The following is a 922,746-nucleotide window of genomic DNA, read 5'->3' on the forward strand; positions in this document are numbered from 1 at the left end:
GCGTCGCCTGTGGCCGGGGATCAAATACAGCAATATGGCGCTGTATAAATCCCGCAAGCTCAGCGTCAGAACGCCTGAAGGGCTGCACCATCACCGCGCCCTGTATGACTGCTATATCACCGCTGCGCTGCTGATCGATATTATGAATACTTCCGGCTGGACACCGGATGATATGGCGACGATTACCGGCCGTCCTGCGCTGCTGACGACGTTCACCTTCGGAAAATACCGCGGGAGAGCAGTATCGGATATTGCGGATAAAGATCCGGGCTATCTGCGCTGGCTGTATAACAACCTCGACAAGATGAGCCCGGAGCTACGCTTAACCCTGAAGCATTATCTGGGTGAAGCTTAACGTTCAGCCTGGCCTGGAAGCGTATCCTGCGCCAGGCCGATCAAAAAGGCGTATTCCAGCGCCACCCCTTCATAAGATTTAAACCGCCCCGACTTCCCTCCGTGCCCGGAGTCCATATCGGTACAGAGCAACAGCAGGTTGTCGTCGGTTTTCAGTTCCCGCAGCTTCGCCACCCATTTCGCCGGTTCCCAGTACTGCACCTGTGAATCGTGCAAACCGGTGGTCACCAGCATGTGCGGGTAGGCTTTCGCTTCCACGTTATCGTACGGGCTGTACGCTTTCATATAGCGATAATAGGTTTCATCCTGTGGATTCCCCCACTCTTCAAACTCCCCGGTCGTGAGCGGGATAGATTCGTCGAGCATGGTGGTGACCACATCGACAAACGGTACCTGCGCAACGATGCCCTTAAAACGCTCGGGACGCTGATTGATCACAGCGCCCATCAGCATGCCGCCCGCGCTGCCGCCCATGCCAAAGCAGAGCTGCGGATCGCCATAGCCTTGTTCAATTAAGGCGTCGCAAACGTCGAGATAATCATTGAACGTGTTTTGCTTTTTCAGGAATTTCCCGTCTTCATACCAGTGCTGGCCCAGCTCACCGCCGCCGCGAATATGAGCGATGGCAAAAACAAAGCCGCGATCGAGCAGACTTAATCTGCTGCTGCTGAAGTCGGCATCCATGCTGGAACCATAGGAGCCGTAGCCGTAAACCAGGATAGGGTTTTTACCTTTCTGAAAATGCGCCTTGTGATACACGAGCGAAACCGGCACCTCGACACCATCGCGCGCGGTAACCCACAGGTGTTCGCTACGATAATTGTCGGATTCAAATCCATTCACTTCTGTTTGCTTCAATACCTGGCGCTGGCCGGTATCCATATCCAGTTCGAACAGCGTATCCGGCGTGGTCATCGACGAGTAGCCATAGCGCAGCCGGGACGATTCAGGCTCAGGATTAAAACCAATCCAGGTGACGTAGGCCGGGTCGTCAAACGCGATCCCTATCACCTCGCGCGTTTTGCGGTTGATTTGCCGGATACTGGTCAACCCCCGCTGACGCTCTTCCACCACCAGCCAGTCGGTAAACAGCGTGAACCCTTCGAGCATCACCTGTTCCCGCGCGGGAATAAGCACCTCCCACTTACGCTCGTCGCGCACCTTGGTCTTATACAGGCCAAAGTTTTTTCCCTCGCGGTTTGAGCGCAGATAAAAGCTGTGCTGGAAGTGATCCAGACTGTACTCATGGTCTTTTCGGCGCGGCAGAAAGCAGAGCGGCTGGGCATCAGGCAGCTCGGCATCCAGCAGCAGCACTTCTGAGGTGGTAGCGCTGGCAAGGAAAATAATCACATAGTGGCGTGAGGACGTTTTATGCAGGCTGACATAAAACGTTTCGTCTTTCTCTTCATAGACCAGTTCGTCATCGGCAGAGTCCGTGCCTACACTGTGGCGCCACACCTGATAAGGCAGCAGCGTGGCGGCGTGCTTTTTAACGTAGTAGACCGTCTCGGAATCGTTCGCCCAGACAAAATCCGGGGAGACGTTTTCCAGCATTTCCGGATACCAGTTACCGGTTTCCAGATTGCGGAATCGCAGGCCATACTGACGACGGGAGAGATAATCCTCCGCCAGCGCCATAATGGTGTTATCCGGGGAGATGGACATACCGCCCAGCGTATAAAACTCGCTGTGGGCGGCACGCTGGTTGGCATCCAGCAGAATATCCCATTCATCCCACTCGGCGCTTAATACCGACTGTCGCTGATAGATGGGATATTCACTGCCGGGCTCGTAGATATGCCGATAACGATAGCCGTTTTTGGTCCAGGGCGCGGAGATATCGCGCTGAGGAATGCGCTGCACCATTTCGTTCAGCAGCTGGTCCTGAAGCGCCTGCTGGCTGGACATGACCTTGCGACCGTAATCGTTTTCTTCATGCAGGTAGTCGAGTACCTCTGGGCGGGAACGTGAATCGTCCCGTAGCCAGTAATAGTTATCTATACGCGTATCGCCATGGGTGGTGATCGCATACGGAGTACGTCGGGCTTTCGGTGGCATGACATCATTCTTTTAAGTTTTACACCCTATAAGGTTGGCAAAACCCGCGCATGATGCAAGCGAAACATGGCTACATCAGCGATAGCTAGCCCTGTAGCGTCTGTTTTTGCTCCCGGATATCCTGCTCAATCCCCTCGCGAACATCCTGAGGGATTTTCAACGCATCGCCCAGGGCGTTGAGATAGCTGCGTTCCATAAAGTGGTCAATATCAATGGCGGCACAGCTCAGGAAATAGAGTTCCAGCGCCTCTTCCTCATTCTGCACGCTTTGCGCCAGACGCTGCGGATCGAGCGGCTGCTCAATGGCCTGCGCCACCAGCGTTCTGCCCTGCTCTTCCACGCCGGCTTCTCGCATCTGCTGCTCGATAGCCGCTCGTTCTTTATCATCAATATGCCCGTCGCTTTTTGCGGCAAACACCAGCGCAAGAATGAGCCGCTCCGTACGCAGATCCAGCGGCGAAGTCTCCACCCCAAAGTGGGGTTCATCCTGGTGCGCCGCGCGTACCCTGTCCTTGTACTTGTTCCACAGCACGGTACCGGCGATAGCGCCGCCACCGGCCAGCAACGCGCCGGTACCGTACTTTGCCAGCAGCTTACGTGAGGATTTATTGGCGACCAGCAGCCCTGCCAGCCCTCCGAGCGCCCCCGGTACCAGCAGTTTGCTGAGCCCCTGGTCGCCGGAACCTGATGTTTTCTGCCCTAACATGGATTGCAGTTGATTTAACCAGCCTGACATGGTTTCCCTCACTTAACGGTTAACATTTCCACAGCGTAAGCGAGCAGGCGTCAGGAAATGTCCGTCGAGGCTAAAGAAGCGCAAATTTCTCGTCGGCCCTTTTGCCCTGCGCAAGACAGACGCAAACGTTTTCGTTTATACTGCGCGCATCTTTTTCAGGGGGAATGTTATGACTCGTTTAGGAACCGCGCTGCGACCTGCGGCGACGCGTGTGATGCTGTTAGGATCGGGCGAGCTGGGGAAAGAAGTCGCCATTGAGTGCCAGCGTTTAGGGGTAGAAGTGATTGCCGTAGACCGCTACGCCGACGCGCCCGCCATGCATGTTGCCCATCGTTCTTATGTGATTAACATGCTGGACGGAGAAGCTCTGCGGACACTCATCACGCAGGAGAAACCGGATTTTGTGGTGCCGGAGATTGAAGCTATCGCGACCGATATGCTGATCGCGCTTGAGCAGGAAGGTCAGCGCGTGGTGCCTTGCGCCAACGCAGCGAAACTGACCATGAACCGCGAAGGCATTCGCCGCCTGGCGGCAGAGGAGCTGGGGCTGCCCACTTCAAGCTACCGTTTTGCGGGCGATAAAACCGCATTCCTGCAGGCCGTCGATGAGATGGGTTACCCGTGCATCATTAAGCCGGTGATGAGCTCCTCCGGAAAAGGGCAGAGTTTTATCCGCGACAGCAGCACGCTGGACAAAGCCTGGGATTATGCGCAACAGGGTGGCCGTGCCGGAGCTGGCCGCGTGATCGTCGAGGGGGTGGTGAAGTTTGATTTCGAAATCACCCTGCTTACCGTCAGCGCCGTGGATGGCGTCCATTTCTGCGATCCGATTGGTCACCGCCAGGAGGATGGCGATTACCGCGAATCCTGGCAGCCACAGCAGATGAGCGCCCTGGCGTTGGAACGTGCCCAGGATATCGCCCGTAAAACCGTTCTGGCGTTAGGTGGTTACGGTCTGTTCGGCGTGGAGCTGTTTGTCTGCGGCGACGAGGTGATTTTCAGCGAAGTCTCCCCTCGCCCGCATGACACCGGTATGGTGACGTTGATATCGCAGGATCTCTCCGAGTTCGCCCTGCATGTTCGCGCCTTCCTTGGCCTGCCGGTTGGCGGTATTCGTCAGTACGGCCCGGCGGCCTCGGCGGTGATCCTGCCGCAGCTGACCAGTCAGAACGTGACGTTTGATAACGTCGAGGGCGCAACGGGCGCCGGGTTACAGGTACGTTTGTTCGGTAAGCCGGAGATCGACGGCACCCGTCGTCTGGGCGTGGCGTTAGCAACCGGGAATAACGTCGACGAGGCCATCGCACGCGCAAAAGCGGCGGCAGCGAACGTTAAGGTAGCAGGATAAAAAAAAACGGGCCGAAAGGCCCGTTTTTCATACGATAAAAAACTTATTGCTTCGCGCCTTCAACCGCTTCGCGAGCCAGTTTCGTGATGCGATCCCAGTCGCCCGCTTCCAGCGCATCCGCTGGCACCAGCCATGAACCCCCAATGCACAGTACGCTTTTCAGCGCCAGGTAGTCACGGTAGTTCGCCGGAGAGATACCGCCCGTCGGGCAGAAACGCACCTGAGAGAATGGACCTGCAATCGCCTGCAGCGCTTTGGTGCCGCCGTTGGCTTCTGCCGGGAAGAATTTGAACTCTTTCAGGCCGTAGTCCATACCCAGCATCAGTTCAGACACGGTGCTGATACCCGGGATCAAAGGAATAGTGCCTTCGGTCGCTGCTTTCAGCAGCGGCTCGGTCAGGCCAGGGCTGATAGCGAACTGAGCTCCGGCCTCCGTGACTTCTGCCAGCTGTTGCGCGTTGAGAACAGTGCCCGCACCGATGATGGCGTCCGGCACTTCTTTGGCGATAGCGCGAATCGCATCCATCGCGCAGGCGGTACGCAGGGTCACTTCCAGAACACGAACGCCACCCGCAACCAGCGCTTTCGCCATTGGCACAGCGTGCTCCAGCTTGTTTACCACGATAACCGGCACGACAGGGCCAGTGGTCAGGATTGCTTCTGCACTTGTTTTCCAGTTTTTCATCAGAGTTCTCTCTCGCCAGATCGTTAAAATCAAGTCGTCTTAAAACGTAATACAGGTCGCGCCCTGCTCCGCACCGGAGAGTTTCTCACGCAGCGCGCTGAACATTTCGCGTCCGGTCCCCACGCGCGATGCGCTCAGGTCAGGAATATGTGGCTGACGTGCCGCCAGCTCTGCTTCATCCACTAGCAGGGTTAACTCACCTGTCTGACCGTTCACGCGGATCATGTCACCGTCGCGCACTTTCGCCAGCAAACCGCCGTCATAAGCTTCCGGCGTGACGTGGATGGCTGAAGGCACTTTGCCGGATGCACCGGAGAGGCGTCCATCGGTCACTAACGCAATTTTGAAACGGCGGTCCAATAATACACCAAGTGGTGGCATAAGTTTATGTAATTCTGGCATGCCGTTCGCTTTTGGCCCCTGATGACGCACCACCACCACACAGTCTTTATCAAGCAGACCCGCGTCAAAAGCGGGTAATACGTCGTGCTGGCTTTCAAACACCACAGCCGGCGCTTCAATAACCTGGTTCTCTTCCGGTACAGCAGACGTTTTCATCACCGCACGACCGAGGTTGCCGCTCAGCACTTTGGTGCCACCATGAGGAGAAAACGGTTTGTCGATGGTGGCAATCACCTGCGCATCGAGAGATGCGGTCGCCCCGTCGCGCCAGTCCAGCTCGCCATTGTTCAGCCACGGCTCCTGGGTATAGCGCTGCAGGCCAAAGCCTGCCACGGTGTTGACGTCTTCATGCAGCAAACCGCCTTTCAGCAGCTCGCGCATCAGCAGCGGTACGCCACCCGCAGCCTGGAAGTGGTTGATGTCCGCCGGACCGTTCGGGTAAAGACGTGCCATCAGCGGCACCACGGAAGAGATCTCAGAGAAATCATCCCAGTTGATCAGAATGCCCGCCGCGCGCGCCATGGCTACCAGGTGCATGGTGTGGTTGGTCGAACCGCCGGTGGCCAGCAGAGCCACGATACCGTTGACGATCACTTTTTCGTCGACCATTTTGCCCATAGGCATCCATTCATTGCCGTTTCCGGTCAGACGCGTCACCTGACGGGCTGCGGCCTCAGTCAAGGCCTGACGCAGTGGTGCATCCGGCTGGATAAAGGACGAGCCCGGCAGCTGCATGCCCATAAATTCCACCACCATCTGGTTGGTGTTGGCCGTGCCGTAGAATGTACAGGTACCCGGCGCATGGTAGGACGCGGCTTCCGCCTCCAGCAGCGCCTGACGGTCTGCTTTTCCTTCCGCATACAGCTGGCGAATACGCACTTTTTCTTTATTCGGCAGGCCACTTGCCATCGGGCCAGACGGCACAAAAATCGCGGGCAGATGGCCAAACGACAGCGCTGCCATCACCAGTCCCGGAACGATCTTGTCGCACACGCCCAGGTACAGTGCGCCATCAAACATGTTGTGTGACAGGCCTACTGCAGCAGACATCGCAATCACTTCGCGGCTGAGCAGCGACAGCTCCATACCATCCTGCCCCTGGGTCACACCGTCGCACATTGCCGGCACGCCACCCGCGACCTGACCTACCGCATTCACGCTGTGCAGCGCGTTACGAATGATATTGGGATAGACCTCATACGGCTGGTGGGCGGAGAGCATGTCGTTATAGGAGGTAATAATGGCGATATTGTTACGCAACATGCTTTTCAGGGAGGCTTTATCATCGGGCTGGCAGGCCGCGAAGCCGTGCGCCAGGTTACCACAGGCCAGCTGAGAGCGATGGACGGTATTGCTCTTTGCCTGTTCAATCCGGGCGAGGTAGGCCGAACGGGTCTCCTTCGAGCGCTCAATAATGCGTTGTGTTACGCGTAACAATGTCGGATTCATAAAAGCTCCTCTAATTTATCTGTCCGGGCTCAGGAGTTTACAACGTCGCTGGCAGTTGTTAACACCGCTGAAACGCTTGCTGTCCGGAGCTCTGGGGCAAAATCACTTCCGGCAGTGTAATAAAAAAAGCGCCGCGGGGAAATCCACGCGGCGCTTAAAAGAATAAAAATTGTGCCACTAACTGTGTTAGATAATGTTACCGGTAAAATAACACTTTCGGGCTAGTGGATTATCCTACTCAAACTCGTTCCAGGAGCGGCCATCACGGGTGATCATGGCCACCGATGCAACCGGCCCCCAGGTGCCCGCCTGATACGGTTTTGGCGCATCCTGATCGGCTGCCCAGGCTTCGGTAATGGAATCGACCCATTTCCACGCCTCTTCCACTTCATCGCGACGCACGAACAGCGCCTGGATACCACGCATGGTTTCCAGCAGCAGACGCTCATAAGCATCCGCGAGGTGCGTCTGGTTGAAGGTTTCGGAGTAGCTCAGATCCAGTTTGGTGGTCTGCAGGTTATGCTTGTGATCCAGGCCCGGCACTTTGTTGAGGATCTGGATATCAACCCCTTCGTCCGGCTGCAAACGAATGGTCAGTTTGTTCTGCGGCAGCTCCTGCCAGGACTCTTTAAACAGGTTCAGTTCCGGGTTTTTGAAGTAGACGACGACTTCGGAACATTTGGTTGGCAGACGTTTACCGGTACGCAGGTAGAACGGCACGCCCGCCCAGCGCCAGTCATCGATGTCCACGCGGATCGCTACAAAAGTCTCGGTGTTGCTGGATTTGTTCGCGCCCTCTTCTTCCAGGTAGCCCGGCACTTTTTTGCCTTGCGCAAACCCGGCGGTGTACTGGCCGCGAACGGTCTTCTCACGCACGTTGGAGCGGTCAATGCGGCGCAGCGACTTGAGCACTTTGACTTTGGCGTCGCGAATGCTGTCTGCCGTCAGGTCAGACGGCGGTGACATGGCGATCATGCACAGAATTTGCAGGAGGTGGTTCTGGATCATGTCGCGCATTTGGCCTGCCTGGTCAAAGTAACCCCAGCGGCCTTCGATACCTACCTCTTCCGCCACGGTGATTTCCACGTGGTCGATAGTGCGGTTGTCCCAGTTATTCACAAACAGGGAGTTAGCAAAACGCAGCGCCAGCAGGTTCAGTACCGTCTCTTTACCGAGATAGTGGTCGATACGGTAAACCTGGCACTCTTCGAAGAACTCGCCCACCTGGTCGTTGATTTCACGCGAGGTTGCCAGAGAGGTACCCAGCGGCTTCTCCATCACCACGCGCGCCGGTTTGGCGTTCAGTTTAGCTTCGCCGAGACCTTTGCAGATGGCGCCGAAAGTGCTTGGCGGCATGGCGAAATAGTTAATGGTGACACGGTTTTTCTGATCCAGCATGGCGCCCAGGCGGTTAAACGCGCTGACGTCATTGACGTCCAGGTTGCAGAAATCAAGACGACCGCTCAGGGTATCCCACAAACTTTCATCAATTTTTTCCTTCATGAAAGTTTCGAGCGCCTCGCGGACGACTTTGGTATAAGCGTCCTTATCCCAGTCGGCGCGCCCTACCCCCAGGATACGGGTATCCGGATGAATTTGGCCCGCTTTCTCCAGTTGATACAGGGAAGGCAGCAATTTTCGGCGTGCAAGATCGCCTTTCGCGCCGAAAATGACCAGGTCACATGCCTGGGCTGTTTGCGTTACCGCCATGTCATTCTCCTCAGTTGGATCACCTGGTACTTCTGCCAGGTATCGTTGTAATTTTATTACAATGCACTGTACTGCTTTTACGTCATTCCCGAAACCATTAGCACTTATCGTCTCGTGCGATACGGCAATTTTTCGCCTTGCAGCCGATTACGGGGGCATTATGACGCAACAAGCGTCGATAATTTGCGCAACAGGGTCATAGCAAAACCCGACATCGATCAAGTAATGAAAAAAAACAACAACATTATCTTGTCGACTGTTACCCTTTATGGAAGCCACAGGGGTAATATCGGCTAATCGAATGAAGATTTCATCCATTTATGAAATCGTTTCCACCCCCACGAGCGCCCTGTTAACAATGAATATGCTTGAAAAAATCCAGTATCAACTGGAACACCTTAGCAAATCCGAGCGAAAAGTGGCTGAAGTCATTCTTGCCTCTCCCGCTCAGGCGATTCATTCAAGCATCGCCGCGCTGGCTCAGGAAGCAGGCGTCAGCGAACCGACCGTTAACCGCTTCTGCCGTAGCCTGGAAACGCGCGGCTTTCCTGATTTTAAACTGCATCTGGCACAAAGTCTGGCAAACGGCACCCCTTATGTTAATCGTAATGTGGATGAAGACGACAGCGTAGATGCCTACACGGCGAAAATTTTTGAGTCAGCTATGGCCACGCTTGACCACGTTCGTCAGTCTCTGGATATGAGTTCGGTGAACCGTGCGGTGGATTTACTTACCCAGGCCAAGCGGATCGCGTTCTTCGGACTTGGGTCGTCGGCCGCCGTGGCGCACGATGCCATGAATAAATTCTTCCGCTTCAACGTGCCGGTGATTTATTCCGATGACATTGTGCTGCAACGCATGAGCTGTATGAATTGCAGTGAAGATGACGTCGTGGTACTCATTTCGCATACTGGCCGCACCAAAAGTCAGGTGGAACTGGCGCAGCTGGCCCGTGAAAACGATGCCATGGTGATCGCCCTCACCACCGCCGGTACGCCGCTGGCACGAGAGGCGACGCTCGCCATTACGCTGGACGTCCCGGAGGATACCGATATGTATATGCCTATGGTTTCCCGTCTGGCACAGCTCACGGTTATAGACGTGCTGGCGACCGGTTTTACCTTGCGCCGGGGCGCAAAATTCAGAGATAACTTGAAGCGAGTCAAGGAAGCGCTGAAGGAATCGCGTTTTGATAAAGAATTGCTCATAAAGAGCGATGTTTCCTTAAAGTAGATAACGAAGACGTAACCAATAATTACGATGTAATGATTTACGGCATTCGGTCCTCTCTTTGCTGCCTTGCGGCAGATGAAGGCCGATTCAATGTTCACGCAACACCAAAGTTGTTTCAGTCAACGGAGTATTACATGTCCAGAAGGCTTCGCAGAACCAAGATCGTTACCACCTTAGGCCCGGCCACCGACCGCGATAATAACCTTGAAAAGATTATCGCCGCGGGTGCCAACGTGGTGCGCATGAACTTCTCTCACGGTACGCCAGAAGACCATAAATTACGTGCCGACAAAGTGCGTGAGATCGCCGCTAAACTGGGCCGCCATGTGGCTATCCTCGGCGATCTGCAGGGTCCTAAAATTCGTGTCTCCACCTTCAAAGAAGGTAAAGTTTTCCTCAATATCGGCGATAAATTCCTGCTGGATGCCAACCTGGGCAAAGGCGAAGGCGATAAAGAAAAAGTCGGGATTGACTATAAAGGCCTGCCAGCTGACGTGGTGCCTGGCGATATCCTGCTGCTCGACGACGGACGCGTACAGCTGAAGGTGCTCGAAGTTCAGGGGATGAAAGTGTTCACCGAAGTCACCGTCGGTGGCCCGCTCTCCAACAATAAAGGTATCAACAAACTGGGCGGCGGCCTCTCTGCGGAAGCGCTGACCGATAAAGACAAAGCGGACATCGTTACTGCGGCTCTGATCGGCGTTGACTACCTGGCAGTCTCCTTCCCACGCTGTGGCGAAGATCTGAACTATGCACGCCGTCTGGCCCGTGATGCAGGCTGTGATGCCAAAATTGTTGCCAAGGTTGAACGCGCGGAAGCCGTTTGCGATCAGGACGCCATGGACGATGTGATCCTGGCTTCTGACGTGGTGATGGTGGCCCGCGGCGATTTGGGTGTGGAAATCGGCGATCCTGAGCTGGTTGGTATCCAGAAAGCGCTGATTCGTCGCGCACGTCAGCTGAACCGCGCGGTGATCACCGCGACCCAGATGATGGAATCCATGATCACCAACCCAATGCCAACCCGTGCGGAAGTGATGGACGTCGCTAACGCCGTGCTGGATGGTACCGATGCGGTGATGCTGTCTGCGGAAACCGCTGCGGGCCAATATCCTGCTGAAACCGTGGCCGCGATGGCGCGTGTCTGCCTGGGCGCAGAGAAGATCCCAAGCATCAACGTCTCAAAACACCGTCTGGACGTGCAGTTCGACAACGTGGAAGAAGCGATTGCGATGTCTGCCATGTACGCGGCAAACCATCTGAAAGGGGTTACCGCGATCATCACCATGACCGAATCAGGCCGTACCGCGCTGATGACTTCCCGTATCAGCTCCGGTCTGCCGATCTTCGCCATGTCCCGTCATGAACGTACGCTGAACCTGACGGCGCTGTACCGCGGTGTGACGCCGGTGCACTTCGACAGCACCAATGACGGCGTGGCAGCCGCGCACGATGCCGTCAATCTGCTGCGCGACAAAGGTTACCTGGTGTCCGGTGATATCGTTATCGTGACGCAGGGTGATGTGATGAGCACCATCGGCTCAACCAACACCACCCGCGTTATGACCGTCGAGTAACAACATCTGTGTTAAAAAGCCCTCTCCATCTGGAGAGGGCTTTTTTTATTTCCTCGGATAAAGCTCTTTGCGTTTATAAGGTTCCGTTTCACCCGGCTTTCGCGTTTTAAGCAGCTTCAATATCCACGTGTACTGTTCGGTATGCGGCCCCACCAGGATTTCAACCTCTTCGTTCATGCGACGCGCAATGGTGTGATCGTCTGCGGTCAGCAAGTCATCCATCGGCGGGCGGACTTCAATGCTCAGACGGTGCGTTTTACCATTATAAACCGGGAAGAGTGGGATCACGCGGGCGCGACACACCTTCATCAGGCGGCCAATCGCCGGAAGTGTGGCTTTGTAGGTCGCAAAGAAGTCGACAAACTCACTGTGCTCCGGTCCGTGGTCCTGATCCGGCAGATAGTAGCCCCAGTATCCCTGACGTACGGACTGAATAAACGGCTTGATACCATCGTTACGCGCATGCAAACGACCGCCAAAACGACGACGTACGGTATTCCAGACAAAGTCGTAGATTTTGTTGCCCTGGTTATGGAACATGGCCGCCATCTTCTGACCCTGAGAAGCCATCAGCATCGCCGGAATGTCGACACCCCAACCGTGAGGAACGAGGAAAATCACCTTCTCGTCATTGCGACGCATTTCGTCAATGATTTCCAGCCCTTTCCAGTCAACACGGTCAACGATTTTTTTCGGCCCTTTCAGCGCCAGCTCTGCCATCATTGCCATTGCCTGCGGCGCGGTGGTATACATCGCATCGATGATAGCCTCACGCTCGGCATCGCTTTTTTCGGGAAAACAGTAATAGAGGTTGATCTGCGCACGGCGACGCGCGCTTTTGCCTAAACGCCCGGCCAGACGGCCAATTTTCCCCAGCAGGGGATCGCGCAGCGCAGCAGGCAGCATAGCGATGCCTGCAAAGGTGTAGACCCCGAGCCAGGCGCCCCAGTTGCGCGGATGGCGAAAGGATTTTTCAAACTCAGGAATGTATTCAATATTGTTTTTTTTTGTTTCCATGCTGGTTCCAGGGTCTGGTGACGCAAAATTTTATTGATAGTGTAGCGAGGCAGTCGTCCACGCACAAAAGAAAAAGCCGGCGCATACTGACACCGGCTTTTTTCACAAAAACAGAAGGCTTAGTTTAAGCTCAGCTGCGGTATCACCTCTTTCACCTGCGCCAGGTAATCAGAACGATCTTTACCCGTCAGGCCTTCGGTGCGTGGCAGTTTCGCCGTCAGCGGGTTTACGGCCTGTTGGTTAATCCACACTTCATAGTGCAGGTGCGGGCCGGTCGAGCGTCCGGTGTTGCCGGAGAGCGCGATACGGTCGCCACGTTTCACTTTCTGTCCAGGTTTAACCAGCAGTTTACGCAGGTGCATATAGCGGGTGGTGTAGGTACGACCGTGACGCACCGCGACATAGTAGCCTGCGGCACCGCTACGTTTAGCCACGACCACTTCACCATCACCCACAGCCAGCACCGGCGTGCCCTGCGGCATGGCAAAGTCAACGCCACGGTGTGGTGCGACGCGCCCGGTAACCGGGTTCAGACGACGCGGGTTAAAGTTAGAGGAAACGCGGAACTGTTTAGCCGTCGGGAAGCGCATAAAGCCTTTCGCCAGTCCCGTACCGCTGCGGTCGTAGAACTTACCGTCTTCGGCACGGATGGCGTAGTAATCTTTGCCATCAGAGCGCAGACGTACGCCCACCAGTTGGCTCTGCTCACGCTTGCCGTCGAGCATTTCGCGAGACATCAGAACGGAAAACTCATCGCCCTTCTTCAGCTTGCGGAAATCCATCTGCCACTGCATGGCTTTGATCACCGCACTGATTTCAGAGCTGGTCAGACCGGCATCACGGGCACTGGAAACGAAGCTTCCGCCTACTGTGCCTTTCATCACGCTGTTCACCCAGTCGCCCTTCTGCATTTCACTGGTCATTTTGAAACCGTTTGCAGTGCGATCGTAGGTGCGGGTTTCACGGCGGGACATCTCCCAGGTTAACCGCTGGAGATCGCCATCCGCCGTTAAGGTCCAGGAGAGCTGTTGCCCTATTTTCAGGTTACGCAGGTCTTTATCTGCAGCAGCGAGCTGACTGATATTCCCCATGTCGATACCGTACTGGTTGAGCACGCTGCTCAGCGTGTCACCGGTAGAGACAACATACTCGTGGATCCCGGCCTCGTTCTCGATTTTATCGTCCAGTTCATCCTGGGGAATCGCTTCATCTTCCTGAGCAGCCTGGTCGATAGGCTCACTGGCTTCAGGCAGTAAAGAACGGATCTCGCTCTTTTCAAGCTCGATGGTTTTGATGATAGGGGCAGAACTCGGGTGGTAAACATAGGGCCGCCAGACGGCGACCGCTAAGGTGAGTACTGTAAGCGACCCCAGCATAACGCGGTGGGGTCGAGGCAGATTGTTAAATGCCAGGGCGACAGAGCGGGCTATCTGTTGCACGTATTCACTTCCTCGTTAATCTCCTTTCAGGCAGCTCGCATACTGGTCCGCCAGTTGGCTGAGGAACTGCGAATAGCTCGCTTTGCTCAACTGGATATTCGTTCCTAGCGGGTCAAGGGTCCCCATGCGCACGGATGTCCCCCTGGCCACGGCTTCTACGACCGCTGGCCTGAACTGTGGCTCAGCAAAAACGCATGTCGCTTTTTGCTCAACCAACTGTGTTCTGATTTCATGTAAACGCTGCGCACCAGGTTGAATTTCAGGGTTGACGGTAAAGTGCCCAATCGGGGTCAAACCATAGTGTTTTTCATAGTAGCCATAGGCGTCATGAAAAACGAAATACCCTTTTCCTTTCAACGGTGCGAGCTCATTACCTACCTGCTTATCGGTTGCGGCTAATTGTGCCTCAAAATCCTTCAGGTTGGCGTCTAGTTTGGCTCGACTTTGCGGCATAAGTTCCACTAATTTGTCGTGGATTGCAACCGCTGAAAGCCGCGCTATCTCTGGGGAAAGCCAGAGATGCATGTTGTACTCACCATGATGGTGATCTCCATCACCTTTTTCACCCTCTGCCGCGTGATGGTCATGTTCATCACCGTCGTCATCCGTACCTTTCATGAGCAACGGTTTCACGCCGGAAAGCCCGGCAATCGCCACCTGTTTATCGCCTGGAATCTGTTTGGCCGACTTCTGCATAAACGCTTCCATCTCTGGTCCAATCCAGACGACTAAGTCCGCGTTTTGTAAGCGTTTTACATCTGAAGGGCGAAGAGAATAGTCATGCTCAGAGGCCCCGTCAGGCAGCAAAACCTGGGTTTCCGTCACCCCATCGGCAATGGCCGACGCGATGAATCCAAGCGGTTTAAGCGAAGCGACAACTGCCGCGTTAACATCTTGTGCGGTTGTACCCCAAAGGGCAGCGGATAATGCTGCGAAAAGAAGCGTATTTTTATGTAACATAATGCGACTAATCATCGTAGTGAATGCGTGGAATGTGATATTATAACATTCGTTGACTTCTTCAAGCTTAAATTGACATGACGACACTGGTTTCTCTCGATAATATTTCGGTCTCTTTCGGCCAGCGCCGCGTCCTCTCTGACGTGTCGCTGGATCTGAAGCCCGGCAAAATTCTGACGCTGCTTGGTCCTAATGGCGCAGGTAAATCCACGCTGGTACGGGTTGTACTGGGTCTGGTGACGCCCGATGAAGGTGTTATCACCCGCGAGGAAAAATTGCGTATCGGCTATGTGCCTCAGAAATTACATCTGGACGCCACGCTGCCTTTAACGGTGAGTCGCTTTCTGCGTCTGCGCCCCGGCACGCGGAAAGCCGATATTCTCCCGGCGCTGAAACGCGTACAGGCGGGCCACCTGATTGACGCGCCGCTGCAAAAACTTTCCGGGGGTGAGACGCAGCGCGTTTTGCTGGCGCGCGCGCTGTTGAGCAGCCCGCAACTGCTGGTGCTTGATGAGCCTACCCAGGGGGTGGACGTTAATGGTCAGGTCGCGCTTTATGATTTGATCGATCAGCTTCGCCGTGAACTGAATTGCGCCGTGCTGATGGTCTCCCACGATCTCCATCTTGTCATGGCGAAAACGGACGAAGTGCTGTGCCTTAACCATCATATTTGCTGTTCCGGCACGCCTGAAGTGGTCTCGATGCACCCGGAGTTTATCTCCATGTTTGGCCCTCGTGGCGCTGAACAGCTGGGTATTTACCGTCATCATCATAATCACCGCCATGATTTACAGGGACGAATTGTCCTGCGCCGGGGAAATGGACACTCATGATTGAACTGTTACTGCCCGGCTGGCTGGCCGGGATTATGCTTGCCTGCGCCGCGGGTCCACTCGGCTCGTTTGTGGTCTGGCGCAGAATGTCCTATTTCGGTGATACCCTCGCGCACGCCTCTTTGCTGGGCGTGGCTTTTGGTTTACTGCTGGATGTAAATCCCTTCTACGCGGTGATTGTCGTCACCCTGCTGCTTGCAGCCGGGCTGGTCTGGCTGGAGAAACGTCCGCACCTCGCCATTGATACGCTGCTTGGCATTATGGCCCACAGCGCGCTCTCGCTGGGTCTGGTGGTGGTGAGTCTGATGTCGAATATCCGCGTCGACCTGATGGCCTATCTGTTTGGCGATCTGCTTGCCGTGACGCCGGAAGATTTAATTTCCATCGCCTTCGGTGTGGCGGTGGTACTCGGTATTCTGCTCTGGCAGTGGCGTAACCTGCTGGCGATGACCGTCAGCCCTGACCTGGCCTTCGTCGACGGCGTGAAGCTGCAGCGGGTTAAGCTACTGCTGATGCTGGTGACGGCATTAACCATCGGCGTAGCGATGAAGTTCGTCGGGGCGCTGATTATTACCTCGCTGCTGATCATCCCTGCCGCCACGGCGCGCCGTTTTGCCCGCACGCCGGAGCAGATGGCCGGTGTGGCCGTGATTATCGGGATGATTGCGGTAACGGGTGGGTTAACCTTCTCGGCGTTCTATGACACGCCTGCGGGGCCGTCAGTGGTCTTGTGTGCGGCGGTGTTGTTTATTTTTAGTATGATGAAAAAACAACCGAATGCCTGAATGAACGATTGGCGCTTCCACAGAGGGTGGCGCTTCGCTTCATGTGCTGTGATCAACGCATGGCGGGACTTAAACCTCTGGAGTGCGCCCATGTTGGGTGCCAGCGTAAATAAGCACCGATAAAATTATCGGTGCTTATTTTATTACCTGGTACACGTTGCTAAATGCAATTTGGCACCTGGGACGTTTATACCGCCTTCCATATCAAGACACTTGACAATACCATCGGTATCAACTTTTTTCAGCTGTCCGTTAACATAGTCCCAATGACTCGCAATAGGTTCATATTCGCGTATATAAACTTTGCCGCTTGCTGGTGCGAAGGCATATTCTGGATATGTTTCCAGCATCAGCATCCCATTCATAGCGAAATTGAGCTCACGAATATTCTGCAATTCTGGATTAGAACCACATGGCTCCATCACCGCCTGCTGGTAAGCAATGCCAGTCATACATAATTTTCGTCCGTTACTGGTATTTTCAAGTTTATTATCCACCATTTTCCATGTTTGGGTTCCGGAAATAGCGGCATTCGCGGCGCCAGACAAAGCCGCGATAGTCAGAGCGGCAATAGTCAGAGCCGTCATTGTTTTCATTTTGTTATTCCTGATGTGATGATGAAATTTATTCATAGCATGGATATCGCTATAAATTCATCATAGAGGGAATAAGCGAATTATCTAAAATGATAGGTAGGATAAATTTATCCAAAATAATATGGATGATAAATCAGATGAGGTAACTAATCGGTGAGCGTCGCAGGCGAAATTTAACATCCCGCCTGCTCATCATTACGGCATTGACGGTGGCGTAATGCCGAAATGATTCCACGCCCGCACCGTCGCCATACGACCACGCGGCGTACGCTGTAAGAATCCCTGCTGGATCAGATACGGCTCCAGAACATCCTCGATAGTTTCACGCTCTTCACCGATCGCCGCCGCCAGGTTATCCAGCCCGACCGGGCCGCCAAAGAATTTATCCAGCACCGCCAGCAGCAGCTTGCGGTCCATATAGTCAAAGCCTTCGGCATCGACGTTAAGCATATCCAGCGCCTGGGCGGCAATCTCTGCCGAAATGGTGCCATCGTGCTTCACTTCGGCAAAGTCGCGCACGCGACGCAGCAGGCGGTTGGCAATACGCGGCGTACCGCGCGAACGCTTCGCCACTTCAAAAGCGCCCTCTTCGCTCATCTCCAGCCCCATATAGCGCGCGCTACGACCGACAATATGCTGCAGGTCCGGCACCTGATAAAACTCCAGACGCTGCACGATACCGAAGCGGTCGCGCAGTGGAGAGGTCAACGATCCGGCACGGGTCGTTGCGCCAATCAGGGTAAACGGCGGCAGATCGATCTTGATGGAGCGAGCAGCCGGGCCTTCACCAATCATGATATCCAGCTGGTAATCTTCCATTGCCGGATAGAGGACTTCCTCTACCACCGGAGACAGACGGTGGATTTCATCGATAAACAGTACGTCATGCGGTTCAAGGTTGGTCAGCATTGCCGCCAGATCGCCGGCTTTCTCCAGCACCGGGCCGGAGGTCGTGCGCAAGTTGACGCCCATTTCATTGGCAACGATATTCGCCAGCGTGGTTTTCCCCAACCCTGGCGGGCCAAAAATTAGCAGGTGATCGAGCGCATCGCCGCGCAGCTTTGCCGCCTGGATGAAAATCTCCATCTGGGAACGTACCTGCGGCTGGCCGATATACTCATCAAGCAGCTTCGGGCGGATCGCACGATCCACCACGTCTTCTGCCTGAAGGGTGCCTGCCGATACCATGCGGTCTGCTTCAATCATCCTTTACCTCACAATGCAGCGCGCAGCGCTTCACGAATCAGGGTTTCACTGCTGGCATCCGGTTTGGCAATTTTACTTACCATCCGACTGGCCTCCTGAGGTTTATAGCCCAGCGCCACCAGCGCGGCAACCGCTTCCTGCTCAGCGTCATCATCAGTTGACGGCGCCCCCGGTGACGTCAGAACCAGATCGGTTGCCGGGGTGAACAGATCGCCATGCAGACCTTTAAAGCGGTCTTTCATCTCAACAATCAGACGCTCGGCGGTTTTCTTACCAATCCCCGGGAGTTTAATCAGCGCCGCAGGATCTTCGCGCTCAACGGCATTCACGAACTGCGGAGCAGACATACCGGACAAAATGGCCAGCGCCAGCTTCGGCCCCACGCCGTTGGTTTTAATCAGCTCGCGGAACAGGGTACGTTCCTGCTTGTTGTTGAAGCCGTAAAGCAACTGAGCATCTTCTCGCACCACGAACTGAGTAAAGACAATCGCCTCTTTACCCGCGTCCGGCAGCTCGTAGAAGCAGGTCATTGGCATGTGGACTTCATAGCCCACGCCACCCACTTCCAGCAGCACTAACGGGGGTTGTTTTTCAATAATGATGCCTCTGAGTCTGCCTATCACGTGACGCTCCTGCGTTCTGGAAAATGTTTGACTGGCGACATAATAAAAAAAGGCTGGATGTTTATCCAGCCTGATTTCTCTTTATCGTAACCTGCCTCGCGCCAGATTGAGCCGCGATTCACTCATTTGCATCGCGTTCTGGCTGACGTGACAGTGGGTGATCGCAATGGCCAGCGCATCGGCGGCATCGGCCTGCGGGTTCGCGGGAAGCTTCAGCAAGGTACGCACCATATGCTGCACCTGGCTTTTCTCCGCGCTACCTATCCCCACCACCGTCTGCTTTACCTGACGTGCGGCATATTCGAACACCGGAAGATCCTGGTTCACGGCGGCAACAATCGCCACGCCGCGCGCCTGCCCCAGCTTTAGCGCCGAATCGGCGTTTTTTGCCATAAAGACCTGCTCAATGGCAAAAAAATCAGGCTGAAACTGGGTGATGATTTCCGACACGCCCGCATAAATCAGCTTCAGGCGCGACGGCAGATCGTCCACTTTGGTGCGAATACAGCCGCTGCCGAGGTAGGTTAGCTGGCGTCCCACCTGGCGGATAACGCCATAACCGGTGACGCGCGAGCCGGGGTCAATCCCAAGGATAATCGACATCACGCGTCTCCCGTAAACGGCTTATACGCTCTCATCAGAGAGTCGCTGCAACCTCATCAGAGATTTCACCGTTGTGATACACTTCCTGCACGTCGTCGCAGTCTTCGAGCATGTCGATCAGACGCAGCAGTTTTGGCGCAGTTTCCGCATCCATGTCCGCTTTGGTGGACGGGATCATGGAGACTTCAGCGTTGTCCGCTTTCAGACCCGCGGCTTCGAGTGCATCGCGCACGGCGCCCATCTCTTCCCACGCGGTGTAAACGTCAATTGCGCCATCATCGTAGGTCACCACGTCTTCCGCACCGGCTTCCAGGGCGGCTTCCATGATCACATCTTCGTCGCCTTTCTCGAAGGAGATGACGCCTTTTTTGCTGAACAGGTAAGAAACGGAACCGTCGGTACCCAGGTTGCCGCCGGTTTTAGTGAATGCATGGCGCACTTCCGCAACGGTACGGTTACGGTTGTCGGACAGACACTCAACCATTACGGCAGTACCGCCAGGGCCGTAACCTTCATAAATGATGGTTTCCATGTTCGCGTCTTCATCACCGCCTACACCACGTGCGATGGCACGGTTCAGGGTGTCACGCGTCATGTTGTTAGACAGCGCTTTATCCACCGCCGCGCGCAGACGCGGGTTAGAGGCCGGATCGCCGCCGCCCAGACGTGCCGCTGTCACCAGCTCACGAATGATTTTGGTAAAGATCTTACCGCGTTTGGCATCCTGTGCCGCTTTACGGTGTTTGGTGTTGGCCCACTTACTATGACCTGCCATAAAAAGTTCTCCAAAAATCGCGCCTTCTCAGGCAGCGTTAATTACAAATTCTTCAATCGCCTGCCGGTTGCTCCACGACTTGGTCAGTGCGGCGGCATCCGTCGCATCCACCCAGCGGTAGTTCAGGTGTTCGGTAAACACGATCTCCCGCTCATGGGGGAGCGCGAGACAGAACCACGATTCCGTATTGCGCTCAATGCCCGGCGCGTAGCGATGACGTAAATGGCTAAAAATTTCAAACTCCACCGTGCGCTGACAGTCCTTCAGGGTCAGTTGCTCGCGAGCAACATCAATGGTGACCTCTTCCTTTACTTCACGCGCGGCGGCCTGCGGCGCGGTTTCCCCCTCTTCCAGGCTGCCGGTAACCGACTGCCAGAAATCAGGATCGTCGCGCCGCTGCAACATTAGCACCCGCTTCGTGTCCTGGGCATAAATGACAACTAAGACAGAAACGGGAAGCTTGTATGTCATATCAGTTTTTCTCTTCCTTCTTCACCACCTCAATGCCCAGCTCAGCCAGTGCAGTCGGGTTAGCAAAGCTTGGCGCTTCGGTCATCAGACACGCTGCGGCAGTGGTTTTCGGGAAGGCAATAACATCACGAATGTTATCGGTGCCGGTCAGCAGCATGGTCAGACGGTCAAGACCGAAAGCCAGACCTGCGTGTGGCGGTGTACCGTATTTCAGGGCGTCCAGCAGGAAGCCAAATTTCTCGCGCTGCTCCTGTTCGTTAATGCCCAGGATGCCGAACACGGTCTGCTGCATTTCGCCGCTGTGAATACGCACGGAACCCCCGCCCACTTCGTAGCCGTTGATCACCATGTCGTAGGCGTTTGCCACCGCATCTTCCGGAGACGCTTTCAGCTCTGCCGCCGTCATGTCTTTTGGCGAGGTGAACGGGTGGTGCATCGCGGTCAAGCCGCCTTCACCGTCGTCTTCAAACATCGGGAAGTCGATAACCCACAGCGGTGCCCATTTGGTTTCGTCGGTCAGGCTGAGGTCTTTGCCCAGCTTCAGACGCAACGCGCCCATCGCATCGGCAACCACTTTCTTGTTGTCAGCGCCGAAGAAGATCATGTCGCCATCCTGCGCGCCGGTGCGCTCAAGAATCGCTTCCACGATGTCCGCATTCAGGAACTTCGCAACCGGGCTGGTGATCCCTTCCAGACCTTTCGCACGCTCGGTTACTTTAATATAGGCCAGACCTTTCGCGCCGTAGATCTTAATGAAGTTGCCGTAGTCGTCGATCTGCTTACGGCTCAGTGCCGCACCGCCCGGTACGCGCAGGGCTGCAACACGGCCTTTCGGATCGTTAGCCGGGCCGGCAAATACCGCGAACTCAACGGATTTCACCAGGTCTGCAACATCCACCAGCTCCATCGGGTTACGCAGGTCTGGTTTGTCGGAACCGAAACGACGCTCGGCTTCGGCGAAGGTCATGATCGGGAAATCGCCCAGCTCGACGCCTTTCACGTCATTCCACAGGCTACGCACCAGCGCTTCCATCACTTCACGCACCTGCTCGGCGGTCATGAAGGAGGTTTCCACATCGATCTGGGTGAATTCTGGCTGACGGTCAGCACGCAGGTCTTCGTCGCGGAAACATTTGACGATCTGATAGTAGCGATCGAAACCGGACATCATCAGCAGCTGTTTGAACAGCTGTGGAGACTGTGGCAGCGCGTAGAATTTGCCTTTATGTACGCGGGATGGGACCAGATAATCGCGCGCACCTTCCGGTGTGGCTTTGGTCAGCATCGGGGTTTCGATATCGAGGAAACCGTGGTCATCCATGAAACGGCGCACCAGGCTGGTGATTTTCGCACGGGTTTTCAGGCGCTGGGCCATCTCCGGACGACGCAGATCCAGGTAGCGGTATTTCAGACGCGCTTCTTCCGTGTTGACATGGTTGGAGTCCAGCGGCAGCGCTTCAGCACGGTTAATGATAACCAGATCGGACGCCAGCACTTCAATGGCACCCGTCGCCATGTCTGCGTTGACGTTTTTCTCGTCACGCGCACGCACGGTACCGGTGACCTGAATGCAGAACTCATTACGCAGCTCAGAAGCCAGCTTCAACGCATCCGCACGATCCGGGTCGAAGAACACCTGAACGATACCTTCACGGTCGCGCATATCGATGAAAATAAGGCTACCAAGATCACGACGACGGTTGACCCAACCACACAGGGTGACCTGCTGTCCGACGTGGGACTGACGCAGCTGCCCGCAATATTCTGTACGCATGAGATATCCCTTAATTAGCCGCAGGCTAAATGTCGCCTGGAATGCAGGCTACTATGTCGCAGCTTTCTGTATGTCACAACTGGATGAAAAAAGGCGGCTATTATACTGGAAATTCCGCCGGACGATAAGAGCGAACCACGGCCTGACGGTCGTTTGCTGCACTCTTATTGCGCATTCTCACAAAAATTAACAAAATTATCCGACCCATTACAGGTCATCACGTCGTATGGTGTTACGGAAGTGATTCATTTAACGGGAGTAACGATGTTAACACTGGATGCCAGCAAAACCGCGCTTGTGGTGATTGATTTACAGGAAGGGATCCTGCCCTTTGCCGGTGGCCCGCACGCTGCGGATGATGTGGTTAGCCGCGCCGCTCGTCTGGCGGAAAAATGCCGTGCCAGCGGTGCCCCTGTAGTCATGGTGCGCGTCGGCTGGTCCGCTGATTTCGCCGAGGCGTTAAAACAGCCCGTTGATGCACAGGCGCCCGCCCATGCCCTGCCGGAAAACTGGTGGACGTATCCGGTGTCGCTGGGCAAACGCGACAGCGATATCGAAGTGACCAAACGTCAATGGGGCGCATTCTACGGAACCGATCTGGAACTGCAGCTCCGCCGTCGTGGTATCGACACCCTTATTCTGTGCGGCATTTCCACCAACATCGGCGTGGAGTCTACCGCCCGTAACGCCTGGGAGCTGGGCTTTAACCTGGTCATTGCGGAAGATGCCTGCAGCGCGGCTTCCGCGGAACAGCATCAGGGCAGCATGACCCATATCTTCCCGCGTATCGGACGCGTGCGCAGCACGGACGAGATCCTCAGCGCACTATGATGTATGTGGGGTTACCCCAGTGGTCGCACCCGAAATGGGTGCGCCTGGGCATCACCGGCCTGGAAGAATATGCCCGACACTTCAACTGTGTCGAGGGCAACACGACCCTCTACGCGCTGCCTAAAGCGGAGATTGTTGAACGCTGGCGGGAGCAAACGACCGACGATTTCAGGTTCTGTTTTAAGTTTCCGGCGACCATCTCCCACAACGCCGCGCTGCGCAACTGCGGGGATTTAACCGAAGAGTTCTTTACGCGCATGTCGCCACTGGCGAACCGGATTGGGCAATACTGGCTCCAGCTTCCCGCCACGTTCGGCCCGCGCGATCTGCCTGCCCTGTGGCAGTTTCTGGATAGCCTGCCCCGCGAGTTTACCTACGGCGTGGAGGTCAGGCATGCTGAATTTTTTGCCAAAGGTGAAGCAGAAATAGCGCTCAACCGCGGCCTGCTGGAACGTGCGGTCAACCGTGTCATTCTTGACAGTCGCCCCGTCCACAGTGCAATCCCGCACAGTGAAGCGATTGTGGATGCGCAACGTAAAAAACCGAAAGTGCCGGTCCACGCCATCGTCACCGCGCAAAATCCGATGGTCAGGTTCATCGGTAGCGACAACATGCAGCAAAATCAGGCGATGTTCGCCGTCTGGCTGCAAAAATTAGCAAAGTGGGAGCAAACCACTACGCCCTATCTCTTTTTGCACACACCGGATATTGCGCAGGCACCCGAACTGGTCGATGCTCTCTGGCAGGCCTTGCAGACCGCGGTTCCCACCGTGGGCAACGCCCCCTCCATTCCACAACAATCTTCTCTTTTCTGATATCACCCCCTATCATAGTGAAGTGCCATCTGCCAAAAACAGGGAGTTTGTATGGTCAGCGCGCTGTATGCGGTGTTAGGTGCATTACTGCTGATTAAGTTTTCATTTGATGTTGTGCGTCTGAGAATGCAGTACCGCGTTTCTTATGGTGACGGCGGTTTTTCGGAACTGCAAAGCGCTATCCGCATTCACGGTAATGCGGTCGAATACATCCCCGTCGCCTTGATTTTACTGCTGTTTATGGAGATGAATGGCGCAGAAACCTGGATGGTTCACGTCTGTGGCCTGCTTCTGATTGCTGGCCGACTCATGCATTATTATGGCTTTCACCACCGCTTATTCCGCTGGCGTCGTTCCGGCATGAGCGCGACCTGGTGTTCGCTTTTGCTGATGGTTCTGGCTAACCTTTGGTATATGCCGTGGGAGTTGGTTTTCTCCCTCCATTAGCGCACAATACGCCACTTTATTTTTCCCGGATTTTTACGTTATGTCAGATCGCGACACGCTTTTTTCCGCGCCTATCGCCAGCCTGGGCGACTGGACCTTCGATGAACGGGTAGCCGAAGTCTTCCCGGATATGATCCAGCGCTCTGTTCCCGGTTATTCCAATATTATCTCTATGATCGGTATGCTGGCTGAGCGCTTCGTTCAACCCGGCACGCAGGTCTATGACCTGGGCTGCTCGCTCGGCGCGGCAACGCTGTCGGTACGTCGTAACGTTCATCATGAAGATTGCCGAATCATTGCCGTCGACAACTCCCCGGCGATGGTAGAACGCTGCCGTCGCCATATTGATGCGTATAAAGCCCCTGTACCGGTGGACGTCGTCGAAGGCGATATTCGTGAGATTGAAATTCACAACGCGTCGATGGTCATCCTGAATTTTACCCTGCAGTTCCTGGTGCCTGAAGACCGTCAGCTGCTGCTGGACAAAATTTACCAGGGGCTAAATCCCGGCGGCGCGCTGGTGCTTTCCGAGAAATTCAGCTTTGAGGATGCCGACGTTGGCGAACTGCTGTTCAATATGCACCTCGATTTTAAACGTGCGAACGGTTACAGCGAGCTGGAGATCAGCCAGAAGCGCAGCATGCTGGAAAACGTGATGCTGACAGACTCCGTAGAAACCCACAAAGCACGCCTGCGCAAAGCCAAATTTGAGCATAGCGAACTGTGGTTCCAGTGCTTTAACTTTGGCTCACTGGTGGCGCTAAAAGCCGGAGATGCAGCATGATTGAGTTCAGTAATTTCTATCAGCTGATAGCTAAAAACCATCTGTCTCACTGGCTGGAAACTCTGCCCGCGCAGATTGCCGCCTGGCAGCGCGATCAGCAGCACGGCCTGTTAAAGCAGTGGTCAAATGCGGTGGAGTATCTGCCAGAGCTGACCCCGCATCGTCTGGACCTGCTTCACAGCGTCACCGCAGAAAGCGAAGCACCGCTCCCGGCCGGGCAGATCAACCGCATCGAAACGCTGATGCGTAACCTGATGCCGTGGCGCAAAGGGCCTTTCTCGCTCTACGGGGTGAACATCAACACCGAATGGCGCTCCGACTGGAAATGGGATCGCGTTCTGCCTCATCTGTCTGACCTGACCGGGCGCACTATTCTGGACGTGGGCTGCGGCAGCGGTTACCACATGTGGCGCATGATTGGCGCAGGCGCGCATCTGGCAGTCGGTATCGACCCAATGCAGCTGTTCCTGTGCCAGTTTGAAGCAGTGCGTAAACTACTGGGCAACGACCAGCGCGCGCACCTGCTGCCGCTGGGTATTGAACAACTCCCGGCCCTGAAAGCGTTTGATACCGTTTTCTCCATGGGCGTGCTCTATCATCGTCGGTCCCCACTTGAACATCTGTGGCAGCTTAAAGACCAGCTGGTCAGCGGCGGTGAACTGGTACTGGAAACGCTGGTGATCGAAGGTGACGAACATGCCGTTCTGGTCCCGGGCGATCGCTACGCCCAGATGCGTAACGTCTACTTTATCCCGTCCGCGCTGGCATTGAAGAACTGGCTGGAAAAGTGCGGTTTTGTGGATGTGCGGATTGCCGATGTCAGCGTGACGTCACTCGAGGAGCAGCGCCGCACCGACTGGATGATCACCGAGTCGCTGGAGCAGTTCCTTGACCCGGCCGACCACAGCAAAACCATCGAAGGCTATCCGGCACCGATGCGTGCGGTATTGATCGCGACGAAGCCGTAGCCCTTTAGCCGGGTGGCGGCTACGCCTTACCCGGCCTACGCGTCGCACGTTTTCTCCAGAATAGTTCAAGTTGCAGCAAGGCGGCAACGCAGCGAATCCCCGGGAGCTTACATCAGTAAGTGACCGGGGTGAGCGAGGCGGCCAACGCGGCTGCGGCTTGAAATATGAAGGAGAAAAAAAGGCCCCTGTTGAAATTGCAGGGGCCTGGTACAAGCAAGCATCATATTGGGCGACATGATGCGCGGTAAAAATCGGTACGTTGCTACACGTGATAGCGCTCAATCAGCGACTTCATTTCCGCAACCGACTCTCCATCTACACCGTAGCGTGAATACTCATCCGCTTCAGCATCCGTCGACATTGACAGCCCTGTATTGCGATAACGCATGGGTGAAGGTATCCATTTCACCGCAGAGCTGTGAAGCTCTTCCACCCCGGCGTTTAAAAACCGTTCCAGATTGCCGGCACGGACTCCCGCACCCGCCATTATTATTGGAACACCGGAATGGGCTTTTAGTTCCGTAATTAATTGCAGACCTTTTTCAGCAGATGACTGTTGCCCTGATGTCAGAACGCGCGCCACACCCAGTTCGGCAAGGGTATCAAACGCTTGCAGTGGGTTTTTGCACATATCAAACGCACGATGAAACGTCACGGCCATTCCTTTTGCGGCGTCCATCACCTGACGCATACGCGGCAGATCGACCTCACCGTCTTCATCCAGCAGGCCGGTCACCAGCCCGGGGAACCCGAGGTCACGAACAAGGGCGATATCTTGAAGCATGGCACTGAACTCACCCGACGTATAACAAAAATCACCGCCGCGAGGACGAATAATGGGGTGTACCGGAAGGGTGACGGCCTTACGGGCCGACGTCAGCACGCCGTATGAGGGCGTTAACCCTCCTTCTTTCGGGGCGGCGCACAGTTCAATGCGATCGGCCCCTTTCCGTTGCGCGGTGACGGCACACTCCACGCTATAACAACAAATCTCCAGCAGCGCCATCGACTCCTCCTTAAAATCGGCTTAACGCGCCATCATGGCACGCCTCTTGTTTTGGGTCTCAGCGACGAGTCACAACTCTCAGGCTTCGCTGGCAACGATCTGCTCAATGGTCCACGGATGAAATTTCACCGTCACCTGCCCGTCAGTCACGGCCAGCGTCGGATTAGGCAGACGCTCACGCTCGCCTTTGGGCGAACTTGTCTTCACAAAAATGCCCGGCTGGCTTAATCCCTCGTCTGAGAGCAGGGCCAGCGCGCGCGCGTTCAACGTTTCCGGCTCACCCGGCAGGACGATTTCGATATGCTCCCAGCCTTCGTGCGGGTAACGTTTTTCACCCGGCCATGGCAGTTCTACAACGGTGAATTGCCAGTGCGCCACGCAGACCGGTTCATGCAGTTTGAACAGACAAATGGGACGACCATTAATCATGTTCTCAGAAAGCAACTCACCACACTGTTCAAACCCGCGACGCCAGCGCTCGGCAGTCGCGTTTTGATGGCAGCGCAAAGAGATGTGATCGGCCTCAAGCGGCGCGATATCCAGACCAAGACGGGTGGCAAGTTCTGTGAACGCCTGGGTGAAGCGCGGTAAATCTGCGGAAATATCATGCAGTTCGTCAATGGATTGCCAGTTCGCCATACGTCAGTCTCTTTTCATGTCGCAAAGCCGCTAATTTACTCTGTTGCCCTGTTTCGACCAACCTCTGAATCGCGGTTTTTACGACTGCATGTTTATGCACCTCTTCTCTGGCTGGATTCTGAGCAATCTTCGGGCCCCGCAATGCTGACGGCAGAAGGCATTTGCAGTATACTCCCGCCCTAAATTCTTTAACTGGCGCGGGCGGTTGTAGGCCCGCATCAAAAACGTAAGGTATCCAGGTGAATATTCAGGCTCTTCTCTCCGAAAAAGTCAGTCAGGCACTGATTGCCGCAGGTGCGCCTGCGGATTGCGAACCACAGGTTCGTCAGTCAGCAAAAGTACAGTTTGGCGACTATCAGGCTAATGGCGTGATGGCAGTGGCTAAAAAACTGGGCATGCCGCCGCGACAGCTCGCTGAGCAGGTATTGACGCATCTGGATCTCACCGGTATCGCCAGCAAAACCGAAATCGCTGGCCCGGGCTTTATCAACATTTTCCTGGAGCCTGCATTCCTGGCAAGCCACGTTGACGCGGCGCTGAAATCAGACCGTCTGGGTGTCTCCCGACCACAAGCGCAGACGGTGGTGATCGACTACTCTGCCCCGAACGTGGCGAAAGAGATGCACGTTGGTCACCTGCGTTCCACCATCATTGGTGATGCCGCGGTGCGCACGCTTGAGTTTCTCGGTCACAAGGTAATCCGCGCAAACCACGTTGGCGACTGGGGTACCCAGTTCGGCATGCTGATTGCTTACCTGGAAAAACAGCAGCAGGAAAACGCGGGTGAAATGGCGCTGGCGGACCTGGAAGGGTTCTACCGCGAAGCGAAAAAGCATTACGACGAAGACGAAGCCTTTGCCGAGCGCGCGCGCAGCTACGTCGTCAAGCTGCAGGGCGGGGATCAATACTTCCTCGAGATGTGGCGCAAGCTGGTGGACATCACCATGTCCCAGAACCAGCTTACCTATAACCGTCTGAACGTGACCCTGACCCGTGATGATGTGATGGGTGAGAGCCTTTATAACCCAATGCTGCCGGGCATTGTGGCGGACCTGAAAGCGAAAAACCTGGCGGTTGAGAGCGAAGGTGCAACGGTCGTGTTCCTTGATGAGTACAAAAACAAGGAAGGTGAACCGATGGGCGTGATCATCCAGAAAAAGGATGGCGGCTATCTCTACACCACCACCGATATCGCCTGCGCGAAGTACCGTTACGAAACCCTGCATGCTGACCGTGTGCTGTACTACATCGACTCCCGTCAGCACCAGCACCTGATGCAGGCATGGACTATCGTGCGTAAAGCCGGTTACGTACCGGATTGCGTTCCGCTGGAACACCACATGTTCGGCATGATGCTCGGTAAAGACGGCAAGCCGTTCAAAACCCGTGCGGGTGGTACCGTGAAGCTGTCTGACCTGCTGGATGAAGCGCTGGAGCGCGCCCGTCGTCTGGTGGCAGAGAAGAACCCGGACATGCCTGCCGACGAGCTGGAAAAACTGGCTAACGCCGTCGGTATCGGCGCGGTGAAATACGCGGATCTCTCTAAAAACCGAACCACCGACTATATCTTCGACTGGGATAACATGCTGGCGTTTGAAGGCAACACGGCGCCTTACATGCAATATGCTTACACCCGCGTGCTCTCGGTGTTCCGTAAAGCGAACATTGATGAAAACGTGCTGGCGAATGCGACCGTGACCATCACGGAAGATCGTGAAGCCCAGCTGGCGGCGCGTCTGCTGCAGTTTGAAGAGACGCTGACGGTTGTCGCCCGTGACGGTACGCCGCACGTTATGTGCGCTTACCTGTACGATCTGGCGGGTCTGTTCTCCGGCTTCTACGAGCACTGCCCTATTCTGTCTGCGGAAAATGAATCGGTCCGCAACAGCCGCCTGAAGCTGGCGCAGCTGACGGCGAAGACCCTGAAGCTGGGTCTGGATACCCTGGGTATCGAAACCGTAGAGCGTATGTAATACAAAAAACCCGGCAGCCGCCGGGTTTTTTATTATCAGAAATACTTCCGCAAATACTCCGTCAGACACAGAATCGCCATGGCCTGTCCGTAGGGCATCGACGTCAGCGGGATTTGGCGATAAAACGCCAGGTCGCTGCCCATCCCCGTGCCGAACGACGTTTGCAATAACTCCCCTTCCGGCGAGATATTTTTCACGATGCCGCGAATCGCTTTTTCAGCAACGTCAGCATACGCAGGCGCAACATAGCGCTTACGCACCGCTTTCAGGATCCCGTAGGCAACCCCGGCCGTCGCGGACGCCTCCAGGTACGAGCCCGGATCGTCCAGCAGGGTATGCCACAAGCCGCTCTCGTCCTGACACTTTGCCAGCGCGGCAATTTGCGCATTCAATACCTGCACCAGATAACGGCGCACGGCGTTGTTTTCCGGCAAATCAATCAGTTCGAGGAAATCCGGAATCACGATGGTGAGCCAGCTGTTGCCCCTCGCCCAGCGGGCACGGGCAAAGTTATGGTTGCCGTCGTAACTCCAGCCGTGGAACCACAGGCCCGTCTCCCGGTCCATCAGGTTCTGCACGTGCAGCAGGAACTGATACACCGCCTCTTCAACGTACTCCGGTTTGTTGAGCAGTTTGCCGATTTTCGCCAGCGGCAACACCGTCATCATCAGCGTGTCATCCCACATCTGCTGATGATTCTCTTCCGCCAGGGTGATGTGCTGCATGCCACCGTGATCGGTGCGCGGCATCTCGGTCATCGCCCATTCCGCCCAGCTTTCCAGCCACGGCAGCCAGGCCGGGTTTTTGGTCTCTTCATAACGACAGGCCAGCGTCAGGAACGGCGACATCGTATTGACGTTTTTGGTAGTGGCACCTTCAGCAAAACGGTCAGCAAACCAGCTGTCGATAATGTCGCGCATGCCTGTGTCACCGGTCTGGCAGTAATACTGCCAGATACCGTACAAACCGACGCCGTGCGTCCATTCCCATCCGGCCCAGCCTTTGGTGTCGATCACGCGCCCGTCGTCCAGCCGCAGCAAAAACTCACCCGTCTTGTCGTGGATATTGACCAGGTTATGCGTCACCTTTTGAATCAGTGCTTTCAGCTCATCTCTGGCAATAAAGCGTTCAGGTTGACGCAATAACGGGCTATGTTTGACAGGCCAAACTTTCATCATCTTAACCTCTGTTGTATGTCGAATTCAGTACTGCACGATCCTTCAGCGAAGGTGCGGCTGGCTTATTGCGATTCAGATAACCGATGTTGTTATTACCCCACAGTGACGCATACGGCATACCGGCCAGCATCTCGACAGTGGCGCGGGCGTGCGGCGTCGCTGATTCCGGTATCGCATGACCCCACGCACGCATTTTCGCGGTCTCCTCGCGCAGCGTGCTGTGGGTCTGTAAATTCAGTCTGAAACGCAGGGAAACGAGGAATCCGCAGAACAGCACCAGGAGGGTGCCCACACTCAGGATCATCAAAATGGTATGGCTCACTTCCGCAGGCTGCACTTTCTGACCGCTGACAAAGCCGGACATCTGCATCACGATGCCCACCAGCATCACCGCACCGGCCTGAGACGCTTTACGGGTGAGGGTCATGATGCCGGCGAAGATCCCTTCGCGGCGCTGACCGGTGATCACTTCGTCCACATCAGCGATGTAGGTATAGGTATTCCACGGCACGTAGTTGATACCGCCGCGGCCAAGACCGGCAATGGCAGAAACCAGCAACAGCAGAGAATAGATGTCGCTCAGCCCGGCATAATAGAGGACGGCGTAAGAAAGAGAGGCCAGGCCAAACAGTACCACCACCATGCGGTAGGACGGCGCAGGACCAAAGCGAATGCACAGCGGGATCATCCCGAGCACGGCGAGAAACTGGAAGATGGCCATCGTACCGAGCAGGTTAGAGGCCATTGAGGCTTCCTGCATCAGCACAAACACCACGTAGTAGGTGAAGACCGCGTTAAATACATCCTGCGCAATGTAGCCGCCGAGATACATGCCCAGATGCTGGCGGAAAATTTTAATTCGCAGCGTAGAACTCAATTCCACGAACAGACGATTCAGGCTCTGGCCCAGCGTCAGCTTCTTCTTCTCTTCTTCAGCCCGCAGCGCCGCTTCGGACCATTCCTCACGCGGACGTTCCCAGGTAAAGCACCAGACGAAAATGAGCATCAGGGCGCACAGAACGGAGAAAACCAGGCTTGCATAGAAGAAGGAGACCGCATTGTCTTTACCGAAATGCGTGAGCAATATCCCGGGCAGAAAGGAGGCCAGAATGGCGGACATCTGCGCCATGGAAATACGCGCCCCGGAGAACTTGGTTTTCTGTTTGAAGTCATCGGTCATTTCCGGCACCAGCGTCTCGTACGGCACCAGAATCATGGTGTAGACAATATCAAACACCAGATAAGTCAGCAGGTAATACCAGAAATTCATGTCCCCCACCCACATCAGCGAGTAGCTGAACACGCACGGGATCCCCAGCAGAATAAAGAATTTACGGCGACCAAAGCGCTTTCCGAGCCAGGTCGTACCGAAGTTGTCCGTCAAAAACCCCATTAACGGACTGACAACGGCATCCAGCACCCGTGCCGCGGCAAAAATGAACGTTGCTTCAATCGGTGTGAGTCCACAGAAGGTGGTGTAAAAATACAAAAGCCAGGCCGCCGTCAGGGCGGTGGTACCCGCCCCGAGGAAATCACCTGACCCGTATGCAAGATAATTTGCGAGTCCAATTTTACGTGTTTTCATTGCCGTCAACCCTAATCAATGTTGGGAGACTCCCTGTAAGCAAACCTCGTCCGGGAGCTTTTACACGGCTACAGTAAAGGCATCGACTTCCTGATACCTTTCTGTTTCTGCCATCACGCAGGGGGTGAATGGCAAAAATGCAAAGAGTATCGTCACGCGTGTCACTGATTTATAAAACAGCGTTTCTTTTTCATCAAAAGGTGAGGTCAGTTTTGCGAGCCAGCCATCAGTATTCCCTGATGGCTGGTGAAAAAGCGGGCAGTTAGCGGTAGTTTACAATGACAGAATTGCTCTGCACTTTTAGCGCCGGGATCAAACGTCCCCCGCCCGGCACTTCCCAGATAAAACGCAAAGGTTCAATGGCGGGCACGCCGTTGAACGCCTGCGTCGTGCCATTCTCTCCGTCGATTTCCGTACAGCGACTCTGGGAGCAGAGCCGCACCCGCAGTCCGGCTGGCGTTGGGCCAATCAGTCTGTAATTCCAGACCACCATCCCCATCAGACCGGAAACCGCTTCAGAGGGCGACAGCGGAGTAGAAGACATGGCGACACCCCGGTTGCTCAGGGTCACGCCCATGCTGCTTGCCTGCCAGGCGCCTTCCCCGGCCGCCTGTGCCGCCAGCGGGAAGAGCATAATCCAAAGCCATTTAGCCATTATTTTCCTCCAATCGTCGCCGTCATGCGGATATGACGGTTATCCGACAACTCCATATTCGACAGCACCACCAGCTGGTTCAGGCTGCGACGCAGGAAGCGCGACAGCAGCGGACGCAGCGCATGGTTGACCAGCAGCACGGGTGGCGCCCCCAGCATCTCCTGACGTGCCAGTGCCTCCTGGGTCTGCTCCAGCAGGCGATCCGCCAGACCTGGCTCCAGGCCGCCCCCGCCCTGCAGAGCCTGCAGCAGCAGACGTTCAAGCGGCGTGTCGAGGCCAATCACCTGCACTTCTCCGGTCCCCGGGAACCACTGCTGCGTGATTGCGCGCCCCAGCGCCACGCGCACCACCGCCGTCAGCTCGTGCGGATCGCTTTGCAGCGGCGCATGCTCGGCAAGGGTTTCCAGAATGGTTCGCATATCGCGGATCGGCACTTTTTCCTCGAGCAGGTTTTGCAGCACCTTGTGCAGCGTGGTTAACGTCAGCACGCCCGGGACCAGATCTTCCGTCAGCTTCGGCATCTCCTGCGTCACGCGGTCGAGAAGCTGCTGCGCTTCCTGACGACCAAACAGCTCTGCCGAGAATTGCCCAATCAGATGATTAAGATGGGTTGCCACCACGGTACTGGCTTCGACCACCGTATACCCCTGGATTTGCGCCTGCTCTTTCAGCGCACTTTCAATCCAGATGGCCGCCAGACCAAAGGCCGGATCGACGGTTTGCTCGCCCGGCAGCGTGCCTGCCGCGGTGCCAGGGTTAATGGCCAGCCAGCGACCCGGGTAGGCATCGCCGCTGCCAATTTCGACCCCTTTCATCAGAATACGGTAGCGCGCAGGCGGCAGATCCATATTGTCACGGATGTGAACCACCGGCGGCAGGAAGCCCATATCCTGAGCGAATTTTTTACGGATACTGCGGATACGGCCAAGCAGCTCGCCATCCTGCTGAAAATCCACCATCGGGATCAGGCGATACCCCACTTCCATTCCCAGGGAATCTTCCAGCTGCACGTCGTTCCACGTCGCCTCGACGGCCTGAGTATTCTCTGGCATTTTCACCGGAACCGGATCCGCCGCCGGTTGGGTTTCACGGCCACGCATCCACCAGGCAAGGCCCAGCAGACCCGCCGTAAACAGCAGGAAGACGAGGTTTGGCATGCCCGGTACCAGACCAAGCAGACCCAGAACGGCAGCGGCCAGCAGCATTACGCGCGGGTTACTGAAGAGCTGGCCAACCATCTGCTCGCCAACGTCCTGATCGGTACTCACGCGGGTGACAATCACGCCCGCCGCCGTGGAGATGACCAGCGCCGGGATCTGCGCGACCAGACCATCACCAATAGTCAGCAGCGTGTAGCTTTCCGCCGCGTGGCCCATGTCCATGCCGTGCTGCAATACCCCCACCAGCAGGCCGCCCACCACGTTAATCACCATGATCAGAATGCCCGCGATGGCATCACCGCGCACAAACTTACTCGCACCGTCCATGGATCCGTAGAAGTCCGCTTCCTGAGTGACTTCCGCACGGCGTTTTTTGGCTTCATCTTCCGCGATTAACCCGGCATTCAGATCGGCGTCGATCGCCATCTGCTTGCCCGGCATCCCGTCCAGCACAAAACGGGCGCCCACTTCCGCAATACGTCCGGCACCTTTGGTGATAACCATAAAGTTGATGATCACGAGGATAACGAACACCACGATACCGATAGCGAAATTACCGCCGACCAGGAAGTGGCCGAAGGCCTCCACCACTTTACCTGCTGCTGCCGCGCCGGTGTGTCCTTCCATCAGAATGATACGCGTGGACGCCACGTTCAGTGCCAGTCGCAGCAGAGTGGTAAACAGCAGAATGGTCGGGAACGCGGCAAACTCGAGGGTCCGCTGAGTGAACATCGCCACCAGCAGCACCATAATGGAGAGCGCAATATTAAACGTGAACAGCAGATCGAGGATGAATGCCGGGAGCGGCAGAACCATCATCGACAAAATTAACAGGATGAGAATCGGCCCGGCGAGGATCTGCCATTGGGTCGATTTCAGGTTGCCGGGCAGGCGCAACATTGCCACCAGATTAGCCATCAGTGTCCTTCTCGTTCATAAAATCCAGCGCGGCAGGCACCGGAAGGTTCTCAGGTTTCACAGGCCGTTGACCCCCGGCCAGACGCCAGCGTTTCAACTGCCATACCCAGGCCAGCACTTCCGCCACCGCGGCGTAGAGTTGTCCCGGGATCTGTTGTCCGATTTCCGCATGGCGGTATAAGGCACGCGCCAGCGGTGGAGCTTCCAGGATCGGCACGCGGTTTTCGGTGCCAATTTCCCGGATACGAAGTGCGATCAGCCCCGCCCCTTTCGCCACCACTTTCGGCGCGCTCATCTTATTTTCGTCGTAGCGCAAGGCAACGGAATAGTGTGTCGGGTTGGTGACGATGACATCCGCCTTCGGCACATCCTCCATCATGCGCCGACGAGCGGCAGCACGCTGCATCTGACGGATACGCCCTTTAACGTGCGGGTCACCTTCCATCTGCTTATATTCGTCACGGATATCCTGACGTGACATCCGCAGTTTCTTGAAATGGCTATAAAGCTGGAAGATAACGTCAAAACCGACCATCGGGATAATGCTGAGCACCACCAGCAGCGCGCAGAGTCCAACCAGATTCAGGGCATTACTCATGGCAGTAAGGGGCGACTCGCTGATGAGGCGCATCATTTCGGGCCAGTGATACCAGAGGAAGAACCCGGCAGAACTGCCCATCAGCACCGATTTGAGAATAGCCTTGAGCAGCTCGGCGCCGGTCTGCGCCGAAAACATTTTCGCAATGCCCGGCAGTGGGTTCAGCTTCGAAAATTTGGGCTGCAGTGATTTTCCGCTAAACACCAGACCGCCCAGCATGACTGGAGAGACCAGCGCCACCAGCACCACGCCGGTAATTAAGGGCAGCAGCGCAACCATGGCCCCTTTTATTAACTGAATAATCTGGCTGAGGATCAGATTCGGGTCATTGACCATACTGTGGTCAAAACGTAAGCCAGTTGAGAGCATTCCCGCCAGCTTGCGGGCGAGCGACTCCCCACCCCACCAGATAATGCACACCCCTACGACAAGGATCAGCAGGGAGGTCAATTCTCGGGATCGGGGGATCTGCCCTTCCTCACGCGCTTTTTCAAGTCGGTGGGGTGTGGGGGCTTCCGTTTTGTCGTCGTTCTCTTCTGCCACAGTGCATGCTCAGCCCATTACGTCACGGTTATCTTGCCACGGGAGGTTATCGCCAATGGGTAGATAAACCCCTATAATCATGCCCTGTTAACCACTTTAACGATTAAACGCTGTAGCGAGGCTGCTTGCCGTTCAAAAAACGTACAGATCAGGTTTGGCAATCACTTTTTAATACTGATTATTTTTTAAAAGTGTTTTTAATAAAAATAAATATAAAATTTTTAAAAACTGAGTTGGCTGGTTTCATCAACAAAATACGTCTATTTTTTGATCAAAATATACTTATGGATGATATGGAATAGAAAAAATTATAATTGATTTATATCAATAATGGTTTTTCTCCAGTATTAAAATATTTTTCATGACGGTTATAATAATTAATATTAATCTTGACCCACAATTACTTGAAGGAAATTACCCGCTATACTTCTGCACGGTGTCAATTGAGCCAAAATATTAAATTGAATACCTAACGTGTTTTTAAACTCAGGAGTTTTTGCAGATGGATTTCAAAAATAACTTTATGGCTGGCGCAGTACTTGCGGCCATTTCGATGGGCAGTTTTGCTGCCGAAATGAATGCGGGGACGGTCCACTTTACGGGAGAAATTATTGAACCGAGCTGCACCATTCAGGGTGATAGCGGCACGGACAGTACGGTCCCTCTGGGGACGTACCCTAAATCTCTTTTTAAGGCGGTCGGAACTGAATCTTCCCTGACCCCGTTCTCGATTACGCTCGCAAACTGCCCGGTAAAGAGCGATGGGCTGCCGGCAGTACAGCTCACCTTTAACGGCACGACGACCCTGACCAATACCTCTACGCTGCTGGATGTCAGCAAAATCACCACCACCGGTGAGACCGCCGCCACCGGTATCGGCGTCGCCGTTAGCCCGGCGGGCAAAGACACTCAACTTATCACCATGGATGGGGCAGAAGGACAGGTTTATATTCAACTGGCCACCCGTACTACCGATACCATTAAAGCCGACTTTAACGCCCGCTATAAGTCATTTGCCGCAACGGTGACCGCTGGCCCTGCCGATGCGGATATGACGGTGAATATTTTATATCGTTAATACCTGTTTATCTAATATTCAGCATGCCACTGATTAGATAATGACACGTAATGCGTCATGCTCCGATAATAGTCCGAAAGCGGACTATTATCATTATTTCAACCTGCTCCAATAAGGGTTTCCCGTGCGCACATCCCTGCTGTTTTTATTATGCCTTCCCGTCATAACAAGTTCGTTTTGTCACGCTGCGGGAATACAAATCGGCCGCACCCGCATAATTTACGATGCTGCAAAAAAGGAAGTTGCCCTGCCGCTTACGAACAGTGAAAAAGAATTGCCCTGGCTGATCCAGACCTGGACCGACACTGGCGATGGCAAAACGCGTGGGCCCTTTATTGTCACGCCCCCCCTCTTTCGACTCGATCCTCAAAAAGAGCAAAGCCTGCGAATCACCTGGAACGGCAGCCCGTTACCGAAAGACAAAGAGACGCTGTTTTATTTGAATGTCCGCACGGTGCCCGCAACCGCCGCAGAGGATGCCGATAAAAACGTGCTACGACTCATCTACAAAACGCGACTGAAGCTGTTCTGGCGTCCCGTGGGGCTCAACGGGACGCCAGGCGAGTCCTGCAAGAATCTGCGCTTCGTTCGCCAGGGCCAGCAGCTGACGGTGATAAACGACAGTGCGTTTTACACCGTTTTTGACTCTCTCTCGCTAGGCTCGCAGAAGCTCGAAAGCGCCGATATGGTGGGGCCAGCATCACGCGTTGATATCCCTCTTCCCGACGCTGCACCGGCGAATGACGTCAGTTGGCGGTGCATTACCGATTACGGCAATGCCTCCGAAAAATACACGTTCCATCTGACCAGGGGATAAACGACAGAATGATTGCAGGACGTAATTTCTTGCCTGTTGGGGGAACCTTTCGGCTGAATTCGGTTACACGCTGTCTGGCGAGTACCCTGATGTTAATGATTTTTTCCGCAGATGCCCGGGAGTATCTCTTTTCTCCTTCCTCACTCGAAGGGGACATGCTGACGCAGCAGGATATCGACCTCTCGCTTTTTACAAAATCGAACGCCCAGTTGCCCGGCACCTACTCTTCCATCATCACAATCAACGATCGCAGGCTGAAGGATGCCAACATTCGCTACGTCAGCAGATCTGACGGGCGCCTGATCCCCCAATTGAGCCCCGCGATGCTGCGCGCCTGGGGCATTAATATCGACCGTTATCCTCCGTTGCTGAAGCGTCCGGCGGAGGAAACGCTCCCAGAGTCGCTGGATAACTATATTCCACAGGCGTCTGCAGAGCTTGATTTCTCAACAATGACGCTTAGGTTGAGCATCCCCCAGGCCGCGCTGGCTGATAACGGTCGCGATTTTATCGATCCCTCGCGCTGGGACGATGGTGTTCCCGTCCTGTTCAGCGATTATTCGCTGTCGGGCTCGCAAAGCAAAGAAGATCGCGAGGACAGCACAGAAAGCCGCTATCTGAATTTGCGTACCGGGGCGAACCTGGGCGGCTGGCGTCTTCGAAACTACTCAACGTGGACCAAATCGGACGGCGATTCACAGTGGGATAACATCAACACGTTCCTGCAGCACGACATCGACGCGCTGAGAGCGCAGTTCACCGCGGGCGAGAGCAGCACGCGCGGCGAAGTGTTCGACAGCCTGCAGTATCGGGGCGTCAATCTCGCCACGGACGAAGAAATGTTGCCCTATAGCCAACGCGGCTATGCACCGGTCATTCGCGGCGTCGCCAGCTCGAATGCGGTCGTCTCGGTGCGCCAGAACGGATATCTCATCTACCAGCAGAACGTAGCCCCCGGAGCGTTTGAGATCAACGACCTTTACTCCACTACCAACAGCGGCGACCTGGAAGTGACGGTGAAAGAGGCCGACGGCACCGAACATCACTTTACTCAACCCTACTCAAGCATCGCCATTATGCAGCGCCCGGGACACATGAAGTATGAATTGACGGCGGGCCGTTATCGCGCAGACAGCGGGAGTGACCAAAAGGAGCCCGACTTCCTTCAGGGGAGCGTCATCTTCGGCGTCAACAATCTGCTGACCTGGTTTGGCGGGCTAACCCTTTCGCAAGACTATAATGCCCTCAATACGGGCGCTGGCATCGCGCTGGGGCCGATGGGTTCGCTCTCTACAGACGTCACCGCCGCCGATACCACGCTTGACGACGGCAGCAAGCATGTCGGCCAGTCCTGGCGCGTACTCTATTCGGGGAAAATTGACGCCACCGATACCAATTTCACGCTTGGCAGTTATCGCTACTCGAGTCGCGGGTATTACAGCTTTGCTGACGCTAATCAGAAGCAGGACGGACACGATAACGATTTGCTCTTCCGCTATAACAAACGCAACCGCGTTCAGGCCAGTATCAGCCAGAACCTTGCTGGCGTCAGTCTCTATCTTAACGGCTACCAGCAGGACTACTGGGGGACGTCGAAAAAAGAACGCAGCCTGTCGTTAGGTTTTAACACCGTTCTGTCTGGGGTGAGTTATCACCTGGCATATACCTACAGTAAAACGAACGACGAGGAGGCCGACCGGATGGTCTCCTTCGGCTTTAGCGTGCCGCTAACTCGCTGGCTCCCCCGCGCGTGGAGTAGCTATAACATCAGCAACACCAAAAATGGCTACACCCGACACAATATCGGCGTCAACGGAACGCTGCTGGACGACGAACGTTTAAGCTATTCGCTGCAGCAAAGCCATTCTAATCACGATGGGGAGGATACCAGCAGCGTATATGGTACCTATCGTTCTCAATACGCCAACCTGAATGCCGGTTATTACGCCTCTTCCGGCAGCGCGGAGCAGATGAACTACGGGATCAGCGGGGCCATTGTTGCACACCCCCGCGGCGTTACGCTGGCGCAGCCGTTAGGGAGCCAGTTTGCCATTGTCAATGCCAACGGCGCCTCCGGTGTACGCTTCCAGAACCAGCAGGGTATTCAGACAGACTGGCTGGGTAACGCCGTTATCCCGTCCCTGACGCCGTATCAGGAAAATGCGATTCGTATCGACACCGCAAGCCTGCCCGAAAACGTGGAGAGCAGCGATACGTCAATCCGGGTGATCCCTTCACGTAATGCCGCCGTTGAAAGCCGGTTCGATGCGCACGTGGGTTATCGAATGCTGATCGCGTTAACCCGCCCCGGCAATCAACGCGTCCCCTTTGGCGCAATCGTCACCAGCGCGAACGCGGACCTGAGCGGCATCGTGGACGATACCAGCACGGTATACCTGGCCGGCGTCGGCGAGCCCACACAGCTCACAGTGAAATGGGGAAAAGCGCCAGACCAACAGTGTGTCGCCCATATTTTACAGCAGGCAGAGGGATACACGGAGAGCCCTAACGGTATCCGTTCAACCCGCGCGCTTTGTCAGCAGGAAACAGCTTATGCTCACTAAAATGAAAAGACGAACCCTTACGGTTTCTCTGACCAGCACGCTGATGCTGGTATCGACGGGGTCTTTCGGCGCCGTCACGGTACTCAAAAATTGTTTCGGAGCCCCACAGACGTATTCCATTGATTACCATCATGAATTTACATCGACAGAAAACGTTGCAAACAACGATTATGATATTCCGGGTCACCTGGTCGGCGCAGGTGCCGACCTGGAAGCAAACTGCACGTGCCCGGGAAACATGTTTTCGTCAAGCACCGTCTACGAAAAAACCCTGGCTGGCAGCCCCCTTAACCCCGGCACCAGCGGTACTGGCTATCTTACGGATAAAATTGATGCCCACATTACTGGCTATGCGGATGCGATTAACTCCCCGGACGGCAGCTCGCTCACCCCAATCCCGATCAATGAGTACCCGACCCCGCGGGGAAATATGCTTACCGTGCTCGAATCGAGCCTGTCCAAAACAGAAGAAGAAAGCGACGTATGCAGCAATGACTCCCGGCCTGACGGTGGTGCCGCATCGAAACGCAAGTTTCGCTGGAACGTCGTGGCCGTGCTGCTGCACATAAAAAAACCGATACTGGGTGAAGAGGTGATCCCGGCGACGCTCATCGCCCAAAACTACGCCTGCCTTTATATTGGCACCGGTGGAAGCTGCGACGCCACTCAGGCAGAACACGTCTCTGATATCTGGTTTGGCGGTACCCTTTCTGCACCGCTGAGCTGCACCATCAATGCAGGCAGCACGATTGAAGTCCAGTTTGGCAGCATCGTCAGTAAACAGTTTACCCGCAAAGGGCAGCCGCCTCAGGGCTATGCCCTAAAAAGCGTCGATATTAACTACCACTGTGACGATAACGCCGTTGGTAATAATGACAGGATAAAGCTCACCCTGACGGCCGACCAGGGCATAGTGGATAGCAGTACGCCCTACATTGCTAAGCTGCTTGAAAGGGACGATCTGGGTGTGCGGGTGTACGACGAAAATAGCCAGAACGTGGCGCTGGATGGGACTTATGCATTTCCAGTAAATCTGGACGAGCAGGGAAACGGCAGCGTTAAAATACAGGCGGTTCCCGTCAGCACTACGGATGCCACGCCCGCACCGGGGAGCTTCGAAGGAAACGTCACGGTGAAGATGGATCTGCGCTAGAACAGACCCTCAGGTTACGCAGGCAACCTGAGGGTAACGGCACCAATCAGAAGCCGAGGCTGTCCAGCAGATCGTCAACCTGATCCTGGCTTGCCACCACGCCCGCTTTGCTGGCGTCGAGCTGTGGGCCATTGAGCAGGCTTTCGTTCTCGCGTTTTGGACGGGCTGCCGGTTCCGGAATGTTCTCCAGCAGAACCATCAGCAGCTGGCGTTCAATCTCCTGAATCACATCCATCATGCGCTTGATCACCTGACCCGTCAGGTCCTGGAAATCTTGCGCCATCATGATATCCAGCAGTTGGGCGTTGGTGAAGCTGGTGTGGCCCGGCACATCCCCCAGGAACTGACGGGTATCGGTCACCAGCTCGCGGGCATTCGCCAGCTCAATCGGGTTCTCGAACCACTCGTCCCAGCGTTGGGTCAGCGCTTTCGCGCCTTTTTCCATCGCATCCTGATGGGGCTGCGACGCTTCAACGCTGTTCAGCGCACGTTCTGCCGCCTGGGCGGTCATCTGCACAACGTAGTCCAGACGATCTCGCGCGTCAGGAATCGCTTCCGCCGCTTCCGCAATCGCCTGATCCAGACCCAGCTCACGCAGGCTGTCACGCAGCATGCGCGTCAGGCTGCCAATACGGACGATGATATCGCTCGGCGAGTGTTCTTCAACGGGTTTCATAGCAGGTTGCAACATTTCCATCACCTCACATGCCGAGTTTCTCGAAGATCTTACCGAGCTTCTCTTCCAGGGTTGCCGCGGTGAATGGCTTCACCACATAGCCGCTTGCGCCCGCCTGTGCAGCAGCAATGATGTTCTCTTTTTTCGCTTCTGCGGTGACCATCAGAACCGGCAAGGACGCCATTCCCGCATCGGCACGAATGGTTTTCAGCAGCTCCAGACCGTCCATGTTTGGCATGTTCCAGTCGGAGATAACAAAACCAAACCCACCCGCCTGCAGTTTGTTCAGCGCATCAACGCCGTCTTCTGCTTCTTCAACGTTGTTGAAGCCCAGCTCTTTCAGCAGGTTGCGCACAATGCGACGCATGGTGGAAAAGTCATCCACAACCAAAAACTTAAGCTCTTTATCCGCCATAAAATAATACTCCTGAGTCAAATACGTATTGCCTGTCCGGCACTGATTTTCGCCAGCATCTGCTGGCTTACCTGGCTAAGATCGACCACTTCGCTCACGCCACCCATATTGATGGCCTCGCGCGGCATGCCGAACACCACACAACTTGCTTCATTCTGCGCAATCGTCCAGGCGCCAGCCTGGTGCATTGCAAGCATTCCGGCGGCACCATCGTTGCCCATCCCCGTCAGGATCACCCCAACGGCGTTGCGCCCCGCATGTTTCGCCACCGAATGAAACAGCACATCCACCGAGGGACGGTGCCGGTTGACCGGCGGTCCGTCATGAATTTTGATTTGATAGTTTGCACCGCTGCAAGCCAGCTCCATATGCTTATCACCCGGGGCGATATAGGCATGTCCCGGGAGCACGCGCTCGCCGTCTTCCGCCTCTTTCACGCTGATCTGACACAGCTTATTCAGGCGTTCGGCGAACGAGCGGGTAAAGCCTGGCGGCATATGCTGGGTAATCAGAATACCCGGACTTGAAAGCGGCAATGGCTGGAGTACATGACGAATTGCCTCTGTTCCTCCGGTTGACGCCCCAATCACCAGCAGTTTTTCCGAGCTGAGTAACGGGCCGGCCTTCAGGGTTGCCGGGGCGGCCATTGGCTTATGGGCCGCCAGTTTTGCCCGCGATGCGGTACGAATTTTCTCCGCGATCATCTCGCTATACGCCAGCATCCCCTCGCGAATACCGAGCTGCGGTTTGGTGACAAAATCTACCGCCCCCAGCTCCAGCGCGCGCAGGGTGATTTCCGATCCTTTCCCGGTCAGGGAGGAGACCATCACCACCGGCATCGGCCGCAGCCGCATCAATTTCTCCAGGAAATCGATGCCATCCATGCGCGGCATCTCGACATCCAGCGTGAGCACGTCGGGGTTATATTTTTTAATTAAATCCCGCGCGACCAGCGGATCGGGCGCCGTTGCTACCATCTCCATGTCGCTGTGGCTATTGATGATTTCAGTCATGATCTGACGCATCAGCGCTGAATCGTCGACAGACAATACCCTGATTTTACTCATGCTTTTTCCTTACTCAGCGCATATACCGTTTGCCCACGCAGGCTAAACTCTCGCGCGAGGTTGCTGAAGTTTTCCGAGTGCCCGGCAAACAGTAAACCGTCAGGCTTGAGCAACGGAACAAACCGACGCAGAATGTCCTGTTGCGTCGTTTTATCAAAATAGATCATGACGTTACGGCAAAAAATGGCGTCGAATGGCCCCGGCACGTTGTACTGCTTGTCCAGCAGGTTAACGGGCGCGAATTCGACGCAATTCGCCAGCTCCTGGCGTACGCGTACCAGGCCTTCATGCGGGCCTGTCCCACGCATGAAATATCGCTGCAACTGCTGCGGCGACAGCGTTTTCAGTTCGTCCTGGCGATACACGCCGTTGCGCGCCTTCTCCAGCACCTCGGTGTCGATATCGCTGGCGTAAACCTTCCAGCGCCCGGGCGCCATCCCAAGCGTGTCGGCAAGTGTGATTGCCAGCGAGTACGGCTCTTCACCGGTCGAGGCGGCCGCACTCCAGACGCGATACTCCCCGGTACGACGCCGCGCGTGCTCGGCCAGTACCGGGAAGTGGTGGGCTTCGCGGAAAAAGGCCGTCAGGTTAGTGGTTAACGAGTTGATAAAAGCCTGCCACTCTGCGCTGTTCTGGTTGGCTTCGAGCATGCTCAGATAGCGACCAAAATCATCCAGCCCCAGCGTACGCAAGCGCCGCACCAGACGGTTGTAGACCATGTCCCGCTTATGATCCGCAAGCACGATCCCTGCACGCTGGTAGATTAACTGACATATCCGACGAAAATGCGCGTCGGACAGCGCGAGGCGCTGTGTCATCTGCAACAATAATGACGTTTGCCCAGGGGGCATTGGTGATGTCATAGCGCCTTCTTAATTACATTCAGGATACAACTGGCACGGCCTGCGACCGCCCGACTTCTGTTACTGCTTCAACGTGCTCTTTCACATTAAATACCGCGACCAGCCCGGTGAGACGATCCGCCTGGCTGGCCAGCTGATCGGTTGCCGCTGCCGCTTCCTCAACTAACGAGGCATTCTGTTGCGTCACCTGATCCATCTGGCTGACGGCCTGAGCAACCTGCTCAATGCCGCGACGCTGTTCGTCCGACGCAGACGCAATCTCGCCCATGATGTCGTTAACCCGCGTGACGGAGGTGACGATCTCATGCATGGTATGCGCCGCCGTATCCACCAGGGCTGAGCCTTGCTGGACGCGTGATACCGACTCTTCAATCAGGACCTTAATCTCTTTCGCCGCGTTGGCGCTGCGGCTGGCCAGGTTACGCACTTCCCCCGCCACGACCGCAAACCCACGCCCCTGTTCACCGGCGCGCGCCGCTTCAACCGCGGCATTCAGCGCCAGAATGTTGGTCTGGAACGCGATACCGTCGATCACGCTGATGATGTCACCAATCTTTTGCGAGCTGGTGGCAATCTCCTGCATGGTGCTGGCAACGTGAGAGGCCTGATCGCCCCCTTTTTTCGCCGTCATTGCCGCCTGTTTTGACAGGTCAGACGCCTGACGCGCGTTATCGGCGTTCTGGCTGACCGTTGCGGTCAGCTGCTCCATGCTGGCCGCCGTCTGCGCCAGCGAGGCCGCCTGCTGCTCGGTGCGGGAAGAGAGATCGTTGTTGCCTGCCGCAATCTCTGAGATCCCGGTGTGCATGGCATAACTGCCCTGACGCACATCGGAGACGGTTTCCCGCAGGGCACCCTGCATCGCCTTCAGGCTGGCAAAGATCGCCGAAATTTCGTTCTTACCGAACACCGCCACCGGACGCGCCAGATCGCCCTTCGCAATACTGTCGAAGTGGCTGCTGATAATCGCCAGCGGCTGCACAATCATTTTGCGTGACCAGAGCAGTGCCCCACCGGTCAGTAGCCCCGCCAGAATCACGACGACGCCAAAGATCACACCCGACATGTGATAGCTGATACGGCTGTCTTCCTCTGCACGTTGAACAGACTGGTTAATATCCTGCTGCCACGCGTTAAAGCTGCCGTCGAACGCATCCTGTGAGGCCTGCACCGGCGCGGTCATAAAGTCCGAGAGCTGGTTGTTCTCAAGCCAGGTCGCCTGGTGGTCCAGATCGCTGTACCACTGTTCAAAGTTCTTCTTCATGGCGGCTTTCAGCGCGTGCTCTTTCTCGCTGCCCGCCGCCTGCGCCGTGAAAGCGTTAAACTGTGCGCCAGCCTGTTTCAGGCTGCTTCGCGCGGTGGCCATCAGCGCTTTAATGTCATCCGGCGGATAGCTCAGCGCGGTTAAGGTGCCCGCCTTGTTCAGCGCAGTGCTTGCCTGCAACAGCACGGCACGCGTTTGTGCCAGTGCGGAGCGCTGCTGATTACTCGCCTCAACATCCTGCAAATTCTGATAGCCATCGCGAAACGCCCAAAAAGACAACCCGTTACTGCCAACCTGCAACACACCGCAAAGGATCAGAATCAAAAACAGTGTGGTCGAGATACGAATACGATTTAACATCCACGCTCCCATCAAGCGGCAAGCAGCCGCGGTTTAATTGTCAGTCAAAATGTTTCCCAGTTTTCATCTTGTCCGGCCGTTGCAGCACGCAGGCGAGTTGCCGTCGATTCGGCGGCAGGCGCTTTATACGTGGCTTGCGCAGTGACCGTATTTCCAGCGAGTGAAGCGAGACGAAACGCCGAGACGGCCATCTTCAGACGACTCGCCTGGTCTTCAAGGGCAGCGGCCGCGGCCGCGGACTCCTGCACCAGCGCGGCGTTTTGTTGTGTCACGCGATCCATTTCCGATACCGCCAGGGCAACCTGATCGATACCACGACTCTGCTCATCAGATGCAGAGGCGATTTCACCCATGATGTCCGTTACGCGGGTAACAGCATTCACGATGTCATTCATGGTCTCCCCGGCGCTTTCCACCAGTACCGAGCCGGTATCCACGCGGGAGACGGAGTCTTCAATCAGGGCCTTAATCTCTTTCGCCGCGTTGGCGCTGCGGCTGGCCAGGTTGCGCACTTCCCCGGCAACCACCGCAAACCCGCGCCCCTGCTCACCCGCCCTCGCCGCTTCCACGGCGGCGTTCAGCGCCAGAATATTGGTCTGGAAGGCGATGCCGTCGATGACGCTGATGATGTCGGCAATTTTCTTCGAGCTGTCGGCAATTTCGTGCATGGTTTTCACCACGCCATCCACCACGCGGCCGCCGCGCTGCGCCGTCTCGGAGGCGCTTTCAGCCAGCTGAGAGGCCTGACGGGCGTTATCGGCGTTCTGCTTCACGGTTGCGGTGAGCTGCTCCATGCTGGCAGCGGTCTCTTCCAGCGCGGACGCCTGCTGCTCGGTACGGGATGAGAGATCGTTATTCCCCATCGCAATTTCGCTGGTGCCGGTATAGATGGCATCCGTGCCGCTACGCACGTTGGCGACGGTATCGATGAGCGAACGCTGCATATGGTCAACGCTGTTAGCCAGTTCGGTAATCTCATTGCGCCCGGAAATGGCCAGCGTTTTGGTTAGATCGCCACTGGCAATTTCACGAATGTGGGCAATGACGCGACCGAGAGGATTCAGCAGGATGTGGCGAATGCCGTACCACACCGCGACCAGGACAATAACCAGCGCCAGCGCCATCGCCGCCATCTGCCATTTCGCAAAGCGGTAGTCATTCTGGCTTTCCGTAAAGGCCGAGTGATACAGATCGCCACTGGCCTTCGCATATTCCCCGAGCGCGGCGCCGAGTGCGTTTTGCATCCCCTGCGTGGGCTGTGCGAAATAGGCGTCCATGTTGCCGCTCTCCAGGAACTGGATCAGCTCCGTCAGGCCAGCAAAGTAGGCAGTGTATTTTTCATCAATATTCTGGCTAACCTGCGCCATAGCAGGCTGCGGCGCGATCTGTTTGAAGGCGGCGTAGTGTTTTGCGGCGTCAGCCAGGGTGGCGCGGGCATTTTTCAACAGATCGGTCTTCGCGCTGCTCTGCTGATTGTTAGGGTCCATCATCATGCGCGCGGACGAGCGGCTCAGGTTGATACGCGTTTGCAGCATCAGATCCCACGTCGAGGTGAGTTCACTCTGCTGCAGGCGAAGATCGTTCGAGGCGGCGAAACTGTCCTGCTTCTGTTTTAATGACGAGAAAAAAAGCCCGCCGGAGATAAGCTGAAGTAGTGCGAAAATGACCAGCACCATCATAAGCATTGTGACAACGCGGATACGGTTCAACATACAACACCTTCTCATAGATTTATTAACGGTGTTATCGGCACAGGCCACAGGAACTTTACATTTGCGAAAGGGAAAAGCGTGGACTAAAACGCGACGTCAACAATCAGCGTATCGGTGTAGGTGCCAGCGGGCGGCGTAGTCTGACTGGTCAGGACCTTCGCGGTGTAGTTGTAGGTGCGCAGTAAACCGTCGGTGCTGACCTGGGACGCGGTCGCGCTGGTCCAGCGTTCGGCACCGCTGCCGCCCCAGCGGTTGGTGGTGGCTTCTTTATAAATGTCATAACTGAGGAAGTTGCTGCCGCTCACCATACGCCGTACGTTGTTCAGGGCGTTGGCACCATTATTAATGCCAATGGTGTAGGTGCTGCCTTTAGTACAGGTCACGGCAATGGCCTGCGAGACGGTGGGGAAACTTTGCACCAGCGGCGCGCTGTTAAAGTTCACGTCCGGCGTGGTCATGGCGCTGCAGTCACTGGTGACGGTCATGTTCAGCAGAATACTGGTTGTTGCGGTTCCCGGCTGGGGAGACGTACAAAGGCTTCCAAGACCGACGGCACAGACGTTGTAATTGATGCTGAAGGTCAACAGCACCTGGTAAGGCCCGGCCGTCACGTTTTGCCCGGCGACGGTGCGAAAATAGAGCGGTATGTTGTACCGCTTTGAGCCAAGCAACCCCAGCAGGGTGTTACCGCTCCAGGTATACGATTTACTTATCTGCACTTCGCTACTGCTCGCACAACCCGATAATCCACACAGCCGGGTGGGGATCACATCCGTAATACTCGTGTCGTCGGTGCGTTTAAGGTTGGCGCGGCTGTTGCCCGAAACCGACGCCGCGGTGTAATTCAACGTCACCGAATCGTTGGTCAGAACATTCAGTACCGCATCGCATGCCACCACCAGCGTACCGGTGGTTTCCACCTCCCCGGTGCCGCTAAGCGCAAACGACGTGACGCTGCCAAACGAGGCATTGACCGTACTGACGGTACACGCCGCCCAGCCCCCGCAGGAGAATAGCAGCAGCATCAACAGCAGCCAGCGTTTCACGGGCCCTCCCGACACACCAGCGGACCGTAGGTTTGCAGCTTATGCTGCGGATTAGGCCCCACGTTCAGGGTCGCCGTGCAGCGCTTCCCGGCAGGCGTGATCACCTCAAGCGGATTGACGTCGCTGAGATTCTCCAGCCAGGCGATCCCGTCATAGCCCACCACCGCATTACTGCGCGAGGCTCGCCGCACCTGGCTTCCAACCGGAATCGCTTGCCCTCGCGCATCATGCAGAATGACGCTTGCCACTCTCTCCTGCTCCATCGGGAAATCCACCAGATAACCGCTGTGACGACGGATGGCAATCCGCCGCTCTGTCTCTTTCAGCCGGGTATCCGCAGGCAGATTCAGCGTATCAATCCGGTAGCTTGCCGGGTAATACGCCGACACCCCGCTGACCAGCAGGTAACCGTTGTTATTCGTTTTACCCACGGGCTGGTTCTCATAGCTGACGGGCACGTCCGGATGACCGTCGGTGCTGATCACCACAAACGCATCGTTGATTTTGTTCGCCGCAAACAGCTCTCCGTCCATCAGGACAATCGCGCCCATTGCCTCGCCCCACCAGGTCATGGTGTCTCTTTCGCCGTAGCCGCCGCCCTGCAGTTCGATGTTGTTATTGCGCCAGCCCAGCGTACCCTGCTGATAATCACTGGATTTTGACTGATTTGCCCAGGCCATGTTCCAGCTAAAACCACCGTCAGAAGGCATGGAGTGGTTATAGTTAATCCGCTGCGTGCTGCCCGCATCCGGGGTGTTCTCAACGGTGACGGCAGCGCTGTCGCGTGCGCCCAGCGGCACCTGCAGCGAGAGCGCAACCGTCCAGTCCCCCCGCTGCTGGTCCCGGCTGCCGGCCAGGTAAATACTGCTTGCGCCCCACAGATTTCGGCTCCATGAGAGATTCAGCAGCTCCGTTTTTTGGCCGTCAAAGCTCTCTACGCCGATCCAGGCCGCGCCAATATTGCCGTACTGCCCCATGTTAAACGTCAGGGAATACTGGTCCGTATTGCGGCTAAAGCTGGCGATGGGTTTGTCGTTTTCGTCATACACCGTCGGCTGGTCATAAAGGGCAAGATTGCCCAAACCGCGATCGCGACGCGTGTGCTGGGTGGCCACGCTGAACTCGCTGGTATTGTACTGGTAACCCCAGTTGATTTGCCCGCCGTTGTCTCCGCGCATGCGGCTTTGTGAGTAAGAGGTGTTCACTACGCCAAACTGGCCGAGTTTGATCACCGTCCCTGCCCCGCCCAGCGCCAGCTCCTGCGCCCCTTCCGCATGGCCCTCCAGCGTCAGCCAGTCGGTCACCCCGTAGCGATACGAGCCGCTACCGGCAGCAGGACCGTAGTCAAAGTTCCTGATGCCATAGTTACGGCGCAGGCTGCCGAGCGTCACGGCGCCGTCACTCAGCCCTTGTTTGAGCAAATCGCTGGTGACATAAAACGGTAGCGTGGTACTCACCTGACGGCCCAGCGCATCGGTGGTGACCAGCACCGCATCCCCGGCACCGTTGATATAGGGCAGATTGGTCAGGGTGAAGGGGCCAGGCTGAAGCTGGGTTGAGCCAGAGCGATAGCCGTTGATAAACAGATCCACCGAGGTAGGCACCGCGGCTTCACCCGAAAACTCCGGCAGCGGCCATGTCACCAGGTCCGGGCGCAGGGAGAAATCACGTCCGTAGCTAATACCGCCCATCCGCACGCTGGAGGTCCAGCTCAGGGCATCGCTGATCACGTCCCCCGCGCTCAAGGTGGTCGCGTCATCCTCACGGGTTATCAGCAGCGTCGTGTCATAGCGAACATACCCTTCCTGTTGACCGTCGTTTCCGGTGAAATTTTTCCGGGCGTAGCCGGTGGAGGAGAACGAGCCGTTCTCGTTGAAGTAGCGGAATTCATGCCAGAGCGACGCCTGACCGCCGATATGTTCCGTGTGGTTGGTATACAGATCGTAATTCAGCAGCGCCCCGCGCCCATAGTGCGGTTTGGTCTGCGCCGTTTGGGCACTGAAAGGCGTCACCCGGGCACTGATCCAGTCGCGGGGAACGGTCAGCAACAGGCGCTGTGCGGCACTGTCATACGCCACACGAACCTGACTCAGTGAGGCGAGATTCACCTCGCCGGCGGGCACATGCTCCGGGGGGAGCCCCGCGCGCAGCAAATCGGCGCTGGAGATAAAGAAAGCGCCGTTACGTTGCGTCACGGGTACCACCAGACCGGTGTCGTAGTGGTTGAGCACGAGGGCAAGCTGGAAAACCGCCTCATCATTTACCGCCTGCGCCTGAGGAGGCGGCGGTAAACTGTCGTCACCGGGATCGGCCCAGGTTGTGGTGCTGACGCAAAGCAGTAGCATCATTGCCGGCTTCAGTTGACGGGCGTCGACTGCCATTGTTCATCCCTGGCATTAATCTGCGCGCTCATCCGGTCCGGCTGACGAACGCCAGCGGGTATTGGCCAGCTGCGGGTGCTGCCCGGGAGGACGTAACCCAGTAATCCCTCCGCTACGGTGCGTTTCTGTCCGCCCTGCTCCAGTGACACCTGGCTTAATCTGACATGCACATCCCCCTGATTACGTACCTGTAATGCAGGCTGTCCTCCCTCGTGGGTCACGCGCCAGCTCAGATTTCGGGTCTCGGCCAGGGCATGATGCGCCCCCTCTTTAAGGGTCGGGATACCCTGTCCGTAGACAAACAGCGGAATGGAATAGCGCATCTGTAATTTAAGGCCGATGGAGGGTTCGGCTTTCGCGTCGGGCTGGGGAATTTCATCAACAATAATGCGGTAGGCTTGTTCGACCCCGACAGGGACTGCGCTCTGTTTGATAAGGCGAATCAGCTGTTTATTGCCTTTGTGAATGGTGACAATGGGCGGGCTGGCGACCACGTCCTGCTGCGCGCTGTAGCGTTCGTATCCCCCCTCCTGCTTCCAGCGCACAATACGCACCTGCATCGTCGTTGCGCTGTTTCCCTGGTTCTGGATCCACAGCTCCGTGGCGTTGGCATCTGCGGCAAGCCAGGGATCGATGGGCCAGTGCAGAATGGTGGCCGCCGCCTGCGCCTCGCCTGTGGCCGCGACGCCTGATAAAACACCCGCCAGACACAACTGCCGGAACAATGGCTTCATCGACTCTCTCCCTTTATTACCATGACAAGGTCACGGTGAGCTGATCGGTATAGGTTCCTGCCGGGCTAAAGCCGGTCAGTAGCGCCACGCCAAACAGCGGCAGCGCGATGTTATTGCTGTTGGTATAGGTCACCGGTATTGCCTGGTTAACGCCAATTTCGCTGTTGGCGGCCAGCGAGCTGCTGCTGTAGAGCCGGTACGGCACCAGTTCTGTTCCTCCGGACCGCTTCATCCGACGGACGGATGAATAATTTTGACCGCCATTAATGCTCATGCTCAGCGCCACGCCAGGCGTACAGGCGATAGACAACGCCCCGTTTGGCACAAAGCTGGTACTGACTGGCGCGCTTTCCACCCCATTATGGGTGCCAAAATCCAGCGTACCGAGAAGCCCCCCGCTACCGGTGGCCACCGCGCAACCCGGTACAATGGTCGCGCTGACCTTAAAGGACTGCGATGTCACCGCCCCCGCAGCAGGTATCAGCAACAGCCCGACGATCAGCGCGAAAAAAGGCTGCACGCTTCCCTCTGCGCGTTTGCGCAGACCTGTAAAAGGGGCCTTCATGGCAGTGCAGATCTAATAGGTCACGCTGACGTTAATCGTGTCGGTATAGGTGCCGGGTACCACCGTTACGCTGTTCCCGCCTCCGGTAATGCGGCCGTACAGGGTATAACTGTCGACCCCACCTGCCGTAGACGCGATCGGCAACGCGGTGTTATTGGCAATCACAGAGTTGAACCCGCTGTCGCTGTACAGGCTATAAGCCACACCCTGTGCCGCGTTGGCCGTATTGACCAGGTAGCGCTCAGGCGTGCTGGCGACCCCACCACGGAGCCAGGGGCGGTGGAATGGGTATTGCCGGTTATCGCGACCGTATAGCTGGCGGTCGTACACTGGACGGTAAAGGTGTTTCCGCCGCTGGCGCCGCTCAACTGCGTCGTAAGGGTGGAAAACGTTGCGGGATGGGTACCAAAATCGAGCGTCCCGAAGTTAATACCACTTTGCGTGGGCGATCCGTTTATCAGGCAGCCGTTTGTCAGCGTCAGCGTCGCCCCGATGGTGCCGCTGCTGGTAACGGCCAGTGCCTGATGAACTACGGTCGTAGTCAGTAATGTGCCTGCACAGATCAAAAGGAGTTTTCTTTTCATTTACCACCCTCCAGAAGACGTCTCCGTTCCCTTGCAACATTTTATTTTTAACGTTCAAGATGTTAGCCCCGCTTAACGTTCCTCTGAGGGGGTTATTGAGAATTTAGTTTACGGATATCGCTTCGACCACCCGACGCAGGGTAGTCACAACCTATGTCTTATTGACAGCATTTATATTTTAAAAACAGAAAGTTAAACCGAATTAAAAGAATATTCGGGCGCGCAGGCTGAGGATATATCCGCAAAAGTGTGATAAGCGTCACAATATATCGTCTGCACATTAACAACAAAATTAATAAAACTTAAAAACTTGTTGTATCCCCCTACACTTTGCGTCAATTTATGTGCCGAATAATTCCCCGCGCAGCAATAAAAAATCTATATGTATCGGCGCGGGCGACATCTAAAGCGCATAGAGGGTCTTTTTTCGTGGCAAGTGCAAACAAACTCACACTCTTCATCGTGATATTCATGCTGGCGGGTATTCTTTCAGGGGCAGCAATTCATGAATACGCATCTGCGGATGCCATTAAAGCCTGGTCGGATAATATTACCCTGCTGACCGACATTTTCCTTCGTCTGATCAAAATGGTTATTGCACCCTTGGTCTTCAGTACGCTGACCGTCGGCATTATGAAACTGGGCGAAACCTCCACCATTGGCCGCGTTGGCGGTAAAGCGATGGTGTGGTTTATCAGCTCATCGGTGCTCTCCATTCTGGTCGGACTGTTTATCGTCACGCTGGAGCATCCGGGAAGTGGTCTGAACCTGACGATCCCAACCGAAGCGGTAGATACCGGTCTGGCCGTTGGAGGCATGACGCTGAAAGCGTTTCTGTCTCACACTATTCCAACCAGTATCGCAGGCGCGATGTCGAACAATGAGATCCTGCAGATTGTGGTGTTCTCAATGTTCTTCGGTATCGGCGGTGCGTCGCTGGGGCAGAAATTCAACGCGCCGCTGGTTGCCGCGCTGGATGTGGTTTCCCATATCATGCTGAAGGTAACCGGTTACGTGATGTACGTTGCGCCGCTGGCCATCTTTGCGGCGATCTCCTCCGTCATTGCCACTCAGGGCTTAGGCATTCTGTTGAACTATGCCTCCTTTATTGGCGGTTACTATGTTGCCATCCTTCTCACCTGCCTGGTATTGCTCGCCGTGGGCTATATGGTTTTGAAAAAAGAGGTGTTTCGCCTGGTCAGCATGTTGAAAGACCCGGTACTGGTGGCGTTCACCACCAGCAGTTCTGAAGCCGCCTACCCTAAAACGCTGGAGCAACTGGAGCGTTTTGGCTGCTCACGCAATATCGCCTCTTTTGTTCTGCCAATTGGCTACTCCTTCAACCTGGTGGGGTCGATGGTGTACTGCTCGTTCGCGTCGATGTTTATCGCCCAGGCGTATAACATTCACCTGAGTTTCTCAGAGGTAACGGTACTGATGTTAACCCTGATGCTGGCGTCAAAGGGGATTGCGGGCGTACCGCGTTCGTCCCTGGTGGTGCTGGCTGCGACCATTCCAAGTTTTAATATCCCGGTAGCGGGCATTCTGCTGCTGATGGGGATCGACCACTTCCTGGATATGGGGCGTTCAGCCATTAACGTGCTGGGGAACGGGATTGCGACCGCGATGCTGTCGCAGAATGAAGGGGCGCGGGAAGCGGAAGCTGAGCTGGTAAAGCAGGAAGCGTAAGGATATGAAAGGGGTGAGGCCTGATGCCCTCACCCCGACCCTCTCCCACAGGGAGAGGGAGCAAACATAAAAAACGGCAACCGGGTTGCCGTTTTGCATTTACCTACGCTACATGATTCGCCGCGATATCCAGCAGCGCCATCTCTTCGCTGTTCAGCAGCTTCTCAATGTTCACCAGAATCAGCATACGCTCGCCGAGCGCACCCAGACCGGTCAGGTATTCGGTCGACAGGGTGACCGCAAACTCCGGCGCAGGGCGAATCTGGTCAGAGGTCAGAGAGAGCACGTCAGATACGCCATCCACCACGCGCTGCCCCAGGTTCAGGACGATCACCACGGTGTTGTCATTGTAGTCAACGTCGCCCTGGCTGAACTTCACGCGCAGATCGACGATGGGCACAATGACGCCGCGCAGGTTGGTGACACCTTTAATAAAAGCAGGTGTGTTAGCGATGCGGGTAACCTGATCGTAACCACGAATTTCCTGCACTTTAAGGATATCGATGCCGTACTCCTCATCGCCTAAAGTGAATACCAGGAATTCCTGTCCTGATGGCTCGCCCGCCAGTTTCGTTACATTACTCATACCGGTCATGTTTTTACCTTCTACTTAATCAGGCGGCTGTGTACGCCACACGTTGTTCACGATTTAATCCCTGAAGCGCCGACACATCGACGATCAGCGCCACGCTACCATCACCCAGAATGGTCGCGGCAGAAATACCAGGCACTTTGCGGTAGTTGCTTTCGAGGTTCTTCACCACCACCTGATGCTGACCAATCAGCTGATCAACCAGCAGCGCATAGCGACGGCCCGCACTTTGCAGGATCACAACGATGCCCTGCGTGGCCTCTGTCTTCGCGCCGTCCACTTCGAACACTTTCCACAGTTCCACCAGCGGCAGATATTCCCCGCGCACTTCGAGCACGCGCTCACCGCCCGCCAGCGGATGCAGATCTTCTTCACGCGGCTGCAGGGATTCCATCACCGCGTTCAGCGGAAGAATGAACACTTCGTCTGCCACTTTCACGGACATCCCGTCGAGGATCGCCAGCGTCAGCGGAAGCAGGATGCGAATGGTGGTGCCGGAACCCTGCTTAGACTGGATCTCAACGTGACCGCCCATCTCCTGGATGTTACGTTTCACCACGTCCATGCCGACGCCGCGCCCGGAAACGTCAGTCACCTGCTCTGCGGTAGAGAAGCCGGGCGCGAAGATCAGCATCCCCACTTCTTCATCGGTCATGTTTTCGTTGACCGCCATGCCCTGCGAAATCGCCTTCGCCAGAATACGCTCGCGGTTAAGACCCGCGCCGTCATCGGTCACTTCGATGCAAATATTCCCGCCCTGATGTTCCGCAGAGAGAATCAAATTGCCCACCGGCGATTTTCCGGCAGCAATGCGGTTTTCCGGCAGTTCAATACCGTGGTCGAGGCTGTTACGCACGAGGTGCGTTAACGGGTCGATGATGCGCTCGATCAGGCTCTTATCCAGCTCGGTGGAGCTACCCATCAGCGTCAGTTCAATCTGTTTATTCAGTTTGCTCGCGAGATCGCGTACCAGGCGCGGGAAGCGGCTGAAGACATATTCCATCGGCATCATACGGATGGACATGACCGATTCCTGCAGATCGCGGGCGTTACGTTGTAACTGACCCATGCTGGTGATCAGATCGCCATGGGTAACCGGGTCCAGTTCATTAGAACGTTGTGCCAGCATCGACTGGGTGATCACCAGTTCGCCCACCAGGTTGATCAGCTGGTCAACCTTCTCAACGGCAACGCGAATGCTGGTGGATTCGCTGGAGCGCGCGGCCGGTTTTTCACCACGTGCAGGTGCAGCAGCGTCTTTTGGCACCGCTTTCAGCGCCGGGGCCGCAGGCGCGACAGCCGGGGTCGGAGCCTGAGCGATGACGGCCACCTCTTCCTGCGCTACTGGAGCTTCCGCTTCGGCGGTTTCGGTTTCGGTTTCGGTTTCGAAGGCAATCTGGTCGGCTTCAATCACAAAGCACAGCACCGCCACGATATCGTCCTGACCAATCCCGTCATCAAGCGTAGCGGCGAGGCTGTCTTTGCCTTTCACGACATTGCTTAACGTCGCCAGGTTACCCAGCTCTTCTTCCAGCAGGTTAACCTCATTCTCTTTCAGGCGTGAAAGCACAACACGCAATTTGCCCGCTTGCGCAGCGGCTGGCGCGGTTTCACCGGCACCAACCGCATCGACAACGCTCAGTTTTGCAGCAGGGACAACGGCTGCTGCGACCTCACCTTTTGCTTCCAGAGCGAGCTGGCGAAGCGCATTGCAGATATATTCAAAGCTGGCGGCATCAGGCTCTGCCGAACTTTTATAGGCGTCGAGCTGTTCCTGCATAATATCTTTGGTTTCCAAAAACAGGTTGATAATGTCGGTATTGAGCTGCATCTCACCGCGTCGTGCTTCATCCAGCAGGTTTTCCATTAAATGGGTTGTTTCCTGCAGGATGGTAAATCCAAACGTTCCGGCTCCGCCCTTAATGGAATGCGCCGCACGGAAGATGGCATTGAGCTGCTCGGAGTCCGGTGCTTCGGGCACCAGGTCGAGCAAATGTTGCTCCATATCGGCCAACAATTCGTCGGCTTCATCAAAGAATGTCTGGTAAAAATCGCTAATATCCATGCTCACGCTATCACCTCGGATTGGCTGGTGGCGATGTTGGAACGGCAGCCGAAGGAACGGCCCCAGGCTGTTTTAAATCGTCCAGTGACTCATTCTGACTTTCGGCGTTTTCATGCAGGATGGCCTGCTCCGCCTGCTGGTTCAGCACTAAAAGACTGATACGACGGTTGATGGCGTCATCCGGCCCGCGGTCGGAGACGCGCATGGTTGCTGCCATGCCGACCACGCGCAGTACCTTGCCATCATCAAGCCCACCGGCCACCAGCTCGCGACGCGAGGCGTTGGCACGATCGGCAGAAAGCTCCCAGTTGCTGTATCCCTTCTCCCCACTGGCGTACGGGAAATCATCCGTGTGGCCTGACAGGCTGATTCGGTTAGGAATGCCGTTCAGCACCGGTGCAATAGCGCGCAGAATATCGCGCATGTACGGCTCAACCTCAGCGCTGCCGGTTTTAAACATCGGACGGTTCTGGCTATCAATGATCTGAATACGCAACCCTTCCTGCACCAGATCGATTTTCAGGTGCGGTCGCAACGCACGCAGTTTGGGGTCAGCCTCAATCAGCTGATCGAGATCGCCACGCAGTTTTTTCAGACGCGCCTGTTCCATCTTCCTCTTCAGCTCGTCGATGTTCGGCTCTTTTTTCACCTCACCCTTCTGCTGGGTGTAATCATCACCGCCGCCAGGAATGGGGCTGTCGCTGTTAGAGATACGCGGCCCACCGGTCACTGCCGTCGCCAGCGGCGTACGGAAATATTCGGCAATCTGGATCAGTTCTTTCGGGCTGGAGATGGAGATCAGCCACATCACCAGAAAGAACGCCATCATTGCAGTCATAAAGTCGGCGTACGCGATTTTCCACGAGCCGTGCGCGCCATGCCCACCGCCCTTGTGCTTGCGTTTTTTTACGATGACGATCGGATGGGACTGGTTTTTCATGCGTCCTCAGTTGTCGTCTGTTGGTTTGGGTTTTTCACCGCGCGCACGTGTTCTTCAAGTTCGATAAACGACGGACGCTCGCTGGAGTAAAGCGTTTTACGGCCAAATTCAACCGCGATCGGCGGCGCATAACCGTTGAGGTTTGAGAGCAGCGTGATCTTCACGCACTGCATCATTTTGGTGGTTTCCGCGCTCTTCTGGCGCAGGACGCTGGCCAGCGGAGAGATAAAACCATAAGCCAGCAAAATACCGAGGAAGGTCCCTACCATCGCATGGGCAATCAGCGCGCCCAGTTCGGCCGCCGGACGATCCGCCGACGCCAGGGCATGTACCACCCCCATCACCGCCGCAACGATACCGAAAGCCGGAAGCGAGTCACCCACCAGCGCCAGGCTGTTGGCCGGCACTTCAGATTCGCTTTCGTGGGTTTCGATCTCTTCATCCATCAGCGCTTCGATTTCGAAGGTATTCATATTGCCGCTAATGATGAGTCGCAGATAATCGACGATGAAATCCAGCATCATGGCATCAGCCAGAATGCGCGGATAGCTGGCAAAAATTTCGCTCTCTTTCGGGTTTTCAATATCCCGCTCAAGAGAGAACATCCCCTGCTGACGTGACTTCGCCATCAGGCGATAGAGCAGCGCCAGCAGATCCATATACATGCTTTTGGTATATTTCGAGCGACGGAACAGCAATGGAATGGCTTTCAACGTGCCCTTGATGGATTTGCCGTTGTTACCAACGATAAAAGCCCCTACCCCTGCGCCGCCGATGATAATAAGTTCAGCCGGTTGATAGAGTGCTCCAAGGTGCCCGCCGGTCATCATGTAACCGCCGAAAACTGTACCGAGAACTACCAGGTAACCTAATAAGATAAGCACGACATCATCCTTCCGCTAGTGACTATGGCAAGGACGTTCAGTTCGTAGCGTTTACCGTTTGAGGGGTAAAAAAAAGCAGCGGTAATGACTTACCGCTGCTGGAATCTTGCCCACACGTTCGGGTTAAACAGCTTGTTCGATCTGTTCATCCAGCAGTTGTGGAATAATATCGGCAGCATCCCGGGAAAGTTTACGTCTTTTTACTGCGCGGGATGGAGGCTGGCATAAACTACAGGCGAAGCTGCCAACAGGCTGATGAGCATGGGTAATAAAATTGCCATCGCAGCAATTGCAGCGCGACAATTCAAGCATTCCGCTCTCAACAAAACGTACCAGCGTCCATGCTCGGGTCAGTGCCAGCAGGGGGCCTTCGTCCTGCTGCGGGCATTGTTCAAGGTAAAGTTTATACGCTTTGATCACGGCGTCGACGCCGCTACACAAACCGGTTTTCAGAAGGTATTGCCAGGCGTTACAGAACATCGATGCGTGGATATTTTGCTCCCACGTCATAAACCAGTCTGTCGAAAACGGCAACATGCCTTTCGGCGGGGGACTACCACGTAACTCTTTATACAGTTTAATGAGGCGACCACGGCTCAGCTGAGTCTCGCTTTCCAGCATTTGTAAACGAGCACCCAGCGTAATCAGCTCCATGGCAAGCTGTATGTCACGCGCTTCCTGAACAATGCTTTTCTCGCTCATTGCTAGGCCCTTTTCTTACGGGCTGCGTCATCAGGCTGGCTGATTTCGTTAAGCAAGCGAGTGGAGAGAAGAATACCGGTATGGATCTGTTGCAGATCGTCAACACGGGATTCCTGCGTCAGACGCGTGATCGTCTGCGGATTGTCAAAACGGAACTGGCAAACCAGTTGATTCGTTTCGGCCAGTTTTACCATCTGCGGGAGGGTTAAACCACCCAGCATGGTTGCCATTTCTTCGTTAATACCCAGACGAAACATCGCGGACGCTTTGTCCTGACTAATTAAACGCTGCGCGAGCAGTAAATATGACAAATTGATGTCATAGATATGTTTTAGCAACTCGGATGTATGCATTGTTCCCATCCCGAATAACCAACTATTATTTTTATGCGGAAAGACCGCACCCCGTGATGTCGCCGGGAAATCACCCGGTATAAAAAGAAAAGGCTAAATGCATAGTTGAATCTAGGTTTGTATTCATCGAAACGCGCAAGAGTCGAAACGCAGTAACGTCTCTTACGTGGTTTATCATTTCTTACAAATAACTAAGATTTTTCCTAATTCGACGCAAACTCTACTCGTCAGATTTGCCACATACAATGCAGCCACCCTCAAATTTAAAAAAAATGTGATCTACGTCACACAATTTAAGTGAATATCCTCCATAAATCCATCAGTATGACTTGTAGTTTGTTCATTTTTTGCCCATTTGGCACAGTTTTGTATTCTTAATCGACGAATAGTCATGCAGAAGGGTGAAGCGAACTGGCATGTATCGTGCTTTTCCTGCCGTGAGCGCGCCCCGGAAACCTTCACAAGATGCTCATCTTAAGGAAACATTTTTCTTACCGTGAAAAAACATAGAGTTATGCAAGCCGCCCACAAAAATTGTTTCAGAGCGTGATCATTCGAAATATGTTTATAACGGGTTAAAACGATTTAACGGCAAAAGAGGGAAATTGTGTGATTTACGTTAAGTTGTTAATTTTTTTCATTTAGACGCGTTTTTCAGTTATTCTTCTTATAAGAATAATTAATGAATAATTATGATAAGCTTCACACTAATGTCGTAATCCCCTCTTGCAGATCCTGGTCATTCGCGGTAATGGTGATCACACGCTGTCTTTCAGACATCTAAGGAGTGCGCCATGAGTTACTCCCATCTGCTTGTATCTGTTGCTGTTTCCCCCGAAAGCCATCTGCTTGTTTCCCGGGCCGTGTCCATCGCCAGGCCCAGCAATGCGCGCATTAGCCTCATCACGCTTGCAGCCGAACCCGAGATGTATAATCAGCTGGCAGCCCCCATGCTGGAAGATATTCGTGAGGTATTGCAGGAAGAAACACAGCAATTTCTGCGAGAGTTGGTAGAAAAGGCACAATATCCTGTTTACGAGACCGTAATTGCGACCGGTGAACTTAATGCTCATATTCTCGACATGTGTCGCAAACAGAATATTGATTTAGTAATTTGCGGGAACCATAACCACAGCTTTTTATCTCGCGCAGCTTGCGCGGCAAAATCGATTGTCGCGTCAAGCCAGGTTGATGTGCTGTTAGTGCCGCTTGGGGGGTCGTAAACCTCCCGGAGGAATATCAGGCGAGTTTAGGGAATGTTGCGATCTTTTTTTGCAGATCGCCTTCATGGCTTTGCGGCGTTATTTCGCGGAGATCCTGAATAAAACGCGCCTGCCAGTGATTAATATCGTTCTTACGGATCGTTTCCATCATCTCAGCATGGCGTGAAATGCGCTCCGTCAGCGGCATGGTCAACGCGCGGTTGAGGGCATTAGCCACGTCATCCCTATCGTAAGGGTTCACGATAAGCGCTGACGTGAGCTCATTCGCCGCCCCGGCAAACTGGGAAAGCACCAGTACCCCAGGGTCCGCCGGGTCCTGAGCCGCCACATACTCTTTTGCCACCAGGTTCATCCCATCACGTAACGGGGTGACCAGCCCCACGTCTGCATAGCGGAAGACTTTCATCAGGATTTTGCGGTCAAAATGCTGATTCAGGTAAAAGAGCGGCGTCCAGCCAAGCTGACCATAACGACCATTGATGCGCCCCGCTTCCGTTTCCAGCTGGTGACGAATATCCTGGTAGGCCTGAACTTCACCGCGCGACGTTGGCGCTATCTGGGTATAACGAATTTTACCGTGGTGCTGAGGGTATTTATCCAGCAGCGTTTCATAGGCCAGGAAGCGTTCCGGTAGCCCTTTGGAATAATCCAGACGCTCTACCGAGAAGATATTCTTCACATGCTTGAGTTCATTCTTAAGCTGCGCCAGCTTCGGCGGCAGCGGGCCGGAAGCCTGATCCGCAATCTCGTCGGGTTCAATCCCAATCGGATACACTTCGGTGTGGAAGGTTTTCCCCCACGCCGTATGGGTCTTGCCGCCTTTTGTCATCAGTCGCGTTTTACCTGACACCGAATCCAGGAACGCGAGGCGGTCATTTTCGGTCTGGAAGCCCAATAAATCGTAATCACACAGCCCCTCCAGCAGCGCTTCATGCGGCGGCAGTGCGGTAAAGATCTCCGGCGTCGGGAACGGTATGTGCAGGAAGAAGCCAATCCGGTTGTTTACTCCCCTTTTACGCAGCTCTCGGGCGAAGGGCAGCAGGTGGTAATCGTGGATCCATAAAATATCGTCTTCCTCTATAAGAGGCAGCAGTTTATCCGCCAGCAGCGCGTTGACGCGCGAGTAGCCTTCGAAGGATTCACGCTGGAATTTGACCAGGTCAAGACGATAATGAAACGCAGGCCACAGCACGGCGTTGGAGAATTGCGAGTAATACTCGTCATAGTCTTTCTCTTTCAGCGCAAAGGATGCCCACGTGATATTCCCACGCGTCACTTTGTTAAGCGGTTTCTCTTCTTCACTGATTTCACCACTCCAGCCAAACCACAGCCCACCAGCAGCTTTCAAGGCACCTAACACCCCTACCGCCAGGCCACCTGCACTGGATTTTTTATCATCAGGCGGTGCAATTCGGTTAGAGACGACGACTAAGCGACCCATAATGGTTTCCCCCTTTGTTTTGCGCTATTTGTTGTTGTTGCTGGTTAGCGATATCAGATATCCACTGCCAGACGGCGTCGACATTTGCCAGACGCCATTCTGCGACAGTGTTACCAGGCCCCACCTTAACGGCGATCCCTCCGGCCTGATTCACCACGCGAAATCCGGCCTCGTCGGTCAGATCATCGCCTAAAAATACCGGTATACGTCCCTTAAATGGCGGTTCCGCCATAAACGCCGCAATAGCAGCACCTTTATTAATCCCCTCAGGTTTTATCTCAACGACACACTTCCCCGGCTGCAGCGCGAGCTGCGGGTGTGCATCGACCACGCTACGGGCAATCGCAAATATCGCTGCTTCGTGATGCGGTGCCTGCCGATAGTGCAAGGCGAATGCCATGCCTTTCGCTTCCAGTTCCGTACCCGGGAGTGACGCCAGCGCCGTGGAGAGTTCAGTGTGTAACGCCTGAATTAAGGTATCGGGGAGTGATACAACATGCAGTTGATCATGGATATCGCGGCGCTCCGCTCCGTGTACACCGGCTAGCGGAAAGTGGTAAGGACTGGCGAGCACATCCAGCTCGGCCATTGAGCGCCCTGAAATCAATGCCAATGCGCCCTCGTTCAGTCGAGAGAGCTGCTGCAAATTCTCTAGCACCGTATCCGGTACGACCACGTCGTCAGGATGCGGCTGGATCCCGGCGAGCGTCCCGTCGAGGTCAAAAAAGAAAGCATATTTTCCGGGCAGTACAGGCGGTGCGGTTAACGAGTCAGCCACCCTTTTCCTCCTTACAGTTGATGAGAGGTAAACGCCTTTACCTCTTTCATAGCCATGTAAGTATAGACAGTGTGATGGGGCTCGCCATTTGACAACCGCCCCGCCAGCAAAACTGGCGAGGCGGTTCAGGGGTCAACTATGGTTATAAGTTGAGCAATAAAAAGTCAGCGTCGGGGTTACACGGTACGCTTTGCTTTTTGCTTGTAACGGTCGAATATCACCGCCGCCAGCAGGATCAGACCACGCACCACGTACTGAGAGAACGGCGAAATATTCAGCAGGTTCATGGCGTTCTCTACCGTCCCTAAAATCAGGATACCGGCCACCACATATGAGATTTTTCCGATGCCACCCTTGAGGGAAACACCCCCTAAAACGCAGGCAGAAATGACGATCAGCTCATAACCAATCGAGGTCATTGGCTGGCCGCTGGTCATACGCGAGGCCAGAATAATCCCGGCGGCGGCAGAAACCAGTCCCGAGAGGACAAAGATAATAATCTTGGTGCGCACCACCGGCACACCGGCCAGACGTGCGGCTTCTTCATTGCCCCCGATCGCCAGAGTATTGCGGCCAAACGTGGTCCGGTTGAGCAGGAAGCCGAACAGGATCAGGCAGGCCACGGTGAGCCAGATTGGCGCAGGCAGGCCCAGCCAGTTGGCGTAACCCAGCGTAAAGAAGCGCTCGTCCTCAATCCCGACCGCTTTACCGTCGGAGATGATATAGGCCAGACCTCGCACAATTTGCATCGTCGCAAGCGTGGTGATCAGGGCGTTAATCTTCAGACGAGCAATGACAAAACCGTTCACCAGGCCGCTAAGCACGCCGAGTAACAGACCCGCCAGCACGCCAATCCACAAGCTTTCTGTCATGTTGATCACCACGGCGGTGGTCACGCCCGCACAGGCGATAACAGAGGCCACCGACAGATCGAAATCACCGGAGGCCAGACAGAACAGCATACCGCAGGCCACCATGCCGGACATGGAAATGGCCAGGCCCAATCCTTTCATATTAATGAAAGTGGCAAAGTTAGGGACGAAGATCGCACAGGCGACGAAAAGTGCGGCAAAGACCACCAGCATGCCGTACTGATCCCAGATACGACCAAAACTAAAAGCCGACTTCGGCGCTCCGGATGTAGTAACAGAGGACATCATTAACTCCTTACTCAGGCGACTGCCTGGCTGACTTTAGGCATGGCGAGGTTCAACGCCTGTTGTTCATTCGCCTGTTCATGAAGTAATTCACCGGCGATTTCGCCTTCACGCATCACCACAATGCGGTCGGCAACGCCAAGCACCTCCGGCAGATCGCTGGAGGCGAAAAGTACCGCCACGCCGCGTTTTGCCAGTTCATAGATCACGTTATAAATCTCGTGTTTTGCGCCCACATCGATACCGCGCGTCGGCTCATCCAGCAAAATGACCTTCATGTCTTCCGACAACCAGCGGCCTAAAATGGCCTTCTGCTGGTTCCCCCCTGACAAATTCATAATCAGCTGTTCCGGGCCGGGCGTTTTAATATTCAGCGAGCGAATATGGTGGTCGGCATTGCTCGACTCCCAGCTGTCGTTTATCAGGCAACCCGCGCGAATAAACTTACGGCGGGCGGAAATATTGATGTTGTCACGCACCGAATGCACCGGAATGATCCCTTCCGCTTTGCGGTCTTCCGGACAGAGCATCATTCCTGCCCTGATCGCGTGGGCGGGTTTCTGGATATCAACCTGCTCACCGTCGATGGAGACCCGCCCTGCGGAAATGCGGGTACCCCCGAACAAGCCTTTCATTAATTCGCTGCGCCCCGCCCCTACCAGGCCAAACAGCCCGACGATCTCGCCGCTGCGGACGGATAATGAAACCGGTGTTCTCACGCCTGGCGCTTTCACGTTTTCCAGCCGCAGGCGTTCAGGGCCATACTCGCGCGGCTTCCAGTGATAGATATCGCCCAGATCGCGCCCGACCATCGCCTGAACAAGCTGGTCATGGTTAACCTGCTGCATATCGCTAAAGGTGCGCACATAGCGCCCATCTTTAAAAACGGTAATGGCATCGCTCAGGGCAAATATCTCTTCCATGCGGTGCGAGACATACAAAATGGTGCGTCCTTCCTGTCGCAACTCGCGGATCACGCGGAACAGGTTTTCGATTTCACGCTTGGAGAGCGAGCTGGTGGGTTCATCGAAAGCAATAATTTTGGCGTTGCGCGCCAGCGCCTTGGCAATTTCAACCATCTGCCACTGGCCGATGGAGAGATATTTCAGCGGCGTCTGGGGATCGACATCCAGACCAAGATGTTTAAGCTGCAGCCCCGCTTCATAATTAAGTAGCGAACGGTTCACCACGCCGCCTTTGTGCGGAAGCTGGCCTAAATAGATATTTTCCGCCACGGTCATCTCGGGAATAAGGTGCAATTCCTGATAGATAATGGCCACCCCGGCATTAAGCGCCGCCGTGGTATCGGCAAAGGCCATCTCTTCGCCGCGAATAGCCAGCGTGCCGGTTGTTGGCGCGTAGTTGCCGCTGAGGATTTTTAACAGCGTGGATTTCCCCGCTCCGTTTTCCCCCATCAGGGCGTGAACCTGTCCGGCATAGCAGTCAAAGCTGATATCGGTCAGCGCATTAACACCGGGGAACGTTTTCCCGATGCCGCGAAAAGAGAGATAGGGATGAGACTGTTGCATAACGACTCCGTGATTCCTGTAGTCTGTACGTCTGGCCCCTTACGGCGAGTAAGGGGCACAATCACAGCGTATTACTTACCGCCCAGTCCTTTTTTCGCCAGTTCCTCTTTGAAGTTGTCGCGGGTGATCAGCACCACGTCGGTCACTTCGGTAAATTTCGGCGGTTCAGCGCCTTTGGTTACCCAGTTGTAGAGCATTTCGCTGGATTTGTAGCCGTGGACATCCGGGCTTGGCAGCAGAGAACCGTAGAAGCCGGTGGCCTGCGCTTTGGAAAGCTCACTGACGGCGTCAACGCCGTTGATGCCAATTCCGATCACATCGGGCGCTTTAAAGCCCTGGCCTTCTGTCGCACGGACCCCACCCAGCACGGTGTTATCGTTCATACCGACCACCAGCCAGTGCTTCACTTCCGGGTGCTGAACCAGCATGGAGTTCGCGGCGTCAAATGCCCCCGGGATATCGTTGGATTTGGTCGGGACTTTATAGATCTGTTTCTCCGGGAATCCGGCCGCTTTCAGCGCGTCCATTGAGCCCGTCGTGCGACGACGTGCCGTGTCCAGCTCATCAGCGGTAATGGCCATGACGGCGGTCTCTTTCACATCCCATCCGCGTTTCTGCATCTCTTTATAGAGTTCCTGACCCTGACGTTCGCCGATTTTGGTCGCCGCCATCATGACCAGCGGCACGCTGTCCATCGGTTTGCCTTTGGCATTCACGAACTGATCGTCAACGGCAATGACTTTCATGTCGTAACCGCGGGCTTTCGCCGCAATGGCGGACCCCAGTTTCGGATCCGGTGTACAGATAACAAAACCTTTTGCACCGCTGGCCGCCAGGCTGTCGATGGCGTTCAGCGTTTTCTCACCGTCGGGCACGGCGATTTTAATCACTTCAAAACCTAAATCTTTCCCGGCTTTATCTGCGAATTTCCACTCGGTCTGGAACCAGGGTTCTTCGGGCTGTTTTACCAGAAAACCGAGTTTTAAATTCTCAGCGATAGCGGATTGTGACATAACGGCAGCCAGACCGATGGCCGCCAGCGCTTTAGTAAATTTGTGCATGGTTAACTCCAGCTTTAGCATTCTTTTCTGTAGGGAATATTTGCGTGCTTCTTATTTAATCGGACTTAAAACAAGGCATTAGCGCTTACCTCGTCATAAGCGTTATTGCTGGTGATAGTTTTAGCGGGAAATTAATCATCCATAAGAGAGCCCCATCACACCGCAGAATTACAGTAATTGCGTACATAAATTCAGCGAAAAATGACATAAAAAAGGCAGGATTTGTCAGACAAATAAAAGAAGTGTGAGCAGAATTATCCATAAGATTAGCTAAGAAGTCCCTGATGCCAGTAGACCTGTCACGCCGGGGCTAAGGGTTGAAAGGAACATCCTGCTTTCCATCAAAAAAACACACTCGCGCTGAAAATATATTTCCCGGCAAAAATTGATTTAGCGCAATTTTAATGAAACATCATATATGCGAAATGAATTATCTGTATTTCTTGCTTTCCCAGATAATTATTCCGACGCAATCCCCCCGAAAGACAAACCGCAACATTAAAAACACACTCCCCCTTAACTATCAGTAAGATAGAATGATTTCATTTCATGGGAAACTATTTGCATATTTGTACTATATTAAATTTTGTAATGTATGGTAAAAACAGCGGGATTAAGACTTTTCTTAAATTAAAGACAACGGTATGCTTATTTATATCGAACACAGGAAGTGAATTTCGGTCAGCTTTGGCACTGCAGAATCTCTTTTTCTGCTCTATTTCTTCGTATTTGCCTGGCGCTCAGGTTAAGCAACGGACATCACGTCCCACAGTCTATAAGGATATGAGTATGGCTACCCAAACGATGATGCAAAAACTTAACGCGCAGATGAACCTTGAGTTTTACGCCTCAAATCTGCACCTTTACCTCAGTGCGTGGTGTTCCGAGAAAAGCCTTACGGGCTCTGCCACGTTCTTTCGTTCACAGGCCCAAAGCAACGTCACCCACATGATGCGCGTCTTTAATTTCCTGAAAGCGGCGGGGGCAAACCCGGTTGTTAAAGCCCTGGAGGGGATCAACGATAATTACTCTTCTCTGGAAGAATTGTTTGAAAAGACGCTGGAAGAGTATGAACAGCGTTGCACGACGCTCAACAAGCTGGCCGATGAAGCCAGAGCGCAGCATGACATGACCACGCTGAAATTCCTGCGCGATATGGATAAAGAGCAGCAGCAGGACGGAATGCTGCTGAAAACCCTTGCGGACGAGATCCATAATGCGCAACAGGCAGGTTTGTGCCCGGAACAAACCGATCGCCACCTGCTCGACATTGTCACAGTGCAGCATCACTGACACTTTTGACCTGCTCCCGTTCGGAGCAGGTTACCTTCCCTGCGCCAACCTTCTGCTTTTGCTGAGATTTAACAAATCAGATCTCGCTCCCAATGATTAACCACACAACATGTAATGATTTATTTAATTACATAATCATTGATGAGGGAGCAGCATGATCACCATTGAGTTTATTGTCATTCTCCTCTGCCTGCTGACGGGTACACGTTTCGGCGGCATGGGGCTTGGGTTAATCAGCGGGATTGGCCTTTTTATTTTGTGTTTTGTCTTTGGTCTCCAGCCCGGCAAGCCGCCGGTTGACGTGATGTTGACCATTCTCGCCGTGACTGGTTGTGCAGCCACCCTGCAAACTGCCGGCGGGCTCAATGTCATGATGCAATTTGCCGAACGCCTCCTGCGCAAACATCCGCAGCACATCACGCTTCTCGCCCCGTTTACCACCTGGATGCTGACCTTTCTCTGCGGTACCGGCCATGTGGTCTACACCATGTTCCCCATCATTGCGGATATCGCCCTGAAAAAAGGGATCCGACCCGAGCGCCCAATGGCCGTGGCATCGGTAGCATCGCAGATGGCAATCACGGCATCACCGGTTTCCGTCGCCGTCGTCTCGCTGGTCTCCATCCTGGCCGCCCAGCATGGGATCGGTCACGCGTGGGGGATCCTGGAAATACTCGCCGTGTCGGTTCCCGCTTCACTTTTTGGTGTCGCCATTGCTGCCCTGTGGAGTTTACGCCGCGGGAAAGATTTGTCTGACGACAGGGAGTTTCAGGAAAAACTAAAAGATCCAAAGCAGCGCGAGTTTATCTATGGCGGTACGGAGACGTTAATGAATCAACGTTTTCCGAAGCAGGCTTACTGGTCGACCTGGATTTTCTTTGCCGGTATTGCCGTGGTTGTCCTGCTCGGGGCCTTCCCCGAACTGCGCCCCGCCTTCGAGCTGAAAGGCAAAATGACGGCGCTGTCGATGAACCTGGTCATTCAGATGATGATGCTCATTGCCGGTGCCGTGATGCTGATGGCCTGCAAGGTCAATGCCTCAGCCATTTCTAACGGCGCGGTATTTAAGGCCGGTATGGTGGCGATTTTCTCGGTGTTCGGGGTGGCGTGGATGAGCGATACCTTTTTCCAGGCGCATCTCGACGAGTTAAAACTGGCGCTGGAAGGCGTGGTGAAAAGCCATCCGTGGACGTATGCCATCGTGCTTTTCCTGGTGTCGAAGCTGGTGAACAGCCAGGCGGCTGCCCTGACGGCCGTGGCGCCAATGGGGCTGATGCTGGGGATCGATCCAAAAATGCTGATCGCCTTTTTCCCGGCGTCATACGGCTATTTTGTTCTGCCGACCTATCCCAGTGATTTAGCCTGCATCGGCTTCGATCGCTCAGGAACCACCCGCATCGGCAAATTCATCATTAACCACAGCTTCATTCTGCCCGGATTAATCGGTGTGAGCTGCGCGTGTGCGGCGAGCTACCTGCTGGTACAGACTTTCTTTTAAAGGCATCAACGGGCGACTTACGCGGTCGCCCGTTTGCAGATATTAATGCGACTCGCCCTGCGGGGTGAAGCGCAGCTCAATCAGCGCGATCGCTTTCTGGATCGCACGAAGCGTCACCGGGTCAGCGGCGGCAGGATGGCTGGTGAAATCAATGTTTCTCAGCTGTGTGGACATCTTCTCGCGGACTTCAACCGGGGCAATAACATCCAGAACATCAAGGATTTGCTTAATAACCAGCTGACAGGCAACAACGTCAGAGACCAGTTCCTGATCGGCGCTCAGGTTTTGTGACATGGGGCTTCTCCTTATTTAAAGGCCGCCATAGTATCAAAACGCAGCCCCTGACATCTCCCCTTCGTCACCAGCAGGGACAAAAAAACCCGCCGAAGCAGGTTTTTTTTATCAGAACATGGCGCCCGGCGGCACGTCTTTAAAGGTGCGGCAGTAATTGGCCCACATACTTTTGAGGATTTTGCGCAGTTTCATTGTGATGCTCCATTAACTTGTCATACAGCTTTATCGTCAATGCGCCTATAATATGACCACCATCACAAAAATCAATGTTTTTGTGATGTACATCACAATTCAATTTACTGCAACACCTGTTAGCCAGCAAAACCGCGAACAAAATCAAAGAGAGAAGGCAGATCGTCCGGCTATTCCTGGCATTGGGCTACGTCTCTGCGGGTACGATAACGTATCTCCATCCACTCAGAGCGAACCATGAAAAGAGTCATCGTAGCCGGTACGATCCTGCTGCTCGCGGGATGCAGCGTTAACCGTCAGGCGGAAATCAGTAGCCTCGACGCACCAAACGGCATTGTCCGCCTCGATTACGGTCAGGCCGTGCTGCAAAATGCCTGGTCTGACGAATATGTAAATAACGGCACCGCAGTGAAAGCCTGCCAGGGTATGGGGTATGCCACAGCGTCTGCCTACGGGCAACCCGTCAAAACCTGTACGCTGATAAGCGGCTCTTTGTGCCTTAACGAAAGCGTGACCATTCAGTATAAATGTATGGGTTATGCCGTTAACCCTAAGTCAAATAATCCCTGGTATTAATCCAAGCTGCCAGCGTTTGCTGGCACTTTATTTAACTAAGAACAAAAACAATTCGCATTAATATAAAACCGACAATGCGTTTTATTCCCATTCGTATTTTGAAGTAATGAATATTTATTTTACGTTTTGCAAATAATTAAATAACAAATTATAGTGTCGCTCATTGTGAACCAGTAATAATAACCCGGAGCGTCACCATGCTGAAAACTGAAATGATCGACAAGCTCAATGCGCAAATGAACCTTGAGCTCTTTTCATCCCTTCTCTACCAGCAGATGAGCGCCTGGTGCAGCTACCACAGCTTTGAAGGTGCGGCCGCGTTTCTGCGTCGCCATGCGCAGGAAGAGATGACCCACATGCAGCGCCTGTTTGATTATCTGACCGACACCGGCAGCCTGCCGCGCATTGAGACCGTGGCCTCGCCTTTTGCCGAGTATAATTCTCTCGATGAACTGTTCCGCGCCACCTACGAGCACGAACAGCTGATCACGCAGAAAATTAACGAACTGGTTCATGCGGCAATGACCAGCCAGGATTATCCAACCTTTAATTTCCTGCAATGGTACGTGGCAGAACAGCATGAAGAAGAGAAGCTGTTTAAATCCGTGCTGGATAAATTATCCCTGGTGGGTAAATCAGGTGAAGGTCTTTACTTTATTGATAAAGAACTTTCCACTCTCGATACACAGAATTAATTTCAACGCGGTGCGGGTTTCCTGCACCGCGTTAATTTACATACATCCTGCGCAGCTGGTACAGCGCCAGTCATGGGGATTGACGGCCTGATAAAAATAGCGGTAGCTGGCCGTCTCAAGCGGAATACCCACCTCGAAAAACAGGTCTGTCAGCCAGTCAACGTTTTCGATAATCCACTCATCTTCCTGTAAGCCTTGTGCAAAGGTTTCATCTTCAGGATCAATAACCGAATAGATTGCCCAGGTGCCCATATCCTTTTCGCGGCGGGACTCAGGCAGCGTCAGAGGCTGGTTCTGCCAGCTCATTATCCAGTGTCCATGGCACAACAGATTGCCTCCCCGGCTCCATGCCGCTGTAAATGGATTCTCCCCCGCCATAAAAAACCCTCACATTATTTTATTATTTGCACGAGTTGTTTACGTTACGCCTGAAATTTGCGCCGTGACATTGCTCTTATGAAGTAGGCATCGCCCCATTAAGGATCACAGTACGCCTAACCTGTAAATATTTCATTACACACCTTGTAACGGTGATTTGACGAATAACGGCTTTTACCTTACTCTGCGCCGCAGAAATTGTCGCGATTCACCATCGTTGTAGAGGAAAGCGTGAAAAACAGAACCCTGGGAAGTATTTTTATCGTCGCCGGAACGACGATTGGCGCAGGAATGCTGGCAATGCCCCTGGCTGCTGCAGGTGTGGGATTCGGGATGACGCTGCTGCTTCTTGGCACACTCTGGGCGCTGATGTGTTACACCGCGCTGTTGTTGCTTGAGGTTTACCAGCATGTGCCCGCCGACACCGGGCTGGGTTCACTGGCGGCGCGCTACCTGGGACGCTACGGTCAGTGGATAACCGGCTTTAGTATGATGTTCCTGATGTACGCCCTGACTGCCGCGTATATTAGCGGGGCCGGGGAGCTCATTGCCTCCAGCGTCAATGACTGGTTTGGCTCTGACATTACCCCGGCGACGGGAGCAATCTTCTTTGCGCTCATCGGCGGCGGCGTGGTCTGCGTGGGGACCTCGCTGGTCGATCTGTTCAACCGTTTTCTCTTCAGCGCCAAAATTCTGTTTCTGATTGTCATGCTGGTCCTGCTGGCACCGCATGTGCACAAGGTTAATCTGCTGACGCTGCCGCTGGAAAAAGGGCTCGCGCTTTCCGCTATCCCGGTGATTTTCACCTCGTTTGGCTTCCACGGCAGCGTACCGAGTATTGTCAGCTATATGAACGGCGATATTCGCAAGCTGCGCCGCGTGTTTGTTATCGGCAGCGCGATCCCCCTCATCGCCTATATTTTCTGGCAACTGGTGACGCTGGGCAGCATTGACTCTTCAACCTTTATTGGACTCATGGCGCAGCACGCTGGCCTGAATGGTTTTCTGCTGGCACTGCGCGAGGTCGTCACGTCTCCTCACGTGGAGCTGGCGGTCCACCTGTTTGCCGACCTGGCGCTGGCGACCTCGTTCCTGGGCGTGGCGCTCGGCCTGTTTGATTACCTGGCCGACCTGTTCCAGCGTCGCAATACGGTTAGCGGACGGTTACAGACGGGGGTAATTACTTTCCTGCCGCCGCTCGCGTTTGCGCTGTTTTACCCACGCGGGTTTGTGATGGCGCTGGGTTACGCCGGCGTGGCGCTGTCGATCCTGGCACTGTTACTCCCTTCCCTGCTGGCATGGAAGAGCCGCCAGCAGCATCCTCAGCAGGGGTACCGCGTGGCGGGAGGAAAACCGCTGCTGGGCATTGTGTTTAGCTGTGGGGTGGTGATTATTCTGGTGCAGGTATTGATTGCCGCCGGCATGTTGCCGGAAGTGGGTTAAATAAAAAAGGGGCTATCTTTAGCCCCTTTTTTATCAATGCAAACAGCAGCTCTTAAACTTCTTCCCGCTGCCGCAAGGACACGGATCGTTACGCCCGACCTTCGTGCCGTTCACAATCGGCTTCTTTGCTTCCGGCTGCTGCGGGTTATCTACCCAGTATTGATATAAACGCAGTGCCGCTGGCTGGATGCGCTCAATGCTGGCGATATAGTCTGCTTCGCTCAGTTCATCCAGCTTCTCGCTGTTCTCTTCCGTACCGTGCAGGGCAATCACTTCGAGATCGGCCTTCAGAGACTCCGGCAAGGCTGACCAGTCCGTCAACGCCACGCCGCGCATATAGCCATAGCACCACTCTTCCACCACGGTGTAGCTCTCACCGTCGACGTCGTTATATCCAAACATCGGCTCAAACTGGTCCGGGTATTCGCTCAGCCGCTCAGCAATGTCGTTCATATGCTTAAAGCAGAGATCGATAAAACGGTTCATTTCACGATCGTTTTTCCAGCGCGGAATGTATTTCTCCCCGCCCCACACGGCCACCAGCCAGGTATCTGGCTCAACGACAACAGGGCCGGAAAGCACTGCGGTAAGCATGCCGTCCAGTTCGGATACATCAATCACGGACGCATCGTCATGGCCGTAAGACATGAGAGTCTCTTCCAGCCATGCCATTTCGCTTTCATTTAATGGACCTTCCGTCATCGCGGACACTCCTGATAAAAAGGAAAAGATCCTAACACAGTTCTCACGCCGTTCCCGGCTGAAGTTTAGGTCTTTATTGCTGCAAAAGTGTGCAAATCGTGACCCTTGCACAACTTATGGGCTTTAATGTTAACGATATGTGATCTCCGCTGTAATTTCTTCTCCTGCCGCAGGGCGGCAGAACGCGGCGCTCTATACTCAAAGATGTCATAACCCCGTCAAGGGGTTAACCATTCTGGCAACGTTTTTGCTTGCTGTTCTTCGCGCGACGCTGCGCATGGAAACCTCGCCGTATCATGCAGGATGCCGTTCGTTTAGTGCATTTTGTTCTTGCCTGTGTTTTGGATTGGCTGCGCCCTGGGCGTTCAGGTTTACGCCGTGGTGCAAAAACCTCTTTGCTAAGGAACATAATAATGTCGCTGAAATTAATCAGAACTCCCCTGTCTCTTGTGTTAGCTGGTTGTCTGGTGACGGCGTTTTCCGCCCGGGCAGATATCGTGATTGGTGTCGCCGGGCCGTTTACGGGACCCAATGCCACCTATGGCGATCAGTACTGGCACGGCGCAACGCAGGCCGCTGAAGATATTAACGCTGCCGGCGGGATTAACGGTGAGAAAATCAAGCTGGTTCAGGGTGATGATGCGTGCGAGCCTAAACAGGCCGTGGCTGTCGCCAACCGCTTAGTCGACCAGGATAAAGTCAACGCCGTTGTCGGCCATTTCTGCTCCTCATCGACTATGCCCGCCTCTGAGGTGTATAGCGATGCGGGGATCCTTTCCATTACCCCCGGCTCGACGAACCCGCTGATCACCGAACGCGGTATGAGCGATATGTTCCGCATGTGCGGCCGCGATGACCAGCAGGGCCAGGTTGCCAGCGACTTCATCATTGATAAGCTGAAAGCCAAACGCGTGGCGATCATTCACGATAAAGACACCTATGGGCAGGGGCTGGCAGACGCCACCAAAGCGGCACTGGCGAAACGCGGGGTCAAGGATGTGATGTACGAGGGGTTATCGCGCGGTGAAAAAGACTTTAACGCGCTGGTGACGAAGATTGGCGCGCAAAAACCGGACGTGGTGTTCTTCGGTGGCTGTCACCCGGAAGCCGGTCCGCTGGTTCGCCAGATGCGTGAACAGGGCGTGCAGGCGAAATTCTTCTCCGGCGACTGCATTGTCAATGAAGAGATGGTGACGGCGGCGGGCGGCCCACAGTATACCAACGGCATTTATATGACTTTCGGTAAAGATCCGCGCCTGATCCCGGACGGTAAAGCAGTGATTGAGAAATTCCGCGCCGCTAAATTCGAACCGGAAGGTTACACCCTCTACTCCTATGCTTCCGTGCAGGCCATTGCTGCTGCGTTTAAAGCCACGGGCGGCAAGGACTCCGCCAAAGCCAGCGAGTGGCTGAAAGCGAATACGGTCGACACGGTGATGGGTAAAAAAGCCTGGGACAGCAAGGGCGATCTGAAAGTCTCCGACTACGTGGTTTACCAGTGGGACGACAAAGGAAAATATAAGGAAGTGCAGTAACGGGACGGAATCACGCTCAACGTCGGCGGGCCTGCCTGCCGGCGCGTAATAAACATCAGGCTGCACACCACGTGCAGCCTATAAAACGAGCGCGCTAAGATGAGTACATTCTTCCTGCAGCAGTTAATCAATGGCTTAACGCTGGGCTCCGTCTACGGCCTCATCGCCATCGGCTACACCATGGTGTATGGCATTATCGGGATGATCAATTTCGCCCACGGCGAAGTGTATATGATTTCCGCTTACCTCTGCGCCATTGGCCTGGCGCTACTCTCTTTCTTCGGCCTGCAGTCATTCCCCCTGCTGATACTGGGAACGCTGGTATTTACCATTGTCGTTACGGGGGTGTACGGCTGGACCATCGAGCGTATTGCTTATAAGCCGTTGCGGAACTCTACGCGCCTGGCGCCGCTTATCTCTGCCATCGGGATGTCGCTTATCCTGCAAAACTACGCGCAGCTGAGCCAGGGGCCGCGCCAGCAAGGAGTGCCAACCATGCTCGACGGCGTACTTCGTCTGCATCTGGGCGAAGGTTTTGTGCAGATAACGTATACCAAAGTATTTATCCTGGTCGCCTCGTTTGCCGGCATGCTGGTGCTGACCTGGATAATCAACCATACCCGGCTGGGGCGGATGTGCCGCGCGGTACAGCAGGACCGTAAAATGGCCTCCATTCTGGGGATCAACACCGACCGGATTATCTCCCTGGTCTTTGTCATTGGTGCAGCCATGGCGGGCCTGGCAGGTGTGCTCATCACCATGAATTACGGCACCTTTGATTTCTACGTCGGGTTTGTGATTGGCATTAAGGCGTTTACCGCAGCGGTGCTCGGCGGGATTGGCTCCCTGCCGGGCGCGATGCTCGGTGGGTTGATTCTGGGCGTCGCCGAGGCACAATTTTCCGGCATGGTGAACTCCGATTATAAAGATGTGTTCTCGTTTGGCTTGCTGGTCTTGATCCTGATTTTTCGCCCTCAGGGTCTGCTTGGCCGCCCGATTGTCGCCAAAGTGTGAAGGAGAATACGATGACCTCTCACGGTTTTTCGCTTAAGCGCTGTATTCTGGACGCCATTTTTTCCGGCCTGATTGCGTTAATCATTTTTGGCCCGATTGCCGGCGTGGTGCTGGACGGATACAGCTTTAACTTCGCCGGACAGCGACTCGCATGGATAGTCGGCATCGTTATGCTGGGTCGTTTTCTGCTGAGCGCTTTTTTAGGTACCGCCCCAGGCGCACGTTTCCAGGCACGTTTTGAAGCCGACAGCGCAGGTGTTTATGTCCGGCCACCGGAATACAAAAGCCGCATGCGCTGGATTATTCCCCTGGTGATTGCCGTTGCCATTTGCTTCCCGTTTGTCGCCACCAAATATGTGCTGACCGTCGCCATTCTCGGGCTGATCTACGTGCTTCTCGGGCTGGGGCTGAACATCGTCGTGGGTCTGGCGGGTTTGCTGGATCTGGGGTATGTCGCTTTCTATGCGATTGGTGCGTACGGCCTGGCGCTGGGGTATCAGTATCTCGGCTTAGGCTTCTGGAGCATGCTGCCGCTGGCGGCCATTATGGCCGCTGCCGCGGGCGCCCTGCTCGGTTTTCCGGTACTGCGCATGCACGGTGACTATCTGGCCATTGTCACCCTCGGGTTCGGGGAGATCATTCGCCTGATCCTGAACAACTGGCTGACGTTCACCGGCGGGCCTAATGGCGTGTCGGCCCCTCCTCCTACCTTTTTCGGCCTTGAGTTTGGACGACGCGCAAAAGAAGGCGGCGTGCCTTTTCACGAGTTTTTCCACCTCACCTATAACCCGAACATGAAGTTTATCTTTATCTATACGGTGCTGTTTCTGGTGGTAATGCTTGTGCTCTATATCAAGCACCGCCTGACGCGGATGCCGATCGGCCGGGCGTGGGAAGCCCTGCGGGAAGACGAAATTGCCTGTCGCTCCATGGGGCTCAATCATGTGCTGGTCAAGCTTTCGGCCTTTACGCTGGGCGCATCGACTGCGGGCATCGCCGGGGTATTCTTCGCCACCTATCAGGGGTTCGTGAACCCGACATCGTTTACCTTCTTTGAATCCGCGCTGATCCTCGCCATTGTGGTACTGGGCGGCATGGGGTCTACGCTTGGCGTGGTGCTGGCCGCCTTTGTGCTGACGGTAACGCCGGAACTGCTGCGCAGTTTTGCCGAGTACCGGGTCCTGCTGTTTGGCATGCTGATGGTGGTAATGATGATCTGGCGTCCACGCGGTTTGATCCGCATTAACCGCAGCGGATTTGCCGTGCGTAAGGGCGTCGCGCCATGAACGAAACGATATTGCGCGTTGAACATCTGATGATGCACTTCGGCGGGATTAAGGCGCTAAACGACGTCAACCTGGACGTGCAGCGCGGTTCCATTACTGCCCTGATTGGGCCAAACGGGGCGGGAAAAACCACCGTATTTAACTGCCTGACAGGCTTCTACAGAGCCTCCGGCGGCAATATTTTATTTACCAGCCGCAATAAGACGACCAACGTCATTCAGGTACTCGGGCAAAAATTTCAGCCGGGTGACTGGATTAACCCCGCGCAGTTCGGGCAGCGTCTGTTCTATAAAATGTTTGGCGGAACCCACCTGGTCAACCGCGCCGGGCTGGCACGCACCTTCCAGAACATCCGTCTGTTTCGCGAGATGTCGGTCGTGGAAAATCTGCTGGTCGCACAGCATATGCGCGTTAACCGTAATCTGCTCGCCGGGATCGTTAATTCCCCGGCCTACCGTCGGGCGGAAAGCGACGCCCTCGACAGAGCTTTCTACTGGCTGGAAGTGGTCGATCTGGTGGACTGTGCCAATCGCCTGGCGGGAGAGATGTCGTACGGTCAGCAGCGGCGCCTGGAGATCGCCCGGGCAATGTGTACCGGACCGGAGATGATCTGTCTCGACGAACCTGCCGCCGGGCTAAACCCGGTTGAAACGCATAAGCTGAGCAGCATCATTCGTTTTCTGCGGGATCATCATGACATCACGGTATTACTGATTGAGCATGACATGGGGATGGTGATGGAGATTTCGGACGATATTATCGTGCTCGACCACGGTGACGTGATTGCCAGGGGGAAACCCGCGCAGATCCAGCATGATGAAAAGGTCATTGCCGCCTATCTTGGCACGGATGAAAGCGAGGTCACCCTATGAGCGAACCGCTGCTGGCCTTCCGCGAGGTGGATGTATTTTACGGCGTGATTCAGGCGCTGAAACAGGTCTCACTTGAGGTGAATACAGGAGAAACCGTGGCGCTAATTGGCGCAAACGGCGCGGGTAAATCGACATTACTGATGTCCATCTTTGGCCAGCCGCGTATCCGCAACGGACAGATCCTTTATCACGGCGAAGACATCAGCCATAAATCCACCCACTACGTCGCCTCCGGCGGCATTGCGCAGGCACCTGAAGGCAGACGTATCTTTCCGGATATGACCGTCGAAGAGAACCTGCTGATGGGGACCATCCCGATTGGCAACCAGTTTGCGGCCGAAGATATGCAAACGATGTTCGATCTGTTCCCTCGCCTGAAAGAACGGCGTAAACAGCGCGCGATGACCCTGTCCGGCGGAGAACAGCAAATGCTGGCTATTGCCCGGGCGCTGATGAGCCGTCCGACGCTGCTGTTGCTGGATGAGCCCAGCCTGGGCTTAGCCCCGATTGTGGTGAAACAGATTTTCCAGACGCTGCGCGAGCTGGCCCGCAACGGGATGACGATCTTCCTGGTGGAGCAGAATGCGCACCACGCGCTGAAGCTTTCCGATCGCGGGTATGTGATGGTTAACGGGCAGATCCGCCTGAGCGGCAGCGGCGAGGAGCTGCTGGGCAATCAGGAGGTGAGGAAGGCGTATTTGGGTGGGGTGTGACGTCGGCTTAAGCGGGTCCCAAAGGGCAAAAATAAAATTTGCTTATTAGCCCATCCCATGCCTTAATGATCGCGTTGGTTCGATACAATATTTTATATGCGGTATTTTTCCAGTCAGTCCTCTTAACCAGGCGCTATCTCTGATATCCCCTCCTTTTGAGTTCATACGTATACGTTTATACGTTCCCTATCATAACGTTGTTATTCTGAACGTCTTCAAATGGAGTATTTTATGTCATCCAGGATCTTAGGTCTGGTCAAGTGGTATAACGAAGATAAGCGCTTTGGATTTATCTCCCCTCTCGATGGAAGTAAAGATGTATTTGTTCACTTTTCTGCCTTACAGGAAGAAAGTGTCAATACGCTTTTCGAAGGCCAAAAGGTCGAATTCGCTATTATTGCCGGTAATAAAGGCCCAGCGGCAGCCAACGTAATGCTCTGCGATAAGTAATATTATCATTGCGCTACGACGACGATGAGACCTTTAGCAAGCAAACGTCCCTTTGTGGAAAAATATAAATAGAACCCCATTGGAAATTTGCGGCTTGAAAAACAACGACAAAATACAAGGTGATATATGAAAAAAGTGATCGTTTTTTTTAATGGAAAACCTTGCAAAACTATCTCGGTACTTAAAGGGGTTACATCAATACGTGAAGCGTATCCCAACGGAGAAGAAGTCAATCTACAGATCATGTCGGCAGGTTTCCCGTCCTTAACAGGTGACCATGAGGTTATCTATGTTGCATCTGATCGGGAACTGGCCTCACAGGAAATCTTTGATGCAGCCTCTAAATATTTGTAACTATCGGATTTTACGGTTCTAATTTTAGAAAACTGTTACGCTTTACCATCATTATAATAACTATGCATCATTCTTATCGCCTGCTTTATGTAGGCTTTTTTTTATGAAGCCTACCGATACACCAGTGTTACCTCGACTCCTGCCGTTTTTCATCATTTCACCAGCAGTAACATAATCACATTTACGTAATGGCATAAGTAAAAAGACATTGTCCAGAAAGCACTTCATGATTGAAGAGTAAAAATGGTGCGGTAGGCAGGCGGGGAAAAATGACAATTACTAATAAGTAACATAGATTTCAAACACAAAAAAACCACCTTTCGGTGGTTTCACGACACTGCTTATTGCTTTGATTATTCTTTGTTTCCCATGGTAGCCGGAGTGGGACTTGAACCCACACAGCGCGAACGCCGAGGGATTTTAAATCCCTTGTGTCTACCGATTCCACCATCCGGCCAGGGAAGAAAGTGGAGGCGCGTTCCGGAGTCGAACCGGACTAGACGGATTTGCAATCCGCTACATAACCGCTTTGCTAACGCGCCGTAAAACTTTTCTAACTGACACCCGCTACTGCGCATGTCTTTAATCTGGAGCGGGAAACGAGACTCGAACTCGCGACCCCGACCTTGGCAAGGTCGTGCTCTACCAACTGAGCTATTCCCGCATGTCATCAAGTCAACTTCTAAACACTTGATTTCATTATCGTCCGGCTTGCTGTGCCGCCGTTCGATGCGTTGCATTCTACTGATATGACGTTATGAGTCAACGTTATTTTTTGCTTCCCTGGATCGTTTGCTGAAAATTACGGCGAAACGATCACTGATCAAGCAAATCCCCGCGCGCAGCGTTCAAATATTGCAGCATTGACCACAGCGTCAGCACTGCCGCTACCCACAGCAGACCAATTCCCGCCCACTCAACCCAGGCGTTTGGACGCCAGAGCATCCAGACCAGCGCCGCCATCTGTGCGGTCGTTTTCACTTTCCCGATCCAGGAGACCGCCACGCTGCTGCGTTTACCCAACTCCGCCATCCACTCACGCAGCGCAGAAATGATGATTTCACGGCCGATCATGGTTGCCGCAGGCAGCGTCACCCACCAGGTATGATAGTGTTCAGCCACCAGCACCATCGCGATAGCAACCATGACCTTATCCGCTACCGGATCGAGAAACGCGCCGAAGCGAGTGCTTTGATTCCAGCGACGCGCCAGATAGCCATCAAACCAGTCCGTTACCGCTGCGATAAGGAAGATCAATGCGCAGGCAAAAGGTGCCCACACAACCGGCAGATAAAACGCCAGCACAAAGAACGGAATGAGTACAACACGAAAGAGAGTGAGCAACGTAGGGATATTATATTGCATAGTGACGGTAACTATTTGTTGTCAGTAAAATTTAGCTCTATGTTGCTACAGAGCCCTCAATGTTTCAACGAGTAGTAGATCTTTTCTGCCAGCCCTTGCGAAATACCCGGCACTTTTGCAATTTCCTCCATGCTGGCGTTGAGTAATCCTTGCAATCCGCCCATATACTTCAGCAGCATCTGGCGACGTTTCGGCCCGACGCCCTCAATAGTTTCCAGAGTACTGGTATTTTTCACCTTCGCCCGTTTTTTACGGTGCCCGCTGATAGCATGGTCGTGCGATTCATCGCGAATATGCTGGATGACATGCAGCGCCGGGGAGTCTGGCGGCAGACTAAAGCCCTCACCTTCCGGTTCGAAGAACAACGTCTCCAGACCCGCCTTACGATCGGCCCCTTTCGCCACACCTAACAGCAGCGGATGGTTTTTGTCCCACTCAACGTCGAGTGATTCAAATACCGCTTTCGCCTGGCCAAGCTGGCCTTTACCACCGTCAATCAGGATTACATCCGGGATCTTGCTCTCTTCAATCGCTTTACCGTAACGACGGCGCAGCAGCTGATTCATGGCGGCATAGTCGTCTCCCGGCGTAATGCCGGTGATGTTATAGCGTCGATACTCGGCGCGCAGCGGGCCATTAGCATCAAACACGACGCAGGATGCTACCGTCTGCTCACCCATCGTATGGCTGATATCGAAACACTCCATACGTTTCACTTCCGGCAACTTCAGGAGCGTTGCCAGCGCGGTTAACCGCTGGCTGACCGTCGATTGCTGAGACAATTTTGTGGTCAGCGCCGTCGCCGCATTGGTCCGCGCGAGCTTCAGATAACGCGCTCTGTCGCCGCGGGGTTTGGTTTGTACGTTGACCCGACGGCCCGCCAGCTCGGAAAGCGAATCGGCCAGCAGGGTTTTATCGTCAAGGTTGAAATCGAGCAGGATCTCCGAGGGGAGCGTGCGCATCTGGCTTCCCTGTAGATAGAACTGGCCGACAAAGGTTTCCACCACTTCCCCCAGCTCGGTGCCACCAGGCACTTTGGGGAAATAGCTGCGGCTGCCGAGTACTTTGCCCTGGCGGATAAACAGCACGTGAACACAGGCCATTCCGGCGTCAAAGGAGACGCCGATAACGTCGAGATCGTCACCGGTATTCGAGACAAACTGTTTCTCGGTGACCCGGCGCACCGCCTGAATTTGGTCACGGATCCGTGCGGCCTCTTCAAACTCAAGTGCGGCGCTGGCTTTTTCCATCCGCGCGATCAGCTGGGTTAACACCTGATCGTCTTTTCCGGCTAAGAACAGGCGTACATACTCCACCTGCTGGGCATACTCATCTTCACTGACCAGCCCGGCGACACAGGGGCCCAGGCAGCGACCAATCTGGTACTGCAGACACGGACGCGAGCGGTTACGGTAGACACTGTTTTCGCACTGACGAACCGGGAAGATTTTTTGCAGCAGTGCGAGCGTCTCCCGCACGGCATAGCCATTCGGGAAAGGACCAAAATATTCCCCCTTCGCGTGTTTTGCACCACGGTGCATCGCCAGACGCGGATGGGTATCGCCACTCAGGAAGATAAAGGGATAGGATTTATCGTCCCGCAACAGCACGTTATAGCGCGGCTGATAGAGCTTTATATAATTGTGCTCAAGCAGCAGGGCTTCGGTTTCGGTATGCGTGACGGTGACATCAATATTATGAATGAGAGAGACCAGCGCTTCAGTCTTACGGGAGGCAAGGTTGCTGCGAAAATAGCTGGAAAGGCGTTTTTTAAGGTCTTTCGCCTTCCCCACATAGATAACCGTACCGCCAGCGTCATACATCCGATAGACGCCAGGCTGGCTGGTTACCGTTTTCAGAAATGCTTTTGAATCGAACACATCACTCACTGACTTAACAACGTCTCCGCATTACATAAACCATGTCGGATGGCCAGATGAGTCAGTTCAACATCACCATGAATGTTCAGTTTACTGAACATTCGATAACGATAGCTGTTCACCGTTTTCGGGCTGAGGTTCAGCTGTTCCGAGATCTCATTTACCTTCTGACCTTTCGTGATCATCAGCATAATCTGCAATTCGCGCTCAGACAAACTGGCAAACGGGGACTCGTTTTTCTCGGGTTCGATCTGGCTCAAAGCCATCTGTTGCGCAATGTCAGAGGCGATGTAACGCTGCCCGGCAAACACGGAGCGGATGGCATTGACGACCTCCTGCGGAGCGGCACCTTTGCTCAGGTAACCGGCCGCACCCGCCTGCATCACTTTCGCAGGCAGTGGATTTTCAGTATGCACGGTCAGCATGATGACTTTGGTATCTACGAAGGTACGCGCAATTTTGCGCGTTGCCTCAAGGCCACCGATGCCGGGCATGTTCATATCCATCAGCACCACATCGGCGGAGTTTGTGCGGCACCATTTTACGGCATCTTCCCCACAGCACACCTCTCCGGCAACTTTAATCCCTTTTATATCTTCAAGAATGCGTCGTATCCCTGCGCGCACCAGTTCGTGGTCATCAACAAGAAGGACGTTGATCAAAGGAAATGTCTCCAGAATAGGGATAACGCTACTGAGTGATAATTTGGTTTATATTAACGGTTTTCCTCACAAGATTAAAACGTTAAAAAATCGGCTATTCGATTTTGCTCTCGTTTTTGGAAATTAGCCTGTACAGTCCGTGGAAAGAGAGTCCTTGCCATCAGGGCTTTTGCGCTTTTTTTTAAGCATCCGTATTCAAAAAGTTACAAAAACCTTGCTCCTTTTCCTCGGGGAAAACAGTTTTCAGATTTTTGTAACAATAATTAACGGTAAGCAAACCACTCATAAACAATTAATAGTCATACCAGGGCATCAGTCTACCGCCTGGCGGAGTTTACGCAAATAAACAGCGCAGTAAAAGTACGAAAAACAACCGCTGCATTTTTTGCTACAGCTTGTGGTATACTCCGCCGCCTTGACTTTCGTCGTCGCGCTTTAGCGCCGTTTAATAATGAGGAAAATAAATGAGCACACCTGAATTTGCCACTGCGGAGAATAACCAGGAACTGGCACAGGAAGTAAACTGCCTGAAAGCACTGCTGACGCTGATGCTGCAGGCGATGGGCCAGGCTGATGCTGGTCGTGTGATCATTAAAATGGAAAAGCAAATCGCGCAGATGGAAGACCAGGCGGAATCGGCTGTATTTGCAAACACCGTTAAGCAAATTAAACAAGCGTACCGCCAGTAACAAAAAACGGCTGGATGCACTGCATTCAGCCGTCCGCTCGTCTGTCACGCAGAACGTACTCTCTAATCAGATCAGTCCCGTTGCCGCCGCGTAACAAGCAATCTGGGTTTTGTTGGGTGCATTGAATTTTTTCTGCATATTCTTCTGATGGAAGTTAACCGTATTCTCTGAAATGGAGAGAATGATCGCTATTTCCGCTGACGTCTTCCCTTCCGCAGTCCATTTCAGAATTTCCCGCTCACGCTTGCTGAATTTCATCTCTGGCGGCATCACCATCCCATCTTCAAAACGCAACAGCGTGGTTAATGCCATTTGCACCAGCATTTGCAACCGTAGTTCTATTTCTTCCTGCCTGTACGGCACATCCTGCACACTCGTACGGGAAACCGAGAGGAAACCGAGCGCGTGATTAGGCAGCATCAGACACTGCGTTATTCCCGTGCGTAAACCGTGATCCTGTGCGTTATGCCATAACTCCTGCGCATCCGCGAATAATGCGTCCGTCCAGGGAAGATGACCCTGAATGAAATTCTCCGGCTTTAAAACCGGATCAATCGCGAAATAGTTCGCGGATTGATATTGCGCCATCCACTGCTTTGGATAAGTGGTTTGCAACGAGACCTTGGGTCGCGTAAATGGCACGGGATGGCGCACGCAGAGCGCGTAATAATCGAATTCAAGCGCCTGCGTTTGTCGCTGAAGTTCCTGATATACCTCGTCGGCACAGGTCAATTCCTGAAACCGGAGGAAGCAATCCCGTCGCCAGGTGAAAAAGTCTGAATCCTTCATACTTACTAAAAGAAGCCTCTGAAAAGATAATCATTATTATGGTGAATATAACCTAACACATAAAACTTATTTCTAACCACAAAATATCGGCAATAACACAATTAACTTTACTATTGATAAGGCTTATCTGCGTCGGGTGGAATAAAAAAGCAGACGCCCGGGGCAACAGGGAGAATAATTTGCTCCAGAAAAGATTTCCGGAGCAAATAAGGACAAAAATGCTACTGCATGAGGAATTTTTCAAGGAACTGACGGGTTCGCGGCTGTTGAGGATCCGCAAATAAACTTTTCGCCGGCCCCTGCTCCACAATCCGCCCCTGGTCCATGAAAATGGCCCTGTCCGCCACGTCACGAGCAAAGCTCATTTCATGGGTCACGATGACCATCGTGCGCTTTTCCTGCGCCAGCTGGCGAATGGTGTTCAGCACTTCGCCCACCAGCTCGGGGTCGAGCGCGGAGGTCGGTTCATCAAACAGGATCACGTCAGGGCGCATCGCCAGCGCACGCGCTATCGCCACGCGCTGCTGCTGGCCTCCTGACAGGCGGCGCGGATAGCTGGTCTCTTTGCCTGCCAGCCCAACTTTAGCGAGCAGCTCGCGGGCACGCGCCGTCGCGTCCTCTTTTGGCTCACCTTTTACGATGACCGGCCCTTCAATAATGTTTTCCAGTACCGTGCGGTGCGGAAAAAGATTGAAGTTCTGGAACACAAAGCCAACATGCTGACGCAGACGGCGAATTAATCCTTTCTGCTGGCTGATGGATTTACCGGTATCAATCGTAATCTCCCCGACCCGGATGGTGCCCCCTTCCGGTTGTTCAAGCAGGTTAATACTGCGCAGCAGCGTCGTTTTTCCCGACCCGCTCGGCCCGATAATAGCCACCACTTCGCCCTGCTCCACTTCCAGATCGATCCCGTGGAGCACCGTTTGACCATGGAATTTTTTCACCAGGTTTTTAACGTCGATAGCACTCATTTTGGATCACGCTCCTGGCGGTTAAGCTGGTTTTCAAAATAGTTTTGCAGAGCAGACAACACCGTTGCCATCACCCAGTAAATCAGCGAGGCAGCCAGATACATGGTGAAGACTTCAAGGGTGCGCGAGGTAATAAGCTGCGCCTGACGGAACAATTCAGGCACCTGAATCGTTGCGGCCAGGGAGGTATCTTTGACCAGGCTGATGAAGCTGTTGCTCAGCGGCGGAAGCGCCACACGCGCAGCCTGTGGCAAAATAGCGCGACGCAATGTTTGCCACGGCGTCATCCCGATACTGGCCGCCGCTTCCCACTGACCTTTATCAATGGACGAGATTGCCGCGCGCAGGGTTTCAGAGGTATAGGCCGCCGTATTGAGCGACAGGCCAATCATCGCCGCCGGGATCGGATCCAGCTCGATACCGAATTGCGGTAAACCGTAGTAGATCATAAAGAGCTGAGCAATGAGTGGCGTACCGCGAAACACGGAGATATAGAAGCGCGCCAGCCAGCGTACCGGCAGAATGGGCGACATACGCATTAAAGCCAGCACGAAGCCCAGCACGAGGCCGAAGAACATCCCGCCAATACTCAGCTGGAGCGTAAATACCGCACCTTTCAGCAGATACGGCAGTGAATCAATAACCAGTTGTATACTTTCTTGCATTATTATTTTTCGACCTGATTTTTAGACATGAGGATGATAAGCAAACAGCGCGGGCGCCCCGCCGGTGTGCACAAATAAAATCGGCCCTTCATCCTTAAAGCGTTTCTGCGTAATGCCATCTATAAGCCCGGCCATCGCTTTACCCGTATAGACCGGATCAAGCAGTATACCCTCAAGGCGCGCCAGCAGTTTAACCGCCTCCATCCCCTCTTCATTAGGCGTGCCGTAGCCCGGCGCAAAATAGTCATCCCAGAGCAGAATATCGGCTTTTGCCTTAAGCGCCAGTTGCTCTGCCACCGCCTGCTGTAACGTGAATACTTTCGGCTTCTGATCCGCAACGCTGCGGGACACCGTTACGCCTATCAGTTCCACCTCGGGCATCAGCTGCTCCAGCCCCACCGCCAGCCCGGCGTGCGTGCCTGCACTGCCAGACGCGACAACCACGGAGGAGAGGCTCACCGCCCCCTCACACTGCTGCGCGATCTCCAGCGCACTTTCCACATAACCCAGCGCGCCCAGCGCATTCGAACCGCCGACAGGGATAACATAAGGACGAAAACCCTGCGCTTCGAGGCGCGTAGCCAGTTCGTCGAGCTGGGCAGTCGGGTCGGTCAACGCATCGACCATCTCCACCTGCACATTAAACAGATCCAGCAGCAGACGATTACCGTTGGTGAGATAATTTTCTGCCCGCGTGCCAATCGGGTTTTCCAGCAGTGCCACGCAATGGAGACCAAGCTTCGCCGCGACTGCCGCCGTCTGACGAACGTGGTTGGACTGGATTGCCCCGGCGGTGATGAGCGTGTCCGCCCCTTCACGCAGAGCATCCGCGGCCAGAAACTCCAGCTTACGCAGCTTGTTGCCCCCCATCGCCATCGGCGTCACGTCATCGCGCTTAATGAAAATATCGCGTCCTACGTAATCAGAAAATCGCGGCAGATACTCCAGCGGAGTCGGCGCGCCGATAAACTCCAGGCGGGGAAAGCGCGTTAAATTCTGTAGTGACATGGGTTCTCCGGTAACTCAGACAAAATGTGATATTTTTCATTATGCACGCAGACGCGTAAGAAATAAAAAAGGCGCTTTTAAAAGCGCCTTTTTTCACGTCAAAGACTTATTTGGTGACGTCTGCGCCGAACCACTTCTCAGAGAGCGCCTTCAGGCTGCCGTCTTTTTGCATATCAGCAATCGCAGCGTCGATCGCTTTCACCAGGTCTTCGTTACCTTTACGGACCGCAACACCGGATTCCTGACGAGAGAACGCATCACCGGCAACCGCCAGGGTGTTGTTGGTTTTCTTCACCAGATCCAGCGCGGCCAGGCGGTCAACCAGAATGGCGTCAATACGACCTACGCGCAGATCCTGGTATTTCGTCGGGTCATCATCATAGGTACGGATGTCCACGCCCTGAACGTTCTGGCGCAGCCACTCTTCGTAGTTAGTGCCCAGGCCGACACCCACTTTTTTACCTTTCAGGTCGGCCGCGGTTTTGATGGTGCCTTCGTTACCTTTCTTCACCAGCGCCTGAATACCGGACACGGTGTACGGCGTGGAGAAGTCATACTTCTTCTTACGCTCGTCAGAAATGGTCACCTGGTTAATCACCACGTCAATGCGTTTGGAATCCAGCGATGCCAGCATACCGTCCCATTTGGTCGGTTTCAGGGAGGCTTTCACGCCGAGGTGTTTTGCCAGTTCTTCGGCAAATTCCACTTCAAAACCGGTCAGTTTGCCGTCGTCGCCCTGGAAGCTGAACGGAGGATAGGTTCCTTCCAGCCCAACCAGCAGCGTTCCGCGCTCTTTTACTTTGTTCAGCAGATTTTCTGCAGCGAACGTTTTCACGCTCATACCCGCAACCAGCGCCACGGCCATAACGCCCATCAACGCCTGACGACCCAGAAGTGCTAATTTCATAAATACCCCGATAGCGTAGAATTTTTACGTAGTGTAGAGAAATCGCCTGCGACGTCAAAGGCGACTGCGCTACATCTTATTCTTTTTTAATATATATCAGAAGTTGTTCCGGCGTGGCCTTTCTGCTTCATCGCGCCCGGCATTTGTACCTTATATTGCGCATACTTGCGCAGCGCAATACGGTAGTTGTTGGTGCTGGTGGCAGGCAGCCACGGCTCCAGATTCTCATCCAGATAACCGGTTTTTAGCAGATCGCGAGAGATGTTGTTAACGGTCAGATGCTGTCCAAGGCGGCGCAGGCGAACCACATATTCGCGCACGGTGCCGTGGCTCATCTCCGTTTGTTCAAACAGGAATTGTTTGAAGCCGATAATGTCGAAGAAGTCGCTTTGCTCTTTGCAGTGGAGATCGCCACAGAAACGGCAAAGCGCCACCCACTCTTTCTGCTCTTCGAGCCACGCCGCTTCGTCCATCAACGTGTCGAGGCGAGAGATCGCGATTTTATTCACGATCTCGCCACGGCGAACCAGCGTGATACGATCGAGTAGTTTCTTACAGTGGGCGCAATGCGTCTGGCTGTGTTTAAAGTCTTTCAGGTAGCGGCTTAAAGGCCGTCTTTTTGATTGCTGCACCGTCATGATAACTCCTGGTTGTCAATACGTTGTGCGGCATTTTTCGGGTGAAAAAATCACCTATAACTTACCCAGCTTGGTTCGTAAGCGTTTAATGGCCTGGCTGTGCAACTGGCTCACCCGCGACTCCCCCACCTCCAGAACAGCGCCAATCTCTTTGAGATTAAGCTCTTCCTGGTAATAAAGGGTCAACACCAGCTGTTCGCGTTCAGGCAGCGCTTCAATCGCTTCCATTACGCGCTGGCGTAAATTCCCTTCCATTAAATGGTGTAACGGGTTTTCCTGCTGGTGTTCATCCGTCACCAGCTCGATGCTATCGCCATGCTCTTCGCGCCACTCGTCATAAGAGAAGAGTTGGCTATTATTGGTATCGAGCAACATCTGACGATACTCTTCAACAGCAATGCCAAGACGTTCCGCCACTTCGGTTTCCGTTGCGTTGCGTCCCAGTTCCTGTTCCAGCTGCCCCATCGCATGCGCCACTTCGCGCGCGTTGCGGCGAACACTTCGCGGCACCCAGTCACGGCTGCGCAGTTCGTCCAGCATCGCACCACGAATACGCTGAACTGCGTAAGTCGTAAATGCCGTTCCTTGCAGAGCGTCGTATCGGTCAACTGCATTCAATAACCCGATACCGCCCGCCTGTAGCAGATCGTCAAGTTCCACGCTCGCCGGCAAGCGCACCTGGAGGCGCAATGCTTCGTGACGCACCAGCGGGACATAACGCTGCCACAGCGAGTGTTTATCCATTACACCTTCAGCGGTATAGAGTGAATTCACGATAAACAGCCCTGCGTTAATTGAGTTATCGGCATGATTATCCGATTCTGCAGGGGTTTCAATTGGGTGAATAGTGGGTGAAATGAGGGGTTATTTGGGGGGTTATGCGAATAGCGCTAAATAAAAAACCCCGCCGAAGCGGGGTTTAAGCATTATCAGGCGATTAGCCCTGCAGCAGAGACAGAACCTGCTGAGGAACCTGGTTAGCTTTGGACAGCACGGAGTTACCGGCCTGCTGGATGATCTGCGCTTTAGACATATTGGACACTTCGGTCGCATAGTCGGCGTCCTGAATACGGGACTGCGCTTCAGACAGGTTGGTGGTGGTGTTGTTCAAGTTGGTTACCGCAGAGCTCAGACGGTTCTGTACCGCACCCAGAGAAGAACGGAATTTATCAACAGACGCGATAGCTTTGTCCAGCAGTGCCAGTGGATCAACTGTAGCGGAGCCTGAGAAAGTATCTGTGGCAGTAACAGTTGCAGCACCTCGGGTGCCAGAGCTCAGTTCAATGGCAGTAGTATCAACTCCAGTAGTCGGCGCTGTCGCATCGTTAGAGTTAGCCAGAACATCAGCACCTGTGGCGCCAGCCTGGTAATTTTTACCCTGAATAGTGACATAACCAACAACTGCAGTGGTACCATCAGTGTTAGTTTTCGTACCGACTTTAATTAATTGCGCGGTTTGAGAAGCGCCATCAGCCACAATACCATTTGCCGCATCACCATAAGTAACATCCGTGGTGTTAAGGGCAACTTTACCAGCATCTGCGCCCGCGTTATCTACTGAAACAGAGTAAGAATCATTCCCGGACTGAACAACATACTGGTTAGTGCCTTTAATATTGTGCAGAGTCAGTGAATCTTTAGAAACACCAAGTTTGTCAGCAACAGCAGACAAGTCAACATCTTTCATTACACCAGTATCATTAGCAACCTGAGTTACTGCTGCGCCAACATCAAGTGCACCTTTAGAAACAGAGAAGCCGTTCAGACCCAGAGTAGAAGAATCGATCTGCTGCAGGTCGATGGAGATAGTCTGGCCGTCGTTCGCACCAACCTGAATCTTCATGGAACCGTCTTTAGCCAGTACGTTCACGCCGTTGAACTGAGTCTGACCCGATACGCGGTCGATTTCAGACAGACGGGATTTGATTTCGTCCTGGATTGAAGACAGGTCAGAATCAGAGTTAGTACCGGTGGTCGCCTGAACGGTCAGTTCACGAACACGCTGCAGGTTGTTGTTGATTTCAGACAGCGCGCCTTCAGTGGTCTGCGCCAGAGAGATACCGTCGTTTGCGTTACGTGCAGCCTGAGTCAGACCTTTGATGTTAGAGGTGAAGCGGTTAGCGATAGCCTGGCCCGCAGCGTCATCTTTTGCGCTGTTGATACGCAGACCGGAAGACAGACGCTCGATAGAAGAAGACAGAGCAGACTGGTTCTTGTTGATGTTGTTCTGAGTGATCAGCGAGAGGCTGTTGGTATTAATGACTTGTGCCATGATTTCGATTCCTGTTGTTCATCAAATCTGTTTGGTTAGATTTGGGTTTCCACCCTTCGGCTTCATCGCCGTCAAAGGTGTTATCGTCTGGTCCAAAACAACCTTTAGATTTTTTTTCAGGATCTCGATAATTTTTTTAGCCACGGAAATACTCTTCTCTATTACCGTTATTCCCGCCATTAAAAAAAAGAAATTAACCGTAAACTTTCCCCCATTAAGGCCGATAACCCCACTATTCGTTCTACGTGTCGATAGATTAAGGAATAAATATGGCAAGTATTTCATCATTGGGGATTGGTTCGGGTCTTCAGTTAGCAGACATTCTGGATAGTCTGACCAAGGCCGAAAAAGAGCAGCTGACACCGATTTCCAAACAACAGTCATCTTATACCGCCAAGCTGAGCGCTTACGGCACGTTGAAGAGTTCACTGGAAGCGTTTCAGACCGCCAACACCGCGCTGAATAAAGCCGACTTGTTTACGGCCACCAGCACGGCGAGCAGCACCACGGCATTCAGCGCCACCACCTCCGGCAGCGCGATTGCGGGTAAATACACCGTTAGCGTGTCGCAGCTGGCGCAGGCGCAAACGCTGACCACCAAAAATACCCAGGCGGATACTAAAACCGCTATCGCCACGACAGATAGCAAAATTACCTTTACCGCAGGCAACGGTAAAAAACCGGTGACGGTAGATATCAGCGCGGCCAACTCCTCGCTGAACGGCATTCGTGATGCCATTAACAAAGCGGATGCCGGTGTCACCGCCAGTATTATTAACGTCGGTAATGGTCAGTATCGTCTGTCCATCACCTCTACCGAAACCGGGGCGGACAACGCGGTCAGCATCAGCGTGAGCGGCGACAGCGCTCTGCAATCCTTTATGGGTTATAACGGCACCAGCACCGACGCCAGCAACGGGATGACGGAAAGCGTCACCGCGCAGAACACGAAGCTGAAGGTGAACAACGTAGATATCGAAAACAGCAGCAACACCATCAGCGATGCGCTGGAAGATATCACCCTGAACCTGAACGATGTCACCACCGGCAACCAGACGCTGACGATCACCAAAGATACGTCGAAAGCGGAAACGGCAATGAAAGCCTGGGTGGATGCCTACAACACCCTTCAGGACAGCTTTGCAACATTAACCAAATATACGGCGGTGGATGCAGGTACAGATGCACAGGATGCCAGCAACGGTGCCCTGCTCGGTGACAGCACGCTGCGTACGATCCAGACCCAGCTGAAAACCATGCTGAGCAACACCGTAGGCGGCACCACCTATAAGACGCTGTCGTCACTGGGCATTACCTCAGACCCAAGCTCAGGCAAACTGGAGCTGGACAGCACGAAGCTGAAAAAAGCGCTAACTGATAACCCGACCGCCGTAAAAGATCTGGTTGTGGGCGACGGTAAAGCCACCGGTATCACCACCACCATGGCCACCAATCTGACTGACTGGCTCTCCAGCAAAGGGATTATCCAGGCGGCAAAAGATGGGGTCAGCAAAACGCTGAACAAGCTGACGGATCAATACAACTCAGTCAGCGATCGTATTGATGCTCGTGTGGCACAGTATAAAGCTCAGTTTACCCAGCTGGACGTACTGATGACCTCATTGAACAACACCAGTAGCTACCTGACGCAGCAGTTTGAAAATACGTCCAGCAACAAGTAGTAAACGCTAATCAGACCCGAGGGGGATAACATGTACGGCGCAAAAGGTACACAAGCCTACGCAAAAATAGAGGTTGAAAGCGCGGTAATGAGCGCCAGCCAGCAACAGCTGGTTATCATGCTATTTGATGGAGCCCTCAGCGCGCTGGTTCGCGCGCGTCTGTTCCTGCAAGACGGCAATATCCCGGCAAAGGGACTCGCGATTTCGAAAGCGATCAACATTATCGAGAACGGTCTGAAGGTCGGCCTGGTGGAAAGTAATGGTGATGAGCTCACACAAAACCTGATCGCCCTTTATGCCTATATGGTTCGTCGCCTCCTGCACGCCAATGTGAATAACGACGCCAGCGCCATCGAAGAGGTGGAAACATTGCTGCGCAATATCGCTGACGGGTGGAAGGAGGTTGCCGGTACCCCACAACTGATGCAGGACGCCGTCTAATGAGTAATGCACCGCAGCTCTATACCCTTTATCAGCAACTCCTTGAGCAGAGCCAGTTGATGTTGCGACTGGCCCGGCAGGGGCTATGGGATGATCTGATCATCTGTGAAACCGACTATGTTAATGCGGTGCACTCACTGGCTCGTCTCACTCAGGAAAGTGAACCTTCGATGCAGATTCAGGAGCAGCTTCGCCCGACGCTGCGGGTGATCCTGGACAACGAAGGCCAGGTAAAAACATTGCTGCAAGCCAGAATGGATGAGCTGGCGAAGCTGGTTGGGCAATCCTCCATCCAGAAAACCGTTCTCTCCACCTACGGTAATCAAGGCGGCCATGTCCTGGTTCCGCAAAGTAATAGCGATATCAGTTAGCCATTTTACTGGCGTACGAGCATTAACCGTTTCGTACGCCAGCATTTCTGCCAAACCTGCGCCATACTTGAGTCTCGCGACCTCATGGAGATGGTGCATGCGCAACCCAACACTTTTACAATGTTTTCACTGGTATTACCCTGCTGGCGGTGAATTGTGGCGCGAAGTCACGGCGTTAGCCCCTAATCTTAATGAAATCGGCATCAATATGATCTGGCTTCCCCCCGCGTATAAAGGTGCGTCCGGCGGGTATTCGGTTGGCTATGACTCATACGATCTGTTCGATCTCGGCGAATTTGACCAGAAAGGCAGTATTGCCACGAAATACGGTGACAAAGCGCAGTTGCTGGAGGCCATTGAGGCGCTGAAAAGCAATGATATCGCCGTGCTGCTGGACGTCGTGGTGAACCACAAGATGGGGGCAGACGAGAAAGAACCTGTCCGCGTTCAGCGCGTGAACGAGCAGGACCGCACGCAAATTGATGATGAAATCATTGAGTGTGAAGCCTGGACCCGCTATACCTTCCCTGCCCGGGCCGGGCAATATTCCCAATTCGTCTGGGATTACAAATGCTTCAGCGGCGTGGACCATATTGAAAACCCGGATGAAGACGGCATTTTTAAAATCGTCAACGACTACACCGGCGAAGGCTGGAACGATCAGGTTGATGATGAGATGGGTAACTTCGATTATCTGATGGGCGAGAATATTGATTTTCGCAATCACGCGGTCACCGAAGAGATCAAATACTGGGCCCGCTGGGTCATGGAACAGACGGGCTGCAACGGTTTTCGTCTGGATGCCGTCAAGCATATTCCCGCCTGGTTTTATAAAGAGTGGATTGAGCACGTCCAGGATGTCGCTGACCAGCCGCTGTTTATTGTGGCGGAATACTGGTCCCATGAGGTGGATAAGCTGCAGGCCTATATTGACCAGGTCGACGGTAAAACCATGCTCTTTGATGCTCCCCTGCAGATGAAATTCCACGAAGCTTCTCGTCAGGGACGGGATTATGACATGAGCCAGATCTTCACCGGTACGCTGGTGGAGGCGGATCCGTTCCATGCGGTCACTCTCGTCGCTAACCACGACACCCAACCTTTGCAGGCGCTGGAAGCACCGGTAGAAGCCTGGTTTAAACCGCTGGCGTATGCGTTGATCCTGCTGCGGGAAAACGGCGTGCCGAGCGTGTTTTATCCGGATCTCTTCGGGGCGAGCTATGACGATACGGGTGGAGATGGCGAGACCTACCACATCGACATGCCGGTCATTGAGCAGCTTCATGAACTGATCCTCGCCCGGCAGCGTTTTGCCCACGGCGTGCAGACCCTGTTTTTTGACCATCCTAACTGCATCGCCTTCAGCCGCAGCGGTACGGAAGACGATCCCGGCTGTGTGGTAGTGATGTCGAACGGCGACGACGGCGAGAAAGTGATTTGTCTTGGGGAAAATTACGGCGACAAAACGTGGCGTGATTTCCTCGGCAATCGCGAAGAAACGGTCACCACCGCGGCAGATGGCGAAGGCACCTTTACCTGTAATGGAGGGAGTGTCAGCGTTTGGGTAATAGAAGATGCGCTGTAGAAACAATGCCGGGTGGCGCTGACGCTTACCCGGCTTACGGGACGGTACTTTTGTAGGCCGGGCCAGGCGAAGCCGCCACCCGGCAACAAACGGCTACGGTAGTTTACTCTCCAGCGGGTTTTTGCTCAGGTAATCAGTACATTCCACCGTTGGGCGGTCAACCTTCTGCAACTCCATCCCGTCATACTCAAGCGTCGCGCCATCACGCTCCAGCGGATAGATATCCAGCTTGCGGGTAACGTTGTAGTAGCTGTCTGAACGCAGCATGATTTTACCCGGCACGGCAATCACGCGCTGCCACTGTCGGCAGTCCAGCGTATCGCCCTCTTCGGTCACCACCAGCGTGGCAATCGCTTCAGGACTGACCAGGCTACTCTGCGGTCCTTTTGACTGCCAGTATCCCGCCAGATGCGCCGGGACAGGATGCTTGATCACATCCTGATAGTTATCGACCTGTACGCACCCGGTCAGTGCCAGCAGCGCGCCAGCAATTGCTATTTTTTTCATCATCTTTCCTGCTTTCGAAGAAAAAAATATTGTGGCATTAAAGCGCTGCGGCTGCCAGCGAAGATAAAGGGCTTAAACCTGCATCCCCATCACATGAGCATACATTTTTCATAATCGACAAAGATCGTCCAAGAGCGCACCAAATAACAGATGGTTATAGTCGTCGAAAACATCAGTCGTCTAAGTTCATCTTAGAGCGAGTGCTGTTTTGTGTCCCATCCATGCCCCATTACACCACCGGATAGTCATCTTCCCTTACTCGGTTGATGAAGAACGTCGCCACTCCTAACACCTCCACATCTGCAAGCGCAGCACCTTCTATTGCCTCGCCATCATCTGTAATGAGCGCCTTGCCCATCAGCCTGGCAAACTGCGTGCGCCCATCGCTAAGAATCAGGAGGACATCCCCTTCGCAGGTTTTCACGCACGGCTCGATAACCGCAAAGCCAATATCTGTCTCAAGCACTCTGCTATCCGCTCCAATGTTACACAGCACAACAGGTGAGAGCTGTTGCTCAACGTAATCTGACGCCGGTGAAGGAAAGCCCATTATTGTACCCTCCCCATGTTACGCAGGATCCAGTATCGGTTATCGCTGTGGTCTGTTGTCTTATCCACAAAGTCTTGCTGGTAACGTTCTATCCATGCATTGGCATCTGACCGGGTAAAGTGCCAGTTGTACTCACGCAGCTTCTCGATGAAGCTCTCGGTCCGAAGGTACTGGTAGCCCTTTGGGTTTAACTGTATGGCCGCAATAAAGGCGGTCTTTATGTCTGCTGTGCGTGGCATATTTACCCCTACATCAGTGTCGCGGTAGGGATACCCGTTACCGGATACCCCCCGCACAGATCCCGGCGTGCGCGATTTACGCACCGGGCTCCTGCCTCGGGTGTCTGGCGGTGAACCGCTCCACAGGCCATGGATGAAGAACCCGAACCCTTGGTAGCCATGCGGCTGCCAGTTTGTTTGCTTTCGTCCAGGTCGTATCATCCTTCTGGCTCCTGCGCCTGAGCGCCCGGCGCCAGAGGTTTGTTACGTGTGTCCTGAACTTCTGCATGGTGGGGAAGTTGCCCGGTACCGAGTGATAGTTCAGGTATCCCTGAACCACTCTCCTGAGCCATTTTCCCTGTTCGGGGATTGAGTAATGCCAGCGCCTTCGCAGACCGTCTTTGATGGCTTTCAGAGTTGCCGTCATCCGATCCCGGCGGGTCTTTCGTATCAGCATGAACCTGCCGTTGCGATCTTTCCCGCTGATGTGCGTGAACCCGAGGAAGTTGAACGTTTCTGGTTTGCCTTTTCCCCTGATGGCACGGTTTTCGGCAGCGAAGCGGCCGAACTCCATCAGACGGGTTTTCTCCGGGTGAACCGTGAGTCCGAACTCCCTCAGTCTGCGCTGCATGGCTATACGGAAGCGCCGGGCATCGTATCGTTTGTCGAACCCGATGACGATGTCATCGGCGTATCTGACCATTACCACATTGCCTGTGGCATAGCGACGTCGCCACTGATGCGCCCACAGATCGAAGATGTAGTGGAGGTATATGTTTGCCAGCAGCGGTGAGATGACCGCACCCTGTGGGGTGCCTTCCTCCGTTGCTCGCCATTGACCCTCCTCCGACGTCCCGGCTGTGAGCCACTTACGTATGAGCCTGATTACCCTCCGGTCGCCGATCCGATGCTCTGTGAACCTGATCAGCCATTCGTGGCTCACCCTGTCGAAGAACTGACTGATGTCGGCATCCAGTACCCAGTTTACGTTAGTGCGTACCAGCCCTGTGGCCAGTGCGTCCAGTGCATCGTGCTGGTTTCGCCCGGGTCTGAACCCGTATGAGAACCCCATAAAGTCGTTTTCATAGACTGCGTTCAGGATTTTCACCAGCGCATACTGGACGATCTTGTCCTCCAGCGAGGCGATGCCGAGCGGGCGTTGTTTTCCATCCGCTTTTGGGATGTAGTGACGCCTGCCGGGCTGCGCCCTGTAGCTGCCCTGATGTAGCCTCCGGTGCAGATCTGTTATGTTGTTCTTCATGTTTCCGGCGTAGTCCATCCACCTGATGCCATCCACTCCGGCGGCCGCTTTCCTGCTCAGGGAGAGGAATGCGGCTTCCAGTGCTTCGACTGTCAGCAGGTGGAACAATGCTGTAAACCGTTCTTTCTTCCGCTGCTTCGCAGCTTCCCGCACGCGTGACAGCCTCTGTGACATGCTTTCCCGGCTCTGTGTCCGGCGCATGTGTGGCTGTTCCGCGTTCCCCTTGGCCCCGCTCCTTCGCTCCACTGACTCCGCTCCTTTCGGGTTGTTCGCCTGCTTCGCCGCTACTATGAGCGAGTCCGACTTCTCCTCTCCGTACATCACCGGCTATGACTCCTCGTCTTCCCGGTGCGGGCCATCTCCGACACTGGCAGATGGTCAGAGGGGAGATCTCCCGGTTCCCGCGTAGAGATCGTATTGACATGCCAGGGTCTCAGACCCCGCCGGGTCCATGTGGCACTCGCAGTATCGCACCCTATGATGTTGCCTTCCGTTAACAGTACAACGTCGGCACCCGGTAATTTAATATACATTTCGTGGCTCAATGGCTGGCCTGTCAACACCCCTGTCAACGCTTCGCCCCATACCTCGCGGTATGCAACGCATGACTCGGGGACCTTGTGGATTGCTGGTCCTTCAATGGTCGGGGACTTTCACCCCTTGATCTCTACCGGTCTCCCGGCGCACACTGTTTATATATACAGTATCGTCAAACATGAGGGTCGATCAAGTCGCTGGCTGGTGCTAAACTTCAGACCTTTCCGAATTCACTGATTTCTATAATGTTAAAGTTATTCGCCAGGTACACATCGATAGGTGTTATCAACACACTCATTCATTGGGTGGTGTTCGCCATATGCATCTACGCATTTCATACAGGTCAGGCGCTTGGCAACTTTGCCGGGTTCGTTGTCGCTGTATCGTTCAGCTTCTTCGCCAATGCCAGATTCACATTTAAGTCATCAACCACGACCATGCGCTACATGCTGTATGTCGGGTTTATGGGCACGCTGAGCGCTGCGGTGGGCTGGGCGGCAGATAAATCAGGCATGGCACCTGTTATCACGTTAATCGTATTCTCCGCAATCAGCCTTGTTTGCGGTTTCATCTATTCAAAGTTCATTGTCTTTAGGGATGCGAAATGAAAATTTCTCTGGTCGTTCCGGTGTTTAATGAAGAGGAAGCAATACCAATCTTCTATAAAACCGTGCGCGAGTTTGAAGGGCTAAAGCAGCATGAAGTCGAAATTGTCTTCATCAACGACGGCAGCAAAGACGCTACAGAATCCATCATTAACGCACTTGCTATCGCTGACCAGCTCGTGGTTCCTCTGTCATTCACCCGAAACTTTGGTAAAGAGCCTGCGCTATTCGCTGGCCTTGACCATGCCTCCGGTGAAGCGATTATCCCGATTGATGTAGATTTGCAGGACCCTATCGAAGTCATTCCGCACCTCATAGAGAAGTGGCAGTCTGGCGCAGATATGGTTCTGGCTAAGCGCTCTGATAGGTCAACCGACAGCCGACTAAAACGTAAATCTGCCGAGTGGTTCTATAAGCTACACAATAAAATCAGTAATCCAAAGATTGAAGAAAACGTAGGTGATTTTCGCCTGATGTCTCGTGAGGTCGTGGAGAACATAAAGCTCATGCCGGAACGCAACCTGTTCATGAAAGGCATATTAAGCTGGGTTGGTGGCAGGACCGATGTTGTCGAGTATGCACGCGCAGAACGAGTGGCAGGTAGCACGAAATTCAATGGCTGGAAACTTTGGAACCTTGCGCTTGAAGGGATTACCAGCTTCTCTACTTTCCCGCTGCGCATGTGGACTTATATTGGCTTGTTCGTTGCCGGCGTGGCCTTCTTGTACGGCGCGTGGATGATTATTGACACCCTTGCTTTCGGTAATGCTGTGCGCGGTTATCCATCGCTGTTGGTTTCGATACTTTTCCTTGGCGGGATACAGCTTATAGGGGTTGGCGTGCTAGGAGAGTACATTGGCAGGATATATGTGGAAGTTAAATCAAGACCGAGATACATATTGAAAGGGAATAGAAATGTTGGTGGCAGAAAATGAGTAATATTACCGTACGGGCATCAAAAATAGCTTTAATTACGCTATCTATATGTGTGATTGTTTTCCTGACTTCACGATATTTCTCACCAAATGCAGACTATGCCAACAGCTCATTGGTTTGGCGCATGATTATGCAGAACGGATACCAGGCGCTGTTTGACTGGAGGCCGACTCCAGATAGCTGGTTTTTCACCGTGTATCCGCTGCATTTCCTGCTGTTCTATATCTTAGGCAATGACGGCATTATGCCATTGACCATAGCAACGGCAATGTATACTGTGGTATTAACTTTCACTACAGCCAATATAGTCAAAAAATGCACAGATTCAGATGTGTACTGGGCCATTACAGTGATAGTTCTGACTGCCATGCCAGAGATAATGTACCTTGCTGGGTTTGTTGGGCACCCTTTCGCTCACAACTCCACCAATGCTTTTGGTATGTGTATGCTTGCACTAATGGCTTACAACATTAGCAAAAGAAGCTTACTGATAACGGGTTTTGTTGGCCTGACGCTAATATTTACAAATGCTTCTGATATGTGGATTTCTCCTACATATTTCTTGCCTATTATACTAAGCGAATTGTATATGGCATTGAAAAGCAGAAGTGGTTATGCTCATGTTGCAATACTAACTGTATCTTTGGTTTTATCAGTAACACATGTTGTTTCCATACTCATGGGTTTCCCTATACAGAAGTTCAATATAGTTCCTGTTGAGAAGATGATTGAAAATGTAATAATTGCAATCAATCTTGTTGGAGAGACTCTTAACATTCTGATAGTTCCAAACAGTTATGCGTTTTATGCTTCGTTTTTCATAACAGCGTCTATAGCTACGTGGGCTTTTGTAGTCACATTCAAGAAGGGCGGAATTCAGCGATACATTGGCATTGCTACCTACATGTCACTAATGGGCATAGTGTCATCATTCATTATCAGCAATGTTTCCTTGCCACCCGGTCCGCCTAGATTTTTTGTTAACGTCATTCCTGCCTTTGCTGTGCTTGTTTTATTAGCGGCGTTTCTGGCAGTTAGATCTGCCTGGGTGTTTAAGTTGACTATTGCTCTACTTGTAATAACAAGCATTAACTCATACAAAGGGCCCATTGACTACAAGAATAGATACGTTGTCGAGATTCTTAACCATATTGATTTCCTGAAATCTCATGATTTACGTTACGGATATGGTGACTTCTGGAAGATGTCTCAGACTGTAAACCTGCTGTCTGAGGGAGACATAACTGTTATCCCACTCCACATGGAGAATAACACGGTTTTCCATGATAAATATGTAAGGGTTCAGACATTTAAGTCGTGGTATACGGACGAGTTTCGATCAAAGACACCTACAAGGCAGTTCATAGCTATCACCAAAGGCCATGAGTGTACAGATGTTGGTGAGTGTGTGACAAACGCACAGAATCAGGTCGGGAAAGCTGATGAGATACTGAATTACAATGGGTACACGTTCCTTGTGTATAACAGAAGAATAACGTTCTGAGTGCAAATTAACGGGCGGTAAATAACCGCCCATTTTTATCAGGAGAACACAACTGTTCCCCAATCTGTCCCGTTAACGTTACCGCTACCTGTAGTTATCCTGTAGAAGCCATAAAATTTATTGGTGGTGGATGGGTTTGCATAGTATACAAAATCTCCTTGCTTCCATGTACCATTCGATGGAACACCATTTGCTGTGGTCAGGAACGGCATCTTGCCTTCCTTGGTAAGGTATTGCCCTGCAGCACCTAGTATTACGTCAAATGTCGGCCAGTCAGTGAAGATGGAGTCATAAAGCACATTATCTCCACTAAATGTAATTGCCGACGTTCCTGGAGTATATTGTATCGCTCTTGATATATTGGTTGTTTTTGGGCATCTCAACTTAATGCGGTTACCGTTTTGAACTAAAGAACCAACATTATTAAGATCTCTAAACCACAGGCCTATCATGTTACCGCCTGCAATCCAATCATCAAAGTCTAGATCCATGTCGCATCTATACTGACCGCCGGTAATAACTCCAGCGTTTGATATTTTTCTTCCGTAAAATGTGAATTTACAGTCATAGTTAGTACTTTGCGTACCTAGCAAGGCCACTGTAACGCAGTTTATTACCCTAACCGTCATGGAGCCGTTTGTGTTGCCTTCTGCTGCAACCGAGCTATCTATACCGCTAGAAATACATTCTCCGTTTATAGAGGATTGATCAGTACCGTACATCCTTATTTTCTGCCCGTTTCGCACTAATGCTTTCAAGACATGGCAGTTTTGGATTTTTTTGGGATTGGCTGTCCAATCAGTAACCAAGTAAACACCACCAGCCCCGACCGAAGATGCATATTCAATAACGAAATCTCTAACCAAGCATCCAGGAAGATTGTTAGGTTCAACATCCAACCCACCAGGCTGTTGAAAACCACCAACAACACCACCAATGTTTTCTGAAATGAAAGATTTTATATTTCCCCTATTACATGAAACAATTGAAATTAGATTTCTTCCATCAATTGATGAATTCCTACCTAAAACTGTACCAATATTTATATTCGTTGCGTTTTGTGCAGAAGAGCTTGTCTGATCTTCTGAGTTTATATATAGTCCATCCCCCCTTATTTCATCGCATTTAAAATATGGGATTGATAAATTAGTAGAACCATATATAGCAACGTTAAAGATATGTTCCCTATTGTACTGAAGTGTTCTATTACCGTCACCACGATAGTAAAGAGTAAGATCATTTACCGTCTTGGTGAGAATTAAACCTATAAATCCACCATATCCGGGCGTGTTAGTGCCGGTGGTGTCTGGCTTCAGCAGGTGCTTGCCTTTGAAGTAAATGGTTGTTCCTTCCCATCCAGTACCAGAAAGCACGACACCGGCGAACATGTAGGTTCCTGAGTCAAAGACAATGAACTTGCCTTTGTTGGCGTTCAGGAAGGTTGAAACCTGAGTGGATACGTCAGATCCGTCGTTGTGAATTCCGGCGTCCGCTGTCGCAAACACCATATTTTTTCTGCGATTGTTTAATTCGGCACCAACAGTATTGGCAGGATATGAAACTGTCGCATCATACCCAGATAATCCCGCACCAGATGGTTTTGCCAGGTCTTTCCTCAGCACATCTGCTACATCGACAGGCTGCCACTTTCCGGGGCCAGTGCCACCAGCAGATGATGGCGTTGAACCTGCTGGAACAGTTTTTGGAAGCGACGAAAGGTCATCCCATCGATACCAAATCCCGGTTGATGTGTCCTGTAAAAGGTCACCGGCAGCCGTCACCGTTCCGCCCCCCTGGAATGTACCTTTAAGGTTCCATCCAAGGTTATAGATCTGCTGCAGAACAAGCTGTTTCAGCCCTTCAATCGTATAATGCTGTACACCAAAGCGATCGACATACCACTGTGAAAATGACGTAACGAACTCGTCAATTTTACCAGCGTTAAACTTCAGATCGCGCGGTGATTCGCTTGGGACAGGCAAATTGGTAGGTTGCGTAGCCATATTGATTCCATAAAAAAACCCGGCGCAGTGGCCGGGTTGGGATTGTCGGGAAAAGTCTTATTGGTAGATGGCGTCGCTGTATTCCGCGACGGTCAGAGATACCGTGTTATCAGCGTTCGGTTTGATGCTGTTGAACAACGTTTGTCCGGATATTGATGCTGTGGATCTCTTCGACTTTCAACAGAGACGCGTCGCTGGAGTTATCCGTGCGCTGGAAGCTGACCGCGTATTTACCAAAGCCGCCGGACGGTGTGATTTTGTCTGTGCGGTAGAACACCTCACTTGTTGAGTCATGCGGTGTCGTCTGCCGGTATGTGAAAGTCTGCTGGGTGCCTGGCACCTGGTTATAATCGTCGTCGATTTTCCAGATGACTACCTTCCAGTTCGTTTCCTTATTTCCTCCAAGGCTAGACTGGGTATGCAGCCACAACTGCGTTGACTCGACAGGAGAGAAGAACGGTCCGACGATCAGAGCCTCGTTGTCATTGAGGATGAACTTCGTGGTGTTTATCGTCGCGTTAGACGGGATATCCTGTGGACCATCAAGCTGGTTCATCGTGAAGGTGTACCAGCGAACCGGGTTAACCACCGCGCCGTCGTTTGTTTCGACAGCGGAGATCAGCGTGCCGGAGAATGTTGCATCCTTCGTTACACTGCCAGATGCGGTGTTGTACGTCACGTTTATCGTGAAGGTAACTGCATGCGGAAGTACGAGCCCCATGAAGTAATCGAACTCGGCCTGTTTAATGATTTTCATCGCAATCTGGCCGCCGGAATACGTTCCGCTGACCACTGTTGTTGCGGTGGCTGTTTCGATAGGGAAGTCGCTGGCTTCGTTCTGCCCCGGAACCTCCTGACCGTCAACGTCATCAAACCCGTAGCCTTCGACGATCTGCGGGATTACTTCGCCAGGCTGGAAGAACTGGAATTCGGCACCAGCAAGAGAGCCCAGGCTTGATTCTGAGTAGCGCACAGACTCGTAATCGTATTTGCCGATCCCGATGCACATCCATTCCGTTACGTACTTCAGGCCGCCGTCGGTAGACGTCTGGTGAACGTATTCGAATACATCCGCAACGGTCGCACCTGCATCGCCAGCATAGGCCGCTTTCAGCATGAATTCGAGCCGCTGACCAAAGCACAGGCTGAGCGGATCGCCGAAGAAATCGAAACAGCAGAGCACATTAAATCGCTGCGCGCCCGGCGTGCGGCGTAAGGAGAACTATGAGCACCATTCATGACATCCGAAACCAGCTATCAACTCTGGTCACCGAGGCGCACAAGGTTGCATGCGCCCTCGATATAGGTGACGAGCGAACCGAGGCTTTCGAGCTATACGAAGCGCTTCGTCGACTTCAGCGGCAGGGCGCCGCCGGAGAGATTCTCTCAGCAACCAACCCACTTCTCGCCTCGCCATATTACGACGAGGACTGGGACGAAGATGAAGACGATTGACGCAACTGATAGCCAGTTATGAGCTGGCTATTGGGTGCGAAAGCACTGCCACGTAATCCATTTTGCCCGGCCCCGCGTCGGGCTTCTTTTTACAGGTGACAAAATGAAAAAAGGTTTACTGCTACTGGCTGTTCTGGCGTTGTCTGCGTGTGATGTGAATGACGCGGATGTGGCCAGTCGTAACGTCAGCAAAGCCGCGGACAATTTCGAAGCTCAGCGTCGCTTTGTTTTTTATAACGGCATCACCGGCGAATTCATGCTGGAGATCACAGGACTTTGCTCCAAAGACAACACCAGCACCGATCGTACCCTGGGCGTCATCTGCAAGACCGGACCAGGCGTCTACAAAAAGCACATGCTCGGCCTGTCGGATAACGTGACCTGGTTCATGGAAGATCTTAGCGGCACGAACGCCAGCGTGAACCACTATCGCGTCACCTTCAAACCTTCCGTAATCATCCCTGACATCGACATCCGCTAACCACGTTACAGCAGGAGCGCCCTATGCAATCAAACCCCATGACCTGGCTCATCGCCGCACTTATGGCGCTGGGCGCTCTCATCTCATTTCTTCACGAACCGGAAGGTGTGCAATGGCTGCTTTTAATGTGGGTGCATTAGTCCAGAAGAAGACCGGCGGGATCAGAGGAAGAATAGAAAGCCTGCTGGAGCCGGAAAACGATAAGGCCCGGGTTTATGTCGCTTGGGATGGCGGCACTTATCAGATTCATTACGAATACGAACTTCGCGCGGCCACACCAGACCAGCCGCAATTTTATAAAACGATGTCATAGGAGCGATCATGAGCGAAATTATTCAAATCGTGCCAAGTGAGTGGGTGACAGAAGACCTGCTTGTGAAAATGACAGGGCTCCGCCCGGGAACGATAGCGCGGGCCCGTAAAAAAAGCTGGCTCTGCGGCAGGGAGTACGTCCATATGTCTCCTGACAGCGTCCCAAAGGAAAACAGCGAGTGCTTATATAACCACAAGGCGATCGACCAATGGGTTGAGAGTCTCAAAAAGAAACAGCCAGGTGCGCGCCAATGAGGATCCGTTTATGCTTAGCGGGCTCTTGGACGTCAGGAGGGAATAATGGCTAAGTCAGCATACCCAACAGGCGTGGAGAACCACGGCGGAACGCTCCGCATATGGTTCATCTATAAAGGCAGCCGGGTGCGTGAAAGCCTTGGCGTGCCAGATACACCAAAAAATAGAAAAGTCGCTGGCGAGCTGCGCGCGTCGGTGTGCTTTTCGATTAAGACCGGAAACTTCAACTATGCAGCGCAATTCCCGGACTCGCCGAACCTGAGAAGGTTTGGGGTGGAGAGCAAGGAAATCACCGTGGTGGAGCTGGCGAACAAGTGGCTTGAGCTGAAGCGTATGGAGATCAGCACCAATGCGATGTCACGCTATACATCTATAGTGCGCAACATGGTGCCCAGGATTGGTGGGGACAGGCTGGTATCTGCGGTGACGCAAGAAGACCTGCTGTTTATAAGAAAGGAATTGCTGACCGGTTATCACACCCTGAAGGCAGGACAGAAAACGCCGGTTAAAGGCCGCTCTGTCAGAACGGTCAACAACTACATGAAGATCATGGGCGGGATGTTTAAGTTTGCCGCCGACAGCGGGTATGTCCGGGTGAATCCGTTTACCGGGATCGCCATGCTTAAGCGTTCTCGATGCGAGCCAGACCCGCTGACGCGTGAGGAGTTCGTCAGGATGATTAATGCCTGCGCCCACCAGCAGCTGAAAAACATGTGGTCGCTGGCCGTGTACACCGGCGTGCGCCACGGAGAGCTTGTGTCGCTGGCCTGGGAAGATATCGACCTGAAAGCGGGTACAATGATGATCCGCCGGAACCACACGTTAACGAAGGAGTTCACCCTCCCGAAGACGGAGGCCGGAACGGACCGCATCATCAACCTTATTCAGCCAGCTATCGACGTGCTGAAGAGCCAGGCAGAACTAACACGCCTGGGTAAGCAGTATCAGGTTGAAGTGAAACTGCGCGAGTATGGCCGTACTGATGTGCATCCGTGCACGTTCGTGTTCAACCCGCAGATCGCATCACGTAATGGCCGTGCCGGGCATCATTACGCAGTGGGGTCGATCAACCAGTCGTGGGAAGCGGCAATGCGACGCGCCGGGATTCGCTATCGCAGAGCATACCAGTCCCGACACACGTATGCATGCTGGTCGTTAGCTGCCGGTGCAAACCCGAACTTCATCGCGAAGCAAATGGGCCACACCGACGCGCAAATGGTTTACCGGGTGTACGGGTCCTGGATGGCTGAAAATAACCATGACCAGGTACTCATCCTCAACCAGAAATTGAGTGAGTTTGCCCCATCCATGCCCCACGCAGTGGGATCGGATGGTTATTAATTATAAATATCATTAGGTTAGATAACCTAAACTTGCATGCCCATGACTTCCTGATACGCCGACACCAGTTTATTCCGCACCTGAATCCCCATCTGGAGGGAAACCGTGGCTTTCTGCAAATCGGCCATCACATCATTCAGCGCCACGCCCGGCTCACCGAGGGTGAATTTCTCCGCCTGGGTACGCGCCGCGGTCTGGGTATCGCTGATACGGTCAAGAGCGGCATGCAGTTGCCCCGCAAAGCTGATGGTCGGCTGTTGTTCTGCCACATTCTGATTACGGGCCGTCATCGCCGTTGCCTGCAACTGACTGATTACCCCTTCAATGCCCTGTATAGCCATGACTCTCCCCTGGATGGTTTTTTACGCGGTCAAGACTAACAGCTTGTCAATAAGATAATGGCGGTAAATAGCGTGAAAAAACCAGGTTATTTGACGCATAGAAAATCCGGAATCATCAAATAATGGCAGGGCCATCAATATGGAACTTTTGTCGTGTTTGCCGACCCGGGAGTCAGTTTTGTTTCTCTACACGAATAACGTAAACCACCAGGATTTAAGAGGTGCGCAATGAGTGCAACAGCATCGACAGCGCCGCAAAATAAATCACTCGAGTGGATGAACCGCCTTCGCGCGAATCCTAAAATCCCGTTGATCGTGGCAGGCGCTGCCGCTATTGCCATCCTTGTAGCGATGGTTTTATGGGCAAAAAGCCCTGATTACCGCACGCTCTATAGCAACCTTTCCGATCAGGATGGCGGTGCCATCGTCACCCAGCTTACCCAGATGAACATCCCTTATCGCTTTGCCGATAACGGCGGTGCCCTTGAGGTGCCTGCTGATAAGGTCCACGAGCTGCGTCTGCGTCTGGCTCAGCAGGGCCTGCCGAAGGGCGGTGCGGTCGGTTTTGAACTGCTGGATCAGGAAAAGTTCGGTATCAGCCAGTTCAGCGAGCAGGTGAACTACCAGCGTGCGCTGGAAGGTGAGCTTGCCCGCACCATTGAAACGTTAGGCCCGGTGAAGAGTGCCCGTGTGCATCTGGCGATGCCTAAGCCTTCTTTATTTGTTCGTGAACAGAAATCCCCTTCAGCTTCCGTGACCGTGAACCTCGAACCTGGTCGCGCGCTGGACGAAGGGCAAATCAGCGCGGTGACGCATCTCGTCTCCAGCGCCGTCGCCGGTCTGCCACCGGGTAACGTGACGGTGGTCGATCAAAGCGGACACCTGCTGACCCAATCCAATACCGCCGGGCGTGACCTGAACGACGCGCAGCTGAAATATGCCGCAGACGTAGAAAACCGTCTCCAGCGTCGCATTGAAGCGATCCTCGGCCCGGTTGTCGGTAACAGCAACGTGCATGCGCAGGTGACCGCGCAGATTGACTTCTCTAATAAAGAACAAACCGAAGAGCAATACAGCCCGAACGGCGATCCGGCTCAGGCGGTGATGCGCTCGCGTCAGATCAACTCCAGCGAACAGGTGGGCGGCGCCTACCCTGGCGGCGTGCCGGGTGCGCTCTCTAACCAGCCTGCTCCGGCAAACGCGGCACCGATTTCCACGCCGCCGGCCAATCAGCAGAACGGTCAGCAAAATAATCAGCAGACCACCTCAACAACCAGTAACGCCGGTCCACGCACCAGTAGCCGTAACGAAACCACGAACTACGAAGTGGATCGGACGATCCGCCACACTAAACTCAACGTGGGCGATATTCAGCGTCTCTCTGTTGCGGTGGTGGTGAACTACAAAACGCTGGCGGATGGCAAACCGTTGCCGTTAACCGCCGAGCAGATGAAGCAGATTGAAAACCTGACCCGCGAAGCGATGGGCTACTCCGAGAAGCGTGGCGACACCCTTAACGTGGTGAACTCGCCGTTTAACGCGGTTGAAGAGACCGGCGGTGAACTGCCGTTCTGGCAACAGCAGGCGTTTATCGACCAGCTGATGTCCGCAGGACGCTGGCTGCTGGTGCTGATTGTCGCGTGGCTGCTGTGGCGTAAGGGCGTTCGTCCACAGCTCCAGCGTCGTGCTGAAGCAGAAAAAGCCGCTCGCGAACAGATGTCTACGCGTCAGGAAACGGAAGAAGCGGTTGAAGTTCGCCTCAGCAAAGATGAGCAGATGCAGCAGCGTCGGGCTAACCAGCGCATGGGCGCCGAAGTGATGAGCCAGCGCATTCGCGAAATGTCAGATAACGATCCGCGCGTCGTGGCGCTGGTCATCCGCCAGTGGATGGGTAACGAACATGAGTAATACGCTTACAGGCACCGATAAAAGCGTCATCCTGCTGATGACCATTGGCGAAGACCGCGCGGCAGAGGTGTTTAAGCACCTCTCCCAGCGGGAAGTGCAAATCCTCAGTGCGGCCATGGCCAACGTGCGTCAGATCTCCAATAAACAGCTGACCGAAGTGCTGTCGGAATTTGAGCAGGAAGCCGAACAGTTTGCCGCGCTCAACGTCAACGCCAACGACTACCTGCGCTCCGTCCTGGTCAAGGCGCTGGGCGAAGAGCGTGCCGCCAGCCTGCTGGAAGACATTCTGGAAACGCGCGATACCGCCAGCGGGATCGAAACGCTTAACTTTATGGAGCCGCAGAGTGCCGCCGACCTTATTCGCGACGAGCACCCGCAGATTATCGCCACCATCCTTGTCCACCTCAAACGGGGTCAGGCAGCCGATATTCTGGCCCTGTTCGAAGAGCGTCTGCGTCACGATGTGATGCTGCGTATCGCAACCTTCGGTGGCGTTCAGCCGGCCGCGCTGGCGGAGCTGACCGAAGTACTGAACAACCTGCTCGACGGTCAGAACCTCAAGCGCAGCAAAATGGGCGGCGTGAGAACGGCGGCGGAAATCATCAACCTGATGAAAACGCAGCAGGAAGAAGCGGTTATTACCGCGGTTCGCGAATTCGACGGCGAGCTGGCACAGAAAATTATCGACGAGATGTTCCTGTTCGAAAACCTGGTCGAAGTGGACGATCGCAGCATCCAGCGCCTGCTCCAGGAAGTGGACTCCGAATCGCTGCTTATCGCCCTCAAAGGTGCCGAACAGCCGCTGCGCGAGAAGTTCCTGCGCAACATGTCTCAGCGTGCGGCGGATATCCTGCGCGACGACCTTGCCAACCGCGGTCCGGTTCGTCTGTCTCAGGTGGAGAACGAACAGAAAGCCATCCTGCTTATTGTTCGTCGTCTGGCGGAAACCGGCGAGATGGTGATTGGCAGCGGAGACGACACCTATGTCTAATGAGCTGTCGTGGAAGCGCTGGACGCCAGACGATCTGGCCCCTCTCCTTTCTGAATTCACGCCCGCGAAGGTCTCACCCGCAGAGCCTGACGTCGACGTCGAACAGCCCGAGCTGAGCGAGGAGGAGCAGCAAGCGCAGATGCTGGCGCAGCTGCAAATGCAGGCGCATGAGCAGGGTTACACTGCCGGTCTGAATGAAGGCCGCCAGAAAGGTCACGATCTGGGCTATCAGGAAGGTCTGGCGAAAGGATTAGAGCACGGTATCGACCAGGCGCGTCAGCAGCAGGCGCCGATCCACGCCCGCATGCAGCAGCTGGTCAGCGAGTTCCAGCACACGCTGGACGCGCTGGACAGCGTGATTGCGTCCCGTCTGATGCAGATGGCGCTGGAAGCTGCGCGTCAGGTCATTGGCCAGACGCCTGTGGTGGATAACACGGCGCTGATCAAACAGATTCAGGGGCTTCTGCAGCAGGAGCCGCTGTTCAGCGGCAAACCGCAGCTGCGCGTTCACCCGGACGATCTGCAGCGCATTGAAGAGAGTCTGGGGGCAACCCTCAGCCTGCACGGCTGGCGTTTGCGCGGCGATCCGTCGTTACACCACGGCGGCTGCAAAGTCTCTGCCGACGAAGGTGACCTGGATGCCAGCGTCGCCACACGCTGGCAGGAACTGTGCCGCCTGGCGGCACCGGGAGTCGTCTGATGACCGCACGCCTCACCCGCTGGCTCAACACGCTCGACAACTTTGAGACGAAGATGGCGCAACTGCCATCCGTTCGTCGTTATGGACGACTGACGCGCGCGACCGGTCTGGTACTGGAAGCCACCGGCCTGCAGCTTCCGCTGGGCGCAACCTGTGTGATTGAGCGTCAGGATGGTCAGGAAACGCGTGAAGTCGAAAGCGAAGTGGTTGGATTTAACGGTCAGCGACTGTTCCTGATGCCGCTTGAAGAGGTGGAAGGTATTCTCCCCGGCGCCCGCGTCTACGCGAAAAACATCAGCGGCGACGGCCTGCAAAGCGGGAAACAGTTGCCGCTTGGTCCGGCCCTGCTCGGCCGCGTGCTCGACGGCAGCGGGAAACCGCTGGATGGCCTGCCCGCGCCGGACACCACAGAAACCGGGGCGTTGATCACCCAACCGTTTAACCCCCTGCAGCGTACCCCTATCGAGCATGTGCTGGACACCGGCGTACGGCCGATTAACGCCCTGCTCACGGTAGGACGCGGACAACGTATGGGTCTGTTCGCCGGCTCCGGCGTGGGTAAATCGGTCCTGCTCGGCATGATGGCGCGTTATACCCAGGCCGACGTGATCGTCGTTGGGCTGATTGGTGAGCGTGGCCGTGAAGTCAAAGATTTCATCGAAAACATTCTGGGTGCGGAAGGCCGGGCCCGTTCAGTGGTAATCGCCGCCCCGGCGGATGTGTCACCCCTGCTGCGTATGCAGGGTGCCGCCTACGCCACCCGTATTGCCGAAGATTTCCGCGACCGCGGCAAGCACGTGCTGCTGATCATGGACTCCCTCACCCGCTACGCGATGGCGCAGCGTGAAATTGCGCTGGCTATCGGTGAGCCACCGGCCACCAAAGGCTACCCGCCTTCGGTCTTTGCCAAACTTCCTGCGCTGGTTGAACGCGCAGGGAACGGCATCAGCGGCGGTGGCTCCATCACTGCATTTTATACAGTACTGACCGAAGGCGATGACCAGCAGGACCCGATTGCCGACTCCGCGCGCGCCATTCTCGACGGTCATATTGTGTTATCGCGTCGTCTGGCTGAAGCCGGACACTACCCGGCGATTGATATTGAAGCATCCATCAGCCGCGCAATGACGGCGCTGATCACCGAGAAGCATTACGCCCGCGTGCGTAACTTTAAACAACTCCTCTCCAGCTTCCAGCGCAACCGCGATCTGGTCAGCGTGGGGGCGTATGCCAAAGGCAGCGATCCTATGCTCGACAAAGCGATTAGCCTGTGGCCGCAGCTGGAGGCGTTTTTACAACAGGGCATTTTTGAACGTGCCGACTGGGAAGATTCAATCCAGGCTCTGGAGCTGATTTTCCCGCAGGTGTAACACAGGTGGAGGGCGAAGGTCATGGCGCAAAACAGCGCGTTATCAACGCTGAAAGATCTGGCTGAAAAAGAAGTTGATGATGCCGCATTGCAGCTTGGCGCAATGCGACGCGGGTGCCAGCAGGCTGAAGAACAGTTGAAGATGTTAATCGACTATCAGCATGAGTATCGCACCAACCTCAATACCGATATGACCCAGGGCATTGGAAGCCAGCGGTGGATTAACTATCAGCAGTTTATCCAGACGCTGGAGAAGGCGATAGAGCAGCACCGCCAGCAGCTTAACCAGTGGACCCAAAAAGTCGATACCGCGCTGAATTTCTGGCGTGAGAAAAAACAGCGGCTGCAGGCCTGGCAAACCTTACAGGACCGGCAGATCGCAGCCGCGACCCTGGCGGAAAACCGTCTGGATCAGAAAAAAATGGATGAGTTTGCCCAGCGCGCATCAATGAGGAAACCGGAATGATCACACTGCAACAACTGCTGATGAGCGACAGCGACCTGTCGGGCGGGATGCAAACAGGGAAAGGCACCGACGGTGCGCAAGACTTTCTCTCCCTGCTGACGGGTGCCCTGACGGACGCGACGGGCAAGGGCAAAGATGCGCCGCTGACCCTGGCTGACCTGAAAGCCGCTGGCAGTAAGCTGTCAAAAGTCGCTCAGGACGCCAAAGGCGATACCGCGCTGCAGGCCAAAATTGCCGACCTGCTCGCGCGTCAGCCAGCCCTGAGTGGCGATGAAACGGCGCAGCTTGCCACGCCTGAAACCCTGATTTCCGGGCTGGTGCCGCTGTCAAAGGGCGATGCCCTGAAAACGCTCAATGCGGCCAACAGCAAGGATGACAGCAAAAGCGAACTGAGCGAAGAAGAGCTGGCCGGATTAAGCGCGCTGATGGCAATGCTGCCGCACCAGCAGACCAGCACGCCTCACGCGGCGGGCAGTAACGGCGTTTCCGCAACCTCAACGTTGAGTTCAGCGACGCTTTCGCCAAACGCAGCGGGCCACTCCCCCCTGAACGCGGCAGCGGGAGACCACGATAAAGCGCAGCTTTCCGCACCTTATCAGAGTCAGGCGAAAAACAACGGCCCGGATCTCCCCGCCAATGCGCCAGTCACTCCGGTCGTGGCCGCTGCGGCAGAGAAGCAGGAATTCGCCAGTTCTTCTTCATCATCCTCACCCACGGCTACCCTGGCGCCGATCATGTCCAGTCATGCCACCAACCAGCCTGCCGCCACCGTTGCCACCGCGCCGGTGTTAAGCCAGCCGCTGGGTACTCACGAATGGCAGCAGTCCCTGAGCCAGCACATCACGCTGTTCACTAAGCAGGGGCAACAGACTGCGGAGCTGCGCCTGCACCCGGAAGATCTGGGCCAGGTGCAAATCTCGCTTAAACTGGATGATAACCAGGCGCAGCTGCAGATGGTCTCGGCACACAGCCACGTGCGCGCGGCGCTGGAAGCGGCACTGCCTGTCCTGCGGACGTCACTGGCAGAGAACGGTATTCAGCTCTCTCAGAGCAGCGTCAGCAGCGAAAGCTTTGCCGGGCAACAGCAATCCTCATCGCAGCAGCATCAGGCTTCACGTTCCGGTCACAACGGCGGATTTAATGAAGAGAGCGAGGAGCTACTGCCCACCCCTGCCGCCCTGCAATCCGCGGCGCGCGGTAACAGCGCCGTAGACATCTTCGCCTAAACGCCAGAGGTAGCGTGATTATCCCCGTCTTTTCCACGCTTTGACGACGGCAGGACACGGGATAATCACCTTATTAAGCTGTACCGAAACAGGAAGCTCGTATCAGATGACAGACTCCGCTATCACCAAAAAAAGTAAGCGTTCCATCTGGATCCCGCTGCTGGTGTTGATCACGCTCGCCGCCTGCGCTACCGCGGGCTATAGTTACTGGCGTATGCAGCAGGAACCTTCAACCGCTGCCGCCAAAGCCGAACCCGCACCGCCGCCGGCGCCGGTCTTTTTCCCTCTGGACACCTTCACCGTTAACCTCGGTGATGCGGATCGTGTGCTGTATGTCGGTATTACGCTGCGCCTGAAGGATGAAGCCACCCGCGCGCGCCTGAATGATTATCTTCCGGAAGTGCGTAGCCGTCTTCTTCTGCTGTTCTCTCGTCAGGACGCCTCCGCGCTGGCCACCGACGTGGGTAAGCAAAAGCTGGTCGACGCCATCAAAGAGACGCTGGCCACCCCGCTGGTAAACGGCCAACCTAAACAGGAAGTCACTGACGTTCTGTATACAGCCTTCATTCTGCGGTAACGACATGGGCGACAGTATTCTTTCTCAGGCAGAAATCGATGCGCTGCTCAACGGCGACAGCGATAAAAACGATGATCCGCAACCGGGCCTAACGGGTGACGACAATATTCGTCCCTATGATCCGAATACCCAGCGCCGCGTAGTTCGTGAACGTCTGCAGGCGCTGGAGATCATTAACGAACGTTTTGCACGTCAGTTCCGTATGGGGCTGTTCAACCTGTTGCGTCGTAGCCCGGATATCACGGTCGGTGCGATCCGCATTCAGCCGTATCACGAGTTTGCCCGCAACCTGCCGGTGCCAACCAACCTTAACCTGATTCATCTGAAGCCGCTGCGCGGCACCGGTCTGGTCGTGTTTTCGCCAAGCCTGGTGTTCATTGCGGTGGATAACCTGTTCGGCGGCGACGGGCGTTTCCCGACCAAAGTAGAAGGTCGTGAATTCACCCACACCGAACAGCGCGTCATCAACCGCATGCTGAAGCTGGCGCTGGAGTCCTACAGCGACGCGTGGAAAGCGATTAACCCGCTGGAAGTGGAATACGTTCGTTCCGAGATGCAGGTGAAGTTTACCAATATCACCACCTCCCCGAACGATATCGTCGTCAACACGCCGTTCCACGTGGAGATCGGTAACCTGACCGGCGAGTTCAATATCTGTCTGCCGTTCAGCATGATTGAACCGCTGCGCGAGCTGCTGGTTAACCCGCCGCTGGAAAACTCACGCAACGAAGATCAGAACTGGCGTGAAAACCTGGTTCGCCAGGTCCAGCACTCACAGCTTGAGCTGGTGGCTAACTTTGCCGACATCTCAATGCGGTTATCCCAGATCCTGAAATTACAACCCGGCGACGTTTTGCCGATAGACAAACCCGACCGCATTATTGCCCATGTGGATGGTGTCCCCGTGCTGACAAGCCAGTACGGCACGATTAACGGTCAGTATGCGTTACGCGTTGAGCACTTGATCAACCCGATTTTGAATTCGCTGAATGAGGAACAGCCCAAATGAGTGACATGAACAATCCATCCGATGAAAACAGCGGAGCACTGGACGATCTGTGGGCTGACGCGTTAAACGAACAAAAAGCGACCCCAACGAAAAGCGCAGCGGATGCGGTATTCCAGCAACTCGGCGGCGGTGACGTCAGCGGCACGCTGCAGGATATCGACCTGATTATGGACATCCCGGTCAAGCTGACCGTTGAACTGGGACGCACCCGGATGACCATTAAAGAGCTGCTGCGCCTGACGCAGGGTTCCGTCGTGGCCCTTGACGGTCTGGCCGGTGAGCCGCTGGATATTCTGATCAACGGTTATCTGATTGCCCAGGGTGAAGTAGTGGTGGTTGCCGATAAATACGGCGTGCGTATCACGGACATCATCACCCCGTCTGAACGTATGCGTCGTCTGAGCCGATAAGTATGAAAACCCAGGCAACACTATCGCAACCGTCTGCGGTTCCCGGTTCCCCGCTGCTCCAGGTGAGCGGGGCGTTGTTCGGTATTATTGCCTTTATTCTTATCGCCGCCTGGCTGGCGAAGCGTTTTGGTCTGGCGGGTAAAACCGCCGGCACCCGCGGCCTGAAGGTGAGCGCCAGCACCACGCTGGGGCCGCGTGAACGCGTGGTTATCGTCGAGGTGGACGATGCGCGTCTGGTTTTGGGTGTCACCGCCTCGAACATCAACGTATTACATAAACTGCCGCCCGCCCCTGTCACGGTGGAGGAGCGCGCACAAGCCCCTGCGGATTTTCAGTCCGTCATGAAGAGTTTGCTTAAGCGTTCCGGGAGATCCTGATGCGCCGTTTGTTATCCCTTACGCTTGCGGGCATTGGCCTGTTTGCTCCCGCGGTTTATGCGCAACTGCCCGGTCTGGTCTCAACGCCCATTGCCGGTGGCGGTCAGAGCTGGTCGCTCCCGGTGCAGACGCTGGTATTCATCACCTCGCTGACCTTTATCCCGGCCATCCTGCTGATGATGACCAGCTTCACCCGCATCATTATCGTCTTTGGTCTGCTGCGAAACGCGCTCGGTACCCCTTCCGCGCCGCCAAACCAGGTGCTGCTGGGGCTGGCGCTGTTTTTGACCTTTTTCATTATGTCGCCGGTCATGGATAAGATTTATACCGACGCGTACCAGCCGTTCAGCGAAGATAAAATCTCCATGCAGGAGGCGCTGGATAAAGGCGCACAGCCGCTGCGGGAATTTATGCTGCGCCAGACGCGCGAAGCGGATCTGGCACTCTTTGTTCGCTTGTCCAATACCGGCGAATTGCAGGGGCCGGAAGCGGTACCCATGCGCGTTTTGCTGCCAGCCTACGTCACCAGCGAGCTGAAAACGGCGTTTCAGATTGGCTTTACCATCTTTATTCCGTTCCTGATTATCGACCTGGTGATCGCCAGCGTCCTGATGGCGCTTGGGATGATGATGGTGCCGCCCGCAACCATTGCCCTGCCCTTTAAGATCATGCTCTTTGTACTGGTCGATGGCTGGCAGCTGCTGGTCAGTTCGCTGGCGCAGAGTTTCTACAGTTAAGGAACGGCAATGACACCCGAATCGGTCATGATGATGGGCACGGAAGCGATGAAAATCGCCATTGCCGTTGCCGCTCCCCTGCTGCTTGTCGCGCTGGTTACCGGTCTGATTATCAGTATTCTGCAGGCCGCCACGCAGATTAACGAAATGACGCTGTCCTTCATTCCGAAAATCATCGCCGTATTTGTGGCGATTATCGTGGCCGGACCGTGGATGCTGAACCTGTTGCTGGACTATATGCGCAACCTGTTTACCAATCTGCCGTATATCATCGGCTGACCTGACGATGCTTCACTTCACCAGCGACCAGTGGGTTCAGTGGCTCGGCGTCTATTTCTGGCCGATGCTGCGCATTCTGGCGCTGATCACCACCGCCCCGATTCTCAGCGAGAAATCGATCCCCAAGCGTGTCAAAGTGGGGCTGGGCATTATCATCACCATCATCGTCGCCCCTTCCCTTCCCCCGGTGGATATTCCGATCTTCTCGGCGAATGCGGTGTGGGTGGCATTACAGCAGGTGATGATTGGCGTTGCCGTAGGCTTTACCATGCAGCTCGCCTTTGCCGCCGTTCGCACGGCCGGGGAGCTGATTGGCCTGCAGATGGGCTTATCGTTCGCCACGTTTGTTGACCCCGGCAGCCACCTCAATATGCCGGTGCTGGCGCGCATTATCGATCTGCTCGCCATGCTGCTGTTCCTGTCGTTTAACGGTCATCTGTGGCTTATCTCCATGCTGGTGGATACTTTTCATACGCTGCCGATTGGTGAAAACCCGGTCAACAGCAATGCCTTTCTCGCGCTCACCCGCGCGGCGGGGCTGATCTTCCTCAATGGCCTGATGCTGGCGTTGCCGATTATCACCCTGCTCCTGACCGTCAACCTGGCATTAGGTCTGTTGAACCGCATGGCACCGCAGCTCTCCATCTTTGTGATCGGTTTTCCGCTGACGTTGACGGTCGGAATTTTATTAATGTCATTACTGATGCCCCTTATCGCCCCCTTCTGTGAACACTTATTCGGCGAGATATTCAATCTGTTAGCAGATATTGTCAGCGAGCTGCCACGTAAATAATAGTCCTCACGATTGATATTGTCTTTCTGAGGATATTCCTAAAATAAAACATGAAAAACATCTTCCAGGATATATCTGACGGGGTTTAATTGTTTCTAACCACCTCACAATACTTAATATTTACTTTACTTTAAGAAGATTCCTGGCAAATTATACGTAACTTTACGGGATAGTGAGTCCGCCTGAAAGTCTTTGTCATGCTCACAGGTTTATTATTTTTTTCCATCCCGTATGGCTGTTTTGAGCTCTCAGGCAGATGGTGAATTATCGTTACGCATTGAGTGAGGGTATGCCATGTCAACGATCATTATGGATTTATGCAGCTACACCCGGCTAGGGTTAACCGGGTACCTGGCAAGCAGAGGGGTAAGAAAGAGAGACATCAACGATGCACACACCGTTGACGAACTCGCAGCCGCTTGTGACGAACTAAAACCAGGCGTGGTGTTTATTAATGAGGACTGTTTCATTCACGATCCAGCCAACAGTCAGCACATTAAGCAAATCATTAATCAGCATCCAAAAACTCTGTTTATTGTTTTTATGGCGATCGCGAATATCCATTTCGATGAGTATTTGTTGGTCCGTAAAAATTTATTGATCAGTTCTAAGTCGATTAAGCCCGAGTCGCTGGATGACATTCTGGGTGATTATTTGAATAAAGAAGTTAAAAATGTAGGAGCGGTTAACTTACCCACCCTATCATTAAGCAGGACTGAATCAAGTATGCTGCGAATGTGGATGGCAGGACAAGGAACTATTCAGATCTCTGACCAGATGAATATTAAAGCAAAAACCGTTTCATCACATAAAGGAAATATTAAAAGGAAAATTAAAACGCATAATAAGCAAGTGATCTATCACGTGGTACGTTTGACCGATAATGTGACGAACGGGATTTTCGTCAACATGCGTTAGTGGCTTAAACCCCTTTGCACCCTACCTTTGATCTCTGGCCAGGCCAGAGATTTTTGCTTATGTGGGCGTTGTCGGGCAACCGTAATGCCACCCGACGCTGTGTTACTCCGCTTTTTCGACAAAAATGCCGTCCGGATGCCCCAGTTCATTAAAAAACCAGATGCCGAGCGGGTAGTCTTCCAGTGATACCAGGTACATTGTCCCCTCACTGAACTCTTCAATTGCCAGTACCACCCCCGGGCGGCGCGGCCCACCGTCCGTTTTAACGGTAACCCGATCGTTGACCTTCATACATTCCTCCTCTGGTTTTGAGCCAGTGTAGAACAAAACGCATGCGCTGACATCGCTGACGGAAGCGAATGCCGTTTTTGTGTGCGGTCTATACTTAACCGTGGACACGTTTATATGAGGTACCCCGTAATGAAGACCAACAAAGCGTATAGCGACACCATCAAGCGCGAAGTCGAAGTGGATGTCGATGCCCTGCTGGCCGCCATCAATGAGATCAGTGAATCCGAAGTACGTCGTGCAGAGGATGATTCCGAGAGGGTGATGGTGAACGGGAGGGATTACCATACCTACCGCGAACTGGCGGAGGCCTTCGAGCTTGATATACACGACTTTAGCGTGTCTGAAGCCAATCGATAGCGCGAAAAAAATCCCGGTCATGGGGATGGCCGGGATCAAAACTTGCTTATGCAAGAAGCACTTGAAAATTCGTTACACCAGGAAATCTGATGTACAAACCACACTATCCCCAACGATTTTGTCTGACAAGCATATATTCTTACGGCGAATATAATATTTTTAACATAATCATTTTTGTTATGAGCAATAACGCACGGTGAATGCGGCTTTGGCTGAATCGCGTCTTATAAAGACGGTTTTCCCTTCAGTATTTTTTTAAGAATATTCTTAGGTAGAGGCGCGTGCGCTTTCAGGAGTCATCATGCTTTCACTTCAGGGTCCCCTGCTGGTTTTTTCCGATCTGGATGGATCGCTTCTGGACATTCATACCTACGAGTGGCAACCCGCGATGCCATGGCTGGACAAACTGCAGGATTATCAGGTGCCGGTGATTCTGTGCAGCAGCAAGAGTGCCGCAGAGATGCTGGATATCCAACAGGATCTGGGCCTGGAGGGGTTACCTTTTATTGCTGAGAACGGCGCGGTCATTCAGCCTGATGTGCGCTGGGAGAGGGGGCAGCGCCAGATCACAGGGATGACGCATCGGGAAATTCATCCGCTTATTGAGCAAATCCGCCAGCAGGCAGGCTTTAAATTCGTCACGTTTGATGACGTGAACGAACGCGTCATCAGCGAATGGACCGGGCTGACGCGCTACCGTGCGGCGCTCGCACGCAAACACGACGCCTCTGTCACGCTCATCTGGCGTGATACCGACGACGCAATGGTCCGCTTTGAAGAGGCGCTGACGCATAGGGGTCTGAAATGTTTACAGGGGGCCCGTTTCTGGCACATTCTGGATGCACGCTGCGGTAAAGACGTGGCGGTTAACTGGCTGATTGCGCAGTACCGCGAGCAGGAAGATTGTGTCCCCACCACCCTGGGGCTGGGGGATGGCCCAAACGATGCGCCGCTGCTGGACAGCGTCGACTTCGCCGTGGTGATTAAAAGCATAAACCGCCAGGGCATTACGCTACAGAATGATAGCCCTGAACGGGCTTATCACACGCAGCTGAGCGGTCCCTTAGGCTGGCGGGAAGGGATGGATCACTTTTTCTCCTGATCGCTCCAGCACACCCGGTTACGCCCGCTCTGCTTGGCCTGATACAGCCTGTCGTCCGCGGCAGACTGCAGCTGTTCAAAAACATAGTTCTCTTTTTCCTGCGCGCTGGCGACGCCCAGCGAGGCGCTGATGCGAACAGTCGTGCTCTTTTTCACCAGGATCTCCCTGCTGTTGATGCGTGACCGGATGCGCTCCGCGACCCTCCTCCCCTCTTCCAGGCTGCTCCCCGGCAGGACGACGCAAAACTCTTCCCCGCCCACGCGCCCGGCAACGTCATTTTTGCGCAGCACGCTGGCAATCAACCCTGCGGCATGGGACAGCACTTTGTCACCCGCCTGATGCCCGTACTGGTCATTAATGCATTTGAAATGGTCAAGATCGATCTGTATCACCGTAAACGGCTGCCCCTGCTGTCGACAGTTCTCCGCAATCATTTTTGCGCGCTCAAACAGCGCGCCGCGGTTATTCAGACGCGTGAGGGGATCGTGCCAGGCCTGCCACTGCAGGGAGTGCTGGAGGGTGTACATATTGCTGACCATCCTGCGGATGACCAGCCATGAAACAAGCAGCATGGCGGTAAAGAGCGCCCACAGCAGGGCCAGCACAATACTGATACTGCCAAAGTCACCCTGTACGCCTTCGTGCAGCGTATGGACGCGTAAGATCACCCCGTCAAAATGATCGAGTCGCTCCCAGCTAATAAAACGGCTTCCAAGGCGAATTCCGCCTCGGGTGTCGTGTTCAATCGCGTGCGCAATTTGCGCCGTTTCAACCTCATCAAAGCGGTTCACCTGACTGCCGTCCACTTCTGACGTGGCAATCATGTTCAGACGCGTGTCATACAGTTGATACTCGCCCTCCGTCCGGTCCTGCGTCGCCTCAGTCAGCAGGCGTTTCATGGTGTGTATGGAGAAATCCATCGCTACCACGCCATACCAGTAATGCTCAAAATAGATGGGCACGCTCGCCGTTATCGTGCGCTCCCCATTGCTCCAGGGCGACGGCGCCGAAATAAACCAGCGCACCGCGCGCGCGCGATTGTGGCGTTCTGAGTGTAAGGTAAACCAGGGTTGAGTCACCAGAAAGTAATAGCGGGCGCTGATATCGTCAGCCATATCAGGCGTGTCTGTCGAAAGATAAAACCCCGCGCGGGAAACGTAGATAATCCGCTCTTCACTTTGCACACCCGACGAGGCCAGGCGCAGTAAATACCCCACTTCCAGCGCGGCAGAAATCTCATTACTGATACGCTCACTATCACGGTTAAGGAGCGTGGATTTTGCAACGAAGGCATCTGACACGCCGTTCAGGGGAAGGGTGCGTTTTTTATCAACGGCCAGCTGCCAGGTTTCATCCGTCCGCACGGCGCTAAAACGAGACACCGCATCGCGCAGGACATCAAACCCCAGGGGGGTCTGTAAGGCATCATGCATGCTGGTGCGGAAAAACAGCATTTTGTCCACGCTGTACTGCAGCTGACGGTCCAGCGACGTGGCGACCGTTTCGAGATGGTTACGCTGGCTGGAGATATACGCCTCCTCCAGGACCACCACCTCACGCCAGGTCAGGAGGGTGGAAAAGACAAGGACGACAAGAAAACAGAGATTAACGATTAACCCCGGATTGCTACGCTTATGCAGCCATTGCAGAAAATATTGTTTTACAACAAAGGTATCGCGCTGCACACACACTCCCTGATTACTGCCTTACACCCGGTACATGAGATAAAAACGCCCGGCAAAGCCGGGCGTTATGTGATTAAGCCTTGTCCCGCTTGTGCTGCCCGTCGCCCGGCTGAAGCTCATCTTCACGAAATGCTTCCCGCTTGATGCTATAGCCATCGTGCCACCGACACTCCACCATTCCGCTGGAATAGCCTGTGACAATCATACGTGGGCCACCTTTCTTAGGCTTAACTTCATCACTGACCAAAAAGACCATACCTGCCTCCTGTATCAGGGTGAAACTGTTTCAATTTAGACGAGGAATAGTCTTTTTGCATACCACAACAGGTAACAATTAGTGCGCCGAACCGCGCATTTTCTCGACCAGTTTCACCGCCGCCACCACGATAGCGCCAACGATAAAGCCCAGAACAAGATTAAGCAGCGTCGGCAGAATAGCGGCCACCACGCTCCCCTGCGCCGAGGAGAACTGTTCGATCGCATGGTGCAGCGGAGCAATGCCGTGGACCACAATACCGCCCCCCACCAGGAACATCGCCAGGGTGCCAACCACCGACAAGCTCTTCATCAACCACGGTGCCAGCGTCAGTAAGCTTTTACCGATGCCTTTTGCCACCGCGCTTGATTTCTCCTCCAGCCAGTAGCCGATATCATCCAGCTTCACGATCAATCCGACCAGACCGTACACGCCGACGGTGACCAGAATGGCGATGCCGGAGAGGATCAACACCTGATTGAGCAGCGGCGCATCGGAGACAATGCCCAACGTAATGGCGACGATCTCTGCCGAGAGAATAAAGTCGGTCCGAATGGCGCCTTTGACTTTATCGCGCTCGAAGGTTTTCGGATCCTGCGCGGCCAGCGCGTCCAGACGCTGCTGGCGCATCTCCGGCGTGTCGTTCTGCTTGCGTGCGCTGAAGGAGTGCAGGACTTTCTCCACGCCTTCAAAGCATAAAAATGCCCCGCCAATCATCAGCAACGGCGTGATGGCCCAGGGAATAAATGCACTGATCAGCAGCGCCAGCGGCACCAGGATCACTTTATTCAGAAACGAGCCTTTTGCCACGCCCCACACCACCGGCAGTTCGCGGTTAGCCCGTACACCGCTAACCTGTTGAGCGTTAAGCGATAAATCATCGCCCAGCACACCCGCGGTTTTCTTCGCCGCCAGTTTCCCCATCACGGAAATATCATCCAGTAAGGTGGCAATATCATCCAGCAATGTTAATAAGCTACTTCCTGCCAAAATCGTGATCCTTCTTTTTTTGGTAATTAAGTGAATAGTATGGAGCAAAAGCGCAAACGCGGAAACAGGCACCTCACGTCAACAAAAAATTCACATCAACTACACAATTAAAGGGCTCGCCAGCACGATAGTTTTCGCGTTTACTATCAGCGACCTTTTTATTTCGTCGTGAGGGATTATGCGTTTCCGGCAACTGCTACCGCTCATCGGGGCACTTTTTTCGCTTTATATCATCTGGGGTTCGACCTACTTTGTCATTCGCATCGGCGTGGAAAGCTGGCCGCCGCTGATGATGGCGGGCATTCGTTTCCTCTCGGCGGGCGTGTTGCTGCTGGCCTTTCTGCTGCTGCGCGGTCATAAGCTACCGCCGCTGCGCCCGATGCTCAACGCCGCCCTGATTGGCCTGCTGCTATTGGCGGTAGGGAATGGGTTTGTGACCATTGCCGAGCACCAGAACGTACCGTCGGGGATCGCCGCCGTGGTCGTTGCCACCGTACCGCTGTTTACCCTCTGCTTCAGCCGTCTTTTTGGCATCCGTACCCGCAAGCTGGAATGGCTGGGGATTGGCATCGGCCTGGCGGGCATTATTCTGCTCAACAGCGGCGGTAACCTGAGCGGCAATCCGTGGGGCGCGATCATTATTCTTATCGGCTCAATGAGCTGGGCGTTTGGTTCGGTATACGGTTCGCGTATCGAACTGCCAACCGGCATGATGGCGGGGGCGATTGAGATGCTTGCCGCGGGGATCGTGCTTCTGATTGCCTCCATGTTGACGGGGGAAAGGCTGACGACCATGCCGGATCTGTCGGGCTTCCTGGCGGTCGGGTATCTGGCGCTGTTTGGTTCGCTCATTGCAATCAATGCCTACATGTTCCTGATCCGCAATGTGTCTCCGGCGGTTGCCACCAGCTATGCCTACGTCAACCCGGTCGTGGCCGTGCTGCTCGGTACCGGGCTCGGCGGGGAAACGCTCTCTCCGGTTGAGTGGTTAGCATTAGGGGTGATTGTTTTTGCCGTCGTGCTGGTGACGCTGGGCAAATATTTACTGCCGGCGAAGCCCGTGATTACGCCTTGCGGGGCGGAGAAACCGTAAGCGCGTGGATCCCCTGTGTGTCGATCTGCGCGGTGTGTCCGCCGCCGCAGATCCACTCTTCCAGCCGTTCGCGCAGATCGGCATCGTTCAGTTTTAGCCGCCCTCTCAGCGCACACTCCCAGACGATCAGCACGCGCCAGCCCTGCGCGATAAGCGTGGTGAGATCCCGCGCGTCGCGCGCAACGTTCTTGCCAATCTTCTCCAGCCAGAAATCAGTGCGCGTTGCCGGAACTTTAAACAGATAACAGTCGTGATGATGCCAGAAACAGCCGTGGGTAAAGATAATGCACTGATACGCGTCGATGACGAAATCCGGTCGCCCCGCCAGCGCGGCATCCTGCACGCGGAAATCAAACCCCGCCTGCGTCAACAACCCGGCCAGACGCTTTTCAATGGCGGTATCACGCGTGCCGATGGCACGCATGTTTTTGCTGCGCGTTGCCTTATCGTGAACGTCCGTCATTGACGGCCTCACTCTGGCGGAGTGCCACCGCCTGCCGGATACGTGAGGCCAGCAGTTTTGCCACCGCCGCAAACGCGGGCACCACCACCGAGTTACCAAACTGACGGTATGCCTGAGTGTCCGACACCGGAATACGGAAACTGTAGCCCTGCGGCGTTTCAAAGCCCATCAGCCGGGCACATTCCCGTGGCGTGAGGCGTCGTGGACGGTGGAGCTGGTTTTGCGGATCGTCGAAATCCCTCTCGCCCAGCGCTTTATCCCAGCCTCTGTCGATCAGGATTTCCGCGCCGTCTTTATAATAACGAGCGGACAAGGTGCGGGTCACGCTGTGCGGATCGTGAGGATTAACCATGCCAAATCCGAAGCCGTTGCCTTTTGCCTGATGCTTTTTGGCATAGCGGTAGAGGTATTTCCACAGAACGGGCGTAAGGATAAATTTCGCGTCGACCACAGGCTCCAGCAGGTCGGCGACGGTTGGACGACGCTCGGGATACAAAGACGGAATATCCCGCAGGGTAAAATCTCCCTTCAGATTGAGATCGCGGCGGAAGCCGACCAGCACAATGCGCTCGCGATGCTGGGGCAGGAAATGTTTCCCGTCAATGATTTTTGGGTCATCCGCGCCCATATCCTCAGAATCGGCCACGTCGTAACCCAGCTCATCCAGAGTCTGCATGATAATGCGGAAGGTTTTTCCGCCGTCATGGCTCTTTAAGTTTTTGACGTTTTCCAGCACAAAGATGGCCGGGCGGCGGGCGTCAATGATGCGGGCCACATCAAAAAACAGCGTTCCCTGCGTATCGCAGGCGAAACCGTGGGCGCGACCGAGGGCATTCTTTTTCGATACGCCGGCCAGCGAGAAAGGCTGGCAGGGGAAGCCAGCCAGCAGCACGTCGTGCGCCGGGATCGTCTGACGAATATGCCCGGCGGCCTGTTCATCCGTGACGCCGCTTTTATGGCTCAGGGTGACATCACGGATATCGGCGTTGAAGTGATGTTCGTGCGGATCGCAGTACCAGTTCGCTTTATAGGTGCGTACCGCATGTTTGTTCCACTCGCTGGTAAACACGCACTGACCGCCGATGGCTTCAAAACCGTGCCGGATCCCACCGATACCGGCAAACAGATCGATAAAGCGGAATGCATAGTCCGGGTGCGCGGCAGACGGACGCGGAAGCAGGTTTTGCAGATAACGAAACTCACCGTCGCTCAGGCGGCGCCCTGCCCGCTCGCTGGTCAGCAGTCGCTTAAGGATGGCCGGGCTCCAGTGGCTATCACCGTGCGCTATCAGCTGGTTCGCCAGCGTTTTGACATCATAAATATCCAGCAGCTGGCGCAGTAATGCCTGCACCGTTGCCGTTGATTTCTCAGCCTGCTCTGGCGCGGGCCCTGTCACTGATCGATTTTCCTGCATTCTTTTAACCGGAGAATAAAGACTGGGAACAGATTACCACAGTTCAGTTGGGCAAACTGCGACAGAAGCGGTGCTGAATCTGGCTATCCAGCCCGATGCAGTCGCCCTGTAATTCGGCACTGAGTTTCGCCATAAAGTGAACGAGAAAATCGGCGTTATGTTGCGCGAGGTCGCGCCCGACGTCGGTTTGCATTGTATCAGGCAAGCGCAGCAGCTTAGTCTGAAAATGATCGAGGGCAAATGCCCGGTCATCCAGCGGGCGCGCATCGGCAAAGGGATCTTCCGCGTCAAACAGTGCCACGCCCAGCCCCCCCGAGACGGCAAACACGCGCGCCAGGCCAATCGCGCCCAGCGCTTCGAGACGATCGGCATCCTGGACAATTTTGGCCTCGATACTTTGCGGCGCAATACCCGCGCTGAAACTGTGCGCCTCGATGGCATGCTCCACGGCGGCAAAGCGATCCGGCGGAAAGTCCGGGAAATCGCGGTGCAGAATGTCCCGCGTTTTGCGCGCCGCCAGACGCGATGACTGACTGCGTTCAGGATGATTTTTCGGCAGGCTAACGATGTCGTGAAAATAGCAGGCGGTCAGGACCACCAGCGGATCGGCCTGATGATGAATCATTATTTTGCGGGCCGTCATCCAGACGCGTCGGAAGTGCGAAATATCATGCGCACTGTCTTCGCTGGCGTGATGTTCATCAAGCCAGGATTCAAAACGCTGCTGCCACTGTATGGGTTCCATCATTCTATCCTGTGACGAAAACAGGCTGTGGATTATAACACAGCCGAATTAAATGATTTAAAAAATAGAAATGAGAAATACTTAATAATAATTATGCGCAATGTATTCAGTTCATTAATTCACATGAAAAATAATGAGAGCCTTAGAAATATTTTGCAATATTTTTACCGATTTAATTACATTTATTTTTGAACCAAAATAACAATCCATAGAATAGTATCAAAATCGTAATTACGGAGGGTGATTACATATATTCATATAAATTATCTTTAAAGGGAATATATAATGAAAAGAAAAGTTCTGGCAATCCTGGTACCCGCATTATTAATGGCTGGCGCAGCAAATGCGGCTGAAATCTATAATAAAAACGGCAACAAAGTTGACCTGTATGGCAAAGTTGATGCGCGTCATACCTTCTCTGACAACCCTGGTGACGACGGCGATGAAACCTATGTACAGGTGGGTTTCAAAGGCGAAACTCAGATTACTAATGAGCTGACGGGTTACGGCCAGTGGGAATATAAAACCTACGCCAACGATACTGAAAACGCAGGTGGTAACTCTTTCAACCGTCTGGCGTACGCTGGCCTGAAATATGGCGAATACGGTTCATTTGATTATGGCCGTAATTATGGCGTGGTGTATGACGTTGAAGCCTGGACCGATATGCTGCCAGTATTCGGCGGTGATTCTTACACCTGGACCGATAACTTCATGAACGGCCGTGCTAACGGTCTGGCAACCTACCGTAATAGTGATTTCTTCGGTCTGGTTGAAGGTCTGAATTTCGCGCTGCAGTATCAGGGGGCGAATGAAGATCAGTTTGCTCAAGAAGACCAGGAAGGCACCAAAAACGGTCATAAAGACGTACGCTTCCAGAACGGTGACGGCTTCGGCATGTCTACCTCCTATGACTTCTCGGGCGATCTGTCCGGCCTGAGCCTGGGTGCGGCGTACTCTTCTTCTGACCGTACTAACAAACAGGAAGCAGCAGGCCAATACAGCGCGCGTTTTGCGAGCGGTAAAACAGCTGAAGCGTGGACCCTTGGCGCGAAATACGACGCCAACAACGTCTATCTGGCGATGATGTACGCTGAAACTCGCAACATGACACCATATGGTGATTATGGTATCGCGGATCAGACTCAGAACTTCGAAGCGGTAGCACAGTACCAGTTCGACTTCGGCCTGCGTCCATCCCTGGCATGGGTTTACTCAAAGGGCAAGGACATGGCTTATCCTGGCAATGCCAGCAACCCGCAGGGTCAGCATGGTGACATGGACCTGGTTAACTACATCGACCTGGGCATGACTTACAGCTTCAATAAAAACTTCTCTACCTATGTTGATTACAAAATCAATATGCTGGACAACGATGAAAGCTTCTACGAAGCAAATGGTATCTCTACCGACGACATCGTTGGCGTAGGCATGACCTACCAGTTCTAATTCCCCAAAAATACTAAAGCCCGCACTCGCGGGCTTTTTTTCATTTATAAGAGCCGAATTTACGGCGCTTCCTGCAACGCCACGCGAATAAACCCGTTATTCTGCGCCAGCAGTTCGTGGGCTTTCCATGCATCCAGCCCGGTCAGTACCATCAGGACTGCCGTTTTACAGTTATGGTTACAGCTCTCCAGCGCGGCTTTTGCCTGCGCCCGGGTGCAGCCCCCCGCCTCCATCACAATGGCAATTTGTCGTTCGGCCCATTTGGTATTGCGTGCCTCCAGATCCACCCGCAGGTTGCTGTAAACGCGCCCGGTCCGCACGGCCAGCCCGGTGGTGACCATCGAGAGGATCATTTTTTGCGCAATACCCGCTTTGGTATTGCTAAAGCCTGCCACCACATCAGCTCCCAGCGCCGGGGCAATTACCATGCTTGCCAGCTGCGCCGCTTCACTTTGTGCATCACCGGTTATGATGGCGACCATAGAGCCCAGCGACCATGCATGGCGCATTGCCCCCCAGACCCACGGCGTTTTTCCGCTAACGGTAACCGCCAGCATCATATCGTGTTCACCAAACTTAATGGCCTGCAGATCGGCAACGCCACGCTCGTAGCTCCCTTCCCCTTCCTGTGCCGTCACGGCAATCACAGGGGTTTTGCCCGGCGCATATTCATCGGCAGCCTGTTGTGCGACACGGCCAGACGGCCCCGCCCCAACAATAACCAGACGGCCCCCGTGACTAAGAGTTGCCGCGGCGTTATCCACCACGCGGGCGATCGTCGTTAAACAGGGGGATATTGCAGCGGAAATGAGTGCATCTTCCTGGTGAATGACCTTCAGCATGTCCAGCGTGGACAATCTATCAATATTCATCGTGCTGGCGTGCCGTCTTTCCTTGACCGAACCGGTAAGCATAATGCTCATAAACAGCCTCCTTATTATGAGTACCCACACACTATAAAGTGTTTTATATGGATGACCTGCGAGGAGGGTCACGAAAAGAGGACCAAATCCACGCCTTTACATGGCTTTAAGAAACGCTCGTCATCAGCGATAATTACCCCTTTGTTAATCATCGCGGAGTATTGATGAGCGATTTGCAGCCTTTCCTTCTGACGCGCAAGCGCCCCATGAAACTGAACACGCTGGTCACGTTGATGGTATGCGCGATTATTGCCTCTGTGCTGCTTCTGGTCTTTGCGCTCTACTCCGTTCAGATCACCCGGGCCACCCGCGATGATGTCAAAGACACCGCACTGGGTATCGCCCGCACGCTGGCCGACAGCCCGGAGATCCAGCGAGGCCTGATGCAGTCCCCGCAGGCCGACATCATTCAGCCCATCGCCAAAGCGGTCACCCAACGTAACGATCTGCTGCTCACCGTGGTGACCGACATGCGCGGTATTCGTTACTCACACCCGAACGAAGCACTGATTGGTCTGCATTTTATTGGCAACGATCTGGAACCCGCCCTGGAAGGTAAAGAGAATGTCTCGGTTAACCGGGGCGCCCTCGCCGAAGCGCTTCGCGTCTTTACCCCGGTTTATGACAGCCAGCACGATCAGATCGGGGTGGTGGTGGTCGGTATCTCCCTCAAAAAGGTGGAAGACCAGATTGCCCGCGGGCGGCTGAATGCGCTCTGGACGATATTATTCAGTATCTTTATGAGTTCGATGGCGATTTGGGGCCTGGTGCGGGTGCTGAAGCGCATTCTGTTCGGCCTCGAACCCTACGAGATATCCGCCCTTTTCGAACAACGTCAGGCGATGCTGCAGTCGCTTCGCGAAGGCGTACTGGCCGTCGATATTCACGGGCGCGTGACGATGATCAACCACACCGCCAGAGAAATTTTACTCCTGCCCTCCGGCAAGCAAACGGAAAACGCCAGCGCACCACTTTTAGCCAGCCTGCGTGAGATTTCAAAAACCGGCGTCGCGCGCCAGGATCAGGAGATCAGCTGTAACGGTCGGCTGTTGCTGTGCAACATGGTGCCGGTCAAAAGCCAGGAGCAGGTCATCGGGGCGATCGCCACCTTCCGCGATAAAACGGAAATCAGCCAGCTGATGCAGCGCATTGATGGCATGGTCAACTACGTCGACGCCCTGCGCAGCCACACGCACGAGTTTATGAATAAACTGCATGTGATCCTTGGCCTGCTGCATATGAAGCGCTACGACAAGCTGGAGGAGTACATCATCCAGACGGCGCATAATTACCAGACGGATATCGGTACGATCCAGAGCAAGGTAAAATCGCCGGTCATTGCCGGGTTCCTGCTGGGTAAAATCAACCGGGCAAAAGAGGCGGGCGTCACCCTGACGCTGGCAGACGAAAGCCAGATACCGGATACCGCCAGCGAAGAGCAGGTCGCGGTGTTGATCACCGCGCTGGGTAACCTAATTGAAAACGCGCTCGACGCGATGGAAGGACAGCAGGAAGGCGAGATCGGCCTGCTGCTGCATTATCAGAATGGCTGGCTCAGTTGCGAAGTCAGCGACGATGGCCCCGGCATTGATCCCACTCAGCTGGAGGCTATTTTTACTAAGGGCTTCTCAACGAAAGGTGAAAACCGCGGCGTTGGGCTGTTCCTTGCTCGCCAGCAGATTCAGAACCTGGGCGGAGAGATCTCCGTGGAGTCTGAGCCTGGCGTCTTTACCCAATTTTTTGTTCACATCCCCTGGGATAGCGAGAGGAATATCGCGTGATAAATGTATTAATTGTCGATGATGACGCCATGGTGGCCGACCTCAACCGTCTGTATGTCAACCGTGTTGAAGGCTTTAGCTGCTGCGGTGTCGCCTCCACGCTCAACCAGGCGAAGGCCATGATTAACGACCCCGGTCAGCCGGTCGATCTGGTGCTATTGGATGTCTATATGCAGCAGGATAACGGGCTGGATCTGCTGCCCGTGATTCGCGCGTCCGGCCGCCCGATCGATGTCATTATGATCTCCTCGGCCGCCGATGCCGCCACGATCCAGACCTCTATCCACTACGGCGTGGTGGATTACCTGATCAAACCCTTCCAGTTCCCGCGCTTTGAAGAGGCGCTCAACGGCTGGAAAGCGAAGCATAACCTGATGGAATCGCATCCGTATTATGAACAGGCCGACGTTGACCGCCTGATCCACGGCGGAGCGCCGGAGCTGGCGGACAGCAAAAAGCTGCCGAAAGGGTTAACGCCGCAGACGCTGCGCACGATCTGCCAGTGGATTGACGCCCACCCGGAGATGGAGTTTTCCACCGATGACCTGGCGAGCGCGGTGAATATCTCCCGCGTGTCGTGCCGCAAATACCTGATCTGGCTGGCGCAAATCAACATTCTGTTCACCAGCATTCACTACGGTGCCACCGGGCGGCCAGTGTATCGTTACCGTCTCCAGCCGGAACAGACGGGGCTGCTTAAGCAGTACTGTCAGTAACGCGGTAGGTATTATCCAGCAACGTAAAGCGGAAGTGGTGCATCGATGAGATCACCACTTCTTTTGTTTTGGTCACAAAAATGGCTTCAATATCCGGGCGAGAGCGCAGCACCGCGCAGCCCTTCTCTATGCCCATGCCGTACATCAGCGTGGTCCAGATATCGCCGTCGATAGACTCTTTTGACACGATGGTGACGCTGTCCAGCGCGTTGTCCAGCGGGTATCCGGTGCGCGGATCGAGAATATGGTGATAGCGCTTGCCGTTTTGCTCAAAGAAGCGCTCGTAGGTTCCTGACGTCACCACGGAGCGGTTTTCCACCGTCATCGCGCCAATCAGCGCGTCGCTGACGAACGGTTTTTTCAGCCCGACGCTCCAGCCCCCTTCCGGTGAGCCCAACGTCTGGATATTTCCCCCCAGGTTGATGAGTCCCCGCTCGGTCCCCTCTTTGTGCAGGTAATCCCGCACCCGGTCAGCGATATAGCCTTTGGCGATGGCGCCCAGGTCGATCTCCATGCCTGCTCTGGCCAGAAACACGCTGCTCTGCGCCTCATCAAGGATGACGTCCTCAGGACGGGTAATCGCCAGCAGCGCCGCAATGTCATCAGCAGGCGGAACGCTGTCACCCCGGAAACCAATTTTCCAGCGCTTCACCAGCGGGCCTATCGCCAGGTTAAAAGCGCTGTCCTTGAGCAGGCTTGCCGCTTTTGCACAGCGGATCAGCTCGAACACCGGTCGGCTGACGATGACCGGATGCTGCCCAGCCGCGTGGTTGATGTCCATCACCTGCGAGTGGGCACGGTTGACGGTAAGCAGATCTTCATACTGTTTGATGAGTCGAAACACGCGGGAGGCGAGGGCTTCGTCATGGGTGAAGAGTTTCAGGAGGATGGGGGAACCCATCAGGACGGCGGAGTAACTGTAAACACGGTTATCTGACATGCATGTTTCCTCAGATGTAGCCCCGGCAGGCACCGCGCCGCCGGGGAAATCGCCGGATAACGTTGCGTTTATCCGGCCTACAACACAGGTGCTTTATGCCATTTTTGCGCGCATCGCCGCCTGATGTCCGGCAAGGGTACCAAAAATAATGATGTCTGCCACCGCGTTACCGCCGATACGGTTACCGCCGTGGATCCCGCCGACCACTTCACCCGCAGCAAATGCCCCTGGCAGCACGTTGTGGTTGCTGTCCAGCACGCAGGTTTCAGTGTTGATGGTCACACCGCCCATGGTGTGGTGCACGCCCGGCGCAATCTGAATGGCGTAGAACGGCCCTTCATTGATTGGCGCACGCAGCGCGGTGGTACGGCCAAAATCATCGTCGTGCTGTTTCTCGACAAAGCCGTTGTAGCGTTCCAGCGTTGCCAGGAAGGCGTGATGATCCATGCCCAGCGCTTCGGCCAGGGCTTTTGGTGAGCTGGCGCTGGTCACGAACCCTTTGGCGATGTACTCATCCGCAGCTTTGTTTTTGGCGCGTACGTGTTCATCAAAGACGATGTAAGCGTATTTCTCTGGCAGCGCGATGATCTGCGCGGAGACTTTGTCGCGGGTCGACATTTCGTTGTAGAAGCGCTCCCCTTTCTGATTGACCAGAATCGCCCCGCCGCCGCGGATGGATTCGGAAATCAGGTACGAGGTTTTCTGCTCCACGGTGGGGTGAATCTGAATTTCGCCCATATCCACGGTGCCCGCCCCGATGCGCTCCAGCAGTGCGATACCGCCGCCGGTGGCCCCTTTATGGTTGGTGGTGACGAATCCTTCCAGGTCCGGACGGTATTTCACCACCATCTGGCTGTTGGCGCTGAAGCCGCCGGTCGCCACAATCACGCTTTTGGTTGCCACGATGACGGTTTCATTCTCTTCGGTCGTCAGGCGCACGCCGGTCACTTCGCCGTTTTCGAAAATAATGTCACTGACGGAGGTATCCAGCATCACCTCGATGTTGCGTTTGTTGACGTTACGCACCAGGCCGCTGATCAGATAGCCGCCTACTGCAGAACCGTCTTTTGGACGGTGAGTACGGTCGATGCTCATCCCGCCGGTGGTGGTGATGTCGTTGAGCATAATGCCGCGGGTTGCCAGCCACTCAATTGCTTCCGGTGCGTTCTCGACAAAGCGACGCAGCAGTTCCGGGTTGTTCTTGTTACCGCCGCCTTTCAGGCTTTCCTGGTAGAACAGCTCTTTGCTGTCCTGAATACCCTTCACGCGCTGGAAGCGAGTTTCAGCGGCGTTCATCCCGGCAGAAGCTTTGATGGTGTTACCGCCGATGGTTGGCATTTTCTCGACAATCAGCACGCTTGCGCCTTCGTCGTGCGCCTGAATCGCCGCCGCCAGACCGGCACCGCCGCTGCCCACGACAACCACGTCAACGCTGCGGGTTTCGTTCGGGTCAACGCCCTCCTCTGCCGCCAGCGCTTTACTGGATTTCAGCATCGCTTTAGAAACCGCTTTTTTCACCGCTTCACTCTGGCTGGTTGCGCCGGTGATGGCATCCACGTGCGGGGTGTTGGCATCCAGAATGCGGGTACGGATCTCTTCGAAGCTGGTCACAAACTCAACGTCTTCGCTTGGGCCGTAGGCCAGCGCGATGTCCGCAATGCGGTCGGTTTCCAGGCTGACGTTAATCACCAGCTCGTTAGCGTCGTCCTGCACTTTCTCGATGAAGGTACCCGGTTTGAATTTAGACTCGCCCATGCTCATGTCGCGGATCATCGCTTCCACCAGCGAGAAACGCCACAGCGGTTCCGGAATGCTCAGCTCCTCGCGTTTGGTGCTGTCCATAAACAGTTCAAGGCTTTCGCCAGCCGCAATGCGGTCTGTCCAGTCCGGATAAGCGATGGTGGCGCGGCCAACGGCAATCAGGTCGTAACCGTGGTCCAGCGCGTCATTCACGTCTGAAGCATTCACCACGCCGCCCACGCCCATGACCGGAACCTGCGCCAGCGTTTCTGAACGCATCGCGCAGTATTTTTCGATGAGCGGGGTCGGGTCCTGGGTGTCAACAATCGAAGGACGCAGAGTTGCACCGACGGAGAAGTGCAGGTAATCCACGCCGCGCGCGGCCAGTTTCTCCAGCAGGTACATGGTGTCTTCAAAACGGATGCCCGGGACTTCCAGCTCTTCAGGGGAGAAGCGGTAACCAATGATGAAGGCATCATCCGCGTACTGGCGCACCATTTTGTGCGTAATGTCCAGCACTGCCAGCGGGAACTTCGCGCGGTTGTCGCGGCTGCCGCCCCACTCGTCATCGCGCTGGTTAGAGTTCGGTGAGTAGAACTGCTGAATCAGGTAGGTGTTGGCCCCGTGGATTTCCACGCCGTCGAAACCGGCCTGAATGGCGCGACGCACAGCTTCCCCAAACTTGCCGATCATTCCTTCTACTTCTTCGGCGGTCAGTGCAACCGGCGTTGCGGCACCGTCACGCGGTGCGGCCACCGCGCTTGGGCCAACCGGGGTACGGCCACCAATCAGTTTTGGGTCAACCATACGGCCGCCGTGGTAGATCTGCAGCAGCGCTTTCGAACCTTTGGATTTAATCGCCTCTGCGATTTTCGCCAGCCCGGCAATTTTCTCGTCGTTATCAATACCGATGGCGCCCGGGAAGGCGAGACCGAGATCGTCAACGAAGCAGCACTCCACGATGATGGTACCGATGCTACCGGAGCGAGCCCGGTAGTACTCCACCAGCTCACTGGTGACAGTACCGTCATAGTAGCCGGTACAGGTGGTCATCGGGGCCATTAACAAACGGTTTTTCAGTTCAGTGCCATTCGGTAATGTGAAGGGGCTAAGAATGCGTTCGTTAGTGCTCATAATAGAAACTCCAAACTTTTAAAATTAAGAATTCGTTATCGGGTTTAATTTTTAAATTGGTTGTTATTTGCCGATGTCATGATACTAATATAATGATTTTTTTAGTTTCTAAAGCCATTACGTTAGTTAAAAAACTATTTAATCCCTGAGATAACAGAAATAACACAATGGTGTTAGTGATAATAATTCACCCGTTTACAATAATTTAAAATACGTTAAATAAATATTGGTCATACCAATTTCACTTAACCATAAAAACATCAATAAAATCAAATAATAAAAAGAATACCAAATTTTGTATTGTTACAAGAATGATAAAGAAATCGATAAAAATAAATAATAACCCCTACGCCAGAGTGGTTATTAATAAAAGCACAAAAATAACGCTGCACTTCTGTTTTTTTGATCCTGATCAATAGTTGCAGCATCCAAAAGCGCAATATAAAAACATCATCAATTTTTAATTTAACGCACACAGAAAGGCGTTAAATCGTTATTAATGAAAAAACCAAATCGCAACTTTAATAACTAAAAAAAGCAAAGAAACTTAAAAAAACACATTTGGTTTTTTCTGCACCACCGAATTTTTGACAACTTAAGACGTGAAACTATGAATACAAAAACCGCTGTAACGCCCCCAGTGGCGAACCAGGCATCAAATGGAAAAGCGAAACGACTGCTGATGATGGCGTTGCCCGTCATCGTCGCCGTACTGCTGCTGTTTGTTCCGGTACCGGAAGGTTTACCGCCTTACGCGTGGCACTACTTCGCTATCTTCGTTGGCGTGATCGTCGGGCTGATCTTCGAACCACTGCCTGGCGCGGTGATTGGCCTGACCGGCGTGGTCGCCATTGCGCTGTGTAGCCAGTGGGTGCTCTTCAGCCCGGAGCAGCTGGCAGATCCAAAATTCAAGCTGGCAGGCGCCTCCTTCAAATGGGCGGTGAGCGGGTTCGGTAACTCAACGGTCTGGTTGATTTTCGGTGCCTTTATGTTTGCCGCAGGCTATGACAAAACCCGCTTCGGCCGCCGTCTGGCGCTGATTCTGGTAAAATATCTCGGCCGTCGCAGCCTGACGCTCGGGTATGCTATTACCTTTGCAGACCTGCTGCTGGCACCGTTTACCCCGTCCAATACGGCGCGCAGCGGCGGGACCATCTACCCGATTATCGCTAACCTGCCGCCGCTGTACGGCTCAAAACCCAACGACCCAAGCGCGCGCAAAATTGGTTCTTATCTGATGTGGGTGGCTATCACCGCGGCCTGTATCACCAGTTCTATGTTCCTCTCCGCTCTGGCGCCGAACCTGCTGGCGCTGGCGCTGGTGAAAAGCACCGTTGGGATTGATATCTCCTGGGGCACCTGGTTCCTCGCGTTCCTGCCGCTGGGCATCCTGTTGATTCTGACCATGCCGCTGCTGGCCTACTGGTTCTACCCGCCTGAAGTGAAAGTGAATAACGAAGTACCGCTGTGGGCGACCCGCGAGCTGGAAAAACTTGGCAAACTGTCGCGCAATGAGATCCTGCTGCTGGTCTTCGTGTGCTGTGCGTTGCTGATGTGGATCTTCGCCGCGGCGTGGATTGAACCGGCCATGGCTGCCCTGTTAATTGTCGGTCTGATGCTGTGGACCGGTGTGCTGGAGTGGAACGATATCACCGGTAACAAAGCCGCGTGGAACACCTTCGTCTGGTTCGCCACCCTGGTGGCGCTGGCGGATGGCCTCTCCTCTACCGGCTTTATCAGCTGGTTAGGTAAAGAAGGCGGTCTGCTGATGAGCGGTATCTCTCCGGGCGTGGCGACTATCGTCCTGCTGCTGGCGTTCTACCTGCTGCACTACCTGTTTGCCAGCACCACCGCACACACCACCGCGCTGCTGCCCGCGATGCTGACCATCGCCTCTACCATTCTGGGCATGAATATGGAAGTGTTCGTCCTGCTGATGGTGACCTCGCTGGGTGTAATGGGGATCATCACCCCATACGGTACCGGCCCAAGCCCGATTTACTACGGTAGCGGCTACCTGCCAACCAAAGACTACTGGCGCCTGGGCACTATCTTCGGTGCCATCTTCCTGGCGGCCCTGCTGCTGATTGGTTATCCGTGGATGTCGATGATGTTCTGATTTCTGACCGCCGGGGTCTTCCTCCGGCGGTTTTATTTTTGTGGAGCAAGCTATGTCAAACAAACCGTTTATCTACCAGAACCCCTTCCCTCTTTCCCATGACGACACAGAATATTATCTGCTCACCAAAGAGCACGTCTCCGTTGCCGAGTTCGAGGGGCAGGAAATCCTGAAAGTCGAACCGGAAGCCCTGACTCTGCTGGCGCAGCAGGCCTTCCACGATGCCGCCTTTATGCTGCGTCCTTCTCATCAGAAGCAGGTTGCCGCCATTCTTAACGACCCGGAAGCCAGCCAGAACGATAAGTACGTCGCCCTGCAGTTCCTGCGCAACTCTGAAATTGCCGCAAAAGGCGTCCTGCCGACCTGTCAGGATACCGGCACCGCGATCATCATGGGCAAGAAAGGCCAGCGCGTCTGGACAGGCGGCGGTGACGAAGCCGCCCTGAGCCAGGGCGTGTATAACACCTACATTGAAGACAACCTGCGTTATTCCCAGAACGCCGCGCTGGATATGTATAAAGAGGTGAATACCGGCACCAACCTGCCCGCGCAGATTGACCTCTACAGCGTGGACGGAGACGAGTACAAATTCCTGTGCATGGCAAAAGGCGGCGGTTCCGCGAATAAAACCTATCTCTATCAGGAAACCAAAGCGCTGATTACCCCTGCGAAGCTGAAAAACTACCTGGTGGAGAAAATGCGTACCCTGGGTACCGCGGCCTGCCCGCCTTACCATATCGCGTTTGTGATTGGGGGAACGTCGGCTGAAGCCACGCTGAAAACCGTGAAGCTGGCCTCTACCCGCTACTATGACGCGCTGCCAACCGAAGGCAACGAACATGGCCAGGCGTTCCGCGACGTTAAGCTGGAACAGGAACTGCTCGAGGAAGCGCAGAACCTCGGCCTGGGCGCACAGTTTGGCGGTAAATATTTTGCCCACGACATCCGCGTGATTCGCCTGCCGCGCCACGGCGCGTCCTGCCCGATCGGCATGGGGGTTTCCTGCTCCGCAGACCGCAACATCAAAGCGAAAATCAACCGCGACGGGATCTGGATTGAAAAACTGGAACACAACCCGGGCCAGTATATTCCTGAATCAATGCGTCAGCAGGGTGAAGGCGACGTGGTCAGCATCAACCTGAACAAGCCGATGAATGAAATCCTGGCCCAGCTCTCCGCGCACCCGGTCTCTACCCGTCTGTCGCTGAACGGGACCATCATCGTGGCGCGCGATATTGCCCATGCGAAGCTGAAAGAGCTGCTGGATAACGGCGAGGAACTGCCGCAGTACGTTAAAGATCATCCGATTTACTACGCAGGTCCGGCAAAAACGCCGGAAGGTTACGCCTCTGGCTCACTCGGCCCGACCACCGCGGGACGTATGGACTCGTACGTAGACTTACTGCAATCCCACGGTGCGAGCATGATCATGCTGGCGAAGGGCAACCGCAGCCAGCAGGTAACCGACGCCTGCCATAAGCACGGCGGCTTCTACCTCGGCAGCATTGGCGGTCCGGCGGCGGTGCTGGCGCAAAACAGCATTAAGAGCCTGGAGTGCGTGGCGTATCCTGAACTGGGTATGGAAGCCATCTGGAAAATTGAAGTGGAAAATTTCCCGGCGTTTATCCTGGTGGATGACAAAGGCAACGATTTCTTCCAGCAGATCCAGAATCAACAGTGCAAAGGCTGCTCACAGCGCTGAGGCCTTCCACAACGCCGGTAACAGCGACAGCGTTTCGTTGATAAGCCCGCGCTTGTCGCTACCCGGTTTCCAGATGGTCACCATCGTCTGAGCTATTCCCTGGCTGCCCACCTCGGTGGGCAGCCTTTTTACATCCTTCCACTGCGCCGCATGAAGATGCGTCGGCAAAAATCCCCAGCCGCCCCCCTTTTCCAGCAGACCGCGCAGCATCTCAAGTTCGTTGGTAAAAAGGGTATGTCCGGAGATTTGCAGACGGCGCGCGACCGGCTCGTCAGACGCCGCATGCATAATGACCTGCGGCACCAGAGAGAGATCGAGTAGCGAAACCGGAGAGGCGTTATCCCGGAACAGCGCTTTCGAGGCGTAAAAATCCATCTCAATGGACCCTAACGCCCGCCATTCCATCTCATTGCCTACGCTGCGATTACGTGCCTGACAGATCCCCACATCGGCCTCACCGCTGGCGAGCATCGCTTCCGCTTGATCACGCGAGGTGCTGGTCAGGCTCAGCCGAATATTCTGGCTCGCCATTTTTGCTATCAGCGCCTGCAAAAAAGCGCGCGGGGTGAACGGATCGTAGACGAGCGCAATATCCTGCGTCGCGCTTTGCGGAACGGCTCTGGCGAACGCCTCAAAGGCTTTTACCTGACGCATCAACAGATGCGCCTGCCGCTGTAACTGCTCCCCCTCCAGCGTTAACCGCAGGGTTCGCCCCTCGCGTAGGAATAACGCGTAACCCAGACCATCTTCCAGAAAATCAATCAGATCGCGCAGGGTCGTGCGGTCTTTACCCAGTTTAGTGGCCGCCTTCACCAGGCTGCCATGTTCAGCCACGGCGGTGAACGCCTCAAGCTGGGCAAACGAATAGATCAATGACGCCACGCGATCCTCCACAGTTCCTTTTCGGGGGATTTTCCCCCATAACGCGTTTTTTATTATAGGCCGCGGGTTCGTAAACTGAAGTCCTTCCTGAGCCATACGAGAAAAACATGAAAAACAAAATAAACCGCACTCTGCTCGCGGCGCTGATTGTCAGCAGCCTGCTCTCTCCTGCCGCCATGGCTGCCTGCAACGGTACCGTTCTCGACACCTGTCCTGCCCCTTTTGATACAAAACTGCCGGACGCACATACGATGCTCACCTGGAGCCAGGCCGACCGCGTCGTGGGTTTCCGCAACGACTACCGCAACTATGCGGGCGACGTGTTCCATCACGGCAACGCCTCGCCGTTGCTGGCCGCAGAAAAACCGCTGACCGATGCCCGCTATCAGGTGAATGGCAAGACCTACGATCTCCATGATTACCTGAAACGCCAGAACGTCAGCGGCATGCTGGTATTAAAAAACGGCCACGTTGCCTATAAGTATCTGGGTGAAGGGAATACCGACAGCACGCTCTGGACCTCACGCTCTGTCGGTAAATCGGTGGTCTCTGCGCTGGTTGGGGTAGCGATTAAAGAGGGAAAAATCCACTCCCTCGACGATCTTATTACCCAATATGAACCTGATTTGAAAGGCACCGCCTGGGACGGTGTGACGCTGAGACAGCTTATTACCCACACCTCCGGCGTGGCGTGGAATGAGGACTACACGAATCCGGGATCCGATTTCGCAAAGCTGACAGAGTGCGAAGCCAAACCGGGCACCTATGACTGCGTGCGGACATTAGTAAAAGGGTTACACCGCGCGCACCCTGCGGGCGAAAACTGGTCCTATTCCTCAGGCGGCGCGTGGCTGCTGGGTGACGTGCTTGAACGCGCAACCGGCATGACGCTCGCGGCGTATCTGGAGAAAAGCATCTGGCAACCCTACGGCATGGCCAGCGACGGCGTGTGGCATGCCTACAGCAAAGGCCAGCATGATGTCGGCGCCCACGGCTTTAACGCCACGCTGGAAGACTGGGGCCGCTTCGGTCAGTTCATCCTTCATAACGGCACATTGCCTGACGGGAAGCAGATCCTGCCCGAAGGCTGGGTAAAACAGTCCTCAGACTGGACGCAGGCAAAAGGTTCGGTGTCCGCCGCACATCCGAACGGGTTGTATGGCTATCAGTGGTGGAACAACGAAGTGCCGGTTAATGCCACCCACGTCGCGCCAAAGGTCGACAACTCACTTAAAGGGTCGCTCTGGGCGCTGGGGATCTTTGGACAGATGATTATGGTGAATCAGAAAGAGAACCTGGTTATCGTCCAGTGGTCCACCTGGCCGCAGGCGGAACCGTCCTTCAGCGCTCAGCCGCTGGAAGCATCGTTAATGTTTAGCGCAATCGCGAACGCGCTGCGCTGATTTTTAGAGCCAGGCGCTGCCTGGCGTCTCCTCTGCGCGATGTCACAAAACAGCGATATCAGCAACTTAGCTAATTAGCGTGAATAAAAAATCACACGATTGTTAAGTTATTGTTAGGTATGTAAATCCTGGTCAACATCCTGTCATTGATGCACAACGCGCATCAGTTCATTCACTCTTTGCGCTTATTAATTTCCGTTTCCTGATCCAGTTTTCAAAAACAGACGAGCATAACGTCACGATAAAAACTGGAGATAATCATGGTTTCCTCAACCTCACCTGCAACGGTCCGTGCGAAAGCGGGCGCGATTTTTCGCGTCACCTCGGGCAACTTTCTTGAGCAATTCGACTTCTTTCTGTTCGGCTTTTATGCCACCTACATCGCGCATACGTTCTTCCCGGCGAGCAGTGAATTTGCCTCGCTGATGATGACCTTTGCCGTCTTTGGTGCGGGCTTTTTGATGCGCCCGATCGGCGCTATTGTGCTCGGCGCTTACATCGATAAAGTGGGTCGTCGTAAAGGGCTGATTGTCACCTTGTCGATCATGGCTGCCGGAACATTCCTGATTGTGCTTATTCCGTCGTATCAGAGCATTGGGCTGTGGGCACCGCTGCTGGTACTGACGGGCCGTTTGCTGCAGGGCTTTTCCGCCGGTGCGGAGCTTGGCGGCGTCTCGGTCTATCTGGCAGAAATCGCCACGCCGGGCCGCAAAGGTTTTTACACCAGCTGGCAGTCCGGCAGCCAGCAGGTTGCCATTATGGTCGCCGCGGCGATGGGCTTTGCCCTGAATGCCCTGATGGAGGAGAGCGCCATTCGCGAGTGGGGCTGGCGCATCCCGTTCCTGTTTGGCTGTTTAATCGTGCCGTTCATCTTTTTCCTGCGTCGTAAGCTGGAGGAGACCGAAGCGTTCAGCGCACGGCGCAATCATCTCGCGATGCGCCAGGTTTTCAAAACGCTGCTGACAAACTGGCAGGTGGTGGTCGCAGGTATGTTGATGGTAGCGATGACCACCACCGCGTTCTACCTGATCACCGTTTACGCGCCAACCTTCGGCAAAAAAGTGCTGATGCTGAGCGCGTCGGACAGCCTGCTGGTCACGCTGCTGGTGGCCGTCTCTAACTTCATCTGGCTGCCGATAGGTGGAGCCCTCTCGGACCGCTTCGGTCGTAAACCGGTGCTGGTTGTCATGACGCTGCTGGCGCTCGCCACCAGCTACCCGGCACTGACGATGCTGGCGGCGGCCCCCAGCTTCTCCATGATGCTGAGCGTCCTACTGTGGCTCTCTTTCCTCTACGGCCTGTATAACGGCGCGATGATCCCGGCGCTGACGGAAATCATGCCTGCTGAAGTCCGCGTGGCGGGGTTCTCGCTGGCTTATAGCCTGGCTACCGCCGTCTTTGGCGGTTTCACCCCGGTAATGTCCACCGCGCTGATTGAATACACGGGTGACAAAGCCTCGCCGGGATACTGGATGAGCTTTGCGGCGGTCTGCGCGTTGCTGGCAACGCTCTACCTCTACCGTCGCCGTGCGGCATCACTGCAAAACACCGTTAAGTCACAGGGGGCCGCATGAAACGTACGTCTCGCTCTACCGCCATCGCGCTAATGGTGATGTTCCTGAGCGTCAATGCCTGCGCAGAGGACGTGAAGGTCATGATTTCGGGCGGATTCAAAGCCGCCCTGGAAAAGCTGGCCCCGGAGTATGAACGCCGGACCGGGGATAACATTGTGATCATCCCCGGACCCTCAATGGGCACTACGCCGCAGGCAATCCCAAACCGGCTCGCGCGCGGAGAGAAAGCCGACGTGGTGATTATGGTGGGCAATGCACTGGCGAAGCTTGAACAGGCCCGTCTGACCCGGCCGGGTACGCGGACTGAACTCGCGGACTCTCCCATCGGCATGGTCGTGAAAAAAGGTGCGGATATCCCTGATATCAGCAGCGAGACGACGCTGCGTAATACCCTGCTGCAGGCTCACTCCATCGCCTACTCAGACAGCGCCAGCGGCAGGTATGTCAGTGAAGAATTGTTCAAAAAGCTGGGGATTGAAAAGGAGGTGACGGGCAAAGCGACAAAAGTCGAGCGCATTCCGGTCGCATCAGAAGTGGCGAAAGGAAAATACGCCGTCGGGTTCCAGCAGGTCAGCGAGCTGCTGCCGATTCAGGGCGTCACCTTTATCGGTAAAATTCCGGATAATTTGCAATACATCACGCGCTTCGCTGGCGCGGTCACCCGTGACGCGGAACATCCCGCGGAGGGAAAAGCGCTGCTGAACTATCTCGCCTCACCGCCCTCAAGGGAAGTCATCCGCCTAACGGGGATGATCCCCGTTACGTCCGGCGATACTGCTCGGTGATCTGTTTTTCAAGCTCAGCCGCAATATAGGACTGGATGCGCCCCCGGCGCCGGATAAGCCCCACGGTACGCTTCACCTCCGGCGCCACCAGCGGCAAAGGGGTCAGCAGCGTGTGCTCTGACGTCGGCATCGACATGGCGGGAACGGCAGCAATGCCGATCCCCGCCTCTACCATACCGAGCATCGTGGTGACATGACGCGTTTCGCAGACGCTGGGACGCTCGGGAATGATATCCCCCAGCAGGCGATCGAGCAGGTTGCGATTGCCGGACGTTTTATCGAGAGAGATGTAATCCTGCTGGAAAAATGCCTGCCACGTCAGCTGGCTCTTCTGCGCCAGCGGGTGATCCTTTCTGCATGCTGCAACATACACATCCTCCACCAGCGGGAAGAATTCGATTTCAGACGACAAGTTTCCTGCGAAGCAAATACCAAAATCCGCCTGGCTTCGGGCCACGGCGTCCATCACGTTGCCCGCGCTACTGTCGATGAGCTTAATGCGAACGCGCGGATAGCGCGACTGAAAGCGACGGATCACATCGGGCATAAAGTAACAGGCTGCGGAAGGTACCGTAGCCACCGTGATCAGCCCCGTCCGCTCTTCGCTGGCTTTATCGACATCCGCCAGCATTGACTCTACGTTATCGAGCAGCTGCGTGGAGCGTTCAGCAAAGTTTTGCCCGTATAACGTCAGGGAGACGCGGCGGGTGGTTCGGTCAAAGAGTCGGTTCCCCAGCGCGGCTTCCAGCTTTTCAATCCTGCGGCTCAGCGCCGACTGGGACAGACAGATAGATTCAGCGGCGACACGGAAGTTACCGTATTCCACTAACGCTCTGAAGGCATAGAGATCGTTGAGGTCAAAATTCACGGGCATAGTATCTGGCGGTCCTGTCAGGGAATACGTTACAAAGTCCAAAATAATAACGGCTTATTAACCTGCCGCAACCGGCGCGGTGTCGGAATGCCGTTCAAAGGTCGTTGAGATTGAGACGAATGTGTCCGGCGCGCTCAGCAATAGCGTGCCGTTCCTCTTCCGTCATATCCGCGAGTTGTTTAAAGACAATGCCCAGCCGGGGATTGTGACCGAGACGTGCCTGGTTACGCTCAAAGAAATCCCAGTAAAGCGCATTGAAGGGACACGCCAGCTCGCCGGTGCGTTGATTGTGTTGATACCGACATCCCTGACAGTAGTTACTCATCTTATGGATGTAAGACGCGCTTGAAACATAAGGCTTACTGGCCAGTAAACCGCCATCGCCAAACTGGCTCATGCCGAGAGTATTGGGCAACTCCACCCACTCAAACGCATCAATATACACGCCCAGATACCATTCATGTACCGCCTGCGGCGAGAGACCACCGAGCAGGCTAAAATTCCCGATAATCATCAGGCGCTGGATATGGTGAGCGTAAGCCTCAGTGAGCGACTGTCCAATGGCGTGCGCCAGGCAGCGCATTTGCGTCTTGCCCGTCCAGAACCACTCCGGCAGTGGGGTGTGCTGCTCTAACGCATTCAGCTCCCGATAGCCCGGCATTTGCGACCAGTAGATCCCGCGCACATACTCCCGCCAGCCAAGAATTTGCCGGATGAACCCTTCGACAGCAGGCAACGGCGCATCACCCGAGCGCCATGCCTGCTCGGCGGCGGCAACCACTTCACGGGGATTGAGCATTTTGGTGTTCAGCGCAAATGAAATTAAGGAGTGGAAAAGAAAAGGTTCTTCCGTGTGCATTGCATCCTGCCAGTTACCAAACTGGGGCAGGACGTGCGAAATAAACGCATCCAGCCGGGCTTTAGCTTCAGCACGGTCGACTGGCCAGCGAAAAGTGTTGGCCTGCGGTTCGCCAAAGGTGCGTACGCCGCAGCGTTGGATCTCTTCCCATAATGCTGAGCGATCGTGGCAGATGCGAGAGTCATCCGGAGCCGGCGGTTCACCGGACCAGCGCTTGCGGTTTTCAGCATCGAAATTCCATTTCCCCCCTTCGGGCTCGCCTTCCGGGGTCAACAGCACGCCATGCTGACGACGCATTTCCCGATAAAAATATTCCATTCGCCAGCTTTTACGCGATGCAAAGAACGCGCTCACCTGCTCCCGGGAGGTGAAAAAATGCTCGCTGCTGACGCAGGTCGTCTCGACGGTCGCCGTTTTCGCCCACGCCTGCAACTGCGCATCAAGGCGCCATTCATCGGGCTCCTGCCACATCACCCTGCCAGCATGGTAATGTGCGATAAGCGCGTTGAGATTATCTTCCAGCGCGCCACGATTTGAACCCTCAGAGAGCCGGACATACCTTACCCGATGCCCCTTCTCTTTTAACTCAGCGGCAAACGCGCGCATGGCTGCGAAGATAGCGATGATTTTCTGAGCATGATGAAGGACATACGCGGTTTCCGCCCGCAGTTCCAGCATCACGTAAATGACATTCGGGCTGCAGGTATCAAACCAGCTGTGATGCGGATTGAGCTGATCGCCCAGAATCAGGCGTAGTTCGGTCAACGGTGGCTCCTGCGACAGCGCTCAGAACAGTATTTGACCTCATCCCAGCATTTCGCCCACTTCTTGCGCCACGTCATGGGCCGCTGGCAGTGCACACACGCTCGACTGGGCAGGTTCTGCTTGTTACCTTTGAAATCACTCATCTTTTCAATACCGGACTGATTTATTCACTCGGGCTGCGGATAAAGGCTACGACAGACATCACAAAATGAAGGTGATGCCTGCAAAGCGCTACCCACTGCTCTGTACGAAATGATAGTTTATTCAGGCTGGAAGTGTAGAAATAAGCCATTTTCTGGCATCTTAACTGAACCTGACTTTCCCATTTTTGTTCAAGTGACGAGTTTGCGAGCAAAGCGATGATTAAGTGGCCCTGGAAAACGAATGAGGCTGGCCGGGATATGGCGCTGCCGTGGGATGACGCGCTGGCGATCCCTGTTCTGGCGAATCTCCAGCCGGACGAACAGTCAAAACTGGTTCAGCTGGCGGATCGTTTTTTGCAGCAAAAACGCCTGGTTCCTCTGCAGGGGTTCGAGCTGGATCCCCTGAAAAACGCGCGTATCGCCCTGCTTTTCTGCCTGCCGGTGCTTGAACTGGGTATCGAGTGGCTGGACGGCTTCCATGAAGTGCTGATCTACCCGGCGCCCTTCATCGTCGACGATGAGTGGGAGGATGACATCGGCCTGGTACACAACCAGCGGGTGGTACAGTCCGGACAAAGCTGGCAGCAAGGGCCGATTATCCTGAACTGGCTCGACATTCAGGACTCGTTCGACGCGTCAGGCTTTAATCTGATTATTCATGAAGTCGCGCATAAGCTGGATACCCGCAACGGCGACCGCGCCAGCGGCGTTCCGCTGATCCCGCTGCGTGAAGTCGCAGGATGGGAGCACGATCTGCATGCGGCGATGGATAACATCCAGGACGAGATCGATCTCGTGGGCGAAAGTGCCGCCAGCATTGATGCCTACGCGGCGACCGACCCCGCAGAGTGCTTCGCGGTGCTTTCAGAGTACTTCTTCAGCGCCCCCGAACTCTTCGCCCCGCGTTTCCCGGCGCTATGGCAGCGTTTTACCCAGTTTTATCAGCAGGATCCGCTTAAGCGTCTGCGTCAAAATGAGGCGGTCGGCCCTTCCCCTCACCAGGTACATTAATTTTTTTCGACAGGGGTGCGCCCGGTTAACCGTACCCCGATGCTCAGTACGAAAAACAGCACCGCCATTCCACCTGCCGCCATCGTTAAATACTGCTCGCCGAAAAAGCGCGTGACGACGGGCACCAGCAGCGCGCTGACGCCGTAGCCTAACGTATGGCTGGTGGCGATCGCGCCCGCGCCTTTCCCCGTGGTCAGCCGATCGTTCAACAGTAACTGATAGCCCGGTGTTGCCATCGCCGCGCCGAGCGAGGTGACAGCAATTCCCACGTAGAACAGCACCAGCCCGGCAATACACATCAACCCAAGCCCGACCACCATTAACACCGCCGCCATACAGAGCAACGTCAGCGGGCTGAAGTGCTGCGGGCGAACAATCAAAAATTGCGCCGCGAGCGTGGCCAGCGCGGCCAGGCTCAGCAGGAGCGCAACATGGTGGCTGATCTCACGGGCGTTGCCCTCCAGCAAGGGGCTGAGATGCGGCGTGAGGCCAAGCTGCATCAGGCTCACCAGCGCCGCCAGCAGCATCGCCAGCAGCAGGAACGGCAGCATAGAGACCTGCAGACGGGTCGCCTGATGCGCCACCGGCGGCAGTGGGGGGTCAGCCACTTCTCGCAGCACCAGCAGCAGAGCGATAAACGGCGCAATCGCCATGAGCCAGAGCGGTGCCACCGGGTTAATGCTGAGCATCATTGCTGCCAGCGGTGGCCCCAGCAGACGGCCGCAGCTCAGGCCGGAGCTGATGGTGGCCAGCGCCGCCATGCGTTTGTCCAGCCCCGCACGCTGAATAGCCCAGGTCTGGGCGGCAGGCACCATCCCCGACACGGTTAAACCGTAGAGCAGGCGCGAAAAGATCAGCCCCGCCAGCCCCCAGGTGCTCTGGAGCAATCCGGCCGCCATTGCCCAGACCACCACGGCCATCACGGCGAAGCTGGCAAGATAGCCGCTGAGCGAGGCCACCATCACGACCTTACAGCCGCGTCGCTCGCTCTGACGCCCCCACCAGGGCGATGCCGGTAAAAAAAGCATGGAGCCGAACATTAACAGCCCGGCCCAGACCGAGAGCGACAGCCCGGTCAGGTTCACCAGCTGCGGGAGCATGACCAGCAAACCGTTCTGCCCGATGCCCAATAAACCTGCACAGAGTGCCAGCGGCCAGTTGGCTTTAGAGGTGACGTTTTCAGTCAGCGTTTCTGAATTAGCGCGCATGAGAATGTGAACATAGTGTCAATAAATGTGTGGAAATTATGAAGTTTATGAAAACAAATATTGCAAAAATGGTTGCGAGTGTAAATAGAATGAATATCATAACGAGAATTATTATCAATCATGGAATGAGGTACATCTATGCGTACTCTGCCCCGCTCCGCCGGTACAGACGTTGCGGCCCAGTGTTTTTTAAATGCCCTGCTGCGCGAAACGACGGACTGGCGCTATCTCCCCGCAGCCGCTGCGGATGAGCTGGCGCATATTCATATCCCGCTTTCTCCCGCTCAGGCCCTGCGGGTTCGGGTACGCTATTTCTCCCCCACCCAGCATCATCAGTACTGTTTCCCGGCAACGCTTATCCAGAGCGATAGCGACTGCGGTGATGCCATCACATATACCCAACTGGTTGATTTACTTCTTGAAAAACCATCAGTAAAAGGCGTTCTTGATGCCGATACGCTGGCGCGTTTTAAGCAACGCGTGCTGGAAAGTCATGCGCATACCTGGCAGGCGATCGACCTGCGCCACAGCTGGTCCACGCTGCGTGATAAACCGCTGACGTTTGCTGAAGCGGAACAGGCGCTGCTGGTCGGCCACGCATTTCACCCGGCACCGAAGTCGCACGAGCCATTCAACGAAACCGAAGCGCGTCGCTATCTACCTGATTTTGCCTCCCGTTTCCCGCTGCGCTGGTTTGCCGTTGAGAGCACGCGCATTGCTGGTGACAGCCTGAACGTCTCCCTGCGCGAACGTCTGCTGCGCTTCGCCGCCCAGAGCGCGCCTGAGCTGCTCGGCCACTTCACCGACACGCGCTGGCTGCTGCCCATGCACCCGTGGCAGGCAGAGCATCTGCTGGATCAGGCCTGGTGCCAGCGTCTGGTGGAAAACGGTTCATTGCAGGATCTGGGCGAAGCGGGCGCACAGTGGCTGCCCACCAGCTCGTCCCGCTCGCTGTACAGCGAAACCAACAGCGACATGATTAAATTCTCCCTCAGCGTGCGCCTGACCAATTCCGTGCGCACGCTGTCGGTGAAAGAAATTAAGCGCGGGATGCGCCTGGCGCGCCTGGCGAAAACAGAACGCTGGCAAACGCTTCAGGCACGCTACCCGACGATGCGCGTGATGCAGGAAGACGGCTGGACGGGGCTGCGTGACGAAAACGGCGTGGTGCAGGAAGAGAGCCTGATGGCCCTGCGCGTCAATCTGCTGTTTGACACGCCGGACACGCAGACCAACGTGCTGGTCAGCCTGACCCAGGCCGCCCCGGATGGCGGTGACAGCCTGCTGGCTGCGGCAGTGCGTCGTCTGAGCCAGCGTCTGGATTTACCCCTCGCTCAGGCCGCACGCTGCTGGCTGGACGCCTATTGCGACCGCGTGTTACTCCCCCTGTTCAGCGCCGAGGCGGACTACGGCCTGGTGCTGCTCGCCCACCAGCAAAATATCCTCGTTGAGATGCAGCAGGATTTCCCCGTCGGGCTTATCTACCGTGACTGCCAGGGCAGCGCCTGGACCGAAGGAGCCGACGGGTGGCTGAAAGAGGCGGGTGAAACTGACGTGGAAAACCGCTTCGGTGAGAGCCAGCTGCTGCGCTACTTCCCTTACTACCTGCTGCTGAACTCCACCCTTGCGGTGACTGCCGCCCTTGCCGCCGCCGGTTTCGACAGTGAAGAGCGCCTGATGGCGCGCGTACGTGACGCGCTGGTCGCGCTGCGCCGTACGGCGAAGCAGACCCGCTGCCTTGACTACGTGCTGGACAGTCCGACCTGGAACTGCAAAGGCAACTTCTTCTGTTATCTGCACGATCGCAACGAAAACACCATCGCCGATCCGGCGGTGATCTATTTCGACTTTAGCAACCCGTTCTACAAGGAGAAGGCGTAATGGCCATCGCGAATATCGTCCATTCTGGCTTCGGCTTTCGCTGCACCGCAACGGATACCGCGCTGCCGCTGGCGTTAGGTCTCGACGGCAGCGCGGTGCTGGAGCGTCTCGGGGCTATCCCGGCGGGCTGGCTGGTGGAAGCGCTGGATCAGCTGTTTGTCGCCGCCCCCGCGCTGACCGGCATTACGCTGCCGTGGGCAACCTGGCAGGATGAACCTCAGGCAAAGGCGCTGTTTAGCCTGGCCCACGGGGATTACCTGGCGCGTGAAACCTTCTGGCAATTGCCGCTCTGGCTGAAAGGCGAACGACCGCAGGCGAGCAACGGTATGCAGTTTGATGAGAGCCGTCAGCTGTACTTCCCGCAGCGCCCTCGCCGTCCGCAGGGTGAGGTGTATCGCCGTTACGATCCGCAAATTAAACGCACGCTGAGCTTCCGCGTGGCCGACGTGGCGCTGGATGGCGAACGATTCACGCAATGGATGAACAACCCGCGCGTGAACGCCTTCTGGGAGATGGCCGGCCCGCAGGCCGAACAGGAAAACTACCTGCGCCGTCAGCTTGACTCGACGTACTGCTACCCGGTTATCGGCTGCTTCGACGACCAGCCGTTCGGCTACTTTGAACTCTACTGGGCACCTGAAGACCGCATTGGCCGCCACTACCGCTGGCAGCCGTTCGACCGCGGGCTGCATATGCTGGTGGGCGAAGAGCGCTGGCGCGGCGCGCAGTACATCCGCAGCTGGCTGCGCGGTCTGAGCCACTACCTGTATCTGGATGAACCGCGCACGACGCGCATTGTGGCCGAGCCGCGCTTCGACAACCAACGCCTGTTCCGCCACCTGGCGTCCGCCGGTTTCGACACCGCAAAAGAGTTCGACTTCCCGCACAAGCGCTCGCGCCTGATCGTGAGCGAGCGTCACCGCTTCTTCCATGAGGTGGAACTGTGAACGCGCTCTGGCAGAAAGTAAACCGCGAGATGGTGGCGAAGATCCTCGCCGAGCTGGAATACGAACGTACCCTGCGCGCTGAGCCGGTTTCATCGGACGGCTGGCGCATCACCATGGGCATAGAGTCCTGGCAGTTTCGCGCCACGCGCGGGATCTGGGGCTGGCTGCATATCGATCCTGATACCCTGACCACCGCCAGCGGCGCCGCCGTGGAAGCGGAAAGCGCACTGCTGCAGCTGGCGACCGTGCTGGAGATGAGCGACGCGCAAACGGCGGAGCATATGGAAGATCTTTACGCCACGCTGCGCGGTGATATTCAGCTGCTCCAGGCGCGTGAAGCGCTGGATGCCGACGCGCTGATCCACCTCGACCCGGATGAATTACAGTGTCTGATGAGCGGTCATCCTAAGTTTATTTTCAACAAAGGCCGCCGCGGATGGGGGCTGGATGCCCTGCATCAGTACGCGCCTGAGTATCGCGGACGTTTTCGTCTGCACTGGGTTGCCGTTCAGCGTGAACACCTGGTCTGGAGCAGCGACGCCGATTGCGACATTCAGAATCTGCTTGCCAGTACCATGGACAACGCCGAGCACGTCCGGTTTGAGCATCGCTGGCAGGCGCTGGGGCTCGACGAAAGCTGGCTGCCCGTGCCGCTACACCCGTGGCAGTGGCAGCAGAAAATTGCCATTCACTTCCTGGCGCAGCTGGCGCGCGGTGAGATGGTGGAACTGGGCGAATTTGGCGATGAGTATCTGGCGCAGCAGTCCCTGCGCACGCTCACCAACGCCAGCCGTCGCGCGCCCTTTGACATCAAGCTGCCGCTGACCATCTACAACACCTCCTGCTATCGCGGCATTCCGGGCAAATACATTGCCGCCGGGCCGCTGGCCTCACGCTGGCTGCAGCAGCAGTTCGCCTCTGACGCCACGCTGATTCGCTGCGGCGCGCAGGTACTGGGTGAACCCGCCGCCGGATATCTGTCGCATCCGGGCTATGCCGCATTACCGAAAGCGCCCTACCGCTATCAGGAGATGCTGGGGGTGATCTGGCGCGAGAATCCGTCCTGTTATTTAGAAGACGGTGAACAGGCGGTGCTGATGGCGGCGCTGATGGAAGCCGATAACGCCGGGCGTCCGCTGATCGACGCGTGGATTAAGCGCTCGGGGCTAAGCGCCGAAACCTGGCTTGAAAAGCTGTTCGACGCGACGGTGATCCCGTTCTATCACCTGCTCTGCCGCTACGGCGTGGCGCTGATCGCCCACGGTCAGAACGTGACGCTGGTGATGAAAAACTACGTGCCGCAGCGCATCCTGCTGAAGGATTTCCAGGGTGATATGCGTCTGGTGGACGAAGATTTCCCGCAGGCGCAGAGCCTGCCGGCGCAGGTGAAGGACGTTACGGCACGTCTGAGCGCGGATTACATCATCCACGACCTGCAAACCGGCAACTTTGTGACGGTGCTGCGCTTTATCTCGCGTCTCACCCTGCAATGCGGCGTGAGCGAAATCCGTTTCTATCAAATCCTGGCGGGGGTATTGCGCCGGTATATGGCTGCGCACCCCGAGCTTGCGGAACGTTTCGCGATGTTCGACCTGTTTAAGCCGCAAATTATTCGCGTGATCCTCAACCCGGTCAAACTGACCTTCTCCGAGCATGACGGCGGCAGCCGCATGCTGCCGAACTACGTTACCGACCTTGATAACCCTCTTTTTCTGGCCTCCCGGGAGTCAGCGCAATGAAAACCTATGATTTCATCGGCATTGGTATTGGCCCGTTTAACCTCAGCATCGCCGCCCTGGCCGAAGGGCTGGACGGTTTTAGCTCGCTGTTCCTTGAGCGCAAGCCGCACTTCTCCTGGCACCCGGGGATGATGGTGCCGGACTGCCACATGCAGACCAGCTTCCTGAAAGATCTGGTCAGCGCCGTAGAGCCCACCAACCGCCACAGCTTTCTGAACTACCTGGTGCAGCGTAAAAAGTTCTACCGCTTCCTGACCACCGAACAGCGCACGGTGTCTCGCGAAGAGTTTGCCGATTACCTGTGCTGGGCGGCAGAAAACCTCACCAACCTCGCCTTCAGCCAGCAGGTGCAGCAGGTGAGCTTTGATGAGACAAGCGGTCTGTTTGAGGTCGTGACCCAGCGGGATCGGTTCTTTGCCCGCCACGTCTGCGTGGGGATTGGCAAACAGATTAACCTCCCGGATTGCGTGACGGTGCAGGACGATACCTGTTTCCACGCCAGCGAGATGATGCTGCGCACGCCAAATTTAGCGGGCAAGCGCGTGACCGTCGTCGGTGGCGGCCAGAGCGGTGCCGACCTGTTCTTAAATATCTTCCGCGGGGAATGGGGCCAGCCGCTAAGCCTGAACTGGGTGTCGCGCCGTAACAATTATAACGCGCTGGATGAAGCCGCCTTCGCCAACGAGTACTTCACGCCGGAGTATGTGGACAGCTTCTCCACGCTCGGCGAAGAGGCCCGTCGTCAGATGCTGCACGAGCAGAAGATGACCTCTGACGGCATTACCACCGAGTCCCTGCTGGCAATTTACCGCGCCATGTATCACCGCTTTGAGGTGCTGCGTGAAAAACCGTGGGCGCACCTTTTGCCGTCCCGCTCGGTGACGTCACTGGCGCGTCAGGAAAACGGTCAGCGTCTGAGCATACAGCATCATCTCGACGGCGGTCGCGAACAGCTGGATACCGACGTGGTGATCTTTGCCACCGGTTACCGCGCCGTGCAGCCTGCGTTCCTTGCCCCGCTGTCTCACCGCCTGCATCTGGATGCGGATGAAGCCTTCTGCATCAACAACGATTTTACCCTCGAATGGGACGGCCCGCAGAGCAACCGCCTGTTTGCCGTCAATGCCGGGATGCACCGTCTCGGCATTGCTGAACCCCAGCTCAGCCTGATGGCCTGGCGTGCCGCACGCATTCTTAACCGCGCGCATCCTGACGAGCCATTTGAGCTGGCTACCACACCCGGCGTTATCCACTGGCGCACCACCGCCAGCCAGGACAGCAGCCCGGTTTTTAACGCGTTAGAGAAAACGACCGAGTACTGACACACACAATCAGGATCAACATAACAATGAAACGTTCTCATCTTTGGGTTTTAAATCCTTGCTTGCTTGCAATGCTTTCTACCTCTGCGTGGGCGGAAGAACAAAAGGAAGAAAATATCGTGGTCTCCGCCAGCCGTGCACACCGCAGCGTGGCCGAGATGGCGCAGACCACGTGGGTTATTGAACGGTCTGAAATTGAGCAGCAGGTTCAGGGCGGAAAGGAGATTAAAGAAGTCCTGGCGCAGCTGATCCCGGGCATGGACGTCAGCAGCCAGGGGCGTACCAACTACGGTATGAACCTGCGCGGCCGCTCGATGATGGTGATGGTGGACGGCGTGCGCCTGAACTCCTCCCGCAGCGACAGCCGCCAGCTCGACTCCATCGATCCGTTCAACATTGACCGTATCGAAGTGATCTCCGGCGCCACGTCCCTCTACGGCGGCGGCAGCACCGGCGGCCTGGTGAACATCGTCACCAAAAAAGGCCAGCCTGAGACCGAAGTTGAGTTCCAGACCGGAGCAAAAAGCGGCTTTAACAGCCACAACGACCACGATGAGAACGTGTCGGCGGCGGTCAGCGGCGGCAACGACAACGCCTCGGGTCGTCTGTCGGTGTCGTATCAGCGTTACGGCGGCTGGTATGACGGCAACGGCGACGAGGTGATCATTGATAACACCCAGACCGGCTTACAGTATTCCGACCGTATTGATGTGATGGGGACCGGCACCCTCAACATTGACGAACACCAGCAGCTTCAGCTCACGACGCAGTACTATAAGAGCGAGTCCGACGGCAAGCATGGCCTGTACCTCGGGAAAAACTTCTCGGCGGTCACGGGCGATGCGACTGCCTATAACAAAGGTAATCTCGATTCTGACCGTATACCGGGTACCGAGCGTCATCTGATTAACCTGCAATACTCCAATACCGACTTCTGGGGCCAGGATCTGGTTGCGCAGATTTACTATCGTGACGAAAGCCTGACCTACTACCCCTTCCCGACCCTGACCAAAGGCGTCGTGAGCAGCATCGGTGCGTCGCAGCAGAAAACCGATTTTTACGGCGGCAAGCTGACGCTGAACAGCAAACCGATGGATGATTTAACCCTGACCTGGGGTGTGGATGCCGACCATGAAACCTTCGATGCCAATCAGCAGTTCTTTGATCTGAGCAAAGCAGCGGCGAGCGGCGGCATGGAGCTTGATAACGCCTATAACGTGGGCCGCTACCCGGGTTACAGCATTACCAACCTCGCCCCGTTCCTGCAGGCCAGCTACGACATTGACGCCATCACCCTGAGCGGCGGCGTGCGCTACCAGTACACCGAAAACAAGGTGGACGATTTTGTGGGTTACGCCCAGCAGCAGGCCATTGCAACCGGGAAAGCCACCTCCGCAGACGCGGTGCCGGGCGGGAAAACCGATTACAACAACTTCCTGTTTAACGCCGGGATCCTCGGTCGTCTGACCGAACAGCAGCAGCTGTGGTTTAACTTCTCCCAGGGCTTTGAAATTCCGGATCTGGCGAAGTACTACGGTTCCGGGACTTATCAGCTCAGCAACGGTCACTATCGCCTGCTGAACAGCGTGAACGTGAACGACTCGACGCTTGACGGCATCAAGGTCAACGCATACGAGCTGGGCTGGCGCTACACCGGCGATAACCTGCGTACCCAGGTCGCGGCGTATTACTCGCTCTCGGACAAAACGATCACCATCAACAAGACGGACATGACCATAAACCTCGAAGACGACAAGCGTCGTATCTACGGGATTGAAGGCCAGGTGGACTATTTCTTCACCGACAGCGACTGGAGCACGGGCGCGAACTTTAACGCCATTAAGTCTGAAACCCGCGAAAACGGTAAATGGGAGAAGCTGACGGTAGACAGCGCCAGCCCGTCAAAAGCCAGCGCATGGGTCAACTGGGCACCGGGCGACTGGACCCTGCGCGTGCAGAGCACGCAGACCTTTGACGTGTCAGATGCGGACGGCAAGAAGATCGATGGCTATAACACGGTCGACTTCCTGGGCAGCTACGCCCTGCCGGTGGGTAAAGTGAGCTTCAGCGTGGAGAACGTGCTGGACAAAGACTACACCACCGCCTGGGGCCAGCGCGCGCCGGGGCTGTATAGCCCAACCTACGGTGCACCAGGTCTGTATACTTATAAAGGCCGTGGCCGTACGTTTGGTCTGAACTACTCCGTACTGTTCTAATCCTGTGCGCCGCCTGCGGGCGGCGCAATTTGCTGCGTAATTTCAGCGCGAATTTGCTATAAAATCAGCGATTTGCTGAAATTGTCGGCAAACGAACGAAAAGTACGTTTTCCCCCTTTGACAAGACGAACTGAGGTCGCTACTATGCGCCTCGTTCACACGATTCCTCTGTAGTTCAGTCGGTAGAACGGCGGACTGTTAATCCGTATGTCACTGGTTCGAGTCCAGTCAGAGGAGCCAAATTTAAAAAGCCTGCTTTTAGAGCAGGCTTTTTGCTTTTCTGTTAGCCGTTACTTTCCACCGCCCCTGTCAACTGACGCCAGGCCGCCACTTCCTCATCCAGCCACTCACTAAAGAGAGCCACCTCCGGTTTCGCTTCCGTTAACTGCGATGTCACCAGCCAGTAAGGCCAGGGATAAGGTGCAGTGAAAGGGGTAAGCTGGACCAGTTCGCCCCGGGTGATGGCATCCTGTACCAGAGAGCGACGTTCCAGCGCGATACCTTTACCGAGTCTGACAGCCTCAAGGACTAAATTTGAGTCGTTAATGCATAACCCGCCGGGCACAATATCTTTTTCCAGTCCCGCATTGAAACACCAGGTTTTCCACGACTCCATGGAGAATATGATTTTACTCTTTGCCACCTCTGCTGGCGTTGCCGGGAGGATGCCGCCGTTATAACCGGGTGCTGCAACCACAATCAGTTCATCTGAAAACAGATAATGGCAGTCGCTTCCTTCCCAGTTACCTTTCCCCATGCGTATCGCCACATCTATCCCTTCCTGCTGCATGCTGGTTATCGTCAGACTGGCCTGGATCCGCAGCGTGATGTGTGGATATTTTTCCCGAAACCGCTCCAGACGCGGCAACAACCAGTGACAACCAAAAGACGGCACCATCGCCAGCGTCAGTTCCAGTATTCTCGGTTTCACCTGCACTAACCGGGTGGCATCTGCGATATGATTCAGCGCTTCGCGCACCTGTAACGCGTAGAGACGCCCCTCTTCGTTGATCTGCACCCCTCGCCCATGACGGATAAACAGCTTCACCCCCACCATTTCCTCCAGCACTTTAATCTGCTGGCTGATGGCGGAATGGGTAACGTGAAGCTCTTTCGCCGCAAGCGTTACGCTGCCAAGGCGAGCCACAGCTTCAAAACTACGCAAACTTGCGATAGGTGGAAAATCCGACATGAAACCACTCCCTCATAGACTGAATCTGATAAACGCTAACCGGCCAATCTGTCAGTAATACTAACTCAGGCCGTAAGATACTGATGATATTCGCCATAACGAATTTATTGTAATGTCTGTTTATCATCTTCAATGAAGCGTTTTTTCACACAGACAGGAAAACTGGAATCATGATAAAGCTGATTGGCATGATGGATTCTCCTTATGTACGCCGCGTGGCGGTCTCCCTGGAACTTTATGGCGTTGCGTTTGAAAGCCAGCCGTTGTCCGTATTCAGCACATTTGAGGAATTTTCCCGGATTAACCCTGCGGTAAAAGCGCCAACGCTGGTTCTGGAGAATGGAACACGTCTGATGGACTCGTCTCTCATACTGAATTATTTTGAGGCTCAGGCCGCGCCTGAACGGAGACTCCTGCCCGTGACGCCGGATGCACTGGCGAACGATCTCCAGACGCTGGGCTTTATCCTCGCCGCCGCGGAGAAAGCTGTGCAAAATGTGTACGAACACAACCTGCGCCCGGCGGAGAAACAACATAATCCGTGGATAGAACGTATTACCGTCCAGCTGCTGGCTGCCTGTCGGGAATGGAACGCGCTGCTGGAAGCCCGTCCGGAAAATGCGGTGGCCGATCAGGTTGCTGTCACCAGTACGGTTATCTGGACATTTATTCAGTCAATGATCCCTCACGTCGTTAACGCCGGGGATTTTAAAAAGATTCAGGCGGTTGCCGACGTTTTCGAAAACCAGGCGGCATTTAAAAAATACCCTTTTAGTTAACGCTTCGCTCGGCGTGTTATGGGGCTTTTCAGCCCCTTTTTTTTAGGCAGGAATCGACAGACCCGCGGTGGTGGCATAGCGACCGTTGAAAAAGATGAGCGGTTCACCTTCAGTATGTAACGAATCCACCACCTCACCGATGAATATCCAGTGATCGCCACCGTCTACCTGACGCCACATTTTGCATTCAAGATGCGCGAGTGCCCCGTCAATCAAAGGCAGTTTAAAGCCGCTGACCCGGTGGTCTACGCGATGAAATTTGTCGCTCCCCGCGCTGGCAAAAATATCGCTAACCTGATGCTGATGGCCCGACAGGACATTTATCGCAAAGGCGTCCGCCTCCAGAAAATGCTGAGCGTACCAGGATTGCTTGCGCAGGCTCCAGAGCACCAGCGGAGGTTCCAGGGAGACGGTGTTAAAGCTGCTGATGGTTAGCCCATGGAAATTGTTATCTTTATCCATCATGGTCACGACACACACGCCAGTTGCGAATTGACCAAATACGTTCCGTAATGTTCGGCTATCAAACTGCGCCATATTATTTCACCTCTGCTAAGCCTGAAGACGCGACCTGCTGCTGCAGCGCGCCGGCAAAAATTGTCAGCCCTTCATCCAGAACGCTATCTTCAATCGTTAGCGGCATTAAAAAGCGGATAGCATTTGCCTGTTTGCCGCATTTAAGAAGAATAAGCCCCTCACGGGCACAGCTTTTGACTAACCGATCGATAAGCCCGGTCGCCGGCGTTCGCTCTCCATGCTCCAGAGAAAAAAGCTCCAGCGCAATCATGGCGCCAGTCCCGCGTATCTCATAGCCAATCGACAGAGGGCTGACAATGGACACTAAGGCGGAGCGCAGACGTTGACCCAGACGCCGGGCTGCGCCCAGCAGGTCCGTCTCTTCAAAGAGCTTAAGTACCGCCAGCGCCGCCGCGCAGGAAAGCGGGTTGCCTGCCCAGGTTCCACCAAGACCGCCCGGTGCCACCTGGTTGATAAGCGACTCACGACCCACCACGCCAGATAGCGGAAGCCCGCCGGCAACGGATTTACCGAACACAATTAAATCGGCGTCAACACCGGTTTGTTCCATAGCAAAGAACGTCCCCGTGCGCCCCGCGCCAGACTGAACTTCATCCGCGATTAACACGATGCCTTCCCGGTCACAGAGTTCACGCAGAGCACGCATAAACGCAAGCGGCACGACGTAAAACCCGCCCTCTCCCTGAACGGGCTCAATGACGATGGCTGCCACATCCTGGGGGGCAATGTCGCTCGTTAATATCGTCTTGAGGCCCGCCAGCGCCTGAGCAATATCACGCTCCGTCTCTCCCTGCGGGAAGGGTGCCCGGAAGACCGGGCCGGGCATGATCCCCATCCCCTGGCTGTAGGGCGCAATTTTGCCGTTCATCGCGAGGGTCATAAACGTACGCCCGTGATAGGCACCGCTGAAAACAATCACACCGCTTCGCCGCGTGGCCACGCGGGCAACCTTAAGCGCGCTTTCCACCGCTTCGGACCCCGTCGTCAGGAGAAAACTCCGTCGGTCAAAATCTCCCGGCATTAAGGCGTTAATACGTTCACACACCGCGATATACGATTCATAAGGGGTGGCGGCAAAACAGCTGTGGGTAAACTGGTGCAGCTGGCGCTCAACGGCCGCGATGACGTTGGGATGAAGATGGCCGGTATTGAGCGCGGCAATGCCGCCGGAAAAATCAATGTAGCGACGGTTGTTGACGTCATACATCACCGCATTTTCCGCTCGTTGAATATAAACCGGATGCATCTGGTTAATACCACGGGCGACGGCACCCTCCCGTCGCTGCAAAAGCTGCTCGACTACAGTATCCATAACGCTCTCCTCAGGGGGCGGTCGGAACAACCGCCCGTCAGGTTATTGATGACGCGCCTGTTGCAACATGGCATCTGCATGCTGGTTTAACTGCTGACGATCGCCATAGCGGTAAGGATCGAGGAAATCGAAACGGACCGGTTTATCTCCGCGGTCGAACAAGTGCCCGATTCCGCCAGGCGCGTTATGAGCCCAGTAGAACAGAGAATCGGCAAATTCCTCCGTTGCCCGGGACAGGTAACGATTGGTGAAATCAGAGAAATCGATGGGGAAATGCTCGCGGTTGTCAGCAAAAAGCGAATGAAGCGTAGCAATCACCTCTTTTTCTGGAAGATTACCGGCGCGATAGGCTTCCATTGTTTCGCAGGCCTTATCGAAAATAGCCTCATAGTAAGGGCTCTCAATGGAAAGATGTCCCGGATAGGTTGCGCTTTCAAATTCCTTCTCAAGCCGCTCGTCATCACCGTGCTGCTGATAGTCGCTGAGGATTTTACGCAGACGCAACACGCCGATGTAACTGCCGCTAATCCAGATACGGAACCACGCATTCCACAGTGGGAAGCTATCAAATGCGGTGAATGAATTTGCCACCAGCCTGTCGTTTACCTTCACCACTTCCAGGCTGTAATCCTGATAGCTGGCGAAATTCGCTGCTGACCAGTCATCCTGTCTGACGGCACGAACAATTTTAGGCGCGACGCGCAGAATCGATTCGAACGTATTCACCAACCCGCGCGAGAACAGCGGATCGACAAAGCCCACTGCATGGCCTAAAAGGCAATAACGCTCCCCTACGCTTTCGCGGCTGGTGTAATTCAGACGAGGTGCAACGGTCCATTCGCGTACCCGTGCCGCGCTCTCAAAGTGACGGGCAACGGAGGGGTGCTCATCGAGAAAACGGGTAAACTCTTCTTCCGGGTCGCCTGCGGGACCATGTTTATCAATATCGAACTGCAGGCCGACGCTGCATAAGGTATTGGTCGAATAGGGGTGGTTGTTGAACGGAATAATCCACAGCCATCCGCCTTCAAACATGTGGTGCAGCGTGCTCTGTGAGAGCGGGGTCGGCGAACCGGTCACGTCCGTTGAGGCGATGACGTCTTCATACAGTTTGACCCCTGTCATATGGGTGAACAACGAACGCGTACGGCTCTGCATCTCACGAGCACCTTCGCGCAGGCCAAACTTATCGGCAACCGGTGAACGATAGCCTGCTGCATCCACGACGTACCTGGCTTTTATCTGCTCTTTTCCCAGCTCCAGCAGCATCCCGTCGCCGGTTTCTTCAATCGACTGGATGCGGGTTTGCTGGCGAATATCGGCCCCCAGACGTGCGGCCAGCGCCAGATAATAGGCATCAATATCCTGACGGAACAGATGCGCTTCCGGCGACAATACCGGTGTCGACACAACGTCCTGGGGATTATGCGCTTTATTCTTACCGTTCCATGCAAAGCTGAACGCCAGTTTAATACCGGCGCTCGACGTACCAATATTTTCCATCAGCGCGTGAATTTCCCCCGGCCACGCCAGCTCAGGAATATTGTACTGACGCGCCAGAATTTTCAACAGTACAGCACTTTCCGGCACCATCGATTCCCCGACGGCAAAGCGAGGATGGGTACCGGCATCAATAATCACCACGTTTAATTTCTGTTTTGCCAGAATAGCGCCGAGCATGGTTCCTGCAATACCGCTCCCGATGATGGCCACATCATAATGACTTTGTTTCATTGCTTTACCCTTAATAATATTACTGAGTGACTAACTGAGTTGTTATTTCGATTTCATGTTCACGCGTGTGATCTGCCTGAATCAGGAAAAGATATGTTGCCTGTTGTGTTAACCATTCTCTCGCCAGAGACAGGGCAATTTCTTTGCCAGTGCGCTGCGGCATTGTCAGCACCATGGTGGGTCCCTGAAAGCGATAGCGCGTACAGCAAATGGAAATAGGTGCCCCAACATTGGCATTAATAAAATCGACCGGAGAGACGCGCGATTTTATTGCCATGTCATGAATAATTTTCTCACTGGTATTCACCGGGAATGCCGTGCCAAACTGAATAATCCCGACGCTTTCAAGATGATTATCCAGCAATGCCTGGTGCTGTTGATAAAGTTCATCGACAGTAAACAGCACATTTAAAGACAATGGGTCGGCTGTTTTTAGCCCCCGGCGCAAGGTCTCATCTAAATCAGACCAGATTAATGAGCGTGCGGTACTCGTAGAAACGATCTTCATTAGCTGCCCCACCTTTTACATTACGGTAAATATCAGGCAGGTGTTAAAACCACCAAACCCAATCGTCATGCTTAACCCGGTCTTTCCCGTTAAGGGCTGAGGCTGCGCGGCAGGTAAATTAAAACGCAGGCCATCAATCGGCTTTTTCAGTTCATACACCGGGGGGATCGTGCCCGCATTGAGGCTATGAATGAGCGCGATGGCTTCCAGCGCCCCTGTCGCCCCCAGCGTATGGCCAAAATTGCCCTTCGTCGCGAAGACCCAGGGACGATGTGTGAAAAACTGGTTATAGGCATTGCTTTCAACCCGATCGTTGGTCAGGGTACCCGAACCGTGCGCATTAATAAGCGCAATATCGCCAGGTTCAAGTCCCGCCTGCGTCAGGGCACGCTGCAATGCCAGGCGGATGCCATTGCCTTGCTCATCCGGCGCGGTCAAGCCTGCCGCATCGTTAGACGCCCCAGCACCGACAAGCCTTGCCAGCACGCGTGGTGCAGAGCCGCCTTCTCGTTGCAGCACCAGAAAACCGGCCCCTTCTCCGAGAATGGTTCCTTCGTGTGTAGCATCGAACGATTTCAGGGTAGAAAGTGAGAGCGTGCCTAATGCGCTATGGGCCAGACGTTTTGAATCAGTAAGAATATCGGCGCCGCCGCACACGCACAGATCGGCTTGCCCCGTTGCAATTAAATGCGCCCCCAGAAGAAGAGCATCCGAGCCCGAGGAGCAGGCGGTAGAAAGGGCTATCCCTTCCATTCCCAGCGACTCCGCCACCTCGTTGACCCAGCCGTCGAGCGGCTCCCGGCAAAACGCCTCGCTGTCGAGGCGGAATCCCAGACTGGTTCCGACAATCAAAAAGCGTCGCTCCTCCGGCACAGGTTCTGCTGCACCCGAATCCTCTAGCGCCTGGCGGGCCGTGCGTTTCGTCAGAGCGATCAATTTTTCGCGCATTTCGGAAGGCCATTCACCCGGCAGCATGGCGGCCAGATCGGTACGCAAGCTTCGATCCGATGGCGCAGGCGCAATACCGGTTTGTTTTTCCAGTAAAGTCTGGAAAACATCCTCGATACGATCGCCAGACGCAGTTGTCCATCCCATGCCGACAACATTGGCGACATACGTTGTAGTAGTCATCATTTTTTCCTTTACCGCAAAATAGTACGGTAAGCTGGTTAAAGTGAATTAACGATATATCAGTGGAACGCGCGCAAAAATTCGTTTGAAGGTTTATCTTCAAGCGGAGAAGGAGAAAAATTATCTTTAATCTCGCCTGCCGTTAATTCTATCTTTCGTTGATAAGGTTCTTTTTGTAGCCAGCGTGGACTTTCAATAAAATCAAATGCGATGTCTGTCGCATCAAATCCTTCGAGCTCGGCAGGCTTAACCACTTTCCTTCTTTTACGGTCCAGAACCTGTGCATAAGCAGAAATATCAAAATATCGAATGCGATCATCTTCCACCACTGCATTAATACAATGCCAGGGGCGGGGCAAATAAAGATAATTCACAAAAATATTCCGAAGAGAATACACTGGCTTGTTAATTATCTGGCTATACAGTATTGCCGAGACATCGGCCATTTCCGAACAGAAGCAGGGCAAGCGCTGTGTTTGACCCAGCATTTCACGAAGATAATCCTGAGGTGTCAGGTTACGTATGACCTCGTCGCGAAAATGCTCGTAACGTGAAATATAATAATCCCAATGCTCCTCAGGAAATTTGAGGCGAACGATGTCTGCCGGCCATGTTTCAAACACATCTGATTCCTGAAGGACATGGCACATTGTTTTTGGAACTTCACGTAGAATATCATCAAGGCTCGCCAGGTGATATTTTTCAATGACTGCCCGTGCCAGTTCCCGAAGTTCATCATTCATAACATCACCTTACTTATATTGTGTTAAAGAGGCCGCGCCACAATAAACAAAGTTTATATTACGTGGCCGTTCGTGGCGTTTGAGTTTTTTCAGCAGGCTGGCACTGTGCTGCTGGCAATTGGTTTCATTGATCACTGATTCATCGCAGGTCAAAACAATATCGAATCCCGCAATTTGATCCCCTTCATTGACAATTTGGGCCTTGCAGGTCATCACCCCTTTAATTTCCCGGCACAGCTGCTTAACGGCGCCGATATTGACTTTCTCATCCCTGATAACAATAAAATCACTGATTCTGCCTTTGAAAAACAGGAACCCATCAGCGTCCTGGAAGAAGATGTCTCCGGTGCGAAGCCAGCGTTTGCCATCAAGCTCAATGAACGTTTGTCGGTTACCGCGCCCAATGCGCTTGACGAGCAACGTATCAGAACTAATTAGCAACTCCCCCTGCCCGTCCTGGCCGTCTGCACCGGGCAGGATACGGACGTCCGTCTGGTCAATAGGACGTCCGGCTGACGCATAATATCCTCTCCCCAGCAGATGAACCGGGCATGTCGACACCCGCGGTCCGGCCTCACTGATGCCATAAGTCAGATATAACTCAAGCCATGGCTGTCGGAGTAAAAAGGCTTCCACCTCATTCGGCGCAGCCAAATCGCCCCCAATCGTCAGTTTGTTTAACCCCGGCGGAAGCGTTGTTTCCCAGGCGTTCAACTGTCGCAGCAATACGGGCGTGAGCGAACTGAGGGTCACGCCGTATCGCTGTAAATCATCCAGATAATGGGGTACAGAAAACGGAGGTCCACTGATAACAATTTCGCAGCCCGTCTCCAGGGCAGCAATCATCTGGGCAACCAGCGCGGTGGAATAGCACATCGGCAAACTGATCAATACCCTGTCACTGGCGCTCATGCCGATACTTTTGGCATGACGCAGCGCGTTACGCCGCAGCGAATCAAAATGATGGACACAGCCGCTGCTGAACGACGACGACGTGCCGGACGTGGCTATCACGACCTGCCCCGGCTGTGTCTGTACGGGTCCGCCATCACGGCATTTTCCCACCTGCCAGCGCCCGAGGGGTTCAGCTGCGCTTACGCCCAGCTCCTGCCATCGTCCTGGCTGAACCGGCGTACGCACCAGCGCCCCCGCCGCAAAGTCCTCAAGCATCTGCAGGATGCGTTCTGCTGGCGTGAGCGGCGGGATCAGCGCAGGCACAAAGCCACTGTTGAGGACAGCAAAGAACATATACATCAAGTCCGGGCAGTTCGGCATCGCTATCAGCACCACCCGACCGGGTTCCAGACTCTGCCGCTGCCAGTAATCGACATAGTATTGATAACTCTCTCCTTCAGTGCCGCTGGTCCCCACCGCAGACGTTGCCTGCACCGGAGAAAATAAACCGGCAGGCTCATAGGGAACAAATGCGGCACATTCTTCTGCTCGCGTTAACATTCTCAGGCTCCAAGCTTATTCATAATGAAACGCGAAAGGGTTTGGCACGAATAAAAATTCGCGGGCGAAAACTCTTTATCTTCAACTTTAATATTAAACTCTTCCTCACACTGGAAGCGTAATTCTACAAATCCAATAGAATCCATTCCTACCATTGAGGCGAGACCGGTCTCGTCAGCAATATCTTCGCGCTCGACATCCAGACCAATACGTTCAGCGATGATTTCTTTAATACGATCGACAATCACAGGCATATCCAGTTTCATAATTTTACCCTTTAATGTTTTCAAGTGTTTTATTTACTACAGCGGAAGATGATTCTTTATTTAACCAACGTAATATTGGCGGTGTGGTTGCCGTTACCACGAGCGCCACGATAACCATAATGGAGTAGACGCGTTGTGAAATAAGATGCAATTCGAGCCCGATAGACAGCACAACCAGCTCCATCAGACCACGCGTATTCATGAGCGCGCCAATCATGGAGGCTTCACGAAGGGAATATCCTGAAATACGCGCCCCGAGCAGAGCACCACTGAATTTGGTTATAAATGCCAGTAAGGTGAACCCAATTATCCAGGCAATGTCCTGCGTTGCCATACTGAAGTCGAAATGCGTTTTCAGACCGGCGCTGACAAACAATACGGGAAGTAAAAGATAGTGCATGAAACCGTTCATACTCGCATGCCATTGCTTCGCTAACCCGGGGATCCGCGCGAACATGCTGCCCGCCAGCAAGGCACCGAAACCACTGTGCAGGTGAAGATACTCCGCTCCCCACGCGCTGACCAAAATCCAAAAAATGATCGCCGGAAATCTCATCTCCGGCCTGTGCGCATACCGTATAAGCAGGGGGACCACGACTTTGCCGGTCACCAACCCATAAAGTACCAGGGCTGCCGTCACGACCGCTAAATACGACCACAGCGAATCAGATTTTCCTTCAACCGCGGCAAATACGCTGTCCAAAGCCAAAATCCCCCAGCCTGCCACATCGGTAAGAATGGCTGCGGTAATGACGGGAGGAATGATGGCCAGGTGAAGCATTTTTAAATCTTCAATGATTCGCACAATGACCGGCAGAGCGGATACCGCCAGCGCCGTTCCCATAAAGATATTAAATAAAAGACGATCGGTTTGTGGCGCCAGTTCGGCATGTACCGAATTTCCCGCTAACATGCCACCGATAAACGGCAGCAGCATGCCCAGGAACGCTATTTTCAATGCAGCGATAGTCTGCTTACGACGGCCATGATTATGACCATGAAAATGCGACAACCCAATATCGAACATGAGCAGAATCATGCCCAGATTCGCCAGCTTATCTATGGTGGTCAGCGACTCCTGGCTAAATAAAGACGTTTGAAATGAGAACAGAGACATTATCCCGGGAAAGAAAGTCGGTCCCAATAAAACGCCTGCAGCAATATGGCCAATAACCTGTGTTTGACCTATTTGCTCCATAAGTTTGCCGACGACATAGCAGGCAAAAACAATGACCGAAAGCTGAATAATAAACATGGGTATCCCCGCCAATGCTAGCGTTGAGTTTATTGATACTAAAAGTGTTTAGTTCGAAACGTGGGTGACGCTGTTCTCGTTAAAATACCCCATCGCGGTGGTTATCATCGCTATCATCACCATAACGAGACTCAGCAAACAGATGCCCTGCCAGTCCCACCTTTCATAAACCCACGGACCGGTAACGGATCCGGCTGCGCCCAATGCATAATAAAAGAACATATAAAGCGCATAGAGGCTGCTTCTTTTATCCGGATGTAATCCGAGAACACGCGTCTGGTTAGCCACCTGCGCGGCAAAACACCCTAAATCGAATAATATAATGCCCAGCGTAATTCCCGGTAAGGACGCAGGAAAGAGAAACAGTATGGCTATTCCCGCAACCACAAATACCATTCCGCCAAAAATCACGCTGCGACACCCGAAGCGGTCAGCCAGTTTCCCCGCATAGTTCGCCAGTACAAGACCGACGATACCCGCCAGGCCAAATAATCCGGCTGTTCCCGCTGGCAGATGGAGTGGCGGTCTTTGCAGATGAAGCATGATGGTCACCCATAACAGGCTAAAGACGAAAAACCATGCCCCTCCGGTGACGGCAGATTCAATAAGCCGCACGTTACGCAGCAAGCCCGGCAATTGCACCATGACGCTCAGATACCCCGTCTCCCTTGCGGGTTTAACATCAGGCAGGCATCTGATGGCCAGTAGCGCCATGGAGGCCATAACGGCTGCGACGATGGCCAGCATCCCTCGCCAGCCAAGCGCATCGGCCAGACTGCCGCCCACGAGCCTCGCGAGCAATATTCCTGCCGAAATGCCCATGGTGATCAGTCCGACCGTAGCGCCTTTTGGCGTAATGTGAAATCCAAGCGCATTCAGTTGCACTGCGCTTGTCGCCATGGCGCCTGTCACTATTCCCGCGCTAAAAAGGAGCAACGGCTGACGGGTCAGGGAAGCGGCGAAGAGCGCAAGTGAGAGGAGAATAAACTGAGAAATAATCAGTTTCTTACGGTTAACGCTGTCTCCAAGCGGAACAAGAAACAGTATTCCCAGCATATAACCTATTTGCATGCTCGCCGCAATGAAGCCGGTATAAAACAGAGGCAACTGCAAAGATGCCGCGATAGCGGGCAATACGGGCTGAAGAATATAGTTATTTGCCATAGCCGTACCCGCCGCGATGCTGGCGAACCAGATAAATAACGGCGAAACCGGATTTTCTTGCGCGATATCACTCATTAATCGCCCCCTGTCTTTTTTTTGCCACAATATCAATTGCTACTTTCATTTTTTTCTCGGGAAACGGTAAGACATGCAATAACGTAAATGCAGGTCGGGAATCACGGAAATAGTGCCCATGGATACGCGCTACCTGCTGCCATTCTTCAATTTCAGTCAGATACAGCCTGCTTTGTATTACATCGTCTATTTCATAACCACTGGATTCAAGTATCCCCTTGATCTTATTCAGAATGCATTCCGTTTGCAGTGAGATGTCATCAGATTCAATCTCACCACAAGAATTAAGAGGTCCCGTTTTCGAAATATATAGCCAACCGTCTGTTTCTACCGCTCGCGAGAAACCGAAAGCCTCCTCCCAGCTGCTGCCAGAAGTAATAAGTCTTTTTGATTCCACAATGTCATGCCTTTCATCACAGGGTGAAACAAACATATTACAACCCAATCAAATTTGTCCAGAAAAAATAACAAAAAATTGACCTGAAATTTATCAGGTAATTAAGTAAGCATTTCCTGGATAAGCTGTAAGCACAGCTAACCAATCAATATCTAAATTAATAAAATTAAATGATAAATAAGGCAAAAAATTTCCCGCAGATAACGGCAATTAAATGAGCTGAGAATTAAAATAATGACTCTTTTATTTAACCGCGAGTTTTTACCGCACGCAAATATCACCCTCACCTAAAAGAATCATATTTCGTTATTTATTTTTATATGTAACTCAATGGAAAATATGAGAAATATTTAAATATAAGACAACCTTATGACGTCACAGAGTATGATTGTTAATCAGGGTATTCTTAAGAATAAGCGGTCAGGAAATTAAACGGTTTCAATAAAAAAGCCTGCTTTAATTGCAGGCCTTTGCTTCTTGTCGACGGAGACGGGTGCTATAAAGGGCTTAAATCTGATAATCAATCGCCACTTCTTCTGGCTCCATCACCTGACGTTTAATCTCATCAACGGACAGCCCGGCGTTGCAAAGTTCGATAAAACGCCACACATAGTTGCGCTGCAGCTGTCCACGCTTCAGGCCGAGCCATACGGTATTGGCATCAAACAGATGACGTGTATCAAGACGCACCAGATCTCCCCCCTCGCGTTCGCCACTGGACTGTTCTGCCACCAGACCTATGCCCAGCCCGAGCTCTACGTAGGTTTTGATTACATCAGAGTCCTGTGCGCTCAGCACCACGTCCGGCGTGAGCCCTTTGCGGTTGAAGGCTTCATCAATGCGCGAGCGTCCGGTAATGCCCTGGCGATAGGTAATCAGCGGCCATTTGGCAATGTCTTCCAGCGTCAGGGGCGAAACCTGATTCAACGGATGATCGGCGGGGAGCAACAAACTGTGATACCAGCGGAACCAGGGAAAAGCCACCAGCAGCGGGTCGTTGCTCAGGCGTTCACTGGCAATGCCGATATCTGCCCCACCGTTTTGCAGCAGCACTTCAATTTCCTGCGGCGTCCCCTGGATAAGCTCCAGGCGGACGTCAGGAAAAAGTTCACGGAAGGCTTTAATCACTGGCGGCAGGCTGTAACGCGCCTGGGTGTGGGTGGTGGCGATAGTGAGGACGCCCGTGGCGTCATTCGTGAAGAGATCCGCCAGGCGGCGCACATTGCTGGCTTCGTTGAGGATCCGCTCCGCAATGGTCAGCAAGGCTTTGCCTGGCTCCGTCATGCCAAGCAGACGCTTGCCGCGACGGATAAAAATCTCTATCCCCAGTTCTTCTTCCAGCTCGCGGATATGGCGACTGACGCCGGACTGAGAGGTATAAAGCATATTGGCGACCTCGGTCAGGTTGTAATCCCGCCTGGCCGCCTCACGGATAATTTTAAGTTGCTGGAAATTCACGATTCACTCCGGCGCATCTGACATAACGCTATTGTTAGAGTCAGCCGCACTGCAGAACAAATAATAAAAACCCGCAACTTATGCTTTTATGGAATATCAGCTCACGAGCTGGAGTTCACGGTTCTCAAGCGATGGCTTGCTGACCAGCGACATCAAAATCTCTTTTACCGCCTGCGCCTGTGGCGTCAGCGAGCCGCGTGCGGACATGTTGAGCGACAGCGGCAGGCTCATCGAAGGCGTGGTGATCCGTGCCATCCAGCCATTTGCCGCACTGCAGAGCGAGCGCGCTGCGGATTCTGGCAACACGGTTACGCCCATTCCGCTGGCAATGGCCGCGGTCAGCGTGGAGAGTGAGTCGATCTCGCCGATGATTTTGGCCGTCAGGCGACGCAGGGAGAATGCTTCATCCACGCGCACACGCACGGCGCTGTAATCACGCGGCAGATAGAGGTTCATTTCTGCCACGGCGGTAAGATCGACGCTCTGCCCAGGACAGTCGCGGGTGCCCACGAGGTAGAGATCTTCTTTCAGCAGCGGCTGGCTGGTGATCCCGGCGACCGGAGAACGATCGTAAAGGACCGCCATATCCAGCTGGCCATTGAGCAGTTTGTCATTGAGTACCGAACCGCTGTTCTCGTGCAGATAGACCAGTACTTCCGGTAGCTCAGCACGAACGGCCTGCAGCAGCGGCATGGTGATAGAAGACGCCGCAGTGCCCGGCGCAAGACCAATGGAAACGTGCCCGCTGAGGGTCTGGCCGACGTTGTTGACCGCCAGTTGCGCCTGTTCGCACTGGCGCAGAATAGTGCGGGCATGGGTATAAAGAATTTTTCCGGCTTCCGTTGGCGTGACGCCGCGTTTGGTACGAATCAATAATTGCTGATCCATCTCGCCTTCCAGAGTAGCCACCTGCTGGCTCAGCGCAGGCTGCGCGATATGCAGCACTTCTGCCGCTTGAGTCAGGCTGCCGATATCGACGATTTTTACGAAGTATTTCAGTCGTCTTAAGTTCATTTTGCCCCCTGTTCGAAATGCTTTGCCGGTACTGGCTATCGTTGTTGAACAGGTTTTGCAATATGAATGCCACTTTTACCGGGCGGTCTGAATTCCTCGCTAAGCGCCTGAAAATAAGGAAACCTAATCATGGAGGGGGGTTTTATTACTGAAACAGCAGTTTATGATCTGCCCCATTAGAGGTATATACGCACCAAAGCGGTGCATTACGCTGTCAAAAACATCACATTGCCGATTTTGTCAGCAAACGATCAAAAGGCGTTGATCCACCCTTTGACAAGCGCGGCTGACGTCGATAATATGCGCCCCGTTCACACGATTCCTCTGTAGTTCAGTCGGTAGAACGGCGGACTGTTAATCCGTATGTCACTGGTTCGAGTCCAGTCAGAGGAGCCAAATTTAAAAAGCCTGCTTTTAAAGCAGGCTTTTTGCTTTTCTGTGCCTGATAAAATTGTCGGGTGGCGGCTTCGCCTTACCCGACCTACAAAAACCTCGAATCGTAGGCCGGGTAAGGCGAAGCCGCCACCCGGCGAAAATCACCTCACATACCGATCTTAACCGGCAACCCCGACCGACGTTCCAGCTCCGCTCCCGCGCCCTCGTTAATCAACTGTGTCCGCTGCGCGGCCGAAATGGGAAGAGGCACTTTCCGGGTTGACTCGAATTCCGCCCGATTGCGTGATAGCGGTTCGTGAACCTCCACCCACCGGCTACCGTCCGGCTCTGTCGTCACTTTAACGGGGCGATCGATAATCTGCACACGGGTGCCCACGGGAACATTATCGAAAAGATATTTGATATCGGCGTTACGCAGACGAATACATCCCTGGCTAACCCGTAGCCCGATACCGAAATTCGAGTTGGTGCCGTGAATCGCATACAGCCTGCCGATATATATCGCATACAGGCCCATCGGGTTATCCGGCCCGGCGGGCACGAAGGCCGGAAGCGTTTTCCCCTCTGCCGCATAGGCGCGCCGCGTATTCGGCGTCGGAGACCAGGTGGGCCCCTCCTGCTTACGCTCAACGGCCGTTACCCAGTTTCGCGGAGTTTCACGCCCGGCCTGACCGATGCCGATGGGCAATACGTCAACGGTATGACTGCCCGGTGGATAATAGTAGAGACGCATTTCCGCCACGTTAACGACAATCCCCTCGCGGACGGTGTCGGGCAAAATCAGTTGCTGGGGGATCACCAGCCGGGTGCCGGACTTAGGCAGAAAAGGATCCACGCCCGGGTTTGCTTCCAGCATATTGCTTAGGCCCTGCCCGTAGCGCGCGGCAAACGCCTCAAGCGGTAGCGTATTGCGATCCGGCACGGTGATGACCTGCGAGCTGCCCACCAGACGACTGCCCGTCGGTGGTAAGGGATAGCTCACCGCCTGCACGCTGTGGCCGATCAGTAATGCAGCAAGACAACCCAACACCTCTGTACGACGCATCTTCCCTTCCTCAGTCGCTTCGCTATTTGTTAAGCATAGCGTAGCCGTTTTGCATTACCCATCAGGAGATAAAATCAGTTTGCACAGGCTGCCTGTCGCGGTAGTCTCATAGGTTCCGTTTATATGACGGCTGCTATGTGAGTGACCTTTTCTTATACCAATAATTAAAATCAGTATGGACAGGACAACTATGGACTCCACCCTCATCTCCGAACGTCCCGGCGAGGAGACCCCTTCGCTCAATCGTGCCCGTCGCGCCGCCCTCGGCAGCTTCGCGGGCGCCGTCGTCGACTGGTATGATTTTCTGCTCTACGGTATCACCGCCGCGCTGGTGTTTAACCGTGAATTCTTCCCCCAGGTCAGCCCCGCGATGGGCACCCTCGCCGCATTTGCCACCTTCGGCGTCGGGTTCCTGTTTCGTCCGCTTGGTGGGGTGATCTTCGGCCACTTCGGCGACCGGCTGGGCCGCAAACGCATGCTAATGCTTACCGTCTGGATGATGGGGATTGCCACTGCGCTGATTGGCATTCTCCCTTCGTTTTCCGCCATTGGCTGGTGGGCACCGGTATTGCTGGTGACACTGCGCGCCATCCAGGGCTTCGCCGTAGGCGGCGAATGGGGCGGTGCGGCGCTGTTATCCGTTGAGAGCGCACCGAAAAACCGGAAAGCGTTCTACAGCAGCGGCGTACAGGTGGGATATGGCGTGGGGCTGCTGCTGTCGACCGGGCTGGTGTCACTCATCAGCCATTACACCACCGACGAGCAGTTCCTGAGCTGGGGCTGGCGCATTCCGTTTATCTTCAGCATCGTGCTGGTCATTGCCGCGCTGTGGATCCGTAACGGGATGGAGGAGTCGGCAGAATTCGAAAAGCAGCAGGAAAAGCCTTCCGTCAAAAAACGCCTTCCGGTTATGGAAGCCCTCGTCCGGCACCCTGGCGCTTTTCTGAAAATTATCGCCCTGCGCCTGTGTGAGCTGCTGACGATGTACATCGTCACCGCGTTTGCCCTGAACTACTCGACGCAAAATCTCGGTCTGCCGCGTGAACTGTTCCTGAATATTGGTCTGGTGGTCGGCGGGATCAGCTGCCTGACTATCCCCTGTTTCGCCTGGCTGGCGGACAAATTTGGCCGCCGTCGCGTCTATATCACCGGCGCGCTGATTGGTACCCTCAGCGCCTGGCCGTTCTTTATGGCGCTGGAGGCGCAGTCTGTCTTCTGGATTGTTTTCTTCGCCATTATGCTCGCGAACATCGCTCACGATATGGTGGTCTGCGTACAGCAGCCGATGTTTACCGAACTGTTTGGCGCGAGCTATCGCTACAGCGGCGCGGGCGTGGGCTACCAGGTTGCCAGCGTGGTCGGCGGCGGTTTCACGCCGTTTATTGCCGCCGCGCTGGTGACCTTCTCCGGGGGAAACTGGCACAGCGTGGCGATTTATCTGCTGGCTGGATGCCTGCTGTCAGCGGCGACGGCGCTACTGATGAAAGAGACGCGCCACAGCTGATCTCCCTTTTGTTTCACAGGCGTGTGACATACTATCGGGTAGAGTCGCACACCTGTGGAACAAGGAGACAGAGATGAATAATAAGGGCTCCAGCCTGACCCCGGCTCAGGCGCTGGAAAAACTCGACGCACTGTATGAACAGTCCGTCAACGCGCTGCGCAGCGCCATCAGCGAATATATCGAAACAGGGAAACTTCCCGACGAAAAGGCCAGAAGTGAGGGCCTTTTTGTTTATCCATCGCTCTCTGTGACCTGGGACGGCAGCGCCAGCACGACGCCAAAAACCCGCGCCTATGCCCGTTTTACCCACTCCGGCTGCTACAGCACCACCGTCACCCGCCCTGCACTGTTCCGCCCTTATCTTGAAGAGCAACTCACGCTGTTATACCAGGATTACGGCGCACACATTGCCGTAGAACCTTCACAGCATGAGATCCCGTATCCTTACGTGATTGACGGTTCGGCGCTAACCCTTGATCGTTCCATGAGCGCGGGACTGACCCGCCATTTCCCAACCACCGAGCTTTCACAGATTGGCGATGAAACGGCAGACGGGATTTATCACCCGGCAGAATTTTCTCCCCTCTCGCACTTTGATGCCCGCCGGGTGGATTTCTCGCTGGCACGCCTGCGCCACTACACCGGCACGCCCGCCGAGCATTTCCAGCCGTTCGTGCTGTTTACCAACTACACCCGTTACGTCGATGAGTTTGTCCGCTGGGGCTGCAGCCAGATCCTTGACCCGGAAAGCCCGTACATCGCGCTCTCCTGTGCGGGCGGGATCTGGATCACCGCAGAGACTGAAGCGCCCGAGCAGGCCATTTCCGACCTGGCATGGAAAAAGCACCAGATGCCTGCCTGGCACCTGATCACCGCCGACGGCCAGGGCATCACGCTGATCAACATCGGCGTGGGGCCGTCGAACGCCAAAACCATCTGCGACCATCTGGCGGTACTGCGACCGGACGTCTGGCTGATGATCGGCCATTGCGGCGGCCTGCGCGAAAGCCAGCTGATTGGTGATTACGTGCTGGCCCACGCCTACTTACGCGACGACCACGTTCTCGACGCCGTGCTGCCGCCAGACATTCCGATTCCGAGCATCGCTGAAGTGCAGCGCGCGCTGTATGACGCCACCAAAGAGGTGAGCGGCATGCCCGGTGAAGAGGTTAAGCAGCGCCTGCGCACCGGTACGGTGGTCACTACCGATGACCGTAACTGGGAGCTGCGTTACTCCGCCTCCGCGCTGCGGTTCAACCTGAGCCGTGCGGTGGCGATTGATATGGAAAGCGCCACCATTGCCGCGCAGGGGTATCGCTTCCGCGTGCCTTACGGCACCTTGCTCTGCGTGTCCGATAAGCCGCTGCATGGCGAAATCAAGCTGCCGGGTCAGGCCAACCGCTTCTATGAAGGGGCGATATCCGAACACCTGCAAATTGGCATTCGTGCCATTGATTTGCTGCGGGCGGAAGGTGACAAACTGCATTCCCGCAAGTTGCGTACCTTCAACGAGCCACCGTTCCGCTGATAACTATTAAGGAAAATGCATGTCCACCTCATCACCCTTAGCGGCCCTGCGCCGGTGGCTTCAGGAAAACCATCTCGACGGGATGATCGTCCCGCGCGCGGATGCCTGGCAGAGTGAATACTGCGCGCCGTATGATGAAAAACTGGCCTGGCTGACGGGCTTTGACGGCTCGGCTGGCCTGGCGCTGGTTCTGAAAGACAAGGCGTTGCTGTTCGTCGACGGGCGCTATCAGGTGCAGGCCCGTGTTCAGGTCAACCTGGATGAGATTGAAATTCATCATCTGCACAATGAACCGCTGGCAGCATGGCTGGCGGCAAACGTTGAGCCCGCCACGCGCATCGGTTTTGATCCACTGCTGATGACAAATACCGAGTTTACGCAACTTTCTGCCACGCCGTGTGAGCTCGTCCCGCTGAATGCCTCACCGTTTGACACGCTCTGGAGCGATCGTCCTGCCGCGCCGGCGGGGCCGATCCGTGAAATGCCGGTTGCGGTAAGCGGTGAAAGCAGCGAAGACAAACGTCAGCGCGTTGCCGCCGTGCTGGCCGCGAACAATGCTGATTATCTGGCGGTTACGCTACCGGATAACATTGCCTGGCTGCTCAACGTACGCGGGTCAGATATCCCCACCAGCCCGGTACCGCTCTCTTTTGCCCTGTTGCGTCGCGACGGTCACGTGGAGTGGTTTGTTAACGACACTAAGCTCAGCGCCCTGCCCGAAGCCGTGCGTAACACGTTCGCCACTGCGCCACAGGACGCCTTTATAGAACGCTGCCGAGAAATTGCGGAAGGTAAACGAGTGATGGTCGATGCCGATTCCGCACCGGTAGCCCTGCGCTTCGCCATTGAACCACAGGGGGAGATCGTCTGGCAGACCGATCCGATCACCCTGCTGAAAGCCACCAAAAACCCGGTCGAGCTGGCAGGATATCGTGAATGTCATCACCAGGATGGCGCCGCGTGGGTCAACTTCCTGGCCTGGCTGAGCCGTGAAGTGCCGCGACGTGAAGCGGCTGGGAATCCGTTAACCGAGCTCGAAGTACAGGCGCAACAGCTCGCGTTCCGTAAACAGCAGCCCGGCTTTATCGAGCAGAGCTTTGCGACCATTTCCGCCTCTTCGAGCAACGCGGCGATGTGCCACTATCACTCCAGCGAGGCCAGCAACAAACCCATCGGCCACGATCATTTTTACCTGAATGATTCTGGCGGTCAGTACACTAACGGCACCACTGACGCCACGCGCACGCTTGCCTGGGGTCATGTTCCCCAGCAGCAGCGTATGCATTATACCGCCGTACTGAGAGGCTTCCTGTCGCTGATAACCCTCCAGTTCCCATCCGGCACACACGGGCATCAGCTGGACGCTTTCGCGCGACGTCCGCTGTGGGAAATGGGGCTGGATTACGATCACGGCACGGGACATGGCGTGGGGCATCAGCTTCTTATCCATGAAAACCCACACCGCATCGCCAAAAAGGTTAACCCCTGGCCACTGGTGGCGGGCAATATCATGACCATTGAACCGGGGTATTATCTGGGCGGCAGCCACGGTATCCGCATTGAAAACCAGGTGGAAATTGTTGAAAGCCGCCCGGGGTTCTGCACGTTTTCTTCGCTAACGCTGATCCCGATTGATTTAAGCCAGGTGGAATTGCAGCTGTTGACCGGGCAGGAAAAGCAGTGGCTGGATGAATATCATCAGCAGGTTCGCGAGGCGCTGTCACCGCTGGTGAATAGCGAGGCGCGTCCGTGGCTGGTTGAGGCGACGGCGCCGATTAGCATGTAACATCGTGCGGGCTGGTGCCCTCACCCCATCCCTCTCCCACGGGAGAGGGTGCAAACACTAAAAACGGCAACAAGGTTGCCGTTTTGCATTTACCTTACGCAGAAAAGCAAAAAGCCTGCTTTAAAAGCAGGCTTTTTAAATTTGGCTCCTCTGACTGGACTCGAACCAGTGACATACGGATTAACAGTCCGCCGTTCTACCGACTGAACTACAGAGGAATCGTGTGAACGGGGCGCATATTATCGATGCTCCCCCGGGATGTCAAAGGCAGAATGCAGATTTCCGATCGTTTGCCGATTTATTCTCCATTTCGCGCATTTGTCAGGCATTTTGTCGCGGATATTTCCATAGCCAGCGCCCGCTGACCATACGCCAGTAGAACAGCGCCCCGCGCACGGCCCAGTCAAGGAACATTCCCAGCCAGACACCCACCACGCCCCAGCCAAGCACCACACCTAACGTATAACCCGCCACAACCCGACATCCCCACATGCCGAGCATCGACACCCACATCGCAAAACGAGCATCACGCGCCCCTTTCAGACCCGCGGGTAGCACCCATGAGGCCGCCCAGATGGGCATAAACGCGGCATTGAGCCAGATAAGGATCTTAACAACCTCTTTCACATCCTGTTCATGGGTATAAAACGCGGCCATCAGCCCGGCAAAGGGGGCGGTTCCCCAAGCGATCGCCGTCAGGCCAATCGTTGACAGCCAGAACACGTGGCGCAGCTGACGTTCCGCCTGGCCTATCTGCCCTTTCCCGAGCCGTTTGCCCGTGATGATGGTCGAGGCTGAACCCAGCGCGTTACCCGGCAGGTTAATCAGCGAGGCGATGGAGAAGGCGATAAAGTTACCAGCGATAACGTCGGTCCCCATACCGGCGACAAACATCTGCGTCAGCAGCTTACCGCCGTTAAACAGCACTGATTCAATACTGGCGGGAATACCAATCCCCATCACTTCCCAGATAATGGCGAAGTTAAAGGGTCGGAAGTAGCTTTTCAGCGTAAGCCGCAGCGAAGGCGTGATGCCCGTCATCAGCACCCCGATAATCGCCGCAGCACCAATGTAGCGAGAAATGGTTAGCCCCAGACCAGCACCGACGAACCCCAACCCTTCCCATGAAAACACGCCGTAGATCAGCACGCTGCTGATGATGATATTCAGGATATTCATCCCGCCGTTGATCAGCAGCGGGATTTTGGTGTTACCTGCCCCGCGCAGCGCACCACTGCCAATCAGCGCGATAGCCGCGGCCGGATAGCTTATGACGGTCATTTCGAGGTAGGTTAGCGCCAGGTCCTTCACCTCGTTCGTGGCTTCCCCGGCGACAACGTCGATAATCTCTTTACCGAAATAGTGGATCACCGCCGCCAGAACGATCGAAAAAATGGTCATGATCATCAGCGACTGGCGAGCCGCCTCGCGGGCCCGTTTGGGGTCAAGCTTGCCGAGGCTGAAGGCCACCACGACGGTTGTCCCAAGGTCGATAGCCGCGAAGAAGGACATCACCACCATGTTGAAGCTGTCCGCCAGCCCAACCCCCGCCATCGCCTCTTTCCCCAGCCAGCTGACAAGGAAGGTGCTCAACACCCCCATCAGCAGTACGCAGGTATTCTCCAGAAAGATAGGCACCGCAAGGGGGGTGATTTCACGCCAGAAGAGGACACGATAGCTTTTACGTTTTGCGTACCAGGGCGTGCGCATGATCGCCTGGCGCAGAGGAGCAGTGACGTTCAAAATGGACCTTAGCGAGAAAAGTTGAAACTCCATTTCAAATGATGGGGGAGAAATGCTCATCCTGCAAAGTATTTTCCTGAAAAAGATGTGTGGATTTACAACAAACTGACGACAGATTCAGCAGTCAGTCGATTTTCTCTAAGATCAGGTTTGACAAAAGTTTTTTCGCCGCTAAGATAAGCCTCCACAACGATTCCTCTGTAGTTCAGTCGGTAGAACGGCGGACTGTTAATCCGTATGTCACTGGTTCGAGTCCAGTCAGAGGAGCCAAATTTAAAAAGCCTGCTTTTAAAGCAGGCTTTTTGCTTTTCTGTGCCTGATAAAATTGTCAGGTGGCGGCTTGCGCCTTACCCGACCTACTAAAATAAAAAAGGCTCTCTGTCACCAGAGAGCCTTTTTCACCATTCACTGCGATTACTCGCTTTTTGCTTCGCCGTTTTTGATTTCGCCCATCACTTTCAGCTTTTTAGAGATATCGCGACGCTCTTTGGACAGCTCAGCATTTTTGATGATGTAGTCATCCACGCGGTCTTCATAGTCGCTCTTCATGCTGGCGATGATGCCCTGAATAGCTTCAACGCTCATGCCTGGCTTGATGTAGTCGCTCAGGTTGTCGAGCAGCAGGACACGTTTCTGGTTGTCACGGATCTTCTTCTCAACGTCCTGGATTTCACGCTGCAGTTTGTTTTTGCGACGGAACAGGCGGACGAATTCCAGAACATCCTGGAACGAAGGCTTGGTAGTTTCCATTTTTACACCCCTGATAATGTGAGATTCGGATTCGTTAAAGCAACCGTTGTATCAATAACCTTACTGACAGCGGCTGCGAATGACAATGACTATATCGTTTAACGCTATCATAACCCCAATTGCTGCTGAATCGAAGCAGCAGGCGTCACATCCGCGTTTTATTTGCGCAGCGCCCGGCAAATGAGGTGCGATAACAGTTCAAGCTGCCGGGCCAGTTCCAGGCTCAACCAGACATAGCCATGAATGGGCGTTTCCGCCACGTTATCACCCTGCCGCTCGCTAATAAGCGTTTTCAGCTCCGCCACAATGTCATTCAGACGCTCGCTGTTCGCCAGTATCGGCTGCGGGTTGCCTTCATAGAGCGCATGAGCGATGGTCAACAGGGTTTGCTGCGTCATCTGCTGTGTCTCTTTCAGCGTATGTGCGTTGAGCATCAGCAGATGGCTTGGGCGAGAAGCCCAGTGCGCGTTAATCTGCAGCTCAAGCATGCAGACCAGATTGCGGCTTACGGTCTGAATAGCCTCGAAAATCGCTTTCTGAATATGGGTCTCTTTGCTCGCGGGGGTAATCAGGCCGCGCATTTTGACCACGTCATTAAGGATGGTTTGCAGATGCTTTTCCAGCCGGGGGCGCTCAACCAGATTGGGGGAGAAACCGGCCTGGTAAACGCGGTTAAACGCGGTGACATAGCTGGCCATCTGGATACGCCAGTGCAAAAAAGCACGCTGCGGCCAGATGCCGGTAAACAGCATGGCAAGCAGCGAGCCCAGGATGACATCCCCGCTTCGCCAGAGCGCCGTGGTCATATCCCCGGCCGGTGCGCCAACCACCACCGCAAGGGTGATACCAATCAGCAGCGCCTGATAGGGGCGTTTGCCCAACGCCAGCCAACCGCAGAGGAACATGGCCGCACCGCACCATGCCAGCATGACCGGAAATGAGATAAGCTCCAGCTTCAGGGCAATAAGCCCCAGCGCAGAGCCAAGAACGGTACCGCCGATCCGCTCGAAGGCGCGAGGAACAACGTTCCCCCAAAATGAGATAGGCCCCATCACCACCACCAGCGTGATCAGCGGCCACGTCCCCTCCGGAACATCCAGCAGTCGGACCAGTATAAAGGTCAATATGAACGCCAGCGCAATGCGGCACCCATGCACCACGCGGTAATGTTTGTATAGACGAATTTCAAACGGCGTTAATGATTTGTCGGGACGCACACCCGCTCTCCAGCTACACGGCAAATCACAATTGTACTGTGTTTTCAGCCGGGCGGATCACACCCGGCTGAAAAACCCTTCATTTAGCAGGCTTAAGCCGTTTTGTGCTCTACCGCGATAAACATTTCGATATCCCAGTAACCGTCCGCGTTGCCATCATTGAGATAGCGTTCGAAGCAGGGTTTGAGCGCCATCTGGTATTTATTGTCCTGCAACAGGGAATTGAAGAACTGATACCACGGTGTTGCAAAGTCGTAGTTTTCCACACGCGCCGTGGCCACAGCATAATCACCCGCCGCGATTTCCGTCATCATGACGCCTTCGCTGTTATCCGGGATAACAAAATCCTCCGGTACCGTAACGGCCGTATCACAGCGCAGTTTTTCCGCCGGGACCTCATCAGGATTATCGTAGTAGACCGCCACCCACTCCAGCGGCTCAATGTGACGTCCGTCCACCCACATGACCAGCTGTTCAAATCCCTGCTTAACCGTTTTTTCCCACGGCCCAACAAGATGAAAACCCGCAATCTTACGCTTCTGTTGCTGCTTGATGCTGTAGTCCATACTGCCTCCGCTTATTACTGTATATTTATACACTATAAAACAGGAACAATATTATCGGCAAACGAGGAGTGTTTATTATGTGAGCAGACTCGCAACCCTGCCAGTCTGCTCAGAAAGGTTAGATTTTTTGGTGCAGGTAATCACTGAGGCGAGAGAAAATCCCACCCTTATCAACACGTTCCAGGGTGACCAGCGGCCAGTGTGCCACCACTTTGTCGCGGTCATAGAGCTGGATCTCCCCAACCCGCTGATGTGCGGCAATCGGCGCTTCCAGCTCTTTTTTATCCAGAACGTATTTCGCCTTAATGTTCGCCACTTCCGCTTTCGGTAAAGCCAGCCAGAAGTCCTGATCCGTACCCAGATTTACCTGTTCTTTATCACCGTACCAGATACGCTCTGCCCCTATTTTTTTACCGCTGTGCAGAATCTGCACCGTATCGAAATTCTGCTGACCCCAGTGCAGCAGTTTCCGGGCCTGGTCTTCGCGCCCTTTCGGGCTGTCCGCCCCCATCACCACCGCGATTAAACGGCGCTGACCGTCAACGGCGGAAGCAATCAGGTTAAAGCCCGCGCCAGAAGTGTGCCCCGTTTTGAGGCCATCCACGTTCATGGTTTTATCCCACAGCAGGCCGTTACGGTTTTGCTGGGTGATCCCGTTACAGGTGAGACTCTTTTCGCTGTACATATGGTAAAACTCAGGCTCACCGTGAATGATAGCCCGGGAGAGAACGGCCAGGTCATAGGCCGAGCTGTGTTGACCCGGCGCATCAAGCCCATGGACGGTTTCAAAGTGCGTATCGCGCAGGTTCAGCTTCTGCACATAGTCGTTCATCATCTTCACAAACTGCGGCTGCCCACCCGCTACGTGATCGGCCAGCGCCACGCAGGCGTCGTTGCCGGAATCCACAATCAGCCCGCGGCTTAAGTCCCGCACGGAAACGCGATCGCCCTCTTTCAGGAACATCAGGGATGATCCGTCAAAAACCGGGTTCCCTTTGGCCCATGCGTCACGGCCTACGGTGACAATGTCATCCGGCGTAATGCGATGGCTATCAATGGCCCGATCAACCACATAACCCGTCATCAGCTTAGTAAGGCTCGCCGGATTACGTTGTTGATGTTCGTTGCCCGCCGTTAAGATCTGACCAGTCGTGTAATCCATCAGCACCCACGAGCCCGCCTGAATGGCCGGAGGCTGCGGGGAAAAATCCAGCGGTTCGGCCGCAAAAGCAGATGAGATACTCGAAGCGAGTAAAGAAACAGCAATAAACAGACGGCGTTTCAACGGTATATCCTCAGGTCATTAAAAATCGATGACCTTTTTACGGGAGTTCTGATGTCGTTACCTGGCTTAATTGCAAAAAAATGTGACAGAACGCAGGTTTCACGCTGAATCTGTCTCGCAAATTTGCACCACGGCGGCGCTTTTTATTCGGTCTGACCCGCACGATCGTTTACCATAGTGGCGTCATTTTTTAACAGGATGGTATTACTGGTGTCTGACTCTGCCGCACGCCCCACTTTTTTATTCCACGACTATGAAACCTTTGGCACGCACCCGGCGCTGGACCGACCGGCGCAGTTTGCCGCCATCCGTACCGACGACGAATTCAACATCATTGGCGAGCCTGAGGTCTTTTACTGCAAACCTGCTGATGATTACCTGCCGCAGCCAGGCGCGGTCATGGTCACCGGGATCACCCCTCAGGAAGCGCGGGAGAAAGGGGTGAACGAGGCGGAATTCGCCCGCCGCATCCACGATCTGTTTACCGTCCCCAATACCTGCGTGGTCGGTTACAACAACATCCGTTTCGATGACGAAGTGACCCGCAACGTTTTCTATCGCAACTTCTACGATCCGTACGCCTGGAGCTGGCAGAACCGCAACTCGCGCTGGGATCTGCTGGATATCATGCGCGCCTGTTATGCCCTGCGTCCTGAAGGCATCAACTGGCCGGAAAATGAGGAAGGTCTGACGAGCTTCCGCCTGGAACACCTGACGCGCGCTAATGGCATTGAGCACAGCAATGCCCACGACGCAATGGCGGACGTCTATGCCACTATTGCCATGGCGAAGCTGGTGAAAGCCGCGCAGCCCCGGCTGTTTGAGTATTTGCTGAGCCATCGCAGCAAGCAGAAGCTCATGACCCTTATCGACGTGCCGCAGATGAAACCCCTGGTGCATATCTCCGGTATGTTCGGTGCCTGGCGCGGCAATACAAGCTGGGTGGCACCGCTGGCGTGGCATCCGGACAACCGTAACGCCGTTATCATGGTGGATTTAGCGGGCGATATTTCGCCGCTGCTGGAACTTGACAGCGATACCCTGCGCGAACGGCTCTACACTCCGAAAAATGAGCTTGGTGACCTGCCCGCGGTGCCGGTCAAACTGGTGCATATCAATAAATGTCCGGTACTGGCGCAGGCGAATACGCTGCGCCCGGAGGATGCTGACAGGCTGGGCATTAACCGTCAGCACTGCCTGGATAACCTGAAAGTGCTGCGCGAAAATCCGCAGGTACGCGAGAAAGTGGTCGCGATCTTCGCCGAAGCGGAGCCGTTTGTGCCGTCGGAAAACGTCGATGCACAGCTCTACAATGGCTTCTTCAGCGATGCCGACCGTGCAGCGATGAATATTGTCCTGCAAACCGAGCCGCGGAACCTGCCGGCGCTGGACATCACTTTCGCCGATAAACGCATCGAAAAGCTGATGTTTAATTACCGCGCACGTAACTACCCCGGCACGCTGGATGAAACAGAGCAGGAGCGCTGGCTGCAGCATCGTCGTAACGTGTTTACGCCAGAGTATCTGCACAACTACGCCCAGGAGCTGGAGATGCTTTACGGTCAGTACGAAGGGAATGCAGAGAAACAGGCGCTGCTGAAAGCGCTGTTCCAGTACGCGCAAGAGATAGTCTGAAAATCAGACATAAAAAAGCGGAGACGATGGTCTCCGCTTTTTTTTGCCCGGTGGCGCTTCGCTTACGCGGGCCTACAGGAGTGTTGTTTTGTAGGCCGGGTAAGCGCTAGCGCCACCCGGCGAGTCATCACGCAACGTCTTCGTACTGAGGAACCGGGTTACGGAAGCTCTTCGTTACGCAGGCCAGGTAAACCAGGCCGATACCGCCCCAGATCAGCCCCAGAATCATAGAGCTCTCTTCCAGGTTAATCCACAGCGCACCCACCGTCAGCGCACCACACACTGGCAGCACCAGATAGTTGAAGTGGTCTTTCAGCGTTTTGTTGCGCTTCTCACGGATCCAGAACTGCGAAATCACGGAGAGGTTAACGAAGGTGAACGCCACCAGCGCACCGAAGTTAATCAGCGCAGTTGCAGTTACCAGGTCGAATTTAATCGCCATCAGCGCAATCGCGCCAACCAACAGCACGTTCCACGCCGGAGTACGCCATTTTGGATGCACATAACCGAAGAAGCGAGTCGGGAACACGCCGTCACGGCCCATAACATACATCAGACGAGAAACGCCTGCGTGTGCCGCCATACCGGATGCCAGTACGGTCACGCTGGAGAAAATCAGCACGCCCCACTGGAACGTTTTACCCGCTACATAAAGCATGATTTCAGGCTGCGACGCATCCGGATCTTTAAAGCGAGAGATATCCGGGAAGTACAGCTGCAGGAAGTAGGAGGCACCGATGAAGATCAGGCCGCCAATTAGCGCCGTCAGGAAAATCGCTTTCGGGATCACGCGCTCAGCATCTTTGGTCTCTTCTGAAAGAGAAGAGATACCGTCAAAGCCCAGGAACGAGAAGCACAGAATCGTCGCACCGGTAATCATCGGCACAACATGTGCGCCTTCAGACCAGAATGGACGCGTGCTGGTCAGCGTGCCCGCACCTTCACCGTGAGAAACACCGTAGATGATCAGGCCGACGATAACTGCCACGATGCCCATCTGCAGAATAACAATCAGGGTGTTGAAGTTTGCCACGGTCTTGATGCTGCGCAGGTTAGAAATGGTCATAAAGGCCACCAGCGCGACAACAAAGATCCACGACGGCACGGAAGGCACCAGCGCTTCAAAGTAAATTTTTGCCAGCAGAATGTTGATCATCGGCATGAACAGGTAGTCCAGCAGAGATGACCAGCCCACCATAAAGCCAACTGCCGGGCTAATGGATTTCTGAGCATAGGTGTACGCAGAGCCTGCTGACGGGAAACGGCGGACCAGTTTTCCGTAGCTCAGCGCGGTAAAGAGGATCGCGACCAGTGCGAAGGCGTACGCCGTCGCAACGTGACCGTTGGTGAGGCCCGATACGATACCGAATGTATCGAACAGCGTCATCGGTTGCATATAGGCAAGGCCCATCATAACAACCGGAATCAACGTAAGCGTTTTACGTAATTCCACGCGAGAGGTGTTTGGAGTTGCGTTATGCGACATAGTTATTCTCCTTTACGGTGATAACCGCCACGTAAGCGAAAAATTGCCCCATTTCTTTCTTCCTCAGCGACAACAACTGTCGGATTTTAGTAAATATCTATCCGGTACGAAGCCCGGCCTCTTGGTTTTTAGTTTCGTTTCGTACATGCAAAAAAAAATAACCGACGCCTTTTATATCGTCGATTATTCATTTGGTTGCAGCGGCGGCATTTTGCCCCACATCGGATACAAAAGGCAATACTTTGCAACGCACCGGGCCGTTTTCTTTCTGCTAACTGGCTGATTTCTGGACGCCGGGCTGAGAGTAAATTGCCGCGATAGCACTATTTGCTAAAATTTCATCCCGCCACCAGGCGCTCGCAAGCCCGGCGGTTTGTTCATTCCAGCCCATCCATACCGATTCGTTACTGCTTTGAGCAAGTACCTGTTTTTCAACAAGCGCACCGCTATCAATAAACCGCTGCGCCAGATAGCGCGGTAAGTAGCCGCAGCCGAGTCCACTAATTTGCAGTTCCAGCTTAGTTTTAAAGTCAAAAACCGTGATGGCTTCCTGCTCATCAAGCAGTTGCGAGGAAACCGAACATTCCGGGCGAGCGTTATCCCCCACCACGATGGCGCGATAGCCTTTAATCACGCGACGGTTAAGGGGCTCTGGCTCCTGAGCCAGCGGATGATGAGGCGCCACGGCGAACACCTGCTCCAGCACGCCAAGTCGGGCAAAGCCAAATTCACTCAGCTGGGGAGGCTCATGCAATGCCCCGACAAAAATATCTGCCCTGCCCTGCGTTAAGGCATCCCAGGAGCCGCCAAGCACACCGTTGATGAAGATAAGCCGGGTGACGCTGTGATGTTGATAAAACGCTTCGATCAGTGGGGTCAGGAGAGAAAACGGAAAGGTATCATCCACGCCAATGACCAGCTCGTTCTCCCATCCCTGGTGGAGCTTGACGGCCTGTTTTTCCAGTTCACGAACGGTGTGCAGGACTTCGCGGCCTTTTTCCAGCAGCATCTGTCCGGTACGGGTAAAACGCGCGCGATGTCCGGTGCGATCGAGGATTTGGATATTAAGATCGCTTTCCAGTTTTTGAACGGTGTAACTCAATGCCGAAGGGGTTTTATAGAGCTTTGCTGAAGCAGCCGCAAAGCTCCCCTCTTTTTCCAGTGCATCCAGAATAATAAGAACATCCAGCAGCGGTTTCATGCTCGCCCCCTTCCGGTGTGCGATCGTTTCCGCTGCGGGACTTATTCCATGGGCATCACCAGCGGATCGGGATATTGATACTCAAACCCCAGCTCATGACAAATGCGATTGCCATCAACAATTTTGCCTTTGCTTTCGTCCTTTGCCTCAGCAAAAACCGGCGGAGCCAGGCCAAGCTGACGCGCCATCAGCGGGTAAAACGTGCTGCGCGAAGGATGAGAAGGTGCACATATATTATAGATGTGTCCACCTTTTGGAGCTTTTAAGAGTAGCTCAATCGCGCCAATAACATCCTCAAGATGAACAAGATTGACGACATGTTGCCCGTCCGGCGCCGATTTCCCGGCAAAAAAGCGTCCCGGATGCCGCCCGGGGCCGACCAGCCCCGCCAGACGGACGATATCCACCTGCGTGCCGGGCAAATTATGCAGCCAGTCTTCCAGCTCTTTAAGGACCTTGCCACTCGCGGTCACCGGACGGCGCTCAGTTCCTTCTTTCATTACGCCCGGAGCATCGCCATAGACCGACGTCGAACTGGTAAAAATGATACGCGGAACATGGTGCGCAAGGGCACTGTCGACAATCTCCTGCATCGCCTGCAGATAGAATGATTCACCCGGGCCGCTGCGCCGCGCGGGTAGCGTAATCACCAGCGCATCGACGTTCATTAGCGTGTCCAGATCGTCCGCATCACACACCAGCTCCGGTTCCAGACGCAGTTCAACGCCATCAATACCGCACATGCGTGCCGCTTCGACCCCATCCCTCGTCGTTTTGCTCCCGGTCACCTGCCAGCCTTTCGCGGCTAATGACATCGCCAGCGGCATTCCCAGCCAGCCCAAACCGACAATCGCGACCTTTTTCATGCGAATTCTCCTGACTCTCACTCGTCTTTCATAAGGCTACGCCAGCCTGGCAGAACACACAATTCATAGCATCAATATGAAATGAATTAATGATCAAAAAAAGCCCTTGCAATCTGTCACACAACTGGTTTAGGTTAAAAGACATCAAATGAATAAGCATTCATCGAGAATTTATATGACACGCGTTCAATTTAAACACCACCATCATCACCATCATCCTGACTAGTCTTTCAGGCGATGTGTGCTGGAAGACGTTTGGATCTTCCAGTGGTGCATGAACGCATGATAAAGCCCCCGGAAGATCTTCTTCCGGGGGCTTTTTTTTGGACCAAATTCAGACAGGTTAAAACAGGTTAACGAGGAATAAAGAATGTTAGATAACTCACGCTTACGCATAGCTATTCAAAAATCAGGTCGTTTGAGTGATGATTCACGCGAACTGCTGGCCCGCTGCGGGATTAAAATCAACCTGCACACCCAGCGCCTGATTGCTCTGGCTGAAAACATGCCGATCGACATTCTGCGCGTGCGTGATGACGATATTCCAGGCCTGGTCATGGATGGCGTCGTTGATCTCGGGATTATCGGTGAAAACGTGCTGGAAGAAGAATTGCTGACCCGCCGTGCACAGGGCGAAGACCCGCGTTACTTCACCCTGCGTCGTCTGGATTTTGGCGGCTGCCGCCTGTCGCTGGCAACGCCGGTTGATGAACCCTGGGACGGTCCGGCCGCGCTGAATGGCAAACGTATCGCCACCTCCTACCCTCACCTCTTAAAGCGTTATCTGGATCAGAAAGGCGTGCAGTTTAAATCCTGCCTGCTGAACGGCTCGGTTGAAGTGGCACCGCGTGCGGGTCTGGCGGACGCTATCTGTGACCTCGTCTCTACCGGCGCGACGCTGGAAGCGAACGGCCTGCGCGAGGTCGAAGTGATTTACCGCTCCAAAGCGTGTCTGATCCAGCGTGATGGCGATATGGCCGATGCCAAGCAGCAGCTCATCGACAAACTGCTGACCCGTATTCAGGGCGTGATTCAGGCACGTGAATCCAAATACATCATGATGCATGCGCCGACCGAGCGTCTGGATGAAGTGATTGCCCTGCTGCCGGGCGCAGAACGTCCAACCATTCTGCCGCTGGCGGGCGATCAGCAGCGCGTGGCAATGCACATGGTCAGTAGCGAAACCCTCTTCTGGGAAACCATGGAAAAACTGAAGGCACTGGGCGCAAGCTCCATTCTGGTGCTGCCAATTGAGAAGATGATGGAGTAACGGCCATGCGTTTTAACACAATCATCGACTGGAATACCTGTAGCGACGCACAGCAGCGCGAGCTGCTGATGCGCCCGGCGATTTCCGCCTCCGAAAGCATCTCCCGCACCGTGGCGGAGATCCTTGATAGCGTCAAAACGCGTGGCGATGACGCGCTGCGTGAATACAGTGCAAAGTTTGATAAAACCGAAGTGGACGCGCTACAGGTCACCGGGCAGGAAATCGCGGAGGCGGAAAGCCGCCTCGGTGACGACATCAAACAGGCGATGGCCGTCGCGGTGAAAAACATTGAGACCTTTCACGTCGCGCAGAAACTGCCGACCGTGGACGTGGAAACCCTGCCCGGCGTGCGTTGTCAGCAGGTGACTCGCCCGGTGGCGTCAGTCGGGCTTTATATCCCTGGCGGTTCAGCGCCGCTGTTTTCAACCGTATTAATGCTCGCAACCCCGGCGCGTATCGCCGGATGCCAGAAAGTGGTGCTGTGCTCTCCGCCACCGATTGCCGATGAGATCCTTTATGCGGCAAAGCTGTGCGGCGTACAGGCAGTCTATAAAGTGGGCGGTGCTCAGGCCATTTCGGCCCTGGCGTTCGGGACTGAGTCCATTCCGAAGGTCGACAAAATCTTTGGACCGGGCAACGCGTATGTAACCGAAGCCAAGCGCCAGGTCAGCCAGCGTCTGGACGGTGCGGCAATTGATATGCCAGCCGGCCCTTCTGAGGTACTGGTGATTGCCGACAGCGGCGCAACGCCGGATTTCGTGGCGTCCGACCTGCTTTCACAGGCTGAACACGGCCCGGACTCACAGGTCATTTTGCTGACACCGGACGCCGATATGGCTAAACGTGTGGGTGAGGCCGTTGAGCGTCAGCTTGCCGACCTGCCCCGTGCCGACACGGCACGCCAGGCGTTATCCGCCAGCCGCCTGATTGTGGCGCGTGACCTGGAGCAGTGCATTGCTATTTCCAACCAGTACGGCCCGGAGCATCTGATTATTCAGACCCGCAACGCCCGCGATCTGGTCGACAGCATTACCAGCGCTGGCTCGGTGTTCCTCGGCGACTGGTCACCGGAATCCGCGGGCGACTACGCTTCTGGTACCAACCACGTTCTGCCGACGTATGGCTATACCTCAACCTGTTCCAGCCTGGGCCTGGCAGATTTCCAGAAACGGATGACCGTGCAGGAACTTTCCCGAGAAGGGTTTGCCTCGCTGGCTTCAACTATTGAGACGCTGGCCGCCGCCGAACGTCTGACTGCCCACAAAAATGCCGTTACGCTGCGCGTTGCTGCGCTGAAGGAGCAAGCATGAACATTGAAGAATTAGCCCGCGAAAATGTCCGTCGCCTGACGCCTTATCAGTCCGCGCGCCGCCTGGGTGGCAAAGGCGATGTCTGGCTGAACGCCAACGAATTCCCGACGGCGGTGCAGTTTGAGCTGTCGCAGCAAACGTTGAACCGTTATCCGGAGTGTCAGCCGAAAGCGGTAATCGAAAACTATGCCCAGTACGCAGGCGTGAAACCGGAGCAGGTGCTGGTCAGCCGTGGGGCAGACGAAGGCATTGAACTGCTGATCCGCGCGTTCTGCGAGCCGGGAAAAGACGCAGTAATGTACTGCCAGCCGACCTACGGCATGTACAGCGTCAGCGCCGAAACCTTCGGCGTGGCGTGCCGCAACGTGCAGGCGCTGGAGAACTGGCAGCTGGATCTGCAGGGGATTGCCGACAATCTTGACGGCGTAAAAGTCGTGTTTGTCTGCAGCCCGAACAATCCAACCGGGCAGATTATCACGCCACAGGATATCCGTACCCTGCTGGAAATGACGCGCGGTAAAGCGCTGGTGGTCGCGGACGAAGCCTATATTGAGTTCTGCCCACAGGCGACGCTGACAGGCTGGCTTGAGGAGTATCCGCATCTTGTTGTCCTGCGCACACTGTCGAAGGCTTTCGCCCTCGCGGGCTTGCGCTGCGGATTCACCCTGGCGAATAAAGCAGTCATCGACCTGCTTTTGAAAGTCATCGCCCCGTATCCACTCTCCACGCCGGTTGCGGATATTGCGGCACAGGCGTTGACGCCTCAGGGCATTAATGCGATGCGCGAACGCGTGGCGCAGATCCTGGAAGAACGCCAGTACCTGGTCACCGCCCTGAAGGATATTGCGTGCGTGGAGCAGGTGTTTGACTCGGAAACCAATTACATCCTGGTGCGTTTTACCGCCTCGTGTGCCGTATTTAAATCTTTGTGGGATCAGGGCATTATCTTACGAGACCAGAATAAACAACCTTCCCTGAGCGGCTGCCTGCGCATTACCGTAGGCACCCGCGCAGAGAGCCAGCGCGTGATTGACGCCCTGAAAGCGGAGAAAGTATGACCCAGAAGATCCTTTTCATCGATCGTGACGGCACCCTTATTTCGGAGCCACCAGCCGATTTTCAGGTCGATCGTTTCGACAAACTGGCTTTTGAACCAGACGTGATACCGGTGCTGCTTACGCTGCAAAAAGCCGGTTATAAGCTGGTGATGATTACCAACCAGGACGGTCTGGGTACCGACAGCTTCCCGCAGGCAGACTTTGACGGCCCCCATAATTTAATGATGCAGGTGTTGACCTCTCAGGGCGTAGTGTTCGATGAGGTACTGATTTGCCCGCACATGCCAGCCGATGAGTGCGACTGCCGTAAGCCAAAAGTGAAGCTGGTTGAGCGCTATCTGGCTGAGGATATGCTGGATAAAACCAACAGCTATGTCATCGGGGATCGCATCACTGATATTACGCTGGCGGAAAATATGGGCATTGCGGGGCTTCGCTACGACCGCAACAATCTTGGCTGGGCAAAGATTGGCGAACAGCTGACAAAACGTGACCGCTACTCGCACGTTGAACGCAACACCAAAGAGACACAGATTGATGTGAAGGTCTGGCTGGACCGTGAAGGCGGCAGCAAGATCCACACCGGTGTCGGTTTCTTTGACCATATGCTGGACCAGATTGCCACCCACGGCGGTTTCCGCATGGAAATCTCGGTGAAGGGTGACCTTTACATTGACGATCACCACACCGTAGAAGATACCGGTCTGGCGCTGGGTGAAGCCCTGAAGCTGGCGCTCGGCGACAAACGCGGCATCAACCGTTTTGGTTTTGTTCTGCCGATGGACGAATGTCTGGCGCGCTGCGCGATGGACATCTCCGGTCGTCCGCACCTGGAATACAAAGCCGACTTCACCTACCAGCGCGTGGGCGATCTCAGCACCGAAATGGTGGAGCATTTCTTCCGTTCCTTGTCCTACACCATGGGCCTGACGTTGCATCTGAAAACGAAAGGCAAAAACGATCACCACCGCGTGGAAAGTCTGTTTAAAGCCTTTGGCCGTACGCTGCGTCAGGCGATCCGCGTGGAAGGTGACGCCCTTCCCTCGTCGAAAGGAGTGCTGTGATGAACGTGGTGATTCTGGATACCGGATGCGCCAACCTGAACTCCGTCAAATCGGCCATTGCGCGCCACGGCTACGAGCCGGTGGTGAGCCGTGATCCGGACGTGGTATTGCGCGCCGACAAGCTTTTCCTGCCCGGCGTAGGCACCGCCCAGGCGGCGATGGATCAGATCCACGAGCGCGAGCTGGTCGATTTGATCAAAGCCTGTACCCAACCGGTACTGGGGATTTGCTTAGGCATGCAGCTTCTGGGTCGCCGCAGCGAAGAGAGCAACGGCGTTGACCTGCTGGGTATTATTGACGAAGACGTACCGAAAATGACCGACCACGGCCTGCCGCTACCGCATATGGGGTGGAACCGCGTTTACGCGAAAGCAGGTGACCGTCTGTTTCGCGGCATCGAAGACGGTGCGTATTTTTACTTCGTGCACAGCTACGCCATGCCGGTGAACGCCCATACCATCGCCCAGTGCAACTACGGCGAGGCATTTACTGCCGCGGTGCAGAAAGACAATTTCTTCGGCGTGCAGTTTCATCCGGAACGTTCGGGCGCCGCGGGCGCGCAGTTGCTGAAAAACTTCCTGGAGATGTGATGATCATTCCCGCTTTAGATTTAATTGACGGCACGGTTGTCCGTCTGCATCAGGGCGATTACGGCCAGCAGCGTGACTACGGGAACGACCCGCTGCCGCGTCTGCAGGATTATGCGGCTCAGGGCGCGCAGGTATTGCATCTGGTGGATTTGACGGGCGCGAAAGATCCGGCGAAACGACAGATCCCGCTGCTGAAAAACCTGGTTGCTGGCGTTAATGTGCCCGTACAGGTCGGCGGCGGCGTGCGTACGGAAGAGGACGTTGCGGCACTGCTGGATGCAGGCGTGGCGCGCGTGGTGGTAGGCTCAACCGCGGTCAACGATCCTGAGACCGTGAAAGGCTGGTTCCGCCGCTTCGGCGCCGATGCGCTGGTGCTGGCGCTGGACGTTCGCATTGACGAACAAGGTAATAAGCAGGTGGCGATCAGCGGCTGGCAGGAAAACTCCGGGGTAACGCTGGAAGAACTGGTCGAGATGTATCTGCCCGTTGGCCTGAAGCACGTGCTGTGCACCGATATCTCTCGCGACGGTACGCTGGCAGGCTCTAATGTCTCGCTGTATGAAGAGGTTTGTGCACGTTATCCGCAGGTGGCGTTCCAGTCTTCAGGCGGCATCGGCGATATAGACGACGTGGCTGCGCTGCGCGGTACCGGTGTAAAGGGTGTGATTGTAGGCCGTGCCCTGCTGGAAGGTAAATTTACTGTAACGGAGGCGATTCAATGCTGGCAAAACGGATAATCCCTTGTCTTGACGTACGCGACGGTCAGGTTGTGAAAGGCGTGCAGTTCCGCAACCACGAGATTATTGGCGACATCGTTCCGCTGGCAAAACGTTATGCCGATGAAGGCGCAGACGAACTGGTCTTTTACGATATCACCGCCTCAAGCGATGGTCGCGTGGTCGACAAAAGCTGGGTCGCGCGCGTGGCGGAAGTGATTGATATTCCGTTCTGTGTCGCGGGCGGGATTAAGTCCGCTGACGACGCGGCCAAAATTCTCTCTTTTGGTGCCGACAAGATTTCCATCAACTCCCCTGCCCTGGCCGACCCGGAGTTGATTACTCGTCTGGCCGATCGCTTTGGCGTGCAGTGCATTGTGGTTGGGATCGACACCTGGTATGACGCTGCAACCGGTAAATATCACGTCAACCAGTATACCGGTGATGAGAGCCGGACGCGTGTCACCCAATGGGAAACGCTGGACTGGGTGCAGGAAGTGCAGAAGCGCGGCGCGGGTGAGATTGTGCTGAACATGATGAACCAGGACGGCGTGCGTAACGGGTATGACCTCGAGCAGCTGAAAAAAGTCCGCGCGGTCTGCCACGTGCCGCTGATTGCCTCCGGCGGTGCGGGCACCATGGAGCACTTCCTGGAAGCTTTCCGTGATGCGAACGTAGACGGTGCGCTGGCGGCGTCCGTGTTCCACAAACAGATTATTAATATTGGTGAGTTAAAGACGTACCTGGCCGACCAGGGCGTGGAGATCAGGGTATGTTAACAGAGCAACAACAGGCGCAGCTGGACTGGGAAAAAACTGACGGATTACTGCCGGTGGTTGTACAGCATGCCGTCTCAGGCGAAGTGCTGATGCTGGGGTATATGAACCAGGACGCGCTGGCGAAAACGATCGACAGCGGCAAGGTGACGTTTTTCTCACGCACGAAACAGCGTCTGTGGACCAAAGGTGAAACCTCAGGTCATTTCCTGAATGTGGTCAGCATGGCGCCAGACTGCGATAACGACACCCTGCTGGTGCTGGCCAATCCGATCGGGCCGACCTGCCACAAGGGCACCAGCAGCTGCTTCGGTGAGGCGAGCCACCAGTGGCTGTTCCTGTATCAACTGGAACAGCTGCTGGCAGAGCGTAAAACGGCGGATCCTGAAAGCTCTTACACTGCGAAGTTGTACGCCAGCGGAACCAAGCGTATTGCGCAAAAGGTAGGGGAAGAAGGCGTTGAGACCGCGCTGGCTGCGACGGTGCATGACCGCGAGGAGCTGACCAACGAGGCGTCGGATTTGATGTATCACCTTCTGGTACTGCTGCAGGATCAGGAGCTGGATTTGACGGCGGTGATCGAGAATCTTCGTAAGCGCCACAAATAAAAAAACCGGGGAATTTCCCCGGTTTTTTTATATCCAATGTGGTTCAGGATTTGGGTTTGTAGTTACGCAGTGCATTGCGGCCCAGTACCACACCAGAACCAATAATCCCGCCCAGCAGAACCGCCAGAATTAAGGTGATCGCCTTTTTCGGGCTATCACGACGGACAGGGAGATCCGGCTTCATGACGTAACGATAGACGTGAATCGTGTCTGGATTCACATTCAACTTCTCGATATCCAGTAAGTTTTGTTTCGTCTGATAGTAAGCAGGAGAGAACACTAACGGGCGAGACGCTTCGTTATCAATCATAGATTTCAGCGCTTCACTACCCAGCAGAAACATAGTTTCCTGGGTCACATCCTGAGTTTGCTGGATCTGTGGGGTCGCGATTTTTGCAGCTTCCGCATTTTTAAGCGCCTCAGTGATCTGTTTGATTCGCAGATCTTTCTGCTCCTGAGCAACCTTTTCCTGGTTTTCCAGAGAGTCATTTAGCGTGGTAATTTGCTGCTTGATATTATCTTTGAGGTCGAGAGAAAGTTCTTTCGCTGTTTGCTGATCAACCTGCTGTATGTATTGCGCCAGCTGTTTTTGAGCCGCTTCTGCAGACTCCCCCTGATAGGAGACGCTTAACGGCAGCGGTTGCCCCTTAACGGTGGTGTCGATAGTCAGCTTTTCTGGAATGTCCTGGTTTTCGAGAGCCTGAGCTAAAGCAGAAAACGAGGAATTGAAACGATTAATAGCACGGTTCTGGATATCCAGCATTGAAGGTGCAGCGCTACCGTAAAGGATATTCAGTGCATTGGCGTAAGTGGCGATCTGCGCCGCATCTGGCTGAGCAATAATGGCGGAGGAGGTCCATTTCTCTTTCGCGACTGTAATGTATACGCCCGCTAATACGATAAAAACCGCAATAAATGCCCCAATTACCCACTTTCCGCGCCAAAGTTGCAGCACTAAATCAAGTAAATCAATTTGCTCCGGGTCAGTACTGCGCGTGACCAGGCTATTGTTGTTTTGCGTCATACAATCCCTAACAGATGAAAAAGGGCAAAAAAAAATTATGTTTACGTAGTTTATCTGTTGCTGAGGATTTTTCTATAGGAATTCGATGAGTTATATCGGAAAGATGGGTTATGTATCGGGTGTGCTACGCGCTATCATAGACAAATTCGGATGCCTTATGCATCACAAGAACGAAGCGTTAACGAGGAAAGATATGAAATTTTTGGTAACGGGCGCAGCAGGTTTTATCGGTTCACATGTCAGCAAACGACTGCTGGACGCAGGCCATCAGGTTGTCGGTATTGATAATCTGAATGACTACTATGACGTCAATCTTAAGCTGGCACGTCTGGACTTGCTGAAATCGGGGAATTTCAACTTCCACAAAATGGAGTTAGCCGATCGTGAAGCAATGGCAGCGCTGTTCGCCTCTGAGAAGTTTGATCGGGTGATTCATCTGGCCGCGCAGGCAGGTGTGCGCTACTCGCTGGAAAATCCGCACGCCTATGCAGATGCCAACCTGGTTGGTCACCTTAACGTGCTGGAAGGTTGTCGCCATAACAACGTTCAGCATCTGCTGTATGCGTCATCCAGTTCCGTTTATGGCCTCAATCGTAAGATGCCCTTCTCTACGGGGGACTCGGTAGATCATCCAGTTTCGCTTTATGCGGCAACTAAAAAAGCTAATGAGCTGATGTCACATACTTACTCGCATCTCTACAACCTGCCGACAACAGGCCTGCGCTTCTTTACGGTTTACGGCCCCTGGGGACGCCCGGACATGGCATTGTTTAAATTCACCAAAGCAATGATTGAAGGCAAAAGCATCGACGTTTACAACTACGGCAAGATGAAGCGCGACTTCACTTACATCGACGATATCGCCGAAGCCATTATTCGTCTGCAGGATGTCATTCCTCAAGCCGATGCAGACTGGACCGTCGAGACCGGTTCCCCGGCGACCAGCTCCGCGCCTTATCGCGTTTACAACATTGGTAATAGCTCTCCGGTCGAGCTTATGGATTACATCACGGCGCTGGAAGAAGCTCTCGGCAAAGAAGCAGAGAAAAACATGATGCCGATTCAACCGGGTGACGTGCTGGAGACCAGCGCGGATACGAAAGCGTTGTATGACGTTATTGGCTTTAAACCGCAGACGTCGGTCAAAGACGGAGTGAAGAACTTTGTCGACTGGTATCGCGCTTTCTACAAGGTCTGAAAATAAAAAACCCGGCTACATGGCCGGGTTTTTTACGTGCGTTAAGAGTAATCAATCGCTTCCGAACAGATCGCGGGTATAGACTTTATCCGCCACGTCCGCCAGCTCTTCCGCCATGCGGTTAGAGATGATCACGTCCGCTTCCTGCTTGAACGCATCCAGATCGCGAATCACGCGGGAGTGGAAGAACTCATCTTCTTGCATCGCGGGTTCATAAATAATAACCTGCACCCCTTTAGCCTTAATGCGCTTCATGATGCCCTGAATGGAAGAGGCACGGAAGTTATCTGAACCGCTCTTCATGATCAGACGATACACACCCACAACTTTAGGCTGACGCGCAAGGATGGAGTCAGAGATGAAATCTTTACGCGTGCGGTTGGCATCTACAATGGCTGAAATCAGGTTATTCGGTACAGCCTGATAGTTGGCCAGCAACTGTTTGGTATCTTTTGGCAGGCAGTAGCCGCCGTAACCGAATGACGGGTTGTTATAGTGGTTGCCGATTCGAGGGTCGAGGCACACGCCTTCTATGATCTGACGGGTATTCAGGCCCAAACTCTCTGCGTAGCTGTCCAGCTCGTTGAAGTACGCTACACGCATCGCCAGATAAGTATTGGCGAACAGCTTGATGGCTTCGGCTTCCGTGGAGTCGGTAAACAGAACCGGAATGTCTTTCTTGATTGCGCCTTCCTGGAGCAGCGCGGCAAAACGCTCCGCCCGCTCAGAGCGCTCACCGATCACGATACGCGAGGGGTGCAGGTTATCGTATAGCGCCCTGCCCTCGCGCAGAAACTCTGGCGAGAAGAAGACATTATCAATACCCAACTCTTCTTTAATCGATTTGGTGAAGCCTACCGGAATGGTCGATTTGATGATCATTACCGCTTTTGGATTAATTGCGATAACGTCTTTGATCACGGCTTCAACAGTAGAGGTGTTGAAGTAGTTGGTTTTGGGATCGTAATCTGTTGGTGTCGCGATGATGACGAAATCCGCACCACGATAGGCATCTTCTTTGTCCGTCGTCGCACGAAAATTCAGAGGTTTGTTGGCAAGATATTCCTGGATCTCTTTATCGACAATCGGAGACTGCTTCTGATTGAGCATATCTACTTTGGACTGAACGATATCCAGCGCCACCACTTCATGGTTTTGTGCAATCAGGATGCCGTTTGAAAGCCCAACATAGCCCGTTCCGGAGATAGTTATTTTCATTCGTTCAACTTCTTCAAGTTTTGAGTTTCAGGAGGCATAAACACCCCACCGCAATAAACAACTGTTGAGGTTTTTACCTCTTATGTTGAGCGGCTGTCAAGGTGAATGCCTGGCTACAGAAATGAGAAAATGCAGTGGTTTATATGGTGTTAAACGATGCTCGTTGAGCAAAGCAAGTCCACATGGGCGTAAGCGCGATAAAAAAAGCCCGATGAGGTTCATCAGGCTTTGTTATCAGACGGCGTTAAATCAGATTAATCCAGCCATTCGGTATGGAACACACCTTCTTTATCGGTGCGTTTGTAGGTATGCGCACCGAAGTAGTCACGCTGTGCCTGAATCAGGTTCGCTGGCAGTACGGCAGCACGGTAGCTGTCATAATATGCCACGGCAGCGGAGAAGGTCGGAACCGGAATACCGTTCTGTACAGCGTAAGCAACAACATCACGCAGCGCCTGCTGATATTCATCCGCAATTTTCTTGAAATACGGTGCCAGCAGCAGGTTCGCGATACCCGCGTTTTCTGCATAGGCATCGGTGATTTTCTGCAGGAATTGCGCACGAATGATGCAGCCCGCACGGAAGATCTTCGCGATTTCGCCGTAGTTCAGATCCCAGTTGTTCTCGTCAGACGCTGCACGCAGCTGTGAGAAGCCCTGCGCGTAGGAAACGATTTTACCCAGGTACAGAGCGCGACGAACTTTCTCAACGAATTCCGCTTTGTCACCCGCTGGCTTAGCCTGCGGACCAGAGAGCACTTTAGATGCCGCAACGCGCTGCTCTTTCAGAGAGGAAATGTAACGTGCAAACACAGATTCGGTGATCAGGGACAGAGGTTCGCCCAGATCCAGAGAGCTCTGGCTGGTCCATTTACCGGTACCCTTGTTCGCTGCTTCATCCAGAATCACATCAACCAGGTATTTACCCTCTTCATCTTTTTTAGTGAAGATATCTTTGGTGATGTCGATCAGGTAGCTGTTCAGCTCACCTTTGTTCCACTCGGTGAAGGTTTCAGCCAGCTCTTCGTTAGAAAGGTTCAGACCGCCTTTCAACAGGGAGTAGGCTTCTGCAATCAGCTGCATATCACCGTATTCGATACCGTTGTGAACCATCTTAACGTAGTGGCCCGCACCGTCCGGACCGATATAGGTCACGCACGGTTCGCCATCTTCGGCAACCGCTGCGATTTTGGTCAGGATAGGTGCAACCAGTTCGTAGGCTTCTTTCTGACCGCCAGGCATGATTGATGGGCCTTTCAGGGCGCCCTCTTCACCACCGGATACACCGGTACCGATGAAGTTAAAGCCTTCAGCAGACAGTTCACGGTTACGACGGATGGTGTCGTGGAAGAAGGTGTTGCCGCCATCAATGATGATGTCGCCTTTATCCAGATACGGTTTCAGGGAATCGATAGCAGCATCGGTACCTGCGCCCGCTTTCACCATTAACAGGATACGACGAGGCGTTTCCAGAGACTCAACGAACTCTTTAACCGTATAGAAAGGAACCAGTTTCTTGCCTGGATTCTCAGCGATGACTTCTTCAGTCTTATCACGGGAGCGGTTGAAAACGGAGACGGTATAACCACGGCTTTCGATGTTGAGCGCCAGGTTGCGCCCCATCACTGCCATACCGACAACGCCGATCTGTTGCTTGGACATTACATACTCCTGTCAGGTGTGGTCACCGCTGCTTGTGCGCGGCTTGAATATGTCGATAATGTTAACTCAGGTTAAGGTCATGGAGGTAGCTAAAATTGCTTTTAAAACTTTCACCCACTATAAGTGTGGGGTACTCCAAAATGTGATTAAAAAAATTTTTAGCGCAATTAGTACATTACAAAAATATTTAAACCAGATCCATAAAGAAATTTAAAAAACAATTTAGTACTTTTGGATTAAAAATCGATGTTATGTTACGTAATAAGTCGATTGTAGATACTCATGTGTTTATCAACTACCGAGTTGACATCGAATTCTTGTTCAGCAAAATCTCTAGCAGCAATTCCCATTTTGCGTCTTAGTTCAGGTTGCTCGATTAAACTTATAATAGCGCCAGCCAGAGCCTGTGAATTTTTTATAGGGACACAGAGACCTGTTTGGCCATCAATAATCGCATCTTTGCAACCAGGGTTATTTGTAGTGACAATAGCTCTACCGCATGCTGCCGCTTCAATAAGAACCTTTGGAACCCCTTCACCATAAAAAGAAGGGAGGCAGACAATATTAGATTGACTAAAAATCTCAGCAATATCTGTTCTGTGGCCTAAATATTTTACGATTCCATCATTTGCCCATTTTTCGATTTCATGAAGCATGACTGAGTTTGGATTTTCGATATCAGGGGTACCGATAAGTAAAAAATCAACGCTAGGGTATTTTTCCTTAACTAGTTTGGCAGCTTCGATATATTCATAAACACCTTTATCTTTTAATAAGCGACATGCCATTGAAACCTTAACTGAGCAATCATCCATTTCTGGCTTATAATTATACACGTTCAGGTCAGCGCCAGAACCTTTAATCAAAACTTTATCATCGTGAGTCAAACCAACTATGTTACTAAGAATATTTTCATCAGATGTATTTTGGAAAATAACAATTTTCCTTTCCCCGCTCAGCGAAATTTTATAAAGCAATGAAACAGTCAATTTGATTAATCTTGCACGTAAGGTTGGGGACGTAAAAACATATCCCAGTCCAGATATTGCTGATACCATTGCACTCTTTCTAAAAAGCGTTTTCCGCATTAAACCTGAATATATAACTGGTTTAATAGTAATTGAATGGATGATATCAGGACGTGTCAAACTAATAACTTGTCGCACTTTGAGAAGAGTTTTCATTTCTGAACACAGCCCAACACCGCTTCGACTGAAAGGGATTTCATAAGTTTCGAATCCCATAGACTCCAGTCGCTCACGGTGAGTAGTAAAACGACATGCTATTACAACGTGGAAACCCTGCTGAAGTGCTTTCAACGCTATTGGCAAACGATGTGAAATAAAAAACCAATCAACGTTTACAAAATACAACAACGTTCTTCGCTTATTATTACTCATTATTAACACTCGTCATTTCAATCAAATTCCAAACATATACTAAAAATCTATATTCACCTGAATTATTATTTTTTTAAAAAATATCAATAACAAGCGAAACACGAAAAGTTCAAACAACTATTGCATACCAAAAATTGGCTCGAGGTAGATATTCCTGACCGCAAAATATACACTCACCAAAGTCAGAAGGAACAATGCGATTAACTTATTCCATTTACCGGAAACCCCTGGCACCCAAAAATAAAAGCAAGTCCATCCTAACTCGAAAATTCTACTTGCAATCGTAGGGATTAGCGATGCAGGTATTGAAATCGCGTATGCCGCCATAGAAATTATAAAACATCTTTTTTGAAAAACTGTTAGATTGTTAAACGAAAAAACCCCAATTATTAGAGGTAATAACAGCCCCATAAATCTTATAGACGCAAAGTTAAAACTCTCATTATCAGCCCGACTGGCATATAATCTTATCATGCTAAAATTAGAAATTAGAACACCCTGTATGAAATACAACACAGCAGCTGCTATCACGGCATAAAGAAAAATTACAGGTATTTTTAGTTTGTTTTTAGCCAACCATGCATTAGGTATTATCAGGCCCATAATAAAAAAAGCCATAGAGTAATGGAACAACATAGAAAGCATGAAAAATAAAAATGACAATTTTGTTCTTTCGTTGGATTTAAAATAAAGACTTAAAAGAACAAAGCTTATAGCTATAGCGACACGAATCTGTGTCATTTCGTGAAGCAACCCCATTCCCATCAAGTAAACAATAGTAATGAGGAATGTATTACTTCCTTTGAAAAAAAGATATTCTTTAATTGTTAGTGAGATAAAAGCGATCACTACCAACAGTACATGAATATCAGCATTAAGCACTTCTTTAAAAAAATAACTAACCAGAACAAAACCAAGTTCAAATCTTGTGTCAGAAAAAGCAAAATTATTATTAATGCTATCGTAAAATATTTCGTAAGATATAAAATCGCTATCCTGCCCTAACATACGCAAGCCAAAGAATAAAGAAATCGCTGCCATGCAAAGAAAAAGCATGTACATTCTAAAATGTTTAATAGCCAATTTAACCTCATAAGTTTTACTTAACTGGTAACAATCTTAACGATAAGGTCCACTCACGCCCTTTAAACCATCTCGAATCCCTTGAAGCATATACTTTACCCGTGATAGACCATTATCACTAAATGCATATATAAAAAATTTACAAGGCATAACATACAGTTTTTTTAATTTATATTTCAGTGGAAATGAAACTTCTCTGGTGGCCAATAGCCAATTCCTATAGACATAATATAGCCTAAAAGGACTACATTTCGCGAAACTGCGTCCCCCCATAACATTAATATCCTGCATACCGATATTATGATGTAGCGCTACATTTTTTGTAGAAAGAATTTTCCAACCAAGATACCGAGCTCGATAACACCATTCAATATCGACCAAATCAATAAACCACTCTGATTTGTTTAGCCCAATATAAGTTAGAGCATTTAGAGGTATCAATGTGCCCGAGGAAATAATGCTCTCAACCGAATAAACGCCCGTATCTATTTCTGTACCAAGTTTTATTTCTCGATCATATTGCAAGCTATTTCTATCGTTGATTATTAAAGGACCTAATGCCGCAATTTTAGTGCTGACCTTGGCTAATTTTTCGTATTCATTTACCATATCGAATATAAATGAATTACTAATGGATGAGTCTTGGTCAAAAGTAAAGAATATTTTACATCCGAATTCTATCGCCTTAATAAAACCATGATTCTGTGCATAGGCTATTCCCATATTACATCCAAGATGTTCATACAAGACATTCTTGGCCATTTCATCTTTATCTATAACTCTTGGATGATTCTCGGGCGTATTATCAACCAGAATAACTAAATCACATTGTTCTTTTAGGTCATTTATTAATTGCAAGACATGACTTTTTGTTGGATTAAACAGAACAACAATAGCTGCAGTTTTACTTTTCATTTTCATCCCATTTATAAGAACTATGTTTATTCCTTAAGACACTTTTTGATCTTGCAAAATAAAAAGTCATCATTCGATACAGCAGAAAATATACACTTAAAAGAACCAATCTAAATACAATCTCATTTTCATAAAAAACGATAGAGATTAAGAGAAGAAAAGTAATACCTGCATACCATTTGACACGAAAATTATCTGGGTTGCTAACTAAAAGCTTGATTCGACGTAATTCATATTTTTCTTTACAGGCATGTTCAATTGTCCTTACTAACGGGAAAGCTATGATGATAAATGGTATCAAATATCCATAGAATTCACTTTTAACCGCTGCAACAACAGGAATTAAATATCGACAAAGAACCACGATGAAATATGTTAAAACATTCCATCTAGACCGAAGTGTATTATGAAAATAGAAACCAACAGCAAGAAGACATAGTAAAAATATAAATATAGATTTTTGAATAAAATCAATAGATGGAATTATATAAAAAAGAACTAACAAAGCAATTAATAACCTTATTCCAATCAGATATTGGAGGTTATATTCTATCCATGATCGCCGCTCATCAGCCCTAAGCGTTGGATTTTTCTCCTTTTTAATAGTTCTAAAATCATTATCTAAATACCCAATTTCATACAGCGACATAGTCATGCAAAAAGTAAGCATGAAATTTAAAAGATCACCATTAAAAAGTAAAGTCGCAGTGATGAGAAATGCAGGGTAAATAATAAACCAGCTTATTCTCTCATGCTTTGTTTTAATTCTTGTTAAAAGAAGATAAGAGAATGGAATGTATAACCTCATATAAAAATCACCTTACCTAGATCTACTTTATGTTGTAACAAGAATCCTTCCCATTTTTGTTTATTGTTATTATTCACAATTATATAAGCGATTTTACTAAGCTTTATAATATCAATATCTGTCATATTGTCTGTAGCAACAAGATCTACATTACTCGTATCAATTTTTTCAGATTTGACCCCTTTTAGATCATAAGAAAGTCTACCGGTACATTTGTTATGAGCATCAAATTCCAATAAAGAAGAATAAGCTCTTACGTTAAGATGTTCGGCGATTGCACTTATCACTGGATCTATTGATGCTGAAATTAAAAGCGAACTATCTTTATCAGAACTTAGCAATTGCATCGGTATTTTTTTTTCTTTACTTGACAAAACATCTGTCACAAACTTTTCAGAATAATTCGCCAAATGTTTTTTTTCTTCACCGTTTAATGTTGCTATCATTCTTTTTCTAATTGAAAACAATTTTAGCTTATTGAGGACTTTGCAAGGAAATGATAATAGAATCATCAGGTAAAAAGATCGGACTTTATTATTTCGATATCTGTGATATCCAACAATAAAATCAAAAGTTGTATTTGAATTATAAAGTGTACCACAAACATCAAACACGCGCATATAAAAACCTTTATTTAATAATTCATTACTTCGTAAGAAGTTATCTATTTAGATAACTATATCGAAAAGAGGTTGGTTCTTATCCTTCTCCGATAAGATAATATTTTCAACCTTTGGCCATTCAATACCAACATTCCTATCATTCCAGGCAAAACCACTTTCTAATGACGGATTATAATAATCTGTTGTTTTGTACATAAATTCAGCAGAGTCAGTTAACACCAAAAAACCGTGAGCAAAGCCTTCGGGGATCCAAAACTGTTTGTTATTTTCCGCAGACAAAATCACGCCTTCCCACTCACCATATGTATCTGACTGTGGTCGAATATCGACAGCAACATCAAAGACGGCGCCACTTGTACAGCGAACAAGTTTGCCCTGTGCTGCAGGTTCAAGTTGATAATGCATACCACGCAAAACACCTTTTGAGGATTTTGAATGATTGTCTTGAACGAAAACTACTTCTTTACCCACAGCTTCATTAAAAGAAGCCTGATTAAAACTTTCCATGAAAAAACCTCTCTCATCCTGAAAGACTTTAGGCTCTAAAATTAGCAATCCAGATATTTTAGTTGGGATGACGTTCATCATTATGAGTCTCGTATGATTTTATTTCTAGCAAAGTTCTATTAAACTTATCACCAACTTTATCCCATGAATAAAGTGATTTGATGATATTACCTATTTCAAGCTCATTATCTATTTGCGATTTAGTTAAGCTAAAGAATAAATTTAATTTTTCAAGTATGTTATCTCGACTAAAACTGTCTATTTTTAGCAGACTATTTGAATTAGCTAATGGAGCATAATTCGAAATCACCAGACAACCGCATGCCATTGCTTCAGCACAAGGGTAGTGAAATGCTCCATCTTCAACTAATCCAACAGCTAATACAAGATCGTTTAAACGATAAAAATTAGCAAGTTCAATATCATTATTGATAGGTATTTGAATAAAATTAATATTGGCTTTTTGAAGTTTATACGCATCACTTTCAGCTAAATAGACGCCAACATTCAACGTAATGTCTTTCCCTGCGGCCCAATCGATTATAATATCAATCAATTGAGATGTTCCTTTATGCTTTTCTTTACGACCAATAAACCCAATATGTTTTTTACTATATGAAAATTTTCTAGGAAAGAAGTTCTCTGTGTCCACTCCAGCAGGAACAACTGCAATGTAGTTGTTTAACCTCTCTGGTAAAAGAGATTCACTGTTTACGACTTTCCTTAGGGGTAATAAATATGTTAAATAAGCAATTAGCTTTCGAAGCTTATTATCACTAAATATGACTTCATAAGCTTGTATATAGTATACTTTCAGTATCTCATTCGGTAATAAAAAAGCAATATATGCAGTTAAGTGAAAATTAGCTACGACGATATCGGGTTCTAATGACTTACATTTTTTAAATAAATTTCTCATTGTACAGAAATAATTCATGTACTTATTATATCTTTTTTCTTTAATACTTCTACAGACTAAGGCTGATGTTGGATAATAGGGTTCAATACCATCATCTGGTGCCACTAAGTAAACTTCATGGCCAAACTTTATTAATTCCGTTGCGATTCTGGCCAGTACTCTCTCACCGCCAGATCGACTGAACCCTACGACGGGGATTACTATCTTCATATCTTGCTCACGACATCAATTTAATTTTCGGATTTATAAAATTTGTGAAAACAAAAGTAAAACAAAAATAAACAAAATAATTAATCATATAGGCAATATTTGCCCCCTGAATTCCAATTTTTGTTACGAAGTAATCGACGAGAATAATAAACGACACCGCAAAGAATACTTCTGAAAAAATAAAAGTTTTTATTCTACCTTGAGCGAGCATTGGATATGCATATACAAAACTCGCAATCTTAACAACATCACCAATTAACTGATAGAAGAATAAATTTCGTGCTTCATAAAACTCATTGGTGAAAAGTAGTGTGATTCCAACATCTCTAAATAAATATATAAATAATGCCATCACAGCTGTAAAAGGCACTATTACCAGAATCAGACGATTAACTTCTTTCTTAATTGCTAAACTTTCATTAATTGAAGAAAGCTTAGGCATGAAGTAGGTGCTCAATGCTATTGTCATCACTGCAAGGTACGCTTCTGATATCTTCCAAACAGCTTGCCATTGCCCTGCATCCTGCCATCCTGTTTCACTAATCATTATTTTTCTCGCGATCAGTAGCGCTACAGGAAAAGATAAAGCAGAAGTAAATGCCATTAAAGAATAATTTAATATTCCTCTTGTTTCCTCTCTGGATACCTTCCCGAAGAAGTTTTTATAGATAAACCAATCTTTCCGTTTGCAATAAATCATCAAAACAAAACCCGCAATTGATGTATTTAAAGATACGGAAATGAGCGCACCTTCAAGGGAGTAGCAAACAGTCATTAAAATTAAGAACAACGTCGAAACAATAACGGATATCATACCTGATACAATATATTGTCTATATTTTTGTTGTCCATTAAGAATTGACGCCAATAAAGTATTCGCAACTGAAAGAGGAAGAGCTGAGCAAGCAAGGATTATAAGCCAAGAATATTCTTCATGGGAAAAAAAATAAAAAGAGAGATATTTTGAAAAAACAATAGTTGAACCAGCGATAAAAAGATACAGAGTGATCGATAACTTTATCGATGCGCGCCACCAAGGCGCGCAATGAACAGTACCATTTTCATAATTTTTTGCTGTATACCGTACTACTCCATTCCCTACTGGAGCGTTGACAACACCGCTAAGTATGCTAATTACACTTTGCAATTGCCCAATCATTGCAATTCCAGATGGGCCAGTATATATTGCGACCACTTTACCGATGACAAAGCCACTTAGCATTTTAAGTAAAGTAAATAGGCCTGAAAAAATGGTAACTGTAAGGAATTTTTTCATATTAATAATTATTTAAAGCCTGAATCACATATTCAACTTGCTCAGATGTCATAACAGGGCTAATTGGTATTGACAAAACTTCCTCATGTATTTTCTCAGTTAAAGGCAGCTTCAGGTGACTATATTGCTTATATGCATCTTGTTTATGAGGTGGGATTGGATAGTGTATCAGGGTCTGAATACCGCGTTCAGTCAAATAATTCTGTAAATCATCACGAGTCTCGCATCTTATTACAAATAAGTGCCATACATGCATGTCTTCTGACCCAATATGTGGCAAAGTTATCTTTTTATTTTTTATTTCACTTAGGTATTTCTTCGCAATTTTTCTTCGGATATGAGTATCTGCATCCAAATTAAGCAATTTAACTTTCAACAATGCTGCCTGGAGTTCATCAAGACGACTATTTACACCACATGTAATATTATGATATTTTTTGTGCGAACCATAATTCCTTATAGCACGCAACATTTTATCTAATTCAGGATCATTAGTTGTAATTGCGCCTGCGTCACCAATAGCGCCAAGGTTTTTACCTGGATAAAAGCTAAAGCCTGAAGCATCCCCCCAGGCCCCAGACTTAACGCCTGAAATTGTTGCGCCATGAGATTGAGCTGAATCTTCCAAAATAAGCAAATTGTATTTCTCTGCGATATTTCTTATCGCTGGCATATTACAAATTTGACCATATAAATGAACAGGTAGTATAGCTTTTGTTTTATTAGTTACAGCTTTTTCAATTTTTAAAGGATCTAAGTTATATGTATTAATATCAGGTTCTACGAAAACTGGCTTTAAATTATTTTCAGTTATAGCTAAAACAGATGCAATGTAAGTATTCGCAGGGACAATGATCTCATCACCATCTTTTAATTTCCCCATTTCTTTCCATGCTCGGATAACTAAAATAAGTGCATCTAAACCATTAGCAACTCCAACGCAATATTTAACGCCGCAGTACTGAGCAAATTTTGATTCAAAATCGGATAACTCTTTACCCATAATATACCAACCAGAATGTAAGACCCGAGTGAATGCTTCCACTAACTCGCCTTCATATTTAAGGTTGATATTCTTCAGATCCAAAAAATCTACTTTATTCATCTTGTTCAATCCATTCGACAATTTTAGCGGGGTTCCCAACGACAACTGCGTAAGGAGGTACACTTTTTGTAACAACGCTTCCAGCACCTACAATTGCTTTTTCACCAATTTCAATACCGGGTAAGATAGTTGCGTTTGCACCGATGGAGGCGCCTTTCCTAACGATTGTTTTCAAGAAAGATTCGGGGTACTCTTTTGAACGGGGTCTTTTATCGTTTGTAAATGCAACACAAGGCCCTATAAAAACATTGTCTTCTAACTCAACTCCGTCCCATATGTAGACACCACTTTTGACTGTAACGTTATCACCAATAATTACATCATTCTCAATAAGAGAGTTTGCACAGATATTGCAATTTTTTCCTATCACGGCATTTTCCATGATAACAACAAATTGCCAAATGGATGTGCCTTCACCGATGTTATTACTTTTGACATCACTAAATTTGTGAATTTTCATTATTCATATATCCAATAAACTCCTCATAATCTCTGATATAATCAGTTTCATCGTATACATCATCAGCCAAAACCATTAAAATACAATCATTACTGAAGTTATACATTTCATGCCACATTCTAGGTTCAATCATCAAACCTTGAACTGGGTTATCTAAAACAATCTCTTTTGTATTTTTCCCATCGTCAAAGTGAAATGTGCAAGAACCTTTAACAGCGATAGCTAGCTGTCTTGTTTTCTTGTGCGCATGATAACCACGGCGAATACCTTGTAATGTGTCATATAAGTAATAAACGCGTTTAATAGCGAAGGGGATATTTCGTTGTTCCTCCAAAGCCACAAGCAGACCACGGTTATCCCCATGTTGCTGTAAAGGAATTAATTCTATTTTCATTTATTGTGTTCCAACGTTTCGAAATCTGAAATTTAGGAATAAATCATTTTTATAAGATATTGCCCATAGGCATTTTTCTTCAACGGCTCAGCCAGCTTCTTCACCTGCTCCGCATCAATAAACCCTTTGCGATAAGCAATCTCTTCCGGACAGGAAACCTTTAGCCCCTGGCGCTCTTCAATTGTCGCAATAAAGTTACTCGCTTCAATCAGGCTCTGATGTGTACCCGTATCCAGCCAGGCATAGCCACGCCCCATCATGGCCACTGAAAGACGTCCCTGCTCCAGATAAATACGGTTGATATCCGTGATTTCGAGTTCACCGCGCGCAGACGGTTTCAGGTTTTTAGCCATTTCTACAACATCATTATCATAGAAATAGAGACCCGTTACGGCATAGTTGCTTTTAGGCTCCAGCGGCTTCTCTTCCAGGCTGATGGCCGTACCGTTTTTATCAAACTCCACAACGCCATAACGTTCAGGGTCGTTAACGTGATAGGCAAATACCGTTGCACCATCATCTTTATTCAGGGCTGCTTCGAGCTGTTTAGGCAAATCATGACCATAGAAAATGTTATCGCCCAAAACCAGCGCGCAGCTATCGTCACCAATGAACTCTTCACCAATGATAAAGGCCTGCGCCAGTCCATCCGGGCTTGGCTGCACTTTATATTGAAGGTTTAACCCCCACTGACTGCCGTCACCCAGAAGCTGTTCAAAGCGTGGGGTATCCTGTGGCGTACTGATGATCAGAATGTCTTTAATCCCCGCCAGCATCAGTGTAGACAGCGGATAGTAAATCATTGGTTTGTCGTAAATGGGCAGCAGTTGTTTACTCACCGCCATGGTCACAGGGTAGAGACGAGTGCCGGATCCACCAGCAAGAATAATACCTTTACGCGTAGCCATTGTAATTTCTCTATGAATGCAAATTGCCCGAATCCGGGCAATTATTTAATGATTAGATTGATTCAGCGGTAAAAAGCTCGGAGAGCATTCGCTTAACGCCCACATCCCATGCCGGTAATACCAGGCCAAAGTTGCGCTGGAATTTCTCTGTATTTAAACGCGAATTATGTGGCCGACGTGCAGGCGTAGGATATGCGGTGGTTGGAACGGCATTGAGTTTTTCAATTTCCAGTTCAATCCCCGCCTTTCTGGCTTCATCGAATACTAGCGCAGCATAGTCATACCAGGTGGTCGTGTCTGATGCAACAAGATGATACAGGCCAGCCACTTCCGGTTTTACCATCGCTACACGGATAGCATGCGCAGTACAGTCAGCCAGTAACTCAGCGCCTGTCGGTGCGCCAACCTGATCGTTGATGACGGAGAGCTCTTTACGCGCTTTCGCCAGGCGAAGCATTGTTTTTGCAAAGTTATTGCCTTTGCCGGCGTAAACCCAACTTGTGCGGAAAATCAGGTGCTTAGCACAATGAGACTGGAGCGCTTTTTCACCCTCGAGCTTGGTCTGCCCATATACATTAAGAGGTGCGGTAGCATCCGTTTCGCACCATGGCGTTTCGCCATCCCCTGGAAACACGTAATCAGTAGAATAGTGTACAACCCAGGCACCTATTTTCGCCGCTTCTTTCGCAATTGCCTCGACGCTGGTTGCGTTGAGCAGCTGAGCGAATTCCTGCTCTGATTCAGCTTTATCGACTGCGGTATGCGCCGCAGCATTGACGATGACGTCGGGCTTAATTGTACGAACGGTTTCAGCGATACCTTCAGGGTTGCTAAAATCACCACAATATTCTTTCGACTGCACATCGAGTGCAATCACGTTCCCTAACGGTGCGAGTGCACGCTGGAGTTCCCAACCTACCTGACCTGTCTTGCCGAACAGAAGAATGTTCATTATTGACGTTCTCCGTAATTCTGTTCGATCCAGGTCTTGTAGGCACCGCTTTTAACATTGTTAACCCAGCCCTGGTTGCTCAAATACCATTCCACAGTCTTGCGGATACCGCTTTCGAATGTCTCTTCGGGTTTCCAGCCCAGCTCAACGCCAATTTTATGTGCGTCAATTGCGTAGCGCCGATCATGCCCTGGACGGTCAGCGACGTAAGTAATCTGATCGCGATAGGAGCCTTCTTTCGGCACGATTTCATCCAGCAGATCGCAGATGGTGTGTACCACATCCAGATTCTGCTTTTCGTTATGCCCACCAATGTTATATGTTTCACCCGGCTTACCTTGGGTTACAACGGTATACAGCGCACGCGCATGGTCTTCAACATACAGCCAGTCACGTATCTGGTCACCTTTGCCGTAAATTGGCAGCGCTTTACCGTCCAGAGCATTCAAAATCACCAACGGAATCAGCTTTTCAGGGAAATGATACGGGCCGTAGTTATTGGAGCAGTTAGTCACAATCGTAGGGAAACCGTAGGTACGCAGCCACGCGCGTACAAGATGATCGCTGGAGGCTTTAGAGGCGGAATACGGGCTGCTTGGCGCATAGGCTGTGGTTTCGGTAAACAGCGGCAACTCAGCAGACGCAGGATGTTCATCAGGGTGAGGCAAATCACCGTAAACTTCATCAGTTGAGATGTGGTGGAAACGAAACGCCGCTTTAGCCGCATCATCTAACGTCAACCAGTAGGCACGGGCGGCCTCCAGAAGGACATAGGTACCCACAATGTTAGTTTCAATAAACGCAGCGGGGCCGGTAATAGAACGGTCAACGTGACTCTCTGCCGCAAGGTGCATCACCGCATCCGGTTTGTGCTCGGCAAAAATGCGATCCATAGCGACTTTATCGCAAATGTCTGCATGTTCAAAGACATAACGATCGCTATCATTGACGTCGGTCAGTGACTCCAGGTTACCGGCATACGTCAGTTTATCCACATTGACGACCGCATCCTGAGTATTTTTAATAATATGCCGCACAACCGCTGAGCCGATAAAACCGGCTCCGCCCGTAACAAGGATTTTCACGTTAGCTATTCCATCTATTGGTTATATCGAGATATCGATGCTCTGGAACCCGGTTAATAATAACGGTTTCAGAAATTTTGCACGCTACCGCCCCTGGCTTAACAGCTACCAGTGCACTGAGCGAAAGTTAGATAAAGGATTTTGGGTCTGATTACAGACAAAAACTGGCGTTAATTGTCGTCCTAAATGGCCCTGGAAACAAGCACAAATCGTTACAAATCAGCCCACAATTGAATCAGATAACTGCATGTTATTGCTAAAATTAATAATAAAAAACGGCAGTTACCATTTTGGTTATGTTCGACATAGCCAAATGATAACTGCCGCTTATTCAAAAAGACAAAAAGGAATATCAGTCGTTGGCCAGCAGCTTCTCAATCCGGCTTCTGAACTTCGCCCCTTCCTTCAGGTTACGCAGCCCATAGTTCACAAACGCCTGCATATACCCCATTTTCTTACCGCAGTCATAGCTGTCACCCGTCATCAGCATGGCATCCACAGACTGCTTCTTCGCCAGCTCAGCAATCGCGTCAGTCAGCTGAATACGGTCCCAGGCACCTGGCTCGGTTTTTTCCAGTTCCGCCCAGATATCGGCATTCAGAACATAACGACCCACCGCCATCAGGTCGGAGTCCAGCGTCTGCGGCTGATCCGGCTTTTCGATGAACTCAACGATGCGGCTCACCTGCCCTTCCGTCTCCAGCGCTTCTTTCGTCTGAATCACAGAGTACTCAGAGAGATCGCCCTTCATGCGTTTTGCCAGTACCTGGCTGCGACCGGTTTCGTTGAAACGCGCCACCATGGCCGCCAGGTTGTAGCGCAGCGGATCGGCAGACGCGGTATCAATGATGATGTCCGGAAGAACAACGATGAACGGGCTATCACCGACAACCGGACGGGCACACAGGATGGAGTGGCCCAGCCCCAGCGGCTGCGCCTGGCGCACGTTCATGATGGTCACGCCAGGTGGACAAATAGATTGCACTTCCGCCAGCAGCTGGCGTTTGACGCGCTGCTCAAGCAACGCTTCGAGTTCGTAAGAGGTGTCGAAGTGGTTTTCAACCGCATTCTTGGACGAGTGCGTAACCAGGACGATTTCTTTGATCCCTGCAGCAACAATCTCGTCGACGATGTATTGAATCATCGGTTTGTCGACGATCGGCAGCATTTCTTTAGGAATGGCTTTTGTGGCTGGCAACATATGCATGCCCAGGCCTGCTACCGGAATGACTGCTTTCAAATTAATCATTATTTCTTCCACCTTAAAATGGTTGACGAATTATAGCTCTTAAACCTGTTTTCGCCAGCATGATTTGCCGTAATCCTGAGGTAATGTTACGCCTCAGCATCACAAATTTCTGTAGTTGTAATCTGATTCGATCGCGCTTTTGTGCCAGGAATAGTCTCAAAACAGACGATCGTCGATTATTTGCGCGGAAGTGGAAAGTTCAGCCTTTCCACATTCACCACCTGCTGGTCCACCCGGTCAATATCCACCGAGCTCTGCCCCTTCTCATTCACCGCTTTTATGTTCGCCAGTGACAGCAGGGTCTCATCTTTGGCCATAAATTTGCCCCGCACATCCTTACGTAAGTCAAAGTTTATCTTCAGCGCAGGACCGATAGCAGCCTCCTGCATCACGTTGATATTACGTAAGAACAGATGCTGCGGCTTATTGTGCAGCTCAAGCGTAGCGCGCTTCATCTCGACGTTGGTGATCGCCACAAAGGAGGTGGCATTGCCGGATGATATTTGGATTCCGCGCAGCTTATACGCAAGCTGGCGATTATCCAGATGAATATTGTTTAGCTTGAAGTTCTGCGGAATGGACAAATAATCGCCTTTAATGACCCCATAGCCAATTAGCATTCCGGCACTATTGACCATATCGACATTATCAATAATGAAATTATCACAGCCATAAATAGCTACCGTGGCGTTATCTATTCCCGCCTTTTTACTGAAGTCGGGGGTAATATTTTCGGCCTTTATATTGCGGATAACAAAGTGTTTACCGTTTTCAACATGTACCAGCTGGCGACAGTTGCTGCCGGTGATGTTGGCCACCACGAAGTTCTTAACGGTCTGTTTTTCAGGATAGTCGTTGTCGTAGGTGCTCCCGGCGAGGCCAATACCGATACCCCAGTTGATCTTGCCGTTGGTGCAGTTGATGTTGTCGATGACGTGATCGGAGATCAGGATATTGCGGTCATTGATCGCCACATTCCACTCAATCGCATCGCCCTGCAGGTGGCTGAATTTGCTGTTGGTAATACGGGCCCCATCGATCTGGTTATGAAACCCCTGACGCAGGATAGCGTAGTTAGCCTGGCTTACGCTGATATTATCAATCAGCAAATTGCGCATCACTTTGGGTTTCTTACCGCCAATGTAGATCTGCGTTACCGGGCCAAATCCACTCATTGCCAGCCCTTTGATCACACAATCTGAGCCACGAACGTCGAGCGTAATATTCTCCGTGCGCCCTGCCCCTTCGCCAATGACCTTGCAGCCTTCCTGCAGAACAAAGCGGCCGCGCCCGTTGCCGGTTAACGCCCCGCGGATCAGCAGCGTTTTACCGTCAGGAATGAAAATGCCCGTATTGATGTTTTCGCAGGTGAGTCCCGCCGGGACAACGACGATGTCACCCTCTTTAAACGCCTGCTTAAAGGCAGCGATCCAGTCGTTGTTATTGTACTGATTAACAGAGACCGTCTTTCCGCCTGCCGCCCGCGCGAGGCGGGACGACAGCAGCGGCGTGGCCGCCAGAACGGACAGAGAAGAGACAAAAGTGCGTCGGGTAATCTTTTTCAGCATACAACCTCGGCGTTACAGCGTTTGCAGCAGGCTCGCTAACTGGCGATTAATCACCTGCTGGTTAAAATCGGTTTCTACTTTTTGTCTGGCATTGTGAAGCACGGGCTCCAGCGCCTGCTGGTCGATGTCGCTGAAGGCCGCTAACCGGTCAGCAAGGGCCATCGCGTTATTCTCCGGCACCAGCCAGCCGGAATGGTCAGATTTAATCAGCTCCGGGATCCCGCTGTGCAGGGTCGATACCACCGGAATACCCACGGCCATCGCCTCCATCAGCGCCACCGGAATGCCTTCCATGTCACCATCGGCGCCCGTCACGGAGGGCAGCAGGAACACGTCCGCCTCATCGAGCATGGCCTTAACTTCATGGCTCGGCTTAAAGCCCGGCATCTCCACGACATCGTCCAGTTGATACTGTTCGATAAGCGTGCGCAGACGACGTTCCCACGGCCCAATGCCGAGAATGCGATAGTGGAACGCCACCCCGCGCGCTTTTAGCTGACGGCAGGCCCCAATGGCCACATGCAGACCTTTCTTTTCGGTCAGACGCGCCACAGAGATGATCTGTAGCGGTTTTCCCGGCACCTTCACCGGACGACGCGTAAAGCGCGTTAAATCGACGCCCATGCGCGAAACGGCAATCTTCTCACCCGGGCAGCCCATACTTTTCAGGCGTCCGGCCCACAGGTCGCTGATGGGCAGCATCATGTCACCGCGGCGGAAAAGCTGCTGATACTCTGGCGTATAGTGGTTCAACACTTCACGGCTTGAGATGTCGATTCCGTGGAAAATAGTCGCAATCTTGCCGTCTATTACCCCCAGTTCGCGCAGCTTCGCGGCAGTGACACCCGCCGGGCCGAAGTGGGCGATAAACACATCGGCACGATACGGCTGCGCCGTTTGCCCGCAGATGGCCGACAGGATCAGATTGCGAGATTCGGACCCATAGCGGGAAACATTCAGCGCCCGCCAGGTCTGCGGCCGATGGATCCCGCGTAAGGTCTGGCTGGCCCGGTGGCGCAGCTTGCTCAACTTCCCGGAAGGCTCATCCTGCAGCCAGCGGGTTTTCGCCTCCAGCCCATACTGGGTATAGGCCGCATGGGTGTTTTGGGTATCGCCCTTTTGCAGGGCGATAATCTCCACGTCATATCCCATATCGATAAACGCGGTAATTTGGTTCAGCACAAAGGTCTCGGACGACAGCGGAAATTTCAGTAAGAAGAAACCAACCTTCATTTCCCCTCCCGTACGCGGTCGAGTACCGATTTCACCATGCTAATGCCCTTCTCGCGCTCGGCTTTCACCGCCACGGCCAGCCGTTCGTTGATGGCGGGCAGTTGACCCAGCGTGTCCCCCACCATCGCACCAAGCGAACCATCCAGCAGGTGACGAATATCCACGGCCATTTCCGGCATGCCAAGCTGCTGCATAATCCCGGCGGATTTGTGTTCGTAGTTAATGGCGATGGCCGGCGTACCGAAGTTCATGGAGATAATGGCCGAATGCAGGCGGGTGCCGACGGTCAGGTCACAGGCGCCGAGCAGCTTGCCCATTTCAAGGTCGTTCAGCTCATCCATCACAACGTGATAACGGGACGGATCGTTAACCAGGTTGCGCAGATTCAGCGCCACCATGCGGTCATCTTTGTTGTAGCTGTCGATGCCGGTACAGGTGGAAAGCGCCAGTACCTGATAACCGCTGTCCAGCACGCGGTTCACCACGTCGGCAAAGGCTTTCTCATACGCCGCCTGGGTGGTGCCTAGCCGTTTATCAAAGGGAGCCAGTTCACGCAGCGTGATGGCGACCGTTTTTTGTTTTGCCGCCACGTCCAACCAGTGCTGTACCGCGTAGCTTGCCTGGAAGCTGTCATCCTGATGATCCACCAGCCAGGCGGTGTCCACGCCGTGTTCTACTTTAGACGTGTCAATTTCGCTGCGCTTCATCATATCCAGACTCACCGACTCACGCAGGATCAGCGCGTCGCAGTGCCCAAAGACATAGTTCGCCAGCTGGTTAAACTGCGGATCCTGGAAAGGTCCGACGCTGTGGCCAATCATAAACAACGGCTTTTTGGCCATAAACGTGCAGAGCGCATGTTCAAACTGCGGTACGCCGTAGAGATCGACGAAGAACGAACCGCCAACCTGAATAATCGCGTCGTAGCCGGACAGCAGCCGCACGAAATCGGTAAAGCCCTGCGCAATTGCAATGTTGCGCAGCTTGCCGGTATCCGTCACGCGGGAAAGCAGCACCTGGTGCTGGTAACGACGACGCAGGACTTTCTTCACCCGCCCCATCACGCCTGCGGCGTTGTTATGCTGTTTCATCTGGCTGTAGAGCGGGTCGCCCATTACCGGGCGGTTCAGTAACCAGGATGAGCTGACCGGATAACGGCTCATCACGTCCACTTCGGTCTCAGGCTTAAGGGTGTTAATTGCATCCAGTAAACCGCGCAGGATGGCGCTGTCGCCACGGTTGCCGCAGGTATGGTTGCCAAGAATTAATAATTTCATAATGGCCTCTTAAATAACTAGCCTGCGCGAAGCAGCGTTTTCATTTTTTCGTTACGGCAAAACTGGCGCTTCATTTCGACCACCAGCGCATTGCGTGACAGCACAATCATCACGCCAAATGCCAGCGCGCCTGCGGCCACCTGCACCGCCAGCAGTGCGGCCAGCGGCAGATGGCCGCGAAGGATAATGCCCAGACCGTAGCTCACAGCAAGGGTTGGCAGTGAGAGGTAAAACGGCAGCCACAGACTCAAAATGTACTGACGGTAGCTGGAGCCCAGCACCGGCTTAATCATGATGAAGTAGCTCAGAACGGTATTGACTACCTGCACCAGCAGGAAGCCCAGCGTGACGCCGATGGCGCCCGCCATATGGCCACCGACGATAATTGCCGGAATAAACAGGAAGGTTTTGAACACGTTGAACTTGAAGCTGATATCCACCCGCGCCTTCGCCATCAGCAGCGAACCAATCGGATTCCCCACGGAGCGCAGCAGCCCCACCACGCAGAGCAATTGCAGGATCGGGATAATGCCGTTCCACTTCTCGCCAAACACCAGCGGTACGAAGTTGCTCGAAACCACCATCAGCCCCAGCAGCACCGGGAAGTTGATGATCCCTACCACGGACAGCAGCTTGTAAAAATTAACGCGCAGCTTTTCGGTATCGTCCTGAATCTTGGCAAACGCCGGGAACAGGACGCGGGTGATAATCGGGTTCAGCTTCATCGGCGGCACCACCGCGACGTTGTAGGCCAGGTTGTAGCCCCCCGCGACGCTCGCCCCAAGAATGCGTGCCAGCACCAGCGTTGAGAGGTTGGTATTCACGTAGTTAATAATGCTGTCCGCCGTCAGCCACGCGCCAAAGCGGAGGTTAGACGAGACGGACGCGAGAGAGAAATGCAGCCCCGGGCGATAAATTTTGCGGCCAAAATAGCCAAACAGCAGCGTACGCACGGCGGAGTTGACCAGGTAACCGAGGATGGCCGTCATCGCCAGCGGCCAGAAATGGGCGCTGACCACGGTGAAGGTAAAGCCCGCCAGCACGGCGCTGGTTTCGATCATGCCGATTTTGTTGAACTCCAGCTCTTTCTGCATCAGCGCGCGGAACTGCTGCCCGTGTGGGATCACCACGAAGGCAAAGGACAATGTGCGCATCAGCGGGGCGAGATCCGGGTTGTGCAGCACGCTGGCGATAGTACCGCTCAGTAGAAAGACCAGCACAAACACGAAAATACCCAGCCCCACATTCAGCCAGTAGAGCGTGGTCAGCTCCAGATGGCTGATCTCTTTACGCTGGATAATCGAGTTGGCGATACCAAAGTCCGACAGCGTGTCGGCCAGCGCAATAATCACCAGCGAGACGGTCAGCAGGCCGAACTGGTGATTATCAATAATGCGCGCCAGCACCGTCATCTGCACCAGACCGAGGCCAATGATGACGATGGTCGCCATCGCTGACCACTTGGCGCCGCTGATGGTTTTTTCACGTAAGCTCATCTTAGTACGCCGCTTTGTTCACGAAGCCTTTGAAAATGGTCAGAAAAACAATCTTGATATCGAACCAGAGGCTCCACTCGCGGATGTACTCCAGATCGAACTCGATGCGTTTTTCCATTTTTTCCAGCGTGTCGGTTTCACCGCGCCAGCCGTTGATCTGTGCCCAGCCGGTGATGCCCGGCTTCACCTTATGGCGCAGCATGTAGCCTTCAATCAGCGAGCGGTACTGCTCGTTGTGCGCCACGGCGTGCGGACGGGGGCCAACAATCGACATGCCGCCGGTAAAGACATTGATAAACTGCGGCAGCTCGTCCAGCGAGGTGCGACGCAGGAAGTTACCTACGCGGGTGACGCGCGGATCGTTCTGCGTCGCCTGGGTGACCACCTTGTCGTTCTCCATCACCTTCATAGAGCGGAATTTCCAGACCATGATCGGCTTACCGTCCATGCCGTAGCGGGTCTGACGGAAAATGACCGGGCCGGGGGAGCTCAGCTTCACCGCCAGAGCGATGCAGCACAGTACCGGGGAGATGAGGAGTAAAATCAGCGAAGAGAGCACGATATCTTCCACGCGCTTGAGCACGCGGTTAATGCCCGACAACGGCGTATCGTACAGCGGTACCACCGGCACGCCGTTCACCTCTTCAATACGGGAATGCAGAATGTTGAAGGTAAACACATCCGGGATGAGGATCACCGAGCAGGTGGTATCCGCCAGCTCGCGCATCAGCTGCTTAATGCGGGATTCGTCTTTCATCTGCATGGCGATATAAACGTTGTGAATTTTTCCAGCTTTCGCGTCTTCAATCAGCTGGACGTAATTCCCCGCCCAGTCCGACGGCACGCCGCCCGGTTTCGCGTCGTGATAAATGCCCACCACTTCAAACCCTAACCACGGCTCTTTGCGGAAGCTCTCGAGCAGAACCCTTCCAACCGGCAAATCCCCTGCCACCGCCACAAAGCGACGGTTATAGCCGCGGTTACGCAGCCAGCCCGCGCCAAAGCGGATCAGGGAGCGGCACACCACCATGCCGACGCTGGTCAGCAGATACCAGCTGAGATAGGTCACGAGGCGATTATCGAAATCATGGCTGAACGCCACCAGGCCCGCGCTGAAGATCAGACTCAGGGTCCAGTTCTGCAGCAACAGCATCAGTTCGGTAGTCATTTTCACGCCGCGCCACGAGCGGTAGAAATCGGTCATCCCGCCGATCATCTGAAACACGACCAACGCAATCAGCGCCATCAGCAGATGCATATATAAAAACGGCAGCCCGCCGATCCGACACACCGCCCACAGTCCGCCGACCATGATGGTGATATCAGAAAAACGCTGCACCATAGAGATTAACGATGCATTCGTTCTCGCTCGTTCGCGTTTTTTTAGATTCGTCATCGTTGTTCCTGTATTCGGTTTCCCCTCCTCCCGGAGGGGCAATTGTTACTGATTCAACAGCGCCAGAATGTCCTTCGTTCGGGCTTCCATCAGCGCCGTATCCGCGCGGGATTCCACGTTCAGGCGCACCACCGGCTCGGTATTAGAAGAGCGCAGGTTAAAGCGCCACTGTGGAAACGCCATGCTGATGCCGTCGGTGCGGTCAACTTCCAGCGCGTGAATGGCAAAGTGTTGCTCCACGCGGGCAATCGCCTCGGCGGGCTGCGCCAGCTTGCTGTTGATCTCCCCGCTCGCCGGGAACGCCGCCATACGGTCGCGCACCAGCTCAGCCAGCGTTTTCCCTTTCAGACACAGGAGTTCAGTCACCAGCAGCCACGGGATCATCCCGCTGTCGCAGTAGGCAAAATCACGGAAGTAGTGGTGGGCGCTCATCTCGCCGCCGTAGATAGCGTCTTCTTCACGCATGCGCTCTTTGATAAAGGCGTGACCGGTTTTGGACATCACCGGCGTGCCGCCTGCCGCTGACACCACATCGACGGTGTTCCAGGAAAGACGCGGGTCATGAATGATTTTCGCACCCGGGTTTTTCTCAAGGAACGCTTCCGCCAGCAGGCCGACAATGTAGTAGCCCTCGATGAACTGCCCTTTCTCGTCGAACAGGAAGCAGCGGTCGAAATCGCCGTCAAAGGCAATGCCCATATCCGCGCCGTGCTCAATCACCGCGTTACGGGTGTCGTCGCGGCACTCCGGCAGCAGCGGGTTAGGAATACCGTTCGGGAAGTTGCCGTCCGGGGTGTTGTGCACTTTGACGAAGGTCACCGGCACGTTCAGCGCTTTAAAGCGGGCTTCCAGGGCATCCACCACCGGGCCGGCCGCGCCGTTACCGGAGTTGATGACCAGCTTCAGCGGCTTGAGGTTCGCCACGTTGATGTAGCCCAGCAGGTGATCGATATACTCTTTTTGCAGGTTGATTTGCTTATAGCTGCCGCGTTTCGCGTCGTTCACCGGCGGGAAATCGTTGGCTTCCGCCAGACGCTGCACGTCGCGCAGGCCGGTGTCGCCGCTGATAGGACGCGCACCTTTGCGCACCAGCTTCATGCCGTTGTAGTCCATCGGGTTGTGGCTGGCGGTCACTTCAATACCGCCGTCCACGCCCAGGTGGAAGGTGGCAAAGTAAATCTCTTCGGTCCCGGAAAGTCCGATATCCAGCACGTCCACGCCCGCGTCCTGCAACCCTTTCGCCAGCGCCAGCTTCAGGGATTCACTGGTCAGACGCACGTCGCCGCCCAGCACGATGGTCTGCGGCTTCAGGTATTCGCCATAGGCGCGGCCAATGCGCCACGCGATATCTTCATTCAGCTCTTCGCCCAGCTTGCCGCGAATATCGTAGGCTTTAAAACAGGTTAATTTTTCCATGATGACCCCTTTTTCAGGCAACAGTCGGCCCTGACCACTAAATGGCCAAATTGATTTTTTTGTCATTCGTAGGCCCGGTAAGCTCAGCGCCACCGGGCATATTGCAGAGTGCTACACCCGGCCGTAGCGATCCTGGAAGCGCACGATATCGTCCTCTTCCAGATACGAGCCGGAGCGTACCTCAATTAAATCGAGAGGAATTTTCCCCGGGTTCTCCAGACAGTGCGTGGCCCCCAGCGGAATATAGATGGACTCGTTTTCACCCAGCAGTTTGACTTCGCCGTCGATGGTGACTTTAGCCGTGCCCGCCACCACGACCCAGTGCTCGGCGCGGTGATGATGCATCTGCACAGACAGCCCTTCGCCCGGCTTCACGGTGATGCGTTTCACCTGATAACGCTCACCTGCATCGATGGAGTCATATTTGCCCCACGGACGGTACACTTCGCGGTGAATGTGGTGTTCGTGTCGGCCATCGGCCTTGATTTGCTCGACCACTTTTTTAACGTCCTGCACGGCGTTACGGTCGGCAATCAGCACGGCGTCTTTGGTCTGGACAACCACCAGATCTTTCACCCCGACCGTGGTCACCAGGCCGGACTCGGCATAGACGTAGCTGTTTTCCGTTTTGTGGCTAATGACATCGCCGTGATGGACGTTACCCTCCGGGGTATGGGCGCTGATCTCCCACAGTGAGGACCAGGAGCCCACATCACTCCAGCCCGCATCCATCGGAACCACAACGGCGTCGGCCGTGCGTTCCATCACCGCATAGTCAATGGACTCTTCCGGGCAGGCGAGGAACGCCTCCTCATCCACGCGGATGAAGTCGAGATCCGGGTCCACCACTGCCATCGCCTTCTCACAGGCATTCAGAATATCCGGACGGTATTTGCGCAGCTCTTCCAGATAGCGCCCGGCACGGAACAGGAACATCCCACTGTTCCAGTAGTACTCACCGCTGGCGACGTAGGCCTGAGCGGTTTCCAGATTCGGTTTTTCGACAAACTGCGCCACATCAAACGCCACGCTGTCGCCTTCGCCAGGCGTCACATTACCGCGGCGAATATAGCCATAGCCGGTTTCTGGCAGATCCGGCACGATGCCGAAGGTCACCAGTTTGCCGCTTTCGGCGTAAGGGATCGCTGCACGCACCGCCTCGCGGAACGCCTCTTCCTGCTGGATAACGTGGTCTGCCGCCAGCACCAGCATCAGCGGGTCACAGTCAGGACTGCTGCGTTTTGCCGCCAGCGCCGCGAGGGCGATAGCAGGCGCGGTATTACGTCCGGCAGGCTCCAGAATGATGTTTTCTGTGAGTTTATTCAGCTGGCGCAGCTGCTCGGCAACAATAAAGCGGTGCTGTTCGTTACAAATCACCACCGGGCTTTCACACTCAACACCGTGCAGACGGTTTACCGTCGTCTGCAGCATGGTGAGGTCACCCTTCAGGCACAGAAATTGTTTTGGATAAAGCACGCGGGACAGTGGCCACAACCGGCTCCCGGATCCACCCGCCATTACGACCGGATACAAAGTGGTTTGACTCATGATTTATCCCCGTATATCTGCAATAAATTGACTCAGCACGTTCTCTTTCTCGAGCGTGCGTTCGGCATATTCACGTGCCACCGTGTTCACTTTTGGCATGGCAAGTGCCTGTTCAATGCCGGAGACCAGTGCCGGGACCGATTCCGGTTCGACGCACACGGCAATCCCCGGATAGCTGTCACACAGCTGGCCTAATTCAGTTTCGGCTTCTGCCGTGATCACCGCGTTGCCGCCCACCGCCAGAATGTTTGTCAGCTTGGAAGGCAATACCGCATCCGCCGCGCCACGTTTTTGTACCACCAGATGGCAGTCGCCCATCTTCAGCAGCGCAGGTAACGCCTCGTAAGACTGAAGCGGGAAGAATTTCACGTTGCTCAGGCCGCGTTCGCTGACCATCTTTTCCAGCCGCGCTTTCCCGCCGCCCTGCCCGACAATCACAAACATCCGCGGATGCTCGTTAAGCTGCTGAGCCGCTTCAATCACGCTTTCCAGCCCTTGCTTTTCGCCGATGTTGCCTGAGTAAAGAATGATTTTTTGGTCTTCAGGCAAACCGAGTTGTGCGCGTAGCGTCTGAGCGTCCTGCTCCGTCACGTCGCGAAAACGCGCCACTTCGGACCAGTTCGGGAAGAAGATCACCTTCCGGGCAGGTACGCCCTTCTCCTGCGCCTTGTTCATCATCGAGCGTGAGATGGTCGAAACGTAATCCACGTTATGCAGACCGCTACGCTCAAAGGCGCTGGCGAGCTTCGCCACTTTTCCACCCTTGCCTTTGCCTGCCATCCCCAGGCCCAGCATGGCGTCCACTTCATAATCCTGTATGTGCAGCAGGGTGCGTGCGCCGGAGAGTTTGCCCAGCAGGCGCATTCCCGGCGTGCAAAACAGCGTCGGCACCACACCAATGATGCGATCCGGCTTCCAGCGACGCTGCGCCATCAGCGGGAAAAAACTGCTCAGGGCAAAGCTGCCGAGATGCAGTAGCCGTTTCAGCGTCGAGGGCTGCTTAGGTACATAAAGCGGGCAGCGCCAGACGGTTGCCGCCCCCTCTTCACGACGGTAGCGCCAGCTTGAGTAGCGCTCACCGACTTTCCATTCCGGGTAGTACGGCGGCGCGGTAATGACCCGCACGTCATGTCCCTGGCTCGCCATCCACTCGACCATCTCGCCGGTATATTTTCCGATACCGGTTAATTCCGGCGAGTAGTTGATTCCGTATACGAGGATTTTCATATGCCTGGCACCTCGGCCTGACGATCCGCCAGGAAATACGCCCGACTGTTGTCATGGACGTTCTCGCTTGCCAGAAGCGGCTCCGGTGCCAGCCAGCGGTAGTCGTCATGCTGAGCATCAGGCAGACGCAGATCTGCCTGAGTCACCTTCAGGCGGAACCCCAGCACGATGTAGTGCGTGGTGAACCCGGTGCCTGAAAAGTTATCGTCATAGAAGTGCTGCCAGACCCCGTAAAACTGGCCCGCCGCCATCGGCAGCTGGAGGCCCAGTTCCGCCAGAGTGAGACGCTCAAACGCATCATGAAGCGTCTCATCCTTCTGCACGCGCCCGCCGGGCACGAACCAGAAGCCCTGTGCAGGACGGTTGGTTCGTTTCCCCAGCAAGAACTCGCCGCGTTCGTTCTCCACGATCAAATCAATCGAGATGAGCGGAGTGGAACGCACCACCGTGGCAAAATCTTCCTGACTTAAAAACATCGTTACCCCCGGAAGCGGTGCTGGTTTTCCAGGAACCACTGGTAGGTGCTGGCCAGCCCCTGCTCCAGTGATACCTCGTGATACCAGCCCAGCTGATGCAGACGGGTCACGTCCAGCAGTTTGCGCGGCGTGCCGTCCGGTTTCGTCGCGTCAAACACCACGCGGCCTTTGTAGCCCACCACCTGCGCGATGGTTTGCGCCAGCTCGCGAATGGTGCAGTCCACGCCGGTTCCCACGTTGATGTGCGACAGCATCGGCTCTGTGTTCTCCTGCCACACTTCGCGATCCAGCTCCATCACGTGAATGCTGGCGGCAGCCATGTCGTCCACGTGCAGGAATTCGCGCATCGGCGTGCCGCTGCCCCACACCACCACATCCGGTGCGTTCTCGGCGGTCGCCTCGTGGAAGCGACGCAGCAGCGCCGGGATCACGTGCGAATTGCTCGGGTGGAAGTTGTCGTGCGGTCCGTACAGGTTGGTCGGCATCACCGAGCGATAGTCGCGGTTGTACTGACGGTTGTAAGATTCGCAGAGCTTAATCCCGGCAATCTTGGCAATCGCGTAAGGCTCGTTGGTTGCCTCCAGCGTGCCCTGCAGCAGTTCGCTTTCCGCGATCGGCTGTTTTGCCATTTTCGGGTAGATGCAGGATGAACCGAGGAACAGCAGCTTATTCACGTTGTGCAGGTGCGCCGCGTGAATGATGTTGCTCTCAATCATCATGTTCTCGTAGATGAAATCCGCCGGGTAAGTGTTGTTGGCGACAATGCCGCCCACTTTCGCCGCCGCCAGATACACCTGGTCAATGTGTTCGTTAGCAAAGAAGTCCTGCACCGCACGGCTATCGAGCAGGTTCAGCTCGTCGCGCGTGCGGACAACCACTTCTACGTCACCGCGCTGTTCCAGTTGGCGAACAATCGCGGAACCCACCATTCCGCGATGACCGGCGACAAAAATACGTTGTTTTGTCATTCTCAGGACTCCAGCGCGATGGCAACCTCGTAGCCATGAGACTTGAGCAGGGAGTGTTTTTTCGCTGCTTCAAGATCTTTGGCGACCATCTCGGAAACCATCTCCTGCAGAGTGATTTCTGGTTTCCAGCCCAGTTTCTCGTGCGCTTTGGTTGGGTCACCCAGCAGGGTTTCCACTTCAGCAGGACGGAAGTAACGTGGGTCAACCTGAACAATGACGTCGCCTGGTTTCACGCCTGGCGCATCATGGCCGGTTACGGAAACAACGATACCTTTCTCTTCCACGCCGGTACCTTCGAAGCGCAGCTTGATGCCCAGCTGTGCAGCGGCCATCTCAACGAACTGACGTACGGAGTATTGAACGCCGGTTGCGATCACGAAGTCTTCTGGCTGTTCCTGCTGCAGCATCATCCACTGCATTTTCACGTAGTCTTTCGCATGGCCCCAGTCACGCAGGGAGTCCATGTTGCCGAGGTGCAGGCACGATTCCAGACCCTGGGCGATGTTCGCAATAGCGCGGGTGATTTTACGGGTAACGAACGTTTCACCGCGACGAGGGGATTCGTGGTTGAACAGAATACCGTTACAGGCATACATGCCGTAGGATTCACGGTAGTTCACGGTGATCCAGTAGGCGTACAGTTTTGCGACCGCATACGGAGAACGTGGGTAGAACGGCGTGGTCTCTTTCTGTGGGATTTCCTGCACCAGACCGTACAGCTCAGAGGTAGAGGCCTGATAGAAACGGGTTTTCTTCTCCAGACCCAGGAAGCGAATCGCTTCCAGCAGACGCAGAGTACCCATGGCGTCAACGTCAGCGGTGTATTCCGGGGATTCGAAGGAGACCGCCACGTGGCTCATCGCGCCCAGGTTGTACACTTCATCCGGCTGCACTTCCTGCAGGATACGGGTCAGGTTGGAGGTATCGGTCAGGTCGCCGTAGTGCAGGTGGAATTTCGGGTTTGCCGCGTGAGGATCCTGATAAATATGATCGACACGTTCGGTGTTGAACGAAGAGGCACGACGTTTAATACCGTGTACTTCATATCCTTTTTCCAGCAGGAACTCTGCCAGATAAGAACCATCCTGCCCGGTAACGCCGGTGATGAGAGCGACTTTAGACATGTTTATATTCCTCTACTTATGAATTTAATCAGTTTCAACGCGTTCGCGTATCACCACTGCGGGGTTGCCACGGCAAACTTTATTTGCCGGTAGCGATTTAAAAACGCTGCTGCGGGCACCCACTACCGTGCCATCGCCAACAGAAACACCTGGTGCAACAAAAACATCCGTTGCCAGCCAGCATTTTTCACCAATCACAATAGGCGAAGCGGTAATATCAAAATGCTGACTCATAAAATCGTGGCTGCCGGTGCACAAATAACACTTCTGTGACACCACCGAATTTGCGCCAATCGTAATTTCGCCAAGGGTATATAACACCGCGTCATCCCCTACCCAGGCGTAATCCCCAAGCGTTAATTTCCAGGGGTAGGTAATTTTTACCGAAGGTCGAATGACTACGTTTTTTCCGATTTTTGCGCCAAACAGACGCAATAAGAATGCTCGCCAGCGGTACAATATTTGTGGTGACCAGGCAAATAACGTTGCCTGAACGGCCCACCACAGCTGCACTTTAATACCGTTGCCGCCCCGAAAGCCTTTCGGCACGGAGAAACCCTTCAAATCCTGCATTGCGTTTCCTTATATTCAGGCTTTGTTATATAAGGTTTTCGTTTTACCTGTCGTCCGCAGGCGTAATAAATAAGACAATTCCGCCCAGAACCCCGGCACGCGTAATATTTTGCGCTGCACGTTTTTGGCATCCTGGCACAATTCCAGATTATTCGATGTTGACACGCCACCCATTGAGAATTCAGAGACCAGCCCTTTAATTCGGCGGAACGGATAGCCCGATTTATACAGGCTGGCGGCCAGGGCATAATCCGATGACACTTTATACTGCAAATCGTATGGCTGTTTTTTCAGACCGTTTACCGGGAAGAAAATGGCCTGATGGCTGGCGGGCAAACTGTGGTAGATATACCAGCCTGGCTTTGCGCTGCGGCACACTTTATGCCCATCACCAAAATCAAGCAGTGCATCGCCGATATACATGGCCTCCTCTTTCTGACGCGCCAGCTGGCGGGCAAACAGCGCCACGTCATCATGGAAAACATCGCCAGAATTGAGGAAGATGGCATAACGACCCTGGGCCATGTTAATGCCCTTGTTCATCGCATCGTAAATGCCTTTATCTTTCTCGCTGATGTAACGTAAGTTGAACTCACCGTTGAGTTTTTCCAGAAACTCCGCCGTGCCATCGTTCGAGCCGCCGTCGACCACAATCCACTCAAAAGTGAGGCTTGGATCGCGCGCCAGGTTGCGCAGCGAGCGCCAGGTTTTTACCACCCCTTCGTAATTACGAAAAGCGACAGTAATGACGCTAAGAAACATAAATCACCTCATTTCGTCATACGTTCGTAATATTAAGCGCTTTGCGCAATATAAACGGACAGACAATCAAGAAAGCATATTCCGGGCTAAATATTGACCCGGTAAAAAACAGCGACACCGGTGTAAACAGATAAAGTTGCACGCGAAAGTTCTGGTTATCACCAAACGCGTTAATCATCATTTTGAAAACTTTAAACAGATACCACAGCGTCAACAGTACGGCGAACCACGAAAAATAAATAATTAACAGATACAGACCATTGTCTATGGTTTTACCGACATCCGCACCGTTAAAGATTCCGAATGATGCAACATATTCGTAAAGTGAGCCGAATCTTACTACACCATCAATATGGGTTAAGGAATAACCCACCATCACCAGCGGACCAATGATGCGATAATAGGACGATGAGCCTTCTGTTCCCAAATCTCCCAGACGTTCTGAGATGTACGGGAACGCAAATATCACGCCGACCAAAAATACCGTCAGGGAGATAATCGCCAGCGGCAGTTTTTTCTTAATCGCATCTTTGTTCAGGTACTGGAACGCCCACTCCAGCAGGTAAAACAGGATAAATGTCATTACCCCTGAGAACGATCCAGACAGAACAATTCCTGCAAGAATCATAGCATCGGTCTTAGGTGTTTTGATACCAAACTGTTTGATGCTGAGCCAAATTGAGATTAACGCCAGAGCGAAGAACGCCGGTTCAAAATAGAGGGCCGTGGTACGTTTTCCTCCAAACTTAATGAAGTTCAATACATAGCTGTTGCTGTAAATGAGATATTTCGAAATTATCTCCATCAGGCTGCTGCCACCGGTGAGAATAATTTGCGCCATTTCCAGTGCAGCAAGCATAACAATTAACGCAACGGCAATATAAAAGAACCTGAGGATTTTCCGATAATTGTGCGGAGAAATCGTTTTAAACCGAATACTCCAGACCATGCCGATAATAATGACAATATAGACAAACAGCATGGTGGAGGTGACGTATTTACTGGCATCCAGTGACTGGCCAAAGATGTAGTTAAACAGCGTCAGGCCCGTGCCCAACCCCAGGGCAATCATCAGCTTCTTCAGGTTGATTTTATCGACATACAGCAGAAGCAGAACGGGCAAGAAAGTGACGATGGTTATCGGGAAGCTTTCGCCAAGCTGGGCAATTTTGACGTTGACCAGCAGGTAGATCAGCGGCAGCAGCAGATAACTACAGATTCTGATAGAACGAGACATACTCCTCCAGCATCTGTTGTCCACTGTAGGCCTTGCGGCTGCGGTTGCGGAACGATTCCAGGTCAGTGCCAAAAACAGTCTCAGCGATCTGCGCTTTCGGCATCTGCACCAGCGGCAGCACTTCCCCTTCCGAGAACGTTTTACCGCCCGACTTTTCCAGCACTTCACGCGCGGCATCGCTGTGGGTGGCAATCACCGGCACGCCGATGGAAAGCGCTTCGCAGAGGATCAGCGGGTAGTTATCCACGCGGGAGCTGAACACCAGCGCATCCATGCCGTTCAGCGCGCTCATCAGTTTGCGCTTGTCGGTTTCAAACCCGTGGTTCACGACGTTCGCCCCTTCGAACGGGGAAAACTTGCCGAAGGTATGCAGTTCAATCTTGTCACCGAGCGCCATCATGTCGCGCACCAGCTGCTGGTTGGTTTTGCCGTCGTAACGCAGGTCATGCGCAACGATGGCGATTTTCGGTTTACCCGCGGTGTCCGCCACCGGCGTCAGCTCCGCCAGAATGGCTTCCGTCGCCACGTCGATACCGTTGTTGATAATCTGGCAGCGCCCTGCCCCGTAAAGGCTGTTGAAGGCATCGGCCACGTGCTGGCTCGGGGAGATAAACGTGCAGCCGAGCGAGAGCATGTCGCGGAACAGTTTGCGCTTGCCGGTTACCAGCTGGTGAGCACGATCCACTTTCACCGGCGGGTAGTTGCTTAACGTCGGGCATTTCTGGCAGTTATCCTTCCAGCCTTCGCAGCCGTCGGTAAATGCGCAGCGTCCGGTCACGCTCCAGTGATCGTGCAGCGTCCAGACGAAGCGTGTATCAGGCTTGTGCGCCTGCACCTTCTGACAAAACGCCACCACCTCTTCCAGATTCAGCCAGTAGCTGTGCAGGACGTGGAAATGCAGCACAACCGGGCCCGTGGTTCGGGTCACAGTGCGATAAAGATTATTCAGGTTGCCAAACAAATCGCGGTTAAACAGGCGGAACAAGGCAATGTTGGCCATCGAGGTCAGACGCGGCGTGTGCTTTTGCACCTGCGGGAAGTTATCGTGACTGACGCTTTTCTTGCCGCCTTTGCCGTAGCCATAAATAAAACGAGACTGAAGTCCTTTTTGCAGTGCGCGCTGGTGCAGATCCAGGGCCACGCCTGCCGCTCCGCCTTCAGCGAGGCGGACGTTAAATTGCAGAATGTTCATTTAATCACCTTCACGCGGGCCTTTTCTCCCACCACCAGCGCGTTGTCCGGAATGCTGTCCAGCACCACGCTGCCCGCACCAATCGTCACGTTGTTACCGATGGTAATGTCACCAATGATCACCACGTTCGCGCCCAGCTCGACGTTATTGCCGATAACCGGGCAGGCCAGGCTGTCTGGCCCTCGGTTGCCAATGGTGACCGCATGACGAATGGTGAAATCATCCCCGGCGACCACGAACTTATTGATCACCACCGCATAGCCGTGGTGAATGGTAAAGCGGCGGCCAATGGTGGCAGCGGCCTGAATTTCATAACCAAAAAAGCATTCAGTAATAATGCGGTACAGCACCAGAACCGGCGCTGCCCAGAGGTTGTTCAGCACGTTTTTCTTGCGCCACACCGAACAAAAATGCGCGATACGGTACGCCAGGACCATGCAGCATGGGCGCAGGCTCCAGCTGTTTGCGCGGCAATCTTCAAGAAACATTATTTCCCCCGAAGTCCATCAGCCAGACGTTTGCCGTTACGGACGGACAGCAGCGTCAGCAGCGTGCGCCAGTTCATGCGCTTATTGCGGATCTGATAGAGGGTAAAGAGCTGATACTTCCGGCTGGCACGGTCGAACTTGTCCTTATGCTTGCGGTAAAAATGGAAGTAGCCCGAGAACTTCTTCGGCGAGGAGGTAATTTGCATCTCCCCGTGATTGATGTGCAGGATCTGCGTGGCCTCTTCCACTTTCCACGGTTCGCCATACTCAACCACCATCCGCAAGAAGATGTCGTAATCCTGCGCGGCTTTCAGTTCGGTATCGAACAGGCACTCCTTAAAGCGCCATGCCCAGGTGAAAACCTGATTGCCGATAATGTTGCGCTTGTAGAACAGGCGGCGAGAATAGGGTGATTTCGGGTACAGCGGCAGGCTGGCAGGCTGCGAATAAACTTCACCCTGACAGACATAGTCGTTGGCATAAAGGAACGCATGCGTCACCAGCTGTGCTTTATGTGAAAGGAAGACAGACAGTCGGTTCGGGGTCCATTCGTCATCGTCGTCGATGCCGGTCAGATACTGCCCTTTGGCCTGCATAATCGCCTGGTTACGCACCGCGCACGCCCCGGAGTTAATCGGGTTATGGGTGTACATCACGCGCGGGTCATTGAGATCGGTGACAAATTTTTGCAGCTGTTCATACGAAGAAGAACAGTCATCCACGATGATCAGTTCCCAGTTGTCATAATCCTGACGTAACACCGACTTGATTGCGCGGATCGCCAGCTGCTGACGATTCCATGTCGGCATATAGATAGAAATCAAAGGGCGTTGTGTGGTCATTTCTTTCTCCTACCCCTCACCCCGGCCCTCTCCCCTGAGGGGATAGGGTGAAAGCGGCACCGAACAGTCCCCTCTCCCCTCAGGGGAGAGGGTTAGGGTGATGGGTGTAAGGGTATGTTTTGGCTGTTATTTACTGTCAGACTTATATTCGTACTCGTAATAACCGTAATCCTGATACCCGGTCGCGCGGCGGAAGATGGAGTTCAGGATCACCCCTTTCACCTCAATCCCGTTCTGCTCGAAGCGGCTCAGGCTGGTTTCCACTTCTTTCAGGGTGTTCACCGCGTAACGTGCCACCATCAGGGTGGTACCCGCATGGCGACCTACCACGGCGGCATCGGTCACGGCCAGAATCGGCGGCGTATCGATCAGCACCAGGTCATAGTGTTTGCTCGCCCACTCAATCAACTGGGTGAAGCGTTCGCTCATCAGCAGTTCCGACGGGTTAGGCGGTATCTGACCACGTGGGATCAGATCGAATCTCGGAATCGAGGTCGGCTTGGCGCTCTGGCTAATCTCCCCCTGCCCCAGCAGGATTTCCGACAGACCGTTAACGTTATTGGTGCCCAGCAGCTCGTGGGTATAACCCTTGCGCATATCGCAGTCGATCAGCAGCACGCGTTTGTTGGTCTGGCTGACGACGGCCGCCAGGTTGGCGCAGACAAAGGTCTTACCGATTGACGGACTGACACCGGTTAACATCAGGACGTTGTTTTTGGCCTGCATCATGGCGAAGTGCAGGCTGGTACGCAGGCTACGTATCGCTTCAATCGCCAGGTCCGTCGGGTTACCCACGGCCAGCAACTGGCTCTGTTTGTATCGCTTAACGCCTTTAATGGTTTTGACGCTGTCACGGGATTTTTGCCACTCGGAAAGCGGGATGCTGGCATAGACGTTGATACCACTCTCTTCCAGCGCCTGCGGGCTTTCGATTCCGCGGTTGAACAGCGAGCGCAGCAGCACACCGACAATGGAGAGCATCAGGCCGAGAATAATGCTGCCGAGAACGATCAGCGCTTTCTTCGGCTTCAGCACGCCCGGCTGGGTAATCGCCGGGTCGACGATGCGCACATCACCCACGGTACTGGCTTCGGTGATTTTCAGCTCCTGCTGTTTGTTCAGCAGCTGCATGTACACCTGCTGACCAGATTCCACGTCGCGGGTCAGACGCACAATTTCCTGCTGCGTTTTCGGCATCGCGGTTACGCGGTCGTTCAGCTTCGCCTTCTCTTCTTCCAGCGTGCGACGTTTTTCCAGCAGCGTCCGGTAGGCCGGGTGGCGTTTGGTGTACAGCTTGGAAATCTCCGCCTCTTTGAAGGTCAGCTCGTTGAGCTGGGCGTCGATGTTAACCATTGAATCAAGAACAGACTTCGCCTCCAGCGGCAGGTCGACAGAGTCTTTATCCTGACGGTAAGCGTTCAGTTTATTCTCGGCATCATCCAGACGGGCCCGCACTTCCGGAAGCTGTTTAGCAAGGAAAGCCAGGCTTTTCGCCGCTTCCGCCGACTTACGCTCAACGTTCTGCTCAAGATAGTTGCGGGTGATGCTGTTCAGGATGTCGCGGATTTGATCTTTATCTTCACCGGTAAAGGTCATGCTCAGCACGCCGGTGTCCTTACCGTTTTCAGTCACGGTGAGGTTGTTTTGCAGATTGTTGATCATTCCCAGCGTGGAGAATTTGGTCACGGTGAACTCGCCGCCCTCCTGGGCATGAATGGCGCTCACCATCATGCTGACGCCATCTTTCGTCAGCATCTGGCCCACTTCGCCGCGCGCGCTGAATCCCGCATCGCTGGTCAACTGGTACTGTTTCGGACCCAGCACCGTCAGGGTAAAGGTTTGATCGCCCGCCCCTTTCGGCAGCACAAAGTCAGTCACCTTTACCGTATCGTTGCTTCGTCCCATAAGGCGATCCCAGCCGGCACCAAAGATCGGGAAAGTATTTTTGGTGACGGAGATATCGAGACCGAGGTCGTGAACCGTTTTCCCCAGTACCAGACGTGACTGAATCAGCTGAATTTCAGCGTCGGATGCCGGTGGTTTGTTCGCCAGCGCAGAGCCAATATCCTGCACCAGCGAGTTGCCGGTATTTTGCTCAATCTGCACCAGCGCGTCGGCGCTGTAGATAGGCGTGGCGAACAGCGTGTAGACGACGGCTGCCGCGGCAAACACAGCGGTAATGCCAAGCACCCACCACTTTGCCTCGATAACCGTGCCGACCAGGCGACCAATATCAATTTCATCACTGCCCGAAGTCGGGGCGGCAGAAGGTCTTGTTTTTTCTGTCATTGTTATCCCTGCTGAGCTTTCAGTGCCTGCGCCCACTGTTGGGCAGACTGGTCAAGTAAGGTGTAAACCGCCTCGAAGGCCTCATGGCTTTTGCGATACGGATCGGGGATTTCGCGTTCATTGTCCCAGTGACCAAACAGCATCACCTTGCCGCGCATCTCCGGTGCGATATCGCATAGCGCATGAATATGGCGTTTTTCCATTGCCAGGATCAGGTCATATTCCCGGCACATGCGGCCGGTGACCTGGCGGGCAATATGCCCGTCAAGGGAGAGGTTATGATCGCGGGCCACGCTCGTTGCGCGCTCATCGGCCGCTTTACCGACCAGCGCGCCAAGGCCTGCGGACTCGACGGTCAGTTCAGGCTGGTAGTGTTTCAACAACCGCTCTGCCGTCGGGGAACGGCAAATGTTCCCCACGCATACCACCAGAATTTTGTTAAACATCGCGGATTACCAGGTATGAATGTCGCGCGCCGTATCCGTCATGTAGCGAACGCCACTGATGGTTGGCAGCAACTGGTTGATCAGACGGTTCCAGCGGGCAACCGGCGCGGTAGTGACATACACCACATCGTATGGCTGGAGGCGGAACGACGTTGCCATCACCAGCGAGGTGGCGTCGGACATATCGAGCTGGTAAATGTTGGCAATCTTGCCTTTGTTGCTGGCGTCGTCCTTAAGTGGGCGAATCACGAAGATGCCGCTGGCGTTGGAGGAGGTCAGATCGATGCCTTCCGCATTGCCCAGCGCTTCGGTCAGCGTCATGCCGCTGAAGTCCATTTTGAGGGTGCTCTGTTTCTTCACTTCACCCATCACGAAGACTTTTAGATCGTCATTGCGCGGTACGTAGAGAATATCGCCCGGATAGAGCAGGCGGTTCTGGGTCAGATCGCCGTTTTGCATCAGCGCCTGCAGTGAGATGCGCTGCTCTTTGCCGTTGTGGGTCAGGACCACGTTGCGCCAGTCGGCACCGTCGGTTAACCCGCCTGCGGCGTTAATGGCATCCAGAACGGTTAACGGTACGTTGGTGATGGCCTGCTGGCCGGATTTATTGACCTGGCCGGAAATGTAGGCTTTTTGCGAGCGGAATGCGGCAATATTAACGTCCACCTGCGGATCGGCGATGTACTGCGCTAAGCGGCCGGTAATATCACTCCGGATCTCGGCAAGGGTTTTCCCGGCAACATGGACTTTACCAATGTAGGGGTAGAACATCGTGCCATCTGACTGTACCCAGTTCCCGGTGTCGCTTGAGCTACGGTACTGGCCCGCAGGCGTGGTCAGTTCAGGGTGGTCCCAGACGGTCACGTTGATCACGTCACCCGGCCCCACGCGATACTGATAAGCGGCGATTTCCTGGTCCAGAGACATATTCGGCTGAGCAACATTCGGACGTGGACGTAATTGTTCGACCAGACGTGGCGTAAGTGGATAAACATTCACCATTTTGTCGAGATCAAAATCGGCATCCTGTTGCTTGATCACATCCTTACCCATTGTTGACATATTGCTGCCGGGAAAGACCGTGCAACCACTCATCAAGGTCACAGACACCAATAATGGCATCAATTTCATTTTGGATTTCATCATTGATTATTTATCACTTTGGCAGAGTAATTATCCTGTGCAATTTAAATAAGCTCGGGTCGTATTGGGTTTCAGCATGCAGTTAATCAAATAGAAATATAACTGGCATCAGTCCTAAAAAAAGCTTATTCATCCATTGGCTATTGACAGAATAACCGAGGCTGATTCACACGCTTTCAGGCACGCTACCGCCCTTGGCTTTCAGTTACCAATCCACTGACTAAACAATGTGTTATGGATAGACACCCTCTTGAGCAAGGCCTTCTGGAAATATATCAGCCGTGTGAGACACCCAACGGATAATGAATAACCATCCCGGAAGACCAAAACAAAAATAGCAACAACAAGATTTAACATTTGATGCTGGGAGAATTGTTGCAGCTAACCTAATAGCAGGCAAGGAGACAACTGTCCTAATATCTGTTTTTAAGATTAATATTAAGAGCAAAGTTTTGACCTTTTAGGATTTTCTTTATATTGACAAAGCGGGAGCGAAAACCATTATCTGCGATATATCCTAAAATGTTCTCTTTATAATTAAACATACGTATTTTGCTTATTTACACCCCGATGAGTTTGCTCTCTTTTAAGCGTTTCGTATTAAGAGAAATCTCAGCCCGGCATTGCAATTTTCCCCGGCTTTATCCATGATCGAAGTGTGACATTCGTCATATAACAGAAGGTATTGCTATTACTATGGAATGGATTGCCGATCCATCAATCTGGGCCGGGCTGGTGACGCTGGTCGTCATCGAATTAGTGCTCGGGATTGATAATCTGGTCTTTATTGCCATCCTCGCTGAAAAACTGCCCCCTTCCCAGCGCGATCGCGCGCGCGTAACGGGCCTGCTGCTGGCGATGGTGATGCGTTTACTGTTGCTGGCCTCTATCTCCTGGATGGTCACACTCACGCAACCGCTGTTCTCCGTTCACGGCCTCAGCTTTAGCGCCCGCGATCTGATCATGCTCTTCGGCGGGTTGTTCCTGCTGTTCAAAGCCACGGTAGAGCTCAATGAACGGCTCGAAGGTAAAGACAGCGAGAACCCGACCCAGCGACGTGGCGCGAGATTCTGGCCGGTGGTAGCGCAAATCGTGGTGCTGGATGCCGTCTTCTCCCTGGATTCGGTGATCACCGCCGTCGGGATGGTGGACCATCTGGCCGTTATGATGGCAGCGGTGATTATCGCCATCACGCTGATGGTGATGGCGAGCAAGGCACTCACCCGCTTTGTGAACAGCCACCCGACCATCGTGATCCTCTGCCTGAGCTTCCTGCTGATGATTGGCTTTAGCCTGGTGGCCGACGGTTTTGGCTTCCACATTCCGAAAGGCTATTTGTACGCCGCCATTGGTTTCTCCGTCATGATTGAAGCGCTTAACCAGCTGGCGATATTTAACCGCCGCCGCTTCCTTTCCGCTAATCAGACCCTGCGTCAGCGCACGGCCGACACCGTTATGCGCCTGCTGAGCGGTAAAAAAGAGGATGCAGAGCTGGACGCCGAATCTGCTGCCATGCTGGCCGATCACAGCGACGGACAGATCTTTAACCCGCAGGAGCGCCTGATGATTGAGCGAGTGCTTAACCTTAATGAGCGCACGGTCAGCAGCATCATGACTTCCCGGCATGATATTGAGCATATCGATCTCACCGCCCCCGAAGAGCACATCCGCGCCCTGCTGGATAAAAACCAGCACACGCGCGTGGTGGTGACCGGCGGTGAAGAGGAAGAAGAATTACTGGGCGTCGTGCACGTTATCGACCTGCTCCAGCAGCAACTGCACGGGGAGGCGCTCAATCTGCGCGCCCTGGTACGCCAGCCCCTGGTCTTCCCGGAAGGATTGCAATTGCTCTCTGCCCTTGAGCAATTCCGAAATGCGCGAACGCACTTTGCCTTTGTGGTGGATGAGTTTGGTTCGGTTGAAGGGCTGGTCACGCTCAGCGACGTGATGGAAACTATTGCCGGCAATTTGCCAAACGAAGTGGATGAGATTGATGCCCGCCATGATATTCAGAAAAACGCCGACGGCTCGTGGACGGCCAACGGCCATATGCCGCAGGAAGACCTGGTGCAGTATGTGCCGCTGCCGCTGGATGAAAAGCGGGAGTACCACACCATTGCGGGCCTGCTGATGGAATACTTACAGCGTATCCCGCAGCCAGGTGAAGAGGTTCAGGTGGGTGACTATCGGCTTAAAACGCTGCAGATTGAAAACCATCGCGTGCAGAAAGTGCAGCTCATTCCACTGCGGGATGAGGAAGAACTGGATTTTGAGGTGTAAAAAAGCCGGGTGGCGCTGCGCTTACCCGGCCTACGACGTCAGGCTTTTGTAGGCCGGGTAAGGCGAAGCCGCCACCCGGCACAACTGGCATCAAAGCTTATCCAGCAGTTTCTTCACATCCTTGCCGTTCTGGGAATCTTTATTACGATCTGCCCAGCTATTAAGCCGACGTTTCGCTTCATCCTGCAGATGCTTACGCAGGATCTGATCCACCTGAAGGCTGTAATTCAGCGCCTGCCATTTACCATAGACGCTAAGCGGCACTGGCGTCTCTTTCAGGAAATCAATCAGCTTACTTTCGCCCTGCCAGCCGGAAAGTACCCGGACGTTAAAGCGCGTGTCCGCCGTCTCTTTGACCAGATCCAGCGAGCCTTCTCCGGTCAACGACAGCATAGAAGAGGTTCCCTGCATAGCTGCCAGCGTCAGTTGCCCGTTATCCAGCGTCAGATCCGTGGAGAAACTGTCGAGGCGCGTGACGCTATCGTAGTTTTCCTGCGCTTTGACGTCACTGCTGCGCTCCACTGCCTGCTGTACCAGCTGCTGGAAGTTAAGACCTTCCATACGGGAGTCTTTCAGGTCCACGTGCGCCTCGCCCTGCCATTCACGGCGGAAAGCTTCGGCATCAATTTTTGTGCCTGAGAAATCCCCCGCCAGCGTCAACTGCCCTGTCAGGGATATCGGATAGTTAAAGGCTTTAAGGATGGTACCAATCTCAACGTTGTCGAGACGCGGCTGGAATTGCGCGCGGGTTTCGTCCTTACGCACGTCCAGCGTGCCAGGCAGTGAAAGATGCCCTGCCCCCATTTTGCCGCTCAGCTCGGAGATCACCAGCAACCCGTTGTGGTTAAACATCTGGCCACTCACGTCGGTGAAGTCCATACCGCGCCAGCGCAGGCTGTTGGCTTTCAACAGGATATCGGCCGTGAATCCGCGCAGGGCGTTATAGTCAGGTTGATCAAGATTCGACGAGATAACCGGACGCGACACCGGCGGCTGGCTTTGTCCTGTCTGCACAGCGTCGCTGTCCGTTGTGCCAGCCGGTAGCGGCGGCAGGATGTTTTCCAGGTTGAGCTTGTCAAACTGCAGGTTCAGCACCCACTTCGGCTTCTCTTCGAGCGTGACGCTCGCCTGCCCCTTCAGGCTGCTGTCATTGGCCTGCAGGTTGAGGTTATCCAGCTCCAGCTGTTTTTGTTCTTCGCGCCAGACGGCCTGCATCGTCCCCTGCCCGGTGATCCCCTGGGTCGGAAGATCTGCGCCCGTGAGCTGCCAGTTGAGCTGCTGAATATCGGCCGTCAGCTGATGGGGATAATCTGACGCATTGACCCTGGCATTTAGCGAGAGGATCAGATCGCGCTGGTCGCGATTCATTCGCCCGCTGAATTCCAGCGACGCAAGATGGTGCGCATCCTGTTCCATCTGCAGATTAATATTACGAACCGTAACCTGCTCTTGATCCTCATGCTGAAATACCAGCACGCTATCGGCAACTTTCAGTTTGGCAATATCAAAGGACCAGCCCGTATCGGACGGCTCATCCGGTAAGGTATTCTCACGCGGTGCAACCGGCGCATTCGCGTTGCGCACGGCTTCAGTCTGCTGGGTAAGCTGAATGACCGCCCCTTTGAGCATCACCTGGTTTACCTGCAACTGGTGAGAAATGAGGGGGATGAGCGCCACATCGAGACGCATATTGTCCGCAGACACGATCGGCTGGGCAGCGCCCGGTGCCGTTAACGACATGCGGCCAGAGAGAATGCTGAGCTGTGGCCAGACGTGCCAGCGTAGCGGCCCGTCGAGCTTCAGTTGGTAACCACTGCGCGCCTCGACCTGCCGCACCATGTAAGCGCGGAAATCGTTAGGGTTAACCAGCAGAACCAACGCCGAAAGGCCAGCAACCAGCACGACCAGCAAAATCATCAGCGTTGTCAGAACTCTTCTCATGGCATCCTCAATGGACTAACGATCAGTCTTTATCAATACGGCTGGCAACCGCACCCTGCTGGTCGCGGTATTTTGCGTCCTGCCGGCGGTTATAAGGCCTGTCTGCCGGGCCGGTTAGCGGCTCAAAGCTTAACGCACCAATCATCATGCCGGGGCGCAGCGCCAGCGGCAGTTTGCCGGCGTTGAAGAACTCCAGCACGATACGGCCCGACCAGCCGGGATCGATACGGTGCGCGGTCACGTGCACCATCAGCCCCAGACGGGCCAGAGAAGAACGGCCGTCCAGCCAGCCGACGAGGTCAGCAGGCAGGGTCACGGATTCGAACGTCACCGCCAGCGCCAGTTCACCTGGATGCAAATAAAAAGCGTCACCTTCGTCAATGACGATTTCGTCACTCATCACGCGATCGAGCGCCGCGCTGACTTCATCCTTCGGCCCGCTGAGGTCGATGAACGGTGCAGTATGGCCACTAAAGGTGCGGAATTTATTCCCCAACCGTACATCAACGGTCACCCCATTGATACGCTCTACAGGAGGACGCGGGGTAATAGACAAACGGCCTTCATCCAGCCAGGCTTCAATATCGCGATCACAAAGACGCATGGCACTTTCTCCTTTCATGCATCGACCCCTGAGACCTTAACATCTCAGGGTAAAACCAGGTTATCTCTGAACGGTACACAATTCGCGCGGCTTATTCAAAAAACTGGCTGATTTTCGCTTTTAAGATATCAATGGCAATGCGGTTTTTGCCTCCGCGCGGCACGATGATATCGGCGTATTGTTTGGAGGGCTCAATAAACTGCAGGAACATCGGACGGACCGTTTTCTGGTATTGCGCCATAACGGAATCCATTGAACGGCCGCGCTCGTTAACGTCTCGCTTGATGCGGCGCATCAGGCAGATATCCAGCGGGGTATCGACGAAAATCGAGAAGTTCATCGATTCACGCAGGCGAGCATCGGTCAGGAGCAGGATACCTTCAAGGATAATCACCTTTTTCGGCTCGATGCGGATCGTCTCCTGGGTGCGGGTGTGTTCTACGTAACTGTAAACGGGCAGCTCAATTGCCTGGCCGCTTTTTAGGGCTTCTAAATGCTGGAACAGTAAACTGTGATCCATTGCATTCGGGTGGTCATAGTTGGTTTTTACGCGCTCTTCCATCGACAGATGGGATTGATCTTTGTAATAGCTGTCTTCGGGAATGACGCCGATGTGCTCATCACCTACTTGTTCACGCAGTTCGCGATAAAGCGTACTGGCAATTAGACTTTTACCTGAAGCCGATGCGCCGGCGATGCCTATAATGACGCACTGATGAGACTTATCAGTCATAAATTTAGCGACCTGATTAACCTGGATGTTAAGGAAGGACGACGCCGGAGCGTCAAACGCGGCAATTATAGGGATTTCGCGGGCGTGATACCAGTCGAAAGCGCAGGTAATGCGAGACAGCCTGTAAAGTTGCGAATTGTTCCCTGAGTGAAATTTTAATGCGCGTTTTTTCAGCGTTTCACAGCGATTTTTTAACCTGTAACTATTTAATAAGTCTATGATGTCAAATTATGAGCAGTCGCCATATGAATTGTAAATTGTTTGTACTAGCATAAACCAAATTATCAAATTCACTCGTACGGACTTCTCTCCTGACGGCACGGCGTCTCTGGATAAAGCGGTAATGAATAAACAATACCAGCGGGTTTTGGTTACCACCCCACATCCTTTATTACGACTTGTCTGTCTGGGCCTGGTCACCTTTATCTTTACCTTATTTTCGCTGGAGCTTACCCGCTTCGGCACCCTGCTGGCGCCGCTCTGGTTCCCCACCGCCATCATGATGGTGGCGTTTTACCGCCACGCGGGAAAAATGTGGCCGGGCATTGCCCTGGCCTGTTCGTTCGGCAATATTCTGGCCTCGTGGATGTTGTTCTCGTGGGGGGCGATTAACCTCACCTACACCGCCATAAATGTGATTGAGGCCGTCGTCGGTGCATTACTACTGCGCAAACTGCTCCCGTGGTATAACCCGCTGCAAAATTTAAGTGACTGGATCCGTCTGGCGATGGGCAGCGCGCTGGTGCCGCCGCTGGTAGGCGGTATTCTGGTGATTTTTCTGGTTCCCGGTCCTGAGCCACTGCGCGATTTCATTGTCTGGGTGTTATCTGAATCCATTGGCGCGCTGGCACTGGTGCCGCTGGGATTACTGTTTAAACCCCACTACCTGCTGCGCCACCGTGATCCGCGACTGCTGCTGGAAACGCTGCTCACAATGGCCGTGACGTTGGCCCTGAGTTGGGCAGCCATCACCTGGCTACCATGGCCATTTACCTGCGTGATCGTCCTGCTTATGTGGAGCGCCGTGCGCTTACCGCGAATGGAAGCGTTCCTGGTGTTTCTGGTCACCGTGATGGTCGTGTCCCTGATGATTGCCCATAACCCTGAGGCGCTGACCACCCAACACGAAGGGCCGATGATCAACGCGCCCTGGCTGCCGTTCCTGATGCTGCTTCTCCCGGCGAACGTGATGACCATGGTGATGTATGCCTTCCGTGCCGAACGCAAACACATCACTGAAAGCGAAGCGCGTTTTCGTAATGCGATGGAGTATTCCGCAATCGGGATGGCGTTAGTCAGCATTGAGGGGCAGTGGCTACAGGCCAACAAAGCGCTGTGCAATTTCCTCGGTTACAGCCAGTCCGAACTACAGTCACTGACCTTCCAGCAGCTCACCTGGCCGGAAGATTTGCACACCGACCTCGAACAGCTGGAGCAGCTGGTCAACGGCGACATCAACACCTATACCCTTGAAAAGCGCTATTACACGCGCAACGGTGAAGTGGTCTGGGCGCTGCTTGCCGTCTCCGTTGTGCGCCATACCGACGGCTCGCCGCTCTATTTTATCGCCCAGATTGAAGACATTAACGACCTGAAGCAGACCGAGTGGGTCAACAAACGCCTGATGGAGCGCATTACGCTGGCCAACGAAGCGGGCGGCATCGGCATCTGGGAGTGGGATCTGGAGCCTGACATCATCAGCTGGGATAAGCGGATGTTCGAACTGTATGAAATCCCACCGCACATCAAGCCCACCTGGCAGCTCTGGCACGACACGATGCTGCCGGAAGACCGCGCCCATGCAGAACAGGTGCTGCGGGATTCACTGATCTCACGTCTGCCGTTTAAGCTGGAATTCCGTATCCGCGTGAAGGAAGGCGTGCGCCATATTCGCTCCCTGGCAAACCGGGTGTTGAATAAAGAGGGTGAAGTCGAGCGTTTGCTTGGCATCAACATGGACATGACCGAGGTTAAGCAGCTTAACGAGGCGCTGTTCCAGGAAAAAGAGCGTCTGCATATCACGCTCGACTCCATCGGCGAAGCCGTGCTCTGTACCGATATCGACATGAACGTCACCTTTATGAACCCGGTCGCCGAGAAGATGAGCGGCTGGCTACAAACCGAGGCTATCGGCCAGCCGGTTCTCAAGGTATTACACATCACGTTTGGGGAGCGAGGGCCGCTGATGGAGAACATCCACAGCGGGGATATGTCACGCTCAGATATCGACCAGGACGTGGTGCTGAACTGCCGCACGGGTGGAGCGTTTGACATCCATTACAGCATTACGCCACTCAGCACGCTGGATGGACAAAGTATCGGCTCGGTTATCGTTATTCAGGATGTCACCGAGTCGCGCAAAATGCTGCGTCAGCTGAGTTACAGCGCGTCGCACGATGCCCTGACCCACCTGGCAAACCGGGTCAGCTTTGAAAACCACCTCAAACGACTCCTGCAAACGGTTCGTGAGACGCGGCAGCGTCATGCGCTGGTCTTTATCGATCTGGACCGCTTCAAAGCCGTCAATGATACCGCAGGCCATGCGGCGGGCGATGCCCTGCTGCGGGAACTCTCTTCCATGATGTTAACCATGCTGCGCTCCAGCGATGTGCTGGCGCGTCTGGGGGGTGATGAGTTTGGGCTGTTGCTCCCGGACTGCAATATTGAGAGCGCACGCTATATCACCGGTCGTCTGGTCCATAGCATCAACGACTATCACTTTATGTGGGAAGGCCGCCTGCATCGAATTGGCGCCAGCGCCGGGATCACGCTGATCGATGAACATAACCACCAGGCGTCAGAAGTGATGTCACAGGCAGATATTGCCTGTTATGCCTCGAAAAACAGCGGGCGCGGCATCGTGACGGTTTACGAACCGCAGCAGGAGCGGGATCACAGCACGCGCAGCATGATGTCGCTGGACGAACAATGGCACATGATCAAAGACAATCACCTGATGATGATAGCCCGTAGCGTCGCCTCCCCTCGCATACCGGAGAGCTGTAATTTCTGGCTAATTTCGCTGCGCCTGTGGACCAGCCAGGGCGAAGTCCTGGAGGAACACGCCTTCCGTTCTGGCCTGGCAGAGCCGGAACTGCTGCACGCCCTCGACAGACGCATCTTTAGCGACTTCTTCCGGACATCTGCCGCCAGGATCGCCAGTAAAGGCATGGGGATCGCATTGCCGCTTTCGGCAGCCGGTTTAGCCAGCGTGACGCTGGTCGACGAACTTCTCGATCTTCTTGATAAAAGCCCAATGCCGGGCCGTCTGCTGCATCTGGTGATCCCTGCCGGCGTGGTGTGTGATTCGGATGAGAATCTGCAGCGGGGTTTACAAAAGCTTCGCCAGGCGGGCTGCCGCGTGATCCTCAGCCAGATAGGCCGCGACATGGACATTTTCACCCACCTGAGTCCGAACATGGCCGATTACCTGATGCTGGATGCCGAAGTCGTGAGCAACGTCTATGGCAACCTGATGGATGAGATGATGGTGACCATCGTTCAGGGCCATGCCCAGCGTCTGGGGATGAGAACCATCGCAGGCCCCTGCAACCAGCCCATCATGATGGATACGCTTTCCGGCATTGGCATTGATTTTATCTATGGTGACACCATCGCCGAGCCGCAGCCGCTGGATCTACTGCTCAACACCAGTTATTTCGCCATCAACTGACGGCGCCCAGCCGTCGGTATACCAGATGTGCAGCAGCGCGTAGGAACGCCACGGCTGCCAGCGCTCGGCATAGCGACGAATTTGCGCAGGCGTCATCCCGGCGAAACGTTGCTTAATCAGATAATCATCCGGAAGAAACACATCTTTCGCCTGCCAGCCGCGAAGGGCGAGGTAATTTGCCGTCCAGCGGCCAATACCCGGCCGTTGTTGTAACGCCTTCATGCCTGCCTCAACGTCCTCAGGGGGCGTGAGCGGAAACGTCCCGTCGACGACCGACTGTGCCAGATGAATCAGCGATTCCGCGCGTTTGACCGGCATCCCGAGCGCTTTGAGCGCCAGCGGGTCGGCAGCCGCCAGGGCTTGTGGGGAGGGAAAGCAGACATAGCCCGGCGCATCCTTGACCGGCTCACCGCACAGGGCGACAACGCGTGAAGCCAGTTTAGCCGCCATCGCCACGCTGACCAGTTGACCCAGAATGGCCCGCACGCCCTGTTCGTAGGCATCCATCGCCCCGGGCAAACGCAGGCCTGGCCGCGCGGCGCCGAGATCGCCCAAAGTCCGGTGGACGTCCTGCGGATCGCAGGCAAGATCGAACAGACGCCCGATACGCTCAAGGCAAAGTCCGGCCTCCGGCGTTAACCCCGGGCTGAGCGTGACCTGTAGCGTATGGGTTTGCGTGTCCGGCGTAACGCGGAAGATCCCCTGATGCCCTTCACAGGCAAAACTGCGCTCGTAATAGCTTTCCGTGACCGTCTCAACCCCCGCCACCGCACGGGCGCCAAGAAAGCCAAACATCCATTGCCAGTCGTAAGGGGGGTGCCAGGTCAGGGTATGCATTGTCGCTCCTTTTTTGTTCCCCTCAGGATAAACTGAAAAAGCGTGTTACGCCTTGCTTTCATATTCCTGTTGTCGCCGGACAGGCATTCCGCTAAAGTCTCGCCCCTTCTCACTGGCATGGGGATTTATTGTGTTTATCGGATTCGACTACGGTACGGCAAACTGCTCGGTTGCAATTATGCAAAACGGGCAACCACAGCTCCTGAAAATGGAAAAAGAGAGCACGCTGCTGCCGTCAATGCTCTGCGCGCCGACGCGTGAAGCGGTGAGCGAGTGGCTGTTCCGCCACCATCAGGTTCCGGCGACTGCGGCAGAAACTCAGGCGCTGCTGCGCCGGGCAGTGAGCTTTAACCGCGAGGAAGATATCGACGTTACGCCTTCCAGCGTGCAGTTCGGCCTCGCTTCACTCGGGCATTACATTGAAGACCCGGAAGAGGTCTACTTTGTTAAATCGCCAAAATCTTTCCTCGGGGCCAGCGGCCTCAAGCCGCAGCAGGTGGCGGTGTTTGAAGACCTGGTATGCGCCATGATGCTGCATATCCGTCATCAGGCGCAGACGCAGGTCCCCGAGACGATTACCCAGGCCGTGATTGGCCGCCCGATCAACTTCCAGGGGCTGGGCGGCGATGAGGCCAACCAGCAGGCGCAGGGGATCCTTGAGCGCGCGGCGCACCGGGCAGGCTTTCGCGACGTGGTGTTCCAGTATGAGCCGGTTGCGGCGGGGCTGGACTTTGAGGCCACGTTGACGGAAGAAAAACGGGTGCTGGTCGTGGATATCGGCGGGGGTACAACGGACTGCTCGCTGCTGCTGATGGGGCCGCAGTGGCATCACCGCCGCGACCGTGAAAATAGCCTGCTGGGGCACAGCGGCTGCCGCGTGGGCGGTAACGATCTGGATATCGCCCTGGCATTCAAGAGCCTGATGCCGCTGCTCGGCATGGGCGGGCAAACGGAAAAAGGCATCGCCCTGCCGATCCTGCCGTGGTGGAACGCGATTGCCATCAACGACGTCCCGGCGCAGAGTGATTTTTACAGTACCGCCAACGGCCGCTTCCTGAATGACCTGATGCGTGATGCGCAGGACGCCGATAAAGTCGCCCTGCTGTATAAAGTGTGGCGTCAGCGCCTGAGCTACCGCGTGGTACGCACCGCCGAAGAGAGCAAAATTGCCCTTTCAAACCGCGCTGAACATGCGGTGTCCTTGCCATTTATCAGCGACGATCTGGCCACGGCGATTTCACAGGAGGGGCTGGAGACCGCGCTCGCGCAGCCGCTACAGCGCATACTGGAACAGGTGCAACTCGCGCTGGAGAACGGCAAGGAGAAGCCGGACGTCATCTACCTCACCGGGGGAAGCGCCCGTTCACCGCTGATCAAAAAAGCGCTGGCGGAACAGTTGCCGGGTATTCCAATTGCCGGTGGAGATGACTTTGGCTCCGTTACCGCCGGACTGGCGCGCTGGGCGCAGGTGATGTTTAGCTAGTGCCGCTGTGCCGGGTGGCGGCTTCGCCTTACCCGGCCCACAAAACCCTCGAACCGTAGGCCGGGTAAGCGAAGCGCCACCCGGCGAAAAAAAGCACCACACTCAGACAATTCCAGACAGTCTTCCATATTTCCTCCATTTTTCCGCTGTGTTGCCTGACTAAACTAGTATCATTCCCCGAAGTATTCAGGATGAGAACGTATAACGATGAAAGGCCGTAATAAATCCCGCTGGGCAATCGCCGCTGGCATCATTGTGGTGGCACTTGCCGCCGCCTGGTACTGGCACAGCCAATCCGCAAACTCTGGCGCCCCCGCCGGTGCCAACAGCGCATCACAGCGCCCGGCAGGTGGCGGCCGTCACGGTATGCGAGGCGGTGCGCTGGCGCCGGTTCAGGCAGCTACGGCGGTGAGTAAAGCCGTTCCGCGTTATCTGACGGGGCTCGGAACCATTACCGCCGCTAACACCGCCACGGTGCGTAGCCGCGTCGATGGTCAGCTCATTGCGATCCACTTCCAGGAAGGTCAGCAGGTTAAGGCCGGTGACTTACTGGCGGAGATCGACCCAAGCCAGTTTAAAGTGGCCCTCGCCCAGGCGCAGGGACAGCTCGCGAAAGACAAAGCCACCCTTGCCAACGCCCGGCGTGATTTAGCGCGCTATCAGCAGCTGGTAAAAACCAATCTGGTCTCCCGCCAGGAGCTGGACACACAGCAGTCGCTGGTCAGCGAAACGCAGGGCACCATCAAAGCCGACGAAGCCGCCGTGGCCAGCGCCCAGTTACAGCTCGACTGGAGCCGCATCACCGCACCGATTGACGGGCGGGTTGGTCTGAAGCAGGTCGATATCGGCAACCAAATCTCCAGCGGAGATACCACGGGCATCGTGGTGATCACCCAGACTCACCCGATTGATTTAGTCTTTACCCTGCCGGAAAGCGACATTGCGACGGTCATTCAGGCGCAAAAAGCCGGGAAAGGCCTGGTGGTGGAAGCCTGGGACCGCACCAATAAACAGAAGCTCAGCGAAGGTAGCCTGCTCAGCCTGGATAACCAGATCGACACCACGACCGGCACCATTAAGCTGAAGGCGCGCTTTAACAACCAGGACGATGCCCTCTTCCCGAACCAGTTCGTCAACGCGCGAATGCTGGTCGCGACCGAAGAGAACGCGGTGGTGATCCCCACCGCCGCGCTGCAGATGGGTAACGAAGGCAACTTTGTCTGGGTACTGAACAGTGAAAACAAAGTCAGTAAGCATCTGGTGAAAACCGGGATTCAGGACAGTCAGACGGTGGTAATCAGCGCCGGGCTTTCCGCTGGCGACCGCGTGGTCACCGACGGTATCGACCGTCTGACCGAAGGGGCGAAAGTGGAAGTGGTTGAACCTGCGAAACAGGGAGCGGCCTCCTGATGCAGGTTATGCCTCCCGTCGCTACAGGTGGGCCGTCACGCCTGTTTATCCTCCGTCCTGTCGCCACCACGCTGCTGATGGTGGCGATCCTGCTGGCCGGGATTATCGGCTACCGCTTCCTGCCCGTCTCGGCGCTGCCGGAAGTGGATTACCCCACCATTCAAGTGGTGACGCTTTATCCCGGCGCCAGCCCGGACGTGGTGACGTCCGCCATCACCGCCCCGCTGGAGCGCCAGTTTGGGCAGATGTCGGGCCTGAAGCAGATGTCCTCCCAAAGCTCCGGCGGGGCCTCTGTCGTGACGCTACAGTTCCAGCTGACGCTGTCGCTGGATGTCGCCGAGCAGGAAGTTCAGGCCGCCATCAATGCGGCCACCAACCTGCTGCCGTCGGACCTGCCTAACCCGCCGGTCTACAGCAAAGTAAACCCGGCGGATCCGCCGATCATGACGCTTGCCGTCACCTCCTCCGCCATGCCAATGACGCAGGTGGAAGACATGGTCGAGACCCGCGTGGCGCAAAAGATTTCTCAGGTCTCCGGCGTCGGTCTCGTCACGCTGGCGGGCGGGCAGCGCCCGGCGGTGCGCGTTAAGCTTAATGCGCAGGCGATTGCCGCACTGGGGCTGACCAGTGAAACCATCCGCACCGCCATCAGCAGCGCCAACGTTAATTCGGCAAAAGGCTCGCTGGACGGCCCAACCCGCGCCGTCACGCTCTCTGCCAACGATCAGATGCAGTCCGCGGATGAATACCGTCAGCTGATTATTGCTTACCAGAACGGCGCCCCGGTGCGTCTGGGCGATGTGGCGACGGTGGAGCAAGGGGCGGAGAATAGCTGGCTTGGCGCATGGGCGAACAAGCAGCAGGCGATCGTAATGAACGTCCAGCGCCAGCCGGGCGCCAACATCATTGAAACCGCCGACAGCATTCGCACCATGCTGCCGCAGCTGATCGAAAGCCTGCCGAAGTCGGTCAGCGTGAAGGTGCTTTCCGACCGCACCACGAACATTCGCGCTTCGGTCACCGACACTCAGTTCGAACTGATGCTGGCGATTGCCCTGGTCGTGATGATTATCTACCTGTTCCTGCGCAACGTCCCGGCAACCATTATTCCCGCCGTCGCCGTGCCGCTCTCGCTGGTTGGCACGTTTGCGGTGATGGTGTTCCTCGATTTTTCAATCAACAACCTGACGCTAATGGCGCTCACCATCGCCACCGGCTTCGTGGTGGACGACGCCATCGTGGTTATCGAGAACATCTCGCGCTATATCGAGAAAGGCGAAAAACCGCTGGCGGCGGCGCTGAAAGGGGCGGGTGAGATCGGCTTTACCATTATCTCGCTGACCTTCTCCCTGATTGCCGTGCTGATCCCGCTGCTGTTTATGGGCGATATCGTCGGGCGACTGTTCCGCGAGTTTGCCGTCACGCTGGCGGTGGCCATTTTGATCTCCGCCGTGGTGTCATTGACCCTGACGCCGATGATGTGCGCCCGCATGCTGAGCCACGCGTCCCTGCGCAAGCAAAACCGCTTCTCGCGCGCCTCCGAGCGGATGTTCGAACGGATCATTGCGGCGTATGGTCGCGTGCTGGCCAACGTGCTGAACCATCCCTGGGCCACGCTCGGCGTGGCGCTTGGCACGCTGGCGCTCAGCGTGCTGCTGTGGATTTTTATCCCGAAAGGCTTCTTCCCGATTCAGGACAACGGCATTATTCAGGGAACCCTGCAGGCGCCGCAGTCGGTCTCCTTCGCCAATATGGCGCAGCGTCAGCAGCAGGTGTCTGAGATCGTCATGAAAGACCCGGCGGTAGAGAGCCTGACGTCCTACGTTGGCGTCGACGGCACCAACCCGTCGCTGAACAGCGCCCGTCTGCAGATCAACCTCAAACCGCTGGATGAGCGTGACGATCGCGTCAATGCCGTTATTGAACGGCTGCAAAGCGCCGTCGCTCGCGTCCCGGGCGTGGAGCTTTATCTGCAACCGATACAGGATTTGACCATTGATACCCAGGTCAGCCGCACGCAGTACCAGTTTACGCTGCAGGCCACCACGCTGGATGCCCTCAGCACCTGGGTGCCGCAGCTGGTCGATAAGCTAAAAACCCTGCCGCAACTTAACGATGTAAGCAGCGACTGGCAGGACAAAGGGCTGGCCGCGTATGTGAACGTCAACCGCGACACGGCAAGCCGTCTCGGCATTACCATGGCGGACGTGGATAACGCCCTGTATAACGCGTTTGGGCAGCGACTGATCTCCACCATCTACACCCAGGCGAATCAATACCGCGTGGTACTGGAGCACAACACGGAAAATACACCCGGTCTGGCCGGGCTGGATTCGGTGCGCCTGACCAGCAAAGACGGGGGGATTGTGCCGTTAAGCGCTATCGCCACGGTGGAAGAGCGCTATACCCCGCTGTCGATTAACCACCTGGATCAGTTCCCGTCCACCACGATTTCCTTCAACGTGTCGGACAATTATTCGCTCGGCGAAGCGGTGGAGGCGATCCAGGCGGCTGAAAAAGCGCTCAGCTTCCCGTCCGATATTCAGACCCAGTTCCAGGGCAGCACGCTGGCGTTCCAGGCCGCACTGGGCAACACCATCTGGCTGATTGTCGCCGCCGTCGTGGCAATGTACATCGTGCTCGGCGTGCTGTACGAAAGCTTTATCCACCCGATCACCATCCTCTCTACCCTGCCGACGGCAGGCGTGGGGGCGCTGCTGGCATTAATGCTGGCGGGAAGCGAGCTGGACGTGATTGCCATTATCGGCATCATCCTGTTAATTGGGATCGTGAAGAAAAACGCCATCATGATGATCGACTTTGCGCTGGCCGCCGAACGTGAGCAGGGCATGTCGCCGCGTGAGGCTATCTTCCAGGCTTGTCTGCTGCGTTTTCGTCCGATCCTGATGACCACGCTGGCGGCCCTGCTTGGCGCACTGCCGCTGATGCTCAGCACAGGTGTCGGCGCGGAGCTGCGCCGCCCGCTGGGAATAGGCATGGTCGGCGGTCTGCTGGTGAGCCAGGTATTGACCCTGTTCACCACACCGGTGATTTATCTGCTGTTTGACCGTCTGGCGCTGTGGACGAAAAGCCGCTTCCCGAAACGTGAAGAGGAGGCGTAAGTGAAGTTTTTCGCCCTCTTCATTTATCGCCCGGTGGCGACGATATTAATCTCGCTCGCCATCACCCTCTGCGGCGTGCTCGGTTTCCGGCTACTGCCGGTGGCCCCCCTGCCGCAGGTGGATTTCCCGGTGATCATGGTCAGCGCCTCGCTGCCGGGCGCCTCACCGGAAACCATGGCGTCATCCGTCGCCACGCCGCTGGAGCGCTCGCTCGGGCGGATTGCCGGGGTCAACGAGATGACCTCCAGCAGTTCGCTCGGCAGTACGCGCATCATTCTCGAGTTCAGCTTCGACCGGGATATTAACGGCGCAGCGCGCGACGTGCAGGCCGCCATCAACGCCGCGCAAAGCCTGCTGCCGAGCGGGATGCCGAGCCGCCCGACCTACCGCAAGGCCAACCCGTCCGATGCGCCGATCATGATCCTGACGCTGACCTCCGATACCTATTCTCAGGGGCAGCTTTACGACTTTGCGTCCACCCAACTGGCGCAGACGATCTCACAGATTAACGGCGTCGGTGACGTGAGCGTCGGCGGGAGCTCCCTGCCCGCCGTGCGCGTGGGATTAAACCCGCAGGCGCTGTTCAATCAGGGCGTGTCGCTGGACGATGTGCGATCCGCCATCAGCAACGCCAACGTGCGCAAACCGCAAGGGGCGGTTGAGGACAGCAGCCACCGCTGGCAGATCCACACCAACGACGAGCTGAAAACTGCAGCTGAATATCAGCCGTTGATTATTCACTACAACAACGGCGCGGCGGTACGCTTAAGCGATGTCGCCAGCGTGACGGACTCCGTGCAGGACGTGCGCAACGCCGGAATGACCAACGCCAAACCGGCTATCCTACTGATGATTCGCAAGCTGCCGGAAGCGAACATTATTGAGACGGTGAACAGCATTCGCGCCCGCCTCCCGGAGCTCCAGGAAACCATCCCGGCCGCGATCGATCTGCAAATTGCCCAGGATCGTTCCCCGACCATTCGCGCCTCGCTTGAGGAGGTGGAGCAGACGCTGGTGATCTCCGTCGCACTGGTGATCCTGGTGGTATTCCTGTTCCTGCGCTCCGGTCGGGCGACGCTGATCCCGGCGGTGGCCGTGCCGGTGTCGCTTATTGGCACCTTTGCCGCCATGTACCTGTGCGGGTTTAGCCTCAATAACCTGTCGCTGATGGCCCTGACCATTGCGACGGGTTTTGTGGTGGATGACGCTATCGTGGTGCTGGAGAACATTTCCCGCCATCTGGAAGCGGGCGTGAAGCCGCTTCAGGCCGCGCTGCAGGGGACGCGCGAGGTGGGCTTTACGGTGCTCTCCATGAGCCTGTCCCTGCTGGCGGTGTTCCTGCCGCTGCTGCTGATGGGCGGCCTGCCGGGTCGGCTGTTGCGGGAGTTTGCCGTCACGCTTTCGGTCGCCATCGGCATCTCGCTGCTGATTTCGCTGACGCTCACGCCGATGATGTGCGGGTGGATGCTCAAGCGCAGCAAGCCGCACTCCCAGCCGCGTCGCAATGGCTTTGGCCGTTTCCTGATGGCGATGCAGGAAGGCTATGGCAAATCGCTGAAGTGGGTGCTCAACCATACCCGGCTTGTCGGCCTGGTGCTCATCGGCACCATTGTGCTCAACGTCTGGATGTATATCACCATCCCGAAAACCTTCTTCCCGGAGCAAGATACCGGCGTGCTGATGGGCGGCATTCAGGCGGACCAGAGCATTTCGTTCCAGGCGATGCGCGGCAAGCTGCAGGACTTTATGAAGATCATTCGTGAAGACAACGCCGTGGATAACGTCACCGGCTTTACCGGCGGATCGCGCGTCAACAGCGGGATGATGTTTATCACCCTCAAACCGCGCAGCGAGCGCAATGAAACCGCCCAGCAGGTGATCGACCGCCTGCGGGTCAAGCTCGCCAAAGAGCCGGGGGCCAACCTGTTTTTGATGGCCGTTCAGGATATCCGCGTCGGCGGGCGTCAGGCTAACGCCAGCTATCAGTACACGCTGCTCTCGGATGATTTGGCGGCCCTGCGCGAGTGGGAACCGAAGATCCGCAAGGCGCTGGCCGCCCTGCCGGAGCTGGCGGACGTGAACTCCGATCAGCAGGACAACGGCGCCGAGATGGCCCTGACCTACGACCGCGAAACCATGTCGCGGCTGGGCATCAACGTTGAGGCCGCCAACAGCCTGCTAAACAACGCCTTCGGCCAGCGCGAGATCTCGACCATCTACCAGCCGATGAACCAGTACAAGGTGGTGATGGAGGTGGATCCGCGTTATACCCAGGACATCAGCGCCCTGGACAAAATGTTTGTGATTAACAACGACGGCAAGGCGATACCGCTCTCCTACTTTGCCAGCTGGCAGCCAGCCAACGCGCCGCTGTCGGTAAACCACCAGGGGCTGTCAGCGGCGTCGACCATCTCCTTCAACCTGCCCGCCGGTTCGTCGCTTTCCGAAGCCAGCGATGCGATCAACCGTGCGATGACGCAGCTCGGCGTGCCGTCCACCGTGCGCGGCAGTTTTGCCGGCACCGCGCAGGTGTTCCAGGAGACGATGAACTCGCAGGTGATTTTGATTCTGGCCGCCATCGCCACGGTCTACATTGTGCTGGGTATCCTGTATGAGAGCTACGTTCACCCGCTGACTATTCTCTCGACGCTACCCTCCGCAGGCGTGGGGGCACTGCTGGCGCTTGAGCTGTTTGGTGCGCCATTCAGCCTTATCGCGCTCATCGGGATCATGCTATTGATCGGTATTGTGAAGAAAAACGCGATTATGATGGTCGACTTCGCGCTGGACGCCCAGCGTAATGGCAATCTCTCCCCGGAAGAGGCGATCTTCCAGGCGTGCCTGCTGCGTTTTCGTCCGATCATGATGACCACCCTGGCGGCACTGTTTGGTGCGTTGCCGCTGGTTGTCTCGGGCGGCGACGGGTCTGAACTGCGCCAACCGCTGGGGATCACCATTGTCGGCGGCCTGGTGATGAGCCAGCTGTTGACGCTGTACACCACGCCGGTGGTCTATCTGTTCTTCGACCGCCTGCGGCTGCGTTTTTCGCGTAAAAACAGATCCACGGTGACCGAGTAAATGACCGACCTCCCCGCTAACGTTCGCTGGCAGTTATGGATAGTCGCCTTCGGCTTCTTTATGCAGTCGCTGGACACGACCATCGTCAATACTGCCCTCCCCTCCATGGCGAAAAGCCTGGGGGAGAGCCCGCTGCATATGCATATGGTGATTGTCGCCTACGTGCTGACGGTTGCCGTCATGCTGCCTGCCAGCGGCTGGCTGGCGGACAAAGTGGGCGTGCGAAATATCTTCTTTACCGCCATCGTGCTGTTCACCACCGGCTCGCTGTTTTGCGCTCAGGCCAGTACCCTCGACCAGCTGGTCATGGCGCGCGTGCTGCAGGGCGTTGGCGGGGCGATGATGGTGCCCGTCGGGCGATTAACGGTGATGAAGATTGTCCCGCGCGAGCAGTACATGGCGGCGATGACCTTTGTCACCCTCCCCGGCCAGGTGGGGCCGCTGCTGGGCCCGGCGCTGGGCGGGATGCTGGTGGAGTACGCCTCCTGGCACTGGATTTTCTTAATCAACCTGCCGGTGGGCATCATCGGCGCGATTGCCACTCTGGCGCTGATGCCGAACTACACAATGCAGACGCGTCGCTTCGATTTCTTCGGTTTCATTCTGCTGGCAGCGGGCATGGCCACGCTCACCCTGGCGCTCGACGGACAAAAGGGGCTGGGGATCTCTTCCCTCATGCTCGGTGTTCTGGTCACCCTCGGCATCACCGCGATTCTGTGGTACCTGTGGCATGCCAGAGGAAACGATCGGGCCTTGTTCAGCCTGAATTTGTTTAAAAACCCGACCTACCGTCTGGGACTGCTGGGAAGTTTTGCCGGACGTATTGGCAGCGGCATGTTGCCGTTCATGACCCCCGTTTTTCTGCAAATCGGGATGGGATTTTCACCGTTTCACGCGGGCCTGATGATGATCCCGATGGTGCTCGGCAGCATGGGCATGAAGCGCATCGTAGTGCAGGTGGTGAACCGTTTTGGCTATCGTCACGTGCTGGTGGCCGCCACGCTGGGGCTGGCGCTGGTGAGCCTGCTGTTCATGGCTGTGGCGTTAATGGGCTGGTTCTACGTTCTGCCGCTGGTCCTGTTCTGCCAGGGAATCATCAACTCCATGCGTTTCTCGTCGATGAATACCCTGACGCTGAAAGATTTGCCGGACGAACTGGCGAGCAGCGGCAACAGCCTGCTGTCGATGATCATGCAGTTCTCCATGAGCGTGGGGGTGACGATCGCCGGACTGCTGCTCGGCATGTACGGCCAGCACCATCTCAGCGTCGATACGCCGGTGGCGCATCAGATCTTTTTATATACGTATCTCAGCATGGCGGTCATCATCGCCCTGCCCGCATTCATCTTCGCCAGAGTGCCGGATGATACCAGCAAGAACGTCGTGATTAGGCGCGGCAAAAGGAGTGGCTCATGAAATTCTGGCGACCGGGGATCACCGGCAAGCTCTTTGTGGCGATCTTCGCCACCTGTATCGTCCTGCTGATCACCATGCACTGGGCCGTGCGGGTCAGCTTTGAGCGGGGTTTTATTGATTACATTAAGCACGGCAACGAGCAGCGTCTGCAGGGCTTAAGCGATGCGCTGGGCGAACAGTACGCCCAGCACGGCAACTGGCGTTTTCTGCGCAACAATGACCGATTTATTTTCCAGATCCTGCGCTCGCTGGAGCACGATACCGGGGACGATCGTCCCGGCCCGGGCATGCCGCCGCACGGCTGGCGCACCCAGTTTTGGGTCATTGACCAGGAGATGCGCACGCTGGTTGGCCCGCGCGCACCGATTCCGCCGGACGGCACCCGGCGGGCGATTAAGGTCAATAACGCCACCGTCGGCTGGGTTATCGCCTCCCCGGTGGAGCGCCTGACGCGAAATACCGACATCAACTTTGACCGCCAGCAGCGCCGGACCAGTTGGCTGATTGTCGCCCTCTCCACCCTGCTCGCCGCGCTCGCCACCTTCCCGCTGGCGCGCGGTCTGCTCGCCCCGGTAAAGCGGCTGGTGGAAGGGACGCACAAGCTGGCCGCCGGGGATTTCACCACCCGCGTCGATACCCGTAGCCAGGACGAACTCGGCCGGCTGGCGCAGGACTTTAACCAGCTCGCCAGCACGCTGGAGAAAAACCAGCAGATGCGACGCGACTTTATGGCCGATATTTCTCACGAACTGCGTACGCCGCTGGCGGTCCTGCGCGGCGAGCTGGAAGCCATTCAGGACGGCGTACGTCAGTTTACGCCTGAATCGGTGGCCTCTCTGCAGGCGGAAGTGGGCACACTCACCAAACTGGTGGATGACCTCCATCAGCTCTCTATGTCCGACGAAGGTGCACTGGCCTACCAGAAGGCGCCGGTTGATGTGATTAACGTGCTTGAAGTTGCCAGCGGCGCCTTCCGGGAACGGTTTGCCAGCCGCAACCTGAAGATAGATCTCTCCCTGCCGGACAGCGCGGTGGTGTTTGGCGACAAAGACCGTCTGATGCAGCTCTTCAATAATCTGCTGGAAAACAGCCTGCGCTATACCGACAGCGGCGGCGGGCTGCATATCTCTGGCAGACAGGAAAACGGGTGCTTTGCCCTCACCTTCGCCGATTCCGCCCCAGGGGTGCAGGATGCGCAGCTGGACAAACTATTCGAACGTTTTTACCGGACCGAAGGCTCCCGCAACCGCGCCAGCGGCGGATCCGGCCTGGGGCTGGCGATTTGCGTTAACATCGTCGAGGCGCATAATGGAACGATCCGCGCCGCCCATTCGCCTTTTGGCGGGGTTAGCATTACAGTAGAGTTACCTCTGGAACGGGATTTATCGAGAGAAGCATGACCGAGTTACCGATTGACGAAAACACGCCACGTATTTTGATTGTCGAAGACGAACCCAAGCTGGGGCAACTGCTGATCGACTATTTACGCGCGGCCAGCTATGCCCCGTCACTGATAAGCCACGGCGACCAGGTGCTGCCATACGTGCGCCAGACCCCGCCGGATCTGATCCTGCTGGATTTAATGCTGCCGGGCGTTGACGGACTGACCCTGTGCCGGGAAATTCGTCGTTTCTCCGACGTGCCGATCGTCATGGTCACCGCCAAAATTGAAGAGATTGACCGCCTGCTGGGCCTCGAAATCGGCGCGGACGATTACATCTGTAAACCCTACAGCCCGCGTGAAGTGGTCGCCCGGGTGAAAACCATTCTGCGCCGCTGCAAACCGCAGCGCGAACTGCAGGTGCTGGATGCACAAAGCCCGCTGATTGTCGACGAAAGCCGTTTCCAGGCAAGCTGGCGCAGTAAGCTGCTGGACCTGACGCCTGCCGAATTCCGCCTGCTGAAAACCCTCTCTCATGAGCCCGGGAAGGTATTTTCCAGAGAACAGTTGCTGAACCATCTGTACGATGATTACCGCGTGGTGACTGACCGCACCATCGACAGCCACATCAAAAACCTGCGCCGCAAGCTGGAGGCGCTGGACGCCGAGCAGTCGTTTATCCGCGCGGTGTACGGCGTGGGGTACCGCTGGGAAGCGGATGCGTGCAGGATAGCCTAGTCCGCCGCTGGTCAACGTAAGCCGGGTAAGGTGAAGCCACCACCCGGCACAATCACTTTACCTCCCTGCCCCTCAGCGCTACAATGCCCGCCCTTAAAGTGGGGGATCTCCCCTTACCGCTGCACCTGGTGCATGCGGATCTGACCTGTCATCAGAACGAGAACAAACATGTTTAAACCGGAACTCCTTTCCCCGGCGGGAACGCTGCAAAATATGCGTTACGCTTTCGCCTATGGTGCCGACGCCGTTTACGCGGGCCAGCCTCGCTACTCGCTGCGCGTGCGTAACAACGAATTCAACCACGAGAACCTGCAGCTCGGTATCAACGAAGCGCATGCCCTTGGCAAAAAATTCTACGTGGTGGTCAACATCGCGCCGCACAACGCCAAGCTGAAGACGTTCATCCGTGACCTGAAGCCGGTGGTGGATATGGGACCGGACGCGCTGATCATGTCGGACCCGGGTTTAATCATGCTGGTTCGGGAGAATTTCCCGGAGATGGATATTCACCTCTCGGTACAGGCTAACGCCGTCAACTGGGCGACGGTGAAGTTCTGGAAGCAGATGGGGCTGACCCGCGTTATCCTGTCTCGCGAATTGTCCCTTGAAGAGATCGAAGAGATCCGCACTCAGGTGCCGGATATGGAGATCGAAATCTTCGTTCACGGCGCGCTGTGCATGGCCTACTCCGGCCGCTGCCTGCTTTCCGGCTATATCAACAAGCGCGACCCGAATCAGGGTACCTGCACCAACGCCTGCCGCTGGGAATACAACGTCCAGGAAGGCAAAGAGGACGACATCGGCAACATTGTCCACAAACATGAGCCGATCCCGGTGACCAACGTTGAGCCGACGCTGGGCATCGGCGCACCAACCGACAGCGTGTTTATGATTGAAGAAGCCAAACGTCCGGGCGAGTACATGACCGCCTTTGAAGACGAACACGGCACCTACATCATGAACTCGAAAGATCTGCGCGCTATCGCCCACGTTGAACGCCTGACCCAGATGGGTGTGCACTCCCTGAAGATCGAAGGCCGCACCAAATCCTACTACTACTGCGCGCGTACCGCGCAGGTCTACCGCAAAGCCATCGACGATGCGGCAGCCGGTAAACCGTTCGATACCAGCCTGCTGGAAACCCTGGAGGGTCTGGCGCACCGCGGCTATACCGAAGGCTTCCTGCGTCGTCACACTCACGATGACTACCAGAACTATGAGCACGGCTACTCCGTTTCCGAGCGTCAGCAGTTTGTCGGTGACTTCACCGGCGAGCGTAAGGGCGCACTGGCGGCCGTGGCGGTGAAAAATAAGTTCACCAAAGGCGACAGCCTGGAGCTGATGACCCCGCAGGGCAATATGAACTTCACGCTGGAGCATCTTGAAAACGGTAAAGGCGAAGCAATTGAGGTTGCCCCGGGTGACGGTCATACCGTCTGGCTGCCGGTTCCGGAAGAGGTGGAGCTGAAATTCGCGCTGCTGATGCGTAATTTCAACGGTGAAAGCACCCGAAACCCACACGGTAAATAGTTAATCAGGGGAATTTTTTCACGGTGGGATAATTCTTAGAATCGGATCACATACCGCTTCGTTCAATACGGGTATTATCCCCCCGCTGAAAAACATAACCCATAAATGCTAGCTGTACCAGGAACCACCTCCTTAGCCTGCGTAATCTCCCTTACGCGGGCTTATTTTTTGCCTTTCATCCTGTTCTTACCCGCTTTTTGCCGCTCTGCTATACACTCTTACTAACGCTAAAAAAGGGAGCAGCGCGGATGGCAACCTATCCAGACAGTTTATTGATTCTCAATGGCAAAAGTGTAGGCAACGATCTGTTGCGTCAGGCAATTCAGGGGTTGCGTGACGATGGCGCACGTATCCACGTGCGGGTAACCTGGGAAAAGGGCGACGCGGCACGCTATATCCATGAAGGCTTAACGTTAGGCGTCAGCACTATTATTTCCGGCGGCGGCGATGGCACCATCAATGAGATCGCCTCTGCGCTTATCGACCTTCCCCCGGCTGACCGCCCGGTGATGGGCATCTTACCGCTCGGCACTGCCAATGATTTCGCCACCAGCGCCGGGATCCCGGAAGATTTAGAGAAAGCACTCCAGCTGGCCATCCTTGGCAAAGCCACCGCGGTGGATATTGCCCAGGTGAATGACAAAACCTGCTTTATTAATATGGCGACGGGCGGATTTGGCACGCGCATCACCAGCGAAACGCCGGAAAAGCTGAAGGCGGCGCTGGGCGGCGTGTCTTATCTGATCCACGGTCTGATGCGCATGGATACCCTTAAGCCAGACCGCTGCGAAATTCATGGCGAGGATTTTCACTGGCAGGGAGATGCGCTGGTGATTGGGATTGGCAATGGCCGTCAGGCAGGCGGCGGACAGCAGCTCTGCCCGGAGGCGCTGATCAATGACGGTCAGCTCCAGCTACGTATTTTCACAGGTGACGGCCTGCTGCCCGCGCTGTTTACCACACTGACGCAGCCCGAAGAGAGCCCGAATATTATTGCCGGGAAATCGGCATGGTTTGAGGTGAATGCCCCGCACGGGATGACCTTTAATCTCGACGGCGAACCGCTGAGCGGGACGCAGTTCCGCATTGAGGTATTGCCCGGCGCGCTGCAGTGCAGATTGCCGCCGGACTGTGTGCTTTTGCGCTGATTGTATTGCCGGGTGGCGGCTACGCCTTACCCGGCCTACGTTTCGTCCTCAGGTCAGGCAATCGTTACTTTGCTGTCCAGATAGACGTCCTGAACCGCATTGATCAGCTTCACGCCGTCGGCCATCGATTTCTTAAACGCCTTACGGCCCAGGATCAGCCCCATGCCGCCCGCGCGTTTGTTAATAACCGCTGTACGCACCGCATCTGACAGGTCAGTGTCGCCCCCTGCAGCCCCGCCGGAGTTGATCAGCCCCGCGCGGCCCATATAGCAGTTCGCCAGCTGGTAGCGCACGAGGTCGATTGGGTTTTCGCTGGTCAGCTTGCTGTAGACGCGATCGTCGGTATAGCCGAAGTTGACCGCTTTATAGCCACCGTTATTCTCGGCCATTTTCTGCTTCACAATATCCGCGCCGATGGTCGCGGCCAGATGGTTCGCCTGCCCGGTCAGGTCAGCGGAGACGTGGTAATCTACCCCGTCTTTTTTGAACGCTGAGTTACGCAGGTACGCCCACAGCACGGTGACCATACCCAGCTCGTGCGCACGCTCAAACGCCGCAGAGATCTCTTCAATCTGACGGCGGGACTGTTCAGAGCCAAAGTAAATCGTCGCGCCAACGGCCACCGCCCCCATATTGAACGCCTGCTCGACGCTGGCGTAGAGGGTCTGGTCATATTCGGTTGGGTAGCTGAGGGTTTCGTTGTGGTTCAACTTCACGAGGAACGGAATGCGGTGGGCATAGCGACGCGAGACGGAGGCCAGCACGCCGTAGGTGGACGCCACACAGTTACAGCCCGCTTCTATCGCCAGTTCAACGATGTTCTTCGGATCGAAATAGAGCGGATTCGCGGCAAAGGAGGCACCCGCCGAGTGTTCAACGCCCTGGTCTACCGGCAGAATAGAGAGATAGCCGGTGCCACCCAGTCGTCCGGAGTTATAGAGCGTTTGCATATTTCGCAGAACCGCTGGCGGACGGTTGTTATCCACCATCACCCGGTCAACATAGTCATGACCAGGCAGGTAAAGCTGGTCGGCTGGAATGGTCATACAACGATGCTGTAAAAGGCTGTCGGCGTCTTTGCCAAGCAACTGCGCAATATCAGTCATGTGATACTCCCGTAAATCCGACATCGTGTCGGTGTGTGTTTATCCCGTCCCATTTTTTATGGGCAGACTAAGCCTGGTACCGACTTAACCGATTTTCCACCCTTTGCATTTTTTTTCAGCACAATCTGCTGGCTCGATTCGTGTACAACAAAACTGTTACATTGATCAAACAATCGCCACAAAGGTATTTAAAAGGTATTATTGAGTGGTATGTTAAAGGCGTACCCTCACTGACATGCAGGATTAAAAAATGAAAACGAAAGTCCAACTGTCATTCATGATGTTCGTTGAATGGTTTATCTGGGGCGCCTGGTTTGTGCCATTGTGGCTGTGGCTGAGTAAAAGCGGGTTTACCGCCGGGGAAATCGGCTGGTCTTATGCCTGTACCGCCATTGCCGCTATTCTCTCGCCTATTCTGGTCGGCTCGCTGACGGACCGCTTCTTCGCCGCCCAGAAAGTGCTGGCGGTACTGATGTTTGCCGGTGCCATTCTGATGTACTTCGCCGCGCAGCAAACCCAGTTCAGCACCTTCTTCCCGCTGCTGCTGGCTTACTCCCTGACCTATATGCCCACCATCGCACTGACCAACAGTATCGCCTTCGCCAACGTGGGCGATGTCGAGGCCGATTTCCCGCGCATCCGCGTGATGGGAACGATCGGCTGGATCGCCTCCGGGCTGGCGTGCGGGTTCCTGCCGCAAATGCTGGGCTATAGCGACATCTCGGATACCAATATTCCGCTGCTGATGACGGCAGCCAGCTCCGCCCTGCTCGGTGTCTTTGCCCTGTTCCTGCCAGACACGCCGCCGAAGAGTACCGGCAAGCTGGATTTCAAAGTCATGCTGGGGCTGGATGCCCTTATCCTGCTGCGTGATAAAAACTTTCTGGTGTTCTTCTTCTGCTCATTTTTATTCGCCATGCCGCTGGCCTTCTATTACATCTTCGCCAACGGCTATCTCACCGAAGTGGGAATGAAAAACGCCACCGGCTGGATGACGCTCGGTCAGTTCTCCGAAATCTTCTTTATGCTGGCCCTGCCGTTCTTCACCAAACGCTTTGGTATTAAGAAGGTCTTACTGCTGGGTCTGATTACGGCCGCCATTCGCTATGGATTCTTCGTTTACGGCGGCGCGGAACAGTACTTCACCTATGCCCTGCTGTTCCTCGGTATTCTGCTGCACGGTGTGAGCTACGACTTCTACTACGTCACCGCGTATGTCTACGTGGATAAAAAAGCGCCGGCGCATATGCGCACCGCCGCGCAAGGCCTGATTACGCTGTGCTGTCAGGGTTTTGGTAGCCTGCTGGGTTACCGCCTGGGCGGCGTGATGATGGAAAAAATGTTCGCCTACAAAGAGCCGGTGAATGGGCTGACCTTCAACTGGGCCGGAATGTGGACATTTGGTGGGATCATGATTGCCGTGATCGCCGTGCTGTTTATGCTGTTTTTCCGCGAATCGGACAAAGAGATCACTGCAATTGAGGTGGTTAATGGCGATGCCGCGCTGACACAAGGGGAAGTTAAATGAAGCAAAACCGTATTCTCGGTGCCCTTTACGGGCAGGCATTAGGCGATGCGATGGGAATGCCGTCAGAGCTGTGGCCGAGAAAGCGCGTTAAGGCGCACTTCGGCTGGATCGACCGCTTTTTACCCGGCCCGGCAGAGAATAATGCGGCCTGTTATTTCAGGCAGGCCGAGTTCACCGATGATACCTCGATGGCGCTGTGTCTGGCGGATGCGATTATCGAATGCGACGGACACATTGATGCGGATGTTATCGGCAAACATATCCTGAACTGGGCGCTCGATTTCGACGCGTTTAATAAGAACGTACTCGGCCCGACATCGAAAATCGCGCTAAACGCGATCCGTGACGGGAAACCGGTCAGTGAACTGGAAAACAACGGCGTGACCAACGGGGCGGCGATGCGAGCCTCCCCGCTGGGCTGCCTGCTCCCGGCCACGCGTCTGGAACATTTTGTGGAGCAGGTGGCGCTGGCCTCCAGTCCGACCCATAAATCGGATCTTGCCATCGCCGGTGCGGTGGTGATTGCCTGGGCGGTTTCCCGCGCCATCGACGGGGAACGCTGGCAGAACATCGTCGATGCCCTGCCGGGTATCGCCCGCTATGCGCAGGAGGCGAAAACAACCACCTTCAGTGCATCGCTGGCAGCGCGTATTGAGCTGGCGCTTAAGACAGTGCGGGAAGCTAACGGCATCGACTCCGCCAGCGAGCAGATTTATCAGCTCACGGGCGCGGGAACTAGCACCATTGAATCCGTTCCGGCGGCCATTGCGATGGTCGAACTGGCGGGAACCGACCCGAACCGCTGCGCGGTCCTGTGCGCCAACCTGGGCGGCGACACCGACACCATTGGCGCGATGGCAACGGCCATCTGCGGGGCGTTGCATGGTGTGCAGGCGATTGATCCGGCGCTCAAGGCCGAGCTCGACGCCGTCAACCAGCTCGATTTCGGCCACTATTGCGAAAAACTGCTGCACTACCGGGAGCAAAGGGAGGGCGTATGAACTCGTTTGCCCGACGTCTCGAAACCTTGTATGCCACACGCCCGGTGACGGTGCTGGGCGCGGCGGTGATTGACGTCATCGCCGACGCCTACGCCCTGCCCTGGCGCGGGTGCGATATCGAGCTTAAACAGCAGGGTGTGAATATCGGCGGCTGCGCGCTGAACATTGCCATCGCCCTGAAACGACTCGGCATTGTGGCACAAAACGCCCTTCCCGTCGGCCACGGCGTGTGGGCGGATATTATCCGCAACGCGATGGCAAAACAGGATCTGCACAGCGCCGTGGAGGCCGAAACCGGCGACAACGGCTGGTGCCTGGCGCTGGTTGAGCCTGACGGCGAGCGCACCTTTATGTCGTTTAGCGGGGTGGAGAACCAGTGGCAGCCGGGCTGGCTTGATACGCTGTCTGTACCATCACACAGCCTGGTTTATTTGTCCGGATATCAGCTGGCCTCACCGTGCGGTGAGCTGCTGACGAGCTGGCTGGAAGGGTTACAGGAGGTGACGGCATTGATCGATTTCGGCCCGCGCATCGGGGATATTCCCCCCCCCCCTTATGGCGCGGATTATGGCCTGCAGGCCGATCGTGTCGCTTAATCGTCAGGAAGCAGAAATTGCGGCGGAAAGACTGGGGGTGAAGCCTGAAAACCTCGGCGCGGAATGGCAGCGGCGTTTCGGCGCCGCGCTGATTGTCCGTCATGATAAAGACGGGGCGGCCTGGTATGACGGTGACGCTTCAGGCGTTGTTCCGGCGTTTCCGGCCACGGTCGTGGATACCATTGGCGCAGGCGACAGCCATGCGGGCGGCACGCTCGCCGGGCTGGCGGCAGGGTGGTCACTGGCAGATGCCATTCTGTTGGGGAATGCCGTGGCGTCCTGGGTGGTCAGCCACCGCGGCGGTGATTGCGCTCCCACTCGCGAGGAACTACTCCTCGCACACAAAGACGTATAGATCGCTACGACAGTAGCTGATGCTGTACTCAATCGGCCGGTGTTGCTGGTCAAGCGCAACCTGCTTGATCACCAGCACCGGTATTTTTTCGTCCATCTTGATGTGCGCCTGAAACTCGCTGTCCGGCATACGGGCGCTCACCCGTGAACGGGTACGCTGCGGGAAAATATTCTGACTGCGGAAGTAGTCGTACAGCGAAATACCAATCGCATCCGGATCGGGAATTAACCCGACCGGCACCCAGGACTCTTCAATCGACACCGCGTCGTCGTCAACATAGCGAATGCGTTTCAGCATGAACACCTCGCTTTCAGGCTCGAGCGACAGCTGGCTGGCCACCTCTTCCGGGCATTTTACCACCCGTTTATTGACCCACAGCGTGTTGGGCGTTTTACCGCGCAGCACCACCTGCTGAGAAAAACCGCGCGCCTCTTTCAGCGAATATTCGAAGATGTTGTGGATTTGCGTTCCGTAACCCCGGGCACGCGTTACAACGCCCTCGGCTTCCAGCGCCTGCATCGCTTTGCGCACGGTGATGCGCGACACGCCGGTTAACTGGCTGAGATCGCGTTCGCCGGGCAGAATATTCCCGTGCTCCAGCACCCCGCTGCGCACCGCGTTTTTTACCGTTTCGGCAAATTTCAGGTACAGCGGTGTGTTATCGGCCGCGGCGATCCGTTCATTCAGTTGAGCGATTAATCGGGTATGCGCTTGTTCCATCTCTGTTTTCTCAGACGTGGTGTTTCCTGCCAGTATACTGGCTTACCACCATGCATGAAAATGATGAACCGGCCCAATACCGTGACCGACTTCCAGAGTATCGGCTTTTGCCAGCGCCGCCGAGAGCCAGGTCTTCGCTTCGCGTACCGTATCTGCCCAATTGTCATGCCGTGGACGCAGCGCCGCCAGCGCGGCAGAGAGCGTACAGCCAGTGCCGTGGGTATTTTTGGTCTGTACGCGCGGGGCGGTAAAACGCACTTCCCCCTCGCGGGTAAAGAGCCAGTCAGGGCTTTCAGCATCATCCAGGTGCCCACCTTTCATCAGCACTGCGCCACATCCCATCGCCAGCAGCGCGTTTCCCTGCGCTTTCATTTCACGTTCAGTTTGCGCATGCGATGTGCCTAACAGCGCGGCGGCCTCCGGCAGATTAGGGGTAATGAGCGCCACCTGCGGCAGCAATTTCCGGCGCAACGTCTCAACCGCGGAAGCGGAAAGCAGCGGATCGCCACTTTTTGCCAGCATCACGGTGTCCAGCACCACGTTTTGCACCTGATAACGCTTCAGTCGTTCTGCCACCGCTTCAACAATGTCCGTTTCGGCCAGCATGCCGATTTTGGTGGTATCAATACGCACGTCGCTGAACACCGAATCAAGCTGCGCGGCAACAAAATCCGGTTCGATTCGGTAAACCGACTGCACGCCGCGCGTATTTTGCGCCACCAGCGCGGTAATCACTGAACAGCCGTACGCGCCGAGGGCCGAGAAGGTTTTCAGGTCAGCCTGGATACCCGCGCCGCCGCTGGGGTCGGTACCGGCAATGGTCAGGGCGTTAATCCGTTTCATGCCTGCTCCTCCAGCGTATAGAGCGCATCAAGGAACCCGCTGGCAAAACTGCCTGGCCCGCGAGCGTGCGCAACGGCAACCGTTCCGGCACGCTTCATCCATCCGCAGGCGGCGGCAACGTTATCCAGCCTGTCGCCCGGCAGCGAACAGCAGGCCGCGACGACGGCGGAGAGCGCACAGCCCGTACCCACTACGCGGGTCATCAGCGGGTCGCCGCCCGCAACCGTTCGGGTGCGCTGTCCGTCAGTGATGTAATCTATTTCCCCCGTCACCGCCACAATGGCATTGGTCTGACGGGCCAGCGCCTGTGCAGCTGGCACCGCGCTGACCGCGGTATCGGTGGTATCAACGCCGCGCCCACCGGCGCTCATTCCGGCAAGAGCAAGGATTTCGGAGGCATTGCCGCGAATGGCGGCCGGTTTAAGGGCAAGAATTTGGTGGCAAAAGCGGGTGCGGAACGCCAGCGCGCCCACGGCCACCGGGTCCAGCGTCCAGGGCTTTCCTGCCGCCACCGCGCTTTCAATCACCCGACGCATCGACTGGGCGCGCGGCGAGGTCAACGTGCCGACGTTAATCAGCAGGGCATCGGCAATCCCGGCAAACTGCTCAGCTTCTTCGGCCTCAATCACCATCGCAGGGGATGCGCCAAGCGCCAGCAACACGTTAGCCGTGAAGGTCTGTACGACATCGTTGGTCATGCAATGGGTAAGCGGAGAACGGGTACGGAAATGATGTAAAACGTGTAAATCGAGCAGGTCAGGCTGCATGGGTTCGCTCCTGCCTTGCGTGAAGAAGCGATGACCGGGGAGGCATCTGACTTCCCTACGCTGGCATTATCCAGATCAGGTAATACGGGTATTTCTCAGCCTTCACAAAGAAGGGCACCCCGAGTCAAAATACTTTTGAAACAATGAGTTAATTAACGCTTATTGCTGTTGTTTAGTGTAACCGCGGCGGCGTGCCAGGCGCAAGGGGTTTCGATTTATCGCGGTACTCATCACAACAGAGACCGGGAAAGGAATCACCTGTTCATCTTCGTTTATTACTCTGTCAGAGCAGATCGGCGGTGAGTAAAGAAGCAACGTAAAACAAAGGCGTCGCCTGTCGCCTTTTTATTTGCAGACCATAACGGATTATGACGTCAGGACGTTATTCCTGACGTCATTCGTTTACCCTAATTGCCATGCTCCGGCATCGATAAGCGAAGCGGCCCCGGTCCACGCGAACAACGCAAGTTCGCGACACTCTGCATCAGGGTAAATACGGCTGCTCAGGCACGCCTCCCCTTCATTGACAAACACTTCCACTGACGAGCTGTCAACGAACAGGCGCAGGCTTAGCGTGTCGTTCAGGTTCAGCGCGACGCTTCGGGTACCGCACAGGCCATACTGCGGATAATAACGCTCCAGCACCAGGCGCTGCATCTGCGCATCAACATAGACGCGTAAGCCATCTCCAAAACGAATGCCGTATTGCTCTGCACCGCTGTTGGCGCAATCCCACTTCAGCATGACCTCCATCGCGTCGCAGTGTTCCACCAGAGTAATCTGCTGGTTTTTAAGAGTACTTACTGGCCAGGGGAACCACTCTCCCCGGAGGCCTTCGACCTCTCTGGCCGGTCGCATTTGCAGGCGGTTATCCGCACTCAGCGTCAGTTCACGCGGTAAAGAGAGCATGCCAGCCCATCCATCTTCCTGCTCCGGCAGTGGGGATTCCCACATGTCCAGCCAGCCGATAACGATACGGCGGCCATCAGGGGTCAGGAAACTTTGTGGCGCATAGAAATCATGTCCGCGATCCATCTCCACAAACTCACCTTCTCGCACAAAAGGCTGACCAGGCTGCCACTCGCCCAACAGATAGCCACTCTGAAATAGATTACGATTTTTGTATCCTTCAGCCACCACTCCCTGAGGTGAAAACATCAGTACGCGCTTGCCATTGAGAGTGAAAAAGTCAGGGCATTCCCACATATACCCCATCTCTTTTTCTGCCACCGCAAGCACGCCCATATCCTGCCACGCGTGCAGATCTTCAGAGCGATACACGCGCACCTGACCCGTTTCGCCGTCCCGCGCACCGACGACCATGTACCAGCTCTCCCCCTCACGCCACACTTTCGGGTCACGGAAGTGATGCAGGCCAGGCGGCGTGTCAACAACCATGCCTTCCCGGCTAAAATGAATACCATCACGGCTGGTCGCCAGACACTGCACCTGGTAGAGATTTGCCTCATCATCAGGATCGCCGTGGAATTTATGTCCGGTGTAAATCAGCGCAAGCGTATCGCCATCCACCACTGCCGATCCGGAAAAACAGCCATCCTTGTCTTCTGCTCCTTCTGGCGCCAGTGCAACCGGGAGATGTTCCCAGTGAACTAAATCCTTGCTGCGCGCATGGCCCCAGTGCATCGGGCCCCACTGGGTCGAATACGGATGATGTTGATAAAAGGCGTGATACCAGCCATCAAACCAGACCAGGCCATTAGGGTCGTTCATCCAGCCAGCGCGTGCAGCGAGGTGGTAACGCGGATACCAGCGCAGGTTAAGCCCCTCGCGTCTGGACTGAAGTTCCTGCTCTGCTTTCGTAATGGAATACGTCATTGCTCTACTCTTTCGATCAGATAGAGGAAGGTTGCGGCATGAGCGGGTCAGAAGAGGACTTACCCGAGCGCAAAAGGAAGATGGAGATAAACGTGGTGCTGAACACTAACAGCCCCATAATCAGATAAGACTGGGCAAAACCGTATTTCTCATAGCTGTAACCTGCCAGCGGCGACAGGACTGAGGCAATTACCGAGCTTGTACAGGCGAAGCCCACCAGATAAAGGGTGGAAGAGAGCCGCTTATCAAAATGTAAACTGTTGTATTTAAAGATTGAGACCAGCAAAACAGGCAGTTCTACTGCGTGCAATAGTTTGGTTATGGAGATCAATACCGGCCCCTCAACCAGTCCCGATGCCACCATACGCATCGCCATCACCATTCCCGCGAAAATCAGGCCATTCTTCGCGCCGAGGCGATTCACCAGCCAGGGAGCGCAGAACATCCCCGCCGCTTCAAGGAAAACCTGGAAGGAGTTGAGGTAGCCGTACATGGCGTTCCCTTCCTGCAACGTCGGGAACTGGGAGGAGAAATAGACCGGAAACTGCTGGTCGTAAACGCCGTAAATACAGGTCCCGATTACGAAAAACACCAGCGCCCAGAAGCGTGGCAGCGTCAGCAGGCGCAGCGCGTCTTCCAGCGTGACCTTGCCGCCGGAGACCGCTTCCTGCATGGCGTGCGGTGCCGAAGAGACCCTGAGACGCGCCAGCAAAATAAAAAACACCAGTCCTGCGCAGCTCGCGACAGCGAAATTCAGCTTCGGATCGATGTTAAACAAGAGTCCCGCAAAAAAGGTCGCCACTGCCCAGCCAAGCGATCCCCACATCCTCGCTTTGCCGAATTCAAACTGGCTTTGGCGTGCCACGCGCTCGGTATAGGATTCCAGTACCCCTATCCCGCCGTTAAACGTCAAACCGATAAAAACCCCGCCGAAAATACTGCCGAGTAAAACGTTAATCTGCAGCAGATAACCAAACAGCAAAAACGCCGGACCCGATAGAATGAGCAGACTGGTCAGAAACCAGAGCAGGTTTTTTCTCAGACCGAGCTTGTCCTGAATGAATCCATAGCAGATTTGAGCAAACAGCGCAGAGACTGAAAGCACGGCATAGATAATGCCGGTATCCCCTGCCTTTAAGCCCACTTCCTGGTGGAGCCAGATAGAAAGCAACGAGCCGGAAGACGACCAGGTCACAAAAAAGAAAAACAGTAATGCGCTCAATAAAGGGTAGCTGTGAGAGTGATGCGTTTTCATCATGACATTCTCATGTTGGAGTAATGACGCGATGGTAACGTTAACATAATTTTATTCTCATGCTGTTTGACTAAGATTTATGATGTTAATCACGAAAGTTAACGTTAACATTGAAGGAGTGCGATCGCGATCAAATATTCATCTGTGATCGCTGCACGACACAACCCTTGAACAGGCTTTCCTTTTACATCAGTTACTTAGTTGTATATTCTCTCTTACAGATCATTGACGGAGTAAGAAAATGGCTTCCCTGAAGGACGTCGCAAAGCTGGCGAACGTGTCTCTGATGACCGTATCACGTGCGCTTAACAGCCCGGAGCGCCTAAAACCGGAAACGCTGGCGCGCGTACATCGGGCCATCGAGCAGACCAACTATGTGCCCGATCTGTCCGCCAAGAAGATACGTGGTGCACATGCCTCACCTAAAACCATCGGCGTGCTGGCCCTTGATACGGTGACGACACCTTTCTCGGTGGAGATTACGCTGTCCATTGAAGAGACCGCCAGGATGCACGGCTGGAACAGCTTCGTGATGAATATGTTTAGCGATGATAATCCGGACGCCATTGTCGACCTTCTCCTGTCTCATCGGCCTGACGGGATTATTTACACCACCATGGGGCTACGTCAGGTTCCTCTCCCGGCTAAGTTGCTCACCCTACCCTGTGTGTTGGCCAACTGCGAAAGTGACGGTGAACGGGTAGCCAGCTATATTCCAGATGACGAACTGGGGCAGTACACCGCCGTGCGCGCGTTGCTTGCGGAGGGCTATCAACAACCACTCTGCCTGCATTTGCCTGCGAGCCACCTGGCCACAACCCGACGCCGTCAGGGGCTGGAACGCGCATGCCTTGAAGCGGGAATCGACCCGGATAGCCTGGAGCACAACTATATGGCGCCCGGCGATGAGCACTATCGTGACATTCCCTCAGTGTTGCTGGCGCGCATCCAGAATGGTGTCCCACGGTTCGACGCCGTGATCTGCGGCAACGACCGCATCGCGTTGATGGTCTATCAGACGCTACTAGCGCAAGGGCTTCGCATTCCCGAGGATGTCGCGGTTATCGGCTACGACAATATGGTCGGCATTGGGGAACTCTTCCTCCCTCCGCTCTCTACGGTTCAGTTGCCGCATTATGAAATTGGTCGCCTGAGCGCCCTGCATATTATTAACGGTGAGCAACACCTGGAAACCACACGTGTTGAAAGTCCATATTTAAAGCGTGATTCCGTTGCGCATGCATCCTGACCGCAGCTTTTTGCACAGGTCGCAGAAATAAGCGTGCAAAGGAGGCGGCTTACCTCCTTTTCATCAAGCGAATCGCACAATTTGCCACACTCTTTTTTATGATTTTACAATCAGGGCGTAAAGTACGTAACAGGCTGTTTTTATTTACCATAAAGTGTAATTTCCTCTCCTTAAACGGGGATAAACCCGCCCCTGTAACCCATGTCACAAAACAGTAAACAAATTAACCATTGAGCCCCGTGGCAAAAGGCTCTATATTGGCGGCGTTTTTTTCAGGCCCCATCTGTTTTTTAACTTTTTATTCAATCGTGGCTCATAACGAAGCGGCGGTTGTAGGAGTGATATGATGACGGATAAAGTCCGTATTGACACTGTAGATGCCCACAAAAGCAACGAAACCTATCTGGCCCGTCAGGCCGAGTTTGAATCTAACGTCAGGAGTTATCCGCGCAAACTGCCTTTAGCGATCACTAAAGCAGAAGGCGTGTGGATCACCGATGCAGATAATAAAGAATACCTTGACTGTTTAGCAGGTGCAGGGACCCTTGCGCTTGGACATAACCATCCTGATGTGCTGAAAAGCATCCAAAATGTCATTACCAGCGGCTTGCCGTTACATACACTGGATCTGACGACGCCTCTGAAAGACGCGTTTTCTGAATACCTGCTCTCTCTGCTGCCGGGTCAGGGCAAAGAATACTGCCTGCAGTTCACCGGTCCATCCGGTGCTGACGCCGTTGAAGCGGCGCTGAAGCTGGCGAAAAAAGTGACCGGCCGTAGCGGTATCATCAGCTTCTCAGGTGGTTACCACGGGATGACCCACGGCGCACTGTCCGTGACGGGTAACCTGTCTCCGAAAGAAGCGGTTGACGGTATGATGCCAGAAGTGCAGTTCATGCCTTATCCGCACGAATACCGCTGCCCACTGGGTATCGGTGGTGAAGCGGGTGTTAAAGCGCTGACCTACTACTTCGACAACCTGATTAACGACGTTGAAAGCGGCGTGCGTAAACCTGCTGCGGTGATCCTCGAAGCCGTTCAGGGTGAAGGCGGCGTGAACCCGGCTCCGGCTGAGTGGCTGCAGCGCATCCGTAAAGTGACGCAGGAACATGGCATTCTGCTGATCCTCGACGAAGTTCAGGCAGGCTTTGCCCGTACCGGTAAATTCTTCGCCTTCGAACACGCGGGCATTGAGCCAGACATTATCGTGATGTCTAAAGCCGTTGGCGGCGGTCTGCCGCTGGCCGTGCTCGGTATCAAAAAGCAGTTCGACGCATGGGCACCGGGTCACCACACCGGCACCTTCCGCGGCAACCAGCTGGCGATGGCAACCGGTCTGACGACGCTGAAAATCCTGAAAGACCAGAACATCGCAGGCAAAGTGGCTGCACAGGGCGAATGGCTGAAAGGCCAGCTGAAAGAGATGGCGAAACGTTATCCGGTCATCGGCCACGTTCGCGGTCTGGGCATGATGATCGGTATTGAGATCGTTAAGCCACACGAAGCGGCTGACCACATGGGTTGCTTCCCGGGCGACGGCGAGCTGTCTGCACTGATTCAGAAGAAATGCTTCGAAGCCGGTCTGATTCTGGAACGTGGTGGTCGCAACGGTATCGTTCTGCGTCTGCTGCCTTCTCTGCTGATCAGCGATGAAGAGCTGAAAATCTTCCTGGATAAATTCGAGCAGGCACTGCTTGCTGCGGGCGTTCGCCCGGCGTAACCGGAGTAGTTGATTACGATGTCAGATTCAAACCCAATTTTGTTCTCCTCTGCGCAGAGTATTGACGCTTATCAGCAGGCGATTGAACAAAGCACTCAGGCTGTGATGCAGTGGCTGAAACAGCCTGAGATGTACCAGGGCAAAACGGTCGCGGAACTGCGCGACCGTATTAAGCTGGATTTCAACCCGAAAGGGCTGGGCAACGAAGCGGCGATTGAACGCGCCGTGGAGTTCTTCCTGAAAGACAGCTTGTCCGTTCATCACCCACAGTGTGTGGCGCACCTGCACTGCCCAAGTCTGGTCGTAAGCCAGGCGGCAGAAGTGCTGATTAACGCCACTAACCAGAGTATGGACTCCTGGGATCAAAGCCCGTCCGCAACCATCATTGAGATCAAACTGATCGAATGGCTGCGTACCCGCGTGGGTTATCAGGCTGGCGACGCAGGTGTTTTCACCAGCGGCGGCACTCAGAGCAACCTGATGGGTCTGATGCTGGCCCGTGATGCATTCTTCGCGCGTCAGGGTCACTCCGTTCAGCAGGACGGTCTAGTGGGCGATCTGCGTAAGATCCGCGTACTGTGCTCCGAAAACGCGCACTTCTCCGTGCAGAAAAACATGGCGCTGATGGGTCTGGGCTACCAGTCCGTGGTGCAGGTGAAAACGGATGAATTCTCCCGTATGGATCTGTCCGATCTGGCGGCGAAAATTGCGCAGTGCAACGCGAACGGCGAGCAGATTCTGGCGATCGTCGCGACAGCCGGTACCACCGATGCCGGTGCTATCGACCCGCTGCGTGCGATTGCTGAACTGGCGGCAAAGCAGAACATTTGGGTACACGTTGATGCGGCCTGGGGCGGCGCGCTGCTGATGTCTGAGCAGTATCGTCATTACCTGGACGGTATTGAGCTGGTGGATTCCGTCACGCTGGACTTCCACAAGCAGTTCTTCCAGACCATCAGCTGCGGCGCGTTCCTGCTGAAAGAAGCACGTCACTATGAACTGATGCGCTATCAGGCTGCCTACCTGAACTCTGAGTTCGACGAAGAGGCGGGCGTGCCAAACCTGGTGTCCAAATCTCTGCAGACGACCCGTCGTTTCGACGCGCTGAAGCTGTGGATGAGCCTGGAAGCACTGGGTCAGGAGCAATACGCCGCGATCATCGATCACGGCGTATTGCTGGCGCAGCAGGTTGCCGCCTACGTGAAAGAGCAGCCTGCTCTGGAACTGGTTATGCAGCCACAGCTGGCAAGCGTGCTGTTCCGCTTCCGTGGCCAGGTGCAGATGGACGATGCGGGTATCGCCCTGCTGAACCAGAAAATTGGTGATGCGCTGCTGGAGTCTGGTCGCGCGAACGTCGGTGTGACCGAGCATAACGGCGTTACCTGCCTGAAGCTTACGCTGCTGAACCCAACCGTGACGCTGGAGGATATTAAAACCCTGCTGTCTTTGGTTGAGCGCACCGCGCAGGAAGTTCTGGCTAAGTAATCCAAAACCCCTCTCCCGCCGGGAGAGGGGTTATTTTTACAGACCTGCCCACCACATCCTGACTTTTAATCCCCAGTAACTCGTCCAGCCCGTTGTGGTACTGACCACATTCCCCTTCGATACAATCACCAGCGTCGGCGTTACGCTCACCTGCCACTGTTGTGACACCGCACCGTTTGCATCGTTAATCACCGGCATACTCAGGCTTTTCTTCTCGACCCAGCGAGCCAGCTTCGCATCATCACCAGAACGCATGGCAATACTGATGACGTTACCGCCCTCTTCTGCCAGCTTATCCACCGCCGGTGTCGTATAACGGCAGATGCTACACCAGGTGGCCCAGACGTAGATCAACAGTGGCCGCTCCTGGCTGAGCGCTTCGATATCGTGGCGCTTTCCGTCAATGCTTTGCATTGGGGTGGCGCTAAAACTGGCGGGGAGTGTGGGCTTGCGGAATTGATCCACGCCCCACATCACGGCCAGCGCGAGCAGGAAGAAAATGATCCCTTCCCGCGCCCAACGGCGCAGTCGACTCAATTTACGGTTATCCATTATGACCTCTCGTTGTAACGGAGGTCATCTTAACGGGCTGTTCGGCGCGGTGCTGTAAAGAAGTGTCGCGCCACGCTTATTCCTGGGTGTAGCCATAGTCGTAGTGGCTATAGCCCGAGTTGTAATAGAGCGCAGCGGATTTCACGATATCGTTGAGGATAGCGCCATTCACCTGCACGCCCGTTTGCCGCAGACGCTTCAGTGAGTGCTCGACCTCTTTACCGCTGGTTTTTCCAAAACGGGCAACCAGTAGCGTGGTGGCCGCGGCTCTGGTGATCAGCAATGCATCCGTCACGGCAAGTACGGGTGGGGTGTCGATAATGACGATGTCATAAAGTGTGTCGATCCGTGACATTACCGCCTGGAAGCGTTCACTCATGAGCAAATCAACGGGATGTGAAGGCCGGGGTCCGCAGGTCAGGACATCAAAACCGCCTTTCTCAAAGCGTTGAACCGCGTCCTGCCATTCTACGTTTCCTCCGAGCACGCTGGACAATCCAAGATGATTGTTCAGTTTGAAAATATTGTGGACATACCCCTTGCGCATATCCGCATCAATAAACAAGACTCGCTGTCCCGCCTGAGCCGCAATCGACGCCAGTGAGGTACTGACCAGGGTCTTTCCGCAGTCCTGCGTAGGGCCTGACACCACTACGATCCGGTTTGTTGCATCCATCATTGTAAAATGCAGACTGGTACGGAGCCCGCGCACCGCTTCGATAAACATATCGGTCGGCCGGTCAACAGGCAGGAAAGGTACGTTTGATGTTCTGTGTTTCCAGTGGGAAGCAAACAGGTTCCGCCTGCGCAGATGCGTCTTTTTCCAGAGCCAGACTGAACGCGGGAGCGTCGCCAGAAGCGGTATTCCCTGCATTTCAAGTTGCTCAGATGACGTAATGCCCCGCTTAAAGGCCGAACGCACGAAAACCGTTCCGGTCGAGAGCATTAACCCCATCAACATGCCCAGCACAATAATAAGCGCTTTACGCGGTTTAATCGGAATGGGCTGCGTCACGGCCGGGTCAATGATCCGCACGTTTCCAATCGCGCTGGAGCGGGAGATATTCAGCTCCTGCTGCCGCGTCAGAAGTTGCAGGTAGATGGTACGCCCGGATTCCACGTCACGACTCAGGCGTAATATTTCCTGCTGCGTGGAGGGCATGGCTGAAACGCGTTTGTTGAGGCGCGTACGTTCCTGCTCAAGCGTTTGTTTCTTTTCCCGTAACGCGCGGTAAGTGGGGTGATCCTTCTTGAAAAGCTGAGAAACCTCTGCTTCACGGAATGTCAGCTCGTTAAGCTGGTTTTCCACATTAACAACCTGATCAAGAACCGACTTTGCCTCCAGAGACAAGTCGACAGAATCACGCTTCTCTCTGTAGGCATTCAGTCGTGCTTCGGCTTCATCCAGCTCCCGACTGATCTTCGGTAATTGAGTCTGTAAAAACGTCAGGCTCCGGGTATCTTGAGCTTCCTGACGCGCGATATTCTGGCTGAGATAATTTTCAGCGATTGTATTTAGCACTCTGGCGATCTTACCGGGGTCTTCACCCGCTATGGTTAACGCGATCATACCGCTCTGTTTCGCCGATTCAGCAACCGTAAGCCTCTTTTGAATGGCGTTGATCGCTTCAAGTTTCGTGACGGTTTTGAGGATAAATTGGGTACCCGGAACCGCATCGAGGGATGTCACCAGCAGAGATACCCCATCTTTAACCAGCGCTTTTCCCACAACGCCGTCTACAGCCAGCGTCTTACCCTCAAGATGAAATCGCCCCTGGTCCTGTGCGGTGAGTAAAAGCGTTTGTGGCTCACCTTCCAGAAGCGGAATAGTCAGTGCGCCAATCGTTATTTCATCAGATTTTCGTCCCCGAATCTGTTCCCACACAGGACCGATAACAGGGAGTACGCGCCGCTTAACGTGGTATGTTAGCCCGAGTTGATCAACGGTCTCTCCCAGAATCATCCTTGATTTAAGGAGCAGAAGTTCTGGGGCGACATCGGGGGAGAGATCGGACCCGAACTGGCTTAAGCTTTTAAGTAGCGAGTTATCCTGCTTCGCCTCGACCTGCACCAGGGCATCAGCCTGATAAACTGGCGTGGCGCTAAATGCATAAATCCCCGCACATACCGTGAACAGGAGTGTGATACACGCAATCATGATCCGGTGATCAAACATCTCAGCAAGCAACTGAATGAGATCGATTTCATTATTCTGCGGTGTCGCGGCACCAAATTTGTCTGATTTAGAAGACGACATTACTGCTTCATTCCTTGTTGACTCAAACGACGAGCCCATTCCTGACTGGCTTTTCCCAATTGGTTGAAAACATATTCGAAGGCTTCACGACTTTTGTGATACGGGTCGGGAATGTCCTTGGTTTCCAGCCATTGTCCAAATAGCAGCGATTTTCCCCGGTTCTCCGGGGCCATAGTGGCGATAAAACGAAGGTGTTTCGGCTCCATCACCAGAATCAAATCGGATTTTTGTAACAGGCTACGCGTCACCTTGCGGGCAACATGCCCCTCCAGCGAAATACCATGACGCCAGGCCACGGCCTGCGCAGCGGCATCCGCCGGGCATCCTTCGAGACCGAAAATACCTGCCGAGGTCACCTGCCTGCCGGGTAACTGCTGGCGCAACAGCCGTTCACCCATTGGCGAACGGCAAATATTGCCTGTGCAAACCACTAAGATTGAATTGAACATTATTGCGGCCACGATCTGATATAACGGACGGTTTCGGTCAGATCGTGAACACCTGTGATAGTCGGCACCAGTTGGGTAATGACGCGATTCCAGCGTGAAAGCGGTGCGGTGGTCACATAGACAATGTCATACGGCTCCAGCTGAAATTCCGTGCTTAGTACCATGGCTGACGCATCTTCTGCATTCAGTTGATAGATGTTGGCAATTTTGTCCGCGTCGCCTTTTTTCGCTACCTGTCGAATAACAAAAATGCCGGTGGCATCGGCCATGTTCTGGTTTAAGCCGCCAGCATTTCCCAGCGCTTCGGCCAGCGTCATGCCGCTACGATCCATTTTAAGGGTGCTCTGTTTAACCACCTCCCCCATCACGAACACTTTCAGCGCGTCGTTTCGGGGAACAAACAAGATATCGCCAGGATAAAGCAGCTTGTTTTGCGTTAAATCGCCGTGCTGCATCAGGGCATAGAGGGAAAGACGTGAGTCCTGACCATTATGCGTGAGTACCACATTCCGCCAGTCGGCATCCGCAGATAGCCCACCAGCAGCGTTGACTGCATCCATCACCGTCAGTGGAATATTGGTAATGGGCTGCTGGCCCGATTTCTCTACCTCACCAGTGATATAGGCTTTTTGCGAACGGAAGGAGGCTATGCTGACATCCACCTGAGGGCTCTCAATGACCTTATCCAGCCGCGCGGTAATCTCTTCACGTATCTGTGAAACTGTTTTGCCCGCTACGTGCAGCTTACCGACATAGGGGTAAAAAAGCGTACCGTCGGCGTTGACCCAGTTGCCCGCATCGCTCGCGCTACGATACTGCCCGGCAGGCGTCGTTAATTCAGGGTGATCCCAGACGGTGACCGTCAGGATGTCGCCTGTGCCAATACGGTATTCCCAGTTTTTGAGCTGCTCATCCAGATTAGGATTCGCCTGAGATTTCGACACGGGCGGACGCAGTTTTTCAATCAACCCAGGGGTCACTGGAAAAATTTCTACACGTTTATCCAGTTGATGATTAATTCCTTCACTCGGCGTAACTTTTTTTCCAGACAGACTTAAGTGCTGACCCGGTGAAAATACACACCCTGTTAACTGGCTAAGAAAAAGAAAGAGTAGTGGGAATGCAGTTGTGTTTTTCATTTATATAAAATGTTGGTTTATCGTTGCGCCAGGCGTTACATCTGCAAAAAGAATGCAACTAACACCATGAAATATAATTAGTTATTATTTTAATGGCATTACCATGAAATTCTAAAAAACGAATACATCCGCTTTAAAAAACTGAGCCGATGCACAATCGTCTAATAAAATCAAAAGTAATATCACTTCATCCGAAGGCGATACTAAAGGGTATTCCTCAGTAAAGCATTCGCTTAACCGCGCAATTTTGATGCTAAAAGTTATTTTCAGAATAGATTAATAAAAATAACAAATACTAGTAATGGTAAATATCGACCACACAAATAAGACCCACACGGTTCGACTACACAAAACTGTCCATTTTTGTTACATTTTTTTCATACACGGCTTGCGTTGATCCTTAAAATGGACTGTCTGCCTTGCTTCATACGCGCGCCCGCAGACAAAACATCTGTAACGATATCACTGGAGAAAAAATGGCTAAGCGTAAATTGCTGCTTCTGGGTGTATTACTGTCTCTGGCGGGACCCGCATTTTCTGCCCCGCAAACCGCCGCTGCGCCATCAGGCATCAAAGCCTATGAGGAACAAGAGTTCATCGCTGATTTCACTAAGTTCAAAATCGGCGATACCGCACCGGCGCAGTATCAAACGCCCGAATACACCATCAAACAGTATCAGTTGCGTAACCTGCCGGCACCGGATGCAGGGACCCACTGGACCTACATGGGCGAAAACTACGTCCTGATTGGCGATGCAGATGGCAAAATCTACAAAGCCTATAATGGGGATATCTTCTATCATCGCTGATACGATCGTCATCCGTCCGTGGCAGGAGAGCGATCGGCCTTTCCTGCGCACGCTCTATCTCCACGCCCGACGCGATGCCTGGCCCTGGCTTGATGACTCTGGCTGGCATCTGGAAGATTTCGACGCCGCTACCCGGGACGAAGCCATCTGGGTTGCGGAGCAGGACGGCCATCGCCTGGGGTTTGCTTCCGTCTGGACCAACGATAATTTTCTGCACAACCTGTTTGTTGATCCGCAGTCTCAGAGCCTGGGTGTCGGACATCTGTTACTTGAGCACGTACAGAAAACGTTTACCAGCACGGGTGCACTGAAGTGTCTGGTGAAGAACAGGCGGGCTATTGCGTTTTACCAGCGACATGGCTGGCACATTGAGGCAACGGGTGATTCTCCGGACGGAGAGTACTATCTGATGCATTATCGGCTGCGTTAACGTCGGGTGGCGGCTTCGCCTTACCCGACCTACGTGATGGTGCCATTTGTAGGCCGGGTAAGCGAAGCGCCACCCGGCATTAAAGCGCAGAGGAGTTACACCGCGCGGAAGGCGATTTCACCCGGGATCACTTCGCCCTGCCAGTAAAGCTGCGCCGCAACGCGCCCCGCCAGCTGACGATACATATCCGCAAATTCGCTGTCCGGACGGCTAACAACCGTCGGTTTTCCACTGTCCAGATCTTCGCGCAGGGTGATATGCAGCGGCATCTGACCCAGCAGTTGGGTATGATACTGTTCGGCCAGCTTTTCTGCGCCACCGGTACCAAAGATTGGCTCGTGGTGCCCACAGTTGCTGCAGATGTGCATGCTCATGTTCTCAACGATACCAAGTACCGGCACCTCCACTTTTTCGAACATGACGATGCCTTTTTTGGCGTCGATCAGCGCGATGTCCTGCGGTGTGGTCACCACCACAGAGCCCGTTACCGGAATGTTCTGCGCCAGCGTCAGCTGGATATCACCGGTACCCGGCGGCATATCCAGCACCAGATAATCGAGATCCGGCCACATGGTTTCCTGCAGCATCTGCATCAGCGCTTTGCTGGCCATCGGGCCGCGCCAGACCATGGCGTTATCGTCAGTCACCAGGTAACCGATTGAGTTGGTCGCCAGCCCATGCGCCACGATCGGCGCCATATGCGTACCGTCCGGCGAGGTTGGACGCTGGTTTTCCGCACCCAGCATGTTTGGAATGGACGGACCATAGATATCGGCATCGAGAATACCCACCTTCGCCCCTTCCGCCGCCAGCGCAAGCGCCAGGTTTACTGCGGTAGACGATTTGCCCACCCCGCCTTTACCTGAGCTCACGGCGATGATGTTTTTCACACCGTTCACGCCAGGCTGATTCTTCACACGCTTCAGCGTGGCGATGCTGTGGCTCAGCTTCCAGTCGATCGCTTTCGCTCCGGTAATGCGCAGCAGCTCAGAGCTGGTCTGCTCTTTCAGCGCATCAAAGGCGGTGCTCCAGACGAAGGGCATCTGCAGCTCAATGTGCAGCGTATCGTCCAGCCACGCAACGTGGTGTAACGCTTTCAGCGTCGTGAGATTATGTTTCAGGGTTGGATGCTGAAAGTTAGCCAGCGTCCCGGCGACCATTGCTCGTAAGGCTTCCGGTGATTTGGCCTGGGATTGAGAACTCATCCCGACTCCTTTGTTCTTGTGAATAAGACCTTAGACAACAAGTTTACCTGAAAGGCCGCGGTTTGTGCTTACTTAATAATGCCCCTTTTGGTAATATCGAAAACCCTTTTCACAGTTAAAAGAAGTAATGCCTACTATGACTCAAGTCGCGAAAAAAATTCTGGTAACGTGCGCCCTGCCGTACGCCAACGGCTCAATCCACCTCGGCCACATGCTGGAGCATATCCAGGCTGATGTCTGGGTCCGTTACCAGCGAATGCGCGGCCACGAGGTAAACTTCATCTGTGCAGACGATGCTCACGGCACGCCGATCATGCTGAAAGCGCAGCAGCTGGGTATCTCCCCGGAGCAGATGATTGCCGAAATGAGTCAGGAGCATCAGACCGATTTTGCTGGCTTTGACATCAGCTATGACAACTATCACTCCACCCACAGCGACGAGAACCGTGAGCTGTCGAAGCTAATCTACACGCGTCTGAAAGAGAACGGTTTTATCAAAAACCGCACCATCTCTCAGCTGTACGATCCGGAAAAAGGCATGTTCCTGCCGGACCGTTTCGTCAAAGGCACCTGCCCGAAATGCAAATCACCGGATCAGTACGGCGATAACTGCGAAGTGTGTGGCGCAACTTACAGCCCGACTGAGCTTATCGAGCCGAAATCCGTGGTATCCGGCGCTACGCCTGTGATGCGTGATTCCGAGCACTTCTTCTTTGACCTGCCATCCTTCAGCGAAATGCTGCAGGCGTGGACCCGCAGCGGCGCGCTGCAGGAGCAGGTGGCGAACAAGATGCAGGAGTGGTTCGAATCCGGTCTGCAACAGTGGGATATCTCCCGCGATGCGCCGTACTTCGGCTTCGAAATCCCGAACGCACCGGGCAAATACTTCTACGTCTGGCTGGACGCACCCATCGGCTACATGGGCTCCTTCAAGAACCTGTGCGACAAGCGTGGCGACACCATCAGCTTCGACGAATACTGGAAGAAAGATTCCACTGCCGAGCTGTATCACTTCATCGGTAAAGACATCGTTTACTTCCACAGTCTGTTCTGGCCGGCAATGCTGGAAGGCAGCAACTTCCGCAAGCCGACCAACCTGTTCGTGCACGGCTACGTGACGGTTAACGGCGCGAAGATGTCTAAATCTCGCGGGACGTTCATTAAAGCCAGCACCTGGCTGAACCACTTCGACGCGGACAGCCTGCGCTACTACTACACGGCGAAGCTCTCCTCTCGCATTGACGACATTGACCTGAACCTGGAAGATTTCGTCCAGCGCGTGAACGCGGACATCGTCAACAAGGTGGTGAACCTGGCGTCCCGTAACGCAGGCTTTATCGCCAAACGCTTTGACGGCGTGCTCTCCGCAGAGCTGGCCGATCCTGAGCTGTATAAAACCTTCACTGACGCCGCCGCTGCGGTTGGCGAAGCGTGGGAAAGCCGTGAATTCGGTAAAGCCATTCGTGAAATCATGGCGCTGGCTGATGTTGCCAACCGCTATGTAGACGAGCAGGCGCCATGGGTGGTTGCCAAACAGGAAGGCCGCGACGCCGACCTGCAGGCGATCTGCACCATGGGTCTGAACATGTTCCGCGTGCTGATGACCTGGCTGAAACCGGTTCTGCCGCAGCTGGCCGCGCGTGCTGAAGCCTTCCTGAACACCGAACTGACCTGGGATGCTATCCAGCAGCCGCTGCTCAGCCACAAGGTGAACACCTTCAAAGCGCTGTATAACCGCATTGAGATGAAGCAGGTTGAAGCCCTGGTCGAAGCCTCTAAAGAAGAGGTGAAGGCCGCTACAGCACCGGTGACCGGCCCGCTGGCGGACGATCCGATTCAGGAAACCATCACCTTTGACGATTTCGCCAAAGTTGACCTGCGCGTAGCGCTGATTGAAAACGCGGAATTCGTGGAAGGCTCTGACAAGCTGCTGCGCCTGACGCTGGATCTGGGCGGCGAGAAGCGCAACGTCTTCTCCGGAATCCGTTCAGCCTACCCGGATCCACAGGTGCTGATTGGCCGTCAGACCGTGATGGTGGCGAACCTGGCACCGCGTAAAATGCGCTTCGGCATCTCTGAGGGGATGGTGATGGCCGCAGGCCCCGGCGGGAAAGACATTTTCCTGTTAAGCCCTGACGAAGGCGCGAAGCCGGGTCAGCATGTGAAATAACAAAAAAGCCGGATTCTTATCCGGCTTTTTTTTGCCGGGTGGCGGCTTCGCCTTACCCGGCCTACAAAACCCGTAGGCCCTGCAAGCGCAGCGCCGCTGGGCAAATCACACTTTAGGGTGATGCACCCGGTGGGTCAGCCCGCGCAGAAAATTACGCAGAAACTGATCACCGCACTCGCGGTAGTTTTTGTGGTCCGGCGCGCGCATCATGGCAGTCACTTCCGGCACGGATACGCGGTATTTTTGCTCCGTCATGATCGCCACAATATCGTCCGTTTTCAGCGAGAACGCGATGCGCAGCTTTTTCAGCACCGTGTTGTTGTTCACGCGACGCTCCAGCGCCAGCTCCGGGGCGGACTCATCTTTGCCACGCTTGTCATAAATCAGACCGTTCAGGAAACCCGACAGAATGATGTCGGGGCAGCGCACGAAGCCCTCTTCATCCTCTTTGGTCATCCAGGTGTCAAAACCTGCAGACGTGGATTCCATGTCGGACAGTGCAAGAATGCGCACCATGTCGTTGTTGTTTGCTTTCAGGGTGTAGCGCAGGCTACGGAGAATATCGTTACTGAGCATAGAGCCTTCGAATGTCGATGATGCAATGGCGCGCAGTGTACCAGCTTTACAGGCCAATCGCCTCTTTCAAACTTTTCAGATAGCGGCGGCTGACGGGAACAGTCTGCCCGGCGCGCAGGACCAGCTCGGCCTGGCCGTTGTCTTCCAGGCGGATCTCTTTCAGATGCGCCATGTTCACCAGATACTGGCGATGACAGCGGATCAGCGGCGTGCGGCTCTCCAGCGTGCGCAGAGTCAGTTCGGTAAATCCTTCATTTCCCTCTGCACTGGTGACAAACACGCCGCTCAGTCGGCTACTCACGAAGGCCACATCATCCATCTGCAAAAGATAGATTCTGCTATGCCCGGTGCACGGGATAAATTTCAGCGGCTGCTGGTTCTCTGGCAGCAGCGTGACATCCTGGACGGTTCGCTCCTGGCGTAACCGGTTCAGGGTCTTTTCCAGCCGCTTCTCTTCAATCGGCTTGAGTAAATAATCAAACGCGTGCTCCTCAAAAGCCTTAACGGCATACTCGTCGAAGGCCGTCAGAAACACGATGTAGGGACGATGCGCCGGGTCGAGCATACCCACCATCTCCAGCCCGCTAATACGCGGCATTTGAATGTCGAGGAACAGCACGTCAGGGCGCAACTTATGCACGGCACCAATGGCCTCAATGGCGTTCGCACACTCTCCCACAACCTCAATATCTGGCTGCTCCTGCAGCAGAACGCGCAGGTTTTCCCGTGCCAGCGGCTCATCATCCACAATCAGCACTCTTAACATGCGTTTTCCTCCAGCGGCAGTCGAACGGTAATACGGGTAAATCGGTCCGGCTCACAGGCCACGGTAATACCGCAGTCGTCGCCAAAGTGGGCACGCAGACGTTTATCCACCAGGCTCATCCCTAGCCCGCCCGACGTGGAAGGCTGATAAAGCCCGGCATTATCTTCAATATCCAGCACCAGATGATGGTTAAAACGGCTGGCAGCAATCGTGATCTCTCCGATCCCCAGCAGCTGCGAAGTTCCATGTTTGATGGCATTTTCCACGATAGGCTGCAGGGTAAAGGCCGGAAGATGCTGATACGCCAGGTCATCCGGGACGGAAAGCGACACCTGCAGGCGAGACTGGAAACGCGCCTGCTCAATCTGCAGATAGGCGTTCACGTGCTCAATCTCATCGGACAGGGTCACTATCTCTGACGGACGTTTCAGGTTCTTGCGGAAAAAGGTCGACAGAAACTGCACCAGCTGCGCGGCCTGATCGCTGTCGCGGCGGATCACCGCTTTAAGCGTATTCAGGGCATTAAACAGGAAATGCGGATTAACCTGAGCATGCAGGAGCTTAATCTCCGACTGCGTTAACAGGGCTTTCTGCCGTTCATACTGCCCGGCGAGGATTTGCGCTGACAGCAGCTGAGCGATCCCCTCCCCCAGCGTGCGGTTGATGGAGCTGAACAGGCGGTTTTTCGCCTCATACAGCTTGATGGTGCCCATCACCCGCTGATTTTCACCGCGCAGCGGAATGACCAGCGTGGAGCCCAGCTTACACTGCGGATGCAGCGAGCAGCGATAAGGCACTTCGTTACCATCGGCATACACTACTTCGCCGGTTTCAATGGCCCGCAGCGTATAGGTTGAGGAGATAGGTTTGCCCGGCAGATGGTGATCGTCTCCGGTGCCGGTAAACGCCAGCAGCTTTTCGCGATCGGTGATGGCGACCGCGCCGATATCGAGCTCTTTGTAGAGCACCTGCGCCACCTTCATGCTGTTCTCCTCGTTGAACCCCTGGCGAAGGATCCCTTCGGTCGAGGCGGCAACCTTCAACGCCGTGGCAGAAAAGGCCGAGGTGTACTTCTCAAACATGGCGCGTTTATCAAGCAGAATGCGCATAAACAGCGCCGCGCCGACGGTGTTAGTCACCATCATCGGGGCCGCAATACTGCTGACCAGGTGCAGCGCATCGTCAAAGGGACGGGCAATCAGCAGGATGATCGCCATCTGCGCCATTTCGGCCACAAAGGTAATCGCCCCGGCAGTGAGCGGGCTAAAGACTTTATCCGGGCGACCACGCTTGATCATGTAGCTGTGTACCAGGCCGCCAAGCAGCCCTTCCACGATCGTAGAGATCATACAGCTGAGCGCCGTCATCCCGCCCATGGAATAACGATGCAGCCCGCCGGTTAACCCCACAAGGCCACCGACGACGGGGCCGCCCAGCAGCCCGCCCATCACCGCGCCGATCGCGCGCGTATTGGCGATAGAGTCTTCGATATGAAGACCAAAATAAGTCCCCATTATGCAAAAAATAGAGAAGGTGACGTAGCAGAGCAGCTTATGCGGCAGACGTACGGTGACCTGCATCAGCGGGATAAAAAGACGCGTTTTGCTCATCAGCCAGGCGATGACCAGAAACACGCACATCTGCTGAAGCAACAGCAGCACCAGATTAAACTCGTACATACTCAAAACCGCACACGCTAAAAACGCGTAACATACACTGTTGCAGGTTTGCTTTCTTTGAAGCATCCCAAAAAAGCGCAAAATCGTGTCCGTTATCACACCTTTTTCCGATCATCGCGCATCCTTCGCATTATTTGTTCAAAAATCAATCAATCCTTCCTGGTTCGGCAAAGTGGGTCTACAGTTAAGCTGGGAACGCGTAAGCCAGGGGGCAAATATGGCGCTTTACACGATAGGTGAAGTGGCACTCCTTTGTGATATCAATCCCGTTACCCTACGGGCGTGGCAGCGACGGTATGGATTGCTTAAACCGCAGAGAACGGACGGCGGACATCGCCTGTTCAACGATGCCGATATCGACCGGATCCGCGAAATCAAAAGCTGGATAGACAACGGCGTGCAGGTCGGTAAAGTGAAGTCCTTGCTGAGCCACGACGACCCGGACACGCAGCACCTCTGGCGCGAACAGCAGGAAACCCTGCTGCGGCTCCTGCAGGCGGGTAATGTGCAGCGCCTGCGCGCATGGATCAAAGAGCAGGGCCGCGATTATCCGGCACAGACACTCATCGCCCATCTTTTCATTCCGCTCCGTCGACGCCTGCAATGCCAGCAGTCCACCCTGCAGGCGCTGCTCAGCATGCTCGACGGCGTGCTGATTAACTACATTGCCGTCTGCCTCGCCTCGGCGAAGAACAAGGCCGGAAAAGATGCGCTGGTGGTCGGCTGGAACGTGCACGACACCACCCGCCTGTGGCTGGAAGCGTGGATTGCCACCCAACAGGGCTGGCGCGTGGATGTCCTTGCGCACTCGCTGGCGCAGCTTAAGCCTGAGTTTTTCGACGGCCAGACTCTGCTGGTCTGGTGTGGCGAAGTGCCGTCCGCCACGCAGCAACAGCTGCTGACGGAATGGCGTGAGAATGGGTATCCGGTTTATTCCCTTGGCCCGGATGAGCCATAACGGCATTTAATGGTTCATTAACAGCTGCGCTTCACCGTATAATTGTTCCGTTAACAACAGGAGCACATGATGAAGGCAACCAAACTGGCCGTGATTACCCTTTTTGTCCTGATGGCCGTAAGCGGTATCGGCGGCGTAATGCTGGCAGGGTACTCGTTTATTGTTCGTGGCGGTGTCGGCTGAGGTACAGCGCCAGCCGCTCAAAAAGGCGATCGACGACGATAGCCGCCAGCGCGACCAGCACCGCCCCCTGCACAATATAAGCCGTGTTAAATCCGCTTAAGCCGATAATGATCGGCGTTCCCAGCGTATTGGCCCCCACCGTAGACGCAATGGTCGCCGTCCCGATGTTAATAATCACCGACGTGCGGATCCCGGCAATGATAACCGGTGCTGCAAGCGGCAGTTCCACCTTGCGCAGCCGCTGCCAGCGACTCATCCCCATCCCTTCTGCCACGCTTAACACCGACGCCGGGACGGCCGCAATACCCGCCAGCGTGCCCTGCAGAATGGGCAACACCCCGTATAAAATCAGCGCGATAAGCGCAGGCTGCTGACCAAATCCCATGACCGGCACCGCAATGGCCAGCACCGCCACCGGCGGAAAGGTCTGTCCAATAGCCGCGATGGTTTCCACCAGGGGACGAAACTCCCGCCCGGCAGGCCGGGTCACCGCGATACCCGCGCCGGTGCCCAGCACAATCGCGACAGAACTGGAGATCGCCACCAGCCAGAGATGCGCCACGGCGAGATTAATAAAGCTCTCCTGCTGGTACACCGGGCGCGGCAGCCCAGGGAAAAGTGCGCTGAACAGTACCGCGCTGTGAGGCATCAAAAACAGTAAGGCGACAAACAGCGCTACCAGCCAGAGGAGCGGATCACGCAGAGCCTTCACGCGTCACCTCCCCGGCCAGCAGATCGCGAAAATGTAAGCTTCCGCACGGTGCCCCCCGGGCATCCGAAACGGGTAGCACTTCACACTGGCGCGCCACAAACGCGGAGAGAGCATCCCGCAGGGTCATTTGCGCCTGTAGCGGTTCACCGGCGAGCGACGTATCCTGTCGACGCATATAGTCACCGACCGTGCGCAGGGAGAGCAACCTGACGCCCAGCTCGCTGCGGCCAAAAAACTCACGCACAAAGTCGTTCTTCGGGCTGGTCAGCAGCGCGAGCGGCGCGCCCTGCTGCACCACTTCGCCGTGATCCATCAGGACCAGATGGTCGGCCAGGCGCAGAGCTTCATCAATATCGTGCGTCACGAGGACAATCGTCCTTCCGAGAATGTGGTGAATACGGGTCATTTCCGTCTGCAGCGCCCCGCGCGTCACTGGATCCAGCGCACCAAAGGGTTCGTCCATCAGCAACACCTGCGGATTGGCCGCCAGCGCGCGCGCCACGCCCACGCGCTGCTGCTGCCCACCGGAAAGCTGGTGCGGATAGCGGTCGCGCAAGGCAGGCTCTAACCCCAGCAGAGACATCAGTTCCTCCACCCGGTCAGCCGTTTTAGCCCGCGACCATTTCTCCAGCTGCAGCACAGTGGCAATGTTTTGCGCCACCGTCCAGTGGGGAAACAGTCCGATGGACTGAATGGCATAGCCCATCCGACGGCGCAACTCCAGCACCGGCAGACTGCGGATCTCTTCCCCGGCAAAGCGGATCAGCCCACTGTCATGCTCGACCAGACGGTTGATCATCTTCAGCGTGGTGGATTTTCCCGACCCTGACGTACCAATCAGCACGGAAAACGCGCCTTCGGCAAAGTTCAGGTTGAGATGGCTCGCCGCCGGGCGACCCGCAAAGGTTTTACTGACATCATGAAATTCAATCATTGGCGCTTCTCCTGAGCAGCGCGAGCCATAAGGCAAACAGCGCGTCGACAACCACCGCCAGCGCAATCGTGGGCACCACGCCCAGCAACACCAAATCGAGAGCACTGCTCAGCAGCCCCTGGAACACCAGCGCACCAAAGCCACCCGCGCCAATCAGCGCGGCGATCACCGCCATGCCCACGGTCTGAACGGCAACTACCCGCAGGCTGCGCAGCAGCAGGGGTAGCGCCAGCGGGAGCTGTATCTTCCAGAAACACTGCCGCGCGCTCATCCCCATGGCATGGGCGCTTTCCAGCACATCCGGCGCGACCTGGCTTAACCCCGCGACCACGCCGCGCACCAGCGGCAACAGTGCATAGAGCACCAGCGCGATAAGCGCCGGGGTTAATCCCGTTCCGGCGATGCCTGCCGCGCCCAGCACCGGAAACGACTTCACCAGCCCGGCCAGCGGGGCAATCAGCAGGCCAAACAGCGCAACGGAAGGAATCGTCTGGATGACGTTGAGCACGGCAAAAATGCTGCCCTGGCGGGAAGGATGGCGGTAACACCACATGCCCAGCGAAATCCCGAGCAGAAGCGCCGGAAGGAGCGTGCCGAAGAGGATCGTCAGGTGTTGCGCCAGGGCATCATCAAATACCTCCTGGCGGTTGGCGTACTCTTTTAACAGCGAGAGATTGTTCAGCTCCCCACTGAACAGCAGGAACAATGGTATACACCATATCTGCGCATTCAGTACCCAGCGCCAGACGGCACTGGAGATGAGTCGACGAATCGCATCGCTGCAGGCCAGCAAACAGAGCGCCAGCCACAGCCAGAGGCCGCTGCCTATAGAGGTCCTCGCCAGTGGACTTTCCGCCGACGCCATATGCGTCGCCGCCAGTCCGGCGCTCCAGAACAGGAGAATAAACAGCCCTTCGGAGAGGAGCAGCGTCAGCCACTGCGCCGGGCGTCCCTGCCAGAGCGACAGGATCACCCACGCGCCCAGCGACGCCGCCAGCCACCCCGGCGTAAACGACCAGACCTGCCAGAGCGCTTTGCCCTCCCCCGACATCAGGCGGTTAGGGGCGACATTCACAAACGGTAACGCGACCGCCGCGATGGCCGTGCAGGCCAACAGCAGCAGTACGCGGTTATGACATTTTATTGGCACAGCCCTTTCCCGTTACTTCACAAGCCCTTGTTGTTTCAGGAAGTCGGCGGCCACTTTTTTGGCATCCAGTCCCTCGACGGCAATGCTGGCATTCAGCTGCTGCAGCGTTTTTTCATCCAGCTTTTCGAAGACCGGCTTGAGCCAGTCGGCAATCTCCGGATGGGCTTTCAGCACCGCCTCACGCACGACCGGGGTCGGGGCGTAAATCGGCTGAACGCCTTTAGGATCGGTCAGGGTCTGCAGGCCGAGCGCCGCCACCGGGCCATCGGTACCGTAGGCCATGGCCGCATTAACACCCGAGGTTTGCTGCGCTGCGGCTTTGATGGTCACCGCAGTATCCCCGCCCGCCAGAGAGAGCAGCTGCGCCTGGTCGAGTTTGAAACCGTAGGCTTTTTCGAACGCGGGCAGCGCGTCAGGACGCTCGATAAACTCTGCGGACGCCGCAAGCTTAAAATCACCCTTCTCTTTCAGGTAGCGGCTAAGATCCGTCAGTGAGGTCAGCTTACCTTTCTCCGCCACATCTTTGCGCACAGCGATGGTCCAGGTATTGTTGGCAGGAGCCGGGGTCAGCCAGACCAGTTTGTTCTGTTCCGCGTCGAGTTTTTTGACTTTCTCATACCCGGCTTTGGCGTTTTTCCATGCTGGATCGTTTTCATCTTTAAAGAAGAATGCCCCGTTGCCGGTGTATTCCGGGTAGATATCCAGTTCGCCGGAGGTAATCGCCCCGCGCACCACGGGCGTGGTGCCGAGCTGGACTTTATTGACGGTTTTCAGACCGTGGCTTTCCAGCACCTGCAAAATAATATTCCCGAGCAGCGCGCCTTCGGTATCGATCTTGGAACCCACTTTTACCGGCTCCGCCGCCTGTAACGGCACACTCAGCGCCGCCAGTAATGCCGCCGATCCCAACATCCCCTTAATAATCGTCATTCCGCTATCCTCATTTTTTTGCTGCCTTTTTCAGAGGCTTGAGAGAAAAGCGTAGCTTAAAACGGCAGAATTAACCGTCAAAATGCCTTTTTAGCATAAGGTAAGATGCATCCCCCGCAGGACGGGGGGATGCAAAGGCAGGAAAGGTTACAGCAGTTCGAACTCGCCTTTATTCACGCGAGCGGAGTCCACCCCGATAAAGACGTTAAATTTGCCGGGTTCCGCATCGTATTTCATCTGCTGGTTCCAGAACTTCAGCGCATCCACGTCAATCGGGAAGCTGATGGTTTTGGTTTCACCCGGTTTCAGGTCAACCCTTTCGAAACCACGCAGCTGCTTCACGGGACGACTCATCGACGCAGTGACATCCTGCACGTACATCTGAATCACCGTTGCCCCTTCGCGCTTGCCGGTGTTGGTCACCTCGACGCTGGCGGTCACTTTGCCATCACGCTTCAGGGTCGGGGCCGACATTTTCACCCCGGAGACCTTGAAGGTGGTGTAGCTCAGACCATAACCAAACGGATACAGCGGGCCGTTGGCTTCATCGAAGTAACGTGACGTGTACTTGTTCGGCTTGTCGGCGTTGTACGGGCGACCGGTGTTCAGGTGGCTGTAATAAACCGGGATCTGCCCGACGGAGCGCGGGAAGGACATCGGCAGCTTGCCGGACGGGTTGTAATCGCCAAACAGCACGTCGGCGATAGCGTTACCGCCTTCGGTACCGGCGAACCAGGTTTCCAGAATGGCATCTGCCTGCTGGTCTTCTTTCACCAGCGCCAGCGGACGACCGTTCATCAGCACCAGCACCAGCGGCTTGCCGGTGGCTTTCAGGGCGGCAATCAGATCGCGCTGACTCTGCGGAATAGTGATATCGGTACGGCTGGAAGCTTCATGCGCCATCCCCTGCGCTTCGCCCACGACCGCGACAACAACGTCCGACTGCTTCGCCGCGTTTACCGCTTCGTCGATCATCTCTTTCGGCGTGCGCGGATCGACCTTCACCGCTTCCTCGTACTGGTTGAGGAAGGTGACGATGTCTTTATCATTGGTGACGTTTGCCCCTTTGGCGTACACCACTTTGGCGTTTTCACCGACGGCGCTCTTGATACCGGTCAGCACGGTCACGGACTGATCGGCGACGCCTGCCGCAGACCAGCTGCCCATCACGTCGCGTTTGCTGTCAGCCAGTGGGCCCACCACGGCAATGGTGCCGGATTTTTTCAGCGGCAGCGTGTCGAGGCGGTTCTTCAGCAGCACCAGGCTTTCGCGCGCCACATCACGCGCTTCTTTGCGGTGCAGGCGGCTTTCAGCATTGGTGTCCGCCGGGTCTGAATCTTTTGGCCCCAGGTGGCTGTACGGATCGTTAAACAACCCCATGTCATATTTCACGTTCAGCACGTGGCGCGTGGCATCGTCCAGCTCCGCCATCGTCACCTTGCCGCTCTTCACCAGCCCCGGCAGGTATTTGCTGTAGTATTCATCGCTCATGCTCATGTTAATGCCAGACTTCAGCGCCACGCGCACGGCGTCTTCCGGGTCGGATGCAGTGCCGTGTTTGATCAGCTCTTTAATCGCGCCGTGGTCAGACACGGTGATGCCCTTAAAGCCCCACTGGTCACGCAGCACGTCTTTCAGCAGCCACGAATCGGAGGTCGCCGGCGTGCCGTTCAGCGAGTTAAGCGCCACCATCACCGCGCCGCTGCCTGCATCCAGCCCTGCCTTGTACGGCGGCATATAGTCGTTGAACAGGCGCTGCGGGCTCATGTCGACAGTGTTGTACTCTTTACCGCCCTCCACTGCGCCATAGGCCGCGAAGTGTTTGACGCTGGTCATCACCGAATATCGGTCTGCCGGGCTTTTGCCCTGCATCGCTTCCACCATGGTTTTGCCCATCGTGGCGGTTAAATACGTATCTTCACCGAAGCCTTCCGACGCGCGGCCCCAGCGCGGATCGCGCGAGACATCGACCATCGGGGCCCAGGTCATGTTCAGGCCGTCATCCGCCGCTTCATAAGCCGACACGCGACCGACGGTTTTCACCGCATCGAGGTTAAAGGAAGAGGCCAGGCCGAGACTGATAGGGAAGACGGTGCGCTGGCCGTGTACCACGTCATAGGCGAAGAAGAGAGGGATCTTCAGGCGGCTAAGCGCCATCACCTGATCCTGCATTTTGCGGATATCCTGGCGGGTGACGGTGTTAAAGATGGCGCCCACCTGGCTTTCTTTGATCATCTCCCGGATGGCCTCTTTCGGGTTATCCGGGCCGACGCTTATCAGACGCAGCTGGCCGATCTTCTCATCAACCGTCATCTTTTTAAGCAGTTCCGTGACAAATGCGTCCCGGGCATCAGGCGTAAGCGGGTGATTGCCAAACAACTCATCTGCCAGCGCAGGCTGCAGCGCCAGGCTGACGGCGACACCTAAAGAACATATCCATCTCATGTCGTTACTCTCTCATCATTAACCGCCGGAAGAAGGCCACCGGTCCGGGCGAAAAGCGCAGTGTGCCATAAACCCTCTTTTGCTTGCAGGGTTATTCTCTGATTTTTCTCATGAATAGTAGACCGCGAAACTGTTAATCGCGCTATGCTTTACAGCGAGAAATTTGCCCCACCACAAGGAGTGGAAGATGTCTTCTGTTCGAACTGACGATAACAAAACATTCATTAACGAACTGTCGCGCCTGGTTGGCTCCTCTCACCTGCTTACCGACCCGGCTAAAACCGCCCGCTACCGTAAGGGTTTCCGCTCCGGTCAGGGCGAGGCGCTGGCGGTGGTCTTTCCGGGCACGCTGCTGGAACTGTGGCGCGTGCTGAGCGCCTGCGTTGCCGCCGACAAGATTATATTAATGCAGGCGGCCAACACCGGCCTGACCGAAGGTTCTACGCCGAACGGCAACGATTACGATCGTGACATCGTGATTATCAGCACTCTGCGCCTCGACAAGCTGCATCTGCTGGATAAAGGCGAGCAGGTACTCGCCTTCCCTGGTACCACTCTTTACTCGCTGGAAAAAGCGCTTAAGCCGCTGGGACGCGAACCGCATTCGGTGATCGGCTCCTCCTGCATTGGCGCCTCGGTCGTCGGTGGGATCTGCAATAACTCCGGCGGCTCGCTGGTGCAGCGCGGCCCGGCCTACACCGAGATGTCGCTGTTTGCCCGTATCGATGAAAACGGCAAGCTGACGCTGGTGAACCACCTGGGAATCGATCTCGGCGTAACGCCAGAGCAGATCCTCAGCAAGCTCGACGACGATCGCGTGAAGGACGAAGACGTGCAGCACGACGGCCGCCACGCGCACGATCACGACTACGTGACCCGCGTGCGGGATATCGACGCCGATACGCCGGCGCGCTATAACGCCGACCCGGACCGTCTGTTTGAGTCCTCCGGCTGTGCGGGCAAGCTTGCCGTTTTCGCGGTGCGTCTCGACACCTTCCCGGCAGAGAAAAAGCAGCAGGTGTTTTATATCGGCACCAACCAGCCTGAAGTGTTAACCGAAATCCGTCGTCATATTTTGGGCGAATTCACCCACCTGCCGGTGGCGGGCGAATATATGCATCGGGACATTTACGACATTGCCGAGCGTTACGGCAAAGATACGTTCCTGATGATCGACAAGCTCGGCACCGACAAAATGCCGTTCTTCTTCACCATGAAGGGCCGCACCGATGCGATGCTGGAGAAAGTGTCGCTGTTCAAACCTCACTTCACCGACCGCTTTATGCAGAAACTGGGCAACGTTTTCCCGGCGCATTTGCCGGAGCGAATGAAAACCTGGCGTGATAAGTACGAACATCATCTGCTGCTGAAAATGGCCGGGGACGGGATTGCCGAAGCGCAGGCCTGGCTGACCGACTTCTTCAAAACCGCCGAAGGGGATTTCTTCGCCTGTACCCCTGAAGAGGGCAGCAAAGCCTTCCTGCACCGTTTTGCCGCGGCGGGAGCCGCTATCCGTTACCAGGCAGTACACTCCGACGAGGTGGAAGATATCCTGGCGCTGGATATTGCCCTGCGCCGTAACGACACCGAGTGGTTTGAGCATTTGCCGCCGGAAATCGACAGCAAGCTGGTGCATAAGCTCTATTACGGCCATTTTATGTGCTATGTCTTCCATCAGGATTACATTGTCAAAAAAGGAGTTGATGCCCACGAACTGAAAGAGCAGATGCTCGCCCTTCTTCACGAGCGTGGCGCACAATATCCTGCGGAACACAACGTCGGGCATCTTTATAAAGCTCCTGACGCACTTAAGCAGTTTTATCGCGAGAATGACCCTACAAACAGCATGAACCCCGGCATTGGTAAAACAACGCGGAAGAAATACTGGAAAGAGAGCCCAGACGCGGAGCAGCACTTAACGCAAGCGTCTGATTAATTCCTACAGCCAAATTTGAGAGATTGTTTAGCACTTGTTAATCGTAATAGAGTAACGGTCTGTCGCCGGAGAAACGTTTCTCCGGCATGCCATCACGAGGAGCAGGCACATCATGTCGGCTGTTGACGTTTTATCCGAAACCGAACTGGAAGTGCGCGACGCCCTTCCCGATGATGTGCATGCCATCACCGCAATTTATGCCTGGCATGTGCTTCACGGACGCGCGTCATTTGAAGAAGTCCCCCCGACTATCGACGAAATGCGCCAGCGTATGAAAAGCGTGGCTGAGAACGGTTTACCGTGGCTCATCGCGCTGTATCGCGGCATCGTGGTGGGTTACTGCTATGCCAGTCCTTACCGACCGCGACACGCCTACCGCTATACCCTGGAAGAGTCGATTTACGTGGACGCCAGCACCACCGGCCGCGGTTTTGGCACAGCATTAATGGATGCGCTTATCGCACGCTGCGAACAAGGCCCGTGGCGGCAGATGATTGCCGTAGTGGGAGATGGCAATAACAACGCCGGTTCGTTGCGGCTGCATAAAAAGCATGGCTTCGAGATTGTCGGTCAGCTGCGCAGCGTGGGATACAAGAAAGGCGACTGGCGGGATACGGTGATTATGCAGCGCCCGCTCAACGACGGGGACTGGACGCTGCCGGAATAAAAGCAAAACGGTAACCTGGGTTACCGTTTTTAGTGTGTTCTCCCTCTCCCTGTGGGAGAGGGTTGGGGTGAGGGCATCAGCGCGCAGAGGTACCTAATCGTTCTGCGCCGTCGCCATCTGCTCCGCTTTCTGCTTTTTATACGTCAAAGCTGCGGCCGGTACAGGCTGCACTTTCCCGGTCTCAATCCAGGTCCGCAGGCGGCTCGCATCCGCAAAGTGAGTATATTTCCCGAAGGCATCCATCACCACCAGCGCCACCGGCTTACCGTTAAACACGGTACGCATCACCAGACAGTGTCCTGCCGCGTTGGTGAATCCGGTTTTCGTTAGCTGAATGTTCCAGTTATCCCGGTAAACCAGATGGTTAGTGTTGCGGAACGGCAGCGTATAGGCCGGGTTGGCAAAGGTCGCCATCTCTTCACGGGTCGTGCTGAGCTGGCCAATCAGCGGATACTGCTTGCTGGCAATCAGCAGTTTCGTCAGATCGCGGGCCGTCGAGACGTTGTTAATCGACAGACCCGTCGGTTCAACATAGTGCGTATTGTTCATCCCCAGCGCTTTGGCTTTGGCGTTCATCGCGCGAATAAACGCGTCGTAACCGCCAGGATAGTGGTGTGCCAGGCTCGCGGCCGCACGGTTTTCGGATGACATCAGCGCCAGCAGCAGCATGTTTTTACGGCTGATTTCGCTGTTCAGGCGCACGCGAGAGTAGATCCCTTTCATCTCTGGCGTGTGGCTGATATCCACTTTCAGTTTTTCGTCCAGCGGCAGATGGGCATCAAGCACCACCATCGCGGTCATTAATTTGGTTATTGAAGCGATCGGGCGCACCAGGTCCGGATGGCTGGCGTAAATCACCTTATTGGTGTTGAGGTCGACAATCATCGCGCTGCCGGATGCAATTTGCGGCTGGGCAGCAGCAGTGGTCACCGCGGGCGTTTTAGCGACGGCTGGCACAGCAGCGGACGCCCCCAGCAACAGCGCCAGGCTAAGTAAAGAGACTCGGAATTTCAGCATGGTGAGACTTCTGATAATTATTCACGCACGTAATGACGTACACCGCCTGCGTCGACGGATAAACGCAGGCTGGCTTCGGCATCATAGCCGTCACAGTGCTTTGTCGCCAGCGGATAATCGTGAACAGATGCTGCATTGCTGGCATTTACGCCAGCAATGCAGTGAGCTTAGAAGAGACGGTATCCATAACCCCAAAGAATAACCGTCAGTGCCAGTAACGCCTCCAGCACCAGCACACCGATAGCCAGTGTTGAGCTGGAGAAGCTCAGCCCCTCTTCTTTGTTGATATTCAGGAAGGTTGGAACCCCCAGATACAGCAGATAACCTGTGTAACAGAGAGCAATCGTACCGATCAGTGCGCACAACCAGACCAGTGGATACAGTGCAACAATACCGCTTAAGAACAGCGGGGTCGCGACGTATCCAGCGAAGACCATACAGCGCGCCAGCGATGGACGTTGCGGATAGTTACGTGCCATCCAGTGAATGACACGCCCCATGACCGCCACGCCCGCCAGCATCAGGCCATAAAAGAGAATGGCAAGATAAAGCCCGGTAAACCAGGAAAGCTGAACCACGGTGCCGTCACCGAAATTCCAGCCGATTTGTGTTGTGCCAATAAACGCGCATATTACCGGCACCGCGGCCATCAGCAGCACATGGTGGGTGTAATGATGCGAGACCGTTTCGTTCTCACTTTTGATGACATGCATTTCACGATCGGGATGGGAGAAAAGTCCCCAGACATGGTTCATAGCGCCCCCTTGTTGTCGGCCCGTCAGCGATACCTTAAGTATAATGCAGGCTTTAGATTATTTTATGTACAGTGGGAAATTTCCGTTGATTTCCCCGCTGTTGATTCATGGGGTATATGATTAAACGAGGTACGCTGAGGGAGATAACATTTACGTAATGGATATTAACGCACTCATTGAACAATATGGTTATGCCGCGCTGGTCATTGGTAGCGTGGCAGAAGGTGAAACCATCACGCTGTTAGGCGGCGTCGCCGCGCATCAGGGCTTACTGAAATTTCCGCTGGTCGTCGCTGCGGTCGCGCTGGGCGGCATGATTGGCGATCAGCTACTCTACTTTCTGGGTCTGCGCTTTGGTCCGACGCTTCTCAAGCGTTTCGCTAAACACAAAAAGAAAATTAACCGCGCGCAGCGCCTGATCCAGCGCCACCCTTACCTGTTCGTTATAGGCACCCGTTTTATGTACGGCTTCAGGATAATCGGGCCGATACTGATTGGCGCCAGCCGTCTGCCCCCGAAAATTTTCCTGCCGCTGAATATTCTTGGCGCCGTTGCCTGGGCGCTGATCTTTACGACGCTCGGTTACGTGGGAGGCGAGGTGATAGGTCCGTGGCTGCATAATCTCGACCAGCATCTGAAGCACTGGGCATGGTTGCTTGTCGTGGTTGTGGCGGTGATTGGCGTCAGGCTGTGGCTGAAACATCGGGAAAAGGCGCGGGATGAGGCGTAGCCGGATGCGGCCTGATGCCCTGCCCCTCACCCTCTCCCACAGGGAGAGGGCAAAAATTAGCTATCCCTCCGGCTTAAACTGCGGATTCGCCAGCATAAAACCCCCGTCAACGATAAACGATTGCCCGGTGGTATAGCTGGCGTCGCTGTCGCACAGCCACGCCACCAGGCTGGCGATTTCTCTCGTATGCCCGGGGCGCGCCAGTGGGATTTCCGGCATTGAGCCTTCTTTCACTTCGCAGTCGTCCATATCGTTCATGGGTGTGGCAATGGCACCCGGCGCAACGGCGTTCACCAGAATGTTGTGCTTAACCAGTTCTATCGCCATGGATTTGGTCAGGCCGCCGAGCGCATGTTTCGCAGCGGTGTAGGCGCTGGCCTCCGGCAGCGGCGTGTGCTCATGTACCGAGGAAATGTTGACAATTCGCCCCCCTTCCCCCTGCTTCACCATCTGCCGTGCCGCAATCTGCGAACAGAGAAACGCACCGTCCACGTCGACGGTGAAGATGTTCCGCCAGTCGTCAAACGGCATCTCCAGGAAGGGCGCTTTGGTCATCGCCCCGGCATTGTTAACCAGCACGTCCAGCCGACCGAAACGCGCAATCAGCACGTCAATGGCTTCAGCACCTTCCGGGAGCGTGCTTAAATCGAGATGGACAGCCTCTGCTCGCTGCCCCTTCGCTTCCACTTCACGGCAGGTTTCCAGCGCACCTTTTTCATCAGAATGCCAGGTAATGCCAATATCAAACCCACGCTCTGCCAGCATCAGGGCCGTGGTTTTACCAATCCCGGAATCCGATGCGGTAACAATCGCTACTCTGGTCATACTCACCTCCTGAAAAACAGCAAAGAGATAAGTATAGATAACGCATCTTTTTAGCCGTGATGATAGCCGCCCCCCAGCGCCGACGTTAGTTGCAGCGTGGCGTCGATATACTGTCCTTTCAGCATGACCGTCTCAAGGTGTTCTTTAAGCGCCGGGATTCTGGCTTCGCTGACCCGCGACCCCGCAAGGATACCTGCCCTAAAACGAGCCTGCGCCAGCGCCACTACACGTGCCGCGTCTTTTTCGACCTGCTGCTGGTGACGGTTTTTTGCCGTCAGGGTTTCGACTTCGCTGGCCGTACGCGCCACCTGATTCACCGCCTCCACCACCGCTTTGTTGTAGTTCGCGACAGAGAGGTTATTCTGCGCCTGGGCACTATCCAGATTGGCGTTCAGCCTGCCGCTGTCGAAAATCGGCAGGGTCAAACCGGCGGTCACGCCCATCTGCTGAGCGGAAGAGCGGAACAGATCGCTGAGGTGCAGGGCATCCTGCTGTAAGAAGGCCATCAGATTCACGTCAGGATAGAATGCTGCTCTGGCGGCCTCCACCTCGCTCAGGGAGGCTTCTATATACCAGTGCGCCTCCTGAAGATCCGGGCGGCGCGCCAGCAGTTCATATCCCAGCGTTGAAGGGAGCGAGGCTTCTGTCGCAGGCAACGCATGGCGCGTAAGCGCTATGGGCGATGTACCGGTCAACGCAGTCAGTCGCGCCTCAATGGCCTTCATTTTGCCCTTCACGTCCGCTAACTGTTCATCCGTTTTGCTGGCATAAATATCGGTTTCGACGCCCTCCACCGAGGAGGTAATACCGTGCTGATACAGTTCACGATCGGCATCGATAATATTTTTCTGCTCCTGCTTAATTTGGGAAAGGACATCCCCGGCAGCGGCCTGGGTCTGCCACGCCCAGTAAAGGCGCGCAACGCTGCTGGCAAGCAGCTGGCGAGTCTGCTCCAGCTCCGCTTTTTGCGCATTCACTTTACCGATACGCGCGGCAATCCGGGCGCGATTTTTCCCCCAGAGATCCAGATCCCACCCCGCCGTCAGGCCAAAAGTGCCATTGGTGTACCATGGGCCGGTCGTTCCCGCTGCCGGATCGGTTAGCGCGAACGGGCCCATCAGGCCTTCTGCCGACATTTTCTGCCGTTCAACATCCGCAGAAAAATCCAGTTGTGGGCCATCGGCAGCAATAGCGGCCTTCGCCTGTGCTTCCGCGAGCGTAATACGTTGCCGGGCAATTTGCATATCCGGGGCATCCGCTATCGCTTTCGCAATAAGCGCATTTAGCTGCGGGTCGTTATACTCTTTCCACCATTCGTTTTTCGGCCAGTCCGCATGGTTAAGTCGGGTATTTACAGATGCAGCTGTCGCCTGCGTTTTTATTGGCGCTACCGTGGAATGTTCCGGTGCGCACGCAGCCAGCATAAAAACAAGGGGAGCACTCAGAGATAAAATAAGAAAACGTTTCATTACGCCATGCACTCAAAAAATAAAGGCGCAACTTACGCTTGATGACTTTCCGTTTTTTAGTAACGCGTGGCAATCCGCAAATTGTTATACATTTACATAATCAGCAAAATATTCACCTAGCGAATTATTTAAATTTAAATATTACTGCTAGTTATTTTGACTGAATGACCCGCGCAATTTCAGCCGACGTCTGGAGCGTGCGGATCGCCTGAAATAACCCCAGCGCTTCGCTGTATTCTTTACGTAAATAGCTCAGCCACTGCTTGATGCGCGCGACGTGATACAAACCGGTATCACCCTGCTTTTCCAGACGGCTGTATTTTTGCAGCAGCGTCACCACGTCAGCCCATGGCATACGCGGTTCGTTATATTTCACGACGCGACTGAGGTTGGGCACGTTCAGCGCACCGCGGCCAATCATCACCGCATTGCAGCCCGTCTCTTTCAGGCATGCCTGCGCGCTTTCGTAATCCCAGATTTCGCCGTTAGCTATCACCGGAATAGTGAGCCGCTTGCGGATCTCGCCAATCGCCTGCCAGTTAATACGCTCAGCTTTATAACCATCTTCCTTGGTGCGGCCATGCACCACCAGCTCGGTGGCCCCAGCCTGCTGCACCGCATCGGCAATTTCAAACTGCTTATCTCCGCTGTCCCAGCCCAGACGGACTTTCACGGTGACCGGCAGATGCGAGGGTACCGCCTCGCGCATGGCTTTTGCGCCGCGATAAATCAGCTCAGGATCCTTGAGTAGCGTTGCCCCGCCGCCGCTGCCGTTGACCAGCTTTGACGGACAGCCGCAGTTGAGATCGACGCCATACGAACCCAGCGCCACGGCCCTGGCGGCGTTTTCCGCCAGCCATTCAGGATACTGGCCTAACAGCTGGATCCGCACCAGCGTACCGGAAGGCGTCCGGCTCTGGCGGTGCAGTTCAGGACAGAGACGGTAGAATGACTTTTCTGGCAGCAACATATCGACCACGCGCAAAAACTCCGTCACGCAGAGATCGTAATCGTTCACCTCGGTAAGCAGCTCGCGCACAAGAGAGTCGAGCACGCCTTCCATCGGGGCCAGTAAAACACGCATTCTGAGTACCTGTGAAAAAAGACGCGCTATAGTAGCTGCTCTGTATGTATGTGGAAAGCCCGGCGTTCCATTCCGGAATGTCTGGTATGCTCAAAATTCATGATGTGATCCGTGGCACATTTTCAGGTTTAATTGTATGATGAATGCGTTTCATCAAGGACTATCACCATGAGCAAATCATTGAACATTATCTGGCAATATCTGCGCGCATTCGTCCTGATTTACGCCTGCCTGTATGCCGGGATTTTTATCGCGTCGCTGCTGCCTATCACCATTCCTGGCAGCATTATCGGCATGCTGATCCTCTTTGTTTTACTGGCGCTGCAAATTCTGCCCGCAAAGTGGGTTAACCCTGGCTGTTTCGTCCTCATCCGCTATATGGCGCTGCTTTTCGTGCCCATCGGCGTCGGGGTCATGCAGTATTTTGATTTGCTCAAAGCCCAGTTCGGCCCGATTGTGGTCTCCTGCGCGGTTAGCACGCTGGTGGTTTTCCTTGTTGTGAGCTGGAGTTCACATCTGGTACATGGCGAACGTAATGTCATCGGGGAGAAAACAAAAAAATGATGGCTAATATCTGGTGGTCTCTGCCGTTAACCCTGCTGGTCTTCTTCGCCGCGCGTAAACTTGCCGCACGCTTCAAAATGCCGCTGCTCAACCCCCTGCTGGTGGCGATGGTGGTAATTATTCCTTTCCTGCTGCTCACCGGCATCCCTTACGAACGTTACTTTGCCGGCAGCAAAATTTTAAACGACCTGTTGCAGCCCGCCGTTGTGGCCCTCGCCTTTCCTTTATATGAGCAGCTGCACCAGATCCGCGCCCGCTGGAAATCCATCATTACTATCTGTTTTGTGGGCAGCCTGGTGGCGATGATCACCGGCACGTCGGTAGCGCTATTGATGGGCGCTTCGCCACAAATTGCGGCCTCTATTCTGCCTAAATCGGTGACCACACCTATCGCAATGGCGGTAGGCGGCAGCCTCGGCGGGATCCCGGCCATCAGCGCGATGTGCGTCATTTTCGTCGGTATTCTCGGCGCGGTGTTTGGTCACACCCTCCTGAACGCGATGCGGATCCATACTAAAGCGGCGCGGGGATTGTCGATGGGCACCGCCTCGCACGCCCTGGGTACCGCCCGCTGCGCGGAGCTGGACTATCAGGAAGGGGCTTTTAGCTCCCTGGCGCTGGTGATCTGCGGGATTATCACCTCCCTGCTTGCCCCGTTCATTTTCCCGGTGATTCTGGCGGTGATGGGCTAAAATTTGCGATGCGTCGCGCAAATTTCATTTTGATTTCATAAGTTGCATACATAATGAGAAGTGGATCACATATAAAGCCCCGGAGGCTCCGTAAACTACCGATCCATTAACCTTTATGAGGCAAACGCCATGCACCCACGTTTTCAAGCTGCCTTCGCTCAGCTTGCAGAGAATTTGCAATCAGCCCTTGCTCCCGTCCTGGCAGATGCACATTTCCCCGCCCTGCTGACGGCAGAGCAGGTCACCATGCTGAAACAAGCAGCGGGACTGGATGAAGACGCGCTGGCTTTCGCACTGCTGCCCCTGGCTGCCGCCTGCGCGCGTGCCGATCTCTCCCACTTCAACGTCGGCGCTATTGCGCGCGGCGTCAGCGGAACCTGGTACTTCGGTGGAAACATGGAGTTCCTGGGCGCAACCATGCAGCAAACCGTTCATGCGGAGCAAAGCGCTATCAGTCACGCCTGGTTGCGCGGTGAAAAGGCCCTGAGCGCCATCACCGTGAACTACACGCCGTGCGGCCACTGCCGTCAGTTTATGAACGAGCTGAACAGCGGGCTGCAACTGCGCATCAACCTGCCGGGACGTGCGCCACACACGCTGGGCTATTACCTGCCGGATGCCTTCGGCCCGAAAGATCTGGACATTAAAACGCTGCTGATGGACGAGCAGGATCATGGTTTCGCCCTGTCCGGCGATGACCTTAGCGAAGCGGCCATTCGTGCGGCTAACAAGAGCCACACTCCGTACAGTAACGCCCCAAGCGGCGTGGCGCTGCAGTGCCGCGATGGCCGTATCTTCACCGGCAGCTATGCGGAAAACGCCGCGTTTAATCCAACGCTGCCGCCGCTGCAGGGTGCGCTCAACCTGCTGAGCCTGAACGGCTACGACTACCCCGACATTCAGCGCGCAATTCTGGCCGAAAAGGCCGATGCGCCACTGATTCAGTGGGATGCCACCGCTGCGACGCTCAAGGCGTTAGGCTGCACGACGATTGACCGCGTACTGCTGGCATAAATCCTTCCGGCGGACAGAAATGTCCGCCACATTGCTGAAAAACCCCTCAGTTGAGTCGCTGTTTCTTGCGCTAACCAGACGGGTAAAGTAGCCTGAGTGAACTTTCATCCACGAACGAGCCATCTCCATGTTAAAGCGCGTTTTTTACAGCCTGTCTGTCCTGGTCGGCATACTGCTGTTGATCGTGCTGGGTCTCGACCGCTGGATGAGCTGGAAAACCGCCCCTTACATCTTTGATGACCTGCAGGACCTGCCCTATCGCCAGGTGGGCGTGGTGCTCGGCACCGCCAAGTATTACCGCACCGGGGTGATCAACCAGTATTATCGTTACCGAATTCAGGGCGCGCTGAACGCTTACAACAGCGGCAAGGTGAACTATCTGCTGTTAAGCGGTGATAACGCGCTGCAAAGCTATAACGAACCGGTGACGATGCGTAAGGACCTGATTGCCGCAGGCGTGGATCCTGCCGACATCGTGCTCGACTACGCAGGCTTCCGCACCCTCGACTCCATCGTGCGCACCCGCAAAGTGTTCGACACCAACGACTTCATCATCATCACCCAGCGTTTCCACTGCGAGCGCGCGCTGTTTATTGCGCTGCATATGGGTATTCAGGCGCAGTGCTACGCGGTGCCGTCGCCTAAAGATATGCTGAGCGTGCGCGTGCGCGAATTTGGCGCGCGCTTTGGCGCATTGGCGGACCTCTACATTTTCAAACGTGAACCGCGCTTTTTAGGCCCGCTGGTGCCGATTCCGGCGATGCATGAAGTACCGGAAGACGCGCAGGGTTACCCGGCTGTGACACCGGAGCAACTGCTTGATCTGCAGAAGAAAAAATAAATTTGCACAATGAGTAATATATTACTCATTAACCTCTCAAAAAATGGATAATGTGAGATATAAGTGGCATTACTTGCCTTAATCACCCCGTATCACTTTTTTTAATGACCACGGAAATCCAGGCTGGCTGCGATTCATCGACGATATCATTCCCGCCGGCGCCAGTCGTCGCTACTGGATAAATGCGCTTGGTATCAGTGAATTACCACTCAGCCAGCAAAATTTTTTATTGCTAAAATTTGGCACAATGTCCCCTGTTGGGAATTTACGCATTCAAGAATCCGTACCGGAATGGAATGAATTCGCAAGCGCTAAAACGTTTACGGTTACGGACGTCATCGAGCGGGCAGCCGACTTTCTGGATTATGCCCAGGAAAGAGGCGCCGCGGCAGGTGGCGCAACCGGAGCTGGCGGAGTGGATTCCCCCTTCGACGTTGCTTAACGCCCTGCATGAGACAGCCGTTCAACTCGTCGACCTACCGGAAAGATTGGCGGCGCGCGGTGTTCCAAAACAGATACTGGAAATGCCTGCAATCGGTTTTCGCTTTATTCCAGACAAACTTTCCCGCTGGGGCTTATTATGAAAACACCCGATAAGACAGAGTCAGAGTTTCTGCAAACATTAGCCCGTATACGCAGCGCAAATGGAAGGAGACATCATGACGACGCAGAGGATCCTGACAAGTTAACGCAGGTAAACAGGCAACGCGTTTCACCAGGCTTAACACGCGTCGATACACGCGATCGTCAGGATCTCTTGCACGCAGCCATTCGGGACATATTGTTGGGTAAAATCACGCAAGGAGAAGCACTGAGGAAACTCAGGGTCGAGGTGTTGGGGCTAAAACAGGATGAATATGCAAAATTAGTCAGCGTATCCCGAAAAACATTGTCAGATGTAGAAAATAACAGAGGCAACTATTCCGCTGACATCATTAACAAAATCTTTAAACCCTTCGGGCTTCAAACCGGGCTGGTGCCCATTTCAAAATCGCTGATAGCCACACTTTTCTCATAAAAAAACCCGCATCGCTGCGGGTTTTTCATTGTTGAGCTTACTTCTTACGTGCGTACTTCAGTGAATCCAGCGCAACAGCGAAGATAATAATCGCGCCTTTAATGATGTACTGCCAGTACGGGTTCACGCCGATGTAGGTCAGGCCGTAGTTGATCACGGTGAAGATGATCACACCGGTGACCACACCGAGTACGGTACCCACGCCGCCGCTGAAGGAGACGCCGCCGACCACACAGGCTGCAATCGCATCCAGTTCGTACATAAAGCCGAGGTTGTTGGTTGCAGAACCGATACGACCCGCTTCCAGCATCCCACCGAAGGCGTAGAACACCCCGGACAGGGCATAGATCATCAGCAGGTTCAGGGCCACGTTGACGCCGGAAACTTTCGCCGCTTCCGGGTTACCGCCGATAGCAAAGATGTTTTTACCAAAGCGCGTTTTGTTCCACAGGATCCAGACGAACGCCACCGCGATCAGCGCATAGAAGGTGATATACGACAGGCGGAAACTGCCCAGCGCGATAAACCCTTGCGTGAAGGTTGAGAAGCCGCTGTCAAAGCCCGAGATAGGAGACGCGCCCACGAAGTCGTAGTAGAGGGAGTTGATACCGTAAACGATGATCATCGTACCCAGCGTGGTGATAAATGGCGTCACGTTCAGGTAAGCGATGATGATACCGTTGATCAGACCAATCACCGCGCCGATGGCGCAGACAATCAGGATCACCACGAAAATCGGCATGGTCGCCATTTCCGGGAAGACCTTGTTGGCGTTTTCCATCGACTGCAGCAGGGTTGCCGCAATAACCGCCGCCAGGCCGACCTGACGACCGGCAGAAAGGTCAGTACCCTGGGTGACGATAAGGCCCGCCACGCCCAGCGCAATGATAATACGCACGGAAGACTGGGTCAGAATGTTACTCAGGTTCAGCAGACTTAAGAACGTAGGGTCCTGGAAAATGATAATGGCCAGCAGGACTAAAAGAACAACGTAAATTCCGCCTTCTTTCAGGTAAGTGAGAAAACTTTTTTTATTTAACGCACTCATGAGGAGCCCCTGATCTTAAAGGTGCAAAGACGCAAGACGCAAAATTTCGTTTTGCGTTGTCGTTTTGGTGTCAACAATACCGGCAACGAGACCATTGCTCATAACCAGAATACGGTCTGTGATCCCTAACAGTTCCGGCATTTCGGAAGAAATAATAATGATCCCTTTATTCTTTTTCGCCAGCTCGGCAATCAGCTGATAAATTTCAAACTTCGCGCCGACGTCAATGCCACGGGTAGGTTCATCCAGCATCAGAATTTCTGGCTGGGTTAATAACCAACGTCCGATAATGACTTTTTGCTGGTTACCCCCCGAAAGCGAACCAATTTGCGTGCGGTGGCCAGGCGTTTTCACGCGCATGGAGTCAATCACCCACTGGGTATCGCTCTTCATGCGGGAGTTATCCAGCAGTCCGACTTTATTTTTGTAATTACGAATATTAGAAATTAACGAGTTAAAGTTAATATCCAGATAAGCATAAATACCCGTCGAACGACGTTCTTCCGTTACCAGCGCAAAACCGTTATTAATGGCTTCGTTGGCATTGTGGTTGTTAATTTTCTTTCCGTGCAGCGTAATGGTGCCCTGGGCCTTCTCACGGATACCAAACAAGGTTTCCACAATGTCGGTACGCTTTGCCCCCACCAGACCGGCAATCCCCAGGATTTCGCCTTTGTGCAGGTCGAAGGAGACATCGCGGATGGACGGCTGACGCAGCGAGGTGAGATTGCGCACTTCAAGAATCACTTCACCCGGCTTGTTCTCTTTGTCCGGGAAGCGCTGGTTAAGGGAGCGGCCAACCATCATGGCGATGATCTTGTCCATATCCAGCCCTTCCAGCGGCTGCGTGGCAATCCACTGGCCGTCGCGCAGGATGGTAATCTCATCGCACAGCTGGAAGATCTCTTCCATTTTGTGAGAGATGTAGACAATGCCGCAGCCGCGTTCTTTCAGCTTACGAATAATGGTAAAAAGGTGATTAACCTCTTTTTCCGTTAATGACGATGTCGGTTCGTCCATGATGACGATTTTCGCATCATAGGAGAACGCTTTGGCAATTTCGATCATCTGCATTTGTGAGACGGATAAGGTTCCCACGCGAGCGCGCGGATCGATATCAATATCCAGTTCATCAAAAATCGCTTTGGTGTCACGATACATTTTGTCCTGATCGACAAAGACACCTTTGGTTGGATAACGCCCCAACCACATGTTATCCATAACGGAACGTTGCAGTACCAGGTTTAATTCCTGGTGAACCATCGAGATACCGTTTTCCAGTGCTTCTTTCGCTGAATGGAAATCGATCTCTTTCCCCTGAAAAAGAATGCTGCCAGAATCTTTTTGATAGATCCCAAAAAGACATTTTAATAATGTTGATTTACCCGCACCGTTCTCCCCCATTAATGCATGAATAGAGTGAGGACGGACTTTTAAATTAACATTATCGAGTGCCTTAACACCGGGAAATGACTTGTTAATACCGTTCATTTCCAACAAGTATTCACCGGTTGACTGAGTAGTTGTGCTGACCATAATTATACCTTGTTGGCCTCGCATATCGCGTTATAAAAGGGCGCAACGAATTGCGCCCAGTGGAGACAGGTTAACTCACTTATTTACCGATAAACTCAGCCAGGTTGGACTGGTCTACGCCCACGTAAGGTACGCGAACGATTTTGTTGTCAATTTTCCAGCTGGTGCCATCTGCCGCGCCTTTACCGTCAGCGAGGTTTTTCGCCAGATCGAAGGTGGCTTTCGCCTGGTTATTGGCATCGTTCAGAACGGTACCGGCCATCGCGCCAGATTTAACCAGCGCCAGCGCTTCTGGCAGGGCATCCACACCGAATACCGGAATGGACGATTTATTGTGGGCTTTCAGCGCTTCTACCGCACCCATTGCCATCGCATCGTTGTTGGCGATAACCACTTCGATTTTGTTCGCGTTAGGGCCGGACAGCCAGGCATCCATCTTATCTTTCGCCTGGGCGGTATCCCACATCGCGGTATCTAATGCCAGCTGCTGGGTTTTCAGGCCCTTATCATTCAGCTCTTTGATAACGTAAGTCGTACGCGCTTCAGCATCCGGGTGACCAGGTTCGCCTTTCAGCAGAACGAACTGGATCTGACCGTCTTTGTTCAGGTCCCAGTTCGGGTTCGCTGCCCAGTGTTTCGCGATCAGATCGCCCTGAATAATGCCGGACTCTTTGGAGTCAGTACCGACGTAATACGCTTTGTCATAGCTATCCAGCGCTTTACGGGAAGGTTCTTTGTTGAAGAAGACGATTGGCACATTCTGGCCGCGCGCTTTTTCAATTACCGTGCCTGCTGCAGCCGGGTCAACCAGGTTGATCGCCAGGGCTTTCACGCCTTTCGCCAGCAGAACGTCGATCTGGTCGTTCTGTTTGGACTGGTCATTCTGGGAGTCATTCATCAGCAGCTGTACGTCTGGCGCTGCTTTCGCATCTTTCTCGATAGCTTTACGTACAACAGACATGAAGTTGTCGTCGTATTTATAAATCGTCACACCAATACGGGTATCTGCAGCGTGCGCTGCTGCACCAAAAAGCATGCTTGCCATTACAGCAGACAGGGTCAACACCTTCTTATTCATGGTATCTCCGGTTTTTTTTTATGCAGGGTAGTTCTGGTGAATAACGAGCGGCAGGCAGATGTTAATAAAACGTTACTGACAGCCGACGTTCACTTATAAAATTTCTCTCTTCCGTGGTCGGTAACGCTCCAGAAATGCGTTTTATTCGTTGTTTGCGGCACATTGGCTACTGTTAAAGTGAATAATCACCGTTACATAGCGTTTCAGCTGCTAAAACGCTGACATCATAGTCAGCGCCTTGTTAAGATACTGTGAATTTACTCACAGATTGAAAACGGTTACATCACCTCATGTAATCAGTTAGTGATCGGAGCCACAATTTGCCGCGACGCGACGGAATGTCGACGCACCAGGGTTGGCATGAAGCAATGGGTCGCCCCAGGATCCAGCAGCCCTGCGGCTCCCTGTAACGCCAGTTCAGTAGCCAGTTTTGCCATAGAAGCAATGGGATAGCGCACCGTGGTCAGCTGCGGGTCGGTGTAACGAGCGATCGGAATGTCGTCAAAGCCAATCAACGACAAATGCTGCGGCACCGCAATGCCGTTATCTTTCAGTGCCGTCAGCGCGCCCGCTGCCATGCTGTCGTTATACGCAAACACCGCAGAAAGCTGCAGATTGCGGCCCAGTAGCTCCACCATTGCCGCCTCACCGCCCTGCATGTCAGGCGTACCGGTGCCGATCCAGCTCTCTGATGCGGTAATGCCGTGTTCTTTCAGGGCGTTTTGCCAGCCCTCACGCCGGTACGCGTCATCTTCAATTTGATGGCTGGAGGCAAGATAACCGATCCGCTGATGGCCGTTATTGATAAGCATTTTAGTGGCCATCATGGCGCCGCTGACGTTATCCAGCCCAACACAGCGGTGGGCATAGCCCGGCACAATCCGGTTAATCAGCACCATGCCCGGTATCTGTTCCATAAACCCGGCAAGCTCTTCATCACTTAAGGCTTTGGAGTGAACAATCAGGGCGTTACAGCGCTGGCGAATCAGTACTTCGATGGCATGACGCTCTTTCTCCGCCTCATGATAGCTGTTGCCAATCAGCACATATTTTTGATGCTGCTGGGCAACCACATCGACCGCTTTCACCAGCGCACCGAAAAAGGCGTCTGAGACATCCATCACCACCACGCCGATGGTATCGCTGACCTGCGTGGCAAGCGCCTGCGCGTTGGCATTTGGCCGGTACCCGAGCTGGGTCACGGCTTTCATTACGGTTTCACGGGTTTCAGGGCTCACCAGCGCACTGTTGTTCAGCACGCGGGAGACGGTAGCCACAGAAACGCCCGCCAGACGGGCGACATCACGAATGGTGATCATATTCACCATCCTTCAAAGGATTGCAGCAACTCACAGACACCCCCTGTGTTTAGCAAGGTGGCTATTTTGGCAGCGAGAGAAAAGGGACTACGTGAAGAAGCTCACAGTCATGAAAACGCTTACATCCGTTTTGTTAATGATTGTGATCCAGATCGTTATCTGGATGTATTACTCAATGATACCCCTGAAGCATGTGCGGTTAACTGACGCCACACCCACTCCAGCGGCCCCTGACGGAAATAACGCAGCCAGATAACGGAAAACGCCAGATTAACCGCCCAGATCGGAATAACAAACGCCAACAGCCCGAGGCGGTCGAATTTCATAAACAGGCCAAAGCGATAGAAAATCGTGGTGCATATCAACGTTTGCAGGAGGTAATTGCTTAACGCCATGCGCCCGACGCAGGCGACTGCGCTGACAAGCCACAGGCGAGAAAGCTGCGGCCAGAAGCCATATATTAGCGCCGCGTAGCCGATGGTCTGGAATGGCGCGCTCAGTTCACGCGGTACCTGGAGCAGGAAAGCGCACCAGCGATAATCCCAGTGAATGTGCCACTGTATCATCACCGACGGGAGGTTTATCAGCACGCCGAGCAGAACCAGCCCCGCCCCGGTGCGACGATAATGACGCAGGCTGAACTCCCCTTTCAGCCACCCGGTGCGCATCAATGACGCCCCCATCAGCATCATCCCTGCCAGCTGCCAGCCGTATTGCGCCCCCAGCGCAAGAAGGTTATCCCCCAGCATATCCGCCCGGTTGCTAATGGCTTCCGTACCGCCTTTTAGCTTCCAGAACTGCTCGTACTGGAGGTTTGCAGCATCCGGGATCCAGGAACGGTTGGTCGCTTCGCCAGAGATCATCCCCAGCAGCAGCAGCACCCCAAGCCCCATGAGGTAGAGCATCACGCCGGTGTTAAACAGGCTTTTCACGCTGTGCGCATCACGAATGAGACGCCAGCAGATAAGCCCGACTAACCCATACGCGAGAAGAATATCGCCGTCCCAGAAGAACAGACCGTGGATAAAACCGAGGATCACCAGCAGGGTTAAGCGCGACTGGATCCAGCGGGTGCCGCGTTTAAGCAGAAGCTGTAGTCCTGCGCCAAACAGCAGGGCAAAGAGCGTGAGGAATTTAACCTGGGCAAACAGGTCAAGGATTGCCCAGGTCCAGGCATCGCTTCGGGTGATGTCGCCGTACCAGGCGGGATTGAGATAAGCGGCCTTCGGCAGACCGAAGGCGCTAATATTCAGCAGCAGGATACCCAGTATGGCGACGCCGCGAACAAAATCGAGCGTGACGTTTCGCTCCATGGTCCCTGCCCTGTGAGATTAGTTGTGGTGACGCACGGCGCGCAGGAACTCCTGGCGGGTGTTCTGGCTCGATTTAAACAGACCGCCCAGCGAAGTGGTGGTGGTTGCACTGGTCGCATCACGAACGCCGCGGGCTTTCACGCAGTAGTGAACGGCATCGATGCAGACCGCCACGTTATTGGTGCCCAGCAGCGTTTGCAGGGCAATCAGGATCTGCTGCGTCAGACGCTCCTGAACCTGAGGACGCTGCGCGAAGAACTGCACAATACGGTTGATCTTCGACAGACCAATCACCGTATCTTTCGGAATGTAAGCCACGGTCGCTTTACCGTCGATAGTGACGAAGTGATGTTCGCAGGTGCTGGTCAGCGTGATATCACGTACCGTGACCATCTCGTCCACCTTCATCTTATTCTCGATAACGGTAATTTTCGGGAAGTTGGCATAATCCAGGCCAGAGAAAATTTCGTCGACGTACATTTTCGCGATGCGCTTAGGCGTCTCCATCAGACTGTCATCGCTCAGATCGAGATTCAGCAGTTGCATGATCTCGGTCATATGCCCGGAAATCAGACTTTTACGGGTTTCATTGTCCATATCCTCAACGGGCGGACGCAATGGCGTTTCGAGACCGCGCGCAAGCAGGGCTTCATGGACCAGGGCAGCTTCTTTACTGAGTGATGACATTTTCTTCTCCTGCAGGTGTGGCGTCTTTCGCCCTCGTTGTGGCAAAAGTATGCGCTCATTGTGCGTGAGGCGACGCACATAATCCAGTATTCACGACGATAATTATTGCAATTGCTGTTGCCTTTCAGCGTGACGATTCCAGACCAGGGCGCCGCCGATGAACAACGCGACGCCCGCCAGCCCCAGCGCAGGCTCCAGCCGGTGGGTTAGCCAGGTCGATAACGCCGACGTCACCGGGCCAATCAACTGCCCGATGGCATACCCGGTGGTGAGCAGTCCCGCCATATAACGCGTGTGGTTCGGTGCCAGCTCTCGGCCGTATAAAAGAGAGAGCTGCACGGCGCAAAGGAACCCACCACCTACCAGCAGCCCGCCCGTCAGCAAACCACCGATGCCCGGCAGCAGCCAGGCCGCCAGGACACCCGCGCCCTGAAGCCACAGTACGATAGCCAGCCTGCGGTTAGCCGTGGAGATATGTCGCAAGGCAATGCTGAGCGCAATCCCCACCACAGCGGCGAGACCAAAAATCGGCCAGACAAACTGGGCAAACAGGCTGCCGGGAAAGCGTACGGCGGCCATTTGCGATAAAAAGGTCGCCGGAAGGATATAGCCAAATCCCGCCAGGCTGTAGCTCCAGACCAGGCGCTTTAAATCCGCGGTCAGCCGCAGCGGCTCAGGCGCTGTCCCCGGGCGATGAAGCTGGCCCGCACGCGGCAGATAGCGTGCCACCAGCGTAATCAACACGAGCGCCAGCACGCCGTAGATCTGCCACGCCGCACCGGCCGAAAGGGATTTCGCCTGAATATAGACCGCGAGCAGGCCGCTCAGGGCGATACCCGCGCCGGGGCCGGCAAACACCGCAGCACTGAGCCCCGGTTTACCCAGTTGCCCCAGCCGCTCGTTGGTCCAGGCGGCAATGAGTACCATTGACCAGCCACTCATGCAGCCGATCGCAAAGCGCAGCAGGCCGTGTACGACGGCGTTATCCGCCGCCGCGGAGAGCAGCGTCAATGCAACCGCACCCGTAATGCCGAGCCAGAGCCGCGTTTCAACAAAGCGGTGCGCGCGCATGGCATCCCATGCTCCCACCAGATAGCCAAGATAATTCATCGCCGCCACCAGGCCTGCGCTGGTGAGCGTGAGTTGCCCGGCGGCAATCATCAGCGGTACCTGAGGCGTAAAGGCAAAGCGCCCTATCCCCATCGCCACCACCAGAACGACAAACCCACTAAGCGCGATACGCAGCGCCATGACCGCTCCAATTGTTAAAGAAAAGTAAATTTATGATGCAACATCTTGCCGTTCCGCGAAAGTGAAAGTTGCTCACAGGTAAATGAAAACGCTGTATTATGATGCTAATGAATAGCTATTCTCATTAAGGAGCCTTGCATGGAACTGCTCGAAGAGCACCGTTGTTTTGAAGGTCGACAGCAGCGCTGGCGGCACGACTCCACCACGCTGAACTGCGCCATGACGTTCAGTATTTTCCTGCCTCCGGCAGACAATCCGCCTGTTCTGTTCTGCCTTTCTGGCCTGACCTGCAACGACGAAAACTTCACAACCAAAGCCGGTGCGCAGCGTATTGCGGCCGAGCTGGGTATCGCGCTGGTGATGCCCGATACCAGCCCCCGTGGGGACGATGTGGCGGATGATGCAGGATACGACCTGGGTAAAGGCGCCGGGTTTTACCTGAATGCGACCGAGCAGCCGTGGGCGAGTCATTATCGTATGTATGACTACATCCGTGACGAGCTGCCTGCGCTGATTCAGGCCGAATTCGCGGTAAACGATCGCTGCGCCATCAGCGGACATTCGATGGGCGGACACGGGGCGCTAATCATGGCGCTGAAAAACCCCGGGAAATATACCAGCGTCTCTGCGTTCGCGCCGATTGTTAACCCAACGCAGGTACCGTGGGGACAAAAAGCCTTCACCCACTATCTGGGCAAAGATGAAACGAAATGGCAGGAATGGGACAGCTGTGCGCTGATGCTGGCGAGCGACTCAGCGAATGCGATCCCGATGCTTATCGATCAGGGCGATGCGGATCAGTTCCTCGCCGGGCAACTCCAGCCCGCCGTTTTAGCTGAAGCGGCACGCCAGAAGGACTGGCCGCTCACGCTGCGCATTCAGCCAGGATATGACCACAGCTATTACTTTATGGCCTCCTTTATTGAGGATCATCTCCGCTTCCACGCGGCGCATTTGTTCGCGTAATTTTCGCTATTTGCCCGATAGCCTCTCGCCTGTCGGGCTTTTCCCCTTATTGACATAATCCTATCCGCTTGAATCCAGGCTATTTTCTTGCCACAAACATCAAACACAAATGATTTCAATTATCATTTGTGTTTACAATTATACATTCTTTTGTACAATTCCAGACTCTTCTCCATCACAAAGAGTTCTTACAAGACAAATACATACAGTTCTCAGGGTTATCCCGATGGAGTTTTTTTCTTTTTATATGGAATGTACAAATGACAATACCACGCGTTAAATTGCTGGCCGCCGCCATTGGCGCCGCCACACTTTCCTCCTTCGTTCACGCAGCCGATCAGGACACCGTTGTCGTCACTGCGACGGGTTTTGAACAAAAAATCCAGAATGCCCCCGCCTCCATCTCGGTGATTTCAAAACAGCAGATTGAAGATAAAGCCTACCGTGATGTCACCGATGCCCTGAAAGACGTCCCGGGCGTCGTCGTTACTGGCGGCGGGAGCAGCAGTGATATCAGTATTCGCGGCATGGCGTCGCAGTACACGCTGTTCCTGGTGAACGGCAAACGCGTGAGTACGCGCAGTACCCGCCCAAACAGCGACAACTCGGGCATTGAACAAGGCTGGCTGCCGCCGCTGGAGTCCATTGAGCGTATCGAGGTTATCCGTGGCCCGATGTCCTCACTTTACGGCTCTGATGCTATGGGTGGAGTCATCAACGTCATTACCAAAAAAGTGTCGAACACCAAGGCCTGGACAGGTTCGTTGCATGGCGATGCAACCTTCCAGGAAAACAATGATTCCGGTGATATCTTTCAGACCAACGCCTACGCTTCAGGTCCCCTGATTGACGGGCTGCTTGGCGCAAAAGTGACGGGGCTTTTGTCACGCCGCGCAGAAGATAAGATTGTGAACGGGTATAACGAGCAGAAAATGCGTAACGGCGGTATTACGTTGAATTTCACGCCGGACGAGCAAAATGATTTCGACCTCGACTTTGCCCGTGAACTTCAGGACAGAAACAGCACGCCGGGGATGTCGAAAGCGACGGAAACCTGCCGTGGAACGACCTGTACGCCAAATACCAAAAGCGAAACCCGCTATGAACATACCACCTACTCATTAACCCACAGCGGTTATTACGACGACTTCAATACCACCAGCTATATCCAACAGGAAGAGACGAATAACCCGGATCGTGAAATGCGCTCGTACAACACCACCTTCAACAACCAGAACCAGATCTTCCTCGCCGATCATACCCTGACTCTCGGCGGGCAATATCGCTATGAGAAACTGCGCGACAACGGCAATCAGCTGGAGGCTGCCGATGGCCTGAACAAACTGACACGCTGGAGTTGGGCACTGTTTGCCGAAGATGAATGGGCAATGACGGAAAGCTTTACGTTAACCGGCGGCCTGCGCATGGACAAAGATCAAAACTATGGTACTAACTGGACGCCACGTGGTTACGGTGTATGGCACCTCGCCGACCAGTGGACATTAAAAGGCGGGGTTTCTGCGGGCTACCGTGCACCGGACCTGCGTCAGTCGTCTGCCAGCTGGGGGCAGGTAACGGGTGGTGGCCGTCTTGACGGTATCATCGTTGGCAACCCGGACCTGAAACCAGAGAAGAGTCTGAGTGAAGAGATCGCCCTGCTCTGGGATAATAACGACAATCTTAATGCCGGTGTGACGCTGTTCAATACCGACTTCAAAGACAAAATTACTGAAGTTCGCCGCTGTAACAGCAGTTCCGATCCCGCCTGTACGATTGGCGATCATAGCTATGATTTCGTGAGCGACCGCGTCAACGTGGACAAAGCCAACATGCGCGGCGTGGAGTCTTCCTTCGGCTGGAAAATCACGCGCGATGTGAACTGGACTGCCAACTACACTTATACGGAATCCGAGCAGAAGAGCGGCCAGTTCTCCGGTAAGCCGTTGAACAAAATGCCAAAACATATGTTCAATACCACCCTGGACTGGCAGGCGACACCAGACGTCGGCTTCTGGAGTCGTCTGAACCTGCGCGGTAAAACGTCTGAGTATCTGAGCCGTACATCAATGTCCCAGGGTACACCGTCCTATACCCAGGTGGATGTGGGTCTGCGCTACAACGCGAACAAAAACCTGCTTGTGACTGCCGGTGTGTATAACGTGCTCGATAAGCAAATTGATTACGATACGTATGACACCGTGCTTGATGGACGTCGTTATACCGTGGGCATGACTTACAGCTTCTAACCGCCCCATAAAAAAGCCCGCTCAGTTGAGCGGGCTGAAAGAGAGGAATTGCGGTTATTGTTTAAATCGTTCCGGGAATTCCATTTCACTGTAGCGAACGAAGTGTGTTCCTTTCGTCAGTTTGTAACCAAACCAGATGATCAGGAACAGCGGAATACCAATGTAGGTTGCCGTGACGGCGCCCCAGTCGATAGTATCCGCGAGGAACGCTTCATAGTTCTGGCCCAGCGTAATAATCAGACACAGAATGAAGGCGAAAATTGGCCCCAGCGGGAAGAACCCTGAGCGATACGGCAGGTCGTTCAGATCATGACCTTGCATTACGTAACCGCGACGGAAGCGATAGTGGCTGATGGCAATGCCCAGCCAGGCGATAAAGCCCGTCATCCCGGAGGTGTTAAGCAGCCACAGGTAAACCGTCTGGTTGCCGAACATGGAGGTCAGGAAGCACAGACCGGCAATCACCGTGGTGGCGTACAGAGCGTTACGTGGCACACCACCGCGAGACAGTTTAGCGAAGATGCGCGGCGCTTTACCGTCGCAGGCCAGGGTGTAAAGCATACGGGTGGACGCGTACATACCGGAGTTACCCGCAGACAGCACTGCCGTCAGGATCACCGCATTCATTACCGCCGCCGCAGAGAGCAGTCCCGCGTGCTGGAAGACCAGAGTGAACGGGCTGACGCTGATGTCTTTCACATCGTTACGCAGCAGGCTTGGATCGGTATACGGAATGATCATGCTGATAATCAGGATCGCGAACACGTAGAACAGCAGGATACGCCAGAAGACCTGACGCACCGCGCGCGGAATGTTCTTCTCCGGGTTTTCAGATTCACCGGCCGCAATACCAATCAGCTCAGTGCCCTGGAAAGAGAAGCCGACAATCATCGCAACGCCAATCATGGCCGAGAACCCACCGGCAAACGGCGCATCGCCTATTGTCCAGTTGCTCCAGCCCGCAGGCTCTGCCCCTTTGAAAATACCAACGATCATCGCCACACCGACGACGATAAAGATGATGACGGTTGCCACTTTGATCAAAGAGAACCAGTATTCTGCTTCACCAAACCCGCGTACGGAGATGTAGTTCAGCAGGAAAATGACGACCAGGAACAACGCGCTCCAGATCCAGCCCGGCGTGTCCGGGAACCACCAGGTCATCACCAGCTGTGCGGCGACGAGGTCAACGGCGATGGTAACAGCCCAGTTGTACCAGTAGTTCCAGCCCAGCGCGAAGCCGAAGCCTTCTTCCACGTATTTTTGTCCGTAGGTCGAAAACGAACCGGATACCGGCATGTATGCCGCCAGTTCACCCAGGCTGGTCATCAGGAAATAGACCATCAGGCCAATCAGGATATAAGAGAATAATGCCCCACCCGGGCCGGCTGCCGAAATCGTTGCGCCAGAGGCAACGAAAAGACCTGTACCGATGGAGCCGCCAATGGCGATCATCGTCAGGTGACGCGCCTTGAGTTCACGACGTAGCGTGGGCGCTTCTGTGGTTTTAGTTTCTGAAACCATGGGAAAATGCTGTCCATTCAATAAATGAGGCGCGATTGTAGCAGACGATCGGCGTTCCTTCCGGCAGAAATACTCAGTTATAAGAGAGCTTCATGACGCGGCCAGGATTATAAGTAAAGCATCATTTTTCCCTCCCCCTTTTGGGGAGAGGGCCAGGATGAGGGGCAATTTCACATCTCGCAATAGCGCAGAAAACGCTGCAGCGAACTGGAAAGGTGTTTCTGACGATGATGGATGCACCACAGCGTGCGCACCAGTTTCGGCAATGGAACAGGAATTTCCACCAGCGATCCCGTCTCAAGCTGTTCGGCAATCACGCGTCGGGAAAGGCAGCTGATACCCAGTCCATGACGCACCGCATGCTTAATCGCCTCCGAGTTCCCCAGCTCCATTCCCAGCTGGAAATGCGGCAAATGAGACAGCAGCAGGTAATCGACAATTTCACGCGTGCCGGAACCCTGCTCGCGCAGGATCCACTGAGCCTGCGCCAGGCGCTCCAGCGTCACCTCGCCCTGTAATAAAGAAGAGGCCGGGGAGGCAAACACCACCAGCTCATCTTCCAGCCAGGGCTCGGCGATGATATCGACGTTGTGGCACGGACCTTCAATGAGACCGATATCCACGCGAAAATCGATCACCGCGTTGATGACGTCCTGGCTGTTACCCACGCTCATCTCCAGCGGCAACGAGGGAAAATCCCGGCGATAGCGGGCAATCACTTCCGGCAGGATGTAGTTACCGATGGTACTGCTGGCAAAAACGCGGATCGCGCCGTTGTCTTCGCGGAACAGCTGTTCAATTTCGATAGCCTGCTCCAGCAGAGCCAGCGCGCGCGGGTAAAGCAGGCGGCCATGCTCATTGACCACCAGACGCTTCCCTACCCTGTCGAAAAGCTGAACGCCTAACTGTCCTTCGAGATCGGTCAACGCCGCGCTAACGGCAGACTGAGAGAGCGCCAGCATTTGTGACGCCTGAGTCGTAGAGCCGCTCTTCAGCACTTCGGCAAACACTTCCAGCTGACGCAATGTAATGTGCATGGTTACTTACCACTTATATAGATTGATTATAAGTATATAATCAATTTTATTTTTAAGCCAGATCGCCGTAACCTTTAGCCAGACAAAGGAGAAGGTTATGTCAGAACTCACCTTACAACATCATCGTACAGTGTGGCACTTCGTGCCGGGTCTCGCGCTCAGCGCCGTCATCACCGGTGTGGCCTTATGGGGCGGCAGTATACCGGCAGTGGCCGGTGCCGGGTTTAGCGCATTAACGCTGGCTATTTTGCTCGGCATGGTGGTCGGGAATACCGTCTACCCGCACATCTGGAAATCCTGCGACGGGGGCGTCATTTTCGCCAAACAACATTTATTACGTCTGGGCATTATTCTTTACGGCTTCCGCCTGACCTTTTCGCAGATTGCGGATGTCGGAGTGAGCGGGATTGCCATTGATGTCCTGACCCTTTCGAGCACCTTTATGCTGGCGTGCTTTATCGGCCAGAAGGTGTTTGGCCTGGACAAGCAGACCAGCTGGTTAATTGGCGCAGGCAGCAGCATTTGCGGTGCGGCAGCGGTACTGGCAACGGAACCGGTCGTTAAAGCTGAAGCCAGTAAAGTGACGGTGGCCGTCGCGACGGTGGTCATCTTCGGTACGCTGGCAATCTTCCTTTATCCGGCTATGTATCCGCTGGTGGCGCACTGGTTTAGCCCGGAAACCTACGGCATCTATATCGGTTCGACGATGCACGAGGTGGCGCAGGTGGTCGCGGCAGGTCACGCCATCAATCCGGAAGCGGAAAATGCCGCGGTCATCGCCAAAATGCTGCGCGTCATGATGCTGGCCCCGTTCCTGATTTTCCTGGCCGCGCGGGTTAAGCAACTGGCTCCGGCAGGTGGCAGCGAGAAAAGCAAAATCACCATTCCGTGGTTTGCGATCCTGTTCATCGTGGTCGCTATCTTTAACTCGTTCCACCTGCTGCCAAAAGCAGTCGTGGATATGCTGGTGACGCTGGATACGGTGCTGCTGGCCATGGCGATGGCGGCTCTGGGTGTGACCACGCACGTCAGCGCCCTGAAAAAAGCCGGCGCAAAACCGCTGCTGATGGCGCTGGTGCTCTTTATCTGGCTGATTGTGGGCGGCGGCGCGATTAACCTCGCCGTACACAGCCTGATGGCATAAACCCTCTCGTCGTTCTCCTGTTAACCCGTTATGATAAGCGTTTCGGGTTAACAGGAGTCTTTTTATGAAATATGTTGGAGCGCACGTCAGCGCTGCAGGTGGCCTTGCAAACGCCGCCATTCGCGCCGCCGAAATCGAGGCAACCGCTTTCGCCCTGTTCACCAAAAATCAGCGCCAGTGGCGCGCCGCACCGCTCACCACCGACGTGATTGATGATTTCAAAGCCGCCTGTGAAAAATACCACTACGGGCCGGGCCAGATCCTTCCCCACGACAGCTATCTGATTAACCTCGGTCATCCGGTTCAGGAAGCGCTGGATAAATCCCGCGAGGCGTTCCTTGATGAAGTGCAGCGCTGTGAACAGCTGGGGCTGACGCTGCTGAACTTCCATCCGGGTAGCCATCTGATGCAGATCGACGAAGACGCCTGTCTGGCGCGTATTGCTGAGTCCATCAACATCACCCTGGAGAAAACCAACGGCGTGACCGCGGTGATCGAAAACACCGCCGGTCAGGGCAGCAATCTCGGTTTTAAGTTCGAACATCTGGCGGCGATCATCGACAGCGTGGAAGATAAATCCCGCGTGGGCGTCTGCATTGATACCTGTCACGCGTTTGCGGCTGGTTACGATCTGCGTACAACCGAGGCAACGAAAAACACGTTCGATGAGTTTGAGCGCATCGTGGGCTTCAAGTACCTGCGCGGTATGCACCTCAACGATGCGAAAAGCGCCTTTGGTAGCCGGGTTGACCGCCACCACAGCCTTGGCGAAGGCAATATTGGTCACGATGCATTTCGCTTTATTATGCAGGATGCCCGTTTCGACGGTATCCCCATGGTGCTGGAAACCATCAATCCGGATATCTGGGCGGAAGAGATCGCCTGGCTCAAGGCACAGCAGACCGCTGAACAGGCGGCATAAAAAAAGCCGGGTTGCTTAGCACCCGGCTTTTTTGTTGCTTATCGCTTACGCTGCTTTTGCAACCACTTCCGCTTCCGGACGTTTCAGCACCGCGTAAGAGAGACCCGCCACCAGCGTACCGGCAATGATTGCCAGCAGGTAACCCAGTACCGGGGTGATTGCGCCTGGGATCAGCAGGACGAACAGACCACCATGTGGTGCCATCAGCTTCGCGCCAATCGCCATGGAGATGGCCCCCGTCACCGCACCGCCCACGATACAGCATGGCAGCACACGCATTGGATCACGCGCCGCGAACGGGATTGCACCTTCGGTGATGAAGCACAGACCCAGCACCAGCGCCGCTTTACCGCCTTCCTGCTGCGCTTTGTCGAACTTACGACGGGCGATAATGGTCGCCAGGCCGAGCGCCAGAGGTGGCACCATACCGGCCGCCATGATCGCCGCCATCGGCGCGTAGGTCTGGGTACTCAGCAGGCCAACGCCAAACGCGTATGCCGCTTTGTTCACCGGACCGCCCATATCGGTACACATCATACCGCCGAGGATTGCGCCCAGCAGAACCGCGTTCGCCGTACCCATGGTTTGCAGCCAGTGGGTCAGACCCGTCAGGATGCCCGCTACCGGTTTACCAATGAGGTAAATCATCGCCAGACCCACCACCAGGCTGGAAATCAGCGGGATGATGAGAATCGGTTTCAGCGCTTCCATACTCTGCGGCAGCTTCAGCTTCGAGCTGATCAGCTTCGCGACGTAACCGGCCAGGAAACCGGCAATGATACCGCCGATAAAGCCGGAACCGGTGCTGACGGCCAGCATACCGCCGATAAGACCCGGCGTCAGACCAGGACGATCAGCGATGGAGAAAGCGATAAAGCCTGCCAGAACCGGCACCATCAGCGCGAACGCTGACCCCCCGCCGATCTGCATCAGCGCAGCCGCAAGCGTACCTTCTTCTTTAAATGCTGTAATACCAAACGCAAACGAGAGCGCGATACACAGACCACCCGCCACCACCATCGGCAGCATGTAAGACACACCCGTCAGCAGGTGACGGTAGGCCCCCGCAGACTCTTTCTTCCCTTCGGTGGCGGTTTTAGCCGCACCGGTAGCCTGGTAAGGTTTGGCTTCCACCAGCGCTTTATCAAATTCCTGAGCGGTCTTTTTCAGCGCCAGGCCGGTTGAGGTGCGGTACATCGGCTTACCGGCAAACTTCGCCAGATCGACTTCGATATCGGCCGCCACAATCACCAGATCGGCTTCCGCCACTTCTTCCGGGGTGATGGCGTTACCGGCACCCACGGATCCACGGGTTTCGACTTTTACCCACCAGCCGCGTTTTTTCGCTTCGGTTTCAATGGCTTCAGCCGCCATAAAGGTATGCGCTACCCCGGTTGGACACGCCGTTACCGCCACAATGCGTTTCGGCCCGGTGGCCACAGCCGCGGTCGGTGCCGTCGCGACAGGTGCGCTGTAAACCGACGCGTGGCCTTTCGCTTCACTCAGGAACAGTTCTGGATGTGCCACCGCGCGATTAATATCGCCCAGCCACACTTTTTTGCCGTTCAGCGCACTGTCCGCAGGGATTTTATCACCCAGAACAATCGCCAGTTCAGCATCACCCGGGTTATCAATGATGTCCAGGTGTGCTTTTTGTGCCGCCGCGCCCAGCAGGGTCTTCGCCATATAGGCGCGAGCCTGTCCGAGACCGGAGTCAATGATCAGCAGCGTTTTCATTATTCCTCTCCTGCTGTTAGTTAAAAGGTTTTAAGTCAACGCGCGCCATCATCGCGGCTAACTGGGTACGATCGGTAATACCGACATTGCTCTGGCTCACGGCCAGGGCTGCAACGGCGGTGGCAAGACGTAACGTATGTTCACTGGATTCACGCATCAGCAGGCCGTAAATCAGGCCGCCAACCATCGAATCCCCAGCGCCAACGGTACTCACAACTTCCATTGACGGCGGTTTGGCAATCCATTCGCCAGAAGCGTTAACCCACAACGCGCCTTCTGCACCCAGCGAGATCACGACGTGAGCGATACCCTGCTCACGCAGCGCATGGGCTGCATCAATCACATCTTTTAATTCTGGCAGCTTACGGCCAGCCCAAATCTCCAGTTCGCGGCGATTCGGCTTCACCAGCCATGGAGACGCTTTCAGACCCGCAACCAGTGCGTCACGGCTGCTGTCGAAAATAATGCATGGGCACTGGCTACGCAGGCGCGTCATCCAGTCAGTAAACGCTTCCGGGCTCACGCCGGACGGCAGGCTGCCGCTGACGCACACCATGTCGAACTGACCGAGCCAGGTGAGAGAGTCGTTAACAAAGCGCTCCCAGTCTGACGGGGTGACTTCGAAGCCAGAGAAGTTCAGGTCAGTCACTTCACCGTCTTTCTCCGTCAGCTTGACGTTAATACGGGTACGGCCCTGAACGACCTGGAAGCGGTTGGCAATGCCCAGCTCGCTGAACAGCTGCTGGAAACCGTCCTGGTTATCTTTACCGAGGAATCCACCCACGGTGACATCGATACCGAGATCCTTGAGCACTTTCGCGACGTTAATCCCTTTGCCCGCAGCATGCAGGCCAGTGGTACGCACGAGGTTTACTTCACCGCGCTCAATCTCCGGGCAAAACCCCACCAGGTCATATGCCGGGTTCAGCGTAATAGTCGCAACACGTCTGCTCATTATGCGCCCTCCCCCAGACCTGCCGCGATGGCGTCGCCAATCGCTTTCAGCGCCTGTTCAGCATCAGCACCCTGCGCGGTGAAACGCAGACGGTGACCTTTCTTCACGCCCAGCGCGACCACTTTCATCAGACTACGGCCGTTAGCCGGTTTGCCCGTGCCATCAAGGTTAGCCACGGTGATCTCACTTTCGAATTGTTTAATGGTATTCACCAGCATGGTGCCTGGACGGGCGTGCAGGCCGTGTTCGTTACGTACCACGAACTCAGCGGTCAGCAGGTCATCCGTCAGCGCATCATCACTGGTCAGCAGAGCCAGCACGGTGGCAGCATCCGCATTCAGCAATTTTTCAGCTTTATTATTCAGCAGCAGATCGCCCAGACGCTTCAGCACCGACACTGGCTGCTCATCGTTCATCGCCACGGTGACCAGCATGGCGGCAGGCTCACCCTCAACGTCAAACGCTGTGGCTGCGCGGCTCACCGCGATAGCACTGCGCAGGTTGCCTTCAGCACTGTCGTTCAGCCAGATACCCTGGCCAAGATTCAACGGTTTGTCGTTAATCACGCGCGTCACAAAGGTGGCATCAGCCGCCCCGGCTTCTTTAAGACGACCCGCGTTCAGCGCCTGCAGCGTGACCAGATCCGAAGCCACAACATCCAGCGTCAGCGTGTCATTATCCAGTTTCAGCGCTTCACTCTGTTTTTCACCCATCAGCAAGGCACGCAGCTCTTCAGCGGTTGTCGCTGACTTCAGCTGTTCTGCCACGGCGTCATCACTCAGGACATGCGTCAGCTGACGCAGCAGACCCAAATGTTCGTCGCTGCTGGCCGCAATGCCGATAGCCACATACGCTACCTGACCTTCGCCCCAGAGCACGCCCTGCGGGAACTGATAAACCTTCACGCCGGTTTTCAGCACCTGGTCGCGGGTGTCTGTTGTACCGTGCGGAATGGCAATCCCATTACCGAGGAAGGTGGAGGTCTGCTGCTCGCGCGCCAGCATACCGTTTACGTAGCCGTCCGCGACGTTGCCTGCCTGCACAAGGGCAGCGGCAACCTGACGAATAGCCTCTTCTTTATCCCCGGCCTGAGCGCCCGGGTGAATATCCTGAACAGATAACTGGAACATGGTTCTCCTCTCCTGCTGAAAGTGAATCGTTTCAGCTTACATGAGAAAAAATACGCTAGCCTGCTCCGTTTGCTAAAACAAGATAGCGCTGAAACGTTTCAAAAAGTCTTGCGCTTTCTGCAATGTCTTGCAAGAAAAGTCGTATTTCCGATCTCAGAATTTAGAGATGCAGCACATTTCTTCCGCATTCAGCTGAATTTTGCTGAAGTTCAGCAAATCAGTTTCAGCTAAGTTTAGCCAGCAGGGTGAGAAGTTGAAATGCCATTTTGATTTTTCGTGGCATCATTGACCTCGTCCACTGTTTATTTTTTAGCTAACGGCGTAAACTCCGCCCCTCTCTGTTACTCGCTAATTATAAAACATGCATAACACCCCTGCGGCCACCTCGCCGAAGCCCTTCGATTTGACGTCAACGGCGTTCCTGATTGTTGCCTTCTTCACGGGCATTGCTGGCGCGTTGCAAACCCCAACGCTGAGCTTATTCCTGACCAACGAGGTTCACGCCCGTCCCGCGATGGTTGGCTTCTTTTTTACCGGGAGCGCCATTATCGGCATCCTGGTAAGCCAGTTCCTGGCGGGCCGTTCCGACCAAAAAGGCGATCGTAAAAGCCTGATCGTTTTCTGCTGCCTGATGGGCGTCCTGGCCTGCGTTTTGTTTGCCTGGAACCGTAGCTACTTCATTTTATTGTTCGTGGGGGTTTTTCTGAGCAGCTTTGGCTCAACCGCCAACCCGCAGCTGTTTGCTCTCGCCCGCGAGCATGCCGACCATACCGGGCGTGAAGCGGTGATGTTCAGCTCGGTCCTACGTGCTCAGGTGTCGCTGGCGTGGGTGATTGGCCCGCCGCTGGCTTACGCGCTGGCGATGGGGTTTGGCTTTACGGTGATGTACCTGAGCGCGGCGGTCGCGTTTGTGGCGTGCGGTGCGATGGTGTGGTGCTTCCTGCCGTCAATGCGCAAAGAGCCCAAAGTGGCGACAGGCGTCCTGGAGGCCCCGCGCCGTAATCGTCGCGATGCCCTGCTGCTGTTTATTATCTGCACGCTGATGTGGGGCACCAACAGCCTGTATATCATTAACATGCCGCTGTTTATTATTGATGAACTGCATCTGCCGGAGAAACTGGCCGGCATAATGATGGGCACCGCTGCTGGTCTGGAGATCCCAACCATGCTGATAGCGGGCTATTACGCGAAGCGTTTCGGAAAACGTTTTTTGATGCGCATCGCGGCCGTCGCCGGGCTGCTGTTCTACGTCGGTATGCTGACGGTCCATACGCCGGGGCTGCTGCTGGCTTTACAGCTGCTGAACGCCATCTATATCGGGATTCTGGCGGGGATTGGCATGCTCTACTTCCAGGATCTGATGCCGGGCCAGGCAGGCTCAGCGACCACCCTTTATACTAATACCACGCGCGTGGGCTGGATTATTGCAGGCTCCATGGCCGGGGTCGTTGCTGAGATCTGGAACTACCACACGGTGTTCTGGATTGCGCTGGTGATGTGTACGCTGACCATTGGCTGTCTGGCGAGAATCAAAGACGTTTAAGGCGCGGTGAGCGCTTCCAGCTCAAGCAGATAGAGCATCGCCTGCGCGCGCGAACTGCCGCACATCTCGACCCCAGGCTGTAGCCCGGAGCAGACCTTCGGGCGCAGGGGCGAACCAAAGATCATACACAGGTTGGATTCAGAGAGCTGAACACAGCGGGTATTGGCGGGCTTGCCCTCCGGCATTCCGGGTATCGGGCTTGAAATGGACGGAGCGGTACAGCACGCGCCGCAATCTGGACGACAATCCATACATGCTCTCTCAGTGACGAAGCCCGTGCAGTCGGGCATCGGGCGCACAGTAACACCTTTTGTGCGTTGATAGCAAAAGCCACGAATTCCGCTTGCCTGAAAGGCCGCGCACGAGTAATTTGGCGCGATATTTTTTACCTCCCGTAAACAGGATTATTGCAATGCCAAGAGCGAACGAAATTAAGAAAGGTATGGTACTGAATTACAACGGCAAACTGCTGATTGTGAAAGACATCGACATTCAGGCTCCCAGCGCCCGTGGTGCTGCCACGCTGTACAAAATGCGTTTTGCCGATGTGCGTACCGGCCTGAAAGTGGAAGAGCGCTTTAAAGGTGACGATATTGTCGATACCGTGACCCTTACCCGTCGCTATGTTGATTTCTCTTACGTCGACGGCAACGAGTACGTGTTCATGGATAAAGAAGATTACACCCCGTATATCTTCACCAAAGATCAGATTGAAGAAGAGCTGCTGTTCATCCCTGAAGGCGGTATGCCTGACATGCAGGTTCTGACCTGGGATGGCGTGCTGCTGGCGCTGGAACTGCCTCAGACCGTCGATCTGGAAATCGTTGAGACGGCACCTGGCATCAAGGGCGCATCCGCAAGTGCCCGCAACAAACCTGCCACTCTGACCACCGGTCTGGTTGTGCAGGTGCCGGAATACCTCTCCGCAGGCGAGAAAATCCGCATCCATATCGAAGAAAAACGCTATATGGGTCGCGCTGACTGATAGCGGCGTTTGTCGTGTGGCGGCTTCGCCTTACCCGACCTACAAAAACACAAAAACCGGCTCTCAGGCCGGTTTTTTTGTAGGCCCGGTAAGCGTAGCGCCACCGGGCAACAGAACTTAAAGAAGCTCCGGGTATTTCGTCATCTTCAGCGCCAGCTCAACGCCGCGCACTTCCGCCATCCCTTTCAGTCGGCCTATCGCCGAATAGCCAGGGTTGGTTTTCTTGCGCAGATCGTCCAGCATCTGGTGCCCGTGGTCCGGGCGGAACGGAATAGGACGGACATCGCCAGCCTGCTTACGACGCGCCTCTTCTGCCAGGATGGCATCGACCACCGCGACCATATTGACGTCTCCGCCCAGGTGCGCGGCTTCGTGGAAGGTCTTAGGATTATCCTCCCGGCAGGTCGCGCGCAAATGCGTGAAGTGAATGCGATCGCCAAAGGCTTCAATCATCTGCACCAGGTCGTTATCCGCGCGAACACCGTAGGAGCCCGTACACATGGTAAAGCCGTTATAGATGCTGTTGACCGTCTCTTTCAGCCATTGCATATCTTCGATAGTGGAAACGATGCGCGGCAGACCGAGGATAGGACGCGGTGGATCGTCCGGATGCACGGCCAGACGCACGCCGACTTCTTCCGCGACCGGTACAATAGCGCGCAGGAAATAAGCCATGTTTTCACGCAGCTGGTTCTTATCAATATCGCCGTATTCCGCCAGACGCGCGCGGAACTGGTCCAGCGTGTATCCCTCTTCTGCGCCCGGCAGGCCCGCAATGATGTTGCGGGTCAGCTTTTCAATATCCGCTGCACTCGCGTCATTAAACCATTGAAGCGCCTGCTGCTGCTCTTCAGCGGTGTAATCCGCGTCGGCGCCAGGGCGTTTCAGGATGTGCAGCTCAAATGCCGCAAAGGCAATCTGGTCGAAACGCAGCGCTTTTGAGCCGTCCGGCATCGGGTATTCCAGATCGGTCCGCGTCCAGTCCAGAATAGGCATGAAGTTATAGCAAACCGTATCAATGCCGCAGGCCGCCAGGTTGCGAATGCTCTGCTGGTAGTTCGCAATCCAGGTCTGGTAATCCCCGGAATGGGTTTTGATATCTTCGTGGACCGGAATGCTCTCCACGACAGACCAGGTTAATCCCTTCTCCGCCAGCAGCGCCTGGCGCTGTTGAATTTCCTCAACCGGCCAGACCTGGCCGTTAGGAATGTGATGCAGCGCCGTCACGACACCCGTTGCGCCAGCCTGACGCACATCATCAAGAGAAACCGGATCGTTCGGCCCGTACCAACGCCAGGTTTGTTCCATTGCCTCACCCTCTAAAGTTGTTATACCAATATGTGTTACTGCAATGACGACTACCATACATGTTTAGCGTACAGGGTCAACATACCGCCACACGTTGATTGATCTAACTCACAGAACGGGGATATTTACGGCTCACCAATTTTATTTGCTGTCATATAACTTTACACTGGCATTGTTAATTAATGGTTAATCAGGTGTGTATTTCATGAAGACAATTGCCTCCACCTCGCTTCCTGCCCATGTTCAGCAACCTCGCTACGATCGCAAGCAATTACGCTCCCGGATCGTCCATTTTGGCTTTGGCGCATTTCACCGCGCGCACCAGGCCCTGTTAACAAACCGGGTGCTGAATGAAAAAGGCGGCGACTGGGGGATTTGTGAGATTAGCCTCTTTAGCGGTGATGTGCTGATGGGCCAGCTGCGCGCGCAGGATCATCTGTTTACCGTGCTGGAGAAAGGTGCTGAAGGAAATCAGCCAATCATTGTCGGCGCCGTTCATGAATGCCTGAATGCAAAGCTTGATTCCCTGTCCGCCATTATTGAGAAATTTTGTGAGCCCCAGGTGGCGATTGTATCGCTCACCATCACCGAGAAAGGCTACTGCATCGATCCCGCGACCGGTAAGCTGGATCGACAAAACGCGCGGATTCAGCACGACCTGGACAACCCCGCCGAACCGCATTCTGCGCCTGGGATCCTGGTCGAGGCGCTACATCGCCGCCGCGAGCGAGGTTTGCCAGCGTTTACCGTGCTTTCCTGTGACAATATTCCTGACAATGGCCACGTGGTGAAAAATGCCGTGCTTGGCATGGCGCAGAAACGTTCCCCGGCGCTGGCGGAGTGGATCGAAGGCCACGTGAGTTTTCCGGGCACGATGGTCGACAGAATTGTTCCCGCGGCGACGGAGGCCTCGCTTGCAGAAATCGCCGATGCGCTCGGCGTCGACGATCCGTGTGCCATCAGCTGCGAGCCGTTTATTCAGTGGGTGGTGGAAGATAATTTTGTTGCCGGGCGTCCGGAGTGGGAAGTGGCAGGTGTCCAGATGGTGCAGGACGTTCTGCCGTGGGAACAGATGAAATTACGCATGCTCAACGGCAGCCACTCTTTCCTGGCGTATCTGGGATACCTCGCCGGGTACGCGCATATTAATGAATGTATGGAGGATGCCGCCTTCCGTGAAGCCGCCCGGCGGTTAATGCTGGAGGAGCAGGCGCCTACGCTGCGTATAAAGGATGTGGACCTGACCCCCTATGCCGACAGCCTGATTGCGCGCTTCGCCAACCCGGCGCTGCAACACCGGACCTGGCAGATTGCGATGGACGGTAGCCAGAAACTGCCGCAACGGATGCTGGATGGCATCCGCATCCACCTTGAGCGAAATACCGACTGGCCTCTTCTGGCACTGGGCGTTGCCGGCTGGATACGGTACGTCAGCGGTACCGACGAACGCGGCAACGCGATTGATGTTCGCGATCCCCTCAGCGATAAAATTCGCGCGATTGTCGGGGCCAGCCGCGACGCTGACCGCGTTAACGCGCTGCTGGGGCTGAGCGAGGTCTTTGGCCACGATCTCCCCCAGAATAGCGTATTTGTTGAGGCGGTAAGCGAGGCATACGCGCGCATCACCCGCCGCGGCGCCCGTCAGGCTGTTATAGAAACGTTAAATATTTAACGATTATTGCGCTTAACGCGAACGGACGTCGCCGCCGTTCGCCCTTCCCCTTCTCATTGGGTACGTTTTTCGCCAGGATAAGAGAATAGTGTTATAGCATCACAATTCTCGACTGGAGTGCATGTGACCAAAACGAACCTCATCACCGGTTTTCTCGGCAGCGGTAAAACCACCTCAATTCTCCATCTGCTGGCGAATAAAGATCCTGCAGAAAAATGGGCCGTACTGGTCAATGAATTTGGCGAAGTGGGCATTGATGGTGCGCTGCTGTCAGAGAGTGGCGCAATGATTAAAGAGATCCCCGGCGGGTGCATGTGCTGCGTCAATGGCCTGCCGATGCAGGTCGGGCTCAATACGCTGCTGCGTCAGGGTAAACCGGACCGCCTGCTGATTGAGCCTACCGGTCTGGGCCATCCGAAGCAGATCCTCGATTTGCTGACCGCACCGGTCTACGAGCCGTGGATCGATCTGCGCGCCACCCTATGCCTGCTCGACCCGCGTCTGCTGCTTGATGAAAAAGCGGTGGCCAATGAGAACTTCCGCGATCAGCTCGCCTCGGCGGACGTTATTGTCGCTAATAAAGAAGATCGCGCCACGGCGGAAAGCCAGGCCGCGCTTGAGGCGTGGTGGCAACATTTCGGCGGCAATCGTACCCGCGTGCAGACCACCCAGGGAAAAATCGATAGCGCCCTGCTCGACCTGCCTCGCCAGAATCTGGCGAAACTCCCGGCCAGCGCAGAGCATGCTCATCACCATCCCGTTAAACAGGGACTGGCGGCGCTTAGCCTGCCAGAGCACCAGCGCTGGCGGCGTAATCTGAACAGCGGCCAGGGATATCAGGCCTGCGGATGGATTTTCGATGCCGATACGGTTTTCGACACCATAGGCACCCTTGAGTGGGCCAGGCTTGCGCCGGTTGATCGCGTAAAAGGCATTATGCGCACGCCAGACGGGCTGGTGCGGATCAACCGCCAGGGCGAGGATTTCTTTATCGAAACGCAAAACGTCGCGCCGCCGGATAGCCGAATAGAGTTAATTAGTGCGGTTAACGCCGACTGGAATGCCCTGCAGTCCAGCCTGTTGAAGCTTCGTTTAAGTTCAGGCGGCTAACGTTGCCCCAGTTTTCACTCTATGCTGAACATTATGACAACTCGATTTCCCCTGATATTACTGCTTAATGTCGCCGGTCTGGCGCTCTTTTTCTCCTGGTATATCCCGGCGAATCACGGTTTCTGGTTCCCGCTGGATTCAGGCCTGTTTCATTTCTTCAACCAGGCGCTGGTGAAGAGCGATGCGTTCTTGTGGCTGGTGGCAATCACCAACAACCGCGCCTTCGACGGCATTTCCTTGCTGGCGATGGGCGGTCTGATGCTCTCTTTCTGGCTCAAAGAGGATGGCACAGGGCGTCGCCGTATCCTGATTATCGGTCTGGTGATGCTTCTGGCTGCGGTGGTTATTAATCAGCTGGCGCAACATCTGATGCCGGTAAAACGCGCCAGCCCGTCGCTCTCTTTCCCGAATATTTACCGCGTCAGCGAATTGCTGCATATTCCAACGAAAGATGCGTCGAAAGACAGTTTTCCGGGCGATCACGGCATGATGCTGCTTATTTTTTCGGGTTTCATGCTGCGCTATTTCGGCAAGAAGGCATTCACTATTGCCCTGCTTATTGTGGTGATATTTGCCTTCCCGCGCGTGATGATTGGCGCTCACTGGCTGACGGATATTGTCGTGGGTTCTCTTTCAGCAGTGCTGATTGGTCTGCCGTGGGTGCTGATGACCCCCTTGAGCGATCGCCTGATTGCCGTTTTTGATCGCTATCTCCCGCGCAGAAAGCAACAAGTATTAAACAAATAACTACCGTTTTTTAACGTTAACCGTCAGGGATCATTGCGATCCTGATAGATCACGTCCCCCGATCCTTTCACGCTGTCATATTCTCGTCATCGTATTCATGATAAAAATGAAGCAATTGCGCGATAACGCTGCGGATCTGCCGCTATTTTGAGCAATTGCCCATTTTTACTTTCTGTATCACAATTTCTTATAAAAAAAACGGTTTTTTTACTCGCAATACCCCAGGCAATCGGTTAATCTCGAACTCGTTTTGCCCCATAGGGATAATTATTTCGATGGTGAATAATTTTGTGCGCTGTGCCACAAATGTCATCAGAAACAATTGTCTCATTGTGTACAGATAATTAGTCTCGTCACGTTTGGCATTTTTATAACGATATTTGTCGTTAAGGACTTCAAGGGAAAATAAACAAAATGGTCAAATCTCAACCGTTTCTGAGATATATCTTACGGGGGATCCCGGCGATAGCAGTCGCGGTACTGTTATCTGCATGTAGTACATCGAACACCGCAAAGAATATGCATCCTGAGACGCGTGTTGTGGGAACGGAAGATTCCTCTTCACTGCAAGCTTCTCAGGATGAATTTGAAAATATGGTACGTAATCTGGACGTGAAGTCTCGTATTATGGACCAGTATGCTGACTGGAAAGGCGTGCGTTATCGTCTTGGCGGCAATACTAAAAAAGGTATTGACTGTTCCAGTTTTGTACAACGTACGTTCCGTGAGCAATTTGGATTAGATCTTCCGCGTTCGACCTACGAACAGCAGGAGATGGGCAAGTCAATTTCCCGCACCAAACTGCGCACCGGTGACTTAGTTCTGTTCCGTGCTGGTTCAACAGGTCGACACGTTGGCATCTACATTGGTAATGACCAGTTTGTACATGCCTCCACCAGCAGCGGCGTCACCATCTCCAGCATGAACGAACCGTACTGGAAGAAGCGCTACAACGAAGCGCGCCGCGTACTGACACGCAGTTAATATCATGATTGTATCGCTGGTTATCCCTTGGCTGGCGATATAATAAAAAAAAGCACTGCTTAGGCGGTGCTTTTTTTTGCCCGTTACACTGAATATAATCAGCGGCAATTCAGGAATCACGACGTTTATGCTCACCCGCTACTTCGCCAGTCATCGCAAGATACTGTTTTTCAGCATTATTACCGGCCTGATCGCGGCTATCCTACTGGGCTCATTGCAATTTTTCTGGAGCTACCATAAGCGGGAAATCCGATTCGATACGCTAATTAAGGATGTGAGCATCTACATGGAGAACTATTTCGAGGAGCTGAAAACCTCGATCGACGTACTCCAGCCGCTCACGCTGAATAATTGCCAGGACGTTAACGCGGAGCTTACCTCGCGCGCGGCCTTCAGCATCAACGTGCGCGCCTTTCTGCTGGTCAGAAACAAAATGGCGTTCTGCTCGTCAGCCACAGGGCCGATGAATACGCCGATGGAGGAGCTGATACCCGAACTGCACATCAACAAGCAGATTGATATCGCGCTACTGCCCGGCACGCCCATGCTGCCCAACAGACCCGCCATTGCCATCTGGTATCGTAATCCGTTAGTGAAGGACGGCGGCGTATTCACCTCGGTGAATCTCAACCTGACGCCGTACCTGCTTTATACCGCGCGCCAGGAAGAGTTTGCCGGCATCGCGATTATCATCGGCGACAATGCATTATCCACCGCCTCAAGCACCCTCGTCAGGGCGCGTGATTTACATCAAACGCCTGCGCGCACCGCGACGCTCACAGAGGTCCCTCTGACCATCAAACTGTACGCCAGGGAGTGGACGAGCGACGAGATCCTCTTCGCCCTGTTCTTCGGACTGTTATGCGGGATAGCGGCAGGGTCGCTTAACTTCTACATCCTCACCCTGCGTCTCAACCCGGGCAAAGAAATTCTGAGCGCCATCAAGCGCGGTCAGTTTTATGTGGTTTATCAGCCAGTGGTGGATACGGATGCACTTCAGATGCGGGGCGTTGAAGTGCTGATGCGCTGGAAACACCCGACCATGGGTGAGATCCCACCGGACGCCTTTATCAATTTTGCCGAAGCGCAAAAACTGATTGTCCCGCTGACGCTGCATCTGTTTGACCTCATCATTCGCGATGCGCCGGTGTTACAAACCGTGCTGCCGCCGGGCGCAAAACTGGGGATCAATATCGCGCCGGGGCATCTGCATGCGGAAAGCTTCAAAGATGATATGCGCACCTTCAAAAGCTTACTGCCGCCAGATTACTTCCAGATCGTGCTGGAGATCACCGAGCGCGACATGCTTAACCATCGGGAAGCCAGCAGCCTCTTCGAATGGCTACATAACGAAGGATTCGAAATCGCCATTGATGATTTCGGTACCGGCCACAGTGCGCTGATCTATCTTGAACATTTCACCATGGACTACCTGAAAATCGACCGTGGGTTTGTCAACGCAATTGGCACCGAAACCGTCACCTCTCCGGTGCTGGATGCTGTGCTGACGCTGGCAAGAAAGCTGAATATGTTAACCGTTGCGGAAGGGGTGGAAACGCCGGAACAGGCAGCCTGGCTGCGTGAGCATGGCGTCCACTTCCTGCAGGGATACTGGATTAGCCGTCCTATGCCGCTGGAACAGTTCCGCACCTGGCAAAATAAGGTGTCGTCTCAGGCCGAATAATTTCACATTGCCTGTGACGTCACTTATTATTCAGCTTAACTGAGCCGGTCTGTAAAAAAGGGAGCCGCCGCGAGATGTTTATGCGCTTCATGTTGCTTTTGTTGGTATTAGCAAGCCTGTCGAGCCAGGCGCAAACCATCAAAGAAAACATCGCGTTCGCCGTGATTGGCGAGCCAAAGTACGCGGTCAATTTTACGCACTTCGATTACGTCAATCCTGCCGCCCCCAAAGGCGGAAAGGTCACGCTCTCCGCCACGGGAACATTTGACAACTTTAACCGCTTCGCCCTGCGTGGCGTCGCGGCGGCGCGAACGGAATCCCTTTACGATACGCTTTTTGTGACCTCCGATGATGAACCCGGCAGCTACTATCCGCTGATTGCTGATAATGTCCGCTATGCGGATAACTTCGCCTGGGCCGAAATTTCGCTCAACCCTCGGGCCCGTTTTCACGATGGCTCGCCGGTTAAGGCCAGCGACGTGGCCTTTACGTTTCATAAATTTATGACCGAAGGCGTACCCCAGTTCCGCATTGTGTATAAAGGCGCAACGGTGCGCGCCATTGCCCCCCTGACCGTGCGCATCGAGCTGAGCGAGCCGAATAAAGAGAATATGCTCAGCCTGTTTTCGCTGCCGGTTATGCCTGAATCGTTCTGGAAAAAGCATAAGCTCAGCGACCCGCTCTCCACGCCGCCGCTGGCCGGCGGCCCCTACCGCATCACCGACTGGCGCATGGGGCAGTACGTGGTCTATTCCCGGGTGAAAGATTACTGGGCGGCAAACCTGCCGGTAAACCGTGGGCGCTGGAATTTCGACATCCTTCGCTATGATTACTACCTTGACGATAATGTCGCATTTGAAGCGTTCAAAGCGGGCGCCTTCGATTTACGCGTGGAGAGCAGCGCGAAAAACTGGGCGACCCGTTATATCGGCAAGAATTTCGCGAAAGGCTATATCGTCAAAGACGAGCATAAAAACGAATCCGCCCAGGACACGCGCTGGCTGGCGTTTAATATTCAGCGTCCGGTATTCGCTGACCGCCGCGTTCGGGAAGCGATTTCCCTGGCCTTTGATTTTGAATGGATGAACAAAGCGCTGTTTTACGGGGCTTACAGCCGTGCGAACAGCTATTTCCAGAATACGGAATATGCCGCGCGTGATTATCCGAAAGCCGACGAACTGGTTCTGCTGGCCCCGCTGAAGGCGGAAGTGCCGCCGGAGGTGTTTACCACGGTCTTTCAGCCCCCGGCCTCAAACGGTGACGGCTACGACCGCGACAACCTGCTTAAGGCCAGCAAGCTGCTGGATGAGGCGGGCTGGCACCTTAAAAATCAAAAGCGCGTGGATGCCAAAACGGGTAAGCCTCTCAGCTTTGAGCTGCTGCTCTCATCCGGGGGCAACGATCAGTGGGTACTGCCGTTTAAGCACAACCTGGAGCGACTGGGGATTACCATGAACATTCGCCAGGTCGATAACGCGCAGATCACCAACCGCATGCGCAACCGTGATTACGACATGATGCAGCGTCTGTGGCCGGCTCAGCCGTGGCCGAGCTCGGACCTGCAAATTTCCTGGGCTTCCAGCTACATCGACTCCTCATACAATGCGCCAGGCGTAAAAAGCCCGGCGATTGATGCGCTGATTGCGAAAATTGTGGCGGCGCAGGGCGATAAAGAAAAACTCCTGCCGCTCGGCCGTGCCCTCGACAGGGTCTTAACCTGGAACTACTACATGCTGCCCATGTGGTATATGGGCGAAGACCGTCTGGCTCGCTGGGATAAATTCTCCGTACCTGCCGTGCGCCCTGTCTACTCGCTGGGCTTTGACACCTGGTGGTATGACGTCAATAAAGCCGCCAGACTGCCCGCTGAGCGGCGATAAGGAATCATCATGGGTGCCTATCTGATTCGCCGTCTGCTGCTGGTCATTCCCACGCTGTGGGCCATCATCACCATTAACTTTTTTATCGTGCAAATCGCCCCCGGCGGCCCGGTCGATCAGGCGATTGCTGCTATTGAGTTTGGTAACAACGGCGGTATGCCCGGCGGCGGCGGCGAAGGCATGGGCGCGAGCCATGCGCGTACCGGCGTGTGGAATATCAGTGAAAGCCACTATCGCGGCGGGCGCGGGCTTGATCCTGAGGTGATCGCCGAGATCACCCACCGCTACGGCTTCGATAAGCCCATTCACGAGCGCTATTTCAAGATGCTCTGGGATTATATCCGCTTTGATTTTGGCGATAGCCTGTTTCGCAGTGCGTCAGTGTTAACGTTGATCAAGCAAAGCCTGCCGGTTTCGGTCACGCTGGGGCTGTGGGGAACGCTGATTATCTACCTGGTCTCTATCCCGCTCGGGATCCGTAAAGCGGTTTACAACGGCAGCCGCTTCGATATCTGGAGCAGCACCTTCATCATCATCGGCTATGCCATCCCGGCGTTCCTGTTTGCCGTCCTGCTGATCGTCTTCTTTGCCGGGGGCAGCTATTTCGACATCTTCCCGCTACGAGGTTTAGTCTCCGCCGATTTCAGCACGCTGCCGTGGTATCAGAAAATCACCGACTATCTCTGGCATATCACGCTGCCGGTTCTGGCAACGGTGATCGGTGGGTTTGCCGCTCTGACCATGCTGACCAAAAACGCGTTTCTCGATGAAATCCGCAAGCAGTATGTTGTCACGGCCCGCGCCAAAGGGGTCAGCGAGAAGCAGATTATGTGGAAACACGTCTTCCGCAACGCCATGCTGCTGGTGATTGCCGGATTTCCCGCCACGTTCATCAGTATGTTTTTTACCGGCTCACTGTTGATAGAGGTGATGTTCTCGCTCAACGGTCTGGGGCTGCTGGGCTATGAGGCCACCGTGTCGCGTGACTATCCGGTGATGTTTGGCACACTCTATATTTTCACCCTGATTGGCCTGCTGCTGAATATCGTCAGCGATATCAGCTATACGCTGGTCGATCCCCGAATTGATTTTGAGGGCCGCTGATGCCGCGTTTAAGCCCCGTCAACCAGGCCCGCTGGGCCCGTTTTCGCCACAACCGTCGCGGCTACTGGTCGCTGTGGATTTTTGCCGTCCTGTTTGTCCTGAGCATGTGTTCGGAGCTTATCGCCAACGACAAACCGCTGCTGGTGCATTTTAACGACCGCTGGTATGTGCCGGTGCTGGCTAACTACAGCGAAAGCGACTTTGGTGGCCCGTTTGCAACACCGGCGGAGTATCAGGATCCGTGGCTGCGCCAGCAGATTGAGCAGCACGGCTGGGCCCTCTGGGCGCCGGTGCGTTTTGGTGCGAACAGCATAAACTTTGCCACCACGACCCCCTTCCCTTCCCCGCCCTCGACGCAAAACTGGCTGGGGACGGACGCTAACGGTGGCGATGTGCTGGCACGCATTCTCTATGGCACACGGATTTCAATTCTCTTTGGGCTGATGCTGACACTCTTCTCCAGCGTGATGGGCGTGGTGGCGGGTGCCGTTCAGGGCTACTACGGCGGGAAAATTGACCTGTGGGGCCAGCGTATCATCGAAGTCTGGTCCGGTATGCCAACGCTATTTTTGATCATCCTGCTGTCCAGCGTGGTACAGCCGAACTTCTGGTGGCTGCTCGGCATCACCGTTCTGTTCGGCTGGATGGCGCTGGTAGGTGTCGTGCGGGCGGAGTTCCTGCGCACCCGTAATTTCGACTATATTCGCGCCGCGCAGGCGCTTGGGGTGAGCGACCGGGGGATCATCTTCCGCCATATGCTGCCTAATGCCGTCGTGGCCACGCTCACCTTCCTGCCGTTTATTCTGTGCAGCTCCATTACCACCCTCACCTCGCTGGATTTTCTGGGCTTTGGCCTGCCGTTGGGCTCACCGTCGCTCGGCGAACTGCTGCTGCAGGGCAAGAATAACCTTCAGGCACCGTGGTTAGGCATCACCGCCTTTCTTTCCGTGGCCGTGCTGCTTTCGCTGCTGATTTTTATTGGCGAAGCCGTGCGCGATGCCTTTGACCCCAATAAGGCGGTATAAGATGACCCAGCCTCTTCTCAGTATTGATAACCTGTCGATTGCTTTCTCGAAACAGGGTGAGACGCGCACCGTGGTCACCGATTTGTCGCTGCAGATCCAGCGCGGTGAAACGCTGGCCCTGGTGGGGGAATCCGGTTCAGGTAAGAGTGTTTCAGCGCTCTCTATCCTGCGGCTGCTGCCTTCACCACCGGCGAGCTATCCGCAGGGGGATATTCTTTTTCACGGCAGTTCACTGCTTCATGCCGACGAACATACCCTGCGCGGTATTCGCGGCAATAAAATTGCCATGATCTTCCAGGAGCCCATGGTCTCTCTCAACCCCCTGCATACCCTGGAGAAACAGCTCTATGAAGTCTTGTCTCTGCACCGGGGCATGCGCAAAGAGGCTGCGCGAGGGGAAATACTGGATTGTCTTGAACGGACGGGCATACGCAATGCGGCCAAACGGCTGAATGATTTTCCGCATCAGCTCTCCGGCGGTGAACGCCAGCGAGTGATGATTGCCATGGCTCTGCTCACCCGGCCCGAACTGTTAATTGCCGACGAGCCGACGACGGCGCTGGACGTGACGGTGCAGGCGCAAATATTGACGCTGCTGCGGGAGCTGCGCGACGAGCTGAACATGAGCCTGCTTTTTATCACGCACAACCTGAGTATTGTGAAAAAGCTGGCGGACAGCGTCGCGGTCATGCAAAACGGCCGATGCGTTGAACAGAATAGCGCATCCACGCTGCTAAACGCGCCACAGCACCCTTATACGCAACGTCTGCTCAACAGCGAACCTTCCGGCGACCCGGTTCCGCTCACGGCGGACAGCACTCCGCTGCTGCGCGTTGAGGATTTGTCCGTCTCCTTCCCGATCCGCAAAGGCATTCTGCGGCGTATCGTCGACCCAAACCCGGTCCTGAAAAATATCCGCTTCTCGCTGCGTCCCGGTGAATCCCTGGGGCTGGTGGGCGAATCCGGTTCGGGTAAAAGCACCACCGGTCTGGCACTGCTGCGCTTAATTGCCTCTCAGGGCGAGATCCTTTTTGACGACATGCCGCTGCACCGCTGGAACCGCCGCCAGATGCTGCCGGTGCGCCCGCGTATGCAGGTGGTGTTTCAGGATCCCAACTCCTCACTTAACCCGCGGCTCAGCGTATTGCAGATTGTCGAAGAGGGTTTGCGCGTTCACCAGCCCGGCCTGAACGCGCAGCAGCGTGAGCAGGAGGTCATACAGGCGATGGCCGAAGTGGGCTTAGATCCCGATACCCGTCACCGTTATCCTGCGGAATTTTCCGGCGGGCAGCGCCAGCGTATCGCCATCGCCCGTGCGCTGATCCTGAAACCGGAGCTGATTATTCTGGATGAACCCACCTCCTCTTTGGACAGAACCGTCCAGGCGCAGATTCTGGCATTGCTGAAAGGACTACAGGAAAAGCATCGGCTGGCCTATATCTTCATCAGCCACGATCTGCAGGTGGTGCGGGCGCTATGCCATCAGGTGATTGTTTTGCGACAGGGTGAGGTGGTCGAACAGGGGGAATGCCAGCGCGTATTTACTGCGCCAACGCAGAGCTACACGCGCCAGCTGCTGGCAGCAGACTAGCGCTCAGAACGGGTACTGGCCGGAAAAAGGCTCAGCAATCGCAACACCAAAGTTTTTCAGACGGCAGGTGGCGGCAAATTCATCCTGGCTTTTAACAAACAGGCACGGCTCGCCTTCGCACTCCAGTACGGAGCTGTCCACTTCGATATCCGTCAGGGCCTGACTGAGACGCTCCATCACCCGCCACGCATTTTCGTCGCTTGGGCTCAACAGTTTGAGCGCCACGAGGCAATTGTCACTGCCCGCGCCGTTTTGCGGAATCGGTTCAACTTTCGAACCTGCAAAACCCGCCGACCAGCGATAGCTCTGGGGCAAGCGATGGACAATGGAGAGTTGTAATGTATTCACGTTCGTTCCCCGGAAGCAAAATTTACTTCACAATTTATTTACATTTATAGTAACACATCATCGCTAACCTGCACTATTCAGCGCTTTTTTATCGGTATAGAGGTTCGCGTCGGCGCTATATGTACCCGTTTCTGCGATCTAACTCAACCTTTTTGAATACAATGATGTGACTTTTTACATAAATAGATTTTACATAAAATAAACAAACACGGGATAAACGAACGCGGGTTTGGTTGATATGTATCAACAAAAAAGGCCCTGTCGGGCCTTATCTGCTCATCAATGAGCCGCTTTCCGTGGCCGGCTGGCATAAAGACAGAAGAGGACGGAGCTGGTTGCGCAAAACGCCATCGCCCATAGCATAGGCCAGGCCGTGGTGAAGGTCGCCATAGACAGTAATGCCCCGACGATGGCGCCAATGCCGAAGCGGAACGTCCCCGCCAGTGACGATGCGGTTCCCGCCATATGCGGGAATTCATCGAGGATCACCGCCATCGCATTTGAGGATATCATCGACACGCAGCCCACAAAGGCCGCCACGCCAATCACCAGCGCCCAGAAGCCCACGCCCAGGAATGCACTGACCACCAGCCAGACAGCTATCACAAACTGTATCCACAGCCCGGCGCGGAACATGTTCAGCGCGCCGACCCGCCGGACAAAGCGGCTGTTAATAATAGTCAGTACAAACAGGAAGACGATATTGAGCGCAAAATAATAGCCGAAGTGCTGCGGAGAAACATGGTTCAGCTCGATATAAACAAACGGCCCGGCGCTCAGGAAGGAGAACATCCCGGCGAAGCTGAACCCGCTTGCCAGCATATAGCTCAGCACGCGCTTGTGGCGAAACAGCGAGGCAAAGTTACCTATTGTGGTGCGAATGTGGAATTTCTGGCGGTGCTCGGCAGGAAGCGTTTCATCAATAAAGAAGAAAATCATTGCAGAGGCCAGCAGTGCAGCCAGCGCCAGGATCCAGAAAATCGCATGCCAGCTAAACCACACCAGAACCGCCCCACCGGCCATCGGAGCCATCAGCGGCGCAATCGTCGTCACCAGCATGACAAACGACATCATGCGGGAGAACTCTTCTTTCGGGTAGATATCACGCATCAGGGCGTTGATCACCACACTCGCTGCAGCAGCGGCCAGACCGTGCAAAAATCGCATGAAAATCAGATGATCGATGGTTTGCGCCAGCGCGCAGGCCACCGCCGCCCCGGCAAAGACCAGCGTTCCGCCCAGAATAACCGGTTTGCGCCCCAGGCTGTCGGCCATCGGGCCGTACAATAACTGGCCGAGAGCAAAGCCGAGAATATAGGTGCTGAGCGTCATCTGTGCGCTGCCTGCCGGTACCCCAAACTGCGCGGAAATGACCGGCAGCGCGGGCAGGTACATATCTATAGACAGCGGCATCAACATGGCCAGCAGGCCAAGAATGAAGACAATTTTGAACGACGAGTGTGGCCTGGTGGTCACAGAAATCTCCTGAAATTAGTGCGAAGGCAGACCGACGCTGGCGATCTCTTCTTCCGTCAGCGGGCGATATTCGCCAGGCGCCAGGTCGGGATCGAGCGCGATTGCGCCAATACGTTCGCGATGCAGACCGACAACGCGGTTACCCACTGCGGCAAACATGCGTTTAACCTGATGGTAACGCCCTTCGCTGATGGTAAGACGGACTTCCGTCGGCGTGATCACGTCCAGCACCGCCGGTTTAGTCAGGTCTTTTTCATTATGCAGCTGAACGCCTTTCGCGAATTGCTCTGCCGTGTCATCCGCAACCGGCGACTCCAGCGTGACCAGATAGGTTTTCTCGCAGTGGTGACGTGGGGAAGTAATACGGTGTGACCACTGCCCGTCGTCGGTCATCAGCACCAGCCCGGTGGTGTCGATGTCGAGGCGGCCCGCGGCATGCAGCTTATGTGCCACCGGTTCGTCGAGGAAATAGAGTACCGTCGGGTGATCGGGATCGTCCGTTGAGCAGACGTAGCCTTCCGGCTTGTGGAGCATGAAGTAGCGCGGGCCGTTCTGCTGGGTCAGCGGATTGCCGTCGTATTCAACCTGATGCTCAGGTTGAAGTTTGAAAGCGCTGTCTCTCACAATGTCGCCATCCACGGTAACGCCGCTGGCGCGAATTTCGCGCCCGGCAATAGCGCGGCTTACGCCGAGTTGCTGAGCGATAAACTTATCAAGTCGCATGAAATCTTTTTAGCCTTAATGGTGCTGGAAGTCGGACCGTGCGTCCGAAAAAGAAGCAGTCAGGAACGGTTCAGTATAATGGTCTGGTTGCGCCACTCAAGGGAAAAAGTTTCGTGGCATACTATATGCGGATTAACGAAACTGAGACACCATGACTTTTACACTTCGTCCCTATCAGCAGGAAGCCGTTGACGCCACCCTCGCCTGGTTTCGCAAACACCGGGAACCGGCGGCGATTGTCCTCCCGACCGGCGCAGGCAAAAGCCTGGTCATTGCCGAGCTGGCCCGCCTGGCGCGTGGCCGCGTGCTGGTGCTGGCGCACGTCAAAGAGCTGGTCGCGCAAAACCACGCCAAGTATTGCGCGCTGGGGCTGGAGGCCGATATTTTCGCCGCCGGGCTCAAGCGTAAAGAGAGCCACGGTAAGGTTGTCTTTGGCAGCGTGCAGTCGGTCGCCCGCAACCTGGATCTGTTTCGCAGCGAATTTTCGCTGCTGATTGTCGACGAGTGTCACCGCATCAGCGATGACGACGACAGCCAGTATCAGCAAATCCTCACGCACCTGAAAGAGGTGAACCCTCACTTACGCCTGCTGGGCCTGACGGCAACCCCGTTTCGCCTGGGCAAAGGCTGGATTTACCGCTTTCATTATCACGGCATGGTGCGTGGCGATGAAAAAGCGCTGTTCAGCGACTGTATCTACGAACTTCCGCTGCGCTACATGATTAAACACGGCTACCTGACGCCCCCCGAGCGGCTGGATATGCCGGTGGTACAGTACGACTTCAGCCGGTTACAGGCGCAGAGCAACGGCTTATTCAGCGAAGCGGATCTCAACCAGGAGTTGAATAAGCAAAAGCGCATAACGCCGCATATCATCAGCCAGATTGAGGAGTTTGCCGCGACGCGCAAAGGGGTGATGATCTTTGCCGCGACAGTCGAGCACGCGCGAGAAATTACCGGACTGCTCCCCGCTGACGACGCTGCGTTAATTACCGGCGAAACGCCCGGCCCTGAGCGTGACAGACTGATTGAGGCGTTTAAAGCCCAGCAGTTCCGCTATCTGGTGAATGTTTCCGTGCTAACCACCGGTTTTGACGCCCCGCACGTCGACCTGATTGCGATTTTGCGCCCGACGGAATCCGTCAGCCTGTATCAGCAGATTGTCGGTCGTGGTCTGCGCCTGGCACCGGGCAAAACTGACTGTCTGATCCTCGATTACGCCGGTAACCCGCACGATCTTTACTCTCCCGAAGTGGGCACGCCAAAAGGCAAAAGTGACAACGTGCCGGTACAGGTGTTTTGTCCAGCCTGCGGGTTTGCCAACACCTTCTGGGGGAAAACCACCGCCGACGGCACGCTGATCGAACACTTTGGCCGCCGCTGTCAGGGCTGGTTTGAAGATGATGACGGGCATCGCGAGCAGTGCGATTTCCGTTTTCGTTTCAAAAACTGTCCACAGTGCAACGCCGAAAATGACATTGCCGCCCGCCGCTGCCGTGAGTGCGACACGGTGCTGGTCGACCCGGACGACATGCTGAAAGCGGCGCTGAAGCTGAAAGATGCGCTGGTGCTGCGCTGTTCCGGCATGGCCTTACAGCCGGGCGCGGATGAAAAAGGCGAGTGGCTAAAAATTACCTATTACGACGAGGACGGCGCTGACGTCAGCGAGCGGTTACGGGTACAGACGCCAGCCCAGCGCACGGCATTTGAGCAACTGTTTATCCGCCCGCATACCCGCACGCCCGGCGTGCCGCTGCGCTGGATCACCGTGGCAGATATCGTGCATCAGCAGGCGCTGCTGCGCCATCCGGATTTTGTTGTCGCCCGCAAGAAAGGCCAGTTCTGGCAGGTACGTGAGAAGGTCTTTGACTATGAAGGTCGCTATCGTCGGGCAAACGAATTGCGTGGTTAGCAGGACTTTTCATTGATGTGAGCGGCGTTTGAGTATAAAATGCCGCCCGCTTCACATCCGTGGGGCAGAACACTCACCTGCTGCTGGGTCGCCTGTAGTAGGGTTTTAAATACAGAGAGAAATCAATGTTCACTATCGAAGCAGAAGTACGTAACGTGCAGGGTAAGGGTGCGAGCCGCCGCCTGCGTACCGCTAACAAGTTCCCGGCTATCGTTTACGGTGGCGAAGCTGCTCCAGTTGCAATCGAACTGGATCACGACAAAGTATGGAACCTGCAGACCAAAGCTGAATTCTACAGCGAAGTTCTGACCATCGTTGTTGGCGGTAAAGAAGAAAAAGTGAAAGTTCAGGCTGTTCAGCGTCACGCGTTCAAGCCAAAACTGACTCACATCGACTTCGTTCGCGCGTAATCGCAAACCTGTCGAGAAAAACCCCGCTTCGGCGGGGTTTTTTTATGGCGATTATTTACCGCCCGAGGTGCGACGCTGAAGCTGATCGCGCAGGTTTGGCGGCGTGCCTTTGATGGTCAGCGTATCGGTGGCAGGATCCCAGAAGATACGTTCCCCCAGCAGCATGGCATCGAAGTTGATGGTTAACCCACCGCCGCTCCCGGCAAATTTGGTTAACTGACGCAGCGTACTGCGATCCGCCGGGAAGCTCTCTTCAAGCTCATAGCCTTTCTCTGCGGTGAACGCCTGGAAGCTGACTTCGCTGACGCCCGCCAGCTCTTTTGACAGCGACTCCAGCTCAATCTCTTCCCCCGCCTGCAGCTGTTCGTTGCAGTAGCTGTAAACCTGCTGACGCACGTTCTGGCGTTCAGATTTATCGAGCTGCGCCTCAGCCGTAAAGTCATCTACCGCCTGCAACAGCCCTTTGTTCTGCGCTTTGGCGTTAAGTCCTTCGCTGGCGCCGAGGAAATCCATAAAGAAATCGGCCACTTTACGGCCCACACGCCCTTTCAGGAAGGTCAGGTAGCGGGTCGATTCCGGGTTGGTTTCCCACTCGGTCAAATCAATCCGCGCCACAATATCCGCATGGTTGATATCCAGATAATGCGTCGAGCTGATATCCAGTTGCTCATTCACGCGCATGCTGCTCAAGTTATTCAGCACGGTAACCAGCAGATACTCTACCGCCAGGTAGCGATAGTGGCAGAACAGGACGATGCCGCCGTCGGCGAAGGGATATTTTGCCAGTTCGTCGCGCAGACGCCCGGTGGCCGCGCGGCTAAACGCCAGGAAATCCTCTTCCCCCTGACGCTGCAGGCGCAGGCTATCAGCCAGTTCACTCTCTTCGCTGAACAGACCATAGGCTTTATTTTTGGCGCTGTAGACGCGATGCAACTCAGCCATCATTTCCACAACGGTCGCCGTGGGTTCCAGTAACGAATCGCGTAGCACCACTTCAAGGGTTTGCTCATCACGCTTGATAAGCTGGTGCAAGGCAATCTGGTTGATTTCCAGACTCATGATAAACTCTCCTTTTAGACCGGGCGGTATTCAACCACCACCAGGACATGTGTGCAACAACAGATAAAAAAGGGGAAAAAAAGCTGTTGCTACGGTAATATGTTGCCCTTTCATCAACAAACTGATTTTGATTTATGCCACAACATTCCCGCTACAGTGATGAACACGTTGAACAACTGCTCAGTGAGCTGGTCAACGTACTGGAAAAACATAAAACGCCGACCGATCTCTCCCTGATGGTTTTGGGAAATATGGTCACCAACCTTATCAACACCAGCGTTGCTCCGGCTCAGCGTCAGGCGATCGCAAAATCTTTCGCCCAGGCGTTACAGTCATCCGTCAGCAACGACCAGGCCCATTAAGGGAAACGAACAACAGTTTATGGTGACGAATCGTCAGCGCTACCGTGAAAAAGTCTCCCAGATGGTCAGCTGGGGACACTGGTTTGCCCTGTTTAACATTCTGTTAGCGGCGGTGATTGGCTGTCGTTATCTGTTTGTCGCAGACTGGCCAACCACGCTAACCGGGCGTATCTACTCCTGGATAAGCGTTGTCGGTCACTTTAGCTTTTTGGTATTCGCCACCTATCTGCTGATCCTGTTTCCTCTGACGTTTATCGTCATGTCGCAGCGTCTGATGCGGTTCTTATCCGCGATCCTTGCCACAGCAGGGATGACGCTGCTGCTTATCGACAGTGAAGTGTTCACCCGTTTCCACCTGCATCTTAACCCTATCGTCTGGGAACTGGTGATCAACCCTGACCAGAACGAAACGGCTCGTGACTGGCAGCTGATGTTTATCAGCGTCCCGGTGATCCTGCTGATTGAGATGTTGTTCGCCACCTGGAGCTGGCAAAAGCTCCGCAGCCTGACCCGACGCCGCCACTACGCGAAGCCCGTCGCCGCACTCTTTTTCATCTCATTTATCAGTTCGCACATCATGTACATCTGGGCGGATGCGAACTTCTATCGCCCCATTACGATGCAGCGTGCCAACCTGCCGCTCTCGTACCCCATGACGGCCCGTCGTTTCCTTGAGAAACACGGCCTGTTAGATGCCCAGGAGTATCAGCGTCGTCTGGTCGAACAGGGTAATCCGGAAGCGGTCAGCGTTCAGTATCCGCTGAGTGAACTGCGCTATCGCGATATGGGCCGCGGACAAAACGTCCTGCTGATTACCGTCGATGGTCTGAACTATTCCCGTTACGAGAAGCAGATGCCTGCGCTGGCCGATTTCGCGAGTCAAAACGTCTCGTTCACCCAGCATATGAGTTCCGGGAACACTACCGATGCGGGTATCTTTGGCCTGTTCTATGGCATTTCTGCCGGATACATGGATGGCGTTCTGGCTGCACGCATTCCTGCGGCGCTAATTACCGGACTGAATCAGCAAGGCTATCAGTTAGGGTTGTTCTCATCCGATGGCTTTAACAGCCCACTCTACCGCCAGGCGCTGTTGTCTGATTTCTCGCTGCCTGCTGCGCAGAGCCAGTCTGATACCCAGACCGCAAACCAGTGGATAAACTGGCTGCAGCGCTACGCCCAGGAAGATAACCGCTGGTTCTCGTGGGTGGCCTTTAACGGCACCACGCTTGACGACAGCAACCAGACTGGCTTTGCCCGCCGATACAGCCGTGCGGCCAGCAATGTTGACGCGCAGATCGGCCGCGTTCTTGACGCGCTACGCGAATCAGGCAAGCTCGATAACACTGTCGTGATTGTGACCGCAGGCCATGGTGTACCGCTCGGCGACGAAACGAAGAGCATGAGCTGGTCACGCCCGAACCTGCATGTACCGCTGGTGATCCACTGGCCGGGAACGCCGGCGCAGCGCATCAATATGCTCACTGAACATAAAGATGTTATGACGACCCTGATGCAACGCCTGCTGCACGTCAGTACGCCAGCAAACGAGTATTCGCAGGGGCAGGATCTTTTCAGCGCCGCGCGCCGCCATAATTGGGTGACATCAGCAGACGGTAACACGCTGGCGGTGACCACACCGACGCTGACGCTGGTGCTGAACAGTAACGGAAATTACCAGACGTATAATCTACAGGGTGAACGGTTGAAGGACCAGAAACCGCAGCTGAGCCTGTTGCTGCAGGTCCTGACGGATGAGAAGCGCTTTATCGCTAACTGATTAATTATAAACCAGTTAGCGACAGATTCTCTTGCATTCGAAACGGAATCGAGTAGTATCTTTTTATGCGTCGGCACGTAGCGCAGCCTGGTAGCGCACCGTCATGGGGTGTCGGGGGTCGGAGGTTCAAATCCTCTCGTGCCGACCAAAAACACATTGAAAACCAGCCTCTTATGGCTGGTTTTTTTTATGCATAAAAAAGCCACCCCGCAGGATGGCTTCCTTATCGCACGTCGGCGCTTAGTGCTTCTCACGTCCACCCAGGAAGAAAATGCCCAGCGGGATAGCAAGCAGAACGGTGAAGACAAGGCTGTAAACGAAGATCATCGCCGATTGCAGAACATACATGCTGGTGGTCCAGGCGGAGAGAGGAATGTTGTACTGTTCGATAACGCCAACAATGGTTGCCCGCCCCACGCACGCGGCCGCAATCATAAACACAACCAGTAGCGCCAGGAGGAACTTGCGGCCTTCAGGTGTTTTCAGTTTTGCACGAACCATCTCTCTTCCCTTTACAGATGAATAACATTATGTGGCGTTCAAAATAACACGATCTGCCGCCAGATACCATTTCAGCACAAAAAACTGGATTTATAGTGCAAGTCAGGTTCATTACACCACTTATATTGAAAATGTAAGTAAATGACGCTAATCATTCATAAGTGTTATGCTAATCTGATTCGGCTCGTTTTGACATAAAGGAATGACAATGAAAAACGCACCTAAATTTGCCATCGCCCTGATTGCCGCGTGCATCAGCACCGGCGCTTTCGCCAGCGAAACCCAAAAAGAGCAGCCGCTGGAAAAAGTTGCCCCCTATCCGAAAGCGGACAAAGGGATGAAACGTCAGGTGATTCAGCTACCGGTTCTGCAGGACGAAGCGAACTACAAAGTGGAGCTGTTGATTGGTAAAACGCTGGAAGTGGACTGTAACCAGCACCGACTGGGCGGCCAACTGGAGAGCAAAACGCTGGAAGGTTGGGGCTACGATTACTACGTCTTCGACAAAGTGACCTCCCCCGTCTCCACCATGATGGCGTGCCCGGACGGCAAGAAAGAGAAGAAATTTGTAACGGCATATCTGGGTGATAACAGTCTGCTGCGCTATAACAGCAAGTTGCCTGTCGTGGTGTATACGCCTGAAAACGTAGAAGTGAAATACCGCGTATGGAAAGCGGATGAGAATGTCGGACAAGCGGTAGTACGTTGAAATTAAGTCGGGTGGCGGCTTCGCCTTACCCGACCTACAACACTAAAAACGGTAACGAATGTTACCGTTTTGCTTTTACCTTACAGGGCGATATCCGCAACCGGTTTGTTTTCCGCCTGAGGCTTCAGTTCCGCCTTTGGCGCAGCATCCGCTGCCTGCGGCTTCACATATTGCAACTGCAATACGCGGCTGGTGTATTCCAGCTCCTGCTCCGTCGCGTCGACATTCCCGTTCAGCTTCGTACCGTAGGATGGAATAATCGTTTTCAGCTTCGCCTGCCATTCCGGGCTGGCAACTTTATCTTTAAACACTTTTTCCATCAGGTGCAGCATGATTGGCGCAGCAGTAGATGCACCCGGTGACGCGCCCAGCAGCGCGGCAATCGTGCCATCCTTATCGCTCACCACTTCCGTACCCAGACGCAGCACGCCGCCCTCTTTCGGGTCACGCTTGATGATCTGAACGCGCTGTCCCGCCTGCCACAGACGCCAGTCTTCTTTCTTCGCCTGCGGATAGTACTCTTTCAGCGCCTCGAAGCGTTCCTCGTCAGAGAGCATCACCTGGCTGATGAGATATTTCACCAGATCGAAGTTATCCAGACCCACGTCCATCATCGGCTTGACGTTAGAGGTGGTCGTGGCGCTGAGCAGATCCCACAGGGAGCCATTTTTCAGGAACTTGGTGGAGAAAGTCGCGAACGGTCCGAACAGCACCACGCGCTTACCGTCAAGCATACGGGTGTCGATGTGTGGAACAGACATCGGCGGTGCACCGACGGAAGCCTGACCGTACACTTTTGCCAGATGACGATTCACCACTTCCGGGTTCTCGGATACCAGGAACTGACCGCCAACCGGGAATCCCGCATAGTCGTCAGCTTCAGGAATACCGGACTCCTGCAGCAGTTTCAGCGCCGCCCCACCGGCACCAATAAAGACAAACTTCGCCTTGATGACGTGCTCGGCTTCGTTGTTTTTCAGATCGGCAACGGTCACACTCCAGCTGTTATCCGCGTTGCGCTTAAAACCACGCACTTCGGTGCTGAGCTGCAGGTTGAAGTTCTCTTTCTTCTTCAGAGACGTCACCAGCTGACGGGTAATTTCGCCATAATTAACGTCGGTACCAATTTCGGTCCGGGTCGCGGCCACTTTCTGGTTCGGGTCACGACCTTCCATCACCAGCGGCGCCCACTCTTTGATCTGAGCGTGGTCTTCAGAGTATTTCATCCCACGGAAGAGCGTGCTCTGCTGCAGCGCAGCGTAACGCGCGCGCAGGAAGTTGACGTTCTGCTCGCCCCACACAAAGCTCATGTGCGGTACGGTGTTAATGAAGGAGTGCGGGTCATGCATCACGCCGCTGTTGACCTGGTGAGACCAGAACTGGCGTGAGATCTGAAACGCTTCGTTGATCTCTACCGCCTTCTCGATACTAATGGAACCGTCCTTTTTCTGCGGCGTATAGTTCAGTTCCATGAGTGCCGAATGTCCGGTACCGGCGTTGTTCCAGCCGTTCGAACTTTCCTGCGCCACGCCATCAAGGCGCTCGACCATGGTCATGGACCAGTCCGGCTGAAGTTCTTGCAGATAGGTTCCCAGCGTGGCGCTCATGATACCGCCACCAATTAAAAGGACGTCCGTTTCCTGCTCTTTAGGGGTGTCAGCTTTCGCCGCCATAGAGACGGTGTTAAGCCCCACGGCCAGAGAAAAGAGCATGGCAGTCATTTTTTTCATAATTTATGCCTTAGTGTAAAAGTGCTTGATGCGTGGAAATTGCAGGTGAAAAAAGCTGCGGAGGCACGGTAACAACTTTTAAATATTGTTTAAAGGTTACGAAATTATTGTAATTGTGAAATTTAATGGTGGGTTGTTTGTAAGGAATTATCGATGTGGCTGGTAAATCGTGGGTTTACTGGCTAGTATGTGGCGTTTTGTGATCGCGCGCACGGAAGCCTGCCCTAATCTGCGAAGAGTTATGTCCTTACCCCATTCTGCTGTACCCGGCGAAGACCGCGTCACCACGGTCCTTAGCTCGCCAAAACTTCTGTTGCGTGAAACGCTGGCGGGCGTCATTACCGCCCTGGCCCTGGTCCCTGAAGTGATCTCATTTTCGGTGGTTGCAGGCGTTGATCCCAAAGTCAGCCTGATCGCCTCCGTGGTGTTGTGTTTTGCTTTGTCTGTGCTGGGCGGTCGTCCGGCGATGGTCACGGCGGCGGCCGGTTCCGTGGCGCTGGTTATTGGCCCGATGGTGCACCAGCACGGCGTGCAGTACATTCTTCCGGCGGTTCTCATGGCGGGGGTGATCCAAATACTGTTTGGCGCACTGGGCATGGCAAGGCTGATGCGCTTTATCCCTCAGTCGGTGATGACCGGGTTTGTTAACGCCCTCGGCATCTTAATTTTCTTTGCTCAGGTTCCGCACTTCTGGAGCCGAAGCCCGTTAATCGTCGGCCTGTTCGTGCTCACGCTGCTTATCGTGCTGTGGGTGCCGCGCTATATCAAAAGCATCCCTTCCCCGCTGATTGCGATAGTGGTGCTCACGTTGTTCACCGTTACCAGCGGGCAAATTCTGCCGACGGTGGGTGATGAAGGCTCGATGAGTGGCGGGTTACCGGGACTGACGCAACTGCTGGTCCCCCTGAACATAGAAACGTTAAGCATTATCTGGCCGTGCGCGTTAAGCATTGCGTTCGTCGGGCTGCTGGAGTCACTGCTAACGGCGAAGCTGGTGGATGAACTGACCGTCACCCCGTCCAGTAAACGCCGTGAAAGCATCGGGTTGGGCGTGGGCAATATCCTGGCCGGGCTCTATGGCGGGATCGCAGGCTGCGCGATGATTGGACAAACCATCGTCAACGTGGAGATGGGGAAAGGCCGAAGCCGTATTTCAACATTAGCGGCTGGTATCGTTTTACTGGTGCTGGTGACGGCGCTGAGCGACGTGATGGCTAAAATTCCGATGGCGGTGCTGGCAGGCATTATGGCGATAGTCGCCATCAGAACCTTCAGCTGGCACAGCATTCAGCCCGCAACGGTAAAAAATGCACCGGTTGCGGAAACCGTCGTGATGCTGGTGACGGTCGCCGCAACGGTATCAACCGGTAACCTGGCGATTGGCGTGCTGGGGGGGATTATCCTCATGGCACTGCTTCCCGCCCGCATTAAACGTCGTCTTAAAGCAGAAAAAGCGTTGCAAGCCCAAGAAAAATAAAGAAACCACCGGTATCGGTGATGGCAGTGATCATCACGCTCGACCCCACCGCGGGGTCGCGCCCCAGCTTGGTCATGGTCAGTGGAATAATGACCCCCATCATCGATGCCACCAGTAAATTCAGCACCATCGCCAGCATCATCACCCCGCCTAAGGCCATATCGTCATACAGCCACCAGGTGATGCCCCCCATAATGCCGCCCCACACCAGGCCGTTGATCAGCGCCACCCCCATCTCCCTGAAGATCAGAAAGGCGAAATTGCCGGGCTGAATATTTTCCAGCGCCAGCGCGCGGACGATCATCGTAATGGTCTGGTTTCCTGTATTGCCGCCAATCCCGGCCACAATCGGCATCAATGACGCAAGAGCCACCAGCTGTGAAATGGTGTGTTCAAAGCCATCGATTACGCGGGAGGCGATAAAGGCGGTACACAAATTAATGGCAAGCCACGCCCAGCGCGTTTTCACCGCCTTACCGACGGAGGCGTGGACGTCATCTTCGGCACTGATCCCCCCGAGCGCGCGCAGGTCGTTATCGGTCTCTTCGTAGACCACGTCAACGATCTCATCAACCGTCAGACGGCCCATCAGCTTGCCGACGGAATCCACGACGGCCGCACTCACGAGGTCGTCACGTTCGAAGGTACGTGCCGCTTTTTCAGCATCGTCTTCAGGAGAGAAGACCATCGGCTCGTTTTCCATCACCTCACTGACTCGCCGCTGGGTGCTGTTAAGCAGGATCGTTTTCAGCTCCAGCTCGCCCAGCAGGGTTTTATCCCGCGAGGTAACGAACAGTTTATCGGTGTTATCCGGCATCTTGCCCAGGCGACGCAGGTAGCGCTGCACGGTACCGAGCGTGACGTCCGGACGCACCGTGATAACGCCAAACTCCATGATCGCGCCGACGCTATTTTTCTCGTAGTGCATCACCTGACGGACACGCGCGCGCTCATCGGCAGGCAGGGAGGCCAGCAGGCGACCGGTCAGGTTACGCGGCAGGTGTTGTACAAGGTAAATCTGTTCGTCGATATCCAGCGTTTGCAGCGCATCGAGAATGTCCCGGTCGCTCATCTCGTCGATCAGGTCATCCCAGACGTTTTCCGAAGCTTCAAGCAGTACCTGCCCGCGCTCGTGATCCTGCACCAGACGCCACAGGGCGTGACGCTCTTCGGAGGGAAGTGCTTCGAGCGTATCCGCCAGATCCGGCGGGGGTAAATGAGCAACCAGCGCACCTACCTCAGCAATATCGTCGGCTAAAGTGCCGACATCATATTGCTCAGCCAGGGTCAGTTTGCCTAATAACGTAGAAGTGACCGCTTTATCGGTCGTGAGAAGCCAGATGAGTCGCGCACGCTCCTGATCGCGCTGCCTGGCGCTGTTTTTCTTTAATACCGACATCAATCATAAATCCATTAAATGAGTTGGCGTTAAGCATAGCGCGAGGATATGTAAATAAGAATAAACAACGGGACGGGATGAAGAAAAAAACGGCATTAAGGCCACGATCTATCCCCTCTCCCTGTGGGAGAGGGTTAAGGTGAGGGCATCAGGCCGTGCGCGCCACCGCATCACGCGAGGCCGCCGCACGCTCGTCACCGGTCAATTCGCTCAGCTTGCCATCGCGCATCTCCAGCAGACGGTCGGCGTGAATGAAGTAGTGATCGTCGTGGCTAATGGCGAAAATGGTTTTGCCCATCTCCTGCATCAGCGGCAGCAGCACCTGATAGAACTCACGGCGGAAGTGGGGATCCTGATCCGCCGCCCATTCGTCCAGCAGAATGATGTCGCGCTCTTCCGCCAGCGCCAGCAGCAGCGCCACGCGCTTCTTCTGCCCTTTAGAGAGCTTCAGGTTGAGAATTTTACCATCCTGAAGCTCCAGCTTGTGCGACATCTGCAGCTGTGCCAGCCATTTTTCCACCAGCACAGGATTGGCCTGCTGCCCTTCAGGGCCGAGCAGCCGATCGAACAGCCAGACGTCGGTAAATACCGCCGAAAAGAGCTTGCGGTAGTCCTCAGGTTTCCCGGCACTCAGCGCCTTACCGTCCAGCAAAATCTCGCCCGACTGCGGCTGGTAGAGTCCGGTGAGCAGCATCGCCAGCGTGGATTTACCGCTGCCGTTACCGCCGATGAGGAACAGCAGTTCGCCGCGGTGAATCGTCAGGTTGACCGGCCCCACGGAGAAGGCGTTGTCCTGATAGCGGAACGTCACGTCGCGCAGCTCCAGCGTCTGCCAGTCCGGGAAGGCTTGCGGGCGCGGGAATTCCGCCTTAAATGGCGCGAGGTCGAATTTTTTGAGCTTGTTAAACGCCACCTGTGCGCTCAGCAAGGTGGGCAATGCGCCGACCGCCGAGAGCAGCGGCGTGCGTAAAAACAGCAGCGTCAGTGAGTAGGTTGCCGCCACGTTGGTGTCCGCCCAGCCCAGGCTGTTCGCCATCCAGAATACCAGGCCAATGGCACCCAGCATCATGATATTTGACCAGTTCACCGCGCTCAGGTGGTAAGTATCGGCGCGGATGATGTGATGCCGATATTCGCGCGCGTCCGGGATATAGAGGTGATTGAAGATATACTCGGCGCGCTCGCGGTTCAGGGTCAGCTCCTTGCGCCCTTCCAGCACCGTCTGGTAATCGTTATACAGTTTATCTTCCGTTTCGCGCAGCACCGCCATGTGTTTATAGACGCGTGACACCAGCACAAAGCCGCCCCAGATGGTAATGGCAATCCACAGAGCGGTCACCGCCAGCATTTTACTGGAGAGCCAGGCAAGATAAGCCGCCGAGCCAAAGGTCAGAATGATCCCCTGCACCAGCTCCGGCAGACGAACAAACGCGATGGTGATAGCCCGCACGTCGCTGGTCAGCCCCGCCAGCAGGGAGGCGCTGCCAAGTTGCTCCACCCGTTCAACCTGAGTGTCCAGGATCCGCTTGATAAATTCGCTGCGCAAACGGAAAACGAAATGGTGGCCGAGCGCGGTTAGCGCCAGCTGAGAGCCAAGCGTAACCGCCATCAACAGCAGCAGCAGGCCGAGAAACTCTGGCAAAACAGAGAGTGAGGTATCGACCATTTCAATCAACCGCACGTTAATAAACGCGATCAGGCCAATACCCAATGCGGCGCTGGCAAGGCTTAACGCCATGACGGCAATGAAGGGCCAGCGATACTGACGCCAGACAAGGAGAAGTAGTTGCATGCAGGCAATCCGGACAATAAAAATCAGCCAGCAGTGTAAACTGCCCGGCGTGTACATCAAGAATAATTCTTATTTTTGTTTACTAAACCCTGCCTGGCGAAACGTCAGGTTAAAACGGTACTCGCCAGTGAGGGGATGCACCCCGGGTTTCAGAGGCTGAATGCCGTGATAATACAGCCGCGATTCCCTGCCCCACACCACCACGTCGCCATGCTCCAGCATAATGCGTTTGAGCGGATCGTTACGGCGTAATCCGCCAAACTGGAAGACGGCAGGAAGCCCTAACGATACCGAGACGATGGGCGCGCGGAGATCGGGTTCATCTTTATCCTGATGCAGGGAGAGTTTCGCGCCGACGGCGTAGCGGTTAATCAGGCAGGCATCCGGTCGGAAGTCAGGATAATCAGCGGCAACGGCAGCCTCGTGGCAGAGAGCCTGAAAAACCGCAGGCATCGGGGGCCACGGCTGGCCGGTCGCGGGATCGTTAGGCGCATACAGGTAGCCTCGTTCATTCGTCGCCCACCCTAATTCGCCGCAGTTCGCCATGGCCACCGACATCGTGTAACCGCCCGGCGTGACCATATGGCGAAACGGGGAAACCGCCGTCACCTCTTCTATACCCGCAAGCAGCGCCGCCGCACGGGAGAGCGCGAAGCGACGCAAAATAACCGCCCCCGGTGCCAGTGGTTCCTGCCAGGGTTCCGCATCCGCAAAAAGATCGAGCATTATCCCTCCTGGCGTTTCGCCTCACGTTTTAGCAATAGCGCTTTTCGCGCCGTCCCCCATCGGTAACCCGACAGTGCGCCATCGTTACGGACAACGCGGTGACAGGGGATCACAATCGCCAGCCTGTTTGCCGCACAGGCTCCCGCGACGGCACGTACCGCGTTGGGTTGTCCAATCGCCTGCGCCACCTGCTGATAACTTGCCGTTTCACCGCAGGGAATTTCACGAAGGGCCTGCCAGACTCGCTGCTGGAACGCGGTTCCGCGTATATCCAGCGGCAGTTCAAGCGGCGCTGCGCGGTTATCAATACTGGCAATCACCTGGTGGATACGCTGCGCGAAGGCATCTTCCTGCGGCGCGGGCTCTGCTTTTGGAAACAGCGTCGCCAGCTCCCCGGCTAATTCGGCATCGTCGTCACCGAGCAATATTGCGCAAATCCCCCGCTCGCTTTCAGCAACCAGACAGCGTCCTAATGAGCAGTCATCGATGGCGTACTGCACCGCCACGTCGCCTTTGCGGTACTGCTTCGCCGTCATACCCAGCGCATCTGTCGCTTTACGATAATAGCTGCTGCTGTCGGGAAAGCCTGCGGCCAGCACGGCATCGGTAACGGTATCCCCCTGGGCAAGCGCCGTGCGCAGACGTTGACCGCGCGCCGCCTGCTGCCAGGCTTTTGGCGTCATTCCGGTAACGGACTTAAACAGCCGGTGGAAGTGAAAAGGACTCATGGCCACCTGCTGCGCCAGACCGTCCAGCGTTAACGCAGGATCCTGCTCCAGAAGGCGACAGGCGTGCTCCACTTTCGCCAGCTTCTGCTGCTGCGGATCGCGTTTATCCGGCATACAGCGCTTGCACGGGCGAAACCCTGCCTCAATGGCATGGTGAACATCAGGATAGAAGTGGACGTTTTTACGCAGGGCGTGACGTGCCCGGCAGGACGGACGACAGACAATCCCCGTCGTTTGCACGGCAAAGACAAACTGATCGTCAGCACGCGGATCGCGAGCCAGTACAGCCTGCCAGCGTTCCTCATCGGTCATATAGGTTGGATTTTTCATCATCAGCTCCTCTTACAAGCATACCTGTAGCGTGCCTGAGTGCCACTGATAAAAAACCCGCAACCTTGCTTTTTAATTTTTGTCGCTCACCAGGAAACTGTTGAACTGCGGCGAGCTCCAGGTTTTAAACTCGTCGCCCTCTTTGGTGATCATATACACCGCCAGCCCTTCCTGACGAACCACCTCTTTCGCTTTTTCCGGGCCGAGGACCATTAAGCCGGTATCCCAGGCATCGGCTTCCAGCGCCGTCGGCGCAATCACCGTCACAGAGACCAGATTATGCGCGATCGGCCGCCCGGTCTGCGGATCAATAACATGCGAGATGCGCTTCCCGTCAAGCTCGTAATAGTTACGGTAACTCCCGGAGGTGCTGATGCCATGTCCGTTGATATCGACTATCGCCTGCACGGCATTTTGCCGATCGGTCGGTTTTTGAATCGCTACGCGCCACGGTTTATCGCTGGCGTTCATGCCCCGGCTGACTAACGCGCCGCCCACGGAGACCAGATAGCGCGAAATGCCTTCCTGCGTCATCAGCGCGGCAAGGTGATCCGCCGCGTAGCCTTCCCCTACCGTCGACAGATCGACAAACAGATCGGGGATATCTTTTTGCAGGTACTGTTGGCCGTACTGATTGATCACCGTCAGATGCTGCAGCCCTGTCCGGGCACGGGCATCATCAATAGCCGCCTGATCGGGCGTCGCCACCGGCTGTTTATTCGGGCCAAATCCCCAGAGATTCACCAGCGGCCCGACGGTCACGTCCATCGCACCGTTGGTTTTATATCCCACGCGAATGGACTCGGTGACGATATCAGCCATCGCTTCACTCACCGGCCACAGAGACGTACTGGTGGAGAGGTTAAAGCGCATCAGCGCCGAGTCATTTTTGTAGGTCGACAGCAGCTGATCGTCGGCGTCCAGCTGAGACTGGATTTTGCCGCGAAGTTCTTCCGTGCGCGTTTTATCGAGATTCATCACGCTGACGCGCCAGAAGGTGCCCATCGTTTTGCCTTCGAGCACCGTGGCAGCGGGTGCGTCGGTTTTCGCCACGGGGGCGGGATCGTTACATGCGGTCAGGAAAAAAAGCATAGCCAGAAAGCTGGCGCGTAAAAAAGTCATATCCATTCATTATTATCCTCATGCCAGGGCGGCAAGAGTACACCAAAACGGGTCAATTGTGAGATCCAAAAACACGCACAAAAAAGGGGCCACCAGGCCCCTAAGTCATACTACGACGCGATTAGAACTGGTAAACCAGACCCAGCGCGACGATATCATCAGTACCGATACCGGCCTGACGGGTGAACTCATTTTCATCAACCAGGTTGATTTTGTAATCCACGTAGGTAGACATGTTTTTGTTGAAGTAGTAAGTCGCACCCACATCAACATATTTCAGCAGATCCTGGTCGCCATACCCTTCGATGTCCTTACCTTTAGACTGCAGGTAAGCCACGGATGGACGCAGGCCGAAGTCGAACTGGTACTGAGCAACCACTTCGAAGTTCTGCGCTTTGTTAGCGAAACCGTAGATATCGCTGCTGCTCTGAGAGTTGCCGAAACGTGTTGCGTTATAAGTCTGAGAGTACTGCGCGGCCAGATAGATGTTGTTGGCATCATATTTCAGGCCACCCGTATAGACTTCGGCGTGATCGCCTTCGCCTTTCAGGGCTGGGTTAGCCGTGTTGTTCTGATCGGCGGTACGTTTGGAAGAAGACATTGCACCACCGATGCTGAAGCCTTCGCCCAGGTTATAGGTCAGGGACGCACCGTAACCGTCGCCGTTCTGTTTCAGGGTGCTACGACCGGTGTCGTTTTCACCGCTTACGCTACCGTTTTTACCCTGATACTGCAGAGCAAAGTTCAGGCCATCCACCAGACCAAAGAAGTCCTGGTTACGGTAGGTTGCCACGCCGTTAGCACGAGATTGCAGGAAGTTGTCTGCACCGTAGGTATCACCACCAAATTCTGGCAGCACGTCAGTCCAGGATGTTACGTCGTAGATCACACCGTAGTTACGACCGTAATCGAAAGAACCCGCTTCAGCGAATTTCAGACCAGCAAACGCCACACGGGTCCAGGCCTGGTTGTCGCTTTCTGTTGTGTTGCCCTGGATCTGGTATTCCCACTGGCCGTAACCGGTCAGCTGATCGTTAACCTGAGTTTCACCTTTGAAGCCAAGACGCATGTAGGTCTGGTCACCGTCGGCACTCTTGTCGTCAGAGAAATAGTGCAGACCATCAACTTTGCCGTACAGATCTAATTTGTTGCCATCTTTGTTATAAATTTCAGCCGCATTTGCTGCGCCTGCTACCAGCAGTGCTGGTACCAGGAGGGACAGTACTTTAACTTTCATTTTATTAACCCTCTGTTATATGCCTTATAATTGCCACTGCTTACTGGCTAACCCTCATTAACCAGTCGGCAATTTCATTCTCCGCAAAATTACAGAATAATCCAATGCGAATATGATACGAAAACTTTGAAGATGTTTCATTCATCTATCAACATGTTTCAAAATGTTAATATCAAGGAACTTTTACAAAGCACAAATAGCTTAGAAAATTAGCATTTATTATCAAAATTAATATTATTCCATTAAATTTCAATGACTTGAGATATAAATCGTTACAGCACTGAATGACAAAACAAGATCGCACCTAATCTCTAAAATAACTCTCGCTATCATCATTAACTTTATTTATTACCGTCATTCAGTTTTGAATGTCTGTTTATCCCTAATTGAGCCGAATGCATCGCATTCGTTTTTTTTTACCCTTCTTTACGTAACTTTTCTTTTTATGTGCTACCAGCACGAAATTGTAACGACTATTAACTAATCCCGTTACGAGGGTCAACCAACGTGCAAAAATTCAGCAGAAACTTAATTTCTTGTTAATTCGTGCTATTTACTGGCGAGAAGTTTCTTTTATTTATACACGCATCGTGAACTTGTACACTTTTAACGCACATCGCCTCTTCCTCAGTGTTCCCTGAAAAAGTCGCCTGTTCCAGGCCAGTGGCGCTGGAAATTCAGGTATTACCCTTTATACTGCCCTATCGCCACAGAGCACGACCATTACGGGTTAAAGATATCAATGAGTCAGACTGAAACTACCGCCCCGAGCAAATTCTCCCTTCTTCCCGGGAGCATCACCCGTTTCTTTCTTCTTTTGATCGTTGTGTTATTAGTCACCCTGGGCGTGATGGTGCAGAGCGCGGTAAACGCCTGGCTGAAGGACAAGAGCTACCAGGTGGTTGATATCACTCATGCCGTCCACAAGCGCATTGATACCTGGCGCTACGCCACCTGGCAGATTTACGACAATATTGCCGCAGCGCCTGCAAGCGCATCGGGGGATGGGCTTCAGGAGACCCGGCTTAAGCAGGATGTCTACTATCTCGAAAAACCGCAGCGTAAGACTGAGGCGCTTATCTTTGGCTCTCACGACAGCGCAACGCTTGAGATGACGCAGCGTATTTCAACCTATCTGGATACCCTCTGGGGTGCCGAGACGGTGCCGTGGTCGATGTACTATCTGAACGGTCAGGACAACAGCATGATCCTGATCTCGACGCTGCCATTGAAAGATCTCTCTTCTGGTTTTAAAGAGACGACCGTTGGCGGCATTGTCGATTCCCGCCGTGCAGAAATGCTGCAGCAGGCGAATGCCCTTGATGAGCGTGAAAGTTTCTCATCGCTGCGCCGCCTGGCCTGGCAAAATGGTCACTATTTTACCCTGCGTACCACGTTCAACCAGCCGGGACATCTGGCGACGGTCGTGGCGTTTGATTTGCCTATTAATGATTTGATCCCGCCGGATATGCCGCTCGACAGCTTCCGTATGGAGCCAGACAGCAGTACCCAGAACATGCGCGCGGCGTCCGACAAAGAGGCCGCAGAGAGCGTCACCATCTCCTTTAACGGCTCGAAAATTGAAATTGCCTCGTCACTGAACTCAACCGGCATGCGCCTGGTGTGGCAGGTACCGTTTGGCACCCTGCTGCTCGATACCCTGCAAAATATTTTGCTGCCGTTGCTGCTGAATATCGGCCTGCTGGCGCTGGCCCTGTTTGGCTACAGCACCTTTCGCTTCCAGCCGGGACGTCAGAGCGACGCCTCTGCGGTCACCGCGGGCAACACGAATGAACTTCGCGTGTTACGCGCGCTCAATGAAGAGATTGTTTCCGTGCTGCCGCTGGGCGTATTAGTCCACGATCAGGAAGCGAACCGCACGGTGATGAGCAATAAAATTGCAGACCATCTGCTGCCGCATCTTAACCTGCAGAACATCACCACCATGGCGGATCAGCACCAGGGGGTTATTCAGGCCACCATCAATAATGAACTGTACGAGATCCGTCAGTTCCGCAGTCAGGTAGCCCCACGCACGCAAATCTTCATTATCCGCGACCAGGATCGCGAAGTGCTGGTGAATAAGAAACTCAAGCAGGCGCAAAGGCTGTATGAGAAGAACCAGCAGGGGCGCGCCGCCTTTATGCAGAATATTGGCGACGCCTTCAAACAGCCATTAAAAACGCTGGCAACCCAGGCGGCGGCGTTAAACACCTCTGAAAGCCACCAGCTTGCCTGCCAGGCCGACTCGCTGGTTCGTATGGTGGATGAGATCCAGTTAGCGAACATGCTGGAGAATGATTTCTGGAAAGGTACGCCTTCCCTCTTCTCCATTCAGGATCTGATCGATGAAGTGGTTCCGGAAGTCCTGCCGGTGATCAAGCGTAAAGGTCTGCAGCTGCTGATCAACAACCATTTACCGGCAAATGACGAACGCCATGGCGATCGCGAAGCGCTACGTCGCATTCTGCTGATGATTATTCAGTATGCCGTGACCACCACGCAGATCGGCAAGATCACCCTCGAAGTGAGCACCGACGAGTCGGCAGAAGATCGCCTGACGTTCCGCATTCTGGACACCGGGGAAGGCGTCACGACGAGTGAAATTGATAATCTGCACTTCCCGTTCCTGAATGACACACAAAGCGATCATTACGGTAAGGCTAACGCCCTGACCTTCTGGCTGTGCGATCAGCTGGCGCGTAAACTCGGCGGCCACCTGAATATCAAAGCACGTGAATCGCTCGGCACCCGCTACTCTCTGCACGTGAAAATGGCCGTCAATCCGCAGGAAGAAGATGAAGAGCGCCTGCTGGATGACGTGGTGGCGATGGTGGATGTGACCTCAAACGAGATCCGCAACATCGTGGTGCGTCAGTTAGAAAACTGGGGCGCGGCCTGCATCACGCCGGATGAACGACTGGCAAGTCAAGAATTTGATCTGTTTTTAACGGATAATCCGTCTAATCTTACTGCCTCGGGCTTGCTTTTAAGCGATGATGAGTCAGGCGTGCGGAAAATCGGCCCTGGCCAGCTGCGCGTCAACTTTAATATAAGCAATGCGATGCAGGAAGCTGTACTACAACTAATAGAAGAGCAGCTGGCGCAGGATGAGATAACGGAATCCCCGTTAGGCGGCAATGAAAACGCCGAGCTTCACGCCAGCGGATACTATTCACTCTTTGTTGATACAGTACCAGATGATGTTAAGCGGTTGTATACTGAGTCCGCTGCGAATGATTTTGCAGCGCTGGCGCAGACAGCACACCGGCTTAAAGGGGTGTTTGCCATGCTTAATCTGGTTCCCGGCAAGCAGTTATGTGAAACGCTGGAACATCTAATTCGTGAGAAAGATGCCTCTGGCATTGAAAAATACATCAGCGACATTGACGACTACGTCAAAAGCTTGCTGTAGCAAGGTAGCCTTATACATGAACAATATGAACGTAATTATTGCCGATGACCATCCGATTGTACTGTTCGGTATTCGCAAATCGCTTGAACAGATCGAGTGGGTGAATGTAGTCGGTGAATTTGAAGACTCTACAGCACTGATCAATAACCTCCCAAAGCTTGATGCGCACGTGCTCATTACCGATCTCTCCATGCCTGGAGATAAGTACGGTGATGGGATTACGCTCATCAAATATATCAAACGTCACTTCCCGGACATCTCGATCATTGTTCTGACCATGAACAACAACCCGGCGATCCTGAGCGCCGTGCTGGATCTGGACATCGAAGGGATTGTGCTGAAACAAGGCGCACCGACCGATCTGCCAAAAGCGCTCGCTGCGCTGCAGAAAGGCAAGAAGTTCACGCCTGAGAGCGTCTCTCGTCTGCTGGAAAAAATCAGCGCGGGTGGCTACGGTGACAAACGTCTGTCACCGAAAGAGAGCGAAGTTCTGCGCCTGTTCGCTGAAGGTTTCCTGGTGACCGAGATTGCCAAGAAGCTGAACCGCAGTATTAAAACCATCAGCAGCCAGAAGAAATCCGCAATGATGAAGCTGGGTGTGGACAACGATATTGCCCTGCTGAACTATCTCTCCTCCGTGACGCTGAGCGCGACGGACAAGGATTGATCACCGCAGTAAATGCCGGGTGATGTTCGCGCAAGCGAAGCGCCGCCGGGCAAATAAAAAAGGCCCGAAAGGGCCTTTTTTATATCCTCGTTTTCCTGACGCGTTCCGCATAGACCGACAAGGTCTGCTTCAGCACGTCCAGCGTGACCGGTTTCGACAGACAGCTGTCCATGCCTGACTCCAGGCATCGCTGTTTCTCTTCCGCCAGCGCGTTCGCCGTGACGCCCACCACCGGCAACGTCAGGCCAAGCTGGCGGATACGTTGCGTCAGACGGTAGCCGTCCATGTTAGGCATGTTGACGTCACTGAGAACGATATCAATATGATTTTTACTCAGCACATTCAGCGCATCCACACCGTCATTGGCCGTTTTGCACTGGTAGCCAAGCGACCCGAGCTGGTCTGCCAGCAGTCGGCGGTTAATTGGATGGTCATCCACGACCAGAATCATCATATCGTCATTCACTGACGCCAGACCTTCCGGTGACGGCAATTCACCGGCTCCGTCGTTCTCTTCCAGCTGCACTTTGTAGATGCGTGCCAGCAGGCTCAACAGCTCATGCGGCGTGGCGACACTGTGTACCCACTCTCCCGGCGCACGTTCAACCGGTATGCCAATGTGGCGACGACAGAAGAGTACCGTTCCTCTCCCCTGCCACGCCTGTTCCGGCATCTCGTCGGCGATCAGCACGTCATCCGCGTCCGGCGTCTGGTCTTCATAGCGGCACACCCTCATGCCGCTATGGGTAAGCAGCGCCGTCAGGTAATCATTCAGCGAAGCGTTATTCACCGCCAGCCAGCAGCGCTTATCGCTCAGTCCGTCAACCGTCGCTTTTGCCGGATACTGCGCCGAATAGAGCGGAATACGGATGGTAAACTGGCTGCCCATGCCGGGCTCGGTATCCACCGAGATATCACCGTCCATCATGCTGACGAGCTTCTCACAAATCGCCAGCCCCAGACCGGTGCCCTGGAAGTTACGCTGCACGCCGGTGCCGACCTGGAAGAACGGGTCGAACAGGCGAACCACTTCTTTCGCCGGGATGCCCACCCCCGTGTCACGGACGCGAATGCTCAGATAATCCCCCGCCCGGCAGACGTGTAACACGATACAGCCAATATCGGTGAATTTGATGGCATTGCTGAGCAGGTTAGAGATGACCTGCTGCAGGCGCATCGGATCGCCGTGCAGCGTCAGCGGCACATCCGGTTCAATAAAGCAGTAGAGACCCAGCTGTTTACGCACCACCAGCGGCAGATAGTTGGCGCTGATGTGGTTCATCACCTCACGCGGCGAAAACTCCCGCGGTTCGATTTTCAACTGCTCAGACTCAATTTTAGAGAAATCGAGAATATCGCTGATGATTTTCAGCAGCAGACTGGAGGAGTTGTTCATCGCCGTCACCAGCCTGTCGACCCCTTTCGGCAGCTCTTTCGTCTGCAACAGGTCGAGGTTACCGATAATCCCGTACAGTGGCGTACGCAGCTCGTGGCTGACGGTGGCAAGGAACATAGATTTCGACTGGCTGGCCTGCTCCGCCGCCTGCGCCATCTCCTGCAATGACTCCTCCATCTTCACGCGTGCGGAGACATCCACCAGCACGCAAATCGCCACGTTTTCATTACGATAGCGGGAGTGAACAAAGCTGATCTGCAGGTTGGTATGGGTGCTGGTGAGCACGTCGACAAAGTTTACCTGCTGACCGCAGATGATTTGCGTCAGCCTTTGACGATCCTCATGCGTCAGCATGTTCAGATAGTTGTGCGCCAGCTCGTTACTCAGGATGTTGGTCCCGTCCTGAGTACGCAGAATACAGATCCCCACCGGTGCGGAGGCGACTATCTTACGGTTAAACTGCTCGTGCTCTTCCAGACGCTGGGCGTCGCTTTCGGCGGGAATAAAGATTCTTCGCTCATACATGCGCGCCAGCGTAAACAGCGCCCCTCCCACCAGCAGGTTGAGCAGAATCGCATTCATAATCAGAATGCGTATCCGCTCCAGCACCATATCGACCGGCAGCGAGTAGACGATACTCAGCGACGACGGTGGCAGGCTTTTTTTCAGCACCAGCTCACGAAAGCCGGAGGTGTAACCAAACCACGAGCGTTCCTGCATCCAGTGCGGATCGACGTTCAAACGGTTATCCGGCCCGGCAAGCGAGATCAGCTGATGTCCGTTTTCATCCAGAATGGTCACACCCATCGGCAGGCTGCCTGGGGTGAAGAAGTTTTCCATGCGGATGGTCTGCTCAATGCCCAGCAGAGCCTGCAGGCGGTTACCGAGGTAAACCGGCGTCAGCGCGTAGAAATAGCCCACGCCCATGCGCGGCCCCTGGCTAATCCAGAAGATGTTATTCCCGCGCTCGTCCTGCGGCGCATTGCGATATTTCACAATACGCTCATGCAGGCTTTTCAGCGCATCATCACGCTCGACGGGCACATCGCGCAGGCCGAAGTCAGCCATGCAGAGATTTTCGCTGCCAATCAGGAAGACGCGATTGAGATCGTAGGCGGCGGAGAAATTGTCGCGCCAGTAGCGCATAAACCAGGCGAGGGATTCCAGCGACCCGCGCCAGGTGTTGCTCATGGTGGAGCAGTCGGAGTCCGGGAACAGCGGCTGGAAGTCCGGCACTTCGGTTTTGTCATTACGCCCGCGAAGCGCCAGGATGCCGTTTTCCGCCGTCAGTCGGTTTTCGGCAATATACTTCAGCTCCTTCATTACATCAGATGTTCGCTGAATGTAACGCTGGGCCTGATCGGAGCTTAAATTAAACTCCTGGCGGATCTCCGCTTCTTTCTTGTGCAGCGCGTTGACGATGTAGAACACCGACAGCAGGACCACCAGCAACCAAAGCAGGAGCGCCAGCGCCCGGAACAGATAGCGAGAAACTTTCAGCGTGGTACGAAAGGAGACGAGGTATTTCAAAGGGGCGAGGCTCCGCCGTCGGGGTCAAAAGAATGTGGTTAAGGTAGCGGTAAACGCGGCTTGCCGCAACGTTCACTTGTCTGCTTACGTAAAAGAAAAGGGCCGGAATCCGGCCCTTTTTGCGTCAGGAGACATTACTCGTCAGCGTCATCCGCTGCATCATCGTCGGTGTCCGCTTCCGGCGCGATTTCATCGTCACCTTCCGCAACGCTACCGTCGATGGAATCGAGCTCTTCGTCATCCACCGGCTCAGCCACGCGCTGCAGACCCACCACGTTTTCATCTTCCGCAGTACGGATGAGGATAACGCCCTGGGTGTTACGACCCACCACGCTGATCTCAGATACGCGTGTACGCACCAGCGTACCGGCATCAGTGATCATCATGATCTGGTCGGCATCATCGACCTGTACCGCACCCACAACGGAACCGTTGCGCTCGGTAACCTTAATAGAGATAACGCCCTGCGTGCCACGTGATTTGGTCGGGTATTCGCTTTCCGCGGTACGTTTACCGTAACCGTTCTGGGTGACGGTCAGGATTGCACCTTCGCCGCGAGGAACGATCAGGGAAACAACGGAATCTTCACCCGCCAGTTTGATACCGCGTACACCGGTCGCTGTACGACCCATTGCGCGCACGGCGTTCTCTTTGAAGCGCACCACTTTACCGGCCGCAGAGAACAGCATGACTTCATCAGAACCGGAGGTCAGATCCACACCGATCAGCTCGTCGCCTTCGTTCAGGTTCACCGCGATGATCCCGGCGGAACGTGGACGGCTGAACTCGGTCAGCGCGGTTTTCTTCACGGTACCGCTGGCGGTCGCCATAAAGACGTTCACGCCCTCTTCGTACTCGCGTACCGGCAGAATGGCGGTGATACGTTCATTCGCTTCCAGCGGCAGCAGGTTGACGATTGGACGACCACGCGCGCCACGGCTCGCTTCAGGCAGCTGATAGACTTTCATCCAGTACAGACGGCCACGGCTGGAGAAGCAGAGGATCGTGTCGTGGGTGTTGGCCACCAGCAGACGGTCAATAAAGTCTTCTTCTTTAATACGTGCCGCAGACTTGCCCTTGCCGCCACGACGCTGTGCTTCGTAGTCGGTCAACGGCTGATACTTCACATAGCCCTGGTGAGACAGGGTGACCACCACATCTTCGCGGTTGATCAGATCTTCAATGTTGATATCTGAGCTGTTCGCGGTGATTTCGGTGCGGCGCTCGTCGCCAAACTGGTCGCGGACCAGCTCCAGCTCTTCACGGATCACTTCCATCAGGCGCTCTGCGCTGCCCAGAATGTGCAGCAGCTCGGCAATCTGCTCCAGCAGCTCTTTGTATTCGTCGAGCAGTTTTTCATGCTCAAGGCCGGTCAGTTTCTGCAGACGCAGATCCAGAATCGCCTGGGCCTGTTGTTCAGTCAGGTAGTACTGACCGTCACGTACGCCGAACTCAGGTTCCAGCCACTCAGGACGCGCCGCGTCATCACCCGCACGCTCCAGCATCGCCGCCACGTTACCCAGATCCCACGGACGGGATACCAGTCCGGCTTTTGCTTCTGCCGGGGTTGGCGCGCGACGGATCAGTTCAATGATCGGGTCGATGTTGGCCAGCGCAACCGCCAGCGCTTCAAGGATGTGCGCACGGTCGCGCGCTTTGCGCAGTTCAAAGATGGTACGGCGGGTCACCACTTCGCGGCGGTGACGCACGAACGCGCTCAGGATCTCTTTCAGGTTCATGATCTTCGGCTGACCATGGTGCAGTGCCACCATGTTGATACCGAAGGAGACCTGAAGCTGAGTCTGGGAGTAAAGATTGTTCAGTACAACCTCACCCACCGCGTCGCGTTTGATCTCAATCACGATGCGCATACCGTCTTTGTCAGACTCGTCACGCAGCGCGCTGATGCCTTCAACACGTTTTTCTTTTACCAGCTCGGCGATTTTTTCAATCAGACGGGCTTTGTTCACCTGATACGGGATCTCGTGAACAATAATGGTTTCACGGCCGGTTTTAGCGTCCGCTTCCACTTCGGCGCGGGCACGGATGTAAATCTTGCCGCGACCGGTGCGGTACGCTTCTTCAATACCGCGACGACCGTTGATGATCGCCGCCGTCGGGAAGTCCGGGCCCGGGATGTGCTCCATCAGCCCTTCAATGCTGATGTCTTCATCTTCGATATAGGCCAGGCAGCCGTTGATCACTTCCGTGATGTTGTGCGGCGGAATGTTAGTTGCCATACCCACGGCGATACCGGACGAGCCGTTCACCAGCAGGTTAGGGATTTTCGTCGGCATGACGTCAGGGATTTTTTCCGTGCCGTCGTAGTTATCAACGAAATCAACCGTCTCTTTTTCCAGGTCGGCCATCAGCTCATGGGCAATCTTCGCCAGACGGATTTCCGTATAACGCATTGCCGCGGCGGAGTCGCCGTCGATAGAACCAAAGTTACCCTGACCATCTACCAGCATGTAACGCAGCGAGAATGGCTGCGCCATACGGACGATAGTGTCGTACACCGCGGAATCACCATGGGGATGGTATTTACCGATTACGTCACCAACGACACGGGCAGATTTTTTGTAGGCTTTATTCCAGTCATTGCCCAATACGTTCATGGCGTATAGTACGCGACGGTGTACCGGCTTCAGGCCATCGCGGACGTCCGGCAGCGCACGGCCAACAATGACCGACATCGCATAGTCCAGATAGGAGCTCTTCAGCTCTTCCTCGATGTTAACCGGTGTAATTTCTCTCGCAAGGTCGCTCATCTAACCGCTATCCCTCTACTGTATCCCGGATTCAAAGGTCGCAAATTATAACACAGCCGCGGTGATTGAGGTAAACCTATACGCTTTATTCATGGGGATTGCCTGATATACTCCTTTGTCTTGCTAAATAAGGAGTAAAAGCGCCCATGAATGCCGAAAAATCCCCGGTGGCTCACAACGTTGACCACGAAGAGATTGCCAAATTTGAAGCGGTGGCGTCCCGCTGGTGGGATCTCGAAGGTGAGTTCAAACCGCTGCATCGCATTAACCCGCTGCGTCTGGGCTATATCGCGGAGCGTTCCGGCGGCCTGTTCGGTAAGAAGGTGCTTGATGTCGGCTGCGGCGGCGGCATCCTGGCGGAGAGCATGGCGCGCGAAGGCGCGACGGTCACCGGTCTGGATATGGGCTTTGAACCCTTGCAGGTGGCCCGTCTCCATGCGCTGGAGTCAGGGATCCAGGTTGAATACGTGCAGGAAACCGTGGAAGAACACGCGGCAAAACATGCCCACCAGTATGATGTGGTGACCTGCATGGAGATGCTGGAACACGTTCCCGATCCGCAATCCGTGGTGAACGCCTGCGCAAAACTGGTGAAACCGGGCGGTCAGGTCTTCTTCTCAACCATCAACCGTAACGGTAAAGCCTGGCTGATGGCCGTCGTCGGCGCGGAATATGTGCTGCGCATGGTGCCAAAAGGCACGCACGACGTGAAGAAATTCATTAAGCCTGCTGAATTACTGAGCTGGGTTGATCGGACGTGGCTTAAAGAGCAGCACATTACCGGCCTGCACTACAATCCGCTGACCGATAAATTCAAACTCGCCCCGGGCGTGGATGTTAACTATATGTTGCATACAACCGCCAAAAACGACTAACGTCATTCGTTATTCTTATAAAGATTGCGCGACATCATGTTGCGCAATTCTGCCCTCCCGTTGAAGAAATCAGCACTCGATCAAATTTTGAATTTTTTTTCTTAATTATTGACATGTCGTCCAGGCCTTACGGTACGAGGACTTAGCCTTTTTTACCCTTTCACAACCTCAATTTAACGTCAAAATCAACCCTTGTGCTGAAAAGATTCGATACTAGAATACTCACCATATAGCGCTTTTCTTATCGCAAACCCCCTATATGTAGTATTTATCCACAGAGTTAGTCACAAGACGGTTCTGTGGATAAGCGGGGGATATTTTTTATTTCACGGACAGGTAAAACCCACATGAATCAGAGTCTGCTGGTGACAAAGCGCGACGGGACGACCGAGCGTATCAATCTGGACAAAATCCATCGAGTTCTCGACTGGGCAGCAGAAGGACTGAACAACGTATCTATCTCCCAGGTTGAACTGCGTTCCCACATTCAGTTCTACGACGGCATCAAAACGTCTGATATCCACGAAACGATTATCAAAGCAGCGGCAGATCTGATCTCCCGCGACGCACCGGATTATCAGTACCTTGCTGCACGTCTGGCGATTTTCCACCTGCGTAAAAAAGCCTACGGCCAGTTTGAGCCGCCTGCGCTTTACGATCACGTGGTGAAAATGGTTGAGCTGGGCAAATACGACACGCATCTGCTGGAAGACTATACGGAAGAAGAGTTCGAGCAGATGAACGGGTTTATCGATCACTGGCGCGATATGAATTTCTCCTATGCGGCGGTGAAGCAGCTCGAAGGCAAATACCTGGTTCAGAACCGCGTTACCGGTGAGATCTACGAAAGCGCCCAGTTCCTCTATATTCTGGTGGCCGCCTGCCTGTTCTCAAACTACCCGCGTGACACCCGTCTGGATTACGTGAAGCGTTTCTACGATGCGGTATCGACGTTCAAGATTTCTCTGCCAACGCCAATCATGTCTGGCGTGCGTACCCCTACCCGTCAGTTCAGCTCCTGCGTACTGATCGAGTGTGGCGACAGCCTGGATTCCATCAATGCGACCTCCAGCGCCATTGTGAAATACGTCTCCCAGCGCGCCGGTATCGGCATCAACGCCGGTCGCATCCGTGCACTGGGCAGCCCGATTCGCGGCGGTGAAGCGTTCCACACCGGCTGTATCCCGTTCTACAAACACTTCCAGACGGCAGTGAAATCCTGCTCTCAGGGCGGCGTGCGCGGCGGTGCTGCGACCCTGTTCTACCCAATGTGGCACCTGGAAGTGGAAAGCCTGCTGGTGCTGAAAAACAACCGTGGCGTGGAAGGCAACCGCGTGCGTCACATGGACTACGGCGTACAGATCAACAAACTGATGTACACCCGTCTGCTGAAAGGGGAAGACATTACCCTGTTCAGCCCGTCCGACGTCCCGGGCCTGTACGACGCGTTCTTCGCCGATCAGGACGAGTTCGAGCGTCTGTACACCAAATATGAAAAAGACGACAGCATCCGCAAGCAGCGCGTGAAGGCGGTCGATCTGTTCTCCCTGATGATGCAGGAGCGTGCCTCTACCGGCCGTATCTACATCCAGAACGTTGACCACTGCAACACCCATAGCCCGTTTGATCCGGTGGTTGCGCCAGTACGCCAGTCTAACCTGTGCCTTGAGATCGCCCTGCCGACCAAGCCGCTGGAAGACGTGAACGACGAAAATGGCGAAATTGCGCTGTGTACGCTGTCTGCGTTCAACCTGGGTGCAATTAAAAGCCTGGACGAGCTGGAAGAGCTGGCCGTGCTGGCGGTTCGTGCGCTCGACGCCCTGCTGGACTACCAGGATTACCCAATTCCGGCCGCTAAACGTGGCGCGATGGGTCGTCGTACCCTGGGTATCGGCGTGATTAACTTCGCCTACTGGCTGGCGAAAAACGGTAAGCGTTACTCCGACGGCAGCGCCAATAACCTGACGCACCAGACGTTCGAAGCCATTCAGTATTACCTGATGAAAGCGTCTAACGAACTGGCGAAAGAGCAAGGCGCATGCCCGTGGTTCAACGAAACCACCTATGCAAAAGGCATTCTGCCGATCGACACCTACAAGAAAGACCTGGATGCGATCGTCAGCGAGCCGCTGCACCTTGACTGGGAAGGCCTGCGCGAGTCCATCAAGACTCACGGTCTGCGCAACTCCACGCTCTCTGCCCTGATGCCGTCTGAGACCTCTTCGCAGATCTCCAACGCCACTAACGGTATTGAGCCGCCGCGCGGCCACGTCAGCATTAAAGCGTCGAAAGACGGCGTGCTGCGTCAGGTGGTACCGGACTATGAAACACTCGGGAACAACTACGAGCTGCTGTGGGAAATGCCAAACAACGACGGCTACCTGCAGCTGGTGGGTATCATGCAGAAGTTTATCGACCAGTCGATCTCTGCCAATACCAACTATGACCCGACGCGTTTCCCGTCTGGCAAGGTACCGATGCAGCAGCTGTTGAAAGACCTGCTGACCGCCTACAAATTTGGCGTGAAAACGCTGTACTATCACAACACCCGTGACGGTGCAGAAGACGCGCAGGACGACATGGTACCGTCAATTCAGGACGATGGCTGCGAAAGCGGCGCATGTAAGATCTAAGCACTTCGCCGGGTGGCACTACGCTTACCCGGCCTACGGTTTTGTAGGCCCGGCAAACGCAGTGTTGCCGGGCAATAAAATCTCAACAGGACTCACCGCAATGGCATACACCACATTTTCACAGACGAAAAACGACCAGCTCAAAGAGCCGATGTTCTTTGGCCAGCCGGTCAACGTGGCACGCTACGATCAGCAAAAATATGACATCTTCGAAAAGCTGATTGAAAAGCAACTCTCCTTCTTCTGGCGTCCGGAAGAAGTAGACGTCTCCCGCGATCGCATTGATTACCAGTCGCTGCCGGATCACGAAAAGCATATCTTCATCAGCAACCTGAAGTACCAGACGCTGCTGGATTCCATTCAGGGCCGTAGCCCGAACGTGGCACTGCTGCCGCTGATTTCCATTCCCGAGCTGGAAACCTGGGTGGAAACCTGGGCGTTCTCCGAGACGATCCACTCCCGCTCTTATACGCATATCATCCGCAACATCGTGAACGATCCGGCGGTGGTGTTTGACGATATCGTCACCAACGAGCAGATCCAGAAGCGTGCGGAAGGCATTGCGCACTATTACGACGAACTGATCGAGATGACCAGCTACTGGCACCTGCTGGGCGAGGGTACGCATAACGTGAACGGTAAAACCGTTACCGTGAACCTGCGCGCGCTGAAAAAACAGCTGTACCTGTGCCTGATGAGCGTCAACGCGCTGGAAGCGATCCGCTTCTACGTGAGCTTCGCCTGCTCCTTCGCCTTTGCCGAGCGCAAGCTGATGGAAGGCAACGCCAAAATCATCCGTCTGATCGCCCGTGACGAAGCCCTGCACCTGACCGGCACCCAGCACATGCTGAACCTGCTGCGCAGCGGTACGGATGACCCTGAAATGGCGGAAATCGCCGAAGAGTGCAAGCAGGAGTGCTATGACCTGTTCGTGCTGGCGGCTCAGCAGGAGAAAGAGTGGGCAGATTACCTGTTCCGCGACGGTTCCATGATTGGCCTGAACAAAGACATTCTCTGCCAGTACGTTGAGTACATCACCAACATCCGTATGCAGGCTGTCGGTCTCGACCTGCCGTTCCAGACGCGTTCTAACCCAATCCCGTGGATCAACACCTGGCTGGTGTCCGATAACGTGCAGGTTGCGCCTCAGGAAGTGGAGGTGAGTTCTTACCTGGTCGGTCAGATTGATTCTGAAGTCAACACTGACGATCTGAGCGACTTCCAGCTCTGATGTCACGCGTCACGTTAAGTCTTTCCGGCACTGAGGTGCTGTGTCGGGAGGAGCACCCTTCTCTGCTGGTGGCGCTTGAGGCGCATCAGGTAGAAGTAGAGTACCAGTGTCGTTCCGGCTATTGCGGCTCCTGCCGCTGCCGTCTGGTCGCCGGCCAGGTGGACTGGCTGACCGAACCGCTGGCCTTTATCAACGAAGGGGAAATTTTGCCCTGCTGCTGCCGGGCAAAAGGCGATATTGAGATCGAGATGTGATTGCCCTGGTTCCCTCTCCCTGTGGGAGAGGGTTAGTTCGTAGGCCGGGTAAGGCGCAGCCGCCACCCGGCAATTCCAGTGTTAATCCTTCAAAAAACTCACTGCTTTATCCGGGAAATCCGTAAACAACCCGTCCACGCCCGCCTGGTTATACAACACCTCATAAAGCTGATTCACGTCCGTGGCATACGGCGGCAGCTGGTCTGCGCGCACGGTATACGGATGAACCTGCATCTTGCTGGCATGCGCCTCTTTCACCATCGCCGTCAGCTTCACGTGACCCGGCGTGGAGCCTTCTGCCACCAGCATGTGGTAATCCGGTCCGATGCCGTCAGCGTACTGCGCAATCTGCTTCATCGCGCCCGGCTTAAACATCCAGTCGTAGTTGTAGTTCACCCACTTCCCGTCTGGCTGTTTCTCCTGGGTTTCATTCCAGTCGGTGTAGGCAATCAGCTGCACCAGATTGAGATCCATCCCCATCTTCGGCTCCAGCTCGGTTTTAATGCGCTTCAGCTCGGCGGCGTCAAAACACTGCAGGTAAACTTTGTCCTTCTTGCTGGTGTAGCCGTACTGCTTCAGGACCTCCAGGGTTTTCGCGGCAATATCCTTCCCTTCCTGATGATGGAACCACGGCGCTTTGATTTCCGGGTAGATACCGATATTTTTACCGGTCGAGTGGTTCAGCCCCTGAACAAACTCTATCTCCTCCTGGAAGGTGTGAATACGGAAGTCAGATTTGCCCATCGGGAAACGTCCCGGATAGACCTGTACCTTCTTGCCGTTTTCAATCTCGAACCCTTCGGTAAACTTCAGGGAACGGATCTCCGCCAGGGTGAAATCAATGGCGTAGAAACGGCCATCTTTACGCGCGCGGTCCGGGAAACGCTCCGCCACGTCAGTTACGCGGTCAAGATAGTGGTCATGCAGGACGACCAGCTGGTCGTCCTTCGTCATCACCAGATCCTGCTCCAGATAATCCGCGCCCTGCGCATAGGCCATCGCTTTCGCCGGCAACGTATGCTCCGGCAGATAGCCGCTCGCGCCGCGGTGGGCAATCACGATTTTATCCGCCGCCAGCGCGGAGCCTGTCATCAGGCCCGCCAGCAGCAGACCGGTGGTTAAATGAGATAATTTCATGGTCATGTTCCTTATTGACGACGCGCCAGCACTTCCGCGTGGTGACGTTTCTCACCGATCATTACGACAATCAACAGCAGTACCGCCAGCACGCTACCGCCAATCATCACCATAAAGCCGCCGTCCCAACCGAAGAAGTCCACGGTGTAGCCCACGATGGCGCTCGCCGCGACCGAACCGCCCAGGTAGCCGAACAGACCGGTAAAGCCTGCCGCCGTGCCCGCCGCTTTTTTCGGTGCCAGTTCCAGGGCATGCAGGCCAATCAGCATGACCGGGCCATAAATCAGGAAGCCGATGACGATCATACAGGCCATGTCTACGCCCGGGTTGCCCGGCGGGTTGAGCCAGTACACCACGGTGGCGATGGTCACCAGGGTCATGAAGAACACGCCTGTTGCACCACGGTTACCTTTAAACACTTTGTCCGACATCCAGCCGCAGATCAGCGTGCCCGGGATCCCCGCGTATTCATACAGGAAGTAGGCCCAGGAGGATTTATCCAGCGCGAAGTGTTTCACCTCTTTCAGGTAGGTCGGTGACCAGTCCAGAATGCCGTACCGCAGCAGATAAACGAACACGTTGGCCACCGCGATGTACCACAGCAGTTTGTTAGGCAGCACGTACTTCATGAAGATCTGCTTCGCGGTCAGCTCTTCTTCGTGCTTCTCGCTGTAATCATCCGGATAGTCGTCTTTATACTCTTCAATCGGCGGCAGGCCGCAGGATTGCGGCGTATCGCGCATCAGCGCGAAGGCAATAATCGCCACCAGAATGGCGCCAAACGCAGGCATGTAGAGCGCAGCGTGCCAGTCGTTGAACCAGGCCATCCCCAGCAGGAACAGCAGCGGCGGAATACCGCCACCCACGTTATGCGCGCAGTTCCACACCGACACAATGCCGCCGCGCTCTTTCTGCGACCACCAGTGCACCATGGTACGTCCGCATGGCGGCCATCCCATCCCCTGGAACCAGCCACAGAGGAACAGCAGCACGAACATAACGGCAATGCTGGAGGTTGCCCACGGCACAAAACCCATGAACAACATCACCGCAGCCGCCAGAATCAGACCGGCGGGCAGAAACACGCGCGGATTCGAGCGATCTGACACGGACCCCATAATGAACTTGGAAAAACCATACGCGATAGAGATCCCCGACAGCGCGAACCCCAGATCGCCGCGTGAAAAGCCCTGCTCCACCAGATACGGCATGGCGAGCGCAAAGTTTTTACGCACAAGATAGTACGCCGCGTACCCGAAGAAGATCCCCAGGAAAATTTGCCAACGCAGACGACGGTATAGCGGATCAATCTCTGCCTCTGGCAGACGCGCCCGATGCGGCGCGGGTTTGAAAATACTGAGCATGACAGCCTCCGTGGCCTTGAATTGAATGAGCAGGTGGCTCGCACCTGAATTCCAGAGCCGGGGATGTTAAGAAATCATGGTGATTGTTACTGTGAATCAACGCACAGATTGTTACAGAAATATGACAGAATGCGCAAAAAAGCGCATGAAATCACGTTTCACTTTCGAATTTCGCGCGTTTATGTTCGAAATCAAACAAACCACAGTTTTCATGTGGCTAAATGATAAAAAAACGAACATTGAGGGAAGACAATGACAATTCACGATCCTCGCTACAGCGATGTGATTATCATTGGCGGTGGTGCCACCGGCGCCGGTATCGCTCGCGATTGCGCCCTTCGCGGATTAAGCGTCACGCTTCTGGAACGCCACGATATTGCCACGGGCGCGACCGGGCGTAACCACGGTCTGCTTCACAGCGGCGCACGATACGCCGTCACTGACGGTGAGTCGGCACGGGAATGTATTGCGGAAAACCAGACCCTCAAGCGTATCGCCCGCCACTGCATTGAACCGACCGATGGCCTCTTTATCACCCTTCCCGAAGATGACCTCGCCTTTCAGGAAACCTTTATCACCGCCTGTAACGCAGCAGCTATTCAGGCGGAGGCCATGGATCCGGCGCGGGCACGGCAGCTGGAACCATCGGTCAACCCGGCGCTTATTGGCGCAGTGAAAGTCCCGGATGGCACCGTCGATCCGTTCCGCCTGACCGCCGCCAATATGCTGGATGCCCGGGAACATGGGGCGCGCATTCTGACCGGACATGAAGTGACCGGACTTATCCGCGAAGGCCAGCGCGTCTGCGGCGTGCGGGTGTTTGATACGCAATACCACGAACACAGCGAACTGTTTGCCTCCGTCGTCATTAATGCCGCGGGGATCTGGGGGCAGCGCATTGCAGAATACGCTGACCTGTCGGTGCGCATGTTCCCGGCGAAAGGCTCGCTGCTGATCCTCGACCATCGCATCAATAACCATGTGATCAACCGCTGCCGCAAACCGTCTGATGCCGATATCCTCGTGCCGGGCGATACCATTTCGCTGATTGGTACGACCTCAACCCACGTCGACTACAGCGAAATTGACTACAACCGCGTGACCGCCGAAGAGGTGGATATCCTGCTGCGTGAAGGTGAGAAACTGGCCCCGGTGATGGCCCAGACGCGTATTCTGCGTGCCTACGCGGGCGTGCGTCCTCTTGTCGCCAGCGATAATGATCCGAGCGGACGTAACGTTAGCCGGGGCATCGTGCTGCTCGACCACGCCGAACGCGACGGCATGGACGGATTTATCACCATTACAGGCGGCAAACTAATGACCTACCGCCTGATGGCCGAATGGGCCACCGATGCAGTCTGCCGCAAGCTGGGGAATACCGAGCCGTGCGTGACGGCAGAACAACCGCTGCCGGGATCGCGTCAGTCCACCGAAAAAACGTTGCAAAAAATCATCTCCCTGCCCGCCCCGCTGCGCGGTTCTGCGATTTACCGCCACGGGGACAGAACGCCGGTCTGGCTCGGCGAAGGTCGGCTGAGCCGCAGCCTGGTGTGCGAGTGCGAAGCCGTCACCGCGGGCGAGGTGCAATACGCGGTGGAGAACCTGACGGTCAAGAGCCTGCTCGATCTCCGCCGTCGCACCCGCGTCGGCATGGGGACCTGCCAGGGTGAACTGTGCGCCTGCCGTGCGGCGGGTCTGCTGCAGCGTTTTCATACCACGACTGCCACCCAGTCGCTCGATCAGCTCAGCGCCTTTTTAAACGAGCGCTGGAAAGGCATTCAGCCTGTCGCCTGGGGCGATGCCCTGCGTGAGAGCGAGTTTACCCGCTGGGTCTACCAGGGGCTTTGCGGTCTTGAGAAGGAGCAACACGATGAAATTTGATACCGTGATTGTCGGCGGCGGGCTGGCGGGCTTGCTCTGTGGCATCAAGCTCACGAAGCAGGGGCTGCGCTGCGCCATTATCACCCGGGGCCAGAGTGCCCTGCACTTCTCGTCGGGATCGCTGGATCTGGTGGACGACACGTACCGCGACAAACTGCCGCCGGAGCACCCGTATCATCGGGTTGGCGCGCAGCATATTGACCGCTTTGCGCTGGAAACCGAAGCGCTGCTGGCTGACTGCGGTGCGCGTCTGAAGGGGAGCGCCAGGCAAAATCATCAACGCATCACGCCGCTTGGCACCCTGCGTTCCGCATGGCTCAGCCCGGAGGAGGTCCCCGTTGCCCCTGTGAGCACAGGACGGGTACGGGTCGTGGGTATTAGCGGCTTTCTGGATTTTCAGCCCCATCTTGCGGCGGCGTCACTGTGTCGCCAGGGCGTGAACGCCGAGACGGCAGAGATAGAACTGCCTGAACTGGATGTCCTGCGCGAAAACCCGAGCGAGTTTCGCGCGGTGAATATCGCCCGCTTTCTGGATAACGAAGACAGATGGCCGCTGCTGTATGAGGCGCTCAGACCGCTCGGTGAAACCTGCGATACGCTGTTGATGCCTGCCTGCTTTGGACTCAGCGATAACCGCCTGTGGCGCTGGCTGTCGGACCGTCTGCCCTGCTCGCTCGGCCTGCTGCCAACGCTTCCCCCTTCCGTGCCCGGCATTCGCCTGCATACCCAGCTCCAGCGCCAGTTTGTGGCGCAGGGCGGCGTGTGGATGGCGGGTGACGAGGTGAAAAAAATCACCCTGACGGACGGCGCGGTGAGTGAAATCTGGACCCGCAACCACGGTGATATTCCGCTTCGCGCCCGCTATACGGTGCTGGCAAGCGGCAGTTTCTTCAGCAACGGGCTGCTGAGCAGCCGGGAGGGCATCCGGGAAGCCATTATGGGGCTTGATGTCCGGCAAGGCGCGTCCCGCGCGGACTGGTATCAGAGTGATTTCTTCTCGCCGCAGCCCTGGCAACAGTTCGGCGTGATGGTTGATAACCAACTGCACCCGCAACTGTCCGGTAACCCCGTCAGGAATCTCTTTGCCATTGGCTCGCTGTTGGGCGGGTACGATCCCATAACTCAGGGGTGCGGTGGCGGGGTCTGCGCCGTCACGGCGCTGTATGTGGCAGAGCAGATTAGCCAGCGCGCGGAGGCGGAACAATGAACGATACCCGTTTTGAAAGCTGCATTAAATGCACGGTCTGCACGACCGTCTGCCCGGTCAGCGGCGTGAACCCGCGCTATCCCGGACCGAAGCAGGCCGGGCCTGACGGCGAGCGTCTGCGTCTGAAGGACGGTAAGCTGTACGACGAGGCGCTGAAATACTGTATCAACTGCAAACGCTGTGAAGTCGCCTGCCCGTCGGATGTGAAAATCGGCGATATCATCCAGCGCGCCCGGGCGCGCTACAGCACGCAAAAGCCGTCCCTGCGCGATGCCATCCTCAGCCATACCGACCTGATGGGCAGCGTCTCAACGCCGTTTGCCCCGCTGGTGAATGCCGCGACCGCCCTCAAACCGGTGCGTCAGCTGCTGGATGCGACGCTGAAGATAGACCATCACCGCAGCCTGCCGAAATATTCTCACGGCACCTTCCGCCGCTGGTACAAATCCGTCGCGGCGGAGCAGGCGCAGTACGCCGACCAGGTGGCCTTTTTCCACGGCTGCTATGTGAATTACAACCACCCGCAGCTGGGCAAAGATCTGCTGAAGGTGCTAAACGCCATGGGAACGGGCGTTCAGCTACTGAACAAAGAGAAGTGCTGCGGCGTACCGCTGATCGCCAACGGGTTTACCGATAAAGCGCGCAGGCAGGCTCAGAGCAATGTCACGTCACTGCGCGGAGCGATTGTCGATAAAGGTATTCCGGTGCTGGCGACCTCGTCCACCTGTACCTTCACCCTGCGCGATGAGTACCCGCATCTGCTGGACGTGGATAATACCGGCCTGCGCGAGCACATCGAGCTGGCGACACGCTTCCTGTGGCGCAAGCTCGATAGCGGGCAGACGTTGCCGCTGGGGAAATTGCCCCTGAAAGTGGTGTATCACACCCCGTGTCATATGGAGAAAATGGGCTGGTCGCTCTATACGCTTGAGCTGCTGCGGTTAATTCCCGGACTTGAGCTGACGGTGCTGGATTCGCGCTGCTGCGGGATTGCGGGAACCTACGGCTTTAAGCGCGAAAACTACGCAACCTCCCAGGCGATTGGCGCCCCGCTGTTCCGACAGATCGAAGAGAGCGGCGCAGATATCGTGGTGACCGACTGCGAAACCTGTAAATGGCAGATTGAGATGTCCACCAGCAAGCGCTGTGAGCATCCGATTACCCTGTTGGCGAACGCGCTGGGCTGAACATGGCCGGGGCGAACGCCCCGGCACAAACATTACTCGACGAATAGCGACTCAACAACGTTAATCCAGCCGTGCTCGCTGGCGACCTCTTTGCCATTGAGCCAGCGGCGCAGCATATTCAGCGCCATCATGGCGCAGACTTCCTGACGCACCGCCAGACTGTGGCGAGTGATGCTCATTTTGACCCTAAGAGCCCAGGTCCCCTCCGGCGTCGCCAGCGCGACGTTAAGGTGTTCCTCATCCAGCCCACCCACGAACAGTGCCAGACCGGCAAAATGTTTAACCCGTCGCTCCGAGGCCCAGCGGGCGGTTTGCGCCAGGGTCTCCTGCTGGAACGGCACCACTTCGCTGGCCAGCAGCGGCGCGCTGGCGCGCGACAATTGCAGCGCCAGCAGGCCACCGGTGAACTGCTCGCTTAAGGTCACGCTCAGCTGACGATCCTGCAGGTGCTTCGCAATCTGCGCAGGCAACCCCTCCGTCCCTTCAAAGATCAGGCTCTCGCCCGCCACGCGCTGCACTTCGGGCCACAGGGCCAGCATCGCCGCTTTCTGCGTCGCCGGTCCTGTCAGCTTGAGCTCAATGATCGGCATAGAGGAGCGATAGCCCATGGACACGCCCGGCGGCAATTGCAGGTGGTCAAGACTCTGGGCCAGATCGCTTTCAGAACGGCCAAACGTGGTCAGTCGCAGGCACAGCGGAGGTTCAGGCAGGGTAAAACGGTCGCGAAGGCGCGGCAGGATCTGCTGCTCAACCATCACTTTAAATTCGGAAGGTACGCCGGGCGTGAAGAACATCAGGCAACGGTTCAGCTGCAGGGCAAACCCGCACGCGGTTCCGACCGGGTTATCAACCAGCTCAGCACTGGCGGGGATTTCAGCCTGCTTGCGGTTGCTGGGGGCCATCACGCGGCCACGTTCGGAGAAAAAGCGTTCCATCTGTGAAAGCCATGCCTCATGCAGCACCAGCCCTTCACCTTTTGCGGTTGCGGCGGCCAGCGCGCTGAGATCGTCACTGGTAGGACCGAGTCCGCCATTCACGATCAGCACATCGCAGTGTTCGCTCCGCTCACGCAGAATGCTGACCAGCGACTCAAGATTGTCGCCTACCGTATTGCGACGCGTTAACGGTAATCCTTGCTCAAAGAAAAGATCGGCAAGCCAGGCAGCATTGGTATCAATAATTTGTCCATGCAGCACTTCGTCGCCGGTGGATAACATCTCCACGTTAATCATTATGTTCTCCCGCTTATTTGGTGAAAACACTATAGCGCAAACGCGGGAGGGAGAAGAGAGAAACTGGCGCGACGGAACGCCGCGCCGACAGGATTAGAAGCCTGCGCTTACGCCCACGTAGGGACCGTCGGCCAGCGCGTTGTCGCGGTTGCCGTCTTTGCCCGCCAGGTTCAGGTAGCGATAGCCCGCTTCGATGGTAATCGGACGCATGATGGTCCAGCGCGCGCCGGCGTTGGCTTCTTCATAGCTGTCGATACCGCTGGAGAGCGAGTCCGGAGAGTAGTAATACTCGCCAAACAGACCGAAGCTGTCGCCAATTTTCCACTGCAGGCCGCCACCCACCGCTGCCGCATACCCTTCGTCACCGTCGTTCGGGTTGGTATAGATACCTTTACCGCCGACGGTCGCCAGGAATGGACCAAGAGGAATGTTCAGACCCAGACCGAGACTTGCCGCATCGCCGTCGTCATCGTTATGCGTCCAGCCACCGGTCATCGCCAGACCGGAAGTCTCTGTTCCCAGGCCAAAGCCCAGGTGGGTATAGTCCTGACCCGCCGAGCCGTTGAAGCTGATGGCGTTAGCCGCCGCAGATACAACCATCAGGCCTAAGCCCAGTAATGCCACTTTTTTCATTGTCATGATCCCGCGCAATTTTATAGAGAAGTCCCAAAACCGCGAGATTTTAACCTGAGTCTCCCGGGGATCAAGCACTCTGCGTGCGGCGGGGGGGAAGATTGTAACGATTTGAAACTTGCGGCTTTTTTATGCAAGCAACAGAAAGCGCATTTTGACACACAGGCCACCCAGGGATTCACTGCGGTTGAGTTGCAAATGGCTGCGGTGCAGCCGGGCAATGTCACCCGCCAGTGCCAGCCCGATCCCGGAACCGGCAGCGTCCCCGACGTTGTCCAGGCGGTGGAAAGGGAGCATTGCCTGGTGGATCTGATCCTCTTCAATGCCGGGGCCGCTGTCTTCAACGCGCAGCTCAACGGCACCGGCCTCCGCGCGCAGGAAAACGGTCACGGTCCCGCCTGCTGGGGTATATTTAATCGCGTTCTCCAGCAGGTTAGCGCACAGTTCGCCCAGCAGGACGTCATCGCCTTCGATCATGACCGGCTGCTCCACACCGTCATAACCCAGATCGATCCCTTTGCTCCGCGCCTGCGCCAGTCGGGAGAAGCAGCAGTTCTGCACCACCTGAACCAAATCCACAGGCGAGAACTGACGATCGCCCTGCTCTCTCCCCTTCACCGCCGAAAGCTGCAACAGCCGCTCGGTGAGTACGATAGTCTCATCCAGCGTGGCGTTCATTGCCCGCAGACTCTCCTGCCACAAAGCGGGATCCTGGCGAGTAAGCGCGACAGACACCTGTGTTTTAAGTACCGCCAGCGGCGTTTTGAGCTGGTGCGATGCATCCGCGTTGAAACGTTCCTGACGCGAAAGCACGCCGCGCAGACGGTCGATATAGCGGTTAAAAGCCACAATCAGCAGCCGGGTCTCGGACCAGGGCAGCAGCTCCGGCAGCGGTGCCAGCAGGCCCGGCTCGCGCCGCACCATCAGCGAGGAGAGCTGGCGCATCGGGCGCAACACGCGGCGCAGCATCCAGGCGGTTAGCACCAGCGTCAGCAGCACCAGCAGCCCCTGCGAAACCCAGGATGAAAAGAGCAACTGGCTGGCGAGATAGCGGCGGGACTGGAGCGTCTCCGCAACGTAAATTTCCGCCATGCCAAAAATAGAATCTTGATTCACGGGCTGCAGCAGACGCGCCACCCGAATCGCCTGCCCGCGATATTCGGTATGGTAAAACCACGCCAGCGCGGGGTAGAGCGTGGTACGCGATGTTGCAGGCGGCATCTTCGGCAGATCGTCATAGCCGGAGATCACCCGCCCGTCGGGGTCGACCACCTTGTAATAGAGCCGGTCGTTCATGTTGAGCTCAAAGCTATCAAGCACCACCCAGGGCACGTCCACCGCCAGCTTGCCGTCGCGCACCTCCAGCCGTTCCGAGATGGTGCGGGCAGAGGATAACAGCGTGCGGTCGTAAGCCTGCGTGGCCGCCTGCAACGCGCTGACGTAGCTGTTAAAGGCTGACAATCCCCACAGCAACAGTAGCGGCAGGCCAAGAAAAAGCAGCAGTTGCAGGTAGAGCGACTGCGGCTTAAACCCTCTCATCGCCGCACTCCAGTACGTATCCCAGCCCCCGCAACGTGGTGATCCGCACGCCGCTGCCGGTGAGCTTCTTTCGCAGGCGGTGAATATAAAGATCGATACTTTCAGGGCTGACGTCGTCGTTCAGGCTGAACACCTGGTCAAAAAGCTGCTGCCGCGAAACCGGACGGGTGCGGCGGTGCATCAGCACTTTCAGCAGAGAGAGCTCGCGCGGCGTCAGGGAAAGCGGTTCATCGCGGAGCAGGAAAAAGCCCTCGTCGTCATACTCCAGCTCCCCAAGACGCTGGCGTTCCTGCGTGCGCCCCTCGCTTCTGCGCAACAGGGCACGCAGCCGGGCGTCAAGCTCCTCCAGCTCAAACGGTTTTGGCAGATAATCATCCGCCCCGGCGTTCAGGCCCTTTACCCGGTCCGCCACGTTGCTGCGCGCAGTCAGGAACAGGACGGGCAGCGTCTGCCCCCGTTTTCTGAGGCGATGGACCACTTCCAGGCCGTCAAAACCGGGCATGCCGATGTCCAGAATAGCAACCGCGTAATGTTCTCCCTGCAGCAGATGGTCGGCGGCACGCCCGTCAGACACGCAATCCACGGCAAAGCCCTCCTGCACCAGCGCTTTCTCCAGCCAGTGAGCCAGCTCACGATTATCTTCTGCGAGTAAGAGACGCATGTCACATCCTGTAAAGTTGGTTCCCCATTGAAAGGGAAATGAAAGGTTATTGTTTTAACAATCACGCAACGGAACCGCTACAAGGCGGTTCACATAATCAGAAAAAAGACCCATACCCGTACCCCGGCGTGAGGATAAACGATGAAAAAACACTTACTTTCTACCCTTGCTGCAAGCGCATTCCTGTTGAGTACCTCTGTCGTTCAGGCGCAGGACGCCCCGTCCCGTACCGAATGTATCGCCCCGGCCAAACCGGGTGGCGGTTTCGATCTCACCTGCAAATTGATTCAGGTCAGCATGCTGGAGACGAAGGCCATCGAGAAACCGATGCGCGTGACCTACATGCCCGGCGGCGTGGGCGCGGTGGCCTATAACGCCATCGTCGCACAACGACCTGCGGAAGCGGGGACGGTGGTGGCCTTCTCCGGTGGTTCACTGCTGAACCTGTCTCAGGGCAAGTTTGGCCGTTATGGCGTGGATGACGTGCGCTGGCTGGCGACCGTCGGTACCGACTACGGGATGATTGCCGTGCGTGCCGACTCACCGTGGAAGTCCCTGAAAGACCTGCTCACCGCCATGGAAAAAGATCCGAACAGCGTGGTGATTGGCGCAGGCGCGTCGATCGGTAGCCAGGACTGGATGAAAGCCGCCCTTCTCGCGCAACAGGCGAAGGTTGACCCACACAAAATGCGCTACGTGGCCTTTGAAGGCGGCGGCGAGCCGGTTACGGCACTGATGGGCAACCATGTTCAGGCCGTTTCCGGCGATCTCAGCGAGATGGTGCCCTACCTGAACGGGGACAAAATCCGCGTGCTGGCGGTCTTCTCGGAAAACCGTCTGCCGGGACAGCTGGCTAACGTGCCGACCGCCAAAGAGCAGGGTTACAACCTGGTCTGGCCGATCATCCGCGGGTTCTTCGTCGGGCCAAAAGTGACCGATGCCGAGTACCAGTGGTGGGTCGACGCGTTCAACACACTCCAGCAGACCGAAGCGTTTAAGAAACAGCGCGATCTGCGCGGGCTGTTTGAATTTAACCTGACCGGTAAGCCACTGGATGAGTACGTCAAAAAACAGGTGAATGACTACCGCGAGCAGGCGAAAGCCTTTGGCCTGGCGAAATAACCGGAGGCGCTATGAGCGATCGTATTTTTGCCGGGATATGGCTGCTGCTCTGCGTTGGCGGGATGTTTGTCGCCTGGCAGATCCACAGCGAATACAGCTATGAACCCGTAGGGCCACGCCCCTTCCCGATGGGCATCGTCGGCCTGATGCTGCTCTGCTCGGTGGCGCTGCTGTTGCGCCACCCGGACACCGTCGAGTGGCCACCGCGTCGCATTCTTCAGCGCCTGCTGGTGATGGTCATTGTCCTGCTGATGTACGCCTGGGGCTTTGAATGGCTCGGCTTCCCGGTGGCGACCGCCATCCTGACGATGGTGATCGGCATGCTGTTTAACGCCACCCTTCCCGCGGCAGGGATCTCAGGCGTGGTGATGGGGATTTTACTGTGGTACGCCTTTGACCGCCTGCTGGACGTGACGTTACCGCTCGGCGCCTGGCTTAATTAACGGAGCACGCTATGGATACCTGGATTTACCTCTCACAGGGGTTCGCCGTGGCGATGACCCCGGAAAACCTGGTGATCGCCCTGATCGGCTGTTTCGTGGGCACGATTGTCGGCCTGCTGCCGGGTCTTGGGCCGATCAACGGGGTAGCAATTTTACTTCCGCTGGCCTTTGCCCTGCATCTGCCTGCGGAATCGGCGCTGATCCTGCTGGCAACGGTCTATATCGGCTGTGAATATGGCGGGCGCATCTCGTCGATCCTGCTTAACGTGCCGGGAGATGCGGCGGCGATCATGACCGCGCTGGATGGCTATCCGATGGCGCGACAGGGTCGTGGGGGCGTGGCGCTCTCCATTTCAGCGGTCAGTTCGTTCTTTGGCTCGCTGGTTGCCATTGGCGGCATCATTCTGTTTGCGCCTGCGCTGGCCCAGTGGTCGCTGGCGTTTGGTCCGGCAGAATATTTTGCCCTGATGGTGTTTGCCATTGCCTGTCTCGGCAGCATGATGGCGCAAAATCCGCTCAAGTCGTTTTTGTCCGCGCTGATTGGCTTAGGGTTAGCCACCGTCGGCGTGGATGCCAACACCGGGGTCTATCGCTTTACCTTCGACAGCGTTCACCTGTCCGACGGCGTGCAGTTTATCGTGGTCGTGATTGGTCTGTTCTCTGTCTCTGAAATCTTACTGATGCTGGAACATACCAGCAGCGGGCAGACGCTGGTGCGCAAAACCGGCCGGATGCTCTTTAGCGCTAAAGAGGGCGCGCAGTGCATCGGCACCACGCTGCGCTCATCGGTAATTGGCTTCTTTGTCGGCATCCTGCCGGGCGCCGGGGCCACCATCGCCAGTGCCATTACCTACATGACCGAGAAAAAGCTCAGCGGCAACAGCGACAGCTTTGGTAAAGGCGATATTCGCGGCGTGGCGGCGCCTGAGGCGGCCAATAACGCCTCGGCCTGTGGCTCGTTTATCCCGATGCTGACCCTTGGCGTACCGGGCTCCGGCACCACGGCGGTGATGATGGGCGCCCTGACGCTCTACAACATCACGCCGGGACCGGCAATGTTTACCGAGCAGCCGGATATTGTCTGGGGGCTGATTGCCGCCCTGCTGATCGCTAACGTGATGCTGCTGGTGATGAATATCCCGCTGATTGGGCTGTTCACCCGCATGTTGACCATTCCCCTGTGGTTCCTGGTCCCTGCGATTGCCGCCGTCTCTGCTGTAGGGGTGTACGCGGTGCACAGCACCACGTTTGACCTGGTGCTGATGGTGGTCCTGGGCGTGCTGGGATACATACTCCGTAAGATGCACTTCCCGATGTCACCGCTGATTCTGGGGTTCGTGCTTGGCGAGATGCTGGAGCAGAACCTGCGCCGCGCGCTGTCCATCAGTAACGGCAATATGTCGATCCTGTGGGACAGCAGCGTCGCGAAGGTCCTGTTAGCGCTGGCAATCATGGTGATTGTGGTGCCGCCGGTATTACGCCTGCTGCGCCGTCGCCAGCGCAAACCGGAGCCGGATATCGGATAATTACGCCGACAGCTGGGCATTCACCCACTGTTTTAACGCCTGGCGGGAGATCTTAATCCCGCCATTTTTTAGCTCAGCCGGCAGTACCAGCCAGTGGACCGGCTGCTCAAAGCGCGCCAGTCTGCCCTGGATCCAGTCAGGAAATTGCGCGATATCCGTTCCCGGCTCGCACTCCACCACCGCCACCGGACGTTGTCCAAACTCGGCATCGTCCAGCGGGACGATAAACACCTGGTTAATCTGCGGGTGTGCGGCGATAACACGTTCCAGCGATTCCGGCTGGATCCCCTCTCCTCCGCTGAAAAAGAGATTGTCTATGCGGCCTAAAATCGTCAGTCGCCCGTTATGCCATTCTCCACGGTCGCGGGTGGCGAACCATCCCTGCGCATTGGTCAACGGCATCAGCGCACCGTCCCGCCAGTAGCCGGAAGCCATACTTTCAGCCCTGATCCAGACTTCACCGTCAACGACCTGCACCTCTCTGCCCGGCAGCGCATACCCTACGTCCGGCTCGCCGTCTGCCTCTTTCGCACAGACGGTAGAGGCAAACTCGGTGAGGCCGTAACCGCAGAAGGAGTGAATACCCTGTTCGCGCGCCTGCTGTGTTAAATCAACGGGGATTGCAGCCCCGCCCAACAGCACCGCTTTCAGTGCAACAGGCTTGTGACGATTAAGCAGACGCCAGAGCTGGGTCGGCACCAGCGAGGCGTGGGTGCAGCCGCGTAACGCCTGTTCCAGAGGTTGTTTCTCGCGCACCGTTAAGCGTGCCCCGGCCACCAGCCAGCGCCATAAAATTCCCTGACCGGAAACGTGAAACAGCGGCAGCGAAAGGAGCCAGTCGTCGTTGTCCCCATAGGGCATCAGCGACAACACGCCGCGTGCGCTGGCAAGATGGGCGGCACAGGTATGCACCGCCGCCTTCGGTAGCCCGGTCGAGCCGGAGGTGAGCGTCATCGAGGCCAGCCGCGCCGGTTGCCATGCAACGCGGTATGCATCGGCTGGCTCACGCATGCTCAGGGCAGGAAGAGCGTCGTAGCTGCCGTCCAGCACCAGCGCAAAGCGCAGGGTCATCTGGGGGAGCAGCACGTCCAGCAGCGGACGCGGCAGCTGTGGATTCACTGGAAGAATACGCGCGCCGCACTGGAGCAGCGCCAGCCATGCCATCAGCGTTTGCGGGTGGTTATAGGCCAGCAGCAGAACACCGTCACCCTCCTCCACCCCCTGCTGATGAAAGCCCGCTGCAAGGCGATCGATACGCGTGCACAGCTGTTGCCAGCTCAGCGCGTCGTCGTTCAGCCTGAGAGCAGGTTTGTCGGCAAACTGCGCACACCAGTGCCGCCATGGCCAGTCGATAAAACTCATAGCAGCGGCTCCAGCGCCTCAACGCTGAGGCACGGCAGCGCGCTGTCCGGCCACTGGCGGAGAAGCTGAGCCTGCATCAGGTTCAGCGTATCGAGGCCGGGGACAGCGTCAGGCGTTAACCAGGCGGCAATACGTGCCAGCTGGGTCAGCCCAAGGCTGGACTCAATCGACGAACTGATCACCGCCGTCAGACCCAGCGCATGCGCCGCGGCAACCTGCTCGCGGACCTTCGCCAGGCTGCCGGTTAACGTCGGTTTAATCACGACTGCGCTGACGCCCGGCTCGGCAATAAATTCAAAATCGTCTTCGCGCAGGCTTTCATCCCAGGCGATAGCAATCCCCGTTTCACGAGCAAACGCGCGCGAATCGTCGCGGGTTTTGCACGGCTCTTCCAGGAAGGCGATGCGGTTGCGGTACGCCGGGTTGACGTATTTCGCAAACTGCTGCGCCTTAAGCGGCGTCCAGGCGCGGTTTGCGTCAAGACGCAGGTGCAAATCGGGAATCGCTTCCAGCAGCAGGTTGGCGACCATTCCGTCGCGCACCGCTTCGTAGAGACCGACCTTAATTTTCGCCACTTTCTCGCCCGGCATGGTGGAGAGCAACGCAAAGAGCTCGTCCGGGTCGCCCGTGCACAGCGGTGCCGCGCGATAATTGCCCTCTTCCGGCAGGCTGCCCTCCAGTTCTGCCAGCGCACAGCTGATACCAAAGGCCGCAGAAGGCACGTCCGGCAACGCCGGGTTCGCGCCCTCGCGCCACGCACCTGCCCACGCCAGCAGCGCAGCCTGTGCATCATCGAGCGATTCCAGGCTAAAGCCCGGCAGCGGCGAAATCTCGCCCCAGCCTTCTCGCTCACCCTGCTGAAGATACACAAAGAAGCCATCACGGGTTTTTAACCGCCGTTCACGCAGCACCACGCCCGCGTCCATCGGTATCTGCCAGCGGTAAACCTGCGCGCGACGCATTACGGGTTCCGTTTGTATTTGCTGAAATCAGGCTGGCGTTTTTCGTTAAACGCGTTGCGTCCTTCCTGACCCTCTTCGGTCATGTAGAACAGCATGGTGGCGTTGCCCGCCAGCTCCTGCAGGCCCGCCTGACCGTCACAGTCAGCGTTGAGTGCCGCCTTCAGGCAGCGCAGCGCCATTGGGCTGTTTTGCAGCATTTCACGGCACCAGCGGACGGTCTCTTTTTCGAGATCGGCAATCGGTACCACGGTATTCACCAGGCCCATATCCAGCGCTTCCTGGGCGTTGTACTGACGGCACAGGAACCAGATTTCACGCGCTTTTTTCTGCCCGACGATGCGCGCCATGTAGGAAGCGCCCCAGCCGCCGTCGAAAGAGCCCACTTTCGGACCGGTCTGGCCGAAGATGGCGTTCTCGGCGGCAATGGTCAGGTCACACATCATGTGCAGCACATGACCGCCGCCGATGGAGTAACCCGCCACCATCGCCACCACCGGTTTCGGGCAGGTGCGGATCTGGCGCTGGAAATCGAGCACGTTCAGGTGATGCGTACCCGCATCGTCCTGGTATCCGCCGTAGTCACCGCGCACTTTCTGATCGCCACCGGAGCAGAAGGCTTTCTCACCTTCGCCGGTCAGGACAATCACGCCGATGTTATCGTCATAGCGAGCATCCGCCAGGGCCTGGATCATCTCCTTGACGGTCAGCGGACGGAAGGCGTTACGCACCTGCGGACGGTTGATGGTGATTTTGGCGATGCCGTCAGCGGATTTGTGGTAACGAATGTCGGTGTAGCCTTCGGAGCAGTCTTGCCATTCGACCGGCGCGTAAAGCATGTTTTCATCAGGATAGATCATAGAGTGTCCTTTGTTCGAAGACGCAGTATCTGAGCCAGACTCGCGGCGACCGCAGCGGGGTTTTCCCGGTGGGCGTTGTGTCCGGCGTTTGGAATTTCATGGCGAACGGCGTGCAGTTCAGCGGCAAGGGCCGCGAACTTTTTATCACGTTCGCCATAGAGGTAATCAAAAGAGAAATGGCGGGTGCTGAGCGCGGGACGTAAATCCGGCTGCCCGGCCAGCGAGGTCGCTTCAAGCATTTTCGCCAGCGTTATGCCGTTGTTTTGGCTGCGCAGGGTAATAAGCGCCTTCCGCTCAGCGTCCGGGAGAGAGGCAAACACCGGCTGCTGGTACCAGTCAGCAAAGACCTTATCCAGCGGTTCGGTGCGAAAACGTGTCGCCCAGCGGTGGTCGGATACCCGCCGCGCATGGCGATCGTCGGCGTTCTGCAGGCCCGGATGTCCGCCCTCAACCATCACGCCCAACAGCCCCTTCGGCTGCTGGCAGGCGTGAAACATCGCAATGCGTCCGCCGAGGGAGTACCCCACCAGCCAGAAATTCAGTATGTTGTAACTAAGCAGAGTCCGGGTCAACAAATCGCTCATCTCCTCGAACCCCGTCACGGTAATATTCCGGGATTCACCGTGCCCCGGCAGGTCAAGATAGAGCCGGGGATACTCGCTCAGCGTCTCCCCGACAACCTGCCACTCGCGGCAGTCTCCGGAAAAACCGTGCAAAAAGACCAGCCAGGGATAGCCGGGTTCTCCGGTCTGCTGCACGCCTGCGAGGATCACAGCTGGCTCACCTGTGCCAGCAGGCTTTGCAGGCTCTGCGCACCGTCGGCATCATTCACGACCAGCTCAATCAGCGCCGCGCCCGGTTGCTTCCAGGCGCTGCTTAGCGCGGCTTCCAGCTGTTCCCAGCTCTCCGGGCGGTGATATTTCAGGCTGAACATTGCCGCAGCATGTTCAAACTGCACGTTCTGCGGCATCAGATAGAAACGCTCACGCACGCTCTGGGGCGTTGGCAACAGAGAGAAAATCTGCCCGCCGTTGTTGTTCACGACGATCAGCACAAACGGTGCGGAAGCCTGACGCAGCAGCGCCAGCGCGTTGAGATCGTAAAGCGCGGAGAGATCGCCCACGATCGCCAGCGTCGATTTCGCGCTGGCGCGCTGCACGCCCGCCGCCGTCGAGATCAGCCCGTCGATGCCGCTGGCACCGCGGTTGCTGTAAACCGGGTAGCCCGCAGGCAGCTTCGAAAAGGCATCAATCAGACGCACCACCAGGCTGTTACCGACAAACAGCTGGCCCTGTTCAGGCAGATACTGACGAATACGGTGAGCCAGACCGGCTTCGCTGAATGTCTCACAGTGCGCTTTGGTGATTTCCCACGCCTGACGAGACAATTCGGGGATTGCCACCGCCCAGGGTTGACGTTTTTCCGCCGGATGCAGTTCCAGCCAGCTCTCAATGTTGCTCACCAGACGGCGGCCGCGATGGTGCGCCGGGTCAAGCCGCCCTTCCAGCGGGTCGACCAGCCAGTACTCTTCCGGCGTGCAGGTCGCCTGCCACTGCAGCAGGCGTTTCCCGGTCAGGCTGGCGCCGATCTGGACCACAATCTGCGCCTGTGAAAGCTCAGTGACCGCCTTTGCATTCCCGAGCCAGAGATCGGCGCACGGCAGCGGCTGACCGGTCTGGGAAAGCACATCGCCAATCAGCGGCCAGCCGAGGGTTTGCGCCCATTCGGCGACCCGCCGGCCTTCGGCGGCGCTCATGCGCCCGGCAATAACCACGCCGCGTTTTTGGCGCCAGAAGAACCAGTCGCGCTGTTTCGCGCTCTCAAGATGCGTTTGCCCGCGCAGCCACGGTTTTTCACTCTGCCACCAGTTACCGAGGGAGCGCTGCCAGTCAATGCCGGTATCGTCCAGTTCGCCATACAGCGGCTCGGCAAATGGACAGTTAATGTGCAACGCCCCGCTGCGCAATGTCTCCATGGCGTGATCGACGGTGGAGACCAGCCAGCTTGCCGGAATATCCTGGGTAGGACGCGGCAGCGAAACCGTCTGCGAAGGATGCGAAGAAAAGAGTCCCGGCTGACGAATGGCCTGATTCGCTCCGCAGTCGATAAGCTCAGGAGGACGGTCGGCCGTCAGCAGGATCAGTTTTTCACCGGTTAGCCCGGCTTCAATCAGGGCCGGGTAGAGGTTCGCCACGGCGGTACCGGAGGTGACAATCACCGCCACAGGTTCTTTGCTGACCTTTGCCAGCCCAAGCGCCAGATGCCCAAGGCCACGCTCATCAAAATGGGTATGGTGAATCAACGCCCGGTTTTCGGCGGCCGCCAGCGTCAGCGGCGTTGAGCGAGAACCCGGTGCAATACACACGTGCCTGACGCCATGGCGCGTCAGGGCTTCAAGGATCACCGCCGCCCAGCGTCGGTTAAAAGAACTTACTGACATGAGATTGTCCGGTATCAAGAATGCGACACAGTATAAATAATAGAAAAAATTGGAATTTTGATATGAATCGGGATTGCGCGAATCAGTATTAATCCCTAAGGAGCAGAGAGCGCAAGCCAGCGGCTTTGTTTTCGATCTCCTGCCACTCCTGCTCCGGGTCAGATCCGCTGACGATGCCCGCCCCGGCGTAGAGCCGCAGGGCGTCATCCTGGACGCGCGCCGAGCGCAACGCCACACAGAACTCGCTTTGATCGGGCGATAAATACCCGGCCGAACCGGCGTACCATTCGCGGTTGAAAGGCTCAACGTTGTGGATAAACGCACGCGCGGGCTGTCGCGGAAGCCCGGCAACGGCGGCTGTCGGCTGGAGCACATGCAGACACAGCTCGTCATCGGCCTGTTTTAGCTCCGTCCAGATACAGCGTCGTAAATGCTGGACTTTACGCAGCCGGACGACCTGAGCAGGCAATACCTCAAGCGTCTGCGTATGGTGCTGAAGACGCTGGCAGATATCTTCCACGACCAGCATATTTTCACGCTGGTTTTTATCATCATTCAGCAACCACTCGCCCAGGCGCTGCGCCTGTTTATCATCCGTATGGCTGGCGACGGTACCCGCCAGCGCTTCGGTGCGCAGCAGCTTGCCACGTCGCCGCCAGAGGCGCTCGGGCGTGGAGCCGAGGAACGCGTTGCGGGCGTCGAATACCATGCAGAAATGATAGCAGTTGAGATTCAGGGCGCGGCTGGCGGCCATCAGAGCGACAGGATTAACCCGCTGTTTACACTGCAGATCGGTGGCCCGGGCAAGCACGACCTTTTCGAAATCGCCGCGCGCGATAGTCTCCGTCGCCTTGCCGATCAGGGTCAACCATTCCGGTTTTTGCGGCAGATGCGTTTCGCGCTCAACCTGGACAGACAGCGGACGAATGGCTCTGGCTGGACGGAGTTGCTGGAGTAATTCCAGGGCAGTGCGCGCGTCGTCCTGAAGCGAGCGATCACTCCACAGCTGCAGGCGCAAGGTGGCGTTGCCAGCGGTACGTCGCCAGAGCAGGCGCGGCAGAAAAAGACTGCCCTGCTCCGGGCTGAATGCGTTGAGGCCGCAGATGCGAGTCTCTTTTGGCGCATGTTCTGCACGCAAGAACTGTGAGGCCAGCGCCAGAGAGGAAAATTGGGTGACCGCCCCCAGCGCAGCCAGCTCTTCATCACCGTTACGCTGCTGCCAGTAAAATTGCGGATAGCACTGCTGCTCGCCAAGCCAGGCGAGAGGATCGAAGGCGTCGTTTAACGGGAAAGAGACGTCGAAATGACGCAGGCCGGGTGTGGCGGGTAACGCTTGCGAAAGCTGGGTTTGCAGTTGCTCCAACGCAAGGAAAATCGAATTCACGCGAACCTCTCCCTGTTAAAACCGCATATTATACGGGGTACTGAACATAAATAGCAGTACCCACGTATAGGGAGTGGTTAAGCGGCTTAACGACGGGCCAGCAGCAGACCCAGCACCAGCCCTACGGCAGCCCCCACCCCAATGCCCTGCCACGGTTTTTCATGGACATAGTCATCGGCACGATAAACCGCTTTTTTGGCACGGTAGTAGTAAGTATCAGACGCATGGCTAACGCGGTTTTTCACTTCATGCAGCGCCTGTTCAGCACGGGCTTTTAACTCAATATATTTCTGATCGGCAGGGTCGCCCGAGGAACGTAACACCTCTTCCAGCGTTTCGCTCAGCAAAGCCAGGTCGTCGTCGATACGGGTATCCCAGGATTGAAATGACATATTTTTCTCCATGTTAGTACACCAGTCCGCTAACTATAGACAACGACGTGCCATTACGCCTGTTTCACTTCTCGTGCCATGCCGATGTGCGGGATACCATCTTCGTCATAAACGTCGGTAACCGGCGTAAAACCAAAATGGCCGTAGAAGGGTTGCAGGTGCGCCTGCGCGCCCAGGTATAACGCCTTGTCCGGCCACTGTTTCCGGCACGCATCCAGAGTTTTTTCCATCAGCTGATAGCCGAGTTTTTCGCCCCGTGCTTTGTTGCTGACAATGACGCGACCTATCACGACGGGCTCAAAATCGTCCTCGCTTTTCAGAATCCTCGCATACGCCACCAGCTCGTTATCCTTCCAGCCGAGGATATGACGGTTTTCCCCTGTGAGATCATCACCGTCGATATCCTGATACGGACAGGTTTGTTCAACCACAAACACTTCGCAGCGCAGTTTGAGCAACGCGTAGAGCGACTGAACGGTGAGCTCACTATGGTGTAAATCTTGCCACTGGATCATCTCTTTCTCCTTCCTGGGGTTCATCACGTTATACTAAACCCCTCCCCGTTCGGCAAAGGGCTGATTGCATTATGGAACTGATTTTTCTGGGGACGTCTGCTGGCGTGCCAACCCGATCACGAAATGTGACCGCGATACTGCTGGATCTTAAACATCCCACCCGTGGCGGACTATGGCTGTTTGACTGTGGTGAAGGGACACAACATCAGCTTTTACATACCGCTTATCACCCCGGCAAGCTGGATAAAATTTTCATCACTCACCTGCATGGCGACCATCTTTTTGGCCTTCCCGGTTTGCTTTGCAGCCGCTCAATGGCCGGTAATGCCAACCCGCTGACGATTTATGGGCCTGTGGGGATCCGGGAATTTGTTGAAACCGCGCTACGCCTCAGCGGCTCCTGGACCGACTATCCGCTTGAGGTCGTTGAGATTACCGAAGGCCTGGTTTTCGACGATGGGGATTATCAGGTCACCGCCCGACCGCTTAATCATCCGGTGGAGTGCTATGGCTACCGCATTGAGGAACACGACAAACCCGGCGCACTGGATGCCGCCGCGCTCATCGCCGATGGCGTAAAGCCTGGACCGCTGTTCCAGCGCCTGAAGCACGGAAAGCACGTTACGCTGGAGGACGGGCGCATCATCAACGGCCAGGATTATCTCGCCGCACCGCAGCCGGGCAAAAAACTGGCCATTTTTGGTGACACGGCACCGTGCCCTGCCGCCGTTCAGCTTGCTCAGGGCGTGGACGTGATGGTGCATGAAGCCACGCTGGAGACGGCGATGGAAGAGAAAGCCAACAGTCGGGGCCATAGCTCAACGCGTCAGGCGGCGCTGCTTGCCCGTGACGCGGCTGTCGGCAGGCTCATTATCACCCATGTCAGCTCGCGTTACGACGCGCGGGGGGGCGAAAGCCTGCTGGCAGAGTGTCGGGCGCTGTTCCCGGAATGTGAGCTGGCCGAAGATTTCGCTAAGGTCAGCGTTTAGCCCTTCATTTTTCCCTCAGGATGCCGATAACGATTAAAAGGCCAGCATTTCTCTCGAGGGTAGAATGGATAATTTCCAGAAAGATATTGATGACAGGGCGAATCTGACCCTGTCGAACCGTTTTGAACTGTTGCTGTTCCGTCTTGGCACCTCTCTGAACGACAACAAATCCGAGCTGTTTGGTATTAACGTTTTCAAGCTGCGCGAAATTGTACCGATGCCGGAGTTCACGAAACCTGCCGGCATGAAGTCTCCGCTGATGGGGATGGTGAATATTCGCGATCAGGTGATCCCGGTGATCGATCTGGCCGCCGTGGCGGGCTGTAAACCCACCACCGGGCTGAACATCCTGCTGATTACCGAATATGCCCGCAGCGTGCAGGCGTTTGCCGTGGAGTCGGTTGAGAACATCATGCGTCTGGACTGGAAGCAGGTGCACGCGGCGGAAACTGCCGTCAGCGGGCGCTACATCACCAGTATTGCCTGCCTGGACGAGAAGGCCGATACCAACGAACTGGCGATGGTGCTGGACGTTGAGCAGATCCTGTATGACATCACCCCGGCGAACCACGACCTGCACGCCACGAATCTGAAGACCACTAAATTCAACATCAAGCCGGGTTCTGTGGCGATTGTGGCGGAAGATTCCAAAGTGGCGCGCTCGATGCTGGAGAAAGGTTTGCAGGCGATGGAGATCCCGGCGCAGCTGCATATCACCGGTAAAGATGCGTGGGAAAAAATTAGCCTGCTGGCCGCTCAGGCGCAGGCCGAAGGTGTGCCGATCACCGATAAGATTGCCCTGGTGTTGACCGACCTCGAAATGCCGGAGATGGACGGTTTTACGCTGACGCGCAAAATCAAAACCGACCCGGTACTGAAGGATATTCCGGTGGTGATCCACTCTTCCCTTTCCGGCAACGCCAACGAAGACCATATTCGCAAGGTGAAGGCGGACGGGTACGTGGCGAAGTTTGAGCTGAACGAGCTGTCGTCGGTGATTGAAGAGGTGCTGGATCGCTCGATGAAGAAGATTGATGGGCCGTTGATTAGCCGGAAGCAGCTGGCTTAGGTCTGGTGCGGGCTGGTGCCCTCACCCCGTCCCTCTCCCACAGGGAGAGGGAGAAAACCATAAAAAAACCCGCCGAGGCGGGTTTTACTTTTACATTAATGGCATCGCTCGCTGCACGATATCAATCAGCGGCTGCGGATAGATACCGAAGATCAGCACCAGCAGGGCTGAGATAAGCACTACGATACCACCGGCGCTGTACTGCCAGTTAGATGGCGCATCGCGGTTGAGCTGCTGAGGTGCGCTCAGGTAGAGGCTCACGGCAACGCGCAGGTAGTAGTAGAGACCAATCGCGGAACCGATAACCACACCGGCAGTCAGCCACCACAGGTGTGCCTGCACACCGACGGCCAGCACGTAGAATTTACCGATAAAGCCCAGCGTCATCGGGATACCCGCCAGAGAGAGCATCATCACGGTCATCACCGCGGACAGGATCGGACGGTGCCAGAACAGACCACGGTAAGAGAACAGCGAGTCGGCATCCGGGCCACGGTATGGGCTGGACATCAGGCTCACCACGCCGAAGGCGCCGAGGCTGCTGAACAGGTAACCGGCCAGATACACGCCCACGGCTTCCATCGACATTTCACCGCTCTGCAGCGCAATCAGCGCCACCATCAGGTAGCCCAGATGAGAGATGGACGAGTAGCCCAGCAGACGCTTGATGTTGGTCTGGCTCAGCGCCATCAGGTTACCGAAGATGATGGAGACGAACGCGATGATGCCCAGCACCACGCGAACCGCTTCACTGTCACCCACCGGCGCGTACAGGAACAGACGCATGACCACACCGAAGATAGCGATTTTGCTCGCTGTCGCCAGGAAGGTCGACACCGGCGCAGGCGCGCCCTGGTATACGTCTGGTGTCCACAGGTGGAACGGAACCAGTGAGAGTTTAAAGCCAAGGCCTACAATCATCATGCCCAGACCCGCCAGCAGCAGCGGCTCGTGGAGCATGCCGTCGCCGAGGCTCTTGCCGAGCGCCATGAAAGAGAGGTTACCGGACTGTGCGTACAGCAGCGCAATACCAAACAGCAGGAACGAGGACGCAGCAGCAGACAGGATGGTGTACTTGATGCTTGCTTCCAGAGAGCGCTTTTGACGGAAGGCGTAACCAATCAGACCGAACAGCGGCAGAGAGATCAGCTCAATACCGAGGAACAGCGCGGCCAGATGGTTAGCATTCGCCAGCAGAATGCCGCCCAGTGCGGCAATCAGAACCAGCAGATAAAACTCTTCTTTGTTGTCGTTGTAGCCTTCGAGCCATGGGTACGCAAAGGTACAGGTCGCCAGGCTCGCCAGCAGCACCAGACCGGTGTAGAGCATGGCATAGCCGTCAACGCGCATCAGCGGCGTGACGTCCATCGCACCGCCCTGGCCAACAAACCAGAGAGAGACTAACGCGGCGTTCAGGCCGATGACCGACAGCGTGGCATTCAGGAAGTGATTGCGTCGCCACGCAATGGAGAGCATCACAACCACCACCGTCAATCCGACGATCAGCAGCGGTAGCAGCGCAATCAGTTGTTGTGGAGTTATTGTCATGGCGATTTACGGCCTTGTAGTAGAAGCAGAATTAACAAACCACTGCTGGATGTTGCCCATCGCACTGTGCGAGGTATCCAGAATCGGCTGCGGGAAGAAGCCCAGCAGCACCAGCAGTACGACCAGCAGCAGGATGATGAACAGCTCACGCAGCGACATCCCCGGCAGTTCTTGTGCAGCAATTTCGCTCTTCGCTTTACCGAAGTAAGCGCGGTGCAGCATCGCCAGCGAGTAGACGGAAGCGAACACCAGACCAAAGGTGGAGATCACGGTGATCACCGGCACCACTTTGAAGCTGCCGAACAGAATCATAAATTCGCCGACGAAGTTACCGGTGCCTGGCATCCCCAGGGTGGCAACCGCGAAGAACATGGAGAGCGCTGGCAGCCATTTAATTTTGCTCCACAGACCGCCCATCATGCGCATGTCACGCGTGTGCAGACGTTCGTACAGCTGACCACACAGGATGAAGAGGCCGGCAGCGGACAGACCGTGCGCAATCATCTGGATCACCGCGCCCTGGTACGCCAGCTGGCTGCCGGTGTAGATGGCAATCAGCACGAAGCCCATGTGGGAAACGGAGGTGTAGGCAATCAGACGCTTGATGTCGTACTGCGTGAAGGCCATCCAGGCACCGTAGAAGATACCGATCACACCGAGCCACATGGCAATCGGGGCAAACTCAGCGGACGCATTCGGGAACAGCGGCAGCGCGAAGCGCAGCAGACCGTAGGCCGCGGTTTTCAGCAAGATGCCCGCCAGGTCAACGGAACCCGCAGTGGGTGCCTGAGAGTGCGCGTCTGGCAGCCAGCCGTGCAGCGGAACCACCGGCATTTTCACCGCGAATGCGATGAAGAAGCCCAGCATCAGCAGGTATTCAACGCCGTGCGACATCGGGGTTTTCAGCAGATCTTCGTAGTTGAAGGTCCAGATGCCCGTCGCGTTATGGTGAACAAACACCAGCGCCAGAATGGCAATCAACATCACCAGACCGCTCGCCTGGGTGTAGATGAAGAACTTGGTCGCCGCCGTGATACGCGTTTTACCGTCGGATGCCTTGTGGCCCCAAAGCGCGATCAGGAAGTACATCGGCACCAGCATCATCTCCCAGAAGAAGAAGAACAGGAACATGTCGATGGCAAGGAACACGCCGATCACGCCGCCCAGGATCCACATCAGGTTCAGGTGGAAGAAGCCCTGGTATTTTTCGATTTCTCGCCAGGAGCAGAGTACCGCCAGAACACCGAGCAGACCGGTCAGCACCACCATCAGCAGCGACAGACCGTCAATCGCCAGGTGGATGGTGATACCGAAACGTGGGATCCAGGGCAGGATGAACTCAGACTGCCACTGCGGGATGCCCGCAGACTGGGTCAGTGAGTAACCGCCCTGCAACCACAGTTGCAGGCCAAGCGCGAGCGTCAATCCCATGGTGATCAGCGCGATCCAGCGCGGCATCTTCACGCCAAAGCGTTCAGTCTGCCAGCACAGGAAGCCGCCGATGAAGGGAATTAATATTAGCCAGGGTAGTAACATGGCGATTTACATTCCTTTTTAAGGCCCCCAGCAGGGGCCTGATTTTCAACGAATTCGAATAAAATTCACTTAACGATCAACGCAACACCATCAGCAGCGCCAGCACGACAACCGCACCGATGCTCATGGACGCCACATACCAGCGCAGGTAACCGTTCTCGCTGTACAGCAGGCCTTTACCTGCAAAGCGGGAGAGGATCGCCGGGATATTCATCAGGCTGTTCAGTGGGTCGCGCTTCAGCAGCCACGCAATGCCCAGGAACGGCTTAACGAAGATCATGTCGTACAGCCAGTCGAAGCCCCACGCGTTGTACCACCAGGTGCCCAGCAGACGGCCAGGCGCGCTGTTGGCAACGGCGGTCACCAGCGTGCGTTTGCCCAGCCACAGCCATGCCGCAATCAGGATGCCCGCAATAGCGACGACACCGGAGGTGATTTCAAGCGTCAGAACGCGACCGTGCTCAAGCTCGGTGGTGTCTGGCAGTACGCCCTGCAGCGGCGGCACAATCATTGCGCCAACGAAGGTGGACAGTACCAGCAGCACAATCAGCGGCAGGTGGTGGGTAATCCCCTTCCCTGCGTGAGCGTGAATTTGTTCTTTACCGTGGAATACGATGAAAATCATACGGAAGGTATACAGGGAGGTCATGAATGCACCGACCAGACCCGCAACCATCAGATTGATATGACCATTCGCCATGGCACCCGCAAGGATTTCGTCCTTACTGAAGAAGCCCGCGGTGATCAGCGGCAGTGCCGCAAGCGCCGCGCCGCCCACCAGGAAGCAGACATACACCAGCGGAATGGACTTACGCAGTCCGCCCATCTTGAAGATGTTCTGCTCGTGGTGGCAGGCCAGAATCACCGAACCGGATGAGAGGAACAGCAGCGCTTTAAAGAACGCGTGCGTCATCAGGTGGAAAATGGCCGCGTCCCACGCCTGTACGCCCAGCGCCAGGAACATATAACCAATCTGGCTCATGGTGGAGTATGCGAGAACGCGTTTGATGTCGGTCTGTACCAGCGCAGCAAAGCCTGCCAGCACCAGCGTGACCGCACCGACGATACCCACCAGATGCAGAATTTCCGGGGTCATCAGGAACAGGCCATGGGTACGCGCAATCAGGTAGACACCGGCGGTGACCATGGTCGCGGCGTGGATCAGCGCGGAGACAGGGGTTGGACCCGCCATCGCGTCGGCCAGCCATGTCTGCAACGGCAGCTGTGCGGATTTACCCACAGCGCCACCCAGCAGCATCAGCGTTGCCCACCACAGCATGTTGTTGCCTGCAGCGAAGTGCGCTGGCGCCAGTTCCACCATTTCGCGGAAGTTCAGCGTGCCCAGTTCGTTGTAAAGAATGAACAGCGCGAAAGCGAGGAAGACGTCACCCACGCGGGTCACGACGAACGCTTTCATGGCCGCTGCACCATTCTTCGGATCGGTGTAGTAGAAGCCAATCAGCAGGTAAGAACACAGACCCACGCCTTCCCAGCCCAGATACATCAGCAGCAGGTTATCGGCCAGCACCAGAACCACCATGCTGGCGATAAACAGGTTGGTGTAGGCGAAGAAGCGGGAGTAACCCTCTTCACCGCGCATATACCAGGAGGCGAACATGTGGATCAGGAAGCCAACGCCGGTGACCACGGAGAGCATGGTCAGCGAGAGGCCGTCCAGTACCAGGTTGAAGCCGATGTTGAAATCACCGACCGACATCCAGGTCCACAGCGGCACGCTGAACGGCTGACGTCCGTTGTTAAAGAAGTCGATCCCCGCATACGCTGTGACCAGCGCAGCCAGACCGATTGAGCCAATGCCCACGGTCGCAGACAGATTCTCAGACCAGCGGCCACGAGAAAACGCCAGCAGCAGGAAGCCAATCAGCGGAAAAATAATGGTTAAGGCAAGCATGTTCATCCACGCAACTCACTTACTGAATCGATGTTCAGATTCTGGCGGCGACGATGGAGCTGCAGCAACAGCGCCAGGCCAATACTCGCTTCGGCAGCCGCGAGGCTGATGGCGAGAATGTACATCACCTGACCATCGGTCTGGCCCCAGTAGCTTCCGGCGACCACGAAGGCCAGCGCGGAGGCGTTAATCATGATTTCCAGACCGATCAGCATAAACAGCAGATTGCGGCGGATAACCAGACCGGTCAGCCCGAGAACGAATAAAATCGCAGCGAGGATCAGTCCATGTGTTAAGGGGATCATGCGCGCTCCTCCGTTTTTCTTTTCGCGCGGTCGTCAGTGCGGTTGCTCAGCACCTCGCCAGCGCGCTCTTCGCGACCAACGTGGAAAGCAACCACCAGGCCTGCCAGCAGCAGCATAGAGGCCAGTTCTACCGCCAGAACGTATGGGCCAAAGAGCGTGATACCCACCTCTTTAGCGCCGATCGGCGTGCCGTCGATGCCCTGATCGTTCACGCCCAGAATGGCGTAAACAATCACCACCAGCATGATGGCCGACAAAATTGCCGGACCAATCCACACCTGCGGTTTTAACCACTGACGTTCCTGCTCAATTTCAGAGCCGCCCAGGTTCAGCATCATCACCACGAACACGAACAGCACCATAATGGCCCCGGCGTAGACGATGATTTCCAGCGCACCGGCGAAGTGCGCGCCCAGTGCGAAGAACACCCCGGAGATAGCCAGCAGGGAGATGATTAAATACAGCAGCGCATGCACCGGATTGGTGTGCGTAATCACTCGCAGCGTAGCCAGGATGGCGATAAGGCCACAGATATAAAAAGCGAATTCCATTGCCCTCTCCTTACGGTAACAGGCTCTTGACGTCGATAGGCTTAGCTTCGTTCTCTGCTTCGCCCTTATCTTTGCCGTCGATTGCCATACCCGCCATCCGGTAGAAGTTATATTCCGGGTATTTGCCCGGACCGGAAATCAGCAGATCCTCTTTCTCGTACACCAGGTCCTGACGCTTGTACTCACCCAGCTCGAAGTCTGGAGTCAGCTGAATCGCCGTGGTTGGGCACGCTTCTTCACACAGACCGCAGAAAATGCAGCGTGAGAAGTTGATGCGGAAGAACTCAGGGTACCAGCGGCCATCTACCGTCTCTGCTTTCTGCAGAGAGATACAGCCGACCGGACACGCTACCGCACACAGGTTACAGGCAACGCAGCGCTCGGAACCGTCCGGGTCGCGCGTCAGCACGATACGGCCACGGTAGCGCGGCGGCAGATATACCGGCTCTTCCGGGTACATCCGGGTTTCGCGTTTGGCAAACGCGTGCAGGCCGATCATCCAGATACTGCGTACCTGGGTACCGAAGCCTACCAGTAATTCTTTTAAGGTCATGGTCTATAGCCCCTTATGGCTGCTGCCAGAGAATGACAGCTGCCGTTACCAACAAGTTGACGAGCGTCAGCGGCAGGCACACTTTCCAGCCGAAGGACATTACCTGGTCATAACGTGGACGCGGTAACGCTGCGCGAATCAAAATGAACATCATCATGAAGAACGCGGTTTTCAGCGCGAACCAGATGAACGGCGGTAAGAACGGGCCATGCCAGCCACCAAAGAACAGCGTTACCATCAACGCGGAAATGGTGACGATACCGATGTACTCGCCCACGAAGAACAGACCGAACTTCATACCGGAATATTCGATGTGGTAACCGTCGGCCAGTTCCTGTTCGGCTTCTGGCTGGTCAAACGGGTGACGGTGACACACTGCCACGCCCGCGATAGCAAAGGTAATAAAACCAAAGAACTGCGGGATAACGTTCCAGATGTCAGCCTGGTTGTTGACGATGTCGGTCATGTTGAATGAACCGGCCTGCGCCACCACGCCCATCAGGGAGAGTCCCAGGAACACTTCGTAGCTCAGCGTCTGCGCGGAAGCACGCATCGCACCCAGCAGCGAGTATTTGTTGTTACTGGACCAGCCTGCGAACAGGACCGCGTAAACCGCGAGGCCTGCCATCATCAGGAAGAACAGAATGCCGATGTTCAGGTCAGCGACCACCCAGGTCGGGCTAACGGGAACGATAGCAAATGCCAGCAGCAGCGAAGTGAAGGCGATCATCGGCGCCAGCGTAAAGATCACGCGGTCCGAGAAGCGCGGGATCCAGTCCTCTTTAAAGAACATCTTGATCATGTCCGCGACCAGCTGGAGTGAACCACCCCAGCCCACGCGGTTCGGTCCGTAACGGTTCTGGAACAGACCGAGCAGACGACGTTCACCGAAGCTCATGAACGCGCCGCAGGTGACCACTACCAGCAGGATAACAATCGCTTTCAGAATGCTCAGCAGGATGTCGATAAGATCCGGCGTTAACCAACTCATGCTTTTGCCTCCTGCAGATTATCAAGACGCGCACCCGCCAGAACCGGCGCGATGCCTGGCATACCCATCGGCAGACCCACCTGCCCTGCTGTCAGACTTTCAGAGATAATCAGCGGCAGGCTGATGGTCTGGCCGTCATAGCTAAAGGCAATGTTCGCACCCGCGTTAACGCCAAGCTTTGCGGCATCCGCCGGGTTGAGCTTGATGTACGGCTGCGGCATACGGGTCTGGAAGACAGGTGAACGCTGGGACAGCTCGTCGCTACCGAACAGATGGTAGTACGGCGCAATACGCCAGCTACCGTCCTGGGCCTGGAAGCTTGCTGGCACGGTCGTGAAGAAATCCAGACCGGTTTCAGACGCTTCAATCAGACGCACGCCCGGATCGCCGTGGCGCAGGGAACCGCCCACTTCAGCCTGGAACTTGTTCCACGCCTGCGGGGAGTTCCAGCCCGGAGCCCATGCGAACGGGATTTGCGAACGCGGCGCAGACGGCTGGTTGTTCCCTTCCATTGAGAAGGCGAACATGGTGTCTTTATCCTGCGGCTGACGCGGTTCGTGTACGCTGATGTTGGCACGCATTGCGGTACGGCCACTGTAGCGGTGCGGTTCACGTGCCAGTTTCTGGCCGCGAATACGGAAGCTTGCTTCAGGGGCTGCATCTTTAATGCCCGCCAGCTGAGGCAGTTTTTCCACCACCGCGTCGATAACGTGGTCAAGCTGCGTCCAGTCCACTTCACGGCTCTGTACGGTGCTGTGCAGGGAGTGCAGCCAGCGCCAGCTTTCCAGCATCACGGTGTTGCTGTCGTAGTACGCCGGATCATAGACCTGGAAGAAACGCTGTGCGCGACCTTCGTTGTTGATAACGGTACCGTCACTTTCTGCGAAGCTTGCCGCAGAGAGCACCAGGTGTGCTTTGTCCATGATCGCGGTGCGCTGATGGTCGATGACCATGACCAGCGGTGCTTTGGAGAGCGCGGCGTCAACGCGAGCGGCAGAAGCATGGCGATGCAGGTCATTTTCCAGCACCACAACGGCATCCGCAGAACCAGACTCCAGTTCGCTTAACGCCGCTTCCAGCGAGCCGCCGCCTATCATACCCAGACCGATGCTGTTCACCGCACGGGCAATCATGGTCACACCAACATCTGCACCACGGCCTTTCAGCGCTTTAGCCACGTTAGCTGCCGCCTGAATGATCTCCGCGCTACCGGCGTTGGTACCGGAAATAATCAGCGGTTTCTTCGCACCTGCCAGGGCCTGAACAATCACGTCAACCTTGTTTTGCAGATCGCGATCCAGTTCAACGGCAGGAGAGTTGTTGTCCAGCGCGTGGGCGATGGCAAAGCCAAGGCGTGCCTGATCTTCAACCGGCGCGCAGTAGGTCCACGCAGCGATATCGTCCAGACGGGTGTTGTCGACGTTGGTCACAAACAGAGGATGCTTCGCACGCTGACCGATGTTCAGGATCGCCGCAATCTGCCAGTCAGCCACTTTCTGCGCCGCAGCCATTTCACGTGCTTTCCCTTTCACCGCCTGACGAACCGCCAGAGCCGCGCGTGCGCCGGTCTGAGTCAAGTCTTCACCCAGCACCAGAACCGCATCGTAGGATTCAATTTCGCGCAGCGCAGGGGTATGAATACCGCCTTCACGCAGCACTTTCAGAACCAGCTGGAGACGTTCCTGCTCGCCCTCGGCGATGCCGGTATAGAAGTTCTCAGCCCCAACCAGCTCACGCAGCGCGAAGTTGCTTTCGATGCTGGCGCGCGGGGAACCGATACCGATCACTTTCTTCGACTGACGCAGAATATCTGCCGCGCCCTGCATCGCCTGCTCAGCGTTCAGGGTAATGAAGTCGTCACCACGGCGCTGAACCGGCTGACGCGGACGGTCTTTCAGGTTCACATAGCCATAGCCGAAACGACCGCGGTCGCACAGGAAGTAGTGGTTAACGGTACCGTTGTAACGGTTTTCGATACGACGCAGTTCGCCGTAACGCTCACCCGGGCTGGTGTTACAGCCGAGGGAACACTGCTGGCAGATGCTAGGCGCAAACTGCATGTCCCATTTACGGTTGTAACGCTCGGAGTGGGTTTTATCCGTGAATACGCCGGTCGGGCAGATTTCTACCAGGTTACCGGAGAACTCGCTTTCCAGCGTTCCGTCTTCCGGGCGACCGAAGTAGACGTTGTCATGCGCGCCATACACGCCCAGATCCTGACCGTCTGCGTAGTCTTTGTAGTAACGCACGCAGCGGTAGCAGGCGATGCAGCGGTTCATTTCGTGAGAGATGAACGGCCCCAGATCCTGGTTACGGTGGGTACGTTTAGTAAAGCGATAGCGACGGAAGCTGTGACCGGTCATTACGGTCATATCCTGAAGGTGGCAGTTACCGCCCTCTTCACAGACCGGACAGTCGTGCGGGTGGTTGGTCATCAACCACTCCACCACGCTTTCGCGGAACTGTTTGGCTTCTTCGTCATCAATCGAAATAAAGGTGCCTTCGGTGGCTGGCGTCATACAGGACATCACCAGGCGACCACGCGTGTCTTCCGCGTTTTGATATTGCTTCACCGCACACTGGCGGCAAGCACCGACGCTGCCCAGCGCCGGATGCCAGCAAAAGTACGGAATATCGAGGCCAAGAGACAGACAAGCTTCCAGAAGGTTGTCCGCCCCGTTGACTTCGTATTCTTTGCCGTCTACATGAATCGTAGCCATTAGCATGCTTCCAGTTGGCTCGGTCGTAACCGAGCGTTAATCAAAATTCTGTCTTTACCAGCGTGCTTTCAGCAGGTTCGGCTGAATCCCATTGATAGAATGGGTATTGCTGAACGGCTGCTTGATGCCTGCTTCGAATTCGTCGCGGAAATATTTAATCGCGCTCTGCAGCGGCTCGACGGCACCCGGTGCGTGGGCACAGAAGGTTTTACCAGGGCCAAGGAATCGACACAGTTGCTCAAGTGTCTCGATATCGCCCGGCTGACCTTCGCCGCGTTCGATAGCACGCAGGATCTTCACGCTCCACGGCAGTCCGTCACGGCAAGGTGTACACCAGCCGCAGGACTCGCGGGCAAAGAACTCTTCCAGGTTACGCACCAGCGAAACCATGCCGATCTCGTGGTCGACGGCCATCGCCAGCGCCGTACCCAGACGGCTGCCTGCTTTACCAATGCTTTCGAATTCCATCGGCAGGTCAAGGTGGGCTTCGGTCAGGAAGTCTGTCCCTGCCCCACCTGGCTGCCAGGCTTTGAATTTCAGGCCATCACGCATGCCGCCCGCGTAGTCTTCAAGAATTTCGCGTGCGGTGGTACCGAACGGCAGTTCCCAGACACCCGGGTTTTTCACGCGACCGGAGAAGCCCATCAGCTTGGTACCGGCATCCTTACTTGAAGAGATGCCCTGATACCACTCCACGCCGTTGGCGAGGATAGCCGGAACGTTACACAGGGTTTCAACGTTATTGACGCAGGTCGGTTTACCCCATACGCCGGAGCTTGCCGGGAACGGTGGCTTGGAACGCGGGTTCGCGCGGCGGCCTTCCAGGGAGTTAATCAGCGCGGTTTCTTCACCGCAGATATAACGCCCTGCACCGGTGTGCACGAACAGTTCAAAGTCAAAGCCAGTGCCCAGGATGTTTTTACCCAGCAGGCCGGCTTCGGTGGCTTCGGCAATCGCGCGACGCAGGTTTTCCGCCGCTTCGATGTACTCACCGCGCAGGAAGATGTAGCCACGGTAGGCTTTCAGTGCAAACGCGGAGATCAGCATGCCTTCCACCAGCAGGTGCGGCAGCTGTTCCATCAGCAGGCGGTCTTTATAGGTGCCCGGCTCCATTTCATCAGCGTTACACAGCAGGTAACGGATGTTCATGGATTCGTCTTTCGGCATCAGGCTCCACTTCAGACCGGTGGAGAAACCTGCGCCGCCGCGGCCTTTCAGGCCCGACTCTTTCACCGCGTTAACGATGTCGTCCGGCGCCATGCCGCCAAGGGCTTTACGCGCACCGGCATAGCCGTTTTTGCTCTGGTATTCGTCAAGCCATACCGGCTGTTTGTCATCACGCAGACGCCAGGTCAGCGGATGCGTCTCAGCAGTACGAATTACAGTTTTCATTTGTACTGCTCCAGCAGGTCAGGAATCGCTTCCGGCGTCAGATGGCTGTGAGTATCCTCATCAATCATCATGGTCGGCCCCTTGTCGCAGTTACCCAGGCAGCAGGTTGGCAGCAGAGTAAAGCGACCATCGAACGTGGTCTGGCCCGGCTTGATATTGAGTTTCTTCTCAATGGCAGCCTGAATGCCCTGATAACCGGTAATGTGGCAGACCACGCTGTCACAGTAGCGGATCACATGGCGGCCCACCGGCTGACGGAAGATCTGGCTGTAGAACGTGGCTACGCCTTCTACGTCACTGGCCGGAATACCCAGCACTTTTGCGATCGCGTAGATCGCCCCATCCGGCACCCAACCACGCTGTTTCTGTACGATTTTCAGCGCTTCAATGGACGCCGCACGCGGGTCTTCGTAGTGGTGCATCTCGTGCTCAATGGCGGCACGCTCTGCGTCACTCAGCTCAAAAGCCTCGGTTTGTGGTTGTTGATTCTCGTGCATAATTAGCGGTCCACATCTGACATAACAAAATCGATACTACCCAGATACACAATCAGGTCGGAGACCAGACTGCCGCGAATGGCGGACGGGATCTGCTGCAGGTGCGCAAAGCTCGGCGTACGCACGCGGGTACGGTAGCTCATGGTGCTGCCGTCACTGGTCAGGTAGTAACTGTTAATACCCTTGGTCGCTTCAATCATCTGGAAGGATTCTTGCGCCGGCATGACCGGGCCCCAGGAAACCTGCAGGAAGTGAGTGATCAGGGTTTCGATATGTTGCAGCGTGCGCTCTTTCGGTGGCGGCGTGGTCAGCGGGTGATCCGCTTTGAACGGGCCTTCCGGCATATTGTTGAGGCACTGCTCAAGGATGCGCAGACTCTGGCGCAGTTCTTCCACTTTCAGCATCACGCGGGTGTAGCAGTCGGAAACACCGCCGCCCACCGGGACTTCAAAGTCAAAGTTCTCATAGCCAGAGTAAGGACGGGCTTTACGCACGTCGAAATCAATACCGGTCGCACGCAGACCTGCACCTGTCGTCCCCCACTCCAGCGCTTCTTTTGCGCCGTAGGCAGCAACGCCCTGGGAACGGCCTTTCAGGATGGTGTTGCGCAGTGCGGCTTTCTCGTAAGAGGCCAGACGTTTCGGCATCCAGTCGAGGAATTCACGCAGCAGACGATCCCAGCCGCGCGGCAGATCGTGTGCCACACCGCCGATACGGAACCAGGCCGGGTGCATACGGAAACCGGTAATCGCTTCCACCAGATCGTAGATTTTCTGACGATCGGTAAAGGCGAAGAAGACCGGGGTCATCGCGCCGACGTCCTGAATGAACGTGGAGATGTACAGCAGGTGGCTGTTAATACGGAACAGTTCTGACAGCATTACGCGAATCACGTTAACGCGATCCGGCGTAACGATACCCGCCAGTTTCTCAACGGCCAGCACGTAAGGCATTTCGTTGACGCAACCGCCGAGGTACTCGATACGGTCGGTATACGGAATGTAGCTGTGCCAGGACTGACGCTCGCCCATCTTCTCAGCACCACGGTGGTGGTAACCGATGTCAGGAACGCAGTCGACAATCTCTTCGCCATCAAGCTGAAGAATAATACGGAATGCACCGTGCGCAGACGGGTGGTTCGGACCGAGGTTGAGGAACATGAAGTCCTCGTTTTCGGTACCGCGCTTCATGCCCCAGTCTTCCGGCTTGAAGGTCAGTGCTTCCATCTCCAGATCCTGCTTGGCTTTGGTCAGCTCAAACGGGTCGAATTCGGTTGCACGTGCCGGGTAGTCTTTACGCAGCGGGTGGCCGGTCCAGGTCTGCGGCATCATGATGCGCGTCAGATGTGGGTGGCCGTCGAAGGTCATGCCGAACATTTCCCAGGTTTCACGCTCATACCAGTTCGCGTTCGGGAAAAGTTTGGTGATCGTCGGCAGATGCATGTCGTTTTCAGACAATGCCACCTTGAGCATGATATCCGTGTTGCGGTCTATTGAGATCAGGTGGTAGAAAACGGAAAAATCCGCAGCAGGGAGACCCTGGCGGTGAGTACGCAGACGCTCATCCATGCCGTGTAAGTCAAACAGCATGACGTAAGGTTTTGGCAATTTCTTGAGGAAATCGACCACTTCCAGTAATTGTTCACGCTTCACCCAAACAACGGGTACCCCGGTGCGGGTCGCCTGAACGGTAAAGGCATCCGGCCCAAAACGGTTGCGCAGTTCGCCAATGACGGGGTCATCCAGATGATCCCGTGTCTGCCATGCGGCTTCTTGCGCGGTTAAGTCGGTCATATTGTTCACCATTGCAAATGGTCCGTGGTGACTGTTAAGCCTGGCTTCGCGCTATTTGAGTAGTGATATGCGAAGGTGTTCTCCAGGCCCACAGGCGCAAATTAAATTTCGTCAGGCGTACGCAGGTTGGTGACGGCAATACGTTCACCACGTTTACGCTCGCGCTCAGATTGCATGTTCGCGCGGTAGACACCCTGATCGCCAACAACCCATGAAAGCGGACGACGCTCTTTACCGATAGACTCCTGCAGCAGCATCAGCGCCTGCATATAGGCTTCTGGACGCGGCGGGCAGCCCGGGATGTAAACATCCACCGGAATGAACTTATCAACGCCCTGCACAACGGAATAAATGTCGTACATGCCGCCAGAGTTTGCACATGCGCCCATGGAAATAACCCATTTTGGCTCCAGCATCTGGTCATAAAGACGCTGAATAACAGGTGCCATCTTGGTAAAGCAGGTACCGGCTACCACCATCAGGTCAGCCTGACGCGGGGATGCACGCAGTACCTCGGCGCCAAAACGCGCAACGTCATGCACCGCAGTGAATGACGTCACCATTTCAACGTAGCAGCAAGAAAGGCCAAAGTTGTAGGGCCAGATAGAGTTCTTACGACCCCAGTTGACCATATCGTGCATGGCATGTTCGAGTTTGCCCATGTACACGCTTTTGTTGACTTCTTGCTCCAGGGGGTCGGTTACGATCTCCTGTTTTTGCAGGGGGTAACGGTCATTCTCACCGTTAGGATCTATGCGGGTGAGCGTATAATCCATCTTATTGCCTCGCTGTTACTGCTGACGATTAGAGATACTGTTTTCCGGGTTGATGTGTTCACGACGTGAACGCACAGGCGTCCAGTCAAGCGCGCCAATACGCACCAGATAAACCAGACCGGCCAGTAACACTAAAATGAAAATTGCGGCCTCGACAAAGCCCACCCAACCACTTTCGCGGATGGAGGTCGACCATGCGAACAGGTAGAGCGCTTCCACGTCGAAGATGACGAAGAACATCGCTACCAGATAGAACTTGGCAGACAGGCGTAAGCGAGCGGAACCTACTGAATCAATACCTGATTCGAAAGGTGTGTTTTTGTGCCTTGCACGGGCGCGACCGCCCAGGAACCAGCCGCCGACTAACATCAGGCAGCACAGGCCAATGGCTACAATAAGAAAGATTGCGAATGCCCAGTGATGAGCGATGACTTCTGTGGATGTTGACATACTCATTGCTTACTCATCAAAAGTGATACCGACGACACTGCTCTTGCTGGCAGATAGGCATCACATCGATTCATGGGGAGGAACAAATAACCTTACACTAACTGTCTGAAATGAGACGTAGACAGCAAAATGATGGGGTTTTTTACTCCTTTCTATAACCTTTTGTCAACTTTAACAAAGGTTTCTTCACATTAAATTACATCGAGCGATTCTCATTAACATTTGGTGCCCTTTAACCCTGGTGGGTACATGACTTTCCGTCAAATGCAGGTTGTTGAATCGTGTCCGTTTTGGAAGTAAAAAAAATAACCCTCCTATTTTGACAGGATTTGCCAACGATTCCTCCCCCCAAATAGGAGTATTTTCTTGATCTGAGACACGCTTTTGTTAATTCAACCAAAAAACCAGCAACATATTTGCTGTTTTTTTAACATCGTTAGGTTATGGATGAAGTTAGAACTGAAAACGAACAGAATTTAAGCAAAAGCATTTATGACATTGATAAATAGACCCTATTTATGAAGCCCCTTCTTCAAACAGGGATAATATTGACAAAAAAAAGCCACTGCGTGCGAAAACGACACGAGTGGCTTTTTTTTACACTTACATTTTGTTACCAGAATTTTGAGCGTTTGATCACTCAAAGTCACCTTCAACGATAAGGGAATCATCCCCTCCTTCGGAGGTAACATGCTCGTACTGCCACGGGTTATGGTAGTTTTCCATCGCCTCGAACACCACTTTCGCCAGCTCGTTATGACTGGACGCATTATGGCAAAGCAGATACTCAGTATCTGGCAGCGCAGGAAGACCATCAGATTTACCGAGAACGCGCAGGTCAGGGCTCATCATCTCCACCGGACGGGCCGTTACGCCAAGTCCTGCTTTGACGGCGGCACGCACCGCAGGCAGCGTGGACGCTACATACGCCAGACGCCATGGAATATTGGCTTCATTTAATGCCGTCAGCACCATATCGCGGAAAGGGCTCGGATCGTCCAGTAAAACCAGTGGAACGGGCTCCCCTTTTTGCAACACATATTCAGCCGCGCAATACCAGTGCGTTGGCGATCTGCGCAACGTCAGGCAATCAAACTGCCCGGGACGATGCGTGGTGACCACCAGATCGACCTTATTCTCATTTAACATCTCAACCATAAAAGCATTGCGCTTGACGCTCACATCCAGCGCAAGTTTCGGATAAACCGAACTAATTCGGTTGAGAAGAAACGGTAATATTGTATCCGCTGACTCATCAGATGCCCCTAAGGTTAACACCCCCTGAAGGTTGCTAAACATAAGTGACATACATGCTTCATCATTAAAGCGAAGAATTTTCCTGGCATAACCCAGTAGCTGAATACCGTGTTCCGTTAAGAGCTTATTGCGTCCGTGACGGGCAAAAAGCTCTTTACCGACCAGTTGCTCCAGCCGCTGCATTTGCTGGCTAACGGCGGACTGAGTTCGGCAGACGGCGGCAGCAGCTGCTGCAAAAGTGTTGAGATCGGCGACCGCAACAAACGTTCTCAGCAGATCGAGGTCGAGATTCATTATCGGACGATTTGCATTTATCATATCTATTCACTTTCAGGTTGCTCGTGCGGAGCTGCCCGGGTTGAAGCTGTGTGTGTAACAGTTAAGCAATTCCCTCTGAAGATTTTCCCTCGCATCCCGGCCCGGCAGACTGCCTGACAGATAGTTATTGTGCTGCTTTATATCAACAGTCAGAAAGCACGTTTCATGACGATATTTTTATTCTCTTAAACGTTCAGGATATTTAGATGTTCGCAGGTTTATGTAAATTACATTAAAGGCGTGACACCTTTTCTGCCATCTTTATCGCAGCGCTGTCAACGTAGCAGGAGATGTTTTACACATTCCAGCCAGAGATAACTCTAACAATAACAATCAATTAAATCGGAAAACCAGTTTCAGATATACAACATTTGGGTATCTTTCATCTGCTTTACCTAAAGACATCTTAACCCAAATCCACTTTATTTATAAGTCTTATTGCAATATTAAGGAGTAAAGCGCTTTGTTAAGCTTCTCAACTAATTTTATTAAAATTAACTAAAGTTGCATTTTGTTGGTTAATAATAAATAAATTTTAATTTCGATTAAGGTCATTCATTAATAACACTTAACATTATTTTCACATGAGTAACTTTTAGCCGCTGCAGGCTATTACTGCAAGATTTTTTCAACACTCAGGTTTTACGAAAAGTCACGCAGAGTGACTTCTGTCTCTCCTCTACGGGTCATTTATTTTACACCGGGATAATATCCATTTTTTACAATGATTTTCAGCACAATCACCCTTAACCAGCGCATTTGACCTTACGTTACGACAGTAAAATCGTCAACAAACAGCAAAAAAGATTCACCAGAATTTCACAACATGCACAAAATCTTCTACTGCACACCCTTCAAAACGAAGCGTGGGGGGAGTACATTATTCCGTGCTGACTTCCACGGCAGGGAGTGGCAATAATAGCGAAAAGGTTAAAGGTTCATGTCCCCTATCGAAAAATCCAGCAAGCTAGATAACGTCTGTTATGACATCCGTGGCCCGGTTCTGAAAGAGGCAAAACGCCTTGAGGAAGAAGGCAATAAGGTTCTGAAGCTCAACATTGGTAACCCTGCGCCATTTGGTTTTGAAGCGCCGGATGAGATTCTGGTTGATGTGATCCGCAACCTGCCCACAGCGCAAGGCTATTGCGACTCAAAAGGACTTTATTCCGCACGTAAAGCCATTATGCAGCACTACCAGGCTCGCGGCATGCGTGACGTTACCGTAGAAGATATCTACATTGGCAACGGTGTATCTGAACTGATCGTCCAGGCCATGCAGGCGCTGCTGAACAGTGGTGACGAAATGCTGGTTCCCGCGCCAGACTATCCGCTGTGGACGGCTGCCGTATCACTGTCCAGCGGTAAAGCTGTCCATTATCTTTGCGACGAATCCTCTGACTGGTTCCCGGATCTGGATGATATTCGCGCGAAGATTACCCCTCGCACGCGCGGCATCGTAATTATCAACCCGAACAACCCGACGGGCGCGGTCTACTCAAAAGAGCTGTTGATGGAGATCGTTGAGATCGCCCGCCAGCACAACCTGATCATTTTTGCCGACGAAATTTACGACAAGATCCTCTATGACGCGGCGCAACACCACTCCATTGCCGCGCTGGCCCCAGACCTGTTGACCGTTACCTTTAACGGCCTGTCTAAAACCTACCGTGTGGCCGGTTTCCGCCAGGGCTGGATGGTACTCAACGGCCCGAAAAAGCACGCCAAAGGCTATATTGAAGGGCTGGAAATGCTGGCGTCTATGCGTCTTTGCGCCAACGTGCCGGCACAACATGCAATCCAGACCGCGCTCGGTGGCTATCAGAGCATCAGCGAGTTTATCGTCCCTGGAGGCCGCCTGTACGAACAGCGTAACCGCGCGTGGGAGCTGATCAACGATATCCCGGGCGTCTCCTGCGTGAAGCCAAATGGGGCGCTCTATATGTTCCCGAAAATCGACGCGAAGCGCTTCAATATTCACGACGATCAGAAGATGGTGCTCGATTTCCTGTTGCAGGAAAAAGTGCTGCTGGTTCAGGGGACGGCATTTAACTGGCCGTGGCCGGACCATGTGCGTATCGTGACGCTGCCGCGCGAGGACGATCTCGAAATGGCTATCAGCCGCTTCGGGCGATTCCTCTCAGGTTATCATCAGTAACGTAGCCATTCTGCCGGGTAGCGCTGCGCTTACCCGGCCTACAAAATCCGCAAATTTGCATCTTGCCTCCCCTCCCCGCACAATGAAGTCCTGTCGCAGTGAAGACAAAAGGTAACCTATGAGTCAGAGTCATTTCTTTGCCCACCTCTCCCGCCTGAAACTCATCAACCGCTGGCCGCTGATGCGCAACGTGCGAACAGAGAACGTATCAGAGCACAGTCTTCAGGTTGCCATGGTCGCGCACGCGCTGGCCGCCATTAAAAACCGCAAATTTAACGGGCAGGTGAATGCCGAGCGCATCGCATTGCTGGCGATGTACCACGACGCGTCAGAAGTGTTAACCGGTGATCTGCCGACGCCGGTGAAATATTTCAACTCACAGATTGCGCAGGAATATAAGGCCATTGAGAAAATCGCCCAGCAGAAGTTGATCGACATGGTGCCGGAGGAGCTGCGCGATATCTTTGAACCGCTCATCGACGAGCATCAGTATACGGAAGATGAAAAGTCGCTGGTCAAACAGGCCGACGCGCTGTGCGCCTATCTGAAGTGTCTTGAAGAGTTGTCTGCGGGCAATAACGAGTTTTTACTGGCGAAAACGCGTCTGGAAAAAACGCTGGCATCCCGCCGCAGCGAAGAGATGGACTACTTCATGCAGGTGTTTGTGCCGAGCTTCCATTTATCGCTGGATGAGATTAGCCAGGATTCACCGTTGTAATTTTAGCCGGGTGGCGGCTTCGCCTTACCCGGCCTACGTTTCTGCGCTCACGCTAAAACGGGAATAAAACCGGAATTAACACCACGCACACCACCATCACCAGCACGGTGAATGGCACGCCAATCTTTACAAAATCACTGAATTTATAATTTCCTGGCCCCAGCACCAGCGTATTGACCGGGGATGAAACCGGCGTCATAAATGCCGCGGAAGCCGCCATCGCCACCATCATCGCAAACGGGTAGGGTGACACGCCCATGGATTTCGCCATCGCCAGCGCAATGGGTGCCATCAGCACCGCCGTGGCGGTATTGGAGATAAACAACCCGATCGTGGCGCACATAATGAACAGGCACACCATCATCAAATACGGTCCGTACCCGCCGCCCATGTCCATGAGCCCTTTAACGATTAAATCTACCCCGCCGGTTTTTTGCAGCGCGAGGGCAAAAGGCATCATCCCCACGATAAGAATGATGCTCGGCCAGTGAATGGCTTTATAAGCGCTCTCGGCGTCGATACAGCGGAATTTCCCCATCAGCAGACAGGCAATGATGGCGGCTATGGGGTTTGGAATTTCATCGGTCAGCATCAGCGCGACCATCAGCACCAGACAAAAAATCGCGTGCGGCGCCTGGCTGTGCGCCGGAGACGCATCGCTCTCCTCAACCGGCATGTTGAGCACCACAAAATCACGCCCTTTTTGCCCGAGTTGGCTAATCAACTTCCAGTTTCCCACCACAAGGAAGATATCCCCCAGTAGGATCGGTTCATCCACGACGGCCCCTTCCATCGCCACGCCGTCGCGCTTCAGCCCCACGACGTTCAGGCCATACCGGGTGCGGAACCCCATTTCGCGCACGGTTTTACCCAACAGTTCGGACTCGGGGATCAGCGAGACTTCAGCCATACCGACATCCAGCGCCTGATCGGAGAAATACTCCCCACGCAGCACCATTGGCTCCAGCAGTTGTTCGCTGCAGAACTCGCGCAAATCCACATCCGCACTGGACATATCGATCAGCAGGACGTCACGCGCCCGAAATTCCGATACGCCATTGACGTTGACGATCACCCGGCGAAAACGGCGCCAGCGTTCCACGCCGATCACGTTCGCCCCATAGCGCTCGCGCAGTTTCAGGTCGTCAAGACGCTGGCCGACCATCGGCGAGCCGGGGCGAATGGCCAGACGCCGTGCCCGCCCGGTGAGGCGGTACTCTTTGATGAGATCGCGAAAAGTGCGCCGCTTCCACCCGTCTTTGTTTCTGTCCTGGTTCTCGCCTTTCAGGGCAAAACGGGTCAGCAGCATATAGACCACGCCCATCGCCAGAATCACCAGACCCAACGGGGTGACGCTGAAAAAGCTGAAGCCCTGAAAACCTTCCCGCAGCAGCTCACTGTTGACGACCAGGTTTGGCGGCGTCGCCACCAGCGTCATCATACCGCTTATCAAACCGGCAAAACTCAGAGGCATCATCAGTCGCGACGGCGAGCTTTGCATCCGCATGGAGACGCTCAGTACCACCGGGATAAAAATAGCGACCACGCCCGTTGAGCTCATAAACGCCCCCAGCCCGGCAACCGTCAGCATCAGATAGATCAGCATTTTGGTTTCACTGCTGCCGGCCACTTTAACCAGCCACGCGCCCATGATGGTCGCCACACCGGTGCGCACCAGGCCGTCGCCAATAATAAACAAGGCGGCAATCAGGATAACGTTAGGATCGCTGAACCCGGAGAAAGCTTCCGGTAGCGTAAGCGTGCCGCTCAGCACAAACGCGACGATGACAAACAGGGCAACGGCATCCATGCGCACCTTGCCTGTGGCGAAGAGAATAATGGCGATTAAAAGCAGGCTCAGGACCCAAATCAGTTCACCGTTCACAACCTATCCTTGTCAGTGGAAGATGAGGAATTTTGCCATAAAAAAGCCCCAGCAACGTGGGGCTAAATCATGGGATTACATTTTTAGCGAGACGGTTACAACGCCATCGGGCGCCTTAGACACCGCCAGTGCCGTCAGGGAATCCAGCACAAAGTCCGCCTCACTCAGCCGGGGAGACCCCGCCGGAACGTTAACGGCAATGACGTGACTCCCGGCGTTCAGCCCGGCCAGCACGCCGGCCGCCGCGTCTTCCACTACCACGCACTCAGCGGGAACGAGGCCCAACAGTTCAGCGCCAAGCAGAAACGCGTCCGGCTCTGGCTTGCCGCGCTTAACGCGCTCAGCGGTAATGAACACCTCGGGCTTCGGTAAACCGGCCGCTTTGTGACGGGCATGCGCGACCGGAACAGAGCCGGAGGTGACGATAGCCCACGGGATCTGCGCTTCGTTAAGATGTTCAAGCAGTTCGCGTGCGCCAGGCAGTGCAGTGATACCCTCCGTATCGGTGGCCTCAATCTGCTCCAGGTATGTGAACTCCGCCTGAATCTCCTCCTCAGAACGCCCCGCTAAGAAGTGCCGCAATGAGGTTATGGCCTGCTTGCCATGGATGAAATTCAGTACGTCCTGATGGTCGATACCCTGTCTGTCAGCCCAATGGCACCATGAACGCTCCACAACCGGCAGCGAATCCACCAGCGTACCGTCCAGATCAAACAGAAAACCTCTACACTGCACACGCACCTCCGTCAGGCATTAATGATTTGTTGAATTTCGTTGCTGCTTAAATGGTACTGACGCGAGCAGGCGTGCCACGCGCTCAGCATGCGCTGGTATTTATCCCACATTGGGGTCTGCGCGTTAAAGCCGTGGGTACCCGCATCGAAGTGGGTATAACGCCCTTCGGTATTCACCATAAAGCGGACATAGCTCAGATAACGCGCTTCCGTCGCTGCATCAAAGCCTAAGAAGGTGACACGGCGCTCGTCAATGGACTGCTGATCTTTGAGATTAGTCCAGGAAACATGCAGGGCGTGGTACATCTCCATAATGTCGATCACGATGCGGCAGGTTTCTTCTTTCAGCTCACCAAACTCGCGGTCCAGTTCGCGCATTTGCAAACCAAACCCCCGTTCGACGATAGTCTGCAGGCGGCTGTAGCGCGCAGCGTTATCGGGATCAAGCATTGTCATCATTTTGTACTGGTTAGACAAAATCAGACGTTGAGCATGGGTCATTTCCATCTTTCGACTCCTGTAGCGCATTGCACTGTAAAAAAAAGACACGGTAACGGTTTGTTACTGTGCCTTTTTTTGTTAGTCGTTTCGATGATCAATCACAAGTCATCGAGGAATGTTTTATCCAACTGCTTAAAAGCGCGCTTTAACGTATCCGCCAGCGCCTGGTAATCCGGCTTGCCTTCAACCGGAGCAAGCGCCTGCCCGGCCTCCTCCAGTTTTCCACGGACTTCATAAAACCAGTGTAAAATAGAAGGTGGCAGTGGCGTGATGGACCGTTTTCCTAACCACCACAGCCCCTGCATCGGCAGGCTTAACGCAAAGAGTGCTGTCGCCACGGCCGGGCCAAGCTGTCCGCCTAACGCTATTTGCCAGCACAGGGTAAAAATGGCGACAGGGGGCATAAAGCGAATCGCGTAGCGCGTGGCGCGGATGGTGCGATTCTCAATAAACATTGGCGCAAGGCGCTTTTCCATCGGCCACGTCTTTGCGTAATGCTGTCCCCGACGAAACAGACTGAAGAAATTCACGGTAGGGGTTTCGGGTGTCGACATGGCTGTACCTCAACTTCACGTATAAAAATTAAAATTTTTGTGCAAAACCACAACAGGCTATGACAACGTTCAAAATATTTTGTCATCGCTACCCCGTATCGGGTATCCTGTGCCAGCCTGATTGGGCCATAGACGAGAATCATTCACTCGTCAAATTATCGCACATTATGCCATTGGCTGAAAATTGTGCAAAATGGCATAAAATCATAGTTATTTCTTCCATCATGCCACAATGTTCGTTTGGCATGATGTTAATCATAAATGTCCGAGTCATCATGCGTTACGCTGTTAGACTCACTGACGTTTTTTTAGCCACGTATCAATAATAGGTACTTCCATGTCGAGTAAGTTAGTACTGGTTCTGAACTGCGGTAGCTCCTCACTGAAATTCGCCATCATCGATGCGCTCAACGGTGACGAGTACCTCTCTGGTTTGGCCGAATGTTTCCATCTGCCTGAAGCACGTATCAAGTGGAAGATGGACGGCAGCAAACAAGAAGCGGCTTTAGGTGCAGGCGCCGCTCACAGTGAAGCGCTGAACTTTATCGTTAACACTATTCTGGCACAAAAACCAGAACTGTCTGCTCAGCTGACTGCGATTGGTCACCGTATCGTCCACGGCGGCGAAAAATACACCAGTTCCGTCGTGATCGACGAATCTGTTATCCAGGGCATCAAAGATTCTGCTTCTTTTGCTCCGCTGCACAACCCGGCGCACCTGATCGGTATCGCTGAAGCGCTGAAATCCTTCCCGAATCTGAAAGACAAAAACGTGGCCGTGTTCGACACCGCGTTCCATCAGACCATGCCGGAAGAGTCTTACCTCTATGCCCTGCCATACAGCCTGTACAAAGAGCACGGCGTACGTCGTTACGGCGCGCACGGCACCAGCCACTTCTTTGTGACTCAGGAAGCCGCAAAAATCCTGAACAAACCTGTTGAAGAAGTGAACATCATCACCTGCCATCTGGGCAACGGTGGTTCTGTTTCTGCTATCCGCAACGGTAAATGTGTTGATACCTCCATGGGTCTGACCCCTCTGGAAGGTCTGGTGATGGGTACCCGTTCCGGTGACATCGACCCGGCGATCATCTTCCACCTGCACGACACTCTGGGCATGAGCGTTGACGACATCAACAAAATGCTGACTAAAGAGTCTGGCCTGCTGGGTCTGACCGAAGTCACCAGCGACTGCCGCTATGTTGAAGACAACTACGCAGAGAAAGCAGACGCTAAACGTGCAATGGACGTTTACTGCCACCGTCTGGCGAAATACATCGGTTCTTACACTGCGCTGATGGACGGTCGTCTGGACGCGGTTATCTTCACCGGTGGTATCGGTGAGAACGCGGCTATGGTTCGTGAACTGTCTCTGGGCAAACTCGGCGTTCTGGGCTTCGACGTTGATCACGAGCGTAACCTGGCTGCGCGTTTCGGCAAGTCTGGCTTCATCAACAAAGAAGGCACCCGTCCGGCTATCGTTATCCCAACTAACGAAGAGCTGGTCATCGCGCAAGACGCACACCGCCTGACTGCCTGATTCCACACCGCCAGCAATGCTGGCGGTGCTGTTTTGTAACCCGCCCCGTGTCGGCGGTAACGAAAGAGGATAAACCGTGTCCCGTACTATTATGCTGATCCCTACCGGAACCAGCGTCGGCCTGACCAGCGTCAGCCTTGGCGTAATCCGTGCTATGGAACGCAAAGGCGTTCGTTTGAGCGTCTTTAAGCCAATCGCCCAGCCTCGTGCCGGTGGCGATGCGCCTGACCAGACCACCACCATCGTTCGCAAAAACTCCAATCTGCCTGCGGCTGAACCGCTGAAGATGAGTCACGTTGAGTCGCTGCTCTCCAGCAACCAAAAAGACGTTTTGATGGAAGAGATCATCGCCAACTACCATGCAAATGCGCAGGACGCAGAAGTGGTGCTGGTTGAAGGTCTGGTCCCGACGCGCAAACACCAGTTTGCTCAGTCTCTGAACTTTGAAATCGCGAAAACCCTGAACGCAGAGATCGTTTTCGTCATGTCCCAGGGCACTGATACCCCGGAACAGCTGAACGAGCGTATCGAACTGACACGCAGCAGCTTCGGCGGCACGAAAAACACCAACATCACCGGCGTGATCGTGAACAAACTGAACGCCCCGGTTGACGATCAGGGCCGTACTCGCCCAGACCTGTCTGAGATCTTCGACGACTCTTCCAAAGCGAAGGTCGTCAAAGTTGATCCGGCTAAACTGCAGGATTCCAGCCCGCTGCCTGTTCTCGGCGCGGTACCCTGGAGCTTCGATCTGATTGCCACCCGTGCAATCGATATGGCGCGTCACCTGAACGCGACCATCGTCAACGAAGGCGATATCAATACCCGCCGCGTGAAGTCCGTGACCTTCTGTGCGCGTAGCATTCCGCACATGCTGGAACACTTCCGCGCAGGTTCCCTGCTGGTAACGTCTGCCGATCGTCCTGACGTGCTGGTTGCAGCGTGTCTGGCGGCGATGAACGGCGTAGAGATCGGTGCCATCCTGCTGACCGGCGCTTACGAGATGGACCCACGCGTGAGCAAGCTGTGCGAACGCGCGTTTGCCACTGGCCTGCCGGTCTTCATGGTGAATACCAACACCTGGCAGACCTCCCTGAGCCTGCAGAGCTTCAACCTGGAAGTGCCGGTTGATGACCACGAGCGTATCGAGAAAGTTCAGGAATACGTTGCAGGTTACATCAACGCAGACTGGATCGAATCCCTGACCGCGACCTCCGAGCGCAGCCGCCGTCTGTCTCCTCCTGCATTCCGTTACCAGCTGACCGAGCTGGCGCGTAAAGCGGGCAAACGCGTTGTTCTGCCAGAAGGTGACGAGCCACGTACCGTTAAAGCGGCGGCTATCTGTGCAGAGCGCGGCATCGCGACCTGTGTGCTGCTGGGTAACCCGGATGAGATCAACCGCGTTGCGGCGTCTCAGGGCGTTGAGCTGGGTGCGGGCATCGAAATCGTTGACCCTGAAGTGGTTCGTGAAAGCTACGTTGCCCGTCTGGTTGAACTGCGTAAGAGCAAGGGCATGACCGAAGCCGTTGCGCGCGAGCAGCTGGAAGACAACGTGGTGCTGGGTACGCTGATGCTGGAGCAGGACGAAGTTGACGGTCTGGTTTCCGGTGCAGTTCACACCACCGCAAACACCATCCGTCCACCGCTGCAGCTGATCAAAACCGCACCGGGCAGTTCTCTGGTCTCCTCCGTGTTCTTCATGCTGCTGCCTGAACAGGTTTATGTTTACGGCGACTGCGCGATCAACCCGGATCCAACCGCAGAGCAGCTGGCTGAGATCGCTATTCAGTCCGCAGATTCCGCGACTGCCTTCGGCATCGAGCCGCGCGTTGCGATGCTCTCCTACTCCACCGGTACTTCTGGTGCAGGTAGCGACGTAGAGAAAGTGCGTGAAGCGACCCGTATTGCTCAGGAAAAACGTCCGGATCTGATGATCGACGGCCCGCTGCAGTACGACGCCGCCGTGATGGCTGACGTGGCAAAATCCAAAGCGCCGAACTCTCCGGTTGCAGGTCGCGCTACCGTGTTCATCTTCCCGGATCTGAACACCGGTAACACCACCTATAAAGCGGTACAGCGTTCAGCAGACCTGATCTCCATCGGGCCAATGCTGCAGGGTATGCGCAAACCTGTGAACGACCTGTCCCGTGGTGCGCTGGTTGACGATATCGTCTATACCATCGCGCTGACGGCGATCCAGTCTTCGCAGCAGCAGTAATTGTAAGGTCTTGCCGGATGGCGCTTCGCTTATCCGGCCTACAGGACCGTAGGCCCGGTAAGCGCTAGCGCCACCGGGCAACAAAAAGGCGACCACAAAGGGTCGCCTTTTTTATTACAGCAGCTCTCGCGCCGCCGACACGATGTCATGTGCCGTCAGGCCGTACTCCTTCTGCAGGAAGTCCTGCGTCCCCACCTGACCGTAACGCTCTTTCACCCCCACGCGTCGCATTGGCACCGGGCAGGTTTCCACCAGCACTTCCGCCACCGCCGAGCCAAGACCGTTGTGAATGCTGTGGTTTTCACAGGTCACGATGCGCCCGGTTTTCTCAGCGTAGTTTTTCACCAGCATTCGGTCGATGGGCTTCAGGGTGAACAAATCAATAACCGCTGCACTGACCCCCTCCTGCTCCAGCTGACGCGCCGCCTCCAGCGCTTCCGCTACCATAATGCCATTGGCGATAAGCGTAATATCGCTTCCCTCACGCAGCACGTTGCCTTTGCCGATGGTGAAGGTTGAGCCCGGCGCATACACGCTCGGCGCCTGCTTACGGATGGTGCGTACCCAGTAGAAGCCTTCCAGATCGATAAGCTGGCGCAGCACATCGTCAAACATCACCGCGTCGGTCACCTCCAGCACCACCGAGTGCGCCAGACCGCGCACGATGCCCATATCCTCGAACGACATATGCGTCCCGCCGTTGTGACAGGCCGTCACGCCAGCATCCGAGGCTATCACCTTCACGTTGTTACGCTGATAGTCCAGGGACATAAACAGCTGGTCGAAGCAGCGTCGGCTGGCAAACGCGGTGAACGTATGCACGAACGGTTTGCGACCGGTGAGCGACAGCCCGGCAGCTGTACCGATCACGTTGGCCTCCATGATGCCGCAGTTAATCACGTGCTGCGGATAATCGCGCGCCACGCCGTCCATCGCCATCGAACTCATCAGGTCCGCTTCCAGGGCGATAATCTCGCTTTCGGCCTCAATCTGCTGTGCCACGAAGCCCGCGTAGACCTTACGCATCTCAACGGCGTCTTTCTGTCCTGCCGGTGCAACCTTAATCATGTGAAGCCTCCAGTTGGCGAATCGTCTCGTTGAGGGCCGCTTTGCTCTCCGCGGTCAATCGCAGGTGGTGCGAATTGCTGAGCTGTTCGAGATACGGCACCCCCTGCCCTTTAATGCTGTCGAGGATCACCACCTGCGGGCGGGCGTCTTTCGCCGGCACGCGCGACGTCACGTCCAGCAGCGCCGGAATGTCATCTCCCTTCACGGTCACCACGTCAAAACCAAAGGCACGGAATTTCCCTTCGAGGTCAAACGCGCAAATGATTTCATCCAGTTCGCCATCCAGCTGCTGTTTGTTCCAGTCGACGAATACCGTCAGATTGTTCAGACGATGGTGGGCAATAAACTGGAAGGCTTCCCAGCACTGTCCCTCGTTCAGCTCACCATCACCGACAATGCAGAAAACCCGATTCGGTCGCCCCGCGAGCTTGTGCGATAGCGCCATCCCGCCGGCAATAGAAATCCCCTGCCCCAGCGAACCGGTGGTCGCATCCACGCCGCGTGTTTTCAGGCGATCCGGATGGCTCGGCAGGCGCGTACCGTTCTGGTTCAGGGTGCTCAGTTCCTCCACCGGGAAGTAGCCCTTGATCGCCAGCGTGCTGTACAGCGCCGGGCCCGCATGGCCCTTTGACAGGACAAAATAATCTCGCTCTGGCCAGTCCGGATCTGCCGGGTCGATTTTCATCACCGCGCCGTACAGCACGGCCAACGTTTCGACCACCGACATGCTGCCGCCGTAGTGTCCAAATCCGAGCTGCGTCAGCGATTTCAGCGTCTCAAGGCGAATCTGGCGCGCCAGCTCGGTTATCTCATTCTCATTCATGATTTGGCTCCGGTATTTTCCTGCGCGTTACCGCCCGCAGGTTTGTTTTTCGCAAACAGGTTGTAGGCCACCAGCAGCGCGAACAGCGCCACGACCAGCCCGGTGATGGCAAGCGGTGACAGGAAGCGCGCCAGGTTACCGAGCACAATCCCCACCGCGCCGAAATCGGCGTCCGAGAAGGTGGTGTTAGCAAAGCCAATCGCGCCCAGCACCGGCAGCAGCAGAACCGGCAGGAAGGTAATCAGCAGACCATTGGCGAAGGCGCCTATCATTGCCCCGCGACGTCCGCCGGTGGCATTACCGAACACGCCCGCCGTTGCACCGGTAAAGAAGTGCGGCACGACGCCCGGGAGGATCAGCACCCAGCTGAACTGCCCGCAGATGAACAACCCGACAATTCCCCCGAGGAAGCTGAACAGGAAGCCAATCAGCACGGCATTTGGCGCATAGGGGTAGACCACCGGGCAGTCCAGCGCGGGGCGTGCGTTCGGCACCAGTTTTTCAGAGAAGCCGGTAAAGGCCGGGACGATTTCCGCCAGAATCAGGCGCACGCCCTGCAGGATGATGAAAACGCCCGCCGCGAAGGTGATCGCCATGATAATGGCGTAAACCAGGTAGTTCTGACCGCCGCTGAAGGTGGCTTCGACGTACTCCCGCCCGGCGCTCACCGCCATGATCAGGTAGATAATCATCATCGTCAGGGAGATAGAGATCGAACTGTCGCGCAGGAAGCTCAGGTTCTTCGGCAGGTTCATCTCTTCGGTTGAACGAGAGCCTTTGCCGACCTTGCTGCCAATCCAGCCGGACAGCACGTAGCCCAGGGTGCCGAAGTGGCCGAAGGCGATCTCATCGTTACCGGTGATGCGCTTCATGTAACGCTGCGCAATGGCCGGGAAGAAAGCCATAATCAGGCCGAGGATCAGCGATCCGGTAAAGACCAGCCCTACCCCCTCAAAGCCCGCCACGGTGAGAATTACGCCAATCATGCACGCCATGTAAAACGTGTGGTGCCCGGTCAGGAAGATGTACTTCAGACGGGTAAAGCGCGCGACGATAATATTCGCCACCATCCCAAACGCCATTATCAGCGCGGTAGAGGCACCGTATTTTTCCAGCGCAATCGAAACAATCGCTTCATTATTGGGAATGATGCCCTGAATATTAAAGGCGTGCTCGAACATACCCCCCAATGGATTTAATGACCCCACCAGCACCGTGGCGCCACCGCCCAGCACAATAAAACCAAGAATCGTTTTAATGGTTCCCTTCACCACATCTGAAAACGCTTTTTTCTGCGCAACCAGACCGATCAAGGCAATTAATCCGACCAACACCGAAGGGACTTTTAAAATATCAACAACGAAATTCAGCGTTTCAAGGATAAACATATCCACCTCGCCTTATCAGGATTATTGTCTTTCGAACCAGGCGCGCAGTTGCGCTTCAAGTTCGTTGATATCAATGATGTTATTGATCACCACCAGTTGGCTTTCCGGTACGCTGGCGCTGGCGGCAATATCTTTTGCCATCACGAACAGGTCAGCCGCGCCCGGCGTGGCGGAGGAGAGATCGGAGTGTTCAACCTCGGCGTCAATTTCCAGCTTTTTGAGCACCTTTTTAATGTTCATTTCGACCATAAAACTGCTGCCCAGGCCAGACCCACAAATAGCCATGATTTTCATTGTTGTCCCCTTTTATGAGTAGAGCACGCCCCATCACGCTGGCGCGTAATGTTGTGAATAATCGGATTAAAGAATTAAATCAGAAGCGGTCAATAATGGTTTTAATGTCCTCTAGGGTATTAGCCTGATGTAATTTTTCCATATCTTCGTCGCTGGAAAATAACTCTGCCAGCGATGAGATCATCTCGATATGGCTATGTTTGTCCGGTGCCGCGAGCATAATAATGACATCGACAGGGTCAAACTCCCCGGCACCAAAAGAGACACCCTGTTTTAGTTTTAGTAATGACAACCCCAGTCCTTTGGCGCCTTCTTCCGGCCGCGCATGCGGCATGGCCAGCCCTGGTGCCAGCACATAATACGGTCCTAAAGCATGGTGCTGCTGAATGATTGCCGTCACGTATTCCGGTTCAATCACCTGCAGCTCCAGTAACGGTTTCGCGCATATCTCCAGCGCCTGAGGCCAGCTTTCAACGCTCTCCTGAAGCGTGATGGTTGTATCATATATCCACTTTTTGAGCACTTTTCACTCCGTCGTCACGCCAAAGATGAGCAAACTTTATTCAACCCATCAATCCTTGACTGCGATCCCGGTCACAAAGATAGCGCTACCAACGATTAACATGCAGAAGTGTGATAGCGCTATCAAAATGCCATCATCGTGTGAAATCACAGCAAAAAAAGGGATTTAAGGCGTATACTGCCTGTCACCTGGAGTGAAGGAAATAAGAACGCGTCTGGTCAGCAGGAAGGTGTATGTCTTTAACCCGAAAACGGCGCAGTACCGGAAAAGTCACGCTCGCGGATGTCGCACAGCTTGCCGGAGTTGGCACGATGACCGTCTCCCGTGCGCTCCGCACGCCGGAACAGGTTTCCGATAAACTGCGTGAAAAAATTGAAGCTGCGGTGCAGGAACTGGGTTATATGCCCAATCTCGCCGCCAGCGCACTGGCATCGGCGTCGTCATGGACGATCGCAATGGTTGTTCCTAATCTTTCCGAAGCTGGGTGTTCAGAGATGTTTGCCGGGCTACAGCAGGTGCTTCAGCCTGCCGGATACCAGATCATGCTGGCCGAGTCTCAGCATCGTCTTGAACAGGAGGAAAAGCTGCTGGAAACGCTGCTGGCGTCAAATATTGCCGCCGCGATCCTGCTCAGCGTGGAGCATACCGACACCGTTCGCCACTGGCTGAAAAATGCCTCCATCCCGGTGATGGAGATGGGTGCTATGCGCGCCGACCCGATTGATATGAATATCGGGATTGATAACGTGGCGGCCATGTATGAGCTAACAGAAATGGTTATTAAGCGCGGCTACCAGAATATCGGCCTGCTGTGCGCCAACCAGGAACAGTGGATTTTTCAACAGCATTTACAGGGCTGGTACAAAGCGATGCTGCGCCATCATCTGTCGCCGAACCGGGTAATTAACGCCGCCATGCCGCCGAGCTTCTCGACCGGTGCGGCGCAGCTGCCTGAGTTTCTGCTGGCGTGGCCGGAGCTGGATGCGCTGGTATGCGTTTCAGACGAACTGGCCTGCGGTGCGCTGTATGAGTGTCAGCGTCGGCGAATCAAAGTGCCGGACGATCTTGCCGTCGTAGGCTTTGGGGATAGCGACGTCAGCCGCGTCTGTCAGCCGCCGCTGACGACCATGGCGGTACCGCATCGAAAGATTGGAATTGAGGCCGGGAAAGCGTTACTGGAACGTCTGAATGATGGAGACTGGCGCGACCATAAACCTATCGCGTCCAGCCTGTGTCTGCGGGAAAGCTGTTAAGGCTTATTCAGCCTCTTCCTCTTTTTCCGCTTTATTTTCCGGCTTAGCGGATTCGTTTTTGGCGTTGCGGGTCATCCACAGCGCCAGTGCTTTTAACGAATCCGGCGTGAACTCGTCGCAACGCGCGGTAATCTCTTCCGGCGTCATCCAGCAGACTTCGCTCACTTCTTCTTCCTGCAGGGCGAAAGGCCCGTGGGAAACGCAGCTAAACAGTCCGCCCCAGACGCGGCAATGCTCGTCTTCGAAATAGAACTGCCCGTGTTCAGCAAATGGCACACCGGCAATCCCTAACTCTTCTTCCGCTTCACGACGCGCGGAATCCAGCAGCACTTCATCGGCCTGCACGACACCACCCGCTGTGGCATCCAGCATACCTGGCAGAAAATCTTTCGTGTCCGTGCGACGCTGAACCAGAATCTTGCCCATGCCGTCATGCACAACAATGTAAGTTGCACGGTGACGCAGACGCTCTGCACGCATTTGTTCGCGGCTGGCCTGCGCGATCACTTCATTTTCTTCGCTGACAATGTCAACCCATTCAGTACTTGCCAAATGATTCTGCTCCACCATCGGGAAACCTTCTCGTCTAAGCGCTCTTTCGGCGCGTTTGCAGTTGAGGTGTAACTTACGGATTAATCGCTACCTGCGCAATAACTTGCTGATCATTAAGTGCGATTACGCTCAGGGTATTTCCATCCAGCATGCCATAGCTCGCAGGATATCCGCCTTTCGGTATGCTGACCGACCCCGGGTTAACGTGATAAATTTCACCGCGTTTTTCAGCCACCGGAATATGAGTATGACCGTAAACCAGGACATCGCCAGCCGCGAGTGCCGGGAGATTATCCGGGCCGAAAAGGTGCCCGTGGGTCAGGAACAGGCGGCTATTTTCCAGCAGTACCTGTTGCCACGGAGCGGTAAGGGGAAAGTGCAGTAGCATCTGGTCGACTTCGCTGTCGCAGTTACCGCGCACGGCAATGATGCGCGAGGCAAACGGATTGAGCTTCTCTGCGACCTGCGCAGGGGCATAGCCTTCCGGCAGCGCATTGCGCGGGCCATGGTTTAACACATCCCCCAGAATCACCAGCCATTGCGCGCCGCTTTGCGCAAACAGAGAAAGCACGCGCTCGGTCGCGGGCAGCGATCCATGGATATCCGACGCAAACATCAATTTCATTCGTCTCTCTCTCGGAAAACTCACTGCCCTTATCATACCTGAAGCGTCAGGGCTTATCAGCCCGCGCGCTTAGCGGAGAGTGCCACATAGCGCTGCACAGAGGCGCGCTGCCACTGGAACTCTGCATAATCCACCAGCAGCTGAGGGACTTCATCGCCGTTGAGGATCAGGCGGTTCAGCATCAGCGCCAGGTCGGTATCGGCAATGCACCATTCACCAAACAGGTTCGGATTGCCGTGCGCGAGTAGCGACGTGGCCGTTTCAATCAGTTTTTGGGCGCTGTTCGTGCCTTCCGCGCTCAGAGCTGGCTTTTTCACCCCGGCAAACACGACATCCGTCGAGCGCTCTACACGAATCGGCACCAGGTCGCTACGTAGCCACGCCTGGATCTGCCGCGCACGGGCGCGTTTTTGCAGATCGTGAGGATAGATCCGTTCCCACTCGGGCGGCGCAAAACGATCTTCCAGATATTCATCGATCGCTGATGATTCGCTCAGCGCAAAGCCGTCAACCTCCAGCACCGGCACGCGTCGGGTGAGATCGTAACCCTGCCACTGCGGTTTGAGATGTTCCCCGCCGTCGAGATCAACGGTCTTCAGCGTAAAAGTAAGCCCTTTTTCAGCCAGCGCAACGTACACGCTCATGACATAGGGGGAAAAGAAATTCGCATCGGACCACAACGTGATTAGGGGCTGGTTCATAACATCCTCATCGGCTGATCGGTTTTTTACTCAACATATAATCTCTTTGCCCCGCTGTCACTTGATGAAAACTCACGATTTACAACAATTACCTATACTCAGTTGTCGTGGCACTACTATTCGCATGGACAGGAGTTGAGAATGATTGACCTTTATTACGCCCCTACCCCAAACGGCCATAAGATCACCCTCTTTCTCGAAGAAGCCGAACTGGATTACAGAATCATTCGCGTGGATATCAGCAAAGGTGAACAGTTCAGTCCTCTCTTTCTGGCTATCTCGCCGAACAATAAAATTCCGGCCATTATTGATAATCAGCCGGCCGACGGAGGAAGACCGTTGAGCCTGTTTGAATCCGGCGAAATTTTGCTCTATCTGGCGGAGAAAACCGGCAAACTCCTGAGCGGGGAGCTGCGTGAACGTCACCATACCTTGCAATGGCTCTTCTGGCAGGCGAGCGGACTTGGGCCCATGCTGGGACAGAATCACCATTTTACCGCTTACGCCCCGCAGCCCATCCCTTATGCGATAGAACGCTATCAGGTGGAGACGCAACGTTTGTATGGCGTGCTAAACCAGCGGCTGGAAAAAACGCCGTGGCTTGGGGGAGATCATTACAGCATTGCCGATATCGCCTGCTGGCCGTGGGTGAATACCCATGAAAAACACCGGATTGATCTCGCGTCCTACCCGGCGGTGAACAACTGGTTTGAACGTATCCGTACCCGCCCGGCCACCGAACGCGCACTGCAAAAAATCCAGCAGATTTAACCTTATAGGAGGCTGTGTGCCTGCAAGCCTCTCATGTATTATGGGCGGCAATTACTGACACGGAGAAGACCTGCAATGTCACAGCCAGACGCTATTATTCGTATAAAAAATTTACGCTTGCGTACCTTCATCGGTATCAAAGAGGAAGAGATTGCCAACCGTCAGGATATTGTCATTAATGTGGTTATTCACTATCCCGCCGACAAAGCGCGGGCCAGCGAAGACATCAATGACGCGCTGAACTATCGCACGATAACCAAAAACATCATTCAGTACGTGGAGAATAACCGCTTCTCTCTGCTGGAGAAATTAACTCAGGATGTGCTCGATATCGCACGCGATCATCACTGGGTCACTTATGCTGAAGTAGAGATCGATAAACTTCACGCCCTGCGCTACGCCGACTCCGTCTCTATGACGTTAAGCTGGCGACGCCAGGGATAAACCTGGAGGTTGTATGAAGATTTTGCTGACCGGCGGTACGGGTCTGATTGGTCGCCATCTCATTGCGCGTCTTCAGGCGCTGCATCATGACATCACTGTGGTGACGCGCAGCCCGGAAAAAGCGCGTCAGGTGCTGGGCGCAGGCGTCGACATCTGGAAAGGGCTGGCTGAGCAGCAGAATCTGGACGGTTTTGATGCCGTCATCAACCTCGCGGGTGAACCCATTGCCGATAAGCGCTGGACCGAAGAGCAGAAACAGCGGCTCTGCAGCAGCCGCTGGAACATCACCGAGAAGCTGGTTGAGCTGATTCGCAACAGCCACACGCCGCCGTCGGTGCTGATTTCGGGCTCAGCGACGGGCTATTACGGCGATCTTGGCGAAGTGGTGGTGACCGAGGAAGAGCCGCCCCACAACGAATTTACCCATAAACTCTGTGCCCAGTGGGAACGCATCGCCTGTGCGGCGCAAAGCGATCGTACCCGCGTCTGCCTGCTGCGTACCGGTGTGGTACTGGCGCCGAACGGCGGTATTTTGGGCAAAATGCTCCCGCCTTTTAAGCTGGGACTTGGTGGACCGATTGGCAACGGCCGTCAGTATCTGGCGTGGATCCATATCGACGATATGGTCAACGGCATTCTCTGGCTGCTGGATAACGACCTGCGCGGACCGTTTAATATGGTCGCGCCATATCCCGTGCGTAATGAACAGTTTGCTCACGCTCTGGGGCACGCCCTGCATCGCCCGGCGATATTGCGCGTACCTGCCACGGTGATCCGCCTGATGATGGGTGAAGCGTCCGTGCTGGTATTAGGCGGACAACGGGCGCTACCCAAACGGCTGGAAGCGGCGGGGTTCGCGTTCCGCTGGTATGACTTAGAAGAGGCGCTGGGGGATGTGGTGCGGTGAATATGTTACAGTTGTACGCCATGTTCCGATGAAATGGCGTAACAATGGCAACCATCACCACTCCCCGGCTTCATCTCACCCCTTTCGAACCCACCGACTGGGCCTTCTTCCGCTCGCTGCGTGAAAACCGCGACATCATGCGCTATATGTCCGCCATCGCGCCGGAAAAAGAGACCCGACGCGTGTTTGCCGCGCGCCTGATGGCCGAGCATGTTTTCGTGATCCGTTTTCGGGATGAGGAGACCCCGCTTGGCGATATTGGCCTACAAATTAGCCCGGCGAATCATGAAGAGGCAGATATCGGCTATACGGTTGTGCCTGCTGCGCAGGGGAAAGGTATTGCCAGCGAGGCGCTGCGCGCGGTGTGTGATTACGCCTTTAACCAGACCGGCGTGAAGGCCATTAACGCGTTTGTGCTGGCGGATAACGGCGGGTCGGTGCGCGTGCTGGAGAAAGCCGGGTTTGTGCGTACGCAGGTACTGGAAAAGGCATATGAAATTAATGGGGTGCGGTATGACGACTGGGTCTATCGGCTGGAGTGTGGTGCGGTCTGAATGCCGGGCGGCACTGCGGTTTTTGTAGGCCCGGTAAGCGAAACGCCACCGGGCGATTGGGCTGTACTGCGGTCTGATGCCCTCACCCCCGCTCCTCTCCCACAGGGCTGAGGGATCCCCAGTAATTTTTTTCCTGAAGCGATGAACGTTTCTTATGAGAAATGAATAACTTACAGCGACGCCCTGGTCCGGCTGTAAATCGCTGAGGCGTTTCCTGTAGGCCGGGGCGAGGCGCATGGATGCGCCGAGAGGGCGGGCTTTACAGGGACGTTGCCTCCGCCCGTACCCGATAAGCCGGAAGGAATAAGCCGAGGGCACCGCGAAGCGGCGATTTACCGCCGGGAGCCCGGGTCGCCAGGGTGGTGGCGACTGAGCCACCCTGGCACGTTCACCGGTCATGTCGTTACAGAGTAGCATGGTACATAAAGTGAACGGAATGACCACTATAGCCGTATGTTCCCCCTCATCCCAGCCCTCTCCCTCAAGGGAGAGGGAAAACCCCCGTTATTTCAGGGAGCCTTTCAGGAACTGCTGCAGACGCGGGCTTTGCGGATTCGCTAAGACGTCGTCCGGATGGCCCTGCTCTTCAATTTTGCCCTGATGCAGGAAGATGACGTGGTTAGAAACGTTACGGGCAAAACCCATCTCGTGCGTCACCACCACCATCGTTTTGCCCTCTTCGGCCAGCTTCTGCATGATGCGCAGCACTTCGCCAACGAGTTCAGGATCCAGCGCTGAGGTCGGTTCATCGAACAGCAGCACTTCGGGTTCCATCGCCAGCGCGCGGGCGATGGAGACACGTTGCTGCTGACCGCCGGAGAGGTGCACCGGGTATTTCATCTGCTGACGCTCGTCGATACCCACTTTCGCCAGGTATTTCACCGCGCGCTCGCGGGCTTCCTGTTTGCTCAGGCCCAGCACCTGAATCGGCGCTTCCATCACGTTCTCCAGCACCGTCATATGGCTCCAGAGGTTGAAGTGCTGGAACACCATGGTCAGACGCGTGCGCAGCAGGCGCAGCTGATTCTTATCCGCCACCTTCAGTTGGCCGTCTTTATCGCGTATCAGATTAATATTCTGCCCGCTCACCACAATCGAGCCTTCACTCGGTTTTTCGAGGAAGTTAATGCAGCGCAGGAAGGTACTTTTACCCGAGCCGGATGAGCCGATGATACTGATTACGTCGCCTGCATTCGCCTGCAGCGACACCCCTTTCAGCACTTCATGTTCGCCGTAGCGTTTGTGCAAATCAATAACGTTTAATTTGTTCTCAGCCATCATCTTTCTCAGTGCGTCGAAGAAGGTTTTATATGCTGCAACCAGCGTTTTTCAGCCTTGCGGAACAGGCTAATCAAGACATAAGAGATAATTAAATAGAGCACCGCCGCAATGCCAAACGCGGTAAACGGCTGATAGGTCGCGGAGTTAATATCGCGCGCGATTTTGAGCAGATCCGGCACCGTCGCGGTAAAGGCAAGCGCAGTGGAGTGCAGCATAAGAATCACTTCGTTGCTGTACGCAGGCAACGCAATACGCAGCGCCGATGGCAGAATAATGCAGCGATAAAGTTTTACCGACGAAAAACCATACGCCCGCGCCGCTTCAATCTCACCATAAGGCACGGAACGAATAGCCCCGGCGAAGATCTCGGTGGTATAGGCACAGGTGTTGAGCGTCAACGCCAGCACCGTACAGTTCAGGCCGCTACGGAAGAACGCATTCAGCATTTCCGTGCCTTTTACGATTTCCAGCGTGTACATGCCTGAATAGAAGACCAGCAGCTGCACGTACAGCGGCGTACCGCGAAAGACGTAGGTAAACAGCCAGATGGGGAACTGAATAAATTTATTGTTCGACACGCGGCCAATGGCGAGAAACACCGCCAGAATGCCGCCCATCACCACGGACGAAATCAGCAGCCACAGCGTGATCGCCACGCCGGTAAAGCGATAGCCATCCGTCCACAACAGGGATTTCCAGTATTCCTGAATAATCTCAATCACAGGTCAGCCCTCTTCACACCCACGGAGTAGCGACGCTCAAGCAGAAGCAGCACACCATTGGAGACGGTCGTAAAGACCAGATAGATCACGCCACAGACCACCGCAAAGTAGAAGGGCTCCCAGGTGCTTTTACCCGCCAGCTGAGTGGCTTTGACCACATCTTCCAGACCGAGCAAAGAGACCAGCGCCGTCGCTTTGAGGATAACCTGCCAGTTGTTACCAATGCCCGGCAGCGCATAGCGCATCATGGCCGGGAACATGATCCGGCGAAACGTTTGTGAAGAGGTAAAACCAAATGCGGTTGCCGCCTCAATGTGACCTTTCGGCACGGCCATATAAGCACCGCGGAAGGTTTCGGTGAAGTAGGCACCGTAGATAAAACCGAGGGTAATAATACCGGCCACCATCGGGTCGATATCAATTTGTCCCAGTCCCATCGCATCCGTTACGCTGTTTAACGCAATCTGCAGACCATAAAAGATGAGCAGCATCAGCACCAGATCGGGTACGCCGCGAATGAGCGTGGTATAGCCTTCAAAAATGAGCGCCAGCGGTTTGTTAGCCGAAAGCTTCGCCCCTGCGCCCGCCAGACCTATCAGCACCGCCAGCACCACGGAGCTGATAGCCAGCTCAAGGGTGACAAGCGCGCCCTGTAAAATGACGCCAGAAAATCCGTACAGCATACCGCGAGCCCTGTCGTATCGTGAGTGGTGAAACCGTGTCTTTTCCCCTCCCGCATCGGGAGGGGCCGCACGTTATTTGACGGAGCGATTAGCCGCCGTACACATTGAAATCAAAGTACTTTTTCGCCAGCTTGTCATAGGTACCGTCAGCGCGCATTTCCGCAAACGCTTTGTTCAGCGCTTCGCGCAGTTCGTTGTCTTCTTTGCGCAGGCCCATACCGGTACCCACACCGAACAACTTCACATCCTTAATGGACGGACCGCCGAACTTGTAATCTTTGCCCACCGGCGTTTTCAGGAAGCCTTCGCTTGCCGCGACTTCATCCTGAAATGCCGCATCAATACGGCCGGCCGTCAGGTCTGCGTAAATATTTTCCTGGCCCTGATAGGAGACAATTTCGATCCCCTTCGGCGCCCAGTGTTCGTTACCGTAGGTTTCCTGGGTGGTGCCCTGCAGCACGCCCACGCGTTTGCCCTTCAGCGACTCAAGCGTTGGCTGAATATCAGAAGACTTCGCCACCACCAGACGTGAATCGGCCGCGTAGAGTTTGTCGGAGAAGGCAATCTCCTGCTGGCGTTTTTCAGTGATGGAGAGCGAGGACATAATTACGTCGATTTTTTTTGCTTTCAGGGATGGGATCAGCGCGTCCAGCGGGTTCTCAACGTAGGTACATTGCGCTTTGATGCGTTTGCACAGCTCATTGGCCAGATCGATGTCAAAACCCACCAGCTCACCCTTTGAATTCTTCGATTCAAACGGCGCATAGGTTGGATCGGTACCAATACGGATTTTCTGCGGAATGGCTGCGAATGCCGCGGTGGCGCTGGAAAAGGCCAGCACCAGAGATAGTGACAACACGAGTTTTTTCATATTTGTCCTCAACAAACTGTCTTCATACGGGATTTTTACGACGAGGGGGTGGTGCTAATGTGCCATTAATCCCCACCTACAGGCAAAGATTAATGCCTTCATGCCGGGATATTTTGCATTATAAATGCGTAAGTATGCACAAAGCGATCCAATATAGTGCATTTAACGCACCATACTGGATCACCCCTTCGCCTGATGCCTCTTTTCAGTGCATCACCGTCAGGTCTCAGTCACCGTAGACGTTGAAGTCGAAGTATTTCTTCGCCAGTTTGTCGTAAGTACCGTCTTTACGCAGCTCTGTAAACGCTTTGTCAAAGGCGGCTTTCAGCTCGGTATCATCCTTACGCAGGCCAATACCGGTGCCGTCACCAAAGTATTTTTTGTCTTTCACGGACGGGCCTGCAAAAGCGTAGTCTTTCCCGGCTGGCTGCTTCAGGAAGCCTTCGCTCGCGGCGACTTCATCCTGGAATGCGGCATCCAGACGGCCCGCCGACAGGTCAGAGTAAATCAGATCCTGATTCTGATAGGCAACCACGTCGACACCCTTCTCGCGCCAGTTGGCATTGGCATAACCTTCCTGCGTTGACCCCTGGAGCACGCCAACATGCTTGCCTTTCAGGGAGTCGATGGTCGGCTGGATCGGGGAGCCTTTAGCGGCAATCAGACGTGAATCAGCGGCGTAGAGCTTGTCAGAGAAGGCAATCTCCTGCTGACGCTTTTCGGTGATAGAGAGAGAAGAGATAATGGCATCGATTTTCTTGGCTTTAAGCGACGGAATTAATGCGTCAAAGTCGCTGCCCACCCATGTGCATTTCACCTGCATGCGTTTGCACATTTCATTTCCCAGATCGATATCAAACCCCACGAAATCGCCTTTCGCATCCTTGGAAGAGAATGGCGCGTAGGTTGCGTCTGTACCGATACGAACCGTCTGTGGAAGCGCTGCATAGCTACCTGCCGCCGCACTTAACCCCACCAGCAAAGACAGAGCCAGAACCGTCTTCTTCATACATTTACCCTCAAGTACCGTGATTTTATTATGTATTGTGTTGTGTGTTGTGTTGCAGGCTTCTCTTGCAGGTCTTATGCCACATTGCCGTCTGGTCAAAACTTCGACGTTAAATATGTTAATAAAACGTTGCGATATTGCCTTAATGGTGAAAGATAGCAGGTCTGCCGAACGAACCGGAGAGAGAAAAAGGGAAAAAACGAATTAAATGTCGAGGATATGATCGCCGTTGCATAATTGCCCTGAAACAGGGCAACGTCTCTTTTCATGCACAGCATGTGTGCACAGAATCAGGCTCCCTGCCAGCGGGTGAAGAGATCTTCCGGCAGGTCGATATCAAACTGATCCAGCACGCGGTTGACGGTCTGGTTGATCACATCATCCAGCGACTGCGGGCGATGATAAAACGCCGGTACCGGCGGCATGATCACGGCGCCCAGCTCGGCGGCCTGGGTCATCAGGCGCAAATGCCCCAGATGTAGCGGCGTTTCCCGCACGCAAAGCACCAGCGGGCGACGTTCCTTCAGCACGACATCCGCCGCGCGCGTTACCAGCGTGTCGGTATAGCTGTTCACAATGCCGGAGAGCGTTTTAATTGAACAGGGCAGGATCACCATGCCAGCGGTTTTAAACGAGCCTGAGGAGATGCTGGCGGCGATATCGCGCGCGTCGTGAACGACGTCGGCCAGTGCCTGAACATCACGCAGGGAGAGATCGGTTTCAAGGGAGAGGGTTTGTCGCGCCGCCTGGCTCATCACCAGATGGGTTTCGACTTCCGCTACGTCGCGCAAAACCTGCAGCAGACGTACGCCGTAAATGGCGCCACTGGCACCGCTGAGCCCAACAATGAGTCGTTTCATGATTTTCGCCCTTACTGATTTCAGGGCAGACTGTGCAGGATTTCGCGGGGAGTTGCAAGTGAGGGCGAACGCCCTCACCTGCAGAGAGATCAACCTTCGTTGTGCATCTCTAAACTTTCGAGATCGTTTTGCAGCTGAACGGCTTTCGCATCGTCGTTGCGCAGCGAATCAAGATAGTCAAGGTACTGCTGGTCGACGTCTTTCGTCACATAGACGCCGTTAAACACGGAGCATTCGAACTGCTGAATCTCCGGGTTCTCGGCGCGCACCGCGTCGATAAGATCGTTCAGATCCTGGAAAATCAGGCCATCGGCGCCGATAATCTGACGAATTTCGTCCACTTCGCGACCGTGCGCAATCAGCTCATTGGCGGTTGGCATATCGATGCCGTACACGTTCGGGAAGCGAATTTCCGGTGCGGCAGACGCCAGATACACTTTCTTCGCCCCCGCTTCGCGCGCCATCTCGATAATCTGCTCAGAGGTGGTACCACGCACGATGGAGTCATCCACCAGCAGAACGTTCTTATCACGGAATTCGGCGCGGTTGGCGTTCAGTTTACGACGTACAGATTTACGGCGCAGGTGCTGGCCCGGCATGATGAAGGTGCGGCCAACGTAGCGGTTCTTCACGAAGCCCTGACGGTAAGGTTTATCCAGAATACGGGCAATTTCCAGAGCGATATCGCAGGAGGTTTCCGGGATAGGAATAACCACGTCGATGTCGAGATCGTCCCATTCGCGAGCAATCTTCTCGCCGAGCTTCGTGCCCATATTTACGCGCGCGCTGTAGACGGAAATCTTGTCGATGAAGGAGTCCGGGCGGGCGAAATAGACGTATTCAAACAGGCACGGGTTGCTGACCGGGTTGTCGGCACACTGACGGGTAAACAGCTGGCCCTTCTCGGTGATATACACCGCTTCGCCCGGCGCAACGTCACGCAGGAATTCGAAGCCCAGGGTATCCAGCGCCACGCTCTCAGAGGCAACCATATATTCGGTACGGCCATCGCCAAGGTCGCGCTTGCCCAGCACCAGCGGACGAATGCCGTTTGGATCGCGGAAGGCAACCATACCGTGACCGATAATCATCGCCACGCAGGCGTATGCACCGCGGATCTGGCGGTTGGTCGCAGCAATGGCAGCAAAGATATTGTCTGCTTCCAGCGGGTAGTGACGGAAGTTATCCAACTCGCTGGCGAACACGTTGAGCAGGATTTCAGAATCAGAGGTGGTGTTAATGTGGCGACGTTTCTCTTCGAACAGCTTTTTACGCAGCTCATGGGCGTTGGTCAGGTTGCCGTTATGGGCAAGGGTGATGCCATACGGTGAGTTGACGTAGAAAGGCTGTGCCTCAGAGGCGCTGGAACTGCCAGCAGTAGGATAACGAACGTGACCGATCCCCATATTACCTTGCAGACGCTGCATATGGCGGGCTTCAAACACATCGTTTACCAGGCCATTCGCCTTACGTAAACGGAAGCAGTTGTTTGCATCAATGGTGATGATACCCGCAGCATCCTGCCCACGGTGCTGAAGCACCGTTAACGCGTCATAAATCGACTGGTTTACCGGCATGAAACCGGCGATACCGACAATACCGCACATTCGTCTTTTCCTCGTTAAGCCACATCTCAGGGTTTATGCCCTGGGCAAAAAACTCGACGAGCTTTGCAGATAGTCAAAGAACCATCTGATGATGAAGCTGAACTCAGGAATGAGCTGCGATTTCTGCCAGTCTTCACTTTTGGAGAACCCGGTGAAGGTATCCAGGAAGAACAGGATGGCGGCCACAATCAGCACACCTCGCAACGCCCCGAAACAGATCCCGAGTACCCTGTCCGTTCCTGACAGACCGGTTTTCTCGACCAGCTGACCTATCACGTAATTGACGATAGCACCAACAATCAGCGTCGCGATAAACAGCACCGCGATGGCGATTCCATTTCGGACCAGTTCATCTTCAAAGCCCGTGAACCAGACAGACAGGTAAGTGTAGTAATGACTGGCAACAAAGAAAGCACAACCCCAAGTCACCAGCGATAACGCTTCACGAACAAAGCCACGGATCAGGCTAACCAGACAGGAAAAACCAATCACCGCAATGATGGCGTAATCAATCCAGACCATATGTGTCCCACGATTTAACGCCCTGTCATCCAGTTCGGGGCGAATTCTAACAGAAAAAGAAAACGTTTGCGTAGGGATTTCCTTCCCGCGCGTAAATAAAAAAGGCGCTGAAAAAATAATCAACGCCACGGTCCTTTTGACATCTCTGTGGACGTCTTCTCCCCCTCACCCCGGCCCTCTCCCTTGAGGGGCGAGGGTTAGGGTGAGGGGGAGATCTTATCAGTTCGCGCTATAGTTCATCACCACACCGCTCAGACCGGAGATCTGCTTCAGCTCACCCAGCGAGCCTTTCAGCTTATCTTTAGACGCTTCCGGCCCCACAAGGATACGGGTAATTTTACCCTGCACCGGCGTGGAAGGTGAAGTGTAAACACGATAGCCCGCGCTGCGCAGTTTACCCACGACCTCGTTAACTTTATCGGCGTTTTTCAACGCGCCCAGTTGCACAACATAGGCTTTGCCGGTCGGGGCTGCGTCTTGCTTCGCTGGCGGAGGGGTTTCTGACGCTGCAGCCAGTTGCTCTGCCGCTTTATCACGCGGTGGCTTCGGCTGCGGTTTCTCTACCGGCTTCGGTTTTTCAACAGGCTTAGGCTTCTCTACCGGTATCGGATCAATCTCGATGTTGTTATTCGCCGCCAGACGCGACGGGTCGAGCGACGGCGCAGCGGCATCGCCCGCGCGAACTTCTTCAGCCGCCCCTTCCGGCGGCTGGGCAGGCAGCGCCTGTGTCGCCGCAGGCAGCATATCCGGTTCATCACGGTCGCCCGGTTTCGGCACCAGCGGAATGGCTGCAAACTCGTCCTGATAATGCTTTTTCTGCCCGTCGAGCAGCCCGGGAAGAATAATCACCCCGAGCGCGACCAGCACAATGGTTCCTGTTAAACGGTTCTGAAACTTACTCGCCACCGGTTCTCCCCGCGTCCATCACTTCCATGACATGTGCCACCGTGTGGAAAGAGCCACACACCAGCACGGTATCTTCTGGTTTAGCATCCGCCATCGCGGCATGCCAGGCCTGAGCCACGCTACTATAGATTGCGCCTTTGCCGAGATGTTCCATCAACTGCTCGGCCGTCGCACCACGCGGCCCCTCAAGAGGAGCACAATACCAGCTATCGACCACACTCTCCATGCAGGCCAGCGTGCCACCGATATCTTTATCATGAAGCATACCGATAACCGCCAGCACGCGCCCGGTTTTTGGTAACGATTTGAGACGTCCTGCGAGGTACGCCGCTGCGTGTGGGTTGTGCGCCACGTCCAGGATCAGGCGCGGTGACTCACTCACTATCTGAAAACGTCCCGGCAGCAGCGCATTCTGAATGCCGTCGCGGATAGCCTGATCGCTGACCGCTAATCCGCTGGCGCGCAATGCCGCCAGCGCGGTTGCCGCGTTAGGCTGTGGCACCTGCGGCAGCGGCAGGTTGTCCAGCATTCCCTGCGCATCGCTAAAACGCCAGCCGTTATCCTGAACCTCATATTGCCAGTCAACGCCACGGCGCAGCAACAGAGCGCCCTTCTCCTGGGCCACGTCAGCAATAGTGTGCGGCATATCCGGCTCACCGACCACGGCGGGTTTATTCGCCCGGAAAATTCCGGCCTTCTCGCGACCAATGCTTTCACGATCCGGCCCCAGCCAGTCGATATGGTCCAGCGCGATACTGGTGACCACCGCCACGTCCGCATCCACCATATTGGTGGCATCAAGCCGCCCGCCAAGACCCACTTCCAGAATCACCACATCCAGCTGCGCCTGTTTGAACAGCCACAATGCCGAAAGCGTGCCGTACTCGAAATAGGTTAACGAGATATCGCCTCGCGCGGCTTCGATTTCCGCGAACGACGCCGTATGCGCCGATTCCGGCAGCTCGCTGTTCTGCACGCGAACCCGCTCAGTGTAACGTACCAGGTGTGGTGAGCTGTAAACGCCTACCTTGTAACCCGCCGCCATCAGGACGGATTCCAGCGTACGGCAGGTAGTACCTTTACCGTTGGTGCCTGCGACGGTGAAAACGAAAGGCGCAGGTTTCAGCACGCCCAGACGCGCGGCAACCTGGCTTACGCGCTCAAGCCCCATATCAATGGTTTTACTGTGCAGGTTTTCCAGATAAGAAAGCCACGCGGCCAGGGGCGACGTGGCTTGAGGAATGCTTTTATTTTCCATGATGCCCGGTTGTCATTAGCAGGTTATAAAGCAAAAGGGCAGCGCCATCTGGCCCTGCCCTTTTCAGTTATCAGGCCTCGGGTTCCTGATCCGGTACCACCACGCCTTCGCGCGGCTCATCCGGGTTTGGCGCGGGCAAATTCATCAGCTTCGCCAGAACGCTTGCCAGTTTCAGGCGCATTTCCGGGCGGCGGACAATCATATCGATGGCGCCTTTCTCAATGAGGAACTCACTGCGCTGGAAGCCCGGCGGCAGTTTTTCACGAACGGTTTGCTCAATGACGCGAGGACCAGCGAAACCGATCAGTGCTTTTGGCTCAGCAATGTTCAGATCGCCCAGCATCGCGAAGCTTGCAGAGACGCCACCCATGGTTGGGTCGGTCAGCACGGAAATGTAAGGCAGACCGCGTTCCTGCATTTTCGCCAGCGCCGCAGAGGTTTTCGCCATCTGCATCAGAGACATCAGCGCTTCCTGCATACGTGCTCCGCCAGAGGCAGAGAAGCAGATCAGCGGGCAGTTATCTTCCAGCGCTTGCTCAACGGCACGCACAAAACGTGCGCCAACGACAGAGCCCATTGAGCCCCCCATAAAGGAGAACTCAAACGCCGCGGCGACAACCGGCATTTCATGCAGGGTGCCTTTCATGACGATCAGCGCGTCTTTCTCGCCAGTCTCTTTCTGTGCAGAGGCCAAACGATCTTTGTATTTTTTGGAATCGCGGAACTTCAGCACATCTTTTGGCTCAAGCTCGCTGCCCAGTTCTACCAGTGAACCTTCGTCCAGCAGGCTATGCAGGCGGTTACGCGCCGACATACGCATATGGTGGTCACACTTCGGACACACTTCAAGATTGCGTTCCAGCTCTGCACGGTACAGAACCTGACCGCAGCTATCACACTTAGTCCATACCCCTTCAGGAATGCTCGCTTTGCGCGTTGGGGTAATGTTGCTTTTAATTCGTTCAATCCAGCTCATTGATAACCTTTCTGCCTGAACCTGGTCGTATGCCAGTTTTGCTATAAGAGGCGAATAATGCCATTTTTGCCTCCAACAGACCATGAATGTTGCACATTAAAACATAACAGCCCGAAACTTTGGATAAAAAAGTGGTCGAACCGCCAGCGTGCATTTACTTCGCTTGCTTTGCCGCCGCGCGTTTGTGACGAATAATCTCGATAACGCCAGGCAGTACGGAAAGCACAATAATCGCTACAATCAGTAACTTAAGGTTTTCCTGAACCACCGGCAAGTCGCCAAACAGGTAGCCTGCATAGGTAAACAACAGCACCCACAGCAGCGCGCCCACGACGTTATACATCGCAAAATGACGATAGGACATATGCCCCATTCCCGCCACAAACGGTGCAAATGTGCGCACAATAGGCACAAAACGCGCAAGGATAATGGTTTTTCCGCCATGACGTTCATAAAACGCATGGGTTTTATCTAAATAGCTGCGACGGAAAATTTTAGAATCAGGATTGCTGAACAAGCGCTCACCGAACACCCGGCCAATGGTATAGTTGACGGCATCCCCGATAATTGCGGCAATCACCATCAACACCACCATCAGATGCACGTTCAAATCATTGGTCGGTAGGGCCGATAACGCACCCGCAACAAACAGCAGGGAGTCCCCCGGCAGGAAGGGGGTAACGACCAGACCGGTTTCACAGAACAGAATGAGGAACAGGATGGCATAAACCCAGACGCCATACTGCGCGACCAGTTCCGCCAGGTGAACATCAATATGCAGAATGAAATCAATCAGAAAACGTATTACGTCCATATTGTCTAAGCCTTAATTGCACCTTTGTTTAGTCCGCTAAAAACAGCGGGCCCATTGGCGGTTTTGGCAGGTCAAACCGATCCGGATAGTCTACCGCAACCAGATACAGTCCTTCTGCTTTCGCCGTGGCTGCCGCAAGCGTTCTGTCCTTCGCTGCCAGCAGGTCTGCAATCCAGCTCTCCGGCTGGTGTCCGGCACCCACTTCCATCAGGCTGCCTACAATATTCCGCACCATATGATGTACAAAGGCATTGGCTTTGATATCCACCACCACATACGCGCCAAAACGGCTGACGTTTATGTGCATAACGTTACGCCACGGCGTACGGGACTGACATTGCACCGCACGAAACGACGTAAAGTCATTTTCACCAATCAGACACTGCGCCGCACGATGCATGCGTTCAGCATCGAGCGGTTCATAAAAATGCGTTACGCCCTGGCTTAGCACCGCCGGACGCAGACGCTGGTTGTAGATGACATAGCGGTAGCGACGCGCCGTCGCGCTGAAGCGCGCGTGAAAATCATCCGGCACAGCTTTCACCCAACGCACCGCAATGTCACCAGGTAAATTCGCATTTACACCCAGCGTCCAGGCGGCATCTTTGCGCACGGCAGTGGTTTCAAAGTGGACCACCTGCCCGGTACCGTGAACACCCGCATCCGTACGGCCTGCGCACAGAACGTTAATCGGCTCGTTTGCCACCTGAGAGAGCGCTTTCTCCAGCTTTTCCTGGACGCTACGCACCTCATTCTGACGCTGCCAGCCATAATATTTACTGCCATCGTACTCGATACCGAGGGCAATTTTATGAACCGGCTTTTGTTCCACTTCTGACATCAGTACAGGTACTCCTGCACCAGTTTCTCAGCAATTTTGACCGCCATCAGCGCGCCGCCAAAACGAACGTTGTCCGCAACGGACCAGAACTGAACCTGCTCCGGCATACCGTAATCGTTCCGCACGCAACCGACTGAAAGATGGGCGCTACCGGTGGCGTCACCGACCTGCGTCGGAAACTCGCTCTCTTCGGAAAGTACGATATCTTCACCGCGGCCAAACGCATCGCGCGCTTCTTCCGCCGCCAGCGGGCGCAGGGCTTCAAAACCTACCATCTGCGCGTGACCGTAGAATACCGGCGACTGCACGACGTTTGCGGAGATCATCAGCCCCTCATCCTGCAGAATTTTGCGCGCTTCGTCGACGATACGGCGCTCTTCGCGCACGGAACCTTCACGATCCGGCAGCAGTGGCAGCATGTTGAACGCCAGCTGGCGACCGAAGAAATCATCCTCATCAATCGGGATACCGTTCAGCAGCTTCGCGCTCTGCCCGGCCAGCGCATCGACGGCCTTTTTGCCATTTGCGGAGGCAGACAGCAGGCTGGTGACGGTGATACGCGACAGGCCACCGTCGTCAATCAGCGGTTTCAGCGCGGTCAGCAGCTGGCTGGTCAGACTGTTCGGTACCGCGATGATATTACGGTTACGGTAGTCAGCCAGGACATACGGGTTGACGTCCGGCACCACCAGCGGCACGTCCGGCTCCATGGCGAACAGACCGCTCAGGTCGATCACCAGGCAACCTGAATTGGTCGCCTCTTCGATGTAAGACGCCGTGGCTTCAGCACCCGCGGCGAAAAATGCCAGCTGCGCCTGGGTCCAGTCAAACGCAGCCGCATCCTGGACCATGACGGATTTACCGTTAAAGCGCAGATGCTCACCCGCGCTATCGGTACGCGCCAGCGCATAGATATCGCCCACCGGGAACTGACGCTCAGCAAGGGTTTCGAGCAGGGCTTCGCCCACGGCACCGGTGGCACCTAAAATGGCAATGTTCCAGCCTTCAGACATGGTGGTTTACTCCAGAAATAAAAAAGCGTCCCTGCCGGAGTATCCGACAGGGAGCATTAAGAAGACATTAATGCGCCGGGTGATGAACGGCGTTAAAACCCAGTTTTTTCAGCAGCGTCGCGGCCGTTGCGTCGTCGCACATCACATACAGGGACGACCACTCGCGGCGCTCAACATAGTTCTTACGCAGCTTGTCAAATTCACCCGGGATCCCCGCCACTTTACGCAGCAGCGCATCATCGCGGCGCACATCATACACCAAATGCACCAGCCTTTTCAGCGTTGCCTGATCGAGCGGGCCATGCAGGGTAATGCGGCCAAATTCAGGTGCGGGAAGTAAGGTATCCAGCGCCACCTGCTGCGGATGGCCAATAAACGCGCTGTAGGCTTCAAACACCTGCGTTGTGCCGCGGGCTTTGCCTTCAAGCGTATAGCCCGCGATATGCGCAGTGGCTACGTCCACCTTGTTAAGCAGTTCAACGTTAAGATCCGGCTCCGGCTCCCAGACGTCCAGCACAACGCGGAGGTCTTGTCCTTCATTCAGACATTTCAGCAGCGCGGCGTTGTCCACCACCGGGCCACGGCAGGCATTTATCAGAATAGTGCCAGCCTTCAGACGACGGATCAGTGCTTCATCGGCAAGATGCAGGGACGTATAGGGGCCCTCTTTAAACAGCGGCGTGTGGAACGTCAGCACATCGCACTGTTCAACCAGCTCATCCAGCGAGCGGAAATCCCCTTCCTCACCGTTGTCTTTACGCGGCGGGTCGCACAGCAGCGTGCGAATACCTAACGCCTCCAGGCGCTTTTGCAGGCGTCCACCCACGTTACCCACCCCGACGATCCCCACGGTGCGGTCTTTCAGCACAAAACCGTCGCGCTCGGCCAGCATCAGCAAAGAGGAGAAGACATATTCCACGACGGCAATAGCATTACAGCCGGGCGCGGCGGAAAAGCCGATCCCCGCCTGCTTCAGCCATTGGTCATCCACATGATCGGTCCCTGCCGTTGCGGTTCCGACAAACTTAATCGCTTTTCCGGCGAGCAACGACGCATTTACTTTGGTCACCGAGCGCACCATCAGCGCGTCTGCGTCATCCAGTTCGTTGACCGGGATCGGGCGACCAGGGACAGCCTTAACGTTACCCAGGCAGCTAAACAGCTCACGGGCATAAGGCATATTTTCATCAACGAGGATTTTCACGTCTGAGTACCTGTTTGAGAGGAAGTAAACCTGCCAAGTGTGCCATAATCTGGCCGCCAGGCATATACGTCTGCCAGGTTTACGCTGAGTTTTGACTTTAAGGATTTTTGACGATGCAGCCCATTTCAGGTACGCCGCCACGCCCTCCGGGTGAAGGCCCTGTCACGCCAAACGTTGCCGGTGAACAACCGCTATCCACGCAACAGCGCACCGTGCTGGAGCGACTGATCACGCGCCTGATTGCGCTGACTTCACAGCAAAACGCGGAAGTCTGGGCCGGGGTAAAGCATGATTTAGGCGTCAGGAACGACGCACCGCTGCAGTCGCGACATTTCCCTGCTGCCGAGCAAAATCTTAACCAGCGTATTACGACCGCACAGCAGAACCACACCACACGGCAGATTGTCACGCAACTGACCGAGCTGCTCGGCCAGGGAAATAACCGTCAGGCGGTCAGCGACTTTATCCGCCAGCAGTATGGCCAGACTGCCCTGAGCCAGCTGACGCCAGACCAGCTTAAAACCGTGCTGACGCTGTTGCAGAACAATCAGCTGTCTATCCCACAGCCGCAGCTGCGGCCGGCGACCGAGCGTTCGCTGCTGCCTGCTGAGCACAACACGCTGAATCAAATGGTGACCAAACTGGCCGCCGCCACCGGCGAGTCAACAAAGCTTATCTGGCAATCCATGCTCGAACTGTCCGGCGTAAAGGCGGGCGAGTTGATCCCGGCCAAACAGTTTCCCCATCTGGTGACCTGGCTACAGGCGCGCCAGACGCTCAGCACCCAGAGCGCCCCTACCCTGCATACCGTTCAGGCTGCGCTTAAACAGCCGCTGGAACCGCACGAATTCGAGGCGATTCGGGATTACGCCCAGCAGAACTGGCAGGCGACAACGCAAACGGTACTGACCACCGCGCAGGTGCAGGATGTGCTCAATCAGATCTTCGTGCGCCGCGCCGAGCGGGAAGGCGGCGTACCGGAGGCAAGAAACATTCAGCCGATCTACAGCCCGCTTTTTGCGCCCGTTGTGGAGACGTTCAGAACGCTTTCTGCCCGTCCGGGATTGTTGTTTATTGCGTTACTGATTGCGCTGGCGATTTTCTGGCTGGTTGCTTAACACTGCCGGGTGGCGGCTTCGCCTTACCCGGCCTACGGTTAGTGCGGTTGTAGGCCCGGTAAGCGAAGCGCCACCGGGCAAAAACTACGGCCGGCGAAACGCCACCAGCGTCACCACGATCCCCACGACCGCAGAAATGGCACCGGCCAGGAAGACGGACGGGTAGCCAAACGAGGTGGCCAGCAGTCCGGCCAGCGGTCCGGTTACTCCGTATGAGATATCCTGAAACGCCGCATAGCCGCCGAGTGCTGTGCCACGCACCTGCGGGGCCACACGCTTCACGACTTCCACGCCAAGCGCCGGGAAAATCAACGAGCAACCGCAGCCGGTGAGTGCTGCGCCAATCAGCGCGACAGAGGCGACCGGTGCGTGCCACAGCAGCAGCAGGCCAACGGTCTCTATCATCAGCGATGCCACCGCCACCTTCACGCCACCAAAGCGATCCGGCATCCAGCCGAAGAACACGCGCATCAGCACAAACGCCCCGCCAAACGCCGTGAGCGTAAATCCGGCCATCGCCCAGCCGCGGCTCATAAAGTAGAGCGAGACGAACGTGCCAATCACCGCAAAACCTACGCCCTGCAGCGCCAGGCCCAGACCCGGCTGCCAGATTTGGCCGATCACGCTCCACAGGGAAGGACGCTCCCCTTTGTGAGCGGGTACCTTACGTACCGAGCCGTTAAACGCCCACGCCAGCAGCGGCAACACCATGGTGGTGGCTGCCAGCGCCGCAAAGCCAAACTGGCTATTGATCAGCAGTCCCAGCGGTGCGCCAGCGGCCAGCGCGCCATAAATAGCCATGCCGTTCCAGGACATCACTTTGCCCGAACGAGCAGGCCCCACCAGACCCATTCCCCAGGTCAGGGTGCCGGTCAGCAGCTGGCTTTCACCAAAGCCAAGGATTAAACGTCCCAGCACCAGCAGCGCAAATTTATACCCTGCGTCTACCGGCAAAAGCGCGGCTAACAGCCATGCCCCGCCCGCCAGACCACAGGCAAACATCCCCTGTAACGCCGAGCGTTTTGCACCATGCTGATCTGCCAGCCGTCCGGCGTACCCGCGGGTTAACACCGTGGCTAAAAACTGAATGCCCACGGCAATGCCGACCATAGTGTTGCCATAGCCGAGTTCCTGATGAACGAACAGTGGGATCACCGGCAGCGGCAGGCCAACGGTCATGTAGGTCAGAAATACCGCAAAGGCGATTCGGAAAAGGGAAAGGTTACCGGAAGGGGCGCTCTTCTCTGGGATAACAGCCTTCATGCATAACTCCGTGTTGAGGCATAAAAAAAGGGAACCTTCCGGTTCCCTTCTACTATACATTCAAACGCTTATGCTTTGTACTTACGCATTACCAGCGTCGCGTTCGTGCCGCCGAAACCGAAGCTGTTAGACATGACGGTGGTCAGTGTCGCTTCCGTTGGTTTCGTTACGATGTTCAGGCCAGCAGCCTGCTCGTCCATCTCATCAATGTTGATGCTTGGGGCGATAAAGCCGTTTTCCAGCATCAGCAGAGAGTAGATCGCTTCCTGCACGCCCGCAGCACCCAGAGAGTGACCGGTCATTGCTTTGGTGGCAGAAATTGCCGGGCTGTTGTCGCCGAAGACTTCGCGGATTGCACCCAGCTCTTTCACGTCGCCTACCGGAGTAGAGGTACCGTGAGAGTTCAGGTAGTCGATTGGCGTATCAACGCCGTGCATCGCCATCTTCATGCAGCGCACCGCACCTTCACCGGATGGCGCAACCATGTCAGCGCCATCAGACGTTGCGCCGTAGCCCACGATCTCAGCGTAGATATGCGCACCACGTGCCAGCGCGTGCTCCAGCTCTTCAACCACAACCATACCGCCGCCGCCTGCGATGATGAAGCCATCACGGTGCGCGTCGTAAGTACGGGACGCTTTTTCCGGGGTTTCGTTGTACTTGGTGGACAGAGCGCCCATCGCGTCGAACTCACAGGCCATTTCCCAGCCCAGCTCTTCGCCGCCGCCAGCAAAGACGATGTCCTGTTTACCCAGTTGGATCTGCTCAACCGCGTTACCGATGCAGTGTGCGGACGTCGCACACGCGGAACTGATGGAGTAGTTCACACCGTGGATTTTGAACGGAGTGGCCAGGCATGCGGAAACCGCAGAGCCCATGGCTTTGGTGACCACGTACGGACCTACCGCTTTCAGACCACGCGGGCTACGCATTGCGTCAGCACCGAATACCTGCGCTTTAGATGAGCCGCCGGAACCAGCGATAAGACCTACGCGGGGATTGTTCTGGTAAACTTCCGCGCTCAGACCTGCATCTGCAATCGCTTCCTGCATGGAGAGATAAGCATAAATAGAGGCATCGTTCATGAAACGAACCACTTTGCGGTCAATCAAACCGGTGGTGTCCAGTTTGACGTTACCCCATACGTGGCTACGCATACCTGAATCTTTAAACTCTTCAGAGAAAGTGATCCCGGAGCGTCCTTCACGCAGAGATGCCAGGACTTCCTGCTGGTTATTACCGATGCTGGAAACAATGCCCAGGCCAGTAATCACTGCACGTTTCATTCAATACCTCTGTAAGTCGCACTATAGTAAGTTTCGAGTCGCACAATAGCGTACACTTGTACGCCGAACAAGTCCGATCAGACATTTTCTGCGGAAATTTGCACCGATGGACTCACATCGTTAAGATCGTGCCACTGCCTGTCAGACGAGTAACTTACGTGAAACAAAACGCTATACAACCCGCCAACCTCGAATTCAACGCTGAGGGTACACCTGTTTCCCGAGATTTTGATGACGTCTATTTTTCTAATGATAACGGACTCGAAGAAACTCGCTATGTTTTCCTCGACGGAAACCAGCTCAGCACCCGCTTCCCGGAGCATCCGCGGAGCCTGTTTGTGGTCGCGGAAAGCGGATTCGGCACCGGGCTCAATTTTCTGACCCTCTGGCAGGCGTTTGACCAGTTTCACGCTGCCCACCCTGAGGCTACGCTACAAAGATTACATTTCATCAGTTTCGAAAAATTCCCGCTCACCGCGCACGATCTACGCCTGGCCCATCAACGCTGGCCGGAGCTTGCCACCTGGGCTGAACAGCTTCAGGCACAGTGGCCGCCTCACATTGGGGGCTGCCACCGTCTGATTCTGGACGGCGGACGCGTGACGCTGGATTTGTGGCTGGGCGACATCAACGATCTTACCGATAAGCTTGATGATGCGATGAATCAGACGGTGGACGCGTGGTTCCTGGACGGTTTTGCGCCTGCCAAAAACCCGGATATGTGGAGCCAGCATCTGTTTAACGCGATGGCGCGACTGGCGCGTCCGGGCGCAACGCTCGCCACCTTCACCTCAGCAGGCTTTGTTCGCCGCGGCTTGCAGGAAGCGGGCTTTACCATGCAGAAAACCAAAGGTTTTGGCCGCAAGCGCGACATGCTGGTCGGCAGGATGGAGCAGACGCTGGACATCCCCGCCAGTGCATCCTGGTTTGCGCGCAGCGCCAGCGCGTCACGGGAAGTGGCGATAGCAGGCGGAGGGATCGCCAGCGCACTGCTGTCTCTTGCGCTTATCCAACGTGGCTGGCAGGTGACGCTTTATTGTGCTGACGATGCGCCAGCAGGTGGGGCCTCCGGCAACCGCCAGGGGGCGCTCTATCCCCTTTTAAGCGCGCACGATCCGGCACTGTTCCAGTTTTTCCCGGCGGCCTTTACCTTTGCCCGGCGCCTGTATGATGCCCTGCCGGTGACGTTCGATCATGAATGGTGCGGCGTGACGCAGCTCGGCTGGGATGAGAGAAGTCAGCAAAAAATCGCGCAGATGCTGTCCCTGGGATTGCCGGAAGACATTGCGCGGGCGGTAAGCGCGCAAGAGGCCGCCAACACCACCGGCGTTGAAACCGGCTGCGAGGGCATTCAGTATCCGCTCGGCGGCTGGCTGTGCCCGGCTGAACTGACCGCTGCGGCGATTGACCTTGCGCAGTCACGCGGGCTGACGGTCTACTATGCCCACAAGGTTGAATCGCTGTCCCGAACAGAACGCTGGAATTTGCGTTTTGCTGATGGCAAAGAGGCAAGCCATGCCAGCGTTGTGCTGGCAAACGGACATAGCATCAACCAGTTTATCCAGACAGAATCCGTACCGGTTTATCCGGTCGGCGGCCAGGTGAGTCATATCCCTACTACGTCCGAACTGGGCAAACTGCGTCAGGTGCTGTGCTATGACGGCTATCTGACGCCACAAAATCCGTCTAATGGTCATCACTGCATCGGGGCGAGCTATCATCGTGGCGAAGCGGATATGCGCTACAGCGAGGCGGATCAACAGCAAAACCGCCAGCGCCTGATTGACTGCTTCCCGGATGCAGCGTGGGCGAAAGAGGTTGACGTCAGCGAAGGTGCGGCGCGCTGTGGCGTGCGCTGCGCAACTCGCGATCATCTCCCGATGATGGGGAATGTGCCGGACTATGAGGCAACGCTTGAAGCCTATCACGACCTTGCAAACCACCAGGAAACGGCGGTAGCTGCACCGGTTTATCCCGAACTGTTTATGCTGGGTGGGTTGGGTTCGCGTGGATTGTGTTCTGCACCGCTACTGGCTGAAGCCTTAGCCGCACAAATGAGCAACGAGCCGCTACCGCTGGACAGAACAACGCTTGCGGGGCTGAACCCGAATCGATTGTGGGTGCGAAAACTGCTGAAGGGGAAGAAGGTTAAGTAGGGTGCGGACGGGTGCCCTCACCCTAACCCTCTCCCACAGGGAGAGGGGATATTCGTAGGCCCGGTAAGCGCAGCGCCACCGGGCGAAATACGATGACTTAGCGTTTAGCCTGCTGGAACAACGTGTCCCACATGCCCAGCACCAGAGACTGGTCGCGCGGGGACAGTTCACCCGCCTGAATCGCCTTTTCCAGGCTGCGGGTGACTTCATCATGCACTGCTTCGGCAGAATGATCGTCTCCTGCCTCCAGCTCGGCAACAGCCAGCGTCAGGTGACCACGCAGATAACCGCTGGCGAACAGCTCATCATCACTGGCGTGTTCCACCATGTCATCAATTAACGCCAGAATGCGTGATTCAAATTCTGCGATCATCTTTTTTCCTCAGTTAAAGATCTTCCGGCCAGGGGAAGCATTCCGCCGTGATCACCGGCGTGTGGTAATAATTCTGTAAAGCCTCGATCAGGCGGGCCGGACGTTCCGGGATGCCTTTCTCAAGATATTCCATCACCTGTGCATGCACGCGGCGCTGGAAGACGATACGGTCTGGCTCGAAGTCGCCTTCGAGGTTGTCACAGCTGACGTTGAACGGGAAACCCGCCGCGACACAGAATAGCCATTCCAGCGCCTGCGGTTTCACTTCCACATCTTCAAACTGGCCCTGGGTTGCGGCGTCGCGTCCGTCCGGACAGTACCAGTAGCCAAAGTCCACCAGCTCGCGACGCGCTTTCCCCGCAATGCACCAGTGCGAAATTTCATGCAGCGCGCTGGCGTAAAAGCCGTGCGCAAAGACGATCCGGTTGTACGGCACTTCGGCATCAGCAGGAAGATAGATCGGTTCGTCATCGCCTTTAATCAGACGGGTATTAAAATCATCAGCAAAGCAGCCGTTAAAAATCTCAATCAGCTGTTCGTAGTTATGCGTACTGTTCATTAGTTCATCCCCAACCAGTGGAGGATCTCCTGTCCATGGCTGTCATAAAGAAGCTTTGTGCTCATGACCGCCGAAACGATGACGATCATCGGGCGAATCAGCTTCTGTCCTTTGCTTAATACCAGGCGCGAGCCCGCGCGCGCGCCCAGGAACTGCCCTGCCATCATGACAAAACCGGTTGCCCAGATGACCTTGCCGCCAATGATAAACAGCAACAGGCCACCAAGGTTAGAGGTCGCATTAAGCACTTTGGCATGGGCGGTAGATTTAGCGAGGTTAAACCCGGCCAGCGTCACAAACGCCAGCGCGTAAAACGAGCCTGCGCCCGGGCCAAAGAAGCCGTCGTAAAAACCGACGCAGCCCCCGGCTATCAGGGCAAACGGCAAGCCATGCAAGCGACGCTGACGGTCTTCTTCACCGAGCTTTGGCATCAGCAGGAAGTAGAGACCGATGCAGATAACCAGAATCGGCAGGATCTGGCGCAAAATATCGGACTGTACGTGCTGCACCAGCAGCGCGCCCGACGTCGAGCCGATAAAGGTCATCAAAATATTGAGCTTCTGATCGGCGAGGCTCACCACCTTGCGGCGGATAAAATAGAGTGATGCTGAAAGCGAGCCGCCGCAGGCCTGAAGTTTGTTGGTGGCCAGTGCCTGAGCGGGGCTCATGCCCGCCGCCAGCAGTGCGGGTACCGTTAACAACCCGCCGCCGCCAGCAAGCGCATCAATAAACCCGGCTAACATGGCAACAAAAAACAGCACCACCAGCAGCAGCGGGGACACCATAAACAGATCGACGAAATTATCCATTAAAGTACATGCTCATCCAGTAGCGCCTGGCAGGAAGGCGGCAACGGAGGCGGTGTCTTCTTCTCAGGCTTAGAGGTTCCAGGTTTTGCCGGTTCAAACCAGCTCTGCAGCTCCGCACCGCAGCCATCGCCTGGCGGAGGTAACGGCTGATCTTCACATTCCAGGCTGTTTGCCGGGCAACGCAAACGAACGTGCATGTGCGCACGATGCTGGAACCACGGGCGCACTTTGCGCAGCCAGTCGCGGTCAGTTCCGGCATCCAGGCAGAGCTGTTGTTTGATGGCCGGATTCACAAAGATCCGCGTGACGTCGTTATCTTCTGCTGCCAGCTTGATCATGCTGGATACATCCCGCGTCCACAGGGAGGGCACCACGCGCTTACCGTCACTCGCCACCAGATCCAGCGCCTGCGGTTTCAGCAGTTGCGCGGACGTCCAGCGTGTTTTCGGTAGCTGCAGGAAGATATCGACATCCAGTCCGGTCTGGTGGCTGGCGTGCCCGCCGTTAAAGCGCCCGCCCGCAGGCATGCCCATATCGCCAATCAGCATCGTCCCCAGCCCCAGGTTATGTACCTGGTTTCCCAGTCGCTGAATAAACAGCACCAGGTCAGGGTGACCGAAGTAACGGCGCTGGTCGGTACGCATCACCTGATAAGTATCCGATTGCAGCGGAAGTGCCTGCGCGCCGACGATACAGCCGTTCGAAAAGGCGCCGATAGACTGCGCGCTGCCCGCCACCGGATGGGTGATCTTTTGCCACGGCGTGGCGGCCAGACTGGCTCCACTGGCGAGCAGCGCCAGCAGAGCAATTGCGGTTTTTTTCATGGTTACCAGCGTGGAATGGTGGTCGTCACATCCGCATTCTGCGCGCGCTGGCGCAGGAAGTGATCCATCAGCACGATCGCCAGCATCGCTTCTGCGATCGGCACCGCACGGATCCCCACGCAAGGATCGTGACGTCCTTTGGTGATCATCTCAACTTCTTCGCCAGAGCGGTTAATCGTGTGGCCCGGCACGGTAATGCTGGAGGTTGGCTTCAGGGCAATATTCGCAACAATCTGCTGCCCGCTGCTGATCCCGCCGAGGATGCCACCCGCATGGTTGCTCTGGAAGCCCGCTTTCGTGATTTCGTCGCGGTTCTGGCTGCCGCGAAGCTGAACCACGTCAAACCCGTCGCCAATCTCTACGCCCTTCACCGCGTTGATGCTCATCAGCGCGTGCGCAATGTCAGCGTCGAGACGGTCAAACACCGGCTCGCCCCAGCCTGGCGGCACGCCGTCGGCCACCACGGTGACCTTCGCCCCAATGGAGTCACCCTCTTTTTTCAGGCCACGCATCAGCTCGTCCAGCGCATCCAGCTTGTCGGCATCGGCGCAGAAGAACGGGTTTTGCTCAACCTGGTCCCAGTCTTTAATGGCCAGAGGAATATCGCCCATCTGGGTCAGACAGCCGCGAATGACGATGCCAAATTTCTGCTGCAGGTATTTTTTGGCAATGGCACCCGCCGCCACGCGCATCGCGGTTTCACGCGCGGAAGAGCGTCCGCCGCCGCGATAGTCGCGGAAACCGTACTTTTGCTCGTAGGTATAGTCAGCGTGGCCCGGACGGAATACGTCTTTAATAGCGCCGTAGTCCTGAGAACGCTGGTCGGTGTTTTCGATCAGCAGACCAATGCTGGTCCCGGTGGTGCGGCCTTCAAAAACGCCAGAGAGAATTTTGACCTGATCCGGCTCGCGACGCTGCGTGGTGTAGCGAGAGGTGCCCGGACGACGGCGGTCAAGGTCGTGCTGCAAATCAGCTTCAGTCAGTTCGATGCCGGGCGGTACGCCGTCAACGATACAACCTAAAGCCAGCCCGTGCGACTCGCCGAAAGTGGTCACGCGGAATATCTGTCCAATACTGTTTCCTGCCATCACGGCTCCGATGTTGTTGTTTGTGTTTGAGCGTTGTGAAACGGGCCGAAGCCCGCTGGATTAATCTTTATAGATACTGAAGTATTCGCGCGCGTCGAGTAGCTGCGCTTTGGTCAGCATAAAGACGCCGTCACCGCCGTTATCGAACTCAAGCCAGGTGAACGGCACATCCGGGTACTGCTCTATCAGATGTACCATGCTGTTGCCCACTTCACAAATCAGAACACCGTCGTCGGTCAGGTAATCCGGCGCGCAGGCCAGAATGCGACGAGTCAGCTTCAGGCCGTCAGTGCCTGACGCCAGACCCAGCTCCGGCTCATGACGGTATTCATTTGGCAGATCGGACATGTCTTCCGCGTCGACGTACGGCGGGTTAGTGACGATCAGGTCGTACTGCAGCGTCGGCAGGTCGCGGAACAGATCCGAGCGGATTGGCGTAACGTGATGGATCAGGCCGTGCTCTTCAATGTTGTGCTCGGTGACCGCCAGCGCGTCGGTAGAGATATCGACGGCGTCCACTTCCGCTTCCGGGAAGGCATAGGCGCAGGCAATCGCGATGCAGCCGCTGCCGGTGCACATATCCAGAATGTGCTGCGGCTGATGGTGGATCAGGCCTTCAAAGTGGTTGTTGATCAGCTCACCAATCGGTGAACGCGGCACCAGCACGCGCTCATCAACATAGAATTCGTGGCCGCAGAACCAGGCTTTGTTGGTCAGGTAGGCGACCGGAATGCGTTCGTTGACGCGGCGGATCACCCGTTCAACAATGCGGTGTTTTTCACTGGAGGTCAGGCGCGCGGTGCGCATGTCTTCCGGAATATCCAGCGGCAGATAAAGAGACGGCAGCACCAGCTGAACGGCCTCATCCCACGGGTTATCGGTACCATGACCGTACCAGATGTTGGCGGCGCTGAAGCGGCTAACCGACCAGCGCAACATGTCCTGTATGGTATGCAGCTCGTTTACTGCTTCATCGACAAATATTTTATCCACTCTTTCCTCCAGGGCATGCTCGCATAATTTTCGGCGGCTAGTTTGCCATGAAGACGGCGATAAATCAGCAATGACGCGTCGCGCTTGAGGTTAAAAAATGCGTTTAGTCGGGTACACTATCGGAAATACGAGATGAGAATGACGAATGAAAAAGAAAACATCGCTCAGCGAGGAGGATCAGGCTCTCTTCCGCCAGCTGATGACCGGGACGCGTAAAATCACGCAGGACACCATTGTCCATCGCCCGCAGCGTAAAAAAATCAGCGACGTTCCGGTCAAACGACTGCTGCAGGAGCAGGCGGATAACAGCCACTATTTTTCAGATGAGTTTCAACCGCTGCTGAATACGCAGGGCGCGGTGAAATACGTGCGCGAGGACGTCAGCCACTTTGAACTGAAAAAATTACGTCGCGGAGATTATTCACCGGAGCTGTTTCTCGATCTGCACGGGTTAACGCAGATGCAGGCGAAACAGGAGCTGGGGGCACTGATCGCCGCCTGTCGCCGCGAACACGTGTTTTGCGCCTGCGTGATGCACGGCCATGGGAAACATATACTTAAGCAGCAAACGCCGCTGTGGCTGGCTCAGCATCCACATGTGATGGCGTTTCATCAGGCACCCAAAGAGTACGGCGGAGATGCCGCATTGCTGGTGTTGATAGAAGTTGAGGAGTGGCAACCGCCTGAGTTGCCCTGACAGCATGGCGGGAAGCACATTTGCACCCCGCCCTGTCGCACGTCACGTCAGATAGCTTTTGCCATCTTCAGGTTGCACGGACTCATTTGCCAGTTAAAGACCCCTTTGCCGGTTTCGTCGAGGGTGACGTTGGCAATGGCGGATGTGGTGAACATTGGCGGCGTTTCGCCCGGGCACAACTCAGAAACCAGATAGCCAACCAGTGGCAGGTGGGAAATGACCAGTGCGGAAGCGACACCTTCATTGCACAGTGCCTGAAGGTAGGCGCTGACAAGGCCGACATCACCGCATGGCGTCAGTTCAGGAAGAACATCGACACTGGATGGCAGGTTCATACACTCCCCTACCACGTCCAGCGTCTGTTCTGCACGCAGGAACGGACTCACCAGAACGCGTTCGATATCCACTTTTTGGCCTTTAAGCCAGGTTGCCATCAGACGAGATTCGTCGCAACCACAGACTGTTAAAGGACGTACTGAGTCACTGGCGGCATCGAGTGCCGCGTCGCCGTGACGCATGATAAAAACTTGCATATTGCACCGCTTTTGTTAACCAGAATCACCGGCGTTGACTACCCGCGATAAATGCTCTGAGGTAGAAAACCCGATGGCCGGGCATTGTGCCTGATCCATTCGGTGAATGAAACGCTGTTTTTTACCTCAATGGCGTAAGTATAGTCAATCTCTGTTTACAAAATCGCCAGAACAGGTTCATTCACGTCGGGATTTACCCTTCTTTGACCTCAGCTTACGAGGACAGTTTCCCTTGCAGGCCAAAATGTCTGGCCCCGTTCCGCCATCTGCAATAATTCGTCACACGGTGTAAACCGCGGGCCATATTGCGTTGCCAGACGTTGCAAAATAGCCACCACTTCACCCGCGCCGAGTGTATCCATGTAACGGAACGGGCCGCCAAGGAACGGCGGGAAACCAATACCAAATACGGCGCCGATGTCGCCATCCCGTGCGCTCTTGATCACCTGCTCACCAAAGCAGCGTGCCGCTTCATTGAGCATCATCATCACACAACGTTCAGCACACTGAACGGCGGAGAGTCTCCCCTGACCTGAGGTCGGGATAAGCCCATAAACAGAAGGGTCGACCTGTTTCTTGCTTTTACGCCCTTTCGCGCCGTAAAGATAGAAACCGCGTTCATTTTTTCTGCCTTTGCGATCGTCCTTCAAAATTGCAGAAACAATATTTGCAGGCGGCGCAAAACGATCGCCATAAGCGGCTTCCAGTACAGGTATAATTTTAGTGCCGGTGTCTATTCCCACCTCATCCAAAAGTTGGATAGGACCAACGGGGAAGCCAAACTTTACCAGTGCCTCATCGACGTGATCAATCTTCTCCCCTTCCGTCAGCAGCCGCATCGCTTCGTTGATGTACGGCGCCAGAATACGGTTGACGTAGAAGCCGGCTTTGTCCGCAACCACGATGGGGGTTTTGCCCTGTTTTTTCGCCAGCTTCACCACGGTAGCGATGGTTTGCGGGCTGGTTGTAGCGTGAGGGATCACCTCCACCAGCGGCATTTTTTCTACCGGGCTGAAAAAGTGCAGACCAATCACCTGCTCAGGACGCGCGGCTTTCGCTGCGATATCGCCGATGGGTAATGACGACGTATTTGAGGCAAAAATGGTATGCGGCGCGCAATGCTGTTCAACGTCCGCCACCATCTGCTGCTTGAGCGCCAGATCTTCAAATACGGCTTCAATCACCAGATCACGGTGCGCAAAACCGCTGTAGTCCGTCGTGCCGGAAATCATCGCCAGGGTTTTATCACGCTCGCTTGCCTTGATATGGCGGCGCTTGACCTTTTGATCAAGGTTCTGCCAGCTGTACTGCAGCGCGTGGTTGATTCCCTTAGGGTTAATGTCTTTGATGCGTACCGGCAGTTTCCCTTTACTTGCGGTAACGAAAGAAATGCCGCCGCCCATCAGCCCACCCCCGAGCACGCCAATTGCACGCAGCGGAGCAGGCTCAGCCTCGCTGCCCGGATCTTTTTTCACCTCTGTGCTGGCGAAGAAGATGCTGCGCAGCGCCCGTGACTGCGGCGTCATCGCCAGCTCGCCAAAGGCTTTGGCTTCAGCGGCATAGCCGCTACTGCTTCCCTGAGATAACCCGGTTTCAATCACCTCCAGAATCCGTTTCGCCGCCGGGTAGTTGCCTTTGGTTTTTTGTTCGGTCTTTTTGCCCACCATGTTGAACAGGATCGTCCTTCCCAGAGGACCCGCCAGCACACGCTCTCGCACCGGAAGAGGACGTTTTGGCTGGCGACCTTTCAGCGCCAGTTCTACAGCAGCTTCCAGTAAAATCGCGTGGGGAACGACATCGTCAACCAGACCGGCTTTCAGCGCCTGACGGGCGCGCAGCTGCTTGCCGGTGAGAATCATTTCCAGCGCGGTGCTAACCCCTACCAGGCGCGGCAGACGCTGCGTGCCACCAGAACCAGGCAGGAGACCTAATTGCACTTCCGGCAGGCCCAGAACGGTTTTCGCATCGTCAGTACAAATGCGGCTGTGGCAGGCCAGCGCCAGCTCCAGTCCACCACCCAAACAAGCACCGTGGATCGCGGCAATCACCGGGATCGGCAGCGCGTTGATCTCGGCCATCACCTGCTGCCCCTGACGCGCAAGATCTTCCGCTTCCTGCGCGCTTTGCGCCCGGGCGATCATGTTAATGTCGGCCCCGGCAATAAAGTTATCCGGCTTGGCCGAGATAAACACCAGACCGCGAATGGCCTTGTTTTCGCGGATCTGCCTGAGCATTGCGCGAACCTGAGTGCCAAACTCCGCCTTCAGGGTATTCATTTTTTCGTCAGGCACATCAATGGCGATCACGGCGACGTTATCGAGGCGAACCGTCAGGTTAAATGCAGATGTCATTTCCATTATTCAGCCTCCAGAACCATTGCAGCACCCAGGCCACCCGCCGCACAGGCGGTCACCAGGCCAAACCCGCCACCGCGGCGACGTAGCTCGTGTAATGTCTGAGTAATCATCCTCGCCCCTGTCGCCGCAAACGGATGACCATAGGCAATCGAACCACCCAGCACGTTGAATTTGCTTTGATCCACTTCACCAGTGGCATGGGCGCGCCCCAGCACATCACGTGCAAAACGCTCGCTTGCCAGCAGCTGTACGTTTGCCAGGGTTTGTGCGGCGAAGGCTTCGTGCATATCAATCAGGGTTAAATCAGCCAGCGTCAGCCCTGCGCGATCCAGCGCCAGCGGCGTGGACCAGGCTGGACCTAACAACATGTCCTGCCAGACATCAATGGCGGTGAAGGCATAGCTGCGCAAATAGCCCAGAGGGGTGATGCCCAGCTCTTTCGCGCGGGATTCGGTCATCAGGATCACGGCGGCTGCCCCATCCGTCAACGGTGTACTGTTGGCCGCAGTCACGGTGCCATGTTTACGGTCGAACGCCGGACGCAGTTTGGCGTAATCCGCCAGCGTCGAGGTACCGCGGATATTGTTGTCTTCAACCAGTGGTTCCCGATAAGGAGGCGTATAGGCGGTCATCACCTCGTCGGTGAGCTTGCCCTCTGACCAGGCTTTCGCCGCCAGCTGATGTGAACGATGCGCCAGCGCGTCCTGCTGCTCACGGGTAATGCCGTAGGTTTTCGCCATCTGTTCCGCGGTATCGCCCATGCGCAGGCCGGTAGAATATTCTGCGACAGCAGGGGGTACAGGCATCAGGTCGCGCAGACGTAAACGCGAGAAGAGTTTGAGCTTCTGACCGGTCGTGCGGGCTTTGTTTGCATCCACCAGAATACGGGCCAGCTTTTTACTGACGCCAATAGGCAGTACCGAAGAGGAATCGGCGCCTCCGGCGATCCCGGCGCGAATGGTGCCCGCCATGAGGCTTTCCGCCACGTTAGCCACCGCCTGGAAACTGGTCGCACAGGCGCGACTGACACTATAGGCATCCGTATGAACGCTCATCCCGGTGCCGAGGACAATTTCTCGCGCAATATTGGGAGCTTCAGGCATCTGAACCACCTGGCCGAAAACCAGCTGTTCAATGACCTCAGGCGGAATTTCGCTGCGAGCCAGCATCTCCCCCACCACCATTTTCCCCAGATCGACAGCCGGTATGCCATGAAACGCCGTTGCCTGACGCGCAAACGGCGTACGCAAACCACTGACAATGGCAATGCGATCGCCCTGACGGGTAATAAGCGGTAATGCCTGACTCATAACACTCCCCTGTAAAAAATTGACGCAAACGTTAAGTGGTCTGACCTGATAATAGTCTTAACCATTTTTTTACATTCAGCCAATTGGGGAAACGAAAAAGTGCGAGGTAAGACACAGAGAAGAAAAAGAAAATGCCCCTGCAGGGCAGAGGCATTTGTGCGGTTTGTTGCCGGGTGGCGGCGTTGCCTTACCCGGCCTACACGATCGTAGGCCCGTGCAAGCGAAGCGCCGCCGGGCAAAAAAGATTAACGCAGGCCCAGCTGGAAAATCAGCGTTTCTGCTTCGCAGGCAAACACGAAGTCAATATCCAGCTTCACGCCGCCGTCCACCTCGGTGAAGGTAGATTTGATTTCGCACGGATCGGATTCAACATCACGCGCACGCTTGCTCAGCGCGGACAGGGTTTCTTCCGCTTCAGCGCGGTTGGTGAACACACGGCTGTAAGACGCTGTGCAATCGGAGTTGTCCATGATGGTGCCAACATCCATACAGCAGCAAACCGGGGTTTCATCAGCACTGCATTTACTCATAGCTCAATTTCCTCTGTATTCGCGCAGCGCGCGAGATAAACACGATGCTGCTATTTTACGCCCCGGCGCAGGCTCTCTCCAGCCGTTAATGGCGCAAAATCGGATAAGTGACCAATATCACACTAAAAAATGATCTAAAACAAAAACCACCCTTTTGACTGAGTCGCGATGGTCACATTTTTGCCAACCAGATCTCGTTTCATGAAACATGTTTGAAAATATTAATAAACAAACTTGCAACATCCCAGCTGGTCAGACCTATACTCTGGCCACTGGTCTGATTTGTCTGTCAAACCTCAGACCCTACACTTCGCGCTCCTGTTACGGTATGTAACAATTATTGAATAAAAATAACTCAATGAGGTTATGGTCATGAGCCAGAAAACCCTGTTCAACAAGACTGCGCTGGCAGTCGCAGTGGCAATCGTCTCCACTTCCGCCTGGTCAGCGGGCTTTCAGTTAAACGAATTTTCTTCCTCTGGCCTTGGCCGCGCGTATTCTGGGGAAGGTGCAATTGCTGATGATGCAGGTAACGCCAGCCGTAACCCTGCACTGATCATGATGTTCGATCGCCCGACCTTCTCTGCGGGTGCGGTATATATCGATCCTGATGTCAACATTTCTGGCAAGTCGCCTTACACAGGTGCGAGCCTGAAAGCGGACAATATTGCCCCGACCGCATGGGTACCCAACCTGCACTTCGTTGCACCTATTAATGAGCAATTTGGCTGGGGGGCGTCCGTCACGTCCAACTACGGCCTTGCAACTGAATTCAATAACAACTATCCGGCAGGTGAATACGGCGGTAAAACCGATCTTACGACGCTGAACCTGAACCTGAGCGGTGCTTATCGTCTGAACGACAGCTGGAGCTTTGGTCTGGGCTTTGATGCCGTCTACGCTGATGCAAAAATTGAGCGTTACTCCGGCGAGCAGACCGCCAGCCTGCCGAAAAACAGCAATAAAATTGCCAGCCTGAAAGGTGATGAGTGGGGCTATGGCTGGAACGCCGGTATCCTGTATGAGCTGGACAAAAACAACCGTTGGGGCCTGACCTATCGTTCCGAAGTGAAAATTGACTTCGACGGCGATTACAAGAGCGGCATCCTGGCGCCAGTCAACAACCTGGTTCCAGGCGCGGGTACCACCATTCCATGGGGTACTTCAAACCAGACAGTTCCAGGTTCACTGTCGCTGCATTTACCAGAAATGTGGGAAGTCTCCGGTTACAACCGCGTGGCACCACAATGGGCTATTCACTATAGCCTGGCCTACACCAGCTGGAGCCAGTTCCAGGAGCTGAAAGCAACCGGCAACAATGGTCAAACGCTGTTCTATAAGGATGAAAGCTTCCACGACGCCTATCGTATTGCGTTGGGTACCACCTACTACTACGATAAAAACTGGACGTTCCGCTCCGGTATCGCATTTGACGACAGCCCGGTTCCGGCAGACAAACGTTCCATTTCCATTCCGGATCAGGACCGCTTCTGGTTAAGTGCTGGTGCGACATATGCGTTCAACGAGAATGCGTCCATCGATGCGGGCGTATCTTATATGCACGGTCAGAAAGTGACGTTCCAGGAAGGTCCGTACGAGTTTACCTCTGAAGGTAAAGCCTGGCTGTTCGGTACGAACTTTAACTACGCGTTCTAACCGCACCAGAATCAAAAAAGGTGAGCATCGCTCACCTTTTTTATTTATTCCGAATCGATATCTTTGAGTTCGTTTTCGATAGCCTTCGCGTTTGGATTCTCCTCCGGCTTCAGCTTGCCACCGTTGGCAATAAAATCGTGATTCTGGAAGTATGCTTCGCGCACCATAATGTAAGGATCGGAAGACTGGCGCAGCAGACCGTCTGAGTCGAGCAGTTGCGCACGGGTTTCAATCCCTTCCACCGTCCATTTACCAATCGACAGCGGCCAGGTCAGCCACGACAGGACCGGATACAGCGTATCGACCATATCGCCACCATCATCACGCACGGTGAAGCTGCCATAGAACGGCAGGTGGACATACGGACCATAACCTACGCCATAATGCCCCAGGGTGCTGCCGAAGCGGTGCGGTTGTTCACGCTGCAGTTTCGGGTTTGCCATGCCAGCGACATCAATAAAGCCGCCCATCCCCAGCAGGGAGTTCAGGAAGAAGCGAGTAAAGTGCACCATCCCCTGATACGGGTCGCCCTGCAGGAAGTAGTTCACCATAACCGCGGGCTCTTCGAGGTTGCTGGTAAAATTGCTTAGCCCGTTACGCGCAGGCTGTGGAACATAATCGCGCCATGCCACTGCCACCGGCCGAACCACATACGGATCCAGCACGTTGTAGTTGAAGCTATACATGGAGCGGTTAAATCCTTCGAGAGGATCGGAGCGTCCCGTTTGCTCCCCGGAGCTGGCGCAGCCCACAAGCATCGTCATGCCCAGCGCAAGCGCCGACAGGCGAAGTTTCATAAATATCTCCCTGTTCAGTATGGCTATCGTTGATTGCCATCCGTAACGAAGCATCTGGCGCTCCGTCTGTAAACGTGCAAGTGATTGTAACAGCACGTTTACCGATGTCTACGAGCACAAGCACGGGCAATAAACACCGTGGCTCTGATCTCAGCATAGCCTGGCTTTTGGAATTCGTTTCGCTGGCAATTTTATAATGCCTTTGAAAGAGATGTCTCACCTTTGTTGTCATTGCCGCCAATTTAAGAGCATCCCCACAGGCATCCTGATAAAAGCCGCTACGCTTAAAAGAAAGATCAACCTCCGGGAGCCGTTATGAAAGAAGTGGGTGAAGACAAAATTGCAGAGAGCAAAGAGGATATTGAAATTGAGAGCGAGGAGAAAGCGCGCGGCGAGAAGATAGAAGTTGATGAAGATCGCCTCCCCTCCCGCGCGATGGCAATTCACGAACATATACGCCAGGATGGCGAAAAGGAGATGGAGCGCGATGCCATGGCCCTCTTCTGGTCAGCCATCGCTGCGGGACTGTCAATGGGCGCGTCACTGCTCGCAAAAGGGATATTTCATGTTCAACTTGAGGGTGTCCCCGGCGGTTTTTTACTGGAGAACCTCGGCTATACCTTCGGCTTTATTATTGTCATCATGGCCCGCCAGCAGCTGTTTACTGAAAACACGGTGACTGCCGTTCTGCCAGTGATGCAAAATCCTACCCTCGGCAATTTCGGTTTATTGTTGCGTTTGTGGGGCGTGGTCCTGCTGGGTAACATTATCGGCACGGGTATCGCCGCCTGGGCGTTTGAATATATGCCGATCTTTGATGAACCTACCCGGGATGCGTTTGTGAAAATTGGCATGGACGTGATGAAAAACACGCCGGCCGAAATGTTTGCAAACGCCATCATCTCCGGCTGGATTATCGCCACGATGGTGTGGATGTTTCCTTCCGCAGGCAGCGCCAAAATTGTGGTGATCATACTGATGACCTGGCTGATTGCCCTGGCGGACACCACGCATATTGTGGTCGGTACCGTTGAAATACTTTATCTGGTCTTTAATGGTACGCTTCACTGGACTGATTTTTTCTGGCCGTTCGCCCTTCCGACTCTGGCCGGGAATATCTGCGGCGGAACGTTTATCTTCGCGCTGTTAAGCCATGCACAAATCCGTAACGACATGTCTAACAAACGCAAAGCTGAGCTAAAGGCGCAGGAGAATGAGGGCAATTCGTCAAAAAAAACGGGCTGAATGGTGACTCTTTGAGCAGTCAGGCGGCGATGCGCTTAACGCAAAGTGTAAATAACGCTATACTCGTGCCGCCTCGTCCCCTTAGTTAAATGGATATAACGAGCCCCTCCTAAGGGCTAGTTGCAGGTTCGATTCCTGCAGGGGACACTTTTCTACAGTTCGCCACCCTCCGCAATAGTTCGCAAAATCCCTTACACAGCAAGCATCCAATAAATTACCCGTTCGCCATAGTTCGCATCAGACCGTTGACAGCCGCATACTTTGACGGGTAAAAAACGAGTAAATATTTTACCCACCGGAATTTTACCCATGCTAACCATCAAGCAGATCGACGCGGCAAAGCCGAAAGATAAACCGTACCGGCTGCTCGACAGTAATGGGCTGTACCTTTATGTCCCGGTATCGGGAAAGAAGGTGTGGCAGCTGCGCTACAAGATTGATGGAAAGGAGAAGGTATTAACGGTAGGAAAGTATCCGTTTATGTCATTGCAGGAAGCGAGAGATAAGGCATGGATCGCCAGAAAGGATGTATCGACAGGAGTCGACCCGGTAAAGGCGAAGAAGCTCTCAACCAAAGACAACTCGTTTGGCGCTATTTATCAGGAATGGTACGAGCATAAAAAACAGGTGTGGTCAGCAGGATACGGAGATGAGCTGTCTCGCATGTTCCGCGATGACATTCTGCCGATGATTGGTGGTATGGAGATTCAGGATATTGAGCCGATGCAGATACTGGATGTGATCCGCCGGTTCGAAGAACGCGGGGCAATGGAAAGGGCTAATAAGGCAAGGAGGCGCTGCGGAGAAGTGTTCAGGTACGCCATTGTAACCGGCAGGGCTAAATATAACCCCGCGCCAGATCTGGCTGATGCAATGAAAGGATACCGCAAGAAGAACTACCCTTTCCTTCCTGCTGACCAGATACCAGCATTCAATAAAGCCCTCTCTGGATTCTCAGGAAGCATCGTATCGAAGATTGCAACGCAGGTTTTGCAGTACACGGTACTGAGGACCAAAGAACTCCGGTCTATGCAATGGTCGAACGTCGACTTTGAAACCAGGACGATTACGATCGCCGAAGAAGTGATGAAAGGCCGCCGGGTTCATATCGTCCCGATGTCATCTCAGGTCGCAGTTCTTCTGGAGAGCATCCGGCCTATCACTGAGCCGGTATCTAATTTCGTGTTCGCTGGACGCAATGACAAGACGAAGCCAATCAGCGAGAACGCAGTGCTGCTGGTGATCCGCCAGATTGGTTATGAGGGTCTAGCCAGTGGTCACGGCTTCAGACACCAGTTCAGTACAATCATGAATGAGCATGAGTGGCCTGCAGATGCCATCGAGAAGCAACTGGCACACGCTAACAGTGGCTCCATCCGTGGAATATACAACCACGCTCAGTATCTGGATAAGCGCCGTGAGATGATGCAGTGGTGGGCTGACTATATCGACGGAACAGCCGAGTAATCACATCACCGGGCAGTCATCAAATTCACCGGCCCGCGCATCGTTGATGATGTACGTGATCACCCCGAATATCGGACGCGACGAATCGCAGCTTTCCTCATCCGGTATAGCCTCCACCATCCCGTTCTCCAGATTCAGCAGATGAGGACGAGGATGCGACCTGTATTTCTTCACCTTAAACTCACCATCCATTCTGCAAATCAGCAATGAGCCATCGCACGGATTTAGTGACGCATCGACTACCAGCAAAGCACCGTTCATGATGCCCTCGCGATAATGGGTCGCGCCGGCTCGGATAAAGTACGTAGCCGCTGGTCTGGCTATTATGCGCTTGTCGAGCGAAATGCGCTCTTCTACGTAGTCTTGCGCTGGCGACGGGAATCCCATAACTCACCTCCGATAGTTACTGTATATTAATACAGTATTACTGATCGGCGGTGTCGATCAATAAGCCGACAACAAAAAGCCCACCGGAGTGGGCTATGTGTTTGCTGTGCTGGAGATTATTTTTATGCTGCCTGTGCGCCATGAATAAGATGGCGAAGAGCATCAATCCCCGCCTGGTTATAGCGGAATGCCTCAACCTGTTTGTCTGAGTGCTTTGATTTATCGATGAAGAACTTGCCAAACTCTTCATTTTTCAGCCCGTGTTTGTTGGCTGTGCGCCCAATTTTGTTAGCACTAACACCAATGATTTCTCCTGCTTCTGCTGCCGTGTAATGGTGCTGCTCAATAACCGGCAACGGAATGACATTGAACCCAACGATTGGATTGATGATGCTGGCTGCCGCGCACTGTTTAGCCTCTGGTGCAAGATTTGGCATTAGGTCAAAGAGGTTAGTAACAGCCTCAACCGTCATCTTCAGGGTGCGGGCCTGACGAAACTCAACAAGGCCACTTGCGGATTTTCCGCCTTTGATATGAGCTTCTTGCATGCTTTCCAGTTTGTCTACCAAGGATCGACGAACCGCTTTCGATTCACGGGCGGCCACGCGCAGGGCTTGCTTGATAGTCATCTCAATGATGTCGATATCAGCGCCATTTTTTCGACCTACACTTTTTGTGTAGGTCTCCCCCTCAAGTTCATCCTCAATTTTCTCAATAAGTTTGTTGTTACGTACTGGTGGTTCATCACATTTCTTGCGTGCCTGATTTACCATCAGCAACAGAGACTGAGAGTCAATGGTTTTTTCCGTGACAACTGAACCATGCACTGTTAAATTATTAGTAAGCATTGATATATACCTTATTGGGTAGTTGATGTAGGCCGCCAGCGGTAACTGGCGGTTTTTCTTTTAGCAAATCCTCGCTACTTCGCCTTTTTCAAGTTGTTTATCTGCCCCCTTCTGTACATACATCATAAAAATGGCACCGTCCTTGAATCGATCGCAAAGACGACCGGCGAGTGGTGATTCTATTGCGCGCAATGCAGGGTAAATTTGATTTTTCCATGCCTCATACATAACTGCATAGTGGTTAGCTAGTGCGTTAACGTTGTAAGCATGCCGTTCGCGAATCGATGGCTCATCAATTACGGGGGTGTTAATAGAAACTTCGCGATCAAGGATATCCAGTACCCAGCGGCGAAACTCTTTGGCAACCTCGGTACGTGCGAACATTGCGATTAGGTGAGCGCCACGAAGTGAGAAAACACGCACCTTTTTCCGCTAGTTTCCTGAGGTCACTGATTCAATGACCTGAGTCATTCCATTGGAGAACTCATCATTGTTTTGGTTAAAGAGGTTGGTTATCGATTTGGTGCTTTTGTATTTCAAAGCAGCGGCTAAATCAGCCGAAGTAAACCAAACGCTGCCCATATCATTTATTGGAGAAAGCTGAACACCTTTGAAGTTGAACTCTGATTTGGATACAATATTCATGTTGGTTTCCTTGCATACGGTTACTGACATAGAAGCCCGGTTTGTGTTCGCGCACTTACGGGCTTCGCTATTTTCAAGCTTTGATAAACCCATCTTCCTTCAGGCTCCTTTCGATGCGCTTGATGACTTCATTGTTAAGTGAACGACCCTCCTCCCTTGCTACCACCCTCAACAACTCCTTGAGATGATCAGGGAACCTAATGCCTGTTGGTGCAATATCTCTTACCTTTTCCATTTTTGCCTCACCTTCTCTTCATCGTGTAACCACTACACAAATCATACATCGTGAGCATAGATTGTCAACGTCATTGTGATTACATTGTGTAGATAAATAACTTCACAGGATTTTAATGATGAAAGTAAGAGACATAGCGCCATATGGCGTAAGGATGCCCGCAGAGCTTAAAGATAAACTACAGTCTTTGGCCAAAAAGAATGGGAGGTCATTAAACTCTGAAATCGTTCACATTCTTGAGGAGCATGTGAACCCACCTAAGATTGATTTCATGCGGCCGCTATCAGACGAAGAGATAAGATCGCCAGAAAAAATACAAAGGTGGATGTCAGAAATGAGCCAAAAAATCGCAATACTCGACCAAGTCGTTAGCCAGAACTACCCAGAAAAAAAGTAAAATCGAGAGCTGTCTATGCCGACCATAACCAAGGAAGAAGAGCTAATCATCCGTCAGATGCTCTCAGAAAAACCTTCTAAATCAGAGCTTAAAGTCATAAAAGCATGCATATCGGAAGTAAAAAAAAGGAAGGGAATTTACAGCGATGTAGTTAAATGCGGAGCAGATCTACACTCCTCCACAGCTAAAATAGCAGAAATTACCGGGATGAGTATGCCTATGTCTGGGGTCTTATCTAGGGTACTTTGGAATCTTGCGAGGAATAAGATTGAGAGAGTGAGGCTGTTAGGGGTGGGCATAACTCATGGCGTATGGGTATATGAGAGTTATTTGTGTAAGCATCAAAGCCACTCGCGGCTGAATGGAAAACCCTTTCCACTTATGAAAGGAGCCAGAATCAGCCTATTTAAAAGGATACATGCAGGTCAGCTAGTTGGTTGCGGGTGCATGGTTAAGCCTCAGCTACCGCTCTAGTTATATCCAAATAGAATATAGACGTAGATAATATCAGCAGCAGGAGGATATGCTATGAATTTAACTGCGATTTGTATTACCATTTGTGACCCAATAAAGGGAGAATAGATTCAAAATGATAAGGTCAGTCCAGTATCTTCGCGGAATTGCCGCTCTTATGGTTCTGTTGCACCATGTTTATAGAACTATGCTGATTAACAGAGGTTACTTACCTGATTGGTTACACAATGCTGTTGACCTGCTCCCCGTTGATTAGTACACCCCGATGTTAGTAATGTCTTCATAAGCCACATGAGGACATCCCCATGAAGAAGCGTTTTTCCGACGAACAGATCATCAGTATTCTCCGCGAAGCCGAAGCTGGGGTACCCGCCCGTGAACTCTGCCGCAAGCATGCCATTTCCGATGCCACGTTTTACACCTGGCGTAAGAAGTATGGCGGTATGGAGGTGCCTGAAGTTAAGCGCCTGAAGTCGCTTGAGGAAGAGAACGCCAGACTCAAGAAGCTGCTTGCCGAAGCCATGCTGGATAAAGAGGCGCTTCAGGTGGCTCTGGGGCGAAAGTACTGACGACAGACCAGAAGCGGGAAGCCGTGATGTTGATGTGTGATGCGACCGGTCTGTCGCAACGTCGTGCCTGCAGGCTTACAGGTTTATCCCTGTCGACTTGCCGCTATGAGGCTCACCGTCCGGCTGCTGATGCGCATTTATCAGGGCGCATCACTGAGCTGGCACTGGAGCGCAGGCGTTTTGGCTACCGTCGTATTTGGCAGTTGCTGCGCCGTGAAGGGCTTCATGTTAATCATAAGCGCGTGTACCGGCTTTATCACCTCAGTGGCCTGGGCGTAAAACGCAGAAGACGTCGTAAAGGGCTGGCAACAGAACGTCTGCCGCTGCTCCGTCCGGCGGCGCCCAATCTGACCTGGTCGATGGATTTCGTCATGGACGCACTTTCCACCGGTCGCAGGATCAAGTGTCTTACCTGCGTCGATGATTTCACAAAGGAATGCCTGACGGTCACTGTTGCCTTTGGGATTTCAGGCGTTCAGGTCACGCGTATTCTGGACAGCATTGCACTGTTTCGAGGCTATCCGGCGACGATAAGAACTGACCAGGGGCCGGAGTTCACTTGCCGTGCACTGGATCAATGGGCCTTTGAGCATGGTGTTGAGTTGCGCTTAATCCAGCCGGGCAAGCCAACGCAGAACGGATTTATTGAGAGCTTTAACGGACGATTTCGCGATGAATGTTTGAATGAGCACTGGTTCAGCGATATCGTTCATGCCAGGAAAATTATTAATGACTGGCGGCAGGATTATAACGAATGCCGCCCGCACTCCACGCTGAATTATCAGACACCGTCTGAATTTGCAGCGGGCTGGAGAAAGGGTCATTCTGAGAATGAAGATTCCGACGTTACTAACTGAGTGTTGTATCTAATCGTGGGGGCAGGTCACTGTCTCTACTAGTTTCTCGGGTGGGGTGGATATTTTCTTCGTTATCAGTGGTTTTGTTATCTATCTTTCTATGATTGAAAGACCTAAGAGTGTCAGCCAGTTCATAGTGGACCGACTTTCGAGGATAGTTCCTGCGTACTGGTTTTACTCGTGCATCTTTGCTGTAATTTTAATTTATTACCCTTGGACTCACCCATCAAGCGCATTCGAATTGGTTCATTTCATTAAGTCTTTGCTATTCATACCAGCACAAAACCCAGCTAACTCATATATGTATCCGACTCTTATTGTTGGATGGACTCTGAACTTCGAAATGATGTTTTATGCTGTTTTTGCACTGTCTATTATTGCTGGTTATCGCTATTTACACATCAGCATAATAGCCATGTTGCTTACTGTTTATCTTTCTGCTCCTCACTTTAAAATATCAGAGTTTTACGCCACTGCTAGAATATTAGAGTTTGGTTTAGGAGTGGTATTGGCTAGACTATACTTGACTCACAGAAATGCATTCAGGATTAAATCAAGCATAAGCGTATTGATAATTCTTCTATCATTCAACATTCTTCTTTTTGTTGATGGTGATGTATTTTTGACAAATGGGGTTCCATCATTATTTATTTTGTACTCCGCCCTATGCTTGGACGGAAAGTTAAAAGACTCGGAGTTCCTTGATTTGATGGGGAATTCATCCTATACACTATACCTGTCTCATAAGATATTTATATGTATTGGCGTGGTTATTTGTAAGTCATTTGGATACGGATTCGAGGTCATGGCTATACCCGTCATCATATTCTCTTTGCTTTTTTCATTTGTTAGCTACAAATGGATTGAATTAACTCCATCCAGAGTGATAAGACGGCTTGCAAAGGCGTAATGCAATATGCGGGTGTCGCCACCCGCTTTAATTTATGCGAATGCTACCGTACCCCAGTCAGTTCCGTTAACATTCCCACTCCCAGTGGTAATTCTGTAGAATCCTAAGAACTTATTGGTTGTTGATGGGTTCGCGTAATATACGAAATCTCCTTGCTTCCATGTTCCGTTACCGGGAACGCCATTTGCCATGGTTAAGAATGGCATTTTCCCTTCCTTGATAAGATACTGACCTGCTGCGCCAGTTATAACATCGAATGTTGGCCAGTCAGTAAATATTGATGAGTGCAGTATATTGTCCCCATAAAAGTTTATTGGAAAACTTCCTGCCGTATATTGAATTGCGCGTAACACGTTTGCAGTTTTTGGGATCCTAATTTTGAATCTGTTACTCTGCTGCTCAAGCCCTCCCTTGCTATTCAGATCCCTAAACCAAAGTCCTATGAAGTTTGCTGTGCCACCTGTTACCCAATTATCAAAATCAAGCTCAAAGTCACACCTGTAAGAGCCTCCTGAAATCATGCCTGCGTTTGATATAGCCCTAGCGGTAAGGTTGACTTTACAATCGTAATTTGGTGATTGCGTTCCAAAAATACCGCCAATAGCGCACCCAATTGTCCTAACTGTAATGCTACTGTTTGTGCACCCTTCCATGCCGAAACCGTCAGATGTCCCTGTGCACTCGGCAACCATACTTGATTGCTCAGTTCCGTACATTCTTACTTTCTGTCCGCCTCTTACAATCGCCTTCAAAACATGGCAATTCTGTATTTTTTTTGGGTTTGCGGTCCAGTCTGTAACAAGATACACACCTCCAGCGCCGACAGATGTTGCACTGGTGACTACAAAATCCCTGACAAGACATCCCGGCAAGTTATTTGGTTCAATATCAAGTCCGCCGGGTTGTAAAACCCCACCTACTATTCCGCCAATGTTTTCTGAAATTAATGAGCCAATAGTCCCTCTATTGCAGGACACTATACTAATTAAATTTCTTCCACCAATGACCGAGTTTTTCCCCTCGACAACTCCGAAATTAATATTGGTAGCATTTTGAGATGAACCGCTAGTTTGGTCCTCTGATATGACATAACAACCATCACCCATAATTTCATCTGCTTTAAAGTAAGGGATGTTGATGTTTGTTGCACCGTAGATTGCTACATTGAAGATGTGTTGGCGATCGTACTGAAGCGCCCTGTTACCGTCACCACGGTAATATAGAGTGAGGTCATTCACTGTTTTAGTTATAACTAGACCAATGAAACCGCCATATCCAGGCGTGTTCGTGCCTGTGGTGTCTGGCTTAAGAAGGTGTTTACCCTTGAAGTAGATAGTTGTCCCTTCCCATCCAGTTCCAGACAGAACCACTCCCGCAAATTGATACGTGCCGGAATCGAAGACAATGAACTTGCCTTTGTTCGCGTTCAGGAAAGTTGAAACCTGAGTGGACACGTCTGATCCATCGTTGGGAATACCGGCGTCAGCAGTGGCGAAGATGAGGTTCCCCTGTAGAGATGCCTTTGTCACCAGCCCTGCGACTTGGGAGTCAACATAAGTTTTTGATGCCTTCAGGTCCAGTTCAGATTGAACATTCCCACCAGATGACACGCCAATTAATGCGGCAGATGTGGCTTGTGCAAGTTTAGAAAGCGATGGTCTTTTATTCAGCTCTGCCTGTACCGTGGATGGGGATGAACTCTCATCAAGCGCCCCTACCATCCCGGCCCCTGATGACTGACCCAACTGAGACAGAACGTCATCAGTCAACTGCACCCAGTTTGAAAGGCTAGATGCTGGAGCAGCTGCAAGGCAGAATGAATAGCCGAGATCCGTCCTTTTGGCGATGTCACCAACCTGCGCATCAAGGGCTAACATCTCAGCCTGGCTGCTAACAACAAAAGGCTCTGTTAGCGCAATTGCCGGGATTTGAGATACTGGAATTTTCCCGTTTTCATCAAGCGTAGCGAAGTCGGAAATAGGCTTTGCGTAAAGGCTTCCATCATCGACAAATGTTACGACTGTATTCTGTCTTGAGAAGCTATCAGGAAGCTCAGAAATGAGCTCTCCCTCTGGAACCCTTACGCATTGACCGATAGCTGCACTAGCTGCATTACCTGCTTCTGCCGCTGATGCGGCAGCCTGAGTTGCTGATTCGCTGGCAGATATTGCCAGATTGTTGACCACGGATTCAGCAGAAACTGCAACAAGTGCAGAAGAGGCAGCAGCCGCTGCAGACGCAGCTGCTTGCTCGGCGTAGTCAGGAGCATTCGCTAATTTGTCCGCATACAGCTTAGCCTGAGCAGCAGCTACCTCGGCCACAGACGCATATCGCTGAGCCTTGTTGGTATCAGAAATTGACATTTTTAGACCTTAATATTTTATGCAATATAAAGTTGATACGTTCCGTGGGCGGTTCTCTGCTCCAAATTGTGAAACAGTGAATGTGGATGAAGATCTATAAGTCCTTAAGGTCGTTCCAGAAGTTGGGTTTTGGTTGTAGTCGGTGGTGCCGGATGGGAAATATTGCATTGCAGATGTGTTATCAGAAAATACAGCCGTCATTTCACCGTCATTTCCATTTACACCAACGGTCGGCAGGAAGTGATAATGGTCTAATGCTTGCTGCGCCTGGCTTGACCCTATTGCTCTAGACGGGTCCACTCCGCGACCATTGTCCAAACCGCGAAGGAATTCACCACGATAGTCAGGAAGCTTGAAAGTTGTCGTCCCGTTACCAGGCCCATACGTTGTGCCGATTCGGGAAAAAAGCCTTGCAAACGTTACCCTGCTTACCTCAGAACCATCAGCAATCAGCCAGCCTGTAGGCGCAGAGTTCATAGCAAATCCAACTACGGCACCAACCATGTCATTATTTTGGTTATAGGTTTCGTCGCTGATATTCACGCCATCACAAAAAAGTCGAGAAACAAGGCCGGGGATTACAACAATCCCTGAGCCTGTTGCTGTTTTGCATGTGATAGTGAAATTCCCGGTGCAATTGTTATGCACCACCCATGATTTAATCCATGCAGGAAAAATCAGGTTTACGTTGGCTGTAAGTGCTCCAGAAATAATGATTCTGTCCTTTGCAGCCTGCAGCGATGACATCACTACGCTTCCTGATGTCATGGTGATTTGGGTTACGCCATAGTTATTAATTGGCACCCAACCTGTATTAGCACCGGTAGGGGATTCTGGTGATGTCCCATTGGCTTCGTTCAGGTTTAGCCACTGGCCTGTGTAAACTGAGCTTGGAACAATAGCGCCTTTCGGGTACCCACTAACTACATCCGAGAAATCCTGGCTGAATGGGTATGTCATACCGGCGTTTTGCCATTGCTGCTGAAGCGTGGTGGAGTACAGCACGCCGTTCATATCCTTACCTGATGGTGGGATGCCTCCAGCGCTTAATGGCTGCATAGTGACGGGAGGAAAACCTTTATCAAATGTCGCTACACCGTTGTTATCTGTTGTCGTGCTGGAATCTACGGGGATGGTGTTTTTTAGGCCATTTAGACCGAATGCCTTCACAATTCTTGATGGGGTATCAGAAGAGTTCATGTCATACCTGCTGAACGATATTTACTGTTACCCCTATTGGGGCAGGAAGCGCACCTGAGCTTTGAACAATGGCTAACTCAGCCGTTGAAAGAGGGAACTCAAACACGTAACTCATGACCATCTCACCGTCATTTCTGACGTAGCACTTACCGCTGCTGCCAAACATGAACATCAGCAATTTATTGAGGTTTGGGATAGTGCAGTCAGAGATGTTTGCCGCTGCTTTCATCATGATCAGCTTGCGGTAAATGTCGTTTGTGAGCGTTACGGTTGAGGTTAAAAGCTCGCCTGAATAGAAAGGTGCCTGGTTAAATGGCTGCGGGTCATCAACGAGAACGGGATCGGAAGATGCCTCGTTGAAGCCGAAGTAAATCTTGTTCTCTGTTACCGTCAGCTGCCTGCCGACAACCACGATCTTCCCCCACACATCCAGCCCGTAGGTATCTGCCGTCTCGATATTCCATATAATGTCATAGAAATCATTGAGAAAGCCCTCAATACCTACGGCTTCATTGAACGAGTAAATCAGGGATTTAAGTTTCGGGCTGTCGGCATATTGCGTCAGGATGGTATCCGCGACGTTTATCATGCCAGTGTCACCGAGATGTTGGTTGCATCGAGCGTAGGTAGCCATCATCGGTGGTTCCCCGGTTCATCACGCTCTCATCAAGCAGTGCACACAGGGTATACACCATATGGTCACAGCTGATGTCGCTGTAACCTGCCTCCGTGAGCGCCGCTTTTGCCTCCTGCACCAGACGGCAGGCCCGACGATAGAGACCTTCCCCGTCACGAACCTCCTGTCCGCCCCGCAGCTGGCTGGCCATCAGCCAGCCGGGGTAGAAAATACGCTCAATTTGACTTATTTCTGATGTATTCATGTGCGCAGCACCGCAAAGAGTTCAAGTTTCACATCCCCCAGTGAGCGCGGGGTATAGAAGGTGCAGCTTCCCTCTTCCAGCATCGCCCGCGCTGCCTCACTACTCAGATCCAGCGAGAAATACTGGTTCTCAAGGCGTAACGGGATAGCGGCTGGCACATGGGTCAGCGGCCTGATAACCATCCCGCTCAGAGCCACATTCACCACATCCGACACATCTTCAAAGCTGCCCGCTTTACACAGCTGCGGGAATTTCGTCTGAAGCTCATGGTTCGGCATGGAGGAACGTACGGAGAGGTAGAAATCCGCCCCTTCGCGCAGGCGCGCATCGTGCAGGGCACCTTTCCAGATCTGATCCTGATGCTCCAGGTGGATACTCACCACCCGTGACGGCAGGCTCGCTTCCAGCAGCTTATCGAGCAGTGCCAGCAGCGGCGGGAATACCCGCTCCGGTTCATCATGCTGATAAGCAGGAATATCCCCCGCGTCGTGTTCCAGAGAGAAGGTCAGCAGGCTGCCGGCCAGACGGGTCAGTTCGCGGTACAACAGTTCCGGGTGACGCTCAGGCGTCTGAAGCAGTTCCGTCAGCACCGGCTCAGCGCTGTTCAGGGCATTGAGCAGCCAGAACAGGGAGACATCCGCGACCGCAAAGTCGGCCATCCGCTCATTGCTTTCCCGGCGCATGGCCATCAGGCGACGGCGACGGGCCTGCAGACGGACCAGCAGATCACCCAGTTCGGTGGCAAGCCACGGACTGGCAGCAGCAGACAGCATTGGCGGGATAAAGGACGGGTCCCGGCTCCACTGCCCCTGTGCATTACGTATCAGACGGGCCACCGGACAGGTCAGGTATGCTGCGTTTTCCTGGCTGGAGAGGCGCAGGGTCAGCGCATGACGCAGGATCGCGAGTTCCCCGCTTTCGTGACCGGCCAGCTCCTGCACCACCACACGCTCAGCTTTCCAGCGACGCGGGCGCTCACTGTCCTGTCCGTTATCGAGGTTGCCACCACTGGCGCTCAGCAGCGGCAATGCGGCAACCACCTCAACAGCCTCAGAGCCGTTTGCAGCAGACAAGTCACAGACCGGCGGAATATTATCTGCCAGATCCGTATCAACAATCGTGCCATCCTGGAAACGTACGACCAGACGGATGGCATTCAGGCGCGAGAGCGCCAGTGCAGCATCGTCAAATTCTGCCACAACCACACCCCAGGGATGAGAAAACCCCATCCGGGCGACCATGTCGGCAACGTGTTCACTCCAGCGGGCCTGCTGCTGGAATTGTTGCGGGGCCAGAGCGGCCCCATCCTCCCAAAGTGGGCGGTAAATTTTCATCCCTGATTACCCCTCGCCTTACGATTTCGCCTTCGGCATCTGGGAAACCAGTGACAGGTTGACGTCCATGCCTTCGACCTGGAAGTGAGGGATCGCGTACAGCTTCACGCGGAAGAAGCCCGGGTTGTCTTCAATATCTTCAACAACCACTTTCGCATCACGCAGCGGGTGAGACGCCTGCAGTTCATCGCCCGGATCGGTCATTTCAGTGACCAGACTGCGAACCCAGGTATTCAGCTCCAGTTCAAGCAGACGGCGATCCTTCGTGGTACCGATGTTTTCGCGCTGAATCAGCTTCAGGTAATGGGCGATACGCGACAGCAGGAAGATATACGGCAGACGCGCGTTGATGCGGCTGTTAGCCGTTGCATCTGCGGTGTCATACAGCGCCGGTTTCTGGCTTGAGTTAGCCGAGAAGAAGCAGGCATAGTCGCGGTTTTTGTAGTAGGACAAAGGAATGAAGCCCAGATTCGCAAACTCAAATTCGCGGGTTTCGGGGATCATGACCTCGCTCGGGATTTTTACCTGATTGCCGGTACCGAGATCGTAAAGATGGATAGGCAGGTCCTGAACCGCACCACCGGCCTGCGGACCACGAATCTGTACGCACCAGCCATTATTGATAAAGCTACGCACCATGTTGGACGCAAAGGCAAACGAGGCATTCGTCCACAGGTATTTGTCGTGATCCGGACCTTTGACCTCTTCGACATAATTGAAGCTGCGAACGGGAACGGTATCTGGCCCGTACGGTAAACGTCCCAGTACGCGCGGCATGACCAGGCCGATATAGCGAGCGTCGTCGGTATCGCGGAACGATTTCCACTTGATGTACTCTGCGCGGTCAAAATAATTACCAATATCTTTAATCGCAGCGACGTCTTCCATGGACTCCTTGAGGAAGAATTTCGGACCTGCCGAGCCGATAAACGGCATGTGCGCAGCAGCGGAGACTTTAGAGATGTTGCGCAGCAGCGCGACATCCTGCGCTGAAGCATCGAACTCGTATGCGGAAATCAGTGCCGCAATTGGCTCGCCGCCTGGGGTGTCATATTCATCAATATAGGTGTGTTTATACAGACCACTCTGGATGATTTCCGGGCTGTCTTCGAAGTCCTGACGCAAGTCTTCTTTAGACATACTCAGCAACTCAATTTTCACGTTCTGGCGAAAATCTGTTTTATCAATCAGCGACTTCACTCCGCGCCACAGACCTTCAACTGCCTGAAACTCCTCATGGTGCATTACCGCGTCCAGCTGACGGCTGATCTGGTAATCGAGTTCAGCAATGTGGTGATCAATCAGGCTTTTATCCAGTTTTTCGACTTTCGCACCGGCTTTGGTCAGACATTCCAGGAAAACCTGCATACCTGCCGTCAGACGTTCGTCAGCGGTCGCATCCGACATCGCCTGCGCGTCCTGCCAGATATCCAGGGCGCTCAATTCAGAGACGGGACTTAAGTTGATTTTCTCAAACAGGGAGGCGTAAACCCCACCCGCAGCAGGACGTTCCAGCACCATGCTTTCACCGCCAGCAATATTATTTTGTACAGACATGAGCATTCCTTGATTAATCCGTTAAAACATCGTGATGGTTAAGCTTTTTTGGGTGCCAGTGCGGATAATTCATTGCGCAATTCAGCGCTAAGCGACTGGTCAAGAACGATTTTTTCCAGCTCTTTTCGGAAAGTCTGGTTATCCAACAGGTTGGCCTTAAGATCGCGGAGTAAGTTGCGCATCGCCAGCATCGCCTTCAGCTGTGGTATCTGGGCAGCCACCTGCTCTGGCGTGAAATCTTTCATGCTCTGGAAAGTCAGCTCAATATTGTCCTCACCACCATCATCTGACAGTGTGTTTTTGACGCTCAGATTAACTTTTGGGGAATATTCGGAAAGAACACTGTCGAAATTATTTTTGGTGATATTAACTTTTTCACGCTCAGATATTTGCGCAGCATCCTGACCATTACTGAAATCACCGGCAACAAGCAGTTTTAAGGGTAATTCCATTTTCTTGCTTGCTCCGCCAGTATGCAGGTCAAGCTTCAGGTTAATACGTGCCTTAGGCACTTCATTCTGAAAACTGTCAGACATTTGATCATCCCTCTTTGTTTTGCGATGCAAACTTCACGGTATCGTTCTTGATGCGCAATATTAGAACAATGATCGACCGCAAATCAAATACACAGATCATTTATCCGCAATTAGAAAATTCTTAAGAATTTTCCTCTAAGATATTATTGCAACTTATCAGACCAACCCAGAAAAAGAAGCTACTCTTTTTCTGTAAAACAAATATTTGTATCGTAAAAGGGATTGCAGCCAGTCAGATGCTAAAAAAACAATATTGTTTTGATTTGCATCACAGCACTATATCAAAAACACAGGAGAGAACTGCTTTAGACTCGATAAAAAGAAAGGTGAATAAATTATGGACTCAGGCACTTCATTCATTGGATGAATAATAAATAAGAACTTTCACAAAGAAAATTCTTATTTGTTAAACGAAGAGGTACAAAAAAAATTTGAATACGGAATCTGCCACAAAAAAATAGCGCTTTTAATCCTTCCTCTCTTGAAGAGGCTTCCTGCCCGACTCAGGTGGAAGGTGTTCTCATGACTGACTGCCTATAAAAACTGTAAAATCAACCACCTCCTTGACTGCCGCTTTTTTAATCAAAAACGAGTAATAGCACATAACGTATAACGGTGCTACATTACGCCGCCCACCCAAATCAGCAGTGGTCAGGCAACGCCGTAAAGTTCGGTAAAGCCTGAAACCATCACCTTGAAGAACGGTCTTAATGGCACGTCGTATCGCACACGCTGCGCTACCTTTACAGGCTTCACATAGGTTTTACTATCTTGTCTCAATCCAAATTTGAACGTGCGTTTTTACACCCGCGTTACTGGTTTACATGGTTTGGTCTTGGCGTACTCTGGCTGCTGGTGCAACTTCCCTACCCTGTGCTGCGTTTGCTGGGGTCGAAACTGGGCAGCGCCTCTCGCTATTTCCTGAAACGTCGCGAAGCCATCGCGCGCAAAAACATCGAGCTTTGCTTTCCTCAGTACAATGCTGAAGAGCGCGAAAAATTGATCTCTGAAAACTTTAAATCTATCGGTATGGCGCTGCTCGAAACCGGTATGGCCTGGTTCTGGTCGGATGAACGCGTCCGCAAGTGGTTTGATGTCGAAGGGCTGGACAACCTTAAACGCGCGCAGTTGCAAAAGCGCGGTGTGATGGTTGTGGGCGTTCACTTTATGTCGCTGGAGTTGGGTGGCCGGGTGATGGGTCTTTGCCAGCCAATGATGGCGACCTACAGACCGCACAATAGTCCAGTAATGGAGTGGGTACAGACGCGCGGCCGCATGCGTTCCAATAAAGCGATGATCAGCCGTAATAATCTGCGTGGAATGGTCGGTGCCCTGAAGAAAGGTGAAGCCGTCTGGTTTGCCCCCGACCAGGATTATGGACGTAAAGGCAGCAGCTTTGCCCCCTTCTTTGCCGTTAAAGACGTGGCGACAACCAACGGTACCTTTGTGATTTCGCGGTTGTCAGGCGCCGCCATGCTGACCGTGACGATGGTGAGAAAAGCGGATAAATCAGGCTATCGTCTGCACATCTCTCCTGAAATGGCTAACTATCCTGAAAACGAATGCGAAGCCGCAGCGTTTATCAACAAGGTCATCGAAACTGAAATCATGCGCGCGCCAGAGCAATATCTCTGGATGCATCGCCGTTTCAAAACGCGCCCACTTGGCGAAGCCTCGCTCTATATTTAAGTCCCGCGTGACGGTTAGTTTCGATAAGAAACTAACCTTTTCAATCACCTGTAATAACCCCGTGTAACGGTTTTTCGTCACGTCGCTCAAAGTGAATTTATTGCCTTGCGAAATCAAACTGTCGCCGTTCCACGACACCCGTAAGTATCGGAAATTATTTAAAAAAATCTCTCTTGTCACCCCTCATTTTTAGGCGTACATTAGCGCCGTCTGGCTACAGGAAAGCACAGAATTCTGAGCTGGAGTCGGCGGCATAGCGGGAAAATTCTCATTTCCGTTTTGGCCGGATTTCAGTTCTCTATACTCAGTTGGACTCTGTTTTTAAATGCGTACCACAAGATACGCGGAGCGATGAAACGTGAAATATTTCTTTATGGGCATTTCGGTGATCGTTTTAGTCTGGGCCGGAACCTTTGCCCTGATGATCTAGTGAAGAACATGCAGTCAAAAAGACAGGAGCCATAGGCTCCTGTCTTTTTATGTCATGATGATGCGGGGTGTTCGGAGACGCTCTTTGTTGAGAGCAGGCCATCGGCCCGGAACATACTCTTGATGCCCCTCACCGCCTGACGAATACGGTCGCTATTTTCGATTAAAGCAAAGCGCACGTGGGTGTCACCGTAATCACCAAAGCCAATGCCCGGCGAAACACACACCTTCGCGTCCTGCAGCAGTTTTTTAGCAAACTCAAGCGATCCCATTGCCGCATACGGCTCCGGAATTTTCGCCCAGACGTACATGGACGCTTTCGGCATTTCCACCATCCAGCCCGCTTCATGTAACCCTTTTACCAGCACGTCGCGGCGGCGTTTATACTGGGCTGCAATGTCGTGAACGCATTGCTGATCGCCTTCAAGCGCCGCAATAGCTGCAACCTGTAGCGGCGTAAAGGTGCCGTAATCGTGATAGCTCTTGATTCGCGCCAGCGCACTCACCAGCGTTTTGTTACCCACCATAAAACCAATACGCCAGCCCGCCATGTTGTAGCTTTTCGACAGGGTAAAGAATTCTACCGCCACGTCACGCGCCCCCGGCACCTGCATGATTGAAGGCGCTTTCCAGCCGTCATAGACGATATCCGCATACGCCAAATCATGTACCACCAGCACGTCATAACGCTTAGCCAGGGCCACAACCTTCTCAAAGAAATCGAGCTCCACGCACTGCGCCGTCGGGTTGGACGGGAAACCAAGGATCATCATCTTGGGTTTCGGATAGCTTTCGCGAATTGCGCGCTCCAGCTCGTTGAAGAAATCGACGCCTTCCACCAGCGGTACAGAACGTACCTGCGCCCCGGCTATCACCGCGCCGTAAATATGGATTGGGTAACTCGGATTGGGAACCAGTACCGTATCACCGTGATCCAGCGTGGCCAGCATCAGGTGCGCCAGCCCCTCTTTCGAGCCGATGGTCACAATGGCTTCACTCTCAGGATCGATATCAACCTGATAACGATCCTGATACCAGCGCGAGATCGCGCGGCGTAATCTGGGAATACCGCGCGAGGTTGAGTAGCCGTGCGTATCCGGACGCTGGGCAACCGTGCAGAGCTTCTCAACGATATGCGGTGGCGTTGGGCCGTCAGGGTTGCCCATGCTGAAATCAATGATGTCTTCGCCGCGCCGACGCGCAGCCATTTTCAGTTCAGCGGTGATATTGAAAACATAAGGGGGGAGACGATCGATACGCGTAAAACGGCGTTCAGGACTGAATTCAGCCATAGATTCCTCAGATTAACGTTAGCGCCCGGACCGTCCGAGCGACGCTGCCACTGATGTGACGTGCTTAGAAAATAACCTGAAAAAAATCACGCTGTCGAGAGGGAAATGAAAAAAAAGAGAACCCCATGAAAACCGGAACACGGGTACGCCTTAAAGCGGAAGGAGGGGGACTCATATCGGCTTTCCGTTATCTATTGTTTAACACAATGATATCAAAACAGTTACCGGACGATGCGACAGCAGGAAAGAATCGGGAGGTATCAATCCTCATTCGATAATCCCCTTTCTAAAACAGGGTTTTTCCTCATTTGATAAACCTGACGGATAGCTGGTCAATATGCCCCAGGTTTTTTATCATGGTTCTTTCCCGTTTTCCCAGGTCTGCTCGTGCACGAAATATTCACTATGCTGCTGGCGGTTTTTGATCGCGCAGCATTAATGCTGATTTGCCTGTTCTTCCTTATTCGCATTCGCCTGTTTCGCGAGCTGTTGCATAAATCTGCTCACTCGCCGAAAGAGCTGCTGGCCGTCACCGCTATCTTTTCGCTCTTTGCGCTGTTCAGCACCTGGTCCGGCGTGCCGGTAGAGGGCTCGCTGGTTAACGTGCGGATTATCGCCGTCATGTCTGGCGGAATTTTGTTTGGTCCGTGGGTAGGTGTCATCACCGGCGTGATTGCCGGAACCCATCGCTACCTGATTGATATCGGCGGCGTCACGGCGGTACCGTGCTTTATCACCAGCATTATCGCCGGGGTACTATCCGGCTGGATCAGCCGTAAAATCCCGAAAAAGCAGCGCTGGCGCGCCGGGATCCTCGCGGGTATGGTGTGCGAAACGCTGACCATGATCCTGGTTGTCGTCTGGGCTCCCACGACCGCGCTGGGGCTGGATATCGTCTCGAAAATCGGCATCCCTATGATTCTGGGTAGCGTGTGCATCGGTTTTATCGTGCTGCTGGTGCAGAGTGTGGAAGGGGAAAAAGAGGCCAGTGCCGCTCGCCAGGCCAAGCTGGCGCTGGATATCGCCAACAAAACGCTGCCACTTTTCCGCCACGTTAACGCGGAGTCGTTGCGTCAGGTCTGCGAGATTATTCGCCACGACATTCACGCGGATGCCGTCGCTATCACCAATATTGACCACGTGCTGGCTTACGTCGGCGTTGGCGAGCACAACTACCGCGACAATGATGACACGATAAGCCCGACCACCAGACAAGCGATTAACTACGGTAAAATCATTATTAAAAACAATGATGAAGCCCACCGAACGCCGGAGATCCACTCTATGCTGGTGATCCCACTTTGGGAGAAAGGCGTGGTGACGGGCACGCTGAAAATTTATTACTGTCACGCGCATCAGATCACCTCAACGCTGCAGGAGATGGCGATAGGTCTGTCGCAGATCATCTCCACGCAGCTTGAGGTCTCCCGGGCGGAACAGTTACGCGAGATGGCAAATAAGGCAGAGCTGCGCGCGCTGCAGAGCAAAATCAATCCCCATTTCCTGTTTAACGCGTTAAACGCCATCTCCTCTTCGATTCGTTTGAATCCGGACACCGCGCGCCAGCTGATTTTCAACCTGTCGCGTTATCTGCGCTACAACATTGAGTTAAGGGATGACGAGCAGATCGACATCAAAAAAGAGCTGTATCAGATTAAAGACTACATCGCGATCGAGCAGGCGCGCTTTGGCGACAAACTGACGGTCATTTACGATATTGATGAAGAGGTCAACTGCGTGATCCCGAGCCTGCTGATCCAGCCGCTGGTCGAAAACGCCATTGTTCACGGTATTCAGCCCTGTAAAGGCAAAGGTGTGGTCACCATTAGCATCACCGAAAGCGGCAACCGGGTGCGTATCGCCGTGCGCGATACCGGCCACGGGATTGACCCAAAAGTCATCGAGCGCGTGGAGTCTAATGAGATGCCGGGGAATAAAATCGGGCTGCTGAATGTGCATCACAGGGTCAAGCTGCTCTACGGCGATGGGCTGCATATTCACCGTCTTGAACCCGGCACTGAAATCGCTTTTTACGTCCCGAATGAACGCTCCCCTGTTCATGCGACGGCATCACTGTTACCTCAGGGTGAGTAATATGAAAGTCATTATCGTTGAAGATGAAATTCTGGCTCAACAGGAGCTCACCTGGCTCATCAAAACCCACAGTCAGATGGAGATTGTGGGTATCTTTGACGATGGGCTGGACGTGCTGAAATTTCTGCAGCATAACCGGGTCGACGCCATTTTTCTGGATATTAATATTCCTTCGCTGGACGGCGTCTTGCTGGCGCAAAACATCAATCAGTTTGCTCACAAGCCGTTTATTGTGTTCGTTACCGCCTGGAAAGAGCATGCCGTTGAGGCCTTCGAACTGGAGGCGTTTGACTATATTCTGAAACCTTACCAGGAGTCGCGGATTGTCAGCATGCTGCAAAAGCTGGAGGCCGCATGGCAGCAACAGAGCGCTCCGGTCACCGCCAGCCCGACGGTACGGGAAAACGACACCATTAATCTGGTCAAGGATGAACGCATCATCGTGACGCCAGTGAATGATATCTACTACGCCGAAGCGCATGAGAAGATGACGTTTGTCTATACGCGGCGGGAATCGTTTGTCATGGCGATGAACATTACCGAATTCTGCGGCAAGCTGCCGTCGGCACACTTTTTCCGCTGCCACAGGTCGTTTTGCGTGAATCTAAATAAGATCCGCGAGATCGAACCGTGGTTTAACAATACCTATATTTTGCGTCTCAAGGATCTGGATTTTCAGGTGCCGGTGAGCCGCAGCAAGGTGAAAGAGTTCCGTCAGCTGATGCACCTGTAAAACGCCCTCTCCCGGCGGAGAGGGCTCTGTATCAGAGGATTTGCCCGAGAACCTGACGCAGATGGGCACCCGAACCCAGCAGGCCAGGGTTATCATGCACGATAAGATAAACAGGAATATCCTGCACGTAGCTTCTGAAGCGTCCTTTATCTTCAAACCCACCGCGGAAACCTGAAGCTTTAAAGAAGTCGAGGAAGCGTGGCACAATCCCGCCCGCAATATAGACCCCACCAAAGGTGCCCAGCGTTAGCGCCAGGTTGCCGCCGAAACGCCCCATGATGACGCAGAACAGCGACAGAGCACGACGGCAGTCGATGCAGCTGTCCGCCAGCGCGCGTTCGGTGACGTCTTTCGGCTGCAGGTTTTCCGGCAGACGTCCGTCCGATTTCACAATTGCACGGTACAGGTTCACCAGCCCGGGTCCAGACAGGACGCGCTCGGCGGAGACGTGGCCGATCTCAGCGCGTAACTCTTCGAGAATAATGCCCTCTTCTTCGCTGTTTGGCGCAAAGTCTACATGACCGCCCTCACCCGGCAGGCTTACCCAGCGCCGATCAACATGCACCAGATGCGAAACGCCCAGACCCGTACCGGCACCGTAAACCGCAATCGGCTTTCCCTCGACCGGTTCAGCGCCGCCGAACTGGATCAGATGCTCTGGCTTGAGCATCGGGATCGCCATAGACACGGCGGTGAAGTCATTGATGATTTCCAGATGCGCAAAACCGAGGTTCTTTTTCATCTCTGCAATAGAGAATGCCCAGGTATGGTTGGTCATGGCGACCCAGTCGCCAGTTATCGGGCAGGCAATGGCAATGCAGCCATCCTCGACGCTCACCTGATGTTCATCCAGATAGACGCGGACAACGGCCTCAAGGCTGGGATAATCCAGCCCCGAGTAAGTTTTCGCCCGGGAAATTTCACCGCTACTTACATCGCATAATGCGAGGCGCGCGTTCGTGCCGCCCACATCACCTACCAAAGCATACTTTGTCATTCTTCTACTGCTCCGCTAAAGTCAGAATAAATCTTTGGGACACTGTAAATTCAAGGCGTGATAACAACAACGACTGGAAGGTGAATGCCCATGGATTATCGATCTTCGTCACAGAATAACTTTACCGTTTCAGCACCTTTTGCACTATTGCCATAAAGCTGATTGTGCAGAGTAACGTTATACCGTTTTGTACAAGGAAATCATCATGCTCCACCCGCGAGCCAGAACCATGCTGTTGCTGGCAATTCCGGCGCTCATCATTGGCGTGGCGTCAAGCCTGGTACTCATTGTCGTGATGAAAGTCGCGTCGGTGCTGCAAGCCCTGCTATGGACGGCGCTTCCGGCGAAACTGGGGATCACCGCTGATTCTTCAGCGTGGATCATTTTGATGCTGACGTTAACCGGTAGTGCGGTAGGCCTGGTGATCCGATTCAGTCCCGGCCACGCCGGACCGGACCCGGCGCTGGAGCCGCTGATTGGCGCCCCGGTTCCGCCCTCTGCGCTGCCGGGGTTGATCATCGCGTTAATTGTGGGCCTGGCGGGCGGCGTCAGCCTCGGACCCGAGCATCCCATTATGGCGGTGAATATTGGTCTGGCGGTGTTCCTGGGCTCACGCATTTTACCGCGCGTGGGTGCGCTGGACTGGACGATCCTCGCCTCCGCAGGCACCATCGGGGCGCTTTTCGGCACGCCCGTCGCTGCCGCGCTGATTTTTTCACAGACGCTTACCAGCAACAATGATGTCCCGCTCTGGGACAAACTGTTTGCTCCCCTGATGGCCGCGGCGGCGGGCGCGCTAACAACCAGTCTGTTTTTCCATCCCCACTTCTCCCTCTCTCTGCCCCACTACGGAGAGATGCGAATAGCGGATATTTTCAGCGGTGCCATCGTCGTTGCAATTGCCATCGCGCTGGGGATGGTCGCGGTATGGTGTCTGCCGCGCCTGCACCGGCTGGTGCATAAACTCAAGCATCCGGTGTTGATTCTGGGCACAGGGGGATTGATCCTCGGTATTTTAGGCACCATCGGCGGGACGGTGACGCTGTTTAAAGGCCTGGACGAGATGCAGCAGCTGGCATTCAGTCAGGTATTTAGCGTTTCCGATTATCTGCTGTTTGCCGTCATCAAACTGGCGGCGCTGGTCGTCGCGGCTGCGTGCGGTTTCCGCGGTGGACGCATTTTCCCGGCAGTCTTTGTCGGCGTGGCGCTGGGGCTGATGTTGCACGAACATGTGGATGCGGTTCCGGCGGCAATTACCGTCTCCTGCTCGATTCTGGGTCTGGTTCTGGTGGTGACGCGTGACGCATGGCTGAGCCTGTTTATGGCGGCGGTTGTGGTGCCGGATTCGACGCTGTTCCCGCTGCTCTGCATCGTGATGTTGCCCGCCTGGCTCCTGCTGGCGGGCAAACCGATGATGATGGCCTGGCGAAACGATAAGTAATCAGGCGCTGTTGCGCGCTTCCAGCGCTTTGGTGAGCGCGCTCAGCAGCGGCGGTATGTCGGATTTCGGCAGCATGACCTCGATCAGCGAAAGCCGCTCGTGGTGCGCCACTTTTTCCAGCACATCCACCAGCTCGCCCGCCTCACTCACCTGCCAGCACTCGGCCTGAGGCGCGAGACTCAGCGCCTGAGGAAGGTGCGTCCAGTTCCAGAGCGCAATATCATTATACCGTTGCTCTGGTCCATGGATGGCCCTTTCGACCGTGTACCCTTCGTTGTTCAGCACCAGAATGATCGGACGTTGTTTATCACGCAACATCGACCCGAGCTCCTGAATAGTCAGCTGCGCCGCGCCATCCCCCGTCAGCACTATCACACGCCGGTTCGGGCAAGCCGTTTGTGCGCCAAACGCTGCGGCCAGCGTGTAGCCGATCGACCCCCACAGCGGCTGGACGATAAAATTCACGTCAGCCGGAAGGCGCAGGTCAATGGCGCCGAAGGCCGAAGTTCCCTGATCGGCAAGGATGATGTCTCCTGGGCGAATAAACGTTTGCAACGTTTTCCAGAAATTCTCCTGGGTCAGCGCGCCCTCCGGCTGAGGGAAGCTCATTGCGCGATGGGAAGCTGGCGCAGGTTTATCATGCACATGCTGTTTGCACAGTTCCACCAGCGTTTCGATTGCCTGAAGTATCGGGATGCCGGTAAACCAGACGTCACCGACGCGGGCAGCGTGAGGCTGAACTTCTATCGTTTGGGCCGGGGTTAACTGATGGGTGAAACCGGCGGTGAGGGTATCGGTAAAACGGGTGCCGATGCACAGTACCGTATCCGCCCCTTCAATCGCCTCTTTTACCGGGCCGGCGCTTGCCGAGCCGCTGTATGTGCCGTAAAAACCGGCATGACGTTCGTCGAATATCCCTTTACCCATTAGCATCGTGGCGTGCGCCATCGGCACGTCCTTCACCCACTTCTGTAGCGCATGCTTGTGTCCATGGCGCAGAACAAGGAAATCAGCTAACAGCGCGGTGCGCTTGCTGGTTGCCAGTTTATTTTCCGCAGCATCCCGAAACGCTTTCAGGCAGGCACTGTCGGCATGGGCATGGTGAAGTGTGAGAGCGTTTACAGGAGGCGTGGCGGCTTTTTTTGCCACGTCGGCAGGTAACATCAAATAGCCGGGACGACGCTCCCGGAGCATGGTGGTCAGAACCCGGTCGATTTCATAGCAGGCGTTTTGTTCGGTCAGGATCGCCTGAGCGACGGTAATCGGCTCGCTCATATGATAAAAATGGCGGAACTCCCCATCACCCAGCGTATGGTGCAGCAGTTCCCCTCGTTGCTGTGACGCCGTCCCCGGCGCCCCGACAATATGCAATACCGGAACGTGCTCGGCATAGCTTCCCGCGATGCCATTCATGGCACTTAACTCGCCGACACCAAATGTTGTGAGCAGCGCGGCGAAGCCCTTACAGCGGGCATATCCGTCAGCGGCATACGATGCATTTAATTCGTTGGCACAGCCCACCCAACAGATGTCGGGGCTGTCTATTACATGGTCGAGAAACTGCAGGTTATAGTCGCCCGGCACGCCAAACAGATGATCGGCTCCACAATCAGTAAGACGGTCCAGCAGGTAATCGGCGACGCAGTATGGGGTACGCATGAACAGGTATCCTTCTAATGTTGACCTCACTTTGAGTATTAGAGAAGCGTGATGGCTGTCCAGAATCAGCGGTAAGAAGGGTATGGAAAGAATGCTTTACAAAAAAGGCTGCGCTATGCTGCTTTTTTTCACGTTAATGTAAACGCATACACTGATTTTTCTCATCTGCGCACGAGGTCATAAAATGGGTTATCAGCCGGATAAAAATCGTTACCAGACAATGCAGTATCGTCGCTGCGGTCAAAGCGGGCTCAGGTTGCCCGTCATATCGCTGGGTCTGTGGCATAACTTTGGGGACGCCACGCGTCTCGGAAACAGCCGTCAACTTTTACAGCGCGCCTTCGACCTGGGTATTACGCATTTCGACCTTGCCAATAACTATGGTCCTCCACCGGGGTCGGCCGAGCGTAATTTTGGGCGTATTTTGCAGGAGGATTTTCTGCCCTGGCGCGACGAGCTGATTATCTCGACGAAAGCGGGATATACCATGTGGGAGGGCCCCTACGGCGACTGGGGATCGCGCAAATATCTGCTGGCAAGCCTGGATCAAAGCCTGAAACGCATGGAGCTGGAGTATGTCGATATCTTCTATCATCACCGTCCTGACCCGGAAACCCCGCTGACTGAAACCATGAAAGCGCTTGACCATCTGGTGCGCCAGGGAAAAGCGCTGTATGTCGGGTTATCCAACTATCCTGCAGAGCTGGCGCGAAAAGCGATTGATATCCTGAATGACCTTGGCACGCCCTGCCTGATCCACCAGCCGAAATACTCCATGTTTGAACGAGGACCGGAAGGGGGTTTACTGGCCGTGCTGCAGGAAAAAGGCGTCGGCTGTATTCCCTTCTCGCCGCTGGCGGGAGGACAGCTCACCAACCGATATCTGAACGGTATTCCCGCAGACTCCCGTGCGGCAAGTGGCAGTCAGTTCCTCAACCCGGATCAGATCACCGAAGAGAAGCTGGAAAAAGTGCGTAAGCTCAATGTCCTGGCGGAAGGCCGCGGCCAGAAGCTATCGCAGATGGCGCTGGCCTGGGTGTTGCGCCATGACGACGTGACGTCGGTGCTGATTGGGGCAAGTCAAGCGGCTCAAATTGATGACGCCGTTGGCATGCTGGAAAACCGCCATTTCTCCGCGGAAGAGCTGAACCTTATTGAAGAAATCCTGACCAGCTCAAAATAAAACCACTTTTAGCAAAAAGTGCTCTGAACCTGGAATTCGGAGTTGAGGCGATGAAACGAGGCTTTACCAACTCGTAATATTGCGTTAACAGGCCCCACAAAGGCCCCGATCGTGAAGGAGAAAGAGTATGTTCAGGTCACTGATTCTTGCAGCGGTATTACTGGCTTCCGCCCCGCTCATCGCCACTGCTGGCGAAATCACCCTGTTGCCATCAGTAAAATTACAAATTGGCGATCGTGACGACTACGGCAGATACTGGGACGGTGGCTACTGGCGCGACCGTGACTACTGGAACCGTCATTATGAATGGCGCGGTGACCGCTGGCGCAGGCACGATAATGGCCTGCATCGCGGCTGGTACAAAAACAATGCCTATGAACGCGGCTACCGCGAAGGCTGGAACGATCGTGACGACCGCCGCGGTGGCTGGGGTCACGGCCCAAAAGGACACGGTGGTCACGGCCACGGTCGTCATTAATGTAAAATGTAAAAAAGGAGCCTTTCGGCTCCTTTCTCTTTTATAACCCCAGCGCTGTGCCAATCAACAGCCATAAATTTAGCGCCACAACCACTACTACAATTGCCCAACCTGTCCGTTTCACCAGCGTCGAGTTAACCAGATCGCCCATCAGGGCTGGATTGCTGGTAAAAATCAGCAGAGGAACCAGCGCCAGTGCGATACCAAAACTCAGCAGCACCTGACTCATCACCAGAATTCGCGTGGGATCAAGCCCCATCAGAATTACAACAAATGACGGCAGCATGGTGACGGAACGACGAACCCACAGGGGAATATGGAAGCGCACAAATCCCTGCATCACCACTTGCCCTGCCAGCGTGCCCACCACCGTGGAAGAGAGACCGGCAGCCACCAGGCTCAAACCAAAAATCGTGGCAGCAGCATGGCTCAGTAACGGCTCCAGCGTGAGATACGCCTGGTCGAGATCGGCAATACCGGTATGACCGTTAAAGTGAAAAGCGGCGGCTGCGGTGGCCATCATCGCCAGGTTCACAAAACCCGCGATGGTCATGGCAATCGCCACATCCCATTTGGTTGCCGAATAACGTTCTTTACGCGTCCCACCGTGAAGATGCTGGGTCAGCGAAGAGTGCAGATAAATGACGTGTGGCATAATGGTCGCCCCAAGCACCCCGGCAGCCAGGAAGACGGCTTCCGACGTTGGCAGGCTGGGGATCACCATGCCTTTACCAAGCTGTACCAGGTTTGGCTGGGAGAATATCAGCTCGACAATATAGGCCGCCGCGACAAACAGCAGCAGACCACCAATCACCTTTTCAAGCGGCTTTTGCCCCCGACGCTGTAACATCAGGATCAGGAAAGTGGCAATCCCGGTCAGGACCGCCCCTTGCAATAGCGATACGCCCAGAATCAGCTTAAAGCCGATCGCCGCACCGATAAATTCAGCGAGATCGGTTGCCATGGCGATGATTTCAGCCTGCACCCAGTAGAGCCAGACGGCCGGACGTGGGTAGTGGTCGCGGATTTGTTCTGCCAGGTTTTTGCCCGTAGCAATCCCCAGTTTTGCTGAGAGCATTTGAATCAGCATCGCCATCAGGTTCGCCCAGACGACCACCCACAGCAACTTATAGCCGAAGCTGGCCCCGGCCTGAATATTGGTCGCAAAATTACCCGGATCGATATAGCCAATGGCAGCAATGAACGCAGGTCCCATTAATGCGAACCGCAGCTTGCGCGCCGCTCTGCCACTGCTACCCTCTACGCGACTGTTAGTCATTATCTGCCTCTGGAAATATAGCCTTTGCTATGTTTAATGCTATCAAAATGAGAATGATTATCAAGATCACTTAAGTGGTTTAACATAATTTCTCTGATAGCTAAGAACGATAGATGGGCAGGTGGTGCGACTTCACAGAATGTGAAAATGCGCAGTCATTTGTGAAGCGTAGCACACAAACTTAACTTTTCACTCATTTACCTAACATAACGAAAATGTATTGTGGATCACTATTTTTGAGACTCGTCACAGGATGTAACTATAGTGTGTCCTTGATCTCGTTTTCTTTTCGCTTGTTGCATAGAATGTGCACGAAAATTAAACCTGCCTCATATTTGGAGCAAATATGGACCGCGTCCTTCATTTTGTCCTGGCACTTGTTGTCGTTACTGCACTCGCATTGCTGGTCAGCACAGACCGCAAAAAAATTCGTATTCGTTATGTTGTCCAGCTGCTGGTCATTGAAGTTTTACTTGCGTGGTTCTTCCTGAACTCCAACGTAGGTCTCGGCTTCGTAAAAGGCTTCTCCGAAATGTTCGAAAAACTGCTCGGATTCGCCAACGAAGGGACCAACTTTGTCTTCGGTAAAATGAACGACGAAGGTCTGGCATTCTTCTTCCTGAAGGTGCTGTGCCCAATCGTCTTCATCTCCGCGCTCATCGGTATTCTGCAGCACATCCGTGTTCTGCCGTTCGTGATTCGTGGAATTGGTTTCCTGTTATCCAAAGTCAACGGCATGGGCAAGCTGGAGTCTTTCAACGCCGTCAGTTCCCTGATCCTCGGTCAGTCTGAGAACTTCATCGCGTATAAAGATATTCTCGGCAAAATGTCGCGTAACCGCATGTACACCATGGCGGCAACCGCAATGTCTACCGTTTCCATGTCTATCGTGGGCGCGTATATGACCATGCTGGAGCCAAAATATGTTGTCGCTGCGCTGGTTCTGAACATGTTCAGCACCTTTATCGTGCTGTCGCTGATCAACCCATACCGCGTTGACGCCAGCGAAGAGAATATCCAGATGTCCAACCTGCACGAAGGCCAGAGCTTCTTCGAAATGCTGGGCGAGTATATTCTGGCCGGTTTCAAAGTGGCGGTTATCGTTGCCGCCATGCTGATCGGCTTCATTGCGCTGATCTCTGCGCTGAACGCCCTGTTCGCCGCGGTGCTGGGTATCTCCTTCCAGGGTATTCTGGGCTACATCTTCTATCCTGTTGCCTGGGTGATGGGTGTTCCGGCTCACGAAGCGCTGCAGGTGGGCAGTATCATGGCAACCAAACTGGTTTCTAACGAATTCGTTGCGATGATGGATCTGCAGAAAATTGCCAGCACGCTTTCTCCGCGCGCGGAAGGCATCCTGTCCGTGTTCCTGGTCTCCTTCGCGAACTTCTCGTCCATCGGTATTATCGCCGGGGCGATTAAAGGCCTGAACGAAGAACAGGGTAACGTGGTTTCACGCTTTGGCCTGAAACTGGTGTACGGCTCCACTCTGGTGAGCGTTCTGTCCGCGTCCATCGCAGCGCTGGTCCTGTAACGTTTACTGCAAAACAAAAAACCGGGAGCTTGCTCCCGGTTTTTTTATGCCCGTATTTCTTCCAGCGGTTTGGGTTTACCTATCAGGTAGCCCTGCAGGTAATCCACGCCGAAGCGAAGCAACATCTCCCGCTGTGCGGGTGTTTCGACATACTCCGCCACCACACATAGCGATTTCGTCTTCGCCAGATTACACATCGACTGGACGATCATCGCATCCATGTCATCAGTACAAATGTCTTTAACAAAGCAGCCGTCAATTTTGATGATATCCGCCTGCAGACGTCTGAGACGCTCGTAGTTGGCGTACCCCGTACCAAAATCATCAATAGCAATCCGGAATCCACAATCCCGCAGTTGCTGAATATTATTGATGCTGCAACCTGAATTGGAGAAAGCCTGCTCTTCGGTGATCTCAATGACCACGGTTTGAGGGGCAACGCCGTATCGTTCAAACAGCGCACAAATCTCGGTCGCCACCTCTTTTTGCATCAGCGTGAGCGGCATCAGATTGACGGAGAAACGGGCCCCAGGCTGCGTCGCAGGATGATCTCGCAGCCACAGCAGTAATTTTTCCATAACGCACATATCAAACCGGTGGCTAAGGTTGAACTGGGCAATCAGCGGAATAAAGCGATCAGGGGTGATGATTTCGCCCTCGCTCTCCATACGCGTCAGAATTTCGTAGTAACCGCTACCGTCTGCCTTCTGGATCGGTTGCGCGTATAAATGGAACTGACCCGCCTCCAGGGCATGCTTAATCCGCGCTAACATCAGGACGCGCTCTGTTGTTTGTCCTGATGCAGCCTCCAGGCTATTCGTCAGCGCAAGTACGTTCTGTCCTGCACAAGATTGCTCAGCCAGCCAGCTTAGTTGCCCCAGCGTGTGATGCAATTTTTCACCGTTTTCGACCATCCCCCAGGAGGCACCAAACTCAATATCCAGCCCGGTGTTGTTCCAGAAAATTTTCCGGCTGTTCAACCGATCAACCATATGCTGGAGACGCTCAGCAATTTCCGGCCCCAGCAAGACCACCACCAGCTCGCTTCCGGGCAACTGGAAGAGCATCTCGTCCTTTTGCAGAAGGGGCTGCAGCGACGAGGCGATCGTGCGTTTGCAGTGGACCCGCATCAGGATCCCGTAATGGCGGCTCAAAAATTCCAGGTTATCCATGCGCAGAATGCACACTTTGGCATCCTGGTGAATCTCAAGATACTCCTCCAGCGCACGGATATTGGGCAAACCGGTCAGCGGATCGGTCAGCGCTCTGCCCTGCCATCCCCGCTTCAGCCACTCGCTACGCTGGTAAATCCGCGACATGTAAAGCAAGCAGATGGCAAACGAGATCAGCACGGACAGGATAAAGGAGAGTGAATGGCCCGACTCCACACCATTCAGGAAGTTATAGTTGTAGGTCAACAGCAGAAGCGCTGAAGCAGCCCAAAGCAGAGAGATAAGTGCATAGGTCAGGCGACTTATCGCTAAGGTAAAGAGAATAAAAATCAGCGGCATTAAATAGCCCGCAATAACAGGGGATTCAAAAGGGCCACATAAAACAGCGAGAATGAAGCCTAGAAGCATGAGCCAGACAAATATAAACAATGAATTCTTATGGAAAAAAATGGGCTTCACGCTTCGTCGCCAGAAGGTGATGGCATAACGAGGATTAATAATCATTCTTAACGGGTAATAGAACATCATGGTAAAAATCAGCGCCGCGCCTATCAGACTTTGAATATCCACGACGTTATAAATTACCGTCCCTTCACCGAAGAAGGTGGAGATAGTTACCGGGAAATCAAACAAATAGCCCGCTAAATACATCGACATTTTAATGCCGAGTGGCACAATAAAACCGAGCCAGAATATCCGTAATCCAATGTGCTTGTTAGGAATGCAGTAGCGCCAGCGCCTGCCCAGCATGAGGCGCAACAGGCCGCACGCCGCGAACAACGCAAAGGTCTGACAAAACAGCAATACTGAATATTGTAGCGGTGCTAAATTAATATAGAATAAATTAGTGACAGTAAAACCTAACAGAATGGGAAGAATTGCCCGACGACCAAATAACAGAATTACCGCCAGCATAACGCTCAGGGGTAACCACGCTAAATAAACGTCGTGACCATTCACAATCGCGCGCGGGGAGAGATAACGGGAGAAAGGAACCGCGATCAGGCATATCGCCAGGGCAATTATAAATATCTTTACATTATTGTACGTTTTTCTATTCATTAAGCTGATGCGATTATTATCCGTTCATATCATTGACCGGATGGATAATAGGTTTATTAATTGTGCGAATCAAGTTGAAGTCTATTTATGGACAGGTTTATTGATTTCGATTGAGGTCAGGTACAGGAATACCTTCTTTTTGATAACAAAATGCGGTGGTGAACGTTACAAACAGATAAAAAAAACCCTCGTCTTTTGACGAGGGTTTAAAATTTTGGTGGAGCTAAGCGGGATCGAACCGCTGACCTCTTGCATGCCATGCAAGCGCTCTCCCAGCTGAGCTATAGCCCCACATGTGACTTTACTGACCGCACTCTGTTGGGTTCAGAGTTTGGTGGAGCTAAGCGGGATCGAACCGCTGACCTCTTGCATGCCATGCAAGCGCTCTCCCAGCTGAGCTATAGCCCCATCGTAAAGCTGTCATGTTGACGGGCGGCATAATATGAATTCCGCCGCGGAGTGTCAACGGCAAATTCATTGACCGTGATTCAATCGCCGAAAATTCATGCAAATGAATCACTTTGCGAGCCTGCTCGCAGTCATGAGTTAAGCCTGTCACGTTTTCACGTTAAACGGTGCTATAAAATGAGCCGTTAATTAACCCCAAGAATATTCAGGAAATTGTATGATCAAGGAACGAATGACGCCGGAAGAGTTAGCCCTGCTCACCGGCTATAGCCGACAGACCATCAATAAATGGGTACGCAAAGAGGGTTGGATAACGTCACCAAAACCAGGCGTCCAGGGGGGCAAAGCACGCCTGGTACATGTGAATGAAAAGGTGCGTGACTTTATCCGCAGCGCGCGACGGGCAACGGAGACATCCGCAATGCCTGACGGCATCAGCAATGAGCGTTCGCTTCATACCCTCCTCCTGACGCTGGCAAATGAAATGACGCCAGAAGAGCAGAAGCAGATGACATCACTGTTACTGCGGGAAGGGATTACCGGTTTGTTACAACGCCTGGGAATTCGCGACCAGAATTAATATGAAAAGATTACGTAGCAAAATGACCACGGAAGAGCTGGCGGAGAGTTTAGGCGTTGCCAGGCAAACGGTGAATCGCTGGATACGCCAGCAGGGATGGGAGACCGAAGGTCTCAATGGTGTGAAAGGCGGTCGGGCGAGGCTCATACACGTCGATGCGCGCGTGAAGGAACATATCATGCGCCTCCCGGCTATCCGAAACCGTCAGGCAGTTTACCACCTGGCAGAGACAACAGCGCCATACATTGTCCCCTCCTCTACTCTGCGACCGGATATCATTGCGACGCTGGAAAACCTGACGCCGTCTGAACAGGAACGTCTGGATGCATTCCTGAAGCGCGAAGGGTTACGCGGCTTTCTTACCCGTTTGAATCTGGCTGAATATACGGCATAAAAAAACGGCAGGTCACCCTGCCGTTCTGCCAGACTAAAAGGTGATTACTGCTGGTTTTCACGTGCCGCAATAAAGTCCAGCGCTTTGTTAATACGCGCCACGCTGCGTGATTTACCAATTGCATGCACGGTCACATCCAGTGCCGGGGACTGGCCCGCACCGGTCACCGCAACACGCAGCGGCATACCGACTTTACCCATACCAACTTCCAGCTCGTCCGCCGTCGCCTGAATAGCGTGATGCACGTTCTCTGCGGTCCAGTCAGCGATCGCAGTCAGCTTGTCTCGCACCACTTCCAGCGGCTGACGCGCAACCGGGCGGAGGTGTTTCTTCGCCGCATCCGCGTCAAACTCATCAAACTCTTCATAGAAGTAGCGGCAGCTTTCAGCCATTTCTTTCAGCGTTTTGCAGCGCTCGCCGAGCAGTTTCACCAGGTCCGCCAGTTCAGGGCCTGTACGGGTATCAATATTTGCCTGCTCAATGTGCCACTGCAGGTAAGTCGCCACGTATTCCGGCGGCATGGTATTGATGTAATGATGGTTCAGCCACTGCAGCTTATCGGTATTAAATGCGCTCGCTGATTTGCTCACTGAGCTCAGCGAAAATAGTTCGATCATCTCTTCGCGGCTGAAGATCTCCTGGTCGCCGTGGGCCCAGCCCAGACGCACCAGATAGTTCAGCAGCGCTTCAGGCAAATAACCGTCATCGCGATACTGCATAACGCTGACCGCGCCGTGACGTTTAGACAGTTTTTTCCCGTCGTCGCCGTTGATCATGGAAACGTGTGCATAGACAGGCACAGGGGCGTTCAGCGCTTTCAGAATGTTGATCTGGCGCGGCGTGTTGTTGATATGGTCTTCACCACGGACAACGTGGGTAATTTCCATATCCCAGTCGTCAACCACAACGCAGAAGTTATAGGTTGGGGAACCATCGGTGCGGCGGATGATCAGATCGTCCAGCTCCTGGTTGCTGAATTCGATCGGGCCACGGATCTGGTCGTCAAAAATCACCGAGCCATCCTGCGGGTTAGCAAAACGCACCACGCACGGTTCATCAGCAGCATGCTCGCTATGGTCATGGCGGCAGCGGCCGTCATAACGCGGCTTTTCACCGTTTGCCATCTGCTCTTCACGCAGCGCATCCAGACGCTCTTTGGAGCAGTAGCATTTATACGCCGTGCCCGCGACCAGCATCTCATCAATAACTGCGTTATAGCGGTCAAAACGTTTGGTCTGGAAATACGGGCCTTCATCCCACTCCAGGTTCAGCCAGTTCATCCCATCCATAATGGCTTCAATTGCTTCCGGCGTGGAGCGCTCAAGATCGGTGTCTTCAATACGCAGCACGAACTCACCTTTGTTGTGGCGTGCAAAAAGCCAGGAATAGAGAGCAGTACGAGCACCACCGACGTGCAGATAGCCTGTCGGGCTCGGCGCGAAGCGAGTTTTGATTTTCATGAAATGGCCTTACGTTATAAAGATGCCGGCAATCGGCAAATCCCGGGGAAAAAACAATGGGCAATATTCTATCACTGTGGGGGGATTCCTCAATGTTCATCCCTTTATCATGAGCGAGTTTGCTGTTTTTGTTTAGAAATCATGCGCCACCGCCCGTTTTGCGATCGTTTTGTTTAATTTTACGACGAACGAATAAAAACTTTAGAAAATGCGTTGACTCATTTTCAACTCTCCCTATAATGCGACTCCACACAGCGGGGGTGATTAGCTCAGTTGGTAGAGCATCTCCTTTACACGGAGGGGGTCGGCGGTTCGAGCCCGTCATCACCCACCATTTACTTCGGTAGACTCGCAGTGTAGATAAGTGTTGAGATTGGGCGATTAGCTCAGTTGGTAGAGCATCTCCTTTACACGGAGGGGGTCGGCGGTTCGAGCCCGTCATCGCCCACCATTCTCATCTTATCGCAGTAGTTCCGAAATGGGCGATTAGCTCAGTTGGTAGAGCATCTCCTTTACACGGAGGGGGTCGGCGGTTCGAGCCCGTCATCGCCCACCATTTCGGGTCGTTAGCTCAGTTGGTAGAGCAGTTGACTTTTAATCAATTGGTCGCAGGTTCGAATCCTGCACGACCCACCAATGCAAAAAAGCGCCCTAAAGGCGCTTTTTTGCTATCTGCGATATGGATGATTCGAACCTGCAGCAGGTTCGGGCCGAACGCAGTGAGGCACCGGAGTCGTTTACGGCGACGGCCCGAAGGGCGAGCGAAGCGAGTCATCCTGCACGACCCACCAATGTAAAAAAGCGCCCTAAAGGCGCTTTTTTGCTATCTGCGTATCTGCAGTTTGTCTACTTTCCTGCCGTCAACGTCTCAATCAACGTCTTCACCGCCGGCGTCACCTGCTTCTCGTTATACACGACATACAAATCTGCCGGAATACGCTCTTTCAGCGGGCGAAACACCACGCCCGGCCACTGCATTTGCGCGTAACTGTCGGCAGCGAGCGTAATCCCCATCCCCATGCTTATCATCGCCAGTACCGTTTGTGGCTCTACGGCTTCGCGTACAATCATCGGTGAAAAACCGGCCTGCTGGCAGACGCGATGTAAAAATGCCCAGTCAGAATGTGCTGACGGCATCGTGACGAAATACTCGTCCTGTAAATCAGCAAGCGCAACGGAGGGTTCCCTGACCAGCCGGTGATCTTCCGGCATCGCCACAAGAAACGCCGCCTCGCGCAACCGCACGCTGGTAAACCCCGCGGTGGGTTCCGTTGCCATTCGCCAGATCCCAATATCCAGCTCCTGACGCTCAAGCAGCGCCATCTGCATGACCGGCGACTTTTCGCGAAAAACGACATCAACATTCGGATGTTCTTTCAAAAAAGTGCGCATAACCGTGCGCACCTCACTCCACATGGCGGTACCGACAATACCCAGTTCAATACGCCCTGCCTCACCCCGGCCAATTTGTTCGACGCGCGCCAGAGCCTGATTTGCGCTGGCAAGCAGCCGACGAGACTCTTCCATCAGCACTTTACCCGCATGCGTCAACGCGACGCTTCGCGAGTGGCGAATAAACAGTAACGTGCCCAGCTGGCTTTCCAGCTCTTTAATGTGCAGGCTTAATGGCGGCTGGGACATATTGAGACGGGCCGCAGCCCGTCCAAAATGCAGTTCCTCCGCCACGGCCAGAAAATAGCGCAGCAGCTTGAGGTCGGTTCGATAGACGCGTTCCATCACAATATATCCTGGCGATAACACTTAAGCGCCTACCTTAAAGCCTTTCACCGCAGAGAGGGGAAATTTAGTGCGCAACTGTGCGCATCTCGCTGTTTTTACTGGCGTGGTGGTAGTTAAAGCTGAAATAAAACACCACGGCCAGTACCAGGGCATAGGCTGCAAACACCAGCCAGATCGTCTGCCAGTCCTTCACCCCATCCACCGAGAAATAATCAACTGCCATACCGCTCAATACCGATCCGAAATAAGCCCCAATACCGTTAACCGTCGTCATAAACAGCCCCTGTGCGCTGGCGCGAATATCGGTGCTGACCTCCTGTTCGACAAACACCGAGCCGGAAATATTGAAGAAGTCGAATGCACAGCCATAGACAATCATGGAAAGCATGAGCAGCACAAAACCCGTTGCGGAGGGGTCGCCAAAGGCAAACAGACCAAACCGGAGCATCCAGGCCACCATGCTCATCAGCATCACGGCTTTAATACCAAACCGTCCGAGGAAGTACGGAATGGTCAGAATGAAGAACACCTCTGACATTTGCGAAACGGAGAGCAAAATGGACGGGTACCTGACGATAAAGCTATCTGCATACGCCGGATTACGGGCAAAATCATGCAGGAAGGGGCTACCGAAGGTATTGGTGATCTGCAGCACAGCACCCAGCAGCATCGCGAACAAAAAGAACACCGCCATGCGAGGCTGTTTAAAAAGAACAAAGGCATTAAGGCCCAGCTTGCTGGCCAGAGACTGGGCCGTTTTCTGCTTCGCCACGGGAATGGCCGGCAACGTCAAAGAATAGAGCGCCAGCAGCAGAGACGCGCCAGCTGCAATATAAAGCTGCACGTTGCTTAGCTCCGCCCCCATCAGGCTTATGGCCCACATTGCCGCAATAAAGCCCACGGTGCCATACACCCGTACGCGCGGAAAATGGCTTACCGTCTCCAGACCCGCCTGCTCAAGACAGGAATAGGAGATCGTATTCGACAGCGCAATGGTGGGCATAAAGGCCATCGCATTGACCAGCATGACCCAGAACATCAGGCCGGGCTCATTCACCTGCGCGGCGTAACAGAGTGCGGCGGCACAGACGAGGTGGCAAATGACGTAGGCGCGGTCTGCCCGTAGCCATTTGTCGGCAATGATTCCCACCAGCGAAGGCATAACGATCGCGGCAAGGCCTTTGGAGCTGTAGACCATGCCCACGTCGGAGCCGGTAAAGTGTAGGGTGTTGATCATGTAAGCACCGAGGGTAACCAGCCAACTCCCCCAGATAAAATATTGCATAAAGGACATCATCTTTAAGCGAGTCGTGATGTTCATAGCCCATTCCTTATAGCAGTGTGGCCCTGACGGGCCACTTTATTGTTTTACTCAGGCAATATGGCGGAGAAAACCGCAGATAAGATTGATGAAGTTCTGGCGTGAGAGCTCAGCCGCCGCGAGCGTCTGCTCATGCGACAGCTTTACCTCGCCCAAACCTTCGGCGAGGTTGGTAATTGCAGAAACGGCTACAACCTTCAGGCCACAGTGGCGTGCGGAAATCACTTCCGGCACCACGGACATGCCGACCACATCGCCGCCGATAATTTGCATCATGCGGATCTCTGCCGCCGTCTCGAAGTTCGGGCCCGGATAAGAGACAAATACCCCTTCATGCAGCGGGAAACCCTCTTTCGCCGCCACGGTTTGCAGCATCGCACGGTAATCCGCGTCGTAAGCATTGGCCAGGGAGAAGAAACGGTCGCCAAAGCGCTCATCGTTCAGCCCCACCATCGGCGTGCCAGGCATGGTATTGATATGGTCGCTCAGGGCAACCAGGCTCCCCGGCAGAACTTCCGGGCGCAATGAGCCTGCCGCATTGGTGCTAAACAGCAACTCACATCCCAGCAGTTTGAACGTGCGGATCGCATCGGTCATGATGGTCATCCCGCGCCCCTCATAGAAGTGCCCTCGCCCTTTCATACAGGCAACAGGCACCCCGGCAAGATGCCCCAGCACCAGCTCGCCTGCGTGGCCGTGGACGGTGCTCACCGGGAAGCCCGGCAGTTTTTCATAGCTCAGGGAAACGGCATCATCAATCTGGTCGGCGAGCGCGCCAAGGCCAGAGCCGAGAATAAACGCCACGCGAGGCGTGAAGTCAGGCTTAGCCGCACGGATAATATCGGCGCAATACCACGGGTTTTTTGAGAGGGTCATAGAGGCTCCTTGAGAATGAAGATCGCGATAGCATGGATCGCATGACCCTAGTCTTATATCCGGAGCCTGCGGGTGACCTCCAATACACTTTCCCGGCACCATCAATACTGTTTTTGTATCAATGTAATGTCCTGCCAGATATGGCAGTTTTGCTCAAGCTAATCCCGTCAGTGCCGATACCTCTGTTTTATAACGCGAGGAAAAAGTATGACGACTATCCAGGCTTCAGCCCCACCCATTCAAACCAGCGGCGGCGGGAGTGGGGCTTCCGGCGGGAACGATATTGCTGCGCAAATCAGCCGTATTCTCGACAAGATCCAACAGCTGACTCAGCAGTTAAAAGAGCTGGCGGACAGTTCCGGCAGTGCAGATGAAAAGAAAAAGCAGCAGGAGCTCATTCAGACCCAAATCACCGTGCTACAGGCGCAGCTCGCCGCGCTGCAGCACCAGCAGGCTGAAGAGGAGCAAAAGAAACAGGAGCAAGCGCCGGGTAAAGTGGAAGGGGTGAATAGCCCGACAGACGATCATCAGATCGATATCTATATTTAATCGTCGGATGCGTTAAACAGTGGGTCGCGTATGCGGGCCTCGGTTAATCGCTGTGCCTGGATACGCACCACTTCCCATATAGCCTGCGCCGCCCCCGAGAGGGAACGATTTTTGCGCCGTACTAACATCAGTTTTCGCTCGACAACAGGCGTTAAACGCTTCACGGCCAGTCGGCTCCCCTGCGGCAGGGGGAGCGCCAGAGCGGGCAACACGCTGATCCCAATTCCGGCTTCCACCATGGGAAACAGCGTGGCCGGATGCCCAATTTCCTGCACGATGGTGGCCTTTACGCCCTGATTAACCAGCGCGGAATCGATCAGCGGACGGCTGCCGGAAGCATAATCCTGCAAAACCAGGTTCGCGCCCTGCAGGAACTGCCAGTTGACCGCCGGCAACGTTGCCAGCGGATCGTCATCCCGGCAGAGCAGTAAAAAAGGCTCAGAAAGCACGCTTTCGCACGCCAGATCGCTCACCTGGCCGGGATCGATCACAATACCAAAATCCACATCTCCCTGACGGATGCTTTCCAGCACCCACTGCTGCGGCCGATCATGCAACACAAAATCAATGTCCGGATAGCGGTGGTTTCCCTCCGCGATACACTGCGGGATAAGGTGTGCCGATATTGTCTGGCTGGCTGCGACCCGCACGGTACCCGAAAGCTGCTGCCCCAGCCTACCCACGTCTCTGAGCGTGCTGTTCAGTTCATCCAGCAGACGTTCGAGGCGCTGGGCCAGCTGCTGCCCTGCTTCGGTCAGCACCACTTCGCGTGTGGTACGGTCAAGCAACCGCACGCCGGTCTGATTTTCCAGCTCTTTCACGCTGTGGCTGACGGCTGACTGGCTGAGGCCAATCATCTCTCCTGCCCGGCTGAAGCTACGGGCATGGGCGACGGTGACAAAAATACGAAGCTGGCGTAAGGAGTAATTCATCTGTTTAATTCATGAATGAATGCAATAAATCAATTTTATTTCTCAAATGGAAAAAAGCACAATAGCGACATCTGTTTTCAGGAGTCATTATGAAACTATTTCGTATTGTTGATCCGTTTACGCTTACTCTGGTGGTCACCGTTTTACTGGCCTCGTTTTTCCCGGCCCGCGGTGGTTTCGTCCCGTTTTTTGAGGGGCTGACGACGGCCGCTATCGCGCTGCTGTTCTTTATGCACGGCGCAAAACTCTCCCGCGAAGCGATTATCGCGGGTGGTGGCCACTGGCGACTGCACCTCTGGGTGATGTGCAGCACCTTTATTCTGTTCCCCATCCTCGGGGTGCTGTTTGCGTGGTGGGCGCCAGTTAACGTCGACCCGGCACTCTACACCGGTTTTTTGTATCTCTGTATTCTGCCAGCCACCGTGCAGTCGGCCATTGCGTTTACCTCCCTCGCGGGTGGCAATGTTGCAGCCGCGGTCTGCTCCGCATCAGCATCCAGCCTGTTAGGGATTTTCGTCTCCCCGCTGCTGGTGGGCCTGCTGATGAACATGCATGGCGCGGAAGGTAACCTTGAGCAGGTGGGCAGGATCTGTCTGCAACTGCTGCTGCCCTTTGTCCTGGGCCATCTCTCGCGCCCGTGGACAGGTGCGTTTGTGACGAAGCATAAAAAGTGGATCTCCAAAACCGACCAGACCTCAATTCTGCTGGTGGTTTACTCCGCCTTCAGCGAAGCTGTCGTGAACGGGATCTGGCACAAGGTGGGCGCAGGCTCACTGCTGTTTATCGTGGTGGTCAGCATTGTCCTGCTGGCGATTGTCATTGCCGTAAACGTCTTTGTGGCACGTAAATGCGGCTTCAACAAAGCAGATGAAATTACGATTGTTTTCTGCGGTTCGAAGAAGAGCCTGGCGAACGGTATCCCGATGGCCAACATTCTGTTCCCGACCTCGGTAATTGGGATGATGGTATTGCCGCTGATGATTTTTCATCAGATCCAGCTGATGGTCTGCGCCGTGCTGGCGCGTCGCTATAAACGTCAGACGGAAAAACTGGCGCAGGAAGAGACCCGCGCCGCGAAGGCTTAAGGACGTTTCAGGGGCTGAACCAGCTGGGTCAGCCCCTCGGTTTTGATCAGCAGCGTGATAGCCATCAGCTCGCCCAGTCGCCCGGCCGGGAACTCATCCTTACGGGCAAACCACAGCAGATACTCCTCCGGCAAATCGATCAGCCTGCGGCCCTTATATTTACCGAACGGCATCTCCGTATTGGCGATCGCAACGAGCTGCTCTTTTTCCACGTTACTCTCCTAACAGACGCATCATTTCCGCTTCGTCGATAACCTCAATGCCGAGTTCCTGGGCTTTCGCCAGCTTCGAACCCGCTGCTTCCCCGGCAATCACCAGGTCGGTTTTCTTCGACACGCTGCCCGCCACTTTTGCGCCCAGCGCCACCAGACGCGCTTTCGCATCGTCGCGTGAAAGCTGGCTCAGGCTGCCGGTCAGCACCACCGTTTTACCGGCGAACGGACTGTCGATCTCTTCGGCATTAACCACCACCGGCGCGGGCCATTTGATGCCCTCTGCCAGCAGTTTGCCAATGACTTCGCGGTTGCTCTCTTCCGCAAAGAAGTTAAAGACGTGCGTGGCGACTACAATGCCGACATCCGGCACTTTCTGCAGCTCGTCGATGCTTGCCTTTTCCAGCGCCTCCAGCGTGCCAAAGTACGCCGCCAGACCTGCTGCCGTTGCTTCCCCCACTTCACGGATGCCCAGCGCGTAAAGGAAACGGGCGAAGGTGGTCTCTTTTGCGGCTTCCAGAGCGTTAACCACGTTCTGCGCCGACTTCGGCCCCATGCGATCCAGACCGGTCAGCTTGCCCGCCGTCAGTTTGAAGAGATCCGCTGGCGTATGCACATACTCTTTTTCAACCAGCTGATCGATAATCTTATCGCCCATGCCGTCGACGTCCATCGCGCGACGGGAGACGAAGTGCTTCAGTGACTCTTTACGCTGCGCGCCACAGATCAGGCCGCCCGTACAGCGCGCTACCGCCTCACCTTCAACACGCTCCACGTCAGAGCCACACACCGGGCAATGGGTCGGGAAGACCACTTCACGCGTATCATCAGGGCGTTCAGACTCAACGACGTTTACCACCTGCGGAATAACATCGCCCGCGCGACGAACCACCACTTTGTCACCAATCCGCAGGCCCAGACGTTCAATCTCATCGGCGTTATGCAGCGTGGCGTTACTCACCAGCACGCCCGCGACCTGCACAGGCTCAAGACGGGCGACCGGGGTAATGGCGCCCGTACGGCCGACCTGGAACTCCACGTCGCGAACGAAGGTCATCTGTTCCTGAGCAGGAAACTTAAACGCCACCGCCCAGCGCGGCGCACGCGCCACAAACCCGAGTTGCTCCTGAAGCGCCAGTGAGTTCACCTTAATGACAACGCCATCAATATCAAAACCGAGCGTCGGACGGTCCGCTTCCACCTTGTGGTAGAACGCGAGTACCGCTTCTGGCGAGTCACAGAGCTGCACGCGGTTACTCACCGGCAGGCCCCACGCCTTAAACTGCATCAGACGCCCGAGATGCGTATCCGGCAGCTCGCCTCCCTCCAGGATCCCCACGCCGTAGCAGAAGAAAGTGAGCGGTCGCTTCGCGGTGATACGCGGGTCAAGCTGGCGCAAAGAGCCTGCCGCCGCATTACGCGGGTTAGCAAATACTTTCCCGCCGGTGCGGCGCGCTTCTTCGTTGATTTTCTCGAAACCCGCCTGGGGAAGAAACACTTCGCCGCGCACTTCCAGACGCGCAGGAATGTTGTCCCCCTGCAGCTTCAGCGGAATTGCGCGGATGGTGCGCACGTTGGTCGTAATGTCTTCACCCGTCGTGCCGTCGCCACGCGTCGCGGCACGCACCAGCACGCCGTTTTCGTAGAGAAGACTGACCGCCAGGCCATCAAGCTTCAGCTCGCAGCACCAGGTGAGAGCGTCGCTGCTTTTCAGACGGTCCTGCACGCGCTTGTTAAACGCGAGGAAGCTCTCTTCATCAAAGACGTTATCCAGCGACAGCATCGGCACTTCATGGCGTACCTGGCTGAACGCTCCCAGCGGCTCGGCACCGACGCGCTGGGTGGGAGAATCCGGCGTAATGAGTTCCGGGTGCTGCGCCTCCAGTTCGCGCAGCTCGCGCATCAGGCGGTCATACTCCGCATCCGGCACCTCCGGCGCGTCCATAACATGATAGAGATATTCATGATGGCGAAGCGTGGTTCGCAGGTCAGTGAGTTGTTGTTCGATTGAGTCCATATCGCACCATCAATGAGAAAAAACCCCCGACATGCGGGGGTTGAGGAGGAGTTGACGTAAACGCGATGATTACGCGTTGGCTTCCTTAACTTCGCGGATGCGGTCCTGATACTCGCGCAGTTTCTGCGGGGTCATCATTCGACGCTGATCGTCGAGCACCACACCGCCTACTTCGTCAGCGATATGCTGAGCGGATTGCAACATCAGCTTAAAGTTTTGCAGTTCATCACCGTAAGAGGGCACCTGCATAAAGATGGTGACACCTGGGGTCACGAAATCACCGGTCATTTCCGGATCAAAAGTACCCGGGTTGACCATATTGGCCAGGCTGAACAGCGCCGGGCCGCTACCGTCAGGGCTCAGGTGGCGATGGAAAATATTCATGTCGCCAAACTTGAAGCCTGCCTGTTGAATACTGTTAAGCAGCACGTCACCGTTGAGATGGCTACCGTGATGCGCGGCCACGTTCATGATGATCACCGCTTCTTTACGCTGCGGTTTTTCAACAACCGGTTCTGGCTCTGCTACTGGTTCTGGCTCAACATGCTGTGCTGGAGCAGGCTGCGGCGCTGGCTGCACATGAACAGGCTGCTGCGGCTGTTGTACCGGCTGCGCGGGCTGTTGTTGCACAGGCTGCTGCACGGGCTGCGGTTGAACCGGCTGTGGCGCAGCAGGCTGCTGATGGACAGGCTGTTGCGGCGGCTGGCGCACAGGCTCTTCTACCGGCTGCGGCGCCTGCTGGCGCGGCTGAGCAGAGGCGTACGGCGGTTGATACTGGTGCTGCGCAGGACGGGGGGCTTCATGCTCCCCATGAGCCGCGCCGGGCGCAGTATTGACCCGATGAACACGAACTTCACCCACGCCGTCATCGTCGCGACCGTCGATGTCATCTTCAATGTCATCGTCATCACGACTGGACTTCATGCGCTTCAGTGGGCGATCGCGGAACATCGAAGAACGCTCTTTACGGCTGGTCCAGAAACCATGTACCAGTAAAGCGATTATGGCGATCGCGCCAACAATGATTAATATCAGACGCAAATCCTGCATCATTATATTCTCTGTTGTTCTAACACCTTGCCACCACGGCAAACATTTACTCACTAAGAGTATTTGCCGTTTACGTCAAGTGCAAGTGTGTGCAGAGCATTCACAGCATAAAGATGAAGGAAATCGTGCTTTTTGCTGGTTTTTCGAACATTTCCGAACTGGTCATTAGCCTACAAGTGGATAATATAGGCGGCAATTCCACTGGTTGTGAAAAAAGGAGTACAGCCTGGTTATGGTTTCAACATCGTCTTCTCCCCCACGCAGCGGCGTCTGGTATTTTTCTCAGGGCTGGAAACTGGTTTCACTGCCGGGTATCCGACGCTTCGTCATCCTTCCGCTGTTGATCAACATTCTTCTGATGGGCGGCGCGTTCTGGTGGCTTTTTACAAAGCTCGAGAGCTGGATCCCTGCGTTAATGAGCTATGTGCCCGACTGGCTACAGTGGCTGAACTATCTGCTCTGGCCGGTGGCGGTTATCTCCGTGCTGCTGGTGTTCGGCTATTTCTTCTCAACCATCGCTAACTGGATAGCCGCACCGTTTAACGGCCTGCTGGCAGAACAGCTGGAGGCGCGGCTTACCGGCGCGACGCCGCCGGACACGGGCGTGCTCGGGATCATGAAAGATATCCCCCGCATCATGAAGCGCGAGTGGCAGAAATTTGCCTGGTACCTCCCCCGGGCGGTAGTGCTGCTTATCCTCTATTTTGTGCCCGGCATTGGCCAGACCGTGGCGCCGGTGCTGTGGTTCCTGTTCAGCGCCTGGATGCTCGCCATCCAGTATTGTGATTATCCGTTCGATAACCACAAGGTACCGTTTAAAGCGATGCGCAACGCCCTGCGTACCCAGAAGGTCGCCAATATGCAGTTCGGCGCGCTAACCAGCCTGTTCACGATGATTCCCTTCCTGAACCTGTTCATCATGCCGGTTGCTGTGTGCGGCGCGACGGCAATGTGGGTGGACTGCTACCGTGCTAAGCACGCGTTATGGAAATAATGCAAAAATGTGTAAAGCAGGGGTGGCTTATGCCGCCCCTTATTCCATACTGATCCCCATTATTTCCTTGCAGTATATAGATATGCGAATTCCTTACTTCCCCCTCCCTGCTTAGCAGGTATGCTGGGGCGGTATCCCAATTTCATACAGTTAAGGACAGGCCATGAGTAAGATTTATGAAGACAACTCGCTGACTATCGGTCATACGCCCCTGGTTCGACTGAACCGTATCGGTAATGGACGCATTCTGGCGAAGGTCGAATCTCGTAACCCGAGCTTCAGCGTAAAATGCCGTATCGGTGCAAACATGATTTGGGATGCTGAAAAACGTGGCGTGCTGAAGCCTGGCGTTGAACTGGTTGAACCGACCAGCGGTAACACCGGTATCGCTCTGGCCTATGTCGCTGCCGCGCGTGGCTACAAACTGACGCTGACCATGCCGGAAACCATGAGTATCGAACGCCGCAAACTGCTCAAAGCACTCGGCGCGAACCTGGTACTGACCGAAGGTGCGAAGGGCATGAAAGGTGCCATTCAGAAAGCGGAAGAGATTGTCGCCAGCGATCCGGCAAAATATTTGCTGCTGCAGCAGTTCAGCAACCCGGCTAACCCGGAAATTCACGAGAAGACCACTGGACCGGAAATCTGGGAAGATACTGACGGTCAGGTTGACGTGTTTATCTCCGGCGTTGGTACCGGCGGCACCCTGACCGGCGTGTCACGCTATATAAAAGGCACAAAAGGTAAAAAAGATCTGATCACCGTTGCGGTTGAACCCACCGACTCACCGGTTATCACCCAGGCACTGGCAGGCGAAGAGCTCAAGCCGGGTCCGCATAAAATCCAGGGTATTGGCGCGGGCTTCATTCCGGGCAACCTGGATCTGAAGCTGATCGATAAAGTGGTCACCATCACTAACGAAGAAGCCATCTCTACCGCGCGTCGTCTGATGGATGAAGAAGGCATTCTCGCCGGTATCTCTTCCGGTGCGGCTGTTGCGGCAGCGCTCAAACTTCAGGAAGATGAAGCCTTTACCAATAAGAATATTGTGGTTATCCTTCCTTCCTCGGGTGAGCGTTACTTGAGCACCGCACTGTTTGCCGATCTGTTCACTGAAAAAGAGCTGCAACAGTAATGCCAGCATGTTAATAACGCGTAAAAAAGCACCTTTTCAGGTGCTTTTTTGTGGCCTGCTTCAAACTTTTGCCCCTCCTGGCATTGCTTCACCCCGTTGGGTCTGGTATTTAAACCAGCAATTATTTTGATGCGTGAAATTAATCAGTGAACGAAATAGCCTTGCTGAATCGATTTTATGATTTGGTTCAAGTCTTGCTTTCGCTGCATAATGTTTAATGACGATCGAAACGTCAGCGCTAACAATACAGGCTAAAGTTCAGTCGCCAGGCTAGACTTTAGTTCCACAACACTAAACCTATAAGTTGGGGAAATACAATGTTCCAGCAAGAAGTTACCATTACCGCTCCGAACGGTCTGCACACCCGCCCTGCTGCTCAGTTTGTTAAAGAAGCGAAAGGCTTCACTTCTGAAATCACTGTGACTTCCAACGGCAAAAGCGCCAGCGCAAAAAGCCTGTTCAAACTGCAGACTCTGGGCCTGACTCAGGGCACCGTAGTCACCATTTCTGCGGAAGGTGAAGACGAGCAGAAAGCAGTTGAGCATCTGGTAAAACTGATGGCTGAGCTCGAGTAAGTTTCCGGGTTCTTTTAAATATCAGTCACAAGTAAGGTAGGGTTATGATTTCAGGCATTTTAGCATCCCCGGGTATCGCTTTCGGCAAAGCACTGCTGCTGAAAGAAGACGAGATCGTCATCGACCGGAAAAAAATTTCTGCCGACAAGGTTGATCAGGAAGTTGAACGTTTTCTGAGCGGTCGTGCCAAGGCATCTGCGCAACTGGAAGCAATCAAAACTAAAGCTGGCGAAACTTTCGGTGAAGAAAAAGAAGCCATCTTCGAAGGGCATATCATGCTGCTCGAAGATGAGGAGCTGGAGCAGGAAATCATAGCCCTGATTAAAGATAAAGGCATGACGGCCGACGCGGCTGCGCATGAAGTTATCGAAGGTCAGGCAACTGCCCTGGAAGAACTGGATGATGAATACCTGAAAGAACGTGCGGCTGACGTACGTGACATCGGTAAGCGCCTGCTGCGCAACATCCTGGGTCTGGCCATCATCGACCTGAGCGCGATTCAGGATGAAGTGATCCTGGTTGCCGCTGACCTCACCCCGTCCGAAACCGCACAGCTGAACCTGAAAAAGGTCCTCGGTTTCATTACCGACGCGGGTGGCCGTACTTCCCACACCTCTATTATGGCCCGTTCTCTGGAATTGCCTGCCATCGTGGGTACCGGTAGCGTCACCTCTCAGGTGAAAAACGGCGACTATCTGATTCTGGATGCCGTAAACAATCTGGTTTACGTCAACCCAACAAACGAAGAGATCGAAAAACTGCGCGCGGTTCAGGAGCAAGTTGCGACTGAAAAAGCGGAACTCGCTAAGCTGAAAGACCTGCCAGCCATCACCCTGGACGGCCATCAGGTTGAAGTGTGCGCAAACATCGGTACCGTACGTGACGTTGAAGGCGCTGAGCGCAACGGTGCGGAAGGTGTGGGTCTCTATCGTACAGAATTCCTGTTCATGGACCGTGACGCGCTGCCTACTGAAGAAGAGCAGTTTGCTGCGTATAAAGCCGTAGCAGAAGCGTGTGGCTCTCAGGCGGTTATCGTCCGTACTATGGACATCGGTGGCGACAAAGAGTTGCCATACATGAACTTCCCGAAAGAAGAGAACCCGTTCCTGGGCTGGCGTGCAGTGCGTATCGCCATGGATCGCAAAGAGATCCTGCGTGACCAGGTGCGCGCAATTCTGCGTGCCTCTGCTTTCGGTAAACTGCGCATCATGTTCCCGATGATCATCTCTGTTGAAGAAGTGCGTGCACTGAAGAAAGAGATCGAAATCTACAAACAGGAACTGCGCGACGAAGGTAAAGCGTTTGACGAGTCAATCGAGATCGGCGTGATGGTGGAAACCCCAGCAGCCGCGACCATTGCGCGTCATTTAGCCAAAGAAGTTGATTTCTTTAGTATCGGCACCAATGATTTAACGCAGTACACCCTGGCAGTTGACCGTGGTAATGATATGATTTCACATCTCTACCAGCCAATGTCACCGTCCGTACTGAACTTGATCAAGCAAGTTATTGATGCTTCTCATGCAGAAGGTAAATGGACTGGCATGTGTGGTGAGCTTGCAGGCGACGAACGTGCTACACTTCTGTTGCTGGGTATGGGTCTGGACGAATTCTCTATGAGCGCCATTTCCATCCCGCGCATTAAGAAGATTATCCGTAACACGAACTTCGAAGATGCGAAGGTGTTAGCAGAGCAGGCTCTTGCTCAACCGACAACGGACGAGTTAATGACGCTGGTTAACAAGTTCATTGAAGAAAAAACAATCTGCTAATCCACGAGATGCGGCCCAAATTACTGCTTAGGAGAAGATCATGGGTTTGTTCGATAAACTGAAATCTCTGGTTTCTGATGATAAGAAAGACTCCGGAACTATTGAGATTGTTGCTCCGCTCTCCGGCGAGATCGTCAACATCGAAGACGTGCCGGATGTAGTGTTTGCTGAGAAAATCGTTGGTGATGGCATTGCTATCAAACCAACTGGCAACAAAATGGTTGCTCCAGTTGACGGCACCATCGGTAAAATTTTTGAAACCAACCATGCGTTCTCTATCGAATCTGATAGCGGTATCGAACTGTTCGTTCACTTCGGTATCGACACCGTTGAACTGAAAGGCGAAGGCTTCAAACGTATCGCGGAAGAAGGCCAGCGTGTGAAAGTTGGCGACCCGGTAATTGAATTCGATCTGCCACTGCTGGAAGAAAAAGCCAAGTCTACCCTGACGCCGGTTGTTATCTCCAACATGGACGAAATCAAAGAACTGATCAAACTGTCTGGCAGCGTCACCGTGGGTGAAACCCCGGTTATCCGCATCAAGAAGTAATTCTTGCCGTACAGAAAAATGGCGCCTTCGGGCGCCATTTTTGTTTATGCGGGAAGGATAAGCTCGTCGTACCCTTTCGACTGGGTGTACAACATCACGTCAGTCACCCGATCCCCCGCCATGCGGATAGCATCGGCAACGGTTTTCCCCTCAACGATACCACTGACCAGCTCGGAACAGAACAGATCGCCCGTCCCTTTCAGATCGGTTTCTACGCGCGGATGCGCGCTAACGGTAACGCCCTCTTTCGTCACCAGCACCACGTGGATGTTGTGCGGGTCGTCAGCGACCGGCGCGCTGGTAATCGCCACCCATTTCAGGGAATCGGAAAGCAGCCCCTGCGCTGCCGCGACGGCGTTTTCCGGCGTGCGGCACGGTTTTCCGCTTAATACTTCCAGTTCATAGACGTTTGGCGTAATGCCCTGCGCCAGCGGCAGCAGGTGCTCCCGATACGCTTGCGGAATATCCGGCTTCACGTACATTCCACTGTCAATGTCGCCAATAACCGGGTCGACCAGTACCAGCAGGTCAGGATGGTGCGCTTTGACCGCCTTCAGCCACTGAGCCAACAGGGCGATCTGGCTGGCGCTGCCCATATAACCGGTGGTAACCGCTTTAAGCTCGCGCAGGATCTCGCGTTCTTCCAGCGCCTTCAGGTAGCCGCTGAACCACTCATCGGGGATCACGCCGCCGTAGAAAGTGTCATAGTGCGGCGTATTGCTGAACAATACCGTCGGCACGGCGGTGACGTTCAGCCTGTGGGTACGAATATTCGGAACCGCAATGCTGTTCCCCACGCTGCCATAAACCACCTGCGACTGCACTGCGACAATATCGGTTTGCTGCGCCCGGGTGTTATCCCGGAATAAAATCATCTCCATGACGCTTAAATTCCCGCCCCCTGCGAATAACTCTCTTCACCAAAGACGCCGGTAGACAGATAGCGATCGCCGCGGTCGCAGATAATCGCGACCACAACGGCGCCTGGATTCGCCTGCGCAACGCGCAACGCCCCCGCTACCGCGCCACCCGAGCTGACCCCGCAGAAGATGCCTTCACGCACGGCCAGCTCACGCATGGTATTCTCCGCCTCGCGCTGGTGAATATCCAGCACCTGATCCACCAGCTGCGCATTAAAAATGCCCGGCATGTATTCTGCTGGCCAGCGGCGAATCCCCGGAATGCTGCTCCCCTCTTCCGGCTGCAGGCCAACGATAGTGACGGCTTTTTCCTGCTCGCGCAGGAAACGCGACACGCCGGTGATGGTGCCGGTGGTGCCCATGCTGGAGACAAAATGGGTAATACGTCCGTCGGTTTGCTGCCAGATTTCCGGGCCGGTAGCGGTGTAATGCGCGTAGGGATTATCCGGGTTGTTGAACTGATCGAGCAACTTACCTTCGCCACACTCCGCCATTTCTAAGGCTAAATCGCGTGCGCCTTCCATCCCCTGCTCTTTGGTGACCAAAATCAGCTCGGCCCCGTAGGCGCGCATTGCGGCGCGGCGCTCCTGGCTCATGTTGTCCGGCATCAGCAGCTTCATGCGGTAGCCTTTCAATGCCGCAATCATTGCCAGTGCAATCCCGGTATTGCCGCTGGTGGCCTCAATCAACACGTCGCCGGGCTTTATCTCACCGCGTTTTTCAGCCTGGACAATCATCGACAGCGCCGCACGGTCTTTCACCGAGCCTGCCGGATTATTGCCCTCAAGTTTGACCCAGATTTCGCTGCCGTTGTCTGGCCCCATGCGCTGAAGCTTGACCAGAGGAGTGTTGCCGATGGTGTGTTCGAGTGTAGTCACGATTTTTACTCAATAAAAAAGCCGGGGGCGCGCAGCGATCCCGGCCTACAAGACGCAGTGATAACTGTAGGCCCGGCAAGCGCAGCGCCACCGGGCGATAAACATCCTAATAACCTATCAGGCTGACTCCGCCAGAGCAATATCCTCGCGCGTCTCGATGCGCTCCTTCCCGTGATAAATACGGGCATGCTGCAGGCCGACAAACAGACGCTCGCCCCGGTGCGGCGGCACATCATCACGCATGACGACGGTCAGCGGCTCGGTATACCAGCCTAGCGGCTGTACCACCAATTGGGTGTAGTGCCCTTTAGGGCTAGCTTCCAGTACCTGCACTGGCAGCGGTGAATCCAGGCTGGTGCGGCGGCTCACGTCCACTTCCCACGGACGCAGGAACAGATCGACCGGCCCCTGATGCGCGGAGGTATAGCCCAGCGGCCAGCGGTGCGCGCCGACGTGGAACTGTCCACCGCGAATGGTGCCCTGCAGACGGTTCACTTCACCCATAAATTCCAGCACGAAACGGGTCGCCGGTTCACGCCAGAGCTGCTCCGGCTCGTCAACCTGCTCGATGTTGCCCTGGCTCATGACCACCACGCGGTCCGCCACTTCCATCGCCTCTTCCTGATCGTGGGTCACAAAGACGCTGGTAAACTTCAGCTCTTCATGCAGCTGACGCAGCCAGCGGCGAAGTTCTTTACGCACCTGCGCATCCAGCGCGCCGAACGGTTCGTCCAGCAGCAGAATTTGCGGCTCAACGGCCAGCGCACGTGCCAGCGCGACACGCTGTTTCTGTCCGCCAGACAGCTGCGCCGGGAAACGATCCGCCAGATGTGCCAGCTGCACCATCTCCAGCAGCTTAGTCACTTTCGCTTTGATGGTGGCGGCATCCGGGCGTTCGCGACGCGGCAGCACGGTCAGGCCAAACGCAATGTTGTCAAACACGGTCATGTGGCGGAACAGCGCATAGTGCTGGAACACAAAACCCACTTTACGATCGCGGGCATGCAGGCGGCTCACGTCGGTGCCGTGAAAGCGAATGTGCCCGCTGGTCTGATGCTCAAGCCCGGCGATAATACGCAGCAGCGTGGTTTTACCCGAGCCAGACGGCCCCAGCAGCGCCACCATTTGTCCGGAAGGGATATCCAGCGAGATATCATTCAGCACCTGGGTGCGACCAAAAGACTTCTTAATATTGGCAATCTCAATGCTCATGATTTCCCTCCTGATGCTGACGTTTTTCCTGATTCTCTAAACGCCACTGCACCACACTCTTCAAAAACAGGGTCAAAATAGCCATCAGCGTCAGTAACGCTGCGGCAGTAAAGGAACCGACGGTGTTGTAGTCCTGTTCCAGTAATTCAATCTGTAACGGCAGCGACAGGGTTTCACCGCGGATGGAGCCGGATACGACGGAAACGGCACCAAACTCACCAATCGCTCGGGCGTTGGTCAGCACCACGCCGTAAAGCAGCGCCCAGCGGATATTTGGCAGCGTCACGCGACGGAACATCTGCCAGCCTGACGCGCCCAGCAGCACCGCCGCTTCGTCTTCGTTGCTCCCCTGGCTTAACATCACCGGCACCAGTTCGCGCACCACAAACGGACACGTCACGAAGATAGTCACCAGCACCATACCCGGCCAGGCGAACATGACCTGCAGGTTATGCTCATCCAGCCAGCCGCCCAGCGGGCCGTTAGAGCCGTAAAAGAGCAGGTACACCAGACCCGCCACCACCGGCGACACGGCAAACGGAATATCCAGCAGGGTCAGCAGCAGCTGACGTCCCGGGAAGTTAAAACGCGTCACCAGCCACGCCAGCAGCGTCCCGAACACCAGGTTCACCGGCACGGTGATCAGGGCAATCAGTACGGTCAGCCAGATGGCATGGAGCATGTCCGGATTCGCCAGGTTCTCCAGCGCGGGCATCAGCCCCTTGCTGAACGCCTGAACGAAGATATACACCGTCGGCACGACGAGAATGAGGGCGGACACCAGCACGCCCACGCCAATCAGAAACCATTTACCCCAGTTGATACGGGGAGCATCGTATCGCTTCAATTGCGTAACTTCCGCCATCAGTGACCTACCACACGTCGACCAAAGCGACTTTGCAGAGTGTTAATTGAGTACAGCAGCAGCAGTGAGGCTGCGAGGATCACCGAAGCTATGGCGCTCGCCGCCGGATAATCAAACTCCTGAAGACGGATGAAGATCATCAGCGAGGTGACCTCCGTCTTCCAGGCAATGTTCCCGGCGATAAAAATCACCGCGCCGAACTCACCGAGGCTGCGGGTAAACGACAGCGCAACGCCCGCCATCAGCGCCGGGGAGAGTTCTGGCAACACGACCTTGCGGAAACTCTGCCAGCGCGAGGCACCCAGCGTTTCCGCCGCTTCTTCATATTCCGGACCCAGCTCTTCCAGCACCGGCTGCACGGTACGCACCACAAACGGGATGCTGGTAAAGGCCATCGCCACCGCGATACCAAGCCAGGTATAGGTGACTTTGATATCAAGCTTTGCCAGCCACTCACCGTACAGTCCGTTCACGGAGAAGAGCGACGCAAGGGTTAAGCCCGCAACAGCCGTCGGCAGCGCAAACGGCAGATCCATCAGTGCGTCAAGCAGCGTGCGGCCAGGGAAACGATAGCGGGTTAAGATCCACGCCATCAGCAGGCCGAACACACCGTTAAAAATGGAGGCGACAAACGCCGACAGCAGCGTCACTTTATAGGCGGCCACCACCTGCGGGTTGGTGACCACGTCCCAGTACTGCGCCCAGCTCATCTGCGCAAGTTGCATCACCAGTGCGCTGAGCGGCAACAACAGGATCAGGCAGACGAACAGCAGGCTGGTGCCCAGACTTAAGGTAAAACCCGGCAGCACGCGTTTGGTCGAGACTGCAAACATTACTTACGCCCCGCCGCCAGCAACTTGTCTAACTCACCGCCGCTGGCAAAGTGCGTTTTCATCACCTCAGGCCAGGAGCCGAAATGATCTTCCACGCGGAACAGTGCGGTCTGCGGGAATTTATCCTTCAGTTTGTTCATCACGTCCGGGTTATTCACGCGGTAGTAGTAATCGGTAATGATGGTCTGCGCCTGCGGGCTGTACAGGTAGTTGAGATAGGCTTTTGCCGCTTTCTCAGTACCGTTTGCCTTCACGTTTTTATCCACCCACGCCACCGGGAACTCGGCCAGAATGTTGGTTTTCGGAATAACCACCTCAAAGCCCTGCGCTTCATACTGTTTGCGGATGTTGTTCACTTCAGACTCAAAGCTGATCAGCACATCGCCCAGCCCACGTTCTGCGAAGGTGGTGGTTGCCCCGCGGCCGCCGGTATCAAACACTTCAACGTTTTTCAGGAACTGGGTCATGAACTGCTCGGTTTTGGCTTTATCGTTACCGTCAGCCTTGTCCGCCGCACCCCACGCCGCTAAATAAGTGTAACGCGCGTTACCGGAGGTTTTTGGGTTTGGGAAAATCAGCTTCACGTCAGAACGCACCAGGTCGCTCCAGTCGTGGATATTTTTCGGGTTACCCTTACGCACCAGGAAGCCCATGGTGGAATAGAACGGCGAGCTGTTATTCGGCAGACGGCTCTGCCAGTCAGCAGGGATAAGTTTGCCCTTGTCGTGCAGGATCTGCACGTCAGTAACCTGGTTGTAGGTCACGACATCCGCCTTCAGTCCCTGCAATATCGCCAGCGCCTGTTTGGAAGAACCGGCATGGGACTGTTTGATGGTCAGCTTATCGTCGTTATTGTCTTTCGCCCACTGCTGTTCAAACGGTGGGTTAAGGGCGGCAAACAGCTCGCGGGAGACGTCGTACGAACTGTTCAGCAGCTCAGTCGCCTGCGCCTGGGCCACCAGCAATAAACCTGCCAGCGCCAGAGTTCCTTTTTTCAGTACAGTAACGGCCATTGCGCACCCTTATAAATGTGATGACTATCTTATAGTCATAATATTTATAACGAGGTCGAAAGGAGTAACGGTTTTATATACCGTTTGGTGATTTAGAAGCAGAAAAGGGAATAAGGCTGCAATCCCCCTCTCCCCTGCGGGGAGAGGGTTCGGGTGAGGGGCGTTAAAGCGCCAGCAGACGCTCAACGGACGGCGCGAAGTAGTAGCCGCCGGTTACCGGTTTGGTGAAGCGCAGCATCGCGTCGCGCTTGCCGTCAGTGTCGCCGAACATGCTCATCAACTGCTGCTCGATGTTATACAGGCGTGCGCAGTACGCGCAGAAGTAAAGACCGTGGGTGCCGCTTGCGGTGCCATACGGCAGGCTCTGGCGGACAATCTTCAGCCCTTTGCCCTCTTCTTTGAGGTCAACGCGGGTCAGGTGAGAGGTCACCGGACGGTCATCGCCGTCGATCTCTTCGTTCGCCTCTTTGGTGCGACCAATCATCATCTCCTGGTCATGCACGCTCATGCGGTTAAGCTGCTTGAGATTATGCTCCCAGCGCTGCACGAACACGTAACTGCCGCCCGCATCCACGCCATCTTTGATGACCGCCACGTCACGACGCGTCTCTTCACCCGCCGGGTTTTCCGTGCCGTCGACGAAGCCGCTCAGATCGCGCTCTTCTACCCAACGGAAACCGTGAACTTCTTCCTGCACCTCAATGCTGTCGCCGAACGCTGCCACCGCGGCCTGGGCAACGGAGAAGTTAACATCGTGACGCAGAGAGAGAATATGAATGAGCAGATCGTACTGGGTGGCCGGAGCCAGACCTTTACCGTAAGGGAAAAAGTCTTTCAGCTCTTCCGCCCCTTCGCCGCCGCTCAGCTGACGCCAGACGTTATTGCCAAAAGCAACAACGGCGCCGAGATGGGCATCCGGGAATTTGGCCTGGAAAGTCGCCAGTTTATCAACAAACGCTTTACTGGCCGCACGCAGGGCATCCACGTCCCCTTTGACATTGGCTTCGATCCAAATCGCCGCGCGGCAATGTTCTGGCAAAATGCCACTCTGAACCTGAGACATCGCTCCTCCTGAAATAAAGATGCCACGTCAGCGTGGCATTGATGGCGGGTATTATACCCGGATTTCAGCGAGGCGGTTTGTTCAGGCGCAAATTACTGCTTCCAGACTATTTTGCTCACTTTCCAGCTTTTCAACGTGTCGTCAGACGGCATTAATCCCTCCGGACCGCTCCAGGTACCGGTGAAGACATAGCTGATGTGCTGGCTGCCTTCCGCCTTACATTCCACCGCGACGCCCTCGTCGGAAGGCGCGCTGGTGCAGTTGCCAAAGGCTTGTTTATACAGATCGCTAAACGGCGTACCCACTTTCACACCGCTGGCGGTCGGGATTTCGTCGTCGAGCACCGCAATGTGGTTCACCGTGCCTTTATCGCCATTAATCACCAGCGCCAGTTTGTCCCCTTTTAGCGCTTCAAAGTACCGCACAATGTTGCCATTCTCGGTTTTCATGCCGCTACGCAGGCGGTAGTCACTGCTCAGGGCGTCCTGAATGGCATCCTGATCGAGCGCGGTTGATGCGGTAATTTTTCCTACGCCCTGCTCGGTCACTTCCGTGGACGCGCCAAACCAATTCCACGGATAGGCTGCGGACCAGTTGATGGAGGAGAGCGTTGAACAGCCGGTTAATGCCAGCGGGAGAGCGCATAAAAGTAAACGCAGCGATTTCATTGAAACGTCCTTACGTGTTAAATCAACGCTTGTTGGAGTACGACTTCGGTAAAAAGTGCCGTTCTAATCTGACTCTTGCGTAAAACAGGCGCGTAGCCGGGGATTTGTCAGCAGCCACAGCAACGCCACAATATCCGCGATCACCAGCGCAATCCCGATACCCGTTAGCGGTTCACCGTACCACCAGAGTACAGGCTGCCAAAAGAGTAGCGCAGTCTGGGCAATGATCAGCAGCCAGCGAAGCGCGCCCCAAAAGCGTGGAATCAGATGCCGCCGTCCGCTGACCAAAAACGCCAGAACGGCGGGAATGCCGGGCAATAAGCCAAGCCAGAAGGCATCGTGATCGGGATAGAAGAGATTCAGCAGCGTGTCGCCCTGCCCGCGCGACGCGCCAGCCATCACAAACAGCACCCAGGTTCGCGCCTGCAGCAGCAGAACGCACCAGAATAAAAAAGGCAGCCTGAGGCGGCCCTGCGCGTCATAGTCTCCCGGGTGGATCTCAGTACTCTTCATCTTCGATCAGGCGTTTACCTAAATTCAGCACGTCACAGTGCTCATAGCCCAGACGTTCATACATGCCCAGCACCACATCGTTATCTTCCCGCACCATGATCTGAATTTTCGGGCAGCCGCGGGCAATCAGCTTCTTCTCAAGCCGGTTCAGTAACGCATTCGCGATGCCACGCCCACGGTATTCCGGATGGACCCCCAGATAATAAGCCGAGCCGCGATGGCCGTCATAGCCGCCCATGACGGTGCCGACAACCTCGCCATTCACTTCCGCGACCAGAAACAGACTGACGTCGTGATTCACCTTCCGTTCGATGTCCATCTCCGGATCGTTCCACGGACGCAGCAAATCGCAGCGCTCCCAAAGGGTGATCACCTCTTCGAAATCTTCCTGGCGAAAAACGCGTATCTCCATGGTATTAACCGCCTTTTCGGGTTCAAAAACAGTGATTATGGCGCGTACGGGACGTTTAGCCAATAACCGGGGAAAATCTCGCCAAAATTTGGCATAATGTCACTTTGTCACGTATTGAAATGAAAAGTAAAACAATTCTCAATAAGGACTGTCGTAACGGGAAACACGATACGATATAACACCAGGACCCCTTTTTTTAGTATTCAGGCCGCATGAGCACATTCAAACCATTAAAAGCACTCACATCGCGTCGTCAGGTTCTCAAAGCGGGGCTGGCGGCCTTAACGTTAACCGGTATTGCAAAGCAGGCTCAGGCGAAAGACGAGAGCACGCTCAAAACCAGTAACGGACACAGTAAACCCAAAACCAAAAAGCCAGGTGCAAAGCGTCTGGTGATGCTGGACCCGGGCCACGGCGGGATTGATACCGGCGCCATCGGCAAAAACGGGTCAAAAGAAAAACACGTCGTGCTGGCGATTGCAAAAAACGTGCGCGCAATTTTACGCAGCAACGGCATTGACGCCCGTCTGACGCGCTCTGGCGACACCTTTATCCCGCTGTATGACCGCGTGGAGATCGCCCATCAACACGGCGCGGATCTGTTTATGTCGATTCACGCTGACGGCTTTACCAACCCGTCAGCCGCGGGCGCGTCGGTGTTTGCCCTGTCCAACCGTGGGGCCAGTAGCGCCATGGCAAAATACCTCTCCGACCGTGAGAACCGGGCGGATGAAGTGGCCGGGAAGAAGGCCACGGACAAAGATCATCTGTTACAGCAGGTGCTGTTCGACCTCGTGCAGACGGACACCATCAAAAATAGCCTGACGCTCGGCTCGCATATCCTCAAACGGATTAAGCCGGTGCACCGCTTGCACAGTAAAAGCACCGAGCAGGCGGCGTTTGTGGTGCTGAAGTCACCTTCAATTCCGTCCGTACTTGTGGAAACATCTTTTATTACCAACCCGGAAGAAGAGCGGCTGCTCGGCACCACGGCGTTTCGCCAGAAGATTGCTAACGCCATCGCTTCCGGCATTATCAGTTACTTCAACTGGTTCGATAACCAAAAAGCGCACGCCAGGAAACGTTAATGAAACCCAATGCTCAACTGGTCAAAACGTTCCTGCTGCAACTGCAGGATGAGATTTGCCAGAAACTGGCCGCCGCAGACGGCGGTGAATTTCAGGAGGATAACTGGCAGCGTGAGGCAGGCGGCGGTGGCCGCAGCCGCGTATTGCGAAATGGCGGCATCTTTGAACAGGCGGGGGTGAATTTTTCCCACGTTCATGGTGACGCTATGCCCGCCTCTGCGACAGCGCATCGTCCTGAGCTGGCGGGCCGAAGTTTTGAAGCGATGGGCGTTTCGCTGGTGGTGCATCCGCATAATCCGTTTGTGCCGACCAGTCACGCTAACGTACGCTTTTTCATTGCTGAAAAACCGGGGGCCGATCCGGTCTGGTGGTTCGGCGGCGGTTTCGACTTAACGCCCTATTACGGTTTCGAAGAGGACGCCGTGCATTGGCACACCACCGCGCGCGACCTTTGTCTGCCGTTTGGCGAAGACGTCTACCCGAAATTTAAAAAGTGGTGCGATGACTACTTTTACCTGAAGCACCGCGACGAGCAGCGCGGCATCGGTGGACTGTTCTTTGACGATCTCAACACGCCCGATTTTGATACCGCGTTCAGCTTTATGCGCGCGGTGGGCGAAGGCTTTACTGAGGCCTATTTGCCCATTGTCGAACGTCGTAAAGATATCGACTATGGCGTGTGCGAGCGCGAATTCCAGCTTTATCGCCGCGGGCGCTACGTGGAGTTTAACCTGGTGTGGGATCGCGGGACGCTCTTCGGCCTGCAGACCGGCGGGCGCACGGAGTCGATTTTAATGTCGATGCCGCCGCTGGTACGCTGGGAATACTGTTACGAACCAAAAGAAGGCAGCCCGGAGGCTGCCTTGAGTGAGTTTCTGAAAGTACGCGACTGGGTGTAATTGCCGGACGGCGCTACGCTTATCCGGCCTGGTTAACCCGTAGGTCGGGTAAGCGAACGCGCCACCCGACGCACCGCCGCTACAGAGGCTGCGTCTGCGCCTCAACCACCGCCAGCGCCACCATGTTCACGATGCGTCGCACAGAGGCAATCGGCGTTAATACATGCACCGGTTTCGCCACGCCCATCAGTACCGGCCCTACGGTCACCCCTTCAGAGCTGGATACGCGCAGCAGGTTGTAGCTGATACGCGCCGCTTCCACGTTCGGCATAATCAGGATGTTTGCCGAGCCTTTCAGCGGGCTGTCCGGCATACGCTCGTTGCGGATGCTTTCCACCAGCGCGGCATCGCCGTGCATTTCTCCGTCAATCATCAGCTCCGGCGCACGCTCGCGCACCAGCTCCAGCGTCTGACGCATTTTGCACGCCGCCGCTGATTTAGACGAACCAAAGTTAGAGTGCGATAGCAGCGCCACTTTCGGCTCAATACCAAAGCGACGCACGGTTTCTGCCGCCATCACGGTGATCTCCGCCAGCTCGTCCGGGGTTGGATCGTCGTTAACGTAGGTATCGGCGATAAACGTGTTCCCGCTTGGCAGCAGCAGCGCGTTCATCGCTCCGGCGGCGTGAACCCCTTCGCGGTAGCCGAAGATCTCCTGCACCACGCTGAAATGCTCGTGGTAATCGCCGATGGTACCGCAGATCAGCGCATCCGCTTCGCCGCGATGGACCATAATCGCGCCGATCACCGTGGTATTGCTGATCACCGCCCGCTGCGCCTGCTCCTGGGTGATCCCACGACGCTTCATGATCGCGTAGTATTCGTTCCAGTACTCTTTAAAGCGTGGATCGGATTCGTTATTGACGATCTCAAAGTCCACACCCGGCTTAATCTGCAGCCCCAGTTTCTGAATGCGCATTTCGATCACGCTCGGACGACCGATCAGGATCGGCTTCGCCAGCCCGAGGCTCACCAGCTCCTGGGTGGCATGCAGCACGCGCGCCTCTTCCCCTTCCGCCAGCACCACGCGTTTTGCGTCCGCGCGGGCCTGAGAGAAAATTGGCTTCATAAACAGGTTGGTTTTGTAGACGAACTCGGTGAGTTTATCGACGTAAGCGTCGAAGTCCTGGATCGGACGCGTTGCCACGCCGGAGTCCATTGCCGCTTTGGCCACCGCTGGCGCGATCTTCACGATCAGTCGCGGGTCAAACGGTTTAGGGATGATGTAGTCAGGCCCGAAGCTCAGATCCTGATCGCCATAGGCAGAAGCCACCACTTCGCTCTGCTCGGCATGCGCCAGTTCCGCGATGGCGTGAACCGCTGCCAGCTTCATCTCTTCGTTGATCGCCGTTGCGCCAACGTCCAGCGCGCCACGGAAGATGAACGGGAAGCAGAGCACGTTGTTCACCTGGTTCGGGTAGTCCGAACGGCCGGTACAGATAATGGCGTCTTCACGCACCGCTTTCGCCAGCGGCGGCAGAATTTCCGGTTCAGGGTTCGCCAGGGCCAGGATCATTGGCGCACGCGCCATCTTCTTCACCATCTCCTGGGTCAGCACTTTCGGGCCCGAGCAGCCAAGGAAGATGTCCGCACCGTCAATCACGTCCTCAAGCGTGCGTTTGCCGTCATCGTCCACCGCATACGCCGCTTTGGTTTCCGCCATGTTTGGCTCACGGCCTTTGTAGATCACGCCTTTGGAATCGCAAACCACGATGTTGTGTTTCTGCATCCCCAGCGCCACCAGCAGGTTCATACAGGCGATGGCCGCCGCGCCCGCGCCGGAGACCACCATACGCACGTCGGAAAGATTTTTCTCGACCACGCGCAGGCCGTTCAGAATGGCGGCGGTGCTGATAATGGCCGTACCGTGCTGGTCGTCATGGAACACGGGGATGTTCATACGCTCGCGCAGCTTCTGCTCGATATAGAAACATTCCGGCGCTTTGATGTCTTCCAGGTTGATACCGCCGAAGGTTGGCTCCAGCGCGGCGACGACGTTAATGAATTTATCCGGGTCCAGCTCGTCCACTTCGATATCGAACACGTCGATACCGGCGAATTTCTTGAACAGAACGCCCTTCCCTTCCATCACCGGCTTACCCGCCAGCGCACCAATGTTGCCAAGGCCGAGTACCGCCGTACCGTTAGAGATCACCGCGACCAGGTTACCGCGCGCGGTGTACTTATAGGCCGCCAGCGGATCTTTTTCGATTTCCAGACACGGTGCCGCCACGCCCGGTGAATAGGCAAGCGCCAGATCGCGCTGAGTCGCCAGCGGCTTGGTTGGGGAAACCTGGATTTTGCCCGGAACGGGGAACTCGTGAAAATCGAGGGCACTCTGTTTCAACTGCTCATCCATCTTATTTTTCCTTTCACGTATCGGTCAAAAGGGTGACGTTTGCGATCCTGATGCACACCCTGGTGTGCCGCCTAGTATCGCCTCAGGACAGCGCATAAACTTTGAAGGCTGCCAAACTCTCACCATCACACATTAAAAATTGTTATCAATTTATAACAGCCATGTTACCCGTCTCAAAAGCAATGCCTCCCCCGTCTGCTATGCTTTTTTGTTAAGTCCATCATGATTTTCTCAGAAGTGTGAACTAACGCACTCATCTAACTCTTTTATTTCCAAGGAGTAATGATTTATGAACCAGCTAGACGGCATCAAACAATTCACCACCGTGGTTGCGGACAGCGGCGATATCGAGTCGATTCGCCACTATCAGCCGGAGGACGCGACCACCAACCCTTCCCTGCTTCTGAAAGCGGCAGGGCTTGCCCATTTTAGCCATCTGATTGATGACGCGATTGCTTACGGCAAGAAGCGCGGCAAAACGCAGGAGCAACAGGTTGCCGAAGCCAGCGACAAACTGGCGGTTAATTTTGGTGCAGAAATTCTGAAAAGCATTCCAGGACGCGTCTCGACCGAAGTGGACGCCCGCCTCTCGTTCGATAAAGAAAAGAGTATTACGAAAGCGCGTCGTCTGGTTGAACTCTACCAGGAGCAGGGAATTGATACGTCACGCATTCTGATCAAGCTCGCGTCGACGTGGGAAGGTATCCGCGCGGCAGAGGTGCTCGAAAAAGAGGGGATCCACTGCAACCTGACGCTGCTGTTCTCGTTTGCACAGGCACGCGCCTGTGCTGAAGCGGGCGTGTTCCTCGTCTCGCCGTTTGTCGGGCGCATCTACGACTGGTATCAGGCGAAACAGCCCATGGACCCGTACGTAGTCGAGGAAGATCCGGGCGTGAAGTCAGTGCGAAATATCTACGACTACTACAAACAGCACCGCTATGAAACCATCGTGATGGGGGCCAGCTTCCGCCGTACCGAGCAGATCCTCGCCCTGGCAGGCTGCGACCGCCTGACCATCTCCCCTAACCTGCTTAAAGAATTGCAGGACAAAGAAGAGACGGTGATCCGCAAACTGGTGCCAACCTCCACCGTCCTGCCGAAACCGAAGGCCATGACCGAAGCCGAGTTCCGCTGGGAGCACAATCAGGACGCGATGGCCGTGGATAAACTGGCGGAAGGCATCCGCCTGTTCGCCGTCGACCAGCGCAAACTTGAAGACCTACTCGCCGCCAAACTTTAACCTTGCCATGGAGTGAACTATGTCCCGTAAAGAGCTCGCCAATGCCATCCGCGCCCTCAGCATGGATGCCGTGCAGAAAGCCAATTCAGGCCACCCTGGCGCCCCCATGGGCATGGCTGATATTGCCGAAGTGTTGTGGAACAACTTCCTGAAGCACAACCCCAACGATCCTGCCTGGTACGATCGTGACCGCTTTATTCTGTCTAACGGCCACGCCTCGATGCTGCTCTACAGCCTGCTTCACTTGTCCGGCTATGATCTGCCGCTTGAGGAGCTGAAGAATTTCCGCCAGCTGCATTCGAAAACCCCGGGTCACCCGGAAATCGGCTATACGCCGGGTGTCGAAACCACCACCGGACCGCTGGGTCAGGGGCTGGCCAACGCCGTCGGACTCGCGATTGCCGAACGCACGCTGGCGGCACAGTTTAACCAGCCGGACCACGAGATTGTCGATCACTACACGTACGTGTTTATGGGTGACGGTTGCCTGATGGAGGGGATTTCGCATGAAGTCTGCTCGCTGGCGGGCACGCTGGGGCTCGGCAAGCTGATCGGCTTTTACGACCACAACGGCATCTCCATTGACGGGGAAACCGAGGGCTGGTTCACCGACGACACGGCGAAACGCTTCGAAGCCTACCACTGGCACGTCGTGCATGAGATCGACGGCCACGATCCCGAAGCGGTGAAAAAAGCGATTCAGGAAGCGCAGAGCGTGAAGGACAAACCGTCCCTGATTATCTGCCGTACGGTCATCGGCTTTGGCTCACCAAACAAAGCAGGCAAAGAAGAAGCGCACGGCGCGGCGCTCGGCGAAGAAGAGGTGGCACTGACCCGACAGAAACTGGGCTGGAAATACCCGCCGTTTGAGATCCCGAAAGAGATCTACAAGGCATGGGATGCGCGCGAAACGGGTGAAAAAGCCCAGCATGCCTGGAACGAAAAATTTGCCGCCTACAAAAAAGCATATCCGGAACTGGCGGCTGAGTTTTCCCGACGCATGAGCGGTGGTCTGCCGGAAGACTGGGACGATAAAACCCAGGCACTGATTGAAAACCTGCAGTCTAACCCGGCGAAAATCGCCACCCGTAAGGCGTCGCAAAACACCCTGAATGCCATCGGCCCTATCCTGCCCGAACTGCTCGGCGGCTCGGCGGATCTGGCGCCGAGTAACCTGACCATATGGTCGGGCTCGAAATCGCTGAAAGAGGACATCGCCGGAAACTATATCCACTACGGCGTGCGCGAGTTCGGGATGACCGCCATTGCCAACGGTATCGCCCATCACGGCGGCTTCGTGCCCTACACCGCCACCTTCCTGATGTTCGTTGAGTACGCCCGTAACGCAGCGCGCATGGCGGCGCTGATGAAGGCCCGGCAGATTATGGTCTACACCCACGACTCTATCGGGCTGGGTGAAGATGGCCCGACGCACCAGGCGGTGGAACAGCTGGCGAGCCTGCGCTTAACGCCAAACTTCAGCACATGGCGTCCGTGCGATCAGGTCGAAGCGGCAGTGGGCTGGAAGCTGGCGGTTGAGCGCCATAACGGCCCGACGGCGCTAATCCTGTCGCGTCAAAACCTGGCGCAGATTGAGCGCACCCCGGAGCAGGTGAAAAATATCGCCCGCGGCGGGTACATCCTGAAGGACAGCGGCGGCAAACCGGACGTGATCCTGATTGCCACGGGTTCTGAGGTGGAAATCACGGTGAAAGCGGCGGAGAAACTGACTGCCGAAGGTCACGCGGTGCGCGTCGTTTCCCTGCCTTCAACGGATATCTTTGATGCCCAGAACGAGGCATACCGTGAATCGGTGCTCCCCTCCAGCGTCGCGGCGCGCGTGGCGGTGGAAGCGGGAATTGCCGACTACTGGTATAAGTATGTGGGGCTGAAAGGAGCGATTGTCGGTATGCGGGGCTACGGTGAGTCCGCCCCTGCCGACAAGCTGTTCCCGTACTTCGGCTTTACCGTTGAGAACGTGGTGGAGAAGGCGTTGAGCGTGCTTTAGTGCGGTCTTCGTTGCCGGGTGGCGACTACGCCTTACCCGGCCTACAACACCATCAAATCGTAAGCCGGACTACCGCGTGATCCACAGCGTAGGCCAGGCGTCCGGCCCGTTCCAGTTATCGCAGCTTGGCTCTTCCGCATACCGCACCAGGCGGAAGCGCTGGCCGTCAAAACGCCAGCGCGTCTGGATCCCACAATCACCGATCCCACGCCCCAGTGCGAGCGTCGTCAGCTCGCGTGTTTTTTCATCGAAGCTGGCGTTCATCAGTTCCATATCGCTACTCTGACTGGACGGGGTAAACGGCAGACGCAGCCTGACGCTGCGCGCGGTGAACGGTTTTTTACGCGATACCAGCCACGCCAGATCGACCGTATTGTAAGCCCCCGCCTCGCAGCTGACGATCAGCAACGCTTTATCATCCGTTAATGCGGTGACGCGCACTTCGCGGCGGTTAGGATCCAGCGAGCACTGGCTGTTGTTCATCCGCCAGGTGCCGTAATCCAGCAGATCGTTCAGTTCAGCGTGGGAGAGTGGCGTTGGCGTGGGGTTCACCACGGCCACCTTTTTTAATGCCGGAGCTGGAGGCACGCTCAGCGGCGGGCTATCCCCTTTTTTAATCCATGCTGTTTCGCTCCCCACGCGTTTTTGCTGAGCGTCGATAAACAGCAGCGCCGCTTTCAGTCCGACCAGAGAGATCGTCTGCTTCCCTCCGCGCAGGGTCAGCCTCTGTCCTTCCTGAATCGTTTTCAGAAACGTGGTGAGGGTACCCGTATCGTCAGTCTTGAGATGCCAGGGCGTTAACTGCCAGTGCTGGGCATTGAGTTTTAAGGGAACGTCGTCGAGCAGCAGTCGGGGGGCGATGTCAGGCTCTTTTACCGGAGGAGCCGAAAGCCCGCCGAGATCGATACGCAGGCTGGCGTCCGTTTTTGCCCCAGCGCTACGGCTCAGCGTCATCACCAGCCCGCGGTGTTCACCGGTATTTCGGGCAACGCAAAAATTCTGGTTATTGCAGGTGACCTGCCAGTCAGAGAAAGACTGCTGCGCAGGTGCAGCCCACACCAGAGGTGCGGGTAGCACGCAAAAAAAGAAGAGAAGCAAAACGCAGTAGCGCATGAATGGCACAGCCCCGGAAACGAAAAGGTCAATCTGGGGCGTATCTTCGTGCCCTGGACGGGCGGGCTCAATCGGATTTATCGGATAGATTTATCTGAAATATAACTTATCACCGGACCTGCGCGGCGTTCATCACGCCGCTGGTTTGCAGATACTGCAGCAGGATCACCGCTTTACCGTCGCGTATCTCGCCGCTTTTCACCATTTCCAGCGCCTGAACGAAGGGCATTTCAAGCACTTCAATATCTTCATCCTCGACCCCGCCGCCGCGGTGAGTACGCTGAGCATCGGTGTATTCCGCAACGAAGAAGTGGACCAGCTCGGTCACCCCGCCTGGAGACATGAAAAGCTCAAAGACTTTTTGTACCGCACCCACCTCAAAACCCGTTTCTTCTATGGCTTCTTTGCGAATACAGACTTCCGGCTCATCGTCATCAAGCAGACCGGCGCAGGTTTCAATCAGACGCCCGTCCGCGTTGCCATTGACCCATGTCGCCACCCGAAACTGACGAATCAATACCACGCTTTGCTTTTCGCGGTTATACAGCAGAATGGTAGCGCCATTGCCCCGGTCGTAGACTTCGCGTTTATGGCGAATAACGTCCCCGTTCTTACGGGTTAAATCGTAAGTGATGTTACGCAGGACAAAGTAATTTTCAGAAAGGATTTTGTCTTTGATAACGGTAATGTTCAGGGACATACGGGCTCCACGGCAAAATGAGTCTGTTTATACTACGCCGTGACGCTCGCTTTGTCGCCCGTGGGTTCAGACGGCGCGTTTCTCGCTGGATGATGTTTCCGGTTGCGCCAGGCGCAATAACCTTACTGTACGTATGAATAAAGTGTTTACTCATCACTGCGTTATCAGGCAATGTACACCTGCCCGAAACGTCTGATTATTTCTCCCAGAGAGCCGTTCTGTGACCGTTAAGCGACCCGTTTCCGGAAGCCTTGCCTGGGCTTTCTTTTCGATAATTGTTCTCTCCGTGCTGACCAGCAGCGTCGCGCTACTGACGCTTGCCAGCAGCCAGCGCGACGCTGAAGCCATCAACGTTGCGGGTTCACTGCGCATGCAGAGCTATCGTCTCGGTTACGAGATGCAGCGTAACAGCCCTTCCCTTATGGCGCATCGTGAGAACTGGCGGCAGACATTGAGCGCACCTTCCCTGCAAAAGCTGAACCGCTGGTACGTTCCGGGCAATGTCAAAACGCGCTACCAGCAACTGCAGGTTGCCTGGCTGGAAATGGATAAGCACATCGCCCGCGGTGACAGCGCATGGTATGCCGCGCATATTGAGGATTTTGTCGGCCGCATTGATGCCTTTGTGCTCGCCCTCCAGCATTACAGTGAACATAAAATCCAGACAGTGACCCTCCTCTCTCTGGCTGGCGCCCTCGGGATCCTGCTGCTGACTCTGTTTACCCTGCGGCGTATCCGCCGCCAGGTCGTATTACCGCTGAATAATCTGGTGGCGGCCAGCGAGCGGATTGAGCGAGGAGAATTTACGACGCCTGCGCCGGATACCGCCCTACCCAACGAGCTGGGCCAACTTTCCCGCGCTTTCAACCATATGTCGGGGGAGCTACACACCCTCTATCGGTCGCTTGAAGCTTCCGTGGCGGAAAAGACGCGACATTTGCACGAAGCCCACCAGCAGCTCGACATGCTGTTTAAATGCTCCCAGGCGTTGAATACGGGGCAGATAGACAGCCATTGTTTTCGGCACATATTGCAGATTGTCCATGAATACACTCAGATGAATTACCTGGAACTCCGCACCAGTGACGACTGGCGACTGTGTGAAGGGACCGCGTCGGGCAGCATCCCGCTGCAAAATCTGCCGGTACTGATGCAGGACACCCTTTACGGTGAGCTGCGCTGGCAAAGCGAGACGGACAGCGTTCCCCTCCCGCTGATGAGAAGCGTGGCGACCATGCTCGGGCGCGGGCTGTACTTTAACCAGGCGCAAAAGCATTACCAGCAGCTGCTGCTGATGGAAGAACGCGCCACCATCGCCCGGGAACTGCACGATTCGCTGGCGCAGGTGCTGTCTTATCTGCGGATCCAGCTTGCCCTGCTTAAACGCGCGGTGCCAGCGGATAATGCTCCCGCGCAAACTATCATCACCGACTTCTCCCGCGAGCTGAACAACGCCTGGCAGCAGCTGCGCGAGCTGCTGACGACCTTCCGGCTGACGTTAAATCATGCGAATTTACCCGCAGCGCTGCAGGAGTCTCTCGATGCCCTGCAGAGCCAGACACAGGCCAGGCTGCACCTCGACTGTCGTCTCTCCTCCCTGGCGCTTGACGCCCAGAAACAGGTGCATTTATTGCAGATCGTCCGGGAAGCCGTTCTGAATGCGATTAAGCACGCCCAGGCCAGCGAAATTACCGTTAGCTGCGTAACGGCGGTGGATGGCACGCACAGCGTCAGCATTCGCGACAACGGCATCGGGATTGGCGAGGCAAGCGAACCGCCCGGACACTACGGACTGAACATTATGCGTGAGCGCGCACAACGACTCGGAGGCATGCTGCACTTTTCGCAACCGCAAAACGGCGGCACGCTGGTCAGCGTGACGTTCCCGGTGCCTGCACCGTTAACGGGTAAATAACGGTAAAGAGGCAAGCGCAGGGAAAAGCGCATGATAATTTACACTATCTCCTTTATTTCTCCACGTTTGACCTGGGCCTTACCGCTAAAGTTAGGCGGGCAATAAACAATAATGACGTGCAGCAAAACGAGGTCACTTTTACATGGCGAATTTTTTCATCGATCGCCCCATTTTTGCCTGGGTGCTTGCCATCCTGTTGTGTCTGACAGGTGTCCTGGCGATTACTTCTCTTCCTGTTGAGCAATATCCCGATCTGGCACCGCCTAATGTGCGTGTCACCGCAAACTACCCCGGCGCTTCCGCACAAACGCTGGAAAACACCGTGACGCAGGTTATCGAGCAGAACATGACGGGTCTGGATAACCTGATGTACATGTCCTCGCAAAGCAGCGCCACGGGACAAGCGACGGTTACCCTGAGCTTTAAGGCGGGCACCGACCCGGACGAAGCGGTGCAGCAGGTACAAAACCAGCTTCAGTCGGCTATGCGTAAGCTGCCCCAGGCGGTGCAGAACCAGGGCGTTACCGTACGTAAAACCGGTGATACCAACATTTTGACCATCGCGTTTGTCTCCACCGATGGCTCAATGGATAAACAGGACATTGCGGACTACGTCGCCAGTAATATTCAGGACCCGCTCAGCCGTATTAACGGCGTGGGGGATATCGACGCCTACGGCTCACAATACTCCATGCGTATCTGGCTCGATCCCAACAAGCTGAACAGCTATCAGATGACGGCCACCGACGTGACGGATGCCATCAAAGCCCAGAACGCACAAATTGCCGTGGGGCAACTGGGAGGAACGCCTTCCGTTGATAAACAAGCCCTGAACGCCACCATTAATTCGCAATCCCTGCTTCAGACACCGGACCAGTTCCGCAACATTACCCTGCGCGTGAATCAGGATGGCTCAGAAGTGCGTCTGAGCGATGTGGCAACGGTGGAAATGGGTGCTGAGAAATACGACTACCTGAGCCGATTTAACGGCAACCCGGCCTCTGGCCTTGGGATTAAGCTGGCCTCCGGCGCAAATGAAATGGCGACGGCGAAACTGGTGCTGGACCGTCTGGATGAGCTGTCGCAGTATTTCCCGCACGGGCTGGAGTATAAAGTCGCCTATGAAACCACTTCCTTCGTAAAAGCCTCGATTGAGGATGTGGTAAAGACCCTGCTGGAAGCGATTGCCCTGGTGTTCCTGGTCATGTATCTGTTCCTGCAAAACTTCCGCGCCACGCTGATCCCCACTATTGCCGTCCCCGTGGTGCTGCTGGGTACTTTTTCGGTGCTTTACGCGTTCGGGTACAGCATTAACACCCTGACGATGTTTGCCATGGTGCTGGCAATTGGCCTGCTGGTGGATGATGCCATCGTGGTGGTCGAAAACGTCGAGCGCATCATGAGCGAAGAAGGTCTTTCCCCGCGCCAGGCCACGCGAAAATCCATGGGACAAATTCAGGGGGCGTTAGTCGGCATTGCGATGGTGTTGTCGGCGGTCTTTATCCCAATGGCCTTCTTCGGCGGCACGACCGGCGCGATTTACCGCCAGTTCTCGATAACCATCGTCTCAGCAATGGTGCTCTCCGTGCTGGTGGCCCTGATCCTCACCCCTGCGCTTTGCGCCACCCTCCTCAAGCCGCTGCACAAAGGGGAACATCACGGTCAGAAAGGGTTCTTCGGCTGGTTTAACCGGATGTTCAACCGCAATGCCGCCCGGTATGAATCTGCGGTCGGTAAAGTGCTGCACCGAAGCCTGCGCTGGATGATGATTTACGTTGTACTGCTGGGCGGCATGGTGTGGCTGTTTCTGCATTTGCCCACCTCGTTCCTGCCGATGGAAGACCGGGGGATGTTCATCACCTCGGTGCAGCTCCCGAGCGGCTCAACGCAGCAGCAGACGCTGAAAGTGGTCCAGAACGTAGAGCAGTACTTCTTCACCCACGAGAAAGATAACGTTGTGTCGGTCTTTTCGACCGTTGGCTCCGGCCCGGGCGGGAACGGGCAGAACGTCGCCCGTATGTTTGTCCGTCTGAAAGACTGGAATGAACGGGACACCCAAACGGGAACCTCATTTGCCATCATTGAACGTGCCACTAAAGCCTTTTCCCGTATTAAAGAGGCGCGCGTCTTTGCGAGCAGTCCGCCAGCGATCAGCGGCCTGGGGAGTTCTGCCGGGTTTGATATGGAGCTGCAGGATCACGCCGGCGCGGGCCACGATGCGCTGATGGCGGCACGCGACAAATTGTTAGCGCTGGCAGGTAACGATTCTGGCCTGACCCGCGTGCGCCACAACGGCCTGGACGACAGCCCGCAGTTTCAGGTGGATATCGACCAGCGTAAGGCGCAGGCGCTGGGCGTCTCCATCGACGATATCAACGACACCCTGCAAACGGCGTGGGGCTCGAGCTATGTGAACGACTTTATGGATCGCGGTCGCGTGAAAAAAGTATATGTTCAGTCCGCCGCGCCGTACCGCATGCTGCCGGATGATATTAACCGCTGGTTTGTTCGCAATAACAGCGGCGGGATGGTTCCCTTCTCGGCGTTTGCCACCTCGCGCTGGGAGAGCGGTTCGCCGCGTCTGGAGCGCTATAACGGTTATTCTGCGGTGGAAATCGTCGGGGAAGCCGCGCCGGGCGTAAGTACCGGCACGGCCATGGACACCATGGAAAAACTGGTGCAACAGCTGCCCGCCGGTTTTGGTCTGGAATGGACGGCCATGTCTTACCAGGAACGTCTCTCCGGCGCGCAGGCCCCCGCGCTTTATGCCCTTTCTCTGCTGGTGGTGTTCCTCTGCCTTGCCGCGCTGTATGAAAGCTGGTCGGTTCCGTTCTCGGTCATGCTGGTGGTGCCGCTTGGGGTTATCGGTGCGCTGCTGGCAACCTGGATGCGCGGCCTGGAAAACGATGTTTACTTCCAGGTCGGGCTGCTGACGGTGATCGGCTTGTCGGCGAAAAACGCCATTCTGATCGTTGAGTTTGCCAACGAGATGAATGCCAAAGGCCACGAGCTGATGGCCGCCACGCTACATGCCTGCCGTCAGCGACTGCGCCCGATCCTGATGACCTCGCTGGCCTTTATTTTTGGCGTATTGCCAATGGCAACCAGCACGGGTGCAGGTTCCAGCAGCCAGCACGCGGTCGGTACCGGGGTAATGGGGGGCATGATTTCGGCCACCATCCTGGCCATTTATTTCGTGCCGCTGTTCTTTGTGCTGGTGCGTCGTCGCTTCCCGCTCAGAGAGCGGCAGGAATAACATTCAGCCATAAAAAAGGCGGCTTTAACAGCCGCCTTTTTATTGTGTGATTAATTCACACTATGATTATTTTACTTATTTAAGTGCTCTTGCAATTCTTACTGAATGTCATTTACGAAGCATGCCTTCGATAAAATCTTTCCAGTTCCCCAGTTCACGTTCAATCATAACAACCTCTCTTATTATTATGCGCATTCTACGAAAACGTATCATCATTGTGAAGACTATTTAACCAATTGCTGTGATTGTACCCCGCCACCGTTGGGGATTTATGATAAATATGAATGGAGAATCTTAAATTTTGTGTGACGGCCAGCAATATTTTGAAATAACCCTACGAACGGGTGAGCTTTATTTTACTCGCTGAGTTTGTTAGCAATTTATACCCGATGGACATCTATGCTTAAATGATGAAAGAATATTCAGCGTACAGATGTGCGTTGAATTAAGCAGACGTGTAAATCCAGAGTATTCCTGAATGTGTTATATTCTGCTTAAGGATATATCTTCGAATTTATTGAACATTTAATGGTCATAAGGACAAAAGGATTCACCATGGTTGTGATGTACGGCATTAAAAATTGCGACACCATCAAAAAAGCCCGCCGCTGGCTGGAAGCGAACCACATCGAGTACCGCTTCCACGATTACCGTGCCGATGGGCTTGATGCAGATTTTCTGCATAACGCCATCAATGAACTGGGCTGGGAGGCACTGCTTAACACCCGCGGTACCACCTGGCGTAAACTGGACGAATCCCTGCGCGCCAGCATCGTTGATGCCGACAGCGCGGCAAAACTGATGCGTGAAATGCCGGCAATTATCAAACGCCCATTGCTCTGCAAGCCAGGTCAGCCTATGCTGCTGGGTTTCAGTGAAACCCTTTATTCTGACTTTTTCGTTGAGGTGTAGTGTATGTCATGCCCGGTCATTGAGCTGACTCAACAGCTTATTCGCCGTCCTTCCCTTAGCCCGGACGACGCAGGTTGTCAGGCATTAATGATTGAGCGCCTGCGTGCCATCGGTTTTACCGTTGAACGCATGGATTTTGGCGATACTCAGAACTTCTGGGCGTGGCGCGGCCAGGGTGAAACGCTGGCGTTTGCCGGGCATACTGACGTCGTTCCCGCAGGTGACGCAGATCGCTGGATTAACCCGCCGTTTGAACCGACCATCCGCGATGGCATGCTCTTTGGCCGCGGCGCGGCAGACATGAAAGGCTCGCTGGCGGCGATGGTGGTCGCGGCTGAACGCTTTGTGGCTCAGCATCCGAACCACAAAAACCGTCTCGCGTTTTTGGTCACCTCCGACGAAGAAGCCAGCGCCCATAACGGTACCGTGAAGGTGGTTGAAGCGCTGATGGCGCGCAACGAGCGTCTCGACTACTGTCTGGTCGGCGAGCCGTCCAGTACCGAAGTGGTGGGCGATGTCGTGAAAAACGGTCGCCGTGGCTCACTGACCTGTAACCTGACCATTCACGGCGTTCAGGGACACGTTGCTTATCCACATCTGGCCGATAACCCCGTTCATCGCGCTGCGCCAATGCTGAGCGAACTGGTGGCGATTGAGTGGGATAAAGGTAACGAGTTCTTCCCCCCGACCAGCATGCAGATTGCTAACGTCAAGGCCGGGACCGGCAGCAACAACGTGATCCCGGGGGACTTCTTCGTCCAGTTCAACTTCCGCTTCAGCACCGAACTGACCGATGAGATGATCAAAGCGCGCGTTGTCGCGCTGCTGGAAAAATATCACCTGCGCTACACCGTGGACTGGTGGCTTTCCGGCCAGCCGTTCCTGACGCAGCGCGGCAAACTGGTTGATGCGGTGGTGAACGCCATCGAGCACTATAATGAAATTAAGCCACAACTGCTGACGACGGGTGGCACTTCAGACGGACGCTTTATCGCCCGTATGGGAGCTCAGGTTGTCGAACTGGGGCCAGTAAACGCAACCATTCATAAAATAAATGAGTGTGTTAATGCGGCAGATTTGCAACTGCTGGCTCGTATGTATCAACGTATTATGGAGCAACTCGTCGCCTGACGAATGCTCTGAGAGGAATAGCGAATGGATTGGCTTTCAAAGTACTGGTGGATTCTGGTGCTGGTTTTTCTGGTCGGCGTACTGCTCAACGTGATTAAAGACCTTAAGCGCGTTGACCACAAAAAGTTTCTTGCGAACAAGCCGGATCTCCCGCCACACCGCGATTTTAACGACAAGTGGGACGATGACGACAACTGGCCGAAGAAAGACCAGAAGAAGTAATTGTTAATCTCACCCCTCCCCCTAACCCTCGCCCCTGTGGGGAGAGGAACTGGGGGGGAGGGGGAAAGTGCCTACATAAACTCAACAATATTATCGTCATTCGGCTTGCCGCCGCTGAGCGCTTCATCAAAGTAGTGCTTCGGTACGGTATAACGCAGATGATCGAGCGCGAATTGCATGCTGCGGTCGTCAATCGCATGGCCCAGATCGTCAACGATATCCAGCGTCACATCCCCACCTTCACGAATCAATGCTTCCTGAGCGGCAACTGCATGTGAAAGCTCAATGACCCGGTCTTCACCACCGTGGATCAGATGGATCGTGGTCTGCGTGGTCGCACTCGTCGGCAGCGTCGCAAAGCGGCCGTTAAACGCGATCACCCGAGAAACCAGACCCGGCTGCGCTTTCACACTTTCCAGGGACATGATAGATCCCTGCGAGAAGCCAATCAGCGCGGTCGCGTCAGCACCCACGCCGCTCTGCTGCTGCCAGTAGCGTACGATGTCGATAAACGTGGGCATGATGGCATCAATGCGCGCCTGACGGTTCTCCTCCGTCACGCCCTGAACCGGGAACCACTGTCGTCCGTTCGGACCACACGGTTCTACGCCGCCGATGCTGACAATCAATGCTTCAGGGAAAACAGGCGCAAACCAGCTACCAATCTGCCCCATATTGACGGCATTATCGCCAACACCATGAAACAGAAGCAGTAACTGTTTAGCCGGTTTGTCAGGGCTTTGAACAACAAAATGGTCGTGTTTCATGGCGGTCTCCTTAATTGATGAGCAGGATTTTACGCCTCTGCGGGGTAATGACCATGCCACTTTACTGAAGAAGTCATTGAAAAAATTGCCATTGCAAAATGTCTGCTTTCAACTGCTGGCAGCGCGAATAATCAAGGCTCTCAAGCGCTTGCGCGGTTTCTTCGCGAAGCTTTGCCAGTAACGCTTTTCGCCCGACCGCTTCGCTTCTCCCCTCGATTTTCCCGCGCAGCGCGGGAAGCGGCATATCTGTGGCTAACAGCAACCGCGTCAACGCGGCTACCGAGGTTGAAAACGCCCGGTGCGCAAAAGCAAACCCCGCCAGCTCCAGCCAGTCGTCACTATTAAGGGTAGCTTCCCAGGCATCAGTCACCGGGATCTTTTCGCCATTCCAGGCCGACAGGACGCGCATATCGCGGCATAAACGCCGATGTGCCTGCGTACACAGTTGATGCCCGGCTTCGCTCTGCGGCAGCAGCGCCATCGCCGTGTAACACCCGCTGCTGGCTTCCCGATGGCTGCCCATTCGCACCAGCACAAACCCGCACCGCTGCCAGAAACGCCACAGCTCGTCGGTATAACCAAAACTCACGGAGAGATAATCTTCACCGCTGGCGTTCAGGATCAGCCGCTGACCGATGCCTTCCCGCTGACGACGGGGATGAACCGCAATGCGGCTAATCCGTCGGCCTTTCAGCGTCGCCGCAAGAGGCGTTCCGCCGTGCGCCGCCAGCGACTGCGCCACAAGGTTTCCGCGTGGACGACGAGAGCCCGCCCACACCGCCCGGCTGAGTTCGGGGGACAATCCGCCCTCGTCCACCAGCCAGAGCGCGCCCGCAATATCAGCCCCCGCGTCCGCAACAGCAAAGTGCTGGCCGGGGGCGTCCATCATCCGGCGTAAATCGAGCGGTGAGGTCCGGTAGTGGGCAGCACAGAGCAGTTCATAAACGCTTGCCACTCGTGCCGGGTCGCTCTCCCACTCTTGTGGCTCCAGAGACCTTACAGACACCTCACCTTCCGGTTTGTGGTCGATAAGCGCATCGTCAAACAGCAGCGTATTCGCCACGATCCGTTCAAGCGGACATCCGGCCGCCCAGCGAATGGGGGTGGATAAGGTATAACGCTGCAGCCCACTGAATCGGGCGCAGAACTTCAGCAGAAATCCCCTGCCCGTCCCTTCGTAACCCTGAACCGTAGTGGTCAGTAATACGCGGGGAAAGCGTGTCACCAGCTTCTCCAGCAGCGGGCCTGGGATGGCTGCCGCTTCATCGACAATCAGCCAGTCGGCCTGCAGCGTGGAGTCCAGCAGCGCATCGGGTGCCATAAAGTGAAAACGCTCGCCCGCGAAACGCGCGATGACATCCGCTGCGCCTTTCGCCGGGGCCGTCACCACCGCACTCCCCTGGATGCTGCCCAGCAGCATCCCCGCCAGCGCTGACTTTCCGCGTCCGCGAGGTGCCGTCACGGCAGCGATGCCCGCAGGCATGACCAAAAGCGCGTCGAGGATCGCCGCCTGCTCACGCTGCGGCTCACCGCTGGCGGGCTGCCAGGCGGGTAAATCTGGCGCAGCGGGAAGCGTCAGGGGATGATGCTGTTGCCAGACGATCGCATCCGTATCGGCGGCAAGCGTCCGGCAAAAATGGTGAACAAAGTGCGGGGTAGCGATCGGCTCTGCGCTGTCACTCCAGCGCACAGAATCGCTGTCTGGCCTGTCGGCCCAGCCAGAGAACGGTGGTACTCGCAGTACGAGGAGGCTCCCGGCGCGCAACGTTCCGCTGAGTGCGGCGAATGCGGAGACGTCAAACCCGGCATGCGCGTCAAACACAGCATGCAGGTATTCGCGTCCCAACAGTCCGCCGATGGCTTTAGACGGGTTTTCATTCAGCCACAGCCAGTCTCCCGGTAAAGCATCACGCAGGGCGGTGGCCTGGCTCAGCGTCCACGGCTCATCGCCCGTGAGCACCACCAGACGGCGGTGCCCGGTTCGCTCAAGCTCGCGTATCAGATGTGCAAACGACACCATCACATGGCTTTGCCGAAGGTATTACACTGGGCAGGATCACCGCTGTCAAAACCGCGTTTAAACCAGCTGTAACGCTGTTGCGACGTACCGTGAGTGAAGCTGTCCGGTACGACACGTCCCTGGCTTTGCTGCTGAAGACGGTCATCGCCGATGGCCTGCGCCGCGTTTAATGCCTCTTCAAGATCGCCGGATTCCAGTACGCCCTGCTGCTGCATGCTGTGCCCCCAAACGCCTGCGAAGCAGTCCGCCTGCAGTTCCATCTTGACGGAAAGACGATTCACTTCAGCCTGAGACGCATTTTGCTGTAGCTGACGCACTTTTGGCTCAATGCCCAGCAGCTTCTGCACATGGTGCCCGACTTCATGCGCGATCACGTAGCCCTGGGCAAAATCACCGTCAGCGCCAAGCTTGCGTTTCATGTCATCGTAAAAAGAGAGATCGATATAGACGGTGCCATCTGCCGGGCAGTAGAACGGCCCCATCACAGATTGACCGGTACCACATCCGGTACGGGTTGCGCCCCGGTACATCACCAGTTTCGGCTGCTGATAGGTGCGCCCCATCTTCTCGAACTGCTGACCCCATGTATCTTCAGTGGTCGCGAGAATAACGGAGGTAAATTTGGCCGCTTCATCTTCGTTCGGGCTGATGGAGCGCGGAGACTGTGGTTGCTGTTGCAGCGGCTGACCGGTCATCAAACCGGTGAGGTCGACCCCGTAATAGCCAGCGACCAGCACCACAATCAGCAGGATGATACCGCCCTTGCCGCTGGGTAGCCGAAAGCCGGGTCCCCCCATTGAAGGACCGCCGCCGCCATCACTGCGCCTGTCTTCTACATTGTCACTTTCACGACGCCCTTGCCAGCGCATAACCACCTCGAACTATTCCATTAATAATAGCTATGATCGTAGGCGGTTAACGGCAAGATTACCATAGGAAACAAAGGTAAGACGCCAAAGGATGCAAACATCCTTTGGCAAGTGAGGGAGTTAGTCGAGCTTAACGCCTAAACGGTGAGCAACCGCTTCATAGGCTTCAATCAGGCCACCCAGGCTCTGACGGAAACGGTCTTTGTCCATTTTATCCAGGGTTTCTTTGTCCCACAGGCGGCTACCGTCCGGGGAGAACTCATCACCCAGCACCACTTCGCCTTTGAACAGACCGAACTCCAGCTTGAAGTCGACGAGGATCAGGCCCGCATCGTCAAACAGCTTTTTCAGCACGTCGTTGGCTTTGTAGGTCAGCTCTTTCATGCGCGCCAGGTTCTCTTTATTGACCCAGCCGAAGGTTTCGCAGTAGGAATCATTGACCATCGGATCGTGCATGGCATCGTTTTTCAGGAACAGGTCGAACAGCGGTGGATTCAGTTCGATACCTTCTTCAATACCCAGACGCTTCACCAGGGAGCCCGCTGCACGGTTACGAATAACGCACTCAACCGGAACCATATCCAGTTTTTTCACCAGACATTCCGTATCGGACAGCAACGCTTCCATCTGAGTCGGGATACCCGCTTCGGCCAGTTTGGTCATAATGAAGTGGTTGAACTTGTTGTTCACCATGCCTTTACGATCGAACTGCTCAATGCGCGCGCCATCCCCTGCTGACGTATCATTGCGGAACTCGAGCACCAACAGATCCGGGTTTTCCGTGCTGTATACGGTCTTCGCTTTGCCACGATACAACTCAGCTTGCTTCTGCATCTTCATTACTCCTGGTGTGATGATTTGTGTTCAAAACTGGGCATATTATGCCACGCACACGTTTGCGTAGCACGAAAATAAAAAGGGCGGGATTAACCCGCCCTCGTATTTATTTGCTGAATGCTGCCTGGAAGACAGCGACCAGCGCATCGTTCTGCGACTGGGTCAGCGTGTGACCTTTTGGATCGATAAACTGCAGACTACTGCGGTTATCAAGGTCGCCTACCTGAATCTTGTAATCACCGGAGGCAAGCTGAGGATCTTTGGCGCCCAGCTCTAGCCATGCACTGTCGGACAGTGGCTTATAGGTTGCCGTCATGCTACCGGTTGAACGGGTGCTGTCGGTCACTTTCATGCCCACTTTTTCCAGCGTCGCTGGCAGACGCTGCCAGGTCTGGTTAAACGGTGCACGCACCACCAGCATTGGCAGGCCGGTATCGTCCGCACCGCTCTGAACGTCGAAGGTGACGCCGTTACGGCTCTGCGCCGCATTTGCGGCATCAGTCGCAGTCTTATCCAGACCCGCGGCAATCACGTTCAGCATTTCAGTGCTGTAACGCTGCAGGGAGGCGGCATCCGCAACCGGTTTGCCCGCCTGCTCCAGGTTTAACAGCTTAACGTTAACCGCCTGCTGATAACCCTGTGGTTTAACGGAGACTTGATAACGTCCACGGTACTGCTGATCTTCATCCAGCCGGTTCCACTCGATCCAGTCGGTGGTTAAGGTCTGGCTGGCGTCATCGCGTTTATCAATGGTGTAGTTCTTCGCCTGAATAACGCTCACCACCTGTGGCCACAGATTGCTTCCGCGCGCGCTTTCAACCAGCAGAGACGCCGTATCACCGGTGAACTGGGTACGCGCTCCGCTGACCAGCGCCAGAGGCTGAGCTGGTGGACGAATATCAAGCGCTTTACCCACCAGGCCACTGCCATTAGTGACGGGGATATTATAATCGCCGTTCTGAATCGGCAGGATCATACCAGCCGGTGCATGAAGTTCAGCAAGCGGGGTCGCATCCAGATAGGATTCATCACCGCTCACCTGGCGCTTGTAGCGCGAGTCTGAACTACAGGCAGCGAGCAGCATAACAAGCGAAACACTCGCAACCTTCGCCAGGCGCGACTTCTGTACTGAATAAGCCATCAAATCTCCCTAAACTTTACAGCAAACCGGCATGCTTCAGCGCTGCCCTGACGATGTCGCGACCGTGGTCGGTAATCGGTGTCATTGGCAAACGCAGCGTATCGGATGCTACAAGTCCCAACTCCTTACACGCCCATTTCACGGGGATCGGATTGGGTTCGACAAATAATTTATTGTGCAGCGGCATCAGGCGCTGGTTAATGACGCGTGCCTCATCAAAGTGACCGGCTGCGGCCAGTTTGCACATTTCAGCCATATCGCGCGCCGCAACGTTTGACGTTACGGAGATCACGCCATGACCACCGAGCTGCATAAAGTCCAGCGCGGTCGCATCATCACCACTCAACAGGATAAAGTCGTCTGAAACCAGCTCTTTGATCTGATGAACGCGGCTTAAGTTCCCTGTCGCCTCTTTAATACCGATAATATTTTTTACTTCCGAGAGACGACCAACGGTTTCCGGCAGCATATCGCAGCCAGTACGGGACGGCACATTATACAGAATTTGTGGCAAGTCAGTATGTTCAGCGATGGCTTTGAAGTGCTGGAACAAACCTTCCTGGGTAGGACGGTTGTAATAAGGGGTCACCGTCAGACAGCCTACGATGCCGCTGTCATTAAAACGTTTGGTCAGGCTGATCGCTTCTGCGGTTGCATTAGCGCCTGTCCCCGCGATGACCGGAATACGTCCGTCAGCCAGCTCCAGGGTCAGCATAACCACATCGCCATGCTCTTCGTGGCTCAGCGTTGCAGATTCACCGGTAGTCCCTACCGAAACGATCGCCGAGGTTCCATTGGCGACATGGTAATCAATCAGCTTCTTCATGCTAGACCGGCAGACGTTACCTTTTTCATCCATCGGTGTTACAAGCGCGACAATACTTCCCGTGAACATGAGCCATCCTCTGTGCGAACAAGAGCCTCAATGGTACGTTTGGAACTGTAATAAAAGCAAGCGACCTGAGGCCCTCAGGCGGTTGTATGCATGTTTTTTTTATGCTTTCCTTAGGAAGACTTAACCATGCAAAGGAAGAACAGGTTTGACAACCTCATCACAACATTACCTGGTTATCACTGCGCTGGGTGCCGACAGGCCGGGTATCGTGAACACCATCACCCGTCACGTGAGCAGCTGCGGCTGTAATATCGAAGACAGCCGTCTGGCAATGCTCGGCGAAGAGTTCACGTTTATCATGCTGCTGTCCGGAACATGGAATGCCATTACCCTTATTGAATCCACCCTGCCGCTGAAAGGCGCGGAGCTGGATTTGCTGATCGTGATGAAACGCACTACCGCGCGCCCGCGCCCGGCCATGCCCGCTACCGTCTGGGTGCAGGTTGAAGTCACTGATTCCCCGCATCTGATCGAGCGTTTTACCGCGCTGTTCGACAGCCATCAGATGAACATTGCCGAGCTCGTTTCCCGCACGCAACCGGGCGACGAGAGCACCGTTCCCACGCTCTTTATTCAAATCACTGCACACAGCCCTGCCTCACAGGATGCGTCAAATATCGAGCAAGCGTTCAAAGCCCTCTGTACAGAATTAAACGCGCAGGGCAGTATAAGCGTCGTCAATTATTCGCAGCACGAACAGGATGGAGTTGAGTAATGAATCCACTGAAAGCCGGTGACATCGCACCGAAATTTAGCTTACCGGATCAAGACGGTGAGCAAGTAAATTTGACCGACTTCCAGGGACAGCGTGTTCTGGTCTATTTCTACCCGAAAGCCATGACCCCCGGCTGCACCGTACAGGCCTGCGGCTTACGCGATAACATGGACGACTTGAAAAAAGTCGGTGTGGAAGTGCTGGGTATCAGCACCGATAAACCAGAAAAGCTGTCACGATTTGCGGAAAAAGAGCTGCTGAACTTTACGCTCCTTTCCGACGAAGACCACCAGGTTTGCGAGCAGTTTGGCGTCTGGGGTGAGAAAACGTTTATGGGTAAAACCTATGACGGCATTCACCGCATCAGCTTCCTGATTGACGCTAACGGTAAAGTTGAACATGTGTTTGACGACTTCAAAACCAGTAATCACCACGACGTGGTGTTGAACTGGCTGAAAGCAAACGCCTGATCAACAGCAAAAAGGCAACGTCAGTTGCCTTTTTTAATGTTTGCTCCCTCTCCCGTGGGAGAGGGTTGGGGTGAGGGCATCAGCCCGCACAAAATCTACTTCTCTTCCACCGCCGGTACATCCGGCCATGCGTGCACCACCGCTTTAATCAGCGTGGCCAGCGGAATCGCAAAGAACACGCCCCAGAACCCCCACAGCCCGCCGAAAATTACCACGGATAAGATAATCACCAGCGGATGCAGGTTTACCGCTTCGGAGAACAGCACCGGTACCAGCAGGTTCCCGTCAAGCCCCTGAATAATCAGGTACACCGCGAAGCAGCTCCAGAACTCCGTCCCCAGACCAAACTGGAACAGCGCGACGCCCACCACCGGAATGGTGACCACAAATGCGCCGATGTACGGAATCAGGACCGAGAATCCCACCAGCACGGCCAGCAGCAGCGAGTAGTTGAGGCCGAAGATCACGAAACCAATCCAGGTTGCTACCCCCACCACCATCATCTCCAGCACCTTGCCGCGAATGTAGTTAGTGATCTGCTGGTTCATCTCTTCCCAGACCTGCCCCGCCAGCCCGCGGTTGCGCGGCAAAATACGCCGCACGGCGTTAAGCATCTGGTCTTTATCTTTGACCAGGAAGAAGACCATCAGCGGCACGAGCACGAGGTAAACGGCCAGAGTGAGCAGCCCCACCAGTGAGGCCAGCGAATATTTCACCACCGAGTCGCCCATCGTCATGATGCGGGCACGCATGTTTTCCGCCATCGCGTCGATGATACCAGCGTCCATCAACGCGGGATAACGGCGCGGCAGGGTGGCGGCGAAATCAGAGAGCTTATTCAACATGCCGGGCATATCGCGGATCAGGTAGATCCCCTGCTGCCAGGCCACGGGCATCACCACGAAGGCCATCAACAGCAGAATGCCGACAAACAGCACCAGGACGATGCTTGCCGCCCAGCGACGAGAACAACCGATATGTTCTAGGCGCGCCGTTGGCCACTCCAGCAGATACGCCAGCACAATCGCCACCAGGAGAGGCGCGAGAAGGCCGCTGAAGAAGAACAGAATACCGAACCCGGCAACCAGAATAACCAACAAAGCAATGGCTTCCGGGTCACTGAACCGACGCCGGTACCACTGCATTAACATTTCGAGCATACAACCCTTCCCTGAATCGAATGGCGGGAGTGAGACGGTGAATTGTATCTAACTGTCACAAAAAAGACTTTCGCTTTTTGTATCCCTGTCACAATCCGCAAAAGCCTGATGAATGGGATTTTCTTCATGCTGTAACACAGCTACACTCGCAGGGCAGCAGAGATGAACGATATGGCGGTTCATCGGTCAAATTAGCACATCCAACATACAGGACAGTGGTTATGTTCAGGCAGTTGAGAAAAACACTGGTTGCAACACTGATTGCCGCAGTGACGGTCGGTCAGGTGTTGCCCGCTTTCGCTGACTCGTCCGACTCATTGCCGGACATGGGCACCACAGCAGGAAGCACGCTCTCTATCGGGCAAGAGATGCAAATGGGCGATTACTATGTTCGCCAGCTGCGCGGCAGCGCCCCGCTGATTAACGATCCGTTGCTGGTACAGTATATTAACGGGCTGGGGATGCGTCTGGTGGCGCACGCCGACTCGGTCAAAACGCCCTTCCATTTCTATTTAATCAATAACGACGAAATTAACGCCTTCGCCTTCTTTGGCGGGAACGTGGTGCTGCATTCGGCATTATTTCGCTACTCTGACAACGAAAGCCAGCTGGCTTCAGTGATGGCGCACGAAATTTCACACGTCACCCAGCGCCACCTGGCGCGTGCAATGGAAGACCAGAAGCGCAATGCCCCGCTCACCTGGGTGGGCGCGCTGGGTTCTATTCTGCTCGCAATGGCCAGCCCACAGGCGGGGATGGCGGCACTGACCGGTACGCTGGCCGGAACGCGTCAGGGGATGATCAGCTTCACCCAGCAAAACGAACAGGAAGCGGACCGTATCGGCATTCAGGTTTTACAGCGTTCGGGCTTTGACCCGCAGGCCATGCCGAGCTTCCTGGAAAAACTGCTCGATCAGGCACGTTACTCTTCCCGTCCACCGGAAATTTTACTCACCCACCCGTTACCGGAAAGCCGTTTGTCGGACGCGCGTAACCGTGCCAACCAGATGCGCCCGGTCGTCGTGCAGTCGTCTCAGGACTTCTACATGGCGAAAGTGAGAACGCTCGGCATGTACAACTCCGGGCGTAACCAGCTTACCAGCGATCTGCTGGACACCCTGGCGAAAGGCAACGTGCGTGAAAAAAACGCCGCACAGTATGGCCAGGCATTACAGGCGATGGAAGCCAGCAAATACGACGACGCGCGTAAAGCGCTGCAGCCCCTGCTGGCCGCAGATCCGAATAACCCATGGTATCTCGATCTCTCGACGGATATCGATCTGGGGCAGAAGAAAACCACCGATGCGATTAACCGCCTGAAAGGGGCGAAAGACATACGCACCAACCCGGTGCTACAGCTAAACCTGGCTAACGCTTACTTACAGGGCGGTCAGCCAGCGGAGGCTGTGACCATCCTGAACCGCTATACCTTTAACAATAAAGATGACCAGAACGGCTGGGAATTGCTCGCCCAGGCCCAGGGGCAACTGGGTAACCGCGATCAGGAGCTGGCCGCGCGTGCTGAAGGCCTGGCGCTGGCGGGTCGCCTCGATCAGGCGATTTCCTTGTTGAGCAGTGCCAGCTCGCAGGTCAAACTCGGCAGCCTGCAACAGGCCCGCTACGACGCGCGTATCGACCAGCTGCGTAGTCTGCAACAACGCTTTAAGCCGTACGAGAAGATGTAATCAAGGAGAAGTCATGACAGACGCGGTAAAAATTTATCATAACCCTCGCTGCTCTAAGAGCCGCGACACGCTCAGCCTGCTGAAGTCTAACGGTATCGACCCTGACGTGGTGTTGTATCTCGACACACCGCCGGACGCGCAGACGCTTCGTCAGCTGCTGCACATGCTGGGAATGGGCAGCGCGCGCGAACTGATGCGCCAGAAAGAAGATCTGTATAAGTCACTGAATCTGGACGACACGTACCTCAGCGAAGACCAGCTGATTCAGGCGATGGTTGAGAATCCAAAGCTGATTGAGCGCCCGATTGTGGTGGCAAACGGTAAAGCACGCATCGGCCGTCCGCCGGAAGATGTCCTCGACATCCTCTAGTCCTTACGCCGCAGCGCTTCCAGAAACGCCTGCGGCGTACTTTCTCCCAGTTTTTTCTGCGTTTTACCCCGGTTATAAAACTCGCATAGCGTGATAACGACCTCTCCAGCCGGTTCATCATTCACTCGCGGAATAATATCCCGGAGCGGTAGCGCCACCTGCAGCGCATTGTGCTTGTGTGGATGAGCGTTAACAACAACGTCTTGTGCAGGCAGCGTCGGTTCAAAACCGAAAGTCTCAAGAGATTGTATATCAGCGGGGCAGGCCTCCAGCAGCGCGCGCGTCCAGGTAGTGAGCAACTGCGGTGAAAGACCCGCATAGAGCCGGGCATAACACCAGCCGCTCACCGGTTCGCGCGCCCAGAGCAGGTGTTGTTCGCCCCCATCATCCATATGCAGCGACAAAGGCTGATGATACAGCAGCAGCGTATGCGGCCTGATGCCAGCTTTCAGCGCCTTTTTTCCCTGCAACGAAGCCCCTTTTTGTTTCGCGGGTGCCGGTTTGAGATAGCGACTCAGCGTTGCCCGTGAGACGGGGATGCCCAGGATGTCGTTAACTATCTGCAGCAATTCATCTAATGGCGCACCTGATATGTCGCGCAGGGCATTAACCAGTGCAACCTGCTCTTGTCTCAGCGCTTTGTGTATCACTTTTGGCGTAGTGTGGTTATCCGAAACCCGATCGCGGTTGCGCCAGCGCCTGACGGTAGTGACCGAGATCCCCAGCTCAACGGCCAGTTCCCGGTCGCTTTTATCAGACTGCTGAAGGTAGCGGCGGATGCGCGGCGTGGTGGTGGCATTGGCGTGCAGTTTGATTTCCATTCCAATCCTCCTGAAACTAATCTGATGAGATTTATATTATACAAGCGATTGCTTTGTGACCGATTTCACCTTTCGCTCACCGCGCTTCACTGATAATCCACAGACATAACATAAACAACACCCCTCAATCTTGTACGGAGTTCACAATGAACAATGTTCTGGGATTTCTTGAAGCAAAACTGATGCCGCTGGCGGCGAAAACGGCCCAGCAGCGCCATCTCGGGGCCATTCGTGGTGCCTACGTTTCATTCATGCCATTTATCATCGTCGGCTCCATTCTGCTCGTCATCTCGTCGTTCCCGAATCAAACCTATCAGCAGTTTATGTCTCAGGCCTTTGGTGAGAGCTGGAGCGCGATTATCGAAATTCCGTTCAATGCGGTCTTCTCCACCATGTCGCTGTTTATCAGCTTCCTGGTCGCCTTCCGCCTGGCCGAACACTATGGCGAGGACCGTATCTCCTGCGGCATCCTGGCATTGGTCGCATTTTTAATCCTGACGCCGTTTATCAAAGTGGCGGAAAACGGCGGCATTACCGTCATACCGGTAGAGTGGATTGGCAGCAAGGGGCTGTTTGTGGCGATGATCGGTTCGCTGCTATGGACGGAACTGTTCTGCTGGCTAAAGCGCAAAAATCTGGTCATTAAAATGCCGGACGGCGTGCCGCCTGCGGTGCAGGAGTCCTTCGCGGCGCTGATCCCGGCCCTGCTGGTCATGATACTGGTGCTGGGTATCCGCATCATCTTCGAAAATACCCACTACAACACCATCCATCAGTTCATTTACGAGGTGGTCGCCACGCCGGTACGCCACTACGGCACCTCTTACTTTGGCGCGCTGATGACCGTATTCAGCATCACTATTCTGTGGTCAGTGGGGATTAACTCCGGCTCGATGATCAACGGCATCATTCGTCCGCTGTGGATGGAAAACCAGACCGATAACATCGCCGCCATTCAGGCGGGCACGACTCCGCCGCACATTATTACTGAACAGTTTTTTGACATGATCTGGATGGGGGGGGCGGGCGCCACGCTGTCGCTGGTGATTGCGATGCTGATTTTCGCCCGCAGTAAAAACATGCGCGAAGTGGCGCGCCTCGGCGCGGGGGCGTCGGTGTTTAACATTAACGAGCCGATCCTGTTTGGCCTGCCAGTGATCATGAACCCGATCATGCTTATTCCGTTCAACCTGGTGCCGCTGGTGCTGGTTACCGTGCAGTATGCGGCGATGAAAATTGGCGCGGTCGCCGTCACCACCGGGGTGTTTATCCCCTGGACGCTGCCACCGGTCATCAGCGGTTTTATCGTTACCGGGCACCTGAGCGGCAGCGTGATGCAGCTTATCAACCTGCTGATTGGCGCCATGTTGTACCTGCCTTTCATGCGTATCGTGGACAAACAGTACCGTGCTGCGGAGCTGAGCACGGTCACGCAAACTGACACCACCCTTGCAAAACAGGAGTAAAGCATGTGGGGAATTATCGCAACCTGGCGAATGGCGCTTGAAGGCGTAACGGAATCTGCATCTGCCCTGGCGGCGGGAAAACCGGTCTCAGCAGCGGTGGTGGATGCCGTCGCTGCCGTGGAAGACTTCCCGCTGTATAAATCCGTCGGCTATGGCGGGCTGCCTACCGAAAACGGCGAAGTCGAGCTGGATGCGGCGTACATGGACGGCGACACGCTGGCGTTCGGTGCCGTAGGAAATCTGGTGGATATCGCCAATCCGGTGCGCGTGGCGCACGCGCTGAGCCGCCAGCGCTACAACAGCCTGCTGGTCGGCCAGGGCGCACGTGAATGGGCACTGAGCCAGGGCTTTGCCGACAAAACCATGCTCACGGAGCGCGCCATGCAGCACTACCGCAAGCGCTGCCGCGAGACGCTGGATAAAGGCTTAAGCCCGTACGACGGACACGATACCGTCGGCATTATCGGTCTTGATAAGCAGGGTTCCATGAGCGTCGCCACCTCCACCAGCGGCCTGTTTATGAAAAAACGCGGCCGCATTGGGGATTCCCCTATTATCGGCTCCGGCTTTTACTGCGACAGCGAAACCGGTGCCGCTACCGCCACGGGCGTCGGTGAAGATCTGATGAAAGGCTGCACCAGCTACGAAATCGTTCGCCGGATGGCGCAAGGTATGTCGCCGCAGCAGGCCGCAGATTCAGTGGTGTTCGAGCTGGAAGATAAGCTGATGTCGCGCTTCGGTCGCGCGGGCGATCTTTCCGTGGTGTGCATGAATAACAAGGGCGAGTTCGGCGCCGCGACGAATATCAAAACCTTTTCGTTTGTGGTGGCGACGGCTCGACAGCCTCTCACCGTTTATCGCACAGAGCGTCTGCGGGAAAAAACGCATTATCACGCGGTAGACGATGAATGGATGCAGGCCTATGCCACGCGGATCCGCGCCCCGATTGAGGAGTCATGATGATTACATATCAACTCATTACCGCACTTTCCGACGCAAAGCCGCAAAGCCATTTCATCGCCCGCACCGCCTGTGCGCATTTGCCGCAAACTGCGCTTATCGCGGAAATGCGCGAGTCCAGCGGCATCGCTGACGCCCGCTTTGGCTGCGCCCCTTTTGCCCGGATCACGCTGCTCCCGGATGCGCTCTGGCACGATAGCCTGACAGAAGGATTGCTCACGGCGCTGCGCCCGCTGCTGGCCTCACCCGTGAGTCCCGATGTGATGCTGGATGTGACAAATATCGACGACGTCGTGCTGGCGCAAGTGCTGCGTTTTCTCTTTAATCAGGCGCACCGGCTAAGCGATTTGCAGCTAAAGAAAACCGACGATGACGTCCGTATTGCGCATATCACCGCCCTCTGCCTGCCGGAACAACAGGCGAAGCTGGAGGGTGTTTTCCGCCAGCAGCAGGCTATCGCGCACGGCATGGTCGCGGCACGACGTCTGGCGGATATCCCCTCTGACCGGTGTACGCCGCAGTTTGTGGTAGAAGAGGCACTAAAGCTCTGCGCCCTCTTCCCCGCCCTGCGCTGCGAAGTGCTCAACGAAAAAGAGATTGTTGAGCACGGCCTGGGTCTACTGCACGCCGTCGGCAAAGGAGCCACCTGCCCGCCACGTCTGCTGGCGATGCATTATGATGGCACTCACGACGGCCCGGTGCGCTGCTATGTGGGAAAAGGCATCACCTTTGATACCGGCGGTCTGTGGCTAAAAGAAGGTGCGGGCATGTACACCATGAAATATGACATGTGCGGGGCGGCTAACGTGCTGGGGCTGATGCTCACCGTGGCAGAGCTGGGATTACCCGTACGCATAATGGGCGTGCTGGCACTGGCAGAAAATGCCATCGGCCCCAATGCCATGCAGCCCGGCACGGTGGCAACAGCCTGCAACGGCACCACGGTTGAAATCAACAATACCGATGCTGAAGGTCGACTGGTGCTGGCAGATGCCATCGCCTGGGCCAGCCAGCGGCATTCGCAGGCGCGCTATATTATTGATATGGCGACCTTAACCGGTGCAGTCGTGAAGGCGCTGGGGTATGAGCTAAGCGGGCTAATGACGCAGGATGAACCGCTGCGCAGTGCGCTGACGCAGGCAGGGAAACAGAGTGGCGACGAAGTGTGGTCCCTGCCGCTGGATGCGCGGTTGAAAAAGCAGACCGACAGCGCCATCGCCGATCTGTGCAACACGCCAACCAACAATGCGGCGATAAGCGCCTCGGCGGCGTGGTTGCTGCATCACTTCTGCCCGCCAACCATTCCGTGGGCGCATCTGGATATCAGCGGCACGGCGCTGTGGCGTGAAGGTGGACGGAGCGTGGCATCAGGACGGCCGATTCCGCTTCTGGTTGAACACCTGATGGGGGATCTTTAGCCGGGTGGCGGCTGCGCCTTACCCGGACTACAAAGAGCACCTGTAGGCCCGGTAAGCGTAGCGCCACCGGGCGAAAACACTCAAAGCTTAAGGATATCTTTCACAAACGGAATGGTCAGCTTGCGCTGGGCGGTAATGGAAGCGCGGTCGAGCTGATCGAGCGTATCGAACAGGGTGCGCATTTCCCTGTCCAGGCGCTTGAGCAGGAAACGGCCCACGTCTTCCGGCAGCTCAAAGCCACGCTGCTTTGCGCGCAGCTGTAATGCCTGAAGCTTATCTTCATCCGACAGCGGCTGGAGCTTGTAGATTTGCCCCCAGTCCAGACGTGACGCCAGATCCGGCAACCCAAGATTGAGCTGGCGCGGTGGACGATCGCCGGTGATCAGCAGTCGGGTTTTGCCCGACTCCAGAATGCGGTTATAGAGGTTAAAGATCGCCATTTCCCACGGCTCATCCCCCGCCACGCATTCGATATTATCGATGCAGACCAAGGAGAGATGTTCCATTCCCTCCAGCACGTCAGGCACGAACCAGGTACGTTTATCCAGCGGCACATAGCCTACCGCATCACCGCGCGCCGAAAGCTCCGCGCAGGCGGCATGCAACAGGTGGCTGCGCCCCGCGCCTTCGCGTGACCAGATATAGATGTATCCGCTGTGCTCCTGGCGCAGCACGTTTTGCAGTGCAGCCAGTAAAGAGGGGTTATCACCCGGCCAGAAACTCGCAAAAGTTTCATCGTCAGGGAGATAGAGTGGCAGAGAGAGCTGTGCCGGTCCGTTCAGAAGTACCTCAACCAGATCTTACGTAAAATCGGAACGGAGTTTAACACGGAACCAGCAAGGAGAGAACCGGGCGGATCGTCCACCCGGTTAAAGGATCAATGTGGCGCTTTTTCGCTTTCGTCAGCGTCCAGGACCACCTCTTCCGGGCGGATCACCGAGATCAGCTTGAAAATCAGGCTCAGGCCCACGCCGACGATGGTCGCCAGCGCCATGCCTTTCAGCTCGGCCGCACCGATGTGCACCTTCGCACCGCTCACGCCGATAATCAGAATGACCGAGGTGAGGATCAGGTTCTGCGCTTTGCTGTAATCCACTTTCGATTCAATCAGCACGCGAATCCCGGAGGCACCGATTACCCCGTACAGCAGCAGCGAGACGCCGCCCATGACCGGCACCGGGATGATCTGAATCGCTGCCGCCAGCTTACCCACGCAGGAGAGCAGAATGGCAATAATCGCCGCGCCGCCAATAACCCAGGTGCTGTAGACGCGGGTGATTGCCATCACGCCGATGTTCTCACCGTACGTGGTGTTTGGCGTGGATCCGAAGAAACCAGAGATGATGGTGGAGAAACCGTTCGCAAACATGGAGCGGTGCAGACCCGGGTCGCGGATTAAATCACGCTTCACGATGTTCGCCGTTACTACCAGGTGGCCGACGTGCTCCGCAATCACGACCAGTGCGGCGGGCAGAATGGTGAAGATAGCAAACCACTCGAAGCGCGGGGTGTAGAAGGTTGGCAGCGCGAACCAGTGCGCCTCGGCAATCGGCGTGGTATCCACCACGCCCATCACGAAGGAGAGCGCATAACCCGCCAGCACGCCGATCAGGATCGGGATAATCGCCATAAAGCCGCGGAACAGCACGGAGCCAAACACCGTCACGCCCAGCGTCACCATCGAGATAATGATGGTTTTAGAATCCGGCGATTGCCCGTCCGCAGGCAGCAGACCGGCCATATTCGCCGCCACGCCCGCCAGTTCGAGACCGATGACGGCAACGATTGCGCCCATCGCTGCAGGAGGGAACATCACGTCCAGCCAGCCGGTACCGGCTTTCTTCACAATGAAGGAGACCAGGCAGAACAGTACGCCACACATGATAAAGCCGCCCAGCGCCACTTCATAACCCAGCGGCAGCAGCAATAGCACCGGAGAGATAAAGGCGAAGCTCGAACCGAGATACGCCGGGATTTTGCCTTTACAGATAAAGAGGTACAGCAGCGTACCGATGCCGTTGAACAGCAGCACGGTAGCCGGGTTAATGTGAAACAGGATTGGCACCAGCACGGTTGCGCCAAACATGGCGAACAGGTGCTGCAAACTAAGCGGGATAGTCTGTAAAAGCGGCGGTCTTTCACTCACCCCGATAGCACGGCGCGTCATAGTGTTTTCCTCTGAGTTTTGTTGTTGGTGTTTTATTCAAAAAAAAGCCGACTATCAAAGTCGGCTTTTTTATCGTTATTCGATTATTTCGTACCAAAGATCTTATCGCCGGCATCGCCGAGCCCCGGGATGATGTATCCGTGCTCGTTAAGACCCTGGTCGATAGAGGCGGTGTACAGTTCAACGTCCGGGTGCGCTTTTTCCAGCGCCGCGATCCCTTCCGGTGCCGCAACGAGTACCAGCACCTTAATGCTGCTGCAGCCCGCTTTTTTCAGCAGGTCGATGGTGGCGATCATTGAACCGCCGGTCGCCAGCATAGGGTCAACCACCAGCGCCATACGTTCGTCGATGTTGGACACCAGCTTCTGGAAGTAAGGAACCGGCTCCAGCGTCTCTTCATTACGGTAGATACCGACCACGCTGATGCGCGCGCTTGGTACGTGCTCCAGCACGCCTTCCATCATACCCAGACCGGCACGCAGGATAGGCACGACGGTAATTTTCTTCCCTTTGATCTGCTCAACCTGCACCGGGCCGTTCCAGCCTTCGATGGTGACTTTTTCCGTTTCCAGATCAGAGGTTGCTTCGTAGGTCAGCAGGCTGCCCACTTCAGAAGCCAGTTCGCGAAAACGCTTCGTGCTGATGTCATGCTCACGCATCAGGCCCAACTTGTGTTTAACGAGTGGGTGTTTCACTTCCACAATCTTCATTCTCTTTCTCCTCTGAGGTGGCATCCGCAAAAAAATCGCGGGATTATACCGCTTTTTTCGGATTGCGCCATACCCATCTTGCTTGACATATGTCAATCAAAGACAAAAAAGCCGGAGGCAAGGCTCCGGCTTGGGTGCGGGGTTCTGCCGGGTGGCGCTAACGCTTACCCGGCCTACAAATCCCATAGGCCCGGTAAGCGCAGCGCCACCGGGCAATTATAGCTGCTCGCCGTTGCTCGCAATCACCTGCTTATACCAGTCGAAGGACTTTTTCTTGCTGCGGTTCAGCGTGCCGTTCCCTTCATTGTCTTTATCTACAAAGATAAAGCCGTAGCGTTTTTTCATTTCACCGGTGCCGGCAGACACAAGGTCGATACAGCCCCACGGGGTGTAGCCCATCAGGTCTACGCCATCTTCCACCACCGCTTTTTTCATCTCGCGGATGTGCGCAGAAAGGTAATCAATGCGGTACCGATCGTTTACCGTGCCGTCACTCTCTTGCACGTCAATCGCGCCAAAGCCGTTTTCAACAATGAACAGCGGCAGCTGGTAGTGATCCCAGAACCAGTTCAGGGAGTAGCGCAGCCCAACCGGGTCAATCTGCCAGCCCCAGTCGGATTTCTGCACATACGGGTTAGAGACCAGGCTCTTGCTCTCGTCGTAATCAAGCTGCGGGTTGTCCGCCGTCGCCTTGGTGGCAAAGGACATGTAATAGCTGAAGCCGATATAATCAACGCAACCCTGGCGCAGCGCTGCTTTATCCTCATCGGTAATATCCAGCACGAACCCGCGACGTTCAAAGTAGTTGAGCAGATGCTGCGGGTACTTACCGCGGACGTGCACGTCGGTAAACCAGTAGCGACGGTGCATCGCATTCATCGCCATCATCATATCGTCCGGCGCGCAGGTCAGCGGATAGATAGGACACATAGCAATCATGCAGCCGATCTGCAGCGACGGATTAATTTCGCGTCCCGCCTTCACCGCCAGGGCGCTGGCCACCAGCTCGTAGTGCGCGGCCTGGAACATGACCGGCTCACGGTCTTCACCCGGCGCATACTTCAACCCGGAGTTGGTGAACGGCGCAAAATCTTCGTGGAAGTTAGCCTGGTTGTTGATCTCATTGAAGGTCATCCAGTATTTCACTTTATGCTGATAGCGCTGGAAGACCACTTTTGCAAAACGAACGAAAAAGTCGATCAGCTTACGGTTGCGCCAGCCGCCGTATTCCGTCACCAGGTGGAAAGGCATCTCGAAGTGAGAAAGCGTAATAACCGGTTCGATGCCGTACTTCAGGCATTCGTCGAACAGATCGTCATAGAATTTCAGGCCAGCCTCATTAGGCTCCCGCTCGTCGCCTTTCGGGAAGATACGCGTCCAGGCGATGGAGGTACGGAAACATTTGAACCCCATCTCGGCAAAGAGTCTGATGTCTTCTTTATAACGATGGTAGAAATCAATGGCTTCATGGTTAGGGTAATTCTTCCCTTCCAGCACGCCGTTGGTGATTTCACGCGGTACGCCATGCGCACCCGCCGTCATGACGTCGGCAACGCTTACGCCCTTGCCGCCCTCTTTCCAGCCGCCTTCCAGCTGATGCGCCGCAACGGCACCACCCCACAGAAAATCTGCTTTAAATCCTGACATTCGCTTTCCCTCATTCTGCGTTATTTTCTGCAAAAACAATTACAGAAACCGGTTTCAGTTCGATGATGTGCAAAGGGGTTATCCGTTGCAAGCAGATCACCGAAACCGGTTTCATTTTCGTGAACAGAGTCAAGTTTGTTGCCCCGCAATGGCCAGAGAGAAAAAAAGATCCCTCCACCGAGAATAGGCTCGCAAACGTTTGCCTGGACTGTTAGAATTGCGCCGATTTTTCTTACTAGCTATGCAATCGCGTGGGGACTTGAGCCGTGACCAACAAAACTTCTCTCAGCTACAAAGATGCCGGTGTTGATATTGACGCAGGTAATGCGCTGGTTGACCGAATCAAAGGTGTGGTGAAAAAAACCCGCCGCCCGGAAGTGATGGGGGGTCTGGGTGGATTCGGCGCACTGTGCGCGCTGCCGCAAAAATATCGTGAACCTGTTCTGGTCTCGGGAACTGACGGCGTAGGCACCAAACTGCGCCTGGCGATGGATTTAAAACGTCACGACACGATCGGTATCGATCTGGTTGCGATGTGCGTGAATGACCTGGTGGTTCAGGGTGCAGAACCCCTGTTCTTCCTCGATTACTACGCGACCGGCAAACTGGATGTGGATACCGCAGCCAGCGTCATTAACGGTATCGCCGAAGGCTGTCTGCAGTCCGGCTGCGCGCTGGTGGGCGGTGAAACCGCGGAAATGCCTGGCATGTATCACGGCGAAGATTATGACGTCGCAGGCTTCTGCGTCGGTGTAGTAGAAAAATCAGAAATTATCGACGGCAGCAAAGTGGCTGATGGTGATGTGCTGATTGCGCTGGCTTCCAGCGGCCCACACTCCAACGGCTACTCTCTGGTGCGCAAAATTCTCGAAGTCAGCGGTTGCGACCCACAAACCACTGAGCTTGAAGGTAAACCGCTGGCTGACCATCTGCTGGCCCCGACCCGCATCTACGTGAAAAACGTACTGGAGCTTATCGAGAACGTTGACGTTCACGCCATTGCTCACCTGACCGGCGGCGGCTTCTGGGAAAACATTCCGCGCGTCCTGCCGGATAACACCCAGGCGGTGATCGACGAATCCTCATGGCAGTGGCCGGCAGTCTTTAACTGGCTGCAGACCGCAGGCAACGTGAGTTCTCACGAAATGTACCGCACCTTTAACTGCGGCGTGGGCATGGTTATCGCCCTCCCAGCAAGCGAAGCCGATAAAGCGGTTAAGCTGTTGACCGAGAAAGGTGAAAACGCGTGGAAAATCGGTACGATTAAAGCCTCCGATTCCGAAGAGCGTGTGGTCATTGAATGAAAAACATCGTGGTGCTCATTTCCGGCAACGGAAGTAATTTGCAGGCCATCATAGACGCCTGCAAACAGAAGAAAATTAACGGCACCATTCGGGCAGTATTCAGCAACAAGGCCGACGCGTTCGGCCTTGAGCGCGCGCGGCAAGAGAGCATTCCCGCGCACGCGCTGGAAGCCAGCCAGTTCGCCGGGCGTGAAGCCTTCGACCGCGAACTGGTTAACGAGATTGATGCCTATGCACCGGACGTGGTCGTACTGGCGGGCTATATGCGTATTCTGAGCCCGGCGTTTGTCGAACACTTCGCCGGGCGACTGCTGAATATCCACCCTTCCCTGCTGCCAAAATATCCCGGCCTGCACACACACCGTCAGGTGCTGGAAAATGGCGATGAGGAGCACGGTACCTCTGTGCATTTCGTCACCGACGAACTGGACGGTGGCCCGGTGATCCTGCAGGCGAAAGTCCCGGTCTTTGATGGCGACAACGAAGACGACGTGACCGAGCGCGTGCAAACCCAGGAACACGCCATCTACCCGCTGGTGGTCAGCTGGTTTGTTGACGGGCGTCTTGAAATGCGCGACGGTGCAGCCTGGCTGGACGGCGTTAAGCTTCCGCCTCAGGGTTATGCGGCCGAAGAGTAGTTTGTTATGTCGGGTGGCGCTACGCTTACCCGACTTATTGCATTACCCGATATTGCCTCCCCCAACTCTCTAAAATCCCCAACAAAAAAAATAACTGTCATACTTTTCTGGCACTGTTGGACATATCGTGGAAATGCTCGCCATAATAAGGACGAGACGGATTTACCACGTCCTGTGATTGAACTGGAGTGTGAGCTGTAATGGGTCAGGAAAAGTTATATATCGAGAAAGAGCTAAGCTGGTTAGCATTTAACGAACGTGTACTCCAGGAAGCGGCCGACAAAAGTAACCCGCTGATCGAACGCATGCGTTTTTTGGGCATTTATTCCAACAACCTGGATGAGTTCTACAAGGTTCGCTTTGCCGAGCTGAAAAGACGGATCATCATCAGCGAAGAACAGGGCTTAAATTCTCACTCGCGTCATCTGCTGGGTAAAATCCAGTCCCGCGTGTTGAAAGCCGATCAGGAGTTTGACGGCCTGTATAACGAACTGCTGCTGGAGATGGCACGCAATCAAATCTTCCTGATTAACGAACGTCAGCTTTCCGTTAACCAACAAAACTGGCTGCGCCACTACTTCAAACATTATCTCCGCCAGCACATTACCCCGATTCTGATTAACCGCGAAACCGACCTGGTGCAGTTCCTGAAGGATGACTACACCTATCTGGCCGTGGAAATTATTCGCGGTGAGTCCATCAGCTACGCGCTGCTGGAGATCCCGTCTGACAAGGTGCCGCGCTTTGTGAACCTGCCGCCGGAAACCCCGCGCAGACGCAAGCCGATGATCCTGCTGGATAACATCCTGCGTTACTGTCTGGACGACATCTTCAAAGGCTTCTTCGACTACGATGCGCTAAACGCCTACTCGATGAAGATGACCCGTGACGCCGAATACGACCTGGTCCACGAGATGGAAGCCAGCCTGATGGAGCTGATGTCCTCCAGCCTGAAACAGCGCCTGACGGCCGAGCCGGTCCGCTTTGTTTACCAGCGCGATATGCCGGACGCCATGGTGGAGATGCTGCGCGAGAAACTGACCATTTCGCGCTATGACTCCATCGTACCCGGTGGCCGTTACCACAACTTTAAAGACTTTATTGGCTTCCCGAACGTTGGCAAAGCCAACCTGGTGAACAAGCCGCTGCCGCGCCTGCGCCATCTCTGGTTTGATAAATTCCGCAACGGGTTTGACGCCATTCGCGAACGTGACGTCCTGCTCTACTATCCGTACCACACGTTTGAACACGTGCTTGAACTGCTGCGTCAGGCCTCTTTCGACCCGAGCGTGCTGGCGATCAAAATCAACATCTACCGCGTGGCAAAAGATTCCCGCATCATCGACGCGATGATCCATGCGGCGCACAACGGCAAAAAAGTGACCGTGGTAGTAGAGCTGCAGGCACGTTTCGATGAAGAAGCCAACATTCACTGGGCGCGCCGTCTGACGGAAGCGGGTGTGCACGTCATCTTCTCCGCGCCTGGGCTGAAAATTCACGCCAAGCTGTTCCTGATCTCCCGTAAAGAGGGCGAAGACGTGGTGCGTTATGCCCACATCGGAACCGGGAACTTCAACGAGAAAACGGCGCGGATTTACACTGACTACTCGCTGCTCACCGCCGATGCCCGCATCACTAACGAAGTGCGCCGTGTATTTAACTTTATTGAGAACCCGTACCGCCCGGTGAGCTTTGACTATCTGCTGGTCTCGCCGCAGAACTCGCGCCGCCTGCTGTACGATATGATCGATAAAGAGATCGCCAATGCCCAGAAAGGTTTGTCATCTGGCATCACGCTGAAGCTTAACAACCTGGTCGATAAAGGTCTGGTGGACCGTCTGTATGCGGCGTCCAGTTCCGGCGTGCCGGTTAACCTGCTCATCCGCGGCATGTGCTCGCTGATCCCGGAACTGGAAGGCATCAGCGACAATATTCGCGTTATCAGCATTGTTGATCGCTACCTGGAACACGATCGGGTCTATATTTTCGATAATGCGGGTGATAAACAGGTCTATCTCTCTTCGGCAGACTGGATGACGCGCAATATTGACTATCGAATTGAAGTCGCGACCCCGCTGCTGGATCCGCGCCTGAAACAGCGTATCCTCGACATTATCGAGATCCTGTTCAGCGATACGGTGAAAGCGCGCTATATCGACAAAGAACTCAGTAACCGCTATGTACCGCGCGGCAATCGTCGTAAAGTGCGGTCGCAACTGGCGATTTACGACTATATCAAATCACTCGAGCAACCCGATTAACCTATGCCGATAAATGATAAGACCCCACGCCCGCAGGAATTCGCCGCGGTCGATCTTGGCTCTAACAGTTTCCACATGGTCATCGCCCGTGAGGTGGATGGCGCGCTGCAGATCATCGGTCGTCTGAAGCAGCGCGTACACCTGGCGGATGGTCTTGATGAACGCAGCATGCTGAGCGAAGAGGCGATGGAGCGCGGCTTAAACTGCCTGTCCCTGTTTGCTGAGCGCCTGCAGGGCTTCTCGCCTTCCAGCGTTTGCATTGTGGGGACTCACACGCTGCGCCAGGCGCTGAACGCCCCGGAGTTCCTCAAGCGAGCCGAAAAAGTGATCCCCTACCCGATTGAGATCATCTCCGGTAACGAGGAAGCGCGTCTGATTTTCATGGGTGTTGAGCACACCCAGCCGGAAAAAGGGCGCAAGCTGGTTATCGACATTGGTGGGGGTTCTACGGAACTGGTGATCGGCGAAGACTTTGAGCCGCGTCTGGTGGAAAGCCGCCGTATGGGCTGCGTCAGCTTCGCGCAGATGTATTTCCCGGGCGGCGCCATCACCCGTGAAAACTTCCAGCGGGCGCGTATGGCCGCGGTCCAGAAGCTGGAAAATCTGGCCTGGCAGTACCGTATTCAGGGCTGGAACGTGGCGCTGGGCGCGTCGGGTACCATCAAGGCGGCGCATGAAGTCCTGCTGGCGATGGGTGAAAAAGACGGGTTTATCACGCCTGAACGCCTGACCCTGCTGACCGAAGAAGTGCTGAAGCATAAAAGTTTTGACGCCCTTAGCCTGCCGGGTCTTTCTGACGAGCGTAAGGCGGTATTCGTACCGGGTCTGGCTATCCTCTGCGGCGTGTTTGATGCGCTTGCCATTAAGGAGCTGCGTCTCTCCGACGGTGCGCTGCGTGAAGGCGTGCTGTATGAGATGGAAGGCCGCTTCCGCCATCAGGACATTCGCAGCCGCACCGCGCAAAGCTTGGCCAACCAGTACAACATCGACCGCGAGCAGGCGAAGCGCGTGCTGGAAACAACGGTCCAGATGTACGAACAGTGGGAAGAACAGAATCCTAAGCTCGCGCACCCGCAGCTTGCCGCCCTGCTGAAATGGGCCGCGATGCTGCACGAGGTGGGGCTGAACATTAATCACAGCGGAATGCACCGCCATTCGGCCTATATTCTGCAAAACAGCGATCTGCCTGGCTTTAACCAGGAGCAGCAAACCATGATGGCGACGCTGGTGCGTTATCACCGCAAGGCCATCAAGCTCGACGATCTGCCGCGCTTCACGCTGTTCAAGAAGAAGCAGTTCCTGCCGCTCATCCAGCTGCTGCGTCTGGGCGTGCTGCTCAATAACCAGCGTCAGGCCACCACGACGCCGCCGACGCTGAAGCTGACAACCGACGATCACCACTGGACGCTGAGCTTCCCGCACGACTGGTTCAGCCAGAACGCGCTGGTCCTGCTGGATCTGGAAAAAGAGCAGCAGTACTGGGAAGCGGTCACCGGCTGGATGCTCAAAATCAAGGAAGAGAGCGCCGACGTCGCCGCATGATGACTCAGGCGTCCGCGGTGGACGCCTCAGTTTCCGCCAGTGACTCAAGCGCAACCGGCTTGCCAATCAGATAACCCTGCACATAATCGATGCCTAGCGCGTGAACCGCGCTACGTATCTCTTCGGTCTCGACATACTCCGCCACCACCAGCATCTTCTTCATGCGTGCCAGATGGCAGATAGACGCCACAATCTGATAGTCCAGACTGTTGTTGACGATATTACGGATGAAGCTGCCGTCAATCTTGAGAATGTCGGCATTCACGCTTTTCAGCCGCGCATAGCTCGCATAACCGGTACCGAAATCATCAATCGCAATGCGTACCCCCATTTTCTGCAACTGCCTGAGGATATGTAGCGCCTGTTCCGCGTTGCAGAAGGTGCTGCACTCCGTCACTTCAAAGATCAGCTGCCACGGCTCGATGGCATAGTGGGTCAGCAGACGACTCACCTCGAGCGGGAACTGCACCCGACACACCGTTGAAGGGGCCAGATTAATGGCAAATCGCTGGCCGGGCAGTTTCTCGCGGTGCGCTGCAAGGAAGCGCAGCGTGTGGTCCAGTACCCACAAATCCACCCGCGAAGAGAGTCCAAACTCCTGGGCAACGGGCAGGAATTGTTCAGGCGAGATTAACAGCCCGTTTGCATCGGTCATGCGCAGCAGCACTTCGTGATAGCTGTCCCCCCGCAGGCCGCGCACGGGCTGAACCAGCAGCGTGAATTCGTTGTTATCCAGCGCACGCTGCAGGCGACTCATCACCGCGACTTTATCCTTCAGGCTACGCTGCAGGTGGACGGCACCACGTTGCTGAAGGTTTTCCGGGTGGTTAGAGGAGAGCGACAGGTCAGCCACTACCCCCAGCTCGCCCAGCACCAGATAGAGGTGGTTGACGGGCGAACGTACATAGCAGTAGCTCACGCCCACCTGCGGCTGCAACGGTATGCCATCCCAGATAAAGCGGAACTGTTTGATATGTTCGTCCAGAGTTTCAATCCGCTGCTGGTGCGATTCCGCGTTAAGGCGAATCGCCAGGTCACAGCCCGTGAGGTGATAAACCTTTTCGTTGGACTGGAGCCTGGCATTAATCCATTGCGCCAGCCGCTGTTTGTACTGAATGCGCAGCAACACGCCATAGTTACGCCCCAGAATCTCCAGCTCAGGGATACGCACTAAACAGAGCGCCGACCACGGGTTTTTCGCCAGATCGCGCGACAGCGCCCGGAGGTTAGGCATATGCACAACCGGGTCGAGTAACGCCAGCCTGCGGGCACGCTTGTTCACCGCGCGCTGCCGGGTCGCCAGCATCGACATGTAAATCACCACGAACGAAAAGACCAGGTAACTGGAAGAGGTGATCGCCAGCTGAATGTCGTATCCCTGGTTGATTGGGATATAGCGGTAAAAATAGTGGATAGACACCAGCAGTATCGGCGTCCAGATAAGCGAAATCAGCTTATAGCCAAAGCGCATCGCCCCCCAGAGCATCACCGGCATCAGCAACGACAGGGTATAGTTGGTGGTGAAAATGGAACTGTTTTCATTCATCGGGAGCAGCAGCAGTGAAATCAGCCCGCCGAGCGCAACAGCCCAAATCAGAAACTCAGCGGGCGTCACTTTTGCGTCTATCTGGCTACGGATCTGCGAGATGAGACTGTTGAGATAACGCGGATGACGAATCAGGCGGATCAGCAGATAACAAAGCGGCACGCCCGTCAGCCCGCTGACCAGCAGGGCCTGATAGTTGATCAGCGTGCGAATATTAAAAGGGTTCAGCCCCGCCAGGCTCTGACGACTCTCATATATGCCGAGATACACCGCAAACTGGAACAGCACCAGAAACAGCGTCGCAGGGCAGAAGGCCTGCCAGAACATACGCTGCGCCATCAGCCGCACGTCGCCATAGGCCGTCATATTTCGTCTGGGCGCAAAAACCCGATAGCCGCCCCAGCTGAGCACTAACGGGACGATAAAATGGAACACACCGGCGACGGTTTCGAACAGCCCGACCGACGGGTAATAGCGAATAAACAGCGCCAGTACAATACCGGGCAGGGCTTCCAGACCAAAAAACATCATCAGCGAAAGCAAAAAAGAGAGCGGTAAATAATAGAGCGCCGCAATGCCGTCGCCCAGCTGCGTGAACGTATTCGCCACGCTCAGCACGGGCAGTAACCCCACCGGCAAAATAAGCGGCAATGCCCACCAGCGGTTTTTATTGTTTTTAAGAAAAGCGAAAATGTTCATAGATGCCCGGTTAAACCCCTTTTACTCCAGAGGGAAAATAAAGACAGGCATCCAACCTGACCTGACGCTGCCCCGGTGATGTGCAGGGCGAACAGTGTGGAGGAGGGATTTTAAATACCAGAGCCGGGAATCCGTTGACTTAAATCAAACTATTTTATGCAAATAAGCCTTACATGCGTTTTTTTTGAAATAATTTTCCTCATATTATCAATATGGTAAATGCAACAATCAATTTCAATAACAATAATTAATGTAAACACTGACGGTTATTTACACATTGCGGAATTGACCCTGTCTTTCCGCTGTGCCTTAATATCCCCATCGCCCAAAAGGGCATGCCCAGGAAAAAGAGAGTGAGTCAGGCCACGCGTATGCGCAAACGACACCGTTTTAACACCCGAATGACCCGCATCATACTGCTCATAAGCTTTCTGTTTTTCTTTGGCCGCTTCGTTTACTCTTCCATTGGCGCCTGGTATCACCATCAGGACAAGATCCAGTCGCAGCAGTCCAGCCTGAACGTCGACGCCGCTGACCGCTAGCCCGCCGGATGGTTTTGCACCAGCCGAATAATTCCTGCTATCCCTTTGCTAAGGATCTTATCCTGCCGCATTACGATAGCCAGCTGTCGCTGCAGCATGGGCGTCAGCGACATCACGCACAGCCCTTCACGGTCAGCCTCATGCGCTACCGCCATTCCTGGAACGATACTGTAGCCCAGCCCCACGCGAACCATACGCTTAATCGCCTCAATGCTGCCAAGCTGCATCACCGGTGCGATCGTTAATCCGCTGGCAGCAAACCAGCCATCAATGAGCGTCCGGGTACTGCTGCCTGACTCAAAGGCGATCAGCGACTGAGCATGGAGCACCTCCGGGGTTAAGTGCCTGAAAGCGTCCTGCTGCGCCTGCGAAGCAATAAAGACAAACTCCTCGTCCATCACCGGCATGACGTCCAGCGCTTTGCCGCTGACCGGCAGCGTCACCAGCCCCATATCGAGACGGTTCTCTTCGATAGCCCGGACGATGTCGAGCGTGTTGCCCGTGGTTACGCCCACCCGCAGGAGCGGATAGTCGCGGCGCAGTTGCTCCAGTAACGGCGGCAAAAGATGGATACAGGCCGTCGCCCCCGTGCCAAGCGTAATGGTCCCGCTAACATCGTGTCTGAACGCACCCACGGACTGGAGGGTTTCATCCACCACCTGCTGAATGCGTTCCCCGTGGGCCAGCAGGGCCTCTCCGGCGGCCGTCGCCTTAATGCCTCGCCCGGTACGTTCCACCAGGCGCGTTTGCAAAAACTGCTCCAGCTGACGTACCTGCATGCTGACAGCGGGCTGGGAAATGCCCATCAGATCCGCCGCAGCGGAAAAACTGCCGCGCTGGATCACCAGCCGGAACGTCGCGAGATAGCCCAGATTAAGCGTCGTCATTCAAAGTTTCTCTTATACCGCGCATAAGGTTGCAGACCTGTTTGCACAATACCTCGCTCGCTATGCTGGGGACAACTGCATAACGGAATGAAACAATGGAAACTCCTGCCCTGCCTCGTCGACTCGCCCTCACTGCCGGATGTCATCAACTCATCAACTGGGGGATCTCGTTTTATATGCCCGGTACCTTCGCGCTGGCGATATCAGCCGATCGGGGGTGGTCATCACCACAGATTTACCTCGGCCTGACGCTGGCAATGCTGGTGATGGCGGCGGCCTCCCCTTTCGTCGCCCACCTGCTGGAACGCTTTGGCGGCCAGAGGGTGGTGATGAGTGGCACGTTGCTGATCGCCACAGGCTGCGCGGGTATGGCATATACCCAGACGTTATTTGGTTGGTATTGCGTCTGGCTGATCACCGGCATCGGGATGCGCCTGTCGCTGTACGATGCGCTGTTCGCCGCGCTGGTGAACCTCTACGGTCAGCAGGCGCGAAGAACAATCTCACGCGTCACGCTGGCGGGCGGGCTGGCATCCGCCGTCTTCTGGCCGCTGGGTGATGGCCTGCTCCACCTTATGAGCTGGCAAGAGGCGCTAAGGGTTTATGCCCTCTTTGGCCTGCTGAGCGCGGCGCTGATCCGCTCGCTTCCCCGGCAGCGGCTAACGGTGACGACAAAGGTCACCGCGCCACCTCTGCGCAACGAACGACGAAACGGCTGGCTTTATGCAGCCTTCATCGCCCTTTTCACCTTTGTCTCCAGCGGTACGTCTACCCATCTGCCAGAGTTTATCGCCAGCTTCGGCCTGCCGGTCACGATCGGCATCCTGTGGGGGATAGGTCAGACGGGGGCTCGCTCGCTGGAGGTGCTGGCGGGTGCCCGCTTAACGCCGTTCAAACTGACCCTTTTCACCGCCCTTGCCATGCCGCTCTGCTTTCTGATTGGGCTAAGCAGCACCCGGTTTGCCTGGTGTGCCGCCGGGTTTGTGCTGGGTTTTGGTGCCATCAACGGGCTAATGACGATAGTCAAAGCGAACCTGCCGCTGGAGCTGTTTAGCGTGGAGAGCTATGCCCGCCGCACCGGTATGCTGCTTATTCCTGGCCAGCTCACAGCAGCGGCTTCACCGTTTGCCTGTGCATGGTTAAACAAAACGCTGGGGATCGCCGGAACAATGTGGGTATCAACGGGGCTGACGCTGGTGATTGCCGGGCTGGCGATAGCGATTGTGCGCCGTCCCGGCAGGCAAACTGTAACGCACTGTATCCAGCGCACCACGCAGACAAACGGGTACAAAACACCGCCTCAGGCAAATATCACCGATACATAAAAATGGTTTTCTTTCCCTGTCGTCATTCATAACCGGAGGAGAGAGACCGATGATTCGTCGATATGTACTTTTACCCGTACTCGCCCTGGCATCTGTAGCGCATGTCCAGGCCACACCGCTGGGCAACCTCAGCGCCGCCGATGTTAATGGCCCAGCCGCCGTTGCGCCGTTGGCACAGCCGCAGCCGCCCGCAAAGCTGATAGTCGATCCACCGCTTGCCGGGCCGCTGAGCAAAGGCGCGGTGTTTATTCAGTACCGGGCCGAAAACCTGCGCATTGAACCTGTATTTGGGCCTGACGCGCTGAAAGTCACACCTCGCATCGGCCACATCCACGTCGTGGTAGATGACGCGCCGTGGCACTGGGCTGACGCCAGCGGAGAGCCGGTGATTCTGGTGGGTCTGCCCGCCGGTAAGCACAAGGTGACGATTATTCTGGCCGATCCGACGCATAAGCCCCTCGATCACAAAACCATCGAATTCACCGTGCCGCCCCACGCGGCGATCCACCATTTTTAAGGAGTCTGAAGATGAAAGCACTGTCTGTACTGACAGCAGGCCTGCTGGCGCTTTCGGCCAGCGCTTTTGCGGAGAATAAAACCAGCGTCGTGCTGGTACATGGCGCGTTTGCCGACGGCAGCAGCTGGAATAAGGTGATTACCCGGCTGCAAAAACACCATACCGAGGTTATCGCCGTTCAGCTCCCGCTTACGTCGCTAAAAGATGACGTTGCGGCCACCCAGCGCGCCATCGCCCGTGCTAAGGGGGACGTCGTGCTGGTCGGTCACTCCTGGGGTGGCACCGTGATTAGCGAAGCGGGCAACGATGCACGGGTTAAATCGCTGGTTTACGTGGCGGCGTTCGCGCCGGATTCCGGCCAGTCGACGGCAGAGCTGGCGAATACCTTCCCGGCCCCGCCCGGAAGTGCAGGCATCGCTAAAACGGCTGACGGCGACTTATACCTGCCGACCGAAGCCGTCAGGAAGGATTTCGCACCGGATGTGAAACCGGCTGAACAACTGACCATCGCCGCCACGCAGGGGCCAATTAAAGCCGATGCATTTGGCGAAAAGGTCACTCACGCCGCGTGGCACGATAAGCCGAGCTGGTATGTGGTGAGTGAGAATGACCGGATGATTAACCCCGCGCTTGAGCGCGCTATGGCGAAGACGATCCACGCAAAAATCACCGGGGTCGCGGCGAGTCACGTGTCGATGGTGAGCCAGCCAGAGGCCATCGCCCGAACAATTGAGCAGGCGTTAGAAGCAAGGTAAGCGTTTCACAGGCCGGGTAAGCGCAGCGCCACCCGGCAAAAACCCGCTTCAGTGCTTGCCTGTAGCGGGATAATCCTGATTAATCCACGCGTGGTCTTCTTCCCAGGTAAACATCCATTTGCGTACCGGGCCGGCCATCACGTTGAGGTAATAGCTATCGTACCCTGCCATCGTCGCCACCGGGTGATATCCCTTCGGCACCATGACCACATCACGGTCGTAGACCGCCATGCACTCGTCCAGCATTCTGTCGTCGGTGTAGACGCGCTGCATGCAGAACCCCTGCTCCGGGTTGAGGCGATGGTAGTAGGTCTCCTCCAGGTACGTCTCCTGCGGCGGGTTATCCGTGTCGTGCTTGTGGCTCGGGTAGGAACTGGTACACCCTTCGTTGGTCCAGACCTCCACTACCAGCAGGCTGTCGGCAGATTTACCTTCCGGCAGAATGTTATGCACATAGCGCTGGTTGTGCCCCTTGCCGCGCGCCTCGCCGTCGATGTCCTGCGGCGCAATCAGCCGCGTCGGGTATGTGCCTTTGCCCGGCGCAGCGCAGACGGCCAGCTCCAGCGTCGTCAGCGCCGTCACCTGCACCGTCTCCTGCGGGGTGACGTACACCGCCCACGGCTTAATGCGCTCAAACGGGCTCATCCGCTCGCCAATATCGTTAAACTGCGCGGAGGGCGTGCTGATGGAGGCGCGTCCGGCGACCAGCACCAGGCAGCGCTCTTCGTTGATGGCGGACAGCGTCAGCACCTGCCCCTCCTGCAATTCATATGCCTCAAAACCGATATATCCCCAACCCGCACTTTCCGGCGTAACGGACTGGGTGCGCCCCTCAGCATTCGGCTGTTGCCAGCGTGATAACAGACGTGACATGTCACCTCCTCAGATAAGCCCGGCGTCGTGCGCCAGGCGGCTCAGGTTGTTATACCCCAGACGGGCATAGGTCAGCGGATGGGCAATCGCCGGATCCTGCTCCGCCTCGACCACCAGCCAGCCGTGATAATCCTGCGCTTTCAGCAGCCGCATGATCGGCGGGTAATCGACGCATCCGTCACCCGGTACGGTAAATACGCCGCTTAGCACCGCATCGAGGAAGCTGGTTTTGCGGTTTTTAACGTCCGCCAGCACGTCGGCACGCACGTCTTTGCAGTGAACGTGGTTGATGCGCGACGCCCAGCGCTGCGCCACCGCCAGCGGGTCGGCTCCGGCAAAGGTCAGATGGCCGGTATCCAGCAGTAACCCCACTTCTTCACCGGTGTGGGTCATCAGGTTGTCCACGTCGTCGGCGGATTCAATCACCGTGCCCATATGATGATGGTAGGCAATCTGCACCCCCTGCTGCTGCGTATAGCGGGCAAATTCGCTGAGCTTCTCCCCGTACTCCTTCCAGCGTTCCTGCGGGAAGCGCGGGCGCAGATGCACCGGGGTCTGCTGCTCGCCGTGAATACAGCCGCTCACTTCCGCAAAGACCAGCACCTTCGCCCCCAGCTCGCGCAACAGCGTCAGGTGGGGCTGCACGGCGGCGATCTCCTCCTCCACGCTGCGCTCCAGCAGGCGGCCAGAATACCAGCCGGAGACCAGCTGCAGGTCGTGGCGCTGTAAAATCGGGCCGAGCAGGCGCGCCTCGCGCGGGAATTTATTGCCCAGTTCGAAACCGGCAAAACCGGCCTCTTTGCCTTCGCTCAGGCAGGTCTCCAGCGACGTCTCCGCGCCGAGGGAAGGCAGATCGTCGTTCGTCCACGTCAGCGGGTTAATGCCCAGTTGTACACTCATTGTCGTCTCCATTATGCGTGTCCGCGCTCGCGCCACCAGGCGATAAGCTGCAGGTAGTTGTCCCGGATGCGCGCCACCAGCTGCGCATCGTCAATATCGTGTTTCAGCCACGCGCGGGAGGCGTCACCAAAAAGCGTGCGCCCCACGGCGAAGCCTTTAACCAGCGTCTGCCCTGCGGCGGCTTTGAAGTCGGCACGCAGCTGCTCTGCCGGGGCATCCAGACCGAGGATCACCACCCCGCGGCAGTGCGGGTCCCGGCGTTCGATAATCTCGTTCAGTGCCGTCCAGCCGCTGGCTGAGAGCGGCGGCAGTTTCCACCAGTCAGGGTAAATCCCCAGGTTGTAGAAACGGGAGATGGCGCGCAGGTAGAGCGCGTCGCTGCGCGGCATGCTGGCGGGCAATATCACCTCCAGCAGCAGTTCATGCCCGGACTGGCAGCAGGCGTGGTACACCTCGGCGATTTTCTGCTCCTGCTCAAGGCGCAGGCCGTGGGCATCTTCCGGATGGAAAAAGACCAGACATTTCACCACGTGCTCCTGCGGCCAGCTGATGAGCTGGGTGCCGATGTTACCGTGCTCCATCTCCAGCGGCCGGGAGCCCGGCAGCTCGATGGGACGACCAATCCACCACCCTTCCCCGGTGATGGCGTTTAGCGCATCCTGACCAAAGGTGCCGTCGCACAGCAGACCGGCTTTACCCTCCAGCCCGGCGCGGTTTGCCGCCTCGCGGCTGGCCTGGAGGATCAGCTGCTTCAGTTCCGGAATGAGCCCGATCGACGCACCGCACTGCAGCGCCATCTCTTCCAGCTGGCTGCGATGGTCGAAAGCCATCACGCACAGCTCCGGCCATTCGCGGCGGCGGGTCGTCACCCGGTGGAGATGGTTAAGACGCGGGTCAAGATCCGGGCGCGGAACACGTGCGGCGCGGGAAAGATAATCATCCAGCTCTGTTTTGCTCGGCATCGCCGGAGCGCAGCCGTGGCGGGAGACCACCAGCGCACCGCAGGCATTGGCATAGCGGCACGCCTGCTCCCAGCCTTCGTCGTTCAGGTAACCGCGCAGCAGGCCGGACATAAACGCGTCCCCTGCGCCGAGGACATTCAGCACCTCGACGCGCACGCCGGTCACCGTCAGGCCGTCGTCCAGACGAGGCGGAATGGCATCGGTATAGACCGAACAGCCCAGCGCGCCGCGTTTGCAGACCAGCGTAGCCTGACTCACGCCACGCACCTGCGCCAGCGCCTGCAAGGTATCGGTGCTGCCGCCCGCAATGTGGAACTCCTCCTCGGTGCCGACAACCACGTCGAAGAGGTGCAGCACCTCCTGCAGCTCGCGGGTGACCTTATCGGCGGCGATAAAGCGCGTTTCCCCGTCGCCTAAGGAGGTCAGCCCCCACAGCACCGGACGGTAGTCGATATCCAGCACCGTGCGCACGCCGTGGCGGCGGGCATAGCCCAGCGCCGTCAGCACCGCCTCGCGGGTCTGGGGATGAGAAAGGTGAGTCCCGGTGATGGCAAGACACCGTGCGGAGGCAATGTAGCTTTCGTCCACATCGCTGGCGGTAATCGCCATATCCGCGCAGTTATCGCGATAAAAAATCAGAGGAAAAGTGTCCCGGTCTTTAATGCCGAGTAGCACCAGCGCCGTGAGGCGTTCTTTGTCGGTAATCAGATGGCTGGTATCGCAGCCCACCTGGTTTAACTCTTCCCGCAGGAAGCGGCCCATATGTTCATCGCCGACGCGCGCCAGCATCGACGAGCGTAACCCCTGTCGCGCGGTGCCGTACGCCACGTTGCCGGACGACCCGCCAAGATATTTGGCGAAGCTCGACACATCTTCCAGACGGGCGCCAATTTGCTGACTGTAGAGGTCTACCGCCACGCGGCCCATGCATATCACATCAAACTGCTTTTCCACGTTGAACCCTCTTCAGACAATGTCGTTCACGTTCAGCCAGCGGCCTTCCAGGTGTGAGAGTGCTATCGCGTCCAGCACGCGAGACACCTTCCAGCCCTCTTCGAAGTCCGGCCACATCGGCGCGTCGGCGGCAATCCCGTCCACCAGGTCACGCACCTCCACCGTTTTTTGATCGTTAAAGCCAATCCCATGGCCTGCCCCCATGCAGAACGCACCGTAGTCCGGGTGAGCCGGGCCGACGAGCAGCGTGCGGAACCCCTGACGGTTCACCGGGTCGTCATGCAGATAGAGCTTCAGCTCGGCCATGCGCTCCTGAGTGAAACTGATGGCACCTTTCGTCCCGGTGATGACATACGACAACCCCATCTTGCGGCCGCAGGCGACGCGGGAGGTTTCAATGACGCCCTGCGCCCCGCCCGCAAAACGCACCATCGCGTGGGCCTGATCCTCGTTTTCGACGGCAATCATCTCTGCCGAACCCGCCTTCGCCGGACGTGCCGGGACCACGATCTTCAGGTCGCCGCAGACCTGCTCGATATCTCCCACCAGGTACTGGGCCATATTGACGATATGCGCCGCGAGGTCACCCAGCGCCCCCAGGCCTGCGGTCTCTTTGAAGCAGTGCCAGTGAATGGGCGAGAGCGGGTCGGCCATATAATCTTCGTTGTGAGTGCCGTAGAAGTGGATCACCTCGCCAATCTCGCCGCGCGCAATAATCTCCTTCGCCAGCTGCGCGGTCGGGTTTTTCATGTAGTTGAACCCCACCAGCGTTTTCACCCCTGCCCGCTTTGCGGCGTCGACCATTTCACGCGCGTCATGGGCGTTGAGCGCCAGCGGCTTTTCGGAGTAAACGTGTTTGCCGTGACGGATCGCCTCCAGCGCCATCTCTTTATGCAGATGGTTGGGAGAGCAAATATCCACCACGTCAATGGCCGGGTCGGCCACCAGCGCCCGCCAGTCCCCGGTGGAGCGGTTGAAGCCAAACGCCTGCGCCCGCGCTGCCGCCAGTTCCGGCGTAACTTCCGCCACCATCTCGCGCACCAGCCTGCCGCGCAGGTTGAACACCGTCGGGGCCTGGGCATAGGCGATGGCGTGCGCCTTGCCGATATACCCGGTGCCAATCAATCCAATACGAACCTCTTTCATCATGATCCTCACAGTGCGCCGCGACGGCTCTTGGCGTAGGTGTCAAACGCCACCGCCAGAACGATAATTAATCCGGTGATAATTTGCTGGTAGTAGGCTGAGACGTTCATCAGCACCAGGCCGTTAATCAGAATGCCCATGATGATGGAGCCGATAATGGTGCCGCCAATACGCCCGTAACCGCCCATCAGCGAGGTACCGCCGATCACCACCGAGGCGATGACGCGCAGCTCAAAGGAGATCCCGGCTACCGCCTCGGCGCTTCCCAGACGCGCGCTCAGAATGAAGCCCGCCAGCCCCGCCAGACAGCCAATCAGCACGTAGACGCTGACCAGCACGCGCTTGACGTTCACCCCCGCCAGGCGTGCCGCCTCCGGGTTTCCGCCAATGGCGTAGACGAAACGGCCCCAGCGGGTTTTATGCAGCGCCAGATACCCCCCCAGGGCGACGAGGGCGAATATCCAGATAGGAATGGAGATGCCGAGCAACTCCCCGCGCCCCCACCAGCGGTAACCGGGGTCGAAACCGGCAATCGGCGCGCCGTCGTTAATCACCAGCGTCAGGCCACGCCAGATGGTCATCCCGCCGAGGGTGACAATAAACGGCGGCAGGCGCAGGCGGGTGACGCCCAGACCATGCAGGAAGCCAATTGCCGTGCCCATCGCCAGACAAATCCCCAGCCCAATCAGCCAGCTCATGCCACCCCAGGCGTTCGGGTCGACGGTGGTGAAGTTGTCGCCCTTGATCACGTACGCCGCAGTCATGGCGCACACCGCCAGAATGGAGCCGACGGAGAGGTCGATCCCGGCGGTCAGGATGACGAAAGTCATCCCCACGGCCATGATCCCGTAGATGGAGACTTCGGTTAATATGTTGAAAATATTGCGTTCAGAGAAAAAGTTGCTGTTCTGCGACTGGAAGAAGATCAGCAGCAGGATCATGAAAATCAGCACCCCGAATCGCTCGAAGAAGGCGATGGGATCGATGCGTCCGGCGCGTTTGACCGGGGCCTGCGTTTTAGAAATCATCTGCGTCATGAGAAACTCCGTTATGCCGCGTTCAGGGCGTTGTGGTTGATGGCCATCATCGTCATCAGCCGTTCTTCGTTAGCGTCGTCACCGTGGATCTCGCCGGTCACCCGCCCTTCACTGAGGGTGATGATCCGGTCAGATACCGCCATCACTTCAGGCAGATCGGAGGAGATCACGATCACCGCCACGCCCTTTTTCGCCATCTCAAACAGCACCTGGTGCACTTCCGATTTGGTGCCCACGTCAATACCGCGCGTCGGCTCATCGACAATCAGCACGCGAGGATTGAGCGCCATGCAGCGCGCGAGGATCACCTTTTGCTGGTTACCGCCGGAGAGCTTGCGCACCTCCTGCGCGCTGTTAACCATTTTGATCTGCAGCGCCTGGCGGTAGGACTCAATCAGATCGTCCTCTTTGCGGGTATTCACGAACCAGCGCCACTGCAGCAGCGAGGAGAGGCAGGAGAGCGACAGGTTGTCGCGAATCGACAGCCCCAGCACCGCCCCCTCTTTTTTACGGTCTTCCGGTACCAGCGCCACGCCCTGATCGAGGGCGTAGAGCGGGTCGCGCGGCTGGTACGGCACGCCGTCCAGCTCAAAGCTGCCGGAGGTAAAGGCATCTGCGCCGAACAGACAGCGCGCCACTTCGGTACGCCCCGCCCCCACCAGGCCAGCAATCCCTAACACTTCCCCGGCGTGGACGTGGAAGCTGATGTCGTGCAGGGCAATGCCGTGGGGATCGAGCGGCGGCTTCTCGCGGCTCAGCCCCTTCACCGCCAGGCGGACGGGTTTGTCTTCATGATGCGTTTCGCTGGCCGGACGACGATTAAAGGCCACGTCGCGCCCGACCATCAGGCGGATCAGCTGCTCAACGTTGGTTTCCGCCACCGCACCGGTACCGGTGAAACGGCCGTCCTGGAAAACGGTGAAGCGGTCGCAGAGCTGGAAAACTTCATGCAGACGGTGGGTAACGTAAATAATGCTCACCCCGCGGTTTTTCAGCTCACGCACCACGCGGTGCAGGCTTTCCACCTCGCTGTCACTCAGCGCGGCAGAAGGTTCATCCATGATAATCAGCCTGGCGTTGAGGGTCAGCGCCCGGGCAATCTCCACCATCTGCTGCTGGGCGACGCTCAGGCGGGCCACCGGCGTGGTTGGCGCAACGTTCAGCTGCAGGTAATCGAGAATGACCTGCGCCTCCTGGTTAACCGCTTTTTCGTCGACGATCAGGTTACGTTTGCGCGGTTCGCGCCCGAGAAACATGTTTTCCGCGACGGTCATATTGGGCAGCAGGTTAAATTCCTGATAGATAGTGATAATGCCCTTGTTTTGCCGCTCAACGGGGGAATCATCCACCGGCAGCATTTCGCCGTTAAACCAGATATCCCCCCGGGTTTGCGGCTGCGCGCCCGCGAGCGCCTTCAGCAGCGTGGATTTTCCCGCTCCGTTTTCCCCCAGCAGGGCATGGATCTCCCCCGCGCCGACGGTCAGCTGAGCGCTGCTCAGCGCCCAGACGCCGGAAAAACTTTTGGCCAGGTCGGTCACTTTCAGTAAGGGTTGCGACATCGGTCTGCTCCTCCTTTAGAGTGCGCCGCCGCTCGCGCGGCGGCTGCGGATACGTCAGTTACCGGCCTCACCGATACGTTCAGCCTGCTGCAGATTCTCTTTGGTGATCAGCGTCGGCGGGTAGTCGGCCCCGGTGATGGCTTTCTTCTCGCGCACGTTGGCCACCAGCTGGCTCATCGCCGTCTGCACCGCAAAGCCCGGACGCTGATCCGCCGTTACCGCCAGCCAGCCGTCGCGCACGCGGGCCAGCGCTTCCGGTACCGCATCAAAACCGGTGACCAGAATTTCGCCCGGCTTCACGCCCTGGCTCTGCAGCGCTTCAATCGCGCCCAGCGCCATATCGTCGTTAGCGGAGAGGATCACCTGCGGGCGTTTCGGCAGAGAAGGCAGAACGCTTTCCACGATGCGCATCCCTTCCGAACGCATCCAGTTTCCGGTCTGATCGGCGACGATCTTGTACTTATCCCCGCCCGCCTTCAGGCTGTCGCGGATCCCTTTGGTGCGTTCAATATTGGAGGAGGAGCCCGGCTGACCGGTCAGCAGAATAATCTCCGCCCCGTCGGGGAATTTGGTTTTCACGAAGTCGCCAATCGCCTGGCCGCCTTTGTAGTTATTAGCCCCGAAGTGCGGCACTTTTTTCTGGCTGTCGACGGAGCGGTCAAGGGTCACCACCGGCAGCTTCGCATCCTGAATTTCATCTACCGCGCTGGAGACGGCGTTTACGTCATTCGGGGAGACGATAAAGCCCTGCGCCCCACGAGTGATGGCATTTTCCAGGTCAGCCACCTGTTTCGGTGAACTGCCCTGCCCGTCCAGCACCTGAAGCTTCACGCCCATCTCTTTTGCGGCTTTCACCGCCGTGCGCTGCATGTGTACTTCAAACGGCATGGCCAGGTTTGGCGTACTGAAAACAATTTGCTCGTTTTCGGCGAGGGCAGCCCCGGACGTCATGGCGATGAGGGCGGCTACGATCAGTTTTTTCATTATTATGTCTCTCTGTGTAGGGTGGTTGTGTTTAGAGGACGATCTCGCGCTGGCTACGCAGCGACTCCAGCGCTTTATCCGCGAGGTACAGCGCACGTTCACCATCATCACCGCTGCAGTCAGGCACCGCTTCGCCGCGCAGGACCGCAACAAAGTGTTCCCATTCCGCGGCGTAAGCGGATTTGTAGCGCTGCAGGAAGAAGTGTTCCGGCAGCGCGCTGGTGCAGCCCTGTTTGCCGTAGTGCTGCACCTGGTTTTCCAGAATATTGCCCGCGCACAGCAGCCCTTCGGAGCCGTGCAGCTCCAGGCGCTGGTCGTATCCGTAAGATGAGCGGCGGCTGTTGACGATGGTCGCCATCGCGCCGGAGGCATATTTCAGAACGATAAATGCGGTGTCGATATCCCCCGCCTCGCCAATCGCCGGATCGACCAGGTTACTGCCCTGGGCATAGACCGACACCGGCTCTTCGCCCATGATGAAGCGCGCCATATCAAAGTCGTGAATGGTCATATCGCGGAACATGCCGCCGGAGACGCGCACGTACTCTGCAGGCGGCGGAGACGGGTCGCGGGAGATAATCAGCAGCGATTCCGGCTTGCCGATGCGCCCGGCCTGGGCGTCGGTTTTCACCCGGCGGAACTGCGGGTCAAAGCGGCGGTTAAAGCCGATAAACAGCGGCACATCGTACTCTTTGACCACTTTCAGGCAGTCGCGCACGCGGGCAAGGTCGAGGTGTACCGGCTTTTCGCAAAAGATGGCTTTGCCATGGCGGGCGGCCATTTCAATCAGATCGGCGTGGGTGTCGGTCGCGGAGGCAATCAGCACGGCGTGAACGTTAGGGTCGGTCATCGCTTCATCCAGGCTCTGCTGACGGGCCTGATACTGCGTGGCGAGACGGGTGGCAAATTCTTGATTCGGGTCAACCACGGACCAGAGCGTGGTCGCGCCGTGGCTGGCGATGTTAGCTGCATGTACCTGGCCAATTCGGCCAGCGCCCAGTAAAGCAATGTTAAACATAACGGCTCCCGGTGTTGGTGAATGCTGTGAACTAACGACCCTATAAATAAAACATTTATTTCATTTTTATAAATAGTGAAAATTATGTTTTTGAGTGCGGGTTAACACTTTTGAGATGAATGAGATAAATTTTGTTATCAATCTCACAACATAGGAGAAGGTGCTGCTAACCCCTCACCCCTGCCCTCTCCCCAAAGGGGCGAGGGAGAAAAGAGTGCACCACACCATCCCCTCTCCCCTTTGGGGAGAGGGTTAGGGTGAGGGGAAAATGAAATGAAAATTTCGTTACGGCGGGAAAACTTAATACTGGCGGGCTTTTTTCACCTGTGCCTGCGTTTGCAGAGCGGCTTCACGCACGGCAGAAGACGCCGCCACCTGCGCGTCGCCGGTTCGCCACCACGAGGCGTAGTCATGGGTCATGGTCTTCGGCAGCACCTTGATGTCCAGCAGCGTCGGGCCCGGATGCGCGCGTGACGCCTCCAGCGCCGCCAGCAGGCTTTGCTCATCGTTCACCCGCCACGCGCGGCAGCCGTAGCTTTCCGCGTTTTGGGCAAAATCGACCTTCACCAGCGGCCCGTCCAGCCGTCCGGTTTCCGGGTTGCGATGGCGGTTTTCGGTGCCAAAGCTCCCCATGCCGTGCCCCATCTGCAGATTGTTAATGCAACCAAAGCTGGCGTTATCAAACAGCAGAACGGTGACCTTAATCCCCTCCTGCACCGCGGTTTGCAACTCGGAGTGCAGCATCATGTACGAGCCATCCCCCACCATGGCGTACACCGGCTGGTCGGGTCTGGCGAGCTTCGCACCGATGGCCGCCGCAATCTCGTAGCCCATGCAGGAGTATCCGTATTCCAGGTGATAGCTGTCCGGCGTTTTCACCTGCCAGAGCCGCTGTAAATCGCCCGGCAGCGATCCGGCTGCCCCCACCACGATGGCGCTATCTTCAATATGCTGGTTGATCAGCCCCAGCACCCGCGTCTGGGTCAGGCGAGTGTTGAGCGTTTCGCCATATTCCACCAGCTGGCTATCCAGGTGCCCCGCCACTTCGGGCGCATCAGCAGGATGCCACTGGCGATCCCACAGGCGACGGCACTCGTCGCGCCACGCGGATTTCGCCTGGGCGATCGCGTCTCCCCAGCTGCTGCGATAATCCCTGAGCGCGTGGGTTAAGGCCTGAAGCCCGGTTTGGGCATCGGCGATCAGTGCGGTGGCGTCCAGCTTCAGGGCGTCAAACTCCGCCACGTTCAGCAGCAGAAATTCGACGTCCGGATGGGAAAAGAGCGCCTTGGAGCCGGTGGTAAAGTCCGTAAGACGCGTGCCGATGCCAATCACTAAATCCGCCTGGGGCGCGAGCTGGTTGGCCGCCAGTCCCCCCGTCACCCCAACGCCACCCAGGTTAAGTGGGTGGTCACTTACCAGCGCCCCCTTCCCGGCCTGGGTTTCGGCAAACGGCAGCTGCAGCGTCTCGACAAATTCGCGAAACGCCTCATGCGCGCCGGAATAGCGCACACCGCCGCCGCACACCACCAGCGGACGACGCTTGCGGGCGATCAGCGCCCGCGCCTGCGCCAGACGCTGCGGGTCAGGCGAACGACGTTCGATGTGGTGCACGCGGCGCGCGAAGAAGCTCAGGGGATAATCCCAGGCTTCCCCCTGCACGTCCTGCGGCAGGCAGAGGGTCACCGCCCCGGTATTGGCGGGGTCAGTAAGCGTTCGCATCGCGCTTAGCATGGCGCTCATCAGCTGCTCGGGACGGTTGATGCGGTCCCAGTAGCGGGAGACAGGACGAAAGCAGTCGTTGGTGCTGATGCTGAGATCGTGATACTGCTCGATCTGCTGCAGTACCGGGTCCGGCTGGCGGCTGGCGTAGATATCGCCCGGCAGCAATAGCAGCGGAATGCGGTTCGCCGTAGCGGTTGCCGCCGCGGTCACCATATTGGCGGCGCCCGGCCCGACGGAGGAGGTGACGGCGAAAATGCGCTGACGGCGGTGCTGTTTGGCGAATCCCGTCGCCATATGGGCAATGCCCTGCTCGTTGCAGCCCTGCATCACCTGCAAATGGCCCGGATCTTGTTCCAGCGCCTGGCCGATGCCGAGCACGTTACCGTGCCCGAAAATAGTCGCCACGCCCTCCACGAAGGGCATTTCGTCGCCATCCACACTGACGTATTGTTGATTAAGGAATCGGACCAGCGCCTGGGCCATAGTCATACGTTCGGTTTGCATAACGCCTCCTGTCAGCCCAGCGTTGGCATGGAGAACGCAGCGCCTGTCTCCTGCTGCATTTCCGGCCAGCGTGCGGTGATGGTTTTCATTCGGGTGTAGAAACGCACACCGTCGTTGCCGTGGACGTTGAGCGCACCAAAGATAGAGCGCTTCCAGCCACCGAAACTGTGGAATGCCATCGGCACCGGGATCGGCACATTGACCCCGACCATGCCCGCCTGCACCTCTTCGCAGAAGCGACGCGCGCAGCCGCCGTCACGGGTGAAGATTGCCGAACCATTACCATATTCATGGCGGTTAATCAGGTCCACCGCGCTGGCGTAATCTGCTACGCGCACCACAGAAAGCACCGGGCCGAAAATCTCTTCTTTATAGATGGTCATCTCCGGAGTGACGTTATCAAACAGCGTCGGCCCGACGAAATAGCCCTGCTCGTGCCCCTGCACGCTGAAGCTGCGACCGTCCACGCGCAGCGTCGCGCCCTGCGCTTCCCCGCTGTCGATATAGCCCAGCACCTTGCTGCGGTGCGCCGAGGAGATGAGCGGCCCCATTTCGTTTTCCGGCGTCTGGTCCAGACCCGGCCCGACGCGCAGGGCGGCAATCTGTTTTTCCAGCCGGGCGCAGAGGTCATCGGCGGTTTTATCCCCCACCGCCAGCACCACCGAGAGCGCCATGCAGCGCTCCCCCGCCGCACCGAAGCCTGCGCCCATAATGGCGTTGGCGGCCATTTCCATGTCGGCATCCGGCATGAGAATACAGTGGTTTTTCGCGCCACCCAGTGCCTGACAGCGCTTTCCGTGGGCGGACGCGGTCTGGTAAATGTATTCGGCAATCGGCGTGGAGCCGACAAAGCTCACCGCCTGCACGCGCGGGTCGGTCAGGAGCACGTCAACGGACTCTTTGTCACCCTGCACCACGTTGAACACGCCGTCCGGCAGGCCAGCCTCTTTCAGCAGCTGCGCCAGCGCGAGCGCCAGGGAGGGATCTTTTTCTGACGGTTTCAGCACGAAGGTGTTTCCGGTCGCCAGCGCAATCGGGAACATCCACATCGGCACCATCGCCGGGAAGTTAAACGGCGTGATCCCAACGCAGACCCCGAGCGGCTGCATCAGCGAGTGGCTGTCAACGCCGGTGCCGACGTTGGCTGAGTGCTCACCTTTTTGCAGATGCGGGATACCGCAGGCAAATTCCACCACTTCCAGACCACGGGTGAGTTCGCCCACCGCGTCGGAGAAGACCTTGCCGTGCTCTTCGCTGATGAGACGGGCCAGGCGATCCATGTTCTCTTCCAGCAGCGCCTTGAAGCGGAACATCACGCGCGCGCGCTTAAGCGGAGCATGACGCGCCCACGCAGGAAACGCCTGCTGCGCGGCGGCAATTGCCTGCTCCGTTTCCTGTGCCGTACTCATCACCACCTGGCGGATCTGCTTGCCGGTGGCCGGGTTGAAGATCGCCTGAACGCGCTGGCCTGAACCGGTGACACATTCGCCGTGAATAAAATTCGCTACCGTCTCCATCCTTAACCTCTCGCTGTTGATACGTGACTGTTACCTGAACACTGTGTACCGAACACTATATATGAAACAAATATTCCATTTTAAGTTGAAATAAAATAAATGATGATTATTGTGATCAAGGATGGATTTTTATGTTAACAGCCAACAATACTGACGCAGCGTGCGCTATTAAGGCATTTCGGGCGTGGGAATGACTGAAGCTTCTGTTTCATTTTTGCTGCCAGATGGATGGCCGACATTTAAAAGACGCGGTTTTGCGTTTAGAATCACAGGACTGTATTTGGGGGATAACATGACGACAGCAACCAGCCTGAACGAACTGCAGCAGCAAATCCGCGATCGCTACGATAGCCTGAGCAAGAGGCTGCAGCAGGTCTCCCGCTATGTGCTGGATAATACGAACAGCGTGGCCTTTGATACGGTTGCCGTGATTGCCGAGCGCGCCGACGTGCCGCCCTCGACGCTGATCCGCTTCGCCAACGCCTTTGACTTCACCGGCTTCAACGAAATGAAACAGCTGTTTCGCATGAACCTGGTGGAGGAGACCGCCAGCTACAGCGACCGTGCCCGGCTGTTCCGCGAAATGGAGAGCGAGGCCGTGCCCGAAACCCCGCTCGACATCCTGCAGGAGTTCGCCCGTTCAAACGCCCAGGCGCTACAGCAGCTGGCCGCCCGCGCCGAACCGGAAATGCTGGAGCGCGCGGTACAGCTGCTGGCCGACGCCGACACCATCTACATCGCCGGTCTGCGCCGCTCCTTTAGCGTCGCGGCCTACCTCACCTATGCCCTGAGCCACCTGGAGTGTCGCCCTATTCTGCTCGACGGTATGGGTGGCATGCTGCGCGAGCAGATCAGCCGCATTAAGGCGCGCGACATCGTGGTGTCGATCAGCTTCTCGCCCTACGCGGAAGAGACGGTGATGGTCAGCGAAACCGCCGCCAGCGTCGGCGCGCGGCAGATTGTGATTACGGACAGCCAGATCAGCCCGCTGGCGACGTTCAGCGATCTTTGCTTTGTGGTGAAAGAGGCGCAGGTGGACGCGTTTCGGTCCCAGTCGGCAACGCTGTGCCTGGTGCAGTCGCTGGTGGTGGCACTGGCTTATCGGTTGGGTGAAGGGAAGTGAGGGATAAACAAAAACTGTATGAGCAAGCGTGAGATCAGAGGGATATTATCCCCAATCGAATACTAATCAGAAATAAATATGCAGAAAGAACAATTCATATGGAGTTTAAAATGGATTCATATTTAGATATTTTGCCTAAAGGTTGTACAGCTGTTGCTGTCAAAACCAAGGGGCACAACTTTTTCATCGATCATAAGGGATTATCATCTACTGGTTGTTGGGTTGTATCAAAAGACAGGGTCGATGATTATGTAATTGTTTTTCACCAAACAAGCACCCTTAATCATATCTACATTGGTGAATTTGTCGAAAAAAAAGCTGAAGAGTATACCGAAAGAAAAGGAAAGCAATATCCGCGCTATCGAATCTACATAAAAAATCTGAAATTAGCCTTAAAAACAAATACAAACTGGACTTCTTTTGTTGGAAAAGGCAATGGGGGCTTCGAAAGGATATATTTGAAAAACGAAGGACAGGTAAATCCTAGATATTTAGATCCCGACTCAACTGAAGCCGAAGAGGGATATAGAAAAGACTCAAGTCGAATGACAAGTGCAAGAGATAAAAAATTAGCTGAAGCACGGAAGAAAAAGGATAACTACACTTGTCAGTCATGTGAGAAACGATACTTCGTAAACAATAAATACATTATAGATTGTCACCACATAAATCCAATCAGTTTAGGAAAAAGAAAAACAATTTTAGATGACCTTATTTCGCTGTGCCCAACATGTCATCGAATTGCACATACTCGAATTCCCCCATATTCTTTGAAAGAGTTAAAAGGCTTTGTAGAAAGCTTTACTTAAATGTACGCTTTATAAAATATATTAAAAAATGACGAAATTAGTTCTAAACTTCGTATTTTTGAATTTTGACAGGAAATTTTACAGTCGTGTAGATGTTTAGCTGGTCAATTTACGGGATAATAGCACAGTCATCTCCGCGGATCAGGACTGAGGGGCGAATACGCCCTTCAGTCCCTTTGCCAAGGCATAGCACAGAGTGAGAGCCGTTTTACAAAGAGCAGAACTCCCAAAGGAAATCAAACACTATCTCCCTATGAGGTGGTTTGAGGTGACAATAAAAAACCCTCTGTAAAAAAGAGGGTTAAATTCACTTTTACCTGTTCATGAAAACACAGGAAGAGTTATCTGCTTATTCCCACTCAGTCATAAATGAGAAAAAATAATTCTTATACAACAATGATTTTCAACCAACATACTATCCAATACCATTAAAAATACCATACAGAGAAGAAGCAAATGTGAGCCTCTTAACGGACCTCGTCAACCGCCTTGTAGAGCCTAGCCTCACAATTTCACCAATGACGGGAACTCGCTTCAAGGCCCGAATGTCCAGACTAGGCTGGTTGCAGTCGCTCAATTCAGAAAGATCAATGACTACAGTTGTTGAAGGAGTCTACAGAAGTCTGTTCTGCACCCCCAAATCTGTAACTGCAACCTAACGAATTCAAATATCTGTGATTGCGTGAGGCGAACACCTGACGTATGTGAATCGTTGAAGCTCGGTGCTGTCTACGGAACCTATGGCGATTCACTGAACGTCTGCATTGATCCAGCTGTTGTTGGCATTGCCTATAGGGCTTAGTGAGGAACGTCCAGCACGGTCACTCGCACACCCAATTGTCTAGCGTAACCAACCAGACCATCAAACAGGTGAAATAGCTGCGCGGTTTCTGCGGTTCTCTTGGAGGGATCCTTGATCACCTTCTGAAGTGCATCAAGGTCGCAGCAGCCAGCGGTCACTAAAACCACATGCAACTGCGCGTCAGCCCGCTCGATGATGTCGCTCCGTAGCTTCCTCCACAGCGCTATGCCCGTTGGAGATTTCGCGGGTGCCTTATATAGCCGTGGAATCTTCGTGTTGTTCCAAAAGGTGGATTTCGTCCAACTCTTTGCCCCGTCAGGCGTCTCCGATCCACGCGCTAGGTAAACTAAGTTCTTCATGGCTTGCGCGACGACATCGTGAAAGGCCGAGGCCGAGATCGACGTACCCTTTCCAGCCTTTGCGTGAACTAGTGCGATTTGACGATTCGTGAAGTTGGCCAGCACAAAGTCGGCGCACTCCGAACCCAAGTCGTCACAGATGACCAACTCAGGCGAGAATCCGGGCGATACGTCACCATCGGCGATTGCTTTGAAGAGAGAGCCTGGGATAAAGGCAGTGGCCTTCGTACCTTGCTTCTTGGCTGCATCTAACTCATCGGTCGAGCCCTTTTCGTTAGCGCAGGCAGCGATGCGTGGGCGACTGAAGTGCTGCAAAAGGGATTCCTCGGCGTGAGCATAGTCAACCTTGTAGAAGTTGCGGCCCTGGTAAACCATGGCCCCATCCTGAAGACCGATCAGAACCAACTCCTGATTCTGGTTCAGGTAGTCCGTGAACGACTTGGCGCTGCTCCCAGTGTCGTCCTCGAGGACTTGAACGCCAAACCCACCTCGAACGCCCTTTCCCTTGAACCAGAAGCGACCCTTATCTTGCTGGTACTCCAAGAGCAATTCCAGCTCAACGCTTACCGGCGGGTCCGAGAGATCTTCGAATATGTATGTGCACTCGTGCATATTGGTGCTTGTGCCGGATGGCCCGCTCTTTGGCGACGTGACCTCAACGGAAGAAGCTACGATGCGAAGTTCTTCGCCTTCGGCGGAAGAGATGCGGATCTTCGACTGCGACAAATCGATCGACATTGTCACCGGAAGCGGTTTTAGAGGTGGCTTGCAGGTCTGCATGTATCTTTGCAAGACGATATTGTCAACATGCGTCGAGGCCAGCGCCGAGGCGATTGACGTTGCCCATTCTTTAAACAAAGATACAGAGTGGCGTCGTCTTTGCTGCTCGGGAATATCCTGACGAACCCGACCGCGATGCATACCAACGTAGCGTCGCCCCTTTGCCGACGCTCCACGGGCCGCTTTGCAGATCTGAACCCGGTCAGTCAGCGAGGCAGGGATCAGCTTCAGATCGTGACCGCGATGAACTGACGCCCTGATCACAGTGTCAAATGGAATAGCGCTGCTCGTGGAAACATTGGTGATGCTGTACGACGCATCAAGTAACTGAGATAGCTCGGCTGCCCCAAGAGCTGTGGTCGACACATCGATAAGCGCTTCAGGATAAGTACCTGTGGTGTCCGAAACCAGAAGGTAGTCGCCAGCAACGACTACGCAGTGCACTTCGAGTCTGACTTCATACAGTGATGTCTCTTCCAGAAGACGGGAATTTGCTATCGATGCGTAGACCCATAGTGCGAAGTCTGTCGCTCGCTGGCACGGCGCATTCGGCTCACCAAGAATGATTGCGTCTGTAAGGTTAAGACTGTCGGTGCAGTCTTCGATATATTCTTCCAGAGAAAAGCTGCTCTTTAGCCTGCGCACGAGCACGCTTGGCGCAATAACAACCTGAGGATTGTCTGCAAGCACATCCTGACGAAACCTTCGCCGGAAGCGACCATCGAAGTACTCCACGGAAGGCTGACTCTCCAACATACGCTCGACAACATTGCGATAGTGCTGCGCTGTCAGGAGTTCTACGCTTTTTTCGAACTCTCGGTACGCCAGCCAACGATCACCCAGATTTAAGTAGTTCGGCGCGTAGAGTAGAGCCGCACAGTCCTCTCGATCCGAACGTCCCCTTCGCAGAACCCGTCCGATTTGCTGAATGAGCTTGCGGTCATTGCCAACAGGCCCGAAGAAGGCGACACAGCAGAATCGGTGGTCGTCCAGTCCTTCGGTTAGTTTGTGCTGATGAATCCAGATCACCGCGCTGTGCCTCTCAGGGACTTCCTTCAACAAATGCGAGCCAGCATTCCCTGTAAAAGTGTCATGTATGCCAATGGCGTCAAGACCCGCGTCGCGAATCACTGCCACTGCTGCCTTGATGTCAGCAGCACTGGTGCAGCATATGATGGCCCGAGGTGTGCTGCTGATCAGACTATTCGACTGTACCGCGGCCTTCCAAGCAGCGGAGAATTCCTGAGCCAGTTTCGGAACGTCCATCGCATCAGGCAGGGATAGCGTCTTAAGGGGACGAATAATCTTTGCCGCTTCGGCATCGTGGTGTGAAAAATGAAAAACGGATTCTTTTGGGTTCTCGATGCGGAACAGCTTTAGGTCATTGCGATACGGTGTCGCAGTCATGAGGATCATGGGCTTGTTAAGCGATTTCACCGCCTTCCCCCAGCGTAGTGCCGGTTCGTAGTGGCACTCATCAACGACAACGGCATCGACGGATGCGGCGAGCGCGGCGTACTCCTGAGGCGAGGATCTTTGGAGTTCAGTCAGTGTGGTGAACGTGCAGACAAGCACCTTGGCATCGGTGTTACTTAATACGTCTTTTATGGATGAGGGCACAAAACCGACAATAGTTTTTTCATTTGGCGCTGGGTATCTGACGTTTGCCCAGAATCCGTGCTGGAGCGCGCTGACCATCTGGTCTCGTAAATTCTTCCAAGGAGTAAGTACCAGGACACGACCTGGCGCACTGATCACGGACAGACAGGCGATGACGCCAGTCTTTCCTGTACCGGTAGGCATCCGAACTAGGCAAGCAGTACTATTGGCTCGCATACGCTCAATGACGAATGAAAGCGCTCTGCGTTGGTGATCCCAAAGGCTAATGCCCTGAGGAATATCGCTAAACATCGGTGCCTCCCATGCTTTTTTATTCACGTAAGTCTATCAGGCGCAGTGCTCGTCAACTGCACTGGGGCATCCTCAAATAATGAGGAGCAGAATAGTTTTTTCTGCCCAACCGACGCTACTAGTGCCGTTGATCGTGGCGACCGGAACTCATCGTACAGCGTCTATTCACACACAGGTGTTGAACGACTGAGATCGCTGCAGAACAGTCAGTGCCTTCCATTTACAGAGCCGCAGGACGCAGCGAAAATCACCCCAACTTACAGACTTCGGACAAATACCATGCCAGTCGCTAGATGTGTCCTTGGTATCAGTACCACCCAACTTGTGATACCTGACTCAATGCCATAAAAAATGCCATTGACAACGCAATATGCATTATCAATGGCACATTGAATATTGTTTTAAATCAAATGTCTATAAAAACCTCTTACTCCCACACCATGATTAACAACAGAATTTTTAACTTAAAATTCATGATATTAAATAAAAACGTAGCTATGATACCATGCAAAATACCAAGAGCAGTTCAGAGAATCCGCATAATCTAAGAATACGACCGTTTCAAGTATTGCTCACAATAGCCTTGGGGTTCGATGACGATTGCTCCAGTGAAAATACCGTTATGATCTCCATTAACCAGAAACTACGCTCTCTATGCATCAGCACGGGGCCATCGCAGCTTGCCAGGCCCAATACGTAAAGCCTCCACCACTTTGGTGCCGCCGCGCAATCGGCCTGAAAAAAGGCTGGGCTTTGGATCAACTGCTAGTTTCTTGAACGCACCGACACGTTGATAATCGGGTGTAGTCAGCCAAGTCCGCCCATCACCCTCGTCGGTGACTATGCGATAAAGTCCTGGCGGCGGGGCTATCGAAGTATCTAGCAGGCGCTTGAAATGTTCGACCGACCATTTCTGTATACCGCTGCTAAGGGCGTCCGTCCGGAACCGCGCCCATAATGCAGCTGTATCTGGCGTGGGCCAGTCGCTAGCGTCAGTATAGGCTGTGACCTCGTCGGACTCGAGCCAAGCCCGCATTTCAGCTGGCGTGACGAAGACCGGTTTAGAATCCTTGATCGCCGCCATCGCCGCGCGCCGCGAAGGAAGGCCCGCGCGGATCAACATCGACATCATAAATTGCGGTACGCCAGTTTCTACCGCTGCTGCGCCTCCACCCACCACCGTTTCTGGCGACCAACCGAGTGACATGCGGCGAGTACGCACCGCTTCCAAGGCCCAAACCAAACGATAGGTGAACGCCTCCTCTACAACTCGCATGTTCTGAGTGCCGATTTTAGCCACATCCTCGCCAGACACCCAACTACGCAAGATAGCCTTCCAGTTCACCGGTAGTGCGTTCGCCTTATCGGGGATGAAAGGGCGCATGAACAGTAAACGTTCACCTAAACCGCCGAGCGCATCGACAAGCGCTTCGGCGTCGCCTCTCAATGCCGCATCATCTGCCTGGTCTAGGAGTTCGGCCAGCTCGTCAGCCATGGCGTCGATTTTCAGACCCGCCTCAAGTCCAACACCCATGGCGAAGTGCCCGCGTCGCACCTGCGCTGTAGTGGTTTTCCAAATGAGATCGGCACGGGCCTCGAACACCTTCTTATGGAGCGGGGCGACGTCCTTGCCCTCACGTGCGATCTGGCGTGCCCAGAGAGAGCCCTTGAGCGCCTCATCCAAGAGCTTCGGCAGATCAGCACGATTGGAGTCGAGTACTTCGATCAGACCAAATACCATTGCGTCAAGACGCTCGACGATCTGTGATAACGGCTCCTCTTCGATGGTTTCCTCTTCGTCATCAACACCATCTTCATCATCGTCGCTACCAGCGTCATACTTCGCGCCAGTCGCCAGGCGCTCTGCGACTTCAGCTTCTTCTTGGGGGGATATCCAAGCTTCACGCGCGTTGGCCAAATATTCCCAGGCATCATCACGATCCAGCACACCTTTGCGGGACAGCCTCTCAAGAATTTCTGCGACAATCTGGATGAGGCCGCTCTTTAGCGTTCGGGCTTTAGCTGAATCCACTAACTTCCTCCACTCCTTTTTTCGCCATTTGACCTTATCGAACATGACATGAACGATGAGGCCTTCGACATCCACGAAGGCGCGCCCTGCGCGACCCGCGACGTTCGCGAACTCCTCGCCTTTGATCTTCTCGGATGCTCGATACAACGAAGGCACTAACAGGACGGCGGCGTTGAGGTTGAGCCCCTGAGACAATGTCGGCGATGCGATAATGACCCGCAGGACGCCTTCGGATAGAAGGACCTCCAGTTCTCGAAGGAACGGGCTCGGCAGTCGGCCGTAGTGGATAGCAACACCGCACTTTAGGCAGGCCACGGCAGGGTGGTCTTCGCCTAACCATTCTTTGCCGACCTCCACAGCACGAGCGATCGAGGCTTCATCCTCCAACAGTGAGCCTAGATAACCGCGTTTGCAGAGATCCACTACCTGTTTACCGTAGCCTTCGACCCAATTCGCTTGGGTAGAGAAGATAAGTGCCCGCTTTCCTTGGCCAGCGAATTCCCATGCCGCGAACAAGGCGAGGTGCGAATTCCTGCGCGGATAGGGTTTCTTTTCTTTCCCCCGCGCGGCTTTCTCCACGACAAATTTGTCGAGGAACGGACCATCGTCATTGAGGTCTAGACGGAGCAGCGCGTCCTTACCCCGCCATGTGAGCGCGCCGAACCGCTGCCGCGTTGGCCGCCAGTCGGAACGCACTGGCTCGCCCGGTTCATCAGAGCGTATCCATGCTGTTAAGTCATCCAGCTCATCGCCACTGGGCAGGATCGCGGATAGACAAACAATACGACGTTCGCCTGCATCAGAGCGCCGAAGTAGACGCTGCACGAGGGTTTCATAACGAATCTCGCGTTCGCTAGGGCCAATCATGTGGCCTTCGTCGAGAACGATCAGGCCCACATTGGCGATTAGCGACGGGTCGCTTCTGAGCGCAAAGTCAAGTTTCTCAGGCGTCGCGATGATGATATCGCGCGTGCGCAGCGCGTCTTCATCACCAGTCGAAAGGCCGCTAGCACCGTAAAGGGAAGAAACGCTAAAACCGAGCGGCCCGAATGTTTTTCTGAACGATCGCTCGGTCTGGGCGGATAGCGCGCGCAATGGCGTCACAATCAATACCCGACGTGCTGACGACAGGGTCATCAACGCGGCGATCTCCGCCACGCGAGTCTTACCGGCACTGGTCGGCAAGGCAACGACAAGATCGTCGGTGACATCAGTAGAACGCCGAGCTGCTTCGCGCTGTGATGGCCAGAGCTCTACCTCAGATGTCTTGCGGGCGTAGAGCGACGAGATGAATAGCCGTCGTAGATCAGGGTATTTTTCCTCCGTTCCCTCTGGCGGTTCAGTCGGTAAGTTTTCATGCAGAGAATGCCTCCAGAGGTCATCGATTAAGTGACTGCAGAGATTTGAAATCCACCATAGCGGAACATTCCCGGCGTTATCCGCCAAGTGGGCTGCGGTGGTGAGCAACTCCCGCGCGGCCTCGATTGGCTCGAGTTCGCCTGTCTCGAGCGCGAAGTCGAAATACGCTAACGCCCGGCAGATTGTTGTATTGAGGATTGTCGATAAAGCCTCGTCAATGTCTAATTTTTCGCTCATCAACGCCTCAGCGATCTCCTCATCTCCGTGAGCTTGCTCGTCCAACCTGTCTCGAACGAATTCTCGCAACTGGCTAAGATCACGCAAGATCAAATACTGAATCACCGTTTCGCCCGGTGACGCATTGAGATCATCAGTGGCCTCATTGAAAAGCGAATAGGCAACGGCCGAGAAGCCCGCTAGATGATAGGCCGCAGCGGCTATCGTACGATGGAAACCGCGCTCAGGGGAATCAGGGTTACAGTTACGCACCAAAGCTTCGAAGGCAATTGCGGCGCGCTCAAACGCCTTGTTTGTGAGGTCCGATGCACCGGCTTGAGAGCGCAGAGCCATCGTTCCACGGAGTAGGGCAAAACCGTGCTCGGCAAGATCGGTTTCGATCGTCGCACCTAGCTGCGGCGCGTTCGTAGGCAACAAACCTTCCTCACGCATTAAGGACCAGGCTACGCCACGATAGAGCAAGCGCCCGAGGACGCCATCTACGGTCGCGGTAGTCAAGAAAGTGGTTAGTTCGTCAATTGTCTCCAAGATCTTCCGCCTCCTCGTACATGGCTGCGATGAAATCCTGGTGATCTGGGACGTGGATGTTTACTACGTAGTGATCACGATTCGTCCCTGCGAAGTCGAGGTCCTCTTTCAACGATGCATGTGGACCGTTGCCTGACACGGTGAAAAGCATATGGTCGATGCGGTCGGCACGGAGGGACTTCACACCGACCTCGTCACGAAGGCTACGACCCAGTGCGTTGTCCTCCGGATCATTACTCTCTAAGAGTCGGTTTGCGATAAACAGGAGGGAATCGGGCGTACAGCGTCCGTTGTCACGGTTCAGAACCTTGCGAGCGTTCGTAACCGTTGCCTTGCCAAGCACCTTATTGCTCTTGGCCTCACCCTTTAGAAGCCAAAGCTTTTGGTCATTCCCATTGTATCCGGCGCCGATAAAATCGTCGCCGCGCATGGCCATATTACGGCCATCCTTATAACGGAGACGGCGAACCGGCACTCGTAAGCCAATCTCTTCCTCGACAAGCTCCGTCGCTAGAATTTCGCCAAGATCGCCGGAGCGGCCTTTAGCGGTTTGCGGCAACGCTTCACTGAGAATCTTCGCAGCGACCTTATATCCGAGGCGCTTCACGTCTTCGGCTATGAGTTCAAGACGCGCGTAGTGCGATCGAATAGTCTCGGCGAGGTCTGCACGAATCTCGTCTCGACCGCCATTTCTCTCAACATAGATCCAGTAGTTTTTGCGCTTATCGTTTTCTTTTGTGACTTGACACCATCGTTCGTACAGTTCCAAGTAGCCTCCGATCGACCATCCCTGCCTCGTTCGTAGTGTGATACCACGTATGCTTCCAGCACGATATGGATTACTTGAACCAATCGAGCGCGGTCAGGGCACTATCCGTTGAGCAAATATTATTCTAATTAATATATTTTTACAATTTATAGGCCGCTTCGAAATGGGAATTAGGAGTCGGAGTTCAAATTATTCAAAGGAATTACTAGCTTCCGGGAGATTGTCATATTGAACCCAACCCTCGTCAGCATCCAAACTGTCCTAGAGCGCTACAATAAACCAGTTTGTCGAACAAAGATCTGCGATTGCTCGAATCACAGATACCTAACGCCCTGGAGGTAGACTCTGTATTAGTTATAAGCTTATGCCGCTAGCTGATGACATCGGTTTGAATTTCATTATTTAAGAACGTGATTCCATCAATCCAGGTGACCAATTTCACTTTGCCATAACAGTTAGAAAAGATGTTGCTAAGTGCTCTACACATAGAAAATGCGGTTTTATGTGATCGATGTCATCTACCTGTTCAGGTACATGACTAAAAATCTAATGGCTCTATGATATCATCCCTTCACTCAAAAACTTCATGATTCTGTGGTGAAAGTAGCCAGTATGAGCGACGAGGAAGCAAGCAAATATGACCTGCCCCCACGATTAGATACAACACTCAGTTAGTAACGTCGGAATCTTCATTCTCAGAATGACCCTTTCTCCAGCCCGCTGCAAATTCAGACGGTGTCTGATAATTCAGCGTGGAGTGCGGGCGGCATTCGTTATAATCCTGCCGCCAGTCATTAATAATTTTCCTGGCATGAACGATATCGCTGAACCAGTGCTCATTCAAACATTCATCGCGAAATCGTCCGTTAAAGCTCTCAATAAATCCGTTCTGCGTTGGCTTGCCCGGCTGGATTAAGCGCAACTCAACACCATGCTCAAAGGCCCATTGATCCAGTGCACGGCAAGTGAACTCCGGCCCCTGGTCAGTTCTTATCGTCGCCGGATAGCCTCGAAACAGTGCAATGCTGTCCAGAATACGCGTGACCTGAACGCCTGAAATCCCAAAGGCAACAGTGACCGTCAGGCATTCCTTTGTGAAATCATCGACGCAGGTAAGACACTTGATCCTGCGACCGGTGGAAAGTGCGTCCATGACGAAATCCATCGACCAGGTCAGATTGGGCGCCGCCGGACGGAGCAGCGGCAGACGTTCTGTTGCCAGCCCTTTACGACGTCTTCTGCGTTTTACGCCCAGGCCACTGAGGTGATAAAGCCGGTACACGCGCTTATGATTAACATGAAGCCCTTCACGGCGCAGCAACTGCCAAATACGACGGTAGCCAAAACGCCTGCGCTCCAGTGCCAGCTCAGTGATGCGCCCTGATAAATGCGCATCAGCAGCCGGACGGTGAGCCTCATAGCGGCAAGTCGACAGGGATAAACCTGTAAGCCTGCAGGCACGACGTTGCGACAGACCGGTCGCATCACACATCAACATCACGGCTTCCCGCTTCTGGTCTGTCGTCAGTACTTTCGCCCCAGAGCCACCTGAAGCGCCTCTTTATCCAGCATGGCTTCGGCAAGCAGCTTCTTGAGTCTGGCGTTCTCTTCCTCAAGCGACTTCAGGCGCTTAACTTCAGGCACCTCCATACCGCCATACTTCTTACGCCAGGTGTAAAACGTGGCATCGGAAATGGCATGCTTGCGGCAGAGTTCACGGGCGGGTACCCCAGCTTCGGCTTCGCGGAGAATACTGATGATCTGTTCGTCGGAAAAACGCTTCTTCATGGGGATGTCCTCATGTGGCTTATGAAGACATTACTAACATCGGGGTGTACTAATCAACGGGGAGCAGGTCAGCGGGATTCTCAACCTTCTGACCGCGCTCAATAGCCCAGCGATAGACTTGCAATACAATCTCTCTGACGTGCACAGCTGTCGCCGGTGCCCCTCTCTCGACAATGTTATCGGTTAATGCGCGTAAGTCTTCATGTGTAATCTCGGTCAATTTCTGCTGCGCAAATTTTGACTTCAACTCCCTTTGATATACTGAACGCCGCATATCACGCGTCGATTCAGCCATTTGATAGCCGCGTAACCATTTCTCAGCCCATGCACCAAAAGTCTCCGCATCTTTGATACGCGCTTTATCTCTAGCTTTTTCCCTCGCTGGCGATCTTCCACCGGCAACCATTTTTTTGGCTTCATTGAGCCGTTCACGCGCTTCTGCAAGCGTGATCCCTCCCACACCATAGCGGCCAAAAGTAACGGTCTCCTGTCTTCCGTTTATTGAATAGTTATAACGAAATGAGATCGTTCCAGCCGGAGTGACCGCAACATACAGACCATCACGGTCATTAACTTTATAGAGTTTCTCCTTCGGCTTAAGGTGACGCAGCCTAGTGTCAGTCAACATGGTTTATTGTTTTCCTTTATCAAAAAATACCATGTTGTAAAAAATCCAGAAAAGTTGTTTAACTCTCTGTTTTTAATTAAGTTATAAAAAACAAATACCATAACTCAACCGAAATTTATTACATGGTACTTTTTCAAACCTGAATTCAAAACCAGAGAGTACCATCAAAAATTCCATTGAAAAAACCGTGCTTCCCGTTGCTAACAGCTGCCAGAAAGTGCCAGACATAAAAACAAAAAAGCCCGCAGTTACGCGGGCTTAGAGGTACTTTACTGCTTTTACGTGCAGGCTGTTGCCAGACGCGAAATCATTCCCATTCAATCGTAGCCGGTGGCTTACCGCTGATGTCATACACCACGCGGGAAATACCGTTCACTTCGTTGATGATGCGGTTAGACACGCGGCCTAAGAAGTCATACGGCAGGTGCGCCCAGTGCGCGGTCATGAAGTCGATGGTTTCCACCGCACGCAGGGAGACAACCCAGTCGTACTTACGGCCATCACCCATCACGCCGACAGAGCGAACCGGCAGGAACACGGTGAACGCCTGGCTTACCTTGTTGTAAAGGTCAGCTTTGTGCAGCTCTTCGATGAAGATCGCGTCTGCGCGACGCAGCAGGTCGCAGTACTCTTTCTTCACTTCACCCAGTACGCGCACGCCGAGCCCCGGGCCCGGGAACGGGTGACGGTAGAGCATGTCGTACGGCAGACCCAGTTCCAGACCGATCTTGCGTACTTCATCTTTGAACAGCTCGCGCAGCGGTTCAACCAGACCCATCTTCATCTCTTTCGGCAGGCCGCCCACGTTGTGGTGAGATTTGATGACGTGTGCTTTACCGGTTGCTGAAGCAGCTGATTCAATCACGTCAGGATAGATAGTGCCCTGTGCCAGCCATTTAACGTCTTCCAGCTTCAGCGCTTCTTCGTCGAACACTTCCACGAATACGCGGCCGATGATTTTACGCTTGGCTTCCGGATCGTTCTCGCCTTTCAGCGCGTCCAGGAAGCGCTGCTCGCCTTCCACATGAACGATGTTCAGACCGAAGTGGTCACCGAACATGTCCATCACCTGCTGGGCTTCGTTCAGACGCAGCAGACCGTTGTCCACGAAGACGCAGGTCAGGTTTTTGCCGATGGCACGGTGCAGCAGCATCGCGGTCACGGAGGAGTCGACGCCGCCGGAGAGGCCGAGGATCACTTTGTCATCACCAACCTGCTGGCGGATACGCTCCACGGCGTCGTCGATGATTTTTGCCGGGGTCCACAGCGCTTCACACTGGCAGATGTCGCGCACGAAGCGCTCCAGCATGCGCATACCCTGACGGGTGTGGGTCACTTCCGGGTGGAACTGCACGCCGTAGAAGCGCTTTTCTTCGTTCGCCATGATCGCGAACGGGCAGCTTTCGGTGCTGGCAACGGTCACGAAGTCAGACGGGATAGCGGTGACCTTGTCGCCGTGGCTCATCCACACGTCCAGCAGCGGTTTGCCGTCAGCGGTCAGGGAGTCTTCGATACCACGCACCAGTGCGCTGTCGGTGACGACTTCTACCTGTGCATAGCCGAACTCACGCTCGTTAGAGCCTTCTACGTGGCCGCCCAGCTGCATGGCCATGGTCTGCATACCGTAGCAGACGCCGAATACCGGCACGCCTGCTTCGAACACGTACTGCGGCGCGCGCGGGCTGTTCTCTTCGGTGGTGCTTTCCGGGCCGCCGGACAGGATGATGCCGCTTGGATTGAATTCGCGAATCTGTGCTTCCGTGACATCCCACGCCCACAGTTCGCAGTAAACGCCCAGTTCACGTACGCGACGCGCCACCAGCTGAGTGTACTGAGAACCAAAATCGAGGATGAGGATGCGATGTTTATGAATGTTTTCCGTCATTGACGCTAATTCCGAGGCAAGTGAAACAGATTAAATAAATCGCCCGACACGAGGTCGGGCGAAGAAAAATCAGGAGCCCAGACGATAGTTCGGGGACTCTTTGGTGATCGTCACGTCGTGAACGTGGCTCTCCTGGATACCCGCACCGCTGATGCGTACGAATTCCGCTTTGGTACGCAGCAGGTCAATGGTACCACAGCCGGTAAGACCCATACAGGAGCGCAGGCCGCCCATCTGCTGGTGAATGATCTCTTTCAGACGGCCTTTATAAGCAACGCGGCCTTCGATACCTTCCGGCACCAGTTTGTCAGCGGCGTTATCGGTCTGGAAGTAACGGTCAGAGGAACCTTTGGACATCGCGCCCAGGGAGCCCATCCCACGATAGGATTTGTAAGAACGGCCCTGGTAGAGTTCGATTTCACCCGGGGATTCTTCGGTACCGGCCAGCATGGAGCCCACCATCACGGCAGCAGCGCCCGCGGCGATGGCTTTCGCGATGTCGCCAGAGAAGCGGATACCGCCGTCAGCGATAACCGGAATACCGGTGCCTTCCAGCGCTTCAACCGCGTCAGATACCGCGGTGATCTGCGGAACGCCCACGCCGGTGACGATACGGGTAGTACAGATAGAGCCTGGACCGATACCCACTTTCACCGCGCTGCAGCCGGCATCAGCCAGCGCACGAGCGCCTGCGCCTGTTGCCACGTTGCCGCCGATGATCTGCAGGTCCGGGTACTTAGCACGGGTGTCACGAATACGCTGCAGAACGCCTTCAGAGTGGCCGTGTGAGGAGTCGATCAGCAGGACGTCAACGCCCGCAGCCACCAGCGCATCAACACGCTCTTCGTTACCGGCACCGGCACCAACCGCTGCACCCACGCGCAGACGGCCATGCTCGTCTTTACAGGCGTTAGGTTTACGTTCTGCTTTCTGGAAATCTTTCACGGTGATCATGCCGCGCAGATGGAAGTTCGCATCCACAACCAGCGCTTTCTCAACGCGTTTTTCGTGCATTTTCGCCAGCACTACGTCGCGGGTTTCACCTTCGCGAACGGTCACCAGACGCTCTTTTGGCGTCATGTAGACGCTGACAGGCTGGTTCAGATCAGTCACGAAGCGCACGTCACGGCCGGTGATGATGCCAACCAGCTCGTTATCTTCGGTCACAACCGGGTAGCCGGCGAAGCCGTTACGTTCGGTCAGGGCTTTCACTTCGTGCAGAGTGGTGGTTGGCAGAACGGTCTGAGGGTCAGACACAATGCCGGATTCATGTTTCTTCACGCGGCGAACTTCTTCCGCCTGACGCTCGATAGACATGTTTTTATGGATAAAGCCAATGCCGCCTTCCTGTGCCAGGGCGATAGCCAGGCGCGCTTCAGTCACGGTGTCCATTGCCGCGGAGAGCATAGGAATGTTCAGACGAATGGTTTTCGTCAACTGCGTGCTGAGGTCGGCAGTATTCGGCAGAACGGTGGAATGAGCGGGAACGAGGAGGACGTCGTCAAACGTCAGTGCTTCTTTAGCGATACGTAGCATGGGCAATATCTCTGACCTGGGTGGTTAAATATTGCCGTGGCATTATACAGAGCGTAACCGATTGCATCTACACTTTTTTAAAAAAAATGCTTGCGATTGCCTCTCAGCAGGTTACTATCGACTGAATAACTTGCTGATTTAGAATTTGATCCCGCTCACATGTTATCCTCTCAATCCCCCTCAATTTATACCGTCAGCCGCCTGAATCAGACGGTGCGTTTGCTGCTTGAGCAGGAAATGGGGCAGGTCTGGATCAGCGGTGAGATCTCTAACTTCACGCAGCCCTCTTCCGGCCACTGGTACTTTACCTTAAAAGACGACACCGCCCAGGTGCGCTGCGCGATGTTCCGCAACAGCAACCGCCGCGTGACGTTTCGTCCGCAGCACGGCCAGCAGGTTCTGGTTCGCGCCAATATTACCCTGTATGAACCGCGCGGTGATTATCAAATTATCGTCGAGAGCATGCAGCCTGCGGGCGAAGGGCTGTTGCAGCAGAAGTATGAGCAGTTAAAAGCAACGCTTTCTGCCGAGGGGCTTTTCGACCAGCAGTTTAAAAAACCGCTGCCCTCTCCTGCCCACTGCGTTGGGGTTATCACCTCAAAAACCGGTGCGGCACTGCATGATATTTTGCACGTCCTTAAGCGTCGAGACCCTTCCCTGCCCGTCATCATCTACCCGACCGCCGTGCAGGGCGACGATGCGCCGGGCCAGATTGTGCGCGCCATTGCGCTGGCCAACGCGCGCCAGGAGTGTGACGTACTCATCGTCGGGCGCGGTGGCGGCTCGCTGGAAGACCTGTGGAGCTTTAACGACGAGCGCGTGGCGCGGGCAATCTTTACCAGCCTTATCCCGGTCGTGAGTGCCGTCGGGCATGAAACGGACGTGACGATAGCCGATTTTGTCGCGGATTTACGTGCGCCTACGCCTTCCGCGGCGGCAGAAGTGGTGAGTCGTAACCAGCTGGAGCTGCTGCGTCAGATCCAGAACGGCCAGCAGCGCCTTGAAATGGCGATGGACTACTTCCTCGCCAACCGTACCCGTCGCTTTACCCAGCTTCATCATCGTCTGCAGCAGCAGCACCCGCAGCTGCGCCTGGCGCGTCAGCAGACGGTGCTGGATCGTCTGCGCCAGCGCATGAATATCGCGCTGGATACTCAGCTGAAACGCGCCGTTTCGCGCCAGCAGCGCGTGACGCAGCGCCTTAACCAGCAAAATCCGCAGCCGAAAATTTACCGCGCGCAAACGCGGATTCAGCAGCTGGAGTTTCGTCTGGCGGAGACTCTCCGCGCCCGGCTGAGTACCACCCGCGAACGTTTTGGCAATGCGGTGACCCATCTTGAAGCGGTCAGCCCCCTCTCCACGCTGGCGCGCGGCTATAGCGTCACCACCGCGACGGACGGGAAAGTGCTGAAACAAACCAAACAGGTCAAAGCCGGGGATGTGCTGACCACCCGCCTGTCTGACGGCTTGGTAGAAAGCGAAGTGAAATCAATTAAACCGGTGAAAAAGACGCGTCAGCGCAAAACCGGATAATTCTTCGCCGGTTACTTACTATACTGCAGCTATTCCCTTTTTTAATAAGGAGAGCTGCATGACCCATCTTTATAGCGTTATTCCCCCTTATATTCTGCGTCGTATTATCGAAACGGGTTCCGAGCCGCAGCAGCGCTGCGCCCGTCAGACCTTAACCCACGTACAGACGTTAATGGCCCATATGCCGGGCAAGCCCGCCGCGCCGCACGTGAATAAAGCCGGACAGCTGGAGCGAGACATCTACGATGCGAAGCAAACCCAGGAGCTGCCGGGTACCCAGGTGCGATATGAGGGTCAGCCGTCGAATGGCGATGTCGCGGTTGATGAAGCCTACGATTATTTAGGGGTTACCCACGATTTCTTCTGGAAAGAATATCAGCGCGATTCGCTCGATAATAAAGGGCTTATTTTGACCGGGACCGTTCACTATGGACGGGAATATCAGAACGCCTTCTGGAACGGTCAGCAGATGGTATTTGGCGACGGCGACGGGGAAATATTTAATCGCTTCACGATTGCCATTGACGTGGTAGCGCACGAGCTGAGCCACGGCGTGACCGAGACCGAGGCCGGACTGATCTATTTTGAACAGTCGGGCGCGCTAAACGAGTCTCTCTCTGACGTGTTTGGCTCGCTGGTGAAACAGTACCATCTGAAGCAAACCGCCGATAAAGCAGACTGGCTGATTGGTGAAGGGCTGCTGGCCGCAGGAATTAACGGCAAAGGGCTGCGCTCGATGTCTGAACCCGGCACCGCCTACGATGACCCGCTGCTCGGCAAAGATCCGCAGCCCGCGCACATGAAAGATTTCATTAAAACGCGCGAGGATAACGGCGGCGTGCATCTGAACTCCGGTATCCCCAATCGGGCGTTTTATCTGGCCGCGACGGCGATCGGCGGTCACGCATGGGAAAAAGCGGGTTATGCCTGGTACGACACAGTTTGCGATCGCAATCTGGCGCAGGATGCAGATTTTGAGGCCTTTGCAAAACTAACGATCGCGCACGGAGAGAAACGCTCTGGTAGCGACGTCGGAGCGGCCATAAAACAAGCCTGGGAACAGGTGGGAGTGCTGTAGATGCAGGTTCCGGAACTGACGGATGACGCCGTAGTTGAGCTGGCCCGGGAAGGCGGCGTCGCTTTTATTCCTAAGCTGAGCGGTCAGCGCACCATCGCGCTGTCCTCGCTCAATGAGGCCCAGCGCCAGCGCCTGGTGAGCATTCTGGAGCAGGCGTTTCCACGCGGCCAGCCGCCCGGGCAAGCCACGTCCCCCGGCAGCGGTGACCAGCGCTATTTCCGCATCCAGATTATCTGGACCGGGCAGAATCAGGCACATTATGCCGATATCATCGTGCTGGTGCCCGAGCAGGAAGCACCCGAGTCGCTGGTCGAACTGTGGCAGAAAGGCGAAGGCTGCGTGTGTGATTAACGTTCTGCCGGAACAAACTCCACGCGCTTTTTAGAGATTAAGCCGTGGCCGTTCTGGCAGAAATAATCCACCGCGCCACAGGCTTTTAAAACCTGGAGCGGCTGATGGCACTCCGGGCAACGGGCTTCAAGCGCAATGTCTTTGTTACAGTTCTCGCAGTGCGCCTCCCCATTCTGGGGCTCCAGCGTTGCCTGGCAATCCGGGCAGGTAATCGTCATGGTGACTCCTTCAAAGCATTCAGGTCTGGGGTAATTTTACCACGTTGCGTTCAGTGCGGACCACGCAACTGTTGCTGCAAGGTCAGCAGCAGCGCAACTTCCTCGATCCGACGGCGCGTGGTTCGGCTCACCTCCTGCGGATCCCGCTCAAACAGACTTTTATCGCCAAGAATATGTCCCGCAAGACAGTGCTCGTAGATTGTGCCGGGGAGAGACCAGCGCTGGATATCATCCCCCTCAATGACCTCCAGCACATCTTCCGCGCCGCGCCGGTCGTGACTGATGGTGCGCCCGTCACGCAGATGCAGACGCAAGCCTTTTTGCCCGCCCGCAGGTCCTGCGTATTTGTTAAGCCAGATGTCCACCGGTACGCCGCTGATGCTTCCCTGAAGATGCGCCTCACCTTCCGCCGTGGTCAGGTCTCCTTTTGCAATAGCGCGGCCCAGACGGTCTTTAGCGGCAACGACCTGTAGCGTCATCTCGTCATCGCCCCCCAGAAAGCACATCGTTTCACGCAGCATCGCCAGCACATGCGTACCGATATCCAGAATCACGCCATCAGGGTGACGAAGCGTTCTGGTATCCGGTTCACCGGTGGAGAAATTAAGCGCGATGGGTTCGCCGACAGCGTTATACCCGCTTGGCTCCTGCAAAAAGCCTTCAATTCTGACGACGTCAGAAAAATGATCGACCAGCGAGCGCTTCACCGTTTCGATGCGCGCCATCCAGTGGTCGAGCGCCAGCACGCGGGATGCCGCACCGGGCGTGGCCAGTAGCGCATTAAGCTTATCTATTTGGGGAAGCGTGGCGACAATCGGTTTTTCTATCACAATCCGGGAGATCGGTGAGGCGATTGCCTGCTCAAGCACCTCAAGATGGTGCAGCGATGCGGTAGTGATAAACAGGGTATCAAGCGGGGTGGCAAGCAGTTCCGCAAGCGAGGCGCAGCGCATCACGCCTTCAGGGTGCTTTGCCGGGAGAACATCAAACCCGAAACAACGAACCGGGCGGCCATACAGGTTACGCAATGCGGGCAGATACGCTGTCTCCACTACCGCACCAAGACCAACAAATCCTAACTGCATATTTTCACCTCAGGGAATAACGTGCCGGGGCGTAACGCCAGCCCCGGCACGCTGAGGTTTATCAGGCGCTAGCTGCCGGTTTCGTTTGCGCATTTTCCAGCATACGACGCACCGGAACAATGAGGACGATCAGCACCGCGGCACAAATCAGCAGCGCGATGGAGCAGCGGGCGAAGAGATCCGGCAGCATATCCAACTGGTCGGCCTTCACGTGACCGCCGATCAGGCCCGCCGCCAGGTTACCCAAGGCACTGGCGCAGAACCACAGACCCATCATCTGGCCGCGCATTCTTTCCGGCGCCAGCAGGGTCATGGTCGCCAGACCGATCGGGCTCAGGCACAGTTCACCCAGCGTCAGCATCAGGATACTGCCCACCAGCCAGAACGGCGACACCCCCGCCCCACCGTTGCTCAGTACATTCTGTGCCGCCAGCATCATCAGGCCAAAGCCCGCTGCCGCACACAGAATACCGATCACGAATTTGGTGATACTGCTTGGGCGGATGTTCTTCGTCGCGAGCTTCGGCCATGCCCAGCTGAACACCGGGGCCAGCAGGATGATGAACAGCGCGTTAATCGACTGGAACCAAACCGCCGGGATTTCAAAATCACCGATCATGCGGTTAGTGTAGTCGTTGGCAAACAGGTTGAACGAGGTTGGCTTCTGCTCAAACGCAGACCAGAAGAACGCCGCTGAGACCAGCAGAATAAAGCACACCAGCAGTCTGGCGCGTTCTTTACGGTTCAGGCCAGCAAAAACAAACAGATAAATAAAGTAGAGGGCAACAGACGCCGCAATCACGTAGACCAGCACGCTGGCTACCGCGACCGGGTTAATCACAATCACGCCCTGCGCAATCAGCGTCACGAGCGTTGCCACACCTGCCGCCAGCACCAGCAGCCAGATGCCCACGCCATTACGCTTCACCACCGGACTGTTCCAGGTGGAATCCAGACCGACTTCGCTGTCGTAGCGTTTCATCGCCGGAACCGCAAACACGCGGAAGATAATCAGCGCCACCAGCATCCCGATGCCGCCAATACCAAAGCCCCAGTGCCAGCCGTGGGTTTTAATCAGCCAGCCGGAAATCAGCGGGGCAATGAACGAGCCCATGTTGATGCCCATATAGAACAGCGAGAAACCGCCGTCACGACGCGCATCGCCTTTTTTATACAGAGTCCCCACCATGACCGAGATACAGGTCTTGAACAGGCCAGAGCCGAGCACGATGAACATCAGGCCGATAAAGAACAGGTTGTCACCCATGATGGCCGACAGCGCAATCGACAGGTGGCCGAGCGCAATCAGAATTGAACCGTACCAGACGGCTCTCTGCTGCCCAAGCCAGTTATCCGCCAGCCAGCCCCCCGGCAGCGCGGCCAGGTACATGGTCCCGGCAAAGATACCGACAATCGCCGAGGCGTTTTCACGGGCCAGACCCATCCCGCCGTCATAGACGGTGGCGGCCATAAACAGGATCAGTAACGGACGAATGCCGTAAAACGAGAAACGCTCCCACATCTCGGTGAAAAACAGTGAACCGAGCGGATACGGATGGCCGAAGAACGTTCGGCTCTCTTTTTGATTAACAGAGGATTGCATAATTCTCCCGAAAGGTATGTGTCGTGCTTGTAAACACCAGCAAGTACGCCGGCCAGTTACGTATCTGACCGATTTTTTACATGCGGCGAAAAGTTAGTTAACCATTTGATAACCAGATGCTAGTTTTGTCTAGTACCGGGCCCGGGACTTTAAGACGAAAATTCGACGATTGTCTACTTTCTTAGTTTTAAACATGGTTAAAAGTGAATAGTGATTGACATCACACAGAGAAAACCGGCGGTATGATTGGGCAAAAAAAAAGCCCGCGACATGCGCGGGCTTTTGTGAGTTCAGCAAAGCTTATTTGCTTTTCTTAATGTGCTTAATCAAACGCTTACGCTTACGCATCTGGTTCGGCGTCAGGGTGTTGCGCTTGTTAGCGAACGGGTTTTCCCCTTCCTTGAACTGGATGCGGATAGGCGTGCCCATCACGTCCAGCGATTTACGGAAGTAGTTCATCAGATAGCGCTTGTAGGAATCCGGCAGGTCTTTCACCTGGTTGCCGTGGATCACCACGATTGGCGGGTTATAACCCCCGGCGTGAGCATATTTCAGCTTCACGCGGCGACCGCGTACCAGCGGCGGCTGATGGTCTTCCGCAGCCATATTCATGATGCGGGTCAGCATGGCGGTGCTCTGACGGCGGGTGGAGCTGTCATAGGCTTCACGCACGGATTCGAACAGGTTACCGACGCCGCTGCCGTGCAGGGCAGAAATAAAGTGCACGCGCGCAAAGTCGATAAAGCCCAGACGGAAGTCGAGGGTCTCTTTCACCTGCTCGCGCACTTCATTGCTCAGGCCATCCCATTTGTTGACCACGATAACCAGTGAGCGCCCACTATTGAGGATAAAGCCGAGCAGAGAGAGATCCTGATCGGAGATTCCTTCGCGTGCATCAATGACCAGCATGACGACGTTGGCATCTTCAATCGCCTGCAGGGTTTTGATAACGGAGAATTTTTCCACCACATCGGTGATTTTCCCGCGCTTACGTACCCCGGCGGTGTCAATGAGGACATACTCACGTTCATCGCGCTGCATCGGGATGTAGATGCTGTCGCGCGTGGTGCCAGGCATGTCGTAAACGACCACGCGCTCTTCACCCAGAATACGGTTAGTAAGTGTAGACTTACCTACGTTTGGACGCCCCACGATAGCCAGCTTGATTGGCAGATCCTGCGGATTGAAGTCGTCTTCAGGCTCTTCTTCGCCCTCAACGCCCTCTTCAAACTGCGCCCAGTATTCAGCGTCTTCGTCCACCTCTTCCGGCGGGTTAACTTCATCAACCCATGGCAGCAGAACGGTTTCCAGCAGGCTGGTCACGCCGCGACCGTGCGATGCCGCAATGGGGTAGATTTCCCCCAGGCCTAAAGACCAGAAGTCTGCAACAGCCTGATCGGCATCGATACCGTCAGTTTTGTTCGCCACCAGGAAAGTAGGCTTTTCACGCGAGCGCAAGTGTTTGGCGATGGCGGAGTCTGCCGGCATCAGGCCAGCGCGCGCATCCACCATAAACAGCACCACGTCCGCTTCTTCAATCGCCAGCAATGACTGTTCCGCCATGCGGGTTTCAACGCCGTCCTCTGTACCGTCAATACCACCGGTATCAATACAGATGAACTCGCGTCCTTCCACCTCTGCACGACCGTACTTACGGTCACGCGTCAGCCCCGGGAAATCCGCAACCAGCGCATCACGGGTGCGTGTTAAACGGTTAAAAAGAGTGGATTTTCCAACGTTAGGGCGCCCGACAAGCGCGACCACAGGTACCATGTTTGAAGCCTCATAAAATTCAAATAAACGTCGCATTCGCGGCGTTTTTAAAAATGTCAAAACGGCTCCTGAGTGAACAGGAGCCGTTTAGTATACTACAACCGCCGGGTAATTAACGCGTGATCGCGTACAGCGTACCGTCTTTTGCCTGAATCAGCAGTTTGCCGTCAGCCACAACCGGATCGGTCAGGAAACCAGAGCTGTCGACTTTTTGCTGTGCAACAAAGCGGCCGTTATCCGGATCAATCCAGTGCATATACCCTTCGCTGTCGCCTACCACCAGGCTGCCGTTGTACAGTGCTGGCGCGGTCAGCAGACGGTGCAGCAGATCGCTTTGCGTCCACAGTGTCACGCCGCCTTCAGTGCTCAGCGCCAGCAGACGGTCGTTCTGGTCAACCATATAGATACGGTTACCGTCCACAATGAAATCATTTACAGAACCCAGTTCACGTTTCCACATGATCTGGCCGCTGCGCAGATCCAGCGCGGTGAGGTTACCGTTATAGGCCAGCGCGTAAACCACACCGTCTACGATGACCGGCGTTGTGTCGACGTCGCTCAGACGGTCAATTTCCGTTGAGCCTGTAGCCTGAGAGATACGCTGCTGCCAGATCATCTGACCCTGCTGCATCAGCACGGCACTCACGCGACCGTTATCACCGCCTACAATTGCTGCACCGAATGCGGTAGCAGGCGCAGATTCACCGCGCAGAGAGAGCGCAGGCATGTCAAGGTTAACGGTCCATTTCACCAGACCGTCCGCTTCGTTCAGCGCCTGCAGCTGGCCGTTGCTGGTATGAATCAGCACCAGGCCGTCGCTGACGACCGGGCGAGACAGGGATTCACCGGCTACGGTGGTTTGCCAGGCAATGGAGCCGTCGCTGGTGTTCAGGGCATAAACCTGCGCCTTTTCGCTACCCACGTAGACATGACCACCGGCAACCGTCAGGCCGCCAGACAGCAGTGCAGGTTTACGGGAGAACCAGCCATCTTTTTCCGCCAGGTTAACAGACCAGACTTCTTTTCCGTCATCAGCATTGACCGCTTTCACGGTACCTTTACGATCGGCGGCATAAACAACGCTGTCCGCAAAGGCCGGATGAAGGTTGGAATAAAAGTCACCAATACCATTACCAACGGAGACATCCCACGCGGTAGAAGGGGTAAACTGGTTTTCAACCGTCGGCAGTGGGGACATTTTTACAACGTCTTCTTCGCCACTGAACAGTGAACAACCACTCAATAACGTAACAGAAAGCAGTCCTGGCAGAAGTAATTTACGCAATTGCATCGGGTCCCTCTCAGACGGACAAATTATTTATTTTCATCTGCATCATTTCGCTCAGCGCAGGTGAAGCTTTGCTATCCACGCCAGCTTGCCACGCTTTACGCGCGCCCGCTTTGTCACCTTTGCTCAGCAGCGCTTCACCGCGCAGATCGGCAACGATGGCAGCAAAACCTTCGCCTTTAACGGTATCGAGCGTTTTCAGCGCATCGTCAGCTTTTTTCTGCTGAACCTGAATACGTGCCAGGCGCAGATTAATCACTGCTTTCAGGTTTTCATCGCTGGCAGCAGCAAGACCCTGAGTCAACTGAGCAACAGCTTTATCCAGTTCGTTCTTATCAACGTACTGCTGAGCCACTTCCAGCGCAGCCAGCGCGCCGTAGGTGTTTTTGTTGTCAGCAGCAAATTTCTCTGCCGCAACCAGCGTTTGTGGCTGATCGGCACGGATCGCACTCACGGTATTTTCATAGGTCAGAGACGCGCCGCGCGCGGTATCCGCCTGATGATTGTTCCAGTAACGCCAGCCAATCAGCGCGCCCACACCTAAAATCACCCCAACAACCAGCGCTTTGCCGTTCTCAACAAAGAAGCGTTTAATCGCGTCGACCTGATCGTGTTCGTTCTCGTAAATTTCCACGCAGTCTTTCTCCTTAGCCCAATAGAGTGCGCAAATGCGCCGCAACGCCGTCCTGCGTTACCGTTGTTTGCTCACCAGAGCGCAGGTCTTTAACTACCACTTCGCCGTTAGCCACTTCGGACTCACCCAGCACCAGTGCAATACTTGCGCCCCACTTATCGGCACGAGCAAACTGTTTTTTGAAGTTGCCGCCGCCATGATTGGTCATCAGCTTAACGCCCGGCAGCGCATCGCGCACGCGTTCGGCAAGCTGCATCGCCGCAGACTGCGTTTCCGCGCCTGAGGCCACCAGGTATATATCGACAACGGAATCTGCTTTAAATTCCGGATTAACCGCCTGAACTAACAAAACAAGTCGCTCAAGGCCCATCGCGAAGCCAACACCAGGTGCTGCACGGCCACCCAGTTGCTCAACCAGACCGTCATAACGACCGCCGGCACACACGGTGCCTTGTGAACCGAGGCTGGTGGTCACCCACTCAAACACGGTGCGGTTGTAGTAGTCCAGGCCGCGCACCAGACGCTGGTTCACGGTGTAGGCAATGCCCGCCGCTTCAAGCAGCTTGCACAGGCCGGTAAAGTGTTCGCGAGACTCGTCGTCCAGGTAGTCACCCAGTGCAGGTGCATCATTCAGCAGCGCCTGCACATCCGGGTTTTTGGAATCCAGCACGCGCAGCGGGTTGCTGTACATGCGGCGTTTGCAGTCTTCGTCCAGCTTGTCTTTATGCTGTTCCAGGAATGCAACCAGCGCATCGCGATAGTTCGCACGCGCTTCCAGAGAACCGATAGAGTTCAACTCCAGCGAAACGTGCTCAGCAATACCGAGCGCGCGCCACCAGCGGGCCGTCAGCATAATCAGTTCGGCGTCGATGTCCGGACCCTGCAGGCCAAACACTTCCACACCCAGCTGATTGAACTGACGATAACGACCTTTCTGTGGACGTTCGTGGCGGAACATCGGGCCGATATACCACAGGCGCTGCTCCTGATTGTACAGAAGACCATGTTCGATGCCGGCGCGTACGCAGCCCGCCGTCCCTTCCGGACGCAGAGTCAGGCTGTCGCCGTTGCGGTCCTCAAAGGTGTACATCTCTTTTTCAACCACATCGGTCACTTCGCCGATCGCGCGTTTGAATAACGGGGTCTGCTCTACAATCGGCAAACGGATTTCGCTGTAACCGTAGCTGCCGAGCACCTGCTTCAGTGTGCCTTCAATGCGCTGCCAGATGGCGGTTTCGCCAGGCAGGTAATCGTTCATGCCGCGGATGGCTTGAATGTTTTTTGCCACGTTTATTCTCTTTCTATATACAAAAAAAACCCAAAGAATGGGTTCAATCATACATGGGAAGCGGCACGCTTCCCATCACGTTATTTTTCAACCTGCTGAACGCTGATACGCTGTGTCTCGTCCATCATCGCGGCTTTAGCGCGGATGCGAGCTTCGAGCTGGTCGATCATGTCACTATTATCCAGACGATCTTTACGAACGCCATCTTCATAGAGACCACTTTTCTTGTTACCGCCGGTCACGCCCAGTGTGGACACCAGCGCTTCACCCGGACCGTTCACCACGCAACCGATGATGGAGACGTCCATCGGGGTGATGATATCTTCCAGACGCTGCTCCAGGGCATTCACCGTACCGATCACATCAAATTCCTGACGCGAGCAGGTTGGGCAGGCAATGAAGTTGATCCCACGCGCACGAATACGCAGTGATTTCAGGATATCGAAACCGACCTTGATCTCTTCTACCGGATCGGCCGCCAGCGAAACGCGCAGGGTGTCACCGATCCCTTCAGAGAGCAGCAGTCCCAGACCGATCGCGGATTTGACAGAACCGCTACGCAGGCCACCCGCTTCGGTGATCCCGAGATGCAGAGGCTGATCGATCTGTTTTGCCAGCAGGCGGTACGACTCCACCGCGAGGAATACATCGGACGCTTTTACGCTAACTTTGAACTGATCGAAGTTAAGACGATCGAGATGATCGACATGGCGCATCGCGGATTCGAGCAGCGCCTGCGGCGTGGGTTCACCGTATTTTTCCTGCAGATCTTTTTCCAGCGATCCCGCGTTGACACCGATACGGATAGGGATATTTTTGTCACGGGCGCAGTCCACCACCATGCGGATGCGCTCTTCGTTACCGATGTTGCCCGGGTTAATACGCAGGCAATCAACACCGTATTCGGCCACTTTCAGCGCGATACGGTAGTCGAAGTGGATATCCGCTACCAGCGGAACGCTGACCTGCTGTTTGATCAGCTTGAACGCCTCTGCGGCATCCATGGTGGGCACGGAGACGCGAACAATGTCCGCGCCTACACGCTCTAATGCTTTGATTTGGTTGACCGTTGCTTCCACGTCCGTGGTGCGCGTGTTGGTCATCGACTGAACGGCGATGGGTGCTCCATCGCCGACTGGCACATTCCCAACGTAAATCCGTTTCGATTTTCTACGTTGAATCGGAGCCTGGTTATGCATGAAAAATCTCCCGCGTTGCCCGTCTGTTACTGTGCTGCTGATTGTTCGGCATTAACGGTAAGACGTGCAACCTGGTTAGTTCTGATAAAGCGGCTCAGGTCGACAGGTTTTCCTTGATACTGGATCTGTACCGCTGCCGGAGCGCCGATTTTAAGTTTGTAAGGTGCCTGACCCGTTAGGTTTAACGTGCCATCTTTCCGCTGCAGGCCGCTAAACAGTTTTTTACCTGTCGCGTCAGTGACTTCCAGCCAGCAGTCGGCAGTGAAGTTCATCACCAGCGCGTTTGGATCGGCTGCTGGTGCGGCAGTAGCCGCCGGGTCGGTAGGCAGGGATGCCGCGGTATTGTCCGTTGGCTGAGTCGCCGCAGGCGCGTTCGCCGCAGTATCAACATTCGCCTGAGAAGGGGCAACGACCGCGTTCTGATCCTGAGCCTGAGGCGCAGCGGTGTTAGCCGTGGCTGCCGGAGCCTGCGCCGCATCGGTTGCCGGAGCCGTTGTTTGCGGCTCGCTTGAGGTGGCTGCACCGTCGGTGTTCAGCGGGACGCTCTGAGCGCCACCATTCCCTGCCTGATTGAGTTCAGCAGAGGATTGATCGGCCATGGTGGTGATCTCTTCCTGCTGCGCCTTATGGTTTTGCCACCACCACGCGCCGGTCAGGCCGATCACCACAAACAGCACCAGCCAGGTAAAGCTCATCAGCCAGCCATCACGTTTTTTACGACGTTTCCCCAGGGAGAAAGTTTGCATCGGCGCCACTTTCGCTGCGCGAACCGGTGCCTGCTTCTCCATCATTGGCAGTAATTCGTTTTCGGGGATGTGCACCAGTTTTGCGTAAGAGCGGATATAACCGCGCAGAAATGTTGAAGCCAGATCGGCAGGCGCCTTATCTTCTTCAATATCGCGAACCGTGGAAACCTTCAGGCACAAGCGTTCTGCAACGGCTTGCTGGCTGAGTCCGAGTTGTTCACGGGCGTTGCGAAGACGAACGCCAGTGGAGAGTGCTTCATGTTGGTCGTGAGTGGCTTCAGTATTCATTCGCTACAACTACTGGTACGTGAAAAAAAGGGTTCAGGTGCCGGTGAGTCACAATGCCACCCGCACCGCGAAACTTCAGGTCAGTTAACCTTGAACAGACAGTATAAGACTGTCAGCCCGGAGATGACAGTACAGCCCTGCCCGAACGGCTAAACTGTTGTTACGTCGTTACATACTGCCCGAAAGTCGGATGAAACGCACCGTAATTATTGATCAGTCTTCACGAATCTGACTGATTATTCAGTAAGATTATGCACTCACGGCGCAGATAATGCGCCGTGAGTGCATAATAATCAAACAGCTTTGACCGCAATCGTCTCACCCTGCATGCGTTTACGCAGGGTACGTTTGGTTCGGTCAATGACATCGCCAGCCAGTTGTCCACACGCTGCATCAATATCATCACCACGGGTTTTACGCACGATAGTGGTGAAACCATACTCCATCAGTACCTTGGAGAAACGGTCGATACGGCTGTTTGAACTACGGCCATACGGCGCCCCCGGGAACGGGTTCCATGGGATCAGGTTGATTTTGCATGGCGTATCTTTCAGCAGCTCAGCCAGTTGATGCGCGTGCTCGGTACCGTCGTTAACGTGGTCAAGCATCACGTACTCGATGGTGACGCGGCCCTGGTTGGCGTTGGATTTCTCCAGGTAGCGGCGCACGGCAGCGAGGAAGGTTTCGATATTGTACTTTTTGTTGATCGGTACAATTTCGTCACGAATTTCATCGTTTGGTGCGTGCAGAGAGATAGCCAGCGCAACGTCAATCATGTCGCCAAGCTTATCCAGCGCAGGGACAACGCCTGACGTCGACAGCGTCACACGACGCTTGGACAGGCCGAAACCGAAGTCATCCAGCATGATTTCCATTGCCGGTACCACGTTAGTCAGGTTCAACAGCGGCTCACCCATCCCCATCATCACCACGTTGGTGATAGGACGCGTACCGGTCACTTTTGCCGCCCCGACGATTTTCGCCGCACGCCAGACCTGGCCGATAATTTCAGAGACACGCAGGTTACGGTTGAACCCTTGCTGTGCGGTAGAGCAGAATTTGCACTCCAGCGCGCAGCCCACCTGGGAGGAGACACACAGCGTGGCGCGGTCTTCTTCCGGGATGTAGACGGTTTCAACGCGCTGATCGCCTACGGCAATCGCCCATTTGATGGTGCCATCGGCAGAGCGCTGCTCTTCCACCACTTCCGGGGCGCGGATTTCAGCCACTTCTTTGAGCTTGTTACGCAGCACTTTGTTGATGTCAGTCATTTCATCAAAGTTGTCGCTGCAGTAGTGGTACATCCATTTCATCACCTGATCGGCACGAAACGGCTTCTCACCCATATCTTTAAAGAACTCGCGCATCTGCTGACGGTTCAGGTCCAGCAGGTTAATTTTTCCATTTTTATTGGGAACCGCAGGAATGGCGACTTCGGAGGTATTCACTAATTCAGACATAATATTTTCCGGCCTCGTTGTTACACGTTGTGGCCCCTGGAGGGTTGAATAGAAACGCCCCGGACAGCGGTCTGCTCATCCGGGGCGTTGCATTGTACAAAGTCTGGCGCAGGGATGCCACGTTTGCACGTGGCATTTACGAAATTAATGTGTAAACGAAACCGTTAAATTAACGGGTGCGTGGACACACTTCGCCTTCTGCGAAGAAGAAGGCGATTTCGCGTGCAGCAGATTCAACGGAGTCAGAACCGTGGGTGCCGTTCTCGGTGAAGCTGTCCGCGTAGTCAGCGCGCAGGGTACCGGCCAGCGCGTTGTCCGGGTTGGTTGCACCCAGCAGATCGCGATGGCGCTGTACTGCATTCTCGCCTTCCAGCACGGATACCACAATAGGACCGGAGGTCATGAACTCAACCAGACCGTCAAAGAATGGGCGGCCTTCGTGCTCAGCGTAGAAACCGCGAGCCTGCTCAACGGTCAGGTGCAGCATTTTGGTGCCAACAATTTTGAACCCTGCTGATTCAAAGCGAGCGAAGATGCTGCCAATAACGTTTTTTGCCACCGCGTTTGGTTTGATGATGGAAAAAGTACGTTCAATAGCCATGATAACCTCTGTCAATGTTCTGTTGTTTTGCATACCTGAGTATGGTGTGGCGCGGATTATAATGAGCAATAGCGCCATTGCCTATGGTTCTGCATAACATTTTTTTAAAATGAGACGAAGATTAGCAACAGGTCGAATCGCGCATAGCGAAGTGATGGCGTGAACAGAAGGGGCAGTGCTTTTCATCCATCCTGAATGACCAGAAATGACGATGACACGTCAGGCAAACAGCCTCACAGGCAGGCGTCACGCTGCTTTTCGCGCTCTGTTCTGTCTGCGTTATGCTTATCGCGCCATGCTGACACACCGCTTCGCACCCCCCACACCCGGTACAGCGTCCGGTTTCCACCACCAGCGTGGCATTCTCAAAACGAATTGCGTTTTCCGTGCAGCTTCGCCAGCATGCCCCACACAACATACATTTTCCGATGTCGAGAACGATATCTGACTCACTAAATCCTGCGAATGCCCTGCGCAGCTGACGCTGGCCCGGCACGACGTTACAGCGGCGCACATCCTCCCGCGGAACATACATAAGCGCACGGCGGGCAATATTCACCTCGTTGATCGGGTCAGGCTTAAAAGCCCATACCGCTTCACCCCGTCGACGAAGCACAAGATTAAGCCGGGCAAGCGCCAGTAACCAGGCCGGGTAGTGTTCCGCTTCAATACTGATAAAACGCACGCCGTGTTGCGCATGCCATAGCAGAAGCTCATTCACCCCTGAGGCATGTTCAGTAAAAGGCCCAACGAGGGTATCGCCACGCAGAAAGCGTTTTCGCGGCGTGATGTCGGTAATGGCCTCGGTGGGACAGACGAACAGGCAGTCACCGCAGCCTATACAGCGCTGTTCATCAACCGAGATACCCATTTCAGTAAAAGAAAAAACCTGCGCGGGACAAACGTCCGCGCAGGCACTGCAGGCAGCATGGCGAAAACGGCGACGCACGCACGCATGCGTCACCTCTATCGCCGGGGATAATGACAATTCGCCCATCAGCCAATACTGAAGAAAACGAAGCGCAGCATAAGCTCACCCACGATCAACAGCGCACTGCCCAGCAGCATTGGGCCTCGCGCCGCTTTCAGACCGCCCGCGGCAAAGCACAGCATACCCGCAACCGAAACGCACCAGCTCAGCAGATGTACCGTGCGCAGTTGCTCCAGCATCTGCAACGGTGCGTGAGGGAACGTCACCACGGTGTTATCCATGGTCGCAATGTCTGCCAGCCAGACGGGCTGCATGACCAGACGCACAAGCACCAGCAGCGCGACAATGACAACCGCCGCACGCACGGAAGTTTGGCAGCGCAGCCCAACGGCCATGCAGGCTGAACCTATGATCCCCACTGAGCCGATGAACAGCACCAGAGTGTTAATGTGCTGCCAGGTCACCACCGACGTATGCATGTAGATCTGCGCCATGCAGAACACATCCACCAGCCCGGCAACACCGGCCACAACCAACAGCATCTTCCAGCCTGGTTTTTTGGCAAACAACAGCAGCGTCGCAAGGCCCAGTGCCACAAGGTAAAGGCTGGCGAAGACGATCTCACGGCTCAGCCAGGAGCTGGAAACGTGGCGCAGCGCGTTAAGGGCGTTGAGCGGATAGCCCATGTGCAGCGCCGAGGAGAGAAGCCCCAGACTGGCCAGGACAAACGCCCCGGCAGCGGGCAGCAGCAGACGAGATTGCGATGCACGCGCCTCGCCAAACGCCAGCCAGAGGGTCACGCCTACCGATCCCTGCAGGAACAGCGTAAATATCAGCAATGGTAACTCATGCATGACGCTTCCCCTCTTTCTCTGCACCCTGATGCGCTTTGACTACCAGGTTCGGTTGTGTGATGGAAGAATCAGGCAAACCTTTCACATCGCAGACCGCGCCGTATTTCTCCCGAAGTTCATCAATGGGTCCGAATTTGATCGCTTCGAGTGGACAGGTTGCCACACAGACTGGCTGCTCCCCCTTTGCCTGGAGATCCACGCAAAAATCGCATTTCGACATCTGTCCGGTCTGCTCATTGAGCTGCGGCGCGCCGTAAGGACATGACCATGCGCAGTAGCCGCAGCCAACGCACTTGTCCGTATCGACGCGCACGATGCCGTCGCCCGGACGCTTGTGCATCGCGGTAGTCGGGCAGTTTTTGGTGCAGACCGGGTCCGCACAGTGGTTACAGGAAATAGAGAGCGTGTAAGCAAAAACGTTATTGCTGACGCCCCCCTGCCCGGTTGGAATGAAATTTCCGCCGTTGACTTCATAAACGCGGCGGAAACGACGTCCAACCTCAAGGTTATTTTTATCTTTGCACGCCACCTGACAGGCCTTGCAGCCCGAACAGCGGGAGGAGTCGATATAAAAACCCAGCTGTTTATCGCTCACCGGCGCGTAGTGTTTAAACTGACTCATGCTTTCGCTACCTCCACCAGCATGGTTTGATGAGAATTCCCTTTCGCAAGCGCGGTAATACGGGCTGAACTGAGGACGTTCGCGCAACCACCTTTATCAATACCCTGCTCGTCCGGCTGCCACCAGGCACCAGCCTGCATGGCAACGACGCCTGGAATGATGCGCGGCGTCACCTCGGCCGGGATTTCACAAATGCCGCGCGCGTTATGGATGCGCACGGTATCGCCCTGTGCAATGCCGCGCTTTTGCGCATCCTGCGGGTTAATCCACAGCTTTTGCTGCTGGGCTTCAATTAACCACGGGTTAGCATATTGGGTTGAGTTGGCACGGTTTTTCCCTTTCCAGGTAATCAGCTGAAGCGGGAAAGTTTTCGCCAGTTCATCTTCCGGGCCTTCATGAGCGGGAACGTAGTGCGATAGCGCCGGAATTTCCGGGTGATGCATGTCGTACAGACGCTTCGAGAAGATCTCAATCTTCCCGGACGGCGTCGGGAACGGATGATTTTGCGGATCGCGAATGTTGTCTTCAAAGGCAACGTACGGCGCGCTTTTGAAAAGATGCTGACGCGTTTTCTGTAGCGTCGTGAAGTCCGGCAGATTTTCCTCCGGCATCGCCAGCCGCGTCTGCTCCCAGATGTGCTCAATCCACGCTTTTTCGTCACGGCCCTCGCTGAACGCGGGTTCAATGCCGAGCTTAGCGGCAACCTCACGCAGCCAGTCGTAATCTGAACGGCGCTCAAACTCAGGCTCAATCAGCTTTTCCGACAGGATCAGATAGCTCGCGGTCCCCCAGGTTTCGCCAATATTCCAGCGCTCCATAAAGCTGGTTTCCGGCAGAAGAAGATCGGCGTATCTGGCGCTCGGCGTCATAAACAGATCGCTTGCGACAATAAATTCGATTTTCGACTCGTCTTCCAGCACGCGGGTCGCCTGATGGAGATCCGGGTTCTGGTTAGCCAGGTAATTGCCGGCCAGCGAGAACAGGATGCGGATATTGCTGTCCAGCTTGTCAGCTTCTTTCAAACCAACATCCGCCGTCACCTGAGAAGCATCGTCGGCGGCCTGCACCCAGTTCATCACCGATATTTTGGCTTTTACAGGGTTATCCGGCATTTCGGGCCCAACGGCAAATTTGCGGTTAGCGCAGCCGCCATAGCCTGCCGCCCAGCCGCCTTTTACGCCGACGTTACCCGTTAGCGTCGCCAGTAACGTTGAGCCGCGCGCGGTGCGCTCGCCGCAGTTGTGACGCTGCGGCCCCCAACCCTGGATCAGTGCAGCAGGTTTAGTATTTGCGTAGTCGCGAGCCAGCTGACGGATAGTCTGCGCAGGCACATGGGTAATTTTCTCGGCCCACTCAGGGGTTTTCGCCACGCCGTCTTTTGCCCCGCTCAGGTAAGCCATCAGGGATTCATTGGCCGGAACGCCTTCCGGCATTGATGCTTCGTCAAAGCCCAGGGTATAGCGCTGAATGAAGTCGCGATCGTGCAGGTTCTCTGTGACGATCACGTACATCATGGCATCCATCAGGGCATTATCAGTGGCAGGAAGCAGCGGGATCCACTGTTCGGCAAGGGAGGAAACCGTGTCTGAATAGCGCGGATCGACAACGATAAAGCGGGTGCCGTTTTGCTTCATCTTCTGGAAGAAGTAGTTGCTGTGACCAAAAATCGTCTCCGTCGGGTTATGCCCCCAGAGGATGACCAGTTTCGTATCAAGCAGCGTGTCCAGAGAACTGCCGCTGGCAGCGGTGCCATAGGTATACGGCGTGGCTGCCGCCGTGTTGCCCATACTGACCGAGTGATAGCTTTCGAGGTAGCCGCCGGTTAAGTTGAGCAGACGACGAACCATTTTATCGCCGGAAAACGTTCCGCCAGAAACTGCGGTGCCCACATGAACATAGCGTGAAGCCGCACCGTATTTTTGCGTAATCGTTTTTAATTGATTCGCTATTAGCGTCGTGGCTTCATCCCAGGTAATACGTTCGAATTTCCCTTCGCCACGTTTACCTGTACGCTTCATTGGATATTTAAGCCGATCGGGATGATAAACAAATTTCCGATACGCTCTGCCACGAACGCAGGCACGCATAACCGGCATCTGCGGATCCAATGCATTATCCGGGCGCGTAGAAATTCGGGTGACAACGCCTTCGCTGACGTGAGCTCGAATATCACACTTCCCCCCGCAGTCAAACGTGCTGCAGGTTTGCACCACTTTTTCTTCCGGCGCCGCACGTGTTGCCGCGGCGTCCTGCGCCTGTACGTTGCGGGTTGTCACAACAAGCGGAAGGGCGGCGAGCGCCGATCCTGCCTGAATAAAATGACGGCGGGATATCTCGGGAATAAAACCCTCTCCCTGATTTTTATTTTTTTTCATTGCTCGTTCCTTCAAATAAAAACGCATTCTCGTTTTTTTTCAGGAACGAATGTTGATAATTATCAAGCTAACGCTTTAGGGGTAAAACTTAACGGCCCAGCTCGAAATTTACCGTCGCCGTTTGTCCTGCCTCATCCATCACAAATAATTGATAATTACCCGGCAAATATAATTTTAATGAATAATTATAATTCCGTCCTTTTAACGGTTCTCCGTTTAAAAACCACCAGCGCTCACCTTCTCCACCTGTCGTACTGACAGAAAGCGTCACATTTCCTTCACCCGGGAGTCGCTTAATCACAGCTCCCTCTCTGATTCCCGAAATCATAAGCGGTGCCGCATTGTTATTATCCAGAGGCGGACAGACTGTTGATTTCGCAGGAAGACGCGCCGCCCTTTTTTCTGCTGCTGGCAGCCACGACTCCAGCGGCAGCGGCCAGACATCGAGGATTTTCTCCGTGGCATCCGGGCAATCTGCTGCAACGCGCTTACCCGTTTTATCAAGCCAGACCGGGAAACGAATGCCGCGAATACCTTCCTGTTCCGGTAAAAGCAGCGTAGGCGGCTCACTTCCTTCCAGCAACCATGTGGAAAGGCGACGCCGACAGTTTTCACTGCCTTCCGGCAGCGACTGACCGCCAGGCCAGCAAATCACCCCCTGCCCGACGCTCTCCGGACGCGGATCGCGCGGCAGGCGGGCTTCGTCTACCGTCGAGCGAGACTGAAGCAGGTTATTTACCTGATTCAGGAGCGGCACCGCGCTGGCAAAACCAAACTGCCCGGCCACGGGCGTACCGTCCGGTCGTCCGGTCCAGATGCCAATGACGTAACGGGCGTTCAGCCCAATTGCCCAGGCATCACGGTAGCCGTAGCTGGTGCCGGTTTTCCACGCCAGCGGCGCAATTTGCGGTAGCGCACTGTCCGGCAGCGGCTGCGCCTCGTTGGCGAGAATACGGCGAATAATCCACGCTGAACCTGCCGATAACAGCGGGCGCTCAACAAGCGCGTCGCCAGGCTGGAAGCGCAGCCTTCCCGCCTTGCCGTGTCGGGCAAAGGCGCTATAGGCAGCGGCGATATCGGCCAGCCGCGCGCCTGCACCTCCCAAAATCAGCGACAAATTCGGTTGCGCCCCCGCAGGCAGGATCAGCGGCAGCCCGGCATTGCTCAGCATTCCGGCAAAACGCTTTGGCCCGTAGGCTTCCAGCACCTGCACCGCCGGCAGGTTGAGGGAGCGTACCAGCGCTTCACTCATGCTGACCGGCCCGTGGAAGCCGCTGTCGAAATTTCCGGGGCGATAATCACTGGTTTTTCGAGGAACGTCCTGAAGCAATGAGGCGGGATGGATCAGGCCATCATCCAGCGCCATACCGTAAATAAAGGGTTTCAGCACCGATCCCGGCGATCGGATCGCATTGACCATATCAACATGGCTAAATCGACTGTCGTCGTTAATATCCACCGAACCGACCCAGCCGCGCACTTTCATATCCGTATGATCCACGACGATCATCGCCAGCGAGCTGCGTGCCGGCAGGCGGGATTTCCAGTTCATCGCCAGCTCTTCCAGCTGTCGTTGTAGTCCGGCATCCAGCGTGGTGACAATTTTTGTGTCGCGGCTTTTGCCGAGCATCATGCGAGCAAAAAGCGGCGCCAGCTGCGGCATCTGACGGGGAGCCAGCCATACCGGCTCTTCACGGGACTCTTTTACCTGTTTTTCTGACCAGACGCCCTGGGTCATCATGCGGTCGAGCACTTTATTGCGTGCCGCTTCGGCCCGCTCCGGCCAGCGGTCCGGGCGCAGACGACTCGGAGCCTGCGGCAGTACGGCCAGCAGCGCTGCATCGGAGTAGCTAAGCTGCGAAGGTGGTTTCCCCAGATAGGTCCAGCTTGCTGCCCCTACCCCCTGCAGCGTGCCGCCAAACGGGGCACGGTTGAGATACAGCGTAAGAATATCGCGTTTGGAGAGATGCCACTCCAGCTGCATCGCCCGCCAGAGCTGACGGATCTTTCCACCGAAGGTGCGCGGATGCGGATCCAGCAGGCGCGCCACCTGCATGGTAAGCGTACTTCCACCCGAGACCACTCTCCCGGAGGTGAGATCCTGCCAGGCGGCGCGCATGACAGAGAGTGGGTTTACGCCGGGATGATCCCAGAACCAGCGATCTTCATACTGGATTAGCGCCTCAAGATAGCGGGGAGAGACCTCTTCAATGGTCACCGGATAGCGCCAGATGCCCTCCGCGTCAGCAAAACGCCACAGCGGCGTGCCGTTCTCATCCACCACCACCCGGGCGGGGTTAACCTCTTTCAGAGGTAACGGCCACAGGCGGTCGGCGGCGAAAACCAGCCCCCATAAAATGAGAAGCGCTCCCGCCAGCCAGAGCCAGCGGGAGCGTGTCAGACGTGCTTTCAGCATATTACGGAACAACAATCAGCGGGCCGCTGGCCGCACCCGTTGCCCGCCACTGCGGAACGTACATAGACTCCACCATCGGGACCGGCACCTGGTAAGTTCCCGGTGTGACGGCGCGCGCCAGGTAAACCAGCGTGACCGGCTGACCTTCGTTGACCGGCACAGCGGCCACAAAGCGGTCGTCGCGGAACTCCATATGCTGAATATCCGCCTGCTGCATCTGGCTCAGCAGGTTTTGCACCTCGCTGCCGCTGTCCTGCAGGCTGGCGCTGCTGCTCGCCAGGTTCTGGTTTTCCAGCTCCAGACCCGCCGGGAGAAGATCCACCACCAGCGCATCCGGCACGTTCTGGCTGGCTTTCACCTCAAGCCACACCAGTACCAGTTCACCGCTCTTCAGAGATGAGAGCGATTTACTGCTGCCGTCGGTTGCCAGGATATGACGTTCAACCTGCAGCACGTTCGAGCTCGGCTGAGGCGCATATTCCGGATAACCCGTGCTGTCCAGGCGAACCCACAGTGGCGAAGTGCCGGTATTGGTCACCTGCAGCGCACCAAGCTGGTCGCCGTTGACGTTTTGTACCAGCGATGTATCACCGCCTGAGGCGGTATCAGACAGCGAGGTTTTCGCCTGCCATGCACCTGACAGAATTTGCAGCGAACGTCCGGCCAGGAAGAGGGCATTACTCTCCTGAGTAGACAGCCAGCGCTGGCTGAAAGCCTGTTCAGACAGCGCATTCAGCAACGTATTTTGCGCATCCGGCAGCAGCTTGTACTCTTCCAGCAGGGAGAGCATCAACGCGTTATCGCGCAACTGACTACCGTAATCGGCCATCCAGTTTTTGCTGTCGTTACGCGGCGTTTTGAGCGCCAGGTCCAGTGCCTGCTGGCTGCGTGGGGCATCGCCCATCAGTTTGAGCGCCATACCCAGCTGCATCAGCGGCAGCCCGGAAGCAGCCTGAGCGTGACGATCCCAGATTTCGCGCAGCGCACCCAGAGGTGCTTTTTGCTGTCGCGCCAGCACCAGAGCGGCATAAGCCTGTACGGCAAATTTGCTGGCCTGGGTGTCGTCGCTGTAGCGAATGGACATCATGCCCGGATCCTGCAGGTAGCGCAGCAGGCGGCTATTGGCGTTATTCACGGCTTCGGCAGGCACGCTGTAGCCTTGCTCGCCTGCACGCACCAGGAAGTCAGTGACATAGGCGGTCAGCCAGTACTCTTCCGGGCCGTTTTTATCCCACAACGCAAAGCCGCCCTCCTCGCGCTGCATCTGCAGCAGACGCGAGATCCCAATATCAATGGCAGCACGGCGCTTGTCATCCGTGTCGCCCTTAATACCAAGCGCGGTGAGCTGCGCCGCGTTGGTGTAGAGCGACGGGAACAGGCCACTCGTGGTTTGTTCCAGACAGCCATACGGATACGCCTGCAGTTCGCGAATATAGCGCGCCAGGTTGAGCGGGGGTTTACCGCTCAGCAGGAGTTGCCCCTGCAGAGTGGCTGGAGAGAAACCGCTACTATGCTGCGCCGGTGCGGTCCAGGATTCACCCGGGTTCAGCATCGCTCCGGTATTGACCGTCTGTGCCGGGAATGCCGGACGTACACCGATTTTCCAGCTTTTCTGCTGCGGTGCGAAGGTTTCGCCCGGAAGCTGCAGGCCGGTAACCTGTGCCGTCACCTCACCGTCGCCATAGCCTTCCAGCGCACGTACTGGAATAAACAGGGTGCTACGCGCGCCCGGCGGCAGCTGAACCGGCTGCGGCGGCGCGCCCTCCAGGGACAGTTTGCCTGTCGCAGTCAGGGCAACGTTCAGCGTTTGCGGCTGGTCGGTAAGGTTGGTCAGATCCAGCGTCAGGCGCGAGGTATCTCCACTCGCCAGGAAACGCGGGGTGTTCAGCTCGGTAATGACCGGTGCGGCCACCACAACCTTGCTTTCACTGCTGCCAAAATCATCTTCCGTCCAGGCCTGTGCCATCAGGCGCAGCTCGCCGTTGAAGTCCCCAATCGGCAGCGTAACGGTACCTTCCCCGTTAGCATCCAGCATAACCGGCTGAGCCTGCTGGGCAATAATGGTGACGTGGTTCACCGGCGGTTTGCCGCCGCGCTTCAGTTCATCGCCATCACCACCGAAGCGCAGCGCCGCCATGCGGCCCTGTCCTTCAATGACCTGGCCGTAGATATCGTAGATATCCGCGCCGTAGCGCTTCTGGCCGAAGAACGCCTGCCACGGATCTGGCGTAACGTAATCGGTAATGTTCAGCACGCCGCTGTCCACTGCCGAAACCAGCACGTTCACTTTCTGTGGAACCGCCCCCTCTTTCACGCTGGCTTTCACCTTCACAGAGAGCGTCTGATTTGGCCGCATTTTCTGCGGGTTATCGAGCGCAATGTTCAGGCGACGATTTTCGTCTCCCATCGGCAGATGCAGCAGACCAACCGCGCGTTTCGGCGTAGCGGATTTCGATTTATCCCCAGGGCGCACCACCAGTGTGCTGAGGTAGAGATCGTGACGTTTCCAGGCTTTATCGACCGGAATCGAGAGATCGAGCCCGTTTGCCGGTACGTCGATCTCTTTCCACCACAGCGGCCCTTCGCTGGATTCGATCATGGCATAGCCCTTGCCTGCGGCGGGTGCAGCGATATGCAGCTGGATGGTATCGCCTGGCTGATAAGCGGGTTTATCCAGCTTCAGCGTCACGCGGTCAGGGCGTGCTGCCCCCGTGCCATCGCTGTTATCCTGCCAGCTGTATCCCGCCCAGAAGCGCACGCTACTGACCATCTCATCAGGCGCTTTCACCTCCAGACGGTATGAGCCCCACTCCACCGGGAAAGTGACCTTGCCGGTCTCATCGGCCTTGAGGCTAAGCTCCAGTTCACCTTCAACCAGATCTTTTTGATCGAACTGAGACTGCCAGCCTTCGCTCTCAGACCAGTTCCAGAAGTAGTCGCGGCGCTCGCGGATCAGGCGCACCTGTAAGCCGGATACCGCTTTTTTCGCCCCGCTGGCATCGGCATAAACGATGTCAAAGCTTGCATTACCGTTTTCGTCAACAATGGGTTGGTTGACGGTGGTATCCGTGCGGTAGTCGTATACGGCCTTGCTGGCGAACTGAGGACGGATACCCGGCAGTTCAGCCGCCGGCCAGATGGCCTGCTCAGCGCGACGCGTCACCGGGCGACCGCCCGATTCCAGCAGGCTGGCCTGCAGGATCAGCTGTAGCGGCGAATGCACTTCTTTCCACTGGCTTTCAGTCGTAACCTGCCCGCGGCCCTGTTCGTCCAGCGTAAGCTGCACTTCATCCAGACTGCGGCTCAGGTTTTCCTCAGCGATGTCCCCAAACTGGAAGCCTGGCAGTGCAGGCACGGCCTCACGCAGTGGGCGGAGGAAAAGCTGGCCCTGCAGTGAATTCCCATTAGCGGGCGCACCGTACAGGTAATAGCCCACTACGTTAAAGTCCACGTCATCCTGCGGGGAAACCGGTGCTTTTTGACCCGTCAGATTCAGCGCCATACGCTCAGGCATGAAATCTTCCACGTGGAAATCCCACAGACGCTGCTGGTTATCACCTGTGTTCGCGCGGATATGCCACATGCCGGTCTGCGCACCGCTATCCAGCGGATAGTTAAAATGATAGAGCCCGTTTTCTGGCTTAACGACCATCGTGCGCGCCACCTGTCCATCCGGACGCAACACGTCAAGCTTCACAGGCTGGTCGGGGAGCGGCTTCCCGTCGCTGTCGCGCAGTAAGCCGTTGAGGATCACGGTTTCACCTGGCCGATAGAGATCGCGCGGACCAAACATAAAGAACTGCTTGCTGTAGCCCGGATTACCGGCGATATCAAACTCAGCAAGATCGAGCGCCGGAAGTTTGAGATCAAGCAGCGTGGTCTGGCCATCTTTGCTCGCCAGAATCAGCGCGGCCTCTTTGTCAGTTTCAAGCGTTGCATGACCGTCCGCATCGCTTTTCGCCTCGGCAAGGGTCTGCCCTTTGTCATTCAGCAGCGTGACGGTGACACCGGACTGCGCCGCACCGTTTTCCAGACTCTGGGTAAAGATGTCCAGGCGGTTGTGGTAACGGTGAGCGGATAACCCAACATCGCTCAGGGTAAAGAGGGTTGCGGCATTGCTGTAGTTATAGTGTCCGGCCTGGTTCATGACCGCGATATAGACGCCAGACTGCTGGAGCGGCTTGATATCCTTGAGCGGCAGGAGCAGTTTTTCACGGGTATTGCGCGCCGGATTGAGATCAAAGCGACCGGTATAAACCAGTTCCGCCATCTTCAGCAGGTTATCGGATTCCCAGTTGGTCAGAGAGTTACGGTACTCCCACTGACTGACAAAGGAAGCCAGCGATTCCGGCTTCACGCGGTAGAAATTGACGTCCACATTGTTGACGTTGAGCGCCATCACCGGCAGCCCTTCCACCACTTTGCCCGGCAGCAGCGATCCGCGGCTGGCAAAACCGACCGTCGGTTCGACATCCCGGGTGGTGATCGCTTTTTCATAATCAATGTCGAACGTTGCTTTGTTCAGCGCCTGTAAACCACGTTCGACGGTGACAACCAGATTACGGTTGGGCTCCAGATGACGCAGGCGAAGCTCTTTCAGGTTAGGCGCAAGTTCCCACGCCCCGTCAACCTTGCCACTTTTCTTATCCACGACATGCACTGTTTTCGCGAAATCCTGGTCGGGATTCAACGGAACAGAGAAGGTCAACACCAGCGTGGCGGCGCCGTCCAGCTGTACTTCAGAGGCATCCAGTAGGGTTAATGCTTTGCCCTGGCTCTGTGCCGCCAGTTTTGCCAGTTTTTCTGCATCAGGCTTTTCAGCCGCTTTCGGGGTTGATGTGGTGGATGCTGCGGGAGCCGCAGTCTGAGATTTATCGTCGCTGTTGTCACAGCCGACAAGCGTAAATGTGGTAAGCAGCGCGAGAGAGATCGCGGCTAAGCGAAACGGTTTCATCCTTTGTCCCTGGCCTGAGGGGGCCTGTTGGTCGTCGTCCGGATAAGTATTATCCGCAAGTTTCGTTTATACAAAAAGTCCAATTTTAGAATCTTGAAAGCGCCTCGCAGAATCGCCATGTCCGGCGGCGTGGAGGTGGAACCGCGATCACAGAGCATAACGTCACATGTTACCTTTCACGTCATTTGTTTTTAAAACAATAAGATAGATGGATAAAAGCATCAGGAGCCTGCTAGTTTTATGACCATGACGCACCCCGAGTGCGCGGTTCAATAAGAGAGAAAGCCATGAAACGAGCCGTGAACGCCCTACAAAATTTCGGAAAATCATTGTACGGCCCCGTACTTATCTTACCGATCGTCGGTCTGTTTATCGCCTTTGGTAACGTATTGGGTAACGGCAACCTGGCCGAGTACCTGCCGTTTCTTGGCCATCCGCTCATTCAGAGTATCGGCCAGCTGATTGCCAAATCCGCCGTGTCGGTGCTGGTCAACCTGGCGCTGGTGTTTGCCGTCGGGATCCCGATTGGGCTGGCAACGCGCGATAAAGGCTACGCGGCGCTGATTGGTCTGGTGACCTTCGTGGTGTTTATCAACGCCATGAACGTAACGTTACAGCTTCAGGGTGAGCTGGCGCCTGCCGGGCAGATGAAAGCCGCGGGTCAAAGCATGGTGCTTGGCGTTCAGGTGCTGGAGATGGGTGTTTTCGCCGGGATCCTGACCGGGGCGCTCTCCGGCTACCTGTACAACAAATATTCCGGCGTACAGTTTAACGGTGCGATGGCGATTTACTCCGGCCACTGCTTTGTCGCGATTGTGATGCTGCCCGTCTCCATGCTGCTCGGCGTGGTAATGAGCGAACTCTGGCCGTACGCTCAGCACGGGATTAGCGCGCTGGCGCTGGCCATTAAAGGCTCAGGCCCGTTCGGCGTAGCCATTTACGGTTTCCTTGAGCGCATTCTGGTACCGACTGGCCTGCATCATCTGGTTTATACCCCGTTCCTCTATACCGAACTCGGGGGGACGCAGGAGGTGTGCGGCGCAACCTATCAGGGCGCGCGCAATATCTACTTCGCCGAAATGGCCTGCCCGGAGGTGAAGCAGCTCAGCAGCACCGTGGTGTGGGACGCGCGCGGCATCAGCAAAATGTTCGGCCTGCCCGCCGCCGCGCTGGCGATGTATATGACCGCAAAACCGGAACGCAAAGCCGTTGCGAAAGCCATTTTGATCCCGGCGGCGCTGACCTCGCTGCTGGTCGGCGTCACCGAGCCGATTGAGTTCTCCTTCCTGTTCGTCGCACCGCTGCTGTTCGTGGTTCACGCGGTGCTGACCGGCATCGGCATGATGCTGTTCTCGCTATTTGGCGTTCACGCCATCGGTGCCAACGGGATTATTGATTTCATTCTCTACAACCTGCCGCTCGGCACGGAGAAATCCAACTGGCCAATGTACATCCTGGTAGGGCTGATCATGTTTTCCCTCTACTTCACGGTGTTCCGCTTCCTTATTCTGCGCTTCAACATGAAGACCCCAGGCCGTGAGGATGAGGATCAGGAGACACGTCTCTACAGCAAGCAGGAGTACCAGGCGAGGGGCAATAACGACGGGCTGGGTGAGTCCATCGTAGTGGGGCTCGGCGGCAGGGAGAATATTGAGGTTGTGGATAACTGCTATACCCGCTTACGCGTCACGGTGAAGGACGTCGACATCATCGACGAGCCGCGCCTGAAAGCGACCGGCGCGAAAGGGGTCATCAAACAAGGTAACAACGTTCAGGTGGTCTACGGGCTGCATGTCAAAAAAATGCGAGAAGCCGTTGAGACGTTTCTCTGAAAGGAGCTAAAGATGTTTACACCCCCCTTTATTCTGTCGATTGCCGGTGGCGGCAGCACCTACACGCCGGGTATTGTGAAAAGCCTGATGGTACGTCTGCATGACTTCCCGCTGGCCGAAATCCGCCTCTATGACATCGACGAGGCGCGTCAGAACACCATCGCGCCGGTGGTTGAGAAAGTGATTCGTGACCACAGTGAAAGCATCAAATTCACCGTCACCACTGACCCGGAAGTGGCGTTCAGCGGCGCACATTTCGTCTTCGCCCAGATGCGGGTCGGTCAGTATAAAATGCGCGAGCAGGATGAGAAGATCCCACTGCGGCACGGCGTGGTCGGCCAGGAGACTTGCGGTCCCGGCGGGCTGGCGTACGGACTGCGCACGATCCTGCCGATGGTCGAGCTTATCGATCGGGTGGATCGCTACGCGCATGAAAAAGCCTGGATCGTGAACTACTCCAACCCGGCAGCGATCGTGGCGGAAGGCGTGCGCCGCCTGCGCCCGAACGCGCGGGTGCTGAACATCTGCGATATGCCCGTCGCCGCAATGCGCAATATGGGTGCCATTCTGGGCGTGGATCGCCACAAGCTGGAGGTGGACTATTTCGGCCTGAACCACTTCGGCTGGTTTACCCGCGTGCTGGTGGACGGCGAAGACAAGCTGCCCGAACTGCGCAAACATATCGCGAAGTTTGGCCTGTTGACGGAAGACGCCGCCAAAACCGATCCGCAACATTCTGATCCTTCCTGGGTGAAGACCTGGCGCAACATCAAGCCCGTCATGGATAACTTCCCGGAGTACCTGCCGAACCCGTATCTGCAGTATTACCTGATGCCAAACCAGATTGTGGAGCATCAGAACCCGGACTATACCCGCGCCAACGAAGTGATGGACGGGCGTGAGAAAAAACTCTTTGCTGCTGCGCAAGAGTACAAGCGCACCGGGATCCTGCCGGATGCCTTCCACGTGGGCGTCCACGGCGAGTTTATCGTCGACGTGGCCTGCTCGCTGGCCTTTAACCTGCGCAGCCGCCATCTGGTGATGGTGGAAAACCGCGGGGCGATTACCAACCTGCCATACGATGCGATGGTGGAAGTGCCCGCCTATATCACCTCCGAAGGACCAGAGCCTGTGCGCATCGGTCGGGTGCCGCTGTTCCATCAGACCCTGCTGCAACAGCAGCTGGCATCCGAACAGCTGCTGGTGGAGGCGACCATCGAAGGCAGTTATGAGAAAGCCCTGCAGGCCTTCACCCTGAACCGCACCGTGCCGACCATGGCGCACGCGAAAGCTATTCTGGATGAGATGATCGAAGCCAACCGCGACTACTGGCCCGCACTGCAAAAGGCCTGGCAGAATGGCGAAACGGTGAAAAAATAGGGGCTTGCTCGCGAGTTGAACGTGGTTTGCTTGTCGGTGTCATAAAAAACACCGACAATCCTTTTTTACGGAAAAGAATGGAGGCATCCCATGTCCACCTCATATTTTGTCGCCGCCGACTGGCTGATTGAGCACGGCGACGACCCGGAAGTCCAGATTATTGACGCGCGGATGGCCCCAGCCGGGCAGGAACATCTTCGTGATATGCTCGCTGAATACCGTGCCGGCCATCTGCCTGATGCGGTGTTTTTTGATATTGAAGCCCTCTCCGATCACAACTCTCCCCTGCCGCACATGCTGCCGCGCCCGGAAGCCTTTTCCGTGGCGATGCGCGAGCTGGGCGTGAGCCGCGACAAGCATCTGGTTGTTTACGATGAGGGCAACCTCTTTTCCGCACCGCGCGCGTGGTGGATGTTAAAACAGTTTGGCGTAGAGAAAGTGTCAATTCTGGCAGGCGGTCTGGCGGGCTGGAAGCGTGATGACCTGCCGCTTCAGCAGGGTGATGTCAAGCTGCCGGAAGGCGATTTCGATGCCACGTTTGACGCACACGTCGTCAAACGTTTGACTGACGTACTGGTCGTTAGCCACGAGAAGACGGCGCAAATTGTCGATGCCCGTCCTGCTCCTCGCTTTAATGCCGAAGCGGATGAACCGCGTCCGGGTCTGAAGCGTGGACATATTCCGGGCGCGCTGAACGTGCCGTGGGGCGATCTGGTTTTTGAAGGGGAGCTGAAAACCACCGATGAACTGCGCGCCATTTTTGACCGTGCGGGTGTGGATTTACATCGTCCGATCATTGCCAGCTGCGGTTCCGGCGTAACGGCCTGCGTGGTGATTCTGGCACTTGCCACCCTCGGGGTTAACGACGTCACTCTTTACGACGGCGCCTGGAGCGAATGGGGTGCGCGAGACGATCTGCCGGTTGAACCGGCAAAATAATGGATAACCGCCTGGCCACGCTGTTAACGCGCGGGGCGTCACTGACCCGCGCGGAGTATCGTGTCCTCGCCCACCTCACGGAGCATCCGCTGCTGGTGGGCAATATCACGGTGCGCGAGCTGGCGCAGGCGACATTTGTTTCTACCGCCACCATTATGCGGCTGTGTCAGAAGCTGGGGTTCAGCGGTTTTAGCGAGTTTATCTGGCACTGCAAGCAGCTGCTTTCTGACACGCCGCATATCGCCGTGCAGGGGCAATCGCTCCCTGAGCTGCCTGCCCTTTTTAATCAATTCATCGCCAACTATCAGCAAACTTTTCAGTGGGTCACCCAGGACAAACGCCAGCAGTTTGCCAACCTGCTGCGCCAGAAAGAGAGCTTTTTTCTCTACGGTGCCGGGTTTTCCTATCTGTTTGCCGAGTACCTGACCAAGAAATTGCAGGTGTTGGGCAAAACGGCATTTATCTCCGGGCCGGGGGACAGCCGGAACATTTTTCTCAGCAACGCCGCCCGCTATCAGGTGTTCATTGCCGTTTCACGCAGCGGCGAAACGGAGCAGGTGCTGGATAAAGCGCGAATTGCCAAAAACGTCGGGATGACCGTCGTCGCGTTTACCCGCGCCTCGGCCAATACGCTGGCGGGGATGGCGGACGTACACTTTGCCCTCTATGACGAAGCGGTACATTTCGCTGCTGAAGCAGCAGGCGTGACGTCATTTGAGTCGAATCTGGTGCTGCTGATGGATTTACTGCTGCTGGAAGCAACGGGGTGAAGTTCACCCCGCGTCATCAGATAATGCGGTTGGTTTTGAGATCGCGCAGGAACCCGCCCCAGCGACGCTCATAAAACGGCGTGATGTGCTCGGTAATAAAATGGCTGATGCCCTTCTCACCTTTCGTCACCTGGCAGATATCAATCGGCTCATCGCCCGGCAGCGTGTCGGTCGCCACGCTTCCCGCCGCCTGAATGATGTCGTCGATATCGCCATCTGCTTCAATACCGATCAGCAGCACCGGTTGCTCGTCGGCATTCTCTTTAATGGAGCAGAGGAATGCGCGCCTGACGGGCTTGAGCGTTTTGAAGAGCGTGGTCAGGGAATCAATCATCTGCGCGGGCGGCTCGGCCACTTCGGAGAGCAGCAGCGTTTCCCCCCCTTCCAGCACTTCCTGAGTGCTGAGCGGATTGCCCTCTTCACCCATCAGGTGACTGATTTCACGCGGGGTGAACTCTTTCCCGGTTGGCAGTTTGGCGTTGAGGAACAGGGTCTGGCCCAACGTCATTTCAAACAGCGTACGCACCGGCATCACCACGAATGCCTGTTCATCTTCCACGGCTTCCTGCAGCGCTTCCAGTGAGGTAAAGAACGGGATCACTGAAGAGCCGTCGTCTTTCTCCCAGTGCAGCAGATCCAGCGCGCTGTCTTCCACAACCTGCTCACCTTCCGCCGCGGTGCCTGGCACCCAGACGGTAGATTCCAGCAACGTGCGGAAAAATGCCGGACGGTGAGCGGGCTCGGTGGCCGCCTGTTCCAGCAGAGTTTCTAATTCGTTTTTGGTTTCGGACATAGTTTGGCTACTTCACAATTGCCCGGCGGCGCTACGCTTGCACGGGCCTACGGGTTTTGTAGGCCGGGTAAGCGTAGCGCCACCCGGCAAAAAAGGTTACTCAGCCGTCAGCAGGTTCGCCACGGTACGCACACCCAGACCGGTCGCACCCGCGGACCACTGTTCTACCGCTGCTTTACGGTAGGTTGCGGAGCAGTCGATGTGCAGCCAGCCTTCGTGATAGTTCTCAACGAAGTGAGACAGGAAGCCTGCTGCGGTACTTGCCCCAGCCGGATACGCCGCGCTTGCGGTGTTATTCAGCTCGGCAAAGTTGGACGGCAGCTGGCTGCGGTGGAACTCGGCCAGCGGCAGACGCCAGAATGGCTCGTTTTCCGCCGCGGCGCTTGCCAGCAGGCGTGCGGCCAGCTTGTCATCGAAGCTGAACAGCGCATGGTAGTCGTTCCCCAGGGCGGTTTTCGCCGCACCGGTCAGGGTCGCCATGTCGATAATCAGCTCAGGTTTCTGCGCAGAGGCGTCAATCAGGCCATCAGCCAGCACCAGGCGGCCTTCGGCATCGGTGTTCATCACTTCAACATTTTTGCCGTTGCGATAGCGAATGATGTCACCCAGCTTGAAGGCATTGCCGCTGACCATGTTGTCGGCGCAGCACAGGTAAAGCTTCACGCGCTTGTTCAGGCCGCGGGTAATCGCGAACGCCAGCGCACCAGTGATGGTTGCCGCGCCGCCCATGTCGGACTTCATGGAGTCCATGAACGCGCTCTGCTTCAGGCTGTAGCCGCCGGTGTCAAAAGTAATGCCTTTGCCGACCAGGCAGGCAAAGACAGGCGCTTCTTTATCGCCGGTTGGGTTGTAATCCAGCGCCAGCAGGACCGGAGGTCGCTCAGAGCCACGGCCTACGGTGTGGATACCCATATAGTTCTGCTCGCGCAGGTCTTCACCTTTGGTAATACGGTAGGACATTTTGTCGCCCGCCACGCCGCACAGCAGGTCAACGGCGCGCTGCGCCAGCTGCTCAGGACCTAACTCTTCCGCCGGGGCGTTGATGGTGTCGCGTACCCAGTCGATGATCTGCAGGCGGCTTTCCAGCTCTTTCTGACCGGCTTCGTCGAGGTTTGCCCACTCAATTTTGCGGGTACCTTTCGGACCTTTGTACCCCGCCCAGAATGCCCAGCTGCGGTCGGTGTCCCAGCCTTCGCCTTCCAGCGAGACATGTTTGATCCCCAGACCGTCGATTTTGCGCGCAGCGCGCTGGATCAGGCCCAAATCATCGTTGCCCGTCAGGTGCAGGGTAATACCGTCGTTATTGATGCTGTAGCTGGCTTTCTCGCCCCAGCGCGCGTCGGCAGGCTGCGTAGAGAGCGTAATCTTCATCGCTTCGGTCATTTTATTTATCCTTATTAGCAAACGGGCCGCCTGAAGGCAGCCCGTTAAGTGATTTACTCTGCTTCATCTAACCAGACTAACAGAATCGCCTCCAGAATTTTTTCATTGGATGCGTTTGGATCGTCGTCGAAATCGTCTAAATCGCAGATCCACTGGTGCATGTCGGTGAATCGTACGGTTTTCGGATCGAGATCCGGGTTCGCGTCGTAGAGCGCTTCGCCGATCTCACGGCTGTCTGTCCACTTCAGTCCCATATTAATGCTCGCGTGCGTGGTTGATGGTGTAGCGTGGGAATTCCACGACCAGATCTTCGTCGGTCACCGCGGCCTGGCAGCTTAAGCGGCTGTCTGGCTCCAGACCCCATGCTTTATCCAGCATGTCGTCTTCGTCTTCGGTGCTTTCGGCGAGCGAGTCAAAACCTTCACGCACGATGCAGTGACAGGTAGTGCAGGCACAGGATTTTTCACAGGCGTGTTCCACTTCGATACCTGCGCGCAGGGCAACATCGAGAATGGTTTCGCCGGTCTTCGCTTCCAGAACAGCGCCATCCGGACAAAGGTCCGCATGAGGCAAAATAACAATCTTTGGCATATTAAACCTCGTCCACGGACTGGCCTTTCAGCGCGACGCGGACGGATTTGTCCATGCGGCGAGCGGCGAAGTCCTGGGTTTGTTTATCAACGTTTTTAATGGCTTCTTCTATTGCGTCAGCATCATTGCCCATGGCGACGACGCTTAAGTGCGCGGCAGCCTCGTCAATCACCTGACGCTCAGCGGCGCTTAACAGCGCGGCATCGGCATTGAGTGCCCCGGTCAGGCTTTCCAGCACGCGTGCGGCTTCCACTTTCTGTTCCGCCAGCATACGCGCCTTCACATCCTGCTCGGCGTAGCTCATTGAGTCCTGAATCATGGAGGCGATCTCGCCATCGGTCAGGCCGTAGGACGGCTTCACCTGGATGGATGATTCCACGCCGGTGGATTTTTCCATCGCCGTGACGCTCAGCAGGCCGTCCGCATCAACCTGGAAGGTAACGCGAATATGCGCCCCGCCCGCTGGCAATGCCGGGATACCGCGCAGCGCAAAGCGCGCCAGAGAGCGGCAGTCCTGCACCAGTTCGCGTTCGCCCTGCATGACGTGGATGGACATCGCAGTCTGGCCGTCTTTAAAGGTGGTGAACTCCTGCGCGCGCGCCACCGGAATGGTGGTGTTACGCGGAATGACTTTCTCCACCAGACCACCCATGGTTTCTAAACCAAGGGACAGCGGGATAACGTCCAGCAGCAGTATTTCACTGTCCGGCTTGTTGCCGACCAGAATATCGGCCTGAATGGCCGCGCCCACGGCAACCACTTTGTCCGGATCGATGGCGGTCAGCGGCGTGCGGCCAAAGAACTCACCTACACGTTCGCGCACCAGCGGCACACGGGTAGAACCGCCGACCATGACCACTTCCAGCACCTCGTCAGCCTCAACGCCCGCATCTTTCAATGCGCGACGGCAGGCCAGCAGCGTGCGTTTCACCAAAGGTGCGATCAGATCGTTAAACTGGTCACGGGAGATTTCACCCTGCCAGCCCGCCACGTTCACGGTAACCGTCTGCGCATCGCTGAGGGCAATTTTGGCGTCGATGGCGGCATCCAGCAGTTCACGCTGGACGCGCGCATCGCTGCGATCGGCAATCCCCGCCTGCTCACGAATGTAATCCGCCAGCAGATGGTCGAAGTCATCGCCGCCCAGCGCGGAATCCCCGCCGGTCGCCAGCACTTCAAATACGCCACGGCTTAAGCGCAGGATGGAGATATCAAAGGTACCGCCGCCGAGGTCGTAAACGGCAATCACCCCTTCCTGACCGGAGTCGAGGCCGTAGGCAATGGCCGCCGCCGTCGGTTCGTTCAGCAGGCGTAATACGTGCAGGCCCGCCAGACGGGCGGCGTCCTTGGTGCCCTGACGCTGTGCATCGTCAAAATAGGCCGGAACGGTAATCACCACGCCGTCGAGATCGCCGCCGAGCGTCGCCGTAGCGCGCGCTGCCAGCGCCTTCAGGATGTCCGAAGAAACACGGATCGGGTTAAGCAGACCAGCCTCGGTCGCGATCATCGGCAGGCCGTTTTCACTGGCCTGAAGCTGATACGGCAGATGCGGGTAACGGGTCTGAATATCGGCCAGCGAACGGCCCATCATGCGCTTAACCGAGCTGATGGTGTTGGCCGGATCGCGCGCGGCGTTGGCGCGCGCGTCGTAGCCTACCGCGTGACCCTGCTGCTGGTAGTGGACCACGGAAGGCAGCAGATGGCGGCCCTGCTCGTCAGCCAGCGTTTCCGCCTGGCCGCTACGCACGGTCGCCACGAGAGAATTGGTGGTGCCCAGGTCAATACCCACCGCCAGACGACGCTGGTGCGGTGCGGCACTTAAGCCAGGCTCACTAATTTGTAATAAGGCCATAATTGCTTCCGAAATTAAAAATCGAGCAGCTTTTCTTCGAGTTGTTCAGCACTGCTTCGCAGTTTATCGAGAAAACGGAGTTTGCGCACAGTGTCTGCCGCCACGTCCCAGGTCTCGTTGTTCAGTTGCTCCACCATCTGCTGATGGCGGGTATCAAACATACCCTTCACGCGCGTGATAAAGCTTTCCAGCCGCGCTTCGTCTTTGGCCTGTTCAATCTCATCCAGCTCTTCGCGCAGCTCCAGCTGTTCCATCAGAAACGCCGTATCGCGAACGGTATGCTGTTCGCTCGCCAGATCAAAACCGTGGAGCGAGAGCAGATATTCAGCACGCGCCAGCGGATGACGCAGCGTCTGCCAGGCCTGATTAATGGTGGCAGAGTGCGAAACTGCAGCCAACTGCTCGGCCTGCGTCCCGCTGGCGAATTTATCCGGATGGTACTGACGCTGCAAATCCTGAAAACGGACCGTCAGCGCCTGAAGATCGATCGGGTATTGAGCGGGTAGTCCGAAGAGAGTGAAGTAATCCATAACAATCTCAGGGGTAGCCTGTTAGAACAAACCCCACGCGCAGCAAAGCCACGGTGGGGTTTCGGATGACGCGCGGTTAAACGTGGAAGCTTTCGCCGCAACCACACTCGTCTTTGACGTTCGGGTTCGTGAATTTGAACCCTTCGTTCAGGCCTTCTTTGACGAAGTCCAGCTGAGTGCCGTTGAGGAATTGCAGGCTTTTGCCATCGACCACCACCTTCACGCCCTTGTCTTCAAACACGGTGTCATCAGACGCCGGCTCGTCAACAAACTCCAGTACGTAAGCCATACCAGAACAGCCGGAGGTACGTACGCCCAGTCGCAGGCCAAAGCCTTTACCACGGTTCGCCAGAAAAGAGCTTACTCGCGCGGCAGCGCTGTCGCTAAGGGTAATCGACATACTCAAACCTCAATTATTTTGCTTCACGTTTGCTTTTGTAATCCGCAATGGCGGCTTTGATCGCGTCTTCTGCCAGAATAGAACAGTGAATTTTCACCGGTGGCAGTTCGAGTTCTTCAGCAATATCCGTGTTCTTGATTGCCTGTGCTTCGTCCAGAGACTTGCCCTTCACCCATTCGGTGACCAGGGAGCTGGACGCAATGGCAGAACCGCAGCCGTAGGTCTTGAAGCGCGCGTCTTCAATGATACCTTCATTGTTGACTTTAATCTGCAACTTCATCACGTCGCCACACGCCGGTGCACCGACCATGCCGCTACCAACAGATTCGTCGCTGTTGTCAAAAGAGCCAACGTTGCGCGGGTTTTCGTAATGATCGATGACTTTTTCGCTGTATGCCATGATTGAATTCTCCTTATGTACCGATTAGTGATGTGACCATTCAATGCTGTTCAGATCCACGCCCTGCTTAAACATTTCCCACAGTGGAGAAAGGTCACGCAGACGGCCGATGGAGTTACGAACCAGCTTGATGGTGTAGTCAATCTCTTCTTCGGTAGTGAAACGACCTAAAGAGAAACGGATAGAGCTGTGTGCCAGCTCGTCAGTCATACCCAGCGCGCGCAGCACGTAGGATGGCTCCAGGCTTGCAGACGTACAGGCAGAACCGGAAGAAACGGCCAGGTCTTTGAGGGCCATGATCAGCGACTCGCCTTCAACATAGTTGAAGCTGACGTTGAGGATGTTTGGCGCGCCCTGCTCTAGATCGCCGTTCAGATACACTTCTTCCATATCCTTCACGCCGTCCCACAGACGGTTACGCAGCGTGCGCAGGCGTGCCATCTCGGTTTCCATCTCTTCTTTCGCAATGCGGTAGGCTTCGCCCATGCCCACGATCTGGTGAACAGGCAGCGTACCGGAACGCATGCCGCGCTCGTGACCGCCGCCGTGCATCTGTGCTTCGATGCGGATACGTGGCTTACGACGAACGTACAGCGCGCCGATCCCTTTCGGGCCATAGATTTTGTGGCCGGAGAAGGACATCAGGTCCACTTTCAGCTGGCTCAGGTCGATAGGCAGTTTACCCACGCTCTGGGTCGCATCTACGTGGTAGATAATACCGCGCGCACGGCACATTTCGCCGATGGTGGCGATGTCCTGAACGACGCCGATTTCGTTGTTGACGTGCATGATGGAGACCAGAATGGTGTCATCACGCATCGCTGCTTCGAGCTCTTTCAGGTCGATGATACCGTTGCTCTGCGGCGCCAGGTACGTCACTTCGTACCCTTCACGCTCCAGCTGACGGCAGGTGTCCAGCACGGCTTTGTGTTCGGTTTTGCTGGTGATAATGTGCTTGCCTTTTTTCTGATAAAAGTTGGCTGCACCTTTGATCGCCAGGTTGTCGGATTCGGTCGCACCGGAGGTGAAAACAATCTCACGCGGGTCGGCACCCACCAGGTCAGCAATCTGATTACGGGCGATATCAACCGCCTCTTCAGCATGCCAGCCAAAACGGTGTGAACGGGAAGCTGGGTTACCAAAGTTTCCGTCCAGGGTCAGACACTGCATCATTTTCTCGGCAACACGCGGGTCCACCGGCGTGGTTGCGGAGTAATCGAGATAAATCGGTAATTTCATTGCTCTATAAACTCCGTACATCGCTTCAATGCAAGGAATCAGGCAACCGGCTGGATGTACGACCGAGTACGCGGGGCGCGATGCCCCGGCCTGATTCTGAAATACTTATCGTTTTATTACGCGCGCAGTTTGACGTCGATGGCGTCCTGCGCGCGGGTGCTGCGTTGGGAATCATGGCTGTGCTGACGGCCTGATACATCCAGAACTTCCTGGTTATTCACCAGCTCACCGAGGGTGATGTTGTTCAGGAAGCCGGTCAGACGGTCGCTCAGATCGCGCCACAGCGCGTGGGTCAGGCACTTATCGCCGCCCTGGCAGCCGCCTTTACCCTGGCAACGGGTCGCGTCGACGGATTCGTCAACTGCGCTAATCACTTCACCCACTGCAATACTGCCCGCGTCTTTACCCAGCAGATAACCGCCGCCCGGGCCACGAACGCTGGAAACCAGTCCATTTTTACGCAGTCTGGAGAACAGCTGTTCCAGATAGGAGAGGGAGATCCCTTGTCGTTCAGAAATATCAGCCAACGGAACCGGGCCCGCTTCGGAGTTGAGCGCAACGTCCAGCATCGCGGTCACGGCATAACGCCCTTTAGATGTCAGTCTCATGTCTTACTTAACCTCAAACTCGCCCCTGCCCGGGGTTTTTTATTGTAAAATGGGGGTATTGCATAGCAGGGCCAAGTCTGACATTCCTGACTAAAATGGTCAACTATTTACTTGACTGTTTTAGTCAGGTATTTAACCTTCTGTGCCGTATCCTTTTGCCCGGCGGCGCTGCGCTTGCACGGGCCTACGGGTTTTGTAGGTCGGGTAAGCGAAGCGCCACCCGGCGAACAGACGACACTACTCCTTATTCTTTTGCTCAATCGACGCCAGAATGCCGCGCAGGATGTTCAGCTCCTGGCTTTCCGGGCGCGCGCGGGTGAACAAACGACGCAGCTTGTTCATCACCTGGCCTGGATGGCCTTCACGAATAAAGCCGGTCGAAAGCAGCGTCTGCTCCAGGTGACCATAGAAACGCTCCAGGTCATCCACCAGCGGGTAGGCCGTCTCTTCTTTAGGCTCTACCTCTTTCTCCTGCGTCGCCAGCCACGCCATACGCACTTCGTAGGCGATCACCTGCACTGCCATCGCCAGGTTCAGCGAGCTGTATTCCGGGTTAGCGGCAATCGCCACATGGTAGTGGCATTTCTGCAGTTCGTCGTTGGTCAGGCCAACGCGCTCACGGCCAAACACCAGCGCAACCGGCGCCTGTTCTGCCTCAGAGACACTCTTCAGACCGCATTCGCGCGGGTCCAGCATCGGCCACGGCAATGTGCGGGAGCGAGCGCTGGTGCCGACCACCAGGCTGCAACCTGCCAGCGCTTCGTCGAGGGTATCGACGATCTGCGCGTTGCCAATCACGTCGCTGGCTCCGGCGGCCAGGGCGATGGCCTGCGAGTCTGGCTTCACCAGCGGGTTAACCAGCCACAGGTTCGTTAAGCCCATGGTTTTCATAGCGCGGGCAACGGAGCCCATGTTGCCGGTGTGCGATGTTTCGACCAGCACGATTCGAATGTTTTGCAGCATAATTTTAGTGTCTGAATTCAGCGTCTGAAGAATATTCGGGCATATTATCATAAACGAGAGACATAATCCGATCCCGCTGCTATACTCTGCGCCGATTTTCCTGTTCTTTAACATCCAGTGAGAGAGACCGATGCATCCGATGCTGACCATCGCCGTGCGCGCAGCGCGCAAGGCGGGTAATGTAATTGCCAAACACTACGAAACGCCAGACTCCGTAGAAACCAGCCAGAAAGGCAGCAATGATTTCGTGACGAATGTCGATAAAGCCGCAGAAGCGATTATTATCGAAACGATCCGCAAATCTTACCCGCAGCACACCATCATCACCGAAGAAAGCGGTGAACATGAAGGTACCGATCAGGATGTTCAATGGGTTATCGATCCACTGGATGGCACCACCAACTTCGTTAAACGCCTGCCACACTTCTCTGTGTCTATCGCCGTACGCATCAAAGGCCGTACTGAAGTCGCTGTTGTGTACGATCCAATGCGTAACGAACTGTTCACCGCTACCCGCGGTCAGGGCGCACAGCTGAACGGCTACCGTCTGCGCTGCAGCAACGCTCGCGATCTGGACGGCACCATCCTGGCGACCGGTTTCCCGTTCAAGGCGAAACAGCACGCAACCACCTACATGAATATCCTGGGCAAACTGTTCACCGAATGCGCGGACTTCCGTCGCACCGGTTCTGCTGCGCTGGATCTGGCTTACGTGGCGACCGGCCGCGTTGACGGATACTTCGAGCTGTCTCTGAAGCCATGGGATTTTGCCGCGGGCGAGCTGATCGCACGTGAAGCAGGTGCCATCGTGTGTGATTTCACCGGCGGCCATAACTATATGTCTACCGGCAACATCGTTGCAGGTAACCCACGTGTCGTTAAAGCCATGCTGGCAAACATGCGTGATGAACTGAGCGACGCGCTGAAGCGTTAATCGAGCGTATTATGCCCGGTGGCGCTACGCTTACCGGGCCTACAAAATCCCTCAGGTACGTCAGAAAGGCCGCAATCCCCTTCCCACCGGCACCGCGCTCATCCACATCGTCACCGCCGCCACCAGCAGAATCACCCCGCCCGCCAGCGCGAGCGTTGTCCATCCGACCTGTCGCCACAGCACCGGCGTTTTATTGCCGCTGAGTTTAACCGCCAGCTGACGGAAGCTGTGCACCAGCAACGCCAACGAAGAAATCGTCAGTGACGTTCCAGCCGCCATCGCCAGCGCAGAAAGCATTCCCCAGCCAAACACGCCAATCACCTTGCTGAACAACAACACCATGACTGCCCCCGAGCACGGGCGCATCCCCATCGAGAGCACAATCATCAGCCGCGCACGCCAGTCATCACCGTTCTGTAGCTGTTCCTGCGTCGGCAGATGCTGATGTCCGCAGCCACAGTTTTCATCGTGAACGTGATGCGGCGTAAAAGTCCTGAATTGCGGTTTTTGCAGCAGCGCGCGCAGTTTTTTCAGCGCTCGCCAGCAGAGGATCAGCCCCAGCACGCCCACCAGCGCATAGCTCCCCTTTTCCAGCCAGAAGCTACTCATGTGCAGCTGCCGGGCTGGAAGCTGAAGAAGTGAAAGCACCACGACAACCAGCCCAATCGCCACGCCCCCCTGAAGCAGCGAGGAGGCCAGCGTCAGCCCGATACTCGATTTCAGCTTCGACGGATGGGTCGCAAGCCAGGTGGTGATAACGATTTTGCCATGCCCAGGCCCCAGCGCATGCAGCACCCCGTAGATAAAGCTGAACGCCAGCAGGGAACCGCCCGCTTTCGTTGGGTTCTCCGCCACCGCTTTCAGTAAACCACTCATCTGCTGGTTCACCTCGCGTTGCCAGATGATGCTTTTCATCATCACCTGCGGCCAGGCCTGCCACAGCCAGAGCGAACCGCCAATAGCTAACAGTATAAAAAGCGCCAGCGGCCAAAGATGAAGCCAGCGGCGAGATTTGCGGGACGGAGAAGCGATCACTGACATTGTAACGTCACCTCCTGCGCGAACTGTTTACCCAACTCCATGTCCTCCGGTGGCGCATCTTCTTTATCAAGAGAGACGGCAAAGTTCAGCGTCTCTTCGCTGGGCGTCGGGGTGTGAACCGCCATTTTGCAGGTTTTCTGCAACGAGGCCGGAAGCTGTACATCGCTCTCGTCGGCGTAGTGCATGTCGACGTAGTAGGTGGGGTCAAAAGTGGAAAAAGTATATTTTTGCCCTGCCAGCGGCTGCGGGTGCGCCAGCGGAAGGACGAACGTCAGCACCGCCTGATGCCCGTCGCGTGACATACCATACTCCGTGGGTCGGTTAAGAAACTTCACCTTCTGGCCGTTATGCCAGAACTCGGTGAAGTAGTGCTGACCCAGCACGTTAGCCATCACTTCCGCCGCCAGCTTTTTCCAGATTTCATCGCCGGGCTTCGCATTTCCCGCATCATAAAGCAGGTCAGCCGAGGTGATTTCATCCATCGTCCAGCGCATCTTCAGGCCACTTAACTGCGTGCCGTCGGTGACCAGTTCGGTTTTCAGGCTGATAAAACTGTGAGGATGTGCGCAGGTGGTGAAGGAGATAACCGCCAAAAATAACGCCATCGCACTGTGTTTAACTGTCTGCATCAATTCCTCACGTCAAAAATTCTGTGATGTTCTCCAGCAATCCTGAGTGAAAGGCCTGCCGGTGCGCTTTTCAGCCCCCATCCTTTAGCTATTCTTATCAAACATTCACACTGGATACCCGACAGATGATGACGACGCTTGAAATTCCATCTGTGCTTTCCAGTTCGCAGCGCCGTTGCCAGGTGCTTTTAATGCTTTACCTGCCCGATGCTGCCGTCACCGCACAGAGCATAATCGCAGCCAACGGCGTGGACGACGTCCTGGCACGGCAAGATATAGCCGAGACGCGCGATGAAATCCAGCGCTATCACCGGCTGGATATCGTCACGCACCACGACGGCAGCTACCGGATTGAAGGCACTGCCCTGAACCAGCGTTTATGCCTGCTGCACTGGCTGCGCAGGGCGCTCCGCCTTTGCCCGCAGTTTGTCTCGCACCAGTTTACGCCAGCGTTAAAAACCGCGCTTAAACAACACGGCATCGCGCGGCCACTTTACGACGATGCTAACCTGCGGGCGTTAATCAACTTCTGCTCGCGCAAGCTGCAGCGGCAGTTTGAGTGTCGCGACATCCAGTTCTTACAGCTCTACTTACAATACTGCCTTATCCAGCACCACCTGGGGAATACGCCACAATTTTCCCATGCCCAGCGCAGCTGGACGCAGTCGCGGGGAGAGTATTTTACGGCGCAGGAGATCGTCCGTCACTGGAAGCGGCGCGTTCCTCAGGGCGCGCATGTGGATGAGCAGTTGTTTCTGGCGCTGCTGTTTATGATGCTCCGCACGCCCGATCCGGTGCTCGATAAGCACCAGCAGGATGAGCGTTTGCGTCGCGCCATCGTGCGCATGGTGGCCCGTTTTCGCTCGCAGACCGGGATGAACTTCAGCGACGAGCAAGGGCTGACCGATCAGCTGTATATCCATCTGTCTCAGGCGCTGGACCGTTCCCTGTTTGAAATTGGCATCGACAACAGCCTGCCAGAGGAGATCCATCGTCTCTATCCCCGGCTGTTACGCACCACGAAAGAGGCGCTGTTTGAGCTGGAAGCGGAGTTTGGCCTGCGTTTTTCCGATGAAGAGATGAGCCTGGTCGCGGTGATTTTCGGCGCCTGGCTGATGCAGGAGTCCGATCTCCATGAAAAGCAGGTGGTGCTGTTGACCGGGGAAGATAAATCCTGTGAGGAGCTGATTGAACAGCAGCTGCGCGAGTTGACGCTGCTGCCGCTCAATATTCGCTATCTGACGTTGCAGGCTTTTCAGAAAGAGGGCGCGCCGCGCGAAGCCGCGCTGGTGGTCACCCCCTATCCTGTTGCCCTTCCGCTGTTCTCGCCGCCGTTGATCCACGCGGTTGAATCACTGAATGCGCAGCAGCAAGAGCATATTCGCGCTATGCTGGAGTCGTAGTTACGCGCGTGCGGCCACTTTTGGTCGAACAAACATCGCCGGTAGCGCCACCAGCGCCATTACCCAGAAGACGCCGTGCCCGAGGTGTTGATACAGGAAACCGGCAAAGACCGTCATCACCGCAATACTGCCGCCCATTGCTACCGCGGAATAGACCGACTGCAGACGAATCACATCCCCGCCCTCACGCGCAGCGATATAGCGCATCGCCGCCAGGTGACATACGGTGAAGGTGCCGCAGTGCAGAATTTGCGCCACGATCAGCCATGGCAGATCCGTCGTCCAGCCCATAATACCCCAGCGTGCCACGCCGCAAATCGCCGAAAGCAACAGCAGATCGCGCGCGCCAAAACGGCGGAACAGCTTTTTGCTCAGGGCGAAAATAATGACTTCGGCTACCACGCCCAGCGACCAGAGATAACCAACCGCAGAGGCAGAGTAGCCCGCCCCCTGCCAGTAGATAGCGCTGAAGCCATAGTACGCCGCATGCGCCCCCTGAAGCAGACAGACGCACGCCAGAAAGCGCCAGCTCTGTGCGACCAGGCTCCGCCAGGCTGGCCAGCCCGCGCTCTCCTGATGGCGACTTTCTCCCTGCGGCATCACGGATGGACGTAACAGCATTCCGAGCAGCATCGACGCTATCCCGATGCTCAGCAGAGCCAGAATCGCACGGTAGTCGTAAAGGCTGACCAGTTTCCCCACCAGCGCGGAACCGATAACAAAAGCAATAGAGCCCCACAGGCGCACGCGGCCATAGTCCATGGTGATCTGCTTTTGCCAGGTGTTCGCCAGCGCATCCGTCAGAGGAACCAGCGGAGAGAAGAACAGGTTAAAGCCGACCATCACCACCATCAGCCAGGCAAACTGATGGCTTACCCAGAAGCAGGCGATAAAGACCAGGGTGAGCAGCGCGAGAATGCGTACAGCCTTGATCAGCAGAGAGGGATCGCTGACGCGCGGGGCAATCAGCAGGCTGCCAAGAAAACGCGCCACCAGTCCGGCCCCCAGCAGAACGCCGATGGTCTCTGGAGTCAGGCCGATTCCCTTGAGCCAGACGCTCCAGAATGGCAGAAAAATACCGTAGCTAAAGAAATAGGTGAAATAGCTGAGCGCCAGCCAGCGCGTGGAATGCAAGACCATGAATCCCTCCCGAAATGGAGGCCATAGTCTGGCGAGAATAGAAAAATTAAGCAAGTAGATAGCCTGCTATAAATTAACGAAAAATTAACATATCGTGCAGTCGTCAGGCTTATGGCAGGGAATGAAAATGTGTATTACGTTTAAATTACTCCACTTGCAGAGGTTTTCTGCCATGAACTCACTACGTTATCTCGATTTTGGTCAGTCACGCCATCTGTTGTTGTTGATTGCCCGTATCGCGCTTGTCGTCCTGTTTATTATCTTTGGTTATCCGAAACTGACGGGGTTTAGCGGCACCGTACAATATATGACCTCGCTGGGGACACCGATGCCCATGCTGGCGGCCATTATTGCGGTGGTGATGGAAGTGCCAGCCGCCATCCTGATCGTACTGGGCTTTTTCACCCGCCCTCTTGCCGTGCTGTTTGTGTTCTACACGCTGGGCACGGCGGTGATTGGTCACCATTACTGGAATATGACCGGTGACGCGGTCGTACCGAATATGATTAATTTCTACAAGAATGTCAGTATTGCGGGCGCATTTATATTGCTGGCGATTGTAGGTCCAGGCGCAATATCCCTTGACCGCCGTTAAGCCATAAAAAAAGGCCGCACGCGCGGCCTTTTAACGTTCTGCTGAGCAGAGGAATTATGCGTATACCGGGAAGCGTGCGCAGATATCCAGAACTTTACCTTTGACGCGCTCGATAACCGCTTCGTCATTGATGTTGTCCAGAACGTCACACATCCAGCCAGCCAGCTCTTTCACTTCCGCTTCTTTAAAGCCGCGACGCGTCACAGCCGGAGAACCGATACGGATACCGGACGTCACGAACGGGCTCTTCGGATCGTTTGGCACGCTGTTTTTGTTCACGGTGATGTTAGCGCGGCCCAGGGCAGCGTCAGCTTCTTTACCGGTCAGGTTCTTATCAACCAGATCCAGCAGGAACAGGTGGTTTTCAGTACCGCCAGAAACCACTTTGTAGCCACGGTTCAGGAACACTTCCACCATCGCTTTGGCGTTCTTAGCAACCTGCTGCTGATAAACCTTGAACTCTGGCTCCATCGCTTCTTTCAGCGCTACCGCTTTTGCCGCGATAACGTGCATCAGCGGGCCGCCCTGCGCGCTTGGGAACACGGCAGAGTTCAGTTTTTTGTACAGCTCTTCGTCACCGCCTTTCGCCAGGATCAGGCCACCGCGTGGACCCGCCAGGGTTTTATGGGTAGTGGTGGTCACAACGTGAGCGTGCGGAACCGGGTTCGGGTAAACGCCGGCGGCAATCAGACCCGCTACGTGCGCCATGTCGACGAACAGGTAAGCACCGATGCTGTCTGCGATTTCACGCATTTTTGCCCAGTCAACGATACCGGAGTAAGCAGAGAAGCCACCGATGATCATCTTCGGTTTATGCTCTTTAGCCTGCTTCGCCATGTCTTCGTAGTCAATTTTACCGGACTCATCGATACCGTAAGGGATGATGTTGTACAGTTTGCCGGAGAAGTTCACCGGGGAGCCGTGAGTCAGGTGGCCGCCCTGCGCCAGGTTCATACCCAGCACCGTATCGCCCGGCTGCAGCAGCGCGGTGTAAACGGCGAAGTTAGCCTGAGAGCCGGAGTGCGGCTGCACGTTCGCGTAGTCAGCGCCAAAGAGTTCTTTCGCACGGTCGATTGCCAGCTGCTCAACGATATCAACGTACTCGCAACCGCCGTAGTAGCGCTTGCCTGGATAACCTTCAGCGTATTTGTTGGTCAGCTGAGAACCCTGTGCCTGCATGACGCGCGGGCTGGTGTAGTTTTCGGAGGCGATCAGTTCGATGTGCTCTTCCTGACGTACTTTTTCCTGCTCCATAGCCTGCCACAGTTCGGCATCATAATCGGCAATGTTCATTTCACGCTTTAACATCCGCATCTCCTGACTCAGCTAACAAGTAAATTTTGGCCTGAAAAGGCAGTCCTGTTGGACGACGGGCAACAGTATAACTGAATAGTTCTGTGATAACAGGTCTTGACAAACGATTTTACGCAAACGTTTTCCTTCACGCCACGCAAGGGTTTGAGGAATAAAGCGCTCCCCTGTTTCAACGGATTTCTTTTCAGGTTTGTGATGCATATTTTTCATCTTGCAAAGAACCATTTACAACGCAGGGGTATTTTTTATAAGATGCATTTAAAATACATCATTAAAGTTACATCAAAAGGACGCGCTCATGCTCGACGCTCAAACCATCGCTACCGTTAAAGCCACCATCCCCCTGCTGGTGGAAACCGGTCCTAAACTCACCGCTCATTTTTACGATCGCATGTTCACGCATAACCCAGAGTTGAAAGAGATTTTCAACATGAGTAACCAGCGTAATGGCGATCAGCGTGAAGCCCTGTTCAACGCCATCGCGGCCTACGCCAGCAACATTGAAAACCTGGCGGCATTACTGCCTGCGGTGGAAAAAATCGCGCAGAAGCACACCAGCTTCCAGATCAAACCCGAGCAGTACAATATTGTCGGCGGCCACCTGCTGGCAACGCTGGACGAAATGTTCAGCCCGGGCCAGGAGGTACTGGACGCCTGGGGTAAAGCCTACGGCGTGCTGGCAAACGTCTTCATCAACCGTGAAGCACAGATCTACAGTGAAAACGCCAGCAAGAACGGCGGCTGGGAAGGCACTCGCGCCTTCCGCATCGTTGAGAAAACACCGCGCAGCGCATTGATCACCAGTTTTGAATTTGAACCGGTGGATGGTCAGCCGGTAGCGGATTATCAGCCAGGCCAATATCTGGGCGTGTGGCTGAAGCCTGAAGGTTTTCCGCATCAGGAGATCCGCCAGTATTCCCTGACCCGCAAACCCAGCGGCAAAGGCTATCGCATTGCGGTGAAACGCGAGGACGGCGGCCAGGTTTCCAGCTGGCTGCATAACGAAGCCAGCGTGGGTGACGTCGTTCACCTGGCCGCACCGGCGGGTGACTTCTTCATGGCGGTAGACGCTACTACCCCGGTAACGCTGATCTCGGCTGGTGTCGGCCAAACGCCAATGCTGGCGATGCTGGATACGCTGGCGAAAGCAAACCACAGCGCACAGGTCAACTGGTTCCATGCCGCAGAGAACGGCGATGTGCATGCCTTTGCGGACGAAGTGAAAACGCTGGGCGCGACGCTGCCCCGCTTCACCGCGCATACCTGGTATCGCCTGCCAACGGAAGCAGACCGCGCAGCCGCACGTTTTGACAGCGAAGGGTTGATGAATTTAAGCCAGCATGAAGGGGCGTTCAGCGCGCCGGATATGCAGTTCTACGTCTGCGGACCGGTGGCGTTTATGCAATATGCCGCGAAGCAGCTGGTGGCGCTGGGTGTGAATAAAGACAACATTCATTACGAATGTTTCGGCCCGCATAAAGTGCTGTAATGCAAAAAGCCCCTCGAACGAGGGGCTTTTTTTTCGCCGGGTGGCGGCTACGCCTTACCCGGCCTTCAAAACCGTTGGCATCGTTAAATCGCGGCGTCGTCTTCTTCGCCGGTACGGATACGGATTACGCGCGCCACGTCAAAGACGAAGATTTTACCGTCGCCAATTTTGCCCGTCTGCGCCGTGCGGATGATGGTATCCACGCAGGTATCGACGATGTCATCGCTGACCACGATTTCAATTTTCACTTTCGGCAGAAAGTCGACCATGTACTCTGCGCCACGATAAAGCTCGGTGTGGCCTTTCTGACGACCAAAACCTTTCACTTCCGTCACGGTCATCCCGGTGATGCCGACTTCCGCCAGCGCTTCACGCACATCATCCAGTTTGAAAGGTTTAATAATCGCATCAATCTTTTTCATGGTGGGTCCTTAAACGCTTGCCTGTAAGCTGCCTCGTAATCGATTGCTCACAGTACCATACGGCATTACTCTTTAAAATCGTTTGCTTCCAGCTCGTGGCGTGAGAGCAGCTTGTAAAACTCGGTGCGGTTGCGTCCGGCCATTCGCGCTGCGTGGGTCACGTTGCCTTTGGTGATCTGCAGCAGCTTGCGCAGATAGTTCAGCTCGAACTGGTTACGCGCTTCGGCGAACGTCGGCAAGGCCGTGTTTTCCCCTTCCAGCGCCTGCTCCACCAGCGCATCGCTGATAACGGGCGATGACGTCAACGCCACACACTGCTCAATCACGTTTACCAGCTGGCGAACGTTACCCGGCCAGCTGGCCGCCATCAGCCGTTTCATCGCATCGGTGGAAAACGCGCGGACAAACGGTTTATGGCGATCGGCCGCCTGGCGCAACAGGTGATTCGCCAGCAGCGGAATGTCTTCAGCACGCTCTGCCAGTGCCGGGATTTTGAGATTCACCACGTTCAGACGGTAGTAGAGGTCTTCACGAAACTCGTTGCGCGCCATCACTTTTGGTAAGTCGCGGTGGGTGGCGGAAATAATTCGTACGTTAATATCAATATCGCGGTTGCTGCCCAGCGGGCGCACTTTACGTTCCTGAAGCACGCGCAGCAGTTTGACCTGTAGCGGCGCAGGCATGTCACCAATCTCGTCGAGGAACAGCGTGCCGCCTTCCGCGGCCTGGAACAGCCCTTCCCGGCTGCTTACCGCGCCGGTGAAGGCGCCACGGGCATGACCAAACAGTTCGGACTCAAGCAATTGTTCCGGAAGCGCGCCGCAGTTAATGGCAATAAAGGCATTTTTGCTGCGCGGGCTGGCGTTGTGGATCGCCTGCGCCAGGATCTCTTTCCCGGTTCCGCTCTGGCCGTTAATCAGCACGCTGACGTCGGACTGGGCGACCATCCGCGCCTGCTCAAGCAGACGTAACATGATCGGGCTGCGGGTCACAATGGATTCACGCCATGCGTCGTCGCCAGAGGGTGCCGCGTGCTCCAGCGCGCTGTCGATGGCTTTGTAGAGTGCGTCTTTATCTACCGGCTTGGTGAGGAAGCTGAATACGCCCTGCTGGGTTGCGGCGACGGCATCCGGAATTGACCCGTGTGCCGTCAGGATAATCACCGGCATGCCCGGCTGCTGCTTCTGGATCTCCGCGAACAGCTGCAGGCCGTCCATTTCGTCCATCCGCAGATCGCTGATGACCAGATCAATTTTCTCGCGGCTAAGGACTTTCAGCCCTTCCTGTCCGCTTTCCGCAGTCACTACGCTGTAGCCTTCACTCACCAGACGCATCCCCAGCAGCTTTAACAGCCCGGGATCGTCATCCACCAGTAAGAGATGGGCAGGTTTACGGCTCGTCATGCTTCACATCCTCTTGTTTCTGCGTGTCGCTCTCCGGTGCTGCGGATGCGCTACCAGGCTGATATTTGCGCGACGAGAGCTGTCTTTCGATATCGGTCAGGTTTTCCAGCTTGCGCGTCGTGGTATCCAGCTGAGTGCGTAAATGCTGTTGCTGTTGACGCAGCGTATCAAGTTCGCTGTCGGTGGACTGCTGGAGCTTGCTGTAGCGAGAGCGCTCTTCAGACAGCTGAAGCTGTAGTGTCTGACCATCCCGCCAGAGCTGGTATACCGGTCGTACCTGTACCGGGAGCGCGATCGTAAAGGTATCCAGCCGGGTCACATTAGCCCGACGTTCGACGGGGGTGATTTTCGCATCGGCCAGTAGAATTCCACGCTTGAAAGCGTCCTGCCAGGTGTCGTCATCCAGCATCGCCGCTTTCGAACGGGCGTCCACCGGCGCAAGACGCTGGGCACAATCTATTCCGCGCAGCCAGAACAGCGGATTATTTTCGACATCATGCCCTGACAAATTCCAGATGTCGTCACAGCGGGTAGAGAGGAAATCCGCCAGCTGGTTATCCGGCCATTTATCTTCTTGTTTACCGCTTATCGCACTTTGTGGCGCATGGGAAACGCACCCTGCCAGAAATAAACAAGGTAAACCCAGGCGAAATGTGTTGCTGGAAAACACCGCGCGTACGGCGCGGAAAAAGACGTGTGACATACTCACCAGACTTAGATTCATTTTATTGGTTTTTCCGGCTCAGGGGCAGTTCAATACGGAAGCAAACATCCGCACGTTCGTCCGTGGCAATGTTTAGCTCACCCTGCATGCGTCGTATGCAGTCCCGGGCGATGCTTAAGCCCAGACCACTTCCTTTTACCGCACCCTTCCGCTGATGACTCCCCTGGAAAAAGGGTTCGAAGATCATGGTTTTTTCGTCATCAGGGATCGGGGTGCCGGTGTTAGCGACGTCAATAAACACCCGGGAACCCATCGTATAACTTCGGATATAAATGTTACCGGATTCAGTACCATAGTGCACCGCATTGGAGTAAAGATTATCCAGAACGCTCATTAAAAGCATCGGTTCAGCGAGACAGGCAGGCGCACTCAACTCCACCCCGGTATGCATCATTTTAGCTCTTGCTGGCAAGCTATGGGCGGAGATCACCATATCCACCAGCGGCGCAATCTCGACCTCTTCAAGAACGACCGCCCCGTCAGCCAGCTTGCGGTTGTAATCCAGCAGCTGTTCAATCAGCTTTTGCAGGTTGCGGCTGCTGGCATCCAGAATCTCAACAATTTCTTTCTGTTCTGGCGTTAGCGGCCCTGCCACCTCGTCTGCCAGCAGCTCCGTTCCTTCACGCATGCTGGCGAGCGGCGTTTTCAATTCATGGGAAATATGGCGCAGGAACTGATGACGCTGGGATTCCAGCCACGCCAGACGCTCAGACAACCAGATAATACGCTGACCAACGGAGCGCAGCTCGCGCGGGCCTTTAAAGGAAACCGAATCCCCGAGCGATTTCCCCTCTCCAAGACGGTTGATCATACGCTGAATGCCCTTCACCGGGCCGATGATCATACGGGTAAAGAGCAGAACCAGCCCGAGACTCACCAGGAAAAGCACCAGTGCCTGCCAGCCGAAGAACTGCCCGCGTTCGGCTATCTCCTGCTGCAGCTGCTGACCGCGAGAGAAAATGACCGTGCGGGTTGACTGCACCATCTCGGTGTTGGCGGCAGCAAACGCTTCAAGACGCGCGGCGGCGGCGGCATCCGGCCCGCTATTGTGGCATTGCAGCTGCGCAAGATCGTTCAGATCCTGACGCAATGCCTGATACAGCTTGTCGTCGGGCAACACGCCCGCATGCGCGTCCAGCATCTCGCTGTAGCGCTTGCGTTGACTCTGGTAAACCTTTTCCAGCGTCCGATCGTCAAGCACGCAGTACTGGCGATAGCTACGCTCCATCTCCAGCGCGGCGTTGGTCATCGCTTCACTGCGTCTGGCGTCGATAAGCGTGGTGCGGTTAGTCAGTGCGGCCTGAGCGCTCAGCGCGTTAAGGCTTTGCCACGCCTGCCAGGCGAGGATCAGCAATGGCAGCAGGATTAGCAGGAAGGCCATCATCACGAGCTGTCGCAGGGAGCGGGGAAAAACGGGCCAGCGTTTCAACGCATTACTCTCTTCATGGGGGTTTACGCAGAGCGTAACTGAGTCTGCCCTTCAGATACAACAAAGCCGGGTAAAAACCCGGCTTTGTTATGGAATAAGGCGGTGCCTAACTCGACGTTTCGCCCTGGCCTGATAAAGCATCGCTATGATCAGTAGTTGGACGGCAGGCACCTTTTTGTGCGTCATTCGAAGTTTATGTAGCACGTCCCGAAGGGGCTGACATAAGAAGGTGAATGAGCCACTGGTTAATATTATGCAACACCCGTGCCAGAATGCAAAACAAAACATTAACACATTGATATATAAACATTTTACCAGCTTCACCTGTTCATTATCGTTTGAATGATTTCCAGGCTAAGTGTCGCTATTAAGCAACACCTTAACAGGAACCTGTTCTGCCATATATAAATCAATGAGTTAAATGTCTCCTTTTGGAGACAGTCGCAAACCGTCTTTGTCGCAATTTTGCGACACGCATAAAAAAGCCCGGTGCGCTACGCTTACCGGGCCTGGAAGGTACCTACTTTACATCTTAACCCAACTGTTTACGCGCATTGCGGAAGATACGCATCCACGGGCTGTCCTCGCCCCAGTTTTCCGGGTGCCAGGAGTTGCTCACGGTACGGAACACGCGCTCCGGGTGCGGCATCATAATGGTTGCACGACCACTTTCGCTGGTGACTGCCGTAATACCGTTGACCGAGCCGTTCGGGTTAGCCGGATAGGTTTCGGTGACCTTGCCGAAGTTATCGACAAAGCGCAGCGCCACCAGACCTTTGCTTTCAAGCTGAGCCAGATGTGCTGCATCACGCACTTCTACCTGACCTTCACCGTGGGACACGGCGATTGGCATCTGTGATCCGACCATGCCCTGCAGCAGCAGAGATGGGCTTTGTGTCACTTCCACCAGGCTGAAGCGCGCTTCAAAGCGGTCAGACTGGTTACGCACAAAGCGCGGCCAGGCTTCGCTGCCCGGAATAAGCTCGCGCAGGTTGGACATCATCTGACAACCGTTACACACGCCCAGCGCCAGCGTTTGCGGACGGTGGAAGAAGGTTTCGAACTCGTCGCGCACGCGGCTGTTAAACAGAATGGACTTCGCCCAGCCTTCACCGGCGCCCAGTACGTCACCGTAAGAGAAACCACCGCAGGCCACCAGCGCCTGGAAATCTTCCAGACCGGTACGCCCGGCCAGCAGATCGCTCATGTGAACGTCGATGGCGTCAAAGCCCGCACGGTGGAAGGCAGCCGCCATTTCAACGTGGGAGTTAACGCCCTGCTCGCGCAGCACGGCCACCTTCGGACGTGCACCCGTCGCAATGTACGGCGCGGCGATGTCTTCGTTGATGTCGAAGGAGAGCTTCACGTTCAGGCCTGGATCGCTGTCGTTAGCCTTCGCGTTATGCTCCTGATCGGCACATTCCGGGTTATCACGCAGGCGCTGCATCTGCCAGGTCGTTTCCGCCCACCACATACGCAGCGTGGTGCGGCTTTCGCTGAAGACGGCATGACCGTCAGCTTCAATGACAAAGCGGTCGCCCTGTACGGCTTTACCCAGATAATGTACGCAGTCTGCCAGACCGTGCTGCGCAAGAATGGCTTCAACCGCATCGCGGTCTGCCGCACGCACCTGAATCACCGCGCCCAGCTCTTCATTGAACAGCGCTGCCAGGCGGTCTTCACCCAGAGAGGCAATATTCGCCTCCACACCACAGTGGCCGGTGAAGGCCATCTCTGCCAGCGTGACCAGCAGGCCGCCGTCGGAGCGGTCGTGGTAGGCCAGCAGCTTACGCTGCGCCACCAGCGCCTGAATTGCATCGTAGAAGCCTTTTAACTGGGCCACGTCACGCACATCGGCCGGTGTATCACCCAGCTGACGATAAACCTGCGCCAGCGCCGTGGCACCCAGCGCGTTGTGACCTTTACCCAGGTCAATCAGCAACAGGGCGTTGTCTTCGGTCGCAAGCTGCGGCGTCACGGTGTGACGTACGTCTTCAACGCGCGCAAAGGCGGAGATGATCAGCGACAGCGGAGAAGTGATCTCGCGCTGCTCGTTGCCTTCCTGCCAGCGGGTTTTCATCGACATGGAGTCTTTGCCCACCGGAATGGTCAGCCCAAGCGCAGGACACAGCTCTTCGCCCACCGCTTTCACGGCTTCATACAGGCCCGCATCCTCGCCAGGGTGACCGGCAGCGGCCATCCAGTTAGCGGAGAGCTTGATACGTTTGATATCGCCAATCTGCGTCGCGGCAATGTTGGTCAGCGCTTCACCCACAGCCAGGCGGGCGGACGCGGCGAAGTCCAGCAGCGCCACAGGCGTGCGTTCGCCCAGGGCCATCGCTTCACCGTAGTAGCTGTCGAGACTCGCGGTGGTTACGGCACAGTTCGCGACCGGGATCTGCCACGGGCCGACCATCTGATCGCGCGAGACCATACCGGTTACGGTACGGTCGCCAATGGTGACCAGGAAGGTTTTCTCTGCCACCGCCGGCAGGTGCAGCACGCGGTGGACCGCTTCTGCAACGGTGATGCCCTGGCGATCCAGCGCTTTGCCCGCTGCTTTACGCGTTTGCACGTCGCGGGTCATCTTCGGCGTTTTACCGAGCAGAACGTCCAGCGGTAGATCGATCGGCTGGTTGTCGAAATGGGTGTCGCTCAGGGTCAGGTGCTTCTCTTCGGTCGCTTCGCCGATGACGGCATACGGCGCGCGCTCGCGGCGGCACAGCTCGTCAAACAGCGGCAGTTGATCCGCTGCAACCGCCAGAACATAACGTTCCTGGGATTCGTTACACCAGATTTCCAGCGGGCTCATGCCTGGCTCATCGCTCAGGATATCGCGCAGGTTGAAGCGGCCACCGCGACCGCCATCGCTCACCAGCTCCGGCATGGCGTTAGACAGACCGCCCGCGCCCACGTCATGGATAAAGAGAATCGGGTTCGCGTCGCCCAGCTGCCAGCAGCGGTCGATGACTTCCTGGCAGCGACGCTCCATTTCGGGGTTGTCGCGCTGAACGGAAGCAAAGTCGAGATCCGCATCTGACTGACCGGAGGTCATGGAGGATGCCGCGCCGCCGCCCAGGCCGATGTTCATCGCCGGGCCGCCCAGCACGATCAGCTTCGCGCCAACCACGATCTCGCCTTTCTGGACGTGATCGGCACGGATATTGCCGATCCCACCCGCCAGCATGATCGGTTTGTGATAGCCACGCAGCTCTTCGCCGTTGTGACTGTCCACTTTCTCTTCATAGGTACGGAAGTAGCCGTTCAGTGCCGGACGGCCAAATTCGTTGTTGAATGCCGCGCCGCCCAGTGGACCGTCGGTCATGATATCCAGCGCGGTCACAATGCGCTCTGGCTTGCCGAAATCCTCTTCCCATGGCTGCTCAAAGCCAGGGATGCGCAGGTTGGAGACGGAGAAACCAACCAGACCCGCTTTTGGTTTCGCACCACGTCCCGTTGCACCTTCATCACGGATTTCACCGCCTGAACCGGTGGCCGCACCCGGCCACGGGGAAATTGCCGTCGGGTGGTTGTGGGTTTCCACTTTCATCAGGATATGCGCAGGCTCCTGATGGAAGTCGTAACGACCGGTAGCGTGGTCGGCAAAATAGCGCCCAACCTCGGAGCCTTCCATCACCGCGGCATTGTCTTTATAGGCAGACAGCACGTGGTCGGGGGTTTGCTCCATGGTGTTTTTGATCATTTTGAACAGCGATTTAGGCTGCTGTTCGCCGTCAATAATCCAGTCGGCGTTGAAAATTTTATGGCGGCAGTGCTCGGAGTTGGCCTGCGCGAACATGTAGAGCTCGATGTCGTTCGGGTTGCGGTTCAGCTTAACAAACGCATCCTGCAGGTAGTCGATTTCGTCTTCTGCCAGCGCCAGGCCGAGACGCAGGTTAGCGTCAATCAGCGCCTGACGGCCCTGCCCCAGCAGGTCTACGCTTTGTACCGGCGCAGGCTGATGGTGGGAGAAGAGCTTCTGTGCGTCATCAAGAGAAGCAAACACGCTTTCCATCATGCGGTCATGCAGCTCGGCGGCAACCGCCTGCCACTGCGCGTCGCTCAGGGTCGAGGCGTCAACGTAGTAGGCCACGCCGCGCTCCAGACGGTTAATCTGGCTCAGGCCGCAGTTGTGGGCAATGTCGGTGGCTTTAGAAGACCAGGGGGAGATGGTGCCCGGACGCGGCGTCGCAAGGATCAGTTTGCCGGTTGGCGTATGGCTACTCAGATTTGGGCCATACTTGAGCAGGCGTTCCAGCTGTACGCGCTCCTCTGCATTCAGGGGGGCATTCAGGTCAGCAAAATGGACATACTCAGCGTAAATATTGCTTACCGGAAGGTCGGCCGCCTGAAAACGTGCCAGCAGTTTGTTAATACGGAAGGCAGACAGTGCAGGCGAACCACGCAGAATTTCCATCATAAGTCTCTCGTCTTCGAAGCGCCGGGGCGCTTTCAGTGTGCGCAAGGGGGGAAAACGGGCGTCATTATAGAGAATCCTGAGCGCCGACGAAACCGTTTGCGTGGAAATAAAATTGGCGGAGACATTTAGCAATAGATGTGACCTGTCTCTCTAATTGGTTGCCAAGTGGCGCAAGTTTACGCAAAATGCCGCTCATTCAATGGCAAACCTGATTATCAAACATGGCTACAGCATACTGAGGCAACCGGCGTCGCAGAGAATTAACTAATTGAAAAAATTAAAGATTAATTATCTGCTCATCGGCATTGTTACGTTGCTGCTGGCAGTGGCCCTTTGGCCTTCCATCCCCTGGTTCGGTAAAGCCGAAAACCGTATCGCCGCCATTCAGGAGCGGGGGGAGCTGCGCGTCAGTACGCTCAACTCTCCGCTGATTTACAGCGACATTAACGGCAAAATTATTGGCCTTGATTATGAACTGGCGCAGCAGTTCGCCGATTATCTTGGCGTGAAGCTTAAAATTACCGTTCGCCAGAATATCAACCAGCTGTTCGACGACCTTGATAACAACGATGCCGACATACTGGCAGCCGGTCTGGTCTATAACAGTGAGCGTAGCAAAAACTATCAACCGGGCCCGACCTATTACTCCGTTTCGCAACAGCTGGTCTATCGCGTCGGGAGTCTGCGGCCACGCACGCTGGCCTCCATTAACGATCAACAGCTGACCATTGCGCCCGGCCATGTGGTGATCGAGGATCTGCGTGAGCTGAAAGAGAAGAAATACCCCGACCTGAGCTGGAAGGTTGATCCGAAACTGGGCACAACGGAGCTGCTGGAGCAGGTAAAAGATCAGAAACTGCCCTACACCATTGCCGATTCGGTTGCGATCAGTCTGTTCCAGCGCGTGCATCCTGAAATTGCCGTAGCGCTCGACGTTACCGACGAGCAGCCGGTGACCTGGTTTAGCCAGCTCGATGACGATCAGACTCTTTCTGCGGCCATGCTCGATTTCTATAACACCATCAATGAAGACGGCACGCTGGCGCGCCTGGAGGAAAAATATCTCGGCCACGGTGATGACTTTGACTATGTTGACACCCGCAGCTTCCTGCGCGCGGTAGATAGCGTCCTGCCAGACCTGCAGCCATTATTCGAAAAATACGCCCAGGAGATTGACTGGAAACTGCTGGCGGCTATTTCGTATCAGGAGTCCCACTGGGACACCCAGGCCACCTCACCGACCGGCGTGCGTGGCTTAATGATGTTAACCAAAAATACCGCGCTGAGCCTGGGCGTGAATGACCGTACCGATGCGGAACAGAGCATCAGCGGCGGGGCTCGCTATCTGCAGGATATGATGGCCAAAGTGCCGGAAACGGTGCCGGAAGAGGAACGGATTTGGTTTGCGCTGGCAGCCTACAATATGGGCTACGCGCATATGCTTGACGCGCGGGCGCTGACCGCGAAAACGAAAGGTAACCCGGACAGCTGGTCAGACGTAAAGCAACGTCTGCCGCTGCTAAGCCAGAAGCCGTGGTATAACAAGCTGACTTACGGCTACGCGCGCGGACATGAAGCCTACGCCTACGTGGAAAATATCCGTAAGTATCAGATTAGCCTGGTCGGCTATCTGCTCGAGAAAGAAAAAGAGGCGACAGAGGCAAGACAGCTGGCTGAGAGTTATCCGGTTGTGGCGCCGGACGAGCTTAATCGTCCGACAACTTCAATTCTGCCTTTTGTTGCTTTTTCTGCTGACGGCGCATTCGAAAGAAATCGCTTAATAGCGCCGAACACGCTGGTGCAAGTACCCCACCGATAGTTTTCACCTGGTGATTCATCCCTGGATGACCCAGCACGTCCAGCAGAGAACCGGCCGCACCGGTTTTTTCATCCCGCGCACCAAAGACCAGCGTACCAATCCGGCTGTGCACCATCGCCCCAGAACACATCACGCACGGCTCAAGCGTCACATACAGCGTAGTATCGAGCAGGCGATAGTTTTGCAGCACCATTCCGCCCTGACGAAGGGCCATGATTTCAGCGTGCGCAGTCGGATCGTGACGGCCAATCGGGCGGTTCCACCCTTCCCCTATCACCTGGTTATTGTGGACAAGCACGGCACCCACGGGCACTTCTCCCTCGTCCCAGGCGCGCTGGGCAAGCGTAAGCGCATGGCGCATCCAGTATTCATGATCGCGTTCAGGGTTGCACAACGGTTGATACTCCAGTCTAAAAGCGGGCGGCATTATACACACCCGCTATAGATAAGACTATTCGAGTTGCTGAAGTTCGCCTGCGGGCGTGACGCGCCAGCGATGCTGGCAAAAATAGAGCAGCGGGTTGTCCTGTTTGCTGTCGCTGTAGCCGCTGTAGAGACGCAGCGGCGTGCCGATGCGTTTCTCCAGCTGCACCACTTTTTCATGCCCCAGGCAGCGCATACTCAGTACCCAGCCGCCGTAACCACGGGCAATTTGTGTGGCGATAAGATTCACACGCGGCAGCCAGGGCGTATCAAAATAAACCTGTTCAACCAGCGTCTGCGGGGAGCCCGTGATCAACCAGATGTCGGCATCGTTGGCGTCGAGGTAACTGGTGAGGCGCGCCTGTACAACCGGGAACGCGGCGACATGACCGCGAAACCAGTGCGCAAACTCCTTTTCTAGCTGTTTGAGCCGCGCTTCGCTGTGGCCAAACGTACATCCCCAGAGCAGAAGGCTCATCGGCCAGCGCGCCGCCCGGCCTTTCACCAGCAGCGCGATGCCGATCGCCGGTAACAGCGGTAAGACGAGCAGCGCATTCAGAGGCTGGCGCCGCAGCAGGTAGCGCATAAACGTACCAAACATATCCTGCTGATGCAGCGTTCCATCCAGATCGAAAAAGACAACGCGACGCTCGTGATTTGCCAAACCTTACTCCTCTGGGTCGTTGAATCCTAACAGCCAGGTAAACAGGAACCCGGCGATCACCGCTACAGAATAGCCTAACAGATAGAGCATCACTTTTCCGGTCACGATAGTTAACGCCAGCGGCAAACCGGAGAGACCAAACGTAATGACGGTAGCAACTTTCCAGTAGCTGATGAGCGCCCCGCCGACCGCGCCGCCCAGACAGGCAGCCAGGAACGGTTTACCCAGCGGCAACGTGACGCCAAAAATCAGCGGTTCGCCAATGCCGAGCAATCCAACCGGAAGCGCGCCTTTAATCACTTTTTTCAGGCGTGCGTTGCGGGTTTTCAGCAGTACGGCAATCGCCGCACCGACCTGCCCCACCCCCGCCATTGAGAGTATAGGCAGCAGCGCGTTGTAACCGTGCGCCTGCACCAGTTCGACGTGGATCGGCACCAGTCCCTGATGCAGACCGGTCAGCACCAGCGGCAGGAAGGTGCCTGACAGCACCGCCCCCACTAACAAACCGCCGCGGTCAATGGCCAGAGACGCGCCATGAGCGATGGCATCAGAGATCCATCCCCCTAATGGCTGAAGAACCACAATCGCCACACTACCGGTAATTAACGTGGTCAGCAGGGGGTTGAGGATGAGTTCAATCGAGCCGGGCAATACCGCGCGAAGTCTTTTCTCAATCCAGCACATCAGGATGACCACCAGCAGCACGGCAATCACCCCGCCGCGACCAGGCTGGAGCGCCTCGCCAAACAGCGTAATTTGCGCCAGCTGCGGGCTGGAGAGAATGCCCGCCATCACGCCCCCCATCGCCAGCGAACCGCCAAACACTTTGGCGGTATTCACCCCGACCAGAATGTTCATAATGGCAAACACCGCGCTGCCGAAGATCCCCAGAATACCTAACAGGTTCGGATACTGGGTGGCAAAGTCCCCGACGATATCCGGACGCTTGAGAATATTGATAATCCCGGTGATCAAGCCGGAAGCAATAAACGCCGGGATCAGCGGGATAAAGACATTTGCCAGCTGTCGTAGCGCGTCGCTCATGGGGGCTTTGTATTTCGCCTTCGCCTGCGCTTTGGTGCGCGCAGCATCGTCGAGCGTCACACTCGCGCCGCCGCCCATCAGCGCGCGCATGGCATCAACCACCTGCGCCGCTTTCCCCGGCCCGACGATCAGCTGGTGTTGCTGCCCCTGCTTCACGTAACCGCTGACACCGGAAAGCTTCTTCAGGCCCGGCACATCCAGCTGGTCGTCGTTATGCACCTCGACGCGCACGCGCGTCATGCAGTTTTCCAGACGCTGAATATTCTCTTCTCCGCCGATCCCTCGCAGGATATCGCTGGCGAGCGCTGCTGTTTTGTCCATACACGCCTCTGTTAGTTTTCTAATGCCGCCCGTAAGAAGCCATTATGCGCATCGAGTCTGGCTCGCGCGGCCGCCGCATCCAGCCCACTTAAGATCATCAATATGGCGGGTTTAACATCGTGATCGGTCTGTTGGAGGACCGCTTCTGCCTCTTCACGGCTTGCGCCTGTCGCCTCCATCACCATACGGCAGGCTCTGTCCACCAGCTTGACGTTAGTGGCCTGCATATCCACCATCAGGTTCTGATACACCTTGCCGAACTTCACCATCGCACCGGTGGAGATCATATTGAGCACCAGCTTTTGCGCGGTACCGGATTTCAGGCGCGTGGAGCCGGTGAGCGCTTCTGGCCCGACAACCGGGGAGATGGCGATGGCGGCCACCTGAGCGATTGGAGAGCCGGGGTTACAGGAGATGGCGACCGTCGTGCAGCCGGTCTGGTTGGCGTATTCCAGACCGCCAATGACGTACGGCGTGCGCCCGGATGCCGCCAGCCCGACGACCAGATCCTTCGCCGTCAGAGTAAGTGCCTTCAGGTCATCCTCACCCAGCTGTTTGTTATCTTCCGCCCCTTCAACGGCTTTCAGCAGTGCACCAGGCCCCCCCGCAATCAACCCGACCACCAGCCCATGCGGCACGCCAAACGTTGGCGGACATTCGGAGGCGTCCAGCACGCCGAGACGGCCGCTGGTACCGGCGCCCATATAGATAATGCGGCCACCCGCTTTGAGGGCTTCCGCCGCCGCATCGACCGCTTTCGCTACCTCAGGTAATGTCTCTTTCACTGCCTGCGCGACCAGCGTATCCTGTTGATTAAAGCGGTTAACCAGCTCCAGAGTAGAGAGCGCATCCAGATCCATGGTTTGCGGGTTACGCGTTTCAGAAACAAGTGAGCCAAGATTCATTTTTTGTACCTCAAGAATTTTTAATTCATAATAATCACACTATAATGGAATATAAAATTCATTCAGGCGAGCAAAATTCGTATTTGCGTAGACAATCACATTTCCGCCGGGAGTACTTATGAACTGTTTAATTCGCATTCGCCAGCGCTACGCCGGCTTTGCTCAAAGCGACAAAAAACTGGCGGACTTTCTGCTTTCTCAGCCTGACCGCGCCCGTCATCTCAGCTCGCAACAGCTGGCAAGCGAAGCCGGGGTAAGTCAGTCAAGCGTTGTGAAATTTGCCCAGAAGATCGGTTTTAAAGGCTTCCCTGCCCTTAAGCTGGCAATTAGCGAAGCGCTGGTGAGTAATCCCAATCCGCAATCTATGCCGGTGCATAACCAGATCCGCGGGGATGATCCAATGCGTGTGGTCGGGGAAAAGCTGATTAAAGAGAACGTTGCGGCCATGCATGCCACCCTCGACGTGAATACCGAAGAGAAGTTACTGGAAAGCGTGGCGATGCTGCGAGCGGCGCGGCGTATTATTTTAACCGGTATTGGCGCATCCGGCCTGGTGGCGCGTAATTTTGGCTGGAAGCTGACCAAAATCGGTTTTAACGCGATTGTCGAGCAGGATATGCACGCCCTGCTGGCGACCGTGCAGGCGATGGATCCTGAAGATCTGCTGCTGGCCATCTCCTATTCCGGTGAGCGCCGCGAGATTAACATGGCAACGGACGAAGTGCTGCGCGTCGGCGGCAAAATCCTCGCCATCACCGGGTTCACCCCGAATGCCCTGCAACAGCGGGCCACGCGCTGTCTGTATACCATTGCCGAAGAGCAGGCCACGCGCAGCGCGGCGATCTCGTCAACCAGTGCGCAAATGATGCTGACGGACCTGCTGTTTATGGCGCTGGTGCAACAGGATTTAGAGCGGGCGCCAGAGCGCATTCGCCATAGTGAAGAGCTGGTAAAAAAACTGGTCTGAGTAAGGAATGAGCGTATAATGCCCGCCCTGTTTGTGATGTTTCTGAGAATCTCCTGATGGCGCTGTTAATTACCAAAAAATGCATCAATTGCGATATGTGCGAACCGGAATGCCCGAACCAGGCGATTTCGATGGGCGACAGCATTTATGAGATTAACAGCGACCGCTGCACCGAATGCGTCGGCCACTACGAAACGCCGACCTGTCAGAAAGTGTGCCCGATCCCGAATACCATCCTGAAGGATCCGGCACACGTTGAGAGTGAAGAGCAGCTGTGGGATAAGTTTGTCCTGCTGCACCACGCGGACAAACTCTAGCTTTCAATAATCACCGTTGCGCAGGCGTAGTGACGTTCGTCCGCGAGCGTCACATGCATGTGATTCACGCCCAGTTTCTCCGCAAGCTTTTGCGCCTCGCCCCATAACCGCAGGCGCGGCTTGCCCAGTTCGTCGTTAAATACTTCAAACTGATTAAACGCCAGGCCGTTACGAATGCCCGTACCGAACGCTTTGGCTGCCGCCTCTTTTACCGCAAAACGTTTTGCCAGAAAGCGCACCGGCTGCTGATGCGCTTCCCAGATGGCCCATTCGTTATCGCTGAGCACGCGTCTTGCCAGGCGCTCGCCGCTACGGGCGATCACCGCTTCTATGCGGGCTATCTCAACGATATCAGTGCCTAAGCCCAGAATGGCCATTACTGACGCGCTTCCAGCATCAGGCGTTTCATTTCTGAGACCGCCTCTTTCAGGCCGCTCATCACCGCACGACCAATAATCGCATGACCGATATTCAGCTCATGCATCTCCGGCAGGGCAGCGATAGCCTTAACGTTATGGTAGGTCAGGCCGTGTCCGGCGTTAACCTTCAGCCCCAGGCTCGCCGCGTAGGTGGCCGCTTTGGCAATACGCTCCAGCTCTTTGGCTTGCTCAGCATCGTTTTTGGCATCTGCATAGCAGCCAGTGTGAATTTCGATATACGGCGCGCCAACGTCCGCTGCGGCTTTGATCTGCGCGAAGTCAGCATCGATAAACAGGGAAACCAGGATACCGGCATCCGCCAGACGTTTGCAGGCATCGCGCATTTTATCGATCTGCCCAGCCACATCCAGACCGCCTTCGGTGGTCACTTCCTGACGCTTTTCCGGCACCAGGCAGCAGAAATGGGGTTGAGTCTCGCAGGCAATGGCCAGCATCTCTTCCGTGACCGCCATCTCCAGATTCATGCGCGTATCAAGCGTCTGACGCAGAATACGCACGTCGCGGTCGGTGATGTGGCGGCGGTCTTCACGCAGGTGAACGGTAATGCCGTCGGCGCCAGCCTGTTCGGCGATAAATGCCGCCTGAACCGGATCGGGATAAGCCGTGCCGCGTGCGTTACGCAGCGTGGCAATGTGATCAATATTGACGCCTAACAGTAATTCAGCCATGACAATCCTCGGTATTTTGGTTCATTTCCCTTCCCCCTCCGGGAGAGGGCAACGTTAACGTTTCGGCATAAACTGCCTGAATAATTCGCGGCTCTTTAAGGGCTTGCCGCCAAGATACGGCTTGAGGGCGATCCGGGTAAAGCGTTTTGCTGCGCGCAGGGTGTCCTGATCGGGAAACTCGCGCGCATAAAGCGCCCGAAGCTGGCGCCCGGTAAAGGTACTGTTATCAATCACGATACTGGCGATAAACCCTTTTTCTTCCCGATAGCGGTAGGTCATCGCGTCTTCGACTTCGTCTCCGCTTCCCGCACAATGCAGAAAATCGACGCCGTATCCCAGATGCCCCAGCAGCGCCAGTTCAAAACGTCGCAAGGCAGGTTCAGGCGTGCCGGTTGCCCCTGCGAGGGCCTGGATACAGTGCAGATAATCGAAGAAAAGTTCAGAGAAGCGAGTCTCATGTTCAAGAACCCGTGAGATGAGTTCATTGACATACAGACCGCTGTACAGGGTGATACCAGAAAGAGGAAGCGCCAGGGAGACGGCTTCAGCGCTGCGCAGGGTTTTCACTTCCCCTCGCCCACCAAAGCGGACCAGCAGCGGCGTGAAAGGCTGTAGGGCACCTTTCAGATTAGAACGTTTGGAACGTGCGCCTTTCGCTACAAGGCGCACGCGACCGGACTCTTCCGTGAAGACGTCCAGCATCAGGCTGGTTTCGCTCCAGGGACGACTATGCAGGACGAAGGCGCGCTGCCATCCTTCCATCATACTCGTCGTCTTAGGTTACTGGTCTTCGCCGTAACCGAGGCTGCGCAGAGCACGCTCATCATCGGCCCAGCCAGATTTCACTTTCACCCACAGCTCCAGGTGAACCGGCGCCTCAAACATCTCCATCATGTCTTTACGGGCTTCAATACCGATGGTTTTGATCTTGGCACCTTTGTTGCCGATCACCATCTTCTTCTGCCCCTCACGCTCAACGAGGATCAGGCCGTTAATGTCGTAGCCGCCGCGCTCGTTGGTCTGGAAACGCTCGATCTCCACCGTCACAGAGTACGGCAGTTCCGCGCCCAGGAAACGCATCAGCTTTTCACGGATGATTTCAGACGCCATAAAGCGCTGAGAACGATCGGTGATGTAGTCTTCCGGGAAGTGATGAATCGCTTCCGGAAGATGCTTACGCACGATGCCCGCGATGGTATCGACGTTCAGGCCAGTCTCTGCAGACAGCGGAACGATATCGAGGAAGTTCATCTGGCTGCCCAGCCACTGAAGATGCGGCAGCAGGTCAGCCTTTTCCTGCACGTTGTCAACTTTATTGACCGCGAGGATGACCGGCGTTTTGCCGTCACGTAGCTTGTTCAGCACCATTTCGTCGTCCGGTGTCCAGCGGGTGCCTTCCACAACGAAAATGACCAGTTCTACATCACCAATCGAGCTGCTCGCCGCTTTGTTCATCAGACGGTTAATGGCACGCTTCTCTTCCATGTGCAGGCCTGGAGTATCGACGTAGATCGCCTGATACGCGCCTTCAGTATGGATGCCGACAATGCGGTGACGCGTGGTCTGCGCCTTACGCGAGGTAATAGAAATCTTCTGCCCAAGCAGATTATTCAGCAGGGTGGATTTGCCGACGTTCGGACGTCCGACGATGGCAATAAATCCGCAATACGTTTTTTCTTCGCTCATTCCAGCTCCAGCATTTTTAACGCCTGTTCGGCGGCAGCCTGTTCAGCCTTACGACGGCTTGAACCTGTGCCCACCACCGGTTCACTCAGGCCACTGACCTGGCAATGGATGGTAAATTCCTGATCGTGCGCTTCACCACGTACCTGCACCACCAGATAAGATGGCAGCGGCAGATGACGGCCCTGCAAATATTCCTGCAGACGCGTTTTCGGATCTTTTTGTTTATCGCCCGGGCTGATTTCGTCCAGACGGCTCTGATACCAGTTGAGGATCAGCTTTTCTACGGTCTGGATATCGCTGTCCAGGAACACACCACCAATTAATGCTTCGACCGTATCGGCAAGAATAGATTCACGACGGAAGCCGCCGCTTTTCAGTTCACCCGGCCCAAGACGCAGACATTCGCCCAGTTCAAATTCGCGCGCGATTTCCGCAAGGGTATTCCCCCGAACCAGCGTGGCACGCATGCGGCTCATATCCCCCTCGTCAACACGCGGGAAACGATGATAAAGCGCATTCGCAATCACGAAACTTAAAATTGAGTCGCCTAAAAACTCAAGACGCTCATTATGCTTGCTGCTGGCACTGCGATGGGTTAATGCCTGTTGCAACAACTCCTGATGATGAAAAGTGTAGCCCAGCTTCCGTTGAAGCCGATTAATTACGATGGGGTTCATGCGATACCAATAAATGAATGCGTCAAAAATGCAGCACACGAAACCGACCTGAGAAAACCAACGCGGTTTCGTGTGCCGTGGCACCCTTGCAGGGCCAACCTTAAACTTCGGGGGAATATTCTATACACAACGACAGGGGATGTCGTTAGTTCAAAGAGATTTATCGAGGAAATAATTCACGTAGCCGCTAATTAAAGCGGCTACGCGTTCATTTATTGAGAATTAATGGATTCCGCCAATGCGATTCAGGCGTACACCGGTAGGCCATTCGCCTTCCTGTTTCTCAAAACTCATCCAGATTGCGGTGGCTTTACCGACCAAATTCGCCTCAGGCACAAATCCCCAGTAACGGCTGTCCGCAGAATTATCGCGGTTATCCCCCATCATGAAGTAATGTCCCGGCGGTACAATCCAGCTCGCCAGCTGCTGACCCGGCTGCTGATAATACATACCCACCTGATCCTGCGCGATTGGCACCGTGAGGATACGGTGAGTCACATCACCCAGCGTCTCTTTGCGCTCGACCAGACGAATACCGTTCTCTTTAGTTTCGCCTTTTGGCACCTGGAAGAACCCGCTGCTCGCTTCACCGCCGTTACGACGGGCAAAGGTCTGCACAAAATCACTCGGCTCAACGTTTGAGTAGGTGATGGGCAGTGCGTTTTCACACGCGGTGCCAGAACTGCAGCCAGGCTGAACGGTAACTTCCTTGGCGACCGGATCGTAGGTCACTTTATCACCCGGCAGGCCAACCGCACGCTTGATGTAGTCCAGACGCGGATCTTCCGGGTATTTGAACACCACGATGTCGCCACGCTTCGGATGACCGGTTTCGATAAGCGTTTTCTGGTAGATAGGATCTTTAATGCCGTAGGCAAACTTCTCTACCAGAATAAAATCACCAATCAGCAGCGTTGGCATCATTGAACCGGATGGGATCTGGAACGGCTCGTAAATAAACGATCGCACCACCAGCACAATGGCCAGCACCGGGAATACCGAGGCGCCCGTTTCCAGCCAGCCCGGTTTCGGGCCGACTTTTTTCAGGGTTTTCGCATCCAGCTGGTCGCCAGTGGCTGCCTGTGCGGCAGCCTGACGCTCACGGCGTTTTGGGGCGAAGATAAACTTATCCAGACACCACAGCAGACCTGTCACCAGGGTAGCAATGACCAGGATCAGGGCAAACATGTTCGCCATGCCAACTCCTTAAAGGTTATTTGCCGTCTTTACCAACATGAAGAATGGCAAGGAATGCTTCCTGTGGCAGCTCAACGTTACCGACCTGCTTCATACGCTTCTTACCTTCTTTCTGCTTCTGCAGCAGCTTTTTCTTACGACTGACGTCACCGCCGTAGCACTTCGCCAGAACGTTTTTACGCAGCTGTTTCACCGTAGAACGCGCGATAATGTGGTTACCAATGGCCGCCTGAATCGCGATGTCGAACTGCTGACGCGGGATCAGATCTTTCATTTTCTCAACCAGCTCGCGACCACGGTACGGCGCATTGTCGTTGTGGGTGATCAGGGCCAACGCATCCACACGCTCACCGTTGATTAGCACGTCCACACGCACCATGTTGGAGGCCTGGAAACGCTTGAAGTTGTAATCTAGGGACGCATAGCCACGGGAGGTAGACTTCAGGCGATCGAAGAAGTCGAGTACCACTTCCGCCATCGGGATTTCATAGGTCAGCGCCACCTGGTTACCGTGGTAGACCATGTTGGTCTGCACGCCACGCTTCTCAATACACAGTGTAATGACGTTGCCCAGGAACTCCTGTGGCAGCAGCATGTGACACTCTGCAATCGGCTCACGCAGTTCGTGGATATTGTTCAGCGGCGGCAGCTTGGACGGGCTATCGACGTAGATCACTTCTTTCGAGGTGGTTTCTACCTCATACACAACGGTCGGTGCGGTGGTGATCAGATCCAGATCGTATTCACGTTCCAGACGCTCCTGAATGATCTCCATGTGCAGCAGGCCGAGGAAGCCACAGCGGAAACCGAAGCCCAGCGCCGTTGAGCTTTCTGGCTCGTAGAACAGGGAAGCATCGTTCAGGCTCAATTTACCGAGCGCATCACGGAAGTTTTCATAGTCATCTGAGCTGACCGGGAACAGACCCGCGTAAACCTGCGGTTTCACCTTTTTAAAGCCTGGCAGCGCTTTATCTGCCGGGTTACGCGCACCGGTCAGGGTATCGCCCACTGGCGCGCCGAGGATGTCTTTAATGGCACAAACCAGCCAGCCTACCTCGCCGCATTTCAGCTCGGTACGGTCAACCTGTTTTGGCGTAAAGATACCCAGACGGTCGGCGTTGTAGACCTGTCCGGTACTCATCACCTTGATTTTGTCGCCTTTACGCATGGTGCCGTTTTTAATACGCACCAGAGAGACAACACCAAGGTAGTTATCGAACCAGGAGTCGATGATCAGCGCCTGCAGTGGGCCATCCGGGTCGCCTTCCGGGGCCGGGATGTCACGCACCAGGCGTTCCAGCACATCGGTCACGCCCACACCGGTTTTCGCGGAGCAGCGCACGGCATCCGTCGCGTCAATGCCGACAATATCTTCAATCTCTTCCGCGACGCGTTCAGGGTCGGCAGCTGGCAGGTCGATTTTATTCAGAACCGGCACAACCTCGAGATCCATTTCCATCGCGGTATAGCAGTTTGCCAGGGTCTGGGCTTCAACACCCTGCCCGGCATCGACGACCAGCAGCGCACCTTCACAGGCCGCCAGCGAACGTGATACTTCATAGGAGAAGTCAACGTGGCCTGGGGTGTCGATAAAGTTCAGTTGATAGGTTTCACCATCAGCCGCTTTGTAATCCAGCGTAACGCTTTGCGCCTTAATGGTGATACCGCGTTCGCGTTCCAGGTCCATGGAGTCCAGAACCTGGGCTTCCATTTCACGATCAGACAGGCCACCGCAAATCTGGATAATACGGTCAGACAGCGTCGACTTACCGTGGTCAATGTGAGCAATAATGGAGAAGTTTCTTATGTTCTTCATAAATATGAATTTTTTAACTCGCTATGCAGATAATTGGTTCTTGATGGACACAGCGGTGGACATCCCACAGTAACTACCCCATCAACGACTGGCCTGCATATTACACTGTAGCGCCGAAATCGTCAGCATACGATCTCTTCATTAACATACGATGTTACATCACCGGGCAGTCGTCGAACTCGCCAGACCGCGCGTCGTTGATGATATACGTGATCACCCCAAATATCGGACGCGAAGTGTCGGATACCTCATCCTTATCTGGCAAACTCTCCCGTTTACCGTTCTCAAGGTTTTCCAGGTGTGGCCGCGGGTGTGTGCGATACCGCTTAATCCTAAACTCACCGCTATCTGTGCAAACCAGCAATGAACCATCACATGGAGACAGTGACGCGTCGACAACCAGCAAAGCACCGTTGAGGATACCTTCCCGGTAATGCGTTGCACCGGCCCGCATAAAGTACGTAGCCGCTGGCCTGGTGATGATGCGCTCGTCAAGCGATATACGCTGTTCAACGTAATCCGTAGCTGGCGAAGGAAAGCCCATTAAAAAACCCTCCCCATGTTACGTAGGATCCAATAACGGTTGTCGCTTCCGTCGGTCGTCTTATCTGCGAAGCCTGGCTGATTGCGCTCTATCCATGAATTTGCATCGGCACGGGTAAAGTGCCAATTTAAGCCCCGCAACTTCTGTAAGAAGCTGTCTGTTCTCAGGTAACGGTATCCCTTCTGGCTTAGCTGAACAGCGGACACGAAGGCCGCATTGATGTCCGGTTTACGAGGCATGATACCCTCCGATTAATTACTGTATTTATATACAGTAATTTCATTTTAAAGAAGGATCAACATGGCAAATGAAAAATTGCGTTTATGATCGCGCATCCTGCTGATTTTCAAAGTCAGAAATTTCTTTCACTTTTCCGGCCTCAGCCTGACGCTTATTCCAGATGCTGCTGTCTGGCATATCAAGACGAACATCGATCCAACTGCTCACAGGAACATCAATCGGCTTCCCTTTTGTTTTTATAATTTCGCCTTCATCGCCAAGCACGTATTTGCGCTTAAAAAGACGAATCGTCAGGCCACCGCTATCTGTTTGCTCTGCTTCAACAACACCAAGCTCACCCATACCTCCCGGGTCCATAGGCGGAAGTAATTGCCACCCCTCGGAAGCTAGCCCTGCTGAACCGGTTAGTACGTAAACACCTACATCGAGACGGGAAATACTAATACCTTCTGCCTCGGCGTTAGCTGTACCGCAGCCGCACCAGGCAAAACCAGCTTCGTCAATATCTGCACGTTGACATCCGTCCTGGCTTTTCACTACACGGGCAACGGGTGATGCCGCCTTAAGCGTGCCGTCGCTCGCTTTTGTGGTGTTAGCCTCTGTATACACTTTCACCCATGAAAAATTATTATTAGTGGTCCCGCTTTTTATATAAGCGCTCCCTATTCTACTCCATACAAATGCAGTAACTGACGGAGAACCATCATATGCAGCCTGGATTCCTACCCCTCCATGAGTATCAGGTGCATATTGAGTTCCGCTAGTGTAGCGAAAAACACCTGTTGTCATGCTGGCAAAGGAAGATAAGTGCCTTGCTGATGCAAATCCTAACGAACCGGCATCCATAAGCTTTCCTCTAGAAGATGTCACGAATCTGCGGGTACGTCGGCGCGAAATAACCTTGGTTGATTTTCGGGTGTTCCCACATCCCTTTGCAGATGCCGCCACAACCCACCCACGTTTTACCGGAGCCGAACCCGGCAACGTAGGCTTTAAACTTGTGCTCCATCGCGAGAAAGCGCGCCTGAGGAATGTTAAGTGTCGGGCTGATCCCCATCTTCTTCCCTCGCATCCACTACGTTGATGTTGATCTGCACTGGTGTTGGTTCGTCATCATCACCATCACCGGCCAGCTCTTTGCGGAGTTTCTCAATCTCCAACTGCCGGCGGTCGATTTCGATTTGCTGGAGGCGCTGCGCGAATTCGCTATCGGCCAGGCCCAGGCGCTTCATTACGGCTTCGTACATACGTTCGCGGCTGATTGCCGTTATCTCGACACCATTCTTCCCTAGCTTGACGCCGGAATATGCCAAAGCAGCGTCAGGGGGGAGTTTCCTGGTGTCAGCGAAGTAAGGCTGGCCAATGCCATCGCCATTGCAGCGCGGGCAAGCAGGGTTAGGCTCACGGGTGTGGTCATAGCCGTAACCACCAACATCGACGGGCTCGCGTTTATCGCGTTCTGTAGCTTCCAGCCGCTTCTCTTCGAACTCCACCATATCGCGCCATTGGTACTGGTGACCGAAGCCCCAGCAGTAACGACACGCGCCGCGACGGTATTGTGAAAGCTGGTTTGCATCGAAGGTGGCGAGCTGCCACATCTGCGCGAGGACCTCATCGGCACTGCCAAGCGTGCGCGCAATGGAGGCTTTCTGCTGCCGCGCAATGGCCTGGGCAACGTTAGGATTCGTTATGAGCTGGCGACCGTAGTTTGGGTCACTATAACCAGCACGTGCAGCGGCAGCGGTGGCGTTGTTGTCCTTCAGGTATTCCGCGACAAATAAGCGCTGCTGAGCGGTAAGTCCATCATCATCCACCAGCTCATTTGCGCTTTTATCTTTCTGCGCAGTGCGCATTTTTTTCTGCGCAGGTTTTTGCGCAGTTTGCGCAGAAGGTTTTTTGATATATCGACGTGCGGTAGCGTAGTTCAGTCCCTGCGCTTCACACCATTCCTTCGGTGATACGCCGGTTGCGGCATGTTCGGACAGGAACCGTTGCTGAAGCTCGCCCCAGTCCGGTTTTGCCATTGCTTACTCCAATAAAAAAACCGCCCTGAGGCGGTTAAACTTTGTTGAATGCTACGCACTGTATCCAGAGGTTTTCTCGCAGCCTCTGTTTTTCAGCCATTAAGGACTCGAATATTTCACCTGAGGATTGTCCACCATCGCAACTGTAGACTTCACCATACGAATACGCCGGTAAGTGCTCCCATGTGGTTGCATCGTAAGCATTCCATGAAAAAAACCACTGCTCTTTCTCTTCCATAACCCCTCCATATGACGAGGAGTTATTGTGCATTATCACAGGCACTCAGTGAATGCCTGCTGTAATGCCTGCCACACTCTCGCAGTGGCTGCGCTCATGCCCTTGAGTTGCTGTCGCTTCATCGCCGCTCTTGCTCAATCTGCCGTATACCAGCCAGGTTATTGTTGCCCTTCTCAATCACGGCCAGCAGCGGCTTAATCCAGAGCACAGCCTGGCAGTACGTTATTGAGCCGGCGGCAGCGGTACTATCATCGGCTGCGTCAGGTCCGTCGGTATCGGCGTGCACTGCGCTGGCACGTAAACGGTGCGCGTATTCGAGCAGCCCACCAGCGACATCAGCAGGAACAGGCAGATCACAGGTTTTTTCACGACGGAGAATCTCCCGGTATTCGATTACGGTTTCTTCGGTGCTGGTGTCGATCAGGGAGTTAAGCTTATTGGCATGTTCTGCAACCTGATTGAACCGATTGAAGTTGAATGCCTGGGTGGCGATTACCTGCCCCTGCAAAGAGTTGTCACTTCGCAGAACGTCGTTATCGCTCTGTAGGCTACTGGCGTTTGAGCAACTCTTAACGAGAGCGACCGAAAGGCCAGCAATAACGACAACGCCGATAAGACCTGCATTAATTTTCATTGGTCCAGCCCCCAGCACGCCAGCGCACTTTCTTGATCGCGCCGCTCGACCTGCCCATAGCAGCCATTCTTTTGGCCTTTGGTTAGTCGGCAATCACGGCCGCCATCTTTAATCCACCAGCGGATAGCTTCACAGGCCCCTTTCCGGTCACCAGAATTGATGCGCTTATAGAACGTGGACGGGAAGCATTTACCCGGCCCGATGTTGTACGGGCAAAAAGATGCGATGCCTACCTTCTGCGGCTCTGTCAGAGGCACTTTGATATTGCGATCTACCCAGGCAAGCGCTTTATCACGCTCGATAGCGTTGACCTTCCGGCATTGTTCCTCAGTGGCCGTCATGCCTTTAACAACACGCCTGCCATCTATAACGGTCACGCCGTGACATAAAGACCAGACCCCACCCGGATCAACAACGGCCACCAGCGCATTGCCTTCTTTCTCGCTGATGAATTGGTCGAAAATGAGTGGAGCAGATGCCCCTGACGCGATTAGCGCCAGCACTGCTGCGCTGAGCTTTGCTTTGTTCGACATCATTCACCCCGCGCAGCTTTGCGGCGATCCGCTTTGATTTGGAAGTACAGACTCGTTAACCACGTCAGCAAACCAAACATGAGGCTACCGAGCACACCAATGGCCGCCCATTGAGATGGGGAGACTTTATCGAGGAGCTGAAGCAACCAGTAACCGGTCCCCCCTCCTGATGCGCCGTATGCAATACCCGTCGTGATTTTTTCCATTCGATACATGCTCTCACCTCGCTGCGTTGCGGGTGTCCTGTTGAGGTAATAAAAAGGGCCGCGATAGCGACCCAAGCTTTTATTCCCCTGCCAGCTGCCTTACCTCACTTACCGTCTGGTTGAATCGCTCCTCTTCCAGTTCTACGCCGATGGCCTGGCGACCAAGCTCAATCGCTGCTTTAACAGTTGATCCCGAGCCCATAAAGAAATCAGCTACCACACACCAGAATGAGCCAGAACAGGAACAAAGCGAGCCAGAACTGCAGCAGGGACAACCAGCTGTTGAGTATCCTGCTTATTTCGAGCCAGGCCGCTATGAAGGGCTGCCGAACGAGGTTTACCACGCCGCCAACGGCATCAGCTCCACCCAGGTGAAAGATGCCCGTGTGTCGCTGATGTACTTCAATGCGCGCCACGTTGAGAAAACCATCGTCAAAGAGCGCTCCGCGGTGCTGGACATGGGCAACTTGGTGCATGCGCTGGCGTTGCAGCCTGAACAACTGGACGCAGAATTCAGCGTTGAACCGGTAATCCCGGAAGGCGCATTCACAACGGCCGCGACCCTGCGCGCCTTTATCGATGAGCACAATGCCAGCCTGACGGCGCTGCTGTCTGCCGACGACATCAAGGTGTTACTGGAAGAGTACAACGCCACCCTGCCGCCGCAGGTTCCGCTTGGCGCTAACCTGGAAGAAACGGCGCAGAACTATATGGCGCTGCCAGCTGACTTCCAGCGTATTGATGGTGACCAGAAGCAGACGGCGACGGCAATGAAGGCTTGCATCAAAGAGTACAACGCCACCCTGCCGCCGCCGGTTAAAACCAGCGGCAGCCGTGACGCGTTGCTGGAGCAGTTGGCAATCATCAACCCTGACCTTGTGGCTCAGGAAGCACAGAAACCGGCACCACTGAAAGTGTCCGGTACTAAAGCAGACATGATCCAGGCCGTGAAGGCAGTCAAACCAGATGCCGTGTTTGCCGACGAGCTGCTGGATGCCTGGCGCGATAACCCGGAAGGGAAAGTGCTGGTCACCCGCCAGCAGCTGAGCACTGCGCTGAATATTCAAAAAGCGCTTCTGGCACACCCGACCGCCGGCATGCTGCTGACCCACCCGAGCCGCGCCGTCGAGGTGAGTTACTTCGGCTTTGATGAGGAGACGGGCCTGGAAGTTCGTGTGCGCCCTGACCTTGAGATCGACCTGGATGGCGTGCGTATCGGTGCTGACCTGAAAACCATCAGCATGTGGAACGTTAAGCAGGAAAGCCTGCGCGCCAGGCTGCACCGGGAAATTATTGAACGTGATTATCACCTGAGCGCGGCTATGTACTGCGAAACCGCGGCGCTGGACCAGTTCTTCTGGATTTTCGTCAACAAAGACGAGAACTACCACTGGATCGCCATCATCGAGGCATCCGCTGAACTGCTGGAGCTAGGCATGCTCGAGTACCGCAAAGCGATGCGCGCTATCGCAACCGGATTCGACACAGGTGAATGGCCAGCACCAATCACAACCGACTACACCGACGAACTGAACGACTTCGACCTGCGCCGCCTTGAAGTGCTGCGTACTCAGGCATAAGGGGAATGATGATGGAAAACATGAATATCGTAACTGCTGAGCAGCAGGCTCCAAACACTATTTCTGCCAGCAACTCAATTTTCAACGTTCAGGCATTAGGTCAGCTACAGGCTTTCGCCGGGCTGATGGCTCAGTCTGTCGTTACAGTACCTGCGCACCTGGCAGGAAAGCCTGCGGATTGTATGGCGATTGTTATGCAAGCCATGCAGTGGGGCATGAACCCTTACGCAGTGGCGCAAAAAACTCACCTGGTCAACGGGCAGTTGGGTTACGAAGCGCAGCTTGTTAACGCCGTAATCACTAGTTCCAGCGCCATTCATGGCCGTTTTCATTATCGCTACGGCGGAGACTGGGAACGTTGCACCAAAACCAAAGAAGTGTCCCGCGAAAAAATGGGTAAGAACGGTAAGTACACCGTTACCGAACGCGTTCGCGACTGGAATGATGAAGACGAAGAAGGGCTCTACGTTCAAGTCGGAGCCATTCTTCGTGGGGAAAGTGAAATCACATGGGATAAACCTCTTTACCTGTCGCAGGTGGTTACTCGGAATTCGCCGCTGTGGGTTTCAAAGCCCGACCAGCAAATAGCCTACCTCGGCGTAAAATATTGGGCTCGCTTGTACTGCCCACACGTGATCCTGGGCGTTTACACGCCTGATGAGATTGAGCAGCCCACCGAAAGGGAAATTAATCCGGCACCGGCTCAGAAAATGAGCCTGACTGATATCAAAGGTGAAAATGTAGTAAACACGCAGGATTCTCAGGAGCCATCTGTAAATATCGACACTCTGGCCAAGGATTTCCGCGACCGCATTGAGGCCGCTCAGGATGTGGATAGCGCCAAAGCGCTGCGTGCCGACATCGAAACCGCGAAAGCTACGCTGGGATCCGCACTCTTCACCGAGCTGAAAAACAAAGCAGTGAAGCGTTATTACCTTGTTGATGCACGGAACAAGGTGGAAGCGGCGATCAACTCACTGCCCCAGCCCGACGAGCCGAATGCAGCCGAACGATTCGCGGAGGCCGAGCGCGTGCTGGCATCTTCAAAGCGTCACCTGGGCGACGAACTGCACGATCAGTTCAGCATCACCCTGGCGGATATGAAACCGGAATACGTGGACTAAGGGAGGCGGGAGGGTCCGCCCTCCCGGTAACGATATGAGCAAATCATTAAAAGCACGCTGTATCCGCCGCTGGGAAGTTGAGTTCAAAGGCCTTTGTGATTCAAAGGTGAGTCCGTGGTGGCGTAAGCGCGATCTCCGCGGCTATATCCGTGAATCCGCCCTGACAACTGCTGACTGCATGGTTGAGCGTATGGCAGAAGACAGCGCCCGGGTTGATTTTTGTGGGCATCATCATGGCTGGTCGCCAGAGTTTTCCACCTGGTATGACGAGCGCCGCGGGCAGTACAAGCGGGAAGCCTACGCCAACCTAAGCGAATTCGCTACAACTGAAGAGATCGACGACGAAATTCAGAACGAGCTGGAGGCTTGGAATGACTGAGCGCGGCATGATTTTTAACGGCGAGATGGTGCGCGCCATTCTAGACGGTCGGAAGACGCAGACGCGTCGCCCAGTTAACCCACAACCGGAATTAACAGCAGGTTCAGGTTTTTCCTGGAAAGGCTGGCTATATGGGTCAGGCTCATCAGACCGAGAGACGAACAAAAACTTTGCGCATGTGGCTTGCCCTTTCGGTAAGCCCGGCGATCGCATCTGGGTGCGGGAGACGTGGGCAGAGGCTGGAGCCAGCGCCCCGGATCTGAAACTTTATCGTGCGAATTACCCTGCGCATGTTCCAACTCATTACGAGAACGTGCCGCCAGCTGAGGATGTCCGCTGGACACCCAGCATCCACATGCCGCGCTGGGCGTCCCGCATCACGCTGGAGATTACCGGCGTTCGGGTTGAGCAGTTAAAGAGCATCAGCGAAGAAGAGGCCCGGTCAGAGGGGGTTGCCCGACTTCGTGAAGGTTTTTGGAAACATTACCAGCCCGGCTGGACGCAGCACCAGCTAAGCGCCAGGGGGTCTTTCGCTACGCTCTGGGATTCCATTTACGGCTCTGGTGAATGGGATAGAAATCCTTGGGTCTGGGTGATCGAGTTTAAACGTATCGAAGGAGATCTTCATGCGACTGATTAATCGAGGTAACCAGCAATCACCGTTAGCGCGTCAGGCATGCGACATCGCGCTGGCTGCCCACCAGCAAAGATACGGCGAATATGGGCGCAGCAAAATGAAAGAGACGTATACGGTGAAGGTTGAAGGCGTGAAGGTCTGGGTGGAGGTGGTGAACCGCAAGGCGAGCTATGTGGCCACGGCAATGACAGGCATGCGCCGCTTGCGTGCCCTTCCCGGCCAGGCGTCCTGATAAAGAATTATCAAACGGCCCCAGTTGGGGCCCTTGGAGAACAAAGATGAGCAAAGCAACGAATAAATTTGAGCTGATGAGCACCAAAGACATCTGCGGGCAGCTGTGTATTTCCTCACGTACACTCGAACGCTACAGGAAAAGAGCCCCAAACGAGAACCCATTTCCTGAGCCCGATTGCGCTTACATGGGCGGCCCCAATAAATGGCTAAGAACCAAAGTCACCGCCTGGCAGATTAAAGAGATGTCACGATCAACCCGTAAGCCGATGTCTCACCTGAATCTAACCCGTGATGATAAAGGCCGTCTCACCCGACCTGACGCGGCGTGAACTCCAGAATGTCGGGCTCGACGATGCTCATAAGTCGGGCCCACCACTTACCATATGCCACTCTCATTTCCTCAACATAGGTATGCTTGTCGTACACCGACCACACACCTGGCAGCTTGTGCCCGAGCATTATCTCGGCGATATGAGGCTCTGTTAGCTCTGAGAAATTCGTTCGCGCAGTTCTGCGTAGGTCATGAATAGTAAAGTGTGGGACCTGCTCGTTATAAGCCTTCAGCATGAACTTAACCAGGTTGCTACTGATGCTCATGTGAAAGCCTTCGCTCATCGGTTTGTCTTCGTATTTTGAAAAAACAAAGCGTCCAGGCGCCAGCTCAATGGCCCGTTTTATCAGCGGGAGCATTTCCGGAATGATAGGTCGAATTATTGGTTTCTTTGTCTTCCGCCCTGTCTTGTGGTTTTCCCATGGAACAGTCCAGATCCCTTCTTCAAAATCAAAATGTGCGACTTCAGCCTGCCGGAGTTCGCCGACCCTGCACGCCCATATAAGTGACAATTTATAGAGGATTTTGTTGCGCTCAATGAGGCGGGAATCCTCAATGGCTCGCCAGACTATCGCCAGCTCTTTGCGGTCCAGGGTTCGCTCGCCCATTTGTTTCTGGATGCCGAAATCACGGCCAGACATTTCGGATAGCGGATTAACCTCGAGCAGTTGCCGTTTTACCGCCCAGGAATAACACTGTCGGCCGTTGCTAATTACGCGCCTGGTGATCTCACTGTATCCTTGGGCCAATCTGTCCAGGACGGTGAGCCAGTTGTGCAGCGTGAGCTGATGTGCAGGGTATTTCCCGAGCTTGGGGAAAACGTGCAATTCGAATGTACGTAAAATCTGACCTGCCGTTTCTTTCTGAACGCACACTATTGAATGCCATTCGCGAAACAGCTCTTCGAAGGTGTACTGGCTGTTAATCTTGGCTTTGTCGAGGCTTTGCCTGATCCGTGGGTTTTCGCCACGGGCAAGAATGGCGGCCCACTTAGCGACTTCATCGCGAGCGGCTTTTAACCCGAACTCCGGATAGCTGCCGATCGTCATCTTGTCCTGTTTGCCCAGGAAGCGGAATCGGTAGAAAAAAGTAACGGCCCCCTTTTTGGAGATGCGTACCCACAGACCATCACGGTCTGCCTTTTCTTCAACTTTGTCTCGTTCGCGCCCAAGGCACGACTTTAGATAACTATCTGAAATAGCCATGATTTGTCCCTGCGTGTGTCCATCAGAACGGGCGGTGATGTGTCCATCATAGGATATGGACGCGCTGGTGGACACAAAAACCATGACTTATGATGTCGTAGGTTGACTGTACATGCAAACAGTATTGTTTTAGGAAAGGCTGATTTGATGGGGATCTTGAGGTGTTTTTGTCGGGGGTTTGCGGGGGCTGGCGGGGTATCAATTATCGATGTGAGCAATGATCGAAAAGTTACGTATGTTCTTCATATAGTTAAATAATTATGCCTTACGAATTCCTGGAGGCCGCTGTTCTTAGCCTGACGTTTTTCAGTGCGAAAACGCAGCATTCTACACTACATCCTCGCTACCTGGAAATGCACTTAGAGACAGGTATAGCGTGAAGAAAGGGCGTTTTCTGTATTAGGGCGTAAAAATTGATAAAGCCCGATGGATCATCGGGCCTCAGAAGAGAGCGTCTCGACACGAAGCTGGTCTGGTGCCAACCCAACGCTGAGAATGACAGGCTGCCACTCTTCGCGCGCGGCAAGCTTCGGTGAGAGACCTTTAGCAAGCCAGAATCCCCCGATGCCCCCCAACGCGGCACCGCACATGGCGGCCACATCGGTACCAAACAGCGTCTGGAAAAGGCCGCCCATGATAAATAACCCGACCAACGGAGAGAGATAGACCAGCATCGCGGAACCGAGCAGACTGCCTTCCGCAATCCCCAGTTCAACCTTCTGCCCCGCCACCAGCGGCTGTTCACTTGGCACAGAGATAGTATGCGACGTTTGCGGCCCAAGCTTGTTCAGCACGCGGCTGCCGCACCCGGCACGGGATGCGCAGCTATTGCATGAGGCTTTGACATCGCAACTGACTCGCGCAACACCATTTTGCCACGAGACGACGGTTGCCCACTCTTTAATCATTGCGCGGCCCTGAATTTAATGCTGTCTGAAATGCGCTTCGCCGTCTGCGGAGGTAATTCACCCACAATCGTGATCTCTGCGTTATCACGTACCGTGGTGCTCACCGTGCGACGTCCGGTACGAAGCATTTGCTCAGAGCTGTTTGCCGTTGCGCGGTTGATATTCACCGAGAAACTGAACAAACCGTCGGAATAGAGGCGCGACTCAACGGGCGTGTCAATAGTTGGCAACTGACGACGGCTGCTGGACACTTCGCTAAAGCCTTGCGGGATCCAGGAAGGAACCCAGTTGAAGTTAACGGAATCCCCTGCCGGAACAGAAAGCAGCGGCGGCAGGCTGGCTTTGGCCAGATTCTGCATGCTGTTGCCAACCTGATTGTTCACGCTGAAGGAGATCACGCGGAACTGTTCAAGCGTTTCACCGTCGCGGTCAAGCAGGTCCACACGCATCGGCAGCTTGGTTTCCGCATCAATCCAGACGATATAGCTGTAGCGCGTGCCATCGCGAGCAACCACGCGGATCACTTCACACAGTCTGTCTGCGATGCGCGTACGCCCTACCGAAATAAAATCGTAGTAAGGGGCCAGCCGCTTGAAGTCGGTATAGATGAGTGACGGCAGAGAATCAACGATATAGTCGCCATTGAGCGTGAAAGGCTCCAGGCCGGGCTCGAAATAGCTGATTTCGTTGCCTCGCTGGACAACTTCCCGACGCGGACCATCCATCTGTAAAAGCTGGGCGAGTGGCTGATTATCAAGACGGGCATGACGATAGCGTAACGACTCGACGCCCTGCTTATTAATGCTGATAAATGCCAACTCGTAATTGAGTGACTGGCTGGCCAGATTCATTTGCTGCAACAACGCCCCGGATGAAACATCAGCCGAGGCGTTGGCAGAGAAGAACAGGCTACCCGCCATCAGAGACATGGCGAACCAAAGTTGCTTCATTACTGCGATTGCGTTCCTAAAGTTTGGTTTCCGGGCACCTGCACAGCAGCTTGCTGGGTTTGGGCCTGCTCAAACTGAAGCTGTTCAGAGTGCAGACGACGCTGCAACTCGTAATCCTGCAACATCGCATTAATGCGACGGCGCTGCTCCTGCACCTGCTGTTGCTGACCGCCGCTGGCGGAAGCATCAGCCGGTACGCCCAGGCTAACCGGGCTCGCTTTGCCCATCATCGGCAGTGTGTTAAACACTGGCGCTTCTGGCTGCTGATTAGTTTCAGACTGAGTATTATAGTGCTGGACGCCAACGATAACTGCAAGCGATACGCATGCAGCAACCCCCATTTGGGTGAGCTGGCTGGCCCACGGACGCACCTTTTGCCAGAACGGCATTTTCTGCCACTGGTGAGGTGCAGGTTGAGCTTCAGGAATCAGCGGAGTGGTCTGATGAACAGGCTCATTCTCAATGGCCGCCATCACGCGGGCAGAGATATCGAAATGGAGAACCTCGCCGGTATCGCCGCGCAGCGTGTCACGGATGAGATGGTAACTCTCCCAGGTCTCTTGCATTTCGGGAGAATGAGACAGCTCGTTGAGCAGCTCACTATCCAGCGTCTCACCATCCATTAAAGCGGAAAGTTTTTCTTTCTGCATGCCTAATACCTTTTCCAGTATCCCGCTATCGTCAACGCCTGATAAGCGGTTGAACTTTATTATCAATAGCTTCTCGCGCACGGAAGATTCGTGAACGCACCGTGCCGACCGGACAATCCATGATAGCGGCTATCTCTTCATAGCTCAGACCATCAAGCTCCCGTAACGTAATTGCCATGCGTAAATCTTCCGGGAGCGACTCGATCGTGCGAAAAACAATTTGTCTCAGTTCTTCTGACAACATTAAGTTCTCAGGGTTCGAAATTTCTTTCAGCGCACCGCCACTTTCGAAGTTTTCGGCGTCGATAGCGTCTACATCACTGGACGGCGGACGACGCCCCTGAGCAACCAGATAATTCTTTGCCGTATTGACAGCAATACGGTACAGCCAGGTATAAAAAGCACTATCTCCCCGGAAAGAATCCAGCGCGCGATAGGCCTTAATAAAAGACTCTTGCACCACATCAGGCACATCACCTGACGGTACATAGCGGGAAACCAGACTCGCCACCTTATGCTGGTAGCGCACCACCAGTAAGTTAAAGGCTTTCTGATCTCCCTTCTGGACCCGTTCAACCAGGACCTGGTCCGTTAACTGCTCGCTCATCCGAGGTAATGTCTCCCCAAACCTAAATTCCACGCGTTATCGAAACGCCACTCTAAAAACACCGCACTTTGAGCAAGCACCGAGTTAGAGTGTCCGATCGTCAATAAGTTCCGTAACGCCTTTGTTTTTGTTCATCGCGCCGCAGACTGTTCATTTTCTCTCATTATAAGTCTGTTCACGATACGCACCACTTTCTGACAAGAAACATCTTTTTCCCGCGAGAAGAGTAACGCAACCCAGTCTTTATTTCATCACAAAATCTGACGCTAACGATCTGCTTCGCAAAATAATTTCATTCCTTTACCCGCTATTTACTCCGCCTTACGCGTTTAGCCATTGCAACAACCTCTAAAAAAAACGTGCGATAAATCGCACTCAGGTGCTATTCTGACCCAACAATGTTTAGTAAATTAAACAACAATCATGAACACAACATCTGAACTCCATTGTGATGTCCTGATCATCGGTAGCGGCGCTGCCGGTCTCTCTCTGGCGCTGCGCCTTGCCGAACATCAAAACGTTATCGTTCTGAGTAAAGGACCGATAAGTGAAGGTTCCACATTTTATGCCCAGGGCGGTATTGCCGCCGTGTTTGACGAGACCGACAGCATAGCGTCGCACGTAGAAGATACGTTGATTGCCGGCGCCGGGATCGTGGATGCGCACGCCGCAGAGTTCGTTGCCAGCAATGCCCGCCATTGCGTTCAGTGGCTCATCGATCAGGGCGTATTATTTGATACCCAGATTCAGCCTAACGGTGAAGAGAGCTACCACCTGACGCGCGAAGGCGGCCATAGCCACCGCCGCATCCTGCACGCAGCGGATGCCACCGGTAAAGAGGTGGAGACCACGCTGGTGGGTAAAGCGCTTAACCATCCTAATATTCGGGTTCTTGAGCGCAGTAATGCCGTTGACCTGATTATTTCCGACAAGATTGGCCTGCCTGGTCCGCGTCGCGTGGTGGGTGCATGGGTCTGGAACCGTAATAAAGAGAAGGTTGAAACCTGTCAGGCGAAGGCCGTTGTACTGGCGACGGGCGGCGCCTCAAAGGTGTATCAGTACACCACTAACCCGGACATCGCTTCCGGAGACGGTATCGCCATGGCCTGGCGCGCAGGCTGCCGCGTGGCGAATCTCGAATTTAATCAGTTTCACCCAACAGCCCTGTTCCACCCTCAGGCGCGCAACTTCCTGCTGACGGAAGCTCTGCGCGGTGAAGGCGCTTATCTGAAACGCCCTGACGGTACCCGCTTTATGCCGGACTTTGACGCGCGTGGCGAGCTCGCCCCTCGCGATATCGTTGCCCGCGCCATCGACCATGAAATGAAACGTCTGGGCGTGGACTGCATGTATCTCGATATCAGCCATAAGCCAGCCGCATTTATTCGCCAGCATTTCCCGATGATTTACGAAAAGCTGCTGAACCTGGGGATTGATTTGACCCGCGATCCGGTGCCCATTGTGCCTGCGGCCCACTATACCTGCGGGGGCGTGATGGTTGACGATCACGGGCGCACCGACGTAGAAGGTCTGTATGCTATCGGCGAGGTGAGTTATACCGGCCTTCACGGCGCGAACCGTATGGCGTCGAACTCGCTGCTTGAGTGTCTGGTGTACGGCTGGTCAGCGGCGGAAGACATCACGAAACGCATGCCTTACGCCCGCGAGACCGAGCACTTACCTGCCTGGGATGAAAGCCGCGTGGATAACCCGGACGAGCTGGTCGTGATCCAGCACAACTGGCATGAGCTACGGCTGTTTATGTGGGACTACGTGGGGATTGTGCGCACCACAAAACGTCTGGAACGTGCGTTGCGCCGCATTACTATGCTGCAGCAGGAAATTGATGAATATTATGCCAATTTCCGCGTATCCAATAATCTGCTGGAGCTGCGCAATCTGGTGCAGGTTGCCGAGCTGATTGTTCGCTGTGCCATGATGCGTAAAGAGAGCCGCGGCTTGCACTACACCCTGGACTACCCGGATCAGCTTGCTGAATCCGGCCCGTCGATACTGGCTCCGCAGGTTCACATAAACAGATAAAATGCCTGGGTCAGAGCAGTGTAATCTTCGGAATAACGCTGGTCTGGCCCTCGAATCACCATACGGTCATTAAAGCATTCACCTTCTTTTGGCGAGAGCGCCAGCAGCACGCGGTGCGGCAGTCGTCCTTCCGTATCAGAAATGTCAGTTCGCAAACGTAATGTCCAGCCAATCTCCTGCGCCAGACCAATAAATGTATTACCCGTGCTTTCTGGCAACACTACGCAAAAAAATCCCTCTTCAGTGATGAGTTCAGCCGCGCTGGTAAGCAGTGCTTTATGATCGAGTGAACCGGTATAACGCGCCTGTTCACGTTCAGGGGTACCACACTCGACACCGGGCGCGTAGTAAGGAGGGTTGCTGACGATAAGATCGTAACGCGCAGTTTGTTCAGGCGCCCAGACCAGCACATCCGCACATTGAACGCGAATCCGGTCTGCCCAGGGGGATTCGGCCGCATTTTCACTCGCCTGCCCTGCAGCCTGCGCATCGAGCTCAACGGCATCAATCGTGACATGCTCTTCCGTACGCTGGGCCAGCATCAACGCCACCAGCCCGCTGCCGGTACCGATATCAAGAATACGTTTAACACCTGCGACAGGGGCCCATGCTCCCAGTAAAATACCGTCGGTGCCGACTTTCATGGCACAGCGATCGTGGGCGACAAAAAACTGTTTAAACGTAAAACCATCGCGGCGCAACTGCGCTTTGAGTTGAGACATGTCAGGGCAACCTTCTAAGTGAAACTGGAGTAGCATAGGGGAAAGCGAAGGCACCGCAAAGCGATATCCATACAAACAGATGAAGATTACAGCCGTAACGTCTATAATCAGCGCCCCACACAGAGGTAGAACATGACTGTAACGACTTTTTCCGAACTTGAACTCGATGAAAGCCTGCTCAATGCACTTGAGAGCAAAGGCTTTACACGCCCGACCGCCATTCAGGCAGCGGCCATTCCGCCTGCGCTTGAGGGCCGCGATGTGCTCGGTTCTGCGCCAACCGGCACGGGGAAGACAGCAGCCTATTTGCTGCCTGTGTTGCAGCACCTGCTCGACTTTCCACGAAAAAAATCAGGCCCACCGCGTATTTTGATCCTGACGCCTACGCGCGAGCTGGCCATGCAGGTTGCCGATCACGCGCGTGAGCTGGCGGCTAACACCCATCTGGATATCGCCACTATTACCGGCGGCGTGGCGTATATGAACCACGCCGAAGTGTTCAGCGAAAACCAGGATATCGTTGTTGCGACGACGGGCCGTTTGCTGCAGTACATTAAAGAAGAGAACTTCGACTGCCGCGCGGTAGAAACGCTGATTCTGGATGAAGCCGACCGCATGCTGGACATGGGCTTCGCACAGGATATCGAACATATTGCGGGCGAGACGCGCTGGCGTAACCAGACGATGCTGTTCTCTGCCACCCTTGAAGGGGACGCGATTAAAGATTTCGCCGAGCGTCTGCTGGAAGATCCGGTTGAAGTCTCTGCGACGCCCTCTACGCGTGAGCGCAAGAAGATCCACCAGTGGTATTACCGTGCGGACAACCTTGAGCACAAGGTCGAATTACTGAAGCACCTGCTGAAGCAGGAAGATGCTCTGCGTACCATCGTCTTTGTGCGTAAACGCGAGCGCGTGCACGAGCTGGCAGAAATGCTGCGTAATGCGGGCATTAATAACTGCTACCTCGAAGGTGAGATGGCGCAGGTTAAGCGTACCGAAGGCATCAAACGCCTGACCGATGGCCGCGTGAACGTGCTGGTGGCGACAGACGTTGCCGCGCGTGGGATCGACATTCCGGACGTGAGCCACGTGATCAACTTCGATATGCCGCGCAGTGGTGATACCTATCTGCACCGCATTGGCCGTACCGGTCGCGCCGGACGTAAAGGTACTGCGATTTCACTGGTTGAAGCGCACGATCACCTGCTGCTGCAAAAAATTGGTCGCTATGTTGATGAGCCGCTGAAATCTCGCGTCATTGACGGCCTGCGCCCAACTACCCGCGCGCCGAGTGAAAAAATGACGGGCAAACCGTCCAAGAAAGCACTCGCAAAACGCGCTGAGAGAAAAGAGAAAGAAAAAGAGAAGCCGCGCGTTAAGCAACGCCACCGCGATACCAAAAACATTGGTAAGCGTCGTAAGCCAAGCGCTGCCGCGCAGGATACGAAAACTGAAGAGTAAGAAAAAGCCGGGGATTTCCCCGGCTTTTTTATTCCCCCCCGAAACTGGAACCTTACAGGCTTTCAGTAAAGGTACGCGCGATAACGTCGCGCTGCTGCTCTGGGGTCAGTGAGTTAAAACGAACCGCATAGCCAGACACGCGAATAGTCAGCTGTGGGTACTTTTCAGGGTGCTCAACGGCATCCATCAGCGTTTCGCGACGCAGAACGTTAACGTTCAGGTGCTGACCGCCTTCCACGCGCACTTCCGGCTTCACTTCCATTGGGATTTCACGATATTCGATTTCGCCCAGTTTGCTCACTGGCACGATCTCATCTTCAGTAAAACCGGCTTTTGCAACCACGCAGCGTGCTTCGTTTTTCTCGCTGTCCAGCAGCCAGAAAGAATTGAGCAGATCGTCATTTGCAGCTTTAGTAATCTGGATACCTGTAATCATGTGTTGCCTCCCTTAGGCTACATTAACTGGTGTCGGCCTCACACGGCCAATTGGTAAAACCATTGTTTCTTGTGTGTATATATATCACTCGCACCCCGGTGATTTATTGATTTAAATCAACAAAAACACCAACCACATAAAGAGTGTGGTTTGAATTTATTGTTTTAGATCAATTTCAGCACCTTACCAATTCAACTGGTTGTGTATCTTTTCAAAATAAATTTAGTTACTTAGCGTGCATTTCAGCGCGTCATTTTGCTCACTGGCGTTTAACAGGTAAGCTAGACACAGAATGAGATTCGCAGGAGAGCGAGATGACCACACCGTTGACATGGCACGATGTGCTGGCAGAAGAAAAACAACAACCCTATTTTATCAATACACTCAGCACCGTTGCAGCTGAACGTCAGTCCGGGCAGACGATTTATCCGCCGCAGAAAGATGTGTTCAACGCCTTTCGTTACACTGAGCTGAGCGATGTAAAGGTGGTCATTCTTGGCCAGGATCCGTATCACGGCCCGGGTCAGGCACACGGGCTGGCGTTCTCCGTCCGTCCGGGCGTGGCTATCCCACCTTCTCTGCTCAATATGTATAAAGAGCTTGAGGGAACCGTTCCTGGCTTCACCCGCCCCACCCACGGTTACCTGGAAAGCTGGGCGCATCAGGGTGTGCTGCTGTTAAATACGGTACTCACTGTAAGGGCGGGTCAGGCACATTCTCACGCCAGCCTGGGCTGGGAAACCTTTACCGATAAGGTTATTAGCCTGATCAACGAACATCGTGAAGGCGTGGTGTTTTTACTGTGGGGTTCTCACGCGCAGAAGAAAGGGGCGATTATCGACCGTCAGCGCCATCACGTTTTAAAAGCGCCGCACCCGTCTCCGCTGTCGGCACATCGCGGTTTCTTCGGCAGTAATCACTTTGTTCTGGCGAATGAATGGCTGGAAAAACGTGGCGAAACGCCAATTGACTGGATGCCAGTGTTACCGGCAGAGAGCGAGTAGGATTTGAATGTGCCGGGTCAGACCCGGCACATTGAGAGGCTTATGCCTTATTCTGACGCCACCACTCGGCCAGCAGTACGCCGGTCGCAACGGATACGTTCAGACTTTCTACATTACCTGTCCCGTCGATAGAGACGCTAAAATCCGCACTGGAGAGCGCCGCGTCAGACAGACCGTCACGTTCCTGACCTAATACCAGCACCATTTTACGCGGCAGCGTCGCTTTAAACAGCGGCGTACCAGCATGGCTCGACGTGGTCACGATGGAATAACCCGCTTTACGGAACTGCTCAAGGGCGTCCAGCACGCTGTCGCCGGTGATCGGCTGCACATGCTCCGCTCCGCCTTCTGCTGTGCGGATCGCGGCACCGGATTCCAGCAGTGCGGCATCCTGTAACAGCACACCCTTCACGCCAAAGTGTGCGCAGCTGCGCATCATCGCGCCCAGGTTGTGCGGGTTGCCTACATCTTCTAGCGCCAGCACGCAGTCATCGGCATCCGCCTGGCTGACCCACTGCTGCACGGTGGTGCCGTTACGTTTTTTGATCAGGAAGCAGACGCCGCCGTGGTGCTCGGTACCGGACGCTTTGGTCAGCTCGGCATCATCCACCACGTGGTAGGCTTTACGGTTCGCAGCCATCCAGCGCAGTGCTTCTTTAAAGCGCGGGGTCACGCTCTGGATAAACCAGGCGCGGACGATACACTCAGGACGGCTCTGGAACAGCGCCTGGCAGGCGTTCTCGCCATACACGCGAGTCTCTTCCGCACGCTGACGGCGCAGCACTTCCGGATCGATAAAGCTTTTGCCGCTGATACCGCCGTGATCGGCTTTCTCTGGCGTCTCATCGCCAGGGGCGCGAGAAACGGTGCGCCACGGGGAGGCGTTGTCACGCGAGAAGTCATCACGCGGACGATCGTCGCGTGGACGGTCACTACGTGGGCGGTCGGAACGCGGACGGTCATCGCGTTTGCGATCGTCACGTTTGCGGTCATCACCGCGGGTGTTTCTGTCATCGCGGGCGGGGCGACGGCCACCGTCTGCACGAGAAGACGCCGGACGCCCGCCACCTTTTCCGGTACGCGGATTTTGGGTGCGTTTATCAGAGTCATCATCACTGCGGACATACATCACTTTGACCTTGCCGCTTTTATTTTTCATTTCGTCGTTCATGCTTTTCTCCACCAGCGCTGCGCGAAGCGCGCAGATTACCCGATGTGCCAGCGCATAGCCATAATTTCATACAAAAGCCTGTGACTATTGTTCTCATTGAATAAAACGCATTGTTGTTTCAAACAGGCTCATTGATAATATGTAACATATTAGAAACATTATCGGCGTTCTGCCGCTGTCCCACGGCTCTATCAGAGGTTAGTTATGAATACCGTATGTGCCAACTGTCAGGCTCTTAATCGCATTCCGGACGATCGGATTGACGATGGTGCGAAATGCGGACGTTGTGGCCACGAACTGTTTGATGGCGATGTCATTAACGCGACGGGTGCTACGCTGGACAAACTCCTCAAGGACGATCTCCCGGTGGTGGTCGATTTCTGGGCACCGTGGTGCGGTCCATGCCGAAGCTTCGCGCCAATCTTTGAAGACGTGGCCGAAGAGCGCAGCGGTAAGATGCGTTTTGTTAAGGTGAATACCGAGGCGGAACGCGAGCTTAGCGCACGTTTCCGCATTCGCAGCATCCCGACCATTATGATCTTTAAAAACGGTGAAGTCGTCGACATGCTCAATGGCGCAGTACCGAAAGCGCCGTTTGACAGCTGGTTAAACGAATCACTGTAACTTTCACGGGGCACATCTTGTGCCCCGCTCCCGCCTCTGCGAAAATGGCGTTTTTCCTTCACTTCGCCCATGAACGATAACGCTGTCCTCCTGTTACGCGCCGAACGCCTTGCGCGCGCCACTCGTCCTTTTCTTGCCCGTGGCAATCGCATTCGTCGCTGCCAGCGCTGCCTGCTTCCGCTTAAAGTTTGCCTGTGCGAAACGCTGGCACCCAGTACGGCTAAAAGCCGTTTTTGTCTGGTCATGTTTGATACCGAGCCGATGAAACCCAGTAATACAGGGCGGCTGATTGCCGATATTCTGCCGGATACTGCCGCGTTTCAATGGTCCCGCACCGAGCCGCCACAGGCCCTGCTCGATCTGGTGACAAACCCGGACTATCAGCCGATGGTCGTTTTCCCGGCCTCTTACGCAGGCGACAATCGTCAGGTGCTTTCGGCGCCACCATCCGGTAAGCCACCGCTGTTTATTATGCTGGACGGCACATGGACCGAAGCGCGGAAAATGTTTCGCAAAAGCCCTTACCTTGACGCGCTGCCGGTCATTTCTGTCGATCTTTCCCGCGTCTCGGCTTATCGCCTGCGTGAAGCGCATGCTGACGGACAATATTGCACCGCCGAGGTGGCCATCGCGCTGCTGGATATAGCCGGGGATACCGCAGCAGCAGGCGCCCTGGGCAACCATTTCTCTTGTTTCCGGGAACGCTATCTGGCGGGAAAAACCATTCATAAGGGCAGCATCACAGCAACAGCGTCAGAAAGCGTTTAAAATCATCAGGTCGCTTGCAATCACGGGAGACTTGCATGAGCCAGCGAGGGTTAGAAGCGCTATTACGTCCTAAATCCATTGCCGTTATCGGCGCATCCATGAAACCGGATCGGGCAGGCTATCTGATGATGCGCAACCTGCTCGCGGGAGGATTTAATGGCCCCGTCATGCCCGTCACGCCGGCTTATAAGGCCGTTCAGGGGGTGCTGGCATGGCCAGATGTGCAGAGCCTGCCTTTTGTGCCGGACCTCGCCGTGCTGTGTACGAATGCGAAACGCAATCTGGAACTGCTGGAAGCACTTGGCAAGAAAGGGTGTAAAACCTGCATTATTCTCTCGTCTCCACCTGAACAGCAACCCGAACTGCTCGCCTACGCCAGCCGCTACCAGATGCGTATCCTTGGCCCGAATAGCCTGGGCCTACTCGCCCCCTGGCAGGGGTTGAATGCCAGTTTCTCCCCGGTACCGATCCGCAAAGGCAAACTGGCGTTTATCTCGCAGTCGGCTGCAGTATCGAACACTATCCTCGACTGGGCGCAACAGCGCGAAATGGGTTTCTCCTACTTCATTGCCCTGGGCGACAGCCTGGATATCGACGTTGATGAGCTTCTGGATTTCCTGGCTCGTGACAGCAAAACCAGCGCGATACTCCTTTATCTTGAGCATCTGAGCGACGCCCGTCGTTTTGTATCGGCTTCGCGAAGTGCTTCGCGCAATAAGCCGATCCTGGTTATCAAAAGCGGTCGCAGTCCTGCTGCCCAGCGTCTCCTGCAGTCTCATTCCGGCATGGATCCCGCCTGGGATGCCGCCATCCAGCGCGCGGGGTTACTGCGGGTGCAGGATACGCACGAGCTTTTTTCCGCCGTTGAGACACTCAGCCACATGCGCCCACTGCGTGGCGAGAAGTTAATGATTGTCAGCAATGGTGCGGCCCCTGCTGCGCTTGCGCTGGATGAACTGTGGCTGCGCAACGGAAAGCTGGCAACGCTGGGTGAAGAGACGCTTCAACGCCTCAGAGAGGCGCTTCCGACAAGCGTGATGCCCGGCAATCCGCTTGATTTGCGCGATGACGCCAGCAGCGATCGCTATATTCGGGCTATCTCAATTTTGCTGGATAGTCAGGACTTCGATGCATTGATGATTATCCACTCCCCCAGCGCAGTCGCGCCGGGCAGTGAAAGTGCGCGCGCGTTAATTGAAGCTGTACGCAACCATCCGCGCGGCAAATATGTCACTCTGCTGACAAACTGGTGCGGTGAGTTTTCATCTCAGGAGGCACGACGTCTGTTCAGCGAAGCCGGTCTGCCAACCTACCGTACGCCGGAAGGGACCATCACCGCATTTATGCATATGGTGGAATATCGCCGCAATCAGAAGCAGCTACGCGAAACCCCGGCGCTACCTGGTAACCTGACGGCGAATACCGTCGACGTTCATCGACTCTTGCAGCAGGCTATTGAAGAGGGCGCGACATCGCTTGATACGCATGAAGTGCAGCCCATTCTGGGCAGCTACGGGATGCAAACCCTGCCAACCTGGATCGCCAGCGACAGCGCCGAGGCAGTACATATTGCGGAGCAGATTGGCTATCCGGTCGCTCTTAAGCTGCGCTCTCCCGATATACCGCATAAATCAGATGTTCAGGGTGTCATGTTATATCTGCGTACGGCAACGGAGGTACAGCAGGCAGCTGATGCCATTTTTGACCGCGTTAAGATGGCCTGGCCGCAGGCCCGGATCCACGGACTGCTGGTACAAAGCATGGCTAACCGCGCAGGCGCTCAGGAACTACGAGTCGTGGTAGAGCACGATCCCGTCTTCGGCCCGCTTATTATGCTGGGAGAAGGTGGCGTGGAGTGGCGCCCGGAGGAACAGGCTGTCGTTGCTTTACCGCCGCTGAACATGAACCTCGCGCGCTATCTGATCATTCAGGCGATTAAAAGCAAAAAGATCCGTGGCCGCAGTGCCTTGCGTCCGCTCGATATTGCCGGGTTAAGTCAATTCCTGGTGCAGGTGTCTAATCTGATCGTGGATTGTGCCGAGATCCAGCAGCTGGATATCCATCCGCTACTCGCTTCCGGCAATGAGTTTACGGCGCTGGACGTGACGCTGGATATCGCGCCCTTCGAAGGGGACAGAGAGAGCCGCCTGGCAATCCGTCCATATCCTCTGCATCTGGAGGAGTGGGTAGAGATGAAAAACGGGGAACGCGTCCTGTTCCGCCCAATTCTGCCGGAAGATGAACCCCAGCTGCGGGCCTTTATCTCTCAGGTTACAAAAGAAGATCTCTACTACCGCTATTTTAGCGAAATCAACGAATTTACCCACGATGATTTAGCCAATATGACCCAGATCGACTACGATCGAGAAATGGCGTTTGTTGCCGTGCGTCGTGCAGGTCATGATGATGAGATCCTCGGCGTCACGCGAGCCATTTCTGACCCGGATAATGTCGATGCGGAGTTTGCCGTGCTGGTGCGCTCCGATCTTAAAGGCCTGGGGCTGGGTAGACGACTGCTGGAAAAACTCATCAGTTATACGCGAGATCACGGATTGTTGCGCCTGAATGGCATTACTATGCCAAACAATCGCGGTATGGTGACCCTGGCGCGAAAACTCGGATTTGACGTTGATATTCAGCTGGAGGAAGGTATTGTTGCCTTGTCCCTCGTCCTGACATCAGCAGACAAACACGAGTAACCTACTGGAAATGTTACCCACTTTGGACGGGACTGGTGGTATCATTGTCCGCTTATGTTGTTTGCATGGTACAGACAACCCTTCAATGAACAGAGAAGAAACGCACTGTGATGTTGTCAAAATTTAAGCGTAATAAACATCAACAACACCTTGCTCAACTACCGAAGATTTCTCAGTCAGTTGATGATGTAGAGTTCTTTTATGCTCCCGCTCATTTTCGGGAAACGCTTCTGGAAAAGATTGCCAGCGCCACGCGACGCATTTGCATTGTGGCCCTGTATCTTGAACAAGATGAAGGCGGTCGTGCGATCCTCAACGCACTCTATGAAGCTAAACGTCAGCGTCCGGAACTGGATGTTCGCGTACTGGTTGACTGGCATCGCGCTCAGCGTGGCCGTATCGGCGCAGCCGCTTCCAATACTAATGCAGACTGGTATTGCCGCACGGCGCAGGAAAATCCTGGCGTCGATGTCCCTGTTTATGGCGTACCCGTTAATACCCGTGAAGCACTCGGTGTCCTTCATTTTAAAGGGTTCATCATTGATGACAGCGTCCTGTACAGCGGCGCAAGCCTGAATGATGTCTACCTTCATCAGCTCGATAAATATCGCTACGACCGCTACCACCTGATTCGTAATCCACAGATGGCCGATATCATGTTCAACTGGGTTGATAAAAACCTGGTACACGGTCGTGGTGTTAATCGCCTTGACGATCCTGAGCGTCCTAAAAGCCCGGAGATCAAAAATGATGTTCGCGCTTTCCGCCAGGAGTTGCGCGATGCGGTCTACCATTTCCAGGGCGATGAGAACAACGAAGAGTTATCTGTTACCCCGCTGGTAGGGCTCGGCAAATCAAGCCTGCTGAACAAAACGATCTTCCATTTGATGCCATGCGCAGAGCAGAAACTCACCATCTGTACGCCATACTTCAACCTTCCTGCCGTGCTGGTGCGAAATATCATTCAGCTACTGCGCGACGGTAAAAAAGTGGAAATTATCGTCGGCGATAAAACAGCAAACGACTTTTTCATCCCTGAAGACCAGCCGTTCAAAATCATCGGTGCGCTGCCTTATCTTTATGAGATTAACCTGCGTCGTTTCCTGAGCCGTTTACAGTACTACGTCAACACTGACCAGCTGGTTGTGCGTCTGTGGAAAGATGAAGACAACAGTTACCACCTGAAAGGAATGTGGGTCGACGATGAGTGGATGCTGCTGACCGGTAACAACCTTAACCCACGCGCCTGGAGACTGGATCTGGAAAACGCCATTCTCATCCATGACCCGCAGCATGAGTTAGCCGCCCAGCGTGAACGTGAGCTGGAGTTGATTCGCACGCATACTACGGTGGTTAACCATTACCGCGAACTACAGAGCATTGCCGATTATCCGGTGAAAGTCCGTAAGTTGATCCGCCGTTTACGTCGTATCCGTATCGACCGACTTATCAGCCGTATTCTGTAATGTCAGAGCCCTGTCACCCACAGGGCTTTTTTATGGAGCCCGTTGATGCGTACTTCTCTGCTACTGAGCGTCCTCTTTCTGAGTGGCTGCAGCCATATGGCCAACGATAGCTGGTCCGGACAGGATAAGGCTCAGCACTTCCTCGCCTCCGCAATGCTGTCTGCAGCCGGTAACGAATATGCACAGCATCAGGGATACAGCCGGGACCGGAGCGCAGCGATAGGATTGATGTTCTCAGTAAGCCTTGGAGCATCAAAAGAACTGTGGGATAGCCGCCCCGCGGGGAGCGGCTGGAGCTGGAAAGATTTCGCCTGGGACGTCGCCGGTGCAACCACCGGTTATGCCGTCTGGCAGATGGCGCATTATTAAAGACGAATGCCCTTCCCTTTGCGATGCAGCATCAGGGAGACAATAAAGGCCAGCACCCCCATTACCGTCACATACCAGAAGAATGTCGTTTCACTTCCCCATGATTTAAGCGACAACGCTACATACTCCGCCGATCCGCCAAACAGCGCATTGGCTACCGCATATGAGAGCCCTACCCCTAGCGCTCGTACCTGTGCCGGGAACATTTCGGCTTTCAGTATTCCGCTGATCGAGGTGTAGAAACTGACAATCACCATCGCCAGCATCACCAGTGCAAATGCGGCATATGGCGAGGAGACATGCTGAAGGGCTGTCAAAATAGGGACAGTACACAGCGCTGACAGCCCACCAAAGATCAGCATTGACGTACGGCGACCAATCTTATCGGAAAGCGCACCGATAATCGGTTGTATGAGCATAAAGACAAAAAGTGCCACTGTCATAACAACGCTGGCGACGTTTGCGTGCATTCCGGTGGTGTTCACCAGATACTTTTGCATATAGGTGGTGAAAGTGTAAAAACTGAGAGAGCCGCCCGCAGTGAAGCCCAGCACCATCAGGAAAGCTTTGCGGTTTCGCCATAAACCTTTGAATGTTCCCGCCTCCTTTAGCGTCCTGACCTCTTTCTGCGAGGTTTCATCTAACTGACGGCGTAACCAAAGTGCGACAATCGCCAGTGCTGCGCCCAGTGCGAAAGGAATTCGCCATCCCCAGGTGTGAAGTTGTTCGTCTGTCAGGATCTGCTGCAGGATCACCACCACAAGAATCGCCAGCAATTGACCACCAATGAGCGTGACGTACTGGAATGAGGCGTAAAAACCTTTGCGGCCTTCCAGGGCAACTTCACTCATGTAGGTCGCACTGGTACCGTATTCACCGCCCACCGATAGTCCCTGGAATAAGCGAGCCAGCAAAAGCAGCGCAGGCGCCCATGTCCCGATCGATTCATATCCTGGTAAGCAGGCGATCACCAGAGATCCAAAGCACATCATACAAACCGAGATCAGCATGGAGGCCTTGCGCCCGCGACGATCCGCAATACGCCCAAACAGCCAGCCCCCAATGGGTCGCATTAAGAATCCGGCGGCAAATACCCCTGCCGTTTGTAGTAGCTGTGTTGTGGTGTTGCCGGACGGGAAGAAGATATGTGCGAAGTAGAGTGAACAGAATGAGTAGACGTAGAAGTCAAACCATTCAACCAGATTCCCGGAAGAGGCGCTGACGATTGCCCATACCCTTCTTCGGGTATCACTGTTAGCCAGCGTCCCGTTTGATGTAATACTTTCTGTCATTGTGATTATGCTCCTGCCATAAACAGCGGTGTATTGAGCCAGGAGACTCAATTACCTCGTAAATGAAATGTTATAATTTTGTTATAAATAACATTGAGACAGGGATCACACATTCCATTAGCAGGGTAAGAGATTAAGAGAAAGGCCAGGGGAAAAAAAACCAAAAGCAAAAAACCCCGCACCTTACGGTACGGGGTTCTTCTATTTGATGCCTGGCAGTTCCCTACTCTCACATGGGGAGACCCCACACTACCATCGGCGCTACGGCGTTTCACTTCTGAGTTCGGCATGGGGTCAGGTGGGACCACCGCGCTAAAGCCGCCAGGCAAATTCTGTTATCTGTATCAGGCTGAAAATCGTCTCTCTCACGCCAAAACAGCTTCGGCGTTGTAAGGTTAAGCCTCACGGTTCATTAGTATCGGTTAGCTCAACGCATCGCTGCGCTTACACACCCGACCTATCAACGTCGTCGTCTTCAACGTTCCTTCAGGAGACCTAAAGTCTCAGGGAGAACTCATCTCGGGGCAAGTTTCGTGCTTAGATGCTTTCAGCACTTATCTCTTCCGCATTTAGCTACCGGGCAGTGCCATTGGCATGACAACCCGAACACCAGTGATGCGTCCACTCCGGTCCTCTCGTACTAGGAGCAGCCCCCCTCAATTCTCCAGCGCCCACGGCAGATAGGGACCGAACTGTCTCACGACGTTCTAAACCCAGCTCGCGTACCACTTTAAATGGCGAACAGCCATACCCTTGGGACCTACTTCAGCCCCAGGATGTGATGAGCCGACATCGAGGTGCCAAACACCGCCGTCGATATGAACTCTTGGGCGGTATCAGCCTGTTATCCCCGGAGTACCTTTTATCCGTTGAGCGATGGCCCTTCCATTCAGAACCACCGGATCACTATGACCTGCTTTCGCACCTGCTCGAGCCGTCACTCTCGCAGTCAAGCTAGCTTATGCCATTGCACTAACCTCCTGATGTCCGACCAGGATTAGCTAACCTTCGTGCTCCTCCGTTACTCTTTGGGAGGAGACCGCCCCAGTCAAACTACCCACCAGACACTGTCCGCAACCCGGATTACGGGTCTACGTTAGAACACCAGCCATTAAAGGGTGGTATTTCAAGGTCGGCTCCACGCAGACTGGCGTCCACGCTTCAAAGCCTCCCACCTATCCTACACATCAAGGACCAGTGTTCAGTGTCAAGCTATAGTAAAGGTTCACGGGGTCTTTCCGTCTTGCCGCGGGTACACTGCATCTTCACAGCGAGTTCAATTTCACTGAGTCTCGGGTGGAGACAGCCTGGCCATCATTACGCCATTCGTGCAGGTCGGAACTTACCCGACAAGGAATTTCGCTACCTTAGGACCGTTATAGTTACGGCCGCCGTTTACCGGGGCTTCGATCAAGAGCTTCGCGTTACCGCTAACCCCATCAATTAACCTTCCGGCACCGGGCAGGCGTCACACCGTATACGTCCACTTTCGTGTTTGCACAGTGCTGTGTTTTTAATAAACAGTTGCAGCCAGCTGGTATCTTCGACTGATTTCAGCTCCACCCGCAGGGGCTTCACCTACATATCAGCGTGCCTTCTCCCGAAGTTACGGCACCATTTTGCCTAGTTCCTTCACCCGAGTTCTCTCAAGCGCCTTGGTATTCTCTACCTGACCACCTGTGTCGGTTTGGGGTACGATTTCGTGTTACCTGATGCTTAGAGGCTTTTCCTGGAAGCAGGGCATTTGTTACTTCAGCACCGTAGTGCCTCGTCATCACACCTCAGCGTTAAAAGGTACCGGATTTACCTGGAACCTCCGCCTACATGCTTAAACCGGGACAACCGTCGCCCGGCTAACATAGCCTTCTCCGTCCCCCCTTCGCAGTAACACCAAGTACAGGAATATTAACCTGTTTCCCATCGACTACGCCTTTCGGCCTCGCCTTAGGGGTCGACTCACCCTGCCCCGATTAACGTTGGACAGGAACCCTTGGTCTTCCGGCGAGCGGGCTTTTCACCCGCTTTATCGTTACTTATGTCAGCATTCGCACTTCTGATACCTCCAGCAACCCTCACAGGCCACCTTCAACGGCTTACAGAACGCTCCCCTACCCAACAACACATAGTGTCGCTGCCGCAGCTTCGGTGCATGGTTTAGCCCCGTTACATCTTCCGCGCAGGCCGACTCGACCAGTGAGCTATTACGCTTTCTTTAAATGATGGCTGCTTCTAAGCCAACATCCTGGCTGTCTGTGCCTTCCCACATCGTTTCCCACTTAACCATGACTTTGGGACCTTAGCTGGCGGTCTGGGTTGTTTCCCTCTTCACGACGGACGTTAGCACCCGCCGTGTGTCTCCCGTGATAACATTCTTCGGTATTCGTAGTTTGCATCGGGTTGGTAAGCCGGGATGGCCCCCTAGCCGAAACAGTGCTCTACCCCCGAAGATGAGTTCACGAGGCGCTACCTAAATAGCTTTCGGGGAGAACCAGCTATCTCCCGGTTTGATTGGCCTTTCACCCCCAGCCACAGGTCATCCGCTAATTTTTCAACATTAGTCGGTTCGGTCCTCCAGTTAGTGTTACCCAACCTTCAACCTGCCCATGGCTAGATCACCGGGTTTCGGGTCTATACCCTGCAACTTAACGCCCAGTTAAGACTCGGTTTCCCTTCGGCTCCCCTATTCGGTTAACCTTGCTACAGAATATAAGTCGCTGACCCATTATACAAAAGGTACGCAGTCACCCCATAAAGAGGCTCCCACTGCTTGTACGTACACGGTTTCAGGTTCTTTTTCACTCCCCTCGCCGGGGTTCTTTTCGCCTTTCCCTCACGGTACTGGTTCACTATCGGTCAGTCAGGAGTATTTAGCCTTGGAGGATGGTCCCCCCATATTCAGACAGGATACCACGTGTCCCGCCCTACTCTTCGAGTTCACAACCTGTGCATTTTCGTGTACGGGACTATCACCCTGTACCGTCGGACTTTCCAGACCGTTCCACTAACACACAAGCTGATTCAGACTCCGGGCTGCTCCCCGTTCGCTCGCCGCTACTGGGGGAATCTCGGTTGATTTCTTTTCCTCGGGGTACTTAGATGTTTCAGTTCCCCCGGTTCGCCTCGTTAACCTATGTATTCAGTTAACGATAGTGTGTCGGAACACACTGGGTTTCCCCATTCGGACATCGCCGGGTCAAAGGTTCATATCACCTCGCCGGCGCTTTTCGCAGATTAGCACGTCCTTCATCGCCTCTGACTGCCAGGGCATCCACCGTGTACGCTTAGTCGCTTAACCTCACAACCCGAAGATGTTTCTTTCGATTCATCATCGGTTTGCAAAATTTGAGAGACTCGAACACACATAATATGTGTGTCGTTTCAATTTTCAGCTTGATCCAGATTTTTAAAGAGCAAATATCTCAAACGTCACCCGAAGATGAGTTTTGAGATATGGGGGTCGGCGACTTTCACTCACGAACCAGCAAGTGGCGTCCCCTAGGGGATTCGAACCCCTGTTACCGCCGTGAAAGGGCGGTGTCCTGGGCCTCTAGACGAAGGGGACACTGAAGTCTCAATCGCAAGACGCCTTGCTATTTACTTTTCATCAGACAATCTGTGTGAGCACTACAAAGGCAGGTTCTTTAAGGTAAGGAGGTGATCCAACCGCAGGTTCCCCTACGGTTACCTTGTTACGACTTCACCCCAGTCATGAATCACAAAGTGGTAAGCGCCCTCCCGAAGGTTAAGCTACCTACTTCTTTTGCAACCCACTCCCATGGTGTGACGGGCGGTGTGTACAAGGCCCGGGAACGTATTCACCGTAGCATTCTGATCTACGATTACTAGCGATTCCGACTTCATGGAGTCGAGTTGCAGACTCCAATCCGGACTACGACGCACTTTATGAGGTCCGCTTGCTCTCGCGAGGTCGCTTCTCTTTGTATGCGCCATTGTAGCACGTGTGTAGCCCTACTCGTAAGGGCCATGATGACTTGACGTCATCCCCACCTTCCTCCAGTTTATCACTGGCAGTCTCCTTTGAGTTCCCGGCCTAACCGCTGGCAACAAAGGATAAGGGTTGCGCTCGTTGCGGGACTTAACCCAACATTTCACAACACGAGCTGACGACAGCCATGCAGCACCTGTCTCAGAGTTCCCGAAGGCACCAAAGCATCTCTGCTAAGTTCTCTGGATGTCAAGAGTAGGTAAGGTTCTTCGCGTTGCATCGAATTAAACCACATGCTCCACCGCTTGTGCGGGCCCCCGTCAATTCATTTGAGTTTTAACCTTGCGGCCGTACTCCCCAGGCGGTCGACTTAACGCGTTAGCTCCGGAAGCCACGCCTCAAGGGCACAACCTCCAAGTCGACATCGTTTACGGCGTGGACTACCAGGGTATCTAATCCTGTTTGCTCCCCACGCTTTCGCACCTGAGCGTCAGTCTTTGTCCAGGGGGCCGCCTTCGCCACCGGTATTCCTCCAGATCTCTACGCATTTCACCGCTACACCTGGAATTCTACCCCCCTCTACAAGACTCTAGCCTGCCAGTTTCGAATGCAGTTCCCAGGTTGAGCCCGGGGATTTCACATCCGACTTGACAGACCGCCTGCGTGCGCTTTACGCCCAGTAATTCCGATTAACGCTTGCACCCTCCGTATTACCGCGGCTGCTGGCACGGAGTTAGCCGGTGCTTCTTCTGCGGGTAACGTCAATTGCTGCGGTTATTAACCACAACACCTTCCTCCCCGCTGAAAGTACTTTACAACCCGAAGGCCTTCTTCATACACGCGGCATGGCTGCATCAGGCTTGCGCCCATTGTGCAATATTCCCCACTGCTGCCTCCCGTAGGAGTCTGGACCGTGTCTCAGTTCCAGTGTGGCTGGTCATCCTCTCAGACCAGCTAGGGATCGTCGCCTAGGTGAGCCGTTACCCCACCTACTAGCTAATCCCATCTGGGCACATCTGATGGCAAGAGGCCCGAAGGTCCCCCTCTTTGGTCTTGCGACGTTATGCGGTATTAGCTACCGTTTCCAGTAGTTATCCCCCTCCATCAGGCAGTTTCCCAGACATTACTCACCCGTCCGCCACTCGTCACCCGAGAGCAAGCTCTCTGTGCTACCGTTCGACTTGCATGTGTTAGGCCTGCCGCCAGCGTTCAATCTGAGCCATGATCAAACTCTTCAATTTAAGTTTGATGCTCGTGAATTAAACTTCGTAATGAATTACGTATGTTCACTCAGAGACTTGGTTTTCATTTTTCGTCTTGCGACGTTAAGAATCCATGTCACTTTGAGTGCCCACACAGATTGTCTGATAAATTGTTAAAGAGCAGTGCAACGCGGCTTTCGCTCACCGTTGCGAGGTGGCGTATATTACGCTTTCCTCTTTCAGAGTCAAGCGTTTATTTTGCTTTTCTCTGCTGACCCGGCGGCGTGTGTGCCGTTGTTCCGTGTCAGTGGAGGCGCATTATAGGGAGTAATTCCGAACCTGCAAGGATAAAGTGAAAATTATTTACTGACTGCTCACTTTCCAGGCAAAACACTTCCCAGACCTCAATTCTCGCCTGGTTTTTAAACAAAAACGAGCCGCAAGCGGCTCGTTTTTGCGTTTTGTGACTTACTGCACTGCCACAATGCGATCGTCGTTGGCTTCCAGACGAATAACTTTGCCCGGAATCAGCTCCCCGGACAGGATCTGCTGCGCCAGCGGGTTTTCGATCTGCTGCTGGATAGCACGTTTCAACGGACGCGCACCATACACTGGATCATAACCGTTCTCGCTCAGCAGTTTCAGCGCATCGTCAGAGATGTGAATTTCATATCCACGCTCTTCCAGACGTTTGTACAGACGCTGCAGCTGGATCTGCGCAATCGACGCAATGTGTTTCTCACCCAGAGGATGGAACACCACCACTTCATCAATACGGTTGATGAACTCTGGACGGAAGCTATGGCTGACAACCCCCATAACCAGATCCTTCATATGGCCGTAGTCCAGCTCACCGAAACGTTCCTGAATCAAATCAGAACCCAGGTTCGATGTCATAATGACGACAGTATTACGGAAGTCGACCGTTCTCCCCTGCCCGTCAGTCAGACGGCCATCATCCAGCACCTGAAGCAGAATGTTGAACACATCCGGGTGCGCTTTTTCCACCTCATCCAGCAGAATGACGGAATAAGGACGGCGACGCACCGCTTCTGTCAGATAGCCACCTTCTTCATAACCGACATATCCTGGAGGCGCCCCGACCAGACGCGAGACGGAGTGTTTTTCCATAAACTCGGACATGTCGATGCGCACCATCGCATCGTCGCTATCGAACATAAAGTTAGCCAGCGCTTTGCACAGCTCGGTCTTACCGACACCGGTCGGCCCCAGGAACAGGAACGAACCAATCGGGCGATTAGGATCGGACAGCCCCGCACGGCTACGGCGGATGGCATTGGAGACGGCTTCAACCGCCTCGTCCTGACCGATCACGCGCTGATGCAGATCCTGCTCCATACGCAGCAGTTTATCGCGTTCGCTTTCCATCATGCGCGCCACCGGAATACCGGTCCAGCGAGCCAGCACTTCTGCAATTTCTGCATCCGTCACTTTATTACGTAACAGACGCATGGTTTTGCCTTCCGACTGCGTGGCGATCTCAAGCTGTTTTTCCAGCTCCGGGATTTTGCCGTACTGCAACTCGGACATTCGCGCCAGATCGCCCACACGGCGAGCCTGTTCGATGGCGATTTTCGCCTGCTCAAGTTCCGCTTTAATGGTCTGCGTGCCAGACAGTGAAGCTTTCTCGGCTTTCCACTCTTCTTCCAGCTCAGAATACTGACGCTCTTTGTCGTCCAGTTCTTCGTTGAGCATATCGAGGCGTTTCTTACTGGCTTCATCAGACTCTTTCTTCAGCGCCTGCTGTTCCAGCTTGAGCTGAATGATACGACGGTCGAGCCTGTCCAGTTCTTCCGGTTTCGAGTCAATCTGCATACGAATGCTCGACGCCGCTTCATCAATCAGGTCGATCGCTTTATCCGGCAACTGACGGTCAGCAATATAACGGTGCGAAAGCGTCGCAGCCGCCACAATCGCCGGGTCGGTGATTTGCACATGGTGATGCAGCTCATAACGTTCTTTCAGACCACGCAAAATCGCGATGGTATCTTCAACGCTTGGCTCGGCAACAAACACTTTCTGGAAACGACGTTCCAGAGCAGCATCTTTCTCAATGTACTGGCGGTACTCATCCAGCGTCGTGGCGCCAACGCAATGCAGTTCACCACGTGCCAGGGCTGGTTTCAGCATGTTCCCGGCATCCATCGCGCCGTCGGCCTTACCGGCCCCCACCATGGTGTGCAGTTCGTCAATAAACAGAATGACGTTGCCTTCCTGTTTAGCCAGGTCGTTAAGCACACCTTTCAGACGCTCTTCAAACTCACCGCGGTATTTCGCCCCGGCCACCAGCGCCCCCATATCCAGTGCCAGCACGCGGCGACCTTTCAGCCCTTCCGGCACTTCACCGTTTACGATACGCTGCGCCAGCCCTTCAACAATGGCGGTTTTACCCACACCGGGCTCACCAATCAGAACCGGGTTGTTCTTGGTACGACGCTGCAATACCTGAATCGTACGGCGGATCTCTTCGTCACGGCCGATGACCGGGTCAAGTTTGCCCTGCTCAGCACGTTCGGTCAGATCGACCGTAAATTTCTTCAAAGCCTGACGTTGGTCTTCGGCTCCCTGATCGTTCACGCTTTCACCTCCGCGCATTTTCTCAATCGCCTGAGTCACATTGGCGGTGGTTGCACCGGCAGATTTCAGCAGGTCGGTTAAGGTACCGCGTGATTCAAGCGCCGCCAGAACAAACAGCTCTGACGAAATAAAGTTGTCCCCACGTTTTTGCGCCAGCTTGTCGCAAAGGTTCAGCACGCGCACCAGATCCTGAGACGGCTGAACATCACCGCCGGTACCTTCTACCTGCGGTAAACGGCTCAGTGCCTGATCGATAGCGGTGCGTAACTGGCCAGCATTAATGCCAGCAGACGTTAATAAAGGACGTACCGATCCCCCTTCCTGATTCAGCAAGGCGCTCATTAAATGAAGAGGTTCGATGAATTGGTTGTCGTGCCCCAGCGCGAGCGACTGGGCATCGGCAAGAGCAAGCTGGAATTTATTAGTAAGACGATCCAGACGCATAACTCCTCCCATAAACAGGTCAAATTTGCTACTGGAGATTAAATGAGGTCATCCCTCAATTATTCAAGGTTAATGATCTGAATTATGTGAAAAGAAAACGGCACGTTCCGGATCGTCTTGATTCTTTAGGTTATATCAGCCAAATAAAACTTGCCATACGACCCGTAGTCTTGTCGCGGCGATAAGAGAAAAAATCACCCTTTTCGGTGAAAGTACAGCGATCTCCGCCGAAGATCTGCGTGACACCGACGCTATTCAGGCGCTGACGGGCAAGCTGGTAAATATCTGCCAGATATTTTTCACCGGAAGGCTGAAAAGCCTCAGCGGCTTGCGGATCTTTTTCCATGAATGCTTCGCGAACTTCCGGCCCCACTTCAAAAGCACGAGGGCCAATCGCCGGACCCAGCCAGGCCATGATATTGGCAGAATCATCGTTAAAGCAGGCGACGGTCTCTTCCAGCACGCCCTCACACAATCCACGCCAGCCTGCATGCGCGGCAGCCACTTCAGTACCAGCCCGGTTACAGAACAAAACCGGCAGACAATCGGCGGTCATAACGGCACAAACCGTGCCCGGAGTATTGCTGTAAGAGGCGTCTGCGCGTTTAGACGCGTAAGGTTCTCCCGTCAGCTTCAGCACCGCTTTACCATGAACCTGTTCCAGCCAGACCGGTTTCGAGGGCAGATTCCCCGCTGCAAACAGACGCCTGCGGTTCTCTTCTACGTGCTCCAGGTTATCGCCACAGTGTGCGCCGAGATTCAACGACTCCCACGCGCCCTGGCTGACTCCGCCAGTACGGGTTGAGCTGCAGGCGGCCACGCCTTCAGGTAGTGGCCACTCCGGGACAATCAGTTTGGTCATAACCAGTCCACATGGTCCTTATGTTCTTCGAAATCAGCACGCATGGCGTCAATCAGTTCCACCATATCCTGTGGGAGAGGCGCATGCCACTCCATCTGAATACCGGTGATGGGATGATAGAGACGCAGCATGGTCGCGTGAAGCGCCTGACGATCGAACTTGCGCAGTACGCTGATGAACTCATCCGATGCGCCTTTTGGCGGACGCGGACGACCGCCGTATACCTGATCCCCCACCAGCGGATGGGTAATGTGGGCCATATGAACACGGATCTGGTGCGTACGACCGGTTTCCAGGCGCAGGCGCAGGCGCGTATGAATACGGAAATGCTCCATAATGCGATAGTGCGTCACCGCTGGTTTCCCCATCGGGTGCACCGACATATGAGTGCGTTTGGTCGGGTGACGGCTAATCGGTTCTTCTACCGTGCCGCCAGCGGTCATGTGGCCAATGGCTACCGCTTCGTATTCACGGGTAATTTCACGCAGCTGCAGTGATTCCACCAGACGGGTCTGAGCAGGAACGGTCTTTGCCACGACCATCAGACCGGTGGTGTCTTTATCCAGACGGTGAACGATACCCGCGCGCGGGACGTCAGCAATCGGCGGATAGTAATGGAGAAGTGCATTAAGTACCGTACCGTCAGGGTTCCCCGCCCCCGGATGAACAACCAGGTCGCGCGGCTTGTTGATTACCAGAATGTCATCATCTTCATAGACGATGTCCAGTGGGATATCCTGCGGCTCGAAGCGGATTTCCTCTTCGATTTCAGCATTGATGGCAACAGCTTCCCCACCAAACACTTTCTCTTTTGGTTTGTCCCAGATCTTGCCGTTTACCAGCACGCGCTGGTCAAGGATCCATTCTTTTATGCGTGAACGCGAATAATCAGGGAACAATTCGGCCAAAGCCTGATCTAAGCGTTGACCGAGCTGATTTTCGGAGACTGTTGCGGTGAGTTCTACTCGTTGTGCCATAAACTGCTTCTTTGTTTAACGTTGGGTTTTACGGCTTTGCCGTTTAATATAGTGTGCTATTGTAGCTGGTCTTAATCGGGAGCAGGAACAGAGTTTCTCCCGGACAAACATTTGAGGAAAGTCAAAACGTCATGACGCGCATGAAATATCTGGTGGCAGCGGCCACGTTGAGCCTGGCTTTGGTGGGCTGCTCCGGTTCGAATGAACAGGTCCCTGACAATCCGCCGAATGAAATCTATGCGACTGCACAACAAAAGTTGCAGGACGGTAACTGGAAACAGGCGATAACGCAACTGGAAGCGTTGGATAATCGCTATCCATTTGGTCCGTATTCGCAGCAGGTACAATTAGATCTTATCTACGCCTACTACAAAAATGCCGACCTGCCGCTGGCTCAGGCAACTATCGATCGTTTCATGCGTCTGAATCCGACTCATCCTAACATCGATTACGTCATGTACATGCGCGGTCTGACCAACATGGCGCTGGATGACAGTGCTCTGCAGGGCTTCTTCGGCGTGGATCGTTCCGATCGTGATCCCCAGCATGCGCGTGATGCCTTCAATGACTTCTCCAAACTGGTGCGCGGCTATCCAAACAGTCAGTACGTGACCGACGCGACCAAACGTCTGGTGTTCCTGAAAGATCGCCTGGCGAAGTATGAATACTCCGTTGCGGAATACTATACCCGCCGTGGCGCATGGGTTGCCGTGGTTAACCGCGTAGAAGGTATGCTGCGTGATTACCCGGATACTCAGGCAACGCGTGACGGCCTGAAGCTGATGGAAAATGCTTACCGTCAGATGCAGATGACCACTCAGGCTGAAAAAGTGGCGAAAATTATCGCCGCTAATAGCAGCAACACCTGATAGTGCTTCAATGCAAAACGGCAGCCCGAAGGCTGCCGTTTTTGTATCCATTTCTGATATTCGCTGAAGCGCTTTATCTCAACTCATCCCGTCAACTATGACCGCAATTTTTGCCTTCCACAAGGTAAATCTCACCTCTTCCTGCCCTGCCTCACAAAAAAGATTCCCTGACAAAAACCGACAAAATAACGTGATCTAAATCACACATTTTGACATTAGGTCGGGTATGCTGGAATCACCAAGACGGAAAGACAAGAGGTAAAATTTATGACAATGAACATTACCAGTAAACAAATGGAAATTACTCCGGCAATTCGCCAGCACGTCGCAGACCGTCTCGCCAAACTGGATAAATGGCAAACTCACCTGATTAACCCGCATATCATTCTGTCTAAGGAGCCACAGGGTTTCATCGCTGACGCAACTATCAATACTCCAAACGGCCATCTGGTCGCCAGCGCAAAACATGAAGATATGTACACGGCTATTAACGATTTGATCAACAAGCTGGAACGGCAGCTCAATAAAGTGCAACACAAAGGTGAAGCCCGTCGCGCCGCATCCTCGGTGAAAGACGCCAGCTTCGCGGAAGAAGTTGAAGAAGAGTAATCCTTTAAATTGAGTGTACCGCCAACGCGCCTTCGGGCGCGTTTTTTATTGACAGGGTGAAAACAGTACAGGTACTTTAACGGTATCAATCACAGGATGATGTTATGAAACTTACGCCGTTCTTCTTCGCATTCTTTTTTACCTTCCCCTGACCGGGAGGCGTTTCGTCGTGTGATAAAGAATGCGAAGACGAACAACAAGGCCTCCCACACCGGGGGGCCTTTTTTATTGATAACGATAAAATGAGACAGGCGACACTATGACACCGGAAAACCCGTTACTGGATCTGCGCGTAAAAATCAGCGCGCTGGATGAGAAATTACTGGCACTGCTGGCCGAACGTCGCATGCTCGCCGTTGAAGTAGGGAAAGCCAAACTGGACTCCCATCGTCCGGTACGTGATATTGACCGCGAACGCGATCTGCTGGAACGTCTGATCCAGCTCGGCAAAGTGCACCACCTCGATGCCCATTACATCACCCGGTTGTTCCAGCTCATCATTGAAGACTCCGTTCTCACTCAGCAAGCGCTGCTCCAGCAGCATCTGAACAAAACTAACCCGCATTCTGCGCGTATCGCCTTCCTCGGCCCGAAAGGCTCTTACTCTCACCTGGCCGCACGTCAGTATGCCGCTCGCCATTTCGAAGAATTTATTGAGAGCGGCTGCGCAAAATTTGCCGATATCTTTAACCAGGTCGAGACCGGCCAGGCGGATTACGCCGTCGTGCCCATTGAAAACACCAGTTCGGGTGCCATCAACGACGTTTACGATTTGCTGCAGCACACCAGCCTGTCGCTGGTTGGCGAGCTGACGATCCCTATCGATCACTGCGTGCTGGTCTCCGGCTCAACCAATCTGAGCAAGATAGAAACCGTCTACAGTCATCCCCAGCCGTTCCAGCAGTGCAGCCAGTTCCTGAACCGCTATCCGAGCTGGAAAATCGAGTACACCGAAAGCACCTCCGCGGCAATGGAAAAAGTGGCGCAGGCTAACTCGCCAACCGTCGCTGCACTCGGTAGCGAGGCGGGTGGCGCGTTGTATGGCTTACAGGTGCTGGAGCGCAACCTGGCAAACCAGACGCAAAATATTACCCGTTTCGTGGTGCTGGCGCGCAAGTCCATCAATGTGTCAGACCAGGTGCCAGCGAAAACCACGCTGCTGATGGCGACCGGACAACAGGCGGGTGCACTGGTTGAAGCCCTGCTGGTGCTGCGCAACCACAACCTGATCATGACCAAACTGGAATCGCGTCCAATTCACGGTAACCCGTGGGAGGAGATGTTTTATCTCGATATCCAGGCCAACCTGGAGTCTGCCTCCATGCAGAAGGCCCTGCGTGAACTGGGTGAGATAACCCGTTCCATGAAAGTGCTGGGCTGCTATCCGAGCGAAAACGTCGTGCCTGTCGATCCAAGCTAACGTTCGATAAAGCGACTTTTCTTCATCCCTGCCACATTTACGGGCAGGGTGAAGATGGCGCCGGAGAGCGGATACTCAGCCACCTCTTCTGCATCCATATTTTCCCGCGTGGTCGTAATGAACAGCGTTTTCATATCATCGCCGCCAAAGCAGACCATCGTCGGGCAACGTACAGGCAAGCGATACTCTTCCAGCTGCTCCCCTTGCGGTGAAAAACGCGCGATACGCCAGCCGTCAAACAGTGCGCTCCAGTAGCAGCCTTCCACATCGACTGCCGCGCCGTCCGGTATACCTTCGCCCTCTTTAAATTGACGAAAGATCTCGCGTCTGCCGGGTTCACCCTGCTCATCAACCGGAGTGCGATAGATCACCCCATTCGGCGTATCGGAGGTATACATCCACCGCTTATCCGGACTAAACGCTAAGCCGTTATGCCCGTGAATATCACACTGGATTACTTTCGGTGTCAGATCGTTGTCGATACGCATCAGCAACGCGCCGTTGTAATCCCCCGGCCCCCAGAACGTCCCCGCATAGAAACGCCCCATACTGTCGGTTCCCCCGTCATTAAAACGCGCCAGCTGTGGGTTAGAGGGGTTATCGCACACCTTACGCTGCAGGAGGCCATGCTTATCGGCAAGCCAGATGCCATTGCGCATGGCCACGATAAACCCGCCGCGTTCACGCAACGCAAAACAGCCCACTTCCTCATGGAAAGAGAGCACGGTGTGTTCTGCCGTTGGCAGATGATATCGGTGGATTTCGCCTTCCAGGATATCGGCCCAGTAGAGCGCATGCTCTTCAGCGCTCCATGTCGGACACTCAGGCAGGTGCCCGGTGTAATTCAACAGCAGCTGCGGTTCAGCCATGACAGTTCCCCAAAATGAAAAAAGCCAGCAATGCTGGCTTTCAGTATATACATCATCGGATTACTGGCGACTGTCATTTGCCTGGCGCAACAGCGTGCGGCTCTCGCTCTGGAAACGCGTGGCGTAATCACCGAACCAATGCTCCACTTTACGGAAACTGTCGATAAACGCCTGCTTGTCGCCATGCTCCAGCAGCGTAATGGCTTCGCCAAAGCGCTGATAGTAACGTTTGATCAGTGCCAGATTATTTTCGGACGACATAATAATGTCGGCGTAAAGCTGGGGATCCTGCGCAAACAGACGTCCAACCATCGCCAGTTCCAGACGATAGATCGGTGATGAGAGCGCCAGCAGCTGTTCAAGCTGCACGTTCTCTTCCGCCAGATGCAGACCGTAGGCAAAGGTCGCAAAGTGGCGCAGTGCCTGAATAAACGCCATGTTCTGATCGTGCTCAACCGCGCTGATGCGGTGCAGTCGTGCGCCCCATACCTGAATCTGTTCGAGGAACCACTGATAGGCTTCCGGCTGACGCCCGTCGCAGTAAACCACCACTTGCTTCGCCAGGCTGCCGCTGTCCGGGCCAAACATCGGGTGCAAACCCAGTACCGGACCCGTATGCGCGGCCAGCATTGCCTGCAGCGGACCATTTTTGACAGAAGCGAGGTCCACCAGGATGCAATCCTGCGGTAAAGGCGGAAGTTTTCCGATGATCTGCTCCGTCACGTGGATCGGCACGCTGACGATAACCATTCCCGCGTCTTTCATCAGTTCTGGCGCCTGGGCCCAGTCCTCTTTCTCCAGAATGCGCACCTGGTAGCCAGAAAGCGTCAGCATTTTTTCAAACAGACGCCCCATCTGCCCGCCGCCGCCGACAATCACCACCGGACGCAGGGACGGACAGAGGGTTTTGAAGCCTTTGTCGTTTTCGCTGGAATAGGATTCGCGCATTACGCGACGCAGCACATCTTCAATCAAATCCGGCGAAACACCCAGCGACTGGGCCTCTTTACGACGGGAAGCCAGCATTGAGGCTTCGCGCTCCGGAACGTAAATCGGCAGGCCGTATTTACTTTTTACTTCACCGACTTCAGCAACCAGTGCCATACGGCGCGCCAGCAGATCCAGCAGCGCCTTGTCCACTTCATCAATTTGATCGCGTAATGCGGTCAATTCAGCAACCATAGCTAACCTCTTAAGCCAGACGCGTCGCCAGCTGGCCATTTAAATCTTTATGGATCTCACGCAGCAGCGCATCGGTGGTTTCCCAGCTGATGCAGGCATCCGTCACGGAGACGCCGTGCTTCATCGCACTGCGCGGTTGTTCAGATGACTGATTACCTTCATGAATGTTGCTCTCAATCATCAGACCGATAATCGAACGGTTGCCGTCTTTGATCTGTGCGACCACGGATTCGGCAACCGCGGGCTGGCGACGATAATCTTTATTCGAATTACCATGACTGCAATCTACCATCAGTGCCGGGCGCAGTCCCGCCTGCTCCATCTCTTTTTCACACTGCGCCACATCTGCCGGGCTGTAGTTTGGCGCTTTACCGCCGCGCAGGATCACATGACCGTCCGGGTTACCCTGAGTTTGCAGGAGGCACACCTGGCCCGCCTGGTTGATACCCACAAAACGGTGCGGCATTGCGGCGGCGCGCATAGCGTTGATCGCCGTCGCCAGACTGCCATCGGTACCGTTTTTAAAACCAACCGGCATCGACAGACCAGACGCCATCTCGCGGTGGGTTTGCGATTCCGTCGTCCGCGCACCAATCGCAGACCAGCTGAACAGATCGCCCAGGTATTGCGGGCTATTCGGATCAAGCGCTTCGGTTGCCAGCGGCAGCCCCATGCTAACCAGCTCCACCAGCAGGCGACGCGCAATCTTCAGCCCTGCTTCCACATCAAACGAGCCATCCATGTGCGGATCGTTAATCAACCCTTTCCAGCCAACAGTCGTGCGTGGCTTCTCAAAATAGACGCGCATCACCAGATAGAGGCTATCGCTGACCTCCTCCGCTAATGCTTTAAATCGATGAGCGTACTCAATGGCGGTTTCAGGATCGTGAATAGAGCAAGGACCACAGACCACCAGCAGGCGCGGATCGCGACCAGCGATAATGTCAGAAATGGTCTGGCGAGAGTGCTCAATTTGAGCCTCCTGCGCGGCACTCAGCGGGAATGCTGCTTTCAGTTGATCCGGGGTAATTAAAACCTGTTCGTCAGTGATATGTACGTTGTTCAGCGCGTCTTTTTGCATGATGGCGATCCTGTAATGCTCGTTTGCGATAGTTGTTATCCTCGATGAGGTGAAGCAACGATACCACAACAAGTAAAGATTTCAATCCAAAATCCGTAAATATTACTTTACATAAGCTAATTATTAGCAAAAAACAGCCGTTAAATACGTAAACTTTAAATTACACTCCGCTTTTCTTCCGCCAGGCTATGCTGAAGAAAAAAGGAGAATCGCTATGCGCTCAATTGCTCTGGTGCTGTTGTTGCTGTTTTTATCGGGCTGCCAGATTAATCCTTACACTTTTCAGCCCCACTGGACGAGTCCGGACTGGTTCAGTGCAGGAAAAGAAGACGCCATGAATGGCCTGGTGGTTAAAGATAACCAGACCCTGGCCGATAGTTTTAATGACCCTGATGTTGATCGTAGCGAATATCTCCGCGGCTACGCTGATGGTCAGAAGAAAGTGTGCGAAGAAGGTTTTATTCATGCCTGGGGATTAGCGGGCAAATCTTATCCAGCCAGTTGTGATAGCGTTGAAAATGCTGTGAAACTCCGTGCGTCATGGCAAAAAGGAATGGACGAAAGTATGCGTTCCAGCAGACTTAATTAAGTCTGTGTTTATCCCCTGGAAAATAAACCACTGTAGGATTTAGCTTAGGTCAGCCGAAGGCTATTTCTGACATAATGACGGCTCAGACAAACAATGGTATTCTGCCCGCATCTCTTAAGGACATCTATTTCCGGAGCGGTACGGCGGATTCTGGTGAGAAATTCATACTTGATCTCTTTGTTCCGACTCACTCTGGTGTTAATGCTGTTTCTTATGGTGGGCCCGGCGACGGCAGGCGCGCTCACGGAGACGGATAAATCGGTACGTTCGATTGTCTCGGGGATTGTGAGCTATACGCGATGGCCGTCACTTTCCGGACAGCCCAGGCTTTGCATTTATGCCACCTCTCACTACACGCACGCACTCAGCGGCAATGAAGGGCATACCGAGTTACCCTACACTCCCGTTATTGTCCGTAACGATCGGGAAGCCCTGGACGCGACGTGCGATGCTGTTTATTTCGGGTCTGAACCGCCGGCAAAACAACTTGAATTAATAAGTCAATATCAGGGCAGAGCATTGCTATTAATCTCAGAGCAAAATCCGGAATGTGTTATTGGCAGTGCTTTTTGCCTGATAATCGAACGTGGCCAGGTGCGGTTTTCCGTCAATCTGGATGCATTGTCGCGCAGTGGTGTCAGGGTCAATCCCGATGTATTAATGCTTGCACGGAATAAGCAGCATGGATAAAGATTTCACCTCGACGCCACGTCCAACGTTTAAAAGAACGCTTAGGCGAAACAGCATGATAAGCGTCATCATCACGATGACGCTTATATGGCTGTTACTCTGTTTTGCTTCCGTCGTGACGTTAAAACAATACGCGCAAAAGAATCTCGAATTAACCGGCGCCACCATGAGCCACAGTCTTGAAGCCTCTCTGGTTTTCAACGATTCGTTGGCCGCCAATGAAACCCTCGCAGCCCTGGGTAAGCAGGGGCAGTTTGCCGTAGCAGAAGTCATTAACGTACACAAAAAGCGTTTTGCATACTGGTCCTGGAATCCGAAGGATAATAACGACACGCTGGGGGCGCTGGTCAGCCGCTGGCTTTTCCCTGTACCGATTGCACAGCCAATCATGCATAACGGTTCGATGATCGGCGAAATTCGCCTTACCGCGCGTGACAGCCTGATTAGCCACTTCATCTGGATGTCGTTTGCCGTTCTTACCGGCTGTATTCTTTTTGCCACCGTCGTCGCGATCGCCATTACCCACTCTCTGCATCACGGCATGGTCACGGCCCTGCAAAACATCACCGATGTGGTGCATGACGTCCGTACAAACCGTAATTTCTCCCGACGGGTGAAAGATGGGCGTATCGAAGAATTTCACCAGTTTGGTGAAGACTTCAACAGCCTCCTGGATGAGATGGAGGAGTGGCAGCTTAAGCTTCAGGCGAAAAATGCCCAACTATTGCGTACCGCCATGCACGATCCGCTCACCGGCCTTGCTAACCGCGCAGCGTTTCGTAACAGCATTGCGGCCCTGATGAACGACCCTTCGGCGAGAATAAATTCGGCCCTGCTCTTCCTTGATGGTGATAATTTTAAGTTTATCAATGACACCTGGGGACACGCGGCAGGAGACTGCGTGCTGATTGAAGTCGCCAGCAGGATGGTGGAATTTGGCGATAAGCGCCATCAGTCCTATCGCCTTGGCGGTGACGAATTTGCCATGGTGCTGTACGGCGTTCATTCTGAGCTTGAAGTTCAACACATTTGTGCTGCGTTATCGCAGCAGTTTATCCGTCCGTTTGATCTGCATAACGGACAAAAAGCATCGATGTCACTCAGCATTGGCTTTGCTCTGGCGTGGGAAAATGCGTCCGTTGAAGCATTACTGGAAAAAGCCGACCGCAATATGTACCAGGTCAAAAACCAGCGTACAAAAACAATAAGTTAGAAAGGATATACTATGTTAAAACGATACTTCGCGCCGTTAGTCCTGGCCTCACTGGTTCTGGCAGGCTGTCAGTCGCCGCCTGAAGGTAAATTCACGCCAGAACAAATTGCAGCGATGAAGTCCTACGGTTTTAACGAACTGAACGGCGACTGGTCCCTGGGATTATCGGATACCATTCTGTTTGATAAAAATGACGCCAGACTCCGTTCCGAAAGTGAAACACAGATCCAATCCATGGCCTCTCGTCTGGCGAAAACCGGCCTGAATCACGCTCGAATGGATGGTCATACGGATAATTACGGCGAAGAAAGTTACAACGAAGCGCTGTCGTTAAAGCGTGCCAATGCCGTTGCCGACGCATGGGCGAAGGGAGCGAATATCCCGCGCGAGAATCTCACCACCCGGGGATTAGGCAAAAAATACCCGATTGCGAGCAACAGTACCGCGCAAGGGCGCGCTGAAAACCGCCGGGTATCAGTGGTTATCAGCACGCCATAGGGTTATTTAGCGGATGATTCGGCGAGCGACACGCCTGTTGCCGCTCGCCAGCGTAGCCAGTCGATCAGAATAAACAGCGCCAGACTCATCCCCATAACAGGCAAAGCCAGCCCCAGTAGCACGCTGATGATGAGCGTAACACCTCTTCCCCATCCTGACAGCGCCAGCCAGCACTGACAAAGCGTTTGTACCGGATTGACTGCCGATTGTGCCGGGCGACGCATCCACCACATCCGGTACCCCCAGATGATAAGCACGCACAGGGCAAGCCCGAAGGCAACGAGCAGCAGCTGATTCACCAGCCCGAATAAAATCCCCATATGGAAATCTACGCCCCAGCGGGTCAGTTTTGCCATTAGCGGGAAATCCTCAAAACGGGTTCTGTCCAGAACCTGCATCGTACCGGGATCAACCGCAACCGCATCCACTTGAGTTGGCCAGCTGCGATCGATTTCCGTCACGGTCCAGGCACGGTCCGCCGTTTTCGCCGGGCGGATCTCAAGCTTGCTGGCATCAATCCCCGCTTTACGCGCCGCGCTTAATACGCCATCAAATTGCGTCAGATCCATCGCCATTTCAGGCATCATCATGCCAGCATGGTGACCGCGATGCTCCGCGTGTTCGTCCATCATGGCAGGCGCACCTGAAAGCGTGGTGTTCACCTGAGGCGTAAGCCAGTTCATTTGTGCCCGGAGTTTATCGACGTTTCCGCCCGCCCACTGCGACCACGTCAGGCCGGTTGCGGAGAACAACAGCATTCCGCCCAGCAGGATCCAGCCTAATACCACATGCACACGACGACGGTTCTGGAAGCGGTTGTTAATTCGCCGTTTCGGTCGGGTATAAAACCACAGGGCAATACCGCCCAATCCGGCAACCCACATCCACGACGCGGCCAGTTCACTATAGAGACGCCCGATATCACCCAGCATCAAAGAGGTATGCAAATAATCGATGGTCTGGCGCAGCGGTAAAATCCCGCTGGTGCCGTACACCGTCATATCCCCCAGCACCGCCAGATTTACCGGATCGACAAAGATAGCCCGGTTTTCCGATGGCCCCAGCGTCGGGTCAGCAAACATCACGCGGGTGGTTTCGCCTTCAACCAGCCCCGGACGAACGGCGTGCAAACGCAAATCTGAACCCACGATTTTTTCCGCCACGGCAATTTGGTTCGCCAGCGGCTGCGGCTCGCCCGCGGAATCGGTGTGGAGCGCGTGCCGATAGAGGACATTTTCCAGCTGTGGCGTCGCCACATACAGCGTACCGGTTAACGCAGCGAAGAAGATAAACGGGCCAACAAACAGCCCGATGTAGAAATGGAGGCGACGCAGCAGGTTTCCCCATGCCGAGCGCGGTGTGCAGGTAGTCATACTTTTCCTTTTTAAGGCAAAAAGTTATCGATATTTTTTTAAAGGGAGAAAGCAGACTGCCGCGGCGGCGCGCGGGTATCGGGGTAAAGCCAGGGGAAAAAGTGCCAGTGGCTGACCGCCTGACGCGGCGGCTTAAGGCGAAGCCGTTGCAGCACCACGCAGAGCAGGACGATCAGCGCCAGCATCATGCCAGGTACATGCGCTAACAGCACGCAGTAACCGCACGCTTCCGCATGGTCGACAGGCATCGTATGCGGCGTATCGCCATGATGCGCGTCCATCGACATCATGCTCATGTCATGATGCATGCCCAGCATGGCACTCATGGGATCTTTCTGCAAGGAGACGGAGATAAGCGGCGCTATCACGATCAGCAGGATCGCAAACAGGGCGGTCAAGGCCGCTGCGCGTTTCCAGGTGTGCTGATGCAGTACGTTGCCCACTTTCCCTCCATTCAAGAGGCAAGCATTGTAAATGATTTATGACAAAAGGGTTAATGCGAGAGGTGCGATACGATAAAAAAAGGGCCGGCCTTTTGGCCAGCCCTTTCTAACAGGATGTCGCTTAAGCGAATCTTAGTTCAGACGCTCTTTAATACGAGCAGACTTACCAGTACGCTCACGCAGGTAGTACAGTTTAGCTTTACGTACAGCACCACGACGTTTAACAGCAATGCTGTCAACTACCGGAGAGTGAGTCTGGAAGACACGCTCAACGCCTTCGCCGTTGGAAATTTTACGAACAGTGAATGCAGAGTGCAGACCGCGGTTACGAATAGCGATAACCACGCCCTCGAATGCCTGCAGACGTTTTTTGGAACCTTCAACAACCCATACTTTCACTTCCACGGTGTCACCTGGACGGAAGGAAGGTACGTCCTGCTTCATCTGCTCTTGTTCAAGTTGCTTAATAATGTTGCTCATAATTTAATCTCTTATCCTGGGTAAACTGATATTCGGGAGCGTATTACGCCTTCCCATCATGTTCATGCTGCTGGTTCGCGTGTTCAGTTTTGAACTCGGCCAGCAACTTTGCTTGCTCTTCAGTCAGAGCCAGGTTTTCCAGAAGTTCAGGTCTTCTAAGCCAGGTTCGGCCCAGCGACTGCTTCAAACGCCAGCGACGTATCTCGGCATGGTTTCCAGACAGTAACACCGCCGGGACTTCCATCCCTTCTAACACTTCAGGACGAGTATAGTGTGGGCAGTCCAGCAACCCATCGGCAAAGGAATCTTCCGTTGCCGAAGCTTCATGGCCCAGTACACCCGGAATGAACCGGGCAACGGAGTCAATCAGCGTCATCGCTGGTAACTCACCACCGCTGAGAACGTAATCGCCGATAGACCATTCTTCGTCAATCTCGGTTTGAATTACGCGCTCATCTATCCCTTCGTAGCGACCACAGACCAGAATCAGCTTTTGATTCGTCGCCAGTTCGCTCACGCCCGCTTGATCAAGCTTGCGTCCCTGAGGTGACAGATAAATCACCTTTGCGCCTTCACCTGCCGCGGCTTTTGCTGTGTGAATGGCATCCCGCAAGGGTTGCACCATCATCAACATCCCCGGTCCGCCGCCGTAAGGACGATCGTCCACGGTACGGTGCCGGTCATGCGTGAAGTCACGAGGACTCCAGCTCTGGATGCTCAGCAGGCCATTCTTTACTGCCCGGCCAGTTACCCCGTAATCGGTAATCGCGCGGAACATTTCAGGAAACAGGCTAATTATGCCAATCCACATAGCGCCGTCTTTTACCGTTTATCCGGAGAATTTAAAAACCAGGATCCCAATCTACTTCAATGGTTTGAGTAGCGAGATCGACTTTCTTGATAACCTGTCCATCGAGGAACGGAACCAACCGCTCCTTGATGCCAAATGCATCTTTCAGGTTTGCCTTAATGACGAGAACGTCATTTGACCCGGTTTCCATCATATCGATGACTTTTCCCAGGCTGTAGCCTTCGGTAGTGACTACCTGGCAACCCATAAGGTCTTTCCAGTAGTAGTCGCCCTCTTCCAGCTGCGGCAACTGCGACGAATCCACGACAATTTCACAATTAGTCAGCGCATTCGCGGCATCACGATCGTCAATGCCTTTCAGCTTGATGATGATGTCCTGATTGTGGTGACGCCAGCTTTCCAGCTCGACCTCTTCCCACTTACCGGCTTTCTGGATAAACCAGGGCTGGTAATCAAAAATGCTATCAGCGTCTTCAGTGGAGGAAAACACTCTGAGCCAACCACGGATACCGTAGCAAGAACCCATTTTTCCCAATACGATCGGTTCAACAGGTGCTTTATTGCTCATCATGACCACCGTGACAGATTAAGCTGCTTTGTTTGCTGCTTTGATCAGCGTAGCAACGCGATCGGAAACAGTAGCGCCCTGGCCAACCCAGTGAGCGATACGATCCAGATCCAGACGAGTTTCTTCTTCTGCGCCAGCGGCCAGTGGGTTGAAGAAACCAACGCGCTCGATGAAGCGACCATTGCGTGCATTACGGCTGTCAGTGACAACAACCTGGTAGAACGGACGCTTTTTAGCGCCGTGACGAGCTAAACGAATAGTTACCATAACATCCTCTTGTGTGAATAAAACAACCGGGCCCCATCGAGGAACGGAGCCCGGGTGTCATATTAAAAGCCCGAAAATTTTACTCATTTTCGGGCAAAAAGCAATCTCAAAAGCGATTATCGCCCAGGAAAGCCGGGTGGCATCATGCCTTTCATCCCGCGCATCATCTTCGCCATGCCGCCTTTCTTCATTTTCTTCATCATGCGCTGCATGTCGTCGAACTGTTTCAGAAGGCGGTTAACGTCCTGCACCTGCATGCCGCAACCGGCTGCGATACGGCGTTTACGGGAACCTTTGATGATGTCCGGGTTAGCGCGTTCTTTCAACGTCATCGAGTTGATGATCGCCTCCATACGCACCAGCACTTTGTCATCCATCTGCGCTTTCACGTTGTCTGGGATCTGCCCCATGCCCGGCAGTTTGCCCATCAGGCTGGCCATGCCGCCCATGTTTTTCATCTGGCGCAACTGCTCAAGGAAGTCGGTCAGATCGAAACCGTCGCCTTTTTTCAGCTTGCTGGCGAGTTTTTCCGCCTGCGCACGGTCAACCTTGCTCTCGATATCTTCAATCAGCGACAGCACGTCGCCCATGCCGAGGATACGGGAGGCAATACGATCCGGGTGGAACGGCTCCAGCGCTTCGGTTTTCTCGCCCACGCCAAGGAATTTAATCGGCTTACCGGTGATATGGCGAATCGAGAGCGCCGCACCGCCGCGGGCGTCGCCGTCCACTTTGGTCAGCACCACGCCGGTTAACGGCAGCGCTTCGTTAAACGCTTTCGCGGTATTCGCCGCATCCTGACCGGTCATGGCGTCGACAACAAACAGGGTCTCTACCGGGTTGATAGAGGCATGCACCTGCTTGATCTCATCCATCATCGCTTCGTCAACGTGCAGACGACCGGCGGTATCCACCAGCAGCACGTCGTAGAATTTCAGCTTCGCCTCTTTCAGCGCGGCGTTAACGATGTCGACAGGCTTCTGGGCCACGTCTGACGGGAAGAAATCCACACCAACCTGCTCGGCCAGGGTTTCCAGCTGTTTGATCGCCGCCGGGCGATAGACGTCCGCAGAGACCACCAGCACTTTTTTCTTGTGCTTCTCACGCAGGAATTTACCCAGCTTACCGACGCTGGTCGTTTTACCCGCCCCCTGCAGGCCCGCCATCAGCACCACGGCTGGTGGCTGAGCCGCCAGGTTAAGCACCTGGTTCTCTTCGCCCATCGCCGAAACCAGTTCGTTACGAACGATTTTGACGAACTCCTGACCCGGGGTCAGGCTCTTGTTAACTTCATGACCAACCGCCTTCTCTTTAACGCGGTTGATAAAATCACGAACAACCGGCAACGCGACGTCTGCTTCCAGCAGCGCCATGCGCACTTCGCGCAGCGTTTCCTTGATGTTCTCTTCAGTAAGGCGTCCGCGGCCGCTGATGTTGCGCAGCGTGCGCGACAAACGATCGGTTAAATTATCAAACATTGTCTCTCGCCTGAGTAGAAACGTTGGGCCGCATTGAGCGACACATACACAGAATTTTGCCGGAGTATAACATGAAGGCGTCTTTGTTGTTATGCAACGGTTGGAGCAGGCGTCACGTAACGTTATACTGCTTCTCTTTCTTATTAAGACAACTGTCGATGCCTATATGCCTGTTTTCGCACTGATCGCCCTTGTTGCCTACTCTGTCAGCCTCGCGCTGATCGTTCCCGGACTGCTGCAAAAAAACAGCGGCTGGCGGCGCATGGCTATTCTTTCCGCGGTGATCGCACTGATAAGCCACGCGTTTGCGCTGGAATCACGTATCATCCCCGGCGACGGCAGCGTGCAAAACCTGAGCGTCCTCAACGTCGGCTCGCTGGTCAGTTTGATGATCTGTACGGTAATGACCATCGTGGCGTCTAAAAATCGCGGCTGGCTGCTGCTACCGATTGTCTATACCTTCGCGCTGATCAATCTGGCCTTAGCCACCTTTATGCCCAATGAATTCATTACGCATCTGGAAGCGACGCCGGGGATGCTGGTGCATATCGGCCTGTCGCTGTTTGCCTACGCGACGTTAATCATCGCGGCGCTTTACGCCATGCAGCTCGCCTGGATTGACTACCAGTTGAAAAACAAAAAGCTGGCGTTTAACCATGAAATGCCGCCGCTGATGGTCATTGAGCGTAAGATGTTCCACATCACCCAGGTCGGGGTGGTGCTGCTGACGCTCACGCTCTGCACAGGCCTGTTCTACATGAAGAACCTGTTCAGCGTGGAGAATATCGATAAAGCGGTGCTCTCCATCATCGCGTGGTTTGTCTATATTGTCCTGTTATGGGGCCATTATCATGAAGGCTGGCGCGGTCGCCGCGTGGTCTGGTTCAACGTCGCGGGGGCGGGCATTCTCACCCTTGCCTATTTTGGCAGCCGCTTCATACAGCAATTTGCTGGCTAAGAAACAAAGGAGTTCCCCCTGGAACACATCTCTACCACCACGCTGATCGTTATCCTGATCGTCATGGTGGTCATCTCCGCCTATTTCTCCGGCTCGGAAACCGGCATGATGACCCTAAACCGCTACCGGTTACGTCATCGTGCCAAACAGGGTAACCGTGCCGCACGTCGCGTTGAAAAACTGCTCCGCAAGCCGGATCAACTGATAAGCCTGGTGCTCATCGGTAACAACCTCGTCAATATTCTTGCCTCTGCTCTGGGCACCATCGTCGGTATGCGCCTGTACGGCAACGCCGGGGTCGCTATCGCCACCGGTGTGCTGACGTTTGTGGTACTGGTGTTTGCTGAAGTGCTGCCTAAGACCATCGCCGCGCTTTACCCGGAGAAAGTCGCCTACCCGAGCAGCTTCCTGCTGGCGCCGCTGCAAATCCTGATGATGCCGCTGGTCTGGTTGCTGAATATGGTGACGCGCGTACTGATGCGGATGGTGGGCATCAAAGCCGATGTCACCATCAGCAGCGCGCTCAGCAAAGAGGAACTGCGCACCATCGTGCACGAATCCCGCACGCAGATTTCCCGGCGCAATCAGGACATGCTCCTGTCGGTGCTGGATCTGGAAAAAGTGAGCGTGAACGACATCATGGTGCCGCGGAACGAAATCGTCGGTATCGACATCAACGATGACTGGAAAGCCATCGTCCGCCAGCTGACGCACTCCCCGCACGGGCGCATCGTGCTCTATCGCGACTCGCTGGATGACGCCATCAGCATGCTGCGCGTGCGTGAAGCGTATCGTCTGATGACCGAGAAAAAAGAGTTCACCAAAGAGGTTATGCTGCGCGCCGCCGACGAAATTTACTATGTGCCGGAAGGAACACCGCTCAGCACGCAGCTGGTTAAATTCCAGCGCAACAAGAAAAAAGTCGGCCTGGTCGTCAATGAATACGGCGACATTCAGGGACTGGTGACGGTCGAAGATATTCTGGAAGAGATAGTCGGCGACTTTACTACGTCAATGTCGCCTTCTCTCGCGGAAGAGGTCACCCCGCAAAACGACGGTTCAGTGCTGATTGACGGGAGCGCGAACATTCGCGAACTCAATAAAGCCTTTAACTGGCATTTGCCGGAAGATGAAGCGCGTACGATTAACGGGATGATTCTGGAAGCGCTGGAGGAGATCCCGGCGGCAGGCACGCGGGTGCGCATTGAGCAGTACGATATTGATATCCTGGACGTGCAGGACAATATGATTAAGCAGGTGAAGGTTCTGCCCGTCACGCCGCTTCGGGAAAGTATTGCCGAATAAAATGTAGGCCGGGTAAGGCGAACGCCGCCACCCGGCACTACAGGTAGCAAATTACGCTTTCGCTTTCGCCACGGTCACCATCGCAGCGCGAATGGTACGGCCGTTCAGGGTATACCCTTTCTGCATCACGCCCAGCACTTTACCGGCTTCAATCTCTTCAGATTCGACCATCGCAATCGCCTGGTGGACGTTTGGATCCAGCGGAACGTTGGTATCGGCAATCACTTCCACGCCAAACTTACGCACCACGTCGAGCATGGATTTCAGCGTCAGTTCGATACCTTCGATCATCGCCGCATTGTCCGGGTTCGCTTTATCAGCCACTTCCAGGGCGCGATCGAGGCTATCAATCACCGGCAGCAGTTCGTTGACGAATTTCTCCAGCGCGAATTTATGCGCCTTCTCAACGTCCTGCTCGGTACGACGACGCAGGTTTTCCATTTCCGCCTTAATGCGCAGAACACTTTCGCGTTCGCGATTCTGTGCTTCTACCAGTTGGGCTTCCAGATTCGCAATTTTTTCATCGCGCGGGTCCACCTGCTCAGCAGATGCGTCTGGCTCTACTGCCTCAACTTCATCGTGCTGTTCCGTGATAATTTCTTCAGGGGCTTGCCCCTCAGGCGTTTTCTGTTCTTTACTACTCATGAATTTCTCCGCGTTTTTCTGCATTCATCTCGCTAACTTCGCTTATTATGGGGATCAGTTTCCTGGATTCAAGGGAACAAGAGAGATTGTCATCATTCATCAGGCACAAGGACCTCCAGAAAATGAATAATCATTTCAGGTGTATTGGGATCGTCGGGCATCCGCGTCACCCTACCGCATTGACGACACATGAAATGTTGTATCGCTGGTTGTGTAGCAAAGGCTATGAAGTGATGGTCGAGCAGCAGATTGCGCAGGAGCTGCAGCTCAAGAGCGTCAAAACCGGCACCCTGGCAGAGATTGGTCAACAGGCCGATCTCGCCGTGGTGGTGGGCGGTGACGGAAACATGCTAGGTGCCGCACGCACGCTGGCGCGCTATGACATCAAGGTTATCGGCATCAACCGAGGCAATCTCGGCTTTTTAACCGATCTCGACCCGGACAACGCGCAACAGCAACTGGCTGACGTGCTGGAAGGTCACTATATCAGCGAAAAGCGCTTCTTACTGGAAGCGCAGGTGTGCCAGCAGGACTGCCAGAAGCGCATCAGCACCGCGATTAACGAGGTCGTACTTCACCCTGGTAAAGTGGCGCATATGATTGAGTTCGAAGTCTATATCGACGAAATCTTTGCCTTCTCGCAGCGCTCTGACGGGCTGATTATCTCCACCCCAACCGGCTCTACCGCCTACTCACTTTCTGCGGGTGGCCCCATTCTGACGCCCTCGCTGGATGCCATTACCCTGGTGCCGATGTTCCCGCACACGCTCTCCGCCCGCCCGTTGGTCATCAACGGTGACAGCACGATACGTCTGCGCTTCTCGCACCGCCGTAACGACCTGGAGATCAGTTGCGACAGCCAGATTGCGCTGCCGATCCAGGAAGGTGAAGATGTCCTCATTCGCCGATGCGATTACCACCTGAACCTGATTCACCCGAAAGATTACAGCTATTTCAACACATTAAGCTCGAAGCTCGGCTGGTCAAAAAAATTGTTCTGATTTTACATCCAGGACTTTACTGTATAAAAAACCAGTTTATACTGTATGAAAACACAGTCATGGTTTTTCATACAGGAAAACAATTATGCTGGCACAACTGACCATCAGCAACTTTGCCATAGTTCGTGAGCTTGAGATCGATTTCCACAGCGGCATGACGGCGATCACCGGGGAAACCGGTGCGGGTAAATCCATTGCCATTGATGCCCTCGGCTTGTGCCTTGGCGGCCGCGCCGAGGGAGACATGGTGCGCAGGGGCGCAAACCGCGCCGACCTGTGCGCCCGCTTCTCCCTGAAAGACACGCCTGCCGCCCAGCGCTGGCTCGAACAGAACCAGCTTGAAGATGGGCGTGAGTGTTTACTTCGCCGCGTGATCAGCAGCGACGGCCGTTCCCGTGGTTTTATCAACGGCACGGCGGTCCCCCTCTCTCAGCTTCGCGAACTCGGCCAGCTGCTTATTCAGATCCACGGTCAGCACGCGCATCAGCAGTTAGTCAAACCAGAACAGCAGAAAGCATTGCTTGATGGCTATGCGGGTGAGTACGCGCTTACTCAGCTCATGGCAGAACACTACCGTCTGTGGCATCAGAGCTGCCGGGAGCTGGCTCAGCATCAGCAGCAAAGCCAGGAGCGCGCCGCGCGTGCGGAGCTGCTGGCGTACCAGCTTAAGGAGCTGAACGAATTCAATCCGCAGGCGGGTGAGTTTGAGCAAATCGACGAGGAGTACAAGCGCCTCGCCAACAGTGGCCACCTGCTCTCAACCAGCCAGAATGCGCTCAATATGCTCGCTGATGGCGAAGACGCGAACCTGCAGAGCCAGCTCTATAGCGTTCGTCAGCTGATCACCGAGCTGGCAGGTATGGACAGCAAACTCTCTGGCGTACTGGATATGCTGGAAGAGGCCGCGATTCAAATCTCAGAAGCCAGTGACGAACTGCGCCACTACTGTGAGCGTCTGGATCTCGACCCGAACCGTCTGTTTGAGCTGGAACAGCGCATCTCCCGTCAGATCGCCCTGGCGCGTAAGCACCATGTTACGCCGGAAGAGCTCCCGGGCTACTATCAGGCTCTGCTGGAAGAGCAGCAGCAGCTTGACGATCAGGCTGACTCGCAGGAAACCCTTTCTCTGGCGGTGAACCTGCATCATGAACAGGCGCTGGCCACAGCGCAAAAGCTGCATGAAATACGTCAGCATTACGCTCAGGAACTCAGCCAGCACATCACCGACAGCATGCATACCCTGGCAATGCCGCACGGCGTATTCACCATTGATGTTCGCTTTGAAGAGCATCACCTGACGGCGGACGGTGCGGATCGCATTGAGTTCCGTGTCACCACCAACCCGGGCCAACCGCTACAGGCAATCTCCAAAGTCGCCTCCGGCGGCGAGCTGTCGCGTATTGCGCTGGCGATTCAGGTTATTACCGCGCGTAAAATGGAAACCCCGGCGCTGATTTTCGATGAGGTGGATGTCGGGATCAGCGGTCCAACGGCGGCGGTTGTCGGCAAACTGCTGCGTCAGTTAGGCGAATCAACGCAGGTGATGTGCGTCACTCACCTGCCGCAGGTTGCGGGCTGTGGTCATCATCACTTTATTGTCAGTAAAGAAACCGATGGCGAAATGACGGAAACGCACATGATGCCGCTCGATAAACGTGCACGTCTGCAGGAGCTGGCACGCCTGCTCGGCGGCAGTGAAGTCACGCGTAATACGCTCGCGAACGCGAAAGAACTGCTGGCGGCATAAACTTTTTCGGGATCTCAGGGTCATAGAGAACAACAAAAACGCCGCCAGACCGGTTTCAAAGTGGGGCAAGGTCTATTATCATCGGCATATTACATATGAGCCGCGTTCTGCTCGGGCCCGAAAAGGAATCAAATCACTATGCGTTGTAAAATGCTGACCGCTGCCGCAGCGGTTCTTCTGATGTTGACCGCAGGCTGTTCCACTCTGGAGAAAGTGGTTTACCGTCCTGACATCAACCAGGGGAACTACCTTACCCCTAACGATGTGTCCAAAATCCGTGTGGGGATGACACAACAGCAGGTCGCTTATGCACTGGGAACCCCGATGATGTCCGATCCGTTCGGCACTAACACCTGGTTCTATGTATTCCGTCAGCAGCCAGGCCACGAAGATGTGACCCAGCAGACCCTGACGCTGACTTTCAGCAGCGCCGGTGTGTTGACCAACATCGACAACAAACCTGCCCTGACCAAATAATCAGGCGTCAGAAATGCAAAAAGGTGCTCAATGAGCACCTTTTTTGTATCTGAATTCTTACGCAGAGTCGTAGCCCCGGTAAGCGCAGCGCCACCGGGGGAGAAAGCACTACTTACTCGCCTTCTCGGCACGCTGGCGACGCAGCTCTTTCGGGTCGGCAATCAGCGGACGATAAATCTCCACCCGATCGCCCTCTTTCAGCACGTCACCCAGCTTCACCGGGCGGCTGTAAATACCGACCTTATTTTTCGCCAGGTCGATATCACTGCGAAGCTCGAGGATGCCGGACGCGCGGATAGCCGCTTCTACGGTCGCGCCCTCATCCAGCGTCACGCGCTGCAAATACTGTTTCTCTGGCAGCGCGTACACCACTTCCACAGCGATCTTATGCGACACTGTAAACCTCTTTGGCGCGGGTCGTGAACGCCTGAACCATATTCGAGGCCAGCTCTTTAAAGATGCGGCCAAACGCCAGCTCAATCAGCTTATTGGTAAACTCAAAGTCCAGATGGAACTCAATACGGCAGGCGTCCGCGCTCAGTGGGGTAAACTTCCAGCCCCCCATCAGCGTTTTAAACGGACCATCGACCAGATGCATCAAAATACTCTGATTGCTGGTCAGCGTATTGCGGGTGGTGAACGTCTTGCTGATCCCCGCTTTGGAGACATCCACCGCCGCGGTCATCTGCGTCGGGCCAGACTCCAGAACGCGGCTTCCGGTACACCCCGGAATAAATTCTGGATAAGACTGAACATCGTTCACTAACTGATACATCTGTTCCGCGCTGTAAGGCACAAGCGCAGTACGGCTAATCTGAGGCATAGCATTTTCCATGGTCACACAACGGACAAATAATAACATTTATCACCTGTTAAAAAAACGCTAAGCCTCATCTCGTGCTAAGATAGCGCGTTAGACCTCACAGGACGCAATGAGGTGACTTTTTGAAATCAGATTACCGACGGCTTTACGACACTTATGACGAAGAAAAAAGCACATAAACCAGGCTCGGCGACCATTGCGCTCAACAAGCGTGCGCGCCACGAGTATTTCATTGAAGAAGAATTCGAAGCTGGCCTTGCGTTGCAGGGCTGGGAAGTAAAATCGCTGCGCGCCGGGAAAGCCAATATCGGCGACAGCTACGTGATCCTGAAAGATGGCGAAGCTTTCCTGTTCGGTGCGAACTTTACGCCGCTGACCGTCGCCTCGTCACATTACGTGTGTGACCCAACGCGCACCCGTAAGCTGCTGCTAAACAAGCGTGAGCTAGAATCTCTCTACGGACGCATCAACCGCGAAGGTTTCACCGTGGTCGCCCTGTCGCTGTACTGGAAAAACGCCTGGTGCAAGGTGAAGGTTGGCGTCGCGAAGGGTAAAAAGCAGCACGACAAACGTACTGACCTGAAAGAGCGCGAGTGGCAGCTTGATAAAGCGCGCATCATGAAAAACGCAGGACGTTGATTCTGCACACTTATTGTACTATTCAATAAGTTAGCGTTCCGGGCTGGTATCCAGGAAGTAAAATCTGGTATACTCAGTTCAACACTATTGGGGCTGATTCTGGATTCGACGGGATTTGCGAAACCCAAGGTGCATGCCGAGGGGCGGTTTGCCTCGTTAAAAGCCGCAAAAAAATAGTCGCAAACGACGAAAACTACGCTTTAGCAGCTTAATAACCTGCTCTGAGCCCTCTCTCCCTAGCTTCCGCTCTTAAGACGGGGATCAAAGAGAGGTCAAACCCAAAAGAGATCGCGTGGAAGCCCTGCCTGGGGTTGAAGCGTTAAAACTAATCAGGCTAGTTCGTTAGTGGCGTGTCTGTCCGCAGCTGGCGTGCGAATGTAAAGACAAACTAAGCATGTAGTACCGAGGATGTAGAAATTTCGGACGCGGGTTCAACTCCCGCCAGCTCCACCAATTTTTGATATATTGAAGTTCAGTGAAGTCTATCAAGCCCGCATGGAACCAGCCTTGCGGGCTTTTTTACGTCTATAGTAGTCTACCAAGAATTGCTAGAATCTACTCGTTATGGCACCCTTTTTGGGACCCAACACAAAGGGTCCAAAACATGAGGGTCCCAAACATGGCAAAAATCGCTAAGAAGCTCACTGACACTGAAATCAAAAGCACCAAACCTGCCGAGAAAGAGGTTAACCTTTTTGACGGCGATGGTTTGCTCCTGCGAATCGCCCCCTTGGCGAAGGGAGGAAAGAAAAATTGGTATTTCAGATATGCAGTGCCTGTGACCAAAAAGCGAACTAAGGTGAGCTTAGGAACCTATCCTCACCTTACACTTGCGAAGGCACGAGCTTTACGTGATGAGTATTTGTCGTTGCTTGCAAATGGTATAGACCCACAAGTTCATAACACCCACAAAGCCAATGCCCTTAAGGATGCCACGGAACATACATTTCAAGCAGTAGCCAAGAAGTGGCTTGATGAGAAAGTCAAAACGTCAGGCATCTCCCAGGATCATGCTAACGACATCTGGCGAAGCCTAGAGAGAAATATCTTTCCAACGTTGGGTGATACCCCCATTAAGGAGATTCGCCCTAAAATGCTTAAACAGCATTTAGAACCTATAGAAAAACGAGGTGTCCTTGAAACACTTCGCCGCATCATATCCCGCCTGAATGAAATTTTCCGCTATGCAGCAACAGAAGAACTCATAGAATTCAATCCGGCTGACAACCTGGGGCAACGGTTCAGCAAGCCAAAAAAACAGAATATGCCAGCATTATCCCCTTCCGAACTCCCCCGCTTCCTGGTTGCTCTAAACAATGCTTCTGTCCGTTTAGAAACAAGGCTACTGATTGAGTGGCAACTTCTCACATGGGTTCGCCCTGGTGAAGCTGTTCGCACAAGATGGTCAGATATTGATATAGAAACCGGCATGTGGAACATCCCGGCGGAGTTTATGAAAATGAAGAAACCTCACAAAGTTCCACTGAGCAAAGAAGCTTTGCGAGTCTTGGATTCAATGAAAGCCATCAGCGGGCATAGAGAGTGGGTTTTTCCCAGTATCAAAGCTCCACTCAATCACATGCATGAACAAACAGCTAATGCGGCTATAATCCGTATGGGCTTCGGAGGTGAGCTTGTAGCTCATGGTATGCGATCAATCGCCAGAACGGCTGCTGAGGAGTGTGGCAAGTTTAGAACTGATGTCTTAGAAGCCGCCCTTGCCCACTCGAAAAAAGATGAAATAATTGCAGCCTACAATCGTGCAGAGTATCTCACAGAACGTGTGGTTCTCATGCAATGGTGGAGTGACTATGTTTCGTCTCAAAAATACAAAGTTATTGCCGCATAACTCTTCGATGATGGGTTAACTATCTTGATTTATTTGAAGAATTAATGATCACACCATTAACCTATGTGGACTAAGCATAGCCATTTACAAATGGTTACCTTGAGGCCAAATAACAAAAGCTGTCGGTCATATCAACTAAATAATTCACATCTCTTCTCGATTATCATACACCTCGAAGATCTACCAAATTCGCTCTAATCAATGATAAAACAGTTGAATTCGGTTAAAATTTGATCAATTTTATCCTCTACATTGTATTGAATCATCCATGAGGTTTCGTGCATGGCTAGAGAAAATGATAAAAATCATAGAGTTAGGGTCGCACAGTACTTGAGGATGTCTACCGACCATCAGCAATATTCTTTACATAATCAGTCCGAATATATCAAAGATTATGCTGAAAAGAACAATATGGAAATCGCTTATACCTACGATGATGCAGGTAAGAGCGGAGTCAGTATCGTAGGCAGGCATTCTTTGCAGCAGTTACTTAGCGATGTAGAACAAAAGAAAATAGATATTCAGGCTGTATTATTTTATGATGTGAGCCGTTTTGGTCGTTTTCAAAATAGTGATGAAGCTGCATATTATTCCTTTCTATTTGAGAGAAATGGTGTAGATCTTATATATTGTTCCGAACCTATACCCACTAAAGATTTCCCTTTAGAGTCCTCTGTTATACTGAATATAAAAAGATCTAGTGCTGCATATCACAGCAGGAATTTATCTGAAAAGGTATTTATAGGGCAAGTAAATTTAATAAAGCTTGGTTATCATCAAGGCGGTATGGCTGGTTATGGGCTGAGACGTCTTTTAGTAGACGAAAATGGCATAGCTAAAGAAATATTGAGTTTCCGCAAAAGAAAGAGTATTCAAACAGATAGGGTAATATTAATTCCGGGACCAAAAAATGAAATAAAAATTGTAAATAGAATCTATGATCTCTTTATAGATAATAATGTGCCAGAATTTATTATTGCTGAGAGATTAAATGAACAGAACATACCTGCAGAAAATGGAACATTATGGACTCGTGCAAAAATACATCAAATTTTGACAAATGAAAAATATATTGGAAACAATATATATAACAAAACCTCATCTAAACTAAAAAGTAGGCTTGTAAAAAACCCCAAACATGAATGGGTTAGATGTGACAAGGCATATAAACCTATTATTTCAAAGAAAAAATATAATAAAGCTCAAGAAATAATTCAGCTCCGATCCATTCATTTGACTAATGAAGATCTATTAGAAAAACTAAAACAAAAATTAGAATCTAATGGAAAACTATCAGGCTTTATCATTGATGAAGATGATACAGGCCCTTCATCTTCTGTTTATAGAACCCGATTTGGTGGTCTTTTAAGAGCATATACTTTGATTGGTTATAAGCCAGATCATGATTACAGCTATCTCAAAATAAATGAAGCACTAAGATCATTTTACTCAGAGATAATTGAGGATTTTAAGGGTGAAATTTTAAAAAGTAACTGTCATATAGACGAGTATAAATATGCCCCAATGCTTTACATCAATGATGAGTTTTTAATTTCCGTCCTTGTTACTAAATGCATACATATGAAATCAGGTAAACTTAGATGGAAAGTCCGGTTTGATAACTCACAGAAAGCAGACATAACAATTGTTATACGAATGAATTCACAAAATATTTCACCTCTTGATTTTTATATCATACCAAAGATTGAAAACGAATATAGTAAAATGTGCATGACGGAAACAAACAACATTCGATTAGATCTCTATAGATTTGATAATCTTGATAAACTTCTACAAATTATTACTCGCATGAAAGTGAGGGAACTATATGCTGCCTGAAAAAAATGAATTCCCAATAATTCAAATTGAGATTGCAAAAATAAAATTTCTTAACCCACGGACAAGAAATAAGGTAGTGCATGAAGAAATAAAGGAAAGCATAAAAAAAAGAGGGTTAAGCAAGCCTATAAGCGTAAGAGCTATTGATGAAGACGATTTCAAATATGCTTTAATTTGTGGTCAAGGGAGAATAGAGGCTCTCGTTGCATTAGGTGAAACTATTATTCCAGCAATTGTAAGAGATGTATCAGAAGAAGATGCTTACGTTATGAGTTTAGTTGAAAACATTGCAAGGAGAAGACCACGTTCTAATGAGTTATTACAGGTGATTAAAGACATGAAAATCAGAGGGCTTTCAGACTCCGAAATAAGTGAGATTACTGGATATTCATCGAACTGGGTAAGCAGTATTAATATGCTACTTGATAAGGGAGAGCATAAACTTCTCTCAGCAGTCGAACGGGGTAATTTGCCTCTGTATCTTGCAGTGCAATTTGCAAGATGTGAAACTGAGGAAGCACAAGATATTCTTACCGAAGCATATGATAAAAAATTAATAAAAAGTCGGGACATTATAAAGATAAAACACATTCTAAATCAAAGAACAGTTGGGAATAAAGGTGCAAAAGCAGCCGGATTTTATTATCACAAACCATCAAAAAGGATGACTGCAGAGGAGTTGATTGAGCTTTATGAAAATAGTATCGCTGAACATAAATCTGTTTATAACAACTCAAAATTCATAAAAACCAATCTACTAATAGTAAATGAGATTTTTAACATCATAATGATGAATAAAAGCTTTCAACATATACTTGAACAAGAGAATCTTTCAGAACTACCATCTCAGATATTAAACCCAGTAAACAAAGAGGTATCAAAATGATTCAGATACGTTTTGGCGATAATTTTATTTACCTGGAAACTAATAAGTTAATTCCATCTAAGGAATTATTAGAAAACGTAAAGCGAAGCCATAAATACCATCAAATAGTTACCTCCATCGAAAGCTTAGGTATTATTGAACCAATAATAGTGTTCTATGACAAAGATAAAGATGTCACTAAGATACTTGATGGCCATTTAAGGGTTGAGGCTTTAAAAGACTTAGGTATAGAAAAAGCTCCATGTATACTTTCGAGCATAGATGATGCTTTCACTCCTAACAAACAAGTGAATCATATAAATGTAGTTGAAGAACATAGAATGATAATTAAGTCTCTGGCAAAAGTATCAATTGAAAAACTTAGTGCTGCTTTGGGCATATCTGTTGATGCCATAAAAGATAAAGCTAATGTGATGAACGGCATAGATCCAAGTGTAATTGCGAAACTTTCTGATAAACCTATACCTAAGGCTACATTTGACGTTTTGAGGAAAATGAAGCCAATTCGCCAAATTGAAGCAGTCGGTACAATGATTAATTTTGATAATTATAGTAAAAAATTTGCAATGAGCATCTTGGATGCAACACCGGCATCGATGATAGTAAATAAAGGGAAAAACACTCCCTATAAAAAGGATATAAAAAAAACCATACTTCGTCTGGAACAAGAAATGGCAACAACTTCGGAAGAAACGAAAAAGCTTCAAACCGAGTATGGTTCAGATATGTTGAAATTCGTTATAATCCAGTCATATATTAATAAATTACTTGGCAACTCTAAAGTTCTTCATTGGTTCTTAGAAAACGAGGTTGATTATCTTAATGAGTTAAAAAGAATTTCTAGAATAAATTCTTTGGATGATAAGACTCTTACTGAAAACAGCAAATCATAGTCATGGTTTTATATAGCCTAAATAAACCAAGAAATATACTTACACAACGACCTTCACGCCGGAGAAGCTGTCAGATACGCCAGCAACCAAAGCATTACGTTTAAGTGTCAGTCATTTATACGAAGGGATAACTGCGCCGGACATTGAGTCGAATAAAGGCTGGTAGAGAGGGACAGTTCTGTGTCACCGGGAGATTAGTCAGAAACATCAGCGGCAGAACATATGAACCAGCAATTGGTAGTGCACAGAAAACTCTCCAGTATTTAATTATTCAACTTAACACTAAAAAATTCACATAGTTAATATCATAATTTTTCTTTGGTCTACGTATGCGAGAGACATTGTGGCTTTAACCAGGTATTAGGAGTCGTTTCAGATAAAAGATGTTCTTCGATTCGACTGGACTTGGTAATAGCAATAAGAAATCGTTAATATTGAAGGACGAAAGGCTACTTCAAAACAAAGTAACCTTTCCAATATCCCAATATATGGGACAAGTGGTACATTAACTGCACATAGTGCAGGATACATATGACATAAAACTTTTTATTTATGGCATACATTATAAATAACTTGTATTTTATGAATGTCAATAGGTTCTTTAAAATAATTAAATTGATTGTTTTTATTATAGCTTCGCTTGTACAAGCGAAGATCCTATTGTTCTTGAATGAATAATGCAAATTATAAGAGAAGCAAGGGCTAACTCTGCGAAGCCGCTGCGCTTGCTTCTTCGAGCTCCCCTTGCTTTTCTGCCCTTCGGTTAGAAAAGAAACCAAACCGCTACCAACCTTGAACGGTAATGACTCCAACTTATTGATAGTGTTTTATGGTCAGATAATGCCCGATGACTTTGTCATGCAGCTCCACCGATTTTGAGAACGACAGCGACTTCCGTCCCAGCCGTGCCAGGTGCTGCCTCAGATTCAGGTTATGCCGCTCAATTCGCTGCGTATATCGTTTGCTGATTACGTGCAGCTTTCCCTTCAGGCGGGATTCATACAGCGGCCAGCCATCCGTCATCCATATCACCACGTCAAAGGGTGACAGCAGGCTCATAAGACGCCCCAGCGTCGCCATAGTGCGTTCACCGAATACGTGCGCAACAACCGTCTTCCGGAGACTGTCATACGCGTAAAACAGCCAGCGCTGGCGCGATTTAGCCCCGACGTATCCCCACTGTTCGTCCATTTCCGCGCAGACGATGACGTCACTGCCCGGCTGTATGCGCGAGGTTACCGACTGCGGCCTGAGTTTTTTAAGTGACGTAAAATCGTGTTGAGGCCAACGCCCATAATGCGGGCTGTTGCCCGGCATCCAACGCCATTCATGGCCATATCAATGATTTTCTGGTGCGTACCGGGTTGAGAAGCGGTGTAAGTGAACTGCAGTTGCCATGTTTTACGGCAGTGAGAGCAGAGATAGCGCTGATGTCCGGCGGTGCTTTTGCCGTTACGCACCACCCCGTCAGTAGCTGAACAGGAGGGACAGCTGATAGAAACAGAAGCCACTGGAGCACCTCAAAAACACCATCATACACTAAATCAGTAAGTTGGCAGCATCACCTAGGCGTGAACGAAGAAATTATCAGACGATATGTGAGGCATCAGGAAAAGATGGAACAAACACATGAACAGCAGATGGAGTTGCTAGAGTAGAAAACGGAATATGACATTTGCCCCCCTTATAGGGGGCATTCTGAAAAGCCACCTCCTCAGGAGGTGGTCTTTTACTCTATCAACAGGCTGTGTGATCAACAATGGTCCTCTCTCTGACAGTTCTGATTTCAAATAATCAGCTTAAAAATACCTTTCAAAAGTAAACAATTTCCTCTGAGGGCACATTTTATCTACTTTGGCCTGTAAAGCTGGCGATAATATTCCAGACGTTGTAGATATAACGGCACTTTTTCCTCAGGAATATCGGACGGAATTGTGTTACGGGGGGGGAGTTTTTTCAAATACTCTCGGAACGCCTGGGTTGATGCCATAAAATCTATAGCTCGATCTATAAGATGCGGAATGCCATCACCTATTTTTGCCATGATAATATCTCCGTATTACTTCGCACCAGCGGTTAATTTTAGATAAGATGCTAAAAGTAGCATTAAGGAAAACGTGCTTAATCCTCAATGTTGACTCCCGGAAATCTTTTAACTTTTTAAGTTTCTTAATGAATCAATAAATTACATAGTTCGTAAGCAAGTATATTATTGCCTGATTAAACTATTTTGATGCTATCAACCATGGACAAAGCACCTCGTTGCACATAACAGAGACTATGACGTTATTTCTGTCAGAGGCCATCACATGAAAGAAGTCAAAAAAAGGGGTAATGACTCCAACTTATTGATAGTGTTTTATGTTCAGATAATGCCCGATGACTTTGTCATGCAGTTCCACCGATTTTGAGAACGACAGCGACTTCCGTCCCAGCCGTGCCAGGTTCTGCCTCAGATTCAGGTTATGCCGCTCAATTCGCTGCGTATATCGCTTGCTGATTACGTGCAGCTTTCCCTTCAGGCGGGATTCATACAGCGGCCAGCCATCCGTCATCCATATCACCACGTCAAAGGGTGACAGCAGGCTCATAAGACGCCCCAGCGTCGCCATAGTGCGTTCACCGAATACGTGCGCAACAACCGTCTTCCGGAGACTGTCATACGCGTAAAACAGCCAGCGCTGGCGCGATTTAGCCCCGACGTATCCCCACTGTTCGTCCATTTCCGCGCAGACGATGACGTCACTGCCCGGCTGTATGCGCGAGGTTACCGACTGCGGCCTGAGTTTTTTAAGTGACGTAAAATCGTGTTGAGGCCAACGCCCATAATGCGGGCTGTTGCCCGGCATCCAACGCCATTCATGGCCATATCAATGATTTTCTGGTGCGTACCGGGTTGAGAAGCGGTGTAAGTGAACTGCAGTTGCCATGTTTTACGGCAGTGAGAGCAGAGATAGCGCTGATGTCCGGCGGTGCTTTTGCCGTTACGCACCACCCCGTCAGTAGCTGAACAGGAGGGACAGCTGATAGAAACAGAAGCCACTGGAGCACCTCAAAAACACCATCATACACTAAATCAGTAAGTTGGCAGCATCACCACCTTGAACATCTATATTTTTGAATAGATAAACACCCACCTTAACTACCACTATCAAAAATAGAAAAATCATCTTACAAATGACCCCACACACATCATTTTAGATTGCGACCTTATTAAATTAAAAATTTAACCTTAGATGGAATTTAATGTACAAGGAATGTCTTAATGTAACGGAGAATTTTAAACATTAAAAATTATAGATATGGTTTGTCATAGTCTGTACATCTATTCACCCCATGCATATGCACTAAGAAAGATTTTTTGAATAATGGAGTTGCCCCAGCTAAAACGGACACGGCTAATTAACTGCTAATATGGCATCAAGATATTCGCGTGGCGATTTCATGTTCAACCCCTTGTGTGGATGCAGATTATTATAATCCTCTATCCATTCTGCCATTTTGTCCATCACTGAGACTGCATCCGGCAGATCATTTACTTACACGTAATCCCGCTTGAACGTCTTTACAAACGATTCTTCCATGCCGTTACTTTACGGATGCGTACTGGTGTAGTACACACGATGAACCCCAGTGAACTGGCGAATGTGCGCGTGGCGTCGGCTATGCAGCAATTATGCCAATGACAGTGGCTCCATTGACGGCAATGACCTGCTACAATCCCGCTACAATGCACTTACTCCATGAGTCATTGCACTTGCTGAGCTAAACAAACACACTAAAACCAGATAATAATTAATCGCTGTATAAGCTCGTAACAAGCGGAACTTTAAGGCAAAATAGGGCCATCTTCCCCCTTCATAAGGTTACGCTAATGGCCAGAAAACCTAAAGAAATCAAAACAGACCCGTTAGAGGTCATCCTGTGGAAAGCGGCTGACAAGCTACGTAAGAACATTGATGCAGCCGAGTACAAGCATGTCGTGCTGGGCCTGATTTTCCTTAAGTATATTTCTGATTCTTTTGAATCTCATTATGAGTTGCTGAAGGCTGGTGAAGGCGAGTTCGCAGGCGCTGACCCGGAAGATAAAGACGAGTACACCGCTTACAACATTTTCTTTGTCCCTGAGCTTGCACGCTGGAACTATCTAATATCTAAGGCAAAGCTACCCGAAATCGGTAAGCTGGTTGATGATGCTATGGAGCTTATCGAAGCGGGTAACCCACAGCTAAAAGGTGTGCTGCCGAAAGTCTACGCTCGCCAGAACCTCGACGCAACTGTGCTGGGTGAACTGATAGATCTGATTGGCAACATTGCACTGGGAGATGCCAAAGCGCGTTCTGCTGATGTATTAGGCCACGTATTCGAATACTTCCTTGGTGAATTTGCACTGGCAGAAGGTAAACAAGGTGGTCAGTTCTATACACCAAAATCCATTGTAAGCCTGCTTGTTAACATGCTTGAACCTTATAAAGGCCGTGTCTTTGACCCTTGCTGCGGTTCCGGTGGTATGTTCGTTCAGTCAGAAAAATTTGTTGAAGCGCATCAGGGAAATATTGACGATATTTCGATTTACGGTCAGGAATCCAACCAGACCACTTGGCGTCTGGCAAAAATGAACCTGGCTATCCGGGGTATCAATTCAGAACACGTCCGCTGGAACAGTGAAGGCTCATTCCTTAACGATGCCCACAAAGATCTAAAATCTGATTTTATCATTGCCAATCCACCGTTTAACGTGTCTGACTGGTCCGGTGAGCAGCTTCGTGGCGATGCCCGTTGGCAATACGGTATCCCACCTACCGGGAATGCTAACTTTGCCTGGATGCAGCATTTTCTGTATCACCTGTCGCCAAAAGGTCAGGCTGGTGTTGTACTGGCAAAAGGGGCTTTAACATCTAAAAGTTCTGGTGAAGGTGATATCCGTGCCGCACTGGTAAAAGATGCCAATGTTATTGACTGTATCGTTAACTTACCTGCAAAACTGTTCTTGAACACCCAGATCCCCGCCGCTCTATGGTTTATGCGTCGAGATCGTGTAAACAGCAGCCACTATCGTGATCGCAGTAAAGAAATTCTGTTTATTGATGCCCGTAACTTAGGCCATTTAATTAATCGTCGAACCAAAGTCCTGTATGACTACGATATTAAAACCATAGCCGATACCTACCATAACTGGCGTAACAAAGGTGGCGACTACGAAGATGTGGCTGGTTTCTGTGCGTCAGTAGACATTGATGAAGTTGCTAAACTCGATTATGTGCTGACTCCGGGTCGTTATGTCGGCCTTGCTGATGAAGAAGACGATTTCGACTTCAAAGAACGTTTTACGACCCTTAAAGCGGAGTTTGAAGCCCAACTGGAAGAAGAAGCACGTCTTAATAAAGCTATCGCTGATAATCTGGCGAAGGTGGTTTTATGAGTGAGTGGGTTGTTAAAAACTTAGATGAAGTTGTTGAATACTTCATTGATTATAGAGGAAAAACTCCTGATAAAAAAGATTCAGGTATACCACTCATCACGGCTAAAATTATAAAAGATGGGCGTTTAAACACTGCTACCGAATTTATTTCGGTTGAGGATTATCCACTTTGGATGACCCGCGGCTATCCAGAAGTCAACGATGTTGTTTTAACCACCGAGGCTCCACTGGGTGAAGTTGCATTAATCAAGAATAAAAATATCGCGCTTGCTCAACGAATTATTACCCTTAGAGGGTATAAAAACATCCTTGATAATAAGTTTCTTAAATATTGGTTGCAATCAGAGCAAGGCCAATATGAACTTGAATCACGAGCTTCGGGCACAACTGTATTCGGGATTAAATCATCTGTCCTTAAAAAAATCCCAATATCTCTGCCACCTTATAATGAGCAAGTTGCTATAAGTTCTGTATTGTATTCTATTGATGAAAAAATAGACCTGCTTCATCGTCAGAATAAAACTCTGGAATCTATGGCTGAAACCTTGTTTAGGCAATGGTTTGATGTGGATAGCAATGATGAATGGCAAGAAAAAAATGTCCTAGATATATTCACATTAGTTGGAGGTGGAACGCCAAAAACTTCAGTTGCTGAATATTGGACTGATGAGATACCTTGGATTTCCGGAGGAGATATTTCAGCAGCTCATCAAGGCTATCTGTATAGCACAGAAAAGTCTATAAGCTTAGCGGGACTTCAAAACAGTTCAGCTAAATTGCTGCCTAAAAACTCAACCGTTATAAGTGCTCGTGGTACAGTGGGAAAGTATGCTCTTTTAGCAAGAGATATGGCTTTTAGTCAATCCAATTATGGCATTGTTTCAAAAATTGGAAACTATCCTTTCTTCATATATCTTCTGGTTGGATTTATTGTCGATGATTTGCTGACAGCAGCTTATGGCAGCGTATTTGACACTATTACGACAAGAACTTTCGAGTCTGTAAACTTGAAGTTTCCTTCTTTAAATTCAATTGAGAAATTTAATGAAGAAATATCTCCGATATTTAGTAAGAAAGAGACGAACACTCAGCAAATTAAAACACTAGAAACTCTCCGCGACACCCTGCTTCCCAAACTGATGAGTGGTGAAGTACGAGTTCAGTATGCAGAAGAAAAACTTGAATCTGTAGCATAAATTATTTAAGCGGGTGCACAGCCCGCTCTCAGATAAAGCGACAATAAGGACAGTACGCATGGCAAAGATGACCGAATCCGATATTGAAGTAATGGCGATTGAGCACCTGCAAGGGATGGGCTATGAATATGTTTACGGCCCGGACATTGAACCAAGTGGAATCAATACATTACGTAGCTATCAGCAGGTTATCCTTGAAGATAAGGTGCGTACTGCCCTACAACGCCTGAATCCTCACCTCAGTGAACAAAAGTGTGAGGAAGCCTTGAAACAGATGATGCAGATCAGCACACCTGACCTAATGACAAACAATCTGGCCTTTCATCGCCTGTTGACCGAAGGAATCAATATCGAAGTCAGCAAGGATGGTAATACACAAGGAGAGCTGGCCTGCCTGATCGACTTTAACGATCCCACTAATAATGAATTTCTGGTCATTAATCAGCTCACCATCAAAGAAGGCAACCATACCCGCCGACCGGACCTTATTTTATTCATCAACGGTCTACCATTAGTCGTTATCGAACTTAAAAATGCCGCTGACGAAAATGCTACGGTAACAGGTGCCTATAATCAGATTAAAACCTATCAGAACCAAATCCCCGGTCTGTTTAACTACAATGCTTTTAATGTGATATCTGACGGGCTGGAAGCCAAAGCGGGGACGGTTTCTGCCGATTTCAGTCGTTATATGACGTGGAAAACTGCTAACGGTAAAACGCAAGCCACCAGTACCCAACCACAGCTTGAAGTTTTATTACAGGGGTTGCTTAATCCTGTAACGCTGCTGGATATGATCCGCCACTTTATCGTGTTTGAGGCCAGCAAACATGAAGACAGCAAAGGGATTATCAGTATCCGTACTGTTAAAAAAATGGCAGCTTATCACCAGTACTACGCGGTCAATGCAGCAGTTCTTTCCACTATTCGTGCCTCAGCGGTGAATGCGGACTCCCCCTCTGCCGAAGTGGCACTGCGCCAGCAGGGACGTAACAGTAAAGATCTTGTTAATGCGCAAAAAACCGGAGATCGCAAAGCGGGCGTAGTCTGGCATACTCAGGGTTCCGGTAAATCGCTTTCGATGGTGTTTTATACCGGGAAAATTGTGCTGGCGCTGGATAATCCGACAGTTGTTGTGATCACTGACCGTAACGACTTAGATGATCAGCTGTTCGGTACGTTCTCTTCCGCGACACAGCTACTTCGTCAGACACCAAAACAGGCCGACAACCGGGAAGAACTCAAAGAATATTTGCGCGTAGCCTCTGGTGGTGTGGTGTTTACCACTATTCAAAAATTCCAGCCTGATGATGGCAGCAATATCTATGAGTTGTTGTCAGACAGGACCAATATTGTCGTTATCGCTGATGAAGCCCACCGTTCACAATACGGTTTCAGCGCCAAAGAAGTCGACGTGAAAGACAGCGAAGGCAACGTAACAGGTAAACGTACCGTTTATGGCTTTGCCAAATATATGCGTGATGCCTTGCCCAATGCGACCTATCTTGGCTTTACCGGAACCCCCATAGAAAAAACGGACGTAAACACACCTGCGGTTTTTGGTAACTACGTTGATATCTACGATATCTCACAGGCTGTAGAAGACGGTGCAACCGTGCGTATCTTCTATGAAAGCCGTCTTGCCAAAATTGCCATCAGTGACGAAGGTCGCCAGCTAATTGAAGACTTCGACGATGAGTTTAACGAAGACGAGCTGACGCTTACCCAGAAAGAACGGTCTAAATGGGCCAGAATCGAAGGTTTGATTGGCAGTTCAAAACGTATTAAAGCTATTGCGGCGGATATGGTTCAGCACTTTGAACAGCGCTTAAAATCTAATGCCGATCATGGCAAGGGCATGATTGTCACCATGTCCCGTCGTATTGCTGCTGAACTTTATAAAGAAATCATAGAGTTAAAACCTGAATGGCACAGCGATAATCTAAATGATGGCGTGATTAAAGTCGTCATGACCTCTTCTGCTGCTGACGGACCAGAAATCGCTAAACACCACACCACAAAAAAAGAACGTCAGGTTCTGGCTAATCGTATGAAGGATGACGACGACAAGCTGAAACTGGTGATAGTGCGTGATATGTGGTTAACCGGCTTCGACGCTCCCAGCATGCATACGCTGTATATCGACAAACCAATGAAAGGCCACAACCTCATGCAGGCAATTGCCCGTGTGAACCGTGTGTATAAAGATAAGATAGGCGGTCTGGTTGTTGACTATCTGGGCATTGCCTCTGATTTAAAAGAAGCCCTCTCCTTTTACTCTGATGCAGGTGGACGTGGAGATCCTGCTGAGGTTCAGGAAGAAGCTGTAACGCTCATGCAGGAAAAGCTGGAAATCCTGGAAGGCATGATGCATGGCTACGATTACAAAGCTTACTTTGCCGCAACTACTTCACAACGCCTGACAATTATTCTTGAATCAGAAAACCATATTTTAGGGCTGGATAACGGTAAAGGTAAAATGCGTTTCCTGGCTGCGGTTGCAGCCTTGTCGCAGGCATTTGCATTGGCGACACCGCACGATAAAGCAATGGAAGCGGCACCCGAAGTAGCATTCTTCCAGGCCGTAAAAGCCAGACTGAATAAATTTACTGAAAACTCAGCCGGATCAGAAGAAGAACACAATGACAGTCTGGAAGTTCGGGTAAAACAGACTATCGATCAGGCTCTGGTTACCGATAAAGTTGTTGATATTTTTGACGCTGCTGGGATACAAAAGCCAGATATTTCCGTTCTTTCTGAAGAATTCCTTCAGGAAATGAAGGATTACCAACACAAAAATATTGCTTTGGAAACGCTTAAAAAACTGCTTTCTGACGAGATTAAGGTTCGCTCGAATCAAAGTATCACCCAAGGCAAAAAACTGATTGATATGCTGACCTCTGCAATCAATGGCTACCAGAACAAGGTACTGACCGCAGCGGAGGTAATTGATGAGCTAATCAAGCTTGCCAAGACTATCCAGGAATCTGACAGCCTTGCCAGCCAGTTAAACCTCAGCGCTTATGAATATGCCTTCTATTCTGCTGTTGCAGATAACGACAGTGCTCGCGAGTTAATGGAAAAGGAAAAACTACGAGAACTGGCAGTCGTACTTACAGAGGCTATCCGCAACAATGTCAGTCTTGACTGGACAGTGAAAGAAGCAGCAAGAGCAAAAATTCGCGTGGTGGTAAAACGTCTGCTCAAAAAATATGGTTATCCACCCGATATGTCCTTGCTCGCCACAGAGACCATTTTGAAGCAGGCTGAACTTTTAGCTGGAGAATTAGGAAAATTATTCCCCTAGATTATTAACATACAAACTATTTTAAGTTATACAGGAGAAGCTAATGGATAGCAGGCCATATCTTAAAACAGTACTATATATACTATCACTATGGCTTCTATTTTTATCATTATTAATTATGTCCTACGATAAGGTTTTGATAAAAAATGTGTGGGACTATATTTTTACTGAAAACTTTACTTTCTCAATCTCGTCATTGAAAGTGAGAAATATCGTTTTCATAGTTAGTTTGATTTTCATTTTTATTGGTGCAATTATTTTAATAGTCCTTGCAAATAGCTTTGGTTCGGGTTGGTCTGTTGCATGCACTGTCTCGGATATTAGCAATGAAAACCATGAACATTTAGAGTTTTTAACCACTTATATAATGCCCTTAGTTTTCACTGATGTCGATAGTAAGAGAACTGTATTAAATTTAGGGTTGATGATATTTGTAATCGGCGCAATATACGTAAAGACAAACCGGTTTTATTCTAACCCATCACTTGCAATACTCGGATTCAGAATATACAAAGCTAATGTTCATGACCGTGGAGTGAAAAAATGCACAGTAATCTGCCGCAGTGTTCTAAAGAGTACAGATAATATAAAGTATATAAAAATCGACGATGAAACTTATTTGGCTAAAATAGTGTAGAGGTCATGACATGTTCACTAACATTGAAAATATTTTAAAATCGAAACGCATCTCTGGTGAAGCTTTTTTTGTTGCTGATGTTCAAGGTACGATAGATATATTTAAGGTTAACCTTGAACCTGATGCTGAAAAAGATCTGACCACTTCATTTTCTAAAAGCTTAATCAATAATATTATTGAACCTAACAGAGGTAAAGTGGCAGTTCCACTTGTATCCACTTTATTAGAAAGAGATAAGCAAGTTTTCGAATATGATCACTTAACAATTAATCACCTCCCAATTGAATTTACTAAAATGAACAACGTGCTAAATTTCGGTGTCAATGGGAATGCAACACAGTTTGATTTTGCAACACAAAGCCTCACATCGGTAAAAGCCGTAATTTACCACCTTTGTGATGGTAATGGAAACAGCGTAGTCATTTACCAACATAAATATCCTGTTTCTCTACATAAGAAAACAAAAAAATCTTTCTTGAGTCTAAATGGCAGAACCTTAGATAAGATCACTCATGACAGTATTGATATAAATGACACTATTGACTTCTTCTTTTTTCAGAATAAGTACTATGCGCTAAACATTAAGCTTCTTGAAAGAATGTATGGATTAGAAAGTGTAATAGATAATCTTGCAAATAACTCAACGCCATTAATAATAAACCTTGGAATTGTTAATACACAAGGTATGCCAGTGCCACTAGATATTTTCAAGGATATGTATAAAGACAGAGCATTTATGCGTAGACTTGCTATGGTTTCAAAAGGGAACTTAGTAAAAACGGGAGTTTCAGTCCCTCAAATACAACAAGTTATGCAAAAATTCCCTGTATTTCAACGGAATATTGATCTAACAGGAGGATTAATAAACCTTAATACTAAAGATCAAAAGAGATATTTTATCCGACTTCTAAATAATGAAGCATCTTTTGCAGCACTTGATAACTCGCCCTTCCTGGCTGTTGAAAAAGACTCCGCTGCATAAATTTTAAATGAGCATCCTCAAGCCGAATAACTTAAAGGATGCTCTTCCAATTTTAATAAGCATTATCAACAGCAAAAAACCTCATAAAAAACACTACTCATTTAATTTCCAATATCAATAAGAACACGAATAATCACCATTATATTACTTGATCTTTTATATATCCTATAGCATAACTTTCCAAAGTATTAATATCTTAGCCTCTAATTATGTTCTTTATGCAGGTCAGCTCCCATCTGCAATATTCTTCCATACATTTAAAATATCTTTTTACTTACTTAAATAATCCAAACACAAACCAAAACATAGATAAATAATCTTATAAAAATAATTAATCCACATCACATAGGATAACCTTATCGGCCCATGTTCCATTAAGCTAAGAATAACCTCAAACAAACCAAATTAGATACATCCTTAATAAAACAAAAATAAATTTGAATACCGTAAAATCTGGTGTTATTAATATCTTGAAAACAACAGAAAGGAGATAAAAAAATGAAACCAAACGAAAGTAATAAAAATAACCTCTTCCGTGTAAAGTCAAAAAATGGTGTCCTTCGTTGCCTTAAGGCTGGCGTGGATATAAATATCTGTAATGACAAAGGTCAAACTGCTCTTTTTACCTGTAATGTACCCGAAGCTATACAGGCAATGATTGACGCTGACATTGACATTCACCACTTAGACAATGACGGAAACAATGCATTGTTTTATGCTCAAAATATAGAGACGGTGGAACTTCTTGTCAGCAATGGAATTAATGTAAACCACAGAAACAAGTCAGGCACCCTTGCCATACAGCATATTAATGTTTCACCTGGGTTAATAAAATATCTTATCAAAGCAGGACTAGATATCCATGCCAAAGATAGCTATGGCAATTCCTTTCTTTTCATTCCATTTGAAGGATATGTGTACGATGCACTAATTGAGGCTGGTTGCGACATTAATCATAAAAATATAAGTGGACAGACAGCATTCGATCACTGGCAGTCAGAAAATAATAGCATAGCTGGTAAATATACGCACTGGGAATCTAAAAATGATAACTACATGCGCTTCCTTATCCGTAATATTCACCTTACAAACAGTTCAAAAATTGTATTCAAGAACATTACATTTAAATCAATTGAGCTGTTGTCATTGCTTATAAAACAAAAAAATGAATTTGAGATAAGTGATAAATGTATCATAACACCAACAAATGCCGACGCTAAAAAATTAATTTTACAACTAAAGAAGCTGACAGACATTAGTCATGTTTGGTTTTACATAAGCAGTACATATCTACTGACGCACTATGCAGGAAGACTGCTAATTAAATGGTTAATACGTAATGATATAAAAGTTGATATAGAATCGCTAAAAGAACGCTACTTCTATGAAGAAATCCTCCAGGAAAAATCACAGAGAGAGCAAAAGGTTTTACGAACAACGCTTCAACCAGTTACCTATAAAGCAATTACAAAAAAAAGATTATGAATTGAATCTGCCTGAACACTCTCCCCTTGGCTTTAACCTTTAGTTAGATAGCCAAGGGGCGCTAACATCATTAATTTAATACAAAGCCCCACACTGCACCTTAGCACTTTGATAAATTTATTTTTTAAAACACCCTCATCGCCAATTCATACAATATCAATCACTACTCTCAAACCAAATCAATCAAATAAAACACAGCACTTTTTGATAAAATAATATAACAATGAAAAACAACACCTTATATGAAATATAATAAAAATATAACTATTTAATTAAATAAATATAAAAATATATTTGCATTTTGTTTATTTAATAATATATATTTCCTTTGTTAATTAAATAAAGGAGAACTAAAATGAATAAAACAAACTATCCAAGCCTGACTAACTATCTCGCCAAAACAAAAAAGAACGCAGATCTTTATAGATTATATAATCCACAATTTTCACTTTTCTGCAAAAGTGACACTCAGGAGCAAAGATTTTATTTCGATTATTTCTCAAGACATATGGTCTCGAAGAGAAATATTTTAACCGTATTCTCTATCTATACATTCACCTCTTATAACATGAACAAAAAAGAGACAATAAAAAATTTCATTCGATTTCTCAAAACGACGAATGAAAGTACATTCCATAATGCTTTTTCATTTCGCGGTGGTAACATTTTGTATGTAAGCAACAAAAACATGTTGAAAGAGATCTCATGGTTTTCACTCGCTCGAATTTACGAAGACATTAAAAAAATAAAGGAATATAAAACCAACCATGACAACTATATCAGATTAGTCGCTTAACAGAGGAGAAAAATTATGAATAACAACGCAATAAATGCATTACTCTCTTGTAAAACTCCCAAAGACATTCAGGCTTGCATTAATGCAGGCTCCGATATTAATACACTGGATTCGTTTGGAAGAAATATACTGTTTTACTGTAAAAACCCAAGAATGATTGACACTCTGGTTAAAGCAGGAATAGATTTTAACCATGCTGACAACTATGGTCACAATGTTTTGTTTAACCAGCGAAATCCTCACATACTGAAAAAATTGATTGATTCCGGCGTAGATATACACCACAAAAATGGTCTCGGCCAAACCTGTTTATGCTCGTTAGCTGATAATATATCCTGTTGCAAAACCCTGATCAATGCTGGAATTAATGTCAACAATGTGGATAAATGCGGAAGAACAATACTTTTTTACGTAAAAAATCACTCTATCTTTGATTTGATGGTACAGGCCGGTTGCGATATAAACCATAGAGATAACCAGGGTCACGGTTTTTTTGAAATTTGCTATTCATTAGGCGATTTCAAAGCCAAAATGCTCATTCGTCATATTAGTATGAAGGATAGCAGTCCAGTAATTTTCAACTACCTCAACAGCGAAAGTCTGCAGATAATGGATTTGCTTCAGAAGAAAAACCTTAACTTTACTATCTCTGATAACTGCCAGGTTTATCTAAGTGCCAATGAAAATGAAATGAGCTCTTTCTTCAGTGAACTAAAGAAGAAGACAGATATCAGCAACACACATTTTCGCCATATTGTACTGCGAGGTTATGATTTACGCGGGGACATTGAAACCATTAAATGGTTTATCCGCAATGACATCAAAATAGATAAAAAACAACTGGAACAGCATATTCGACATGATGAGATTTGTAAATATATAGCAGAACATGAGAGAAAGAAACTTAGCGAAATTATGAAACAAACAATCTCTTTAATGCCAGTAAAACGTAGATTGTAACCTCCGCCCCTCCTCACTGTCATAATGAATTTAATATGAACCCTATTTTTACCCAGAGCAGATTACCTAATTAGCAATCTGCTCCACCTCTCTTATTTATAAATTTCGACACTGCCTTGACTTATTTTACCAATGCGCTAACTGTAGATCATGAACACATTTTAAAAAGGTTAGATATGCATAAAAACGAAAGTAAAGAAGATCTATCAAGAAGCTCAAGAAGAGGTAAATTCCATACAGCAAAATATTCACCTAATGAAGTTCGAAATCACTGCGTCAGCGTTCGGTTAAACGAAGAAGAATTATCTATTCTCGATAGTAAAAGAGGCCCTTATAAAAAAGGGGAATGGCTAAGAATGGCATCCCTCAACAAACTCCCACCGGTATTACCTGAAATCAATCGTGAAGCATGGATTAAACTCGGCTACCTTTCACAGGATTTAAACCGCCTGCTGAATCATCTCGACAGCAAAAGCCCTGACAGCGAACTGACCCGTACAGAACTCTTCGCCCTGCGCAGACAAATCAAAACTCTCAGGGATCACCTTATTCCATCAACCTTTCTGGAGCAAGACCAGTGAAAGGCATGCAGAAAATAAAGCGGGGTAAACAGTTTGCAGGTGTGGTTCTCTATAGCCTTAAGTCAGGATCTCACCACAAAATCACGCCTTATATTATCGGTGGCAACATGACGGGAAGCACTGCTGCTGAACTTATCAGTGAATTTGAAGGCACAAGACTACTGCGCCCCGGTGTCGCCAAACCTGTCTGGCATAATTCGCTTCGCCTGCCAAAGGGAGAAACACTGTCAGTCAGACAATGGGCGGCATTCGCTGACGATTATATGACCCGGATGGGATTCACTGAAACCCATCTTCGCTGCTATATCATGCACGATGATTCGGACGGGCAGCATATCCATATAATAGCTAACAGAATTAACATGGTCGGTGGGAAGCTGTACCTTGGGAAAAATGAAAATCTTATCAGTACCCGGATTATCAGCGAGCTGGAGAAAGTCCACAAACTCACTCAAACCACATCTGCAATCAGTAGTCATAGTCAGGAGAAAAGAAAGCCTTCCCGCAACGAGCTGATGATGGCTGAAAGAACGACAACTCCCTGCCCCAGGTTCACTCTGCAGAGCCTGATTGATAATGCGTTAACCGGCCGCCCTGATTTGCTGACTTTTATCGCTATGCTGGAAAAGGTAGACGTCAGCTGCAAACCCAATATCGCCTCAACGGGAAAAATGAACGGCTTTTCATTTCAGTACCAAGGTATTGCCTTTAAAGCCTCTCAATTGGGTAAAAAATATGGCTGGTCTTCCCTGCAAACATTGATTGATTTCGTACCGGAACATCTGACTTTACTGAAACAAGCACAAAAGCCAACAGTACCTGCACCTGTGCCATTAACAGTGCCAATGCCAGTGCCAATGCCAATGCCAATGCCAATGCCAATGCCATCATGCGAGTCTGAAGAACAGGCTGCAAACCGGGAAACGATTCTGGAGAAAATCCATCAGCTTGAAGAAAAAATTCGTCTGGAAAGACAACAGGAGACAGTGGGTATCATTCAGCTCAGGAGCAAACTGTACAATACAACCGGCCAGATACCCCTCCAGCGTCGCCTGAAGGTGTGGCTTTTATTACTCAACCAAATTGTTGTACTTCTAAAGCCCAGGGGACTGTCACTGCTGCATGCCACAACACATCCTTTCCGCAAGATTCTTCATCTGCACCTGTTAGCACCCGTTCCTTTCACAGCCACTCATTCTCCTCAGGAACAATCAGTTAGGAATAACCAGCACCACACACCATAAGGTGTGATAGTCCATAACAAAATGATTGTCAATAAATATTTGATCGTTTGTATAGATCGATAATGCAGTTATGATAGTCATAACCTATCATGAGGTAATCATCGATCGGTACAAGCAATTTTACTAAAGCGGGTCATTCATCGAAAATGTTCAAAAATACATCATCTTAAATCAGTCCTTGGAGTCACGATGGATAATAAAATGATTAGCTGCCCCTTCTGCTTTACACAAAGCCCACATGGTGTGCGGGTTTGCAAAGGCTGTCATGCAAAAGTGGCCTATGGTGAAAGCCCGCTCAGTGTGGCATTCTTGTTTCAATTCGTGGCATTAGCTATCGCCTGGTTAGTATTTTCATTAACCGGCAGCACTCCTGTCTCAGTCATTACGTTTTTTGCCAGCGTCATTATTCTTATCTGCATTATTAAAAAGAAATATGCAGACAGAGTTGTTTTTATACGGTGATATTAATTTTACACCACCGCAAACATAAAAAATTAATATGAGATAACTTATGAACAGATTCATGATTTCTGTGTTTTTTATTTCTTCTTTCCTTATTTCTGGTTGTTCAACATCAGGCAATCAGCAACTGAAAAAAGAAACATCACAAAGTCTGCAGTCTAAAATCATCAAGAATAAAACAACGAAATCAGAAATCATTACCGCATTAGGTGAGCCCGAAACCAGAACCACACTTGATAGTGGCAATGAAGAATGGACTTATTCCATGGATAACAATCAGTTTGATGCCACCACATTCATTCCCATGATTGGGCTGCTGACAGGGGGTTCACAGACGCAGGCCAAAACGCTGGAAATCGAATTTAAAGGCGAAACGGTCAGCAAGTGGACGTTCTCTGAAAACAGCAGCAAGATGAAAACCGGTCTTATTCAATAACGTACTCTACAGTCTGGGATTATTTTATGAAAACATATGCATTTACCACACTCATCGCGTCCATTTTTTTGCTGAGCGGTTGTACCGGTGAACCGTCTGAGCAGGATATTTACACTGCGATGAATAAGGTAGTGGAGCAGACGAATGCCATCGTTAAATCCATAGCAGGTAAAGATGTCCCGAAAGACGCACTGCGCGAATTAAAATCAGTCAAAAAGCATGACTGCGTAGAAGTCTCTGATAAAAGCTATAAATGCAATGTGACGGCTATTGTCGATAACGAAAAGCGTACTGCTGCTGTAACCCTTGTCAAAACGGATGATGGCTGGCAGGTCGTTGATAAGTAAACCCACCTTAAAGCCATCACGACAGGCGGGACGCCAACTGGGTGGCTCCTGCCTTTTTAATACTCGATTATGACCTGCCGGAAACGCCAGCTCCATTTCTCTCCACCATTCAGCATCCCATTCCTTGTACACGCTGCTGCCGCTATCAAAGTCTTTTCCTGATCACTGAGACTGGCGGAGTATAAGCCAGAGAGCCTGCAATGCGTTTCTTTTCATACTGAGCCAGCAAATCAGCATAAATATGCTCTGCTTCGTCCAGATTGCCTGAAATATAATTCACGAGCGAATTCAGGCAATGCAGTAATGTATCACTGTTTGCGAGTTGCCTGAGCAGAGGGGCCTTCAGGGTAGAAACGACACCCATAAACATCTGCATGATATTATCAACGTGATAACACGAATTGCGATATTGCGCCCGTGAATAAAAATACTTCAGATGGTATCCAGCGAAAAGCACATAAAGTTTTCTGTAAAAATTATTGTTATTAACACTGTCGCGATGGTGTGTTATATATTTATCAACAACAAATATAAACTTTTCTTCCTGAGATGAAACACAAATATTACTCATAACCCTCTCCTTTTTTGTTTTTATAATTAAGTACTATCAGCTTTAAAATTTAAATCAATACAAAATTGAAAATATTTTATTTTAAAATGACAACTATTTATTCTTATAATACTGGAAACAGCTTTCGCTGTAGCAATGTTGAGTCCGATCGATTGCATTACCACTTCCTTTTTTCAAAAGCCAGGTAGTTTCCAGATTTCAGATAAAACCCCTTCAGGAATTTTTTTGAGAGAGTGCTACGCACTGGCTCACGCCCCCGACGACAGATATATGTTAATTATTTTTACCCGTCAGATGAAAACCCAACGTTTAATCTCCCTTGCAGCGCCGCTGAGTGCCCTCAGCACTCACACGCTGAAGCAAAAAGGATTTTTCCGAAGGGGTTCCGGCGTGAGCCGTATTAAGTTAACGGGTAAATCATGTAGTCGGGTCCACTCTTTCGCTAAACTCAGCAGTCTGAATCTCTGCGCGAAGCGTATTTGTGCTGAGAGCTAAACCCAACTGTCTGAACTCCTGCGCGAAGCGTATTTCTACTGACAGTTAAACACTATAGCAATGTTCTGAAGCCCAGTGGCGCAACACACAGGTGCGCGGGCTTCACTTAAGGAATAATATTACGAAGGAAAATCAGCAATAGCAGTGTTTATCAAACTGTGTACAATGGAATTTTGTGTCAGTCTAAAGCTAAATTTCGGTTTCTTGTTTCTTTATCACTCTTTTATCTTGCAAATACAAAAAGAAAATTAATAAATCACATCAACAAGTTAAGATAGAATATTGGTTGTATCTTTCAGAACCAAAAATTATTAATAACATAACAGGTGATGGTGAAATTTAGCACCCTTCGTAATAACTCTGACAACCCTTAATATTTCACTAAAAAATAATCACAGAGCAATAAATATAATATTTTTAAATTTTATTACTAATAATATTGACAAACAAATTTAATATGCCATATCTGTTATCACAATAATAAAAAAGGAGCCATTATGTCAAACACAAGTGTTATGTTAACTAAAGAACAAAAAGCAATTATTGCAGAAGCATTAGATGTTATGCCCGAAGATCTGGAAGAAATAAAAGTTAAAGCAAGTGCCTGTAAAAAGACATCCTTTCGTGACGATTTTTCGATGGTCTTTAAAGATAATACGGCCACGCTCGCCAGAATGGATCTGACACCAACGGCATTCAGAATTGTTATTTATCTCTTCTCAGTCATTGATTATGGAAATATTATCCCTGACTTTTCACAGTCACGTACCGCCAGAGAGTTAGGACTGAATAAATCGAATGTTTCACGTGCATTCAGGGAATTATTTGAGAGGAAAATACTGATCCGTAATGCTGAAGATGGTCAGGTTTACCTGAATTCTAATTTATGCGTAAAAGGTATTCCTCATCGTTTCAATGAAGATCTGATGGATAAATTCAGTAAATCCAGACTTGAGACTGAAGATTTTGCCACTTCATTCAACTTTTATCGCGCAGGGCGCAAAACAAAGCCTGTAAAAAAATCCAGAAACAGATATCCAACTGACGGCATTCCCTTTTAAAAGACATAACAGCGCGGTGATTTTACGCCCCACACCAGCGAAAAACTTAACAAAATAAAGGATATCTTTATGAAGCAAAGACTCCCTGCTTACCTTTACCAGAATAAATTATCAGATGAACAACGCAATCTGAACAATACTGCTCACAATGTGTTTTGGCTTCTCACATTAATCGCTTCATACACACCAGATAAAAACACTGTTTACCTGAACTTTCACCGTGCAACATCCATCGCACAACAGGAAGATATACATATTACGCCAGCCCGATTTTATCGGGCCATCGATGAACTGATTGATACGAATGTTATTATACCTACTGAGTTTAAATACCAGTATCGTTTAAACCCTGTATTTTTCAGTTATCTTAAATAAAACAAAGGGCAGAGAATGAAAGTTTAGGATATTCCTATCCTGCAATGCTTACTATAGCAAAACCACATGACCGCTATCAAAAGCACATAATTTTTATATATCATTACCAGTAGGATTAAAATAAGAAGGTACAGACTTGTGCTGTCTGTACCCATGATAATTTATTACAGACCTTACACCTTTTTACCTGTGTTATTCTTTCTGATAATATTTTTTTCATTGACAAGGTGCTCAATACACATTCGTGCTTCATCATTAATGGTAACATCTGTAGCACCTTCGACCAGTATAGAACACAACAAATAAAGAAGGACGTGCTCAAACTCTATCTCTTCGACTGGATCTACATAATTACGATAGGTTTCAATAGCCTCATACAAGCTATCCGGTGAAGTCACAAATGCACATACAAAATCTTTATCTTCAGGTACTCTGATTGAATTATTCATTTTAAATCTCCTGTACTTATTAATTTATAATGTCACAGTAAAAATGCCATCATAATTCCCAGTAATGACTATTGTTATTACTTCTTAATACCAAAGCCTAACCTAATACTACTTATAAAATATCAGGCGGCCCTCGACTCATTGTTGAATAGCACCATTTATTTTTACACACCAAATTTAATACACTCATCATTAGCCCCGTAATCAGGCTGCATTTTTACGTGAACGTTCAATTGCAGATGCGATCCATTCATCAACTTCGCTTTCGACAAATGCAATTGCACGCGAACCAATTTTTATTGGTTGTGGAAATAAACCTTCGTTGATTAGACGATAAATCCAGGCCTTGCCATAGCCGGTTCTGTTCATAACTTCTGTGACCTGCTCCCCGTTGATTAGTACACCCCGATGTTAGTAATGTCTTCATAAGCCACATGAGGACATCCCCATGAAGAAGCGTTTTTCCGACGAACAGATCATCAGTATTCTCCGCGAAGCCGAAGCTGGGGTACCCGCCCGTGAACTCTGCCGCAAGCATGCCATTTCCGATGCCACGTTTTACACCTGGCGTAAGAAGTATGGCGGTATGGAGGTGCCTGAAGTTAAGCGCCTGAAGTCGCTTGAGGAAGAGAACGCCAGACTCAAGAAGCTGCTTGCCGAAGCCATGCTGGATAAAGAGGCGCTTCAGGTGGCTCTGGGGCGAAAGTACTGACGACAGACCAGAAGCGGGAAGCCGTGATGTTGATGTGTGATGCGACCGGTCTGTCGCAACGTCGTGCCTGCAGGCTTACAGGTTTATCCCTGTCGACTTGCCGCTATGAGGCTCACCGTCCGGCTGCTGATGCGCATTTATCAGGGCGCATCACTGAGCTGGCACTGGAGCGCAGGCGTTTTGGCTACCGTCGTATTTGGCAGTTGCTGCGCCGTGAAGGGCTTCATGTTAATCATAAGCGCGTGTACCGGCTTTATCACCTCAGTGGCCTGGGCGTAAAACGCAGAAGACGTCGTAAAGGGCTGGCAACAGAACGTCTGCCGCTGCTCCGTCCGGCGGCGCCCAATCTGACCTGGTCGATGGATTTCGTCATGGACGCACTTTCCACCGGTCGCAGGATCAAGTGTCTTACCTGCGTCGATGATTTCACAAAGGAATGCCTGACGGTCACTGTTGCCTTTGGGATTTCAGGCGTTCAGGTCACGCGTATTCTGGACAGCATTGCACTGTTTCGAGGCTATCCGGCGACGATAAGAACTGACCAGGGGCCGGAGTTCACTTGCCGTGCACTGGATCAATGGGCCTTTGAGCATGGTGTTGAGTTGCGCTTAATCCAGCCGGGCAAGCCAACGCAGAACGGATTTATTGAGAGCTTTAACGGACGATTTCGCGATGAATGTTTGAATGAGCACTGGTTCAGCGATATCGTTCATGCCAGGAAAATTATTAATGACTGGCGGCAGGATTATAACGAATGCCGCCCGCACTCCACGCTGAATTATCAGACACCGTCTGAATTTGCAGCGGGCTGGAGAAAGGGTCATTCTGAGAATGAAGATTCCGACGTTACTAACTGAGTGTTGTATCTAATCGTGGGGGCAGGTCAGCTGGACAGCATTATGCAGTTGCCGACCGAGAACCAGCGCGAAGAGACGCCGATCCGCCAGGACGTCCTGCGCGGACACTATCTTTTCGAACAGGCGCAATTTCGCTATCAACCGGACGATCCGCGCATGGCGCTACGCATTAACCGTCTGGAAATCAAGCCGGGCGAGAAAGTGGCGATCCTCGGACGTAACGGCGCGGGCAAGTCGACACTGCTACAGGCCATGGCGGGCGGAATGGATCTGGCGGCGGGCGAATTGCGGCTTGATAACCTCAGCCTGCCACATCTCGACGTGGCGGACGTGCGGCGCAACGTCGGCTTTATGACCCAGAACGCGCGGCTGTTTTACGGCACCCTGCGCGAGAACATCACCCTTGGCATGCCACGCGCCACCGACGAAGAAATTTTCGAGGCGCTGGAGTTGACCGGCGCAGCGGGCTTTGTGCAGAAACTGCCCAAAGGGCTGGACTACCCGATCATGGAAAACGGCGTGGGGCTTTCCGGCGGGCAGCGGCAGTCCATTCTGCTGGCGAGGATGCTACTGCGCGATCCGAATATCGTGCTGATGGATGAACCGACCGCGTCGCTGGATGAGCACACTGAACGGGAGTTTATCCAGCGTCTGGGCGACTGGCTCGGCAACCGTACCTTGATTGTCGCCACCCACCGCGTGCCGGTGCTGGAGCTGGTGGAGCGCGTGGTCGTACTGAAAGAAGGGATGCTGGTGATGGACGCGCCAAAAGCGCAGGCGCTTAACAACAGCCGCATTCAGCAACAGCAGCAGCAGGCAGCAACCGGACGGGAGTGGAAAAATGAAAATCAGTCAGCGTGACGTTGCCGCAATGGACGATCTGGATAACGCGCTTGAATCCGAAAGTGGCTACACCGGCGCACGTCGAATCGTCATCTTCTCGTTGCTGATGTTTGTGGCCCTGGGCGTCTGGGCATGGTTTGGCGTGCTGGATGAGGTCTCAACCGGCTCGGGGAAAGTGATCCCCAGCTCGCGCGAACAGGTATTACAGTCGCTCGACGGCGGGATCCTCACCGAGCTGAACGTTCATGAGGGCGATCAGGTGCAGGCCGGACAGGTGCTGGCGCGACTTGATCCGACGCGTTCCGAATCGAACGTCGGTGAAAGTGCAGCGCGCTACCGCGCGTCACTGGCTTCCAGCGCACGTTTGAATGCCGAGGTGAACGATCTCCCGCTAACCTTCCCGCCTTCGCTGGCAAAATGGCCGGATCTGATTGCCGCCGAAACGCGACTCTACAACTCCCGCCGTGCGCAGCTGGATGATACCCAACGGGAGCTGCGCGCCGCGTTAGATCTCGCCAATAAAGAGCTGGCGATCACCCAAAGGCTGGTTAAAACCGGGGCCGCCAGCCATGTGGAGGTGCTGCGCCTGCAGCGACAGAAAAGTGACCTGGAGCTGAAGCTCACCGACGTGCGCTCGCAGTATTACGTTCAGGCGCGCGAAGCGTTATCCAAGGCTAACGCGGAAGTGGATATGGTTTCCGCGGTCCTTAAAGGCCGCCAGGATTCCGTCACCCGCCTGACGGTAAAATCCCCGGTACGCGGGATCGTGAAAAACATCAAAGTCACCACCATCGGCGGCGTGATCCCGCCTAACGGCGAGCTGATGGAGATTGTGCCGGTGGACGATCACCTGCTGATTGAAACCCGCCTCTCGCCGCGCGATATCGCCTTTATCCACCCGAACCAGGAGGCGCTGGTCAAAATCACCGCCTACGATTACGCCATCTACGGCGGTCTGCATGGGGTGGTAGAGACCATTTCACCGGACACCATCCAGGACGAAGCCAAGCCGGAAGTGTTCTATTACAGGGTGTTTATCCGCACCAGCCAGGATTACCTGGTCAATAAAGCGGGCAGGCACTTCTCGATTGTACCGGGCATGATTGCGACAGTGGACATCAAGACCGGCGAGAAAACGGTGCTGGATTATCTGATTAAGCCGTTTAACCGGGCGAAAGAGGCGCTGCGGGAGCGGTAGTCAATCGCCTTACCAGTCCTACACACTAAAGCTAAGGGGGAATGCGGTTTTCTCCCTCTCCCTGTGGGAGAGGGTTGGGGTGAGGGCGTCAGACCGCAACACAGAAAAAATTCACCGCCGATAGGGCGTTAAAACGGGCGAAAGCATTCGATATCAGCGCTGAATTCTGGCTGAATCTGCAACAAAATGTGGAAAACCGAGGGATGAGAATCCCCCCCCCTAACATAACCTCCCCCGCCTTATCTGCTAAAGTAGCCCAAATTCATTTTTCAGGAAGAAATCATGCACCAACGAACCATTGTCTGCCCCATCATCCAGAACGACGGTGCCTATCTGCTGTGTAAAATGGCCGACGATCGCGGCGTGTTTCCCGGTCAATGGGCCCTCTCCGGCGGCGGAATGGAACCGGGCGAAACCATGGAACAGGCGTTGCGCCGTGAGATCCGCGAAGAGCTGGGCGAAGCGCTGGAGATCGTCTCGGTCACGCCATGGGCTTTTCGCGATGACATCAGGGTAAAAACCTACGCCGATGGCACCACCGAGGAGATTTATATGATCTATCTGATCTTCGACTGCATGAGCGCCAACCGGGACGTCACGTTTAATGAGGAGTTTCAGGAGATCGCCTGGGTTAATCCGGAATCGTTAAAAGATCTGGATCTCAACGAAGCTACCCGCATGACCTTCGCGCAAAAGGGTCTTCTTTAATCGCCCACTGCCCCGGCGTTTACCGGTCCATGTTCTGAAAACCTCAATGAATGCGCTGACGCTGCTGTAGCCGCAGGACAGCGCAATCCACCCTACCGGCTTCCCCGCCGCCAGCCACTCCATTGCCCGCATAACGCGAGCCAGCTGCCGCCAGTTAACGAAGTTCATTCCGCCCGGCGAAGTGCGGTACGATTATACACCCCAACATACCGCGCAAATTTCCCAATAAATACGCCGGCAAACACGCCCCCGGAGACGATCGCCAGCGCGCTCATGGCGGGTTGTTGCATCGTCTGAGGCGAAACCGCGCTCATCACCCCCAGCACATACTTCACGCCAAACGCCAGCATCATAAACGGCAGCGCGGTGTAGTCTGCCTGGCGGTAAAGCGTACGCGGCGCATCTGCCCGGGTGATAACCGCCCGCTTAATCAGGAGATACCCCAGCGCGGCACCGGCGAAGATCCCCCCCGTCCACAATGCGACAGTCGCAGGGGTCAACGTGCGATAGAGCACCAGATCGTAAATATCCCACACCAGAAAGATCGCCGGGATAATGGCAAGCCTCTCCAGCGTAACGGTGGCGGGCCTGCGGGCTTTGATACCACGGGAGATGAGGAAGATAAACAACACCCACACCCAGGCGGGCGTGTGCGTAACAACACCGATCAGAAATTCAAACATGGAACTCACCATGAACGATCGCGGCCCGTGCCGCCCTGAACGCGTATTGCGCATAACGGCAGGAATGCCATTATGCGCAGGTCTTTTAAAGCGATTTCTTCAGGCGCTGCACCGCCTCTTTCAGCTGCTCATCTGTTGGTGTCACAAACGACATGCGCAGCGTGGTCTGGTCCGGCTCATTGCAGTAGAAAAACTCGCCCGGGACAAATACCACGCCGTTGCTTAACGTCTTTTCCAGCCAGCGGGTGGTATTCATACCGTTGTTCATTTTCGCCCACAGGAACATGCCGCCTTTAGGCTTGTGGAACGACATCACATCACCCAGCTCCGCTTCCAGTTCGGTGGCGAAGGTCTGGTATTTCTGGCGATAAGCTTCGCGGATCATCTTAATCTGCCCGGCCAGGCGACCGGTTTTCAGGTACTCATACGTCATTAACTGCGACAGCGTGCTGGTGTGCAGATCGGTGGTTTGCTTAAGGTTCACCACCGCACGCTTCAGCCACTCCGGCACCAGCACCCAGCCTACGCGGGTGCCCGGCGCGAGTATTTTAGAGAAGGTTGAGGTGTAGACCACGTTCTCTTCGTTACCGATATCTTTGGCATGGGCAATTAACGGGCGGAAGACCTCATCGGTGTAGTTAATTTCGCTGTACGGGTCGTCTTCAATAATGACGAAATCATAGCGTTTCGATAATTCCACCAGCTGTTTACGACGCGCTTCAGAGAGCGTCACGCCGCCCGGGTTACCAAAGGTCGGGACGATATAAACCGCTTTGATGGTTTTCTTTGCCACCAGCGCCTCAAGTTCGTCGACCTTCATGCCGTCGCCGTCGGTGCCGACGGATTCAAAATTCGCCTGCGCCAGGCCGAAAACCTGCAGCGCGGCAAGATAGGTTGGACGCTCGACGACGACGGTATCGCCTGGGTTAATTAATGCACGCGCCAGCACGTCGAGAGACTGCTGCGAACCGGACGTCACCACCACGTCATCGGCTTTACAGGCAATGCCACGTCCTTCACAGATGCGTTGGATCTCTTCCCGCAGTCCCGGAAAACCTTCGGTCAGACCATACTGAAACGCCTCGCCAAAATGTTGCGATAAGACGGCATCCGCGGCTATTTTAAGCCCTTCGTGATCGAACAAATCGGGGTTCGGAATCCCTCCGCCCAGCGAAATCACGCCAGCCATTTTGCTATGTTTTAATAATTCACGGATGGCAGATGATTGCAGGCCCTGCGCGCTGCTGGCGAGTTTGTTTGCAGACATTCTTTGATTACCTTCTTTTTTTATATTGTGCCCAATCTTAGCAGAATATGAGCGATAAATTCCGTTAGCTTCGGAAGAGGACGTAAATCCTGGCGCCACAATAAATGCACCGGCCTCGGCGCGGGGGTGAACGGCTCCAGTACCCGAATCAGCCTGCCGCTTGCCAGCTCTTCCGCCACCAGCACTTCCGGTTGTAGCAACAGCCCCGCCCCTGCGCGTGCCGCCATACGCAGGCCATAGCCGTCGTTACATCTTAAGATGGCATCACGCTTCCAGCGTACTTCCCCTTCCACGCCCGGTAGCCGCCACTCGTTACGCGCGGTCCATACCGTGTGCGAAAGACACAGATGATCCACCAGATCGGCAGGCGTTTGCGGCGTACCGTGTCGCGCTAAATAGTCCGGTGCGGCGCAGATCACCATGTTGTAGGGGCACAAATATTTCGCCACCAGATCGTCATTGCGAATATCACCAATGCGAATGGCCAAATCGACCCCCTCCTCCACCAGATCGACCATTCGGTTAGTCAGATCCAGTTCGATGCGCACCTGCGGGTAACGTTGTAAAAAGGTGGCGGTGAGCGGGGCGATCACGCAGCCGCCAAACGACGTAGGCGCCGTGACGCGCAGGGTTCCGGCCGGTGTGGCACGCAGGCGTTCAACCGCGTTTTCGGCGATTGAGACCTGCTCCAGCACCCGTCTGGCTTCTTCAAAATAGACGCGGCCCGCATCCGTCAGGCTCTGACGACGCGTGTTACGCTCAAGCAGGCGGGTGCCAAGCTGGGACTCCAGCAACGCAATATACTTTCCCACCATGACCGCCGACATCTCAAGGCGGGAGGCCGCGCCGGTAAAGCTGCCGCTTTCTACCACCGCGATAAACGTCTCCATGCCGCGAAGCTTATCCATATTCCGAACCTCTGGTTAGCAATCTTCTAACTTTAGCCCAGTTTATCTGACTTTTTATTTATTAAAGAATGAAGGCTCACACATAAGGAGTCTGCTATGAAAATCGTGATTATTGGTGCCAGTGGTACGGTCGGTCAGGCAGTAACAGAAGCGCTAAGCCGCCGTCATGAGGTGATCCGCGTGGGTCGTACCCAGGGCGACTATCAGGTGGATATCACCTCGCAGGAGAGCGTGCAGGCGCTGTTCGAGAAAATTGGCCGGGTGGATGCCATTGTCTCCGCCAGCGGTGGACTCTACTTTGGCCCGCTTGCGACCATGAAAGACAGCGACTTTAATCAGGGCCTGCAGGATAAACTTCTGGGGCAGGTGCGCCTTGCGCTAACCGGCCAGCACTATCTGAACGAAGGGGGCTCTATCACCCTGATTAGCGGCATTGTGGCGCACGAGCCGATTGCCCAGGGAGTAAACGCCACCACCGTGAATGCCGCACTGGAAGGGTTTGTTCGCGCCGCAGCCTGTGAGCTGCCGCGCGGGATCCGCATTAACCTGATTAGCCCGACGGTCCTGACGGAATCCGCTGAAGCGTACGACGGTTTCTTCCCCGGCTTTGAGAGCGTCCCCGCTGCAACCGTGGCGCAGGCCTATCGCCGCAGCGTGGAAGGGGTACAGAGCGGTCGGGTGTATAAGGTCGGTTACTGAGCCTTACGGGCGGCGATCAGCACCAGCATCGGGCGCTCTGCCTCTTCGGCCAGCGCGGGCCAGGCCGCAATTTGCCCCTGCGTTGGCCCCCATTCGTTGACTTCGCTTATCGTTAATCCGGCCTTGATCAGCGCGTTGAGCGTGGTGCCCAGCGTACGGTGATACTTGATGACCCCGTCCGCCAGCCAGTTGCTGACGCGCTGGCTCTCGTCCTGATAATGGTTCACGCCCCAGAACCGCTCGCCGTTGTCGTCGGTCAGCCAGCCCTGGCGGGTGGCGCAGGTGTAAATGGGGTGCTCCATCGAGAAGACCAGGCTGCCACCGGGTTTAAGCGCGCGCTGAACGTTGGCGAATAACGTATCCAGTTCCGGCAGGTAGTGCAGTGCCAGCGAGCTGTAGACCAGGTCGAGGCTGTTATCTTTGAGCGCCAGCGACTCCAGATCGCTACGCTGATAATGAATCTGTGGGTCAGCGGTAAGCTCCGCAGCCCGGGCGAGCATCTTTTCTGAGATATCAACACCCGTGATGTCAGATGCACCCAGTTCGCGCGCCGCGCGACAAAACCAGCCGTAGCCGCAGCCGAGATCGATAACCGATTTGCCGGTTAAATCCGGCAGCATGCTTTTCAGCGAAGGCCACTCCGGCGCACCGTCCAGCCCCTGCACCGAGCGCGGAAGCTGGGCGTAGCCTTCGAAAAACGCCGGGTTGTCGTAGATATTTTGTGCCATGGCAGATCCCTCTTTAAGAATGTGACTCCCAGTATAAAACATTGCCGGGTGGCGCTGCGCTTACCCGGCCTATGATTTGAGGGTTTCAGTAGGCCGGGTAAGGCGAAGCCGTCACCCGGCTCGCCTCTAGCCCACAGTACCCCAGACCAGATTTCCCTTATGGAACGTCGCGGTACGCGGTGAAATCCGCGCCACGGCTTCGGCGGAGCACGAGGCATCCACCAGCACAAAGCTGGCATCGTCCTGCGCTTTCGGCCACACCCGTTCGCCTTTGTCGTTCAGCGGCAGAACGTCACCGGTCGCGATACCGAGCGCCCGGGAAAGCGTCTGCTCGTTCGGGCGAATGTACAGCTGCGCGTAAAGATTGGCTTTTTCCAGCATATCTCCCAGGCCGTACGGCGACCAGTGGTCGATCACGCTGTCGGTGCCGGTCATGACAAACACGCCCTTATCACGCAGCTGTTTCAGCGGCATATGGAGGGTACCAATCGGCACGGTAGAGGCGATGGTCACCTGCTGCGCCGCCATACGGGTCGCAATCGCATCCACCTCCTGCTCGTTAAGCGTCGCCAGCGCGAAGGCGTGGCTGATAGTCAGCTTGCCCTTCAGCTCCGGCGTTTTCTCCACGGTTTCCACCATGTAATTCACCGCCGCCACGCCAGCCGGGCTGGTTTCATGCAGGTGAATATCCACCCCTTTGTCGTAATCCAGCGCTATCTGGAACATCAGATCGAGAGATTTCTCCATCGCGCCGTCGACGTTCGTCGGGTCCAGCCCGCCCACGTAGTGCGCACCGGCCTGCATCGCGTCGCGCATCAGTTTTTCAGAATGGGAGAGCAGCAGTCCGTGCTGTGGAAACGCGACAATTTCACAGTCAAAGCTAGGCTGGCGGCGCGATAACACCGCCTGCAGATTTTCCAGGTTTTTCAGGCCGGAAACCGGCTCAATGTTGCAGTGGCTGCGGGCGATGGTGGAACCTTTCGACAGGATCAGGTCGATAAGTGCCTCCGCGCGTTCCTGGGTGTAGGGCTGCAGCTCCGGCAGCAGCTTCTGCTCAAGGCGGATCATGTCCTGAATCGTGGTCCCCGCCGGGCGGCTCAGGGAGCGCCACGGACCGCCGTAGAAGGTTTTATCCAGATGGATGTGCATGTCGCGCATCGCCGGGAGCATCAGTTTTTTACCTGCGTCATAGTGAGGCAGAGACGCGTCGGCGTGGCTATTGTTATCGCGCAGGGCGACGATCTTGCCGTCTTTAATCTCCAGCGTTTTCAGCTCGGTGCGGGTGCTCGTCGCCACGCTGCCGTCGAAAGTAAACCCGGCTTCGAGCAGCACGTTGTCCAGATAGTAATGCTTCGCGGTGATGTTCATCGGTTTACCGGTCTCGCAGGCGGGCTTTGCGGTATCCGCAGCATACGCGACAGAGCCGGTGGCACCAAACAGCGCGCAGGCGGTGACCATTTTGCCGCTCTGGCTGATAAATTCGCGGCGGCTTTTATTATCATTCATCTTATTTTCCTTCATTCACAATATGGGTACCGGTTTCCCCGCGCAGTGCCGCGGGCAGACAGTCCGGGGAGGTGATAATCACTCGCCTGCCGCCGTGGTGTAAAAATTCCAGCGAGGCCACGATTTTGGGCAACATGCTCCCTGCCGGGAAATGGCCTTCCTCCATGTAGCGCGTCATCTGCGCCACGTTGACGGTATCCAGCGCCTGCTGGTTCGGCTTGCCGAAGTGAATGCACACCTTCTCCACGCCGGTGGTGATGACCAGCACGTCGGCGCGGATCTCCCGTGCCAGCAGCGCGGTGGAGAGATCTTTATCTATTACCGCGTCGACGCTGCGGTAGTCGCCCTGCTCCGAGCGCACGACGGGAATTCCTCCACCGCCCGCGCCGATCACCACAAAACCTTTTTGCGTCAGCGCCTTGATGGCATCTGCCTCTACGATGCGCAGCGGCTGTGGCGAGGCCACGACGCGGCGATAGCCGCGGCCTGAATCCTCGACAAAATGCCAGTCCGGGTGCGCCTGCTGCAGATCATTGCGCTGCGCCTCGCTGAAGAAAGCGCCAATCGGTTTCGTCGGGTGCGTAAAGCCGGGATCGTCTTTATCCACTTCGACCTGGGTGACGACCGTGACCGCTTTTTGCTCCCCGCGCCCCGCCAGGCGGTTATTGAGTGCCTGCTGGATCAGGTAGCCGATTCCGCCCTGGGTATCCGCGACGCAGTTTGCCAGCGGCGTCAGCGGGAGCCCTTCCCGTTCGTGAGCGATTTCGGCCCGGCGCAGATCCAGCCCCACCTGGGGACCGTTGCCGTGGGTGAGTACGATGTCATAGTCGGAGGCCAGCATCTCGAGCACGGACTCTGCCACCGCTTTGACCGCCTGCGCCTGATGCTCAACCGACTGGCTGGCGTTGTCTTTGATAATGCTGTTGCCGCCGATGGCGACGACCATAAGCTCTTTCATACGTTTTCCTTCGCAACGGTACCTGTCGCAGCGCTCGCCGCTTCGCGGCTATCGAGAAAATGCTTCACCACAAACATGCCGCCCATCATCAGGTAGGCCGTAACGAACATCAGCGAACTGCCTTCGGCAAAGCCCACCACCGGGGCGTGGATCACCCCAAACAGTGCCAGCAGCGCCCCACCCGCGGCCGCAACGGCCCCGCGCAGCGGCTTGTTGATGATGGCGAAGATAGCGATACAGCCCCACAGCATGCTGGCAAGCGGCGCGCCGTTGCCGAGATGCATCAGCCCTTCGTAGTAAATCCCTTTGCTGTGCAGCACGTCGGTGCCGATTTTCGCTGCGCTGGTCCCTGCCGCATTCATCACGCTGTTCATCATGGTGAGCGCCCAGTTGGCGATCCACGGGAACAGGCAGATGAAGATGACGGGCACCTCCACTTTCGGCGTTTCCCGCACCACCTGGTTAGCGGTAACGACGCCGATAAATACCAGAATGGGCACGATGGCAGTCATCGGAATGATGGCGAGCATAAACGCCCCCAGCCCGAACAGCGGCACGATGAACATGGTCACCCCGGAAGCCAGCGTGTAGCCAATGCTGGCCCCCATCGCTTTCCAGCCCGGGTGGCCGACGTAGACCGTGACCGGGAACGGGTTACCCATCAGGCAGCCCAGCATCGACGCCAGACCGTTCGCCAGCATCACCTTACGGGTCGGGTACTCATCCCCCGCCGCGTGGGCGCTTTCGATGTTCTCCAGGTCAAAGATATAATTCGCCAGCCCCAGCGGCACGGCGGATGCCAGATACGGTAGCGCGTGCGGCAGCCCCTGCATAAAGCTGTCGACGTGCACTTCCGGCGGGTTAAAGCCGAAGGATGACATAGACGCCTTAATGGCTTCCGGGCTTTGCAGCCCCGAGATCCACGCTAATGCCGTACCGGCAATCAGCAACAGCAGACCGGTCGGGATTTTGGCGAAAATCGGCTTTTTGCCGAACCAGTTGATAAAAATCAGCAGCAGTACGATGAATGACACGGTCGGCGCTTCAAACGCCTGGAGCATCGGGTTCATCGCCAGCAGCAGCAGGCCTAAACCGGAGAGACACGACAGCAGTACGGTGCGCGGGATCATCTTGCGGATGGTCTCCCCGAGGAACGAACCGCCCGCGAGGATCATTGCTTCCACAAAGCACCACACCAGACCGATCTGAATCGCGAAATCCGCATCCCCGGTCTGCTGGTAGACGGGCATGAGGACCAGGAAGGTCACGGTAAAAATCGACGGCGCGCTCGGGCCGGACGGCAGCGCCGTCACGTCCGTGCGCCCGGTGGCACGGGCCATCTGCAGGCCAAACCAGGCATAACAGATGCTCGCCACCAGCACCGCCAGCCCGAAGGCTGGTGCGATGCGTCCATAAACAATCTCCTTCGGGATGCCGACGACAAAAATGAGCAGCCCCATCATGGTCAGCAAATTGGTCAGGTTGTTGGTCATCAACCCGAAATAAGCCGCCCAGTCACCTCTTTTCCACTCCAGTTTCATGTTTTTCATGGATGCATGCCTTATAAAACGTAGCGATCGCGGAAGGTCAACAGCGCCTTTTCAAAACAGCTGAACGGCGGGTGAACGATGCCCGCCCCAATCATGCCGATACCGGCGTCCTTGTGGGCAATGGCGGTATTAATGACCGGCAAAATGCCGCTGCCTGCCACTTTGGTGATGTCGATGGCAGTCGGGATGCCCATAAAAGAGAGCAGCGGAATGGTGACGTTCGGGTTTTCGCCGAGGGTGATTTCGCGCATCTGCCGGGAGAAGTCGATGGCTTCTTCCACCGTGCCGCCCACCAGCGCCACAATCGCCGGCGCCGTCGCCATGGCAAAACCGCCGATGCCGTAGGTTTCCGTAATTGCGCTGTCGCCGATATCCAGCCCGGAGTCTTCCGGCTTATAGCCCGCAAACATCGGGCCAATGACCTGCTGCGCCGGGCCGGTGAACCATTGCCCCGGCAGGCCGGAGATGCGCAGACCGAACTCGTAGCCGTTGCGCGCCATGGTGGTGACAACGGTGCTGTACTCAATGCCGTGGGCGGCGTCCAGCGCGGCTTTGCACATTGCCATCCACGTCGGGCCGGAGAAGTAGTCGCTGCTGGCGACAAACTCGAACACCTCACGCTGCTGCTCAACAGGATAACCCGCCTGGATCAGACCCGGCGTCAGGGCCTGGATCAGCAGCGTAGTGCCCGCGTTGTTGCGGTTGTGGCACTCGTCGCCCATGTGCAGCGCCTGGGCCAGCATCAGACGAAGATCGATTTCACCGACGATCTTCATCGCGTCGCGCAGCATCGGGCCGAGCACGTCGCGCATCCAGTTCAGGCGGTCAATCACGCTCTGGTCGTTGGCGCCCATGCGCAGGATCTTCGCCATCTGCTCGCTGAGGTTGGTGAACGCGCGGTTGCCGTAGGTTTTGTTCTCAACGATGTGCATAAACATCGACGCGGAGGTGACGCCCGCCATCGAGCCCACGCAGTCGTGCTCGTGGCACGGCGAGAAGGTGATTTCCCCTGAAGCGGCGAGCCTTGCAGCCTCCTCCAGATCCGCCGCCAGCCCCTCGAACACCAGCGCGCCGGTGACCGCCCCTTTCATCGCCCCGCACATGTTTTCCCACGAGACAGGCGGACCGGCGTGCAGGATGGTGGTGCGGGTCATGCGCGGCACGACGTTAATCGCCTGGTCATAGCCCACCAGCACCGGGTGGGACTGAATAATGCGCTCAAGCGCGATGTGGTTAGCGGCGGCAATTTTCTCCGCCAGCGATTTTTCGGCCAGTTGATCGAGCGCCTCAACGATCTGTATGTTGCCCTGCCCTGGCGGCGTCCAGTCGAGCTGGGTCACGGGAACGTGCTGTTTTTTGAGGTCGTCGCTGAACATCGCGATACCGATGTTAATCACGTTCAGCGGCTGGTTAAATAAGGTGGTCATTATGCGTTCTCCCCTTTGCAGACAAATTCGCGAGCCAGTAATCCGGTATTGGTGCTGCTGCTGGCCCAGATGACGCCCGCATCGGTCAGGAGCTGGCACTGCTGAGCAAGCTTCTGCGGATCCTGGTCGGTACCGAGCACATAGCCTAAGATCGCCAGCGGACGGCTGTCGGCCTTCGCGATCGCCTGCGCCTCTTTGATCGCGTCGAGCATCACGCCAACCGGATCCTCATGCGCGCCAAACCCGAGCACAAAATCCATCACGATGACCCCCACCTGCGGATCGCACGCCTCCTGCAGCAGGCGGCTGATGCGGTTGGTCGGGTCGATCATCGGGTGCGGTTTGCCGTTGGTGAAATCGTCATCGCCAAAGTCGAGGAAGGTATGGGCCTGGCTGACGTTGATGTCGCTCAGACGCTTCGCCGGTTCCGGCTGGATGTTGCTGTAGACGTCGTCGTACTTCTCCAACGCCGCAAACATCGCTTCGTCGCACAGGGTCCCACCGCAGAAGAGCCCACGAATGTATTTTTGCTGCGGGGTCAGGCGGGCGCGCACCTCTTCAATCAGCGGCCAGTTGAGCGGGTGCAAATCCAGAGACGCTTTGTCGATGCCGGTAAGGAGTACCGCTTTCAGGGCTGCCTCTTTGGTGGCTCGGGCAAACTGCAGGCCGTCTTCATCAGCGGGCGGTACGTTGCGGCCGAGGAAACACACGACGACGGGCTTGCGGCAGGCGCGGGCGCGGGCGAGGACTTTTTCAGCCACCGCGGGTGCGGGTGGCTTGGAGATGAGGGCAATCACCTGGGTGCCTTCATCGGCCTCCAGCATGTCGATGGCGTCGAGCATCATCAGGCCGCCGATTTTCTCGCTGAGATCGCGCCCGCCGGTGCCAATCAGCTGCGACACACCGCCGCCGAATTCATGAATGCGCACGCTGAGTTCCTGGCTGCCGGTCCCGGATGCGCCGACAATCCCAATCGTCCCGCGACGTACCGCGTTAGCGAAGCACAGCCCCGCGCCGTTGATAATGGCGGTGCCGCAGTCCGGCCCCATCATCAGCAGCCCTTTCTGGTGGGCCAGCTGCTTCAGCGCCAGCTCGTCATCGAGCGACACGTTATCGGAAAAGAGCATGACGTTAAGATCGTTTTCCAGCGCCTGACGTGCTTCACGGGCGGCGAAGGTGCCGTTGACGGAGATCACCGCAAGATTGCTGTCCGGGCGATGGGTTTTGGCGCTGGCAATCGTGGCGTAGCGCGCTTCGTGGGAGCCTGCACGCTCTTTGCGCGTAAATAACGCTTCGATGGCCGCCAGCGTTTCATCATTCGCCGCATCGCCTTTAATAACGATCATCAGATCGCCGTTTTTCGCGTTTTCTAATTCCTGCGTCAGCAGTCCAAGGTTTTTTAATACGCCTTTATTCATCTCCGTCGCCATCGCCACAAAGGCCTGTTCAACCCCCGGCAATTTATTGGCTTTTGTGGAAACGGACATTAATGAGACGGAGTCAAAATAAGTGTTCTTTTTAATCACGATTTTTGTGGGCATTATTTTCTCCTGAAAGCGGATAAAAGGGGGCCGCCGTCGTGCAAAATGCACGTCGGTAAAAATGCTTTTTTATTAAGCGGCCAGCCGGAACAGGCTGACCGTCGTCTTTACGCGCCGGCCGCCAGCAGCAGGTCGGCGATCGCGTGGTAGCCTTTTTCCCGCGCCAGCTCGAGCGGGGTTTTACCGTATTTATCGGTCATGTGCGGGTTCGCGCCGTTATCCAGTAACAGCTTCACAATTTCCTGCTGTTTCTCGCCGCCGTCATTCAACACGATGGCCTCCAGCAGCGGCGTCCAGCCGACAAAGTTGGTGTGGTTGACGTTAATATCGGTTTTTGCCAACAGCTCGCGCACAATTTCAACGTGGCCTTTCTCACTGGCCGGGGTAATCCCCACGCCACCGAAGCGCGTCAGGCGATCCAGGTCCGGATTTGCCGGAAGAACGATGCGCAGTAACGTTAAATCATTGGTCAGGCAGCTAATCAGGAAGGGGTTAAAACAGGTCTGGTCCTGTTTATCAATATCCGCACCGGCTGCAATTAAAAATTCCACACAGGCATAATGCTTTTTCAGGCTGGCAATAATAATGGCGGTTCTTTTCTGGCGGTTGGTGGCGTTAATATCGACGCCTTTCTCCAGACAGGCTTTTAGCGCGTCGACGTTCCCCTCTTCTGCCGCCAGCAGAAATTCCGTCACCAGTGCAGTTGCAGACATATTCAGACTCCCTATGTTTCATTTCTGATGACCTGAGAATAGCAACAGCCTGGTGATAAAAGAATCCGCTTAAAATTCATTCATCGACAGGCAATTCATTGTTGAGTTAAATTCAACGGTTCAGCTAAAACGTGCGTCTGTGCAACCTTTTTCTTATGTTTTACCGCTTTTTAGCGCCTCAGGCTGCATTATCCTTATGGCTGAAAAAGCCTTGTACCGCGCGGCCCTGAGCAAATAGTCAGAACTGTGACCGGCTTCAAATGTGATGTAACAGCGCTGTTAAAATATGTTCAAAACTGATGGCAACCAGGAGCCGTAATATGAATTCCATCTTTACCGAAGAGAACCTGCTTGCCTTCACCACTGCGGCACGTTTTAGCAGTTTCAGCAAAGCCGCCGCCGAGCTGGGCGTGACCACCTCGGCCATCAGTTACACCATTAAACGCATGGAGACCGGGCTGGACGTGGTGTTGTTTGTGCGTAACACGCGCAGCATTGAGCTGACCGAATCTGGCTTTTACTTTTACCGCAAGGCAACCGACCTGCTGAACGACTTTCACGCCATCAAGCGCGGAATTGATACCATTTCGCAGGGCATTGAGGCGCGGGTGCGTATCTGTATCAATCAGCTTTTGTATACTCCACGTCATACTGCACGCCTGCTGCAGGTGCTGAAAAAGCAGTTTCCCACCTGCCAGATCACGGTGACCACCGAGGTGTATAACGGCGTATGGGATTCCATCATCAACAACCAGGCTAATATCGCGATTGGTGCGCCGGACACCCTGCTCGACGGCGGCGGCATTGATTACACCGAGATTGGCGCCATCCGCTGGGTATTTGCTATCGCACCGGAACATCCGCTGGCCTTTGTCCCCGAGCCGATTGCGGAGAGCCAGCTGCGGCTATATCCCAACATCATGGTGGAAGATACCGCGCACACCATTAATAAGAAGGTCGGCTGGCTGCTGCACGGGCAGGAGGCGATTCTGGTGCCGGATTTCAACACCAAGTGCCAGTGTCAGATTCTGGGAGAAGGGATTGGCTTTTTGCCGGAATACATGGCCCGCGAGGCGGTAGAAGACGGGCTACTGGTCACCCGACGCATCAACAATCCGCGTCAGGATTCCCGCATGCTGCTTGCCACACAACATGCGGCGACCGGCCAGGTCACTCGCTGGATCAAACAACAGTTTGGTCCAGCGGGCGTGCTGACGAACATCTATAGCGATTTACTCTGGCGGGCTTAGCTTTTGGTTTGTACCCAAAACGCGTGGATAAGACCGGGAATGTAACCCAGCAAGGTCAAAAGAATATTCAGGATAAACGCCCAGCCAAACCCCTTACCGAGCAGCACGCCCAGCGGAGGAAGAATAATCGTAAAGACAATACGCCAAAAACCCATAAGCACTCCGTACAAGCTAACCAGTTGAAAATAAATAAGAGTATGACTCTTAAGCGTAGCCAGTTTATCGGCTTCTGCCATCCAGACCCGTCCCATTTACCCTCTTTTACGCTTTTGGCAGTGGTGTAACGCACCGTAATAGTTTAGAGTTTACTTAATTAAGGAAATGCTAAACTAAAATGACTGAACTTGAACAACTCCAGGCCAGCGCTGAGCAGGCCGCCGCCCTGTTGAAAGCGATGAGTAATCCACGTCGGCTGCTGATCCTCTGCACATTATGCGGAGCTCCCGGCACCCGTGCGGGCGACCTGGCGCGTTCCACCGGGCTGAGCCCTTCCGCCACGTCGCAGCATCTGGCGCGTATGCGTGAGGAAGGACTTATCGACAGCACCCGTGAGGCGCAGCGCATTCTTTATTTCATTAAAAACGATGCGGTGCTTCAGCTCATCAGCACCCTGAAAACCCTTTATTGTCCGTAAGGAGTCGCCATGTCACTTCCGCTGATTACACCGCAACAGGCCAAAGCCCGCGTAGCCGAGGGCGCCAGACTCATAGATATTCGTGATACCGACGAATATGCCCGCGAGCATATTTCCGGGGCAGAGTCAGTACCGCTAGCCACCTTACCCGGCGGACTTAACGCACGGGCGGGTGAAATAGTGCTTTTTCACTGTCAGTCCGGTGCCAGGACGTCCGGGAATGCTGACCGCCTGGCCCAGGCGGCGTCACCCGCTCAGGCATTTGTGGTCGAGGGGGGCATTCAGGGCTGGAAGCAGGCCGGGCTGCTGACCGTTGAAGATAAATCCCAGCCTCTCCCGCTGATGCGTCAGGTGCAAATCGCGGCCGGGCTGTTGATTCTCTGCGGCGTGGTGCTGGGCTATAGCGTCTCCAGCGGCTTTTTCCTGCTCAGCGGTTTTGTGGGCGCCGGGCTGCTGTTCGCCGGTGTAACGGGATTTTGCGGTATGGCGAGACTGCTCAAGGTGATGCCATGGAACCGGCGTACCTCATAAGCAGTAATCTGTGAAAGTCACTGTACCCGGCGTCATACGTGGGCTAAGGTGAAGATCGCTTAAACGATGAGGAGGTAATATGTTTTCTGTCGGTGATTATGTGCAACCGCGTAAAGGCGGCCCGAAGCTGAAAGTGCTCGAAGTGAATGGTGAAAGCGTTGTGGCGGTTCAGGCCAGTAATGAACAAGGCGAAAAATATACCCTGAAAGCGGCCGATCTGGCGCCGTATAGTGAAGAAGGTGATTTCGGCGTCTGCTGAACAAACAACCGGGCGGCGATTACCGCCCGGCTCACGCATTAGATCAGAAAATCATCCAGCGTTTTACCCTCTGCCAGCGCGCTGGCAATAGGCTTCGGCGTGCGGCCCTGGCCGGTCCACGTTTTCTCTTCACCGTTCTGATCAATAAAGCGATATTTCGCTTCACGCGGTTTACGCTTTTTAGTCGGTTTACCCGTCTGCGCCAGCTCGGAACCCAGCAGATCGGTCGGTGAAATACCATCGGCTTTCATCAGCTCCAGCAGGGCATTAATTTTCTCCTGCTGCTCAGCACGCTGCTGCTCTAATTCCGCCAGCTCACTGCGTTTCTCTTCAGTAACGACCCTGACCTTTTCCAGCATTTCCTCAAGAACGTCCAGGGATAATTCACGCGCCATCGCGCGCAGGGTTCGGATATTATTAAGATTCTGTAACGTCAAAGACATATTATTTGAAAACCTTTTCTTTGGGGTAAATAGATAAATCACCCACAGAATAATTCATTTCGACCAGAATATCTACCCAAGGGTCCGCAGGGGCATCAGTGTAAATATATTTAAATATTAACGTTAATAATAACGCAGGATGCCGGCGAGCCTGGTGCGAATCTAATCACCACATCAATATAAATGGTCAACTTTAATTCAAATTACAGCATACTGCGCCGCCATCCAGACAAGGATGACTCACCCTGGCCGCCTCGAAAATCAAGTCTTTGTTTTTTATGAAAAAGCACCTTAACAAGACAGATTATAACGAGCAGAACAAAAAACACTCAATTTTAGAGAATTTTGTGGACAAAAGGCGATTAAATAAAAATTAATCACTAGTTGTTAGTTCAAACACAGAGAGATACGCTATACACGTCAAACAAAGCAACCTAAAGCACTAATCGCCGAAGGGAAATCGTTTCCACTGTGTTCTTCTCAAGGAGTTCAGACATGTTCTCGCCGCAATCTCGCCTGCGCCACGCTGTGGCGGATACTTTTGCGATGGTTGTTTACTGTTCCGTCGTGAACATGCTAATTGAAATATTCCTCTCAGGAATGACCTTTGAGCAGTCACTTTCTTCGCGTCTGGTGGCCATCCCGGTCAACATTATTATCGCATGGCCATACGGGTTATACCGCGATGCGGTCATGCGTTTCGCCCGTCGTATCAGCCCCGCAGGCTGGGTAAAAAACCTGGCGGACGTGCTGGCTTATGTGACGTTCCAGTCTCCGGTATATGTGGCTATTCTGTTAACCGTGGGCGCAGACTGGCACCAGATCGTCGCGGCGGTCAGTTCGAATATCGTTATTTCGATGTTGATGGGCGCCGTATACGGCTATTTCCTCGACTACTGCCGCCGTCTGTTCAAAGTCAGTCAGTACAGCCAGGCGAAAGCGTGATGTGAAGCGACTGGCGAATGCCAGTCGCCAGTTTACTGTACGTCGCCAAACAGTCCCTTCAGAAACCGCTCCAGCGCCATGCGCGAACTGAAGCCATGCGGAATACCATAATGCTCATGCGTTTCTCCGCCTAAATAGAGCGGGAATTGCTGATAATGATCGCAGGTTTTAATATCCGAGGCAGGCTCAGCAAATGACAGACTTCTGTCTTTCAGCGTCGGGTGAATAATGAGAGCAGTACGTCCCATTCTGGCTTCACGATTAACATACACATAATTCTCACCGCGGCGATATCCATACGCTTTTGACGTCACCTCATCCATGGTGAATCCCTCTTTTTCAAGAACGCGTGCCACCTCGTCAGGTCGTAAATACATATCTTTTCCTCGTTATCTTTTCCTGCCCGGCAACCTTACAGTATTCAGCATTAGCAGGGCTTTCAGAATAGTCCATAAACTGCCGGATAACGCGTGACGCGCTTCAGATATTAAATTTCTGAACTAAACTGATCGGGAACGCAAATTTACGGAGGATCGTATGTTTAACAGACCGAACCGAAACGATATTAACGACGACGCGCAGGATATTCGTAATGATGTCAGCCAATTAGCGGACACGCTGGAAGAGGTGCTGAAGTCCTGGGGATCTGACGCGAAGGACGAAGCGGATGCCGCAAAACGTAAGGCTCAGTCTCTGCTCCGTGAAACCCGCGCCAGAATGAACGGACGTTCACGCGCCACGCAGGCTGCCTGCGACATGGCAAGCTGTGCAACGACCTTCGTACGTGAAAAGCCACTGTGTACGCTGGGAACGGTCGCAGCGGTCGGCATCTTTGTCGGCGCCCTGCTCAGCCTGCGAAAATAAGTGCGGCTTCTCATCAGCCCCGGTGGCCTCAGGCGCCGGGGCTTTTCTTTACCTTATCCTTTGAAAAACCCGTGCAGCCCGCCCTGCCCCGCTGAGCTCATCACCAGGGCAACATCAATCTGAATTTCCCATATCTTGTATGGTTGAAAGTTAAGATAACTACATCTAGTATTTCCTTTAGCAAGACACACACAACCTGACGCGATGATTCGCGCCGCTCTCTCATTTTAAATGGAAATACGAATCATGATCATTATTATTTACACTCGTAACAATTGTGTTCAGTGCCACGCCACCAAACGGGCGATGGAAAGCCGTGGAATGGTTTTTGAGATGGTGAATATCGACCAGCAGCCTGAGGCCGCTGAGACCCTGCGGGCGCAGGGATTCCGTCAGCTCCCGGTGGTCATTGCCGGTGAAACCCGGTGGTCCGGCTTTCGCCCGGACATGATTAACCGTCTAAGCGCCCAGGCCGCCAGCGCATGAGTGGGCTGGTCTACTTCTCCAGCAGCTCGGAAAACACGCTTCGCTTTATCGAGCGCGTCGGGCTGCCTGCGGTGCGTATTCCGCTTAATGAGCGGGAACGTATTCAGGTAGACGAACCTTACATTCTGGTGGTGCCCAGCTATGGCGGTGGCGGTACGGCAGGCGCCGTGCCTCGCCAGGTGATCCGCTTTCTTAACGATCCGCATAACCGCAGGCTTATCCGTGGCGTGATCGCGGCAGGCAATCGTAATTTCGGCGATGCCTTTGGCCGCGCCGGGGATGTCATCTCTCAAAAATGCGGCGTGCCGTATCTCTATCGCTTCGAACTGATGGGGACACAGCAGGACGTAGAAAATGTGCGAAAAGGAGTGAACGAATTTTGGCAACGACAACCGCAGAACGGATAATCCAGGCAGCACCTGATTACCACGCATTAAACGCAATGCTTAACCTCTATGATCGGGAGGGGCGCATTCAGTTTGGCAAAGATCATGAGGCGGTGGAGGCCTTTTTCGCCGCCCACGTCCGTCCAAACAGCGTCGTTTTTGGCAGCCAGCAGGAACGCCTCGACTTTCTGGTTAAAGAGGGCTATTACGAGGAGCGCGTGCTGACCCGCTACGACCGCGCCTTCGTGGTGAAGCTTTTCGAGCGCGCGCATGCGAGCGGTTTTCGTTTCCAGACCTTCCTCGGCGCGTGGAAGTATTACACCAGCTACACCCTGAAAACCTTCGACGGTAAACGCTACCTGGAGCATTTTGAAGATCGCGTCGTGATGGTGGCGCTGACCCTTGCCCAGGGCGATGAAGCGTTGGCTGAACGGCTGATGGAGGAGATCCTCGCCGGGCGCTTCCAGCCCGCCACGCCAACGTTTCTCAACTGCGGTAAGGCCCAGCGCGGCGAGCTGGTCTCCTGCTTCCTGCTGCGCATCGAAGACAATATGGAGTCGATTGGCCGTGCGGTAAACTCGGCGCTTCAGCTTTCCAAACGCGGCGGCGGCGTGGCGTTTCTGCTCTCGAACCTGCGTGAAGCGGGCGCGCCGATCAAGCGCATTGAAAACCAGTCTTCCGGCGTGATCCCGGTGATGAAGATGCTGGAAGATGCATTCTCCTACGCCAACCAGCTTGGCGCACGCCAGGGCGCCGGGGCGGTTTACCTGCACGCGCATCATCCCGATATTCTGCGTTTTCTGGATACCAAACGCGAAAATGCCGACGAAAAAATCCGTATCAAAACCCTGTCGCTGGGGGTGGTGATCCCGGATATCACCTTTAAACTGGCCAAAGAGAATGCCGAGATGGCGCTCTTTTCGCCGTATGACGTTGAGCGTATTTACGGCAAACCCTTTGGCGACGTAGCCATCAGCGATCGCTACGAGGAGCTGGTAGCCGACGAGCGCATCCGCAAAAAAACCATCAACGCCCGCGATTTCTTCCAGACGCTGGCAGAAATCCAGTTTGAGTCTGGCTATCCGTACATCATGTACGAGGATACGGTAAACCGCGCGAACCCGATTGCCGGACGCATCAACATGAGCAACCTGTGCTCGGAGATTTTGCAGGTCAACAGCGCGTCAGCCTACGACGAGAACTTGGACTACGCTGACATCGGCAAGGATATCTCCTGCAACCTCGGGTCGCTGAATATCGCCCACACCATGGATTCCCCTGACCTCGGCCGCACGGTGGAGACGGCCATTCGCGGACTGACGGCGGTATCGGACATGAGCCACATCCGCAGCGTGCCCTCCATCGAAGCGGGTAACGCCGCATCGCACGCTATCGGCCTGGGGCAGATGAACCTTCACGGCTACCTGGCACGCGAAGGCATCGCCTACGGCAGTCCGGAAGGACTGGATTTTACTAACCTCTATTTCTATACCATCACCTGGCATGCGCTGCACACCTCAATGATGCTGGCGCGCGAGCGCAACCAGCGGTTCGCGGGATTTGAACAGTCGCGCTACGCCAGCGGGGAATATTTTAGCCAGTATCTTGAAGGTGAGTGGCAGCCGAAAACCGCAAAAGTGCGCGATCTCTTTGCCCGCGCGGGGATAACCCTGCCGACGCGCGAGATGTGGCTGCAGCTGCGTGATGACGTGATGCGCCACGGTATCTATAACCAGAACCTCCAGGCCGTGCCGCCCACCGGGTCTATCTCGTATATCAACCATGCCACGTCGAGCATTCATCCGATTGTGTCGAAAATTGAAATTCGCAAGGAAGGCAAGACCGGACGCGTTTACTACCCTGCCCCGTTTATGACCAACGACAACCTGGCGCTGTATCAGGATGCGTATGAAATCGGCCCGGAAAAAATCATCGATACCTACGCCGAAGCGACAAAACACGTGGATCAGGGGCTGTCGCTGACGCTCTTCTTCCCGGATACCGCCACCACGCGGGATATCAACAAAGCGCAGATCTACGCCTGGAAGAAAGGCATCAAAACGCTTTACTACATTCGCCTGCGCCAGCTTGCGCTGGAAGGCACCGAAATCGAAGGCTGCGTGTCCTGCGCGCTGTAAGGAGAAAGGATGAAACTGTCACGCGTGAATGCCGTTAACTGGAACAAAATCCAGGACGATAAAGATCTGGAGGTATGGAACCGCCTGACCAGCAACTTCTGGCTGCCGGAAAAAGTCCCGCTCTCCAATGATATTCCGGCCTGGCAAACCCTGAGCCATGCCGAGCAACAATTGACGATCCGAGTCTTTACCGGCCTGACGCTCCTGGACACCATCCAGAACACCGTTGGTGCCCCGGCGTTGATGGCTGACGCGCTGACGCCGCATGAAGAGGCGGTGATGTCGAACATCAGCTTTATGGAGGCGGTGCACGCCCGCTCTTACAGCTCGATTTTTTCCACGCTGTGCCAGACCAAAGACGTGGATGCGGCTTACGCCTGGAGTGAAGAGAGCGCGTCATTGCAGCGCAAGGCTGCGCTGGTGCTTGAGTATTATCGGGCCGACGAGCCGCTGAAAAAGAAGGTCGCCAGCGTGTTTCTGGAATCCTTCCTCTTCTACTCCGGCTTCTGGCTGCCAATGTACTGGTCGAGCCGGGGCAAGCTCACCAACACCGCCGACCTGATTCGGCTCATCATTCGGGATGAAGCGGTGCACGGGTATTACATCGGCTATAAATACCAGAAAGGTCTGGAGAAAATCAGTACGGAAAAACGCGATGAACTAAAAGGGTTTGCGCTCGATTTGCTGATGGATCTGTACGATAACGAGCTGAGCTATACCGAAGAGCTGTACGCCGGAACGGGCTGGGAAGAAGACGTCAAAGCGTTCCTCTGCTACAACGCCAACAAGGCGCTGATGAACCTTGGTTACGAGGCGCTGTTCCCGCCGGAGATGGCGGAAGTGAACCCGGCCATTCTGGCGGCGCTGTCGCCTAATGCCGACGAAAACCACGATTTCTTCTCCGGGTCCGGTTCATCGTATGTGATGGGCAAAGCGGTGGAGACGAAAGACGAAGACTGGGATTTTTAATGAGTGAATTAACGTTCATTAATTAAATATAAATCCCTTTATTTCTACCAGAATATTCCCCTGGGAACTACACTGTAATTCCTCCGTCATATTCGCCTGAATCACACCGATTCAGGCGAAATTCCCCGATGCAGCAGCAAAAATTTAAGAAAAACTCAAATGACGCTCAGCCCTTTACTCATGGGAAATTCAGCCGTTTCGCTTACCTGAAAATCCCCACCATAAGCAAACGCAGGGTTGTCTCAGATTCTCAGTATGTTAGGGTTATGCCTGTTAACAATTTACCATGGTAATCATATTGGCATAAACAAATAACAGGACACTCTCTATTGCATGGCAATTAAATTAGAAGTGAAAAATCTTTATAAAGTATTTGGCGAGCATCCACAGCGCGCATTCAAATATATTGAAAAAGGCCTTACGAAAGAGCAAATTCTGGAAAAAACCGGGCTATCGCTTGGCGTTAAAGACGCCAGTCTGGCCATTGAAGAAGGCGAGATTTTTGTCATCATGGGGTTATCCGGTTCGGGTAAATCCACTATGGTTCGCCTTCTCAATCGCCTGATTGAACCCACCCGCGGACAGGTGCTGATTGACGGCGTGGATATCGCCAGAATATCAGACGCAGAGCTCCGCGAGGTGCGCAGAAAGAAGATTGCAATGGTGTTCCAGTCATTCGCGCTAATGCCGCATATGACGGTGCTGGATAATGCCGCTTTCGGTATGGAATTAGCGGGCGTTGCTGCGCAAGAACGTCAGGAAAAAGCGCTTGATGCGCTGCGTCAGGTTGGGCTCGAAAATTATGCTCACGCCTACCCGGATGAACTTTCCGGCGGGATGCGTCAGCGTGTGGGTTTAGCCCGCGCATTAGCCATTAATCCAGACATATTATTAATGGATGAAGCCTTCTCCGCACTCGACCCGTTAATTCGCACCGAGATGCAGGATGAGCTGGTAAAATTACAGGCAAAACATCAGCGAACCATTGTCTTTATTTCCCATGATTTAGATGAAGCCATGCGTATTGGCGACCGAATTGCCATTATGCAAAATGGTGAGGTGGTGCAGGTCGGCACGCCGGATGAAATACTGAATAATCCGGCAAATGATTACGTGCGTACCTTCTTCCGCGGCGTGGATATTAGCCATGTGTTTAGCGCGAAAGATATTGCCCGTCGAACGCCAAACGGCATTATCCGTAAAACGCCAGGTTTCGGTCCACGCTCCGCGCTTAAGCTTCTGCAGGACGAAGACCGTGAATACGGTTATCTGGTTGAACGCGGCAATAAATTTGTCGGCATTGTCTCCATCGACTCCCTGAAAACCGCCCTTAGCGAAAATCAGGGAATCGATGCGGCGTTAATTGACGCTCCCCTTGCCGTGGACGCCGAAACGCCGCTCAGCGAGTTGCTCTCCCACGTCGGCCAGGCGCCGTGTGCCGTTCCGGTCGTCGGGGAAGAACAACAGTACGTCGGCATCATCTCAAAACGCATGTTGCTGCAGGCTTTAGATCGCGAGGGAGCAAACAATGACCGATCAATCTAACCCGTGGGGCACCACTGAAGCAGCGGACAGCGCTGCGCAATCTGCCGATGCGTGGGGCTCCACGCCAGCACCTGCCGATGGCGGTGGCGCGGCGGACTGGCTCAACAGCGCACCTGCGCCTGCGCCAGAACACTTCAACATTATGGATCCGTTCCATAAAACGCTGATCCCACTCGATAGCTGGGTCACGGAGGGGATCGACTGGGTAGTAACGCATTTTCGTCCGCTCTTTCAGGGGATCCGCGTCCCGGTGGATTACATCCTCAACGGCTTCCAGCAGCTGATGCTCGGTATGCCAGCGCCGGTCGCGATCGTTTTGTTCTCGCTGATCGCCTGGCAGTTCGGTAGCGCAGGAATGGGGATCGCCACGCTGATTTCGCTGATTGCCATTGGCGCCATTGGCGCCTGGTCGCAGGCGATGATCACCCTGGCACTGGTGCTGACAGCCCTGCTCTTCTGTATTGTCATCGGCCTGCCGATGGGGATCTGGCTGGCACGTAGCCCGCGGGCGGCGAAGATCATTCGTCCGCTGCTGGATGCGATGCAGACCACACCGGCATTCGTCTATCTGGTGCCTATCGTAATGCTGTTAGGTATCGGTAACGTGCCGGGCGTGGTGGTAACCATTATCTTCGCCCTGCCGCCGATTATTCGTCTGACCATCCTGGGCATTAACCAGGTGCCGGCCGATCTGATCGAAGCGTCACGCTCGTTTGGTGCCAGCCCGCGTCAGATGCTGTTTAAGGTTCAGCTCCCGCTGGCGATGCCAACCATCATGGCTGGCGTTAACCAGACGCTGATGCTGGCGCTGTCGATGGTGGTCATTGCCTCAATGATCGCCGTGGGCGGTCTGGGCCAGATGGTGCTGCGCGGTATTGGCCGTCTCGACATGGGGCTGGCTACCGTCGGCGGCGTGGGCATTGTGATCCTCGCCATTATTCTTGACCGCCTGACACAGGCTGTCGGTCGTGATTCACGCAGTCGCGGCAACCGTCGCTGGTATACCACCGGCCCTGTCGGGTTATTCACCCGCCCTTTCACGAAATCAAAATAAGGAACAACGATGCGACATAACGTACTTTTTGCCACAGCGTTTGCCACCCTTGTCTCCACCAGCACGTTTGCAGCTGACCTGCCGGGTAAAGGCATCACCGTGCAGCCGGTGCAGAGCACCATTTCGGAAGAGAGCTTCCAGACGCTCATCGTCAGCCGAGCCCTGGAAAAACTGGGCTACACGGTCAACACGCCGAGCGAAGTGGATTACAACGTGGGCTATACCTCGATTGCCTCCGGTGATGCCACCTTTACCGCGGTGAACTGGCAGCCGCTGCACGACGATATGTATGCCGCCGCCGGTGGCGACAAGAAATTCTATCGTGAAGGCACCTTCGTAACCGGTGCAGCGCAGGGTTATCTGATCGACAAGAAAACCGCCGATAAGTACCACATCACCAATATTGAACAGCTGAAAGATCCTAAGATCGCCAAACTGTTCGACACCAACGGTGACGGTAAAGCCGACATGATGGGTTGCTCACCGGGCTGGGGCTGTGAAGCGGTGATTAATCACCAGAACAAAGCCTATGACCTGGCGAAGACGGTTGATGTCAGCCACGGCAACTATTCGGCGATGATGGCCGACACCATTGCCCGCTTCAAAGAGGGTAAACCGGTGATCTACTACACCTGGACGCCGTACTGGGTGAGCGACGTGCTGAAGCCGGGTAAAGACGTGGTGTGGCTGCAGGTGCCATTCTCCTCCCTGCCGGGCGAGCAGAAGGATATTGACACCAAATTGCCGAACGGCATGAACTACGGCTTCCCGGTGAATACCATGCATATTGTGGCGAACAAAGCGTGGGCCGAGAAAAACCCGGCGGCAGCAAAATTGTTCTCGGTAATGAAACTGCCGCTGGCGGATATCAATGCTCAGAACGCCATGATGCATGCGGGCAAATCGTCTGAAGCGGATGTCAAAGGTCACGTCGACGGCTGGATCAAAGCCCACCAGCAGCAGTTTGACGGCTGGGTGAAAGAGGGGCTTGCGGCGCAGAAGTAAACCACAAAGCCTTACCCCTCACCCTAACCCTCTCCCCAAAGGGGAGAGGGCCGGGGTGAGGGGGCACCAGACCGCACGATCCCCCTAAACCGCACAATCCATCACCCAACAATCCCCCCACCTTAACAATCATTCGCTATTATGGTTTCCGGAAAAATAATCACTTAACGAACGATTCCTGAAACTCATGACAAAAACAACTCCAGGGCTTAGCCCCGCACTTATCCTTTTAATGTCCGTGGCAACGGGTCTGGCCGTCGCCAGCAACTATTACGCGCAACCCCTTCTCGACACCATCGCCCGCGCGTTCAACCTTTCTGCCAGTTCCGCTGGCTTCATCGTGACGGCGGCACAGCTCGGCTACGCCGCCGGGTTGCTGTTCCTGGTGCCGCTTGGCGATATGTTTGAACGCCGGATGCTGATTGTTTCGATGACGCTGCTGGCGGCAGGTGGCATGCTGATCACCGCCAGCAGCCAGTCGCTGACGATGATGATCGTCGGTACCGCGCTGACCGGGCTGTTCTCCGTCGTCGCGCAAATCCTGGTACCCCTCGCCGCGACGCTGGCCTCACCGGACAAACGTGGCAAGGTAGTGGGTACCATCATGAGCGGCCTGCTGCTGGGGATTTTGCTGGCGCGTACCGTGGCAGGACTACTGGCAAGCCTCGGCGGCTGGCGCACCGTTTATTGGGTGGCGAGCGTGTTAATGGTGGTAATGGCGCTGGCGCTGTGGCGCGGCCTGCCGAAGGTGAAGCAAGAGAACCATCTTAACTATCCGCAGCTTCTGGTCTCCGTGTTCAGCCTGTTCACTCAGGATAAACTCCTGCGCACCCGCGCTCTGCTTGGATGTTTGACCTTCGCCAACTTCAGTATTCTCTGGACCTCAATGGCGTTTCTGCTCGCGGCACCGCCGTTTAACTATTCTGAAGGCGTCATTGGTCTGTTCGGCCTGGCCGGTGCTGCGGGCGCGCTGGGCGCGCGTCCGGCGGGTGGGCTGGCCGACAAAGGCAAATCACATTTGACCACCACCGCCGGGCTGGTTTTGCTCCTGCTCTCCTGGGCGGCGATCTGGTATGGACACGTCTCGGTGCTGGCGCTGATCGTCGGTATTCTGGTACTCGACCTCACCGTACAGGGTGTCCACATTACTAATCAGACCGTGATTTATCGCGTGAAACCCGAAGCGCGTAACCGCCTCACCGCCGGATACATGACCAGCTACTTCATTGGTGGTGCTGCCGGTTCATTAATTTCAGCGTCGGCGTGGCAGCATGCCGGCTGGTCGGGCGTGTGTGGGATTGGGGCCATCGTTGCCGCGCTCAACCTTCTTGTATGGTGGCGCGGCTACCATCGCCAGGAGGCGATTCACTAAGTTTTACATTGCTTTGGGCCTCTTAGGGTATAAAGGGGCCCTGCAGTCTGTTAATGTAAACGTAATCATTTATCCCAGAAATTTTAATGTGGGTGACATATCTACAATTGGCATGAATAGTTCAGACCCCCGTCCTCACATCCTCTCTTCTACGGGTTCACACCCTACTCTTTCTGTGCTCACCGGGTCACGGACTTACCCGGCGCTTTCTGACGGTGACATTCATTTGGCGGATATAACCGCACAAATAATTCATTTACATTATTTGTCACTGTCGTTACTATATCGGCTGTAATTAATGAGGTTATGCCCAAATGGATAGTTCGTTTACGCCCATTGAACAAATGCTTAAATTCCGCGCCAGTCGCCATGAGGACTTCCCGTATCAGGAAATCCTGCTGACTCGCCTGTGCATGCACATGCAGGGTAAGCTTCTGGAAAACCGTAATAAGATGCTGAAAGCTCAAGGGATTAACGAGACGTTGTTTATGGCGTTGATTACGCTGGAGTCTCAGGAAAACCACAGTATTCAGCCTTCTGAGCTGAGCTGCGCGCTGGGCTCTTCCCGTACCAACGCAACCCGTATTGCCGATGAGCTGGAAAAGCGCGGCTGGATTGAACGCCGTGAAAGCGACAACGATCGTCGTTGCCTGCATCTGCAACTGACCGACAAAGGTCACGAATTCCTGCGTGAGGTACTGCCACCTCAGCACAATTGCCTGCACAAACTCTGGTCTGCCCTCAGCACCGCCGAGCGCGACCAGCTTGAGCACATCACGCGCAAGCTGCTCACCCGTCTGGATCAGATGGATGAAGATGGCGCCATTCTTGAGGCGCTGCGCTAACGCGACGACACGCTCAACAATCCAGATTCATAAGAAAACCGACAGGCCAGCACGTCACACTGCTGGCCTTTCTGACAACAGGTCGGCTCAGCCGATGTGAAAATAAGAAGATCGTGGAGAACAACAATGAGCGCAAATGCGGAGAGCACTAACCCGCAGCAACCGGCCAACAAGAAAGGCAAACGTAAAAGTGCCCTTCTTCTGTTGACCTTGCTCTTTATTATTATTGCCGTGGCATATGGGTTCTATTGGTTTTTAGTATTGCGTCATGCTGAAGAGACAGACGACGCCTACGTGGCAGGGAACCAGGTACAGATTATGGCGCAGGTGTCGGGCAGCGTGACGAAAGTCTGGGCTGACAATACCGACTTTGTGCAAAAAGGCGATGTGTTGGTCACCCTCGATCCGACTGACGCGCAGCAGGCATTTGAGAAAGCCCAGACCGCGCTGGCCTCCAGCGTTCGTCAGACCCGCCAGCTGATGATCAACAGCAAACAGCTGCAGGCCAATATCGACGTGCAGAAAACGGCACTCGCACAGGCGCAGAGCGACCTCAACCGCCGCGTACCGCTCGGCACCGCCAACCTGATTGGCCGTGAAGAGCTGCAACACGCCCGCGATGCCGTTGCCAGCGCTCAGGCGCAGCTGGATGTGGCGATTCAACAGTACAATGCCAACCAGGCAATGGTGCTGGGCACCAGCCTTGAAAACCAGCCCGCCGTGCAGCAGGCGGCAACTGAAGTGCGTAACGCATGGCTAGCCCTACAGCGTACCAAAATCGTCAGCCCGATGACCGGCTATGTCTCCCGCCGTTCCGTCCAGCCAGGGGCGCAGATCAGCCCGACCACGCCGCTGATGGCGGTCGTTCCGGCAGACAATCTGTGGGTAGACGCTAACTTTAAAGAGACACAACTTGCCCATATGCGTATCGGCCAGACCGCGACGGTTGTCAGCGACATCTACGGCGATGACGTGAAGTACACCGGGAAAGTGGTTGGTTTGGACATGGGTACCGGCAGCGCCTTCTCCCTGCTGCCTGCGCAGAACGCCACCGGTAACTGGATCAAAGTGGTTCAGCGTCTGCCTGTGCGTATTGAACTGGATGCAAAACAGCTGGCGGATCACCCGCTGCGTATCGGCCTCTCAACGCTTGTGACGGTTGACACCGCGAACCGCGACGGTCAGATCCTGGCAAGCCAGGTGCGTAGCAGCCCGGCTTATGAAAGTAACGCCCGTGAAATTAGCCTCGATCCGGTCAACAAGCTGATCGATGACATCGTGAAGGCAAACGCCGGTTAATCCGAAGGTGAGCGTTATGCAACAGCAAAAGCCGCAAAAACCGCTGGAAGGCGCGCAGCTGGTCATTATGACCATTGCGCTGTCGCTGGCGACATTCATGCAGGTGCTGGACTCCACCATCGCAAACGTGGCGATCCCGACCATCGCCGGTAACCTTGGCTCGTCGCTGAGCCAGGGGACCTGGGTCATTACCTCATTCGGGGTGGCAAACGCCATCTCCATTCCGATCACCGGCTGGCTGGCAAAGCGCGTCGGTGAGGTGAAGCTGTTCCTGTGGTCTACGGTGGCGTTTGTGCTGGCCTCCTGGGCATGCGGCATGTCAAACAGCCTGACGATGTTGATTTTCTTCCGCGTCATTCAGGGGATTGTCGCCGGGCCGCTGATCCCGCTTTCCCAGAGTTTGCTGCTGAGCAACTATCCCCCTGCGAAACGCTCCGTCGCGCTGGCGCTCTGGTCAATGACCGTGATCGTCGCGCCTATCTGCGGACCCATTCTCGGCGGATACATCAGCGATAACTATCACTGGGGCTGGATCTTCTTCATCAACGTACCGATTGGCGCCGTCGTGGTATTAATGACGCTGCAATCGCTGCGGGGACGAGAGACGCGCACCGAACAGCGGCGTATCGACAGCATCGGGCTGGCGCTGCTGATCCTGGGTATCGGTAGCCTGCAGATCATGCTCGACCGGGGTAAAGAGCTCGACTGGTTCAACTCGCAGGAGATCGTCATCCTGACCATTGTCGCGGTGGTGTCGCTCAGCTTCCTGATTGTCTGGGAGCTGACGGACGACAACCCGATAGTCGATCTCTCGCTGTTTAAGTCGCGAAACTTCACCATCGGCTGTCTGTGTATCAGCCTCGCCTATATGCTCTACTTCGGCGCGATTGTTCTGCTGCCACAGCTGTTGCAGGAGGTGTATGGCTATACCGCAACCTGGGCGGGGCTGGCGTCTGCACCTGTTGGGGTGATCCCGGTTCTGCTGTCGCCGATCATTGGCCGCTTCGCCCATAAGCTCGACATGCGTCGTCTGGTGACGTTCAGCTTCATCATGTACGCGGTGTGCTTCTACTGGCGTGCGTATACCTTCGAGCCGGGAATGGACTTTGGCGCCTCGGCGTGGCCGCAGTTTATTCAGGGCTTCGCGGTCGCGTGCTTCTTTATGCCGCTAACCACCATCACGCTCTCCGGCTTACCCCCTGAGCGTCTGGCGGCGGCGTCGAGCCTGTCGAACTTCACCCGAACGCTGGCGGGCTCCATCGGGACGTCGATCACCACCACCCTGTGGACGAACCGTGAATCGATGCACCATGCCCAGCTGACCGAAGCGGTGAATCCGTACAACCCGAATGCCCAGCAGATGTACAGCCAGCTGCAGGGCATGGGGATGACGGAGCAGCAGGCATCCGGCTGGATTGCCCAGCAGATCACCAGCCAGGGACTGATTATCTCGGCTAACGAGATTTTCTGGATTTCGGCAGGGATCTTCATCGTCCTGCTGGGGCTGGTGTGGTTTGCCAGACCACCGTTTGGTGCCGGTGGCGGGGGCGGTGGCGCGCACTAGTCCTCTGCGGCGGTTGCCGGGTGGCGGCTACGCCTTACCCGGCCTACGATAACCGGGCCGCCATCCGCAGGCCCGGTTGTCCAAAACGCGATAGCAATTGTCATTTCCGATAAAGCAGCGCGCCTGAAATCTCGTCACGATAGTGAAAAGACAACAGGAGCGCACCATGCTGAACACACCCGCAGACAAATACACGCCTTACCCTACTCTCTCTCTGCCCGATCGCCGCTGGCCTGAGCAGCGCATCACCCGCGCGCCGCGCTGGCTCTCAACCGACTTACGCGACGGCAACCAGGCGCTGGCCGAGCCGATGGACAGCGCCCGCAAACTCCAGTTTTGGGGACTTCTGCTGAGCTGCGGCTTTAAGGAGATTGAGGTCGCCTTTCCTTCCGCCTCACAGACGGACTTCAACTTTGTTCGCCAGCTGATTGAAGAGAACCGCATCCCGGATGACGTCACCATTCAGGTGCTCACGCAGGCGCGGGAAGATCTGATCGTCCGCACCTTTGAGTCCCTGCGCGGCGCAAAGCAGGCCACGGTACATCTTTATAACGCCACCGCCCCGCTGTTCCGTCGTCTGGTGTTTGGCATGGAGAAGGCGCAAATCGTCGAGCTGGCTACGCGCTCCACCCGCCTTATTCGTCAGCTGTGTGAAGAGAACCCGGATACCCACTGGCAGTATGAATATTCACCGGAAACCTTCTGTTTTACCGAGCCGGAGTTTGCGCTGGAAATTTGTGAGGCCGTGGCAGAGATCTGGCAGCCGTGCGATGCGCGTCCGATGATCATCAACTTACCGGCCACCGTTGAAGTCAGTACGCCAAACGTCTATGCCGATCAGATTGAATATTTCTGCCGTCACTTCAGCCGCCGCGCCGACGTCTGCATCAGCGTGCATCCGCATAACGACCGCGGCACCGGCGTCGCCAGCGCGGAGCTGGCCGTCATGGCCGGGGCTGACCGCGTCGAGGGCTGTCTGTTTGGTAACGGCGAGCGGACGGGCAACGTCTGCCTGGTGACGCTGGCGATGAACCTCTACAGCCAGGGCGTTAGCCCCGACCTGGACTTTAGCGATATGAACCGGGTGGTGGAAGTGGTGGAAACCTGCAACCAGCTGCCGGTACACCCGCGCCATCCGTGGGCAGGACGGCTGGCCTACACCGCCTTCTCCGGTTCGCACCAGGACGCGATCAAAAAAGGCTTTGATGCCCGCAAGCCTGGCGAGCGCTGGGAGATGCCCTACCTGCCTGTTGACCCTCAGGATATCGGCTGCACCTATGAAGCGGTGATCCGCGTGAACAGCCAGTCAGGGAAAAGCGGTAGCGCGTGGCTTATCGAGCAAAATCATGGGCTGAAACTGCCCCGCGCCCTGCAGCAGGATTTCAGCCAGCACGTGCAGCAGGAAACCGACCGCCACGGAAAAGAGATGACGCAAAATGCACTGTGGCAGCTGTTCCGCACCCGCTACGGTCTGGTGGAAACACCGCAGTTTGCGCTGCAATCGTACCGCAGCGACAGTCAGCAGGATGGCCAGCTGCGTTTAACGGCAAGCGTCACAACGCAGGGGGGGACGCGTCAGCTTGAGGGACACGGGAATGGCTTGCTGTCCGCTGCCGCTCATGGCCTGAGCCGCTGGATCAACGCGCCGTTTGTAATTAAGGATTATCACGAACACACGCTGGGTGAACGCAGCGACAGCCGCTCGGTGGCATACATTCGCTGTCTGTTCCAGGACGGTACCAGCCGCTGGGGCGTAGGCATTGATAGCGACGTTGCACGCGCATCGCTTCAGGCGCTCTTTAATGCGGTCAGTCGTTCTTAAAATAATCGCTGGGTGAGATACCCATCACCCGGCGGAACATGGCCGTAAAGGCGCTGTGGCTGCCGTAACCCAGATCCAGCGCCACACCTAATACCGGCTGGCCCTGCGCCAGCCGCACTAAGGCTTCCAGCAGCCGCGCCCTTCTCACCCACTCGCTGTAGCTTAATCCCGTCTGCTGCTGAAAATGACGGTTCAGCGTGCGCTCGCTCATGCCAAGCGCGCTCGCGCTCTGTTGACTGTTCCAGCTCTCTCCTGGCGACTGACGGATCTGTCGGCACAGCTGGCGTAACGGTTCACTTTCCGGCTCCGGCAGATGAAACGGCAGCACCGGCATGATGCGAAGTTCATCCAGAATGAGTTCATACACGCGCTCGTCACGGCTTCCCGGTGAGTACGATTCAGGCAGTGAGAGGGCGGAGAGGATCAGCTCGCGCAACAGGGGCGAGATCTGCACGATCTGGCACGTGGCCGGGAGATCGGCTCGCGCCAGTGGATCGATAAACAGCGTTCGCGCCGCTACGCTACCGGTGATGCGCAGGGCGTGTTGTGTCCCCGCAGGAAGCCAGACGCCGCGTCCGGGGGGTACCACCCAACAGCCAGATGCCGTTTCGACCCGCACGACGCCCGTCAGGCTGTGCAGCAGCTGCGCGCAGTCGTGCTGGTGCCATGGCTCACTGTCGCCATGAACGTAATCATGGGCAAACGGAACAAGGGGACGATGGGTAAAGGAGAACGTTGAGGTTGTGGTCATGGGCTAAACAACCCTCACCCTACCCTCTCCCGGAGGGAGAGGGAAAAGGTGCACTAGATGTGCAGTTCCTGCAGTTTTTCTTTCGGCAGGGCCAGCTCTTCGTTGCTGTTCACGCGAACATCACGCTCGATGATGTGACGAGCGATGTCCTGCGCTTCTTCCAGAGAGTGCATATGGTAAGTCCCGCACTGGTAAACGTTCAGCTCTGGGATCTGGTTCTGCTCTTTCACCTTCAGCACGTCTTCCATGGCTGCTTTCCACGCGTCTGCAACGCGTTTCTCTTCCGGCTGACCGATCAGGCTCATGTAGAAACCGGTACGGCAGCCCATCGGAGAGATATCGATAATCTCAACGCCGTTACCGTTCAGGTGGTCGCGCATAAATCCGGCGAACAGGTGCTCCAGCGTGTGAATGCCTTTCTCTGGCATCACTTCTTTGTTCGGCACGCAGAAGCGCAGATCGAAGACGGTGATTGTGTCGCCGTGCGGGGTGTGCATGGTCTTTGCCACGCGGACTGCAGGTGCTTCCATACGGGTATGGTCGACAGTAAAGCTATCTAATAACGGCATACGTCACCTCCGATAGTGATTTTTTTTAAAATAAACTGAACTCTTCTACACAATGCGCGTCTGAGTATATGAAAGACGCGCATTTGTTATCATCATCCCTGAATTCAGAGATGTATATTTTGGCCACAGCGATGTGGCCTTTTTCTTTTGGTTCAAGCCTGTTTCGCCAGAAACGCTTCAAACGACTCCGTATCCGCCGCTTCAACTTCTTTCTGACGCACCACGGACGCATCGCGTTCTGCTTCAAAATCCGCTTCGCGCAGGATCTGTAATGGCTCCTGCATCAGCATCTCACGGTACTCCGCGGAGAGTGCACGCCCGGTACCACCAATGCCCTGATCAATCATAGAACGCAGAATGCGTGCTGAGAATGTTAGTTCCGGGTTATCGAAGCACTCTACCAACTGGTCGCAGATCTGTTGGTAGGCGTCGCCGCCGTCAATGCTGTCCAGAGTCCGGGCAACACGCTTCAGGTCACGGAACAGATCTTTACCCACTTTGGTCAGCGGGAACTGTGCCGTTTCGCAGCCAATACCCAGCGTCAGACCAGGCTTACGCCCTTCCAGAATCACGCGATTCCAGTTTGTACGGGTGCAAAGCAGTTCGTCTGCACTCATTTCCGGCGCATCCGCCAGCGCACACCAGACCATAAACAGATCCAGGAAGCGAACCTGCTGCTCATCAACGCCAATCGGTGAGAACGGGTTGATATCCAGCGAACGTACTTCAATGTATTCAATGCCGCCGCGCTGTAGCGCATCCGACGGGGTTTCACCGCTGCGCGTCACGCGCTTAGGACGAATCGGCGCATACAGTTCGTTTTCAATCTGCAACACGTTGCTGTTGATTTGCAGGCGTTTGCCGTCTTTTTCGAGGCCGATTTTCGCGTACTCTTCCGACGGGGTTTTGATCGCCCGCTTCAATCCTGCCACATATTCGTGCAATTCGTTAAACGTAATACCGAGATTGCTTTGCGATTTATTGGTATAGCCCAGATCGCTCATGCGAAGAGACGTCGCGTACGGGAGATAGTACATGCCGCACTCGGTCTTTTCGAACGGCAGCGTGGTGGGTTTCCCCTGCAGGAACGAAGAGCAAATGGCAGGTGACGCGCCAAAGAGATACGGGATCACCCAGCCGAAACGGTAATAGTTGCGGATCAGACGGAAATACCCGGCTGAGATCGCTTCTTTGTCCGTTTCTCCCCCTTTCGCCTGCCAGAACGCCATCGGCAGCGAGAAATTGTAGTGCACGCCAGAGATGGTCTGCATCAATGCGCCGTAGCGATTTTTCAGACCTTCGCGATAGAGCGTTTTCAGCCGACCGATATTTGACGTGCCGTACTGCGCCAGCTCAATCTCCTGGCCCTGTTCGATATAGCACGGCATGCTGAGCGGCCACATACGCTCGTCACCAAGATTGCGCGCCGTATAGCGATGAATATCGCGCAGGATTGTCAGCATGTGATCAATATCGCCGTCCACCGGCGTGATGAACTCCAGCAGCGCTTCAGCGAAATCGGTTGTGATCCATTTATGTGTCAGCGCCGAGCCTAACGCCTTCGGGTGACCCGTCGTCGCTAAGCTACCGTCCGCGTTAACGCGCAGCGTTTCACGCTCAAGACCACGCTGAATACCCTTCAGAGCCTGAGGGTGGTTTTCCAGCCAGGCCAGCGCCTGAGATACGTCCGGGATCAAATTGACCTCCCGCCTGTCAAAGTAATGTTACTCAGCATAATTGTAATGGTTGACGATTGAAGGTCGCGTATTCATTCCACCAATTAGTGCCACCACGTCATACCCTGTAGTGTTGCCCACGCCACGAGAACATAGCGCAACGCCTTGCCAAGGCACAAAAAAAAGAGCACCGGTCCCCAAGAGATGCGCATCCATCCCGCCAGCAGACACAGTAAATCGCCTATTACAGGCATCCAGCTTAATAACAGCGTGGCAGCGCCATAGCGTTTTAGCCAGCCAACTGCCTTTTCCTGCCAGCGCGACGTTTTGCGCAGCGGAAAGAAACGCCCAAGAATAACGTTAGTCAGCCCTCCAAGGCTATTACCCATTGTTGCTATTAATACAAGTAGCCAGGGCTGACTGACGCCGGACAACAACATCGCCACCAGCACCACTTCCGAATTTCCCGGTAACAGCGTGGCGCTTAAAAAACTGCTGGCGAATAATGAGGCAAGTGACAATGCGTCACTCACAGTAAGCGCACATCCACCGCATCCATTCCGGCATCACGTGCGGCCTGGATACCAAAATCGGCATCCTCAAACACGACGCATTTTGCCGCCGGTACGCCCATTAATTCTGCGCAGAGCAGGAAGGTGTCCGGTGCTGGCTTGTGACGCTTAACATGATCGGCAGCGACGACAGCTGAAAAATAGTGGCGCAGGCCAAGATGGTTGAGCAAGGCTTCTGCAATCGCGCTCTCGCTGCCCGTGCCGACAGACATAGGGCGACGTCCGTGCCACGCTTTAACCACGTCGATAAGGGGTAAAGGTTGTACGGTGTCTAACAGTATGGCTTTAACCGCATCGGTTTTTTCGCGCGCGAGCAGGTAGGGGTCGAGATCGGCCTGATTCAGTTCAATCACGGCCTGCGCAATACGCCAGATTGGGGATCCGTTGAGGGCTATCATCGCCTGCAGGTCGAAACGCATACCGTAGCGGCCCAGGACCTCGGTCCAGGCTTGACGATGCGTGGGTTCGGTATCCAGCAGGGTGCCATCCATATCGAAGATCAAACCGTCATACTGTGCGTACATCGTGCTCTCGCTAAACGATTAACAAAGCATTACTTTATCGTAAATGGTGGTTTTTGTCGCTGATTGCGAAGTGATAACAATGAGAGTGATTAAGAACTAAACATCGAAGGGGACGATAAGAAGAGATGGTGCATCCGGGAGGATTACTCGGCTACGCCTCGCCCTACGGGCCGTTGCTGAAGCAACGTTATCCTCCCTGGTGCTTGCGTTTAACTCGCAGACCTTGAAACAACAGTATGGCTGTTATCTCGGAGAATATGGTGCATCCGGGAGGATTCGAACCTCCGACCGCTCGGTTCGTAGCCGAGTACTCTATCCAGCTGAGCTACGGATGCATCAGGGAAATGCTTTAAGAAACAGTAAATGGTGCATCCGGGAGGATTCGAACCTCCGACCGCTCGGTTCGTAGCCGAGTACTCTATCCAGCTGAGCTACGGATGCATCAGGGAACTGCTTTCAGAAATAGTAAATGGTGCATCCGGGAGGATTCGAACCTCCGACCGCTCGGTTCGTAGCCGAGTACTCTATCCAGCTGAGCTACGGATGCATCGGGATTTACTACTGTACTGCTCGATATTCATATCACTTCGAAAGCAATATGAAGTAATAGATGGTGCATCCGGGAGGATTCGAACCTCCGACCGCTCGGTTCGTAGCCGAGTACTCTATCCAGCTGAGCTACGGATGCAAAATGGCGGTGAGGCGGGGATTCGAACCCCGGATGCAGCTTTTGACCGCATACTCCCTTAGCAGGGGAGCGCCTTCAGCCTCTCGGCCACCTCACCACACAACGCCTCTTTCGAGTGCTTCGAGTAACTCGTTAAGAGCTTCTCGTCGCTGCGTGGCGCATATATTACTTTCTGGGACTTATAAGTCAAACAATTTTCCAAAAGCTTTTATCGTTTGCACAAATCACACGCAATTCGCATGTAAAACCCGCAAAGAGGGTGTTTTATAAGCGGATTTTGCATCGAACTTCTCAAAAAACGTTTGTAGAAAGGCTGGGGTTGGGGCGCGTTAAGAATAGTAGAGTGGTTAAAAAGAGAGCGGTTGAAATGAAACGGTAACGTTGAGCAGGAAAAATGACAGGAGGGTTGCGTCTCGCCCGACAGCGAGACGCGACAATATCAGTAACTGGACTGCTGGGATTTTTCAGCCTGGATACGCTGGTAGATCTCTTCACGGTGGACAGATACTTCTTTAGGAGCGTTAACACCAATACGTACCTGGTTACCCTTTACCCCTAAAACTGTCACGGTGACCTCATCCCCAATCATGAGGGTCTCACCAACTCGACGAGTCAGAATCAGCATTCTTTGCTCCTTGAAAGATTAAAAGAGTCGGGTCTCTTGTATCCCGGCATTATCCATCATATAACGCCAAAAAGTAAGCGATGACAAACACGTAAAGTGTAAGCAGTCACGGCATCACATTCTGTTAAACGTAAGTTTAGCCGATATACACAAACTCAACCTGACTTTATCGTTATCGATAGCACAGTGAACAAGACGCCATAACGTTGCCGCTATGGCGTCTGATTGTGCTTTGTAGTTATTACAGTTTCGCGCTCACCCAGCTTTCTACGCTGGCCAAAGCTTGCGGAAGTGCCGCCGCATCCGTACCACCGGCTTGCGCCATGTCCGGACGACCGCCTCCCTTGCCACCCACCTGCTGGGCGACCATACCAATCAGTTCCCCTGCTTTTACGCGGTCGGTCACATCCTTAGAGACGCCCGCAATCAGAGAAACCTTACCTTCTGCCACTGTCGCCAGCACGATAACGGTAGAACCAAGCTGGTTCTTGAGATCGTCGACCATAGTACGCAGCATCTTAGGCTCAACTCCCGCCAGATCGCTGACCAGCAGTTTGACGCCCTTAATGTCTACCGCTTTGCTGGAGAGGTTTGCACTCTCCTGCGCCGCAGCCTGTTCTTTCAGCTGCTGGAGCTCTTTTTCCAGCTGACGGGTTCGCTCCAGCGCAACACGCACTTTCTCGCCCAGATTCTGGCTATCGCCTTTCAGCAGCTGCGCGATGTCGTGCAGCTGATCGCTCTGCGCATGCAGGCTGGCAATTGCGCCTTCACCGGTTACCGCTTCAATACGACGCACGCCAGCCGCCGTACCCGACTCGGAAACGATTCGGAACAGGCCGATGTCACCGGTGCGCGATGCGTGAGTACCACCGCACAGTTCGGTCGAGAAGTCGCCCATGCTCAGTACGCGAACACGTTCGTCATACTTCTCACCAAACAGCGCCATCGCACCTTTTTTCTTCGCGTCCTCGAGGTCCATGATATGGGTCTCGATCGGCAGGTTACGACGGATCTGAGCGTTCACCAGATCCTCCACCGCACGGATTTCCGACGGTTTCATCGCTTCAAAGTGCGAGAAGTCGAAACGCAGCACTTTGTCATTAACCAGAGAACCTTTCTGTGCAACATGGGTGCCCAGCACGTCGCGCAGGGCAGCGTGCATCAGGTGGGTTGCAGAGTGGTTCAGACGAATACGCGCACGGCGTGCTTCATCAACATTCGCCTGCACGCCCTCGCCCACTTTCAGCGAACCGGAAACCAGTTTGCCCTGGTGACCAATCGCCTGACCAAATTTCTGGGTGTCGCTTACGCTGAAGCTGAAACCATTGCCTTTCAGTTCGCCCTTATCGCCAACCTGGCCGCCGGACTCAGCGTAGAACGGCGTTTTGTCCAGAATGACAACCGCATCCTGACCTGCACTGATGCTGTCTACGGCTTTACCGTCAACAAACAGGGCGGTCACTTTACCGGTCAGCTCCAGTGCGTCGTAGCCTTTGAATTCAGACGCGCTATCAACGCGGATCATCGCGTTGTAGTCTGCGCCGAAACCGCTGGATTCACGCGCACGACGACGCTGTTCTTCCATCGCGGCTTCGAAGCCCGCTTCGTCAACTTTGATGTTACGCTCACGGCAAACGTCCGCCGTCAGGTCAACCGGGAAGCCGTAGGTGTCGTACAGGCGGAAAGCGGTTTCGCCATCCAGCGTGTCGCCCTTCAGTTTTGCCAGTTCTTCATCCAGCAGCGCCAGACCGCGCTCCAGCGTACGGGCAAACTGCTCTTCTTCGGTTTTCAGAACCTGCTCGACCTGCGCCTGCTGGCGTTTCAGCTCGTCACCGGCTGCACCCATCACGCCAATCAGTGGCCCAACGAGTTTGTAGAAGAAGGTGTCCTTCGCGCCCAGCATGTTGCCATGACGGATCGCACGACGAATGATACGACGCAGCACATAGCCACGGTTTTCATTCGACGGGATTACGCCGTCGGCAATCAGGAACGCACAGGAACGAATGTGGTCTGCAATCACGCGCAGCGATTTGTTGTTCAGATCGGTCGCACCGGTCACTTCCGCAACGGCTTTGATCAGGGTGCTGAACAGGTCAATTTCGTAGTTGGAGTTAACGTGTTGCAGAACGGCGGCAATACGCTCCAGGCCCATACCGGTATCAACGGACGGTTTCGGCAGCGGCTCCATGGTACCGTCTGCCTGACGGTTGAACTGCATGAAGACGATGTTCCAGATCTCAATATAGCGATCGCCGTCTTCTTCCGGGCTGCCAGGAGGTCCACCCCAGATGTGGTCGCCGTGATCGTAGAAGATCTCGGTGCACGGACCGCAAGGACCGGTATCACCCATCTGCCAGAAGTTGTCAGACGCGTATGGCGCGCCTTTGTTATCACCGATGCGAATAATGCGCTCGCGCGGGATACCGACCTCTTTTTCCCAGATTTCGTAGGCTTCGTCATCGGTTTCATAGACGGTAACCCACAGACGCTCTTTCGGCAGGTTGAACCAGTTTTCACCGGTCAGCAGTTCCCACGCATATTGAATGGCATCGTGTTTGAAATAGTCGCCGAAGCTGAAGTTACCCAGCATTTCGAAGAACGTGTGGTGACGCGCGGTGTAACCGACGTTTTCCAGGTCGTTGTGTTTACCGCCCGCACGCACGCAACGCTGTGAGGTTGTGGCGCGGGAATAATTACGCTTGTCGAGACCAAGGAACACATCCTTGAACTGGTTCATCCCGGCGTTGGTAAACAGTAAAGTCGGGTCGTTGTTCGGTACCAGGGAGCTGCTGGCAACAACCTGGTGTCCCTTACTATGGAAAAAATCGAGAAACGCCTGACGGATCTCAGCGGTGCTCTTGCTCATAATTATCCTGAAATCAAGCTAACGAAATGTCGCAGCCAGCCTGTATCGATAAACCGTTGGACAGACCAGCTACTGGAAAAAGTGGGAATAAGATAAGTTTTCTTTGGTGGGAAGTAAAATCCCGCATGCGTTCAATCCACAAAATTGCGCCAGATATCCTGAATATCTTCCATCAGAAAGCCGCGGTAGAGCAAAAAGCGCTGGATTTTGACTTTATCTGAAAAATCACGCGGCAGCGGTTCGCCGTACTTTCGAATCGCCTGCTCTTTCGCCAGTTCACACCAGTCTGTGTCGCATTCACGCATCGCTTTTTCAATCGATTCCCGGGCTACCCCTTTCTGATTCAGTTCCTGACGGATGCGTGCAGGACCGTAGCCTTTACGTCCGCGGCTGGCGAGAAAGCGAGCGGCAAAGCGTTCGTCATCGAGGTAATGATGTTCATAGCACCAGGCAACCACGCGGTCATAATCTTCGGCAGTGGCATCAATCTCTTCCGGCCCGTTTTTGCTCATGACAGGCGCTGACAGTTTTCGTCTTAGCTCCTGTTCGCTGTGGTCACGCACGGCAAGTATACGTACGGCACGGTCCAGCAAGCGCGAGTAGGCGGGTCGGCGTGTGGTCGGTTCACTCATATAAAACCTGCAGATTCAGAAATGCAAAAAGGGCCGCATCAGCAGCCCTTCATCTTTACACGAGAGACTTAAAAGTCTTCGTTGGTTTCTTCAGCATCCGCAGCATCCACCACGAAATCAGGTTTAGAGTCCTGGTTGCTCAGCAGAAGCTCACGCACCTTCTTCTCAATCTCTTTCGCCGCAGCCGGGTTCTCTTTCAGCCAGGAAATCGCATTCGCTTTACCCTGACCAATTTTGTCACCGTTATAGCTATACCAGGCGCCCGCTTTTTCAATCAGCTTCTCTTTCACGCCCAGGTCAACCAGCTCACCGTAGAAGTTAATCCCTTCGCCGTAGAGGATCTGGAATTCAGCCTGTTTGAACGGTGCGGCGATTTTGTTCTTCACAACCTTCACGCGCGTTTCGCTACCAACGACGTTTTCACCCTCTTTCACCGCGCCGATACGGCGGATATCCAGACGAACAGAGGCGTAGAATTTCAGTGCGTTACCACCGGTTGTGGTTTCCGGGTTACCGAACATCACACCAATTTTCATACGGATCTGGTTGATGAAGATCAGCAGCGTGTTGGACTGCTTCAGGTTACCTGCCAGCTTACGCATCGCCTGGCTCATCATACGTGCCGCGAGGCCCATGTGAGAGTCGCCGATTTCACCTTCGATTTCCGCTTTTGGCGTCAGTGCAGCAACGGAGTCGACCACGATAACGTCAACAGCACCAGAGCGCGCCAGCGCGTCACAAATTTCCAGCGCCTGCTCACCGGTGTCCGGCTGAGAACACAGCAGGTTGTCGATGTCCACGCCCAGTTTACGCGCATAAACAGGATCCAGCGCGTGCTCGGCATCGATAAACGCACAGGTTTTACCTTCGCGCTGTGCCGCAGCAATCACCTGCAGCGTCAGGGTGGTTTTACCGGAGGACTCTGGCCCGTAGATCTCTACGATACGGCCCATTGGCAGACCGCCCGCGCCCAGCGCGATGTCCAGAGAAAGCGAACCGGTGGAGATCGTTTCAACATCCATGGTACGGTCTTCACCCAGGCGCATGATGGAGCCTTTACCGAATTGCTTTTCGATCTGGCCCAGTGCTGCCGCCAACGCTTTCTGTTTGTTTTCGTCGATAGCCATTATTACTCCTGTCATGCCGGGAGAAGCGACTGTGCTTCACCGTGGATTTCTGTTCTGTTGGTGCAATTATACTGTATAGTCATACAGTATCAAGTGTTTTGTAGAAATTGTTGCCAGAGCGTTTTTAACGCATATTCCGTTGCCTGACGACGCACGCTTTCACGGTCGCCGCTAAAGCGCTCCCGGCGAGTGATCCCTTCACCTTTTGAGGTCGCAAAACCAAACCAGACGGTGCCTACGGGCTTCACGTCACTGCCGCCGTCCGGGCCCGCGATGCCGCTGATTGAAATCGCGTAATCTGCCCGCGCCTCTTTTAGCGCGCCAATGGCCATCTCGATCACCACCGGCTCGCTGACCGCGCCGTGCTGTTCCAGCGTGGATTCACGCACGCCAATCATCTGTGCTTTAGCTTCGTTACTGTAGGTCACAAACCCGCGTTCAAACCAGGCGGAACTGCCGGCAATATCGGTAATCGCTTTCGCCACCCAGCCGCCAGTGCAGGATTCCGCGGTGGTAAGGGTCGCCCCGCGTTGCTTAAGCGCCAGTCCGACTATCTCGCTAAGCTGCATCAATTCATGGTCAGTCATTCTCGCTCCAGGCTTCAGAAAAACGTGCAGCACAAGATAGCACTTTCTCGTCAAATATGGGGATGCGCTTCGGGTTTTACGAGGGGGCTTCAGAAAAAAGCCGATGCGGGCGCACCGGCTATGGGGAGGTTATTTCATACTGTCAGCGAGGGTGTTCACGTTGTGGCGAAATGCCTTAACGTAGGTATCAGCAACCCCACCTTTTGCCGACAGGGCTTCCGGGTAAAGTTCGCCTCCCGGCTGCGCGCCTGTCGCCGTCGCAATTTGCTTCACCAGACGCGGATCGAGCTGGTTTTCCATAAACCAGGTTTTCACGCCATCGGCTTTGATCTGATTGATAATCTCAGCGACCTGCGCTGCGCTGGCCTCGCTCTCTGAAGAGAGCCCTTGCGGTGCCATGAAGGTGACGCCATACGCGCGGCTAAAATAGCCGAATGCGTCATGGCTGGTCAGCACGTTACGTTTTTCCTGTGGGATCTGGCTAAAGCGGGTTTTGGCCCAGCCGTCCAGTTGCGTCAGTTGCGCGATATACGGCTGGCCTGAAGCCTCCAGTGCCGCTTTATCCTCTGGATCTGCTTTCACCAGCCCGTTCAGAATATTTTGTGCATACAGCGCACCGTTCGCCGCGCTATTCCAGGCATGCGGGTCGGTCACGGTCTTTCCATCTTCCTCGAGCGTGTGCGTTTTTACCCCGGTTGAGGCCACAACCAGCTGCCCTTTGAAACCGGAGGCTTTCACCAGACGGTCGAGCCACCCTTCCAGCCCCAGGCCGTTGACCACCACCACGTCAGCCTTGCTCAGCGCCGCGCTGTCTTTAGGTGACGGTTCGAAGGTATGCGGATCGCCGTCCGGCCCGACCAGCGTCGTCACGTTCACATGGTCGCCGCCCACTTCCTGCGTAATATCTCCCAGTATCGAAAAGCTGGTCACCACATTCAGCGTTTTCGCCATCACGCCGTTCGACAGCATACCCAGCGCAAGCGCCATCACTAATCCTGTAAGTTTCATCGTTTCCCCTTGCCTTAAAAAAGCGCGCGCAGACTGCCAGCCAGCCTGCTTCGCGTGCCAAATAAAACAGAAATAAAGAACAACGCGCTGGCGGTCAGCACAATGGACGGTCCGGCGGGCAGACTGATTGCCCAGGACAAACTTAAGCCCAGCCACGCGCAGAAAATTCCGCTGATGCCGGCCATCAAAAGCAAACCTGGCAATGTGCGTACCCAGCAGCGTGCCGCCACCGCCGGGAGCATCATCAGCCCGACGGCCATCAGCGTGCCGAGCACCTGAAAACCGGCCACCAGGTTAAGCACCAGCAGCGCCAGAAACAGTCCGTGGAGCAGGCCGGGCAACCCGCGGGCATTGACCTGCAACCAGGCGGTATCAAAGGCTTCGGTCACCAGCCCACGATAGAAAATCGCCAGCGTTATCAGGGTGAACATGCAAACGCCCGTGACAAACAGCGCCGCATCGTTGTCCACCGCAAGAATGGAACCAAACAGCAGATGCAGCAGATCGACATTCGACCCGCGCAGCGACACCAGCGTGACGCCCAGTGCCAGTGAGCCAAGGTAAAATCCGGCAAAGCTGGCATCCTCTTTAAGCGGCGTGCGTCGGCTGACCAGGCCGGCCACCAGCGCCACGGTAATGCCGGCAATAAAACCACCGATACTCATCGCCAGAAGCGACATGCCGCTGAGCAAATACCCTACGGCGACACCGGGTAAAATGGCGTGAGAAAGGGCATCACCCATCAGGCTCATCCGGCGCAACTGGAGGAATACGCCGAGTGCGGTGGTACTGACAGAAAGGGCCAGGCAGACCACCAGCGCACGACGCATAAAGCCGTACTCAATAAACGGCAGGAAAAAGAGATGCCAAATCATGCCACCCTCACCCGCTCGGTTTTCCAGTGAGGAATGTCAGCATCCAGCATTAATGTCTGCGGGAAGTGGCGTGCCACACGCTCGCTGTCATGCAATACCGCAAGCAGAGTCTGGCCCTGCATATACATCTCCAGCATCAGATCCATCAGCACGTTGCAGGTCGCTTCGTCGACGCCGGTGAAAGGCTCATCGAGCATCACAAGCGGTGCCTGCTGCACTAAAACGCGGGCAAATAACATGCGCTGAAACTGGCCACCGGAGAGTTCATCAATGGTGGAAAGCGCCATCGACGCCAGCCCTACCCGCTCCAGCGCGCTGGCAATGCGTAACCGCGTTTCCCGACGAAACCCGGATAAGAGCGATATGCCCGGCCAGCAGCCCATACTCACCACGTCCTGAACGGTGAGCGGAAATTGCGCCTCGAGTGCGTGGCGCTGTGCCAGCCAGCCAATCACCGGGCGCTTACCCTGCCAGCGAAAGCTGCCGCCCACGGGAGGAATAAACCCGGCAAGCGTCTTCAGCAGCGTGGATTTTCCGCAGCCATTGGCGCCGACGATAGCCGTCATACTGCCGCGCTCAATCGTGCCTGAGAGGGGCCGCGTTACAGGCTGGCGGTCATAGCCCGAGACCAGTTCGTTCATCAGGATCATGGCAGCGCCACCGCCCAGCGCACGGCCAGCCCGATAAAAACAATAAGCACCAGCGCCAGTAAAAGCCGAACCGGAGCAGACAGAGAGAAAAGGGACGTTGACATCTCGACACCACGTTAAATGTTATAACATAACAATAATGAAAGGTGATTGAGATGTAAATGGCGGGTTTGAAAAGGGAGTGTGGCGAAATGTTTCTGTAAAACGTCCCTCTCCCGTGGGAGAGGGTCAGGGTGAGGGCATCAGGCCTACCCGTCAGAACAACTTACTGACTAAACGGTGACGCCGCCGGCACGCGGGCCTGCGAGACCGCCAGCCCCAGCTGCCACACGGCCATGGCATAATGAGTGCTGTGGTTATAGCGGGTGATGGTGTAGAAGTTCGGCATGCCGTACCAGTACTGATAACCGGTTCCCACGTCCAGACGCAGCAGGCTTACCTGGTCAACATTGCCCAGCGGCTGCGTTGGCGTTAAGCCTGCCGCCGTCAGCTGCGCGACGCTGTATTTGGTTTTAAAGCCGTTTTCCAGACCAAATGCCTCGCCGTTCGCCTGCACGGCTACCTGTCCACCTGGCGTCCAGCCGTGCGCTTTGAAGTAGTTTGCCACGCTGCCGATGGCATCCACCGGATCCCACAGGTTGATATGACCATCGCCATTGAAGTCGACGGCATATTGTTTATAGGAGGATGGCATAAACTGGCCGTAGCCCATCGCACCGGCAAACGAACCTTTCAGATCGAGCGGGTCGTCCTGCTCGTTGCGCGCCATCAGCAGGAAGGTTTCCAGCTCGGAAGAGAAATACTCCGCGCGGCGCGGGTAGTTAAAGGAGAGCGTCGCCAGCGCATCGAGGATGCGGGTTTTGCCCATTACGCGGCCCCAGCGGGTTTCCACGCCGATAATCCCGACGATGATCTCCGGCGGCACGCCGTATACCTGCCACGCACGATTAAGGGCATCTTCATACTGATTCCAGAACACCACGCCGTTTTGCACGTTGTCCGGGGTAATAAACTGTTTGCGATAGCGCAACCATGCGCCGTTTGGCCCGGTAGGGACCTGTGCCGTCGGTGCCTGTCTGTCCATCAGGCGCAGCACGTAGTCCAGACGCTTTGCCTGGGACAAAATTTCGTGCAGCTGCTGGCGGTCAAAGCCGTGTTTGCTCACCATTTTATCAATGAACTGCTCGGCCGCCGGGTTATTCGCGAAGTCGCCACCCATCTGCATCATATTGTGCTGCGGCTCCAGCAGGAACCCTCCGGAAGGGGCGCCAGCCGTTTGCTGAACAGCTTCGGTCTTAGGTTTGCTACTGCAGGCAGACAGCAGAATAAGCGCTGGCAACAGCGCTGCATAACGACGCTTGAACATGAGACATCCATTTAACGGGTTCGATAAGAACCCAGTATGGTAAAGCATCCGTAACACCTCAAGGAAGCGGTACGCACCTCCCCAACGCAAATCCGTGCTTTTTTCCACCGGAAATCATTCATCACATCAATTAACTTTCAAAATAATCCATTTTTCTTTCATTGTGAGATCTAACTAACACTTTAAAACCTTTCAAAGTGATTATTATTAGCCCCAGTAATACAAAACAAAAAAGCCCCACAGGAGAGAACAATGATAGAAACCATCACCCACGGCGCCGAGTGGTTCATCGGGCTGTTTCAGAAAGGCGGAGAAGTGTTCACCGGCATGGTGACCGGGATCCTGCCCCTGCTGATCAGCCTGCTGGTGATCATGAACGCGCTGATTAACTTTATCGGCCAGCATCGCATTGAACGCTTCGCTCAGCGCTGCGCCGGGAACCCGCTGTCCCGCTACCTGATTTTGCCGTTCATCGGCACCTTCGTGTTCTGCAACCCGATGACCTTAAGCCTCGGCCGCTTTATGCCAGAAAAGTACAAGCCGAGTTATTACGCCGCCGCCTCTTACAGCTGCCATTCGATGAACGGCCTGTTCCCGCACATCAACCCCGGAGAGCTGTTTGTTTACCTCGGTATCGCCAGCGGCCTTACCACCCTTGGTCTGCCGCTCGGCCCGCTGGCGGTCAGTTACCTGCTGGTTGGCCTGGTGACCAACTTCTTCCGCGGCTGGGTCACAGACCTCACCACCGCCATTTTCGAGAAAAAAATGGGTATCCAGCTTGAACAAAAAGTCCATCTTTCAGGAGCCACAGCATGAACCGGATCCGCATTGAGAAAGGCACGGGTGGCTGGGGCGGCCCGCTGGAGTTCGACGCCACCGAAGGCAAAAAGATCGTTTACATCACCGCAGGCACGCGCCCGGCGATCGTCGATAAGCTGCGTGAGCTGACCGGCTGGGAAGCCGTCGATGGCTTTAAAGAGGGTGAGCCGCCGGAAGCGGAAATCGGCGTGGCGGTGATCGACTGCGGCGGCACGCTGCGCTGCGGCATCTATCCGAAGCGGCGTATTCCGACGGTGAATATCCACTCCACCGGCAAATCCGGCCCGCTGGCACAGTACATCCTTGAAGACATCTATGTGTCGGGCGTGAAAGAGGACAACATCACTCTGGTGAATGGCAGTCCCGCGCCGCAAAAAGTGGCCCCGCGAGATTACGATACCAGCAAGAAAATCACCGAGCAGAGCGACGGCCTGCTGGCGAAGGTCGGGATGGGGATGGGCTCCGCCGTGGCGGTGCTGTTCCAGTCCGGGCGCGACACCATCGACACGGTACTGAAAACCATTCTGCCGTTTATGGCGTTCGTCTCGGCGCTGATCGGCATCATCATGGCGTCCGGCCTGGGCGACTGGATTGCCCACGGCCTCGCCCCGCTCGCCAGCCACCCGCTAGGGCTGGTGACGCTGGCACTGATCTGCTCCTTCCCGCTGCTGTCGCCGTTCCTCGGCCCGGGCGCGGTGATCGCTCAGGTCATCGGCGTACTGATTGGCGTGCAGATTGGCCTCGGCAATATTCCGCCACACCTCGCCCTGCCCGCCCTGTTTGCCATTAACGCCCAGGCCGCGTGCGACTTCATCCCCGTCGGACTGTCACTGGCCGAAGCGCGCCAGGACACCGTGCGCGTAGGCGTGCCGTCCGTACTGGTCAGCCGCTTCCTGACGGGCGCGCCGACGGTGCTGATTGCCTGGTTTGTCTCCGGCTTTATCTATCAATAAGAGGTTCCTGCGATGACCGTGATTTATCAGACCACCATTACCCGCATCGGCCAGAGCGCAGCGGATGCGCTCAGCGACCAGATGCTGATTACTTTCCGCGAAGGTGCCCCGGCGGATATCGAAGAGTTTTGCTTTATTCACTGCCACGGCGAGCTTAACGGCGAGCTGAAAGCAGGAAGCCAGCTGGAGCTGGGCGAGACGCGCTATGCGGTAACCGCCGTCGGCGATGTCGCCGAGCAAAACCTGCGCGAACTGGGCCATATCACCCTGCGTTTTGACGGACAGCCGCAGGCGGAGTATCCCGGTACGGTTCACGTAGCGGGCCCGGTTCCGCAGGCTGTCACCCCAGGCTGCACGTTAAAATTTGTTGCGTAATTAAGGAGAAACACATGAGTCAGGTTGCCGTTGTCATTGGTGGAGGACAAACCTTAGGTGAGTTCCTTTGCCGTGGGCTTGCCGCAGAAGGCTACCGCGTGGCGGTCGTGGATATTCAGAGTGAAAAAGCCGCCCGCGTGGCGGACACCATTAACACCGAATTTGGTGAAGGGATGGCGTACGGGTTTGGTGCCGACGCCACCAGCGAGCAAAGCGTAATGGCGCTCGCCCGCGGCGTGGACGAGATTTTTGGACGTACCGACCTGCTGGTCTACAGCGCGGGAATTGCGAAAGCGGCGTTTATCAGCGATTTCGAACTGGGGGATTTTGACCGCTCGCTGCAGGTCAATCTGGTGGGTTATTTCCTCTGCGCCCGCGAGTTTTCCCGCCTGATGATCCGCGACGGTATTCAGGGGCGCATTATTCAGATCAACTCGAAATCCGGGAAAGTGGGCAGCAAGCACAACTCCGGCTACAGCGCGGCGAAGTTTGGCGGCGTGGGGCTGACGCAGTCTCTGGCGCTGGATCTGGCTGAATACGGCATTACCGTTCACTCGCTGATGCTGGGCAACCTGCTGAAATCGCCAATGTTCCAGTCCCTGCTGCCGCAGTACGCCACCAAGCTCGGCATCAAGGCTGAGGACGTGGAGCAGTACTACATCGACAAAGTGCCGCTGAAGCGCGGGTGCGATTATCAGGACGTGCTGAACATGCTGCTGTTTTACGCCAGCCCGAAAGCGTCGTACTGCACCGGGCAGTCGATTAACGTCACCGGCGGGCAGGTGATGTTCTGATCGAGCGGTTTTGCCCGGTGGCGCTAACGCTTACCGGGCCTACAAAATCCTTCAAACCGTAGGCCGGGTAAGGCGCAGCCGCCACCCGGCAATTAAAGGAGTCAATATGGTCACCGCACTCATCACCGTCGCCGCCCTCGCCTGGATCTGCCAGATGGCGTTTGGCGGCTGGCAGATCCATCAGTTCAACCGCGCGTTTGATGCCCTGTGTCAGAAAGGTCGCGTGGGCGTCGGGCGTTCCGGCGGACGCTTTAAACCGCGCGTGGTGGTCGCCGTTGTGTTGGATGAACACGATCGCGTATGCGATTCCCTGATCATGCGTGGCATGACGGTGTTTGCTCGTCCGACTAAAATCCAGGCAATCAACGGCATTTCACTGCAGGAATTACGGCCTGATGTGATCTTTCCCCATGATTCAGGCTGTCAGAATGCACTATCATTAGCGCTTAATCTGAAACATGGATAATTTCGTTGTGAAAGCTATAGACTTGCGAAATTATCATTTCGCAACCTAAGGAACGAAGCGCCTATGAAACCACGTCAGCGGCAGGCGGCCATTCTCGAGTATCTGCAAAAGCAGGGGAAATGCTCGGTGGAGGATCTGGCCCACTACTTTGACACCACCGGCACGACAATACGCAAGGACCTGGTATTGCTCGAAAACTCTGGCGCCGTCATCCGAACTTACGGCGGGGTGATGCTGAATAAGGACGAAGCTGACCCGCCTATCGATCACAAAACGCTGATCAATACCCACCAGAAAGCGCTTATTGCCGAGGCCGCCGTTAAATTTATTCACGATGGTGATTCCATCATCCTCGACGCAGGCAGCACCGTCCTGCAAATGATCCCCCTGCTCAGCCGCTTTAACAACATCACGGTGATGACCAACAGCCTGCATATCGTCAACGCCCTGTCGGAATTTGACAGCGAGCAGACTATCCTGATGCCCGGCGGCACCTTTCGCAAAAAATCGGCGTCGTTTCACGGTCAGCTGGCCGAGAACGCTTTCGACCACTTCAGCTTCGATAAGCTGTTTATGGGCACCGACGGCATCGATCTGAACGCAGGCGTCACGACCTTCAATGAGGTATTCAGCGTCAGTAAAGCGATGTGCAACGCCGCACGGGAAGTGATTTTGATGGCAGACTCGTCGAAGTTTGGCCGCAAAAGTCCCAACATTGTCTGTAGCCTTGAAAGCGTTGATAAGCTGATTACCGACGCGGGGATTGATCCGGCGTTCAAAAAGGCGCTGGAAGAGAAAGGTATCGACGTGATCGTAACCGGAGAGAGAGATGAGTGATTTTCTGTTAGAAACGGGCCGCCAGACGCTGATGCTGGAGCTGCAGGAAGCCAGCCGCCTGCCAGAACGTCTGGGCGAGGATTTTGTCCGCGCCGCCAACACGATTATCCACTGCGAAGGCAAAGTGATCGTGGCGGGCATCGGTAAATCCGGCCATATCGGCAAAAAAATTGCCGCGACGCTGGCGAGCACCGGCACCCCGGCCTTCTTCGTGCATCCCGCCGAGGCGCTGCATGGCGATCTGGGGATGATTGAAAGCCGCGATGTGATGCTGTTTATCTCCTACTCCGGTTCGGCCAAAGAGCTGGATCTCATTATTCCGCGCCTGCAGGAGAAATCGGTCGCTCTGCTGGCGATGACCGGCAAATCCCGCTCGCCGCTGGCGCTGGCCGCTAAAGCGACGCTGGATATTTCCGTTGAGCGTGAAGCCTGCCCGATGCACCTTGCCCCGACCTCCAGCACCGTCAACACCCTCATGATGGGTGACGCGCTGGCGATGGCGGTGATGCAGGCGCGCGGATTTAACGAAGAAGATTTTGCCCGTTCGCATCCGGCGGGCGCGCTCGGCGCGCGGCTGCTCAATAAGGTTCATCATCTGATGCGCACTGACGATGCCATTCCCCAGGTCAAGCTCGATACCAGCGTGATGGACGCGATGCTGGAACTGAGCCGCACCGGGCTGGGGCTGGTCGCGGTGTGTGACGACAACGGTAGCGTCCAGGGCGTATTCACTGACGGCGACCTGCGGCGCTGGCTGGTGGGGGGTGGCAAACTGGAAACGAAAGTGTCTGACGCGATGACCAAAGGCGGGCTGACGCTGAATGCCGACAGCCGCGCCATTGAGGCCAAAGAGGTGCTGATGAAGCGCAAAATCACCGCCGCACCGGTGGTGGATGACGCCGGCAAGCTCTGCGGTGCCATCAACCTGCAGGATTTCTACCAGGCGGGGATTATTTAACCCTTCAGCCCAAGACGCTTCGCCAGCCGGTGCAGGTTGGCGACGTCCATCTCCAGCGCCCGCGCGCACGCCGCCCAGCTGCGGTTGTTCTGCTCCAGCGCGCGGGTAATCATCTGACGCTGGAACGCTTCCGTCGCCTCGCGCAGGTTTTCATTTGCATTCTCCGGCACACGCTGAGCCACCGCCTGCACGGCGTCATCGTGCAACGCAAAATGACGCGCGTGGATCACAACCTCATCACCCGCACGCGTCGCCCGCGCCAGCACTACCGCACGGTGAATCGCATGCTCCAGCTCGCGCACGTTGCCCGGCCAGCCGTAGCTCAACAGATGCGCCCTCGCCCCCGGACTGAGTACCACGCGGGAAAGCCCCATTCTGAGACGGCATTGCTCGCAGAAATATCCCGCCAGCAGAACCACATCTTCTCCGCGCTCGCGCAGCGGCGGCACGGTAAGCGGGAACACGCTCAGACGGTGGAAAAGATCCGCGCGGAAATGCCCGGCCAGCACCGCTTCTCGCAGGTCGCGGTTGGTCGCCGCCAGCACGCGCACGTCCACCCGTAAGCTGCGGTCATCCCCCACGCGCTGGATGTCACCGTACTGCAATACGCGCAACAGTTTGGCCTGGAGCGAAAGCGAAAGCTCTCCAATCTCATCGAGAAACAGCGTCCCGTTATCGGCCATCTCAAACTTACCGCTGCGGTTGCTGATGGCCCCGGTAAATGCCCCTTTGACGTGACCAAACAGCTCGCTTTCCGCCACGCTCTCCGGCAATGCGGCACAGTTAAGGTATACGAGCGGGTTGGCCGCGCGTGGTGAGGCTTCATGAATTGACTTCGCCACCAGCTCTTTACCGGTGCCGGTTTCACCGAAGATCAGCACGTTCAGGTCGGACGCGGCGACAATCTCAATCTCTTTTTTAAGCTGCGCTATGCCCGGCGACAGACCGATCATCTCCGTGTGCGCCACCGGCTCAAACGCCGACGGGCTGCCGGGAAGAATATTCTGACTTTCCAGCTGTTCTATCAGCAACGCGTTATTGAGCGCCCCGGAGGCCAGCGCGGCAATCAGCCTTAACTCTTCATCACTGAAGGTGTCGAACTGGTCCGGCGACATGCCGTCGAGGGTTAATGCGCCAATCAGGTGTTGTCCGGCAAACAGCGGCAGACCGATACAGGCGTGCACCTTCAGGCTCTCCTGCCCCGGGATCAGACCGTCGTAGGGATCCGGCAAGTCGCTGTCCGCCGGGAAACGTACCACGTCACCCGCACGGGCAATGGTTTCCAGCCGCGGATGCCCTTCAAGAGTAAACCGCCGCCCGAGAACATCTTTCGCGAGCCCGTCGATAGCCAGCGGAATAAACTGTCTCCCCTCGTAGCGCAACAGCGCCGAGGCATCGCACGCCAGCACGTGACGCAGCGTGGAGATAAGCCGCTGAAAACGGTCCTGATGACCGATACCGGTTTGCAGTTCAATGGCGATCTTCGCCAGCACATCTACGGAAAAACTCATGGCTGCCTCGCTGTCATTTTGACAATAAATAGTGTCATATTGACCGTTATCAGGATAGTCATAATGACTACTCATCACGAGGTATAGAAAAAATAACCCATCAAAATCAATAAAATAAAAGTTGGCACGCTATGTGATATAGGCAAATCATCTTATTCAAACACGCTGTATTACGTTGAGGTTGCTATGTCTATTCTGGTTAAAAATAACATTCATTGGGTGGGTCAACGTGACTGGGAGGTGCGTGATTTCCACGGGACGGAATACAAAACGCTGCGCGGCAGCAGCTACAACAGCTATCTTATCCGTGAAGGCAAAAACGTACTGATCGATACCGTAGATCATAAATTCAGCCGCGAGTTCGTGCAGAACCTGCGCAGCGAAATCGATCTCGACGCAATCGACTACATCATCATCAACCACGCGGAAGAGGATCACGCCGGTGCGTTGACCGAGCTGATGTCTTACATTCCGAATACACCGATCTACTGCACCACCAACGCCATCGACTCGATCAACGGTCATCACCACCATCCGGAGTGGAATTTCCACACCGTGAAAACCGGCGACTCGCTGGATATCGGCAACGGCAAACAGCTGATCTTCGTTGAAACCCCGATGCTGCACTGGCCGGACAGCATGATGACCTACATGACCGGCGACGCGGTATTGTTCAGCAACGACGCCTTTGGCCAGCACTACTGTGACGAACGCCTGTTCAATGATGAAGTGGATCAGACCGAACTGTTTGAGCAGTGCCAGCGCTACTACGCCAACATTCTGACCCCGTTCAGCCGTCTGGTGACGCCAAAAATCACCGAGATCCTCGGCTTTAACCTGCCGGTGGACATGATTGCCACCTCCCACGGCGTGGTGTGGCGTGAAAACCCCACCCAGATCGTTGAGCTGTACCTGAAATGGGCGGCGGATTATCAGGAAGACCGCATCACGATTTTCTACGACACCATGTCCAATAACACCCGCATGATGGCGGACGCCATTGCCCAGGGCATCAACGAAGTGGATCCGAACGTGGCGGTGAAAATCTTCAACGTGGCGCGCAGCGATAAAAACGAGATCCTCACCAATGTCTTCCGCTCAAAAGGCGTGCTGGTGGGCACCTCCACGATGAACAACGTGATGATGCCGAAAATTGCTGGCCTGGTGGAAGAGATGACCGGCCTGCGTTTTCGCAACAAACGCGCCAGCGCGTTTGGCTCTCACGGCTGGAGCGGCGGCGCGGTAGATCGCCTCTCTACCCGTCTGCAGGATGCAGGTTTTGAGATGTCCCTGAGTCTGAAAGCGAAATGGCGCCCGGATATCGACGCGCTGGAAATTTGCCGTCAGCATGGCCGCGACATTGCCCGTCAGTGGGCGCTCGCACCGCTTCCTGAGGCGTCTGCAAAACCTACCGAACAGCAGGAAGCCTGTGCCTGTGCAGCTGCCGCTGCTGCACACCTCGGCCCACGCATGCAGTGCAGCGTTTGCCAGTGGATATATGACCCGGAACGGGGCGAACCCCTTCAGGACGTTGCCCCGGGCACGCCGTGGTGCGACGTGCCGGATACCTTCCTCTGCCCGGAATGTTCCCTCGGTAAAGGCGTTTTTGACGAACTGGGTATGGAGGCAAAATGAATCACGGAATCGTCATCATCGGTTCGGGCTTCGCCGCCCGCCAGCTGGTGAAAAATATCCGCAAACAGGACGCTAACGTGCCGGTGACGGTGATCGCCGCCGACAGCATGGATGAGTACAACAAGCCTGATTTAAGCCATGTCATCAGCCAGAATCAGCGCGCCGAAGACCTCACCCGCCAGACGGCGGGGGAGTTCGCGGAACAGTTTAACCTGCGCCTGTTTCCCTACACCTGGGTTACCGATATCGACGCCGCCGCGCACGTCGTGAAGGCGAAAGACAAAATCTGGCAGTACGACAAGCTGGTGCTGGCCACAGGGGCCTCTGCCTTTGTGCCGCCCTTTGAAGGGCGAGAGCTGATGATCACCCTAAACAGCCAACAGGAGTATCAGGCAAGCGAAACGGGGCTTCGCGATGCGCAACGCGTGATGATCGTCGGCGGTGGGCTGATTGGTACCGAGCTGGCGATGGATTTCTGCCGCGCGGGTAAAACCGTTACCCTGGTTGACCACGCGGCGAGCATTCTGTCGGCGCTGATGCCCGCAGAAGTAAGCAGCCGCTTACAGCATCGACTGACCGACATGGGCGTCCATCTGCTGCTCAAATCGCAGTTACAGAGTCTGAGCAAAACCGCAGGCGGCATTCGTGGGGCACTCGACCGCAACCGCAGCGTTGAGGTGGATGCGGTGGTTGCCGCGACGGGTCTGCGCCCGGAAACCGCGCTGGCACATCGCGCAGGCGCCGAAACAGACCGCGGCGTAAAGGTCGACAGCTACCTGCAAACCTCACAGCCGGACATTTATGCCCTGGGCGACTGCGCGGAAATTAACGGCCGGGTGCTGCCGTTCCTGCAACCGATCCAGTTGAGCGCCATGATCCTGGCGAAAAACCTGATCGGCGTCAGCGCGCCGCTAAAGCTTCCGCCGATGCTGGTGAAGGTGAAAACGCCGGACCTGCCGCTGCACCTTGCGGGAGAAACGCAGCGACAGGATCTGTACTGGCAAATCGCCATTGAATCACAGGGGATGGTGGCGCGCGGCATCGACGCAGATGACCAACTGCGCGCCTTTGTGGTGAGCGAAGAGAGAATGAAGGAGGCGTTCGCGCTGCTGAAATCGCTACCTGCTTAACCGTCGTATTGCCGGGTGGCGCTGCGCTTACCCGGCCTACAAAACAACAAAAAGAGAGTTGAGGCAAAAATTCAGGAGCGCACCACCAGCGCATCGTAGCCACGCCAGCGGTAGTTGGCCATGGAGATCAGCCAGCAGGCGACAAACAGCCCGACCACCACAAATCCGGCGTTGCCGAGGTTATCGTTCACCGCGCCCACCGCATCCCAGACGCCGCCGCTAAGGGCAAATTTATCCATCAGCAGACCCAGCGCTTCCAGCCCACCAATGAACAGCGCCACCACCACGGAGGTACCGGTAATGGTCATGTTGTAGTAGAGCTTGCGCTGCGGTTTGTTAAACGCCCAGCCGTAGGCACCGACCATCAGCAAATTGTCGAGGGTATCCACCAGCGCCATACCGCTGGCGAAGAGCGCCGGGAAGATCATGATTGACCACACCGACATCCCTCTGGAGGCGCTGGCGGCAGAAATCCCCAGCACGCCAATTTCAGTGGCGGTATCAAACCCGAGACCAAACAGGAAGCCCACCAGGTACATCTGCCAGCTTTTATTGACGAGGCGGAAGGTTTTGCCAAACAGCCAGCTCATCACCCCACCCTGGGCGGGAAGCTCCACGTCGCTGCGGGCCGCATGCCCCTTTTTCAGCGCCTGGAAACTGCACCATACGCCGCGCAAAATCACCATATTCACCAGCGCCATCGCCAGCAGGAAGGTGGCGGAAACGGCGGTGCCAATCAGGCTCCCGGTCTCGTGGAACCATGCCATATTTTTCTGAAACGCCGTGGCGGTGGCGGCGATAGCGATGGAAGCCAGCACCACGATGGTGGAGTGCCCCAGCGAGAACCACGCCCCCACGCCGGACGGGCGTTTGCCCTGCTGCATCATCTTACGCGTCACGGTATCAATGGCAGCAATGTGGTCGGCATCCACCGCATGACGCAGCCCGTAACACCAGGCCAGCAGGCTTGCCGCCATCAGCGCCGTACTGCCGCTGAAGGTGTGCCATGCCCAGCCCCAGGCCAGCAGGTTTGCCATTACCAGTGCCAGCAGCAGAAGCGCGGCGCGAGGTTCATTGCGTAACAGTCGTAACATTTTAAATCCTTTGTGAACATGACCGGGCAGCGGCGACCACCGCCTGCCCGAAGGAGATCGCTCCGTCACCTGCAGGCAGGCGCGAAGGAAAAAGAAGCGTAAAGTCAGAAAGATAATGCCGCAGGCGCGCGCGCAGCAGGCGGTTATGTAACACACCGCCACTGAGGCAGATTGTTGAAAGCGATAAGCGTCGGGCATGGGATGCGGCATGCTCCGACAGCCCTCTGGCCAGCGCATCGTGAAACGCCCACGCGCGCTCGCAGGGCTCCGCCTGCCAGGCAAGCCACTGTTGCCAGAAAAGTGCAAGGTCGTCCACCGACAGCGTAACCGGGTGTTTCACACCGTTGCACCGTGCCGCCAGCGCCTCCAGCCTGCAGGCCGCTTCGCCTTCGTAGCGCTGCGTATCGATGCCCAGCGCACAGGCAACCGCATCAAACAGGCGTCCACAGGACGAGGCCCGCGGCGCGTTGATGCCACGCTGGATCGCCGTCGCCAGTAGCGGCCAGTTCTGGCCCTGCACTGCCCGCGTTTCCGGGAACTGCTGCCAGTCAGGCACAAAGGCCAGGCAGTGGGCGAGCAAATTGCGCCACGGCTGTTTCGCTGCCAGATCGCCCCCCGGCAGCGCAACGGCAGGCAGGCCACCCAAATGTTCGCAGTCGACATAGTTCACCCGCAGGCACTCTCCGCCCCACAGCGCGCCGTTCTCGCCCATGCCGATCCCGTCCAGCGTCAGGGCGATAACGTCCCCACCGCCGAGCGGCCAGCCATTTTCAGCCAGACACGCCGCCGCATGGGCATGATGATGCAGCACGCTTTCAACGGGCAGCGCCTGCTCCAGCGCCCACTGACGGGCGTGATACGCCGGATGGGCATCGCACACGACACGCGCGGGCTTAAAGGTATAAACCTGTTGCATCATTGCCAGCGCCGAACGCCACTGTGCGTCGACCCCCTCGTCACTGAGATCGCCATAATGCGGGCTCAACACAGCCTGACTTCCGCGCACCAGGCAGAAGGTATTTTTCATCTCTGCCCCGGTAGACAATATGGCAGGGATATCGTCAAACCCGGCGGGTAACGTGATGGCATCCGGCACAAAACCGCGCGCGCGACGCAGCATCGCGCCATCCCGATCCACCACCGAATCATCCATCCGTTGCAGAATATCGCGGTTGTGCAGCAGGAAGCCGTCAGCCATGTCGCGGAGCGCATCCAGCGCTTCCTGATTCGTCATCGCAGGCGGGCGACCGCTGAGGTTGCCGGAGGTCATCACCAGCGGACGCTGGCTGTCCATCATCAGTAAATGCTGAATCGGATTCGCAGGCAGCATCACGCCGACACAATCTAGCCCCGGCGCAATGGCCTCAGGCAGCGCGGGAAGCGAGGCTTTGGGCGTCAACACAATGGGCGCAGCAGGAGAGCGTAGCAGGGTCTGCATCGCCTCCGGCAGGTCATCCGCATCGGGGATCATCACCGCCAGCGGCTTCGTCGGGCGCTGTTTGCGTGCCCGTAGCGTCGCCACCGCCTGCGGGTTAAGCGCGTCGCAGGCAAGGTGAAAGCCTCCCAGCCCCTTGATGGCGACAATACCGCCGCTTTTTAGCTTCTCCACTGCGGCGCGTAATGCCGGTTCGCGCGTGGCAACGCTGTCCCCGGCTCGCCACATCAGCGCTGGCCCGCAGTCCGGGCAGGCCACCGGCTGAGCGTGAAAACGCCGATCGGCCGGGTTGCGATACTCGGCTTCACACGGTGCGCACAGCGGGAAGTCGGCCATTGACGTGGCCAGGCGATCGTAGGGCATGGCGCGGATGATGGTGAAGCGCGGGCCGCAATGGGTACAGTTGATAAACGGGTAACGATAACGGCGCTCGCGGGGATCGCGCATCTCCGCCAGGCACGCCGGACAGGTGGCGGCATCCGGCACGATTTGCGTGTCCATCGCTCCGCTCTCGCTCTCGCTCTGGCGGATGGTAAAATCCGTCGGCAGAGCGGACCAGCTAAAGGGCTGCGTGTCTACGTCGTCAATCCGCGCCAGCGGTGGGCAGTCCTGGCGCAGCCTCGCGGTAAAGTCCCCCCCATTACCCGCGAGACGCACCAGGACACCCTCTCCGTCGTTACAGACGTCGCCCGTCAGCATCATCTGGTGCGCCAGCTGCCAGACAAAGGGACGAAACCCCACGCCCTGCACTTTGCCACGCACCCGAAGCTGTACGCCGTTAACGCGCATTGCGACTTAAAACAGCAGCGATGACGAGGTGTCAAACGCTGCGCGACGGCGTTTTTCTGCGCTCATCTGCTCGAGCTTGTCGCGATCCACGCAGACCAGCGCGTGTGTCGGGCAGGCTTCCATACAGGCCGGGCCAGCTTCGCGGTGGTAGCAAAGGTCGCATTTGTTGGCCTCGGCTTTCTCCGCCCGCACGCTCAGGCCCATACCGCTGTTGCGTACTACCGGACGGACAACCACTTCCATCGCGCCATACGGGCAGGCGACCACGCAGGTTTTACAGCCAATGCAGCGCTCCTGCATCACATGCACAAAGCCCTTCTCGCGTTTAATCGCCCCGTTCGGGCAGACGTTCGCGCACGGTGCGTCTTCGCACTGGCGACAAATAGCGGCGGTGGAAATATTCACGCCTTTAATGACGTGGATGCGTGGCAAAAACGTGTCGGGGGTAAGTGATGCGCAATCCTGCTCCGCCTGATGGGAAACCACGCACGCCACTTCACAGGTACGGCAACCAATGCACTTACTGGCATCGGCCATAATAAAACGGTTCATCTGCTTCTCCAGCATTACAGTTATGCGCGGAGCTATTCATAAACCGTGCCAATTATTAAACAATTGATTTTAAACGACTTTAAAAATCACAGTCGCGCTGTCATCGTCACTTATGACGATGACAGCTGTCGACATCAGCAGTGGGGGCCGTCAGTCACGGAGTCGCGCAGGATAAGCTCGCCGGAGAACGTTTGCTGATATTTGAATTCACCGCCGTCGAGCATGAAAATCAGACGACTGATGGTTTCCTGGATCATCTCCGTGACCGGAATACGCACGCTGGAGAGCGAAGGCACAATGTACGGCGCTATCGCCACGTCGTCGAAGCCGATGACTGACACCGCGTCCGGCGTGGCAACGCCGCTCTCGTGCAGCTGTTTAATGGCGCCAATCGCCATGTCGTCATTGCTCGCCACCAGCGCCGTAAAGCGTTCGCCGCGTGCGAGCAGTTCGGATACCGCCGCCGCGCCGCTGGCCGGGTTCCACTTCCCTTCGGCGATAAGCTCGTCGCGCAGGGCAATACCGTGCTGCGTCAGCGCATCTTTGTAACCGGACAGTCGCTCAACGCCGGTCGGGGAATCCAGCGAACCGGTGATAAACGCAATCTCCCGGTGCCCTTTTGCAATCAGCTGCGACACCGCGTCCTGACAGGAAGCTTTATGATCGGACCAGACGCTGTGGCTGCTGTTTTTCCGCAGGCGGCGGTTGAGCACCATAATCGGCTGCTCACACTTCTCGACGATCGCATCCAGTTCATCCACGTTCAAAAAGCGCGGGTAGATGATCACCGCGTCGCAGCGCATATCGAGCAGATACTGGATCGCCTCGCGCTCTTCATCGGCGCTGTGCTTGCCGTCCGCGAGGATCAACTGCCGCCCTTTCTCTTCCGTCATTCGTGCGGCATGAAACAGCAGTTCGCTAAAGTAGACGCCGTGATAAAGGGTGTTCGTCACCACCAGCCCCAGGGTCTGGGTACGTTTGGTCGCCAGGTTTCGCGCCAGTAAATTCGGGCGATAACCGCTCTCTTCAATGGCCTGAAAAACCCGGTCTTTGGTCTCCTGGCTGACATAGCCATTTCCCGACAGCACGCGGGATACCGTCGCTTTCGAAACGCCTGCCCGCTTCGCCACTTCAAGCATCGTGGTCATGTTGTTATTCCATCTGAATCTGATGAAGCGCAGTGTACTGCACTGCAGAAAAATTGTCGCAGCGGCGAAATCACGCTTTCGCTACCGACCAGTGATCATCATCACGAATTGAAAAAATGACCAAAAAGCGATCTTGTTTCACTCAAAGAAACTCATGATGATTATGTGGAACCGGTTTCCTATATTTCACACAACGATAACAGGATCACATCCGATGGCCAAAAATTACGCTGCGCTGGCGAACGACGTTATCAGCGCGCTGGGCGGCAAAGAGAACATCGTCGCCGTCACCCACTGCATGACGCGACTGCGTTTCGTTCTGAAAGACGAAACCCTCACCGACGCCGCGCGCCTGAAAAGCATCAGCGGCGTGCTTGGCGTAGTGCGTAACGACAACCAGTGCCAGGTGATCATTGGCAACACGGTTTCTCAGGCCTACCGCGAAGTGGTAAGCCTGCTGCCCGTTGACCTGCAGCCCGCGGTGCCGGAAGGCTCGCAGAAGCTGACGTTACGCCGCATTGGCGCCGGGATCCTCGACGCGCTGATCGGCACCATGTCGCCGCTGATCCCCGCGATCATCGGCGGTTCGATGGTCAAGCTGCTGGCGATGATCCTTGAGATGACCGGCGTGCTGCCAAAGGGCGCGCCAACGCTTACCATTCTGACGGTGATTGGCGACGGGGCATTCTTCTTCCTGCCGCTGATGGTGGCCGCCTCGGCGGCAGTGAAATTCAAAACCAATATGTCGCTGGCGATCGCCATTGCGGGCGTGCTGGTGCACCCGAGCTTTATCGAGCTGATGGCGAAAGCCGCGCAGGGCGAGCATGTTGAGTTCGCCTTTATCCCGGTGACGGCGGTGAAATACACCTACACCGTTATCCCCGCGCTGGTGATGACCTGGTGCCTGTCTTACATCGAACGCTGGGTCGATCGCATTACCCCGGCGGTGACGAAAAACTTCCTCAAGCCGATGCTGATCGTCCTGATTGCCGCCCCGCTCGCCATCGTGCTGATTGGGCCGCTCGGGATCTGGATCGGGAGCGCTATCTCCGCACTGGTTTACACCATTCACGGCTATCTGGGCTGGCTCTCCGTCGCCATCATGGGCGCACTCTGGCCGCTGCTGGTCATGACGGGGATGCACCGCGTCTTTACGCCAACCATCATTCAGACCATTGCCGAAACGGGTAAAGAAGGGATGGTCATGCCGTCAGAAATCGGCGCCAACCTGTCGCTCGGCGGTTCGTCTTTAGCGGTGGCATGGAAAACCAAAAACCCGGAACTGCGCCAGACGGCGCTGGCTGCGGCGGCTTCTGCCATCATGGCGGGGATCTCTGAACCGGCACTGTACGGTGTGGCGGTACGTCTCAAGCGTCCGCTGATTGCGAGCCTGATCAGCGGCTTTATCTGCGGCGCGGTGGCCGGCATCGCGGGTCTTGCCAGCCACTCCATGGCGGCGCCGCGGCTGTTTACCAGCGTGCAATTCTTCGATCCGGCCAACCCGATGACCATCGTCTGGGTATTCGGCGTGATGGCGCTGGCAGTCGTGCTGTCGTTTGTTCTGACCCTGCTGTTAGGGTTTGAGGATATCCCGGTCGAAGACGAGGCCGAAAAAGCGCGCGCTCTGCAGACCGCGCCGGTACAGAACAACGCAGCAAAAGCATAAATTGAAAGCGAGGTAAGAATGTCTGTTTTTCCACAAGGATTTTTATGGGGCGGCGCGCTTGCCGCTAACCAGAGTGAAGGTGCTTACCGTGAAGGCGGCAAAGGACTGACGACGGTCGATATGATCCCCCACGGTGCCAATCGTCTGGCGGTGAAGCTCGGCAAGGAAAAGCGTTTTTCGCTGCGTGACGACGAGTTTTACCCGAGCCACGAGGCGATTGATTTTTACCATCGCTATAAAGAAGACATCGCCCTGATGGTGGAGATGGGCTTTACGGTATTCCGCACCTCGATTGCCTGGAGCCGCCTCTACCCGAACGGTGACGAACCGCTGCCGAACAAAGAGGGCATAGCCTTTTACCGCGCGGTATTTGAGGAGTGCAAAAAGTACAACATCGAGCCGCTGGTGACGCTCTGCCACTTCGACGTGCCGATGCACCTGGTGACGGAATACGGTTCCTGGCGCAACCGCAAGATGGTCGACTTCTTCGCCCGCTACGCCCGCACCTGCTTTGAGGCGTTTAACGGGCTGGTAAAATACTGGCTGACTTTCAACGAAATCAACATCATGCTGCACAGCCCGTTCTCCGGTGCCGGGCTGGTGTTTGAGGAAGGTGAAAACGAAGATCAGGTAAAATATCAGGCCGCGCACCACGAGCTGGTGGCGAGCGCGCTGGCAACCAAAATCGCTCACGAGGTGAACCCGGAAAATCAGGTGGGCTGCATGCTGGCGGGCGGTAACTTCTATCCGTACTCCTGCAAACCGGAAGACGTGTGGATGGCGCTGGAGAAAGACCGCGAGAACCTGTTCTTTATCGACGTGCAGGCACGCGGCCGCTATCCGGCCTACTCCGCTCGCGTGTTCCGTGAGAAAGGCGTGGTCATTGTCAAAGACCCCGGCGACGACGAGCTGCTGAAAAACACCGTCGATTTTGTCTCGTTCAGCTATTACGCCTCGCGCTGCGCGTCGGCGGATATGAACGCGGGCAACACCAGCGCGGCAAACATCGTGAAGTCCCTGCGTAACCCGCACATTCAGGTGAGCGAATGGGGCTGGGGCATTGACCCGCTTGGCCTGCGCATCACCATGAACATGATGTACGACCGCTACCAAAAGCCGCTGTTCCTGGTGGAAAACGGCCTGGGTGCGAAAGATGTCATTGATGAAAACGGCGAGATTAACGACGACTACCGCATCAGCTATCTGCGCGAGCATATCCGCGCGATGGGCGATGCGATTGAGGACGGCGTGCCGCTGATGGGCTACACCACCTGGGGCTGTATTGACCTGGTTTCAGCGTCTACCGGCGAAATGAGCAAACGCTACGGGTTCGTGTACGTTGACCGCGACGATGCGGGGAACGGCACGCTGGACCGGAAGCGCAAGAAATCGTTCTGGTGGTATAAGAAGGTGATTGCGAGTAACGGGGGCGATCTCGAGTAGCCTGTTGCCCTCACCCCGGCTCTCTCTTTCCCCTAAAGCCGCCGCTTACATAGCTTATCATGCAAGCGGCTAACGCAGCACTGGACGGGTCGGGGTACGCGTCTATCCGTCTGGACGTAAGACATTCGTCTATCGCCATTTTGTAGAGAAATAGCAAAATTTCAGACACCAGGTGAATACCCGGCAATGTCTGTCAGTAGCGCACTTGAGAAGTTCGAAAGCCTTTATACATACTCTCTTTGCATTTGGCGTTAAGTGCGACAAGTCACCGCTGATGGATAAGCCTGATATTGTATTATTCCTGTGCCACCATCAAAAACAAAAACATGGTATCACTTCATTCTTTGTGAAACATCTATGGACTTGATAGAACAGATGATTTCACGATATCCAGACCATAATTATTTTATGATTACAACGAGGAAAAGCTGGAAGCGCTTTTGAAATGGGAAAATAAACTGAAAGAAATTATGATCCACTAATAATCAAGTATTACATTGACCACATTTATTGTTGAAGATCACCTATCTGTTAGAGTAATAGATAGGTGACCTTTTATTTTATTCTTTGCTTAAATTGAGAACAAGATCACTTTTATTTTATAGATGATTGTTCGATGATCGAATCATTATATAGAAGGAGCTAGTTATGTATTATAGCGAAACAATTATTAAAAAAAATGGAACTGATAAAGAGCTAGCTGTGCGATTAGATAAAGCGCTAGCTGGAGTTAAAGAGGGTGTAGTCGATTATTTGAATGGTCTTGAAGATGGTATAACACGATTACTTTATTATACCTCTTGTCTTACAGACAATTATCAAGATGTATGTAATAAACTTTCCTCTGAGGATAAAAGATTTTTATTTTCTCTGTATGAACTAATAAAACATCGGGACGTTATATTCCGAATGATCAAAGTATATATAGAAACACTTCTAAAAAATAAGAGTGAAGTAGAAAAGAAAACAATCCTTGAAAAATTAACACCATTTACCACAAACTACTCCATAAAATACATTTCAAGAAATGGTTTAATTTATGCAGTAGCAGCCTATATATGCTACGGGAACAACATGAATTTAGCAGTTCAAAATGCATTAATGAAAAAAACTGGTAGTCGAGTCGGAGTTGTTATAGGAGGATTAAATCTTTATGGCCTTGTTCAACATGCTGCTGAAAGTGCAGATAACCTAAAAAATTTCTGCCCACTATTTTATAATGCTTTATATGCAGAAGGATTAGAGATGATGTATTTCTTGATAGAACCGATAATCATGAAATCAGGGTATTTGAATATTAACTCAGCCTCTGATGAAGAAATCACCAGAGCATTAAAAAGAATGATGTGATAATGTTTGATTTATTAAGCGAATTTCTATGGCGTTGCATTAAGCGCTTCTTTGTTAGTATTAAAGATGATTGTATTAATCATATAATGGGCTGTGGGTTGATTTTTATAATTATGATAATTTCCATTTCTGTTTCAGCGCTTGTCAAAAATGATAAAGTTGCGTTTATATTTATCTTTTTGATAGTGGCGGCTATTTTTTCATTAGTGTTTTTCTATAAAGGAAAAAAATGAAATGTCTATACCAGCACATATTTGGCTTACCGATGAAAATAATTCACCTTTAATTGGCGAATGTTTAATGCCGACACGATTGGGTTCAACTGAGCTTAAATCGTTCAATCATTCTGTATGGATCCCGACAGATCATAATACAGGGAAGCTAACTGGAACGCGCCTTCATGTTCCTATCACATTTGAAAAAGAAATTGATCGCATCACCCCATATTTATTCAGAGGGGTATGTACTGGCAGAACATTTAAAGAAGCTGTAATAAAAATGTATAAAATTAATGAAGCAGGAATAGAGGTAGAATATTTCAACATAACCCTTGAAAATGTAAAAATAACAAGAATCTCTCCTGTTTTATTTCCTCTGGGCGTTGCAAGCAAACATATGGAGGAAGTTGAAATCCGTTATGAGTCTATCGAATGGAAATATTGTGATGGGAACATAATGTTTAAAGATACCTGGAATGAAAGAGCAGTAGCATAAAAAAGGGCCCCTAATGCGTCTTTTTTTGATTGTCATCCCTAAACCCGTTCCCTCTCCCACAGGGAGAGGGAACGGGTTTGGTAGGCCGGGTAAGGCGAAGCCGCCACCCGGCACTGCTCAGAGCGGAGAAACCCCCCCGTCTCCAACCCACCCTTCAAGCCGTGAATAAACCACTTCCACCGCCTCTTTTACCGGCGGCGTCATCGGGTAATAAAACCCAACAATGTCCGGCTGAATCCCCAGGAACAGCACCTCGCCCACGTCGTCCTTGATCTGATCCACGAGGTAATTCAGCGGCATATTGTGGGTCGTCATCATAAACATCCCGGCAATGTCGTCCGGGTCAATGAGTCGGATCTCACCGGGGTTGAGCCCCATATCGGTAGCATCGACAATCAGCAGCCTCTCCGGGCGCAGCTCGCGGATGGCGACCACGTCATTTTCTGGCGCGCTACCGCCGTCAATCACCACCCAGTTGCCCTGCGGGTTCGCGGCGCACATCTCTGCCAGCAGCGGGCCCGCGCCGTCGTCGCCCATCATGCTGTTGCCGACACACAGTAAAACGTCAGTCACGTAATCTCCTCACCATCAGGTAGATGGCACTCTCCTGATGAATATCATGCAGCATGCCGAGCAACGCTTTGCTCCACGCCTGCTGTTCGGCGGATTGCCTGCTCAGCGCCGCATCAAAGGCGTTGGCGAGTATCGCAATGTGGTTGGCATCGATGACGATCTCACCGTACTTTGGCACGCCTTCCATTTTACGCCGCGCCGTGCTGCCCTCCTCCAGCGTGGCGATCCACGCCAGGTACTCAGGCCAGGGGCAGCTCAGCGCGGCCTCCAGACAGTCAATCACCCCGAGGTGATGCCCAATCGCCAGGCTGTAATAGACCACCTGCTGCGCCGCATCCGGCGTGGCATCGTTCTCATCAATAAACTTACGGCTCAGTTGACTGAACACCACCGTTTCACTCATCGGATACGCGCCTCGTCCACAATGCTGTTCAGGTTCGCCACAATCTCATTCAGACGCGGATCGTTTTCCGCCTCCAGCCAGCGGGCTACCTGCTGCTCGCCCTGACTCAGCAAACGCAGATAATCGTCGGCAATCTGACGACCATAACGGTAGCCCGCCAGCCTGCGCGCCGTGCGGTCGACCTTCACCCGCAGCGGCTGCACCATATCCGGATGGAGGAGCATCGCGGGCTGGTTGTCGAGCTCGCCCGGTTCACGGGCGTGGATTTTCTGCTCCAGCAGGCCAAGCGCCATCGCAAAGCCGTACAGCGTGGCGGCAGGCGTCGGCGGGCAGCCCGGAATGTAAACATCCACCGGTACGATTTTGTCGGTGCCGCCCCAGACGCAGTAGAGATCGTGGAAGATGCCGCCGCTGTTGCCGCAGGCACCGTAGGAGATGCAGATTTTCGGGTCTGGCGCAGACTGCCAGGCACGCAGCGCGGGCGAACACATGGCACGGGTGACCGCCCCGGTAAACAGCAGAATATCCGCATGGCGCGGAGACGGCACCACTTTGATACCGAAGCGTTCAGCGTCAAACAGCGGCGACAGCGTAGCGAAGATCTCGATCTCGCAGCCGTTACAGCCGCCGCAGTCCACGCGGTAGACGTAGGCAGAACGTTTGATTTTTTTCAGCAGCGACGCCTTCATGCTGGCAATGGATTCCTCCACCGTCATTGGCACCGGCATGCCATTGTCGTCGCGCGGGCCGAGTAAGTGTTCCATCAGCTGGCCTCTCTCATATGGCGGGTGATATCAATCCGGTCGGACGGCAGCAGGCATTTCTGACGCTTGCACTCCGGGCAGGTTTCAAAACTTTCACGGTGATGTTCCGCCCGGACGTCACCGTTGTGCAGCAGCAGCGCGATGGCGTAGTCGATCTCTTTTTGCACGGCGAACGGACGCTTGCAGACGCGGCAGTGACACAGCGCGAAACGCGACTGCTGGAGGAAATCGGCTTTCTTCCACACTGCCAGCTCGTACTCCTGCGACAGGCGAATGGCGACCGTCGGGCAAACTTCCTCGCAGCGGCCGCAGAAAATGCAGCGTCCGAGGTTAAACTGCCAGGCCAGTTCGCCGGTTTTGAGATCCGTTTCCACCGTCAGGGCATTCGACGGGCAGGCATTGATGCAGGCCGCGCAGCCTATGCACTGCTGCGGGTTGTGCTCCGGCTTGCCGCGAAAGTTTTTATCGACCGGCATCGGCTCCAGCGGATAACGGCTGGTCTGCGTGCCGGTTTTGATCACTTTTTTGATAAAGGTAAACATGACGAGTCCTTATTTCAGCGGCGAGTTCTTACGCTCGATGCTGTAGCGCTCAAGCTCTTTGTACGGCACCACCTGACTTTTCTTCTTGCGCACGTCCACCACGGTCATGCGGTCGGTGCAGGAGTAGCACGGGTCGAGGCTACCGATGATCAGCGGCGCATCGGAGACCGTATTGCCGCGCAGCATGTAGCGCAGCGTTGGCCAGTTGGCGTAGGTCGCCGCACGGCAGCGCCAGCGGTAGAGCTTCTGGTTGTCGCCAGTCATGCTCCAGTGGATATCGTCCCCGCGCGGCGCTTCTGCAAAGCCGAGCGCGAAGCGGTTCGGGATGTAGGTGAAGCCCTCTACCATCAGCGGACCGCCCGGCAGGTTATCGAGGCCGAAGTCGATCATGTTCAGGGCAGTGAACACCTCGTTAATGCGGACTTTCAGACGTGAGATGACGTCGCAGCCCTGCTCGCTGTGCACGGTCATAGGCAGCAGGCCGTAGCCGACGAACGGGTGATCGGCGCGGGTGTCGCGGGCGTGGCCGCTGGCGCGCACCATCGGGCCGACGTTGCTGAAGTCGCGGGCAATTTCCGGATCAAGACGGCCAATCCCTACGGTGCGCTGCTCGATGTTTGGCGTGCTGAGCAGCATATCCACCAGCTCCTGAACGTCCCGGCGCATCTGCTGCGCCAGCTGACGGGTCTGGATCATGTCATCTTTCAGCAGGTCGCGGCGGATCCCGCCGATCAGGTTCAGCCCGTAGGTTTTACGTGCCCCGGTGAGGATCTCCGCCATCTTCATCGACGCCTCACGCACGCGGAAGAACTGCATAAACCCGGAGTCAAAACCGACGAAGTGGCAGGCCAGGCCGAGGTTTAGCAGGTGCGAGTGCAGACGTTCCACCTCCAGCAGAATGGCGCGGATCATCTGCGCACGTTCCGGCACCACGATCCCCATGCCGTTCTCTACCGACGTGGTGTAAGCGGTGCTGTGGGCAAAGCCGCAGATGCCGCACACGCGGTCAGAAAGGAACGTCACTTCGTTGTAGCCCATGCGGGTTTCCGCCAGCTTTTCCATGCCGCGATGGACGTAGAAGAGGCGGTAGTCGGCGTCGATAATGTTTTCGCCGTCGACGAACAGGCGAAAATGGCCCGGTTCGTCGGAGGTGACGTGCAGCGGGCCAATCGGCAGCACGTTGTTCTTTTTACTGCCCAGCTCGTTAATGAACTCGTAGGTTTCGCTGTCGGTGGTCGGCGCCGGGCGCTGGCGGTAGTCCATGCTGTCTTTACGCAGCGGATAGAGTTCATCCGGCCAGTCGTCCGGCAGCACCAGACGGCGCTCGTCCGGCAGGCCGACCGGCACCAGGCCGTACATGTCGCGCACTTCGCGTTCGCCCCAGACGGCAGCAGGCACCCGCGGCGTAACGGACGGATATTCCGGCTTATTCGGATCGACTTCGACGCGCACGGTCAGCCAGCACTTCTCGCCCTGCTCCATCGACATCACGTAGTACACGGCGTAATTGCCGCACAGCTGGCGCTCGTCGTTACCGAACAGCACCGACAGCCAGCCGCCCTGCTGGTAGTAAAGAAACTCCACCACCTCCGGCAGGTAGTTCACCTTTATGGTGACGGTGATCTGGTCTTTGGTTTGCCAGGACTCTTCCAGCACCACGCCGGGGAAAGCCTGTTGCAACGCGGCGAGATACTGCTGACCTTTCTTTTCTTCAGACATAAACACTCTCTTTAATCACGCCACCAGCAAGGAGACGAACGCTAAAAATGCAAAGCCAAAACCGGCCCAGGTGATGCGCGAGGTCGCCACAAAACGCAGACGCGCCATGCTGTTCTCGAACAGCGCAATCACCAGCACGCCGATAAGCAGCTTGATCGCAGCAACCACGACGGCCAGCACCAGGCCGCCCGCGGAAAAGTGCGTCATCTGCCCCCACGGGAAGAAGACGCCGACAAACATCTGCAACACCACCAGCTGCTTGAGGCTGATCCCCCACTTCAGTACCGCAAAGCCGCAGCCGCTGTATTCGGTGAGTGGCCCCTCCTGTAATTCCTGCTCGGCTTCCGCGAGATCGAACGGCAGTTTGCCCATCTCAATAAACGTGGCGAACGCGCAGGCGCAGAGTGCCAGCACCAGCGGAATGGAGCGGCTTACCGGCCAGTGATAAACGGTATGGGTGATAAAGCTGATATGGGTGGAGCCTGCGACCTGCGCGGCGACCCACAGCCCCAGCAGCAGGATCGGCTCAACCAGCACACCCAGCATCGCCTCGCGGCTGGCACCGAGGCCGGTAAACGGACTCCCGGTGTCCAGACCCGCAATCGCAAAGAAGAAACGGGCGATGGCGAAGAGGTAGATAAGCGTGATCAGATCGCCGAGCGCAGGCAGCGGTGAGCCCACCGTGACGACGGGCAGCGCGGTGGCGATGGTGAGCATCACGCCAACCATCACAAACGGCGTCAGGCGAAAGACCCAGCCTGCGGCATCGGGCGCCACGCTCTGGCGAGAGAGCAGCTTGAAGAGATCGCGGTACTCCTGGAGCACGCCAGGCCCGCGGCGGTTGTGCATCCGGGCGCGCGCCACGCGCGTGATGCCCGAGAGCAGCGGCGCAACGGCAAACAGCACCAGCGCCTGAAGAATTGCCAGTAACAGACTCATGTCAGGCTCCTCGTGAAATCACAATGACCACCAGCACCGACAGCTCAATCAGCGCCAGACGGCGGAACAATGCGGGCGCGGCAGCACTCTGCCAGCCCGGAACCCAACCCTGCGGGTTGAGCCAGTGGCGCAGCTTCAGCACGGCGGCGAAGTTCTCTTTTACCGGCATGGCGAAACCGTGGGCGGTGATGACCATTGACTGCTCGTGTTCGTAGCCGCAGGCCCAGGCTGCGCCGCGCGCACGGGAGGCGAGTCGATCGCGTTTAAAGAACAGCATCAGCACGAACGGCAGTAGCGGAGAGGCAATCAGCAGCAGGGCTATCATCGGTTGGGAAACGGTGGTTTGTGCCGTCTCAAGCGGCAACGGAATAGCGTTTCCGAGCAGCGGCAGCAGCCACGGCGCGGCAACCCCACCCGCAATGCAGCACAGCGCCAGCGCAACCACGCTGGTGGCCATCAATACCGGTGCACAGCAGACATTTTCAGCCTCACGCGTGCGCGGTGCGCCAAGGAAGGTAACGCCGTAGACTTTCGCCATACACATCACCGCCAGCGCCCCGGTAATCGCCAGGCCGACCGCCAACAGCGGCCCCAGCAAACGGCCGATAAACGCATCGCTCTGACCGAGCGCGAAGAAAGACTGGTAGATCACCCACTCGCCGGCAAAACCGTTCAGTGGCGGCAGCGCGGCCATCGCCATCAGCCCCACCAGCATCGCCAGGGAAATCACCGGCATCTTTTTGCCAATGCCGCCGAGCTTTTCGATATCCCGATGACCGGTGCGGAACCAGACGCTGCCCGCGCCGAGGAACAGGGTGCTTTTAAACAGGCTGTGGTTGACGAGGTGATACAGACCACCGATAAACCCGGCGGCAATCAAGGCGGGCTGATTCAGCGCCAGACCGGTGACGCCCGCGCCAAGACCGAGCAGGATAATGCCGATATTTTCGAGCGTGTGGTACGCCAGCAAACGCTGGATGTTGTGCTCCATCAGCGCGTACAGGCCACCCACGAACGCGGTGATCATCCCGGCCAGCAGCAGCACGACACCCCACCACAGCGGTGGTTGCCCGCTGGTCAGCGTGAGTACCAAAATCCCGAACAAACCCACTTTCATCACCACCACAGAGAACAGCGCGGCGGCGGGCGCGGAGGCATTGGCATGCGCCTGCGGCACCCAGCCGTGCAGCGGGATGATCCCGGCGAGCAGGCCAAAGCCCACAACGCCCAGCAGCCAGACGTCATTCCCCAGCGGATGGCCGTTGAGCGCAGAGAAATCCAGCGTGCCAAAGCGTTGCCACACCAGCCAGCTGGCCAGCGCCAGCAGCAGCGTGCCGAGGCGACCGAGGGCAAACCATAGCTTGCCGGAGGCGCTACAGCCCGTCAGGAACACGCCGCACAGGGCCATAATTTCGGCCATCACCACCAGCGCGCCAAGATTGCTGGCGATAACGGTGCAGACCGCCGTCGCCATGAGCAGGTTTACCAGCAGACCATTAGCTCTGGTGTGCTGGTGGCGGTGCCAGTCGATATTGAACAGGCTGACAAACAGCCCGCACAGACCGAACGTCACCAGCCAGATGGCATTCAGCGGCGTAATCTCAACGCTGTGACGAATCAGCGGCATCACGGCCTCTGTGGATTGCCCCCCCAGCAAAACGACACCGCCTGCCGCGAGCGTCATCAGGCTGCCGAGCGCCCCGCCGATACCGGCTATCCAGCCGCTCAGGATTTTATGGAAAGAGAAGAGCAGCGCCAGCACGGCGGCGGCCGCAAAGTACACTACGGCGCTGTTAATCATGTCTATCGCGTTCATTTCGCCCCCTCGTTAAGCGCCTGCAGAAGCGAAAGATCGCCGACGTCGGTATTAATGGTCAGCTCGCGCTTGCGTTTGCTGGTACGGGCGATATCGCGGATGTTAACCAGAATGAGCGCCTTGGTCGGACAGGTCCGCACGCAGGCCGGTCCCTGTTCATCAAAGCTGCACAGGTCACACTTCACCGCCACGGCGCGGATGCCGGGAACCCAGTCCAGTAGCGTACTTACGCGTGCCGGAGCCGGTGGCGCGGGCGGCGCTTTCGGGGAGTTGGCATTGGCCGGAATGTGCAGCGGACGGCTGCCGGAAAATTCAATGGCGCCGAACGGGCAGGCAATGCCGCACAGCTTGCAGCTGACGCACAGGCTTTCGTTCAGCTGGACCGCGCCATCAACGCGGGTGATGGCATTCACCGGACAAACACCCGCGCAGGGGGCATCTTCACAGTGGTGGCAGAGCTGCGGAGCAGACTCTTTTTCATTACGCATGACGCGAAGGCGCGGCATGGACTGCAGCCCGTGCAGGCGGTGGGTTTCCGAACACGCCGCCTCACAGGTTCGACAGCCAATACAGACCGTCGAGTCAGCAATTACAAAACGGTTCACCGGGCAATCCTCAGGTGATGGTCATTTTTGACGACGAAAAGCTGTCTTCTCGACACTTTTCGACACTCGGTTCTCAGGCAACGTTTGCGGAAGGGTTTCCGGCGATCAGCTGTTTCAGGTCGACCGGTAAGTCGTGTTCAACCGCGTGATAAAGCCCGTTGTAAACCGGCGCGATTTTCTCCAGATAGTGTTCAAGCACCTGCTGGCGATCGCGGTTGCTGACGTAGCCATCGACCATGCCGTCAGCCATCAGTTGCGCTTGCGCAATACACTGTTTTTCACCCTCTTTGTTCTCGACGTAGTACTCAATGGTGTGGCTGTTAAAGCTGTCTGCCAGGGTGACAAAGACCGTGAAGTGGCCGAAGAGGACAAAGCGCATATCGCCTTGCGCCGCACAACTCATCGCATGATGCAGACGCGCTTTTGACAGGGTGATCCCCTGAACCAGAGAGTTGCAGTAGAGGTGCCACTGCTCCTGTAGCTGCTGGTGGCGCTGCGCGATGTAATCCGCTTTTTCGCTGATTTCCCAAATAGTCATAAAAGGTATCCGGTTAATGGAGATAGCGGCTGTTAAGCAGATTCCGTGCCAGTTTTTAATTAACTGATTTTATTGGTCTTTAATTTCAAAACTGCTGTCAACGCGGCGGTGTCGACGTGTCATTTCGACAGCATTGACATCGTCACGCCCTGACAAAATCCAGGCTGGCACTGTTATTGCATTACCGGGGCAATTCATTGAGGAGGCGTCATGCACGAAATCACCCTCTGCCAGCGAGCGCTTGAACTTATCGAACAGCAGGCAGTGCAAAACCACGCGAAACGCGTCACCGGCGTCTGGCTGAAGATCGGGGCATTTTCCTGCGTCGAGACCAGCGCCCTGACCTTCTGTTTTGAGCTGGTATGCCGCGGCACGCTGGCGGAAGGCTGCGAGCTGCATATCGACGAGCAGCGGGCGGAGTGCTGGTGCGAGCAGTGTCAGCAGTACGTCACGCTGCTCTCCTCAAAGGTTCAGCGCTGTCCGCAGTGCCAGCGTACCGGGCTGCGGATCGTGGCGGATGACGGTATACAGATCCAACGCCTCGAAATCGAGAAGGAGTAATGTATGTGTAGTACCTGCGGTTGCGCCGAAGGCAACCTGTATATAGAAGGGGACGAACACCGCCCCCACTCCGCGTTTCGCTCCGCGCCCTTTTCCCCTGCCCCGCGTCCTGCGGCAGTTCTGACCGGCATTACCTTTGCGCCGCAACGCTCTGACGCGGGCGACCTGCACTACGGCCACGGCGAAGCGGGCACTCATGCGCCGGGCATGAGCCAGCGGCAGATGCTGGACGTCGAGATCAACGTGCTGGACAAAAATAACCAGCTCGCGGCCCGCAATCGCGCGCGCTTTGCCGCCCGCAAACAGCTGGTGCTGAACCTGGTCTCCAGCCCGGGTTCAGGCAAAACCACGCTGTTAACAGAAACACTCAAGCGCCTGAACAAACGCGTCTCTTGCGCGGTGATCGAGGGCGATCAACAGACCGTAAACGATGCCGCGCGCATTCGTGAAACCGGCACCCCGGCGATTCAGGTCAACACGGGCAAAGGCTGCCATCTGGATGCGCAGATGGTTGCCGATGCCGCACCGCGTTTGCCGCTTGAAGAGAGCGGCATCCTGTTTATTGAAAACGTCGGTAACCTCGTGTGCCCGGCGAGCTTTGACCTCGGCGAGCGCCACAAAGTCGCGGTGCTCTCCGTCACCGAAGGGGAAGACAAGCCGCTGAAGTACCCGCATATGTTTGCCGCCGCCTCCCTGATGTTGCTGAACAAAGTCGACCTGCTGCCGTACCTGAATTTCGACGTGGAGAAATGTCTGGCGTATGCCCGCGAAGTGAATCCGGAGATTGCGATCGTGCTGGTCTCCGCCACGCGCGGCGACGGCATGGACGCATGGCTAAACTGGCTGGAGAGCGAACGATGTGCATAGGCGTACCCGGACAAATTCAGGCAATCGACGGTAACCAGGCCAGGGTGGAGGTCTGCGGTATATTGCGCGATGTGGATCTGACGCTGGTGGGCTGTACCGATGAAACCGGCGCGTCACGTCTCGGCCAGTGGGTGCTGGTCCATGTGGGCTTTGCAATGAGCGTGATTAACGAAGCGGAAGCCCGCGACACGCTGGATGCGCTGCAAAACATGTTTGACGTGGAGCCTGACGTGGGCGCCCTGCTGTACGGCGAGGAGCGGTAGCACATGCGTTACGTTGATGAATACCGCGCGCCAGAACAGGTACTGCAGCTTATCGGGCACCTGAAAACACGGGCGGCGCTGCTGAACAACACGAAAGAAAGGCCGCTGCGGATCATGGAGGTGTGCGGCGGACACACGCACGCCATCTTCAAATTTGGCCTCGACCAGCTACTGCCAGATAACATCGAGTTTATCCACGGCCCCGGCTGCCCGGTCTGCGTGTTGCCAATGGGCCGCATCGACAGCTGTATTGAAATTGCCAGCCAGCCTGACGTCATTTTCTGTACCTTTGGCGATGCGATGCGCGTGCCGGGGAAAAATGGCTCGCTGCTGCAGGCGAAAGCGCTCGGTGCGGACGTGCGGATCGTCTACTCGCCAATGGATGCCCTGACGCTGGCGAGGGATAACCCTGAGCGCAACGTCGTCTTTTTTGGGCTGGGTTTTGAAACCACTATGCCCGCGACGGCCATTACGCTGCAGCAGGCCAAAGCCCGCAACGTCACTAATTTTTTCTTTTTCTGTCAGCACATCACGCTCATTCCCACGCTGCGCAGCCTGCTGGAGGAGCCGGATAACGGTATCGACGCCTTTCTGGCGCCGGGACACGTCAGCATGGTGATTGGCACAGACGCCTACGGTTTCATCTCTGAACAGTACAATCGTCCGTTAGTGGTCGCTGGTTTCGAGCCACTTGATCTACTGCAAGGTGTGACCATGCTGGTTGAGCAGAAAATAGCGGCCCTGAGTGCGGTCGAAAACCAGTACCGCCGCGTGGTGCCCGATGCGGGAAATGAACGGGCCCAGCAGGCCATTGCCGACGTGTTTAGCGTTGAAGGCGACAGCGAGTGGCGCGGTCTGGGGCTGATTGCCGAATCCGGCGTGCGCCTCACGCCAGCCTATCGCGCGTTTGATGCAGAAACACATTTCCGCCCGCAGCCGCAGCGGGTGTGCGACGATCCCCGTTCTCGCTGTGGCGACGTGCTCACCGGTAAGTGTAAACCTCATCAATGCCCGTTATTTGGCAACACCTGTAACCCGCAAACCGCGTTTGGCGCGCTGATGGTCTCCTCCGAAGGGGCATGCGCCGCGTGGTATCAATATCGCAACCAGGAGTGTGAAGCATGAACACGGTGGAAATGGCGCACGGAAGCGGTGGGCAGGCGATGCAGCAGTTGATTAACCGGCTGTTTATGGAGGCTTTTAACAACCCCTGGCTCGCCGAGCAGGAAGACCAGGCGCGCATCGCGCTCTCGACACTCACTGCCCAGGGCGACAGGCTGGCGTTCTCCACCGACAGCTACGTCATTGACCCGCTGTTTTTCCCGGGCGGTGATATCGGCAAGCTCGCCATCTGCGGCACGGCCAACGACGTTGCCGTCAGCGGCGCCATTCCGCGCTACCTCTCCTGCGGGTTTATCCTTGAAGAGGGGCTGCCGATGGAGACGCTCACGGCGGTGGTCAACAGCATGGCACAGACGGCGCGCGAGGCGGGGATCGCTGTCGTCACCGGCGATACCAAAGTGGTTCAGCGCGGCGCCGCCGACAAACTGTTTATCAACACCGCCGGGATGGGCGCGATCCCCGCCGAAATCCACTGGGGCGCACAGCAACTTAGCGTGGGCGACGTTCTGCTGGTGAGCGGCACCCTGGGATGCCATGGCGCGACGATTCTTAATCTGCGTGAAGGGTTAGGGCTGGACGGCGAACTGCGTAGCGACTGTGCAGTGCTTACCCCGCTTATTCAGACGCTGCGCGCCATTCCTGGTGTGAAAGCCCTGCGCGACGCCACCCGTGGCGGCGTGAATGCCGTCGTCCACGAGTTCGCCGTAAGCTGCGGGTGCGGGATTGAACTGACCGAGCGTGGTCTGCCTGTCAAACCCGCCGTACGCGGGCTGTGCGAGATGCTAGGGCTTGATCCCCTCAACTTTGCGAACGAAGGCAAGCTGGTGATCGGCGTTGAACGCGCAGCGGCGGAATCTGTCCTGGCCGGGCTGCGGTCGCATCCATTAGGGAAAGATGCCGCCATCATTGGGGAAGTGGTTGAGCGCAAAGGGGTGCGCCTGACCGGGCTTTACGGCGTGAAGCGCACACTGGATCTGCCGCACGCTGAACCGTTACCCCGAATTTGCTAGAACCGCGCCATAAGCGGTCAGCACTGAATGTCTCTTTTCTGCCAGTTTCAATTGGAAAGCAATAATGCCGTATACACCGATGAGCGATCTTGGACAGCAGGGCCTGTTTGATATCACGCGCACACTTTTACAGCAGCCCGATCTCAGCGCGCTAAGCGATGCTTTGACGCGACTGGTCAGGCAATCAGCCCTGGCAGACAGCGCCGCAATTGTGCTCTGGCATAGCGGAACGCAACGCGCGAGCTACTACTCAACGCGTGATAATGGCAAAACGTTTGAATACGAAGATGAAACGTATCTGGCGCATGGTCCGGTGCGCCGCATTCTCTCCCGTCCGGAAGCCCTGCACTGCAATTTTGAGGAGTTCAGGATGGCGTGGCCGCGGCTTGCCGGGAGCAACCTCTATCAGCCTTTTGGCCACTACAGCATGCTGCCGCTGGCGGCGGAGGGCCATATCTTTGGCGGCTGCGAGTTCATCCGCACGACCGACCGGCCCTGGAGCGAAGCGGAGTACGAGCGTCTGCACACCTTTACCCAGATTGTGGCCGTGGTGGCAGAGCAGATCCAAAGTCGCGTCACCAATAACGTGGATTACGACCTGCTGAGCCGCGAGCGCGATAACTTCCGCATCCTGGTGGCAATCACTAACGCCGTGCTGTCACGTCTCGATATGGATGAGCTGGTCAGCGAAGTCTCAAAAGAGATCCACCACTATTTCAAAATCGACGCTATCAGTATTGCGCTGCGGGGGCATCGCAAGGGCAAGCTGAATATCTATTCCACGCACTATCTCGATGAAGCCAACCCGGCGCATGAGCAAAGTGAAGTGGATGAAGCGGGCACCCTTTCTGAACGGGTATTCAAAAGCAAAGAGATCCTCCTGCTTAACCTGAGCGAACAGGATCCGGTGGCGCCGTATGAGCGAATGCTGTTTAACACCTGGGGCAATAAGATCCAGACCCTGTGCCTGCTACCGCTGATGTCCGGCAACACCATGCTTGGCGTGCTGAAACTGGCGCAGTGTGATGAAGCCGTGTTTACCACCGCCAACCTGAAGCTGCTGCGTCAGATTGCCGAGCGTATCTCCATCGCGCTGGATAACGCCCTCGCCTATCAGGAGATCCATCGCCTGAAAGAGCGGCTGGTGGACGAGAACCTGGCCCTGACCGAGCAGCTTAATAATGTGGACAGCGAGTTTGGCGAAATCATCGGGCGCAGCGATGCGATGTACAGCGTCCTCAAGCAGGTGGAAATGGTGGCGCAGAGCGACAGCACGGTGCTGATTTTGGGTGAAACCGGCACGGGTAAAGAGCTGATTGCCAGAGCCATCCACAACCTGAGCAATCGCAACAGCCGCCGGATGGTGAAGATGAACTGCGCGGCGATGCCTGCGGGCCTGCTGGAAAGTGACCTCTTCGGCCACGAGCGCGGCGCATTTACCGGGGCCAGCAGCCAGCGCCTGGGGCGTTTTGAACTGGCCGATAAAAGCTCGCTGTTCCTCGACGAAGTGGGCGATATGCCGCTGGAGTTGCAGCCTAAACTGCTGCGCGTCTTGCAGGAGCAGGAGTTTGAGCGCCTTGGCAGCAACAAGCTTATCCAGACTGACGTGCGGCTGATTGCCGCCACCAACCGCGACCTGAAAAAAATGGTCGCCGACCGCGAATTCAGAAGCGATCTCTACTATTGCCTGAACGTCTTCCCGATCTGCCTGCCCCCGCTGCGCGAACGTCCGGAAGATATCCCCCTGCTGGTAAAAGCCTTTACCGCGAAGATCGCCCGCCGAATGGGGCGAAATATTGACAGTATTCCTGCCGAAACGCTACGCACCCTCTCGTCGATGGAGTGGCCGGGTAACGTCCGCGAACTGGAAAACGTCATTGAGCGTGCGGTGCTGCTCACGCGTGGCAATGTGCTGCAACTCTCCCTGCCGGAGGTTTCTCTGCCTGAAACGACCGTGACCGCAGCCGAGATCGCAAAAGAGGGAGAAGATGAATATCAGCTCATTATGCGCGTGCTGAAAGAGACGAACGGCGTGGTTGCCGGCCCGAAAGGGGCTGCCCAGCGTTTAGGCTTAAAACGCACGACCCTGCTGTCGCGCATGAAGCGCCTCGGGATTGATAAAGAGAACCTGCTGTAAGTCCGCAATCTGGCGGTGTTATTCTGGCACCGCCTTTTGTCACCCTGCGCAATTGTCCCTCATTGACACAAAATCGTTTCCTCTGTATAAAATTCCGCCTTAATAATGAGTTTCATTTGCATCAAAAAATAATTTTAATGAAGGGTAGCGTTTAATGAAAAAGGTCATCTGCGCGTTGGGCCTGGCGATTGCGTCGGTCAGTTCTGCTCTGGCAACCACATATCCTCTGACCATTGAAAACTGTGGTTATAAAGAGACCTTCACCAAAGCGCCGGAACGCGTCGTGGCCCTGGGTCAGAATACCGTCGAAATTTTGCTCCTGCTCGGCCTGCAGGATAAGGTGAAGGCCAGCGCCTTCTGGCCGACCAAAGTGCTGCCGCAGCTGGCTGAACAGAACGCAAAAATCAAAACCCTGACGGTAGAAATCCCTACGCTTGAATCTATCCTTGCGCAAAATCCTGATTTTGTACCTGCCCAGCTTCCTCTGTTACTTGGGCCTGAGAGTAAGGTCGCAAAACGTGAAGATTTGGCGACCGTCGGTGTGAATAGCTACGTCTCACCGGGCATGTGCGCGACCAAAAAAGCCACAGGAGATATGTACGGCAGCCGCCAGAAGCTGTGGGACATGACCTATCTCTATAAGGAGATTGAGGATTTTGCCAAAATCTTTAACGTGGAAGATCGCGGCCAGGCCGTCATTGCCGATTTCAAAAAACGTGAGGCTGACCTGCGCCAGGAGTTTGGTAAAAACAAAAAGGACCTCTCCTTTGTTTTCTGGTTCTCAAGCTCCTCTCCTTCGGCTGATGCTTACGTCGGCGGTAAAAACAGCGCCTCCGGATTTATTGCCAACGTGCTGGGCGGGCACAACGCCATTACATCTGAAACCGAATGGCCAACCGTGGGCTGGGAAAGCATTATTGCCGCTAATCCGGATGTGATTGTGGTCTCCAGTCTGGACCGTAACCGCTGGGCGTTGGATAACGCGGAAGAAAAAATCAAATTCCTGAAAAACGATCCTGCCGTCAGCCAGCTTGATGCCGTCAAAAAAGGCCATATCGTGGTGATGGACGGCCAGGCGATGAACCCAACGATTCGTACAATTTACGGTGCTGAACAGGTGGGTGAACAGCTCAGAAAACTGGGGCTGAACTGATGACAGCCGCTGTACTTCAGGCCCGCCAGGGCCTGTTCCTGACCACGTCTGCTCTGCTTGCCATTGTACTGTTGTTTCTGGTCATCGCCCTTGGCGTCAGCGTCGGTGAACTGTCCATCCCGCTGGATAACGTGTTTTATGCTATCAGCAATAAAATGGGGCTCACCGAGGTTCCGCTCAACCGCATCTATGAGAGCGTTATCTGGGACTTTCGTCTGAGCCGTGCGCTTGTCGCTGCCTGCTGTGGCGCCGGGCTAGCCATCTGCGGCGCCGTCCTGCAAAGTCTGTTGAAGAACGCGCTGGCGGAACCCTATGTTCTCGGCGTGTCTGCGGGGGCCTCAACCGGGGCGGTTTCCGTCGTGGTGCTGGGTGTGGGAACGGGAGCCGTTTCGCTGTCTGCGGGGGCCTTCGCGGGTGCCTTCGCCGCCTTTGCATTTGTCGCTTTTCTGACGAACGGCGCGCGCGGCGGCAATGAACGCACTATTCTGGCAGGCGTTGCGGCTTCGCAGTTGTTCAATGCCATTACCGCCTACACCATCAGCACGTCAGCCAGCGCACAGCAGGCGCGAGATGTCATGTTCTGGCTGCTGGGCAGCTTCAGCGGCGTACGCTGGCCGGAATTCCAGCTGGTACTGGTGGTGGTCCTGCTGGGGTTAGCCGTTTGCCTCTTCTATTCCCGGGCGCTGGATGCCTTTACGTTCGGTGACGACGCTGCCGCATCGCTGGGGATTGCCGTTCCCTGGGTACGCCTGGCGTTATTTATCACGACCGCACTGATTACCGCGACCATCGTCAGTATGGCAGGCTCCATCGGCTTTGTGGGGCTGGTGGTTCCGCACGTCATGCGTTTCCTGTTCGGACCTTTGCATCGCACGCTGCTCATTGCCAGCGCGCTGGCCGGGGCGATCCTGATGGTGCTGGCAGACATTGCCTCACGCATGCTGATTGCGCCGCAAAGCCTGCCCGTCGGCGTAGTGACCGCACTGGTGGGCGTTCCCTTCTTTGCCGTGATTATTTACCGTTCAAGGAATAAGTGATGAGTATCTGCGCTGAAAATATTACCTGGAAGGTCGGCAAAAAGGCGATCGTCAATGACGTCTCGCTGAAGGTCTCCCGGGGGGAAACCGTCGGCCTGCTGGGCCCAAACGGCTGCGGAAAATCGTCTCTTTTGCGTATCCTCGCGGGACTGCGTCGCCCGGATGCGGGCCGCGTGACGCTGGACGGGCAGGACATCTCCAGCATCCCCAAAAAGCAGCTTGCCCGCCGGGTAGCGTTCGTTGAGCAACACGGGATGACCGACGCCAACATGCGCGTGCGCGACGTGGTGAAACTTGGACGAATTCCGCACCACTCCGCTTTTTCCAACTGGAGCACGCACGATGACGAGACCGTCACGGCGGCACTGCAACGCGTGGATATGCTGGATAAAAGCGACCAGGGCTGGCTGAGCCTCTCCGGCGGAGAGCGCCAGCGGGTGCACATTGCCCGCGCGCTGGCCCAGACCCCAACGGAAATCCTGCTGGACGAACCGACCAACCACCTGGACATTCATCATCAGATGCAGCTGATGCAGTTGATCAGCGAATTACCGGTCACCAGCATTGTCGCTATCCACGATCTCAACCACGCCTCGATGTTCTGCGACTCGCTGATTGTGATGCAGAAGGGGCAAATTGTGGCGACGGGGACACCTCAGGACATCTTATCCGAGTCGTTGCTGTGGGATGTTTTCCGGGTCAAAACCAAAATTGAGATCTCGCCGTTCCATGGCAAAAAGCACATCCACTTTATCGTTTAGGGGCGCGTAAATCACAATGCTCCTTCGCCCAGCCGCCATGCTCTGGCCGCCCGTCTTACTGGGTAGCCAGTTTGTTTTCAACATTGGCTTTTACGCCGTCGTTCCTTTCCTGGCGATATTCCTGCGCGACGACATGCTGCTCTCCGGCGGACTGATCGGGCTGATTCTGGGCCTGCGCACCTTCTCCCAGCAGGGGATGTTTATCGTTGGTGGTGCCCTCTCGGACCGGTTTGGCGCGAAAGTGGTTATCCTCAGCGGCTGTATTGTTCGTGTTTCAGGTTATCTGCTGCTGGCCTTCGGGGAATCGCTCTCGCCGATTATTGTGGGCGCATGTCTGACGGGCATCGGCGGCGCATTATTTTCCCCTTCGATTGAGGCATTGCTGGCCAAAGCGGGCACGCACAGTGAGGCGAAAGGGACACGAAGCCGGGCGGAGTGGTTTGCACTGTTTGCAGTCTGCGGGGAACTCGGCGCGGTACTGGGCCCGGTTGCTGGCGCCCTGTTAACGGGGCTTGGCTTCCGCCAGGTGGCGCTGGCGGGTGCAGGAGTCTTTATTATTGCGTTAGTGGTGCTCTACTTCTGCCTTCCTGCTTCTGGCCGCCGTTCACAAACGCTGAAAATACAGCCCTGGTGGACAACCTTCCGCCAGCCTCGCTTCGTCGCCTTCATCATTGCCTATAGCTCATGGCTGTTAAGCTACAACCAGCTTTATCTGGCGCTGCCGGTGGAGATCCAGCGATCTGGTGGTAACGAGAAAGATCTCGGTCCGCTTTTTATGCTCGCCTCCGTGCTGATCATTACCTTACAGCTGCCGCTGGCACGCTTTGCCCGCCGCGTGGGCGCGGTGAGGATCCTGCCGGTGGGCTTTTTGCTGCTTTCTACGGCCTTTGCGAGCGTAGCGATGTTTGCAGCGACTGAACCGCCGGAGGGCTGGTTGCGGTTGCTGCCGTCGGTCTTATTTGTCACGTTACTGACGCTGGGACAAATGCTGCTGGTCCCCTCGGCAAAAGATCTCATTCCGCGGTTCGCCGAGGAATCAACGTTGGGGGCGCATTATGGTGCTCTCGCCACCGCCGGAGGGATTGCGGTACTGGCGGGAAATTTGTTGTTTGGCAGTCTGCTGGATCGCGCGCTGGTGCCTTCGGCTCAGGCAATATACCCCTGGCTGCTGCTGGCCCTCTTCCCGTTATGCAGCGCCCTGGCCCTGCAGGTAATTTGCCGCCCGCTGCGAAGCTGAACGGCTCACTTTTTCGGGCGATACTTTTCCGGTAATTCCGGCACCGGACGACGATCGTCAATCAGATGACGAACGGTCAGGATAGGATGACGCCATAACATGCGTGGCCCCGCCCAGCGCATAATCTGCTTCATTTCTTCCCGCTTTGCGGGCTGGTAGCAGTGTACCGGACACTGTTTACAGGCAGGCTTTTCTTCACCAAAAACACACTTATCCAGGCGCTTATCGGCATACGCGTTCAGCGCCTGATAATGCCCCTCTTCCCGAGACGCCTGCGGACACTGCTTTTCAAACAACGCGATCATTTTCGCGATAGTCTCTTTTTCTCGTGATATGCGTTTACCGGACATAGCGACTTACCGATTAATAAGATGCATCGATAATACTCTTTTAAACCCTGAATTTCAGTTGTTGCATTCCGTTTTCTGAAGCCTGATTCCAGCATTAATGCTACACCTCCTGAAAATCACGGGTATTTTATACAGGCATCAGGAGTGACCGTTGTCCGTATTGTCTGGAGGTTCTATGCAAGAGATCGCGACTGGCAAACCCTACCGCCATTTAAAAGTGGGATATTTCAGAAAACGTCACGAGGATCGAAAAACTAAGATACCTAAGCGTTACAGCGTACATGCGGCGTTGAGCTTAAAAGGGGACTGGCTTGAAAAGGCGGGCTTTACTACCAACGCCCAGGTCAGGGTGGGCGTGGAACATGGCAAAATTGTCATCGAGTTGATGCCGGAAGGCACCTCGTAAAGCCGCGACATTTTTCTGCGACATCGCTTTTTTTCATGCGACAATAGCAGGAACTAACGGCCACTGAGCCGCTCAAAACGGTTTCTTTTCAAAGAAATGGACATCATAACTCCATGAGCACAATAGACAATTTCGACGCACATACGCCGATGATGCAGCAGTATCTGAAGCTGAAAGCACAGCATCCGGAAATCCTGCTGTTTTACCGTATGGGCGATTTTTACGAGCTGTTTTATGACGATGCCAAACGTGCATCGCAGTTGCTCGACATTTCGCTGACCAAACGTGGCGCATCGGCAGGTGAGCCCATCCCGATGGCAGGCATCCCGCACCATGCGGTAGAGAACTACCTGGCCAAACTGGTCAATCAGGGAGAATCCGTCGCCATTTGCGAACAGATTGGCGATCCGGCGACGTCGAAGGGGCCGGTTGAACGCAAAGTCGTGCGCATCGTCACGCCAGGTACCATCAGTGATGAAGCCCTGCTTCAGGAGCGCCAGGATAACCTGCTGGCGGCGCTGTGGCAGGACAGCAAAGGGTTTGGTTATGCCACACTGGACATCAGCTCCGGGCGTTTTCGTCTGAGTGAACCCGCTGACCGTGAAACGATGGCTGCAGAATTGCAGCGCACCAACCCGGCCGAGCTGCTCTATGCCGAAGATTTCGCCGAGATGGCGCTGATTGAAGGTCGCCGAGGTTTACGCCGTCGCCCGCTGTGGGAATTCGAAATAGATACCGCGCGCCAGCAGTTGAATCTGCAGTTTGGCACCCGCGACTTGATCGGTTTTGGCGTTGAAAATGCGCCGCGCGGGCTGTGTGCAGCAGGTTGCCTGCTGCAATACGTGAAAGACACCCAACGCACCGCCCTGCCGCATATCCGTTCTATCACCATGGAGCGCCAGCAGGACAGCATCATCATGGATGCCGCCACGCGCCGCAACCTGGAGATCACGCAGAACCTGGCGGGTGGCATAGAAAATACCCTCGCGTCGGTCCTCGACAGCACGGTGACGCCGATGGGGAGCCGTATGCTGAAACGCTGGCTGCATATGCCCATTCGCGATACGAATACGCTTGTCTGCCGTCAACAGACGATTGCCGCATTGCAGGATCGTTACACCGAGCTGCAGCCCGTTCTGCGCCAGGTGGGCGATCTCGAGCGTATCCTTGCCCGTCTGGCATTGCGCACCGCGCGCCCACGCGATCTCGCACGTATGCGTCATGCTTTCCAGCAGTTACCGGAACTGCGTGCTCAGTTGAGCGACGTTGACAGCGCTCCGGTTCAGAAACTCCGTGAAACGATGGGCGAGTTTACCGAGCTTCGCGAACTGCTGGAACGCGCCATTATCGATGCGCCTCCGGTTCTGGTGCGTGACGGCGGCGTCATTGCCCCTGGCTACAACGAGGAGCTGGACGAATGGCGGGCGCTGGCAGACGGTGCAACGGATTATCTTGATAAACTGGAAATCCGCGAGCGCGAGCGTCTTGGGCTCGACACCCTGAAAGTGGGGTATAACGCGGTACACGGTTACTATATTCAGATCAGCCGCGGGCAGAGCCATCTGGCACCAATTCACTACGTCCGTCGTCAGACGTTGAAAAACGCCGAGCGCTACATTATTCCCGAGCTGAAAGAGTACGAAGACAAAGTGCTCACCTCGAAAGGTAAAGCACTGGCGCTGGAAAAACAGCTGTATGAAGAGCTGTTTGACATGCTGATGCCACACCTGGCCGATCTGCAGCTTAGCGCCAGCGCGCTGGCGGAGCTGGATGTGCTGGTGAACCTGGCTGAACGCGCGGAAACGCTGAACTATACCTGTCCGACCTTTACCGACAAGCCCGGTATCCGCATCACTGAAGGCCGTCACCCGGTGGTCGAGCAGGTACTGAATGAGCCGTTCATCGCCAACCCGCTGAACCTCTCGCCGCAGCGAAGAATGCTGATCATTACCGGGCCAAACATGGGCGGTAAAAGTACCTATATGCGCCAGACCGCTTTGATTGCGCTGCTCGCCTATATCGGCAGCTACGTCCCGGCGCAACACGTTGAGATTGGCCCTATCGACCGTATCTTTACCCGCGTCGGGGCGGCAGACGATCTGGCGAGCGGTCGCTCAACCTTTATGGTGGAGATGACCGAAACGGCTAACATTCTGCACAACGCGACGGAACACAGTCTGGTGCTGATGGACGAAGTCGGACGCGGAACATCAACCTACGATGGCCTGTCGCTGGCATGGGCCTGCGCTGAAAGCCTCGCGAACAAAATCAAAGCCATGACGCTGTTCGCCACCCATTACTTCGAGCTGACGCAGCTACCGGAGAAGATGGAAGGGGTGGCTAACGTCCACCTTGATGCGCTGGAACACGGCGATACCATCGCCTTCATGCACACGGTGCAGGACGGTGCGGCGAGCAAGAGCTATGGCCTGGCCGTCGCGGCGCTGGCTGGCGTACCGAAAGAGGTAATTAAGCGCGCGCGTCAGAAACTGCGTGAGCTGGAAAGCCTGTCACCGAATGCGGCGGCGACGCAGATTGATGGCACGCAGATGTCGTTGCTGGTGCCTGCGGAAGAGACGTCGCCTGCGGTGGAAGCACTTGAGAATCTCGACCCGGATTCACTGACGCCGCGTCAGGCGCTGGAGTGGATTTATCGGTTGAAGAGTCTGGTTTAGTTCTCTGCGATCTTTATTGCCCGGTGGCGCTGCGCTTACCGGGCCTACGGGTTTTGTAGGCCGGGTAAGGCGAAGCCGCCACCCGGCTTTTTTTACAGCAGCGGCGGGATCGTCGGCACCTGCGGTGCCTCGTCAATATCCTTCTGCGTCATACGAAACGCTTCCGGATAATGTTCACGGCTGGTGCGGCGCAGCGGCTCGGTATCGCGCCAGGTATAGAGACAATGCTGGCACTGATAAACCGTCCAGACCCCCTTCACGGGTGATGTCGCCATCACTTCAATATGTTCATCGGCACAACGTGGACAAATCATCTTTTCCTCCTTATTGACGTGCTGCCAGCATCGCGGTCAGTTTTTCAGCCCAGGCTTTGGTCTCAGACAGATCCTGTACCGGCTGGCTATAGTGGCCTCGGGTGTCCGGGGCGACAGGCGTCGTCGCATCAATAATCAGTTTGTCGGTAATGCCTGCCGGGCTGGAGCCAGGGTCGAGTTCAAGCACCGACATGTTCGGCAGTTGAACCAGATCGCCTGCCGGGTTGACCTTCGATGACAGCGCCCACATCACCTGCGGGAGGTTGAACGGGTCAACATCTTCATCCACCATAATCACCATCTTCACGTAGCCCAGGCCATGCGGCGTAGTCATGGCACGCAAACCGACCGCGCGGGCAAAACCGCCGTAACGCTTTTTGGTGGAGATAATCGCCAGCAAACCGTGGGTGTACATCGCGTTCACCGCCTGCACTTCCGGGAATTCGGCTTTCAGCTGCTGGTATAACGGCACGCAGGTGGCTGGGCCCATCAGATAGTCAATTTCGGTCCACGGCATACCGAGGTACAGGGATTCGAAAATCGGTTTCGTGCGATAAGAAACTTTATCAATACGTACCACCGTCATATTACGGCCACCGGAATAGTGCCCTGTAAACTCTCCAAACGGCCCTTCGATTTCACGTTTACGACCTTCAATCACCCCTTCCAGGATCACTTCAGAGCCCCACGGTACATCGAAGCCGGTCAACGGTGCGGTGGCAATCGGGTATGGACTTTCGCGCAGGGCACCCGCCATCTCATATTCTGACTGATCGTATTTCAGCGGCGTCGCGCCCATCAGGGTGATGATCGGATCGTTGCCGAGAGTAATTGCAATCGGCAGATCTTCCCCACGCTCTTCCGCTTTATGCAGATGCAGGGCGATATCGTGCATCGGCACCGGCTGTAGGCCGAGCTTGCGCTTACCTTTCACCTCCATGCGATAAATGCCGACGTTCTGCTTGCCGAAGTTATCCGGGTCAAGCGGATCGCGCGAAACAACGCACGCTTTGTCGAGATAAAAACCACCGTCTCCGTCATTCAGGCGAAACAGCGGCAGGATGTCGAACAGGTTGATGTCTTCACCGTCCACCGTATTCTCAGCCCAGGCCGGATTGGCGCGGCGCTCCGGTGCGATGGGGAATTTATCCCAGCGGCGGATAAACTCGTCGATCTGTTTTTTTACCGGGGTATTCGCAGGCAGCCCCATCGAAATGGCGTGGTTCTGCCAGGAGCCGATGGTGTTCATCACCACGCGGGCATCGGTAAACCCGCGAATATTGTCAAACCACAGCGCGGGCGCACCGTCGCCAATGCGACCGGTGGCGTTGGCTGCCGCCGCCAGATCCGGCTCCGCATTCACCTCTTCCTCAATTTTCAGCAGTTGCCCTTGCTCATCGAGTGCCTGCAGAAAGCTTCTCAAATCATCAAATGCCATTTTTATTCTCCTGTGAAAAATCTTTCGCCTCCCGCAGCCCATTCCAGCGGCGTGCCTTTTTATGCTCCAGACCAAACTGGTCGAGCACGCGGGTCACGATATGCTGGGTGATGTCATCGGCGGTCTGCGGATGGTTGTAATACGCAGGCATGGGCGGCACCATCGCCACGCCCATTCGGGACAGCGCCAGCATGTTCTCCAGATGGATGGTGCTGAGCGGCGTTTCGCGGGGAACCAGCACCAGCTTGCGCCCCTCTTTCAACACCACATCCGCCGCACGGCCCACCAGCCCTTCGGCGTAGCCTGCGCGGATCCCCGCCAGCGTTTTCATGCTGCAGGGAATAACGATCATGCCGTCGGTACGAAACGACCCGGAGGAGATAGTGGCGGCCTGGTCAGCCGGGCTGTGGACAACGTCAGCCAGCGCAGCAACGTCCTGCGCGGTGTAAGGCGTTTCCAGCTCGATGGTGGTTTTAGCCCACTTCGACATCACCAGATGCGTTTCCACCTCAGGCATCTCCCGCAGCGCCTGCAGCAGCGCCACGCCCAGCGGAGCCCCCGTCGCCCCCGTCATTCCCACGATCAATCTCATTCATCACCTCAATTAATTTGTTCGTGTACGAACATTATAGGTAAACTACTCCCGGATCGTTTTTCTGACAAGATCGTTCGCATACGATCACACTAATTGCTAAAAAATGCCGCGTTATCATCCCGGGCTTTAGCGGCTATCATAGGGGGAGATTTTTTCCGTCGGAGTGTTCATGGAACTAAGACAAGAGGCGTTCCACCTGTTACGTCAGCTTTTTCAACAGCATACCGCGCAGTGGCAACATGCCTTACCGGAGCTGACCAAGCCGCAGTATGCGGTTATGCGCTCTGTTGCCGAGCATCCGGGCATTGAACAGGTGGCATTGACCGAAGTGGCAGTCAGTACGAAAGCGACCCTGGCGGAAATGCTGAGCCGCATGGAGGCGCGCGGGTTGGTCAAACGCGAGCATGACCCCGCCGATAAGCGCCGCCGGTTTGTCTTCCTGACACCAGAAGGCGAAGCCCTGCTTGAAGGCTGCAAGCCTGTAAGCAATGAAGTAGATGAGGCATTTTTAGGGCGCCTGAGTCAGGCCGAACGGGAGCAGTTCTCCGCGCTTATCAAGAAAATGATGCACGATTAATTCACGCTGGCGCGCATAAAATCAATAAAGGTGCGTACTTTCGCCGGCACGTGCCGGGCATCCGGATAAACCGCGTAAATGCCCTGCCGCGCGAAGGTATATTCCGGTAAAACCGGCAGCAGTTTTCCCGTATCCAGCGCATCGCGCACCAGCCATTCCGGCAGTAATGCCACTCCACCTCCGGCAAGTGCAAAGGCCATAAGAGCCTGCGCACTGTCGGCAAACAGGCGCGGCGCTTTTTTTATCTCCAGCGTGTCGGGCAAACCACCGGCATTTTTCACCTGCCAGCGCAGCGGCGAGGTTAAGCGCTCGTGGATAATCCAGTCCGCATGGGCAAGCTGCGCCAGCGATGCGATCGGATGAGTACCGAGCCACTCGGGTGTCGCAACGGGCAGGATCGAAAAGTGTGCGATCAATGCAGCGTGATAGCGTGAATCGGTAAGCGTTCCCAGTCGGATAGCCACATCAAAGCGCTCTGAGATAAGGTCGGCATGCAGTGACGACGAAACATGACGCACGCGAAGATCCGGGTGCTGCTGGCTGAACCTTGCCAGCATCGGCACCACGACCTGTGAGCCATACTCAGGCGTGGTCGTGATCCGCAACTCCCCGGTGAGCCCGGCATGATTCGCGCGGACATCATCCTGCAACTGTTCTGCATCCTTCAGAAGCGCGACGCTGCGTTGATGAAAAAGAGTACCCGCGTCGGTTAACGTCAGGCGGCGGGTGGATCGCAGCAACAGGGTAACGCCCAGTTCGGCTTCGAGCTGACGAATATTGAAGCTGACCACGGCTTTTGTCAGCCCCATCGCCTCAGCTGCCGCAGTGAAACTGCCGGTGTCTGCCACCGCAACAAACATCTGCGTCCGCTGTAAGTTAATCATCATCACGCCTTTTACCGTCAAAATATTTTTGACAGTATATCGCGCTTTGTCTGGTTTATCCGTGCCTGGCGCGTCGATACGATACGCCTCCTCACGGGAGGAACCACCATGACCTATCGCAGCAAAGTCGCCGTTGTCTATCTGCTGGGCTTTTTTCTTGATTTGATTAACATGTTTATTGCCAGCGTCGCTTTTCCGGCAATGGCTCACGCCTTTCACGCCACGCCTTCAGCACTTGCCTGGGTCAGTAACGGGTACATTGCTGGTCTGACGTTGGTGATCCCGTTTAGCAGCGTGCTCACGCGCCGAATTGGACCGAAGCGCGTCATCCTGCTCTCGCTTTTTCTGTTCAGCGCTGCCTCTGCTGCGGCAGGCTTGTCTGCCACGCTGGAAAGCCTGATTGCCTGGCGAGTGTTGCAGGGGGTGGGAGGAGGCTTATTGATTCCCGTTGGACAGGCGTTGACCTGGCAACAGTTTAAGCCTCACGAGCGAGCCAGACTCTCCTCAGCGGTTATGCTGGTCGCACTGCTTGCCCCCGCCTGCTCCCCTGCTATGGGAGGCGTGCTGGTGCAAACGCTAAGCTGGCGATGGATATTTTTCGCCACGCTCCCGGTTGCCATCGTGACCTTTGTTCTGGGCTGTTTGTGGCTTAAACACGAACAGCCCGCGATGAAAGCAAGCCGGCTGCTAAACCTGCCTTTACTTGCGGACCCGCTTTTGCGTTTTTCCATGCTGGTCTATGTCTGTGTACCAGGCATATTTATTGGTGTGAACGTCACGGGTATGTATTACCTTCAGAGCGAGGCCAATATGACACCCGGCGCAACGGGAATGCTGATGTTGCCGTGGTCTGTGGCATCGTTTGTCGCTATCACGGCAACGGGACGCTATTTTAACCGTATTGGTCCTCGTCCCCTTGTCGTCACAGGCTGTCTGCTCCAGGCGCTGGGCGTTCTGCTTTTACTGAGCGTCGGTCCGGCCAGCACAGCGCTGTTACCCACCCTTGCGTTTGTGTTGATGGGTGCAGGGGGAAGTCTTTGCAGCAGCACGGCTCAGAGCAGCGCTTTTCTGACAACGCGCCGGGAAGATATGCCGGATGCCAGTGCGCTGTGGAATCTTAATCGTCAGTTGAGTTTTTTTGTGGGAACCCTGCTGCTGGCGCAGGTCCTCAACCTTACGCAGGCCTGGCTACCCCCGCTCGCCGCGTGGCACGGGATGTTTATTTTTGCCGCAGGCATGACCTTACTGCCTGTACTGTACGTTTTTCGTCTTAACAATACGCAGGTGCTCACCCAGCTGCGACAGGAGAATTCATGACGCCTTTCGAACACGAGATTATCGAGCTCCACATTGCACTTGAAAACTGGCTAGGCAAAGGCGAAGGCGATTCCGACGCCCTGCTCGCCCGTTTTCGGTCTGATTTTCTGATGATCCCACCCGGTGGGGTCCATATAGACTACAACGGGCTTGTTCGTTTTCTGGATAACCAGCGAGGAAGTCGTCCTGGGCTTAAGATCGTCATTGACGAATTATCGACGCGACAGAGCTGGGATGATGGCGCGGTGCTTCACTATCGGGAGACGCAAACCCGCCCGGATCACCCCATCAACGTGCGCTGGTCAACCGCAGTGCTGAATCAGGAAGATGACAGGATCACATGGCGTCTGCTGCACGAAACGGCGCTGCCATAGCACAAAAGAAAAAGGCCCGTCTCACGACGGGCCTTTTTTGACGAAAGGTTGCTTATTCGCGGAACAGCGCTTCGATATTCAGACCTTGCCCCTGCAGGATTTCACGCAGGCGGCGCAGACCTTCAACCTGAATCTGACGAACACGTTCACGAGTCAGACCAATTTCGCGGCCAACATCTTCCAGTGTCGCAGCTTCATACCCCAGTAAACCGAAACGACGTGCCAGCACTTCACGCTGTTTGGCGTTCAGTTCGAACAGCCATTTGACGATGCTCTGTTTCATGTCATCGTCCTGCGTGGTGTCTTCCGGACCGTTGTCTTTTTCATCGGCCAGGATGTCCAGCAGCGCTTTTTCGGAGTCGCCACCCAGCGGGGTGTCAACGGAGGTAATGCGCTCGTTGAGACGCAGCATACGGCTTACGTCATCAACCGGTTTATCGAGTTGTTCGGCAATTTCTTCTGCGCTTGGCTCGTGGTCCAGTTTATGGGACAACTCGCGCGCGGTACGCAGATACACGTTCAACTCTTTGACGATGTGGATCGGCAGGCGGATCGTACGGGTCTGGTTCATAATAGCCCGTTCGATGGTCTGACGAATCCACCAGGTCGCGTAGGTTGAGAAACGGAACCCGCGTTCCGGGTCAAACTTCTCAACTGCGCGGATGAGACCTAAGTTGCCCTCTTCAATCAGATCCAGCAGAGCCAGACCACGATTGCCGTAACGGCGGGCAATTTTCACGACCAGTCGCAGGTTACTTTCGATCATGCGACGACGCGAGGCAACATCACCACGCAAAGCACGACGTGCGAAATAGACTTCTTCTTCGGCCGTTAGCAGTGGGGAGTAACCAATCTCCCCAAGGTAAAGCTGAGTCGCGTCCAGTACACGCTGTGTGGCGCCCTGCGATAACAGCTCTTCTTCAGCCAAATCGTTATCACTGGGTTCCTCTTCTACTAAGGCTTTTTCGTCAAAAGCCTCTACTCCGTTCTCATCAAATTCCGCATCTTCATTTAAATCATGAACTTTCAGCGTATTCTGACTCATAAGGTGGCTCCTACCCGTGATCCCTGAACGAGACACCCTAGCTGGCATGCCCCGTCAAATTATCGCTGCGGCAAATACTGCAGCGGGTTTACGGATTTCCCCTTGTAACGAATTTCAAAATGCAAGCGTGTAGAACTGGTTCCGGTGCTACCCATGGTAGCGATTTTTTGCCCCGCCTTAACTTCTTGTTGTTCCCGGACCAGCATTGTGTCGTTATGGGCGTAGGCACTCAGGTAATCATCATTGTGTTTGATGATGATAAGATTACCGTAACCGCGCAGAGCATTACCGGCATACACAACGCGTCCGTCTGCGGTCGCGATGATAGCCTGTCCTTTACTGCCTGCGATATCGATCCCTTTGTTCCCACCCTCAGAAGTGGCGAAGTTTTCGATAATCTTGCCGTCAGTTGGCCAGCGCCAGGTCGTGATTGACGAACTGGCATTCTGACTGCTTGCAGTCGGTTCAGTAGAGCTAACCACAGGTGCCGTAACCGGTGCTGTGACAGTAGTCGCAGTCCCTTTATTATTCGGCAACATTTTGTTAGCAGTCTGATCACCTGAATCCTCAGAATACGTAATTACAGGTTGTGAAGCAACCACCGTGGTGGATTTTTGTGCAGGCTTAACGCTGTTATTTTGTGCGGTCACATCGGCCGCTGAAACCGTGTTGCCAGGCGTCAGTGGCGTACCCGTTGCGTTGCCCACCTGGAGCGTTTGCCCAACCTCCAGACCATACGGGGCCTGGACGTTGTTACGCTGTGCGAGGTCACGGAAATCGTTCCCGGTGATCCAGGCAATATAGAACAGCGTATCGCCGCGTTTCACGGTATAGGTGCTGCCGCCGGTATAGCTGCCTTTCGGAATGTTCCCATACTGACGGTTATACACTATGCGGCCATTTTGGGTCTGAACAGGCTGTTCAACTGGCTGAATCTGTGTTGGCTGCGTCATCGGGCGCTGAACTGGCTGGATTGACGGATTTTGTTGCGCCGTAGCAGTTCCCATTTTAGGCGGAGGCGTGATCAACATTCCGCTGGACGTGTTACCCGAGCCGCTGTTTCCGCCGACGGAACTGACGGGCGCAGGCGCATTGTTAGAACTTGTACAGCCAGCCAGCCAGAGCGAAACCAGTGATAATGCCGCAACACGGCTGATGGTGAATTTAGGGCTTCCCGCGCTCATTTATCCCCCAGGAATGTGTTAACTACCAGTGACTTAAAATTTACCGTGATGGCACGAATCTTTCGCGCCACACCATACGCTGAATTTGCCTTAATAACCCTGGATAAATCCGAGTCTCAGGCCAACTCCCCCTTTACCAGAGGCACAAAGCGCACGGCTTCCACGGTGTCGATAATAAACTCGCCGCCACGTCGACGAACGCGCTTCAGGAGCTGCTGCTCATCGCCGACTGGCAGAACAAGAATGCCCCCCTCATCCAGCTGCGACAACAGGGCTGCAGGAATTTCAGGCGGGGCTGCCGTCACGATGATGGCGTCGAACGGGGCGCGAGCCTGCCAACCCTGCCATCCATCACCGTGTCGTGTCGAAACATTATGTAAATCGAGTTGTTTCAGGCGACGACGCGCCTGCCACTGTAAACCTTTAATCCGCTCAACGGAGCAGACATGGTGCACCAGATGCGCCAGGATCGCGGTCTGATAACCCGAGCCGGTGCCAATCTCCAGCACGCGCGAATTGGGCGTGAGCTCAAGCAGCTCCGTCATGCGCGCCACCATGTAAGGCTGCGAAATCGTCTGGCCTTGCCCAATAGGCAGCGCCACGTTTTCCCACGCTTTGTGTTCAAACGCCTCGTCTACAAATTTCTCACGCGGAACCTGGGCAAGCGCTTCAAGCACATGCTCGTCGCGGATCCCCTGTGCGCGAAGTTGTTCCAGAAGAGTTTGTACACGTTTGCTTACCATTGCGCGTTCACTCCTGCGCGATCCAGCCAGCCCGACACCACATCTTGCGCACTATACGCCGTTAAATCTACGTGCAGTGGCGTAACGGAAACATAGCCTTCATCCACGGCGGCAAAGTCGGTATCCGGACCCGCATCGCACTTATCGCCAGGAGGGCCGATCCAGTAAAGCGTGTTGCCGCGAGGATCCTGCTGCGGGATCACCTGATCGGCCGGATGACGGCTGCCGCACCGTGTGACGCGAATGCCTTTAATTTCATCCAGCGGGAGATCCGGCACGTTGATGTTCAGAATACGCCCGGTACGCAGCGGCTCGCGGCCGAGCGCCCGCAGGATCGAGCAGGTCACCGCAGCGGCGGTGTCGTAGTGCGTGTGGCCGTTTAACGAAACCGCCAGCGCCGGGAACCCCAGATGACGACCTTCCATTGCGGCCGCCACGGTACCGGAGTAAATCACGTCGTCGCCGAGGTTCGGCCCGGCATTAATACCGGAGACAACAATATCCGGACGCGGTCGCATCAGGGCATTCACGCCCAGAAAGACGCAGTCGGTCGGTGTGCCCATCTGAACGGCAATATCGCCATTTTCAAAGGTAAAGGTGCGAAGCGACGACTCCAGGGTCAGTGAGTTAGACGCTCCACTGCGGTTACGATCGGGCGCCACAACCTGCACATCCGCAAATTCACGGAGGTGCTTCGCCAGGGTCTGAATGCCTGGCGCGTGGATCCCGTCATCGTTACTCAGCAATATTCGCATAATCACCCGAGGTGTTGATAAGTTCCCTGACAACGCTGGTGGCAAAGCTACCGGCCGGCAGCCAGAAGCGTAACTCGACGGTGACGTCATCCCACCAGTTCCAGCTTAGCTGCTGCGGGTAGAGCAGCATCGCGCGGCGTGCTGCTTCGACTTTTTCCCGCACCAGCAAAGATTGTAATGCCTGCGCATCGGCGACAGCCGTCTGCTCAGCGCTCAGCGCGTCGCCCTGCGTCCCCCACTCACCGGAGCCGGGTAACGCGGCGGTAATCATCAGCGATTTCGCGTCCACGCGCGACTGCACATCGGCCATTTCGTCGGCCGTTGCCACAAACCAGCTTCCGCGTCCCGCTAATTGTAGCGCATCGCCAACAACAACTTGATTCGCGTCCGGTTTTTTCAGCCTTTCGCTCACAATCTGATTAAACAACGCACTGCGGGCCGCCGACAACCAAAAACTGCGCTTATTCCTGTCGCGCACCGGCGCATCGCTTTGTGCCCAGCGCAACGCGCCCTGCAGGTTACTGCCGCCAATGCCAAAGCGCTGGGCGCCAAAGTAGTTCGGTACGCCGCGTTCATTGATGGCGTTGAGGCGTTTTTCAACGTCTGTACGGTCGGACACTTCACGCAATACCAGCGTAAACGCATTGCCTTTCAACGCCCCCAGGCGCAGTTTGCGCTTGTGACGGGCGTATTCCAGCACTTTACAGCCTTCCAGCTCAAACTGGCTTAAATCAGGCATCGTATTGCCGGGAACGCGCGCGCACAGCCACTGTTCGGTGACGGCGTGTTTATCTTTCTGTCCGGCGAAGCTCACCTCGCGGGCATGAATTTTGAGGAATTTTGCCAGCGCATCGGCCACAAACCGGGTATTGCAGCCGTTTTTAAGAATTCGTACCAGGATATGTTCGCCTTCACCGTCCGGCTCAAACCCCAAATCCTCAACCACCACGAAATCTTCAGGGCTGGCCTTCAGCATGCCAGAACCCAGCGGTTTACCGTGCAGATAAGTCAGGTTATCGAAGTCCGTCATTTGGCGGCCTTCACCAGCAGCGCCACAGCTTCACAGGCAATGCCCTCGCCGCGACCGGTAAAGCCCAGCTTCTCGGTGGTGGTGGCTTTGACGTTCACGTCGTCCATGTGACAGCCCAGATCCTCAGCAATAAACACGCGCATCTGCGGTATATGCGGCAGCATTTTCGGCGCCTGAGCGATGATCGTCACGTCGACGTTGCCCAGCGTATAGCCTTTGGCCTGAATGCGGCGCCAGGCTTCGCGCAGCAGTTCGCGGCTGTCTGCCCCCTTAAACGCCGGATCGGTGTCCGGGAACAGCTTGCCGATATCCCCCAGCGCAGCGGCACCCAGCAGGGCGTCGGTCAGCGCATGCAACGCCACGTCGCCATCAGAATGCGCCAGCAGACCTTTTTCGTAAGGAATACGTACGCCGCCAATGATAATTGGGCCTTCTCCGCCAAAGGCGTGTACATCAAAACCGTGTCCAATTCGCATTATGCCTTCTCCTGATGGGTCGAACGGGTAAGATAAAATTCCGCGAGCTGTAAATCTTCCGGGCGCGTCACTTTTATATTATCAGCGCGTCCTTCAACCAGTTCGGGATGAAAACCGCAATACTCCAGCGCGGAGGCTTCATCCGTGATGGTCGCCCCTTCTTTAAGCGCACGCGTTAAGCAGTCGTGGAGTAATTCGCGGGGGAAAAATTGTGGCGTCAGCGCGTGCCAGAGATCGACGCGCTCAACGGTGTGGGCGATAGCCTGCTTGCCAGGCTCGGCGCGCTTCATGGTGTCACGCACCGGAGCGGCCAGGATGCCCCCCACTTTACTGGTTTCACTCAGCGCCAGCAGGCGCGCCAGATCTTCCTGATGCAGACACGGACGTGCGGCGTCGTGCACCAGCACCCACGGCGCGTCTCCGGCAGCCTGAATGCCCGCCAGCACGGAATCGGCGCGCTCGGCGCCGCCGTCAACAACGGTAATCTGTGGATGGTTTGCCAGCGGTAGCTGCGCAAAACGCGCATCGCCGGGGCTGATGACAATGATCGCTCGCGTCACCCGAGGGTGCGCCAGCAGCGCCGCCACGGCGTGCTCAAGGATCGTTTTATCACCAATTGAAAGGTACTGCTTGGGACACTCTGTTTGCATGCGCCGGCCAAAACCTGCGGCCGGCACCACGGCACAGACGTCCGAAAAAGTTGCTGCCATGTCGTAATCCTGGGCCTGATTATCGATTATTTTGTGCTGAGCCCTGATTGCGTTTAGACGCATCCGGAACCAGACGATAAAAGGTTTCGCCCGGCTTAGTCATACTGAGTTCATTGCGTGCGCGTTCCTCAATCGCCTCCTGTCCGCCATTGAGGTCATCAATTTCAGCAAAGAGTTGATCGTTACGCGCCTTAAGTTTGGCGTTTGTTGCCTGCTGAGCCGCGACGTCATCGCTCACCCGGCTGTAGTCGTGCAGTCCGTTCTTACCGAACCACAACGAGTATTGCAGCCAAATCAGCAAAGCCAGCAACAGCAGCGTTAGTTTACCCATCCTGCCCCCTGAAAAAACGGCTTCATCATCCCATAACTTTCCGCTGGACTCTACTCTGGGGTTTTAATTATGCCGCAAGTTAACCCATCAGCCATAAAAATAGCAGCCCAAATATGATGACTACGGCGGCGATAGTGAACACGGCACTATACAGGAGCCTGCCATTGAACAGGGAGTGCAACGCAATGCCGACGACAACCGCGACGGGCATTAGCGCCAGGAAGAAAGGCCAGGTGTAGAGGAAGAAGAACAGCGTATTGCCGCCATACATAAGAAACGGGATGCCAAGCGCCAGCAACCAGGAGACGAAGCCAATAATGGCCCCGGGAAATGACCAGGTCGTTTCGTCGTCGGTCGCGAGCGGCTCCGACCCGGTGGTGATAATGTAGTTTTCACTGTTGCGCATAGCTAATCCTGTGACCGTGACTCATCGTTCGGAAAGACAGCTCCCGAACGATACCGCCTCAGGATCTGATAATATCGTCCCGTCTGAGCAGGTCTAATAATTGGCTTACTAAATTTGTTACCAATTGTTGACCTTCCAGGTGAATCTCAGGCGATTCAGGCGCTTCGTAAACCGCGTCAATTCCGGTGAAGTTGCGCAGTTCGCCGGCACGCGCTTTTTTGTACAGCCCTTTCGGGTCGCGAGCTTCGCAGACCGCCAGTGGCGTATCGACAAACACTTCGATAAAGCGATCCTGCCCCACGCGCTCACGCACCATCTGGCGCTCAGCACGATGCGGCGAGATAAACGCCGTTAACACCACCAGCCCCGCATCCGCCATCAGGCTGGCGACTTCTCCCACCCGGCGAATATTCTCTTTGCGGTCGTCGTCGCTGAAGCCTAAATCGCTGCACAGACCATGACGGACATTATCCCCGTCCAGCAGGTAGGTGCTCACGCCCCTCTGATGCAGCGCCTCTTCCAGCGCGCCCGCTACCGTGGATTTACCGGAGCCAGACAGCCCGGTAAACCACAGCACAACCCCACGATGTCCGTGGAGTTGCTCACGCTGCGCGACGGTGACCGGATGAGGATGCCAGACGACGTTCTCATCATGTGCGGCCATTATTTGCCTCCCAGCAGATCGCGGGCGCCCCAGTGCGGGAAGTGCTTACGCACCAGCGCGTTCAGCTCTAGTTCGAAGGCGCTGAATTCAGAGGCGACGGTCGCCTGCTCGTTTGGCTCACGAACCATCCCCGCGCCGACGGTGACGTTAGTCAGACGGTCGATAAAGATCAGGCCGCCCGTTACCGGGTTCTGCTGATACGGATCCAGCACCAGCGGCTCATCGAAAGTCAGATCCACCAGGCCAATACCGTTCAGCGGCAGCTCGCTCACGTCACGCTGGGTGAGATTGTTGATGTCCACCTGGAACTGAATGCCGTCCACGCGGGCGCGAGTTTTCTTGCCCGCAATTTTGATGTCGTAGCTCTGGCCTGCGGTCAGCGGCTGTTCCGCCATCCAGACCACATCCACAGACGCGCCCTGCACTGCTGCCAGCGTTTCCTGCGCGTCGACCAGCAGATCGCCCCGGCTGATATCAATCTCGTCTTTCAGCACCAGGGTGACCGCCTCCCCTGCCCCGGCTTCCTGGAGGTCGCCGTCGAACGTCACGATGCGCGCGATTGCCGATTCTACGCCGGAGGGCAGCACTTTGACACGCTGTCCCACCTTCACGGAGCCGGAGGCAATCGTGCCGGAGAAGCCGCGGAAATCGAGATTTGGACGGTTAACGTACTGCACCGGGAAGCGCATCGGCTGGGTATCAACCACGCGCTGAATTTCAACGGTCTCCAGCACTTCCAGCAGCGTCGGGCCGCTGTACCACGGCATATTCGCACTCTGGGAGGCGACGTTATCGCCTTCCAGCGCGGAAAGCGGCACGAAGCGGATATCCAGATTACCCGGCAGCTGTTCGGCAAAGGTCAGGTAACTCTGGCGGATCTCCTCAAATTTCTCTTCGCTGAAGTTCACCAGATCCATCTTGTTGACCGCCACGACCAGGTGTTTGATCCCCAACAGCGTGGAGATAAAGCTGTGACGACGGGTTTGATCCAGCACGCCTTTACGGGCGTCGATCAGCAGGATCGCCAGGTCGCAGGTCGACGCGCCGGTCGCCATATTACGGGTATACTGCTCGTGCCCCGGGGTGTCGGCGATAATAAATTTGCGCTTCTCCGTTGAGAAATAGCGATAGGCCACGTCAATGGTGATGCCCTGCTCGCGCTCCGCCTGCAAACCATCCACCAGCAGCGCCAGGTCGAGTTTTTCACCCTGGGTACCATGACGTTTGCTGTCGTTGTGCAGAGAAGAGAGCTGATCTTCGTAAATCTGGCGTGTATCGTGCAACAGGCGACCAATCAGGGTACTTTTCCCGTCATCCACGCTGCCGCAGGTCAGAAAACGCAGCAGACTTTTGTGTTGTTGCGCGTGCAGATACGCTTCCACGCCGCCTTCGTTGGCAATTTGTTGAGCAATAGTGGTGTTCATGGCGGCTCCTTAGAAATAACCCTGACGTTTCTTCAGCTCCATGGAGCCTGCCTGGTCGCGGTCAATCACGCGCCCCTGTCGCTCACTGGTGGTCGACACCAGCATCTCTTCAATGATCTCCGGCAGCGTCTGCGCGTTGGATTCCACCGCGCCGGTCAGCGGCCAGCAGCCGAGGGTACGGAAACGCACCATCTGTTTTTTGATGACTTCGCCCGGCTGCAGGTCGATGCGATCGTCGTCGATCATCATCAGCATGCCGTCGCGCTCGAGCACCGGACGCTCAGCCGCCAGATACAGCGGAACGATCTCGATATTTTCCAGATAGATGTACTGCCAGATATCCAGCTCGGTCCAGTTGGAGAGCGGGAAAACGCGGATGCTTTCGCCTTTGTTGATCTGGCCGTTGTAGTTGTGCCACAGCTCAGGGCGCTGGTTTTTCGGATCCCAGCGGTGGAAACGATCGCGGAAAGAGTAGATACGCTCTTTAGCACGAGACTTCTCTTCGTCACGGCGCGCGCCGCCGAAGGCGGCATCAAAGCCGTATTTGTTCAGCGCCTGCTTCAGCCCTTCGGTTTTCATGATATCCGTATGTTTGGCGCTGCCGTGCACGAAGGGGTTAATGCCCATCGCCACCCCTTCCGGGTTTTTATGCACCAGCAGCTCGCAGCCGTAAGCTTTTGCGGTACGGTCGCGGAATTCGTACATTTCGCGGAATTTCCAGCCGGTATCGACGTGCAGCAGCGGGAACGGCAGCGTACCCGGATAAAACGCTTTACGCGCCAGATGCAGCATGACGCTGGAATCTTTACCGATGGAGTACATCATCACCGGGTTAGAAAATTCGGCTGCCACTTCGCGGATAATATGGATACTTTCCGCTTCGAGCTGCCGCAGGTGAGTAAGTCGTTTTTGGTCCATAACCGTTCCTTAAGCCAGATTCACCACAGAGGAACCAAACCCCTCTGAGTCTGTAGTATGTTGAAACCAGGCGAGCGTACTGTGCAGCTGTACCACTTCCCCCACCACGATCAGGGCGGGCATCGGGGCATCTTTCGCCAGGTCTGCAAGTTCGAGTAATGTGCCGATAGCAACATGCTGATCGACGCGGGTGCCGCGAGAAATCACGGCAACGGGCGTCGCTGCCTCGCGACCGTGCTGAATCAGCTGTTCGCTGATGTCTGCGGCTTTCATCGTGCCCATGTATATCGCCAGCGTTTGCCGGCTCTGGGCGAGATGCGACCAGTCAAACGGCGTGCTGTCGGCCTTGTAGTGCCCGGTCACAAACGTGACGCTCTGCGCATAATCGCGATGGGTCAGCGGAATACCGGCATAGGCCGTTACTGCTGATGCCGCCGTAATGCCAGGCACCACCTGGAACGGTACGCCCGCTTCGGCTGCCGCCTGCAACTCTTCTCCGCCTCGTCCGAAGATAAACGGATCGCCCCCTTTCAGACGCACCACGGTTTTGCCCGCTTTGGCGGCAGCAATCAGCATCTGATTGGTGTCGTGCTGCGGCACAGAGTGCTCGCCTGCACGTTTGCCGACGCAGATCTGCTCCGCGTCGCGACGGATCAGCTCGCGCACGCCGTCGGTGACCAGATGGTCGTAGAACACCACGTCCGCGTCCTGCAGCACCTGCAGGCCACGCAGCGTCAGAAGCCCGGCATCGCCCGGCCCTGCGCCCACCAGAATGATCTCCCCGTTCGTACTGCCAGGGTTATCCAGTTCGTCTTCGAGAATTTTCTGCGCCGCCGTCTCATTGCCGGCCTGCATCAGGCTGGCAAAGCGGCCGCGAAACACCCGCTCCCAGAAGCGACGACGTTCCGCCACGCTGGTCAGCCGGGTCTTCAGATGGTTACGCCAGTAGCTGGCTGTCTCCGCCATGCGCCCGAGGCTTGTCGGCAGCAGTGCTTCGATTTTTTCCCGCAGCACGCGCGCCAGCACCGGAGCGGTACCGCCGGAGGAGATCGCCACCAGAAGCGGCGAACGGTCAACGATCGACGGGAAGATAAACGAGCATAACGGCTGGTCGTCCACCACGTTCACCAGACGGTAACGGGCCTGAGCGGCGTCGGAAACACGACGGTTCAGGTCGCGATCTTCGGTCGCCGCTATTACCAGCACTACGCTGTCGATTTGTGATTCGTCAAAATCCGCTTCTGCCACTACCCGCACCTGCGCCCCCGCACGTTGCAAAAACGCGATTTTGCGATCGGCAATTTCACCCGTGCCAACAACCAGCACCGGTTTCTCTTTAATCGCGGCAAATAAGGGCAGATAGTCCACAGGCAACAACTCACTAACAACGAGGAATAGAGGGACTATAGGGGGCGGCTTAGACCGAATGAAATTACGAATTGGAATGAGTAGTTACTCAATGGAATAACGATGTGAAAAAGTTAATATCAAAAAGTGCTTAACACGCGAATTTTCGGGCATTTAAGAGCAATTCAAATTGTGTCTGGACGATCACAGTTTCATACTAGGCCAGTTAAAATTTTGCTCTGTTTTTAAGGACTCACTATGTTTTCCGCAACGCGCCACTGTGTTGCTGCCCTGGCGCTAGGCGTTTGCTTTATTCTTCCGGCTCAGGCAAAAAATCAACCCTATGGTGAAATCGCCACTCAGCAGGCGCGGCATATTGCCACCGTTTTCCCTGGCCGCATGACCGGTTCACCTGCGGAAATGCTCTCTGCTGACTATATTCGCCAGCAATTTGCTGATATGGGTTACCAGAGCGATATCCGGTCGTTTCACAGCCGCTATATCTATACCTCGCGCAATAAAACACAAAACTGGCACAACGTGACCGGCAGTACGGTTATTGCGGCTCACGAAGGTCGCGCGGCGGAACAGATTATTATCATGGCGCATCTCGATACTTACGCACCGCTCAGCGATGCCGACACCGATAACAACCTCGGCGGGCTGACGCTGCAGGGCATGGACGATAACGCAGCGGGTCTTGGCGTGATGCTCGAACTGGCCGAGCGAATGAAGAACATTCCGACGCAATATGGCATTCGTTTCGTTGCCACCAGCGGTGAAGAGGAGGGTAAGCTCGGCGCTGAGAATCTCCTTAAACGCATGAGCGCTGAAGAGAAGAAAAATACGCTGCTGGTAATTAACCTCGATAACCTGATTGTCGGCGATAAACTGTATTTCAACAGCGGGCAGAGTACACCGGGTAGCGTGCGTAAACTGACGCGTGACCGGGCGCTCGCCATTGCCCGCAGCCACGGGGTGTATGCCGCCAGCAACCCGGGCGGCAATCCAAATTATCCGCGAGGAACGGGCTGCTGCAACGACGGCGAAGTGTTCGATAAAGCGGGCATTCCGGTCCTGTACGTGGAAGCAACCAACTGGGCGCTGGGGAAAAAAGATGGCTACCAGCAACGGGGAAAATCGAAAGCCTTTCCGGACGGGACAAGCTGGCATAACGTGATGCTGGATAATCAGCAGCATATTGATAGCGCCCTGCCGCAGCGCATTGAACACCGCAGCCGGGACGTGGTGAAAGTGATGCTGCCGCTGGTGAAGGAGCTGGCGAAGGCGGGGAAAGGCTGAGGTCGTTAAGCCCGGTGGCGGCTACGCCTTACCGGGCCTACGTATCGATCGAGCCTTTGTAGGCCCGGTAAGCGCAGCGCCACCGGGCGAAATAACATTACCCTTCGTGTAACCCGCACTCGCGCTTCAGCCCAAAGAATCGCGTCTCTTCTTCCGCCATTCCCGGTTCCCATTTGCGCGTGGTGTGGGTGTCTCCAACTGACAGGTAGCCCTGGTCCCACAGCGGATGGTACTTCAGCCCGTGCTTTTGCAGGTACTGGTACACCGTCCTGTTATCCCAGTCGATAATCGGCAGCACCTTAAAGACTCCGCGCTGAACCGCCAGCACCGGCAGCGTGGCACGGCTGCCGGATTGCTCACGGCGCAACCCTGCAAACCACGTCTGCGCGTTAAGCTCTTTCAGTGCCCGGTTCATCGGCTCGACTTTGTTGATCTCATTGTATTTCTCAATGCCCTCAACGCCCTGCTCCCACAGCTTGCCGTAGCGTGCCTCCTGCCAGGCCGCGCTTTCCGTCGCGCGGTAGATTTTCAGGTTCAGCCTGAGCTTGTCCGTCAGCTCGTCAATAAACTGGTAGGTTTCCGGGAACAGGTAACCGGTGTCGGTGAGGATCACCGGAATGTCCGGACGGATCTGATTCACCAGATGCAAACTCACCGCCGCCTGAATACCAAAGCTCGACGAAAGCACATAGTCTCCCGGCAGGTTTTCCAGCGCCCAGGCCACGCGCCCTTCGGCGTCGAGCTTTTCCAGTTGGGCGTTGGTTTCTGCCAGTGCCAGAATGCGTTCGACTTTTGGCAGTTCGTTAAGGGCGTTTAGATCGAGTACGGACATAATTACCTCTCGTGGTTACTCCCAGAAATCCCTTGCGGGATCGAGCACCGGGCGAATGATGCCCGCACGCACCGTAAAGTCGCCGAAGCCTTCACCCGCTTCGCGCTCTTTCGCCCAGCGCCCGACAAGCTCGTCGATGGAATCAAGGATTTCCGGCTCGGTGATGTTCTCGCGGAACATACGTGGAATACGTGTGCCGATACGGTTACCGCCCAGATGCAGGTTATAGCGACCCGGCGCTTTCCCCACCAGCCCCAGCTCGGCCAGCATCGCGCGACCGCAGCCGTTCGGGCAGCCGGTCACTCGCATAACAATATGCTCGTCCGGAATGCCGTGTTTTTCCAGAATCGCTTCCACTTTGTCAGTAAATGACGGCAGGAAACGTTCCGCTTCGGCCATCGCCAGCGGACAGGTCGGGAACGACACGCAGGCCATGGAGTTTTCACGCTGCGGTTTGACCGCATCCATCAACCCATGATCGCGCGCCAGCGTCTCGATCTTCGCCTTCTGGCTCTCCGGCACGCCGGCAATGATCAGGTTCTGGTTAGCGGTAATGCGGAACTCGCCTTTGTGGATCTTCGCAATTTCCAGCAGACCGGTTTTCAGCGGACGGCCCGGATAATCCAGAATTCGACCATTTTCGATAAATAGCGTCAGATGCCATTTATTGTCGATACCTTTCACCCAGCCAATACGATCGCCGCGACCGGTGAATTCGTAAGGACGGACTGGCTCAAATTTGATCCCCGCGCGACGCTCCACTTCCGCTTTGAACGTCTCCACTCCCACGCGCTCGAGGGTATATTTGGTTTTCGCGTTTTTACGGTCGGTACGGTTACCCCAGTCGCGCTGGGTCGTGACCACGGCTTCCGCCACCGCCAGCGTATGCTCCAGCGGCAGGAAACCAAACTCGCTCGCGGTGCGGGCGTAGGTTTTCTTGTTACCGTGCTCAATGGACAGGCCCCCGCCCACCAGCAGGTTAAAGCCGACCAGCTTGCCGTTTTCGGCAATCGCCACAAAGTTCATGTCGTTGGCGTGCAGGTCAATATCGTTCTGCGGCGGGATCACGACCGTGGTTTTGAACTTACGCGGCAGATAGGTCTGGCCGAGAATCGGTTCTTCATCGGTGGTCGCGACTTTCTCCTGATCGAGCCAAATCTCTGCATAGGCGCGGGTGCGCGGCAGCAGATGCTCAGAGATCTTCTTCGCCCACTCATACGCTTCGGCATGCAGCTCAGACTCGTACGGGTTCGACGTGCAAAGCACATTACGGTTCATGTCGTTGGCGGTGGCCAGTGCGTCCAGCCCGACGGAGTGGAGCATCTGGTGCACCGGCTTCACGTTCTTCTTCAGAATACCGTGGAACTGGAAGGTCTGACGGTTGGTCAGGCGGATGCTGCCGTAGATCGTGTTTTCGCCAGCGAATTTATCAATCGCCTGCCACTGTTTGGTGGTGATGACCCCACCCGGCAGACGGCAGCGCAGCAGCATCGCATGACGCGGCTCCAGCTTCTGTTCGGCACGCTCAGCGCGAATATCGCGGTCGTCCTGCTGGTACATACCGTGGAAACGGATCAGCAGGAAGTTGTCACCTTTAAAACCGCCGGTGAGACCGTCATTCAAATCTTCAGCAATGGTGCCGCGCAGGTAGTTGCTTTCCAGCTTCATGCGCTCGGCGTCTGTCAGTTTACCTTCGACCACCAGTGGCCCTGGATGTTTTTCGCTCATTAGTAGACATCTCGCTGATAACGGCGCTCAACGCGCAGCTCACTTAAAAATTCATCCGCCGTTTCGGCATCCATACCGCCGAATTCGGCAATCACTTCCAGCAGTGCCTGCTCAACGTCTTTCGCCATGCGATTGGCGTCGCCGCAGACATAAATGTGGGCACCGTCATTGATCCAGCGCCACAGCTCTGCGCCCTGTTCGCGCAGTTTGTCTTGTACGTAGACTTTTTCTTTCTGGTCGCGGGACCAGGCCAGATCGATGCGGGTCAGCACGCCCTCTTTGACGTAACGCTGCCACTCAACCTGGTAGAGGAAATCTTCGGTAAAGTGTGGGTTGCCGAAGAACAGCCAGTTTTTGCCTGGCGCGTCGTCCGCCGCACGTTGCTGCATAAAGGCGCGGAACGGCGCAATACCGGTGCCTGGACCAATCATGATCACCGGGGTTTCCGGGTTTGCCGGCAGACGGAAGTTGTCGTTGTGCTCGATAAAGACGCGCACTTCGCCCTCTTCTTCCACGCGGTCCGCCAGGAAACTTGATGCCCCACCCGCACGGGCGCGGCCTTCGATGTCATAACGCACCACGCCCACGGTGATATGCACTTCGCTCTCCACCTCTGCCTGAGAAGAGGCGATGGAGTAGAGGCGCGGGGTCAATGGACGCAGCAGCCCGACCACTGCATCGGCATCCAGCTGCGCCGGAGAGAAACGCACCATATCGACAATCGGGGTCGTCGCGGCGTAATGCTGCAGTTTCGCTTTGTCGCCCACCAGCGGCAGCAGCGATTCACTGCGCGTTAAGGTGGCGTAATTTTCGACGATGTTCGGAGTGTTGACCGTCAGTTCGAAATGCCACTGCAGCGCATCAGAAAGCGACTGGGTTTTGCCGTCAACGGTGACAGGCTCATCACCTTTCAGCCACAGCAGCTCAACCAGCTCTTTCACCAGCGCCGGATCGTTCTGATACCAGACGCCCAGCGCATCGCCAGGCTGATAACGCAGGCCAGAGTCACCGAGATCGATTTCGATATGACGCACGTCTTTTTCCGAGTCGCGGCCAGTGATTTTCTGGTTCACCGACAGGCTTGCCGCCAGCGGTGCTTCTTTCGTGTAAGGGCTGGTATGGATATCGTTGACGACGCCCGCTGAGGTCAATGCGGCCTGCGCCGGCGTCTCTTTCGGCACGCGCGCTTTCAGCACCTCAACAATGCGCGCGCGCCATTCGGCGGCGGCAGTCTGGTATTCCACATCCGCGTCGACGCGGTCCAGCAGGCGCTCTGCGCCGAGCTCCGCCAGCTTACTGTCGAAGTCTTTACCGGACTGACAGAAGAATTCATAGGAGGTATCGCCCAGACCAAACACGGCAAACGCCGTGCCATCCAGTTTTGGGGCTTTTTTCGAGAACAGAAACTTATGCAGTGCTACCGCTTCTTCAGCGGGTTCACCTTCGCCCTGGGTAGAGGCGACCACCACCAGCAGCTTTTCTGACGCGATTTGCTTAAATTTATAATCACCGGCGTTGACCAGGTTCACGTTCAGTTTGGCGGCCAGCAGGTCGTCACGCAACGCTTCGGCCACGCGGCGGGCGTTGCCCGTCTGCGAGGCGGAAATCAGCGTAATAGCGGGAATTTCCACAGCCGTTGCCGGTGCGCCCGCGACAGCGCCAGGCTGCTGATTGAGCATTCCCCAGAAATAACCGGAGACCCAGGCAAGCTGAGTGGGAGAAAAATCAGAGGTGGCAGCCTGAAGGCGCGCCAGTTGCTCCGGGTTCAGGGGAAGCAAATTTGATGGTGGGGCCTGTGTTGTCATGCGTCGTTATGTTCCAGTAGCCAAGCGGACTTTAAGCGAATAAATCCAAACTGAAGATAAGGTTAACGGCGAGGATAATAACAATTAAAGAAGGGATGGAAATAATAAATAACCAAATGGACTAACCTGTTTTAGTTATCGTTCTTAGCGATAAAACAGGTTAACTAACTCATTGAAAATAAATAGTTAAAAACCAAAAAAGCGCCTTACCGCCATGGCTGCGCCTTCAGAGCCGTTTTAGTTAATGCTAAAAATTGTGCTTTCCGGTACTATGCGGCGGTTTTTTCCGCATTACTGAGAGCGATCATGTCCACCACACTGTTTAAAGATTTCACCTTCGAAGCCGCCCACCACCTTCCGCATGTTCCTGAAGGGCATAAATGTGGCCGTCTGCACGGGCATTCGTTTATGGTGCGTCTTGAGATCACCGGTGAAGTTGATCCGCATACCGGTTGGATCATGGATTTTGCCGAACTGAAGGCCGCGTTTAAACCGACCTACGACCGTCTGGATCACTACTATCTGAATGAGATCCCGGGCCTTGAAAACCCGACCAGCGAAGTGCTGGCAAAATGGATTTGGGATCAGATGAAGCCGCTGGTACCGCTGCTGAGCGCGGTGATGATCAAAGAGACCTGCACGGCAGGCTGCGTGTATCGCGGAGAGTAAAAAAATAGCCCGGCAAAACCGGGCTTTTTTTAGGCTATATTCAGGTACTTGTGCGTCTGCATGGACAGGCGCCAGTTACGCGCGATACAGGTTTCAATACACAGACGCGTCGCATCTTCTTTCTGGCTGATAGGCTGCAGGGCAATCACCCGCTGCTTTTCATCCGTCAGCGTCGCCAGCAGTTCGTCCAGCGCTTCGATATCGCGCACGCGCCCTACCGGGTGCTTAATCTCATCCGCGCGTTCCAGCGCCTGAGAGAGCACGTCATACCCGCCGCGCATATTCACTTTTGGCGAAACCGTCACCCAGGTAGAGTGAGAGCAGCGCACTTCGTGGGTGCCGCTGGTTTCAATCTGGCAGCTGTAGCCGTTCTTTTCGAGCAGCTCGGTCAGCGGAGTCAGATCGTGGATGCAGGGTTCACCGCCGGTGATCACCACATGGCGCGCCGTCCAGCCCTGACGACCAATAATCGCCAGCAGATCTTCTGAACTGCCCGCGCCCCACTTATCGCTCTCTTTGGTTTTCGCCAGAATGCTAAACAGCGACACTTCCCGATCTGCGAGCTTATCCCACGTATGTTTGGTATCACACCAGGCACAGCCAACCGGGCATCCCTGTAAACGAATAAAGATAGCGGGAACACCGGTAAAGTAACCCTCGCCTTGCAGGGTCTGGAACATCTCGTTAATCGGGTACTGCATAGTCATCTCAGTTAAGGGGATAAACGATAAGTATCGCAGATCCCCGCCGGATGGTCATGCTCCATCGGTGCTTTGCGCGCTAATCGCCGCCATAAACCGTTCGGTAATTTGCTGTGGACGGGTGATCGCGCCGCCGACGACGACCGTGTGCGCACCCAGCGCCAGGCACCGGGCCGCGCGTTCAGGCGTATCCACGTTCCCTTCGGCAACCACGGGAACCGTCACGGCCGCCAGCACGGCCTTCAGGAACGCGCAGTCGTTCTCCGGAAGCGAATGGCCTTCCGTTTCCGCCGTATAGCCGTAAAGCGTCGTGCCGACGCAGTCAAAGCCCAGCGCCTGCGCCGTCACGGCTTCGTCCACGGTGGAAATATCCGCCATCAGCAGTACCGAGGGGTAGCGCGAGCGGATGCGCATGACCAGCGTTTCCAGGGATTCCCCACCGGGACGTTCCCTGGCCGTGGCATCAAGGGCTATGATTTCCGGAGCGACGGCCATGAGCTCATCCACCTCTTTCATCGTGGCGGTGATAAACACTTCGCTTTCCGGGTAATCCCGTTTGATGATGCCGATGACAGGCAAAGAGACCTGCTGCTTAATGGACTCGATATCCACCACGCTGTTGGCACGAATGGCAGCGGCCCCTCCCTGCGCCGCCGCCAGCGCCATCCGCGACATAATAAACGGGCTATGCAGCGGTTCATTCTCCAGCGCCTGACAGGAGACGACCAGTTTTCCCTTCAGGTTATCCAGTACAGTTTTCATTACGATAAAATCTCTTCCACTTCGTTTTTGATAATGGTGACGTGCGGGCCAAAAATGACCTGAACCCCGTTACCGCGCACGATAACGCCGCGCGCGCCGGTCGCTTTCAGCGCCGCGTCATCCACCTTGCTGCCGTCTTTGACCGTGACGCGAAGGCGCGTGGCGCAGCAGTCCACCTCGTCCAGATTGTCTTTTCCACCTAATCCGGCGATCACCGCCGCAGCGCGCTCGCTTTGCGGCAGACTCACTTCATCAACCATCGCCGTCTTTTCACGGCCCGGCGTGGCGAAATCAAAACGGTTAATCAGGTAGCGGAAGGTGAAGTAGTAAAGGAAGAACCACGGCACGCCGACCAGCGGAACGAACATCCAGTTGGTTTTGGCCTCCCCCTGCAAAATGCCGAACAGCACGAAGTCGATAAAACCGCCGGAGAAGGTTTGCCCGATGGTGATATGGAGCATGTGTGCGAGCATGAACGCCAGCCCGTCAAACAGCGCATGGATGACGTAAAGCACCGGCGCAATAAACAGGAAGGAGAACTCGATGGGCTCGGTAATGCCCGTCAGGAAAGAGGTTAACGCCGCAGAGAGCAGCAGCCCGGCAACGCGCTTTTTGTTCTCGGGTTTTGCCGTGTGGTACATCGCCAGACACGCGCCGAGCAGGCCAAACATCATCGTAATAAAGCGCCCAGACATGAAGCGCGACGTACCTTCATAAAACTGACTCGTCGTCGGGTCAGCCAGCTGGGCGAAGAAGATACGCTGCGTACCCTCCACCAGATGACCATTGACGATCTCGCTGCCGCCAAGGGCCGTGGTCCAGAACGGAAGATAGAAGATGTGGTGCAACCCGAACGGGCCCAGCATGCGTAAAATGAAGCCGTACAGCAGGGTGCCCAGATAACCGGTGGCGTCTACCAGCCCGCCCAGACCAAAGATCAGTTTCTGGAAATGCGGCCAGACCACGGTCATCAACGCGCCGACGAGTATCGCCGCCAGCGAGCTGATAATCGGGACAAAGCGCGAGCCGCCAAAGAAGCCCAGGAACTGCGGAAGGGCAATTTTATTAAACCGGTGATGCAACGCGCAGGTCACGAGACCAATCACTACGCCGCCAAATACACCCGTTTCCAGCGTCTGAATCCCCAGCGTCATCCCCTGCCCCACGCCCCCCGGGTTTTCCTGCGCCAGTTTGCCGGTGAGGATCAGCAGCGCGTTGATGGTGGCGTTCATCACCAGAAACGCCAGTAACGCCGCCAGCCCTGCCGTGCCTTTATCACTTTTTGCCAACCCAACGGCCACCCCAACCGCAAATAGCACCGAGAGGTTCGCAAATACGATGGAACCTGCACTGCTCATGATGGTGAAAACCGCCTGCAGCCAGCCCACATCTAAAAACGGATAGGCCGTTAGCGTATTGGGATTCGACAACGCGCCGCCTATCCCAAGCAGCAGACCCGCCGCAGGCAACACGGCGATGGGCAACATAAACGATTTGCCGAAGCGCTGCGCTTTTTCAAACCATCCCCCCGAAGAGGCTCCACTGAACATTTGCATCATTTTTTCATCCCCTCATTTATTGATGAAAATTTTTACCATATAAATATTTAATAGTGAAAATTATCATCAAAAACCAGGAGACCGATCATACTTTTTCAAAATGACTGGCATCTTTCCCCCGCTTTCCGTCACACTAGTCACAGAGAAACGCATTAAGGACCTGGCATGTCGGACCATGAAAATCTGCTGCTGAAGCTCCGCCAGGAGGCTTCCGGGTACAGCCCAACACAACAAAAACTCGGCGAGTTTGTCCTCAGCGATCCCGCCCGAGTGCTCTACCTGACGATCACGGAACTGGCGCGCGAGAGTCACACCAGCGAGGCCAGCGTGACGCGTCTTTGCCGGACGCTGGGCTGCAAGGGCTATAACGAATTCAAAATGGCGCTGGCGCTGGATATTCAGCAGGGTCAGCCCGCGCGAGAGGCCGGGGATGAAATTGATAACGTGGTGAATGAGTCAATCCTGGCTCTGCAGGATACCGCCAGGCTCCTGGACCGGACGCTGCTTGAAAAAGCCGCACTGGCACTGCATCAGGCGCAATCCGTGCAGATCTATGGCGTCGCGGCCAGCGCAATCCTCGGTGAGTATCTGCATTACAAGTTATTAAGGCTGGGTAAACCCGCACAGTTATTTAGCGACATGCACCGCGCAGCCATGAATGCGGCAACGCTCTCGGCTGAAACGCTGGTCGTGGCTATCTCCAGTTCCGGTTCTACGCGGGATTTACTTCATGTGGTGAAACTGGCCCGCAAGCGCGGCGTAAAGGTTCTGGCGCTCAGCAACACGCCACGTAGCCCGCTGGCTTCCCTGAGTGATATGCAACTGGTAGCCGCCAAGCCAGAAGGCCCGCTTAGCGCTGGCGCGCTCAATGCAAAGGTGGGTGTCATGCTGCTGGTCGAATTGCTGACCACTTCTCTTATTGCGCTGGACAACCATTACGCGGATGTTAGCCAGCAAACAGCCAGCGCTACGCTTCCTTTGCTGCTCTGAAAATATTACGCAGGCTACATAAACTAGCCTGCTTTTTACGTTACTCAATTTCCCTTAAGCAAAATTTAATTTATTTTCCAGATAAATGTTTGGTGTAACAAAATATTTTATTTATTACATTTTCAATGCTGTAACCACCCTAACCCTGAATCATAAAAATACATACAAATCATAAAGTTGAAATATAATTATTTATAAATTGAATTTTTCACCTTTCCGCAATGTCCAATATCTCCACCTGATTTCCTTTCCTTAAAATAAGCTTAAGACGCTGCCTGTTTCGGCGATTTATTATTTAAATGCCGTTTACTTTTGCGCGCCTACAATCCGCCTCATCAATCATAATGAGACGGTATTAATGAAGATGTTATTGATTACAGGCGTGACCGGTTTCCTGGGCGGTGCAGTACTTGAAAAAATCCTGACGAGCGATCAATCCGTGAAACTCCTTTTGCTTGCCCGCGCCGGCGATCCGCAAAGCGGGCTGGAGCGCGTGCAGGAGAACATGCGTAAGTTCAACGTTTCTGAGGAGAAGCTGGCTTCCCTGAGCGTGGAGAATATTCTCATTGGCGACCTCAGCCAGCCGGAGGCATTTCTGAACGATCCGCGACTGAACCAGGTCACGCATGTGGTTAACTGCGCGGCTGTCGCCTCATTTGGAAACAACCCACTTATCTGGAAGGTAAACGTCGACGGTACTCTTGCGCTGGCACGCCGCATGGAACAGGTCACTGGACTGCAGCGTTTCCTGCACGTAGGCACAGCAATGTCATGCACCCCGGAGCAGGATTCACTGGTCGCGGAAAGTGCTGAATTCAGAGAAAATGCTGAACATCTGGTGGAATACACTTATTCGAAGTCAACCATTGAAAAGCTGATGCGTCAGGCGTGCCCGGACCTGCCGCTGCTTATCGCCCGCCCCTCCATCGTCGTCGGCCATACCCGTCACGGCTGCACGCCGTCGAGCAGCATCTTCTGGGTCTTCAGTATGGGCCTGATGCTGCAAAAGTTTATGTGTTCAATGGAAGACCGGATCGACGTAGTGCCGGTGGATTATTGCGCCGACGCGCTGTTAATGCTGCTCGGCAGCAACGCGCGTCCGGGTGAGGTGGTGCATATTTCTGCCGGGGAAGAAAACAGCGTTCGCTTTGCAGACATCGATCAGGCGATGGCGCAGGCGCTGGAGAAAGCGCCCGTCGGTGATAAATATGCGCAGGTCAGCTACGAAACGCTGGTCAGAATGCGCCGCGAGCTGAAAACGATTTTTGGTCCATGCAACGAACGCCTGATGCTGAGAGCGATGCGCTTATACGGCGCCTTTGCCACGCTGAACGTGCGCTTCAGCAACGATAAGCTGCTCAGCATGGGAATGCCGAAACCCCCGCGTTTTACGGATTATATCGCCCGCTGCGTCCAGACCACCCGGGGATTGACCATCCCGGAGCAAATGGCGGTCGATTTTAAATAGCCAAAAAAAATGCCAGTCTTTCGACTGGCATTTTCATTTAAGGCTTAAGCAATTATGCCTGGCCTTTGATCTCTTTACGACCGTTGTATGGTGCTTTTTCGCCCAGTGCTTCTTCGATACGAATCAGCTGGTTGTATTTAGCAACACGGTCAGAACGGCTCATAGAACCGGTTTTGATCTGGCCTGCAGCGGTACCCACTGCCAGGTCAGCAATTGTTGCATCTTCAGTTTCACCAGAACGGTGAGAGATGACAGCGGTGTAGCCAGCGTCTTTCGCCATTTTGATCGCAGCCAGGGTTTCGGTCAGAGAACCGATCTGGTTGAATTTGATCAGGATGGAGTTAACGATGCCTTTCTCGATGCCTTCTTTCAGGATCTTGGTGTTGGTTACGAACAGATCGTCACCAACCAGCTGGATTTTGTCGCCCAGTACTTTGGTCTGGTATGCGAAACCATCCCAGTCAGACTCGTCCAGACCGTCTTCGATAGAGACGATTGGGTACTGTTTGGTCAGGTCTTCCAGGAAGTGAGTGAACTCTTCGGAGGTGAACGCTTTGTTGCCTTCGCCAGCCAGAACGTATTTACCGTCTTTGTAGAATTCAGATGCTGCACAGTCCATCGCCAGGGTGATGTCTTTGCCCAGCTCGTAGCCAGCAGCTTTTACTGCTTCTGCGATAACAGCCAGAGCTTCTGCGTTAGAACCCAGGTTTGGCGCATAGCCACCTTCGTCACCTACAGCCGTGTTCATACCTTTAGCTTTCAGAACTTTAGCCAGGTTGTGGAACACTTCAGAACCCATACGTACCGCTTCTTTCAGGGATTTCGCGCCAACTGGCTGAATCATGAATTCCTGAATATCAACGTTGTTGTCTGCGTGCTCACCACCGTTGATGATGTTCATCATTGGTACAGGCATGGAGTATTTGCCTGGGGTGCCGTTCAGTTCAGCGATGTGCTCGAACAGTGGCATACCTTTAGCAGCCGCTGCTGCTTTGGCGTTCGCCAGGGAAACCGCCAGGATTGCGTTCGCACCGAAGTTAGATTTGTTTTCAGTACCGTCCAGATCGATCATGATCTTGTCGATGCCAGCCTGGTCTTTAGCGTCTTTGCCAATGATGGCCTGAGCAATAGGACCGTTTACAGCGCCAACCGCTTTCAGTACGCCTTTGCCCATGAAACGGGATTTGTCGCCATCGCGCAGTTCCAGCGCTTCGCGGGAACCCGTAGAAGCACCTGATGGAGCAGCTGCCATACCGACGAAACCACCTTCCAGATGAACTTCAGCTTCAACGGTCGGGTTACCACGGGAGTCGATGATTTCACGACCGATGACTTTAACGATTTTGGACATTAGATTTTCCTCAGTACAAGTTAAACTAAAACTCCAGACAAACAACGCGTACCAAAGGTACGCGTTGCCGTTCTAACTTTTTTTACTTCGCCTGACGCTTCTGGTACTCGCTGGCGGCTTTCACGAAGCCTGCAAACAGCGGATGCCCGTCACGCGGCGTTGAAGTAAATTCCGGGTGGAACTGGCAGGCAACAAACCATGGATGGTTTGGCACTTCAATGATCTCGACTAACTGATCATCCCCGGAGCGGCCCGCAACGCGCAGGCCCGCAGCTTCAATTTGTTTCAACAGCATGTTGTTGACTTCATAGCGGTGACGATGGCGCTCGGTGATGACCGATTCGCCATACAGCTTGCGAACCACGCTATCGTCGGACAGCTGGCAGGCCTGTGCGCCAAGACGCATTGTGCCACCCAGATCGCTCTTCTCGGTACGGACTTCGACGTTACCGTCTTCGTCGCGCCATTCCGTAATCAGCGCCACTACAGGGTACTTACAGTCTGGCACAAATTCCGTAGAGTTCGCGTTTTCCATTCCCGCTACGTTGCGCGCAAATTCGATCAGCGCAACCTGCATACCCAGGCAGATGCCGAGGTAAGGAATATTGTTTTCACGCGCGTAGCGTGCAGTGGCGATCTTGCCTTCAACACCGCGGTAGCCAAAGCCGCCAGGGATGAGAATCGCATCCAGATCTTTCAGAATTTCCACGCCACGCGTTTCAACATCCTGCGAATCAATCAGCTTGATGTTCACGGAGACGCGGTTCTTCAGACCACCGTGTTTCAGCGCTTCGATAACTGACTTATAGGCATCCGGCAGTTCAATGTACTTGCCGACCATACCGATAGTCACTTCGCCCGCCGGATTGGCTTCTTCATAGATAACCTGTTCCCATTCAGACAGGTTAGCTTCCGGACAGTTCAAGCTGAATCGTTTACAAATATAATCGTCCAGGCCCTGCGATTTCAACAGGCCCGGGATTTTATAAATGGAATCGACATCTTTCATTGAAATAACGGCTTTTTCAGGCACGTTACAGAACAATGCAATTTTCGCACGTTCGTTCGCCGGGATAGCGCGATCGGAACGGCAAACCAGGATGTCAGGCTGAATACCGATGGAGAGCAGCTCTTTAACAGAGTGCTGAGTCGGTTTGGTTTTCACTTCACCTGCAGCCGCCATGTAAGGCACCAGCGTCAGGTGCATGAACAGCGCATGCTCACGACCAATATCTACCGCCAGCTGACGAATCGCTTCGAGGAACGGCAGGGATTCGATATCCCCTACGGTACCGCCGATTTCAACCAGCACTACGTCATGCCCTTCGCCACCGGCAAGGACACGCTCTTTGATGGCGTTAGTGATGTGTGGGATAACCTGAACGGTCGCGCCCAGGTAGTCACCGCGGCGCTCTTTACGCAGAACGTCGGAGTAGATGCGGCCAGTCGTAAAGTTGTTACGACGGGTCATTTTGGTACGAATGAAACGCTCGTAGTGGCCAAGATCCAGATCGGTTTCAGCGCCGTCTTCAGTAACGAACACTTCCCCGTGTTGGGTTGGGCTCATGGTGCCAGGATCGACGTTGATGTACGGATCCAGTTTCATCATGGTCACATTGAGGCCACGGGCTTCAAGAATGGCTGCGAGGGAGGCTGCGGCAATGCCTTTACCCAGAGAGGATACGACCCCGCCGGTCACAAAAATATAGTTCGTTGTCATGCTGAACCTGAGAAGTTAGGGTGAAACGATGGAATAACCAGGACGGGAAAGTAGTATACCCGAACACGGCGAGCGCCACAAACTTTCATTCTCCGTCTCCATTCCAGGCCATGACAAACATAAGGAGTGAGAAAATAGCCCCTTTTGGGTAAATGTTTTTGACGCAAATCAAGCGCTTGTCATTTAAAAAATCACACAAATTGCGCTTGATCGCAAAATTCCGTTAGAGATCAGATTCCTGGCGTTTTACTTCCTGCCAGACTTCTTCCATCGCCTGGAGGTCAATTCCGGTCATTTCCAGGCCGCGCGAGGCGACAATCCGCTCCACTTCACGAAAACGACGTTCGAATTTCAGATTGGCTTTTTGCAATGCGGTTTCCGCTTTTACACCTAAATGGCGCGAAAGGTTGACGGTCGCAAACAACAGATCGCCCATCTCTTCCTCAAGCTTTGCTTCATCCACCACCGCCTGCTGCGCTTCGTGCATAACCTCGTCGATCTCTTCATGCACTTTATCCAGCACCGGCCCCAGAGAGTCCCAGTCAAAACCGACGGCGGAACAACGCTTTTGAATTTTATGCGCGCGCATCAGCGCAGGCAGACTCAGAGGAATATCGTCCAGCGCCGAATGCTGGGATTTTTCAGCACGCTCGGCGCTTTTTATCTGCTCCCAGCGGGCCAGTACTTCCGCGCTGTTACCTACGGTGGCATCGCCAAAGATATGCGGGTGACGGCGCTCAAGCTTGTCGCTGATAGCGGCGCAGATATCATCAAAGTTAAAGCGCCCTTCTTCCTGCGCCATCTGGGCGTAGAACACCACCTGGAACAGCAGGTCGCCGAGTTCACCACGCAGGTCGTCAAAATCCTCGCGAGAAATGGCGTCCAGCACCTCGTAGGTCTCTTCAAGCGTGTACGGGGCGATGGTGGAGAAAGTCTGCTCTTTGTCCCATGGGCAGCCGTTTTCCGGATCGCGCAGGCGTTTCATGATGCCGAGCAGGCGGTCGATTTGAGTCATAGTGTTTTCCATTAAAAAACAAGCCGGGTGGCGGCAAAGCCTTACCCGGCCTACAGAAGAGTGTATTTACCCGCCGTGCAGACGACGCGCGTCAATCACATCCGGCACCTGGTTCAGTTTGCCGAGCACGCGACCCAGCACCTGCAGGTTGTAGATTTCGATGGTCATATCGATGGTGGCAAGCTGCTCGCGGGTATCGCTGCGGCTGGCAACACCCAGCACGTTGACCTTCTCGTTGGCGAGAATGGTGGTGATATCGCGCAGCAGGCCGCTGCGGTCATTGGCGGTAACACGCACCACCAGCGAGTAGCCGGCGGAGTAGCTCTCCCCCCAGACCGCTTCCACGATGCGCTCCGGCGCATGGGACTGCAGCTCGGCAAGCTGGTCACAGTCGGAACGGTGGATCGAGATCCCGCGCCCCTGGGTGATAAAGCCGACGATGTCGTCGCCCGGAATTGGCTGACAGCAGCGGGCAATGTGGTGCATCAGATTGCCCACTCCCTCGACCACTACGCGGCCATTATCTTTACTGCGCTGCTGCGGGGCGTAGGTTTTCTGCTGCAGCTGCTTCAGCGCCGCCGCGTCCTGCTCTTCCGCGCTTGGCTTATTGAACTGCGCCTGCAGGAAGTTAACCATCTGATTGAGACGAATATCGCCGCCGCCAATTGCCGCTAACAGTTCGTCAAGCTCGTTGAAGTTGTAGCGCGGCAGCAGGAATTTCTCGGCCTCTTTCAGGCTGATCCCGATATGTTCCAGTTCGTCGTCAAGGATCTGACGACCGGCAAGGATATTTTTGTCTCGATCCTGCTTGCGGAACCAGGCGTGAATTTTTGAGCGTCCGCGGCTGGTGGTGACGTACCCCAGGTTCGGATTAAGCCAGTCCCGGCTCGGGTTAGGCTGCTTCTGGGTGATGATTTCAATCTGATCGCCCATCTGCAACTGGTAAGTGAACGGGACGATGCGCCCGCCGATTTTCGCCCCGATACAGCGGTGCCCCACGTCACTGTGGATGTGGTAGGCAAAATCAAGCGGCGTTGAACCGGCTGGCAGGTCGACCACATCCCCCTTCGGGGTAAAGACGTAGACCCGGTCATCAAAGACCTGGCTGCGGACTTCGTCGAGCATTTCGCCCGAGTCGGCCATCTCTTCCTGCCACGCAATCAGCTTGCGCAGCCAGGCGATGCGATCCTCGTGACCAGAACGCGCCCCGCCCGACGTTCCCTCTTTGTATTTCCAGTGCGCGGCAACGCCCAGCTCGGCATCTTCGTGCATCTGTTTGGTGCGGATCTGAATTTCGACCGTTTTGCCGCCAGGGCCAAGCACCACGGTGTGAATGGACTGATAACCGTTAGGTTTAGGGTTAGCCACATAGTCATCAAACTCATCCGGCAGATGGCGGAAGTGAGTGTGGACGATCCCCAGCGCGGCGTAGCAGTCCTGCAGACGTTCCGCCACGATACGCACGGCACGCACGTCAAACAGCTCGTCAAAGGCGAGGTGTTTCTTCTGCATTTTGCGCCAGATGCTGTAGATGTGCTTAGGTCGCCCGTAGACTTCGGCGCGCACGTTCTCTTCTTTCATCGCCTGGCGCAAGCCGCCGACGAACTCCTCGATATAGTGCTCACGGTCGATGCGGCGTTCATGAAGAAGTTTGGCAATGCGCTTATATTCCGCCGGGTGCAGATAACGGAAGCAGTAATCTTCCAGCTCCCATTTGAGCTGACCGATACCTAGCCGGTTCGCCAGCGGCGCATAGATGTTTGTACACTCTTTGGCGGCCAGCACGCGCTCGTCTTCCGGCGCATCCTTCACCTCACGCAGGTGGGCAATACGCTCGGCCAGTTTGATGACCACACAGCGGAAATCATCCACCATGGCCAGCAGCATCCGGCGGACATTATCGACCTGCTCAGAGGAGACGGAATCGGTGTGCGCGGCTTTAAGCTGGCGGATAGCCGCCATATCGCGCACGCCGTGGATCAGCGCGACGACGGATTTTCCGACGCTCTCACGCAGCACGTCTTCCGTCACGACGTTCGCATCGGCGAGAGGAAACAGCAACGCGGCCTGCAGCGTTTCAATATCCATGTTCAGCATGGATAAGATTTCAACCATCTCCACGCCGCGCCACAAGAGGAGATCGGCATCCGGATGACCCTGTGTGGTGCGAAGACAGTAGGCCCAGGTTTCGGTTAAGCGTTCACACGACTGCTGGCTGGAAATTCCCAGACTTGCGATCCATTTTTGTGGGTCAAACTCCCCAGCTTTATTGAGATGTGCACTTCTTACCGCAACCATTGTCCTCTCCTTTAGGGACCAGGGCCTGTCGAAGTCGACAAGCCAAACAAATTAGATGTGCTCGAACAACACCATCGATTCCAGATGCCCAGTGTGCGGGAACATGTCCAGCATTGCCAGACGCTGAATTTGGTAACCCGCGCTGATTAATGCCTCACTGTCACGGGCAAGCGTTGCCGGGTTACAGGAAACATAGACCACACGCTTCGGGGCAAGTTTAATCACATGCGCCATGACGCCCGGGGCACCGGCGCGCGCCGGATCGAGCAGGATTTTGTCAAATCCCTGCTGTGCCCACGGCTGTTGCGTCACATCTTCCTCAAGATTTTGATGAAAGAATGTCACATTTTGCAAGCCGTTCTGTTGTGCGTTCTCCTGCCCTTTAGCCACCAGCGCTTCAACGCCTTCCACGCCAACGACGCTTGCTGCTTTTCGCGCCAGCGGCAGCGTGAAGTTGCCCATGCCGCAGAACAGATCGAGCACCCGATCGGTGGACTGTATATCAAGCCACGCCAGCGCTTTCTCAACCATCTGCTGGTTTACGCCATCATTTACCTGAATGAAATCCCGCGGGCTAAACGTTAAGCGTAGCCCGTTTGACGCATACCAGGGCGCATCACCGGTAACCTGTTCAAGTATCTCGCTTTGTGGAGCAAGGAAAAGCGCCAGGTCGTGGGAATGCGAAAAGCGTTCCAGTTTTTCGCGATCTTTTTTCGATAATGGCGCGGTGTGGCGCAACACCATCAGCGGGCCATTATTGGCCATGACCAGTTCGACATGCCCAAGATGGCGAACGCCGTCCAGTCCTGAGAGGCAAGTGCGCACGTGCGGAAGCAATGCTTCAAGATGGGGCACCAAAACAGGGCACTGCTTCACATCAACAATATCGCTGGAGGCCGCTTTGCGAAAACCCATCTCCAGCCGCGCCGTTTTGGGCTGATAACTCAGACTCAGACGCGCGCGGCGACGGTAGCCCCAGGGCTGATCAGCAATAACTTCGTTCACGTCGTGCTTCAGCAGACGCGCCAGGGCGCGGCTTTTGCTTTTTTGCTGTAATTCTGTGCTCGCATGCTGTTGCTGGCAGCCTCCGCAAACGCCAAAATGCGGACAGCGTGGCGCAACGCGCGCCGGGCTATCGTTGAGGCGACGCTTCACCTGTCCGCGCGCGTACTGGCGTTTGTCTTCCGTCAGCGTAATTTCTGCTCGTTCTGTTGGCAGCAAACCTGTTATAAACAGAGTCTTACCATTGTGATGAGCCACCCCCTGACCAAACGGGTCAAGGTCTGTGGCTTCAACAGTAATGATTTGACGCGTCGTCACGCGTCGTTTTGCAGAGTAGAATTGCGCCATCGCCGAGATTTTTCTCACGTAAACATAATTATCTTAATTGTCCCATAACGGAACGCCATGACCAACTACAGCCTGCGCGCGCGCATGATGATTTTGATCCTCGCCCCCACCGTTCTCATCGGTTTGCTGCTGAGTATCTTCTTTGTGGTGCACCGCTATAACGATTTGCAGCGACAGCTGGAGGATGCAGGTGCCAGCATCATCGAACCGCTCGCCGTCTCAAGCGAGTACGGGATGAACCTGCAAAACCGCGAATCCATTGGGCAGTTAATCAGCGTGCTTCACCGACGCCACTCGGACATCGTACGCGCCATTTCCGTTTACGACGAACATAACCGCCTGTTTGTCACCTCGAATTTTCATCTCGATCCGGCGGCCCTGAAAATCCCGGACGGTACACCTTTCCCGCGCCATCTCACCGTACTGCGGCGCGGCGATATCATGATCCTGCGCACGCCGATCGTGTCGGAAAGTTATTCCCCCGACGAGTCTGCGCAATCTGACGCCAAATCCAGCAATAACATGCTGGGATACGTGGCGCTGGAGCTGGATCTCAAGTCAGTCCGGCTCCAGCAGTACAAAGAGATTTTTATCTCTGGCGTGATGATGCTGTTCTGTATTGGTATTGCACTGATCTTCGGCTGGCGCCTGATGCGCGACGTAACGGGCCCCATCCGCAATATGGTCAATACTGTTGACCGCATCCGCCGGGGACAGCTCGACAGCCGCGTAGAAGGTTTTATGCTGGGCGAGCTGGATATGCTGAAAAACGGCATCAACTCGATGGCCATGTCGCTGGCGGCCTATCACGAAGAGATGCAACATAACGTTGACCAGGCGACGTCTGACCTGCGCGAAACGCTGGAGCAGATGGAGATCCAGAACGTTGAGCTGGATCTGGCGAAAAAGCGCGCCCAGGAAGCGGCGCGGATTAAATCTGAATTCCTTGCCAATATGTCGCACGAGCTGCGTACGCCGCTCAATGGGGTGATCGGCTTTACCCGCCTGACGCTGAAAAGCGAGCTTAACCCGACGCAGCGCGATCACCTGCACACCATTGAACGTTCGGCCAACAACCTGCTGGCGATCATTAACGACGTGCTGGACTTCTCCAAGCTGGAGGCGGGCAAGCTTATTCTGGAGAGCATACCGTTCCCGCTGCGCGGTACGCTCGATGAAGTGGTCACGCTGCTCGCCCACTCGTCACACGACAAAGGCCTTGAACTGACGCTTAACATCAAAAACGACGTGCCGGATAACGTCATCGGCGATCCTCTGCGCCTTCAGCAGGTCATTACCAATCTTGTTGGCAACGCCATTAAATTCACCGAAAGCGGCAACATCGACATTCTGGTAGAAAAACGCGCGCTCAGTAACAACAAGGTACAGATTGAGGTTCAGATCCGCGATACCGGGATTGGTATTCCCGAGCGCGATCAGTCGCGTCTGTTCCAGGCGTTCCGCCAGGCGGATGCCAGTATCTCCCGTCGTCATGGCGGTACCGGTCTGGGGCTGGTGATTACGCAGAGGCTGGTAAACGAGATGGGCGGCGATATCTCTTTCCACAGCCAGCCAAACCGCGGTTCAACCTTCTGGTTCCACATTAACCTGGATCTCAATCCGAACGCGTTGACCGACGGTCCGGTGACAAGCTGCCTGAACGGTAAGCGTCTGGCCTACGTCGAGCCTAACGCGGCGGCCGCGCAGTGCACGCTGGATATTTTAAGCACCACACCTCTGGAGGTAGTCTACAGCCCTACCTTTTCGGCGCTTGCCGTTGAGCACTACGACATTCTGCTGATGGGTATTCCGGTGACGTTCACCGGCGAACTGACCATGCAGCAGGAGCGGCTGGCGAAAGCCGCGTCGATGACCGACTATCTGCTGCTGGCGCTGCCCTGTCACGCTCAGATAAACGCGGAGGAGTTGAAAAACGACGGGGCAGCTGCGTGTCTGCTTAAACCCCTCACCGCCACCCGCCTGCTGCCCGCCCTCACGGAGTATTGCCGTCTTAGCCAGCATGCCCTTCCGCTGATTAACGATGAGCAAAAACTGCCGATGAGCGTGATGGCAGTTGATGACAACCCGGCAAACCTGAAGCTCATTGGCGTGTTGCTGGAAGATCAGGTTCAGCATGTGGAGCTGTGCACCAGCGGTACGCAGGCCGTTGAACAAGCCAAACAGATGCAGTTCGATTTAATTCTGATGGATATTCAGATGCCGGGCATGGATGGCATTCGGGCCTGTGAGTTGATCCACCAGCTGCCACATCAGCAGCAAACGCCGGTGATTGCGGTCACCGCGCATGCGATGGCCGGTCAGAAAGAGAAGTTACTGAGCGCCGGGATGAATGATTATCTGGCGAAACCTATCGACGAAGAGAAGCTTCATAACCTGCTGTTACGCTATAAGCCGGGACATATTGGCGGAAGCTACACGGTTTCCAGCGAGCCGGTTGAGGTCACCGTCAATCAAAACGCAACCTTTGACTGGCAGCTTGCGCTGCGTCAGGCGGCAGGTAAACCCGATTTAGCCCGCGAGATGCTGCAAATGCTGGTCGCGTTTCTGCCGGAGATTCGTAATAAGGTTGAAGAACAGCTTGTGGGGGAACACCCGGATGAACTGCTGGAAGCCATCCACAAGCTTCACGGCAGCTGCGGCTATAGCGGCGTACCGCGGCTTAAAAATCTCTGCCAGCTGCTGGAGCAGCAACTGCGCGCAGGTACGCCAGAATCGGAGCTGGAACCCGAGTTTCTGGAGCTGCTGGATGAAATGGATAACGTGACGCGTGAAGCGATGAAGGTATTGGGGAGCTGAGATAAAAGCCCGGTGGCGGCTTCGCCTTACCGGGCCTACGATTGCGGGTGCGGCCTGATGCCCTCTCCCACGGGGAGAGGGAGAACTACATTCCCTGCCCCACTTTCAGCACCGCCGCGATATTTCTGGCGGTCATCTGTACATTCGCGCTGGCATTTTCCAGCGCATCTTCCAGCGAGCAGATGGTGTAAATCACGCTAAACACCGCATCAATGCCGTGATCGTGAACCACGCCAACATCCGCCGTCAGACTGCCCGCAATCCCGATAACGGGTTTGTTAAAGCGTTTCGCGACCTTCGCTACCCCCACCGGGACTTTGCCGTGGATCGTCTGGCTGTCGATGCGGCCTTCGCCGGTGATAACCAAATCTGCATCGGCCACCTGGTCGGCCAGGTGCAGCGCATCGGTTACAATCTCAATGCCCTGGCGCAACTGTGCGCCGCAAAAAGCGTACAGCGCCGCGCCCATGCCCCCCGCCGCACCACCGCCAGCAAGGTTTAGCACATCCATATCCAGATCCCGGGCAATAATCCGCGCATAATGAGCAAGCGCATTGTCTAGGGTGATGATCATCTCAGGCGTGGCCCCCTTTTGCGGGCCAAATACGGCTGACGCGCCATCCTTTCCAACCAGAGGATTGGTCACGTCGCAGGCGACCTCAATCCGGCACTCGGCCAGACGAGTGTCCAGGCCGCTCAGGTCGATACGCGCGAGTTTTCCCAGCTCGCCTCCGCCCTGCCCCAGCGGCTGTTCACTGGCGTCGAGCAGCTTCGCCCCCAGCGCCTGCATCATCCCGGCCCCGCCGTCATTGGTGGCGCTGCCGCCGATACCGATGATGATATGCTTAACGCCCGCATCCAGCGCGTGACGGATAAGTTCACCTGTGCCCCAGGAGGTCGTTTTCAGGGGATCGCGCTGCGAAGGCGCAACCAGTTCCAGACCGCTTGCCGCCGCCATTTCAATAAAGGCGCTCTGTTCGTCACCCGAAATCCCGTAAAATCCTTCCACCCGCTCGCCGAGGGGACCGGTCACCGGGACATGTACCCTTCGCCCCTGCGTTGCCGCGATCATCGCCTCAACGGTGCCTTCTCCTCCATCCGCGACCGGCAGTTTGACGTAAACCGCCTCGGGAAAGATCTCGCGAAAACCGCGCTCTATCGCTGTCGCAACCTCAAGCGCACTCAAACTTTCCTTATACGAGTCCGGTGCGATAACAATTTTCATAAGCCATCCTTACGCATAGTCGTTACGTTAAGCATACACCACGTAAAGAACCGCTCATGGGAGCGGTCCCAGTGCGTTTATCGTACCATGCACGGACGTTTATTGTCGAATGTCCAGTCGGGGATCAGATACTGCATCGCCATCGCGTCGTCCCGCGCGCCCAGACCGTGTTTCTGATAAAGCTCGTGCGCTTTCATCACCTGGTCCATATCGAGCTCAATGCCCAATCCCGGCGTTGAAGGCACCTGCACCATGCCACTTTTTATCTCAAACGGCGCTTTGGTCAGACGCTGATTCCCCTCCTGCCAGATCCAGTGGGTATCGATAGCGGTAATGGTGCCCGGTGCGGCGGCGGCAACGTGGGTGAACATTGCCAGCGACACGTCGAAGTGGTTATTAGAATGCGAGCCCCAGGTCAGGCCAAACTCATGGCACATCTGCGCCACGCGGACCGAGCCCTGCATCGTCCAGAAGTGCGGGTCAGCCAGCGGAATATCGACGGATTGTAATGACAGGGTATGCCCCATCTGACGCCAGTCGGTGGCAATCATATTGGTCGCGGTCGGCAGCCCCGTGGCGCGACGGAATTCCGCCATCACTTCGCGGCCCGAGAAACCTTGCTCGGCCCCGCAGGGATCCTCGGCATACGCCAGCACACCTTTGAGCTGTTTACCTATTTTGATCGCTTCATCAAGCGACCATGCACCGTTTGGATCAAGCGTCACGCGCGCCTGTGGGAAGCGTTTTGCCAGCGCGGAAATGGCCTCTGCCTCTTCTTCACCCGCCAGCACGCCGCCTTTCAGTTTGAAATCATTGAAGCCATATTTTTCGTATGCCGCTTCCGCCAGCCTCACCACCGCATCCGGGGTCATCGCCTCTTCATGGCGCAGCCGGTACCAGTCGCATGCTTCCTTCGTCTGGCTTTGGTACGGCAGCGGCGTCAGTGTGCGATTGCCGACAAAGAACAGATAGCCAAGCATTTCTACTTCTGAACGCTGCTGCCCCTCACCCAGCAGCGAGGCAACGTTAACGCCCAGGTGCTGGCCCAGCAAGTCCAGCATTGCGGCTTCAATCCCGGTTACCACGTGGATGGTGGTTCGCAGATCGAAGGTTTGCAGCCCCCTGCCACCCGCATCGCGGTCGGCAAAGGTGTTGCGCACGGTGTTGAGGACATTTTTGTACTCACCCAGCGTTTTGCCCACCACCAGCGGAATGGCATCCTCCAGCGTTTTACGGATCTTCTCCCCGCCCGGAATTTCACCCACACCGGTATGGCCGGCATTGTCTTTGATAATGACAATATTGCGGGTAAAGAACGGTGCATGTGCCCCGCTCAGGTTCATCAGCATGCTGTCATGACCCGCGACCGGAATGATTTGCATGGAAGTGACGACAGGGGTCGTAAAAGTACTCATCGTGTAATCCTTTTATCAGTGACGTCCAAAAACAGGGCGCTTACGGTCAAATGTCCAGCCGGGAATAAGGTACTGCATCGGGCCCGCGTCGTTACGCGCACTGCCTGGCAGCTTTTTATACGCCTCGTGGGCTTTATGAAGCTGATCCCAGTCAAGCTCCACGCCCAGGCCCGGCGAATCGGGAACGGCAATCTTGCCATTTTTGATTTCCAGCGGATTTTTCGTCAGGCGGGATTCGCCTTCCTGCCAAATCCAGTGGGTGTCGATAGCGGTCGGGTTTCCCGGTGCCGCGGCGCCAACGTGGGTGAACATCGCCAGCGAAATGTCGAAGTGATTGTTGGAGTGGCAGCCCCAGGTCAGTCCCCAGTCATCGCACAGCTGCGCCACACGCACCGCGCCGGAGAGCGTCCAGAAGTGCGGGTCCGCCAGCGGAATATCGACGGCGTTCAGCATCACCGCATGACCCATTTCGCGCCAGTTAGTGGCAATCATATTGGTGGCGACCGGTAAGCCGGTGGCACGGCGGAATTCGGCCATGACTTCACGGCCAGAGAAGCCCTGCTCCGCGCCACACGGGTCTTCTGCGTAGGTCAGCACGTCTCCCAGACCTTTGCACAGGCTGATGGCTTCCTCCAGCAGCCAGGCGCCGTTAGGGTCAACGGTGATACGCGCCTCCGGGAAACGTTTTTTCAACGCCCGGGCGGTTTCAATCTCCTGCTCACCGGGCAGCACGCCACCCTTGAGCTTGAAATCTTTGAAGCCGTAGCGATCCTGAGCCGCCTCGGCCAGGCGGACCACCGCGTCGCGGGTAAGGGCTTGCTGGTGGCGCAGCTGATACCAGTCGTGGTTACCCGGTGATTGCGCCAGATAGGGGAGATCGGTTTTCGTGCGATCGCCCACGTAGAACAGATAGCCCAGCACGGTGACCGCATCACGCTGTTTGCCTGGCCCCAGCAGCTCGCAGACCGGGACATTCAGCGCCTTACCCAGTAAATCAAGCAGGGCGGCCTCCAGCGCGGCCACCGCGTTGACGCGCAGCTCAAACGTCCAGGCTCCTTTACCGAAGGTATCAAAATCTGACGACTGGTTGCCCTTATGCACCCGTTGAACCACCTTGTTCAGGCGGGCAACCTCCTGGCCCACCACCTGCGGAATGGCATCGACCAGGGTCTGGTAGATCACCTCCCCGCCAGGTGCCTCACCCACGCCAGTATTTCCTGCGCTATCAGTCAACACCACGATATTGCGGGTAAACCACGCATTGTGCGCGCCGCCAATATTGAGCAGCATGCTGTCCTGCCCGGCCACCGGGATGACTTTCATTTCGGTGACAATGGGACTCGATTGCGTTGTCATCAGCCACGCTCCACAACAGGTTTGAGTTCAATACGCTTGATATCCCCCACCAGCACCAGGTAACTCAGAACCGCCACCAGAGCATGCACGCCGACGTAGATCAGTGCACCGTTGAATGACCCCGTCGTACCAACGATGTAGCCAATCGCGATTGGCGTAACAATCCCGGAAATGTTGCCGAACATGTTGAAAAGACCGCCGCTCAGGCCGCTGATCTCTTTTGGCGCGGTATCCGCCATCACCGCCCAGCCCAGCGCGCCAATGCCTTTGCCGAAGAAGGCCATCGCCATAAAGCCGATAACCATCCACTCGGCGCTGACGTAGTTGCAGAACACCATAGTCATGGAGAGCAGCATGCCGAGCACAATCGGCGTTTTACGCGCGATGTTCAGCGATCCGGTGCGTCGCATCAGCCAGTCGGATATCACCCCGCCGAGCACGCCACCGATAAAGCCGCAGATCGCCGGGACCGAAGCCACAAACCCCGCTTTCAGGATCGACATACCCCGCGCCTGCACCAGGTACACCGGGAACCAGGTGATGAAGAAGTAGGTTAGCGCGTTGATACAGTACTGGCCCAGATAGATGCCGATCATCATCCGCGTACCGACAAGCTGTTTGATCTGCGCCCATTTCTGGCTGAACGGGACTTTTGCTTTCCCGGACTTCTGATCCATATTGATCAGCGCACCACCTTCCGCAATGTACTCCAGCTCTTTCTTGTTTACGCCAGGATGCTGATTCGGTTCGTGGATCACTTTCAGCCAGACGAAGCTAATGATGATCCCTAGCCCGCCCATAAAGAAGAAGACGTGCGACCAGCCCACTTCGTGCGTCAGCCAGCCCATAATGGGTGCGAAGATCACCGTGGCGAAATATTGGGCAGAGTTAAAAATCGCCACCGCCGTTCCCCTCTCCTGCGCCGGGAACCAGGCCGCGACAATACGGCTGTTCCCCGGGAAGGAAGGCGCTTCTGCCAGACCTACCAGGAAGCGCAGCGTAAAGAGCGCGACGATAATGCCAAAACCGTTGAAAACATCGACGAAGCCCTGCAAAAGGGTAAATGCAGACCAGATAAAGATGGACCAGAAATAGACACGTTTAGAGCCAAAACGGTCCAGAAGCCAGCCGCCTGGAATTTGCCCGATGACGTAGGCCCATGAGAATGCGGAGAAAACGTAACCCATGCCCACCGGATCAAGGCCGATATCTTTTGCCATTTCAGAGCCGGCAATCGACAGCGTGGCGCGGTCACCATAGTTAAAGGATGTGACGATAAACAGCATCACCACTATCCAGTAGCGGGCATTCGTGCGCTTCTCAGCGCTGCTCGCTGCGTGGCTTAATGTACTCATTGTTGCACTCCTGAAACATAGCTTTCGCCTGGTTCATTCTGTACAGCACCGGTAGGGTAATCAGAATGAGATGTGTTTTGTCGTTTTGGTACGGCCTGAAGCCGTTTTATAAGTGACCGGAAAAGTATATGAAGGAGTGACACGTTCTCTCACCGTGCAAAAACACAGTATTAAAGGGTGTGCGAGCGGTTGTTTATGGCATAAGCCCAGGCAAGTGGAAGGTGGTTCACGGAATTGAGGTTTGGTACGGGGTGTATTGCCGGGTGGCGGCTTCGCCTGACCCGGCCTGGAAAACTATTTCAGGAGCGTAGCCCACTGCTCGACCCACGGGTTCGATTCGCTTTCCGGTTCAGGATGCTCACCGGCATCAATCAGCAGCATCTCGCCGACGCGCTGGGCGCTCTGTTCCTGCAGGAGCGCATCAAACTGCTTGCCGCCGCCGCAGAAGTTTGCGTAAGAGCTATCGCCCAGGGCAATGATGCCGTAGCGAACGTTCGGCTGATAGCCAAGCTGGTCTTTAATGCCCTGGAAAAGTGGCACGATGCTGTCCGGCAGATCGCCCTGCCCGGTAGTGGACGTCACCACCAGAATGTATTTATCTTTGTACTTTTCCCAGTCTGCCAGTTCCGGGTCTTCATAGACCGTGGCTTTATGGCCCTGGCTTGCCAGAATCGCCTCAGCCTCTTCCGCTACCAGCAGTGAGTTGCCGTACATAGTGCCGACAAAAATGCCTACTTCAGCCATGATATTTTTCCCTATGAATGCGTTTACTGTTCATCCTGAACGTTGCCAGATACAAACTCAACCCTTTCATTTTCGGGGAGTTGCCCCAGCCAGCCAAACTGTGACAGCGCCTGCATCCAGACATCATCCAGCCCTGCACGGATATTCAGCGGTTCGCCGGTAAACGGGTGGGTCAGGCTAAGCTCGCTGGCGTGTAACATCAGTCTATTACAGCCAAAATGCTCGGCCGCGCTGCGATTCTGGCGCAGATCGCCGTGCTTGCTGTCGCCAATAATCGGGTGGCGCAGGTGCGCAAGATGGCGTCGCAGCTGGTGTTTACGCCCGGTTTTGGGCAAAAGCTCAACCAGGCTGTAGCGCGTAGTGGGGAATTTGCTGGTTGCCACCGGCATTTCCGTGGTCGCCATGCCGCGATAATCCGTCACTGCAGGCTGCGGGCCTTTGTCATCGCGGGCAAATTTATCGGCGATTTTATCCAGCTCCTCTACCAGCGGATAGTCGAGCGTGGCGGCGTCCGTCAGCCAGCCGCGCACGATCGCGTGGTAGCGTTTCTGGATCTGGTGCTGTTCGAACTGCTGAGACAGCAGACGTCCCGCCTCGCTGGAAAGCCCCATCAGCAGCACGCCGGAGGTCGGTCTGTCGAGACGATGGGCGGTAAAAACATGCTGACCAATCTGGTCGCGTACGGTCTGCATCACGACCACTTTCTCGTCGCGATCCAGCCAGCTGCGGTGCACCAGCCAGCCAGACGGTTTATTCACCGCCACCAGCCACTCGTCCTGATAGAGGATCTCAAGCGTCATGCATCTTCACCGGCAAACAGGGCATCCAGTTTTTCCAGCTCAACCAGCATGACCGCGCGCGCAGGGTGCGTCGCCTCAAGGGCCATTTCATAATAGGGAGAGACCGCAAACGCCTGCGGCAGCGGATGACCGCCTTCCAGCAGCGCGTGCATGCGCGGAATTAACACCCACTGGAGCCACTCGAACGGGGCCAGGGTATCCAGACAAAATGGCTGGGTGCTGGCGAACGCTTCCGGCTGCGGCGCGGTCTCTTGCCACAGCTGATGTTGGCGCAAAAGGGCTTCGATGGCGTGCAACTGAGCACGAATGCTATCGTGTTGCGTCATGGTAACCTCAACTGAAAAAGTGAACGGCGCGCAGCATAGCATTGCGGGAGGCAGAAATAAAAAAAGGGAGCACTGTAAAAACAGTGCTCCCGGTTCGTTCCGCAGCATTCCAGCTACAATTCGTGCTCCCTGCTCATCCGTGACAACTTTTCCTGATGCCCGAAGGGCTGGTCATCCGTCTACCTTTCGCGTCCTGCACACATCTTCCTGACGTGCTTGTTTCATCCTGAAACGTCCTGGCCTTCCTGACCCACCGACCGTCCTGTTCGGCTCTCGTTCTCCTTCCTGGAGGTGTCCCTTACGCGTCCTGCGTTATCCCTTTGCTTCATCCTGAAGCCTTCCTGCAGCGTCATCCTGACGTGTCCTGAGTAAGAAACGCCATCATCCTGATGTTCGTTTCTCGTGTCGGCGTCCTGTCGACAGAGATAGAATCCGCTATTCCGCTTCGTCTTACAACCCACCAGGGGAGCGTTGTAAGACGTAAGAAAGCCCTATAAAAGCTGAGATAAACAGCTAATCCATTGAAAAACAGCGTGATATTAATCTTAATTAAATGAGGTAATACTGAATGTTCCAGCGATCTCTCACAAACCTTGTAAGAGATCTCTCACACGCGCTGTAGCATTATGGATTACAGAAGAGGCTCAAGTCGGGTAAGGAAATCCGCAAGTGAAGGGGCGAGGGTCTCGCGATTGCGGGTGCCGATGGTCTCTTTAATCACTTCGCCAGACAGGTTACAGACGGAAATCACATCCAGGTCACTGTCGAGCGTAGCAATAAAGAGCGTCGGAGAAAGCTTAAGGCGTTTTTGCGTGACCAGATGACCAATCAGGTTTTCCTGAACACGCTGCAGATCGTCTTCGCTCCAGGTCTGCAACAGCGTCAGCGTCAAATCACCCAAGCGAGCGGGCATATCCCCTGCAAATTGCGTGACGTAAAACGCGTGAACCGCTGGTTGTACCACAATGTCCATAGCCCGTTCAACCGCATTTACATTTTGCCCGGCGGTACTCGGCTTCGGCTGCCAGATAACATAATCATCCTGAGAAGAGATAATGCACGGTGACGGTACGCCATATAATTCAGCACTTTGCGGCCACGTTCCATGCTTTTCATGCCACGCATCGCAATAGCGGGTCGTGAAGGTAGTAAGGGCATTTGCAGTTTCGATGTCCACCGATTTCTCTCTTCTTGTAAGACAGGATAAACTCAGCCCATAAGTGTACCTGTAAAGTGGCTATGAAACATGTCTTACGAAAATCATCAGGCGTTAACCGGCTTAACGCTGGGTAAATCGACCGATTACCGCGATACCTACGATGCAAGCCTGCTGCAGGGTGTGCCGCGCAGCCTGAACCGCGATCCTCTGGGATTGCACGCGGACGCGCTGCCGTTCGTGGGCGGCGATATCTGGACGCTGTATGAAATCTCCTGGCTCAACGCGCGCGGCCTGCCGCAGGTGGCGGTCGGACACGTTGAGCTGGATTACGCCAGCCAGAATCTGGTGGAATCCAAGAGCTTTAAGCTCTATCTCAACAGTTTCAACCAGACCAAATTTAATCACTGGGATGAGGTTCAGCAGACGCTGGAACGCGATTTAACCGCCTGTGCTCAGGGTCAGGTCAGCGTTTCGCTGTACCGCCTGCACGAACTGGAAGGGCAGCCGATCGCCCACTTCAACGGAACCTGCATTGACGATCAGGATATCGAGGTGGAGAATTATGAATTCAGCGCCGATTACCTCGAAAACGCGGCGAGCGGCAAGGTGGTTGAAGAGACGCTGGTCAGCCATCTGCTGAAGTCCAACTGTCTGATTACCCACCAGCCGGACTGGGGTTCGGTACAGATCCAGTATCGCGGCCCGAAAATCGATCGCGAAAAGCTGCTGCGCTATCTGGTGTCGTTCCGCCATCACAACGAATTCCACGAGCAGTGCGTGGAGCGTATTTTTAGTGATATCCAGCGTTTCTGCCAGCCAGAGAAGTTGAGCGTTTACGCGCGCTATACCCGACGTGGTGGGCTGGACATTAACCCGTGGCGCACCAACACGGATTTTGTGCCAGCGACGGGTCGCCTGGTGCGTCAATAATATAAATTTTTTCACAATATGCGGGCGGTATTCCGCCCGAAGTGTTGTGAAACCTCACACGCCAGGGCTATTGTAATCAAAGGGAATGACGATAATCGTCCCATAAGGAGCTCACTTGATTACACATATTAGCCCGCTTGGCTCAATGGATATGTTGTCGCAGCTGGAAGTGGACATGCTTAAACGCACGGCCAGCAGCGATTTGTATCAATTGTTTCGTAACTGTTCACTTGCCGTACTGAACTCCGGAAGCCTGACAGATAACAGTAAAGAACTGCTGTCCCGCTTCGAAAGCTTTGATATCAACGTGCTGCGCCGCGAGCGCGGCGTGAAACTGGAAGTGATCAACCCGCCAGAAGAGGCCTTTGTTGACGGGCGTATCATTCGTTCCCTTCAGGCCAACCTGTTTGCCGTACTGCGTGACATCCTGTTTGTTAACGGGCAGATCCACAACGCAGGCCGTTTCCAGCATCTCGATCTGGAAAGCTCGGTCCATATTACCAACCTGGTATTCTCTATTCTGCGCAACGCACGTGCCCTGCACGTTGGCGAAGCCCCGAACATGGTGGTCTGCTGGGGCGGTCACTCGATTAACGAAACCGAATATCTCTATGCCCGCCGGGTAGGAACGCAGCTTGGCCTGCGTGAGCTGAATATCTGTACCGGCTGTGGTCCTGGGGCAATGGAAGCGCCAATGAAAGGTGCCGCGGTGGGTCATGCGCAGCAGCGTTACAAAGAGGGTCGGTTTATCGGCATGACCGAGCCGTCAATCATTGCCGCTGAGCCGCCTAACCCACTGGTGAACGAGCTGATTATCATGCCGGATATCGAGAAACGCCTGGAGGCGTTTGTCCGTATCGCGCACGGTATTATCATCTTCCCGGGCGGCGTGGGCACGGCGGAAGAGCTGCTCTATCTGCTGGGTATTCTGATGAACCCGGCCAACAAAGATCAGGTTCTGCCGCTGATCCTGACCGGGCCAAAAGAGAGCGCAGACTACTTCCGCGTGCTGGACGAGTTTATCGTGCATACGCTGGGAGAAACCGCGCGTCGTCACTACCGCATCATCATCGATGACGCGGCGGAAGTGGCGCGTCAGATGAAAAAAGCGATGCCGCTGGTGAAAGAGAATCGTCGTGATACCGGCGATGCTTACAGCTTCAACTGGTCAATTCGTATTGCGCCCGATCTACAGATCCCGTTTGAGCCTACCCATGAAAATATGGCGAACCTCAAACTCTACCCGGACCAGCCGGTGGAAGTGCTGGCTGCCGATCTGCGTCGCGCCTTCTCCGGGATTGTCGCGGGGAACGTGAAAGAGATGGGCATTCGCGCGATTGAGCAGTATGGTCCGTACAAGATCCACGGTGACCGGGAGATGATGCGTCGCATGGATGACATGCTTCAGGGCTTTGTGGCCCAACACCGTATGAAGTTGCCGGGCTCAGCCTATATTCCGTGCTACGAAATCTGCACGTAACGGTTGGTCTGTTGTCGTTAAAGCCGGGACGCCCTGTTGTGCGTCCCGGCTTTTTTATTACCGAATCAATTCATAGATATCACTTATGTCTTTAACAAACTCGCCGCAAACGCAAACGATTACCTCGCATTAGCAACCGCAAATTATCAGCCTTAATCTAAATTACCCGCCAGAAAATCCTAAAAAGCCATTTCTTTACAGCAAAAGACACCTATCTCGCGGGCCGCCCTTTTAGCTTACATGTCGTTGGTGATAGCCTGCGCGCGCGTAAATTCTCTTTGATGTTTTTTTAACAGATAAATGGTCTAAAGATGCCCACTTCATAAGTGGATTATTGCATTTGGGATCAGGATCACTGATAGATTCATAACGAGAATGTATCTTTCCGCCCGCCAATAGTTACGGGCGAAAATTATTAAAAAACCGTCACTGAACGAATTTCATATTACCGTCAGGCACTTTTTCATCGGATTTGACTAGAAACCTGACAATTTGCTTCCTCCAGGAGATATAGATGGAAACCACTCAAACCAGCACCGTTGCTTCGATTGAATCCCGAAGTGGTTGGCGCAAAACGGATACCATGTGGATGCTTGGCCTTTACGGTACAGCAATCGGCGCTGGTGTACTGTTTCTTCCTATCAACGCAGGCGTCGGCGGTCTGATTCCGCTGATCATCATGGCCATCATCGCCTTCCCGATGACCTACTTCGCACACCGCGGTCTGACCCGCTTCGTGCTGTCCGGTAAAAACCCGGGCGAAGACATCACCGAAGTTGTTGAAGAACACTTCGGCGTGGGTGCAGGTAAACTGATTACCCTGCTCTACTTCTTCGCGATTTATCCCATCCTGCTGGTTTACAGCGTGGCCATCACCAACACCGTTGAAAGCTTCATGTTGCACCAGCTGCACATGACGCCACCACCGCGTGCCATCCTGTCTCTGATCCTGATTGTCGGCATGATGACCATCGTGCGCTTCGGTGAGCAGATGATTGTGAAAGCCATGAGCGTGCTGGTATTCCCGTTTGTCGCAGCACTGATGCTGCTGGCCTGCTACCTGATCCCACAGTGGAACGGTGCCGCACTGGAAACGCTGTCCCTGAGCAGCGCGTCTGCAACCGGTAACGGCCTGCTGATGACCCTGTGGCTGGCAATCCCGGTCATGGTCTTCTCCTTCAACCACTCCCCGATCATCTCCTCTTTCGCGGTGGCGAAACGTGAAGAGTACGGTAATGGCGCTGAGAAGAAGTGCTCCAGCATCCTGGCTCGCGCTCACATCATGATGGTGCTGACCGTGATGTTCTTCGTCTTCAGCTGCGTACTGAGCCTCTCCCCGGCAGACCTGGCGGCAGCGAAAGATCAGAACATCTCTATTCTGTCTTACCTGGCGAACCACTTTAACGCACCGCTGATTGCGTGGATGGCACCGATCATCGCGATGATCGCCATCACCAAATCCTTCCTGGGCCACTACCTGGGCGCACGCGAAGGCTTCAACGGTATGGTGATTAAATCTCTGCGTGGTAAAGGCAAGAGCATTGAAATCAGCAAGCTGAATAAAATCACTGCGCTGTTCATGCTGCTCACCACCTGGGCGGTAGCGACCCTGAACCCAAGCATCCTGGGTATGATTGAAACGCTGGGTGGCCCGGTCATCGCGATGATTCTGTTCCTGATGCCGATGTATGCGATTCAGAAAGTGCCAGCCATGCGTAAGTACAGCGGCCATGTGAGTAATGTCTTCGTGGTTATCATGGGTCTTATCGCTATCTCTGCGATCTTCTACTCCCTGTACACCATGTTCTGATTGTCACCCGCGCCGTCTTCGGACGGCGCACTCCTCCCTCTCTGACTGAAAGCAATGGACGCATCATGATTAGCGTATTCGATATCTTCAAAATCGGTATTGGTCCTTCCAGCTCTCACACCGTCGGACCAATGAAAGCCGGTAAGCAGTTCACGGACGACTTGATTGCACGCGGCATCTTGCATGACGTTACCCGCGTGGTTGTCGATGTTTACGGTTCCCTTTCTCTGACCGGGAAAGGCCACCATACCGATATCGCCATTATCATGGGCCTGGCGGGGAACCTGCCGGATACCGTTGATATTGATGCGATCCCTGGCTTCATCCAGGATGTGAACACCCACGGTCGTTTGCTGCTGGCGAACGGTGAGCATGAGGTTGAATTCCCGGTTGACCATTGCATGAATTTCCATGCGGACAACCTGTCGCTGCACGAAAACGGCATGCGCATTACCGCGTTGGCCGGCGACAAAGCGGTTTACAGCCAGACGTATTACTCTATCGGCGGCGGTTTTATCGTCGACGAAGACCACTTTGGTCAAACCAGTACCTCTTCTGTTGAAGTGCCGTATCCGTACAAAACGGCGGCGGATCTTCAGCGTCACTGCCAGGAGACGGGGCTTTCCCTCTCTGGTCTGATGATGAAAAACGAGCTGGCCCTTCACAGCAAAGAGGAACTTGAACAGCACTTCACCAGCGTCTGGGAAGTGATGCGCGGCGGTATTGAGCGCGGGATCACTACCGAAGGCGTTCTGCCTGGCAAGCTTCGCGTACCGCGTCGTGCGGCGGCGCTGCGCCGTATGCTGGTGAGCACCGACAAAACGACTACCGACCCCATGGCCGTCGTGGACTGGATTAACATGTTCGCCCTGGCGGTGAATGAAGAGAACGCCGCAGGGGGCCGCGTGGTCACCGCGCCGACCAACGGCGCATGCGGTATCGTTCCGGCCGTGCTGGCGTACTACGACAAGTTTATCCGTGAGGTCAACGCCAACTCTCTGGCGCGCTACCTGCTGGTCGCCAGCGCGATTGGTTCTCTGTATAAGATGAACGCGTCGATTTCCGGTGCGGAAGTGGGCTGCCAGGGTGAAGTCGGCGTGGCCTGCTCCATGGCAGCGGCGGGTCTGGCTGAACTGTTGGGCGCGAGCCCGGCTCAGGTGTGCATTGCGGCGGAAATCGGCATGGAGCATAACCTGGGTCTGACCTGTGACCCGGTTGCCGGGCAGGTACAGGTACCGTGCATCGAGCGTAACGCGATCGCCTCCGTGAAGGCGGTGAACGCGGCACGTATGGCCCTGCGCCGCACCAGCGAACCGCGCGTCTGTCTCGATAAAGTTATCGAAACCATGTACGAAACCGGCAAAGATATGAACGCCAAATACCGCGAAACCTCTCGCGGCGGCCTGGCGATGAAGATCGTGACCTGCGATTAAGCCTCTCAGGAAGCCTCGTTTTGCGAGGCTTCTTCCTGTTTTCCCTCACGCTATTCGTTTCAACCCGCTGACAGTGATACCCTTTACCCATTAGCTTTAAGGGAGATTATCTGTGGCTGTTCATTTACTTATCGTCGACGCGCTCAACCTGATTCGCCGTATCCATGCGGTACAGGGCACGCCCTGTAAGGACACTTGCCTGCACGCGCTGGAGCAGCTTATTCGCCATAGCGAACCTACCCATGCAGTAGCGGTGTTTGATGACGAAGCGCGGAACAGCGGCTGGCGACACCAGCGTCTCCCTGACTACAAGGCCGGACGCGCGCCGATGCCGGACGACCTGCATGCCGAAATGCCCGTTATTCGCGCGGCCTTTGAACAACGCGGCGTTCCCTGCTGGGGCGCACACGGCAACGAAGCTGACGATCTGGCCGCGACGCTTGCGGTCAAGGTAGCGAGTGCCGGACATCAGGCCACTATCGTTTCAACGGATAAAGGCTACTGCCAGCTTCTCTCTCCCACCATCCGCATCCGCGATTACTTCCAGAAACGCTGGCTGGACGCGCCATTTATTGCCAGCGAGTTTGGCGTCTCACCAGATCAACTGCCTGACTACTGGGGACTGGCGGGGATTAGCAGCTCGAAGGTACCGGGGGTCGCGGGTATCGGGCCGAAGAGCGCCGCCCAGCTGCTGACAGATTTTCAGAGTCTGGAGGGGATATACGCCAGGCTGGATGACGTGCCGGAAAAATGGCGCAAAAAGCTGGAGGCGCACAAAGAGATGGCGTTTATATGTCGGGATGTGGCGACGTTACAGACGGATTTACAGCTGGACGGGAATTTGCAGCAGTTGCGGTTAGAGCGTTAAACGGTTCACGGTTTTGTTGGCCCGGCAAGCACAGCGCCACCGGGCAAAACAAAGCGCGCGCTATCGCTCGTCGCGACGCCCGCCTACGGCCGCCCACCAGCGACGAATATGTACCGTCACCTCTTCGCGATCGTGATACAGCTGACGCGCCTGGATCTCCACGTTAATACCGTGCTCATCCAGTTGCGCCTGAATGTAGGCCAGGTTCTGAGAGACCTCCTCGTAGCGCTTTTTCATCGGCAGCTTGAGGTTGAAAATGGTCTCGCGGCACCAGCCGTTCACCAGCCAGGAGGCCATCAGCGCGGCCACTTTTGCTGGCTTCTCAACCATGTCGCACACCATCCAGGAGATGTTGTTACGGGTCGGACGATAGCGGAAACCGTCTTCACGCAGCCAGGTTACCTGCCCGGTGTCCATCAGGCTTTGCGCCATTGGGCCGTTATCAACAGACGATACCCACATATTGCGTTTCACCAGCTGATAGGTCCAGCCGCCCGGGCACGCGCCAAGATCGACGGCATACATACCGTTAGCCAGACGCTCGTCCCACTCATCGGCCGGGATAAAGACGTGGAAGGCCTCTTCCAGCTTCAGGGTTGAGCGGCTCGGTGCATCCGACGGGAACTTCAGACGCGGGATCCCCATATAGAATGGCGAATTATTGTTGGTATACGAATAGCCGGCATAACAGCAGCCCGGAGCGATAAAGAAGATGTGTACTACCGGACGCTTCGGCGTTTCGTAGTTCGTCAGCACGCCCGCATCACGCAGCGCCGCGCGCAGCGGCACGGTAAATTTGCGGCAGAACTTCATCAGCTCTTTACTTTCGTTAGTATCCGCCACTTCCACGCGCAGATCGCCGCCCTTCTCCACTACGCCCTGCAGCATGCCGACAATTGGCGTGATGCGGTCTTCCGGGGGAAGGTCTTTCAACAGCTCACCCGCCACAAACATCTGACGAGCGAAGATCAACGAGCTAAACGGCAGTTCGCGCGCCAGCTTATCCGCATCTTCGGGCTGATAGCATTCAAAGACCACATAGCCCGCATTCTCTTTCACGCGGGCAAAGCCGAAGACGTCGCGCTTCGCCGCTTTATCGGTAATTTCCGCGGCGCACTCTTTCTCAAACCCCGGGCGACAATATAAAACAACTTTATTCATGAACAACGCCCTTGCGTTTCAGACGGATAGCTCCGATAAACATTAATACCCACCCCACCAGGAAGCTGACGCCGCCGACGGGTGTAACAAACGCCCACAGGCGCAGATGTGAAAGTGCCAGACAGTAGAGGCTGCCGCTGAACAGCACAGTACCCAGCGCCAGAAAAACGCTGCTCCAGTAAAACCAGATGCTGATCCGACGCTGCATCGCCACCGCCAGTCCGAAAATAGCCAGCGTATGGAACGCCTGGTATTCAAGGCCGGTCTGGATCCAGCCCATCTCGACAGCACCCAACGACTTACTCAATACATGTGCGCCAAAGGCGCCCAGTGCAACAAAAATAAAGCCACTCACCGCGGCAAAAATAAGCATGAATCGGCTGGTCATGTTTAAGTCCTGAATTAATGCGTGCCCGGCACACAAACGTTATTGTTCATACCTGAAGCGGAATTTCTCTTGCTCGCTTGCCGCCTTTGCCAGTATCCACTGCCGGAAGGCGGCTATTTTACCCAGTTCTGCCTGACTGTCATGACAAACCAGATAAAATGCATTTTTGCTGACCAGTACGTCATTAAACGGGCAAACCAGACGGCCTGCCTCAATTTCGGACTGCGCCATCACGTTGTTAGCCAACGCCACGCCCTGCCCGTGAATGGCAGCCTGTAGCACCATCGCACTGTGGCTAAAAATGGGCCCCTGCTGCACGTTTATATGACTTAGACCTAATTGACGGGTATACGTTTGCCAGTCGCGGCGAGAGGCATCATGTAAAAGCGTATGCTGCGCCAGGTCAGCGGGGGTCTTCAGCGCTTTATCGCCCGTTAACAGCAGAGGCGAGCAGACCGGCAGCAGATATTCTGCGTATAATTTCTCGACACGCAAGCCCGGCCAGTTACCTCGACCGTAAAAAATGGCGACATCCACATCATCGGCCAGCTTGTCTTCCTGACGATCCACCGCCTGGATTCGAACGTCGATCCCCGGATAAGCTGAGTTAAAGCTTGAGAGTCTTGGCACCAGCCACTGAATGGCAAAACTGGGCAATAAACTGACAGTCAGGGCACCTTTTGCACTGCGGGCCTGCAGCTTGCGCGTGGCTTCCGTGAGCTGGGAAAAAATCTCTTTAATATCCTGAAAATAGCTCTGCCCCTCTTCAGTCAACAGCAATGAACGATTGCGTCGACGAAATAGCTTAAGGCCCAGGAAATCCTCCAGAGACTTGATTTGGTGACTTACTGCGGCCTGTGTCACAAAAAGCTCATCTGCCGCACGGGTGAAGCTGAGGTGACGTGCTGCTGCATCAAAAACGCGTAATGCATTAAGGGGTGGCAATCGCTTTGACATGGTTATCTGGCTTAGATGTTAACTGAATTTAACAAATAGGAAACAACGTTTAACCTATTAGTTTTTTTTATCTGAGCCATTATAATTTGTCCGTTGAGGAACTACCAGCAAATACCTATAGTGGCGGCACTTCCTGAGCCGGAACGAAGAGCTTTTTTCGGAATGCGTGTTCTGAAGGGCTTTTGGCTTACGGTTGTGATGTTGTGTTGTTGTGTTTGCAATTGGTCTGCGATTCAGACCACGGTAGCAACGCTACCAATTTTTCACTTCCTGTACATTTACCCTGTCTGTCCATAGTGATTAATGTAGCACCGCCAACTTGCGGTGCTTTTTTTTCGCCTGCGATCGGTTAATGCTCGATCTCTTTCATCTCTTTCACGTCCGTGCGGTTGATCTGCTGCTTGTTCCCGTTCGCATCTTTATACGAAATCATCCCGGTATCGTTATCGGTTGTCGGTTTCCCTTCCGAAACGATGGAACGACCATCGTTGGTATGCATCACGTAGTTGTTACCAGAACAGGCGCTCAGGGCAAAAGTAAACGCACAGGCAGAAATGATTGCAGCTGTCTTATTCATGATTATTCTCCTTTAGCAATTAATGCTATTCAAACCTCGATTTATAACAGGCTAAAACATCCGCCTAACACTATTTAGCATAACCTGCTTTTACGAGGTCGCCAGGATAAGCAGACGAATCTGATAGATATCAACCTCCTTGCCCTGCCGCTGAAATTGCGCGACGATCGCGTTATTGATATGAGGAGTCCCATGAACGCTTTCAGTCCTGCGCAGTTTCGCGCACAGTTCCCGGCGCTGGCCGATGCCGGTGTTTACCTTGATAGCGCCGCCACCGCTTTGAAGCCCCAGGCGGTGATTGACGCGACGCAGCAGTTCTACAGCCTGAGCGCCGGGAACGTGCATCGCAGTCAGTTTGCCGAAGCGCAGCGCTTAACCGCGCGCTACGAAGCCGCACGCGATCAGGTTGCACGCCTGATCAATGCTGAAAGCGGAAAAAGTATCGTCTGGACGCGCGGCACGACCGAAGCCATTAACATGGTGGCTCAGTGCTATGCCCGCCCACGGCTGCAGGCAGGAGATGAAATCATCGTCAGCGAGGCGGAACACCACGCTAACCTGGTGCCGTGGCTGATGGTGGCCGAGCAAACGGGGGCGCAGATTGTCAAACTTCCGTTGGGTGCAGACTTCCTGCCTGATGTGGCACGTTTGCCCGAGCTGATTACCCCACGCAGCCGCATCCTGGCGTTGGGGCAGATGTCCAACGTCACCGGTGGCTGCCCGGATCTGGCCCGCGCTATTGAGATTGCCCATGCCAGCGGTATGGTGGTGATGGTCGACGGGGCGCAGGGGGTAGTGCATTTCCCGGCTGATGTGCAGGCGCTTGATATCGACTTCTATGCCTTCTCCGGACATAAGCTCTACGGGCCAACCGGCATTGGCGCACTCTACGGCAAGCCGGAACGGCTGGCGCAAATGACGCCGTGGCTCGGGGGCGGCAAAATGATTACCGAGGTGACATTTGACGGCTTCAAAACGCAGGATGTACCTTATCGTCTTGAAGCCGGTACGCCAAACGTGGCGGGCGTGATTGGCTTAAGCGCTGCGCTGGAGTGGCTGACTGAAACAGACATTGTTCAGGCAGAGAGCTGGAGCCGCGGCCTGGCGACGCTGGCGGAAGAAGAACTTAAAAAACGCCCCGGTTTCCGCTCGTTCCGCGTACAAGACTCGAGCCTGCTCGCCTTTGATTTCGCAGGCGTTCATCATAGCGACATGGTGACGCTGCTGGCCGGGTACGGCATTGCCCTGCGGGCAGGACAGCACTGCGCCCAGCCGCTTCTGGCAGCGCTCGGCTTGAGCGGCACCCTGCGCGCCTCGTTTGCGCCGTATAATACTCAAAGCGATGTCGAGGCACTGATTAGCGCCGTTGACCGCGCCCTTGAAATACTGGTGGATTAATGACTCAAGCAGCGTTAGCCGGACATCCGTTCGGCACGGTCATCACAGAAGAGACCTTAAAACAGACCTTCGCTCCCCTCACGCAGTGGGAGGACAAATATCGTCAGCTGATCCTGCTGGGCAAGCAGCTCCCCACGCTTTCAGACGATCTTAAAGCGCAGGCGAAAGAGATCGCTGGCTGCGAGAACCGCGTCTGGCTCGGGTTTAGCGTATCCGGGGAGAAGCTTCACTTCTTCGGCGACAGCGAAGGCCGTATCGTGCGCGGGCTGCTGGCGGTTCTGTTAACCGCAGTGGAAGGGAAAAGCGCGGCAGAATTGTTAGCACATTCGCCGCTAATGTTCTTCGATGAGCTCGGGCTGCGCGCGCAGCTCAGCGCCTCACGCGGTCAGGGTCTGATCGCGCTCAGCGACGCGGTACTGGACGCAGCACGTCAGGCTCAGGCCTGACGTTCCGCCTTCGCCATCATCTTTTTCAGGGCGTGAGAAACCGCCACAAAGCCAAAGGAAGCGGTTACCATGGTGGCCGCCCCAAACCCTGAGGCGCAATCCATACGTTTGGGTCCTTCCGCCGTACTTTTCATTGCGCAGACCGACCCGTCCGCCTGGGGATAGACCAGCGCTTCGGTCGAGAACACGCAGTCAACGCCCAGCTTGCCTTTGCTGTTCTTCACCACGTTAAAGTCGCTTTTCAGGCGTTCACGCAGCTTTGCCGCCAGCGGATCCTGAATGGTTTTCGCCAGGTCGGCGACCTGGATTTGCGTCGGATCGATTTGCCCGCCCGCGCCGCCCGTCGTGACCAGTGGCACCTTGTAGCGACGGCAGTAGGCGATCAGCGCCGCTTTGGGACGCACGCTGTCGATAGCGTCAATCACATAGCTATAGCCTTTGCTCATGTACTCCGCGACGTTATCTGCCGTGACAAAGTCGTCGATCACCGTCACGCGACATTCCGGGTTAATGAGACGAATGCGTTCCGCCATCACTTCAGACTTTGCCAGGCCGACGTTATCACGAAGGGCATGGATTTGACGGTTGGTATTGGTGACGCAAACGTCATCCATATCAATCAGCGTGATTGCGCCAATACCGGTTCTCGCCAGCGCCTCTGCCGCCCACGACCCCACACCACCAATGCCCACGACGCAGACATGCGCATCCGCAAACAGCTGCAGGGCTTTTTCACCATAGAGACGTGCCGTGCCGCCAAAACGCTGACGCCAGGCATCGCTGATTACCACAGACATAAAACCTCAGATGTAAAAAGGGTGAGGTTCTTCCTCACCCTGAACAAGTAATCCGTATTGCGCTCAGAATACCACAATCAACCGCTGAATACGTTTCCGGTACCCGGTGCGGCCTTCAGCACCCACACGCGTCCGTAGTGGTTATACCAGCCCGCACGGTGGCCAGCATCCGGGCCAATGCCCTGATAAATATCGAAGTGCTGGCCTTTAATCGCCCCGCCCACATCCAGCGCCACCATCAGACGCAGCTCATACTGACCGTTGAATTTACCGTTGTTGTCCAGCAGCGGGACTTCCGCCAGCAGCGTGGTACCCGCAGGAATAATAGAACGATCCGATGCCACCGACGCGCGGCCAATCAGCGGAACGGCACTCGCCCCCTTCACCGGTGCGAAGTTTTGCGGTTTAAAGAAGACGAACGACTGGTTCTGCTCCAGCAGTTCACGCACCTCGGCTTCACTGTGCTTTTCGCCCCACTCGCGGATCGCCTGCATCGACATATCTTCCTTCTTCACTTCACCGCGGTCGATCAGCACCTTACCAATACTGCGATAGGCGTGGCCGTTTTTACCGGAATAGCTGAAGAAGTTAAGCGGCGAACCGTCGCCAAAATCGATGTAGCCACTGCCCTGAACGTCCATGATGAAGTTATCCATCAGGGAGTTGCTGTAAGCCAGAACGTAGTTTTCGCTCAGCGCACCCGCGTAGATCTCTGCACGAGAAGGCAGACGACCGCGTTTTGGCGGCATACGGTAGATAGGATACTGGAACTCACCCTGGCGCGTGTGTCGCGCCTGAATCACGGGCGTGTAATACCCTGTGAACTGGACGTTGCCGTAGTTATCCGCCCCTTCCATCTGCCAGGCGTCAATACCAAACTGGCGCATGTTGCGCGTATCACCGCCTGCTTTCAGCCAGTCCTGGACCGCGTTGTACACGCTACTCTGAGTGCCATACAGACGCGGCGACGCATTGCGGATCTGGTAAACCTGCTCGGAGAAATCGCCGGCGTTGATCGGA

Annotated in this window: 841 protein-coding genes, 21 tRNA genes, 3 rRNA genes, 2 other RNA genes, 14 pseudogenes, 1 riboswitch and 2 other annotated features (2 of these 884 running past the window's edge); of the genes and pseudogenes, 354 read left to right on the plus strand and 527 right to left on the minus strand. The window is 54.6% G+C overall.

From position 1 onward, the window contains the following. A protein-coding gene (gene exoX, locus AAER43_RS13960) for an exodeoxyribonuclease X (protein WP_050861724.1) crosses the window boundary here: on the plus strand, positions 1-355 show its 3' portion. It extends 308 nt beyond the left edge of the window; only the last 355 of its 663 coding nucleotides appear in the window; its start codon lies beyond the left edge, outside the window; its stop codon occupies positions 353-355. Here the strand turns inward: exoX and ptrB are convergent. Together ptrB and AAER43_RS13970 are read right to left on the minus strand one after the other, a co-directional pair. Beyond that, on the minus strand, positions 352-2,412 hold the full coding sequence (gene ptrB / locus AAER43_RS13965; protein ID WP_050861723.1) for an oligopeptidase B: 2,061 nt from the start codon (positions 2,410-2,412) through the stop codon (positions 352-354). The two genes, exoX and ptrB, sit on opposite strands and share 4 nt — an antisense overlap. 85 nt (positions 2,413-2,497) lie before the next feature. Further along, positions 2,498-3,148, minus strand: coding sequence for a tellurite resistance TerB family protein (locus AAER43_RS13970; RefSeq protein ID WP_050861722.1), 651 nt, complete (start codon positions 3,146-3,148; stop codon positions 2,498-2,500). A gap of 169 nt (positions 3,149-3,317) precedes the next feature. Here AAER43_RS13970 and purT point away from each other — a divergent pair, with 169 nt between their 5' ends. Continuing rightward, positions 3,318-4,496, plus strand: coding sequence for a formate-dependent phosphoribosylglycinamide formyltransferase (gene purT / locus AAER43_RS13975; RefSeq protein ID WP_045134191.1), 1,179 nt, complete (start codon positions 3,318-3,320; stop codon positions 4,494-4,496). Positions 4,497-4,539: 43 nt separating this feature from the next. Here the strand turns inward: purT and kdgA are convergent, their stop codons facing one another. The 3 genes from kdgA to zwf all read right to left on the minus strand — a co-directional run bounded on the left by kdgA (position 4,540) and on the right by zwf (position 8,742). Beyond that, positions 4,540-5,181 carry a bifunctional 4-hydroxy-2-oxoglutarate aldolase/2-dehydro-3-deoxy-phosphogluconate aldolase gene (kdgA, locus tag AAER43_RS13980; RefSeq protein ID WP_014884307.1) on the minus strand — a complete coding sequence of 214 codons (642 nt, stop codon included), beginning with the start codon at positions 5,179-5,181 and terminating at the stop codon, positions 4,540-4,542. A gap of 39 nt (positions 5,182-5,220) precedes the next feature. After that, entirely contained in the window at positions 5,221-7,032 is a 1,812-nt protein-coding gene (gene edd / locus AAER43_RS13985; protein WP_032636199.1) for a phosphogluconate dehydratase, read from the minus strand. Positions 7,033-7,266: 234 nt separating this feature from the next. Further along, a complete protein-coding gene (zwf, locus tag AAER43_RS13990) occupies positions 7,267-8,742 on the minus strand; it encodes a glucose-6-phosphate dehydrogenase (protein ID WP_014884309.1) in 1,476 nt (491 codons plus the stop codon). A gap of 358 nt (positions 8,743-9,100) precedes the next feature. On the opposite strand from zwf, the gene AAER43_RS13995 reads away from it, so the two are divergent. Both AAER43_RS13995 and pyk read left to right on the plus strand, forming a co-directional pair. Further along, positions 9,101-9,976: a MurR/RpiR family transcriptional regulator gene (locus tag AAER43_RS13995; RefSeq protein ID WP_032629265.1), complete on the plus strand. Its 876-nt coding sequence runs from the start codon at positions 9,101-9,103 to the stop codon at positions 9,974-9,976. Between the two features lie 134 nt (positions 9,977-10,110). After that, a complete protein-coding gene (gene pyk / locus AAER43_RS14000) occupies positions 10,111-11,553 on the plus strand; it encodes a pyruvate kinase (RefSeq protein ID WP_008500455.1) in 1,443 nt (480 codons plus the stop codon). Positions 11,554-11,598: 45 nt separating this feature from the next. Here pyk and lpxM read toward each other — a convergent pair whose 3' ends face one another. From lpxM to znuA, 3 genes are all read right to left on the minus strand, one after another. Next, on the minus strand, positions 11,599-12,570 hold the full coding sequence (lpxM, locus tag AAER43_RS14005) for a lauroyl-Kdo(2)-lipid IV(A) myristoyltransferase (RefSeq protein WP_050861721.1): 972 nt from the start codon (positions 12,568-12,570) through the stop codon (positions 11,599-11,601). 119 nt (positions 12,571-12,689) lie between these two features. Further along, the gene (gene mepM, locus AAER43_RS14010; RefSeq protein WP_014884312.1) at positions 12,690-14,009 is read right to left on the minus strand and encodes a murein DD-endopeptidase MepM; all 1,320 of its coding nucleotides are present in this window, start codon (positions 14,007-14,009) and stop codon (positions 12,690-12,692) included. A 15-nt stretch (positions 14,010-14,024) separates the two neighbouring features. Next, positions 14,025-14,969 (minus strand): zinc ABC transporter substrate-binding protein ZnuA, encoded by a 945-nt coding sequence (gene znuA / locus AAER43_RS14015; protein WP_057057614.1) that lies wholly within the window; start codon positions 14,967-14,969, stop codon positions 14,025-14,027. A gap of 77 nt (positions 14,970-15,046) precedes the next feature. Here znuA and znuC point away from each other — a divergent pair, with 77 nt between their 5' ends. Together znuC and znuB are read left to right on the plus strand one after the other, a co-directional pair. Further along, positions 15,047-15,802: a zinc ABC transporter ATP-binding protein ZnuC gene (gene znuC, locus AAER43_RS14020; RefSeq protein ID WP_014884314.1), complete on the plus strand. Its 756-nt coding sequence runs from the start codon at positions 15,047-15,049 to the stop codon at positions 15,800-15,802. Next, a complete protein-coding gene (gene znuB / locus AAER43_RS14025; RefSeq protein ID WP_050861720.1) occupies positions 15,799-16,587 on the plus strand; it encodes a zinc ABC transporter permease subunit ZnuB in 789 nt (262 codons plus the stop codon). Before znuC ends, znuB begins: the two co-directional genes overlap by 4 nt. A gap of 143 nt (positions 16,588-16,730) precedes the next feature. On the opposite strand, the gene AAER43_RS14030 is transcribed toward znuB, so the two are convergent. From AAER43_RS14030 to aspS, 7 genes are all read right to left on the minus strand, one after another. Beyond that, positions 16,731-17,183 (minus strand): hypothetical protein, encoded by a 453-nt coding sequence (locus AAER43_RS14030; RefSeq protein ID WP_050861719.1) that lies wholly within the window; start codon positions 17,181-17,183, stop codon positions 16,731-16,733. Between the two features lie 195 nt (positions 17,184-17,378). Continuing rightward, entirely contained in the window at positions 17,379-18,389 is a 1,011-nt protein-coding gene (gene ruvB, locus AAER43_RS14035) for a Holliday junction branch migration DNA helicase RuvB (RefSeq protein WP_342701991.1), read from the minus strand. A gap of 8 nt (positions 18,390-18,397) precedes the next feature. Continuing rightward, positions 18,398-19,012 carry a Holliday junction branch migration protein RuvA gene (gene ruvA / locus AAER43_RS14040; RefSeq protein WP_023330723.1) on the minus strand — a complete coding sequence of 205 codons (615 nt, stop codon included), beginning with the start codon at positions 19,010-19,012 and terminating at the stop codon, positions 18,398-18,400. 81 nt (positions 19,013-19,093) lie between these two features. Continuing rightward, the gene (ruvC, locus tag AAER43_RS14045) at positions 19,094-19,615 is read right to left on the minus strand and encodes a crossover junction endodeoxyribonuclease RuvC (RefSeq protein ID WP_014884319.1); all 522 of its coding nucleotides are present in this window, start codon (positions 19,613-19,615) and stop codon (positions 19,094-19,096) included. Positions 19,616-19,649: 34 nt separating this feature from the next. Further along, positions 19,650-20,390, minus strand: coding sequence for a YebC/PmpR family DNA-binding transcriptional regulator (locus AAER43_RS14050; RefSeq protein ID WP_014884320.1), 741 nt, complete (start codon positions 20,388-20,390; stop codon positions 19,650-19,652). A 27-nt stretch (positions 20,391-20,417) separates the two neighbouring features. After that, complete coding sequence (nudB, locus tag AAER43_RS14055; RefSeq protein ID WP_014884321.1) at positions 20,418-20,861, minus strand: dihydroneopterin triphosphate diphosphatase; 444 nt, start codon at positions 20,859-20,861, stop codon at positions 20,418-20,420. 1 nt (position 20,862) lies between these two features. Next, positions 20,863-22,635 carry an aspartate--tRNA ligase gene (gene aspS, locus AAER43_RS14060; protein ID WP_050861718.1) on the minus strand — a complete coding sequence of 591 codons (1,773 nt, stop codon included), beginning with the start codon at positions 22,633-22,635 and terminating at the stop codon, positions 20,863-20,865. A 264-nt stretch (positions 22,636-22,899) separates the two neighbouring features. Here aspS and AAER43_RS14065 point away from each other — a divergent pair, with 264 nt between their 5' ends. The 5 genes from AAER43_RS14065 to cmoB are packed head-to-tail and all read left to right on the plus strand — an operon-like array spanning position 22,900 to position 26,480. Then, positions 22,900-23,466 carry a hydrolase gene (locus tag AAER43_RS14065; RefSeq protein WP_014884323.1) on the plus strand — a complete coding sequence of 189 codons (567 nt, stop codon included), beginning with the start codon at positions 22,900-22,902 and terminating at the stop codon, positions 23,464-23,466. After that, a complete protein-coding gene (locus AAER43_RS14070; RefSeq protein ID WP_050861717.1) occupies positions 23,463-24,281 on the plus strand; it encodes a DUF72 domain-containing protein in 819 nt (272 codons plus the stop codon). Before AAER43_RS14065 ends, AAER43_RS14070 begins: the two co-directional genes overlap by 4 nt. Positions 24,282-24,332: 51 nt before the next feature. Then, positions 24,333-24,728 carry an MAPEG family protein gene (locus tag AAER43_RS14075; RefSeq protein ID WP_014884325.1) on the plus strand — a complete coding sequence of 132 codons (396 nt, stop codon included), beginning with the start codon at positions 24,333-24,335 and terminating at the stop codon, positions 24,726-24,728. A gap of 40 nt (positions 24,729-24,768) precedes the next feature. Then, a complete protein-coding gene (cmoA, locus tag AAER43_RS14080; RefSeq protein WP_050861716.1) occupies positions 24,769-25,512 on the plus strand; it encodes a carboxy-S-adenosyl-L-methionine synthase CmoA in 744 nt (247 codons plus the stop codon). After that, on the plus strand, positions 25,509-26,480 hold the full coding sequence (cmoB, locus tag AAER43_RS14085; RefSeq protein ID WP_014884327.1) for a tRNA 5-methoxyuridine(34)/uridine 5-oxyacetic acid(34) synthase CmoB: 972 nt from the start codon (positions 25,509-25,511) through the stop codon (positions 26,478-26,480). The genes cmoA and cmoB overlap by 4 nt, the downstream gene beginning before the upstream one ends. A gap of 262 nt (positions 26,481-26,742) precedes the next feature. Here cmoB and cutC read toward each other — a convergent pair whose 3' ends face one another. Further along, a complete protein-coding gene (gene cutC, locus AAER43_RS14090; protein WP_050861715.1) occupies positions 26,743-27,486 on the minus strand; it encodes a copper homeostasis protein CutC in 744 nt (247 codons plus the stop codon). A 78-nt stretch (positions 27,487-27,564) separates the two neighbouring features. After that, the gene (locus AAER43_RS14095) at positions 27,565-28,125 is read right to left on the minus strand and encodes a VOC family protein (RefSeq protein WP_014884329.1); all 561 of its coding nucleotides are present in this window, start codon (positions 28,123-28,125) and stop codon (positions 27,565-27,567) included. Between the two features lie 239 nt (positions 28,126-28,364). Here AAER43_RS14095 and argS point away from each other — a divergent pair, with 239 nt between their 5' ends. Beyond that, positions 28,365-30,098, plus strand: a complete 1,734-nt coding sequence (gene argS, locus AAER43_RS14100; protein WP_014884330.1) for an arginine--tRNA ligase — start codon at positions 28,365-28,367, stop codon at positions 30,096-30,098. Between the two features lie 35 nt (positions 30,099-30,133). Here argS and AAER43_RS14105 read toward each other — a convergent pair whose 3' ends face one another. The 5 genes from AAER43_RS14105 to flhB all read right to left on the minus strand — a co-directional run bounded on the left by AAER43_RS14105 (position 30,134) and on the right by flhB (position 36,735). Beyond that, on the minus strand, positions 30,134-31,273 hold the full coding sequence (locus AAER43_RS14105; protein ID WP_050861736.1) for a glycoside hydrolase family 105 protein: 1,140 nt from the start codon (positions 31,271-31,273) through the stop codon (positions 30,134-30,136). Between the two features lie 4 nt (positions 31,274-31,277). Next, positions 31,278-32,861 carry an MFS transporter gene (locus tag AAER43_RS14110; protein ID WP_047027919.1) on the minus strand — a complete coding sequence of 528 codons (1,584 nt, stop codon included), beginning with the start codon at positions 32,859-32,861 and terminating at the stop codon, positions 31,278-31,280. A gap of 262 nt (positions 32,862-33,123) precedes the next feature. Beyond that, positions 33,124-33,516 (minus strand): flagellar protein FlhE, encoded by a 393-nt coding sequence (locus AAER43_RS14115; protein WP_014884333.1) that lies wholly within the window; start codon positions 33,514-33,516, stop codon positions 33,124-33,126. Continuing rightward, on the minus strand, positions 33,516-35,594 hold the full coding sequence (gene flhA / locus AAER43_RS14120) for a flagellar biosynthesis protein FlhA (protein ID WP_014884334.1): 2,079 nt from the start codon (positions 35,592-35,594) through the stop codon (positions 33,516-33,518). The genes AAER43_RS14115 and flhA (AAER43_RS14120) overlap by 1 nt, the downstream gene beginning before the upstream one ends. Then, positions 35,587-36,735, minus strand: a complete 1,149-nt coding sequence (gene flhB / locus AAER43_RS14125; RefSeq protein WP_023330732.1) for a flagellar biosynthesis protein FlhB — start codon at positions 36,733-36,735, stop codon at positions 35,587-35,589. The genes flhA (AAER43_RS14120) and flhB overlap by 8 nt, the downstream gene beginning before the upstream one ends. Before the next feature lie 502 nt (positions 36,736-37,237). On the opposite strand from flhB, the gene AAER43_RS14130 reads away from it, so the two are divergent. From AAER43_RS14130 to AAER43_RS14145, 4 genes are all read left to right on the plus strand, one after another. After that, positions 37,238-37,813: a fimbrial protein gene (locus AAER43_RS14130; RefSeq protein WP_014884336.1), complete on the plus strand. Its 576-nt coding sequence runs from the start codon at positions 37,238-37,240 to the stop codon at positions 37,811-37,813. Positions 37,814-37,937: 124 nt separating this feature from the next. Beyond that, positions 37,938-38,630 (plus strand): molecular chaperone, encoded by a 693-nt coding sequence (locus tag AAER43_RS14135; protein ID WP_023330733.1) that lies wholly within the window; start codon positions 37,938-37,940, stop codon positions 38,628-38,630. An 89-nt stretch (positions 38,631-38,719) separates the two neighbouring features. Then, positions 38,720-41,194 carry a fimbria/pilus outer membrane usher protein gene (locus tag AAER43_RS14140; protein ID WP_158008933.1) on the plus strand — a complete coding sequence of 825 codons (2,475 nt, stop codon included), beginning with the start codon at positions 38,720-38,722 and terminating at the stop codon, positions 41,192-41,194. Beyond that, positions 41,184-42,347: a fimbrial protein gene (locus AAER43_RS14145; RefSeq protein WP_014884339.1), complete on the plus strand. Its 1,164-nt coding sequence runs from the start codon at positions 41,184-41,186 to the stop codon at positions 42,345-42,347. Before AAER43_RS14140 ends, AAER43_RS14145 begins: the two co-directional genes overlap by 11 nt. 46 nt (positions 42,348-42,393) lie before the next feature. On the opposite strand, the gene cheZ is transcribed toward AAER43_RS14145, so the two are convergent. From cheZ to AAER43_RS14200, 11 genes and pseudogenes are all read right to left on the minus strand, one after another. Continuing rightward, positions 42,394-43,038 (minus strand): protein phosphatase CheZ, encoded by a 645-nt coding sequence (gene cheZ, locus AAER43_RS14150; protein ID WP_014884340.1) that lies wholly within the window; start codon positions 43,036-43,038, stop codon positions 42,394-42,396. A gap of 10 nt (positions 43,039-43,048) precedes the next feature. Beyond that, a complete protein-coding gene (cheY, locus tag AAER43_RS14155) occupies positions 43,049-43,438 on the minus strand; it encodes a chemotaxis response regulator CheY (protein WP_000763862.1) in 390 nt (129 codons plus the stop codon). 17 nt (positions 43,439-43,455) lie between these two features. Then, a complete protein-coding gene (locus AAER43_RS14160; RefSeq protein ID WP_057057824.1) occupies positions 43,456-44,505 on the minus strand; it encodes a chemotaxis response regulator protein-glutamate methylesterase in 1,050 nt (349 codons plus the stop codon). After that, entirely contained in the window at positions 44,502-45,368 is an 867-nt protein-coding gene (cheR, locus tag AAER43_RS14165; protein WP_014884342.1) for a protein-glutamate O-methyltransferase CheR, read from the minus strand. The genes AAER43_RS14160 and cheR overlap by 4 nt, the downstream gene beginning before the upstream one ends. 19 nt (positions 45,369-45,387) lie before the next feature. Further along, entirely contained in the window at positions 45,388-46,989 is a 1,602-nt protein-coding gene (tap, locus tag AAER43_RS14170) for a methyl-accepting chemotaxis protein IV (protein ID WP_014884343.1), read from the minus strand. 44 nt (positions 46,990-47,033) lie between these two features. Further along, positions 47,034-48,701: a methyl-accepting chemotaxis protein II gene (gene tar / locus AAER43_RS14175; RefSeq protein ID WP_057057823.1), complete on the minus strand. Its 1,668-nt coding sequence runs from the start codon at positions 48,699-48,701 to the stop codon at positions 47,034-47,036. A gap of 83 nt (positions 48,702-48,784) precedes the next feature. Continuing rightward, the gene (locus AAER43_RS14180; RefSeq protein WP_057057822.1) at positions 48,785-49,747 is read right to left on the minus strand and encodes a spore coat U domain-containing protein; all 963 of its coding nucleotides are present in this window, start codon (positions 49,745-49,747) and stop codon (positions 48,785-48,787) included. Next, on the minus strand, positions 49,744-52,128 hold the full coding sequence (locus AAER43_RS14185; protein ID WP_050861712.1) for a fimbria/pilus outer membrane usher protein: 2,385 nt from the start codon (positions 52,126-52,128) through the stop codon (positions 49,744-49,746). The genes AAER43_RS14180 and AAER43_RS14185 overlap by 4 nt, the downstream gene beginning before the upstream one ends. Beyond that, positions 52,104-52,862, minus strand: coding sequence for a molecular chaperone (locus AAER43_RS14190; RefSeq protein WP_050861711.1), 759 nt, complete (start codon positions 52,860-52,862; stop codon positions 52,104-52,106). Before AAER43_RS14190 ends, AAER43_RS14185 begins: the two co-directional genes overlap by 25 nt. A gap of 16 nt (positions 52,863-52,878) precedes the next feature. Then, positions 52,879-53,427, minus strand: coding sequence for a spore coat U domain-containing protein (locus AAER43_RS14195; protein WP_032636170.1), 549 nt, complete (start codon positions 53,425-53,427; stop codon positions 52,879-52,881). A gap of 12 nt (positions 53,428-53,439) precedes the next feature. Beyond that, positions 53,440-54,011 (minus strand): annotated as a pseudogene (locus tag AAER43_RS14200) (spore coat protein U domain-containing protein). A gap of 429 nt (positions 54,012-54,440) precedes the next feature. Here AAER43_RS14200 and AAER43_RS14205 point away from each other — a divergent pair. Next, positions 54,441-55,700: a dicarboxylate/amino acid:cation symporter gene (locus AAER43_RS14205; RefSeq protein WP_014884350.1), complete on the plus strand. Its 1,260-nt coding sequence runs from the start codon at positions 54,441-54,443 to the stop codon at positions 55,698-55,700. Positions 55,701-55,803: 103 nt separating this feature from the next. On the opposite strand, the gene cheW is transcribed toward AAER43_RS14205, so the two are convergent. The 6 genes from cheW to flhD all read right to left on the minus strand — a co-directional run bounded on the left by cheW (position 55,804) and on the right by flhD (position 61,236). Further along, complete coding sequence (gene cheW, locus AAER43_RS14210) at positions 55,804-56,295, minus strand: chemotaxis protein CheW (RefSeq protein WP_342701999.1); 492 nt, start codon at positions 56,293-56,295, stop codon at positions 55,804-55,806. A gap of 19 nt (positions 56,296-56,314) precedes the next feature. Further along, complete coding sequence (cheA, locus tag AAER43_RS14215) at positions 56,315-58,363, minus strand: chemotaxis protein CheA (RefSeq protein ID WP_023337444.1); 2,049 nt, start codon at positions 58,361-58,363, stop codon at positions 56,315-56,317. Between the two features lie 4 nt (positions 58,364-58,367). Beyond that, positions 58,368-59,297 (minus strand): flagellar motor protein MotB, encoded by a 930-nt coding sequence (gene motB, locus AAER43_RS14220; RefSeq protein WP_014884353.1) that lies wholly within the window; start codon positions 59,295-59,297, stop codon positions 58,368-58,370. Beyond that, positions 59,294-60,181 (minus strand): flagellar motor stator protein MotA, encoded by an 888-nt coding sequence (motA, locus tag AAER43_RS14225; RefSeq protein WP_008500417.1) that lies wholly within the window; start codon positions 60,179-60,181, stop codon positions 59,294-59,296. The genes motB and motA overlap by 4 nt, the downstream gene beginning before the upstream one ends. A 123-nt stretch (positions 60,182-60,304) precedes the next feature. Further along, positions 60,305-60,883 carry a flagellar transcriptional regulator FlhC gene (gene flhC / locus AAER43_RS14230; RefSeq protein ID WP_014884354.1) on the minus strand — a complete coding sequence of 193 codons (579 nt, stop codon included), beginning with the start codon at positions 60,881-60,883 and terminating at the stop codon, positions 60,305-60,307. Between the two features lie 2 nt (positions 60,884-60,885). After that, entirely contained in the window at positions 60,886-61,236 is a 351-nt protein-coding gene (gene flhD, locus AAER43_RS14235) for a flagellar transcriptional regulator FlhD (RefSeq protein WP_013096050.1), read from the minus strand. A 794-nt stretch (positions 61,237-62,030) separates the two neighbouring features. On the opposite strand from flhD, the gene uspC reads away from it, so the two are divergent. Beyond that, positions 62,031-62,459 (plus strand): universal stress protein UspC, encoded by a 429-nt coding sequence (uspC, locus tag AAER43_RS14240; protein ID WP_014884355.1) that lies wholly within the window; start codon positions 62,031-62,033, stop codon positions 62,457-62,459. Between the two features lie 16 nt (positions 62,460-62,475). Here uspC and otsA read toward each other — a convergent pair whose 3' ends face one another. The 5 genes from otsA to araF form a co-directional block, all read right to left on the minus strand. Further along, the gene (gene otsA / locus AAER43_RS14245; RefSeq protein ID WP_014884356.1) at positions 62,476-63,900 is read right to left on the minus strand and encodes an alpha,alpha-trehalose-phosphate synthase; all 1,425 of its coding nucleotides are present in this window, start codon (positions 63,898-63,900) and stop codon (positions 62,476-62,478) included. Continuing rightward, complete coding sequence (gene otsB, locus AAER43_RS14250; RefSeq protein ID WP_045269602.1) at positions 63,875-64,678, minus strand: trehalose-phosphatase; 804 nt, start codon at positions 64,676-64,678, stop codon at positions 63,875-63,877. The genes otsA and otsB overlap by 26 nt, the downstream gene beginning before the upstream one ends. Before the next feature lie 176 nt (positions 64,679-64,854). Then, on the minus strand, positions 64,855-65,835 hold the full coding sequence (gene araH / locus AAER43_RS14255) for an arabinose ABC transporter permease AraH (RefSeq protein ID WP_014884358.1): 981 nt from the start codon (positions 65,833-65,835) through the stop codon (positions 64,855-64,857). A 14-nt stretch (positions 65,836-65,849) separates the two neighbouring features. Beyond that, positions 65,850-67,364, minus strand: a complete 1,515-nt coding sequence (gene araG / locus AAER43_RS14260; protein WP_014884359.1) for an L-arabinose ABC transporter ATP-binding protein AraG — start codon at positions 67,362-67,364, stop codon at positions 65,850-65,852. A 71-nt stretch (positions 67,365-67,435) separates the two neighbouring features. Further along, complete coding sequence (gene araF, locus AAER43_RS14265) at positions 67,436-68,425, minus strand: arabinose ABC transporter substrate-binding protein AraF (protein ID WP_008500409.1); 990 nt, start codon at positions 68,423-68,425, stop codon at positions 67,436-67,438. Positions 68,426-69,214: 789 nt separating this feature from the next. Here araF and AAER43_RS14270 point away from each other — a divergent pair. Both AAER43_RS14270 and AAER43_RS14275 read left to right on the plus strand, forming a co-directional pair. Then, positions 69,215-69,718 carry a non-heme ferritin-like protein gene (locus tag AAER43_RS14270; protein ID WP_014884361.1) on the plus strand — a complete coding sequence of 168 codons (504 nt, stop codon included), beginning with the start codon at positions 69,215-69,217 and terminating at the stop codon, positions 69,716-69,718. Positions 69,719-69,872: 154 nt separating this feature from the next. Next, the gene (locus tag AAER43_RS14275) at positions 69,873-71,216 is read left to right on the plus strand and encodes an anaerobic C4-dicarboxylate transporter (RefSeq protein ID WP_057057821.1); all 1,344 of its coding nucleotides are present in this window, start codon (positions 69,873-69,875) and stop codon (positions 71,214-71,216) included. 42 nt (positions 71,217-71,258) lie between these two features. Here AAER43_RS14275 and AAER43_RS14280 read toward each other — a convergent pair whose 3' ends face one another. Both AAER43_RS14280 and azuC read right to left on the minus strand, forming a co-directional pair. Then, positions 71,259-71,510 carry a DUF2766 family protein gene (locus AAER43_RS14280; RefSeq protein WP_014884363.1) on the minus strand — a complete coding sequence of 84 codons (252 nt, stop codon included), beginning with the start codon at positions 71,508-71,510 and terminating at the stop codon, positions 71,259-71,261. A gap of 108 nt (positions 71,511-71,618) precedes the next feature. Beyond that, positions 71,619-71,702, minus strand: a complete 84-nt coding sequence (gene azuC, locus AAER43_RS14285) for a stress response protein AzuC (RefSeq protein ID WP_014884364.1) — start codon at positions 71,700-71,702, stop codon at positions 71,619-71,621. A gap of 52 nt (positions 71,703-71,754) precedes the next feature. Here azuC and AAER43_RS14290 point away from each other — a divergent pair, with 52 nt between their 5' ends. The 3 genes from AAER43_RS14290 to ftnA all read left to right on the plus strand — a co-directional run bounded on the left by AAER43_RS14290 (position 71,755) and on the right by ftnA (position 72,973). Continuing rightward, a complete protein-coding gene (locus tag AAER43_RS14290) occupies positions 71,755-71,943 on the plus strand; it encodes a hypothetical protein (RefSeq protein WP_133255919.1) in 189 nt (62 codons plus the stop codon). After that, positions 71,940-72,278 carry a YecR family lipoprotein gene (gene yecR / locus AAER43_RS14295; RefSeq protein ID WP_014884365.1) on the plus strand — a complete coding sequence of 113 codons (339 nt, stop codon included), beginning with the start codon at positions 71,940-71,942 and terminating at the stop codon, positions 72,276-72,278. Before AAER43_RS14290 ends, yecR begins: the two co-directional genes overlap by 4 nt. A 197-nt stretch (positions 72,279-72,475) precedes the next feature. Further along, positions 72,476-72,973 (plus strand): non-heme ferritin, encoded by a 498-nt coding sequence (ftnA, locus tag AAER43_RS14300; RefSeq protein ID WP_014884366.1) that lies wholly within the window; start codon positions 72,476-72,478, stop codon positions 72,971-72,973. Between the two features lie 36 nt (positions 72,974-73,009). Here the strand turns inward: ftnA and AAER43_RS14305 are convergent, their stop codons facing one another. Next, entirely contained in the window at positions 73,010-73,351 is a 342-nt protein-coding gene (locus AAER43_RS14305; RefSeq protein ID WP_032636168.1) for a hypothetical protein, read from the minus strand. A 231-nt stretch (positions 73,352-73,582) separates the two neighbouring features. Between AAER43_RS14305 and tyrP the strand changes: the two genes are divergently transcribed. Next, complete coding sequence (gene tyrP / locus AAER43_RS14310; RefSeq protein WP_023338447.1) at positions 73,583-74,794, plus strand: tyrosine transporter TyrP; 1,212 nt, start codon at positions 73,583-73,585, stop codon at positions 74,792-74,794. A 33-nt stretch (positions 74,795-74,827) separates the two neighbouring features. On the opposite strand, the gene AAER43_RS14315 is transcribed toward tyrP, so the two are convergent. Further along, positions 74,828-75,496 (minus strand): YecA family protein, encoded by a 669-nt coding sequence (locus AAER43_RS14315; protein WP_023330747.1) that lies wholly within the window; start codon positions 75,494-75,496, stop codon positions 74,828-74,830. 413 nt (positions 75,497-75,909) lie between these two features. On the opposite strand from AAER43_RS14315, the gene AAER43_RS14320 reads away from it, so the two are divergent. From AAER43_RS14320 to AAER43_RS14350, 7 genes are all read left to right on the plus strand, one after another. Next, complete coding sequence (locus AAER43_RS14320; protein ID WP_032636165.1) at positions 75,910-77,031, plus strand: branched-chain amino acid ABC transporter substrate-binding protein; 1,122 nt, start codon at positions 75,910-75,912, stop codon at positions 77,029-77,031. Positions 77,032-77,130: 99 nt separating this feature from the next. Continuing rightward, a complete protein-coding gene (locus tag AAER43_RS14325) occupies positions 77,131-78,045 on the plus strand; it encodes a branched-chain amino acid ABC transporter permease (protein WP_014884371.1) in 915 nt (304 codons plus the stop codon). 11 nt (positions 78,046-78,056) lie between these two features. Then, entirely contained in the window at positions 78,057-79,331 is a 1,275-nt protein-coding gene (livM, locus tag AAER43_RS14330) for a high-affinity branched-chain amino acid ABC transporter permease LivM (protein ID WP_045135359.1), read from the plus strand. Beyond that, complete coding sequence (locus AAER43_RS14335) at positions 79,328-80,203, plus strand: ATP-binding cassette domain-containing protein (protein ID WP_014884373.1); 876 nt, start codon at positions 79,328-79,330, stop codon at positions 80,201-80,203. Before livM ends, AAER43_RS14335 begins: the two co-directional genes overlap by 4 nt. After that, on the plus strand, positions 80,200-80,916 hold the full coding sequence (locus AAER43_RS14340; RefSeq protein WP_057057820.1) for an ABC transporter ATP-binding protein: 717 nt from the start codon (positions 80,200-80,202) through the stop codon (positions 80,914-80,916). The genes AAER43_RS14335 and AAER43_RS14340 overlap by 4 nt, the downstream gene beginning before the upstream one ends. A gap of 231 nt (positions 80,917-81,147) precedes the next feature. After that, entirely contained in the window at positions 81,148-81,366 is a 219-nt protein-coding gene (locus AAER43_RS14345) for a cold shock domain-containing protein (protein WP_023337451.1), read from the plus strand. A gap of 126 nt (positions 81,367-81,492) precedes the next feature. After that, positions 81,493-81,720: a hypothetical protein gene (locus AAER43_RS14350; RefSeq protein WP_047625762.1), complete on the plus strand. Its 228-nt coding sequence runs from the start codon at positions 81,493-81,495 to the stop codon at positions 81,718-81,720. 370 nt (positions 81,721-82,090) lie between these two features. On the opposite strand, the gene AAER43_RS14355 is transcribed toward AAER43_RS14350, so the two are convergent. From AAER43_RS14355 to uvrY, 6 genes are all read right to left on the minus strand, one after another. Then, a tRNA-Leu gene (locus AAER43_RS14355) sits at positions 82,091-82,177 on the minus strand. A gap of 11 nt (positions 82,178-82,188) precedes the next feature. Continuing rightward, positions 82,189-82,262 (minus strand) — tRNA-Cys (locus AAER43_RS14360). 46 nt (positions 82,263-82,308) lie between these two features. Further along, positions 82,309-82,384, minus strand: a tRNA-Gly gene (locus AAER43_RS14365). 152 nt (positions 82,385-82,536) lie between these two features. Continuing rightward, a complete protein-coding gene (gene pgsA, locus AAER43_RS14370) occupies positions 82,537-83,085 on the minus strand; it encodes a CDP-diacylglycerol--glycerol-3-phosphate 3-phosphatidyltransferase (RefSeq protein WP_008500348.1) in 549 nt (182 codons plus the stop codon). Positions 83,086-83,141: 56 nt separating this feature from the next. Further along, positions 83,142-84,974 carry an excinuclease ABC subunit UvrC gene (uvrC, locus tag AAER43_RS14375; protein WP_057057819.1) on the minus strand — a complete coding sequence of 611 codons (1,833 nt, stop codon included), beginning with the start codon at positions 84,972-84,974 and terminating at the stop codon, positions 83,142-83,144. Further along, positions 84,971-85,627, minus strand: a complete 657-nt coding sequence (gene uvrY, locus AAER43_RS14380) for a UvrY/SirA/GacA family response regulator transcription factor (RefSeq protein WP_023330806.1) — start codon at positions 85,625-85,627, stop codon at positions 84,971-84,973. The genes uvrC and uvrY overlap by 4 nt, the downstream gene beginning before the upstream one ends. 464 nt (positions 85,628-86,091) lie before the next feature. On the opposite strand from uvrY, the gene AAER43_RS14385 reads away from it, so the two are divergent. Further along, positions 86,092-86,316: a DUF2594 family protein gene (locus AAER43_RS14385; RefSeq protein WP_014832453.1), complete on the plus strand. Its 225-nt coding sequence runs from the start codon at positions 86,092-86,094 to the stop codon at positions 86,314-86,316. Between the two features lie 66 nt (positions 86,317-86,382). Here the strand turns inward: AAER43_RS14385 and sdiA are convergent, their stop codons facing one another. From sdiA to AAER43_RS14425, 8 genes are all read right to left on the minus strand, one after another. Continuing rightward, complete coding sequence (gene sdiA / locus AAER43_RS14390) at positions 86,383-87,105, minus strand: transcriptional regulator SdiA (RefSeq protein WP_014884378.1); 723 nt, start codon at positions 87,103-87,105, stop codon at positions 86,383-86,385. 221 nt (positions 87,106-87,326) lie between these two features. Next, entirely contained in the window at positions 87,327-88,079 is a 753-nt protein-coding gene (tcyN, locus tag AAER43_RS14395) for an L-cystine ABC transporter ATP-binding protein TcyN (RefSeq protein WP_014884379.1), read from the minus strand. Beyond that, positions 88,076-88,744 carry a cystine ABC transporter permease gene (gene tcyL, locus AAER43_RS14400; protein WP_014884380.1) on the minus strand — a complete coding sequence of 223 codons (669 nt, stop codon included), beginning with the start codon at positions 88,742-88,744 and terminating at the stop codon, positions 88,076-88,078. Before tcyL ends, tcyN begins: the two co-directional genes overlap by 4 nt. A gap of 21 nt (positions 88,745-88,765) precedes the next feature. Continuing rightward, a complete protein-coding gene (gene dcyD, locus AAER43_RS14405; RefSeq protein WP_050862769.1) occupies positions 88,766-89,752 on the minus strand; it encodes a D-cysteine desulfhydrase in 987 nt (328 codons plus the stop codon). A gap of 106 nt (positions 89,753-89,858) precedes the next feature. Beyond that, positions 89,859-90,659, minus strand: a complete 801-nt coding sequence (gene tcyJ, locus AAER43_RS14410; protein ID WP_014884382.1) for a cystine ABC transporter substrate-binding protein — start codon at positions 90,657-90,659, stop codon at positions 89,859-89,861. A gap of 86 nt (positions 90,660-90,745) precedes the next feature. Further along, positions 90,746-91,297: a flagella biosynthesis regulatory protein FliZ gene (fliZ, locus tag AAER43_RS14415; RefSeq protein ID WP_014884383.1), complete on the minus strand. Its 552-nt coding sequence runs from the start codon at positions 91,295-91,297 to the stop codon at positions 90,746-90,748. Positions 91,298-91,351: 54 nt separating this feature from the next. Next, entirely contained in the window at positions 91,352-92,071 is a 720-nt protein-coding gene (locus AAER43_RS14420; protein WP_014170714.1) for an RNA polymerase sigma factor FliA, read from the minus strand. A gap of 163 nt (positions 92,072-92,234) precedes the next feature. Further along, the gene (locus tag AAER43_RS14425) at positions 92,235-93,569 is read right to left on the minus strand and encodes a FliC/FljB family flagellin (protein ID WP_050862768.1); all 1,335 of its coding nucleotides are present in this window, start codon (positions 93,567-93,569) and stop codon (positions 92,235-92,237) included. 269 nt (positions 93,570-93,838) lie between these two features. On the opposite strand from AAER43_RS14425, the gene fliD reads away from it, so the two are divergent. The 4 genes from fliD to amyA all read left to right on the plus strand — a co-directional run bounded on the left by fliD (position 93,839) and on the right by amyA (position 97,648). Beyond that, on the plus strand, positions 93,839-95,251 hold the full coding sequence (gene fliD, locus AAER43_RS14430; protein ID WP_231069984.1) for a flagellar filament capping protein FliD: 1,413 nt from the start codon (positions 93,839-93,841) through the stop codon (positions 95,249-95,251). A gap of 30 nt (positions 95,252-95,281) precedes the next feature. Next, the gene (gene fliS / locus AAER43_RS14435; RefSeq protein ID WP_014884387.1) at positions 95,282-95,692 is read left to right on the plus strand and encodes a flagellar export chaperone FliS; all 411 of its coding nucleotides are present in this window, start codon (positions 95,282-95,284) and stop codon (positions 95,690-95,692) included. Continuing rightward, a complete protein-coding gene (gene fliT, locus AAER43_RS14440; RefSeq protein ID WP_014884388.1) occupies positions 95,692-96,063 on the plus strand; it encodes a flagella biosynthesis regulatory protein FliT in 372 nt (123 codons plus the stop codon). Before fliS ends, fliT begins: the two co-directional genes overlap by 1 nt. Before the next feature lie 97 nt (positions 96,064-96,160). Next, the gene (gene amyA, locus AAER43_RS14445) at positions 96,161-97,648 is read left to right on the plus strand and encodes an alpha-amylase (RefSeq protein WP_045135352.1); all 1,488 of its coding nucleotides are present in this window, start codon (positions 96,161-96,163) and stop codon (positions 97,646-97,648) included. Between the two features lie 93 nt (positions 97,649-97,741). On the opposite strand, the gene yedD is transcribed toward amyA, so the two are convergent. From yedD to ltrA, 4 genes are all read right to left on the minus strand, one after another. Further along, the gene (gene yedD, locus AAER43_RS14450) at positions 97,742-98,155 is read right to left on the minus strand and encodes a lipoprotein YedD (RefSeq protein WP_014884390.1); all 414 of its coding nucleotides are present in this window, start codon (positions 98,153-98,155) and stop codon (positions 97,742-97,744) included. Between the two features lie 229 nt (positions 98,156-98,384). Next, positions 98,385-98,705 carry a hypothetical protein gene (locus AAER43_RS14455; protein WP_057057817.1) on the minus strand — a complete coding sequence of 107 codons (321 nt, stop codon included), beginning with the start codon at positions 98,703-98,705 and terminating at the stop codon, positions 98,385-98,387. Then, positions 98,705-98,944: a hypothetical protein gene (locus AAER43_RS14460; protein WP_025760167.1), complete on the minus strand. Its 240-nt coding sequence runs from the start codon at positions 98,942-98,944 to the stop codon at positions 98,705-98,707. Before AAER43_RS14460 ends, AAER43_RS14455 begins: the two co-directional genes overlap by 1 nt. Positions 98,945-99,020: 76 nt before the next feature. Further along, a complete protein-coding gene (gene ltrA / locus AAER43_RS14465; RefSeq protein ID WP_342701978.1) occupies positions 99,021-100,508 on the minus strand; it encodes a group II intron reverse transcriptase/maturase in 1,488 nt (495 codons plus the stop codon). 458 nt (positions 100,509-100,966) lie between these two features. On the opposite strand from ltrA, the gene AAER43_RS14470 reads away from it, so the two are divergent. The 3 genes from AAER43_RS14470 to AAER43_RS14480 are packed head-to-tail and all read left to right on the plus strand — an operon-like array spanning position 100,967 to position 103,766. Next, positions 100,967-101,329, plus strand: coding sequence for a GtrA family protein (locus AAER43_RS14470; RefSeq protein WP_057057816.1), 363 nt, complete (start codon positions 100,967-100,969; stop codon positions 101,327-101,329). Beyond that, positions 101,326-102,261, plus strand: a complete 936-nt coding sequence (locus tag AAER43_RS14475) for a glycosyltransferase family 2 protein (RefSeq protein ID WP_057057815.1) — start codon at positions 101,326-101,328, stop codon at positions 102,259-102,261. The genes AAER43_RS14470 and AAER43_RS14475 overlap by 4 nt, the downstream gene beginning before the upstream one ends. Then, positions 102,258-103,766 (plus strand): hypothetical protein, encoded by a 1,509-nt coding sequence (locus AAER43_RS14480; RefSeq protein WP_057057814.1) that lies wholly within the window; start codon positions 102,258-102,260, stop codon positions 103,764-103,766. Before AAER43_RS14475 ends, AAER43_RS14480 begins: the two co-directional genes overlap by 4 nt. Positions 103,767-103,804: 38 nt before the next feature. Here AAER43_RS14480 and AAER43_RS14485 read toward each other — a convergent pair whose 3' ends face one another. Next, positions 103,805-105,769, minus strand: a complete 1,965-nt coding sequence (locus AAER43_RS14485; RefSeq protein WP_057057813.1) for a hypothetical protein — start codon at positions 105,767-105,769, stop codon at positions 103,805-103,807. A 133-nt stretch (positions 105,770-105,902) separates the two neighbouring features. Continuing rightward, positions 105,903-106,808: pseudogene (locus AAER43_RS14490) on the minus strand (phage tail protein); the annotation flags it as partial. Between the two features lie 185 nt (positions 106,809-106,993). On the opposite strand from AAER43_RS14490, the gene AAER43_RS14495 reads away from it, so the two are divergent. The 5 genes from AAER43_RS14495 to AAER43_RS14515 all read left to right on the plus strand — a co-directional run bounded on the left by AAER43_RS14495 (position 106,994) and on the right by AAER43_RS14515 (position 109,613). After that, complete coding sequence (locus AAER43_RS14495; protein WP_126502143.1) at positions 106,994-107,224, plus strand: hypothetical protein; 231 nt, start codon at positions 106,994-106,996, stop codon at positions 107,222-107,224. A 103-nt stretch (positions 107,225-107,327) separates the two neighbouring features. After that, positions 107,328-107,705 carry a hypothetical protein gene (locus AAER43_RS14500; RefSeq protein ID WP_045281533.1) on the plus strand — a complete coding sequence of 126 codons (378 nt, stop codon included), beginning with the start codon at positions 107,328-107,330 and terminating at the stop codon, positions 107,703-107,705. A 112-nt stretch (positions 107,706-107,817) separates the two neighbouring features. Beyond that, positions 107,818-108,018, plus strand: a complete 201-nt coding sequence (locus tag AAER43_RS14505) for a hypothetical protein (protein WP_001752726.1) — start codon at positions 107,818-107,820, stop codon at positions 108,016-108,018. Positions 108,019-108,026: 8 nt separating this feature from the next. Further along, on the plus strand, positions 108,027-108,272 hold the full coding sequence (locus AAER43_RS14510; protein WP_039266677.1) for an excisionase family protein: 246 nt from the start codon (positions 108,027-108,029) through the stop codon (positions 108,270-108,272). A 45-nt stretch (positions 108,273-108,317) separates the two neighbouring features. Continuing rightward, complete coding sequence (locus AAER43_RS14515; RefSeq protein ID WP_057057808.1) at positions 108,318-109,613, plus strand: site-specific integrase; 1,296 nt, start codon at positions 108,318-108,320, stop codon at positions 109,611-109,613. 26 nt (positions 109,614-109,639) lie between these two features. Here AAER43_RS14515 and fliE read toward each other — a convergent pair whose 3' ends face one another. Next, positions 109,640-109,954: a flagellar hook-basal body complex protein FliE gene (gene fliE, locus AAER43_RS14520; RefSeq protein ID WP_014884391.1), complete on the minus strand. Its 315-nt coding sequence runs from the start codon at positions 109,952-109,954 to the stop codon at positions 109,640-109,642. Between the two features lie 228 nt (positions 109,955-110,182). Between fliE and fliF the strand changes: the two genes are divergently transcribed. The 14 genes and pseudogenes from fliF (at position 110,183) to rcsA (ending at position 121,714) form a co-directional block, all read left to right on the plus strand. Then, complete coding sequence (fliF, locus tag AAER43_RS14525) at positions 110,183-111,862, plus strand: flagellar basal-body MS-ring/collar protein FliF (RefSeq protein ID WP_023330812.1); 1,680 nt, start codon at positions 110,183-110,185, stop codon at positions 111,860-111,862. Next, positions 111,855-112,853 (plus strand): flagellar motor switch protein FliG, encoded by a 999-nt coding sequence (gene fliG, locus AAER43_RS14530; RefSeq protein ID WP_008500327.1) that lies wholly within the window; start codon positions 111,855-111,857, stop codon positions 112,851-112,853. Before fliF ends, fliG begins: the two co-directional genes overlap by 8 nt. Beyond that, positions 112,846-113,553: a flagellar assembly protein FliH gene (gene fliH / locus AAER43_RS14535; RefSeq protein ID WP_050862557.1), complete on the plus strand. Its 708-nt coding sequence runs from the start codon at positions 112,846-112,848 to the stop codon at positions 113,551-113,553. Before fliG ends, fliH begins: the two co-directional genes overlap by 8 nt. Beyond that, positions 113,553-114,923 carry a flagellar protein export ATPase FliI gene (gene fliI, locus AAER43_RS14540; RefSeq protein WP_014884394.1) on the plus strand — a complete coding sequence of 457 codons (1,371 nt, stop codon included), beginning with the start codon at positions 113,553-113,555 and terminating at the stop codon, positions 114,921-114,923. The genes fliH and fliI overlap by 1 nt, the downstream gene beginning before the upstream one ends. Before the next feature lie 21 nt (positions 114,924-114,944). Beyond that, positions 114,945-115,388: a flagellar export protein FliJ gene (gene fliJ / locus AAER43_RS14545; protein ID WP_014884395.1), complete on the plus strand. Its 444-nt coding sequence runs from the start codon at positions 114,945-114,947 to the stop codon at positions 115,386-115,388. Continuing rightward, positions 115,385-116,614 carry a flagellar hook length control protein FliK gene (gene fliK, locus AAER43_RS14550; protein ID WP_050862556.1) on the plus strand — a complete coding sequence of 410 codons (1,230 nt, stop codon included), beginning with the start codon at positions 115,385-115,387 and terminating at the stop codon, positions 116,612-116,614. Before fliJ ends, fliK begins: the two co-directional genes overlap by 4 nt. A gap of 106 nt (positions 116,615-116,720) precedes the next feature. Continuing rightward, on the plus strand, positions 116,721-117,191 hold the full coding sequence (gene fliL, locus AAER43_RS14555; protein WP_014884397.1) for a flagellar basal body-associated protein FliL: 471 nt from the start codon (positions 116,721-116,723) through the stop codon (positions 117,189-117,191). Positions 117,192-117,195: 4 nt separating this feature from the next. Beyond that, the gene (gene fliM / locus AAER43_RS14560) at positions 117,196-118,200 is read left to right on the plus strand and encodes a flagellar motor switch protein FliM (protein ID WP_014884398.1); all 1,005 of its coding nucleotides are present in this window, start codon (positions 117,196-117,198) and stop codon (positions 118,198-118,200) included. Beyond that, complete coding sequence (fliN, locus tag AAER43_RS14565; protein WP_014884399.1) at positions 118,197-118,610, plus strand: flagellar motor switch protein FliN; 414 nt, start codon at positions 118,197-118,199, stop codon at positions 118,608-118,610. The genes fliM and fliN overlap by 4 nt, the downstream gene beginning before the upstream one ends. A 2-nt stretch (positions 118,611-118,612) precedes the next feature. Continuing rightward, complete coding sequence (gene fliO, locus AAER43_RS14570; RefSeq protein ID WP_014884400.1) at positions 118,613-118,987, plus strand: flagellar biosynthetic protein FliO; 375 nt, start codon at positions 118,613-118,615, stop codon at positions 118,985-118,987. Next, positions 118,987-119,724, plus strand: a complete 738-nt coding sequence (gene fliP, locus AAER43_RS14575) for a flagellar type III secretion system pore protein FliP (RefSeq protein WP_050862555.1) — start codon at positions 118,987-118,989, stop codon at positions 119,722-119,724. Before fliO ends, fliP begins: the two co-directional genes overlap by 1 nt. 9 nt (positions 119,725-119,733) lie before the next feature. Continuing rightward, positions 119,734-120,003 (plus strand): flagellar biosynthesis protein FliQ, encoded by a 270-nt coding sequence (gene fliQ, locus AAER43_RS14580; protein ID WP_008500315.1) that lies wholly within the window; start codon positions 119,734-119,736, stop codon positions 120,001-120,003. Between the two features lie 7 nt (positions 120,004-120,010). After that, a pseudogene (gene fliR, locus AAER43_RS14585) lies at positions 120,011-120,812 on the plus strand (flagellar biosynthetic protein FliR). 278 nt (positions 120,813-121,090) lie between these two features. After that, entirely contained in the window at positions 121,091-121,714 is a 624-nt protein-coding gene (gene rcsA, locus AAER43_RS14590) for a transcriptional regulator RcsA (RefSeq protein WP_008500313.1), read from the plus strand. Between the two features lie 102 nt (positions 121,715-121,816). On the opposite strand, the gene dsrB is transcribed toward rcsA, so the two are convergent. Further along, positions 121,817-122,005: a protein DsrB gene (gene dsrB / locus AAER43_RS14595; protein ID WP_013097741.1), complete on the minus strand. Its 189-nt coding sequence runs from the start codon at positions 122,003-122,005 to the stop codon at positions 121,817-121,819. Positions 122,006-122,134: 129 nt separating this feature from the next. On the opposite strand from dsrB, the gene yodD reads away from it, so the two are divergent. Both yodD and AAER43_RS14605 read left to right on the plus strand, forming a co-directional pair. Continuing rightward, positions 122,135-122,362, plus strand: coding sequence for a YodD family peroxide/acid resistance protein (gene yodD, locus AAER43_RS14600; RefSeq protein ID WP_014884403.1), 228 nt, complete (start codon positions 122,135-122,137; stop codon positions 122,360-122,362). Positions 122,363-122,663: 301 nt separating this feature from the next. Next, entirely contained in the window at positions 122,664-123,464 is an 801-nt protein-coding gene (locus AAER43_RS14605) for a mannosyl-3-phosphoglycerate phosphatase-related protein (RefSeq protein ID WP_050862554.1), read from the plus strand. Here the strand turns inward: AAER43_RS14605 and dgcQ are convergent. The 3 genes from dgcQ to AAER43_RS14620 all read right to left on the minus strand — a co-directional run bounded on the left by dgcQ (position 123,449) and on the right by AAER43_RS14620 (position 126,395). Then, positions 123,449-125,149, minus strand: a complete 1,701-nt coding sequence (gene dgcQ / locus AAER43_RS14610) for a cellulose biosynthesis regulator diguanylate cyclase DgcQ (protein ID WP_050862553.1) — start codon at positions 125,147-125,149, stop codon at positions 123,449-123,451. The genes AAER43_RS14605 and dgcQ overlap by 16 nt on opposite strands. Before the next feature lie 73 nt (positions 125,150-125,222). Then, entirely contained in the window at positions 125,223-125,405 is a 183-nt protein-coding gene (locus tag AAER43_RS14615; protein WP_008500307.1) for a DUF2158 domain-containing protein, read from the minus strand. A gap of 78 nt (positions 125,406-125,483) precedes the next feature. Further along, positions 125,484-126,395, minus strand: coding sequence for a DUF808 domain-containing protein (locus AAER43_RS14620; protein ID WP_014884406.1), 912 nt, complete (start codon positions 126,393-126,395; stop codon positions 125,484-125,486). 178 nt (positions 126,396-126,573) lie between these two features. Here AAER43_RS14620 and yedA point away from each other — a divergent pair, with 178 nt between their 5' ends. Next, a complete protein-coding gene (gene yedA, locus AAER43_RS14625; protein ID WP_050862552.1) occupies positions 126,574-127,488 on the plus strand; it encodes a drug/metabolite exporter YedA in 915 nt (304 codons plus the stop codon). On the opposite strand, the gene AAER43_RS14630 is transcribed toward yedA, so the two are convergent. The 3 genes from AAER43_RS14630 to AAER43_RS14640 form a co-directional block, all read right to left on the minus strand. Then, positions 127,460-127,951 carry a very short patch repair endonuclease gene (locus AAER43_RS14630; RefSeq protein ID WP_023330822.1) on the minus strand — a complete coding sequence of 164 codons (492 nt, stop codon included), beginning with the start codon at positions 127,949-127,951 and terminating at the stop codon, positions 127,460-127,462. The genes yedA and AAER43_RS14630 overlap by 29 nt on opposite strands. Continuing rightward, entirely contained in the window at positions 127,932-129,347 is a 1,416-nt protein-coding gene (locus tag AAER43_RS14635) for a DNA cytosine methyltransferase (RefSeq protein WP_047027693.1), read from the minus strand. The genes AAER43_RS14630 and AAER43_RS14635 overlap by 20 nt, the downstream gene beginning before the upstream one ends. A gap of 61 nt (positions 129,348-129,408) precedes the next feature. Then, positions 129,409-130,110 carry a phosphohydrolase gene (locus tag AAER43_RS14640; protein WP_047027700.1) on the minus strand — a complete coding sequence of 234 codons (702 nt, stop codon included), beginning with the start codon at positions 130,108-130,110 and terminating at the stop codon, positions 129,409-129,411. 285 nt (positions 130,111-130,395) lie between these two features. Between AAER43_RS14640 and ompC the strand changes: the two genes are divergently transcribed. Then, on the plus strand, positions 130,396-131,559 hold the full coding sequence (ompC, locus tag AAER43_RS14645) for a porin OmpC (RefSeq protein ID WP_045269260.1): 1,164 nt from the start codon (positions 130,396-130,398) through the stop codon (positions 131,557-131,559). Positions 131,560-131,618: 59 nt separating this feature from the next. Here the strand turns inward: ompC and AAER43_RS14650 are convergent, their stop codons facing one another. Then, positions 131,619-132,482 (minus strand): N-acetylmuramic acid 6-phosphate etherase, encoded by an 864-nt coding sequence (locus tag AAER43_RS14650; RefSeq protein WP_014884412.1) that lies wholly within the window; start codon positions 132,480-132,482, stop codon positions 131,619-131,621. Between the two features lie 164 nt (positions 132,483-132,646). Here AAER43_RS14650 and AAER43_RS14655 point away from each other — a divergent pair, with 164 nt between their 5' ends. Together AAER43_RS14655 and dcuR are read left to right on the plus strand one after the other, a co-directional pair. Then, positions 132,647-134,263, plus strand: coding sequence for a sensor histidine kinase (locus tag AAER43_RS14655; RefSeq protein WP_014884413.1), 1,617 nt, complete (start codon positions 132,647-132,649; stop codon positions 134,261-134,263). Further along, a complete protein-coding gene (gene dcuR, locus AAER43_RS14660; RefSeq protein WP_014884414.1) occupies positions 134,260-134,979 on the plus strand; it encodes a two-component system response regulator DcuR in 720 nt (239 codons plus the stop codon). The genes AAER43_RS14655 and dcuR overlap by 4 nt, the downstream gene beginning before the upstream one ends. Here the strand turns inward: dcuR and AAER43_RS14665 are convergent. Both AAER43_RS14665 and AAER43_RS14670 read right to left on the minus strand, forming a co-directional pair. Next, a complete protein-coding gene (locus AAER43_RS14665) occupies positions 134,960-135,919 on the minus strand; it encodes an FAD:protein FMN transferase (RefSeq protein ID WP_050862551.1) in 960 nt (319 codons plus the stop codon). The two genes, dcuR and AAER43_RS14665, sit on opposite strands and share 20 nt — an antisense overlap. Before the next feature lie 93 nt (positions 135,920-136,012). Further along, entirely contained in the window at positions 136,013-138,793 is a 2,781-nt protein-coding gene (locus tag AAER43_RS14670) for a flavocytochrome c (RefSeq protein ID WP_050862550.1), read from the minus strand. 610 nt (positions 138,794-139,403) lie between these two features. On the opposite strand from AAER43_RS14670, the gene AAER43_RS14675 reads away from it, so the two are divergent. Both AAER43_RS14675 and fumA read left to right on the plus strand, forming a co-directional pair. Continuing rightward, positions 139,404-140,912: an anion permease gene (locus AAER43_RS14675; protein ID WP_074463534.1), complete on the plus strand. Its 1,509-nt coding sequence runs from the start codon at positions 139,404-139,406 to the stop codon at positions 140,910-140,912. Between the two features lie 52 nt (positions 140,913-140,964). Next, positions 140,965-142,614: a class I fumarate hydratase FumA gene (gene fumA, locus AAER43_RS14680; RefSeq protein ID WP_057057781.1), complete on the plus strand. Its 1,650-nt coding sequence runs from the start codon at positions 140,965-140,967 to the stop codon at positions 142,612-142,614. Here fumA and AAER43_RS14685 read toward each other — a convergent pair. Next, the gene (locus tag AAER43_RS14685) at positions 142,603-143,508 is read right to left on the minus strand and encodes a LysR family transcriptional regulator (protein WP_050862548.1); all 906 of its coding nucleotides are present in this window, start codon (positions 143,506-143,508) and stop codon (positions 142,603-142,605) included. The genes fumA and AAER43_RS14685 overlap by 12 nt on opposite strands. A 95-nt stretch (positions 143,509-143,603) precedes the next feature. On the opposite strand from AAER43_RS14685, the gene AAER43_RS14690 reads away from it, so the two are divergent. The 3 genes from AAER43_RS14690 to AAER43_RS14700 all read left to right on the plus strand — a co-directional run bounded on the left by AAER43_RS14690 (position 143,604) and on the right by AAER43_RS14700 (position 147,258). Beyond that, the gene (locus tag AAER43_RS14690) at positions 143,604-144,899 is read left to right on the plus strand and encodes a serine hydrolase (RefSeq protein ID WP_057057780.1); all 1,296 of its coding nucleotides are present in this window, start codon (positions 143,604-143,606) and stop codon (positions 144,897-144,899) included. Between the two features lie 260 nt (positions 144,900-145,159). Beyond that, positions 145,160-146,473 carry an MFS transporter gene (locus AAER43_RS14695; protein ID WP_045269265.1) on the plus strand — a complete coding sequence of 438 codons (1,314 nt, stop codon included), beginning with the start codon at positions 145,160-145,162 and terminating at the stop codon, positions 146,471-146,473. Further along, positions 146,470-147,258, plus strand: a complete 789-nt coding sequence (locus AAER43_RS14700; RefSeq protein WP_050862546.1) for a substrate-binding domain-containing protein — start codon at positions 146,470-146,472, stop codon at positions 147,256-147,258. The genes AAER43_RS14695 and AAER43_RS14700 overlap by 4 nt, the downstream gene beginning before the upstream one ends. Here AAER43_RS14700 and AAER43_RS14705 read toward each other — a convergent pair. The 3 genes from AAER43_RS14705 to AAER43_RS14715 form a co-directional block, all read right to left on the minus strand. Next, entirely contained in the window at positions 147,233-148,132 is a 900-nt protein-coding gene (locus AAER43_RS14705) for a LysR family transcriptional regulator (RefSeq protein ID WP_057057779.1), read from the minus strand. The genes AAER43_RS14700 and AAER43_RS14705 overlap by 26 nt on opposite strands. A 94-nt stretch (positions 148,133-148,226) precedes the next feature. Then, positions 148,227-149,756, minus strand: coding sequence for a cryptochrome/photolyase family protein (locus AAER43_RS14710; RefSeq protein WP_100246806.1), 1,530 nt, complete (start codon positions 149,754-149,756; stop codon positions 148,227-148,229). Beyond that, on the minus strand, positions 149,753-149,899 hold the full coding sequence (locus AAER43_RS14715; protein WP_014884425.1) for a DUF2256 domain-containing protein: 147 nt from the start codon (positions 149,897-149,899) through the stop codon (positions 149,753-149,755). The genes AAER43_RS14710 and AAER43_RS14715 overlap by 4 nt, the downstream gene beginning before the upstream one ends. 216 nt (positions 149,900-150,115) lie before the next feature. Between AAER43_RS14715 and mtfA the strand changes: the two genes are divergently transcribed. Beyond that, the gene (mtfA, locus tag AAER43_RS14720) at positions 150,116-150,910 is read left to right on the plus strand and encodes a DgsA anti-repressor MtfA (RefSeq protein ID WP_014884426.1); all 795 of its coding nucleotides are present in this window, start codon (positions 150,116-150,118) and stop codon (positions 150,908-150,910) included. Here the strand turns inward: mtfA and AAER43_RS14725 are convergent. Then, entirely contained in the window at positions 150,907-152,118 is a 1,212-nt protein-coding gene (locus tag AAER43_RS14725) for an MFS transporter (RefSeq protein WP_047344760.1), read from the minus strand. The genes mtfA and AAER43_RS14725 overlap by 4 nt on opposite strands. Positions 152,119-152,256: 138 nt before the next feature. Between AAER43_RS14725 and AAER43_RS14730 the strand changes: the two genes are divergently transcribed. The 6 genes from AAER43_RS14730 (at position 152,257) to AAER43_RS14755 (ending at position 160,463) form a co-directional block, all read left to right on the plus strand. Continuing rightward, the gene (locus AAER43_RS14730) at positions 152,257-153,999 is read left to right on the plus strand and encodes an IucA/IucC family protein (RefSeq protein WP_050862751.1); all 1,743 of its coding nucleotides are present in this window, start codon (positions 152,257-152,259) and stop codon (positions 153,997-153,999) included. After that, the gene (locus AAER43_RS14735; RefSeq protein ID WP_050862750.1) at positions 153,999-154,946 is read left to right on the plus strand and encodes a GNAT family N-acetyltransferase; all 948 of its coding nucleotides are present in this window, start codon (positions 153,999-154,001) and stop codon (positions 154,944-154,946) included. Before AAER43_RS14730 ends, AAER43_RS14735 begins: the two co-directional genes overlap by 1 nt. Continuing rightward, positions 154,943-156,685 carry an IucA/IucC family siderophore biosynthesis protein gene (iucC, locus tag AAER43_RS14740; protein WP_050862749.1) on the plus strand — a complete coding sequence of 581 codons (1,743 nt, stop codon included), beginning with the start codon at positions 154,943-154,945 and terminating at the stop codon, positions 156,683-156,685. Before AAER43_RS14735 ends, iucC begins: the two co-directional genes overlap by 4 nt. Beyond that, a complete protein-coding gene (locus AAER43_RS14745) occupies positions 156,682-158,007 on the plus strand; it encodes a SidA/IucD/PvdA family monooxygenase (RefSeq protein WP_045134958.1) in 1,326 nt (441 codons plus the stop codon). Before iucC ends, AAER43_RS14745 begins: the two co-directional genes overlap by 4 nt. Positions 158,008-158,033: 26 nt before the next feature. Beyond that, a complete protein-coding gene (locus tag AAER43_RS14750) occupies positions 158,034-160,223 on the plus strand; it encodes a TonB-dependent siderophore receptor (protein WP_023330840.1) in 2,190 nt (729 codons plus the stop codon). A gap of 164 nt (positions 160,224-160,387) precedes the next feature. Next, positions 160,388-160,463, plus strand: a tRNA-Asn gene (locus tag AAER43_RS14755). Positions 160,464-160,506: 43 nt separating this feature from the next. Here the strand turns inward: AAER43_RS14755 and AAER43_RS14760 are convergent. Next, the gene (locus tag AAER43_RS14760; RefSeq protein ID WP_014884433.1) at positions 160,507-161,415 is read right to left on the minus strand and encodes a LysR substrate-binding domain-containing protein; all 909 of its coding nucleotides are present in this window, start codon (positions 161,413-161,415) and stop codon (positions 160,507-160,509) included. A gap of 170 nt (positions 161,416-161,585) precedes the next feature. Between AAER43_RS14760 and AAER43_RS14765 the strand changes: the two genes are divergently transcribed. After that, entirely contained in the window at positions 161,586-162,194 is a 609-nt protein-coding gene (locus AAER43_RS14765; RefSeq protein ID WP_014884434.1) for a glutathione S-transferase family protein, read from the plus strand. A 42-nt stretch (positions 162,195-162,236) separates the two neighbouring features. Here the strand turns inward: AAER43_RS14765 and AAER43_RS14770 are convergent, their stop codons facing one another. From AAER43_RS14770 to nac, 13 genes are all read right to left on the minus strand, one after another. Further along, positions 162,237-162,731, minus strand: coding sequence for a flavin reductase family protein (locus tag AAER43_RS14770; RefSeq protein ID WP_023337497.1), 495 nt, complete (start codon positions 162,729-162,731; stop codon positions 162,237-162,239). Between the two features lies 1 nt (position 162,732). Beyond that, positions 162,733-164,043 carry an aminotransferase class III-fold pyridoxal phosphate-dependent enzyme gene (locus AAER43_RS14775; protein WP_050862748.1) on the minus strand — a complete coding sequence of 437 codons (1,311 nt, stop codon included), beginning with the start codon at positions 164,041-164,043 and terminating at the stop codon, positions 162,733-162,735. Between the two features lie 42 nt (positions 164,044-164,085). After that, positions 164,086-165,777, minus strand: a complete 1,692-nt coding sequence (locus AAER43_RS14780) for a tryptophan 7-halogenase (protein WP_049010285.1) — start codon at positions 165,775-165,777, stop codon at positions 164,086-164,088. A gap of 19 nt (positions 165,778-165,796) precedes the next feature. After that, positions 165,797-166,285, minus strand: a complete 489-nt coding sequence (locus AAER43_RS14785) for a hypothetical protein (protein ID WP_045134950.1) — start codon at positions 166,283-166,285, stop codon at positions 165,797-165,799. A 15-nt stretch (positions 166,286-166,300) separates the two neighbouring features. Further along, positions 166,301-167,416 carry a beta-ketoacyl synthase N-terminal-like domain-containing protein gene (locus AAER43_RS14790; RefSeq protein ID WP_050862746.1) on the minus strand — a complete coding sequence of 372 codons (1,116 nt, stop codon included), beginning with the start codon at positions 167,414-167,416 and terminating at the stop codon, positions 166,301-166,303. Positions 167,417-167,475: 59 nt separating this feature from the next. After that, a complete protein-coding gene (locus AAER43_RS14795; protein ID WP_014884440.1) occupies positions 167,476-168,159 on the minus strand; it encodes a hypothetical protein in 684 nt (227 codons plus the stop codon). A gap of 9 nt (positions 168,160-168,168) precedes the next feature. Next, complete coding sequence (locus tag AAER43_RS14800; RefSeq protein ID WP_050862745.1) at positions 168,169-169,614, minus strand: class I adenylate-forming enzyme family protein; 1,446 nt, start codon at positions 169,612-169,614, stop codon at positions 168,169-168,171. Between the two features lie 2 nt (positions 169,615-169,616). Beyond that, positions 169,617-169,880 carry an acyl carrier protein gene (locus AAER43_RS14805; RefSeq protein ID WP_014884442.1) on the minus strand — a complete coding sequence of 88 codons (264 nt, stop codon included), beginning with the start codon at positions 169,878-169,880 and terminating at the stop codon, positions 169,617-169,619. A gap of 4 nt (positions 169,881-169,884) precedes the next feature. After that, positions 169,885-171,135, minus strand: a complete 1,251-nt coding sequence (locus AAER43_RS14810; protein WP_023337504.1) for a cation:proton antiporter — start codon at positions 171,133-171,135, stop codon at positions 169,885-169,887. Between the two features lie 48 nt (positions 171,136-171,183). Then, entirely contained in the window at positions 171,184-172,374 is a 1,191-nt protein-coding gene (locus tag AAER43_RS14815; RefSeq protein ID WP_057058016.1) for an MFS transporter, read from the minus strand. Next, a complete protein-coding gene (locus AAER43_RS14820) occupies positions 172,367-172,771 on the minus strand; it encodes a Rid family hydrolase (protein ID WP_204377928.1) in 405 nt (134 codons plus the stop codon). Before AAER43_RS14820 ends, AAER43_RS14815 begins: the two co-directional genes overlap by 8 nt. Before the next feature lie 507 nt (positions 172,772-173,278). Beyond that, a complete protein-coding gene (gene cbl / locus AAER43_RS14825) occupies positions 173,279-174,229 on the minus strand; it encodes an HTH-type transcriptional regulator Cbl (protein ID WP_050862741.1) in 951 nt (316 codons plus the stop codon). Positions 174,230-174,325: 96 nt separating this feature from the next. Continuing rightward, entirely contained in the window at positions 174,326-175,243 is a 918-nt protein-coding gene (nac, locus tag AAER43_RS14830; RefSeq protein WP_014884446.1) for a nitrogen assimilation transcriptional regulator NAC, read from the minus strand. 320 nt (positions 175,244-175,563) lie between these two features. Between nac and AAER43_RS14835 the strand changes: the two genes are divergently transcribed. Continuing rightward, positions 175,564-175,639 (plus strand) — tRNA-Asn (locus AAER43_RS14835). A gap of 145 nt (positions 175,640-175,784) precedes the next feature. Here the strand turns inward: AAER43_RS14835 and ldtA are convergent. Next, positions 175,785-176,684: a L,D-transpeptidase gene (gene ldtA / locus AAER43_RS14840; RefSeq protein WP_050862740.1), complete on the minus strand. Its 900-nt coding sequence runs from the start codon at positions 176,682-176,684 to the stop codon at positions 175,785-175,787. A 190-nt stretch (positions 176,685-176,874) separates the two neighbouring features. Here ldtA and shiA point away from each other — a divergent pair, with 190 nt between their 5' ends. The 3 genes from shiA to AAER43_RS14855 all read left to right on the plus strand — a co-directional run bounded on the left by shiA (position 176,875) and on the right by AAER43_RS14855 (position 181,502). Then, positions 176,875-178,188, plus strand: a complete 1,314-nt coding sequence (gene shiA, locus AAER43_RS14845; RefSeq protein ID WP_023337509.1) for a shikimate transporter — start codon at positions 176,875-176,877, stop codon at positions 178,186-178,188. 73 nt (positions 178,189-178,261) lie between these two features. Then, entirely contained in the window at positions 178,262-179,716 is a 1,455-nt protein-coding gene (locus tag AAER43_RS14850) for an AMP nucleosidase (protein ID WP_014884456.1), read from the plus strand. Positions 179,717-179,735: 19 nt separating this feature from the next. Then, positions 179,736-181,502: an aminopeptidase P family protein gene (locus tag AAER43_RS14855; RefSeq protein ID WP_050862738.1), complete on the plus strand. Its 1,767-nt coding sequence runs from the start codon at positions 179,736-179,738 to the stop codon at positions 181,500-181,502. Positions 181,503-181,644: 142 nt separating this feature from the next. On the opposite strand, the gene AAER43_RS14860 is transcribed toward AAER43_RS14855, so the two are convergent. Both AAER43_RS14860 and emmdR read right to left on the minus strand, forming a co-directional pair. Further along, positions 181,645-181,720: transfer RNA gene (locus AAER43_RS14860), tRNA-Asn, on the minus strand. 103 nt (positions 181,721-181,823) lie between these two features. After that, on the minus strand, positions 181,824-183,278 hold the full coding sequence (emmdR, locus tag AAER43_RS14865; RefSeq protein ID WP_121496143.1) for a multidrug efflux MATE transporter EmmdR: 1,455 nt from the start codon (positions 183,276-183,278) through the stop codon (positions 181,824-181,826). Positions 183,279-183,439: 161 nt separating this feature from the next. Here emmdR and AAER43_RS14870 point away from each other — a divergent pair. Continuing rightward, positions 183,440-183,515: transfer RNA gene (locus AAER43_RS14870), tRNA-Asn, on the plus strand. A gap of 144 nt (positions 183,516-183,659) precedes the next feature. Here AAER43_RS14870 and AAER43_RS14875 read toward each other — a convergent pair. From AAER43_RS14875 to dacD, 4 genes are all read right to left on the minus strand, one after another. Further along, positions 183,660-183,995: a DUF496 family protein gene (locus AAER43_RS14875; RefSeq protein WP_008499467.1), complete on the minus strand. Its 336-nt coding sequence runs from the start codon at positions 183,993-183,995 to the stop codon at positions 183,660-183,662. A 158-nt stretch (positions 183,996-184,153) separates the two neighbouring features. Then, on the minus strand, positions 184,154-185,212 hold the full coding sequence (locus tag AAER43_RS14880) for an FUSC family protein (protein ID WP_050862737.1): 1,059 nt from the start codon (positions 185,210-185,212) through the stop codon (positions 184,154-184,156). 92 nt (positions 185,213-185,304) lie between these two features. Beyond that, a complete protein-coding gene (gene sbmC / locus AAER43_RS14885) occupies positions 185,305-185,778 on the minus strand; it encodes a DNA gyrase inhibitor SbmC (RefSeq protein ID WP_014884460.1) in 474 nt (157 codons plus the stop codon). Between the two features lie 118 nt (positions 185,779-185,896). Beyond that, complete coding sequence (dacD, locus tag AAER43_RS14890) at positions 185,897-187,063, minus strand: serine-type D-Ala-D-Ala carboxypeptidase DacD (protein ID WP_050862475.1); 1,167 nt, start codon at positions 187,061-187,063, stop codon at positions 185,897-185,899. 207 nt (positions 187,064-187,270) lie between these two features. Here dacD and sbcB point away from each other — a divergent pair, with 207 nt between their 5' ends. Next, entirely contained in the window at positions 187,271-188,698 is a 1,428-nt protein-coding gene (sbcB, locus tag AAER43_RS14895; RefSeq protein WP_169810625.1) for an exodeoxyribonuclease I, read from the plus strand. A gap of 127 nt (positions 188,699-188,825) precedes the next feature. Here sbcB and AAER43_RS14900 read toward each other — a convergent pair whose 3' ends face one another. From AAER43_RS14900 to AAER43_RS14915, 4 genes are all read right to left on the minus strand, one after another. Then, positions 188,826-190,184 (minus strand): APC family permease, encoded by a 1,359-nt coding sequence (locus tag AAER43_RS14900; protein ID WP_014884463.1) that lies wholly within the window; start codon positions 190,182-190,184, stop codon positions 188,826-188,828. Further along, positions 190,174-190,236 carry a membrane protein YoeI gene (yoeI, locus tag AAER43_RS14905; RefSeq protein ID WP_099458931.1) on the minus strand — a complete coding sequence of 21 codons (63 nt, stop codon included), beginning with the start codon at positions 190,234-190,236 and terminating at the stop codon, positions 190,174-190,176. Before yoeI ends, AAER43_RS14900 begins: the two co-directional genes overlap by 11 nt. Positions 190,237-190,455: 219 nt before the next feature. Then, on the minus strand, positions 190,456-191,385 hold the full coding sequence (locus tag AAER43_RS14910; RefSeq protein WP_045134941.1) for a LysR substrate-binding domain-containing protein: 930 nt from the start codon (positions 191,383-191,385) through the stop codon (positions 190,456-190,458). Positions 191,386-191,426: 41 nt separating this feature from the next. After that, entirely contained in the window at positions 191,427-192,251 is an 825-nt protein-coding gene (locus AAER43_RS14915; RefSeq protein WP_023330856.1) for an SDR family oxidoreductase, read from the minus strand. Between the two features lie 175 nt (positions 192,252-192,426). Here AAER43_RS14915 and hisL point away from each other — a divergent pair, with 175 nt between their 5' ends. The 9 genes from hisL (at position 192,427) to hisIE (ending at position 199,643) form a co-directional block, all read left to right on the plus strand. Continuing rightward, positions 192,427-192,477, plus strand: a complete 51-nt coding sequence (hisL, locus tag AAER43_RS14920; protein ID WP_001364200.1) for a his operon leader peptide — start codon at positions 192,427-192,429, stop codon at positions 192,475-192,477. Next, positions 192,453-192,576: a sequence feature (His leader region), on the plus strand. It overlaps the preceding gene by 25 nt. Before the next feature lie 45 nt (positions 192,577-192,621). After that, on the plus strand, positions 192,622-193,521 hold the full coding sequence (gene hisG / locus AAER43_RS14925) for an ATP phosphoribosyltransferase (RefSeq protein WP_023330857.1): 900 nt from the start codon (positions 192,622-192,624) through the stop codon (positions 193,519-193,521). A 5-nt stretch (positions 193,522-193,526) separates the two neighbouring features. Further along, on the plus strand, positions 193,527-194,831 hold the full coding sequence (gene hisD / locus AAER43_RS14930) for a histidinol dehydrogenase (protein WP_023330858.1): 1,305 nt from the start codon (positions 193,527-193,529) through the stop codon (positions 194,829-194,831). After that, complete coding sequence (gene hisC, locus AAER43_RS14935; RefSeq protein WP_050862477.1) at positions 194,828-195,889, plus strand: histidinol-phosphate transaminase; 1,062 nt, start codon at positions 194,828-194,830, stop codon at positions 195,887-195,889. Before hisD ends, hisC begins: the two co-directional genes overlap by 4 nt. Further along, complete coding sequence (gene hisB, locus AAER43_RS14940; protein ID WP_023330860.1) at positions 195,886-196,953, plus strand: bifunctional histidinol-phosphatase/imidazoleglycerol-phosphate dehydratase HisB; 1,068 nt, start codon at positions 195,886-195,888, stop codon at positions 196,951-196,953. Before hisC ends, hisB begins: the two co-directional genes overlap by 4 nt. Further along, positions 196,953-197,543, plus strand: coding sequence for an imidazole glycerol phosphate synthase subunit HisH (gene hisH, locus AAER43_RS14945; RefSeq protein WP_014884470.1), 591 nt, complete (start codon positions 196,953-196,955; stop codon positions 197,541-197,543). The genes hisB and hisH overlap by 1 nt, the downstream gene beginning before the upstream one ends. Then, positions 197,543-198,280 carry a 1-(5-phosphoribosyl)-5-[(5-phosphoribosylamino)methylideneamino]imidazole-4-carboxamide isomerase gene (hisA, locus tag AAER43_RS14950; protein ID WP_023330861.1) on the plus strand — a complete coding sequence of 246 codons (738 nt, stop codon included), beginning with the start codon at positions 197,543-197,545 and terminating at the stop codon, positions 198,278-198,280. Before hisH ends, hisA begins: the two co-directional genes overlap by 1 nt. After that, positions 198,262-199,038, plus strand: a complete 777-nt coding sequence (gene hisF / locus AAER43_RS14955) for an imidazole glycerol phosphate synthase subunit HisF (protein WP_023330862.1) — start codon at positions 198,262-198,264, stop codon at positions 199,036-199,038. Before hisA ends, hisF begins: the two co-directional genes overlap by 19 nt. Further along, positions 199,032-199,643: a bifunctional phosphoribosyl-AMP cyclohydrolase/phosphoribosyl-ATP diphosphatase HisIE gene (hisIE, locus tag AAER43_RS14960; protein WP_014884472.1), complete on the plus strand. Its 612-nt coding sequence runs from the start codon at positions 199,032-199,034 to the stop codon at positions 199,641-199,643. Before hisF ends, hisIE begins: the two co-directional genes overlap by 7 nt. Before the next feature lie 43 nt (positions 199,644-199,686). Here the strand turns inward: hisIE and wzzB are convergent, their stop codons facing one another. Then, complete coding sequence (gene wzzB, locus AAER43_RS14965) at positions 199,687-200,667, minus strand: LPS O-antigen chain length determinant protein WzzB (protein ID WP_023337515.1); 981 nt, start codon at positions 200,665-200,667, stop codon at positions 199,687-199,689. Positions 200,668-200,860: 193 nt separating this feature from the next. Here wzzB and AAER43_RS14970 point away from each other — a divergent pair, with 193 nt between their 5' ends. Beyond that, positions 200,861-201,865 carry an NAD-dependent epimerase gene (locus AAER43_RS14970; RefSeq protein WP_050862478.1) on the plus strand — a complete coding sequence of 335 codons (1,005 nt, stop codon included), beginning with the start codon at positions 200,861-200,863 and terminating at the stop codon, positions 201,863-201,865. Positions 201,866-201,916: 51 nt separating this feature from the next. On the opposite strand, the gene ugd is transcribed toward AAER43_RS14970, so the two are convergent. The 37 genes from ugd to AAER43_RS15155 all read right to left on the minus strand — a co-directional run bounded on the left by ugd (position 201,917) and on the right by AAER43_RS15155 (position 241,342). Beyond that, positions 201,917-203,083 (minus strand): UDP-glucose 6-dehydrogenase, encoded by a 1,167-nt coding sequence (gene ugd, locus AAER43_RS14975; RefSeq protein ID WP_050862479.1) that lies wholly within the window; start codon positions 203,081-203,083, stop codon positions 201,917-201,919. A gap of 254 nt (positions 203,084-203,337) precedes the next feature. Continuing rightward, a complete protein-coding gene (gndA, locus tag AAER43_RS14980) occupies positions 203,338-204,744 on the minus strand; it encodes an NADP-dependent phosphogluconate dehydrogenase (protein ID WP_023294999.1) in 1,407 nt (468 codons plus the stop codon). Between the two features lie 254 nt (positions 204,745-204,998). Continuing rightward, the gene (locus tag AAER43_RS14985; protein WP_050862480.1) at positions 204,999-206,144 is read right to left on the minus strand and encodes a glycosyltransferase family 4 protein; all 1,146 of its coding nucleotides are present in this window, start codon (positions 206,142-206,144) and stop codon (positions 204,999-205,001) included. A gap of 117 nt (positions 206,145-206,261) precedes the next feature. Beyond that, on the minus strand, positions 206,262-207,227 hold the full coding sequence (locus AAER43_RS14990) for an EpsG family protein (protein ID WP_127353100.1): 966 nt from the start codon (positions 207,225-207,227) through the stop codon (positions 206,262-206,264). Positions 207,228-207,263: 36 nt separating this feature from the next. Further along, positions 207,264-208,142, minus strand: coding sequence for a glycosyltransferase family 2 protein (locus tag AAER43_RS14995; RefSeq protein ID WP_050862534.1), 879 nt, complete (start codon positions 208,140-208,142; stop codon positions 207,264-207,266). Continuing rightward, positions 208,132-208,950: a hypothetical protein gene (locus AAER43_RS15000; protein ID WP_050862482.1), complete on the minus strand. Its 819-nt coding sequence runs from the start codon at positions 208,948-208,950 to the stop codon at positions 208,132-208,134. Before AAER43_RS15000 ends, AAER43_RS14995 begins: the two co-directional genes overlap by 11 nt. Beyond that, positions 208,947-209,570 carry a hypothetical protein gene (locus AAER43_RS15005; protein WP_050862483.1) on the minus strand — a complete coding sequence of 208 codons (624 nt, stop codon included), beginning with the start codon at positions 209,568-209,570 and terminating at the stop codon, positions 208,947-208,949. Before AAER43_RS15005 ends, AAER43_RS15000 begins: the two co-directional genes overlap by 4 nt. Positions 209,571-209,618: 48 nt before the next feature. Beyond that, positions 209,619-210,158 (minus strand): dTDP-4-dehydrorhamnose 3,5-epimerase, encoded by a 540-nt coding sequence (gene rfbC / locus AAER43_RS15010; RefSeq protein WP_342702033.1) that lies wholly within the window; start codon positions 210,156-210,158, stop codon positions 209,619-209,621. After that, positions 210,139-211,209, minus strand: a complete 1,071-nt coding sequence (locus AAER43_RS15015; protein WP_050862484.1) for a glycosyltransferase family 4 protein — start codon at positions 211,207-211,209, stop codon at positions 210,139-210,141. The genes rfbC and AAER43_RS15015 overlap by 20 nt, the downstream gene beginning before the upstream one ends. Positions 211,210-211,216: 7 nt before the next feature. After that, positions 211,217-212,485 (minus strand): O-antigen translocase, encoded by a 1,269-nt coding sequence (locus AAER43_RS15020; RefSeq protein WP_050862485.1) that lies wholly within the window; start codon positions 212,483-212,485, stop codon positions 211,217-211,219. 1 nt (position 212,486) lies between these two features. Further along, complete coding sequence (locus AAER43_RS15025) at positions 212,487-213,590, minus strand: DegT/DnrJ/EryC1/StrS family aminotransferase (protein ID WP_178295021.1); 1,104 nt, start codon at positions 213,588-213,590, stop codon at positions 212,487-212,489. Next, positions 213,583-214,050, minus strand: coding sequence for an acyltransferase (locus tag AAER43_RS15030; protein WP_050862487.1), 468 nt, complete (start codon positions 214,048-214,050; stop codon positions 213,583-213,585). The genes AAER43_RS15025 and AAER43_RS15030 overlap by 8 nt, the downstream gene beginning before the upstream one ends. After that, on the minus strand, positions 214,031-214,444 hold the full coding sequence (locus AAER43_RS15035) for an FdtA/QdtA family cupin domain-containing protein (protein WP_057057788.1): 414 nt from the start codon (positions 214,442-214,444) through the stop codon (positions 214,031-214,033). Before AAER43_RS15035 ends, AAER43_RS15030 begins: the two co-directional genes overlap by 20 nt. Positions 214,445-214,476: 32 nt before the next feature. Next, positions 214,477-215,352: a glucose-1-phosphate thymidylyltransferase RfbA gene (rfbA, locus tag AAER43_RS15040; protein WP_050862489.1), complete on the minus strand. Its 876-nt coding sequence runs from the start codon at positions 215,350-215,352 to the stop codon at positions 214,477-214,479. Between the two features lie 52 nt (positions 215,353-215,404). Beyond that, complete coding sequence (rfbD, locus tag AAER43_RS15045; protein ID WP_050862490.1) at positions 215,405-216,304, minus strand: dTDP-4-dehydrorhamnose reductase; 900 nt, start codon at positions 216,302-216,304, stop codon at positions 215,405-215,407. After that, the gene (rfbB, locus tag AAER43_RS15050; RefSeq protein WP_050862491.1) at positions 216,304-217,389 is read right to left on the minus strand and encodes a dTDP-glucose 4,6-dehydratase; all 1,086 of its coding nucleotides are present in this window, start codon (positions 217,387-217,389) and stop codon (positions 216,304-216,306) included. The genes rfbD and rfbB overlap by 1 nt, the downstream gene beginning before the upstream one ends. Positions 217,390-217,741: 352 nt before the next feature. Beyond that, positions 217,742-218,638, minus strand: coding sequence for a GalU regulator GalF (gene galF / locus AAER43_RS15055; RefSeq protein ID WP_050862492.1), 897 nt, complete (start codon positions 218,636-218,638; stop codon positions 217,742-217,744). Positions 218,639-218,814: 176 nt separating this feature from the next. Beyond that, positions 218,815-220,206 carry a colanic acid biosynthesis protein WcaM gene (gene wcaM / locus AAER43_RS15060; RefSeq protein WP_014884492.1) on the minus strand — a complete coding sequence of 464 codons (1,392 nt, stop codon included), beginning with the start codon at positions 220,204-220,206 and terminating at the stop codon, positions 218,815-218,817. Between the two features lie 12 nt (positions 220,207-220,218). After that, complete coding sequence (gene wcaL, locus AAER43_RS15065; RefSeq protein ID WP_342702000.1) at positions 220,219-221,439, minus strand: colanic acid biosynthesis glycosyltransferase WcaL; 1,221 nt, start codon at positions 221,437-221,439, stop codon at positions 220,219-220,221. Beyond that, positions 221,436-222,716: a colanic acid biosynthesis pyruvyl transferase WcaK gene (gene wcaK / locus AAER43_RS15070; RefSeq protein ID WP_050862493.1), complete on the minus strand. Its 1,281-nt coding sequence runs from the start codon at positions 222,714-222,716 to the stop codon at positions 221,436-221,438. Before wcaK ends, wcaL begins: the two co-directional genes overlap by 4 nt. Positions 222,717-222,733: 17 nt before the next feature. Continuing rightward, positions 222,734-224,212, minus strand: coding sequence for a colanic acid undecaprenyl disphosphate flippase WzxC (gene wzxC / locus AAER43_RS15075; RefSeq protein ID WP_014884495.1), 1,479 nt, complete (start codon positions 224,210-224,212; stop codon positions 222,734-222,736). 1 nt (position 224,213) lies between these two features. Then, positions 224,214-225,608: an undecaprenyl-phosphate glucose phosphotransferase gene (gene wcaJ, locus AAER43_RS15080; RefSeq protein ID WP_014884496.1), complete on the minus strand. Its 1,395-nt coding sequence runs from the start codon at positions 225,606-225,608 to the stop codon at positions 224,214-224,216. A 45-nt stretch (positions 225,609-225,653) separates the two neighbouring features. Next, on the minus strand, positions 225,654-227,024 hold the full coding sequence (cpsG, locus tag AAER43_RS15085) for a colanic acid biosynthesis phosphomannomutase CpsG (protein WP_050862494.1): 1,371 nt from the start codon (positions 227,022-227,024) through the stop codon (positions 225,654-225,656). Between the two features lie 111 nt (positions 227,025-227,135). Next, positions 227,136-228,572, minus strand: a complete 1,437-nt coding sequence (cpsB, locus tag AAER43_RS15090; protein ID WP_014884498.1) for a mannose-1-phosphate guanyltransferase — start codon at positions 228,570-228,572, stop codon at positions 227,136-227,138. Between the two features lie 3 nt (positions 228,573-228,575). Beyond that, positions 228,576-229,799 carry a colanic acid biosynthesis fucosyltransferase WcaI gene (gene wcaI / locus AAER43_RS15095; protein WP_050862495.1) on the minus strand — a complete coding sequence of 408 codons (1,224 nt, stop codon included), beginning with the start codon at positions 229,797-229,799 and terminating at the stop codon, positions 228,576-228,578. Further along, the gene (locus AAER43_RS15100) at positions 229,796-230,275 is read right to left on the minus strand and encodes a GDP-mannose mannosyl hydrolase (protein WP_014884500.1); all 480 of its coding nucleotides are present in this window, start codon (positions 230,273-230,275) and stop codon (positions 229,796-229,798) included. Before AAER43_RS15100 ends, wcaI begins: the two co-directional genes overlap by 4 nt. Before the next feature lie 2 nt (positions 230,276-230,277). Next, complete coding sequence (locus tag AAER43_RS15105) at positions 230,278-231,243, minus strand: GDP-L-fucose synthase (RefSeq protein ID WP_014884501.1); 966 nt, start codon at positions 231,241-231,243, stop codon at positions 230,278-230,280. Positions 231,244-231,245: 2 nt separating this feature from the next. Then, a complete protein-coding gene (gene gmd / locus AAER43_RS15110; RefSeq protein WP_014884502.1) occupies positions 231,246-232,367 on the minus strand; it encodes a GDP-mannose 4,6-dehydratase in 1,122 nt (373 codons plus the stop codon). Between the two features lie 24 nt (positions 232,368-232,391). Continuing rightward, positions 232,392-232,940 (minus strand): colanic acid biosynthesis acetyltransferase WcaF, encoded by a 549-nt coding sequence (gene wcaF, locus AAER43_RS15115; protein ID WP_023330881.1) that lies wholly within the window; start codon positions 232,938-232,940, stop codon positions 232,392-232,394. Between the two features lie 15 nt (positions 232,941-232,955). Next, positions 232,956-233,702 (minus strand): colanic acid biosynthesis glycosyltransferase WcaE, encoded by a 747-nt coding sequence (gene wcaE / locus AAER43_RS15120; protein WP_023330882.1) that lies wholly within the window; start codon positions 233,700-233,702, stop codon positions 232,956-232,958. Between the two features lie 16 nt (positions 233,703-233,718). Next, positions 233,719-234,939, minus strand: a complete 1,221-nt coding sequence (wcaD, locus tag AAER43_RS15125; RefSeq protein ID WP_014884505.1) for a colanic acid polymerase WcaD — start codon at positions 234,937-234,939, stop codon at positions 233,719-233,721. Further along, complete coding sequence (gene wcaC / locus AAER43_RS15130) at positions 234,914-236,131, minus strand: colanic acid biosynthesis glycosyltransferase WcaC (protein ID WP_014884506.1); 1,218 nt, start codon at positions 236,129-236,131, stop codon at positions 234,914-234,916. Before wcaC ends, wcaD begins: the two co-directional genes overlap by 26 nt. After that, positions 236,128-236,619: a colanic acid biosynthesis acetyltransferase WcaB gene (gene wcaB, locus AAER43_RS15135; RefSeq protein ID WP_014170825.1), complete on the minus strand. Its 492-nt coding sequence runs from the start codon at positions 236,617-236,619 to the stop codon at positions 236,128-236,130. The genes wcaC and wcaB overlap by 4 nt, the downstream gene beginning before the upstream one ends. After that, positions 236,619-237,461 carry a colanic acid biosynthesis glycosyltransferase WcaA gene (wcaA, locus tag AAER43_RS15140; RefSeq protein WP_014884507.1) on the minus strand — a complete coding sequence of 281 codons (843 nt, stop codon included), beginning with the start codon at positions 237,459-237,461 and terminating at the stop codon, positions 236,619-236,621. Before wcaA ends, wcaB begins: the two co-directional genes overlap by 1 nt. A gap of 126 nt (positions 237,462-237,587) precedes the next feature. Further along, positions 237,588-239,750 (minus strand): tyrosine-protein kinase Wzc, encoded by a 2,163-nt coding sequence (wzc, locus tag AAER43_RS15145; RefSeq protein WP_014884508.1) that lies wholly within the window; start codon positions 239,748-239,750, stop codon positions 237,588-237,590. A gap of 2 nt (positions 239,751-239,752) precedes the next feature. Further along, on the minus strand, positions 239,753-240,196 hold the full coding sequence (gene wzb / locus AAER43_RS15150) for a low molecular weight protein-tyrosine-phosphatase Wzb (protein WP_014884509.1): 444 nt from the start codon (positions 240,194-240,196) through the stop codon (positions 239,753-239,755). Between the two features lie 6 nt (positions 240,197-240,202). After that, positions 240,203-241,342: a polysaccharide export protein gene (locus AAER43_RS15155; protein WP_014884510.1), complete on the minus strand. Its 1,140-nt coding sequence runs from the start codon at positions 241,340-241,342 to the stop codon at positions 240,203-240,205. Between the two features lie 693 nt (positions 241,343-242,035). Here AAER43_RS15155 and AAER43_RS15160 point away from each other — a divergent pair. Continuing rightward, positions 242,036-243,619: a TerC family protein gene (locus AAER43_RS15160; protein WP_057057790.1), complete on the plus strand. Its 1,584-nt coding sequence runs from the start codon at positions 242,036-242,038 to the stop codon at positions 243,617-243,619. A 90-nt stretch (positions 243,620-243,709) separates the two neighbouring features. Here AAER43_RS15160 and asmA read toward each other — a convergent pair whose 3' ends face one another. From asmA to udk, 3 genes are all read right to left on the minus strand, one after another. Further along, a complete protein-coding gene (gene asmA / locus AAER43_RS15165) occupies positions 243,710-245,560 on the minus strand; it encodes an outer membrane assembly protein AsmA (RefSeq protein ID WP_050862497.1) in 1,851 nt (616 codons plus the stop codon). A gap of 22 nt (positions 245,561-245,582) precedes the next feature. After that, positions 245,583-246,164 carry a dCTP deaminase gene (dcd, locus tag AAER43_RS15170; RefSeq protein WP_014884513.1) on the minus strand — a complete coding sequence of 194 codons (582 nt, stop codon included), beginning with the start codon at positions 246,162-246,164 and terminating at the stop codon, positions 245,583-245,585. Between the two features lie 91 nt (positions 246,165-246,255). Continuing rightward, positions 246,256-246,897 carry a uridine kinase gene (gene udk, locus AAER43_RS15175; RefSeq protein WP_008500855.1) on the minus strand — a complete coding sequence of 214 codons (642 nt, stop codon included), beginning with the start codon at positions 246,895-246,897 and terminating at the stop codon, positions 246,256-246,258. A gap of 343 nt (positions 246,898-247,240) precedes the next feature. On the opposite strand from udk, the gene AAER43_RS15180 reads away from it, so the two are divergent. Beyond that, positions 247,241-250,570: a diguanylate cyclase gene (locus tag AAER43_RS15180; protein ID WP_057057791.1), complete on the plus strand. Its 3,330-nt coding sequence runs from the start codon at positions 247,241-247,243 to the stop codon at positions 250,568-250,570. Here the strand turns inward: AAER43_RS15180 and alkA are convergent. Then, complete coding sequence (gene alkA / locus AAER43_RS15185) at positions 250,535-251,407, minus strand: DNA-3-methyladenine glycosylase 2 (protein WP_050862499.1); 873 nt, start codon at positions 251,405-251,407, stop codon at positions 250,535-250,537. The genes AAER43_RS15180 and alkA overlap by 36 nt on opposite strands. 130 nt (positions 251,408-251,537) lie before the next feature. Between alkA and yegD the strand changes: the two genes are divergently transcribed. The 9 genes from yegD to yegS all read left to right on the plus strand — a co-directional run bounded on the left by yegD (position 251,538) and on the right by yegS (position 266,713). Next, positions 251,538-252,890, plus strand: coding sequence for a molecular chaperone (gene yegD, locus AAER43_RS15190; protein WP_050862500.1), 1,353 nt, complete (start codon positions 251,538-251,540; stop codon positions 252,888-252,890). Positions 252,891-253,097: 207 nt separating this feature from the next. Further along, the gene (locus AAER43_RS15195) at positions 253,098-254,300 is read left to right on the plus strand and encodes an MdtA/MuxA family multidrug efflux RND transporter periplasmic adaptor subunit (RefSeq protein WP_014884517.1); all 1,203 of its coding nucleotides are present in this window, start codon (positions 253,098-253,100) and stop codon (positions 254,298-254,300) included. Beyond that, entirely contained in the window at positions 254,300-257,422 is a 3,123-nt protein-coding gene (locus AAER43_RS15200; protein ID WP_050862501.1) for an MdtB/MuxB family multidrug efflux RND transporter permease subunit, read from the plus strand. The genes AAER43_RS15195 and AAER43_RS15200 overlap by 1 nt, the downstream gene beginning before the upstream one ends. Beyond that, positions 257,423-260,500 carry a multidrug efflux RND transporter permease subunit MdtC gene (mdtC, locus tag AAER43_RS15205; RefSeq protein ID WP_050862502.1) on the plus strand — a complete coding sequence of 1,026 codons (3,078 nt, stop codon included), beginning with the start codon at positions 257,423-257,425 and terminating at the stop codon, positions 260,498-260,500. Continuing rightward, on the plus strand, positions 260,501-261,916 hold the full coding sequence (locus tag AAER43_RS15210) for an MFS transporter (RefSeq protein ID WP_050862503.1): 1,416 nt from the start codon (positions 260,501-260,503) through the stop codon (positions 261,914-261,916). Further along, positions 261,913-263,316: a two-component system sensor histidine kinase BaeS gene (baeS, locus tag AAER43_RS15215; protein ID WP_050862504.1), complete on the plus strand. Its 1,404-nt coding sequence runs from the start codon at positions 261,913-261,915 to the stop codon at positions 263,314-263,316. The genes AAER43_RS15210 and baeS overlap by 4 nt, the downstream gene beginning before the upstream one ends. Beyond that, positions 263,313-264,035, plus strand: a complete 723-nt coding sequence (gene baeR, locus AAER43_RS15220) for a two-component system response regulator BaeR (protein ID WP_050862505.1) — start codon at positions 263,313-263,315, stop codon at positions 264,033-264,035. The genes baeS and baeR overlap by 4 nt, the downstream gene beginning before the upstream one ends. Before the next feature lie 168 nt (positions 264,036-264,203). Further along, positions 264,204-265,565, plus strand: a complete 1,362-nt coding sequence (gene yegQ, locus AAER43_RS15225; protein ID WP_008500866.1) for a tRNA 5-hydroxyuridine modification protein YegQ — start codon at positions 264,204-264,206, stop codon at positions 265,563-265,565. A gap of 248 nt (positions 265,566-265,813) precedes the next feature. Beyond that, positions 265,814-266,713: a lipid kinase YegS gene (gene yegS, locus AAER43_RS15230; RefSeq protein WP_050862506.1), complete on the plus strand. Its 900-nt coding sequence runs from the start codon at positions 265,814-265,816 to the stop codon at positions 266,711-266,713. Between the two features lie 53 nt (positions 266,714-266,766). On the opposite strand, the gene fbaB is transcribed toward yegS, so the two are convergent. Further along, positions 266,767-267,819, minus strand: a complete 1,053-nt coding sequence (fbaB, locus tag AAER43_RS15235; RefSeq protein ID WP_342702001.1) for a class I fructose-bisphosphate aldolase — start codon at positions 267,817-267,819, stop codon at positions 266,767-266,769. Positions 267,820-268,069: 250 nt separating this feature from the next. On the opposite strand from fbaB, the gene AAER43_RS15240 reads away from it, so the two are divergent. The 3 genes and pseudogenes from AAER43_RS15240 to AAER43_RS15250 all read left to right on the plus strand — a co-directional run bounded on the left by AAER43_RS15240 (position 268,070) and on the right by AAER43_RS15250 (position 271,299). Beyond that, positions 268,070-269,347, plus strand: a complete 1,278-nt coding sequence (locus AAER43_RS15240; protein WP_050862507.1) for a nucleoside permease — start codon at positions 268,070-268,072, stop codon at positions 269,345-269,347. After that, complete coding sequence (locus AAER43_RS15245) at positions 269,344-270,348, plus strand: ADP-ribosylglycohydrolase family protein (RefSeq protein ID WP_032636046.1); 1,005 nt, start codon at positions 269,344-269,346, stop codon at positions 270,346-270,348. Before AAER43_RS15240 ends, AAER43_RS15245 begins: the two co-directional genes overlap by 4 nt. Next, a pseudogene (locus tag AAER43_RS15250) lies at positions 270,345-271,299 on the plus strand (PfkB family carbohydrate kinase). Before AAER43_RS15245 ends, AAER43_RS15250 begins: the two are co-directional and overlap by 4 nt. Here AAER43_RS15250 and AAER43_RS15255 read toward each other — a convergent pair. From AAER43_RS15255 to AAER43_RS15275, 5 genes are all read right to left on the minus strand, one after another. Next, positions 271,273-272,019 carry a GntR family transcriptional regulator gene (locus AAER43_RS15255; protein WP_023330895.1) on the minus strand — a complete coding sequence of 249 codons (747 nt, stop codon included), beginning with the start codon at positions 272,017-272,019 and terminating at the stop codon, positions 271,273-271,275. The pseudogene AAER43_RS15250 and the gene AAER43_RS15255 sit on opposite strands and share 27 nt — an antisense overlap. Positions 272,020-272,061: 42 nt before the next feature. Then, complete coding sequence (gene thiD, locus AAER43_RS15260) at positions 272,062-272,862, minus strand: bifunctional hydroxymethylpyrimidine kinase/phosphomethylpyrimidine kinase (RefSeq protein ID WP_045268768.1); 801 nt, start codon at positions 272,860-272,862, stop codon at positions 272,062-272,064. Then, positions 272,859-273,629 carry a hydroxyethylthiazole kinase gene (gene thiM / locus AAER43_RS15265; RefSeq protein ID WP_050862509.1) on the minus strand — a complete coding sequence of 257 codons (771 nt, stop codon included), beginning with the start codon at positions 273,627-273,629 and terminating at the stop codon, positions 272,859-272,861. The genes thiD and thiM overlap by 4 nt, the downstream gene beginning before the upstream one ends. 35 nt (positions 273,630-273,664) lie before the next feature. After that, positions 273,665-273,761, minus strand: a riboswitch (TPP riboswitch). Between the two features lie 270 nt (positions 273,762-274,031). Then, positions 274,032-275,465 (minus strand): glycoside hydrolase family 32 protein, encoded by a 1,434-nt coding sequence (locus AAER43_RS15270; protein WP_023337537.1) that lies wholly within the window; start codon positions 275,463-275,465, stop codon positions 274,032-274,034. Positions 275,466-275,481: 16 nt separating this feature from the next. Continuing rightward, positions 275,482-276,723: an MFS transporter gene (locus AAER43_RS15275; RefSeq protein WP_050862510.1), complete on the minus strand. Its 1,242-nt coding sequence runs from the start codon at positions 276,721-276,723 to the stop codon at positions 275,482-275,484. A 238-nt stretch (positions 276,724-276,961) separates the two neighbouring features. Between AAER43_RS15275 and AAER43_RS15280 the strand changes: the two genes are divergently transcribed. The 3 genes from AAER43_RS15280 (at position 276,962) to AAER43_RS15290 (ending at position 281,174) form a co-directional block, all read left to right on the plus strand. After that, entirely contained in the window at positions 276,962-277,969 is a 1,008-nt protein-coding gene (locus tag AAER43_RS15280) for a LacI family DNA-binding transcriptional regulator (protein WP_050862511.1), read from the plus strand. A 343-nt stretch (positions 277,970-278,312) separates the two neighbouring features. Next, positions 278,313-279,689 carry a diaminobutyrate--2-oxoglutarate transaminase gene (locus tag AAER43_RS15285; RefSeq protein ID WP_014884533.1) on the plus strand — a complete coding sequence of 459 codons (1,377 nt, stop codon included), beginning with the start codon at positions 278,313-278,315 and terminating at the stop codon, positions 279,687-279,689. 18 nt (positions 279,690-279,707) lie between these two features. Continuing rightward, complete coding sequence (locus tag AAER43_RS15290) at positions 279,708-281,174, plus strand: aspartate aminotransferase family protein (RefSeq protein ID WP_050862512.1); 1,467 nt, start codon at positions 279,708-279,710, stop codon at positions 281,172-281,174. A gap of 36 nt (positions 281,175-281,210) precedes the next feature. Here AAER43_RS15290 and AAER43_RS15295 read toward each other — a convergent pair whose 3' ends face one another. The 4 genes from AAER43_RS15295 to AAER43_RS15310 all read right to left on the minus strand — a co-directional run bounded on the left by AAER43_RS15295 (position 281,211) and on the right by AAER43_RS15310 (position 285,571). Continuing rightward, complete coding sequence (locus AAER43_RS15295; protein ID WP_048997407.1) at positions 281,211-281,726, minus strand: protein disulfide oxidoreductase; 516 nt, start codon at positions 281,724-281,726, stop codon at positions 281,211-281,213. Positions 281,727-281,802: 76 nt separating this feature from the next. After that, positions 281,803-283,983, minus strand: a complete 2,181-nt coding sequence (locus AAER43_RS15300) for a polysaccharide biosynthesis tyrosine autokinase (RefSeq protein ID WP_050862513.1) — start codon at positions 283,981-283,983, stop codon at positions 281,803-281,805. After that, positions 283,983-284,432: a phosphotyrosine protein phosphatase gene (locus AAER43_RS15305; RefSeq protein WP_023330908.1), complete on the minus strand. Its 450-nt coding sequence runs from the start codon at positions 284,430-284,432 to the stop codon at positions 283,983-283,985. The genes AAER43_RS15300 and AAER43_RS15305 overlap by 1 nt, the downstream gene beginning before the upstream one ends. Continuing rightward, the gene (locus AAER43_RS15310) at positions 284,432-285,571 is read right to left on the minus strand and encodes a polysaccharide export protein (protein ID WP_023337539.1); all 1,140 of its coding nucleotides are present in this window, start codon (positions 285,569-285,571) and stop codon (positions 284,432-284,434) included. The genes AAER43_RS15305 and AAER43_RS15310 overlap by 1 nt, the downstream gene beginning before the upstream one ends. A gap of 476 nt (positions 285,572-286,047) precedes the next feature. Between AAER43_RS15310 and AAER43_RS15315 the strand changes: the two genes are divergently transcribed. Further along, positions 286,048-286,380, plus strand: coding sequence for an RcnB family protein (locus AAER43_RS15315; RefSeq protein WP_050862514.1), 333 nt, complete (start codon positions 286,048-286,050; stop codon positions 286,378-286,380). Then, positions 286,355-286,810: a GNAT family N-acetyltransferase gene (locus AAER43_RS15320; RefSeq protein WP_224955253.1), complete on the plus strand. Its 456-nt coding sequence runs from the start codon at positions 286,355-286,357 to the stop codon at positions 286,808-286,810. The genes AAER43_RS15315 and AAER43_RS15320 overlap by 26 nt, the downstream gene beginning before the upstream one ends. 95 nt (positions 286,811-286,905) lie before the next feature. Here the strand turns inward: AAER43_RS15320 and apbC are convergent, their stop codons facing one another. Then, on the minus strand, positions 286,906-288,015 hold the full coding sequence (gene apbC / locus AAER43_RS15325) for an iron-sulfur cluster carrier protein ApbC (RefSeq protein WP_057057730.1): 1,110 nt from the start codon (positions 288,013-288,015) through the stop codon (positions 286,906-286,908). A 136-nt stretch (positions 288,016-288,151) separates the two neighbouring features. On the opposite strand from apbC, the gene metG reads away from it, so the two are divergent. Continuing rightward, positions 288,152-290,185, plus strand: coding sequence for a methionine--tRNA ligase (gene metG, locus AAER43_RS15330; protein ID WP_050862515.1), 2,034 nt, complete (start codon positions 288,152-288,154; stop codon positions 290,183-290,185). A 105-nt stretch (positions 290,186-290,290) separates the two neighbouring features. On the opposite strand, the gene AAER43_RS15335 is transcribed toward metG, so the two are convergent. Genes AAER43_RS15335 through AAER43_RS15345 form a run of 3 tightly spaced genes read right to left on the minus strand, consistent with a single transcriptional unit; the run spans position 290,291 to position 293,206 of the window. Further along, positions 290,291-290,761 (minus strand): DUF1456 family protein, encoded by a 471-nt coding sequence (locus AAER43_RS15335; protein ID WP_050862516.1) that lies wholly within the window; start codon positions 290,759-290,761, stop codon positions 290,291-290,293. 46 nt (positions 290,762-290,807) lie between these two features. Then, positions 290,808-291,527 (minus strand): two-component system response regulator BtsR, encoded by a 720-nt coding sequence (gene btsR / locus AAER43_RS15340; protein ID WP_014884543.1) that lies wholly within the window; start codon positions 291,525-291,527, stop codon positions 290,808-290,810. Next, positions 291,521-293,206, minus strand: coding sequence for a sensor histidine kinase (locus AAER43_RS15345; protein WP_014884544.1), 1,686 nt, complete (start codon positions 293,204-293,206; stop codon positions 291,521-291,523). Before AAER43_RS15345 ends, btsR begins: the two co-directional genes overlap by 7 nt. A gap of 217 nt (positions 293,207-293,423) precedes the next feature. On the opposite strand from AAER43_RS15345, the gene mlrA reads away from it, so the two are divergent. Continuing rightward, on the plus strand, positions 293,424-294,164 hold the full coding sequence (mlrA, locus tag AAER43_RS15350; protein ID WP_014884545.1) for an HTH-type transcriptional regulator MlrA: 741 nt from the start codon (positions 293,424-293,426) through the stop codon (positions 294,162-294,164). 69 nt (positions 294,165-294,233) lie between these two features. Continuing rightward, positions 294,234-294,347, plus strand: coding sequence for a protein YohO (locus tag AAER43_RS15355; protein ID WP_010433613.1), 114 nt, complete (start codon positions 294,234-294,236; stop codon positions 294,345-294,347). Here AAER43_RS15355 and AAER43_RS15360 read toward each other — a convergent pair. The 5 genes from AAER43_RS15360 to bglX all read right to left on the minus strand — a co-directional run bounded on the left by AAER43_RS15360 (position 294,322) and on the right by bglX (position 300,518). Then, positions 294,322-295,059 carry an ABC transporter permease gene (locus tag AAER43_RS15360; RefSeq protein WP_050862517.1) on the minus strand — a complete coding sequence of 246 codons (738 nt, stop codon included), beginning with the start codon at positions 295,057-295,059 and terminating at the stop codon, positions 294,322-294,324. The two genes, AAER43_RS15355 and AAER43_RS15360, sit on opposite strands and share 26 nt — an antisense overlap. After that, positions 295,043-295,993 (minus strand): ABC transporter ATP-binding protein, encoded by a 951-nt coding sequence (locus AAER43_RS15365; protein ID WP_050862518.1) that lies wholly within the window; start codon positions 295,991-295,993, stop codon positions 295,043-295,045. Before AAER43_RS15365 ends, AAER43_RS15360 begins: the two co-directional genes overlap by 17 nt. Then, positions 295,986-297,143 carry an ABC transporter permease gene (locus AAER43_RS15370; RefSeq protein WP_032636032.1) on the minus strand — a complete coding sequence of 386 codons (1,158 nt, stop codon included), beginning with the start codon at positions 297,141-297,143 and terminating at the stop codon, positions 295,986-295,988. Before AAER43_RS15370 ends, AAER43_RS15365 begins: the two co-directional genes overlap by 8 nt. Before the next feature lie 12 nt (positions 297,144-297,155). Continuing rightward, positions 297,156-298,073, minus strand: a complete 918-nt coding sequence (locus AAER43_RS15375; protein WP_014884549.1) for an ABC transporter substrate-binding protein — start codon at positions 298,071-298,073, stop codon at positions 297,156-297,158. Between the two features lie 147 nt (positions 298,074-298,220). Next, positions 298,221-300,518, minus strand: coding sequence for a beta-glucosidase BglX (bglX, locus tag AAER43_RS15380; protein ID WP_057057729.1), 2,298 nt, complete (start codon positions 300,516-300,518; stop codon positions 298,221-298,223). A 187-nt stretch (positions 300,519-300,705) separates the two neighbouring features. Here bglX and dld point away from each other — a divergent pair, with 187 nt between their 5' ends. Together dld and AAER43_RS15390 are read left to right on the plus strand one after the other, a co-directional pair. After that, positions 300,706-302,454 (plus strand): D-lactate dehydrogenase, encoded by a 1,749-nt coding sequence (dld, locus tag AAER43_RS15385; RefSeq protein WP_050862520.1) that lies wholly within the window; start codon positions 300,706-300,708, stop codon positions 302,452-302,454. A 112-nt stretch (positions 302,455-302,566) separates the two neighbouring features. Then, a complete protein-coding gene (locus AAER43_RS15390; RefSeq protein WP_014884551.1) occupies positions 302,567-303,121 on the plus strand; it encodes a GNAT family N-acetyltransferase in 555 nt (184 codons plus the stop codon). A 93-nt stretch (positions 303,122-303,214) separates the two neighbouring features. Here the strand turns inward: AAER43_RS15390 and pbpG are convergent, their stop codons facing one another. Then, positions 303,215-304,138, minus strand: coding sequence for a D-alanyl-D-alanine endopeptidase (pbpG, locus tag AAER43_RS15395; RefSeq protein ID WP_014884552.1), 924 nt, complete (start codon positions 304,136-304,138; stop codon positions 303,215-303,217). 167 nt (positions 304,139-304,305) lie between these two features. Beyond that, the gene (locus AAER43_RS15400; RefSeq protein WP_014884553.1) at positions 304,306-304,893 is read right to left on the minus strand and encodes a Yip1 family protein; all 588 of its coding nucleotides are present in this window, start codon (positions 304,891-304,893) and stop codon (positions 304,306-304,308) included. Positions 304,894-305,050: 157 nt separating this feature from the next. On the opposite strand from AAER43_RS15400, the gene AAER43_RS15405 reads away from it, so the two are divergent. Continuing rightward, complete coding sequence (locus AAER43_RS15405; protein ID WP_014884554.1) at positions 305,051-305,623, plus strand: DedA family protein; 573 nt, start codon at positions 305,051-305,053, stop codon at positions 305,621-305,623. Positions 305,624-305,683: 60 nt separating this feature from the next. Here the strand turns inward: AAER43_RS15405 and AAER43_RS15410 are convergent, their stop codons facing one another. From AAER43_RS15410 to dusC, 3 genes are all read right to left on the minus strand, one after another. Then, positions 305,684-306,448, minus strand: coding sequence for an SDR family oxidoreductase (locus tag AAER43_RS15410; protein ID WP_072093709.1), 765 nt, complete (start codon positions 306,446-306,448; stop codon positions 305,684-305,686). 50 nt (positions 306,449-306,498) lie between these two features. Further along, positions 306,499-307,917, minus strand: a complete 1,419-nt coding sequence (gene mdtQ, locus AAER43_RS15415; protein WP_050862523.1) for a multidrug resistance outer membrane protein MdtQ — start codon at positions 307,915-307,917, stop codon at positions 306,499-306,501. A gap of 151 nt (positions 307,918-308,068) precedes the next feature. Next, positions 308,069-309,001 carry a tRNA dihydrouridine(16) synthase DusC gene (gene dusC / locus AAER43_RS15420; protein WP_023330920.1) on the minus strand — a complete coding sequence of 311 codons (933 nt, stop codon included), beginning with the start codon at positions 308,999-309,001 and terminating at the stop codon, positions 308,069-308,071. 168 nt (positions 309,002-309,169) lie between these two features. Here dusC and AAER43_RS15425 point away from each other — a divergent pair, with 168 nt between their 5' ends. From AAER43_RS15425 to AAER43_RS15450, 6 genes are all read left to right on the plus strand, one after another. Then, a complete protein-coding gene (locus AAER43_RS15425) occupies positions 309,170-309,565 on the plus strand; it encodes a CidA/LrgA family protein (RefSeq protein WP_014884558.1) in 396 nt (131 codons plus the stop codon). Further along, positions 309,562-310,257: a CidB/LrgB family autolysis modulator gene (locus AAER43_RS15430; RefSeq protein ID WP_023338538.1), complete on the plus strand. Its 696-nt coding sequence runs from the start codon at positions 309,562-309,564 to the stop codon at positions 310,255-310,257. Before AAER43_RS15425 ends, AAER43_RS15430 begins: the two co-directional genes overlap by 4 nt. A 129-nt stretch (positions 310,258-310,386) precedes the next feature. Next, a complete protein-coding gene (gene cdd / locus AAER43_RS15435; protein ID WP_057057725.1) occupies positions 310,387-311,271 on the plus strand; it encodes a cytidine deaminase in 885 nt (294 codons plus the stop codon). Between the two features lie 127 nt (positions 311,272-311,398). Further along, positions 311,399-312,112, plus strand: coding sequence for an outer membrane permeability protein SanA (gene sanA / locus AAER43_RS15440; protein ID WP_032636024.1), 714 nt, complete (start codon positions 311,399-311,401; stop codon positions 312,110-312,112). Positions 312,113-312,408: 296 nt separating this feature from the next. Further along, entirely contained in the window at positions 312,409-312,696 is a 288-nt protein-coding gene (locus AAER43_RS15445; RefSeq protein WP_047625326.1) for a hypothetical protein, read from the plus strand. Beyond that, a complete protein-coding gene (locus AAER43_RS15450; protein WP_047625327.1) occupies positions 312,693-313,130 on the plus strand; it encodes a helix-turn-helix transcriptional regulator in 438 nt (145 codons plus the stop codon). The genes AAER43_RS15445 and AAER43_RS15450 overlap by 4 nt, the downstream gene beginning before the upstream one ends. Positions 313,131-313,167: 37 nt before the next feature. Here the strand turns inward: AAER43_RS15450 and mglC are convergent, their stop codons facing one another. From mglC to AAER43_RS15485, 7 genes are all read right to left on the minus strand, one after another. Continuing rightward, entirely contained in the window at positions 313,168-314,178 is a 1,011-nt protein-coding gene (gene mglC, locus AAER43_RS15455; protein ID WP_013097952.1) for a galactose/methyl galactoside ABC transporter permease MglC, read from the minus strand. Positions 314,179-314,193: 15 nt separating this feature from the next. After that, positions 314,194-315,714, minus strand: coding sequence for a galactose/methyl galactoside ABC transporter ATP-binding protein MglA (gene mglA, locus AAER43_RS15460; RefSeq protein ID WP_014884563.1), 1,521 nt, complete (start codon positions 315,712-315,714; stop codon positions 314,194-314,196). A gap of 79 nt (positions 315,715-315,793) precedes the next feature. Further along, the gene (mglB, locus tag AAER43_RS15465; RefSeq protein ID WP_014884564.1) at positions 315,794-316,792 is read right to left on the minus strand and encodes a galactose/glucose ABC transporter substrate-binding protein MglB; all 999 of its coding nucleotides are present in this window, start codon (positions 316,790-316,792) and stop codon (positions 315,794-315,796) included. A 296-nt stretch (positions 316,793-317,088) separates the two neighbouring features. Further along, on the minus strand, positions 317,089-318,111 hold the full coding sequence (galS, locus tag AAER43_RS15470; protein WP_014884565.1) for an HTH-type transcriptional regulator GalS: 1,023 nt from the start codon (positions 318,109-318,111) through the stop codon (positions 317,089-317,091). A gap of 155 nt (positions 318,112-318,266) precedes the next feature. Continuing rightward, complete coding sequence (gene yeiB, locus AAER43_RS15475; RefSeq protein ID WP_023337545.1) at positions 318,267-319,424, minus strand: DUF418 domain-containing protein YeiB; 1,158 nt, start codon at positions 319,422-319,424, stop codon at positions 318,267-318,269. Positions 319,425-319,442: 18 nt separating this feature from the next. Further along, positions 319,443-320,111 carry a GTP cyclohydrolase I FolE gene (gene folE, locus AAER43_RS15480; RefSeq protein ID WP_057057724.1) on the minus strand — a complete coding sequence of 223 codons (669 nt, stop codon included), beginning with the start codon at positions 320,109-320,111 and terminating at the stop codon, positions 319,443-319,445. Positions 320,112-320,213: 102 nt separating this feature from the next. Next, the gene (locus AAER43_RS15485; protein ID WP_050862526.1) at positions 320,214-321,362 is read right to left on the minus strand and encodes a YbfB/YjiJ family MFS transporter; all 1,149 of its coding nucleotides are present in this window, start codon (positions 321,360-321,362) and stop codon (positions 320,214-320,216) included. A gap of 138 nt (positions 321,363-321,500) precedes the next feature. Here AAER43_RS15485 and fghA point away from each other — a divergent pair, with 138 nt between their 5' ends. Further along, positions 321,501-322,328 (plus strand): S-formylglutathione hydrolase, encoded by an 828-nt coding sequence (gene fghA, locus AAER43_RS15490; RefSeq protein WP_050862527.1) that lies wholly within the window; start codon positions 321,501-321,503, stop codon positions 322,326-322,328. Positions 322,329-322,588: 260 nt separating this feature from the next. After that, entirely contained in the window at positions 322,589-324,574 is a 1,986-nt protein-coding gene (locus AAER43_RS15495; RefSeq protein ID WP_057057723.1) for a ligand-gated channel protein, read from the plus strand. A gap of 54 nt (positions 324,575-324,628) precedes the next feature. Here the strand turns inward: AAER43_RS15495 and AAER43_RS15500 are convergent, their stop codons facing one another. Both AAER43_RS15500 and yieE read right to left on the minus strand, forming a co-directional pair. After that, the gene (locus tag AAER43_RS15500) at positions 324,629-326,098 is read right to left on the minus strand and encodes an amino acid permease (protein WP_057057722.1); all 1,470 of its coding nucleotides are present in this window, start codon (positions 326,096-326,098) and stop codon (positions 324,629-324,631) included. A gap of 170 nt (positions 326,099-326,268) precedes the next feature. Further along, on the minus strand, positions 326,269-327,135 hold the full coding sequence (gene yieE / locus AAER43_RS15505) for a DNA-binding transcriptional regulator YeiE (RefSeq protein ID WP_014884572.1): 867 nt from the start codon (positions 327,133-327,135) through the stop codon (positions 326,269-326,271). Between the two features lie 97 nt (positions 327,136-327,232). Between yieE and AAER43_RS15510 the strand changes: the two genes are divergently transcribed. Together AAER43_RS15510 and nfo are read left to right on the plus strand one after the other, a co-directional pair. Then, the gene (locus tag AAER43_RS15510) at positions 327,233-328,279 is read left to right on the plus strand and encodes a YeiH family protein (protein ID WP_047027533.1); all 1,047 of its coding nucleotides are present in this window, start codon (positions 327,233-327,235) and stop codon (positions 328,277-328,279) included. Between the two features lie 64 nt (positions 328,280-328,343). Next, positions 328,344-329,201 carry a deoxyribonuclease IV gene (nfo, locus tag AAER43_RS15515; protein ID WP_050862529.1) on the plus strand — a complete coding sequence of 286 codons (858 nt, stop codon included), beginning with the start codon at positions 328,344-328,346 and terminating at the stop codon, positions 329,199-329,201. A gap of 45 nt (positions 329,202-329,246) precedes the next feature. Here the strand turns inward: nfo and fruA are convergent, their stop codons facing one another. From fruA to fruB, 3 genes are read right to left on the minus strand one after another with little or no spacing between them, the layout of a single operon-like run. Beyond that, positions 329,247-330,938, minus strand: coding sequence for a PTS fructose transporter subunit IIBC (gene fruA, locus AAER43_RS15520; RefSeq protein ID WP_050862530.1), 1,692 nt, complete (start codon positions 330,936-330,938; stop codon positions 329,247-329,249). A 16-nt stretch (positions 330,939-330,954) separates the two neighbouring features. Continuing rightward, positions 330,955-331,893, minus strand: coding sequence for a 1-phosphofructokinase (fruK, locus tag AAER43_RS15525; protein WP_008500936.1), 939 nt, complete (start codon positions 331,891-331,893; stop codon positions 330,955-330,957). Then, entirely contained in the window at positions 331,893-333,023 is a 1,131-nt protein-coding gene (gene fruB, locus AAER43_RS15530; RefSeq protein ID WP_023330930.1) for a fused PTS fructose transporter subunit IIA/HPr protein, read from the minus strand. Before fruB ends, fruK begins: the two co-directional genes overlap by 1 nt. A gap of 361 nt (positions 333,024-333,384) precedes the next feature. Between fruB and setB the strand changes: the two genes are divergently transcribed. Continuing rightward, the gene (gene setB, locus AAER43_RS15535; protein WP_050862531.1) at positions 333,385-334,566 is read left to right on the plus strand and encodes a sugar efflux transporter SetB; all 1,182 of its coding nucleotides are present in this window, start codon (positions 333,385-333,387) and stop codon (positions 334,564-334,566) included. Here setB and AAER43_RS15540 read toward each other — a convergent pair. After that, positions 334,563-334,817 (minus strand): YkgJ family cysteine cluster protein, encoded by a 255-nt coding sequence (locus AAER43_RS15540; protein ID WP_023330932.1) that lies wholly within the window; start codon positions 334,815-334,817, stop codon positions 334,563-334,565. The genes setB and AAER43_RS15540 overlap by 4 nt on opposite strands. 161 nt (positions 334,818-334,978) lie before the next feature. Between AAER43_RS15540 and yeiP the strand changes: the two genes are divergently transcribed. After that, complete coding sequence (gene yeiP, locus AAER43_RS15545; RefSeq protein ID WP_014884579.1) at positions 334,979-335,551, plus strand: elongation factor P-like protein YeiP; 573 nt, start codon at positions 334,979-334,981, stop codon at positions 335,549-335,551. 117 nt (positions 335,552-335,668) lie between these two features. On the opposite strand, the gene uxuA is transcribed toward yeiP, so the two are convergent. Continuing rightward, positions 335,669-336,859 (minus strand): mannonate dehydratase, encoded by a 1,191-nt coding sequence (uxuA, locus tag AAER43_RS15550; RefSeq protein WP_014884580.1) that lies wholly within the window; start codon positions 336,857-336,859, stop codon positions 335,669-335,671. A gap of 205 nt (positions 336,860-337,064) precedes the next feature. Between uxuA and AAER43_RS15555 the strand changes: the two genes are divergently transcribed. From AAER43_RS15555 to yejF, 9 genes are all read left to right on the plus strand, one after another. Further along, a complete protein-coding gene (locus tag AAER43_RS15555) occupies positions 337,065-338,531 on the plus strand; it encodes a fructuronate reductase (protein WP_050862907.1) in 1,467 nt (488 codons plus the stop codon). A 123-nt stretch (positions 338,532-338,654) separates the two neighbouring features. After that, complete coding sequence (locus AAER43_RS15560; RefSeq protein WP_050862908.1) at positions 338,655-339,641, plus strand: GTP-binding protein; 987 nt, start codon at positions 338,655-338,657, stop codon at positions 339,639-339,641. 33 nt (positions 339,642-339,674) lie between these two features. Further along, complete coding sequence (locus tag AAER43_RS15565; protein WP_014884583.1) at positions 339,675-340,388, plus strand: phosphatase PAP2 family protein; 714 nt, start codon at positions 339,675-339,677, stop codon at positions 340,386-340,388. A gap of 414 nt (positions 340,389-340,802) precedes the next feature. Then, positions 340,803-341,372 carry a bifunctional murein DD-endopeptidase/murein LD-carboxypeptidase gene (gene mepS / locus AAER43_RS15570; RefSeq protein ID WP_014884584.1) on the plus strand — a complete coding sequence of 190 codons (570 nt, stop codon included), beginning with the start codon at positions 340,803-340,805 and terminating at the stop codon, positions 341,370-341,372. Positions 341,373-341,499: 127 nt separating this feature from the next. Further along, complete coding sequence (locus AAER43_RS15575; protein ID WP_014884585.1) at positions 341,500-343,056, plus strand: cyclic di-GMP phosphodiesterase; 1,557 nt, start codon at positions 341,500-341,502, stop codon at positions 343,054-343,056. Positions 343,057-343,130: 74 nt separating this feature from the next. After that, positions 343,131-344,936, plus strand: a complete 1,806-nt coding sequence (locus AAER43_RS15580) for an extracellular solute-binding protein (RefSeq protein ID WP_045281824.1) — start codon at positions 343,131-343,133, stop codon at positions 344,934-344,936. Between the two features lie 9 nt (positions 344,937-344,945). Further along, entirely contained in the window at positions 344,946-346,040 is a 1,095-nt protein-coding gene (locus AAER43_RS15585; protein ID WP_342702002.1) for a microcin C ABC transporter permease YejB, read from the plus strand. Then, positions 346,040-347,065 (plus strand): ABC transporter permease, encoded by a 1,026-nt coding sequence (locus AAER43_RS15590; RefSeq protein ID WP_014884588.1) that lies wholly within the window; start codon positions 346,040-346,042, stop codon positions 347,063-347,065. Before AAER43_RS15585 ends, AAER43_RS15590 begins: the two co-directional genes overlap by 1 nt. A 1-nt stretch (position 347,066) precedes the next feature. Then, positions 347,067-348,656 (plus strand): microcin C ABC transporter ATP-binding protein YejF, encoded by a 1,590-nt coding sequence (gene yejF / locus AAER43_RS15595; RefSeq protein ID WP_014884589.1) that lies wholly within the window; start codon positions 347,067-347,069, stop codon positions 348,654-348,656. Between the two features lie 3 nt (positions 348,657-348,659). On the opposite strand, the gene AAER43_RS15600 is transcribed toward yejF, so the two are convergent. The 3 genes from AAER43_RS15600 to rsuA form a co-directional block, all read right to left on the minus strand. Beyond that, positions 348,660-349,004, minus strand: a complete 345-nt coding sequence (locus AAER43_RS15600; protein ID WP_014884590.1) for a YejG family protein — start codon at positions 349,002-349,004, stop codon at positions 348,660-348,662. A 279-nt stretch (positions 349,005-349,283) separates the two neighbouring features. Then, entirely contained in the window at positions 349,284-350,480 is a 1,197-nt protein-coding gene (locus AAER43_RS15605) for a Bcr/CflA family multidrug efflux MFS transporter (RefSeq protein WP_050862909.1), read from the minus strand. A 15-nt stretch (positions 350,481-350,495) separates the two neighbouring features. After that, a complete protein-coding gene (gene rsuA / locus AAER43_RS15610) occupies positions 350,496-351,203 on the minus strand; it encodes a 16S rRNA pseudouridine(516) synthase RsuA (RefSeq protein ID WP_057057720.1) in 708 nt (235 codons plus the stop codon). Between the two features lie 151 nt (positions 351,204-351,354). Here rsuA and AAER43_RS15615 point away from each other — a divergent pair, with 151 nt between their 5' ends. Both AAER43_RS15615 and rplY read left to right on the plus strand, forming a co-directional pair. Beyond that, on the plus strand, positions 351,355-353,115 hold the full coding sequence (locus AAER43_RS15615; RefSeq protein WP_050862910.1) for a DEAD/DEAH box helicase: 1,761 nt from the start codon (positions 351,355-351,357) through the stop codon (positions 353,113-353,115). 125 nt (positions 353,116-353,240) lie between these two features. Then, positions 353,241-353,525 (plus strand): 50S ribosomal protein L25, encoded by a 285-nt coding sequence (gene rplY / locus AAER43_RS15620; protein WP_014884594.1) that lies wholly within the window; start codon positions 353,241-353,243, stop codon positions 353,523-353,525. 51 nt (positions 353,526-353,576) lie between these two features. On the opposite strand, the gene yejK is transcribed toward rplY, so the two are convergent. Continuing rightward, on the minus strand, positions 353,577-354,584 hold the full coding sequence (yejK, locus tag AAER43_RS15625) for a nucleoid-associated protein YejK (protein ID WP_014884595.1): 1,008 nt from the start codon (positions 354,582-354,584) through the stop codon (positions 353,577-353,579). A 134-nt stretch (positions 354,585-354,718) separates the two neighbouring features. Between yejK and AAER43_RS15630 the strand changes: the two genes are divergently transcribed. The 3 genes from AAER43_RS15630 (at position 354,719) to AAER43_RS15640 (ending at position 356,874) form a co-directional block, all read left to right on the plus strand. Continuing rightward, on the plus strand, positions 354,719-354,946 hold the full coding sequence (locus AAER43_RS15630) for a YejL family protein (protein WP_014884596.1): 228 nt from the start codon (positions 354,719-354,721) through the stop codon (positions 354,944-354,946). A 19-nt stretch (positions 354,947-354,965) separates the two neighbouring features. Further along, a complete protein-coding gene (gene yejM, locus AAER43_RS15635) occupies positions 354,966-356,726 on the plus strand; it encodes an LPS biosynthesis-modulating metalloenzyme YejM (RefSeq protein ID WP_023330941.1) in 1,761 nt (586 codons plus the stop codon). Between the two features lie 71 nt (positions 356,727-356,797). Then, positions 356,798-356,874: transfer RNA gene (locus tag AAER43_RS15640), tRNA-Pro, on the plus strand. A 92-nt stretch (positions 356,875-356,966) separates the two neighbouring features. Here the strand turns inward: AAER43_RS15640 and AAER43_RS15645 are convergent. After that, complete coding sequence (locus tag AAER43_RS15645; protein WP_008500962.1) at positions 356,967-357,227, minus strand: DUF2534 family protein; 261 nt, start codon at positions 357,225-357,227, stop codon at positions 356,967-356,969. A gap of 208 nt (positions 357,228-357,435) precedes the next feature. On the opposite strand from AAER43_RS15645, the gene eco reads away from it, so the two are divergent. Continuing rightward, positions 357,436-357,936 (plus strand): serine protease inhibitor ecotin, encoded by a 501-nt coding sequence (eco, locus tag AAER43_RS15650; RefSeq protein ID WP_045134317.1) that lies wholly within the window; start codon positions 357,436-357,438, stop codon positions 357,934-357,936. 80 nt (positions 357,937-358,016) lie between these two features. On the opposite strand, the gene mqo is transcribed toward eco, so the two are convergent. Beyond that, positions 358,017-359,666 carry a malate dehydrogenase (quinone) gene (mqo, locus tag AAER43_RS15655; RefSeq protein WP_014884599.1) on the minus strand — a complete coding sequence of 550 codons (1,650 nt, stop codon included), beginning with the start codon at positions 359,664-359,666 and terminating at the stop codon, positions 358,017-358,019. Between the two features lie 187 nt (positions 359,667-359,853). Here mqo and AAER43_RS15660 point away from each other — a divergent pair, with 187 nt between their 5' ends. Then, entirely contained in the window at positions 359,854-361,143 is a 1,290-nt protein-coding gene (locus AAER43_RS15660; protein WP_057057719.1) for a SulP family inorganic anion transporter, read from the plus strand. Here AAER43_RS15660 and mgtE read toward each other — a convergent pair. From mgtE to AAER43_RS15690, 6 genes are all read right to left on the minus strand, one after another. Further along, positions 361,106-362,542: a magnesium transporter gene (gene mgtE, locus AAER43_RS15665; RefSeq protein ID WP_014884601.1), complete on the minus strand. Its 1,437-nt coding sequence runs from the start codon at positions 362,540-362,542 to the stop codon at positions 361,106-361,108. The two genes, AAER43_RS15660 and mgtE, sit on opposite strands and share 38 nt — an antisense overlap. A 148-nt stretch (positions 362,543-362,690) precedes the next feature. Continuing rightward, the gene (locus AAER43_RS15670) at positions 362,691-364,334 is read right to left on the minus strand and encodes a multidrug ABC transporter permease/ATP-binding protein (protein ID WP_050862946.1); all 1,644 of its coding nucleotides are present in this window, start codon (positions 364,332-364,334) and stop codon (positions 362,691-362,693) included. Positions 364,335-364,403: 69 nt separating this feature from the next. Next, positions 364,404-365,060: a DNA oxidative demethylase AlkB gene (gene alkB, locus AAER43_RS15675; RefSeq protein WP_023330945.1), complete on the minus strand. Its 657-nt coding sequence runs from the start codon at positions 365,058-365,060 to the stop codon at positions 364,404-364,406. Beyond that, positions 365,060-366,118, minus strand: a complete 1,059-nt coding sequence (ada, locus tag AAER43_RS15680; RefSeq protein ID WP_050862913.1) for a bifunctional DNA-binding transcriptional regulator/O6-methylguanine-DNA methyltransferase Ada — start codon at positions 366,116-366,118, stop codon at positions 365,060-365,062. The genes alkB and ada overlap by 1 nt, the downstream gene beginning before the upstream one ends. 72 nt (positions 366,119-366,190) lie before the next feature. Further along, positions 366,191-367,246 (minus strand): FAD:protein FMN transferase ApbE, encoded by a 1,056-nt coding sequence (apbE, locus tag AAER43_RS15685; protein ID WP_045268966.1) that lies wholly within the window; start codon positions 367,244-367,246, stop codon positions 366,191-366,193. A gap of 115 nt (positions 367,247-367,361) precedes the next feature. Continuing rightward, positions 367,362-368,477, minus strand: coding sequence for a porin OmpC (locus tag AAER43_RS15690; protein WP_014884606.1), 1,116 nt, complete (start codon positions 368,475-368,477; stop codon positions 367,362-367,364). A 742-nt stretch (positions 368,478-369,219) separates the two neighbouring features. Here AAER43_RS15690 and rcsD point away from each other — a divergent pair. Then, positions 369,220-371,892, plus strand: coding sequence for a phosphotransferase RcsD (rcsD, locus tag AAER43_RS15695; RefSeq protein WP_014884607.1), 2,673 nt, complete (start codon positions 369,220-369,222; stop codon positions 371,890-371,892). Between the two features lie 16 nt (positions 371,893-371,908). Then, a complete protein-coding gene (rcsB, locus tag AAER43_RS15700) occupies positions 371,909-372,559 on the plus strand; it encodes a response regulator transcription factor RcsB (RefSeq protein ID WP_003859405.1) in 651 nt (216 codons plus the stop codon). A gap of 79 nt (positions 372,560-372,638) precedes the next feature. Here the strand turns inward: rcsB and rcsC are convergent, their stop codons facing one another. Together rcsC and gyrA are read right to left on the minus strand one after the other, a co-directional pair. Further along, positions 372,639-375,485, minus strand: a complete 2,847-nt coding sequence (gene rcsC / locus AAER43_RS15705; RefSeq protein ID WP_050862914.1) for a two-component system sensor histidine kinase RcsC — start codon at positions 375,483-375,485, stop codon at positions 372,639-372,641. A 134-nt stretch (positions 375,486-375,619) separates the two neighbouring features. After that, entirely contained in the window at positions 375,620-378,256 is a 2,637-nt protein-coding gene (gene gyrA, locus AAER43_RS15710; RefSeq protein ID WP_014884608.1) for a DNA topoisomerase (ATP-hydrolyzing) subunit A, read from the minus strand. Positions 378,257-378,402: 146 nt separating this feature from the next. On the opposite strand from gyrA, the gene ubiG reads away from it, so the two are divergent. The 4 genes from ubiG to yfaE all read left to right on the plus strand — a co-directional run bounded on the left by ubiG (position 378,403) and on the right by yfaE (position 383,249). Continuing rightward, positions 378,403-379,131, plus strand: a complete 729-nt coding sequence (gene ubiG / locus AAER43_RS15715) for a bifunctional 2-polyprenyl-6-hydroxyphenol methylase/3-demethylubiquinol 3-O-methyltransferase UbiG (RefSeq protein ID WP_014884609.1) — start codon at positions 378,403-378,405, stop codon at positions 379,129-379,131. Positions 379,132-379,478: 347 nt separating this feature from the next. Further along, on the plus strand, positions 379,479-381,764 hold the full coding sequence (nrdA, locus tag AAER43_RS15720) for a class 1a ribonucleoside-diphosphate reductase subunit alpha (RefSeq protein WP_014884610.1): 2,286 nt from the start codon (positions 379,479-379,481) through the stop codon (positions 381,762-381,764). Positions 381,765-381,864: 100 nt separating this feature from the next. Beyond that, positions 381,865-382,995, plus strand: a complete 1,131-nt coding sequence (gene nrdB, locus AAER43_RS15725; protein WP_014884611.1) for a class Ia ribonucleoside-diphosphate reductase subunit beta — start codon at positions 381,865-381,867, stop codon at positions 382,993-382,995. Then, positions 382,995-383,249 (plus strand): class I ribonucleotide reductase maintenance protein YfaE, encoded by a 255-nt coding sequence (yfaE, locus tag AAER43_RS15730; protein ID WP_008500234.1) that lies wholly within the window; start codon positions 382,995-382,997, stop codon positions 383,247-383,249. The genes nrdB and yfaE overlap by 1 nt, the downstream gene beginning before the upstream one ends. 81 nt (positions 383,250-383,330) lie before the next feature. On the opposite strand, the gene glpQ is transcribed toward yfaE, so the two are convergent. Both glpQ and glpT read right to left on the minus strand, forming a co-directional pair. Beyond that, positions 383,331-384,386: a glycerophosphodiester phosphodiesterase gene (gene glpQ, locus AAER43_RS15735; protein ID WP_050862915.1), complete on the minus strand. Its 1,056-nt coding sequence runs from the start codon at positions 384,384-384,386 to the stop codon at positions 383,331-383,333. Between the two features lie 11 nt (positions 384,387-384,397). Beyond that, a complete protein-coding gene (glpT, locus tag AAER43_RS15740; RefSeq protein WP_014884613.1) occupies positions 384,398-385,750 on the minus strand; it encodes a glycerol-3-phosphate transporter in 1,353 nt (450 codons plus the stop codon). Between the two features lie 252 nt (positions 385,751-386,002). Here glpT and glpA point away from each other — a divergent pair, with 252 nt between their 5' ends. Genes glpA through glpC form a run of 3 tightly spaced genes read left to right on the plus strand, consistent with a single transcriptional unit; the run spans position 386,003 to position 390,025 of the window. Then, on the plus strand, positions 386,003-387,631 hold the full coding sequence (glpA, locus tag AAER43_RS15745) for an anaerobic glycerol-3-phosphate dehydrogenase subunit A (protein ID WP_050862916.1): 1,629 nt from the start codon (positions 386,003-386,005) through the stop codon (positions 387,629-387,631). Continuing rightward, positions 387,621-388,838 carry a glycerol-3-phosphate dehydrogenase subunit GlpB gene (glpB, locus tag AAER43_RS15750; protein ID WP_050862917.1) on the plus strand — a complete coding sequence of 406 codons (1,218 nt, stop codon included), beginning with the start codon at positions 387,621-387,623 and terminating at the stop codon, positions 388,836-388,838. The genes glpA and glpB overlap by 11 nt, the downstream gene beginning before the upstream one ends. After that, a complete protein-coding gene (gene glpC / locus AAER43_RS15755; RefSeq protein ID WP_057057715.1) occupies positions 388,835-390,025 on the plus strand; it encodes an anaerobic glycerol-3-phosphate dehydrogenase subunit GlpC in 1,191 nt (396 codons plus the stop codon). The genes glpB and glpC overlap by 4 nt, the downstream gene beginning before the upstream one ends. Positions 390,026-390,057: 32 nt before the next feature. On the opposite strand, the gene AAER43_RS15760 is transcribed toward glpC, so the two are convergent. The 4 genes from AAER43_RS15760 to tctD all read right to left on the minus strand — a co-directional run bounded on the left by AAER43_RS15760 (position 390,058) and on the right by tctD (position 394,090). Further along, positions 390,058-391,257, minus strand: coding sequence for a nicotinamide mononucleotide deamidase-related protein YfaY (locus AAER43_RS15760; protein ID WP_023330954.1), 1,200 nt, complete (start codon positions 391,255-391,257; stop codon positions 390,058-390,060). 93 nt (positions 391,258-391,350) lie between these two features. After that, entirely contained in the window at positions 391,351-391,890 is a 540-nt protein-coding gene (locus tag AAER43_RS15765; RefSeq protein ID WP_045268973.1) for a YfaZ family outer membrane protein, read from the minus strand. A gap of 129 nt (positions 391,891-392,019) precedes the next feature. Then, complete coding sequence (locus AAER43_RS15770) at positions 392,020-393,429, minus strand: sensor histidine kinase (protein ID WP_023330956.1); 1,410 nt, start codon at positions 393,427-393,429, stop codon at positions 392,020-392,022. Beyond that, positions 393,416-394,090: a transcriptional regulator TctD gene (gene tctD, locus AAER43_RS15775; protein ID WP_014884620.1), complete on the minus strand. Its 675-nt coding sequence runs from the start codon at positions 394,088-394,090 to the stop codon at positions 393,416-393,418. Before tctD ends, AAER43_RS15770 begins: the two co-directional genes overlap by 14 nt. Positions 394,091-394,231: 141 nt before the next feature. Here tctD and AAER43_RS15780 point away from each other — a divergent pair, with 141 nt between their 5' ends. Genes AAER43_RS15780 through AAER43_RS15790 form a run of 3 tightly spaced genes read left to right on the plus strand, consistent with a single transcriptional unit; the run spans position 394,232 to position 397,181 of the window. Beyond that, positions 394,232-395,212 (plus strand): tripartite tricarboxylate transporter substrate binding protein, encoded by a 981-nt coding sequence (locus AAER43_RS15780; RefSeq protein ID WP_045281815.1) that lies wholly within the window; start codon positions 394,232-394,234, stop codon positions 395,210-395,212. Between the two features lie 11 nt (positions 395,213-395,223). Beyond that, entirely contained in the window at positions 395,224-395,655 is a 432-nt protein-coding gene (locus AAER43_RS15785) for a tripartite tricarboxylate transporter TctB family protein (protein WP_014884622.1), read from the plus strand. An 11-nt stretch (positions 395,656-395,666) separates the two neighbouring features. Beyond that, positions 395,667-397,181 carry a tripartite tricarboxylate transporter permease gene (locus AAER43_RS15790; protein WP_014884623.1) on the plus strand — a complete coding sequence of 505 codons (1,515 nt, stop codon included), beginning with the start codon at positions 395,667-395,669 and terminating at the stop codon, positions 397,179-397,181. On the opposite strand, the gene menE is transcribed toward AAER43_RS15790, so the two are convergent. The 8 genes from menE to AAER43_RS15830 form a co-directional block, all read right to left on the minus strand. After that, the gene (gene menE, locus AAER43_RS15795) at positions 397,182-398,543 is read right to left on the minus strand and encodes an o-succinylbenzoate--CoA ligase (RefSeq protein WP_050862919.1); all 1,362 of its coding nucleotides are present in this window, start codon (positions 398,541-398,543) and stop codon (positions 397,182-397,184) included. After that, positions 398,540-399,505, minus strand: coding sequence for an o-succinylbenzoate synthase (menC, locus tag AAER43_RS15800; protein WP_050862920.1), 966 nt, complete (start codon positions 399,503-399,505; stop codon positions 398,540-398,542). Before menC ends, menE begins: the two co-directional genes overlap by 4 nt. Next, positions 399,505-400,362: a 1,4-dihydroxy-2-naphthoyl-CoA synthase gene (gene menB / locus AAER43_RS15805; RefSeq protein ID WP_013098093.1), complete on the minus strand. Its 858-nt coding sequence runs from the start codon at positions 400,360-400,362 to the stop codon at positions 399,505-399,507. The genes menC and menB overlap by 1 nt, the downstream gene beginning before the upstream one ends. Then, on the minus strand, positions 400,359-401,135 hold the full coding sequence (gene menH / locus AAER43_RS15810) for a 2-succinyl-6-hydroxy-2,4-cyclohexadiene-1-carboxylate synthase (protein WP_050862921.1): 777 nt from the start codon (positions 401,133-401,135) through the stop codon (positions 400,359-400,361). The genes menB and menH overlap by 4 nt, the downstream gene beginning before the upstream one ends. Beyond that, positions 401,132-402,802, minus strand: coding sequence for a 2-succinyl-5-enolpyruvyl-6-hydroxy-3-cyclohexene-1-carboxylic-acid synthase (gene menD, locus AAER43_RS15815; RefSeq protein ID WP_050862922.1), 1,671 nt, complete (start codon positions 402,800-402,802; stop codon positions 401,132-401,134). The genes menH and menD overlap by 4 nt, the downstream gene beginning before the upstream one ends. 88 nt (positions 402,803-402,890) lie before the next feature. After that, the gene (gene menF, locus AAER43_RS15820; RefSeq protein WP_032635984.1) at positions 402,891-404,186 is read right to left on the minus strand and encodes an isochorismate synthase MenF; all 1,296 of its coding nucleotides are present in this window, start codon (positions 404,184-404,186) and stop codon (positions 402,891-402,893) included. 86 nt (positions 404,187-404,272) lie between these two features. After that, positions 404,273-404,578 carry a stress response protein ElaB gene (gene elaB, locus AAER43_RS15825; protein ID WP_008500219.1) on the minus strand — a complete coding sequence of 102 codons (306 nt, stop codon included), beginning with the start codon at positions 404,576-404,578 and terminating at the stop codon, positions 404,273-404,275. Positions 404,579-404,631: 53 nt separating this feature from the next. Continuing rightward, entirely contained in the window at positions 404,632-405,093 is a 462-nt protein-coding gene (locus AAER43_RS15830; RefSeq protein ID WP_023338569.1) for a GNAT family N-acetyltransferase, read from the minus strand. Positions 405,094-405,164: 71 nt separating this feature from the next. Here AAER43_RS15830 and rbn point away from each other — a divergent pair, with 71 nt between their 5' ends. Continuing rightward, complete coding sequence (rbn, locus tag AAER43_RS15835; protein WP_050862923.1) at positions 405,165-406,082, plus strand: ribonuclease BN; 918 nt, start codon at positions 405,165-405,167, stop codon at positions 406,080-406,082. A 64-nt stretch (positions 406,083-406,146) separates the two neighbouring features. Further along, positions 406,147-407,151: a chemotaxis protein gene (locus AAER43_RS15840; protein WP_014884631.1), complete on the plus strand. Its 1,005-nt coding sequence runs from the start codon at positions 406,147-406,149 to the stop codon at positions 407,149-407,151. 90 nt (positions 407,152-407,241) lie between these two features. On the opposite strand, the gene nuoN is transcribed toward AAER43_RS15840, so the two are convergent. The 14 genes from nuoN to lrhA form a co-directional block, all read right to left on the minus strand. Continuing rightward, complete coding sequence (gene nuoN / locus AAER43_RS15845; protein WP_014884632.1) at positions 407,242-408,699, minus strand: NADH-quinone oxidoreductase subunit NuoN; 1,458 nt, start codon at positions 408,697-408,699, stop codon at positions 407,242-407,244. 6 nt (positions 408,700-408,705) lie between these two features. Continuing rightward, the gene (gene nuoM / locus AAER43_RS15850; protein ID WP_014884633.1) at positions 408,706-410,235 is read right to left on the minus strand and encodes an NADH-quinone oxidoreductase subunit M; all 1,530 of its coding nucleotides are present in this window, start codon (positions 410,233-410,235) and stop codon (positions 408,706-408,708) included. Positions 410,236-410,311: 76 nt separating this feature from the next. Next, positions 410,312-412,153 (minus strand): NADH-quinone oxidoreductase subunit L, encoded by a 1,842-nt coding sequence (nuoL, locus tag AAER43_RS15855; RefSeq protein ID WP_050862924.1) that lies wholly within the window; start codon positions 412,151-412,153, stop codon positions 410,312-410,314. Further along, the gene (gene nuoK / locus AAER43_RS15860) at positions 412,150-412,452 is read right to left on the minus strand and encodes an NADH-quinone oxidoreductase subunit NuoK (protein WP_003861496.1); all 303 of its coding nucleotides are present in this window, start codon (positions 412,450-412,452) and stop codon (positions 412,150-412,152) included. Before nuoK ends, nuoL begins: the two co-directional genes overlap by 4 nt. Beyond that, the gene (gene nuoJ / locus AAER43_RS15865) at positions 412,449-413,003 is read right to left on the minus strand and encodes an NADH-quinone oxidoreductase subunit J (RefSeq protein WP_008500212.1); all 555 of its coding nucleotides are present in this window, start codon (positions 413,001-413,003) and stop codon (positions 412,449-412,451) included. Before nuoJ ends, nuoK begins: the two co-directional genes overlap by 4 nt. A 10-nt stretch (positions 413,004-413,013) precedes the next feature. After that, entirely contained in the window at positions 413,014-413,556 is a 543-nt protein-coding gene (nuoI, locus tag AAER43_RS15870; RefSeq protein WP_003861491.1) for an NADH-quinone oxidoreductase subunit NuoI, read from the minus strand. A gap of 13 nt (positions 413,557-413,569) precedes the next feature. After that, complete coding sequence (gene nuoH / locus AAER43_RS15875; RefSeq protein WP_008500211.1) at positions 413,570-414,547, minus strand: NADH-quinone oxidoreductase subunit NuoH; 978 nt, start codon at positions 414,545-414,547, stop codon at positions 413,570-413,572. After that, on the minus strand, positions 414,544-417,267 hold the full coding sequence (gene nuoG / locus AAER43_RS15880) for an NADH-quinone oxidoreductase subunit NuoG (protein ID WP_023330966.1): 2,724 nt from the start codon (positions 417,265-417,267) through the stop codon (positions 414,544-414,546). The genes nuoH and nuoG overlap by 4 nt, the downstream gene beginning before the upstream one ends. Positions 417,268-417,321: 54 nt before the next feature. Continuing rightward, positions 417,322-418,659 (minus strand): NADH-quinone oxidoreductase subunit NuoF, encoded by a 1,338-nt coding sequence (nuoF, locus tag AAER43_RS15885; protein ID WP_003861487.1) that lies wholly within the window; start codon positions 418,657-418,659, stop codon positions 417,322-417,324. Further along, a complete protein-coding gene (gene nuoE / locus AAER43_RS15890; RefSeq protein ID WP_014884636.1) occupies positions 418,656-419,156 on the minus strand; it encodes an NADH-quinone oxidoreductase subunit NuoE in 501 nt (166 codons plus the stop codon). Before nuoE ends, nuoF begins: the two co-directional genes overlap by 4 nt. 2 nt (positions 419,157-419,158) lie before the next feature. After that, the gene (gene nuoC / locus AAER43_RS15895; protein WP_014884637.1) at positions 419,159-420,961 is read right to left on the minus strand and encodes an NADH-quinone oxidoreductase subunit C/D; all 1,803 of its coding nucleotides are present in this window, start codon (positions 420,959-420,961) and stop codon (positions 419,159-419,161) included. Positions 420,962-421,050: 89 nt separating this feature from the next. After that, positions 421,051-421,725 carry an NADH-quinone oxidoreductase subunit NuoB gene (nuoB, locus tag AAER43_RS15900; protein WP_003861482.1) on the minus strand — a complete coding sequence of 225 codons (675 nt, stop codon included), beginning with the start codon at positions 421,723-421,725 and terminating at the stop codon, positions 421,051-421,053. A gap of 15 nt (positions 421,726-421,740) precedes the next feature. After that, positions 421,741-422,181, minus strand: coding sequence for an NADH-quinone oxidoreductase subunit NuoA (nuoA, locus tag AAER43_RS15905; protein WP_014071109.1), 441 nt, complete (start codon positions 422,179-422,181; stop codon positions 421,741-421,743). Positions 422,182-422,811: 630 nt separating this feature from the next. Continuing rightward, positions 422,812-423,750 (minus strand): transcriptional regulator LrhA, encoded by a 939-nt coding sequence (lrhA, locus tag AAER43_RS15910; RefSeq protein WP_014884638.1) that lies wholly within the window; start codon positions 423,748-423,750, stop codon positions 422,812-422,814. 940 nt (positions 423,751-424,690) lie between these two features. Between lrhA and alaA the strand changes: the two genes are divergently transcribed. Together alaA and yfbR are read left to right on the plus strand one after the other, a co-directional pair. Further along, positions 424,691-425,905: an alanine transaminase AlaA gene (gene alaA / locus AAER43_RS15915; protein WP_003861471.1), complete on the plus strand. Its 1,215-nt coding sequence runs from the start codon at positions 424,691-424,693 to the stop codon at positions 425,903-425,905. A 118-nt stretch (positions 425,906-426,023) separates the two neighbouring features. Beyond that, positions 426,024-426,623 carry a 5'-deoxynucleotidase gene (yfbR, locus tag AAER43_RS15920; protein WP_023330968.1) on the plus strand — a complete coding sequence of 200 codons (600 nt, stop codon included), beginning with the start codon at positions 426,024-426,026 and terminating at the stop codon, positions 426,621-426,623. Between the two features lie 52 nt (positions 426,624-426,675). Here yfbR and AAER43_RS15925 read toward each other — a convergent pair whose 3' ends face one another. The 4 genes from AAER43_RS15925 to yfbV form a co-directional block, all read right to left on the minus strand. Next, on the minus strand, positions 426,676-428,508 hold the full coding sequence (locus AAER43_RS15925) for an SLC13 family permease (protein WP_050862925.1): 1,833 nt from the start codon (positions 428,506-428,508) through the stop codon (positions 426,676-426,678). Positions 428,509-428,583: 75 nt separating this feature from the next. After that, a complete protein-coding gene (locus AAER43_RS15930; protein ID WP_050862926.1) occupies positions 428,584-429,243 on the minus strand; it encodes a sugar phosphatase in 660 nt (219 codons plus the stop codon). A gap of 11 nt (positions 429,244-429,254) precedes the next feature. After that, entirely contained in the window at positions 429,255-429,749 is a 495-nt protein-coding gene (locus AAER43_RS15935; protein WP_050862927.1) for a YfbU family protein, read from the minus strand. Between the two features lie 92 nt (positions 429,750-429,841). Continuing rightward, positions 429,842-430,297 (minus strand): terminus macrodomain insulation protein YfbV, encoded by a 456-nt coding sequence (gene yfbV, locus AAER43_RS15940; protein ID WP_014884642.1) that lies wholly within the window; start codon positions 430,295-430,297, stop codon positions 429,842-429,844. Between the two features lie 337 nt (positions 430,298-430,634). On the opposite strand from yfbV, the gene ackA reads away from it, so the two are divergent. Further along, complete coding sequence (gene ackA / locus AAER43_RS15945; RefSeq protein ID WP_014884643.1) at positions 430,635-431,837, plus strand: acetate kinase; 1,203 nt, start codon at positions 430,635-430,637, stop codon at positions 431,835-431,837. A gap of 76 nt (positions 431,838-431,913) precedes the next feature. Next, positions 431,914-434,055 carry a phosphate acetyltransferase gene (gene pta / locus AAER43_RS15950; protein ID WP_023330971.1) on the plus strand — a complete coding sequence of 714 codons (2,142 nt, stop codon included), beginning with the start codon at positions 431,914-431,916 and terminating at the stop codon, positions 434,053-434,055. A gap of 114 nt (positions 434,056-434,169) precedes the next feature. Here the strand turns inward: pta and AAER43_RS15955 are convergent, their stop codons facing one another. The 5 genes from AAER43_RS15955 to AAER43_RS15975 all read right to left on the minus strand — a co-directional run bounded on the left by AAER43_RS15955 (position 434,170) and on the right by AAER43_RS15975 (position 438,151). Next, positions 434,170-435,123, minus strand: coding sequence for a transketolase family protein (locus AAER43_RS15955; RefSeq protein ID WP_050862928.1), 954 nt, complete (start codon positions 435,121-435,123; stop codon positions 434,170-434,172). Then, positions 435,116-435,946, minus strand: coding sequence for a transketolase (locus tag AAER43_RS15960; RefSeq protein ID WP_023338574.1), 831 nt, complete (start codon positions 435,944-435,946; stop codon positions 435,116-435,118). Before AAER43_RS15960 ends, AAER43_RS15955 begins: the two co-directional genes overlap by 8 nt. Then, positions 435,943-437,334, minus strand: coding sequence for a PTS ascorbate transporter subunit IIC (locus tag AAER43_RS15965; RefSeq protein WP_014884647.1), 1,392 nt, complete (start codon positions 437,332-437,334; stop codon positions 435,943-435,945). The genes AAER43_RS15960 and AAER43_RS15965 overlap by 4 nt, the downstream gene beginning before the upstream one ends. A gap of 21 nt (positions 437,335-437,355) precedes the next feature. Beyond that, on the minus strand, positions 437,356-437,628 hold the full coding sequence (locus AAER43_RS15970) for a PTS sugar transporter subunit IIB (RefSeq protein ID WP_014884648.1): 273 nt from the start codon (positions 437,626-437,628) through the stop codon (positions 437,356-437,358). Positions 437,629-437,707: 79 nt separating this feature from the next. Further along, a complete protein-coding gene (locus AAER43_RS15975; protein ID WP_014884649.1) occupies positions 437,708-438,151 on the minus strand; it encodes a PTS sugar transporter subunit IIA in 444 nt (147 codons plus the stop codon). 233 nt (positions 438,152-438,384) lie between these two features. Here AAER43_RS15975 and AAER43_RS15980 point away from each other — a divergent pair, with 233 nt between their 5' ends. Beyond that, the gene (locus AAER43_RS15980; RefSeq protein ID WP_014884650.1) at positions 438,385-439,404 is read left to right on the plus strand and encodes a LacI family DNA-binding transcriptional regulator; all 1,020 of its coding nucleotides are present in this window, start codon (positions 438,385-438,387) and stop codon (positions 439,402-439,404) included. Between the two features lie 3 nt (positions 439,405-439,407). Here AAER43_RS15980 and yfcD read toward each other — a convergent pair whose 3' ends face one another. The 3 genes from yfcD to yfcF are packed head-to-tail and all read right to left on the minus strand — an operon-like array spanning position 439,408 to position 441,282. Next, complete coding sequence (gene yfcD, locus AAER43_RS15985) at positions 439,408-439,974, minus strand: NUDIX hydrolase YfcD (RefSeq protein WP_006811396.1); 567 nt, start codon at positions 439,972-439,974, stop codon at positions 439,408-439,410. 55 nt (positions 439,975-440,029) lie between these two features. Next, complete coding sequence (gene yfcE / locus AAER43_RS15990) at positions 440,030-440,581, minus strand: phosphodiesterase (protein WP_014884651.1); 552 nt, start codon at positions 440,579-440,581, stop codon at positions 440,030-440,032. A gap of 56 nt (positions 440,582-440,637) precedes the next feature. Further along, positions 440,638-441,282, minus strand: a complete 645-nt coding sequence (yfcF, locus tag AAER43_RS15995) for a glutathione transferase (RefSeq protein ID WP_057057712.1) — start codon at positions 441,280-441,282, stop codon at positions 440,638-440,640. Between the two features lie 141 nt (positions 441,283-441,423). Here yfcF and yfcG point away from each other — a divergent pair, with 141 nt between their 5' ends. The 4 genes from yfcG (at position 441,424) to AAER43_RS16015 (ending at position 443,958) form a co-directional block, all read left to right on the plus strand. Beyond that, the gene (gene yfcG / locus AAER43_RS16000; protein ID WP_014884653.1) at positions 441,424-442,053 is read left to right on the plus strand and encodes a GSH-dependent disulfide bond oxidoreductase; all 630 of its coding nucleotides are present in this window, start codon (positions 441,424-441,426) and stop codon (positions 442,051-442,053) included. A 75-nt stretch (positions 442,054-442,128) separates the two neighbouring features. Continuing rightward, complete coding sequence (gene folX, locus AAER43_RS16005) at positions 442,129-442,497, plus strand: dihydroneopterin triphosphate 2'-epimerase (RefSeq protein WP_023330977.1); 369 nt, start codon at positions 442,129-442,131, stop codon at positions 442,495-442,497. 13 nt (positions 442,498-442,510) lie between these two features. After that, complete coding sequence (locus AAER43_RS16010; RefSeq protein WP_023330978.1) at positions 442,511-443,404, plus strand: TIGR01777 family oxidoreductase; 894 nt, start codon at positions 442,511-442,513, stop codon at positions 443,402-443,404. A gap of 44 nt (positions 443,405-443,448) precedes the next feature. Further along, on the plus strand, positions 443,449-443,958 hold the full coding sequence (locus AAER43_RS16015) for a GNAT family N-acetyltransferase (protein WP_023330979.1): 510 nt from the start codon (positions 443,449-443,451) through the stop codon (positions 443,956-443,958). A gap of 504 nt (positions 443,959-444,462) precedes the next feature. Here the strand turns inward: AAER43_RS16015 and hisP are convergent. The 15 genes from hisP to pdxB form a co-directional block, all read right to left on the minus strand. Continuing rightward, positions 444,463-445,236, minus strand: coding sequence for a histidine ABC transporter ATP-binding protein HisP (gene hisP, locus AAER43_RS16020; protein ID WP_014884660.1), 774 nt, complete (start codon positions 445,234-445,236; stop codon positions 444,463-444,465). An 8-nt stretch (positions 445,237-445,244) separates the two neighbouring features. Next, positions 445,245-445,961, minus strand: coding sequence for an ABC transporter permease (locus AAER43_RS16025; protein WP_008502590.1), 717 nt, complete (start codon positions 445,959-445,961; stop codon positions 445,245-445,247). Continuing rightward, positions 445,958-446,644 (minus strand): histidine ABC transporter permease HisQ, encoded by a 687-nt coding sequence (locus tag AAER43_RS16030; RefSeq protein WP_014884661.1) that lies wholly within the window; start codon positions 446,642-446,644, stop codon positions 445,958-445,960. The genes AAER43_RS16025 and AAER43_RS16030 overlap by 4 nt, the downstream gene beginning before the upstream one ends. 88 nt (positions 446,645-446,732) lie before the next feature. After that, a complete protein-coding gene (hisJ, locus tag AAER43_RS16035; protein WP_050862930.1) occupies positions 446,733-447,515 on the minus strand; it encodes a histidine ABC transporter substrate-binding protein HisJ in 783 nt (260 codons plus the stop codon). A 226-nt stretch (positions 447,516-447,741) separates the two neighbouring features. After that, on the minus strand, positions 447,742-448,524 hold the full coding sequence (gene argT / locus AAER43_RS16040) for a lysine/arginine/ornithine ABC transporter substrate-binding protein ArgT (protein WP_014884662.1): 783 nt from the start codon (positions 448,522-448,524) through the stop codon (positions 447,742-447,744). Between the two features lie 290 nt (positions 448,525-448,814). Then, positions 448,815-449,384: a UbiX family flavin prenyltransferase gene (locus AAER43_RS16045; RefSeq protein WP_014884663.1), complete on the minus strand. Its 570-nt coding sequence runs from the start codon at positions 449,382-449,384 to the stop codon at positions 448,815-448,817. A gap of 89 nt (positions 449,385-449,473) precedes the next feature. Beyond that, positions 449,474-450,991: an amidophosphoribosyltransferase gene (gene purF / locus AAER43_RS16050; protein WP_014884664.1), complete on the minus strand. Its 1,518-nt coding sequence runs from the start codon at positions 450,989-450,991 to the stop codon at positions 449,474-449,476. Between the two features lie 33 nt (positions 450,992-451,024). After that, positions 451,025-451,513, minus strand: a complete 489-nt coding sequence (gene cvpA / locus AAER43_RS16055; RefSeq protein ID WP_000262116.1) for a colicin V production protein — start codon at positions 451,511-451,513, stop codon at positions 451,025-451,027. A gap of 219 nt (positions 451,514-451,732) precedes the next feature. Beyond that, positions 451,733-452,419, minus strand: a complete 687-nt coding sequence (gene dedD, locus AAER43_RS16060; RefSeq protein ID WP_050862931.1) for a cell division protein DedD — start codon at positions 452,417-452,419, stop codon at positions 451,733-451,735. Continuing rightward, entirely contained in the window at positions 452,409-453,677 is a 1,269-nt protein-coding gene (gene folC / locus AAER43_RS16065) for a bifunctional tetrahydrofolate synthase/dihydrofolate synthase (protein WP_014884666.1), read from the minus strand. The genes dedD and folC overlap by 11 nt, the downstream gene beginning before the upstream one ends. A gap of 70 nt (positions 453,678-453,747) precedes the next feature. Then, entirely contained in the window at positions 453,748-454,653 is a 906-nt protein-coding gene (gene accD, locus AAER43_RS16070; protein ID WP_014884667.1) for an acetyl-CoA carboxylase, carboxyltransferase subunit beta, read from the minus strand. Positions 454,654-454,807: 154 nt separating this feature from the next. Continuing rightward, positions 454,808-455,467, minus strand: a complete 660-nt coding sequence (locus AAER43_RS16075; RefSeq protein ID WP_014884668.1) for a DedA family protein — start codon at positions 455,465-455,467, stop codon at positions 454,808-454,810. Positions 455,468-455,495: 28 nt separating this feature from the next. Continuing rightward, the gene (gene truA / locus AAER43_RS16080) at positions 455,496-456,308 is read right to left on the minus strand and encodes a tRNA pseudouridine(38-40) synthase TruA (RefSeq protein ID WP_014884669.1); all 813 of its coding nucleotides are present in this window, start codon (positions 456,306-456,308) and stop codon (positions 455,496-455,498) included. After that, on the minus strand, positions 456,308-457,321 hold the full coding sequence (locus tag AAER43_RS16085) for an aspartate-semialdehyde dehydrogenase (protein ID WP_023330985.1): 1,014 nt from the start codon (positions 457,319-457,321) through the stop codon (positions 456,308-456,310). The genes truA and AAER43_RS16085 overlap by 1 nt, the downstream gene beginning before the upstream one ends. A 67-nt stretch (positions 457,322-457,388) precedes the next feature. Next, positions 457,389-458,525 (minus strand): 4-phosphoerythronate dehydrogenase PdxB, encoded by a 1,137-nt coding sequence (gene pdxB, locus AAER43_RS16090; protein WP_050862932.1) that lies wholly within the window; start codon positions 458,523-458,525, stop codon positions 457,389-457,391. Positions 458,526-458,638: 113 nt separating this feature from the next. On the opposite strand from pdxB, the gene flk reads away from it, so the two are divergent. Continuing rightward, positions 458,639-459,643, plus strand: a complete 1,005-nt coding sequence (gene flk, locus AAER43_RS16095; RefSeq protein ID WP_050862933.1) for a flagella biosynthesis regulator Flk — start codon at positions 458,639-458,641, stop codon at positions 459,641-459,643. A gap of 84 nt (positions 459,644-459,727) precedes the next feature. Here flk and AAER43_RS16100 read toward each other — a convergent pair whose 3' ends face one another. Both AAER43_RS16100 and fabB read right to left on the minus strand, forming a co-directional pair. Further along, positions 459,728-460,906, minus strand: coding sequence for an MFS transporter (locus tag AAER43_RS16100; RefSeq protein ID WP_050862934.1), 1,179 nt, complete (start codon positions 460,904-460,906; stop codon positions 459,728-459,730). Positions 460,907-460,974: 68 nt separating this feature from the next. Further along, positions 460,975-462,192: a beta-ketoacyl-ACP synthase I gene (gene fabB / locus AAER43_RS16105; RefSeq protein WP_014884674.1), complete on the minus strand. Its 1,218-nt coding sequence runs from the start codon at positions 462,190-462,192 to the stop codon at positions 460,975-460,977. 158 nt (positions 462,193-462,350) lie between these two features. Here fabB and mnmC point away from each other — a divergent pair, with 158 nt between their 5' ends. Then, positions 462,351-464,348 carry a bifunctional tRNA (5-methylaminomethyl-2-thiouridine)(34)-methyltransferase MnmD/FAD-dependent 5-carboxymethylaminomethyl-2-thiouridine(34) oxidoreductase MnmC gene (gene mnmC / locus AAER43_RS16110; RefSeq protein ID WP_050862935.1) on the plus strand — a complete coding sequence of 666 codons (1,998 nt, stop codon included), beginning with the start codon at positions 462,351-462,353 and terminating at the stop codon, positions 464,346-464,348. A 97-nt stretch (positions 464,349-464,445) separates the two neighbouring features. Here the strand turns inward: mnmC and AAER43_RS16115 are convergent, their stop codons facing one another. From AAER43_RS16115 to prmB, 6 genes are read right to left on the minus strand one after another with little or no spacing between them, the layout of a single operon-like run. After that, positions 464,446-464,721 (minus strand): YfcL family protein, encoded by a 276-nt coding sequence (locus tag AAER43_RS16115; protein ID WP_014884676.1) that lies wholly within the window; start codon positions 464,719-464,721, stop codon positions 464,446-464,448. Between the two features lie 13 nt (positions 464,722-464,734). Next, positions 464,735-465,280: an elongation factor P hydroxylase gene (locus tag AAER43_RS16120; protein WP_014884677.1), complete on the minus strand. Its 546-nt coding sequence runs from the start codon at positions 465,278-465,280 to the stop codon at positions 464,735-464,737. Then, positions 465,280-466,089, minus strand: coding sequence for a sulfite exporter TauE/SafE family protein (locus AAER43_RS16125; protein WP_050862936.1), 810 nt, complete (start codon positions 466,087-466,089; stop codon positions 465,280-465,282). Before AAER43_RS16125 ends, AAER43_RS16120 begins: the two co-directional genes overlap by 1 nt. Further along, the gene (mepA, locus tag AAER43_RS16130) at positions 466,089-466,913 is read right to left on the minus strand and encodes a penicillin-insensitive murein endopeptidase (protein ID WP_014884679.1); all 825 of its coding nucleotides are present in this window, start codon (positions 466,911-466,913) and stop codon (positions 466,089-466,091) included. Before mepA ends, AAER43_RS16125 begins: the two co-directional genes overlap by 1 nt. Positions 466,914-466,915: 2 nt before the next feature. Further along, the gene (gene aroC / locus AAER43_RS16135) at positions 466,916-468,001 is read right to left on the minus strand and encodes a chorismate synthase (protein ID WP_014884680.1); all 1,086 of its coding nucleotides are present in this window, start codon (positions 467,999-468,001) and stop codon (positions 466,916-466,918) included. A 60-nt stretch (positions 468,002-468,061) separates the two neighbouring features. Continuing rightward, positions 468,062-468,994, minus strand: a complete 933-nt coding sequence (gene prmB / locus AAER43_RS16140; protein WP_014884681.1) for a 50S ribosomal protein L3 N(5)-glutamine methyltransferase — start codon at positions 468,992-468,994, stop codon at positions 468,062-468,064. Positions 468,995-469,139: 145 nt separating this feature from the next. Between prmB and smrB the strand changes: the two genes are divergently transcribed. After that, positions 469,140-469,691, plus strand: a complete 552-nt coding sequence (gene smrB, locus AAER43_RS16145; protein ID WP_014884682.1) for an endonuclease SmrB — start codon at positions 469,140-469,142, stop codon at positions 469,689-469,691. A 47-nt stretch (positions 469,692-469,738) separates the two neighbouring features. Here smrB and sixA read toward each other — a convergent pair whose 3' ends face one another. The 4 genes from sixA to AAER43_RS16165 form a co-directional block, all read right to left on the minus strand. After that, the gene (gene sixA, locus AAER43_RS16150; RefSeq protein ID WP_014884683.1) at positions 469,739-470,224 is read right to left on the minus strand and encodes a phosphohistidine phosphatase SixA; all 486 of its coding nucleotides are present in this window, start codon (positions 470,222-470,224) and stop codon (positions 469,739-469,741) included. Between the two features lie 209 nt (positions 470,225-470,433). Then, the gene (gene fadJ / locus AAER43_RS16155) at positions 470,434-472,581 is read right to left on the minus strand and encodes a fatty acid oxidation complex subunit alpha FadJ (protein WP_057057710.1); all 2,148 of its coding nucleotides are present in this window, start codon (positions 472,579-472,581) and stop codon (positions 470,434-470,436) included. Next, complete coding sequence (gene fadI, locus AAER43_RS16160; protein WP_032635967.1) at positions 472,581-473,891, minus strand: acetyl-CoA C-acyltransferase FadI; 1,311 nt, start codon at positions 473,889-473,891, stop codon at positions 472,581-472,583. The genes fadJ and fadI overlap by 1 nt, the downstream gene beginning before the upstream one ends. A gap of 245 nt (positions 473,892-474,136) precedes the next feature. Further along, positions 474,137-474,421, minus strand: a complete 285-nt coding sequence (locus AAER43_RS16165; RefSeq protein ID WP_014884686.1) for a YfcZ/YiiS family protein — start codon at positions 474,419-474,421, stop codon at positions 474,137-474,139. A gap of 372 nt (positions 474,422-474,793) precedes the next feature. On the opposite strand from AAER43_RS16165, the gene fadL reads away from it, so the two are divergent. Next, positions 474,794-476,077 carry a long-chain fatty acid transporter FadL gene (gene fadL, locus AAER43_RS16170; RefSeq protein WP_014884687.1) on the plus strand — a complete coding sequence of 428 codons (1,284 nt, stop codon included), beginning with the start codon at positions 474,794-474,796 and terminating at the stop codon, positions 476,075-476,077. Positions 476,078-476,121: 44 nt separating this feature from the next. On the opposite strand, the gene mlaA is transcribed toward fadL, so the two are convergent. Next, positions 476,122-476,874, minus strand: coding sequence for a phospholipid-binding lipoprotein MlaA (mlaA, locus tag AAER43_RS16175; RefSeq protein WP_023338584.1), 753 nt, complete (start codon positions 476,872-476,874; stop codon positions 476,122-476,124). A 315-nt stretch (positions 476,875-477,189) separates the two neighbouring features. On the opposite strand from mlaA, the gene AAER43_RS16180 reads away from it, so the two are divergent. The 3 genes from AAER43_RS16180 (at position 477,190) to AAER43_RS16190 (ending at position 479,586) form a co-directional block, all read left to right on the plus strand. After that, a complete protein-coding gene (locus tag AAER43_RS16180; RefSeq protein WP_050862939.1) occupies positions 477,190-478,119 on the plus strand; it encodes a formate/nitrite transporter family protein in 930 nt (309 codons plus the stop codon). Between the two features lie 75 nt (positions 478,120-478,194). Continuing rightward, positions 478,195-478,266: transfer RNA gene (locus AAER43_RS16185), tRNA-Arg, on the plus strand. Between the two features lie 162 nt (positions 478,267-478,428). Further along, positions 478,429-479,586: a tyrosine-type recombinase/integrase gene (locus tag AAER43_RS16190; protein ID WP_057057709.1), complete on the plus strand. Its 1,158-nt coding sequence runs from the start codon at positions 478,429-478,431 to the stop codon at positions 479,584-479,586. On the opposite strand, the gene AAER43_RS16195 is transcribed toward AAER43_RS16190, so the two are convergent. The 5 genes from AAER43_RS16195 to AAER43_RS16215 form a co-directional block, all read right to left on the minus strand. Continuing rightward, the gene (locus AAER43_RS16195) at positions 479,587-479,973 is read right to left on the minus strand and encodes a S24 family peptidase (protein WP_057057708.1); all 387 of its coding nucleotides are present in this window, start codon (positions 479,971-479,973) and stop codon (positions 479,587-479,589) included. It lies immediately after the preceding gene. Between the two features lie 122 nt (positions 479,974-480,095). Beyond that, on the minus strand, positions 480,096-480,821 hold the full coding sequence (locus AAER43_RS16200) for a hypothetical protein (RefSeq protein WP_057057707.1): 726 nt from the start codon (positions 480,819-480,821) through the stop codon (positions 480,096-480,098). Between the two features lie 60 nt (positions 480,822-480,881). Beyond that, entirely contained in the window at positions 480,882-481,205 is a 324-nt protein-coding gene (locus tag AAER43_RS16205; protein ID WP_239695440.1) for a hypothetical protein, read from the minus strand. A 48-nt stretch (positions 481,206-481,253) separates the two neighbouring features. Then, positions 481,254-481,466, minus strand: coding sequence for a hypothetical protein (locus tag AAER43_RS16210; protein ID WP_239695441.1), 213 nt, complete (start codon positions 481,464-481,466; stop codon positions 481,254-481,256). A gap of 73 nt (positions 481,467-481,539) precedes the next feature. Next, positions 481,540-481,701 carry an Arc family DNA-binding protein gene (locus AAER43_RS16215; RefSeq protein ID WP_071978079.1) on the minus strand — a complete coding sequence of 54 codons (162 nt, stop codon included), beginning with the start codon at positions 481,699-481,701 and terminating at the stop codon, positions 481,540-481,542. Positions 481,702-481,816: 115 nt separating this feature from the next. On the opposite strand from AAER43_RS16215, the gene AAER43_RS16220 reads away from it, so the two are divergent. From AAER43_RS16220 to AAER43_RS16230, 3 genes are all read left to right on the plus strand, one after another. Then, entirely contained in the window at positions 481,817-482,098 is a 282-nt protein-coding gene (locus AAER43_RS16220) for an Arc family DNA-binding protein (protein ID WP_069683639.1), read from the plus strand. Between the two features lie 15 nt (positions 482,099-482,113). Then, complete coding sequence (locus tag AAER43_RS16225; RefSeq protein WP_057057705.1) at positions 482,114-482,572, plus strand: hypothetical protein; 459 nt, start codon at positions 482,114-482,116, stop codon at positions 482,570-482,572. 305 nt (positions 482,573-482,877) lie between these two features. After that, positions 482,878-483,998 (plus strand): IS3-like element ISSen4 family transposase gene (locus tag AAER43_RS16230; protein ID WP_087451024.1). Its coding sequence is split into 2 segments (ribosomal slippage): positions 482,878-483,136 and positions 483,136-483,998, totalling 1,122 coding nucleotides; the frame shifts between segments, so codons are not numbered across the junction. Positions 483,999-484,940: 942 nt separating this feature from the next. On the opposite strand, the gene AAER43_RS16235 is transcribed toward AAER43_RS16230, so the two are convergent. From AAER43_RS16235 to tssB, 7 genes and pseudogenes are all read right to left on the minus strand, one after another. Further along, positions 484,941-487,271, minus strand: coding sequence for a hypothetical protein (locus AAER43_RS16235; RefSeq protein ID WP_057057703.1), 2,331 nt, complete (start codon positions 487,269-487,271; stop codon positions 484,941-484,943). Positions 487,272-487,280: 9 nt separating this feature from the next. Beyond that, positions 487,281-488,471 carry a phage tail protein gene (locus tag AAER43_RS16240; protein ID WP_057057702.1) on the minus strand — a complete coding sequence of 397 codons (1,191 nt, stop codon included), beginning with the start codon at positions 488,469-488,471 and terminating at the stop codon, positions 487,281-487,283. A 1-nt stretch (position 488,472) separates the two neighbouring features. Beyond that, a complete protein-coding gene (locus tag AAER43_RS16245; protein WP_057057701.1) occupies positions 488,473-489,060 on the minus strand; it encodes a DUF2612 domain-containing protein in 588 nt (195 codons plus the stop codon). A gap of 34 nt (positions 489,061-489,094) precedes the next feature. After that, a pseudogene (locus AAER43_RS16250) lies at positions 489,095-489,352 on the minus strand (DotU family type IV/VI secretion system protein); the annotation flags it as partial. After that, a complete protein-coding gene (gene tssK / locus AAER43_RS16255; RefSeq protein WP_050861908.1) occupies positions 489,349-490,686 on the minus strand; it encodes a type VI secretion system baseplate subunit TssK in 1,338 nt (445 codons plus the stop codon). The gene tssK and the pseudogene AAER43_RS16250, both read right to left, overlap by 4 nt. 18 nt (positions 490,687-490,704) lie before the next feature. Next, on the minus strand, positions 490,705-492,249 hold the full coding sequence (tssC, locus tag AAER43_RS16260) for a type VI secretion system contractile sheath large subunit (RefSeq protein WP_014884713.1): 1,545 nt from the start codon (positions 492,247-492,249) through the stop codon (positions 490,705-490,707). 32 nt (positions 492,250-492,281) lie between these two features. Then, a complete protein-coding gene (tssB, locus tag AAER43_RS16265) occupies positions 492,282-492,779 on the minus strand; it encodes a type VI secretion system contractile sheath small subunit (RefSeq protein WP_050861906.1) in 498 nt (165 codons plus the stop codon). Between the two features lie 768 nt (positions 492,780-493,547). On the opposite strand from tssB, the gene lpxP reads away from it, so the two are divergent. Both lpxP and ypdK read left to right on the plus strand, forming a co-directional pair. Further along, positions 493,548-494,468, plus strand: a complete 921-nt coding sequence (gene lpxP, locus AAER43_RS16270) for a kdo(2)-lipid IV(A) palmitoleoyltransferase (RefSeq protein WP_086527720.1) — start codon at positions 493,548-493,550, stop codon at positions 494,466-494,468. Positions 494,469-494,826: 358 nt separating this feature from the next. Next, positions 494,827-494,898, plus strand: a complete 72-nt coding sequence (gene ypdK, locus AAER43_RS16275) for a membrane protein YpdK (protein WP_099458937.1) — start codon at positions 494,827-494,829, stop codon at positions 494,896-494,898. 52 nt (positions 494,899-494,950) lie between these two features. Here the strand turns inward: ypdK and alaC are convergent, their stop codons facing one another. Further along, entirely contained in the window at positions 494,951-496,189 is a 1,239-nt protein-coding gene (gene alaC, locus AAER43_RS16280) for an alanine transaminase (protein WP_014884716.1), read from the minus strand. Positions 496,190-496,576: 387 nt separating this feature from the next. Between alaC and AAER43_RS16285 the strand changes: the two genes are divergently transcribed. Next, the gene (locus AAER43_RS16285; RefSeq protein ID WP_050861905.1) at positions 496,577-498,283 is read left to right on the plus strand and encodes a sensor histidine kinase; all 1,707 of its coding nucleotides are present in this window, start codon (positions 496,577-496,579) and stop codon (positions 498,281-498,283) included. Position 498,284: 1 nt separating this feature from the next. Continuing rightward, the gene (locus tag AAER43_RS16290) at positions 498,285-499,016 is read left to right on the plus strand and encodes a LytTR family DNA-binding domain-containing protein (protein WP_045269731.1); all 732 of its coding nucleotides are present in this window, start codon (positions 498,285-498,287) and stop codon (positions 499,014-499,016) included. Positions 499,017-499,047: 31 nt separating this feature from the next. Here AAER43_RS16290 and glk read toward each other — a convergent pair whose 3' ends face one another. Beyond that, a complete protein-coding gene (gene glk, locus AAER43_RS16295; protein WP_014884719.1) occupies positions 499,048-500,013 on the minus strand; it encodes a glucokinase in 966 nt (321 codons plus the stop codon). Between the two features lie 205 nt (positions 500,014-500,218). On the opposite strand from glk, the gene AAER43_RS16300 reads away from it, so the two are divergent. Further along, complete coding sequence (locus tag AAER43_RS16300) at positions 500,219-501,454, plus strand: ion channel protein (protein WP_342702003.1); 1,236 nt, start codon at positions 500,219-500,221, stop codon at positions 501,452-501,454. Here AAER43_RS16300 and ipdC read toward each other — a convergent pair whose 3' ends face one another. Further along, positions 501,455-503,113, minus strand: a complete 1,659-nt coding sequence (gene ipdC, locus AAER43_RS16305; protein WP_050861904.1) for an indolepyruvate decarboxylase — start codon at positions 503,111-503,113, stop codon at positions 501,455-501,457. It abuts the gene before it with no gap. Positions 503,114-503,297: 184 nt separating this feature from the next. Between ipdC and AAER43_RS16310 the strand changes: the two genes are divergently transcribed. Together AAER43_RS16310 and AAER43_RS16315 are read left to right on the plus strand one after the other, a co-directional pair. Continuing rightward, a complete protein-coding gene (locus AAER43_RS16310; protein ID WP_050861903.1) occupies positions 503,298-504,296 on the plus strand; it encodes an aldo/keto reductase in 999 nt (332 codons plus the stop codon). 127 nt (positions 504,297-504,423) lie between these two features. Further along, positions 504,424-504,774, plus strand: a complete 351-nt coding sequence (locus AAER43_RS16315; RefSeq protein WP_014884723.1) for a DUF2502 domain-containing protein — start codon at positions 504,424-504,426, stop codon at positions 504,772-504,774. Between the two features lie 40 nt (positions 504,775-504,814). Here AAER43_RS16315 and AAER43_RS16320 read toward each other — a convergent pair whose 3' ends face one another. Continuing rightward, entirely contained in the window at positions 504,815-506,053 is a 1,239-nt protein-coding gene (locus tag AAER43_RS16320) for an Nramp family divalent metal transporter (RefSeq protein ID WP_014884724.1), read from the minus strand. Positions 506,054-506,399: 346 nt separating this feature from the next. On the opposite strand from AAER43_RS16320, the gene AAER43_RS16325 reads away from it, so the two are divergent. After that, on the plus strand, positions 506,400-507,587 hold the full coding sequence (locus tag AAER43_RS16325; RefSeq protein WP_014884725.1) for a NupC/NupG family nucleoside CNT transporter: 1,188 nt from the start codon (positions 506,400-506,402) through the stop codon (positions 507,585-507,587). Positions 507,588-507,631: 44 nt separating this feature from the next. On the opposite strand, the gene AAER43_RS16330 is transcribed toward AAER43_RS16325, so the two are convergent. The 3 genes from AAER43_RS16330 to AAER43_RS16340 form a co-directional block, all read right to left on the minus strand. Continuing rightward, positions 507,632-509,821 (minus strand): EAL domain-containing protein, encoded by a 2,190-nt coding sequence (locus tag AAER43_RS16330; protein WP_032635939.1) that lies wholly within the window; start codon positions 509,819-509,821, stop codon positions 507,632-507,634. A gap of 215 nt (positions 509,822-510,036) precedes the next feature. After that, a tRNA-Ala gene (locus AAER43_RS16335) sits at positions 510,037-510,112 on the minus strand. Between the two features lie 41 nt (positions 510,113-510,153). Further along, a tRNA-Ala gene (locus AAER43_RS16340) sits at positions 510,154-510,229 on the minus strand. A 217-nt stretch (positions 510,230-510,446) separates the two neighbouring features. On the opposite strand from AAER43_RS16340, the gene AAER43_RS16345 reads away from it, so the two are divergent. Further along, positions 510,447-510,809 (plus strand): YfeC-like transcriptional regulator, encoded by a 363-nt coding sequence (locus tag AAER43_RS16345; RefSeq protein ID WP_014884727.1) that lies wholly within the window; start codon positions 510,447-510,449, stop codon positions 510,807-510,809. A gap of 1 nt (position 510,810) precedes the next feature. After that, a complete protein-coding gene (locus tag AAER43_RS16350; RefSeq protein WP_032629138.1) occupies positions 510,811-511,203 on the plus strand; it encodes a YfeC-like transcriptional regulator in 393 nt (130 codons plus the stop codon). Between the two features lie 44 nt (positions 511,204-511,247). On the opposite strand, the gene gltX is transcribed toward AAER43_RS16350, so the two are convergent. Further along, on the minus strand, positions 511,248-512,663 hold the full coding sequence (gene gltX, locus AAER43_RS16355) for a glutamate--tRNA ligase (protein WP_023331032.1): 1,416 nt from the start codon (positions 512,661-512,663) through the stop codon (positions 511,248-511,250). Positions 512,664-512,921: 258 nt separating this feature from the next. Here gltX and AAER43_RS16360 point away from each other — a divergent pair. The 5 genes from AAER43_RS16360 (at position 512,922) to AAER43_RS16380 (ending at position 513,454) form a co-directional block, all read left to right on the plus strand. Further along, positions 512,922-512,997 (plus strand) — tRNA-Val (locus tag AAER43_RS16360). A 41-nt stretch (positions 512,998-513,038) separates the two neighbouring features. Beyond that, a tRNA-Val gene (locus AAER43_RS16365) sits at positions 513,039-513,114 on the plus strand. Between the two features lie 29 nt (positions 513,115-513,143). Beyond that, positions 513,144-513,219, plus strand: a tRNA-Val gene (locus tag AAER43_RS16370). A 4-nt stretch (positions 513,220-513,223) separates the two neighbouring features. Then, positions 513,224-513,299: transfer RNA gene (locus AAER43_RS16375), tRNA-Lys, on the plus strand. 29 nt (positions 513,300-513,328) lie between these two features. Beyond that, a non-coding RNA gene (locus tag AAER43_RS16380) (RtT sRNA) lies at positions 513,329-513,454 on the plus strand. Between the two features lie 55 nt (positions 513,455-513,509). Here the strand turns inward: AAER43_RS16380 and AAER43_RS16385 are convergent. The 3 genes from AAER43_RS16385 to xapA all read right to left on the minus strand — a co-directional run bounded on the left by AAER43_RS16385 (position 513,510) and on the right by xapA (position 516,600). Next, on the minus strand, positions 513,510-514,400 hold the full coding sequence (locus AAER43_RS16385; RefSeq protein WP_032635933.1) for a LysR family transcriptional regulator: 891 nt from the start codon (positions 514,398-514,400) through the stop codon (positions 513,510-513,512). A gap of 67 nt (positions 514,401-514,467) precedes the next feature. Beyond that, positions 514,468-515,724, minus strand: coding sequence for a nucleoside permease (locus AAER43_RS16390; RefSeq protein WP_014884730.1), 1,257 nt, complete (start codon positions 515,722-515,724; stop codon positions 514,468-514,470). A 51-nt stretch (positions 515,725-515,775) separates the two neighbouring features. Next, a complete protein-coding gene (gene xapA, locus AAER43_RS16395; protein WP_023338616.1) occupies positions 515,776-516,600 on the minus strand; it encodes a xanthosine phosphorylase in 825 nt (274 codons plus the stop codon). A 207-nt stretch (positions 516,601-516,807) separates the two neighbouring features. On the opposite strand from xapA, the gene AAER43_RS16400 reads away from it, so the two are divergent. Next, positions 516,808-517,149 carry a FlxA-like family protein gene (locus tag AAER43_RS16400; RefSeq protein ID WP_014884732.1) on the plus strand — a complete coding sequence of 114 codons (342 nt, stop codon included), beginning with the start codon at positions 516,808-516,810 and terminating at the stop codon, positions 517,147-517,149. Here AAER43_RS16400 and AAER43_RS16405 read toward each other — a convergent pair. Then, positions 517,146-518,081, minus strand: a complete 936-nt coding sequence (locus AAER43_RS16405; protein WP_047027338.1) for a LysR family transcriptional regulator — start codon at positions 518,079-518,081, stop codon at positions 517,146-517,148. The genes AAER43_RS16400 and AAER43_RS16405 overlap by 4 nt on opposite strands. A gap of 89 nt (positions 518,082-518,170) precedes the next feature. On the opposite strand from AAER43_RS16405, the gene AAER43_RS16410 reads away from it, so the two are divergent. Beyond that, positions 518,171-519,166: a bile acid:sodium symporter family protein gene (locus AAER43_RS16410; RefSeq protein ID WP_014884734.1), complete on the plus strand. Its 996-nt coding sequence runs from the start codon at positions 518,171-518,173 to the stop codon at positions 519,164-519,166. On the opposite strand, the gene AAER43_RS16415 is transcribed toward AAER43_RS16410, so the two are convergent. The 3 genes from AAER43_RS16415 to zipA all read right to left on the minus strand — a co-directional run bounded on the left by AAER43_RS16415 (position 519,163) and on the right by zipA (position 522,448). After that, complete coding sequence (locus AAER43_RS16415) at positions 519,163-519,378, minus strand: DUF3820 family protein (protein WP_014884735.1); 216 nt, start codon at positions 519,376-519,378, stop codon at positions 519,163-519,165. The two genes, AAER43_RS16410 and AAER43_RS16415, sit on opposite strands and share 4 nt — an antisense overlap. Before the next feature lies 1 nt (position 519,379). Then, positions 519,380-521,395, minus strand: coding sequence for an NAD-dependent DNA ligase LigA (ligA, locus tag AAER43_RS16420; RefSeq protein WP_045268310.1), 2,016 nt, complete (start codon positions 521,393-521,395; stop codon positions 519,380-519,382). Positions 521,396-521,464: 69 nt separating this feature from the next. After that, positions 521,465-522,448, minus strand: a complete 984-nt coding sequence (zipA, locus tag AAER43_RS16425; protein WP_045134549.1) for a cell division protein ZipA — start codon at positions 522,446-522,448, stop codon at positions 521,465-521,467. A gap of 229 nt (positions 522,449-522,677) precedes the next feature. Here zipA and cysZ point away from each other — a divergent pair, with 229 nt between their 5' ends. The 5 genes from cysZ to crr all read left to right on the plus strand — a co-directional run bounded on the left by cysZ (position 522,678) and on the right by crr (position 527,471). Further along, positions 522,678-523,439, plus strand: a complete 762-nt coding sequence (gene cysZ / locus AAER43_RS16430; protein WP_023338618.1) for a sulfate transporter CysZ — start codon at positions 522,678-522,680, stop codon at positions 523,437-523,439. A 163-nt stretch (positions 523,440-523,602) separates the two neighbouring features. After that, positions 523,603-524,574, plus strand: coding sequence for a cysteine synthase A (cysK, locus tag AAER43_RS16435; protein ID WP_014884739.1), 972 nt, complete (start codon positions 523,603-523,605; stop codon positions 524,572-524,574). A 317-nt stretch (positions 524,575-524,891) separates the two neighbouring features. After that, on the plus strand, positions 524,892-525,149 hold the full coding sequence (gene ptsH / locus AAER43_RS16440; protein ID WP_000487600.1) for a phosphocarrier protein Hpr: 258 nt from the start codon (positions 524,892-524,894) through the stop codon (positions 525,147-525,149). Positions 525,150-525,193: 44 nt separating this feature from the next. Further along, a complete protein-coding gene (gene ptsI / locus AAER43_RS16445; RefSeq protein ID WP_014884740.1) occupies positions 525,194-526,921 on the plus strand; it encodes a phosphoenolpyruvate-protein phosphotransferase PtsI in 1,728 nt (575 codons plus the stop codon). 40 nt (positions 526,922-526,961) lie between these two features. Next, complete coding sequence (gene crr / locus AAER43_RS16450; protein ID WP_003861316.1) at positions 526,962-527,471, plus strand: PTS glucose transporter subunit IIA; 510 nt, start codon at positions 526,962-526,964, stop codon at positions 527,469-527,471. A gap of 44 nt (positions 527,472-527,515) precedes the next feature. Here crr and pdxK read toward each other — a convergent pair whose 3' ends face one another. The 10 genes from pdxK to AAER43_RS16500 all read right to left on the minus strand — a co-directional run bounded on the left by pdxK (position 527,516) and on the right by AAER43_RS16500 (position 535,848). Next, a complete protein-coding gene (pdxK, locus tag AAER43_RS16455; RefSeq protein WP_057057744.1) occupies positions 527,516-528,352 on the minus strand; it encodes a pyridoxine/pyridoxal/pyridoxamine kinase in 837 nt (278 codons plus the stop codon). 5 nt (positions 528,353-528,357) lie between these two features. Then, positions 528,358-529,269: a cysteine synthase CysM gene (gene cysM / locus AAER43_RS16460; RefSeq protein ID WP_050861901.1), complete on the minus strand. Its 912-nt coding sequence runs from the start codon at positions 529,267-529,269 to the stop codon at positions 528,358-528,360. A gap of 117 nt (positions 529,270-529,386) precedes the next feature. Then, positions 529,387-530,481, minus strand: coding sequence for a sulfate/thiosulfate ABC transporter ATP-binding protein CysA (gene cysA / locus AAER43_RS16465; RefSeq protein WP_008501607.1), 1,095 nt, complete (start codon positions 530,479-530,481; stop codon positions 529,387-529,389). Beyond that, entirely contained in the window at positions 530,471-531,346 is an 876-nt protein-coding gene (gene cysW / locus AAER43_RS16470) for a sulfate/thiosulfate ABC transporter permease CysW (RefSeq protein ID WP_023331041.1), read from the minus strand. The genes cysA and cysW overlap by 11 nt, the downstream gene beginning before the upstream one ends. Beyond that, complete coding sequence (gene cysT, locus AAER43_RS16475; protein WP_023331042.1) at positions 531,346-532,179, minus strand: sulfate/thiosulfate ABC transporter permease CysT; 834 nt, start codon at positions 532,177-532,179, stop codon at positions 531,346-531,348. The genes cysW and cysT overlap by 1 nt, the downstream gene beginning before the upstream one ends. After that, positions 532,179-533,192 carry a sulfate ABC transporter substrate-binding protein gene (locus tag AAER43_RS16480; RefSeq protein ID WP_050861899.1) on the minus strand — a complete coding sequence of 338 codons (1,014 nt, stop codon included), beginning with the start codon at positions 533,190-533,192 and terminating at the stop codon, positions 532,179-532,181. Before AAER43_RS16480 ends, cysT begins: the two co-directional genes overlap by 1 nt. Positions 533,193-533,355: 163 nt before the next feature. Then, complete coding sequence (locus tag AAER43_RS16485; protein ID WP_050861898.1) at positions 533,356-534,255, minus strand: Dyp-type peroxidase; 900 nt, start codon at positions 534,253-534,255, stop codon at positions 533,356-533,358. 92 nt (positions 534,256-534,347) lie between these two features. After that, entirely contained in the window at positions 534,348-534,923 is a 576-nt protein-coding gene (locus tag AAER43_RS16490; protein WP_050861897.1) for an RpoE-regulated lipoprotein, read from the minus strand. Between the two features lie 63 nt (positions 534,924-534,986). Then, positions 534,987-535,436 carry a DUF2919 domain-containing protein gene (locus AAER43_RS16495; RefSeq protein WP_045134551.1) on the minus strand — a complete coding sequence of 150 codons (450 nt, stop codon included), beginning with the start codon at positions 535,434-535,436 and terminating at the stop codon, positions 534,987-534,989. Then, positions 535,423-535,848 (minus strand): GNAT family acetyltransferase, encoded by a 426-nt coding sequence (locus tag AAER43_RS16500; RefSeq protein ID WP_050861896.1) that lies wholly within the window; start codon positions 535,846-535,848, stop codon positions 535,423-535,425. The genes AAER43_RS16495 and AAER43_RS16500 overlap by 14 nt, the downstream gene beginning before the upstream one ends. 212 nt (positions 535,849-536,060) lie before the next feature. On the opposite strand from AAER43_RS16500, the gene amiA reads away from it, so the two are divergent. Next, on the plus strand, positions 536,061-536,936 hold the full coding sequence (gene amiA / locus AAER43_RS16505) for an N-acetylmuramoyl-L-alanine amidase AmiA (protein WP_014884751.1): 876 nt from the start codon (positions 536,061-536,063) through the stop codon (positions 536,934-536,936). Continuing rightward, positions 536,936-537,835: an oxygen-dependent coproporphyrinogen oxidase gene (gene hemF / locus AAER43_RS16510; RefSeq protein ID WP_050861895.1), complete on the plus strand. Its 900-nt coding sequence runs from the start codon at positions 536,936-536,938 to the stop codon at positions 537,833-537,835. Before amiA ends, hemF begins: the two co-directional genes overlap by 1 nt. A 79-nt stretch (positions 537,836-537,914) precedes the next feature. Here the strand turns inward: hemF and maeB are convergent, their stop codons facing one another. Continuing rightward, positions 537,915-540,194: an NADP-dependent oxaloacetate-decarboxylating malate dehydrogenase gene (maeB, locus tag AAER43_RS16515; RefSeq protein WP_014884753.1), complete on the minus strand. Its 2,280-nt coding sequence runs from the start codon at positions 540,192-540,194 to the stop codon at positions 537,915-537,917. Positions 540,195-540,483: 289 nt separating this feature from the next. Here maeB and tal point away from each other — a divergent pair, with 289 nt between their 5' ends. Together tal and tkt are read left to right on the plus strand one after the other, a co-directional pair. Beyond that, positions 540,484-541,434: a transaldolase gene (gene tal, locus AAER43_RS16520; protein ID WP_014884754.1), complete on the plus strand. Its 951-nt coding sequence runs from the start codon at positions 540,484-540,486 to the stop codon at positions 541,432-541,434. A gap of 19 nt (positions 541,435-541,453) precedes the next feature. Then, positions 541,454-543,442, plus strand: coding sequence for a transketolase (gene tkt, locus AAER43_RS16525; protein ID WP_050861894.1), 1,989 nt, complete (start codon positions 541,454-541,456; stop codon positions 543,440-543,442). Between the two features lie 69 nt (positions 543,443-543,511). Here the strand turns inward: tkt and AAER43_RS16530 are convergent, their stop codons facing one another. Both AAER43_RS16530 and nudK read right to left on the minus strand, forming a co-directional pair. Then, a complete protein-coding gene (locus tag AAER43_RS16530; RefSeq protein ID WP_023331047.1) occupies positions 543,512-544,555 on the minus strand; it encodes a DUF1176 domain-containing protein in 1,044 nt (347 codons plus the stop codon). Between the two features lie 109 nt (positions 544,556-544,664). Continuing rightward, complete coding sequence (gene nudK, locus AAER43_RS16535) at positions 544,665-545,255, minus strand: GDP-mannose pyrophosphatase NudK (RefSeq protein WP_342702004.1); 591 nt, start codon at positions 545,253-545,255, stop codon at positions 544,665-544,667. 220 nt (positions 545,256-545,475) lie between these two features. Here nudK and narQ point away from each other — a divergent pair, with 220 nt between their 5' ends. Both narQ and acrD read left to right on the plus strand, forming a co-directional pair. Continuing rightward, positions 545,476-547,170 (plus strand): nitrate/nitrite two-component system sensor histidine kinase NarQ, encoded by a 1,695-nt coding sequence (narQ, locus tag AAER43_RS16540; protein ID WP_050861893.1) that lies wholly within the window; start codon positions 545,476-545,478, stop codon positions 547,168-547,170. 142 nt (positions 547,171-547,312) lie between these two features. Beyond that, positions 547,313-550,426, plus strand: a complete 3,114-nt coding sequence (gene acrD / locus AAER43_RS16545; protein ID WP_050861892.1) for a multidrug efflux RND transporter permease AcrD — start codon at positions 547,313-547,315, stop codon at positions 550,424-550,426. 108 nt (positions 550,427-550,534) lie between these two features. Here the strand turns inward: acrD and ypfM are convergent, their stop codons facing one another. Then, positions 550,535-550,594, minus strand: coding sequence for a protein YpfM (gene ypfM / locus AAER43_RS16550; protein WP_015572204.1), 60 nt, complete (start codon positions 550,592-550,594; stop codon positions 550,535-550,537). A 387-nt stretch (positions 550,595-550,981) separates the two neighbouring features. Here ypfM and AAER43_RS16555 point away from each other — a divergent pair, with 387 nt between their 5' ends. From AAER43_RS16555 to AAER43_RS16565, 3 genes are read left to right on the plus strand one after another with little or no spacing between them, the layout of a single operon-like run. Then, positions 550,982-551,338: an ArsC family reductase gene (locus AAER43_RS16555; protein WP_014884760.1), complete on the plus strand. Its 357-nt coding sequence runs from the start codon at positions 550,982-550,984 to the stop codon at positions 551,336-551,338. A gap of 3 nt (positions 551,339-551,341) precedes the next feature. Next, a complete protein-coding gene (gene dapE, locus AAER43_RS16560) occupies positions 551,342-552,469 on the plus strand; it encodes a succinyl-diaminopimelate desuccinylase (RefSeq protein WP_014884761.1) in 1,128 nt (375 codons plus the stop codon). A gap of 24 nt (positions 552,470-552,493) precedes the next feature. Then, positions 552,494-552,691, plus strand: a complete 198-nt coding sequence (locus tag AAER43_RS16565) for a YpfN family protein (RefSeq protein ID WP_050861891.1) — start codon at positions 552,494-552,496, stop codon at positions 552,689-552,691. A gap of 71 nt (positions 552,692-552,762) precedes the next feature. On the opposite strand, the gene ypfH is transcribed toward AAER43_RS16565, so the two are convergent. The 6 genes from ypfH to dapA all read right to left on the minus strand — a co-directional run bounded on the left by ypfH (position 552,763) and on the right by dapA (position 559,220). Next, entirely contained in the window at positions 552,763-553,458 is a 696-nt protein-coding gene (gene ypfH, locus AAER43_RS16570) for an esterase (protein ID WP_014884762.1), read from the minus strand. Positions 553,459-553,531: 73 nt separating this feature from the next. Further along, on the minus strand, positions 553,532-555,478 hold the full coding sequence (locus tag AAER43_RS16575; protein WP_050861890.1) for a GNAT family N-acetyltransferase: 1,947 nt from the start codon (positions 555,476-555,478) through the stop codon (positions 553,532-553,534). Continuing rightward, positions 555,478-556,347, minus strand: a complete 870-nt coding sequence (locus AAER43_RS16580; protein ID WP_014884764.1) for a neutral zinc metallopeptidase — start codon at positions 556,345-556,347, stop codon at positions 555,478-555,480. Before AAER43_RS16580 ends, AAER43_RS16575 begins: the two co-directional genes overlap by 1 nt. Positions 556,348-556,467: 120 nt before the next feature. Further along, a complete protein-coding gene (purC, locus tag AAER43_RS16585) occupies positions 556,468-557,181 on the minus strand; it encodes a phosphoribosylaminoimidazolesuccinocarboxamide synthase (protein WP_008501631.1) in 714 nt (237 codons plus the stop codon). Between the two features lie 109 nt (positions 557,182-557,290). Continuing rightward, on the minus strand, positions 557,291-558,325 hold the full coding sequence (gene bamC, locus AAER43_RS16590; protein WP_014884765.1) for an outer membrane protein assembly factor BamC: 1,035 nt from the start codon (positions 558,323-558,325) through the stop codon (positions 557,291-557,293). A gap of 16 nt (positions 558,326-558,341) precedes the next feature. After that, positions 558,342-559,220 (minus strand): 4-hydroxy-tetrahydrodipicolinate synthase, encoded by an 879-nt coding sequence (gene dapA / locus AAER43_RS16595; RefSeq protein ID WP_014884766.1) that lies wholly within the window; start codon positions 559,218-559,220, stop codon positions 558,342-558,344. 145 nt (positions 559,221-559,365) lie between these two features. Between dapA and AAER43_RS16600 the strand changes: the two genes are divergently transcribed. Beyond that, complete coding sequence (locus AAER43_RS16600) at positions 559,366-559,935, plus strand: glycine cleavage system transcriptional repressor (RefSeq protein WP_014884767.1); 570 nt, start codon at positions 559,366-559,368, stop codon at positions 559,933-559,935. Continuing rightward, on the plus strand, positions 559,935-560,405 hold the full coding sequence (bcp, locus tag AAER43_RS16605; RefSeq protein ID WP_050861889.1) for a thioredoxin-dependent thiol peroxidase: 471 nt from the start codon (positions 559,935-559,937) through the stop codon (positions 560,403-560,405). The genes AAER43_RS16600 and bcp overlap by 1 nt, the downstream gene beginning before the upstream one ends. Positions 560,406-560,500: 95 nt before the next feature. Here bcp and AAER43_RS16610 read toward each other — a convergent pair whose 3' ends face one another. Next, entirely contained in the window at positions 560,501-561,565 is a 1,065-nt protein-coding gene (locus AAER43_RS16610; protein ID WP_014884769.1) for an AI-2E family transporter, read from the minus strand. A gap of 221 nt (positions 561,566-561,786) precedes the next feature. Here AAER43_RS16610 and bepA point away from each other — a divergent pair, with 221 nt between their 5' ends. Then, entirely contained in the window at positions 561,787-563,250 is a 1,464-nt protein-coding gene (gene bepA, locus AAER43_RS16615; protein ID WP_014884770.1) for a beta-barrel assembly-enhancing protease, read from the plus strand. A 13-nt stretch (positions 563,251-563,263) separates the two neighbouring features. Beyond that, a complete protein-coding gene (gene arsC, locus AAER43_RS16620; RefSeq protein WP_045281130.1) occupies positions 563,264-563,620 on the plus strand; it encodes an arsenate reductase (glutaredoxin) in 357 nt (118 codons plus the stop codon). On the opposite strand, the gene AAER43_RS16625 is transcribed toward arsC, so the two are convergent. Then, entirely contained in the window at positions 563,617-564,441 is an 825-nt protein-coding gene (locus AAER43_RS16625; protein WP_023331052.1) for a transcriptional regulator, read from the minus strand. The two genes, arsC and AAER43_RS16625, sit on opposite strands and share 4 nt — an antisense overlap. A gap of 146 nt (positions 564,442-564,587) precedes the next feature. On the opposite strand from AAER43_RS16625, the gene celB reads away from it, so the two are divergent. From celB to AAER43_RS16640, 3 genes are read left to right on the plus strand one after another with little or no spacing between them, the layout of a single operon-like run. Beyond that, the gene (gene celB, locus AAER43_RS16630) at positions 564,588-565,907 is read left to right on the plus strand and encodes a PTS cellobiose transporter subunit IIC (protein ID WP_023337590.1); all 1,320 of its coding nucleotides are present in this window, start codon (positions 564,588-564,590) and stop codon (positions 565,905-565,907) included. Positions 565,908-565,910: 3 nt separating this feature from the next. Then, complete coding sequence (locus AAER43_RS16635) at positions 565,911-566,867, plus strand: N(4)-(beta-N-acetylglucosaminyl)-L-asparaginase (protein WP_050861888.1); 957 nt, start codon at positions 565,911-565,913, stop codon at positions 566,865-566,867. Further along, entirely contained in the window at positions 566,867-568,285 is a 1,419-nt protein-coding gene (locus AAER43_RS16640) for a leucyl aminopeptidase family protein (RefSeq protein ID WP_050861887.1), read from the plus strand. The genes AAER43_RS16635 and AAER43_RS16640 overlap by 1 nt, the downstream gene beginning before the upstream one ends. 80 nt (positions 568,286-568,365) lie before the next feature. Here the strand turns inward: AAER43_RS16640 and AAER43_RS16645 are convergent, their stop codons facing one another. The 4 genes from AAER43_RS16645 to AAER43_RS16660 all read right to left on the minus strand — a co-directional run bounded on the left by AAER43_RS16645 (position 568,366) and on the right by AAER43_RS16660 (position 572,809). After that, a complete protein-coding gene (locus AAER43_RS16645) occupies positions 568,366-569,067 on the minus strand; it encodes a DnaA inactivator Hda (protein WP_213014348.1) in 702 nt (233 codons plus the stop codon). A 95-nt stretch (positions 569,068-569,162) separates the two neighbouring features. Next, complete coding sequence (gene uraA / locus AAER43_RS16650) at positions 569,163-570,452, minus strand: uracil permease (protein ID WP_014884776.1); 1,290 nt, start codon at positions 570,450-570,452, stop codon at positions 569,163-569,165. 83 nt (positions 570,453-570,535) lie between these two features. Next, complete coding sequence (upp, locus tag AAER43_RS16655) at positions 570,536-571,162, minus strand: uracil phosphoribosyltransferase (RefSeq protein ID WP_008501641.1); 627 nt, start codon at positions 571,160-571,162, stop codon at positions 570,536-570,538. A gap of 216 nt (positions 571,163-571,378) precedes the next feature. Further along, entirely contained in the window at positions 571,379-572,809 is a 1,431-nt protein-coding gene (locus AAER43_RS16660; protein WP_048996840.1) for a 6-phospho-beta-glucosidase, read from the minus strand. A gap of 266 nt (positions 572,810-573,075) precedes the next feature. Here AAER43_RS16660 and purM point away from each other — a divergent pair, with 266 nt between their 5' ends. The 4 genes from purM (at position 573,076) to ppx (ending at position 578,554) form a co-directional block, all read left to right on the plus strand. Continuing rightward, entirely contained in the window at positions 573,076-574,113 is a 1,038-nt protein-coding gene (purM, locus tag AAER43_RS16665; protein ID WP_023331057.1) for a phosphoribosylformylglycinamidine cyclo-ligase, read from the plus strand. Continuing rightward, entirely contained in the window at positions 574,110-574,751 is a 642-nt protein-coding gene (gene purN / locus AAER43_RS16670; protein WP_014884779.1) for a phosphoribosylglycinamide formyltransferase, read from the plus strand. The genes purM and purN overlap by 4 nt, the downstream gene beginning before the upstream one ends. A 200-nt stretch (positions 574,752-574,951) precedes the next feature. Next, entirely contained in the window at positions 574,952-577,012 is a 2,061-nt protein-coding gene (gene ppk1 / locus AAER43_RS16675) for a polyphosphate kinase 1 (protein WP_014884780.1), read from the plus strand. Between the two features lie 3 nt (positions 577,013-577,015). Beyond that, entirely contained in the window at positions 577,016-578,554 is a 1,539-nt protein-coding gene (gene ppx / locus AAER43_RS16680) for an exopolyphosphatase (protein WP_014884781.1), read from the plus strand. A 4-nt stretch (positions 578,555-578,558) separates the two neighbouring features. On the opposite strand, the gene AAER43_RS16685 is transcribed toward ppx, so the two are convergent. Continuing rightward, positions 578,559-580,799: an EAL domain-containing protein gene (locus AAER43_RS16685; protein WP_050861886.1), complete on the minus strand. Its 2,241-nt coding sequence runs from the start codon at positions 580,797-580,799 to the stop codon at positions 578,559-578,561. Between the two features lie 353 nt (positions 580,800-581,152). Here AAER43_RS16685 and AAER43_RS16690 point away from each other — a divergent pair, with 353 nt between their 5' ends. Further along, a complete protein-coding gene (locus AAER43_RS16690) occupies positions 581,153-581,341 on the plus strand; it encodes a YfgG family protein (protein WP_028014036.1) in 189 nt (62 codons plus the stop codon). Here the strand turns inward: AAER43_RS16690 and AAER43_RS16695 are convergent. Then, the gene (locus AAER43_RS16695) at positions 581,338-582,228 is read right to left on the minus strand and encodes a LysR family transcriptional regulator (protein WP_014884784.1); all 891 of its coding nucleotides are present in this window, start codon (positions 582,226-582,228) and stop codon (positions 581,338-581,340) included. The genes AAER43_RS16690 and AAER43_RS16695 overlap by 4 nt on opposite strands. Before the next feature lie 95 nt (positions 582,229-582,323). Between AAER43_RS16695 and AAER43_RS16700 the strand changes: the two genes are divergently transcribed. The 3 genes from AAER43_RS16700 to AAER43_RS16710 are packed head-to-tail and all read left to right on the plus strand — an operon-like array spanning position 582,324 to position 584,825. After that, the gene (locus AAER43_RS16700; protein ID WP_050861885.1) at positions 582,324-583,553 is read left to right on the plus strand and encodes an MFS transporter; all 1,230 of its coding nucleotides are present in this window, start codon (positions 582,324-582,326) and stop codon (positions 583,551-583,553) included. A gap of 49 nt (positions 583,554-583,602) precedes the next feature. Next, positions 583,603-584,070, plus strand: a complete 468-nt coding sequence (locus tag AAER43_RS16705) for a DUF6130 family protein (RefSeq protein ID WP_014884786.1) — start codon at positions 583,603-583,605, stop codon at positions 584,068-584,070. An 11-nt stretch (positions 584,071-584,081) separates the two neighbouring features. Then, on the plus strand, positions 584,082-584,825 hold the full coding sequence (locus AAER43_RS16710) for an alpha/beta hydrolase (RefSeq protein ID WP_050861883.1): 744 nt from the start codon (positions 584,082-584,084) through the stop codon (positions 584,823-584,825). A 48-nt stretch (positions 584,826-584,873) separates the two neighbouring features. Here AAER43_RS16710 and iolB read toward each other — a convergent pair whose 3' ends face one another. The 10 genes from iolB to AAER43_RS16760 all read right to left on the minus strand — a co-directional run bounded on the left by iolB (position 584,874) and on the right by AAER43_RS16760 (position 598,001). Beyond that, positions 584,874-585,698, minus strand: a complete 825-nt coding sequence (gene iolB / locus AAER43_RS16715; RefSeq protein WP_050861882.1) for a 5-deoxy-glucuronate isomerase — start codon at positions 585,696-585,698, stop codon at positions 584,874-584,876. A gap of 9 nt (positions 585,699-585,707) precedes the next feature. Continuing rightward, complete coding sequence (gene iolE / locus AAER43_RS16720) at positions 585,708-586,598, minus strand: myo-inosose-2 dehydratase (protein ID WP_014884789.1); 891 nt, start codon at positions 586,596-586,598, stop codon at positions 585,708-585,710. Between the two features lie 11 nt (positions 586,599-586,609). Then, positions 586,610-588,514, minus strand: coding sequence for a 5-dehydro-2-deoxygluconokinase (iolC, locus tag AAER43_RS16725; RefSeq protein ID WP_050861881.1), 1,905 nt, complete (start codon positions 588,512-588,514; stop codon positions 586,610-586,612). A gap of 12 nt (positions 588,515-588,526) precedes the next feature. Then, the gene (locus AAER43_RS16730) at positions 588,527-589,660 is read right to left on the minus strand and encodes a Gfo/Idh/MocA family oxidoreductase (RefSeq protein WP_014884791.1); all 1,134 of its coding nucleotides are present in this window, start codon (positions 589,658-589,660) and stop codon (positions 588,527-588,529) included. A gap of 8 nt (positions 589,661-589,668) precedes the next feature. Beyond that, positions 589,669-590,697 carry an ABC transporter permease gene (locus tag AAER43_RS16735; protein ID WP_014884792.1) on the minus strand — a complete coding sequence of 343 codons (1,029 nt, stop codon included), beginning with the start codon at positions 590,695-590,697 and terminating at the stop codon, positions 589,669-589,671. Between the two features lie 11 nt (positions 590,698-590,708). Beyond that, positions 590,709-592,256, minus strand: coding sequence for a sugar ABC transporter ATP-binding protein (locus AAER43_RS16740; protein ID WP_014884793.1), 1,548 nt, complete (start codon positions 592,254-592,256; stop codon positions 590,709-590,711). Positions 592,257-592,310: 54 nt separating this feature from the next. Beyond that, entirely contained in the window at positions 592,311-593,240 is a 930-nt protein-coding gene (locus AAER43_RS16745; RefSeq protein ID WP_008502118.1) for a sugar ABC transporter substrate-binding protein, read from the minus strand. 31 nt (positions 593,241-593,271) lie between these two features. Beyond that, positions 593,272-594,258, minus strand: coding sequence for an inositol 2-dehydrogenase (gene iolG, locus AAER43_RS16750; RefSeq protein WP_023294280.1), 987 nt, complete (start codon positions 594,256-594,258; stop codon positions 593,272-593,274). 300 nt (positions 594,259-594,558) lie between these two features. Beyond that, a complete protein-coding gene (gene iolD / locus AAER43_RS16755; protein WP_050861880.1) occupies positions 594,559-596,484 on the minus strand; it encodes a 3D-(3,5/4)-trihydroxycyclohexane-1,2-dione acylhydrolase (decyclizing) in 1,926 nt (641 codons plus the stop codon). An 11-nt stretch (positions 596,485-596,495) separates the two neighbouring features. Further along, complete coding sequence (locus tag AAER43_RS16760) at positions 596,496-598,001, minus strand: CoA-acylating methylmalonate-semialdehyde dehydrogenase (protein WP_047344890.1); 1,506 nt, start codon at positions 597,999-598,001, stop codon at positions 596,496-596,498. A 292-nt stretch (positions 598,002-598,293) separates the two neighbouring features. On the opposite strand from AAER43_RS16760, the gene AAER43_RS16765 reads away from it, so the two are divergent. Both AAER43_RS16765 and AAER43_RS16770 read left to right on the plus strand, forming a co-directional pair. Next, on the plus strand, positions 598,294-599,124 hold the full coding sequence (locus tag AAER43_RS16765) for a MurR/RpiR family transcriptional regulator (RefSeq protein WP_008502123.1): 831 nt from the start codon (positions 598,294-598,296) through the stop codon (positions 599,122-599,124). A gap of 110 nt (positions 599,125-599,234) precedes the next feature. Then, the gene (locus AAER43_RS16770) at positions 599,235-599,933 is read left to right on the plus strand and encodes an HNH endonuclease (RefSeq protein WP_099458936.1); all 699 of its coding nucleotides are present in this window, start codon (positions 599,235-599,237) and stop codon (positions 599,931-599,933) included. A gap of 798 nt (positions 599,934-600,731) precedes the next feature. Here the strand turns inward: AAER43_RS16770 and AAER43_RS16775 are convergent. The 7 genes and pseudogenes from AAER43_RS16775 to guaB form a co-directional block, all read right to left on the minus strand. Beyond that, the gene (locus AAER43_RS16775) at positions 600,732-603,785 is read right to left on the minus strand and encodes a DEAD/DEAH box helicase family protein (RefSeq protein WP_050861879.1); all 3,054 of its coding nucleotides are present in this window, start codon (positions 603,783-603,785) and stop codon (positions 600,732-600,734) included. A gap of 652 nt (positions 603,786-604,437) precedes the next feature. Further along, entirely contained in the window at positions 604,438-607,941 is a 3,504-nt protein-coding gene (locus tag AAER43_RS16780; protein ID WP_050861878.1) for a DEAD/DEAH box helicase, read from the minus strand. After that, positions 607,928-608,710 carry a DUF1837 domain-containing protein gene (locus tag AAER43_RS16785; protein ID WP_050861877.1) on the minus strand — a complete coding sequence of 261 codons (783 nt, stop codon included), beginning with the start codon at positions 608,708-608,710 and terminating at the stop codon, positions 607,928-607,930. Before AAER43_RS16785 ends, AAER43_RS16780 begins: the two co-directional genes overlap by 14 nt. 667 nt (positions 608,711-609,377) lie before the next feature. Then, positions 609,378-610,498, minus strand: a protein-coding gene (locus tag AAER43_RS16790) for an IS3-like element ISSen4 family transposase (RefSeq protein ID WP_087451024.1) whose coding sequence is annotated in 2 segments (ribosomal slippage) — positions 609,378-610,240 and positions 610,240-610,498 — 1,122 coding nt in all. Because the reading frame shifts where the segments join, the coding sequence is not laid out codon by codon here. A 61-nt stretch (positions 610,499-610,559) separates the two neighbouring features. Continuing rightward, positions 610,560-611,126 (minus strand): annotated as a pseudogene (locus tag AAER43_RS16795) (Arm DNA-binding domain-containing protein); the annotation flags it as partial. A gap of 307 nt (positions 611,127-611,433) precedes the next feature. Continuing rightward, positions 611,434-613,011, minus strand: coding sequence for a glutamine-hydrolyzing GMP synthase (gene guaA, locus AAER43_RS16800; RefSeq protein WP_006811514.1), 1,578 nt, complete (start codon positions 613,009-613,011; stop codon positions 611,434-611,436). 69 nt (positions 613,012-613,080) lie between these two features. Beyond that, positions 613,081-614,547, minus strand: coding sequence for an IMP dehydrogenase (guaB, locus tag AAER43_RS16805; RefSeq protein WP_014884799.1), 1,467 nt, complete (start codon positions 614,545-614,547; stop codon positions 613,081-613,083). A gap of 159 nt (positions 614,548-614,706) precedes the next feature. Between guaB and xseA the strand changes: the two genes are divergently transcribed. Genes xseA through AAER43_RS16820 form a run of 3 tightly spaced genes read left to right on the plus strand, consistent with a single transcriptional unit; the run spans position 614,707 to position 617,509 of the window. Beyond that, a complete protein-coding gene (gene xseA / locus AAER43_RS16810; RefSeq protein WP_050862361.1) occupies positions 614,707-616,080 on the plus strand; it encodes an exodeoxyribonuclease VII large subunit in 1,374 nt (457 codons plus the stop codon). A gap of 58 nt (positions 616,081-616,138) precedes the next feature. Further along, positions 616,139-617,158, plus strand: coding sequence for a M4 family metallopeptidase (locus AAER43_RS16815; RefSeq protein ID WP_023337609.1), 1,020 nt, complete (start codon positions 616,139-616,141; stop codon positions 617,156-617,158). Then, positions 617,159-617,509 (plus strand): protealysin inhibitor emfourin, encoded by a 351-nt coding sequence (locus AAER43_RS16820; protein ID WP_014884802.1) that lies wholly within the window; start codon positions 617,159-617,161, stop codon positions 617,507-617,509. On the opposite strand, the gene AAER43_RS16825 is transcribed toward AAER43_RS16820, so the two are convergent. From AAER43_RS16825 to AAER43_RS16905, 17 genes are all read right to left on the minus strand, one after another. Continuing rightward, on the minus strand, positions 617,506-617,727 hold the full coding sequence (locus tag AAER43_RS16825) for a zinc ribbon domain-containing protein (protein WP_050862360.1): 222 nt from the start codon (positions 617,725-617,727) through the stop codon (positions 617,506-617,508). The genes AAER43_RS16820 and AAER43_RS16825 overlap by 4 nt on opposite strands. Before the next feature lie 50 nt (positions 617,728-617,777). Next, entirely contained in the window at positions 617,778-618,812 is a 1,035-nt protein-coding gene (locus tag AAER43_RS16830) for a hypothetical protein (protein ID WP_023331071.1), read from the minus strand. Positions 618,813-618,873: 61 nt separating this feature from the next. Continuing rightward, the gene (locus AAER43_RS16835; RefSeq protein ID WP_047625587.1) at positions 618,874-620,415 is read right to left on the minus strand and encodes a peptide MFS transporter; all 1,542 of its coding nucleotides are present in this window, start codon (positions 620,413-620,415) and stop codon (positions 618,874-618,876) included. Positions 620,416-620,715: 300 nt separating this feature from the next. Continuing rightward, complete coding sequence (der, locus tag AAER43_RS16840) at positions 620,716-622,188, minus strand: ribosome biogenesis GTPase Der (RefSeq protein WP_014884806.1); 1,473 nt, start codon at positions 622,186-622,188, stop codon at positions 620,716-620,718. 112 nt (positions 622,189-622,300) lie between these two features. Beyond that, on the minus strand, positions 622,301-623,479 hold the full coding sequence (gene bamB, locus AAER43_RS16845; protein WP_014884807.1) for an outer membrane protein assembly factor BamB: 1,179 nt from the start codon (positions 623,477-623,479) through the stop codon (positions 622,301-622,303). A gap of 10 nt (positions 623,480-623,489) precedes the next feature. Next, the gene (locus AAER43_RS16850) at positions 623,490-624,110 is read right to left on the minus strand and encodes a YfgM family protein (RefSeq protein ID WP_014884808.1); all 621 of its coding nucleotides are present in this window, start codon (positions 624,108-624,110) and stop codon (positions 623,490-623,492) included. Between the two features lie 13 nt (positions 624,111-624,123). Further along, positions 624,124-625,398 carry a histidine--tRNA ligase gene (gene hisS, locus AAER43_RS16855; RefSeq protein ID WP_014884809.1) on the minus strand — a complete coding sequence of 425 codons (1,275 nt, stop codon included), beginning with the start codon at positions 625,396-625,398 and terminating at the stop codon, positions 624,124-624,126. Between the two features lie 80 nt (positions 625,399-625,478). Then, positions 625,479-626,597, minus strand: coding sequence for a flavodoxin-dependent (E)-4-hydroxy-3-methylbut-2-enyl-diphosphate synthase (gene ispG / locus AAER43_RS16860; RefSeq protein WP_023337626.1), 1,119 nt, complete (start codon positions 626,595-626,597; stop codon positions 625,479-625,481). A gap of 26 nt (positions 626,598-626,623) precedes the next feature. Beyond that, positions 626,624-627,631 carry a cytoskeleton protein RodZ gene (rodZ, locus tag AAER43_RS16865; protein WP_023338666.1) on the minus strand — a complete coding sequence of 336 codons (1,008 nt, stop codon included), beginning with the start codon at positions 627,629-627,631 and terminating at the stop codon, positions 626,624-626,626. A gap of 293 nt (positions 627,632-627,924) precedes the next feature. Continuing rightward, positions 627,925-629,091, minus strand: a complete 1,167-nt coding sequence (locus AAER43_RS16870) for a bifunctional tRNA (adenosine(37)-C2)-methyltransferase TrmG/ribosomal RNA large subunit methyltransferase RlmN (protein ID WP_014884812.1) — start codon at positions 629,089-629,091, stop codon at positions 627,925-627,927. A 169-nt stretch (positions 629,092-629,260) separates the two neighbouring features. Continuing rightward, on the minus strand, positions 629,261-629,692 hold the full coding sequence (gene ndk, locus AAER43_RS16875; protein ID WP_003860625.1) for a nucleoside-diphosphate kinase: 432 nt from the start codon (positions 629,690-629,692) through the stop codon (positions 629,261-629,263). A gap of 121 nt (positions 629,693-629,813) precedes the next feature. Beyond that, complete coding sequence (locus tag AAER43_RS16880) at positions 629,814-630,689, minus strand: 4Fe-4S binding protein (protein WP_057057912.1); 876 nt, start codon at positions 630,687-630,689, stop codon at positions 629,814-629,816. Further along, the gene (locus tag AAER43_RS16885; protein ID WP_050862357.1) at positions 630,689-631,477 is read right to left on the minus strand and encodes a DmsC/YnfH family molybdoenzyme membrane anchor subunit; all 789 of its coding nucleotides are present in this window, start codon (positions 631,475-631,477) and stop codon (positions 630,689-630,691) included. Before AAER43_RS16885 ends, AAER43_RS16880 begins: the two co-directional genes overlap by 1 nt. Further along, positions 631,470-632,099 (minus strand): DMSO/selenate family reductase complex B subunit, encoded by a 630-nt coding sequence (locus AAER43_RS16890; protein ID WP_014884815.1) that lies wholly within the window; start codon positions 632,097-632,099, stop codon positions 631,470-631,472. Before AAER43_RS16890 ends, AAER43_RS16885 begins: the two co-directional genes overlap by 8 nt. Continuing rightward, a complete protein-coding gene (locus AAER43_RS16895; RefSeq protein ID WP_023338670.1) occupies positions 632,096-634,474 on the minus strand; it encodes a DMSO/selenate family reductase complex A subunit in 2,379 nt (792 codons plus the stop codon). The genes AAER43_RS16890 and AAER43_RS16895 overlap by 4 nt, the downstream gene beginning before the upstream one ends. An 88-nt stretch (positions 634,475-634,562) precedes the next feature. Continuing rightward, complete coding sequence (gene pbpC / locus AAER43_RS16900) at positions 634,563-636,890, minus strand: peptidoglycan glycosyltransferase PbpC (RefSeq protein ID WP_023338671.1); 2,328 nt, start codon at positions 636,888-636,890, stop codon at positions 634,563-634,565. A 1-nt stretch (position 636,891) separates the two neighbouring features. After that, positions 636,892-641,844 (minus strand): alpha-2-macroglobulin, encoded by a 4,953-nt coding sequence (locus AAER43_RS16905; RefSeq protein WP_050862356.1) that lies wholly within the window; start codon positions 641,842-641,844, stop codon positions 636,892-636,894. Positions 641,845-642,131: 287 nt separating this feature from the next. Here AAER43_RS16905 and AAER43_RS16910 point away from each other — a divergent pair, with 287 nt between their 5' ends. The 4 genes from AAER43_RS16910 (at position 642,132) to AAER43_RS16925 (ending at position 646,765) form a co-directional block, all read left to right on the plus strand. Next, on the plus strand, positions 642,132-643,676 hold the full coding sequence (locus AAER43_RS16910; RefSeq protein ID WP_050862355.1) for a PTS transporter subunit EIIC: 1,545 nt from the start codon (positions 642,132-642,134) through the stop codon (positions 643,674-643,676). Positions 643,677-643,688: 12 nt separating this feature from the next. Then, positions 643,689-645,056 (plus strand): 6-phospho-alpha-glucosidase, encoded by a 1,368-nt coding sequence (locus tag AAER43_RS16915; RefSeq protein WP_023331083.1) that lies wholly within the window; start codon positions 643,689-643,691, stop codon positions 645,054-645,056. A gap of 90 nt (positions 645,057-645,146) precedes the next feature. Further along, complete coding sequence (sseA, locus tag AAER43_RS16920) at positions 645,147-645,995, plus strand: 3-mercaptopyruvate sulfurtransferase (protein WP_057058039.1); 849 nt, start codon at positions 645,147-645,149, stop codon at positions 645,993-645,995. Next, entirely contained in the window at positions 645,995-646,765 is a 771-nt protein-coding gene (locus AAER43_RS16925; protein ID WP_014884822.1) for a MurR/RpiR family transcriptional regulator, read from the plus strand. The genes sseA and AAER43_RS16925 overlap by 1 nt, the downstream gene beginning before the upstream one ends. Before the next feature lie 16 nt (positions 646,766-646,781). Here AAER43_RS16925 and sseB read toward each other — a convergent pair whose 3' ends face one another. The 11 genes from sseB to trmJ all read right to left on the minus strand — a co-directional run bounded on the left by sseB (position 646,782) and on the right by trmJ (position 655,524). Beyond that, entirely contained in the window at positions 646,782-647,558 is a 777-nt protein-coding gene (sseB, locus tag AAER43_RS16930; RefSeq protein WP_014884823.1) for an enhanced serine sensitivity protein SseB, read from the minus strand. 96 nt (positions 647,559-647,654) lie between these two features. Then, a complete protein-coding gene (gene pepB / locus AAER43_RS16935; protein ID WP_023331086.1) occupies positions 647,655-648,941 on the minus strand; it encodes an aminopeptidase PepB in 1,287 nt (428 codons plus the stop codon). A gap of 53 nt (positions 648,942-648,994) precedes the next feature. Beyond that, positions 648,995-649,195 carry a Fe-S cluster assembly protein IscX gene (gene iscX / locus AAER43_RS16940; protein WP_014171178.1) on the minus strand — a complete coding sequence of 67 codons (201 nt, stop codon included), beginning with the start codon at positions 649,193-649,195 and terminating at the stop codon, positions 648,995-648,997. A 1-nt stretch (position 649,196) separates the two neighbouring features. Next, the gene (fdx, locus tag AAER43_RS16945) at positions 649,197-649,532 is read right to left on the minus strand and encodes an ISC system 2Fe-2S type ferredoxin (RefSeq protein WP_003860652.1); all 336 of its coding nucleotides are present in this window, start codon (positions 649,530-649,532) and stop codon (positions 649,197-649,199) included. 1 nt (position 649,533) lies between these two features. Then, positions 649,534-651,384 (minus strand): Fe-S protein assembly chaperone HscA, encoded by a 1,851-nt coding sequence (hscA, locus tag AAER43_RS16950; protein ID WP_050862353.1) that lies wholly within the window; start codon positions 651,382-651,384, stop codon positions 649,534-649,536. 14 nt (positions 651,385-651,398) lie between these two features. Further along, positions 651,399-651,914, minus strand: coding sequence for a co-chaperone HscB (gene hscB / locus AAER43_RS16955; RefSeq protein WP_003860657.1), 516 nt, complete (start codon positions 651,912-651,914; stop codon positions 651,399-651,401). A 76-nt stretch (positions 651,915-651,990) separates the two neighbouring features. Then, the gene (gene iscA / locus AAER43_RS16960; RefSeq protein WP_003860659.1) at positions 651,991-652,314 is read right to left on the minus strand and encodes an iron-sulfur cluster assembly protein IscA; all 324 of its coding nucleotides are present in this window, start codon (positions 652,312-652,314) and stop codon (positions 651,991-651,993) included. A gap of 13 nt (positions 652,315-652,327) precedes the next feature. Next, entirely contained in the window at positions 652,328-652,714 is a 387-nt protein-coding gene (gene iscU, locus AAER43_RS16965; RefSeq protein WP_003860661.1) for a Fe-S cluster assembly scaffold IscU, read from the minus strand. A 24-nt stretch (positions 652,715-652,738) separates the two neighbouring features. After that, positions 652,739-653,953: a cysteine desulfurase gene (gene iscS, locus AAER43_RS16970; RefSeq protein ID WP_008502157.1), complete on the minus strand. Its 1,215-nt coding sequence runs from the start codon at positions 653,951-653,953 to the stop codon at positions 652,739-652,741. A gap of 116 nt (positions 653,954-654,069) precedes the next feature. Further along, complete coding sequence (gene iscR / locus AAER43_RS16975; RefSeq protein ID WP_008502158.1) at positions 654,070-654,561, minus strand: Fe-S cluster assembly transcriptional regulator IscR; 492 nt, start codon at positions 654,559-654,561, stop codon at positions 654,070-654,072. A 237-nt stretch (positions 654,562-654,798) separates the two neighbouring features. Beyond that, the gene (trmJ, locus tag AAER43_RS16980) at positions 654,799-655,524 is read right to left on the minus strand and encodes a tRNA (cytosine(32)/uridine(32)-2'-O)-methyltransferase TrmJ (protein ID WP_008502159.1); all 726 of its coding nucleotides are present in this window, start codon (positions 655,522-655,524) and stop codon (positions 654,799-654,801) included. 130 nt (positions 655,525-655,654) lie between these two features. Between trmJ and suhB the strand changes: the two genes are divergently transcribed. Beyond that, positions 655,655-656,458: an inositol-1-monophosphatase gene (gene suhB / locus AAER43_RS16985; RefSeq protein WP_003860668.1), complete on the plus strand. Its 804-nt coding sequence runs from the start codon at positions 655,655-655,657 to the stop codon at positions 656,456-656,458. 60 nt (positions 656,459-656,518) lie between these two features. On the opposite strand, the gene AAER43_RS16990 is transcribed toward suhB, so the two are convergent. Further along, the gene (locus AAER43_RS16990) at positions 656,519-657,499 is read right to left on the minus strand and encodes a nickel/cobalt transporter (RefSeq protein ID WP_050862352.1); all 981 of its coding nucleotides are present in this window, start codon (positions 657,497-657,499) and stop codon (positions 656,519-656,521) included. Further along, a complete protein-coding gene (locus AAER43_RS16995; RefSeq protein WP_050862351.1) occupies positions 657,490-658,128 on the minus strand; it encodes a DUF1007 family protein in 639 nt (212 codons plus the stop codon). Before AAER43_RS16995 ends, AAER43_RS16990 begins: the two co-directional genes overlap by 10 nt. Positions 658,129-658,253: 125 nt before the next feature. On the opposite strand from AAER43_RS16995, the gene csiE reads away from it, so the two are divergent. Beyond that, on the plus strand, positions 658,254-659,531 hold the full coding sequence (gene csiE, locus AAER43_RS17000; protein ID WP_023337632.1) for a stationary phase inducible protein CsiE: 1,278 nt from the start codon (positions 658,254-658,256) through the stop codon (positions 659,529-659,531). Here csiE and AAER43_RS17005 read toward each other — a convergent pair whose 3' ends face one another. Next, the gene (locus tag AAER43_RS17005; RefSeq protein ID WP_050862350.1) at positions 659,532-660,671 is read right to left on the minus strand and encodes a 3-phenylpropionate MFS transporter; all 1,140 of its coding nucleotides are present in this window, start codon (positions 660,669-660,671) and stop codon (positions 659,532-659,534) included. It lies immediately after the preceding gene. Positions 660,672-660,843: 172 nt separating this feature from the next. Between AAER43_RS17005 and AAER43_RS17010 the strand changes: the two genes are divergently transcribed. Further along, entirely contained in the window at positions 660,844-661,266 is a 423-nt protein-coding gene (locus AAER43_RS17010; protein WP_014884830.1) for a DoxX family protein, read from the plus strand. Between the two features lie 54 nt (positions 661,267-661,320). On the opposite strand, the gene glyA is transcribed toward AAER43_RS17010, so the two are convergent. Further along, entirely contained in the window at positions 661,321-662,574 is a 1,254-nt protein-coding gene (glyA, locus tag AAER43_RS17015) for a serine hydroxymethyltransferase (protein ID WP_008502165.1), read from the minus strand. Between the two features lie 304 nt (positions 662,575-662,878). Here glyA and hmpA point away from each other — a divergent pair, with 304 nt between their 5' ends. Then, positions 662,879-664,069 (plus strand): NO-inducible flavohemoprotein, encoded by a 1,191-nt coding sequence (gene hmpA / locus AAER43_RS17020; protein ID WP_050862349.1) that lies wholly within the window; start codon positions 662,879-662,881, stop codon positions 664,067-664,069. Between the two features lie 83 nt (positions 664,070-664,152). Here hmpA and glnB read toward each other — a convergent pair whose 3' ends face one another. The 5 genes from glnB to purL all read right to left on the minus strand — a co-directional run bounded on the left by glnB (position 664,153) and on the right by purL (position 672,467). Next, positions 664,153-664,491, minus strand: coding sequence for a nitrogen regulatory protein P-II (glnB, locus tag AAER43_RS17025; protein ID WP_003860685.1), 339 nt, complete (start codon positions 664,489-664,491; stop codon positions 664,153-664,155). Positions 664,492-664,556: 65 nt separating this feature from the next. Then, positions 664,557-665,894 (minus strand): two-component system response regulator GlrR, encoded by a 1,338-nt coding sequence (glrR, locus tag AAER43_RS17030; RefSeq protein WP_014884832.1) that lies wholly within the window; start codon positions 665,892-665,894, stop codon positions 664,557-664,559. Continuing rightward, a complete protein-coding gene (gene qseG / locus AAER43_RS17035; protein WP_023331090.1) occupies positions 665,881-666,618 on the minus strand; it encodes a two-component system QseEF-associated lipoprotein QseG in 738 nt (245 codons plus the stop codon). The genes glrR and qseG overlap by 14 nt, the downstream gene beginning before the upstream one ends. Before the next feature lies 1 nt (position 666,619). Further along, a complete protein-coding gene (gene qseE, locus AAER43_RS17040) occupies positions 666,620-668,047 on the minus strand; it encodes a two component system sensor histidine kinase QseE/GlrK (RefSeq protein ID WP_014884834.1) in 1,428 nt (475 codons plus the stop codon). 532 nt (positions 668,048-668,579) lie between these two features. Beyond that, positions 668,580-672,467, minus strand: a complete 3,888-nt coding sequence (gene purL / locus AAER43_RS17045; RefSeq protein WP_050862348.1) for a phosphoribosylformylglycinamidine synthase — start codon at positions 672,465-672,467, stop codon at positions 668,580-668,582. Between the two features lie 268 nt (positions 672,468-672,735). Between purL and mltF the strand changes: the two genes are divergently transcribed. Then, on the plus strand, positions 672,736-674,286 hold the full coding sequence (mltF, locus tag AAER43_RS17050; RefSeq protein ID WP_014884836.1) for a membrane-bound lytic murein transglycosylase MltF: 1,551 nt from the start codon (positions 672,736-672,738) through the stop codon (positions 674,284-674,286). On the opposite strand, the gene tadA is transcribed toward mltF, so the two are convergent. Genes tadA through murQ form a run of 4 tightly spaced genes read right to left on the minus strand, consistent with a single transcriptional unit; the run spans position 674,174 to position 677,643 of the window. Further along, the gene (tadA, locus tag AAER43_RS17055; RefSeq protein WP_014884837.1) at positions 674,174-674,713 is read right to left on the minus strand and encodes a tRNA adenosine(34) deaminase TadA; all 540 of its coding nucleotides are present in this window, start codon (positions 674,711-674,713) and stop codon (positions 674,174-674,176) included. The genes mltF and tadA overlap by 113 nt on opposite strands. Positions 674,714-674,737: 24 nt before the next feature. Next, positions 674,738-675,373 carry a phosphatidylglycerophosphatase C gene (yfhb, locus tag AAER43_RS17060; protein ID WP_023331092.1) on the minus strand — a complete coding sequence of 212 codons (636 nt, stop codon included), beginning with the start codon at positions 675,371-675,373 and terminating at the stop codon, positions 674,738-674,740. A 3-nt stretch (positions 675,374-675,376) separates the two neighbouring features. Further along, on the minus strand, positions 675,377-676,738 hold the full coding sequence (locus AAER43_RS17065) for a PTS transporter subunit EIIC (protein WP_014884839.1): 1,362 nt from the start codon (positions 676,736-676,738) through the stop codon (positions 675,377-675,379). A gap of 11 nt (positions 676,739-676,749) precedes the next feature. Continuing rightward, positions 676,750-677,643, minus strand: a complete 894-nt coding sequence (gene murQ / locus AAER43_RS17070; RefSeq protein ID WP_047026896.1) for an N-acetylmuramic acid 6-phosphate etherase — start codon at positions 677,641-677,643, stop codon at positions 676,750-676,752. A 118-nt stretch (positions 677,644-677,761) separates the two neighbouring features. On the opposite strand from murQ, the gene AAER43_RS17075 reads away from it, so the two are divergent. Both AAER43_RS17075 and AAER43_RS17080 read left to right on the plus strand, forming a co-directional pair. Beyond that, on the plus strand, positions 677,762-678,610 hold the full coding sequence (locus AAER43_RS17075) for a MurR/RpiR family transcriptional regulator (RefSeq protein WP_014884841.1): 849 nt from the start codon (positions 677,762-677,764) through the stop codon (positions 678,608-678,610). Positions 678,611-678,666: 56 nt separating this feature from the next. Then, positions 678,667-678,927: a YfhL family 4Fe-4S dicluster ferredoxin gene (locus AAER43_RS17080; RefSeq protein WP_014884842.1), complete on the plus strand. Its 261-nt coding sequence runs from the start codon at positions 678,667-678,669 to the stop codon at positions 678,925-678,927. On the opposite strand, the gene acpS is transcribed toward AAER43_RS17080, so the two are convergent. From acpS to AAER43_RS17165, 17 genes and pseudogenes are all read right to left on the minus strand, one after another. Beyond that, positions 678,924-679,304, minus strand: a complete 381-nt coding sequence (gene acpS / locus AAER43_RS17085; RefSeq protein ID WP_014884843.1) for a holo-ACP synthase — start codon at positions 679,302-679,304, stop codon at positions 678,924-678,926. The two genes, AAER43_RS17080 and acpS, sit on opposite strands and share 4 nt — an antisense overlap. After that, positions 679,304-680,035, minus strand: coding sequence for a pyridoxine 5'-phosphate synthase (pdxJ, locus tag AAER43_RS17090; protein WP_023331095.1), 732 nt, complete (start codon positions 680,033-680,035; stop codon positions 679,304-679,306). The genes acpS and pdxJ overlap by 1 nt, the downstream gene beginning before the upstream one ends. 54 nt (positions 680,036-680,089) lie before the next feature. Continuing rightward, on the minus strand, positions 680,090-680,797 hold the full coding sequence (gene recO / locus AAER43_RS17095; RefSeq protein WP_023331096.1) for a DNA repair protein RecO: 708 nt from the start codon (positions 680,795-680,797) through the stop codon (positions 680,090-680,092). A gap of 18 nt (positions 680,798-680,815) precedes the next feature. Then, a complete protein-coding gene (gene era, locus AAER43_RS17100) occupies positions 680,816-681,721 on the minus strand; it encodes a GTPase Era (protein WP_006176722.1) in 906 nt (301 codons plus the stop codon). After that, positions 681,718-682,398, minus strand: a complete 681-nt coding sequence (gene rnc, locus AAER43_RS17105) for a ribonuclease III (RefSeq protein WP_010434072.1) — start codon at positions 682,396-682,398, stop codon at positions 681,718-681,720. Before rnc ends, era begins: the two co-directional genes overlap by 4 nt. A gap of 222 nt (positions 682,399-682,620) precedes the next feature. Continuing rightward, complete coding sequence (gene lepB / locus AAER43_RS17110) at positions 682,621-683,595, minus strand: signal peptidase I (protein WP_050862347.1); 975 nt, start codon at positions 683,593-683,595, stop codon at positions 682,621-682,623. A 16-nt stretch (positions 683,596-683,611) separates the two neighbouring features. Beyond that, positions 683,612-685,411, minus strand: coding sequence for a translation elongation factor 4 (gene lepA / locus AAER43_RS17115; protein ID WP_014884847.1), 1,800 nt, complete (start codon positions 685,409-685,411; stop codon positions 683,612-683,614). Between the two features lie 154 nt (positions 685,412-685,565). Next, the gene (locus tag AAER43_RS17120) at positions 685,566-685,955 is read right to left on the minus strand and encodes a S24 family peptidase (protein WP_342702005.1); all 390 of its coding nucleotides are present in this window, start codon (positions 685,953-685,955) and stop codon (positions 685,566-685,568) included. Beyond that, entirely contained in the window at positions 685,955-686,194 is a 240-nt protein-coding gene (locus tag AAER43_RS17125; protein ID WP_342702006.1) for a hypothetical protein, read from the minus strand. The genes AAER43_RS17120 and AAER43_RS17125 overlap by 1 nt, the downstream gene beginning before the upstream one ends. 82 nt (positions 686,195-686,276) lie before the next feature. Continuing rightward, positions 686,277-687,041: a hypothetical protein gene (locus AAER43_RS17130; RefSeq protein WP_342702007.1), complete on the minus strand. Its 765-nt coding sequence runs from the start codon at positions 687,039-687,041 to the stop codon at positions 686,277-686,279. A 13-nt stretch (positions 687,042-687,054) separates the two neighbouring features. After that, a pseudogene (locus AAER43_RS17135) lies at positions 687,055-687,252 on the minus strand (terminase family protein); the annotation flags it as partial. Beyond that, a complete protein-coding gene (locus AAER43_RS17140; RefSeq protein WP_332951441.1) occupies positions 687,230-688,219 on the minus strand; it encodes a terminase small subunit in 990 nt (329 codons plus the stop codon). The pseudogene AAER43_RS17135 and the gene AAER43_RS17140, both read right to left, overlap by 23 nt. A gap of 34 nt (positions 688,220-688,253) precedes the next feature. Then, positions 688,254-688,457 (minus strand): hypothetical protein, encoded by a 204-nt coding sequence (locus tag AAER43_RS17145; RefSeq protein ID WP_048244212.1) that lies wholly within the window; start codon positions 688,455-688,457, stop codon positions 688,254-688,256. A 118-nt stretch (positions 688,458-688,575) separates the two neighbouring features. Next, positions 688,576-689,091, minus strand: coding sequence for a hypothetical protein (locus tag AAER43_RS17150; RefSeq protein ID WP_342702008.1), 516 nt, complete (start codon positions 689,089-689,091; stop codon positions 688,576-688,578). Continuing rightward, positions 689,088-689,624 (minus strand): lysozyme, encoded by a 537-nt coding sequence (locus tag AAER43_RS17155; protein ID WP_050863251.1) that lies wholly within the window; start codon positions 689,622-689,624, stop codon positions 689,088-689,090. The genes AAER43_RS17150 and AAER43_RS17155 overlap by 4 nt, the downstream gene beginning before the upstream one ends. Next, positions 689,624-689,839, minus strand: coding sequence for a class II holin family protein (locus AAER43_RS17160; RefSeq protein ID WP_000286102.1), 216 nt, complete (start codon positions 689,837-689,839; stop codon positions 689,624-689,626). Before AAER43_RS17160 ends, AAER43_RS17155 begins: the two co-directional genes overlap by 1 nt. Before the next feature lie 70 nt (positions 689,840-689,909). Continuing rightward, a pseudogene (locus tag AAER43_RS17165) lies at positions 689,910-690,050 on the minus strand (DNA methyltransferase); the annotation flags it as partial. Positions 690,051-690,075: 25 nt separating this feature from the next. Between AAER43_RS17165 and AAER43_RS17170 the strand changes: the two are divergent. The 6 genes and pseudogenes from AAER43_RS17170 to xis all read left to right on the plus strand — a co-directional run. After that, positions 690,076-691,410: pseudogene (locus AAER43_RS17170) on the plus strand (PD-(D/E)XK nuclease-like domain-containing protein); the annotation flags it as partial. Continuing rightward, positions 691,385-692,534, plus strand: a pseudogene (locus tag AAER43_RS17175) (RecT family recombinase). The pseudogenes AAER43_RS17170 and AAER43_RS17175, both read left to right, overlap by 26 nt. Positions 692,535-692,568: 34 nt before the next feature. Further along, positions 692,569-692,913: a hypothetical protein gene (locus AAER43_RS17180; RefSeq protein WP_342702009.1), complete on the plus strand. Its 345-nt coding sequence runs from the start codon at positions 692,569-692,571 to the stop codon at positions 692,911-692,913. After that, positions 692,906-693,553 (plus strand): hypothetical protein, encoded by a 648-nt coding sequence (locus tag AAER43_RS17185; protein WP_342702010.1) that lies wholly within the window; start codon positions 692,906-692,908, stop codon positions 693,551-693,553. Before AAER43_RS17180 ends, AAER43_RS17185 begins: the two co-directional genes overlap by 8 nt. Then, positions 693,540-693,782, plus strand: coding sequence for a DUF4060 family protein (locus tag AAER43_RS17190; RefSeq protein ID WP_042889500.1), 243 nt, complete (start codon positions 693,540-693,542; stop codon positions 693,780-693,782). The genes AAER43_RS17185 and AAER43_RS17190 overlap by 14 nt, the downstream gene beginning before the upstream one ends. Before the next feature lie 46 nt (positions 693,783-693,828). Next, complete coding sequence (gene xis / locus AAER43_RS17195) at positions 693,829-694,113, plus strand: excisionase Xis (RefSeq protein WP_022651668.1); 285 nt, start codon at positions 693,829-693,831, stop codon at positions 694,111-694,113. Here the strand turns inward: xis and AAER43_RS17200 are convergent. The 5 genes from AAER43_RS17200 to rpoE form a co-directional block, all read right to left on the minus strand. After that, positions 694,091-695,320 (minus strand): site-specific integrase, encoded by a 1,230-nt coding sequence (locus tag AAER43_RS17200; RefSeq protein ID WP_342702011.1) that lies wholly within the window; start codon positions 695,318-695,320, stop codon positions 694,091-694,093. The two genes, xis and AAER43_RS17200, sit on opposite strands and share 23 nt — an antisense overlap. Before the next feature lie 431 nt (positions 695,321-695,751). After that, positions 695,752-696,228: a SoxR-reducing system protein RseC gene (rseC, locus tag AAER43_RS17205; RefSeq protein ID WP_014884848.1), complete on the minus strand. Its 477-nt coding sequence runs from the start codon at positions 696,226-696,228 to the stop codon at positions 695,752-695,754. Next, positions 696,225-697,178: a sigma-E factor regulatory protein RseB gene (gene rseB, locus AAER43_RS17210; protein ID WP_023331097.1), complete on the minus strand. Its 954-nt coding sequence runs from the start codon at positions 697,176-697,178 to the stop codon at positions 696,225-696,227. Before rseB ends, rseC begins: the two co-directional genes overlap by 4 nt. Further along, positions 697,178-697,828: an anti-sigma-E factor RseA gene (gene rseA, locus AAER43_RS17215; protein ID WP_014832926.1), complete on the minus strand. Its 651-nt coding sequence runs from the start codon at positions 697,826-697,828 to the stop codon at positions 697,178-697,180. Before rseA ends, rseB begins: the two co-directional genes overlap by 1 nt. Before the next feature lie 31 nt (positions 697,829-697,859). Beyond that, positions 697,860-698,435 (minus strand): RNA polymerase sigma factor RpoE, encoded by a 576-nt coding sequence (rpoE, locus tag AAER43_RS17220; RefSeq protein ID WP_006176728.1) that lies wholly within the window; start codon positions 698,433-698,435, stop codon positions 697,860-697,862. Between the two features lie 423 nt (positions 698,436-698,858). Here rpoE and nadB point away from each other — a divergent pair, with 423 nt between their 5' ends. After that, positions 698,859-700,478 (plus strand): L-aspartate oxidase, encoded by a 1,620-nt coding sequence (gene nadB, locus AAER43_RS17225; protein ID WP_023331098.1) that lies wholly within the window; start codon positions 698,859-698,861, stop codon positions 700,476-700,478. Here nadB and AAER43_RS17230 read toward each other — a convergent pair. After that, complete coding sequence (locus tag AAER43_RS17230; RefSeq protein ID WP_014884851.1) at positions 700,463-701,200, minus strand: tRNA1(Val) (adenine(37)-N6)-methyltransferase; 738 nt, start codon at positions 701,198-701,200, stop codon at positions 700,463-700,465. The genes nadB and AAER43_RS17230 overlap by 16 nt on opposite strands. 132 nt (positions 701,201-701,332) lie before the next feature. On the opposite strand from AAER43_RS17230, the gene srmB reads away from it, so the two are divergent. Beyond that, positions 701,333-702,661: an ATP-dependent RNA helicase SrmB gene (gene srmB / locus AAER43_RS17235; RefSeq protein ID WP_014884852.1), complete on the plus strand. Its 1,329-nt coding sequence runs from the start codon at positions 701,333-701,335 to the stop codon at positions 702,659-702,661. A gap of 52 nt (positions 702,662-702,713) precedes the next feature. Here the strand turns inward: srmB and grcA are convergent, their stop codons facing one another. Continuing rightward, a complete protein-coding gene (grcA, locus tag AAER43_RS17240; protein WP_014884853.1) occupies positions 702,714-703,097 on the minus strand; it encodes an autonomous glycyl radical cofactor GrcA in 384 nt (127 codons plus the stop codon). 314 nt (positions 703,098-703,411) lie between these two features. On the opposite strand from grcA, the gene ung reads away from it, so the two are divergent. Continuing rightward, entirely contained in the window at positions 703,412-704,101 is a 690-nt protein-coding gene (gene ung / locus AAER43_RS17245) for a uracil-DNA glycosylase (protein WP_014884854.1), read from the plus strand. Between the two features lie 40 nt (positions 704,102-704,141). Here the strand turns inward: ung and AAER43_RS17250 are convergent, their stop codons facing one another. After that, positions 704,142-705,272: a tRNA/rRNA methyltransferase gene (locus tag AAER43_RS17250; RefSeq protein ID WP_050862346.1), complete on the minus strand. Its 1,131-nt coding sequence runs from the start codon at positions 705,270-705,272 to the stop codon at positions 704,142-704,144. A gap of 204 nt (positions 705,273-705,476) precedes the next feature. Between AAER43_RS17250 and trxC the strand changes: the two genes are divergently transcribed. The 6 genes and pseudogenes from trxC (at position 705,477) to AAER43_RS17280 (ending at position 711,198) form a co-directional block, all read left to right on the plus strand. Next, positions 705,477-705,896 (plus strand): thioredoxin TrxC, encoded by a 420-nt coding sequence (gene trxC / locus AAER43_RS17255; protein ID WP_014884856.1) that lies wholly within the window; start codon positions 705,477-705,479, stop codon positions 705,894-705,896. A 69-nt stretch (positions 705,897-705,965) separates the two neighbouring features. After that, entirely contained in the window at positions 705,966-706,664 is a 699-nt protein-coding gene (tapT, locus tag AAER43_RS17260; RefSeq protein ID WP_050862345.1) for a tRNA-uridine aminocarboxypropyltransferase, read from the plus strand. 35 nt (positions 706,665-706,699) lie between these two features. Beyond that, complete coding sequence (pat, locus tag AAER43_RS17265) at positions 706,700-709,363, plus strand: protein lysine acetyltransferase (protein ID WP_110820635.1); 2,664 nt, start codon at positions 706,700-706,702, stop codon at positions 709,361-709,363. Positions 709,364-709,448: 85 nt separating this feature from the next. Beyond that, a pseudogene (locus AAER43_RS17270) lies at positions 709,449-709,490 on the plus strand (hypothetical protein). Beyond that, positions 709,474-710,829 carry a CDP-diacylglycerol--serine O-phosphatidyltransferase gene (pssA, locus tag AAER43_RS17275; RefSeq protein ID WP_050862343.1) on the plus strand — a complete coding sequence of 452 codons (1,356 nt, stop codon included), beginning with the start codon at positions 709,474-709,476 and terminating at the stop codon, positions 710,827-710,829. The pseudogene AAER43_RS17270 and the gene pssA overlap by 17 nt, the downstream one beginning before the upstream one ends. Before the next feature lie 45 nt (positions 710,830-710,874). Beyond that, the gene (locus AAER43_RS17280) at positions 710,875-711,198 is read left to right on the plus strand and encodes a YfiM family lipoprotein (RefSeq protein ID WP_014884860.1); all 324 of its coding nucleotides are present in this window, start codon (positions 710,875-710,877) and stop codon (positions 711,196-711,198) included. On the opposite strand, the gene AAER43_RS17285 is transcribed toward AAER43_RS17280, so the two are convergent. The 8 genes from AAER43_RS17285 to rluD all read right to left on the minus strand — a co-directional run bounded on the left by AAER43_RS17285 (position 711,195) and on the right by rluD (position 722,519). Next, positions 711,195-712,490 carry an MFS transporter gene (locus tag AAER43_RS17285; RefSeq protein WP_047344914.1) on the minus strand — a complete coding sequence of 432 codons (1,296 nt, stop codon included), beginning with the start codon at positions 712,488-712,490 and terminating at the stop codon, positions 711,195-711,197. The genes AAER43_RS17280 and AAER43_RS17285 overlap by 4 nt on opposite strands. A 210-nt stretch (positions 712,491-712,700) precedes the next feature. Beyond that, positions 712,701-712,816 (minus strand): 5S ribosomal RNA (rrf, locus tag AAER43_RS17290). Positions 712,817-712,881: 65 nt separating this feature from the next. Further along, positions 712,882-715,785, minus strand: a 23S ribosomal RNA gene (locus AAER43_RS17295). A 191-nt stretch (positions 715,786-715,976) separates the two neighbouring features. Next, positions 715,977-716,052: transfer RNA gene (locus AAER43_RS17300), tRNA-Glu, on the minus strand. Between the two features lie 85 nt (positions 716,053-716,137). Then, a 16S ribosomal RNA gene (locus tag AAER43_RS17305) occupies positions 716,138-717,677 on the minus strand. The 16S, 23S and 5S rRNA genes sit together here with 1 tRNA gene alongside, the layout of an rRNA operon. A gap of 429 nt (positions 717,678-718,106) precedes the next feature. Further along, positions 718,107-720,680, minus strand: coding sequence for an ATP-dependent chaperone ClpB (clpB, locus tag AAER43_RS17310; protein ID WP_014884862.1), 2,574 nt, complete (start codon positions 720,678-720,680; stop codon positions 718,107-718,109). Between the two features lie 130 nt (positions 720,681-720,810). Beyond that, on the minus strand, positions 720,811-721,542 hold the full coding sequence (gene yfiH, locus AAER43_RS17315) for a purine nucleoside phosphorylase YfiH (RefSeq protein WP_045269715.1): 732 nt from the start codon (positions 721,540-721,542) through the stop codon (positions 720,811-720,813). After that, a complete protein-coding gene (rluD, locus tag AAER43_RS17320) occupies positions 721,539-722,519 on the minus strand; it encodes a 23S rRNA pseudouridine(1911/1915/1917) synthase RluD (protein WP_014884864.1) in 981 nt (326 codons plus the stop codon). Before rluD ends, yfiH begins: the two co-directional genes overlap by 4 nt. 131 nt (positions 722,520-722,650) lie before the next feature. Between rluD and bamD the strand changes: the two genes are divergently transcribed. The 4 genes from bamD to pheA all read left to right on the plus strand — a co-directional run bounded on the left by bamD (position 722,651) and on the right by pheA (position 725,417). Next, positions 722,651-723,388: an outer membrane protein assembly factor BamD gene (gene bamD / locus AAER43_RS17325; RefSeq protein WP_014884865.1), complete on the plus strand. Its 738-nt coding sequence runs from the start codon at positions 722,651-722,653 to the stop codon at positions 723,386-723,388. Between the two features lie 267 nt (positions 723,389-723,655). Next, positions 723,656-723,997, plus strand: a complete 342-nt coding sequence (gene raiA / locus AAER43_RS17330) for a ribosome-associated translation inhibitor RaiA (RefSeq protein WP_014884866.1) — start codon at positions 723,656-723,658, stop codon at positions 723,995-723,997. A gap of 103 nt (positions 723,998-724,100) precedes the next feature. Continuing rightward, positions 724,101-724,226: a sequence feature (Phe leader region), on the plus strand. Then, the gene (gene pheL, locus AAER43_RS17335; RefSeq protein WP_100249759.1) at positions 724,102-724,149 is read left to right on the plus strand and encodes a pheA operon leader peptide PheL; all 48 of its coding nucleotides are present in this window, start codon (positions 724,102-724,104) and stop codon (positions 724,147-724,149) included. It overlaps the preceding feature by 48 nt. 30 nt (positions 724,227-724,256) lie before the next feature. Next, entirely contained in the window at positions 724,257-725,417 is a 1,161-nt protein-coding gene (pheA, locus tag AAER43_RS17340) for a bifunctional chorismate mutase/prephenate dehydratase (RefSeq protein ID WP_050863233.1), read from the plus strand. Here pheA and AAER43_RS17345 read toward each other — a convergent pair. The 3 genes from AAER43_RS17345 to aroF are packed head-to-tail and all read right to left on the minus strand — an operon-like array spanning position 725,414 to position 728,549. Next, complete coding sequence (locus tag AAER43_RS17345; protein ID WP_023331107.1) at positions 725,414-726,286, minus strand: SMP-30/gluconolactonase/LRE family protein; 873 nt, start codon at positions 726,284-726,286, stop codon at positions 725,414-725,416. The two genes, pheA and AAER43_RS17345, sit on opposite strands and share 4 nt — an antisense overlap. A gap of 60 nt (positions 726,287-726,346) precedes the next feature. Next, a complete protein-coding gene (gene tyrA, locus AAER43_RS17350) occupies positions 726,347-727,468 on the minus strand; it encodes a bifunctional chorismate mutase/prephenate dehydrogenase (RefSeq protein ID WP_023337646.1) in 1,122 nt (373 codons plus the stop codon). A 10-nt stretch (positions 727,469-727,478) separates the two neighbouring features. Next, a complete protein-coding gene (gene aroF / locus AAER43_RS17355) occupies positions 727,479-728,549 on the minus strand; it encodes a 3-deoxy-7-phosphoheptulonate synthase AroF (RefSeq protein WP_014884870.1) in 1,071 nt (356 codons plus the stop codon). Positions 728,550-728,763: 214 nt separating this feature from the next. On the opposite strand from aroF, the gene AAER43_RS17360 reads away from it, so the two are divergent. From AAER43_RS17360 to AAER43_RS17375, 4 genes are all read left to right on the plus strand, one after another. Continuing rightward, positions 728,764-729,138, plus strand: a complete 375-nt coding sequence (locus AAER43_RS17360; RefSeq protein WP_050863234.1) for a DUF2799 domain-containing protein — start codon at positions 728,764-728,766, stop codon at positions 729,136-729,138. A gap of 201 nt (positions 729,139-729,339) precedes the next feature. Continuing rightward, complete coding sequence (locus AAER43_RS17365) at positions 729,340-729,828, plus strand: YfiR family protein (protein ID WP_072093817.1); 489 nt, start codon at positions 729,340-729,342, stop codon at positions 729,826-729,828. After that, complete coding sequence (gene dgcN / locus AAER43_RS17370) at positions 729,821-731,041, plus strand: diguanylate cyclase DgcN (RefSeq protein ID WP_014884873.1); 1,221 nt, start codon at positions 729,821-729,823, stop codon at positions 731,039-731,041. The genes AAER43_RS17365 and dgcN overlap by 8 nt, the downstream gene beginning before the upstream one ends. 12 nt (positions 731,042-731,053) lie before the next feature. Continuing rightward, the gene (locus AAER43_RS17375) at positions 731,054-731,539 is read left to right on the plus strand and encodes an OmpA family protein (RefSeq protein ID WP_023331110.1); all 486 of its coding nucleotides are present in this window, start codon (positions 731,054-731,056) and stop codon (positions 731,537-731,539) included. Positions 731,540-731,541: 2 nt separating this feature from the next. On the opposite strand, the gene AAER43_RS17380 is transcribed toward AAER43_RS17375, so the two are convergent. The 7 genes from AAER43_RS17380 to ffh all read right to left on the minus strand — a co-directional run bounded on the left by AAER43_RS17380 (position 731,542) and on the right by ffh (position 736,959). Then, positions 731,542-732,912 carry a PepSY-associated TM helix domain-containing protein gene (locus AAER43_RS17380; RefSeq protein ID WP_050863235.1) on the minus strand — a complete coding sequence of 457 codons (1,371 nt, stop codon included), beginning with the start codon at positions 732,910-732,912 and terminating at the stop codon, positions 731,542-731,544. 38 nt (positions 732,913-732,950) lie between these two features. Continuing rightward, positions 732,951-733,355, minus strand: coding sequence for a DUF2946 domain-containing protein (locus tag AAER43_RS17385; RefSeq protein ID WP_050863236.1), 405 nt, complete (start codon positions 733,353-733,355; stop codon positions 732,951-732,953). Positions 733,356-733,487: 132 nt separating this feature from the next. Beyond that, the gene (gene rplS, locus AAER43_RS17390; protein ID WP_002914145.1) at positions 733,488-733,835 is read right to left on the minus strand and encodes a 50S ribosomal protein L19; all 348 of its coding nucleotides are present in this window, start codon (positions 733,833-733,835) and stop codon (positions 733,488-733,490) included. A gap of 43 nt (positions 733,836-733,878) precedes the next feature. After that, entirely contained in the window at positions 733,879-734,646 is a 768-nt protein-coding gene (gene trmD, locus AAER43_RS17395; protein WP_014884877.1) for a tRNA (guanosine(37)-N1)-methyltransferase TrmD, read from the minus strand. 31 nt (positions 734,647-734,677) lie between these two features. Continuing rightward, positions 734,678-735,217, minus strand: coding sequence for a ribosome maturation factor RimM (gene rimM, locus AAER43_RS17400; protein WP_028014127.1), 540 nt, complete (start codon positions 735,215-735,217; stop codon positions 734,678-734,680). Between the two features lie 15 nt (positions 735,218-735,232). After that, positions 735,233-735,481, minus strand: coding sequence for a 30S ribosomal protein S16 (gene rpsP / locus AAER43_RS17405; RefSeq protein WP_003863133.1), 249 nt, complete (start codon positions 735,479-735,481; stop codon positions 735,233-735,235). 116 nt (positions 735,482-735,597) lie between these two features. Continuing rightward, positions 735,598-736,959, minus strand: coding sequence for a signal recognition particle protein (gene ffh / locus AAER43_RS17410; protein WP_014884878.1), 1,362 nt, complete (start codon positions 736,957-736,959; stop codon positions 735,598-735,600). A 166-nt stretch (positions 736,960-737,125) separates the two neighbouring features. On the opposite strand from ffh, the gene AAER43_RS17415 reads away from it, so the two are divergent. Continuing rightward, the gene (locus AAER43_RS17415) at positions 737,126-737,917 is read left to right on the plus strand and encodes an inner membrane protein YpjD (protein ID WP_014884879.1); all 792 of its coding nucleotides are present in this window, start codon (positions 737,126-737,128) and stop codon (positions 737,915-737,917) included. Positions 737,918-737,935: 18 nt separating this feature from the next. Continuing rightward, positions 737,936-739,222, plus strand: coding sequence for an HlyC/CorC family transporter (locus AAER43_RS17420; RefSeq protein ID WP_032629440.1), 1,287 nt, complete (start codon positions 737,936-737,938; stop codon positions 739,220-739,222). A 51-nt stretch (positions 739,223-739,273) separates the two neighbouring features. Here AAER43_RS17420 and grpE read toward each other — a convergent pair whose 3' ends face one another. Beyond that, entirely contained in the window at positions 739,274-739,867 is a 594-nt protein-coding gene (gene grpE / locus AAER43_RS17425; RefSeq protein WP_014884881.1) for a nucleotide exchange factor GrpE, read from the minus strand. Positions 739,868-739,989: 122 nt separating this feature from the next. Here grpE and nadK point away from each other — a divergent pair, with 122 nt between their 5' ends. The 3 genes from nadK (at position 739,990) to bamE (ending at position 743,092) form a co-directional block, all read left to right on the plus strand. Next, entirely contained in the window at positions 739,990-740,868 is an 879-nt protein-coding gene (nadK, locus tag AAER43_RS17430; protein WP_008502500.1) for an NAD(+) kinase, read from the plus strand. A gap of 85 nt (positions 740,869-740,953) precedes the next feature. Beyond that, the gene (recN, locus tag AAER43_RS17435) at positions 740,954-742,615 is read left to right on the plus strand and encodes a DNA repair protein RecN (protein ID WP_050863237.1); all 1,662 of its coding nucleotides are present in this window, start codon (positions 740,954-740,956) and stop codon (positions 742,613-742,615) included. A gap of 138 nt (positions 742,616-742,753) precedes the next feature. Further along, complete coding sequence (gene bamE, locus AAER43_RS17440; RefSeq protein ID WP_014884883.1) at positions 742,754-743,092, plus strand: outer membrane protein assembly factor BamE; 339 nt, start codon at positions 742,754-742,756, stop codon at positions 743,090-743,092. A gap of 108 nt (positions 743,093-743,200) precedes the next feature. Here bamE and AAER43_RS17445 read toward each other — a convergent pair whose 3' ends face one another. Together AAER43_RS17445 and AAER43_RS17450 are read right to left on the minus strand one after the other, a co-directional pair. Next, on the minus strand, positions 743,201-743,488 hold the full coding sequence (locus tag AAER43_RS17445; protein ID WP_014884884.1) for an RnfH family protein: 288 nt from the start codon (positions 743,486-743,488) through the stop codon (positions 743,201-743,203). Further along, positions 743,478-743,915 carry a type II toxin-antitoxin system RatA family toxin gene (locus AAER43_RS17450; protein ID WP_014832955.1) on the minus strand — a complete coding sequence of 146 codons (438 nt, stop codon included), beginning with the start codon at positions 743,913-743,915 and terminating at the stop codon, positions 743,478-743,480. The genes AAER43_RS17445 and AAER43_RS17450 overlap by 11 nt, the downstream gene beginning before the upstream one ends. Before the next feature lie 156 nt (positions 743,916-744,071). On the opposite strand from AAER43_RS17450, the gene smpB reads away from it, so the two are divergent. The 6 genes from smpB (at position 744,072) to AAER43_RS17480 (ending at position 750,021) form a co-directional block, all read left to right on the plus strand. After that, positions 744,072-744,554, plus strand: a complete 483-nt coding sequence (gene smpB / locus AAER43_RS17455) for an SsrA-binding protein SmpB (protein ID WP_008502505.1) — start codon at positions 744,072-744,074, stop codon at positions 744,552-744,554. 89 nt (positions 744,555-744,643) lie between these two features. Beyond that, positions 744,644-745,007, plus strand: a transfer-messenger RNA (tmRNA) gene (gene ssrA, locus AAER43_RS17460). Between the two features lie 166 nt (positions 745,008-745,173). Next, positions 745,174-746,403, plus strand: coding sequence for an integrase domain-containing protein (locus tag AAER43_RS17465; protein ID WP_023337654.1), 1,230 nt, complete (start codon positions 745,174-745,176; stop codon positions 746,401-746,403). Between the two features lie 282 nt (positions 746,404-746,685). Beyond that, the gene (locus tag AAER43_RS17470; protein ID WP_047743978.1) at positions 746,686-748,242 is read left to right on the plus strand and encodes a recombinase family protein; all 1,557 of its coding nucleotides are present in this window, start codon (positions 746,686-746,688) and stop codon (positions 748,240-748,242) included. Beyond that, a complete protein-coding gene (locus tag AAER43_RS17475) occupies positions 748,232-749,128 on the plus strand; it encodes a ParB/RepB/Spo0J family partition protein (protein ID WP_023337657.1) in 897 nt (298 codons plus the stop codon). The genes AAER43_RS17470 and AAER43_RS17475 overlap by 11 nt, the downstream gene beginning before the upstream one ends. Then, entirely contained in the window at positions 749,125-750,021 is an 897-nt protein-coding gene (locus AAER43_RS17480) for a plasmid partitioning protein RepB C-terminal domain-containing protein (RefSeq protein WP_000614783.1), read from the plus strand. Before AAER43_RS17475 ends, AAER43_RS17480 begins: the two co-directional genes overlap by 4 nt. Positions 750,022-750,834: 813 nt before the next feature. On the opposite strand, the gene AAER43_RS17485 is transcribed toward AAER43_RS17480, so the two are convergent. Next, a protein-coding gene (locus AAER43_RS17485) for an IS1-like element IS1A family transposase (protein WP_227502563.1) occupies positions 750,835-751,532 on the minus strand; the annotation gives its coding sequence in 2 pieces (ribosomal slippage) (positions 750,835-751,283 and positions 751,283-751,532; 699 coding nt in all). A 54-nt stretch (positions 751,533-751,586) separates the two neighbouring features. Here AAER43_RS17485 and AAER43_RS17490 point away from each other — a divergent pair. After that, positions 751,587-751,679, plus strand: a pseudogene (locus tag AAER43_RS17490) (IS200/IS605 family transposase); the annotation flags it as partial. Positions 751,680-751,870: 191 nt separating this feature from the next. Here the strand turns inward: AAER43_RS17490 and AAER43_RS17495 are convergent. From AAER43_RS17495 to AAER43_RS17505, 3 genes and pseudogenes are all read right to left on the minus strand, one after another. Then, positions 751,871-752,065, minus strand: coding sequence for a hypothetical protein (locus tag AAER43_RS17495; protein WP_023337659.1), 195 nt, complete (start codon positions 752,063-752,065; stop codon positions 751,871-751,873). A gap of 301 nt (positions 752,066-752,366) precedes the next feature. After that, a protein-coding gene (locus AAER43_RS17500; RefSeq protein WP_223417112.1) for an IS1-like element IS1A family transposase occupies positions 752,367-753,064 on the minus strand; the annotation gives its coding sequence in 2 pieces (ribosomal slippage) (positions 752,367-752,815 and positions 752,815-753,064; 699 coding nt in all). A gap of 355 nt (positions 753,065-753,419) precedes the next feature. Continuing rightward, positions 753,420-753,667, minus strand: a pseudogene (locus tag AAER43_RS17505) (integrase core domain-containing protein); the annotation flags it as partial. Between the two features lie 228 nt (positions 753,668-753,895). Here AAER43_RS17505 and AAER43_RS17510 point away from each other — a divergent pair. The 13 genes from AAER43_RS17510 to AAER43_RS17570 all read left to right on the plus strand — a co-directional run bounded on the left by AAER43_RS17510 (position 753,896) and on the right by AAER43_RS17570 (position 767,876). Continuing rightward, on the plus strand, positions 753,896-755,443 hold the full coding sequence (locus tag AAER43_RS17510; protein WP_049121034.1) for a class I SAM-dependent DNA methyltransferase: 1,548 nt from the start codon (positions 753,896-753,898) through the stop codon (positions 755,441-755,443). Continuing rightward, positions 755,440-756,639, plus strand: coding sequence for a restriction endonuclease subunit S (locus tag AAER43_RS17515; protein WP_016239398.1), 1,200 nt, complete (start codon positions 755,440-755,442; stop codon positions 756,637-756,639). The genes AAER43_RS17510 and AAER43_RS17515 overlap by 4 nt, the downstream gene beginning before the upstream one ends. Before the next feature lie 58 nt (positions 756,640-756,697). Then, positions 756,698-759,946, plus strand: coding sequence for a type I restriction endonuclease subunit R (locus AAER43_RS17520; RefSeq protein ID WP_023337662.1), 3,249 nt, complete (start codon positions 756,698-756,700; stop codon positions 759,944-759,946). Positions 759,947-759,989: 43 nt separating this feature from the next. Further along, entirely contained in the window at positions 759,990-760,583 is a 594-nt protein-coding gene (gene kwaA / locus AAER43_RS17525; RefSeq protein ID WP_001594372.1) for an anti-phage protein KwaA, read from the plus strand. A 10-nt stretch (positions 760,584-760,593) separates the two neighbouring features. Then, complete coding sequence (locus AAER43_RS17530; protein ID WP_016239773.1) at positions 760,594-761,565, plus strand: Kiwa anti-phage protein KwaB-like domain-containing protein; 972 nt, start codon at positions 760,594-760,596, stop codon at positions 761,563-761,565. Positions 761,566-762,063: 498 nt separating this feature from the next. Next, positions 762,064-763,050 carry an ankyrin repeat domain-containing protein gene (locus AAER43_RS17535; protein WP_023337663.1) on the plus strand — a complete coding sequence of 329 codons (987 nt, stop codon included), beginning with the start codon at positions 762,064-762,066 and terminating at the stop codon, positions 763,048-763,050. Positions 763,051-763,405: 355 nt separating this feature from the next. Next, entirely contained in the window at positions 763,406-763,846 is a 441-nt protein-coding gene (locus tag AAER43_RS17540; protein WP_023337664.1) for a hypothetical protein, read from the plus strand. 15 nt (positions 763,847-763,861) lie between these two features. Further along, positions 763,862-764,806 (plus strand): ankyrin repeat domain-containing protein, encoded by a 945-nt coding sequence (locus tag AAER43_RS17545; RefSeq protein WP_049007390.1) that lies wholly within the window; start codon positions 763,862-763,864, stop codon positions 764,804-764,806. A 176-nt stretch (positions 764,807-764,982) separates the two neighbouring features. Continuing rightward, a complete protein-coding gene (locus AAER43_RS17550) occupies positions 764,983-765,387 on the plus strand; it encodes a hypothetical protein (RefSeq protein ID WP_049007389.1) in 405 nt (134 codons plus the stop codon). Next, a complete protein-coding gene (locus tag AAER43_RS17555; protein WP_049121040.1) occupies positions 765,384-766,631 on the plus strand; it encodes a relaxase/mobilization nuclease domain-containing protein in 1,248 nt (415 codons plus the stop codon). Before AAER43_RS17550 ends, AAER43_RS17555 begins: the two co-directional genes overlap by 4 nt. A gap of 189 nt (positions 766,632-766,820) precedes the next feature. Next, entirely contained in the window at positions 766,821-767,093 is a 273-nt protein-coding gene (locus tag AAER43_RS17560) for a hypothetical protein (protein ID WP_071978083.1), read from the plus strand. Positions 767,094-767,142: 49 nt separating this feature from the next. After that, positions 767,143-767,529, plus strand: coding sequence for a hypothetical protein (locus AAER43_RS17565; RefSeq protein ID WP_057058079.1), 387 nt, complete (start codon positions 767,143-767,145; stop codon positions 767,527-767,529). 26 nt (positions 767,530-767,555) lie between these two features. Beyond that, positions 767,556-767,876, plus strand: a complete 321-nt coding sequence (locus tag AAER43_RS17570; protein WP_057058078.1) for a hypothetical protein — start codon at positions 767,556-767,558, stop codon at positions 767,874-767,876. 145 nt (positions 767,877-768,021) lie between these two features. On the opposite strand, the gene AAER43_RS17575 is transcribed toward AAER43_RS17570, so the two are convergent. After that, positions 768,022-768,447, minus strand: coding sequence for a hypothetical protein (locus tag AAER43_RS17575; RefSeq protein ID WP_057058080.1), 426 nt, complete (start codon positions 768,445-768,447; stop codon positions 768,022-768,024). Positions 768,448-769,439: 992 nt separating this feature from the next. Between AAER43_RS17575 and AAER43_RS17580 the strand changes: the two genes are divergently transcribed. Beyond that, positions 769,440-770,003 (plus strand): helix-turn-helix domain-containing protein, encoded by a 564-nt coding sequence (locus AAER43_RS17580; protein WP_000072653.1) that lies wholly within the window; start codon positions 769,440-769,442, stop codon positions 770,001-770,003. 69 nt (positions 770,004-770,072) lie between these two features. Continuing rightward, a complete protein-coding gene (locus AAER43_RS17585; protein WP_057058141.1) occupies positions 770,073-770,378 on the plus strand; it encodes a hypothetical protein in 306 nt (101 codons plus the stop codon). 173 nt (positions 770,379-770,551) lie between these two features. Here AAER43_RS17585 and AAER43_RS17590 read toward each other — a convergent pair whose 3' ends face one another. Together AAER43_RS17590 and AAER43_RS17595 are read right to left on the minus strand one after the other, a co-directional pair. Then, the gene (locus AAER43_RS17590) at positions 770,552-770,827 is read right to left on the minus strand and encodes a hypothetical protein (protein WP_118909816.1); all 276 of its coding nucleotides are present in this window, start codon (positions 770,825-770,827) and stop codon (positions 770,552-770,554) included. 204 nt (positions 770,828-771,031) lie between these two features. After that, the gene (locus AAER43_RS17595) at positions 771,032-771,196 is read right to left on the minus strand and encodes an AlpA family transcriptional regulator (protein WP_342702012.1); all 165 of its coding nucleotides are present in this window, start codon (positions 771,194-771,196) and stop codon (positions 771,032-771,034) included. A gap of 79 nt (positions 771,197-771,275) precedes the next feature. Between AAER43_RS17595 and AAER43_RS17600 the strand changes: the two genes are divergently transcribed. From AAER43_RS17600 to nudI, 4 genes and pseudogenes are all read left to right on the plus strand, one after another. Continuing rightward, positions 771,276-772,396, plus strand: a protein-coding gene (locus tag AAER43_RS17600) for an IS3-like element ISSen4 family transposase (RefSeq protein WP_087451024.1) whose coding sequence is annotated in 2 segments (ribosomal slippage) — positions 771,276-771,534 and positions 771,534-772,396 — 1,122 coding nt in all. Because the reading frame shifts where the segments join, the coding sequence is not laid out codon by codon here. A gap of 30 nt (positions 772,397-772,426) precedes the next feature. Next, positions 772,427-773,257, plus strand: a pseudogene (locus AAER43_RS17605) (ATP-binding cassette domain-containing protein); the annotation flags it as partial. A 10-nt stretch (positions 773,258-773,267) separates the two neighbouring features. Beyond that, positions 773,268-774,437 (plus strand): HlyD family type I secretion periplasmic adaptor subunit, encoded by a 1,170-nt coding sequence (locus AAER43_RS17610; RefSeq protein WP_086527819.1) that lies wholly within the window; start codon positions 773,268-773,270, stop codon positions 774,435-774,437. 282 nt (positions 774,438-774,719) lie between these two features. After that, on the plus strand, positions 774,720-775,145 hold the full coding sequence (gene nudI, locus AAER43_RS17615) for a nucleoside triphosphatase NudI (RefSeq protein ID WP_050862839.1): 426 nt from the start codon (positions 774,720-774,722) through the stop codon (positions 775,143-775,145). On the opposite strand, the gene AAER43_RS17620 is transcribed toward nudI, so the two are convergent. The 4 genes from AAER43_RS17620 to AAER43_RS17635 all read right to left on the minus strand — a co-directional run bounded on the left by AAER43_RS17620 (position 775,083) and on the right by AAER43_RS17635 (position 778,003). Beyond that, complete coding sequence (locus AAER43_RS17620; RefSeq protein WP_309487026.1) at positions 775,083-775,313, minus strand: helix-turn-helix domain-containing protein; 231 nt, start codon at positions 775,311-775,313, stop codon at positions 775,083-775,085. The two genes, nudI and AAER43_RS17620, sit on opposite strands and share 63 nt — an antisense overlap. Further along, positions 775,310-775,828, minus strand: a complete 519-nt coding sequence (locus AAER43_RS17625; RefSeq protein ID WP_050862838.1) for a DUF6622 family protein — start codon at positions 775,826-775,828, stop codon at positions 775,310-775,312. Before AAER43_RS17625 ends, AAER43_RS17620 begins: the two co-directional genes overlap by 4 nt. 85 nt (positions 775,829-775,913) lie before the next feature. Beyond that, on the minus strand, positions 775,914-777,095 hold the full coding sequence (locus AAER43_RS17630; RefSeq protein ID WP_014884941.1) for a PLP-dependent aminotransferase family protein: 1,182 nt from the start codon (positions 777,093-777,095) through the stop codon (positions 775,914-775,916). 20 nt (positions 777,096-777,115) lie between these two features. Then, positions 777,116-778,003 carry a LysR family transcriptional regulator gene (locus AAER43_RS17635; RefSeq protein WP_014884942.1) on the minus strand — a complete coding sequence of 296 codons (888 nt, stop codon included), beginning with the start codon at positions 778,001-778,003 and terminating at the stop codon, positions 777,116-777,118. A 96-nt stretch (positions 778,004-778,099) separates the two neighbouring features. On the opposite strand from AAER43_RS17635, the gene AAER43_RS17640 reads away from it, so the two are divergent. Continuing rightward, positions 778,100-778,702 carry a short chain dehydrogenase gene (locus AAER43_RS17640; protein ID WP_014884943.1) on the plus strand — a complete coding sequence of 201 codons (603 nt, stop codon included), beginning with the start codon at positions 778,100-778,102 and terminating at the stop codon, positions 778,700-778,702. Here the strand turns inward: AAER43_RS17640 and AAER43_RS17645 are convergent. From AAER43_RS17645 to AAER43_RS17675, 7 genes are all read right to left on the minus strand, one after another. Continuing rightward, positions 778,696-779,430 carry a class I SAM-dependent methyltransferase gene (locus tag AAER43_RS17645; RefSeq protein WP_014884944.1) on the minus strand — a complete coding sequence of 245 codons (735 nt, stop codon included), beginning with the start codon at positions 779,428-779,430 and terminating at the stop codon, positions 778,696-778,698. The genes AAER43_RS17640 and AAER43_RS17645 overlap by 7 nt on opposite strands. A 126-nt stretch (positions 779,431-779,556) precedes the next feature. Next, complete coding sequence (locus AAER43_RS17650) at positions 779,557-780,936, minus strand: amidohydrolase family protein (RefSeq protein WP_050862837.1); 1,380 nt, start codon at positions 780,934-780,936, stop codon at positions 779,557-779,559. A gap of 1 nt (position 780,937) precedes the next feature. Continuing rightward, positions 780,938-781,894 carry a carbamate kinase family protein gene (locus AAER43_RS17655; protein WP_023331135.1) on the minus strand — a complete coding sequence of 319 codons (957 nt, stop codon included), beginning with the start codon at positions 781,892-781,894 and terminating at the stop codon, positions 780,938-780,940. Further along, positions 781,891-783,444: a hypothetical protein gene (locus AAER43_RS17660; RefSeq protein ID WP_048996630.1), complete on the minus strand. Its 1,554-nt coding sequence runs from the start codon at positions 783,442-783,444 to the stop codon at positions 781,891-781,893. The genes AAER43_RS17655 and AAER43_RS17660 overlap by 4 nt, the downstream gene beginning before the upstream one ends. Positions 783,445-783,455: 11 nt before the next feature. Further along, a complete protein-coding gene (locus AAER43_RS17665; protein ID WP_047624959.1) occupies positions 783,456-784,871 on the minus strand; it encodes a DUF1116 domain-containing protein in 1,416 nt (471 codons plus the stop codon). Continuing rightward, complete coding sequence (fdrA, locus tag AAER43_RS17670) at positions 784,871-786,412, minus strand: acyl-CoA synthetase FdrA (protein WP_231069947.1); 1,542 nt, start codon at positions 786,410-786,412, stop codon at positions 784,871-784,873. Before fdrA ends, AAER43_RS17665 begins: the two co-directional genes overlap by 1 nt. Before the next feature lie 107 nt (positions 786,413-786,519). Next, positions 786,520-787,125, minus strand: coding sequence for an ankyrin repeat domain-containing protein (locus AAER43_RS17675; RefSeq protein WP_014884950.1), 606 nt, complete (start codon positions 787,123-787,125; stop codon positions 786,520-786,522). Positions 787,126-787,445: 320 nt separating this feature from the next. On the opposite strand from AAER43_RS17675, the gene AAER43_RS17680 reads away from it, so the two are divergent. Further along, the gene (locus AAER43_RS17680; RefSeq protein ID WP_023331139.1) at positions 787,446-788,375 is read left to right on the plus strand and encodes a LysR substrate-binding domain-containing protein; all 930 of its coding nucleotides are present in this window, start codon (positions 787,446-787,448) and stop codon (positions 788,373-788,375) included. On the opposite strand, the gene AAER43_RS17685 is transcribed toward AAER43_RS17680, so the two are convergent. Beyond that, positions 788,372-788,530, minus strand: coding sequence for a YqaE/Pmp3 family membrane protein (locus AAER43_RS17685; RefSeq protein ID WP_014884952.1), 159 nt, complete (start codon positions 788,528-788,530; stop codon positions 788,372-788,374). The genes AAER43_RS17680 and AAER43_RS17685 overlap by 4 nt on opposite strands. Before the next feature lie 179 nt (positions 788,531-788,709). On the opposite strand from AAER43_RS17685, the gene AAER43_RS17690 reads away from it, so the two are divergent. The 3 genes from AAER43_RS17690 (at position 788,710) to AAER43_RS17700 (ending at position 789,799) form a co-directional block, all read left to right on the plus strand. Next, a complete protein-coding gene (locus AAER43_RS17690) occupies positions 788,710-789,009 on the plus strand; it encodes a metalloregulator ArsR/SmtB family transcription factor (protein WP_050862073.1) in 300 nt (99 codons plus the stop codon). A 9-nt stretch (positions 789,010-789,018) separates the two neighbouring features. Beyond that, positions 789,019-789,540: a rhodanese family protein gene (locus AAER43_RS17695; RefSeq protein ID WP_014884954.1), complete on the plus strand. Its 522-nt coding sequence runs from the start codon at positions 789,019-789,021 to the stop codon at positions 789,538-789,540. Between the two features lie 79 nt (positions 789,541-789,619). Further along, positions 789,620-789,799, plus strand: coding sequence for a hypothetical protein (locus AAER43_RS17700; RefSeq protein ID WP_014884955.1), 180 nt, complete (start codon positions 789,620-789,622; stop codon positions 789,797-789,799). 38 nt (positions 789,800-789,837) lie between these two features. Here AAER43_RS17700 and stpA read toward each other — a convergent pair whose 3' ends face one another. Beyond that, positions 789,838-790,242, minus strand: a complete 405-nt coding sequence (gene stpA, locus AAER43_RS17705) for a DNA-binding protein StpA (RefSeq protein ID WP_023337683.1) — start codon at positions 790,240-790,242, stop codon at positions 789,838-789,840. 495 nt (positions 790,243-790,737) lie between these two features. Between stpA and alaE the strand changes: the two genes are divergently transcribed. Continuing rightward, positions 790,738-791,187: an L-alanine exporter AlaE gene (gene alaE / locus AAER43_RS17710; RefSeq protein ID WP_023331140.1), complete on the plus strand. Its 450-nt coding sequence runs from the start codon at positions 790,738-790,740 to the stop codon at positions 791,185-791,187. A 32-nt stretch (positions 791,188-791,219) separates the two neighbouring features. On the opposite strand, the gene AAER43_RS17715 is transcribed toward alaE, so the two are convergent. Continuing rightward, positions 791,220-791,564: a DUF2002 family protein gene (locus AAER43_RS17715; RefSeq protein ID WP_006811693.1), complete on the minus strand. Its 345-nt coding sequence runs from the start codon at positions 791,562-791,564 to the stop codon at positions 791,220-791,222. A gap of 160 nt (positions 791,565-791,724) precedes the next feature. On the opposite strand from AAER43_RS17715, the gene AAER43_RS17720 reads away from it, so the two are divergent. The 13 genes from AAER43_RS17720 (at position 791,725) to leuA (ending at position 806,536) form a co-directional block, all read left to right on the plus strand. After that, complete coding sequence (locus tag AAER43_RS17720) at positions 791,725-792,051, plus strand: DUF883 domain-containing protein (protein ID WP_023308924.1); 327 nt, start codon at positions 791,725-791,727, stop codon at positions 792,049-792,051. A gap of 246 nt (positions 792,052-792,297) precedes the next feature. Continuing rightward, positions 792,298-792,537 (plus strand): glutaredoxin-like protein NrdH, encoded by a 240-nt coding sequence (gene nrdH / locus AAER43_RS17725; RefSeq protein ID WP_050862074.1) that lies wholly within the window; start codon positions 792,298-792,300, stop codon positions 792,535-792,537. Continuing rightward, positions 792,534-792,944: a class Ib ribonucleoside-diphosphate reductase assembly flavoprotein NrdI gene (gene nrdI / locus AAER43_RS17730; protein ID WP_014884960.1), complete on the plus strand. Its 411-nt coding sequence runs from the start codon at positions 792,534-792,536 to the stop codon at positions 792,942-792,944. Before nrdH ends, nrdI begins: the two co-directional genes overlap by 4 nt. Then, on the plus strand, positions 792,917-795,061 hold the full coding sequence (nrdE, locus tag AAER43_RS17735; RefSeq protein WP_050862075.1) for a class 1b ribonucleoside-diphosphate reductase subunit alpha: 2,145 nt from the start codon (positions 792,917-792,919) through the stop codon (positions 795,059-795,061). Before nrdI ends, nrdE begins: the two co-directional genes overlap by 28 nt. Positions 795,062-795,070: 9 nt before the next feature. Continuing rightward, positions 795,071-796,030, plus strand: a complete 960-nt coding sequence (gene nrdF, locus AAER43_RS17740; RefSeq protein ID WP_014884962.1) for a class 1b ribonucleoside-diphosphate reductase subunit beta — start codon at positions 795,071-795,073, stop codon at positions 796,028-796,030. Positions 796,031-796,363: 333 nt separating this feature from the next. Further along, on the plus strand, positions 796,364-797,575 hold the full coding sequence (gene proV / locus AAER43_RS17745) for a glycine betaine/L-proline ABC transporter ATP-binding protein ProV (protein WP_014884963.1): 1,212 nt from the start codon (positions 796,364-796,366) through the stop codon (positions 797,573-797,575). After that, the gene (gene proW, locus AAER43_RS17750) at positions 797,559-798,629 is read left to right on the plus strand and encodes a glycine betaine/L-proline ABC transporter permease ProW (protein ID WP_050862076.1); all 1,071 of its coding nucleotides are present in this window, start codon (positions 797,559-797,561) and stop codon (positions 798,627-798,629) included. The genes proV and proW overlap by 17 nt, the downstream gene beginning before the upstream one ends. Positions 798,630-798,638: 9 nt before the next feature. Then, positions 798,639-799,634 carry a glycine betaine/L-proline ABC transporter substrate-binding protein ProX gene (gene proX / locus AAER43_RS17755; protein WP_057057850.1) on the plus strand — a complete coding sequence of 332 codons (996 nt, stop codon included), beginning with the start codon at positions 798,639-798,641 and terminating at the stop codon, positions 799,632-799,634. A 187-nt stretch (positions 799,635-799,821) separates the two neighbouring features. Beyond that, positions 799,822-801,006, plus strand: coding sequence for an MFS transporter (locus AAER43_RS17760; protein ID WP_050862077.1), 1,185 nt, complete (start codon positions 799,822-799,824; stop codon positions 801,004-801,006). 314 nt (positions 801,007-801,320) lie between these two features. Beyond that, positions 801,321-801,851 carry a transcriptional repressor MprA gene (gene mprA, locus AAER43_RS17765; RefSeq protein ID WP_014884967.1) on the plus strand — a complete coding sequence of 177 codons (531 nt, stop codon included), beginning with the start codon at positions 801,321-801,323 and terminating at the stop codon, positions 801,849-801,851. 126 nt (positions 801,852-801,977) lie between these two features. Further along, positions 801,978-803,150 (plus strand): multidrug efflux MFS transporter periplasmic adaptor subunit EmrA, encoded by a 1,173-nt coding sequence (gene emrA / locus AAER43_RS17770; protein ID WP_050862078.1) that lies wholly within the window; start codon positions 801,978-801,980, stop codon positions 803,148-803,150. 16 nt (positions 803,151-803,166) lie between these two features. After that, positions 803,167-804,714, plus strand: coding sequence for a multidrug efflux MFS transporter permease subunit EmrB (emrB, locus tag AAER43_RS17775; RefSeq protein WP_014884969.1), 1,548 nt, complete (start codon positions 803,167-803,169; stop codon positions 804,712-804,714). A 166-nt stretch (positions 804,715-804,880) separates the two neighbouring features. Then, positions 804,881-806,536, plus strand: a complete 1,656-nt coding sequence (gene leuA / locus AAER43_RS17780) for a 2-isopropylmalate synthase (RefSeq protein WP_050862079.1) — start codon at positions 804,881-804,883, stop codon at positions 806,534-806,536. Here leuA and AAER43_RS17785 read toward each other — a convergent pair. The 19 genes from AAER43_RS17785 to mltB all read right to left on the minus strand — a co-directional run bounded on the left by AAER43_RS17785 (position 806,523) and on the right by mltB (position 821,055). Further along, positions 806,523-807,287: a helix-turn-helix transcriptional regulator gene (locus tag AAER43_RS17785; RefSeq protein WP_057057849.1), complete on the minus strand. Its 765-nt coding sequence runs from the start codon at positions 807,285-807,287 to the stop codon at positions 806,523-806,525. The genes leuA and AAER43_RS17785 overlap by 14 nt on opposite strands. Positions 807,288-807,340: 53 nt before the next feature. Next, the gene (luxS, locus tag AAER43_RS17790; RefSeq protein WP_050862080.1) at positions 807,341-807,856 is read right to left on the minus strand and encodes an S-ribosylhomocysteine lyase; all 516 of its coding nucleotides are present in this window, start codon (positions 807,854-807,856) and stop codon (positions 807,341-807,343) included. 152 nt (positions 807,857-808,008) lie between these two features. Next, positions 808,009-809,553, minus strand: coding sequence for a glutamate--cysteine ligase (gshA, locus tag AAER43_RS17795; protein ID WP_023331146.1), 1,545 nt, complete (start codon positions 809,551-809,553; stop codon positions 808,009-808,011). An 83-nt stretch (positions 809,554-809,636) separates the two neighbouring features. Then, the gene (locus tag AAER43_RS17800) at positions 809,637-810,065 is read right to left on the minus strand and encodes a YqaA family protein (RefSeq protein ID WP_014884974.1); all 429 of its coding nucleotides are present in this window, start codon (positions 810,063-810,065) and stop codon (positions 809,637-809,639) included. Beyond that, entirely contained in the window at positions 810,062-810,628 is a 567-nt protein-coding gene (gene yqaB, locus AAER43_RS17805; protein ID WP_050862081.1) for a fructose-1-phosphate/6-phosphogluconate phosphatase, read from the minus strand. Before yqaB ends, AAER43_RS17800 begins: the two co-directional genes overlap by 4 nt. Positions 810,629-810,886: 258 nt before the next feature. After that, positions 810,887-810,963: transfer RNA gene (locus AAER43_RS17810), tRNA-Arg, on the minus strand. A gap of 29 nt (positions 810,964-810,992) precedes the next feature. Then, a tRNA-Arg gene (locus AAER43_RS17815) sits at positions 810,993-811,069 on the minus strand. A gap of 29 nt (positions 811,070-811,098) precedes the next feature. Continuing rightward, positions 811,099-811,175: transfer RNA gene (locus AAER43_RS17820), tRNA-Arg, on the minus strand. A gap of 64 nt (positions 811,176-811,239) precedes the next feature. Then, a tRNA-Arg gene (locus AAER43_RS17825) sits at positions 811,240-811,316 on the minus strand. Between the two features lie 4 nt (positions 811,317-811,320). Beyond that, positions 811,321-811,413: transfer RNA gene (locus AAER43_RS17830), tRNA-Ser, on the minus strand. A 342-nt stretch (positions 811,414-811,755) separates the two neighbouring features. Continuing rightward, a complete protein-coding gene (csrA, locus tag AAER43_RS17835) occupies positions 811,756-811,941 on the minus strand; it encodes a carbon storage regulator CsrA (RefSeq protein ID WP_000906486.1) in 186 nt (61 codons plus the stop codon). Between the two features lie 241 nt (positions 811,942-812,182). Beyond that, the gene (gene alaS, locus AAER43_RS17840) at positions 812,183-814,810 is read right to left on the minus strand and encodes an alanine--tRNA ligase (protein ID WP_023331147.1); all 2,628 of its coding nucleotides are present in this window, start codon (positions 814,808-814,810) and stop codon (positions 812,183-812,185) included. Positions 814,811-814,941: 131 nt separating this feature from the next. Next, a complete protein-coding gene (recX, locus tag AAER43_RS17845) occupies positions 814,942-815,442 on the minus strand; it encodes a recombination regulator RecX (RefSeq protein WP_014884977.1) in 501 nt (166 codons plus the stop codon). 68 nt (positions 815,443-815,510) lie between these two features. Further along, positions 815,511-816,569 (minus strand): recombinase RecA, encoded by a 1,059-nt coding sequence (recA, locus tag AAER43_RS17850; protein WP_050862082.1) that lies wholly within the window; start codon positions 816,567-816,569, stop codon positions 815,511-815,513. An 89-nt stretch (positions 816,570-816,658) separates the two neighbouring features. After that, positions 816,659-817,156 (minus strand): nicotinamide-nucleotide amidase, encoded by a 498-nt coding sequence (gene pncC / locus AAER43_RS17855; protein ID WP_050862083.1) that lies wholly within the window; start codon positions 817,154-817,156, stop codon positions 816,659-816,661. A 129-nt stretch (positions 817,157-817,285) separates the two neighbouring features. After that, positions 817,286-818,164 (minus strand): metal ABC transporter substrate-binding protein, encoded by an 879-nt coding sequence (locus tag AAER43_RS17860; protein ID WP_032635721.1) that lies wholly within the window; start codon positions 818,162-818,164, stop codon positions 817,286-817,288. A 14-nt stretch (positions 818,165-818,178) separates the two neighbouring features. Then, complete coding sequence (locus AAER43_RS17865) at positions 818,179-819,039, minus strand: metal ABC transporter permease (RefSeq protein WP_032635719.1); 861 nt, start codon at positions 819,037-819,039, stop codon at positions 818,179-818,181. Beyond that, entirely contained in the window at positions 819,036-819,689 is a 654-nt protein-coding gene (locus AAER43_RS17870; RefSeq protein ID WP_014884982.1) for an ATP-binding cassette domain-containing protein, read from the minus strand. Before AAER43_RS17870 ends, AAER43_RS17865 begins: the two co-directional genes overlap by 4 nt. Before the next feature lie 265 nt (positions 819,690-819,954). Then, entirely contained in the window at positions 819,955-821,055 is a 1,101-nt protein-coding gene (gene mltB, locus AAER43_RS17875) for a lytic murein transglycosylase B (protein ID WP_023331153.1), read from the minus strand. A gap of 252 nt (positions 821,056-821,307) precedes the next feature. On the opposite strand from mltB, the gene srlA reads away from it, so the two are divergent. From srlA to gutQ, 7 genes are all read left to right on the plus strand, one after another. Then, positions 821,308-821,871 (plus strand): PTS glucitol/sorbitol transporter subunit IIC, encoded by a 564-nt coding sequence (gene srlA / locus AAER43_RS17880; protein WP_023331154.1) that lies wholly within the window; start codon positions 821,308-821,310, stop codon positions 821,869-821,871. After that, positions 821,868-822,827 (plus strand): PTS glucitol/sorbitol transporter subunit IIB, encoded by a 960-nt coding sequence (locus AAER43_RS17885; RefSeq protein WP_014884986.1) that lies wholly within the window; start codon positions 821,868-821,870, stop codon positions 822,825-822,827. Before srlA ends, AAER43_RS17885 begins: the two co-directional genes overlap by 4 nt. 12 nt (positions 822,828-822,839) lie before the next feature. Then, positions 822,840-823,202 carry a PTS glucitol/sorbitol transporter subunit IIA gene (srlB, locus tag AAER43_RS17890; protein ID WP_014884987.1) on the plus strand — a complete coding sequence of 121 codons (363 nt, stop codon included), beginning with the start codon at positions 822,840-822,842 and terminating at the stop codon, positions 823,200-823,202. Positions 823,203-823,216: 14 nt separating this feature from the next. Next, a complete protein-coding gene (gene srlD, locus AAER43_RS17895) occupies positions 823,217-823,996 on the plus strand; it encodes a sorbitol-6-phosphate dehydrogenase (RefSeq protein ID WP_014884988.1) in 780 nt (259 codons plus the stop codon). A 106-nt stretch (positions 823,997-824,102) separates the two neighbouring features. Further along, positions 824,103-824,462 carry a transcriptional regulator GutM gene (gene gutM, locus AAER43_RS17900; RefSeq protein ID WP_014884989.1) on the plus strand — a complete coding sequence of 120 codons (360 nt, stop codon included), beginning with the start codon at positions 824,103-824,105 and terminating at the stop codon, positions 824,460-824,462. Between the two features lie 63 nt (positions 824,463-824,525). Then, the gene (locus tag AAER43_RS17905; RefSeq protein ID WP_014884990.1) at positions 824,526-825,299 is read left to right on the plus strand and encodes a DNA-binding transcriptional repressor; all 774 of its coding nucleotides are present in this window, start codon (positions 824,526-824,528) and stop codon (positions 825,297-825,299) included. Beyond that, positions 825,292-826,257: an arabinose-5-phosphate isomerase GutQ gene (gene gutQ / locus AAER43_RS17910; RefSeq protein ID WP_014884991.1), complete on the plus strand. Its 966-nt coding sequence runs from the start codon at positions 825,292-825,294 to the stop codon at positions 826,255-826,257. The genes AAER43_RS17905 and gutQ overlap by 8 nt, the downstream gene beginning before the upstream one ends. Here gutQ and norR read toward each other — a convergent pair. Next, positions 826,254-827,768: a nitric oxide reductase transcriptional regulator NorR gene (gene norR / locus AAER43_RS17915; protein WP_045134081.1), complete on the minus strand. Its 1,515-nt coding sequence runs from the start codon at positions 827,766-827,768 to the stop codon at positions 826,254-826,256. The two genes, gutQ and norR, sit on opposite strands and share 4 nt — an antisense overlap. Positions 827,769-827,954: 186 nt before the next feature. On the opposite strand from norR, the gene norV reads away from it, so the two are divergent. Together norV and norW are read left to right on the plus strand one after the other, a co-directional pair. Continuing rightward, positions 827,955-829,403: an anaerobic nitric oxide reductase flavorubredoxin gene (norV, locus tag AAER43_RS17920; protein ID WP_050862084.1), complete on the plus strand. Its 1,449-nt coding sequence runs from the start codon at positions 827,955-827,957 to the stop codon at positions 829,401-829,403. Continuing rightward, positions 829,400-830,533 (plus strand): NADH:flavorubredoxin reductase NorW, encoded by a 1,134-nt coding sequence (gene norW, locus AAER43_RS17925; protein ID WP_050862085.1) that lies wholly within the window; start codon positions 829,400-829,402, stop codon positions 830,531-830,533. Before norV ends, norW begins: the two co-directional genes overlap by 4 nt. A gap of 71 nt (positions 830,534-830,604) precedes the next feature. On the opposite strand, the gene AAER43_RS17930 is transcribed toward norW, so the two are convergent. From AAER43_RS17930 to AAER43_RS17945, 4 genes are all read right to left on the minus strand, one after another. After that, positions 830,605-831,627: a HoxN/HupN/NixA family nickel/cobalt transporter gene (locus AAER43_RS17930; RefSeq protein WP_050862086.1), complete on the minus strand. Its 1,023-nt coding sequence runs from the start codon at positions 831,625-831,627 to the stop codon at positions 830,605-830,607. A gap of 1 nt (position 831,628) precedes the next feature. Beyond that, a complete protein-coding gene (gene hypF, locus AAER43_RS17935; RefSeq protein WP_050862087.1) occupies positions 831,629-833,851 on the minus strand; it encodes a carbamoyltransferase HypF in 2,223 nt (740 codons plus the stop codon). A 6-nt stretch (positions 833,852-833,857) separates the two neighbouring features. Further along, entirely contained in the window at positions 833,858-834,403 is a 546-nt protein-coding gene (gene hydN / locus AAER43_RS17940) for an electron transport protein HydN (protein WP_008499565.1), read from the minus strand. Positions 834,404-834,537: 134 nt separating this feature from the next. Beyond that, positions 834,538-835,551 (minus strand): LacI family DNA-binding transcriptional regulator, encoded by a 1,014-nt coding sequence (locus AAER43_RS17945; protein WP_023337691.1) that lies wholly within the window; start codon positions 835,549-835,551, stop codon positions 834,538-834,540. A 214-nt stretch (positions 835,552-835,765) separates the two neighbouring features. Here AAER43_RS17945 and ascF point away from each other — a divergent pair, with 214 nt between their 5' ends. From ascF to AAER43_RS17965, 4 genes are all read left to right on the plus strand, one after another. Continuing rightward, on the plus strand, positions 835,766-837,217 hold the full coding sequence (ascF, locus tag AAER43_RS17950; RefSeq protein WP_057057848.1) for a PTS cellobiose/arbutin/salicin transporter subunit IIBC: 1,452 nt from the start codon (positions 835,766-835,768) through the stop codon (positions 837,215-837,217). 18 nt (positions 837,218-837,235) lie between these two features. After that, positions 837,236-838,660: a 6-phospho-beta-glucosidase gene (locus AAER43_RS17955; RefSeq protein WP_050862089.1), complete on the plus strand. Its 1,425-nt coding sequence runs from the start codon at positions 837,236-837,238 to the stop codon at positions 838,658-838,660. A 648-nt stretch (positions 838,661-839,308) separates the two neighbouring features. After that, positions 839,309-840,010 carry a hypothetical protein gene (locus AAER43_RS17960; RefSeq protein WP_050862090.1) on the plus strand — a complete coding sequence of 234 codons (702 nt, stop codon included), beginning with the start codon at positions 839,309-839,311 and terminating at the stop codon, positions 840,008-840,010. 234 nt (positions 840,011-840,244) lie between these two features. After that, the gene (locus AAER43_RS17965) at positions 840,245-840,724 is read left to right on the plus strand and encodes a type VI secretion system tube protein Hcp (RefSeq protein WP_032635705.1); all 480 of its coding nucleotides are present in this window, start codon (positions 840,245-840,247) and stop codon (positions 840,722-840,724) included. 117 nt (positions 840,725-840,841) lie between these two features. On the opposite strand, the gene hycI is transcribed toward AAER43_RS17965, so the two are convergent. The 9 genes from hycI to hycA all read right to left on the minus strand — a co-directional run bounded on the left by hycI (position 840,842) and on the right by hycA (position 848,623). Next, positions 840,842-841,297 (minus strand): hydrogenase maturation peptidase HycI, encoded by a 456-nt coding sequence (gene hycI / locus AAER43_RS17970; protein WP_050862092.1) that lies wholly within the window; start codon positions 841,295-841,297, stop codon positions 840,842-840,844. Further along, the gene (locus AAER43_RS17975; RefSeq protein ID WP_050862093.1) at positions 841,290-841,700 is read right to left on the minus strand and encodes a formate hydrogenlyase maturation HycH family protein; all 411 of its coding nucleotides are present in this window, start codon (positions 841,698-841,700) and stop codon (positions 841,290-841,292) included. Before AAER43_RS17975 ends, hycI begins: the two co-directional genes overlap by 8 nt. Further along, positions 841,697-842,464: an NADH-quinone oxidoreductase subunit B family protein gene (locus AAER43_RS17980; protein WP_057057621.1), complete on the minus strand. Its 768-nt coding sequence runs from the start codon at positions 842,462-842,464 to the stop codon at positions 841,697-841,699. The genes AAER43_RS17975 and AAER43_RS17980 overlap by 4 nt, the downstream gene beginning before the upstream one ends. Further along, complete coding sequence (locus AAER43_RS17985; protein ID WP_050862094.1) at positions 842,464-843,006, minus strand: formate hydrogenlyase complex iron-sulfur subunit; 543 nt, start codon at positions 843,004-843,006, stop codon at positions 842,464-842,466. The genes AAER43_RS17980 and AAER43_RS17985 overlap by 1 nt, the downstream gene beginning before the upstream one ends. 9 nt (positions 843,007-843,015) lie before the next feature. Next, complete coding sequence (hycE, locus tag AAER43_RS17990; RefSeq protein ID WP_057057622.1) at positions 843,016-844,725, minus strand: formate hydrogenlyase subunit HycE; 1,710 nt, start codon at positions 844,723-844,725, stop codon at positions 843,016-843,018. A 15-nt stretch (positions 844,726-844,740) separates the two neighbouring features. Beyond that, positions 844,741-845,664, minus strand: coding sequence for a respiratory chain complex I subunit 1 family protein (locus AAER43_RS17995; protein WP_050862096.1), 924 nt, complete (start codon positions 845,662-845,664; stop codon positions 844,741-844,743). A 1-nt stretch (position 845,665) separates the two neighbouring features. Then, positions 845,666-847,480 (minus strand): formate hydrogenlyase subunit 3, encoded by a 1,815-nt coding sequence (gene hycC, locus AAER43_RS18000; RefSeq protein WP_050862097.1) that lies wholly within the window; start codon positions 847,478-847,480, stop codon positions 845,666-845,668. Beyond that, positions 847,477-848,085: a 4Fe-4S dicluster domain-containing protein gene (locus AAER43_RS18005; RefSeq protein WP_023331169.1), complete on the minus strand. Its 609-nt coding sequence runs from the start codon at positions 848,083-848,085 to the stop codon at positions 847,477-847,479. Before AAER43_RS18005 ends, hycC begins: the two co-directional genes overlap by 4 nt. A 73-nt stretch (positions 848,086-848,158) precedes the next feature. Beyond that, positions 848,159-848,623 carry a formate hydrogenlyase regulator HycA gene (gene hycA / locus AAER43_RS18010; RefSeq protein ID WP_014885007.1) on the minus strand — a complete coding sequence of 155 codons (465 nt, stop codon included), beginning with the start codon at positions 848,621-848,623 and terminating at the stop codon, positions 848,159-848,161. Positions 848,624-848,833: 210 nt separating this feature from the next. On the opposite strand from hycA, the gene hypA reads away from it, so the two are divergent. From hypA to AAER43_RS18060, 10 genes are all read left to right on the plus strand, one after another. Beyond that, positions 848,834-849,184, plus strand: a complete 351-nt coding sequence (gene hypA, locus AAER43_RS18015) for a hydrogenase maturation nickel metallochaperone HypA (protein WP_050862098.1) — start codon at positions 848,834-848,836, stop codon at positions 849,182-849,184. Positions 849,185-849,187: 3 nt separating this feature from the next. After that, a complete protein-coding gene (gene hypB / locus AAER43_RS18020; RefSeq protein WP_050862100.1) occupies positions 849,188-850,051 on the plus strand; it encodes a hydrogenase nickel incorporation protein HypB in 864 nt (287 codons plus the stop codon). Continuing rightward, on the plus strand, positions 850,042-850,314 hold the full coding sequence (locus tag AAER43_RS18025; protein WP_032635693.1) for a HypC/HybG/HupF family hydrogenase formation chaperone: 273 nt from the start codon (positions 850,042-850,044) through the stop codon (positions 850,312-850,314). Before hypB ends, AAER43_RS18025 begins: the two co-directional genes overlap by 10 nt. 3 nt (positions 850,315-850,317) lie before the next feature. Next, the gene (hypD, locus tag AAER43_RS18030; RefSeq protein ID WP_057057623.1) at positions 850,318-851,439 is read left to right on the plus strand and encodes a hydrogenase formation protein HypD; all 1,122 of its coding nucleotides are present in this window, start codon (positions 850,318-850,320) and stop codon (positions 851,437-851,439) included. Then, complete coding sequence (hypE, locus tag AAER43_RS18035) at positions 851,436-852,446, plus strand: hydrogenase expression/formation protein HypE (protein ID WP_050862104.1); 1,011 nt, start codon at positions 851,436-851,438, stop codon at positions 852,444-852,446. The genes hypD and hypE overlap by 4 nt, the downstream gene beginning before the upstream one ends. A gap of 64 nt (positions 852,447-852,510) precedes the next feature. After that, entirely contained in the window at positions 852,511-854,583 is a 2,073-nt protein-coding gene (gene flhA, locus AAER43_RS18040) for a formate hydrogenlyase transcriptional activator FlhA (protein ID WP_057057624.1), read from the plus strand. A gap of 154 nt (positions 854,584-854,737) precedes the next feature. Continuing rightward, positions 854,738-855,736: an ABC transporter substrate-binding protein gene (locus AAER43_RS18045; protein ID WP_023331175.1), complete on the plus strand. Its 999-nt coding sequence runs from the start codon at positions 854,738-854,740 to the stop codon at positions 855,734-855,736. Beyond that, a complete protein-coding gene (locus tag AAER43_RS18050; protein ID WP_045282199.1) occupies positions 855,736-856,773 on the plus strand; it encodes an iron chelate uptake ABC transporter family permease subunit in 1,038 nt (345 codons plus the stop codon). Before AAER43_RS18045 ends, AAER43_RS18050 begins: the two co-directional genes overlap by 1 nt. Then, positions 856,773-857,534, plus strand: coding sequence for an ABC transporter ATP-binding protein (locus tag AAER43_RS18055; protein WP_057057625.1), 762 nt, complete (start codon positions 856,773-856,775; stop codon positions 857,532-857,534). The genes AAER43_RS18050 and AAER43_RS18055 overlap by 1 nt, the downstream gene beginning before the upstream one ends. Before the next feature lie 16 nt (positions 857,535-857,550). After that, positions 857,551-858,771 carry an MFS transporter gene (locus tag AAER43_RS18060; RefSeq protein ID WP_072093666.1) on the plus strand — a complete coding sequence of 407 codons (1,221 nt, stop codon included), beginning with the start codon at positions 857,551-857,553 and terminating at the stop codon, positions 858,769-858,771. Positions 858,772-858,776: 5 nt separating this feature from the next. Here AAER43_RS18060 and AAER43_RS18065 read toward each other — a convergent pair whose 3' ends face one another. Then, on the minus strand, positions 858,777-859,121 hold the full coding sequence (locus tag AAER43_RS18065; RefSeq protein ID WP_050862110.1) for a nitrous oxide-stimulated promoter family protein: 345 nt from the start codon (positions 859,119-859,121) through the stop codon (positions 858,777-858,779). 175 nt (positions 859,122-859,296) lie between these two features. Here AAER43_RS18065 and AAER43_RS18070 point away from each other — a divergent pair, with 175 nt between their 5' ends. Both AAER43_RS18070 and mutS read left to right on the plus strand, forming a co-directional pair. Next, positions 859,297-859,527, plus strand: a complete 231-nt coding sequence (locus tag AAER43_RS18070; RefSeq protein WP_014885018.1) for a SymE family type I addiction module toxin — start codon at positions 859,297-859,299, stop codon at positions 859,525-859,527. Positions 859,528-859,640: 113 nt separating this feature from the next. Next, positions 859,641-862,202 (plus strand): DNA mismatch repair protein MutS, encoded by a 2,562-nt coding sequence (mutS, locus tag AAER43_RS18075; protein ID WP_050862113.1) that lies wholly within the window; start codon positions 859,641-859,643, stop codon positions 862,200-862,202. Positions 862,203-862,294: 92 nt separating this feature from the next. Here mutS and AAER43_RS18080 read toward each other — a convergent pair whose 3' ends face one another. From AAER43_RS18080 to AAER43_RS18090, 3 genes are read right to left on the minus strand one after another with little or no spacing between them, the layout of a single operon-like run. Next, positions 862,295-862,516: a non-oxidative hydroxyarylic acid decarboxylases subunit D gene (locus AAER43_RS18080; protein ID WP_003862116.1), complete on the minus strand. Its 222-nt coding sequence runs from the start codon at positions 862,514-862,516 to the stop codon at positions 862,295-862,297. Positions 862,517-862,526: 10 nt separating this feature from the next. Then, positions 862,527-863,954: a non-oxidative hydroxyarylic acid decarboxylases subunit C gene (locus AAER43_RS18085; RefSeq protein ID WP_050862115.1), complete on the minus strand. Its 1,428-nt coding sequence runs from the start codon at positions 863,952-863,954 to the stop codon at positions 862,527-862,529. Next, entirely contained in the window at positions 863,944-864,546 is a 603-nt protein-coding gene (locus AAER43_RS18090) for a non-oxidative hydroxyarylic acid decarboxylases subunit B (protein ID WP_014885021.1), read from the minus strand. Before AAER43_RS18090 ends, AAER43_RS18085 begins: the two co-directional genes overlap by 11 nt. A 172-nt stretch (positions 864,547-864,718) precedes the next feature. Between AAER43_RS18090 and AAER43_RS18095 the strand changes: the two genes are divergently transcribed. Beyond that, positions 864,719-865,126 carry a MarR family transcriptional regulator gene (locus tag AAER43_RS18095; RefSeq protein WP_023331181.1) on the plus strand — a complete coding sequence of 136 codons (408 nt, stop codon included), beginning with the start codon at positions 864,719-864,721 and terminating at the stop codon, positions 865,124-865,126. Here AAER43_RS18095 and AAER43_RS18100 read toward each other — a convergent pair. Beyond that, positions 865,123-866,010: a LysR family transcriptional regulator gene (locus AAER43_RS18100; RefSeq protein WP_050862117.1), complete on the minus strand. Its 888-nt coding sequence runs from the start codon at positions 866,008-866,010 to the stop codon at positions 865,123-865,125. The genes AAER43_RS18095 and AAER43_RS18100 overlap by 4 nt on opposite strands. Positions 866,011-866,118: 108 nt before the next feature. Here AAER43_RS18100 and AAER43_RS18105 point away from each other — a divergent pair, with 108 nt between their 5' ends. Then, a complete protein-coding gene (locus tag AAER43_RS18105; protein ID WP_050862118.1) occupies positions 866,119-867,327 on the plus strand; it encodes an MFS transporter in 1,209 nt (402 codons plus the stop codon). After that, the gene (locus AAER43_RS18110) at positions 867,324-867,701 is read left to right on the plus strand and encodes a DUF4440 domain-containing protein (RefSeq protein WP_050862120.1); all 378 of its coding nucleotides are present in this window, start codon (positions 867,324-867,326) and stop codon (positions 867,699-867,701) included. Before AAER43_RS18105 ends, AAER43_RS18110 begins: the two co-directional genes overlap by 4 nt. A gap of 52 nt (positions 867,702-867,753) precedes the next feature. Here AAER43_RS18110 and rpoS read toward each other — a convergent pair whose 3' ends face one another. The 13 genes from rpoS to cysG form a co-directional block, all read right to left on the minus strand. Next, the gene (gene rpoS, locus AAER43_RS18115) at positions 867,754-868,746 is read right to left on the minus strand and encodes an RNA polymerase sigma factor RpoS (protein ID WP_008499600.1); all 993 of its coding nucleotides are present in this window, start codon (positions 868,744-868,746) and stop codon (positions 867,754-867,756) included. A 59-nt stretch (positions 868,747-868,805) separates the two neighbouring features. Continuing rightward, positions 868,806-869,930, minus strand: a complete 1,125-nt coding sequence (gene nlpD / locus AAER43_RS18120) for a murein hydrolase activator NlpD (RefSeq protein ID WP_023338754.1) — start codon at positions 869,928-869,930, stop codon at positions 868,806-868,808. A gap of 116 nt (positions 869,931-870,046) precedes the next feature. Then, complete coding sequence (locus AAER43_RS18125) at positions 870,047-870,673, minus strand: protein-L-isoaspartate(D-aspartate) O-methyltransferase (RefSeq protein WP_014885027.1); 627 nt, start codon at positions 870,671-870,673, stop codon at positions 870,047-870,049. Next, a complete protein-coding gene (gene surE / locus AAER43_RS18130) occupies positions 870,667-871,428 on the minus strand; it encodes a 5'/3'-nucleotidase SurE (RefSeq protein WP_014885028.1) in 762 nt (253 codons plus the stop codon). Before surE ends, AAER43_RS18125 begins: the two co-directional genes overlap by 7 nt. Next, positions 871,409-872,458: a tRNA pseudouridine(13) synthase TruD gene (gene truD / locus AAER43_RS18135; protein ID WP_050862122.1), complete on the minus strand. Its 1,050-nt coding sequence runs from the start codon at positions 872,456-872,458 to the stop codon at positions 871,409-871,411. The genes surE and truD overlap by 20 nt, the downstream gene beginning before the upstream one ends. Further along, positions 872,455-872,934, minus strand: a complete 480-nt coding sequence (gene ispF, locus AAER43_RS18140; RefSeq protein ID WP_006811766.1) for a 2-C-methyl-D-erythritol 2,4-cyclodiphosphate synthase — start codon at positions 872,932-872,934, stop codon at positions 872,455-872,457. Before ispF ends, truD begins: the two co-directional genes overlap by 4 nt. Continuing rightward, on the minus strand, positions 872,934-873,644 hold the full coding sequence (ispD, locus tag AAER43_RS18145; RefSeq protein WP_023331187.1) for a 2-C-methyl-D-erythritol 4-phosphate cytidylyltransferase: 711 nt from the start codon (positions 873,642-873,644) through the stop codon (positions 872,934-872,936). Before ispD ends, ispF begins: the two co-directional genes overlap by 1 nt. Before the next feature lie 19 nt (positions 873,645-873,663). Further along, complete coding sequence (gene ftsB / locus AAER43_RS18150; protein ID WP_008499609.1) at positions 873,664-873,975, minus strand: cell division protein FtsB; 312 nt, start codon at positions 873,973-873,975, stop codon at positions 873,664-873,666. A gap of 79 nt (positions 873,976-874,054) precedes the next feature. Beyond that, positions 874,055-874,381, minus strand: a complete 327-nt coding sequence (locus tag AAER43_RS18155; RefSeq protein ID WP_014885031.1) for a DUF3561 family protein — start codon at positions 874,379-874,381, stop codon at positions 874,055-874,057. 58 nt (positions 874,382-874,439) lie between these two features. Further along, entirely contained in the window at positions 874,440-875,045 is a 606-nt protein-coding gene (gene cysC / locus AAER43_RS18160; RefSeq protein WP_014885032.1) for an adenylyl-sulfate kinase, read from the minus strand. Beyond that, positions 875,045-876,469, minus strand: coding sequence for a sulfate adenylyltransferase subunit CysN (gene cysN, locus AAER43_RS18165; protein ID WP_014885033.1), 1,425 nt, complete (start codon positions 876,467-876,469; stop codon positions 875,045-875,047). The genes cysC and cysN overlap by 1 nt, the downstream gene beginning before the upstream one ends. Before the next feature lie 9 nt (positions 876,470-876,478). Continuing rightward, complete coding sequence (gene cysD, locus AAER43_RS18170; protein ID WP_008499613.1) at positions 876,479-877,387, minus strand: sulfate adenylyltransferase subunit CysD; 909 nt, start codon at positions 877,385-877,387, stop codon at positions 876,479-876,481. Positions 877,388-877,396: 9 nt separating this feature from the next. Then, positions 877,397-878,746: a siroheme synthase CysG gene (gene cysG, locus AAER43_RS18175; RefSeq protein ID WP_162184522.1), complete on the minus strand. Its 1,350-nt coding sequence runs from the start codon at positions 878,744-878,746 to the stop codon at positions 877,397-877,399. Between the two features lie 246 nt (positions 878,747-878,992). Here cysG and AAER43_RS18180 point away from each other — a divergent pair, with 246 nt between their 5' ends. Further along, the gene (locus AAER43_RS18180; protein ID WP_014885035.1) at positions 878,993-880,036 is read left to right on the plus strand and encodes an aminopeptidase; all 1,044 of its coding nucleotides are present in this window, start codon (positions 878,993-878,995) and stop codon (positions 880,034-880,036) included. A gap of 97 nt (positions 880,037-880,133) precedes the next feature. Here the strand turns inward: AAER43_RS18180 and cysH are convergent, their stop codons facing one another. From cysH to cysJ, 3 genes are read right to left on the minus strand one after another with little or no spacing between them, the layout of a single operon-like run. Then, positions 880,134-880,868, minus strand: a complete 735-nt coding sequence (gene cysH / locus AAER43_RS18185; RefSeq protein ID WP_023337698.1) for a phosphoadenosine phosphosulfate reductase — start codon at positions 880,866-880,868, stop codon at positions 880,134-880,136. A gap of 15 nt (positions 880,869-880,883) precedes the next feature. Next, positions 880,884-882,596, minus strand: coding sequence for an assimilatory sulfite reductase (NADPH) hemoprotein subunit (cysI, locus tag AAER43_RS18190; protein ID WP_014885037.1), 1,713 nt, complete (start codon positions 882,594-882,596; stop codon positions 880,884-880,886). Next, positions 882,596-884,401, minus strand: a complete 1,806-nt coding sequence (gene cysJ, locus AAER43_RS18195) for an NADPH-dependent assimilatory sulfite reductase flavoprotein subunit (RefSeq protein ID WP_023331194.1) — start codon at positions 884,399-884,401, stop codon at positions 882,596-882,598. The genes cysI and cysJ overlap by 1 nt, the downstream gene beginning before the upstream one ends. A 306-nt stretch (positions 884,402-884,707) precedes the next feature. Between cysJ and queD the strand changes: the two genes are divergently transcribed. After that, a complete protein-coding gene (gene queD / locus AAER43_RS18200; protein WP_014885039.1) occupies positions 884,708-885,070 on the plus strand; it encodes a 6-carboxytetrahydropterin synthase QueD in 363 nt (120 codons plus the stop codon). Between the two features lie 29 nt (positions 885,071-885,099). Here the strand turns inward: queD and queE are convergent, their stop codons facing one another. Genes queE through AAER43_RS18215 form a run of 3 tightly spaced genes read right to left on the minus strand, consistent with a single transcriptional unit; the run spans position 885,100 to position 888,092 of the window. Then, positions 885,100-885,771: a 7-carboxy-7-deazaguanine synthase QueE gene (gene queE, locus AAER43_RS18205; protein ID WP_014885040.1), complete on the minus strand. Its 672-nt coding sequence runs from the start codon at positions 885,769-885,771 to the stop codon at positions 885,100-885,102. Between the two features lie 54 nt (positions 885,772-885,825). After that, positions 885,826-886,533, minus strand: coding sequence for an N-acetylmannosamine-6-phosphate 2-epimerase (locus tag AAER43_RS18210; protein ID WP_050862123.1), 708 nt, complete (start codon positions 886,531-886,533; stop codon positions 885,826-885,828). Then, a complete protein-coding gene (locus AAER43_RS18215) occupies positions 886,533-888,092 on the minus strand; it encodes a PTS transporter subunit EIIC (RefSeq protein ID WP_050862125.1) in 1,560 nt (519 codons plus the stop codon). Before AAER43_RS18215 ends, AAER43_RS18210 begins: the two co-directional genes overlap by 1 nt. A 165-nt stretch (positions 888,093-888,257) precedes the next feature. Here AAER43_RS18215 and AAER43_RS18220 point away from each other — a divergent pair, with 165 nt between their 5' ends. After that, positions 888,258-889,082, plus strand: coding sequence for a MurR/RpiR family transcriptional regulator (locus tag AAER43_RS18220; protein ID WP_050862127.1), 825 nt, complete (start codon positions 888,258-888,260; stop codon positions 889,080-889,082). Positions 889,083-889,440: 358 nt separating this feature from the next. Next, positions 889,441-890,550, plus strand: coding sequence for an SDR family oxidoreductase (locus AAER43_RS18225; protein WP_047027313.1), 1,110 nt, complete (start codon positions 889,441-889,443; stop codon positions 890,548-890,550). A 52-nt stretch (positions 890,551-890,602) separates the two neighbouring features. Here the strand turns inward: AAER43_RS18225 and eno are convergent, their stop codons facing one another. From eno to rlmD, 5 genes are all read right to left on the minus strand, one after another. Next, entirely contained in the window at positions 890,603-891,901 is a 1,299-nt protein-coding gene (gene eno, locus AAER43_RS18230) for a phosphopyruvate hydratase (RefSeq protein WP_014885045.1), read from the minus strand. Between the two features lie 82 nt (positions 891,902-891,983). Then, positions 891,984-893,621 (minus strand): CTP synthase (glutamine hydrolyzing), encoded by a 1,638-nt coding sequence (gene pyrG / locus AAER43_RS18235; protein WP_014885046.1) that lies wholly within the window; start codon positions 893,619-893,621, stop codon positions 891,984-891,986. A gap of 223 nt (positions 893,622-893,844) precedes the next feature. Then, the gene (gene mazG, locus AAER43_RS18240) at positions 893,845-894,636 is read right to left on the minus strand and encodes a nucleoside triphosphate pyrophosphohydrolase (protein ID WP_050862129.1); all 792 of its coding nucleotides are present in this window, start codon (positions 894,634-894,636) and stop codon (positions 893,845-893,847) included. A 66-nt stretch (positions 894,637-894,702) separates the two neighbouring features. After that, positions 894,703-896,934, minus strand: a complete 2,232-nt coding sequence (relA, locus tag AAER43_RS18245) for a GTP diphosphokinase (protein ID WP_014885048.1) — start codon at positions 896,932-896,934, stop codon at positions 894,703-894,705. A gap of 51 nt (positions 896,935-896,985) precedes the next feature. Then, positions 896,986-898,284 (minus strand): 23S rRNA (uracil(1939)-C(5))-methyltransferase RlmD, encoded by a 1,299-nt coding sequence (gene rlmD / locus AAER43_RS18250; protein ID WP_047626872.1) that lies wholly within the window; start codon positions 898,282-898,284, stop codon positions 896,986-896,988. A gap of 57 nt (positions 898,285-898,341) precedes the next feature. Here rlmD and barA point away from each other — a divergent pair, with 57 nt between their 5' ends. Continuing rightward, positions 898,342-901,101, plus strand: coding sequence for a two-component sensor histidine kinase BarA (barA, locus tag AAER43_RS18255; protein WP_045134132.1), 2,760 nt, complete (start codon positions 898,342-898,344; stop codon positions 901,099-901,101). A gap of 85 nt (positions 901,102-901,186) precedes the next feature. Here the strand turns inward: barA and AAER43_RS18260 are convergent, their stop codons facing one another. The 8 genes from AAER43_RS18260 to syd all read right to left on the minus strand — a co-directional run bounded on the left by AAER43_RS18260 (position 901,187) and on the right by syd (position 909,499). After that, positions 901,187-902,326, minus strand: coding sequence for a glycerate kinase (locus tag AAER43_RS18260; RefSeq protein ID WP_014885051.1), 1,140 nt, complete (start codon positions 902,324-902,326; stop codon positions 901,187-901,189). Between the two features lie 77 nt (positions 902,327-902,403). Further along, entirely contained in the window at positions 902,404-903,741 is a 1,338-nt protein-coding gene (gene gudD / locus AAER43_RS18265) for a glucarate dehydratase (RefSeq protein ID WP_050862131.1), read from the minus strand. Between the two features lie 15 nt (positions 903,742-903,756). Then, positions 903,757-905,097 (minus strand): enolase C-terminal domain-like protein, encoded by a 1,341-nt coding sequence (locus AAER43_RS18270; protein ID WP_057057628.1) that lies wholly within the window; start codon positions 905,095-905,097, stop codon positions 903,757-903,759. Continuing rightward, positions 905,097-906,452: an MFS transporter gene (locus AAER43_RS18275; protein ID WP_050862135.1), complete on the minus strand. Its 1,356-nt coding sequence runs from the start codon at positions 906,450-906,452 to the stop codon at positions 905,097-905,099. Before AAER43_RS18275 ends, AAER43_RS18270 begins: the two co-directional genes overlap by 1 nt. A 294-nt stretch (positions 906,453-906,746) precedes the next feature. Next, positions 906,747-907,196, minus strand: a complete 450-nt coding sequence (locus AAER43_RS18280) for a flavodoxin (RefSeq protein WP_050862137.1) — start codon at positions 907,194-907,196, stop codon at positions 906,747-906,749. 23 nt (positions 907,197-907,219) lie between these two features. Continuing rightward, a complete protein-coding gene (gene truC / locus AAER43_RS18285) occupies positions 907,220-907,996 on the minus strand; it encodes a tRNA pseudouridine(65) synthase TruC (protein WP_023331205.1) in 777 nt (258 codons plus the stop codon). After that, a complete protein-coding gene (locus AAER43_RS18290) occupies positions 907,993-908,322 on the minus strand; it encodes a YqcC family protein (RefSeq protein ID WP_014885057.1) in 330 nt (109 codons plus the stop codon). Before AAER43_RS18290 ends, truC begins: the two co-directional genes overlap by 4 nt. A 631-nt stretch (positions 908,323-908,953) precedes the next feature. Continuing rightward, positions 908,954-909,499: a SecY-interacting protein gene (syd, locus tag AAER43_RS18295; RefSeq protein ID WP_047343432.1), complete on the minus strand. Its 546-nt coding sequence runs from the start codon at positions 909,497-909,499 to the stop codon at positions 908,954-908,956. Positions 909,500-909,568: 69 nt separating this feature from the next. On the opposite strand from syd, the gene queF reads away from it, so the two are divergent. The 5 genes from queF to xni all read left to right on the plus strand — a co-directional run bounded on the left by queF (position 909,569) and on the right by xni (position 916,002). Further along, entirely contained in the window at positions 909,569-910,411 is an 843-nt protein-coding gene (queF, locus tag AAER43_RS18300) for an NADPH-dependent 7-cyano-7-deazaguanine reductase QueF (RefSeq protein ID WP_014885059.1), read from the plus strand. Between the two features lie 115 nt (positions 910,412-910,526). Beyond that, positions 910,527-911,891 (plus strand): nucleotide 5'-monophosphate nucleosidase PpnN, encoded by a 1,365-nt coding sequence (gene ppnN, locus AAER43_RS18305; RefSeq protein WP_014885060.1) that lies wholly within the window; start codon positions 910,527-910,529, stop codon positions 911,889-911,891. Between the two features lie 514 nt (positions 911,892-912,405). Continuing rightward, positions 912,406-913,701 (plus strand): HAAAP family serine/threonine permease, encoded by a 1,296-nt coding sequence (locus AAER43_RS18310; RefSeq protein WP_014885061.1) that lies wholly within the window; start codon positions 912,406-912,408, stop codon positions 913,699-913,701. Between the two features lie 65 nt (positions 913,702-913,766). Then, entirely contained in the window at positions 913,767-915,134 is a 1,368-nt protein-coding gene (gene sdaB, locus AAER43_RS18315) for an L-serine ammonia-lyase II (RefSeq protein WP_014885062.1), read from the plus strand. A 112-nt stretch (positions 915,135-915,246) separates the two neighbouring features. Further along, the gene (xni, locus tag AAER43_RS18320) at positions 915,247-916,002 is read left to right on the plus strand and encodes a flap endonuclease Xni (RefSeq protein WP_023337708.1); all 756 of its coding nucleotides are present in this window, start codon (positions 915,247-915,249) and stop codon (positions 916,000-916,002) included. 60 nt (positions 916,003-916,062) lie between these two features. On the opposite strand, the gene rlmM is transcribed toward xni, so the two are convergent. The 4 genes from rlmM to AAER43_RS18340 form a co-directional block, all read right to left on the minus strand. Further along, a complete protein-coding gene (gene rlmM, locus AAER43_RS18325; protein WP_014885064.1) occupies positions 916,063-917,163 on the minus strand; it encodes a 23S rRNA (cytidine(2498)-2'-O)-methyltransferase RlmM in 1,101 nt (366 codons plus the stop codon). Continuing rightward, the gene (locus tag AAER43_RS18330; protein ID WP_014885065.1) at positions 917,156-917,551 is read right to left on the minus strand and encodes a DUF423 domain-containing protein; all 396 of its coding nucleotides are present in this window, start codon (positions 917,549-917,551) and stop codon (positions 917,156-917,158) included. Before AAER43_RS18330 ends, rlmM begins: the two co-directional genes overlap by 8 nt. A 39-nt stretch (positions 917,552-917,590) precedes the next feature. Further along, positions 917,591-918,508, minus strand: a complete 918-nt coding sequence (gene gcvA, locus AAER43_RS18335; protein WP_014885066.1) for a glycine cleavage system transcriptional regulator GcvA — start codon at positions 918,506-918,508, stop codon at positions 917,591-917,593. A gap of 349 nt (positions 918,509-918,857) precedes the next feature. Further along, positions 918,858-919,085, minus strand: a complete 228-nt coding sequence (locus AAER43_RS18340; RefSeq protein ID WP_008499648.1) for a YgdI/YgdR family lipoprotein — start codon at positions 919,083-919,085, stop codon at positions 918,858-918,860. Positions 919,086-919,277: 192 nt separating this feature from the next. On the opposite strand from AAER43_RS18340, the gene csdA reads away from it, so the two are divergent. Then, complete coding sequence (csdA, locus tag AAER43_RS18345; RefSeq protein ID WP_050862138.1) at positions 919,278-920,483, plus strand: cysteine desulfurase CsdA; 1,206 nt, start codon at positions 919,278-919,280, stop codon at positions 920,481-920,483. After that, the gene (gene csdE / locus AAER43_RS18350) at positions 920,483-920,929 is read left to right on the plus strand and encodes a cysteine desulfurase sulfur acceptor subunit CsdE (protein ID WP_014885068.1); all 447 of its coding nucleotides are present in this window, start codon (positions 920,483-920,485) and stop codon (positions 920,927-920,929) included. Before csdA ends, csdE begins: the two co-directional genes overlap by 1 nt. Here csdE and tcdA read toward each other — a convergent pair. Next, positions 920,920-921,726 carry a tRNA cyclic N6-threonylcarbamoyladenosine(37) synthase TcdA gene (gene tcdA, locus AAER43_RS18355; protein WP_006811804.1) on the minus strand — a complete coding sequence of 269 codons (807 nt, stop codon included), beginning with the start codon at positions 921,724-921,726 and terminating at the stop codon, positions 920,920-920,922. The two genes, csdE and tcdA, sit on opposite strands and share 10 nt — an antisense overlap. 77 nt (positions 921,727-921,803) lie before the next feature. Next, positions 921,804-922,746, minus strand: partial view of a murein transglycosylase A gene (mltA, locus tag AAER43_RS18360; protein ID WP_050862139.1) — the 3' portion only. The gene runs 155 nt beyond the window's last position; the window shows 943 of its 1,098 coding nt (coding positions 156-1,098); its start codon lies beyond the right edge, outside the window; the stop codon is at positions 921,804-921,806.

The sequence above is a fragment of the Enterobacter sp. FUJ80071 genome (assembly GCF_038739915.1).
Taxonomy (GTDB): Bacteria; Pseudomonadota; Gammaproteobacteria; order Enterobacterales; family Enterobacteriaceae; genus Enterobacter; species Enterobacter kobei.

Excerpts from the sequence above, each read along its gene's own strand:
- ptrB (WP_050861723.1), bottom strand. The coding sequence starts at position 2,412 with ATGCCACCGAAAGCCCGACGTACTCCGTATGCGATCACCACCCATGGC.
- AAER43_RS13970 (WP_050861722.1), bottom strand. The coding sequence starts at position 3,148 with ATGTCAGGCTGGTTAAATCAACTGCAATCCATGTTAGGGCAGAAAACA.
- purT (WP_045134191.1), top strand. The coding sequence starts at position 3,318 with ATGACTCGTTTAGGAACCGCGCTGCGACCTGCGGCGACGCGTGTGATG.
- kdgA (WP_014884307.1), bottom strand. The coding sequence starts at position 5,181 with ATGAAAAACTGGAAAACAAGTGCAGAAGCAATCCTGACCACTGGCCCT.
- edd (WP_032636199.1), bottom strand. The coding sequence starts at position 7,032 with ATGAATCCGACATTGTTACGCGTAACACAACGCATTATTGAGCGCTCG.
- zwf (WP_014884309.1), bottom strand. The coding sequence starts at position 8,742 with ATGGCGGTAACGCAAACAGCCCAGGCATGTGACCTGGTCATTTTCGGC.
- AAER43_RS13995 (WP_032629265.1), top strand. The coding sequence starts at position 9,101 with ATGAATATGCTTGAAAAAATCCAGTATCAACTGGAACACCTTAGCAAA.
- pyk (WP_008500455.1), top strand. The coding sequence starts at position 10,111 with ATGTCCAGAAGGCTTCGCAGAACCAAGATCGTTACCACCTTAGGCCCG.
- lpxM (WP_050861721.1), bottom strand. The coding sequence starts at position 12,570 with ATGGAAACAAAAAAAAACAATATTGAATACATTCCTGAGTTTGAAAAA.
- znuA (WP_057057614.1), bottom strand. The coding sequence starts at position 14,969 with ATGTTACATAAAAATACGCTTCTTTTCGCAGCATTATCCGCTGCCCTT.
- znuC (WP_014884314.1), top strand. The coding sequence starts at position 15,047 with ATGACGACACTGGTTTCTCTCGATAATATTTCGGTCTCTTTCGGCCAG.
- znuB (WP_050861720.1), top strand. The coding sequence starts at position 15,799 with ATGATTGAACTGTTACTGCCCGGCTGGCTGGCCGGGATTATGCTTGCC.
- AAER43_RS14030 (WP_050861719.1), bottom strand. The coding sequence starts at position 17,183 with ATGAAAACAATGACGGCTCTGACTATTGCCGCTCTGACTATCGCGGCT.
- ruvB (WP_342701991.1), bottom strand. The coding sequence starts at position 18,389 with ATGATTGAAGCAGACCGCATGGTATCGGCAGGCACCCTTCAGGCAGAA.
- ruvC (WP_014884319.1), bottom strand. The coding sequence starts at position 19,615 with ATGTCGATTATCCTTGGGATTGACCCCGGCTCGCGCGTCACCGGTTAT.
- AAER43_RS14050 (WP_014884320.1), bottom strand. The coding sequence starts at position 20,390 with ATGGCAGGTCATAGTAAGTGGGCCAACACCAAACACCGTAAAGCGGCA.
- nudB (WP_014884321.1), bottom strand. The coding sequence starts at position 20,861 with ATGACATACAAGCTTCCCGTTTCTGTCTTAGTTGTCATTTATGCCCAG.
- aspS (WP_050861718.1), bottom strand. The coding sequence starts at position 22,635 with ATGCGTACAGAATATTGCGGGCAGCTGCGTCAGTCCCACGTCGGACAG.
- AAER43_RS14065 (WP_014884323.1), top strand. The coding sequence starts at position 22,900 with ATGTTAACACTGGATGCCAGCAAAACCGCGCTTGTGGTGATTGATTTA.
- AAER43_RS14070 (WP_050861717.1), top strand. The coding sequence starts at position 23,463 with ATGATGTATGTGGGGTTACCCCAGTGGTCGCACCCGAAATGGGTGCGC.
- AAER43_RS14075 (WP_014884325.1), top strand. The coding sequence starts at position 24,333 with ATGGTCAGCGCGCTGTATGCGGTGTTAGGTGCATTACTGCTGATTAAG.
- cmoA (WP_050861716.1), top strand. The coding sequence starts at position 24,769 with ATGTCAGATCGCGACACGCTTTTTTCCGCGCCTATCGCCAGCCTGGGC.
- cmoB (WP_014884327.1), top strand. The coding sequence starts at position 25,509 with ATGATTGAGTTCAGTAATTTCTATCAGCTGATAGCTAAAAACCATCTG.
- cutC (WP_050861715.1), bottom strand. The coding sequence starts at position 27,486 with ATGGCGCTGCTGGAGATTTGTTGTTATAGCGTGGAGTGTGCCGTCACC.
- AAER43_RS14095 (WP_014884329.1), bottom strand. The coding sequence starts at position 28,125 with ATGGCGAACTGGCAATCCATTGACGAACTGCATGATATTTCCGCAGAT.
- AAER43_RS14105 (WP_050861736.1), bottom strand. The coding sequence starts at position 31,273 with ATGAAAGTTTGGCCTGTCAAACATAGCCCGTTATTGCGTCAACCTGAA.
- AAER43_RS14110 (WP_047027919.1), bottom strand. The coding sequence starts at position 32,861 with ATGAAAACACGTAAAATTGGACTCGCAAATTATCTTGCATACGGGTCA.
- AAER43_RS14115 (WP_014884333.1), bottom strand. The coding sequence starts at position 33,516 with ATGGCTAAATGGCTTTGGATTATGCTCTTCCCGCTGGCGGCACAGGCG.
- flhA (WP_014884334.1), bottom strand. The coding sequence starts at position 35,594 with ATGGCTAATCTGGTGGCAATGTTGCGCCTGCCCGGCAACCTGAAATCG.
- AAER43_RS14130 (WP_014884336.1), top strand. The coding sequence starts at position 37,238 with ATGGATTTCAAAAATAACTTTATGGCTGGCGCAGTACTTGCGGCCATT.
- AAER43_RS14140 (WP_158008933.1), top strand. The coding sequence starts at position 38,720 with ATGTTAATGATTTTTTCCGCAGATGCCCGGGAGTATCTCTTTTCTCCT.
- AAER43_RS14145 (WP_014884339.1), top strand. The coding sequence starts at position 41,184 with ATGCTCACTAAAATGAAAAGACGAACCCTTACGGTTTCTCTGACCAGC.
- cheZ (WP_014884340.1), bottom strand. The coding sequence starts at position 43,038 with ATGTTGCAACCTGCTATGAAACCCGTTGAAGAACACTCGCCGAGCGAT.
- cheY (WP_000763862.1), bottom strand. The coding sequence starts at position 43,438 with ATGGCGGATAAAGAGCTTAAGTTTTTGGTTGTGGATGACTTTTCCACC.
- AAER43_RS14160 (WP_057057824.1), bottom strand. The coding sequence starts at position 44,505 with ATGAGTAAAATCAGGGTATTGTCTGTCGACGATTCAGCGCTGATGCGT.
- cheR (WP_014884342.1), bottom strand. The coding sequence starts at position 45,368 with ATGACATCACCAATGCCCCCTGGGCAAACGTCATTATTGTTGCAGATG.
- tap (WP_014884343.1), bottom strand. The coding sequence starts at position 46,989 with ATGTTAAATCGTATTCGTATCTCGACCACACTGTTTTTGATTCTGATC.
- tar (WP_057057823.1), bottom strand. The coding sequence starts at position 48,701 with ATGTTGAACCGTATCCGCGTTGTCACAATGCTTATGATGGTGCTGGTC.
- AAER43_RS14185 (WP_050861712.1), bottom strand. The coding sequence starts at position 52,128 with ATGGCAGTCGACGCCCGTCAACTGAAGCCGGCAATGATGCTACTGCTT.
- AAER43_RS14190 (WP_050861711.1), bottom strand. The coding sequence starts at position 52,862 with ATGAAGCCATTGTTCCGGCAGTTGTGTCTGGCGGGTGTTTTATCAGGC.
- AAER43_RS14195 (WP_032636170.1), bottom strand. The coding sequence starts at position 53,427 with ATGAAGGCCCCTTTTACAGGTCTGCGCAAACGCGCAGAGGGAAGCGTG.
- cheW (WP_342701999.1), bottom strand. The coding sequence starts at position 56,295 with ATGACCGGTATGAGTAATGTAACGAAACTGGCGGGCGAGCCATCAGGA.
- motB (WP_014884353.1), bottom strand. The coding sequence starts at position 59,297 with ATGAAAAACCAGTCCCATCCGATCGTCATCGTAAAAAAACGCAAGCAC.
- flhC (WP_014884354.1), bottom strand. The coding sequence starts at position 60,883 with ATGAGCGAGAAAAGCATTGTTCAGGAAGCGCGTGACATACAGCTTGCC.
- flhD (WP_013096050.1), bottom strand. The coding sequence starts at position 61,236 with ATGCATACATCCGAGTTGCTAAAACATATCTATGACATCAATTTGTCA.
- uspC (WP_014884355.1), top strand. The coding sequence starts at position 62,031 with ATGAGTTACTCCCATCTGCTTGTATCTGTTGCTGTTTCCCCCGAAAGC.
- otsA (WP_014884356.1), bottom strand. The coding sequence starts at position 63,900 with ATGGGTCGCTTAGTCGTCGTCTCTAACCGAATTGCACCGCCTGATGAT.
- araH (WP_014884358.1), bottom strand. The coding sequence starts at position 65,835 with ATGTCCTCTGTTACTACATCCGGAGCGCCGAAGTCGGCTTTTAGTTTT.
- araG (WP_014884359.1), bottom strand. The coding sequence starts at position 67,364 with ATGCAACAGTCTCATCCCTATCTCTCTTTTCGCGGCATCGGGAAAACG.
- araF (WP_008500409.1), bottom strand. The coding sequence starts at position 68,425 with ATGCACAAATTTACTAAAGCGCTGGCGGCCATCGGTCTGGCTGCCGTT.
- AAER43_RS14270 (WP_014884361.1), top strand. The coding sequence starts at position 69,215 with ATGGCTACCCAAACGATGATGCAAAAACTTAACGCGCAGATGAACCTT.
- AAER43_RS14275 (WP_057057821.1), top strand. The coding sequence starts at position 69,873 with ATGATCACCATTGAGTTTATTGTCATTCTCCTCTGCCTGCTGACGGGT.
- AAER43_RS14280 (WP_014884363.1), bottom strand. The coding sequence starts at position 71,510 with ATGTCACAAAACCTGAGCGCCGATCAGGAACTGGTCTCTGACGTTGTT.
- azuC (WP_014884364.1), bottom strand. The coding sequence starts at position 71,702 with ATGAAACTGCGCAAAATCCTCAAAAGTATGTGGGCCAATTACTGCCGC.
- AAER43_RS14290 (WP_133255919.1), top strand. The coding sequence starts at position 71,755 with ATGACCACCATCACAAAAATCAATGTTTTTGTGATGTACATCACAATT.
- yecR (WP_014884365.1), top strand. The coding sequence starts at position 71,940 with ATGAAAAGAGTCATCGTAGCCGGTACGATCCTGCTGCTCGCGGGATGC.
- ftnA (WP_014884366.1), top strand. The coding sequence starts at position 72,476 with ATGCTGAAAACTGAAATGATCGACAAGCTCAATGCGCAAATGAACCTT.
- AAER43_RS14305 (WP_032636168.1), bottom strand. The coding sequence starts at position 73,351 with ATGGCGGGGGAGAATCCATTTACAGCGGCATGGAGCCGGGGAGGCAAT.
- AAER43_RS14315 (WP_023330747.1), bottom strand. The coding sequence starts at position 75,496 with ATGACGGAAGGTCCATTAAATGAAAGCGAAATGGCATGGCTGGAAGAG.
- AAER43_RS14320 (WP_032636165.1), top strand. The coding sequence starts at position 75,910 with ATGTCGCTGAAATTAATCAGAACTCCCCTGTCTCTTGTGTTAGCTGGT.
- AAER43_RS14325 (WP_014884371.1), top strand. The coding sequence starts at position 77,131 with ATGAGTACATTCTTCCTGCAGCAGTTAATCAATGGCTTAACGCTGGGC.
- livM (WP_045135359.1), top strand. The coding sequence starts at position 78,057 with ATGACCTCTCACGGTTTTTCGCTTAAGCGCTGTATTCTGGACGCCATT.
- AAER43_RS14335 (WP_014884373.1), top strand. The coding sequence starts at position 79,328 with ATGAACGAAACGATATTGCGCGTTGAACATCTGATGATGCACTTCGGC.
- AAER43_RS14340 (WP_057057820.1), top strand. The coding sequence starts at position 80,200 with ATGAGCGAACCGCTGCTGGCCTTCCGCGAGGTGGATGTATTTTACGGC.
- AAER43_RS14345 (WP_023337451.1), top strand. The coding sequence starts at position 81,148 with ATGTCATCCAGGATCTTAGGTCTGGTCAAGTGGTATAACGAAGATAAG.
- AAER43_RS14350 (WP_047625762.1), top strand. The coding sequence starts at position 81,493 with ATGAAAAAAGTGATCGTTTTTTTTAATGGAAAACCTTGCAAAACTATC.
- pgsA (WP_008500348.1), bottom strand. The coding sequence starts at position 83,085 with ATGCAATATAATATCCCTACGTTGCTCACTCTCTTTCGTGTTGTACTC.
- AAER43_RS14385 (WP_014832453.1), top strand. The coding sequence starts at position 86,092 with ATGAGCACACCTGAATTTGCCACTGCGGAGAATAACCAGGAACTGGCA.
- sdiA (WP_014884378.1), bottom strand. The coding sequence starts at position 87,105 with ATGAAGGATTCAGACTTTTTCACCTGGCGACGGGATTGCTTCCTCCGG.
- tcyN (WP_014884379.1), bottom strand. The coding sequence starts at position 88,079 with ATGAGTGCTATCGACGTTAAAAACCTGGTGAAAAAATTCCATGGTCAA.
- tcyL (WP_014884380.1), bottom strand. The coding sequence starts at position 88,744 with ATGCAAGAAAGTATACAACTGGTTATTGATTCACTGCCGTATCTGCTG.
- dcyD (WP_050862769.1), bottom strand. The coding sequence starts at position 89,752 with ATGTCACTACAGAATTTAACGCGCTTTCCCCGCCTGGAGTTTATCGGC.
- tcyJ (WP_014884382.1), bottom strand. The coding sequence starts at position 90,659 with ATGAAATTAGCACTTCTGGGTCGTCAGGCGTTGATGGGCGTTATGGCC.
- fliZ (WP_014884383.1), bottom strand. The coding sequence starts at position 91,297 with ATGACGGTGCAGCAATCAAAAAGACGGCCTTTAAGCCGCTACCTGAAA.
- AAER43_RS14425 (WP_050862768.1), bottom strand. The coding sequence starts at position 93,569 with ATGGCACAAGTCATTAATACCAACAGCCTCTCGCTGATCACTCAGAAC.
- fliD (WP_231069984.1), top strand. The coding sequence starts at position 93,839 with ATGGCAAGTATTTCATCATTGGGGATTGGTTCGGGTCTTCAGTTAGCA.
- fliS (WP_014884387.1), top strand. The coding sequence starts at position 95,282 with ATGTACGGCGCAAAAGGTACACAAGCCTACGCAAAAATAGAGGTTGAA.
- fliT (WP_014884388.1), top strand. The coding sequence starts at position 95,692 with ATGAGTAATGCACCGCAGCTCTATACCCTTTATCAGCAACTCCTTGAG.
- amyA (WP_045135352.1), top strand. The coding sequence starts at position 96,161 with ATGCGCAACCCAACACTTTTACAATGTTTTCACTGGTATTACCCTGCT.
- yedD (WP_014884390.1), bottom strand. The coding sequence starts at position 98,155 with ATGAAAAAAATAGCAATTGCTGGCGCGCTGCTGGCACTGACCGGGTGC.
- AAER43_RS14455 (WP_057057817.1), bottom strand. The coding sequence starts at position 98,705 with ATGGGCTTTCCTTCACCGGCGTCAGATTACGTTGAGCAACAGCTCTCA.
- AAER43_RS14460 (WP_025760167.1), bottom strand. The coding sequence starts at position 98,944 with ATGCCACGCACAGCAGACATAAAGACCGCCTTTATTGCGGCCATACAG.
- AAER43_RS14470 (WP_057057816.1), top strand. The coding sequence starts at position 100,967 with ATGTTAAAGTTATTCGCCAGGTACACATCGATAGGTGTTATCAACACA.
- AAER43_RS14475 (WP_057057815.1), top strand. The coding sequence starts at position 101,326 with ATGAAAATTTCTCTGGTCGTTCCGGTGTTTAATGAAGAGGAAGCAATA.
- AAER43_RS14480 (WP_057057814.1), top strand. The coding sequence starts at position 102,258 with ATGAGTAATATTACCGTACGGGCATCAAAAATAGCTTTAATTACGCTA.
- AAER43_RS14485 (WP_057057813.1), bottom strand. The coding sequence starts at position 105,769 with ATGGCTACGCAACCTACCAATTTGCCTGTCCCAAGCGAATCACCGCGC.
- AAER43_RS14495 (WP_126502143.1), top strand. The coding sequence starts at position 106,994 with ATGAGCACCATTCATGACATCCGAAACCAGCTATCAACTCTGGTCACC.
- AAER43_RS14500 (WP_045281533.1), top strand. The coding sequence starts at position 107,328 with ATGAAAAAAGGTTTACTGCTACTGGCTGTTCTGGCGTTGTCTGCGTGT.
- AAER43_RS14505 (WP_001752726.1), top strand. The coding sequence starts at position 107,818 with ATGGCTGCTTTTAATGTGGGTGCATTAGTCCAGAAGAAGACCGGCGGG.
- AAER43_RS14510 (WP_039266677.1), top strand. The coding sequence starts at position 108,027 with ATGAGCGAAATTATTCAAATCGTGCCAAGTGAGTGGGTGACAGAAGAC.
- AAER43_RS14515 (WP_057057808.1), top strand. The coding sequence starts at position 108,318 with ATGGCTAAGTCAGCATACCCAACAGGCGTGGAGAACCACGGCGGAACG.
- fliE (WP_014884391.1), bottom strand. The coding sequence starts at position 109,954 with ATGGCTATACAGGGCATTGAAGGGGTAATCAGTCAGTTGCAGGCAACG.
- fliF (WP_023330812.1), top strand. The coding sequence starts at position 110,183 with ATGAGTGCAACAGCATCGACAGCGCCGCAAAATAAATCACTCGAGTGG.
- fliG (WP_008500327.1), top strand. The coding sequence starts at position 111,855 with ATGAGTAATACGCTTACAGGCACCGATAAAAGCGTCATCCTGCTGATG.
- fliH (WP_050862557.1), top strand. The coding sequence starts at position 112,846 with ATGTCTAATGAGCTGTCGTGGAAGCGCTGGACGCCAGACGATCTGGCC.
- fliI (WP_014884394.1), top strand. The coding sequence starts at position 113,553 with ATGACCGCACGCCTCACCCGCTGGCTCAACACGCTCGACAACTTTGAG.
- fliJ (WP_014884395.1), top strand. The coding sequence starts at position 114,945 with ATGGCGCAAAACAGCGCGTTATCAACGCTGAAAGATCTGGCTGAAAAA.
- fliK (WP_050862556.1), top strand. The coding sequence starts at position 115,385 with ATGATCACACTGCAACAACTGCTGATGAGCGACAGCGACCTGTCGGGC.
- fliL (WP_014884397.1), top strand. The coding sequence starts at position 116,721 with ATGACAGACTCCGCTATCACCAAAAAAAGTAAGCGTTCCATCTGGATC.
- fliM (WP_014884398.1), top strand. The coding sequence starts at position 117,196 with ATGGGCGACAGTATTCTTTCTCAGGCAGAAATCGATGCGCTGCTCAAC.
- fliN (WP_014884399.1), top strand. The coding sequence starts at position 118,197 with ATGAGTGACATGAACAATCCATCCGATGAAAACAGCGGAGCACTGGAC.
- fliO (WP_014884400.1), top strand. The coding sequence starts at position 118,613 with ATGAAAACCCAGGCAACACTATCGCAACCGTCTGCGGTTCCCGGTTCC.
- fliP (WP_050862555.1), top strand. The coding sequence starts at position 118,987 with ATGCGCCGTTTGTTATCCCTTACGCTTGCGGGCATTGGCCTGTTTGCT.
- fliQ (WP_008500315.1), top strand. The coding sequence starts at position 119,734 with ATGACACCCGAATCGGTCATGATGATGGGCACGGAAGCGATGAAAATC.
- rcsA (WP_008500313.1), top strand. The coding sequence starts at position 121,091 with ATGTCAACGATCATTATGGATTTATGCAGCTACACCCGGCTAGGGTTA.
- dsrB (WP_013097741.1), bottom strand. The coding sequence starts at position 122,005 with ATGAAGGTCAACGATCGGGTTACCGTTAAAACGGACGGTGGGCCGCGC.
- yodD (WP_014884403.1), top strand. The coding sequence starts at position 122,135 with ATGAAGACCAACAAAGCGTATAGCGACACCATCAAGCGCGAAGTCGAA.
- AAER43_RS14605 (WP_050862554.1), top strand. The coding sequence starts at position 122,664 with ATGCTTTCACTTCAGGGTCCCCTGCTGGTTTTTTCCGATCTGGATGGA.
- AAER43_RS14615 (WP_008500307.1), bottom strand. The coding sequence starts at position 125,405 with ATGGTCTTTTTGGTCAGTGATGAAGTTAAGCCTAAGAAAGGTGGCCCA.
- yedA (WP_050862552.1), top strand. The coding sequence starts at position 126,574 with ATGCGTTTCCGGCAACTGCTACCGCTCATCGGGGCACTTTTTTCGCTT.
- AAER43_RS14630 (WP_023330822.1), bottom strand. The coding sequence starts at position 127,951 with ATGACGGACGTTCACGATAAGGCAACGCGCAGCAAAAACATGCGTGCC.
- AAER43_RS14640 (WP_047027700.1), bottom strand. The coding sequence starts at position 130,110 with ATGGAACCCATACAGTGGCAGCAGCGTTTTGAATCCTGGCTTGATGAA.
- ompC (WP_045269260.1), top strand. The coding sequence starts at position 130,396 with ATGAAAAGAAAAGTTCTGGCAATCCTGGTACCCGCATTATTAATGGCT.
- AAER43_RS14650 (WP_014884412.1), bottom strand. The coding sequence starts at position 132,482 with ATGAGCATTATGCTTACCGGTTCGGTCAAGGAAAGACGGCACGCCAGC.
- AAER43_RS14655 (WP_014884413.1), top strand. The coding sequence starts at position 132,647 with ATGAGCGATTTGCAGCCTTTCCTTCTGACGCGCAAGCGCCCCATGAAA.
- AAER43_RS14665 (WP_050862551.1), bottom strand. The coding sequence starts at position 135,919 with ATGTCAGATAACCGTGTTTACAGTTACTCCGCCGTCCTGATGGGTTCC.
- AAER43_RS14670 (WP_050862550.1), bottom strand. The coding sequence starts at position 138,793 with ATGAGCACTAACGAACGCATTCTTAGCCCCTTCACATTACCGAATGGC.
- AAER43_RS14675 (WP_074463534.1), top strand. The coding sequence starts at position 139,404 with ATGAATACAAAAACCGCTGTAACGCCCCCAGTGGCGAACCAGGCATCA.
- fumA (WP_057057781.1), top strand. The coding sequence starts at position 140,965 with ATGTCAAACAAACCGTTTATCTACCAGAACCCCTTCCCTCTTTCCCAT.
- AAER43_RS14690 (WP_057057780.1), top strand. The coding sequence starts at position 143,604 with ATGAAAAACAAAATAAACCGCACTCTGCTCGCGGCGCTGATTGTCAGC.
- AAER43_RS14695 (WP_045269265.1), top strand. The coding sequence starts at position 145,160 with ATGGTTTCCTCAACCTCACCTGCAACGGTCCGTGCGAAAGCGGGCGCG.
- AAER43_RS14700 (WP_050862546.1), top strand. The coding sequence starts at position 146,470 with ATGAAACGTACGTCTCGCTCTACCGCCATCGCGCTAATGGTGATGTTC.
- AAER43_RS14705 (WP_057057779.1), bottom strand. The coding sequence starts at position 148,132 with ATGCCCGTGAATTTTGACCTCAACGATCTCTATGCCTTCAGAGCGTTA.
- AAER43_RS14715 (WP_014884425.1), bottom strand. The coding sequence starts at position 149,899 with ATGAGTGATTTCAAAGGTAACAAGCAGAACCTGCCCAGTCGAGCGTGT.
- mtfA (WP_014884426.1), top strand. The coding sequence starts at position 150,116 with ATGATTAAGTGGCCCTGGAAAACGAATGAGGCTGGCCGGGATATGGCG.
- AAER43_RS14725 (WP_047344760.1), bottom strand. The coding sequence starts at position 152,118 with ATGCGCGCTAATTCAGAAACGCTGACTGAAAACGTCACCTCTAAAGCC.
- AAER43_RS14730 (WP_050862751.1), top strand. The coding sequence starts at position 152,257 with ATGCGTACTCTGCCCCGCTCCGCCGGTACAGACGTTGCGGCCCAGTGT.
- AAER43_RS14735 (WP_050862750.1), top strand. The coding sequence starts at position 153,999 with ATGGCCATCGCGAATATCGTCCATTCTGGCTTCGGCTTTCGCTGCACC.
- AAER43_RS14745 (WP_045134958.1), top strand. The coding sequence starts at position 156,682 with ATGAAAACCTATGATTTCATCGGCATTGGTATTGGCCCGTTTAACCTC.
- AAER43_RS14750 (WP_023330840.1), top strand. The coding sequence starts at position 158,034 with ATGAAACGTTCTCATCTTTGGGTTTTAAATCCTTGCTTGCTTGCAATG.
- AAER43_RS14760 (WP_014884433.1), bottom strand. The coding sequence starts at position 161,415 with ATGTCGGATTTTCCACCTATCGCAAGTTTGCGTAGTTTTGAAGCTGTG.
- AAER43_RS14765 (WP_014884434.1), top strand. The coding sequence starts at position 161,586 with ATGATAAAGCTGATTGGCATGATGGATTCTCCTTATGTACGCCGCGTG.
- AAER43_RS14770 (WP_023337497.1), bottom strand. The coding sequence starts at position 162,731 with ATGGCGCAGTTTGATAGCCGAACATTACGGAACGTATTTGGTCAATTC.
- AAER43_RS14775 (WP_050862748.1), bottom strand. The coding sequence starts at position 164,043 with ATGGATACTGTAGTCGAGCAGCTTTTGCAGCGACGGGAGGGTGCCGTC.
- AAER43_RS14780 (WP_049010285.1), bottom strand. The coding sequence starts at position 165,777 with ATGAAACAAAGTCATTATGATGTGGCCATCATCGGGAGCGGTATTGCA.
- AAER43_RS14785 (WP_045134950.1), bottom strand. The coding sequence starts at position 166,285 with ATGAAGATCGTTTCTACGAGTACCGCACGCTCATTAATCTGGTCTGAT.
- AAER43_RS14790 (WP_050862746.1), bottom strand. The coding sequence starts at position 167,416 with ATGACTACTACAACGTATGTCGCCAATGTTGTCGGCATGGGATGGACA.
- AAER43_RS14795 (WP_014884440.1), bottom strand. The coding sequence starts at position 168,159 with ATGAATGATGAACTTCGGGAACTGGCACGGGCAGTCATTGAAAAATAT.
- AAER43_RS14800 (WP_050862745.1), bottom strand. The coding sequence starts at position 169,614 with ATGTTAACGCGAGCAGAAGAATGTGCCGCATTTGTTCCCTATGAGCCT.
- AAER43_RS14805 (WP_014884442.1), bottom strand. The coding sequence starts at position 169,880 with ATGAAACTGGATATGCCTGTGATTGTCGATCGTATTAAAGAAATCATC.
- AAER43_RS14810 (WP_023337504.1), bottom strand. The coding sequence starts at position 171,135 with ATGTTTATTATTCAGCTTTCGGTCATTGTTTTTGCCTGCTATGTCGTC.
- AAER43_RS14815 (WP_057058016.1), bottom strand. The coding sequence starts at position 172,374 with ATGAGTGATATCGCGCAAGAAAATCCGGTTTCGCCGTTATTTATCTGG.
- nac (WP_014884446.1), bottom strand. The coding sequence starts at position 175,243 with ATGAACTTAAGACGACTGAAATACTTCGTAAAAATCGTCGATATCGGC.
- ldtA (WP_050862740.1), bottom strand. The coding sequence starts at position 176,684 with ATGCGTCGTACAGAGGTGTTGGGTTGTCTTGCTGCATTACTGATCGGC.
- shiA (WP_023337509.1), top strand. The coding sequence starts at position 176,875 with ATGGACTCCACCCTCATCTCCGAACGTCCCGGCGAGGAGACCCCTTCG.
- AAER43_RS14850 (WP_014884456.1), top strand. The coding sequence starts at position 178,262 with ATGAATAATAAGGGCTCCAGCCTGACCCCGGCTCAGGCGCTGGAAAAA.
- AAER43_RS14855 (WP_050862738.1), top strand. The coding sequence starts at position 179,736 with ATGTCCACCTCATCACCCTTAGCGGCCCTGCGCCGGTGGCTTCAGGAA.
- emmdR (WP_121496143.1), bottom strand. The coding sequence starts at position 183,278 with ATGGAGTTTCAACTTTTCTCGCTAAGGTCCATTTTGAACGTCACTGCT.
- AAER43_RS14875 (WP_008499467.1), bottom strand. The coding sequence starts at position 183,995 with ATGGAAACTACCAAGCCTTCGTTCCAGGATGTTCTGGAATTCGTCCGC.
- sbmC (WP_014884460.1), bottom strand. The coding sequence starts at position 185,778 with ATGGACTACAGCATCAAGCAGCAACAGAAGCGTAAGATTGCGGGTTTT.
- AAER43_RS14900 (WP_014884463.1), bottom strand. The coding sequence starts at position 190,184 with ATGTCGCATAACGCAACTCCAAACACCTCTCGCGTGGAATTACGTAAA.
- AAER43_RS14910 (WP_045134941.1), bottom strand. The coding sequence starts at position 191,385 with ATGAAACCGCTGCTGGATGTTCTTATTATTCTGGATGCACTGGAAAAA.
- AAER43_RS14915 (WP_023330856.1), bottom strand. The coding sequence starts at position 192,251 with ATGAAAAAGGTCGCGATTGTCGGTTTGGGCTGGCTGGGAATGCCGCTG.
- hisG (WP_023330857.1), top strand. The coding sequence starts at position 192,622 with ATGTTAGATAACTCACGCTTACGCATAGCTATTCAAAAATCAGGTCGT.
- hisD (WP_023330858.1), top strand. The coding sequence starts at position 193,527 with ATGCGTTTTAACACAATCATCGACTGGAATACCTGTAGCGACGCACAG.
- hisC (WP_050862477.1), top strand. The coding sequence starts at position 194,828 with ATGAACATTGAAGAATTAGCCCGCGAAAATGTCCGTCGCCTGACGCCT.
- hisB (WP_023330860.1), top strand. The coding sequence starts at position 195,886 with ATGACCCAGAAGATCCTTTTCATCGATCGTGACGGCACCCTTATTTCG.
- hisH (WP_014884470.1), top strand. The coding sequence starts at position 196,953 with ATGAACGTGGTGATTCTGGATACCGGATGCGCCAACCTGAACTCCGTC.
- hisA (WP_023330861.1), top strand. The coding sequence starts at position 197,543 with ATGATCATTCCCGCTTTAGATTTAATTGACGGCACGGTTGTCCGTCTG.
- hisF (WP_023330862.1), top strand. The coding sequence starts at position 198,262 with ATGCTGGCAAAACGGATAATCCCTTGTCTTGACGTACGCGACGGTCAG.
- hisIE (WP_014884472.1), top strand. The coding sequence starts at position 199,032 with ATGTTAACAGAGCAACAACAGGCGCAGCTGGACTGGGAAAAAACTGAC.
- wzzB (WP_023337515.1), bottom strand. The coding sequence starts at position 200,667 with ATGACGCAAAACAACAATAGCCTGGTCACGCGCAGTACTGACCCGGAG.
- AAER43_RS14970 (WP_050862478.1), top strand. The coding sequence starts at position 200,861 with ATGAAATTTTTGGTAACGGGCGCAGCAGGTTTTATCGGTTCACATGTC.
- ugd (WP_050862479.1), bottom strand. The coding sequence starts at position 203,083 with ATGAAAATAACTATCTCCGGAACGGGCTATGTTGGGCTTTCAAACGGC.
- gndA (WP_023294999.1), bottom strand. The coding sequence starts at position 204,744 with ATGTCCAAGCAACAGATCGGCGTTGTCGGTATGGCAGTGATGGGGCGC.
- AAER43_RS14985 (WP_050862480.1), bottom strand. The coding sequence starts at position 206,144 with ATGAGTAATAATAAGCGAAGAACGTTGTTGTATTTTGTAAACGTTGAT.
- AAER43_RS14995 (WP_050862534.1), bottom strand. The coding sequence starts at position 208,142 with ATGAAAAGTAAAACTGCAGCTATTGTTGTTCTGTTTAATCCAACAAAA.
- AAER43_RS15000 (WP_050862482.1), bottom strand. The coding sequence starts at position 208,950 with ATGAGGTTATACATTCCATTCTCTTATCTTCTTTTAACAAGAATTAAA.
- AAER43_RS15005 (WP_050862483.1), bottom strand. The coding sequence starts at position 209,570 with ATGCGCGTGTTTGATGTTTGTGGTACACTTTATAATTCAAATACAACT.
- rfbC (WP_342702033.1), bottom strand. The coding sequence starts at position 210,158 with ATGAACGTCATCCCAACTAAAATATCTGGATTGCTAATTTTAGAGCCT.
- AAER43_RS15015 (WP_050862484.1), bottom strand. The coding sequence starts at position 211,209 with ATGAAGATAGTAATCCCCGTCGTAGGGTTCAGTCGATCTGGCGGTGAG.
- AAER43_RS15020 (WP_050862485.1), bottom strand. The coding sequence starts at position 212,485 with ATGAAAAAATTCCTTACAGTTACCATTTTTTCAGGCCTATTTACTTTA.
- AAER43_RS15025 (WP_178295021.1), bottom strand. The coding sequence starts at position 213,590 with ATGAATAAAGTAGATTTTTTGGATCTGAAGAATATCAACCTTAAATAT.
- AAER43_RS15030 (WP_050862487.1), bottom strand. The coding sequence starts at position 214,050 with ATGAAAATTCACAAATTTAGTGATGTCAAAAGTAATAACATCGGTGAA.
- AAER43_RS15035 (WP_057057788.1), bottom strand. The coding sequence starts at position 214,444 with ATGAAAATAGAATTAATTCCTTTACAGCAACATGGGGATAACCGTGGT.
- rfbA (WP_050862489.1), bottom strand. The coding sequence starts at position 215,352 with ATGGCTACGCGTAAAGGTATTATTCTTGCTGGTGGATCCGGCACTCGT.
- rfbD (WP_050862490.1), bottom strand. The coding sequence starts at position 216,304 with ATGAACATTCTTCTGTTCGGCAAGACAGGTCAGGTAGGTTGGGAACTC.
- galF (WP_050862492.1), bottom strand. The coding sequence starts at position 218,638 with ATGATTAATTTGAAAGCAGTCATTCCGGTAGCAGGCCTGGGCATGCAT.
- wcaM (WP_014884492.1), bottom strand. The coding sequence starts at position 220,206 with ATGCTGAAAAAGATTACCCGACGCACTTTTGTCTCTTCTCTGTCCGTT.
- wcaL (WP_342702000.1), bottom strand. The coding sequence starts at position 221,439 with ATGAAGGTTGGTTTCTTCTTACTGAAATTTCCGCTGTCGTCCGAGACC.
- wcaK (WP_050862493.1), bottom strand. The coding sequence starts at position 222,716 with ATGAAATTATTAATTCTTGGCAACCATACCTGCGGCAACCGTGGCGAC.
- wzxC (WP_014884495.1), bottom strand. The coding sequence starts at position 224,212 with ATGAGCTTACGTGAAAAAACCATCAGCGGCGCCAAGTGGTCAGCGATG.
- wcaJ (WP_014884496.1), bottom strand. The coding sequence starts at position 225,608 with ATGACGAATCTAAAAAAACGCGAACGAGCGAGAACGAATGCATCGTTA.
- cpsG (WP_050862494.1), bottom strand. The coding sequence starts at position 227,024 with ATGGAAAAATTAACCTGTTTTAAAGCCTACGATATTCGCGGCAAGCTG.
- cpsB (WP_014884498.1), bottom strand. The coding sequence starts at position 228,572 with ATGAGTCAAACCACTTTGTATCCGGTCGTAATGGCGGGTGGATCCGGG.
- wcaI (WP_050862495.1), bottom strand. The coding sequence starts at position 229,799 with ATGAAAATCCTCGTATACGGAATCAACTACTCGCCGGAATTAACCGGT.
- AAER43_RS15100 (WP_014884500.1), bottom strand. The coding sequence starts at position 230,275 with ATGTTTTTAAGTCAGGAAGATTTTGCCACGGTGGTGCGTTCCACTCCG.
- AAER43_RS15105 (WP_014884501.1), bottom strand. The coding sequence starts at position 231,243 with ATGACAAAACAACGTATTTTTGTCGCCGGTCATCGCGGAATGGTGGGT.
- gmd (WP_014884502.1), bottom strand. The coding sequence starts at position 232,367 with ATGTCTAAAGTCGCTCTCATCACCGGCGTTACCGGGCAGGATGGTTCT.
- wcaF (WP_023330881.1), bottom strand. The coding sequence starts at position 232,940 with ATGCAGGATTTGAAGGGTTTCTCCGTGCCGAAAGGCTTTCGGGGCGGC.
- wcaE (WP_023330882.1), bottom strand. The coding sequence starts at position 233,702 with ATGTTTCTTAGCGTCATTACTGTCGCTTTTCGTAATTACGAAGGGGTG.
- wcaD (WP_014884505.1), bottom strand. The coding sequence starts at position 234,939 with ATGTCTCGTTCTATCAGAATCTGTAGTTATCTGCTGCTGCCGCTGATC.
- wcaC (WP_014884506.1), bottom strand. The coding sequence starts at position 236,131 with ATGAACATTCTGCAATTTAACGTCCGCCTCGCTGAAGGCGGAGCGGCA.
- wcaB (WP_014170825.1), bottom strand. The coding sequence starts at position 236,619 with ATGTTTCTTGAAGATTGCCGCGCAAACAGCTGGAGCCTGCGCCCATGC.
- wcaA (WP_014884507.1), bottom strand. The coding sequence starts at position 237,461 with ATGACCACACAACGCCCTTTGATTTCTATCTATATGCCGACATGGAAT.
- wzc (WP_014884508.1), bottom strand. The coding sequence starts at position 239,750 with ATGACAGAAAAAACAAGACCTTCTGCCGCCCCGACTTCGGGCAGTGAT.
- wzb (WP_014884509.1), bottom strand. The coding sequence starts at position 240,196 with ATGTTTAACAAAATTCTGGTGGTATGCGTGGGGAACATTTGCCGTTCC.
- AAER43_RS15155 (WP_014884510.1), bottom strand. The coding sequence starts at position 241,342 with ATGATGAAATCCAAAATGAAATTGATGCCATTATTGGTGTCTGTGACC.
- AAER43_RS15160 (WP_057057790.1), top strand. The coding sequence starts at position 242,036 with ATGGAATGGATTGCCGATCCATCAATCTGGGCCGGGCTGGTGACGCTG.
- asmA (WP_050862497.1), bottom strand. The coding sequence starts at position 245,560 with ATGAGAAGAGTTCTGACAACGCTGATGATTTTGCTGGTCGTGCTGGTT.
- dcd (WP_014884513.1), bottom strand. The coding sequence starts at position 246,164 with ATGCGTCTTTGTGATCGCGATATTGAAGCCTGGCTGGATGAAGGCCGT.
- udk (WP_008500855.1), bottom strand. The coding sequence starts at position 246,897 with ATGACTGATAAGTCTCATCAGTGCGTCATTATAGGCATCGCCGGCGCA.
- AAER43_RS15180 (WP_057057791.1), top strand. The coding sequence starts at position 247,241 with ATGAATAAACAATACCAGCGGGTTTTGGTTACCACCCCACATCCTTTA.
- alkA (WP_050862499.1), bottom strand. The coding sequence starts at position 251,407 with ATGCATACCCTGACCTGGCACCCCCCTTACGACTGGCAATGGATGTTT.
- AAER43_RS15195 (WP_014884517.1), top strand. The coding sequence starts at position 253,098 with ATGAAAGGCCGTAATAAATCCCGCTGGGCAATCGCCGCTGGCATCATT.
- AAER43_RS15200 (WP_050862501.1), top strand. The coding sequence starts at position 254,300 with ATGCAGGTTATGCCTCCCGTCGCTACAGGTGGGCCGTCACGCCTGTTT.
- AAER43_RS15210 (WP_050862503.1), top strand. The coding sequence starts at position 260,501 with ATGACCGACCTCCCCGCTAACGTTCGCTGGCAGTTATGGATAGTCGCC.
- baeS (WP_050862504.1), top strand. The coding sequence starts at position 261,913 with ATGAAATTCTGGCGACCGGGGATCACCGGCAAGCTCTTTGTGGCGATC.
- baeR (WP_050862505.1), top strand. The coding sequence starts at position 263,313 with ATGACCGAGTTACCGATTGACGAAAACACGCCACGTATTTTGATTGTC.
- yegQ (WP_008500866.1), top strand. The coding sequence starts at position 264,204 with ATGTTTAAACCGGAACTCCTTTCCCCGGCGGGAACGCTGCAAAATATG.
- yegS (WP_050862506.1), top strand. The coding sequence starts at position 265,814 with ATGGCAACCTATCCAGACAGTTTATTGATTCTCAATGGCAAAAGTGTA.
- fbaB (WP_342702001.1), bottom strand. The coding sequence starts at position 267,819 with ATGACTGATATTGCGCAGTTGCTTGGCAAAGACGCCGACAGCCTTTTA.
- AAER43_RS15240 (WP_050862507.1), top strand. The coding sequence starts at position 268,070 with ATGAAAACGAAAGTCCAACTGTCATTCATGATGTTCGTTGAATGGTTT.
- AAER43_RS15245 (WP_032636046.1), top strand. The coding sequence starts at position 269,344 with ATGAAGCAAAACCGTATTCTCGGTGCCCTTTACGGGCAGGCATTAGGC.
- AAER43_RS15255 (WP_023330895.1), bottom strand. The coding sequence starts at position 272,019 with ATGGAACAAGCGCATACCCGATTAATCGCTCAACTGAATGAACGGATC.
- thiD (WP_045268768.1), bottom strand. The coding sequence starts at position 272,862 with ATGAAACGGATTAACGCCCTGACCATTGCCGGTACCGACCCCAGCGGC.
- thiM (WP_050862509.1), bottom strand. The coding sequence starts at position 273,629 with ATGCAGCCTGACCTGCTCGATTTACACGTTTTACATCATTTCCGTACC.
- AAER43_RS15270 (WP_023337537.1), bottom strand. The coding sequence starts at position 275,465 with ATGACGTATTCCATTACGAAAGCAGAGCAGGAACTTCAGTCCAGACGC.
- AAER43_RS15275 (WP_050862510.1), bottom strand. The coding sequence starts at position 276,723 with ATGATGAAAACGCATCACTCTCACAGCTACCCTTTATTGAGCGCATTA.
- AAER43_RS15280 (WP_050862511.1), top strand. The coding sequence starts at position 276,962 with ATGGCTTCCCTGAAGGACGTCGCAAAGCTGGCGAACGTGTCTCTGATG.
- AAER43_RS15285 (WP_014884533.1), top strand. The coding sequence starts at position 278,313 with ATGATGACGGATAAAGTCCGTATTGACACTGTAGATGCCCACAAAAGC.
- AAER43_RS15290 (WP_050862512.1), top strand. The coding sequence starts at position 279,708 with ATGTCAGATTCAAACCCAATTTTGTTCTCCTCTGCGCAGAGTATTGAC.
- AAER43_RS15295 (WP_048997407.1), bottom strand. The coding sequence starts at position 281,726 with ATGGATAACCGTAAATTGAGTCGACTGCGCCGTTGGGCGCGGGAAGGG.
- AAER43_RS15300 (WP_050862513.1), bottom strand. The coding sequence starts at position 283,983 with ATGTCGTCTTCTAAATCAGACAAATTTGGTGCCGCGACACCGCAGAAT.
- AAER43_RS15305 (WP_023330908.1), bottom strand. The coding sequence starts at position 284,432 with ATGTTCAATTCAATCTTAGTGGTTTGCACAGGCAATATTTGCCGTTCG.
- AAER43_RS15310 (WP_023337539.1), bottom strand. The coding sequence starts at position 285,571 with ATGAAAAACACAACTGCATTCCCACTACTCTTTCTTTTTCTTAGCCAG.
- AAER43_RS15315 (WP_050862514.1), top strand. The coding sequence starts at position 286,048 with ATGGCTAAGCGTAAATTGCTGCTTCTGGGTGTATTACTGTCTCTGGCG.
- AAER43_RS15320 (WP_224955253.1), top strand. The coding sequence starts at position 286,355 with ATGGGGATATCTTCTATCATCGCTGATACGATCGTCATCCGTCCGTGG.
- apbC (WP_057057730.1), bottom strand. The coding sequence starts at position 288,015 with ATGAGTTCTCAATCCCAGGCCAAATCACCGGAAGCCTTACGAGCAATG.
- metG (WP_050862515.1), top strand. The coding sequence starts at position 288,152 with ATGACTCAAGTCGCGAAAAAAATTCTGGTAACGTGCGCCCTGCCGTAC.
- AAER43_RS15335 (WP_050862516.1), bottom strand. The coding sequence starts at position 290,761 with ATGCTCAGTAACGATATTCTCCGTAGCCTGCGCTACACCCTGAAAGCA.
- btsR (WP_014884543.1), bottom strand. The coding sequence starts at position 291,527 with ATGTTAAGAGTGCTGATTGTGGATGATGAGCCGCTGGCACGGGAAAAC.
- AAER43_RS15345 (WP_014884544.1), bottom strand. The coding sequence starts at position 293,206 with ATGTACGAGTTTAATCTGGTGCTGCTGTTGCTTCAGCAGATGTGCGTG.
- mlrA (WP_014884545.1), top strand. The coding sequence starts at position 293,424 with ATGGCGCTTTACACGATAGGTGAAGTGGCACTCCTTTGTGATATCAAT.
- AAER43_RS15355 (WP_010433613.1), top strand. The coding sequence starts at position 294,234 with ATGAAGGCAACCAAACTGGCCGTGATTACCCTTTTTGTCCTGATGGCC.
- AAER43_RS15365 (WP_050862518.1), bottom strand. The coding sequence starts at position 295,993 with ATGATTGAATTTCATGATGTCAGTAAAACCTTTGCGGGTCGCCCGGCG.
- AAER43_RS15375 (WP_014884549.1), bottom strand. The coding sequence starts at position 298,073 with ATGACGATTATTAAGGGGATGTTGGGATCGGCGGCATTACTGGCGGCG.
- bglX (WP_057057729.1), bottom strand. The coding sequence starts at position 300,518 with ATGAGATGGATATGTTCTTTAGGTGTCGCCGTCAGCCTGGCGCTGCAG.
- dld (WP_050862520.1), top strand. The coding sequence starts at position 300,706 with ATGTCTTCTGTTCGAACTGACGATAACAAAACATTCATTAACGAACTG.
- AAER43_RS15390 (WP_014884551.1), top strand. The coding sequence starts at position 302,567 with ATGTCGGCTGTTGACGTTTTATCCGAAACCGAACTGGAAGTGCGCGAC.
- pbpG (WP_014884552.1), bottom strand. The coding sequence starts at position 304,138 with ATGCTGAAATTCCGAGTCTCTTTACTTAGCCTGGCGCTGTTGCTGGGG.
- AAER43_RS15400 (WP_014884553.1), bottom strand. The coding sequence starts at position 304,893 with ATGAACCATGTCTGGGGACTTTTCTCCCATCCCGATCGTGAAATGCAT.
- AAER43_RS15405 (WP_014884554.1), top strand. The coding sequence starts at position 305,051 with ATGGATATTAACGCACTCATTGAACAATATGGTTATGCCGCGCTGGTC.
- AAER43_RS15410 (WP_072093709.1), bottom strand. The coding sequence starts at position 306,448 with ATGACCAGAGTAGCGATTGTTACCGCATCGGATTCCGGGATTGGTAAA.
- mdtQ (WP_050862523.1), bottom strand. The coding sequence starts at position 307,917 with ATGAAACGTTTTCTTATTTTATCTCTGAGTGCTCCCCTTGTTTTTATG.
- dusC (WP_023330920.1), bottom strand. The coding sequence starts at position 309,001 with ATGCGTGTTTTACTGGCCCCGATGGAAGGCGTGCTCGACTCTCTTGTG.
- AAER43_RS15425 (WP_014884558.1), top strand. The coding sequence starts at position 309,170 with ATGAGCAAATCATTGAACATTATCTGGCAATATCTGCGCGCATTCGTC.
- AAER43_RS15430 (WP_023338538.1), top strand. The coding sequence starts at position 309,562 with ATGATGGCTAATATCTGGTGGTCTCTGCCGTTAACCCTGCTGGTCTTC.
- cdd (WP_057057725.1), top strand. The coding sequence starts at position 310,387 with ATGCACCCACGTTTTCAAGCTGCCTTCGCTCAGCTTGCAGAGAATTTG.
- sanA (WP_032636024.1), top strand. The coding sequence starts at position 311,399 with ATGTTAAAGCGCGTTTTTTACAGCCTGTCTGTCCTGGTCGGCATACTG.
- AAER43_RS15445 (WP_047625326.1), top strand. The coding sequence starts at position 312,409 with ATGAATTCGCAAGCGCTAAAACGTTTACGGTTACGGACGTCATCGAGC.
- AAER43_RS15450 (WP_047625327.1), top strand. The coding sequence starts at position 312,693 with ATGAAAACACCCGATAAGACAGAGTCAGAGTTTCTGCAAACATTAGCC.
- mglC (WP_013097952.1), bottom strand. The coding sequence starts at position 314,178 with ATGAGTGCGTTAAATAAAAAAAGTTTTCTCACTTACCTGAAAGAAGGC.
- mglA (WP_014884563.1), bottom strand. The coding sequence starts at position 315,714 with ATGGTCAGCACAACTACTCAGTCAACCGGTGAATACTTGTTGGAAATG.
- mglB (WP_014884564.1), bottom strand. The coding sequence starts at position 316,792 with ATGAATAAGAAGGTGTTGACCCTGTCTGCTGTAATGGCAAGCATGCTT.
- galS (WP_014884565.1), bottom strand. The coding sequence starts at position 318,111 with ATGATCACCATTCGTGATGTCGCCCGTCTGGCGGGCGTTTCTGTGGCT.
- yeiB (WP_023337545.1), bottom strand. The coding sequence starts at position 319,424 with ATGGAGCGAAACGTCACGCTCGATTTTGTTCGCGGCGTCGCCATACTG.
- folE (WP_057057724.1), bottom strand. The coding sequence starts at position 320,111 with ATGTCATCACTCAGTAAAGAAGCTGCCCTGGTCCATGAAGCCCTGCTT.
- AAER43_RS15485 (WP_050862526.1), bottom strand. The coding sequence starts at position 321,362 with ATGGCGCTGCGTATCGCGCTTAGTGGGTTTGTCGTTCTGGTGGTGGCG.
- fghA (WP_050862527.1), top strand. The coding sequence starts at position 321,501 with ATGGAACTGCTCGAAGAGCACCGTTGTTTTGAAGGTCGACAGCAGCGC.
- AAER43_RS15495 (WP_057057723.1), top strand. The coding sequence starts at position 322,589 with ATGACAATACCACGCGTTAAATTGCTGGCCGCCGCCATTGGCGCCGCC.
- AAER43_RS15500 (WP_057057722.1), bottom strand. The coding sequence starts at position 326,098 with ATGGTTTCAGAAACTAAAACCACAGAAGCGCCCACGCTACGTCGTGAA.
- yieE (WP_014884572.1), bottom strand. The coding sequence starts at position 327,135 with ATGCACATTACATTGCGTCAGCTGGAAGTGTTTGCCGAAGTGCTGAAG.
- AAER43_RS15510 (WP_047027533.1), top strand. The coding sequence starts at position 327,233 with ATGTCAGAACTCACCTTACAACATCATCGTACAGTGTGGCACTTCGTG.
- nfo (WP_050862529.1), top strand. The coding sequence starts at position 328,344 with ATGAAATATGTTGGAGCGCACGTCAGCGCTGCAGGTGGCCTTGCAAAC.
- fruA (WP_050862530.1), bottom strand. The coding sequence starts at position 330,938 with ATGAAAACGCTGCTGATCATTGACTCCGGTCTCGGACAGGCTCGCGCC.
- fruK (WP_008500936.1), bottom strand. The coding sequence starts at position 331,893 with ATGAGCAGACGTGTTGCGACTATTACGCTGAACCCGGCATATGACCTG.
- fruB (WP_023330930.1), bottom strand. The coding sequence starts at position 333,023 with ATGTTCCAGTTATCTGTTCAGGATATTCACCCGGGCGCTCAGGCCGGG.
- setB (WP_050862531.1), top strand. The coding sequence starts at position 333,385 with ATGCATAACACCCCTGCGGCCACCTCGCCGAAGCCCTTCGATTTGACG.
- AAER43_RS15540 (WP_023330932.1), bottom strand. The coding sequence starts at position 334,817 with ATGGATTGTCGTCCAGATTGCGGCGCGTGCTGTACCGCTCCGTCCATT.
- yeiP (WP_014884579.1), top strand. The coding sequence starts at position 334,979 with ATGCCAAGAGCGAACGAAATTAAGAAAGGTATGGTACTGAATTACAAC.
- uxuA (WP_014884580.1), bottom strand. The coding sequence starts at position 336,859 with ATGGAACAAACCTGGCGTTGGTACGGGCCGAACGATCCGGTTTCTCTT.
- AAER43_RS15555 (WP_050862907.1), top strand. The coding sequence starts at position 337,065 with ATGAAGACAATTGCCTCCACCTCGCTTCCTGCCCATGTTCAGCAACCT.
- AAER43_RS15565 (WP_014884583.1), top strand. The coding sequence starts at position 339,675 with ATGACAACTCGATTTCCCCTGATATTACTGCTTAATGTCGCCGGTCTG.
- mepS (WP_014884584.1), top strand. The coding sequence starts at position 340,803 with ATGGTCAAATCTCAACCGTTTCTGAGATATATCTTACGGGGGATCCCG.
- AAER43_RS15575 (WP_014884585.1), top strand. The coding sequence starts at position 341,500 with ATGCTCACCCGCTACTTCGCCAGTCATCGCAAGATACTGTTTTTCAGC.
- AAER43_RS15580 (WP_045281824.1), top strand. The coding sequence starts at position 343,131 with ATGTTTATGCGCTTCATGTTGCTTTTGTTGGTATTAGCAAGCCTGTCG.
- AAER43_RS15585 (WP_342702002.1), top strand. The coding sequence starts at position 344,946 with ATGGGTGCCTATCTGATTCGCCGTCTGCTGCTGGTCATTCCCACGCTG.
- AAER43_RS15590 (WP_014884588.1), top strand. The coding sequence starts at position 346,040 with ATGCCGCGTTTAAGCCCCGTCAACCAGGCCCGCTGGGCCCGTTTTCGC.
- yejF (WP_014884589.1), top strand. The coding sequence starts at position 347,067 with ATGACCCAGCCTCTTCTCAGTATTGATAACCTGTCGATTGCTTTCTCG.
- rsuA (WP_057057720.1), bottom strand. The coding sequence starts at position 351,203 with ATGCGACTTGATAAGTTTATCGCTCAGCAACTCGGCGTAAGCCGCGCT.
- AAER43_RS15615 (WP_050862910.1), top strand. The coding sequence starts at position 351,355 with ATGACTTTTACACTTCGTCCCTATCAGCAGGAAGCCGTTGACGCCACC.
- rplY (WP_014884594.1), top strand. The coding sequence starts at position 353,241 with ATGTTCACTATCGAAGCAGAAGTACGTAACGTGCAGGGTAAGGGTGCG.
- yejK (WP_014884595.1), bottom strand. The coding sequence starts at position 354,584 with ATGAGTCTGGAAATCAACCAGATTGCCTTGCACCAGCTTATCAAGCGT.
- AAER43_RS15630 (WP_014884596.1), top strand. The coding sequence starts at position 354,719 with ATGCCACAACATTCCCGCTACAGTGATGAACACGTTGAACAACTGCTC.
- yejM (WP_023330941.1), top strand. The coding sequence starts at position 354,966 with ATGGTGACGAATCGTCAGCGCTACCGTGAAAAAGTCTCCCAGATGGTC.
- AAER43_RS15645 (WP_008500962.1), bottom strand. The coding sequence starts at position 357,227 with ATGGTTCGTGCAAAACTGAAAACACCTGAAGGCCGCAAGTTCCTCCTG.
- eco (WP_045134317.1), top strand. The coding sequence starts at position 357,436 with ATGAAAAACGCACCTAAATTTGCCATCGCCCTGATTGCCGCGTGCATC.
- mqo (WP_014884599.1), bottom strand. The coding sequence starts at position 359,666 with ATGAAAAAAATGACTGCCATGCTCTTTTCTCTGGCCGTGGGGCTTAAC.
- AAER43_RS15660 (WP_057057719.1), top strand. The coding sequence starts at position 359,854 with ATGTGGCGTTTTGTGATCGCGCGCACGGAAGCCTGCCCTAATCTGCGA.
- mgtE (WP_014884601.1), bottom strand. The coding sequence starts at position 362,542 with ATGTCGGTATTAAAGAAAAACAGCGCCAGGCAGCGCGATCAGGAGCGT.
- AAER43_RS15670 (WP_050862946.1), bottom strand. The coding sequence starts at position 364,334 with ATGCAACTACTTCTCCTTGTCTGGCGTCAGTATCGCTGGCCCTTCATT.
- alkB (WP_023330945.1), bottom strand. The coding sequence starts at position 365,060 with ATGCTCGATCTTTTTGCGGATGCGGAACCCTGGCAGGAACCACTGGCA.
- ada (WP_050862913.1), bottom strand. The coding sequence starts at position 366,118 with ATGAAAAATCCAACCTATATGACCGATGAGGAACGCTGGCAGGCTGTA.
- apbE (WP_045268966.1), bottom strand. The coding sequence starts at position 367,246 with ATGGATATGACTTTTTTACGCGCCAGCTTTCTGGCTATGCTTTTTTTC.
- AAER43_RS15690 (WP_014884606.1), bottom strand. The coding sequence starts at position 368,477 with ATGAAAGTTAAAGTACTGTCCCTCCTGGTACCAGCACTGCTGGTAGCA.
- rcsD (WP_014884607.1), top strand. The coding sequence starts at position 369,220 with ATGAGTCAGACTGAAACTACCGCCCCGAGCAAATTCTCCCTTCTTCCC.
- rcsB (WP_003859405.1), top strand. The coding sequence starts at position 371,909 with ATGAACAATATGAACGTAATTATTGCCGATGACCATCCGATTGTACTG.
- gyrA (WP_014884608.1), bottom strand. The coding sequence starts at position 378,256 with ATGAGCGACCTTGCGAGAGAAATTACACCGGTTAACATCGAGGAAGAG.
- ubiG (WP_014884609.1), top strand. The coding sequence starts at position 378,403 with ATGAATGCCGAAAAATCCCCGGTGGCTCACAACGTTGACCACGAAGAG.
- nrdA (WP_014884610.1), top strand. The coding sequence starts at position 379,479 with ATGAATCAGAGTCTGCTGGTGACAAAGCGCGACGGGACGACCGAGCGT.
- nrdB (WP_014884611.1), top strand. The coding sequence starts at position 381,865 with ATGGCATACACCACATTTTCACAGACGAAAAACGACCAGCTCAAAGAG.
- yfaE (WP_008500234.1), top strand. The coding sequence starts at position 382,995 with ATGTCACGCGTCACGTTAAGTCTTTCCGGCACTGAGGTGCTGTGTCGG.
- glpQ (WP_050862915.1), bottom strand. The coding sequence starts at position 384,386 with ATGAAATTATCTCATTTAACCACCGGTCTGCTGCTGGCGGGCCTGATG.
- glpT (WP_014884613.1), bottom strand. The coding sequence starts at position 385,750 with ATGCTCAGTATTTTCAAACCCGCGCCGCATCGGGCGCGTCTGCCAGAG.
- glpA (WP_050862916.1), top strand. The coding sequence starts at position 386,003 with ATGACAATTCACGATCCTCGCTACAGCGATGTGATTATCATTGGCGGT.
- glpB (WP_050862917.1), top strand. The coding sequence starts at position 387,621 with ATGAAATTTGATACCGTGATTGTCGGCGGCGGGCTGGCGGGCTTGCTC.
- glpC (WP_057057715.1), top strand. The coding sequence starts at position 388,835 with ATGAACGATACCCGTTTTGAAAGCTGCATTAAATGCACGGTCTGCACG.
- AAER43_RS15760 (WP_023330954.1), bottom strand. The coding sequence starts at position 391,257 with ATGATTAACGTGGAGATGTTATCCACCGGCGACGAAGTGCTGCATGGA.
- AAER43_RS15765 (WP_045268973.1), bottom strand. The coding sequence starts at position 391,890 with ATGAAAAAAGTGGCATTACTGGGCTTAGGCCTGATGGTTGTATCTGCG.
- AAER43_RS15770 (WP_023330956.1), bottom strand. The coding sequence starts at position 393,429 with ATGAGAGGGTTTAAGCCGCAGTCGCTCTACCTGCAACTGCTGCTTTTT.
- tctD (WP_014884620.1), bottom strand. The coding sequence starts at position 394,090 with ATGCGTCTCTTACTCGCAGAAGATAATCGTGAGCTGGCTCACTGGCTG.
- AAER43_RS15780 (WP_045281815.1), top strand. The coding sequence starts at position 394,232 with ATGAAAAAACACTTACTTTCTACCCTTGCTGCAAGCGCATTCCTGTTG.
- AAER43_RS15785 (WP_014884622.1), top strand. The coding sequence starts at position 395,224 with ATGAGCGATCGTATTTTTGCCGGGATATGGCTGCTGCTCTGCGTTGGC.
- AAER43_RS15790 (WP_014884623.1), top strand. The coding sequence starts at position 395,667 with ATGGATACCTGGATTTACCTCTCACAGGGGTTCGCCGTGGCGATGACC.
- menE (WP_050862919.1), bottom strand. The coding sequence starts at position 398,543 with ATGAGTTTTATCGACTGGCCATGGCGGCACTGGTGTGCGCAGTTTGCC.
- menC (WP_050862920.1), bottom strand. The coding sequence starts at position 399,505 with ATGCGTCGCGCGCAGGTTTACCGCTGGCAGATACCGATGGACGCGGGC.
- menB (WP_013098093.1), bottom strand. The coding sequence starts at position 400,362 with ATGATCTATCCTGATGAAAACATGCTTTACGCGCCGGTCGAATGGCAA.
- menD (WP_050862922.1), bottom strand. The coding sequence starts at position 402,802 with ATGTCAGTAAGTTCTTTTAACCGACGCTGGGCGGCGGTGATCCTTGAA.
- elaB (WP_008500219.1), bottom strand. The coding sequence starts at position 404,578 with ATGTCATTTCAATCCTGGGATACCCGTATCGACGACGACCTGGCTTTG.
- AAER43_RS15830 (WP_023338569.1), bottom strand. The coding sequence starts at position 405,093 with ATGATCCAGTGGCAAGATTTACACCATAGTGAGCTCACCGTTCAGTCG.
- rbn (WP_050862923.1), top strand. The coding sequence starts at position 405,165 with ATGGAACTGATTTTTCTGGGGACGTCTGCTGGCGTGCCAACCCGATCA.
- AAER43_RS15840 (WP_014884631.1), top strand. The coding sequence starts at position 406,147 with ATGGATAATTTCCAGAAAGATATTGATGACAGGGCGAATCTGACCCTG.
- nuoN (WP_014884632.1), bottom strand. The coding sequence starts at position 408,699 with ATGACAATAACTCCACAACAACTGATTGCGCTGCTACCGCTGCTGATC.
- nuoM (WP_014884633.1), bottom strand. The coding sequence starts at position 410,235 with ATGTTACTACCCTGGCTAATATTAATTCCCTTCATCGGCGGCTTCCTG.
- nuoL (WP_050862924.1), bottom strand. The coding sequence starts at position 412,153 with ATGAACATGCTTGCCTTAACCATTATTTTTCCGCTGATTGGCTTCCTG.
- nuoK (WP_003861496.1), bottom strand. The coding sequence starts at position 412,452 with ATGATCCCCTTAACACATGGACTGATCCTCGCTGCGATTTTATTCGTT.
- nuoJ (WP_008500212.1), bottom strand. The coding sequence starts at position 413,003 with ATGGAATTCGCTTTTTATATCTGTGGCCTTATCGCCATCCTGGCTACG.
- nuoI (WP_003861491.1), bottom strand. The coding sequence starts at position 413,556 with ATGACCTTAAAAGAATTACTGGTAGGCTTCGGTACCCAGGTACGCAGT.
- nuoH (WP_008500211.1), bottom strand. The coding sequence starts at position 414,547 with ATGAGTTGGTTAACGCCGGATCTTATCGACATCCTGCTGAGCATTCTG.
- nuoG (WP_023330966.1), bottom strand. The coding sequence starts at position 417,267 with ATGGCTACGATTCATGTAGACGGCAAAGAATACGAAGTCAACGGGGCG.
- nuoF (WP_003861487.1), bottom strand. The coding sequence starts at position 418,659 with ATGAAAACTGTAATTCGTACTGCTGAGACGCATCCGCTGACCTGGCGT.
- nuoE (WP_014884636.1), bottom strand. The coding sequence starts at position 419,156 with ATGCACGAGAATCAACAACCACAAACCGAGGCTTTTGAGCTGAGTGAC.
- nuoC (WP_014884637.1), bottom strand. The coding sequence starts at position 420,961 with ATGGTGAACAATATGACCGACTTAACCGCGCAAGAAGCCGCATGGCAG.
- nuoB (WP_003861482.1), bottom strand. The coding sequence starts at position 421,725 with ATGGATTATACGCTCACCCGCATAGATCCTAACGGTGAGAATGACCGT.
- nuoA (WP_014071109.1), bottom strand. The coding sequence starts at position 422,181 with ATGAGTATGTCAACATCCACAGAAGTCATCGCTCATCACTGGGCATTC.
- lrhA (WP_014884638.1), bottom strand. The coding sequence starts at position 423,750 with ATGATAAATGCAAATCGTCCGATAATGAATCTCGACCTCGATCTGCTG.
- alaA (WP_003861471.1), top strand. The coding sequence starts at position 424,691 with ATGTCCCCTATCGAAAAATCCAGCAAGCTAGATAACGTCTGTTATGAC.
- yfbR (WP_023330968.1), top strand. The coding sequence starts at position 426,024 with ATGAGTCAGAGTCATTTCTTTGCCCACCTCTCCCGCCTGAAACTCATC.
- AAER43_RS15935 (WP_050862927.1), bottom strand. The coding sequence starts at position 429,749 with ATGGAAATGACCCATGCTCAACGTCTGATTTTGTCTAACCAGTACAAA.
- yfbV (WP_014884642.1), bottom strand. The coding sequence starts at position 430,297 with ATGTCGACACCCGAAACCCCTACCGTGAATTTCTTCAGTCTGTTTCGT.
- ackA (WP_014884643.1), top strand. The coding sequence starts at position 430,635 with ATGTCGAGTAAGTTAGTACTGGTTCTGAACTGCGGTAGCTCCTCACTG.
- AAER43_RS15955 (WP_050862928.1), bottom strand. The coding sequence starts at position 435,123 with ATGATTAAGGTTGCACCGGCAGGACAGAAAGACGCCGTTGAGATGCGT.
- AAER43_RS15960 (WP_023338574.1), bottom strand. The coding sequence starts at position 435,946 with ATGAATGAGAATGAGATAACCGAGCTGGCGCGCCAGATTCGCCTTGAG.
- AAER43_RS15965 (WP_014884647.1), bottom strand. The coding sequence starts at position 437,334 with ATGTTTATCCTTGAAACGCTGAATTTCGTTGTTGATATTTTAAAAGTC.
- AAER43_RS15970 (WP_014884648.1), bottom strand. The coding sequence starts at position 437,628 with ATGAAAATCATGGCTATTTGTGGGTCTGGCCTGGGCAGCAGTTTTATG.
- AAER43_RS15980 (WP_014884650.1), top strand. The coding sequence starts at position 438,385 with ATGTCTTTAACCCGAAAACGGCGCAGTACCGGAAAAGTCACGCTCGCG.
- yfcD (WP_006811396.1), bottom strand. The coding sequence starts at position 439,974 with ATGGTGGAGCAGAATCATTTGGCAAGTACTGAATGGGTTGACATTGTC.
- yfcE (WP_014884651.1), bottom strand. The coding sequence starts at position 440,581 with ATGAAATTGATGTTTGCGTCGGATATCCATGGATCGCTGCCCGCGACC.
- yfcF (WP_057057712.1), bottom strand. The coding sequence starts at position 441,282 with ATGAACCAGCCCCTAATCACGTTGTGGTCCGATGCGAATTTCTTTTCC.
- yfcG (WP_014884653.1), top strand. The coding sequence starts at position 441,424 with ATGATTGACCTTTATTACGCCCCTACCCCAAACGGCCATAAGATCACC.
- folX (WP_023330977.1), top strand. The coding sequence starts at position 442,129 with ATGTCACAGCCAGACGCTATTATTCGTATAAAAAATTTACGCTTGCGT.
- AAER43_RS16010 (WP_023330978.1), top strand. The coding sequence starts at position 442,511 with ATGAAGATTTTGCTGACCGGCGGTACGGGTCTGATTGGTCGCCATCTC.
- AAER43_RS16015 (WP_023330979.1), top strand. The coding sequence starts at position 443,449 with ATGGCAACCATCACCACTCCCCGGCTTCATCTCACCCCTTTCGAACCC.
- hisP (WP_014884660.1), bottom strand. The coding sequence starts at position 445,236 with ATGGCTGAGAACAAATTAAACGTTATTGATTTGCACAAACGCTACGGC.
- AAER43_RS16030 (WP_014884661.1), bottom strand. The coding sequence starts at position 446,644 with ATGCTGTACGGATTTTCTGGCGTCATTTTACAGGGCGCGCTTGTCACC.
- hisJ (WP_050862930.1), bottom strand. The coding sequence starts at position 447,515 with ATGAAAAAACTCGTGTTGTCACTATCTCTGGTGCTGGCCTTTTCCAGC.
- argT (WP_014884662.1), bottom strand. The coding sequence starts at position 448,524 with ATGAAGAAGACGGTTCTGGCTCTGTCTTTGCTGGTGGGGTTAAGTGCG.
- AAER43_RS16045 (WP_014884663.1), bottom strand. The coding sequence starts at position 449,384 with ATGAAACGACTCATTGTTGGGCTCAGCGGTGCCAGTGGCGCCATTTAC.
- purF (WP_014884664.1), bottom strand. The coding sequence starts at position 450,991 with ATGTGCGGTATTGTCGGTATCGCCGGTTTCATGCCGGTAAACCAGTCG.
- cvpA (WP_000262116.1), bottom strand. The coding sequence starts at position 451,513 with ATGGTCTGGATTGATTACGCCATCATTGCGGTGATTGGTTTTTCCTGT.
- folC (WP_014884666.1), bottom strand. The coding sequence starts at position 453,677 with ATGGAAAATAAAAGCATTCCTCAAGCCACGTCGCCCCTGGCCGCGTGG.
- accD (WP_014884667.1), bottom strand. The coding sequence starts at position 454,653 with ATGAGCTGGATTGAACGAATTAAAAGCAACATTACCCCAACGCGCAAA.
- AAER43_RS16075 (WP_014884668.1), bottom strand. The coding sequence starts at position 455,467 with ATGGACGTAATACGTTTTCTGATTGATTTCATTCTGCATATTGATGTT.
- truA (WP_014884669.1), bottom strand. The coding sequence starts at position 456,308 with ATGTCAGAAGTGGAACAAAAGCCGGTTCATAAAATTGCCCTCGGTATC.
- AAER43_RS16085 (WP_023330985.1), bottom strand. The coding sequence starts at position 457,321 with ATGTCTGAAGGCTGGAACATTGCCATTTTAGGTGCCACCGGTGCCGTG.
- flk (WP_050862933.1), top strand. The coding sequence starts at position 458,639 with ATGCAGCCCATTTCAGGTACGCCGCCACGCCCTCCGGGTGAAGGCCCT.
- AAER43_RS16100 (WP_050862934.1), bottom strand. The coding sequence starts at position 460,906 with ATGAAGGCTGTTATCCCAGAGAAGAGCGCCCCTTCCGGTAACCTTTCC.
- fabB (WP_014884674.1), bottom strand. The coding sequence starts at position 462,192 with ATGAAACGTGCAGTGATTACTGGCCTGGGCATTGTTTCCAGCATCGGT.
- AAER43_RS16115 (WP_014884676.1), bottom strand. The coding sequence starts at position 464,721 with ATGATCGCAGAATTTGAATCACGCATTCTGGCGTTAATTGATGACATG.
- AAER43_RS16120 (WP_014884677.1), bottom strand. The coding sequence starts at position 465,280 with ATGAACAGTACGCATAACTACGAACAGCTGATTGAGATTTTTAACGGC.
- AAER43_RS16125 (WP_050862936.1), bottom strand. The coding sequence starts at position 466,089 with ATGGATAATTTCGTCGATCTGTTTATGGTGTCCCCGCTGCTGCTGGTG.
- mepA (WP_014884679.1), bottom strand. The coding sequence starts at position 466,913 with ATGAAAAAAACCGCAATTGCTCTGCTGGCGCTGCTCGCCAGTGGAGCC.
- aroC (WP_014884680.1), bottom strand. The coding sequence starts at position 468,001 with ATGGCAGGAAACAGTATTGGACAGATATTCCGCGTGACCACTTTCGGC.
- smrB (WP_014884682.1), top strand. The coding sequence starts at position 469,140 with ATGAAAAAGAAAACATCGCTCAGCGAGGAGGATCAGGCTCTCTTCCGC.
- sixA (WP_014884683.1), bottom strand. The coding sequence starts at position 470,224 with ATGCAAGTTTTTATCATGCGTCACGGCGACGCGGCACTCGATGCCGCC.
- fadJ (WP_057057710.1), bottom strand. The coding sequence starts at position 472,581 with ATGGAAATGACATCTGCATTTAACCTGACGGTTCGCCTCGATAACGTC.
- fadI (WP_032635967.1), bottom strand. The coding sequence starts at position 473,891 with ATGAGTCAGGCATTACCGCTTATTACCCGTCAGGGCGATCGCATTGCC.
- AAER43_RS16165 (WP_014884686.1), bottom strand. The coding sequence starts at position 474,421 with ATGAGTAAATGCAGTGCTGATGAAACCCCGGTTTGCTGCTGTATGGAT.
- fadL (WP_014884687.1), top strand. The coding sequence starts at position 474,794 with ATGAGCCAGAAAACCCTGTTCAACAAGACTGCGCTGGCAGTCGCAGTG.
- mlaA (WP_023338584.1), bottom strand. The coding sequence starts at position 476,874 with ATGAAACTTCGCCTGTCGGCGCTTGCGCTGGGCATGACGATGCTTGTG.
- AAER43_RS16180 (WP_050862939.1), top strand. The coding sequence starts at position 477,190 with ATGAAAGAAGTGGGTGAAGACAAAATTGCAGAGAGCAAAGAGGATATT.
- AAER43_RS16190 (WP_057057709.1), top strand. The coding sequence starts at position 478,429 with ATGCTAACCATCAAGCAGATCGACGCGGCAAAGCCGAAAGATAAACCG.
- AAER43_RS16195 (WP_057057708.1), bottom strand. The coding sequence starts at position 479,973 with ATGGGATTCCCGTCGCCAGCGCAAGACTACGTAGAAGAGCGCATTTCG.
- AAER43_RS16200 (WP_057057707.1), bottom strand. The coding sequence starts at position 480,821 with ATGCTTACTAATAATTTAACAGTGCATGGTTCAGTTGTCACGGAAAAA.
- AAER43_RS16205 (WP_239695440.1), bottom strand. The coding sequence starts at position 481,205 with ATGTTCGCACGTACCGAGGTTGCCAAAGAGTTTCGCCGCTGGGTACTG.
- AAER43_RS16210 (WP_239695441.1), bottom strand. The coding sequence starts at position 481,466 with ATGAATATTGTATCCAAATCAGAGTTCAACTTCAAAGGTGTTCAGCTT.
- AAER43_RS16215 (WP_071978079.1), bottom strand. The coding sequence starts at position 481,701 with ATGGAAAAGGTAAGAGATATTGCACCAACAGGCATTAGGTTCCCTGAT.
- AAER43_RS16220 (WP_069683639.1), top strand. The coding sequence starts at position 481,817 with ATGATGAAAGTAAGAGACATAGCGCCATATGGCGTAAGGATGCCCGCA.
- AAER43_RS16225 (WP_057057705.1), top strand. The coding sequence starts at position 482,114 with ATGCCGACCATAACCAAGGAAGAAGAGCTAATCATCCGTCAGATGCTC.
- AAER43_RS16235 (WP_057057703.1), bottom strand. The coding sequence starts at position 487,271 with ATGTCAATTTCTGATACCAACAAGGCTCAGCGATATGCGTCTGTGGCC.
- AAER43_RS16240 (WP_057057702.1), bottom strand. The coding sequence starts at position 488,471 with ATGAACTCTTCTGATACCCCATCAAGAATTGTGAAGGCATTCGGTCTA.
- AAER43_RS16245 (WP_057057701.1), bottom strand. The coding sequence starts at position 489,060 with ATGATAAACGTCGCGGATACCATCCTGACGCAATATGCCGACAGCCCG.
- tssK (WP_050861908.1), bottom strand. The coding sequence starts at position 490,686 with ATGAAAATTTACCGCCCACTTTGGGAGGATGGGGCCGCTCTGGCCCCG.
- tssC (WP_014884713.1), bottom strand. The coding sequence starts at position 492,249 with ATGCTCATGTCTGTACAAAATAATATTGCTGGCGGTGAAAGCATGGTG.
- tssB (WP_050861906.1), bottom strand. The coding sequence starts at position 492,779 with ATGTCTGACAGTTTTCAGAATGAAGTGCCTAAGGCACGTATTAACCTG.
- alaC (WP_014884716.1), bottom strand. The coding sequence starts at position 496,189 with ATGGCTGAATTCAGTCCTGAACGCCGTTTTACGCGTATCGATCGTCTC.
- AAER43_RS16290 (WP_045269731.1), top strand. The coding sequence starts at position 498,285 with ATGAAAGTCATTATCGTTGAAGATGAAATTCTGGCTCAACAGGAGCTC.
- glk (WP_014884719.1), bottom strand. The coding sequence starts at position 500,013 with ATGACAAAGTATGCTTTGGTAGGTGATGTGGGCGGCACGAACGCGCGC.
- AAER43_RS16300 (WP_342702003.1), top strand. The coding sequence starts at position 500,219 with ATGCTCCACCCGCGAGCCAGAACCATGCTGTTGCTGGCAATTCCGGCG.
- ipdC (WP_050861904.1), bottom strand. The coding sequence starts at position 503,113 with ATGCGTACCCCATACTGCGTCGCCGATTACCTGCTGGACCGTCTTACT.
- AAER43_RS16310 (WP_050861903.1), top strand. The coding sequence starts at position 503,298 with ATGGGTTATCAGCCGGATAAAAATCGTTACCAGACAATGCAGTATCGT.
- AAER43_RS16315 (WP_014884723.1), top strand. The coding sequence starts at position 504,424 with ATGTTCAGGTCACTGATTCTTGCAGCGGTATTACTGGCTTCCGCCCCG.
- AAER43_RS16320 (WP_014884724.1), bottom strand. The coding sequence starts at position 506,053 with ATGACTAACAGTCGCGTAGAGGGTAGCAGTGGCAGAGCGGCGCGCAAG.
- AAER43_RS16325 (WP_014884725.1), top strand. The coding sequence starts at position 506,400 with ATGGACCGCGTCCTTCATTTTGTCCTGGCACTTGTTGTCGTTACTGCA.
- AAER43_RS16330 (WP_032635939.1), bottom strand. The coding sequence starts at position 509,821 with ATGAATAGAAAAACGTACAATAATGTAAAGATATTTATAATTGCCCTG.
- AAER43_RS16345 (WP_014884727.1), top strand. The coding sequence starts at position 510,447 with ATGATCAAGGAACGAATGACGCCGGAAGAGTTAGCCCTGCTCACCGGC.
- AAER43_RS16350 (WP_032629138.1), top strand. The coding sequence starts at position 510,811 with ATGAAAAGATTACGTAGCAAAATGACCACGGAAGAGCTGGCGGAGAGT.
- gltX (WP_023331032.1), bottom strand. The coding sequence starts at position 512,663 with ATGAAAATCAAAACTCGCTTCGCGCCGAGCCCGACAGGCTATCTGCAC.
- AAER43_RS16385 (WP_032635933.1), bottom strand. The coding sequence starts at position 514,400 with ATGGAACGCGTCTATCGAACCGACCTCAAGCTGCTGCGCTATTTTCTG.
- AAER43_RS16390 (WP_014884730.1), bottom strand. The coding sequence starts at position 515,724 with ATGAACATCACGACTCGCTTAAAGATGATGTCCTTTATGCAATATTTT.
- xapA (WP_023338616.1), bottom strand. The coding sequence starts at position 516,600 with ATGACCCTCTCAAAAAACCCGTGGTATTGCGCCGATATTATCCGTGCG.
- AAER43_RS16400 (WP_014884732.1), top strand. The coding sequence starts at position 516,808 with ATGACGACTATCCAGGCTTCAGCCCCACCCATTCAAACCAGCGGCGGC.
- AAER43_RS16405 (WP_047027338.1), bottom strand. The coding sequence starts at position 518,081 with ATGAATTACTCCTTACGCCAGCTTCGTATTTTTGTCACCGTCGCCCAT.
- AAER43_RS16410 (WP_014884734.1), top strand. The coding sequence starts at position 518,171 with ATGAAACTATTTCGTATTGTTGATCCGTTTACGCTTACTCTGGTGGTC.
- ligA (WP_045268310.1), bottom strand. The coding sequence starts at position 521,395 with ATGGACTCAATCGAACAACAACTCACTGACCTGCGAACCACGCTTCGC.
- zipA (WP_045134549.1), bottom strand. The coding sequence starts at position 522,448 with ATGATGCAGGATTTGCGTCTGATATTAATCATTGTTGGCGCGATCGCC.
- cysZ (WP_023338618.1), top strand. The coding sequence starts at position 522,678 with ATGGTTTCAACATCGTCTTCTCCCCCACGCAGCGGCGTCTGGTATTTT.
- cysK (WP_014884739.1), top strand. The coding sequence starts at position 523,603 with ATGAGTAAGATTTATGAAGACAACTCGCTGACTATCGGTCATACGCCC.
- ptsH (WP_000487600.1), top strand. The coding sequence starts at position 524,892 with ATGTTCCAGCAAGAAGTTACCATTACCGCTCCGAACGGTCTGCACACC.
- ptsI (WP_014884740.1), top strand. The coding sequence starts at position 525,194 with ATGATTTCAGGCATTTTAGCATCCCCGGGTATCGCTTTCGGCAAAGCA.
- crr (WP_003861316.1), top strand. The coding sequence starts at position 526,962 with ATGGGTTTGTTCGATAAACTGAAATCTCTGGTTTCTGATGATAAGAAA.
- pdxK (WP_057057744.1), bottom strand. The coding sequence starts at position 528,352 with ATGGAGATGATTTTATTCCGGGATAACACCCGGGCGCAGCAAACCGAT.
- cysA (WP_008501607.1), bottom strand. The coding sequence starts at position 530,481 with ATGAGCATTGAGATTGCCAATATTAAGAAGTCTTTTGGTCGCACCCAG.
- cysW (WP_023331041.1), bottom strand. The coding sequence starts at position 531,346 with ATGGCGGAAGTTACGCAATTGAAGCGATACGATGCTCCCCGTATCAAC.
- cysT (WP_023331042.1), bottom strand. The coding sequence starts at position 532,179 with ATGTTTGCAGTCTCGACCAAACGCGTGCTGCCGGGTTTTACCTTAAGT.
- AAER43_RS16480 (WP_050861899.1), bottom strand. The coding sequence starts at position 533,192 with ATGGCCGTTACTGTACTGAAAAAAGGAACTCTGGCGCTGGCAGGTTTA.
- AAER43_RS16485 (WP_050861898.1), bottom strand. The coding sequence starts at position 534,255 with ATGTCTCAGGTTCAGAGTGGCATTTTGCCAGAACATTGCCGCGCGGCG.
- AAER43_RS16490 (WP_050861897.1), bottom strand. The coding sequence starts at position 534,923 with ATGAAATCGCTGCGTTTACTTTTATGCGCTCTCCCGCTGGCATTAACC.
- AAER43_RS16495 (WP_045134551.1), bottom strand. The coding sequence starts at position 535,436 with ATGAAGAGTACTGAGATCCACCCGGGAGACTATGACGCGCAGGGCCGC.
- AAER43_RS16500 (WP_050861896.1), bottom strand. The coding sequence starts at position 535,848 with ATGGAGATACGCGTTTTTCGCCAGGAAGATTTCGAAGAGGTGATCACC.
- amiA (WP_014884751.1), top strand. The coding sequence starts at position 536,061 with ATGAGCACATTCAAACCATTAAAAGCACTCACATCGCGTCGTCAGGTT.
- hemF (WP_050861895.1), top strand. The coding sequence starts at position 536,936 with ATGAAACCCAATGCTCAACTGGTCAAAACGTTCCTGCTGCAACTGCAG.
- maeB (WP_014884753.1), bottom strand. The coding sequence starts at position 540,194 with ATGGATGAGCAGTTGAAACAGAGTGCCCTCGATTTTCACGAGTTCCCC.
- tal (WP_014884754.1), top strand. The coding sequence starts at position 540,484 with ATGAACCAGCTAGACGGCATCAAACAATTCACCACCGTGGTTGCGGAC.
- tkt (WP_050861894.1), top strand. The coding sequence starts at position 541,454 with ATGTCCCGTAAAGAGCTCGCCAATGCCATCCGCGCCCTCAGCATGGAT.
- AAER43_RS16530 (WP_023331047.1), bottom strand. The coding sequence starts at position 544,555 with ATGCGCTACTGCGTTTTGCTTCTCTTCTTTTTTTGCGTGCTACCCGCA.
- nudK (WP_342702004.1), bottom strand. The coding sequence starts at position 545,255 with ATGTCCCTGAACATTACCGTTATCAAAGACAAAATCCTTTCTGAAAAT.
- acrD (WP_050861892.1), top strand. The coding sequence starts at position 547,313 with ATGGCGAATTTTTTCATCGATCGCCCCATTTTTGCCTGGGTGCTTGCC.
- AAER43_RS16555 (WP_014884760.1), top strand. The coding sequence starts at position 550,982 with ATGGTTGTGATGTACGGCATTAAAAATTGCGACACCATCAAAAAAGCC.
- dapE (WP_014884761.1), top strand. The coding sequence starts at position 551,342 with ATGTCATGCCCGGTCATTGAGCTGACTCAACAGCTTATTCGCCGTCCT.
- AAER43_RS16565 (WP_050861891.1), top strand. The coding sequence starts at position 552,494 with ATGGATTGGCTTTCAAAGTACTGGTGGATTCTGGTGCTGGTTTTTCTG.
- ypfH (WP_014884762.1), bottom strand. The coding sequence starts at position 553,458 with ATGAAACACGACCATTTTGTTGTTCAAAGCCCTGACAAACCGGCTAAA.
- AAER43_RS16575 (WP_050861890.1), bottom strand. The coding sequence starts at position 555,478 with ATGGTGTCGTTTGCACATCTGATACGCGAGCTTGAGCGAACCGGGCAC.
- AAER43_RS16580 (WP_014884764.1), bottom strand. The coding sequence starts at position 556,347 with ATGCGCTGGCAAGGGCGTCGTGAAAGTGACAATGTAGAAGACAGGCGC.
- purC (WP_008501631.1), bottom strand. The coding sequence starts at position 557,181 with ATGCAGAAGCAAGCTGAGTTGTATCGTGGCAAAGCGAAGACCGTATAC.
- bamC (WP_014884765.1), bottom strand. The coding sequence starts at position 558,325 with ATGGCTTATTCAGTACAGAAGTCGCGCCTGGCGAAGGTTGCGAGTGTT.
- dapA (WP_014884766.1), bottom strand. The coding sequence starts at position 559,220 with ATGTTCACGGGAAGTATTGTCGCGCTTGTAACACCGATGGATGAAAAA.
- bcp (WP_050861889.1), top strand. The coding sequence starts at position 559,935 with ATGAATCCACTGAAAGCCGGTGACATCGCACCGAAATTTAGCTTACCG.
- AAER43_RS16610 (WP_014884769.1), bottom strand. The coding sequence starts at position 561,565 with ATGCTCGAAATGTTAATGCAGTGGTACCGGCGTCGGTTCAGTGACCCG.
- bepA (WP_014884770.1), top strand. The coding sequence starts at position 561,787 with ATGTTCAGGCAGTTGAGAAAAACACTGGTTGCAACACTGATTGCCGCA.
- arsC (WP_045281130.1), top strand. The coding sequence starts at position 563,264 with ATGACAGACGCGGTAAAAATTTATCATAACCCTCGCTGCTCTAAGAGC.
- AAER43_RS16625 (WP_023331052.1), bottom strand. The coding sequence starts at position 564,441 with ATGGAAATCAAACTGCACGCCAATGCCACCACCACGCCGCGCATCCGC.
- celB (WP_023337590.1), top strand. The coding sequence starts at position 564,588 with ATGAACAATGTTCTGGGATTTCTTGAAGCAAAACTGATGCCGCTGGCG.
- AAER43_RS16635 (WP_050861888.1), top strand. The coding sequence starts at position 565,911 with ATGTGGGGAATTATCGCAACCTGGCGAATGGCGCTTGAAGGCGTAACG.
- AAER43_RS16640 (WP_050861887.1), top strand. The coding sequence starts at position 566,867 with ATGATTACATATCAACTCATTACCGCACTTTCCGACGCAAAGCCGCAA.
- uraA (WP_014884776.1), bottom strand. The coding sequence starts at position 570,452 with ATGACGCGCCGTGCTATCGGGGTGAGTGAAAGACCGCCGCTTTTACAG.
- upp (WP_008501641.1), bottom strand. The coding sequence starts at position 571,162 with ATGAAGATTGTGGAAGTGAAACACCCACTCGTTAAACACAAGTTGGGC.
- AAER43_RS16660 (WP_048996840.1), bottom strand. The coding sequence starts at position 572,809 with ATGTCAGGATTTAAAGCAGATTTTCTGTGGGGTGGTGCCGTTGCGGCG.
- purN (WP_014884779.1), top strand. The coding sequence starts at position 574,110 with ATGAAAAACATCGTGGTGCTCATTTCCGGCAACGGAAGTAATTTGCAG.
- ppk1 (WP_014884780.1), top strand. The coding sequence starts at position 574,952 with ATGGGTCAGGAAAAGTTATATATCGAGAAAGAGCTAAGCTGGTTAGCA.
- ppx (WP_014884781.1), top strand. The coding sequence starts at position 577,016 with ATGCCGATAAATGATAAGACCCCACGCCCGCAGGAATTCGCCGCGGTC.
- AAER43_RS16685 (WP_050861886.1), bottom strand. The coding sequence starts at position 580,799 with ATGAACATTTTCGCTTTTCTTAAAAACAATAAAAACCGCTGGTGGGCA.
- AAER43_RS16695 (WP_014884784.1), bottom strand. The coding sequence starts at position 582,228 with ATGACGACGCTTAATCTGGGCTATCTCGCGACGTTCCGGCTGGTGATC.
- AAER43_RS16700 (WP_050861885.1), top strand. The coding sequence starts at position 582,324 with ATGGAAACTCCTGCCCTGCCTCGTCGACTCGCCCTCACTGCCGGATGT.
- AAER43_RS16705 (WP_014884786.1), top strand. The coding sequence starts at position 583,603 with ATGATTCGTCGATATGTACTTTTACCCGTACTCGCCCTGGCATCTGTA.
- AAER43_RS16710 (WP_050861883.1), top strand. The coding sequence starts at position 584,082 with ATGAAAGCACTGTCTGTACTGACAGCAGGCCTGCTGGCGCTTTCGGCC.
- iolB (WP_050861882.1), bottom strand. The coding sequence starts at position 585,698 with ATGTCACGTCTGTTATCACGCTGGCAACAGCCGAATGCTGAGGGGCGC.
- iolE (WP_014884789.1), bottom strand. The coding sequence starts at position 586,598 with ATGAGTGTACAACTGGGCATTAACCCGCTGACGTGGACGAACGACGAT.
- AAER43_RS16730 (WP_014884791.1), bottom strand. The coding sequence starts at position 589,660 with ATGAAAGAGGTTCGTATTGGATTGATTGGCACCGGGTATATCGGCAAG.
- AAER43_RS16735 (WP_014884792.1), bottom strand. The coding sequence starts at position 590,697 with ATGACGCAGATGATTTCTAAAACGCAGGCCCCGGTCAAACGCGCCGGA.
- AAER43_RS16740 (WP_014884793.1), bottom strand. The coding sequence starts at position 592,256 with ATGTCGCAACCCTTACTGAAAGTGACCGACCTGGCCAAAAGTTTTTCC.
- AAER43_RS16745 (WP_008502118.1), bottom strand. The coding sequence starts at position 593,240 with ATGAAAAAACTGATCGTAGCCGCCCTCATCGCCATGACGTCCGGGGCT.
- iolG (WP_023294280.1), bottom strand. The coding sequence starts at position 594,258 with ATGTTTAACATTGCTTTACTGGGCGCTGGCCGAATTGGCCAGGTACAT.
- iolD (WP_050861880.1), bottom strand. The coding sequence starts at position 596,484 with ATGCAAACCGAACGTATGACTATGGCCCAGGCGCTGGTCCGATTCCTT.
- AAER43_RS16760 (WP_047344890.1), bottom strand. The coding sequence starts at position 598,001 with ATGGAGACGGTAGCGAATTTTATTCACGGCGAATGTGTCACCGGTTCA.
- AAER43_RS16765 (WP_008502123.1), top strand. The coding sequence starts at position 598,294 with ATGACGACAGCAACCAGCCTGAACGAACTGCAGCAGCAAATCCGCGAT.
- AAER43_RS16770 (WP_099458936.1), top strand. The coding sequence starts at position 599,235 with ATGGATTCATATTTAGATATTTTGCCTAAAGGTTGTACAGCTGTTGCT.
- AAER43_RS16775 (WP_050861879.1), bottom strand. The coding sequence starts at position 603,785 with ATGTTTAGCGATATTCCTCAGGGCATTAGCCTTTGGGATCACCAACGC.
- guaA (WP_006811514.1), bottom strand. The coding sequence starts at position 613,011 with ATGACGGAAAACATTCATAAACATCGCATCCTCATCCTCGATTTTGGT.
- guaB (WP_014884799.1), bottom strand. The coding sequence starts at position 614,547 with ATGCTACGTATCGCTAAAGAAGCACTGACGTTTGACGACGTCCTCCTC.
- xseA (WP_050862361.1), top strand. The coding sequence starts at position 614,707 with ATGTTATCCTCTCAATCCCCCTCAATTTATACCGTCAGCCGCCTGAAT.
- AAER43_RS16815 (WP_023337609.1), top strand. The coding sequence starts at position 616,139 with ATGACCCATCTTTATAGCGTTATTCCCCCTTATATTCTGCGTCGTATT.
- AAER43_RS16820 (WP_014884802.1), top strand. The coding sequence starts at position 617,159 with ATGCAGGTTCCGGAACTGACGGATGACGCCGTAGTTGAGCTGGCCCGG.
- AAER43_RS16825 (WP_050862360.1), bottom strand. The coding sequence starts at position 617,727 with ATGACGATTACCTGCCCGGATTGCCAGGCAACGCTGGAGCCCCAGAAT.
- AAER43_RS16830 (WP_023331071.1), bottom strand. The coding sequence starts at position 618,812 with ATGCAGTTAGGATTTGTTGGTCTTGGTGCGGTAGTGGAGACAGCGTAT.
- AAER43_RS16835 (WP_047625587.1), bottom strand. The coding sequence starts at position 620,415 with ATGCAATCCTCTGTTAATCAAAAAGAGAGCCGAACGTTCTTCGGCCAT.
- der (WP_014884806.1), bottom strand. The coding sequence starts at position 622,188 with ATGGTACCTGTGGTCGCGCTTGTCGGGCGCCCTAACGTTGGAAAATCC.
- bamB (WP_014884807.1), bottom strand. The coding sequence starts at position 623,479 with ATGCAATTGCGTAAATTACTTCTGCCAGGACTGCTTTCTGTTACGTTA.
- ispG (WP_023337626.1), bottom strand. The coding sequence starts at position 626,597 with ATGCATAACCAGGCTCCGATTCAACGTAGAAAATCGAAACGGATTTAC.
- rodZ (WP_023338666.1), bottom strand. The coding sequence starts at position 627,631 with ATGAATACTGAAGCCACTCACGACCAACATGAAGCACTCTCCACTGGC.
- AAER43_RS16870 (WP_014884812.1), bottom strand. The coding sequence starts at position 629,091 with ATGTCTGAATTAGTGAATACCTCCGAAGTCGCCATTCCTGCGGTTCCC.
- ndk (WP_003860625.1), bottom strand. The coding sequence starts at position 629,692 with ATGGCTATTGAACGTACTTTTTCCATCATCAAACCAAACGCGGTGGCA.
- AAER43_RS16880 (WP_057057912.1), bottom strand. The coding sequence starts at position 630,689 with ATGGGCGAATTGTCATTATCCCCGGCGATAGAGGTGACGCATGCGTGC.
- AAER43_RS16885 (WP_050862357.1), bottom strand. The coding sequence starts at position 631,477 with ATGCATGAGTTACCATTGCTGATATTTACGCTGTTCCTGCAGGGATCG.
- AAER43_RS16890 (WP_014884815.1), bottom strand. The coding sequence starts at position 632,099 with ATGAGTCAGTTTAAACACTACGCGCCGGTGAGCGATAAACAGCTGGGT.
- AAER43_RS16895 (WP_023338670.1), bottom strand. The coding sequence starts at position 634,474 with ATGAAAAAAAATAAAAATCAGGGAGAGGGTTTTATTCCCGAGATATCC.
- pbpC (WP_023338671.1), bottom strand. The coding sequence starts at position 636,890 with ATGCTGAAAGCACGTCTGACACGCTCCCGCTGGCTCTGGCTGGCGGGA.
- AAER43_RS16905 (WP_050862356.1), bottom strand. The coding sequence starts at position 641,844 with ATGAAACCGTTTCGCTTAGCCGCGATCTCTCTCGCGCTGCTTACCACA.
- AAER43_RS16910 (WP_050862355.1), top strand. The coding sequence starts at position 642,132 with ATGAAACGAGCCGTGAACGCCCTACAAAATTTCGGAAAATCATTGTAC.
- AAER43_RS16915 (WP_023331083.1), top strand. The coding sequence starts at position 643,689 with ATGTTTACACCCCCCTTTATTCTGTCGATTGCCGGTGGCGGCAGCACC.
- sseA (WP_057058039.1), top strand. The coding sequence starts at position 645,147 with ATGTCCACCTCATATTTTGTCGCCGCCGACTGGCTGATTGAGCACGGC.
- AAER43_RS16925 (WP_014884822.1), top strand. The coding sequence starts at position 645,995 with ATGGATAACCGCCTGGCCACGCTGTTAACGCGCGGGGCGTCACTGACC.
- sseB (WP_014884823.1), bottom strand. The coding sequence starts at position 647,558 with ATGTCCGAAACCAAAAACGAATTAGAAACTCTGCTGGAACAGGCGGCC.
- pepB (WP_023331086.1), bottom strand. The coding sequence starts at position 648,941 with ATGACCGAAGCGATGAAGATTACGCTCTCTACGCAGCCTGCCGACGCG.
- iscX (WP_014171178.1), bottom strand. The coding sequence starts at position 649,195 with ATGGGACTGAAGTGGACAGACAGCCGTGAGATCGGCGAAGCGCTCTAC.
- fdx (WP_003860652.1), bottom strand. The coding sequence starts at position 649,532 with ATGCCAAAGATTGTTATTTTGCCTCATGCGGACCTTTGTCCGGATGGC.
- hscA (WP_050862353.1), bottom strand. The coding sequence starts at position 651,384 with ATGGCCTTATTACAAATTAGTGAGCCTGGCTTAAGTGCCGCACCGCAC.
- hscB (WP_003860657.1), bottom strand. The coding sequence starts at position 651,914 with ATGGATTACTTCACTCTCTTCGGACTACCCGCTCAATACCCGATCGAT.
- iscA (WP_003860659.1), bottom strand. The coding sequence starts at position 652,314 with ATGTCGATTACCCTTAGCGACAGCGCTGCCGCGCGAGTAAGCTCTTTT.
- iscU (WP_003860661.1), bottom strand. The coding sequence starts at position 652,714 with ATGGCATACAGCGAAAAAGTCATCGATCATTACGAAAACCCGCGCAAC.
- iscS (WP_008502157.1), bottom strand. The coding sequence starts at position 653,953 with ATGAAATTACCGATTTATCTCGATTACTCCGCAACCACGCCGGTGGAC.
- iscR (WP_008502158.1), bottom strand. The coding sequence starts at position 654,561 with ATGAGACTGACATCTAAAGGGCGTTATGCCGTGACCGCGATGCTGGAC.
- trmJ (WP_008502159.1), bottom strand. The coding sequence starts at position 655,524 with ATGCTGCAAAACATTCGAATCGTGCTGGTCGAAACATCGCACACCGGC.
- suhB (WP_003860668.1), top strand. The coding sequence starts at position 655,655 with ATGCATCCGATGCTGACCATCGCCGTGCGCGCAGCGCGCAAGGCGGGT.
- AAER43_RS16990 (WP_050862352.1), bottom strand. The coding sequence starts at position 657,499 with ATGTCAGTGATCGCTTCTCCGTCCCGCAAATCTCGCCGCTGGCTTCAT.
- AAER43_RS16995 (WP_050862351.1), bottom strand. The coding sequence starts at position 658,128 with ATGCAGACAGTTAAACACAGTGCGATGGCGTTATTTTTGGCGGTTATC.
- csiE (WP_023337632.1), top strand. The coding sequence starts at position 658,254 with ATGATGACGACGCTTGAAATTCCATCTGTGCTTTCCAGTTCGCAGCGC.
- AAER43_RS17005 (WP_050862350.1), bottom strand. The coding sequence starts at position 660,671 with ATGGTCTTGCATTCCACGCGCTGGCTGGCGCTCAGCTATTTCACCTAT.
- AAER43_RS17010 (WP_014884830.1), top strand. The coding sequence starts at position 660,844 with ATGAACTCACTACGTTATCTCGATTTTGGTCAGTCACGCCATCTGTTG.
- glyA (WP_008502165.1), bottom strand. The coding sequence starts at position 662,574 with ATGTTAAAGCGTGAAATGAACATTGCCGATTATGATGCCGAACTGTGG.
- hmpA (WP_050862349.1), top strand. The coding sequence starts at position 662,879 with ATGCTCGACGCTCAAACCATCGCTACCGTTAAAGCCACCATCCCCCTG.
- glnB (WP_003860685.1), bottom strand. The coding sequence starts at position 664,491 with ATGAAAAAGATTGATGCGATTATTAAACCTTTCAAACTGGATGATGTG.
- glrR (WP_014884832.1), bottom strand. The coding sequence starts at position 665,894 with ATGACGAGCCGTAAACCTGCCCATCTCTTACTGGTGGATGACGATCCC.
- qseG (WP_023331090.1), bottom strand. The coding sequence starts at position 666,618 with ATGAATCTAAGTCTGGTGAGTATGTCACACGTCTTTTTCCGCGCCGTA.
- purL (WP_050862348.1), bottom strand. The coding sequence starts at position 672,467 with ATGATGGAAATTCTGCGTGGTTCGCCTGCACTGTCTGCCTTCCGTATT.
- tadA (WP_014884837.1), bottom strand. The coding sequence starts at position 674,713 with ATGCCGCCCGCTTTTAGACTGGAGTATCAACCGTTGTGCAACCCTGAA.
- AAER43_RS17065 (WP_014884839.1), bottom strand. The coding sequence starts at position 676,738 with ATGGACAAAACAGCAGCGCTCGCCAGCGATATCCTGCGAGGGATCGGC.
- murQ (WP_047026896.1), bottom strand. The coding sequence starts at position 677,643 with ATGAATCTTGGCTCACTTGTTTCTGAAACGCGTAACCCGCAAACCATG.
- AAER43_RS17075 (WP_014884841.1), top strand. The coding sequence starts at position 677,762 with ATGAACTGTTTAATTCGCATTCGCCAGCGCTACGCCGGCTTTGCTCAA.
- AAER43_RS17080 (WP_014884842.1), top strand. The coding sequence starts at position 678,667 with ATGGCGCTGTTAATTACCAAAAAATGCATCAATTGCGATATGTGCGAA.
- acpS (WP_014884843.1), bottom strand. The coding sequence starts at position 679,304 with ATGGCCATTCTGGGCTTAGGCACTGATATCGTTGAGATAGCCCGCATA.
- pdxJ (WP_023331095.1), bottom strand. The coding sequence starts at position 680,035 with ATGGCTGAATTACTGTTAGGCGTCAATATTGATCACATTGCCACGCTG.
- recO (WP_023331096.1), bottom strand. The coding sequence starts at position 680,797 with ATGGAAGGATGGCAGCGCGCCTTCGTCCTGCATAGTCGTCCCTGGAGC.
- era (WP_006176722.1), bottom strand. The coding sequence starts at position 681,721 with ATGAGCGAAGAAAAAACGTATTGCGGATTTATTGCCATCGTCGGACGT.
- rnc (WP_010434072.1), bottom strand. The coding sequence starts at position 682,398 with ATGAACCCCATCGTAATTAATCGGCTTCAACGGAAGCTGGGCTACACT.
- lepB (WP_050862347.1), bottom strand. The coding sequence starts at position 683,595 with ATGGCGAACATGTTTGCCCTGATCCTGGTCATTGCTACCCTGGTGACA.
- lepA (WP_014884847.1), bottom strand. The coding sequence starts at position 685,411 with ATGAAGAACATAAGAAACTTCTCCATTATTGCTCACATTGACCACGGT.
- AAER43_RS17120 (WP_342702005.1), bottom strand. The coding sequence starts at position 685,955 with ATGGGCTTTCCTTCGCCAGCTACGGATTACGTTGAACAGCGTATATCG.
- AAER43_RS17125 (WP_342702006.1), bottom strand. The coding sequence starts at position 686,194 with ATGCCTCGTAAACCGGACATCAATGCGGCCTTCGTGTCCGCTGTTCAG.
- AAER43_RS17130 (WP_342702007.1), bottom strand. The coding sequence starts at position 687,041 with ATGGATGCCGGTTCGTTAGGATTTGCATCAGCAAGGCACTTATCTTCC.
- AAER43_RS17140 (WP_332951441.1), bottom strand. The coding sequence starts at position 688,219 with ATGGCAAAACCGGACTGGGGCGAGCTTCAGCAACGGTTCCTGTCCGAA.
- AAER43_RS17145 (WP_048244212.1), bottom strand. The coding sequence starts at position 688,457 with ATGGAAGAGAAAGAGCAGTGGTTTTTTTCATGGAATGCTTACGATGCA.
- AAER43_RS17150 (WP_342702008.1), bottom strand. The coding sequence starts at position 689,091 with ATGAAAATTAATGCAGGTCTTATCGGCGTTGTCGTTATTGCTGGCCTT.
- AAER43_RS17155 (WP_050863251.1), bottom strand. The coding sequence starts at position 689,624 with ATGTCGAACAAAGCAAAGCTCAGCGCAGCAGTGCTGGCGCTAATCGCG.
- AAER43_RS17160 (WP_000286102.1), bottom strand. The coding sequence starts at position 689,839 with ATGTATCGAATGGAAAAAATCACGACGGGTATTGCATACGGCGCATCA.
- AAER43_RS17180 (WP_342702009.1), top strand. The coding sequence starts at position 692,569 with ATGAGCAAATCATTAAAAGCACGCTGTATCCGCCGCTGGGAAGTTGAG.
- AAER43_RS17185 (WP_342702010.1), top strand. The coding sequence starts at position 692,906 with ATGACTGAGCGCGGCATGATTTTTAACGGCGAGATGGTGCGCGCCATT.
- AAER43_RS17190 (WP_042889500.1), top strand. The coding sequence starts at position 693,540 with ATGCGACTGATTAATCGAGGTAACCAGCAATCACCGTTAGCGCGTCAG.
- xis (WP_022651668.1), top strand. The coding sequence starts at position 693,829 with ATGAGCAAAGCAACGAATAAATTTGAGCTGATGAGCACCAAAGACATC.
- AAER43_RS17200 (WP_342702011.1), bottom strand. The coding sequence starts at position 695,320 with ATGGCTATTTCAGATAGTTATCTAAAGTCGTGCCTTGGGCGCGAACGA.
- rseC (WP_014884848.1), bottom strand. The coding sequence starts at position 696,228 with ATGATTAAAGAGTGGGCAACCGTCGTCTCGTGGCAAAATGGTGTTGCG.
- rseB (WP_023331097.1), bottom strand. The coding sequence starts at position 697,178 with ATGAAGCAACTTTGGTTCGCCATGTCTCTGATGGCGGGTAGCCTGTTC.
- rseA (WP_014832926.1), bottom strand. The coding sequence starts at position 697,828 with ATGCAGAAAGAAAAACTTTCCGCTTTAATGGATGGTGAGACGCTGGAT.
- rpoE (WP_006176728.1), bottom strand. The coding sequence starts at position 698,435 with ATGAGCGAGCAGTTAACGGACCAGGTCCTGGTTGAACGGGTCCAGAAG.
- nadB (WP_023331098.1), top strand. The coding sequence starts at position 698,859 with ATGAACACAACATCTGAACTCCATTGTGATGTCCTGATCATCGGTAGC.
- AAER43_RS17230 (WP_014884851.1), bottom strand. The coding sequence starts at position 701,200 with ATGTCTCAACTCAAAGCGCAGTTGCGCCGCGATGGTTTTACGTTTAAA.
- srmB (WP_014884852.1), top strand. The coding sequence starts at position 701,333 with ATGACTGTAACGACTTTTTCCGAACTTGAACTCGATGAAAGCCTGCTC.
- grcA (WP_014884853.1), bottom strand. The coding sequence starts at position 703,097 with ATGATTACAGGTATCCAGATTACTAAAGCTGCAAATGACGATCTGCTC.
- ung (WP_014884854.1), top strand. The coding sequence starts at position 703,412 with ATGACCACACCGTTGACATGGCACGATGTGCTGGCAGAAGAAAAACAA.
- AAER43_RS17250 (WP_050862346.1), bottom strand. The coding sequence starts at position 705,272 with ATGAACGACGAAATGAAAAATAAAAGCGGCAAGGTCAAAGTGATGTAT.
- trxC (WP_014884856.1), top strand. The coding sequence starts at position 705,477 with ATGAATACCGTATGTGCCAACTGTCAGGCTCTTAATCGCATTCCGGAC.
- tapT (WP_050862345.1), top strand. The coding sequence starts at position 705,966 with ATGAACGATAACGCTGTCCTCCTGTTACGCGCCGAACGCCTTGCGCGC.
- pat (WP_110820635.1), top strand. The coding sequence starts at position 706,700 with ATGAGCCAGCGAGGGTTAGAAGCGCTATTACGTCCTAAATCCATTGCC.
- pssA (WP_050862343.1), top strand. The coding sequence starts at position 709,474 with ATGTTGTCAAAATTTAAGCGTAATAAACATCAACAACACCTTGCTCAA.
- AAER43_RS17280 (WP_014884860.1), top strand. The coding sequence starts at position 710,875 with ATGCGTACTTCTCTGCTACTGAGCGTCCTCTTTCTGAGTGGCTGCAGC.
- AAER43_RS17285 (WP_047344914.1), bottom strand. The coding sequence starts at position 712,490 with ATGACAGAAAGTATTACATCAAACGGGACGCTGGCTAACAGTGATACC.
- clpB (WP_014884862.1), bottom strand. The coding sequence starts at position 720,680 with ATGCGTCTGGATCGTCTTACTAATAAATTCCAGCTTGCTCTTGCCGAT.
- yfiH (WP_045269715.1), bottom strand. The coding sequence starts at position 721,542 with ATGACCAAACTGATTGTCCCGGAGTGGCCACTACCTGAAGGCGTGGCC.
- rluD (WP_014884864.1), bottom strand. The coding sequence starts at position 722,519 with ATGGCACAACGAGTAGAACTCACCGCAACAGTCTCCGAAAATCAGCTC.
- bamD (WP_014884865.1), top strand. The coding sequence starts at position 722,651 with ATGACGCGCATGAAATATCTGGTGGCAGCGGCCACGTTGAGCCTGGCT.
- raiA (WP_014884866.1), top strand. The coding sequence starts at position 723,656 with ATGACAATGAACATTACCAGTAAACAAATGGAAATTACTCCGGCAATT.
- pheA (WP_050863233.1), top strand. The coding sequence starts at position 724,257 with ATGACACCGGAAAACCCGTTACTGGATCTGCGCGTAAAAATCAGCGCG.
- AAER43_RS17345 (WP_023331107.1), bottom strand. The coding sequence starts at position 726,286 with ATGGCTGAACCGCAGCTGCTGTTGAATTACACCGGGCACCTGCCTGAG.
- tyrA (WP_023337646.1), bottom strand. The coding sequence starts at position 727,468 with ATGGTTGCTGAATTGACCGCATTACGCGATCAAATTGATGAAGTGGAC.
- aroF (WP_014884870.1), bottom strand. The coding sequence starts at position 728,549 with ATGCAAAAAGACGCGCTGAACAACGTACATATCACTGACGAACAGGTT.
- AAER43_RS17360 (WP_050863234.1), top strand. The coding sequence starts at position 728,764 with ATGCGCTCAATTGCTCTGGTGCTGTTGTTGCTGTTTTTATCGGGCTGC.
- AAER43_RS17365 (WP_072093817.1), top strand. The coding sequence starts at position 729,340 with ATGCTGTTTCTTATGGTGGGCCCGGCGACGGCAGGCGCGCTCACGGAG.
- dgcN (WP_014884873.1), top strand. The coding sequence starts at position 729,821 with ATGGATAAAGATTTCACCTCGACGCCACGTCCAACGTTTAAAAGAACG.
- AAER43_RS17375 (WP_023331110.1), top strand. The coding sequence starts at position 731,054 with ATGTTAAAACGATACTTCGCGCCGTTAGTCCTGGCCTCACTGGTTCTG.
- AAER43_RS17380 (WP_050863235.1), bottom strand. The coding sequence starts at position 732,912 with ATGACTACCTGCACACCGCGCTCGGCATGGGGAAACCTGCTGCGTCGC.
- rplS (WP_002914145.1), bottom strand. The coding sequence starts at position 733,835 with ATGAGCAACATTATTAAGCAACTTGAACAAGAGCAGATGAAGCAGGAC.
- trmD (WP_014884877.1), bottom strand. The coding sequence starts at position 734,646 with ATGTGGATTGGCATAATTAGCCTGTTTCCTGAAATGTTCCGCGCGATT.
- rimM (WP_028014127.1), bottom strand. The coding sequence starts at position 735,217 with ATGATGAGCAATAAAGCACCTGTTGAACCGATCGTATTGGGAAAAATG.
- rpsP (WP_003863133.1), bottom strand. The coding sequence starts at position 735,481 with ATGGTAACTATTCGTTTAGCTCGTCACGGCGCTAAAAAGCGTCCGTTC.
- ffh (WP_014884878.1), bottom strand. The coding sequence starts at position 736,959 with ATGTTTGATAATTTAACCGATCGTTTGTCGCGCACGCTGCGCAACATC.
- AAER43_RS17415 (WP_014884879.1), top strand. The coding sequence starts at position 737,126 with ATGCCTGTTTTCGCACTGATCGCCCTTGTTGCCTACTCTGTCAGCCTC.
- grpE (WP_014884881.1), bottom strand. The coding sequence starts at position 739,867 with ATGAGTAGTAAAGAACAGAAAACGCCTGAGGGGCAAGCCCCTGAAGAA.
- nadK (WP_008502500.1), top strand. The coding sequence starts at position 739,990 with ATGAATAATCATTTCAGGTGTATTGGGATCGTCGGGCATCCGCGTCAC.
- recN (WP_050863237.1), top strand. The coding sequence starts at position 740,954 with ATGCTGGCACAACTGACCATCAGCAACTTTGCCATAGTTCGTGAGCTT.
- bamE (WP_014884883.1), top strand. The coding sequence starts at position 742,754 with ATGCGTTGTAAAATGCTGACCGCTGCCGCAGCGGTTCTTCTGATGTTG.
- AAER43_RS17450 (WP_014832955.1), bottom strand. The coding sequence starts at position 743,915 with ATGCCTCAGATTAGCCGTACTGCGCTTGTGCCTTACAGCGCGGAACAG.
- smpB (WP_008502505.1), top strand. The coding sequence starts at position 744,072 with ATGACGAAGAAAAAAGCACATAAACCAGGCTCGGCGACCATTGCGCTC.
- AAER43_RS17465 (WP_023337654.1), top strand. The coding sequence starts at position 745,174 with ATGGCAAAAATCGCTAAGAAGCTCACTGACACTGAAATCAAAAGCACC.
- AAER43_RS17470 (WP_047743978.1), top strand. The coding sequence starts at position 746,686 with ATGGCTAGAGAAAATGATAAAAATCATAGAGTTAGGGTCGCACAGTAC.
- AAER43_RS17475 (WP_023337657.1), top strand. The coding sequence starts at position 748,232 with ATGCTGCCTGAAAAAAATGAATTCCCAATAATTCAAATTGAGATTGCA.
- AAER43_RS17480 (WP_000614783.1), top strand. The coding sequence starts at position 749,125 with ATGATTCAGATACGTTTTGGCGATAATTTTATTTACCTGGAAACTAAT.
- AAER43_RS17495 (WP_023337659.1), bottom strand. The coding sequence starts at position 752,065 with ATGGCAAAAATAGGTGATGGCATTCCGCATCTTATAGATCGAGCTATA.
- AAER43_RS17510 (WP_049121034.1), top strand. The coding sequence starts at position 753,896 with ATGGCCAGAAAACCTAAAGAAATCAAAACAGACCCGTTAGAGGTCATC.
- AAER43_RS17515 (WP_016239398.1), top strand. The coding sequence starts at position 755,440 with ATGAGTGAGTGGGTTGTTAAAAACTTAGATGAAGTTGTTGAATACTTC.
- AAER43_RS17520 (WP_023337662.1), top strand. The coding sequence starts at position 756,698 with ATGGCAAAGATGACCGAATCCGATATTGAAGTAATGGCGATTGAGCAC.
- kwaA (WP_001594372.1), top strand. The coding sequence starts at position 759,990 with ATGGATAGCAGGCCATATCTTAAAACAGTACTATATATACTATCACTA.
- AAER43_RS17530 (WP_016239773.1), top strand. The coding sequence starts at position 760,594 with ATGTTCACTAACATTGAAAATATTTTAAAATCGAAACGCATCTCTGGT.
- AAER43_RS17535 (WP_023337663.1), top strand. The coding sequence starts at position 762,064 with ATGAAACCAAACGAAAGTAATAAAAATAACCTCTTCCGTGTAAAGTCA.
- AAER43_RS17540 (WP_023337664.1), top strand. The coding sequence starts at position 763,406 with ATGAATAAAACAAACTATCCAAGCCTGACTAACTATCTCGCCAAAACA.
- AAER43_RS17545 (WP_049007390.1), top strand. The coding sequence starts at position 763,862 with ATGAATAACAACGCAATAAATGCATTACTCTCTTGTAAAACTCCCAAA.
- AAER43_RS17550 (WP_049007389.1), top strand. The coding sequence starts at position 764,983 with ATGCATAAAAACGAAAGTAAAGAAGATCTATCAAGAAGCTCAAGAAGA.
- AAER43_RS17560 (WP_071978083.1), top strand. The coding sequence starts at position 766,821 with ATGGATAATAAAATGATTAGCTGCCCCTTCTGCTTTACACAAAGCCCA.
- AAER43_RS17565 (WP_057058079.1), top strand. The coding sequence starts at position 767,143 with ATGAACAGATTCATGATTTCTGTGTTTTTTATTTCTTCTTTCCTTATT.
- AAER43_RS17570 (WP_057058078.1), top strand. The coding sequence starts at position 767,556 with ATGAAAACATATGCATTTACCACACTCATCGCGTCCATTTTTTTGCTG.
- AAER43_RS17575 (WP_057058080.1), bottom strand. The coding sequence starts at position 768,447 with ATGAGTAATATTTGTGTTTCATCTCAGGAAGAAAAGTTTATATTTGTT.
- AAER43_RS17580 (WP_000072653.1), top strand. The coding sequence starts at position 769,440 with ATGTCAAACACAAGTGTTATGTTAACTAAAGAACAAAAAGCAATTATT.
- AAER43_RS17585 (WP_057058141.1), top strand. The coding sequence starts at position 770,073 with ATGAAGCAAAGACTCCCTGCTTACCTTTACCAGAATAAATTATCAGAT.
- AAER43_RS17590 (WP_118909816.1), bottom strand. The coding sequence starts at position 770,827 with ATGAATAATTCAATCAGAGTACCTGAAGATAAAGATTTTGTATGTGCA.
- AAER43_RS17595 (WP_342702012.1), bottom strand. The coding sequence starts at position 771,196 with ATGAACAGAACCGGCTATGGCAAGGCCTGGATTTATCGTCTAATCAAC.
- AAER43_RS17610 (WP_086527819.1), top strand. The coding sequence starts at position 773,268 with ATGGACGATCTGGATAACGCGCTTGAATCCGAAAGTGGCTACACCGGC.
- nudI (WP_050862839.1), top strand. The coding sequence starts at position 774,720 with ATGCACCAACGAACCATTGTCTGCCCCATCATCCAGAACGACGGTGCC.
- AAER43_RS17620 (WP_309487026.1), bottom strand. The coding sequence starts at position 775,313 with ATGAACTTCGTTAACTGGCGGCAGCTGGCTCGCGTTATGCGGGCAATG.
- AAER43_RS17625 (WP_050862838.1), bottom strand. The coding sequence starts at position 775,828 with ATGTTTGAATTTCTGATCGGTGTTGTTACGCACACGCCCGCCTGGGTG.
- AAER43_RS17630 (WP_014884941.1), bottom strand. The coding sequence starts at position 777,095 with ATGTCTGCAAACAAACTCGCCAGCAGCGCGCAGGGCCTGCAATCATCT.
- AAER43_RS17635 (WP_014884942.1), bottom strand. The coding sequence starts at position 778,003 with ATGGATAAGCTTCGCGGCATGGAGACGTTTATCGCGGTGGTAGAAAGC.
- AAER43_RS17640 (WP_014884943.1), top strand. The coding sequence starts at position 778,100 with ATGAAAATCGTGATTATTGGTGCCAGTGGTACGGTCGGTCAGGCAGTA.
- AAER43_RS17645 (WP_014884944.1), bottom strand. The coding sequence starts at position 779,430 with ATGGCACAAAATATCTACGACAACCCGGCGTTTTTCGAAGGCTACGCC.
- AAER43_RS17650 (WP_050862837.1), bottom strand. The coding sequence starts at position 780,936 with ATGAATGATAATAAAAGCCGCCGCGAATTTATCAGCCAGAGCGGCAAA.
- AAER43_RS17655 (WP_023331135.1), bottom strand. The coding sequence starts at position 781,894 with ATGAAAGAGCTTATGGTCGTCGCCATCGGCGGCAACAGCATTATCAAA.
- AAER43_RS17660 (WP_048996630.1), bottom strand. The coding sequence starts at position 783,444 with ATGAAAAACATGAAACTGGAGTGGAAAAGAGGTGACTGGGCGGCTTAT.
- AAER43_RS17665 (WP_047624959.1), bottom strand. The coding sequence starts at position 784,871 with ATGACCACCTTATTTAACCAGCCGCTGAACGTGATTAACATCGGTATC.
- fdrA (WP_231069947.1), bottom strand. The coding sequence starts at position 786,412 with ATGCCCACAAAAATCGTGATTAAAAAGAACACTTATTTTGACTCCGTC.
- AAER43_RS17675 (WP_014884950.1), bottom strand. The coding sequence starts at position 787,125 with ATGTCTGCAACTGCACTGGTGACGGAATTTCTGCTGGCGGCAGAAGAG.
- AAER43_RS17680 (WP_023331139.1), top strand. The coding sequence starts at position 787,446 with ATGAATTCCATCTTTACCGAAGAGAACCTGCTTGCCTTCACCACTGCG.
- AAER43_RS17685 (WP_014884952.1), bottom strand. The coding sequence starts at position 788,530 with ATGGGTTTTTGGCGTATTGTCTTTACGATTATTCTTCCTCCGCTGGGC.
- AAER43_RS17690 (WP_050862073.1), top strand. The coding sequence starts at position 788,710 with ATGACTGAACTTGAACAACTCCAGGCCAGCGCTGAGCAGGCCGCCGCC.
- AAER43_RS17695 (WP_014884954.1), top strand. The coding sequence starts at position 789,019 with ATGTCACTTCCGCTGATTACACCGCAACAGGCCAAAGCCCGCGTAGCC.
- AAER43_RS17700 (WP_014884955.1), top strand. The coding sequence starts at position 789,620 with ATGTTTTCTGTCGGTGATTATGTGCAACCGCGTAAAGGCGGCCCGAAG.
- stpA (WP_023337683.1), bottom strand. The coding sequence starts at position 790,242 with ATGTCTTTGACGTTACAGAATCTTAATAATATCCGAACCCTGCGCGCG.
- alaE (WP_023331140.1), top strand. The coding sequence starts at position 790,738 with ATGTTCTCGCCGCAATCTCGCCTGCGCCACGCTGTGGCGGATACTTTT.
- AAER43_RS17715 (WP_006811693.1), bottom strand. The coding sequence starts at position 791,564 with ATGTATTTACGACCTGACGAGGTGGCACGCGTTCTTGAAAAAGAGGGA.
- AAER43_RS17720 (WP_023308924.1), top strand. The coding sequence starts at position 791,725 with ATGTTTAACAGACCGAACCGAAACGATATTAACGACGACGCGCAGGAT.
- nrdH (WP_050862074.1), top strand. The coding sequence starts at position 792,298 with ATGATCATTATTATTTACACTCGTAACAATTGTGTTCAGTGCCACGCC.
- nrdI (WP_014884960.1), top strand. The coding sequence starts at position 792,534 with ATGAGTGGGCTGGTCTACTTCTCCAGCAGCTCGGAAAACACGCTTCGC.
- nrdF (WP_014884962.1), top strand. The coding sequence starts at position 795,071 with ATGAAACTGTCACGCGTGAATGCCGTTAACTGGAACAAAATCCAGGAC.
- proV (WP_014884963.1), top strand. The coding sequence starts at position 796,364 with ATGGCAATTAAATTAGAAGTGAAAAATCTTTATAAAGTATTTGGCGAG.
- proW (WP_050862076.1), top strand. The coding sequence starts at position 797,559 with ATGACCGATCAATCTAACCCGTGGGGCACCACTGAAGCAGCGGACAGC.
- proX (WP_057057850.1), top strand. The coding sequence starts at position 798,639 with ATGCGACATAACGTACTTTTTGCCACAGCGTTTGCCACCCTTGTCTCC.
- AAER43_RS17760 (WP_050862077.1), top strand. The coding sequence starts at position 799,822 with ATGACAAAAACAACTCCAGGGCTTAGCCCCGCACTTATCCTTTTAATG.
- mprA (WP_014884967.1), top strand. The coding sequence starts at position 801,321 with ATGGATAGTTCGTTTACGCCCATTGAACAAATGCTTAAATTCCGCGCC.
- emrA (WP_050862078.1), top strand. The coding sequence starts at position 801,978 with ATGAGCGCAAATGCGGAGAGCACTAACCCGCAGCAACCGGCCAACAAG.
- emrB (WP_014884969.1), top strand. The coding sequence starts at position 803,167 with ATGCAACAGCAAAAGCCGCAAAAACCGCTGGAAGGCGCGCAGCTGGTC.
- leuA (WP_050862079.1), top strand. The coding sequence starts at position 804,881 with ATGCTGAACACACCCGCAGACAAATACACGCCTTACCCTACTCTCTCT.
- AAER43_RS17785 (WP_057057849.1), bottom strand. The coding sequence starts at position 807,287 with ATGACCACAACCTCAACGTTCTCCTTTACCCATCGTCCCCTTGTTCCG.
- luxS (WP_050862080.1), bottom strand. The coding sequence starts at position 807,856 with ATGCCGTTATTAGATAGCTTTACTGTCGACCATACCCGTATGGAAGCA.
- yqaB (WP_050862081.1), bottom strand. The coding sequence starts at position 810,628 with ATGTACGCACAGTATGACGGTTTGATCTTCGATATGGATGGCACCCTG.
- csrA (WP_000906486.1), bottom strand. The coding sequence starts at position 811,941 with ATGCTGATTCTGACTCGTCGAGTTGGTGAGACCCTCATGATTGGGGAT.
- alaS (WP_023331147.1), bottom strand. The coding sequence starts at position 814,810 with ATGAGCAAGAGCACCGCTGAGATCCGTCAGGCGTTTCTCGATTTTTTC.
- recX (WP_014884977.1), bottom strand. The coding sequence starts at position 815,442 with ATGAGTGAACCGACCACACGCCGACCCGCCTACTCGCGCTTGCTGGAC.
- recA (WP_050862082.1), bottom strand. The coding sequence starts at position 816,569 with ATGGCTATCGACGAAAACAAACAGAAAGCGTTGGCGGCAGCACTGGGC.
- pncC (WP_050862083.1), bottom strand. The coding sequence starts at position 817,156 with ATGACTGACCATGAATTGATGCAGCTTAGCGAGATAGTCGGACTGGCG.
- AAER43_RS17860 (WP_032635721.1), bottom strand. The coding sequence starts at position 818,164 with ATGAAACTTACAGGATTAGTGATGGCGCTTGCGCTGGGTATGCTGTCG.
- AAER43_RS17865 (WP_032635719.1), bottom strand. The coding sequence starts at position 819,039 with ATGATTTGGCATCTCTTTTTCCTGCCGTTTATTGAGTACGGCTTTATG.
- AAER43_RS17870 (WP_014884982.1), bottom strand. The coding sequence starts at position 819,689 with ATGATCCTGATGAACGAACTGGTCTCGGGCTATGACCGCCAGCCTGTA.
- mltB (WP_023331153.1), bottom strand. The coding sequence starts at position 821,055 with ATGTTCAAGCGTCGTTATGCAGCGCTGTTGCCAGCGCTTATTCTGCTG.
- srlA (WP_023331154.1), top strand. The coding sequence starts at position 821,308 with ATGATAGAAACCATCACCCACGGCGCCGAGTGGTTCATCGGGCTGTTT.
- AAER43_RS17885 (WP_014884986.1), top strand. The coding sequence starts at position 821,868 with ATGAACCGGATCCGCATTGAGAAAGGCACGGGTGGCTGGGGCGGCCCG.
- srlB (WP_014884987.1), top strand. The coding sequence starts at position 822,840 with ATGACCGTGATTTATCAGACCACCATTACCCGCATCGGCCAGAGCGCA.
- srlD (WP_014884988.1), top strand. The coding sequence starts at position 823,217 with ATGAGTCAGGTTGCCGTTGTCATTGGTGGAGGACAAACCTTAGGTGAG.
- gutM (WP_014884989.1), top strand. The coding sequence starts at position 824,103 with ATGGTCACCGCACTCATCACCGTCGCCGCCCTCGCCTGGATCTGCCAG.
- AAER43_RS17905 (WP_014884990.1), top strand. The coding sequence starts at position 824,526 with ATGAAACCACGTCAGCGGCAGGCGGCCATTCTCGAGTATCTGCAAAAG.
- gutQ (WP_014884991.1), top strand. The coding sequence starts at position 825,292 with ATGAGTGATTTTCTGTTAGAAACGGGCCGCCAGACGCTGATGCTGGAG.
- norR (WP_045134081.1), bottom strand. The coding sequence starts at position 827,768 with ATGAGTTTTTCCGTAGATGTGCTGGCGAAGATCGCCATTGAACTGCAA.
- norV (WP_050862084.1), top strand. The coding sequence starts at position 827,955 with ATGTCTATTCTGGTTAAAAATAACATTCATTGGGTGGGTCAACGTGAC.
- norW (WP_050862085.1), top strand. The coding sequence starts at position 829,400 with ATGAATCACGGAATCGTCATCATCGGTTCGGGCTTCGCCGCCCGCCAG.
- AAER43_RS17930 (WP_050862086.1), bottom strand. The coding sequence starts at position 831,627 with ATGTTACGACTGTTACGCAATGAACCTCGCGCCGCGCTTCTGCTGCTG.
- hypF (WP_050862087.1), bottom strand. The coding sequence starts at position 833,851 with ATGCGCGTTAACGGCGTACAGCTTCGGGTGCGTGGCAAAGTGCAGGGC.
- hydN (WP_008499565.1), bottom strand. The coding sequence starts at position 834,403 with ATGAACCGTTTTATTATGGCCGATGCCAGTAAGTGCATTGGTTGCCGT.
- AAER43_RS17945 (WP_023337691.1), bottom strand. The coding sequence starts at position 835,551 with ATGACCACGATGCTTGAAGTGGCGAAGCGGGCAGGCGTTTCGAAAGCG.
- ascF (WP_057057848.1), top strand. The coding sequence starts at position 835,766 with ATGGCCAAAAATTACGCTGCGCTGGCGAACGACGTTATCAGCGCGCTG.
- AAER43_RS17955 (WP_050862089.1), top strand. The coding sequence starts at position 837,236 with ATGTCTGTTTTTCCACAAGGATTTTTATGGGGCGGCGCGCTTGCCGCT.
- AAER43_RS17960 (WP_050862090.1), top strand. The coding sequence starts at position 839,309 with ATGTATTATAGCGAAACAATTATTAAAAAAAATGGAACTGATAAAGAG.
- AAER43_RS17965 (WP_032635705.1), top strand. The coding sequence starts at position 840,245 with ATGTCTATACCAGCACATATTTGGCTTACCGATGAAAATAATTCACCT.
- AAER43_RS17975 (WP_050862093.1), bottom strand. The coding sequence starts at position 841,700 with ATGAGTGAAACGGTGGTGTTCAGTCAACTGAGCCGTAAGTTTATTGAT.
- AAER43_RS17980 (WP_057057621.1), bottom strand. The coding sequence starts at position 842,464 with ATGGAACACTTACTCGGCCCGCGCGACGACAATGGCATGCCGGTGCCA.
- AAER43_RS17985 (WP_050862094.1), bottom strand. The coding sequence starts at position 843,006 with ATGTTTACCTTTATCAAAAAAGTGATCAAAACCGGCACGCAGACCAGC.
- hycE (WP_057057622.1), bottom strand. The coding sequence starts at position 844,725 with ATGTCTGAAGAAAAGAAAGGTCAGCAGTATCTCGCCGCGTTGCAACAG.
- AAER43_RS17995 (WP_050862096.1), bottom strand. The coding sequence starts at position 845,664 with ATGAGTCTGTTACTGGCAATTCTTCAGGCGCTGGTGCTGTTTGCCGTT.
- hycC (WP_050862097.1), bottom strand. The coding sequence starts at position 847,480 with ATGAACGCGATAGACATGATTAACAGCGCCGTAGTGTACTTTGCGGCC.
- hycA (WP_014885007.1), bottom strand. The coding sequence starts at position 848,623 with ATGACTATTTGGGAAATCAGCGAAAAAGCGGATTACATCGCGCAGCGC.
- hypA (WP_050862098.1), top strand. The coding sequence starts at position 848,834 with ATGCACGAAATCACCCTCTGCCAGCGAGCGCTTGAACTTATCGAACAG.
- hypB (WP_050862100.1), top strand. The coding sequence starts at position 849,188 with ATGTGTAGTACCTGCGGTTGCGCCGAAGGCAACCTGTATATAGAAGGG.
- AAER43_RS18025 (WP_032635693.1), top strand. The coding sequence starts at position 850,042 with ATGTGCATAGGCGTACCCGGACAAATTCAGGCAATCGACGGTAACCAG.
- hypD (WP_057057623.1), top strand. The coding sequence starts at position 850,318 with ATGCGTTACGTTGATGAATACCGCGCGCCAGAACAGGTACTGCAGCTT.
- hypE (WP_050862104.1), top strand. The coding sequence starts at position 851,436 with ATGAACACGGTGGAAATGGCGCACGGAAGCGGTGGGCAGGCGATGCAG.
- flhA (WP_057057624.1), top strand. The coding sequence starts at position 852,511 with ATGCCGTATACACCGATGAGCGATCTTGGACAGCAGGGCCTGTTTGAT.
- AAER43_RS18045 (WP_023331175.1), top strand. The coding sequence starts at position 854,738 with ATGAAAAAGGTCATCTGCGCGTTGGGCCTGGCGATTGCGTCGGTCAGT.
- AAER43_RS18050 (WP_045282199.1), top strand. The coding sequence starts at position 855,736 with ATGACAGCCGCTGTACTTCAGGCCCGCCAGGGCCTGTTCCTGACCACG.
- AAER43_RS18055 (WP_057057625.1), top strand. The coding sequence starts at position 856,773 with ATGAGTATCTGCGCTGAAAATATTACCTGGAAGGTCGGCAAAAAGGCG.
- AAER43_RS18060 (WP_072093666.1), top strand. The coding sequence starts at position 857,551 with ATGCTCCTTCGCCCAGCCGCCATGCTCTGGCCGCCCGTCTTACTGGGT.
- AAER43_RS18065 (WP_050862110.1), bottom strand. The coding sequence starts at position 859,121 with ATGTCCGGTAAACGCATATCACGAGAAAAAGAGACTATCGCGAAAATG.
- AAER43_RS18070 (WP_014885018.1), top strand. The coding sequence starts at position 859,297 with ATGCAAGAGATCGCGACTGGCAAACCCTACCGCCATTTAAAAGTGGGA.
- mutS (WP_050862113.1), top strand. The coding sequence starts at position 859,641 with ATGAGCACAATAGACAATTTCGACGCACATACGCCGATGATGCAGCAG.
- AAER43_RS18080 (WP_003862116.1), bottom strand. The coding sequence starts at position 862,516 with ATGATTTGTCCACGTTGTGCCGATGAACATATTGAAGTGATGGCGACA.
- AAER43_RS18085 (WP_050862115.1), bottom strand. The coding sequence starts at position 863,954 with ATGGCATTTGATGATTTGAGAAGCTTTCTGCAGGCACTCGATGAGCAA.
- AAER43_RS18090 (WP_014885021.1), bottom strand. The coding sequence starts at position 864,546 with ATGAGATTGATCGTGGGAATGACGGGGGCGACGGGGGCTCCGCTGGGC.
- AAER43_RS18095 (WP_023331181.1), top strand. The coding sequence starts at position 864,719 with ATGGAACTAAGACAAGAGGCGTTCCACCTGTTACGTCAGCTTTTTCAA.
- AAER43_RS18100 (WP_050862117.1), bottom strand. The coding sequence starts at position 866,010 with ATGATTAACTTACAGCGGACGCAGATGTTTGTTGCGGTGGCAGACACC.
- AAER43_RS18105 (WP_050862118.1), top strand. The coding sequence starts at position 866,119 with ATGACCTATCGCAGCAAAGTCGCCGTTGTCTATCTGCTGGGCTTTTTT.
- AAER43_RS18110 (WP_050862120.1), top strand. The coding sequence starts at position 867,324 with ATGACGCCTTTCGAACACGAGATTATCGAGCTCCACATTGCACTTGAA.
- rpoS (WP_008499600.1), bottom strand. The coding sequence starts at position 868,746 with ATGAGTCAGAATACGCTGAAAGTTCATGATTTAAATGAAGATGCGGAA.
- nlpD (WP_023338754.1), bottom strand. The coding sequence starts at position 869,930 with ATGAGCGCGGGAAGCCCTAAATTCACCATCAGCCGTGTTGCGGCATTA.
- AAER43_RS18125 (WP_014885027.1), bottom strand. The coding sequence starts at position 870,673 with ATGGTAAGCAAACGTGTACAAACTCTTCTGGAACAACTTCGCGCACAG.
- surE (WP_014885028.1), bottom strand. The coding sequence starts at position 871,428 with ATGCGAATATTGCTGAGTAACGATGACGGGATCCACGCGCCAGGCATT.
- truD (WP_050862122.1), bottom strand. The coding sequence starts at position 872,458 with ATGACGGACTTCGATAACCTGACTTATCTGCACGGTAAACCGCTGGGT.
- ispF (WP_006811766.1), bottom strand. The coding sequence starts at position 872,934 with ATGCGAATTGGACACGGTTTTGATGTACACGCCTTTGGCGGAGAAGGC.
- ispD (WP_023331187.1), bottom strand. The coding sequence starts at position 873,644 with ATGGCAGCAACTTTTTCGGACGTCTGTGCCGTGGTGCCGGCCGCAGGT.
- ftsB (WP_008499609.1), bottom strand. The coding sequence starts at position 873,975 with ATGGGTAAACTAACGCTGCTGTTGCTGGCTTTGCTGATTTGGCTGCAA.
- AAER43_RS18155 (WP_014885031.1), bottom strand. The coding sequence starts at position 874,381 with ATGCGCAACAGTGAAAACTACATTATCACCACCGGGTCGGAGCCGCTC.
- cysC (WP_014885032.1), bottom strand. The coding sequence starts at position 875,045 with ATGGCCGCACATGATGAGAACGTCGTCTGGCATCCTCATCCGGTCACC.
- cysN (WP_014885033.1), bottom strand. The coding sequence starts at position 876,469 with ATGAACACCACTATTGCTCAACAAATTGCCAACGAAGGCGGCGTGGAA.
- cysD (WP_008499613.1), bottom strand. The coding sequence starts at position 877,387 with ATGGACCAAAAACGACTTACTCACCTGCGGCAGCTCGAAGCGGAAAGT.
- AAER43_RS18180 (WP_014885035.1), top strand. The coding sequence starts at position 878,993 with ATGTTTTCCGCAACGCGCCACTGTGTTGCTGCCCTGGCGCTAGGCGTT.
- cysH (WP_023337698.1), bottom strand. The coding sequence starts at position 880,868 with ATGTCCGTACTCGATCTAAACGCCCTTAACGAACTGCCAAAAGTCGAA.
- cysI (WP_014885037.1), bottom strand. The coding sequence starts at position 882,596 with ATGAGCGAAAAACATCCAGGGCCACTGGTGGTCGAAGGTAAACTGACA.
- cysJ (WP_023331194.1), bottom strand. The coding sequence starts at position 884,401 with ATGACAACACAGGCCCCACCATCAAATTTGCTTCCCCTGAACCCGGAG.
- queD (WP_014885039.1), top strand. The coding sequence starts at position 884,708 with ATGTCCACCACACTGTTTAAAGATTTCACCTTCGAAGCCGCCCACCAC.
- queE (WP_014885040.1), bottom strand. The coding sequence starts at position 885,771 with ATGCAGTACCCGATTAACGAGATGTTCCAGACCCTGCAAGGCGAGGGT.
- AAER43_RS18210 (WP_050862123.1), bottom strand. The coding sequence starts at position 886,533 with ATGAAAACTGTACTGGATAACCTGAAGGGAAAACTGGTCGTCTCCTGT.
- AAER43_RS18215 (WP_050862125.1), bottom strand. The coding sequence starts at position 888,092 with ATGATGCAAATGTTCAGTGGAGCCTCTTCGGGGGGATGGTTTGAAAAA.
- AAER43_RS18220 (WP_050862127.1), top strand. The coding sequence starts at position 888,258 with ATGTCGGACCATGAAAATCTGCTGCTGAAGCTCCGCCAGGAGGCTTCC.
- AAER43_RS18225 (WP_047027313.1), top strand. The coding sequence starts at position 889,441 with ATGAAGATGTTATTGATTACAGGCGTGACCGGTTTCCTGGGCGGTGCA.
- eno (WP_014885045.1), bottom strand. The coding sequence starts at position 891,901 with ATGTCCAAAATCGTTAAAGTCATCGGTCGTGAAATCATCGACTCCCGT.
- pyrG (WP_014885046.1), bottom strand. The coding sequence starts at position 893,621 with ATGACAACGAACTATATTTTTGTGACCGGCGGGGTCGTATCCTCTCTG.
- mazG (WP_050862129.1), bottom strand. The coding sequence starts at position 894,636 with ATGACTCAAATCGACCGCCTGCTCGGCATCATGAAACGCCTGCGCGAT.
- relA (WP_014885048.1), bottom strand. The coding sequence starts at position 896,934 with ATGGTTGCGGTAAGAAGTGCACATCTCAATAAAGCTGGGGAGTTTGAC.
- rlmD (WP_047626872.1), bottom strand. The coding sequence starts at position 898,284 with ATGGCGCAATTCTACTCTGCAAAACGACGCGTGACGACGCGTCAAATC.
- barA (WP_045134132.1), top strand. The coding sequence starts at position 898,342 with ATGACCAACTACAGCCTGCGCGCGCGCATGATGATTTTGATCCTCGCC.
- AAER43_RS18260 (WP_014885051.1), bottom strand. The coding sequence starts at position 902,326 with ATGAAAATTGTTATCGCACCGGACTCGTATAAGGAAAGTTTGAGTGCG.
- gudD (WP_050862131.1), bottom strand. The coding sequence starts at position 903,741 with ATGAGTACTTTTACGACCCCTGTCGTCACTTCCATGCAAATCATTCCG.
- AAER43_RS18270 (WP_057057628.1), bottom strand. The coding sequence starts at position 905,097 with ATGACAACGCAATCGAGTCCCATTGTCACCGAAATGAAAGTCATCCCG.
- AAER43_RS18275 (WP_050862135.1), bottom strand. The coding sequence starts at position 906,452 with ATGAGTACATTAAGCCACGCAGCGAGCAGCGCTGAGAAGCGCACGAAT.
- AAER43_RS18280 (WP_050862137.1), bottom strand. The coding sequence starts at position 907,196 with ATGGCTGAAGTAGGCATTTTTGTCGGCACTATGTACGGCAACTCACTG.
- truC (WP_023331205.1), bottom strand. The coding sequence starts at position 907,996 with ATGACGCTTGAGATCCTCTATCAGGACGAGTGGCTGGTGGCGGTGAAT.
- AAER43_RS18290 (WP_014885057.1), bottom strand. The coding sequence starts at position 908,322 with ATGACGCAACACGATAGCATTCGTGCTCAGTTGCACGCCATCGAAGCC.
- queF (WP_014885059.1), top strand. The coding sequence starts at position 909,569 with ATGTCTTACGAAAATCATCAGGCGTTAACCGGCTTAACGCTGGGTAAA.
- AAER43_RS18310 (WP_014885061.1), top strand. The coding sequence starts at position 912,406 with ATGGAAACCACTCAAACCAGCACCGTTGCTTCGATTGAATCCCGAAGT.
- sdaB (WP_014885062.1), top strand. The coding sequence starts at position 913,767 with ATGATTAGCGTATTCGATATCTTCAAAATCGGTATTGGTCCTTCCAGC.
- rlmM (WP_014885064.1), bottom strand. The coding sequence starts at position 917,163 with ATGAATAAAGTTGTTTTATATTGTCGCCCGGGGTTTGAGAAAGAGTGC.
- AAER43_RS18330 (WP_014885065.1), bottom strand. The coding sequence starts at position 917,551 with ATGACCAGCCGATTCATGCTTATTTTTGCCGCGGTGAGTGGCTTTATT.
- gcvA (WP_014885066.1), bottom strand. The coding sequence starts at position 918,508 with ATGTCAAAGCGATTGCCACCCCTTAATGCATTACGCGTTTTTGATGCA.
- AAER43_RS18340 (WP_008499648.1), bottom strand. The coding sequence starts at position 919,085 with ATGAATAAGACAGCTGCAATCATTTCTGCCTGTGCGTTTACTTTTGCC.
- csdA (WP_050862138.1), top strand. The coding sequence starts at position 919,278 with ATGAACGCTTTCAGTCCTGCGCAGTTTCGCGCACAGTTCCCGGCGCTG.
- csdE (WP_014885068.1), top strand. The coding sequence starts at position 920,483 with ATGACTCAAGCAGCGTTAGCCGGACATCCGTTCGGCACGGTCATCACA.
- tcdA (WP_006811804.1), bottom strand. The coding sequence starts at position 921,726 with ATGTCTGTGGTAATCAGCGATGCCTGGCGTCAGCGTTTTGGCGGCACG.